Source organism: Halomonas sp. TA22 (genome assembly GCF_013009075.1).
In the GTDB taxonomy this organism is placed as follows: domain Bacteria; phylum Pseudomonadota; class Gammaproteobacteria; order Pseudomonadales; family Halomonadaceae; genus TA22.
On record NZ_CP053108.1, the window covers coordinates 1,134,943 to 2,052,850 of the forward strand.

The 917,908-nt window shown below is 60.9% G+C and carries 842 protein-coding genes, 6 tRNA genes, 13 pseudogenes and 1 riboswitch (2 of these 862 running past the window's edge); of the genes and pseudogenes, 440 read left to right on the forward strand and 421 right to left on the reverse strand.

Annotation, left to right across the window (positions count from 1 at the left end; genetic code table 11):
- Together HJD22_RS05295 and HJD22_RS05300 are read left to right on the forward strand one after the other, a co-directional pair.
- On the forward strand, positions 1-588 hold the 3' portion of the coding sequence (locus HJD22_RS05295) for a TetR/AcrR family transcriptional regulator (RefSeq protein WP_208653719.1). 87 nt of this gene lie to the left of the window's left edge; 588 of the gene's 675 nt are visible here — the last part of the coding sequence; the start codon falls outside the window, past its left edge; the stop codon is at positions 586-588.
- A 56-nt stretch (positions 589-644) separates the two neighbouring features.
- Entirely contained in the window at positions 645-1,121 is a 477-nt protein-coding gene (locus tag HJD22_RS05300) for a YbhB/YbcL family Raf kinase inhibitor-like protein (protein WP_208653720.1), read from the forward strand.
- Positions 1,122-1,136: 15 nt separating this feature from the next.
- On the opposite strand, the gene HJD22_RS05305 is transcribed toward HJD22_RS05300, so the two are convergent.
- From HJD22_RS05305 to leuS, 7 genes are all read right to left on the reverse strand, one after another.
- Entirely contained in the window at positions 1,137-2,075 is a 939-nt protein-coding gene (locus HJD22_RS05305; RefSeq protein ID WP_208653721.1) for a 2-dehydropantoate 2-reductase, read from the reverse strand.
- Positions 2,076-2,124: 49 nt separating this feature from the next.
- A complete protein-coding gene (locus HJD22_RS05310) occupies positions 2,125-3,081 on the reverse strand; it encodes a PA2778 family cysteine peptidase (protein ID WP_208653722.1) in 957 nt (318 codons plus the stop codon).
- A 10-nt stretch (positions 3,082-3,091) separates the two neighbouring features.
- Positions 3,092-3,490: a PA2779 family protein gene (locus HJD22_RS05315; RefSeq protein ID WP_208653723.1), complete on the reverse strand. Its 399-nt coding sequence runs from the start codon at positions 3,488-3,490 to the stop codon at positions 3,092-3,094.
- Positions 3,491-3,697: 207 nt separating this feature from the next.
- Positions 3,698-6,460 (reverse strand): cation-transporting P-type ATPase, encoded by a 2,763-nt coding sequence (locus HJD22_RS05320; RefSeq protein ID WP_208653724.1) that lies wholly within the window; start codon positions 6,458-6,460, stop codon positions 3,698-3,700.
- Positions 6,461-6,580: 120 nt separating this feature from the next.
- Positions 6,581-7,639, reverse strand: a complete 1,059-nt coding sequence (gene holA, locus HJD22_RS05325; protein ID WP_208653725.1) for a DNA polymerase III subunit delta — start codon at positions 7,637-7,639, stop codon at positions 6,581-6,583.
- A 3-nt stretch (positions 7,640-7,642) separates the two neighbouring features.
- Positions 7,643-8,146: an LPS assembly lipoprotein LptE gene (gene lptE, locus HJD22_RS05330; RefSeq protein WP_208653726.1), complete on the reverse strand. Its 504-nt coding sequence runs from the start codon at positions 8,144-8,146 to the stop codon at positions 7,643-7,645.
- A gap of 12 nt (positions 8,147-8,158) precedes the next feature.
- Positions 8,159-10,741 (reverse strand): leucine--tRNA ligase, encoded by a 2,583-nt coding sequence (gene leuS / locus HJD22_RS05335; protein WP_208653727.1) that lies wholly within the window; start codon positions 10,739-10,741, stop codon positions 8,159-8,161.
- A gap of 346 nt (positions 10,742-11,087) precedes the next feature.
- Between leuS and HJD22_RS05340 the strand changes: the two genes are divergently transcribed.
- The 23 genes from HJD22_RS05340 to HJD22_RS05455 all read left to right on the forward strand — a co-directional run bounded on the left by HJD22_RS05340 (position 11,088) and on the right by HJD22_RS05455 (position 40,558).
- Positions 11,088-13,145: a nucleoside-diphosphate sugar epimerase/dehydratase gene (locus HJD22_RS05340; protein ID WP_208653728.1), complete on the forward strand. Its 2,058-nt coding sequence runs from the start codon at positions 11,088-11,090 to the stop codon at positions 13,143-13,145.
- A 323-nt stretch (positions 13,146-13,468) separates the two neighbouring features.
- A complete protein-coding gene (locus HJD22_RS05345) occupies positions 13,469-14,572 on the forward strand; it encodes a polysaccharide export protein (protein WP_208653729.1) in 1,104 nt (367 codons plus the stop codon).
- 2 nt (positions 14,573-14,574) lie between these two features.
- Positions 14,575-15,021, forward strand: a complete 447-nt coding sequence (locus HJD22_RS05350) for a low molecular weight protein-tyrosine-phosphatase (protein WP_208653730.1) — start codon at positions 14,575-14,577, stop codon at positions 15,019-15,021.
- A 76-nt stretch (positions 15,022-15,097) separates the two neighbouring features.
- Positions 15,098-17,296, forward strand: a complete 2,199-nt coding sequence (locus HJD22_RS05355; RefSeq protein ID WP_208653731.1) for a polysaccharide biosynthesis tyrosine autokinase — start codon at positions 15,098-15,100, stop codon at positions 17,294-17,296.
- 34 nt (positions 17,297-17,330) lie between these two features.
- Positions 17,331-18,353 (forward strand): NAD-dependent epimerase, encoded by a 1,023-nt coding sequence (locus HJD22_RS05360; RefSeq protein WP_208653732.1) that lies wholly within the window; start codon positions 17,331-17,333, stop codon positions 18,351-18,353.
- Positions 18,354-18,400: 47 nt separating this feature from the next.
- Positions 18,401-19,723 (forward strand): UDP-glucose/GDP-mannose dehydrogenase family protein, encoded by a 1,323-nt coding sequence (locus tag HJD22_RS05365; protein ID WP_208653733.1) that lies wholly within the window; start codon positions 18,401-18,403, stop codon positions 19,721-19,723.
- Positions 19,724-19,802: 79 nt separating this feature from the next.
- Entirely contained in the window at positions 19,803-21,617 is a 1,815-nt protein-coding gene (locus HJD22_RS05370; protein ID WP_208653734.1) for an ABC transporter ATP-binding protein, read from the forward strand.
- Between the two features lie 1,082 nt (positions 21,618-22,699).
- Positions 22,700-24,679 (forward strand): glycosyltransferase family 2 protein, encoded by a 1,980-nt coding sequence (locus HJD22_RS05380; protein WP_208653735.1) that lies wholly within the window; start codon positions 22,700-22,702, stop codon positions 24,677-24,679.
- A gap of 254 nt (positions 24,680-24,933) precedes the next feature.
- On the forward strand, positions 24,934-25,911 hold the full coding sequence (locus tag HJD22_RS05385; protein WP_208653736.1) for a capsular polysaccharide synthesis protein: 978 nt from the start codon (positions 24,934-24,936) through the stop codon (positions 25,909-25,911).
- Positions 25,912-26,192: 281 nt separating this feature from the next.
- Positions 26,193-27,377, forward strand: coding sequence for a glycosyltransferase (locus HJD22_RS05390; protein WP_208653737.1), 1,185 nt, complete (start codon positions 26,193-26,195; stop codon positions 27,375-27,377).
- 47 nt (positions 27,378-27,424) lie between these two features.
- On the forward strand, positions 27,425-28,273 hold the full coding sequence (locus HJD22_RS05395) for a glycosyltransferase (protein WP_208653738.1): 849 nt from the start codon (positions 27,425-27,427) through the stop codon (positions 28,271-28,273).
- Positions 28,274-28,296: 23 nt separating this feature from the next.
- A complete protein-coding gene (locus tag HJD22_RS05400; protein WP_208653739.1) occupies positions 28,297-29,397 on the forward strand; it encodes a glycosyltransferase family 4 protein in 1,101 nt (366 codons plus the stop codon).
- Between the two features lie 12 nt (positions 29,398-29,409).
- Positions 29,410-30,483, forward strand: coding sequence for a glycosyltransferase family 4 protein (locus HJD22_RS05405; RefSeq protein WP_208653740.1), 1,074 nt, complete (start codon positions 29,410-29,412; stop codon positions 30,481-30,483).
- Positions 30,473-31,111 (forward strand): hypothetical protein, encoded by a 639-nt coding sequence (locus HJD22_RS05410; RefSeq protein ID WP_208653741.1) that lies wholly within the window; start codon positions 30,473-30,475, stop codon positions 31,109-31,111. The genes HJD22_RS05405 and HJD22_RS05410 overlap by 11 nt, the downstream gene beginning before the upstream one ends.
- 27 nt (positions 31,112-31,138) lie before the next feature.
- Positions 31,139-32,374, forward strand: a complete 1,236-nt coding sequence (locus HJD22_RS05415; protein WP_208653742.1) for a glycosyltransferase family 39 protein — start codon at positions 31,139-31,141, stop codon at positions 32,372-32,374.
- On the forward strand, positions 32,375-33,490 hold the full coding sequence (locus HJD22_RS05420; RefSeq protein WP_217267816.1) for a glycosyltransferase family 4 protein: 1,116 nt from the start codon (positions 32,375-32,377) through the stop codon (positions 33,488-33,490).
- The gene (locus tag HJD22_RS05425) at positions 33,487-34,155 is read left to right on the forward strand and encodes a sugar transferase (protein WP_208653743.1); all 669 of its coding nucleotides are present in this window, start codon (positions 33,487-33,489) and stop codon (positions 34,153-34,155) included. The genes HJD22_RS05420 and HJD22_RS05425 overlap by 4 nt, the downstream gene beginning before the upstream one ends.
- Positions 34,152-34,985: an aldolase/citrate lyase family protein gene (locus HJD22_RS05430; protein WP_217267817.1), complete on the forward strand. Its 834-nt coding sequence runs from the start codon at positions 34,152-34,154 to the stop codon at positions 34,983-34,985. The genes HJD22_RS05425 and HJD22_RS05430 overlap by 4 nt, the downstream gene beginning before the upstream one ends.
- Positions 34,982-35,959, forward strand: coding sequence for a D-2-hydroxyacid dehydrogenase (locus tag HJD22_RS05435; protein WP_208653744.1), 978 nt, complete (start codon positions 34,982-34,984; stop codon positions 35,957-35,959). Before HJD22_RS05430 ends, HJD22_RS05435 begins: the two co-directional genes overlap by 4 nt.
- Before the next feature lies 1 nt (position 35,960).
- Positions 35,961-37,040, forward strand: a complete 1,080-nt coding sequence (gene galE, locus HJD22_RS05440; RefSeq protein ID WP_208653745.1) for a UDP-glucose 4-epimerase GalE — start codon at positions 35,961-35,963, stop codon at positions 37,038-37,040.
- Between the two features lie 146 nt (positions 37,041-37,186).
- A complete protein-coding gene (locus tag HJD22_RS05445) occupies positions 37,187-38,209 on the forward strand; it encodes a hypothetical protein (protein WP_208653746.1) in 1,023 nt (340 codons plus the stop codon).
- A complete protein-coding gene (locus tag HJD22_RS05450) occupies positions 38,202-38,492 on the forward strand; it encodes a PqqD family protein (RefSeq protein ID WP_208653747.1) in 291 nt (96 codons plus the stop codon). The genes HJD22_RS05445 and HJD22_RS05450 overlap by 8 nt, the downstream gene beginning before the upstream one ends.
- On the forward strand, positions 38,489-40,558 hold the full coding sequence (locus HJD22_RS05455; RefSeq protein ID WP_208653748.1) for an asparagine synthase-related protein: 2,070 nt from the start codon (positions 38,489-38,491) through the stop codon (positions 40,556-40,558). Before HJD22_RS05450 ends, HJD22_RS05455 begins: the two co-directional genes overlap by 4 nt.
- Positions 40,559-40,576: 18 nt before the next feature.
- On the opposite strand, the pseudogene HJD22_RS05460 reads toward HJD22_RS05455, so the two are convergent.
- From HJD22_RS05460 to HJD22_RS05480, 5 genes and pseudogenes are all read right to left on the reverse strand, one after another.
- A pseudogene (locus HJD22_RS05460) lies at positions 40,577-41,587 on the reverse strand (IS630 family transposase).
- A gap of 195 nt (positions 41,588-41,782) precedes the next feature.
- On the reverse strand, positions 41,783-41,935 hold the full coding sequence (locus tag HJD22_RS05465; protein ID WP_208653749.1) for a hypothetical protein: 153 nt from the start codon (positions 41,933-41,935) through the stop codon (positions 41,783-41,785).
- A 268-nt stretch (positions 41,936-42,203) separates the two neighbouring features.
- On the reverse strand, positions 42,204-42,368 hold the full coding sequence (locus HJD22_RS05470; protein WP_208653750.1) for a hypothetical protein: 165 nt from the start codon (positions 42,366-42,368) through the stop codon (positions 42,204-42,206).
- A gap of 187 nt (positions 42,369-42,555) precedes the next feature.
- The gene (locus HJD22_RS05475; protein ID WP_208653751.1) at positions 42,556-42,858 is read right to left on the reverse strand and encodes a PqqD family peptide modification chaperone; all 303 of its coding nucleotides are present in this window, start codon (positions 42,856-42,858) and stop codon (positions 42,556-42,558) included.
- A gap of 73 nt (positions 42,859-42,931) precedes the next feature.
- On the reverse strand, positions 42,932-43,402 hold the full coding sequence (locus HJD22_RS05480; RefSeq protein WP_208653752.1) for a lasso peptide biosynthesis B2 protein: 471 nt from the start codon (positions 43,400-43,402) through the stop codon (positions 42,932-42,934).
- Positions 43,403-43,628: 226 nt separating this feature from the next.
- Here HJD22_RS05480 and HJD22_RS05485 point away from each other — a divergent pair, with 226 nt between their 5' ends.
- On the forward strand, positions 43,629-44,858 hold the full coding sequence (locus HJD22_RS05485; RefSeq protein ID WP_208653753.1) for a nucleotidyltransferase family protein: 1,230 nt from the start codon (positions 43,629-43,631) through the stop codon (positions 44,856-44,858).
- Positions 44,859-44,873: 15 nt separating this feature from the next.
- Positions 44,874-46,700 (forward strand): ABC transporter ATP-binding protein, encoded by a 1,827-nt coding sequence (locus tag HJD22_RS05490; protein ID WP_208653754.1) that lies wholly within the window; start codon positions 44,874-44,876, stop codon positions 46,698-46,700.
- A gap of 73 nt (positions 46,701-46,773) precedes the next feature.
- Here the strand turns inward: HJD22_RS05490 and HJD22_RS05495 are convergent, their stop codons facing one another.
- On the reverse strand, positions 46,774-46,947 hold the full coding sequence (locus tag HJD22_RS05495) for a hypothetical protein (RefSeq protein ID WP_208653755.1): 174 nt from the start codon (positions 46,945-46,947) through the stop codon (positions 46,774-46,776).
- A 457-nt stretch (positions 46,948-47,404) separates the two neighbouring features.
- Here HJD22_RS05495 and HJD22_RS05500 point away from each other — a divergent pair, with 457 nt between their 5' ends.
- Together HJD22_RS05500 and HJD22_RS05505 are read left to right on the forward strand one after the other, a co-directional pair.
- Positions 47,405-48,391 (forward strand): O-antigen ligase, encoded by a 987-nt coding sequence (locus HJD22_RS05500; protein WP_248730113.1) that lies wholly within the window; start codon positions 47,405-47,407, stop codon positions 48,389-48,391.
- Positions 48,392-48,485: 94 nt separating this feature from the next.
- A complete protein-coding gene (locus tag HJD22_RS05505; protein WP_208653757.1) occupies positions 48,486-49,004 on the forward strand; it encodes a zinc ribbon-containing protein in 519 nt (172 codons plus the stop codon).
- A gap of 47 nt (positions 49,005-49,051) precedes the next feature.
- Here the strand turns inward: HJD22_RS05505 and HJD22_RS05510 are convergent, their stop codons facing one another.
- Both HJD22_RS05510 and HJD22_RS05515 read right to left on the reverse strand, forming a co-directional pair.
- Positions 49,052-50,419, reverse strand: a complete 1,368-nt coding sequence (locus HJD22_RS05510) for a hypothetical protein (RefSeq protein ID WP_248730114.1) — start codon at positions 50,417-50,419, stop codon at positions 49,052-49,054.
- Positions 50,420-50,491: 72 nt separating this feature from the next.
- Positions 50,492-51,379, reverse strand: coding sequence for a LysR family transcriptional regulator (locus HJD22_RS05515; protein ID WP_208653758.1), 888 nt, complete (start codon positions 51,377-51,379; stop codon positions 50,492-50,494).
- Between the two features lie 155 nt (positions 51,380-51,534).
- On the opposite strand from HJD22_RS05515, the gene leuC reads away from it, so the two are divergent.
- The 17 genes from leuC (at position 51,535) to HJD22_RS05600 (ending at position 69,753) form a co-directional block, all read left to right on the forward strand.
- On the forward strand, positions 51,535-52,983 hold the full coding sequence (gene leuC, locus HJD22_RS05520; protein ID WP_208653759.1) for a 3-isopropylmalate dehydratase large subunit: 1,449 nt from the start codon (positions 51,535-51,537) through the stop codon (positions 52,981-52,983).
- A 1-nt stretch (position 52,984) separates the two neighbouring features.
- Positions 52,985-53,653 carry a 3-isopropylmalate dehydratase small subunit gene (gene leuD / locus HJD22_RS05525; RefSeq protein WP_208653760.1) on the forward strand — a complete coding sequence of 223 codons (669 nt, stop codon included), beginning with the start codon at positions 52,985-52,987 and terminating at the stop codon, positions 53,651-53,653.
- Positions 53,650-54,732, forward strand: coding sequence for a 3-isopropylmalate dehydrogenase (gene leuB / locus HJD22_RS05530; RefSeq protein ID WP_208653761.1), 1,083 nt, complete (start codon positions 53,650-53,652; stop codon positions 54,730-54,732). Before leuD ends, leuB begins: the two co-directional genes overlap by 4 nt.
- A 111-nt stretch (positions 54,733-54,843) precedes the next feature.
- A complete protein-coding gene (asd, locus tag HJD22_RS05535) occupies positions 54,844-55,956 on the forward strand; it encodes an aspartate-semialdehyde dehydrogenase (protein WP_208653762.1) in 1,113 nt (370 codons plus the stop codon).
- A 168-nt stretch (positions 55,957-56,124) separates the two neighbouring features.
- The gene (locus tag HJD22_RS05540; RefSeq protein ID WP_208653763.1) at positions 56,125-58,143 is read left to right on the forward strand and encodes a FimV family protein; all 2,019 of its coding nucleotides are present in this window, start codon (positions 56,125-56,127) and stop codon (positions 58,141-58,143) included.
- Positions 58,144-58,237: 94 nt separating this feature from the next.
- The gene (gene truA, locus HJD22_RS05545; protein WP_208653764.1) at positions 58,238-59,212 is read left to right on the forward strand and encodes a tRNA pseudouridine(38-40) synthase TruA; all 975 of its coding nucleotides are present in this window, start codon (positions 58,238-58,240) and stop codon (positions 59,210-59,212) included.
- A 4-nt stretch (positions 59,213-59,216) separates the two neighbouring features.
- The gene (locus HJD22_RS05550; protein ID WP_208653765.1) at positions 59,217-59,843 is read left to right on the forward strand and encodes a phosphoribosylanthranilate isomerase; all 627 of its coding nucleotides are present in this window, start codon (positions 59,217-59,219) and stop codon (positions 59,841-59,843) included.
- Positions 59,844-59,897: 54 nt separating this feature from the next.
- On the forward strand, positions 59,898-61,112 hold the full coding sequence (gene trpB, locus HJD22_RS05555; protein ID WP_208653766.1) for a tryptophan synthase subunit beta: 1,215 nt from the start codon (positions 59,898-59,900) through the stop codon (positions 61,110-61,112).
- An 8-nt stretch (positions 61,113-61,120) separates the two neighbouring features.
- The gene (gene trpA, locus HJD22_RS05560; RefSeq protein WP_208653767.1) at positions 61,121-61,924 is read left to right on the forward strand and encodes a tryptophan synthase subunit alpha; all 804 of its coding nucleotides are present in this window, start codon (positions 61,121-61,123) and stop codon (positions 61,922-61,924) included.
- Positions 61,925-62,023: 99 nt separating this feature from the next.
- Complete coding sequence (gene accD / locus HJD22_RS05565) at positions 62,024-62,983, forward strand: acetyl-CoA carboxylase, carboxyltransferase subunit beta (protein ID WP_208653768.1); 960 nt, start codon at positions 62,024-62,026, stop codon at positions 62,981-62,983.
- Between the two features lie 79 nt (positions 62,984-63,062).
- Complete coding sequence (folC, locus tag HJD22_RS05570) at positions 63,063-64,415, forward strand: bifunctional tetrahydrofolate synthase/dihydrofolate synthase (protein WP_248730129.1); 1,353 nt, start codon at positions 63,063-63,065, stop codon at positions 64,413-64,415.
- Positions 64,412-65,098 carry an SPOR domain-containing protein gene (locus HJD22_RS05575; RefSeq protein WP_208653770.1) on the forward strand — a complete coding sequence of 229 codons (687 nt, stop codon included), beginning with the start codon at positions 64,412-64,414 and terminating at the stop codon, positions 65,096-65,098. The genes folC and HJD22_RS05575 overlap by 4 nt, the downstream gene beginning before the upstream one ends.
- Positions 65,095-65,664: a CvpA family protein gene (locus HJD22_RS05580; protein WP_208653771.1), complete on the forward strand. Its 570-nt coding sequence runs from the start codon at positions 65,095-65,097 to the stop codon at positions 65,662-65,664. Before HJD22_RS05575 ends, HJD22_RS05580 begins: the two co-directional genes overlap by 4 nt.
- Positions 65,665-65,724: 60 nt before the next feature.
- Positions 65,725-67,242, forward strand: a complete 1,518-nt coding sequence (purF, locus tag HJD22_RS05585) for an amidophosphoribosyltransferase (RefSeq protein ID WP_208653772.1) — start codon at positions 65,725-65,727, stop codon at positions 67,240-67,242.
- A gap of 11 nt (positions 67,243-67,253) precedes the next feature.
- On the forward strand, positions 67,254-68,456 hold the full coding sequence (locus HJD22_RS05590) for an O-succinylhomoserine sulfhydrylase (protein WP_208653773.1): 1,203 nt from the start codon (positions 67,254-67,256) through the stop codon (positions 68,454-68,456).
- A 123-nt stretch (positions 68,457-68,579) separates the two neighbouring features.
- Positions 68,580-69,131, forward strand: coding sequence for a cytochrome b (locus HJD22_RS05595; protein WP_208653774.1), 552 nt, complete (start codon positions 68,580-68,582; stop codon positions 69,129-69,131).
- A 37-nt stretch (positions 69,132-69,168) separates the two neighbouring features.
- Positions 69,169-69,753, forward strand: a complete 585-nt coding sequence (locus tag HJD22_RS05600; RefSeq protein WP_208653775.1) for a YceI family protein — start codon at positions 69,169-69,171, stop codon at positions 69,751-69,753.
- 103 nt (positions 69,754-69,856) lie between these two features.
- Here the strand turns inward: HJD22_RS05600 and HJD22_RS05605 are convergent, their stop codons facing one another.
- Positions 69,857-70,648: a 2OG-Fe dioxygenase family protein gene (locus HJD22_RS05605; protein WP_208653776.1), complete on the reverse strand. Its 792-nt coding sequence runs from the start codon at positions 70,646-70,648 to the stop codon at positions 69,857-69,859.
- Positions 70,649-70,973: 325 nt separating this feature from the next.
- Here HJD22_RS05605 and HJD22_RS05610 point away from each other — a divergent pair, with 325 nt between their 5' ends.
- The 3 genes and pseudogenes from HJD22_RS05610 to HJD22_RS05620 form a co-directional block, all read left to right on the forward strand.
- Entirely contained in the window at positions 70,974-72,884 is a 1,911-nt protein-coding gene (locus tag HJD22_RS05610) for an EAL domain-containing protein (protein ID WP_340163036.1), read from the forward strand.
- A 111-nt stretch (positions 72,885-72,995) separates the two neighbouring features.
- The gene (locus HJD22_RS05615; protein WP_248730130.1) at positions 72,996-74,282 is read left to right on the forward strand and encodes an MATE family efflux transporter; all 1,287 of its coding nucleotides are present in this window, start codon (positions 72,996-72,998) and stop codon (positions 74,280-74,282) included.
- Between the two features lie 165 nt (positions 74,283-74,447).
- Positions 74,448-74,654, forward strand: a pseudogene (locus tag HJD22_RS05620) (FAD-dependent oxidoreductase); the annotation flags it as partial.
- 65 nt (positions 74,655-74,719) lie between these two features.
- Here the strand turns inward: HJD22_RS05620 and HJD22_RS05625 are convergent.
- The 4 genes from HJD22_RS05625 to HJD22_RS05640 all read right to left on the reverse strand — a co-directional run bounded on the left by HJD22_RS05625 (position 74,720) and on the right by HJD22_RS05640 (position 80,034).
- Positions 74,720-76,216, reverse strand: coding sequence for an NCS2 family permease (locus HJD22_RS05625; protein WP_208653778.1), 1,497 nt, complete (start codon positions 76,214-76,216; stop codon positions 74,720-74,722).
- A 235-nt stretch (positions 76,217-76,451) separates the two neighbouring features.
- Positions 76,452-77,639: an amino acid aminotransferase gene (locus HJD22_RS05630; RefSeq protein ID WP_208653779.1), complete on the reverse strand. Its 1,188-nt coding sequence runs from the start codon at positions 77,637-77,639 to the stop codon at positions 76,452-76,454.
- Positions 77,640-77,978, reverse strand: a complete 339-nt coding sequence (locus HJD22_RS05635; protein ID WP_208653780.1) for a 4a-hydroxytetrahydrobiopterin dehydratase — start codon at positions 77,976-77,978, stop codon at positions 77,640-77,642.
- Positions 77,979-78,024: 46 nt separating this feature from the next.
- Positions 78,025-80,034: an ATP-dependent DNA helicase RecQ gene (locus HJD22_RS05640; protein WP_208653781.1), complete on the reverse strand. Its 2,010-nt coding sequence runs from the start codon at positions 80,032-80,034 to the stop codon at positions 78,025-78,027.
- A gap of 138 nt (positions 80,035-80,172) precedes the next feature.
- Here HJD22_RS05640 and HJD22_RS05645 point away from each other — a divergent pair, with 138 nt between their 5' ends.
- The 25 genes from HJD22_RS05645 (at position 80,173) to ureG (ending at position 108,689) form a co-directional block, all read left to right on the forward strand.
- Positions 80,173-81,585: a hypothetical protein gene (locus HJD22_RS05645; protein WP_248730115.1), complete on the forward strand. Its 1,413-nt coding sequence runs from the start codon at positions 80,173-80,175 to the stop codon at positions 81,583-81,585.
- Entirely contained in the window at positions 81,582-82,487 is a 906-nt protein-coding gene (locus HJD22_RS05650) for a hypothetical protein (RefSeq protein WP_248730116.1), read from the forward strand. The genes HJD22_RS05645 and HJD22_RS05650 overlap by 4 nt, the downstream gene beginning before the upstream one ends.
- A complete protein-coding gene (locus tag HJD22_RS05655) occupies positions 82,484-87,385 on the forward strand; it encodes a hypothetical protein (protein WP_208653782.1) in 4,902 nt (1,633 codons plus the stop codon). The genes HJD22_RS05650 and HJD22_RS05655 overlap by 4 nt, the downstream gene beginning before the upstream one ends.
- A complete protein-coding gene (locus HJD22_RS05660; RefSeq protein WP_208653783.1) occupies positions 87,382-87,783 on the forward strand; it encodes a group II truncated hemoglobin in 402 nt (133 codons plus the stop codon). Before HJD22_RS05655 ends, HJD22_RS05660 begins: the two co-directional genes overlap by 4 nt.
- Positions 87,784-87,881: 98 nt before the next feature.
- Positions 87,882-88,193: an MTH1187 family thiamine-binding protein gene (locus HJD22_RS05665; protein ID WP_208653784.1), complete on the forward strand. Its 312-nt coding sequence runs from the start codon at positions 87,882-87,884 to the stop codon at positions 88,191-88,193.
- An 88-nt stretch (positions 88,194-88,281) separates the two neighbouring features.
- Positions 88,282-89,112: a uroporphyrinogen-III C-methyltransferase gene (gene cobA / locus HJD22_RS05670; protein WP_248730117.1), complete on the forward strand. Its 831-nt coding sequence runs from the start codon at positions 88,282-88,284 to the stop codon at positions 89,110-89,112.
- A 12-nt stretch (positions 89,113-89,124) separates the two neighbouring features.
- A complete protein-coding gene (locus HJD22_RS05675) occupies positions 89,125-89,556 on the forward strand; it encodes a septal ring lytic transglycosylase RlpA family protein (RefSeq protein ID WP_340163037.1) in 432 nt (143 codons plus the stop codon).
- Between the two features lie 11 nt (positions 89,557-89,567).
- On the forward strand, positions 89,568-91,319 hold the full coding sequence (locus HJD22_RS05680) for a sensor histidine kinase (RefSeq protein ID WP_208653786.1): 1,752 nt from the start codon (positions 89,568-89,570) through the stop codon (positions 91,317-91,319).
- Positions 91,316-92,053: a response regulator gene (locus HJD22_RS05685; RefSeq protein ID WP_208653787.1), complete on the forward strand. Its 738-nt coding sequence runs from the start codon at positions 91,316-91,318 to the stop codon at positions 92,051-92,053. Before HJD22_RS05680 ends, HJD22_RS05685 begins: the two co-directional genes overlap by 4 nt.
- A gap of 258 nt (positions 92,054-92,311) precedes the next feature.
- Positions 92,312-93,319 (forward strand): tripartite tricarboxylate transporter substrate binding protein, encoded by a 1,008-nt coding sequence (locus HJD22_RS05690; RefSeq protein ID WP_208653788.1) that lies wholly within the window; start codon positions 92,312-92,314, stop codon positions 93,317-93,319.
- A 125-nt stretch (positions 93,320-93,444) separates the two neighbouring features.
- Positions 93,445-93,927, forward strand: a complete 483-nt coding sequence (locus tag HJD22_RS05695) for a tripartite tricarboxylate transporter TctB family protein (protein ID WP_208653789.1) — start codon at positions 93,445-93,447, stop codon at positions 93,925-93,927.
- 53 nt (positions 93,928-93,980) lie between these two features.
- On the forward strand, positions 93,981-95,471 hold the full coding sequence (locus tag HJD22_RS05700; protein WP_208653790.1) for a tripartite tricarboxylate transporter permease: 1,491 nt from the start codon (positions 93,981-93,983) through the stop codon (positions 95,469-95,471).
- Positions 95,472-95,657: 186 nt separating this feature from the next.
- Positions 95,658-97,463: an acyl-CoA dehydrogenase C-terminal domain-containing protein gene (locus tag HJD22_RS05705; protein WP_208653791.1), complete on the forward strand. Its 1,806-nt coding sequence runs from the start codon at positions 95,658-95,660 to the stop codon at positions 97,461-97,463.
- Positions 97,464-97,844: 381 nt separating this feature from the next.
- Positions 97,845-99,137, forward strand: a complete 1,293-nt coding sequence (gene urtA / locus HJD22_RS05710; RefSeq protein WP_248730131.1) for an urea ABC transporter substrate-binding protein — start codon at positions 97,845-97,847, stop codon at positions 99,135-99,137.
- 179 nt (positions 99,138-99,316) lie between these two features.
- A complete protein-coding gene (urtB, locus tag HJD22_RS05715; protein WP_248730132.1) occupies positions 99,317-100,861 on the forward strand; it encodes an urea ABC transporter permease subunit UrtB in 1,545 nt (514 codons plus the stop codon).
- A gap of 5 nt (positions 100,862-100,866) precedes the next feature.
- On the forward strand, positions 100,867-101,994 hold the full coding sequence (gene urtC, locus HJD22_RS05720; protein WP_208653792.1) for an urea ABC transporter permease subunit UrtC: 1,128 nt from the start codon (positions 100,867-100,869) through the stop codon (positions 101,992-101,994).
- A complete protein-coding gene (urtD, locus tag HJD22_RS05725; RefSeq protein WP_208653793.1) occupies positions 101,991-102,824 on the forward strand; it encodes an urea ABC transporter ATP-binding protein UrtD in 834 nt (277 codons plus the stop codon). Before urtC ends, urtD begins: the two co-directional genes overlap by 4 nt.
- Positions 102,824-103,522, forward strand: a complete 699-nt coding sequence (urtE, locus tag HJD22_RS05730) for an urea ABC transporter ATP-binding subunit UrtE (protein ID WP_208653794.1) — start codon at positions 102,824-102,826, stop codon at positions 103,520-103,522. The genes urtD and urtE overlap by 1 nt, the downstream gene beginning before the upstream one ends.
- Complete coding sequence (locus HJD22_RS05735) at positions 103,519-104,442, forward strand: urease accessory protein UreD (protein ID WP_208653795.1); 924 nt, start codon at positions 103,519-103,521, stop codon at positions 104,440-104,442. The genes urtE and HJD22_RS05735 overlap by 4 nt, the downstream gene beginning before the upstream one ends.
- Before the next feature lie 36 nt (positions 104,443-104,478).
- Complete coding sequence (locus HJD22_RS05740; RefSeq protein ID WP_208653796.1) at positions 104,479-104,781, forward strand: urease subunit gamma; 303 nt, start codon at positions 104,479-104,481, stop codon at positions 104,779-104,781.
- 25 nt (positions 104,782-104,806) lie between these two features.
- On the forward strand, positions 104,807-105,127 hold the full coding sequence (locus HJD22_RS05745) for an urease subunit beta (RefSeq protein WP_208656703.1): 321 nt from the start codon (positions 104,807-104,809) through the stop codon (positions 105,125-105,127).
- Entirely contained in the window at positions 105,124-106,827 is a 1,704-nt protein-coding gene (gene ureC / locus HJD22_RS05750; RefSeq protein ID WP_208653797.1) for an urease subunit alpha, read from the forward strand. The genes HJD22_RS05745 and ureC overlap by 4 nt, the downstream gene beginning before the upstream one ends.
- 7 nt (positions 106,828-106,834) lie before the next feature.
- On the forward strand, positions 106,835-107,338 hold the full coding sequence (ureE, locus tag HJD22_RS05755) for an urease accessory protein UreE (RefSeq protein ID WP_208653798.1): 504 nt from the start codon (positions 106,835-106,837) through the stop codon (positions 107,336-107,338).
- A complete protein-coding gene (locus HJD22_RS05760; RefSeq protein WP_217267840.1) occupies positions 107,328-108,041 on the forward strand; it encodes an urease accessory protein UreF in 714 nt (237 codons plus the stop codon). Before ureE ends, HJD22_RS05760 begins: the two co-directional genes overlap by 11 nt.
- A gap of 9 nt (positions 108,042-108,050) precedes the next feature.
- Entirely contained in the window at positions 108,051-108,689 is a 639-nt protein-coding gene (ureG, locus tag HJD22_RS05765) for an urease accessory protein UreG (protein WP_208653800.1), read from the forward strand.
- 331 nt (positions 108,690-109,020) lie between these two features.
- Here ureG and HJD22_RS05770 read toward each other — a convergent pair whose 3' ends face one another.
- Positions 109,021-110,748, reverse strand: coding sequence for a diguanylate cyclase (locus HJD22_RS05770; protein ID WP_208653801.1), 1,728 nt, complete (start codon positions 110,746-110,748; stop codon positions 109,021-109,023).
- 200 nt (positions 110,749-110,948) lie between these two features.
- Positions 110,949-111,176 (reverse strand): DUF2835 domain-containing protein, encoded by a 228-nt coding sequence (locus HJD22_RS05775; protein ID WP_208653802.1) that lies wholly within the window; start codon positions 111,174-111,176, stop codon positions 110,949-110,951.
- Positions 111,177-111,323: 147 nt separating this feature from the next.
- Here HJD22_RS05775 and HJD22_RS05780 point away from each other — a divergent pair, with 147 nt between their 5' ends.
- Positions 111,324-112,076, forward strand: a complete 753-nt coding sequence (locus tag HJD22_RS05780) for a putative metalloprotease CJM1_0395 family protein (RefSeq protein ID WP_248730118.1) — start codon at positions 111,324-111,326, stop codon at positions 112,074-112,076.
- 276 nt (positions 112,077-112,352) lie between these two features.
- Here HJD22_RS05780 and HJD22_RS05785 read toward each other — a convergent pair whose 3' ends face one another.
- Both HJD22_RS05785 and HJD22_RS05790 read right to left on the reverse strand, forming a co-directional pair.
- Positions 112,353-112,625: a type II toxin-antitoxin system PemK/MazF family toxin gene (locus HJD22_RS05785; RefSeq protein ID WP_217267818.1), complete on the reverse strand. Its 273-nt coding sequence runs from the start codon at positions 112,623-112,625 to the stop codon at positions 112,353-112,355.
- On the reverse strand, positions 112,622-112,834 hold the full coding sequence (locus tag HJD22_RS05790; protein ID WP_208653803.1) for an antitoxin MazE family protein: 213 nt from the start codon (positions 112,832-112,834) through the stop codon (positions 112,622-112,624). The genes HJD22_RS05785 and HJD22_RS05790 overlap by 4 nt, the downstream gene beginning before the upstream one ends.
- 321 nt (positions 112,835-113,155) lie before the next feature.
- Between HJD22_RS05790 and HJD22_RS05795 the strand changes: the two genes are divergently transcribed.
- From HJD22_RS05795 to HJD22_RS05815, 5 genes are all read left to right on the forward strand, one after another.
- Complete coding sequence (locus HJD22_RS05795; RefSeq protein ID WP_208653804.1) at positions 113,156-114,280, forward strand: FliC/FljB family flagellin; 1,125 nt, start codon at positions 113,156-113,158, stop codon at positions 114,278-114,280.
- 181 nt (positions 114,281-114,461) lie between these two features.
- Positions 114,462-116,717: a flagellin gene (locus HJD22_RS05800; protein ID WP_208653805.1), complete on the forward strand. Its 2,256-nt coding sequence runs from the start codon at positions 114,462-114,464 to the stop codon at positions 116,715-116,717.
- Between the two features lie 61 nt (positions 116,718-116,778).
- Complete coding sequence (locus HJD22_RS05805; protein WP_208653806.1) at positions 116,779-117,021, forward strand: hypothetical protein; 243 nt, start codon at positions 116,779-116,781, stop codon at positions 117,019-117,021.
- Positions 117,022-117,109: 88 nt separating this feature from the next.
- A complete protein-coding gene (locus HJD22_RS05810; RefSeq protein WP_248730120.1) occupies positions 117,110-117,784 on the forward strand; it encodes a hypothetical protein in 675 nt (224 codons plus the stop codon).
- Positions 117,785-117,993: 209 nt separating this feature from the next.
- Entirely contained in the window at positions 117,994-118,575 is a 582-nt protein-coding gene (locus HJD22_RS05815) for a hypothetical protein (protein WP_208653807.1), read from the forward strand.
- 18 nt (positions 118,576-118,593) lie between these two features.
- On the opposite strand, the gene HJD22_RS05820 is transcribed toward HJD22_RS05815, so the two are convergent.
- Together HJD22_RS05820 and HJD22_RS05825 are read right to left on the reverse strand one after the other, a co-directional pair.
- A complete protein-coding gene (locus HJD22_RS05820) occupies positions 118,594-118,965 on the reverse strand; it encodes an EAL domain-containing protein (protein ID WP_248730121.1) in 372 nt (123 codons plus the stop codon).
- A gap of 403 nt (positions 118,966-119,368) precedes the next feature.
- A tRNA-Leu gene (locus tag HJD22_RS05825) sits at positions 119,369-119,453 on the reverse strand.
- A gap of 65 nt (positions 119,454-119,518) precedes the next feature.
- On the opposite strand from HJD22_RS05825, the gene HJD22_RS05830 reads away from it, so the two are divergent.
- On the forward strand, positions 119,519-120,244 hold the full coding sequence (locus HJD22_RS05830) for a ComF family protein (RefSeq protein WP_248730122.1): 726 nt from the start codon (positions 119,519-119,521) through the stop codon (positions 120,242-120,244).
- Positions 120,245-120,298: 54 nt separating this feature from the next.
- Complete coding sequence (locus HJD22_RS05835; protein ID WP_208653808.1) at positions 120,299-121,297, forward strand: serine/threonine protein kinase; 999 nt, start codon at positions 120,299-120,301, stop codon at positions 121,295-121,297.
- Between the two features lie 43 nt (positions 121,298-121,340).
- On the opposite strand, the gene HJD22_RS05840 is transcribed toward HJD22_RS05835, so the two are convergent.
- Entirely contained in the window at positions 121,341-121,913 is a 573-nt protein-coding gene (locus tag HJD22_RS05840) for a hypothetical protein (protein ID WP_254280830.1), read from the reverse strand.
- A gap of 294 nt (positions 121,914-122,207) precedes the next feature.
- Here HJD22_RS05840 and folE point away from each other — a divergent pair, with 294 nt between their 5' ends.
- The 4 genes from folE to HJD22_RS05860 all read left to right on the forward strand — a co-directional run bounded on the left by folE (position 122,208) and on the right by HJD22_RS05860 (position 125,081).
- A complete protein-coding gene (folE, locus tag HJD22_RS05845) occupies positions 122,208-122,765 on the forward strand; it encodes a GTP cyclohydrolase I FolE (protein WP_208653809.1) in 558 nt (185 codons plus the stop codon).
- Positions 122,766-122,788: 23 nt separating this feature from the next.
- Positions 122,789-123,202, forward strand: a complete 414-nt coding sequence (gene folX / locus HJD22_RS05850; RefSeq protein WP_208653810.1) for a dihydroneopterin triphosphate 2'-epimerase — start codon at positions 122,789-122,791, stop codon at positions 123,200-123,202.
- A 73-nt stretch (positions 123,203-123,275) separates the two neighbouring features.
- A complete protein-coding gene (locus HJD22_RS05855) occupies positions 123,276-123,548 on the forward strand; it encodes a hypothetical protein (protein WP_208653811.1) in 273 nt (90 codons plus the stop codon).
- A gap of 75 nt (positions 123,549-123,623) precedes the next feature.
- Positions 123,624-125,081, forward strand: a complete 1,458-nt coding sequence (locus HJD22_RS05860) for an NAD-dependent succinate-semialdehyde dehydrogenase (protein ID WP_208653812.1) — start codon at positions 123,624-123,626, stop codon at positions 125,079-125,081.
- A 21-nt stretch (positions 125,082-125,102) separates the two neighbouring features.
- Here the strand turns inward: HJD22_RS05860 and purH are convergent, their stop codons facing one another.
- The 7 genes from purH to dsbD form a co-directional block, all read right to left on the reverse strand.
- Positions 125,103-126,698: a bifunctional phosphoribosylaminoimidazolecarboxamide formyltransferase/IMP cyclohydrolase gene (gene purH / locus HJD22_RS05865; RefSeq protein ID WP_208653813.1), complete on the reverse strand. Its 1,596-nt coding sequence runs from the start codon at positions 126,696-126,698 to the stop codon at positions 125,103-125,105.
- Between the two features lie 82 nt (positions 126,699-126,780).
- Positions 126,781-127,125, reverse strand: a complete 345-nt coding sequence (gene fis, locus HJD22_RS05870; protein WP_208653814.1) for a DNA-binding transcriptional regulator Fis — start codon at positions 127,123-127,125, stop codon at positions 126,781-126,783.
- Positions 127,122-128,168, reverse strand: a complete 1,047-nt coding sequence (gene dusB / locus HJD22_RS05875) for a tRNA dihydrouridine synthase DusB (RefSeq protein WP_208653815.1) — start codon at positions 128,166-128,168, stop codon at positions 127,122-127,124. The genes fis and dusB overlap by 4 nt, the downstream gene beginning before the upstream one ends.
- Positions 128,169-128,264: 96 nt before the next feature.
- Complete coding sequence (gene prmA / locus HJD22_RS05880) at positions 128,265-129,191, reverse strand: 50S ribosomal protein L11 methyltransferase (protein WP_208653816.1); 927 nt, start codon at positions 129,189-129,191, stop codon at positions 128,265-128,267.
- Positions 129,192-129,283: 92 nt separating this feature from the next.
- Entirely contained in the window at positions 129,284-130,624 is a 1,341-nt protein-coding gene (accC, locus tag HJD22_RS05885) for an acetyl-CoA carboxylase biotin carboxylase subunit (protein WP_208656708.1), read from the reverse strand.
- Between the two features lie 40 nt (positions 130,625-130,664).
- Positions 130,665-131,156 carry an acetyl-CoA carboxylase biotin carboxyl carrier protein gene (accB, locus tag HJD22_RS05890; protein ID WP_208653817.1) on the reverse strand — a complete coding sequence of 164 codons (492 nt, stop codon included), beginning with the start codon at positions 131,154-131,156 and terminating at the stop codon, positions 130,665-130,667.
- A gap of 218 nt (positions 131,157-131,374) precedes the next feature.
- On the reverse strand, positions 131,375-133,240 hold the full coding sequence (gene dsbD / locus HJD22_RS05895) for a protein-disulfide reductase DsbD (RefSeq protein ID WP_248730123.1): 1,866 nt from the start codon (positions 133,238-133,240) through the stop codon (positions 131,375-131,377).
- A gap of 238 nt (positions 133,241-133,478) precedes the next feature.
- On the opposite strand from dsbD, the gene HJD22_RS05900 reads away from it, so the two are divergent.
- Entirely contained in the window at positions 133,479-134,648 is a 1,170-nt protein-coding gene (locus tag HJD22_RS05900) for a DUF2333 family protein (protein WP_208653818.1), read from the forward strand.
- A 72-nt stretch (positions 134,649-134,720) separates the two neighbouring features.
- On the opposite strand, the gene ppa is transcribed toward HJD22_RS05900, so the two are convergent.
- Complete coding sequence (gene ppa, locus HJD22_RS05905; protein ID WP_208653819.1) at positions 134,721-135,251, reverse strand: inorganic diphosphatase; 531 nt, start codon at positions 135,249-135,251, stop codon at positions 134,721-134,723.
- Between the two features lie 310 nt (positions 135,252-135,561).
- Between ppa and HJD22_RS05910 the strand changes: the two genes are divergently transcribed.
- Positions 135,562-137,205 (forward strand): bifunctional protein-serine/threonine kinase/phosphatase, encoded by a 1,644-nt coding sequence (locus HJD22_RS05910; RefSeq protein ID WP_208653820.1) that lies wholly within the window; start codon positions 135,562-135,564, stop codon positions 137,203-137,205.
- A gap of 80 nt (positions 137,206-137,285) precedes the next feature.
- Here the strand turns inward: HJD22_RS05910 and HJD22_RS05915 are convergent, their stop codons facing one another.
- Positions 137,286-138,545 carry a 6-phosphofructokinase gene (locus HJD22_RS05915; protein WP_208653821.1) on the reverse strand — a complete coding sequence of 420 codons (1,260 nt, stop codon included), beginning with the start codon at positions 138,543-138,545 and terminating at the stop codon, positions 137,286-137,288.
- A 181-nt stretch (positions 138,546-138,726) separates the two neighbouring features.
- Here HJD22_RS05915 and mpl point away from each other — a divergent pair, with 181 nt between their 5' ends.
- Genes mpl through HJD22_RS05930 form a run of 3 tightly spaced genes read left to right on the forward strand, consistent with a single transcriptional unit; the run spans position 138,727 to position 141,354 of the window.
- On the forward strand, positions 138,727-140,106 hold the full coding sequence (gene mpl / locus HJD22_RS05920; protein WP_208653822.1) for a UDP-N-acetylmuramate:L-alanyl-gamma-D-glutamyl-meso-diaminopimelate ligase: 1,380 nt from the start codon (positions 138,727-138,729) through the stop codon (positions 140,104-140,106).
- Positions 140,099-140,734, forward strand: a complete 636-nt coding sequence (locus HJD22_RS05925; RefSeq protein ID WP_208653823.1) for a flavin prenyltransferase UbiX — start codon at positions 140,099-140,101, stop codon at positions 140,732-140,734. Before mpl ends, HJD22_RS05925 begins: the two co-directional genes overlap by 8 nt.
- A complete protein-coding gene (locus HJD22_RS05930) occupies positions 140,731-141,354 on the forward strand; it encodes a LysE family translocator (RefSeq protein ID WP_208653824.1) in 624 nt (207 codons plus the stop codon). The genes HJD22_RS05925 and HJD22_RS05930 overlap by 4 nt, the downstream gene beginning before the upstream one ends.
- A 5-nt stretch (positions 141,355-141,359) precedes the next feature.
- On the opposite strand, the gene HJD22_RS05935 is transcribed toward HJD22_RS05930, so the two are convergent.
- Genes HJD22_RS05935 through HJD22_RS05945 form a run of 3 tightly spaced genes read right to left on the reverse strand, consistent with a single transcriptional unit; the run spans position 141,360 to position 144,563 of the window.
- Positions 141,360-142,766 carry a bifunctional DedA family/phosphatase PAP2 family protein gene (locus HJD22_RS05935; RefSeq protein ID WP_208653825.1) on the reverse strand — a complete coding sequence of 469 codons (1,407 nt, stop codon included), beginning with the start codon at positions 142,764-142,766 and terminating at the stop codon, positions 141,360-141,362.
- Positions 142,763-143,707, reverse strand: a complete 945-nt coding sequence (locus tag HJD22_RS05940) for a diguanylate cyclase (protein WP_208653826.1) — start codon at positions 143,705-143,707, stop codon at positions 142,763-142,765. Before HJD22_RS05940 ends, HJD22_RS05935 begins: the two co-directional genes overlap by 4 nt.
- Entirely contained in the window at positions 143,700-144,563 is an 864-nt protein-coding gene (locus tag HJD22_RS05945; RefSeq protein WP_208653827.1) for a hypothetical protein, read from the reverse strand. The genes HJD22_RS05940 and HJD22_RS05945 overlap by 8 nt, the downstream gene beginning before the upstream one ends.
- Before the next feature lie 88 nt (positions 144,564-144,651).
- Here HJD22_RS05945 and HJD22_RS05950 point away from each other — a divergent pair, with 88 nt between their 5' ends.
- From HJD22_RS05950 to lipB, 11 genes are all read left to right on the forward strand, one after another.
- Positions 144,652-145,935: a glutamate-5-semialdehyde dehydrogenase gene (locus HJD22_RS05950; protein WP_208653828.1), complete on the forward strand. Its 1,284-nt coding sequence runs from the start codon at positions 144,652-144,654 to the stop codon at positions 145,933-145,935.
- A 37-nt stretch (positions 145,936-145,972) separates the two neighbouring features.
- A complete protein-coding gene (gene nadD / locus HJD22_RS05955; RefSeq protein ID WP_208656710.1) occupies positions 145,973-146,599 on the forward strand; it encodes a nicotinate-nucleotide adenylyltransferase in 627 nt (208 codons plus the stop codon).
- A 96-nt stretch (positions 146,600-146,695) separates the two neighbouring features.
- Complete coding sequence (gene rsfS, locus HJD22_RS05960) at positions 146,696-147,058, forward strand: ribosome silencing factor (RefSeq protein ID WP_208653829.1); 363 nt, start codon at positions 146,696-146,698, stop codon at positions 147,056-147,058.
- On the forward strand, positions 147,055-147,522 hold the full coding sequence (rlmH, locus tag HJD22_RS05965; protein ID WP_208653830.1) for a 23S rRNA (pseudouridine(1915)-N(3))-methyltransferase RlmH: 468 nt from the start codon (positions 147,055-147,057) through the stop codon (positions 147,520-147,522). Before rsfS ends, rlmH begins: the two co-directional genes overlap by 4 nt.
- A gap of 107 nt (positions 147,523-147,629) precedes the next feature.
- Positions 147,630-149,537, forward strand: a complete 1,908-nt coding sequence (gene mrdA / locus HJD22_RS05970; protein ID WP_208653831.1) for a penicillin-binding protein 2 — start codon at positions 147,630-147,632, stop codon at positions 149,535-149,537.
- Positions 149,538-149,540: 3 nt separating this feature from the next.
- Complete coding sequence (rodA, locus tag HJD22_RS05975; protein WP_208653832.1) at positions 149,541-150,701, forward strand: rod shape-determining protein RodA; 1,161 nt, start codon at positions 149,541-149,543, stop codon at positions 150,699-150,701.
- A 122-nt stretch (positions 150,702-150,823) separates the two neighbouring features.
- Entirely contained in the window at positions 150,824-151,855 is a 1,032-nt protein-coding gene (gene mltB / locus HJD22_RS05980) for a lytic murein transglycosylase B (RefSeq protein ID WP_208656711.1), read from the forward strand.
- The gene (locus HJD22_RS05985) at positions 151,852-152,820 is read left to right on the forward strand and encodes a septal ring lytic transglycosylase RlpA family protein (protein WP_208653833.1); all 969 of its coding nucleotides are present in this window, start codon (positions 151,852-151,854) and stop codon (positions 152,818-152,820) included. The genes mltB and HJD22_RS05985 overlap by 4 nt, the downstream gene beginning before the upstream one ends.
- Before the next feature lie 80 nt (positions 152,821-152,900).
- Positions 152,901-154,109, forward strand: coding sequence for a D-alanyl-D-alanine carboxypeptidase family protein (locus HJD22_RS05990; RefSeq protein WP_208653834.1), 1,209 nt, complete (start codon positions 152,901-152,903; stop codon positions 154,107-154,109).
- A 102-nt stretch (positions 154,110-154,211) separates the two neighbouring features.
- Entirely contained in the window at positions 154,212-154,523 is a 312-nt protein-coding gene (locus tag HJD22_RS05995) for a YbeD family protein (protein ID WP_208653835.1), read from the forward strand.
- Positions 154,524-154,583: 60 nt separating this feature from the next.
- Positions 154,584-155,279 (forward strand): lipoyl(octanoyl) transferase LipB, encoded by a 696-nt coding sequence (lipB, locus tag HJD22_RS06000; protein WP_208653836.1) that lies wholly within the window; start codon positions 154,584-154,586, stop codon positions 155,277-155,279.
- Here the strand turns inward: lipB and lipA are convergent.
- Positions 155,266-156,318 (reverse strand): lipoyl synthase, encoded by a 1,053-nt coding sequence (lipA, locus tag HJD22_RS06005; RefSeq protein ID WP_208653837.1) that lies wholly within the window; start codon positions 156,316-156,318, stop codon positions 155,266-155,268. The genes lipB and lipA overlap by 14 nt on opposite strands.
- Positions 156,319-156,405: 87 nt before the next feature.
- Positions 156,406-157,401: a LysR family transcriptional regulator gene (locus HJD22_RS06010; RefSeq protein ID WP_208653838.1), complete on the reverse strand. Its 996-nt coding sequence runs from the start codon at positions 157,399-157,401 to the stop codon at positions 156,406-156,408.
- 75 nt (positions 157,402-157,476) lie between these two features.
- Here HJD22_RS06010 and HJD22_RS06015 point away from each other — a divergent pair, with 75 nt between their 5' ends.
- The 3 genes from HJD22_RS06015 to HJD22_RS06025 all read left to right on the forward strand — a co-directional run bounded on the left by HJD22_RS06015 (position 157,477) and on the right by HJD22_RS06025 (position 163,234).
- Positions 157,477-158,886, forward strand: coding sequence for a biotin carboxylase N-terminal domain-containing protein (locus HJD22_RS06015; protein WP_208653839.1), 1,410 nt, complete (start codon positions 157,477-157,479; stop codon positions 158,884-158,886).
- 12 nt (positions 158,887-158,898) lie between these two features.
- Complete coding sequence (gene oadA / locus HJD22_RS06020; protein WP_208653840.1) at positions 158,899-160,716, forward strand: sodium-extruding oxaloacetate decarboxylase subunit alpha; 1,818 nt, start codon at positions 158,899-158,901, stop codon at positions 160,714-160,716.
- A gap of 115 nt (positions 160,717-160,831) precedes the next feature.
- Complete coding sequence (locus tag HJD22_RS06025; protein WP_208653841.1) at positions 160,832-163,234, forward strand: DUF3141 domain-containing protein; 2,403 nt, start codon at positions 160,832-160,834, stop codon at positions 163,232-163,234.
- Between the two features lie 68 nt (positions 163,235-163,302).
- Here the strand turns inward: HJD22_RS06025 and pyk are convergent, their stop codons facing one another.
- Entirely contained in the window at positions 163,303-164,760 is a 1,458-nt protein-coding gene (gene pyk, locus HJD22_RS06030) for a pyruvate kinase (protein ID WP_208653842.1), read from the reverse strand.
- 373 nt (positions 164,761-165,133) lie between these two features.
- Between pyk and topA the strand changes: the two genes are divergently transcribed.
- The 9 genes from topA to HJD22_RS06075 all read left to right on the forward strand — a co-directional run bounded on the left by topA (position 165,134) and on the right by HJD22_RS06075 (position 173,605).
- Positions 165,134-167,785: a type I DNA topoisomerase gene (gene topA / locus HJD22_RS06035; protein WP_208653843.1), complete on the forward strand. Its 2,652-nt coding sequence runs from the start codon at positions 165,134-165,136 to the stop codon at positions 167,783-167,785.
- Positions 167,782-168,249 carry a DUF6586 family protein gene (locus HJD22_RS06040; protein WP_208653844.1) on the forward strand — a complete coding sequence of 156 codons (468 nt, stop codon included), beginning with the start codon at positions 167,782-167,784 and terminating at the stop codon, positions 168,247-168,249. The genes topA and HJD22_RS06040 overlap by 4 nt, the downstream gene beginning before the upstream one ends.
- Positions 168,250-168,358: 109 nt before the next feature.
- Positions 168,359-168,595 (forward strand): hypothetical protein, encoded by a 237-nt coding sequence (locus HJD22_RS06045; RefSeq protein ID WP_208653845.1) that lies wholly within the window; start codon positions 168,359-168,361, stop codon positions 168,593-168,595.
- On the forward strand, positions 168,595-169,077 hold the full coding sequence (locus tag HJD22_RS06050; protein ID WP_208653846.1) for an NYN domain-containing protein: 483 nt from the start codon (positions 168,595-168,597) through the stop codon (positions 169,075-169,077). The genes HJD22_RS06045 and HJD22_RS06050 overlap by 1 nt, the downstream gene beginning before the upstream one ends.
- 44 nt (positions 169,078-169,121) lie before the next feature.
- Positions 169,122-170,054, forward strand: coding sequence for a cation diffusion facilitator family transporter (locus tag HJD22_RS06055; RefSeq protein ID WP_208653847.1), 933 nt, complete (start codon positions 169,122-169,124; stop codon positions 170,052-170,054).
- A 125-nt stretch (positions 170,055-170,179) separates the two neighbouring features.
- Entirely contained in the window at positions 170,180-171,769 is a 1,590-nt protein-coding gene (locus HJD22_RS06060; protein WP_208653848.1) for an ABC-F family ATPase, read from the forward strand.
- Between the two features lie 73 nt (positions 171,770-171,842).
- Positions 171,843-172,439: a DUF4202 domain-containing protein gene (locus tag HJD22_RS06065; RefSeq protein ID WP_208653849.1), complete on the forward strand. Its 597-nt coding sequence runs from the start codon at positions 171,843-171,845 to the stop codon at positions 172,437-172,439.
- A 115-nt stretch (positions 172,440-172,554) separates the two neighbouring features.
- The gene (locus tag HJD22_RS06070) at positions 172,555-173,166 is read left to right on the forward strand and encodes a murein L,D-transpeptidase family protein (protein WP_208653850.1); all 612 of its coding nucleotides are present in this window, start codon (positions 172,555-172,557) and stop codon (positions 173,164-173,166) included.
- A gap of 178 nt (positions 173,167-173,344) precedes the next feature.
- Positions 173,345-173,605 (forward strand): Lpp/OprI family alanine-zipper lipoprotein, encoded by a 261-nt coding sequence (locus HJD22_RS06075; protein ID WP_208653851.1) that lies wholly within the window; start codon positions 173,345-173,347, stop codon positions 173,603-173,605.
- A gap of 390 nt (positions 173,606-173,995) precedes the next feature.
- Here HJD22_RS06075 and HJD22_RS06080 read toward each other — a convergent pair whose 3' ends face one another.
- Together HJD22_RS06080 and mfd are read right to left on the reverse strand one after the other, a co-directional pair.
- A complete protein-coding gene (locus tag HJD22_RS06080; RefSeq protein WP_248730125.1) occupies positions 173,996-175,072 on the reverse strand; it encodes a L,D-transpeptidase family protein in 1,077 nt (358 codons plus the stop codon).
- A gap of 67 nt (positions 175,073-175,139) precedes the next feature.
- On the reverse strand, positions 175,140-178,625 hold the full coding sequence (gene mfd / locus HJD22_RS06085; protein WP_208653852.1) for a transcription-repair coupling factor: 3,486 nt from the start codon (positions 178,623-178,625) through the stop codon (positions 175,140-175,142).
- Between the two features lie 214 nt (positions 178,626-178,839).
- Between mfd and HJD22_RS06090 the strand changes: the two genes are divergently transcribed.
- The 10 genes from HJD22_RS06090 (at position 178,840) to sthA (ending at position 189,281) form a co-directional block, all read left to right on the forward strand.
- The gene (locus tag HJD22_RS06090) at positions 178,840-180,303 is read left to right on the forward strand and encodes a glyceraldehyde-3-phosphate dehydrogenase (RefSeq protein ID WP_208653853.1); all 1,464 of its coding nucleotides are present in this window, start codon (positions 178,840-178,842) and stop codon (positions 180,301-180,303) included.
- Positions 180,304-180,650: 347 nt separating this feature from the next.
- Positions 180,651-182,003: a Na(+)-translocating NADH-quinone reductase subunit A gene (locus HJD22_RS06095; protein ID WP_208653854.1), complete on the forward strand. Its 1,353-nt coding sequence runs from the start codon at positions 180,651-180,653 to the stop codon at positions 182,001-182,003.
- Positions 182,003-183,232 (forward strand): NADH:ubiquinone reductase (Na(+)-transporting) subunit B, encoded by a 1,230-nt coding sequence (locus HJD22_RS06100; RefSeq protein WP_208653855.1) that lies wholly within the window; start codon positions 182,003-182,005, stop codon positions 183,230-183,232. The genes HJD22_RS06095 and HJD22_RS06100 overlap by 1 nt, the downstream gene beginning before the upstream one ends.
- Positions 183,232-184,050, forward strand: coding sequence for a Na(+)-translocating NADH-quinone reductase subunit C (locus tag HJD22_RS06105; protein WP_208653856.1), 819 nt, complete (start codon positions 183,232-183,234; stop codon positions 184,048-184,050). The genes HJD22_RS06100 and HJD22_RS06105 overlap by 1 nt, the downstream gene beginning before the upstream one ends.
- A gap of 2 nt (positions 184,051-184,052) precedes the next feature.
- The gene (locus HJD22_RS06110) at positions 184,053-184,721 is read left to right on the forward strand and encodes an NADH:ubiquinone reductase (Na(+)-transporting) subunit D (RefSeq protein ID WP_208653857.1); all 669 of its coding nucleotides are present in this window, start codon (positions 184,053-184,055) and stop codon (positions 184,719-184,721) included.
- Between the two features lies 1 nt (position 184,722).
- A complete protein-coding gene (nqrE, locus tag HJD22_RS06115) occupies positions 184,723-185,340 on the forward strand; it encodes an NADH:ubiquinone reductase (Na(+)-transporting) subunit E (protein WP_208653858.1) in 618 nt (205 codons plus the stop codon).
- A gap of 69 nt (positions 185,341-185,409) precedes the next feature.
- A complete protein-coding gene (gene nqrF, locus HJD22_RS06120) occupies positions 185,410-186,642 on the forward strand; it encodes an NADH:ubiquinone reductase (Na(+)-transporting) subunit F (protein ID WP_208653859.1) in 1,233 nt (410 codons plus the stop codon).
- Positions 186,639-187,460, forward strand: a complete 822-nt coding sequence (locus HJD22_RS06125) for an FAD:protein FMN transferase (RefSeq protein ID WP_208653860.1) — start codon at positions 186,639-186,641, stop codon at positions 187,458-187,460. The genes nqrF and HJD22_RS06125 overlap by 4 nt, the downstream gene beginning before the upstream one ends.
- A 69-nt stretch (positions 187,461-187,529) precedes the next feature.
- Positions 187,530-187,793: a (Na+)-NQR maturation NqrM gene (gene nqrM, locus HJD22_RS06130; protein ID WP_208653861.1), complete on the forward strand. Its 264-nt coding sequence runs from the start codon at positions 187,530-187,532 to the stop codon at positions 187,791-187,793.
- Positions 187,794-187,889: 96 nt separating this feature from the next.
- Positions 187,890-189,281 (forward strand): Si-specific NAD(P)(+) transhydrogenase, encoded by a 1,392-nt coding sequence (sthA, locus tag HJD22_RS06135; RefSeq protein ID WP_208653862.1) that lies wholly within the window; start codon positions 187,890-187,892, stop codon positions 189,279-189,281.
- Between the two features lie 59 nt (positions 189,282-189,340).
- On the opposite strand, the gene HJD22_RS06140 is transcribed toward sthA, so the two are convergent.
- The 6 genes from HJD22_RS06140 to pilB form a co-directional block, all read right to left on the reverse strand.
- Positions 189,341-190,237, reverse strand: coding sequence for a DNA replication terminus site-binding protein (locus HJD22_RS06140; RefSeq protein ID WP_208653863.1), 897 nt, complete (start codon positions 190,235-190,237; stop codon positions 189,341-189,343).
- Positions 190,238-190,243: 6 nt separating this feature from the next.
- Positions 190,244-190,471 carry a DNA gyrase inhibitor YacG gene (yacG, locus tag HJD22_RS06145; protein ID WP_208653864.1) on the reverse strand — a complete coding sequence of 76 codons (228 nt, stop codon included), beginning with the start codon at positions 190,469-190,471 and terminating at the stop codon, positions 190,244-190,246.
- A gap of 77 nt (positions 190,472-190,548) precedes the next feature.
- Positions 190,549-191,172: a dephospho-CoA kinase gene (gene coaE, locus HJD22_RS06150; RefSeq protein WP_208653865.1), complete on the reverse strand. Its 624-nt coding sequence runs from the start codon at positions 191,170-191,172 to the stop codon at positions 190,549-190,551.
- Positions 191,173-191,182: 10 nt separating this feature from the next.
- The gene (locus tag HJD22_RS06155; RefSeq protein ID WP_208656713.1) at positions 191,183-192,007 is read right to left on the reverse strand and encodes an A24 family peptidase; all 825 of its coding nucleotides are present in this window, start codon (positions 192,005-192,007) and stop codon (positions 191,183-191,185) included.
- A gap of 125 nt (positions 192,008-192,132) precedes the next feature.
- The gene (locus HJD22_RS06160) at positions 192,133-193,365 is read right to left on the reverse strand and encodes a type II secretion system F family protein (RefSeq protein ID WP_208653866.1); all 1,233 of its coding nucleotides are present in this window, start codon (positions 193,363-193,365) and stop codon (positions 192,133-192,135) included.
- A gap of 55 nt (positions 193,366-193,420) precedes the next feature.
- Positions 193,421-195,163, reverse strand: a complete 1,743-nt coding sequence (gene pilB / locus HJD22_RS06165) for a type IV-A pilus assembly ATPase PilB (RefSeq protein WP_208653867.1) — start codon at positions 195,161-195,163, stop codon at positions 193,421-193,423.
- 432 nt (positions 195,164-195,595) lie between these two features.
- Between pilB and HJD22_RS06170 the strand changes: the two genes are divergently transcribed.
- Complete coding sequence (locus tag HJD22_RS06170) at positions 195,596-196,051, forward strand: pilin (RefSeq protein ID WP_208656714.1); 456 nt, start codon at positions 195,596-195,598, stop codon at positions 196,049-196,051.
- A 60-nt stretch (positions 196,052-196,111) separates the two neighbouring features.
- Here HJD22_RS06170 and HJD22_RS06175 read toward each other — a convergent pair whose 3' ends face one another.
- Together HJD22_RS06175 and HJD22_RS06180 are read right to left on the reverse strand one after the other, a co-directional pair.
- A complete protein-coding gene (locus HJD22_RS06175) occupies positions 196,112-196,390 on the reverse strand; it encodes a hypothetical protein (RefSeq protein WP_208653868.1) in 279 nt (92 codons plus the stop codon).
- 244 nt (positions 196,391-196,634) lie between these two features.
- Positions 196,635-196,961: a four-helix bundle copper-binding protein gene (locus tag HJD22_RS06180; protein WP_208653869.1), complete on the reverse strand. Its 327-nt coding sequence runs from the start codon at positions 196,959-196,961 to the stop codon at positions 196,635-196,637.
- A gap of 275 nt (positions 196,962-197,236) precedes the next feature.
- Here HJD22_RS06180 and HJD22_RS06185 point away from each other — a divergent pair, with 275 nt between their 5' ends.
- The 6 genes from HJD22_RS06185 (at position 197,237) to HJD22_RS06210 (ending at position 204,938) form a co-directional block, all read left to right on the forward strand.
- Positions 197,237-197,554, forward strand: a complete 318-nt coding sequence (locus tag HJD22_RS06185; RefSeq protein ID WP_208653870.1) for a tryptophan synthase subunit beta like protein — start codon at positions 197,237-197,239, stop codon at positions 197,552-197,554.
- Positions 197,555-197,924: 370 nt separating this feature from the next.
- Positions 197,925-199,844 (forward strand): TolC family outer membrane protein, encoded by a 1,920-nt coding sequence (locus HJD22_RS06190; RefSeq protein WP_248730126.1) that lies wholly within the window; start codon positions 197,925-197,927, stop codon positions 199,842-199,844.
- Between the two features lie 141 nt (positions 199,845-199,985).
- On the forward strand, positions 199,986-202,094 hold the full coding sequence (locus HJD22_RS06195; RefSeq protein ID WP_283101583.1) for a type I secretion system permease/ATPase: 2,109 nt from the start codon (positions 199,986-199,988) through the stop codon (positions 202,092-202,094).
- Complete coding sequence (locus tag HJD22_RS06200) at positions 202,094-203,527, forward strand: HlyD family type I secretion periplasmic adaptor subunit (protein ID WP_208653872.1); 1,434 nt, start codon at positions 202,094-202,096, stop codon at positions 203,525-203,527. Before HJD22_RS06195 ends, HJD22_RS06200 begins: the two co-directional genes overlap by 1 nt.
- Positions 203,528-203,533: 6 nt before the next feature.
- Entirely contained in the window at positions 203,534-204,160 is a 627-nt protein-coding gene (locus HJD22_RS06205) for a response regulator transcription factor (RefSeq protein WP_208653873.1), read from the forward strand.
- A gap of 124 nt (positions 204,161-204,284) precedes the next feature.
- On the forward strand, positions 204,285-204,938 hold the full coding sequence (locus tag HJD22_RS06210) for a retention module-containing protein (RefSeq protein ID WP_208657040.1): 654 nt from the start codon (positions 204,285-204,287) through the stop codon (positions 204,936-204,938).
- Positions 204,939-204,954: 16 nt separating this feature from the next.
- Here the strand turns inward: HJD22_RS06210 and HJD22_RS06215 are convergent, their stop codons facing one another.
- From HJD22_RS06215 to HJD22_RS06240, 6 genes are all read right to left on the reverse strand, one after another.
- The gene (locus HJD22_RS06215) at positions 204,955-206,076 is read right to left on the reverse strand and encodes an acyl-CoA dehydrogenase family protein (protein ID WP_208655995.1); all 1,122 of its coding nucleotides are present in this window, start codon (positions 206,074-206,076) and stop codon (positions 204,955-204,957) included.
- A 9-nt stretch (positions 206,077-206,085) separates the two neighbouring features.
- Positions 206,086-207,282: an acyl-CoA dehydrogenase family protein gene (locus tag HJD22_RS06220; protein WP_208655994.1), complete on the reverse strand. Its 1,197-nt coding sequence runs from the start codon at positions 207,280-207,282 to the stop codon at positions 206,086-206,088.
- On the reverse strand, positions 207,279-208,727 hold the full coding sequence (locus tag HJD22_RS06225; protein WP_208655992.1) for an enoyl-CoA hydratase/isomerase family protein: 1,449 nt from the start codon (positions 208,725-208,727) through the stop codon (positions 207,279-207,281). The genes HJD22_RS06220 and HJD22_RS06225 overlap by 4 nt, the downstream gene beginning before the upstream one ends.
- Before the next feature lie 66 nt (positions 208,728-208,793).
- Positions 208,794-210,815 (reverse strand): TRAP transporter fused permease subunit, encoded by a 2,022-nt coding sequence (locus HJD22_RS06230; protein ID WP_208655990.1) that lies wholly within the window; start codon positions 210,813-210,815, stop codon positions 208,794-208,796.
- A gap of 50 nt (positions 210,816-210,865) precedes the next feature.
- On the reverse strand, positions 210,866-212,026 hold the full coding sequence (locus HJD22_RS06235; protein ID WP_208655989.1) for a TAXI family TRAP transporter solute-binding subunit: 1,161 nt from the start codon (positions 212,024-212,026) through the stop codon (positions 210,866-210,868).
- A 264-nt stretch (positions 212,027-212,290) separates the two neighbouring features.
- Positions 212,291-214,003 (reverse strand): SulP family inorganic anion transporter, encoded by a 1,713-nt coding sequence (locus tag HJD22_RS06240; RefSeq protein ID WP_208655988.1) that lies wholly within the window; start codon positions 214,001-214,003, stop codon positions 212,291-212,293.
- Between the two features lie 213 nt (positions 214,004-214,216).
- On the opposite strand from HJD22_RS06240, the gene HJD22_RS06245 reads away from it, so the two are divergent.
- The 3 genes from HJD22_RS06245 to HJD22_RS06255 all read left to right on the forward strand — a co-directional run bounded on the left by HJD22_RS06245 (position 214,217) and on the right by HJD22_RS06255 (position 218,296).
- Positions 214,217-215,581 carry an aspartate aminotransferase family protein gene (locus tag HJD22_RS06245; protein ID WP_208655986.1) on the forward strand — a complete coding sequence of 455 codons (1,365 nt, stop codon included), beginning with the start codon at positions 214,217-214,219 and terminating at the stop codon, positions 215,579-215,581.
- Between the two features lie 15 nt (positions 215,582-215,596).
- Positions 215,597-217,090: a CoA-acylating methylmalonate-semialdehyde dehydrogenase gene (locus HJD22_RS06250; protein WP_208655985.1), complete on the forward strand. Its 1,494-nt coding sequence runs from the start codon at positions 215,597-215,599 to the stop codon at positions 217,088-217,090.
- A gap of 180 nt (positions 217,091-217,270) precedes the next feature.
- On the forward strand, positions 217,271-218,296 hold the full coding sequence (locus HJD22_RS06255; RefSeq protein ID WP_208655983.1) for a hypothetical protein: 1,026 nt from the start codon (positions 217,271-217,273) through the stop codon (positions 218,294-218,296).
- Here the strand turns inward: HJD22_RS06255 and rarD are convergent.
- Positions 218,293-219,219, reverse strand: coding sequence for an EamA family transporter RarD (rarD, locus tag HJD22_RS06260; protein ID WP_208655981.1), 927 nt, complete (start codon positions 219,217-219,219; stop codon positions 218,293-218,295). The two genes, HJD22_RS06255 and rarD, sit on opposite strands and share 4 nt — an antisense overlap.
- 154 nt (positions 219,220-219,373) lie before the next feature.
- On the opposite strand from rarD, the gene HJD22_RS06265 reads away from it, so the two are divergent.
- Both HJD22_RS06265 and HJD22_RS06270 read left to right on the forward strand, forming a co-directional pair.
- A complete protein-coding gene (locus tag HJD22_RS06265) occupies positions 219,374-220,186 on the forward strand; it encodes an amidohydrolase (protein WP_208655980.1) in 813 nt (270 codons plus the stop codon).
- Entirely contained in the window at positions 220,186-220,887 is a 702-nt protein-coding gene (locus tag HJD22_RS06270) for a pseudouridine synthase (protein ID WP_208655979.1), read from the forward strand. The genes HJD22_RS06265 and HJD22_RS06270 overlap by 1 nt, the downstream gene beginning before the upstream one ends.
- A gap of 87 nt (positions 220,888-220,974) precedes the next feature.
- Here HJD22_RS06270 and HJD22_RS06275 read toward each other — a convergent pair.
- The 6 genes and pseudogenes from HJD22_RS06275 to gloB all read right to left on the reverse strand — a co-directional run bounded on the left by HJD22_RS06275 (position 220,975) and on the right by gloB (position 228,769).
- Positions 220,975-222,594, reverse strand: a pseudogene (locus HJD22_RS06275) (ABC transporter ATP-binding protein).
- Positions 222,584-223,696, reverse strand: a complete 1,113-nt coding sequence (locus HJD22_RS06280; RefSeq protein ID WP_248730135.1) for an ABC transporter permease — start codon at positions 223,694-223,696, stop codon at positions 222,584-222,586. Before HJD22_RS06280 ends, HJD22_RS06275 begins: the two are co-directional and overlap by 11 nt.
- Positions 223,697-223,700: 4 nt before the next feature.
- Positions 223,701-224,774: a microcin C ABC transporter permease YejB gene (locus HJD22_RS06285; RefSeq protein WP_208655976.1), complete on the reverse strand. Its 1,074-nt coding sequence runs from the start codon at positions 224,772-224,774 to the stop codon at positions 223,701-223,703.
- A 24-nt stretch (positions 224,775-224,798) separates the two neighbouring features.
- On the reverse strand, positions 224,799-226,583 hold the full coding sequence (locus HJD22_RS06290; protein ID WP_248730137.1) for an extracellular solute-binding protein: 1,785 nt from the start codon (positions 226,581-226,583) through the stop codon (positions 224,799-224,801).
- 211 nt (positions 226,584-226,794) lie between these two features.
- A complete protein-coding gene (locus HJD22_RS06295; RefSeq protein WP_208655973.1) occupies positions 226,795-227,961 on the reverse strand; it encodes a transglycosylase SLT domain-containing protein in 1,167 nt (388 codons plus the stop codon).
- Between the two features lie 40 nt (positions 227,962-228,001).
- Complete coding sequence (gloB, locus tag HJD22_RS06300; protein WP_208655972.1) at positions 228,002-228,769, reverse strand: hydroxyacylglutathione hydrolase; 768 nt, start codon at positions 228,767-228,769, stop codon at positions 228,002-228,004.
- 170 nt (positions 228,770-228,939) lie between these two features.
- On the opposite strand from gloB, the gene HJD22_RS06305 reads away from it, so the two are divergent.
- From HJD22_RS06305 to nudC, 4 genes are read left to right on the forward strand one after another with little or no spacing between them, the layout of a single operon-like run.
- Complete coding sequence (locus HJD22_RS06305) at positions 228,940-229,704, forward strand: methyltransferase domain-containing protein (RefSeq protein WP_208655971.1); 765 nt, start codon at positions 228,940-228,942, stop codon at positions 229,702-229,704.
- Positions 229,697-230,155, forward strand: coding sequence for a ribonuclease HI (gene rnhA, locus HJD22_RS06310; RefSeq protein WP_208655970.1), 459 nt, complete (start codon positions 229,697-229,699; stop codon positions 230,153-230,155). Before HJD22_RS06305 ends, rnhA begins: the two co-directional genes overlap by 8 nt.
- Before the next feature lie 37 nt (positions 230,156-230,192).
- On the forward strand, positions 230,193-230,948 hold the full coding sequence (gene dnaQ, locus HJD22_RS06315) for a DNA polymerase III subunit epsilon (protein WP_208655969.1): 756 nt from the start codon (positions 230,193-230,195) through the stop codon (positions 230,946-230,948).
- Positions 230,948-231,727, forward strand: coding sequence for an NAD(+) diphosphatase (gene nudC / locus HJD22_RS06320; protein ID WP_208655968.1), 780 nt, complete (start codon positions 230,948-230,950; stop codon positions 231,725-231,727). The genes dnaQ and nudC overlap by 1 nt, the downstream gene beginning before the upstream one ends.
- A 61-nt stretch (positions 231,728-231,788) precedes the next feature.
- On the opposite strand, the gene HJD22_RS06325 is transcribed toward nudC, so the two are convergent.
- Entirely contained in the window at positions 231,789-232,100 is a 312-nt protein-coding gene (locus HJD22_RS06325) for an SCP2 sterol-binding domain-containing protein (RefSeq protein WP_208655967.1), read from the reverse strand.
- A 138-nt stretch (positions 232,101-232,238) separates the two neighbouring features.
- On the opposite strand from HJD22_RS06325, the gene sohB reads away from it, so the two are divergent.
- Positions 232,239-233,285, forward strand: a complete 1,047-nt coding sequence (gene sohB, locus HJD22_RS06330; RefSeq protein ID WP_208655965.1) for a protease SohB — start codon at positions 232,239-232,241, stop codon at positions 233,283-233,285.
- A 34-nt stretch (positions 233,286-233,319) separates the two neighbouring features.
- Here the strand turns inward: sohB and HJD22_RS06335 are convergent, their stop codons facing one another.
- A complete protein-coding gene (locus HJD22_RS06335) occupies positions 233,320-233,634 on the reverse strand; it encodes a metalloregulator ArsR/SmtB family transcription factor (protein ID WP_208655964.1) in 315 nt (104 codons plus the stop codon).
- 350 nt (positions 233,635-233,984) lie between these two features.
- Here HJD22_RS06335 and HJD22_RS06340 point away from each other — a divergent pair, with 350 nt between their 5' ends.
- The 3 genes from HJD22_RS06340 to HJD22_RS06350 all read left to right on the forward strand — a co-directional run bounded on the left by HJD22_RS06340 (position 233,985) and on the right by HJD22_RS06350 (position 237,513).
- On the forward strand, positions 233,985-235,895 hold the full coding sequence (locus HJD22_RS06340; RefSeq protein WP_208655963.1) for a propionyl-CoA synthetase: 1,911 nt from the start codon (positions 233,985-233,987) through the stop codon (positions 235,893-235,895).
- 116 nt (positions 235,896-236,011) lie between these two features.
- Positions 236,012-236,698, forward strand: coding sequence for a 7-cyano-7-deazaguanine/7-aminomethyl-7-deazaguanine transporter (locus HJD22_RS06345; RefSeq protein ID WP_208655961.1), 687 nt, complete (start codon positions 236,012-236,014; stop codon positions 236,696-236,698).
- Positions 236,699-236,721: 23 nt separating this feature from the next.
- Positions 236,722-237,513, forward strand: a complete 792-nt coding sequence (locus tag HJD22_RS06350; RefSeq protein WP_208655960.1) for an alpha/beta fold hydrolase — start codon at positions 236,722-236,724, stop codon at positions 237,511-237,513.
- 25 nt (positions 237,514-237,538) lie between these two features.
- On the opposite strand, the gene HJD22_RS06355 is transcribed toward HJD22_RS06350, so the two are convergent.
- Positions 237,539-238,720, reverse strand: a complete 1,182-nt coding sequence (locus HJD22_RS06355; RefSeq protein WP_208655959.1) for an ABC transporter substrate-binding protein — start codon at positions 238,718-238,720, stop codon at positions 237,539-237,541.
- Between the two features lie 197 nt (positions 238,721-238,917).
- Between HJD22_RS06355 and HJD22_RS06360 the strand changes: the two genes are divergently transcribed.
- A complete protein-coding gene (locus HJD22_RS06360) occupies positions 238,918-240,627 on the forward strand; it encodes a potassium/proton antiporter (RefSeq protein ID WP_208655957.1) in 1,710 nt (569 codons plus the stop codon).
- A 97-nt stretch (positions 240,628-240,724) separates the two neighbouring features.
- Positions 240,725-240,814 (forward strand) — tRNA-Ser (locus tag HJD22_RS06365).
- A 26-nt stretch (positions 240,815-240,840) separates the two neighbouring features.
- Here the strand turns inward: HJD22_RS06365 and HJD22_RS06370 are convergent.
- The 12 genes from HJD22_RS06370 to trpC all read right to left on the reverse strand — a co-directional run bounded on the left by HJD22_RS06370 (position 240,841) and on the right by trpC (position 250,533).
- On the reverse strand, positions 240,841-241,329 hold the full coding sequence (locus HJD22_RS06370) for a GNAT family N-acetyltransferase (RefSeq protein WP_248730138.1): 489 nt from the start codon (positions 241,327-241,329) through the stop codon (positions 240,841-240,843).
- A 103-nt stretch (positions 241,330-241,432) separates the two neighbouring features.
- Positions 241,433-242,074, reverse strand: a complete 642-nt coding sequence (locus HJD22_RS06375) for a hypothetical protein (protein WP_208655109.1) — start codon at positions 242,072-242,074, stop codon at positions 241,433-241,435.
- Positions 242,075-242,151: 77 nt separating this feature from the next.
- Positions 242,152-243,288: a hypothetical protein gene (locus HJD22_RS06380; protein ID WP_208655108.1), complete on the reverse strand. Its 1,137-nt coding sequence runs from the start codon at positions 243,286-243,288 to the stop codon at positions 242,152-242,154.
- Positions 243,285-243,794 (reverse strand): DUF4365 domain-containing protein, encoded by a 510-nt coding sequence (locus HJD22_RS06385; protein WP_208655107.1) that lies wholly within the window; start codon positions 243,792-243,794, stop codon positions 243,285-243,287. Before HJD22_RS06385 ends, HJD22_RS06380 begins: the two co-directional genes overlap by 4 nt.
- A 91-nt stretch (positions 243,795-243,885) precedes the next feature.
- Positions 243,886-244,446, reverse strand: a complete 561-nt coding sequence (locus HJD22_RS06390; protein WP_208655106.1) for a dihydrofolate reductase family protein — start codon at positions 244,444-244,446, stop codon at positions 243,886-243,888.
- Positions 244,447-244,516: 70 nt separating this feature from the next.
- Positions 244,517-245,065: a hypothetical protein gene (locus HJD22_RS06395; protein ID WP_208655105.1), complete on the reverse strand. Its 549-nt coding sequence runs from the start codon at positions 245,063-245,065 to the stop codon at positions 244,517-244,519.
- A gap of 66 nt (positions 245,066-245,131) precedes the next feature.
- On the reverse strand, positions 245,132-245,770 hold the full coding sequence (locus HJD22_RS06400) for a super-infection exclusion protein B (RefSeq protein WP_208655104.1): 639 nt from the start codon (positions 245,768-245,770) through the stop codon (positions 245,132-245,134).
- Between the two features lie 98 nt (positions 245,771-245,868).
- Positions 245,869-246,633: a DUF4145 domain-containing protein gene (locus HJD22_RS06405; RefSeq protein ID WP_208655103.1), complete on the reverse strand. Its 765-nt coding sequence runs from the start codon at positions 246,631-246,633 to the stop codon at positions 245,869-245,871.
- Between the two features lie 121 nt (positions 246,634-246,754).
- Entirely contained in the window at positions 246,755-248,050 is a 1,296-nt protein-coding gene (locus HJD22_RS06410; protein WP_208655102.1) for a DUF4365 domain-containing protein, read from the reverse strand.
- Positions 248,051-248,161: 111 nt separating this feature from the next.
- Entirely contained in the window at positions 248,162-248,794 is a 633-nt protein-coding gene (locus HJD22_RS06415; RefSeq protein ID WP_208655101.1) for a hypothetical protein, read from the reverse strand.
- Between the two features lie 194 nt (positions 248,795-248,988).
- The gene (locus HJD22_RS06420; RefSeq protein ID WP_208655100.1) at positions 248,989-249,417 is read right to left on the reverse strand and encodes a fosfomycin resistance glutathione transferase; all 429 of its coding nucleotides are present in this window, start codon (positions 249,415-249,417) and stop codon (positions 248,989-248,991) included.
- A gap of 306 nt (positions 249,418-249,723) precedes the next feature.
- Positions 249,724-250,533: an indole-3-glycerol phosphate synthase TrpC gene (gene trpC / locus HJD22_RS06425; protein WP_208655099.1), complete on the reverse strand. Its 810-nt coding sequence runs from the start codon at positions 250,531-250,533 to the stop codon at positions 249,724-249,726.
- A gap of 183 nt (positions 250,534-250,716) precedes the next feature.
- Between trpC and HJD22_RS06430 the strand changes: the two genes are divergently transcribed.
- Positions 250,717-251,463, forward strand: coding sequence for a 4'-phosphopantetheinyl transferase (locus HJD22_RS06430; protein WP_208655098.1), 747 nt, complete (start codon positions 250,717-250,719; stop codon positions 251,461-251,463).
- Between the two features lie 284 nt (positions 251,464-251,747).
- Here the strand turns inward: HJD22_RS06430 and trpD are convergent, their stop codons facing one another.
- From trpD to HJD22_RS06450, 4 genes are all read right to left on the reverse strand, one after another.
- Positions 251,748-252,767: an anthranilate phosphoribosyltransferase gene (gene trpD / locus HJD22_RS06435; RefSeq protein WP_208655097.1), complete on the reverse strand. Its 1,020-nt coding sequence runs from the start codon at positions 252,765-252,767 to the stop codon at positions 251,748-251,750.
- Between the two features lie 12 nt (positions 252,768-252,779).
- Positions 252,780-253,367, reverse strand: coding sequence for an aminodeoxychorismate/anthranilate synthase component II (locus tag HJD22_RS06440; RefSeq protein ID WP_208655096.1), 588 nt, complete (start codon positions 253,365-253,367; stop codon positions 252,780-252,782).
- A gap of 79 nt (positions 253,368-253,446) precedes the next feature.
- Positions 253,447-254,943, reverse strand: a complete 1,497-nt coding sequence (gene trpE / locus HJD22_RS06445) for an anthranilate synthase component I (RefSeq protein WP_208656831.1) — start codon at positions 254,941-254,943, stop codon at positions 253,447-253,449.
- 267 nt (positions 254,944-255,210) lie between these two features.
- Complete coding sequence (locus tag HJD22_RS06450; protein WP_208655095.1) at positions 255,211-255,903, reverse strand: phosphoglycolate phosphatase; 693 nt, start codon at positions 255,901-255,903, stop codon at positions 255,211-255,213.
- Positions 255,904-256,139: 236 nt separating this feature from the next.
- Here HJD22_RS06450 and HJD22_RS06455 point away from each other — a divergent pair, with 236 nt between their 5' ends.
- Positions 256,140-257,438, forward strand: a complete 1,299-nt coding sequence (locus tag HJD22_RS06455) for an NAD(P)/FAD-dependent oxidoreductase (protein WP_208655094.1) — start codon at positions 256,140-256,142, stop codon at positions 257,436-257,438.
- Here HJD22_RS06455 and HJD22_RS06460 read toward each other — a convergent pair whose 3' ends face one another.
- Both HJD22_RS06460 and rpe read right to left on the reverse strand, forming a co-directional pair.
- Entirely contained in the window at positions 257,439-257,738 is a 300-nt protein-coding gene (locus tag HJD22_RS06460) for a GIY-YIG nuclease family protein (RefSeq protein ID WP_248730139.1), read from the reverse strand. It abuts the gene before it with no gap.
- The gene (rpe, locus tag HJD22_RS06465; protein WP_208655093.1) at positions 257,731-258,438 is read right to left on the reverse strand and encodes a ribulose-phosphate 3-epimerase; all 708 of its coding nucleotides are present in this window, start codon (positions 258,436-258,438) and stop codon (positions 257,731-257,733) included. The genes HJD22_RS06460 and rpe overlap by 8 nt, the downstream gene beginning before the upstream one ends.
- 88 nt (positions 258,439-258,526) lie before the next feature.
- On the opposite strand from rpe, the gene HJD22_RS06470 reads away from it, so the two are divergent.
- From HJD22_RS06470 to HJD22_RS06495, 6 genes are all read left to right on the forward strand, one after another.
- The gene (locus HJD22_RS06470; RefSeq protein ID WP_208655092.1) at positions 258,527-259,714 is read left to right on the forward strand and encodes a nitrate/nitrite transporter; all 1,188 of its coding nucleotides are present in this window, start codon (positions 258,527-258,529) and stop codon (positions 259,712-259,714) included.
- A gap of 131 nt (positions 259,715-259,845) precedes the next feature.
- Positions 259,846-260,868: a thiosulfate ABC transporter substrate-binding protein CysP gene (gene cysP / locus HJD22_RS06475; protein ID WP_208655091.1), complete on the forward strand. Its 1,023-nt coding sequence runs from the start codon at positions 259,846-259,848 to the stop codon at positions 260,866-260,868.
- A complete protein-coding gene (cysT, locus tag HJD22_RS06480; RefSeq protein ID WP_208655090.1) occupies positions 260,865-261,722 on the forward strand; it encodes a sulfate ABC transporter permease subunit CysT in 858 nt (285 codons plus the stop codon). Before cysP ends, cysT begins: the two co-directional genes overlap by 4 nt.
- Positions 261,722-262,543 carry a sulfate ABC transporter permease subunit CysW gene (cysW, locus tag HJD22_RS06485; RefSeq protein ID WP_208655089.1) on the forward strand — a complete coding sequence of 274 codons (822 nt, stop codon included), beginning with the start codon at positions 261,722-261,724 and terminating at the stop codon, positions 262,541-262,543. The genes cysT and cysW overlap by 1 nt, the downstream gene beginning before the upstream one ends.
- Positions 262,544-262,545: 2 nt before the next feature.
- Complete coding sequence (locus HJD22_RS06490; RefSeq protein ID WP_208655088.1) at positions 262,546-263,643, forward strand: sulfate/molybdate ABC transporter ATP-binding protein; 1,098 nt, start codon at positions 262,546-262,548, stop codon at positions 263,641-263,643.
- A gap of 104 nt (positions 263,644-263,747) precedes the next feature.
- Positions 263,748-264,335 carry a YajG family lipoprotein gene (locus HJD22_RS06495; protein WP_208655087.1) on the forward strand — a complete coding sequence of 196 codons (588 nt, stop codon included), beginning with the start codon at positions 263,748-263,750 and terminating at the stop codon, positions 264,333-264,335.
- 83 nt (positions 264,336-264,418) lie between these two features.
- On the opposite strand, the gene tmpT is transcribed toward HJD22_RS06495, so the two are convergent.
- From tmpT to HJD22_RS06510, 3 genes are all read right to left on the reverse strand, one after another.
- A complete protein-coding gene (tmpT, locus tag HJD22_RS06500) occupies positions 264,419-265,054 on the reverse strand; it encodes a thiopurine S-methyltransferase (RefSeq protein WP_208656829.1) in 636 nt (211 codons plus the stop codon).
- Between the two features lie 23 nt (positions 265,055-265,077).
- Entirely contained in the window at positions 265,078-265,704 is a 627-nt protein-coding gene (locus HJD22_RS06505; RefSeq protein ID WP_208655086.1) for a TIGR04211 family SH3 domain-containing protein, read from the reverse strand.
- 229 nt (positions 265,705-265,933) lie between these two features.
- Positions 265,934-266,263 (reverse strand): DUF1820 family protein, encoded by a 330-nt coding sequence (locus HJD22_RS06510; protein WP_208655085.1) that lies wholly within the window; start codon positions 266,261-266,263, stop codon positions 265,934-265,936.
- Positions 266,264-266,492: 229 nt separating this feature from the next.
- Here HJD22_RS06510 and miaB point away from each other — a divergent pair, with 229 nt between their 5' ends.
- From miaB to lnt, 5 genes are all read left to right on the forward strand, one after another.
- Entirely contained in the window at positions 266,493-267,836 is a 1,344-nt protein-coding gene (miaB, locus tag HJD22_RS06515) for a tRNA (N6-isopentenyl adenosine(37)-C2)-methylthiotransferase MiaB (RefSeq protein WP_208655084.1), read from the forward strand.
- 85 nt (positions 267,837-267,921) lie between these two features.
- Complete coding sequence (locus HJD22_RS06520; RefSeq protein ID WP_208655083.1) at positions 267,922-269,019, forward strand: PhoH family protein; 1,098 nt, start codon at positions 267,922-267,924, stop codon at positions 269,017-269,019.
- Between the two features lie 5 nt (positions 269,020-269,024).
- Entirely contained in the window at positions 269,025-269,555 is a 531-nt protein-coding gene (gene ybeY / locus HJD22_RS06525) for an rRNA maturation RNase YbeY (protein ID WP_248730152.1), read from the forward strand.
- The gene (locus HJD22_RS06530) at positions 269,552-270,436 is read left to right on the forward strand and encodes an HlyC/CorC family transporter (RefSeq protein ID WP_208655081.1); all 885 of its coding nucleotides are present in this window, start codon (positions 269,552-269,554) and stop codon (positions 270,434-270,436) included. The genes ybeY and HJD22_RS06530 overlap by 4 nt, the downstream gene beginning before the upstream one ends.
- Before the next feature lie 34 nt (positions 270,437-270,470).
- Positions 270,471-271,946, forward strand: a complete 1,476-nt coding sequence (lnt, locus tag HJD22_RS06535) for an apolipoprotein N-acyltransferase (RefSeq protein WP_248730140.1) — start codon at positions 270,471-270,473, stop codon at positions 271,944-271,946.
- Between the two features lie 27 nt (positions 271,947-271,973).
- Here lnt and phaC read toward each other — a convergent pair whose 3' ends face one another.
- From phaC to prmB, 5 genes are all read right to left on the reverse strand, one after another.
- Positions 271,974-273,824 (reverse strand): class I poly(R)-hydroxyalkanoic acid synthase, encoded by a 1,851-nt coding sequence (phaC, locus tag HJD22_RS06540; protein WP_208655080.1) that lies wholly within the window; start codon positions 273,822-273,824, stop codon positions 271,974-271,976.
- Positions 273,825-273,937: 113 nt separating this feature from the next.
- Positions 273,938-274,381 carry a phasin family protein gene (locus tag HJD22_RS06545; protein WP_208655079.1) on the reverse strand — a complete coding sequence of 148 codons (444 nt, stop codon included), beginning with the start codon at positions 274,379-274,381 and terminating at the stop codon, positions 273,938-273,940.
- 241 nt (positions 274,382-274,622) lie between these two features.
- A complete protein-coding gene (locus tag HJD22_RS06550; RefSeq protein WP_208655078.1) occupies positions 274,623-275,054 on the reverse strand; it encodes a hypothetical protein in 432 nt (143 codons plus the stop codon).
- Between the two features lie 102 nt (positions 275,055-275,156).
- The gene (gene aroC / locus HJD22_RS06555; RefSeq protein WP_208655077.1) at positions 275,157-276,242 is read right to left on the reverse strand and encodes a chorismate synthase; all 1,086 of its coding nucleotides are present in this window, start codon (positions 276,240-276,242) and stop codon (positions 275,157-275,159) included.
- Between the two features lie 73 nt (positions 276,243-276,315).
- Entirely contained in the window at positions 276,316-277,293 is a 978-nt protein-coding gene (gene prmB / locus HJD22_RS06560; RefSeq protein WP_248730141.1) for a 50S ribosomal protein L3 N(5)-glutamine methyltransferase, read from the reverse strand.
- Between the two features lie 140 nt (positions 277,294-277,433).
- Between prmB and HJD22_RS06565 the strand changes: the two genes are divergently transcribed.
- A complete protein-coding gene (locus HJD22_RS06565) occupies positions 277,434-278,027 on the forward strand; it encodes a Smr/MutS family protein (RefSeq protein ID WP_208655076.1) in 594 nt (197 codons plus the stop codon).
- Between the two features lie 24 nt (positions 278,028-278,051).
- Here the strand turns inward: HJD22_RS06565 and HJD22_RS06570 are convergent, their stop codons facing one another.
- Both HJD22_RS06570 and HJD22_RS06575 read right to left on the reverse strand, forming a co-directional pair.
- Positions 278,052-278,924: an alpha/beta fold hydrolase gene (locus HJD22_RS06570; RefSeq protein ID WP_208655075.1), complete on the reverse strand. Its 873-nt coding sequence runs from the start codon at positions 278,922-278,924 to the stop codon at positions 278,052-278,054.
- Positions 278,921-279,730 (reverse strand): alpha/beta fold hydrolase, encoded by an 810-nt coding sequence (locus tag HJD22_RS06575; protein WP_208655074.1) that lies wholly within the window; start codon positions 279,728-279,730, stop codon positions 278,921-278,923. The genes HJD22_RS06570 and HJD22_RS06575 overlap by 4 nt, the downstream gene beginning before the upstream one ends.
- 253 nt (positions 279,731-279,983) lie before the next feature.
- Between HJD22_RS06575 and HJD22_RS06580 the strand changes: the two genes are divergently transcribed.
- On the forward strand, positions 279,984-280,931 hold the full coding sequence (locus HJD22_RS06580; RefSeq protein ID WP_208655073.1) for an AEC family transporter: 948 nt from the start codon (positions 279,984-279,986) through the stop codon (positions 280,929-280,931).
- A 65-nt stretch (positions 280,932-280,996) separates the two neighbouring features.
- Here the strand turns inward: HJD22_RS06580 and HJD22_RS06585 are convergent, their stop codons facing one another.
- From HJD22_RS06585 to kdgD, 9 genes are all read right to left on the reverse strand, one after another.
- Entirely contained in the window at positions 280,997-282,574 is a 1,578-nt protein-coding gene (locus HJD22_RS06585) for an aldehyde dehydrogenase (NADP(+)) (protein WP_208655072.1), read from the reverse strand.
- Positions 282,575-282,646: 72 nt separating this feature from the next.
- Positions 282,647-283,390 (reverse strand): FadR/GntR family transcriptional regulator, encoded by a 744-nt coding sequence (locus HJD22_RS06590; protein WP_248730142.1) that lies wholly within the window; start codon positions 283,388-283,390, stop codon positions 282,647-282,649.
- A gap of 72 nt (positions 283,391-283,462) precedes the next feature.
- On the reverse strand, positions 283,463-284,788 hold the full coding sequence (locus tag HJD22_RS06595) for an enolase C-terminal domain-like protein (protein ID WP_208655070.1): 1,326 nt from the start codon (positions 284,786-284,788) through the stop codon (positions 283,463-283,465).
- A gap of 54 nt (positions 284,789-284,842) precedes the next feature.
- A complete protein-coding gene (gene garD, locus HJD22_RS06600; RefSeq protein WP_208655069.1) occupies positions 284,843-286,405 on the reverse strand; it encodes a galactarate dehydratase in 1,563 nt (520 codons plus the stop codon).
- A gap of 237 nt (positions 286,406-286,642) precedes the next feature.
- Positions 286,643-287,581 carry a 2-hydroxyacid dehydrogenase gene (locus HJD22_RS06605; protein ID WP_208655068.1) on the reverse strand — a complete coding sequence of 313 codons (939 nt, stop codon included), beginning with the start codon at positions 287,579-287,581 and terminating at the stop codon, positions 286,643-286,645.
- Positions 287,582-287,633: 52 nt separating this feature from the next.
- Entirely contained in the window at positions 287,634-289,127 is a 1,494-nt protein-coding gene (locus HJD22_RS06610; RefSeq protein ID WP_208655067.1) for a tripartite tricarboxylate transporter permease, read from the reverse strand.
- A 10-nt stretch (positions 289,128-289,137) separates the two neighbouring features.
- Positions 289,138-289,644 (reverse strand): tripartite tricarboxylate transporter TctB family protein, encoded by a 507-nt coding sequence (locus tag HJD22_RS06615; protein WP_208655066.1) that lies wholly within the window; start codon positions 289,642-289,644, stop codon positions 289,138-289,140.
- Positions 289,645-289,708: 64 nt separating this feature from the next.
- Positions 289,709-290,668 carry a tripartite tricarboxylate transporter substrate binding protein gene (locus HJD22_RS06620; RefSeq protein WP_208655065.1) on the reverse strand — a complete coding sequence of 320 codons (960 nt, stop codon included), beginning with the start codon at positions 290,666-290,668 and terminating at the stop codon, positions 289,709-289,711.
- A gap of 34 nt (positions 290,669-290,702) precedes the next feature.
- On the reverse strand, positions 290,703-291,614 hold the full coding sequence (gene kdgD, locus HJD22_RS06625) for a 5-dehydro-4-deoxyglucarate dehydratase (RefSeq protein ID WP_208655064.1): 912 nt from the start codon (positions 291,612-291,614) through the stop codon (positions 290,703-290,705).
- Positions 291,615-291,844: 230 nt separating this feature from the next.
- On the opposite strand from kdgD, the gene HJD22_RS06630 reads away from it, so the two are divergent.
- Positions 291,845-292,792: an AEC family transporter gene (locus HJD22_RS06630; RefSeq protein ID WP_208655063.1), complete on the forward strand. Its 948-nt coding sequence runs from the start codon at positions 291,845-291,847 to the stop codon at positions 292,790-292,792.
- A 54-nt stretch (positions 292,793-292,846) separates the two neighbouring features.
- Here the strand turns inward: HJD22_RS06630 and sixA are convergent, their stop codons facing one another.
- From sixA to HJD22_RS06670, 8 genes are all read right to left on the reverse strand, one after another.
- Positions 292,847-293,326: a phosphohistidine phosphatase SixA gene (gene sixA / locus HJD22_RS06635; protein ID WP_208655062.1), complete on the reverse strand. Its 480-nt coding sequence runs from the start codon at positions 293,324-293,326 to the stop codon at positions 292,847-292,849.
- Complete coding sequence (locus tag HJD22_RS06640) at positions 293,319-294,386, reverse strand: NAD(P)H-dependent glycerol-3-phosphate dehydrogenase (RefSeq protein ID WP_208655061.1); 1,068 nt, start codon at positions 294,384-294,386, stop codon at positions 293,319-293,321. The genes sixA and HJD22_RS06640 overlap by 8 nt, the downstream gene beginning before the upstream one ends.
- A 96-nt stretch (positions 294,387-294,482) precedes the next feature.
- Positions 294,483-295,868, reverse strand: a complete 1,386-nt coding sequence (locus tag HJD22_RS06645) for an NAD(P)(+) transhydrogenase (Re/Si-specific) subunit beta (protein WP_208655060.1) — start codon at positions 295,866-295,868, stop codon at positions 294,483-294,485.
- Positions 295,865-296,206 carry an NAD(P) transhydrogenase subunit alpha gene (locus HJD22_RS06650; RefSeq protein WP_208655059.1) on the reverse strand — a complete coding sequence of 114 codons (342 nt, stop codon included), beginning with the start codon at positions 296,204-296,206 and terminating at the stop codon, positions 295,865-295,867. Before HJD22_RS06650 ends, HJD22_RS06645 begins: the two co-directional genes overlap by 4 nt.
- A complete protein-coding gene (locus tag HJD22_RS06655) occupies positions 296,203-297,330 on the reverse strand; it encodes an NAD(P) transhydrogenase subunit alpha (RefSeq protein WP_208655058.1) in 1,128 nt (375 codons plus the stop codon). The genes HJD22_RS06650 and HJD22_RS06655 overlap by 4 nt, the downstream gene beginning before the upstream one ends.
- Before the next feature lie 195 nt (positions 297,331-297,525).
- Positions 297,526-298,311 (reverse strand): glucosaminidase domain-containing protein, encoded by a 786-nt coding sequence (locus tag HJD22_RS06660; RefSeq protein ID WP_248730143.1) that lies wholly within the window; start codon positions 298,309-298,311, stop codon positions 297,526-297,528.
- Positions 298,312-298,494: 183 nt separating this feature from the next.
- The gene (gene htpG, locus HJD22_RS06665) at positions 298,495-300,399 is read right to left on the reverse strand and encodes a molecular chaperone HtpG (RefSeq protein WP_208655056.1); all 1,905 of its coding nucleotides are present in this window, start codon (positions 300,397-300,399) and stop codon (positions 298,495-298,497) included.
- 126 nt (positions 300,400-300,525) lie between these two features.
- Positions 300,526-300,867, reverse strand: coding sequence for a YkvA family protein (locus tag HJD22_RS06670; RefSeq protein ID WP_208655055.1), 342 nt, complete (start codon positions 300,865-300,867; stop codon positions 300,526-300,528).
- 258 nt (positions 300,868-301,125) lie between these two features.
- Here HJD22_RS06670 and HJD22_RS06675 point away from each other — a divergent pair, with 258 nt between their 5' ends.
- Positions 301,126-302,979: a transglycosylase SLT domain-containing protein gene (locus HJD22_RS06675; protein ID WP_248730153.1), complete on the forward strand. Its 1,854-nt coding sequence runs from the start codon at positions 301,126-301,128 to the stop codon at positions 302,977-302,979.
- Between the two features lie 67 nt (positions 302,980-303,046).
- Here the strand turns inward: HJD22_RS06675 and HJD22_RS06680 are convergent, their stop codons facing one another.
- Positions 303,047-303,694: a LysE family translocator gene (locus HJD22_RS06680; RefSeq protein ID WP_208655053.1), complete on the reverse strand. Its 648-nt coding sequence runs from the start codon at positions 303,692-303,694 to the stop codon at positions 303,047-303,049.
- A 321-nt stretch (positions 303,695-304,015) separates the two neighbouring features.
- Between HJD22_RS06680 and HJD22_RS06685 the strand changes: the two genes are divergently transcribed.
- On the forward strand, positions 304,016-304,222 hold the full coding sequence (locus HJD22_RS06685) for a cold-shock protein (RefSeq protein WP_208655052.1): 207 nt from the start codon (positions 304,016-304,018) through the stop codon (positions 304,220-304,222).
- 137 nt (positions 304,223-304,359) lie between these two features.
- Here HJD22_RS06685 and HJD22_RS06690 read toward each other — a convergent pair whose 3' ends face one another.
- From HJD22_RS06690 to HJD22_RS06710, 5 genes are all read right to left on the reverse strand, one after another.
- Positions 304,360-304,902 carry a hypothetical protein gene (locus HJD22_RS06690; RefSeq protein ID WP_208655051.1) on the reverse strand — a complete coding sequence of 181 codons (543 nt, stop codon included), beginning with the start codon at positions 304,900-304,902 and terminating at the stop codon, positions 304,360-304,362.
- Positions 304,903-304,970: 68 nt separating this feature from the next.
- Positions 304,971-305,408 carry a nucleoside deaminase gene (locus HJD22_RS06695; protein WP_208655050.1) on the reverse strand — a complete coding sequence of 146 codons (438 nt, stop codon included), beginning with the start codon at positions 305,406-305,408 and terminating at the stop codon, positions 304,971-304,973.
- An 84-nt stretch (positions 305,409-305,492) separates the two neighbouring features.
- Positions 305,493-307,463: a M48 family metallopeptidase gene (locus HJD22_RS06700; protein ID WP_208655049.1), complete on the reverse strand. Its 1,971-nt coding sequence runs from the start codon at positions 307,461-307,463 to the stop codon at positions 305,493-305,495.
- Positions 307,464-308,060, reverse strand: a complete 597-nt coding sequence (locus HJD22_RS06705) for a LemA family protein (protein ID WP_208655048.1) — start codon at positions 308,058-308,060, stop codon at positions 307,464-307,466. It lies immediately after the preceding gene.
- A 106-nt stretch (positions 308,061-308,166) separates the two neighbouring features.
- The gene (locus HJD22_RS06710) at positions 308,167-308,859 is read right to left on the reverse strand and encodes an MgtC/SapB family protein (protein WP_208655047.1); all 693 of its coding nucleotides are present in this window, start codon (positions 308,857-308,859) and stop codon (positions 308,167-308,169) included.
- Positions 308,860-308,973: 114 nt separating this feature from the next.
- Between HJD22_RS06710 and HJD22_RS06715 the strand changes: the two genes are divergently transcribed.
- Entirely contained in the window at positions 308,974-309,261 is a 288-nt protein-coding gene (locus HJD22_RS06715) for a hypothetical protein (RefSeq protein WP_208655046.1), read from the forward strand.
- Between the two features lie 85 nt (positions 309,262-309,346).
- Here the strand turns inward: HJD22_RS06715 and pepN are convergent, their stop codons facing one another.
- Together pepN and HJD22_RS06725 are read right to left on the reverse strand one after the other, a co-directional pair.
- Positions 309,347-311,989: an aminopeptidase N gene (gene pepN, locus HJD22_RS06720; RefSeq protein WP_208655045.1), complete on the reverse strand. Its 2,643-nt coding sequence runs from the start codon at positions 311,987-311,989 to the stop codon at positions 309,347-309,349.
- 87 nt (positions 311,990-312,076) lie between these two features.
- On the reverse strand, positions 312,077-312,568 hold the full coding sequence (locus HJD22_RS06725; RefSeq protein WP_248730144.1) for a YbaN family protein: 492 nt from the start codon (positions 312,566-312,568) through the stop codon (positions 312,077-312,079).
- 281 nt (positions 312,569-312,849) lie between these two features.
- On the opposite strand from HJD22_RS06725, the gene HJD22_RS06730 reads away from it, so the two are divergent.
- From HJD22_RS06730 to HJD22_RS06745, 4 genes are read left to right on the forward strand one after another with little or no spacing between them, the layout of a single operon-like run.
- Positions 312,850-313,851 carry a metal ABC transporter solute-binding protein, Zn/Mn family gene (locus tag HJD22_RS06730; protein ID WP_208655044.1) on the forward strand — a complete coding sequence of 334 codons (1,002 nt, stop codon included), beginning with the start codon at positions 312,850-312,852 and terminating at the stop codon, positions 313,849-313,851.
- Positions 313,848-314,651, forward strand: a complete 804-nt coding sequence (locus HJD22_RS06735; RefSeq protein ID WP_208655043.1) for a metal ABC transporter ATP-binding protein — start codon at positions 313,848-313,850, stop codon at positions 314,649-314,651. The genes HJD22_RS06730 and HJD22_RS06735 overlap by 4 nt, the downstream gene beginning before the upstream one ends.
- A gap of 3 nt (positions 314,652-314,654) precedes the next feature.
- Positions 314,655-315,866: a metal ABC transporter permease gene (locus tag HJD22_RS06740; RefSeq protein WP_217267821.1), complete on the forward strand. Its 1,212-nt coding sequence runs from the start codon at positions 314,655-314,657 to the stop codon at positions 315,864-315,866.
- Positions 315,863-316,810, forward strand: coding sequence for a metal ABC transporter permease (locus HJD22_RS06745; RefSeq protein ID WP_208655042.1), 948 nt, complete (start codon positions 315,863-315,865; stop codon positions 316,808-316,810). The genes HJD22_RS06740 and HJD22_RS06745 overlap by 4 nt, the downstream gene beginning before the upstream one ends.
- 48 nt (positions 316,811-316,858) lie before the next feature.
- Here the strand turns inward: HJD22_RS06745 and HJD22_RS06750 are convergent, their stop codons facing one another.
- The gene (locus HJD22_RS06750) at positions 316,859-317,344 is read right to left on the reverse strand and encodes a YajQ family cyclic di-GMP-binding protein (protein WP_208655041.1); all 486 of its coding nucleotides are present in this window, start codon (positions 317,342-317,344) and stop codon (positions 316,859-316,861) included.
- A gap of 74 nt (positions 317,345-317,418) precedes the next feature.
- Entirely contained in the window at positions 317,419-317,916 is a 498-nt protein-coding gene (locus HJD22_RS06755; protein WP_208655040.1) for a GNAT family N-acetyltransferase, read from the reverse strand.
- A 168-nt stretch (positions 317,917-318,084) separates the two neighbouring features.
- Here HJD22_RS06755 and HJD22_RS06760 point away from each other — a divergent pair, with 168 nt between their 5' ends.
- Positions 318,085-319,620 (forward strand): RimK family protein, encoded by a 1,536-nt coding sequence (locus tag HJD22_RS06760; protein ID WP_208655039.1) that lies wholly within the window; start codon positions 318,085-318,087, stop codon positions 319,618-319,620.
- Here the strand turns inward: HJD22_RS06760 and HJD22_RS06765 are convergent.
- From HJD22_RS06765 to HJD22_RS06790, 6 genes are all read right to left on the reverse strand, one after another.
- Positions 319,592-320,386: a DUF2797 domain-containing protein gene (locus HJD22_RS06765; protein WP_208656824.1), complete on the reverse strand. Its 795-nt coding sequence runs from the start codon at positions 320,384-320,386 to the stop codon at positions 319,592-319,594. The two genes, HJD22_RS06760 and HJD22_RS06765, sit on opposite strands and share 29 nt — an antisense overlap.
- Positions 320,387-320,424: 38 nt before the next feature.
- Positions 320,425-320,676, reverse strand: coding sequence for a YeaC family protein (locus HJD22_RS06770; protein WP_208655038.1), 252 nt, complete (start codon positions 320,674-320,676; stop codon positions 320,425-320,427).
- A 4-nt stretch (positions 320,677-320,680) separates the two neighbouring features.
- Positions 320,681-321,547: a rhomboid family intramembrane serine protease gene (locus tag HJD22_RS06775; protein WP_208655037.1), complete on the reverse strand. Its 867-nt coding sequence runs from the start codon at positions 321,545-321,547 to the stop codon at positions 320,681-320,683.
- Between the two features lie 216 nt (positions 321,548-321,763).
- Positions 321,764-322,747: a metallophosphoesterase gene (locus HJD22_RS06780; protein ID WP_208656823.1), complete on the reverse strand. Its 984-nt coding sequence runs from the start codon at positions 322,745-322,747 to the stop codon at positions 321,764-321,766.
- A 19-nt stretch (positions 322,748-322,766) separates the two neighbouring features.
- Positions 322,767-323,645 (reverse strand): NAD(+) kinase, encoded by an 879-nt coding sequence (locus HJD22_RS06785; RefSeq protein ID WP_208655036.1) that lies wholly within the window; start codon positions 323,643-323,645, stop codon positions 322,767-322,769.
- Between the two features lie 58 nt (positions 323,646-323,703).
- Positions 323,704-324,591: a carboxylate/amino acid/amine transporter gene (locus HJD22_RS06790; protein WP_208655035.1), complete on the reverse strand. Its 888-nt coding sequence runs from the start codon at positions 324,589-324,591 to the stop codon at positions 323,704-323,706.
- A gap of 24 nt (positions 324,592-324,615) precedes the next feature.
- Here HJD22_RS06790 and HJD22_RS06795 point away from each other — a divergent pair, with 24 nt between their 5' ends.
- On the forward strand, positions 324,616-325,074 hold the full coding sequence (locus HJD22_RS06795; RefSeq protein ID WP_208657041.1) for a DUF6314 family protein: 459 nt from the start codon (positions 324,616-324,618) through the stop codon (positions 325,072-325,074).
- Positions 325,075-325,091: 17 nt separating this feature from the next.
- On the opposite strand, the gene HJD22_RS06800 is transcribed toward HJD22_RS06795, so the two are convergent.
- The gene (locus HJD22_RS06800; protein WP_340163038.1) at positions 325,092-325,385 is read right to left on the reverse strand and encodes a hypothetical protein; all 294 of its coding nucleotides are present in this window, start codon (positions 325,383-325,385) and stop codon (positions 325,092-325,094) included.
- A gap of 191 nt (positions 325,386-325,576) precedes the next feature.
- Here HJD22_RS06800 and HJD22_RS06805 point away from each other — a divergent pair, with 191 nt between their 5' ends.
- Both HJD22_RS06805 and HJD22_RS06810 read left to right on the forward strand, forming a co-directional pair.
- A complete protein-coding gene (locus HJD22_RS06805; RefSeq protein WP_208655033.1) occupies positions 325,577-325,987 on the forward strand; it encodes a CBS domain-containing protein in 411 nt (136 codons plus the stop codon).
- Between the two features lie 317 nt (positions 325,988-326,304).
- Complete coding sequence (locus HJD22_RS06810) at positions 326,305-326,508, forward strand: hypothetical protein (RefSeq protein WP_208655032.1); 204 nt, start codon at positions 326,305-326,307, stop codon at positions 326,506-326,508.
- Between the two features lie 86 nt (positions 326,509-326,594).
- Here the strand turns inward: HJD22_RS06810 and HJD22_RS06815 are convergent, their stop codons facing one another.
- Positions 326,595-326,834: a hypothetical protein gene (locus HJD22_RS06815; RefSeq protein WP_208655031.1), complete on the reverse strand. Its 240-nt coding sequence runs from the start codon at positions 326,832-326,834 to the stop codon at positions 326,595-326,597.
- Positions 326,835-326,985: 151 nt separating this feature from the next.
- On the opposite strand from HJD22_RS06815, the gene HJD22_RS06820 reads away from it, so the two are divergent.
- The 11 genes from HJD22_RS06820 (at position 326,986) to putP (ending at position 338,117) form a co-directional block, all read left to right on the forward strand.
- Positions 326,986-327,213: a hypothetical protein gene (locus tag HJD22_RS06820; protein ID WP_208655030.1), complete on the forward strand. Its 228-nt coding sequence runs from the start codon at positions 326,986-326,988 to the stop codon at positions 327,211-327,213.
- Positions 327,214-327,275: 62 nt separating this feature from the next.
- Entirely contained in the window at positions 327,276-327,500 is a 225-nt protein-coding gene (locus HJD22_RS06825) for a hypothetical protein (RefSeq protein ID WP_208655029.1), read from the forward strand.
- Positions 327,501-327,608: 108 nt separating this feature from the next.
- A tRNA-Gly gene (locus HJD22_RS06830) sits at positions 327,609-327,682 on the forward strand.
- A gap of 157 nt (positions 327,683-327,839) precedes the next feature.
- Positions 327,840-328,214, forward strand: coding sequence for a hypothetical protein (locus tag HJD22_RS06835; RefSeq protein ID WP_208655028.1), 375 nt, complete (start codon positions 327,840-327,842; stop codon positions 328,212-328,214).
- 90 nt (positions 328,215-328,304) lie between these two features.
- Complete coding sequence (locus tag HJD22_RS06840; RefSeq protein WP_208655027.1) at positions 328,305-329,165, forward strand: AraC family transcriptional regulator; 861 nt, start codon at positions 328,305-328,307, stop codon at positions 329,163-329,165.
- 153 nt (positions 329,166-329,318) lie between these two features.
- Positions 329,319-332,510: a bifunctional proline dehydrogenase/L-glutamate gamma-semialdehyde dehydrogenase PutA gene (putA, locus tag HJD22_RS06845; RefSeq protein ID WP_208655026.1), complete on the forward strand. Its 3,192-nt coding sequence runs from the start codon at positions 329,319-329,321 to the stop codon at positions 332,508-332,510.
- Between the two features lie 199 nt (positions 332,511-332,709).
- Positions 332,710-333,768, forward strand: coding sequence for a C4-dicarboxylate ABC transporter substrate-binding protein (locus tag HJD22_RS06850; RefSeq protein ID WP_208655025.1), 1,059 nt, complete (start codon positions 332,710-332,712; stop codon positions 333,766-333,768).
- An 88-nt stretch (positions 333,769-333,856) separates the two neighbouring features.
- Positions 333,857-334,378: a TRAP transporter small permease subunit gene (locus HJD22_RS06855; RefSeq protein ID WP_208655024.1), complete on the forward strand. Its 522-nt coding sequence runs from the start codon at positions 333,857-333,859 to the stop codon at positions 334,376-334,378.
- A complete protein-coding gene (locus tag HJD22_RS06860; RefSeq protein ID WP_208655023.1) occupies positions 334,375-335,700 on the forward strand; it encodes a TRAP transporter large permease subunit in 1,326 nt (441 codons plus the stop codon). Before HJD22_RS06855 ends, HJD22_RS06860 begins: the two co-directional genes overlap by 4 nt.
- Before the next feature lie 54 nt (positions 335,701-335,754).
- Complete coding sequence (proC, locus tag HJD22_RS06865; protein WP_208655022.1) at positions 335,755-336,579, forward strand: pyrroline-5-carboxylate reductase; 825 nt, start codon at positions 335,755-335,757, stop codon at positions 336,577-336,579.
- A gap of 59 nt (positions 336,580-336,638) precedes the next feature.
- On the forward strand, positions 336,639-338,117 hold the full coding sequence (gene putP / locus HJD22_RS06870) for a sodium/proline symporter PutP (RefSeq protein WP_208655021.1): 1,479 nt from the start codon (positions 336,639-336,641) through the stop codon (positions 338,115-338,117).
- Between the two features lie 46 nt (positions 338,118-338,163).
- On the opposite strand, the gene HJD22_RS06875 is transcribed toward putP, so the two are convergent.
- Positions 338,164-338,466: a hypothetical protein gene (locus tag HJD22_RS06875; protein WP_208655020.1), complete on the reverse strand. Its 303-nt coding sequence runs from the start codon at positions 338,464-338,466 to the stop codon at positions 338,164-338,166.
- A gap of 242 nt (positions 338,467-338,708) precedes the next feature.
- Here HJD22_RS06875 and HJD22_RS06880 point away from each other — a divergent pair, with 242 nt between their 5' ends.
- Positions 338,709-339,314, forward strand: a complete 606-nt coding sequence (locus HJD22_RS06880) for an OmpW family protein (protein ID WP_208655019.1) — start codon at positions 338,709-338,711, stop codon at positions 339,312-339,314.
- Positions 339,315-339,462: 148 nt separating this feature from the next.
- The gene (locus tag HJD22_RS06885) at positions 339,463-340,122 is read left to right on the forward strand and encodes an OmpW family protein (protein WP_208655018.1); all 660 of its coding nucleotides are present in this window, start codon (positions 339,463-339,465) and stop codon (positions 340,120-340,122) included.
- Between the two features lie 72 nt (positions 340,123-340,194).
- On the opposite strand, the gene HJD22_RS06890 is transcribed toward HJD22_RS06885, so the two are convergent.
- Entirely contained in the window at positions 340,195-340,527 is a 333-nt protein-coding gene (locus tag HJD22_RS06890) for a YqcC family protein (RefSeq protein WP_208655017.1), read from the reverse strand.
- 292 nt (positions 340,528-340,819) lie between these two features.
- Between HJD22_RS06890 and HJD22_RS06895 the strand changes: the two genes are divergently transcribed.
- The 4 genes from HJD22_RS06895 (at position 340,820) to HJD22_RS06910 (ending at position 343,815) form a co-directional block, all read left to right on the forward strand.
- Positions 340,820-341,848, forward strand: a complete 1,029-nt coding sequence (locus tag HJD22_RS06895) for a DUF3549 family protein (RefSeq protein ID WP_208655016.1) — start codon at positions 340,820-340,822, stop codon at positions 341,846-341,848.
- A gap of 18 nt (positions 341,849-341,866) precedes the next feature.
- Positions 341,867-342,304 carry a RimK/LysX family protein gene (locus tag HJD22_RS06900; RefSeq protein ID WP_208655015.1) on the forward strand — a complete coding sequence of 146 codons (438 nt, stop codon included), beginning with the start codon at positions 341,867-341,869 and terminating at the stop codon, positions 342,302-342,304.
- 52 nt (positions 342,305-342,356) lie between these two features.
- A complete protein-coding gene (gene rimK / locus HJD22_RS06905; RefSeq protein ID WP_208655014.1) occupies positions 342,357-343,265 on the forward strand; it encodes a 30S ribosomal protein S6--L-glutamate ligase in 909 nt (302 codons plus the stop codon).
- Between the two features lie 109 nt (positions 343,266-343,374).
- The gene (locus tag HJD22_RS06910; protein WP_208655013.1) at positions 343,375-343,815 is read left to right on the forward strand and encodes a hypothetical protein; all 441 of its coding nucleotides are present in this window, start codon (positions 343,375-343,377) and stop codon (positions 343,813-343,815) included.
- Positions 343,816-343,840: 25 nt separating this feature from the next.
- Here HJD22_RS06910 and HJD22_RS06915 read toward each other — a convergent pair whose 3' ends face one another.
- From HJD22_RS06915 to HJD22_RS06945, 7 genes are all read right to left on the reverse strand, one after another.
- Positions 343,841-344,515, reverse strand: coding sequence for a vancomycin high temperature exclusion protein (locus tag HJD22_RS06915; protein WP_208655012.1), 675 nt, complete (start codon positions 344,513-344,515; stop codon positions 343,841-343,843).
- A gap of 55 nt (positions 344,516-344,570) precedes the next feature.
- Positions 344,571-345,143 carry a putative Fe-S cluster assembly protein SufT gene (sufT, locus tag HJD22_RS06920; protein ID WP_208655011.1) on the reverse strand — a complete coding sequence of 191 codons (573 nt, stop codon included), beginning with the start codon at positions 345,141-345,143 and terminating at the stop codon, positions 344,571-344,573.
- Positions 345,144-345,191: 48 nt separating this feature from the next.
- Positions 345,192-346,433: an aminotransferase class V-fold PLP-dependent enzyme gene (locus HJD22_RS06925; protein ID WP_208655010.1), complete on the reverse strand. Its 1,242-nt coding sequence runs from the start codon at positions 346,431-346,433 to the stop codon at positions 345,192-345,194.
- Between the two features lie 3 nt (positions 346,434-346,436).
- Entirely contained in the window at positions 346,437-347,795 is a 1,359-nt protein-coding gene (gene sufD / locus HJD22_RS06930; RefSeq protein WP_208655009.1) for a Fe-S cluster assembly protein SufD, read from the reverse strand.
- Positions 347,792-348,544 (reverse strand): Fe-S cluster assembly ATPase SufC, encoded by a 753-nt coding sequence (gene sufC / locus HJD22_RS06935; RefSeq protein ID WP_208655008.1) that lies wholly within the window; start codon positions 348,542-348,544, stop codon positions 347,792-347,794. Before sufC ends, sufD begins: the two co-directional genes overlap by 4 nt.
- Positions 348,545-348,629: 85 nt before the next feature.
- The gene (gene sufB, locus HJD22_RS06940; RefSeq protein ID WP_208655007.1) at positions 348,630-350,072 is read right to left on the reverse strand and encodes a Fe-S cluster assembly protein SufB; all 1,443 of its coding nucleotides are present in this window, start codon (positions 350,070-350,072) and stop codon (positions 348,630-348,632) included.
- Between the two features lie 54 nt (positions 350,073-350,126).
- Complete coding sequence (locus HJD22_RS06945; RefSeq protein ID WP_208655006.1) at positions 350,127-350,594, reverse strand: SUF system Fe-S cluster assembly regulator; 468 nt, start codon at positions 350,592-350,594, stop codon at positions 350,127-350,129.
- A gap of 571 nt (positions 350,595-351,165) precedes the next feature.
- Between HJD22_RS06945 and HJD22_RS06950 the strand changes: the two genes are divergently transcribed.
- The 6 genes from HJD22_RS06950 to HJD22_RS06975 all read left to right on the forward strand — a co-directional run bounded on the left by HJD22_RS06950 (position 351,166) and on the right by HJD22_RS06975 (position 360,836).
- Positions 351,166-352,530 carry a UDP-glucose/GDP-mannose dehydrogenase family protein gene (locus tag HJD22_RS06950; RefSeq protein ID WP_208655005.1) on the forward strand — a complete coding sequence of 455 codons (1,365 nt, stop codon included), beginning with the start codon at positions 351,166-351,168 and terminating at the stop codon, positions 352,528-352,530.
- Positions 352,531-352,676: 146 nt separating this feature from the next.
- Positions 352,677-354,251 carry a glycosyltransferase gene (locus HJD22_RS06955; protein WP_208655004.1) on the forward strand — a complete coding sequence of 525 codons (1,575 nt, stop codon included), beginning with the start codon at positions 352,677-352,679 and terminating at the stop codon, positions 354,249-354,251.
- A 55-nt stretch (positions 354,252-354,306) separates the two neighbouring features.
- Positions 354,307-355,869 (forward strand): PilZ domain-containing protein, encoded by a 1,563-nt coding sequence (locus HJD22_RS06960; protein ID WP_208655003.1) that lies wholly within the window; start codon positions 354,307-354,309, stop codon positions 355,867-355,869.
- Positions 355,870-355,926: 57 nt separating this feature from the next.
- The gene (locus tag HJD22_RS06965) at positions 355,927-356,826 is read left to right on the forward strand and encodes a polysaccharide lyase (protein WP_208655002.1); all 900 of its coding nucleotides are present in this window, start codon (positions 355,927-355,929) and stop codon (positions 356,824-356,826) included.
- A gap of 34 nt (positions 356,827-356,860) precedes the next feature.
- Positions 356,861-358,111: an alginate lyase family protein gene (locus HJD22_RS06970; RefSeq protein ID WP_248730145.1), complete on the forward strand. Its 1,251-nt coding sequence runs from the start codon at positions 356,861-356,863 to the stop codon at positions 358,109-358,111.
- A gap of 34 nt (positions 358,112-358,145) precedes the next feature.
- Entirely contained in the window at positions 358,146-360,836 is a 2,691-nt protein-coding gene (locus HJD22_RS06975) for a tetratricopeptide repeat protein (RefSeq protein ID WP_208655001.1), read from the forward strand.
- Positions 360,837-360,916: 80 nt separating this feature from the next.
- Here the strand turns inward: HJD22_RS06975 and HJD22_RS06980 are convergent, their stop codons facing one another.
- The 11 genes from HJD22_RS06980 to HJD22_RS07030 all read right to left on the reverse strand — a co-directional run bounded on the left by HJD22_RS06980 (position 360,917) and on the right by HJD22_RS07030 (position 374,104).
- Positions 360,917-362,215, reverse strand: coding sequence for an adenylosuccinate synthase (locus HJD22_RS06980; RefSeq protein WP_208655000.1), 1,299 nt, complete (start codon positions 362,213-362,215; stop codon positions 360,917-360,919).
- Between the two features lie 106 nt (positions 362,216-362,321).
- Positions 362,322-363,503 (reverse strand): ATP phosphoribosyltransferase regulatory subunit, encoded by a 1,182-nt coding sequence (locus HJD22_RS06985; RefSeq protein WP_208654999.1) that lies wholly within the window; start codon positions 363,501-363,503, stop codon positions 362,322-362,324.
- A gap of 163 nt (positions 363,504-363,666) precedes the next feature.
- Entirely contained in the window at positions 363,667-364,593 is a 927-nt protein-coding gene (hflC, locus tag HJD22_RS06990; RefSeq protein WP_208654998.1) for a protease modulator HflC, read from the reverse strand.
- Entirely contained in the window at positions 364,590-365,819 is a 1,230-nt protein-coding gene (gene hflK, locus HJD22_RS06995; RefSeq protein WP_208654997.1) for an FtsH protease activity modulator HflK, read from the reverse strand. The genes hflC and hflK overlap by 4 nt, the downstream gene beginning before the upstream one ends.
- A 151-nt stretch (positions 365,820-365,970) precedes the next feature.
- Complete coding sequence (gene hflX, locus HJD22_RS07000; protein ID WP_208654996.1) at positions 365,971-367,287, reverse strand: ribosome rescue GTPase HflX; 1,317 nt, start codon at positions 367,285-367,287, stop codon at positions 365,971-365,973.
- Between the two features lie 8 nt (positions 367,288-367,295).
- Positions 367,296-367,547, reverse strand: coding sequence for an RNA chaperone Hfq (gene hfq, locus HJD22_RS07005; RefSeq protein ID WP_208654995.1), 252 nt, complete (start codon positions 367,545-367,547; stop codon positions 367,296-367,298).
- Positions 367,548-367,667: 120 nt separating this feature from the next.
- On the reverse strand, positions 367,668-368,621 hold the full coding sequence (gene miaA / locus HJD22_RS07010) for a tRNA (adenosine(37)-N6)-dimethylallyltransferase MiaA (protein WP_208654994.1): 954 nt from the start codon (positions 368,619-368,621) through the stop codon (positions 367,668-367,670).
- 7 nt (positions 368,622-368,628) lie between these two features.
- Positions 368,629-370,545: a DNA mismatch repair endonuclease MutL gene (gene mutL / locus HJD22_RS07015; protein WP_208654993.1), complete on the reverse strand. Its 1,917-nt coding sequence runs from the start codon at positions 370,543-370,545 to the stop codon at positions 368,629-368,631.
- A 21-nt stretch (positions 370,546-370,566) separates the two neighbouring features.
- Complete coding sequence (locus HJD22_RS07020; RefSeq protein ID WP_208656821.1) at positions 370,567-371,955, reverse strand: N-acetylmuramoyl-L-alanine amidase; 1,389 nt, start codon at positions 371,953-371,955, stop codon at positions 370,567-370,569.
- A gap of 183 nt (positions 371,956-372,138) precedes the next feature.
- On the reverse strand, positions 372,139-372,612 hold the full coding sequence (gene tsaE, locus HJD22_RS07025; protein WP_208654992.1) for a tRNA (adenosine(37)-N6)-threonylcarbamoyltransferase complex ATPase subunit type 1 TsaE: 474 nt from the start codon (positions 372,610-372,612) through the stop codon (positions 372,139-372,141).
- Positions 372,593-374,104: an NAD(P)H-hydrate dehydratase gene (locus HJD22_RS07030; protein WP_248730146.1), complete on the reverse strand. Its 1,512-nt coding sequence runs from the start codon at positions 374,102-374,104 to the stop codon at positions 372,593-372,595. The genes tsaE and HJD22_RS07030 overlap by 20 nt, the downstream gene beginning before the upstream one ends.
- 96 nt (positions 374,105-374,200) lie before the next feature.
- On the opposite strand from HJD22_RS07030, the gene queG reads away from it, so the two are divergent.
- Positions 374,201-375,295: a tRNA epoxyqueuosine(34) reductase QueG gene (gene queG, locus HJD22_RS07035; protein WP_208654990.1), complete on the forward strand. Its 1,095-nt coding sequence runs from the start codon at positions 374,201-374,203 to the stop codon at positions 375,293-375,295.
- A 22-nt stretch (positions 375,296-375,317) separates the two neighbouring features.
- On the opposite strand, the gene orn is transcribed toward queG, so the two are convergent.
- Positions 375,318-375,905, reverse strand: a complete 588-nt coding sequence (gene orn / locus HJD22_RS07040; protein ID WP_208654989.1) for an oligoribonuclease — start codon at positions 375,903-375,905, stop codon at positions 375,318-375,320.
- A gap of 463 nt (positions 375,906-376,368) precedes the next feature.
- Between orn and HJD22_RS07045 the strand changes: the two genes are divergently transcribed.
- The 4 genes from HJD22_RS07045 (at position 376,369) to asd (HJD22_RS07060) (ending at position 380,402) form a co-directional block, all read left to right on the forward strand.
- The gene (locus HJD22_RS07045; RefSeq protein WP_283101586.1) at positions 376,369-377,457 is read left to right on the forward strand and encodes a glycosyltransferase; all 1,089 of its coding nucleotides are present in this window, start codon (positions 376,369-376,371) and stop codon (positions 377,455-377,457) included.
- A 129-nt stretch (positions 377,458-377,586) separates the two neighbouring features.
- Entirely contained in the window at positions 377,587-378,606 is a 1,020-nt protein-coding gene (rsgA, locus tag HJD22_RS07050) for a small ribosomal subunit biogenesis GTPase RsgA (RefSeq protein ID WP_208654987.1), read from the forward strand.
- A gap of 71 nt (positions 378,607-378,677) precedes the next feature.
- Positions 378,678-379,520 carry a sulfurtransferase gene (locus HJD22_RS07055; protein ID WP_208654986.1) on the forward strand — a complete coding sequence of 281 codons (843 nt, stop codon included), beginning with the start codon at positions 378,678-378,680 and terminating at the stop codon, positions 379,518-379,520.
- Positions 379,521-379,550: 30 nt separating this feature from the next.
- Complete coding sequence (gene asd, locus HJD22_RS07060; protein WP_208654985.1) at positions 379,551-380,402, forward strand: archaetidylserine decarboxylase; 852 nt, start codon at positions 379,551-379,553, stop codon at positions 380,400-380,402.
- Here the strand turns inward: asd (HJD22_RS07060) and HJD22_RS07065 are convergent, their stop codons facing one another.
- The 3 genes from HJD22_RS07065 to efp form a co-directional block, all read right to left on the reverse strand.
- On the reverse strand, positions 380,403-381,704 hold the full coding sequence (locus HJD22_RS07065) for a cytochrome c (protein ID WP_217267822.1): 1,302 nt from the start codon (positions 381,702-381,704) through the stop codon (positions 380,403-380,405).
- 32 nt (positions 381,705-381,736) lie between these two features.
- Positions 381,737-382,705, reverse strand: a complete 969-nt coding sequence (gene epmA, locus HJD22_RS07070) for an EF-P lysine aminoacylase EpmA (protein ID WP_208654984.1) — start codon at positions 382,703-382,705, stop codon at positions 381,737-381,739.
- Between the two features lie 63 nt (positions 382,706-382,768).
- Entirely contained in the window at positions 382,769-383,335 is a 567-nt protein-coding gene (efp, locus tag HJD22_RS07075; RefSeq protein WP_208654983.1) for an elongation factor P, read from the reverse strand.
- Positions 383,336-383,431: 96 nt separating this feature from the next.
- On the opposite strand from efp, the gene epmB reads away from it, so the two are divergent.
- Positions 383,432-384,475, forward strand: a complete 1,044-nt coding sequence (epmB, locus tag HJD22_RS07080) for an EF-P beta-lysylation protein EpmB (RefSeq protein WP_208654982.1) — start codon at positions 383,432-383,434, stop codon at positions 384,473-384,475.
- A gap of 12 nt (positions 384,476-384,487) precedes the next feature.
- On the opposite strand, the gene leuA is transcribed toward epmB, so the two are convergent.
- The 4 genes from leuA to HJD22_RS07100 form a co-directional block, all read right to left on the reverse strand.
- Positions 384,488-386,203, reverse strand: a complete 1,716-nt coding sequence (leuA, locus tag HJD22_RS07085) for a 2-isopropylmalate synthase (RefSeq protein ID WP_208654981.1) — start codon at positions 386,201-386,203, stop codon at positions 384,488-384,490.
- A gap of 340 nt (positions 386,204-386,543) precedes the next feature.
- The gene (locus HJD22_RS07090; protein WP_208654980.1) at positions 386,544-386,930 is read right to left on the reverse strand and encodes a protealysin inhibitor emfourin; all 387 of its coding nucleotides are present in this window, start codon (positions 386,928-386,930) and stop codon (positions 386,544-386,546) included.
- Positions 386,927-387,964 carry a M4 family metallopeptidase gene (locus tag HJD22_RS07095; RefSeq protein WP_248730147.1) on the reverse strand — a complete coding sequence of 346 codons (1,038 nt, stop codon included), beginning with the start codon at positions 387,962-387,964 and terminating at the stop codon, positions 386,927-386,929. Before HJD22_RS07095 ends, HJD22_RS07090 begins: the two co-directional genes overlap by 4 nt.
- A 66-nt stretch (positions 387,965-388,030) precedes the next feature.
- Positions 388,031-388,861, reverse strand: a complete 831-nt coding sequence (locus tag HJD22_RS07100) for an ion transporter (RefSeq protein WP_208654979.1) — start codon at positions 388,859-388,861, stop codon at positions 388,031-388,033.
- A 198-nt stretch (positions 388,862-389,059) separates the two neighbouring features.
- Here HJD22_RS07100 and HJD22_RS07105 point away from each other — a divergent pair, with 198 nt between their 5' ends.
- Positions 389,060-389,575: a hypothetical protein gene (locus tag HJD22_RS07105; protein ID WP_208654978.1), complete on the forward strand. Its 516-nt coding sequence runs from the start codon at positions 389,060-389,062 to the stop codon at positions 389,573-389,575.
- 128 nt (positions 389,576-389,703) lie between these two features.
- A complete protein-coding gene (locus HJD22_RS07110) occupies positions 389,704-392,205 on the forward strand; it encodes an EAL domain-containing protein (RefSeq protein ID WP_208654977.1) in 2,502 nt (833 codons plus the stop codon).
- 24 nt (positions 392,206-392,229) lie between these two features.
- Here the strand turns inward: HJD22_RS07110 and HJD22_RS07115 are convergent, their stop codons facing one another.
- From HJD22_RS07115 to pgi, 6 genes are all read right to left on the reverse strand, one after another.
- Positions 392,230-393,960 carry an HD domain-containing phosphohydrolase gene (locus HJD22_RS07115; protein WP_208654976.1) on the reverse strand — a complete coding sequence of 577 codons (1,731 nt, stop codon included), beginning with the start codon at positions 393,958-393,960 and terminating at the stop codon, positions 392,230-392,232.
- A gap of 130 nt (positions 393,961-394,090) precedes the next feature.
- A complete protein-coding gene (gene serB, locus HJD22_RS07120; protein ID WP_208654975.1) occupies positions 394,091-395,308 on the reverse strand; it encodes a phosphoserine phosphatase SerB in 1,218 nt (405 codons plus the stop codon).
- 24 nt (positions 395,309-395,332) lie between these two features.
- Positions 395,333-397,585 (reverse strand): DNA topoisomerase IV subunit A, encoded by a 2,253-nt coding sequence (gene parC, locus HJD22_RS07125; RefSeq protein WP_208654974.1) that lies wholly within the window; start codon positions 397,583-397,585, stop codon positions 395,333-395,335.
- A 6-nt stretch (positions 397,586-397,591) separates the two neighbouring features.
- Positions 397,592-399,472, reverse strand: coding sequence for a DNA topoisomerase IV subunit B (gene parE / locus HJD22_RS07130; RefSeq protein WP_208654973.1), 1,881 nt, complete (start codon positions 399,470-399,472; stop codon positions 397,592-397,594).
- Positions 399,473-399,534: 62 nt separating this feature from the next.
- Positions 399,535-400,170 carry a YqiA/YcfP family alpha/beta fold hydrolase gene (locus HJD22_RS07135; RefSeq protein ID WP_208654972.1) on the reverse strand — a complete coding sequence of 212 codons (636 nt, stop codon included), beginning with the start codon at positions 400,168-400,170 and terminating at the stop codon, positions 399,535-399,537.
- A 28-nt stretch (positions 400,171-400,198) separates the two neighbouring features.
- Entirely contained in the window at positions 400,199-401,929 is a 1,731-nt protein-coding gene (gene pgi / locus HJD22_RS07140) for a glucose-6-phosphate isomerase (protein WP_208654971.1), read from the reverse strand.
- A gap of 105 nt (positions 401,930-402,034) precedes the next feature.
- Here pgi and cmoA point away from each other — a divergent pair, with 105 nt between their 5' ends.
- From cmoA to cmoB, 3 genes are read left to right on the forward strand one after another with little or no spacing between them, the layout of a single operon-like run.
- Positions 402,035-402,775: a carboxy-S-adenosyl-L-methionine synthase CmoA gene (cmoA, locus tag HJD22_RS07145; protein WP_208654970.1), complete on the forward strand. Its 741-nt coding sequence runs from the start codon at positions 402,035-402,037 to the stop codon at positions 402,773-402,775.
- A gap of 14 nt (positions 402,776-402,789) precedes the next feature.
- Positions 402,790-404,232 carry a phospholipase D-like domain-containing protein gene (locus HJD22_RS07150; RefSeq protein WP_208654969.1) on the forward strand — a complete coding sequence of 481 codons (1,443 nt, stop codon included), beginning with the start codon at positions 402,790-402,792 and terminating at the stop codon, positions 404,230-404,232.
- A gap of 15 nt (positions 404,233-404,247) precedes the next feature.
- Entirely contained in the window at positions 404,248-405,234 is a 987-nt protein-coding gene (gene cmoB / locus HJD22_RS07155) for a tRNA 5-methoxyuridine(34)/uridine 5-oxyacetic acid(34) synthase CmoB (protein ID WP_208654968.1), read from the forward strand.
- Here the strand turns inward: cmoB and HJD22_RS07160 are convergent.
- The 4 genes from HJD22_RS07160 to HJD22_RS07175 form a co-directional block, all read right to left on the reverse strand.
- Positions 405,231-407,669 (reverse strand): glycoside hydrolase family 65 protein, encoded by a 2,439-nt coding sequence (locus HJD22_RS07160; RefSeq protein ID WP_208654967.1) that lies wholly within the window; start codon positions 407,667-407,669, stop codon positions 405,231-405,233. The genes cmoB and HJD22_RS07160 overlap by 4 nt on opposite strands.
- On the reverse strand, positions 407,666-409,228 hold the full coding sequence (gene otsB, locus HJD22_RS07165) for a trehalose-phosphatase (RefSeq protein WP_208654966.1): 1,563 nt from the start codon (positions 409,226-409,228) through the stop codon (positions 407,666-407,668). Before otsB (HJD22_RS07165) ends, HJD22_RS07160 begins: the two co-directional genes overlap by 4 nt.
- A 115-nt stretch (positions 409,229-409,343) precedes the next feature.
- Positions 409,344-410,018 carry a zinc metallopeptidase gene (locus tag HJD22_RS07170; RefSeq protein ID WP_208654965.1) on the reverse strand — a complete coding sequence of 225 codons (675 nt, stop codon included), beginning with the start codon at positions 410,016-410,018 and terminating at the stop codon, positions 409,344-409,346.
- Positions 410,019-410,156: 138 nt separating this feature from the next.
- Positions 410,157-410,645: a 20S proteasome subunit A/B gene (locus HJD22_RS07175; protein WP_248730148.1), complete on the reverse strand. Its 489-nt coding sequence runs from the start codon at positions 410,643-410,645 to the stop codon at positions 410,157-410,159.
- 287 nt (positions 410,646-410,932) lie between these two features.
- Here HJD22_RS07175 and hemP point away from each other — a divergent pair, with 287 nt between their 5' ends.
- From hemP to HJD22_RS07205, 6 genes are all read left to right on the forward strand, one after another.
- Positions 410,933-411,112 carry a hemin uptake protein HemP gene (gene hemP / locus HJD22_RS07180; protein ID WP_208654964.1) on the forward strand — a complete coding sequence of 60 codons (180 nt, stop codon included), beginning with the start codon at positions 410,933-410,935 and terminating at the stop codon, positions 411,110-411,112.
- Between the two features lie 107 nt (positions 411,113-411,219).
- A complete protein-coding gene (locus tag HJD22_RS07185; RefSeq protein ID WP_208654963.1) occupies positions 411,220-413,205 on the forward strand; it encodes a TonB-dependent hemoglobin/transferrin/lactoferrin family receptor in 1,986 nt (661 codons plus the stop codon).
- Between the two features lie 24 nt (positions 413,206-413,229).
- On the forward strand, positions 413,230-414,288 hold the full coding sequence (locus tag HJD22_RS07190; RefSeq protein ID WP_208654962.1) for a ChuX/HutX family heme-like substrate-binding protein: 1,059 nt from the start codon (positions 413,230-413,232) through the stop codon (positions 414,286-414,288).
- Positions 414,285-415,211 carry a hemin ABC transporter substrate-binding protein gene (locus HJD22_RS07195; RefSeq protein ID WP_208654961.1) on the forward strand — a complete coding sequence of 309 codons (927 nt, stop codon included), beginning with the start codon at positions 414,285-414,287 and terminating at the stop codon, positions 415,209-415,211. Before HJD22_RS07190 ends, HJD22_RS07195 begins: the two co-directional genes overlap by 4 nt.
- Positions 415,208-416,257 carry an iron ABC transporter permease gene (locus HJD22_RS07200; RefSeq protein WP_208654960.1) on the forward strand — a complete coding sequence of 350 codons (1,050 nt, stop codon included), beginning with the start codon at positions 415,208-415,210 and terminating at the stop codon, positions 416,255-416,257. Before HJD22_RS07195 ends, HJD22_RS07200 begins: the two co-directional genes overlap by 4 nt.
- Complete coding sequence (locus HJD22_RS07205) at positions 416,251-417,006, forward strand: ATP-binding cassette domain-containing protein (RefSeq protein WP_208654959.1); 756 nt, start codon at positions 416,251-416,253, stop codon at positions 417,004-417,006. The genes HJD22_RS07200 and HJD22_RS07205 overlap by 7 nt, the downstream gene beginning before the upstream one ends.
- Positions 417,007-417,020: 14 nt before the next feature.
- Here HJD22_RS07205 and HJD22_RS07210 read toward each other — a convergent pair whose 3' ends face one another.
- From HJD22_RS07210 to HJD22_RS07240, 7 genes are all read right to left on the reverse strand, one after another.
- Positions 417,021-418,142: an App1 family protein gene (locus tag HJD22_RS07210; RefSeq protein ID WP_248730149.1), complete on the reverse strand. Its 1,122-nt coding sequence runs from the start codon at positions 418,140-418,142 to the stop codon at positions 417,021-417,023.
- Between the two features lie 229 nt (positions 418,143-418,371).
- Positions 418,372-419,814, reverse strand: coding sequence for a sulfate adenylyltransferase subunit CysN (gene cysN / locus HJD22_RS07215; RefSeq protein ID WP_208654958.1), 1,443 nt, complete (start codon positions 419,812-419,814; stop codon positions 418,372-418,374).
- Positions 419,814-420,725 (reverse strand): sulfate adenylyltransferase subunit CysD, encoded by a 912-nt coding sequence (gene cysD, locus HJD22_RS07220; RefSeq protein WP_208654957.1) that lies wholly within the window; start codon positions 420,723-420,725, stop codon positions 419,814-419,816. The genes cysN and cysD overlap by 1 nt, the downstream gene beginning before the upstream one ends.
- A 161-nt stretch (positions 420,726-420,886) precedes the next feature.
- Positions 420,887-421,657, reverse strand: a complete 771-nt coding sequence (locus tag HJD22_RS07225; RefSeq protein WP_208654956.1) for a phosphodiesterase — start codon at positions 421,655-421,657, stop codon at positions 420,887-420,889.
- A gap of 8 nt (positions 421,658-421,665) precedes the next feature.
- Positions 421,666-422,112, reverse strand: a complete 447-nt coding sequence (locus HJD22_RS07230; RefSeq protein ID WP_208654955.1) for a DUF1249 domain-containing protein — start codon at positions 422,110-422,112, stop codon at positions 421,666-421,668.
- 4 nt (positions 422,113-422,116) lie between these two features.
- On the reverse strand, positions 422,117-422,755 hold the full coding sequence (locus HJD22_RS07235) for an NUDIX domain-containing protein (protein WP_208654954.1): 639 nt from the start codon (positions 422,753-422,755) through the stop codon (positions 422,117-422,119).
- A 73-nt stretch (positions 422,756-422,828) separates the two neighbouring features.
- Positions 422,829-423,470 (reverse strand): hypothetical protein, encoded by a 642-nt coding sequence (locus HJD22_RS07240; protein ID WP_208654953.1) that lies wholly within the window; start codon positions 423,468-423,470, stop codon positions 422,829-422,831.
- Positions 423,471-423,594: 124 nt separating this feature from the next.
- Here HJD22_RS07240 and greB point away from each other — a divergent pair, with 124 nt between their 5' ends.
- Complete coding sequence (gene greB / locus HJD22_RS07245) at positions 423,595-424,134, forward strand: transcription elongation factor GreB (protein WP_208654952.1); 540 nt, start codon at positions 423,595-423,597, stop codon at positions 424,132-424,134.
- On the opposite strand, the gene HJD22_RS07250 is transcribed toward greB, so the two are convergent.
- Complete coding sequence (locus HJD22_RS07250) at positions 424,109-425,116, reverse strand: methyltransferase (RefSeq protein ID WP_208654951.1); 1,008 nt, start codon at positions 425,114-425,116, stop codon at positions 424,109-424,111. The two genes, greB and HJD22_RS07250, sit on opposite strands and share 26 nt — an antisense overlap.
- A complete protein-coding gene (locus HJD22_RS07255; protein WP_208654950.1) occupies positions 425,113-425,931 on the reverse strand; it encodes a methyltransferase in 819 nt (272 codons plus the stop codon). Before HJD22_RS07255 ends, HJD22_RS07250 begins: the two co-directional genes overlap by 4 nt.
- A 245-nt stretch (positions 425,932-426,176) precedes the next feature.
- Between HJD22_RS07255 and HJD22_RS07260 the strand changes: the two genes are divergently transcribed.
- The 4 genes and pseudogenes from HJD22_RS07260 to HJD22_RS18070 all read left to right on the forward strand — a co-directional run.
- Entirely contained in the window at positions 426,177-426,509 is a 333-nt protein-coding gene (locus tag HJD22_RS07260; protein WP_208654949.1) for an FAD-dependent oxidoreductase, read from the forward strand.
- Between the two features lie 15 nt (positions 426,510-426,524).
- Positions 426,525-427,931: a hypothetical protein gene (locus tag HJD22_RS07265; RefSeq protein ID WP_208654948.1), complete on the forward strand. Its 1,407-nt coding sequence runs from the start codon at positions 426,525-426,527 to the stop codon at positions 427,929-427,931.
- Positions 427,932-427,944: 13 nt separating this feature from the next.
- Positions 427,945-428,148, forward strand: coding sequence for a hypothetical protein (locus HJD22_RS07270; protein WP_208654947.1), 204 nt, complete (start codon positions 427,945-427,947; stop codon positions 428,146-428,148).
- Positions 428,149-428,399: 251 nt separating this feature from the next.
- A pseudogene (locus HJD22_RS18070) lies at positions 428,400-428,612 on the forward strand (cytochrome P450); the annotation flags it as partial.
- 94 nt (positions 428,613-428,706) lie between these two features.
- On the opposite strand, the gene HJD22_RS07275 reads toward HJD22_RS18070, so the two are convergent.
- The gene (locus HJD22_RS07275) at positions 428,707-430,200 is read right to left on the reverse strand and encodes an amidase (protein WP_208654946.1); all 1,494 of its coding nucleotides are present in this window, start codon (positions 430,198-430,200) and stop codon (positions 428,707-428,709) included.
- Positions 430,201-430,320: 120 nt separating this feature from the next.
- Here HJD22_RS07275 and HJD22_RS07280 point away from each other — a divergent pair.
- The 9 genes and pseudogenes from HJD22_RS07280 (at position 430,321) to HJD22_RS07320 (ending at position 437,618) form a co-directional block, all read left to right on the forward strand.
- Positions 430,321-430,397, forward strand: a tRNA-Arg gene (locus tag HJD22_RS07280).
- Between the two features lie 692 nt (positions 430,398-431,089).
- Positions 431,090-431,218 (forward strand): hypothetical protein, encoded by a 129-nt coding sequence (locus HJD22_RS17960; protein WP_283101587.1) that lies wholly within the window; start codon positions 431,090-431,092, stop codon positions 431,216-431,218.
- Positions 431,219-431,229: 11 nt separating this feature from the next.
- Positions 431,230-431,728 (forward strand): annotated as a pseudogene (radC, locus tag HJD22_RS07290) (DNA repair protein RadC).
- Positions 431,729-432,344: 616 nt separating this feature from the next.
- Complete coding sequence (locus HJD22_RS07295; protein WP_208654945.1) at positions 432,345-433,424, forward strand: ABC transporter ATP-binding protein; 1,080 nt, start codon at positions 432,345-432,347, stop codon at positions 433,422-433,424.
- 25 nt (positions 433,425-433,449) lie between these two features.
- Positions 433,450-434,484, forward strand: a complete 1,035-nt coding sequence (locus tag HJD22_RS07300; RefSeq protein ID WP_208654944.1) for an extracellular solute-binding protein — start codon at positions 433,450-433,452, stop codon at positions 434,482-434,484.
- Positions 434,484-435,329 carry an ABC transporter permease gene (locus HJD22_RS07305; protein WP_208654943.1) on the forward strand — a complete coding sequence of 282 codons (846 nt, stop codon included), beginning with the start codon at positions 434,484-434,486 and terminating at the stop codon, positions 435,327-435,329. The genes HJD22_RS07300 and HJD22_RS07305 overlap by 1 nt, the downstream gene beginning before the upstream one ends.
- The gene (locus HJD22_RS07310; RefSeq protein WP_208654942.1) at positions 435,322-436,167 is read left to right on the forward strand and encodes an ABC transporter permease; all 846 of its coding nucleotides are present in this window, start codon (positions 435,322-435,324) and stop codon (positions 436,165-436,167) included. Before HJD22_RS07305 ends, HJD22_RS07310 begins: the two co-directional genes overlap by 8 nt.
- A 33-nt stretch (positions 436,168-436,200) precedes the next feature.
- Positions 436,201-436,677: an ureidoglycolate lyase gene (locus tag HJD22_RS07315; protein WP_208654941.1), complete on the forward strand. Its 477-nt coding sequence runs from the start codon at positions 436,201-436,203 to the stop codon at positions 436,675-436,677.
- 29 nt (positions 436,678-436,706) lie between these two features.
- Entirely contained in the window at positions 436,707-437,618 is a 912-nt protein-coding gene (locus HJD22_RS07320) for an allantoinase PuuE (RefSeq protein WP_208654940.1), read from the forward strand.
- A 660-nt stretch (positions 437,619-438,278) separates the two neighbouring features.
- On the opposite strand, the gene HJD22_RS07325 is transcribed toward HJD22_RS07320, so the two are convergent.
- The 10 genes from HJD22_RS07325 to HJD22_RS07370 form a co-directional block, all read right to left on the reverse strand.
- A complete protein-coding gene (locus HJD22_RS07325) occupies positions 438,279-439,268 on the reverse strand; it encodes an IS481 family transposase (protein WP_208654939.1) in 990 nt (329 codons plus the stop codon).
- Between the two features lie 92 nt (positions 439,269-439,360).
- Positions 439,361-439,726, reverse strand: a complete 366-nt coding sequence (locus HJD22_RS07330; protein ID WP_208654938.1) for a hypothetical protein — start codon at positions 439,724-439,726, stop codon at positions 439,361-439,363.
- On the reverse strand, positions 439,720-441,162 hold the full coding sequence (gene hydA / locus HJD22_RS07335; RefSeq protein ID WP_208654937.1) for a dihydropyrimidinase: 1,443 nt from the start codon (positions 441,160-441,162) through the stop codon (positions 439,720-439,722). Before hydA ends, HJD22_RS07330 begins: the two co-directional genes overlap by 7 nt.
- Positions 441,155-441,895, reverse strand: coding sequence for an aspartate/glutamate racemase family protein (locus tag HJD22_RS07340; protein WP_248730150.1), 741 nt, complete (start codon positions 441,893-441,895; stop codon positions 441,155-441,157). Before HJD22_RS07340 ends, hydA begins: the two co-directional genes overlap by 8 nt.
- Positions 441,892-442,350, reverse strand: a complete 459-nt coding sequence (locus HJD22_RS07345) for a DUF3830 family protein (RefSeq protein ID WP_248730151.1) — start codon at positions 442,348-442,350, stop codon at positions 441,892-441,894. The genes HJD22_RS07340 and HJD22_RS07345 overlap by 4 nt, the downstream gene beginning before the upstream one ends.
- Positions 442,347-443,099, reverse strand: coding sequence for an aspartate/glutamate racemase family protein (locus HJD22_RS07350; protein WP_208654935.1), 753 nt, complete (start codon positions 443,097-443,099; stop codon positions 442,347-442,349). The genes HJD22_RS07345 and HJD22_RS07350 overlap by 4 nt, the downstream gene beginning before the upstream one ends.
- Before the next feature lie 25 nt (positions 443,100-443,124).
- The gene (locus HJD22_RS07355) at positions 443,125-444,498 is read right to left on the reverse strand and encodes an amidohydrolase family protein (RefSeq protein ID WP_208654934.1); all 1,374 of its coding nucleotides are present in this window, start codon (positions 444,496-444,498) and stop codon (positions 443,125-443,127) included.
- Positions 444,499-444,516: 18 nt separating this feature from the next.
- A complete protein-coding gene (locus HJD22_RS07360) occupies positions 444,517-445,797 on the reverse strand; it encodes a TRAP transporter large permease (RefSeq protein WP_208654933.1) in 1,281 nt (426 codons plus the stop codon).
- A complete protein-coding gene (locus HJD22_RS07365; protein ID WP_208654932.1) occupies positions 445,794-446,351 on the reverse strand; it encodes a TRAP transporter small permease in 558 nt (185 codons plus the stop codon). The genes HJD22_RS07360 and HJD22_RS07365 overlap by 4 nt, the downstream gene beginning before the upstream one ends.
- Positions 446,352-446,359: 8 nt before the next feature.
- Positions 446,360-447,358, reverse strand: a complete 999-nt coding sequence (locus HJD22_RS07370; protein ID WP_208654931.1) for a TRAP transporter substrate-binding protein — start codon at positions 447,356-447,358, stop codon at positions 446,360-446,362.
- A gap of 366 nt (positions 447,359-447,724) precedes the next feature.
- Here HJD22_RS07370 and HJD22_RS07375 point away from each other — a divergent pair, with 366 nt between their 5' ends.
- The gene (locus HJD22_RS07375; protein WP_208654930.1) at positions 447,725-448,405 is read left to right on the forward strand and encodes a GntR family transcriptional regulator; all 681 of its coding nucleotides are present in this window, start codon (positions 447,725-447,727) and stop codon (positions 448,403-448,405) included.
- A gap of 48 nt (positions 448,406-448,453) precedes the next feature.
- Here the strand turns inward: HJD22_RS07375 and HJD22_RS07380 are convergent.
- The 7 genes and pseudogenes from HJD22_RS07380 to HJD22_RS07410 all read right to left on the reverse strand — a co-directional run bounded on the left by HJD22_RS07380 (position 448,454) and on the right by HJD22_RS07410 (position 455,519).
- Positions 448,454-449,121 (reverse strand): annotated as a pseudogene (locus HJD22_RS07380) (IS30 family transposase).
- A 369-nt stretch (positions 449,122-449,490) separates the two neighbouring features.
- The gene (gene puuE / locus HJD22_RS07385; RefSeq protein ID WP_208654929.1) at positions 449,491-450,417 is read right to left on the reverse strand and encodes an allantoinase PuuE; all 927 of its coding nucleotides are present in this window, start codon (positions 450,415-450,417) and stop codon (positions 449,491-449,493) included.
- Complete coding sequence (locus HJD22_RS07390; protein WP_208654928.1) at positions 450,417-451,832, reverse strand: amidase; 1,416 nt, start codon at positions 451,830-451,832, stop codon at positions 450,417-450,419. Before HJD22_RS07390 ends, puuE begins: the two co-directional genes overlap by 1 nt.
- Entirely contained in the window at positions 451,832-453,133 is a 1,302-nt protein-coding gene (locus tag HJD22_RS07395; protein WP_208654927.1) for a TRAP transporter large permease, read from the reverse strand. The genes HJD22_RS07390 and HJD22_RS07395 overlap by 1 nt, the downstream gene beginning before the upstream one ends.
- Positions 453,130-453,738: a TRAP transporter small permease subunit gene (locus HJD22_RS07400; RefSeq protein WP_208654926.1), complete on the reverse strand. Its 609-nt coding sequence runs from the start codon at positions 453,736-453,738 to the stop codon at positions 453,130-453,132. Before HJD22_RS07400 ends, HJD22_RS07395 begins: the two co-directional genes overlap by 4 nt.
- 4 nt (positions 453,739-453,742) lie before the next feature.
- Positions 453,743-454,792, reverse strand: coding sequence for a TRAP transporter substrate-binding protein (locus tag HJD22_RS07405; protein ID WP_208654925.1), 1,050 nt, complete (start codon positions 454,790-454,792; stop codon positions 453,743-453,745).
- 31 nt (positions 454,793-454,823) lie between these two features.
- Positions 454,824-455,519, reverse strand: coding sequence for a cyclase family protein (locus tag HJD22_RS07410; protein WP_208654924.1), 696 nt, complete (start codon positions 455,517-455,519; stop codon positions 454,824-454,826).
- Positions 455,520-456,106: 587 nt separating this feature from the next.
- Between HJD22_RS07410 and HJD22_RS07420 the strand changes: the two are divergent.
- From HJD22_RS07420 to HJD22_RS07435, 5 genes and pseudogenes are all read left to right on the forward strand, one after another.
- Positions 456,107-456,724 (forward strand): annotated as a pseudogene (locus HJD22_RS07420) (IS3 family transposase); the annotation flags it as partial.
- Positions 456,725-456,771: 47 nt separating this feature from the next.
- A complete protein-coding gene (locus HJD22_RS18075) occupies positions 456,772-457,035 on the forward strand; it encodes a hypothetical protein (protein ID WP_367947665.1) in 264 nt (87 codons plus the stop codon).
- A gap of 486 nt (positions 457,036-457,521) precedes the next feature.
- Positions 457,522-457,679 (forward strand): annotated as a pseudogene (locus tag HJD22_RS17785) (transposase); the annotation flags it as partial.
- Positions 457,680-458,387: 708 nt separating this feature from the next.
- Positions 458,388-459,560 carry a M20 aminoacylase family protein gene (locus HJD22_RS07430; RefSeq protein ID WP_208656001.1) on the forward strand — a complete coding sequence of 391 codons (1,173 nt, stop codon included), beginning with the start codon at positions 458,388-458,390 and terminating at the stop codon, positions 459,558-459,560.
- Positions 459,561-459,631: 71 nt separating this feature from the next.
- Positions 459,632-459,718: transfer RNA gene (locus HJD22_RS07435), tRNA-Leu, on the forward strand.
- A gap of 62 nt (positions 459,719-459,780) precedes the next feature.
- Here HJD22_RS07435 and HJD22_RS07440 read toward each other — a convergent pair.
- From HJD22_RS07440 to HJD22_RS07495, 12 genes are all read right to left on the reverse strand, one after another.
- A complete protein-coding gene (locus HJD22_RS07440; RefSeq protein ID WP_208656002.1) occupies positions 459,781-460,785 on the reverse strand; it encodes a tyrosine-type recombinase/integrase in 1,005 nt (334 codons plus the stop codon).
- Positions 460,785-462,080 (reverse strand): hypothetical protein, encoded by a 1,296-nt coding sequence (locus HJD22_RS07445; RefSeq protein ID WP_208656003.1) that lies wholly within the window; start codon positions 462,078-462,080, stop codon positions 460,785-460,787. The genes HJD22_RS07440 and HJD22_RS07445 overlap by 1 nt, the downstream gene beginning before the upstream one ends.
- Positions 462,081-462,251: 171 nt before the next feature.
- Entirely contained in the window at positions 462,252-463,097 is an 846-nt protein-coding gene (locus tag HJD22_RS07450; protein ID WP_208656004.1) for a zonular occludens toxin domain-containing protein, read from the reverse strand.
- Between the two features lie 2 nt (positions 463,098-463,099).
- Positions 463,100-463,390 carry a hypothetical protein gene (locus HJD22_RS07455; RefSeq protein ID WP_208656005.1) on the reverse strand — a complete coding sequence of 97 codons (291 nt, stop codon included), beginning with the start codon at positions 463,388-463,390 and terminating at the stop codon, positions 463,100-463,102.
- 10 nt (positions 463,391-463,400) lie between these two features.
- Positions 463,401-464,705, reverse strand: coding sequence for a virulence factor TspB C-terminal domain-related protein (locus HJD22_RS07460; protein WP_208656006.1), 1,305 nt, complete (start codon positions 464,703-464,705; stop codon positions 463,401-463,403).
- Positions 464,706-464,781: 76 nt separating this feature from the next.
- Positions 464,782-464,994, reverse strand: a complete 213-nt coding sequence (locus tag HJD22_RS07465; RefSeq protein ID WP_208656007.1) for a major capsid protein — start codon at positions 464,992-464,994, stop codon at positions 464,782-464,784.
- A gap of 5 nt (positions 464,995-464,999) precedes the next feature.
- Positions 465,000-465,215: a hypothetical protein gene (locus tag HJD22_RS07470; RefSeq protein WP_208656008.1), complete on the reverse strand. Its 216-nt coding sequence runs from the start codon at positions 465,213-465,215 to the stop codon at positions 465,000-465,002.
- Positions 465,215-465,559 (reverse strand): hypothetical protein, encoded by a 345-nt coding sequence (locus tag HJD22_RS07475; RefSeq protein ID WP_208656009.1) that lies wholly within the window; start codon positions 465,557-465,559, stop codon positions 465,215-465,217. Before HJD22_RS07475 ends, HJD22_RS07470 begins: the two co-directional genes overlap by 1 nt.
- Positions 465,556-465,942, reverse strand: a complete 387-nt coding sequence (locus HJD22_RS07480) for a hypothetical protein (RefSeq protein ID WP_208656010.1) — start codon at positions 465,940-465,942, stop codon at positions 465,556-465,558. The genes HJD22_RS07475 and HJD22_RS07480 overlap by 4 nt, the downstream gene beginning before the upstream one ends.
- Before the next feature lie 2 nt (positions 465,943-465,944).
- A complete protein-coding gene (locus HJD22_RS07485; protein WP_208656011.1) occupies positions 465,945-466,151 on the reverse strand; it encodes a hypothetical protein in 207 nt (68 codons plus the stop codon).
- Positions 466,152-466,297: 146 nt separating this feature from the next.
- Positions 466,298-466,567 (reverse strand): hypothetical protein, encoded by a 270-nt coding sequence (locus HJD22_RS07490; RefSeq protein WP_208656012.1) that lies wholly within the window; start codon positions 466,565-466,567, stop codon positions 466,298-466,300.
- The gene (locus tag HJD22_RS07495; RefSeq protein ID WP_208656013.1) at positions 466,564-466,770 is read right to left on the reverse strand and encodes a DNA-binding protein; all 207 of its coding nucleotides are present in this window, start codon (positions 466,768-466,770) and stop codon (positions 466,564-466,566) included. The genes HJD22_RS07490 and HJD22_RS07495 overlap by 4 nt, the downstream gene beginning before the upstream one ends.
- Before the next feature lie 118 nt (positions 466,771-466,888).
- Between HJD22_RS07495 and HJD22_RS07500 the strand changes: the two genes are divergently transcribed.
- The 7 genes and pseudogenes from HJD22_RS07500 to HJD22_RS17965 all read left to right on the forward strand — a co-directional run bounded on the left by HJD22_RS07500 (position 466,889) and on the right by HJD22_RS17965 (position 472,437).
- The gene (locus tag HJD22_RS07500; RefSeq protein WP_208656014.1) at positions 466,889-467,173 is read left to right on the forward strand and encodes a transcriptional regulator; all 285 of its coding nucleotides are present in this window, start codon (positions 466,889-466,891) and stop codon (positions 467,171-467,173) included.
- Positions 467,174-467,290: 117 nt separating this feature from the next.
- Positions 467,291-467,635 (forward strand): hypothetical protein, encoded by a 345-nt coding sequence (locus HJD22_RS07505; RefSeq protein WP_208656015.1) that lies wholly within the window; start codon positions 467,291-467,293, stop codon positions 467,633-467,635.
- 111 nt (positions 467,636-467,746) lie between these two features.
- Positions 467,747-468,346, forward strand: a complete 600-nt coding sequence (locus HJD22_RS07510; protein ID WP_208656016.1) for a hypothetical protein — start codon at positions 467,747-467,749, stop codon at positions 468,344-468,346.
- Positions 468,336-469,262 carry a Kiwa anti-phage protein KwaB-like domain-containing protein gene (locus HJD22_RS07515; protein WP_208656017.1) on the forward strand — a complete coding sequence of 309 codons (927 nt, stop codon included), beginning with the start codon at positions 468,336-468,338 and terminating at the stop codon, positions 469,260-469,262. The genes HJD22_RS07510 and HJD22_RS07515 overlap by 11 nt, the downstream gene beginning before the upstream one ends.
- A gap of 37 nt (positions 469,263-469,299) precedes the next feature.
- Positions 469,300-470,847, forward strand: a complete 1,548-nt coding sequence (locus HJD22_RS07520; protein ID WP_208656018.1) for a hypothetical protein — start codon at positions 469,300-469,302, stop codon at positions 470,845-470,847.
- Positions 470,848-472,207: 1,360 nt separating this feature from the next.
- A pseudogene (locus HJD22_RS18080) lies at positions 472,208-472,288 on the forward strand (diguanylate cyclase); the annotation flags it as partial.
- 23 nt (positions 472,289-472,311) lie between these two features.
- Positions 472,312-472,437 carry a hypothetical protein gene (locus HJD22_RS17965; protein ID WP_283101601.1) on the forward strand — a complete coding sequence of 42 codons (126 nt, stop codon included), beginning with the start codon at positions 472,312-472,314 and terminating at the stop codon, positions 472,435-472,437.
- A 60-nt stretch (positions 472,438-472,497) separates the two neighbouring features.
- Here HJD22_RS17965 and HJD22_RS07530 read toward each other — a convergent pair whose 3' ends face one another.
- Complete coding sequence (locus HJD22_RS07530; protein ID WP_208656020.1) at positions 472,498-472,674, reverse strand: hypothetical protein; 177 nt, start codon at positions 472,672-472,674, stop codon at positions 472,498-472,500.
- A 198-nt stretch (positions 472,675-472,872) separates the two neighbouring features.
- On the opposite strand from HJD22_RS07530, the gene HJD22_RS07535 reads away from it, so the two are divergent.
- From HJD22_RS07535 to HJD22_RS07545, 3 genes are all read left to right on the forward strand, one after another.
- Positions 472,873-473,409 (forward strand): cytochrome b, encoded by a 537-nt coding sequence (locus HJD22_RS07535; protein ID WP_208656021.1) that lies wholly within the window; start codon positions 472,873-472,875, stop codon positions 473,407-473,409.
- Between the two features lie 122 nt (positions 473,410-473,531).
- Complete coding sequence (gene rnk, locus HJD22_RS07540) at positions 473,532-473,942, forward strand: nucleoside diphosphate kinase regulator (protein ID WP_208656022.1); 411 nt, start codon at positions 473,532-473,534, stop codon at positions 473,940-473,942.
- Positions 473,943-473,980: 38 nt separating this feature from the next.
- The gene (locus tag HJD22_RS07545) at positions 473,981-474,598 is read left to right on the forward strand and encodes a LysE family translocator (protein WP_208656023.1); all 618 of its coding nucleotides are present in this window, start codon (positions 473,981-473,983) and stop codon (positions 474,596-474,598) included.
- A 32-nt stretch (positions 474,599-474,630) separates the two neighbouring features.
- On the opposite strand, the gene HJD22_RS07550 is transcribed toward HJD22_RS07545, so the two are convergent.
- On the reverse strand, positions 474,631-475,128 hold the full coding sequence (locus tag HJD22_RS07550; protein WP_208656024.1) for a copper chaperone PCu(A)C: 498 nt from the start codon (positions 475,126-475,128) through the stop codon (positions 474,631-474,633).
- A 189-nt stretch (positions 475,129-475,317) separates the two neighbouring features.
- Between HJD22_RS07550 and HJD22_RS07555 the strand changes: the two genes are divergently transcribed.
- Entirely contained in the window at positions 475,318-475,824 is a 507-nt protein-coding gene (locus HJD22_RS07555; RefSeq protein ID WP_208656916.1) for a glutathione peroxidase, read from the forward strand.
- A 7-nt stretch (positions 475,825-475,831) separates the two neighbouring features.
- On the opposite strand, the gene HJD22_RS07560 is transcribed toward HJD22_RS07555, so the two are convergent.
- Positions 475,832-476,215, reverse strand: coding sequence for a hypothetical protein (locus HJD22_RS07560; RefSeq protein WP_208656025.1), 384 nt, complete (start codon positions 476,213-476,215; stop codon positions 475,832-475,834).
- A 194-nt stretch (positions 476,216-476,409) separates the two neighbouring features.
- On the opposite strand from HJD22_RS07560, the gene fabV reads away from it, so the two are divergent.
- The 3 genes from fabV to HJD22_RS07575 all read left to right on the forward strand — a co-directional run bounded on the left by fabV (position 476,410) and on the right by HJD22_RS07575 (position 478,976).
- Positions 476,410-477,609, forward strand: coding sequence for an enoyl-ACP reductase FabV (gene fabV / locus HJD22_RS07565; RefSeq protein ID WP_208656026.1), 1,200 nt, complete (start codon positions 476,410-476,412; stop codon positions 477,607-477,609).
- 57 nt (positions 477,610-477,666) lie between these two features.
- Entirely contained in the window at positions 477,667-477,870 is a 204-nt protein-coding gene (locus HJD22_RS07570; RefSeq protein WP_208656027.1) for a hypothetical protein, read from the forward strand.
- 128 nt (positions 477,871-477,998) lie between these two features.
- On the forward strand, positions 477,999-478,976 hold the full coding sequence (locus HJD22_RS07575; RefSeq protein WP_248730155.1) for a GlxA family transcriptional regulator: 978 nt from the start codon (positions 477,999-478,001) through the stop codon (positions 478,974-478,976).
- Between the two features lie 21 nt (positions 478,977-478,997).
- On the opposite strand, the gene HJD22_RS07580 is transcribed toward HJD22_RS07575, so the two are convergent.
- On the reverse strand, positions 478,998-479,615 hold the full coding sequence (locus HJD22_RS07580) for a class I SAM-dependent methyltransferase (RefSeq protein ID WP_208656028.1): 618 nt from the start codon (positions 479,613-479,615) through the stop codon (positions 478,998-479,000).
- 134 nt (positions 479,616-479,749) lie between these two features.
- Here HJD22_RS07580 and HJD22_RS07585 point away from each other — a divergent pair, with 134 nt between their 5' ends.
- The 10 genes from HJD22_RS07585 to HJD22_RS07630 all read left to right on the forward strand — a co-directional run bounded on the left by HJD22_RS07585 (position 479,750) and on the right by HJD22_RS07630 (position 491,410).
- Positions 479,750-480,964, forward strand: a complete 1,215-nt coding sequence (locus tag HJD22_RS07585) for an aspartate aminotransferase family protein (protein WP_208656029.1) — start codon at positions 479,750-479,752, stop codon at positions 480,962-480,964.
- Positions 480,965-481,017: 53 nt separating this feature from the next.
- On the forward strand, positions 481,018-482,094 hold the full coding sequence (locus HJD22_RS07590; protein ID WP_208656030.1) for an arginine N-succinyltransferase: 1,077 nt from the start codon (positions 481,018-481,020) through the stop codon (positions 482,092-482,094).
- Complete coding sequence (astA, locus tag HJD22_RS07595; RefSeq protein WP_208656031.1) at positions 482,094-483,119, forward strand: arginine N-succinyltransferase; 1,026 nt, start codon at positions 482,094-482,096, stop codon at positions 483,117-483,119. Before HJD22_RS07590 ends, astA begins: the two co-directional genes overlap by 1 nt.
- 13 nt (positions 483,120-483,132) lie before the next feature.
- Positions 483,133-484,602 carry a succinylglutamate-semialdehyde dehydrogenase gene (gene astD / locus HJD22_RS07600; RefSeq protein ID WP_208656032.1) on the forward strand — a complete coding sequence of 490 codons (1,470 nt, stop codon included), beginning with the start codon at positions 483,133-483,135 and terminating at the stop codon, positions 484,600-484,602.
- Positions 484,599-485,942, forward strand: coding sequence for an N-succinylarginine dihydrolase (gene astB, locus HJD22_RS07605; RefSeq protein ID WP_217267823.1), 1,344 nt, complete (start codon positions 484,599-484,601; stop codon positions 485,940-485,942). The genes astD and astB overlap by 4 nt, the downstream gene beginning before the upstream one ends.
- Before the next feature lie 88 nt (positions 485,943-486,030).
- A complete protein-coding gene (gene zapE / locus HJD22_RS07610) occupies positions 486,031-487,170 on the forward strand; it encodes a cell division protein ZapE (protein WP_208656033.1) in 1,140 nt (379 codons plus the stop codon).
- Between the two features lie 29 nt (positions 487,171-487,199).
- Positions 487,200-488,105 carry a LysR family transcriptional regulator gene (locus HJD22_RS07615; RefSeq protein WP_208656034.1) on the forward strand — a complete coding sequence of 302 codons (906 nt, stop codon included), beginning with the start codon at positions 487,200-487,202 and terminating at the stop codon, positions 488,103-488,105.
- Between the two features lie 109 nt (positions 488,106-488,214).
- Positions 488,215-489,609 (forward strand): amidase, encoded by a 1,395-nt coding sequence (locus HJD22_RS07620; RefSeq protein WP_208656035.1) that lies wholly within the window; start codon positions 488,215-488,217, stop codon positions 489,607-489,609.
- Between the two features lie 51 nt (positions 489,610-489,660).
- Positions 489,661-489,894, forward strand: a complete 234-nt coding sequence (locus tag HJD22_RS07625) for a hypothetical protein (RefSeq protein ID WP_208656036.1) — start codon at positions 489,661-489,663, stop codon at positions 489,892-489,894.
- A complete protein-coding gene (locus HJD22_RS07630) occupies positions 489,887-491,410 on the forward strand; it encodes a sodium:solute symporter (protein ID WP_208656037.1) in 1,524 nt (507 codons plus the stop codon). Before HJD22_RS07625 ends, HJD22_RS07630 begins: the two co-directional genes overlap by 8 nt.
- 15 nt (positions 491,411-491,425) lie before the next feature.
- On the opposite strand, the gene HJD22_RS07635 is transcribed toward HJD22_RS07630, so the two are convergent.
- The 4 genes from HJD22_RS07635 to HJD22_RS07650 all read right to left on the reverse strand — a co-directional run bounded on the left by HJD22_RS07635 (position 491,426) and on the right by HJD22_RS07650 (position 494,323).
- The gene (locus HJD22_RS07635; protein ID WP_208656038.1) at positions 491,426-492,463 is read right to left on the reverse strand and encodes an SDR family oxidoreductase; all 1,038 of its coding nucleotides are present in this window, start codon (positions 492,461-492,463) and stop codon (positions 491,426-491,428) included.
- Positions 492,464-492,567: 104 nt separating this feature from the next.
- Positions 492,568-493,629, reverse strand: coding sequence for an SPFH domain-containing protein (locus tag HJD22_RS07640; protein WP_208656039.1), 1,062 nt, complete (start codon positions 493,627-493,629; stop codon positions 492,568-492,570).
- Positions 493,630-493,631: 2 nt separating this feature from the next.
- Entirely contained in the window at positions 493,632-494,090 is a 459-nt protein-coding gene (locus tag HJD22_RS07645; protein WP_208656040.1) for an NfeD family protein, read from the reverse strand.
- A 17-nt stretch (positions 494,091-494,107) separates the two neighbouring features.
- A complete protein-coding gene (locus HJD22_RS07650; protein WP_208656041.1) occupies positions 494,108-494,323 on the reverse strand; it encodes a hypothetical protein in 216 nt (71 codons plus the stop codon).
- Positions 494,324-494,571: 248 nt separating this feature from the next.
- Between HJD22_RS07650 and HJD22_RS07655 the strand changes: the two genes are divergently transcribed.
- The gene (locus HJD22_RS07655) at positions 494,572-495,075 is read left to right on the forward strand and encodes a DUF305 domain-containing protein (protein WP_254280831.1); all 504 of its coding nucleotides are present in this window, start codon (positions 494,572-494,574) and stop codon (positions 495,073-495,075) included.
- On the opposite strand, the gene HJD22_RS07660 is transcribed toward HJD22_RS07655, so the two are convergent.
- The 5 genes from HJD22_RS07660 to HJD22_RS07680 form a co-directional block, all read right to left on the reverse strand.
- On the reverse strand, positions 495,072-495,296 hold the full coding sequence (locus HJD22_RS07660) for a hypothetical protein (RefSeq protein WP_208656042.1): 225 nt from the start codon (positions 495,294-495,296) through the stop codon (positions 495,072-495,074). The two genes, HJD22_RS07655 and HJD22_RS07660, sit on opposite strands and share 4 nt — an antisense overlap.
- Positions 495,297-495,385: 89 nt before the next feature.
- Complete coding sequence (locus HJD22_RS07665) at positions 495,386-498,226, reverse strand: EAL domain-containing protein (protein WP_208656043.1); 2,841 nt, start codon at positions 498,224-498,226, stop codon at positions 495,386-495,388.
- A gap of 48 nt (positions 498,227-498,274) precedes the next feature.
- On the reverse strand, positions 498,275-498,793 hold the full coding sequence (locus HJD22_RS07670; RefSeq protein ID WP_208656044.1) for a hypothetical protein: 519 nt from the start codon (positions 498,791-498,793) through the stop codon (positions 498,275-498,277).
- Between the two features lie 4 nt (positions 498,794-498,797).
- A complete protein-coding gene (locus HJD22_RS07675) occupies positions 498,798-499,205 on the reverse strand; it encodes a hypothetical protein (protein WP_254280832.1) in 408 nt (135 codons plus the stop codon).
- Between the two features lie 209 nt (positions 499,206-499,414).
- A complete protein-coding gene (locus HJD22_RS07680) occupies positions 499,415-502,855 on the reverse strand; it encodes a hypothetical protein (protein WP_208656046.1) in 3,441 nt (1,146 codons plus the stop codon).
- A gap of 190 nt (positions 502,856-503,045) precedes the next feature.
- On the opposite strand from HJD22_RS07680, the gene HJD22_RS07685 reads away from it, so the two are divergent.
- Complete coding sequence (locus HJD22_RS07685) at positions 503,046-503,762, forward strand: DUF3581 family protein (RefSeq protein ID WP_208656047.1); 717 nt, start codon at positions 503,046-503,048, stop codon at positions 503,760-503,762.
- Between the two features lie 30 nt (positions 503,763-503,792).
- On the opposite strand, the gene HJD22_RS07690 is transcribed toward HJD22_RS07685, so the two are convergent.
- Positions 503,793-504,806, reverse strand: coding sequence for an acyltransferase (locus HJD22_RS07690; protein ID WP_208656048.1), 1,014 nt, complete (start codon positions 504,804-504,806; stop codon positions 503,793-503,795).
- Positions 504,807-504,989: 183 nt separating this feature from the next.
- Between HJD22_RS07690 and HJD22_RS07695 the strand changes: the two genes are divergently transcribed.
- The 3 genes from HJD22_RS07695 (at position 504,990) to HJD22_RS07705 (ending at position 509,960) form a co-directional block, all read left to right on the forward strand.
- Positions 504,990-505,889 carry an esterase family protein gene (locus HJD22_RS07695; protein ID WP_208656049.1) on the forward strand — a complete coding sequence of 300 codons (900 nt, stop codon included), beginning with the start codon at positions 504,990-504,992 and terminating at the stop codon, positions 505,887-505,889.
- Positions 505,890-506,157: 268 nt separating this feature from the next.
- Entirely contained in the window at positions 506,158-507,675 is a 1,518-nt protein-coding gene (locus HJD22_RS07700) for a GGDEF domain-containing protein (RefSeq protein ID WP_208656050.1), read from the forward strand.
- A 161-nt stretch (positions 507,676-507,836) separates the two neighbouring features.
- Positions 507,837-509,960, forward strand: a complete 2,124-nt coding sequence (locus HJD22_RS07705) for a methyl-accepting chemotaxis protein (protein WP_208656051.1) — start codon at positions 507,837-507,839, stop codon at positions 509,958-509,960.
- Between the two features lie 159 nt (positions 509,961-510,119).
- On the opposite strand, the gene HJD22_RS07710 is transcribed toward HJD22_RS07705, so the two are convergent.
- Positions 510,120-513,806 (reverse strand): S41 family peptidase, encoded by a 3,687-nt coding sequence (locus tag HJD22_RS07710; RefSeq protein ID WP_248730157.1) that lies wholly within the window; start codon positions 513,804-513,806, stop codon positions 510,120-510,122.
- A 159-nt stretch (positions 513,807-513,965) separates the two neighbouring features.
- Between HJD22_RS07710 and HJD22_RS07715 the strand changes: the two genes are divergently transcribed.
- The 5 genes from HJD22_RS07715 to HJD22_RS07735 all read left to right on the forward strand — a co-directional run bounded on the left by HJD22_RS07715 (position 513,966) and on the right by HJD22_RS07735 (position 518,766).
- Positions 513,966-514,286 carry a thioredoxin family protein gene (locus HJD22_RS07715; protein WP_208656052.1) on the forward strand — a complete coding sequence of 107 codons (321 nt, stop codon included), beginning with the start codon at positions 513,966-513,968 and terminating at the stop codon, positions 514,284-514,286.
- 70 nt (positions 514,287-514,356) lie between these two features.
- Positions 514,357-515,013, forward strand: a complete 657-nt coding sequence (locus HJD22_RS07720; RefSeq protein WP_208656053.1) for a TrkA family potassium uptake protein — start codon at positions 514,357-514,359, stop codon at positions 515,011-515,013.
- A 27-nt stretch (positions 515,014-515,040) separates the two neighbouring features.
- Positions 515,041-516,405: a TrkH family potassium uptake protein gene (locus tag HJD22_RS07725; RefSeq protein WP_208656054.1), complete on the forward strand. Its 1,365-nt coding sequence runs from the start codon at positions 515,041-515,043 to the stop codon at positions 516,403-516,405.
- 123 nt (positions 516,406-516,528) lie between these two features.
- Positions 516,529-517,296, forward strand: coding sequence for a trehalose-phosphatase (gene otsB / locus HJD22_RS07730; RefSeq protein WP_208657042.1), 768 nt, complete (start codon positions 516,529-516,531; stop codon positions 517,294-517,296).
- 72 nt (positions 517,297-517,368) lie between these two features.
- A complete protein-coding gene (locus tag HJD22_RS07735) occupies positions 517,369-518,766 on the forward strand; it encodes a trehalose-6-phosphate synthase (RefSeq protein WP_208656056.1) in 1,398 nt (465 codons plus the stop codon).
- A 78-nt stretch (positions 518,767-518,844) separates the two neighbouring features.
- Here the strand turns inward: HJD22_RS07735 and HJD22_RS07740 are convergent, their stop codons facing one another.
- Positions 518,845-521,280, reverse strand: a complete 2,436-nt coding sequence (locus HJD22_RS07740) for a membrane-bound PQQ-dependent dehydrogenase, glucose/quinate/shikimate family (protein ID WP_208656057.1) — start codon at positions 521,278-521,280, stop codon at positions 518,845-518,847.
- A 231-nt stretch (positions 521,281-521,511) separates the two neighbouring features.
- On the opposite strand from HJD22_RS07740, the gene HJD22_RS07745 reads away from it, so the two are divergent.
- On the forward strand, positions 521,512-523,089 hold the full coding sequence (locus HJD22_RS07745; RefSeq protein WP_208656058.1) for a BCCT family transporter: 1,578 nt from the start codon (positions 521,512-521,514) through the stop codon (positions 523,087-523,089).
- A gap of 80 nt (positions 523,090-523,169) precedes the next feature.
- Here HJD22_RS07745 and HJD22_RS07750 read toward each other — a convergent pair whose 3' ends face one another.
- Both HJD22_RS07750 and HJD22_RS07755 read right to left on the reverse strand, forming a co-directional pair.
- The gene (locus HJD22_RS07750; protein ID WP_208656059.1) at positions 523,170-524,675 is read right to left on the reverse strand and encodes an AbgT family transporter; all 1,506 of its coding nucleotides are present in this window, start codon (positions 524,673-524,675) and stop codon (positions 523,170-523,172) included.
- Positions 524,676-524,727: 52 nt separating this feature from the next.
- Positions 524,728-526,047 (reverse strand): amidohydrolase, encoded by a 1,320-nt coding sequence (locus HJD22_RS07755; protein ID WP_208656060.1) that lies wholly within the window; start codon positions 526,045-526,047, stop codon positions 524,728-524,730.
- 219 nt (positions 526,048-526,266) lie between these two features.
- Here HJD22_RS07755 and HJD22_RS07760 point away from each other — a divergent pair, with 219 nt between their 5' ends.
- Together HJD22_RS07760 and HJD22_RS07765 are read left to right on the forward strand one after the other, a co-directional pair.
- A complete protein-coding gene (locus HJD22_RS07760) occupies positions 526,267-526,584 on the forward strand; it encodes a DUF3618 domain-containing protein (RefSeq protein WP_208656061.1) in 318 nt (105 codons plus the stop codon).
- 8 nt (positions 526,585-526,592) lie between these two features.
- Positions 526,593-526,946 carry a putative quinol monooxygenase gene (locus HJD22_RS07765; RefSeq protein ID WP_208656062.1) on the forward strand — a complete coding sequence of 118 codons (354 nt, stop codon included), beginning with the start codon at positions 526,593-526,595 and terminating at the stop codon, positions 526,944-526,946.
- Between the two features lie 78 nt (positions 526,947-527,024).
- Here HJD22_RS07765 and HJD22_RS07770 read toward each other — a convergent pair whose 3' ends face one another.
- Positions 527,025-527,330, reverse strand: a complete 306-nt coding sequence (locus HJD22_RS07770) for a hypothetical protein (RefSeq protein WP_208656063.1) — start codon at positions 527,328-527,330, stop codon at positions 527,025-527,027.
- A gap of 285 nt (positions 527,331-527,615) precedes the next feature.
- Here HJD22_RS07770 and HJD22_RS07775 point away from each other — a divergent pair, with 285 nt between their 5' ends.
- Positions 527,616-528,092 (forward strand): DUF3618 domain-containing protein, encoded by a 477-nt coding sequence (locus HJD22_RS07775; protein WP_208656064.1) that lies wholly within the window; start codon positions 527,616-527,618, stop codon positions 528,090-528,092.
- Between the two features lie 220 nt (positions 528,093-528,312).
- A complete protein-coding gene (locus HJD22_RS07780) occupies positions 528,313-531,147 on the forward strand; it encodes an EAL domain-containing protein (RefSeq protein ID WP_208656065.1) in 2,835 nt (944 codons plus the stop codon).
- Positions 531,148-531,249: 102 nt separating this feature from the next.
- Here HJD22_RS07780 and HJD22_RS07785 read toward each other — a convergent pair whose 3' ends face one another.
- Positions 531,250-531,813, reverse strand: a complete 564-nt coding sequence (locus tag HJD22_RS07785) for an alanine racemase (RefSeq protein WP_248730158.1) — start codon at positions 531,811-531,813, stop codon at positions 531,250-531,252.
- On the opposite strand from HJD22_RS07785, the gene HJD22_RS17790 reads away from it, so the two are divergent.
- Together HJD22_RS17790 and HJD22_RS18085 are read left to right on the forward strand one after the other, a co-directional pair.
- Entirely contained in the window at positions 531,806-531,982 is a 177-nt protein-coding gene (locus HJD22_RS17790) for a hypothetical protein (protein WP_248730159.1), read from the forward strand. The genes HJD22_RS07785 and HJD22_RS17790 overlap by 8 nt on opposite strands.
- Positions 531,983-532,111: 129 nt before the next feature.
- Positions 532,112-532,162, forward strand: a pseudogene (locus HJD22_RS18085) (hypothetical protein); the annotation flags it as partial.
- 28 nt (positions 532,163-532,190) lie between these two features.
- Here HJD22_RS18085 and HJD22_RS07795 read toward each other — a convergent pair.
- The gene (locus tag HJD22_RS07795; protein WP_208656066.1) at positions 532,191-532,658 is read right to left on the reverse strand and encodes a MarR family winged helix-turn-helix transcriptional regulator; all 468 of its coding nucleotides are present in this window, start codon (positions 532,656-532,658) and stop codon (positions 532,191-532,193) included.
- Between the two features lie 92 nt (positions 532,659-532,750).
- Between HJD22_RS07795 and HJD22_RS07800 the strand changes: the two genes are divergently transcribed.
- The 4 genes from HJD22_RS07800 (at position 532,751) to HJD22_RS17795 (ending at position 534,760) form a co-directional block, all read left to right on the forward strand.
- The gene (locus HJD22_RS07800; protein ID WP_208656067.1) at positions 532,751-533,116 is read left to right on the forward strand and encodes a DUF1428 domain-containing protein; all 366 of its coding nucleotides are present in this window, start codon (positions 532,751-532,753) and stop codon (positions 533,114-533,116) included.
- 34 nt (positions 533,117-533,150) lie between these two features.
- A complete protein-coding gene (locus HJD22_RS17685; protein ID WP_217267824.1) occupies positions 533,151-533,480 on the forward strand; it encodes a hypothetical protein in 330 nt (109 codons plus the stop codon).
- An 81-nt stretch (positions 533,481-533,561) separates the two neighbouring features.
- Positions 533,562-534,476, forward strand: a complete 915-nt coding sequence (locus HJD22_RS07810) for a VOC family protein (protein ID WP_208656068.1) — start codon at positions 533,562-533,564, stop codon at positions 534,474-534,476.
- A complete protein-coding gene (locus HJD22_RS17795; protein WP_367947604.1) occupies positions 534,473-534,760 on the forward strand; it encodes a phospholipase D-like domain-containing protein in 288 nt (95 codons plus the stop codon). The genes HJD22_RS07810 and HJD22_RS17795 overlap by 4 nt, the downstream gene beginning before the upstream one ends.
- Positions 534,761-534,927: 167 nt before the next feature.
- On the opposite strand, the gene HJD22_RS07820 is transcribed toward HJD22_RS17795, so the two are convergent.
- Positions 534,928-535,845 (reverse strand): LysR substrate-binding domain-containing protein, encoded by a 918-nt coding sequence (locus tag HJD22_RS07820; RefSeq protein ID WP_208656069.1) that lies wholly within the window; start codon positions 535,843-535,845, stop codon positions 534,928-534,930.
- Positions 535,846-535,939: 94 nt separating this feature from the next.
- Between HJD22_RS07820 and HJD22_RS07825 the strand changes: the two genes are divergently transcribed.
- Positions 535,940-536,989, forward strand: coding sequence for a DMT family transporter (locus HJD22_RS07825; RefSeq protein WP_208656070.1), 1,050 nt, complete (start codon positions 535,940-535,942; stop codon positions 536,987-536,989).
- A gap of 17 nt (positions 536,990-537,006) precedes the next feature.
- Here the strand turns inward: HJD22_RS07825 and HJD22_RS07830 are convergent, their stop codons facing one another.
- Complete coding sequence (locus tag HJD22_RS07830; RefSeq protein ID WP_208656071.1) at positions 537,007-537,228, reverse strand: hypothetical protein; 222 nt, start codon at positions 537,226-537,228, stop codon at positions 537,007-537,009.
- A gap of 458 nt (positions 537,229-537,686) precedes the next feature.
- Here HJD22_RS07830 and HJD22_RS07835 point away from each other — a divergent pair, with 458 nt between their 5' ends.
- The gene (locus HJD22_RS07835; protein WP_208656072.1) at positions 537,687-538,856 is read left to right on the forward strand and encodes a DUF1835 domain-containing protein; all 1,170 of its coding nucleotides are present in this window, start codon (positions 537,687-537,689) and stop codon (positions 538,854-538,856) included.
- A gap of 172 nt (positions 538,857-539,028) precedes the next feature.
- Here HJD22_RS07835 and HJD22_RS07840 read toward each other — a convergent pair whose 3' ends face one another.
- Positions 539,029-539,361 (reverse strand): antibiotic biosynthesis monooxygenase, encoded by a 333-nt coding sequence (locus tag HJD22_RS07840; RefSeq protein ID WP_208656073.1) that lies wholly within the window; start codon positions 539,359-539,361, stop codon positions 539,029-539,031.
- 80 nt (positions 539,362-539,441) lie between these two features.
- Here HJD22_RS07840 and HJD22_RS07845 point away from each other — a divergent pair, with 80 nt between their 5' ends.
- From HJD22_RS07845 to nfsA, 3 genes are all read left to right on the forward strand, one after another.
- Complete coding sequence (locus tag HJD22_RS07845; protein WP_340163039.1) at positions 539,442-539,702, forward strand: hypothetical protein; 261 nt, start codon at positions 539,442-539,444, stop codon at positions 539,700-539,702.
- Positions 539,703-539,858: 156 nt separating this feature from the next.
- The gene (locus HJD22_RS07850) at positions 539,859-540,620 is read left to right on the forward strand and encodes a metallophosphoesterase (protein ID WP_208656074.1); all 762 of its coding nucleotides are present in this window, start codon (positions 539,859-539,861) and stop codon (positions 540,618-540,620) included.
- A gap of 109 nt (positions 540,621-540,729) precedes the next feature.
- Positions 540,730-541,461 carry an oxygen-insensitive NADPH nitroreductase gene (gene nfsA / locus HJD22_RS07855; RefSeq protein ID WP_208656075.1) on the forward strand — a complete coding sequence of 244 codons (732 nt, stop codon included), beginning with the start codon at positions 540,730-540,732 and terminating at the stop codon, positions 541,459-541,461.
- 22 nt (positions 541,462-541,483) lie between these two features.
- Here nfsA and HJD22_RS07860 read toward each other — a convergent pair whose 3' ends face one another.
- Positions 541,484-541,972, reverse strand: coding sequence for a pyridoxamine 5'-phosphate oxidase family protein (locus HJD22_RS07860; RefSeq protein WP_208656076.1), 489 nt, complete (start codon positions 541,970-541,972; stop codon positions 541,484-541,486).
- 206 nt (positions 541,973-542,178) lie between these two features.
- On the opposite strand from HJD22_RS07860, the gene HJD22_RS07865 reads away from it, so the two are divergent.
- From HJD22_RS07865 to HJD22_RS07880, 4 genes are all read left to right on the forward strand, one after another.
- Positions 542,179-542,577, forward strand: coding sequence for a GFA family protein (locus HJD22_RS07865; RefSeq protein WP_208656077.1), 399 nt, complete (start codon positions 542,179-542,181; stop codon positions 542,575-542,577).
- 932 nt (positions 542,578-543,509) lie between these two features.
- Positions 543,510-543,950 (forward strand): DUF262 domain-containing protein, encoded by a 441-nt coding sequence (locus tag HJD22_RS07870; RefSeq protein ID WP_208656078.1) that lies wholly within the window; start codon positions 543,510-543,512, stop codon positions 543,948-543,950.
- Between the two features lie 120 nt (positions 543,951-544,070).
- Positions 544,071-544,784: a hypothetical protein gene (locus HJD22_RS07875; protein WP_208656079.1), complete on the forward strand. Its 714-nt coding sequence runs from the start codon at positions 544,071-544,073 to the stop codon at positions 544,782-544,784.
- Positions 544,785-544,920: 136 nt separating this feature from the next.
- Entirely contained in the window at positions 544,921-545,523 is a 603-nt protein-coding gene (locus tag HJD22_RS07880; RefSeq protein WP_208656080.1) for an HNH endonuclease family protein, read from the forward strand.
- A gap of 26 nt (positions 545,524-545,549) precedes the next feature.
- Here the strand turns inward: HJD22_RS07880 and recD are convergent, their stop codons facing one another.
- From recD to HJD22_RS07900, 4 genes are all read right to left on the reverse strand, one after another.
- Positions 545,550-547,997 carry an exodeoxyribonuclease V subunit alpha gene (gene recD, locus HJD22_RS07885; RefSeq protein ID WP_208656081.1) on the reverse strand — a complete coding sequence of 816 codons (2,448 nt, stop codon included), beginning with the start codon at positions 547,995-547,997 and terminating at the stop codon, positions 545,550-545,552.
- Positions 547,994-551,905 carry an exodeoxyribonuclease V subunit beta gene (gene recB, locus HJD22_RS07890; protein ID WP_208656082.1) on the reverse strand — a complete coding sequence of 1,304 codons (3,912 nt, stop codon included), beginning with the start codon at positions 551,903-551,905 and terminating at the stop codon, positions 547,994-547,996. The genes recD and recB overlap by 4 nt, the downstream gene beginning before the upstream one ends.
- A gap of 143 nt (positions 551,906-552,048) precedes the next feature.
- Complete coding sequence (locus HJD22_RS07895; RefSeq protein WP_208656083.1) at positions 552,049-553,374, reverse strand: short-chain fatty acid transporter; 1,326 nt, start codon at positions 553,372-553,374, stop codon at positions 552,049-552,051.
- A gap of 84 nt (positions 553,375-553,458) precedes the next feature.
- Positions 553,459-556,860, reverse strand: a complete 3,402-nt coding sequence (locus HJD22_RS07900) for a molybdopterin-dependent oxidoreductase (RefSeq protein WP_208656084.1) — start codon at positions 556,858-556,860, stop codon at positions 553,459-553,461.
- Between the two features lie 96 nt (positions 556,861-556,956).
- Between HJD22_RS07900 and HJD22_RS07905 the strand changes: the two genes are divergently transcribed.
- Positions 556,957-557,865 carry a LysR family transcriptional regulator gene (locus HJD22_RS07905; protein WP_208656085.1) on the forward strand — a complete coding sequence of 303 codons (909 nt, stop codon included), beginning with the start codon at positions 556,957-556,959 and terminating at the stop codon, positions 557,863-557,865.
- Between the two features lie 83 nt (positions 557,866-557,948).
- On the opposite strand, the gene recC is transcribed toward HJD22_RS07905, so the two are convergent.
- Positions 557,949-561,542, reverse strand: coding sequence for an exodeoxyribonuclease V subunit gamma (recC, locus tag HJD22_RS07910; RefSeq protein WP_208656086.1), 3,594 nt, complete (start codon positions 561,540-561,542; stop codon positions 557,949-557,951).
- A gap of 131 nt (positions 561,543-561,673) precedes the next feature.
- On the reverse strand, positions 561,674-562,393 hold the full coding sequence (locus HJD22_RS07915; RefSeq protein ID WP_208656087.1) for an SDR family oxidoreductase: 720 nt from the start codon (positions 562,391-562,393) through the stop codon (positions 561,674-561,676).
- A gap of 236 nt (positions 562,394-562,629) precedes the next feature.
- Here HJD22_RS07915 and HJD22_RS07920 point away from each other — a divergent pair, with 236 nt between their 5' ends.
- Positions 562,630-563,577 (forward strand): AraC family transcriptional regulator, encoded by a 948-nt coding sequence (locus HJD22_RS07920; RefSeq protein ID WP_248730161.1) that lies wholly within the window; start codon positions 562,630-562,632, stop codon positions 563,575-563,577.
- Between the two features lie 55 nt (positions 563,578-563,632).
- On the forward strand, positions 563,633-564,004 hold the full coding sequence (locus HJD22_RS07925; protein ID WP_248730162.1) for a hypothetical protein: 372 nt from the start codon (positions 563,633-563,635) through the stop codon (positions 564,002-564,004).
- Here HJD22_RS07925 and HJD22_RS07930 read toward each other — a convergent pair.
- From HJD22_RS07930 to fni, 3 genes are read right to left on the reverse strand one after another with little or no spacing between them, the layout of a single operon-like run.
- Entirely contained in the window at positions 563,943-564,473 is a 531-nt protein-coding gene (locus HJD22_RS07930) for a squalene/phytoene synthase family protein (protein ID WP_208656088.1), read from the reverse strand. The two genes, HJD22_RS07925 and HJD22_RS07930, sit on opposite strands and share 62 nt — an antisense overlap.
- Positions 564,470-564,673 (reverse strand): hypothetical protein, encoded by a 204-nt coding sequence (locus tag HJD22_RS07935; protein WP_208656089.1) that lies wholly within the window; start codon positions 564,671-564,673, stop codon positions 564,470-564,472. The genes HJD22_RS07930 and HJD22_RS07935 overlap by 4 nt, the downstream gene beginning before the upstream one ends.
- A 1-nt stretch (position 564,674) precedes the next feature.
- Positions 564,675-565,727, reverse strand: coding sequence for a type 2 isopentenyl-diphosphate Delta-isomerase (gene fni, locus HJD22_RS07940; RefSeq protein ID WP_208656090.1), 1,053 nt, complete (start codon positions 565,725-565,727; stop codon positions 564,675-564,677).
- Positions 565,728-565,899: 172 nt separating this feature from the next.
- Here fni and HJD22_RS07945 point away from each other — a divergent pair, with 172 nt between their 5' ends.
- Together HJD22_RS07945 and HJD22_RS07950 are read left to right on the forward strand one after the other, a co-directional pair.
- Positions 565,900-566,679 (forward strand): polyprenyl synthetase family protein, encoded by a 780-nt coding sequence (locus tag HJD22_RS07945; RefSeq protein ID WP_208656091.1) that lies wholly within the window; start codon positions 565,900-565,902, stop codon positions 566,677-566,679.
- A gap of 8 nt (positions 566,680-566,687) precedes the next feature.
- Positions 566,688-567,173, forward strand: coding sequence for a metallophosphoesterase (locus tag HJD22_RS07950; protein ID WP_208656092.1), 486 nt, complete (start codon positions 566,688-566,690; stop codon positions 567,171-567,173).
- On the opposite strand, the gene HJD22_RS07955 is transcribed toward HJD22_RS07950, so the two are convergent.
- The 3 genes from HJD22_RS07955 to HJD22_RS07965 all read right to left on the reverse strand — a co-directional run bounded on the left by HJD22_RS07955 (position 567,154) and on the right by HJD22_RS07965 (position 570,099).
- Positions 567,154-567,684 carry a methylated-DNA--[protein]-cysteine S-methyltransferase gene (locus HJD22_RS07955; protein ID WP_208656093.1) on the reverse strand — a complete coding sequence of 177 codons (531 nt, stop codon included), beginning with the start codon at positions 567,682-567,684 and terminating at the stop codon, positions 567,154-567,156. The genes HJD22_RS07950 and HJD22_RS07955 overlap by 20 nt on opposite strands.
- Before the next feature lie 45 nt (positions 567,685-567,729).
- Positions 567,730-569,109: an AlkA N-terminal domain-containing protein gene (locus tag HJD22_RS07960; protein ID WP_208656094.1), complete on the reverse strand. Its 1,380-nt coding sequence runs from the start codon at positions 569,107-569,109 to the stop codon at positions 567,730-567,732.
- 87 nt (positions 569,110-569,196) lie between these two features.
- Positions 569,197-570,099 carry a LysR family transcriptional regulator gene (locus HJD22_RS07965; protein ID WP_208656095.1) on the reverse strand — a complete coding sequence of 301 codons (903 nt, stop codon included), beginning with the start codon at positions 570,097-570,099 and terminating at the stop codon, positions 569,197-569,199.
- A gap of 200 nt (positions 570,100-570,299) precedes the next feature.
- Here HJD22_RS07965 and HJD22_RS07970 point away from each other — a divergent pair, with 200 nt between their 5' ends.
- Positions 570,300-570,956: an ABC transporter substrate-binding protein gene (locus HJD22_RS07970; protein ID WP_217267825.1), complete on the forward strand. Its 657-nt coding sequence runs from the start codon at positions 570,300-570,302 to the stop codon at positions 570,954-570,956.
- Between the two features lie 76 nt (positions 570,957-571,032).
- Here the strand turns inward: HJD22_RS07970 and HJD22_RS07975 are convergent.
- Positions 571,033-571,108 (reverse strand) — tRNA-Val (locus HJD22_RS07975).
- A gap of 131 nt (positions 571,109-571,239) precedes the next feature.
- The gene (locus HJD22_RS07980) at positions 571,240-571,962 is read right to left on the reverse strand and encodes an alpha/beta family hydrolase (protein WP_248730164.1); all 723 of its coding nucleotides are present in this window, start codon (positions 571,960-571,962) and stop codon (positions 571,240-571,242) included.
- 174 nt (positions 571,963-572,136) lie between these two features.
- Here HJD22_RS07980 and ccoN point away from each other — a divergent pair, with 174 nt between their 5' ends.
- From ccoN to fnr, 10 genes are all read left to right on the forward strand, one after another.
- Entirely contained in the window at positions 572,137-573,561 is a 1,425-nt protein-coding gene (ccoN, locus tag HJD22_RS07985; protein WP_208656547.1) for a cytochrome-c oxidase, cbb3-type subunit I, read from the forward strand.
- A 22-nt stretch (positions 573,562-573,583) separates the two neighbouring features.
- Positions 573,584-574,192 (forward strand): cytochrome-c oxidase, cbb3-type subunit II, encoded by a 609-nt coding sequence (gene ccoO / locus HJD22_RS07990; RefSeq protein ID WP_208656546.1) that lies wholly within the window; start codon positions 573,584-573,586, stop codon positions 574,190-574,192.
- Positions 574,193-574,194: 2 nt separating this feature from the next.
- A complete protein-coding gene (locus HJD22_RS07995; RefSeq protein ID WP_208656545.1) occupies positions 574,195-574,425 on the forward strand; it encodes a cbb3-type cytochrome c oxidase subunit 3 in 231 nt (76 codons plus the stop codon).
- The gene (gene ccoP, locus HJD22_RS08000) at positions 574,422-575,351 is read left to right on the forward strand and encodes a cytochrome-c oxidase, cbb3-type subunit III (protein ID WP_208656544.1); all 930 of its coding nucleotides are present in this window, start codon (positions 574,422-574,424) and stop codon (positions 575,349-575,351) included. The genes HJD22_RS07995 and ccoP overlap by 4 nt, the downstream gene beginning before the upstream one ends.
- 119 nt (positions 575,352-575,470) lie before the next feature.
- Entirely contained in the window at positions 575,471-576,910 is a 1,440-nt protein-coding gene (gene ccoG / locus HJD22_RS08005) for a cytochrome c oxidase accessory protein CcoG (protein WP_248730165.1), read from the forward strand.
- A gap of 2 nt (positions 576,911-576,912) precedes the next feature.
- Positions 576,913-577,422: a FixH family protein gene (locus tag HJD22_RS08010; protein ID WP_248730166.1), complete on the forward strand. Its 510-nt coding sequence runs from the start codon at positions 576,913-576,915 to the stop codon at positions 577,420-577,422.
- 8 nt (positions 577,423-577,430) lie between these two features.
- The gene (locus HJD22_RS08015; protein WP_208656543.1) at positions 577,431-579,911 is read left to right on the forward strand and encodes a heavy metal translocating P-type ATPase; all 2,481 of its coding nucleotides are present in this window, start codon (positions 577,431-577,433) and stop codon (positions 579,909-579,911) included.
- The gene (gene ccoS, locus HJD22_RS08020; protein WP_208656542.1) at positions 579,908-580,132 is read left to right on the forward strand and encodes a cbb3-type cytochrome oxidase assembly protein CcoS; all 225 of its coding nucleotides are present in this window, start codon (positions 579,908-579,910) and stop codon (positions 580,130-580,132) included. Before HJD22_RS08015 ends, ccoS begins: the two co-directional genes overlap by 4 nt.
- Positions 580,132-580,842: a sulfite exporter TauE/SafE family protein gene (locus tag HJD22_RS08025; RefSeq protein WP_208656541.1), complete on the forward strand. Its 711-nt coding sequence runs from the start codon at positions 580,132-580,134 to the stop codon at positions 580,840-580,842. Before ccoS ends, HJD22_RS08025 begins: the two co-directional genes overlap by 1 nt.
- 108 nt (positions 580,843-580,950) lie before the next feature.
- Positions 580,951-581,694, forward strand: coding sequence for a fumarate/nitrate reduction transcriptional regulator Fnr (gene fnr, locus HJD22_RS08030; RefSeq protein ID WP_208656540.1), 744 nt, complete (start codon positions 580,951-580,953; stop codon positions 581,692-581,694).
- 71 nt (positions 581,695-581,765) lie between these two features.
- Here the strand turns inward: fnr and ttcA are convergent, their stop codons facing one another.
- The 3 genes from ttcA to HJD22_RS08045 form a co-directional block, all read right to left on the reverse strand.
- The gene (gene ttcA, locus HJD22_RS08035; RefSeq protein WP_248730167.1) at positions 581,766-582,656 is read right to left on the reverse strand and encodes a tRNA 2-thiocytidine(32) synthetase TtcA; all 891 of its coding nucleotides are present in this window, start codon (positions 582,654-582,656) and stop codon (positions 581,766-581,768) included.
- Between the two features lie 101 nt (positions 582,657-582,757).
- On the reverse strand, positions 582,758-583,366 hold the full coding sequence (locus tag HJD22_RS08040) for a 3'-5' exonuclease (RefSeq protein WP_208656539.1): 609 nt from the start codon (positions 583,364-583,366) through the stop codon (positions 582,758-582,760).
- Positions 583,367-583,437: 71 nt separating this feature from the next.
- Complete coding sequence (locus tag HJD22_RS08045; RefSeq protein WP_208656538.1) at positions 583,438-585,255, reverse strand: putative nucleotidyltransferase substrate binding domain-containing protein; 1,818 nt, start codon at positions 585,253-585,255, stop codon at positions 583,438-583,440.
- Between the two features lie 708 nt (positions 585,256-585,963).
- Between HJD22_RS08045 and HJD22_RS08050 the strand changes: the two genes are divergently transcribed.
- From HJD22_RS08050 to HJD22_RS08065, 4 genes are all read left to right on the forward strand, one after another.
- The gene (locus HJD22_RS08050) at positions 585,964-586,224 is read left to right on the forward strand and encodes a DUF4212 domain-containing protein (protein WP_208656537.1); all 261 of its coding nucleotides are present in this window, start codon (positions 585,964-585,966) and stop codon (positions 586,222-586,224) included.
- A gap of 6 nt (positions 586,225-586,230) precedes the next feature.
- Entirely contained in the window at positions 586,231-588,027 is a 1,797-nt protein-coding gene (locus HJD22_RS08055) for a sodium:solute symporter family protein (protein ID WP_208656536.1), read from the forward strand.
- 93 nt (positions 588,028-588,120) lie between these two features.
- A complete protein-coding gene (locus HJD22_RS08060) occupies positions 588,121-588,636 on the forward strand; it encodes a hypothetical protein (protein ID WP_208656535.1) in 516 nt (171 codons plus the stop codon).
- Positions 588,637-588,711: 75 nt separating this feature from the next.
- The gene (locus tag HJD22_RS08065) at positions 588,712-592,659 is read left to right on the forward strand and encodes a NahK/ErcS family hybrid sensor histidine kinase/response regulator (RefSeq protein ID WP_208656534.1); all 3,948 of its coding nucleotides are present in this window, start codon (positions 588,712-588,714) and stop codon (positions 592,657-592,659) included.
- 98 nt (positions 592,660-592,757) lie between these two features.
- On the opposite strand, the gene HJD22_RS08070 is transcribed toward HJD22_RS08065, so the two are convergent.
- The 3 genes from HJD22_RS08070 to HJD22_RS08080 all read right to left on the reverse strand — a co-directional run bounded on the left by HJD22_RS08070 (position 592,758) and on the right by HJD22_RS08080 (position 596,360).
- Positions 592,758-593,426: a response regulator transcription factor gene (locus HJD22_RS08070; protein ID WP_208656533.1), complete on the reverse strand. Its 669-nt coding sequence runs from the start codon at positions 593,424-593,426 to the stop codon at positions 592,758-592,760.
- A 277-nt stretch (positions 593,427-593,703) separates the two neighbouring features.
- Positions 593,704-595,653, reverse strand: coding sequence for an acetate--CoA ligase (gene acs / locus HJD22_RS08075; protein ID WP_208656532.1), 1,950 nt, complete (start codon positions 595,651-595,653; stop codon positions 593,704-593,706).
- 158 nt (positions 595,654-595,811) lie between these two features.
- On the reverse strand, positions 595,812-596,360 hold the full coding sequence (locus HJD22_RS08080) for a SprT-like domain-containing protein (RefSeq protein ID WP_208656531.1): 549 nt from the start codon (positions 596,358-596,360) through the stop codon (positions 595,812-595,814).
- Between the two features lie 97 nt (positions 596,361-596,457).
- On the opposite strand from HJD22_RS08080, the gene HJD22_RS08085 reads away from it, so the two are divergent.
- On the forward strand, positions 596,458-597,102 hold the full coding sequence (locus tag HJD22_RS08085; RefSeq protein ID WP_208656530.1) for a YecA family protein: 645 nt from the start codon (positions 596,458-596,460) through the stop codon (positions 597,100-597,102).
- 33 nt (positions 597,103-597,135) lie between these two features.
- On the opposite strand, the gene HJD22_RS08090 is transcribed toward HJD22_RS08085, so the two are convergent.
- A complete protein-coding gene (locus HJD22_RS08090) occupies positions 597,136-598,257 on the reverse strand; it encodes a phosphatidylserine/phosphatidylglycerophosphate/cardiolipin synthase family protein (protein WP_208656529.1) in 1,122 nt (373 codons plus the stop codon).
- 138 nt (positions 598,258-598,395) lie between these two features.
- Between HJD22_RS08090 and plsB the strand changes: the two genes are divergently transcribed.
- The gene (plsB, locus tag HJD22_RS08095; RefSeq protein WP_208656528.1) at positions 598,396-600,828 is read left to right on the forward strand and encodes a glycerol-3-phosphate 1-O-acyltransferase PlsB; all 2,433 of its coding nucleotides are present in this window, start codon (positions 598,396-598,398) and stop codon (positions 600,826-600,828) included.
- Positions 600,829-600,834: 6 nt separating this feature from the next.
- Here the strand turns inward: plsB and HJD22_RS08100 are convergent, their stop codons facing one another.
- The 6 genes from HJD22_RS08100 to ampD all read right to left on the reverse strand — a co-directional run bounded on the left by HJD22_RS08100 (position 600,835) and on the right by ampD (position 609,057).
- The gene (locus HJD22_RS08100) at positions 600,835-601,536 is read right to left on the reverse strand and encodes a class I SAM-dependent methyltransferase (RefSeq protein ID WP_248730171.1); all 702 of its coding nucleotides are present in this window, start codon (positions 601,534-601,536) and stop codon (positions 600,835-600,837) included.
- Between the two features lie 74 nt (positions 601,537-601,610).
- Positions 601,611-602,315 (reverse strand): tRNA (adenosine(37)-N6)-threonylcarbamoyltransferase complex dimerization subunit type 1 TsaB, encoded by a 705-nt coding sequence (tsaB, locus tag HJD22_RS08105; protein ID WP_208656526.1) that lies wholly within the window; start codon positions 602,313-602,315, stop codon positions 601,611-601,613.
- 90 nt (positions 602,316-602,405) lie between these two features.
- Positions 602,406-603,062, reverse strand: a complete 657-nt coding sequence (gene adk, locus HJD22_RS08110) for an adenylate kinase (protein ID WP_208656525.1) — start codon at positions 603,060-603,062, stop codon at positions 602,406-602,408.
- Positions 603,063-603,311: 249 nt separating this feature from the next.
- A complete protein-coding gene (gene aceF, locus HJD22_RS08115) occupies positions 603,312-605,354 on the reverse strand; it encodes a pyruvate dehydrogenase complex dihydrolipoyllysine-residue acetyltransferase (protein WP_208656524.1) in 2,043 nt (680 codons plus the stop codon).
- A 79-nt stretch (positions 605,355-605,433) separates the two neighbouring features.
- Positions 605,434-608,112 (reverse strand): pyruvate dehydrogenase (acetyl-transferring), homodimeric type, encoded by a 2,679-nt coding sequence (gene aceE / locus HJD22_RS08120; RefSeq protein WP_208656523.1) that lies wholly within the window; start codon positions 608,110-608,112, stop codon positions 605,434-605,436.
- A gap of 318 nt (positions 608,113-608,430) precedes the next feature.
- Positions 608,431-609,057: a 1,6-anhydro-N-acetylmuramyl-L-alanine amidase AmpD gene (gene ampD / locus HJD22_RS08125; RefSeq protein ID WP_208656522.1), complete on the reverse strand. Its 627-nt coding sequence runs from the start codon at positions 609,055-609,057 to the stop codon at positions 608,431-608,433.
- A gap of 38 nt (positions 609,058-609,095) precedes the next feature.
- On the opposite strand from ampD, the gene nadC reads away from it, so the two are divergent.
- Positions 609,096-609,950, forward strand: a complete 855-nt coding sequence (gene nadC / locus HJD22_RS08130; protein ID WP_208656521.1) for a carboxylating nicotinate-nucleotide diphosphorylase — start codon at positions 609,096-609,098, stop codon at positions 609,948-609,950.
- A gap of 265 nt (positions 609,951-610,215) precedes the next feature.
- On the forward strand, positions 610,216-610,980 hold the full coding sequence (tsaA, locus tag HJD22_RS08135) for a tRNA (N6-threonylcarbamoyladenosine(37)-N6)-methyltransferase TrmO (protein ID WP_208656520.1): 765 nt from the start codon (positions 610,216-610,218) through the stop codon (positions 610,978-610,980).
- Between the two features lie 26 nt (positions 610,981-611,006).
- Here the strand turns inward: tsaA and purC are convergent, their stop codons facing one another.
- From purC to dapA, 4 genes are read right to left on the reverse strand one after another with little or no spacing between them, the layout of a single operon-like run.
- Complete coding sequence (gene purC / locus HJD22_RS08140; RefSeq protein ID WP_208656519.1) at positions 611,007-611,720, reverse strand: phosphoribosylaminoimidazolesuccinocarboxamide synthase; 714 nt, start codon at positions 611,718-611,720, stop codon at positions 611,007-611,009.
- Between the two features lie 21 nt (positions 611,721-611,741).
- Positions 611,742-612,539 (reverse strand): MBL fold metallo-hydrolase, encoded by a 798-nt coding sequence (locus HJD22_RS08145; protein ID WP_208656518.1) that lies wholly within the window; start codon positions 612,537-612,539, stop codon positions 611,742-611,744.
- Between the two features lie 9 nt (positions 612,540-612,548).
- Positions 612,549-613,520, reverse strand: coding sequence for a lipoprotein, NlpB (locus tag HJD22_RS08150; protein ID WP_248730168.1), 972 nt, complete (start codon positions 613,518-613,520; stop codon positions 612,549-612,551).
- 48 nt (positions 613,521-613,568) lie between these two features.
- A complete protein-coding gene (gene dapA / locus HJD22_RS08155; protein WP_208656517.1) occupies positions 613,569-614,453 on the reverse strand; it encodes a 4-hydroxy-tetrahydrodipicolinate synthase in 885 nt (294 codons plus the stop codon).
- A gap of 225 nt (positions 614,454-614,678) precedes the next feature.
- Between dapA and HJD22_RS08160 the strand changes: the two genes are divergently transcribed.
- Positions 614,679-615,152, forward strand: a complete 474-nt coding sequence (locus HJD22_RS08160; RefSeq protein ID WP_208656516.1) for a peroxiredoxin — start codon at positions 614,679-614,681, stop codon at positions 615,150-615,152.
- A gap of 42 nt (positions 615,153-615,194) precedes the next feature.
- On the opposite strand, the gene HJD22_RS08165 is transcribed toward HJD22_RS08160, so the two are convergent.
- Positions 615,195-616,292, reverse strand: a complete 1,098-nt coding sequence (locus HJD22_RS08165; RefSeq protein ID WP_208656515.1) for an AI-2E family transporter — start codon at positions 616,290-616,292, stop codon at positions 615,195-615,197.
- Positions 616,289-616,540 (reverse strand): sulfurtransferase TusA family protein, encoded by a 252-nt coding sequence (locus HJD22_RS08170; RefSeq protein WP_208656514.1) that lies wholly within the window; start codon positions 616,538-616,540, stop codon positions 616,289-616,291. Before HJD22_RS08170 ends, HJD22_RS08165 begins: the two co-directional genes overlap by 4 nt.
- Positions 616,541-616,715: 175 nt before the next feature.
- Here HJD22_RS08170 and HJD22_RS08175 point away from each other — a divergent pair, with 175 nt between their 5' ends.
- A complete protein-coding gene (locus tag HJD22_RS08175; protein WP_248730169.1) occupies positions 616,716-618,167 on the forward strand; it encodes a M48 family metalloprotease in 1,452 nt (483 codons plus the stop codon).
- Between the two features lie 9 nt (positions 618,168-618,176).
- On the opposite strand, the gene nadA is transcribed toward HJD22_RS08175, so the two are convergent.
- Positions 618,177-619,208, reverse strand: coding sequence for a quinolinate synthase NadA (gene nadA, locus HJD22_RS08180; RefSeq protein ID WP_248730170.1), 1,032 nt, complete (start codon positions 619,206-619,208; stop codon positions 618,177-618,179).
- 329 nt (positions 619,209-619,537) lie between these two features.
- On the opposite strand from nadA, the gene HJD22_RS17970 reads away from it, so the two are divergent.
- On the forward strand, positions 619,538-619,666 hold the full coding sequence (locus HJD22_RS17970) for a hypothetical protein (protein ID WP_302051014.1): 129 nt from the start codon (positions 619,538-619,540) through the stop codon (positions 619,664-619,666).
- 110 nt (positions 619,667-619,776) lie between these two features.
- Here HJD22_RS17970 and HJD22_RS08185 read toward each other — a convergent pair whose 3' ends face one another.
- The 10 genes from HJD22_RS08185 to HJD22_RS08230 form a co-directional block, all read right to left on the reverse strand.
- Positions 619,777-620,448, reverse strand: coding sequence for an HAD family phosphatase (locus tag HJD22_RS08185; protein ID WP_208656588.1), 672 nt, complete (start codon positions 620,446-620,448; stop codon positions 619,777-619,779).
- A gap of 71 nt (positions 620,449-620,519) precedes the next feature.
- Positions 620,520-621,509, reverse strand: a complete 990-nt coding sequence (locus HJD22_RS08190; RefSeq protein WP_208656587.1) for a D-glycerate dehydrogenase — start codon at positions 621,507-621,509, stop codon at positions 620,520-620,522.
- 10 nt (positions 621,510-621,519) lie between these two features.
- Positions 621,520-622,503, reverse strand: a complete 984-nt coding sequence (locus HJD22_RS08195) for a sugar kinase (protein WP_208656586.1) — start codon at positions 622,501-622,503, stop codon at positions 621,520-621,522.
- A 51-nt stretch (positions 622,504-622,554) separates the two neighbouring features.
- Positions 622,555-622,761, reverse strand: coding sequence for a hypothetical protein (locus tag HJD22_RS08200; RefSeq protein WP_208656585.1), 207 nt, complete (start codon positions 622,759-622,761; stop codon positions 622,555-622,557).
- Positions 622,762-622,973: 212 nt separating this feature from the next.
- Positions 622,974-623,327, reverse strand: coding sequence for a hypothetical protein (locus HJD22_RS08205; protein ID WP_208656584.1), 354 nt, complete (start codon positions 623,325-623,327; stop codon positions 622,974-622,976).
- Between the two features lie 223 nt (positions 623,328-623,550).
- Positions 623,551-624,615: a class II fructose-bisphosphate aldolase gene (fba, locus tag HJD22_RS08210; RefSeq protein WP_208656583.1), complete on the reverse strand. Its 1,065-nt coding sequence runs from the start codon at positions 624,613-624,615 to the stop codon at positions 623,551-623,553.
- Between the two features lie 123 nt (positions 624,616-624,738).
- Positions 624,739-625,911: a phosphoglycerate kinase gene (locus HJD22_RS08215; protein ID WP_208656582.1), complete on the reverse strand. Its 1,173-nt coding sequence runs from the start codon at positions 625,909-625,911 to the stop codon at positions 624,739-624,741.
- Positions 625,912-625,945: 34 nt separating this feature from the next.
- The gene (locus HJD22_RS08220; RefSeq protein ID WP_208656581.1) at positions 625,946-626,992 is read right to left on the reverse strand and encodes a type I glyceraldehyde-3-phosphate dehydrogenase; all 1,047 of its coding nucleotides are present in this window, start codon (positions 626,990-626,992) and stop codon (positions 625,946-625,948) included.
- A gap of 98 nt (positions 626,993-627,090) precedes the next feature.
- Positions 627,091-627,813: an LrgB family protein gene (locus tag HJD22_RS08225; protein ID WP_248730172.1), complete on the reverse strand. Its 723-nt coding sequence runs from the start codon at positions 627,811-627,813 to the stop codon at positions 627,091-627,093.
- Positions 627,806-628,180, reverse strand: a complete 375-nt coding sequence (locus tag HJD22_RS08230) for a CidA/LrgA family protein (RefSeq protein WP_208656579.1) — start codon at positions 628,178-628,180, stop codon at positions 627,806-627,808. Before HJD22_RS08230 ends, HJD22_RS08225 begins: the two co-directional genes overlap by 8 nt.
- A 201-nt stretch (positions 628,181-628,381) precedes the next feature.
- On the opposite strand from HJD22_RS08230, the gene HJD22_RS08235 reads away from it, so the two are divergent.
- Both HJD22_RS08235 and HJD22_RS08240 read left to right on the forward strand, forming a co-directional pair.
- Positions 628,382-628,585: a hypothetical protein gene (locus tag HJD22_RS08235; RefSeq protein ID WP_208656578.1), complete on the forward strand. Its 204-nt coding sequence runs from the start codon at positions 628,382-628,384 to the stop codon at positions 628,583-628,585.
- A gap of 191 nt (positions 628,586-628,776) precedes the next feature.
- Complete coding sequence (locus HJD22_RS08240; RefSeq protein ID WP_208656577.1) at positions 628,777-629,829, forward strand: class I fructose-bisphosphate aldolase; 1,053 nt, start codon at positions 628,777-628,779, stop codon at positions 629,827-629,829.
- Between the two features lie 76 nt (positions 629,830-629,905).
- Here HJD22_RS08240 and tkt read toward each other — a convergent pair whose 3' ends face one another.
- A complete protein-coding gene (gene tkt, locus HJD22_RS08245; RefSeq protein ID WP_208656576.1) occupies positions 629,906-631,903 on the reverse strand; it encodes a transketolase in 1,998 nt (665 codons plus the stop codon).
- Between the two features lie 365 nt (positions 631,904-632,268).
- On the opposite strand from tkt, the gene metK reads away from it, so the two are divergent.
- Together metK and HJD22_RS08255 are read left to right on the forward strand one after the other, a co-directional pair.
- On the forward strand, positions 632,269-633,489 hold the full coding sequence (metK, locus tag HJD22_RS08250; RefSeq protein ID WP_208656575.1) for a methionine adenosyltransferase: 1,221 nt from the start codon (positions 632,269-632,271) through the stop codon (positions 633,487-633,489).
- 272 nt (positions 633,490-633,761) lie between these two features.
- Positions 633,762-634,691 (forward strand): LysR family transcriptional regulator, encoded by a 930-nt coding sequence (locus HJD22_RS08255; protein WP_208656574.1) that lies wholly within the window; start codon positions 633,762-633,764, stop codon positions 634,689-634,691.
- Positions 634,692-634,700: 9 nt separating this feature from the next.
- Here HJD22_RS08255 and HJD22_RS08260 read toward each other — a convergent pair whose 3' ends face one another.
- From HJD22_RS08260 to HJD22_RS08300, 9 genes are all read right to left on the reverse strand, one after another.
- Positions 634,701-636,101: an MmgE/PrpD family protein gene (locus HJD22_RS08260; protein WP_208656573.1), complete on the reverse strand. Its 1,401-nt coding sequence runs from the start codon at positions 636,099-636,101 to the stop codon at positions 634,701-634,703.
- Positions 636,102-636,103: 2 nt separating this feature from the next.
- On the reverse strand, positions 636,104-637,132 hold the full coding sequence (locus HJD22_RS08265; RefSeq protein ID WP_208656572.1) for a serine hydrolase: 1,029 nt from the start codon (positions 637,130-637,132) through the stop codon (positions 636,104-636,106).
- Between the two features lie 13 nt (positions 637,133-637,145).
- Positions 637,146-637,952 carry an ABC transporter ATP-binding protein gene (locus tag HJD22_RS08270; RefSeq protein WP_248730173.1) on the reverse strand — a complete coding sequence of 269 codons (807 nt, stop codon included), beginning with the start codon at positions 637,950-637,952 and terminating at the stop codon, positions 637,146-637,148.
- Complete coding sequence (locus tag HJD22_RS08275; RefSeq protein WP_208656571.1) at positions 637,949-638,815, reverse strand: ABC transporter ATP-binding protein; 867 nt, start codon at positions 638,813-638,815, stop codon at positions 637,949-637,951. The genes HJD22_RS08270 and HJD22_RS08275 overlap by 4 nt, the downstream gene beginning before the upstream one ends.
- Positions 638,808-639,728, reverse strand: coding sequence for a nickel transporter permease (gene nikC, locus HJD22_RS08280; protein WP_208656570.1), 921 nt, complete (start codon positions 639,726-639,728; stop codon positions 638,808-638,810). Before nikC ends, HJD22_RS08275 begins: the two co-directional genes overlap by 8 nt.
- Positions 639,729-639,735: 7 nt before the next feature.
- Positions 639,736-640,806 (reverse strand): ABC transporter permease, encoded by a 1,071-nt coding sequence (locus HJD22_RS08285; protein WP_208656569.1) that lies wholly within the window; start codon positions 640,804-640,806, stop codon positions 639,736-639,738.
- Between the two features lie 8 nt (positions 640,807-640,814).
- Positions 640,815-642,443, reverse strand: coding sequence for an ABC transporter substrate-binding protein (locus HJD22_RS08290; RefSeq protein ID WP_208656568.1), 1,629 nt, complete (start codon positions 642,441-642,443; stop codon positions 640,815-640,817).
- Between the two features lie 70 nt (positions 642,444-642,513).
- The gene (locus HJD22_RS08295; protein WP_208656567.1) at positions 642,514-643,944 is read right to left on the reverse strand and encodes a M20 family metallopeptidase; all 1,431 of its coding nucleotides are present in this window, start codon (positions 643,942-643,944) and stop codon (positions 642,514-642,516) included.
- Between the two features lie 26 nt (positions 643,945-643,970).
- Positions 643,971-645,773 (reverse strand): S9 family peptidase, encoded by a 1,803-nt coding sequence (locus HJD22_RS08300; protein ID WP_208656566.1) that lies wholly within the window; start codon positions 645,771-645,773, stop codon positions 643,971-643,973.
- Between the two features lie 491 nt (positions 645,774-646,264).
- Here HJD22_RS08300 and HJD22_RS08305 point away from each other — a divergent pair, with 491 nt between their 5' ends.
- Positions 646,265-647,794, forward strand: a complete 1,530-nt coding sequence (locus HJD22_RS08305) for a phospholipase D family protein (RefSeq protein WP_208656565.1) — start codon at positions 646,265-646,267, stop codon at positions 647,792-647,794.
- A gap of 6 nt (positions 647,795-647,800) precedes the next feature.
- On the opposite strand, the gene HJD22_RS08310 is transcribed toward HJD22_RS08305, so the two are convergent.
- Positions 647,801-648,739, reverse strand: coding sequence for an AEC family transporter (locus HJD22_RS08310; protein WP_208656564.1), 939 nt, complete (start codon positions 648,737-648,739; stop codon positions 647,801-647,803).
- A gap of 210 nt (positions 648,740-648,949) precedes the next feature.
- On the opposite strand from HJD22_RS08310, the gene metF reads away from it, so the two are divergent.
- Positions 648,950-649,789 carry a methylenetetrahydrofolate reductase [NAD(P)H] gene (gene metF / locus HJD22_RS08315; protein ID WP_208656563.1) on the forward strand — a complete coding sequence of 280 codons (840 nt, stop codon included), beginning with the start codon at positions 648,950-648,952 and terminating at the stop codon, positions 649,787-649,789.
- 70 nt (positions 649,790-649,859) lie between these two features.
- Positions 649,860-650,444 carry a superoxide dismutase family protein gene (locus HJD22_RS08320; protein ID WP_208656562.1) on the forward strand — a complete coding sequence of 195 codons (585 nt, stop codon included), beginning with the start codon at positions 649,860-649,862 and terminating at the stop codon, positions 650,442-650,444.
- 70 nt (positions 650,445-650,514) lie between these two features.
- On the opposite strand, the gene HJD22_RS08325 is transcribed toward HJD22_RS08320, so the two are convergent.
- The 4 genes from HJD22_RS08325 to prlC all read right to left on the reverse strand — a co-directional run bounded on the left by HJD22_RS08325 (position 650,515) and on the right by prlC (position 656,608).
- Positions 650,515-652,722 (reverse strand): TRAP transporter permease, encoded by a 2,208-nt coding sequence (locus HJD22_RS08325; protein ID WP_208656561.1) that lies wholly within the window; start codon positions 652,720-652,722, stop codon positions 650,515-650,517.
- Between the two features lie 134 nt (positions 652,723-652,856).
- A complete protein-coding gene (locus HJD22_RS08330; protein ID WP_208656560.1) occupies positions 652,857-653,879 on the reverse strand; it encodes a TAXI family TRAP transporter solute-binding subunit in 1,023 nt (340 codons plus the stop codon).
- Positions 653,880-654,237: 358 nt separating this feature from the next.
- On the reverse strand, positions 654,238-654,483 hold the full coding sequence (locus HJD22_RS08335) for a YheV family putative zinc ribbon protein (protein WP_208656559.1): 246 nt from the start codon (positions 654,481-654,483) through the stop codon (positions 654,238-654,240).
- Positions 654,484-654,556: 73 nt separating this feature from the next.
- Positions 654,557-656,608, reverse strand: a complete 2,052-nt coding sequence (gene prlC / locus HJD22_RS08340; RefSeq protein WP_208656558.1) for an oligopeptidase A — start codon at positions 656,606-656,608, stop codon at positions 654,557-654,559.
- Positions 656,609-656,749: 141 nt separating this feature from the next.
- On the opposite strand from prlC, the gene HJD22_RS08345 reads away from it, so the two are divergent.
- The 3 genes from HJD22_RS08345 (at position 656,750) to HJD22_RS08355 (ending at position 659,478) form a co-directional block, all read left to right on the forward strand.
- Positions 656,750-658,090, forward strand: a complete 1,341-nt coding sequence (locus tag HJD22_RS08345; protein ID WP_208656557.1) for a sodium-dependent transporter — start codon at positions 656,750-656,752, stop codon at positions 658,088-658,090.
- A 45-nt stretch (positions 658,091-658,135) separates the two neighbouring features.
- The gene (locus tag HJD22_RS08350; RefSeq protein WP_208656556.1) at positions 658,136-658,678 is read left to right on the forward strand and encodes a gamma carbonic anhydrase family protein; all 543 of its coding nucleotides are present in this window, start codon (positions 658,136-658,138) and stop codon (positions 658,676-658,678) included.
- Positions 658,679-658,752: 74 nt separating this feature from the next.
- On the forward strand, positions 658,753-659,478 hold the full coding sequence (locus tag HJD22_RS08355) for a metal-dependent hydrolase (protein WP_208656555.1): 726 nt from the start codon (positions 658,753-658,755) through the stop codon (positions 659,476-659,478).
- On the opposite strand, the gene HJD22_RS08360 is transcribed toward HJD22_RS08355, so the two are convergent.
- From HJD22_RS08360 to HJD22_RS08370, 3 genes are read right to left on the reverse strand one after another with little or no spacing between them, the layout of a single operon-like run.
- A complete protein-coding gene (locus tag HJD22_RS08360) occupies positions 659,457-660,836 on the reverse strand; it encodes a sigma-54 dependent transcriptional regulator (protein ID WP_208656554.1) in 1,380 nt (459 codons plus the stop codon). The two genes, HJD22_RS08355 and HJD22_RS08360, sit on opposite strands and share 22 nt — an antisense overlap.
- Positions 660,829-662,715 (reverse strand): sensor histidine kinase, encoded by a 1,887-nt coding sequence (locus tag HJD22_RS08365; protein WP_248730175.1) that lies wholly within the window; start codon positions 662,713-662,715, stop codon positions 660,829-660,831. Before HJD22_RS08365 ends, HJD22_RS08360 begins: the two co-directional genes overlap by 8 nt.
- A 28-nt stretch (positions 662,716-662,743) precedes the next feature.
- The gene (locus tag HJD22_RS08370) at positions 662,744-663,505 is read right to left on the reverse strand and encodes a GntR family transcriptional regulator (RefSeq protein ID WP_208656552.1); all 762 of its coding nucleotides are present in this window, start codon (positions 663,503-663,505) and stop codon (positions 662,744-662,746) included.
- A gap of 344 nt (positions 663,506-663,849) precedes the next feature.
- Between HJD22_RS08370 and HJD22_RS08375 the strand changes: the two genes are divergently transcribed.
- From HJD22_RS08375 to HJD22_RS08400, 6 genes are all read left to right on the forward strand, one after another.
- A complete protein-coding gene (locus HJD22_RS08375; RefSeq protein WP_208656551.1) occupies positions 663,850-664,620 on the forward strand; it encodes a (Fe-S)-binding protein in 771 nt (256 codons plus the stop codon).
- Positions 664,617-666,101: a LutB/LldF family L-lactate oxidation iron-sulfur protein gene (locus HJD22_RS08380; RefSeq protein ID WP_208656550.1), complete on the forward strand. Its 1,485-nt coding sequence runs from the start codon at positions 664,617-664,619 to the stop codon at positions 666,099-666,101. The genes HJD22_RS08375 and HJD22_RS08380 overlap by 4 nt, the downstream gene beginning before the upstream one ends.
- Complete coding sequence (locus tag HJD22_RS08385; protein ID WP_208656549.1) at positions 666,098-666,769, forward strand: lactate utilization protein; 672 nt, start codon at positions 666,098-666,100, stop codon at positions 666,767-666,769. The genes HJD22_RS08380 and HJD22_RS08385 overlap by 4 nt, the downstream gene beginning before the upstream one ends.
- Entirely contained in the window at positions 666,766-669,660 is a 2,895-nt protein-coding gene (locus HJD22_RS08390; RefSeq protein WP_208656548.1) for an FAD-binding and (Fe-S)-binding domain-containing protein, read from the forward strand. Before HJD22_RS08385 ends, HJD22_RS08390 begins: the two co-directional genes overlap by 4 nt.
- Positions 669,661-669,772: 112 nt before the next feature.
- Positions 669,773-671,455 (forward strand): M14 family zinc carboxypeptidase, encoded by a 1,683-nt coding sequence (locus tag HJD22_RS08395; RefSeq protein ID WP_254280833.1) that lies wholly within the window; start codon positions 669,773-669,775, stop codon positions 671,453-671,455.
- 144 nt (positions 671,456-671,599) lie between these two features.
- On the forward strand, positions 671,600-672,859 hold the full coding sequence (locus HJD22_RS08400; protein WP_208655747.1) for an O-antigen ligase: 1,260 nt from the start codon (positions 671,600-671,602) through the stop codon (positions 672,857-672,859).
- Here HJD22_RS08400 and rfbD read toward each other — a convergent pair.
- From rfbD to HJD22_RS08425, 5 genes are all read right to left on the reverse strand, one after another.
- The gene (gene rfbD / locus HJD22_RS08405) at positions 672,828-673,733 is read right to left on the reverse strand and encodes a dTDP-4-dehydrorhamnose reductase (RefSeq protein ID WP_208655748.1); all 906 of its coding nucleotides are present in this window, start codon (positions 673,731-673,733) and stop codon (positions 672,828-672,830) included. The two genes, HJD22_RS08400 and rfbD, sit on opposite strands and share 32 nt — an antisense overlap.
- On the reverse strand, positions 673,730-674,278 hold the full coding sequence (gene rfbC / locus HJD22_RS08410; protein WP_208655749.1) for a dTDP-4-dehydrorhamnose 3,5-epimerase: 549 nt from the start codon (positions 674,276-674,278) through the stop codon (positions 673,730-673,732). Before rfbC ends, rfbD begins: the two co-directional genes overlap by 4 nt.
- Entirely contained in the window at positions 674,278-675,162 is an 885-nt protein-coding gene (gene rfbA, locus HJD22_RS08415) for a glucose-1-phosphate thymidylyltransferase RfbA (protein WP_208655750.1), read from the reverse strand. Before rfbA ends, rfbC begins: the two co-directional genes overlap by 1 nt.
- A gap of 2 nt (positions 675,163-675,164) precedes the next feature.
- Entirely contained in the window at positions 675,165-676,244 is a 1,080-nt protein-coding gene (gene rfbB / locus HJD22_RS08420; protein ID WP_208655751.1) for a dTDP-glucose 4,6-dehydratase, read from the reverse strand.
- 219 nt (positions 676,245-676,463) lie between these two features.
- A complete protein-coding gene (locus HJD22_RS08425) occupies positions 676,464-678,497 on the reverse strand; it encodes a hypothetical protein (protein WP_208655752.1) in 2,034 nt (677 codons plus the stop codon).
- A gap of 529 nt (positions 678,498-679,026) precedes the next feature.
- Between HJD22_RS08425 and HJD22_RS08430 the strand changes: the two genes are divergently transcribed.
- Positions 679,027-679,422 carry a hypothetical protein gene (locus tag HJD22_RS08430; RefSeq protein WP_208655753.1) on the forward strand — a complete coding sequence of 132 codons (396 nt, stop codon included), beginning with the start codon at positions 679,027-679,029 and terminating at the stop codon, positions 679,420-679,422.
- A 19-nt stretch (positions 679,423-679,441) separates the two neighbouring features.
- Here HJD22_RS08430 and HJD22_RS08435 read toward each other — a convergent pair whose 3' ends face one another.
- From HJD22_RS08435 to HJD22_RS08470, 8 genes are all read right to left on the reverse strand, one after another.
- On the reverse strand, positions 679,442-679,954 hold the full coding sequence (locus HJD22_RS08435; RefSeq protein WP_208655754.1) for an opioid growth factor receptor-related protein: 513 nt from the start codon (positions 679,952-679,954) through the stop codon (positions 679,442-679,444).
- 243 nt (positions 679,955-680,197) lie between these two features.
- Entirely contained in the window at positions 680,198-680,476 is a 279-nt protein-coding gene (locus HJD22_RS08440) for a hypothetical protein (protein ID WP_208655755.1), read from the reverse strand.
- Positions 680,473-680,841, reverse strand: coding sequence for a helix-turn-helix transcriptional regulator (locus HJD22_RS08445; RefSeq protein ID WP_208655756.1), 369 nt, complete (start codon positions 680,839-680,841; stop codon positions 680,473-680,475). The genes HJD22_RS08440 and HJD22_RS08445 overlap by 4 nt, the downstream gene beginning before the upstream one ends.
- Entirely contained in the window at positions 680,841-681,191 is a 351-nt protein-coding gene (locus tag HJD22_RS08450) for a hypothetical protein (protein ID WP_208655757.1), read from the reverse strand. Before HJD22_RS08450 ends, HJD22_RS08445 begins: the two co-directional genes overlap by 1 nt.
- Before the next feature lie 277 nt (positions 681,192-681,468).
- Positions 681,469-681,609 carry a hypothetical protein gene (locus HJD22_RS17800; protein WP_248730177.1) on the reverse strand — a complete coding sequence of 47 codons (141 nt, stop codon included), beginning with the start codon at positions 681,607-681,609 and terminating at the stop codon, positions 681,469-681,471.
- A gap of 78 nt (positions 681,610-681,687) precedes the next feature.
- Positions 681,688-682,230: a SapC family protein gene (locus tag HJD22_RS08460; RefSeq protein ID WP_208655759.1), complete on the reverse strand. Its 543-nt coding sequence runs from the start codon at positions 682,228-682,230 to the stop codon at positions 681,688-681,690.
- Positions 682,231-682,542: 312 nt separating this feature from the next.
- Positions 682,543-684,372, reverse strand: coding sequence for a hypothetical protein (locus HJD22_RS08465; protein WP_208655760.1), 1,830 nt, complete (start codon positions 684,370-684,372; stop codon positions 682,543-682,545).
- Positions 684,369-684,554 (reverse strand): hypothetical protein, encoded by a 186-nt coding sequence (locus HJD22_RS08470; protein ID WP_208655761.1) that lies wholly within the window; start codon positions 684,552-684,554, stop codon positions 684,369-684,371. Before HJD22_RS08470 ends, HJD22_RS08465 begins: the two co-directional genes overlap by 4 nt.
- A gap of 15 nt (positions 684,555-684,569) precedes the next feature.
- On the opposite strand from HJD22_RS08470, the gene HJD22_RS08475 reads away from it, so the two are divergent.
- A complete protein-coding gene (locus HJD22_RS08475) occupies positions 684,570-684,827 on the forward strand; it encodes a hypothetical protein (protein ID WP_208655762.1) in 258 nt (85 codons plus the stop codon).
- A gap of 614 nt (positions 684,828-685,441) precedes the next feature.
- Here the strand turns inward: HJD22_RS08475 and HJD22_RS08480 are convergent.
- The 8 genes from HJD22_RS08480 to HJD22_RS08515 form a co-directional block, all read right to left on the reverse strand.
- Positions 685,442-686,578, reverse strand: coding sequence for an acyltransferase (locus HJD22_RS08480; RefSeq protein ID WP_208655763.1), 1,137 nt, complete (start codon positions 686,576-686,578; stop codon positions 685,442-685,444).
- Between the two features lie 37 nt (positions 686,579-686,615).
- The gene (locus tag HJD22_RS08485) at positions 686,616-687,548 is read right to left on the reverse strand and encodes a glycosyltransferase family 2 protein (RefSeq protein ID WP_208655764.1); all 933 of its coding nucleotides are present in this window, start codon (positions 687,546-687,548) and stop codon (positions 686,616-686,618) included.
- Positions 687,541-690,462, reverse strand: a complete 2,922-nt coding sequence (locus HJD22_RS08490) for a glycosyltransferase (RefSeq protein WP_208655765.1) — start codon at positions 690,460-690,462, stop codon at positions 687,541-687,543. The genes HJD22_RS08485 and HJD22_RS08490 overlap by 8 nt, the downstream gene beginning before the upstream one ends.
- Positions 690,463-690,659: 197 nt before the next feature.
- Positions 690,660-691,052: a GtrA family protein gene (locus tag HJD22_RS08495; protein WP_217267826.1), complete on the reverse strand. Its 393-nt coding sequence runs from the start codon at positions 691,050-691,052 to the stop codon at positions 690,660-690,662.
- A gap of 72 nt (positions 691,053-691,124) precedes the next feature.
- The gene (locus tag HJD22_RS08500; protein ID WP_208655766.1) at positions 691,125-692,621 is read right to left on the reverse strand and encodes a glucosyltransferase domain-containing protein; all 1,497 of its coding nucleotides are present in this window, start codon (positions 692,619-692,621) and stop codon (positions 691,125-691,127) included.
- Between the two features lie 15 nt (positions 692,622-692,636).
- Positions 692,637-693,587, reverse strand: coding sequence for a glycosyltransferase (locus HJD22_RS08505; RefSeq protein ID WP_208655767.1), 951 nt, complete (start codon positions 693,585-693,587; stop codon positions 692,637-692,639).
- Between the two features lie 133 nt (positions 693,588-693,720).
- Positions 693,721-695,109 (reverse strand): ABC transporter ATP-binding protein, encoded by a 1,389-nt coding sequence (locus HJD22_RS08510; RefSeq protein WP_208655768.1) that lies wholly within the window; start codon positions 695,107-695,109, stop codon positions 693,721-693,723.
- Complete coding sequence (locus tag HJD22_RS08515; RefSeq protein ID WP_208655769.1) at positions 695,099-695,929, reverse strand: ABC transporter permease; 831 nt, start codon at positions 695,927-695,929, stop codon at positions 695,099-695,101. The genes HJD22_RS08510 and HJD22_RS08515 overlap by 11 nt, the downstream gene beginning before the upstream one ends.
- Before the next feature lie 415 nt (positions 695,930-696,344).
- Here HJD22_RS08515 and HJD22_RS08520 point away from each other — a divergent pair, with 415 nt between their 5' ends.
- Positions 696,345-697,253, forward strand: a complete 909-nt coding sequence (locus HJD22_RS08520) for a glycosyltransferase family 2 protein (protein WP_208655770.1) — start codon at positions 696,345-696,347, stop codon at positions 697,251-697,253.
- A 19-nt stretch (positions 697,254-697,272) separates the two neighbouring features.
- Here HJD22_RS08520 and HJD22_RS08525 read toward each other — a convergent pair whose 3' ends face one another.
- The 9 genes from HJD22_RS08525 to HJD22_RS08565 form a co-directional block, all read right to left on the reverse strand.
- On the reverse strand, positions 697,273-698,607 hold the full coding sequence (locus HJD22_RS08525) for an undecaprenyl-phosphate glucose phosphotransferase (RefSeq protein ID WP_208655771.1): 1,335 nt from the start codon (positions 698,605-698,607) through the stop codon (positions 697,273-697,275).
- A 43-nt stretch (positions 698,608-698,650) separates the two neighbouring features.
- Positions 698,651-700,135: a TolC family outer membrane protein gene (locus tag HJD22_RS08530; protein ID WP_208655772.1), complete on the reverse strand. Its 1,485-nt coding sequence runs from the start codon at positions 700,133-700,135 to the stop codon at positions 698,651-698,653.
- Positions 700,135-701,535 (reverse strand): HlyD family type I secretion periplasmic adaptor subunit, encoded by a 1,401-nt coding sequence (locus tag HJD22_RS08535; protein ID WP_217267827.1) that lies wholly within the window; start codon positions 701,533-701,535, stop codon positions 700,135-700,137. Before HJD22_RS08535 ends, HJD22_RS08530 begins: the two co-directional genes overlap by 1 nt.
- Positions 701,535-703,325, reverse strand: a complete 1,791-nt coding sequence (locus tag HJD22_RS08540; RefSeq protein ID WP_208655773.1) for a type I secretion system permease/ATPase — start codon at positions 703,323-703,325, stop codon at positions 701,535-701,537. The genes HJD22_RS08535 and HJD22_RS08540 overlap by 1 nt, the downstream gene beginning before the upstream one ends.
- Positions 703,326-703,458: 133 nt before the next feature.
- Complete coding sequence (gene glyA, locus HJD22_RS08545; RefSeq protein WP_208655774.1) at positions 703,459-704,721, reverse strand: serine hydroxymethyltransferase; 1,263 nt, start codon at positions 704,719-704,721, stop codon at positions 703,459-703,461.
- 144 nt (positions 704,722-704,865) lie between these two features.
- A complete protein-coding gene (locus tag HJD22_RS18090) occupies positions 704,866-705,228 on the reverse strand; it encodes a type II toxin-antitoxin system PemK/MazF family toxin (protein WP_367947598.1) in 363 nt (120 codons plus the stop codon).
- On the reverse strand, positions 705,176-705,379 hold the full coding sequence (locus HJD22_RS08555) for a DUF2281 domain-containing protein (RefSeq protein ID WP_208655775.1): 204 nt from the start codon (positions 705,377-705,379) through the stop codon (positions 705,176-705,178). Before HJD22_RS08555 ends, HJD22_RS18090 begins: the two co-directional genes overlap by 53 nt.
- A 96-nt stretch (positions 705,380-705,475) precedes the next feature.
- On the reverse strand, positions 705,476-708,013 hold the full coding sequence (locus tag HJD22_RS08560) for an ABC transporter permease (protein ID WP_208656900.1): 2,538 nt from the start codon (positions 708,011-708,013) through the stop codon (positions 705,476-705,478).
- A 50-nt stretch (positions 708,014-708,063) separates the two neighbouring features.
- Positions 708,064-708,780: an ABC transporter ATP-binding protein gene (locus HJD22_RS08565; RefSeq protein WP_208655776.1), complete on the reverse strand. Its 717-nt coding sequence runs from the start codon at positions 708,778-708,780 to the stop codon at positions 708,064-708,066.
- Positions 708,781-708,892: 112 nt separating this feature from the next.
- Between HJD22_RS08565 and HJD22_RS08570 the strand changes: the two genes are divergently transcribed.
- Complete coding sequence (locus tag HJD22_RS08570; protein ID WP_248730190.1) at positions 708,893-709,477, forward strand: arylesterase; 585 nt, start codon at positions 708,893-708,895, stop codon at positions 709,475-709,477.
- Positions 709,478-709,503: 26 nt separating this feature from the next.
- Here the strand turns inward: HJD22_RS08570 and HJD22_RS08575 are convergent, their stop codons facing one another.
- Both HJD22_RS08575 and HJD22_RS08580 read right to left on the reverse strand, forming a co-directional pair.
- Positions 709,504-710,403 (reverse strand): DMT family transporter, encoded by a 900-nt coding sequence (locus HJD22_RS08575; RefSeq protein ID WP_208655777.1) that lies wholly within the window; start codon positions 710,401-710,403, stop codon positions 709,504-709,506.
- Positions 710,400-710,669: a SelT/SelW/SelH family protein gene (locus tag HJD22_RS08580; RefSeq protein WP_208655778.1), complete on the reverse strand. Its 270-nt coding sequence runs from the start codon at positions 710,667-710,669 to the stop codon at positions 710,400-710,402. Before HJD22_RS08580 ends, HJD22_RS08575 begins: the two co-directional genes overlap by 4 nt.
- A gap of 95 nt (positions 710,670-710,764) precedes the next feature.
- On the opposite strand from HJD22_RS08580, the gene HJD22_RS08585 reads away from it, so the two are divergent.
- The 3 genes from HJD22_RS08585 (at position 710,765) to ettA (ending at position 714,327) form a co-directional block, all read left to right on the forward strand.
- Positions 710,765-712,081, forward strand: coding sequence for an MFS transporter (locus tag HJD22_RS08585; RefSeq protein WP_208655779.1), 1,317 nt, complete (start codon positions 710,765-710,767; stop codon positions 712,079-712,081).
- A 273-nt stretch (positions 712,082-712,354) separates the two neighbouring features.
- Complete coding sequence (locus HJD22_RS08590; protein WP_208655780.1) at positions 712,355-712,558, forward strand: PA3496 family putative envelope integrity protein; 204 nt, start codon at positions 712,355-712,357, stop codon at positions 712,556-712,558.
- Positions 712,559-712,665: 107 nt separating this feature from the next.
- On the forward strand, positions 712,666-714,327 hold the full coding sequence (gene ettA / locus HJD22_RS08595; protein ID WP_208655781.1) for an energy-dependent translational throttle protein EttA: 1,662 nt from the start codon (positions 712,666-712,668) through the stop codon (positions 714,325-714,327).
- A 190-nt stretch (positions 714,328-714,517) separates the two neighbouring features.
- Here ettA and HJD22_RS08600 read toward each other — a convergent pair whose 3' ends face one another.
- Complete coding sequence (locus tag HJD22_RS08600) at positions 714,518-715,453, reverse strand: LysR substrate-binding domain-containing protein (RefSeq protein WP_208655782.1); 936 nt, start codon at positions 715,451-715,453, stop codon at positions 714,518-714,520.
- Positions 715,454-715,619: 166 nt separating this feature from the next.
- On the opposite strand from HJD22_RS08600, the gene HJD22_RS08605 reads away from it, so the two are divergent.
- The 8 genes and pseudogenes from HJD22_RS08605 to HJD22_RS08640 form a co-directional block, all read left to right on the forward strand.
- On the forward strand, positions 715,620-716,657 hold the full coding sequence (locus HJD22_RS08605; protein ID WP_208655783.1) for an isopenicillin N synthase family oxygenase: 1,038 nt from the start codon (positions 715,620-715,622) through the stop codon (positions 716,655-716,657).
- Positions 716,658-716,660: 3 nt separating this feature from the next.
- Positions 716,661-717,473 (forward strand): hypothetical protein, encoded by an 813-nt coding sequence (locus HJD22_RS08610; RefSeq protein ID WP_208655784.1) that lies wholly within the window; start codon positions 716,661-716,663, stop codon positions 717,471-717,473.
- Positions 717,466-718,605 (forward strand): ABC transporter ATP-binding protein, encoded by a 1,140-nt coding sequence (locus HJD22_RS08615; protein WP_208655785.1) that lies wholly within the window; start codon positions 717,466-717,468, stop codon positions 718,603-718,605. Before HJD22_RS08610 ends, HJD22_RS08615 begins: the two co-directional genes overlap by 8 nt.
- 78 nt (positions 718,606-718,683) lie before the next feature.
- Positions 718,684-719,793 (forward strand): ABC transporter substrate-binding protein, encoded by a 1,110-nt coding sequence (locus HJD22_RS08620; RefSeq protein WP_208655786.1) that lies wholly within the window; start codon positions 718,684-718,686, stop codon positions 719,791-719,793.
- A 25-nt stretch (positions 719,794-719,818) separates the two neighbouring features.
- The gene (locus HJD22_RS08625; protein WP_208655787.1) at positions 719,819-720,652 is read left to right on the forward strand and encodes an ABC transporter permease; all 834 of its coding nucleotides are present in this window, start codon (positions 719,819-719,821) and stop codon (positions 720,650-720,652) included.
- Positions 720,653-720,662: 10 nt separating this feature from the next.
- Entirely contained in the window at positions 720,663-721,472 is an 810-nt protein-coding gene (locus tag HJD22_RS08630; RefSeq protein ID WP_208655788.1) for an ABC transporter permease, read from the forward strand.
- 24 nt (positions 721,473-721,496) lie between these two features.
- Positions 721,497-722,270, forward strand: a complete 774-nt coding sequence (locus HJD22_RS08635) for a class II aldolase/adducin family protein (RefSeq protein WP_217267829.1) — start codon at positions 721,497-721,499, stop codon at positions 722,268-722,270.
- A gap of 60 nt (positions 722,271-722,330) precedes the next feature.
- Positions 722,331-722,534, forward strand: a pseudogene (locus tag HJD22_RS08640) (IS3 family transposase); the annotation flags it as partial.
- Between the two features lie 80 nt (positions 722,535-722,614).
- Here HJD22_RS08640 and HJD22_RS08645 read toward each other — a convergent pair.
- The 15 genes from HJD22_RS08645 to gap form a co-directional block, all read right to left on the reverse strand.
- Positions 722,615-722,770: a DUF1328 domain-containing protein gene (locus tag HJD22_RS08645; protein ID WP_208655790.1), complete on the reverse strand. Its 156-nt coding sequence runs from the start codon at positions 722,768-722,770 to the stop codon at positions 722,615-722,617.
- 181 nt (positions 722,771-722,951) lie between these two features.
- Entirely contained in the window at positions 722,952-723,899 is a 948-nt protein-coding gene (gene lpxL / locus HJD22_RS08650; protein ID WP_208655791.1) for an LpxL/LpxP family Kdo(2)-lipid IV(A) lauroyl/palmitoleoyl acyltransferase, read from the reverse strand.
- A gap of 20 nt (positions 723,900-723,919) precedes the next feature.
- The gene (gene alr, locus HJD22_RS08655; protein WP_208655792.1) at positions 723,920-725,020 is read right to left on the reverse strand and encodes an alanine racemase; all 1,101 of its coding nucleotides are present in this window, start codon (positions 725,018-725,020) and stop codon (positions 723,920-723,922) included.
- A gap of 36 nt (positions 725,021-725,056) precedes the next feature.
- A complete protein-coding gene (locus tag HJD22_RS08660; RefSeq protein ID WP_248730178.1) occupies positions 725,057-726,541 on the reverse strand; it encodes a TolC family outer membrane protein in 1,485 nt (494 codons plus the stop codon).
- Positions 726,542-726,707: 166 nt separating this feature from the next.
- Entirely contained in the window at positions 726,708-727,676 is a 969-nt protein-coding gene (rpoS, locus tag HJD22_RS08665) for an RNA polymerase sigma factor RpoS (RefSeq protein WP_208655793.1), read from the reverse strand.
- Positions 727,677-727,821: 145 nt separating this feature from the next.
- Entirely contained in the window at positions 727,822-729,003 is a 1,182-nt protein-coding gene (locus HJD22_RS08670) for a peptidoglycan DD-metalloendopeptidase family protein (RefSeq protein WP_208655794.1), read from the reverse strand.
- Complete coding sequence (locus HJD22_RS08675) at positions 728,996-729,913, reverse strand: DUF368 domain-containing protein (RefSeq protein ID WP_208656904.1); 918 nt, start codon at positions 729,911-729,913, stop codon at positions 728,996-728,998. Before HJD22_RS08675 ends, HJD22_RS08670 begins: the two co-directional genes overlap by 8 nt.
- Positions 729,914-729,948: 35 nt before the next feature.
- Entirely contained in the window at positions 729,949-730,629 is a 681-nt protein-coding gene (locus HJD22_RS08680; RefSeq protein ID WP_208655795.1) for a protein-L-isoaspartate(D-aspartate) O-methyltransferase, read from the reverse strand.
- Complete coding sequence (gene surE, locus HJD22_RS08685; protein WP_208655796.1) at positions 730,616-731,362, reverse strand: 5'/3'-nucleotidase SurE; 747 nt, start codon at positions 731,360-731,362, stop codon at positions 730,616-730,618. The genes HJD22_RS08680 and surE overlap by 14 nt, the downstream gene beginning before the upstream one ends.
- Before the next feature lie 18 nt (positions 731,363-731,380).
- Complete coding sequence (truD, locus tag HJD22_RS08690; protein ID WP_208655797.1) at positions 731,381-732,445, reverse strand: tRNA pseudouridine(13) synthase TruD; 1,065 nt, start codon at positions 732,443-732,445, stop codon at positions 731,381-731,383.
- Positions 732,442-732,933: a 2-C-methyl-D-erythritol 2,4-cyclodiphosphate synthase gene (gene ispF, locus HJD22_RS08695; RefSeq protein WP_283101615.1), complete on the reverse strand. Its 492-nt coding sequence runs from the start codon at positions 732,931-732,933 to the stop codon at positions 732,442-732,444. Before ispF ends, truD begins: the two co-directional genes overlap by 4 nt.
- An 18-nt stretch (positions 732,934-732,951) precedes the next feature.
- On the reverse strand, positions 732,952-733,686 hold the full coding sequence (ispD, locus tag HJD22_RS08700) for a 2-C-methyl-D-erythritol 4-phosphate cytidylyltransferase (protein ID WP_208655799.1): 735 nt from the start codon (positions 733,684-733,686) through the stop codon (positions 732,952-732,954).
- The gene (locus HJD22_RS08705; protein WP_208655800.1) at positions 733,683-734,024 is read right to left on the reverse strand and encodes a septum formation initiator family protein; all 342 of its coding nucleotides are present in this window, start codon (positions 734,022-734,024) and stop codon (positions 733,683-733,685) included. The genes ispD and HJD22_RS08705 overlap by 4 nt, the downstream gene beginning before the upstream one ends.
- A gap of 64 nt (positions 734,025-734,088) precedes the next feature.
- Positions 734,089-735,234, reverse strand: coding sequence for a GNAT family N-acetyltransferase (locus HJD22_RS08710; protein ID WP_208655801.1), 1,146 nt, complete (start codon positions 735,232-735,234; stop codon positions 734,089-734,091).
- 72 nt (positions 735,235-735,306) lie between these two features.
- On the reverse strand, positions 735,307-736,308 hold the full coding sequence (gene gap, locus HJD22_RS08715) for a type I glyceraldehyde-3-phosphate dehydrogenase (RefSeq protein ID WP_208655802.1): 1,002 nt from the start codon (positions 736,306-736,308) through the stop codon (positions 735,307-735,309).
- Between the two features lie 186 nt (positions 736,309-736,494).
- On the opposite strand from gap, the gene edd reads away from it, so the two are divergent.
- The 4 genes from edd to HJD22_RS08735 are packed head-to-tail and all read left to right on the forward strand — an operon-like array spanning position 736,495 to position 741,165.
- Positions 736,495-738,384, forward strand: a complete 1,890-nt coding sequence (edd, locus tag HJD22_RS08720) for a phosphogluconate dehydratase (RefSeq protein WP_208655803.1) — start codon at positions 736,495-736,497, stop codon at positions 738,382-738,384.
- Entirely contained in the window at positions 738,381-739,346 is a 966-nt protein-coding gene (gene glk, locus HJD22_RS08725; RefSeq protein WP_208655804.1) for a glucokinase, read from the forward strand. Before edd ends, glk begins: the two co-directional genes overlap by 4 nt.
- Complete coding sequence (locus HJD22_RS08730; RefSeq protein ID WP_208655805.1) at positions 739,343-740,293, forward strand: D-hexose-6-phosphate mutarotase; 951 nt, start codon at positions 739,343-739,345, stop codon at positions 740,291-740,293. The genes glk and HJD22_RS08730 overlap by 4 nt, the downstream gene beginning before the upstream one ends.
- Entirely contained in the window at positions 740,290-741,165 is an 876-nt protein-coding gene (locus HJD22_RS08735; RefSeq protein ID WP_208655806.1) for an aldo/keto reductase family oxidoreductase, read from the forward strand. The genes HJD22_RS08730 and HJD22_RS08735 overlap by 4 nt, the downstream gene beginning before the upstream one ends.
- Positions 741,166-741,201: 36 nt before the next feature.
- On the opposite strand, the gene HJD22_RS08740 is transcribed toward HJD22_RS08735, so the two are convergent.
- Positions 741,202-741,843 carry a hypothetical protein gene (locus tag HJD22_RS08740; protein WP_208655807.1) on the reverse strand — a complete coding sequence of 214 codons (642 nt, stop codon included), beginning with the start codon at positions 741,841-741,843 and terminating at the stop codon, positions 741,202-741,204.
- A gap of 243 nt (positions 741,844-742,086) precedes the next feature.
- On the opposite strand from HJD22_RS08740, the gene HJD22_RS08745 reads away from it, so the two are divergent.
- The 3 genes from HJD22_RS08745 (at position 742,087) to HJD22_RS08750 (ending at position 743,666) form a co-directional block, all read left to right on the forward strand.
- Complete coding sequence (locus HJD22_RS08745) at positions 742,087-742,578, forward strand: ferritin-like domain-containing protein (protein WP_208655808.1); 492 nt, start codon at positions 742,087-742,089, stop codon at positions 742,576-742,578.
- Positions 742,579-742,747: 169 nt separating this feature from the next.
- Positions 742,748-742,879 (forward strand): hypothetical protein, encoded by a 132-nt coding sequence (locus HJD22_RS17975; protein WP_283101611.1) that lies wholly within the window; start codon positions 742,748-742,750, stop codon positions 742,877-742,879.
- Between the two features lie 457 nt (positions 742,880-743,336).
- A complete protein-coding gene (locus HJD22_RS08750) occupies positions 743,337-743,666 on the forward strand; it encodes a phage virion morphogenesis protein (protein ID WP_248730179.1) in 330 nt (109 codons plus the stop codon).
- A 77-nt stretch (positions 743,667-743,743) separates the two neighbouring features.
- On the opposite strand, the gene HJD22_RS08755 is transcribed toward HJD22_RS08750, so the two are convergent.
- Both HJD22_RS08755 and HJD22_RS08760 read right to left on the reverse strand, forming a co-directional pair.
- Entirely contained in the window at positions 743,744-744,115 is a 372-nt protein-coding gene (locus tag HJD22_RS08755; protein ID WP_208655809.1) for a helix-turn-helix domain-containing protein, read from the reverse strand.
- A gap of 21 nt (positions 744,116-744,136) precedes the next feature.
- Positions 744,137-744,388 (reverse strand): type II toxin-antitoxin system RelE/ParE family toxin, encoded by a 252-nt coding sequence (locus HJD22_RS08760; protein ID WP_208655810.1) that lies wholly within the window; start codon positions 744,386-744,388, stop codon positions 744,137-744,139.
- A 435-nt stretch (positions 744,389-744,823) separates the two neighbouring features.
- On the opposite strand from HJD22_RS08760, the gene HJD22_RS08765 reads away from it, so the two are divergent.
- Both HJD22_RS08765 and dusA read left to right on the forward strand, forming a co-directional pair.
- Positions 744,824-745,552: a hypothetical protein gene (locus HJD22_RS08765; protein ID WP_340163040.1), complete on the forward strand. Its 729-nt coding sequence runs from the start codon at positions 744,824-744,826 to the stop codon at positions 745,550-745,552.
- A gap of 174 nt (positions 745,553-745,726) precedes the next feature.
- A complete protein-coding gene (gene dusA / locus HJD22_RS08770) occupies positions 745,727-746,755 on the forward strand; it encodes a tRNA dihydrouridine(20/20a) synthase DusA (protein ID WP_248730192.1) in 1,029 nt (342 codons plus the stop codon).
- A 9-nt stretch (positions 746,756-746,764) separates the two neighbouring features.
- Here dusA and HJD22_RS08775 read toward each other — a convergent pair whose 3' ends face one another.
- A complete protein-coding gene (locus HJD22_RS08775; protein WP_208655812.1) occupies positions 746,765-747,796 on the reverse strand; it encodes a succinylglutamate desuccinylase/aspartoacylase family protein in 1,032 nt (343 codons plus the stop codon).
- A 162-nt stretch (positions 747,797-747,958) separates the two neighbouring features.
- Here HJD22_RS08775 and HJD22_RS08780 point away from each other — a divergent pair, with 162 nt between their 5' ends.
- Complete coding sequence (locus HJD22_RS08780; protein WP_208655813.1) at positions 747,959-748,585, forward strand: TetR family transcriptional regulator; 627 nt, start codon at positions 747,959-747,961, stop codon at positions 748,583-748,585.
- A gap of 57 nt (positions 748,586-748,642) precedes the next feature.
- The gene (locus HJD22_RS08785) at positions 748,643-749,620 is read left to right on the forward strand and encodes an alpha/beta fold hydrolase (protein WP_208655814.1); all 978 of its coding nucleotides are present in this window, start codon (positions 748,643-748,645) and stop codon (positions 749,618-749,620) included.
- Between the two features lie 222 nt (positions 749,621-749,842).
- Here the strand turns inward: HJD22_RS08785 and HJD22_RS08790 are convergent, their stop codons facing one another.
- The gene (locus HJD22_RS08790; protein WP_248730181.1) at positions 749,843-751,366 is read right to left on the reverse strand and encodes an efflux transporter outer membrane subunit; all 1,524 of its coding nucleotides are present in this window, start codon (positions 751,364-751,366) and stop codon (positions 749,843-749,845) included.
- A 34-nt stretch (positions 751,367-751,400) separates the two neighbouring features.
- The gene (locus HJD22_RS08795) at positions 751,401-752,447 is read right to left on the reverse strand and encodes an AraC family transcriptional regulator (protein WP_208655815.1); all 1,047 of its coding nucleotides are present in this window, start codon (positions 752,445-752,447) and stop codon (positions 751,401-751,403) included.
- A gap of 289 nt (positions 752,448-752,736) precedes the next feature.
- Here HJD22_RS08795 and HJD22_RS08800 point away from each other — a divergent pair, with 289 nt between their 5' ends.
- The gene (locus tag HJD22_RS08800) at positions 752,737-753,789 is read left to right on the forward strand and encodes an efflux RND transporter periplasmic adaptor subunit (protein WP_208655816.1); all 1,053 of its coding nucleotides are present in this window, start codon (positions 752,737-752,739) and stop codon (positions 753,787-753,789) included.
- 12 nt (positions 753,790-753,801) lie between these two features.
- Positions 753,802-756,870 (forward strand): efflux RND transporter permease subunit, encoded by a 3,069-nt coding sequence (locus tag HJD22_RS08805; RefSeq protein WP_208655817.1) that lies wholly within the window; start codon positions 753,802-753,804, stop codon positions 756,868-756,870.
- A gap of 79 nt (positions 756,871-756,949) precedes the next feature.
- On the opposite strand, the gene HJD22_RS08810 is transcribed toward HJD22_RS08805, so the two are convergent.
- From HJD22_RS08810 to HJD22_RS08825, 4 genes are all read right to left on the reverse strand, one after another.
- Positions 756,950-757,621 carry a hypothetical protein gene (locus HJD22_RS08810; protein ID WP_208655818.1) on the reverse strand — a complete coding sequence of 224 codons (672 nt, stop codon included), beginning with the start codon at positions 757,619-757,621 and terminating at the stop codon, positions 756,950-756,952.
- A 205-nt stretch (positions 757,622-757,826) separates the two neighbouring features.
- A complete protein-coding gene (locus HJD22_RS08815; protein ID WP_208655819.1) occupies positions 757,827-761,006 on the reverse strand; it encodes an efflux RND transporter permease subunit in 3,180 nt (1,059 codons plus the stop codon).
- Positions 761,003-762,283: an efflux RND transporter periplasmic adaptor subunit gene (locus HJD22_RS08820; protein WP_208655820.1), complete on the reverse strand. Its 1,281-nt coding sequence runs from the start codon at positions 762,281-762,283 to the stop codon at positions 761,003-761,005. Before HJD22_RS08820 ends, HJD22_RS08815 begins: the two co-directional genes overlap by 4 nt.
- Positions 762,284-762,368: 85 nt before the next feature.
- A complete protein-coding gene (locus HJD22_RS08825; protein ID WP_208655821.1) occupies positions 762,369-763,790 on the reverse strand; it encodes a TolC family outer membrane protein in 1,422 nt (473 codons plus the stop codon).
- Positions 763,791-764,134: 344 nt separating this feature from the next.
- Here HJD22_RS08825 and HJD22_RS08830 point away from each other — a divergent pair, with 344 nt between their 5' ends.
- Positions 764,135-764,899, forward strand: coding sequence for a MipA/OmpV family protein (locus HJD22_RS08830; protein WP_208655822.1), 765 nt, complete (start codon positions 764,135-764,137; stop codon positions 764,897-764,899).
- 57 nt (positions 764,900-764,956) lie between these two features.
- Here HJD22_RS08830 and HJD22_RS08835 read toward each other — a convergent pair whose 3' ends face one another.
- The gene (locus HJD22_RS08835; RefSeq protein ID WP_208655823.1) at positions 764,957-766,870 is read right to left on the reverse strand and encodes a sigma 54-interacting transcriptional regulator; all 1,914 of its coding nucleotides are present in this window, start codon (positions 766,868-766,870) and stop codon (positions 764,957-764,959) included.
- A gap of 287 nt (positions 766,871-767,157) precedes the next feature.
- Here HJD22_RS08835 and HJD22_RS08840 point away from each other — a divergent pair, with 287 nt between their 5' ends.
- Genes HJD22_RS08840 through cynS form a run of 4 tightly spaced genes read left to right on the forward strand, consistent with a single transcriptional unit; the run spans position 767,158 to position 770,813 of the window.
- Positions 767,158-768,573 carry a CmpA/NrtA family ABC transporter substrate-binding protein gene (locus tag HJD22_RS08840; protein ID WP_208655824.1) on the forward strand — a complete coding sequence of 472 codons (1,416 nt, stop codon included), beginning with the start codon at positions 767,158-767,160 and terminating at the stop codon, positions 768,571-768,573.
- Between the two features lies 1 nt (position 768,574).
- Complete coding sequence (ntrB, locus tag HJD22_RS08845; RefSeq protein WP_208655825.1) at positions 768,575-769,435, forward strand: nitrate ABC transporter permease; 861 nt, start codon at positions 768,575-768,577, stop codon at positions 769,433-769,435.
- Positions 769,436-769,438: 3 nt separating this feature from the next.
- Entirely contained in the window at positions 769,439-770,380 is a 942-nt protein-coding gene (locus HJD22_RS08850; RefSeq protein ID WP_208655826.1) for an ABC transporter ATP-binding protein, read from the forward strand.
- On the forward strand, positions 770,373-770,813 hold the full coding sequence (gene cynS / locus HJD22_RS08855) for a cyanase (protein WP_208655827.1): 441 nt from the start codon (positions 770,373-770,375) through the stop codon (positions 770,811-770,813). Before HJD22_RS08850 ends, cynS begins: the two co-directional genes overlap by 8 nt.
- Before the next feature lie 82 nt (positions 770,814-770,895).
- Here cynS and HJD22_RS08860 read toward each other — a convergent pair whose 3' ends face one another.
- A complete protein-coding gene (locus tag HJD22_RS08860) occupies positions 770,896-771,885 on the reverse strand; it encodes a lipid A deacylase LpxR family protein (protein ID WP_208655828.1) in 990 nt (329 codons plus the stop codon).
- A 203-nt stretch (positions 771,886-772,088) separates the two neighbouring features.
- Here HJD22_RS08860 and HJD22_RS08865 point away from each other — a divergent pair, with 203 nt between their 5' ends.
- Positions 772,089-772,400, forward strand: a complete 312-nt coding sequence (locus HJD22_RS08865; protein ID WP_208655829.1) for a YqfO family protein — start codon at positions 772,089-772,091, stop codon at positions 772,398-772,400.
- A gap of 19 nt (positions 772,401-772,419) precedes the next feature.
- Here HJD22_RS08865 and HJD22_RS08870 read toward each other — a convergent pair whose 3' ends face one another.
- A complete protein-coding gene (locus HJD22_RS08870; RefSeq protein WP_248730183.1) occupies positions 772,420-773,475 on the reverse strand; it encodes a sugar ABC transporter substrate-binding protein in 1,056 nt (351 codons plus the stop codon).
- Positions 773,476-773,647: 172 nt separating this feature from the next.
- The gene (locus tag HJD22_RS08875) at positions 773,648-774,598 is read right to left on the reverse strand and encodes a sugar-binding transcriptional regulator (protein ID WP_208655830.1); all 951 of its coding nucleotides are present in this window, start codon (positions 774,596-774,598) and stop codon (positions 773,648-773,650) included.
- Positions 774,599-774,718: 120 nt separating this feature from the next.
- On the opposite strand from HJD22_RS08875, the gene HJD22_RS08880 reads away from it, so the two are divergent.
- Positions 774,719-775,474: an SDR family NAD(P)-dependent oxidoreductase gene (locus HJD22_RS08880; protein ID WP_208655831.1), complete on the forward strand. Its 756-nt coding sequence runs from the start codon at positions 774,719-774,721 to the stop codon at positions 775,472-775,474.
- Here HJD22_RS08880 and HJD22_RS08885 read toward each other — a convergent pair whose 3' ends face one another.
- Complete coding sequence (locus tag HJD22_RS08885) at positions 775,475-776,422, reverse strand: LysR family transcriptional regulator (protein WP_208655832.1); 948 nt, start codon at positions 776,420-776,422, stop codon at positions 775,475-775,477.
- 148 nt (positions 776,423-776,570) lie between these two features.
- Here HJD22_RS08885 and HJD22_RS08890 point away from each other — a divergent pair, with 148 nt between their 5' ends.
- From HJD22_RS08890 to speB, 8 genes are all read left to right on the forward strand, one after another.
- Positions 776,571-777,401: a transporter substrate-binding domain-containing protein gene (locus HJD22_RS08890; protein WP_208655833.1), complete on the forward strand. Its 831-nt coding sequence runs from the start codon at positions 776,571-776,573 to the stop codon at positions 777,399-777,401.
- 64 nt (positions 777,402-777,465) lie between these two features.
- Positions 777,466-778,122 carry an amino acid ABC transporter permease gene (locus HJD22_RS08895; RefSeq protein ID WP_208655834.1) on the forward strand — a complete coding sequence of 219 codons (657 nt, stop codon included), beginning with the start codon at positions 777,466-777,468 and terminating at the stop codon, positions 778,120-778,122.
- Between the two features lie 9 nt (positions 778,123-778,131).
- On the forward strand, positions 778,132-778,833 hold the full coding sequence (locus HJD22_RS08900) for an amino acid ABC transporter permease (protein ID WP_217267743.1): 702 nt from the start codon (positions 778,132-778,134) through the stop codon (positions 778,831-778,833).
- Positions 778,820-779,629: an amino acid ABC transporter ATP-binding protein gene (locus HJD22_RS08905; RefSeq protein WP_283101612.1), complete on the forward strand. Its 810-nt coding sequence runs from the start codon at positions 778,820-778,822 to the stop codon at positions 779,627-779,629. Before HJD22_RS08900 ends, HJD22_RS08905 begins: the two co-directional genes overlap by 14 nt.
- Before the next feature lie 23 nt (positions 779,630-779,652).
- Positions 779,653-780,372: a DUF1989 domain-containing protein gene (locus tag HJD22_RS08910; protein WP_208655835.1), complete on the forward strand. Its 720-nt coding sequence runs from the start codon at positions 779,653-779,655 to the stop codon at positions 780,370-780,372.
- Complete coding sequence (locus HJD22_RS08915; protein WP_217267744.1) at positions 780,372-781,376, forward strand: hydantoinase/carbamoylase family amidase; 1,005 nt, start codon at positions 780,372-780,374, stop codon at positions 781,374-781,376. Before HJD22_RS08910 ends, HJD22_RS08915 begins: the two co-directional genes overlap by 1 nt.
- A gap of 4 nt (positions 781,377-781,380) precedes the next feature.
- Positions 781,381-781,530: a hypothetical protein gene (locus tag HJD22_RS17690; protein ID WP_248730193.1), complete on the forward strand. Its 150-nt coding sequence runs from the start codon at positions 781,381-781,383 to the stop codon at positions 781,528-781,530.
- A 15-nt stretch (positions 781,531-781,545) separates the two neighbouring features.
- A complete protein-coding gene (speB, locus tag HJD22_RS08920) occupies positions 781,546-782,529 on the forward strand; it encodes an agmatinase (protein WP_208655836.1) in 984 nt (327 codons plus the stop codon).
- A 20-nt stretch (positions 782,530-782,549) separates the two neighbouring features.
- Here the strand turns inward: speB and HJD22_RS08925 are convergent, their stop codons facing one another.
- Positions 782,550-783,107 (reverse strand): NUDIX hydrolase, encoded by a 558-nt coding sequence (locus tag HJD22_RS08925; RefSeq protein ID WP_208655837.1) that lies wholly within the window; start codon positions 783,105-783,107, stop codon positions 782,550-782,552.
- Positions 783,108-783,205: 98 nt separating this feature from the next.
- Here HJD22_RS08925 and HJD22_RS08930 point away from each other — a divergent pair, with 98 nt between their 5' ends.
- The 5 genes from HJD22_RS08930 to HJD22_RS08950 all read left to right on the forward strand — a co-directional run bounded on the left by HJD22_RS08930 (position 783,206) and on the right by HJD22_RS08950 (position 785,738).
- The gene (locus tag HJD22_RS08930; protein ID WP_208655838.1) at positions 783,206-783,865 is read left to right on the forward strand and encodes a CoA pyrophosphatase; all 660 of its coding nucleotides are present in this window, start codon (positions 783,206-783,208) and stop codon (positions 783,863-783,865) included.
- 58 nt (positions 783,866-783,923) lie between these two features.
- Entirely contained in the window at positions 783,924-784,559 is a 636-nt protein-coding gene (locus HJD22_RS08935; RefSeq protein ID WP_248730184.1) for a 2OG-Fe(II) oxygenase, read from the forward strand.
- A gap of 136 nt (positions 784,560-784,695) precedes the next feature.
- Complete coding sequence (locus HJD22_RS08940; RefSeq protein ID WP_208655839.1) at positions 784,696-784,914, forward strand: hypothetical protein; 219 nt, start codon at positions 784,696-784,698, stop codon at positions 784,912-784,914.
- A gap of 165 nt (positions 784,915-785,079) precedes the next feature.
- Entirely contained in the window at positions 785,080-785,244 is a 165-nt protein-coding gene (locus HJD22_RS08945) for a hypothetical protein (protein WP_208655840.1), read from the forward strand.
- Between the two features lie 17 nt (positions 785,245-785,261).
- Positions 785,262-785,738 carry a YncE family protein gene (locus tag HJD22_RS08950; RefSeq protein ID WP_208655841.1) on the forward strand — a complete coding sequence of 159 codons (477 nt, stop codon included), beginning with the start codon at positions 785,262-785,264 and terminating at the stop codon, positions 785,736-785,738.
- A 261-nt stretch (positions 785,739-785,999) separates the two neighbouring features.
- Here the strand turns inward: HJD22_RS08950 and HJD22_RS08955 are convergent, their stop codons facing one another.
- From HJD22_RS08955 to HJD22_RS08965, 3 genes are read right to left on the reverse strand one after another with little or no spacing between them, the layout of a single operon-like run.
- Positions 786,000-787,031 (reverse strand): ABC transporter ATP-binding protein, encoded by a 1,032-nt coding sequence (locus tag HJD22_RS08955; protein WP_208655842.1) that lies wholly within the window; start codon positions 787,029-787,031, stop codon positions 786,000-786,002.
- Positions 787,019-788,719 carry an iron ABC transporter permease gene (locus tag HJD22_RS08960; protein WP_248730185.1) on the reverse strand — a complete coding sequence of 567 codons (1,701 nt, stop codon included), beginning with the start codon at positions 788,717-788,719 and terminating at the stop codon, positions 787,019-787,021. The genes HJD22_RS08955 and HJD22_RS08960 overlap by 13 nt, the downstream gene beginning before the upstream one ends.
- 7 nt (positions 788,720-788,726) lie before the next feature.
- Positions 788,727-789,704: an ABC transporter substrate-binding protein gene (locus tag HJD22_RS08965; protein WP_208655844.1), complete on the reverse strand. Its 978-nt coding sequence runs from the start codon at positions 789,702-789,704 to the stop codon at positions 788,727-788,729.
- A 182-nt stretch (positions 789,705-789,886) separates the two neighbouring features.
- Between HJD22_RS08965 and HJD22_RS08970 the strand changes: the two genes are divergently transcribed.
- The 15 genes from HJD22_RS08970 to HJD22_RS09040 all read left to right on the forward strand — a co-directional run bounded on the left by HJD22_RS08970 (position 789,887) and on the right by HJD22_RS09040 (position 804,505).
- On the forward strand, positions 789,887-790,741 hold the full coding sequence (locus HJD22_RS08970) for a phosphate/phosphite/phosphonate ABC transporter substrate-binding protein (RefSeq protein WP_208655845.1): 855 nt from the start codon (positions 789,887-789,889) through the stop codon (positions 790,739-790,741).
- A 31-nt stretch (positions 790,742-790,772) separates the two neighbouring features.
- Positions 790,773-791,576 (forward strand): phosphonate ABC transporter ATP-binding protein, encoded by an 804-nt coding sequence (gene phnC, locus HJD22_RS08975; protein ID WP_208655846.1) that lies wholly within the window; start codon positions 790,773-790,775, stop codon positions 791,574-791,576.
- Complete coding sequence (gene phnE, locus HJD22_RS08980; protein WP_208655847.1) at positions 791,533-792,333, forward strand: phosphonate ABC transporter, permease protein PhnE; 801 nt, start codon at positions 791,533-791,535, stop codon at positions 792,331-792,333. Before phnC ends, phnE begins: the two co-directional genes overlap by 44 nt.
- Positions 792,334-792,348: 15 nt before the next feature.
- On the forward strand, positions 792,349-793,449 hold the full coding sequence (locus HJD22_RS08985) for an ABC transporter ATP-binding protein (RefSeq protein WP_208655848.1): 1,101 nt from the start codon (positions 792,349-792,351) through the stop codon (positions 793,447-793,449).
- Between the two features lie 38 nt (positions 793,450-793,487).
- Positions 793,488-794,453, forward strand: a complete 966-nt coding sequence (locus HJD22_RS08990; RefSeq protein WP_208655849.1) for an ABC transporter substrate-binding protein — start codon at positions 793,488-793,490, stop codon at positions 794,451-794,453.
- On the forward strand, positions 794,453-796,150 hold the full coding sequence (locus HJD22_RS08995; protein ID WP_208655850.1) for an iron ABC transporter permease: 1,698 nt from the start codon (positions 794,453-794,455) through the stop codon (positions 796,148-796,150). Before HJD22_RS08990 ends, HJD22_RS08995 begins: the two co-directional genes overlap by 1 nt.
- Positions 796,151-796,265: 115 nt before the next feature.
- A complete protein-coding gene (locus HJD22_RS09000; protein ID WP_208655851.1) occupies positions 796,266-797,090 on the forward strand; it encodes an inositol monophosphatase family protein in 825 nt (274 codons plus the stop codon).
- Between the two features lie 148 nt (positions 797,091-797,238).
- Positions 797,239-798,294: a LacI family DNA-binding transcriptional regulator gene (locus tag HJD22_RS09005; RefSeq protein ID WP_208655852.1), complete on the forward strand. Its 1,056-nt coding sequence runs from the start codon at positions 797,239-797,241 to the stop codon at positions 798,292-798,294.
- Positions 798,291-799,307: an ABC transporter substrate-binding protein gene (locus HJD22_RS09010; RefSeq protein WP_208655853.1), complete on the forward strand. Its 1,017-nt coding sequence runs from the start codon at positions 798,291-798,293 to the stop codon at positions 799,305-799,307. The genes HJD22_RS09005 and HJD22_RS09010 overlap by 4 nt, the downstream gene beginning before the upstream one ends.
- On the forward strand, positions 799,307-800,218 hold the full coding sequence (locus HJD22_RS09015) for an iron ABC transporter permease (protein WP_248730186.1): 912 nt from the start codon (positions 799,307-799,309) through the stop codon (positions 800,216-800,218). Before HJD22_RS09010 ends, HJD22_RS09015 begins: the two co-directional genes overlap by 1 nt.
- Before the next feature lie 8 nt (positions 800,219-800,226).
- Positions 800,227-801,003 carry an ABC transporter permease gene (locus HJD22_RS09020; RefSeq protein WP_248730187.1) on the forward strand — a complete coding sequence of 259 codons (777 nt, stop codon included), beginning with the start codon at positions 800,227-800,229 and terminating at the stop codon, positions 801,001-801,003.
- A gap of 33 nt (positions 801,004-801,036) precedes the next feature.
- Positions 801,037-802,122, forward strand: a complete 1,086-nt coding sequence (locus HJD22_RS09025) for an ABC transporter ATP-binding protein (RefSeq protein ID WP_208655855.1) — start codon at positions 801,037-801,039, stop codon at positions 802,120-802,122.
- Positions 802,115-802,945, forward strand: coding sequence for a phosphodiesterase (locus tag HJD22_RS09030; RefSeq protein ID WP_208655856.1), 831 nt, complete (start codon positions 802,115-802,117; stop codon positions 802,943-802,945). Before HJD22_RS09025 ends, HJD22_RS09030 begins: the two co-directional genes overlap by 8 nt.
- Positions 802,946-803,069: 124 nt before the next feature.
- Positions 803,070-803,549 carry a methylglyoxal synthase gene (locus HJD22_RS09035; protein ID WP_208655857.1) on the forward strand — a complete coding sequence of 160 codons (480 nt, stop codon included), beginning with the start codon at positions 803,070-803,072 and terminating at the stop codon, positions 803,547-803,549.
- Between the two features lie 101 nt (positions 803,550-803,650).
- Positions 803,651-804,505 carry a dienelactone hydrolase family protein gene (locus HJD22_RS09040; RefSeq protein ID WP_208655858.1) on the forward strand — a complete coding sequence of 285 codons (855 nt, stop codon included), beginning with the start codon at positions 803,651-803,653 and terminating at the stop codon, positions 804,503-804,505.
- A gap of 130 nt (positions 804,506-804,635) precedes the next feature.
- Here the strand turns inward: HJD22_RS09040 and HJD22_RS09045 are convergent, their stop codons facing one another.
- Entirely contained in the window at positions 804,636-805,358 is a 723-nt protein-coding gene (locus HJD22_RS09045) for a Crp/Fnr family transcriptional regulator (RefSeq protein ID WP_248730188.1), read from the reverse strand.
- A 196-nt stretch (positions 805,359-805,554) separates the two neighbouring features.
- Between HJD22_RS09045 and HJD22_RS09050 the strand changes: the two genes are divergently transcribed.
- Positions 805,555-806,448, forward strand: coding sequence for a DMT family transporter (locus HJD22_RS09050; RefSeq protein ID WP_208655860.1), 894 nt, complete (start codon positions 805,555-805,557; stop codon positions 806,446-806,448).
- A 45-nt stretch (positions 806,449-806,493) separates the two neighbouring features.
- On the opposite strand, the gene HJD22_RS09055 is transcribed toward HJD22_RS09050, so the two are convergent.
- From HJD22_RS09055 to HJD22_RS09065, 3 genes are all read right to left on the reverse strand, one after another.
- Positions 806,494-807,267: an enoyl-CoA hydratase/isomerase family protein gene (locus HJD22_RS09055; RefSeq protein WP_208655861.1), complete on the reverse strand. Its 774-nt coding sequence runs from the start codon at positions 807,265-807,267 to the stop codon at positions 806,494-806,496.
- 69 nt (positions 807,268-807,336) lie between these two features.
- Positions 807,337-808,722 (reverse strand): MFS transporter, encoded by a 1,386-nt coding sequence (locus HJD22_RS09060; RefSeq protein ID WP_208655862.1) that lies wholly within the window; start codon positions 808,720-808,722, stop codon positions 807,337-807,339.
- A gap of 176 nt (positions 808,723-808,898) precedes the next feature.
- Positions 808,899-809,543: a class I SAM-dependent methyltransferase gene (locus tag HJD22_RS09065; RefSeq protein ID WP_208655863.1), complete on the reverse strand. Its 645-nt coding sequence runs from the start codon at positions 809,541-809,543 to the stop codon at positions 808,899-808,901.
- Positions 809,544-809,581: 38 nt separating this feature from the next.
- Between HJD22_RS09065 and HJD22_RS09070 the strand changes: the two genes are divergently transcribed.
- From HJD22_RS09070 to thiC, 4 genes are all read left to right on the forward strand, one after another.
- The gene (locus tag HJD22_RS09070) at positions 809,582-809,962 is read left to right on the forward strand and encodes a VOC family protein (RefSeq protein WP_208655864.1); all 381 of its coding nucleotides are present in this window, start codon (positions 809,582-809,584) and stop codon (positions 809,960-809,962) included.
- Positions 809,963-810,031: 69 nt separating this feature from the next.
- On the forward strand, positions 810,032-810,409 hold the full coding sequence (locus HJD22_RS09075; protein WP_208655865.1) for a DUF4870 domain-containing protein: 378 nt from the start codon (positions 810,032-810,034) through the stop codon (positions 810,407-810,409).
- Between the two features lie 6 nt (positions 810,410-810,415).
- Positions 810,416-811,345 (forward strand): lysophospholipid acyltransferase family protein, encoded by a 930-nt coding sequence (locus HJD22_RS09080; protein WP_208655866.1) that lies wholly within the window; start codon positions 810,416-810,418, stop codon positions 811,343-811,345.
- Positions 811,346-811,606: 261 nt separating this feature from the next.
- Positions 811,607-811,731: riboswitch (TPP riboswitch) on the forward strand.
- A gap of 71 nt (positions 811,732-811,802) precedes the next feature.
- A complete protein-coding gene (gene thiC / locus HJD22_RS09085; RefSeq protein ID WP_208655867.1) occupies positions 811,803-813,692 on the forward strand; it encodes a phosphomethylpyrimidine synthase ThiC in 1,890 nt (629 codons plus the stop codon).
- 70 nt (positions 813,693-813,762) lie between these two features.
- Here the strand turns inward: thiC and HJD22_RS09090 are convergent, their stop codons facing one another.
- A complete protein-coding gene (locus HJD22_RS09090; RefSeq protein ID WP_208655868.1) occupies positions 813,763-814,272 on the reverse strand; it encodes a porin family protein in 510 nt (169 codons plus the stop codon).
- Positions 814,273-814,387: 115 nt separating this feature from the next.
- Positions 814,388-815,320, reverse strand: a complete 933-nt coding sequence (locus tag HJD22_RS09095) for a DMT family transporter (RefSeq protein ID WP_208655869.1) — start codon at positions 815,318-815,320, stop codon at positions 814,388-814,390.
- 214 nt (positions 815,321-815,534) lie between these two features.
- On the opposite strand from HJD22_RS09095, the gene HJD22_RS09100 reads away from it, so the two are divergent.
- Complete coding sequence (locus tag HJD22_RS09100; RefSeq protein WP_208655870.1) at positions 815,535-817,532, forward strand: methyl-accepting chemotaxis protein; 1,998 nt, start codon at positions 815,535-815,537, stop codon at positions 817,530-817,532.
- 100 nt (positions 817,533-817,632) lie between these two features.
- On the opposite strand, the gene HJD22_RS09105 is transcribed toward HJD22_RS09100, so the two are convergent.
- Positions 817,633-817,818 carry a CsbD family protein gene (locus HJD22_RS09105; RefSeq protein WP_208655871.1) on the reverse strand — a complete coding sequence of 62 codons (186 nt, stop codon included), beginning with the start codon at positions 817,816-817,818 and terminating at the stop codon, positions 817,633-817,635.
- Between the two features lie 236 nt (positions 817,819-818,054).
- On the opposite strand from HJD22_RS09105, the gene HJD22_RS09110 reads away from it, so the two are divergent.
- The 4 genes from HJD22_RS09110 to HJD22_RS09125 all read left to right on the forward strand — a co-directional run bounded on the left by HJD22_RS09110 (position 818,055) and on the right by HJD22_RS09125 (position 823,307).
- A complete protein-coding gene (locus HJD22_RS09110; protein WP_208655872.1) occupies positions 818,055-819,263 on the forward strand; it encodes an acetate/propionate family kinase in 1,209 nt (402 codons plus the stop codon).
- Positions 819,264-819,284: 21 nt separating this feature from the next.
- Complete coding sequence (gene pta, locus HJD22_RS09115; RefSeq protein WP_208655873.1) at positions 819,285-821,438, forward strand: phosphate acetyltransferase; 2,154 nt, start codon at positions 819,285-819,287, stop codon at positions 821,436-821,438.
- Between the two features lie 68 nt (positions 821,439-821,506).
- Positions 821,507-822,628, forward strand: a complete 1,122-nt coding sequence (locus HJD22_RS09120; protein WP_208655874.1) for an aminotransferase class V-fold PLP-dependent enzyme — start codon at positions 821,507-821,509, stop codon at positions 822,626-822,628.
- A 76-nt stretch (positions 822,629-822,704) separates the two neighbouring features.
- Positions 822,705-823,307 (forward strand): class I SAM-dependent methyltransferase, encoded by a 603-nt coding sequence (locus HJD22_RS09125; RefSeq protein WP_208655875.1) that lies wholly within the window; start codon positions 822,705-822,707, stop codon positions 823,305-823,307.
- A gap of 27 nt (positions 823,308-823,334) precedes the next feature.
- Here HJD22_RS09125 and HJD22_RS09130 read toward each other — a convergent pair whose 3' ends face one another.
- Complete coding sequence (locus HJD22_RS09130; protein WP_208655876.1) at positions 823,335-824,096, reverse strand: DeoR/GlpR family DNA-binding transcription regulator; 762 nt, start codon at positions 824,094-824,096, stop codon at positions 823,335-823,337.
- Positions 824,097-824,328: 232 nt separating this feature from the next.
- Between HJD22_RS09130 and HJD22_RS09135 the strand changes: the two genes are divergently transcribed.
- The 7 genes from HJD22_RS09135 to cdd all read left to right on the forward strand — a co-directional run bounded on the left by HJD22_RS09135 (position 824,329) and on the right by cdd (position 831,111).
- Positions 824,329-825,144, forward strand: a complete 816-nt coding sequence (locus tag HJD22_RS09135) for an outer membrane protein OmpK (protein ID WP_208655877.1) — start codon at positions 824,329-824,331, stop codon at positions 825,142-825,144.
- 55 nt (positions 825,145-825,199) lie between these two features.
- Entirely contained in the window at positions 825,200-826,471 is a 1,272-nt protein-coding gene (locus HJD22_RS09140) for a NupC/NupG family nucleoside CNT transporter (protein WP_208655878.1), read from the forward strand.
- Between the two features lie 92 nt (positions 826,472-826,563).
- Positions 826,564-827,340 (forward strand): deoxyribose-phosphate aldolase, encoded by a 777-nt coding sequence (gene deoC / locus HJD22_RS09145; protein WP_208655879.1) that lies wholly within the window; start codon positions 826,564-826,566, stop codon positions 827,338-827,340.
- A complete protein-coding gene (gene deoA, locus HJD22_RS09150) occupies positions 827,340-828,686 on the forward strand; it encodes a thymidine phosphorylase (protein WP_208655880.1) in 1,347 nt (448 codons plus the stop codon). The genes deoC and deoA overlap by 1 nt, the downstream gene beginning before the upstream one ends.
- Entirely contained in the window at positions 828,683-829,930 is a 1,248-nt protein-coding gene (locus HJD22_RS09155) for a phosphopentomutase (protein WP_208655881.1), read from the forward strand. The genes deoA and HJD22_RS09155 overlap by 4 nt, the downstream gene beginning before the upstream one ends.
- Positions 829,931-829,945: 15 nt before the next feature.
- The gene (gene deoD / locus HJD22_RS09160) at positions 829,946-830,680 is read left to right on the forward strand and encodes a purine-nucleoside phosphorylase (protein ID WP_208655882.1); all 735 of its coding nucleotides are present in this window, start codon (positions 829,946-829,948) and stop codon (positions 830,678-830,680) included.
- Positions 830,681-830,682: 2 nt separating this feature from the next.
- On the forward strand, positions 830,683-831,111 hold the full coding sequence (gene cdd, locus HJD22_RS09165; protein ID WP_208655883.1) for a cytidine deaminase: 429 nt from the start codon (positions 830,683-830,685) through the stop codon (positions 831,109-831,111).
- A 103-nt stretch (positions 831,112-831,214) separates the two neighbouring features.
- On the opposite strand, the gene HJD22_RS09170 is transcribed toward cdd, so the two are convergent.
- From HJD22_RS09170 to HJD22_RS09255, 18 genes are all read right to left on the reverse strand, one after another.
- Entirely contained in the window at positions 831,215-831,670 is a 456-nt protein-coding gene (locus HJD22_RS09170; RefSeq protein WP_208655884.1) for a hypothetical protein, read from the reverse strand.
- Between the two features lie 206 nt (positions 831,671-831,876).
- A complete protein-coding gene (locus HJD22_RS09175; protein ID WP_208657044.1) occupies positions 831,877-832,173 on the reverse strand; it encodes a hypothetical protein in 297 nt (98 codons plus the stop codon).
- 277 nt (positions 832,174-832,450) lie between these two features.
- Positions 832,451-832,669: a hypothetical protein gene (locus tag HJD22_RS09180; protein ID WP_208655886.1), complete on the reverse strand. Its 219-nt coding sequence runs from the start codon at positions 832,667-832,669 to the stop codon at positions 832,451-832,453.
- Between the two features lie 96 nt (positions 832,670-832,765).
- A complete protein-coding gene (locus HJD22_RS09185; protein WP_208655887.1) occupies positions 832,766-833,065 on the reverse strand; it encodes a hypothetical protein in 300 nt (99 codons plus the stop codon).
- Between the two features lie 5 nt (positions 833,066-833,070).
- Positions 833,071-834,585 carry a DUF637 domain-containing protein gene (locus HJD22_RS09190; RefSeq protein WP_208657045.1) on the reverse strand — a complete coding sequence of 505 codons (1,515 nt, stop codon included), beginning with the start codon at positions 834,583-834,585 and terminating at the stop codon, positions 833,071-833,073.
- Between the two features lie 46 nt (positions 834,586-834,631).
- Positions 834,632-835,804, reverse strand: coding sequence for a mannonate dehydratase (gene uxuA / locus HJD22_RS09195; protein WP_208655745.1), 1,173 nt, complete (start codon positions 835,802-835,804; stop codon positions 834,632-834,634).
- Between the two features lie 18 nt (positions 835,805-835,822).
- Entirely contained in the window at positions 835,823-837,313 is a 1,491-nt protein-coding gene (locus tag HJD22_RS09200) for a mannitol dehydrogenase family protein (RefSeq protein WP_208655744.1), read from the reverse strand.
- Positions 837,306-838,406, reverse strand: coding sequence for an Ldh family oxidoreductase (locus HJD22_RS09205; protein ID WP_208655743.1), 1,101 nt, complete (start codon positions 838,404-838,406; stop codon positions 837,306-837,308). The genes HJD22_RS09200 and HJD22_RS09205 overlap by 8 nt, the downstream gene beginning before the upstream one ends.
- A gap of 4 nt (positions 838,407-838,410) precedes the next feature.
- Positions 838,411-839,691 (reverse strand): TRAP transporter large permease, encoded by a 1,281-nt coding sequence (locus HJD22_RS09210; RefSeq protein ID WP_208655742.1) that lies wholly within the window; start codon positions 839,689-839,691, stop codon positions 838,411-838,413.
- On the reverse strand, positions 839,682-840,281 hold the full coding sequence (locus HJD22_RS09215; RefSeq protein ID WP_208655741.1) for a TRAP transporter small permease: 600 nt from the start codon (positions 840,279-840,281) through the stop codon (positions 839,682-839,684). The genes HJD22_RS09210 and HJD22_RS09215 overlap by 10 nt, the downstream gene beginning before the upstream one ends.
- 74 nt (positions 840,282-840,355) lie before the next feature.
- Positions 840,356-841,321, reverse strand: coding sequence for a TRAP transporter substrate-binding protein (locus tag HJD22_RS09220; protein WP_208655740.1), 966 nt, complete (start codon positions 841,319-841,321; stop codon positions 840,356-840,358).
- Between the two features lie 55 nt (positions 841,322-841,376).
- Entirely contained in the window at positions 841,377-842,399 is a 1,023-nt protein-coding gene (locus HJD22_RS09225) for a Zn-dependent oxidoreductase (protein WP_208655739.1), read from the reverse strand.
- Positions 842,400-842,411: 12 nt separating this feature from the next.
- Entirely contained in the window at positions 842,412-843,623 is a 1,212-nt protein-coding gene (gene manD / locus HJD22_RS09230; protein WP_208655738.1) for a D-mannonate dehydratase ManD, read from the reverse strand.
- Between the two features lie 39 nt (positions 843,624-843,662).
- The gene (gene uxaC / locus HJD22_RS09235; RefSeq protein WP_208655737.1) at positions 843,663-845,084 is read right to left on the reverse strand and encodes a glucuronate isomerase; all 1,422 of its coding nucleotides are present in this window, start codon (positions 845,082-845,084) and stop codon (positions 843,663-843,665) included.
- A 39-nt stretch (positions 845,085-845,123) separates the two neighbouring features.
- Positions 845,124-846,413: a TRAP transporter large permease gene (locus HJD22_RS09240; protein ID WP_208655736.1), complete on the reverse strand. Its 1,290-nt coding sequence runs from the start codon at positions 846,411-846,413 to the stop codon at positions 845,124-845,126.
- Positions 846,410-846,901, reverse strand: a complete 492-nt coding sequence (locus HJD22_RS09245; protein WP_208655735.1) for a TRAP transporter small permease — start codon at positions 846,899-846,901, stop codon at positions 846,410-846,412. Before HJD22_RS09245 ends, HJD22_RS09240 begins: the two co-directional genes overlap by 4 nt.
- A gap of 92 nt (positions 846,902-846,993) precedes the next feature.
- Positions 846,994-847,956 carry a C4-dicarboxylate TRAP transporter substrate-binding protein gene (locus tag HJD22_RS09250; protein WP_208655734.1) on the reverse strand — a complete coding sequence of 321 codons (963 nt, stop codon included), beginning with the start codon at positions 847,954-847,956 and terminating at the stop codon, positions 846,994-846,996.
- A 57-nt stretch (positions 847,957-848,013) separates the two neighbouring features.
- Positions 848,014-848,754: a GntR family transcriptional regulator gene (locus HJD22_RS09255; RefSeq protein WP_208655733.1), complete on the reverse strand. Its 741-nt coding sequence runs from the start codon at positions 848,752-848,754 to the stop codon at positions 848,014-848,016.
- 251 nt (positions 848,755-849,005) lie between these two features.
- Between HJD22_RS09255 and HJD22_RS09260 the strand changes: the two genes are divergently transcribed.
- From HJD22_RS09260 to HJD22_RS09270, 3 genes are all read left to right on the forward strand, one after another.
- Positions 849,006-849,683, forward strand: a complete 678-nt coding sequence (locus HJD22_RS09260) for an HAD family phosphatase (RefSeq protein WP_208655732.1) — start codon at positions 849,006-849,008, stop codon at positions 849,681-849,683.
- 80 nt (positions 849,684-849,763) lie between these two features.
- The gene (locus HJD22_RS09265) at positions 849,764-850,138 is read left to right on the forward strand and encodes a translation initiation factor Sui1 (protein ID WP_208655731.1); all 375 of its coding nucleotides are present in this window, start codon (positions 849,764-849,766) and stop codon (positions 850,136-850,138) included.
- Between the two features lie 12 nt (positions 850,139-850,150).
- Complete coding sequence (locus tag HJD22_RS09270) at positions 850,151-850,567, forward strand: YbaY family lipoprotein (RefSeq protein WP_208655730.1); 417 nt, start codon at positions 850,151-850,153, stop codon at positions 850,565-850,567.
- Here the strand turns inward: HJD22_RS09270 and HJD22_RS09275 are convergent.
- The gene (locus HJD22_RS09275; protein WP_208655729.1) at positions 850,564-851,424 is read right to left on the reverse strand and encodes an NAD-dependent protein deacetylase; all 861 of its coding nucleotides are present in this window, start codon (positions 851,422-851,424) and stop codon (positions 850,564-850,566) included. The two genes, HJD22_RS09270 and HJD22_RS09275, sit on opposite strands and share 4 nt — an antisense overlap.
- A gap of 106 nt (positions 851,425-851,530) precedes the next feature.
- On the opposite strand from HJD22_RS09275, the gene HJD22_RS09280 reads away from it, so the two are divergent.
- On the forward strand, positions 851,531-852,409 hold the full coding sequence (locus tag HJD22_RS09280; RefSeq protein ID WP_208655728.1) for a nuclease-related domain-containing protein: 879 nt from the start codon (positions 851,531-851,533) through the stop codon (positions 852,407-852,409).
- 30 nt (positions 852,410-852,439) lie between these two features.
- Here HJD22_RS09280 and HJD22_RS09285 read toward each other — a convergent pair whose 3' ends face one another.
- Positions 852,440-853,237, reverse strand: coding sequence for a ribonuclease I (locus tag HJD22_RS09285; protein WP_208655727.1), 798 nt, complete (start codon positions 853,235-853,237; stop codon positions 852,440-852,442).
- Between the two features lie 155 nt (positions 853,238-853,392).
- The gene (locus HJD22_RS09290; protein WP_208655726.1) at positions 853,393-854,730 is read right to left on the reverse strand and encodes a deoxyguanosinetriphosphate triphosphohydrolase; all 1,338 of its coding nucleotides are present in this window, start codon (positions 854,728-854,730) and stop codon (positions 853,393-853,395) included.
- A 216-nt stretch (positions 854,731-854,946) separates the two neighbouring features.
- On the opposite strand from HJD22_RS09290, the gene rapA reads away from it, so the two are divergent.
- A complete protein-coding gene (rapA, locus tag HJD22_RS09295) occupies positions 854,947-857,892 on the forward strand; it encodes an RNA polymerase-associated protein RapA (RefSeq protein ID WP_208655725.1) in 2,946 nt (981 codons plus the stop codon).
- Between the two features lie 5 nt (positions 857,893-857,897).
- Here rapA and HJD22_RS09300 read toward each other — a convergent pair whose 3' ends face one another.
- Entirely contained in the window at positions 857,898-858,800 is a 903-nt protein-coding gene (locus HJD22_RS09300; protein ID WP_208655724.1) for a TIGR01777 family oxidoreductase, read from the reverse strand.
- 276 nt (positions 858,801-859,076) lie between these two features.
- On the opposite strand from HJD22_RS09300, the gene HJD22_RS09305 reads away from it, so the two are divergent.
- Positions 859,077-859,988 (forward strand): MerR family transcriptional regulator, encoded by a 912-nt coding sequence (locus tag HJD22_RS09305; RefSeq protein ID WP_208655723.1) that lies wholly within the window; start codon positions 859,077-859,079, stop codon positions 859,986-859,988.
- A gap of 43 nt (positions 859,989-860,031) precedes the next feature.
- Positions 860,032-860,088, forward strand: a pseudogene (locus HJD22_RS17805) (hypothetical protein); the annotation flags it as partial.
- Positions 860,089-860,119: 31 nt separating this feature from the next.
- On the opposite strand, the gene HJD22_RS09315 reads toward HJD22_RS17805, so the two are convergent.
- The gene (locus HJD22_RS09315; protein WP_208655722.1) at positions 860,120-861,949 is read right to left on the reverse strand and encodes a bifunctional diguanylate cyclase/phosphodiesterase; all 1,830 of its coding nucleotides are present in this window, start codon (positions 861,947-861,949) and stop codon (positions 860,120-860,122) included.
- A 219-nt stretch (positions 861,950-862,168) separates the two neighbouring features.
- Here HJD22_RS09315 and fabA point away from each other — a divergent pair, with 219 nt between their 5' ends.
- Together fabA and fabB are read left to right on the forward strand one after the other, a co-directional pair.
- A complete protein-coding gene (gene fabA, locus HJD22_RS09320) occupies positions 862,169-862,684 on the forward strand; it encodes a 3-hydroxyacyl-[acyl-carrier-protein] dehydratase FabA (RefSeq protein WP_208655721.1) in 516 nt (171 codons plus the stop codon).
- A 12-nt stretch (positions 862,685-862,696) separates the two neighbouring features.
- Entirely contained in the window at positions 862,697-863,914 is a 1,218-nt protein-coding gene (fabB, locus tag HJD22_RS09325; protein WP_208655720.1) for a beta-ketoacyl-ACP synthase I, read from the forward strand.
- Positions 863,915-864,171: 257 nt separating this feature from the next.
- On the opposite strand, the gene yegQ is transcribed toward fabB, so the two are convergent.
- Entirely contained in the window at positions 864,172-865,482 is a 1,311-nt protein-coding gene (gene yegQ / locus HJD22_RS09330; protein WP_208656896.1) for a tRNA 5-hydroxyuridine modification protein YegQ, read from the reverse strand.
- Positions 865,483-865,646: 164 nt separating this feature from the next.
- Here yegQ and HJD22_RS09335 point away from each other — a divergent pair, with 164 nt between their 5' ends.
- A complete protein-coding gene (locus HJD22_RS09335; protein WP_208655719.1) occupies positions 865,647-866,156 on the forward strand; it encodes a hypothetical protein in 510 nt (169 codons plus the stop codon).
- A gap of 70 nt (positions 866,157-866,226) precedes the next feature.
- On the opposite strand, the gene pobA is transcribed toward HJD22_RS09335, so the two are convergent.
- Entirely contained in the window at positions 866,227-867,411 is a 1,185-nt protein-coding gene (gene pobA / locus HJD22_RS09340; RefSeq protein WP_208655718.1) for a 4-hydroxybenzoate 3-monooxygenase, read from the reverse strand.
- Positions 867,412-867,549: 138 nt separating this feature from the next.
- On the opposite strand from pobA, the gene HJD22_RS09345 reads away from it, so the two are divergent.
- A complete protein-coding gene (locus tag HJD22_RS09345; RefSeq protein WP_208655717.1) occupies positions 867,550-868,461 on the forward strand; it encodes a helix-turn-helix domain-containing protein in 912 nt (303 codons plus the stop codon).
- Between the two features lie 86 nt (positions 868,462-868,547).
- Here the strand turns inward: HJD22_RS09345 and HJD22_RS09350 are convergent, their stop codons facing one another.
- The 10 genes from HJD22_RS09350 to tyrS form a co-directional block, all read right to left on the reverse strand.
- A complete protein-coding gene (locus HJD22_RS09350) occupies positions 868,548-869,834 on the reverse strand; it encodes a TRAP transporter large permease (RefSeq protein WP_208655716.1) in 1,287 nt (428 codons plus the stop codon).
- Complete coding sequence (locus tag HJD22_RS09355; protein ID WP_208655715.1) at positions 869,824-870,348, reverse strand: TRAP transporter small permease; 525 nt, start codon at positions 870,346-870,348, stop codon at positions 869,824-869,826. Before HJD22_RS09355 ends, HJD22_RS09350 begins: the two co-directional genes overlap by 11 nt.
- A gap of 20 nt (positions 870,349-870,368) precedes the next feature.
- The gene (locus HJD22_RS09360; protein ID WP_208655714.1) at positions 870,369-871,391 is read right to left on the reverse strand and encodes a TRAP transporter substrate-binding protein; all 1,023 of its coding nucleotides are present in this window, start codon (positions 871,389-871,391) and stop codon (positions 870,369-870,371) included.
- A 307-nt stretch (positions 871,392-871,698) separates the two neighbouring features.
- Entirely contained in the window at positions 871,699-872,913 is a 1,215-nt protein-coding gene (locus HJD22_RS09365; RefSeq protein ID WP_208655713.1) for a benzoate/H(+) symporter BenE family transporter, read from the reverse strand.
- A gap of 126 nt (positions 872,914-873,039) precedes the next feature.
- A complete protein-coding gene (locus HJD22_RS09370) occupies positions 873,040-874,275 on the reverse strand; it encodes a benzoate/H(+) symporter BenE family transporter (protein ID WP_208655712.1) in 1,236 nt (411 codons plus the stop codon).
- 88 nt (positions 874,276-874,363) lie between these two features.
- Positions 874,364-875,155, reverse strand: a complete 792-nt coding sequence (benD, locus tag HJD22_RS09375; RefSeq protein WP_208655711.1) for a benzoate diol dehydrogenase BenD — start codon at positions 875,153-875,155, stop codon at positions 874,364-874,366.
- Positions 875,152-876,186, reverse strand: coding sequence for a benzoate 1,2-dioxygenase electron transfer component BenC (gene benC / locus HJD22_RS09380; RefSeq protein ID WP_208655710.1), 1,035 nt, complete (start codon positions 876,184-876,186; stop codon positions 875,152-875,154). Before benC ends, benD begins: the two co-directional genes overlap by 4 nt.
- A gap of 31 nt (positions 876,187-876,217) precedes the next feature.
- Positions 876,218-876,709: a benzoate 1,2-dioxygenase small subunit gene (benB, locus tag HJD22_RS09385; RefSeq protein ID WP_208655709.1), complete on the reverse strand. Its 492-nt coding sequence runs from the start codon at positions 876,707-876,709 to the stop codon at positions 876,218-876,220.
- Positions 876,710-876,722: 13 nt separating this feature from the next.
- On the reverse strand, positions 876,723-878,093 hold the full coding sequence (locus tag HJD22_RS09390; RefSeq protein WP_208655708.1) for a Rieske 2Fe-2S domain-containing protein: 1,371 nt from the start codon (positions 878,091-878,093) through the stop codon (positions 876,723-876,725).
- A gap of 360 nt (positions 878,094-878,453) precedes the next feature.
- Positions 878,454-879,653: a tyrosine--tRNA ligase gene (gene tyrS, locus HJD22_RS09395; RefSeq protein ID WP_208656233.1), complete on the reverse strand. Its 1,200-nt coding sequence runs from the start codon at positions 879,651-879,653 to the stop codon at positions 878,454-878,456.
- A 125-nt stretch (positions 879,654-879,778) separates the two neighbouring features.
- Between tyrS and HJD22_RS09400 the strand changes: the two genes are divergently transcribed.
- A complete protein-coding gene (locus HJD22_RS09400) occupies positions 879,779-880,927 on the forward strand; it encodes an anhydro-N-acetylmuramic acid kinase (RefSeq protein WP_208656234.1) in 1,149 nt (382 codons plus the stop codon).
- A 5-nt stretch (positions 880,928-880,932) separates the two neighbouring features.
- On the opposite strand, the gene HJD22_RS09405 is transcribed toward HJD22_RS09400, so the two are convergent.
- The gene (locus tag HJD22_RS09405; protein WP_208656235.1) at positions 880,933-882,072 is read right to left on the reverse strand and encodes a PilT/PilU family type 4a pilus ATPase; all 1,140 of its coding nucleotides are present in this window, start codon (positions 882,070-882,072) and stop codon (positions 880,933-880,935) included.
- 37 nt (positions 882,073-882,109) lie between these two features.
- A complete protein-coding gene (locus HJD22_RS09410; RefSeq protein WP_208656236.1) occupies positions 882,110-883,144 on the reverse strand; it encodes a type IV pilus twitching motility protein PilT in 1,035 nt (344 codons plus the stop codon).
- A gap of 35 nt (positions 883,145-883,179) precedes the next feature.
- On the opposite strand from HJD22_RS09410, the gene HJD22_RS09415 reads away from it, so the two are divergent.
- The 5 genes from HJD22_RS09415 (at position 883,180) to HJD22_RS09435 (ending at position 886,828) form a co-directional block, all read left to right on the forward strand.
- Positions 883,180-883,881, forward strand: a complete 702-nt coding sequence (locus tag HJD22_RS09415; protein WP_208656237.1) for a YggS family pyridoxal phosphate-dependent enzyme — start codon at positions 883,180-883,182, stop codon at positions 883,879-883,881.
- 36 nt (positions 883,882-883,917) lie between these two features.
- Positions 883,918-884,496, forward strand: coding sequence for a YggT family protein (locus HJD22_RS09420; RefSeq protein WP_208656238.1), 579 nt, complete (start codon positions 883,918-883,920; stop codon positions 884,494-884,496).
- Positions 884,497-884,557: 61 nt separating this feature from the next.
- Positions 884,558-885,739, forward strand: coding sequence for a homoserine O-acetyltransferase (locus HJD22_RS09425; RefSeq protein WP_208656239.1), 1,182 nt, complete (start codon positions 884,558-884,560; stop codon positions 885,737-885,739).
- Positions 885,739-886,362 carry a methionine biosynthesis protein MetW gene (metW, locus tag HJD22_RS09430; RefSeq protein ID WP_248730194.1) on the forward strand — a complete coding sequence of 208 codons (624 nt, stop codon included), beginning with the start codon at positions 885,739-885,741 and terminating at the stop codon, positions 886,360-886,362. The genes HJD22_RS09425 and metW overlap by 1 nt, the downstream gene beginning before the upstream one ends.
- Positions 886,363-886,378: 16 nt before the next feature.
- Positions 886,379-886,828 carry a DUF4426 domain-containing protein gene (locus HJD22_RS09435; RefSeq protein ID WP_208656241.1) on the forward strand — a complete coding sequence of 150 codons (450 nt, stop codon included), beginning with the start codon at positions 886,379-886,381 and terminating at the stop codon, positions 886,826-886,828.
- On the opposite strand, the gene sfsA is transcribed toward HJD22_RS09435, so the two are convergent.
- Together sfsA and HJD22_RS09445 are read right to left on the reverse strand one after the other, a co-directional pair.
- Complete coding sequence (gene sfsA / locus HJD22_RS09440) at positions 886,800-887,573, reverse strand: DNA/RNA nuclease SfsA (RefSeq protein WP_208656242.1); 774 nt, start codon at positions 887,571-887,573, stop codon at positions 886,800-886,802. The two genes, HJD22_RS09435 and sfsA, sit on opposite strands and share 29 nt — an antisense overlap.
- A gap of 10 nt (positions 887,574-887,583) precedes the next feature.
- Complete coding sequence (locus HJD22_RS09445; protein ID WP_208656243.1) at positions 887,584-888,744, reverse strand: pyridoxal phosphate-dependent aminotransferase; 1,161 nt, start codon at positions 888,742-888,744, stop codon at positions 887,584-887,586.
- A 202-nt stretch (positions 888,745-888,946) separates the two neighbouring features.
- Here HJD22_RS09445 and dksA point away from each other — a divergent pair, with 202 nt between their 5' ends.
- From dksA to HJD22_RS09495, 10 genes are all read left to right on the forward strand, one after another.
- The gene (dksA, locus tag HJD22_RS09450; protein ID WP_208656244.1) at positions 888,947-889,384 is read left to right on the forward strand and encodes an RNA polymerase-binding protein DksA; all 438 of its coding nucleotides are present in this window, start codon (positions 888,947-888,949) and stop codon (positions 889,382-889,384) included.
- 85 nt (positions 889,385-889,469) lie between these two features.
- Entirely contained in the window at positions 889,470-890,360 is an 891-nt protein-coding gene (gene gluQRS / locus HJD22_RS09455) for a tRNA glutamyl-Q(34) synthetase GluQRS (RefSeq protein WP_208656245.1), read from the forward strand.
- 34 nt (positions 890,361-890,394) lie between these two features.
- The gene (locus HJD22_RS09460; RefSeq protein ID WP_208656246.1) at positions 890,395-890,571 is read left to right on the forward strand and encodes a hypothetical protein; all 177 of its coding nucleotides are present in this window, start codon (positions 890,395-890,397) and stop codon (positions 890,569-890,571) included.
- On the forward strand, positions 890,561-893,527 hold the full coding sequence (locus HJD22_RS09465; protein ID WP_208656247.1) for an ATP-binding protein: 2,967 nt from the start codon (positions 890,561-890,563) through the stop codon (positions 893,525-893,527). Before HJD22_RS09460 ends, HJD22_RS09465 begins: the two co-directional genes overlap by 11 nt.
- Positions 893,505-894,902 carry a sigma-54 dependent transcriptional regulator gene (locus HJD22_RS09470; protein WP_208656248.1) on the forward strand — a complete coding sequence of 466 codons (1,398 nt, stop codon included), beginning with the start codon at positions 893,505-893,507 and terminating at the stop codon, positions 894,900-894,902. Before HJD22_RS09465 ends, HJD22_RS09470 begins: the two co-directional genes overlap by 23 nt.
- Positions 894,903-895,764: 862 nt before the next feature.
- On the forward strand, positions 895,765-897,168 hold the full coding sequence (gene pcnB / locus HJD22_RS09475; protein WP_208656249.1) for a polynucleotide adenylyltransferase PcnB: 1,404 nt from the start codon (positions 895,765-895,767) through the stop codon (positions 897,166-897,168).
- Positions 897,161-897,664 (forward strand): 2-amino-4-hydroxy-6-hydroxymethyldihydropteridine diphosphokinase, encoded by a 504-nt coding sequence (folK, locus tag HJD22_RS09480; RefSeq protein WP_208656250.1) that lies wholly within the window; start codon positions 897,161-897,163, stop codon positions 897,662-897,664. Before pcnB ends, folK begins: the two co-directional genes overlap by 8 nt.
- 118 nt (positions 897,665-897,782) lie before the next feature.
- Positions 897,783-898,574: a 3-methyl-2-oxobutanoate hydroxymethyltransferase gene (gene panB, locus HJD22_RS09485; RefSeq protein ID WP_208656251.1), complete on the forward strand. Its 792-nt coding sequence runs from the start codon at positions 897,783-897,785 to the stop codon at positions 898,572-898,574.
- Entirely contained in the window at positions 898,574-899,419 is an 846-nt protein-coding gene (gene panC / locus HJD22_RS09490) for a pantoate--beta-alanine ligase (protein ID WP_208656252.1), read from the forward strand. The genes panB and panC overlap by 1 nt, the downstream gene beginning before the upstream one ends.
- 170 nt (positions 899,420-899,589) lie before the next feature.
- Positions 899,590-900,768, forward strand: a complete 1,179-nt coding sequence (locus tag HJD22_RS09495; protein ID WP_208656253.1) for an acetyl-CoA C-acetyltransferase — start codon at positions 899,590-899,592, stop codon at positions 900,766-900,768.
- An 89-nt stretch (positions 900,769-900,857) separates the two neighbouring features.
- Here HJD22_RS09495 and pnp read toward each other — a convergent pair whose 3' ends face one another.
- From pnp to HJD22_RS09555, 12 genes and pseudogenes are all read right to left on the reverse strand, one after another.
- Complete coding sequence (gene pnp, locus HJD22_RS09500) at positions 900,858-902,987, reverse strand: polyribonucleotide nucleotidyltransferase (protein ID WP_208656254.1); 2,130 nt, start codon at positions 902,985-902,987, stop codon at positions 900,858-900,860.
- A 166-nt stretch (positions 902,988-903,153) separates the two neighbouring features.
- A complete protein-coding gene (gene rpsO, locus HJD22_RS09505; protein ID WP_043512930.1) occupies positions 903,154-903,423 on the reverse strand; it encodes a 30S ribosomal protein S15 in 270 nt (89 codons plus the stop codon).
- A 109-nt stretch (positions 903,424-903,532) separates the two neighbouring features.
- Complete coding sequence (gene truB, locus HJD22_RS09510; protein ID WP_208656255.1) at positions 903,533-904,465, reverse strand: tRNA pseudouridine(55) synthase TruB; 933 nt, start codon at positions 904,463-904,465, stop codon at positions 903,533-903,535.
- Positions 904,465-904,872: a 30S ribosome-binding factor RbfA gene (gene rbfA, locus HJD22_RS09515; protein ID WP_208656256.1), complete on the reverse strand. Its 408-nt coding sequence runs from the start codon at positions 904,870-904,872 to the stop codon at positions 904,465-904,467. Before rbfA ends, truB begins: the two co-directional genes overlap by 1 nt.
- A 21-nt stretch (positions 904,873-904,893) precedes the next feature.
- Complete coding sequence (gene infB / locus HJD22_RS09520) at positions 904,894-907,422, reverse strand: translation initiation factor IF-2 (protein ID WP_208656257.1); 2,529 nt, start codon at positions 907,420-907,422, stop codon at positions 904,894-904,896.
- 27 nt (positions 907,423-907,449) lie between these two features.
- Positions 907,450-908,943: a transcription termination factor NusA gene (nusA, locus tag HJD22_RS09525; RefSeq protein ID WP_208656258.1), complete on the reverse strand. Its 1,494-nt coding sequence runs from the start codon at positions 908,941-908,943 to the stop codon at positions 907,450-907,452.
- A 58-nt stretch (positions 908,944-909,001) separates the two neighbouring features.
- Positions 909,002-909,463: a ribosome maturation factor RimP gene (gene rimP, locus HJD22_RS09530; protein ID WP_208656259.1), complete on the reverse strand. Its 462-nt coding sequence runs from the start codon at positions 909,461-909,463 to the stop codon at positions 909,002-909,004.
- A 256-nt stretch (positions 909,464-909,719) separates the two neighbouring features.
- Positions 909,720-909,794, reverse strand: a pseudogene (locus tag HJD22_RS09535) (electron transfer flavoprotein subunit beta/FixA family protein); the annotation flags it as partial.
- 132 nt (positions 909,795-909,926) lie between these two features.
- A complete protein-coding gene (locus HJD22_RS09540; protein WP_248730195.1) occupies positions 909,927-911,306 on the reverse strand; it encodes a hypothetical protein in 1,380 nt (459 codons plus the stop codon).
- A 2-nt stretch (positions 911,307-911,308) separates the two neighbouring features.
- On the reverse strand, positions 911,309-911,734 hold the full coding sequence (locus HJD22_RS09545; RefSeq protein WP_208654113.1) for a PaaI family thioesterase: 426 nt from the start codon (positions 911,732-911,734) through the stop codon (positions 911,309-911,311).
- Positions 911,731-913,332: a class I adenylate-forming enzyme family protein gene (locus HJD22_RS09550; protein WP_208654112.1), complete on the reverse strand. Its 1,602-nt coding sequence runs from the start codon at positions 913,330-913,332 to the stop codon at positions 911,731-911,733. Before HJD22_RS09550 ends, HJD22_RS09545 begins: the two co-directional genes overlap by 4 nt.
- Positions 913,332-914,483, reverse strand: a complete 1,152-nt coding sequence (locus HJD22_RS09555; protein WP_208654111.1) for an acyl-CoA dehydrogenase family protein — start codon at positions 914,481-914,483, stop codon at positions 913,332-913,334. Before HJD22_RS09555 ends, HJD22_RS09550 begins: the two co-directional genes overlap by 1 nt.
- Before the next feature lie 207 nt (positions 914,484-914,690).
- Here HJD22_RS09555 and HJD22_RS09560 point away from each other — a divergent pair, with 207 nt between their 5' ends.
- From HJD22_RS09560 to HJD22_RS09570, 3 genes are all read left to right on the forward strand, one after another.
- The gene (locus HJD22_RS09560) at positions 914,691-916,229 is read left to right on the forward strand and encodes a 3-hydroxyacyl-CoA dehydrogenase (protein WP_208654110.1); all 1,539 of its coding nucleotides are present in this window, start codon (positions 914,691-914,693) and stop codon (positions 916,227-916,229) included.
- A gap of 14 nt (positions 916,230-916,243) precedes the next feature.
- Positions 916,244-917,449: a 3-oxoadipyl-CoA thiolase gene (locus HJD22_RS09565; protein WP_208654109.1), complete on the forward strand. Its 1,206-nt coding sequence runs from the start codon at positions 916,244-916,246 to the stop codon at positions 917,447-917,449.
- A gap of 96 nt (positions 917,450-917,545) precedes the next feature.
- Positions 917,546-917,908, forward strand: partial view of an IclR family transcriptional regulator gene (locus HJD22_RS09570; RefSeq protein WP_208654108.1) — the 5' portion only. Its footprint extends 453 nt past the window's final position; the window shows 363 of its 816 coding nt (coding positions 1-363); its start codon is at positions 917,546-917,548; the stop codon falls past the right edge of the window.

The following is a 917,908-nucleotide window of genomic DNA, read 5'->3' on the forward strand; positions in this document are numbered from 1 at the left end:
AGCGAACTTGCCGAGCGCATTGTTCAGACGGCAGTAGAGATGGCCGAGGCGTGTGGCTGGGAGGCGGTCGAGTTGACCGAAGTGGCCAGAAGGCTCGACATGCCCGTGGCTCAAGTGCTCGATAACTTCCACGATCTGGATGCCGTGGCGAATGCCTGGTTTCTACGTGGCTGGCAACACATGCTGGATGATAAGCCCGAGGGATTTGCCCTCTGGTCAGCTCGAGAGCGCATCGAGCATTGTCTGATGGCGTGGTTCGATGCCTTTGCCGATCATCGTCGGGTGACTGTCCAGATGATCAAGGCCAAGTCGCATCCTCCCCATATGCATACCTGGGTGCCAATGGTCTTCGATCTATCGCGTACCATCCAATGGCTGCGCGAAGCTGCCAGACTCGAGGCGCCTTACGGAACCCGTCGCGCGCAGCTGGAGGAGATAGGACTTACAGCGCTTTTCCTTGCCACTCTCAAGCAGTGGGCCGACGATGTCTCCCCCGAGCAGCAGGATACCCGCCGCTTTCTTAGACGCTACCTAAAACGTAGCGAGCGCATGATGGACTGGTTGTGGCATGGGCACCAGGCACGCTAGGCTCAGGCAGTGATAGATACGTTTCATGGAGCAGCAGTAGAAAGGAGGATGATGCAATGGCTTTCGCACTCTCGACCATGCAGTTGACGAGCGATAATTTCGAAGCGCACGGCAAGATCCCTACTCGGCATAGCGGAGAGGGTGAGAACCTATCTCCCGCCTTGGCTTGGTCCGATCCACCCGAGGGAACCAAGAGCTACGCGATACTCTGCCATGATCCCGATGCCCCGCTGGTGCAGAATGGCATCTACGGTTTCGTGCACTGGGTACTCTACAATTTGCCGGCCTCGACGGCACGGCTTGAAGAGGGAAGCGGTGGAGGTACCTCGGGAATGAACGATCATGGCGGGACCGGGTATACCGGCCCCATGCCGCCGGAAGGTCATGGCCAGCATCACTACTATTTCCTTGTGCTGGCGCTGGATAGTGAACTCGATCTGCTGGCAGGTCTGACGATCGGGGAGTTTCTCGAGAAGGCGGAGCCGCATCTGATTGGCGTGAACCGCCTGGTGGGAACCTATCGGCGCGGCTGATGAGAACCTGCTTAGCTAGCTCTCATCCAGCCCCCGGGCCTTGCGCTCCTGGGGGAGTAGTGCGGCGTGGATCATGGCGTTGACGGGTGTCGCCACGCCGTACTCCTTGCCCAGCCTGACCACGGCCCCATTCTGCGCCTCAAGCTCCGAGGGCAGACCGGCGATGATATCGCGCTGCATCGAGGCGGTACTCTTGTCTGGCAGCGCATCGATAAACCCCAGCGCCTTTTCCACTGCGTTTTCGGGTAAGGCGACTCCCTTTGCGAGCCCCACTCGGTAGATCTCGACAAGCATCTGCTCGATCAATTGACGAGTTTCGGGCAGGGTGCGGCTCACCCCGATAGGGGCGCGAGTGAGAGAGCCGATGCCGCTCAAAGCGCAGATGAACAGGAACTTGCTCCAGATCGCGACCTGGATATCCTCCGCGATTTCTACTTGAGCGCCTGTGGCCTTGTCGAAAACCGCCTTCATGCGCTGAATGCGCTCGCTCGGCCGATTGTCGAGTTCACCGACACGAATGAAGGGGTCGATACCCGCGTGGCGTATCGTGCCTGGTGCTTCTCGCCAGGCCAGAATGCCGCACAGCCCACCCACCACATGGGCCTTGCCCAACACAGCGGCGACCTGCTCGGCTGCGTCCACGCCATTTTCCAGGGGGACGACGAAGCTTTCGGGTCCCATTAGCGGTCGTATCGCCTCTGCGGCTTCGGGTACCTGCCACGCCTTGACGGCGAGGATCACGCACTCGACTTCGCCAATCGAGAAGGGGTCGTCGGTGGCTTTGGTCGGGGCGATCCGAAAGTCGCCGGCAATACTGCGGACCTTGAGGCCCTCCCGTTGAATGGCGGCCAGGTGCTCGCCGCGTGCGATGAAGGTGACATCCTCTCCTGCCTCGGCGAGACGCCCACCGAAATACCCGCCTACGCCTCCGGTACCGTAAATCGCGATGCGCATTAGCTTTCCTTATTGATGCTGTGCCGTTGATCAAGCGCGTGTTCTGTCGTCACTCGCTCAGCCGTGCCATGGCCTGTTCCGCTTCCCCCTGCCACTGACTGGGGAGAGTGGCGGCTTGGCGTAGCGCCTGGCGCGCTTCGGTGTGTTCACCGCTCTCCTCCAGCAGGAGTCCCAGATTCAGCCAAGCGACCGCCAGTGTGGGGTCTTGCTCAATCGCCTGGCGGAAAGCATTCGCCGCTCCCTCGCCATTGTCTGAAGCATATTCGGCATTGCCAAGGGCGAACCAGCCCAGGGCGAACGCAGGCCAACGTTTCACCATGGCGTGCCAGGCGGGCAGGGCATCGCTCGCGCCGCTGGCCTGTTCGAAGGCGGCCGTGGCCTCCATCGCACGGTGTGGACGTACCGTGGCCGGTAGCTCGCCCGGTGGCAGTACGACCATCGCCCAACGGTCGCTGCGCGCCCAGGTGGCGTCGAAGCGGCGGAATGATTCACGCCGGTCTGCCTCTTCTCCGCTGTGCAGGGTCAGTAGCTTCTCGTCCAGGTCATAGCCTATGGCCACCGCGTAATGCCACATGGGCCAGGCGGGCAGCGACAGATTCTGCATCACGATGACCGGGTGACCTGCATCGAGCTCACCAAGCAGTGACTGGAAATTGCCATCGAGTAGAAAGCCGATACGATCGTAACGGCGCACGGTGGCCTGCATCTCCGGCTGTACGCTGCCCTCGCGTCCCGGCAGGAACACCTGGGGAATCAGCGTGTCGACACTGACGTCGATGCCACTGGCGTTGAGTGCCATGGCCAGTGATGCGGGTCCGCACTGATACTCGCGCTGGGCGTGGAAGGGGACACCCGGCAGGTAGGTTCGCTCGGCAATGCCCATGTCGGCAGGGCTCGACAGGCGAGGGCCCGTCGCACAGCCCGTCAGTAGCAGAAACGTGATTGCCAACAGCACAACGCCCGCGAAGCGGGCGTTGGATGTCTTGATCGTGATGCGTCGAGACATGGGACTCGGCTCAGCGAGTGAAGGGAAAGACATTGGTGAGGCCAAGAATGTCGGTGATCAGCAGCAGCACGAAGATGAACACGACTGCACCTACGACACTGGCACCGGCCGGAAGTTGGTCGAGATGATCAGCCATCTGGCGCACTTCCTCATCGGAGAGGGCGGCTACACGCGCTTCGATATCGGCGGGATCCACCCCTTGCGCGAGAAGTTGCTCCTGCACTTCCTGGCGAGCCAGCACTTCGCTGATGCGCTCGCGATCAGCGCTGACCTGGTTGGCTTGCAGAGCGTCCTGGGTGGAAACCAGAGCCGTCGTGGGAGCAGGCTGCGGTGCGGCGACGGCCTGCAGGCTGCCGAGCACCAGAAAAGCGATCAGCAGTGGGCTGAGGATTTTAGAGAGCGATTTCATCGTGTTAGGTTCCTTTTCTTTTCTATGATTGGCTTCCGGGCTCTTGATGATCCTGGCTTTTTGTCTTGCATCTTTCTGGTGCCATTCCAGTATAGAGCTAGACCGTTATGATTTTCATGCCTTTTTCACGTCACGTCCAGTCGTGCCAGGGCATCAGCTGCAATGAGATTGCCAGCCCGCCGTAACGGGCGGGCTGACTTGCCAGAGTCATTGGGTCGTCACGCCACGCTGGGTGTGATGAATCGTCTTGCCCTTGCGCCGCAAGATGGCCTTTTCCAATTCGACGATCAGATAGATCGCCAGGCTGCCGATGAGGATTGCCAGCCAGTGCATGGCGCTTAGCGCATCGCTCTCGAAGATCGCTTGCATGAAAGGTAGATACGTCCAGGCAAGTTGCAGCAGTATGACGATACCAATGGCGAGCCACACCGGCCGGCTGCCGAAGAATCCCTCCTTGGAAAGCGTGCTGTTGATCAGGAAGCGACTATTGATGAGATAGGCCGCACTGCCCATCACCAGCATGTTGACGGCACCGCTGCGTGCCAGTGCTTCACTGCCACCCTGTCCATAGAGTATCCAGCCGAACATGCCGAAAACGCCTATCAGCAGTAGTACCGAGACGAAGACTACCCGCCACAATAAAAACAGGTCGAGCAGCGGGGCAGCGGGGTCGCGAGGGGAGCGCTGCATGATGTCCGTCTCGGCATTCTCGAACGCCAGGGCTAGGCCCAAGGATACCGCGACCACCATGTTGACCCAGAGTGCCTGCAGTGGCGTGACCGGCAGCAGCATGCCTGCCAGCACCGCCAGCATGATCGCCAGCCCCTGGCCACCATTGGTGGGCAGGATGAAGGTGATGGTCTTGCGAATGTTATCGTAGACCTTGCGCCCCTCTTTGATGGCGCTGACGATCGTTGCGAAATTGTCGTCGGCTAGCACCATTTCGGCCGCCTCCTTGGCCGCCTCGGTGCCTTGGATGCCCATGGCGACACCTACATCGGCACGCTTGAGCGCCGGTCCGTCGTTGACGCCGTCGCCGGTCATCGCACATACGCCGCCCTTGGCCTGCATTGCCTTGACCAGGCGTAGCTTGTGCTCCGGCGCGGCGCGGGCAAAGACGTCCACCTCCTCGATGATCCTTTCCAGCTCTTCATCCGACATGGCCTCGACTTCCTTGCCGGTCATGGCACGCTCGGTATGGGCAAACCCGAGCTGCCTGGCAATGGCGAGTGCCGTGACGGCATGATCACCGGTGATCATGACCGGGCGAATGCCCGCAGTTAGGCAATCCTTGACTGCCTCGATCACCTCCGAGCGGGGTGGATCCAGCAGGCCTACCAGGCCAAGCAGAACCAAGCCCTGATCGGCGTCCTTATCGTCGAGCTCCTGAATGTCGCTGGCATCCTTCTCGGCGAGCGCCAGTACACGAAGTCCCTGGGCGGAAAGCTCATGGATGCGCTCCTCCCAATGCTGCGCATCGAGATCGGTGTCGCCTTCAGCGGTACGTACCCGGTCACACATCTCCAACAAGCGGTCCGGCGCGCCCTTGACGAGCAGCCGCTGCTTGCCGTCGATCTCGTTCAGGGTGGCCATGTACTTGCGCTCGGATTCAAAGGGGATGGAATCCAGGCGCGGATGATCGTCACGCAGCTCGCTTACCGACAGCTCAGCCTTGGCGGCGGCGACCACTAGAGAGCCTTCGGTGGGGTCGCCATGTATGCGCCAGCGCTCCTCCTCCTGGGCCAGTTCGGCGTCATTGCACAGGGCACCAACGATGAGAAAATGCTCGAGGTTGGCATGTTCTCGAATGGCGATCGCTTCGCTCGTCTCGTCACTCGAGCCGCTCTCGTCAGCTACCCGAAATTCACCTTCTGGAGCGAAACCGACCCCCTCGATGTGTACCTGGCCTTCGGCAAGATAGATTGCCTGTGCCGTCATCTCATTGCGCGTCAAGGTGCCGGTCTTGTCGGAAAAGATGGTCGAGATCGAGCCCAATGTCTCCACGGCAGGCAGGCGTCGTATGATGGCGTTGCGTTTCGCCATGGTCTGCACACCCAATGCCAGACTGATGGTGACGATGGCGGGTAACCCTTCGGGAATCGCTGCTACGGCCAGACCTACCGCTGCCATGAACATTTCAACCAGTGGCTGGTCGTGAACAAGGATGCCGAACAAGCCAGTCAGCAGCGCTGCGCCGAGAATGAAGAAGGCCAGCATATGCCCCGCGCGATCGATCTGGCGCAGCAGAGGTGTCTTGAGCTGCTCCACCTTACGCAGCATCTCGGAGATCCGCCCAATCTCGGTATTGGTCGCGGTTTCCACGACCAGCCCCTGGGCGCTGCCTTGGACTACGATGGTACTGGCATAGGCCATGCTGGTCCGATCGCCCAGGTCAGCGCCTTCCTCCACCGGTTCGATACTCTTGTCCACCGGCGTCGATTCGCCCGTCAGCGCAGCCTCCTCGGTACGAAAACGACGCGCTTCGATCAGGCGCAGGTCGGCGGGTACCCGGTCGCCGCTCTCCAGCATCACGATGTCGCCGGGTACCAGTTCCTTGGCATCGACCTCGCGGCGCTTTCCCTCACGAATCACCTGGGCATGCGGTGAGAGCATGCCGCGTATACTCTCCAGGGCCTGCTCCGCCTTGCCCTCCTGAATGAAGCCGATCATCGCCACGATGACCACCACACCGACGATCGCTGCCGCATCGAGAATGTGGCCGAGCCCAAGGCTTGCTAGAGCGGCCACCAGCAGGATGTACATGAGAATGTTGTTGAATTGCTCGAGAAGCCGCTTCCACCAAGGGCGTCCCTGCTCCTGCTGCAGCTCGTTGGGGCCATGCTTGTCGAGGCGCTGCTCGGCTTCGCTATCGGTCAGTCCCTTGTCCGAGCTACCCAGCCGCTCCAAGCCCTCTTCAAGTGCAAGCGCGTGCCAGCCAGTACGCGAATCGTCGGGTTTCCGTTCCGCCATCCTTCACCTCCGCATTGGATTCGATCATGCCTAGCTGTATCACAAAGCCAGGCTTCTCGCAGTGATGAGGGGCAAGTTTAGCGCTGTAGTGCAGTGATGAGGTGGCAAGAGGAGAGACTGCTACCCCACCTTGTAGGAGTGCGGTGTTTCGGCAAGCAGGCCACGCCCACCCGCGAGTGTTAGAGCGAGGTCATGGAGCCCCTCCCAGAGAGGCAGGGGATTGGCCCCTTTGATGGCAAGGTCGAGACGTTGAGCAAACAGCAGCAACTTGTGCAAACGCTTGATTGGGAGGCGGTTGAGCGCCTGCTGATAGGTAGGGCGACGCTTGTCGAAGATCATCGGCTTTTGCGATTTACAGGCGTGCTCGAAGCTCTGCCCCTGGTCCATGTGCTGATAGAGAGAGAGTAGGGTGCGAAGCTCACGGGTCAGTGCCCAGAGGATGAGCGTCGCCTCGGCCCCTTCGCCTTTCAGGCCCTGCATGATACGTGATGCGCGCTCGCGTTCACCTCGCAAGCAGGCATCCGTTAACGTAAAGACATCATAACGAGCGCTATCCTGGACACCTCCGGCAATGGTCGCGCTATCGACCCGAGCGCCGGGAGGCAGCAGCAGTGCTAGTTTTTGCAGTTCCTGGTCGGCCGCCAGAAGATTGCCTTCGGTACGCTCGCCAAGCAGGCGTGCAGCCTCCATGTCCATGCTGAGACCATGCCGGCCCGCGCGGTCTCGCATCCAGAAGCCCAGACGCTGGTGATCCACAGGCCATACCGGTGCGAAAAGCCCGATCTTGTCGAGTGCCTTGAACCAGCGGCTCTGTTGCTGTTTGCGATCGAGCTTGCTCGCCGAGATCAAGAGCATGTTGTCGCTGCCCTTGGCTTGCTCAGCATAGGCTTCCAGCGCCTTGCCACCCTCTTGCCCCGGAGACTGGTTGCCCAGTCTCAGCTCGATCAGCTTGGACTGGGCGAACAGCGATAGACTCGCGGCGGATTCGGTAAGGCGCCCCCACTGGAAGTTGGCCTCGACATGCAGGACATCGCGCTCCTCGATGCCATGCTCGCGCGCCGCACTACGTACGGCATCACAGGCCTCCATGTGAATCAATGGCTCGTCGCCGGCGACTATCACCACCGATGGCAAGCGCTTGGCCAACTCCTCGGGGAGTTTGTCGGGAAATACCTTCATGCACTACCTTCCGCTAAGCGTGCGCAGGCGATCGAGAAGCTGGCTGGCGGCGGCTTGGCGCAGGCGCTCATGGGCTTCGCCACGCAGCTCTTCCTGGGCGAGAAGGTTAGCGTCGTTTACGATGATACGGGTCTCGACATTGAGTTGTTGCTGATCGAGCAGATAGGCGCCATCTGCCCGCCGCTGCACCGAAAAAGGGGCAATGAGGCGGACCTCTATCTCCTGGCTGCCGGCATCACCGAAGGTCCGCGGAATCTCCTGGAACGTCTCCTGCCCCAGATTGAGCACCAGGTCGGCTTGACTGGTGATGCGGGTGCCGGCGTTTTCCAGCATGGCGCGAACTACAGGGAGCAGATCGCTATCGGCGCCGGCAAGGAACAGCGATTCCACTCCCAGCAGCGGGGTGTCGTAGCCTCTCAGGCGAAAACCGCAGCCCGACAGCAGCAGCATCGTCGAGCCTGCCATGAGCAGGTTTGAGGTTCTTGTCAGGAAGGTGCGGCGCTTCATGGTGCTCATCCTCTAGCCAACCACGATATTGACCAGCTTGCCGGGCACCACGATCGTCTTGCGGATCGTCTTGCCTTCGATATGTCGCTGTACGTTCTCAGCGGCGAGCGCCTGGGCCTCGATGCTGGCCTTGTCGGCACCCGCGGCTACCTCGAGACGCGCCCGCAGCTTGCCGTTGACCTGTACCACGAGCTCGATGCTGTCACGTGCCAGTGCCGACTCATCGACGCTGGGCCAGGCGGCATCGATGACCGCGTCCCCATGGCCAAAAGCTTGCCACAGCGCATGGCAGGCATGGGGTGTGATCGGCGCGAGCAGCAGCACGCTCGCCTCTGCGGCCTCGCGGGCCACGGCCAGTCCCAGGGGGCTCGTGTCATCGAAACGGCCCAGCGCGTTGGTCAGTTCCATCACCGCGGCGATAGCGGTATTGAAGGTGGTTCTGCGGCCGATATCGTCGCTCGCCTTGCGGATGGTTTCATGGGTCTTGCGACGCAGGTCGCGCTGGGCGTCGTTCAAGGCTGTGACATCCAGCTTGCCGGGTTCGCCGACAGCGAGATGTTCGTTGACCAGACGCCATAGACGCTTCATGAAGCGGTTGGCACCTTCGACTCCTGAGTCCGACCACTCGAGCGACTGCTCCGGCGGGGCGGCGAACATCATGAACAGGCGTACCGTGTCAGCGCCGAAGCGGTCGATCATCGATTGTGGATCGACCCCATTGTTCTTCGACTTGGACATCTTTTCGATGCCCCCCATCTCGACTGGAGCGCCGTCACTGATCAGTATCGCACTGAGCGGGCGACCCTTGTCGTCGCGCTTGACCTCGACATCAGCGGGATTGAACCAGCACTTGCCGCCGTTCTCCTCGGTGCGATAGAAGGTTTCGGCGATCACCATGCCTTGGGTCAGCAACTGCTGGAAGGGTTCATCCGACTCTACCAGGCCGAAGTCACGCATCAACTTATGGAAGAAGCGCGCATAGAGCAGGTGAAGGATGGCATGCTCGATGCCTCCTATATAAAGGTCGACCGGCAACCAGTAGTTGGCGCGTTCATCGAGCATCGCTTCGCGGTTATCAGCGCAGCAGAAGCGCGCATAGTACCAGGAGGACTCCATGAAGGTGTCGAAGGTGTCGGTTTCACGCAGCCAGCCATCGCCGAGTTCGGAGAACGCCGGCATTTTTTTCAGCGGTGAACCCGAGGCATCGACGGTCACTTCCAAGGGCAGGGCGACGGGCAGCTCATCGTCGGTCAAGGCAACGGTCTGACCTTCGGGACCGTACTTTACCGGGATCGGTGCGCCCCAGTAGCGCTGACGCGCCACGCCCCAGTCGCGCAGGCGAAAATTGGTCTTGACCTCGCCTCGTCCGAGAGCAACGAGCTTGGCGGCGATAGCGTCGAAGGCCGCCTGAAAGGTCAGTCCGTCGTACTCTCCCGAGTTGATCAGGGTGCCGTATTCTGTGAAGGCGGCCTGGCTGAGATCCGGCTCGCGGCCGTGCTCGTCGGCAATCACCGCTTCGATGGGCAGACCATACTTGGTGGCGAATTCCCAGTCGCGCTGGTCGTGGCCAGGAACCGCCATCACCGCGCCGGTTCCATACTCCATGAGTACGAAATTGGCGACATAGACCGGCACTGCGCGGCCGGTCAACGGATGCAAGGCAACATGCCCGGTAGGCATGCCTTTCTTTTCCATGGTGGCGAGTGCTGCTTCCGAGGTGCCGCCCTGGGCACACTCTTCAAGGAAAGCCGCGAGCTGGACATTCTCCTGGGCTGCGTCTTTGGCCAAGGGATGCCCGGCGGCCACTGCCACATAGGTCACGCCCATCAGCGTGTCGGGGCGGGTGGTATAGACGCTGAGCGGGTCGGTATCGTTTCCGGCGTCACTCCTCACTTCGAAGGTAAGCTCGACTCCCTTGGATTTACCGATCCAGTTACGCTGCATGGTCTTGACCTGCTCAGGCCATTCCACCTTGTCGAGATCGGCCAGAAGCTCGTCGGCATAGTCAGTGATCTTGAGAAACCACAGCGGGATTTCCTTGCGCTCGACCGGAGCACCGGAGCGCCAGCCGCAGCCGTCAATCACCTGCTCATTGGCGAGTACCGTCTGGTCGACTGGATCCCAGTTGACGGTGGACATCTTCTTGTAGACGAGCCCTTTCTCGAGCAGCTTGGTGAAAAACCACTGCTCCCAGCGGTAGTAGTCGCTATCGCAAGTGGCGAATTCGCGGCTCCAGTCGTAGGCGAAGCCCAGCGCCTTCAATTGCTGGCGCATGTAGTCGATGTTCTCGTAGGTCCACTTGGCCGGTGGTACCTGATTCTTGATCGCCGCGTTCTCTGCTGGCATGCCAAAGGCGTCCCAACCCATGGGCTGCATGACGTTCTTGCCCTGCATGCGGTGAAAACGAGAGATCACATCGCCGATGGTGTAGTTACGCACATGCCCCATATGTAGCTTGCCGCTGGGATAGGGAAACATCGAGAGACAGTAGAACTTCTCGCGGCTGGCATCTTCCACTGCCTTGAAGCATTCATTTTTTTCCCAGAACTGCTGGGCGTCTCGTTCGGTCTCGTGGGGCTTGTACAGTGCGTCCATCGGTCTTAATAGGTACCTTGCGTTGACTGTGGCGTAGCGAGGAGAGGAGGCTAACAGCACTCTCAATCAGGTTGGTAACGTAAGATTACTCCAATATGCCCAGCATACCCCAGCAAGGTGCGCCCGGCCATGCTCGGCGAGCCTTCTTCTGGGTGATGAAAAATCTCGTCTATTCAGCATTAGAAAATATTAATTCTTTTGGTTACAAAGTATGAATTTAGTACACCTAACTTAATAATGTTATTGTCTGTAACAATGATTTGGCTAGACTGGCTGAAAGCCCCAGTACGACTATGGAACTATGGCGACATGGATGCCGTGAGCGCCATGGGATAAAGGACAAGGAATGAAGTCATTGCTAAAAACACTGTTCAGCCTGCCTCGTCAACGCAAGCAGATCATTCAGTTGCTGGCTGACTCCCTGCTCATCGTCCTAAGCTTGTTCATGGCGATGCTGTTGCGCTTGGATAGCGTCTCCTTCCTGTCAGATCCCGGTGTGTGGACGGTATTGCCGGTAATGGTTCCCGTCAGTCTGTACATCTTCATTCGCCTGGGTTTTTACCGTGCCATCATCCGCTACATGGGACTCAAGGCCGTCCAGGCGGTACTGGGAGGAGTTCTTGGGTCGGCACTGACGCTCGCGCTGATCAGTTTTCTGTTCGATCTGCCGATTCCCCGCTCAGTGCCCTTCATCTATGCCATGCTGGCGCTCATTACCATTGGCGGCGCGCGCCTTGCCCTGCGCTTGCTCTATCAGCATGGGCAGCAGCGCCTCAAGACCCGCGTACTGATTTACGGTGCCGGAGCGGCTGGACGTCAACTGGTGATGTCGGTACGCCATGGACGAGACTACGAGCCGATCGCCTTCGTCGACTTTGCCCCCAAATTACAGGGCACGGTCGTTCAGGGGCTCAAGGTCTACTCTCCGGACGATACCGAGCGGCTGATCGAGAGTTATGGGGTCGAAAAACTGCTTCTGGCTATCCCCGATGCCACACGCGCCCGTCGAATGGAAATTCTCGAAGCGATCGAGCCGTTAACGATTCCGGTGCAGACCATTCCGGACATGGCAGATGTTATTTCCGGCAAAGCGCGTGTCAACGAATTGCGTGACGTCGCCGTTGAGGATCTTCTCGGGCGCGACCCCATTCCTCCCAATCCTGAGCTGATGGGTGCCAACATCAGCGGCAAGATCGTGATGGTGACGGGGGCGGGGGGATCGATCGGCAGTGAGCTGTGCCGTCAGATCCTGCGGCAACATCCTCGCCAATTGCTGCTGCTCGATATCTCCGAATTCGGACTCTATCGAATCGAGCAGGACCTTCAGCGTATTGCCAAAGCGGAGTCCCTTGGGGTGCCGGTCAAGCCCATTCTGTGTTCAGTGCAAAACCGAGACAGAATGAGAATCATCTTGAGCACTTTCAAGGTGCAGACGCTTTTCCACGCTGCCGCTTATAAGCATGTGCCTATGGTCGAACTCAACATGGCAGAGGGCCTGCGCAACAATATCTTCGGCACTCAGGCTGTCGCCGAAGCGGCCATTGCCTGTCAGGTAAGTGACTTCGTGCTGGTATCGACCGATAAGGCGGTGCGCCCGACCAATATCATGGGGGCAAGCAAGCGTATGGCAGAGCTGGTCTGTCAAGCCAAGGCGAGCCAGCAGAGTACGACACGTTTTTCCATGGTGCGCTTTGGCAATGTGCTCGGCTCGTCAGGCTCAGTTGTGCCTCTCTTTAGGCGTCAGATCGAGATGGGGGGACCGTTGACGGTGACGCATCCCGAGATTACGCGCTATTTCATGACCATTCCCGAGGCTGCGCAGCTCGTCATCCAGGCTGGTGCCATGGCTCGTGGTGGCGATGTCTTTGTGCTCGATATGGGTAAGCCGGTCAAGATCGCCGAACTGGCAGCCAGAATGATCCGGCTGACGGGGCTTGAGCCGAGCTTTCCAGGCTCGGTACGTCAAGAGGCCAAAGCTGTTAAGACCAAGCCAGCCAGCGACGATGAGTCGTGGGAGCCTCCGTCACGCAAGGGGGATATCGAAATCGTCTTTACTGGCCTGAGGCCAGGCGAAAAACTTTACGAAGAGCTATTGATCGGTCAGGACGTGGGGGAAACCCGGCATCCGCGTATCATGACTGCCAGTGAGGAGGCGCTCTCCTGGGATGAGCTAAAGCCTATCCTGGATGCCTTGGATCGGGCATGTGAAGAGCGCAACTATCCGGAAGTCCGCGAGATATTCCTGAAAGCGGCGATCGGCTATCGTCCCGAAAGCGATATAGTCGATCATCAATGGATGGTCATGGAGCATCAAGCCAAGGCTGTCAGCAATGCAGAAGATGAAAAAGTGGTTGAACAGCAGCCAGCCGCTCTGTCCGTGGCATTTACTCCTTCGCGAATGTGACTCCCTGCAAAGCACCTATACGGATGGGTTTTGTTCGGTTCGAAAATGATCGATCGAATCTTCCACCTTTCGTTGGCAAATTTTGTTAAGCAATGATACGGTTTGTAACTAGGCGCTCGATAGGTTTAGGTAAGGCCAGGCGACTCGCCTAGGGCGTGATTCAAGCAATATGCAATGAAATTGAATTGTTGATTTTATAACAGGCTTCAGGGATGCGCCGTATACCCTGGGGCGGTAGCGTGTCTTGAGCCAAGCGGCAGCGGAAGCCGACACAATCAAATCAATGCTGAGATCAATAACTCGATTGTTCAAGGGGAAATGCCATGCGAACCACCGTTGCACTACGCTACATTGCAGTCAGCTTAATCACTGTAATGCTTGCCGGTTGTGCCATCGCTCCGGGTGCGCACATGGACTATAGCGGAGATGGTCCGGATCTGAGCCATCTGGTGGATATTGAACCGATCACGCCAGCCCTCTTGGCAGCACAACGACAAACGATGTCAAGAACCGCAGCGATTCCTCCAGCGCTTCGTCAGGCGATAGAGGAGTATGAGTATCGTGTCGGCCCTGGTGATGTGCTCAGCATAATAGTTTATGACCATCCCGAGCTGACGATTCCTGCTGGGGCGGAGCGAAGCGCAGCCGAAGCCGGTAACCGCGTAAACAATGATGGCTTCATTTTCTACCCTTACATCGGTCGTCAACATGTGGCTGGCAAGACCACCAATGAGATTAGAGCCCAACTGACGCGCGGTCTCTCCGATTATCTTACTGATCCGCAGATAGATGTACTGATTGCCTCCTTCAATTCACAGAAAGTATTTTTCAGTGGTGCGATCAGCTCTCCTGGCGTTCTGCCAATCACGACGACCCCCCTTACCATTGCCGACGCTGTCAGCCAGCTGGGGGGGCCGACAGGCAACGCTTTTCAGCATGAGCTCATCTTGACGCGCGATGGGCAACAGGAGCGTCTCTCTCTTTATGCACTACTAAGCGAGGGGGACCAGACCCAGAATCGTTTGCTGCAGGATGGCGATGCGCTGCACCTTTCCTCCTCCGAGAATACGGCGCTAGCAGTAATGGGCCAGGTGCGTTCACCAGGTACCATGGCGATGGGTGGGGACCGCCTCTCCCTCACCGATGCGCTGGCTAGAGCGGGAGGTATCAATGAAACCACGGCTGATCCGTCTGGCATATTCGTCATGCGCCAGTTGCCTGAAGGTAGTGAAAAGATCGCGACCGTATATCAACTCGATGTCAGTGACGCGACTGCCTTCATGCTGGCAAGCCAGTTTCGACTCGAACCCAGCGACGTTATTTATGTGACCACGGCACCGCTGGCCCGCTGGAATCGTGTAATCAGCTTACTGCTGCCGTCCATCGGATTGCCGCGTAACATTACCTCTGCTACCTCCGATCTCTAAGTATGTTTCATCAAGTCTTGGTGGTATGCACGGGTAATATCTGCCGCAGTCCGGTGGCTGCGGCCATGCTCCAGCAAAGATTCTCACACCTCTCTGCCCCCCGGTTCAGCTCTGCTGGGCTAGGAGCGCTGACAGGGCGAGGAGTCGACCCCAACGCACGCAAGCTCGCAGAAGCCGCAGGGCTGGATGTGAGCCAGCATGAGGCTCGCCAGTTGGATGAGACCCTTCTTGTGGAGGCGGATCTGGTCCTGGTCATGAGTGCCGGTCAGCGCAGCGAAATTGGCAAGCGCTGGCCTTCGGCCTTGGGCAAGACCATGCTCCTTGGTCATTGGCTTGAAGGAGAGAGGGGACGTGACATTCCCGACCCCTACCGCAAAAGTCCCGAAGTCTTCGAACATGTGCACCGCCTTCTGTTGAGGGCTACCGAAGCGTGGGCGGCGCGGCTTTGAGTCATCTTCAATCTCCATCATTTGCCCTTGACAGTGCACATGCCCGTTTCTTTCACCTTAGCCTGACGTAGAGCCCATGTCTGATAAAACCACGACTCAAGCCCCTGCCGAGGAGGTGATCAACCTCGGCCGTCTATTTGGCGTATTGTTCGATCACAAATGGTTGATCGCCATCGTGACCGCTCTCTTCGCTATGCTGGGCATCGCCTATGGCATGCTGGCCACGCCCATCTATCAAGCTGATGCTCTGGTGCAGGTAGAGCGGCGCTCCAATGTAAGCCCACTAGGTGATGTTGGTAACATCATCGGTCTCGAGCAACTCAATACGCCTGCAGAAATACAGATTCTTCAGTCTCGGCTAGTGCTCGGTCAGGTGGTGGACCGTTTGGGGCGCGACATCATCATTCGGCCCGTCACGCTGCCGGTGGTCGGTGACTTCGTGATTCGTCGCAATATTCCTCGCCCCGGCTTCATGGAGGGATATCCCCATGTATGGGGAGATGAGCAGATCGAGGTGACCCGATTCGAACTGGCCGACTCACGCCGTGGCCAGCAGATATTGGTAGAGCGCGATATCAATAATCGCTATCGAGTGTTGATAAATGGCGAGTCCATTGGTGTGGGCGAGCTTGGTGCCAACGAGACATTTTTGGATGGCGACCTTCAGCTACTCATTGACACGTTCGATGCAGGGGTTGGTGCTCGTTACCAGCTGATGAAGCAAGCCCGTACGTCAGCTATCGGTTCGATTGGCGGCCGTCTGCAAATCAGTGAAGCCGCTGGGCGTGGCACGTCGACGGGCATGCTGCGTCTGTCAATGGTGGGGCCCGATACCCAAGAGATCGTGCGCACCCTGGATGCGGTAGCCGATACCTTTCTGACACAGAATGTCGAGCGGCAAGCGGCTCAGGCCGAACAGAGCCTGACGTTTCTCGAAGAACAGGCTCCCGAACTACGCGATCAGCTTGTCCATGCGGAGCAGAGCCTGAATGAGTACCGCGCCGGGCTTGATAGTGTCGATCTTTCCAGCGAAGCACAGGCTGCCATTCAGCGTTATATTGAACTCGAAAGCAGCCTAAATGAACTGGAGTTTCAGGAGGCTGAGTTGGCACGTCGCTATACCTCCAGCCATCCCACCTATCAGGCGTTACTGCGTCAGAAGCGGCAGATTGAGCAGGATCGTCAGGAGCTGAATGCTAGAGTCAATGAACTGCCCGCAGCACAGCAGGAAGTGGTACGTCGTACGCGTGATGTGGAAGTGACCCAGGCAATCTACGTCAACGTACTAAACAAGATACAAGAGCTGCAGGTAGCCCGTGCCGGTACCATAGGTAATGTACGTATCATAGACCGTGCTGCTGTTGGCGGACTGGTGGCACCAAACCGGGCTAGGATCGCCATTTTGGCAACGCTTTTGGGTGCCATACTGGCTGTCGGGGGAGTATTGTTGCGTGAGCTACTGCGCCGCGGGGTTGATTCGCCTGAACAGATCGAAGCGGCAGGGCTGCCCGTCTACGCGACCATTCCCCTTTCACCTGCGCAAAACAAGCTGGCACGCCGGATCAAGAAGAAGCGAAGGCAGGCTAGGGAGGATATCGTCGTCGGGGTGCTGGCTGATCGAGAGCCTGCTGATCTTGCGCTCGAGGCGCTCCGAGGACTGCGTACTAGTCTCCATTTCACGATGATGGAAGGACGCAACAATCGGCTGATGATTACCGGCCCCAGTCCTGGCGTCGGCAAGAGTTTCATCAGTATCAATTTGGGAGCGGTTTCCGCTCAGGCCGGCAAACGGGTTCTCTTGATTGATGCCGATCTGCGCAAGGGCCATATTCATCATGCATTCGGCAAACAGAGCAAGAACGGTTTGGCCGATTACCTGGCTGGTCAGATCCCGCTGGACGATATCATCCAGCCGACGGGCATCGATAACTATTGGTTGGTTACCCGGGGAACCGCGCCGCCAAATCCCTCTGAGCTATTGATGCAACCACGTTTTGCCGAAGCCATGGAACTTCTTAGTCAGCGGTTTGACATGGTCATTGTCGATACGCCACCTGTCTTGGCGGTAACGGATGCGAGCGTAGTCGGCAAGCAATGCGACACGACTCTGCTGGTCACTCGCTTCGAAACCAACCCTATCCGCGAAATAATGGCAGCCAAGCGTCGCCTGGAAGGTAATGGCCTGCAAGTTCAGGGAGCCATTCTCAATGCCATGGAAAGAAAAGCCTCTACTGCCAGCGGGCATTATGGCTATTATTTCTACAGCTATCGCTAAGCCTATCTCTAGTTTTTGTTAATAAGTGGTTAATATGAAGATACTAGTGACAGGTAATGCGGGCTTTATTGGCTTTCATACCGCTAAATATTTACTCGAACGAGGCGATAGCGTAGTCGGATTCGATAATGTCAATGACTACTACGATCCTCGGCTCAAGGAGTCTCGCCTCGCGATGCTCGACCAAATCGCGGAGAGAACCGGCAGCACATATCTATTCATTCGGGAAAATCTGGCTGATCAACAAGCCGTGAAAGCATGCTTCTCACAGCATAGCTTTGATCGAGTCATACATCTGGCAGCTCAGGCAGGAGTGCGCTATTCGCTAGAAAATCCCCATAGCTACGTCGAAAGCAATCTTGTTGCGTTCACCAATCTGCTCGAGGCGTGTCGCTACGCAGCAACGCCTCATTTCACCTATGCCAGTACCAGTAGTGTCTATGGTGCCAACAGCAAAATGCCTTTTTCAGAGCATGAAGGGGCGAATCACCCGCTGCAGTTTTACGCAGCAACCAAGAGAGCCAATGAGCTGATGGCGCACAGCTATAGTCATCTCTTTGCTCTGCCTACGACGGGATTGCGATTCTTTACTGTATACGGTCCTTGGGGCCGACCAGATATGGCGTTGTTCAAGTTTACCGGCAATATCCTTAAGGGTCTTCCGATTCCAGTATTCAACCATGGACAGCATAGCCGGGATTTTACCTATATCGACGATATCGTAGAGGGCGTGGTCAGAGCCAGCGATCAGATTGCCGCTCCAAACCAGTATTGGGATGGTAACGAACCGGACCCAGCCTCCAGCTATGCTCCCTATAGGATGTTTAATATCGGCAATAATGATCCTGTCCAGCTCATTGATTATATCGAAGCCATTGAAGATGCACTTGATATGCGGGCGATCAAGGAGTTCCTGCCCTTGCAGCCAGGCGATGTACCCGATACCTATGCGGATAGCAGCGCACTCGAAAAGGCAGTGGGATACAGACCAACCACTCCCGTTAAGCAAGGGGTGGCAAGTTTCGTGGCCTGGTATCGCGAATTCTATCGTATATAACTCGAGCTATTATTTGCAAAGCTAACATTGGAAGTTGGAGGCATAAAATGAAAGTGACAGTTTTTGGAACGGGATATGTAGGTCTAGTACAAGGCGCTATTTTGGCAGATGTCGGCCATCATGTCGTATGTGTAGATGTGGACGCCGATAAGGTTGATCGTCTTAAGCAGGGCATTATTCCCATCTATGAGCCCGGTCTCGAGCCTCTGGTCAAAGAGAATTATGATGCCGGGCGACTCGAGTTCACTACCGATGCCGCGGTTGGTGTCAAGCATGGACAAGTCCAGTTCATCGCGGTGGGAACCCCGCCGGATGAAGATGGTAGTGCTGACCTTAAATATGTTCTCTCCGTTGCTGCGACGATTGCCGAGCACATGGAACATGAACAGATCATCATCGACAAGTCGACCGTTCCGGTGGGAACTGCAGACAAGGTGCGAGCCAGGGTCATCGAAGTGCTGGAAAGTCGTGGGCGTACTGATATCGGCTTTGATGTCGTCTCCAACCCTGAATTTCTCAAGGAGGGCAGCGCTGTTGCGGATTGTCAAAAGCCGGATCGTATCATTATTGGCACGGATAACGTCGAGACAGTCGATACCATGCGTGAACTATACGCCCCGTTCAATCGTAACCATGACAAGATCATCGTCATGGATGTGAGAAGTGCTGAGCTGACAAAGTATGCTGCTAATTGCATGCTGGCCACTAAAATTAGCTTCATGAACGAAATCGCTAACTTGGCGGAACGCTTGGGAGCAAATATAGAAGCCGTACGGCAAGGAATTGGCTCCGACCCAAGAATAGGATACCAATTCATTTATCCCGGGGTGGGTTATGGCGGTTCCTGTTTTCCTAAAGATGTTCAAGCATTGATAAGGGCATCAGATGCCATTGACTTCGATGCCAAGGTGCTAAAAGCTGTTGAAGCACGCAATATGGAGCAAAAGACCACACTATTTAAGAAAATTGAGCATCACTTCAAAGGCGACCTTCAAGGTAAAGTTTTCGCCGTTTGGGGGCTTGCGTTCAAGCCTAATACCGATGACATGCGCGAAGCACCTAGCCGAGTGCTCATGGAAGCTCTCTGGCAAGCTGGTGCCAAAGTGCAAGCCTATGATCCAGAAGCAATGGAAGAAGCACAGCGCATCTACAACAATCGAGAAGAGCTTTCACTATGTGGGACCAAGGAAGCTGCCTTGAAAAGCGCTGATGCTCTCGTCATCGTAACGGAATGGCAAAACTTTCGTGCGCCAGATTTCGAACTAATCAAAAGCTGTCTTGCCGAGCCTACTATCTTTGATGGTCGCAATTTGTATGATCCACAGCGAATGGAGAAAAAAGGGTTCGTATATTACTCGGTAGGACGTTGAAAATAAGTAGCCCAACCTTTTAAAGAACGGAAGTTCTTGGTTATTAAGCCGCGAAATCTACTCACAGATGACTCCCTCTATGCTTCATAATATCAAAGAGCTCTATCAGCTACTGACAAGAGAGCAGCGACGTAAGCTGCTTCATTTGCAGATGTTTACTGTGCTGATGGCCTTTGCCGAAATCATCGGTGTGCTATCGATTGGCCCTTTTATGGCCATTGTCGGTAATATGCAGCAACTCGAAGGTGATGGTCGGCTAGCCCAGCTATACCAGATGAGTGGCATAGGAAGCCATGAACAGTTTCTTTTCTGGATGGGGATAGGTGTCTTGGTAGTGCTGTTAACATCAACCCTGATTTCCATGTATACTGTTTGGCGACTATCAATGTACGGTGCTTTCGTTGGGGCAGAGCTTAGCTGTCGTCTATACAAGCATTACATGCATCAGCCTTGGCTTTTTCATGCAAGCGGTAGTAGTAGTCAATTGACTAAACAGATCAATGGGGAGTGCTCACGAGTAACGAATAATATAATAAAGCCACTAATGCAAATGAATGCCAAGTTAGTATTGGCAACGCTCATGGCGTTAGCGATATTCATTTATAATCCTGTGGTCGCATTGGCAGGTATCGTGATTTTCGTTGCTTCTTATTTTGTGCTCTATCGTACGGTGCGGCATAGACTGATTGCTAATGGAAAGACAGTGTCAATCATGCAGCGAGAGCGGTTCCAATTGTTGTCTGAGGGATTTGGTGGGATCAAGGATGCTTTGTTGCTTGGGCGACAAAAGAATTTCATCGATCGCTTTCATATTGCAAGCCATAAGTCAGCTAAAGCACAAGGTACAACCCAGGCGATGAGTCAAGTTCCGCGCTACGCGATGGAGCTGGTTGCCTTCGGCGCGGTCATCTTCCTAGTGCTCTATCTACTGTCAACGCATCAAGGGGACTTGGGCGCGATTCTGCCGATACTCTCCGTGTATGCCTTGGCAGGTTTCAAACTACTACCCGCATTTCAGCAGGTATATACCAGTATTTCGACAATACGTGGCAACCTTGCAGCGTTCGAGTCTCTCCGCGATGATCTCTATGCAAGCCATGAGACTAAAACAATGGATTCAGGACATGATAAACCTATTTCAGAGCTAAATACGTCACTCACTCCACAATACTCGATTCAAATGGTTGACGTGGAGTTTACTTATCCTGGTAAGGAAGAGCCTGCGCTGAAAGGATTGAATATCAATATTCCTAGGAATCGTGTCATCGGCCTAGTGGGAGCCTCAGGTTCGGGGAAATCGACAGCTATCGATTTACTATTGGGATTGATAGATCCACAACGTGGTGAGCTTCGAATTGATGGAAGTCTTCTGACGGATGAGAATCGCCGAGCCTGGCAAAATAGCCTCGGCTTCGTGCCGCAGGCCATTTTCTTGGCTGATAGCTCAATACGCGAAAATATCGCTTTTGGCCTACCAGACTCAGAAATTGATATCAAGAAAGTGAAGCGAGCGGCAAGTTTGGCGCATCTTGATGAGCTGTTAGCAGAACTACCGAATGGCTTGGAGACTAAAGTTGGCGAACGTGGTGTCCAGCTTTCAGGCGGACAACGTCAGCGCATCGGTATTGCACGCGCTCTTTATCATGATGCCGACGTTTTGGTCTTAGATGAAGCAACTAGTGCATTAGATGGCATTACTGAAAAGCTAATAATGGATGCTATCCATGATTTCTCGGGAAAGAAAACGATAATTATGATTGCCCACCGTCTCGCAACAGTTAAACAGTGCGATTGTATTTATTTAATGGCAGCTGGCCGTGTGGTGGATCAAGGCACTTATACTGAATTAGCTGAACGGAATTCCATCTTCAAAAAAATGGCAGAACATGCATGATGAATATATTTTTATCACTAGTGCAATATAGATAAATAACTCATGGGCATCATGAGGAATTAATTCTACAACCGCTTTTGTTAACAGGTTATAGCTAAAGGAACCGCTATGATAAACACACCAATAGGGCTGGGAAAATCGAGACATCAAGGATGTTCTGGATCTATTAGGTAACATCGCAGAGGTTGGCGTCGAAAAAACTACTTCCCTGCTTGATTTGTCTATCGCCGTATCAAAAGTGAAACACTTCAAAAATATTTTTTAGTCGTTAACCAAACGGATGGTTATTATCCCGCTACAATCAATGCTGAGCGTCGGGCGTTGACAATGAGGGAGATACGTTCCGATATTGCATGCAGAAACGCTTCGTAATTCTCCAAAGCCGCTGGTATGGGATAGTGCAACCGGGATAGCCGAATGTGTTTACCATAATCATTCTCACTGATTGACGGCCCACCATACCTAAGCCCGTGATAAAGGCCTACTTGGGCAGGTGCTGCTTCCTCCGAAGGGACCCCAGCAAAGAGATGGATACGCTGCGTATATGATGCAATCAGAGCAATTCTTAACCTTTGATACTGAGCACCCCTTTTGCCAAACCTTACCATCTCGAGTATGGATCGGTTCAGGCCATAGCTTTTAAGATTAATGCCAAAGCATACGGGATTAATAATAGTAAGGTATCAAGAAAAAAGCCTTCATAAGCCTCACAAAGGCATCAAGAAGAAGATTGATCAATAAACAGTTATGGAGCGTTTTGGAACCGTATGATTTCCAGCGCGCTGTCATGGAAAAGCTGAGTTTCGAAGAGCAAGTTTAACTAATGAAATAAACTGCTGTGTTAATAGCGCCATATGGTGCAAGCTTGACAAGCATGATGCTTGTCAACCAGGAACACATATTGCAGAAATAGCTGATCTCAATTTTCCTAACCGAATTCCTATGTTATTGCTACAGCGCTTAGACATAAGTATTGGATTGTTTCAGCTGACTGTTGGCGAATCACATCCGTTAGAAAAAGATATGAATAGTGACACTGAAATACTAAAGATATTTGCCTAGGCTAATGGCAGGTTTTTCAAATGGATGATAAGGATAGCATGGCAAGCGCAGAGATGAAGATAGCTGTTGTCATACCTTGCTACAATTCAGAGCGATACTTAGCTCAAACAGTGGGTTCACTACTGGAGCAGACAAAAAAACCTGATGAAATCATCATCGTGGATGACGGCTCCACTGACAATAGTCTTGCAATTGCACGCAGCTTTGAAGCGTTAAGTAACGGATTAGTGCGTGTTTATATGGAGCGCTCTGCGAATGCGCCAAAGACACGAAATATTGGAGCATCTCTATCGAATTCGGATGCTCTGATGTTCCTTGATGCGGATGATGTACTAGCGCCTGAGACGCTTGACGGCTTGTCGCACGCATTGTCACAAAGAGGCGATGCGGTCGCGGTATGTCCTTGGAGACGGCTTATACTTGACAATGAGCGCTGGTTGAGTCAACCGGCATCGTGTGCGCATCGTAAGCCGGGTCAGGATGCGCTCAGTGCCTGGCTCAATGGCTGGTATTACCCACCGTGTGCAGTGCTATGGCCAACGCAAGTCTTTGCCACATTGGGTGGTTGGGATGAAGAGGCGACACTCAACCAAGATGGTGACTTAATGATGCGTGCATTAGCTCATGGGATACCATTGATTGAGGCTAGCAAAGGAACAGCATACTATCGTAAAAGCCCTGCCGGAGAAACATCATTAAGTGGTAAAAAATTTACGTATGAGGGTCTGAATGGCAGGTTTTCAGTTATAGAAAAAATAACAAGAATATTAGAAGAGCAGAAGAAGATTGCGTTATATCGCGAACCGTTGAGTAGAGGATATGCTGCGATTGCAAACGATGCAGAAGGTCGGTTTGCCGGAATTAATTTGATAGCTCGGGCTGCAAAGCGAAAGTATGAATTGCCACTTGTGCATCGCATCATATCGCTAGGTAAGCGGCGTATAGTACGATTGACTGGAAAACGCTCGGGATCAATACCATCAGATGATTTGCCTAAACCTAATGGTGAAGAGGTCCTTTACGGAACTGACTGGTTGAAAAAAAACCACTCACGCTTGCCGTCCGTTCAGACTATTGAGAATGCGACATTAAGACGTCCTTCAGTAAGTGTCATTATAACTGTTTACAATAGAGCTAAGCTTCTCTCTAGAGCAATCGATAGTGTATTAAATCAAACTTTTGAAGATTATGAGGTGCTTATTGTAGATGATTGCTCACAAGATGACCCACGATCTATAATATCGAGCTATAATGAATCACGTCTTCGATATTTACGACAAGAGATAAACCAAGGTGTTGCTGCGGCGCGTAATCGAGGCTTACGGGAGGCTAAAGCACCGTTGGTCGCTTTCCTCGATGATGATGATGAATGGTTCCCCGAGAAATTGTCGCGTCAAGTCGATTTATTCAATCGGTCGTCTCCTGAAGTTGGGTTAATCTATACGGGAGTAGAAACCGTTACGGGAATAGATGAGCCAGTATTAGAATTACCTTCAGCGCGAGGTAATCTATATAGAGAGCTCTTGGTGAAAAACTTGTTACACGGTGGATCTAGTGCAATGATACGCCGCAACGTAATTACGAGGATTGGTTTCTTCGATGAAACACTTCCGGCAATAGAAGATTATGATTATTGGTTACGTATAGGTCGTTATTACAATATAGAAAGCATAAGAGATCCACTGGTGCGTTACCATGATCTTCGTGATTTACCTGAGGGTGATTCAGCTAGACGCTCCTTGAATATTAAGGCTAACTTGGAAGCGAGAAAACAGTTCTATCGAAAACATGGTAAACAAATGCGCGAAGAAGGGGTCGCTCACCTGTTTCTGGCACAAAGTGCTCGGCGTCATTTGTCATCGTCTTGGCACGATGTGCGAGAGGCACGAAAATTAGCGGCACAGGCATTCATGATTTCGCCAACTTCTCCTACAGTACTGACCGTTCTTGCCAAGTCTCTTATTTCTAAAAATTGGTGGAACAGGTTGAAACGAGCATAGCGAGAAAGCAAGGTCTGTCTTTTATTATAAGAAAAGCTATTTTTTAGATTTGATGTCGAAAGCATATAACAAGTATTTAACGTATGTTTAAAGCAAAGAAGTGATCCTATCCAGAAACGCACAAAATATAACCTTCGTCGCCTCACGGCCGGATGAGCGCTGGCAACTGACCTGACAGAGATTTTCGGCAAGAACCCCCGGGCCAGCCTGGCGGTGATCACAATATTGGATATTACTATTTAGAGGTGTTTTTAATGCTTTCTAAAGCAAAAATGATCATGGAAGCTATAAGGCAACTCCCTCGTTATACAGTTAATTACTCATTGAGGTTTGTTTTTTATACTTCCCTCTGTAAGTTATTTAACTATGAGCGCAGTAAAAGCGATTTTTCATATTATGTAATGTCCAAAAGGCGCGATGAAGTAAAAAAATATCTTTTTGATAAATATCAAAATATTATTATGAAATACAATAATATTGACGATAAGGGTAGCGAATCTAATGTAAATGGAAACATATGGATATTTTGGTGGCAAGGAAAGGAGAGTGCTCCGCCGATAGTTAATAGATGTGTTCTAAGCATAAAAAGGAATAGTGGAAATAGAGAAGTAATAATGTTGGATAGGTATAATTTCAAGGATTATGTAAAAGTTCCATGCTTTATATTAGATAAGGTTAACTCAGGCATAATAACAAAAAACCAATTTGCCAATATTCTCCGAGTCATGCTCCTTGCGGAGCATGGGGGAGTATGGCTCGATGCAACTATATTTGTATCAAGAAAGATAGATGATGAAGTGTTCAATCATAATTTCTATTCAAAAAAAAGGTATTTAGGGGATAAAGGAAAGTTTGATTATGCAAAATGGAGCACTTATTTCCTTGCTGGAGCAAAAGGAAATATTTTATTTTCTTTTTTAAGAGATTGCTATTTTTTGCATTGGGAAAAAGAAAATAGACAGATAGATTATTTTTTGTTTGATTACACTATTTTGATTGCATATGAAAGCATTCCCAGAATACGCGAAATGATAGATAACGTGCCTTATAACAATCCTGAATCACTTACCTTGCAGAAGATGCTAGATCAAAAGTATGACGAAAATTTGTTTACTGAAATTCAGCAGGAGACATATTTGCATAAATTAAGTTGGAAAAAAGAACATTCGTGTTTTTTAAATAATAACGAAAGAGAAATGACATTTTATGGTTATGTAATGAAAAATAGCTGAAGATATACTTAATGAAGCGCAGTTGTTTAAATTTGTGTAATATTTCTCAACATGCGTTATATTTGCTCATAGAACATGAGGAAATAATGAAAGAGGTAGTTTTACCATAAAATACACAGTTCAAATGGATTCGGACGGTGTAAGTGTAAAAAATAGCCATTAGTTATTTTAATGAAATTACTGGTATGTCTATTTAATTATTATTTGTATAAACAAAGTGAGTATATATGCGTGTATGCGTAATGCCTAGTACATTTCCGTCTCGCTCAGAAACGTTTGTAATGCGACATGTAACAGGTCTGTTAGATAGGAATGTAGACGTACATGTGCTAGCGAATAGAGAAGAAGAGGCTGCGTGGGAAAGCCTGGGTAATTACGAGCAAAAGCTTCACTCACGAATATTTCATTACCAATTACCTGTTTCTAAAAAAGCACGGTTACAGGGTGCTCTGCGGCTTACATTAAAAAATATGGCTAATGGAAGGTATAGCCATCTCAAAAGCTGGAATCTATTTAGATTTAACGAAAAATCACATAGTCTTGTTTTCCCTTATCTTTATAATACAGCACTCGACATCGGTCCTGTTGATATACTACATTGCCATTTTGGACGTAATGGTACCTTTGGTTCTTACTTAAAAAAACTAGGACTTGTAAAAAAGCTGGTGGTGACTTTTCACGGCTATGATGTCTCTTCTGTATTAAAGACAAGCGGCTCGAAACATCCCTATCAGTCTTTATTCGAGGAGGCAGACCTGTTACTACCCGTCAGCGAGCGATGGAAGCAAAAACTCCTTGAGTTAGGAGCTCCTGAAGATCGCATACAAGTCCATAGAGTCGGCATAGATGTCGATCATTTTAATTTTTGCGAGCGATATGGAAAAACAAAGCCATTAAAAATAGCGACGACTGCTCGTTTTACTGAAAAAAAAGGAATAAAATACGCCGTTGAAGCAATCGCACTGGTAAGGGAAAATAATCCGGCATTAAAAATTCATTATGATTTAATTGGTAATGGCCCGCTGTGGAAGGAAATAAAATCTCTTGTTACTAGCTTGGGCCTTTTGGATTGCATCAAACTTCATGGAGCGTTGCCTCATCAAAAGGTACAAGCATTACTGGGTCAGGCAGACATTTTCATGTTGCCGAGTGTGACTGCCGAAAATGGTGATCAAGAAGGTATACCTGTATCTCTTATGGAGGCCATGGCTTCAGGCATGCCGGTACTATCAACCATACATAGTGGTATTCCAGAATTGATTGAAGAAGGGGTGTCTGGCTATCTTGTTCCTGAGCGGAACTCGGAAGCACTAGCGGAAAGGATTATCTATCTTAGCAGGAATTCCCACGACTGGAAAAGAATGGGTAAAGCAGGAAGAACTAAAATAGATAAAGATTACAATATAAATATGCAAAATGCTAAGCTTCTTGATTTGTATAAAGAGCTCTTGGTCGATAGGAAATGACTGACTAAGGTTGTTTATATTTCCCGTGAACCAAGTGGTGCGTGATCATGAGAGAAGAACCCCTCGTTACAGTATACATACCTACGTATAACCGAAGGGCTCTTTTAGAAAGGGCAGTTGCTAGCGTACTAGAACAAGATTATCGTAATATTGAATTGATAGTAGTGGATGATGGATCCTCGGATGGCACCCGTGATTTTTTGGAACAGATAAAATCCAAAGATAGTAGACTTAAATATTTAAACAAGAAAGGACAGAGAGGAGCCCCTGCGAGTAGAAATCAGGCTATATTAAATTCAAATGGCTATTTTATTACAGGCCTGGATGATGATGATTTTTTTAAAAAAGACAGAGTCTCATCTTTTGTTGCAGCTTGGAAAAATGATGATATTGCCCTTTTTACAGACACGATCTCAATAAGCCGAAAGGGAGAAAGGTATAAGCAGCGAAAAGACTTTGTCGCTTTTAAGGATTTACTTCAATACAACCATATTGGTAATCAGGTTTTTACTACTAAAGAGCGATTCATACAGTCTTTATTCGACGAAAGGCTATCCATGTGGCAAGATTTAGATTGTTGGCTAAACATGCTCAAATCAGGTGGCCATATTCGATGCCTTCATAAGGCTAACTATTGTTTTGATACTAGCCATGATCATGAGAGAATTAGTCAAAAGAATTTTTTCCAAGCAAAGCGGGCATGGAGCTATGTAAGCGAAAAATATTCACTTAACAAGGAAGAAAAGATCATCTTAAAAAACCACTGTTATCATTATAAGCCTGATAGACTGGAGCTTGGTTATTTTGTTGATTCAACCTTGTCCAATACCCCGTTTAGTTTTAAAAAGATACTCCCACGTCTTATGCTGTCTCATTTAAAAAGTAGATATCGTTAATTATTTATGGACGAAGATGCTTAATGAAAGTTATTCAGATATTATATTCAGGGCTTGGTGGGCATGGAAGCGTTGCTTTATCTTTACTTGAAGCAGATAAAGAAAATAAGTGGCAACATGTTTTGGGTTTTTTGGGTGTCGAACCAGTTGTCGATTACTATAAAAATTTTTGCAATAAAAACTTGATTCAATACAAGCACATCCGATCTATACCAAAAAAACCTCATAAAAGCTGGTTCGATCTGTACAAGTGGCTGAAGAGTGAAAAACCAGACGCTATTATTGCTCATAGTAGCCGGGCCGCTCTTCCCTGTATCTTATATTGTTTTTTAAATAAATGTACGTTAATTAGTGTAGAGCATCAGCCTAATCTTCTTAAAAGCCGTGCTGAGTGGGTTTATACAATAGCAAAACTTATTTTTTCTAAAAAAGTAGTACTATTGACTAAAAAGTACAAAGAAGAACTTGAAGATAAATTTTCTTGGCTTGTCAAAGACAGAAAAATATCTGTAATAAGTAATGGTATTGATATTGATATATATGCACCTAGGAATAGTGACAATAGAAGCTTTAGAAAAGACAACGTCCTAGTCATAGGAATGGCTGCACGGTTTACTAAACTTAAGCGACAGGATATTCTTGTTCTAGCATTGGAATATTTGAACAAAAATTATTCGACCATACATTGGAAGATTTCGCTCGCAGGAGCTGGAGCAGAGCTTGAAAATATTAAGAAAATAGCTACTAATAGCCCGTATAAGAATGATATTAAGTTTGAAGGTTATCTTGAAGAGAGCCAGTTAATTGATTGGTTACATCAGCTAGATTTATATGCGCACGCGTCAGAGGGGGAAACGTTAAGCACTTCTATGCTACAAGCCATGTCGTGCGGTTTACCGTTGGTAGCTAGCAATGTAGATGGAGTTAGTAATCTTCTTGCTTATTATCATGAGCCTTCACTGTTAAGTATAAACGATCCTGTTGAGTTTGCTAAAACAATTGCTGATCTAGTTAATGATAGGGATAAATTTTATCTAGTGGCTAAGATGTCGCGCTCTATCGTGATTGATAGATTTAGCAAAGAAGAAATGTTTAATAAATATCACCAGCTAGTGATAAGTTAAGGATCAAGGGTAATGACAGTCATACATTTGATACCTGTAGATAGTCTTGGAGGAGTTGAGCAAGCTGCTCGATCACTTGATCCTGCTATGCATAAAGAATTAAAAGTGTGCTTTATGAGCGGGGAATCGTTTTCTAGTAAAAAATATGTTCGCTGTCTTTCTCCGAAAAAAACAGTTAATTCATTCTCGATATATTTTAAGGCACTTGCTTTTCTGATGAAAAGCAAACCAAAAGTATTAATATGTTCTTTATGGAGATCATCTCTAGTTGGGTTGATTTTTAAATTTTTATTTCGAAAAAAAACCAATTTCGTTGTATTTGTTCATAATACTTCATATAAGCACTTTGTCGACAAGTTAATTACTCGCATAGCTTTTTGTTTTGCCGATTATATATGGTGTGATTCAAGGGCTTCATATGATTTTGTCGCTGATAAAAACAATCAGTGTAAGGTTAGTGTTATATCTTTTTTTATAAAGAATAGTGAGGGCAGTTCTAATGAGAGGTGGAATTGCAAAAGAACAAGCAATGATTTCATATACTGGGGGCGTTTGGCACCTCAGAAAAATATTGAGGCTTCAATTGATATTTTCCTAAAGTACAAATCGCGTCATCCTGACGCTAAATTTCATATTTATGGTATCGACAGTGGTGCATTAGATGCAATTAAAAGAAAAATTAAAGCATGCAATGCAGAAGAATCTATTCTGCTAATGGGGCCAAAAAAGCCTGAATCGATTCCTCGGGAAGCGGCCACATCGACTTTTTTTATAAATTCTTCTCATCATGAAGGAATGGCTATTTCGGTTATTGAAGCAATGCAAGCCGGGTTGATACCAGTCGTTAGTCCTGTAGGTGAGATTCCCAGTTATTGCATCGATGGGGGAAATTCAATTTATATTGATCCAGCCGACACTTCTTCCTCTGTCGATAAGATCTTGTATCTTGTAGAGTCAGAAATGCTTTTAAATGAAATCAGGCATCGAGCTAAAATAACATGGGAAGATGCTTGTGATTATAATTCATCTCTGTACGATGCTTATTCAAAAATTATTACTGAAGTGAAATTTGCAAATGTTAATTGAATTTGTAGGGCTTTCTGGATCGGGTAAGTCCACCGTTACTGAAAGTTTTATGAAAATGCATAATAATTTTTATCCTGGGCGGCCAAGTATGGGGGCTGGTATGTCCATATGGATTTATAGGGCTCGATATGCTTATTGCTTCCCGCGTTTCTTGATTACCACGATGCAGTTAGAAAAAAATATGCGAACTGTAGATCATGATTTTAACTTTAAAGTCTATATTAGAATTGCAGTATGGGCTTTTTTTTCTTACTGCTTTAAAAAAGATAAACGTAGAAATATTGTTGACCAAGGTTTTTTACAGTATTGTTGTTTTCTTGCTGTTTCGCTTGAGGGGAAGGCCCGCAAGCATTTTTTAAATTTGGTAATCAAAGGCTATGGAAAATTTTCTATACCTGATGTTGTTTGTTTTTTAGATGTTGCCCCTGAGCTTTCTGCCGCAAGAACCAAAATGAATGGTTCTAATTTTAAGGAAGCTGAAAGGTTGGAGCGTTTCAGGGGAGGAATCAGCGACATGTTAAATATCGTTTCTAAAAATTCTCATGTCATATCAATACCCGTAATGCATTCAGATAGTCCAAAATCTGTGGTAAAGAAATTTTCTGATCATGTAGAAGGGTCTCTGTAATGAACAAAAACGTAGCGAGTACATGAGATGGGCGTATCGATTTTTTTATTAATTCTTTTTTCTATTACTGCAGTAATTTGCTTGTCTTTTTCTATTAAACATCGCTGGTTGTTATGGCCGCTTGTGTTGGCTTATGTTTTTCGAACTTTTCTTTTTTTTCTAGATACTTTCCGTATATTTCGCCCACCAGGTGCGGATACTGATGCAGTACGTTTTACTGTTACGGCCCATCATTGGTCTCAATGGAGTTGGCAAGAGCTATTTGAGGGTTTGAATCTTTTTGAATCGCTTTTTTACTCTTGGTTGGGAGCTGTTGTACAGAAGCTTGTAGGTCAATCCGTACATATCTTGCCTGCATTCAGTTTCGTGTTTGGGCATGTGGTTGTAGCTATGACGGGCCTCATTGCTTATCAATTGTGGGGAAAGCGGGCGGGAATTTTTGCTGCTTTTATTATGGCCCTTTATCCATTTGCTGCTTTTAACTCTATTCTTGCGATGCGCGAAGAAGTCGCTATTATGTTCTTCGTCTTGGGCCTTTATTACTTTCTTCGTTGGGTCGGCGGTAAGTCCTTGCTTGGCTTGCTATGGGCTTGCACATTCTTCGGTATCGCTGTCATGTTTCATCCTGGTTGGATTGGGGCTTTTATTGGAATGGCTGCCTATCTGATTGCTTTCCTGTTTCGAACAGTAATAAAGTCCGATACTACAACTGCTAGTCGCCATGATGCTTTCAAAGTCGTGTTGGCTTCCGCCATGCTATTATTATCGATAGGCATGGTGGCTTCCGGTGGTAATGTTTATCTAGGTAAAGGTATTGAAATTGGTGGAGAAGGAGAAAGTGGCGTGGGGGATGCTATTGAGTCTCGCTTCATGAGAGAGGCAACTGGCGGATCGGCTTACCCAAGCTTTATAGCTACAGGTAATCCCTATACCCAGCCTTGGCTCATCCCAGGAAGAATAGTCTACTTCCTGTTTTCACCCTTCCCTTGGGACATTCGCAGCGCTCGTCAATTGCTAGGCGTCATTTCCTCTCTGCTTTATATGTTTTTAGCATGGCGTGTTTATAAAGGCTGGGATACACTAAAGCATCGTGAAGAATGTATCGCCATGCTATTCATGTTTGGCGCTTTGACATTCATATTTGCCATTGGTGTAACCAACATTGGTACTGCTATTCGCCACAAGACGAAACTTCTGGCTCTTTTTGTGATACTTGCAGCTTCTACTTTTCGTACCATCTCGATAAAGCTAAGGAGAGCCTAGTTGCTGGACCTACTGATTATAGCGGGAAATTCACGCTCATTGATCGCCAACAGGGGAGACCTTATCCGAGATATTAAAGCTCGAGGGTTGTCTGTGGCAGCCGCCGTTCCGTCTGCAGATTATCTGCCTGATGTGGCGCAATTAAATATCCCAGTTTATCGCTTCGATATGGGGCGTACCGGTATGAATCCTATACATGACTTGAGCACGCTCTTGTCGCTCCGCAAGCTGATTAAGCAGCACAGACCTAAGGCTGTATTTAGTTATAATATCAAGCCAGTAATCTATGGAAGCCTTGCGGCTAGAGCTACGGGTGTGTCGCGCATCTACTCGATGATTACAGGTCTTGGGCATGCTTTCACCGAACAGAAACGCAAAAGTCATGTGCGTCGTATAGCTTCGTTACTATACCGTATCGCTCTTTCTTGCAATCGAAAAGTTTTTTTTCAAAATCCAGACGATATGCAAGAGTTTCTAAAATGGGGCATTCTGCGTGACTCTTCCAAGGCAGTGCGAGTCTATGGATCTGGTGTCAACATCAAGCAGTTCTCACCTGCACGATTGCCTTCTGAGCATGTCACGTTCATGTATATCGGGCGCCTGTTGATGGAAAAGGGGATCGTGGAGTTTTGCGAAGCTGCGGCACGGGTTAAAGCGCAATACCCACAGGCACGTTTCATGGCTGTCGGTCCTCATGACCCGAACCTGCCGCATGCTTGTAGCAATAGGGATCTGGAAAGATGGAAAGCTGAAGATGCGGTGGAGTTCGTGGGCGGAGTCCCAGACGTTCGACCTTGGTTAAAGCAGTGTACGGTCTTCGTCTTTCCCTCCTATTATCGCGAGGGGACCCCCCGTTGTGTGCTAGAAGCGATGAGCATGGGGCGTCCTATCATCACCACCGATTCTCCAGGGTGCCGTGAAACGATTATTAGAGGCGAGAATGGCATTCTAGTGCCGCCTCGCGATAGCCGGGCGGTGGCAGAGGCCATGCAACGCTTCTTGGATCAGCCGGATTTGGCCTCACAGATGGGAGATGCCAGCGTGCAACTGGTTGAAGAGTTTTATGATGTTCGCAAGGTCAACCGTATGATCATGGAAGCCATGGAGTTGACATGAGTCGTTTTAGCAAGCGTCTGTTCGATATTTGTTCTAGCTTCGTTGCGTTACTCCTTATCTCACCGCTGATGATTTTAATTGCGCTTTGGGTCAAGTTGGACAGCAAGGGGCCTGTGCTCTTTTTGCAGCAGCGTGCGGGGCTTGATGGTAGGCCATTTCGTATATATAAGTTTCGTACTATGGTTGAACGCTCTTCTGAGGCTATCGATCAGCATAAGGAACAGGTGGTTAGCGATGAAATGGATCCGCGCATTACACGTGCAGGACGGTTTATTCGCTCTACCAGTCTCGATGAGTTGCCTCAGTTATTTAATATACTCAGAGGTGACATGAGTGTGGTTGGTCCGCGCCCAGTCCTGATGGAGCAAAAGGAAGTTATTCCTCCGGGCTACCAAGTACGTTTCTCAGTCCGCCCTGGACTCACGGGGCTCGCCCAGGTTCGTGGTAGGCGTAGCCTCGGCTGGCTCCAGCAGCTTGCCTTCGATGCAGAGTATGTGAAGCGATGCGGTTTTTTTTATGACATAGGCATCATCCTGCTGACGGTCAAAGTTGTGATGACAGGCAGTGGTGTTTACGGAGGCGAAGGCCTGAATTGGCGCGCCTATCGGGATAGCTTAAAAGGAAGGCCGGCCAAAGATCGCGATGTTGAGGAGGCCGTCAAGTGACAATCCAGCGCATGATGATCACCAGCAGTCCAGACGTGGCATGCTATATCGAACAGCATGGTATCGCGCGTATCTTTATGGATCAGGAAGTGATGGGTAAGGCCGAGCGACAGGGACATCTCGATACCCATAAGGCTCAGCACACCTTAGAAGAGATAGCAGCAGTTGCACGGGTGCTCAAGCAAGCGGAATTGATGGTCAGGGTTAATCCCTTACATGAAGAGAGTGCTCAGGAAATCGAGGCGGCGCTGGACCATGGTGCCCAGCGTCTAATGTTACCGATGTTCACCTCGCGAGAAGAAGTCGACTGTTTTTTGGATCATGTTCAGCAACGCGTGCCGGTTACGTTTCTTGCTGAAACGCCGCAAGCCCTGGTGCGCCTTTCTGACTGGTTGCCCTTGCTGAATGCAAAGCAGGATGAAGTTCACTTCGGCTTGAACGATATGGCGCTTGGGATGGGGCTCGACTTTTTGTTCGAGGCAATGGCGGGGCGGCTCTTCGATATTGGGGCGCTTTTGTTGAACGAGATGGGCATTAGATGGGGGGTTGGCGGAGTGGCTCGCATTGGTCAAGGCGAGCTTCCCGCAGAGATCGTGCTGGGTGAGCATGTTCGCCTGGGCTCGCAATGGGTGATCTTGTCTCGCGCTTTTCACCAAGGCGCGATAACCACAGAAGCGCTTTTGGAAAATTTGGATTTTCCCAATGAAATTGCTGCGCTTCAGACGTCAGAAGCTGAGTGGCGCACGCGTAGTGATGAAGCCCTCTTGCAAAACCAGAAGCGTCTTGCTGCGTCTGCTTTCCGCTTGGGGCGGACAAGGAGAGTTGAGTGAATCTAACGTCACTAGATCGTATCCTTGTATTACAGAAGAGCCAAGTCCTCGAGGAGCAACGTGGCACTATCGCAGCGCAGTTGAAAGCTGTCTGGAAAGAGGTCGATATCCACTTTGCCGGCTCGCCGGAAGAAGTGCCGGAAGGGCAACGTTTCGATGCAGTGATAACGCCAACGTTGCCCTGGCTACCGCAGGCCCTTGCCAAGCTGAGCGAGTATCACTGGATCCATTTCCTTTCGGCTGGTGTAGAAAAGATCTGGGACATGAATTTCAATAAGAGCCGTACACTATTGACCAAAAGCAGTGGCGTACATGGTGCGCCCATGAGTGAATTCGCAATAGGCGCAATGCTTTATTTTACTAAGCAATTCGCACGTTTTCACGATCAATCGATACGTGGAGAGTGGAAACGAACTTGGTTGAATGAGCTCACCGGACGGCAATTGACTATCGTCGGGCTAGGCCATATTGGCCAGACCTTGGCCCGAAGAGCAAAGGCATTTGATATGCATGTTTCCGGCACACTCAAGCGGATCAGGCCGGTCACAGGAGTGGACAAGGTGGTACCGCTTAGCGGAATTTATAGTGAACTTGCCACGACGGATTTTTTGGTTATCTGCTTGCCGCTAACAGACGAAACACGAGGAATCGTTGATGACGCCTTCTTTTCCCGGCTAAAGCCGGGAGCCGTACTGGTGGACATCTCGCGTGGCGGTGTAGTGAAGGGAGAGGCCGTTATCAATGCATTGGACACTGGCATCTTGAAGGGGGCGGCGTTGGATGTGTTTGAGCATCAACCGCTACCGCTTGATTCTCCTCTGTGGAAGCGATCTGATGTTCTAATAACACCGCATGTGTCTGGCACCACGCCATTTTATTTGCAAAGAGCCTTAGGGGTCTTTATCGATAATGCAGAAGCGCTTCTTATAGGTAAAAAACCGCTTACACCTGTCCATATGGAGATTGGGTACTGACATGCAGGGATGTACAACTTCCGAGATCATTCTTGTTACCGGTGGCGCGGGATATATCGGCTCTCATACGACCCTGTTACTGCTCGAAGCAGGCTATACGGTAGTCGTATTGGATAACCTATCCAATGCTTGCCGGGAGTCGCTTTATCGTGTCGAGTCACTGACCGGAAAAAGCGTCAACTTTATTCATGGCGATGTGCTTGATGACGAATGTCTGAAAATTGTATTCGATACTTACAATATCTCGGCTGTGATTCATTTTGCAGGCCTTAAAGCCGTTGGGGAGAGTGTACGAGAACCTCTGGCATACTACCGTAATAATGTACTGGGTACATTGGCGCTTTGTGAAGCAATGCAGACGGCCGGTGTCAAGCGTTTGATATTCAGCTCTTCCGCTACGGTTTATGGAATGGATGCACCTGTACCGTATAAGGAGACTCTACCAAGAGGCGCGATCGCCAACCCTTATGGTCGATCGAAAGGGATGGTAGAGCAGGTGCTCGAAGATCTTTGTGTGGCGGACAGTAGCTGGTCGGTTGTATTACTGCGCTATTTCAATCCGATTGGCGCCCATCCCTCTGGTCTAATGGGTGAAGACCCCCAAGGCATACCAAATAACCTGTTGCCTTTCATCGCGCAAGTCGCTATTGGACGGAGAAGTGAGCTTGCCGTATATGGCGATGACTACGCGACTCCAGACGGCACCTGCATCCGTGACTATTTACATGTCATGGACCTTTCGGAGGGGCACGTGATGGCATTAGGTAGGTTGTCGCATGTAGGTATACATAAATACAACTTAGGCGCTGGACATGGTTACAGTGTTTTGCAGGTGATAGAGGCATTCCAGCGGGTGACTGGGAAGAAGATACCCTATTATTTTGCTCCGAGACGGGAGGGTGATATCGCCGCATTCTGGGCAGATGCTTCCAAGGCTGAAAAAGAGTTGAGCTGGCAGGCGCGCCGTGAATTGGATGCGATGGTCGCCGATACATGGCGTTGGCAGAGCCAAAATCCTCAAGGCTATCAGCCCAAAAGTGAAAATGACCGGGAGATTAGCCCAACAGTAAGTGCTGGTTGACTTAGCATTTGCGATTTCATCAAAGCTACCTGTTATCTCACTTACACGCGTAACTCCAATTCACTCATACTAAAAATATTTATCTAGCGTTTCGTGCCAGTCCTTCGATTGGTTAAAATGCTAGTACCAAGCTGAGGGTGTATATCTTGAGCGACGTTCAGGGAAACGAGATGCAAGAAAATGGGGCTGACTTAACTGAAGACGATCGACGTAATATCAATCCGCCCGTTGATAAACGATTTTATTATAATACTTACGGTTTAACAGTTTCTTCTCAAATTGAACTGCCCGAGCTTCCCGCTATCGAGCAATGTACTGATCCTGAAATCGAGATACTGACTCAAAAGGTCGATGAAGAACTAGAGGGCGCGACGTTCAGCGGTTCTTGGTTACAGATCAGTGATGAAAGCTGCCAACTGAAATTGGAAGGTATTTCCCGTTACCGTATTGAGAAAGGCCAACGAATACTGCTGGATCGGCGCATCCCGCGAGATCCTGAAAAGGAAGTAGTTCCCGGTGACATTCGACTCTATCTTCTTGGTAGCGCTCTGGGAATTTTGCTCCATCAGCGCAACTGGCTACCATTACATGTAAGTGCCTTGAGTACTCCTGACGGGGTGTGGGCTTTTACAGGGCATTCCGGGGCAGGTAAATCCACTCTAGGAGCTTGGTTGCATTACAGCCAGGAGTGGCCTCTTGTCACGGATGACGTCGCCGTTATCAAACCTCATGAAGAGCTCCCCTATCTTTATCCTGGTCCTCCGCGAGTTAAGTTATGGAAAGATGCCTTGGCTGCGTTAGGCATAGACAAACAGGGGCTAACCCGAGATTTGACGCGTACAGATAAATACCATTTAACGCTCAGTAAAGGTTTTCAACGTCAACCTCAGCCGCTGAAAGCACTTGTCATGCTGGAAAGAGGAGAAGATGGTGAGGAAGCCACACTGACAAAGATGAAGGGTATTGAAGCATTTAAAATTGTGATGGCCACTTTGTATCGACCTGAAGTAGGACGTGAATTCAATAGCTCTGAATCGCTATTGCAAAATATTAGTCGGCTCGCTGGTCAAATCGAGGTCTACCGATTTCGCCGCCCATGGTCCTTGAAGGACATGAATCAAAGCATTAGGCCGCTGTTACAACGTATCAATGGAGAAGAACATGAATAAGGATATCTCAATGGGCGATATCATAGTAAAGATAGAGTCACAAATTTCTGCGTCTGTTGATGAAGAGGAAGCTGTGCTTCATACAAAGGCGGGCGTCTATTATTCCCTTAACTCTGTCGGGCGCTATATTTGGCACTACATTGAGACTCCGAAAAGTGTAGGAGAAATCGTAGATCATGTGATTTCTGCTTATGATGTTGATATGGAAACTTGTATTGCTTCGGTGAAGGGGTTGTTGGTCTCTTTGAGTGAGTACGACCTGATAACCATACGGAAGGCATGATGACAATTTTTTCTGGTTGGATAGGCGAGGCACCTAAAAGTCAGCATGAGGAGATAGAGACTAGACTTAAAAGCGCTTTTGCTTCTTTCCCCAAGAAAGAGCTGCTGTCATGGTCCTCAAGTAACGTCATCATGACTCAGTCACAGGATGTAACCGCTCCACCCGTACTTAATGGTGAGGGTGTCTCCATTAGGAATAATGGGGTGATACTGCTATCCAGTGCCCGCCTAGATAATGTCAATGAATTGAAAAGCGGCCTGATCCTTGCCAATCATGATAAGAGCACTACTGATCACGCTCGGCTGATTGGAAGTGCCTATGGTAAATGGCAGAAGAAGTGCATAGAAAATATTACTGGTGATTTTTCTTTTGCTTTGTGGGACGAGAGTAAAAGGGAGCTTTTTTGTGCTCGAGACCGCTTAGGCGTTCGACCGTTTTATTACCACAAGAATAAATATGGGCTATGGTTTTCAAATAATCTGAGAGTGTTGATATCTTCCATTGGTTTTTTGCCAGAAGTAAACAAGAAAAGAGCTATTCTATGGTTGCAGGGGATTGAGAGAGAAACATCTCTGACCTTCTTCGAGGGTATATTTCGACTCCAAGCAGGGCATACATTAGTCGCTACTCCTGACAAAGGTCCTTGCATCGAAGAATACTGGCATTTGAACAATGATATGCCAGAAATTGAAGGGACATTAGAACAAAATTCGCTTCGCTTTCGCGAACTTTTCATGGACAGTATTCGAACGAGAATGGATTGTCCTGGCAATGTTGGCATCGAGCTAAGTGGCGGGCACGATTCGTCCGCTATCTGCTCCTCTGCTGCCCTATTGGACAGAGGGCGGCTCAGATCTTATTCAGCACTCTTTCCTAGCAACCCTGAGTGTGATGAATCTTTTTATATTAACAAGGTCAATGAAGAGTCAGGAATATTAAATCAGTCAATAAATGCTGAAGCGCTGAGCGTTGTTGATTATTATGATAAGAGTATTCTTGCGCATGGAGATTGTCATCATGCTGCAAATATTAGGATTGTCATGCGGATTCAAGAGCTCGCCAAGCATGACGGGTGCAATGTAATATTAAATGGAGTCGATGGTGATAATGTTGCATCTCATGGCTTGTATAGATTGACTGAGCTTGCTGTAGCTGGAAAGTGGAATTCGTTTATAGATCAGGCGAAAAGTATTTCTGATATCTATGGGGCTTTTTATAAAAATCCTGATGAAGGCATATTTACTACTTTTGGAAAAGCCATCCTGCAAGAAAAGTCAAATAAAAAAGTTTCGATAGAAGTCATATGCGCAGTATTTCTACTTGCGTATCGAATGCGGATCAATGCACGCCACTTAGTTAAACAGAACATGGTGAAACCATGGATGAGAAAGCTGGGTGTAAATAAGGGCGCTAAGCCTGGTAATGTCATAGTCAAAGACAGATTGGGACGATATTCAGCAGATCAGCTGGATGAAAGTTTCATCAACGAAACCGGATATAAAGAGTATCTTCAGGATTATCTATCCTCTAGACAACGCTATATATCAGAAAATCAGGCGCAACACTCTTTTCTTACCAGTGGTGTTAATGAGCAATATTTCGAATACACTCATTCGATTTCGGAGCTGAACAATATTGAGACACGCTTTCCGTTCATGGACCAGCGCTTGATCGAATTTTGCCTGGCGCTACCGGCCGACAACAAGTTGGATAACGGATGGACCAGGTTAATACTTCGTGCTGCAATGAAGGATATTTATCCTGCGAGCATCGGTAAGAGACGTGAAAAATCTAACCTTGCACCCAGTGTTGAAGGCATTATCGTTGGGCAATGCTTTGCTGATCTCAAGGAAGCGGTTCAGCGGCCTGATGAAGAAATTTGGCAATTCTTTTCTGCCAAAGGGGTGGATAGTATGATAAAAAATTATAATCCTCATGACGATAATATATATGCTTCACAGGCAGATCTCTGGTCTATCTGGTGCTTGAGACGCTGGTTGAGTCTTAGAGAAACATTCAATAGCTCTGTCGGGAGTTCAACAAACAGAACGCTATTAATAGGGTAGATTGCTATCGTTAAGTACCTATACAAAATTGATCCGGTATTCGTTGCCATAGCCTGACAGCACCTTGTGCACATGGTCTTTCAAGGACGAGAAGCTTTCGTAAGCCGTCAACGGCAGCCACTCATACTTGACTTTGCGCCAGAGAATCTCGATCAGGTTCAATTCTGGCGAATACGTCGAGAGATAGACGACATGAACCCGCTGGTTCAGCCAGTCCAGTCGCTTGCGCTGGAAGCGAGCCGAGCGATGAACACTGGCATTGTCCAGCACCACGATGGCAAAGGCGTCCGGCGACTTCTGGGCAACCAGGCGGTCGAAGGCCTCGATGACCACGGTCGTGATTGTCGCCATCGTCGAGTAGTAGATCAGTTTGCCCTGACGACTCAAGAAGCCCAGCACGTTCAGGCGCTGACTGTGCGAGTAGGCGGGTATTTCCCGGGGGTGGCCGACAGGACTCCAGGCGTAAGGCAAGGCGGAGGACTGAGCAAAGCCTGACTCGTCGAAGTAATACAGTTCCGTCTCGCCCCGATCCTCCCAACGCTGAAGCTCAGCCAGCAGGCCTTGTGTATGACGGAAGTCCGTCTCGTCACGCCGGCCTTTCAGGGATCGCCGGGTGCGCTTGAAGCTATACCCCAGATTTTTTTAATGCTCGCTTGAGCGTCATGGTGCAGGAGCGTTTCCCGGTTTCCTGCTGGAGTCGTGCCTGGACGGCCTTCAACTGATGAGGTTGCTCCTGGGCGAGTTCAAGTAACCGTTCCCGCTCCGAACCACTGTAGATGGCAGGGCGACCCGTGCGCGGTTTGTCCCGAAGCCCTTCGAGACCCTGTGCCTCCCAGGCGTCGAACCAGAGCGAGACCGTCTCGCGGGTGACGGAGAGAATCTGACAGATCTGGTTGATGGTATGGCCCTGGTGGCTCAGCACGATGGCATGAGCCCGCCGACGCATGGCCGGTTTCTTTCCATAGGTGTAGGTTTCATCAATGCCTGACGGTCAACGTCGGATAGGGGCGGCACAAAGCGGAATTTCATGCTCATCGTCCTGGTTCAACGGGGCAGAGCTATAAGCATAGCGGAAAATTTGTGTTTAGGTACTTATATGGGAAACAATAAGCAATAAAATAACGAATCGATGGCTCTTGAAGAAAGCGCTGAGAAGCGGCCTCATCCAGATTGCTATCTGGGGATGTCGCTGCCCAGCGCTTGTGTTCTTACGCTAGCAACAAATCAAGAATCATATGCCGAGGTTCCTACTGGAGAGCCGATCGGCACGTCAGTGATTTGCATAGCACTGTTTTGCAGAGTCATTTCCCCTACGGTACCCACCCGCTCAATTGTCGGCAATTCGAAAGCTTGTTTAATGGCTTGTTGCTTGTCCATGATATGCGTTCCCATGTTGATAGGTAGATAATACGGCGTTGCTCTATTAGCATAGCAGGTTGGGAGCTGTGGACAAGAAGAAATGGAACATGTTCAATGAATTTAACACTACAATGGCGTGGTAGCTAAGCTTTTGGCATTTCCAATGCATAAAAGCTGTGCTGATGAGTTTATAGTCTCTTCAGCACAGCAAAATATTGATTCTAAATGGTACTGAAAACGCCATGAACAATAACTTTAGAGTTAATGCCTAGGCGTGTTTGGCTTATTAAGAGCCCAATACGTTATCGAGGTTACCATCGACGGGCGTACCTTGAGGAACGTCAGTCACTTGAATAGCCCCGCCTTGCAGAGTGATTTCCCCAACAGTACCGACACGCTCGATACGCGGTTGCTCAAAAGCCATCTTGCTGTGTGATCTCTTGATATCCATATTCTCACCTTAGCGGTTGCGATGAAATGAGTGTTACCTTTTGTTACCATCTTAGCATAGCATTTTGAGAGTTGACTCCAATACGCTTTTTGTCATTTGCGGTGATGGTTTTTATAATGCCGGGAGCCTTGGGTTTTTGTGATTTATGTAGGGCAATCCTCATTAAGAAAGCCGTTCTCTCAGCGTGTTATCCGTGATCGCTAATACAACTCGAGCTTGTCTCAATACGAATTAACCTCTCCGTCTCAAGCTGCAGGAGGAAATTGAGCACCTCCTTCTGGCAGGTCTCCTTACTGACTTCATACTCCACTTCGATCTGGCGGCAGATATCTTCAACGTAAGTGTTTTCCTCGATCAAGGACCAGATCCTTTGTCCCACCGCTTGGGTACCGTAGTACATGCCATTGTTAGGGCTAAAGATGACTAGATCGTCGTCAACCGGGGAGCTCAATTGCCCATCATTTTTTGATACCCTATCTTGAATCTTCATGACACCCCCTCATTATATTAATTACATGAAACTTTTATGTCGATCAGACATTATTTTTGATGGCTATTTATAACTATTCTTCTTGGTAATTTCTTAGGTAGCTTGTAATTGGTGTATATCGGCCATTATGGTGTCCGAGCACGGTTTGAGCGTTTACGCGCAACCAGGCGTGAGCCTTCATTACTAAGCGGTCGTCATCACTGCGCTCGGTCAGGGTGCCCAATACCAGACTGCTGGAAATCTTGCGCCGATTCAGCATCCACTGTGCTGCCATGGCCAACATGAGGCATGTGAAGCGGCCAAAGGCAAGGCGGTTGATGATCTGGACCGATCGACTGATTTCACTTGCACTTGCACTTGCACCGACCGAGGCATGCTGTCTAGGGTCGGATTCCCCCGGCGTGCTTGAACCAAGGCGATGGGACCACCAGCGGAAGGGCAAGGCTCGCACCATGAACCAGGCGACAGGTAACAGGGCAGCTGCTTCCAATAGCATCAGCTTGCGGTTGGCAGAGAGTTGACGAAAGCGGCGAAATTTACTCATGGCGATATCCTTGGCCATCGATAATAAGAATGCAGCTATCCATGTGGTGCCTTCCATTCAGAGCAGTGTTGCCTCTCTGGCTGATAGTGGCTTGTTATCCGTTTGAGGCGTCAGCATGCAGATACTGGAGTGCACCTTTTCGTGCCTGGCGAGAACACAAACCTTATGGTAACATAATGTTTCTATAACGTAAGCCTGTGTCATGACCTATGAGGCATCATGGGCCATGATTCAAGACCATGTCAGGGATGATTTCATGACTGTGCCATCGACTCTTTCCCCGCCGGACACTGCGCTAAGGCTGCTGCTGCTGCTGGCACGATTGGAACTGTCTGAAGCGCAGAAAGAAAGCGTATTGCAGCTGTGCCAGCAGGTAGACGATTGGGGTGAGGTCATACGCCGTGCTCAAGCATGCTTCTTGTTGCCTCTCGTCTATCGCCATTTGCGCCGTCTGTCACCTGACAGTATGCCTCCCGAGCAGCTGAATGCCATGAAGTTGAAATGCATGTTTGTGGTGCAGCATGGGCTTCGTGTCGCAGCGGCCCAGCAGTCCCTGGTGCGAGATCTGCTCGAGCCGTTGAAGATACCGCATCTCTTTTTCAAGGGGCCTACGCTGGCAGCGCGCTACTATGATGATCCTGCCATGCGGTTTTGCCGAGATATCGATGTATTGATCGCTCGTGAGCGCATGGCCGAGCTTATCGATCATGCGTTGGCACAGGGTTATATAGCCCACGACCCCAGTGATTTGAAGCGTGACCGCACGAGTCTGGAGTTCGTGTCAAAGGTGCGCAAGGTCATTAGCCTTGTCTCTCCCCATGGTGTGTTGATCGAGCTTCATCAGAAGATCGACAATACGGGCTCGATCTATGACTCCAGCAAGCTGATCGCGAATGGAGAGCATTATCGGTTCAATGATACCGCCATCCAAGTCATGCCGACCTCCGAGCTGTTTGTCTATATCTGTTTGCACCATACCAAGCACTATTGGTCACACTTGCACTGGTTGGCAGATATGGATGCCATTCAGCGTCATGCCGATTTTGACCTTGATGAGGTCTATCGTCATGCAGAGAGGCTTGATCTCGTCACTACGGTAAATGCATCACTTGAGCTGTATCGCGCGATGGCCACACCAATGCCTTGGGATGAGAAGATGCTCTCAGAGCATGGCAAGGAGATGGTCGGCGCATGCCTTGTCGCCCTTCAAGGGGGGTATGAAGCGGAGCTTGAGCTGCGCAAGACCAAAGTGATGCCGGACTACTCCTTTACCTGGCAGGCCAATATGGCCTACCGCCTGCGCTGGCAATACCTGGGGTGGACGCGCTTTTTCTGGGTCAGCTATGACGACTATCTTGCCTGGCCGCTGGCACCTAGGTGGCAATGGATCTATCGGGGTACGGGACCATTCCGAAAGGCCTATAAACACTTGGTTGTCGAAAAAGCCTCCACTTAATCAGGGTCTTATCGCATGATAAAAACCGAAAAAGTCATGGCGCCGCTGCTCTCTCTGCGACGTATCTTGCCTATGCTCTGGCAGAGCAGTCCCAAGTGGACACTACTCAGCACAATGATGATGGCGCTGGAGGTCACCTTCGGCTTGGCCACGCTCTATTTGCTCAAGCAGTTGGTGGATGTAGTCACTCACATGCTGGGCGGAGACGGTGGTGGGAGTGGCGTCGGGTTGGAGCAGGTGCTGTGGTATGTGGCCTTGACGGGGGGCGCGACGCTAGCCTTTATTGCCAGTCGGGGCGTCTCCAGTCTTGCGCGTGAAGCGCAGGGGATGATCGTTGCCGATTATGTCGACCACGAAATGCATACCCGTGCCGTGAATGCCGATCTTGCCTTCTACGAAAGTCCGCTCTACCACGATACGCTGGAAAGAGCACGCCAATCGGGCAATCAGCGGCCAGCGCAGGTCGTCAGCAACTTGATGATGCTGTGCAAGAACTCCCTCATGTTGGCCGCCGTCGTCGTTCTCATCGTCACCATCAATTGGCTACTCCTTCCCGTACTGCTGATCGCGATTCTGCCCGCCTTGCTGGTACGTATCTACTTCACCCGCTATCTCTACGAATGGCAGCGACGTCGCACACAGCTCGAGCGACGGGCAGGTTATCTTGACTGGTTGATGACCTCGGATGTCAATGCCAAGGAGCTGCGGCTCAACCAGTTGGGCGACTATCTGAAACGTCAGTATGCCGAGTTGCGCGGCGTGATCAGAAGCGAGCGCATGCGCATTACCCAGCGGCGGACCAAGGTTGAGCTTGCCGTTGCGAGCATTGCCTCTATGGCTTTTTTCGGTTCGTTGGCGTATCTCGCCTGGCAAACGGCGGAAGGACGCAACACGGTAGGCGACCTGGTGTTGTTCTTGCTGATTTTCCAACGTGCTCAAACGATGGGGCAGGAGCTGGTTCAGCAGCTTTCGAAACTCTACGAGGACCACCTCTATATGGGATTGCTATTCGAGTTTCTCGATATCAAGCCCGTCATTGCCGAACCGGAAGCGCCTCGCACGATCCCCGATACGCTGAAGGAGGGGGTTCGTTTCGAGAACGTAGCGTTCAGCTATCCCGGGACCAACAATCAAGTCCTAAAGGGGATCGACCTCTCGATTCGCCCTGGTCAGATCGTCGCCTTGGTCGGGGCCAATGGCTCGGGAAAGACCTCGCTTATCAAGTTGCTTTGTCGTCTTTATGAACCGACGAGTGGCCGCATTACCCTAGATGGAATCGATGTCAAAGAGTATGGCCTTGAGGATTATCGTCGGATCTTCAGCGTGATATTCCAGGATTACTCCCACTACGCCACGACGGTACGAGACAATATCCGCTTCGGTGATATCAGACAGCCTGCCGACACGCCGGCCGTCAGGGAGGCTGCCTTGAAGGCGGGGGCGGATCCATTCATACAGAATCTCAAGAAGCAGTACGATACGCCATTGACACGCATGTTCGACGATGGGCAGGAGCTGAGCATCGGGCAGTGGCAGAAGGTCGCGCTGGCACGGGCCTTTATGCATCGTTCACATGTCATCATTCTCGATGAGCCGACCAGTGCCCTGGATCCTGGGGCCGAGTTCGAGCTCTTCGAAAATTTTCGAGAGCGTATCGATCATCGAGGGGCGTTGGTCATCAGTCACCGACTCTCCACGGTAAGGATGGCGGATTATATCTATGTGATGGATAACGGTGTCATTCGCGAAGCGGGAACCCATGATGATCTGATCCGCGAACAGGGGATGTACAGTGAGCTATTCAGCCAGCAGGCGCATTATTATCGGGAAGTCGATGCCTGATATGGCTAGCTTCATCATGTGAGGTAGTGGTTAATCTTAGGTTCCCGGGGCGCAAGGCCCCGGGAGATGAATGTCACGACTGACCAATGATATCTTTTTCTTTGTCGTGTCCGCTCCACCACTTCTTTTTCCAATGCCAGTAATAGTGCCACTTCTGCCCATATAGCGTCTCTTCAACGCTCATGTTGGTCAACTCCGGTGTGACCCACGCACTCTTGCCTTGTTGTGTTGCACGCTCGAGACTCATTGAGAAACTCTCCGTTGTATCCTTTATGAGGCCGCTCGACGGCGGCATTTTCTAGGATTGCTCAATTGTGTATAAATGTCAATTAAGGTTAATTTTAGTTACATTGCTGATAATAAAGTGCGTCATTAATAAGTTGGTAAGCTATCGACAGGAATGGATTCCCGAATGACGATGGAGTAGTAAACGTATGAGGCATCATCTTTGGCGAAGCATTAACGGCATACTTCTATTCGCGTTTCTTGCACTGTTGATCGTCTTTCAATGGGCTTATGCCTGGATTCCTCTCATCGCTCTGGGAGTGATGGCGGCGGGAGTGGCGTGGCGACGAACGTCATGCGGAATGCTCGATCGGGATGATGCTTGGCTGGTCATGAGCTTTCTTGTCTTTGGCTTGGTTTGGCTAATGGATGTCTGGCGGAGCGGGCAGTGGCCCATGGGGGCGAGGGGGGAGGGGGTGTTGCTTGCTTTGTGGCCATGGTGGGCAGCACTGCTGCTGCTGTGGCTGCGTAGTTTTGCGCCAAGTGTACGGCTGTTGTGGTGGGGGGTATGCTGCGGAGCCCTTGGAGCCGGTGGCATTGCCATCTTCGAGCGAATGGTATTGGGCCAATCACGGGCCAGCAATGGAATGAATGCCATTCCTTTTGGCAACCTGGCGCTGTTATTGGGCACGCTGTCGTTGCTGGCCACGCTCTGGTGCTTGCGCCGTGGTCGACCCCAGCGTTGGTGGCTGGTCGCCGCGGCGTCGTTGGCTGCGCTTTTGGGCCTGAGTGGCTCCCTGCTCTCCGGTACGCGGGGGGGATGGATTGCGCTGCCTCTTCTGCTCCTGCTCGTCTATCGAGCAGCCCTTGGCATCATGCCTGCTCGGCGACTCAATCTATTGTCGTGTGGAGTGATGTTCACAGTGTTGCTCTTCTCACTGCTTCCGCAAAGCGGCGTGGTTGAGCGGGTGACGCTGGTAGCAAGTGAAGCACAGCGCTACTGGCAGCAGGATCGCCCCGGTAACTCCCTGGGAATACGTGTGGAGCTTTGGCGCGCAGGCGGCCTGTTGCTGATCGAGCGGCCGCTACTAGGGTGGGGAGAGGGTGGGGTCGAGGCGCAGCGTGACGTGCTTATCGCACAGGGCAGGATCTATGACCGGGTGGTCATACATGACCAGTTGCATAACGACATTATCGATACCGCCGCGCGGCGGGGATTAATCGGACTCGCGACACTGCTTGTCTTATATGGTGTCCCGCTTTGGCTCTTCTGGTCACGGCTACGGCGGACCGAGGCATGTGCGGGGTTTCAGCTGCTCGCCGTGGCCGGCATGATGGTTCCCATTGCCTTCTTTGCATTCGGCATGACGCAATCGATGCTCCGGGATGCGCGTGGGCTGAGCGGGTATCTCGGACTTTGCATTGCCTGCTGGGTGGCATTGCGAGCCTATGAAAAGCCGCGCTGATCGATTCAGGCGGTGGCAGTGCCAAAGCATGGTCTGGGGATCGCGGAATATGTAAAGATGAGGTCTTTCTCGACAGTAGAGCTAGGAGCCCGTTATGAACGAACGCAACGAAAATAGGCAGGAGCACCGTTTGCGTGAGGGTTACGAGCGTATGCTCGCGCGTATGCAGGAGGGGGCCGAGGAACTCTCATGGGAAAATCTGCAAAGGGATCTCGACGAGGCGGTGGAGTTCGAGTCCGAACTCGAGGAGTTCACCAAGGACGAACTGGCACTGCTGCGGGCCTGGGTCGAGCGCGATCTCAAGGATTTGCGTCGCTATCTCTCGGCGGGTGGCAATAGCGTGGCGAGCTGGCTGGGCATCGATCTATCGGTACTGTCGCGCCGGGTCAGCGAGGCACTGCTGTCGATTGCCGACCGTAGCCAGATCGAGCGCGAGCGACTGGACGAGGATCTGGAAGCGGCTCAGGCCGACTACTGCGAGGGGGAGATTGCCGCACCGGGGCGTATGGAGTGCGTGCATTGCGGCGCCCAGGCGACACTTGACGGGGTGCAATTGATCGAACCTTGTCATCAGTGCGGCCACCGCTACTTTGCCCGTGCCTCGACGGCTTGATCTCCCGTCATGGTTGCTACAACTGACAGTTGTGTCCTGATCGAATCTCACAACAGCTGATCGAGCAGGGCGATCGCGGCGACTACCGCCAGTGACATGACGAGGGCATAAGGGGCGTTGAGGCGCATGGTGCGATAGCCACTGATGCCATAGCGCCCCTGCAGCGAGAGATTGATGCCCGATAACGGTCCCACCGAGGTGCCTACCGCCCAGGAGGCCAGGGACACGAAGGCCAGAAGCGTATAACGGCTGCCCTCCAGGTCGAGCATCGAGGCCAGTATCGAGACGCCGATGATAGGATGTAATCCTGCAAGCGCGCTAAGCACGATCGCCACATAGCTAAGCGTCGCCTCGGTCGCCCCGAAATGGGCAAATAACACCCATTCACCACCGGTGGCGGAATCGATCAGCCCCGAAAGCCCCAGCGTGAACAGACCAGCGGCCAGGAACAGCGTGAGTTCGCCGCGCATGCCGGGTAGCCGTTGGCGGGTATGGTTGAGCAGTCTGCGCCGTGTCCAGGCCACGCCGCGAGGCAGGTTGGTGATCAGTGCCGCGGCAGGTAGCAGGAAGGTGATGATGCTGACAATGGTCAGCTCCGGCGTCAGACCATAGTGAAACAGCATCACCAGCGCGGCCATGACTATCGGCATCAGCAGGTTGCCTGGCGACATGGCGAAGCCCGGTGTCATGCTCAGGTCGAAGCGCCGCCCCAGCTCGAAGCTGGTCAACACTCCCGACAGGGCGCCAAGCGGCAGACCGAATGCCAGGATCCAGGCAAAGTCCATCTGTGGTGCCAGGCTCATGACCACGCCCATCGAAGCGAAGAACGGCGACCAGAACGCGGCACTCGAGAGGCCTCGGTTGAGCGCGAGCAATTGCGGTTCACTCAGCGATGGTTGGGCCTGGTCACGTTGGCCGGCCTGACTCAGCGCCTTGAGGCGGTCACCGACCATGAATACCGTGGAGAGGTTGAGGATCGCACCGAGTAGATGCACGCTCAGCCAGGTGCTGGCGGTGCCGCGCCGGCCATTGATAGTGCGCCGTTGTGGCCGAGCAGGTCCGATCAGGCTAATGAAACTCACCCCGACCAGCATGGCCACCACATAAGTATTGCCATGCAGCATACGAGGCCACGCAATCTCGGCGTGATAGTACAGGCTCGCCACCAGCAGCATGCCCAGTCCTAGTCCTGCCAGGATACCCGCCTGGCGACGTGTACGGGTGGGGATGTCGCGCCACAGCAGGAGGACCGCCAGCCATAGCGCATAGCCGACCGGCAGCGGGCTGAGTGGCGCGCCGGTAAAGAGCAGAATCTGCCACAACAATCCCCCCAAGATGATGAAGCCCGCGCAGGCCTGGCGAGAGCTGGACGCTTCGATGGGGCCCTGGGTCGGTAGCGCGTCCTGGCGGGGCATTCAGGTCTCCTTGGCAGAGAGTAAGTAAGTTAGCATCCTATGGATTCTGGCCCACGGCAAGCGACGTCGCTGTCAGCCCTTCGCTTCGTCGCTGCGAGCGCACTCCAGCATCTCCAGCATCGAGCGCGCGGCATTCGATAGCGTGCGGCTCTTGTGAACCAAGTAGCCCAGCGGCCGCTCGATAGGACGGTGGGCAATGGGCAGGACATGCACCTCATCATCGATCAGCGTCTCGGGCAGCACACTCCAGCCAAGCCCGATCGCGACCATCATTTTCAAAGTTTCCAGGTAGTTGGTGGAGAGCGCGACATTCACCTTGAGACCGTCCCGTGCGAACGTGTCGACGACGATCCCACGGGTGAAGGTCAAGTGGCCCGGCAGTACGGCGTCGTAAGCCGAAAGCGCCGAGAGTTCGAGCTGCTCGCGTCCTGCCAGGGGGTGCTCCCGGCCGCACACGAAACGTAGCCGGTCGATCCATACCGGAACCACGGTGAGTTGCGGATCGGGGGCCGGGGCTAGCGTGACCACTGCGATCTCCAGCTCACCATCGAGGACATCCTGATACGCCTGCTCGGAGTCGAGAAAGCGCATGTCCATGCGTACCTCGGGGTGCGCTTGGGTATAGGCCTTGAGAATCGGCGGCAGGCGATGCAAACCGACATGATGGCTTGTGGCCATGGTCAGACTGCCGCCCACGTCGCCGGCCAGGTTGGAGAGCGCCCGCCGGCTATCATTGACCATTAGCAGAATCTCGCGGGCGCGAGGCAGCAGCAGGCGCCCGGCTTCGGTCAGGGTGACGCGTCGTCCGATGCGGTCGAAAAGGCGACGGCCGAGTTGATCCTCAAGATTCGCGATGCGCTTGCTTACCGCCGGTTGCGTCAGGTGCAACTGCTCGCCGGCCAGAGAAAAGGAGCCACGATCGGCCACGGCGAGAAAGGCCTCTAGACTTTGAGTATCCATTAGTCACTCACTGCAGTTCCTGAATTCCATTTGGGAATTAATTGAATAAATAACATGAATTGATTTTATGAGTTGTGCGCCGTAACCTCAAGTCACGATAAACAGAGCGGCCTCGACGACGGCAGAGCGTCGGGCAATACCGTGGGAGACGAGAGATGGCAGGCCAGACGCTTTATGACAAGTTGTGGTCGCAGCACCTGGTAAAGGAGCGCGATGACGGCACTGCGCTGATCTATATCGACAGACAATTGCTGCATGAGGTCACCTCGCCGCAGGCCTTCGAAGGGCTGCGCCTGGCCTCGCGCAAGCCGTGGCGTCTGGATGCCAACCTGGCGACCCCCGACCATAACGTGCCGACTACGATTCTCGAGCGTGCCGAGGGCAATGCCGGAATCAAGGATCCCGTATCGCTGATCCAGGTCCAGACGCTCGACGACAACTGCGAGGCCTTCGGGATCGAAGAGTTTCGCATCAATGACGCTCGCCAGGGTATCGTGCACGTGGTCGGGCCGGAGCAGGGCGCCACATTGCCGGGGATGACCGTGGTCTGCGGCGACTCGCACACTGCCACTCACGGTGCCTTTGGGGCGCTTGCCCACGGTATCGGCACCTCTGAGGTCGAGCACGTCCTGGCGACCCAGTGCCTGCTGGCACAGAAGATGAAGAACATGCAGGTACGCGTCGAGGGCAAGCTCGGTGCCGGTGTCACCGCCAAGGACATCGTGCTGGCGATCATCGGCAGGATCGGCACCGCTGGCGGTACCGGCTACGCCATCGAATTTGCCGGCAGCGCGATTCGTGATCTCTCCATGGAAGGGCGTATGACGGTGTGCAACATGGCGATCGAGGCCGGTGCCCGTGTCGGCTTGATTGCCGTCGATGACATCACCATCGACTACCTCCGCGATCGCCCCTATGCGCCCACCGCCGAGCATTGGGACGCTGCCGTGGCCGAGTGGCGCCAGCTGGTCTCCGATGAGGAGGCCGTCTTCGACAAGGTGGTGGAGCTCGACGCCGCCGCAATCGAGCCCCAGGTGAGCTGGGGAACCAGCCCCGAGATGGTCACCGGCATCTCCGGTGAGGTGCCAGACCCCACCGAGGCACCGGATGAAACGGTGCAGCGGGGCTACACCCGAGCACTTGAATACATGGGACTTGCTCCACGACAGAAGATCACCGATATCCGTCTCGACAAGGTGTTCATCGGCTCCTGCACCAACTCGCGCATCGAGGACCTGCGCGAGGCGGCCAAGGTCGCACGCGGCAAGCGGGTGGCCAATAGCATCAAGCTTGCCATGGTGGTGCCTGGCTCCGGCCTGGTGAAACGCCAGGCCGAGGCGGAGGGGCTCGACAAGGTATTCATCGAGGCGGGTTTCGAGTGGCGCGAGCCGGGCTGCTCCATGTGTCTGGCAATGAACGCCGACAAGCTCGGCGCCGGCGAGCACTGCGCCTCGACCTCGAATCGTAACTTCGAAGGCCGCCAAGGCTACGGCGGGCGTACCCACCTGGTCAGCCCGGCAATGGCTGCCGCTGCCGCCATTGCCGGCCACTTCGTCGACGTTCGCCTGTTCTCTGGCGACACCCAAGCCGTTCAGGAGGCCTGAGATGGAAAAATTCGTACGCCAGCAGGGACTCGTCGCGCCTCTCGACCGGGCCAACGTCGATACCGACCTGATCATCCCCAAGCAGTTCCTGAAGTCGATCAAGCGCACCGGCTTCGGCGTCAACCTGTTCGACGAACTGCGCTACTTGGATGAAGGGCAGCCAGGGCAGGACTGTTCGACTCGTCCGCTCAACCCCGATTTCGTACTCAATCAGCCGCGCTATCAAGGGGCCAGCGTGCTCCTGACACGGCGTAACTTCGGTTGTGGCAGTTCCCGCGAGCACGCCCCCTGGGCTCTCGAGGATTTCGGCTTCCGGGTGGTGATCGCACCGAGCTTCGCCGACATCTTCTACAACAACGCCTTCAAGAACGGCATCCTGCTGATCACCCTGTCCGAAGAGGTGGTCGATCGGCTTTTCCAGCAGGTGGCGGCAAGCGAAGACTACCGCCTCGATGTCGATCTCGACAGTCAGCAGGTGATCACGCCCGAGGGTGAGACGTTCACCTTCGAAGTCGATGGTTTTCGCAAGCACTGCTTGCTCAATGGGCTCGACGATATCGGCATCACCCTGCAGGACGAAGACGCCATCCGTGACTTTGAGCAGCGCCACCGACAGGCACGCCCATGGCTGTTCCGCGACGCTGCCCGAGCACAGGGAGGTGTGTCATGAGCCGCCGCGTTCTGGTACTGCCGGGAGATGGCATCGGCCCCGAAATCACCCAAGAGGCGCTCAAGATATTGAAGGAGTGCCAACGCCAGGGGCTCGACGTGCATATCGACGAAGCGCTGGTGGGTGGCGCCGGTTACGATGCCACTGGCGAGCCGCTGCCCGCCGCCACGCTTGAGAAGGCCAAGAGCGCCGATGCCATCCTGCTCGGTGCCGTGGGCGGGCCCAAGTGGGACAAGCTCGAGGATCTGGCCAAGCGCCCCGAGAAGGGGCTGCTGGGGCTGCGCAAGAATCTCGGGCTGTTCGGTAACCTGCGCCCGGCGATTCTCTATCCACAGCTCGCCGAGGCCTCGAGCCTCAAGCCCGAAGCGGTCTCCGGGCTCGACATCATGATCGTGCGCGAGCTGACCGGCGGTATCTATTTCGGCCAGCCCAGGGGTATCGAGGAGCGCGACGGCGAGCGGGTCGGCTTCAATACCTATATATACTCCGAGAGCGAGATCGAGCGCATCGGTCGTGTCGCGTTCGAGATGGCGCAGAAGCGTGGCAAGAAGCTTTGCAGCGTCGACAAGGCCAACGTGCTCGAGGTCACCATCCTGTGGCGCGAGGTCATGGAGCGCCTGGCACCGGAGTATCCCGACGTCGAGCTTTCGCACATGTATGTCGATAATGCCGCCATGCAGCTGGTGCGAGCACCCAAGCAGTTCGACGTTATCGTCACCGGCAACATGTTCGGCGATATACTCTCCGATGCCGCGGCGATGCTCACCGGTTCCATCGGCATGTTGCCTTCGGCATCGCTCAACGAGAGTGGACAGGGCATGTACGAGCCCTGTCATGGCAGTGCACCGGATATCGCCGGCCAGGGTGTTGCCAATCCGCTGGCGACGATCCTGTCGGTAGCGATGATGCTACGCTACTCCCTCGATGAGCCGGCGCTCGCCCTGCGCATCGAGGAGGCGGTGGGGCAGGTGCTAGACGATGGCCTGCGTACCGCAGATATCGCTTATCCGGGGACGCGCCAGGTCAGCACCGCCGAGATGGGCGACGCCGTACTGGCGGCTCTGCAGGGTCGCGGCTGACGCAACGGCGTAAGCGCGTCCCGCTCGGTTTCATGGCGTTCGTGGCACCCGCGAATGCATGCGCTCGCAGAAGAGGCGGGCGCACCAATAGAATTTAGGAGGAGAGTGCACATGTTGAAAGTCGGTTTTGTCGGTTGGCGCGGCATGGTGGGTTCGGTGCTCATGCAGCGCATGAGTGAAGACAATGAATTCACCGGTATCGAGCCGGTATTCTTCACCACCTCCCAGGTTGGTCAGCCTGGTCCCGACGTCGGCGTGGACGTGCCCCCGCTCAAGGACGCCTTCGACATCGATGCCCTCAAGGCGCTGGATGTCATCATTACCTGCCAGGGTGGCGACTATACCGGCGAGGTCTACCAGAAGTTGCGCCAGAGTGGCTGGAAGGGCTACTGGATCGATGCCGCCAGCACGCTGCGCATGACCGATGACGCCACCATCATCCTCGACCCGGTCAACCGCCATGTCATCGATGCTCAGCTGGCCAGGGGCGCCAAGACCTTCGTCGGCGGTAACTGTACCGTCAGCCTGATGCTGATGGGACTCGGCGGGCTGTTCGAAGCCGATCTGATCGAGTGGATGACCTCCATGACCTATCAGGCCGCCTCCGGCTCAGGCGCCAAGCACATGCGCGAACTGCTCAACCAGATGGGAGCGCTGCGCGACAGCGTGAACAGCGAGCTGAGCGACCCGGTCAGCGCCATCCTCGATATCGACCGGCGGGTTGCCGCCTCCATGCGCGGCGGTGACTTCCCCATCGACAACTTTGGTGCGCCACTGGCCGGGGGGCTGCTGCCGTGGATCGACAAGCCGATGGAGAATGGCCAGACCCGTGAAGAGTGGAAGGGCAGCGTCGAGACCAACAAGATACTCGGCCTTGGCGATAACCCGATTCCCATCGATGGGCTCTGCGTGCGCATCGGTGCCATGCGCTCACATAGTCAGGCATTCACTATCAAGCTCAAGCGCGATGTGCCGATAGACGAGATAGAGGAGCGTATCGCCACGCACAATGACTGGGTGAAGGTCATCCCAAACGAGAAGGAGGCGACCCTTGCCGGCCTGACGCCAGCCGCCGTTACCGGCACGCTGCGCATCCCGGTCGGGCGTCTGCGCAAGATGGCCATGGGGGGCGAATATCTCACCGCCTTCTCGGTGGGAGATCAGTTGTTGTGGGGTGCGGCAGAGCCACTCAAGCGCATGTTGAAGATCCTGCGCGAACAGTAGCCTCACGCCACAGCGACGCCTGAACGCCTCCCTCACGGGAGGCGTTCTGTTTTGTGGCGATAGACGTGCGCTCACACCGAACTGGCCGCCCTTTACATGACCAGACCGAGACGACCGGGCGTGTTTCATCGCCCCAGGTCGCGAGCGACCGAGACGCAGGAAACCGCTATGAAACGCAAGCTGACGCTGGCCATCATGATGGCGCTATGGACTCCCGCAACGACCATGGCACTAGGCATTGGCGAGGCGGTGGTCGCCTCCACTCTCAACGCGCCGCTGCGAGCAGTGCTGCCGTTGAGCGACACGCAGGGAGTCGACCCTCGCGAAGTGCACGTATCGCTTGCCGAAACGCGCGCCTACGAGCAGGCCGGCATGATCCGCAGCCTGATCGCTAGCGGCATCACCTTCAGCGTCGAAGCCCAGCACGGCGGGCTCGCCGTTGTGATGCGCTCGGAGAGGCCAATCCGCGAGCCCTATCTCGATCTGCTGCTGGATATCGATTGGCAGACGGGTCGCCAGCTACGCCAGGTGACACTATTGTTCGATCCGCCCGGTTATGAGCAGCGCCCCGTGCTGGTCGCCGCCGGGTCGCCGCGTACCTCCCAGGCCATGGTGGTAGATCCCGTGGCGACAGCCCCCTCGGCGGCTCCCAGGTCACCGCTGACGTATCGAGAACCGCCTAATCGGGTTGAGGTGCGCAGCGGCGATACCCTCGGTGAGCTCGCCAGCCGCCTGCGTCCGGATACGTCTATCAGCATCAATCAGATGATGCTGGCGCTGGTCGAGGCCAATCCCGAGGTGTTTCCCACCGGCAATGTCAACGAGATGCGAGCCGGCGTCACGCTGAACGTACCGCCACGCGAGAGAATCGAACGCAGAAGCGGGGCCGAGGCGACAATCCCGCCTGGCGGCAATGGTGTCGAGGCGCAGCGCTCCCGGCTAACGCTGCTCAGTGATGCGGAGTTGGGCACGCTGTCGGACCCAGGGGGGCTGCAAGCCGCCAATGGCTCTCGGCAGACGACGCTGTCAGACGAAGAGAGTCGAGTCGAGCAGAGTCGAGCGGACGCGCTAGCTGATGAGGCGCTACTGGCCGGCTCGCTCCTGGCGAACGCTAATGCGCAGGAGACGCGACTGTTGAGGCTCGAGAACGAACTGCTGGCAAGCCAGCAGCAGGTGCAACGAGTGGGCGAGGAGCGCGAAGCGCTACAGCAGCGGGTTGAGTCCCTCAATGAGGAGCTGGCGACGTTGCGTGACCAGCTCACGTTATTGATCGCCCGCAGCGACGCCGCCCAGGCGGAAAGTGACGCCAACGCCGCTCGCCAGCTCGCAAATACGCCCTGGTGGGAGACGCTGGTTCGGAAGGTCAGTGAACGCGCCATGCTTCTTGGGGGTGGAGTTCTGGTCATCCTGCTGGCGCTCTGGGCAGTGGTGCGTCGTCGTCAGTCACGCGAGAGCGCGCCACATCATGTGAGTGATTCGCCCCGGATCGTCTCGAGGCCCAGGGTGGAGAGGCGACAGGTATCGCGCGAGCAGGCCGATGACAAGACGGCTGAAAGGCAGCTGACGCCGCTGCACGATGTGGCGCCGCAGGCGGAAGTCATCAGTGAGGTAGACATCTTCATCGCCTATGGCCGTTTCGATCAGGCAAGGGAACTGCTCGAGACCACTCTGGCGGTCGATCCCCAACGGCATGACCTGCGCATGAAGCTGCTCACGGTGCTGGTCGAGCAGGGCGATGCACGCGCGGCCCGGGCCGAGGCTGAGCGGTTGAGGCATTCCAGCGACCCGCAGTTGAGTGCCGAAGCCGAACGACTGCTGGCTTCTCTGCAAGATGAACCAGAGCCAGGCGCGCCAGAAGCAGAGCAAACGCCGCTTGACGAGCGTGAGCCGTCATTGCCAGAGCAGGGCGACGAAGCGCCTGAACCCGGGCCTGGGTCTCTCGCACTGGCGGCGTATCGCCAAGATCCGATAGCCAAGATCATCGATTATCGCCCACCGACACTGGTGCCGGAGCGAGACGGAGTGGCAGCGTCGGGGGAGACCCCCATGCAACCCACTGTCGAGTTCGATGTCCTGCCCCGGGACACGGCCGAGCAGTGGGAAATCGAGGAGGTAGCCTTCGAGCCCTCGCATCTGGATAATAAGCCCCCTGCCGCCGCTTCCCCGGAGGTAGCCTTCAAGCGTTAGGCGTGTCAGCCAGTCGGCGGGCAGCCAGGTCGAAACGGGGAGTCGGTGCGGTATCGAGCGCACGCGCCCCTTTCGTACAACCTCTGAAGAGCCCATGCCCCTGTTCGAACGACTCGACGACAATCAGCGGCTGACCGGCCGTCTAGCGGCCGCCATCGAGTATGATGGTAGCGCCTACTGTGGCTGGCAGCGTCTCAAGCACGCCCCTTCGGTGCAGGGCGAGCTGGAGAGGGCGCTGGCACGAGTTGCCGGTCTCCCCGTCACGGTGCACTGTAGCGGTCGCACCGACAGCGGTGTGCATGCCACTCGCCAAATCGTGCACTTCGATGCCCCCGTGCCACGCTCTCAGAAGGCCTGGGTGTTCGGGGCCAACGCCAACCTGCCGCGTGATATCGCCATCCGGTGGCTGGTCCCGGTGGCGGATGAGTTCCATGCGCGCTTCCTGGCGTTGGCGCGCCGTTACCGCTATGTGATTCTCAACCAACCGAGCCGCCCGGTACTCGAGCGTGCCAATGCCACCTGGTGTCGCGATCCGCTGGATGCCGATGTCATGCATCGTGCCGCCCAGGCGCTGGTGGGCGAGCACGACTTCTCGAGCTTCCGTGCCGCAGGCTGTCAGTCGAAATCGGCCTGGCGCAACCTGCACTTCATCGAGGTACATCGGCATGGCCCGCTGGTCGTCATCGATGTTCAGGCCAACGCCTTCCTGCACCACATGATTCGCAACATTGCCGGTGCGCTGGTCGCTGTTGGGCGTGGTGAGAAGGGTGAGGCCTATATCGCCGAGCTTCTGGCGCTCAAGGATCGTACCCAGGCCAGCGTCACGGCCCCGGGATGCGGGTTGCACTTCGTCGACTCGATCTACGACTCGCGTTTCGTGCTTCCCCGCGAGCCGCTGGGCCCCAACCTGCTTGCCTTCCTCGGTGAGTGGACCGGCGAGCGCGAGCTACCCGATTCGCCGTTGGTGCGCTTCCGACGTGGCCGGCCCATCGCTGCCGATGAAGGCCACGCCTCGTTGCCCGCCGGCGCGGTAGCGGCGGCCCTGGCCGCCTCCAGCCCCAAGGAGTGAGAGCATGACTCAGCCATTACGACGCACCCGCGTCAAGATCTGCGGCCTGACCCGTGAGCAGGATGTCGCCGCCGCCGTGACGGCGGGAGCCGATGCCCTTGGTTTCGTGTTGTGGTCCGGCAGCAAGCGCGCCATGGAGCCGGCCCGTCTGGCCGAGCTGCTCACGCAGGTACCGGCCTTCGTCACCCGGGTGGGACTGTTCGTCGATCAGCCGGCCGAGTTCGTCTCCCGCTGTGCCGGACAGCTCGACCTGTTGCAGTTTCATGGCGATGAGTCGCCCGAGTACTGCGCCTCCTTCGGTCGCCCCTGGATCAAGGCGCTGCGCATGCGCGAGGGGATCGATCTCGAGGCGGCGGCCAGGGACTATCGCCATGCCAGCGGACTGCTGCTCGATGCCTACAAGCCTGGCGTGCCGGGAGGCACCGGCGAAACCTTCGACTGGTCGCGAATCCCCGCAACACTGGGAAAACCTGTTATTCTCGCGGGAGGCCTGAGCGCGGCCAATGTCGCCTCGGCAATCCACGCCGTGCGGCCCTTCGCGGTGGATGTTTCCGGTGGCGTCGAGCGTTCGCCCGGTATCAAGGATCCCGCGCAGATAGACGACTTTCTGGCTCAGGTTCTCAACACCTGATCCTTACTTCAAGCGACCCTGCGAGGTATCTTTCGTGACTGCGAGGTGTTTCTCATGACTAGGTTCAGCGACCTGACCCGAATGCCAGACGCCCGAGGCCACTTCGGTCCCTACGGCGGCCGGTTCGTCTCGGAGACGTTGAGCTTCGCCCTGGAGGAACTCGAGAAGATCTATTATGGCCTTCGCGACGATCCTGAATTCCAGGCCGAATTCGACCGTGACCTGGCGCACTACGTCGGGCGGCCCTCACCGCTCTATCACGCCGAGCGTTGGTCGGCCAAGCTTGGCGGTGCGCAGATATGGCTCAAGCGCGAAGACCTCAATCACACTGGCGCTCACAAGGTCAACAACACCATCGGTCAGGCGCTGCTGGCCAAGAAGAGCGGTAAGCCCCGCGTCATCGCCGAGACCGGCGCCGGCCAGCACGGGGTGGCCACTGCCACCGTCGCCGCGCGCCTGGGCCTCAAGTGCGACATCTACATGGGTGCCGAGGATGTCGAGCGTCAGAAGCTCAACGTCTATCGCATGCATCTGCTTGGAGCCAATGTGATCCCGGTGCAGTCCGGTTCGCGCACGCTCAAGGATGCGATGAACGAAGCGCTGCGCGACTGGGTGACCAATGTCGATGACACCTTCTACATTATCGGCACGGTGGCCGGCCCTCACCCCTATCCGCTACTGGTGCGCGATTTCAACGCGGTGGTGGGGCGCGAGGCGCGCGAGCAGTCGCTCAAGCAGATCGGGCGCCTGCCGGATGCGCTGGTCGCCTGCGTCGGCGGTGGGTCCAACGCGCTGGGGCTGTTCTACCCCTTCGTCGAGGATGACGAGGTCGAGATGTATGGCGTCGAGGCGGGCGGCGACGGTATCGAGACCGGGCGTCACGCGGCACCGCTCAGTGCCAACGCCCCGATGGGCGTACTGCATGGCAATCGCACCTACCTGATGTCCGACGAAGGTGGCCAGGTGCTCGATACGCACTCGATCTCGGCTGGGCTCGACTACCCCGGCGTGGGCCCCGAGCACGCGCTATGGAAGGATGTCGGACGGGTGAAGTATGTCGCCGCCAATGATCGCGAAGTGCTCGAGGCGTTTCGTGAGCTGACCCATGTCGAGGGCATCATGCCGGCATTGGAATCTTCCCATGCACTGGCCCATGCCAAGCTGCTGGCGCCGACCATGCGCAGCGACCAGCACATCATCGTCAACCTCTCCGGGCGTGGCGACAAGGACATTCTGACCGTCGCCAAGATCGACGGCATCGAATTTTAAGGGCTGCCATGAACCGTATCGACCAACGCTTCGCCATCCTCAAGGAGCAGGGCCGCAAGGCACTGATCCCCTTCATCACCGCTGGCGATCCAGCGCCTGGCTATACCGTGGGCTTCATGCACGCCTTGGTCGAGGCCGGTGCCGACATCATCGAGCTGGGCGTGCCATTCTCCGATCCCATGGCCGACGGCCCGGTGATCCAGAAAGCCTGCGAACGGGCGCTTAAGCACGGGACGCGGCTGACGCATCTGTTCGAGATGGTGCGCGAGTTCCGCGAGAGTGATCGCGACACCCCGGTGGTACTGATGGGCTACCTCAACCCCATCGAGCGTCTGGGCTACGAGCGTTTTGCCGCTCAGGCCGCCGAGGTCGGCATCGATGGCGTACTCACTGTGGACATGCCGCCGGAGGAGACCGATGAGTTCGGCCCCGTGCTCAAGGCGAAGGGGATCGCCTCGATCTTCCTGGTCGCGCCCACTACCTCCGAGCAGCGCGCCGCGACAATATGTGAACATGGCGAAGGCTATCTGTACTATGTCTCCCTCAAGGGCGTGACCGGTGCGGCAACGCTTGACGTCGATGCGGTCGATCGCCAGCTTGCCCCCTTGCGCCGCATGACCGATCTGCCGCTGTGCGTCGGCTTCGGAATCCGCGATGGGGCCTCGGCGGCGGCAGTGGCCAAGGTCGCCGATGGGGTGATCGTCGGCAGTGCCCTGGTCAGCCGCATCGCTGAGGGAGCCGAGGATCCCGATGCCATTACCTCCCAGCTGAAGGATGTGCTGGGCGAGATGCGCCAAGCAATGGATGCCTGAGCGTCCGACGATGCTTGGCCAACGATTTCGATGACTCTTTCAATGACTCCAGTGCCTGGGCTTACCCGGGCCAGAACAGCATAACGGAACTCTTCTGACATGAGCTGGCTAGACAAGATCGTGCCCTCCATGGGCCGTATCCAGCGCAAGGATCGTCGCTCCAGTGTACCCGACGGCCTATGGCGCAAGTGCCCGAAGTGCGAGGCGGTGCTCTATCTTCCCGAACTCGACAAGCACCACAACGTTTGTCCCAAGTGCGACCACCACCTGCGCTTGACGGCGCGCAAGCGGCTCGACTGGTTCCTCGATGCCGATGGCCGGGAGGAGATCGCCGCCGATCTGGAGCCGACGGATCGCCTCAAGTTCCGTGACTCCAAGAAGTACAAGGATCGCCTCTCCGCGGCCCAGAAGAGCACCGAGGAGAAGGATGCCCTGATCGCCATGCGCGGCACCTTGGAAGGCATGCCGGTGATGGCAGTGGCCTTCGAGTTCAATTTCATGGGCGGTTCGATGGGAGCCGTGGTCGGCGAGAAATTCGTGCGCGCCGCCTCGCTTGCAAGGGAAGAGGGCATACCGCTGGTGTGCTTCTCGGCTTCCGGAGGGGCGCGCATGCAGGAGGCGCTCTTCTCACTGATGCAGATGGCCAAGACCTCCGCGGCCCTCGAGCGTCTCAAGCAGGCCGGTATTCCCTATATCTCGGTGCTTACCGATCCCGTCTATGGCGGCGTTTCCGCTTCGCTTGCCATGCTGGGTGACCTCAATGTGGCCGAGCCCAATGCTCTGATCGGCTTTGCCGGCCCGCGGGTCATCGAGCAGACCGTGCGAGAAAAGCTCCCCGAGGGCTTCCAGCGCAGTGAGTTCCTGCTCGAGCATGGCGCGGTCGACATGATCGTTCATCGCAGCGAGATGCGCGAACGTCTCGGTAGCGTACTGCGCAAGCTGACTCACCTGCCGACAAGTGGCATGCCCGACGTGGCCGAGCCTGACCTGATCGACGAGATCGAGCAGGATCAAGTCATCGAGGAAGATCTCACACTGGATTCGTCAGAAGAGCGTTGATTCCCAATTGAGCACCCCTCACTCCTCCTCGCATGATTCGAGCGCCCCGCAGGGGGCGCCTAACTCGAGCCCCGAGAGTCTGACCGACTGGCTCTCCCTGATAGAGCGTCAGCATCCAGTCAGCATCGACCTGGGGCTCGAGCGCGTGGCCGAAGTGGCCAAGCGGTTAGGGCTACTGACGGGGCGTGGCCTGGCGCGTCGTGTGATTACCGTGGCCGGCACCAATGGCAAGGGCTCGACCGTTGCCCTGCTCGAGGCGCTGGCATTGGCCCATGGGCGTTCCACGGCCGGCTACACGTCACCGCATCTACTGCGCTATAACGAACGTCTACGCTTCGATGGCGTCGAAGCCAGTGACGAGGCATTGATCGCCGGTTTCGAGCGGGTGGAAGCGGTTCGCCTGCAGGGTGCACCGGTCAGCTTGACCTATTTCGAGGTCGGTACGCTGGCAGCGTTCTGGAGCATGGCCGAGCGCTACCCGGACGTAGCGATTCTGGAGGTGGGGTTGGGCGGACGGCTCGATGCAGTCAATGTCATCGATAGCGACGTGGCAGTGGTGACCACCGTGGCGCAGGACCATGCCGCCTTTCTCGGCACCGATCTGAATGGCATCGGTCTGGAAAAGGCCGGTATCATGCGCGCGGGTCGTCCCGCCGTGCTGGGCAGCCAGGCGTTGCCGCCCAGCGTGGCAGCGTTCGCAACGTCACTGGGGGCCAGGACGCACCGGCTCGGCGAGCACTTCGCGCGCTCGGGTAATGCGGCTGAGTGGAGCTGGCAGGGGCTGGACGATACAGGTCGGCCATTGCAGCTGGAGGCATTCGGCGATCCTGGCTTGCCCCTCGACAATGCCGCCACGGCGCTGCAGGCGTTGGCACTTGTCGGTGTCAAGCTGGAGCGCGCGCGTTGTCGGCAGGCGTTTGACCGCGTCAGCCTGCCGGGGCGCATGCAGTGGCTAGGGCGCTGGTGTCTGGATGTGGCGCACAATCCGCATGCCGCAGCGTATCTTGCTCAGCGGCTGGCAGAGCGGCCGCGTCCGACGCGGCGCATCGCGCTGCTGGGAATGCTTGGCGACAAGGATGCCGAAGGGGTGATCGATGCGTTAGCACCGGTGGTCGATGCCTGGCTGCCGGTGAGCCTGACGGGGGAAAGAGCGCGTGCCGCGACCGAGCTCGTGCCCCTGTTGAAGGTGCGCAATCAAACGGTCCTGCCCCAGGCGGCTTCCCCTCGGGAAGGTGCGGCCTGGCTCGCGGATCAGCTTGGTGAGGATGATGAGGTGCTGGTGTGTGGATCCTTTTTCACCGTAGCCGAGGTGCTGACCTGGTGTCAGACCAAGATGGATAAGCCGCCAGCGGCAGTGCCTGCCCAAAGACGCGGGGAGGGAGAGGCCAGTGGACAGGAGCAAGGCCTTCAGGGAGAGGGGAGATCAACATGAAATACGGAATGCGTGAACGAATCAGTGGTGCGGTGATCATCGTTGCGCTGGGGGTAATCTTCGTACCGATGCTGTTCGATGAGCCGACGCCGCGCGAGGAGCGCCCGCAGCCGGTACTGACCATTGACCAGCCCATCCAGGTCAACCGTACCCCAGTCGCGGAGCCTCAGCCTCCGGCGAGCCTCTCGACGCCGGCCGGCCCGAGCATGGATCCGCCACCCGAGGTGGATCCACGCCAGGTGGTGGCGGAGACCCAGCCCCTGCGCGAGCCGCTGGCGGAGGTGAGCGAGCCCGACACCCGCGATGCCGCCGAGCAGTCGAGCCAGGGCCAGGATCCGATTGCCGAGCTTGCCCAGTCGGCACAGCCAGTACCTGCCCAGACCGGCTCGGCGGCTCAGCCCGAGCCGGCGCCTGCCCAGGGGGCCGGCCCGACCGCGGCGACCCCAGGCGGGGGGTGGGAAGTTCAGGTCGGCAGCTTCGGTGAGCCCGCCAACGCCGAGCGTCTCGAGTCGCAGCTTACCGAGCAGGGATTTCGTGCCTATAAAAGAGCCCGCGACAATAACCTGACCACGGTCTATGTCGGGCCCTACGACAGCTCCGAGGCGGGGGAGCAGGCCAGGACGGAGCTCAAGGCGCGGGCCAATATTCAAGGGCTGCTGGTGCGTACAAGGGAGGGAGGATGAGTCTTACCTGGCTCGACTGGATATTCCTGGCGGTACTCTCCATGTCGATGCTGGCCGGTTTCACGCGCGGGCTGGTGCGTGAAGGCCTAGGCCTGGCGGCGTGGATCATCGCGCTGTTCGCGGCGCGAATCTTTGCCGAGCCGATTGCAGACATGCTGAGCGGACTCATCGATAATGCCGATGGCCGATTGGTACTGGCGTTCGTCCTGGTCATCTTCGTGGTGATCATGCTGTGCGGCATCGTCATTCGCATGGTCCATGCCGCTGTCGAGTGGGTCGGGATGGGGCTGTTCAATCGCATGGCGGGTGCGCTGTTCGGCGCCCTGCGCGGCGCGGCGATCCTGGTGCTGGCCACGGTGCTTATCTCGTTGACGCCGCTCTCCCAACTGGAGGCCTGGCGCAATGCCGAACTGCGTCCGGCTTTCGAGGAGCTGCGTGGCTGGGTGGTTAGCCAGGTCGAGGCCTGGGAACGGCGCGATCCACAGCGCGCCGGCCAGTGGCGCACTATTTCATTGCCCGGCCTCGACCGAGACGAGCCGGCATCCGCTCCGCCTTTGGAGCCCTGACGGCTATACCGGTATCGGCTAGTTCGGTAACAGAATTCACTGCAAGCGAGGTAAGGCGCAATGTGCGGTATCGTGGGCCTCATGGCCAATCAGGCGGTCAACCAGGCGTTGTACGACGCCATGACAGTCCTCCAGCACCGCGGACAGGACGCCGCCGGTATGATGACCTGGCATGAGGGACGTTTTCTACTGCGCAAGAGCAATGGTTTGGTGCGCGACGTCTTTCATACTCGCCACATGGCACGCCTCAAGGGCAACATGGGCATCGGTCACGTGCGTTATCCAACGGCGGGCTCCTCCAGCGAGGCGGAGTCGCAGCCGTTCTACGTCAACTCTCCCTATGGGATTGCGCTTGCGCACAACGGCAATCTGACCAACTCCGACCAGTTGAAGCAGGAGCTGTTCTCCACTGATCTTCGCCACATCAATACCAGTTCCGACTCCGAAGTGCTGCTCAACGTCTTCGCCCACGAACTCGGCAAGCAGGGCCATAATCTCACGCCGGAGGACATCTTCGATGCGGTTCGTCGCGTGCATCGTCGCTGCCGCGGGGGGTACGTGGCGATCGCCATCATCAACGGCTTCGGCATGGTGGCGTTCCGCGACCCCAATGGCATCCGTCCGGTGGTCTTCGGCACTCGACAGGATGGCGATCAGCAGGACGTGATGATCGCCTCGGAATCTGTGGCACTCGATGTGGGCGGCTTTGAGCTACATCGTGACCTGGGGCCGGGCGAGGCGATATTCGTCGATCTTAAGGGCAACATCACTACCCAGCAGTGTGCCGACAAGCCGTTGCTGTCGCCCTGTATCTTCGAGCACGTCTATCTGGCGCGTCCCGACTCGATCCTCGATGGCGCCTATGTCTACGGCACGCGCATGCAGATGGGTCGCAAGCTCGGCGATCGGATTCTCTCCGAATGGCCGGACCACGATATCGATGTGGTGATTCCGATTCCCGACACCTCGCGGACCTCGGCGCTGGAGTTGGCGCAGCATCTAGGCGTCAAGTTCCGTGAAGGCTTCATGAAGAACCGCTATATCGGCCGTACCTTCATCATGCCTGGCCAGACTCAGCGCAAGAAGTCGGTGCGCCAGAAGCTCAATGCCATCGACATTGAGTTTGCGGGCAAGAATGTGCTACTGGTCGACGACTCCATCGTGCGAGGGACCACCTGCAAGCAGATCATCCAGATGGCCCGCGAAGCGGGGGCGCGCAAGGTCTACTTCGCCTCGGCGGCGCCACCGGTGCGTTATCCCAACGTCTATGGCATCGACATGCCGGCCGCCGTTGAGCTGATCGCCCATGGTCGCAGCGAGGCCGAAGTGGGTGAGCTGATTGGCGCCGATCGGATATTCTACCAGGATCTCGAGGATCTCAAGGCCGCCTGTCGCGAGGTCAATCCGGCAATGGAGCAGTTCGACTGTTCCGTGTTCGACGGCTTCTACATTACCGGCGATATCGATGAGGCCTACCTCTCCGACCTGGAGGCGTCGCGCAACGATGCAGCCAAGCTGCGTGAAGCCGGCGACCCGGCACTGGTAGGCATGCATAATCAGGACGATGATCTGGATTGAGCGGGGCGACAATGAGCGACGACACACACGATAGCGACATTCATGATTGGGCCCTGGCGACCCAGTCCATTCGCGCCGGCCATGTGCGTACCCACGAGCAGGAGCATGGCGAACCGATCTTTCCCACCTCGAGCTTCGTCTACGGCAGCGCGGCGGAAGCCGCGCGCAAGTTCGGCGGCGAGGAGCCGGGCAATATCTACTCTCGCTTCACCAATCCCACGGTGCGCAACTTCGAGCAACGCCTGGCGGTGATGGAGGGGGGGGAGCGCTGTGTGGCGACCAGCTCCGGCATGGCGGCGATTCTCTCCACTGCGCTTGCGCTGCTGGAAGCGGGCGACGAGATCGTCGCGTCGCGCTCGCTGTTCGGTTCCACCGTTAGCCTGTTCGACAAGTACCTTGGCAAGTTCGGCATCGTCACGCGATATGTGGAACTCTCCAATCTCGAGGCTTGGGAGGCGGCGATGACGCCGCGTACCCGGCTGTTGTTCGCCGAGACCCCCTCCAATCCGCTCTCCGAAGTGGTCGATATCGCTGCCCTTGCCGAGATCGCCCATCGTCACGACGCGTTGCTGGCCATCGATAACTGCTTCCTGACCCCGGCGCTGCAGCGGCCGATCGAGCTTGGCGCCGATCTGATCATCCACTCGGCGACCAAGTACCTGGATGGCCAGGGCAGGGCGATCGGTGGCGCGGTGGTGGGCCGCGACAAGGAGCTCGAAGCGCTGTTCGGCGTGGTACGCACCTGTGGCCCCTGCATGAGCCCCTTCAATGCCTGGATATTCCTCAAGGGGCTCGAGACGCTCAACCTGCGCATGAAGGCACACTGCGAGAATGCCCAGGCAATGGCCGAGTGGCTTGACGCCCATCCCGGTGTGGCCCGCGTTCATTACAGCGGACTTGCCAACCATTCACAGCATGCTCTTGCCAGTCGCCAGCAGAAGGGCTTTGGCGCGGTGCTCGGTTTCGAGGTCGATGGCGGTCGCGATGCGGCGTGGTCAGTGATCGACGCGACCCGTATCGTGTCGATCACCGGCAATCTGGGCGATGTGAAAACCACTATTACGCATCCTGGTACAACCACCCATGGACGTCTCAGCGAGGAGCAGAAGTACGCCGCCGGAATCAGCGATGGCTTGATCCGTCTGGCGGTGGGGCTTGAAGATCTGGATGATCTCAAGGGTGATCTTGCCCGTGGGCTCGATAAGCTGAGGTGACATGAAGCACTATTGTTTCTTGTGAGTGAATGAAGCATTCACTTGAGAGCGGGTGCTGCATTCGTCGGGAAACATTATGCTGGCGCTAAAGCGGCGATACCGCAGAGAAGCAGGGACAAGACGATGCTGCGCAATACACGCCAAGGCTGGGGCCTGATCACCATCCTGATTCACTGGGTCAGCGCGCTGCTGATCGTCGGCCTCTTTGTCCTGGGGTGGTGGATGACCGGGCTTGGCTATTTCGATAGCTGGTATAACCTGGGCCCTTGGTGGCACCGTTCGTTGGGTGTGCTGCTTCTCATCGCCACGCTGTTTCGTCTGTTCTGGCGAGTCATTCAGCCAACGCCGCGCGCCCACGGTGGCAAGATCGAGCGAGTGGCAGCCCATGCCGGGCATGTTGCCCTATACGTGTCACTGCTGGTGGTGCTGTTCAGCGGCTACCTGATCTCCACCGCCAGTGGTCGAGGCATCAGTGTCTTTGGCTGGTTCGAGGCGCCCGCTCTGATCCACGGCCTGCGCAATCAGGCAAGCGTGGCTGGCACGGTACACTGGTATGCAGCACTGACATTGATGATACTCGCCGCAGGCCATGTCCTGGCTGCCCTCAAGCACCACTTCATCGACCGGCACGATACGCTGATCAGAATGATTTCACCGCGACACAGTCGCCGCTGACTGTACCAATCTCAAGCAAGAATCAAAGGAGATGATCATGTTGAAAAAGACCGCACTAGCCGCCGCCCTAGGCGCTGCCGTCCTGGTACCGCTGAGCCAGGCCCAGGCCGACGACTATGTCATCGATACCGAAGGTCAGCACGCCTTCATCCAGTTCAAGATCAACCATCTTGGTTTCTCCTATATCATCGGCAACTTCCGCGAATTCAGCGGAGAGTTCAGCTACGACCCGGAAGATCTCGAAGCATCGAGCGTCAATATCGAAGTCGACGTGACCAGCCTCGACAGCAACCATGCCGAGCGCGATCGACACTTCCTGAGCGATGACTTCCTGAGTGCCGATCAGTATCCCACTGCCACGTTTACTTCGACCGGGTTCGAACCTGAGGGCGACGACGAGGGTATACTGACCGGCGAGCTCACCCTGCATGGCGAGACGCGTGAAATCGAGATGCCGGTGAAGCTGATGGGCGAAGGGGAGGATCCGTGGGGTAACTACCGCGCTGGCTTCGAAGGCAGCACCACGCTGGTACTGGAAGATTACGGTATCGACATGAGCAACTTCCCGGAGGTGATGCATGAGCTCGAGCTGTATGTCACCTTCGAAGGAATTCGTCAGTAATCCAGTAGGGTCTGGATTGCCTCGTCACTGCTGATAAGTAAGCCGGACGCATGGCGTCCGGCTTTTTTATGCCTGTAAGACAGGCGTGGCTTGCATGCCAGGATCAGTCGACGCCGTTCAGTACGGCATGCGGGAAGTGACGCCGCAACATCCTGTTCTGGAAGCCATCGACGAAGCTGCTATTGATGATGACGATGAAGCGCTCATAGGGCACGTCCGCCTTCTCGCGTGAAATGCCGGTAACGCTGTGGAACAGTTTATCGTCATGAAGATGCAATACCTCGCCAGGTGTCAGCACTTGCTCGGTCAATAGCCGGGTGCCTGCCTTGTCGGCATAGAGCTGACTATTGGCACCCACCAGATTCTCACGCTTGAGCACGAGAATGCTCAGGTGCTTGCAGCCATCGGCATGTATGCCTTGACCCTGAAGAGGGTCGGTATCCTGCTTGCCACGCACACCGGTGATCTGCATCAATATCGGTTCACGTGCTCCGATACCCCATAGCTTTGCCCAACTTTTGACGAAATTCCTGACATCGGCTCGCTCGAGAAAGGAGGTCTCGAGCGCCGGATAGTAGCGCAGCTTGTCAGCCATGCTTTCGGCATCATTGAACATTCCGCCCTGGGCCATGGGACACTCACCCATCACTTCGATCTCTTCGTCGTCGTTGAGCATCAGCCATGACATGCGCTTCCAGCGTCGGCTGACATAGGGATCGCGGGGCAGATCATCGAGATAGCGCTGCCAGGCGGGAAGATCGATTCGCCCATCGACTCTGGTGACGCTCCAGTGCTGCTGAGCCAGATCCTGCGCTACCTGCGGATGCCAGTATCGTGTTTCGGAGCGGTTCGAGGATGAGACGTCGTAACCGTGTTTAAGGCTTTCCTCTTTCATATCTGTTCTCCATCAGTTGATTGTGCTCAGGTGAGCCATGAGCACTGTAGGAAACAGATTGAAATCAAGTGATATTTATTGTCAGCAAAATAATGTTTTTTGTATCAATTTGAGTAATTATAGTTGCTTTAAATGCGTCTAATTAATGACTTGTGGCGCTAGAAGTTGCACGTTAGTGTATGTAACTGCTAAGCAGTTAATGACTTTGAATTGTAAGCGGCCCATCGCAAGACAGGTATACGGAAGAAGGGGGTGTGGTTGCTTCGGCGAACCAGTGCCGATGCCGCAGTAAAGGATCGACGAAAGCGATAGCGGAGTGAGGGAATTGTTTAAGCGTCAACGGACAGGCGAGAAGGGGCTGCTCAACGCCCTGTCGCTTCTTACGGTATGCCTGGCACTGGCGCTGCTGATGCCCGTTCCTGTCTGGCTCAGCACGTTGTTGTCTCTTTCCGGCCTGGGCGGGGTGCTCATGGCCGCAGCATGGTCTTTCAGAGAGCGCACTGATGAGTGCCTTGAGGAGCCCGGCGATCTGGCGCTCGTTCAGCAACGTCATGCAGAGAGTGAGTCGCGCTTTCGCACTCTGCTTGAGAGCCTGCCCAAGGTTGCCGTGCAAGGCTATGATCGCGACCGGCGAGTCATATACTGGAACGCGGCAAGCACGCAGCTGTATGGCTATCACCCCAAGGAGGTACAGGGCCGATTGCTCGAGGAGTTGATCATTCCCGAGTCGATGCGGGCAGAAGTGATCAGTGCCCATCACTCCTGGATCGAGAAAGGCATCGAGATTCCATCATCCGAGCTTGAGCTGCAAGGCAAGTCGGGGGCGCCGGTCGCGGTTTATTCTCACCACGTGATGTTGGGCGAACATACCGCCAACCCCGTGATGTTCTGTGTCGATGTGGATCTTTCCCAGCAGAACCAGGCGCGACGGGAGCTCGAGTTTGCGACTCGCTACGATGCCCTGACACAATTGCCCAATCGTCAGACGTTCGAGCGTGAGCTTGAGGGTCGGCTCGACGAGGCGAGGCGGCGTAACGATTGTCTGGTGGTGATCTATATCGACCTCGACCGTTTCGCCGAAATCAATGATGCCAGGGGGTACGAGGCGAGTGATGTACTGCTGGCCTTGGTGGCGAAGCGGCTTCGCGGCTGCCTTCAGTGTGCCGACCTTTTATCGCGTTTCGGTAGCGACGAATTCGTCCTTGCTCTGCCGCATGTGAAGGACAACGACGGTGTGATGCAACGGGTCGAGGAGGTGCTTGACCATTTCAACCAGCCTTTCATGCTTGAAGACGAGGAGCTGCACGTCACGGCAAGCCTTGGCGTAGCATTATTTCCCGATAACGGCAGTACCGCACGGGAGCTGATCCACAATGCCGATGCCGCGAAGAATCGCGCCAAGCAGTCCATGCCCAAGCGCTGCTGGTTCTTCGACCAGCAGATACATGATGAATTACTTTATCAGCATCGCCTGGCGGAACAGTTACGCAGCGCCATCGGCAATGGCGAACTCGCTCTCTACTATCAACCCCAGGTGGCGGTGGCTAGTGGCCGCATCGAGAATATGGAAGCGTTGCTGCGCTGGTTTCCCCGCGAAGGAAAGACCATCACTGCCAGTGAGTTCATTCCATTGGCGGAGCGCTCCGAGCTGATTCATCAGCTGGGGGACTGGGCGATCCGGGAGGCGTGTCGACAGAAGGCCGAATGGCGTGAGAAGGGTCTGGGCGATCAACGTATCGATATCAACCTCTCCGGCAAGCAGCTCTCCGTGCCGGAAACCTTCGATCGCCTGGAGACGTGCATGCGCGAGCATGGTCTCGGCCCGCGCGACATCGGTATCGAGCTGACCGAGAACGTGCTGATAGAGTCCGATGAGCGGATACTCGAGCTGTTGCGGCAGCTTTATCATCGCGGCATGAAGATCGCGATCGACGATTTCGGTACGGGTTACTCCTCACTGAGTTATCTCAAGCGCTTTCCCGTCACGTCGCTCAAGATCGATCGTACCTTCGTGATGGATGCACCTACCGATCCAGGCGATCGAGCGATCATGGCTGCAACGGTCTTCATTGGCCACAGCCTTGGCCTTGAGGTGGTCGCCGAAGGCGTGGAAAACGAAGAGCAGCTTGAAGTGCTGCGCGAGATCGGCTGCGATCTGGTGCAGGGCTACCACTTCTTCAGACCCATGAGTGCCGATGACATGACGAGAATTCTGGCCGCTTTGGAGGGCCAATGAGTGTACCGATGACGTAGAATGAGCCCCCCGCGATCAGCAGGAGTCCTCGTGTCGTCATCGCCTTCCCCATCTTCCTCTCTTGCGGTGCAGCTTTGGCGCCAGACCTGGCCCATGGCCATCGGTGTGCTGGCTCTGCTGGGCTTCCAACTGGTCGATAGTGCCTTTGTCGCCCGTCTTGGCACCACCCCCTTGGCCGCGCAGACCTTCACCTTTCCGCTCTCATTTCTGATCATCGGCATTCAGGTCGGCATGGGGATCGCCATCGCCGCACTGATCTCGCGTGCCTTGGGTGCCGACGAGCAGGCGCGTGCGCGACGCCTGGGCACGCTGGTGCTGGTCGCGGGTGGGGTGATCATTGCATTGCTGGCGCTGCTGCTGTGGGCCTTTCAAACGCCGATCTTCACCCTACTTGGAGCCGATGCCGATAGTTTGCCGCTAATCCGCCGCTACTGGGCCCCGCAGCTGCTTTCGGCATGGCTGGGAGCGTTGCTCTATTTTGGCTACAGCCTGTTTCGCGCCCATGGCGATACGCGTCTGCCCGGTAAGCTCATGGTCTACACCAGCCTGATCAACCTGGCGCTCGATCCGCTGCTGATCTTCGGGGTTGGGCCCTGGGCAGGGTTGGGGCTGCCAGGGGCCGCCTGGGCGACAGCGGTGGCGTTTGCGCTGGGCCTGTTACTGCTGGGTGGCAGGTTGCGCCACGCCAACTGGTTAGCGGTAGCGGGGCTTGCCGGCGAGGCGCGCCGCTCGCTTAGACCCTTTGCCAGCATTGCCGGGCCGGCGATGGTCAGTCAGCTGATGCCACCGTTGGCATCCATGCTAGCCATCGCCGTGGTAGCGTCCCTTGGCGAAACCAGCGTGGCCGCATGGGGCTTGGCCAGTCGCCTGGAAACGCTGTCGCTGATGATGGTGCTGGCATTGACCATGTCACTCCCCCCCTGGCTTGGACGCTGCTATGGTGCCGGAGATTGGCAGCAGATCGAGCGGCTGATGTGCCTAGCCGCCAAGGCCGTGGTGATCTGGCAACTCTCGCTGGGGGCTTTCATGGCGTTGGCATCTCCATGGGTTGCCCAGGCGCTGTCGGGCAATCCGGAGATACGTGGTGATCTGGCAACACTGATCCGCTATCTGCTGCCAAGCTATGCGCTGCTTGGGTTATGCATGTTGGTGGTCTCCGCTGGAAATGCCCTTGGTTGGCCACTGCGTGCCATGCTGATGTCGGCGGCACGACTGTTCGTCTGCTATCTCCCTTGCTTGGGGCTCGGCATGACGCTTGCGGGACTGCCAGGGCTGGCAGCAGGCGCCGCGTTGGGCAATGTCCTGGCGGGGCTGCTCGCCTGGCGGCTATATCGCTACATGTCGGAAAGGCAAACAAGGAGAGCGGATTTAACCAAATAGCTCAACTTTTTTGTGGCTAAACTATGAGTTTTGGCTATAAATAAAAATCTAATCAGCACAGGGAGGAAAAACAAAGCATAATTTCCTACCCGCGACGCCCTATGCTATGTCAATGCGCTCGACAACCGGACAGCGCTCGACAACAATTTCTGGCGCGCCAGGTAGTTCTGGACTGGCCTGCGCCCGATGACGCCGGACTCCACGCCGATCATCGGCGCCACCAAGTACGACAATCTCTGGCTCAATACCGGCCACGGTACCCTGGGCTGGACGATGAGCTGCGGCAGCGGTCATCTGCTGGCCGACCTGATGGGCGGACACCGCCCCGAAATCGATCCTCGCGGTTTGGATGTCTCCCGCTACGCGGCTTGAGCCGCTGGTTCACGACGTTTGCCATGCCATGGCCCTCCCGCGTAAGAAGGGCCGATCAATTTCGCTCACCGCTCAGTGAGTGGCTTACTGTCGATGTCCTTGATGGCGAACCAGCCAAAGAACAGCCCCATCACCAGGTAACCGAACATGAAATCCGGCGCGGCATTGAGGGCAAGCCTGGGGGCATGCATCAAGCCGACGAAGGAGAAGGCTGCCGCCACCAGGGCGAAGATGGCAGCCTTGCGGAATTGGTGGTCAATGACCGACACTGTCATCGCTCCCAGCAGAATGGCGGTGAACATGGCGCCCTGGCCAAGCGCGACGATTGCCGTCGAGATATCGTTGACCACCTCCTGCGCGCCACGATTGAAACGCGTCATCACATAGTTGGCGAAGTAGGGCAGCATGGCCAGGGCCACGGCGGGGTAGTAGCGCGTTTCGTTGCTCTGGAAGGCGGTGGCGATCATCGACATGCCGACGAACACCAGGATCGGTGCGACCACCGAGACCGGAATGATCGCCGCCAGCGCCGCGATCAGGCCGAACATGGTGGCGATGGCATAGACCGCCCCATTGAGGATGCTGTAGCCGCGTCCCGCTCCCATCCACTTGGCGCCGACCGTGGCGATATAGACGGTGGTGGGAAACACGCCGCCAAACAGTGCGCCGATCATGGTGCCCGCACCGTCCACCGCCTGGCACTCACGCACATCGTATCGATCACCCGCCGCCTCCATCGCCTCGACGTTGTTCATGGTCTCGATGGCGTTGTAGAGCGTGATCGGCAGGACCACGGTGAGTACCGCCAGCATGCTGGTGATCAGCAGTCCCAGCCCCTCGAACCAGGCCAGGTTCGGCAGCAGCGGATAGAAGCCAAGGTGGGTGAAGGCATCGCTGAATTGCCCCTCCTCGGTGGCGCCGATCAGGTAGGCCAGAGTCGTACCGATGATGATGGCGAACAGCGACGTGGGAATCCTGAAGGGCATCGCCACGCGGCCCACCAGGCCGACGATGATGATGGCCATCACCAGCAGGCCGATAGCGGGAATCTCCAGCGTCTTGAACAGCATCTCCCCGGCGATGAAGGTTAGGGCTACACCCGCCACGGCGCCGAGCATGGCGGCGCGCGGCAAATGGTACTGCACCCAACGGCCCACCAGGCTGATGGCGGCTTCGATGGCGCCACTGATGAAGCAGGCGGCCACGGCCACCTTCCAGGCGAGTTCGGCATCGCCAGTGAGCTGCTTGGCGGGCAGCAGAACGCCGAACAGGAAGACGAACATGACCGGGGTACTGATGCCGTAGGAGAGCGCGGTGACATCGGCGCGATTCTCCTTGCGCGCCAGCCGCGCGGCACTCCAGGCGTAGTAGAAGTTGCCGACCATGACCGCCACGGCGGCACCGGGAAGTACCTGGCCAAAAACGATCTCCGGCGGAAATCCCAGACCCAGCATGGTAATCGCGATGATGACGAAGTTGGCGATATTGTTCTGGAACAGCGCGAAGAAGGCATCGGTATCCTCCTTCTTGTACCACGGATAGTGCACAGCGGGTGCCGACATGGGGAGCCTCTTCATGTTGTGGGCTTTGTATACAAGGCGCCAGTAGTCTCGCTGCAATTTGACTAAATGGTCAAGTAGTGGGAGGAGCATGGCGCAAGCGGCGCATCATACAGGCAAGCCGCTGCCCCAAGAAGTGGCCGCTTCGCGTTGATGGAGGCAAGGCGCAAATCACATGCTAGAACGCAAGACGCCCAGTCCATGGCCTGGGCGTCTTGTGCTAGTAGGAGAGCGGCAATCAATTGACTGCGGCAATCGCCTTGGCCAGGTAGGCCAGGTTGTCCTTGGAGAACCCCGCCACGTTGGCGCGACCCGAGCGGACCATATAGATGCCGAACTCATCGCGCAGGCGATCGACCTGCTTGCCGGTCAGGCCGGTATAGGAGAACATGCCGCGCTGCTCGGCCACGCAGGCGAACTTGTCGCCCAGCCCATAAGGCGTGAGCGCCTCGACGAAATCGCGACGCAAACCATTGATACGATCGCGCATCTCGGTCAACTCCTCGCGCCAGATTGCGGCGAGCTCGGCGGATTCGAAAATCTCGGCAACGATCGCGCTGCCATGCGAGGGCGGGTTGGAGTAGTTTTCGCGGGCAACGATCGCCATCTGCGAACGGACGTTTTCCATCTGCTCGTGGGTCTTGGCGATGGCAATCAGGGCGCCGGTACGCTCGCGATAGAGCCCGAAGTTCTTCGAGCAGGAGCTGGTAATCAGCATCTCGTCGAGGTTGTCCGCGAGCAGGCGCGCGCCAAAGGCATCCTCGTCGAGCCCTTCACCGAACCCCTGATAGGCGAAGTCGACCAGCGGCAACAGTTCGCGCTCCTGGATGACGCTGAGCACCTCGCGCCATTGATCGCTTGAGAGATCGAAACCAGAAGGATTGTGGCAGCAAGCGTGCAGCAGAACCACGTCTCCCTGCGGGATCTGCTTGATGGCCGCCAGCATGCCGGGGAAATCGAGACGGTTGTCGGCATCGACATAGGGGTATTTACCGAGCTTGAGGCCCGCTGCCTCGAAGATGCCGAGGTGATTCGGCCAGGTCGGATCGCTTACCCAGATACCCTTGCCGGGTAGCTGGGTACTGATGAAGTCCGCCGCCAGGCGCAGTGCGCCGGTACCGCCGGGGGATTGGGTCAGGCTGGCACGACCTTCGGCGAGCGTTGCCGAGTTGGCACCCAGTACCAAGGAGAGTACCGCCTTGCCGTAGCGCGGATCACCATGTGAGCCGATATAGCTCTTGGTGGTCTCGTTCTTCAGCAGCAGTGCCTCGGCTTCCTTGACCGCTCGCATCACCGGTGTGATGCCGTGTTCGTCACGGTAGACGCCGACACCGAGATCGACCTTCTGCGGATTGGTGTCCTTGTTGAAGGCCTCGATCAGCCCGAGGATGGCATCCCCGGGCACCCGCTGAATATGCTCGAACATTTATGCTGCTACCTCGTCGGTTCTGGCTGCCAGAATGAAGTCGTTCTTGTGCAAGCCCTCGAGGGCATGGCTCCACCAGGTGACGGTGACCTTGCCCCATTCGGTGAGCAGTGCCGGATGGTGGCCAGCCTGCTCGGCAATGTCCCCCACCCGGTTGGTGAATGCCAGGGCCTGCCTGAAGTTGCGGAACGAAAACTCACGCTCCAGCCTCATGATGCCATCGTGCTCAACGATCCGCCACTCGGGAATCTGTGCCCCGAGCCGCTTGATTTCGGCATCGGTAGCCCGCGGGGCATCACGGCTGCAGGCCTCGCATGGCTGTCGGGAAAGCTCGCTCATCGGTCGCTCCGGCTGCTGGTCGATCAGGGCCAATTACAAGGGTTGTTCAGCCCGGCTTATCCTTCAAAGGCAGTGCTGAAGACGGCTTGATCGCCCTGCACACTTCTGCCCGTACCTGAGCATAAGGATAGGCCTCCAGGGCGGCGAAGCCAGGCAGCTGCCGCGCCTTGAGGCGAGTAAAGAGCGGGGTTGCGATACCGCATAGAAAGCGCGTCAGCAGATCGGCACTCGCCAAGGCGCGGGCATGCTGCTCGCCAAGGCGGTGCAGCAGTTCACTACACAGCGTGTCGACGGGTTGCTCGGCAAGCGGCGCAAGCGGGGCGGGAGCGGGCAGGCTGGCTACATGACCGGCGCATACCGAGCAATGCCCGCAACGTTGTGGCGCCTTGTCGTCCCCGAAATAGCTCGCCAAGCGCTGACTCAGGCAGGTGTCGCTTTCAAAAAGCTCGAGCATGGCGTGGATGCGGGCAATCTCGCTGGCCTCCTTCTTCTGGAAGTGCACATGCAGCTCGTCGGCCAGTTGTCCTGGATCGAGGTCGCGTCTCAACACGGCATAGACCTCGGTCATCTGTTTGCTCTCGAGCTGGATCAATCCTTTGTCGTGGACGTATTCAAGCGCTGTGATCACACGGGCGCGCTCGGTATTCAGACCGCGCTCCTGGCCGAGCCGCTGGAGCGCTTCCATGTCCAGCGTGCACCAGCTTCTGGCGCGCGGGGCGCTATCGACGATCGCCTGGACGAAATCGCGGCGTTCGCCCGCAAAACGCGCTACCAGCGTGTCAGGCTCCTCCAGGTACTTGAAGCGATACTCGGCGAAATAGGCGTAACGCGATGCGATGAGGCCCCGCAACTCCAGTTGGACGAGTAGCGTCTTGAGTGGCAGGGGGCGAATGTTGGCGTGCAGGGAGAGGGTATTGAGCATCAACTCCCACTGACCACCCTCGGCGTCGCGCAGCTCCTCGATGACCTGCGCGATGCCGGTTCGCTCCGGGGTGTCGCCATAGACGAAGTTCTCCAGCACCGTGAGATTGTCGCGCCCAGCCAGCATCAGGCAGTCGGCGGCAGCACCATCGCGGCCGGCGCGACCGATCTCCTGGCTGTAGTTCTCGATCGACTTGGGCAGGTCGAGATGCACCACGTTGCGTATGTCGGCCTTGTCGATGCCCATGCCGAAGGCGATGGTGGCGACGATGCAGGGTATACGGCCCGTCATGAAGTCGCGCTGGATGCGCTCGCGCGTCTCGGCATCGAGCCCGGCATGGTAAGCCGTCGCCGCAAGGCCGGCCTGGGAGAGATAGGCCGCGGTGCGCTCGGCACTCTGTTGAAGGGTGACGTAGACGATGCTTGCCTGGGGCGGGCGTTGCGTCGACGCCGGCAACAGCCGTGGCTTCAACCACTCGACCAGCGCGCGCAGCTTGTGCCCGGCCGCTACCGGCCGTACCAGCAGATTGAGGTTGGGGCGATAGAAGCCGGTTGAGGAGACATCGCCCGGCGCGATGGCGAAGCGCTTGGCCATATCGTCGATCACCCGTGGCGTGGCCGTGGCGGTCAGCAGCAGCGCTTGGGGAATGGCGAACTCGCGCTGGTAGTCGGGCAGTTTCAGGTAGTCGGGGCGAAAGTTGTGGCCCCACTCCGAGATGCAGTGGGCTTCGTCGATCACCAGCAACGAGATCGGAATCTGCCTGATGAAGGCGCGAAAGCGTTCGTTCTTCAATCGCTCCACGGAGATCATCAGGATACGCAGCTCGCCGCGTCGAGCGGCCTCCATGACCTGGCTTGCCTCGTCTCGGCTCTGGCTGGAGTCGATGCTCGCCGCGGCGATGCCATGTCGCTCGAGAAACGCCAGCTGGTCCTGCATCAGTGCCAGCAGCGGGGAGACCACCAGTGTCAGGTGGGGCAGCAGCAATGCCGGCAATTGATAGCATAACGACTTGCCTGAACCGGTGGGAAAGATGGCCGCGGCGCTGCGCCCGGTGACCACCGCCTCGACCACCGCCCGCTGGCCCGGGCGAAAGTCGTCGAAGCCGAAGACTTGTTGTAGGGTTTGCTGGATCATTCGGCGCTACCTGGCAGGACGTGAGGCAACCAGCATATCGCCTCGAATCGTGCCTGTCCGTCACGCTCGCTGCAATCGCTCATGACCCTCGGCGTAAGCCTTGGCATAATGGCGCCCTTTTCCCACCGGGGATCTCCGATGACCGCCTGGAGCAAGCTACTCGTCGCCACCACGCGGCTGATCGATCTACATGACAGCGCCCATGAGCCGGGCTCGCCGTTCGTGCAGGTCAGCCAGGAGCAGCGCCGTGGCCTGCGTGACGGCTACTGGCTGGACCTTGGCTGCCTGTTGCTCGACTACCTGCTGGAGGTGGATTTCGCCACCAACAGCGCCTTCGTCTCGCAGTCGCGCTGCCTGGCCCACCTGCGCGAGAGCTATCCGGCGCTGCCGGCCGACGACCTGAGCTTTGTCGTCAACCTGCTCGCCACCCCCAGCGAAATCCACTATCGCGAGACTGGCGACGATGAGCGGGGCCGTCTGAGCACCAAGCGTACCGCGCTGATCGAGAAGCAGGGCCAGACCGGTCAGGTGCGTCTCACACCGAGTGGACGTCAGGCGGTGACTCTGGCAAGCCAGGTCGAGGACCTGCTCTACTCCGAATATGATGCGGCAAAGGTGCTTGCCGCATTGGCACGAGGTGACTTCGCCCGCATCCCCGACATCACCAACCAGATTCTCATGGCGATTCGTGCCTTGACCCAGGAGCTGCGTCGCATCCGCGAGAACCCCACCCGCGAGGGCAAGCTCAGCGCCTTTCTCGACAACGAGCGCCACTATCACAACGCGCTATCGACGATCCAGAGCACACTGCTCAGCGCACGCTCGCAACTGGCCACGCCGGATCTCATGCAGCGCTTCACCGAGTGGAGCGAGCAACAGCAGGAGGAGTGGGATCTGCGCATGCTCTCGGGAGCCATCGGCCGGGTGCTCAATGCCATCGAGAATCTCTCGCGGCGCCTCTCCGAGCTGCTCTCCGATATTGCCGAGGGGCGCATCCAGTCGATGGGGGTGATCGATTTTGCCGACCTCGCACGTCGCCTGCTCGGTACGCCTCTTAAGGCGGCGCTGCGCGATGCACTGGTGAGCCGCATGATGCCCTTCGCCCTGGCTACCGCCATGCCGCGGGTCGAGCAGTTGATTCCGTTCATCGAGACGCGCCGTGCCGAGCGAAGCGCCACGGCGCTGGTCTTCGACGAGCAGTTGGACGCCAGGCCGCAGGATCCGCTGCTGGCACGGTTTCTCGAGGCGCGCGGCCCGGCGCTGCGCAAACGTCTCGAGGCTGCGCCGCTATCGCTGCCCGAAGCGCTGGCCGAAGGCTGGCATCGTTTCGAGGAGGGCGATTGCCTGGCGCAGCTGCTCAATACCTTCGTCGATACCCAGCTGCTCGATACGGGCCTGTCGGTGGGTATCGAGGCCGAACCCTTTGTGATCACCCTAGATGACGGCCGCCGTATCGAAGGTGCCACGACCCCCATGCTGGGCTTTTTCTCTCATCCCGTTCCCCCTTCAGCCGTGACCGAACCCATGGTCACGCAGGACAGTGACTCATGAACATGACCGAGATGGGCGAGGTGGTCGCCTACCTGCTGCGCTACCGCACCGCCGAACGCCAGCCCAGTGGTGGTCGCAAGCGTCGCGCGGCCCGCGAGGGCCAGCTCTCCGAGCGCGACGTGTGCGCGCTGATCGACGATGCGCTGGATACCGAGCGCGAGGCGCTGCGTGATTTCCTCGGTGGGCAGGGCCTGCGCCTGCGCGTCTTCGAGCCTGGCGACTATCCGGGCATCGCGCCCGGTTCACGTCTCTACGCCTTGGTGCCCGACCCCGAGCTGGAGCAGCCGCCGCTCTACACCCGCGATCCGGTGTTCGACGCGCTGCGGCTGCGACAGGAGAGCCGTGCCGAGCTGGCGCAGTGGTACCTGCAACTCTGGCTACTGCTGCACACCCTGCTCTACACGCGTCTCAACCGGGCGCTGTCGGACGTCAGCCGCTACCAGGAGGCGACCTTCGCCACCAGCGAGCTCAGCGACCTGCTGCGCGAGCAGCTCGAGAGCCTGCGTGCGCTGGGCGACGCCGCCCCGGAGATCAGCCGCGTGCTGCTTGACGAGCGTGGCGAGGATGTCAGCCGCCGGGTCAAGGCGTTCATCGACCTGCAAGTGCGTGCCGGTCAGCTCGAGCCGGTGCGCGAGATCAGCGACGAGGTCGGCGACGTGTGGCAACAGACGCTGCTCGGCGCACTTGAGGCCGAGCAGGTCGGCGTGCATCACCTATCGTATCTGGTCGAGTTGATGGCGAATGGCGAGGCGGAGTCGCGGGAGCGCGATTCGCAGGCAATGCCTGACGTGGACGCTGCCCCGCGCTTCGGTGAGGAATACGTGGCTGAATCAGAGGCGCTTGCCGAGGCCGATCTGTTCGGCGCCGAGGCGCAGGAAGACCCGACTGGAGAGCGCCCATGAGCGTCATCAACCGCATCGAAGTGGCCAACCTGCTCAACAAGCATGGCGATATCGCCTCGCCCTGGGACGCCAAGATGCGTCACCTGCTGCTCGATCTGCGCGGCCAGTCCAGTGCCATCAGCATGGAGAACGGCTTTGGCAAGACCACCCTGGCCGAGGCGCTGATCGGACTGCTGTCGCGGGACCGTTCGCTGCTGTCGCGTACCCGTCGCAAGTGCTCGCCCTCGACTGTTGCGGGTCAGGGGCGCAGCTGGTCGCATCTGCGAGTGGAGTTTCGCAGCGGTGGTGAGAGCTGTCAGTCGGACATGCTGGCCGCAGCGGGTGAGGAGGTCGCCGGCGAAACCTTCGTCTTCGGCATGTACGGCTACAGCGACGGCAGCGCCCTTGCGTTCTATCACTACGCCGGGCGCCTCGAGAGCGTACCGGTGCATCACGTCACCCTCGACGGCAAGCTCGCCCTCTACGCCAACGCCGAGGTGCAGTCGGCGCTGCGGGCACATGGGGCGACCCGCAGCGCCAATCGCGAGGAGTGGCTCGATGCGGTGGGGGTGCATATCTCACGCCGTGAACTGGCCCAGTTGGCGGCGTTTCAGAAAGAGGGCGGGGCCGACAAGAGCCAGATTTTCAACGCCATCAAGCCGCGCGCCGGCGAGAAGGCCGACCAGGCGTTCTTCTTCGAGGTGCTGGCCCCGCAGATCCTCTCCGGCGCGACGCGCGGCGAGACCGACGAGGGCGAGGAGCTGATCGAGGAGGTGATCCTCAACTCTGGCACCAAGGTCACCGAATTGCGTCACCGCCTGCACGAGGCGGAAACCGACCAGCAGCGTGCCCAACGCAAGGTCGAGTTGCTCGATGAACTCAACCGCCAGGGTGAAGGGCTGCTCGAGGCACGCCTTAAGCTCGGCAAACTCGATGCCGGGCTCACCGCCAGCGAACGCTTGCTTGGCGGCCAGGCGATCAGTGGCCTGCCGGGATTGCCCAGGCCGCCGGCGACCCTGGGCGAGGCCAGCGAGGAGGAGCACATCGCCGGCTTCGCCTGGGGCGTGGGAGATACCGCCCGTCCCCGGGTCTCGACCTGGCTGCTGGCCAAGTTGTCTGGCCAGAGCGAACGTAGCGTGCGCCAGGCGCTCTCCGGGCGCGGGGCGCGTGTCGATGCTCATCGTCGGCTCATCCATCTGGCCGAGGCGCGCTGGCCAATGGCCAAGGAGGTCGGCCATGTCAGTTTCAGCGCCGCGCGCGAATGGCTGGCGGATAGTCACGCCTTCAATGACGATTCGGCGCGTTACCGGGCGCTTTCGCGACTGGACGAGGCAGCGGATGACTTCGAAGCACTCGATGGTAATCGGTTCCGCGAGGAGGTGATCGCCGACCGCGAGTTCCACAAGGAACTCAAGAGCGACATCCAGCGACTCGATGGCGCTTGGGAGCAGCTTGACCATCAGCGCGAACAACTCGAATCGCGCCAGCGCGAGTTCGTCGACAACCAGAGTTTCTATACCCAGGCGCTGGCCGAGGGGCTGTTCAGCGAGGCCGAGCTCGAAACGCCTGACACCACTGCCGATGCCACCCGGGACGCCGCCGAACGCGCCCGGGCCGAACTGGCCGAGCATATCGGGCGTGTCGGCGAGCTCAAGCAGGTAGCGCGTTGGCACAACGAATTCACTCGCGCGCATCCCGACAGCTCGCCTGAGAATGTGCTGGCGATGAAGCTCGAGCAGCACGAGATGTTCAACCTAGAGCGCGAGACGATAGCAACCCAGCACGACGAGGCCCTGACCCAGCGAGAGAGCGCCCGGGATGCCCGTGAGAGACTACGTGGTGAGCGGCAGCGCCTCGAGGGAGAGCAGGGACCGCTCAAGCAGGGACAAGAAGCATGGCACGCCTTCGTGGCGGCCTGGCCTGACGAAGCCATCCACGGACTGTGGTCTTGCAAGCAGGCCGAACTCGCATCGCTCAGGCAACAGGTGCAGCGTGAGCGACAACGTCATGACGAGGCCGTCACTCTACGCACTCGCCTGTCGCCACTGGCCGAGGCAGCACGTGACTTTTTTCGATTGCATGGCAATGACGATCCGGTGCACCTTCGTGACCGGCTGCATACCCAGAAGCGTGAACTCGATGATGAGGAGCATCGGCTGGTGCAGGAGGAGCGTCGCCTGCGCGAGCTGCATCGGGCGCTCCTCAACTTTCAGGACATCACGGAGCAGGCGCCTGATAGCTGGCTCAAGGATGCCAAGGGGCGTTACCCGCGGCTTCTGAGAGAAGCGGAAGGCCTGGACGAGCACATCGATGCCCGGAAACGTTACCTGGAAAGTCTCGCCGGCGATCCGCTGGCGCGTCAGGTTGCCGAAGCCGAGGCACACGCCGTGCTCGAGGCCGTTGCCATCGAGTTTGTGCCCCTGCATGTCGCGCTGAGTGGTGCCGACGGTGCCGAGGAGAAGCGTCGTGAATGGTTGTCCCAAGCGGCCGGTCAGCTGTTTGCACCGGTCGTCGAGGGGCAAGCCAATGCCCGAGACGCCGCCGAACGGCTGATCGAACGTGGGTTGGGCGTACCGGTCATCGAAGCGGGAAGACTGGCGCAGAGCCTGGCGGATGGGCACTCGCCTCTGGGGGCGGTGCTGGGCGTCGAGACCCTGGCAGTGAAGGCGGCGCTCGATCCGCAGTTTCTGCACGCGCTGCGCGAAGAGACCCAGAATCGCCTGGCGATCGACCGCACGCGTCGTGGGGCATTGAATGAAGAGCTCACTCGACTCGATCCGCACGGCGAGCGTTTTGGCCTGGCGCGGCGCGCCCAGGAGGCCGTCGAAGAGAAGGTTGACGCCAAGCTTGAAGCGATCACTCTCAAGCTTGGCGACCTGGCGGAGCGCCGCGATCTTTTGACCCCCCGAATGACCGAGGCCGCATTGGCTTGTATCGACGATTTCCAGCGCTATCTGCTGGAGGGCGGGGATCGTGCCCTGGAGGAGGCTGCCGAGGCACTGGACGACGCCGAACGGCAACTCGCCGGGCTGACCCCGCAGGTTGCTCGCGTGGAGCGTGATCTGGAGGAGCACGGCGCGACCTGGCTGGCCGCAGAGAAGTTCGCCGAGGCGGGTGGGGTCGAGCGGTTGGCAATGCTGGAATCGCGTCTGGAGGAATTGCACGAGCAAGAGGCGCTCGTCGAGGCGCGTCTCGAGCAGGCCGGTGAGCGTGCCGAGACACTCAAGCATCAGCGTGACACCCTTGATGGACAGCTCAAGACGCTTTTTGCCGATGGCGAACGCGATCGCTTAAAGACACTGTCCACCTTCGAGGCCGAGGGCGGCATCGCGTTCATGGCCAACGCTGAGGCGACAAAAAGTGAACTCGAACGTGGCGTGATCAATACCGCACGGCGAGCCGATTTCGACTACGGTCGTATCCGTGCCTATCTCGACGTGCGTGACGAGAGCGGAGGCAGCCAAAAACTCGAACGCGAGCTTGCCAAGCTCAAGCGAGAGTTGGTCGAAACACGCGAGATGACCAAGGCCAAGAGCCGGGAGCTCGAAGCGGTCGATGCCCGGCTCGAAACGAACCAGCAGGCCATGCAATGGGTCGATCAACTGGGCATCGAATGGCTGGAGGTGCTGCGCGAACTTTCCGGCGGCTGGCGCGAGCGGCTCGGTCATGTCGATGAGCTGGTCTCGGCCAGCCGCTGGCCCGCCGAAACGTTCGACGGCGATCGAGCCCGAGCAGCGACGCTGGATGAGGCATTGCTGACCTGGCGACGAGTGGCAGGTGAAGCCCACGATGAGTTGGAGCTCACTTCGCTCGAGGTCTGCCAGCAGATACTGCTCGAAGGGCTGGGACGGCTTAACCTGGGAGAGCGCTCGCGTAACCGGGAACGCCAGGCTCGCGATGTCGAAACGCGCGAGCAGCAGCTGGCCAACGCACTGCTGGAAGCCGGCGATAGCCTCCTGTTCAACGCCACCGAGCGGGCGCGGCTATCGGGGCTCGATGGCTTGAGCCCCGCGGCACTCGCCGATCTGCGTGCCCTGCATGCCCAGCTCGGCGGTCAGCTCGACGATCATCGCGAGCGGGTAACCAAGCTTCACTCATCGCGTGAGCATATCGAGGGCACCCTGGTCGAACGCCTGGGCTCGATTATCACCGATGCCGCCGGCAACCTGGATATCCTCAAGCGAGTCGCTCGCCGCAGTGGCGAAGGCGGTGCCTTCTTCGAGGTCAAGGCCTCGTTGATCAGCGATAGCGACGTGCGCGATCTGATCCAGCTTCTGCTTGCCGATATCGACGAGCATATGGTCGCCCAGCGGCGGCGCCAGCAGCAGGAGGGGGGCAACGCCAGCACTGACGCACGGCGCCGCGATGACGATCTTCTCCGTCAGATACGCCGACGCATCTACCGGGGGCTGTTTCGCGACGTTGCCATCCGCCTCAGGCACGATGCGATTCGCCCGCACGGCCGGCTCTTCTCGCTCAACGAGGACATGTCGGAAGGGCAGCGTGAGGCGGTATCGCTGATGTGGCTGGTCAAACTCTCGGAATTCGCTATCGAGCGCGAGTTGCGCGAACTACCGGGCAGCCACCGCCGGCGGGCTCGCACCTCGCGCGAAAGCGTGATCCTGCTCGACGGGCTCTTCTCGAAGCTTTCCCATCGCCGTCTGATCCAAGACTCGCTAGAATCGCTGCGCAATACTCGCGGGCGCTTCCAAATGATCGGGCTGATTCACAATCCCAACTACGAGAATGACACCTCGATCTTCCCCACCTACCTGGTGGGTAGCGTGATCGGAGGCGCCCAGGGGCAGGGCGGCCATGTGGTGGTACGCGATGGTCGAGCAATCGAACCGGAAACCATCGGGCGTGGCCAGGGCGAGGCCAGTCTGTTCGGAATTCATGTCACCGAGCCGGCGCTATGAGCCAGGCCGGCATTTACGGCATTGGCGACAGCACGCTGCAGGCCTTGGGCGGCGAAGGGGCGGTGCGCGAGCTGGTGGCACGCTTTTATGGCGCGATGGAGCGCTTGCCCCAGGCGCAGGGCATTCGTGCCCTGCACTCTGAGGATATGTGTGCGTCGCGAGACAAGCTGGCCACCTTTCTCGTTGGCTGGATGGGCGGGCCGAGCCGCTACCGCGAACGCTTCGGGCCGATCGCCATCCCCAGCGCCCACCGCCATCTGCCGATTGGCCCCGAGGAGCGCGATGCCTGGCTGCTGTGCATGGCAACCGCACTCGATGAGATGCAGGTCGATGTCGCCCTGAAGGGCTATCTTCTCGCTCAATTGCGTCATCCCGCCGAGATGTGCCGGACACGCTGAGACGGCAAGGCGGTGCTCGACTACGCTTCGAGCAGGGCGCCTGGGATAGGCAAAAACGTGAGTCCAGCGCAAGACACGTACGTAACGAGGAGAGCGCCATGCATGTAATCATCAATCTGTGTGTCATTCCTATCGGGGTGGAAACCTCGCTGTCGCGCTATGTGGCAGCCTGCCAGCGGGTGATCCAGGCCTCGGGGCTCGAATACCAGATGCACGCCAACGGCACCAATATCGAGGGACCCTGGGACGCGGTGATGACCGTGGTCAAACACTGCCATGAGGAGGTACACCGCATGGGAGCGCCGCGCATTTCCACCACCATGACGCTGGGAACGCGCACCGACAGTGAGCAGCGCATGCAGGACAAGGTCGCCAGCGTCGATGCGCTGCTGGGTCAACGAAATGGGTAGTGATGGTTATTTCTTTAGCGCATAAAGGATTTTTTTTAAATATTCTTTTGTTATAAAGTGTCCGCCTTTCATGATCGGGAGAGAGAGCGTGACCATAGCGATATCGGCCACTGGGCCAGGTACTGCGGGAATCGTCAGCCTGGTTGGTGCTGGCCCCGGCGATCCTGAACTGCTGACGCTCAAGGCGCTGAAGCGCTTGCAGGCCGCCGAGGTGGTTCTCCATGATCGCCTGGTCAGTAACGAGATTCTGGCAATGGTCAATCCTGCAGCAAGCCGCTTCTATGTCGGCAAGGCACGCTCCCACCACAGTGTGCCCCAGGAGGGGATCAACCAGGCCCTGGTCGACTGGGCGCGGCAGGGCAAGCGGGTGGTACGCCTCAAGGGCGGTGACCCGTTCATTTTCGGGCGTGGCGGTGAAGAGCTCGAGACCCTGGCCGAGGCGGGCATCGCCTTCGAGGTGATACCCGGCGTGACGGCGGCCTCCGGGTGCGCGGCATACAGCGGTATTCCTCTCACCCATCGTGACCATGCGCAATCGGTACGCTTCATCACCGGTCATTTAAAGAGCGGTAGCTGCGACCTGGATTGGCCCACCCTGTCGCGTCCGGGCCAGACGCTGGTCTTCTACATGGGGCTTGGAAGTGTGGCGCTGATCAGCGAGCATCTGCGTGCGCATGGCCTGGCTGGCGACACCCCGCTGGCGCTGGTGGAGCAGGCCACGACGGCACGCCAGCGTGTGCATGTCGGCACGCTTGCGCAACTGCCCAAGAGCCTGACGAGCGGCGAGATCAAACCACCGACGCTGATCATCGTCGGGCAGGTGGTATCGCTGCAGCGCAAGCTCGCCTGGTTCGACAGCGAGCGTGCTGGCGCCTTGGGGTGGGAGGAGGGTAAGCACTCTTCGCCGCTGGAGAAGTAGAGGAGACTCCCATTGTATAAAGCGGTTGACGTGTTCAGAAGCGATATGAGTGTCGTGCGCCTGCTGGCGATGTGCCTGCTGGCGCTGGCATTGTCCGGGTGCGCCGGGCGCGATGGTGGCCAGCGCGCTGTCACGCAGGGCGGCGGATACGCTGCCAGCGAAGAGGGTCTGGCCTCGTTCTATGCCGACCGCTATCAGGGGCGGCGGACCGCCAGTGGCGAGCGCTTCGATCAGCACTCGCTGACGGCTGCGCATCGCAGCTTGCCCTTCGGCACGCAGGTGCGGGTGACACGGCTTGATAACGGTCGTGAAACCCTGGTGCGTATCAACGACCGTGGCCCCTTCGTCAGAGGACGCGTGATCGACCTGTCGCGCCGCGCCGCGCAGGAGCTGGACATGATCGGCAGTGGTACGGCACCGGTGCGTATCGCTCCCCAACCCTGACGAGAGCTGGCATGGCCTTGCGTCGCACTGACACCATCGCCGAAGTGGCACGCTGGCGCCGCCGCGGCAAGACTCGGCGCGGGCTTCGCCTGCGCAGCTTTCGCCTGCAGGTCATGCTGCTGGTGGGCGCCCTCTTGGCTGGAATGCTGCTTGCTCAGGGGGCCTACCTCAACCATCGCAAGGCCGAACTCATCGCCGATCAGATCGGGCTGCGTGCCCTGGCCGTAGCGCAGAGCGTGGCAAGTATCCCTGAGCTGATCGCGGCCTTCGACAACGACGAACCCGCCGCCGCCATCCAGCCGATTGCCGAGCGCATTCGCCGCGAGACCGGGGCGCGCTACATCGTGGTCGGCAATGACGAGGGCATTCGCTACTCTCATCCGCTGGCCGAGCGGCTGGGGCTGCCCATGGTGGGGGGCGACAATGACCGGGCGCTGCTGGGCGGTGAATCCTACGTATCGGAAGCGACCGGCTCGCTGGGCGAAGCGATTCGCGGCAAGACGCCGGTGTTCGACGCCGACGGCAATATCATCGGAATCGTCTCGGTGGGCTTCATGCTCGACCACGTCGAGCTGGATGTCGCCCAGTACACCAGCCTGAGCTGGATGCTGGTGGCGTTGATGATCGTGCTGGGGTTTGCCGGGGCCTATGGCCTGTCGCGCCACCTCAAGCGTGTGATTCTGGGGCTCGAACCCCATGAGATCGCCCGCCTGGCGATGGAGAAGGAGGCGATCCTGCAGTCGATCCATGAAGGTATCCTGGCGGTCAACCATGAGGGGCGCATCACCTTGGTCAACCAGCAGGGGCGACGCTTTCTCGACCTGCCCGCCGAGCGCGAGGTGCTGGGCGAGCCGGTGCAGGAGGTGGTACCCAATTCGCGCCTGCTCGAAGTGCTCGCAAGCGGCGAGCGCCAGTTCGACCAGCAGATGTGGCTGGGCGATCATCCAGTGGTGGTCAACCGTGTGCCCGTCATGCATGGCAACGAGATCGAGGGGGCGGTGGCGACATTCAGAAGTCGCCGCGAGATCGTCGAACTCTCCAACGCGCTGAGCGAGATCACCCGCGATGTGGACATGCTGCGCGCCCAGGCGCACGAGTTCTCCAACAAGCTCTATACCATTTCCGGGCTGCTACAGCTCAATCGCATACGCGAGGCGCTGGCGCTGATTCATCAGGAGAGCGCCCATCAGCAGGCCCAGATGGCGTTCCTGATGAGCCATGTCGCCGACCCGGTATTGAGCGGCACGCTGCTTGGCAAGCTCACGCGGGCCCGCGAGCTCGGAGTCGAGATGGAGATAGACGAGCAGAGTTCGCTCGATCACCAGCTCACGCCTCACGGGCAGGAGGTGATGATGACGGTCATCGGTAACCTGCTCGACAATGCCTGTTATGCGGCGGTGCAGGGCGCCCTTGGCGAGCAAGGTCATGCGCCGGATCTTTCCGAGCGTAAGCCGCAGGTGCGTCTATTCTTTACCGACCTAGGCGAGCAGTTGCTGATAGAGGTGCAGGACAATGGGCCGGGTGTGCCTGCCCATCAGGTCGAGGCTATCTTTCACGAAGGCTTTTCAACCAAACCGGGCAAGCATCGCGGTATTGGCCTGGCGCTGGTCAGCCGCTTGTGCAGGGAGAATGGGGGCGAGATCACCCTTGAAGAGAGCGAGCTGGGCGGAGCCGGTTTTATCGTGGTGCTCGACAAGACTCTGTGCGAGAGTGAAGTGGGAATAACCGATAACAATACGCCAGTCAGTGAGGGAAGCAGATGAGCGCACCCCTTTATGGAATCCTGATTGTCGAGGACGATTTTCGTATCGCCGACATCAACCGCGCCTTTATCGAGCAGAGCGAGGGTTTTGAAGTGGTCGGCATGGCCAAGACCGGTGCCGAGGCGCTGGCGATTCTCGAACGCGAGGCGCCGCGTATTCAGCTGGTCCTGCTCGATGCCTATATCCCCGATGTCGAGGGGCTCGAACTGCTGTGGGAGATCCGCCGCCGCCATGCCAATCTCGATATCGTCATGATCACCGCAGCCAAGGAGGTCGAGACGATCTCCGAAGCGCTGCGCGGCGGGGTGTTCGATTACCTGATCAAGCCCACCGAGAGCGGGCGCATGGCGCAGATGCTCACCCGCTTTCGGCGCGAGCGGGCGGTACTCGATATCAAGGCCGAGATGAGCCAGGAGGAACTCGACCGCACCCTGGCCCGGCTACGTCCGATCGACGAGCCGGCTACGGCTCAGCGCGGCTCGCTGCCCAAGGGAATCGATCGCCTGACGCTTGAGACGGTGGTCGCGGCACTGGAGCGCGCCGGCCTACCCTCCACGGCGATGCAAGTGTCATGCAGCATCGGGGCCAGCCGCTCCACGGCACGCCGCTATCTCGAGTTTCTGGTGTCGGCAGACGTCGCCCAGGCGGAGCTGGGGTATGGCGACGTGGGTAGGCCGGAGCGGCGCTACCGCCTCAAGCAGCATGCCTCGGCCTGGTTGAAGGAGCCGTCATGATCAGGCTAGGGCGTGAGCACAATGCACAAAATGCCCAAAACACACTTTTTATCGTTTATCGCCATAACATTGTCGGTCAATGTTCGTTCTACTACCGTTCAGCGGCTAGCTCACGCATCAATGATAAATAGAAGCGGCGAATAAGCCGGTGTTCACTGGGTACCTAAGCCAATTGATCCGCTACGAACGCCGTATGCTGCACATAAGGTTCGGCCTTGCGCCTTGCCGATAACAACCATCACCATTTGGGAGAATGCCATGTCCGCTACGTTAACGCGTCCCTTCAAACGCCTATCTTTCCTGGTTCTGCCGCTGGCAGCCGCCGTCGCTTTCGGCAGCACGGCCCAGGCTCAGGAGTGGACACCGACTCGCAATGTCGAGTTCGTCGCACCGGCCAACCCCGGCGGCGGCTGGGACACCCTGGTTCGCACCACATCGCGTGTCATCCAGCAGGAGGGGCTCGCCGAGCGTAGTTTTGCGGCGATCAACGTTCCTGGCGGTGGCGGCGCTGTCGCCTGGGCCCAGATCGCGCGTGACAGTGGCAACCCGCACAAGCTGTTCGCGACCAGTCCGCCGATCATCTTGGTGCCGCTGGCCGGTACGTCGCGTCACGACCATACCGACTTCACCCCAATCGCTCGTCTGATCACCGACTACTCGATCATTCTGGTCCCGGCCGACTCCCCCTATGAGTCGCTCAACGACCTGATCGACGCCATGCGCGAAAATCCCGGCCTGAGCGTCGGTGGTGGCAGCGCTCCGGGATCCATGGATCACATCTCCTTGGCGGGTCTGGCGTCCACTGCCGGCCTGAATGCCGCCGACGTCAACTACATCCCGTTCTCGGGCGGTGGCGAGGCGATGACCAGCCTGATGGGCGGGCATGTCGAAGCGGTGATTACCGGTGCCGGCGAAGCGGCAGGCCAGCTGGGTCAGAACAGCGATATCCGTGCCATTGGTCTTTCCGCGCCGGAACGCCTGGAAGGTCCGCTTGCCGACGTGCCGACCTATGTCGAGCAGGATATCGATTACACCTTCGACATCTGGCGTGGTGTGATGGGTACGCCCGACATGCCGGCTGAGGCGGTGGCCTACTACGAAGACCTCTTCGCCCAGATGCTGGAAACCGAAGGCTGGCAGAGCGCCCGCGATCAGCTTGGCTGGATCGATGCCTATCAGGACAGTGAAACCTTCGGTAACTTCCTGGACGAGCAGAAAGAGCAGTTCAGCGAAGTGCTGAGCGGGCTGGGCCTGCTGGGCGAGTAAGCCAGCGCTTCAGGCACATGAATCAGTAGGTACGACAAGCATGGGCTCCGCTAGCGGGGCCCATGTTCCCCTCGAATGCGACACTGAGCTCTGGATCGTCGATCCACGGCTTGGGGCAGATTCTCATGATACGATTCAACACCAACCAGATCCTTGGGCTGATCATCGCCCTGTTCGCGGCGGCCTATCTGGCGATGGCTTACCAGATTCCCAACTTTCCGTTGCCGCGTCCCGTGGATTCCGACCTGTTCCCTAAAGTGCTGGGCGCTATCCTGCTGGGCCTGGCTTTGCTGCTGTTTCTGGAAAAACCCAAGGCCAAAGACGTTCCCGAGCAGCTCGATCCGGATGAGCAGGCGTTGCCGCTCCTGCTGCGTCCCTGGTCGCGTGTGATCATCACCTCGATTGCGATAGCCTCCTATGCCGTACTGCTTGCGCCGATCGGTTTCGTGGTGGCCTCCACGCTGCTCTGCTTCGGACTGGCGTGGTACTACGGCTATCGACGTCATGGCGTCAACCTGGCGACTTCGCTGGGCGTGGTGCTTGCTCTATACCTCACCATGACCCGGGTCATGGACGTCTATCTACCCTCAGGCATTCTGCCGATCTGATTCGGTAATCGCCCAGGGCACGTCCACCTTCGTACGCCAGCGAGAGATATCCCATGGATGCGTTCAATAACCTGATGTACGGCTTCGGCATCGCGCTGGAGCCAATGAATATCGCCTACGTCTTCTTTGGCGTGTTTGCCGGGACGATCATCGGTATGCTGCCTGGCCTGGGGCCGATCAGCGCCCTGGCGCTGATGATTCCCATCACCTTCGCTATGGAGCCCTCGTCGGGGCTGATCCTGATGGCGGGGGTCTACTACGGTGCCATCTTCGGTGGTTCCACCTCGTCGATCCTGCTCAACGCACCGGGCGTGGCCGGTACCGTGGCCACCTCCTTCGATGGCTACCCCATGGCCAAGCAGGGCCTGGCCGGAAAGGCGCTGGCAATTGCCGCCTATGCCTCTTTCATCGGTGGTACCATCTCGATCGTATTCTTGATGCTGGTAGCCCCGCTGCTCTCCAAGGTCGCGGTGAGCTTCGGTCCTGCGGAGTACTTCGCACTGATGGTGCTGGGGCTGACCGCGGTGGTGAGTCTTTCCGACAAATCGCTGGTCAAGGGGCTTATTGCCGCAGTGGTCGGGGTGATGATCTCGATCATCGGCATCGATCTACAGACCGGCACCGAGCGATTCACCTTCGGCACGGCGCATCTGCTCGATGGCGTCGACTTCCTGGTCGTGGCGCTGGGTATCTTCGCGCTGGCCGAGGTGTTCTACATGCTGCTACGCGGCGGCGGCGGCAAGGAGCCGACGCGCAATGCCATCGGTTCGCTGAAGCTCTCCGGCAGTGAGGTGAGACAGATCGCCGGGCCGATCAGCCGCAGTTCGGTCCTGGGTTTCTTCACCGGCGTGCTGCCTGGTGCAGGCGCGACCATCGGCTCGTTTCTCGGCTATAGCATGGAGAAGCGCATCGCCAAGGATGGGGATACCTTCGGCAAGGGCAACATCAAGGGCGTTGCCGCACCCGAGGCTGCCAACAATGCTGCCTGTACCGGCTCCTTCGTGCCGCTTCTGACGCTGGGCGTGCCGGGTTCCGGGACCACGGCGGTACTGCTGGGCGCGCTACTGGTCATGGGTGTCTCGCCTGGGCCAATGATGCTCGAGCAGCGCCCGGACGTGTTCTGGGGGGTGATTGCCAGTATGTATATCGGCAATATCTTCCTGCTGGTGCTCAACCTGCCGCTGATTCCGTTGATTGCCAAGATCCTCGATATGCCGCGTCCGCTGCTGCTGTCGCTGATCCTGATCTTCTGCATGATCGGTGTCTATGGCATGAGCTTCAGCGTCTTCGACCTGCTGCTGCTGCTCGGCTTCGGCCTGCTCGGCCTGGGCATGCGCCTGTTCGGCTTCCCGACGGCTCCGCTGATCCTGGCGCTAATCCTTGGCGACATCATGGAGGAGTCGATGCGTCGCGCCCTGCAGATTTCCAGAGGCGACTGGATGATCTTCCTCGACAAGCCGATCTCCATGTGGCTGCTGATCATCGCCGCGCTATCGTTGCTTCTGCCGCTGGTCAAGGCGGGTATCCAGAAGGCGCGTCGCTGAGCCTGACTGAGTGGCATTGCCCAAGAAGGCGCCGACACCTGTCGGCGCCTTTTTCATTGCTTAAGCCACTGCCTGAGCGCTGCGGGCGTAGGCGTTAGGCCAAGGTCGGTGTGACATCGCCGGTGGGCTGGTCTAGTATTCAATCGACCGTTTGAATTTGCCGCTGCATGAGCTGGAGAGACACCGATGGCCTACTACCAAGCGCCGCTTCGCGACATGCGCTTTGTCTTGAATGATGTATTCCAGGCGCCACGGCGCTGGGCCGAGATGCCCGAGACCCAGGAGGTAAGCCTGGACATTCTCGATGCGATCCTGGAAGAGGGGGCCAAGGTCACCCAGGCTGAGTTGTTTGTACTCAATGCCAGTGGCGACGCCGAAGGGTGCCGGTTCGACGCAGGTACGGTGACCACGCCCAAGGGCTTCAAGAAGGCGTTTGCCACCCTGGCCGAGGGCGGCTGGCTAGGGCTTGCGGGTAACCCGGAGTATGCAGGCCAGGGCCTGCCGAAGATGCTCACGGTGGCCTTCGAGGAGATGCTCTACGCCACCAACACCAGCTTCGCGCTCTATCCGGCGCTCAACAGCGGCGCGGCACTGCTGCTCGATCACCATGCAAGCGACGCCATCAAGGCATGCTACCTGCCCAGAATGTATACCGGGCAGTGGCTTGGCACCATGTGTCTGACCGAGCCGCACTGCGGCACCGATCTCGGATTGATCAAGACCCGCGCCGAGCCCATGGGCGAGGGCACCTATACCATCACCGGCAACAAGGTATGGATCACCGGTGGTGAGCATGACATGGTCGAGAACATCGTCCATCTGGTGCTCGCCAAGCTGCCCGACGCGCCGGAAGGCTCGCGAGGTATCTCGCTGTTTCTGGTGCCCAAGATCAAGGTCAACGCCGATGGCAGCCTGGGCGAGCGCAATGCGCTCGGCTGCGGTGGTCTCGAGCACAAGATGGGCATCAAGGGTAGCGCTACTTGCGTCATGAATTTCGACGGCGCCGAGGGCGTGCTGATCGGCAAGCCCCACCAGGGCCTTGCCACCATGTTCACGATGATGAATTACGAGCGGCTGTCGATCGGCATCCAGGGGCTCGGGCTCGGCGAGGTGGCCTACCAGAGTGCCATGGACTTTGCTCGCGAGCGGCTGCAGAGCCGGGCACCAAGCGGTGCGGCTGCCCCCGACAAGCCCGCCGATCCCATTTTGGTGCATCCCGATGTGCGGCGCATGGCGCTCAATGTGCGCGCCTGGAACGAGGGCGGGCGTGCCTTCGCCGCGTTCGTCGCCGGTCAGCTCGATATCGCCAAGTATCATCCCGATACCGAGGCGCGTCGCGCCGCCGACGATATGGTGGCGCTGCTGACCCCGGTCGCCAAGTCCTTCCTCACCGATCGTGGCTTCGAAGCCACGGTCGAGGCCCAGCAGATCTATGGTGGTAGCGGCTACTGCGTGGAGTGGGGGGCCGAGCAGTTCGTGCGTGATGCCCGTATCGCGATGATCTATGAAGGCACCAATGGCATCCAGGCGATGGATCTGGTGGGACGCAAGCTGTTTCGCAATGGCGGTGCCTATGTCGAATGCTTCTCCGAGTTGATGCGCGAGGACCTCGAGGGCGAGGTGCCGGCCATCCTGACCGCGTTTCACCAGGCATGTCAGCGGGAGCTGGCGCGGCTCGAGGATGTGACCGCCTGGCTGCTCGATCAAGCCAAGGGGCGCCCGGAGGAGCTCGGTGCGGCAGCAGCGGATTATCTCGATCTAGTGGGTCTTGTCGCCTACGCCTGGATGTGGTGGAAGATGTCGCGCGCCGCCTATCAGGGGCTTGAGGATCGAGGCGAGGCGGGTGAGGCGTTCTATCGTGCCAAGCTGGCGATGGGTCATCACTTCTTGGCGCGTCAGCTGCCACGCAATGAGGCACTGGAGCGCCAGATCATGGCGGGAGCAGAATCGATGATGACACTCGACGAGGAGGCCTTTTATCCAGTTGGCTGATGAATGAGCCTCATGGCAGAACATCGCTCTTGAAAACCGTCCTGAATTGGGCGGTTTTTTTGTATGCACCGATAAAGTGCGTAGACGGACATGGGTGGTGCGTAACGCCATGCGCTTGATTTTTTATGCACCGGAAATGTGCACATGTTAGTGGAAAATTTCCTCTTGGTTGCAAGCAACTATTTGTAATTAAAGTAATTTTAGTGCTGGTGCAAGTCCCTGGCACACGCCTTGCGATAGTGTGGCGACGTGACGAAACGCCAAGTCGACCAAAGCGTCGCCGGAAACCCCGGCAAGCAACGCATAACAAGCATACGCAAGGAGTTACCTGTGATTGCACGCAATTCCAAAAAGCCCCAGGCTCGCCATCTGCTCACCGCACTGCTGTGTGCCGCGGCGTTTGGCACAGGCGCCAACGCCCTGGCTCAGGAAGGCCCCATCAAGGTCGGGGTGCTTCACTCGCTCTCAGGCACCATGGCCATCAGCGAGACGGCGCTCAAGGACACCGTCGAGATGCTGATCCAGCAGCAGAACGAGGCCGGTGGCCTGTTGGGTCGCCAGCTCGAGGCGGTAGTGGTCGACCCGGCATCGAACTGGCCGCTATTTGCCGAGCGCGCCCGCGAGTTGCTCGCCCAGCATGAGGTCGACGTGGTCTTCGGCAACTGGACCTCGGTCTCGCGCAAGGCCGTGCTGCCGGTATTCGAGGAGCTCAATGGCCTGCTCTTTTACCCGGTGCAGTATGAGGGGGAGGAGTCTTCCGAGAACGTCTTCTATACCGGTGCGGCGCCCAACCAGCAAGCGATCCCCGCAGTCGAGTATCTGCTCAACGAAGTTGGTGTGGAGCGCTGGGTGCTAGCCGGCACCGATTACGTCTATCCGCGCACCACCAACCGTATCCTCGAAGCCTTCCTCAAGGAGGAGCATGGCGTTGCCGACGAGGACATCATGATCAACTACACGCCGTTCGGGCACTCCGACTGGCAGAATATCGTCTCCGACATTCGCCGCTTCGGCAGCGAAGGCAAGAAGACCGCAGTGGTCTCGACCATCAATGGCGATGCCAACGTGCCGTTCTATCGCGAGCTTGGCAACCAGGGCGTCGACGCCGCCGATATTCCGGTCATCGCCTTCTCGGTGGGCGAGCAGGAGCTTTCCGGTATCGATACTGGCCCGCTGGTCGGCCACCTGGCGGCCTGGAACTACTTCATGAGCGTCGATACCGACGTCAACTACGACTTCATCGACGCCTGGATCGACTATACCGGCGACGAGGAGGCGGTCACCAATGACCCGATGGAGGCGCACTACATCGGCTTCAACATGTGGGCGGAAGCCGTACGCAAGGCCGGCACCACTGACGTCGACGCGGTCAAGGATGCAATCATCGGTGTCACCGTGCCGAACCTGACCGGTGGCTATGCGGCGATGATGCCCAACCACCACATCACCAAGCCGGTACTGATCGGTGAAGTGCAGGACAACGGCCAGTTCGACATCGTCTGGCAGACGCCCTCCACCGTGGCCGGCGATGCCTGGTCCGACTACCTGCCCGGCTCGCGCGACCTAATGGCCGACTGGCAGGCACCGATGCGCTGCGGCAACTTCAATGTCGCGACCGGCTCTTGCGGTGGCAGCACCGCCGCCGAAGAGGCGGAAGCGGCCCTGGCGGAGTAACCGCACCGCTATACCTCCCCATCACGCAATGAAAATGAGAAATGCGGTAACTGGGCTCGCCGCAGGGCGAGCCCGAGCCCAGCCTTCACGCCACTCGATAGGACATTTCCATGAAGATCCCGATGCCGTGCGTCAAACGCATCGTCACATCATGGCTACTGCTTTGCCTGCTGGCGCTGATGCCAAGCCTGGCGACAGCCCAGCAGGAGGAGCGCGCCCAGGCGCTGCTCGAGGCGCTGGATGTGAGCTCCTTTCCCGCCAAGGGCGAGGCCATCGCCACCATTGCCGCAAGCGAGGACGAACGTGCCCGTGACTGGCTGCAGGCGCTGCTCGACGGACGTCTGCAGCGCGCCGACGATGGGCGTTTCGTCATCGTGCTCGACAACAGCGGTCGCGACTGGCCGGTCGCCGATGCGCTGACCGGCGAGGCGCTTGGCGAGATGTCGCGCCGCGATCTCGAGCGTATCGGCATCAACAATGCGCTGCGCAATCAATTGCGTAGCGTGATTGCCGTGGTCGATCTCTACGCCTCCAACGTCACCCTGCGCCGCGCCTCCGCCGAGCGCTTGCTGGGCGAGATGGATGCCGATCTGGCTGAGCCGGTGGCGGAGTTGATCGAGCAGGAGGAGGATGCCCGCGTCAGGCAGCGCCTGACCCAGGCACTGGCCATGCACCGTCTCGAGCAGGGCGATGTGCTGGCCATCGAGCACCTCGACGGCAGTCTGCACCCCCGCGTGCGGGTAGCGCTCAACCGCGCCACCAACAGCGACGATGCCGAGATTGCCGAGGCGGCACGCTCGGCGCTCAACAACATCGAGCAGAACCTGCGCCTCAACCGCGCCGCCGAGACGCTCTATTTCGGGCTTTCGATGGGCTCGGTCCTGGTGCTGGCGGCGATCGGCCTGGCGATCACCTTCGGTGTGATGGGGGTGATCAACATGGCGCATGGCGAGCTGATCATGCTCGGTGCCTACACCACCTGGGCGATGCAGCAGCTGCTGCCCGGCCAGCCCGGGCTGGCCCTGATCCTGTCGATTCCCGCCGGCTTCCTGGTCGCCGCCCTCGCCGGGGTCGCCATCGAGCGCAGTGTCATTCAGTTTCTCAAGGGGCGGCCGCTGGAGACCCTGCTGGCCACCTTCGGCATCAGCCTGATCCTGCAGCAGCTGGTGCGTACCGGCATCTCACCGCTCAATCGTACGGTGATCACGCCGGAGTGGATGAGCGGCTCGCTGGTGATCAACGATGCGCTGTCGCTGACGCTCAATCGCATGTATGTGCTGGGCTTCGCTCTGGTGGTGTTCGCCGGCCTGCTGCTGATCATGCGCCGTACCCGGCTGGGCCTTGAGGTGCGCGCCGTGACCCAGAACCGCGCCATGGCGCGCTCCATGGGCATTCGTGCCACCCGGGTCGACATCATGACCTTCGCGCTGGGCTCCGGTGTCGCCGGGCTTGCTGGCGTGGCGCTCAGCCAGCTCACCAACGTCGGCCCCAACCTCGGCCAGAACTACATCATCGATTCGTTCATGGTGGTAGTGTTCGGCGGGGTCGGCAACCTATGGGGCACCCTGGTGGCGGGGCTGTCGCTGGGCATCATCAATCAGATCATCGAGCCCTGGGTCGGCGCCGTGCTGGCCAAGATCATGGTGCTCGTGTTCATCATCCTGTTCATTCAGAAGCGCCCCCGCGGACTCTTCCCGCAGAAGGGCCGGGCGGCGGAGGGCTAACCGACATGTGGCTGACACGACCATTCACCGAGCGTTCGACGCTGATCTTCCTGGGCGTGCTGATCGCCGCCCTGGCGCTGATCACCGTGCTGCACGTGGCGGTGCCCCGCGGCCATCCGCTGCATGTGACGGCGTATACCGTCAACCTGTTCGGCAAGTACCTGAGCTATGCACTGCTCGCCGTGGCGGTGGACCTGGTGTGGGGCTATCTGGGAATCCTGAGCCTTGGCCATGGCGCCTTCTTCGCGCTTGGCGGTTACGCCATGGGCATGTACCTGATGCGTCAGATCGGCGACCGTGGCGTCTATGGTCATCCAGAGCTGCCGGACTTCATGGTGTTCCTCAACTGGGACAGCCTGCCCTGGTACTGGCAGGGCTTCGATATGGCCTGGTTCGCCTTTTTGATGGTGCTGCTGGCGCCGGGACTTCTGGCGCTGGTGTTCGGCTTCCTGGCGTTTCGCTCGCGTGTCACCGGTGTCTATCTATCGATCATCACCCAGGCGTTGACCTTCGCGCTGATGCTGGCGTTCTTCCGCAACGAGATGGGGTTTGGCGGCAACAACGGGTTGACCGATTTCCGCGAGATCCTTGGCTTCAGCCTGAGAAGCAGCGAGACCCGGCTGGGGCTGTTCCTGGCCACAGGGGTGGCGCTGGCGCTGGGTTACGTGCTGTGCCGGGCGATCGTGCTGAGCAAGCTTGGGCGGGTCTGCGTGGCCTCGCGGGACGCCGAGTCGCGCACGCGCTTTCTCGGCTATCGCGTCGAGCGGGTCCAGTTGTTCGTGTTCGTGGTCTCGGCGATGCTAGCCGGCGTGGCCGGCGCCCTCTACGTGCCCCAGGTGGGTATCATCAACCCCAGCGAATTCTCGCCGATCTTCTCCATCGAGATCGTGCTGTGGGTGGCGCTGGGCGGGCGTGCCACGCTGTATGGTGCGGTGATCGGCGCGATCCTGGTCAACTACGCCAAGACGGTCTTCACCGGGGTGATGCCGGATGCCTGGCTGTTCGCGCTGGGGGCGATGTTCGTGCTGGTGACGGTATTCTTGCCCAAGGGCGTGGCTGGCCTGCTGAACTACCGTATCGGTTCGTCGCGCAAGCGCAGTGGCGAGCCCGTCAGCCGGGAGGTGAACGCATGAGCCTGATGAAATCGCTTGGCAAACGCGATCGCGTCTTCGACTTCCTGGTGCCATCGGTATCGCCGGTGGATGTGCGCCACGGGCCGATCCTCTACATGGAGGATGTCACCGTGAGCTTCGATGGCTTCAAGGCGATCAACAATCTCAACCTGACCATCGACGATGGCGAGTTGCGCTGCATCATCGGCCCCAATGGGGCCGGCAAGACCACCATGATGGACATCATCACAGGCAAGACCCGCCCCGACGAGGGCAAGGTGTGGTTCGGCAGCCGCCACAACCTGCTGACCATGAGCGAGCCGCAGATCGCCACGCTCGGTATCGGGCGCAAATTCCAGAAGCCCACGGTGTTCGAGGCGCTCAGTGTATTCGAGAACCTCGAGCTCGCCATGACCGCCGACAAGCGTGTTCTCCCCACCCTCACCGCGCGCATGAGCGGTGCGGTGCGCGAGCGCATCGACGAGGTGCTCGAACTCACCGGGCTTATCGAGCTGCGCCACCGTCCGGCGGGCATTCTCTCCCACGGCCAGAAGCAGTGGCTGGAGATCGGCATGCTGCTCATGCAGCGTCCACGCCTGTTGCTGGTCGACGAGCCGGTGGCCGGCATGACCGAGCAGGAGATGGAGCGCACCGCCGAGCTACTCGTCGGCCTTGCCGGCAAGCAGTCGGTGGTGGTGGTCGAACACGACATGGGCTTCGTGCGCTCGATCGCCCGCAAGGTCACGGTGCTGCACCAGGGCAGCGTGCTTGCCGAAGGCAGCATGGATCAGGTGCAAAGCGACCCCAGGGTGATCGAGGTCTACCTTGGTGAAAGCGAGGAGGCTGCTTGATGCTCAAGGTCGAAAAACTCAACCAGTTCTATGGCGAGAGCCACACCTTGTGGGATCTCGACCTCGACGTGCCCGCCGGGCAATGCACCTGCGTGATGGGGCGCAACGGCGTGGGCAAGACCACCTTGCTCAAGTGCGTGATGGGCGAGGTCGCGACTCACGATGGCAGCCTGCGCTATGCCGACGATGTCGAGCTCACCCGCAAGCGCATCGAGGAGCGCTCGCGGCTGGGTATCGGCTACGTGCCTCAGGGCCGCCAGATCTTTCCGCTGCTCACGGTGGAGGAGAACCTGCGTACCGGGCTCGCCGCACGCAGCGACGGCAGGCGTAGCATCCCCGAGCGTATCTACGAGCTGTTCCCGGTACTCAAGGAGATGCGCCACCGGCGCGGCGGCGATCTCTCTGGCGGCCAGCAGCAGCAGCTCGCCATCGGCCGGGCGCTGGTGATCGAGCCGCGGCTGCTGATCCTCGACGAGCCGGGCGAGGGCATCCAGCCCAATATCGTCACTTTGATCGGCGAGGTGATCCGCAAGCTGATCGACGAGGATGGCCTGACCGTGCTGCTGGTCGAGCAGAAACTGCCTTTCGCTCGCAAGTATGCCGACCGCTTCGTTATCATGGATCGCGGCCGACAGGTCGCCAAGGGACCCATCGCCGAACTCTCCGACGCGCTGATCAAACAGCACCTGACGGTATGACGATTATTGAAAAGCTGACGCCAGCCCCGTGTGATCCATGTGAGCCGCAGCCCAACCTCTCCGGCCATCGCTTCGATGATCAGAGACGCTGGGCCGCCTCTCTCGAGCTGGGCTTCGAGGCGCGCCCTGAGCATGCCGGCACGCTGACGCGCATGGTGCGCGCGCGTCATCAGGGGCCGCTGCGCGTGCAGCGGCCCTTCTATCCGGAAGGTCGCGGCGAGGCCTGTCATGTCTATCTGCTGCACCCCCCCGGCGGCCTGGTCAGCGGCGATGCCCTGTCGATCACCGCCCGAGTGGAGCAAGGCGCCCATGTGTTGCTCACCACGCCGGCGGCTGCCAAGCTCTACAAGGCCGATAGCCATGGCGTGGCCTGGTCGCAATACACTCAGCTCACGGTGGCGCCGGGCGGCATACTCGAATGGCTGCCCCAGGAGACGCTCTGCTTCGACGGCTCCCAGGGTGAACAGCGCACAAGCATCGAGCTGGCTGGCGATGCCCGCTGCCTGGGCTGGGAGATCATGGCGCTTGGTCGCCCGGCCAGCGATCTGCCGTTCGCCTCGGGGCGTATCGAGCAGCGCTTCCGCCTGACTCGGGATGGCCGCCCGCTGTGGCTCGAGCGGCAAGTGCTCGAGCCCACTCATCCGCGCTTTCAGGGGCGTTGGGGGCAGGGCGGGGCCAGCGTGCAGGCAACGCTCTGGGCGGTGGGGCTGGATGACCAGCAGGCCGCCGTGGAGGCACTGCGCGAGGCGCTGCCCGCCACGCCCGACTGGGCGGTAACGCAGCGCCACGGGGTGCTGCTGCTGCGCTATCTTGGCGATTCGCGCAACCAGGCCTGGGACCTTTGCCAGAGTGCCTGGGAAATACTCAGGCCGCGCTTGATCGGTCGCGCCGCGCATGTGCCGCGTATCTGGTTGACCTAACCCTATTATGACACCTTCGCAGATGGAGACGCCGCGATGGAACTGACCCCTCGAGACAAGGACAAGCTGCTGCTGTTCACGGCGGCACTGCTGGCCGAGCGCCGCCGTGAGCGTGGGCTCAAGCTCAACTACCCCGAGGCCGTGGCGCTGATCAGCGCCGAGATCATGGAGGGGGCTCGCGACGGCAGGAGCGTGGCCGAGCTGATGAGTGCCGGGCGCGAGATACTGACCCGCGACGATGTGATGGAGGGGGTGGCCGAGATGGTCGATGAGGTGCAGGTCGAAGCCACCTTCCCCGACGGGACCAAGCTGGTCACCGTTCATTCACCCATCGTATGAGGAGCCCGCGATGATTTCCGGCCCAATGGTTCCAGGAGAGTATCAGTTGAAGGACGGCGAGATCGAGCTCTGCACGGGGCGCGAGAGAATCAGCGTCGAGGTTGCCAATACCGGCGACCGTCCCATCCAGATCGGCTCGCACTATCACTTTGCCGAGGCCAATCCGGCACTGCGCTTCGACCGCGACAAGAGCCGCGGTTACCGCCTCGACGTTGCCGCCGGCACGGCAATTCGCTTCGAGCCTGGCCAGAGCCGCGAGGTGACCTTGATCCCCTTCGCCGGCACACGCCATATCTACGGTTTTCGCGGTGACGTCATGGGACCGCTGGACGGAGGCAAATCATGAAGATCAGCCGTCAGGCTTATGCCGACATGTACGGCCCCACGGTGGGCGATCGTGTGCGTCTGGGTGACACCGAGCTGTGGATCGAGGTCGAGCGCGATGCCACCCACTACGGCGACGAGGTGAAGTTCGGCGGGGGCAAGGTGATCCGCGACGGAATGGGCCAGAGCCAGCGCAATGACGACACGGTGATGGACACCGTGATCACCAATGCGCTGATCCTCGACTGGTGGGGTATCGTCAAGGCAGACGTGGGCCTGAAGGAGGGCCGCATTGCCGCCATCGGCAAGGCGGGCAATCCCGATACCCAGCCCGACGTCGAAATCGTCATTGGCCCTGGCACCGAAGTGATCGCCGGCGAGGGCAAGATCCTCACCGCCGGCGGCATCGACGCCCACATTCACTTCATCTGCCCCCAGCAGGTGGAAGAAGCGCTGATGAGTGGCGTCACTACCATGCTCGGCGGCGGCACGGGACCGGCCACCGGCACCAATGCCACCACCTGTACGCCTGGTGCCTGGCACATCGGCAAGATGCTGCAGGCGGTGGATGAGCTGCCGATGAACATCGGCCTGCTCGGCAAGGGCAATGCAAGCCTGCCCGAGGCGCTGGAGGCGCAGCTAGAGGCGGGCGCCATGGGGCTCAAGCTGCACGAGGATTGGGGCACCACGCCAGCCTCCATCGACAACTGCCTGAGCGTGGCCGAGCGCTACGACGTGCAGATCGCGATACACACCGACACGCTCAATGAGTCGGGCTTCGTCGAGGACACGCTCGCCGCCTTCAAGGAGCGCGGTATCCACACCTACCACACCGAAGGGGCGGGGGGCGGTCACGCGCCGGACATCATCACCGCCTGCTCCAAGGAGTACGTGCTGCCCTCGTCGACCAACCCGACCCGGCCCTATACGGTCAACACCATCGACGAGCACCTCGACATGCTGATGGTGTGCCACCACCTCGATCCCAACATTCCCGAGGATGTCGCCTTCGCCGACTCGCGCATCCGCCGCGAGACCATCGCCGCCGAGGACATTCTCCACGACATGGGGGTGATCTCGATGATCGCCTCCGACTCCCAGGCCATGGGTCGGGTCGGAGAAGTGGTGTGCCGAACCTGGCAGACCGCCCACAAGATGAAGGTGCAGCGCGGGCTGCTGCCTGAAGACGAAGCACTGGGTGCCGACAATTTTCGCGCCAAGCGCTATATCGCCAAGTACACCATCAACCCGGCAATCACCCATGGCATTGCCCACGAGGTGGGTTCGGTGGAGATCGGCAAGCTCGCCGATCTGGTGCTGTGGAATCCTGCTTTCTTCGGCGTCAAGCCGGCGCTGATGCTCAAGGCCGGCATGATCGCGGCCGCTCCCATGGGCGACCCCAACGCCTCGATTCCCACGCCGCAGCCGGTGCACTACCGCTTCATGTTCGGTGCCTTCGGCAAGGCGGCAAGCCAGACGCGCATCAGCTTCGTCAGCCAGGCGGCCATTGATGCCGGCATCAAGGAGCGGCTTGGCCTGGAAAGCACCTTGGTGGCATGCAAGAACGTTCGCGGGGTGCGCAAGGGCGACATGAAGCTCAACGATGCCTGCCCTGAACTCAGCGTCGACCCGCAGACCTACGAGGTGCGCTGCGACGGCGAACTGCTGACCTGCGAGCCGGCCACCGAGCTGCCATTGGCCCAACGCTACCACCTGTTTTGAGGCGACCATGCTGAAACTGATTGAACGCCTGGGGCCCATCGAGGCGAGCCAGGCCAGTGACACCCTGACACTGCCTTTTGAGCTGCGCATTCGCGGCCGTCTCAAGGCGAAAAGCGATGCCGGCCGCGAGCTTGGCCTGTTTCTCGACCGTGGCCCGGTGTTGCGCGAGGGCGAAGGGCTACGTGCCGAGAGCGGCGAAATCGTGCAGGTGAAGGCCGCCATCGAGCCGGTGGTCACCGCGCGCATTGCCACAGGCCTGCCGCTGGCGCGGCTCGCCTATCATCTCGGCAATCGCCATGTACAGCTGGCGCTGGATGAGGATGCGCGAGGCGGATTCGTGCGCTTCCCGCCGGATCATGTGCTCGAGGAGCTGGCGGTGCTGCTGGGGGCCACCCTTGAGCACCACGAGGCGCCTTTCGACCCTGAGCCGGGCGCCTACAACCAGTTGGGGCACGCTCACTCCCATGAGCATCAGCATGAGCATTCCCACGGGCATGACCATGCCCATTGAGTCAGCCAGCGGTACCGGGCTGGGCGACGACCTGGCGCTGCTGGGGCTGCTGCAACTGGTCAGTCCGGCGCTGCCGATCGGTGCCTTTGCCTTCTCCCAAGGGCTCGAGAGCGCCTTCGAGCTGGGCTGGGTAGACAATGAGGAGAGCCTTGGCGAGTGGCTGGAAGGGGTGCTCGACGATGGCCTGGCTCGCTGCGAGCTCCCGGCGCTGATGCGCCTGCAGCAAGCCTGGGCGCAGCGCGATGACGAGGCGGTGAGCGAGTGGAACGACTGGCTTGCCGCCAATCGCGAAACGGCAGAACTTGCCGCCGAAGATAGCCGCCTGGGCGCTGCGCTGGCACGCCTGCTGAAAAGCCTGGCGCTATTGCCCAATCGTCCTTCGAGCGAGACGCCGCTGCCAGCGGGTGCCGGCTACGTCACACTATTTGCCTGGACCGCCCATGCGCGAGGCGTGCCAGTGCGCCAGACACTGCTCGGCTTTGCCTGGGCGTGGCTCGAAAACCAGCTGGCGGTGGCCTGCAAGGCACTGCCGCTTGGGCATACCGCTGCCCAGCGCTTGATCGAGCGGCTGCGCCCGGCACTCGTCGGCGCGGTGGACAAGGCCCTGGTACTGGATGACCAAGAACTCGGCCCGCTGCTGCCGGGGCTGGCCCTGGCCAGCGCCCAGCATGAGACCCAATATTCACGACTGTTTCGAAGTTAGGAGAGATTCATGAACCATTGCCTACGCGTAGGCGTCGGCGGCCCGGTGGGCTCCGGCAAGACCGCGCTGCTCAAGCAGCTCTGCCTGGCACTGCGCGATCACTATGATATCGCGGTGGTCACCAACGATATCTATACCCGCGAGGATGCTGACTTCCTGCTCAAGCACGAAGCCCTGGCGGCGGATCGTATCCTTGGCGTGGAGACCGGCGGCTGTCCGCACACCGCCATCCGCGAGGATGCCTCGATGAACCTCGCCGCCATCGATGATCTTCAAGCGCGTCACCCCGGCCTCGAGCTGGTGCTGGTGGAGTCCGGCGGCGACAATCTCTCGGCCACCTTCAGCCCGGAACTTTCCGACTTGACGCTTTATGTCATCGACGTTTCCGCAGGCGACAAGATCCCCCGCAAGGGCGGGCCTGGTATCACCAAGTCCGACCTGCTGATCATCAACAAGATCGATATCGCCGAGCAGGTGCACGCTTCGCTAGAGGTGATGGAGCGCGACTCGAAGAAGATGCGGGGCGAGCGGCCATTCGTCTTCACCAACCTCTACGATGGGGTGGGGCTCGAGGAGATCATCCGCTTCATTCTCGATCGCGGCATGCTGCCGGATCGCCGCCCACGCCAGCAGGCCAATGCCGGTTGAGCGTGCTGAATCCAGGCCTTATTGAGACAAAAAAGCGCCCAGGCCATGGCCTGGGCGCTTTTTTATGAATCCATTTGTCGAGCAGTTTCTCACGGGAATGCGAAGAATGAGACGCCGAGGTGCATTGTGTTTCACGCCAATAATGGCTTCCAGCGGCATGTGAGCGGCATCCCGCCGCTACGAATCATCCTTGATTCCACCGAAACAGCATGCCGCTTCAAGGGCAGGTTATAATTAACCCATGTTAATTTACTGACGTAAATGAGAAAAAAATCTTAGCAGGCTAGAGAACGATTCTTATTTGACCACCACAATATTGCTTATCAATCGCTTATTCCGCTTTACAGCAGCGATCCCGGCCCGACTCCTTGGCCCGATAGAGCTGGGTATCGGCGCGTTGGAGCAGGTCATGACCATGTTTGTCGCTGAGTGAAATGGTCGCCACACCAAGGCTAAGCGTGTAGCCGACCACCAGCGAGTCGGTGACCACGCGATGCTCTCGATTGGCCTGCCAGATGCGATTGGCGATCATGCCAGCTTCGGCAAGGTCGGTATCGGGAAGCACGACCACGAACTCCTCGCCGCCATAACGGGCGAAATGGTCGCAACTACGCAGCACCGCCTGGGTGACGGTGGCGATCTGGATCAAAACCTGGTCGCCCAGCAGATGGCCGTGGCTGTCATTGAAGCGTTTGAAATGGTCCACATCGAACAGAATGATGCTCAGCGCGCGCCCGTGCCGCCTGGCGCGATCGAACTCCTGCTGCAAGCGCACTTCGAACAAGCGGCGATTGTCTATCCCCGTCAATCCATCTTTTTCTGCCTGGTGGCGCAGGGCATCTTCCGCGCTCTTGCGGCGCTGCATTTCCCGGCGCAGTTCGCGGTTCATCATATGCAGATAGAAGGCGAGGGCGACGGCCACGGTCAGGATCGACAGGGCGAGCATCGCCCAGCGCCAGACGTTCGGAAACCCGTCATTGGCCAGCGGCACCCGTTCAGGAGAGTAGAGAAAGGACTCCAGATCGTACTCATCGATGATGTCCAGCGACTGGTAGGTGTGGGCAATCGCCTCCCAGCGTGTCGGGTTGATGTGGCCAATCTCGATCAATTCGGGTTGCATCAGCGCAATGAGCTGTTGCGCCTCCTCACGCAGGAGCTCGATATCATAACCGGCATGTTGCGTCTCGTAGCGCTGATCGATCAGTTCCGCCACCTCATCGATATGGGTCAGCGCATATCGCCAGCCGTGCAGGGAGGCCTCACGGAACGCTTTCACCAACGCCGGGCGTTGCTCGATCAGCTGCTGATGGGTAAAAAGCAGGTCGCCGTAGAAGTCGATGCCATACTCGCTTGGATGGATCTCGACCGGCTCCTCGCCATACTGCCTGATGAAATAGGGCAGGGTGGTGGAGAAGATGGGAAGCAGTTGGGTCGTGCCATCGATCAGGCCCTCGACTTGCCAATTGGGCGACGCGTTGTTGAGTTGCTCCGGATCGACTCCGGCGGCATACAGGGTAGCGAGAATCTCCCAGTCGAGATGCTCCTCGCCATTCTCCATTAGCGGCAGACTGACGGGGCGGTCGCCGATCTCCTCCAGACGGTCGAAACCGTAGCGCTCCAAGGTCAGAAACGTCAGGGCGGAGCGCTGCATGATATTCGCCAGCACCGCCACGGGGAGTCCCTCGCTGTGGTGAACCAGCAGGTCGGAGCGCGAGACACCGAACTCGGCGCGATTGAAGATGACCTCCTCGACGGGGTTGGCAATAGTGCCACTCCCGGTGTGACGAACCTCTACGTCAAGTCCAGCATCGCGATAGTAGCCCCGCTCGAGCGCGGCGTAGTACCCGGCGAATTGAAACTGTGGATACCAGGGAAGCTGCAGCGTTACCCGCTCCCTTCCACTCTCGTCTACTTGCGGCCGGCTTCGGTCTGAGTCGGTGAGGCTGTCGTCGGCTGAGACGAGGGCTTCATTGATTGGAGGCCCGAGCGTCTCGCCAGGGGCTGTGCTTGCCCAGGCGATATTGAAATGCCAAATGAGAAACGCTGTGAGTCCTGTCATGATTCGACGGGCCAACATGCAGCGAGACGTATCTTCCATGAATACGTGACTCTTGGTGGTTGAAGCTCACATGCAAGGAAATCCTAACGTATGCCCGCCCCGCCCGCTTCCTGATCTCGGACAGCAAAAAGTAGGGGAAATGGCGGTAAGCTAGAGAGACTATATGTTACTTTTTGTTAAGATTCTAGCGCCGGGTGTCGCTACTTTCGCGGTAAAGGGGCGAGGGATTCGAACTTGCCCTGCTCGTTGAAGCTCAGCCGAAATACCCCATGGACTCCATCATGCGAAACGATATGGCGCAGCGCCGTGGCCGGAAAGACCAACCGGCGCCCATCGACACTGAGCGCGTGCACCTGCTGGGCTCGGCCCTGGTAATGGGCCAGGCACTCGTCGGAGGTGAGGTGAAGCACGACATCGATACTGGGCAAGGGACTCTCTTTCAGCAGTGGGTGTGCGATGCGTTGCAATTGTAACGAAGAGGCCGCGAATGCGACCGCTTTCAACGATTCGCAGGCTTGCTCAGCGGGTAACCTCGTATAATACTGCTGTCATGACGCCACACGGAAGGTAGGCCCATGCAAATTGCTCCCACCCTGTTTCATCAGCCGTTCAACGCGCGCGCCTCGCTCCAGGTGGCGCCCATTGCGCCCATGACACCCACGGCAAAGGCGGCAAGCGAGAACGAAGAGCGCCAGGCGCGAGGCCAGGTGCAGGAGAAGCATGTCGAAAGCGCCACGGTGGGCGGTGCAACGCGGGGTGCTGCGCCAAGTGCCGCCAATGGCGAGCCACTCACGCCCGAGGAGCTCGACTACCTCGAACGGCTCAAGGTGACGGATCGCGCGGTGCGCCAGCACGAGATGGCGCATCAGATCGCTGGCGGCCACTATAGTGGTGGCGCAAGTTATGAGTACGAGATCGGCCCGGACGGCAAGCGCTACGCCGTGGCCGGTGAAGTCTCCATCGACTACGGCCCGGTGAGTGGCGACCCCCAGGCCACCATCGACAAGATGCAGACGGTGATCGCCGCTGCCCTGGCGCCAGCCGACCCCTCCACGCAGGATCGCAAGGTGGCCGCCCAGGCCCGCCAGGTGATGATCAGCGCCCGCCTCGAGCTCGAGCAGCAACGCAGCGAGATGAATGCCGCGCGACACAGCGCCAGCGAAGGGGGCGACGACGTTGCAGCGGCCAGCGCCGGCAGGGGAGCGGATCGTCATGCCCAAGGTCATGCCCAAGAGAGTATCGAGCGTCAGCTCGAGGAGTACGAAGTCGTCTCGCGCTCAATCATGGCCGGGCAATCCTACCGCGATTCGCTGCGCGCGGTCGCTTGATCACGCCAGAATTCCTCTGACGACATGATACGGTCGCGGCCTTGGCGCAACTGCTCTATCGCATGCTCGGCCAAGTAGGCATCTTCCAGCTCTTCCAGAGGATCTTCGATGAGCTTGCGCAGGTAGAACGTCTTGGTGCGGCCCGTTGCCTGGGCACATCGCCCGGCTACGACCGGGCGATGTGCCCAGGCAACGGTGATTGTTGGATAGCTATCCTACTCTCAAGCAACCCCCAGCCAGACCATCAAAGCACGAGTGACGCGCAGCATATCGCTGTCATCCAGCCGCCCGATGGGGGGTCGAGAGTTTCGCCCTAGGCACGCTGACCAGCTTGTCGATCATCACTTGGCCGGGACGTTGTAGCCCATTGAATTCTGAAGGTGCAAGATCGAGCCGGAAAAGGGGCAATTCGGCGCGAATCCCACTGGTGATAGGCGCCAGCGTGGCCGAAGGGTGCTCATGAAAAAGGTCCGACTGAACGATAAGCGCGGGGCGCGGCTTCTCGTAATCGCCTCGTGTGGAGACGATCACGATCTCGCCTCGTCTCATTGCCATCCCTCGTGATCCGCCACCTCCTCGATCCACTCGAGTGTGTCATTCTCGAGAGAATCGTCATGGACGGCCCGGGATTGCTCCCTGCATTGCCTGGCAAAGTCGGGTGAACGCGTATCGGGCACCCAGACCTGCAAGGGGCGCAGCCCTTGGGCGCGCAATGCATCGCGGCGCTGCTTGACTCGTTCATTGACGGCGCGGGCCATTACTCTCCCTGCATGTTCATGTCTTTGAGTATGTTACATGTAACGATGGCCGGCGCTCGAGAAATACACAAGCGCCATGCAGGCCCCTACGGCGGCGATGGAGCGGCAGCATGGGACTGTTTAAACAGAGGGGAGTGCATCTCTCGGTGCGCCTCCCACAGCCCCCTCAAAAAATTCGCAAATCGCGCTAAAGCTTTCCCAACGCCTTCCGATAAACAGGGTAACGGCCAACGGCGCCGTTACGGCAGGCCCCGATCAGCACCAACAACCTGAATCGCGACCGGCCAATGGAGCCCCTAACTAATTGGAAGGAAATACACCATGTCAGTGATCAACACCAACATCACCTCCATGATTGGTCAGTCAAACCTGAGCAAGTCGCAGAACGCTCTGCAGACTTCCATGGAGCGTCTCTCTTCCGGCCTGCGCATCAACAGCGCCAAGGACGACGCCGCCGGTCAGGCCATCGCCAACCGCATGACTGCCCAGATCACCGGTCTGAACCAGGCGCAGCGTAACGCCAACGACGGTATCTCCCTGGCCCAGACCGCCGAAGGTTCACTGAACCAGGTCAACGACAACCTGCAGCGCATTCGTGAGTTGACCGTCCAGGCCCAGAACGGCACCAACTCTTCTGATGATTTGAAGTCCATCCAGGACGAAATCGATCAGCGTCTGGCTGAAATCGACCGTATCTCTGCCGAGACCAATTTCAACGGCGTCAACGTATTGGCCAGCGAGCAAGGCCTGCAGATCCAGGTCGGTGCCAACGATGGTGAAACCATCACTGTCCAACTGAAGCAAATCGATGTCAGCACGCTGTTTGCGGATGGCTTCAGCGTTGCCGGCGCTCCCGCCGCCACTGCCACCGACGTGCTTGATCTTGCCGATGCAGACGCTACGGTCACGCTGGGTGAAGATGACGTTGAATATACCAAGCTCGCAGATGGTACTTGGGAGTATGACACCGGTGAGGTAGACGGAGACGATGAGGCTATCATGGCCACCGTCACCTCTTCTGAACTGGCAAGCTTGATCGCTGAGGAAGAGGACGATGTAACGGTTGGCGACTACACCATCGCTGCCAATGGCACCGTGACCGACACCGATAGTGGCGATGCTGTCTATGTGGAAAACGACGCTCTGACCACCGATCCGGATGCCGCCGCCACCGAGAATCCGCTGGCCGCCTTGGATGCCGCTCTGAATCAGGTTGACAGCCTGCGCTCCGAGCTGGGTGCCGTGCAGAACCGCTTCGAAGACGCCATCACCAACCTGAACACCAACTCCACTAACCTGTCTGCCGCCCGTTCGCGCATCGAAGATGCCGACTACGCGGTGGAAGTGGCCAACATGACCCGCGCGCAGATCCTGCAGCAGGCCGGCACTTCCGTACTGGCCCAGGCCAACCAGATTCCGCAGAACGTGCTGTCTCTGCTGGGTTAATCCGGCCCTTGATCGGGTGGGGCAGGCTTTGCCCCCCCTTCAAGACCCTACAGGCGCCCACGTGGCGCCTGTTTTATTGTGCAAGTAGTAAATCAAACCTTGGTTCAATACGAATTGACTCAAGCTTTCCATACGTTAGCCGATAACTAAAAATATTGGACTTGGCGCACGGAAACGCACGATGACAGCGATCAACACCAATCTTCTTTCCTTGAGTGGCCAGGCCAATCTCAAGCGTTCCCAATCGGCGCTTACTACCGCCATGGAGCGGCTCTCCTCGGGAATGCGCATCAACGGCGCAAAAGACGATGCCGCAGGGCAAGCCATTGGTAATCGCATGACCAGCCAGATCAATGGTCGTTCGATGGCCATGCGCAACGCCAACGATGGGGTGTCGCTGTCGCAGACGGCGCATGGTGCACTGGATCAGATCAATGACAAGCTGCAGCGTATTCGCGAACTGACGGTTCAGGGGCTCAATGGCACCTTGAGCTGGAGCGACAGCGATGCCATCCAGGCCGAAATCAACATGAATCTCTGGGAAATCGATCGGCTGGCCCAGTCGGTCGATTACAACGGTATCCCCCTGCTCGATGGCAGTGCTGGGCTGGTCAACCTGCAGGTAGGCGCCAACGATAACGAGACCTTGAAGATTGATCTTCTGCCGCCAGGGTTTAGCGTGGCGGCACTGGGTCTTGAGGACTTTACCGTCGCGGGGCTTGATGGTGAAGTAACGCCTCGCAACACCCTTCAGGGCTATGCCCGCGATATTGAGCTTTACCCTCAAGCGACGGCTGAAACGACTGTCAGCTATACAGGGGTAACGGGTAGCGAGCCGACCTTGCGCCTTCAAAGTCCGGCAGAGGGTAGCTTCGGTTATTACATCAGCACCCTGGATGGCGACGGCAAACCGCTGTTCTTCAATACGGGTACGCCGCAGGCTCACCATAATACTGCCAGTGATAGCAGTACCGTAACCATTGCCGCGACTGGCCAGCTCTATACCGATACCGCTCCCATGCAGGCAAGAGACATTTCGAGCATTGCCTTCAGCGACAGTAATGGTATGGCCCTGGGCGGAACGCAACGCCTGCTTCAAGACAGCGGAAGCTATGTCATAGAGCAGACCGCCGCCAACGGTAGTGTGAGTTACCATGAGGCTGAGCTGAGTTTTGCGGCGGGCTCCGGGGCTGTGCAAGCAAGGATGGTCAATGACGCGCCCTCTACCAATCAGGTCTATAGTGCCGTCTCGGCGCATGTGATTGATGGTCAGGGTTATACGCTTAGCGAAGCCGACCACCTTGTTTTTCTCGATAGCAGCGGTATGCCCCTGGCAAGTGACGAACTGTTTGAAAATGGTGGTAATTACTACATCCGTAGCGAGCTAGGCGGCGAACCAGCCTACTATCGTCTTGGCAGTGCCAGCGTCTCAACGCAGCTTGTAGATGATGACGAGGAGCTCACGCTGACTTTCCGCGCATCTGATCCTCGCGCTTTTCTCGGCGATGACCTTTCAAGTGCCAATAGCGTAGACACCTTGCCTAGTCTCGACTTCACTACAACGGATATCGACTTCGCCGACGTGAATGATGCCGCGTTCGGTGGCAATGCGCGGCTCATGCAACGTGTGTCCAATAACCAATATATGATTGAAGTCGATAGTGGCGATGGTATCTATCGTTATTATCAAGCAGAGGTTTCCCTGACGATAGGACCGCAAGGAGAGGAGCAGGTACTGGCCAAGGCGCTGGGGGAGGCAGCGGCCACGTTCAATCTCAATGAGCGGGTTGAGACGGTAAGCGGCACCTCGACCGTGACGCTGGACCCGCGCAATGTCACCGTTAACTATACGGATGCCAATGGCGACTCCTTCAGTGATGTGCTGCGCCAGCGCGACGATGGTAACTACTATTTCGATCTTCCTAATAGTCTTTCAAACTATGGAAGCTTCAAGGTGGCAAGCCTGGTCGACACGGAAGGTAACGATATTCTGATCAAAACGGTGAATGGTACTGGGGAGGTGATCATCTATTACCCCTTGGACTCCCTGGCACCGCTTTCTATTAATGTCAGTACCGATGCCAATGGCGCCAACGACGACGGTATTCCTCATACTATCGTCAATCTTGCCGAGGTAGATCAGCAGATTCGTTTGCGCACACCCGCTAATCCACTTGCGGCATTGGATCGTGCCATTGCAATAGTGGATAGCAAGCGAAGCTACTTAGGGGCTATCGAAAATCGGCTGGGCTCGGTCGTGGAAAATCATATTAGCAGCAATCTCAGTCTCTCCGCTGCGCGCTCGCGCATTATGGATGCCAACTATGCGGTAGAGGTGTCCAATTTGACACGTACCCAGATCCTGGAGCAGGCCGGCACCTCCGTACTCGCCCAGGCCAACCAGATCCCGCAGAACGTGCTGTCTCTGCTGGGTTGACCGCCTGATTGCACTACCGACAGGGGCCGGTCTTGCCGGCCCTTTTTATTTGAGAAATGTCATGGATCAACCGACAGGAATCATGAGCTCGGCAGATTGCCAGCGCATGATCGACGAGCTCGATCGGGTATTGAAGGAAACCCGTGAGTTGATGACGCGCTTCGAGGAAACCGGCATGAACGAAAGAATGGAGCGCGATTACGACAAGCTCCACGACATTTATTCACGCACCGTCAAGGATCAGTGGCACTACACCCAGGCGCTGCTGGCGCTAGGTGCTCTCAATCAAGACGCGCTCAATTAAAGCATATAACGCGCTTGCCGATAGAGTGGTATAGCGCTGCATCACACTCTGCGCCAAAACACACCGATGAATCGCAAGGGAAGCGGTAATGAAAAAAACGATGGCCATGGCGCTGGGTACCGCCCTGCTGGGAATGAGCATGAACAGCGCCACCGCGTTTGAGCGTAGCGTGACGGTAGGGGTGTTTGCCGGTACCACTGGTGTGGGGGCAGACGTCTCCTGGCGCTTTCACGAGCGCCTGGGCATCAGTGCCCAGTATGCCGGCGGCATCAGCTGGAGCGGCGATTACGATACCGACGATGTCGATTACGACGCCGATCTGGATCTCTCCGCCGGCGCGTTGACGCTCGATTACTACCCCTTCGCCGGGCGCTTCTACCTGACGGCCGGCGCGATGCTGCCCGACATGAAAGCCGATGTGGTCGGGCGCGCCAAGCATAACGACACCTTCGAGTTCAACGGCCAGCTGTACAACGCCGCAGACCTGGGGACCGTGCATGGCAGCCTGACCATCGCCGATGGCGTGCAGCCCTATGTGGGGTTCGGCTGGCGCTCGTCACACCGTAGCGGCTTCGGGGCGTTCTCGGAGCTCGGCATCATGGCCACCAATATCGATGTCTCGTTGAGTACATCGCAGAACTTCGAGGGTCGCAATGAGCAGCTTCGGCGCGATCTGCGCGAAGAGGAGCGCCAGTTGAAGGAGGAAGCCGACAAGCTGCCGTTCTATCCGGTGGCCCTGGTCGGGATCAGCTACACCTTCTGATATAGGCTGGGTAACCTTCGTGCCTGGCCAACGCCAGGCACAGAGTAATGCCTCGGCAGGCCTGGAGTGCTTGAACAGCCGTGAGTCAATTAATAGCCATTATCACTAATGTCTTGCTTTGAGATGGCTTACAAAGGGGTTACACTATCGGAAGTATTTGTGACGAAAATAATAATGAGGTAGTAGTGGCCTCATAAGGAAGAGTCGACATGCGCAAGCAACGTACTGTCCTCGCGGGCATGCTGTGGTCCATGGCGGCGCTTTCCGCACCCTATGCGACCTACTGTCTTGTCACGTATGGGCCAATGGCCATCCTCTGGCCGATTTTCTTCGGTCTGCTGCTGTTCTCAAGCGCCATGCTCTGTACCCATATCAACGAACGCTTGAACGAGCGGCAGGACAATCCCCCCCTGCGTGCAGCAACGCTTGAAGAGACCAAGGGCGAAGATGCGCCCTCGCAAAGGGGGCGCCATATCGGGCTTTGCGTGCTGCGCATCGGTAAGGGCAGCCCGCTGCGAGGCAAGATCAACGAGAAGGCGATCCTGCTCACCATCAATGGCCAGCACCCCACCACGGCGGAGCAGGCCAATCACGCCCTGGTGGTGGGAGAGAACCGGATAGAGTGGATGGGGCGTAATGGCAAGGTGATCACCTCCCGCTTCACGGCAGAGGGGGAAGACCTGCTGGTGCAGTTCGAGCAGGTGACGCTCTCAAGCAAGATACTCGCCTCGTTACCGTCAGGGCGCGAGCGCACTTCAGCCCACACCGCTCCGCCACCAACGGTGATGTGAAACAGGCCTAGCGCCGCGTCAGCCACTCATGCAACGGGGCGTTGTGTGCAGTGTCGCCCACTGTCTCTGCTTGGGCCAGTGGTGCAGCCAACCGGGCAGTTGCTCGGGAGCCATGGGTGGGGCGATGCCGTTGCCCTGGGCCAGCGCGCAACCCAGCGAGATCAGCGCCCTGGCCTGGGCAAGGGTCTCCACCCCTTCGGCGAGCATGGGCCGCCCGAAGCGGTTGGCCATGTAGATCACGCTCTCCATGATCGCCATGTCGTTGGCATTGCTGAGCATGTCGCGCACGAAGCTCTGGTCGATCTTGATCAGATCCACCGGCAATTGGCGCAGGTGGGTGAGCGAGGAGTAGCCAGTGCCGAAGTCGTCAATGGCAAAGTCGATGCCCATCTCCCCAACGTGAGTGCGCCGCCGCGGTGGATCGCTTGCTGTCGGGCGTGTTCGATCATCCTGGAAAGGCGTTGATAGGGCAGTGCTAGCGGTCCATGCGCCACGCCACTCGATACGATGCGGGTGGTAGAGGTCATCATCGTTTGCGAATGCCTTGTTTTGGGCGCTAGCGCGTAAGGTAGGTAATGATGGATCAGGCTGAGCGCTTATGTGTAGTGGGGTAATTTCTGACGCAAATGTAGGATAAGGCTTACACAGCAAAGAGACAAAGCCAACGATTTGACTATTGATATACGTCAAGAAGAAGGAGGAAGCCAAAAATGGACATTGAAAATGGGGCAGAAAAGGCAGAAGAGAGTAGTAGAAGAAAGCAGTAGAAGGTAGAAGAAGGGGGTAAAACAGGTGGTGCGGATGAGAGGACTTGAACCTCCACGCCTTACGGCACCAGAACCTAAATCTGGCGTGTCTACCAATTCCACCACATCCGCAATGCGCCGATATTCTACGCAAGTGCCTCCATAAGTCAACGAATTGATGTGCTTCAAGGCTAAAGATGATGAACGCTGCGTTTCCTCTGCACCGGCTCTTTCGAGGGTTCGACCAGGCGTTGCGCCGGGCGCTGCCTGGCCACTGTGCGTTCTGCCTGTCGCCGGTGGATGGCACCACGCCGTGGTGTGATCCCTGCCTATTGCGTCTGCCATGGATCGTGTATGCCTGTCCGGTCTGCGCGGAGCCCCTGCCGACAAGTGCTGCAGGCAGGCACTGCGGTGCCTGCCTGAAGTGGCCACCCACGTTTCGGCATGCCCGAGTGGCGCTGCGCTACGAAGGGGAGATTGCGGCGTTGATGCAGCGCTTCAAGTACTCCGGCTCGCCGCGTGCCGGGGCGATTCTGCTGGCGCTGCTGCTGCGTCAGCAGGCGACTCTCGAGCGCATGCCGGAGGCGATTGTTGGCGTGCCGCTGCATCCCCGCCGCGCTCGAACGCGCGGCTTCGATCAGGTGGCCTGGCTTGCCCGGCGTGTCTCGCGTGAATTGGGCGTGCCCCTGCGCCGGGCGCGCCGAGGGCGCATGACCGACACTCAGGTAGGGCTGGGCCGGCGCGAGCGCCAGGCCAACGTGAAAGGCGCCTTCGCCATCGAGGGCACGCTTCCCGCGCGTGTGCTGCTGCTCGACGACATCATGACCACCGGGGCGACCCTCGAGGCCCTTGCCCAGGCATGCCGCAACGCCGGTGCCAGGGAGATCGACGTGTGGGCGGTGGCGCGCACGCCCGCCTCGTAAGGCTGCGCGAGAGCCTGATAAGATAGGCATTCTTCTGCCACCCCAGGAATGCGCATGACTGTCACTTCCCCCTCGTCCGAGCATCCCTTCGAACGGCTGGCGCCTGCGCGCATCGTGGCCGCGGTGGAGTCGCTGGGGTTCTGGCTGCCGGGTGAGCCCTTCGCGCTCAACAGCTACGAAAACCGGGTCTTCCTGCTCAGCGATGACGAACGGCGACGCTGGGTGGTGAAGTTCTATCGCCCAGGGCGCTGGAGCGATGCCCAAATTCAGGAGGAGCATGACTTCCTGGCCGAGCTTGAGGCCGATGAGGTGCCGGTGGCAGCACCCTGGCGCAATGCCGAGGGGCATAGCCTGCACCTGTGGGAGGGCTATCGCTTCGCGCTGTTTCCCCAGGTGGTGGGGCAGGCGCCGGAGCTCGAGAACCCGGGGCACCTGTTCGCGCTGGGTGAGCTGATCGGGCGCGTGCATGCGGTAGGTGCGCGGCGGGCCTTCGTGCAGCGCCGCCGTATGGACTTCGATGGCATGGTACGCGAGAGCCGTGAGCAGGTATTGGCCGGCAGCTGGCTCAACCGGCGTCAGCGCCAGGCCTATGAGCGCATCAGTGGTGAACTCTGCCGGACATTGCAGGGATTGGCATGGCCGGCGTCCAGCGCCATCCGTGTACATGGCGACTGCCACATCGGCAATATCCTCGGTCGTGACGAGGCCTTCAGCCTGGTGGATTTCGACGATGCGCTGATGGCGCCACGCATCCAGGATCTATGGATGCTGCTCACCGCGCAGACCCCGGAAGAGGAGCAGGGGCAGCTCTCGGAGATCATCGAGGGCTACGAGCAGTTCACCGAGTTCAATCGCCGCGAACTGGCCCTGATCGAGCCGCTACGCACCTGGCGCTTGATGCGCCATAGCGCCTGGTTGACGGCGCGCTGGTCCGACCCCGCCTTCCCGCGCGCATTCCCCTGGGCCGCCGATGAGGGCTACTGGGATCAGCATATCCGCACTCTGGAGCAGCAGCGCCAAGCCCTGGAGAAGGCACCACGTTGGCTGGCCTGAGATCCTTGACGCAAACGCCCCGCATCCGCGGGGCGTCGTGGGATCAGTTGCTATCCGGGTCGGGGCGTTCGGCCGGAATCGGATTGGCGGTACCCGTGCCATTGGCGTTGCGCCGCCTTTCGTTGATCTCGGCAGAGGGGTTCTCCTGCGGGTCGAGGGACAACCTGCTTGCAAGCTCGAGCTGGAAGACATGATTCGGGGTCAGCTCGGCGCGCTCGCAGACACCGTTGTTGCAGGCCACCACTCCTACGCTGCCGTCGGACTCCTGGGCGGTTGCCGAAATCTCGCCGGAGTAGATTTCGCTGTGATCCCCCTGTGCTTCGATACAGGTGAGATGGTGCGTGGAGATGCGCAGACGATCCCCGGAGAGCCGCGCATCGGCGGTAATCAGGCAGTGGTCGGGGAGGGCGTAATCGGCATTCCCGCTCATGGCCGGCTTGAGTAGCAGATCCTCCTGGGTGGGCGACGCGCTATCGAGGGTAACGGCGTCGATGACTTGGACATCGATGCGGGCACCGGAGGGCAGCTCCAGCGTATCGCCATGGGCCAGTGCCGACAGGCTCAATACCAGGGGCAACATGAGAAGGTGCTTCTTCAAAAGGTACTTCTTGATCATTTGGCGGCTAGCTCGTGTCAGATCCAGTGAGAGGCGTCCTGACGGGCGCTCGATGACGATAGTTTATCATAGCTGCTATTGGCCACGTGCGGTGGCGGCCAAGGCTCATGTGGCAGGTTGTCGCGGTGCAATGCTTGCCTGGAGGAGTCCTGGCCATGGCAGTGCTCGACGAGGTTTTGTGCAGGCCTTAGAATTACCGCCTCGTGATGCAAGCGCATTCGATCTAACTCCATTATAGTTTGCACTTTTTCAGCGCCCCGTCGCGTCGGGGTGGCTCAGCTAATAGGCCCGATCATGACCGAAGAGCTCGCCAATCACTATCGCCAGATCATCACTGGATTGGGCGAAGATCCGGACCGTGAAGGCTTGAAGGACACCCCCATGCGGGCGGCCAAGGCGATGCAGTTCTTGACCAGGGGGTACCAGCAGACGTTGGAGGCGCTGATCAACGGCGCGGTGTTCGAGTCGGAAACCGACGAGATGGTGTTGATCAAGGATATCGAACTCTATTCGATGTGCGAGCACCATCTGCTGCCCTTCATCGGCAAGTGTCATATCGCCTACCTGCCGAATGGCAAGGTGCTGGGGCTATCCAAGTTCGCCCGCATCGTCGACATGTATGCCCGGCGCATGCAGATCCAGGAAAACCTGACCCGCCAGATCGCCGACGCCGTGCTGCAGGTGACCGATGCGCGTGGCGTGGCGGTGGTGATCGAGGCCAAGCACATGTGCATGATGATGCGTGGTGTGGAGAAACAGAACTCCAGCATGACCAGTTCGGTGATGCTGGGCGCCTTCCGCGAGAACCAGCCGACGCGTCAGGAGTTTCTGATGCTGGTCAACGGACGCTGAACGGCCCATCAGGAGAGTTTGCCATGTCGCTTCACGCCCTCGACGAGCAGCATCTCGATCACGACCTGGCGACCATCCGCATCAAGAATCTGCGCCTGCGTACCTATATCGGCATCAAGGACGACGAGATCAAAAACCGCCAGGATGTGGTGATCAACGCCACCATTCGCTATCGCGCCGAGCGCGCCGTGACATTCAATCATATCGACCAGGCGCTCAACTATCGCACCATCTCCAAGCATGTGATCGCCCATGTGGAGGAGAACCGCTTCCAGCTGCTCGAACGCATGACACGTGAGGTGCTGGATATCATCATGTCCTACGAGCAGGTGCTCACCGCCCAGGTCGAGATCGACAAGCCGCATGCCCTGCGCTTTGCCGATTCGGTGTCGATCACGCTATCCGAGACACGCATGAAGCACTCTTCGCGTCGCTAGGGAGCGATTCGAGTTGGTGTCCGCTGCGTTGTCGGCTTAGCATGGAGCTTGAGCCGAGCGACGGAGTATCGAATTGTCAGACCCGCAACCATCCTCGCCTCGCCGGCGCTACGCCGGCATGGCCATCATCGCCATCGTCACCGCACTCATCTCGCTGTTCTTCGAGGGCCGAGTCGCGCCGTTGAACATTGCCGCGGCGCTATTTGCGCTGCTTGGGCTGCGTCAGATCCGGCGCGACCCGCTACGCTATCAGGGACGAGTCTTCTGCTGGGCGGCGATCGCCCTGGCGATGGTTCTGGCAACCCTGGCGGCGCTGGTCGAGCCCTCTATCGCAACAGCCCCATAGCATAGCCACGCCGTGCACGAGGCGACGGCGTAATCTCAGGCGGCAAGAGGCCGCCAAGAGGAGAAGGAGAGCAACATGGAATCCCTGCAAGAAAGTCCACTGTTCCGTCCCTTTGCCTATATCGATGGCAGCTGGGTCGCCGCCGACAGTGGCGAGCAGATCGATGTCGTCAATCCAGCCAATGGGGAGCTGATTGGCCGCGTGCCGCGTCTTGGCCGGGCCGAAACGGAGCGCGCGATTGCCGCCGCCGAGGCGGCCTTCCCGGCCTGGCGTGCGCTGACCGCCATGGAGCGCGCCGATATCCTGATGAAGTGGCATGACTTGATGCATGAGCATCAGCAGGAGCTGGCCGCCATCATGACCCTGGAGCAGGGTAAGCCGCTCAAGGAGGCCGCGGGGGAGATCGCCTATGCGGCGAGCTTCCTGCGCTGGTTCGCCGAGGAGGCGAGGCGCATCTACGGCGAGACGATTCCGCCGGCCAATGCCAACCAGCGTATCGTGGTCACCAAGCAGCCGGTCGGCGTGGTCGGGGCGATCACGCCCTGGAACTTCCCTGCCGCGATGATGACCCGCAAGGCGGGGGCGGCATTGGCGGCAGGCTGTCCGATCGTCGTCAAGCCGGCAAGCCAGACACCGTTCTCGGCTACGGCACTGGCGCTGCTGGCAGAGCGCGCCGGCGTGCCACGTGGCGTATTCAACGTGGTACCGGGGCGGGCCAGCGAAATCGCCGATGCGATGACCGAATCGCCCATCGTGCGCAAGATCACCTTCACCGGCTCCACCGAGGTGGGGCGCAGCCTGATGGCCAAGGCGTCGCAGCATATCCAGAAGATATCGCTGGAGCTTGGCGGCAATGCTCCCTTCATCGTCTTCGCGGATGCCGATCTCGATGCTGCCGTCGAGGGGGCCATGGCCGCCAAGTTCCGCAACGCTGGCCAGACCTGCGTCTGCACCAACCGCTTCTTGGTCGAGTCGAGTGTGATCAATGCCTTCTGCGAGAAGCTTGCGGTGGCAATGAATCGCGAGCTGAACGTGGGCGACGGAACCCAGGAGGGGGTCAATATCGGCCCGCTGATCGACCATGACGGCGTCGAGAAGGTCAGCAGTCACGTACGCGATGCGGTCGATCATGGCGCCGAATTGCTGCTGGGGGGGCATCCGCATCCGCTGGGCGGCAACTTCTTCACCCCGACGCTGATCAGCGGGGCGACAGCGCAGATGAAGGTCGCCCATGAAGAGACCTTCGGCCCCCTGGCGGCAGTATTCCCCTTCGAGGATGAAGAGGATGCCGTCGCCATGGCCAACGATACCGAGTTCGGCCTGGCCGCCTACTTCTACTCTCGCGATCTGTCGCGGGTTTGGCGTGTCGCGGAAGCGCTGGAATATGGCATGGTAGGGATCAATACCGGCCTGATCTCCAACGCCAGCGCGCCCTTCGGGGGCGTCAAGGCCTCGGGACTGGGCCGCGAGGGGGGGCATCAGGGATTGGAGGAATTTCTCGAGACCAAGTATCTGTGTATCGACCTGGGCTAGCCCAGGTCGCGTTGGAATGGCTCAGTGCCGGAAGTGGCGCATGCCAGTAAACAGCATGGCGATGCCCGCCTCGTTGGCAGCATCGATCACCTCCTGGTCGCGCATGGAGCCGCCGGGCTGGATCACTGCGGTGATGCCGGCCGCGGCGGCGGCGTCGATGCCGTCGCGGAACGGAAAGAAGGCGTCCGAGGCCATCACTGAACCTGGTACCGCCAGGCCCTCGTCGGCGGCCTTGATGCCGGCGATCTTCGCCGAGTAGACGCGGCTCATCTGACCCGCGCCCACGCCGACGGTCTGGCCATGCTTGGCATAGACGATGGCGTTGGACTTGACGTACTTGGCGACCTTCCAGGCGAATGCCAGGTCGCGCATCTCCTGCTCGGTGGGCACGCGCTCGCTGATCACGGTGAGCTCGTCGCGCCCGACCATGCCCAGATCGCGCTCCTGCACCAGTAACCCGCCGGTGACACGCTTGAAGTCGTGGGCGTGCTCGCGCTTGCCCGGCCAGTGGCCGCCGACATCGAGCAGTCGCACGTTCTGCTTTTCGGCGACGATTGCCCGTGCATCGCTGCTGACGCCCGGGGCGATGATCACTTCGACGAACTGCCGATCGACGATGGCGCGGGCGGTCTCGGCATCGAGCGGTGCGTTGAAGGCGATGATGCCTCCGAAGGCGCTGGTGGGGTCGGTGGCAAAGGCCTTGTCGTAGGCCGCAAGCGGGGTGTCGCCCACCGCCACGCCGCAGGGGTTGGCGTGCTTGACGATCACGCAGGCGGTATCGCTGAAGCTCTTGACGCACTCGAAGGCGGCGTCGGTATCGGCCACGTTGTTGAACGACAATGGCTTGCCCTGCACCTGCACGGCGGTGGCCACGCTCGGCTCCTGGGTATCGGCCTCGACATAGAAGGCCGCGCTCTGGTGCGGATTCTCGCCGTAGCGCATTGCCTGCTTCTTGTGCAGCTGCAGGTTGTAGGTACGCGGAAAGCCATCCTCGCCCCCTTCCACGCGGCTTCCCAGATAGTCGGCAATGGCGCTGTCATAGCCCGCGGTGTGCTCGAAGGCCTTCACCGCCAGGTCGAAGCGGGTGGCATGGCTGACGGCACCGCCCTGGGTAGTCATCTCCTCCAGCACCCGGGCGTAATCGTCGTCATCGACGACGATGGTAGTGTGCGCATGATTCTTGGCGCAGGCGCGCACCATGGTCGGGCCGCCGATATCGATGTTCTCGATGGCATCCTCAAGGGTGCAACCGGGCTTGGTGATGGTTTCGGCGAAGGGGTAGAGGTTGACCACCACCATGTCGATTGGCGCGATGTCATGCTCCGCCATTACCGCGTCGTCCTGCCCGCGGCGCCCGAGAATGCCGCCATGGATCTTGGGGTGCAGGGTCTTGACTCGGCCATCCATGATCTCGGGAAAGCCGGTGTGCTCGGAGACTTCGGTGACGGCGATGCCGCTCTCTTGAAGCAGGCGGAAGGTACCGCCGGTGGAGAGCAGCTCGACGCCATGCTCGCTGAGTCCGCGGGCGAAGTCGACGATGCCGCGCTTGTTGGAGGCGCTGATCAGGGCGCGACGAACCGCACGTTCGGTGGCGGGGGAGGAGGTTGTATGGGCCATGGAATGGACTCTCGATAGATGACGGAAGCGATGTTCAGGTGAAACGCCGAGGGAGCCGCAAGCGGCTCCCTCGTTCAATGCATCACAGCAGATCGTACTGCTTGAGCTTCTTGCGTAGCGTGCCGCGATTGAGGCCGAGCATGTCGGCGGCCCGCGTCTGGTTGCCGGCCACGTGCTGCATGACGCTTGCCAGCAGCGGCGCCTCGACCTCGGCCATGACCATGGCATGGAGATCGCTGACCGATTCGCCATCGAGGTGCGAGAAGTAGCGGCGCATGGCGACCTCGACCGCCTCTCTGAGCGGGCGCTCCTGATAGTCGACGCTCGATGGCGCGCCCGTCGTCAAGGGGGGCGACGTGTCGAGGTTGAGGGGTTCCTGGCCGTTGGCTGGAAGATGTCCTGGGGGTGTGGCTTGCCTGCTGGTCATGCTGCACTGATTCCATCGGTCATCGTCGCCCCGGCCTGCTGCCGGTCATGACGAAACAGTTCATCCACGAAAAGGCGTTGTGCCTGGGGAGTCTCCAGGCCATTGAAACGGGCGCGCAGTGCCTTGGCTGTAACGGCGCAGGGCTCCTGACCGTCGAGATACCAGCCGAGGTGCTTGCGAGCGATTCTCACGCCCATCGGGTCGCCGTAGAATTCATGCAGATTGTGAAGGTGCCTCTGCATGACATGGTGCCGCTCGCTGGCCGTTGGCGCGGGCCGGCGTCGTCCATGACGCAAGTAGTGGTCGATCTCGCGAAAGATCCAAGGGTTACCCTGGGCGCCTCGGCCGACCATCACCGCATCCGCACCAGTATAGTCGAGGACTGCGGCGGCTTTCTCGGGAGATTCGATATCACCGTTGGCGAACACCGGAATCGACACGGCGCTCTTGATCGCTGCGATGGTGTCATACTCGGCTTGTCCAGTGTAGCGCTGTTCACGCGTTCTGCCATGCACCGCCAGCGCCTGGATGCCAAACGACTCGGCGAGCCGCGCCACGCGCACGCCATTATTGCTGTCGGCGCACCAGCCAGTGCGAATCTTCAGGGTGACGGGGATCTCGACTGCGCCTACCACCGCTTCTAGAATCTCGGCGATCAGCCCCTCGTCGCGCAACAGCGCGGAGCCGGCCGCCTTGTTGCACACCTTCTTGGCCGGGCAGCCCATGTTGATGTCGATGATCTCGGCGCCATGGGCGGCATTGAGCCGTGCCGCCTCGGCCAGCATCGCGGCATCGCCCCCGGCGATCTGCACGCTGCGCGGGCCAGGCTCGCCGCGGTGATCCATGCGCAAGCGAGATTTCCTGGTGTGCCACAGGCTGGGGTCGGAGGTGACCATCTCGCCCACCACCAGGCCGGCGCCCAGCTCACGACAGAGCTGGCGGAACGGCCGATCGGTGACGCCGGCCATCGGTGCCAGAATCACCCGATTGGGAAGGCGGTGATGACCGATCATGGGGAGCGGCCGTGGGTCTTGGTTGGACATCGTCGCGAGTGCGCTGCCTGGTTGCTGGAGATCAGGGGGGCATATGATACTCATCGCGCTCCCCGGCGTGAAGCGGTTGGGGGCGCTTGGCTCGACTTAGTGACGCCGCGTGCCCGCCAGGCGCACCCAGCCGTCGCGCTCCTCGGGCTCCTCCATGATCAGCCCCTGGTCGCGGTAGGCGTCGATCACCTCGTTGGCCTGGTGGGCGAGTATGCCCGACAGTGCCAGGCGGCCACCGGCAGCGACGTGGCCTGCGATGGTCGGCGCCAGCTCGACCAGGGGGCCGGCCAGGATATTTGCGATTACCACCGGGAAGCGGCCAGCGCCTTGTGGCGTGGCCTCGAGCTGTTCGGGGTAACAAAGCGTCAGGCGCGCGTGTTCGATGCCATTGCGCTCGGCATTGTCACGGCTCGCCTGCAGCGCCTGGGGATCGATGTCGGTGCCGGTCGCCTCGCCAGCGCCCAGCTTCAGGGCAGCGATGGCGAGAATGCCCGAGCCGCAACCCACATCGAGGACGCGCCGCTTCTCGAGCTCGCCGGCCACCGCCAGTGAGTCGAGCCACTCCAGGCACAGCGCCGTGGTGGGGTGGGTGCCGGTGCCGAAAGCAAGGCCCGGATCGAGCAGCAGATTGACGGCATCGGGGTCCGGGGCGTCGAACCAGCTGGGCACGATCCACAGGCGCTGGCCCATGCGTAGCGGTTCGAAGCCATCCATCCACTCGCGCTCCCAGTCGCGGTCGGCGAGCAGTTCGAATTCGATGCTCGGGCAGGGCTCGTCGGGAAGCTGCACGGCCCAGCCCTGGCGCACCCGCTCTAGCATGGCATCGATGCCCTCCAGGTCGTCATAGAGCCCGGTCAGTACGGTTTCGTTCCAGAGCGGGGTGGTGCCGCGATCGGGTTCGAATACCGGGTTGTCGTGGGCATCCTGCAGGGTGATGGCGCTGGCGCCCTCTTCGAGCAGTAGCTCCTCGAGCAGTTCGGCGCGGTCCGGCGAGGTGTGGGCCTTGAGTTGCAGCCAGGGCATGTGAGGACTCCGAATCGGGATGGAGAAGGGTAACGAAGCGGGGCGGCCGCTTGCGGCCGCCCCGATAGGCTCAATATAGTGTCACGGCACCGCTACAGCCCGAGCGTCTTTTCCAGATAGTGGATGTTCACGCCACCCTGCTGGAAGTTCACGTCGCGCACCAGATCCTTCTGCAGGTCGATGTTGCTCTTGATGCCCTCCACCAGCAGCTCGTCCAAGGCGATGCGCATGCGCGTCAGCGCGATTTCGCGATCGGCGCCCCAAGTGATCAGCTTGCCGATCAGCGAGTCGTAGTGGGGCGGCACGGTGTAGCCGGTATACATGTGGGAATCCATGCGTACCCCCAGCCCGCCCGGGGCGTGAAAGAGCGTCACCTTGCCCGGCGAGGGCATGAAGGTGCGAGCATCCTCGGCATTGATGCGGCACTCGAAGGCGTGGCCAAGCAGCTTCACGTCCTCCTGGCGGATCGACAGCGGTTGACCCGAGGCGATGAGCAGTTGCTCCTTGACGATGTCCACGCCGGTGACCATCTCGGTGACCGGATGCTCGACCTGGACGCGGGTGTTCATCTCGATGAAGAAGAACTCGCCGTTCTCATAGAGGAACTCGAAGGTGCCGGCGCCGCGATAGTTGATCGCCAGGCATGCATCGGTGCACGCCTTGAGCACCCGGGCGCGGGCCTCGGGGTCGATGTGCGGTGCCGGTGCCTCTTCGAGCACCTTCTGATGACGACGCTGCAGCGAGCAGTCGCGGTCATAGAGGTGGATGGCGTTGCCCTGGCCGTCGGCAAGCACCTGAATCTCCACGTGGCGAGGCTGCTCCAGGAACTTCTCCATGTAGAGCGTGCCGTCGCCGAAGGCGGCGCTCGCTTCGTTGCGGGTCAGGCTGACCGAGGAGAGCAGCTGCGCTTCATTGTGCACCACCCGCATGCCACGCCCGCCACCGCCGGCAGCCGCCTTGATGATCACCGGATAACCGATGCGCCGCGCTATGGCGAGCACCGTCTGGTCATCGTCGGGAAGCGGGCCATCCGAGCCGGGGACGGTCGGCACGCCGGCCTTCTTCATGGCGCTGATCGCGCTGACCTTGTCACCCATCAGGCGGATGGTCTCGGCGCGCGGACCGATGAAGACGAAGCCGGAGCGCTCGACCTGCTCGGCAAAGTTGGCGTTCTCGGAGAGGAAGCCGTAGCCGGGGTGGATGGCGCTGGCATCGGTCACTTCGGCGGCGCTGATCAGCGCCGGTATGTTCAGGTAGGACTGAGCCGAGGGGGCAGGCCCGATACATACGGCTTCGTCGGCAAGACGCACGTGCATCAATTCACGGTCGGCCTTGGAGTGCACCGCCACGGTCCTGATGCCAAGCTCCTTGCAGGCACGCAGGATACGCAGGGCGATCTCGCCGCGGTTGGCGATGAGTACCTTGTCCAACATCATTGTTCCGCCCATCTGGAAGAGAGAAAAAGAGCCGGTACTAGCTGATGATGATCATCGGCTGGTCGAATTCGACGGGTTCGCCGTCCTCGACCAGAATGGCTTCCACGATGCCATCCTTGTCGGCCTCGATCTGGTTCATCATCTTCATCGCCTCGACGATGCACACCGGGTCGCCCTTCTTGATGGCGTGGCCAACTTCGACGAATGCCTTGGCGCCCGGCGCCGGTGCGCGATAGAAAGTGCCGACCATTGGCGACGAGATGGCATGACCCAGTGGCTGTGCGGGTGCGCTGTCATCGAGCATCGAGTCCTGGCTAATGCCCGAATGAGGTGCATAGCCCTGACCCTGGGGAGCGTTATAGCCCTGGGGCATGGCAAAACCATAGCCCTGTTGCGGGGCGCTGTAGAAGGCCGTGCCGTTGGGATGACGGCTGATGCGTACCGACTCTTCGCCCTCCTGGATTTCGATTTCGCTGATATTGGATTCTTCGAGGAGCTCGATCAGCTTCTTGACCTTGCGGATATCCATGAGTCTGTCTCGATCGGATGTGATAACGATGGCGTCTGGTCATGCCAGGCCGACAGCGCTGGCGCTGTCAACCTGAACGAATTTTGTCTAGATCGCGGCATGATCCCGTACTTTGCCGCTAATAGCGCTCTTTAGATGCGCTAATGGCGGAGTGTGACGAAAAAAGGCGGTGTTGTCCAGTTGCGCCCAGGGATGGAAGCAAGGCGATGCAGGGGAAGTCAGGAGGCCACGGGCACGGGAGAACGGCTGCCGATCCAGTCGAGTAATTGCTCGAGATGGTGAGCGAAGGCTTGGCGGCCGACCTCGCCCTGGATGCGTGCCTCGCGGATCTCTTCGCCATCAACGAAGAAGAGCAGGCTTGGTGGGCCGAACAGACCATAGCGATCGAGCAGGGCTCGGCTCGCCTCGCTGCTGTCGGTCACGTCGACCTGAATGCGCCGAAAGGTGGAGAGCGGGCCCGCCACGTCGGGTGCGGGAAACACGTTGCGCTCCATCTGCTTGCAGGAGATGCACCAGTCGGCGGTGAAGTCGACGAATGCCGGCTGTCCCCGTTCGGCGGCGAGCTCGAGCTCGGCATCGAGCTCCTCGAGCCGCGTGACGATAGTGGCAGGACGGATATCGATACCCTGCGCGACATCCGCCGTTGACAGCGTTGCTGCCAGTGGTCTCAGAGGATCGTGGGCGCCACGTGCCGCGCCGATTACCAGCGCAATGCCCCATACCAGCAGCAGAATGCCGGCACTCTGGCGCAGCTGCGGCCAGCCGGCCGGGGTATTGAACTGCACGGCACCCAGGGTAATGGCCGTGCCGATGGCAAGCGCCGCCCACAGCAGCAGGGCCAGGGGGGCGGGGAGCAGTCGCTCGATCAACCATATGGCGACACCCAGCAGCAGCACGCCAAAGGCGATCTTCACACCATTCATCCAGGCACCGGTGCGTGGCAACAGGGTGGTGCCGAAGGTACCGACCAGCAGCAGCGGTATGCCCATGCCGAGGGCCAGTGCCAGCAGGGCCATGCCGCCCATCAGCGCGTCGCCGCTGGTGGAGATGAAGACCAGGGCGCCGGCAAGGGGCGCCGAGACACAGGGCGATACCACCAGAACCGAGAGCGCCCCGGCAAGTGCCAGCCCGCCAGGTCCGCTGCGCTGGGCGCGGGCCTGCCAGGCATCGATGCGCGTGGCCAGCCCTGGGGAGAGCCGCAGGTTGAAAGCGCCGAGCATGGCGAGCGCGAAGAGCACGAACAGCACGCTGAACGCGATAAGCACCGGCGGCGATTGCAGGCGCGCCTGCAGGTTCAGGCCCGCGCCGAACAGTCCCATCAGCACACCGACGGCGGCATAGGTCAGGGCCATGCCGCCCACGTAGCTTGCGGAAAGTCCGAAGGCGCGGGCGCGGCTCGGGTTCTGACCGACGATGATCGATGAGAGAATCGGTACCATCGGCAGCACGCAGGGGGTAAAGGTGAGCCCGAGGCCGGCGAGAAAGAACAGGCCCAGTATCAGCAGCGGACTCGCCTCGCCGAGGGCGGCACTGAAGCGGCCGTCGGCGCTCAATAAAGAGGGAGCTGCCAGCTCGTTGGGGCCAGGATTGGCCGCGATTGCCACTCCCGTTCCCTCTACAAAAGGGCCTGGCGGTGAACCCGGCATCGAGGTCAGCTCGAGGCGTTCGGGGGGGTAGCAGAGGCCAGCATCGGCACAGCCCTGGAACGTCAGGGCGAAGGTGACTTCCTCGGGAGCGTCGTTCGCCTCGATCGGTACCTCGAACACGACCCGGTCATAGAAGACCGATACCTCGCCGAAGAACTCATCCGTATGTGGCTGGCCGGGGGGGAGCAAGGGGTCGCCTAGCATGATTGTTTCATCGAGGCTCTCCACGGCGAAGCGGTGTCGATAGAGGTAGTACCCCTCGGCATTCTCGAAACCGACATAGAGGGTATCGTCGTCATGCCAGGTGCTGGCCTGGAAGGCTTCGTGGACGCGAAGGAAGTCGCTGCCGTTGGACTGGCCCGAATTGAACCACTGCGCCTGAAGCGCAGTCGGGGCGAGCAGTAGGCTGAAAGCGAGCAGGACAAGCCGGAAAATCAACGCATCTATCCTTATCAGAACGTATCGGAGGCTCAGAATTTGTCGATGGCCCAGAACGTAGCGGAAGCGGCCCGACGGCCGGGAAGGCCACTAGTGCGACCGGAGGCCGGTGCGCGAGTTCCCGGTCTCGCTCGCTTCCCTGGGTTGCATGCTAGGATAACTCATGCGCCGTTGCCGATTCATCGCCCTGCGGCCATTTGTCTTCACCCACTCTTCACTTCTGGCAAGGAATCTCGACATGTCAGTGTTTGGCAAGCGCAAGGATCGTCGTCTCGATACCCGCAAGGAAGAGCTTGAGCGCCCCTATTACGGATGGATATGGAAGCCGCTGCTGGTATTGCTGGTCCTCTATCTACTGGCCACGCTTGCCTTGGGATTATGGTGGAGCAGACCGCCGGCGCCTTTCGACGTCGAGCAGGTCGCTGCAGAACGACGTGAGCAGATTGCAGAACAGGCCCAGCAGGTTGCGCTTACCGAACAGACCAGAGGGGAGGTGACCATTTCGACGATGATGGAGCTGGTGGCCACTCTGCTCGACAAGCCGGGCGGTTATCTGCGCAATGACGTCTTTCCGCCCGGGTTATGGCTCGACAACATGCCCAACTGGGAGCTTGGCGTGCTGCAGCAGGTGCGCGACATGACCCAGGAGCTACCCCTTTTCGATGCGTCGCGCCCAGGTGTGCTCAACGAAGCCAATGAGCGCTTGCGTGTCGATAGTCGCGACTGGCTTTTCCCCTCCGCCGAGCATCGCTTCGGACAGGCGATCGATGCACTGGGTTGGTATCTTCAGGACCTGGTACGGGAAGATGAGGTGGCCTTCGTTGCCGAGGGCGAGCCGCTGGTGCAGTGGCTCGAGCAGGTCGAGATGCGGCTGGATCGGCTCAGTCAACGCCTGTCGGCCAGTGTCGGCGAACGTGAGGCGCTGCGTGACCTGCAAGTGGACACCGACAACCTCCCGGCGCGTACCCCATGGTACAAGATCGATGACATCTTCTTCGAGGCCCGCGGCACGGGCTGGGCGCTGCTGCATCTGTTGCAAGCCGTGGAGCACGATTATGTCGATCTCATCGAGGCCGGTGAAGCTGGCGGCATGGTGCGTCAGATGATTCATGAACTCGAGATGACTCAGCGGCGAATCATGAGTCCGGTGATTCTCAATGGCTCGGGTTTCGGCCTGTTTGCCAACCATTCGCTGGTGATGGCCAACTACACGGTACGAGCGCGTGACCTGGCCCGTGAACTGGGCCAGCGCCTCGAGGGGGTGAGTGTGTCTGAACCAGCCGAGGCCGAGGAGGCAGTGACGCCGCCAGCGACTGATGTCGATGAGAGAGAAGAGCAAGAAGAACAGGCGCCTATTGCCGCCGACGCTCAGGATGCGGCCACTGACGTGGCGGAAGACGAGCAGTGAGCGTACTCTTCACAACAATACGCAACGGGCCGCCCTATGGGGCGGCCCGTTCGTATTTCACTGCCTAGGCATTTATGCCTTGGTGTAGGCCGCAGCGGCTTTCTCGATCGCCTTGCGGGCGGCCTCCACACCTTCCCACGACTCCACCTTCACCCACTTGCCTTTTTCGAGATCCTTGTAGTTCTCGAAGAAGTGAGCGATCTGCTGACGCAGCAGTTCAGGCAGGTCGGTCACCTCCTGCACGTCATCATAGAGAGCGCTGAGTTTCTGATGCGGGACGCAGACCAGCTTGGCATCTTCGCCGGCTTCGTCGGTCATGTTGAGGATGCCGACCGGGCGTGCACGAATCACGCTGCCGGGCTGTACCGGATAGGGAGTGACCACCAGGGCATCCAGCGGGTCGCCGTCATCTGCCAGGGTGTTGGGAATAAAGCCATAGTTGGCGGGGTAGAACATTGGGGTGGCCATGAAACGGTCGACCACGAGGGCATCCATGTCCTTGTCGATCTCGTACTTGATCGGCGCATGGTTGGCAGGGATCTCGATGGCGACATACACGTCGTTGGGGAGGTCCTTACCGGCGGGGATCTTGTCGAAACTCATTATGCATTCCTTGAATGGCGGAGGTAAGCCGTGTTTCGGTCGAATTATACGAACAGCCCGTCGCGATTACCAATGCGACGAAAGGGTCGCGAATTGCTTTTGAAGGACAACTCCTTGTCATTCAAGCGGTGTATCATGGTCGGAAATCGAGCGGCCTGGCAAGAACGTGGCCGCGACGGTCGGGCCAGGCTCGGCATACGGATCGAAGGGATCGAAGCGGATCGAGGAGAATAATACGTTGGGTTCCGAGCTATCGCTGAGTGTCGGTCAGGCCTTTGTCGCGCCTGATCGAAGACGACATCGTAGTTCCATGTCGGTACGCATTCCCGAAACATCGCTGCGAAGCATCAAGGGTGTGAGCGCGCTGATCAGTGATTCCACCTCGCGCAATGCCATCGCCAAGCAGGCCGGCGATATCAGTGTGCGGGGGTTTCTGACCGACTACTACTCCACACCCGATCACTGGGACATCAAGAGCTCAGCGACGCGTGTACTGCGCGCGTTGAACGGCTGGTGCTACAGCCAGAGTGGCCATGTGCGGGATGGCAGCTATATCTCGTCACTGTCGATCATGGTCTTCCATGGGCGCATGGCGCACCTCTTCCATATGGGCGATACCCTGGTGTTTCGCCTGCGTGGTGCCGAATTCGAACAGCTCACCCGCGATCACGTCACCGAGCTTGGCGGTTATCGCTACCCCTCTCGTGCGCTTGGTATGGATGACAGCATCGACATCGATTATGTCACCGAGCCGCTCAAGCAGGGCGATCTGTTCCTCTTCACCACTCGGGCGGTACGCGGCACCTTGATGCCCTCGGATTACGTTCAGCTCATCCGTGCCGATGCAAGCGACCTCAACGCCGCCTGCGAGCGACTGGCCGCCGCGGCCCAGAGCCGGGCCCAGGAGCGCGGCTACGGCGGCGAGCAGTTCTGCTTCCAGCTGGTGCGTATCGATCACCTGCCCGAGGCGGAGCAGGAGGCGTTGCCCGGGGAGCTCTATGGCGCTCTGCCGGTGCCGCCGGAACTCTCGCCGGGGGACCGGCTGGACGGGTTGGAGGTGCTCAGGGTGCTGTCACGCACGGCCCAGTCGCGGGTCTACTGCGTTCGCGACACTGTCACCCAGCGTGAGATGGTATTGAAGGCGCCGAGTCCGGAGCTCTCGAGCCGCAATGCCTATCTCGAGCATTTCATGCTACAGCAGTGGATCGTCGAACGGGTCAATTCGCTGTTCGTGGCCAAGGTGATGGAGTCGTCGCGGCCGCGGCGCTACCTCTACTATCTGATGGCCTATGTCGAGGGCGAGCGGCTCAGCGAGTGGATCGCGCGCCACCCCCAGGCGAGTCTTTCCCAGCGACTGGATATCGCCCGGCAACTGAGCAAGGCGGTACAGGCACTGCACCGTCGCGACCTGCTCCATCAGCAGATTCATCCCGACAATATTCTGATCGATGCCCATGGCCAGGTGGTACTGACCGACTTCAGCGGCTGCTGCCTGCGTGAAGGGGACGGACACCGACGCCCCCGGGAACTGGCGCGCCAGCTGGGGTTGACCGAGCACAGTGCGCCGGAATATGCGCTGGACGACGACGTGGGCCGGCGCAGCGATCAATATGCGCTGGCCTCGACCGTCTATTGGCTACTTACCGGACAGCTGCCTTACGCCATGCCGCCCAATGAACTGCGCAGCCACACCGGGCTCGAGCGAATGGTCTACCGTAGCGCACGCTCGTTCAATCCGCAGGTGAGCGTGACGCTGGACGATGCGCTGCGCCGAGCGCTCGACCCGCAACGGGCATTGCGCTTCCGGCGCCTCTCCGAATTCGTCTATGCCCTGCGCGAGCCCCGCCCAGGGGAGCGCGGGCGACCCCGTTTGCTGGGCGAATCCGGTCGCTTCTGGCAGGTGGTAGCGGGAGTGTTGCTGGTGCTGCTGCTGCTCTCCTGGCTGCTACGCTAACCAGATAGGCGAGCAGGCGAGCCTTCAACGCCAGCGGCCCCGGCAGTAGTGCCGGGGCCGCTGACAAAGGCCGCTAGTGCCTAGAGCTTGAATTCAGGCAGCTTGCGCTCCGCCTTGGCAAGCTTGAGCTTGGCCACCTTGGGCAGGCCGTTCTCGAACGGTGGGAAATCCTCGCCCTGGATCAGCGGCGAAAGGTAGCGGCGGCAGGCGTCGGTGATGCCAAAGCCATCTTCGCGAATGAAGTCTCGCGGCATGAATTTCTCGCGGTTGGCCACCTCGGCAAGCGGTGCGGCTTCGATGCGCCACTCGTAGGGAGAGTCGCTGACGCGCTTGATTGCCGGCATCATGGCGTTCTTGCCATCCAGCGCCAGCTCCACCGCCTTCTTGCCCACCGCGTAAGCCTGCTCGACATCGGTCTTCGATGCCAGGTGGCGCGCAGCGCGCTGCAGGTAGTCAGCGACCGCCCAGTGGTACTTGTAACCGAGGTCCTGCTTGATCATGCCGGCCAGGGTCGGTGCCACGCCGCCGAGCTGACGGTGGCCGAAGGCATCGGTATTGCCGGCATCGGCCAGGAAGGTGCCATCTTCGTAGCGGGCGCCTTCTGAAACCACGATGACGCAGTAGCCATACTTCTTCACTGCCTCCTCGACCCGCACCATGGCAGCAGCGCGATTGAAGGGGATCTCCGGGAAGATCACCAGGTGGGGCGGCTCGCCTTCGCCATTGCCGGCAAGCGCTCCCGAGGCCGCGATCCAGCCAGCATGACGACCCATGACCTCCAGCACGAACACCTTGGTGGAGGTGGCGCACATCGAGGCAATATCCAGCGAGGCCTCGAAGGTGGAGGTGGCGATGTACTTGGCCACGCTGCCGAAGCCCGGCGAGTTGTCGGTGATCGGCAGGTCGTTGTCGACGGTCTTGGGTACATGGATGGCGATCAGCGGGTAGCCCATCTTCTCGGAGAGCTGCGATACCTTGAGGCAGGTGTCGGCGCTGTCGCCACCGCCGTTGTAGAAGAAGTAGCGGATGTCATGGGCCTTGAACACCTCGATCAGGCGCTCGTACTGGGTGCGATGGCTCTCGATATCCTTGAGCTTGTAACGGCAGGAGCCGAAGGCACCACCCGGTGTGTGACGCAGGGCGGCGATGGACTCGTCCGTCTCCTGGGAGACATCGATCAGATCCTCGGTCAGGGCGCCGATGATGCCATTGTTGCCGGCATATACCTTGCCGATACGGTCGGATTCCCGCCGACAGGTCTCGATGACACCGCAGGCGCTGGCATTGATGACGGCGGTCACGCCACCGGACTGGGCGTAGAAGGCATTGTATTTGGCCATGAGGGCAGCTTCGCTCCATCGAAACGGTAAAGTAATGTATCGCCATCTTAGCCGAAAGTGGTGCCCGCTGCATCTGCCACCTGCGCCTCGCCGCCAGTAAGCAGCACAGAGAACGGTGGCGAGAATGGTGGGAATAGGGGCACCATGCTAGTCTCCCTGCGACTGTGGCAGGAGACTCTCGATGCACCTTCATATTCTCGGAATCTGTGGCACCTTCATGGGCAGCCTGGCGCTGCTTGCCCGCGAACTGGGCCATCGCGTCAGTGGCTCGGATGCCAATGTCTATCCGCCCATGAGCACCCAGCTGCGCGATGCGGGAATCTCCCTGCTCGACGGATACCGTGCCGATAATCTCGAGCCGCGTCCCGACCTGGTGGTGGTCGGCAATGCGCTATCGCGAGGCAATCCCGAGGTCGAGGCGTTGCTGGACGCCGATCTGCCGTATGTGTCTGGCCCCCAGTGGCTGGCCGAGCATGTCCTTCCCGGGCGCAGGGTGATCGCCGTGGCAGGTACTCATGGCAAGACCACGACGGCAAGCCTGCTGGCCTGGCTACTCGAGTCTGCGGGACAGTCCCCCGGCTTCCTGATCGGCGGCGTGCCGCGCAACTTCGGCGTCTCGGCGCGGCTGGGCGGAGAGGGCGCCCCCTTCGTGGTCGAGGCCGATGAGTATGACACTGCCTTCTTCGACAAGCGCTCCAAGTTCGTCCACTACCGGCCGCGTATCGCCGTGCTCAACAACCTCGAGTTCGATCATGCCGATATCTTCCCGGATCTGGCCGCGATAGAGCGGCAGTTCCACCATCTCGTGCGCACCGTGCCCTCGACTGGCCAACTGCTGGTGGCCGATGGCGAGCCGGCGCTGGCACGGGTGATCGAACAGGGGGCCTGGACGCCGGTGGAGCGTTACGGCTCAGCGCCCGATAGCGCCTGGCGGCTGGTGCTCGAGCGGGAAGACGCCAGCCGGTTTGCCGTGATCCATGAGACGGGCGAGATCAGCGAGGATGGCGTGGTCGACTGGCCGCTGACCGGCGAATACAACGCACGCAACGCGTTGGCAGCCCTGGCGGCGGCTTCGCACTGCGGTGTCGACCTGGCGCGCGGTTGCGCGGCGCTGGCGCGTTTCGAGAGTCCGCGACGACGCCAGGAGGTGCGTGGCGAGGTCGTGGGCATCCAGGTGATCGACGATTTCGCCCATCACCCCACGGCGATCGCCGCGACGCTCAAGGGGCTGCGCGCCGCCACGCCGCGCGGACGGCTGCTGGCGGTGATCGAGCCGCGCTCCAATACCATGCGCCTGGGCACGCTGCGCGAACGCCTGACGCAGAGCGTCGCTCAGGCCGACCGGGTGTGGTGGTACCAGCCGCCGGAACTGGGCTGGTCACTGGATGAGCTGCTGCGCGACAGCGCGATTCCGGCCAGCCTTGAAGAGGACATCGAGGCGCTGGTGACAGCATTGGTCGACGAGGCGCGGCCGGCCGACCGCATCGTGATCATGTCCAATGGTGGCTTCGGCGGCATCCATGACAAGTTGCTGGCCGCTCTGGAGGTCGCGCATGGTTGAGCTAACGATAGCGCAGCCGTATGCACCACCGGTGACGGTGGCGCTGACCGGTGCCTCCGGCGTGCAGTACGGCCTGCGTCTGATCGAGGTGCTGGTGGCCGCCAACCGCCAGGTGTGGGTGATGATCTCCAAGGCTGCCCATCTGGTGATCGCCACCGAAACCGATGCCGAGCTGCCGGTGCGTCCCGAGCGTCTCGCCGAGGCGCTTGCCCTGCGCAGCGGTGCCGGCGAGGGGCAAATACGCTGTTTCGCCCGGGAGGATTGGATGGCGCCGGTCGCGTCGGGCTCCGGCGCACCGTCGGCGATGGTGATCTGTCCCTGCTCCACGGGCACGCTGTCGGCGGTGGCGTGCGGGGCGAGCAACAACCTGATCGAGCGTGCCGCCGACGTGGCGCTCAAGGAGCGTCGCACCCTGATTCTAGTGCCCAGGGAGTCCCCCTTCTCGGCGATCCATCTCGAGCATATGCTGGCGCTGACGCGGATGGGCGCGGTGATCTTACCCGCCGCGCCAGGGTTCTATCACCGCCCCGAGCGCATCGAGGAGCTGATCGATTTCATCGTCGCCAGAATCCTCAACCAGTTGGGGATCGACCATCAACTCATGCCCCGCTGGGGTGAGGCGCCATGATCAAGCTATCGCTCCTGTCGGTCTTCATACCGACCTTCTTCGCGGTTTCGCTGACACCGGGTATGTGCATGACCCTGGCGATGATACTGGGCATGACCCAGGGGGTGAAGCGTACGTTATGGATGATGGTCGGCGAGCTGGCCGGTGTCGCCCTGGTGGCGATTGCCGCTGGGGCAGGGGTGGCGGCGTTGATGCTGCGCCAACCCGAGCTCTTCGCCATCTTCAAGTGGGTGGGAGGGCTCTACCTGGGCTACCTGGGAATCATGATGTGGCGCTCGAGGGGGCGTATGGCAATCCCGCTTGAGAGCCATGACGTGCCCCAGGCGACCCGCAGTCAGCTGGCCATGCAGGGCTTCATGACTGCCGTGGCCAACCCCAAGGGGTGGGCCTTCTTCGTCGCGCTGCTCCCCCCCTTTCTCGACTCCTCGCTGCCGCTGGCGGCCCAGTTGGTGGTACTGATCGGCGTGATTCTGATCATCGAATTCATCTGTCTTCTGATCTACGCCAGTGGCGGCCGTACCGCTCGGCGTATGCTCGGCAAGAGCGGCAACGTGCAACTGCTCAACCGCATTGCCGGCTCGTTGATGGTGGGCGTGGGTGTCTGGCTGGCACTGGGCTGACCAGATCAGATCGGCGGCAGCCAGAGCATGCGCGCCGCGACCAGCACGAGCGAAGCGCTGATAAGCCATGGCCATGGGGTCGGCAACAGCGCCCGATGAGCAAAGCGATGGTAACTGACGCGTACCAGGGCGCAGGCCACCAGGCCCAGTAGCGCGCCGCCGATCAGATCGCTGGCCCAGTGAACGCCGAGCGTCAGGCGCGAGAGTGCCATGGGCACGGCGAACAGGATGGCAAGCCAGTAGATCCAGAAGCGCCAGCGCGGCGGCAGCTCCTGTGCGATGAAGGCGGCCGCCAGGCCGTAGAGCACCACTGCCGTGGAGGTGTGAGCGCTGGGGTAGGCCATGGAGCCCATCAAGTAGTCGGGGGTGCCGGGGCGCTCACGCCCGGCCAAGTGCTTGAACAGCGTATTGGCCACGGCAATGCCGCCTAGACCGGCAGCCAGGTGGATGAACGCTGCGAGATGGCGGGCCCATAGCAGCCATAACCCCCAGGGCAGGACAAGGGCGAGCGCGCCGTAGGTATCACCGAGTCTGGCCATGAATTCGCTGGCCCCACTCAGCCACGGCCGCTCGATGGCATCGACCAGCGCCTGGATCTGCAGATCCATGGGCAGCGGCCCCTGATGCTCGAGTACCAGCAGTGTCCATAGGCATAGCGCGATCAGCGAGACGAACAGCAGCAGTAGCGAGGCCAGCGGGAATTCGCCTCGCGGCCGTCGGCTGCGCAGGCGCATCCACAGCCGGCGCCGCCAGGGCTTGCCGCGCGCCAGCCTCGCCATGAAGGCATACACGCGTCCCCCACGCGCCAGCTGTTGGCGCAGCCAGGAGAAAGTTAGCGCGAGTAGGGCGATGGTGCCGCCGAGAGCGATCAGCCACTGCTGGGTGCCGGGCGGAATGTTCAACAATTGCTGCCAGGTGCGGCCCAGCAGATAGCCGGGCAGCACGTAGGCGGGTGCCCAGAGCAGGGCGGAGAGCAGCGAGGCCCAGAAAAACGCCAAGGGTGACATGTGCAGCATGCCGGCGATCAGCGGCATGATCGGGCGCACCGGCCCGACGAAGCGGGCAAATATCACCGACAGGGTGCCGTAGCGCTGGAAGAAGCGTGCCCCGCGGGCAAGCCATTCGGGATGACGGTAGAAGGGCCAGAGCCTTGGAATTCGCTCGCGCTGGGTATGGCCCAGGGCGAAGCTCAATCCGTCGCCGGCGAGGGCGCCGAAGAAAGCGGCGGCAATGACCCAGGCTGCGCTCAGCTCCTGATGTCCGGCCAACGAGGCTGCCGCCGTCATCAGCACCACGCCCGGAAGTATCAAGCCGACCACGGCTAGACACTCGAGCAGCGCGATCAGGGCCACGATCAGCAGCAGCAGCGAGGGTGAGGGGGTCAGCTGATAGAGCCAGTCGGCAATATTCAAGCTGGGGTCTCCATCAGTGCCAGGCCCTTGACATGGAGGCGCTGCTCGAAGGTATGCCATTTCTCACCAGCGTGGGTAGAGCACACCCCGATACGCGCGGTCAGCGGGCCGGTTTCGGCCAGCACGGTGGCCTCGAGCGCCGTAAGAAGGCGATTGCGGACCATCAACGCTCCATTCTCGCCGGTATCGGGGAGCACAAGCCAGAACAGCGTCGGGCCGGCACGGCCGAGACTGTCGTGTGCCCGACATGTCTGCAGCGCCACTACACAGAAACGTTGCAGCAGTGCCAACCGTAGCCGGGAGCCGAACTGCTCGCGAGCCATCTCCAGCTGCGGTAGGTGGATCAGCAATATGCTCAAACGCTGCTTGAGCAGCTCTGCACGGGCTACCTCGCTGTCGATTCGCTCGGTGATGGCTTCGCTGTTCAAGGCGCTGCACTCGGGATCATCCGGGGCGGTGGCCCGGAACAGTACGCGCTGGCGCAACTGCTCCCAGGGGGCGAGGGCACCGAGAATCACGATGGCCAGGTAGGCCACGCCCAGAGCGGGACGCAGCTGACCGTCATCGAGCAGCAGCAACCAGACCGGCGCGAGCAGAAGGTTGAGCAGCATCGCCGGAGCAAGAGGCAGCATCAGCAATGCCAGCGCCGGGGGAAGCCCCAGCCACAAGGTGTTGCCGCCTACGCTGTCGGACAGCTCGACGGCGATCATCAGGTAACAGCAGACCAGTACCAGATAAGCCGACAGGCGGTGGCTTTGTTGATTGAGGTATTGCAGCAGAGCGGAGGTCAGCAGGAGAAGTGCCAGCAGTACCGGCAGCAGTATCAGCGAGTAGGCGCCCATCAGGTAGTGCCAGGCGGCATAACCTGCCATCATCAGGCTTCCGCTCAGGTAGACGAGTGCGAACAGACGCGATGGCCAGAGGGTGTTGTCGTCATGCATGAGGCGCGGTTTCCTTGATCACGACCAGGGGCTCGCGCTGATGATCGAGGGCCCGGCACTGCGCGGCGAGGGAGAAGGATTGGGCGAGCGAAACGGCACGCGCCTTGAGCGGACCCTGGAGCGCACCGAGTATGGCGCTTCTTCGCTCGGCGGCATGACGGGGATCGGGGCTCAGCAGCAGCACCGCCAGAGTGCTGCGATCGAGCCGGTAGCAGGACTCGTATCGTTCGGTGGTGTTGCCCAATTGCCGGGCCATGGCCCAGCAGCGCTGGCGGCTGGTGCGCAGTAGCAACAGCTCGGAGTGGGCCTCTTCTCGATCGCTACGGCCGCTTTCGCGACTCAGGTCGAGATTGAGCTGGCGTGCCGACCACAGGCGCATGCCGGGAATCAGCCGCAAACGCCGCCCCATGTCCTGCCAAAGCGGGCGTAGCAGCATGGCCCGGGCAAGCCCCAGCACCATCAGGGCGGTAAGAATCAGCCCGGCCAGTGCGGCCTGTTCCAGCTCGAGCGACCCCTGTATCTGCCACCAGCCAAAGCCTCCCAGGATGACGTTGAGCAGGATCATCCAGCCGGGTTGTGGCAGCATCATCAATAGCGGAAAGGCCCACAGCCAGATGCTGAACCCTTGAGGGTCGGCCCATAGCAGGCCCGCCAGCAGCAGGCTTGGAACCATTTGCCAGGGCGTGCGAGCGGGCCAGCGATAGCTCATGTGAAACAGAGCGGCGGTGATGACCAGCCACAGCACGGCAACCATCAGCAGCGGCCGCGTCACCTCGGAGGCGACGTACAGCATCATGATGGCGAGCAGCGCGGCGCCTATCAGTAAGGCGAGACGAAAGCTTCCGACTTTGTACATGCTCTCCCTGGTGGCTTACCATTGGCCCTTGAATGCTGCGGCTCATTATAACGATCAGCCGGTCGACTACGAGGAGACAGTCTAGGGCATGTCACGACATTTCACTTCTCACATTAGCGATGTCGAGACGTACATGATACAGCTGGGCCAGGCTGCTCGGTCTGCCAGTGCTGTCATGCGTCGTCAAGAGACCGCGGTAAAGAATGCTGCCTTGCTGGCCACGGCGCGGCAACTCGAAGCCTTGCGGCAGGCGCTGCTCGAGGCCAACGCCCGCGATCTGGCACGTGGGCGCGACGCCGGCCTGGACGCGGCACTGCTCGACCGGCTCGCCCTCGATGACAAGCGTATCGATGCGATGATCGAGGGGCTCGAACAGGTCGCTGCCCTGCCTGATCCGGTGGGGGAGATCGATGGCATGCGCTCGCGCCCCAGCGGCATTCAGGTCGGCCAGATGCGCGTGCCGCTCGGCGTCATCGGTATCATCTACGAATCGCGCCCCAATGTGACCGTGGAAGCCGCCAGCCTATGCCTCAAGTCGGGGAATGCCTGCATCCTGCGTGGGGGGTCCGAGGCGCGCGAGAGCAATGCTGCCATCGCTGCGTGCCTGGCGGCAGGGCTTGCCGAGGCGGGGCTTCCGGAGGGGGCGGTGCAGGTCGTCGCCACCACCGATCGCGCCGCGGTGGGGCGGCTGATCGCGATGCCGGAATATGTCGATGTGATCATTCCGCGAGGCGGAAAATCGCTGATCGAGCGAATCTCCCGCGAGGCGAAGGTGCCGGTGATCAAGCATCTCGATGGCATCTGTCATGTCTATATCGACGCCACGGCGGACCTCGACAAGGCGCTCGCCATCGCGGTGAATGCCAAGACACACCGGTATGGCACCTGCAACACCATGGAGACGCTGCTGCTCGATGCCGCCATCGCATCCGAACTGTTACCAAGACTGGCTGGCGCCTACGCCGAGCATGAAGTCGAGTTGCGCGGCTGCGCTCGCACCCGCGAGATTCTACCAAGCGTCATGCCGGCAAGCGTCGAGGATTGGCAGACCGAGTACCTGGCGCCGATCCTGGCGATTCGCGTAGTCGATGGCCTCGATGAGGCAATGACGCATATCGAGCGCTACGGCTCGCATCATACCGACGCCATCGTCACCGAGAGCTATACGCTGGCGCGGCGCTTCATGGCGGAGGTCGACTCTAGCTCGGTGATCGTCAATGCCTCGACGCGTTTCGCCGACGGCTTCGAGTATGGGTTGGGGGCGGAGATCGGCATCTCCACCGACAAGCTGCATGCGCGTGGTCCGGTTGGCCTTGAGGGCCTGACCACCCGCAAGTACGTGGTTCTGGGAGACGGTCACGTTCGTGGCTGATCGCGATGGTGCTGCCGATCGCCCCGTTCGCGTGGCGATGTTTGGCGGCACCTTCGATCCGGTGCATCTGGGCCATCTGCGCAGTGCACTGGAGTTGCGCGAGGCACTGGCGCTGGATCGCGTGCATATGATTCCTTCGCACCTGCCTCCTCATCGGGCGGCGCCCGGTGTGTCGAGCGATGAACGGCTGGCGTTGCTGCGTGCCGGTATCGGCGATACGCCGGGGCTGGTCGCCGACGATCGTGAACTCCTCCGCCCCGGCCCATCCTATTCGGTGGATACCCTGGCAAGCCTGCGCCACGAGCTGGGGCCGGAGGCGCGACTGGTCATGACGCTGGGCTACGACGCCTTCCTCAAGCTCATCTCCTGGCGCGATCCTCAGGGGCTCTTCGCCCGGGCTCATCTGGTGGTCATCGAGAGGCCCGGCCATGACGAACCTCTCGGGGCCGAATTGATCGAACTGCTGGCCGACCGGGAGGTCAAGACAATCGAGGCGCTGTTCGCTTCTCCAGCGGGTCGTCTGTTGCGGCTGGCCCTGCCTACCCGTATGGCGATCTCCGCCACCGCGATCCGTCAACGGCTTGCCAGTGACGACAGTGTTCGCTACCTGCTGCCTGAGGCGGTGCTTGCGCGTATCATGTCTCGCCGTCTCTACCGACGCTAGCTACCTGCAGGGTGCGAACTTGTTGCTCTGTACGCTGCTTTGGAACTTCCAAGCAGGTAGAATGTCGAGGAACGGATCGATTACCCAAGAGGAGTTATGCATATCGACGCACTCAAGAACCTGGTGGTGGAAGCGCTGGAAGATCTCAAGGCGCAGGACATCACCATCCTGGACGTTTCCAAGCTGACCAGCGTGACCGATCTCATGCTGGTGGCCAGTGGAACCTCCAGTCGTCATGTGGCGGCCATGGCCAACAATGTGGTGGAGAAAGCCAAGGCCCAGGGCATTCAGCCGTTGGGGGTAGAGGGGCAGCCGGGGGCCGAGTGGGTGCTGGTCGATCTTGGCGATCTGGTGGTGCACGTGATGCAGGTCGAAACTCGCCGCCTCTACGATCTCGAGCGGCTATGGGCCGACCTGCCCAGCGACATCGATGTCGAGGTGCGCGGGGAGCGGGCGTGAAGCTAAGGCTCATGGCGGTGGGCACCAAGATGCCGGAGTGGGTCGAGCGGGGAGTGGAGGAGTACCGCAAGCGCCTGCCGCGTGACTTCGCCCTCGAGATCGTCGAGATCGCCCCGGGCGCGAGGGGCAAGAACGCCGATGTGGCACGCGCCATCGCCCAGGAGGGCGAGCGAATTCGCGAACGGCTCAAGGGCACCGAGTGGCTGGTGGCCCTTGAAGTGGGTGGCCATCCCTGGAGTACCGAGCAGCTGACGACCCAGGCTGAGTCCTGGCGCCTCGAGGGCCGCGACGTCGCGCTGCTGGTAGGCGGTCCGGACGGCCTGGAGCCCTCGCTCTCGGCCAGTGCCGACCAGCGCTGGTCGCTGTCACCGCTGACGCTGCCTCACCCGCTTGTGCGGATCGTGCTCGCCGAGCAGCTCTATCGGGCCTGGACGCTGCTGGTGGGACATCCTTACCACCGCTGAGCACTCTTCCCAGGGCTGCGAGCGCAGTGACGCGTCATCGAGTATTGCCGTGGGCCTTGGCTGCGGTGCACCGTAGAGAATGTCAATGAATGTCTTGAGCCAGCGCCATGCGTGATCGCCGCCAGGTATTGAAGAACACCCGCCAGGAAGTGCGCATCTTTCGTGTGCGCTCGCTGCTTGCCATCCTGATAGTCGTCTCATTGACTGCGATGATGATGGGGCGCCTGGCCTACCTGCAGGTCACCCAGCACGAGGTTTACATTACTCGCTCTGAGAAGAATCGGGTACGGGTCGAGCCGCTGCCGCCTAACCGTGGCCTGATCTACGACCGTAATGGTGAGCTGCTGGCCGAGAATCGGCCCACCTATAACCTGATGATGGTGCGCGAGCGTGTCGAGGACCTCGATGCCACGCTGACGCTTCTCGTCGAGCTGCTTGATCTACCGGAAGAGGGTGTCGAGGCCTTTCGCGAGCGCTCTCGACAGCGCCAACGGCCATTCCAGCCGGCACTGCTGATCAGCGACCTCAATGAGGATCAGATTGCGCAACTGGCGATCAATCGTCACCTCCTGCCTGGCGTGGAAGTCGAGGCGCAACTGCTGCGCTACTATCCCGATGCCGAGGTGATGGCCCATGCACTTGGGTATGTCGGACGCATCAATGCCGAAGAGCTGCAGACGCTGGATACCGGCAACTATGCCGGCACTCACTTCATCGGCAAGACCGGTGTCGAGCGCTTCTACGAGAATGAGCTGCATGGCCAGGCGGGGTTGCGCAAGGTCGAGACCAATGCACGGGGCAGGGTATTGCGTGAGCTGGGACGCACTGACCCGGTGCCGGGGCAGAATCTCACCCTGACCATCGACGCGGGCCTGCAGCGTCTGGCCTATGAGTTGCTCGATGGGCGTCGCGGCTCGATCGTGGCCATCGAGCCCGCCACTGGCGAGATCCTGGCCATGGTGTCGGCACCCGGTTTCGACAGCAACCGCTTCGTGACCGGCATCGACGTGGCTTCCTACCGGGCGCTTCAGGAGGATATCGATCTGCCGCTGTTCAATCGCGCGATTCGCGGCCAGTATCCTCCCGGCTCCACCATCAAGCCGTTCCTGGCGATCGCAGGCCTCTCGGAGGGGATGATCACTCCTGAACGGACGATCCACGACCCCGGTTTCTTCCAGCTTCCCAACGACACGCGACGCTACCGCAACTGGCTGCGCTGGGGGCATGGCCGGGTGGACATGGAACGCTCGATCGCGGTATCCAACAATACCTACTACTACACGCTGGCTCACGAAATGGGTATCGACAGGCTGCACAATCAGATGAGCCAGTTCGGTTTCGGACAGCGAGTCGGCTACGATGTGTTCGGCGAGAGCGGGGCCCTGATGCCCTCGCGGGATTGGAAGCGAGCGCGTTTCAATCAGCCCTGGTATCCGGGCGAGACGATTTCGGTGGGCATCGGCCAGGGGTACTGGCAGATCACGCCGCTGCAGCTTGCCACGGCCACGGCCGTGTTGGCCAATCGTGGTCAGTGGGCCAAGCCGCGCTTGGCAAAGAGCGTGGGGGACCGGTCGTTGCCCACAGAGCTTCCCGATACGCCGCAGAATATCGAACTGACCAATGAGCAGTGGTGGGACCGGGTCTTCTCGGGGGCCGAGAAGGTGCTGACCGGCCATGAGGGGACGGCGCGGCGTACCGGTGTCGGCTTGCAGTATCGCATGGGAGGCAAGTCGGGCACCGCCCAGGTCTTCTCGCTTGGCCAGGATCAGAAATACAACGCCGAGGAGCTCGCGGAGCGACTTCGCGACCATGCCCTGTTCATGGCCTTTGCACCACTCGAGAATCCGCAGATCGCCGTCTCCGTGATCGTCGAGAACGCGGGGGGCGGCAGTACCCATGCGGCCCATCTGGCGCGGGCCATGACCGATGCCTGGTTGCTTGGCGACGAGGAGTTGGACGTCGATGAGCTGCGTGAGGCGATGGAAGAGGATAACGGTAGCGTGGCGGGGAATTGACCTATGGCCTTGATTGATCTCGCCCGCCCACTGCGCGCCCGTCCGGTGCGCCCGCCAGAGAGCGGCATGGCGCGCAGGCGCAGCCTGTGGATGCGCCTGCGTATCGATCCCTGGCTGATGGCCATGCTGTTGGTGCTCATGCTGGCCGGGCTTGCGGTGCTCTACAGCGCCAGTGGGCAGCGCCTGGAGATGGTCATCGCCCAGGTCACCCGCTTCGGTATCGCGCTGGTCACCATGGTGCTGCTGGCACAGCTCTCGCTCACCACGCTGCTGCGCTGGACGCCGTTGCTGTACGGTGCCGCTCTGGCGATGCTGGTGGCGGTGGAGGTGATTGGTGACATGGGGATGGGGGCCCAGCGCTGGCTGGTAATACCCGGCGTGATACGCTTCCAGCCTTCCGAGCTGATGAAGCTGACCATGCCGATGATGGTAGCAGCCTACCTCAGTCGTCGCGAGTTGCCTCCCAAGTGGACCGATCTGCTGGTCTGTGCACTGATCATGGCGCTGCCGGTCATGCTGATCGCCCGCCAGCCCGATCTCGGCACCTCCCTGCTGGTGACATGCGCGGCTATTTTCGTGGTGCTGCTGGCCGGCTTGTCGTGGCGCTTCATCCTGTTTTTGGGAGCGACCGCCGGCGCGGCGTTGCCGCTGTTGTGGTTGAACATGCACAACTATCAGCGACAGCGGGTCCTGACTTTTCTCAACCCCGAGAGCGACCCGCTGGGGGCTGGCTGGAACATCATCCAGTCGACCACCGCCATTGGCAGTGGCGGCCTGCTGGGGAAGGGCTGGCTGCAGGGGACACAGTCGCAGCTGGAGTTTCTGCCCGAGCGCCATACCGACTTCATCGTCGCGGTGCTTGGCGAGGAGTTCGGGCTGATCGGCATGATCGTCGTGCTGACACTCTACCTGATGATCGTCAGCCGCGGGTTGTGGCTGGCCAATGCCGCTCAGGACTCCTTCGGCCGCCTGCTGGCGGGCAGCATCATTCTGACCTTCTTCATCTATGTCTTCGTCAACGTCGGCATGGTCAGCGGGATATTGCCGGTGGTCGGTGTGCCGCTGCCGCTGGTCAGTTATGGGGGCACCTCCAGCGTGACCTTGCTTGCCGGTTTCGGTATTCTCATGTCCATTCACGCCCACCGGCGTCTGCTGCCGCGATAGCAGCGGTGGTTTCGACAGTTGCAGGCCTGGTTGCCCTTCATAAGGTGCCAGGAGCGCATGACCAAGGAGAGCTACAACCGATGACGCTGCCCGGAAATTCAGGGAAGAGAGCACTGGCCTTGATGACTGGCCTGAGTTTGTCACTGTTTGCGCTTACCGGTGGCGCCGAGCCACGATTCGATCCAGACGATCAGGAGAGTGTCGCGGTGCTGATCGATGAGCTTGTCGACCGGGGTATCGAGCGCGAATGGCTGGAACAGGCCATGCGTGGGGCGAATTTCGAGCAGGGCGTGCTGGATGCCATGGAGGGTGCGGCCGAACGGCGCCTGCGCTGGGACGAGTATCGTGAGATATTCCTGCAGCCCGAGCGCATCGAGCGGGGAGCTGCATTCATCGTGGCCCATCGCGATGCCTTCGAGCGTGCCGAGGCGCAGTATGGCGTACCTGCCGAGATCATTGCCGCGATCATCGGTGTCGAGACCAGTTACGGTCGCTTCACCGGGCGCCATCGGGTGATCGATTCGCTCTCGACCCTGGCGTTTCACCATCCCAGCCGCGGTACGTTCTTCCGTGGCGAACTTGCGGCCTTTCTTGAGATCGCCCGCGAGCAGGAGGTCGACCCCGGCACGCTCAATGGCTCCTATGCCGGTGCGATGGGTTATCCCCAGTTCATCCCTACCAGTTACCGTGCCTATGCGGTCGATTTCGATGGCGATGGCCATCGCGATCTCTGGACCAATCCGGTCGATGCGATCGGCAGTGTCGGCAACTACTTCGCCGAGCACGGCTGGCAGCCGGGTGAGCCTATCGTCGACGACGCCAGTGGCCCGGATGCATTGCCGGACTCGATCGAGTTCAATGCTACCCGCGCCCCCTATGTCGAGCTTGGCGAGCTGATCGCTCAGGGTATCGAGCCGGCCGTCGAGATGACGGACGAGATCCAGGTCATGCCGCTGGCCTTCGACTACCGGCTCGATAGCGATGTCGGCAATGGTGAGGGTGAGCTGCGCTACCACTACCGTCTTGGTCATCGCAACTTCTATGTGATCACTCGCTACAACCATAGCCATCTCTATGCCATGGCCGTCACCGAGCTTGCCGAGGCGATACGCGCTCACTACGAGGATACGCAATGGCCGGGCGAAGCGACATGATACGTACCTGGGTCTCGTTGGGTACGCTGCTGTTGCTTGTGGGGTGTGCTGGCGGTGGCGGTTCCTATGAGCGTTCGTCGGCCGGCGTTGCCACGCCGGCGACAAGCACGGCGAGCGGGCGCTATTCGATGGATCGCGATGCCTACCCCGACCTGCCGCCGGATGTCTCCAACGTGCCTGATGCCGTTCCGCGGGTCGAGCCGCTATCGCGTGGCGGCAATCGGCCCACCTACGAGGTGTGGGGCAAGACCTATCATGTGCTTCCCGATGCGGCCGGCTACCAGAACCAGGGGATCGCCTCCTGGTATGGGGAGAAGTTTCACGGTTACAGTACCGCCAATGGCGAAATCTACGACATGTACAAGATGACGGCCGCGCATCGTTCACTGCCGTTGCCTAGCTTCGCGCGCGTCACCAGTGTTGATACCGGTCGCTCGGTGATCGTGCGCGTCAATGACCGCGGGCCTTTTCATGAGGATCGAGAGATCGATCTCTCCTATGCGGCAGCGTCACGTCTGGACATTCTTGGCAACGGCACCGGCAGGGTGCGTGTCGAAGCCATCGACCCCGTCGCCTGGCAGAATGGCCAGCAGGGCGCGAGCACAACGCAACTGGCCTCGAACGCGGCCTCGGGAGACCAAGGCGGTCGCCGGGAGGGGGGGCATTCGACAAACGGTCAGGTAGCCGTCAGCGCTCCGTCGGCTTCGTCCGGCGCGTCGGCAAGCAACGGTGCTGCCGGGCATGTCTATCTGCAAGTGGCGGCGCTGGGCTCGTCTTCCAACGCCGAGGCACTGAAGGCGCAATTGCAGTCGGAGTTGAGCCAGCCGGTACGCGTGACCAGCGATGCCGCCATTCATCGCGTGCAAGTGGGCCCCGTGCGCGATGCAAGCCACCTCGAGCCGCTACGCGATGAACTTAGGCGCGCCGGTTTTACTCAGACCGTGGTCGTCAACGACAATCCCTGATCCCGGCTCACTGTCGTCTCCAGGCAGTGGGCTGAGAGCGTTTTCCATTCCCAGCTATTCATCTGCGAGAAAATGGTGTCATGAAAGTTTCTTTTGCTTCACGTTGTCTTCGCCGCCTGCTGGTGCCAGCGTCGCTGGTCTGTCTGGCTCTCGTCAGCGCCCCGGCGGTGACGCAGCCCGCGCCTACACCGGTGCCAAGCCCCCAGACCATGATTCCGGCCCCGCCGCAGCTGGCTGCTTCTTCCTGGATACTCATGGATGCCGACAGCGGTGAGATACTGCTCGAACATAATGCCGATGAGCGCCTGCCTCCTGCCAGCTTGACCAAATTGATGACCGCCTATCTCGTCGAGCATGAACTTGGGCGTGGCAATATCTCGATGGAGGATCGCGTCAATGTCAGCGTGAACGCCTGGCGTACCGGTGGTTCGCGGATGTTCATCCAAGAAGGCACCACGGTGTCGATTCAGGACCTGCTCTACGGCATCATCATCTCCTCCGGAAATGACGCAAGTGTGGCGGTGGCCGAGCACCTGGCGGGTGGCGAAGCCCCCTTTTCCGACCTGATGAATCAGCACGCTATGCGGCTGGGCCTGCACAATACCCATTTCGTCAATGCCACGGGACTGCCGGACCCCGAACACTACTCCTCGGCGCGTGATATGGCGATTCTCTCCCAGTACATCATCAACGATTACCCGGAGCACTACGCCATCTATGCGCAGAAGGAGTTCACCTATAACGACATTCGCCAGCCCAACCGCAACCGCCTGCTGTGGCGTGACGCGACCGTCGACGGTCTGAAGACCGGCCACACCAATGAGGCGGGATACTGCCTTGTCGCCTCGGCCAAGCGCGACGGCATGCGCCTGATTTCCGTGGTGATGGGCACGGCTTCCGAGGAGGCTCGCGCTCAGGAGACGCAGAAGCTGTTCAGCTATGGTTTCCGCTATTTCGAGACGCTGCCGCTCTACGAGCAGGGCGCTGTGCTCAATACGCCACGTATCTGGGGCGGAGAGAGCAACGAACTGCGTGTCGGCGTCGACCATGACGTGCGCATGACGGTACCGCGCGGTCGCAGCGACGAGCTGACCGCGCGCCTCAACCTGCAGGAGTCGATCATCGCGCCGATCCAGGCGGGAGAGCGTGTCGGTACGCTGGAGATCCGCATGGGCGATGAGGTGCTCGGCGAGCGTCCGCTGATCGCGCTGGAGAGCGTCGAGCAGGGCGGCATATTCAAGCGTCTGATCGATATGGTACGTCAGTTCATCAGTGGCTTGTTCGGCTGATTGTTCTATCGGGGAGGGGCTCGCTGCGGATGAGCCCCATGCCCTTGGTAAGAGGCCATTGGTTGAGTAAAATAGTAGGAAATATGCTGCTGAGTATTCCCCATGAGTGACAAATCCTTGCGCGACCTGCGCCTCGAGACGCCTCAGGCCGTGACGAAAGGGGCCAAGCTCGAGTTTCCTTGCGATTACCCCCTCAAGATCGTCGGCGATGCCGCCGACGATTTTCATCTCGTCGTCGCCGACGTAGTGGAGAGCCACGCGCCGGGGTTCGACCGCACCACCCTGAGCGTGGTCGATAGCCGTAACGGCAAGTTTCAGTCAGTGCGCGTGACCATCGTCGCCACGGGCCAGCCTCAGCTGGAAGCGCTATTCGCCGAGCTCAAGTCGACTGGCCGCGTGCACATGGTGCTTTAACGGACCTGTGTGTCTTGAACTCTTCGATCAGAGTGATCTTGTAAAGAGCGATCATGTGACATGAGCGAAATCCTATCGCGACCCGTCAAGGTGTTCCTGCTTGGTCGCCAGCCCTACTTGCCGGTGTGGCAGGCCATGCGTGGGCTCACCGACAGTCGCGATGGTGACACGCAGGACCAGATCTGGGTCGTGGAGCATGATCCGGTATTCACCCAGGGGCAGGCTGGCAAGCCCGAGCACCTATTGCTGCCTGGTGACATCCCGGTGGTGCAGACCGATCGTGGCGGGCAGATCACCTATCACGGTCCCGGACAGCTGGTGCTCTACCCCTTGATCGATGTGCGGCGGGCAAGACTCGGTGTGCGCGATCTGGTCAGTGCGCTGGAGCAGACGGTGATCGATGTACTGGCCGAGCAGGGGATCGAAGCACATGCGCGGCCGGATGCCCCGGGAGTGTATGTCGGTGAGGCCAAGATCGCCTCGCTGGGGCTGCGCATTCGCCGCGGTTGTAGCTTTCATGGCGTGGCGCTCAATCTGGACATGGAGTTGTCGCCGTTTACGCGTATCAATCCGTGCGGCTATGCGGGACTGCAGATGACTCAGCTGGCCGATCTGACGGCGATACCGCCCTCTCTGGAGGAGGTAGCATCAAGCGCTGTTGCCCATCTAGCCAGCATTCTCGAGCGTAGCGTCGAGGCGGCAGCCCCCGGCGAATTGCCGGAGCACTGCCTGGCACAGGGCATCAGCCCACGTTGACGATGGGGATGAGCCCCTCATCCATTGGCTGACCGGGTACCTCGGCGGGTGCCGCTAGGCCCAGGTTGTTCTTCTCGAATACCCGATCGGCGCGATAGCTCGAGCGTACCAGGGGGCCTGACGCAACCTCCATGAAGCCCTTGGTGAGTCCCAGCTGGCGGTAGCGTTCGAACTCCGCCGGAGTGACCCAGCGCTCCACTTGCAGATGATTCTTGGTGGGGCGCAGATACTGGCCAAGGGTAAGGATATCGACGCCGATCTCACGCAGATCGTCCATGGTGGCGAGTATCTCCTCATCCGTTTCGCCAAGACCCAGCATCAGGCTGGTCTTGGTCAGGATGTTAGGGCGATGGCGCTTGGCGTGGGCCAGCACATCGAGCGTCTTGCGGTAACCGGCACGCGGGTCACGTACCCGTGCGGTCAGCCGCTCGACGGTTTCGACGTTCTGGGCAAAGACCTCCAGGCCGGAATCGACCACGCTCTCCACGGCCTCGAGCCTGCCATCGAAATCCGGCGTCAATGCTTCCACCACGACCTCGGGCGTGCGGGTCTTGATGGCGCGAATGCAGGCCGCGTAATGACCGGCGCCACCATCCTCGAGGTCGTCGCGGTCCACCGAGGTCAGCACGATGTAGCGCAGCGCCATCAACTCGACAGACTTGGCGGTGTTTTCCGGTTCTTCCAGGTCGAGCCAGCCCTTGGGATTGCCGGTATCCACGGCACAGAAGCGACAGGCGCGAGTGCATACCGAACCCATCAGCATGATGGTGGCGGTGCCGTTGCTCCAGCATTCACCCATGTTGGGGCAATGGGATTCGGCGCAGACGGTGCTCAAGCGATGCGTATTGACGTTGCGCCGTACCGCTTCGAAGCGCTCGCCCCCGGCGATCTGTACGCGCAGCCAGGGTGGCTTGCGGCCGTTGGAGGCACTCTCCTCGGCCTGCTTGCGCTGCTTCATGCCATCCTTGATCACGGTCATGCCGTGCTCATTGCGGTATTTTTCACCGCTGGATACGGACTGCGAAGGCTTGTCACTCATATCGGTTCGAGGCTCTCTACTCGGCGGCTGGGGCTGCCTACTCGGCGCGTCTTTGCCGCTCGATTTTAGCATAACGCCACTGCCACATCAGCTGCCGTGGCCATTTGCCATGGGTAGGCAGACCACGTTGTGACCCGGGCGTGGTTCCAGCGGCGCACTGAAGTGCGCATTGAGCTGTGGCAGCAGCTCGCGGACGAAGCGTAAGAAGAGTTCGGTGATCGGTGATGGCTGGCGCTCCTGTGGATAGACGGTGCACCAGGAGCGCCGCAGCGGGAAGCCCGGCAGCCGGGGCGAGGCCAGCAGGCCAGCGTCGAGCTCGAGCTGCACCGACAGGCGCGGCAGGATCGCCACGCCAAGGTGGGCCATCACCCCCTGCTTGATGGCCTCGTTGGTCCCAAGCTCAATGGTGTGGGGCAGCGATACCCGCTCGCGGGAGGCGAACTCCTCGAAGGCGGTTCGTGTGCCCGATCCTGGCTCACGCACCAGCACGTAGTGGTGCGCGAAATCCTCCAGGGTCGGAGCGGCGACCCCAAGCAGGGGATGGCCTGGCCAGACCACTGGAATCAACTCATTATCGAGGATCGGCATGAAGGCGAGGCTGGCATCGTCTGGCACCATGCCCATGATCACCAGGTCGTCGCGACGCTCCGCCAGTCGCTCCAGCGCCTGGCTGCGATTGCACACCCTCAGGCGTATGGCCACCTCGGGATAACGGGCGCGAAACCTCGCCAGGATATAGGGCACCACGTACTGCGCCGTGGAGACGGCAGCCAGGTTGAGCTCGCCGCGAATGGAGCCGGCGATTTCCGACAGCTCCATCTGAAGACTCGAGACTTGGCCGAAGATAGACTGTACCGAAGCGGCCAACGCGTCCGCCGCCGGCAGCACATGAAGCGTCTTGCCGGCATACTTGAATAGTGGCTGCTCCAGTGCCTGCTCGAGCTGCCGAATCTGCGCACTCACGGCGGGCTGTGTCAAGCCGAGTTGCTCCGCCGCTCGAGAGTAGGATTGTTGACGATGAACGGCCTGGAAGACCTGCAACTGACGAAAGGTCAGGCGATTGAGCAGACTGGTTCGCGTCATTGAAGGGGCCCGCCGGTGTAAGTCGTGCCTGTTAGAATGACGGAATACTATCAATTATCCATGGTTGGGTCGCCCGTGTTTCAGAAACTGCTGATCGCTAACCGCGGTGAGATCGCCGTCCGTATTGAACGGGCCTGTGCCGAAATGGGCATACGTTCAGTCGCAATCTATACCGAGGCGGACCGCTTTGCGCTGCACGTCAAGCGAGCCGACGAAGCCTATTTCGTTGGCGACGATCCTCTTGCGGGTTATCTCGATGCCCAGCGTCTGGTGGATCTGGCGCGGGAGACGGGCTGCGATGCGATTCATCCGGGCTATGGTTTTTTGGCCGAGAGCGCTGATCTTTCGCGTCTATGCTCCCAAGCGGGGATCGCCTTCATCGGTCCGGGCCCGGATGTCATTGCCGCCATGAGTGACAGGAGCGTGGCGCGAGACTACATGCGTCGGGCCGGCATTCCGGTGATCGCGGGATCTCAGCACTCGCATGACCAGCTGGAGCAGGCTCAGGCAACTGCCGCTTCGATCGGCTACCCGGTGATGTTGAAGTCTTCCGGCAGCGCGGGGAAACACATACGCCGCTGCGATGGGCCCGCATCGCTGGCCCGAGCCTGGCAGCGTGCTAATGGGGATGATGCAGACCTGACCAGTGCCGATCTTCATGTGGAGAAGTGCGTGGAGGCATCGCTGCATATCGAAGTGCAGGTACTTGCCGACCGCCATGGAGGCGTGATCCATCTCTTCGAGCGCGACTGCTCGATCCAGCGTCACAATCGCAAGCTGATCGATATCGCTCCGAGCCCTCATCTGACGCCGGAGCAGCGCAGCTATGTCGGTAGATTGGCGATACGTGCAGCGCAAGCGGTCTCGCTCGAGAATGCCGGCACCATCGAGTTTCTGGTTAAGGGTAATGAGATCTACTTCTTGGCGGTGAGCACGCGGATCGAGGTGGAGCATACCGTTACCGAGGCCACCACCGGGGTCGATATCGTCCGCGAACAGATCCGCATCAGTCATGGCCACAAGCTCTCGTTTCGCCAGGAGGACATTCATCCGCATGGCTATGCCATGCAGTTTCGTATCAATGCCGAGGACCCGCGCAACGATTTCCTGCCCTCGTTCGGTCGCGTCACCCGTTACTACTCACCGGGAGGCCCAGGGGTGCGCACCGACACGGCGATCTACACCGGCTACCTGTTGCCGCCCCATTTCGGTCCGCTGTGCCTGAAGCTGATCGTCTGGGGGATGACATGGGAGGAGGTGCTCAATCGCGGCGTGCGAACACTCAATGACATGCGCCTGCAGGGGATCAAGACCTCCGCTCCCTATTACGAAGCGATCCTGCTTCACCCTGACTTTCGCGAGAAGAGATTCGATACCGACTTCGTGGCCCGTCACCCCGAGCTGCTCGACTACTCGGTGAAACGCAATCCCGATGAGGTGGCGCTGGTGATCGCCGCTGCCATTGCCGCGCACGCCGGCCTGTAACTGGAGAGAGCCATGAATGTTCTGAGCCATGCTGAACGATCGCGTGTGAAGGTCAGCGAGATGGTGCTGCGAGATGGTCATCAGTCGCTGATCGCCACCCGCTTGCGAACGGATGACATGCTGCCGGTCTGCGAGGCGCTCGATGCCATCGGCTTTCACAGCCTGGAGGTGTGGGGCGGGGCGACCTTCGATGCCTGCCTGCGCTTTCTCAAGGAGGATCCCTGGGAGCGCTTGAGGCGGCTTCGAGAGGCGTTGCCCAATACGCCCTTGATGGCGCTGCTACGTGGGCAGAACCTGCTGGGGTATCGGCATTATGCCGATGACGTGGTGAAGCGCTTCGTGACCCGAACCGCCGAAAGCGGCGTGGATATATTCCGGGTCTTCGATTCGCTCAACGACATGCGCAATCTTGAAACCTCCATGGCGGCCATCAAGTCGGTCGGCAGACACGCCCAGGGCGCATTGTGCTATACGGTCAGCCCGGTCCATGATCTCGAGACCTATGTAGCGGATGCCCGCCGGCTGGTCGACATGGGGGCCGATTCGATCGCCATCAAGGACATGGCAGGTCTGCTTACTCCCTATGCCACCCATGAGTTGGTCGCCGCCCTGGTGGAGGCCGTTGAAGTGCCCATTCACCTGCATGCTCACGCCACTTCCGGCCTCGCCTCTCAGTGTCACCTCAAGGCAGTCGAAGCGGGGTGTCGACACATCGATACCTGCAGCTCGGCCTTTGCCGGCGGCACCAGCCATCCCGCCACCGAGGCGATGGTGGCGGCCTTCGCGGGTACCGGCTTCGACACCGGCCTCGATCTGGAGGCGATCAAGGCGATCGGCGATAGGCTGCGCGAGGTGCGCCGCAAGTATGCCGCCTTCGAGAGCGAATACACTCGCGAGAACGTCTCGGTGCAGATCAGCCAGGTACCGGGCGGCATGATGTCCAACCTGGCCAATCAGCTGAAGGAGCAGAATGCGCTGTCGCGCATTCATGAAGTGTTCGACGAGATTCCCCGGGTGCGTGCCGATCTCGGCTATCCACCACTGGTCACGCCGGCCTCCCAGATCGTCGGCTCCCAGGCAGTGCTCAATGTGCTCACTGGTGAGCGTTACAAGGTGATCACCAATGAGGTGAAGCGCTACCTGATGGGAGGTTATGGGCATCCCCCCGCGCCGACCGACAAGGGCTTGCGCCAGCGTGCCATAGGCCGGCAGCCGGTCGAGGAGGGACGGCCGGCCGATCGTCTCGAATCCGAGATGGCGAGGCTGACCGAGGCAATCGGTGGGCTGGCGGGCAGTGAGGAGGATATCCTCACCTTCGCCATGTTTCCCGATATCGGCCGCGACTTCCTGCTTGGCCGGCGTGACGGTACGCTGCAGCCCGAGCCGTTACCCTCGATGGATGAGGCGAACCGACCTAGTCGCGAGGGCACTCCCACCGAATTCATCATCGACGTGCATGGTGAGTCCTACGAGGTGCAGATTACGGGGGTAGGGCAGGATACCGGTGGGCGACGCCAGGTCTACATGACCCTGGACGGCATGCCGGAGGCGGTCGTGCTCGAGACCCGCAACCGCCATCCGGTGACGCCACAGAGTCGTCGCGCTCGCGCCTCGCTGGCCGGCCATGTAACCACTGCCATGCCGGGCAACATCGTCGAGGTGCTGGTCGAGGAGGGCGAACTCGTGGATGAAGGGCAGCCGGTGCTGGTGACTGAGGCGATGAAGATGGAGACCGAGCTCCACGCGAGGCAGAGCGGCCGAGTAATGGCGATCCATGTGTCGCGAGGCGATCGCGTCATGCCTGGAGAAGTGCTGGTTGAGATCGCCTGAGTCGCGAGTATGAGATGACAGTGTGGGCGCTATGGGCTACGCTGTATTGCAGTGCAGCATACTGCTTGTCTCATGACGGCAGGCCGCCACACCATTGCCGACTGGGAGTGACTCCATGCTACCGGCTACGACCTCTATGATGAATACCGCCCTGTCGCTATTCGATCCGCTCGGGATTGGCCGCGTCTCGCTCGACTACTGGCGAGACGGGGTCGAGCGCAGCGTGCTCTATCTCGATGTGATGCGTCAACGCGGCAACCAGTACCTCGAGCACATGGAGCAGACCAAGCCGAACGTATTGGGTTTCGAGTCCGAAGTGCTGATGGATGGTCGCGACTTGCCGCGGCCCGTCAATTACGAGCTGATGCGCATCATTCCCCCAAAAGGGATTGAAATAGATCCCCTCGAGCGTCCTTTCGTGGTGGTTGACCCGCGTGCCGGCCATGGGCCCGGGATCGGCGGCTTCAAGCCCGATAGCGAAATCGGTGTGGCATTGCGTGCCGGCCATCCCTGCTACTTCATCGGGTTTCTGCCATTCCCCGTCCCGGGGCAGACCGTCGAGGATGTGGCCGAGGCTGAGATCGCCTTTCTCAAAGAGGTGATCGCACGCCATCCCGATGTCTCGGAAAAGCCCATGGTGGTGGGTAATTGCCAGGCTGGCTGGCAGCTGATGATGGCCGCGGCCCTGGAGCCCGACTGCTTTGGACCGATCCTCATCGCGGGCGCGCCGCTCTCCTATTGGGCGGGCGAACGCGGCAAGGCGCCGATGCGTTATAGCGGAGGGATGACCGGTGGGAGCTGGATGACCGCGCTTGCGGGCGATCTCGGCGCTGGGCTCTTCGACGGTGCCTGGCTGGTCCAGAACTTCGAGAAGCTCAATCCGGCCAATACCTTGTGGGGAAAGCAGTATCGCCTCTACGCCAATGTCGATACCGAGGCGCAGCGCTACCTGCAGTTCGAGCGTTGGTGGGGTGGCCATGTGGTACTCGGCGCGGAGGAGATTCAGTACATCGTCGACAATCTCTTCATCGGCAATCGCTTGAGCACCGCTGAATTGTCGACCCACGATGGTCGGCGCATCGATCTGCGCAACATTCGTTCGCCGATCGTGGTGTTCTGCTCCAAGGGCGATGACATAACGCCGCCGCCGCAAGCGCTGGGTTGGGTGAGAGAGCTGTATGGCGATATCGACGATATCATCGCCCACGATCAGACCATTCTTTACTGCGTACACGATACCACTGGTCACCTGGGAATCTTCGTCTCGGGCAGTGTCTCGCGTAAGGAGCACACCGAGTTCACGGCCAATATGGACTATATAGACGTCCTGCCGCCGGGACTTTATGAAACGACCGTGACCGAGCGGGCGGCCAAGGGTGATGACGTCCATATCGATGGTGACTACCTGCTGGAGTTCCAGCCACGCACCCTTGAGGACCTCGATGAAGTCGTCAAGCCCAGCGAGGCAGACGATCGACGCTTCGCGACCGTTCAGCGCGTTTCCCAGATCAATCTAGGCATCTATCAGATGCTGGTTCAGCCCTGGCTACAGGCGACCATTACCCCCTCCGCTGCGCGCTGGATGCGGCGCATGCATCCCATTCGCCTGGCCTACAAGCTTTACTCCGAGCGCAATCCGCTGATGGTGCCGGTACCGGTGCTGGCCGACATGATTCTTGCCGATCGGCATGAAGTCGGCGAGGACAATCCCTGGCGTAGTCTCGAGGGAGTCGCCTCCGATCAGATCATGGCAAGTCTCGACAGCTATCGCGATCTGCGCGATAGCATGACCGAACGGCTCTTCCTTACGTTCTATGGTCAGCCCTGGCTCCAGACCATGGTGGGGCTGGGCGTGGAAGATCAACCGCTGCGGCGCCGTCCTGGCATCGAGCCGGAGCATCGTCGCTACGTGGCCAGTCGCCAGGCTGAGCTGCGGGCCCATATCGACCAGGGCGGTAGCCATGAAGCGGTCATGCGCTCGTTGATCTTCGTGCTCGGTGGCGCTCCTTCCACCGACGAGCGTAATTTCAACCGACTCAAGGCATCGAGAGCCGAGCTGGAGCCGGCCTCCAAACTAGCCGACTTCAAGAAGCTGGTACGTGACCAGTTCTCCATTCTCAAACTGGATCGGGATGCAGCACTGGATGCGCTACCAGGCTTGCTGGCCGGGCTGAGCAACGAAGAGCTCGATAAGCATTTCAGGCATCTCGAGCATGTCGTGCAGGCCAGCGGACCGACAGGGGAGGAGGTGAATCAGCGATTGGCCGTCGTGCGCAAGCAGTTCGACCTCGCTCGCCCTGCGCCTGAGCCTGAACCTGAGCCCAAGGAGGCTGCCAAGCCAAAGGCTGAGGCCAAGCCGGCACCAGCGGTTGCCAAGCCGGCGGCCTCCAAAAAGACAGTGAGCAAGTCGGTAATTAAGGAGTCTGCAAGCCAGAAGCCTGCAAGCAAGAGGGAAGACAAGAAGCCTGCGTCGCAGCGTCGCAACTCCAAGAAGCCACCCTCTTCCAATAATAACTGACCGCCAGACAGCAGCGCCGGCTCTAGGGTCGGCGCTGCTGTCTTGGTGTGCTCCTCGTATGCTGGTGACTAGTTCACTTCGAGGATCTTCATGGTATTGGTGCCCCCATGGGAGTTCATGTGATCTCCGCGCGTGATGATCACATAGTCACCCAGCTTGGCGATGCCACGCTCGGTCAATATCTTCAGCGCCGCCAGGTTGAGTTCGGTGGGGTTCATGTTGTTGGGGTCGAAGGGGATCGAGACCACGCCGCGATACAGCGCCATGCGCCGCTGGGCGATGGCGCTGTGCGCCAGGCCGATGATGGGCAGGCCCGAGCGAATCCGTGAAGCGATCAGCGGCGTGTGCCCCGTCTCGGTCATGCAGACGATGGCAGCCACTCCGGTGAGGTGGTTGGCGGCGTACATGGCGGAGAGCGCGACCGTCTCGTCGATCTTCGAGAATCCCTCGTGCATGCGGTGCCCCGACTCCTGGGTGCTGCGCTCGCGTTCGGCGCCCAGGCAGAGCCGGTTCATCGCCTCGACGGTCTCCACCGGGTAGGCTCCAGCGGCGGTCTCGGCGGAGAGCATCACCGCATCGGTGCCGTCGAGTACCGCATTGGCGACATCGAACACCTCGGCGCGGGTGGGCAGCGGTGCCTGAATCATCGACTCCATCATCTGGGTGGCGGTGATGACCGCCCTGTTCAGCGTACGCGCTCGCTGGATGAGGCGCTTCTGGACGCCGATCAGTTGGGCATCGCCAATCTCCACGCCCAGATCGCCGCGTGCCACCATGACGGCTTCTGAAGCGAGGATGATGCCGTCCAGGGTGGCCTCGTCGACGACCGCCTCGGCCCGCTCGACCTTGGCGACGAGACCTATCTCCTTGCCCGCCTCGCCAAGCAGCTCGCGCGCCTCCTGCATGTCAGCACCCGAACGCGGAAAGGAGACGGCCAGATAGTCGACCCCGATGTCGATTGCGGTCTTGAGGTCCGCCTTGTCCTTGTCGGTCAACGCCGCGGCGGAGAGGCCGCCGCCCTGCTTGTTGATGCCCTTGTTGTTGGAGAGCTTGCCGCCCACCACGACGCGGGTATGTACCTCGGGAGCGTTGACCTTCTCGACCTTCAGTACCAGGCGACCGTCATCGAGCAGCAGGACATCGCCGGCAACGACATCCTCGGCCAGGGTCTTGTAGTCGCTACCGACACGTTCGCCATCGCCGTCGTCGCTCCCCAAGGCGGCATCGAGGGTGAAGGACTGACCCTCCTTGAGGACCACGGAACCCTCACGAAAGCGTGCAATGCGAATCTTGGGACCTTGCAGGTCGCCTAACACCGCCACGCTCTTGCCCAGGCGCTCGGCGATCTCGCGGACCTCGCTCAAGCGGCGACGGTGATCTTGTGCCGAGCCATGAGAGAAGTTCAGGCGGACCACATCGACACCCGCCTTGATCATGGCTTCCAGGACACCTTCGCGGTCGCTGGCCGGACCCAGGGTGGCGACGATCTTGGTGCGGCGAATAGGACCATGCAGGGCGTTCGGCATTAGAGACTCCCGAGTGGTTGTGCCAGCGAGCGATCCGCCGGCATAGGTTCGTCATGTAGTGTTTTTACTACATCGAGCACACCATACTCCCGTTGGATGAAAAATCCCATGTCTCACCCGGCTTAGCAAGTCTCTGCGGATCCCCGGTGCGCTTTGAGCAGAGAACGGCACAAGGTATGAAACGAGTATTAAGTGCTGCCAGGCTTGCCGCAACCGGGAAGATCGGTCTAGTGTCCAAAGGCAGAAGCGTCGGCGGGGCTGGCGCGATATTGGGCGCTGGGGTAGGGTAGGCGCATTTTTCCGTTGACCACGATGGGTGTTCGCACCTCGGGCTGGGCCAATGGGGTCCGAGCGAGAAGGAAATTGAAGCACTATGGGGAAGTCACTGGTCATCGTCGAATCGCCGGCCAAGGCGAAGACGATCAACAAGTATCTCGGCAACGATTTCATCGTGAAGTCGAGCGTGGGTCATATTCGTGACCTGCCGACCAGCGGCTCGGGCAAGTCGGCCTCCGATCCAAAGGAGCGTGCCCGGCAGGCAGCAGCGACGCGCAAGATGTCGCCGGAAGACAAGGAGATCTACAAGAGGCGCAAGGCTTGGGATCAGCTGATCCGACGCATGGGTATCGACCCTGAGCATGGCTGGGAAGCGCACTACGAGATACTCCCCGGCAAGGAGAAAGTGGTCTCGGAGCTTCAGAAGTACGCTGCCAAGGCAGATACCGTCTACCTGGCGACGGATTTGGATCGCGAAGGGGAGGCGATCGCCTGGCACCTTCAGGAGACCATTGGCGGCGACGATGCGCGCTACAAGCGCGTGGTCTTCAACGAGATCACCAAGAATGCCATCCAGGAGGCCTTCAAGGATCCCGGCAGACTCAATATAGAGCGGGTAGAGGCGCAGCAGGCGCGGCGATTCCTCGACCGAGTGGTCGGCTTCATGCTCTCGCCGCTGCTGTGGAGCAAGATTGCCCGTGGCCTCTCCGCTGGCCGCGTGCAGTCGGTGGCGGTACGCCTGATCGTCGAGCGCGAGCGCGAGATCCGCGCCTTCGTGCCCGAGGAGTTCTGGGACGTCCATGCTGACTTGCTGCCGGCGGACGTGACCAACGGGGCGAAAGACACCGATCCGATCCGCTTCGAGCTGGTACGCCAGGAGGGCAAAGCGTTTCGCCCCACCTCCGAGGCTGAGACGCTCGAGCGAATCGCTGCGCTGCGCAAGGCGCCACTCGCGATCACCGCACGCGAGGACAAGCCGACCCGCTCCAAGCCCAATGCCCCCTTTATTACCTCCACGCTGCAGCAGGCGGCCAGTGGCCGGCTGGGGTTCTCGGTCAAAAAGACCATGACCCTCGCCCAGCGCCTCTATGAGGCGGGTTATATTACCTACATGCGTACCGACTCCACCAACCTTTCCAAGGATGCTGTGGAGAGCGTGCGCGATTACATTAGCAGCGAGTATGGCAGTCGCTATCTGCCCGAGGCGCCCAACCGCTACTCCAGCAAGGAGGGAGCCCAGGAGGCCCACGAGGCGATTCGTCCCTCTGACGTGGCCAGGCAGGCCACCGACCTTGCTGGCATGGAGCGCGACACCGAGCGCCTCTACGAGTTGATCTGGCGCCAGTTCGTAGCCTGCCAGATGACGCCGGCCGAGTACCTCTCCTCGACCCTGACGGTCGAGGTGCAGGGCTTCGAGCTCAAGGCCAAGGGGCGTGTGCTCAAGTTCGACGGCTATACTCGCGTCATGAAGCCCGCAGGGAAGAAGGAGGAGGATCAGTCGCTCCCCGATCTCGTCGAGGGCACGCCGATGCGTCTCGAGTCCCTCGAGCCCTTGCAGCATTTCACCAAGCCACCGCCCCGTTTTACCGAGGCGAGCCTGGTCAAGGAGCTTGAAAAGCGGGGGATCGGCAGGCCCTCCACCTATGCGTCGATCATCTCGACGATTCAGGACCGTGGCTACGTCAAGCTCGAGAGTCGGCGCTTCTATGCCGAGAAGCTCGGCGATATCGTCACCGAGCGGCTCAAGGAGTCGTTCGGCGATCTGATGGACTACTCCTTCACCGCGCGGATGGAGGATAGCCTCGATGAAGTGGCCGAGGGGAGCCGTGAGTGGCGAGAGCTGCTCGACAGCTTCTATGCCGAGTTCCGGGCCGCCCTCGAGCTTGCCGAGAGCGAGGAGGGGATGCGTCCCAACCAGCCGGTGCCGACCGACATCGACTGTCCGAGTTGTGGGCGCAAGATGCAGATCCGTACCGCCTCCACCGGCGTCTTCCTGGGGTGCAGCGGTTACAACCTGCCGCCCAAGGAGCGCTGCAAGACCACCATCGATCTGATTCCTGGCGAAGAGGCGGTCGCCGCCGATGCTGGCGAAGAGGCCGAGACCGAGGCGCTGCGTGCCAAGCACCGCTGTCCGAAGTGCAGTACCGCCATGGACAGTTACCTGCTCGATGAGACGCGCAAGCTGCATATCTGCGGCAACAGTCCCGATTGCGCGGGCTACGAGATCGAGACGGGGCGCTTCAAGATCAAGGGCTATGAAGGCCCCACTCTCGAGTGCGACAAGTGTGGCTCGGAAATGCAGCTCAAGACCGGACGCTTCGGCAAGTATTTCGGCTGTACCAACGAGACGTGCAAGAACACCCGCAAGCTGCTCAGAAGCGGCGAGGCGGCACCCCCGAAGATCGATCCGATTCCGATGCCCGAGCTTAAGTGTCAGAAGGTCGACGATTACTACGTGCTGCGTGACGGGGCCAGCGGGCTGTTCCTGGCGGCCAGCCAGTTCCCCAAGAATCGCGAAACGCGCCCGCCGCTGGTGCGCGAGCTCAAGGCGCATGCCGAGGCGCTGCCGGAGAAGTATCACTTCCTGCTCAAAGCGCCGAGCGAGGATCCCGATGGCCGTCCGTCGCAGATTCGCTTCTCGCGCAAGACCAAGAGCCAGTACGTCATGACCGAGGAGGAGGGTAAGGCGAGCGGCTGGCGCGCACTTTTCGAGAATGGCAAGTGGCAGGTGGAGGACAAGCGAAAGTGACCCCGAGAGGCCGAACCAACCAGCTGCTCTATCAGGCGGAACTATTGCTGGATATCGATGGCGGGACGGATGAGCACGCCGACGCCCGTAGAGCGGGGGCCCAGGAGGGGGCGTTGGCGTTGGCAGAGCTTGCGCTCAACGCCGCACTGCGCGAGCTGACCGAGCATGCTCGCCTGCCGCGCCATGAGTGGCGACTGCTGCTCGGAGACGCGGCACCGTCTCTGGCCGAGCTCGAGCGACTGCGTGAAGAGGCTCGAAGTCCGCAGAGCTGGCTTGCGGTACTACTGAACCATGTCGAGGCGCTGCATAGTGTCGAGGGCGCCTCGCGTCGCCGACCGGCTGCGGCGTCCACCAGCCTCATCGCTACCGCCGAGCAGCCCTCGCTTCGCGATGAGCTGCGCTGGTGCCTCGCGCAATTCAAGGCAGAGCTCAATGATCTTCGCGAAACCAGCGTTGAGTGGTGACGGGGTTGCTCCGGCGATGATACGCTTGGCGGAATGATGACTACGGCCATGGAGCACCATGGTCGTTTTTTATTGCTTGCTTATGCCACATACGATTGGGGGTAGCCGCGTGTCAGATACCGCGATTCTGGAAATCGTCGAACTCAGTGATGGTGAAATCGTTCTGCGTGCGGCGGATGGCGATGGCGAGCCGCTGGTGCGCATCCATATTTCCGACGAGGCGGCACAACTGCTGCGCAATAGTCGTTTCGAGGTGGCCCAGGAGATGATCGATCACGCCATGTCCCACAGTGGTCTTTGGCAGGAAACCCAGGAGGAGCGAGAGACGGGATCGACGCTTCATTAATGGCTGCGGAAAGGCTCGCCATCTTCGTTGATGTGCAAAACGTCTACTACACCACCCGACAGGCATTCGGTCGCCACTTCGACTATAACGCCTTCTGGTCGCGCGTGACGCCGGGCCGTGACTTAGTGGTGGCCAACGCCTATGCGGTCGAGCGGGGCGATGCCAGGCAACGGCAGTTTCAGAATATTCTGCGCGGTATCGGCTTCAGCGTTAAATTGAAGCCCTATATCCAGCGCAGCGATGGCTCGGCCAAGGGCGACTGGGATGTGGGGATTACCCTCGATGCGATGGAGACTGCACCTCTTGTCGATCGCGTGGTGCTGCTCTCCGGCGATGGCGATTTCGACCTGCTCGTGGCGCGGATGCGTGAGCGGCATGGTGTGATCGTCGACGTGTTCGGCGTCCGACAGCTCAGTGCCGATTCGCTGATTCGCGCGGCCAGCGAGTTCGTGGCGATCGACGCGCCGCTATTGATGGGTTAGGTCCATCAAGGCGATTTGCCCAAGAGAAATCGATGAGGAGCGCGATGAGAAGCGAGGTGGCAGCGCTGCGGTTGTCCGCATTCATGGCGCTGCTAGTGGGGATAGTTGCCACGGCGGTGGCCCTGCTGGCGAACTCCCAGGCCATCCTGCTGGATGGCATGTTCAATCTCGTCTACTTCGGCATTGCGTTGGTCACGCTTCGTGTCAGCAGGCTGGCGAGCTACCCGGATAGCGACCGCTATCCTTTTGGTTACACCTACTTCGAATCGCTGGTCAATGCAGGCAAGGGGGTGATGATCCTCGGCGTCTCGTTCTATGCGCTGTTCGAGGCGAGCATTGCCCTGATGACCGGCGGGAGCGAGATCGCGGCTGGACTGGCGATCGGTTATGCGCTATTCGCCACTCTCTGCTGTGCCATCACTGCCTGGTCGCTCAGCCGTACCCTGCGCCATGTGGACAGCCCGCTGGTCAGGGCGGACCAGGAGAACTGGGTCGTCAATAGCCTCATTTCGGCAGCGGTGCTGCTGGCATTTTGTCTCATCCCCCTGCTCGAACGCTTTCAGCAGCCGCTGTTGATTCCCTACATTGACTCCCTCCTGGTGATCGTGGTGGTGTTGCTGTGCCTGGGCGTGCCGGTACGCATGGCCTCCCGGGCGATACTCGAGCTGCTCAATCGTGCGCCGCCCGAGTCGCTGGCCACGCCGGTTCGGGCAGCCATCATCGAAGAGCTGAAGGAGTTGCCGACGCGCCAGGTTCGGGTGCGCATGGTGCGCCCGGGACGCATGCTCTATGTCGTCGTGCATGTGGTACTGCCCGAGGAGTTTCCGCTGCACTCACTGCGCGAGCTCGATGCACTGCGTGAGCGCATCGACTCTGCCGTACGCAACATCTACTCGCCGCTGATCGTCGATACTCTGTTCACCGCCGATGCCCACTGGGCCATGCCATCGTCCGGCTTGCTCGTTCGCAGTGAGTGATCGGCATTGGAGGCGAGGTCGTCGCTAGCATGCCGATAGTGATGGACGAGCGAGGCGGCAAGGTATGAGAGTCATGGATAACCCGGTACAATCGCGCACTTTTGCACCAGCCATCGGACCCCTACGTGATCTCCACCGCTAATATCACCATGCAGTTCGGGGCCAAGCCCCTGTTCGAAAACGTCTCCGTCAAGTTCGGTAATGGCCATCGCTACGGTCTCATCGGTGCCAACGGCAGCGGTAAGTCGACGTTCATGAAAATCCTCGGCGGTGACCTTGAGCCCTCCTCCGGCCAGGTGATGGTCGATTCGGGCGCCAGGCTCGGCAAGCTGCGCCAGGACCAGTTCGCCTTCGAAGAGCAGCGGGTCATCGATACGGTGATCATGGGTAATCACGAGCTGTGGCAAGTGGCGGCCGAGCGTGAGCGTATCTACTCATTGCCGGAGATGAGCGAGGCCGACGGCATGACGGTAGCCGAGCTGGAAACGCGCTTCGCCGAGCTTGACGGCTATACCGCCGAATCGCGTGCTGGCGAGCTGCTGCTCGGGCTTGGCATACCGCTCGAGCAGCACTTCGGCCCGATGAGCGAGGTCGCCCCTGGCTGGAAGCTGCGTGTACTGCTGGCCCAGGCCCTGTTCGCCGACCCCGATGTCCTGCTACTCGACGAGCCGACCAACCATCTGGATATCAATACCATCCGCTGGCTTGAGGGGATGCTCACGGCACGCAACAGCACCATGATCATCATCTCCCACGACCGCCACTTTCTGAATAGCGTCTGTACCCACATGGCGGACTTGGACTACGGCGAGATCAAACTGTTTCCCGGTAACTACGATGAGTATATGACGGCCGCGACCGCGGCTCGCGAGCGTCTGCACGCAGACAATGCCAAGAAGAAGGCGCAGATCGCCGAGTTGCAGAGCTTTGTCAGCCGCTTCTCCGCCAACGCTTCCAAGGCCAAGCAGGCTACTTCTCGAGCGCGCCAGATCGACAAGATCAAGCTCGATGAGATCAAGCCCTCAAGCCGGGTCAGCCCATTCATTCGCTTCGACCAGCATCGCAAGATTCATCGCAATGCCGTGAATGTCGAGGCGATCAGCAAGGGTTACGATGAAAAGCCGCTGTTCGAGCGCTTCAGCATGACCGTGGAGGCGGGCGAGCGTATTGCGATCATCGGCCCCAACGGCATCGGCAAGACCACCCTGCTCAAGACCCTGGCAGGAGAGCTCCGTCCCGATGCCGGGCAGGTCAAATGGACCGATAGTGCCGATCTCGGAATCTTCGCCCAGGATCATGCTCATGACTTCGCCAACGATGCCACGCTATTTGAGTGGATGTCGCAGTGGAGTGATGGCGGCGAGCAGGTGATTCGAGGCACGCTTGGGCGCATGCTCTTCTCGAGCGACGATATCGGCAAGTCGGTCAAGGTGATCTCGGGCGGTGAGCAGGGACGCATGCTGTTCGGCAAGCTGTCGTTGACCAAGCCCAACGTGCTGTTGATGGATGAGCCGACCAATCACCTCGATATGGAGTCCATCGAGGCGCTCAACCTGGCGCTTGAGAACTATCCGGGTACGTTGATCTTCGTCAGCCATGACCGTGAGTTCGTCTCCTCGCTTGCGACGCGCATCATCGACATGAGTGGCGACGGCATCATCGACTTCACTGGCGGCTATGATGAGTATCTGCGCAGCCAGGGTGTCTTGGGCTGAGTCTGGACGGCGATCATTGACCAGTCTGTGCCAGCTTGTCGTAAGGTAATGGGAGGCCAATGGAGGGGAAATCGTGACAGATCGACACAATCGGCTATCGCAAGCCATCGAGCGCCTGGACGCACTGCATGCCGAGGATCCGCGGATCGAGCGGGTCGAGGGCAGGGAAGTGCCTTATGAGCTGCTCTATGCTCAACGCATGAGTGCGTGGCTCGAGAAGATCAATCCCGAGCCATCGGAAGCGCTGCGCCTGGCCGTGCGTGCCCAGCACCTGCAGCGCTGGCGCCTGCCACGAGATGATTATCCCCGTGATCGTCCCGGTTATCTGGCCTGGCGGCGCGAGTTGGGGCGTCGTCAGGCCGAGCAGGCGTCTGCCGTACTTAGCGAGGTGGGGTATGAGCCAGAAACTTGCGAGCGCGTCGCCGCGATGATTCGCAAGGAGGAGCTCAAGCACAATGCCGACACCCAGGCACTGGAGGACGCGGCCTGCCTGGTGTTCCTTAACCACTATTTCAACGATTTCATCGAGCAGCATCGGGGCGAGGAGGGCAAGCTCGAACGTATCGTACGCAAGACCTGGCACAAGATGTCGCCTCGCGGCCACGAACTGGCAGCGACGATCCCCCTCTCGGCAGAGGAGCAGGCCGTCGTGCAGCGGGCGCTGCAGTAACCAGTCAAGGTTTTGTCTCGCTGTGCCGTTAAAGGGTCGAGCGTGAGCCAAAGGGTTTGTAACCTGACGCAGAATACAGTAGAAAGCATTGACGATTTATTAGGAAGCAAGATCGATGACGTTAGCGACACGCTTTATCGCCTTGTTGGCGATGGTTTTACTGCCGGCACTTGGTGCCCAGGCCAATCTGCTTGAGCATCTGCAGACGAATTCCTTTCAACCCAATCTTCAACCGTTGACACCCAATGAAGTCTGGGTGCTGGTCGATGATCGCAGCGCGAGCTTGTCCGTTTACCGGGGTGAGCATGTCATCGAGCATTTCTCCCCCGTGTCGCTTGGCCAGCGTGGTGCTGCTCCCATGCGTACGCGTGGCGATCTGCGCACGCCGACCGGCGAGTTCCGTATCGATCGCATCAATCCCGAGAGCCGGTTCCATCTCTTTTTTAGCCTCGATTATCCCACGCCTTGGCATGTGCGTGATGCCTTCAGTGCGGGGGTGATCAGCCAGCAGGATTATGACGATTATTACCGCCATCTACGCCGCTATGGCAGCCCGCCCCAAGATACGATCCTGGGAGGCAATATCGGGATTCATGGTATCGGCAAGGGCGACCCGACCATCCATGAACAGTTTCATTGGACGCAGGGGTGCGTGGCGGTAACCAATGAACAGATCGAGCGTCTAGCGAGACTGATCGGCATTGGCACCCGTGTGGTAATCCGCTAGCCTCAACATGATATCGATAGGATTTTTCATGTAGACAAGCTAACCTTGTCTATAATAAAACAGCGTTTGACATCACGGACATCTGATACCACCGTGAAGAAGAACCTGCCGACAGCAGGACGCCTGGTAAACAGGCACTATCCAAGCTGAACCAAGGAAGACCCTCAAGGAGAACGTTATGACTTTCAAGAACACCCTCAAGATGACCGCTGCTGCTGCTTCTTTGGCCGTTCTGGCCGGTTGTGCCAACCAGGGCATGGACGAGCTGCGTACTACTGGCGAAGCCACTCAGGCGGATGCCGCTCAGGCGCTGAACGTTGCCAACCAGGCGCAGAACACGGCTACCCAGGCGCAGCGCGATGCGCAGGCAGCACTGCAGATGGCTCGTGAGAACCGCGAAGAGATGAACCGCATGTTCCAGCGCTCCATGCAGAAGTAAGGCGCGCTACTTGCGGTGTCGGTGGGCCGCATGACCTTCCGGCGTCGAGCAGTATCAGGGGCTGGGCACCTTCGGGTTGTCCGGCCCTTTTAGCATATGCTCTTGGTCCGAGAGGGTAGTGATGCCAAAATGTGCTCGCTCTTTTCGAGACACTCTTGTGATAAGCGTATCGATTCCCGGGAATGATTAGGATGCGAATAGGCCTTCGTTTTTAACGAATGAAACATCGTAGAGGCTTGTATAGTGGCGGTGGTAGCGAAAGGCTAAGTCAGCCCGAAGTTTCAACTGCGATATTGCCCGGCTCAGCCGGGCTTTTTCGTACCCGGCTGGGCCGGGCTGGTTAATGCAGGTGGGGTTTGTTCGAGGCTGTTTAAGGGCTCGGTTTAGGACTTAGTTCAGGGCGATTTCAAGCTCTTGATAGAGTCCGCTTGCCATCAGGATCTGTTCGTAAAGGCCGGCAGGTTCTTCCGGCTCCTGACGCTCGAGGGGCTCCTCTTCGGCTTCGCGAAGCACGGCGATGGGCTGACCCTTGGGGTGTTCGACCTCCTGCCGAACGCGTCCATAATCCACCGGTGGCTGATCGTCCCCAAACGCCTTGGCCAGCGAATCAAGGGCATTGATCACGGGGACGAACGAACCGTCGCTCTCTTCAAGCAACGGGAAAGACTGTACGTAGAGCGTCTCGCCATCCCAGCCCGCCTTGAAGGGCTCATTGATCAACCTGACGGTAGTGCCGCTGGGAACGCGTTCGTAAAGCGATTCGATGTCCTGGGGCAGCATGCGAATGCAACCGCGGCTGGCGCGCATGCCGACCCCTTCGGGGCGGTTGGTGCCATGGATCAAGTAGCTTGGTATGCCGAGTAGAATGGCATGGCGGCCCAGGGGGTTGTCTGGCCCCGGAGGCACGATGGCGGGGGGCGGCTCGCCCCGTGCAGCGGCTTCCTCTCGCATCGAGCGTGGCGGCGACCAGTGCGGATCCTTGACCTTGACGGTGGTCTTGGTGGTGGCAACCGGTGTGGCGAAGCCATCCCGCCCGACACTGATCGGATAGGTCTCGACGATCGGCGTTTCACCTGAGGTGGCAGGCGGATAGTAGTAGAGTCGCATCTCCGGCAGGTTCACCACGAGCCCTTCGCGCGGCCCCGGTGGCAGGATATGGCGCATGGGCAGCACCACTTCTGCCCCTTCGCCGGGATACCAGAGGCTGAGGTCGGGGTTGGCGCGTTGCATCTCGTCGACACCCAGCCCAAAGCGGTGACCGATATCGATGAGCGTATCCTCATGGGTAGCGACCACGTTTCTGATCTCGCCGATCACATCGCCATCGCTTGGCAGTGGGTAGTGTCCGACCGGCAATCCACTGCCACTCGTCTCCGCCATCAGCGCAGGAGAAGCGATCAGCAGCACCGAGGCCAGCGAGGCCCGGATCATGTGATACCAGCAAGACTTGCCGGCAGATTCTTTCACTAAAGTCTTCATTGCCCGATCTTCTCTCATCAACGGAGTCATGAGGCGGTGCCTTGGGCGGATGCGTTCAGGCGGCCTCGGTCTTTCTGTTCAATCGCTCCAGCAACGTTTCAAGCGCTTGGAAGCGGGTCTCTTCGTCTTGCATGTCAAGCTCGAAGCGCAGCGTATCGGCGCCTTCGAGTCGATAGTGCTGCGGATCTTTCTGTATCAGCGTTACCAGCGTCATCGGGTCAACGGCTGTGCTGCTCGCGAAGATGATGCGGCCACGCTCGGCACCGGCCTCGAGCCGGCTGATTCCCAGACGTTCGGCCCGCTGGCGCAACCGGGTCTGGCGCATCAGTGTCTTCACCGGGGCTGGCAGTAGACCGAAGCGGTCGATCAGCTCGACCTGTAGCTCCTTCAGGGCCGCTTCATCCTCTGCGCTGGCAATGCGTTTATACATGATCAGACGTTGCTGCACATCGTGCATGTAGTCGTCCGGTATCAAGGCCGGCAAATTCAGGCTGACTTCCACCCCCTGGTCGAGCGGCGCATCGATATTGGGGGTCTTGCCGGCCCGGATGGCCTTGACCGCACGATCAAGCATCTGCATGTACAAACTATAGCCGATGGTTTCCATCTGGCCGCTCTGCTCGTCGCCGAGCAGCTCCCCGGCGCCGCGAATTTCCATGTCATGGCTGGCAAGCGTAAAGCCTGCGCCAAGGTCCTCGGCCTGGCTGATCGCCTCCAGTCGCTTGACGGCGTCGCGACTGATCGCCTTGGGTGGAGGCGTGAGCAGGTAGGCGTAAGCCTGATGGTGGCTGCGTCCCACTCGACCCCGCAGCTGGTGCAGCTGGGCCAGTCCGAACTTGTCGGCACGCTCGATGATGATGGTGTTGGCGCTCGGGACGTCGATGCCCGTCTCGATGATGGTCGAACACACCAGCACGTTGAAGCGCTTGTGATAGAAGTCAGACATCACACGCTCGAGCGAGCGCTCCGGCAGTTGCCCATGTGCCACCCCCACCCGCGCTTCGGGCACCAGCTCGCGTACCTGCTGAGCACTGCTCTCGATGGTCTTGACCTCGTTGTGCAGGTAGTATACCTGTCCGCCGCGCAGTACCTCGCGCAGAATCGCCTCCTTGAGTACCGACTCGTTGCGCTGCTGAACGAAGGTCTTGACCGACAGGCGGCGAGCCGGAGGGGTAGCGATGATCGACAGATCGCGAATGCCGCTCATCGCCATGTTCAACGTGCGCGGTATCGGTGTGGCCGTTAGTGTGAGTATGTCGACCTCGGCACGCAGACTCTTTAGTCGCTCCTTCTGTGCCACCCCGAAGCGGTGCTCCTCGTCGATGATCAGTAGCCCCATATTGGGGAAGCTTATGCTCTTGGAGAGCAGCTTGTGGGTGCCGATCACGATGTCGGCACGCCCATCGGCAATACGCTTGAGGCTCTCCGCCTGCCCCTTGCCGGCGGAGAAGCGAGAGACGAGCTCGACCTGTACAGCGGTATCGGCAAAACGGTCGCGGAAGTTGTCGTAATGTTGCTGGGCGAGCAAGGTGGTGGGCACCAGCACCACCACCTGACGGCCCGAGTGCACGGCGAGGAAGGCGGCGCGCATCGCCACCTCGGTCTTGCCAAAACCGACATCGCCACACACCACGCGATCCATCGGGCGCGGTGATGTCATGTCCTGGATCACCGCATGGATGGCGGCGCGCTGATCCGGGGTCTCCTCGAAGGGAAAGCTGCCGGCGAAACGGCCATACTCCTCGGGAGGGAATTCGCAGGCGAACCCCACCCGCGCTTCGCGCCGGGCATAGACATCGAGAAGTTCGGCGGCCGTGTCGCGTATCTTCTCGGCGGCCTTTTTGCGCGCTTTGTCCCACTGATCGGAACCGAGACGATGCAGGGGTGCCAGCTCGTCGCTGGCGCCAGCATAACGAGAGATGAAGTGAAGGCTATCCACGGGCACGTAGAGCTTGGCGTTATCGGCATACTCAAGCGCGAGAAACTCTGCGGCCTGACCGCCTGCCTCGAGTTTTTCCAGTCCCAGGTAACGTCCCACGCCATGGATTTGATGCACCACTGGCGAACCCGGATGGAGCTCGGATAGGTGGCGTACGGCGAGTTCGTTGTCGTCGGTGACCTTTTCACGACGCCGACTTTGTCGTACCACCTCGCCGAACAGTTCGCTCTCGGTGATGACAGCGTAGGTGAGCCGTTCATCGCTGGCCTCGAGATCGCTGGTCTTGAAATCGGTAATGCAGAGGCCATCACCCAGCTCGCCTTCGGTAATGGCCAGGCGCTGATCACCCTTGACGAAACTTGGCCAGTCCGCGACATGGGGAAGTGACAGCCGAAGGGGAGCCAGCACCTCTTCCAGGGCTTCCCTGCGTCCGCGCGACTCGGCAACGAACAGCACGCGTGCCTGGCCATGCTTGCCAAGAAAGCGCTCCAGTGAGGCAGTCGGACGTTGTGCCCGCGCATTGATGGCAACCTTTGCTACCGGACGCGTGGCGGGAACCTTGGCATGCGCATGGTCGCGATCTTCGACCAGTGCTATGCGAGGGTGACGCTTGAGGGCGGCGAACACCTCTGACACCGGTACGAAGGCGCGATGAGGCGGGAGTAGGGGGCGTGTCGGGTCGACGCCGAGATTCTCGTAACGGCTTTGGATGGCCGTCCAGTGATGCTCCGCGGCCTCGTGCACCTGAGGCATCATGGCGACGCGCGTGCCGTCGGCGAGATGCTCGAAGAGGGTGGCGGTCTCTTCGAAGAACAGCGGCAGGTACTGTTCGAGGCCTGGCGAAGGAATGCCCTTCAGCGCATCCACATAGAGCGGCGACTGCCGTGGATCGACGTCGAACAGCGTCTCGAAACCTTCACGGAAGCAGGCGATCGCCGAGCGCGATAGCGAGTACTCATGGGCGGGCAGCAGCTCGATGTGCTCGACTTTGTCGCGGGAGCGCTGGGTGTCGGGGTCGAATTCGCGAAGGGTGTCGATCTCGTCGTCGAACAGGTCGATGCGCAGCGGCGCCTCGCTGCCCATGGGAAACAGATCGATCAGTGCGCCGCGCAGCGCATATTCGCCCGGTTCATAGACGGTCTCCACAGCACGATATCCGGCCCGCGACAGGCTTTCACGGAAACCTTCACGATCCAGCATCATGCCCACTTCCAGTGTCAGGACGCGCCCGGCGATATAGTCGGTGGGGGGTAGGCGTTGCATCAACGTATTGATTGGTACCAGCACGATCCCGTGGGTGGCTTCCCTGAGCTTGCGCAGCGTGCGCAGGCGTGCCGAGACGATGTCCTGATGAGGCGAGAAGCTGTCGTAGGGCAGGATTTCCCAATCGGGGAAGGGCATCACCGGCAGCTCGCTGTAGAAGCGCAGGTCGTTCTCCATGCGCTGGGCCTGCGCGGTATCCGCGGTGATCACCAGCAGCGGAGCATCGAGGGCGAGACGTGATAGCGCTAGGGCGGCAGCGCTGCCCTCGGGGCTTTGCCAATAGAGGGTATCGCGGATACCCGATGGGCGCGGCGGGTCGAGCGGAGAAAAATGCGGCATGGCGTCGTGGTTCGTGACCTTGAAGAGTGAAGTGGGAATGATATCAGCCCTTTATGGCGCTTGTAGTCAACCCCTGTTTTCTGTCATTTCCCTACAACCCTTGCGACCATCCAGCAATTGCGGCAGCGCAGCGCAGCCGGGATAATAACGTCCAATTATGCATACCCTCGATTATGCATCTCCTTGACACCTGTTGACGAAAGAGAGGCCTTACGTGACTCAGCAAACGCTCGATACCGTCTTTGAAGAGTGGCAGGGTAGCGAAGCTATCGCCGAAGAGATGATTCCGTTACTTGGCAAGCTCTATCGCCAATACAATGTAGTTACCACTCTGTTCGGTCGTTCGCTGATCAATCGCTCGGTGATCCGTATCCTCAAGGATCACCGCTTCGTCAAGAAGGTCGAAGGCACCGAGCTCGATGTGCGCGATACCTACCCCCTGGTCAGGGCAATGATCGATCTCAACCTGGGGCCGGCTCACGTCGATATCGGCAAGCTGGCGGTGGCGTTCAAGAATAGCGCAGAAACCGATCCCACGGCTTATCTCAAGCGCGAGCTGACCGAGATCGTCGGTGGGCATGATGCCGACGGTCATGTGGGCGAGCCAAAGGATGTCGTGCTCTACGGTTTCGGGCGCATTGGCCGCATCCTGGCGCGCATCCTGATCGAGAAGGCGGGAGGCGGCAATCTGCTGCGTCTGCGGGCCATCGTGGTACGTGGCCGTGGCGATATCGCCAAGGATCTCGAGAAGCGTGCCAGCCTGTTGCGTCGTGACTCCGTCCATGGCCCCTTCGCCGGGTCGATCAGCATCGATGTCGAGAACAGCGCCCTGATCGCCAACGGCAACTACATCAAGGTGATCTACGCCAACTCGCCTGGCGAAATCGATTACACGGCCTACGGCATCGATAACGCCATCATCGTCGACAACACCGGCATGTGGCGCGACGAGGAGGGCCTGAGCCAGCATCTGGCCTGCAAGGGGGCAGCCAAGGCCCTGCTGACGGCGCCAGGCAAGGGTGACGTCAAGAACGTGGTGTTCGGCATCAATCATGCCGACATCACCAGCGACGATCGCATCGTTTCCGCCGCCTCGTGTACCACCAACGCCATCGTGCCTGTGCTCAAGGCGATCAATGATCGTTACGGCATCGAACATGGTCATGTCGAGACGGTGCACTCCTACACCAACGACCAGAACCTGATCGACAACTACCACAAGGGCGACCGCCGCGGGCGCAGCGCGCCGCTCAACATGGTGTTGACCGAGACCGGAGCAGCCAAGGCGGTCGCCAAGGCGTTGCCGGAGCTCGCCGGCAAGCTGACGGGCAATGCCATCCGCGTGCCGACGCCCAATGTCTCGATGGCGATTCTCAATCTGAACCTGCTGGCCGAATGCGATGCGCAGAGCCTCAACGACTATCTGCGTCGCATGGCGATCCACTCGCCGATGCAGAAGCAGATCGACTACGTCGACTCACCGGAAGTGGTGTCATCGGATTTCGTCGGCAACCGACATGCCGGTATCGTCGATGCCAAGGCCACCATCGCCGATGGCAAGAACGCCGTGCTCTACGTCTGGTACGACAACGAATTCGGTTACAGCTGTCAGGTAGTACGCATCCTGCAGCACATGTCCAACGTCAGATTCCTCGCCTTCCCCATGGATCGCGGCTGACAGGCCTGGCGGGGCTCGTCGACATGACGAGCCCCTTTGAAACATCTCTCGTCACCCTGACATCCACTTCCCCATCTTCTCTCCCTCCGTCATGCCAATCACTTGGCAGGGCAGTTGCGACCTAAGCGCAGGTGGCCTTTCAGTCACCTTCTCTTTATAATGCTTGCGATTTATGGGGATGGCTCGGCATTGCCGAGCTTTACTTACAACCTTCTGAATAAGAAAGAATTCAAACGCCGTGCCGCCTGATTTCTGACGCCACCGTAGTGTGCCCTCTTCGAGTGTGTGGCATTTCGCGCGTTCTTGAGTTTCTTTGCTTACCGTCAGATTCGACAACTGGGCGAGATATGATCGAAGTCAAGAAAGGCCTGGATCTCCCCATCACGGGGTCACCCGAGCAGCGCATCGAAGATGCGCGCCCGGTGCGCCATGTGGCAATTCTGGGTAATGACTATGTCGGCATGAAACCCACCATGGAGGTCCGCGAGGGCGATAGCGTCAAGCGTGGACAGCTGCTTTTTACCGACAAGAAGATCGATGGAGTGCGCTTCACCGCGCCTGCGGGTGGAGAGGTGATCGCGATCAATCGCGGCGAGAAGCGTCGCCTGCTGTCGGTGGTGATCAAGGTCGCCGAGGGTGAAGAGCCGGTCGAGACCTATACCGCGCATGGTGCAGGCAGCTTGGCCAGTCTAGACCGCCGGGTCGTGGTGGAGCAGCTCGTCGAGTCCGGGCTGTGGACGGCGCTGCGTACGCGTCCCTTTTCACGCACGCCGGCACTTGATGCCTTGCCGTCAGCCATCTTCGTTACCGCGATCGATACCCATCCACTCGCTGCCGACCCGGCAGTGGTGATCGATGAACAGCCAGAGGCGTTCGCCAATGGCTTGAAAGTGCTGACTCGCCTGACCGAAGGTCGTGTCTTTCTCTGCAAGGCACCCGATGCCCAGCTGCCCGGTGGCGATATCGAGGGAGTGCAGATCGAAAGCTTCTCCGGTCTACATCCCGCCGGCCTGGTAGGGACGCACATCCATTATCTCGCACCGGTCGCGCTGCATCGTCATGTCTGGCACATTGGCTATCAGGACGTGATCGCTTTCGGCAAGCTGTTTGCCGAGGGTGTTCTGGATGTCAGCCGTGTCGTCGCCCTGACTGGGCCGCGCGCCGAGAAGCCGCGTCTGGTTCGTACCCGGCTGGGCGCGAGCACCGAAGAGCTGTTGGCAGGTGAGGTGATCGAACCCGACGACACACGCGTGATCTCCGGCTCGGTGTTCTCCGGTTTTACGGCCGAAGGCAATCTTCGCTACCTGGGGCGCTTCAACAACCAGATCACACTGCTCGAAGAGGGCAACAAGCGTGCTTTCATGGGGTGGCTTTCACCTGGTACCAACCGACATTCGATCCTGGGGATCTATGTCTCGCGCTTCCTTGGGCTGACCAAGTATGCGCCGTCGACGTCGACCAACGGTTCCGAGCGTGCCATGGTGCCGGTCGGTAGTTATGAGGCGGTAATGCCGCTGGATATCCTGCCCACGCAACTGCTGCGTTCACTGATCGTCGGCGATATCGAAGCGGCGATGGATCTGGGTTGCCTGGAGCTGGACGAAGAGGACCTCGCCCTGTGCACCTACGTGTGCCCTGGCAAGTACGAGTACGGTCCCATCCTGCGTGACAACCTCTCCATGATCGAGAAAGAGGCTTGATGATGAGTATTCGGCAGACACTCGACCGTCTCGAACCGCACTTCCACAAGGGGGGCAAGTACGAGAAGTTCTACCCCCTCTATGAGGCCGTCGACACGATTTTCTATGCGCCTCCCAGCGTGACCAAGACCACCGCCCACGTGCGTGACGGGGTCGATCTCAAACGCATCATGATCACGGTATGGGCTTGTACCTTCCCTGCGATGTTCTTCGGCATGTGGAATGCCGGCTGGCAGGCCAACGTGGCGATATCCGAGGGTTACTCCTCGATGGGCAGCTGGCGCGAAGCGATCATGATGATGCTTGCCGCCGGGCACGAGCCGGGCAGTCTCTGGGCCAATTTCGTGCTGGGGGCGACCTACTTCCTGCCTATCTATCTGGTGACCTTCGTGGTCGGCGGCTTCTGGGAAGTCCTGTTCGCGGTACGCCGCGGTCATGAAGTCAACGAAGGCTTCTTCGTCTCCTCGGTGCTCTATGCCCTCATCCTGCCGGCCACCATTCCGTTGTGGCAGGTCGCGCTGGGCATCACCTTCGGTATCGTGATCGGCAAGGAGATCTTTGGTGGCACCGGCAAGAACTTCCTCAACCCGGCGCTGACCGGTCGTGCCTTTTTGTACTTCGCCTACCCTGCGCAGATCTCTGGCGATGCGGTGTGGGTGGCCGCCGATGGCTTTACCGGCGCCACGCCGCTGTCGCTGGCCTTCCAGGATGGCATGGCGGCAGTGACCGAGCAGTACAGCTGGTGGGACGCCTTCCTCGGCTTCATACCGGGCTCGGTTGGCGAGACCTCGGCACTGGCCATTCTGATCGGGGCTGCAATACTGCTCTGGACGCGCATTGCTTCGTGGCGAATCATGCTAGGCACTTTCCTTGGCATGGTCGCGACCAGTGCGCTGTTCAATCTGATAGGCTCGGATACCAATCCGATGTTCCAGATGGCCTGGTACTGGCACTTCGTACTCGGCGGCTTCGCCTTCGGCATGGTGTTCATGGCCACCGATCCGGTATCCGCCTCCATGACCAATCAGGGGCGGCTGCTGTTCGGTGCCTTGATCGGTATCATGACGGTGCTGATTCGCGTCGCCAACCCGGCCTTCCCGGAAGGGATCATGCTGGCGATCCTGTTCGCCAACCTGTTCGCTCCGCTGATCGACCATTTCTTTGTCCAGGCCAACATCAAGCGTCGCAAGCAGCGTAGCGGCGTACCCATGGCCGAGGAGAGCGCCTGATGGCAGCAAGCAGCAACAACTCCATCAAGAAGATCCTGATCGTAGCCTTCGCCCTGTGCATCGTCTGCTCGGTAGTGGTGTCGACCGCTGCCGTGGCGTTGCGCCCGCAGCAGCAGGCCAATCAGGAAATCGACCGCAAGACCAATATCCTGCGTGTGGCCGGTGTGCTGGATCGCAACGAGGATATCGATACCCAGTTCGCCGCCTTCACACCGCGTGTGGTCGAGCTGGAAACGGGGGAGTACAGCGATCAGTTCGACCCCGAGACTTACGATGGCTTCGCCTATCGTCGCGATCCGGCGGTCTCGCGCACCTTGTCGGGCGAGCGCGATATCGCTGGACTGACGCGTCGAGAGGACTACGCTACCGTCTATCTGCTGGGTGACCCCGATGACCCCGAGCAGATCATCCTGCCGATTCGCGGCCAGGGGTTATGGGGCTTGATGCGTGGTTTCTTGTCCCTTGAAGGGGATGGCAATACCATTGTCGGTATCACTTACTATGAGCATGGCGAAACGCCAGGGCTTGGGGGGGAAGTGGACAATCCGCGCTGGCAGGCCCAGTGGCCTGGCAAGGTGGTGTTCTCCGATGAGGATAGCGTCACGCCCGATATCCGACTGGTGAAAGGAGCGGCGACTGGCGAAAGTGAAGTCGATGCGCTCTCCGGTGCCACCCTGACCAGCAACGGTGTCACCAACATGTTGCAGTTCTGGCTGAGTCCGGAAGGGTTCGGTGAGTATCTGGCCCGTTTCCGCGATCAAGTCGATCCGGAAGATGCCGCTGAAGCTACCCCCGACTTCGACGTAGAAGGAGCCTAAGCATGGCCGCAATCACTCCCAAAGGCGTTCTCGTTACGCCGATCTTCAAGAACAACCCGATCGCCTTGCAGATTCTGGGCATCTGTTCCGCTCTGGCCGTCACGACCACCATGAGCGTGACGCTGGTCATGTGTATCGCGGTAATCGCGGTCACGGCCTTTTCCAACCTGTTCGTATCGTTGATACGCAATCACATCCCATCGTCGATTCGTATCATCGTGCAGATGACCATCATCGCCTCGCTGGTCATCGTGGTCGATCAGGTGCTCAAGGCCTACGCCTACGACATGTCCCGGCAGCTTTCGGTCTTCGTCGGCCTGATCATCACCAACTGTATCGTCATGGGACGCGCCGAAGCCTTCGCCATGCAGAACGGGCCGGGGCTGTCGTTCCTCGACGGCATCGGCAACGGTATCGGCTATGGACTGATCCTGATGGTCGTTGCCTTCTTCCGCGAACTGTTCGGCTCGGGCAGCCTGTTCGGCTTCACCCTGCTGCCTGCGGTACAGGATGGTGGCTGGTACGTGCCCAATGGCTTGATGCTGCTTCCACCCTCGGCGTTCTTCATCATCGGTCTGTTCATCTGGGCCCTGCGCGCGCTCAACCCCGAGCAGATCGAGGCCAACGAGTTCAAGATGAAGCACAACACCGAACCGAAGGAGGCCGTGTAACATGGAACACTATCTGAGCCTATTCATCGCCTCGGTGTTCGTCGAGAACATGGCCCTGGCGTTTTTCCTGGGCATGTGTACCTTCCTTGCCGTCTCCAAGAAGGTCGCCTCGGCGTTTGGCCTGGGTATCGCGGTGGTAGTGGTGCTGACCATCACCGTGCCGGTCAACAACATAATCCTGGGATTTCTGCTCGCCGAAGGCGCGCTGACCTGGACCGGCATTCCAGGAGCCGAGAACATCGACCTGTCATTCTTGGGCCTGCTCTCCTATATCGGCGTCATCGCCGCCCTGGTGCAGATACTGGAGATGTTCCTCGATAAGTTCGTGCCGGCGCTCTACAACGCGCTGGGCGTGTTCCTGCCGCTGATCACGGTGAACTGCGCGATTCTTGGCGGCACCCTATTCATGGTCGAGCGTAACTACAACTTCGCCGAGTCGGTCGTCTATGGCGCCGGTGCCGGGGTTGGCTGGGGGCTTGCGATTACTGCGCTGGCGGGGATTCGCGAACGCCTGAAGTACAGCGATGTGCCGGCTGGCCTGCAGGGGCTGGGTATCACTTTCATTACCGTGGGTCTGATGTCGCTGGGCTTCATGTCCTTCTCCGGCATCCAGATCTGAGCCGCGCCCGGGTGGAGCTAGGCCCGCCCGGGTGCCCGGTCATGACACGAAACAACATAGGAACCCGACATGGTTGATACAAATGTCATCTTGCTCGGCGTGGTGATGTTCACCGTCATCGTTATCGGCCTGGTAATGGTGATCATCGCGGCACGCAGCAAGCTTGTCAGCAGTGGGGAGGTGACCATCGAGGTCAACGGCTCTCCCGAGCACACCCTGACTACTCAGGCCGGCGGCAAATTGTTGAATACTCTGGCAGCCAACGGCATCTTTCTCTCCTCCGCCTGTGGCGGTGGTGGCTCCTGCGCGCAGTGCAAGTGCCGGATCGAAGCGGGCGGCGGTGCCATTCTGCCGACCGAAGAGTCCGCCTTCACCATGCGTGAGAAGAAGGATGGCTGGCGTCTCTCCTGCCAGGTGCCCGTCAAGCAGGACATGAAGATCGAGGTGCCCGAGGAGGTGTTCGGCGTCAAGCAGTGGGAGTGCGAGGTCATCTCCAACCCCAACGTCGCCACCTTCATCAAGGAACTCAACCTCAAGCTTCCCGAGGGCGAGAACGTCGACTTCCGCGCCGGGGGCTATGTGCAGCTGGTGGCGCCGACCTACGATATCAAGTTCTCCGACTTCGATATTGAGGATGAATATCGGGGGGACTGGGACAAGTTCGATCTGTTCAAGATTTCGCACAAGAACACCGAGGAGACCATTCGTGCCTACTCGATGGCGAACTATCCGGAAGAGGTCGGCATCCTCAAGTTCAATATCCGTATCGCCACGCCGCCTCCCGGGACGAGCCATCCGCCGGGGATCATGTCCACTTACGTCTTCAGCCTGAAGCCGGGTGACAAGGTCAAGGTGATGGGGCCCTTTGGTGAGTTCTTCGCCAAGGAGACCGACGCCGAGATGGTGTTCGTAGGTGGCGGTGCCGGTATGGCGCCGATGCGCAGCCACATCTTCGATCAGCTCAAGCGCTTGAAGTCCACGCGCAAGATGAGCTTCTGGTACGGTGCGCGCTCCTGGCGCGAGACGTTCTACAACGAAGAGTACGACCAGCTTGCCGAGGAGTTCGAGAACTTCGAATGGCATCTGGCGCTTTCCGACCCGCTCCCGGAGGATAATTGGGAAGGGCCAACGGGTTTCATTCACAACGTGCTCTATGAGAACTATCTCAAGGATCATCCGGCACCGGAGGACTGCGAATACTACATGTGCGGGCCTCCCATGATGAACGCCTCGGTCATCAAGCTACTCCTCGACATGGGGGTAGAGCCCGAGAACATCATGCTGGACGACTTCGGCGGATGAGCCCGGTCGCCTTACGGCGACTCACGAGGCCGGCCCCTGGCGGGCCGGCCTCGTTCTCGTTATGGCTTGCCGTTGTCAGCGCCGTCATCATGCTGACGGGGTGTGGCGAGCGGGAGCCTGCACGTTATCTGCATGGCACTGCCTTCGATAGCGGATACCATATCACCTTGTATGCCGAGTTGAGTGACGCCGATCTGTCGCGTCTTCAAATCGATATACAAAGTGAAGTGGCACGCTTGGAAAATGACTATCGCCGCATGCGTGAGCGACTGGAAGCTGCCGAGAGAGCCAGCTCGGCTGTGCGCTTGACGACGCTTGGGAGCCCTGCGGTATTGGCCGATATGCTAGATGTCATGGTACATGGCTACGGCGTCGATCGGTTGGCCGGCTGGCTCGAGAGACAGGATATCGAGCGCTATCTGGTCGAGCTGGGGGGCGATATGCGTGCGGGGGCCGAGCCGGGCACTCGCGCCTGGCGCCTGGCGCTTGAGGAGCCTTCCGAGGGGCAGCGTTCGCAGGCTCACATTGTCGAACTGGAACACGCATCGCTGGTTACCGCCGGCGATTTCCGCGACCTTGCCCCACGACCAGTCGATGGCCTCTCGCCTGTCACCGATGATAAGCAGTTGGTTGAAGTCACGGTGCTGCATCCTCAGGCCATGATGGCAAGTGCCTGGGCCAATGCACTGCTGTCGATGTCGCCCGCGCAGGCCGAGAGAGTGGCAGGTCAGCGAAGCATTAGTGCTTATTTTATTGTCACAGGGCCACAAGGGTATGAAACCGCCGTCAGTCCGGCGCTGGCGACGCATTTCGAGTAGCTGCCGCCCTGAGTTTCAGCAATCTTTACATTACGTTAGCGGCTGGTCATTCCAGCGAGGAGAAACAATATGACGATCTGGTTATTGGTGTTAGGGCTCATGGCGCTGGGCATGACGGCAATGGCGATAGGCGTGCTGGTGGGACGCAAACCCATTGCGGGCTCCTGCGGCGGCCTGAATAACTTGGGACTCAAGGATGGCTGCGAAATCTGCGGTGGCAAGGACGAAGTATGTGAGGAGGAGAACCGCAAGCGTGGCGCCAGAGCCAGTGAGCGTCGGCGCAGCGACGAGAGCCGTGGGACCGATCTGGGCTACGATGCGACACGCCGCTAACGCCTCGCCGTCGAGTTCGCCGTGCCGCTGAGCAAGGTGATTCGAGGATCATTACAAGAGTTCACTATTACAGACTCCAAGGAGACGCGAGAGCATATGGCAGTCCATAACTACGACGTGGTGGTGATCGGTACGGGCCCGGCGGGGGAGAGTGCCGCCATCAATGCCGCCAAGCATGGCAAGCGTGTCGCGGTGATCGAGAAGCAGCACGCGGTCGGTGGCAACTGCACTCATTGGGGAACGATCCCCTCCAAGGCGCTGCGCCATCAGGTCAAGCAGATCATGCAGTTCAATACCAACCGCATGTTCCGCGATATTGGCGAGCCGCGCTGGTTCTCGTTCCCCAGGGTACTGGAGCGCTCTCGCGTCACCATCGACCAGCAGGTCGAGATGCGCACCAAGTTCTACTCGCGTAATCGTATCGACCTATTCTTCGGTCTGGCGCGCTTCAAGGATGAGCGCACCGTCGTTGTGCGCGACAACCATGAAGGCGTCGAGGAGCTCTGCGCCCAGAAGATCGTCATTGCCACTGGCTCACGGCCCTACCGTCCTGCCGATATCAATTTCAATCACCCGCGCATCTACTGTTCGGACACCATCCTTGGTCTCAACCATACCCCGCGTACGCTGATCATCTTCGGCGCCGGGGTCATCGGCAGCGAATACGCCTCGATCTTCTCCGGATTGGGCGTGAAGGTCGATCTGATCGACTCTCGTGATCGATTGCTCTCATTCCTGGATAACGAGATCAGTGACGCGCTCTCTTATCATCTGCGCCAGAACGGCGTGCTGGTCCGTCACAACGAGGACTACGAACGCGTCGAAGGTAATGAGTCAGGGGTGGTGGTGCATCTCAAGTCCGGCAAGCGGTTACGGGCCGACGCCTTCCTTTGGGCTAACGGAAGAACCGGCAATACCGACAACCTGGGGCTTGAGAACATCGGCCTGGAAGCCAATGGGCGCGGGCAGTTACCGATCGACAATCACTACCGCACCAGCGTCCCGCATATCTATGCCGTAGGCGATGTGATCGGCTGGCCGAGCCTTGCCAGCGCCGCCTATGATCAGGGGCGCAACGCCAGCGATGATCTTCTCGATACCAATTTCCGCTTCGTCGATGACGTGCCTACCGGGATTTACACCATTCCCGAGATCAGCTCGGTGGGCAAGACCGAACGTGAACTCACCGATGCCAAGGTGCCTTATGAAGTCGCCCAGGCCTTCTTCAAGGATACGGCCCGGGCGCAGATTACCGGTGACACGGTCGGTATGCTGAAGATTCTCTTCCATCGGGAGACGCTCGAGATCCTTGGCATTCATTGTTTCGGCGACCAGGCATCGGAAATCGTACATATCGGCCAGGCGATCATGCAGCAGAAGGGCGAAGCCAATACGCTCGAGTACTTCATCAGTACCACGTTCAACTATCCGACCATGGCGGAAGCCTATCGGGTCGCGGCGCAAAACGGCCTGAATCGCCTCTTCTAGCCTTGATTCGGCTTGGCTGAAAGAGATAACGACTTATACCGTTATCTCTTTTTATTTGGTTAACTGGATGCTTCCCCTCTGTAGCGATATACCCGCAGGCTCGGTAAAAAAACGTGCTCCTCCAGACGTTCGTCACTGCGTTTGGCGCGCGTGCGTTTCTCGTTGGGGAAAGGGGGAGGGGCATTGTGATCGGGCAGGCGCCCGTCATGGCTGGGAATGAACAGTGGCAGCGCGACGTTCATGGCGCGGCGCGTGTGACCATCGGCCAATGGCTCCTCGAAGAAGAGGTTGGCCCGCATCAAGGGGGCCTGTTTCTGTACCTGAGCCAGCGGCTCACGGTCGGGTATTCCGGCCAGCCGTTCGAGTTGGATACGAATATGCGGTGCCTCGGCATCGAGAGCAAGCAGCTTCTGCTCGGCGTCACGTACGCTGAGCCGTTTGATCGAGCGGCCACTGGTGTACCAGGCCATGCGCACCCGGGCCAGGGGCGCATCAGCAACGGGGATGGCTCGCCAGCACTGCTTGAGGTGCAGCCGGGCAAGGCCCTGGCCACGTAGATGTGCATGCAAGGCCGGATGACGAAAGGGCAGTACCGCTTTGAGTTCGGCGATCAAACCACCAGCATCTCGACGGATGCGCGAAAGGATCTCGGCAAACGCTGCCTTGGCAGCGTTGACACGAGCCACCGCCTCCAAGAGCGTTTCATCGGCGGCGACCAGTGCGACATAGCTGCGCGTAGCGCGGCCGTCCTGCCCATCCTGATACCAAAAGTCGAGCAGGCACTGGCGCAGCCACTCGGCATCCGGGGTGGGAGTATGCAGTGCCCAGGCATTGCCGGGAGAGCGACGATAGCGCTCGACCAGCCCTTCGATACGCTCGATCAGGAGATCGAAGGCCGCTTCCAGCTCGGCAAGCAGCTGGTACGCCGGCTTGTTCAGGTGAGAAGAGGGGGGCATTGCCACTCAATCCTGGCCGCGTTCGGCGCGCAGTATCATCTCATCGATCTCGGTCTCGTCCATGGCGGGCTCCCCCGCGATGCGGTGAGACTCGCTCGCCCAGGCCCCCAGGTCGATCAACTTGCAGCGCTCGCAGCAGAAGGGGCGAAAGCGGTTCTCCTCGATCCATAGTACCTTCTTGTGGCACTGAGGGCAGGCAACCTCGAGCGGGCGTGATGGCTGTTCCTGATGCATGGCAATCGGCCCTTGTGATGGGTAAACGTCGTTGGGAGCGATAATACGGGGATAGGCTTTTCTTGCAAGGGGGCGAATCAGGCTGGTGATGACGAATGGCTAGCCTGTTGCCGGTACTGCCTGTCGAGTTCAGCGACCTGCCGCGTGAGACTTTGCGCATCACCGCTGTTATCGAGCACGTCATCGGCGCGGGAGAGACGCTCGGCTCTGGACATCTGGGCGGCAATGATCGCCCGGGCCTGGGCTTCGTCGACCTCATCGCGGCTCGTGGTGCGAACAATCTGAACGCTTTCCGATACGTCGATCACCAGGCAGCGGTCGGCCATGCGGTATTGACCCGATTCGAACAGCAACGGCGAGACCAGCAGGTGATAGGGGGCAGGACCCGCCGCCATCCGCTCCAAGTGGTGAACCAGACGTTGACGAATGCGTGGATGGGTGACCGACTCGAGCCAGCGGCGCTGGGTATTGTCGGCAAACACGATCTCGCGCAGGGCGCGGCGATTCAAGCAACCTTGCATGTCGAGCACTTGGCTGCCGAAACGTGCGGCGATCTCGTCGAGTGCTGGCTCACCGGGCGCTACCACTTCACGTGCCACGTCATCGGCATCCACCCAAGGGATGCCGTGGGCTTCGAAGGCATGAGCCACGCTTGATTTTCCCGAGGCGATACCGCCGGTCACGCCAATGGTCAGGCTCATGGTGGCCTCCTCATGAGAGCAGCGAGAGGTACATTGCCAGCAGCGGGGCACCGCCCAGTATCAAGACCCAGCCCGCCAGGGCAAGGAACGGTCCGAATGGCATGGGCATGCCGCGTAGATCGGGCATGAGACGCTGCAGGACGATGCCGACGACGGCACCGGCTCCTGCCGAAATGATCAGCAGCAGCGGTAGCGCTTCCCAGCCAAGCCAGGCGCCAAGCGCGGCCAGCAGCTTGAAATCGCCGTAGCCCATCCCCTCCTTGCCGGTGATCAGCTTGAAAAGCCAGTAGAAGGACCATAGCACGCCATATCCCAGCATCGCACCGATCACCGCGCTGGGTAGCATCAATGGCTGGAACAGCAGTTGATAGAGCAGTCCCGCCCACAGCAGCGGCAGAGTGATGGTATCCGGCAGCAGCTGAGTACGAAAATCGATGGCGGCTAGGCTCAGTAAGGCCAGACAGGCGCCGATCGAAAACAGGCTGGCGGTGGTAAAGCCATGAATCGCCAGCACGGCAAGGGTCAATGCCATTGCTGCAAGCTCGACGAGTGGATACTGCAAGCTGATTCGGCCAGCGCAGTGCGCGCATCTCCCCCGTCGCTTGAGATAGCCCAGCAGTGGAATGTTGTCATGCCAGGCAATGGGGGCTTCGCAGCGTGGGCACTGTGAGGGGGGCACCAGTAGATTGAAGGAGGGCGCTTGCTCAAGAACAAGCGGCTCATTCACCTCATTCGCCAAGGCTTCGCGGGCCTCCTGGCGCCACCCCACCATCAACATGACCGGCAGTCGAGCGATCACCACATTGAGAAAGCTGCCCAGGCATAGCCCCAGCATGGCGGCCAGTATCCATAACAGGGCGGGTGAAAGGTCAAGCAAGCGACACTCCTGTCATCGTTCAGATAACTGCTACGACTCATGATCCGTATTTTTACGGCTTACGGAATTCGCCACGATCGGGCTCATATCACGGTACCCAGCTCGAAGATCGGCAGATACATGGAGACCACCAGCCCGCCGACCAGCATCCCAAGCACTACGATGATGAAGGGCTCGAGCAGCGAGGTAAGGGCATCCACCTTGTTGTCGACCTCCTCCTCGTAATAATCCGCAACGCGATTGAGCATCGCATCCAGGGAGCCCGCTTCCTCGCCAATCCTTACCATCTGCACCGCCAGTGCCGGGAATCGCTCGCTCAGGCGCATGGCGAAGAACAGCTGCTGGCCTGTCGCGACATCGTCTCGCACCTGGAGCACGGCACGCTCATAGACCTTGTTGCCGCTGGCGCCAGCGGCGGTCTCGAGTGATTCCACCAGCGACACGCCGGCGCCGAACGTCGTGGCAAGTGTTCGTGAATAGCGCGCCACCGATGACTTGTCGAGGATGTTGCCGATCACCGGCAGCTTCAGTGCCAGGGCGTGCATGCGATAGGCAAAGGTCTCGGAGCGCATCATGCCCTGTCGGGTCAGCATCATGCCGGCAATCATTGCCACCAGCGCCATCAGCCAGTACTGCTGCGCAAATGCGGAGAAAGCAATGGTCATGCGTGTCATGGCGGGCAACTCGGCACCGAAGCCGTGGAACAGGCTCTCGAACTGCGGGACTACTTTGACCAGCAGCAGTGCCGTCACCCCGATACCGACGCCGATTACCGCCACTGGATAGTAGAGGGCTTTCTTGACTCGCCCCTTGAGCGTCTCGATCTTCTCTTTATAGGTCGCGACCCGGTCGAGCATGCGCTCGAGCGAACCGGACTGCTCGCCGGCTTCGACCATGTTGACGAACAGCCGATCGAAGTGCTGAGGATAACGGCGCATTGCCTGCGAGAGGCTGGTACCGGAGCTTACATCATCCATCAGCGATTGGACCAGTGTGCGCATCACCGGCTTCCTGAGGCTCTCCGCCACCACCTCGAAGGCTTGCAGCATTGGTACACCTGCGCGAATCATGGTCGCCATCTGTCGAGCGAACAGCATGATGTCGCGGGGCTGGATCTTGCCACCGCCCGCGAACCAGGCACTCTTGCGGCGTATACGCTTGACCAGGATATGCTGCCCGGCAAGCTCGCGTTCCACCTCATGCCTGTAGCTGGCGACGACCTCGCCTTTTACCACTCGTCCATTAGGCCCCTTACCCGACCACTGCCAGCGATGCAGCTTGATCTCGCTCGGTGCCTTTGCCGTTCTGCTAACCATCTGTCTTTCTCCCTGCGTGGGCGATCTATAGCCGTCCATGCTTTTTTATGTGAACCTAATCTTTGATGATGCGATTGACCTCCTCGAGGCTGGTAATCCCCTGCATCACCTTCAGCAGGCCACTGCGCCGCAAGTCCGGATAGCCCTCGCGACGCGCCTGCTCGTCAAGCTCGATGGCGTTACCCTGCCGCATGATCAGCTGACTGATGGCATCGCTGATCGGCACCACTTCATAGATGCCCACGCGTCCCTTGTAGCCCAGCGTACATTGGCGGCAACCCACCGGTTGATAGAGGGTCGCTACACTGATATCGGCCTCGGTGAAGCCCTGCTTTAGCAAGGTTTCTTGCGGTATCTCGGCAGGTTGCCGGCAGTGGGGGCAGAGCTTGCGAGCCAGGCGCTGGGCGATGATCAGCGAAACCGAGCTTGCGATGTTGAAGGGGGCCACGCCCATGTTGGCCAGCCGCGTCAGGGTTTCCGAGGCGGAGTTGGTGTGTACGGTGGAGAGTACCAGATGGCCCGTCTGCGACGCCTTGACGGCGATCTCCGCAGTCTCCAGGTCGCGAATCTCACCGACCATCACCACGTCCGGGTCCTGGCGCAGGAAAGCACGCAGGGCGCTAGCGAAATCCAGACCGATACGGGGCTGCACGTTGACCTGGTTGACCCCCGGCACCTTCAGCTCCACCGGATCCTCGGCAGTCGAGATGTTGCGCTCGATGGTATTGAGGATATTGATACCGGTATAGAGCGTCACCGTCTTGCCGCTGCCGGTCGGGCCGGTGACCAGAATCATCCCCTGTGGCTCGGCCAACGCCTGTTCATAGATGGCGCGCTGTTCGGGCGCGAAGCCCAATGCATCGATCCCGAGCCGTGCCGATGCTGGATCGAGTATCCGCAGTACCAGCTTCTCCCCATAAACAGTAGGCAGCGAGTTGACGCGAAAGTCGATGGAGCGCTGCTTGGAGAGGCGCAGCTTGATCGAGCCATCCTGCGGCAGGCGACGCTCGGAAATGTCGAGCCGTGCCATTACCTTCAATCGTGCCGCGATACGCGTGCGCATGCCAAACGGGGGGCGGGCGGCTTCGAGCAGGATGCCGTCGACTCTCAGGCGAATGCGGTAACTGGTCTCGTAGGGTTCGAAGTGGATGTCCGAAGCACCACGCCTGATGGCATCGAACAAAATCTTGTTGACGAAGCGCACCACCGGTGCGTCGTCGCTCCCCGAGGTAATCTCGGTATCCGCCTCGGGGTCGTATTCATCGTAGGCAAGATCTTCCAGCGCCTCATCGGCGCCCTCGAGATCATTAAGCATGCTGCGCTGGTCGGCATGAGAAAGATAGTTCTCGAGCGCCGGGGCGAGCTGATCCACCGGAGCCAGCACCGCTTCGATGCTCTTGCCGGTGGCGAACTGCAGCTCATCGAGCATCACCAGCTTGGCGGGGTAGGGCACCGCCACTGTAAGGTGGTGCTGCCCCAGGTAGAGCGGCATCACGCCCAGCTTGCGCAGCAGCGCTTCGGGGAGGGCCGTTGCCTGGGGCAGTGAGTCCAGCTTCAAGGCATCCAGGTCGATCAATGGGATGCCATACTCCCAGGAAGCGGCCATCGCCGCCTGGCGCGGTGTGACCAGACCGCTTTCGATCAGGTGCTCCATCAACGAGATGTCTGCCTCGCGAGCTTCCCGCTCGGCACGGGCCACGGCGGCAGGCGAGAGGAGGCCGTCTGCCACCAGGCGGCGTGCCAGTCCGCTAAGCCCGGAAGCGGAGGCATCCTTAGGGGGGGAGGCAGAATCCGGCATGAGTTATCCCTGCTGCGTTTGGCTCAGTCTAGCGCTTTGCAGGGGGTAAATGCACCGACCAAGCCGAGAAAATTGCTCGCCTTTTCGCATGAGAGAGCATGCTCTTGTGCACGATTCTTTCAGCCAGGGCTAAAGTGCCGCCATCGCCCGCCGATAGACGAATCATGAGGATGCCTCTTACGGAGAGGTTAGAGTAGCGATATTTTTCGCTCATGCTATTGCCTCGGAAGAAAGTGAAACTTATTGTTACGCAGTGTAGTTCTATAGTGCCGTTTTGCTCATGCCTGGGGCGACGGTGATAGCGCTCTGCCTCGATGGCAAGCGGTAACGCAGGCAATTAAGGCAAGGCGCGTCAAGCCGCCGGGCCGTAAAACGAAGCGTCGATACGCAAGGGGAAGACGAATGAAGCAACAACGGCAGGCGGGCCTGGGCATGCGCAAGCAGGGCGGCTTTACACTGATCGAGCTGATGATCGTGGTGGCGATCATCGGGATACTGGCGGCAATCGCGATTCCGCAGTATCAGAATTATGTGGCAAGAGCGCAATTTGCAGAGGCACATTCACTACTGAGTGGAGCCCGGTCGTCAGTACAGGAAAGAATAGATCAAGGGATGTCTATGGAAGAAGTTACCCTTGGAGACCTAGGCATAAGTATCCAGGGAAGCTATGGTGCAATAAATAATAAGTCTAATAATTCATTAACTTATCAATTTGGAGTTGGGGCATCAGCAAGCCCTAGTTTGATAACTGCTGGAGAAAATACTGTTACTTATACTTATAGCCAAACAGACGGAACATGGGGCTGGGCATGTACCACTACAGTTCCTCAACAGTTTGCAAGTAATTGTGAGGAGGCCGAGGCAGACACAGCTGGGGGTACTCCTTAAAGTTATGCCTTTATGATGTAGGCCGGCTCTGCCGGCCTTATTATTTAACTCATCACGAATTTAATATAAAGCCTGCTCCTCACTCACCACTTCCTTCAACAACTCCAGAAACAGCCGATCCGCCTCGGAGTGCTCCGCCGGGTCTTCCGGAATATGCACACTGGTGGAGTCGGAAATCTCGTTGGCAATACGGGCCATGCTGGCCTTGTCGCCCTCCTGCAGGTGCTTGCGGGCGATCTCCACTGAACGCTCAAGAATCGCCGGGTCTTGCAACACCTTCTTGATGAAACCGCGTAGCTCGTTGATGACGCGGGTTTTCTGAATCTCGGATGAAGCCATGATCGCGTTCCTGTGCACGTGAGTTACATTGCCTGAACGATAGCACAGCTAGGCGTTGCAAACAGCGCTGCGCTGTATCGGACGGCGCACGATTCACTGGACCAGACATGAGCTTTGCATACGATGAAAGTCGACCTGTGAGCATCATAGATGTGAACTGAAGATAGCCAGCCTGGCCGGCTGGCTATCTTCATTACATTGAAGAGATGAGACATTACTGCTCTTTGCCATTCCACGAATGTCCTCACGCCATGGCATAGCACTCTTCGGCACAACGCTGGCAGGCCTCGGCGCACGCCTGGCAGTGATCGGCGTCGTGCTTGGCGCACTCATCAGCGCACGCCTTGCAGATATTGGCGCAGATGCTGCAGATCTCACGGGCATATTCGCTACCCTGTGCCATGAACGAGGCGGCGAGTCGGCAAATCTGCGCGCACTGTCGATCCAGGCGGATGCACTCTGCCATCATCTGAACGTCATCCTCTCCCAGGCAGGCGGTAGCGCACGACTCGCAGTAAGCGGCGCACACATTGCACGCTTCTATGCAGGATTTGAACTTCTCCAGTTCCATGTCGCTTTCTCCTAGTGCTGTGGCTCATCCATGGGCGCCATCGGCGGCCCACACCGCGATCAAGGTTTACAACTGAAGGGTAGATGCTTATGGCTGATCGACAAGGATCGTCTGGGTAATGGCCATAAATAGGTGTGCCACGGCCATGAACGCTGGTTCAGTAGAAAATGCTTGGATAGCATGTTGCGTATGGTTACAATTTATTTTCTTGACGTTACTGCCTTTTCATCGCCGCTTACAGGGATTGTGCGCGACCCCAGGAGCGATACCAGACCATGTACATCAAACGTAATCATCAAGGTCAGATCGAGATGGCGAGCCGCACCGCCACCTCTGACTGCTGCGAGTTGATCGCGCCAGGCTCCCCTGAACTTGCCGACTTTATCGGGCGTAGCGATGCTGCGAAGTCAGATGAACTCGAAGCCTCCGATCTCGAGTTCGTTCGTGTGCTTGATGACGTGATCGAACTGTTGCTGGCCAAAGGGACCATTGGCTATGCCGAGTTGCCCCACGCGGCACGTAGTAAGCTGACGGCGCGTCAATATCTGCGTAGTCGATCCAAGAGCGTGGCGTTGCTCGAAAATGACCGCTAGATTCCTGCTGTAGCGCTGGTTCCAGCCTCTCAAGCCCTCTGTTTCAGTCTTTCAATCTTCTGCTCCCGTCTCTCAGGCGCTGTGCAAGCGCTGTGACTTCAGGCCCTGATGCCAGGGCCTTCCGGTTTGCCGCCTCTTGCATCTCAAGCCGTGCCTGCTCACCCCGACTCCCGTCAATCAGAAAAAAAGTGCGTTGTACATATAGTAAATTATAGTTACCTTGAATTACATTATGGCAACATAACCTGGCTAAGGCCAGTGCCGCCCCATACCAATGTCGTAAGCGGGGCCGTACTGGTGCAACCGGATGACAACAGCGCGCAGCAGCCGACGAGCTTGGTCGCTTCATTACGCAGGGAGAGCCCCTTTCATGAAACCGTCTCGTGCACTTGCCTTACGTACTTGCACACTTCCCGCCAATTTTGCCTCATTGGCTACCGCTCCACGCATGACCATGACCATGACCGGCCTGGCGCTGCTTGTCGCTGGTTTGGCTAGCATGCCTGCCATGGCGCAGGGGGTGATGGTCTCCAGTGGTAGCAGCGATCTGCGGAGCGTGGTTCAGCGAGCGGTATCGACCAACCCCGAAGTGCAGGCCGCCTACAATGGGTTTCGCGCCTCGATGAACGAGGTCGACATGGCGCGTGGTGCCTATCTGCCGAGCATCGATGTCACGGCGGGGGTCGGGCGCGAGGATCGCCAGGGCGATGGCCGGGGCAGCTTCAATTCCGACTTCGCCGAGCTGTCGCTGAATCAGATGATCTATGACGGCTTCGCCACTCGCAACGATGTCCAGCGTCTGGATCGTGCCAAGCTGGTGCGCTACTACGAGCTGCTCGGCGCCAGTGAGGAGGTCGCCCTCGAATCGGCGCGCGCCTATCAAGATGTTCGTCGCTATCGGGAGCTGGTAGCGCTGGCCAGGGACAACTACGCCGCACACCTTCAGGTATACAACCAGATCGAGGAGCGCGTCGGGTCGGGCGCTGGCCGCCGTGTCGATCTGGAACAGATCAGCGGACGCCTGGCGCTGGCCGAGTCGAACCTGTTGACCGAGGCTGCCAACCTGCATGACGTCAGCTCACGCTTCCAGCGCCTGGTCGGCGAATTGCCCGCCGAGACGCTGGCCGCACCGCCCACCCTCGAGGCGGAGCTGCCGGCATCGGTGAGCGAGGCGGTACGCATGGCCTACGAGGGGAATCCCAACTTCCATGCAGCGATCGAGAATATCGAAGCGGCCCAGGCCGAGCGGCAGGGGACTCGCGCGGGCTTTCATCCGCGCATCGAGTTCCGCGCGCGTACCGGCACCAACAACCAGAGCGATTTCACCGGTCGCCGGGACCAGAGCATCGCCGAGGTGGTCGCCAGCGTGAACCTCTATCGCGGTGGGCGAGACATGGCATCGTTCCGGCGAGCAAGCGATCTGGTGGAGCAGGCGGTCGATCTGCGCGACAAGGAGTGCGTGGATCTGCGACAGACCACCCAGATCGCCTACAACGATACGCAGCGTCTGCGTGAACAGATGCAGTATCTCAATGAGCATCGCCAATCCATCGACCGGGTGCGTGGTGCCTATCAACAGCAGTTCGATATCGGCCAGCGCACACTGCTCGATGTGCTCGACAGCGAGAACGAGTATTTCGATGCGAGTCGCGCCTACATCAATGCCCAGTACGACATGACGGTGGCCGATGCTCGCACGCTGGCGGCCATGGGGCGTTTGATGTCGGCACTTGGGGTGATGAACCAGGATGCGCCGACACTCGCCGAGCTCTCGAACGACGGTGTGACCATCGATCCCGACATCATCTGCCCTGCGCAAGCCCCTACCAGCTTCACGCTGGAGGAGCTGACACGTGGCCTGGGAGTGCCCGGGCAGACGCGTGCCCCTGACATGACGATGAGTGCCGACGCGCTGTTTGCCATCAACAGCGCGGAGCTGAGTACGCCGGCGCGCAGTGAGCTCGATGCCCTGGCCGACAGTATTCAGGCCCGCAATGACCTGCGCCGGGTGTTCATTGCCGGGCATGCCGATACCACCGGCAACGATGCGATCAACGATCCGCTCTCCGAGGCGCGTGCGCGCAGCGTGGCACAGTATCTCGCTTCCCGTGGGGCCCCCGCCGAGCTGTTCGAAATGCGGGGCCATGGATCACGCAACCCGGTGGCGAGCAACGATACGGTGGAAGGGCGGCGTGCCAACCGTCGTGTGGAGGTCACGCTTGAGGTGCATGGCGAGAACCTGGACATGACGGGCACACCGCTGCAGGGACGTCAGTTTAGCGTTCACTAATGGATAGCGACGATTCACGTCAAGGGAATGTTGCCATGCCAGTCGCCGCCAGCAGGTGTTGATGTGACCAGCGATGCCAAGTACGCCAAGGAAGCGCAGTATCAGCCACCGCCGCAGTATCAGCCACCGCCGCAGGATGATCTGCTGGAGTGTCTGAGAGTCGTTGCTCGGGCCCACGATCAGGAGATGTCTCGCGATGCGCTAGTCGCCGGGTTGCCGCTGGAAGAAGGGCGCTTGACCCCTAGCGTCTTCCTGCGCGCGGCGTCGCGAGCCGGGCTAGCGGCGAGACACGCACGTGTACGCCTGGTGCAGCTCAACGCGGCGCTGCTGCCGGTCGTGGTGCTGCTCGAGCCGGGAAGGGCCTGCGTGCTTGCCTCGCTCGACATCAGGAGCCGCACGGCGCAGGTGATCTTTCCCGAGCTCGGCGAGGCGGCCATCGAGATCGGTCTCGATGTACTGCAGGCCCGCTTCAGCGGCCGGGTGATCTACGCACGCCCCAAGTTCCGCTTCGATGCACGGGGCGCAGAAGTTGACAAGCAGACTACTCACCACTGGTTCTGGGGGGTGATTCGCGAGAACCGCAAGCTTTATCGCGACGTGATCGTAGGCTCGGTGATGATCAACCTGTTTGCCATCGCCATGCCGCTGTTCGTGATGAACGTCTACGACCGCGTGGTGCCCAATCAGGCCACCGAGACGCTGTGGGTGCTGGCGGTGGGCATCTTCGTGGTGCTTTGCTTCGACCTGGCGCTGCGCCTGATGCGTAACGCTTTCGTCGACCTGGCCGCTAGTCGCGCCGACGTCAAGCTCTCCTCGTCGATCATGCAGCGAGTGCTGGGCATGCGCCTGGAGGGGCGGCCGGCCTCCACCGGCTCGTTTTCCGCCACGCTGCACTCCTTCGAATCGGTGCGCGCCTTCATCGGCTCGGCAACGGTGGTCGGGCTGGTGGACCTGCCCTTCGTCGTGCTGTTCGTGGCGATCATCGCGATGATCGGCGTGCCGCTGGCGCTGCCCATCGTGGTGGGAATCGTCTTCGTACTGCTCTACGCGCTGGGGGCACAGCGCAAGTTGCATGAGCTCTCCGAGACTACCTGGCGGGTCGGTGCGCAGCGCAACGCCACCCTGGTGGAGTCCCTGGCCAACCTGGAGACGGTCAAGACGCTGCGCGCCGAGAGTCGTCTTCAGTCGGTATGGGAGAAGAGCACGGCGTTTTTGTCACGCACTTCGGCGCAGCTACGCCTGATCAGTTCGTCGGTGTCGAGCGTGGCGCTATGGGCGCAGCATAGCGTGGCGGTGGCGGTGATCATCATCGGTGTCTACCTGATCATCGAGGGCGACTTGAGCCAGGGTGGCCTCATCGCCGCCTATCTGCTCTCCTCGCGCGCCATGGGGCCGGTCAGCCAGGCGGCCGCACTGTTGGCCCAGTACCACCAATCGTCGACGGCGCTCGGCGCGCTCAATGGCGTGATGGAGAGGCCGGTGGAGCGCCCCGAGGGCAAGGCCTTCGTCGGCCGCCCGGTGGTGCGTGGCGAACTCGAGTTCAATCGACTCACCCTGCGCTATCCCGACCAGGAGCGCGATGCCATCCGCGACATCACGCTCAAGATCGAGCCTGGTGAGAAGGTCGCGCTGCTGGGGCGGGTGGGGTCCGGCAAGTCGACACTCAACAAGTTGATGCTGGGGCTCTATCAGCCGACAAGCGGTGCAGTGCTGCTCGATGGCGTGGATATTCGCCAGTTCGATCCCATCGAACTGCGCCGCCATGTCGGCTACGTACCCCAGGATGTCGGCCTGTTCTACGGGTCACTGCGCGAGAACGTCGTCGCCGGCGGCGGCAGCGATGCGATAGAGGATGAGGCGCTGCTCCAGGCGCTGGAGATCAGTGGGCTTGGCGAACTGATCAACACTCACCCCCAAGGCGTCGATCTGGCGGTGGGGGAACGTGGCCAGATGCTGTCGGGTGGCCAGCGCCAGAGCGTGGCGATTGCCCGGGCGCTGGTACACGACCCGCAGATCCTGTTGCTCGACGAGCCCAGCAGCGCCATGGACCATGCCAGCGAGGAGGCGTTCAAGAGGCGTCTGGGCGAATATGCCGAGGCCAAGACAATGGTCATCGTTACCCATCGCACGTCGCTGCTGTCGCTGGTCGATCGCATCGTGGTGATCGATGCCGGCAAGGTGGTCGCCGATGGTCCCAAGGAGAGGGTGGTGGAAGCGCTGCGCAGTGGGCAGATCGGGAGGGCCAGCTGATGGAGCAGTCAAGCCCGAAGAGTGCCGAACAGCAGGGCTTCGAGGCCATCGGCAGGCTCTCGGAAGGGGGCGGCAAGCCCTTTCGTCCCTTGTTCGACCGATTGTTCGCCCGGCGGGTCTCGTCGGCACATCTCAATCGCGACTGGGCAAGCGATGCCGACTGGGCACGCATGCAGCAGGAGCCGATGCGCGCCCGTGGCTTCCTCTATACGGTATTGCTGGCGCTGGTGGCGCTGGTTACCTGGGCCTATTTCGCCAATATCGACGAGGTGACCCGGGGTACGGGACGCATCATCCCCTCCACCCAGTTGCAGAAGGTGCAGTCCTTCGATGGCGGGGTGGTCCAAGAAATCCTGGTACGCGAGGGGCAGATGGTCGAGGCGGGCGAGCTGCTGATGCGCATCGATCCGACCCGCTTCGTATCGAGCTTCCGCGAGAACCGTGCACGCGCGCTATCGCTGCAGGCGCGCATCGCTCGCCTGCAGGCGCTGCTCATGGATTCGCCCTTCGCCCCCTCCGATGAGCTGCTTGCCGAGGCGCCGGAGATCGTCAGCCATGAGCATGACATCTACGACAGCCGTCGCTCGGAGTTACGTGAGGTCGAGAGCATGGCGCGGGACCGGTTGCGTCAGCGCCAGGAGGAGCTGAACGAGGCGCAGTCGCGGCTCAGCACCGCCTCTCGGGAGTTCAGCATGGCGAGCCAGGAGCTCAACCTGACTCGGCCGCTGCTCAGCTCCGGCGCGGTATCGGAAGTGGAGGTACTGAGGCTTGAGCGCGAAGTGTCACGTGCCAGTGGCGATCGCAGCCAGGCCGGCTCCCAGGTGGCACGCCTGCAGGCCGCAGTCGAGGAGGCCGAGGCGCAGTTGCGGGAAGTCACGCTCGAGCGCCGTGGCGAGTGGCGCGACGCGCTGTCCGATGCGCTTGGCGAACTTTCGGCGCTCGATGAATCGAGTACCGGGCTGCAGGATCGTGTACGGCTGGCCGAGGTGAGGGCGCCGGTCGCGGGGGTGGTGCAGCGGCTCTACATCACCACCCTGGGGGGCGTGGCCCAGCCGGGCCAGGATGTGGTCGAGATCGTGCCGAGTGATGACCAGATGCTGGTGGAGGCGCGCATCGCGCCTCAGGACATCGCCTTCCTGCGCCCCGGGCAACCGGCGACCATCAAGCTGACCGCCTACGACTTTGCTATCTATGGCGGCATGCAGGCGGAGCTCGACCATATCAGCGCCGATACCATCACCGACGACAACGACAATACCTTCTATCTGGTGCGGGTGCGTACGCTCGAGGACGGCTTTGCCGAGCAGCAGGAGCTGGCGATCATTCCCGGCATGACCGCACAGGTGGACATCATGACGGGCAAGCGCACGGTGATGGAGTACCTGCTCAAGCCGATACTGCGTGGCACCAGCAATGCACTGACCGAGCGCTGAAACGCCATGAAACGACATATCTTCGTGACACAGAGTGAGCAGCAGAGTCCGCGCTGGAGAGAGGCCTTTCCCCACCTGCGTCAGTGTCGCACACCGCAGGTATGTCGCCTTGTGCAGGCGGGCGATCATGTGTGGCTCATGGAGCAGGTGGAGGAGTGGCCGACACTGGTCCGCAGCCTAGTGAGACAGGGGGCGGTGGTGGTGGTGCTCTCCTATTCGCCGACATCGGGAGTGGCGCTCAAGGCGCTGGAGGCAGGCGCGCGCGGCTATGCCCATGCGCTTTCCCCGGCAGCGCTGCTGCAGCAGATTGCACTGGTCACCGAACACCAGGGTATCTGGGTCGGGCCGGAGCTTCTGGCCCAAGTGGTGGGCACGTCCTTCAGGGCGCTGGGGGGTGTGGCGCAGGTGCGTGACGATGTGCTGAGTGTGCTGACCGAGCGCGAGCGCAGCGTGGCGCTGCATGTGGCTTCGGGCAAGAGCAACAAGGAGGTCGCGCGCACGCTCGAGATCACCGAACGCACCGTCAAGGCGCATCTGGGGTCCATCTTTCGCAAGCTGAACGTGCGCGATCGCATGCAGCTGATTCTAATGATCTCGCGGCGTGCCGAATCGGCTATCGAGATCGATTCATGACACTCCCTACCTGTCCATCGGTACCATATTCTTTCTGCACGTCTCTCCTTAGGCTGTGTTGCATCTACAAGACACGCTCCGCTTGCGCATTCGCGGGCAGGGTTAACGCAGAGGCTCTCCCATCATGGCAATAGCAACCGTTGTTTCGATCACTGGCCAGGCCTGGGCACGCGATGCCGAAGGTATCTTTCGTGAGTTGAGGGTGGGTGACAGCCTGAGAGAGGGAGAGACGCTGGTCACGTCGGATCAGGGAAGCATTCGGCTCGATTTCCATGATGGTCTCGCCCCCATCGCCATCGGCGCTGGCCAGGAAGTCGTCATGACGCCGGAGCTCGATGCCCGCGTGGCGGTGGAGAGCGCCGATGCCAGTGCACTGGATGTCGACCTTGAGGCCCTGCTGGCGGCGATCGACGACGATGATGGCGATCTTCTCGAACTGCTCGACCCGACGGCGGCAGGCGGCGCAGCCGGTGGCGGTGACGAGGGTGGTCACAGCTTCGTGCGTCTGGCCCGCATCAGCGAGGGGGTCGATCCGCTGGCATACGAATTCGGCTCGCCACAGGGGGATGAGCTGATTACTTCTCGAGGTGAGCCTGCGCCAGCAGATGAAGCCGAGGAGGAGGATGGCGAACTTCCGGAAGAACCGGAAGAACCGGAAGAACCGGAAGAACCGGAAGAACCGGAAGAACCGGAAGAAGGGGCCGGCGCCGACGATGACCACATCGAAATCCATGAATTCGCGTTCTACCTGTTCCACTTGTCGTCTCCTTATATTTAAGCGCTACGGACTGGGCTCAGGCAGCGGTGACAAGCCGCTCGCTGACATACTCAAGGTGATAATCGGTATCGCCCAGGTAGTGATCGAACATCACCAGACGCTTGGCATAGTGCGAGACGTAGCACTCCTCGGTCATGCCCATGCCGCCGTGCAGCTGAATGGCTTGCTCGGCAACGAAGCGTGCAGCCTCACCACAGTAGGCCTTGGCTGCGGCAATGCGGTAGTCTCGCTCGGCTGCTGGGCGCTCGAGGCTGGTGGCGGCAAGAATCGCCATGGAACGGGCCTGTTCCAGATGCAGGTGCATCTCCACCATACGATGTTGAAGGCTCTGGAACGTCGAGAGGGGGGCGCCGAACTGCTTGCGTTCCTTGAGATACTCCAACGTTTGGTCGCAGGCGACTTCCATTGCGCCGATGGCTTCGGCACATAGGGCGGCGCGTCCCGTGGCAAGGGTAGCGTCGAGTGCTTCGGCGGCATCCTGGCTCAAGCAGGCATCTGTCTTGAGGATAATGCCGGAGAGATTCAGGTCGCTGGCGGGTTGGTCATCAATGGTGAAATAGTCACGGCGTGTCAGGCCGGGGGTATCGGCGGGCACCATGAATAGACCCAGCGTGTCGTTTTCGAGCTGGGCGGTCACCAGAGTGGCGCTAGCCGCCGATGCGTTGAGCACCAGTTGCTTGCTACCCTCGATGCGCCATCCTGCTTCGTGCCTTGTGGCCTTGCTGGCGATGCCGTGAGCATCGTAACGTGAGCTCGCTTCCTGCCAGGCCAGGGCCAGCTGATGCTCACCTTCAAGTAGCGGCACCAACCACTGAGCTTGCTGCTCAGTATGGCCGAGTCGGGCGAGCAGGTCGCCGGGCAGCACCAGGCCAGCCAGATAGGGCTCTGGAACCAGGCCGCGGCCTAGGGCCTTCATGATGATCATCAGATCAATACCGCTACCACCGAGCCCTCCGACCTCTTCGGCAAAAGGCATGTGCAGTAGGCCAAGTTCGGCGAATGTCTTCCAGAGCAGTGAGGGCCTGTTCGATGGGGCGTCCAGCAGGATGCGGCGCTGACCTGGCGATACCTGTTCGGTGACCAGGCGCTCGAGGGTCTCGGCGAGCATGCGCTGCTCGTCGCTGAAGGAAAAGTCCATGTGAACTCCTTACATGCCGAGAATCGTCTTGGCGACGATGCTCTTTTGAATCTCATTTGAACCGCCATAAATGGACAGCTTGCGACGGTTGAAGTATTGGGGTGCCCCTGCGGCGCTTACGGCAAGTACAGGATCGTCAAGCTCGGTATCACCGTAGAGAAACTCCGGCAAGAAGGGCAGTGCTGCCGGGCCGAGCGCACGGCGTGTCAGTTCACTGAGTTCCTGGCGAAGCTCCGAGCCTCGCACCTTGAGCAGCGAGCTTTCGGCACCAGGCATGCCTCCGTCACGCGCGGCGGCGATGACCCGTAGGTTGGTGACTTCAAGTGCCATGAGTTCTAGCTCGGCACGAATCACGCGTTGACGAAAGCTGGCGAGCTCAAGCAGCGGGCGGCCACGATGCTGCACGCATGACGCCAGTTGCTTGAGATGGCGCAGTGCTTGCTTGGCATGCCCCAAGCCAGCGATGCCGGTACGCTCATGGGTGAGCAGGAATTTGGCGCAGGTCCAGCCCTGGCCCTCGTCGCCGATACGGTTGGCGACAGGTACACGAACCTCGTCGAGAAAGACCTCGTTGACCTCGTGGGCTCCGTCCAGCGTGATGATGGGACGCACGGTAATGCCGGGGCTTGCCATGTCGATCAGCAGGAAGCTGATGCCGGCCTGCTTCTTGGCCTCGGGGTCGGTGCGCACCAGGCAGAACATCATATTGGCGTACTGGCCGAGGGTGGTCCAAGTCTTCTGACCGGTGACGACATAATGATCGCCATCGCGCACCGCTCGGGTTTTGAGGCTGGCGAGGTCGGAGCCGGCACCGGGTTCCGAATAGCCCTGGCACCACCAGTCCTGATTGTTGAGAATGCGCGGCAAGTAATAGTACTGCTGAGCCTCACTGCCGAATTTAATGATCACCGGCGCCACCATGTTGACGCCGAATGGCACAATCGTGGGAGCATGAGCAGCAGCACACTCCTCATCGAAGATATGCCGCTCCACTGGCCCCCAGCCTGGGCCGCCGTGGGTTTCGGGCCAGTTGACGGCGAGCCAGCCCCGCGCGCTGAGAATATTTTGCCAGCGGATATGATCGTCGGCCGTGAGCCGCCGACCGAGCCTGACACGCTCTCGGATCTCGTTGGGAAGAGAGGTGGCAAGAAAATCACGTACCTGCTGACGAAACGCCTGCTCATCGGCGCTAAAGGACAAGTTCATGAAGACGTCTCCGACGGAGAGGAGTCGAGTCTCTCGGCGTGGCGGTAGGGCCCCCCGAGGTGGCGAGGGTAGCCCAGCGCCTCGATGGCCAGCAGATCGATGTCGCTGGTACGGTAGCAATAGCCTTGATCGGCAATCGAACGGCTGGCGATCTGCATGGCCTCAAGCGACCGTTCTTTGGGCGCGTTGTCGGCGGCTTGATGGAGTAACGCCAGAATGCTGGCATCACGGCTGACCACCACAGGCTGACGTAGCGCTTTCAGCACATTGGCAATTGATTGTTGCTGGGTTGGTGATGCGTTGAGCGCCACCAGTTCGATATAGGCACCGTCATCGACGACCAGCGCAAGCTGAGCAGGCGCTTCGTTCAGCGTAAGGTCATCAGTGGCTGAATGCAGGGAGATACTAAGACAATCAAATGGATCGCAGGAATTTGCAACGTTGTCCTGGCCCTGTGCAATCAGGCAGGCCTGAGTGGTCGTGTCGGGGGTAGAGCCAAGCGTGATGCCAGCACGCTCGGCATGGTCTCGTAGGCGTCCGAAAAGGGGGTGGTCGCCTATCAATGCAAGTGTCGTCACGCGTGGCACATCACCGACCTCTGGCACCTTGTGTGGTGCGCGGCCGGCGAAGAATGCGTGAATGAGTCCGGCACGCTGGGGAGAGTCCATGCAGGCCAGAAACAGCTCTCGCTCACGCCGCAAGCCCTCGGTCAGGGAGCTACCGCCACTGGCGGCCACTGCCTCTATGCAGCGAAACGGCGAAAACAGTTCAGGGGCTTCGATCTCGAGCTTGCTGCTATAGCGATCGAGTGCCTCAATATCTTTCATTGGCGGGGGAAGCTTCCCGGTCACTCGGGGGCTGAGCTGACCTTTGATCATTCTGCGGGCTGAACTGAGTCCGGCCTCAAGAGGGGAGCCCTGCTCGGCAATGGCATCGATGATACCCAGTGATACTGCCTCCTCTGTCGCCACGAAGCGTCCGCTGGTGATCATGTCTAAGGCATGCTCCATGCCGACGAGTCGAGGCAGCCGCTGGGTACCCCCAGCACCCGGTAACAAGCCTAGCTTGACTTCCGGTAGACCCACCTTCGTGCCAGGCATGGCCACACGGTAGTGACATCCTAGTGCCACCTCAAATCCTCCCCCCAGCGCAGTGCCATGTAGTGCTGCAATGATGGGTTTGCTGCTGGCCTCCAGTCGGGAGATCACCTCAGGAAGAAACGGCGCCTGGGGGGGCTTGCCGAACTCGCGTATATCAGCGCCGGCAATGAAGGTACGCCCTTCGGCGAGCAGCACCAGCACCGTTACTGTCTTGTCATTCAGACCTTGTTCCAGCGCCTCGAGCAGCCCGCTACGCACGGCCTGGCCAAGCGCATTCACTGGTGGGTTGTCGATGCTGATCACGCCGATATCGGTATGGCGCTGGTAATGTACACATGTCGACATACGACAGGCTCCTGAATTAAGTGAATCGATAATCGCAGGGGAAGCGACATGTCAGCATATGCAGCCTCATGAGTCGCGAGCCGATGGAAGTTGTGCCGAATGCTGAGCCGAGGGGTGACGGCCCAGTCGGGCAATCACGATGGCCGGAAGCAACGCACCGAGTGAGATGCCCAGCAATTCGAGCTGGCTGAGCGGCATCATGCCCCCGCCAGGTAGTGCCAGGGTCAGGCCCGCGAACAGTACCAGCCCGCGTGAAACGATCTCCTGTAGAGTACCGGACCCCAAGCGGCCGACTCCTATCAAATAGCCCTGCATGGCCGAGGCGAATAGCACGATGCCTACCACTGCCTGTAGGAATACCAGAATGATTTGCAAGGGTTCGCCCTGCATGATCAAGGCCGGATTGAGGACGAACAGAAAGGGAATGAAGTAGATCACGCTGCCTAGACGCATGGCCTGCAGGCCGGTGGCCATGGGCCGCGCACCAGCCACCGTGGCGGCGGCGAAAGCACCCAGTGCAACGGGAGGTGTGATGAAACTCAGCATGCCCCAATAAAGGATGAACATGTGTACGGCCATGGGGTCGAGACCGCCGCCCTGGATCAGGGCAGGAGCCAGCGCAACCGCCAGGAAGATATAAGCGGCCGTCACGGTCATGCCTATACCCAGCACGAAACTGGTCAAGGCGCCCATCAGCAGTAGCAAGGGCACACTGCCACCAGCGATATTGATGAAGTCGTTGGCAATGGTTCCGGAAAGCCCTGTCATCGACAGGGCGCCGACCAGCATGCCGACACCAGCAAGAATGGCGATCAATTCAGCGAACAGCTTGGCTGCCGAAGAGAGGGTGTCACCAACGTCTTTCCAGCCCCAACGGTTGTGTTTCGAGAGCTGATTGAGCACCAGTAGCAGGGCAGTGGCATAGAAGGGGGCGACGGCTTCACGCTGCATGACCAGCAACATCCATACTAGAAGCGCGAAGACGAAGATGAAGTACCACCCCTCCTTGAGGGTCGCCCACAGCGAGGGCAGCTCAATGCTGGGCAATCCCTTGATGCCATGACGCGCAGCGTAGGCATCGATCTGGATGAACAAGCCCAGGAAGTAGAGGATCGAGGGGATCACTGCGGCCAGTGCCACTGCCGAGTAGGGCACGTCGAGGAACATCGCCATGACGAAGGCGGTGGCGCCCATTACCGGGGGCATCAATACCCCGCCGGTCGAGGCACACGCCTCTACGCCACCGGCAAAGGAGCGGCCCATGCCGATACGCCGCATGGCGGGGATTGAGAGTACCCCGGTGGTCAGCACATTACTGATCACACTGCCGCTCATCGAGCCCATCAGGCCGCTGGAAAAGATCGATACCTTGGCCGGGCCGCCGCGCACATGACCGAGCAGGGCGAAGGCCAGATTGATGAAGAATTTACCGCCGCCGCTCTTCTGCAGTACGACCCCGAACACCAGAAAACCAATCACCAGACCGGCAAAGGCTTGCAGAGGCACCCCCATGATGCTTTCGGTGCTCATGGTGTGATACATGGCGGTTTCTTCGAGCGAAGAGGGGAATGCCTGAATGGGACCGGGAACGATATCGGCGACCAGTGGATAAAGGGAAAACGTGGCGGCAATCACTGCAATGGGCCATCCCCCTGCACGTCGAGCCGCTTCGATGATAAGCAGCCAGTAGGCGTAGCTGGCCATGATCGCGGTATCGGGCGCGGCGAACGCCCAGCCTCTCTCTAGTATCGAGTCGGCGTTATAGACGAAATAGCCCCCAACGATCAGCGTGGCTGCACTCAATAGATAGTCATACCACGGCACTGGTCGATCTTGGACTGCCGAGCGTATCGGCCAGAGGAGATATACCAGCGGCAGCAATAACGCCACCACTGCATAGTAGAACTGCGTTTCCAGGCCGGTGACGAAGCGCAGCCAGCCGATATTGAAGAGATAGTCCAGCGTCATCAGCATCAGTGCAACAGTCACCGCACCCGGTATCCATTGCAGCGCCTTGGGCAGCGTGCGGACCTGGCTGATCTTTTCCTTGACCTGTTGCGAGCTGACGGAAGGAGTGACAGAAGTCATAAGGGCGTCCGTGATTCAGGGAAGGGCGGTATGCACCGCCCTGTATGGCATCACTCGAATATCGGGTCGAAGCCGGCTTCGGCCAATGCATCGGCACGCGCTTGCATCCAGCTATCGTGGAACGTCTCTTCGTCATCGGGAGCCGTGTCGATGAAGGCGTTCCAGGCATCGAGCAGCACTTGCTGACGTTCGACCAAGTGCTTCTGGTGTGCCTGCATCTCGTCAGTCCAGACGTCAATTTCCTTGTAATACTCCACCACTGCATCATGGAAAGGCACGACCCACTGAAGGTCCTGATACTCCAGCGCATAGCCCACGGCACCGGGAGCATTGTCCTTATAATCTTCGTAATTCTCCTGAAGAGCCCTGATCAATCCGTAGGCGACCTTGTCATCGAGATCCTGGTTGGCGACGACGATGGGATATGGATAACTGGCGCTGGGCACGGGGTTGTCCGCGCTGACGCCTCCTGCACCAGCAGTGACTTCATGTGGACGGAAATAGGGGGCAACGCTCATCATGCGTTCCCAGCCGGCCGAGTCGTCCGGATCGAGCCTCGGCCAGCTAATGCCGCGTGGGCTGCTGGCCAACTGTTGAGCTGGAGGCGTGACGGTGGTGGTGAAGGAGGCATCGACATCGCCGGCGATGATGCCGTCGAATGAGCGAGCGTAACCGGGGTAGTCGACGCGCTCGACACCGTCCCAGGTCAAGCCGCCAAAGGCCAGGTATGCCTCGGTACCCTTGTTGAGTGCATCATCACCGCGGATATAGGCGATGCGCTTACCAGCAAGATCAGCGGGAGTCTCCACATCGAGATCGCCGGCAACCGCCAGCGACAGGCCGAAAGAGGCGGTGGAGGTAGTAATGACCCGCAAGGGCTGGGGACCCCAGTCGCGATCGGCAAACATCATGACACCTTCGGCGCCGTAATAACTCGCGATGCCACAGGCACAAAGATCGACACGCCCCTGCTTGAGTGGCGTCATACGAGACACATCGTTGTCTCCTGGCAAGATACGTACCGATGAGCCGTGCTTGGATTGAAGCATGTTGCCAATCGCCACGGCCTGGGCATAACCACTGGAATTAGTGCCATAAGCGGTCCACGCCATGGTGCGTGGAAGTTCGATCTCATTGGCCTGGCTGGTGGCGCTTGCGAGTAGTCCAAGCGGGAGGGTGACAATGGCGAGTCGACGAGTCATCTGGCGCATACGAATGCTCCTTGAGCGGTAAGCGTAATTATTGATCTTGTTTTGCTATGCGGTATTGTGTTTCGAAAGTACATCGATAGTAAGGAACGCGCTGGATAGGTGTCAATTGAGGATCTGCCAGGCAGGGGGCGAGAGAAGCGTGAGCTGAAACTGTTTAGTTAATTGATATATATGGAGAATTCAGGAAGGTTCTGCGATGAGCGATGACAGATCCTGGCGGGACGAGACGAATGTCTAATAAGAAATAGGAGACGGCCTAGAGATTCACTTACGCCACTGCCGAAGCTCGCTCCATGCGGAATAGGTGCTCAGGAAGACGCGGCCGGAGAGCCCGTCTAGCAGATCGCTGTTGTTGAGCTGATCCATGACTGGCCCTTTGACTTCGCTGAGATGAAGCACGACATTGGAGTCCTTGAGGCGGGAGTTGATGGCGTCCAGGCTCTCGAGCGCCGAGGCATCGACCAGATTTACCGCCGAGCAGATCAGCACTACATGTTCCAGCTCCGGATGTGTGGCGACCAGCTCGTAGACGGTATCTTCAAGATAGCGTGCGTTGGCGAAATAGAGGCTCTCGTCGATACGCAACAGTGCGACATGGCTGATGGTTTCCACATCGTGGCGTTCGACGTTGCGGAAGTGCTCGGTGCCTGGGACGCGTCCCACTAGAGCGCTATGCGGACGGCTGGTGCGATAGAGAAAGAGCCCGATGGAGAGTGCCATACCAGCGATGATGCCGGCTTCGACCCCTTCGGTCAGCGTCAACACGATGGTCACCGCCATGGCGGCAAAATCGCTGCGCGAATAGCCCCATGTTTGACGGATCATGGCGATATCGACCAGCGTCAAACTGGCGACGGTGATGGTCGCTGCCAGCGTGGCGATCGGCAGATGGAATAGTAGCGGTGTCAGCGAGAGCGTGACCAGTGCGATGCCCAGCGCGGCGAAAGCGCCGGCGGCGGGTGTCTGGGCGCCGGCATCGAAGTTGATGACGGTGCGTGACAAGCCACCGGTGACCGGCATGCCGGCGGTCAACCCGGCGGCGAGATTGGCCGTGCCAAGCCCGACCAGCTCCTGGTTGGGGGAGATGCGCTGGCGCCGCTTGGCTGCCAGCATCTGCCCCATCGAAACCGACTCCACGAAGCCCACGATACTAATCAACAGGGCCGGGACCAGCAGCGCATGCCACAGTGACAACTCCGCCATGGGGAAGGTCAAGGGGGGCAGCCCCTGAGGGATGGCGCCGACGACAGCCACTCCCCGTGAGGCCAGGTCGTAGTGCCAGGTGAGCAGCGTGGTGACAATCACGGCAAATACCGGGCTCGACTTGGCGAGCAGATCGGCTATGCCGGGGTTGGCCCCCATGCGTTGCAGGAGGCGCTTGCCGAAACGCCGGCTCAGTATCAAAAACAGCAGGGTGCCGGCGCCGATGAGAAAGGTCAGAAGATGAATCTCTGCCAGGTGTGGGAACATGCTGATCGCCCGCTCGACCAGCGTGAATCCCGTGCCTTCAATTCCTAACAAGCTACCCAATTGACTTGCGGCGATCAGGATGCCCGAGGCAGTCAGAAACCCGGAAATGACCGGGTGACTGAGAAAATTGGCGAAGAATCCCAGCTTCAACAATCCCATCAGCGTGAGCATAAGCCCTGAAATGAGCGACAGCACTAGCGCGGCTTCAAGATAGCCCGGCGTGCCCGGTGTGGCGACACCGCTGAGTGCGGCCCCTGCCATCAAGGCGAGAATTGCGACCGGACCCACTGCCAGGGTACGGCTGGTGCCGAACAGGCAGTAGACCAGTTGCGGCAGGATACTGGCATAGAGCCCTACCACAGCAGGTAGGCCGGCAAGGATCGCATAGGCCAGCGATTGGGGGATGACCATGATGGTGACGATGATGCCGGCAAGTATGTCGGCACCGAATAGTCTGGGGGTGTAATGGGGTAACCAGCTGAGTATGGGCAGGTAACGCTTGAACATTGCGATCCTTCGTCAACAAGCGGGTCAATGCGTGAGCCTACCGGAAACTCGTCGTAAATTTCACTCATGAAGCGGGATTGACGTTGAGGAGAGCTAATAGTGAGCAATTCCATACGTGAATGTTTAAAAAACCTGATTTTTAAACCTATTGCTCAGGTTCATTATCATGTGTTCAGGCGTGCCATTTCGATAACCACAATCGGGATACCCCCTATGCTCAGTGTCAACTCTCCTTCGCCTCAGACCACCACGACGAGTGACCGAGACCAGGCCGCGTCGCTCAGCCAGGCCTACTGGATGCCGTTTACCGCCAACCGAGATTTCCGTGCCACGCCGCGTATGGTGACGGCAGCCGAAGGCCGCTACTTCATCGATGAGCGTGGCAGGAAACTGTTCGACTCGCTGTCGGGCCTATGGACCTGTGGCGCTGGTCACAATCGTGACGAGATCCAGAAGGCGGTGGCCAAGCAGCTGGGTACGCTGGATTTTGCGCCTGGCTTTCAGGTTGGTCACCCGCTGGCGTTCAAGCTCGCCGAAACCATCGCGCGCCTGACTCCCCAAGGGCTCGATCACGTATTCTTCACCAACTCGGGCTCGGAGGCGGCCGACACCTCGGTGAAGATGGCCAAGGCCTACTGGCGGCTCAAGGGCAAGCCCGAGAAGACGCGGCTGATTGGCCGCGCCAAGGGTTACCATGGCGTCAATATTGGCGGTACCAGCCTAGGGGGGATCGGCGGCAACCGTAAGCACTATGGACAATTGTTGGACGTCTCCCACCTTCCGCACACGCTGCAGCCGCACCTTGCCTATACCAAGGGCCAAGCCGAAACGGGTGCCGAGCTTGCCGACGCTCTGCTCGACCAGATCGCGCTCCACGATGCCTCCAATATCGCTGCGGTGATCGTCGAGCCGATGTCCGGCTCCGCCGGGGTGATCGTGCCACCCAAGGGGTATCTCGAGCGGTTGCGTCAGATCTGTGATCAGCACGACATCCTGTTGATCTTCGACGAGGTGATCACCGGCTTCGGACGCTGCGGCGCCAGGACGGGCGCCGAAGCTTTCGGCGTCACGCCGGATATCATGACCGTGGCCAAGCAGGTGACCAACGGCGCCATCCCGATGGGAGCTGTCATCGCTTCCGGCGAGATATTCGATACCTTCATGCATGGCGGTGGGGCGGCCCACGCCATCGAATTTCCCCATGGCTATACCTACAGCGCCCACCCGGTAGCGTGTGCAGCAGGCTTGGCCGCGCTCGAGCTATTCGAGCGAGAAAGGTTTCCGGAACAGGTGGCGGCAATTGCGCCGAGCTTCGAGTGCAAGTTGCATGCACTGAAAGGGCGCCCGCATGTCGTCGATATCCGCAATTATGGTCTGGCCGGTGCCGTGCAGATTGCCCCGCGGGAGGGGGATCCCACCATTCGGCCGCGCGACGCTGCCGTCGCGCTATGGGAAGCGGGCTTCTATGTTCGCTACGGTGGCGACACTCTGCAGTTTGGCCCGCCATTCTCGACAACCGAAGAGGAGCTCGAGAGGCTCTTCGATGCGGTCGCGACCACGCTCGATCACCTCAATTGATATCAGGAGTTCACCATGGAACATGTGCCCCATCTGATCGGTGGCGAGCGAGTGACCGATAGCCAGACACTGGATGTCACCAATCCCTCCACTGGCAGCGTCATACGTCAGGTGAGTGCCGCCACCAGCCCCAGGGTCGAGCAGGCCATTGCGGCCGCCAAGGCGGCTTTCCCTACCTGGCGCGATACGCCACCAGCCAAGCGCGCCCAGGTGATGTTTCGCTTCAAGCAGCTGCTTGAGGAACAAGCCGAGCGCCTGGTGCGACTGGTCAGTGAAGAGCACGGCAAGACGCTTGAAGATGCGATGGGCGAGTTGAAGCGCGGTATCGAGAACGTCGAGTACGCCTGCGGCGTGCCGGAGCTTCTCAAGGGGGAGTATTCCCATAACGCCGGTCCTGGCATCGATGCCTGGTCGAACTTTCAGCCGCTGGGCGTGGTGGCGGGCATCACCCCCTTCAACTTTCCGGCGATGGTACCGTTATGGATGTATCCCATGGCCATCGCCTGTGGGAACACCTTCATCCTCAAGCCCTCCGAAAAGGATCCGACCTCGGCCTTGGCAATTGCCGAACTCCTCGAGGAAGCGGGTGCGCCCAAGGGCGTGATCAATGTCGTGCATGGCGGGCGAGAGGCGGTGGAGGCGCTGCTCAATGCCCCTGACATCAAGGCGCTCTCCTTCGTCGGCTCCACACCGATTGCCGAAACCATTTACAGGCGGGGGGCGGCCAATGGCAAGCGTGTCCAGGCGCTTGGCGGTGCCAAGAACCATGCCGTGCTCCTGCCGGATGCCGATCTCGAGAATGCCGCCAACACGCTGATGGGCGCCGCGTTTGGCAGTTGCGGCGAGCGCTGCATGGCGATCTCGGTGGCGGTATGTGTCGGCGACGATACGGCGGATAGGTTGATCGAAAGCCTGATGCCCAAGATCGCCGCACTCAAGGTCGGGGCCGGCACCGAGCAAGGCCTTGATATGGGGCCGCTGGTGAGTGCCGAGCATCGCGAAAAGGTGCTGGGCTACATCGAGCAGGGTGTTAGCGCCGGTGCGGACTTGGTCGCCGATGGGCGAGGACTCAAGGTGCTGGGACATGAGGATGGCTTCTTCGTCGGCGGTTGCCTGTTCGATCGGGTGACGACTGATATGCGCATCTATCGTGAGGAGATTTTTGGACCGGTGTTGTGCGTTGTGCGAGTCGAGAGCCTGGACGCCGCCATCGAGCTGATCAACGCTCATGAATACGGCAACGGCACTTGCCTGTTCACGCGTGACGGCGAGGCGGCAAGACGCTTCGCCGATAATATCGAGGTCGGCATGGTCGGGATCAATGTGCCACTGCCGGTGCCGGTGGCCTACCACAGCTTCGGTGGCTGGAAACGCTCCCTGTTTGGCGATCTGCATGCCTATGGGCCGGATGCGGTGCGTTTTTATACCCGCCGCAAGGCGGTTTCGCAGCGCTGGCCCGCGCCCTTCGAGACCAGTCATGCGGAATTCAACTTCCCCTCCGGTGGCTGATTCAGCTGTTCAATCACGATGTCGAACGGGGTGCCCACGGGCACCCCGCCGTCATTTTGGCAATATAAAAAACACAGATGATCGCTAAAGATTGGCCAGGAGACGCCGTAAATAGACAGTAATAATATTTTTTACGAAATTCCTGCAGCTGTCGAAGAGTACCCAGACAGTGGAGATGCCATGATCAAGGCAAGCGAGTCCACGACTATCGCCTTACAGGATGACCTGCTGGGCCGGTCTCCCTACAAGGTTTTTTCGAATGATCGACTCAGGGACGATGTCGAAAAAATGTGGCGAGAGTCGAGGGCTTACAGCCCTACGCAACCGGATCATGCCATATTCAAATCACTGTTGGACCAGGCCTTCCATTGGCGCACCCTGGCATGTGGGGACGCCAGCTTGCAAGTATGGTGGCCAGCGGTGAGAAGTGCGAGAGGCGACTTGAGGGCGTTCTTGCTTAGCGTGACGAACTCAAATGGCAGCGAGAGCAAGCGTTGCCGCGAGGCGCAGGCTCGTCTCGCGCATCTGCTGGCGCTGGCAAGGCTACGCTTGAAACTAGAGCCGGGTGGAGAGGTGGCAAGCACCATTGCCGAAGAGTTTGGATTGAAGCTCGATAACCCTGGCTATCTCGACGCTCATGAGATTGCTGCGGCCTGCCAGCTGCGTGTCGCCACGGTGCGCAACGCCGTCTCTCGACGTGAGGTGCATGTCAAGGGCGACAGAGGCGTCGAGATTGGTGAAGCACTCGACTGGATGGTGCAGCGAAGGGGCTTCCTTTACCCCACGATTAACTTGTTAAGTACAGAAAGACGTATCAATGGTCTGCTGGCGAATCGCCAGTTGCATGCCGATGAGCGCGTTGAGGCGCTGCGACAGGTGAGCCGGTTACGATTGTCGCTGTGGAAGGTAAGAGCGAACGGCCGCTGTTTTGGCATCAATGCCGAGGGACTGCATCAATGCCTTCTGACACTTCCAGCCAATGATATCGATACCTTGATGGGGTGCTGTTCGGTGCACTTCGAGGATCGCAGCGAAGATCCCTCGATTCGCCTATATCGACAGAGTTTCCAGTCCGCGCATGATCCGATACTGCAGGCAGTAATCCCCAACATGGCCTCCCTCAATGCCGTGGTGGGATGTCTGGCAGGAGAGGGGATAATTGGCGCGGCTGCAGTAGATGAGGCGTCTGTCCAAATGGGCCGCTAGCCAGCCTTCAGCCGGTCGCTTCTGGGTCGCGACTGCCAGGTCGACCAGGAGTAGAGCGCAAGGCCGATCCAGATCAGCCCAAAGGTAGCCAACTGGAAGGGCGACAACGGCTCCTTGAAGACCAGCAGGGCGATGAAGAACTGTATGCTGGGGTTGAGATACATGAGAAACCCCAGGGTAGAGAGACGCAGCCGCCGGGCGGCGCCAGCGAATGCCATCAGCGGTAAAGCGGTGATGACGCCACTGGCGATCAGCAGTGCCGCTGTGGTTGGCGATTCGCTGAAGTGAGACTGACCGCTGAGGCTCAGCCAGGTGATCGCCAGCAATCCCAGCGGTAGCAGCAGCAGGGTTTCGACGAACAGGCCGGAGAGACCATCAAGCGGGATCTGCTTGCGCAGTAATCCATAGGTACCAAACGAGAGGGCCAGCAGGAGCGTGATCCATGGCACCAGTCCAAGCACGGTCAATTGTATGGCGATGGCGAATGCTGCCAGCCCCACCGCAACGCCCTGTAGCGCGGTCATGCGCTCACGCAAGAAAATCATGCCCAGCGCGACATTGATCAGAGGCGTGAGGAAGTAGCCAAGACTCGCCTGAAAGACCTGGCGCGTCTCCACCGCATAGATATAGATACCCCAATTGAGTCCAATCAGTAGCGCGCAGGCCAGCACTCTACCCAGCTTCCTGGGTTGAGTCAGGGCATTGCGTACGGGTGCCCAGCGACGCAGCAGAGTGATCAATCCGACCAGAAAGAGGCACGACCAGATCACTCGGTGAATGAGGATTTCCCCGGCCGGTACGCCGTCGAAGAGCGCGAAGAAGAGAGGAAAGCAGCCCCAGGCAAAATAGGCGCCTACCCCGAAGGCGACACCTTTGGTGGCTTCCTTGTCTGGCGTCGAGGGGGTGTGAGAAGGCGGCGTCATGTAAGGGCTCATACATAAAAAAGCTAATTTACCACAGACATGCGAAATGCCTCCCGCGATGTTTGCGTCAAACTCAGGCTGTCAGCACCTCGCCGCTCGGTTACGCTATAGCATGCATGGCGTGCGCGCCACCCTCGAACTAGGAGTATAAGAAGTGACGACACTGCGAACGACACTGGTGCAGTGCGATCTGCGCTGGGAGGAACCCGACGCCAATTGTTGGATGCTCGAAGAGATTCTTGGGGAGCTCGGAGCAGAGCAGACCGACCTGATCGTGCTGCCGGAGATGTTTTCGACGGGATTCACTATGAACTCGCGCGAAATGGCAGAGCCCATGGAGACGAGCCGCAGCGTGGCATGGTTGCGCGACCAGGCTCGCCGACGTAACTGTGTCATGACCGGCAGCGTGGCGATCACCGATCGGGACGAATACTACAACCGGCTGATCTGGGCGCGACCGGATGGCACGCTTGAGTACTACGACAAGCAGCACCTATTCCGCATGGCGGGCGAGCATGAGCGATACGGCATGGGAAAGCGGCGCGTGATCGTGGAGCTCAAAGGCTTCCGACTGTTGCTCAGTGTCTGCTATGACCTGCGCTTCCCAGTGTGGCTCCGCCAGCAGCCGGGGAATCGGCCCTTCGAATATGACGCCCTGCTATGCGTAGCCAACTGGCCTGCACCGCGCAGGCACCCTTGGCGAACCCTGCTGCAGGCGCGTGCCATCGAGAACCTGTGCTATGTCATCGGTGTCAATCGGGTCGGCGAGGATGCCAAGGGACTTTCCTATGCCGGTGACTCGATGCTCGTCGACTTCAAGGGCGAGGCGCAGATCGATGAGCCCCGCGATATACCCTTCTTGCTCACGGGAACCCTTGAGCGCGAGGCGCTCGAACACTTTCGTGAGAAGTTCCCCGCCTGGCAAGATGCCGACCGTTTCCATCTATTCAACGAGGCAGGGCACTGATGAGGCTGGATAAATTTCTTGGTGAGACCACCGAACTGACACGCAGCCTGGCCAAGAAGGCGATGCATCGGGAAGAGGTGACGGTCGACGGTGAGGTGGTCAAGGATCCCGGCACTCAGGTCGATCAGGCAAACGACGTGCGCTGGAACGGCGAGCGGCTTTCGCTGGTGGGCTTGCGCTACATCATGCTTCACAAGCCGGCCGGCGTGGAGTGCAGCGCCAGGCGGGGGCTCTACCCGCTGGCGAGCGAGTTGATCGAACTGCCCAAGCGCGAGCGACTTCAGAGTGTGGGACGCCTCGATGTGGGCACCACCGGGCTAATATTGATGACCGACGATGGCCAGTGGTCCCACCGGGTTACTTCGCCCAGGCGTCAATGTGGCAAAGTCTATCGCGTCAGCTTGGCCGACCCCCTGCAGGGAGAGGCGCTGCAAGCCGCCATCGAAGCCTTTCGCGAAGGCGTCATGCTGGATGACGAAGAGAAGCCCACACGGCCCGCAGAGCTCACCATGCTGGCGCCCGACACGGCGCTCCTGACGCTCTACGAAGGCAAGTATCATCAGGTCAAGCGCATGTTCGCGGCGATCGGCAACCGTGTCACGGCATTGCACCGCGAGTCGATCGGCTCGGTCGTGCTCGACCCAGCGCTGGCGCCGGGAGAATGGCGGGAGCTGAGCGAGGAAGAGATCGCCAGTTTTTGATTATACCGTTATCCTGGCTGTTTGCTCACAAGTGGCATGAAGACACGCCAGCAGACCCGCTTTGTCGTTAGGCTGCAGATCGGCCAGTCATCCACTGGCGGCCTTCAGGCCCGCGGCGTTGACCAGCGCTTGGGTATAGGGGGTCTGCGGGGCGGCAAGCACCTGCTCGCAGTCGCCCTGTTCCACCACCAGACCATCCTTCAATACCATGATGCGGTGCGCCATGACGCGCACCACGGCAAGATCGTGACTGATGAACAGGTAGCTCAGGCCACGCTTGCGCTGTAGCTCGCGTAGCAGTTCCACCAGTTGCTTCTGCACGGTGCGGTCGAGCGCTGAGGTCGGTTCGTCGAGTATCAGCAGCTCAGGCTCGAGAATGATGGCCCGGGCCACGGCAATGCGCTGACGCTGGCCGCCCGAAAACTCATGAGGATAGCGCGACGCGCAGTCGGCGGGGAGACCTACCTCCCTGAGGGTTTCCTGTACGCGCCGCATGACCTCATCGTCGCTGAGCGCCGGTTGATGAAAACGCAGCCCTTCGCTGATGATCTCCGAGACCGGCAGCCTTGGCGATAGCGAGCCGTAGGGATCCTGGAATACCACCTAAAAGCGCTTGCGCTGGCGACGCAGCTCATCACCGCTCAAGCGATCGAGGCGCTGGCCATCGAGGTCTATTTCGCCCAGGCTAGCCGTTAGGCGCAGTAGCGCCATGGCGAGCGTGGTCTTGCCGGACCCCGACTCTCCCACGATGCCAAGCGTTTCGCCACGTGAAAGCGTCAGCGACAGAGGATGTACCGCCACGAACGGGGGACGGCGCCGGGAGAAGAGCTGCTTGGGGCGCGAAAACGTAACACTCAACTCGCGCGCCTTGAGCAGCGGTCGATGATCTAGCACCTGGGCAGGGCGCCCTTGGGGTTCGGCTTCGATCAGCGTGCGTGTATAGGCACTGCTCGGTGCGCTGAATACCTGCTCGACGGGGCCGGTCTCCAGCTCGCGGCCGCGGTAGAGCACGCAGACGCGGTCGGCATGACGTCGCACCAGGTTGAGGTCGTGGGTGATGAAAAGCATGCCCATGCCATGACGATCGCGCAGCTCGGCGAGCAGGGCCAGTATCTCCTGCTGCACGGTGACGTCTAGCGCCGTGGTCGGCTCGTCGGCGATCAGCAGCTCTGGCTCGTTGGCGATCGCCATGGCGATCATTACCCGCTGACGTTGGCCGCCCGAGAGCTGGTGCGGCCAGGCATCAAGCAGTTCATCCGGGCGCTGTAGCTTGACGCTTGCGAGCAGCTCTCGCGCACGCTCCCGTGCGGCGCGCCCGGAAAGACCCTTGTGCAACCTCAATGTCTCGCCAATCTGCTTGACGATGGTGTGCAAGGGGTTGAGCGAGGTCATCGGTTCCTGGAACACGAACCCTACCCGGCCACCACGCAGGCCGCGCCAGTCACGCTCCTTGAGCCGGTCGAGGTCGGTATTGCCGAGGAAGCGCCCGCCCTCGATCCTAGCATTGGCCGGCAGCAGATTCATGGCACCAAGGGCGCTGACCGACTTGCCGGAGCCGGACTCGCCGACCAGCGCCAGTGTCTCGCCGCGCTTGATCTCGAGGGTGAGTCCATCGACGACGGTGCTGTTGCCGAAAGCGATGCTCAGGTCATCGAGGCGAAACAGCACATCGCTCGTCCTCTCATGGGAGTACAGATCACGGGGCATGGGTATGTGTCCTCGGTGACGGGCTCTCGGGCGGAGTTGCGACGGCAGGCTCGCTAGGCGCGGTCTGGATATGACGCGGATCGAAGGCGTCGCGCAATCCCTCGCCAATGAAGACCAGCAGCGAGAGCATCAGCGATAGGCTGACGAAGGCAGTGATGCCAAGCCAGGGAGCGTGCAGGTTGTTCTTGCCCTGGGCCACCAGCTCGCCAAGTGACGGTGACCCGGGCGGAAGACCGAAGCCGAGAAAATCGAGCGCGGTAAGCGTGGTGATGGCCCCGGTGAACAGGAACGGAATGAAGGTCAGAGTGGCGACCATGGCATTGGGCAGCACGTGGCGCCACATGATTAGTCTCGAGGGAAGGCCCATCGCCCGGGCTGCACGTACATACTCGAGGTTTCGGGCGCGCAGAAATTCCGCGCGCACTACGTCGACCAGGCCAAGCCACGAGAACAGCAGCATGATGCCGAGCAGCCACCAGAGGTTGGGCTGCACGATGCTAGCCAGGATGATCAGCAGGAATAGCACCGGCAGGCCCGACCAGATCTCACTGAGTCGCTGACCGATCAGGTCGGTCTTGCCGCCGAAGTATCCCTGAATCCCGCCGAACAACACCCCCAGCACCAGCGAGCCTGCGGTCAATGCCAGAGCAAAGAATACCGACAGGCGAAAGCCGTAGATGACGCGAGCCAGTACGTCGCGACCCTGGTCGTCAGTGCCCAGCCAATGGCGGGCGTCCGGCGGGGCAGGAGAAGGGCGCATCATCTGCATGTCCAGGGTCTGATAGGAGAACGGGATGATCGGCCACAGCGCCCAGCCATGCTCGTCGATCTGCTCGCGCACGAAGGGGTCGTGATAATCCGTGCGGGTGGGCAGGAAACCGCCGAACTCGGTTTCCGGGTAGTCCACCAGCAGCGGCACGTACCACTGATCCTGATATTTCATGACGATCGGCTTGTCGTTGGCGATCAATTCGGCGAACAGGCTCAGGATAAAGAGCGCCAGGAAGATCCACAGCGAGACCCTGGCGCGACGGTTGTGTTGAAACACCGACAGTCGGCGACGTGCAATCGGCGAAAGCTTGTGAGCGAAAGAGAAGGGCATCGGCTCAAGACTCCCGGGTTTCGAAATCGATGCGTGGATCCACCCACACATAGGTCAGGTCGGAAACCAGCTTCAGAATCAGGCCGATCAGTGTATACAGGAACAGCGTGCCGAAGATGACCGGGTAGTCGCGCTGCATGACTGCTTCGAAGCCGAGCAAGCCAAGACCCTCGAGGGAGAAGATCACTTCGATCAACAGCGAACCGGTGAAGAAGATGCTCACCAGGGCGCCAGGCATGCCGGCAATGATGATCAGCATGGCATTGCGGAAGACGTGTCCATACAGGACGACACGGTCGCTTGCCCCCTTGGCGCGTGCGGTCAGCACGTACTGCTTGTGTATCTCGTCGAGAAAGCTGTTCTTGGTCAGCATGGTCAGGGTGGCGAAGCTGCCGATGGTCATGGCGACGACCGGCAGGGTGATATGCCAGAAGTAGTCCTTGATCTTGTCCCAGGTCGAGAGTTCCCCAAAATCCGGCGAGGTCAGTCCGCGCAGCGGAAACAGATCCCAGTAGCTACCGCCCGCGAACAGCACGATGAGCATGATGGCGAACAGAAAGCCGGGTATCGCGTAGCCGACGATCACCAGCCCCGAGGTCCAGACATCGAAGCGCGAACCGTGGCGCAGTGCCTTGCGGATGCCCAGCGGAATGGAGATCAGGTAGACCAGCAGCGTGGTCCAGAGCCCTAGCGAGACCGAGACCGGCAATCGCTCGATCATCAGCTCGATCACCGGTCGGTCACGGAAGAAGCTGTTGCCGAAATCGAAGGTGGCATAATCGCGCAGCATGGTCAGGAAACGTACATGCGCCGGCTGATCGAAGCCGAACTGCTCCTCGAGGGCTTCGATGAAACGCGGCTCGACACCCCGCGAGCCGCGTGACTCGTCACGCGTCACCACATCGGCGCCACCCACATCGAGACGTGTGCTGGCCATGGCGTCCATGCCCTCGAAACGTGCGAGCATCTGGTCGATGGGTCCGCCTGGCGCGGCCTGCACGATGATGAAATTGAGCAGCATGATGCCGAGCAGGGTCGGAATCATCAGCAGTAGACGACGCAGAACATAACTGGCCAAGATGAGTTACCTCAGGAATTGGATTCAGCGGCGACGCAGCCGGCGGTTTATCTCGGCTTCATGTTCGGCATCGACCCACCAGGCGTCCAGGTCCAGTCCATAGGCCGGAAACGGCTCGGGATAGCCGAACTTGTCCCAGACCGCGATGCGCGTCTCCCCGGAGTGGTAGTGGGGAATCATGTAGAACCCCCAGCGCAGCACACGGTCCAGTGCCTGGGCGACGGAGTTGAGCTCGTCGCGACTGTCGGCACGGATCAGTCGCTCGACCAGTGCATCCACGGCAGGGGTGCTCAGTCCCATCAGGTTGCGGCTCTGCGGCGTATTGGCGAATTCGCTTGTCCAGAAGCCGCGTTGCTCGTTACCTGGATTGTTGGATTGCGGAAACTGACCGGTGACGATGTCGAAGTCGAAGCTGCGCAGCCGGTTGAGGTACTGGTTGATGTCGACGATACGGATCGAGGACTGAATGCCAAGGCGTGCCATGTTGCGAAGCATGGGCTGCACGACGCGCTCAAGGCCGCTATCGAAGAGCATCACCTCGAAGCTCAGTGGCCGGCCCGTCTCGCCATGGACGAGCATACCGTCGCGCACCTCATAGCCCGCCTCGCGCAGCAGCGTAAGTGCTAGTCGCAGACGTTCACGAAGGTCTTGGGGGTGGTCGATGGGCAGGCCCTGGCTGAAGAGTCGCTCGGGGAGAATGTCGCGAAACGGCTTGAGCAAGGCAAGCTCCTCCTCGCTCGGCAAGCCTTCGGCAGCCATCTCGGAATTCTGGAAGAAGCTTTCCGTACGCGCATAGGTGCCGTAGAACATGTTGGCATTGAGCCAGGGAAAATCGAAGGTGAGTTCCAGCGCCTCGCGTACCCGAGGATCGCTGAATTTCTCACGGCGCAGGTTGAGTACGAAGGCCTGCATGGTGGCTGGCTGGCCGTCGGGGACGGTAATGCGTTTGACCAGGCCGTCACGGTAGGCCGGGAAGTCGTAACCGATGGCCCAGGTGGCGGCACGGGCATCGGTGCGGTAATCCATCACTCCGGCCTTGAAGGCCTCCCAGGCGATGTCGCGGTCTCGATAATAGTCATAGACCAGCCGGTCGATGTTATAGCGACCTTTATTGACGGGCAGGTCGCGACCCCAATACGCCTCATCGCGCGAGTAGGTGATGCTGCGCCCGGGCTGTACATTGGCGATGCGGTAGGGGCCAGAGCCGGGGTGTCTCGCCAGTGTCGGAGCGCTGAAGTCGCGTTCTTGCCAGTAGTGCATGGGCAGGACCGGCAGCTGGCCGACGATCAAGGGCAGTTCCCGCGAGCTGGCATTGCTGAAGGTGAAGCGCACGGTATGTTCATCGAGCGCTTCTACTCCTTCGACATCGGCATAATAGCCACTATAGAAGGGGTTTCCCTCGTCGATCAGCAGGTTGAAGCTGAAGACCACGTCGCGGGCAGTGACGGGCTCGCCATCATGAAAGCGCGCCTCGGGGCGCAGATCGAATTCGATCCAGTAGCGCTCGGGGTCGAGGCGGATGCCCGAGGCAAGCAGGCCGTAAACGCTGAAGGGCTCATCGGGATTGTCGGCGAGCAGGGTGTCGTAGATATGAGAGATGCCGATCGCCGGCGTGCCGCGGATGATGAACGGGTTGATCGAGTCGAAGCTGCTGCCCACCGCCGCACGGGTCATGCTCCCCCCCTTCGGCGCATCGGGGTTGACGTAAGGAAAGTGCGGGAAATCGGCGGGCAGCGCTGGCTCGTCATAAAGCGACAGGCCGTGCACCGTCGGCACCTCTTCGGACTCGGCCGTCTGCCCTGCACCCATGGCGAGGGAGCCGAGCAGAAGGGCAGCGCAGCAAAAGGCCTTGGGAAACCGGTAAAGCGCGATAGACATCGGGGCATCCTTGGTCATGTCAGGCACGTGGGGTGCCGGGGCATGGCGATACGATTCGCTAGTCTATCCATTACGGTGTCAGGAGGGCAGTCGCTTGTAAACCACCAGCGCAGTTGATCTATTCAACACAGCAGTGGCGGCCTCAATTGGCCGCCAGGGTACGCTGCGGCACCTCGAGCACCTGGCCGGTGCGGATGGTGTCGCCCGCCAGGCCATTGTGCTGACGAATGAGGTCGACCGAGGCGCCGAAGCGCGAGGCAATCGAGGAGAGGCTATCGCCCTGGGCGACCACATAGGACTCCCAGCCGGTGGACGATATCATGGGTTCCATGCTGTCGAGTTGCGCCATCAACAACTCCTCGCTATCGGAGGGCACCAGCAGCACCGAGCTGTACTCGGGAGAGATGCTGCCGTTGAGCAGGCCGGGGTTGAGCGCTTCGAGTTCCTCGCGATCGAGGTTGGCCAGCGTTGCCGCCTCGGTCAGATCGATCGGTTGATAGATGTTGATCTTGGCAAAGCCCGGGGCATCCTCAATATCCGGCAAGGCAATGTCATGGGCTTCGGGATCGTCGATGATCGCCGCGATGGCCAGCAGCTTGGGGAGGTAGTTCATGGTTTCCCGCGGTAGCCTCAGGTGCCAGTAATCGTCCGGTTCGCCCTGGCTACTGGCGACTTGCCTGGCCTTGTTGACCGTGCCGGCGCCAGCGTTGTAAGCGGCCAGAGAGAGAAACAGATCCCCCTCATACCACTGCCGGGCCTGCTGCTCGATATAGTCGAGTGCGGCCTGGGTGGAGGCGAGCACATCCATGCGGCCGTCGTAAACCCCGTTACGCGCCAGACCCAGCGCATCGCTGGTGCCTGGCATGAACTGCCACAGTCCAGATGCCCCCCTCGAACTGCGGGCATAGGGATCGAAGGAGCTCTCGACGAAAGGCAGCAGCGCGATTTCTCCAGGAAGACCACGGGCATCGAGCTGTTCCGTGATCCAGTAAAGCCAGGGACGAGCGCGTTCGGTGATGGCAACGATGTTATGCGGGTTGGCGCGGTAACGGTCGATCCACTCCTGCACTCTGCTGTGGTAACGCTTGTCCTGCCACTGGAAGCTCTCGCGAAGCCTTGCCCATGCGTCTGCGGCGCTTCGCGGTTCGAGCAGCACGGCGTGCCAGAAATAGAAGTAGCGCTCCGTGGCGTGGATTGAGCGTTCGTTCTGGACGGGGTGGCCTTGAGCGGTGGCCAGCTGCCCAAAGCTCAGACACAGCAGGGCGCCCGCCAGGAGCGTTACCAGGCGGCGCGAAGCCAGATGAATCATGATGTCGTTTCCTTTGAGATACGCGTACTGATCGAACCCATTAGAATCGATCCTTCCAGGCGCGCAGCGTGGCGAACGTCGCCAGCGGTGAGTCGCTGTCACCATGCTGACTGGCGGAGGCCTGCACGGCGACATGATCGCAGCGGAGGAAGGGGTTGATCTGCCGCTCGCGTGCCAGCTCGGCGGGAAGCGTGGGGCGCCCCTGCTCGAGGTTCTGGTGGCACTGGTCGATATGACGATCCAGCAAACGGTTGTCGGGCTCGACGGCCTTGGCGAAGCGCAGGTTGGCTGCGGTATATTCGTGGGCGGCGAAGACCAGTGTATCGTCAGGCAAGGCGGCGATACGTGAGAGCGAGTCGTACATCTGCTCGGGCGATCCCTCGAACAGCCTGCCGCAACCGCCCGAGAAGAGGGTGTCACCACTAAACAGGAGCGCAGGAATGCCTGTAGTGTAGAAGGCGATATGGTCAAGGGTGTGACCGGGGACCGCCATTACCTCAAAACGTCTCCCCAGTAGCGTGCATTCGTCGCCATCGCCGACTCGTGTATCGATGCCCTTGATGGCGGGGTTTTCCGGTCCGATGACATATGGGGAATAACGGCGTATCAACTCATCCAGACCACCGGTATGATCGTGGTGATGATGCGTGACGAGTATGCTGTCGAGGATGAGGGAGTCCTGCTCGATTTGCTTGATGACGGGGGCGGCATCGCCGGGATCGACGACGGCTACTCGGTTAGAACCATCCTGTCGTAGCAGCCAGATATAATTGTCATTGAAGGCGGCGATCGGTATCACACTCAGCATGGTTACGATCCTTGGTTCAGGTCTAATGCCACTGACTTAACACCATAGGAAGCCCAAGTCGTAGTCGTGTAATGTGTTGATATTCTGGCTATTAAAAGCGCAACTTGGGCATGGATGGTCACGAAGAAAGCGTACTTTGGAGGCTTGGCCACGCTGTGTCAAATTCGGATATGACGATATCACTGGCGAGACTGGTGCAGGAGGGCCGGGAGTATTGGGCTTCGGCCGATGGCCAGGCCCACTGGCAGGCCGAGCGAGCCTGCCTGGGCCCGGTGTGCGAATCGCTTTTCGGCTTGCATAGCCTCGAGCTGGGTTTTGGGCCGAGGCTATGCGACATGTCGCCCATTCGCCATCCGTTGCGTTGGGCGCCCACGCGTGAGCTCGCCGAACATTCCTCCACGCTGATCTGTCGTCCTGATAGCCTGCCTCTGCCGGATGAAACGCTGCAACTGGTGGTCATTCATCACCTGCTCGAGGTGCTGTCCAGGCCACATCAGGTACTCCAGGAAGCTGCCCGGGTGACAGCCGATAGTGGTCGACTGATCATCTTTGGCTGGGAGCCGCTTGGTGTTTCGGGATGGGGAAGGCTATGGCCGAGTCGTCGGCCCCATCTTCCCTGGCGGGGGCACTGGCGAACGCCGGGTAGCCTTAGGGACTGGCTGGCATTTGTCGACTTCGAGATCGAGCGGGTAGACTACTGCGGCTTTCATCTGCCAGGCACGCTGCCACGCAACGCAACGCTCGAGACCTTGGGCAGGCGCTACAACTTGCCATTTGGCGATACTTTCATGATACGTGCCAGGCGGCGTTCCCAGTTGGCCCGAATACAGCGTCCTAAACTTTCGCTTCGTTCTTCAGCGCTGGGTGGCGCTTCGCTGGGTGGGCAGGCAACGAGGCTTGGACGAAAAACCGATAGGGTGACCGAAGGTGACTGACACCGTAATACCATACGTGACCGTGTATACCGATGGTGCCTGCCGCGGTAATCCCGGCCCCGGGGGATGGGGAGCGGTGCTGATCAGTGGTCAGCACGAAAAGGCGCTCAAGGGCCATGAAGTGGTCACGACCAACAATCGCATGGAGCTGATGGCAGCCATCATGGCGCTGCGCGAGCTCAAGCGGGAGTGCCAGGTCGCATTGTGGACCGACTCGCAATATCTGCGCAAAGGCATTACCGAGTGGATTCACAATTGGCAGAAGCGCGGCTGGAAAACCGCGACCAAGCAGCCGGTCAAGAATGCGGAGTTGTGGCGCGAACTGCTGGCCGAGACGCAACGCCACCGGGTCGAGTGGCATTGGGTCAAGGGCCACAGCGGCCACCCGGGCAACGAGCGTGCTGACCAGTTGGCCAACGAAGCGATCGATGAAGCGGCCGCGTTGACCTGAAAGGGCATCGCGCGACGGATAATCAAGCGAGACACTCATGCGACAGATCGTACTCGATACGGAAACCACCGGCATCGATCCCAAGGAAGGCCACCGCCTGATCGAGATAGGGGCAGTGGAGATGGTCAATCGCCGGTTTACCGGCAGGACATACCATCAATACATCAATCCGCAGCGTGAAATCGAGGCGGAGGCGATCGGCGTACATGGCATCACCAATGAGCGTGTCGCCAACGAGCCGCAATTTGATATCATCGCCGACGAATTCTGGACTTTCATCGAAGGAGCAGAGCTGGTAATCCACAATGCGGCCTTCGATGTGGGTTTCATCGATCACGAACTCAGCATGCTCAACAACCGGCGGGGAGAGCCTAGACTGGGGCCGGTGGCGAGCCATTGCCGCGTTCTCGATACCTTGAAGCTGGCACGTGACAAGCACCCGGGGCAGCGCAATAGTCTGGATGCCCTATGCAAGCGCTACGACATCGACAATGGCCACCGTGTACTGCACGGCGCCTTGCTCGATGCCGAGATCCTCGCCGAGGTCTATCTGGCGATGACCGGCGGCCAGACGGCCCTCTCGCTTGACGCTAATGCCGCCACGCAGACGAGCGATGCCGGACGCACGGGCATTCACAGGCTCGACCCGTCACGGCCGCGGTTGGCTGTCATCGTCCCTTCTGCCGACGAACTGGCCGCTCATCAAGTCAAGCTGGCCCAGATTCGCGCTTCCGCCGGCCAGTGCCGGTGGGATGAGCTATCCGCCCTGGAGGGCGGCAGTGAGGTGCACTGATGCTGAGGCGTGATCTCCCCCTCGATACGCGCCATGGCTATCTGATTCGTCTGGCCGATGGCCGCATTGCGCCGTCACCGGAAGGGCTTTTGTGGCATGCCCCGCAAGCGTGGCCGGATGAGGCCTTGCCGCTGGGCTACTGGCATGATGAGCCGATCGCGGTGAGCCTCGAGGCGAGTGAGGAGAGCAAGCACTGGCCTGACGGCCGTGAATGGCTAGCGCGCCTGCCTGAGTCGCACTATCCGCTGCTCTCCACGGTGCTTCAGCTAGGCCATTGGTGGCGCGATCACCGTTTCTGTGGACGCTGTGGTGCGCAGGCGATACGCCTCGATCATGAATTCGCAATGCATTGTGATGCCTGTGGCCATCGAAACTACCCGCGAATCTCACCCTGCATCATCACCTTGGTCACCCATGGCGATGCCATGTTGCTGGCGCGTAGTCCACGCTTTCCGCCAGGCCGCTACTCGACGCTTGCCGGATTCATCGAGCCGGGTGAAGCGGCGGAGGAGGCGGTACGTCGGGAGGTGTTCGAAGAAGTCGGAGTGCAGGTGGGGCGCATCAGTTACTACCGAAGCCAGGCTTGGCCATTTCCCCATTCGCTGATGCTGGGCTTCTTCGCCGAGGCGGCGAGTCGCCGCATTCGTATCGACGAGAAGGAGATCGCCGATGCGGCCTGGTTCTCGCCACGTCAGCTACCGCAACTGCCGCCACCTTACTCGATCTCGCGGGCGCTGATCGAGTCGCACCTCCAGGCCGTGTCGCGAGATGGGCGTTGACAAAGGGTGCTGGGTCTAAGGGGGAAATACCGCTGCCAAGGGGGAGACAGCGGTCAGTGCATCAGCGATTCGGAAACAGGCTGGTCAGCTTGGTAGCCAGCATCACATTGCCGGTCGCTTTCAACTTGCCTGTCATGAAGGCCGTCATCCCGTTGATTTCGCCATTCATTACGCCCTTGAGCGTGTCGGTGGTCATGCTCAGCGTGACGGAAGGATCGTCGTGCTCGCCCTCCTGCACATTCAGAATGCCATCCTTCACCACCAGGTAGTAGTTGTCGGCATCGGTGAAGATGAACTGAAAGACCTCGTCCATGCCCTTGGCGGCGTCGGCGTCGAAACGGTTTTGCAGCTTGTCGATGATGGGATTGGCCATATCGCGATCCTATAGCAGAAGAAGAGAAGGAAAACTTGACCACGAGATGGAGCGTGGCATGAGTGAGGTTATTTCAAACGGACGTTTGAGGCAACCCGGTGAGCCTCGACGATCATCTCAATAAACAAGGAGAGCCTTGTGAGCGAGTGGCTGAGCCATTATGGCATGTTTTTGCTGCAGGTACTGACCCTGGTGGCAGGGGTGGGGCTGGTAGTGGCTCTGGTGAGCCGTCGTCGGAGCGGGGCGGGAGAGCGGACTCAGCTGTTGCTTGAAGATCTCAACGAGCGCTATCGCAAACGTCATCGTCGCGTGCGGCTGGAGGGAATGGCGTCGGCGCACCGCAAGGGGGCGATGAAAGCCTACCGTCGTGAAGACAAGCAGCGGCTCAAGGCGGCCAAGGGCGACGAGCATGAGGCGGTGAGCCAGCCCAATGTCTGGGTACTCGAGTTCCAGGGCGATCTACGCGCCTCGGCCACGACACGGCTCGGTGAGGAGATATCGGCATTACTGGGGGCGGCGGAGCAGGGCGATGAAGTGGTTCTCCAGTTGGAGTCGGCCGGTGGTCTGGTACATGCCTATGGCCTCGCGTCGGCGCAGCTGGATCGGCTGCGCCACGCCGGGCTGACGCTGACCGTGTGCGTGGATAAGGTGGCGGCAAGTGGCGGCTACATGATGGCCTGCTGCGCCAATCGCATCCAGGTGGCTCCCTTCGCCGTGCTGGGGTCGATCGGCGTCGTAGCGCAGTTGCCCAACGTCAACCGGCTGCTCAAGCGGCATGATATCGATGTGGAGATCATGACCGCGGGACGCTACAAGCGAACCTTGACCGTCTTCGGTGAAAATACCGAGGAGGGGCGCGAGAAGTTCAGCGAGAATCTCGAAAATACCCACCATTTGTTCAAGACGTTCGTGGCCGAGCGCCGGCCGGGAGTGGATATCGAGGCAGTCTCGACTGGGGAGATCTGGTACGGCAGCCAGGCCATCGATAACGGCCTGGCGGATCAGATCGGCACCTGCGAGGGGTATCTTCTGGAGCGCATGAAGACGGCCAGGGTAATCAAGGTGAAGCTGGAGTCCCGCAGGTCGTTTGGAGAGCGGCTTGGCGTGGCCGTCTCTCATGGCGTTGAGCGCGCGGTGGAGCGAACCTTGGAGGCACTGGATGCCACGCGCTGGCTGCGGCGTTAAACCTGCATGAGGGTGGCCTAGGGTTGGTGGCATCTCAGGGTGGATAGAGCTTCATCAAGGTGGCGATCAGTTGTCGTGCTTGCTCGCCCTGGAGCGAGTAGTAGATCGTTTGTGATGCGCGTCGGGTGGCGACCATCCCTTCCCGGCGCAGGATTGCCAGGTGCTGAGACAGAGCCGACTGGCTCAGGCTGAGCTTGGTATTGAGTTCAGTGACCGAAAGCTCCGATTCGTCGAGCAGACACAGGATTCGAAGGCGGTTTTCATTGGCCATGGCTTTCAATAACGCCGTGGCCTCCTTTAGCGTACTGTCTCCGGCGTCCAGGAATTGGGCGGCGTGGTGAGTACTCATGGCAAAGCTCCCTAATATCCTTAACGGCAGGGCCTGCAGTTAATAGCGAAATGATAATTAATCGAATTAACGCATGACCTCTTGCGAGTTGTATTCCATTGTAGTCCCTATTCATTTAGTAAAGCTTCAATAAGTTTGCCACCCCTTGTCAGACAGTGATTTAACGATTGGTCAATGGCATGAAGTTTTGACCAGTAATATAAGAGAATAAGTTGAGGAGGAGGTCACCATACGGTCGACTTTAGTCCTGCTCTATCCAATGGTAGGAAGGTAATTTCGCATACTTTCTCTAGAATCGAGTGTTATCCGAGCCAAACGCCTCGACCCTGAGTTCGTCACGAGTAACCGCTATGAGTCGTTATCACGATATCTATCGTCACTCCCAGGAAGCGCCAGCGGCATTCTGGGCGCTGCAGGCTGAGCGTATCCCCTGGTTCACGCCCCCTTCGCAGATATTGGAGCATGACGAACATGGCCATGCCCGCTGGTTCGTGGATGGCGAAATGAATACCTGCCATGCGGCGCTGGATTATCAAATCGATCAGGGAAGAGGCGAGCAGGACGCTGTCATTTGGGACTCCCCCGTGACAGGCGCTAAACGCCGTCTGACCTATCGGCAGATGCGCGATGAGGTGGCCAGGCTGGCGGGAACGCTGATGGACCTGGGCGTAGGCCGGGGCGATCGCATTATCATCTATATGCCCATGGTGCCCGAGGCGCTGATGGCCATGTATGCCTGTGCCCGATTGGGGGCGGTGCATTCGATGGTGTTTGGCGGCTTTGCCCCGCATGAGCTTGCGGTACGCATCGAGGATGCTGAGCCAAAGGTCATCCTGGCCGCCTCTTGTGGCGTCGAGGTCGAGCGTCTCGTGCCATACAAGCCGATACTCGACGAGGCGCTAACGCTCAGCCGTCATCAGCCAAGCGCATGCATGATTCTCCAGCGTGACATGATGCCTGCGACACTGGGTGAATTGGACCATGATTGGCTGTCACTGGTGGCCGGCGCCGTACCGGCCGAGTGCGTGCCGGTCAAGGCCACCGATCCGCTCTACATTCTCTATACCTCAGGCACCACCGGCAAACCCAAGGGAGTGATCCGCGACAACGGCGGACACGCCGTCGCCCTGCATTACTCGATGGAGACCATCTATGGCATGTCGCCAGGTGAGGTATTCTTCTCTGCCTCGGATGTCGGCTGGGTGGTGGGGCACTCCTATATCGTCTATGCCCCCTTGCTGTACGGATGCACTACGGTGGTATACGAAGGCAAGCCGGTCAAGACGCCGGATGCCGGTGCCTTCTGGCGCCTGATCGAGGAGTACCAGGTCAAGGCCTTCTTCACCGCGCCTACGGCGTTTCGCGCTATCAAGAAGGAGGATCCGGACGGCAAATGGCTCGAGAAGTACGATATCTCGTCTCTGCGTGCGCTTTTTTTGGCTGGCGAGCGTCTCGATCCACCCACCTTCCATTGGCTCGAGGGCCTGCTCGACGTACCGGTGGTCGATCACTGGTGGCAAACCGAGACTGGCTGGCCGATCGCTGCCAATCTTCAGGGGCTTGAGCCAGTGCCTGCCAAGGCAGGATCGGCCACCTATCCGGTACCTGGATTCATGGTCGAGGTCCTCAACCGTGACGGCGAGCCGGCCGCTGCCGGTGAGCAGGGGAGCGTAGTGATACGCGAACCCATGCCCCCCGGATGCCTGGCGGGCATCTGGCGTGATGCCAAGCGATTTCACAGCGCCTATATGGCCGCCTTTCCCGGCTACTACCTGACCGGGGATGGAGGTTACTTCGACCGCGAGGGGTATCTTTTCATCATGGGGCGTACCGATGACGTGATCAACGTCGCCGGTCATCGTCTCTCCACCGGCGAGATGGAGGAAGTGGTAGGCGCGCATCCTGCCGTGGCGGAGTGTGCGGTGATCGGCATTCACGATGCACTGAAAGGACAGGTGCCCGTGGGGTTGGTCATCCCCAAGGATGGTTTCGATGGCGATGAGGATGCGCTGGAGAAAGCGCTGATTGCCTTGGTCCGTGAGCAGATTGGAGCGATTGCTTGCTTTCGCGAGGTTCTGGTGGTGCCGCGCTTGCCCAAGACGCGCTCCGGCAAGATTCTGCGCAAGCTGCTGCGTACCATTGCCGATGGCAAAGAGTACGGCATCCCCTCGACCATCGATGACCCCGCCAGTCTCGAGGATGTCCATGAGGCCATGTGCCAGCGCGATCTGGGGCTTGCCGCCCAGGCGCGTCCTCTCTAGCGGCTAGTGCCAGCTGGCGATCAACGCGTTATCATAGCGGGCTGCTGACGCCACGATGCGTGGCGTCTACCGTTGGCAGAGGGTTCCCTCACCCCTCGCATGAAAAAAGGCTCGCTATGTTCGTCCTCACTCCCCGTCAGGCAAGCCGTTGCCTGATGGCACTGGTGGCATTTCACATCGCTGTGATTGCTGCCAGCAACTATCTCGTCCAGCTCCCCTTTACGCTGTTCGGTTTTCATACCACCTGGGGGGCGTTCAGCTTTCCCTTCATCTTTCTGGCAACCGACCTTACCGTCCGGTTGTTCGGCAAGCACACGGCCAGAGCGATCATTGCACGTGTGATGCTGCCCGCATTGGCAATCTCTTACGTGGTGTCGGTGGTGTTTCCCCGTGGAGGGTTCGCTGGGCTTGAAGCGTTAGGGGAGTGGAATCTTTTCGTGGCTCGCATTGCCCTGGCAAGCTTCATGGCTTATGTCTTGGGACAACTGCTCGATATCCACATCTTTGCCCGGCTGCGCAGCATGCGTGCCTGGTGGGTGGCGCCGGCCGTGTCGACGGTCTTTGGCAACCTTGCCGACACTTTTGCGTTCTTCTCGATCGCTTTCTATGCCAGCCCCGACCCGTTCATGGCGGCCAACTGGTTGGAGATCGCTTGGGTCGATTACGTCATCAAGCTGGGAATCAGCCTGCTATTCTTCTTGCCGATGTATGGCTTGCTGCTCGGATGGCTGTCGCGCCGGCTGGTGGGGTGGACGGGACAGCAGGACCTGAAGCCCGGCCTGGCGGTGGGCGGGGATCGCTAACACACACTGATCTGGAGGCGCTCATGGCGCTCGAGCTTCACCACTTGGAGAGCGGAGACGAGGGCGTCCCGCTCGTCGTGATCCACGGCTTGCTGGGCAGTGCCGACAATTGGCGCTCGCATATCAAACAGTGGCAACAGCGGCGGCGGGTCGTGGCCGTCGATCTGCGCAACCATGGCCGCTCGCCGCATGCTGCGGGTATGCGCTATGCCGAGATGGCCGGAGATGTCCTGGCGCTGCTCGATAGACTCGAGATAACGACATGCCATCTGCTCGGCCACTCCATGGGCGGCAAGGTTGCCATGACATTGGCGCGTCAGACGCCTGAACGAGTCGCTTCATTGATCGTTGCCGATATTGCACCGGTTACCTACCGCCATGGCCATGACGAGATATTTGGCGGGCTGCGACATGTGGAGGCCATTGCACCCACCAACCGCCGCGATGCCGATGCCCTGTTGGCCGAGTATGTCGAGGAGAAACCCATTCGACTGTTCCTGGCGACCAATCTGGTAAAACGAGAGGATGGCGTCATGCAATGGCGCGTCGGCCTCGATGAGATCATGGCCGGTTACGAGGAGATACGCGGTCTGCCCGAGGGAGATCGTCCTTATGAGGGGGCCAGCCTGGTTCTGCGCGGCGGACGTTCGAACTATGTACGTGACGATTTCCTGCCCCAGGTGCGTGAGGTCATGCCGGCGGCCAGGATCGTGACGCTGGACGCCGGGCACTGGCTCCACTCGGAACAGCCCGAGGCATTCCAGTCGGCGGTCAATGGCTTTCTCGAGACGCTTGAAGCCGAGGTGTCGAAGTAGCTGCGCTAGCGCCGATGGCGCCATTTCAGCGTGAGTGCAGATCGACTGCCAGGCGCTCGACGGGGCTGCGCGATGCGATGTGTCCGTGTTCATGAAGATAGGCATCGAGCGTTTCGTAGCGGCGAGCCTCAAGTGCCGAGGGGCGCTGGGCCAAGAGTGACAGCGTCTCTCGCCAAGCGCGACGATTGACCGTGGTATCGAGGCCGGGCTCGGCATCTACCAATCTCCTCCACGCGTCGTCCGGATGGTTGAGCATCCACAGGTTGGCCTCTTCCAGTGCCACGAGCAGCCGCTGTATTTCACTGCGTTTGGTCGCCAGATGGTCACGATTGGCCATCATTATCAGACCGTCGTGTAGAGGATAGCCATGCTCCTCCGCCAAGAAACTGCGCGACACGATGCCCTCTTCTTCCAGTTGCAAGGGGAGGGTGTGGCGCATGGGGGCGATGACCGCATCGACATGCTGTTGCACCAAGGCCTGGCTCAAGGCGAAGTTGAGGTTATGCAGCGTGATATTGCCCAGAGAGAAGTCGAATTGAGACAACATCGCTTCTAGGATGGCATTGGTATCGTCCACGGCATAACCGATGCTCCGTCCCTCGAGCTGTGCCGGCGTCTCGATATCACTGTCCTGACGAACCGTAAGCATCACAAGCGGTCTGCCTATCAGGGTGGCAACGCGTATGAGAGGAAGTCCCTGATCAACCTGCATGTGCAACTGCGGTTGCCGACCCAGTGCGAGGTCGATCCGTGAGGCGGCCAGCAACTTTGTCGGCACGCTGGGGTCTGCTGGTACGGTAATGCGAACGTTCAGCCCCTGCTTTTCGAAGTAGCCGAGCTTGCGAGCGATCAGTAGAGAGGCATGCTGGGGGCTGAGATACCAGTCGAGAACGATATGCAGCTCGCTTAATGGCGGCGGTGCGATCGGCTCCGGCTCGCGTAGGGTCACCGATGGCACGAATGGCGCTTCGCTTAGAGCTCCTGCGTGCTCTTTAGGAGAACGTTTTTGCCAGAAGGGCGCCTCGACTTGGGGAATGGGGTCGCGCTGACTGGCTGGCAACGCAGGCTGGGACTCTAGACTCATCTCGTCAGTGGCCTCCGCGATCGCCTCGCTGGAGATGGGCGCAACCAGCCAGGGGGCTGCCAAACTGAGAATAAGTAACGCCAGCAGGGGGAGCCAGGCGAGGCGAGAACCTATGCACGACATGTCGTATCTCCAGAAGCAAGCGCCGGGCAGTACCGAGCGGGCCCGCGAGCGAAGGGGAGCAATTGTAGCCTTGGCAGAGGGATTCACCTAATCGTGGTATGAGTAATGCGTGGCGCCCAGCGAACCCAGCGAAAGGGTTAATCGCCGTGGTTTGAGCGCTATGACATAATCAATCTTCACATTTTTTACGGGTTGCCATGGATAGCCTCAATACCTTCTTTCTTCTCGGCGGTTTTCTCATCGCTCTGAGCATTCTAGCAAGTCGCCTCTCCACTCTGTTCGGTCTACCTCTGCTCATCATCTTCCTGGGGCTGGGCATGCTTGCCGGCGAGGAAGGCGTGCTGGGTATCCAATTCGACGATTACAGTGCCGCGTTCGTCATCGGTCATTTGGCTCTGGCAATGATCCTGCTTGATGGCGGTTTGAGAACCCGCTTGAAGACTTTCCGCGTTGGCTTCAGGCCGGCGCTCTCCCTTGCCACGCTGGGCGTTTTCATCACCAGTGGTGTGGTCGGGTTATTCGCCATGTGGATTCTCGATTTAAGCCTGTTCCAAGGCCTGCTGGTGGGTGCCATCGTAGGCTCCACCGATGCCGCTGCCGTATTTTCGATGCTGGGTGGACGCGGCATCAATCTCAACGAGCGCGTGGGTGCCACGCTCGAGATCGAGTCAGGCACCAACGACCCCATGGCGATCTTTCTCACCATCATGCTGGTAGAGCTATTGGTGGGAGACATCGGTGGTTTCGTGGAGACGTTTCTCTTTCTGGCCAGCCAGTTCGGCTTGGCCCTGGTGATCGGGGTCGGCGCCGGCTGGTTGAGCGCCAAGCTGCTTCGCATGCTCGACCTGGCCCCTGGCCTCTACTCGCTGCTGGCCCTGGCCTTGGGTTTCTTCGTCTTTGGCTTGACCAGCATGCTGGGGGGTAGCGGCTTCCTGGCGATCTACCTGACCGGACTGATGATTGGCAACCGGCCGGGACGTCACCTCAACTTTATTCTTCCCGTCCACGATGGGTTGGCTTGGCTCAGCCAGATCGGCCTGTTCCTAGTGCTTGGGCTGCTGGTGACGCCAAGTGAGTTGCTGGAATATGCACTGCCTGCACTGCTGGTAGGCCTGGTCTTGATTTTCGTGGCACGTCCGCTTGCCGTGTTCATAGCCATTAAGCCCTTCTTCAAGTTCCGCTGGCGCGAGATCGGGTTCATCTCCTGGGTAGGGCTGCGTGGTGCGGTTCCCATCGTGCTGGCGATTTTTCCCGTCATTGGTGGTGTCGAAAATGCCTCCCTCTACTTCAACATGGCATTCGCGGTAGTGCTGATGTCGCTGCTGCTGCAGGGCGGGACGCTGTCGCTGATGGCACGCCTGATGAAGGTCGAGGTACCGATCGGCGCGACGCCGAACCATCGAGGACTGTTGGGTGTCCTGCCGGAAAACGATTATGAGATGTTCGTCTATCAGGTAGTTAATGAAGAGCTCGACGATGTGCCGATTCGCCTGCTGCGCTTTCCTTCCGGTGCCTTGATCTCGGCACTGTTTCGTCAGCACTCGATGTTGCACCCGAAGGGCAGTACGCGGCTGCGATTGGGCGACGTGCTCTGTGTGATCGGCCGTACCGGTGATCTGCCGGCACTCAACCGGCTCTTCAATGGCGATGCCACGCTCAAGCATGAGCGTGCTTTCTTTGGCACCTTCACGCTTGAGGGCGACGCCTTTATGAGCGATGTGGCTGCCGCCTACGGCTTGACGCTAAGCCCAGGAGAGCAAGGCATGACATTGAGTGAGTTCGTGTCGCTGCGGGTCGGTGGGCACCCGGTGGTAGGAGATGACGTAGGCTGGCACGGTATTCACTGGGTCGTCAGCGAAATGGAGGGTAACCGGGTGACCAAGGTGGGGCTGCGTCTCTATCAATAACCTCCCGGCCGGACCATGAGCGAGATGGATAACGCCTTGATCGCAAACCGGCTCTTGACGAATCCAGCGAAGCTGGTATTATCTCTCGCCGTGAGCCGGAGGGATGGCAGAGCGGTTGAATGCACCGGTCTTGAAAACCGGCAAGGGTGAAAGCCCTTCCAGGGTTCGAATCCCTGTCCCTCCGCCAGGCGAAATACAACCAATTGGAAAACTCTAATCAGCAGTGCAACTAAAAGCGGGAGCTTTACAGTTAGCCAATGCATTCGGGTGGTCCAACGTACAAGTGTGAACCCACACTCTCTGGGTACCGGACCAATCCCATGCAGACTTGATGGCATGGCTCAAAAGCGGTCCACCAAAGCCCTTGCCAATAGCACCGGGGGCCAAGCCAAAGTAAAGAATCTCGGTATTGACTCCACCTGGCCGGTACAGCTCATAATACCCAGCGATACTCCCACGGTAATAGGCCACCCAAGTACGATGACAGTCGCTTTCTACTAGCTCCCGCCATTGATCATCAATCCAGCTATCGCGATCTCCCCATTCCCAATCGGCACCAACAAGCTGGTATAAAAACCTATTCAACTGATACTGTGGCTCCTCGCATTCCACAACAGACAGAATTTCAGGAAGTGGCTTAGAATGGAGCTCATCTGAAGACTTCATCTCTAGGAAGAAGGTTTTTACATTGCTGGCGATCATTCTATAGCCTCGAACGAAAAATTATAACGCTCAGCTCTGCACCGGGGTAAGTCCAGCAGTTATCGATGCGTGTCCACTGGAGTGGGGAAGTCCAACGCGCACATCATTTACTTGTTAGCGTCTTCGCCATACGTTCTAAGTCTGTTGCTACCCCTTCCAATCCAAAAAAGTTAGTAGGATGTTCATAAAGCATATCGTGAGTCATAGGGTCGGGCTGATATTCGGAAAGCCTAGTCCTTAGCTCATCCCTCAACAGGATCGCATCGACCTTATACTCCCTCGAATACTCACCGAGAGCCATGCCCATAATCCGCATCAAAGGATCAGCAGCACCCAGCTGCCGTTGTTCGTCATCGTCGTCATGTCGGTCTTCCTGATCTCTACTGACATTGATAGTAGCCTCCTCATAGGCCGAATGATATTTGTCTTTGATATCTCGAATACCTCGGACCACACCTAGCGCCTTGTCCCGCAGGGCTTCCTCTGTAGTATCCACCACTTCCATATGCTTATCTTCAAGTTGCAGTGCGCGAGAGCGGTACTGGTCTACTTGCTCATCTTTGAGGTGAATTCTCTCTCTTAGAGTCTCATTGGTCGCACGCAGCTGCTCGACAACAGACCCGTATCGCCACCGAGCCAAAGCATAAGCAGCCATCAAAACCAGCACGGAAAAAATCACGAAATCAAGCGGCGCCTGTGAAAGCGCATCCCATTCACTTGATAGGTGGTCGATTAGTTTATCCATTAATTAACTATACCCTTGCTAACGCTTTGGGATAAGCTGCCAATTTGGAGCGGAAGCGGAAAATTGGTCGGCTTCATTCACTTGTTAGATTGTTGGCCTTCTTGGACCGAAGTTATAGCGTCCAAACTCCAGGTGTTGCCTTTCCTTTGTAACTGACCGGACGCTACCAACTCCCTTCCCTCGGAATGTGCTTTTAAAGCCCTCAAATAGGAGTCAGGACCAAGTGCCAAACGAACCTCAATCAGGCCATGATCTGAATGATCGACCTTAATAGCTACTGTCCGTCTCGCACTCCCCTCAGAGGGGTTCGCAACACAATGTAAATTAACTACTCGCCCAGATATTTGCTGCGCTGTTGGCTCGACAATCTTCAATTTTTCGGATGCATAGCTGAGCATGCTAACTTGAGCTTCTCCTACAGTTACGCTGCGGAACGAAACGACATCCTCAGACGGTTCTAATATGGTGGCCCAATCGATGTCTACGCCAAAATTTAGCTCTCCACCAAGACCAATTTGAGCTAATGCATCGCACATACGAGCATTTAGTGCTCTTTCGTAGGAGGAAATCAGGATATCGGGATCATCATTACGAACCGCACTATCGAGAGCCACGAGGCCCCTAGCTATCCTTTCAACAATACGTCTATTTACTGGCAGCTCAAATAGGTCTCGATCCTCTTGTTCATTAATAATTGGACTAGACACTTCAAATCCAAAGCTTCCTCGGAAAGTATGGCAAAATTTAAAGTCGCCAAGATACTCTTGAGCGGCTGGTAAGGGCTGCTCAAAGTGAGGAAAGCTTTTTATTTCAGAGCAGCCAGAATATAAAAAAAGATTTCTAATTGCCTTAATATGCTTAGAAGCGTCATCAATAGGCAACGAGCTGACAGAATCAGGAACTTGAAGTCGCAGCTTCACTGAATCAGCATTTTCAACCATCAATCCTGAAAGTATTTCAGATACTGGCTTATCCTCAATCTGAGAAAGAGCTTCTATCGATTGTTGAATGCGCTCTCTGAAATCGATAAATGATTCGCTGCCCGGCAGGATAAGCTCCAGCGATTGATCCGAATCCACATCGAGCTTGAAGATCTGCCATTTTTTTCCGTTGGTTGCATATTGCTTCCAACCCTTTCTATAAAGGTAGTTTTTTAGATCAAACAACCTGACTCGATCTATATTCTCCAAAATATTATTGCCCGAGCGAATCATGAGACAGCCCCCATGAGTAGCTTTTCTTTAAGGCCCAGCAATGATTCTGGCGTAAGCAAGTGATCTCTAGGTATTCTAATACGCTTCGAGCTTGAGTTGGGAGATTCAGGCCCTTCGACGAAGTAATAGTAACAGCATTTTTTTATGGTCAACTCGTCTTCACACGCGGCCATCCACAAAGATTTATCATCTGGTAGACAGCACAAAACCAAAGCACATGGCAAAGCTGACTGGTCCCGCCTGAAAACAAGTCGGTTGAATGCATCGGCTTCCATATCGTAGACAACATAGTCATCTTCCAGAGACCAATTTACGCTTGCTTTAAGCTGCAGCGAAAGAAATGCGCCCATATCAATACGCTTGTTTCCATAGGAAGTGATATTGCGAACTTCAAGATCAATACCAAAGTCCTTTGAAATCGAATTCGGAACAAAGCCAGACCGAGCGACAATCGCACTGACGTAGGATTCGCTAATTAGCTCTTCAATGGTCTGAACTGGGAGCATGGACACAAACTTCCTTTTTTAAAATATCTAACGCCTTGCTCACCGGAAAATTGCGAGCGCAGCGAGTAATTTTTCCGCGTGCAGCAAATTGTTAGCCGCGCACGCGCCGGTAGTACATGGAGACTGCGCAGTTACTAAGCGGCTTCGCCGAAACCAACTCAAGCTGCCGTGTGTTAGGCAGCCCGCTCTGGTACAGGGTCGGACCGTGGCCAGCTATCCTTGGGTGAATAAGAAACTTGTACTCATCAATCAGGTCCAGCCGATCCAGCTCAGTTGCAAGCTTGCCGCTACCGACGAGCACACCAGCCGGGGTTGCGTCCTTGAGCTTTTGCACGCCCGAACGCAGATCGCCAGCGATGTGGTGGCTGTTGGTCCATCGAAAGTCCGTTCGCGTCCTCGAAGCGACGTACTTCGGCTTGACCTCCAGCTTTACCGCCCACTCGTGCACTGCCGGCGGTGCCTCCACATCCCTGCGGGCAACTGCTGGCCAGTAGCTCTCCATCATCTCATAGGTGACACGGCCCCACAGCATCGCCCCGCACTCGTCCATTAGACCGGTGAAGAAGGCATGCGTCTCGTCGTCGGCAATTCCCTCCTGGTGGTCAACACAACCGTCCAGAGTGATGTTGAGGCTGAAGGTCAAAAGTCCCATGTAAATCTACTCCGGCTTGGGCGACCCTAGATAGTCGCTTGGCTATGAGTCACTCGCAGTGGCTAACGCCTCAAGCAGAGGCGCCCGCTGTCTGCGCGTCCTTCTGACTTGACTTGTTACATTCCGAACTCTCGTCAATAAAGGACTTTTTAAAGCCTTGATACAAGCTCTCCCTATTATTTCGGAGAGGATTACCATCCTCTTGCTTATAATGTTTAAGCAATCTATCGATCCGTTTCTCTATGTTTTTAAGATATACGCCTTGTTGCGCAGTTTGAGCTGAAAGCCTTTCCCATGCTTCTTTCTGATCGAAAAATACCTTGCATTCAACTTCTCTCTCTCCTAAATAGAATCTCTGCTCTTCACCCGAACCATATATCCGAAACGGGGTGATGCCGCCGTGGTCCACCCACGCTCTATCTAGACAATACTGTGACATAATTTCACGGACTTTTTCAGTATACAGAAATCTATAGATGGCCCACCATACAACGGAATCACGAATGACCAGTAAGACAGGGGCAATGACGTAGGTTAAGAACCCCATTGCAAATATCTTGAAAATTGATGACCATGCCAGTTCTATTTCCATACTCTTACCGAATGTAACGCCCGCCATAAACGGCTCGAGGAACGAGCGTCCGGCAACCGTAGGGAGCGAATTTAATGGCTTGGTTAGGCAGTTTCACCAAAACCGCCCCTCCATAACTGCAAGATGGCGTTGCAATTCGTGCATGAAGCTCGGTCTATTATTCAGGACCCACTGCTGTCCTTCTTCACTCAAATACCACTTTCCGTCGTCAGTGTGGAGAACAAACTGATCTATATCCACAAGCTCTGGGTTCAGGTGGGCTTCGGTTTCATCAGACAGCGATACAGAAAAGATAGAGCCAACTGTCGTTCTAGATCCCAGTGTTGAACTCTGCTCAAGAACTCCAGCATTCATAAGTGACGATACAGCTGGTTGCTCAATAGGCAGCTTAATAGTGCGCGCACTAGCGAGAAAGAATTCTCGTAAAACCGCTTTCTCTGATACGTCTAATCCGTTCAGGTGTTCTCGGATATGTTGTTTTAGCCATCGGCCAGCGTAATATGCTCTAACACGACGATGTACCCAGATTCCTAACTCAATTAGCAGTATCGATGAGCTAATTAGGAGACCTAAGCCAAAATACTGCCCGAAGTCTTCTCTAATCTGTAGTAAAGCAACCTTCTCAAGTGCTGGTTCAGGCAGCAACAAGACAATGGCGCAAACCACCGCGACCGATCCGATAAACTTGGTCGGGATTTTTGCCAAATCAACGATTTTTGACAGCCACTCCATAATACAAAAACCTGCCTAACGCCCGCAGCACGTGCGGCTTTGTAATGGAGGCGCAGCCGCAATGAAAAAGCCGTCACTGTGCCTGCGATTGTTATGCATTATTTTCCTGGACCTTTCTTCTTGTTAACCTTTCTCGCTATGGCTTTCAACTTTTTAGCTTTTGGCTCATAGATTTCTTCTAAAATGTGCTGAGTTAACTCGTAAGCATCCATTACATCATCCATAGTAACTTCTGCATTTCCATGACTGCCCGCATTCCCAAGCCACTTGATCGCCAATATCATATCTTTGAATGGTGTGTACTTTGCTGGAAGGAGACCAATTCGTTGGTGCAGGTTTATGAAGCGCCTTTTCCCGTTAGCCGTACTGAATCGTTTTATTTTCAGCTCAGTAAGTAGTTCTTCGATCGCGGCACGGACATTGTTCGCAGCAGAATTTGGGCTAGAGTAGAATAATTTGAAAGATTCGTTCAGCAAACCTGACACCGTCTCTGGGCAGCCTTCAGGGACCTTGAATACACGCAAATGTGGTTCAAAATATTTCGGAATAAAGAAGTCAGAATACACTTGATCCGGCTCTCCATTCACATCCTCAACAATGTCCCAGTCGACAGAACCAGTTCCTGTACTAACGACAACTTCCTTGCACTTTTCGTTGGCACAAACAAGGATGCAAGTATAAACATACTCGATCCACTCAGGCTCCCATGCTTCATGAGAATGCGCTTCTCTAGAACATCTTCGCTCTTCAACATGGAAGGTATTCTCCTTGAGCCTTAAGATACCCTTGTTGCAAGTAGGGCAGCTCCAATCTGGCGTATTATTCCTGCTGAAAGGCAGCTTATATAATTTTCTGTCCAACATTAACTCCAGTGGTGACTAAGTGCATAACGCCGCCAACACGCGCGGCTTTGCAGTGAAGGCGAAGCCGCAACGAAAAAGCCGTCGCCGTGCCTGGCCTGGTTAGCGCAATTCCCGGTTACACCTACCGGTCCAAAAGCAACTTCGTTAATGGGTAGTATGCTCGATAGAATCCCTGAGCCATTTCCAGATTCTGCGAAAGCCATCGCCTTCGTCTCACTTCAGGAACATCATGTTTTCCCTTGAGCCAAGTGAAAACACCAGACAGAACAAAGCTATATTGGTCGATCATTCTGTCTACCATGGTAAGCTGTGGCGATGGTCGGCCAAGCTTTTGAATGGCTTTATCTTCAATATCATAAAGTAGCGCTTCCAGCCGCTTTAGCTTTTTATCAGGCAACCTAAGGTCTTTTGTTAAGGAATTAATCACCTCTAAATAGATTGAATCAAGTTCTACCCATATTTTCTCCGCTTTCGAGATGAACGAGTCATCATCTTCTTCCACAGCAAATGACTCGGGCAACTCTTCGAGTGACGATTTGCCATGAAACTGGAAGCGCATCCAGTGTGCCGCTTTAGGCCAATTTACTTGTTCCTTGAGTGCATCAGTTGCAGCGTGGTTATCTTCAAGCCAAGAAACGTGGGCAATAGCGTTATTGTCTCGATCGTCTTTCAAGCTGCGATACACATGAACTGTTGCCCTTAAAGGGGTGCGACGCCCGCCTTCTTTCTCTTGAAGCTGATCCGCAATATGATTAAGCGTGGCCCAAAAGTGAGCTGGTCGCCAAGGTCCTTTCCACAAAACTCGTATATTCTTTAGCCACACCTTAGCCTGAGGAGGGACACAGGGGGTAGTTGCGGAAATAAGCTCGTAGTGATTTCTGGCAATCACGTTCTCCGAAAGGCCCGCAAGCTGAAACGCATGAAGCGAATAAAATTCAGCTATTTCCGTCTTCAACAGTGAAGGCAAGTCATCTGTTCGAGGAACCGTTATCGTTATCTTCTCCTGCTCAAGCTCTGCAAGTCCAGATGGGGCTACATCCCCTATAAGTTTGTCGACAGCGCGGGCAAAAAATTGTGGGGTATTGCCGACAAGCTCCACAGCCACGATAAAAACGGGGAGTGGAATCGCCGCCCATCTGCGCAAGTGATCAAGGTCAATTCGTCTCTTAACAATGGCGTCATTTGGGGAAGTTTCGACGTCGGTTTCATGCCCCTTAATTTGAAGCAAACCGATTCTCGGGCCACTGCCGATATCATCTTGCCCGATGTAACCCTCAAGCTCGACGAGCAAATCCTCACCTCGATCATGCTCATACTTAGAACAGAAGAGCTCAGCATCAAGCAAGACATCCCGGACTTTTGTTTCTGCTCGCTCCCCAGTGAGTTGCGAGCGATTACCACCTTTCCTATCGCTCAAGGCATCCTCTCAGAATTGAAAATCTATGGCCGCATAAAGCGCTAACGCTTTGCTCACCGGAAAATTAGGAGCGCAGCGAGTAATTTTTCCGCGTGCAGCAACTTGTTAAATTTATCTTCTATTTGCAAGCGCTGAGAAAAATAATAATAGCCAAAGCATTAACGATAGCTTAATTGACCCAAACCATGTAGCCGTAGGATTGAGAATCCAAGAGACGTTACCAGCAACAAAAAACGCCCAAAAAACCATCGCTAGTACTGTGAACGCTAGCAACTTAACATCATTTACGAAGGTAAATCTGACGACAACTGAAGCAATCAAGCTTGCGATGACCTTTGACAGTTTCCAAAATGGAGCAAAAGCGATAACACCAAAAACTGCACAAATCGTTGATAGATTATTCTCATCGATAATAAAATCGATTGCCAATTTAGACTCTGCCAAGTTAATGCTTGGATTTAATAGCCCACCATCAATCGCCAAAGAGATGTAAAAGGCCATGTACATAGCTAAATAAGAAAAGCCATAAAAATATACTTTCCCGACCAGCACTTCTAGCCGCGCACGATTCTGTGCTCTCCATTCTTCCAAATTTTCCGGTTCGGGTTCCGGAGCTGGCTGATCGGAAACATCTGGCACAGTCACTGGTTTGACGCCAAAAAAACGCTGAAAATGTGGTGTTAGAACATTGGCGGTCATGCTTAACACTACTGCAACAACCCCACCCAAAATTGCCTCAAACACTGACAAACTCTCCCTTTCTTAATATGTAAATTTAACAGTGATTGGACGGCACGTCCTAATATTGGATGAACACGCTTGCGCGTTCAATAATCTTATCTAACGCGCCGCCTTTAGCCTAACCTATTGATTTAAAATCCATTAAGAATAGCTCGGCTGCCTATGCAGAATTCGCAAGCGCGCTGCATTTGCCGGTTTCAATCATCCTTTTGCTGTTGAACAAACCACTCCAGCCCCTCGTAGGGACGTTCCCTGAGGGCCGCCAGGCGGCTGTTGAGATCGCCTGAGTGGATCTCCAGCTTGTGCCCATCCGGGTCGAGGAAGTAGAGGGAGTCCCCTTCGCTGCGGTTGTGCTTCCAGATGGTGGCGTTGCTGGCACGGATGGCGTCTGCCACGTCGTTGAAGGCTTGGCTTGGTACTGAAAAGGCGAGATGGGTGTAGTCAGGGTGGGGGCTGTCTCGCGTCTCGGCATCCAGCGAGAGGCAGATCCAGTCGCCGCCGGCTTGCAGGTAGGCGCCTCGCTGCCATTTCGCCAGGGGGATGAGGCCTAGCACCTCGGTGTAGAAGGCGAATGCACGCTCAAGGTCGCTGACGGCCAAGGTGACGTGGTTGATGCCGGTGATCACTCGCTTCTCCCCCCACATACTTAGCGTTTTGCCACGCTACCGCCCCAAGACTACTTTTTGTGTTATGCAAAAGTCCCGTGCGTATAGTGCTGTTCTGGCTAACCGTCTCAGTGAGCATAGGGTTTCATACTAGGGGGATATTTCCTGCCAGCAAAGCGGATTAGGCACCGCTTATCGTCGCAGTTCAGGCTTTTGTGGAGGGTTATGGTGTTAGCGGCTTGCGAGGGGTAAGTGATGGCTTACTGGCAACACAACGGGCAGCCTAGGCTGCCCGTTGTCGGTACTGTTTGGTTGCTGGCTACACGATCAGAAGAACAGTCGCCGTAGCGCTTCACCGGGCTCCTCTTCACGCATGAAGGCTTCGCCGACCAGGAAGCCATAGACATCGTGCTCAAGCATGCGCAGCACGTCGCCACGGGTATTGATCCCCGATTCGGTGACCACTGTCACCCCGGGGGGGATTCGCGGCAAGAGTTCGAATGTCGTCTCTAGGCGCGTCTCGAACGTGTGCAGATCGCGGTTGTTGATGCCCACCAGTGACAGGTCGAGGGCGAGCGCACGCTCGAGCTCGAGGGCGTCATGCACCTCGACCAGCACGTCCATGCCCAGTCCTTCGGCCTGCTGATAGAGATCGCGCATCTTGGCATCGTCCAGCGCAGCGGCGATCAGCAGGATGCAGTCTGCGCCAATGGCACGCGCCTCGCTGACCTGGTAGCCATGGGTGATGAAATCCTTGCGGATCACCGGCAAATCGCAGGCATCGCGGGCCTCGATCAGGAAATCCTCATGTCCCTGAAAAAAATCGGCATCGGTGAGTACCGAAAGACAAGCCGCACCGCCGTCGGCATACTGCCTGGCAATCTCACCGGGCTGGAAATCCTCCCTTATCAAACCTCGTGAGGGAGAGGCCTTCTTGATCTCGGCGATCAATGCCGGATCGCCGACTTCCATCCGCCGGTTAAGTGCGGCGATGAAACCACGCGGTGCGCTCTGGCGTTCAGCCAGTATAAGCAGATCAGCCTCGGGTACGGCAGTTTTCCGCTCGGCGACTTCCTCATCCTTGCGGGCCAGAATGCGAGTCAGGATGGTAGGGGGTGCGTCCTGCGTCGGGCTCATGGTGATATCTCGGTACGGGCGGCACTGGCCGCGAATAAAGCCGGTAAGCGGCCCATCTTACCTATCACCCGCGCGTCATTGAAAGAGAGACTGCTCAAGTTTGCTGCCTATGCCCTCTTCGACGCCCTGGCATCGTCAGAGGCATGCTGGCGGTAACAGGCAGGCACGTGCCAGAATCCGTCGATGGATAACACACCACCATTTCATGAGCCTTTTACCAGCGCCTGGCCATGGGCCACGCCGCTGAGGGGCGCCTGCCTGGTCGCGACGCGCTTCGACCCTAAGCTGGTCGGCGAAATGACAGATGCCGGTGATGTCTCCGGCTCCAGCCATGAAGGCATCGATCTACCTCCCCGCCTGCACGGCGCGATCGCCAAGCGGCGTGCGGAGTTCATTGCGGGACGCCTATGCGCAAGACATGCGTTACGGTTGCTCGACGGCAGGGATGCCACCCCTGACATGAACGACGACCGCTCTCCCCGCTGGCCCAGTGACTGTGTGGGCGCCATCACCCATAAAGATGGCTGGGCCGCTGCGCTGGTCGCCCACCGCGAGGCCTATCAGGGGATTGGGCTCGACGCCGAGCGGCTGCTGGATACCGCGTCAGCCAGGCGACTCGCGACAAGAGTTCTCACCCCCGGGGAAGCCAAGCGATTGGCACGATTACCCGTCTCCGATACGGGTTTGGTGGTCACCTCGACCTTCTCTCTAAAGGAGAGCCTGTTCAAGGCGCTCTACCCACTCGTAGGTCGAATGTTCCACTTCCAGGCTGCCGAGCTGGTGACCTGGCAAGGTATCGGTACGGTTCGCCTGCGCTTGCTCACTGACCTAGGGCGCGGCTGGTCGGCCGGCCGGGAAGTCGCCGGCGAGGTCTGCCTTCATAACGGCCGCATAATTAGCCTGGTCGCGCTACCCCGCTGCGAGCAGTGATATCGATCGAGCGGCATGATCTCTACCAGCGGGTGCTCGAGCGTGAATTCAGCCAATGAGCAGCGGATGCAGCTGAGCTACGAACGCACCGAGGATGAAGCGTATCGCCTGCACCGCCCCCACTGGCACCCCAGGTTCTGACCCGAACATCGCCTGGTTATGAACGATAAGGGGCGCCTGATGGCGCCCCTTATCGTTTTCAGGATGTAGCTGGCACATTCACACCGCAACGCCACATAAGGAAAACGCCGTTCAGGCGCGAGTCCCTCAATGGCAGCTGAACGTTAGGAAATCAGCACGCGGGTGAAGTCCGCCAGCTCCTTCATCTTCTCCAATGGCAGCTTGGAGGCCTGGGCATCCTCGGCCATCAAAACACCCTCCTTCAGCGTGTCGGCGACACCGGCTACGTAGAGGGCAGCACCCGCATTGAGGGAGACGATATCGGCCGCGGCGCCTTTGCCATTGAGGGCCTCGCGCACCAGGCGCAGGCTATCCTCTGCGGTCACCACCTTGAGTGGCGCCAGCGCCTGGCGCTCGATGCCGAAGTCTTCCGGGGAGATGGTGTACTCATGGATCTCGCCCTCCCTGAGTTCGGCTACCTGCGTCGGTGCTGCGAGGGATATTTCGTCGAGGCCGTCCTCGGCGTGGACCACCATCACATGGCGGCTGCCGAGGCGCTTGAGCACCTCGGCCATCAGCCGAACCAGCCCGGCATCGTAGACGCCCAGCACCTGGTTGACGACACCGGCGGGATTGGTCAACGGCCCGAGGATATTGAACAGCGTACGCACGCCCATCTCACGACGCGGCCCGATAGCATGACGCATCGCCTGGTGGTGCATGGGGGCGAACATGAAGCCGACCCCCACCTGATCGATGCAGCGCGCCACCTGCCTGGCGTCGAGATCGATCTTGATCCCCGCCGCCGCGAACAGGTCGGCACTGCCCGAGGAGGAGGAGACGCTGCGATTACCGTGCTTGGCGACATGCGCCCCACCCGCCGCAGCGACGAAGCTCGACGCCGTCGAAACGTTGAAGAGATTGGCGCCATCGCCACCGGTGCCGACGATATCGACGAGATTCTCGCCCTGCACCTTGACCGGCGTCATCAGCTCACGCATCACCTGGGCGGCGGCGCTGATCTCCTCGGCGCTCTCGCCCTTCATGGCAAGACCGATCAGGAAGCCGCCGATCTGCGAGTCGGTGGCCTCGCCAGTCATGATGATGCGCATCACCGCGTGGGTCTGGTCGAACGTCAGGCTCCGGCCGCGCATCACGGCGTCGATGGCCTCTCGCATCTGCATGGGCAGCCTCCGTCAGGCGCGGCGAGTGAGAAAGTTGGCCAGCAGCTCATGCCCCTGGCGCGTCAATATCGATTCAGGGTGGAACTGAACCCCCTCGATATCCAGTGTTTTATGGCGCAGGCCCATGATCAGCCCAGGGGTGACATCGTCGTCATCGACCCAGGCGGTCACTTCCAGGCACTCGGGCAGCGTCTCGGCGGCTACCACCAGCGAGTGATAGCGCGTTACCTCGAGGGGGTCGCCGAGACCGGCAAAGACGCCCTCTCCACGATGGCGCACCCGGGAAGTCTTGCCATGCATCACCTGGGGCGCGCGGACGACCTCGCCACCATAGACCTGGCCGATAGCCTGATGGCCAAGGCAGATACCGAGAATCGGCAGCTTGCCGGCGAAATGGCGAATCACCGGCATCGAGATGCCCGCCTCGTTGGGCGTGCAGGGTCCCGGCGAGATGACGATATGGCTGGGTGCCATGGCCTCGATCTCATCGAGGGTGATGGCATCGTTGCGGTAGGTCCCCACCTTGGCACCCAACTCGGCCAGGTACTGCACCACGTTATAGGTGAAGCTGTCGTAGTTATCGATCATCAGCACGGACATGGATAGGTCTCCGGCTTGCACCCGGACGGGCCAGGCGCAGAAGTAGGTTCAAGCCAACGCCGTCACGCAGGCGATAGCTTCACTCGAGGTTGTCGAGGCCGCGTTCGGCCATGGCCACGGCACGAAACAGCGCCCGTCCCTTGTTGAGTGTCTCCTGCCACTCAAGCTCCGGCACAGAGTCAGCGACGATGCCGGCACCGGCCTGAACATGCAGTTCGCCATTCTTGATCACTGCGGTGCGGATGGCGATGGCGGTATCCATGTTGCCGTGCCAGGAGAGATAGCCCACGGCACCGGAATAGATGCCCCGCTTGACCGGCTCGAGTTCGTCGATGATCTCCATGGCGCGGATCTTAGGGGCGCCAGAGAGCGTACCGGCAGGAAAGGTGGCACGCAGCACGTCCATCGCCTTGAGCCCCGGTTTCAACCGCCCGGTGACGTTGGAGACGATGTGCATGACGTGGGAGTAGCGCTCGACCACCATCTGGTCGGTCACCTTGACCGAGCCGGTCTCGCAGATGCGCCCAACGTCGTTGCGGCCCAGGTCGATCAGCATGAGGTGTTCGGCGACCTCCTTGGGGTCGGCCAGTAGATCGGCTTCCAACGCCCGATCCTCCTCCTCGTTGTGGCCACGCACCCGGGTACCGGCGATCGGACGCACCGTGACCTCGCCCTCCTCGAGCCGCGTGAGGATCTCCGGCGATGAACCGACCACATGATGATCGTCGAGATTGAAGAAGAACATGTAGGGAGAGGGATTGAGGCTGCGCAGCGCACGGTAGAGGTCGAGCGGTGGCGCCTGGTAGGGGATGGACATGCGCTGCGAGGGCACGCACTGCATCACGTCCCCGGAAAGCACGTACTCCTTGATCTTCTCCACCGCCGCCTTGAAGCCCTGCTCGGTGAAACCGGAAGTGAAGTGCCCCTCCTCCACCGCACTACGTCCGGTCCCCGGGCTTACGGTATTGACCGTGGCACTACGCAGCTGCAGCTCGAGCCGCTCTAGGCGCGCTCGCGCGCGCTCGTAAGCCTCCTCTTCATGTGGCTCGGCATGGGTCCACAGCGTCAACCTGCCGGAAAGGTTGTCGAACACCACCAGGTCGTCGCACAGCATCAGCAGGATATCCGGCACATCCAGAGGATCGGGCTTGGCCGCCACATCGGGAGTGCACAGACGCGGCTCGACATAGCGAATGGTGTCGTAACCGAAATAGCCGACCAGGCCACCGTCGAAGCGAGGTTGATCGTCGAGACGCGGCACCTTGAAGCGCTCCTGAAAGCGCTCGATCCAAGTCAGCGGATCCTCGGCCTCGGCGATGCCGATCTGCTCGCCATCGACGATATGGCGAATCTCGAAGCCGCGCACTTCGATGCGCTCGCGGCACGGCAGGCCGATGATCGAGTAGCGGCCCCACTTCTCGCCGCCCTGCACGGACTCGAGCAGAAAGGTCCAAGGCTGGTTGGCCAGCTTGAGATAGGTGGAGAGCGGAGTGTCGAGGTCGGCCAGCACCTCGCGGGTCACGGGTATACGGTTGTAGCCGGCACGCGCCAGCTCCAAGAAGCGCTCGGAAGTCATCATGCCGCGCAGTTCCTCACAGTGGAATCGTCGATCTCTCGCCTCATCACGAGGCAGCTCAAGTCACAGGGGAGATCACCATCGCCAGCGCTTGACGTCGCGCATCAGCGCGACGGCGCTCGATACGGTCACCTGAAAGGGCAAGAGACGACAGAGGGTCAGCGTCATTCCGACAGTCCGTAGCAGAGAGTTCAGGATGCGTTATAACCAACTTTTATAACAAAAGCTTATGCTAAAAACGCCAAGCATAACGCAAGCCTTGTCACCCTAAACGAGTTCGGCAAGCGATTCAACCATGGCATCGGGGCACGCGTCGCTGACCGGCTCGCCGTGATTGTAGCCGTAAGGAACGGCCAGCGTGCGAAACCCGGCACGCTTGCCCGCTGTGATGTCGTGGCGCGAATCACCCACCATCAGGCAGCGCCGGGGAGCCATGCCAAAATGGCTGGCCACATGCAGCAGCGGTGCAGGATCGGGTTTCTTGAACGACAGCGAGTCGCCCCCCAGGCACAGGGTAAAATAATGTGCGATGGCGAAGCTCTCGAGAATCGGGGCGATGAAGGTATGGGGCTTGTTGGTCACAAGCGCCATGGGGAGCCCACGTTTGGCAAGCGCCTCGAGCGCATCGCGCACCCCGGGATAGAGACGCGTTCTAGTGCTGGGGGCCTGCCCATAGTGGAACAGAAACCCTTGATGCGCCTGCTCCAAGACATCCTTGCCCAAGTCACTGGCAACCAGGTCGTCACTATCGGAGCGCCGAAAGGCATCGGACAGCGCACGCTCGATGAGCACCCGCGAGCCGTTGCCGACCCAGTCACGTACCTTGCGCTCGCCGGCGGGGAGCAGCCCCTGCGCCAGCAACACGGCATCCACCGCGGCCGCCAGGTCAGGCACCGAATCGACCAGGGTGCCATCAAGATCGAAGGTCACCAGGTCGATATCGTGCAGCACGCTATGCATCGGGAAAGCTCCTTGTATTGGTTGGCGACGGCCGCGTGAGGCGGTCAACTTATCCGCAATGCGCTAGGCAAGCTGATTTGCCCATAGGCATCAAAGCACAACACGCCTATGCTGGGAGCGCTGTCGCCGTCTACCGGCATGGCCTTCGGCGACTTGGACGCCGGACCGGCCTGCCGTCCCTGGCGATTCATTTTTTCACTAACCATTATCGTTTCTTGCTTTATCAGGAGGCATTAATGAACTTGCCACGCATCGTGGTAGTCGGCGGTGGCGCGGGCGGACTCGAGCTGGTCACTCGGCTCGGTCGCAAACTCGGCAAGCGCAAACGTGCCGAAATCGTGCTCGTCGATCGCAACCCGACCCATATCTGGAAGCCTCTGCTGCATGAAGTCGCCACTGGCGTGCTCGATTCGGGCCTCGACGAGGTCTCCTACCAGGGTCACTCCAAGGTCAACTGCTACCAGTTCCAACGTGGGACCCTGAGCGATATCGATCGCCAGGAGCGACGCCTGACGCTGGCGCCGATCATCGATGACGACGAGAGCGTGATCCTGCCCTCGCGTACCCTCGAGTACGACTACCTGATACTCGCGCTGGGCAGCGTCTCCAATGACTTCGGCACACCGGGTGTGGCCGAGCATTGCCATTTCCTGGACAGCCCCCAGCAGGCCGAGGCGTTTCGCCACGACATGCTCAACACCTTCCTGCGCTACAGCGATCCGGCACGTCGCATCCATCCTAAGCTTGCGGTGGGGATCGTTGGCGCCGGCGCCACCGGAGTGGAGCTGGCCGCCGAACTCTACGACGCCTCTAAGATTCTACACAGCTACGGCTTCACCGCCATGGATAGCGGCCAGCTAGACGTCCACCTGATCGAGGCCGCTCCCAACATTCTGCCCGCCCTGCCCGATCGCATCACCAAGGCGGTACATCGCGAACTGGAGAAGCTCGGCGTACATATTCATGTCGATACTCGCGTCACCCAGGCCGACGAGCAGGGCATTCTCACCGCCGACGGCACCCGTATCGAAACCGACCTCAATGTCTGGGCAGCTGGCATCAAGGCGCCGGAATTTCTTTCCGAACTTGGCCTCTCCACCCAGAAGAATCATCAGATCAAGGTTCACGATACGCTTCAGAGCGTAGACGACGAGCGCATCTTCGCCTTCGGCGACTGTGCCAGCTGCCCGCAAGAGGATGGCAAGGCCGTGCCGCCCCGCGCCCAGGCGGCACACCAGCAGGTCTCGGTGCTCTACCGCAACCTGGTCGCGATGCTCAACGACAGGCCGCTCAAGCCATTCGCATTCCGTGATCGCGGCTCATTGATCTCGCTGGCACACTTCGATGCCGTGGGCAGCTTGATGCGCGGAGCCTCGGCACGCAGCCTGTTTCTCGAAGGGCGCATTGCCAAGATCTTCTACGCCTCCCTCTACCGCATGCATCAGTTCGCCATCCACGGGGCGCTCAAGACCGGCATGACCATCCTGGTGGATGGCATCAATCGCTTTCTGAAGCCGAAGATGAAGTTGCACTGATCAGCTCAGCGCTTCGCGTCTGGCGGCGAGCCAGGCGCGCTTGCGCTCCGCCGTCAGCCGCTTGATCGCGGCTTCCAGGCGCAGCGCCTCCCCCCGAGAGCCAACACTTTCTTCATGCACCAGGCGCAGCGGCCCCTTGCCACGTAGCGCCCGGGCGCCGCGCCGGCCGTGGCAATGCTCCTCGAAGCGCCGCGCCACATCGGTACTGATGCCGGTGTAGAGGGCGCCTGCCGCCGTCTCCACCAGATAGAGATGCCAGGTGGGCAAGCTGCCCCGGTCGCTGGCCGTGCCGTCAGACACGCTCGAGTTTACGCCGCAGCGCCTGGATCACGCTGTCGTAGCCGTGCGGGTCGTCTGCACTGCGGGCCTTGAAGATCGCCGAGCCGGCCACGAAGGTATCGGCGCCGGCCCGAGCGATCTCGGCGATGTTCTCGACCTTGACGCCACCATCGATCTCCAGGCGGATCGGTAACCCGGACGCATCGATGCGCGCCCGCGCCTCGCGCAGCTTGTCCAGCGTGGCCGGGATGAACGACTGACCACCAAACCCGGGATTGACGCTCATCAGCAGGATCATGTCGACCTTGTCCATGACATAGTCGAGGTAGGAGAGCGGCGTGGCCGGGTTGAACACCAGCCCGGCCTTGCAGCCGCCATCGCGGATCAACTGCAGCGAGCGGTCGACATGCTCCGAGGCTTCGGGATGAAAGGTGATGTAGTCGGCCCCCGCCTCAAGGAAATCGCCGATCAGCCGATCGACCGGCTTGACCATCAGGTGCACGTCGATGGGAGCGGTCACGCCATGCTTGCGCAGTGCCTCGCAGATCATCGGACCGATGGTCAGGTTGGGCACGTAGTGATTGTCCATGACATCGAAGTGTACGATATCGGCCCCCGAGGCCAGCACATTGTCGACCTCCTCTCCCAGCCGCGCGAAGTCGGCGGAGAGAATCGAGGGGGCTATCGTGAAATCATGCTTGAAGTCGCCGGGGGTGGCCATGGCGGCACTTTCCTCTAATGGGTACGCGAACGCAACGTTGGGTAGTCTAGGGCAGCTAGTCTAACAAAAACCGCCGGATGGATTCGCCATGCCCGTGCTGATTATTGCCGTTGCCGAGCTGTTCGGCACCGCCCTGTGGTTCACGCCCAACGCCGTCATTGCCGATCTCCAGGCCCTCTGGTCGCTTAGTACCGCCGAGCTGGGGTGGCTGACGGGTGCGGTGCAGGGAGGATTTCTGCTGGGCACCCTGGCGATCGGGCTGAGTGGGCTGGCCGATCGCCTCGATGCCAGCCGGCTGTTTGCCGCCTGCTGTCTGCTGGGCGCCCTGTCGAATGCCCTGCTGCCCTGGGCAGGGGGATTGTGGGGAGCCGTTTCACTGCGTATCGTCACCGGCATCTGTCTAGCCGGCATCTACCCGGTAGGGATGAAGCTGATGGTGGGCTGGACCCCCGGACGCAGCGGGCTTGGCCTGGCCTGGCTGGTCGGCATGCTGGTGCTGGGCACCGCTCTACCCCATGGCCTTCGCGCCCTTGGCGAAGCGGGAGTGGGGCTATCATGGCGAGGCGGCATCTGGGGGACGACGATGCTGGCCATCATCGCAGGGGCGATGGTGTGGCGGCTGGGCGAGGCCGCCGAGGTGCGTCATGCCAAGTCGCGGCTCGAAGCGGGTAGTGCGCTCGCACCGCGCTTGGCCGGCGTGCAAGCCTTTCGCATCGCCGGCTTTCGTCGTGCCGCCAGCGCCTACTTCGGGCACATGTGGGAGCTCTATACGCTCTGGGTGCTACTGCCGCTGATGGTCATGACCGCTCTGCCCGACATGACGCTTGGCCAGCTTGCTCTCATCTCCTTCCTATTGATCGCCATTGGTGGCCCCGCCTGCTGGCTAGGCGGTTTATTGAGCCGCAGCCTCGGCAGTCGCCGCGTCGCCCAGGCAGGCCTGGCGGGGTCGGCCGCCTGCTGTGCACTCTACCCACTGCTGCCTGCCCTGCCCGTCACGGCACTGCTTGCGTTTCTCGCGCTGTGGAGCGCGCTGGCGGTGATCGACTCGCCGCAATTCTCTGCACTTTCCGCGGTGGCCTGTCCGGCGCACAGCGTCGGCAGCGCCCTGACGCTGCAGAATGCCATCGGCTTTGGCGTGTCGATGCTGTCGCTCATCCTCCTTATCCCACTCTGGAATGCGCTTGGCCCCGCACTAGCCTGGCTACTGCTACCCGGCCCACTATTCGGGCTCTACTCCCTGCATGCTCGTTCATCTCAAGTGCGCTCGCCCACATGAAGGCGCTAACCATTGCGATAAGGCATGTCTATCGCTTCATATATTAAAAATGAATAACAACGGGGATTGTCATTCCTTAAACACTGGTTTAGCCTGACGTCATCATGTCTCCCTACGATGGAGTTAACCGAATGCTTCATAATTCCCTGTTTCGTCGCAGCGCACTGGGAGTCTCGCTGGCGGTCGCGCTGAGTGCCGGACTCGCAACTCCGGCGCTCTCCGCCGAGCGCGAGATTCTCAACTCCTCCTACGACATTGCACGCGAGCTGTTCGCCGCCATCAACCCGGAATTCATCGCCTGGTGGCAGCAGGAGCACGGCGAGGAAGTTTCCGTCAGCCAGTCTCACGGTGGCTCATCGGCCCAGGCCCGTGCCATCCTTCAGGGCCTGCGTGCCGATGTGGTGACCTATAATCAGGTTACCGACGTGCAGGCGCTGGCCGATGGGGGGCTGGTTCCCGAGGATTGGCAGCAGCAGTACGACAACAATGCCTCGCCCTACTACTCCACCACCGCCTTCCTGGTGCGCAAGGACAACCCCAAGGGCATCAAGAGCTGGGACGACCTGGCGCGCGAGGATGTGCGCATGGTCTTCCCCAACCCCAAGACTTCCGGCAACGGCCGTTATACCTACCTGGCAGCCTGGGGCTTCGCCGATAATGAGTTCGATGGCGACGAGGAACAGATCCACGACTTCATGCGCACCTTCCTGCGCAACGTGGCGGTGTTCGACACCGGTGGCCGCGGCGCCACCACCAGCTTCATCGAGCGCGGCATTGGCGACGTGCTGATCAGCTTCGAGTCCGAGGTCAACAACATCCGCCAGGAGTATGGCAGCGACGACTACGAGGTCATCGTGCCGCCAGTGAGCATCCTCGCCGAATTCCCGGTGGCGGTGGTCGAGCCCAACGCCGAACGCAACGGCAATCTCGATCTGGCTCAGGCCTACATCGAGTATCTCTACAGCGAGAGCGCCCAGCGCCAGCTCGCCGGGTTCAACTATCGCGTGCACCACGAAGCGGTGGTGGAAGAGTTCGCCGATCAGTTCCCCGAAACCGAGCTGCTGCGCGTCGAGGACGTCTTCGGCAGTTGGGAGAGCGTGATGGACGATCACTTCTCAGGCGGCGGCATTTTGGATCAACTGCAACGTCGATGATCTCGCTCGCCTCCGTGACCGGCAGCACCCCCAAGCGGGTGCTGCCTGGCTTTGGTCTCTCACTCGGCATCAGCCTGACCTTCATCTCGCTGGTGCTGCTGCTGCCGCTCACCGGCCTTTTCGGCCAGCTGGCCGGGCTGAGCCTGGCCGAGTATTGGGCGATCATTACCGATGGCCGAGTGGTCGCCAGCTATATGGTGACCATCGGTGCGGCGGCCGTGGCCGCCATCGTCAATGGCATCTTTGGCCTATTGCTGGCCTGGGTGCTGGTGCGTTACGAGTTCCCAGGCAAGCGCCTGCTCGACGCACTGATGGATCTGCCATTTGCGCTACCCACCGCCGTGGCCGGCATCACCCTGGCCACGCTCTACTCGAGCAACGGCTGGATGGGCCGACTGCTCGACCCGCTGGGCATTCAGGTCGCCTACACCTGGGTGGGCATCGCGCTTGCCATGGCGTTTACCAGCATCCCCTTCGTGGTGCGCACCGTGCAGCCGGTGCTCGAGGATCTCCCCGCGGAAGTCGACGAGGCGGCACTGACGCTCGGTGCCTCCGATGCCACCGCCTTTCGCCGGGTGATCCTGCCGCACCTGTGGCCAGCGCTGGTCACCGGCACGGGGCTTGCCTTCGTGCGCTCGCTAGGAGAGTTCGGTGCGGTAATCTTCATTGCCGGCAACATGCCCTACGAGACCGAGATCACCGCGCTGATGATCTTTGTCAGGCTGCAGGAGTACGACTATGCCGGCGCCTCGGCCATCGCCTCGGTGGTGCTGTTCGTCTCCCTTGCGCTGCTGCTGGCCATCAACCTGTGGCAGGGTCGATTCATCAGGCGCCTGCATGGAGGTAAAGGCTGATGCAACGGATCGGTGACGCACCCGGCGTCCGCCGTGTGCTGGTGATAGCCGCCATGCTGTTGTCGGCGCTGTTTCTGCTGCTGCCGCTGGTGGCGATATTCAGTTACGCCTTCGCCCAGGGGGCGGGGGTATTCTGGGCCAACGTCAGCAATCACTACACCTTGGCAGCGATCGGACTGACCCTGTTCATCGCCGCCCTGACGATCCCGATCAACCTGGTTTTCGGCGTGATGCTGGCGTGGCTGGTGACCCGCTTCAGCTTTCCCGGCAGGCGTCTGCTGCAGACGCTGATCGATATTCCCTTCGCGGTCTCGCCGGTGGTGGCGGGGTTGATCTATCTACTGCTCTACGGGCGCAATGGCTGGATCGGCGGCTGGCTCGATACCCAGGACATCCAGTTGATGTTCGCCTGGCCCGGTATTCTGATGGTGACCATCTTCGTCACCTGCCCGTTCGTGGCGCGCGAGCTGATTCCACTGATGCAAGCTCAAGGCTCCCGCGACGAGGAGGCTGCAGTGACGCTCGGTGCCTCGGGCTGGACCGTGTTTCGTCGTGTGACCCTGCCGAACATTCGCTGGGCCCTGCTCTACGGTGTGATCCTGACCAATGCCCGGGCAGTGGGCGAGTTCGGTGCGGTGTCGGTGGTCTCGGGGGCCATTCGCGGACAGACCAATACGCTGCCGCTGCACCTGGAGCAGCTCTATCAGGACTACAATACCGTAGGCGCTTTTGCCAGTGCCGCCCTGCTGGCGCTGATCGCCCTGCTCACGCTGGCCGCCAAGGCCGGCCTGGAATGGCGCGCCGCGCGCCAGGAGGCTTGAACATGAGCATCCGGTTACACAATATCGCCAAGACGTTCGGCCGCACCCAGGCGCTGGAGCCGCTGGATCTGGACATTCATGACGGCGAGCTGGTGGGGCTGCTGGGCCCCTCCGGCTCCGGCAAGACGACCCTGCTGCGCATCATTGCCGGGCTTGAGACCTCCGACCGTATCCCCTCCCCCGGGAGCATCCACTTCGGCAATCGCGACGTGACCAATGTCCACGTGCGCGACCGCCGTATCGGCTTCGTATTCCAGCACTATGCACTGTTCAGGCACATGAACGTGTTCGACAACGTCGCGTTCGGATTGACGGTCATGCCGCGCAAGCATCGCCCCAGCAGCGGCGAGATCCGCGCGCGGGTCAATCGGCTGCTGGAGATGGTCCAGCTCGAGCAGTTCGCCAAGCGCTATCCGGCGCAGCTCTCCGGAGGGCAGCAGCAGCGGGTATCGCTGGCCAGGGCTCTCGCCCTGCGGCCCGACGTGCTGCTGCTCGACGAGCCCTTCGGCGCGCTGGATGCCAAGGTGCGCCAAGACCTGCGCCGCTGGCTTCGCCATCTGCATGACGAACTCAACTTCACCAGCGTGTTCGTCACCCACGATCAGGAGGAGGCGCTCGAACTCTCCGATCGTGTAGTGGTGATGAGCAATGGCCGCATCGAGCAGATCGATACCCCGGAAAAACTTTACCGCGCGCCAGCCAACCGTTTCGTCTTCCAGTTCCTGGGCGACGTCAATCGCCTCGAAGGCAAGGTCAAGGCGGGGATACTGTCGTGCGGTGACGCCCAGCTCCAAGTAGATCTCGAGGATGGCGCTCAGGAGCTGTTGTTGCGCCCCCACGAGATCAAGCTCGACAACTCCCCAAGCCAACAAGCTCGGCTGCCGGTCACGGTGACCGCCATCTCGCCGGTGGGCGCTGAAGTGCGGGTGGAGGTAGAGGCCGACTGGCTGGCGGAACCCTGGCTCGTCACCGTGCGTCATGCCGATTTCGAGCAACTCGGTATCCACCGTGGCCAGCGCCTGTTCGCCATTCCACGCCACTGGCACCGCTTCGATGCAAATGGCCAGAAGCAGCCCAGCCTTGCCATGGCGATGTCATGACACGGCCATAGGAGGGCGACCATCGCCTGGCCGCGCCAGTCGGCTTATACTCGCGGCAGCGCGACAGGCGCCCTCCTTAACCTACCTGATAAATGGAGAGTCAGATGTTCAAGCGATGGTTTACGGGATTAAGCTTACTGCTGGCCATGCTGGTGCTGGCTGGCTGTACCAGCCCCCACTATCTCCAGGTCGACCCGCGCGTCTCGGTCGACGTCCCCCAAGTCGGCAATGGCCAGCAGGTGACCGTCAATGTCGTCGACGAACGACCCTCCGAAGTGCTTGGCACCCGTAGCGGCGCCGGCATGTCTGCTGCCACCATCACCGTCTATGCCCATGACGTGGTGCCCAAGCTCCAGGCCGAAGCGGAAGAAGCCGTACGTCGCATGGGCTTCACGCCGACCACCGAGAGCGCCGAGGGGCGTCCCAGCCTGACCCTGACCTTGGTACGCCTCGACTATGCCCGCGGCGACGATGTCCCGGTGCTCGGCGAGGCGGTGCTAGAGTCGGTGCTGCGCGCCCAGGCGGCCAATCAGCGCAACACCTATACCGGCACCTATACCGCCCGGCGCACCCAGAGCTATGCGGTTCGCCCCAATCGAGACACCAATACGGAAATGGTCAACGATCTGCTTAGCGCCAGCCTCGACCGCGCCTTCCGCGACCCCGAGCTCGGCCCGCTGCTCGCCCGCTGAGGACAACTGGCGGAGTAGAAAGATACAGAAAGATATAAAGGAAACGGGCGCTTACGGCGCCCGTCTTCTTATGTTAAAAGGAATCACACCGAGGGACCGCGACGCCGCAGCGCCCAGATGCTCTCTCGCCAGCCGTGCTCCTCCTCCTCACCGTCGGCAAGATGGGTCAGCTCGAAATTGGCTTCGAATAGCCATCTCACTTCATCGCCGGTCACGCTATAGGGCGGGCCACGCTCGTCCCCCGGCCTGCGCATGAGACTGATCAGCAGCCCCCGCGCACCGGGAGGCAGCAACTGTGCCAGGTGAAAGGCGTAGCGATGCCGAGTGGCATCGGGCAGCGCAATCAATGCCGCCCGATCATAGAAGGCGTCGATCTCCGCGGCCTGCTGGATGTGGAAATGAAAGAAGTCGCCACACCACAGCTCCACGCTACCCTGCCGGCAGATATCGAAATTCCCCTGATGGTAACGCGATACCTCACCTTGCCCTTCGGCGATAAACTGCTCGACCGCCTCATGTACAAGCTCGAGTCCCAGCACCGGGTGCCCCTGGGAGGCCAGCCAGCGCATGTCGAGGCTCTTGCCACACAGGGGCACGAGCACCTTGGCGTCTTTCGGTACTTCGAGTGTCGGCCAGTAGTGCTCGAGTGCCGGATGGGTCTCATCACGATGAAAACCGATGCGCCCCTCGCGCCAGCGTATAAGCCACTCGTTCTCCATGCAGCTCCCGTCTGTCGAAGTCATCAGAACCAGCGGTCGCTCTTCTTCCGCCGCCGCGGCAGATGCGGAACGATCAGCCCCACCAGCAGGCCGGCACCGGCAACACCACCGCCATACATGAAGTAGCGCAGCAGCAGATCCTCCTCTTGGGTATCCAGCCGCGCCTGCAGGCCACGTACGGACTGCTGAGCTCGCGTGACCTCGCCGTCGAGCTCGTGATTGCGCGCCTCGAGTTCCGTAATGCGCTGCTCGCGCACCTCCAGGGTTTCGGTCATCGCCGAAACACGCCCCTCCCACTCCTCGTTGATACCGGCAAGTTCGGCGCTCAACGCCTCGACTTGCGCTTCAAGCTCAGGGAGGCGCTCACCGGCACCAGGCTGCGTTTGAAGCTCATCGCTGAGTACCCATACCGAGTTGCCTTCCTGATTTTCGACCCGCGTATAGTTGCCGCTGGTCTCGAGGACGGTCACCGGCTCTCCAGCGGAGAGCGTGCCGATGATGCGGTAACCATCGGTGGGGCCGCTTCTCACGAAGGTAGTGAGCTCATCGGAGACCCAACGCTGGTTGTCGTCCGCTTGCTGGGCTTGGACACCGAAGGCCAGAACCCCCAGTGTCACGCCTACGATCAATGTCTTGATAGGTCGTTGCATAGATCTGCCGTCTTCAATGGCTATTGGAGGGCTCGATGAATCTGCTGCACACGTTGCAAAAGTCACGTCGCACGACGTCCTGTCGGCCACGTAGCGATGAGACTGAGACTGGTCCACACTTTCTGTGGATAAGTCTTGGGAAAACCGTCAGGGAGACATCACCGGGCCAGCGAGTCGTCTAACACTACCTTAGATCGGTCACTTTTTGACCACCATGACCTATCGCGATTCAGCCCTCGCCTCTCGGCGGCCAACTCATGGGGCGAGGAAATTCCGCCACCTTGCCCTCGGCCTTCACTGCCTTGGGCGTTCCCTCACGCTCCACCTCATCGATACGCACGATCGCATTCAGGGGAACGTAGCTGCGGCTGACGCCTTCGAAGGTGCGCCGCAGCTTGTCCGTGGAGGGATCCACCACCAGCTTGGAGACGTCATCGAAGACGAACTCCTCGAGTTCGATGAAGCCCCACAGATCGCTCTGGAAGATTTCGCGGGCGTAAAGCTCCCAGATTTCTCCCTGATTATGAAACAACACCCGATAGATGGGCTTGGACGCCATTTGTGACCCTGTACCTGCACGAAAAATTCCGCTGACCGCCAATCAGGCGAGCCAGCAACCCAAGGGCAGAAGAATATCACAGCCGAGCGTATTTCGATTCCCGATACTGGCCCCACCGAAGGGCTATCCGTATAATCATCTGCCAAATCCGACCCGGGCCCTCTGGCCTCGCATTTCATTCCTCTGATTCACGGACATGTCAGGCGCTACGCGCCGCGACCCTATTCTTATGGCGAAGAAACTCTTCATCAAGACTCATGGCTGCCAGATGAACGAGTATGATTCCGCGCGAATGGCGGACCTGCTCGGCGAATCGCACCAGCTGGAACTGACCGACGACGAGCGCGAAGCCGACGTCATCCTGCTCAATACCTGCTCGATTCGCGAGAAGGCGCAGGAGAAGGTCTTTCACCAGCTAGGCCGCTGGAAGAAGCTTAAGCAAGCCAAGCCCGACCTGGTGATCGGGGTCGGTGGCTGCGTGGCTAGCCAGGAGGGCGAGACCCTGCGCAAGCGTGCGCCTCACGTGGACATGGTTTTCGGGCCGCAGACCCTGCACCGGGTGCCGGCGATGCTCGATTCGCGTCGCAACGACCAAATTTCTGTGGTCGACGTGACCTTCCCAGAGATCGAGAAGTTCGATCACCTGCCCAAGCCAAGCTCGGATGGCGCGACGGCGTTCGTCTCGATCATGGAGGGGTGTTCGAAGTACTGCACCTTCTGCGTAGTGCCCTATACCCGTGGCGAGGAGGTCTCACGTCCATTCGAGGCGGTCATGGACGAAGTGATCCACCTTGCCGACCAGGGCGTGCGCGAGATCAATCTACTGGGTCAGAACGTCAACGCCTACCGCGGCGAGAACCAGCTCGGCGACGAGATCGACCTGGCAGAGCTGATCGCCTGCGTGGCCGCCGTCGAGGGAATAGATCGGATTCGCTTCACCACCTCGCATCCAGTGGAGTTCTCCGACAGCCTGATCGAGGCTTACGCCGACATCCCGGAGCTGGTAAGCCACCTGCACCTGCCGGTACAGGCCGGTTCCGACCGGATACTGACCGCCATGAAGCGTGGACACACGGTGGAGGAGTATGTCGAGAAGATGGAGCGCATCCGTGCGCTGCGCCCCAACATCAGCTTCTCCTCGGATTTCATCATCGGTTTTCCCGGCGAGACCGAGGAGGATTTCGAAGCGACCATGAACCTGATCCAGCGCATCGGCTTCGACCACTCGTTCAGCTTCGTCTATTCGGCACGCCCCGGCACGCCGGCTGCCAGCCTTGAGGACGACACCCCCGAGGCGGTCAAGAAGCAGCGCCTGGCGATACTGCAGGAGCGTATCATTCAACAGACGGCGCAGATCAGTCGGCGCATGGTGGGCAACGTCGAGCGCATCCTGGTCACCGGCTTCTCTCCCCGCGACCCGGGCCAGCTCTCCGGACGTACCGAGAACAACCGTGTGGTCAACTTCAGCGCCGCCAACCCGACCAAGCTGATCGGCCATTTCGTCGATGTCGAGATCACCGAAGCGCTACCCAATTCTCTACGCGGCGAGCTCGCCTCACCCGAACTACATTGAAGCATGACAGATACCAGCATTGCTCCCACCTCGGTGGGAGCAGTAAGCTCGTGACACCCACACGCCACAAACGGACCTTTTGCTCTTGAGCCAGAACAGTACGCAGGCCAATCGCATCATCACGCTGTCGCTGGAGCCCAACGATCCCATGCGCCTGGCCAATCTGTGTGGCCAGCGCGATGAGCATCTGAAACTGGTGGAAGAGCGGCTCGGGGTTACCCTGCGCAACCGCGGCAATATCTTCCAGCTGGCCGGTCCCGGTAGCCGCGTCAAGGCGGCGGCAAACGTGATCGAGCATCTCTATCGCGAAGCCGAGGCCAGCGAACTCTCCCCCGATACCGTACATCTGTTCCTGCACGAGTCCGGACTGGAAGCGCTGGAGGAGGAGGAGGGAATCCAGGAGGATGGCGAGGTATTGCTGCGTACCCCGCGCGCGTTGATCAAGCCGCGCGGACAGAACCAGCAGAACTACGTCACCAGCATTCGTCAGCACGACATCAACTTCGGCATCGGACCGGCGGGCACCGGCAAGACCTACCTGGCGGTAGCCGCGGCGGTGGAGGCGCTCAATCAGCAGGAGGTACGACGCATCCTGCTGGTGCGCCCGGCGGTGGAGGCCGGTGAGAAGCTTGGCTTTCTGCCCGGCGATCTGGCGCAGAAGATCGATCCTTATCTGCGCCCGCTGTATGACGCCCTCTACGAGATGATCGGCTTCGAGCAGGTGGGCAAGCTGATCGAGCGGCAGGTCATCGAGATCGCCCCGCTGGCCTATATGCGCGGGCGCACGCTGAACAACTCCTTCATCATTCTCGACGAGAGCCAGAACACCACCCGCGAACAAATGAAGATGTTCCTGACGCGCATCGGCTTCGGCTCGACGGCGGTGATCACCGGCGATGTGACTCAGGTCGATCTGCCACGTGGCGCCAGCTCCGGCCTGATCCAGGTGCTCGACGTGCTCAAGGGCACGCCCGGCATCGGGGTGACACACTTTGCCGCCAAGGACGTGGTCCGCCACCCCTTGGTTCAGCGCATCATCGAAGCCTATGACCTGTTCGAGGCCGAGCAGGAGGCCCAGGAGCGCGAGCGCAAGCAGGCACGCGACCAGGAGCGAGCCGCCTTGCGACGCGAGCAGATGGAGCGGGATTTCGCGCGTCGCGACGATTCGGGGTCCCAGCAGTGAGCCATATCGCCCCGCTGGTCGATCGTCAGGATGCGCTCACCGACCCCGACCATGGCGCTCGGCTGCCCAGCGTGCAGGAACTCGAGCGCTGGATCGGCGAAGTCTTGAGAGCAGAGGGTGAGTACGAGCGCAACGAGCTGACCATCCGCTTCGTCGAGCCTGATGAGAGTCGCTCACTCAATCGCGACTATCGCGGCAAGGATGCACCGACCAACGTGCTCTCTTTCCCCTTCGAAGTGCCGCCAGGAGTGCCGCTGGCTCTGCTCGGCGACCTGGTGATCTGCCATGAGGTCGTCGAGCGCGAGGCGCGCGAGCAGCACAAGCCGCTCGCGTCACACTATGCGCATATGGTGGTGCATGGCGCCTTGCATTTGCTCGGTCATGACCATATTGAGGATGACGAGGCGGAGCGCATGGAGCAGCTCGAGCGCGAGATCCTTGCCGTGTTCGGCATTGCCGACCCCTATGCTCAGGAGGCTGATTCCCACCCCAGCCAGAGCAACTTCCCTATCGAGGATAAGAGACCCGACGCATGAGCGAAGACCGATCGAGCAGCCAGGCCGGCAAATCCTGGCTCGAGAAGTTTTTCAGCGCCTTCTCTTCGGATAGCGATGAACCGAGCTCGCGTGACGAACTGCTGGTTTTCCTGCGTGAAGCCGGCTCCCGCCTGCGGCTCGACCAGGATGCCCTGACCATCATCGAAGGAGCGCTGCAGATCAGCGACCAGCAGGTTCGCGAAGTGCTGATCCCGCGCTCCCAGGTCACCGCCATCGGCATCGAGCAGCCCCCGGAGGAGTACCTGCCGGTGATCCTCGAGACTGGGCACTCCCGCTACCCCGTGATCGGCGAGAACCTCGACGAGGTGCATGGCATCCTGCTGGTCAAGGACCTATTGCCGCAGCTGTGTCAGGGACAGCAGGGCAACTGCCAGGGCTTCGAGTTAAAGGAGGCTCTGAGACCTGCCATGTTCGTGCCGGAATCCAAGCGCCTCAACAGCCTGCTCAAGGAGTTTCGCGATACGCACAACCACATGGCGGTGGTGGTCGATGAGTATGGCGGCACGGCCGGTATCGTCACCATCGAGGATATCCTCGAGCAGATCGTCGGCGATATCGAGGATGAGCACGATACCGATGAGGAGGATGACATTCGCGACCTCGGCGAGGGGCGCTACGCCATTCGTGCCCTGACGCCGATCGAAGACTTCAACGAGCGCTTCGATACGCAGTTCTCGGACGAGGCCTTCGATACGGTTGGCGGGCTGGTCATGCAGCGCTTTGGCCACCTGCCCCGCCGAGGCGAGCATGCCGACCTCGGTGCCTGGCGGTTTACGGTGCTCAATGCCGACAATCGCCGCATCCGCCTGCTCCAGGTTGAACATCGCGAGGACATGACCAGCGGCGATGATGATGAGTGAGCGTTTCGCCATGGCCTCCATGCAAGGAACTCCAATGCACCCCCACTCCATGACACGCGCTCAGCGCATGCTGGGTTATCTCATTGCGCTGCTTGCTGGGGTGATGACGACCCTGACCACCGCCCCCTTCGGCCTTTGGTGGCTCGGGCCAGTGGCCGTGGGCCTCGTCTACCTGGGCATCCATCGGCTCAGGCCGCGCCAGGCGGCGCTCAAGGGGTGGTGGTACGGTATCGGCCTATTCGGCTCGGGCACTTCGTGGGTCTACGTCTCGATCCATGACTACGGCTACACCGGCATGCCTCTGGCAGTCTTTCTGACCGCGCTGTTCGTGGCAGTCATGGCACTGTTCTTCGCCGCGACGCTATGGCTCTACCGTCGCCTCACCGGAGTACGGCTGGCGGCGCTGACTTTCGCCGGTGCCTGGGTGCTGGGTGAGGTGCTGCGCACCTTCGCCTTCACCGGCTTCCCCTGGCTGCTCCTGGGCAATGCCCACGTGGATTCGCCTCTGGCACCGTGGGCGCCGGTGGGCGGCGTCTATGCGCTGTCGCTGATCACTGCCCTCACTGGCACGCTGGGTGTCGAGTTGCTGCGTCGCCACTGGTCGGCGGGGGCGGTCATCGCCGCGCTCTGGCTGACTCCTCTGCTATTGCCCAGCCAATGGACCTCGCCTGTCGGCGAGCCTCGGCGCGTCGCACTCCTGCAGGGCAACCTGCCACAGCTGATCAAGTGGACGCCTGAGGGGCAGCGTATCGCCGCCAATACCTACAGCGACCTGACGCGCGCCCAGGGCGATGAGGTCGATCTGATCGTGTGGCCGGAGGCGGCCCTGCCGATGTTCGAGGATGAAGCGGGTGAGATCCTCTCCCGGGTCCAGGCCAATCTGGCACCAGGCACCGCCCTGCTGACCGGCATTCTCCAGCGCGACGAGAGCAACCGCTTCTATAACAGTGTGGTTGGTGTGGGCAACGTGCAGGGGCAGTACCGAAAGGAGCATCTGGTGCCGTTTGGCGAGTACCTGCCGATGGAGGGTCTTTTGCGGGGCGCCATCGCCTTCTTCGATCTCCCCATGTCCTACATGAGCCGGGGCGAGTCGGGCCAGGCGCCCATTCATGCCGCCGGACTGACCATCGGCAACGCCATCTGCTACGAGATCATCTACGCCGACCTGGTCGCCAAGCGCGCCAGAGAGTCCGATCTGCTGCTCACGGTCTCCAACGACACCTGGTTCGGCGAGTCGATCGGGCCCCTGCAGCATCTGCAGATGGCGCGTCTGCGTGCCTTGGAGAATGGCCGTTATGTGGCGCGGGCGACCAGCAATGGCGTCACCGTGATCATCGACCCCCATGGCAACGTCACCGAGCGCATTCCCCAGTTCGAAACCGCCAGCCTGCAGGGCGAGGTGAGCGCGATGAGCGGTCAGACGCCCTTCACCCGCACCGGCAGCTGGCCCGTATGGCTGCTCTCCGCACTGCTGGTACTTCCGGGGTTCAACCTGCGCCGCCACCGATGATGAAAAGCCCGCCAATGGCGGGCTTTTTCATGATGCGTTGTCGTCAGCGCTGGGCGGTATCTCTCCCAGCACCTCCGGGATGGTCTGGCGCACGTAGCGCCCCGGAGCGGGCTCGATAGGTTTGAGCTCACCCTCGCCAGGCACCCGGGCAGCAACCCTCTTGCCAGGGTCGATCACCCCGATGTCGGTCATCCACGCCTGCCAGTTCGGCCACCACGAACCTTCGTGAAAGCTTGCCCCCTCGAGCCAGGCATCGGGATCGTCCGGCAGTTCGTCATTGGTCCAGTAGCCGTACTTGTTCTTGGCAGGCGGATTGACGATGCCCGCAATGTGCCCCGAGCCGCCCAGCACGAAGGTTACCGGCCCCTTGGGCAGTTGTGTACCGCCATAGGAGCTCTTCCACTTGGCGATATGGTCGTCCCGGGCGGAGACAAAATAGCTCGGCGTGGAGATCTTGCGCAGGTCGATCTTGACGCCATCGAGCTCGATTCCACCAGGCTCGATCAGCCGGTTCTCCAGATACATGTGGCGCAGATACCAGGCATGCGTGCCGGCAGGCAGATTGGTGCCATCGCTGTTCCAGTAGAGCAGATCGAATGCCGCCGGCTGTTCGCCCTTGAGATAATTGCTGATATAGAACGACCAGAACAGGTCGTTCTCGCGCAGCAGATTGAAGGAGTAGGCCATCACCCGGCCATCCATGTAGCCATCGGCCTCGAGCTGACGCTCGATCCCCGATAGCGCCGATTCGCTGAGAAACACGCCGATCTCGCCGGGATCGCGAAAATCCTGCAGCGCCGCCATATAGGAGACCGAACGCACCTTACGGGCGCGCCGCGTGCTGGTGAGATAGGCCACCGTGGACGCAGCCAGGGTACCGCCAATGCAGTAGCTGTGCAGATTGACCGACTTCTCGCCGCACGCCTTCTCGATGGCGTCCATCGCCTCGATAGGGCCCATCTGCATGTAATCCGCCCAGGTCAGGTCGCGCTGCTCGGGCCCCGGATTGCGCCAGGAGATTAGAAACACGGTGTGACCCTGCTCGACCAGCCACTTGACCATCGAGTTGTCTTCACGAAGGTCGAGTATGTAGTACTTGTTGATCCAGGGCGGCACGATCAACAGCGGGGTCTTGTAGACCGTCTCGGTTGTCGGGTAGTACTGGATCAGCTGTATCAGTTCGTTTTCAAAGATTACCTCGCCTGGGGTCACGGCCACGTTCTCGCCGATGCTAAAGGCGCTGCGATCGGTCATGGTGACGTTGATACCCTCGGCGGAGTTGGCGAGATCCTTCTTCAATCGCGCCAGACCATCGATGAGATTCTGACCCTTGCTCTCCATCGTGAGGCGCATCACCTCGGGGTTGGTGGTCACGTAGTTGGAGGGCGACATGGCGCTGATCAACTGGCGCGTATAGAACACCAGATTGCGCTTCTCCTGCTCGGGAAGGCCTTGAATATCGGCAACCTGCTCTTCTACCATGCGCGAAAACAACAAGTACTGTTGCAGCACCGCCTGGTAGAAAGGCTCGTCACGCCAGGCATCGTCCTTGAAGCGCCGATCGTGACGAGGCGGCTCGATCAAGGGGTCGACCGGCTCACCGGAGAAGGCGCGCAGATTGTACTGCCAGAGACGCATCTGATCCTGAGCGAAGCGCCACTGCAGAGCATAGAGCGCCTGGGGGTCCTGGGCCAGCGTCTCGAGAGCGGCGCGAAAGCTTTCACGCATATCGTTCTGGATGGTCTTGCCCGACTCACTGGGCATCATGCGATCCATCATCTCCCGCATGAGCACCTGATACTCCTGGCCGATGAGTTCGAGTTGCTTGCGCCACTCCTCCATGTCGGCCTGCGATAGCTGTTCGAACCCCGACTGCATCGTTCATCCCTCTATGCATTACCCAAGCGTGGACATGGCGAAGCGTTACGTCTCACCACGTTTGCCCACTCAACGAAGCTGGATGGCGGCATGGCCACCCTCCGGGTTCGCTATCAGGTACTCTTCTTGGAAGCTTGGCTAGTCGCCTTGGCCGATTGGCTGGCAGTGTCGGCAGCAGCGCTACCGGCCTGCTCGGCGCTACTGCGCACCTGCTCGGAGACCTTTTCACCCGCTTCGGTGAACAGCTTCTCCATGTCGCTTCTGAACTGCATGCTCAGCTCGGCCATGGCCCGGGCGTCCTCTAGCATCTGCTTGGACATCTCGTTCATGATCTCTGCCTGGCGCGTGCTGAAGTCTCGCATGTCCTCGGCGCTCTTGATCTCGCCGGCATCGCGCAGGCGCTCGGTGCCCAGCTGGCTGTAGCGCTTCATGGATTGAAGCTGATATTCGGTCATCTTCTCCATGTTATCGAGCATCACAGTGTTGAGCTTGCGCATCGGCTCGAAGAAGCCGCGGGTCTGCTCGGTGAAGGTGGTGAACATCTTGTTGTCTTGCATGATAATCCTCCTGGATTCCAACCATCACGACGGTTCTCGTCGATAGCGATAACCGTGCGTACACGAGTTACGCTCATCCCTATACGACTACCGATTCCTTTTTGGGTAACGCATGCCGCCTAGAGAGCCCCATGCTGCACCGCAAAAAGCGTAGCCGGCCTGCTCTTGCCTTGCAACACAATGCCACCTGCAACGCCCATCAACTGACCGAGATCAAGCAATGGCATGCCGCGCAAAACGGTCAGCTTCGCTTGGCACGGGACGAGGCACTGGCACGCGGTCGCGAGGCGGACTTGCCGCTTTCTTGCGAGTCCGCCGGCTCCTCGTTCCGCTTCGCCGAACTCTCATCATTGTCGCGCCCACGGGTGTTGTCTGAGCGCGATGGACTGCCTGCCTGGCGCAGCATGTCCAGCATCATCTGCTGATAGGTGCCGAAGTTGGCAAGCCCCTGCGCCATCCCCTCTTTCATGAAGGGCTGCTGCAGGGTATCCCTGAAGAACGGTTGTTGCAGGAAGGGTTGAAGTAGGCTCATGGGGTCGTAGCCCTCGACTCCCGCCTCCATTTGCTGCTGGATGCGGGACATGAGATCGCGCTGGAAGGCTTCCACGTCGGGCAAGCCCATCGACTGGCGAAATTCCTGCGGGGTGAGATCGAATTCGACGTTGATTTTCATGGCGTGACTCGACGGCTAGTTGTCTTTATGAGTCTAGCAGCGTGGCGGTCTGCCCACAGGACAGCCTCCACTCACTCAACTTACGCCGCCAACACCGCCGTTTCAACGCAATTGTGGCGTCTCGACTCGAACATCGAGATTCTGCGCCCGATGACGCAAGAGGTGATCCATCAAGGTGAGTGCCATCATCGCCTCGGCGATCGGTGTGGCGCGGATGCCGACACAGGGATCATGACGACCCTTGGTGATGACTTCCATGGGATTGCCATGTACATCGATGGAACGCCCCGGCGTGGTGATGCTCGAGGTGGGCTTGAGCGCCAGATGGGCGATCAGCGGCTGACCCGAGGAGATGCCACCCAGCACCCCGCCAGCATGGTTGGAGAGAAAGCCTTGCGGAGTCATCTCGTCACGATGCTCGCTGCCACGCTGCGCTACACAGGCGAAGCCGTCACCGATCTCTACCCCCTTCACGGCATTGATGCTCATCAACCCATGCGCCAGCTCGGCATCGAGACGATCGAAGACAGGCTCGCCCAAGCCCACGGGGACGCCTTCGGCAATGACGGTTATTCTTGCCCCCACCGAGTCCTGATCGCGCCGCAATTGATCCATGTAAGCTTCGAGTTCGGGCACCTTGTCGAGGTCGGGGCAGAAGAAGGCATTCTCCTGCACCGCCGACCAGCTCTTGAACTCGATGGCAATTGGCCCGAGCTGGCTCATGTAGCCACGCACCGTGACCCCCAGGCTCGCCAGGTACTTTTTGGCGATGGCACCCGCCGCCACCCGCATCGCCGTCTCGCGGGCGCTGGAGCGACCACCGCCACGATAGTCGCGCACGCCATACTTGTGGTGGTAGGTATAATCGGCGTGGGCCGGACGAAACTGCTCCTTGATCCTGGAGTAGTCGTTGGAGCGCTGATCGGTGTTCTCGATCAGAAGCCCGATCGAGGTGCCCGTGGTGACGCCTTCGAAGACCCCGGAAAGGATGCGAACCTGGTCCGGTTCACGGCGCTGGGTGGTGTGACGCGAGGTTCCTGGACGACGCCGATCGAGATCCGCCTGCAGGTCGGCCTCGCAGAGCTCGAGTCCCGGCGGACAACCGTCAACGATGGCGCCAAGCGCGGGGCCATGGCTCTCGCCGAAGGTGGTAACGGTGAACAGCTTGCCGAAGGTGTTGCCGGACATGGGGGTTCCTCGGGACTCTTGAAGACTATGAATGGCGCTATATGGCTATTGAATGGCTCGCTCTTGAACGACGCTAGGCGAATGACGGCGCATAGGTGTCGAGTTCATGCGCGGTCAACACGAATACCCCCTGGCCGCCACGCTCGAACTCCAGCCACAGAAAAGGCACTTCGGGGAAGGCCGATTCGAGATGCCGGTCGGAGTTGCCGACCTCGACGATCAGCACGCCCTCGTCAGTCAGGTAGCTACGCGCCTCGCGCAGGATGCGCCGTACGATATCCAGGCCATCCTCTCCCGCACCAAGCGCCAGCGCCGGTTCATGGCAGAATTCCTTGGGCATGGCGGCCAAATCGCGGGCATCGACATAGGGGGGGTTGGAGACGATCAGATCGTAACGCTGACCGGCGACCCCACTGAAGACGTCGGAGTGGACTGCACGCACCCGGGCGCCGACATCATGGCGACTGATGTTGGCCCGCGCCACCTCGAGCGCCTCGATGCTGATATCCGCCAGATCGACCTCGCAGGTGGGCAGATGAAGCGACGTGGCGATGCCGATGCACCCCGAGCCGGTGCACAGGTCCAGCACGCGCGCCGGGGGTTCCTCGGGGAACCAGGCGCCGAAGCCCTGCTCGACCAGCTCGGCGATCGGCGAGCGAGGAATCAGCACTCGCTCGTCGACATCGAAGGCGAAACCGGCAAAGAAGCTCTCGCCAAGCAGGTAAGGCAGTGGCCGGCGCGTCTCGATGCGGGCACGCACCAGTGCCACGATACGCTCACGCTCCTGCGGCAGCAGGCGCGCCTCGATCACCGAGGGGTCGACATCCCAGGGCAGGTGCACCGCCCCAAGCGTCAGCGCCACCGCTTCGTCCCAGGCGGAGTCGGTGCCATGGCTGAAGCTCAGACCGTGAGCGTTGAACTCGGACGTCGCCCAGCGCAGGCAGTCGCGCAGGGTGATGAGACCGGCGCTGATGTCGCGGTCGGAGAGCGTCAGGGTCGAAACGGCATCAAGTCCCGGTGCCGGCACGTTATCAAGTGTGGAAGCGGCCACGAGGCATCCTATTGCAGATGGTGGAGGTATCCAAGGAGAGGGATTGTACCCCCAGCAGGACGCGGTTCACAGTCAACCGCAAGCCGTTATACTGATAGGCTCGCCAAGTGGCGTAAACGACAGGATGGGAGTAGGGCTTCATGCGCCGACGCCGCGGCCAACCGGATGACGAGGAGATTTCCGCCTTTCGCCAGGCGCTGGCCGACGCGGGTGTGCGACCCCTCTCATCCAATCGCGCCGACCCCGGCAAGCCTCGCCAGGCGGGCCGCGACGACACGCTGGCCCGGCGGCGCGCCGCCGCGGTCGCTACCGATACCCAACAGCTCTCGAGCCGGCTCTCGGATGGACGTGTCGAGGCGGTCAACCCCTCCCAGAGCCTCGACTTTGCCGTGGTCGACCTCCCTTATCGCACTCATGCTCAGCTCAAGCGCGGCCAGATCGCCTGGGAGGCGGGACTGGACCTTCACGGTTATAGCATCGACGAGGCGCGCGACGAGCTCGAAGGCTTTCTGTGCGAAGCGATCAAGGAGCGCATGCGTTGCGTGCTGGTGGTGCACGGCAAGGCTCGCTCCAGCGTGCATGGCGGCCTGAGCCAGTACCCGCTGATCAAGAGTCACGTCAATGCCTGGCTGCGCGAGTGGCCAAGCGTGCTGGCGTTCTGCTCGGCCCGCGAACTCGATGGCGGTACCGGCGCGGTCTACGTGCTGCTGCGCCGACGCGGCGAGGCGCTGTAGTCACTCATCGCCCATCACACGCTCCTAGCTCGCCTCTTCCTGCCGCCACGCCACGATGGCATCCGCGACCGTCGCCACCGCGGCGGGCTCCAGATGCAGATGGTGCCCGCCCGGCACTATTCGGCGTTCGAGCCCCCTAAGTGCGCTTCTGGCAAGCTCGGCGTCCTCCCGCTCCCCGAGGATACCCTCTCGGCCCTCGATCAACAGCGTTGGAGTCTCGATCGCCATCAAAATGCCCAGGGCCTGCTGGGGGCAGAAGCGCACCAGCGAGGGACGCAGCAGTCTAGCGTCAGTGCGCAGTCGAACGTGACCATCGGCGAGCGTCTCTACATTGCGCCTGACAATGGGCTCTGCCGTCACCGCATCAAGCGGCGTGACCCCGCCAGCCACGCGTGCGGCCACCGCCATCTCGATATCGGCATAGCGTGGCGATGGCGAGACGCGCCGACGATGCCCAAGCAGACCCTTGCGCAACTGTTCGGCACCCTTCTCGGCCGGTGTCGTCAACATCCCCACGCCATCGATCAGCATCATGCGCTCGACCCGCTCGGGCAGCGCCGCGGCCAGCAGACAAGAGACCGCCGCCCCCATGGAGTGAGCAAGCAGCGGGGCGGACGTCAGCGCAAGCCCGTCAAGCACGTCGAGTACGTCATGGCAGTAATCCCAGAGGGCATAGTCGGTGCCCGGTGGATGCCTGTTCGACTCACCGTGGCCGGCGAAGTCGATCGCCACCAGGCGTATGCCCAGCCGATCGACCAGCAGCGGCGCCAGGCGCGTGAAGCTGGCAGCGTTGTCCAGCCAGCCATGCAGCGCCAGCCACACAGGAGCGCTCTCCTCTCCCCAGGCCAGTCCTGCCAGCCTGCCGCTGCCCAGGCGCAGTTGCTTGGGTTCGTTCATGAGTGCGTTTCCAACAAGGCATCAAGGGTGGTTAGCAGCGTCTGGCGCGCGCTATCGGGATACTCCATGGGGAACATGTGGCCGCCGGGCACGACCTCGACACGCACGCCGTGCCGCTGCAGCCGCTGACGCCTGCGCGCCGTGATTAGATCCGACTCGGCACCCGCCAGCAGCGCCAGCGGTACCTCCAGGCGTGCCGGTAGTCCATGCAGATGATCGGGCAAATGCCTAAATATCTCCACTTCGATCCGAGGGTCGAAGATCAGTTGGACCCGGCCATCCGCCAGGGTTTGCGTACCGCCCTCGACATAGTCCCGCAAGGCCTCGTCGGTAAAGCGTCGGAACAGGCCACGGCGGCGGAGATAGTCACCCATGGCCTCATGGCTCGTCCAGGTCGCGCGCCGCCCACGGGTTCTGCCGGCCGGGGTGACGCGATCGGCGAAGCCGAAGCGCTTGGCAAGCTTCATGGCCCAGGCATCCAACCCCAGCATCAGCGGCGGATCGAGCAGCACCACACAGCGAAAGCGCTGGGGAGCGGCCTGGGCGGCCATCGCCATGAGCACGCCGCCCATCGAATGGCCGACACCAATGACCGGCTTCTCACATGCCTCCAGCTGCTCGAGCAGCTCCTCCTGCAAGTGTTGCCAGTTGTGGCTTACCGGATAGTCGGGATGGTGCCCCAATCGCTCCAGTGGCATGACCTCGAAGCGGCTCTGCAGGGGGGCCAGAAAGCTGCGGTAGCTGGCGCCGGTAAAGCCGTTGGCGTGGGCGAATACCAGCCGATCATGTGTGGGAAGGGTGGGCATGGAGCGTGTTCCTGAGCTGGGTCGTGTCCGTCGATGGTCATAGCAGGCTAACGTGTTTACCATTGTCTACCAACGCTCATTGTATGCGCTCTCTTTTCAAACGCCCGTTCGACTTTAATCGCACACTTAATCGGAGCCTTCGTGACCCAGCCTCGTCCCCCTCGCGACACGCGCCTGCGCAATCGCCTGTTCTTCGCTACCGTCATCGTTGCCGTGCTTGTCGGCTTGTGGCTGGCCCGCTAGAGAGACACCAATGACCGCGTTCGACATCCTCTTCGGCACACTCGAGGTGACACTGCCAGTGTTTGCCATGGTCTTCATTGGCCTTGTGTTGAAGCGCATCGGCTGGATCGATCAAGCCTTCATCTCTACCGCCTCGAGCCTGGTCTTCAAGGCCACCATGCCGACACTGCTGTTTCTCAGCATCATCAACGCCGATCTCGATAATGCCCTGCAGCCTGATCTGATCGGCTACTTTCTGACCTTCTCGATGTTCAGCTTCGCCATCGCCTGGGGGTGGGCCTGCTGGCGTTGTCCGCTCCTCGAGCGCGGCGTCTTCGTTCAGGCCGCGTTTCGCGGCAACTGCGGCGTGGTCGGCCTGGCGCTGGCCGCCAGCATGTACGGTAATTATGGACTTTCGCTGGGCGGCATCATGGCCGGCAGCATCATCGTGCTCTACAACATTCTCTCCTCCATCATCCTCTCACTCTACAGTCCGACGGCGCGCTCGGACATTCCCTCGCTATTGAAGGACATCCTTCGCAATCCATTGATCATCAGCGTGCTGGCCGCGCTTCCCATCGCGGCACTGCAATTCTCGCTGCCCGCCTGGTTGATGACCTCCGGCGAGTACTTCGCCTCGCTCTCCCTGCCGTTGGCCCTCATCTGCATCGGTGGCACGCTCACCATCGCCTCGCTGCGCGATGGGCGCCATCTGGCGGTGGATGCCGGCCTCTGGAAGATCGCCTGGATGCCGGCCCTTGGCACGTTCGGTGCCGCCCTGCTCGGTTTCAGGGGGCCGGAGCTGGGAATCCTGTTTCTGTTCCTGGCAAGCCCCACCGCCGCGGTCGCCTTCGTCATGGCCAAGTCGGCCGGGGCCAATGAACGCCTTACGGCCAGCATCATCGTCCTGACCACCTTCGGCTCCATGCTGACCATCAGCCTGGGCATCTTCTTGCTGCAGTGGCTGGCGTTGACCTAAGCCAACCTGCTCCAAGCAAAGAGGCGGCCAGATGGCCGCCTCTTTTGCTGTAGTGACGCCTCGCGCTACCCTTCGCGCTTGCCATCCACCAGGCGTGACACGCCCCATGGATTGCCGTCCCTGAGCGGCTCGGGCAGCAGCCCTTCCGGCAGCGACTGGTAGCACACCGGACGCAGGAAACGGTGGATCGCCGCGCTGCCCACCGAGGTGGTGCGCGCATCCGAGGTCGCCGGGTAAGGGCCGCCGTGGACCATGGCGTGACATACTTCGACGCCGGTCGGCCAGCCATTGGCGAGAATGCGCCCGGCCTTGCGCTCGAGCGTCGGCATCAGGGCCTTGGCCGCTTCCAGATCGCCATCGTCCATCTGCAGGGTAATGGTGAGCTGACCTTCGAGCTCGGTGGCGACGCGCTTGACCTCGTCCAGGTCGGCACACTCGATCACCAGCGAGCTTGAGCCGAACACCTCCTCCTGCAGTTCGGCCTCAGCGAGAAAGTCGGCCGCGCGGGTTGCAAATAGCCCGGTCTGGCACTGGTTGGGCGTCTCACCGACCTGGCCGCGCGCCACCTCCTTCACCTTGGCGCTGCTCGAGAGACGACCCACGCCCTGCTCGTAGGCGCCATGGATGCCGGGGGTGAGCATGGTCTGGGCAGCACTTTGCTTGACCGCCGCCCCGGAGGCGTTGATGAAGGCGTCGAGCTCGGGCCCCTTCACGGCAATCACCAAGCCTGGGTTGGTACAGAACTGCCCGGCGCCCATGTTGAGCGAGGCGACGAAGCCTTCGACGAGCTGTTCGCCACGTGACTTGAGCGCCTCGGGCATCAAAAACACCGGGTTGATCGAGCTCATCTCGGCATAGACCGGGATCGGCTGGGGGCGGGCCTGGGCGGTCCTCATCAGCGCGGTGCCGCCACTGCGTGAGCCGGTGAAGCCCACCGCCTGGATGCGCGGATCGCTGACCAGCGCCTGGCCGATGTCGTTGCCCGAGCCGAACAGCAGCGAGAATACACCTTCTGGCAACCCGCACTTCTCGACGGCCTTCTGCACCGCACGCCCGACCAGCTCCGAGGTGCCGGGGTGGGCGGAGTGGCCCTTGACGATCACCGGGCAGCCGGCGGCCAGTGCCGAGGCAGTATCGCCGCCCGCCACCGAGAAGGCGAGCGGGAAGTTGCTGGCACCGAACACCGCGACCGGGCCCAGGCCGATGTGGCGCTGGCGCAGGTCGGCGCGGGGCAGCGGCTGACGATCGGGCATCGCCGGATCGATGCGCACGTCGAGCCACTCGCCTGCGCGCACCACCGAGGCGAACAGCCGCAGCTGGCCGCAGGTACGCCCGCGTTCGCCCTCCAGGCGTGCCTGGGGCAGGCCGGATTCGGCCATGGCGCGCTCGATCAGCTCATCGCCGATCGCCTCGATCTCGCTGGCGATGGTTTCGAGAAACGTCGCGCGCGCCTCGAGGGAGGTCTCACGATAGGTGGCAAACGCCGCCTCGGCCAGTTCGCAGGCACGTTCGACCTCGCCCTGGGTGCCGCCCAGGTAGGTGGGTTCAAGCGTTTCGCCGGTGGCCGGATTGATGGCATTGATTGGCTTGGAACTGCCGCTGACGGCCGATTGGCCGATGAGTAGCTTGCCTTCCAGTGTCATGGTGACTCCTGTCGTTCGCGTCGTTGAAGCGCTGGAATGATGAATGCTGCCTGCTGGTCTCGACGAGCGGTGTCAGGCCTCCTGATACTTCGCATACATGTTCCTGGCGCGATTGAGATGCTGAAACATCATCTCGCGTGCCGCCTCGGGATCACGGGCGAGAATCGCCTCGAGAATATAGGTGTGCTCCTCCTCGACCCGGGCGAGATACTTGTCCGTGGCTGCCGTATTGATCTCGATGCTCATCAGCTTGGCACGCGGGATGACGGCCTGGCTCAACTGCTCGTAGAACACCTTGAAGAACGGATTCTTGGTCGCTGCCGCAATAGCATAGTGAAAATCATAGTCTTCGATACGCGCCTGGGATTTCTCGTTGCGCGCCTTGATGAAGGCGGCGTGCTTCGCCTCGAGCAGGCCGCGATCCGCCTCGTCGTGGCGCTGTGCCGCCAGTTCCGCTGCTGCCGGCTCGATGTTCAGGCGCAGCTCGAGCACATGCAGGATATCCTCGACGGTCGTGGGGCTGATGCGTTCGGCCGGCATCGCCTCGATGGAAGCGGAGCGCAGCACCGTGGTACCCACTCCGCGGCGCGTCTCGACCAGGCCGAGCGACTTCAGGTGCGTGATCGCCTCGCGAATCACGGTACGGCTGACACCGAACGAATCGCAGAGACTGTTCTCGGTAGGCAATTTCTGCCCCACCGGCACTTTCCCCTGGGTGATCAGCGACTCGAGTTGATCGGCCACATGCACGGACAGGCTGCCCTGCTGAGCAACCTTGCGCAGATTTAGTCCGGCAATGCCGCTTGCCATAGTCATTCCTCTGTTCATGAATTGGACGCCGCCCACAAAAATATGATGTTATACTACTATAGCAGCAATCACCGGCAACTACCGAACCAGCGCCGGCCGCTTAGGATCGAACATCCAGCCGTCGATCAAATACTGCATGGACATGGCATCGTTGCGCTGGGTCACGTCGAGACTCTTGAAGAGGCGGTGAGCCTCGATCAGCTTGTCTTCGTCCAATTCCACGCCAAGCCCCGGCGCCGACGGCACCTTGAGCTTGCCATCGCGAATCTGGAACGGGTTCTTGGTGATCCGCTGCCCATCCTGCCATATCCAGTGAGTATCGATGGCCGTGATCTCTCCCGGGCATGCCGCAGCGACATGGGTCATCATGGCCAAGGAGATGTCGAAGTGATTGTTGCTATGCGATCCCCAGGTCATGCCCCACTCATGGCACAGCTCGCCTACCATCACCGCCCCCTGCATGGTCCAGAAGTGGCAATCGGCCAGGGGGATGTCGATGGCATTGAGTTGAACGGCATACTGAAGTTGCTTGAAATCGGTGGCTATCATGTTGGTGGCCGTGGGCAGGCCGGTGCGTTTCTTGAACTCTGCCATGGTCTCACGCCCCGAGTAGCTCTCCTCCTGCCCGCAGGGATCCTCGGCGTAGCTGAGCAGGTGCTTGATCGGCTCCAGCACCCGAACTGCCTCGTCGAGCTTCCAGGCACCGTTAGGATCCAGGGTCAGGCGCGCTTCGGGGAAGGCCTCGTGCAGCGCGCGAATACAGTCCGCCTCTTCCTCGCCACGCAACACGCCGCCCTTGAGCTTGAAATCCTTGAAGCCGTAACGCTCGTAAGCCGCCTTGGCCAGGTTGGTCACGGCATCGGGCGTTAGTGCCTCTCGGCAGCGCACCTCATCCCAGGTATCCTGGGGATCGGTGGCACGGGGATAGGGAAGATCCGTCTTGTCGGGATCGCCCAGCAGGAAAAGGTAGCCCAGCGCCTCGACCTCGTCGCGCTGGCGGCCGTACTGACCCAGCAGGTCGGCCACCGGCAGCTGTATCGCCTGGCCATAGAGATCCAGCAGCGCCGACTCAATCCCAGTAATGACATGGACCGCCACGCGAAGGTCGTAGGTCTGGCGTCCGCGCTCTTCATGGCCATTACGGGCCAGCACCTGACGTGAGTTATTGAGGGTTTGCTTGATGTCATTGACCCGGGAGCCTTCCACCAGCGTCCGGCACTGCTCGAGCCCCTTCAAGATACCTTCGCTCGAGGGTATTTCGCCGACGCCTTTGTTACCAGCATCGTCCTCGAAAATCACAACACAGCGAATGAACCAAGGGGCATGACCGCCGCTGAGGTTGAGAAGAAAACTGTCGTAACCAGCAACGGGTACCACACGCATACTTTTGATCTTGGGAAACATATCTCTTCTTCCTGGCCATCTAGTTATTACATAAATTCACAAAGTCAAACAGGCTCAAGTCACCGGAGCCGGATTGAATAGCACCAGATCATTGTGGATACCCAGCCTGTCAGCCGCTGCCTGCTGCCTGCCACTCGCCACCTCGAGTATCAAGTGAAACAGCTCCCACCCCATGTCTTCTATCGAGGCTTGTCCGGAGGCGATACGTCCAGCATCTAGGTCAATCAAGTCGTGCCAACGCCGAGCAAGAGCTGTGTTGGATGCGACTTTGAGCACGGGCACCATCGACAGACCATAGGGAGTCCCCCTGCCAGTAGTGAACACATGAAGGTTCATCCCGGCGGCTAGCTGCAAGGTGCCACAAATGAAATCGCTTGCCGGTGTCGCTACAAAGGTTAATCCTCTGCGGCGTAGCCGCTCGCCGGGGCCAATGACATCGACGATAGGAGATGTGCCGGACTTGATAACCGACCCCAAAGCCTTCTCAAGGACATTACTTAGTCCACCACGCTTATTTCCTGGTGAAGGATTAGCACTGCGGTCCGCTTGCCCCTGAGAAAGATAGTCGTCGTACCACTGCATTTGCTCGATAAGGGCGTTCCCTACCTCTTCGTTTAACGCCCGTGGTGTGAGCAAGTGAATAGCATCGCGAACCTCGGTTACCTCCGAGAACATAACGCTACCACCAGCACGCACGATCAAGTCGGTTGCATACCCAACAGCAGGGTTTGCCGTCACACCTGAGAAAGCATCACTGCCTCCACATTGCATACCCACCACTAACTCTGAAGCAGGGCACGTTTCTCGCTGACGACGGTTCAAGCGCTCCAGATGGCGTTCAGCCATGGCCATGATGCCGCCGACCATATCTCCGAAGCCTTGGAAGGAGTCGTCTTGCAGGCTCAACACGTTGGCATCGGCATCCGCCGCCTGGGTATTCTCATAGATCCTTACTGGCTGATCATCGACCAAAGTCGAAGGTGGTAATTTTTCACAACCAAGACCGATAACCATCAATTCATTTCCGAAATTCGGATTGTGCGTGATGTTCTTCAATGTCCGAATAGGCACGATGGCAGCCGGTGCATTGATGGCTACACCGCAACCATAAGTGTGGTTGAGGCCTATGACATCATCCACATTGGGAAAGCGTGGCAACAACTCACGCCTGATCCGTTCCACCACGTAATTGACGATACCGGCAACACACTGAACACTGGTAGTAATTCCTAGTACATTCCGCGTACCAACGCTGTCATCTGGATTACGAAACCCCTCAAAGGTATAGCCCTTGAGCGTTGCCGGCTCAGGCACAGGACGCGCCGCGAAAGGTAAGCTCTGAAGAGACGGAGCCATCGGCAATCGCACGTTGTGCTCGTTGACATGATCCCCGCGCGAGATCGCGCTCACCGCTGTGCCAATCACCTCTCCGTAGCGAAAAATGTTTTCGCCGGTGGCGATATCGGCAAGAGACACCTTATGACCTTGCGGTATTGTCGTCCTGACAACCAGCCCATCATCCAGTGCAGTGCCTTCTGGCAGCCCCCCCGCCTCCACCACAATAGCGACATTATCATCGGGATGTATTTTAATGATTCTCGATCTCGACTTCATCATCGTTTCACGCCCCATGTATTATAATTAAACTATCAGCAACCCTTGCTTATTGCATCAATTCAATCCCAGCACCGATCAAAATCAATAATAATTTATATATAAAAATTTTCATATTAACACAATGCTAGACACTACTAAGAAACGCTAAGAACCATATATAATTCCCCCTAACACCAAAGAAAGGCACACGGCGATCGAAAAAACACTACAGCACCTAGAAAAGTGATTGCTTCATTGTCATATGGCTGGCGTCTTAACTCTTCCATCTGTAAAGAAACTTTTTAAATTTTGCAAAACAAGACTCTCCATATCCCTCCGAGTCTCGACGGTACCACTAGCCATATGCGGAGACAGAACGACGTTGTCCACATTTATAAGCGCCTCTGGAACATGTGGCTCATCGGTAAATACATCCAACCCAGCCCCACGTATACGGCGATTACGTAGCGACTTGATGAGTGCCTCCTGATCTACAACGAAGCCTCGAGACACATTGATTAGGTAGCCGTCCGGGCCAAGTGCTTCGAGGACGGATCCGGAAATCAGGTTTTTTGTACTGGGATTACCGGCTACGGTCACGACTAGAAAATCACACCAACTGGCCAAGCCCTCTATCCTTGCTTCGAAACGATAAGGACTGCCCTTGATAGGGTTCCGGCTAGAGTAGCCAATCTCCATATCGAATCCTTGAGCTCGCTTTGCGACTAGGGCACCAATTTCACCGAGACCCACGATGCCCAAACGCTTCCCACTTACGCGAGTTGTCAACGGATACCGGTCTTTCAGCCATTTCCCCCCACGGACGTAGCGATCTGCTGCACTCACCTCTCGTGCCACATCGAGGAGAAGAGCAAACGCCATGTCGGCGACACAGTCACTTAGCATGCCAAAACTACCGCTGACTTGAACACCACGTTGTCGCGCGTTTTCAAGATCGATTTTATCCATTCCGACACCTCGACAGGAAATGACCTGAAGGTTAGGTAGAGCGCTCACCAGGTCGTTTGGTACACCAACTGGTGCAGCTGTCGCTATTCCATCTATGGATGCCGCGTGCTCTTTCAAGAACGCCTCAGGGTTTGATTCATCCCACCACTGGTAAATGGTAAAGGATTCAGCCAACTCACTATCCAGCTTGGGAGAAAGCGGGCACAACTGAAGCACCTTATATTTCATGACACGCCCCTTATATTAAAGAATTAATCTTGTATAAAATCAATCATTAAAATTATACCGGCACACTGCCACGCCTTATTTTCTTAAAGTTACGCACAGCCGTGACAACTATCACACCTAGAGCTATTGCCAAGATGACACCGGAAATAGGTTCAGTTATAAAGGGTGTAAAGTCGCCCTGCGTTCTCATTAGTCCTCGCCGCAAATTGACCTCTATAATTGGACCGAGGATGAAACCCAGCAACAAGGGAGTGATAGGCATTGAAGCCTTTTTCATAAGCCATCCCAAAACTCCAAACGCCAGCATGCAGCCCACATCGAACAGACGGTTATTGATCCCATAAGAGCCTATGACACACAGCGTCATTATCACTGGCAGGAGAATATGCTTTGGCACCGACAGGACACGGACAAACCCACGCATGAAGGCGAACATTGCAATCAGCATAACGATATTAGCAATCACGAGTGCCGTAAAAATTCCATATACCAGCATTCCATGTGTCTCAAACAGCATCGGGCCCGGGGTGATGCCATGAATCATGAACCCTGCCAACAAAATTGCAGCTGTGTTATCCCCCGGAATACCGAGCGTCATCAACGGAACCAATGCCCCACCCGTCGATGCATTATTTGATGACTCACTAGCTACTATGCCATCCGTAATACCAGTACCAAACTTATCGGGTTGTTTTGAATATTTTTTTGCCGCGCCGTAGGCCAGAATATTGCAGACTGCTCCGCCCAAACCTGGCAGGATGCCGATGCCTGTGCCGATTAGTGATGATCGCAACCAGTTCACGGAATGCGACATACCGCCGCGTAAGGAAAAGCCCATTTGACGCAAGCTGTAGCTTCTAGCGTGAAATGGCTCATGCCTTTGTCTGGACTCAGCTTCCTCGAGTATTTGTGCTACTGCAAACAACCCAATAAGAGCAGGCAAGAGGGCAATACCGCCATCGAGCTGGGAAAAACCAAAGGTGAGTCGAGGGTAAGCCGTAACTGGGGCCATACCTACAAAGGAAACGACTAGTCCTAGCCCTGCTGATGCCATACCACGTGTCAGAGAATCACCACTAAGGCCTGCCACTAACGTCAAGGAGAACAAGGCAATGGCAAAGTACTCATAAGGCCCGAATCTGAGGGCAACTTCAGCAAGTACTGGCGAGATACTGAAAAGCACAGCGAGACTGAATACTCCGCCAAAGAAGGAACAGAGAATTGAGACCGATAATGCCCTTCCAGCTTCCCCCCGGGCGGCCATGGGGTAACCGTCGAAAGTTGTCGCTATCGCCGCTGGTGACCCCGGAATGTTCAACAGTATTGCCGATATGAATCCACCTGATGTTCCACCAATATAAAGGCCCATAAGTAACGACAGACCATCGATAGGGGTCATCACAAAAGTAACCGGCAGAAATAATGCCACCCCCATAGTGACGGTGAGGCCAGGAATTGAGCCAATGACGATCCCAAGAACTGTGCCACCAACAATGAAAAAAATGGTTTGAAATGTTAAAACAGACAGGATTGCATCAATAATCATCGTGACTCTCCTATCCCAGGATTCCTGTCGGAAGGCTGATATCAAAAAGATGAACGAATAAATAGTAGGATATTAATGCCGCGAGCACCGAAACCAAGACGAACAGAAAGTGCCGCCGCCTCTCTCCCTTGACCAATATCTGTATCTGAACGAATACGTAAACAGCAGAAGCCAGAAGAAAACCTATTTTATCTAGGAACAACAGGTAACCCAACATCAGGACGATGCTCATCATGACGGCCGGAATTCCACCAAATATCACCCTTTCCGCCCCCTCGACTTCTACTGTTAGTCCTATTGAGGGTTCAACCACCTGCTGCCACAATGGTGCACTCACCATTAACAGTCCCACAATCAGGAACAGTAACGCAGTCAACAGGGGCATAAAATCCGCACCAACGCCAATAGAGGCAAAGTCTTTAATATTTTTACTGGCCCAAAACAATGCTCCTGACAATGCCAGTAATAGGCACCCTGTTATCACGTCACGCTGTTGCTGACCTTTTCCGATAAACATGACAAGCACTCCTTAACAAATCCACCACGGCGCCCCTTGCTTTTTTAGAGCGCCGTGATCATGATCAATGATTATTTAAGAAGAACTCTTGATACTGAAGCATTTCTTCGTACTGTTGCTCAGCGTATTGTGTAGCGGCCTCGGGGTCCATATAAGTAGGATAGAGGTAATGGGTTGCTGCCTCTTCTTGATATTCAGGGTTCTCTATTACCTTCTCAACTGCCGAAGAAAACTTCTCTACGACAGATATCGGCGTATCCTTCGGCATGGCGAAATAGAAGAATTTATTGAATTCGAGTGGGTACCCTTGTTCCTCTGCAGTAGGGACATCTTCAAACATCGGATTTCTCTGCGTGGACAGAAGACCAAGATTGATAAAGTCGCCAGACTCAAAATAATCCTTTACCAGGCCATACTGGACGTTGATCAAATCAGTGTGCCCACCCCTTAAGGCGACAATTTTGGCGGCATTACCGCCCACATCAACAAGATTAAGTTCGACATCGAGTTCTTGTTCAAGGGCCACCCCTATAAGATGAGGGTACCCCCCTGTCATCATGCCAAACTCAATGTTACCCGGGTTTTCTTGGGCATATTCGACCAACTCATCCATGGTCGTATATGGTGCGCTTTTGTGGGTAGCTAGCACGGTTGTGTCATCCACAATAGCGGTGGCCACCATCTGAAAAGTCTCGAGACCGAAGTCAACCAGACCAGCCAGCTTGGGCACCATCCCCTCACCATGAAAGAAAAGCACGGTATGGCCGTCAGGCTGTGATTCCATCACGCGGCGCATGCCGACGGTACCGCCACCACCGCCAACATTTACGATTACCATTGAGGTATCAAGTTCTTCTTCTAAGTATTTAGAAAATACTCTTGCATTCAGATCTGTATCACCACCAGGATTCACCGGAACAATCACTTGGATGGGCTTGCCAGGATAATTATCATCAGCAAGTACTGCCTGTAAAAAACCAAAAGTGGCTGAGGCCACAGAGAGTGCGATAATTGTCTTTTTCATATGTCACCTCATGAGCTGGTCGTTTGGATTATAGCTATTTTACTTTCTCAATTAGCGCTTCGAGCATCTGATACTCTTCGCGCTTCGGCATTTCCAGTGGCGCTCTTACGTCGCCCGCCGGCCTGCCGATGATTGCCGCACCGGCCTTGATCAGGCTGACGGCATAGCCCGCCTTGTGGTCTCGCAGGTCCACAAAAGGGATGAAGAAATCATTGGTGATCTGTTTAACTATCGCGCTGTCGCCGTTGCGCAGCGCCTTGTAGAACTTCACTGCCATTTCCGGCACGAAGTTGAATACGGCGGAGGAGTAGGTATTGACGCCTATCGAGAGATAGGCTTCTGCGAATATTTCGGCAGTGGGAACACCGCCTACGTATACCAGCCGATCTCCCACCGTCTTGATGATGGTATTGAGTGCCTGCATGTCACCCTTTCCATCCTTCAAGCCAATCAGGTTGGGGCAGCTGTCGGCCAGCTTCTGGACCGACTCGGCATTCATGATGCCGTTGCCACGGTTGTAATAGATGACGTTGAGTTCGGTTGCCTCGCAGATCTGAGCGGCATACTCGACCAGACCATCCTGCGGACATTCTGTCAGATAGGGCGGCATCAGCAGGATGCCGTCGGCACCAGCTTCCTGAGCCGCCTGCGCGAACGCCTTGCCCGTTTCGACACTAAGGCCGGCACTGGCGATCACCGGCATCCTGCCGTCCACGGCCTGAACCGCCACACTGACAATCTCGCGATACTCATCGAGTGTGAGATTGAAGAACTCCCCCGTACCACCGGCAACGAAGACTGCAGATATCTCGTGGCTGACGAACCACTCGAGACGTCGGCGATAGCTTTCGCTATCGAACTTGCCATCCTGATCGAAGTCGGTGATAGGGAAGGAGAGCAGCCCATCGCCAATCGCCTTTACTACCGCATCTCTTGAAAATTTCACGCTGATTCCTCTTGCCAGTGCCGCCGCCAAACGGCCACCTGCGCCGTCGTAAAATGGGAAGATCGAAGCTCTTGACCTCTATGTAATACATCATACAAATAACAAACTAAGAGGCAGAGAGAATGAGGGCAAGCGCCCTATGGTAAATTTTGACCAAAGTAGAATAATCAAGCGCTAGCGAATCTACTCGCCATCACTCGTTCCGCAGGCCGCCGGGAGCCAGCAAAGCAATGAATCTTATTGAAGTTTTTCTCGGCACTCTGGAAGTGACGCTGCCGGTGTTTGCCATGGTCTTTATTGGTATCGCACTCAAGCGAGCCGGCTGGATCGATCAGGCCTTCATTGCGACCGCCTCGTCACTGGTGTTCAGGGCAACCATGCCGACCTTGATCTTCCTGAGCATCATCAAGGCCGATCTGAGCGTGGCCTTCAACCCGCGTCTGCTGGGTTTCTTTACCTTGGCAACACTGATGACTTTTTTCATGGCTTGGTGCTGGGCGGCCTGGCGGGTGCCCTATGAGGATCGTGGCGTATACGTTCAGGGGTCGTTTCGGGGCAATGGCGGAATTGTCGGCCTGGCATTGGCGGCGAGCATGTATGGAACGGCGGGACTCTCGGCGGCGGGTCTACTGATTGGTGTGGTCATCCTCAGCTACAACGTTCTGTCGGTCATCGTGCTGTCGGCCTATCAACCGGGTCAGCGTACAAACTGGCGCAGCATCATCGCGCATATCGTTCATAATCCCTTGATCCTTTCGGTACTCGTCGCCCTACCCCTGGCACTATTGAGTATCACGCTACCGGGCTGGGTCATGACATCGGGAGAGTACTTTGCCTCGCTCACGCTGCCGCTGGCGCTGATCTGCATAGGCGCAACCCTGTCGATAAGCGCGCTACGCAATGACAATGGTAGCGCCATGAGCGCCAGCCTGATGAAGATGGTATTTCTGCCGCTGGCGGCCACCGCGCTCGCCTGGCTGGTGGGGTTCTCCGGGCCGGAGCTGGGATTGTTGTTCCTGTTCTTCGCAAGCCCTAGTGCGGCGGCCAGCTTCGTCATGGTCAAGGCGATGGGGGGCAACGCCAAGCTTGCGGCCAACATCATCGCCATCAGCACCCTGATGGCCAGCGTGACCGTGACCGCCGGCGTATTCCTGCTTCAGGTACTGTCGCTCATCTAGTTCATTCGCCCTGATGGCCTGAGACGTCACGACACCATTCGCTTGATCGTACCTTCAGCCAAGCGAGCCTGGCGTCTGGAACTCACGCAGCGTGGCGCACCCCGGTGCCCATACTTCCGCCTCGAGCCTGGCAATCGCCGCCGTGGGAAAGCCGATGCCGTGAGCGCGCTCCCCCTCGGTCAGGCGCGACGTCATGACACCGACCCAGGGCATATGGCTGACCAGCAGCATCGGTGTCTGTGTGGCTTGGCCCTGCAACCACTCGATGGCCGTCTCGATGGCATCGTCGGGGGTGATGCAATCGAGCGTCGTGACCGGAGTGCCCAGGCGCCTAGCGATAATGGCCGCGGTCTGTTGCGCCCGGCGATAGGGGCTCGCCACGACCCGGGGAACGTTCAAGTGGTCAAGCTGACAGGCAAGCCACTGCGCCATGCGCGCCACCTCCTGACGGCCTCGCTCGGTCAGCTCCCGTTCATGGTCAGGAAAGCCGGGCGCGGCCTCGCCGTGACGCATGATCCATAATAGATCACTCATCCCTTTTCTCCTCGCGCCGATGCTCGCGTTTGACCTCCTCGCGTGACAGGGTGAACTCGACATCGCTGCTCTGCTCGCCCTGCATCAGCATCCTGGCCATCTCGCGTGCCGGCACGCCATTGAACAGTACTTGGTAGAGACCTTCGGCAAGCGGCATGTAGACGCCGTCGGCGCGTGCCTTGTCACGCACGAGGCGGACGGTATTGACCCCTTCGGCGACCTGGCCAAGCGCGGCGACCGCCTCGTCGAGTGTGCGCCCCTCCCCCAGCGCGAAGCCGACCCGGTAGTTGCGCGACAAGTTCGACGAGCAGGTCACGATCAAGTCGCCTACCCCGGACAAGCCGAGGAAGGTCATGGGATTAGCCCCCTGGGCGACGGCGAAGCGACTCATCTCGGCCAGGGCTCGGGTCATGAGCATGCTGCGGGTGTTCTCCCCCATGCCCAGTGCCGCCGCCATGCCAGCGGCAATCGCATAGATATTCTTCAGCGAGCCACCAAGCTCAACGCCGTAACGGTCATTGCTGGCATAGACGCGAAAGTAGTCGCAGCCGAGTGCCGTCTGGACTCTCGCGCGCGTGATCGGGTCATCACTGGCGATCACGGTGGCTGTCAGTTGCTTCTGGGCAACCTCGGAGGCCAGGTTGGGGCCGGAGAGCACCCCGACATGAGGAAAGCCCGTCTCCTCCTCGAGGATCTCGCTCATCATCTTGAAGCCCTCCTCCTGGATCCCCTTGGTGGTACTGACCAGGATCTGCTCGGGCTTGAGATAGGGGCGCGCCTGTCGCACCACTTCACGAAATGCCTTGGAGGGGATGGCCACCAGGACCAGCTCGGCGCCATCAAGCACGTGTTGCAGCTGCGCTGAGGCCATCACCGCTGGATTGATGGCGTAATCGGGTAGGTAGCGACTGTTGCGATGGTCACGGTTGATTTCGTCGGCCAGCACTTCATCGCGCATCCATTGCCGAACCTCAGCGCCGTTGTCGGCGGCGATGCTGGCAAGGGCGGTGCCGAAACTTCCTCCACCGAGCACTGCGACCCTCGAGCGGTTATCGGTCATGATCAATCCGTTGGCAGAAATGAGAGGGGTATTGTAACGAAAAGAAGGGAGCTCGAAATGCCTCCCTTCGTGTTGCCGCCCTGTCCGGTCTGGGCGTTAAAGCGTCTTGATCGCAGCGACCATCTCCCCGATCACCTTCTGACCATCGCCGTAGACCATGCGTGTGTTATCGAGATAGAACAGATGATTCTCCACCCCGGAGAAGCCAGCCCCCTGCCCACGCTTGACCACCAGTACACTCCTGGCCTCATCGACGTTGAGTACCGGCATGCCGTACAGCGGGCTTTGCGGGTCATGCTTGGCCACCGGATTGACCACATCGTTGGCGCCAATCACCAGCACCACGTCGGTGGTGTCGAAGTCACTGTTGATCTCATCGAGATCCTCGATCAGATCATAGGGAACGCCCGCTTCGGCTAACAGCACGTTCATATGTCCCGGCATGCGCCCGGCCACCGGATGAATGGCGAAGCGCACTTCGACACCGCGCTCCTGAAGCAGCTCGACCATCTCCCAGACCTTATGCTGGGCTTGGGCCACTGCCAGGCCATACCCGGGCACGATGATCACGCGGTCGGCATACGCCAGCTGTATGGCGGCGTCCATCGGACCGACATCCTTGATACTGCCCTCGATTTCGCTTGCCTCACCCTGCACCGTGCCGAACTGCTTGAACAGAATGCTGGCCAGCGAGCGGTTCATGGCCTTAGCCATCAACAGGGTGAGCAGACTTCCGGCAGCGCCCACCACCGTCCCGGCAATGATCATTGCCGCGTTGTGCAGCACGAACCCCTCCATGGCGACGGCCAGGCCGGTCAGGGCATTGAACAGGGAAATGATCACCGGCATGTCGGCGCCACCGATAGGAAGCGCCACCAGCACACCCAGCACCAGTGCCAGAATGAAGAACAACAGCAACACGAAAGCGCCCGGCGTTGCCGAGGCCACCCAGGCGCCGAGCAGTAGTGTGACCAACAGTACCGCCAGGGTAATGCGTTGTTGATTGGCGTAGCGCACGGCCGTGTTGAGTCGGCCGTCGAGCTTGGCCCAGGCAATGACCGACCCGGTGAACGCCACACTACCGATCAACGCACCGGCAACCCCCAGCCATAACGCCAAAGGCCCATGCACCTGAGCGAGTAGCGGGTCGTTGGCCACCCGCATCAACTCCACCGCCGCAATACCACCGGCCGCGCCACCGCCCATGCCGTTGTAGATAGCGATCATCTGCGGCATGTCGGTCATTGCGATACGTTTGGCGCTCCACCATGCCACCCCGCCGCCCAGTAGCAGTGCCAGGAGCATCAGGGCATACTGCCCACGAATATCGGGATGCAGGAAGGTCACCACCGTGGCGAGGATCATGCCGTAGCCGGCCCAGATCACCCCCTCGCGCGCCGTTGTTGGATGCGACATGCGCTTCAATCCCAGGATGAACAGCACTGCCGTGGCGAAATAGCTGGTTTCGATCAGTGCACTCATGGCTTGCCCTCCTCGGCGCTGGCCTTGGGCTTGTCGGCCGCACCACCTCGCTTATCCTTGTCGGAGCCCTTGAACATCTCGAGCATGCGCTCGGTGACGAAATACCCTCCTACGGCATTGCCGGCGCCCAATACCACGGCAATGAAACCAATCAGCTGCTGGCCAGCGGTTTCCGCCTGGCCCAGCGCCACCATGGCACCGACCACCACGATGCCGTGAACGAAGTTGGAGCCCGACATCAGCGGCGTATGCAGAATGACAGGAACTCGGGAGATGACTTCATAACCGACGAAAGCGGCCAGCATGACGATATAGAGTGCAGCGAGTCCTTCGATCATGAGGCGTCCTCCATCCGGGTACGCAATGATTCGTTGACCACCTGACCATCACGTGTCAGACACATAGGCCCGATCACGGCATCGTTGAAATCGAGCTTGAGCTCCCCTTCCGAAATGAAGGGCGAGAGCAGGTTGAATAAATTATGGGCGTACATTTCGCTGGCATGCACGGCCAATCGTGACGCCACATCAAGAGGACCGATAATCCGCACTCCCTGGTGCTCGATTGTCTCGCCGGGCTGCGTCAGCTCACAGTTACCGCCCCCTTCGGCGGCCAGATCGATAATCACCGCGCCGGGCCTCATGCGCTCGACCATCTCCTGAGTAATGATCCTGGGTGAAACGCGACCGGGAATCGCTGCCGTGGAAATCACCGCATGCGCCTGAGCCAGATGTTTGGCCAGGGCTTCAGCCTGAGTGGCCTTCTCCTCCTCGGTTAATTCGCGAGCGTAGCCACCCTCGCCGGAGGCATCGACGCCGGTTTCGATCATTTTGGCGCCCAAGGAGGCTACTTGCTCGCGAGCGGCGGCACGGATGTCATAGGCCTCCACCTGCGCACCCAACCGCCTGGCTGTGGCAATCGCCTGCAACCCGGCAACACCGGCCCCGATCACCACGACCTTGGCGGGACGTACGGTGCCGGCGGCTGTGGTCAGCATGGGAAAGAAGACCGAGGCATTCTCGGCGGCCTGAAGCGCCGCGTGATAGCCGGCCACCGCCGCCTGAGAAGAGAGCGCATCCATGCTTTGTGCCCGCGAGATGCGTGGAACCAGCTCCATGGCCAGCGCCGTGATTCGCTTGCGGCGAAACGCCTCGACCTGGGCGAGGTGGTTGTGGGCTGACAGCAGCCCCACCACAAGACAGCCATCGGGAAGCGCCTCGATCGCCTCCAGTCTCGGGACGCGTACGCTTAGCAGTGCGTCGACCATAGCCCATGCCTGGTCGCGCGAAGTCACCTTCAAGGGATCGGCGTATGCGCTATCGGGAAAGTGGGACCCTTCCCCGGCGCCCTGCGCAATGATGACGTCACAACCGGCCCGGGCAAAACGAACGGCCGTTGCCGGGTCGAGCGCTACGCGGCGCTCTCCGACCTGCTCCTCCTTCGGGACCACGATTCTCAACATGAGCTGCGATTCCTTGTGCTCTACAAGCGCTGCCGAAGCCGACGCACCTGCGTTTTATATTTGTAATTCACGAACAAGCCCGTTCAGTCTTTAACAAACTCAATAAAAAGCAACCTGAAACTCCATCGCCCATGCAAAAGAATGGCGCCACTCGAAAGTGGCGCCAGAAAAGAAAAGCACTGACGGACGTTGAACTCAGGCCGTATCGTCGGAGCGATGCCGTCTGATCAGCTCGCTATTGGTGCGCAATAGTGCCAGCAACACATCCTGATAGTCGGCACGCACGGCATAGTTGTCGAGCGTATCGATCAGCGCTTCGGCACTCACCGCTCCTTGAGATGCCATGTTGGCACGGGCGACGCGCAGCCGTTCATAGGCGCGGTGAGTGTTGAGGTTGTGCATGTAGCTTCTCACTGCCTCCTGAACACTGTCGAAAGCCTGGTAGCGGCGACCGCTACCCTGCTGACCCAGGCCACAGTCATCGCTGAAACAGCGAATACCGAACAGATTGTTGCCCTGACGCGCGAAGCGCGAGGTTCCCCAGCCGGACTCCTCGACAGCCTGGATCACGACGAGTTCCAGGGGCAAGGTATCGACACGTCTCAGTAGACGCTCATCAATGCCCTGGCCACGGCACTCGAGGCGATAGCTTTCGCACAGCTCTGCCAGGCGCTCACGCTCGGCCTCATCGAGAGTAAGATCGCGCTCCTGAGCGGCCATGAGCCAGTCCCGCTTGGCGGCGATTCGCGCGTTTTCGGCTTCGACGAGCGGTACCAGCAGGTTGAGAAATGCCGCCTTGCGTTTGGGACCGGCCGGTACACCGCGCAGGTCGGGAAGTTCGGCAATGGGGTCGAGATCGTTGAAAGCCTCCAGCGCATCGAACGCTGGGGGTATGGCCGCCACGTGGGATTCGAAGGCGTCCGCCAGCAGCGGAGCGGCAATGATGCCAGCCACCATGCCGGCAGCCAGGAAGGTCGTCATACACTGTTTGAAACGGGCCAGCTTGAAATCAAGGCATGATTTGATCGGGCGCATCGTCGTCGATCCGTGAAAAGATGACCAAGACTAGCAGTAATCATGCCAGGGACTAAGCATTTTTTGAACATGAAAAAATAAACCCTGCCGGCATGCGCTGCCTGCAGGGTTAGTGGTGGCTAATCTCGGTCAGGCAGTCAAGAAGGCATTAAGCCGTTTGACATAGGCCGCCGGATCGTCGAGATGACCGCCCTCGGCGATAATCGCCTGGTCGAGAAGGATGCGCGCCAGGTCCGCAAAGCGCTTCTCGCTTACCGACTCGAGGCGTGCCACCAGAGCATGCCCGGGATTGAGCTCGAGAATCGGCTTGACCTCCGGCACCTTCTGTCCCGCCGCTTCCATGATGCGCCGCATCTGGAAACCCATCTCATGCTCGGGCAGCACCACGCAGGCAGGAGAGTCGGTGAGGCGGTGGGTCACCTTGACCTCCTGTACCTCCTCGCCAAGCGCCTCCTTGACGCGCTTGACCAGCTCCTCCTTGGCCTTGGCCGTTTCCTCCTGGGCCTTCTTCTCTTCCTCGCCTTCGATCTCGCCAAGATCCAGCTCGCCCTTGGCGATATCGACAAAGGCCTTGCCGTCGAACTCGGTGAGATGACTCATCAACCACTCATCGATACGCTCGGAGAGCAGCAGCACCTCGATGCCCTTCTTGCGGAAGATCTCTAGATGCGGGCTGTGCTTGGCCGCGTTGAAGCTGTCGGCGACGATATAGTAGATCTTCTGCTGCCCCTCCTTCATGCGCGACACGTAGCCGGCCAGCGATTGGTCCTGCGTCGAGCTATCGGTGTGGGTGGTCGCGAAACGCAGCAGGGCGGCGATCTTGTCACGATTGGCGAAGTCCTCCGCCGGCCCCTCCTTCAACACGCTGCCGAAGGTGTTCCAGAAGGTCTGGTACTGCTCGCCATCCTTGGACAGCTTCTTGAGCATGTCCAGCGCGCGCTTAGTCAGTGCCGCCTTCACCTTGTCGACCTGCGGGTCCTGCTGCAGCAGTTCACGGGAGACGTTGAGCGACAGGTCCCGAGTATCCACTACACCCTTGATGAAACGCAGGTAGAGCGGCAGGAACTGCTCGGCATCGTCCATGATGAAGACACGCTGCACATAGAGCTTGAGACCACGGGCGCCGTCACGCTCATAGAGATCGAAGGGCGCACGCCCCGGCACGTAGAGCAGGCTAGTGTACTCGAGCTTGCCCTCCACCTTGTTGTGACTCCAGGCCAGCGGATCATTGAAATCATGCGCCACATGCTTGTAGAAAGCCTTGTATTCGTCGTCGCTGACCTCGCCCTTGGGACGTACCCAAAGCGCAGTGGCTTCGTTGACGGTCTCCCAGGAGGTCGTCTCGCTGCCCTCGATCTCCTTGCCCTCCTCGTCCCGGGCAGCCTCTACCTTGGGCATGCGAACCGGCACTTCGATATGATCGGAGTACTTGCGTACCAGGCCCTTGAGGCGGAATTCGTCGGCAAACTCCTTGGCATCCTTCTTGAGGTGCAGAACGATCTCGGTGCCACGCTCGGCCTTCTCGATCTCGGCGATGGTGAACTCGCCCTCCCCCTTGGAGCGCCACTCGACCCCTTCGCTAGCAGCAGTGCCGGCACGGCGGGTGCGCACGACCACTTCGTCGGCGACGATGAAACCGGAATAGAAGCCCACCCCGAACTGGCCGATCAGCCGGGCATCCTTCTGCTGTTCGCCTGAGAGCTGCTTGAGGAACTCCGCCGTACCGGAGCGGGCGATGGTGCCCAGATTCTTGATCACCTCGTCACGGTCCATGCCGATGCCGCTGTCGCGCAGCGTGACGGTGCCGGCCTTGGCATCGTGCTCGATCTCGATGCGCAGATCGCTGTCACCTTCATAGAGTGCATCGTTGTCCAGCGCTTGATAGCGCAGCTTGTCGCAGGCATCGGCAGCGTTGGAAATCAGCTCACGCAGGAAGATCTCCCGATTGGAGTAGAGGGAATGGATCATCAGATGCAGTAGCTGTTTGACTTCGGTCTGAAAACCCAGGGTTTCTTCATGGGTGGCGGTTGACATGGAGCAAGCCCTCATCGAATCGCAATCAAAAGTGGTATGCGCACACGGCGCATACCGGAGTAGGTAACGTGATCGAAATATGGGGCTGTCGCGACGCTTTTCAAGCACTCCGCTTGCGTATCGTGGCTAGGAGTTCAGCGAGTCGGGGTCCGGTACAGCCCCCTCCTTCCACGCTCTATACTCGGCGAGACGCCGATCGATACGTGTCAGCAGGAAACCGACGATGACCACGTCGTCCAGAAGGCCGATCAGCAGGATGAAGTCGGGGATGAGATCGAAGGGCATCAGCAGGTAAGCCAGCGCCAGCGCCATCCAGCCAAACGCCGACCAGGGTATCGGCCGGTAGCGGCCCATCACCACATCCCGCGTCATCGGCACGAACAGGCGCAAGGCACGCCCGATCCGACGAAACGCCCAGACCCGCCGTCGCAATCGGCTCCAGATCATCCAGCTAGATCCCTTTGCCATGCAATCGCTCCTCGAATGGTCGATGTCCTTGAGCGTAGCACGCGCCGGAGCGAGAGCATGCCGCTACTGGCGCGTTGGTTGTCGCAACCAAACGACACTACTCAGCGAGCCTGTCATGGGCGAGGATGGGGCCTGTCTTATTCTGCAAGCTAGAGGCGTGTCGCCATGCATCACAAGAGCCTGGTCAGGGGTTTGAGCACCCTGGTTACCACCCTGACATTGAGCGTGTCATTGCCCCTGTTCGCCGACGATCGTGCCATGCGCGAGGCGCTGGAAGCCGCCCGCAGCCAGCAGTGGTCGCGCATCGACCAGAGCGCCGTCGACGGACACATTCTCGCCGGCTACATCGAGTATCATCGGCTGCGCCATCAGCTGCCGCATGTCGAGCCCAATCAGGTACTCGACTTCATGGCGCGTCATGCCGACTCTCCTCTCGCCGAGTGGATGCGCGGTCAAGCGCAGTCGCAGTATGGCCAGGCCGGTCGCTACAGCGATCTACTGGCGGTCAGTGATGGTCCTCCCGCCGGGGGGGAGCGGCAGTGCTACTACTATACGGCCCTGCACGACAGGGACCCTGCCACCGCAGTGCAAGGGGGACGCGATCTATGGCTTGTCGGCCACTCCCAGTCCTCCGCTTGCGACCCGCTGTTTTCGAGGCTGCGCGCCAATGGCGGGATTACCGCCGACGATATCTGGGAGCGCAAGATGCTGGCCTGGCAGAGTGGCGAAAGCGGGCTAATGAGCTTTCTTGGTCGCCAGCTCGGCAGCGACTGGCAAGGCGCGCGAGACGCCGTGGAAGTGCTGAGCAGGGATTACGCCGCCATCACCCGGGTTCCGACCCACATCGGCCCCAATGGCGCCGGAAGCGGACCGCTCTTCGCCGCCGCCATGCATGGCTTCACCCGCGCCGATACCGAAGCGGCGCTGGAGGCGTGGCGCAAGATTGCCGCGCATATTCCGATCGAATCGCACCATCGCCAGGAGATCGAGCATGATCTGGCGTTCTACTCCATGGTCCGTAACGTCACTCACAACCTCGCCTGGGTCGATGACGTCCTGCCGCGGCTGGCATCCGGCAGCCTGCTCGAGCTGCGCGTGCGCAATGCGCTGGCCAGCCGTGACTGGTCCGGAGCCATCGGCTGGATCGAGATGATGCCCGAGGAGACCCGCCTCGATAGCCGTTGGCAATACTGGCTGGCGCGCGCCAAGGAAATCCAGGGCGATAGCATCGCTGCCAATCAGGCCTATGCCCGCGCTGCGCAAGGGCGAAACTTCTTCGGCTTCGCCGCATCAGACCGGCTCGGACAGCCCTATTCGCTGGGCCTGGAGCGTGCCTCCTTCAATGAGGAGTATCGCAGCGAGGTCGCCCAATGGCCGGTGGTACAGCGTACCCATGCGCTGATGCGCATCGGCGAGCAGGGGCTTGCCAATAGCGAATGGTATAGCGCCATCGAGCGAGCCAACGAAGAGCAGGCGCGCGCGCTGGCCGACTACGCCCAGCGTCAGGGCTGGTATGCCAAGCTGGTGCAGACCACGATCACCGGGCGCATGTGGGATGCTCTCGACTGGCGGTTTCCCGAGGCCTACCGTGAGAGCTTCATGCGCTGGGGCGAGTCTACCGGAGTCGATCCCTACCTGCTGATGGGGATCGCCAGGCGCGAGAGTGCCTACAACACCGAAGCCCTCTCGCCAGCAGGCGCGCGTGGCCTGATGCAGCTGATGCCGGGCACGGCCACCCTGCTTGCCCGCCAGCTGGGCATCAGCGATCCCGGCCCCTACGGCGTGCTCGAGCCGGAAATGAACATTCGACTTGGCAGCACCTATATCCGCGACATGATCGATCGCTATCGGGGCAATCGCCTGGCCGCCGCCGCCGCCTACAACGCCGGGCCAGGCCGGGTAGACCGCTGGCTACGCGACGCGCCGGAGGAGTTCGACCTATTCGTCGAAAGCATCCCGTTCCGCGAGACCCGCGACTATGTTCAGGCGGTACTCGCCTATCGCGTGATTTTTGAAAGTCTGGCCAATGGCGGCAACACCGACGGGATCGCCATGCTCAGCGCGCATGAAACCAATGTGCGCTACGACGCCTCGCTACTGGCCCGCAACTGATAACGCCACCGAACCCGCCCCGGCGGGTTCGGCTTTCTCATGAATGGTCCTCAACGCTCTGAGCGCATCAGGCGGGGCGCTGCTCGAGGGCCAGCTTGAGGCCGAAGCCGATCATCATCACCCCGGTCGCGCCGTCCAGGCTGCGCGATACCCAGCGCTTGGCGAGCCATGGCCCAGCACTGCCCACCATAACCGCGATGCCGATCTGCCAGATATTGGCGATGACGAAGTGCATGCCCGCTAGCCACAGTGACTTCAATAGTGCCGGATCCTCTGGCGCGATGAACTGCGGCAGGAAGGCCATGTAGAAGACGACAGTCTTGGGATTGAGGACGTTGGAGAGAAACCCTTCGCGTAGCGGTACATGCATTGCCACCGGCTGTCGCACGCCGCCAGCCCCAGTCACGGGTAACGCCGCGCCGCGCCTCACACTGGCAAGGCTCTGCACGCCAAGCCAGATCAGATAGAGCGCCCCGGCCAGTTTCAGTAGCCCGAAGGCCCACGCCGATTGCAGCAGGATGAGCGAGATTCCCAGCGCCGACACCGCGGCATGCACGAACAGACCACAGCAGATCGCCAGGCTGGTGATTACACCATCACGCAAGCCCCCCCTTGCGGTATTGCGGATTACCAGAAGCGTATCTACCCCCGGGCTCATGGTCAGCAGGGTGATGGCAACTAGAAAGGGCCAGAAGGAGGCATCGAAGAACGTCATAGAGGCCCCTTGAAGATAAAATCGAAGGCTTGAAAAGGGGCAGAAGAAGCGAAATCCCGATTCTGGACGTGCATGATATTTCCATCTAAAGTGATTTGGCGGGCATCAACCAGTAGTCTCGCGGCATTATCTTGAGGCAACGGGGGTAACGATGCACCCACCGCTGCGTCGGTTGGCATGATGAAAGTCGTCAGTTGTTGTTCGATTCCTTCGAGACTCCCAGTGCGGCTTCTTCTTTGCTTAACCACGCACTACGGGCATTGCATCTGGCCAAGCCAATGCGGCCCTGCACCATCATTAAGTTCGTTAAGGAAATCAACAATGGCAACTGGCACTGTCAAGTGGTTCAACGATACCAAGGGCTACGGCTTCATCTCACCGGATGACGGCGGTGATGATCTGTTTGCTCACTTCTCTGAAATCCAGGCCGATGGCTTCAAGACCCTGCAGGATGGCCAGAAGGTGACCTTCGAAGTCACGCAAGGCAAGAAGGGTCTTCAGGCGGCCAATATCAAGATCGCAAACTGAGTGTTGACCGCCTTGGCGTCGCCAGTTGCCCCGCGTAGCCTTACTAACGCTCGGCTCGACTAGTCAGTGCTACAAGCAAGTGGTATGACATAAAGGCAAGACAGGGCCACCCAACGGGTGGCCCTTTTAGCTGGTCCTCAATTAGCCACGCCTGGCTCCTGAGACTCCACTTCTTCGAACTGCTCATCGATCTGGCGCTGGGCTTCTTCGAAGCGGCGCTCCGTCTCCTGCAGGAATTCATCGATATCGCTATCGCTGGTTTCGCCGGGCATCGCGGTCTGGTCATCGATCGTTGCCGGGACATCGTCTTCACGCGTTTGCGGCGTTTCCACGTCGGGATCTGCCGGCACTGCGCGCTCGCCTGGCTCTACCGGTGCATCCGCCGTACCGGCGGGCAAATCGTTGGCCGTGGCGGCCTCGTCGTCAGCACCGATGGGAGTCTGACCCGCTCCGTTCACACCGGAGTCACCCGCGGTGGTGCCGGCAGGCTGCTCTAGGCTGGGGTCTTGCTGAGTGGCCTGCGGATCTGACGCAGGATCCTGCGCCGGAGCCTCTTGTGTTGGTGGCTCCTGTGCAGGTACATCCTGTGTCGCCGGCTCATCGTCACCATTTCCACAGCCGGCCAGACCCAAGCTCAATGCCAGCATCATCGATGCTGCTATCCAGGGCTTGTTGCTCATCAATCGTTCTCCTTAAAAAACCTTCGTCCAGGCGCTTCTCTCATGCCCTAGTCATCACCATCATAACGTCATTCGCCGATGTCTTCGTTCCACACCTCCGGATACTGGGCGATAAAGGTCTGCATCAGGGCGTGACACGTCCCATCGTCGAGCACTTCAAGCTCTACCCCCTGCTCACGCAACAGTGTCTCGCCGCCGAGAAAAGTGCGATTCTCGCCAATCACTACCCGGGGTATCCCATAGAGCAGGATTGCACCGGTACACATCGGGCAAGGCGACAGGGTGGTATAGAGCACCGACTCGCGATACACCTGGGCCGGTTGACGCCCGGCATTCTCCAAGGCATCCATCTCGCCATGCAGGACGACACTGCCTCGCTGCTGACGCTGATTGTGGCCACGTCCGATGATACGCCCTCGATGAACCAGCACCGAGCCGATCGGCACGCCTCCTTCGGCAAGACCGAGACGCGCCTCGTCGATGGCCACCTGCATGAAAGTATCCATAATGCCCCTCCATCCATCGCGACAGGTCGCGAATCGATACATGACAGCAACCAGCTTAACGTGCGTGGTCCCGGGGGTGTAGCCTCAGCTCTCCCGCGGCGGGTGCTCCGCGAGCAATGGCGGCATGGGACATTCGAACATATCCGCCAAGGCCCGGAACAGCTCGGCCTCCGCCACGCTCACCTGCCCGTCATGCTCGATGCACACCGCGAGGCTCTCGAGCAGTCGCGAACGATCTGCCTGGCGGCTCTGCAACAGACGATCCATGGCCCTATCCAGTTCGGCGAAGCTTGCCGGCGTTTCCTGATAGGTCAGGGAGAGTTCGGGCAGTACCGTCTGAGCCGCTTCGCAGGCACGCCTTGCCTCCTCTCCATCGACACCGCCAGCCCTTGCCATGGTCGAGATCACCAGGGCCACCGGCGCCTCGAGATCGGTCAGGCGCGCCTCACGCCGGCGTTGCTGCCCTCCCTCCACGCCCTGGATCAATACGCGGTAGAGTGCCCACTGCATGGCACCGGGGGCACGCTCCGCCTCGACCAACTTGCCAAGGCAGGTCTTGAAGACGGCGTACTGCGACGTTGAGAGCTGCTTGAGCACCGGCATCGCCAGTTCCAGCAATGCCAGGCGGTGGCGAGGATCGAGCGTCTCAAGGGGCTCGGCGAGATCGCCAAGGGCGGCTACCACCGTGGGATCGGCAAACTGCCTAAGCAATGCATACTGCCGCTCACGGCTGCCGGGCTCGAGTCCCATCATGATGCCGTAGGCAAGCGCACGTGCGGAGAAGGGGTCGTGAGCTGCCTCGAGCAACCGGTCATCGAGAGTCGCCAGGGTTTCACGCGCCTGCTCCAGGTGAGGCTGGTCGAGTGTTCCGATGGTGGCCAGGGCCGAGGCGATCAGTGCCCGGGAGTTCGTCGGCAGGGTGGATAGTCCACTGCCCTGGCCGATACCGCTTGAGGTCTCCGGTATCGCCTCCTCACGCCTGGTGCGCCGCGCCTCACGCGATGCGTCGTCAAGCGTGGGCAGCTCACCATTCCAATTCGGCAGCACACGACGTATCCGCGTCTCGAGCGGGGGGTGGGTCGACATCGGCCCACTGGCCGAGACACCCCGGCTGAAATAAAAGTGGCTGTACTCGGAAGCATTGGCAGCCTGAAGTTGCGATCCACGTTGATGGGCGGCGATCTTCATCAGCGCCCCACCGATCCCTTCCGGCTGACGCGTGAACTGTACCGCCGATGCATCGGCCAGGAACTCCCGCTGCCGGCTTACCGCGGCCTTGATCAGGCTGCCGCAGAGCGTGCCGACATAGCCGACCACCATCAGCGCGGCACCCAACGCCAGCATCACAGCGTGAGAATTGTCGCGGCGCGAGCGTGTCGCGCTACTCATGGCGCCCCCGCGCAGCACCATGTGACCAATCAAGCCGATGAGCAGCAAGCCGTGAAGCAGTGCCACCAGGCGCAGATTGAGTCGCATGTCGCCGTTGAGGATATGGCTGAATTCATGTGCCACCACGCCCTGCAGCTCATCGCGATCGAGCAGCTCGATCGCCCCACGGGTCATGCCGATCACCGCATCCTGGGGCGAATGGCCGGCGGCGAAAGCATTGATCGCGTTGTCTTCGATCAGGTAGACCGCCGGGACCGGCGTACCCGAGGCCAGCGCCATCTCCTCGACGATATTGAGGATCTGGCGCTCGTTGGCATCGCGGGTCTGGACGTTGAGCAGCCGCCCGCCCATCGCCTCGGCGACGGCACGGCCACCCGCACGCAGCTGCATGTGCTTGAACAGGCTGCCCAGCACCACCACTGCCAGCACCGCGAGCGCCGTGGTGCCAAGCAAGCGCGGATCGAGGGCAGAGGCGAAGGTCTCGGCATCGATGGCCTGCTGCCCCTGCCCTGTCGTGCCATCGGCCAGCACCAGCACCAGTGACACGGCAAGACTCGCCATGACGATCAGCGAGATCAACGCCAGTGCCATGAGCAGTATCAACCTGCCGGTATAGCGCTTGGCCCGCTCCTGGGCGCCGAAGAAATCGACCGGTCCGCCTGCCATCTAGAACGAGACCTTGGGTGCTTCCTGAAGTGCTGCGCTATCCTCGAACTCCAGCAGTGCGGCATCCTCACGGTGGCCGAAGGTGCTCGCCAGCAGCACCGGCGGAAAGCTCTGGCGATAGGTGTTGTACTGCATCACGGCATCGTTGAAGGCCTGGCGCGCGAAGGCGACACGATTCTCGGTGCTGGTCAGCGTTTCGCTGAGCTGCTGCATATTGGCCGATGCCTTGAGATCGGGGTAGGCCTCCATGACCACGTTGAGACGTCCAAGCGCCGAGCCCAGCGCACCTTCTGCCCCGGCCAGCTGGGCCATCGCCTTAGGATCTCCCGGTTGAGATGCCGCCGTCTGCAAGCCGGCCATGGCACCATTGCGGGCCTGTATCACCGCCTCCAGCGTTTCGCGCTCGTGGGACATGTAAGCCTTGGCGGTCTCCACCAGGTTGGGAATCAGATCGTAGCGGCGCTTGAGCTGCACCTCGATCTGGGCGAAGGCGTTCTGATAGCGGTTACGCAGCGACACCAGAGAGTTGTAGATATTGACGCCGTAGAAGACCAGTGCCGCCACGATCACCAGGAGTACGATCGTTGTGATTTCCATGCATCCCTTCCTGTTCTTGGCGTCAGTCGCCGTGATGAATCAAGCCCCGCCGTGGCAATTGAGGCACACCTGGCCACGACGAGAACCTATTTTAGTGGATAGCTTACTAGGCCAGCGGCGCAAGACGAAACTCCAGGACACCGCCCTCATTGCGCAGGCGCTCGGCAAGGCGTCCGATATTGTCCCGATCGCGTGTCTCAAGCGTCATATGGTATTCATAGACCGTGCCACGCTGCACCAGGCGGTAGGTCAGCGCCTTGACGCGAAAGCCGTGTTGGCCGACCAGCTCGCGCACCTGCGCCTCATCGAGCACGGAATCGTTGGCGAAAGAGAGCATGTGGTCGGCAAAGTGCTGGCTTGGCATGCGCGCCTCCATCCAGCGAAACAGCGATAGCGTGACAAGCGTACAGAGGGTCACCAGAATCGCCGGGAACAGGAAGCCGATGCCGTACAGAATGCCCAGCGCCGCCGTCATCCAGATCGAGGCGGCGGTGGTCAGGCCGCGCACGGTGAGACCCTCCTTGAAGATCACCCCTGCGCCGAGAAAGCCGATGCCGGTCATGATCCCCTGCGCCATGCGGGTGGGGTCGGTCGTGACCGCCGTTGTCGGCATCATCGCGCCAAACCACTGCCCTTGATGCGTGGTGACCATCATCAATAGTGCGGACGCCAGGCACACCAGCGCATGAGTACGAAAGCCCGCCGGCCGGCCATGAAAACTCCGCTCCATACCGATCAGGCTACCGGCCAACCAGGCGGAGCCAAGATAGAACACCATCATCACTTCATCGGACGACATCGAATCCTCCCTTGCGTCGTTATGACGTCAATGCTCATCATAGCGTGCCAGGGTCGAATTCCGACAGAAGTCATTGAACGGCTGGGTCCGTAAACATCGAGAAAAAGGCGACACATGCAAGAGTTCTTCAACTGGATAGGCACCCGTATCGGCGAGGCTATTCACTTTGTCGTCGATCTTCTGGTGATCTTTTTTGCCAATATCGGCGGCGCGATGGCGAGCTTCGTTCAAGGGCTCAGTGCAGCGTTGGGCATCAATCCCACCCTGTTCAGCCTGGTGGTGCTGCTGATCGGCCTGTGGTTGCTTTATCACGGAGTACGTGCCCTGCTTCAGCGACGTATCATCGGCGCTCTGATCCTGGCATTTCTTGGCTTCATGGTACTGAGCTGGCTGATGCGTTGAGTCATTGCATGTAAGAAAAAACACATCGATAAGGCCGCCCAATAGGCAGCCTTATGACGTTAAAGAAGACTAACCAGGCGGCATGCTACGGCGCAAGGGACTTGTGCACGATCTCATAGACATTGGGCGAGAGCTTCTCTGCACTGATGCGCTCAAGCGCTGTCTTCATCAAGTCCTGACGCTTTTCGTCGAAACGCTGCCAATGCGTCAGGGGCGCGACGAGACGCGCCGCGATCTCCGGATTCAAACGGTTGAGCTCGATCACCACATTGGCCAGAAGCGCATAACCCGCCCCATCGATGCGGTGGAAATTGACGCGATTCTGCCCGGCGAAGGTGCCGATCAGCGCGCGCACCTTGTTGGGATTCTTCAACGAAAACGCGGGATGATTCATGAGATATTCGAGCCGCTCGAGCACATCTGGCTGCGGTCGGGTCACCTGAATACTGAACCACTGATCCATGACCAGCGGGTCATGAGCCCACTTCTCGGCAAAGCGTTTGAGTGCCGGCTCGGCAAGCTCGCCACGTGAGCTATGTGTGAGCAGCATCAATGCCATGCGCACATCGGTCATGTTGTGGCCGGCCTCGAACTGCCGCTGAGCCAGGGTCAGCGCCTCCTCGTCCTCGATGCTCATCAGGTAGGTGAGCGCCACATTCTTCAAACGGCGGGCGGCGATCTGCTCAGGCGTCGGGGCATAGGGCTCGTCCGACAGATTGTCATGATAGACCGCCATGAATTCGTCGCGCAGCGCCACGACCAGGGACTGCTCGACGAAGTGACGCGCCGCATGAATGGCATCGACGTCCACCATCGGCTGCTGCTCGGCGATATAGGCCTCCGATGGCAACATCAGCATCTCGGCAAGTACCGCCTTGTCATCGGCAGGTGATGTGAGCAGGCCACGGAAGGCATCGATCACGCGCACATCCATGACTTTCTCGACGCCATTGCGGTGGGCGGCGATCAGATCATCGAGCGCCAGCATCGCCAGGCGCTGACCCGCGTCCCAGCGGTTGAAGCCATCGCTGTCATGCTGCAGTAGAAAGGCAAGATCCTCGCGCCCGTAGGGGAAGCGCAGCTTGACCGGCGCCGAGAAGCCGCGCAGCAGCGAGGGTACCGGCGCCTCGGCGATGTCGGTGAAGACGAAATGCTGCTCCTCTTCGCGCAGGTGGATCACCGCATCCTTGCCGAGGCTTTCTCCCTCGAGCGTCATCGATAGATCCATACCCGACTTGGTGCCGACCAACCCCATACGCACCGGGATATACAGCGGCTTCTTGTGGGGCTGACCGGGCGTGGCTGGGGTACGTTGGCGAAGCGTCAAGTGATATTCACCCTTGGCGTAATCATACTCGCCATTGGCATCGATCTCTGGCGTACCGGCCTGGGAGTACCAGAGCATGAATTGGGAGAGGTCCAGTCCCGACACCTCACCCATGCAGCCGACGAAGTCCTCGATGGTCACGGCCTGGCCATCGAAACGCTCGAAGTAGAGATCGCTGCCACGACGGAAATTTTCCCACCCAAGCAGATTGCAGAGCATGCGCACCACTTCCGAGCCTTTCTCGTAGATGGTAAGGGTGTAGAAGTTGCCGATCTCGATGTAGTGATCAGGCCTGACCGGGTGCGCGGTGGGGCCGGCATCCTCAGCGAACTGCGCGGTGCGGAAGAATGCGACATCCTCGATACGCTTGACCGCGGCCGAATTGACATCGGCGCTGAAGCACTGATCGCGAAAGACCGTGAAGCCCTCCTTCAACGACAGCTGGAACCAGTCGCGGCAGGTCACTCGGTTGCCCGACCAGTTGTGAAAGTATTCGTGGGCGACGATCCCCTCGACACGCTGGAAGGCCTCATCGGTGGCGGTCTGCGGATGGGTAAGCACCGCTGCCGAGTTGAATATGTTGAGGCCCTTGTTCTCCATGGCGCCCATGTTGAAGTCATTGACCGCAACGATCATGAACAGGTCGAGATCGTACTCGCGCCCATAGGTCTGCTCATCCCATGTCATGGCACGTTTAAGCGACGCCATGGCATGCTCGGTCTTGTCGAGATTCTCCGCCTCGACCCATAGCTGCAGCAGCACCTCACGGCCGCTCATGGTGGTGAAACTATCCTCCACCTTCTTGAGATCACCGGCGACCAGCGCGAACAGATAGCTGGGCTTGGGGTGCGGATCCTCCCAGGTCACGAAGTGTTTTCCGTTGGGGAGCTCGCCGCGCTCCACCGGGTTGCCGTTGGAGAGCAGTACCGGCAGGCTCGCCTTGTCGCCGATCACGGTGGTGGAGAAGGTCGACATGACATCCGGCCGATCGGGATAGTAGGTGATGCGCCGAAACCCTTCGGCTTCGCACTGAGTGCAGAACATGCCGTTGGAGAGGTAGAGGCCGGAGAGTGCGGTATTGGCGGCAGGATCAATCTCGACTTGCGTGTCGAGCCGGAAGCGCGATGGCGCACGTTTGATGGTCAGGTGGCGATCGTCGACCTCGTACTCGGTGTCCTCCAGGACCTCGCCGTCGATGGCGATGTGCTTGAGGGCGAGATGTTCGCCATCGAGTATCAGCGGAAGCTCAGCCTCATCGCGACGCTGCGGATGACGCTCGATATGCAGACGGGCACTGACCAGAGTGGTGGAGGACGTCAGGTCGAACTTGAGCTCGGTGTGGGTAACGCGGTAGGCCGGTGGCTGATAATCGTGCAGGTAGGTCGGCTTCGGTGCTGACATCGCGGGAACGCTCCTGTTCGGTGATTACCGATCATTGTAAGGCGCTGCGGGGGGCAGACTCAAAGCCGCAAATTGTCCTCGTGATGATCAGCGAGACTCGACCAAACGCGGCTCTCCCAGTTCCGACTCGCCCGACCGGGAATAGATCGACGCGGACTGGCGTGGCTCCGGACGCGTGGCGATCCACACCCCCAGCAAGCCAAGCCCCACGATCAAGGCAAGCTTGACTGTAAGCGTATTGACCACCAGCGCGATGACCAGCATCGAGAAGGCCAGCATCGCCACCGCGAGGCGTTTGACATGGCGCGGTATGGCACGCTCTTGCTCCCAGGCGAGCACCGGCGGGCCGAAGCGGGGATGGCGACGAATCCATGCCGCAAAGCGCGGTGACCCCCTGGAAGCCGACCACACCGCCAGCAGCATGAAACAAGTAGTGGGCATGAGAGGCACGAAGACCCCGATCACGCCAAGCGCAAAGCACAGCCAGGCGAATAGCAGGTAGGTGATATTTCTCATCGGTTGCCAGATAGACGCCAGCAGCGACGCCGCAGAGCGTTTCTGCTCGTATTGTTCGTTCACTGGCCCTCCTCCTGTCCTGTCGAATCGCATGTGGCGAGTCACGATCGCTGCAGCCACCGCAGCTTGACTCGTAATAACGTCACCCCCTTAGCCTGCATTGCCCTTTTACGTTAAGCGCCTACTTGTTGCTAAGTGAAATGCGCAATGCCTATCGTTAACCTAGCTGGAATCAATGACTACATGCCAGCAAAGTGTGTAAAGTAATTAACCAACTATATTAGCAGCATAGCTTATCCCCCATGTCGTCGACCGATGATAATGCACAAGGATGCAGGCCTCGCATGCAAGCCTCGATACGCATAATCTCCCCTCTCAGTAGGATCGCCCCGCTGGCATGGGTACTGCTGGCAGCGCTTTTGCTGGCTCTCTCCCCCGCTTCGCGAGCCGACGAAAGGCTCAACCTGGTCGCCACCACTGCCATGATCGCCGATACGTTGCGTGAAGTGGGCGGTGAGCATGTCAGCGTTCGCAGCTTGATGGGGCCGGGTGTCGACCCGCACCTCTACCGTCAAACGCGCAATGACATTTCCCTCATGACCCGTGCCGACGCGGTATTCTGGAACGGCCTCTATCTCGAAGCCCAGCTCGAGGGTTTCCTCGAGCGCCTCGGGGCGCGACAGCCCGTCATCACTGTTGGCGAAGCACTTCCCGTGGAGCGTCGCCTGGCCGACGAGGAATATCCTGATCGCCACGATCCCCATATCTGGATGGATCCCACACGCTGGCAATCCGTTGTCGGGGCGATTCGCGACGCCTTGATGGAACTGAGCCCTGAGCATCGCGACACGTTCCAAACCAATGCGCAAGCATTCTCTGCTCGCATCGCATCACTCGACGAATATGCCCGTGACGTGCTGGAAAGCGTACCCGAAGGATCGCGCGTCCTGGTCACTGCCCACGATGCGTTCGGCTATTTCGGCGACGCCTATGATTTCGAGGTACTCGGCATCCAGGGTTTCTCCACCGAGAGCGAAGCGGGCCTGGCACGGATCGAATCGCTGGTGAATCTGCTGGTGAGCCGACGGATCGGCGCCATCTTCGTCGAATCCTCGGTCTCGGCACGCAACATTCGTGCCTTGATCGAGGGTGCCGCCGCGCAAGGCTGGCAGGTGGAGGTGGGAGGAGAACTCTTCTCCGACGCCATGGGCCATCCGGACAGCTACGAAGGAAGCTATATCGGCATGATCGATCATAATGTCACTCTGATCGCCCGTGCGCTTGGCGGCGACGCACCCGCAGGCGGCATGCAGGGCCAGCTGGGCAGCGCCCGGGAGCCTGAGTGAACCCAACCCCACAAGGTGATGCGGCGGTTCAGGAAAGCCCGCTGGCGATTCATGGGCTCACGGTCAGCTACGGCAACAAGCCAGTCGTCTATTCGGTGGACTTCATCACGCCGCCGGGCAGCCTGACGGCGATCGTCGGCCCCAACGGGGCGGGCAAGTCGACGCTGCTCAAGGCAGCACTGGGCATCACCCGTCGGCTATCGGGCGATGTTCGTGTTTATGGCAAGACCTATACGCCTCAGACTCGCCATATCGCCTACGTTCCCCAGCGAAACAGCGTCGACTGGGACTTCCCCGCCACCGTGCTGGATGTGGTGCTGATGGGCCTGTTTCGCGATCTGCACTGGTGGCAGCTGACACGCAAGCGTCACCGCGACCAGGCCATGCAGAGTCTGGTGCGGGTCGGCATGGAGGGGTTCGCCGATCGCCAGATCGGCGAGCTTTCCGGCGGACAGCAGCAGCGCGTCTTCCTTGCCCGAGCCCTGGCTCAATCGGCGGACCTGACGATTCTTGACGAGCCCTTCGCCGGCGTCGATGCCGCCACCGAACGCGCCATCGTCGAGGTGCTGAAATCATTGAAGGAGCAGGGCAAGACGCTGCTCTGCGTGCACCATGACCTCACCACCGTGCGCGACTACTTCGATCACGTGCTGATGCTCAATGTGCGTCGCATCGCCGCAGGCCCGGTGGCCGAGGTGTTCACCGAGGAGGCCTTGCAGGAGACCTATGGCGGCCGTCTCGGCGCGCTGCAGCTCGCGCGCCTGATCGCTTCGCCGGTCAGCCTGTCACAGCGAGCCTGAGCGATGATCGATAGCTGGCTGCGTGCCCTAACGTTCAATGCCGGTTACAACACCAGCCTGGTGACGCTCGGCGCGATGCTCCTTGGTGCCTGTGCCGGGATGATCGGCAGCTTCATTCTGCTGCGCAAGCGCTCGCTGGTCAGCGATGCGATCAGTCATGCCACGCTGCCGGGACTGGCGACGGCCTTTATTGTCATGGCGATCGTCTATGGCGATGGCCGCTGGCTGCCCGGCCTGATGATAGGGGCTGCCGTCAGCGCCGCCATTGGTCTGTGGGCGGTACAGGCCATTAGCGAGCGCACCCGACTTGGCGAGGATGCGGCCATCGGCGCGGTGCTCTCCACTCTGTTCGGTCTGGGCGTGGTGCTCATCACCGCTATCCAGGCGATGCATACCGGCGGACAGGCTGGACTCACCGGCTATCTGATCGGCTCGACCGCTGGCATGCTGGCAGCCGAAGCACAACTGATCGGTGGTTCGGCGCTGCTGCTGTTGCTGGCGATCTTCGTCTGGCGACGAGACTTCCTGATGGTGTGTTTCGATCCTCAGTACGCCTATACCAGCGGCATCAATGCCCGCCGCACCGACCTGTTGATGCTGGTCATGCTGCTGGCGGTGGTGGTGATCGGGCTCAAGGTCACCGGGCTGATCCTGATCGTGGCCTTGACGATCATCCCCCCCGTCACCGGACGCTTCTGGACCGACAGGCCTCTGCACATGGTGGCCATCGCAGCCGGATGCGGCGCATTGGCAGGCTATCTCGGCGTAACGCTGTCCAGCGTACGCAGTGGCCTGCCCACTGGCCCCTTGATCGTGCTCATGGCCTTCGGCCTGTTCGCCCTGTCGCTGTTCTTCTCGCCACGTCGCGGCATGGTCGCCGTGTTTGCCGCCCATCGGCGCTTCAGGCGGCGCGTTCACCTGCGCCAGGGGCTGCTCTCACTGGCCCGGCAGGAAGCGATCTACGACAGCCTCACGCTCGATATCCTGCGCCGCCAGGGCTACATTCGCCGCGACCATGTCCCCACATCGTCGGGACTGGCCGCTGCATGGGATGCCCAGCACGAGGAGCGGCTCTGGGCGCTCTACCGCGCCCGCTACCCGGATGAAGCGGCACAATTTGATCATCAGGGACTGGTGGCGATCAATGATGCCCTGCCCCCGGATACGGTGATGCTGCTCAAGTCGCAGCTCAAGCAGCAGGAGAGTCCGCCATGAGCGATTTCGTCATGCTCAGTCTGGTGCCGATGACCATCGCCATGATCATTGCCATGAGCTGCGCGCTTCTCGGTAACTTTCTGGTACTGCGCCGTCAAAGTCTGATCGGCGATGCCATCAGCCATGTCGCGCTGCCGGGGATCGTTGCCAGCTTCCTGATCACCGGCACGCTGCTCACCTCGGCCATGATGCTCGGGGCAGCGACTGCCGCCCTGATCACCGTGCTGATGATCGAGGCGATCAAGCGTCTTGGTCGCGTCGAGCCCAGTGCCGCCATGGGCGTCGCCTTCACCTCGATCTTCGCCCTCGGCGTGCTGATGCTGGAGTGGCACGGCGCCAGCGGCGTGCATCTGGATGTCGAGCATGCACTGTATGGCAGCCTCGAGAGCCTCATCTGGTTCGAGGGCACCAGCTGGGCATCATTGTTCGACCGCCAGGCGCTTACCGATCTTCCACCCCAGCTGTCCCGCGTCGCCTGGGTCGGGCTGCTTGTGGTGGCCTTCGTGACCGTCAGCTGGCGGGCCCTGGTCATCGGCAGCTTCGATCCGCATTTTGCGGCAAGTATCCGGGCCCGGCCCGTGATCATGGACCTGCTGCTGGTCACCATGGTGGCGATCGCGGCGATTGCCGCTTTCGAAGCGGTGGGCTCGATCATCGTCATCGCCATGTTCATCTGCCCTGCCGCCGCTGCACGTCTGATGACAAACAGCCTGCCGAGGCAAGTGGCATGGAGCCAGGCATTCGCTATCGTCTCATCGCTGTTGGGCTATCTTCTGGCCGGCTACGGGCCCGGCTGGCTGGGTATCGACGCCTCGCTCAGCGCTGCGGGAATGATCGCCTCGGTGGCTGGCCTGCTGCTACTGCTGGCCTGCCTGTTCGGGCCCTGCCGTCAACACGATAGTTCGCGCTCGGAGAGCGCCCAGCGACTCGACACGGAGGTGTAAACGCCAAGACCCGCCGAGGCGGGTCTTGGTAAGGGGCATGAGCGCCGCTCAGTCGCGAAAATTGGTGTACTGCACCGGAAGGTCCGGCCCCTGCTCGCCCTTGAGCAACGCCATGACCTGCTGCAGGTCGTCACGCTTCTTGCCAGTGACTCGCACCTGATCACCCTGGATCTGTGCTTGCACCTTGAGCTTGGAGTCCTTGATCAACTTGACGATCGCCTTGCAGTCCGGCTGCTCCAGGCCCTGCTTGAGCTTGACTTCCTGGCGCGCCTTGACGCCGGACAGTACCGGCTCCTGCTCGTCCATGCAGCGTGCATCAATGCCCCGCGCGATCAGCCGCGCGCGCAGCACGTCGAGCATCTGCTTGAGCTGGAAATCGACATCGGCCTCGAGTGTCACCACTTCACCGTTGAGAGCGAAGCTGGTATCGACGCCCTTGAAGTCGAAGCGAGTCTGCACTTCACGGTTGGCCTGATCCACGGCATTGCTGGCTTCGTGCTTGTCGAATTCGGAAACGATATCGAAGGATGGCATCTGAATAACCCTTGGCAGAATAGGCGCCCAATTCTAAGCCAGCGTCACCCGCTTTGCACTTGCCTGGCGCCTTGTCAGGCAGACTGCACAAGCCTCGGCGCCGGCTGCACCGCGGCCGGCTCAGCGAGGCGCTTCTCCATCTGCCAGGCAGCGCAACCGTCGACATAGTAGTCGTCAAGCCAACGCACCAGGCGAAACCCCATGCGCCGATAAAGCCCCAACGCAACGCGATTGTCGGCCCGCACCTCAAGGGAGAGTCGCGACAGCTCACGCAGCCTCGCCTCCTCCTCGAGGCGCTCGAGCAAGCGGCGACCGAGCCCCTCGCCCCGCGCCTCGGGATGCACGCAGAAGGAGTAGAGACGCGCCACTTGGCTGTTGCGACGCAGCAGCAGCGTGCCGTAACCCCAGGGAGTGTCTACGTCATCCACCGCGACCCATGAGCAGGCGTGAGCGCGGCTCAACAGGTGCGCCAGCTGCCGGCGGCTGAAACGGTCGCCATCGAAGCACGCCATCTCCAAGCGAAGCAGTGCATCGAGGTCGGAGGGGCGCGTCGGGCGCAACGAGAAGGTCATGACAGAATTCCGATGATTTGCGCGGATTGTGAGCGTCGCAACGGCGCTTGTCATCGCCTAAAATGATGAAATTATTTCACCTTCCCTGCGTATTGTGACCTCGGAGCCAGGGAGGCATCCTAGCCGCACCGGCTAGCCTCGATGCCGGCCTATCCCAAGGATCGATACATGTGTCCGCTGCGAATCGTTGTCGACCGCCCCGTCGACTGGCGCCCCTACTACCCCTCGGAAGACTTGATTACCGCCAGTGACTTCCTCGCCGACGAACAACTCGCCGCTGACCATGAGGCGGCCACGCATGTGATCAACCTCTGCGCGGATGTGGACTATCTGGAAACCGGTTACTACGTCTCCCTGCTCGCCCAGGCGCGTGGCCAGCGGGTGTTGCCAAGCGTGGAGACGCTCAATCTGCTGTCACGCAAGGCATTGATAGACCTGCAGCTCGATAGCCTCTCGCCGCTGCTCGAAGAGCTCGCCAAGCGTGGCGAGCTGGCCGGCGACACCGTGACCCTACGGGTGCTGTTCGGCGAATGCCTGCATCCTGCCCTGGCCAAGTTGGCCCGGCGGCTCTTCGAACGCCTGCCCTGCCCGCTACTCGACGCGCGCTTCACCTGCCGTCACGGGCTGTGGCGCCTGTCACGTCTCAAGCCGTTGAAGCTCACGACACTGAGCGCAGAGGAGCAGAATCTCTTCGCCACCGCGCTCAATCGTCATTCGCGCAAAGTGTGGCGCACCCCCAAGGCGCGCAAGCGCTACCGCTTCGACCTGGCGATCCTTGTCGACCCCAAGGAGGAGCTGCCGCCCAGCAATAGGAGTGCGCTCAAGCACTTCATTCGTGCCGGCCGACGCCTGGGAATCGACGTATCGTTGATCACTCGGCGTGACGAGGGGCGCCTGGCCGAGTTCGATGCATTGTTTATTCGTGAAACCACACGCCTCGACCATCACACATACCGCATGGCCAAACGCGCCGAGCATGAGGGGCTGGTCGTCATCGACGATCCACGCTCCATCCTGCGCTGTACCAATAAGGTCTACCTGCATGCACTGCTGCGCGCCAGAGGCGTGCCCAGCCCCGAAGGGCTGCTGCTCAACCGGGGAGATATCAAACGTCTCTCCGAGAAAGCGGTCAGGCTGGCCTTTCCGATGGTGCTCAAGATCCCCGATGGCGCCTTTTCGCGAGGCATCGTCAAGATCGAGTCGACACAGCAGCTGCTGAGCGAAGCCAGCCGGCTGTTCGAATCCTCAGCGCTGCTGCTGCTGCAGGAGTGGCTGCCGACCGAGTTCGACTGGCGCATCGGCGTGCTCGACGGAGAAGTGCTGTTTGCCAGCCGCTACTACATGGCACGTGGCCACTGGCAGATCTACGACCACTCCAAGGGCAAGGTGAAAAGCGGTGGCTTCAGCACCCACGCTCCAAGCGAGGTGCCCAAGGCCGTGGTCAAGGCGGCACTCAAGGCCACGCGCCTGATCGGCGATGGCCTTTACGGGGTGGATCTCAAGCAGATCGGTGAACGCGTGGTAGTCATCGAGATCAATGACAATCCCAATGTGGATGCTGGCGTGGAGGATGTCGTGCTAGGCCGAAAGCTCTACGCCCGCATCATGGAGGTGTTCCTGAAGCGCATGGAAGCCCGCCGACGCCACAAGGTAGGAGCGACCGGCCCCAGCCGATCTAGCTCACCATCACTTCATAGCCGGTGAACTTGCGCAGGTTGATCACCCCGCTGTCGAGCATCAGATACTGACCCTTGAGCCCCATCAGGGTGCCCTCGACCTTGGGGTGTTTGTCGAAGTTGTGCGATACGATCTTGGTCGGGTGCGCCAGCACCGGATAGTCGATATCGATCGGCGCCTGATCGAGAATGCGTAGCGCATCATTGCCGAAACGCTGGCGCAAGTTGCCAAGCCCGCCTTCGAACCGTGCCAGCAAGCGGTTGCGCTCGGCCACCAGGTCCAGCGGAGCGACTTCACCCTTGAGCATGGCTCGCCAGTTGGTACGGTCGGCCACCTCCTCCTTGAACAGCATCTCGACGAATCCCGACTGCTGGCGTGTCTGCACCTCGAGAATTGGCATGGCCTGCACCGCCCCCTGGTCAAGCCAGCGGGTCGGCAGCTGGTCCTTGCGGGTGATCCCCACCTTGAGACCGGACGAGTTTGCCAGGTAGACGACATGCGGCTGGAAACAGAAACGCTGCGCCCACTCCGGCTCGCGACAGGTGCCCTCATGGAAGTGGCAGGTCTCGGGCTTGACGATACAGGTATCGCACTGCGGCAACTTCTTGAAGCAGGGGTAGCAGTACCCTTGGGCAAAGCTCTTGCGCGTGGCACGACCGCAGTGAGCACATGCAATGGCGCTCGTCCAGCCCAGCGTGAGCCAATGGCCCAGACGCTCATTGAGCGCGACGCGATGATCACCTGCGCGAAGCGTATAGCGCGCCGGCGTACCACTGCTCCAATCGATGGACATTTTCTCGAGACAACCGCGCACGGTGGCTTGCGGTGCGATCAGTTCACCCACTTGATGCTGTCCTCGCTATCGCTGCCGCAACTCTTGCGCTCGAGATAGCCGACCCGGCTTTTCGGTGCCACGTTATGCTCCGCCTCGTACTTGATGACGGCCTCCAGGCATAGCTCGACCTGCTCGGGCGTCAACAGCCGCCCGTCCGGCCACTTGCGCAGGGAGACGGCCTGCTTGAGGCTATCGTAGATGGCCGGGGTCATCTGCCGCACCATCTTGTCAAAGGTCATGTCACTCATCATTTTATCCTCTGCTGTCACCGCCCCGCCGGGCGCGGTCACTGTAATACCATCCCATGGCAAGGCCAACGGCCAGCCCGCCCAGGTGCGCCTCGTTGGCGATGTTGCCGAACCCTACCGCGGCGGCAAAATCGGTCATCGTAAACACCATCCAGCCCAGCATGAATACCACCAGCATCTGGGGCACGAAGAAACCGCTTTGCGGGGCACGCCGGGACATCAGCCAGACATAGCCGAGCAGCGCGAAATCGACGCCGGACATGCCCCCGAACAGCACCGTGCCGGTCGCGTACTGGGCAAGGTTGCCGGCGACACCGCTCAGTACGACCAGCAGCAGCATGCGCCAGCTGCCCTGCAGGGCCTCGACCTGGCGGCCAAAATACCAAAGCCACATCATGTTGAAGATCAGGTGCATCCAGCCGAAATGCAGCAGCGCCGGAGAGAAGAGGCGCCACACATGACCGGCCATCAGCGCATCGCTCAGGGAGGCGACCACCAGGCTGCCATTGGCTACGCCCAACGGCACGATGGCGAGCATGGCGATCACCATGTCGCCGAAGATCGCCATCAAGCCAAAGACCGCCAGTGACAGAGCCAGCAGGGTGGCGGTCACCGGCGCCAGCGTGAAGGGTCTGGCGATCGACGCCGTCTTCAAGCTCTGCTGCCGGGCATGGCCTGTCGGCATGATCGACTCGCCCCGCTGCCAGCGCTCGATCAGCGGCATCAGCTGCTCGCGCTGCTCGAGATCCGCTAGCCACAGGGTGTAGCCCTCTTCGTCCTCGGTGAAACGATGACCGATTCGGTGAGCCCATAGCGCCTGACGCAACGGTCGGGTATCGACATCACGTGGCAGCTTGATCACCTTGTACATGCACTCATCCTTCTGTCGGCACCAACCCGGTTCGAACGGTTTGCGTGCGCACATGATACCGGACTCGCTGTCGAAAAAACCGCATAGAAAAAATCCGGCGGAGGGGGCCGCCGGATCAAAAGCAAGGGATCGTTCAAGGGAACACTTACTCAGATGATTCAAGTGAGCGGGAGTTCACGGGGAACTCAAAAAAACATGTAGCTTTTTGTATCTCCCTCAATCGAAGTCGATTTCCCATGGCCGTGGCCTGGCCTGCTCCTCTCGGGGCACCTCCACCCAGACGAAGCGATTGGCATCGAGACGCGCCTCGCCGCTCCAGCGATAGGCCACCAGGCGTCCAAACTTCACTGCGCTGTAGTCGAGACAGGCGATATTGGGGGTTGGCAAGGCAGGAATCCCTTCACACCAATAGTGACCGATGAACAACGGCGGCTGATCCGACCCGTAGTAGCTGAGCTGAGCGTACTCTTCGTCACTGAGCATGCGCTGTTCGAGATTGCCGGGCAGGTTGTCAGGCTGGAAGATCACATCGCCATAGGTTCGCGGCTGGCTTGCCCAGAAGTGGGTGCGAAAGCTCTTGCGTGTGAAGCCATCACCGGAGTGTATCTCCAGATTGCCGGGCAGACGCAAGTGGCTGCCTCGTGTCAGGCGGTCGATCACCCGAAACGCCAGAGTATCGGCATCGACGGATTGCTGAAGAAAGGCACTGTCCATGCAGCCACTGGGATAATGGCGACGGAAGGCATCGATGAGGGGTTGATCCCAGCACGCATGCACGACACGCAGCTCGCCGAGGTCGAGAAACAGGGGGATCTCCATGAACCAGGCAAGCGTATCCTCCCACTCAGCGGGGTGGTCATGGTACTGCTCCAGGGTCTCCATGATGATGCGGTTATGACGCGGCGTATGGGGGCGTAGCCATCCCGCCTCACCATCCTCTGCGCGCCGGCAGTAAGCCAGGGCATTGTACTCATGGTTGCCCATGACGATTTGCGCCTCGCCCGCCTCGACCATGCGTCGGGCGATGGTCACCACCAGCCGGATGCGCGGTCCGCGGTCGATCAGGTCGCCAAGGAAGATGACCTTGCGACTCGGATGCCGGTAAACGCCGCCGCGCTGGTGATAGCCGAGCTTTTCAAGCAGTGCGGCAAGCGTCGCGCCGCAGCCATGCACATCGCCAATCAGGTCGTAGCCTTCGATCTTCTGGGCCTCGTTCACATCACACTCCCAGTCGGCTGCTCCAGCCTAGTTTGCTGCGGCACACCTCGAAATAGTTATGCCCGTACGGATGGACCAGCTTCAACCGCTGGGGCTTGCGCCGGACGTAGAGAATGTCGTCGGGCTTGGAGACGACCCTGGTCTGGCCGTCGCAGCTGACATGAGGATAGGCCTCGTTGGTCTCACCGATATGAATACGAATCTCCGCACCGGCATCGACCACGATCGGCCGGCTGGACAGGGTGTGGGGAAACATCGGCACCAGGGTGATGGCATCGATCTTCGGATGCACGATGGGCCCGCCCCCTGAGAGGGCATAGGCGGTGGAGCCGGTAGGGGTGGCGATGATCAATCCATCGCTGCGCTGGCTGTAGACGAACTGATCATCGATGAAGAGCTCGAATTCGATCATGCGCACCGCCTTGCCAGGATGCATCACCACATCGTTCAGGGCGTCGGCACAGCCTACCAGCTCCTCGCCACGATAGACTTCGGCATCGAGCAGGAAGCGCTCCTCTATCTCGTACTGCCCACCCAATACCTCACCGACCTTCTCTTCGAGTTCATTGGGGGAGATGTCGGTCAGGAATCCCAGGCGGCCGCGATTGACCCCCAGCACCGGCGTGCCGCTACGGCACAGCGCTCGGGCAGCGCCCAGCAGGCTGCCATCACCGCCCACCACGATCACCAGGTCACAGATGTCGCCCAGCATGGTGCGACTGGCCTCCTGGTGGCCGTGGTTGAGCAGAATGGTCGCGGTGCGATCCTCGATGATGATGTGATAGCCATGGGCATCGAGAAAGCGGATCAGCCGTCTCAGCGTATCCACCACCTTGGCGCTGCCCAGCCGCCCGATCAAGCCGATATTCTTGAATGTCATGACGTCGCCTCTGCCATCGAGGCAGTCATTATGCGGCCCGGCATGCCACAGGGTAAACCTAACCGGTACGGCCAGTGAGGATCGCGGCCAGCCGGTTACGTCTGACCCACCACTCATTGATCAGTAGTGATAGCACGATGACGATGCCTCCAAGCGCCAGTCGTCCCAGGTCGGCCTCGCGGTTCCAGATCACCAGGTTGACCAGCAACCCGGCGGGAATCAGCAGATTGTTCATGATAGCCAGCGCTCCGGCATCGACCCGGGTCGCCCCCTTGTTCCAGAGGAAATAACCGATTCCGGAGGCGACTAGGCCTAGCCAGCCCAATACGCTCCAATGCAGGGTGGTGTTCGGCATCATCTCGCGATTGCCGAGTAGCGCGAAAGCGAGGACGGCAAGCCCTAGCGCACCGAGATAGAACCAGCCGAACACGCTGTGCTGAGGCAGTTCGGCAGGGAGCGTAGCTGCCAGATGGCGGTAGGCGACCTGACCGAAGGCGAAGCACAGGTTGGCTCCCTGTACGACTAAAAAGCCCAGCCAAAAGCCGCTGCTCAACCCTTCGTAGCGAATCACCGCCGCGCCGATTACGGCGAGCGCCGCCGTAAGCAGGTAAAATGGCGAGAATCGTGCCGCCATGGCGTCATCGATCAAGGTGACGTAGAGCGGCGTGAAAATGGTGAACAGCAGTACCTCGGGCACCGTGAGCAGCAGGAAGGATTGGTAGAAGAAGATGTACATCAAGCCCAGCTGGATCGCCCCGATCGCCATCAGCGCCAGCTTGGCGCGGTGAGAGAGCAGGTGTGGGCGCAAAAACGGCAGGAACAGCAGCGATGCCAGGCCAATGCGTACCAGTACGGCAAAGTAGCTATCGACCTGCCCGGAGAGATAAACGCCGATCAGCGAAAATGAGAACGCCCAGAGAGCAGTGACACCAACGAGATAACCCACAGTAAACCTCCAAAGGAATAAAAGTTGACTGCGAGTATACACCTTGTGTCGCTGATAACGCGCATAGGTCGAGTGGAATTCACCTCCCACTCGGGACCGGCCTCGCAATGCGCCTGGTCGGGCCAGGGTCGAGGCAGCGTCACAACCGAGCCATTCGCCGATGGCGTCAAGTTCCACGAGCGCGGCCACTTTCGTCCCTCGGGCAGCAAGAGGGAGATCGCCTTTACCAATACCTATCGGTGGGAATTCGTCTCGGGAGGCCTGCGACTCTTTCATGAGCGTCGGGGAGCCGAGCATGCAGTGTGGCTCTTCGACCTTGAGGAGACACCAGGCGGGGACTGGCTTGCCAGGCACGCTCACCAGTGCGGCGAGGATCGCTATACTGCTCGCCTCACCCCATCAGCAACGGGCTTCGAACTGCGCTGGAGAATCGACGGGCCGCGCAAGGATGAGCATCTTCACTATCGTTACGCTCAGCAGTAGCGCACAGCGGCAAGCGTTCACGGTGACTTGTGCGGCCTGAGTAGCGCCGGTGACTTCAGCGTCTCGTCGCCTTCGGGCTTAAATTCGAGACGCGCCTGATGATCGATCTTCTGGATGAGCCGTTCGGAACCAGCGGCCAGCTCCTCGTGATACCGCTCCCAATCTTCCCAATCGTGCGGCGTGCCGCTCTTGGGACGCTTGCTCGACGCTCCCCTGGCTCGCGACCAAGCCAACTCCTCCAACGTATTGGGCCTTTCCTCATCCTTACCGCCATCCAGGCCTTTTCTGGCCATGTACTCTCGAGCATCCATAGCGGGCTCCCCTCGGTGAGCATTGAGTCGGCTCGTCATCGTCTTATCGTCGAATCCATTGGATTTGACCGACATGGTCAGGTTCCCCGTGACGATACCGACTTCGACTATGCTGAATTCATGCAGGATAGTCTCGGCAAGCACTAGCCGCGACAAACACCCGACAACAACAATCGACACAGGAGACGCCCATGCTTAATCAGGCCCCTACGGTCGTGCGCGACATCATGTCTCGTGACTGCTACCGCGTCATTGGCAATACCTCTATCGATGCGCTTATCGCGGGATTGACGTTACATCGCCTGCCCGGCGTTCCGGTAGTCGATCAGCGCGATCGCTTGATAGGTTTCATTTCTGAGCAGGACGTACTGGGCAAGGTACTGGAAAGCGCCTATCTGGATGACGAGCCGCCATTGGTACGTGACTTGATGCGCCAGGAGGTACTCTCCGTGACCCCCAACAAGAGCATATTCGACCTTGCCCAGGAGATGATGGGCACCAAGCCCAAGGTCTTCCCGGTACTCGAGCAGGAGTGTCTGGTGGGTATCGTCACGCGACGCGACGTGCTAAACGCCCTGCTTGGCATGCGACGGCGCAACTGACCGACGTGCGCAAGGATCGATGACAAAAGAAAGCCGCCACGCAAGGGCGTGGCGGCAAAGATCGAAACGACTAGTATAAGCGCCTGAGTCGCGACTGCTATCGCCAGACGAAAGCGCTTATACCTCTATGACCACACACAAGCAAAAATGATTCCCGGTGTTTGAAATTTTTTCTTTCGCTGCAGTTGACAGGTAATTGACAAGAGAATCTTCCGAGCTGCCAGGTAATCAGTGCCCGGGCAGGAACCCCTTGTTCAATCGAGAGTCACTGAAATACACACTATTCATTCATATCCTTTACTAACGACGAGGTCAGCATGCTCAACAACGCTATCGAGATAAGAGAAGTCGAGAAATCGAATGATGCTCAGCCTCGCTACGAGGTTTACGACACCGATACCGGCACCAGCCTGGGATTGTACGACTCCATGGAGAAGGCCGAAGCCGTGCGGGAGAAGATGGTCTCTTCCGACAATGCCACCAAGGAGGGGGGATACGATGCCGACCCAGCGGTGGAGTAAGCATTGCTATCGTTGCTATCACGCATCATGAAAAACAGCCCCGGCGAGCGTACCGGGGCTGGCCCACGCATGGGCGCTGCCGTTGCCTACTTTCTCTCCACTTTATATAGCTTGCTTGAAACGAAGGTCTTTTCCATCATCTTGCCGACCACCTCCTGAACCTCGTTCTGCTCCTCTTCGTTACCTACCGCTCTTCGAATTTCACCCGCCGTGGCTAGCCGGGCGCCACAGTTGTCGCAATGTACCTCCTGAGCATCATCCTCAGGCAAAATGATCTCGTCGTTACCGCAAGCGGTGCAGGTTACTCGTAGTGAATCGCTATCCATGCCATACCTCCTGATTGCTGTATGTCATGAAAAGCCTAGCAGAAACGCACAGCTTGCCAGAATAGCCACGCTAGCGACGCCTAGCTAGCGCCACAACTCTCCACTACGCTCAAGCTTGTAAGGCTCAACCCATTGCTGACGGGAGCTAGAGATGAGTGAGGAATCAAGCGTTTACTTCGACAAGTTCTACCATTATCTGGAGCAAGGCGAGAACAACGAAGAGGCTCGCAACAAACGTCGCCGGGAACTGGCCGTGGGGGCTGCACTCTCATTACTGCATGCTCACGCACATGGTGGATCGAACGAGACTCACCCAAGCCAGTACCGGGAGCAGATAGGACCACTTGCCGATGCGATTCAAGCGGCGCTGAAGCAGTAGCGTAGAAGTGGCGGCGCGCTGAGATAGTGTCCCGCCACTCATGTATATCGACTGGGAAACTTATGGCAACAACCGATGAGATGCTCAAGGCATGCCTGATCATGCAGACGGAAATTCTTGCCCGCCTGGAAGCGTTGGAAAGACCACGCCAGGAGAGCGCCGCCAGCTACGATGACCCCAAGACCGAGGTGATGCGCAGGCTGAGGGAAATGGCAGAGAGTGGCGGCAATGCCAACTTGACGACGGAGCTAGACGAGCTGGTACGTCTGCTCAACCAGCAGCCATGACTTGGGCAAGTACAGAGCAATAACAAACAATGACATACCCATAATGAGCGACTCGCGGGCGAGTCATGCTTGCAAAGCTAAGCCATTGGAATTACTATGGTTATTATCGCGGGTGTAGCTCAATGGTAGAGCAGAAGCTTCCCAAGCTTAAGACGAGGGTTCGATTCCCTTCACCCGCTCCAACCGCTCTCTTATCACTGTCACCCTGCTGCAAACTCTCCCTGTTCGACAGCTAAGTCGTGCGGGCTCATGCTCTGACGTCTCACGCAATGAATCCTCCTCACCTTCCTGCTACGATGATGTGTCGCCCGCCCTTTCGATAGCCACACGGTTCTCACCATGCCTCTATTTTTTCTGGTCTTTGCCGTCTGCATGCTGGTGATCTGCAGCATGGTCGGTATCCTGATGATGTCGCGCACACCACGTTACCGTACCGAGCCCGCCATGCTGCTGGCTCTCTTCGATAAGGCGCTGGCAGGAAATATCAGCGAAAACGAATGGAGCGCGGTCGTCCACTATCCGATCCGGCATGATGACTATCTCGAAGGTGTACGGCGTCGTGCCCTACGCCTGATGGAGGAGCATGGCAGGCCGTGGCAGGCCGCTCAGGGCGGTTCGCTGCTCTCCCAGGAGGGGCGTGCGGAGCTCGCCGAGTTGCGTCAGCACCTGGCCGCCCATACCTCGCTCAGAGAGAAGCAGCACTTCGATGCCTAGCGCAGGGTTTACGCCTCGTTGAGTGAACGCGCCGAGATAAGCGAGTAAAGTGGCAACTCTGTTAAGCCCATGTCTTTATCGGGGTGCCTCATGCCCAGTGCCATTCGTCAGATACCGCTGGATAATGCCATCAAGCACCATGCCCACGACTTTCATCAGATGGTGATCGGTCTATCAGGACATGCCGAGTTCGAAATCGAGGGCATGGGCGGCTCCATCGCCGCCCTCTCGGGCTGCATCGTGCCAGCCAATCACGTTCACTATTACGAGGGCATTGGCGAGAATCGCCAGTTGATCCTTGACCTACCCCTCGACGCCCCCTCGCTGACCGGATCGAACCGGGAGCTAGCACGACTGTTCGATGCCCCGCGCTTCTTCGCCCTTGATGAGCCGCTGCGTCACTACCTCGACTTCGTGACCCAGGAGCTCAACCAGCCCTACCGCTGCCTGCCTGGCGAATCTCGCCCCCACGGAGAACTGCTGGTCACCACCCTTCTCGACTGCCTGCATGCGCGGCTCCATCCTGAATTACCCACGACCAAGGCTAGGCGACGCGAACTTGATCTCACCTCGTTGAACCGCTTCATACAGCATAACCTCGGGCAGCGGCTATCGGTGGCAGACCTGGCCGCCGAGGCCTGCCTTAGCGTCGCTCACTTCAGCGATTGCTTTCGCGCCCAAACAGGCCTTTCCCCCTATCAGTACCTGCTTCGCCAGCGCCTTGATGCGGCACGCCATCTTTTGACATCAAGCCGACTGCCGCTATCGGAGATCGCCGCGCATACCGGCTTTGCCAATCAGAGCGCACTATCCCACGCCTTTCGCCGAGCGTTCGATCAGCCACCCAGCGCCCTGCGCCGCAGCTCGGCAATCAATGAAGCGCCTCATGGCGGGAATAGAGCTCACCTCACGCCTCGAAAAACGATAATCCTTGGAAACAGCAAAACCTGACGAGGAATCGACAAGACGCCATCCCGCCTAACCTCATACATTGAGACAACATGGTTAGTCCTGCCGGAACCCTTAAGCGGTATTGCAGCGCCGCCACTTCTATTTTTTGTTTCCGCCAGCCCATGCCGATAGTCAATCGATAGGGGTAGTGTCATGCTCAATGCCAACAACATGTTCGCTTCCACCACATGGAAGCAGAGTCCCGAGAATCTTCTGGCACGTGTCAGCGAGCACTATATCGTCGATGAAGAGACATTCGTCGCTGAATTGACCAACGTACTGAACGTCAATGAGAGCGATTTCAAGCGCATCGCCGACAAGACCGCCGACCTGGTACGCCAGGTGCGCGACATGGATACCGCCGTCGACTCCATCGACGAGCTGCTCCAGCAGTACAGCCTGGATACCCATGAAGGGCTGATGCTGATGTGCCTTGCCGAGGCGATGCTGCGCATTCCCGACAAGGCCACGGCCGATGCCCTGATCGAAGACAAGCTGGGGCCGGCCGACTGGAAATCCCATCTTGGCCAGAGCGAGTCGTGGTTCGTCAACGCCTCGACCTGGGGACTGCTGATGACCGGCCGCGTCATCAATCTCGACAAGCCCCGCGAAGGCAAGCCCGCCGCCTTCATCAATCGAATGGTCAATCGTCTGGGCGACCCGGTGATTCGCCGTGCCATGGTCGAGGCGATGAAGATCATGGGCAAGCAGTTCGTGCTTGGACGCGACATCGACGAAGCGCTGAAGCGCTCGCGGCCACTGTTCGAGAAGGGCTATACCTACTCCTACGACATGCTGGGCGAGGCGGCGCGCACGCGCGACGATGCCGAGCGCTACTTCAAGGATTATGCCCGCGCCATCGAGCGCGTCGGTAAGACCAGCACGACGCTCGCCGACAAGACGCCCGCCCCGTCGATCTCCATCAAGCTCTCCGCCCTGCATCCTCGCTATGAATTCGGTCGCCGCGAACAGGTGCTCGACGAGCTGGTGGGAACCGTCAAGCGCTTGGCGAAGATGGCCCGCGAGCTCGATGTCGCGCTGACCATCGACGCCGAGGAGGTCGACCGCCTGGAGCTTTCGCTCGAGGTGTTCCGCGCCGTCTTCGAAAGCGATACATGCCAGGGATGGGGGCACTTCGGGCTGGTCGTGCAGGCCTACTCCAAGCGCGCCCTGCCGGTACTGCACTACCTCAACCGCCTGGCCGATCTGCAGGGTGACGAGATCCCCGTGCGCCTGGTCAAGGGCGCCTACTGGGACAGCGAGATCAAGGAGTCGCAGCAGCTCGGTGTAGATGGCTACCCGGTCTATACGCGCAAGGCGGCCACCGACTTGGCTTATCTGGTCTGTGCCAGTTTCCTGCTATCGGAAAACACCCGTGGCCGGATATTCCCCCAGTTCGCCACCCACAATGCCCATACCATCAGCGCCATTCTCGAGCTTGCCAACAGCGCCAAACGCCCCTTGGAATTCCAGCGCCTTCACGGCATGGGCGAAGCGCTCTACGAGGCAGCGCTCACCCGAGCGCCACAGGGCACCTATTGTCGTATCTATGCTCCGGTCGGCGCGCACAAGGATCTGCTCCCCTACTTGGTGCGCCGCCTGCTCGAGAACGGCGCCAACTCCTCCTTCGTGCACCAGCTGGTCGATCCCCGGGTACCTGTCGAGTCGCTTTGCACCCATCCCGTGGAAACGCTCAAGCAGTATTCAAGCATCGCCAACCCACGAATTCCCCTGCCCCGGGATATCTACGGCCCAATTCGCAAGAACTCCAAAGGAGTGAACTTGAACATCCGTAGCCAGTATCAGCCGCTCATGGACCAGATGGCCAACTTCATGGACACGCAGCACCACATCAAGCCGCTGCTGGCTTTCGATGTCGCCGATGACGCCAATGCTCAGCACCCTATACTGTGCCCCTTCGATCGTACCCAGCACGTGGGTAGCGTGCAGTGGACCACCAAGGAGCAGGCGGCGCGTGCCGTGGACTGCGCCTGGGCCGCCTTCCCGCGATGGGAAACCACACCGGTCGCTGAGCGTGCTGCCATCATTCGCCGCCTGGGCGAATTGATGGAGACGCATATGGCGGAGCTGATGACGCTCTGCTCCCGTGAGGGCGGCAAGCTGTTGACCGATGGCGTCGACGAGATCAAGGAAGCAGTGGATTTCTGCCGCTACTACGCCATGCGCGCCGAGGAGCTGTTCGGTGAGCCGCTGCGGCTGCCTGGGCCCACCGGCGAATCCAATGAGATGATCATGCGTGGCCGTGGCGTGTTCGCCGCCATCAGCCCTTGGAACTTTCCGGTGGCGATCTTCTGCGGCCAGATTGTTGCCGCCGCGGTAGCGGGCAATACCGTGCTGGCAAAGCCCGCCGAGCAGACCTCGATCGTCGCCCACCGCGTTATAGAACTGCTCTATGAGGCCGGGATGCCACGGGATGTCGTGCAGCTACTGCCCGGCGATGGCCCAACGGTAGGTAGCGTACTCACCTGCGACCCTCGCATTACCGGCGTGGTGTTTACCGGCGGCACCGATACCGCTCAGGTGATTAACCGCGCCCTCGCCGCTCGTGAAGCGGCCCCCCTGCCAACCTTGATTGCCGAAACCGGCGGCATGAATGCGATGATCGTCGACTCCACCGCGCTACCCGAGCAGGTCGTGGCCGATGTGGTGCAATCCGCTTTCCAGAGTGCCGGCCAGCGCTGCAGCGCGCTCAGGATTCTCTATCTGCAGGAGGATGTCGCGGATCGCGTCATCGAGATCCTGAAGGGAGCCATGAAGGAGCTGCGCGTCGGCGATCCACGCGACCTCGGCACCGATGTGGGCCCGGTCATCGACGAAGAGGCGCGTCGCGGCCTGACCGCCCATATCGACAAGCTCAAGGGCGAGGGGCGACTGATCGCCGAAACGGTGCTCGACCAGACCCAGGTGGCGCAGGGCACCTTCGTCGCTCCTGTGGCCTTCGAGATCGAGGGAATCGGCACGCTCGAGCGCGAGCAGTTCGGGCCGATCCTGCACGTGGTGCGCTACAAGGCCAGTAAACTGGACAAGATGATCGAATCGATCAACGGCCGCGGCTATGGCCTGACCTTCGGCGTACATAGCCGCAATGAATCCTTTGCCAACGCCATCGCGGAAAAGATGCGTGTCGGTAACGTCTACGTCAATCGCAACATCATCGGAGCGGTGGTCGGCGTCCAGCCCTTTGGCGGCCAGGGGCTTTCCGGCACCGGCCCCAAGGCAGGCGGGCCCAATTACCTGCTGCGCTTCGCCACCGAAAAGACGGTGACGATCAATACGGCTGCATTAGGCGGCAATGCATCGTTGCTGGCGCTGGGTGATGATTGAGAATACCCCATCGATGGATACGCATGGTCAGCGTGCTTTCCACGCTGGCCATCTTGCCCAAAGCGGCAAATAAGATGATGATTCGCGTCGTAATTTTATCAAACAGCCCAGAGTCGGAGGCCTATGGGCGTGCAGCATCGATAAAAAAGAGCCTTTAGCGAGTGGTTACAATCATTATAAACACATCAGGTAAACAAGAATGAACTTCAAAAAAGTCAGCAGTACCGTCCTTATTTCCGCAGCCATTCTCTCTGCTGCAGCAAGTGCAAATGCCGATCAAAAAAGCTGGCGAATGGCCACCCCCTGGAGCGGTGGTCCCTGGCTTGAACGCGATGCCAAGCTCTATGCAGAACGTGTCAATCAGTTGACCGGTGGTAATATCGAAATAGAGGTCTATCCCGGTGGGACGCTGGGCAGCGCGCTCAGGGTGACCAATACTGTCAAGTCCGGCGTTGCCCAGATCAGTCACAATTACATTAATTACGATTACGGCACAGACCCAACGACAGCCCTGCTGGCGGGACACTCCAGCGGCCTCACTCCTGAAGAGTTCATGTTGTGGATGTATGAAGGAGGTGGGGTTGAACTCTACGAAGAGTATCGGCTCGACAAGTTTGGTGTAGTGGCTTTCCCCTGTGCCATCCTCGGCACGGAAATCTTCCTGCATTCTAACAAGCGCGTCGAGACGCTCGAGGATTTCCAGGGGCTTCGCCTGCGCACCTCCGGGGCCTGGTCGGAACTGGCGTCGCGGCTAGGCGCCTCCACGGTAGTCATGGCCGGTGGAGATATCTACAGCGCCTTGGAACGCGGCGTGATCGACGCTGCGGAATGGGGCAGCCCTGAGATGAACAAGCCCACCGGTTTTCAAGAAGTAGCGCAATATGTCGTGATTCCCGGCGTTCATCAATCCGGGGGCTTCCTGGAGTGCCAGGTCAATGACCGTGCCTGGGCTAGCCTCACCGAAAATGAGCAGGCACTTTTACGCCTGGCCGGCAAACTGACGGTATACGAAACCTGGCTTGCCAGCTCCTATACCGATCTCGCGGCCTATCAGGAGCTCCTCGATGGCCCCAATGAAATCGTGCATCTGGATCAGAGCTTCATCGATGCCATCTACGAGGAGACCGTGAAGTGGGAGGATGAGTATGCGGCCGATAACGAATGGTTTTCTCGAGTGCTTGAATCACAGCGCACCTTCAAGGACACCATGAAGGTCTGGCCAGAGTATCGCCTGCCGATCGGCGGCATGGGCCGCTAGCTCAGGCTTTCATACTGGAAGGGGGCCTGCGCCCCCTTCTCGATATTATGCCGCTCCTTTCCAATAATTCTTGCTCGCGGATTTCATCATGAAACTCATCTATGCCATTGAGTCCTTGACGCGCTGGTCCGGGGCCATAGGCGCCGTGCTGGTCCTCCCTCTTATCGGAGCGCTGGTAACGGAAGTCTTCAGTCGATATGCACTGGGCAGGCCCACACTTTGGGCCTTCGAAATCAGCTACATGATCATGGGCGCCATCTTCATGCTGGGCATGGCCAACGCACTGCGTGTAGGGCAGCACGTAAGTGTCGATCTCGTCACGCTAAGACTGAGCTCGCGCCTAAATGCAGGGTTGCGCATCATCGGCTATCTGCTCTTCCTGCCAGTGCTCGTCTGGCTGGTCTGGGAACTTGGACACTATGCTCATGGCGCCTTCATGTCGGGTGAGCGCTCTGGTCGCTCCGCCTGGAACCCTGTCGTATGGCCTATTTTCACTATCTGGTTCCTCGGCTTTGCCTTGCTGGTCTTGCAGGTCATCGCGGAGCTCATCAAGCATGGCCTTATGCTTGCTGGGCATGCGCTCAGCGACAGCGAGGATAAGCGCTCATGACTAGTCACCTTGCGTTACTGATGTTCCCAGCCTTGATCGGCTTCATCATTGCCGGCTTTCCCATCGCCTTTTCGATGATCGTGGTAGCAGCGATATTCGGCTTCATGCAATTCGGCGACGTGGCCGCCTATCAGCTTCTGACCAAGATCGAGGATACCGCATCCAACTCGATACTTGCCGCAGTCCCCCTTTTCATCTTCATGGGCGCGATGCTGGAGCGTTCCGGTATCGCCGAGCGCCTCTTTGAAGCCATCCATATGTGGACCCGGCGTCTGCCCGGTGGCCTGGGAGTGGGCGCCATCATCATGGGGACGGTCTTCGCCGCCTCCAGCGGCGTGGTCGGTGCCACCGAAGCCGTGATTGGCATGCTGGCGATACCGGTTATGCTCAAGCACCATTACAGCAAGAGCCTGATGTCCGGCACCATCTGCGCCAGTGGTTCGCTGGGCACTGCCATTCCTCCCTCCATCACCGTGGTCGTGCTTGGCCCAGTAGCAGGCGTTTCGGTGGGTTCACTATTCAGTGGCCTGCTGATTCCAGGTTTCCTGATGGCTCTCATGTTTCTGATCTATATAGTGGGCGTGGCCTACCTTAAACCGGAAATGGCACCCCGCGTGGAGACGGCTGAGCCTGAGATCGACTGGTCGGAAAAGCTCAGAATCACGCTGGTCGCACTGGTCCCCACGGTACTGCTCATTTTTACCGTTCTCGGCACCATTTTGATGGGCCTCGCCACGCCCACCGAGGCTGCAGCATGTGGCGCGCTTGGGTCGATCATCCTGGCCATTGCCTACCGCAACTTTACGCTTGAGGTCTTGAAGCATGCGGCCATCAAGACCACGAACATTTCGGCCATGATATTGCTGATCGTGATGGGGGGCAGCATGTTTGCCGGGGTATTCTTCGCCTCGGGAGGTATGGCGACCGTTCAGGGACTGCTTCTTGATACAGGCCTTAGTCCATGGATGATCCTGGGACTTATCCTGTTTATTGCCTTTATGGCCGGGTTCATGCTCGACCTTATCTCGGTGGTCTTGATCATCATTCCGGTGGCAATGCCCATCGTGAGGATGCTGGGTTTCGATGAGATATGGTTTTGTGTCGCCTTCCTGGTGGTGCTCCAGACCAGCTATCTCACCCCCCCATTGGCACCGGCAATCTTCTATCTGCGCGCAATAACGCCACCCGAGGTGACGCTACGGCATATGTACTGGGGCGTCGTTCCGTTCATCGCAGCGCAGCTGGTCGTCCTGATGCTGGTGTTGGCATTCCCCGTACTGGCGACCTGGCTCCCGCGAGTGATGGGCGGCCCCTCTTGGTAACTCACATGTGAGTTATCCCTTTTACGTTTTCGATCACATTCAGCGAGTATGTATATGGCTTACAACATTACCTTCATCGGCGCAGGCAACATGGCCAGCGCGATCTTCGGCGGCATGATCGACAGCGGTTACCCCGCCGATGCGATTACCGCCACCTCACCAAGCGATGACATGCTGGCACCACTGCGCGAACGCTACGGCATCCTCACCGAAACCGACAATACCCGGGCGGTGGACCGAGCCGATGTCGTCGTGCTGGCCGTCAAACCCCAGATCATGCGTGAGGTCTGCCTCGATCTTCGCGATGCCATTCAGGCCCGCAAGCCCTTGGTCGTATCGGTCGCCGCAGGGCTCGAGGCCGATACTCTCGAGCAGTGGCTGGGTGGCGATCTGGCGGTCATACGTTGCATGCCCAACACGCCCTGTCTGGTGGGCAGCGGGGCGTCCGGGCTCTTCGCCAATGTCCGGGTGAGTGAGGCGCAGCGAGACCTTGCCAATGAGCTGCTGGGTGCCGTGGGGCTCGTCGAGTGGGTGGAGAAGGAGTCGCTGCTCGAGGCGGTCACGGCGGTATCGGGCAGCGGTCCGGCCTACTTCTTCCTGGTCTTCGAAGCGATGGAGGAAGCCGGCGTGGCTATGGGTCTGCCTCGCGAAACCGCACGCAGGCTGGCCCTGCAAACCGGTCTGGGTGCCGCACGCATGGCACAACTCAGCAGTGACGACCCGGCACAACTCAAGCGCAACGTGATATCCCCGCAAGGCTCGACCGAGCGTGCCATCCACCATTTCGAGCAAGCCGGGCTTCCTCACATCTTCCAGCAGGCCATGCAAGCCTGCGCCGATCGCGCACGCGAGATGGCCAAGGATTTTGGTCAGCAATAACAAAGCACTAACGATAGAATCAGCGCTCGTTGCGCAGCTTCTCCCTAGAGGACAACCCTATGGTTCAGAACAACATCACCATCGGCTTGACCTTTGCAGTCTATCTGCTGGTCATGTTCGGCATCGGTATCATTGCTTACAAACGCACCACCAACCTCTCCGATTACATTTTGGGTGGACGCTCGCTCGGCCCCTGGACATCGGCGATCTCGGCCGGCGCCTCGGACATGTCCGGCTGGCTGCTGCTCGGCCTGCCGGGCGCAGCCTATGTCAGTGGCATCTCGGCAAGCTGGATCGCCATCGGCCTGTTGATCGGCACCTGGCTCAACTGGCTGATCGTTGCCAGGCGGCTGCGTATCTACAGCTTCCGCGCCAGCGATTCGCTGACCCTGCCGGATTTCTTCGCCAATCGCTTTCGCGATAGAAGTCAGCTGCTGCGAGTCATCTCGGCCATCTTCATCCTCGCCTTCTTCCTGTTCTATACCAGCTCAGGCCTGGTGGCAGGTGGCCGACTATTCGAGACCGTATTCGGCTTCGACTACGCCATCGCGGTGACGGTCGGCACCCTGGCGATCATCGTCTATACCTTTTTCGGTGGCTTCCTGGCGGTTTCCTGGACCGACTTGATCCAGGGCCTGATGATGGCGGCGGCACTGGCCATCGTGCCGATCATCGCCTTTACCGACTTGGGCGGTGCCAGCGGCGCCGGCGCGGCACTGGCGGCAGAAAGCGACTATATGCTCGCCTGGTTCCGCGATGCCTCCACGGGAGAAGCGCTGAGCGTGATTGGTATCGTCAGCTCGCTGGCCTGGGGCCTTGGCTACTTTGGCCAGCCGCACATCCTGGCCCGCTTCGCGGCCATCCGCAGCGAGAATGACATTCCCGCAGCACGCCGCATTGCCGTCACCTGGTCGGGGCTGTGCCTGGCGTGCGCTATCGCCGTCGGCCTACTCGGGGTGGGTTACATTTCCAGGGATCTCGGTGATGGAGAGACCGTGTTCATGATCATGGTCAACCTGATCTTCCATCCGGTGATAGCAGGCATCCTGCTTGCCGCCATCCTTGCAGCCGTCATGTCGACTGCCGACTCCCAGCTGCTCGTCTCCTCCTCGGCGCTTACCGATGACTTTTACAAGGCCCTGCTGCGCAAGGATGCCTCCCAGACGGAGCTGGTCTGGGTCGGCCGCTTTGCGGTGATCGGCATCGCCATCATCGCATACTTGCTTGCGCTCAACCCGGATGCCACGGTGCTCGACCTGGTCTCTTACGCCTGGGCCGGCTTTGGCGCCGCCTTCGGCCCCGCGCTTATCATGTCGCTATTCTGGCGCCGTATGAATCAGTGGGGCGCCCTGGCCGGCATCGTGGTCGGCGGCGTGACCGTGGTGGTCTGGGCCGAACTCTCCGGAGGAATCTTCGATCTCTACGAGATCGTACCCGGTGTGATTCTTGCCTATCTCGCCATCGTTGCGGCCAGCCTGGCAACGCAAGCGCCGAGCGACGAGATCACCGCCGAGTTCGATGCAATCAACCACCCCTGAGCAGGCTTGCAACGATCAAGGGTCACCCAGTGGGTGGCCCTTGTCGTCAGGACAACCACCATGCCCTGGCCAGCAGCACCAGCGTAAAGAGTGCCAGCACGTACCAGCTGGCAGGTGGGCCTAGCAGGCGTCGCAGCCATCCAGGTCGTGCGGTAAGCCTCATTCCCTGCATGAAGCCCGAACCCAGCGCCCAGACACCCAACGCAATCAGTGGCAGACGCAAGATCATCGGCAAATTGCTGATCAGCTCAGGATGCCAGAGCAGCCATATCGCAAGTAGCGCCGATACTCCCATCGCGAGCAGAGGGGTCCAGGGGCGTAAGCTCATCGAATCGTTCGATGTCGTCATGGCTGGCTCCAGTTGTGGCCTTTATAGAGCATTTAAGAAGATAACGTCGTTTACAGCGAATCCCGGCTCCTGTCCGCGTCTCTTACCTGTCGATACTCTGAAATATATTAACTATCGCATCGATGACAATTCTTAACGAGACTTAGGAAACACTGTTTTCTATAATTCTTTCGTCCACAGTAAAGCGGTGACCGACCGGGTCATCACTGTTAGTAGTGAAGCAACGCTTCAAGGAGAACCCCATGACCAAGACCAAACTGATCACTGCAGCGGTTATCGCCGGTAGCTGTGTGTTGGCCTCTCAGACCGCCATGGCCTACAGTGCGGGAGACTTTTTCGTGCGTGGCGGTATCTCCCAGGCGGATACCCGCTCAGATAATGGCGAGCTCGCTGGGCAGGACGTCAACATCAGTGACAATGAGCGCGGGTTCTATTATGGCCTGGGCTACCTGTTCCACGAGAACATCGGGATCGAGCTTTCCGGTACCGAGAAGACCGAGCACGACGTCGCGGTTGGCGGCCTCGATGGCACCATCGACCGCATGCCGGTCAACCTGATGGTCAACTACTACCCGCTGGGCGGGTTTGACTCCAGGGTTCAACCCTATGTCGGTGCCGGCTTGAACTACACTCGCTTCTCTGGCGAACCGGAAGGCGTCGATGCGCGTCGTAGCTATGGCGCCGTCGGCCAGGTAGGCCTGGATCTGGCCATCACCGAAAACGTGATGCTCAACGGCTTCGCCAACTACGCCGATGTCGAGTCACGCGTCTCCTATGACGGCGACCGCGTAGGGACTGCCAAGCTCGACCCGGTGACGATCGGTGGCGGTGTCACCTTCCGCTTCTGATACGTCGGTAGGCCGAAGAGTACAACGCCGGGCCATGCCCGGCGTTTTTTTTTATGCATGAGAATATCCGCGATAACTCTTGCCTTGGGTCAAGAAGGCTTTGATGGGCTCCCGCTAGACTCTGCTCACCAACCCAAGGAGTCGACTCATGCGCAAGAGTGCCCCGCCTACCCTGCTTGCCGCCGGCCTGGCCGCCGTGACATTCGCCACCAGTTCTCAGGTCTTTGCCTATGGTGCCGGCGATTTCTTCGCCCGTATTGGTGTGGCCAAGGTATCGCCTACGAGTGATAACGGAAATCTCGATGCCAGCGCCCTGGGCCTGGGCACTCTCGCCACCGATGTCGGCGACGATACTCGCTTCGCCTTCACGCTGGGCTATCGCTTCCATGACAAGATCGGCGTCGAGCTGCTTGCCGCCGAACCGTTCGAGCACGACATCACCCTGACCACGGCAGATGGCGCGGCCGTCGGTGGCTCCACCAAGCACCTCCCGCCGACACTGACCGTCCAGTACTATCCGCTGGGTGGCACCGCTTCCCGCGTCCAGCCTTATGTCGGCGCTGGCGTCAACTACACCCGCTTTTCCAGTGAACGCGTGGGGCTCGAGGGGGCAAGCCTCAATCTCGACAGTTCCTGGGGCGCCGCCGGCCAGCTGGGTGTCGATCTACTGATCAATGACAACTGGGCATTCAACGCCGCCGCCTGGTATATCGATATCGATACCGATGCAAGCGTGAATGGCACCGACATCGGTAGCGTCAAGATCGATCCGCTGGTGGTGATGGGTGGCATCAGCTACCGCTTCTGATCCGATTGAGTACGACGACAAGCGCCGGGCCAAGCCCGGCGCTTGCATATCACGCCATGCTTCCGCCTGCCGTTACCCCTCCGTCACCACTCGATCCACCTCCTCGATCGCCTTCACCATCAGCAGTAGATCGCTGGCCCTGATGTCGGTCTGCTTGAGATAGAGCTCAGCGGCGGGTGCGACGCTGCAGCTGGCCGGCAGTGGCGCTTGGGCATCGACCAGCGCATCCAGACGCGCGATGAACACGAAGCGCAGCCACTCCGGCAAACTCATGGTATCGACACAGAATGGCTCGCGGCTTTCGGACGCCTCTGGCGCTGGCCTCGGCATGCGCCAGAGATTCGAGGCTTTCATGGTCGCTTCCAGACGTCTGAGCGCCACGTCGAGTTGCTGATGAACGGTCATGAGAACTCCCAAGGGTTGAAGAGAACATTATCCCGTGACGCCACCCCTCTCGCCACCCTTGCCGCGAAGAGTGAAAAGCCTCATTCACAGAATTCCTGCAAGAGGCTGTGGATAAGCTATGGAAAAGCGACGCAGCCCGAGCGGCCATGGGCTTGCCGCGACATCGATCATTTTATGATCAAAGGCGCCGATTTACCGGATCGTCTAACCTGCCATACTGACAAAGAGATTGGCGACACGGTAAAGTGCGCGCCACCGACCATGACAAGCCACGTCACCACGAGAAGACGCCATGCAGCCGATCGCCACCCTCCATGACTTCTTCACCCGCAGCGGCGCCGAGCTACGCCTCTACCACATGGGCCGGCGAGTCGTGCCTTTCGACATGGCGACACTGTGCCAATTCGAGGCGGGCGAACTTTCCTGGCCTGCTCCCTGGCGCCAGCAGGCACGCATCGCCTGTGTCTTCACGCTGGGGGATAGCGAAGAGCCCATGATCTGGTTTCTGGCGCTGAGTCTCGATGAGCAGGGCATGCTCTGCCCAGCCTCCCGCGATGCCTTCATTCAAAGGCTGCTCGAGACACTGGGGCGCACGATCACCACACTTGGTGAGCGAGGCCCCATGGTCGACAACCTGATGAAGGACAATCCCCTGGCATTCACTCCGTCACTGACCCTGCAGGCGATGCTGCATGCCTATGCCAGCCGTGATCTCGAACGTCCCGCCAGTCAGCATCTCGAGTTGGCCGAAGAGTACCTGACCGGCGAACATACACTTGACTGGCAGGCACTGGGACTGCAGGGGCTTGCCGATTTTGCCGTCAGGCATGACCGGGAACAGGCCGTGCGTCTGGCGAATCAGCTCGACTCGCTACCCAGCGCAGCCCTGCACTCGCTATGCTATTGTCTTGAACATGTGACGATCGACGATGCGCTCGCCGAGGCCCTGCGCCAACGTGGCGAAAACGCCGCAGCTCAGGGCGATGTCGAGAGCCTGTGCGCCTGCGTGCGGGCCATGGGCGGAGCCTGTGAACGGATCGCAGGGCCCTGGTTCACTGAGCTGCTCGAGGATAGTGCCGCCTGCGGCCCTGACCTGCTGGCGGCCATGGCCGCCAGGGGGTGGGAGCATCTTGAAGATGAGCAGCGTCTGCCACGCTTTCTACTGCGTCTTGCCGAGCAGCCCAATGCCGACTTTGCCGCACTGGCACGCGATCTGGCACAGATTCCTCGCCTGCGCCTGCCAGTGCTGATGTATCTGCGAAATGCCGAGGCCGCCTCCCCCATCGGACGGCGCCTGGCCCACCTTGCTTCCTCCGCCTGACAGCTTGAGCGAGTCACCATGAAAGCACTGCCCTACCAGGCCAAGGCGGTGATCGGCCGCCGGGAAATGATCACTCTGCCGGAACTCGGCCTTACCTTGTGTTGCAAGGCCGACACTGGAGCGCGTACCTCCTCGCTGCATGCCGAGGAGATCGATACCTTTGAAGAGAATGGCCATGTCTGGGTGAGTTTCGTCACCCGCGGCGGCGGGCCATCGAGCCCGGCCCACCCTCACCAGCTGCATTTGCACGATCGGCGCCGCGTCACCAGCTCCAATGGCCAGGCGGAATGGCGCTACGTCATCCGCACCCCGATCGTGCTTGGCGAGTTGAATTTCACCATAGAACTGACCCTGACGGATCGTCGCAACATGCGCCATCCAATGCTGTTGGGCCGCCGTGCCATGCGTCGCCTTCTGGTCGCCCCCGGAGCCGCCTTTCTGCATGGCGAGCCCTGAGCTTCGCACTGCCACGATCGCTTGACGCCTCTCCTCGAGGCCGGAGAAAAATATGCATATCGCGCTACTGTCGCGCAATCGCAATCTGTACTCCACGCGCCGCCTGATCGAGGCCGCCGAGGTGCGCGGTCACACGGCACGCGTCGTGGATACCCTGCGCTGCTACATGAATATCGCCTCACACCGCCCGTCGATCCATTACAAGGGCAAGGAGATCGAACCCTTCGACGCGGTGATCCCCCGTATAGGCGCCTCAGTGACGTTCTATGGCTGTGCCGTGCTGCGCCAGTTCGAGATGATGGGCACCTATGTGCTCAATGATTCGGTCTCGATCACCCGTTCGCGCGACAAGCTGCGCTCACTACAGCTGTTATCGCGCAAGGGCCTCGGCTTGCCGATCACCGGCTTCGCTCACTCGCCAGACGATATCCCCGACCTGATCACCATGGTCAAGGGGGCCCCACTGGTGATCAAGCTGCTCGAGGGGACACAGGGTATCGGCGTGGTGCTTGCCGAGACCAACCAGGCGGCCGAATCGGTGATCCAGGCATTCATGGGCATGAAAGCCAATATCATGGTGCAGGAGTACATCAAGGAGGCTGGCGGCGCCGACATCCGCTGTCTGGTCGTCGGTGACAAGGTCGTGGCGACCATGAAGCGCCAGGCCGCCGAGGGCGAGTTTCGCTCAAATCTCCACCGCGGCGGCAGCGCCAGCGTAATCCGCATCACTCCAGAGGAACGCTCCACCGCCATACGGGCGGCCAAGGCCATGGGTCTCGGTGTGGCGGGTGTCGACCTGCTTCGCTCGAATCACGGCCCGGTGATCATGGAGGTCAACTCCTCGCCGGGTTTGCAGGGAATCGAAACCGCCACCGGCAAGGATATTGCCGGGATGATCATCGAACATATCGAGAAGCACGCCTCTCCGAACCAGAAAGCTCCACCTAAACCGAAAGGTTAAGCGACGAATAAGCGTCAAAAACAAGATAATGCGAAATTAATCGGTTCGAGGGGTAGAAAAACACTGTTCGCAGCCGCACAATTTGCGTCACCGGAGGAGGTGACCACCCATGTTTCTCGATAATCGCCAAGTGGCGATGGATAGCGTGCTGGAAGCGCTTGCAGACAGTCTCGACTATTTCCAGGACAATCTTGAGCGCCTGCGTCCTTCGCTGCGCGAAGTGCTGAAACCTCACTATGAGAAACGCGGTGTGGCACTGCATGAACTGCAGGAGCTGGCCAAGAAACATCTACGCCTGCTGCCGCGTGACGCCGATGTCGAACGCGACGATTACCTGTGGCTCTGGAGTCGCCTTAAGAGCTTCGTCGGCAACGACAGTCAGGTGCTGGTCAATGAATTGCTGGAGCAGGAGCGAGTGCTGATGCAGGCGCTGGCTACCCTGTATACGCATCCGCTTCCCGATCCGATCGAACCGGTCATCGAACGTTGCTGGTCAGGCTGCCGTGCTTTGATCCGTGAACTCTATCGGCTGCAGAAGCAGCGTCGCTGACCTCATTTGAGCCGCGTGACTCACATCAGTGGCGTGGCATGATCTCGAGGGGCTCCAGCGGCCCTAGGAAATAGGGACGCCGCTCCCATAAATAGAGATCTCCAAGGGTTGCCGCTCGCGCTACCCATTCCCTCATCCTCAGCCGCCAGACCCCCGCAACGGGCTCTGCCGGTACAGCACACCCGGTCACTTCGAGCCCCAGCGCATCGGCGATGAATATTGCACGCGGCAAGTGCCACGACTGGGTAACCAGTAGAGCGCGCTCGACGCCGAATACGTCGCGCGCACGCGAGAGAGTATCGAAGGTACTGAAGCCAGCGTAGTCGAGGGTCATGTCGATATCACGGACGTTGCGTCCGCGCAGATCACGCCACATGGTGATGGGCTCATTGTAGAAGCGAGTGCGGTTGTCGCCGGAGAGCAGCAGGTGCTGCACGCGACGCAGGCGTATCAGCCGCGAGGCGGCGCTCATGCGCGCTTCGAAATGCGGGTTTCTACGTCCCGTCCGAGTCCAGTGGGAGGTGCCGAACACGATACCCACCGGCTGGGCGGCACACAGCGGCAATTCATGCTCGATGCGGGAATGAGTCTTTCCGACAACCCAGGCATTGGCGGCAGCAAATAGCATCCCGACCAGGAGCACGGCGACTCCCAGCGTCATCAAGATGATCTTCACCCCTTTCAGCAGCAGTTGCCGCATAGCCTTCCCCATCATTCCGGCCCGCGGCAGCCTGGCTAGTCCCTAGGAACAGCGCCTAGAACATCCCCAGTTCCAACTTGGCTTCGTCGCTCATCATCTCACGGCTCCAGGGTGGATCGAAGACGGTTTCGACATGTACCTTGGAAATCTGCGGTGCTCCGAGGATCTTGTTACGGGCATCGGCGGCGATCACGTCTCCCATGCCACATCCAGGAGCGGTGAGCGTCATGCGAATCGTGACGATTCGCTCGCCGGAGAGGAGCCGCTCGATACGGCAGCCATAGACCAAGCCCAGCTCGACGATATCCACCGGAATTTCCGGGTCGAAGCAGGTCCGCAGCTGGTCCCAGACGAATTGCTCTATTTCCTCTTCGCTGGCATCAACGGGCAGGGTCGGCCGTGGCAATGCCTCGAGCCCCAGCGCATCGAGATTGGTCCCTTCGATCAGATAGAGTCGCCCTTCATAAGCGACGCTTACACTGCTTCCCTTGGCCTGCATCACCGTTACCGTACTGTCCTCGGGCAGGGTGATGGTCTTGCCAAAGGGAATGGAGATCACCTCGACATCTCGTTGCAGAGGAAGCTGCTGGCCCTTGTAGAGACTTTCCACCTCAGCGCTTTCCGCCATATGGCTCCCTTAATACGGTAATTGACGCGGCGAATCACCGCCGCGCCCTCAACGCACCATGCCGATCACACGCTTGAGGCTATCGACGAAGAAGTCGATCTCCTCCAGCGTATTGTAGGCGGCAAACGAGGCGCGACAGGTCGCATCGACGCCGAACTGCGCCAGCAGCGGCTGGGCACAGTGGTTACCGGTACGAATCGCCACCCCCAGCTGATCGATCAGCAGACTGATATCCTGCGCATGGGCGCCTTCCACCACGAAGGAGACCACGGCGGCCTTGTGCGGTGCCGTACCCAGGATACGCAGGCCATCGATGGTATTGAGCCTTGCAGTGGCACGCTCGAGCAGTCGCTGTTCCCACGCACCGATCAGGTCGAGGCCAGTGTCGGTCACCCACTCAAGTGCCGTGCCAAAGGCAATGACATCGGCGATAGAGGGGGTGCCGGCCTCGAACTTGTGGGGAATATCGGCATAGGTGGTCGGTGAGTCGAAGGAGACCGTCTTGATCATCTCCCCGCCCCCCTGCCAGGGCGGCATCGCCTCGAGCAATTCAGCCTTGCCATACAATGCCCCAGCCCCTGTCGGGCCGTAGACCTTGTGTCCGGAGAAGGCGTAAAAATCGGCATCGATGGCCTTCACGTCGACCGCCTCATGCGGTGTCGCCTGGGCCCCATCGATCAAGATCAGGGCGCCATGAGCGTGCGCGATACGCGCAAGCTCAGTGACCGGATTGACGGTACCGAATGCATTGGAGACGTGGTTGACCGCCACCAACCGGGTGCGTTCGGTAAACAGGTCGCAATAGGCGGCCATGTCCAGCGCGCCTCGCTCGTCCACCGGGATCACCTTGACCACGATGCCCAACTGAGTGGCGAGCAGTTGCCAGGGTACGATATTGGAGTGGTGTTCCAGGCGTGACACCAGCACCTCGTCGCCCGCCTTCAGGTTGGCCCTGCCCCAGGCATTGGCCACCAGGTTGATGCCCTCGGTGGTCCCCCGGGTGAAGATGATCTCGCGACGTTCGCCGGCGTTGAGAAACGTGCGTACCGTTTCGCGGGTGCGCTCGTAAGCCGCCGTGGCCTCATCGGCCAGAGTGTGCAGGCCACGATGGATATTGGCGTTGTAACGCCGGTAGTACTCCTCCAGCGTGGCAATCACCTGCCTCGGCGTCTGGCTGGTCGCGGCATTGTCCAGATAGACCAGTGGCTTGCCGTGCACTTTCCGTTCGAGGATCGGGAAGTCGGCGCGCACCGCGACCACGTCCAGCGCTCGCTCGTTCATGACTGGCATGACTTAGACGTCTCCGAGAGCGACCGAGGCTTCCACCAGGCCGGCCAGGTTGAAGCGCTCCGGCAGCTTGCCGGCTATCGCCAGTTCGACTCGCTCCGCCACGGCATCCACTTCCACCTGCTCCATTACCTCGCCAGCGAAGGCCAGGGTCAGAAGACCTCGAGCGGTCTGCTCGTCGATACCGCGGGTGCGCAATGCATAGACGGCCTCCTCGTTGAGCTGTCCGGTGGTCGCCCCGTGGGAGCACTTCACATCGTCGGCATAGATCTCGAGTTCAGGCTTGGTGTCGATTTCGGCACGGTCGGAGAGCAGTAGATTGGCGTTGTTCTGGTACGCCTCGATCTTCTGGCTGTCGCGCTTGACGATCACCTTGCCGTTGAACACGCCACGCGCCCGGTCGTCGAGAACGCCTTTGTAATTCTCGTTGGAGTAGGTACGCGGTGAGTTGTGGTTGACCAGCGTATGGTTATCGACATGCTGTCGGCCCTGGCCATAGAAGAGACCGTTGAAGCCGGCTTGCGCCCCTTCGCCATTCAGGTCGGCAACCAGGTCGTTACGCACCAGCGCCCCGCCCAAGTTGAGGTTGAATGAGATGTAATGGCTATCGCGCGCCTGCTCGACATGGATGCTCGCCACATGCAGATCGCCCAGTGGTGCCTCCTGCAACTTGTAGTGGGTCAAGTTGGCACCGCGATCGAGCATGATCTCTTCGACCAGATTGGTGAAGTTGGCCGCCTCGCTCTCGCCGATATGATGTTCGATGACGGTGGCCTGGCTGCGGCTGCCCATTTCGATCAAGATACGCGGATGACTCATCACCGGCTCGGCATTGGCGCGCGACAGGAACTGCAGCACGATCGGCTTCTCCACCACCGTGCCGGGCGCCAGCCGGAGCAGGGCTCCCTCTTCCATGAATGCGGTGTTGAGTGCCGAGAAGGGGGAGAACTCGACCCCGGTCAAGCGACCCAACGGGCCGCCTACGGCTTCATGGTTGGCGTCGATGGCCTGGCTCAACGGCTGCAGTACGACACCTCCTGGTAGGTCGGCGAGGTCGGACAGCGCACTGCTGAACACCCCATCGACGAAGGTCAAGCGGTGCGCCTCGATCGGCAGCACCAGCGTCGCGCTGGTAGCCGGTGAAAATTCGGCATTCTGGGCCAGCGCAAAATTGGCCTTGGCGATCGCGCCTACATCAGTATATTTCCACGCCTCGTCGCGGCGCGTAGGGAAGCCCAGCGCCTCGAAGCGCGCCGCACCGGCCTGGCGCCGCGCCGCGACCCATGACGGTTCGGCACCATGCACCTCGAGTCGCTCACTGATGCGCTCGTTCAGCCGGTTCAGAAAGGTCTGTACGTCGCTCATGCCGCAGACTCCTCCTGTACCCAATCGTAGCCCCGCGCCTCGAGCTCTTTCGCCAGCTCCTTGTCACCGCTCTTGACGATACGGCCATCGACCAGCACATGGACATGATCAGGGGTGATGTAGTCCAGCAGACGCTGGTAATGTGTCACCAACAGGATGCCGCGACTCGCATCGCGCAACGAGTTGACCCCATCGGCGACGACCTTCATCGCGTCGATATCGAGGCCCGAGTCGATTTCGTCGAGCATGGCGAGCTTGGGTTGCAGTACCAACATCTGCAGTATCTCGTTGCGCTTCTTTTCGCCACCAGAGAAGCCTTCGTTGACGGCACGCTGCAGGAAGCTCGCGTCCATCTTCATTTCGGCGATCTTCTCCTTGACCAGCTTCATGAATTCCGGGGCAGGTATCTCACCCTCGCCTCGCGCTTGGCGCTGCGCATTGAGTGCCGCCTTGAGCAGATAGATGTTCTTCACCCCGGGGATCTCCACCGGGTATTGGAAACTCATCAGCAGACCGGCCTGAGCACGCTCCTCCACCTCCATCTCGAGCACGTCCTGGCCTTCGAAGGTGATCGTCCCCTCGGTCACTTCATAGCCATCCTTGCCAGCAATCACCGCCGACAATGTCGACTTGCCGGCCCCATTGGGACCCATGATGGCGTGCACCTCGCCAGCGCGGATCGTCAGATCGAGACCCTTGAGGATTTCCTTGCCTTCCACGGAGACGTGAAGATTCTTGACTTCGAGCATGTCGGTACCCTTGTTCCTGTCAGGCCGTCATTCGGACGACCTGAAATAAAATGTTCAAAACGTTGACGGAGTCGTATCGACGTCCTTAGCCCACGGCACCTTCGAGCGTGACGTTCAGCAGTGCCTCGGCCTCCACGGCGAACTCCATCGGCAACTCCTGGAACACGTCCTTGCAGAAACCGTTGACGATCATGCTCACCGCATCCTCTTCGGAGATACCACGGCTCTGGCAATAGAAGAGCTGGTCCTCACCAATCTTCGAGGTCGTCGCCTCATGCTCGAGAGTCGAGGTGCTGTTGCCGATCTCTTGGTAAGGGAAGGTGTGAGCGCCGCAGCGGTCGCCAATCAGCAGCGAGTCGCACTGGGTAAAATTACGAGCTCCCTTGGCGCGCGGCCCGATCTTGACTAACCCGCGGTACGACTGTTCGCTGTTCCCGGCAGCGATCCCCTTGGCAACGATATAGGAGCGCGAGCCTTCGCCGATATGGATCATCTTGGTCCCGGTATCGGCCTGCTGACGACCGTTGGTCACGGCAACGGAGTAGAACTCACCGATGCTGTCCTTACCACGCAGGATGCAGGAGGGATACTTCCAGGTGATCGCCGAACCGGTCTCGACCTGGGTCCAGCTGATGCGGGCGCGATCGCCACGGCACTCGCCACGCTTGGTGACGAAGTTATAGATGCCGCCCTTGCCCTCTTCGTCACCGGGGTACCAGTTCTGTACCGTGGAGTACTTGATATAGGCATCCTCGAGTGCCACCAGCTCGACAACAGCGGCGTGAAGCTGATTCTCATCGCGCATCGGCGCGGTACAACCCTCCAGGTAGGAGACCTGGGCGCGACTTTCGCAGATGATCAGCGTACGCTCGAATTGGCCGGTATTGGCGGCATTGATCCGGAAATAGGTGGAAAGCTCCATCGGGCAGGTCACGCCTTCAGGGACGAAGACGAAGGAGCCATCAGTGAATACCGCCGAGTTGAGTGCAGCAAAATAGTTGTCTGCCACCGGCACCACCGTGCCCAAGTACTGCTTGATCAGCTCCGGATAATCGCGGATGGCCTCGGAGATCGAACAGAAGATCACACCCGCCTCGCCCAGCTTCTCCTTGAACGTCGTCGTCACCGACACGGAGTCGAAGACCGCATCCACCGCCACGCCAGCAAGTGCGGCTCGCTCATGTAGCGGAATACCCAGCTTTTCATAGGTTTCGAGGAGCTTGGGATCGACCTCATCCAGGCTCTGTGGCCGGTCTTCGTCTTTTTTGGGTGCACTGAAGTAGGAAATCGCCTGATAGTCGATCGGCGGATAGTGCAGGTGCGCCCAAGAGGGCGGCGTCATCTTGAGCCACTGACGATAGGCATCGAGACGCCACTCCAGCATCCACTCGGGTTCCCCCTTCTTCTTGGAGATGAAGGCGATGGTGTCCTCATCGAGGCCGGGCGGTATGGTGTCGCTCTCGATGTCGGTCACGAAACCATGGGTATATTCGCGACGGACAAGCTGTTCCATTTCCTGACTTGCCATTTTCTCTCCCCCTTTCCGAGCGCGGCTTGGCGCTACCCTCGGTCATCACGGTTACTAGCGACTGGCATCAAAGGCCAGGTTCACGGTTTGAATCGGTAGCTGTACAGGCAACTTGATTGGCGCAGCTTGGGACAGATGAGCCAGTGTCACGCTATCGAGCAGCGCGCGTATCGCCAACGACACCCGCTGCCAGTTATCGGCAACACCGCAAGTCGCGGCAAGATCGCAATCGCCGCCTGCCAGGCTGCACTCGGTCATCGCCACCGGCCCCTCGATGGCACTGATGATATCGCTGGCGGTGATCTGCGATGCCGGTCGCGCCAGACGATAACCGCCTTGCGCGCCCCGCTGCGAGACGACCAACCCGGCTTTCGCCAACATCTTCAGCGTCTTGCTAACGGTGGGGTGCGGCAGATTGGCTCGCTCCGCCAGATCGATCGCAGCATGCGACTGATCGGGGTAGCGGGCGATCTGCGCCATCAAGACGGCAGCATAATCGGTCAGCCGAGACAGCTTGAGCATGGTGACGCTCCCTACGTTACGACATGCCAGCACGGCAGGCATCAATTGCGGACCATTTTAGTCCTGTATATGGGTGATGTGAAGGGGAGGAAAACTATCGGGGTGATTGAAAGGAAGCAACAACATGGCTATTTGGCGCCCTAATGTAAGAAAACAAAGTAAATTATCCTCTAATTTGCACATATATGGTGCAATTAAGCACCATCATTGTGCAGAACTAGGCGCCACCTTTTCTTTGTCGCTAATCGGTAACACAATAACCTATTGATTTTTTGTGAATATCTTAGCATTGTGCAGAAAATGTGTATTATATTAGCTACACTTGACATTACCTATGCAAATCGAAAACAGTGGTTTCCATTAATAGAGAAAATGCAAAAAATTGATTCCCTTACAAATATTACATTGAGGCATGTATAATGCTTAGGTCACTAAGACCAAGGAGCCTGTAACTTACCTGACAAAAGCAAGCGGTATAACGACCTGGTAAGGATGCAAGGTAGTTATTTTCCCACATCTTCTGTACTGGTTTAGGCCATGGAAGATCCGAGACGCAAGGAGCATCATTGATATGCGAATATCGATATTTGGATCAGGCTATGTAGGACTCGTGACCGGCGCCTGTCTCGCCGATGTCGGACACGAGGTGATGTGTGTCGATGTCGATGCCGACAAAGTCGCTGCACTCAACAACGGCAAGGTCCCCATCCATGAACCAGGGCTCGAGACCCTGATTCAGCAAAATATCAAGGAAGAGCGCCTTTTCTTCACCACCGATGCCGAAAAGGCCGTCAACTTCGGCGTTCTGCAGTTCATTGCCGTTGGCACCCCGCCTGATGAAGATGGCAGTGCAGATCTCAAGTATGTGCTGGACGTGGCGCGCACGATTGGCACCCACATGCAGGATTATAAGGTCATCATCGACAAGTCCACCGTACCCGTGGGCACCGCTGACAAGGTGGCGGAGATGGTCACCAATACCCTCTCCGAGCGTGGCACAACGCTCGATTTCGATGTCTGCTCCAACCCAGAGTTCCTCAAGGAGGGCGCTGCCATCGAGGACTTCTCACGAGGCTCTCGCATCGTCATCGGCACCGAATCCGAACGCGTCAAGCGGTACATGAAGGAGTGCTACGGTCCCTACAATCGTCAGCAGAACAAGCTACTGTTTATGGACGTGCGCAGTGCCGAACTGACCAAGTACGCCGCCAATGCCATGCTTGCCACCAAGATCAGCTTCATCAATGAGATCGCCAATTTGGCTGAGAAGCTGGGGGCTGACATCGAGCAGGTGCGCCATGGCATAGGTAGCGACCCTCGCATCGGCTATCACTTCATCTATCCCGGCTGCGGCTATGGCGGCTCCTGCTTTCCCAAGGATGTCCAGGCACTGGCGCGTACCGCGCGTAGCATCGATCACGAATCGGTGCTGCTCGAAGCGGTCGAGACGGTCAATAACCGTCAGAAAAGCGTGCTGTTCGACAAGGTTTCCCACTCGCTTGGCCATGATCTCAAGGGCAAGACCATCGCCCTATGGGGGCTTGCGTTCAAGCCCAATACCGACGATATGCGCGAAGCGCCGAGCCGCGCGCTGATGGAATCGCTTTGGAAAGCGGGAGCCAAGGTCCGAGCCTACGATCCCGAAGCCATGGATGAATGTCGTCGCATCTATGGCGAACGCGACGATCTTACATTGACCAAGCGCCGCGACGAAACCCTGAACGATGCCGATGCACTGGTGATCTGCACTGAATGGAAAGCCTTTCGCACCGTCGATTTCGATAAGGTACGTGACAAGCTCTCCACACCGGTGATGATTGACGGACGTAACATCTTCGATCCGGAAATCGTCAAGGCCGCAGGCCTCGCCTACTACGCTATCGGCCGTGGCGATACTCTGCCATCACCATCACCGTCACTCGCTGCGACTGCATGAGCACGGTGTGAGCCGGGCGTCGATGACTCGGCGCCCCACCACGCTCTTTATTGCCATTACGCCAACAGGTGTAAAAGCGATGCTGTCCGCCATGTCGGCCGAGCAGAATCCTTGCCGGCCGCATGCACTATCAGGAGATGACGTCTATGGCGAGTCGACCTCATGTTCCGAGACCTTCTACCGCCAGTTGGGTGACGGAGTTCACCGTGCTGCTGCTGGGCCTTGCCCTGCTGATCGTGTTGATCTCGGAACTCCCTCGGGACATCTTCAATCCCGAGTCCCAAAGCTTCTTCTTTGCCGTGGGTGCCATCGGTATCTGGCGCTATTCGTGGTGGCTGGTACAGGCAGTACGCTCGACCTGGTACAACCGCAAGGTATTTCCAAGGCTCAGGGCTGAAGCCGACGCGGCCAGTGCCAGGATGCGCCCCGATGCGCTCTACGTGCTCTGCACGTCGTATCGCATCGAAACCGAGGTGAGCTTTTCAGTCTATGATGCCCTGATCAAGGAGGCCCGCGATTACGGTGTACCAACGACGATCTTTGCTGCCCTTTCGGACCGTACCGATGTCGATATCATCGACCATGTCCTTGATGAGAATGGCCGGCCGGGGAATATCGAGATCTGCTACATGTTCCAGAAGGGGGATGGCAAGCGCTCGGCCATGGCCGAGGTACTGCGTGCCATCTCACGCCGCATGCCATCGAGAAACTCAGTACTGGTCTCGATGGATGGCGATATCCGGCTGGAGCCCGGCACCTTCGAGCACTCCCTCTCGTTCTTCCTCAGCCGCGACGACCTCGGTGCAATCACCACCAACAATACCGCCAAGGTGACCGGCAACGATGCCACCAAGGAGTGGTATGACCTGCGCTATGCTCAGCGCCATCTGGTGATGAGTTCGCTGTCTCTTTCCGAGCGTTTGCTAGTGCTGACAGGGCGTTACAGTGCCTTTCGCGTCGATCTGGCTACCCATCCGGAGTTCATCTCCCTGGTGGAGAACGATCACGTCTACCATTGGCGCTTCGGCAACTTCAAGTTCCTTTCCGGGGATGACAAGTCGACCTGGTACTGGCTGCTCAAGCATGGCTGGAAGATGCTCTACATTCCCGATGTCTATGTCACCGGTTTTGAGGAGCTGCCCAACCGCAAGCGCTTCTTCGCCTCGACGACCGACCTGATGCGCCGCTGGTATGGCAACATGCTGCGCACCAGCGAGCGAGCCATCAAGCTCGGCCCCAAGCCGATGGGCTGGTTCACCTGGTGGAGCCTGGTCGATCAACGACTGTCGATGTGGACCACCCTGGTGGGCCCCAGCGTGGCCATCCTGGTGTCGCTGTTCATCCGTCCATCGTTCATTTTCGCCTATCTGCTGTGGATTCTGTTCACCCGCAGTATCGCGACCTCGATCCTGGCCTGGCAGCGCGGCCGTTTCAGCCTGCTGTGGATACCGCTGATCTACTACAACCAGGTATTCGGCGCGATCCTCAAGACCTACGTCAGCTTCCGCTTCAATCGGCAAAAGTGGTCACGCCAAGGCATTTCCGCAGGTGAACCCACTGATCCCGTGGCAGCACGTCGACAACGGCACATGGGGCACTTCATGCATGCCGTCTACTTTACCAGCCTGCTCTTCGTGCTGGTTCTCGCCACTGGCGTGCTAGCGCCGCCCGACTACATGTCACTGGCCATTCTTCGGGATTGGGGACTCTGGCCACATTGAGTAGCGATTCAAAAACTGCGCCACGGCGCTCAGAACATTATCAAGGAGAAGACGCATGCCTGACCCAACCAATCGTCATGACAGCGTCGATCGCAAGGAACCGTCATTAGGTCGCCAGGGCAACGCTACTGGCGCACGCGACGAGAGCGCACCTGCATCGGCCCAAGCGCCAGCTGGCAACCTGCGTGATACCAGCCAGATTCAACATGAGCGCCGCGACGAGCGGCAGCATGTGCGGGTACCGGCCCCCTTCCAGGCGAGAACCGAAGATGGACGCATCTTCGACGGTATCGATGTCTCGATGGGGGGATTCGAGCTCAAAGGCGATGCCGCCATTGCCCCCGGCGCCGTGATGCCGATTTCGCTATTGATGTCAGCGGGAACGGCAGAGCTGATCGTGCCGGTCGAGGCACACTGCCTGCGCTGCCATCCCGATGATGAGGGGCAATACCGGGCCGCATTTCGCATCACCCATATCGATCCTGCCCAGCAGGAGGTGCTCAGACGACTGATTCGCGCCTACTTGAGCGGGCGCTATGCCAGTGTCGAGAGTCTGATCGATGACGAGGACCCGCAAACGCCACGCAAGCGTAAGTCAGGTGCGGCGGCCCCCCCCGCCGCCCCACCCCGCCCTTGGGGACGCTATGTCGCGCTCTTTGCGGCGGCAGCTCTGCTCGTGGTCGTTGGGGCCGCCACGGCATACCGCAACTTCATGCTGATCGAGCCGAGCTTTGCCGCGGTGACGGCACCGAGAATCGATATCCGCGCCCCCGGCGCCGGCATCCTCGAGGATCATCCCTGGCAGGCGGGGGATCGAGTCGAGCGCGACCAATACCTGACCGGCGTCAACAACAGCGACCTGGAATCCGACCTGATCCTGGCGCGGGCATCGCAGAGCTACAACGAACGGCTGATCGAAAACCTGCAGGAGAGTCTCGCCTCGGGCAACGGGCAGGTCAGCATGGCCAACTCGGCACAGCCGGGCAGCGGCGACTCCGTCTCCTATGAAACCGCCTCCCCGGAGATCGCCCAGGCACGTGTCGAGCAGTTCGAGACGGTACGCGATTACGAAAGCTCCCGCGTCAGCGCGCTAGAGGCGCGCATGTCGATGAACGAGATCCACAGCCCTTGCGACTGTCTGGTGGCCTGGGCACTGAGTAGTGCCGACGGCACCTATATCAACGAAAGCGAGCGGATCATGACCCTCATTCGTACCGGGGAGGAGGATGTCATGGTCGAAGCCCTCGTGCACATGAGCGACATCGCTCGGATATCGCCCGACCAGACGGCCTTCATCGCACTACCCAACGCTTCGGAGCCGATTCGTGCCCAGGTACGCAGCGTCGCGCTCGACGTAGAACGTCAACCACGCGCCGGCTTCCCCAACTGGGTTCGTCAGCAGCAGAACGTCGCAAGCGTACTGCTGGTGCCCGAAACCTCGCTGCCGGCCGAGGCGGTAGGCCAGCCAGTCGACGTGCGTTTCACCGAAACACCGACTCTTGCCGCAACGGCTGAGTGGATCTATCAAGGCGGTCGCGCCGTGAGCCAGTACGTCACTGGTCTCTATCAATCCGTGACCAATCGTGACGACGAATCTCAGGAATCCGCATCGGGGTGAGCGTCCAAGCCATGCGATCGGTCGTCCGGCCGATCGCACACCGCCAAGGAGACAACGATGAACGGCATCATTCGACATACCGCCCGTGCTCGCACTTTTCTTCTCGCATCGAGCATCTTGGTGCCCGCTCTGGCGCTCGGTGGCCTGGCCACCGAAGCCCAGGCGCAGGACGAAGTGGAGCTCAGCGTGCCCCAACTAACGTCGTGCTCCGAGCGCTATTCACTGATCTCCAGTATGCAACCCGAATTGCGCCAGGATGCGCGCGAGGCGATACGCCGCGGTTTCGACACTCGCCGTGACTGGGGCACGGATGAAAACATCGAAATCATGAGACGCGACACCACCGCCCGGGGCGAACCCGTAGTACGGGTTCACTATCCCGAAGGCACCTCCTCGCCAGGCGATACCGAGCCAGGGGGAGCCGGATTCTATACCGAACACACGGAGCTCGCTGGTGCCGACAGCGCCTGCCTGCGCTACCAGGTCCGCTTCGCCCCGGATTTCGACTTCGTGAGAGGCGGCAAGTTACCCGGCCTGTATGGAGGAGAGGCACCCAGCGGAGGGGATCGCGCCACCGGGGAGAATGGCTTCTCGATGCGCTTCATGTGGCGAGAGGATGGCGATGGCGAACTCTATGAGTATGTCGTCAATCAGGATGAGGAGTATGGCGCCTCCGTTGGCCGCGGCCTGTGGCGCTTCGAGACAGGACGCTGGGTCACCATCGAACAGGAAATCGTGCTCAACGATCCTGACCGCAAGAACGGCGTGGCGCGGGTCTGGATCGATGGCGAGCCGATCCTTGAGCAGCAAGGCATCGTCTATCGCACCACCGATAGCCTGCATATCGATGGCGTGATGTTCTCGACTTTCTTCGGAGGCCATGGCGAAGAGTGGCGCACGCCGTACGATCAGAGCGTCGACTTCGCCGGTTTCCGCCTCTACGCCCCCAGTTCATAACATTATTCGCTTGATTACACGGATGTGATGAATCATGGCCAAACAATTCGCCTTTGTGGTGGCGCCCCGGTCGTTACCGCGCCGCCTGCTTTCAATCGGGGTGGCGATGACCTGGTGCCTGGCAGCGCCAACTCATGCGCTTACGCTGGAGGAGCGCAAGGCCCTCGATCTCTCTCCCTATACCGTCAATGACTCCGACGCGAGCTACTTCGACGTCGAGGCGCGCCAGCAGCTGCTGCAGGAGACCCCCAACGCCATCCTGCGTATCGGCAGTGACACCCTTGCCACTGGCACCAGCTGTCGTCAGCAGCTGGCACAGCCGCCGATCACTACCCGCCTGCGCGTCCCGGGCTATTACCCGAGCCCTGAGGAGTGGGAGGAGGCTTCCGAACCGCTGTTCAAGTTCGAGGACACGGTCTCCCTGTTGGCCGGCTCCTTTGTCGCGACCGATGACATCTACTATGCCGAGTGCCTGGTGAAGTTTCTCGACCACTGGGCAGATAATGATGCATTGATGAACTTCTACTATGCCGGGACCGAGCCCCAGGCTTGGTTCGCCACCGAATCGATGATCTTTGCCGCCGCCATGGCCTACTCCGTGGTCAGGCCGGAGGTCGAGGGTCTCGAGGAGGAGCGGGAGAATGTCGAGAGGTGGCTGACAGACCTATCACAGCGCCATATCGAGATTCCCGGCGAACCTGAAAACAGCTGCTGCAACAACCATTTCTACCGCCGCGCACTCTACGCCACCATGGTGGGGGTGCTGACGGAGAATGACGAGCTCTTCCAGATCGGTGTCAGTGCCATCTACTCGGCACTCCACGACATGACCGAGACAGGTGCTTTACCGCTGGAAATTCAGCGCGGTCGACGCGCCACGCACTATCAGAATTACGCCCTGCTCTACCTGATCACCAATATGGAGATCATCGCCAGGCAGGGATATGACATCTATGCCCTCGAAATCGAGGGCCGCACCATTCATGACGCCGTCGACTTTGCCATGTCGGCCATCGAGGATCCTCACGTGCTCGGTGAATCGGTACCTCGTGAGCAGTATCGTGGCTTCCTTCGCGATCCCCAGTACTTCTCCTGGATGGAGATCTATCAGTCGCGTTTCGACGACCCGCGTATAGACGAGCTCCTGACTCAAGCTCGTCCCATCTACAACCGCAGCGCCGGCGGCTATGCAACGCTCTACTTCATGGATCCTGAAGCACAGCAGCAGATCGTCTTCGACGAGCGCTCAGAAACGGAGTCATTCGATGGCTTGTCCTGGAACTAGCCCCATGAAGGATGACAACTTAGGGAACAATGCCATGCAGCGATTCAAGAAACGTTTCACCTATCAATTTCCCCGCTCCGCCCGTTCTCGTTCGATAGCGAGAACCGCGCCTCTTGTCAGCAGTGCCGCGCTTCTGCTGGTACTGGCAGGTTGTGCCACGACCGAACCGCCCGGCGGTGAACACGCGCCGGCCATTCCCGAGCAGTATCACTCCTGGTTCGACGGCGGTATCGACGCCAACATGACCGGCGAGGATTGGCAGCGCTTGAACTACGCACAGCGGCTGCTCGAAGAGGGAGACTACAACCGAGGCATCGCAGAGCTCGATGCGTTGATCAGGCAGGGAAGTTTCCCACCGGCTTACTATCATCTGGCCCGTCTTTACGAAAATGGCGAAGGAGTCGAGCGGGATACTGCCAAGGCAGCCAGGCTCTATGGCGAGGCACTCGAGCGCCCCTCCCCCATGCTGGGGCACGCATCACTGAACCTCGCCCAGCTCTATCTGGCCGGCGATGGTGTCGAGCGCAACGATGCGCTGGCCTACTACCTGCTTTGGCAAGCGGTGGAAGAGGATATCGACCGCAACGAACGTCTCTTCCTCGCCGAGCTGCTCTCCGAGGGTGGCGAGCAGGTACAGGCCGATCCCGATCTGGCCAGGCAGCTCTATGAAGAGGCTGCCCAAGCGGGTTGGGAAGCAGGCTGGCTGGCTCTTGCCGAAGCCCGGCGGCCAGGCGGATGGCTAGGCCAGGATGACGCGCAGGCAGAGGCGTATGCCCAACGCTATGTAGACACGCTGGAGCAGAAAGCCGCCGCCGGGGATACCCGCGCCATGCTTGGAATGGCCGGCCTCTACTCAACGAACGGCCTGCTGGAGCATGATCCTCAACGCGAGATCGAGTGGCTGGAGCGCGCCGCTCAAGAGGGCGACGTGGATGGCATGGCGCGTCTTGGGGATCGCCTGATTACCAGTAGTGACCAGGCCGGCTCGGCTGAGCTTGGCATGCAGTGGCTGCAGCGCGCAGCGGAGGCGGGGTCCGACGATGCCGCCGTCAGCCTTGGTAGAGCCTATCTCGAGGGAGAGGGCATTGCCGCAGACCCCGAGAGAGGTATTGCCCTGCTCGAACAGGTAGCCGAGCGCAACCATGGGCTTGCCCTGGCCGTGCTGGGCGAGGTCTACCTGAGCGGAGAGATCATCGAATCAAATCCCGAGCGTGCCTTGGAATATCTCGAGCGCGGACATCGTGCCGGTCATCCCTATGCCACGGCACAGCTGGGATCGCTCTACCTGGGGGGCGACATCGTCGAGGCCGACTCGCAACGCGCCGAAGCGTTGTTACAGCAAGCGGCCGAGCGCGGCCAAGGCTCGGCACTAAGAGAACTCGGACAGGCCTACCTGTCGGGCGAAGGGCTCAGTGCCAATCCTGAGCGGGCAGAGAGGCTGCTCCAAGGGGCAGCCGATGCCGGCGATACGACGGCCATGACACAGCTGGGGGAGGCGTACATGTTCGGCGATCTCAGCGAGCCCGCTCCCCAACAAGGTCGTGAATTCGTCGAGCAGGCTGCCGAGCTGGGCGATGCCTACGCCATGGTGGTGATGGGGCGTGCCTATCGTGAAGGACGAGGCGTGCCAAGAAACCTCGGGCAATCCGAGCAGTGGCTCAATCGCGCCCAGGCGGCAGGGCACCCCTCTGCCGCCCACGCCCTGTCGCATACCTATCGTGCCATGGGGGCAGGCGGCGATATCGATGCTCTGACGCAGGCCGCCAACGCAGGCCATGTCGGAGCCATGGCCGACCTGGGCCGCGCCTATGTATACGGTGATGGCGTAGCGCAAAATCTTGAACAAGGGCGCGAGTGGCTGGAGCGTGCCAACCGTGAAGGGCATGCTGGTGCGGCAGCGGAGCTCGGCCGCCTCTATCTAGACGGACGTGGCGTCACCCGCGACACCGCGGCGGGGCGCGAATATCTCGAGCGCGCCATGGCCCAGGGCCATGATGGCGCCCGTGCCGATCTTGGTCGCCTGCTGCTTGAGGAGAGTGACGGTGCCGGTGGTATCGGACTACTGGAACAGGCCGCCGCCAGCGGCCATCCTGGCGCTCGCATGACCCTTGGCGAGGCCTACCTCCAGGGCGGCCATGTGACGCAGGATACTCAGCGGGGGCTCGATTATCTACGAGGTGCCGCCAATGACGGCAATGCCTATGCCGCTCGCCTGATCGGACAGGCCTATCTGGAGGGAAGTGGTGTCGAGGCCGACCCCGAGCAGGCCGAGCGCTGGCTTGGCCAGGCTTCGGATGGCGGCGACCTGGGGGCCACCACGCAACTCGGGGTTGCTTTGCTGCGTGGAGAGGAGGGCCTCGCCCAGGAGGTGGAGCGTGGTCATGACCTGCTGCAAAGAGCTGCAGAGCGCGACAACTCCTATGCCCAGGCCGTACTAGGACGCGAATATCTGCTCGGTGACATTCTCCCCCACTCCCCCGAGGAGGGTGCCGACTATCTTCTTCGGGCTGCCCAGCAGGGCCACTCCAGCGCACGTCTATCATTGGCGCAAGCCTACCTGGCTGCCAATGGCCTGCCCCAGGCCAACAATCAGCAAGCCCTGCTATGGCTTGACGGCATCATCGAGGGCGACAGCCAGATGGCACTTGAGACCTTGCGTCAGCTATTGACCGATGAGGAGGCTCAGGAAGCACTCGGCGAGGCCCCGGTCGCCTCCACCAACTGAACGTGTTCCTCCTACCTCAACGAACAAGCCGGCCCTGGGCCGGCTTGTTCGTTTGCAGCTGAGACACGTGAGCTAGCGCCTCATTCACCGTCGAAGGGGTTGCGCAGCACGATGGTCTCGTTCCGATCCGGCCCGGTAGAGATGATGTCGATCGAGGTGCCCACCTGCTCTTCAAGGAAGCTGATATAGGCACGCGCATTGGCCGGCAGATCCTCGACGCGCTTCACGCCGAGGGTCGAATCGCTCCAGCCAGGCAGATCCGTGTAGAGCGGCTCAATCGCTTCGTAGCCCTCGGAATCCACCGGCGTGTCCAGTACCTCGCCATCCTTGCTGCGATAGCCCACACAAACACGAATGTTCTCCAGACCGTCGAGTACATCGAGCTTGGTCAGACACAGGCCCGACACCGAATTGATCTGGACCGCATGCCGTAGCGCCACGGCATCGAACCAGCCGCAACGACGCGGGCGACCGGTAGTGGCACCAAACTCATGTCCACGCTCGGCCAGGTGCCGCCCGAACTCATCGAACAGTTCGGTCGGGAAAGGACCGGAGCCGACACGCGTGGTGTAGGCCTTGGTGATCCCCAGTACGTAGTCGAGATAGAGCGGCCCCACCCCCGAACCGGTAGCGGTTCCGCCGGCAGTGGTGTTTGAGCTGGTCACGTAGGGATAGGTACCGTGGTCGATGTCGAGCAGCGAGCCCTGAGCCCCCTCGAAGAGGATGTTCTCGCCCGCCTTGCGCATATCGTGCACCAGGCCCACGGTATCGCAGACCATGGGGCGCAGCTCTTTGGCCATGGCCATGGCCTCGTCGAGTATCTGCTGAAAATCGACCGGCGCTTCACCGTGGTACTGAGTCAGAACGAAGTTGTGATAGCGCAGCACCTCGCCGAGCTTGGCCGCAAAGCGCTCAGGGTAGAGCATATCGCCGAGACGCAGGCCGCGACGGGCCACCTTGTCCTCGTAGGCCGGCCCGATACCACGTCCGGTCGTGCCGATCTTGGCCACGCCACGATCCTTTTCGCGCGCCTGGTCGAGGCGCACATGGTAGGAGAGGATCAGCGGACAGGCAGGTGACAGGCGCAAGCGCTCGCGCACCGGCACACCCTTGGCTTCCAGCTCGCGAATCTCCTTGATCAGCGCCTCGGGGGAGAGCACCACCCCATTGCCGATCACACAGATCTTGTCGTCGCGCAGCACACCGGAGGGAATCAGGTGCAGCACGGTCTTCTCACCGTCGATCACCAGGGTATGGCCGGCATTGTGTCCCCCCTGAAAACGCACCACGGCGGCCGCGGACTCAGTCAGCAGATCGACGACCTTGCCCTTGCCTTCATCACCCCATTGGGTGCCCAGTACGACTACATTCTTGCCCATTGCGTTCGTCTCTTTATCGATTCGTTATCGAGTCGTCATCGAATCTTCAGCGAATCTCAGCGAAGGTAATGCGTATCGAAGATTCGCGTATGTCTAACCCTACCACTCAGCTCAGGGGCGTAACCTGCCACTCGCCGCCGAGGCGAGCCAGGTGCCGGCTGCAGCGGTGTACCTCAGGTCCGGTGCGCTGTCCCGGCAGTGCCACCACTACCCGCTCCCCAGCCTGGCGCAGCGATGCCACCATGTCCGCACAGGCCGAGGCGTCCTCTGCCGTGACCCAGATGCCGTCGCAGGATGGCTCCTTGATGGCAAGCGACGCCAGCATCTTGAGATCCATGGAGAAGCCCGTGGCAGGACGCGCACGCCCGAAGGCGCGACCAGTATCATCATAGCGTCCCCCCTTGGCCAGCGCCTGACCATAACCCGGAACATAGGCGGCGAACATCATGCCAGTGTGGTACTGGTAGCCGCGCAGTTCCGCCAGATCGAAGTAGAGCGCCACCTGGGGATACTCGCGGCTCACCCCCTCGCTCAGGGAGATCAACTGATCCAGTGCCGCACCGACCGCGGCGGGTGCCTCGGCGAAGGCCCTGCGTGCCGAGTCGAGCACCTCAACTCCACCATGCAGTGCCGGCAGCGCCAGGAACATCTCGGCCAGCGCCGGGTCCGTGACACTTTCCGACACGCGCCTGGCCAGAGCATCGGGCGACTTCAGTTCGAGCGCATCGAACAGCGCTCGCTCCTGAGGAGGGTCGAGTTCAGCGGCACTCACCAGACTGCGATAGATGCCGATATGTCCCAGCGCCAAGTGAATTTCACTGGCCCCGGCATGTTCCAGGCTCGAGATGGCGAGACGCAGAATTTCCAGATCCGCTTCCTGGCCTGCATGGCCGAAAAGCTCCACCCCCACCTGCACCGGGCTGCGCCCGCCCTGATGCTGGTCAGCCTTGGCGCGTAGCACGTTGGTGCAATAGCACAGCCGCACCGGCCCCTGGCGGCGCAGCGAGTGGGCATCCATTCGCGCTACTTGAGGCGTCACGTCGGCGCTGACCCCCATCATCCGGCCGGTCAATTGATCGGTAAGCTTGAAGGTCTGCAGATCGAGGTCGGTGCCGGTGCCGGTCAACAGCGAGTCGAGAAACTCCACCGGCGGTGGCATGACCTGATCGAAGCCCCAGCGATAGTACAGGTCGAGCAGCCCACGACGCAGCTCTTCCATGCGTGCCGCCTGAGGCGGCAGCACTTCATCCATCCCGTCGGGAAGCAGCCAGCGGTCTGCAATGGTCATCTATCCCACCCTGCCAGATATTGATGGCTGACCAGATCCCAGGCGTTCACCTCGGCGCGCCTGATGATGCTTCACGAGGATTCTGGCCACAAAAAAACCGGGCCACGCCCGGTTGAAGGAGTCTATCACGTTTGGCCCCGGGGTGAACCCCGGGGCCGGGCTGTCACTCGTCTTCGCCGGCTGCTCCGCCATTGCCATTGCCGCCGCCACCGATCTCCTGCACGGCAGGGTCGTTGAGATAGCGGAAGAAGTGGCTGGTCGGCTCCAGTACCAGCATGTTGCCTTCGCCTGCGAAGCTGTCGCGATAGGCATTCAGGCTACGATAGAAGGTGAAGAACTCCTGGTCCTGCTCGTAAGCCGCAGAGAAGATCGACGCCGCTTCGGCATCCCCCTCACCACGCAGTGTCTCGGCACGCTCGGTGGCCTGGGCCAGCAGTACCTGGCGCCGCCGGTCGGCGTTGGCACGAATACGCTCGGCCTCCTCCTGACCCTGGGCACGCCATTCGCGCGCTTCGCGCTCACGCTCGGAACGCATCCGATCGTAGACCGCGGCCGAGACGTCCTGGGGCAGGTCGATACGCTTGACACGAATGTCGAGAATCGAGACCCCGAGCTCCTCGCGCATCAGCGCATCGAGTTCCTGGGTCGGACGAATCATCAAGTCGTCGCGGCGCTCGGCGATGATCTGCTGCAAGTCGAGGCGACCGAACTCGTTACGCAGACTCTCGTCGACACGTGGCTGGATCAGGCGGATCGCCATCATCTCGTCGCCAGCGGTCGCCTCGTAGTAGCGAGTCGGATTGATCACCTGCCACTTGACGAAGGAGTCGACGATCACCGCCTTCTGCTCCAGCGTCAGGTAACGGCTGGTATCGGTATCCAGCGTCAGCACCCGGGTGTCGAAATTGCGGACCGTCTGGGTGATGGGAACCTTGAAGTGAAGTCCCGGCTGAATGTTCTCCTCAATGACCTCACCGAAGCGCAACTTCACGGCGCGCTCGGTCTCATCGACGATATAGAGAGCGTTGCTGGCCAACCACGCAGCGGCCGCCAGTCCGCCCACGATCATCAAGGCACGATTATTGATCATTGACGGCCCTCCCTGCTGATACCGCTGTTGCTGGTGCTGCCTTGTTGCTGCTGCTGAGTCCGCAGGCGCTCGATCACTTGCGGGTCGACACGCTCGCCGCCATCGTTGGCGCCCTGGTTACCTGACTGGTTGCGGTTACCGCCCCGCAGCTGGTCAAGCGGCAGGTACATCAGCGGACTGCTGTCGCTGACATCGATCAGCACCTTGTTGGTCTGACCGAACACTTCGCTAACGGCATCGAGGTAGAGGCGCTCGCGCATGGTATCGGGCGAATTGCGATACTCGCCAAGCAGCGAGACAAAGCGGTTGGCCTGACCCTGGGCCTCGGCGACAACCGATTCACGATACCCCTGGCCCTGCTCGATCAGACGCTGAGCCTGACCTTGCGCTGCCGGAATGATCGCGTTGGCGTAAGCCATACCCTCGTTGATGGTCCGCTGACGATCCTCGCGAGCGCGAATCACGTCATCGAAGGCATCGATCACCGGTGCCGGCGCAGAGGTCGACTCGATGTTGATCGTCTGCAGGCGGATGCCCGTGCCGTAGCTGTCCAGGTAGGACTGCAGGCGACTGGCCACGGAGCTGCCGAGGATTTCACGACCAGAGGTCAGGATCTCGATCATCTCGGTGCCACCAACGACGTGGCGCAGGGCCGAATCCAGGGCATTCTCGATGGAGACTTCCGGGGTACGGACGTTGAGCACGAAGTCGCGCGGATTCGACACCTGATACTGGGCCGAGATTTCCACTTCGACGATGTTCTCGTCGCGGGTCAGCATCGACTGAGTCTGCGTGAGAGAGCGCACGCGCGTCACGTTGACCATGCGTACATCATCGATCAACGGCGGATTCCAGTGCAGGCCCGGCGTGACCACCTCTTGGAACTCGCCAAAGCGCAACACCACCCCACGCTCGGACTGATCCACCAGATAGAAGCCAGAGGCAGCCCAGATAGCCAGTGCCACCACGACCAGCAGACCAGGAAGTGCGAAGGTATTACGCCCGCTGCCCCCACCCCCGGGCTTGTCACCATCGCCGCCCCGCTTGCCGCGGCCACCGCCGCCCAGCATGCCGTTGAGCTTGTTTTGAAATTTCTTCAGCGCTTCGTCCAGGTCGGGCGGACCCTGGTTATTGCCACCGTTACCGCCACCGTTACCGCCACCACGGCGACCACCACCACTCCAAGGGTCGTGCTGGTTGCCACCACCAGGCTCGTTCCAAGCCATACGTTCTCTCCACTATGCGTTAAATCATTCATGCGCGATCGGCGTAAACTTCTCGCCGATCGGCGCAACAGCATCGGTTGCGATAAGACTTGCCGCTACTGCAGTTCTTGTGTCGTTCGGACGGATACGGCCACCCTTCCGCCACCGTCTATCACTCTTCCCATACCGGGCGGCTGCGCTTCTCGGCGGGTAAATAGGCCTCGGCATCCTCGCCTAGATGAGCCATCAGCTGCATGAAGTCACGCCGTGGCAGGCGTACCTCCAGCAGCGTATGGCCCTGCTCATCGAAGGATTCGCTACGTACCGCGTCCCGCTCATGCAGCGCCGCCCGCAGCCGGCCCTGCTCCGGCGTCAATGTCAGCTGCAATGACAGCACGTCGTCCGAGAGGCGTTCGGATAATGCCTGTGCGAGCAGGTCGAGCCCCAATCCCTTCTGCGCGGACAGCCAGACCGTCTCGGGATTGCCCCCACCGTCACGTTCGATGCGAGGAGCGCTATCCAGCAGATCGATCTTGTTCATGACCTGCAGGCTCGGCACCTGGTCGGCACCGATCTCCTTCAGGACCCGCTGCACCTGTTCGACGTTGAGCTCACGATCCGGATCGGCAGCATCGATCACATGCACCAGCAGACTGGCCTCGGCGGCCTCCTGCAGCGTGGCCCGGAACGCCTCCACCAGCTTGTGAGGGAGGTGGCGGATGAAACCGACGGTATCGGCCAACACGACCGGACCGACATCGTTGACCTCCAAACGCCTGAGCGTGGGGTCCAGCGTGGCGAACAACTGATCGGCCGCATAGACCGAGGCGTCAGTTACCGCATTGAACAGTGTCGATTTGCCAGCGTTGGTATAGCCTACCAGCGAGACACTGGGAATCTCGGCTCGCGCCCTGGCGCGGCGATTCTGCTCACGCTGGCTACGCACCTTGTCGAGACGTTTGTGGATCGACTTTATGCGCACCCGCAGCAGGCGACGGTCGGTTTCAAGCTGTGTCTCACCTGGCCCGCGCAGGCCAATACCGCCCTTCTGGCGCTCGAGGTGGGTCCAGCCGCGAACCAGGCGCGTGGACATGTACTCAAGCTGGGCGAGCTCGACCTGCAGCTTGCCTTCATGCGTTCGGGCACGTTGGGCAAAGATATCAAGAATTAGCCCGGTACGGTCAAGCACCCGGCATTTGAGCGCCCGCTCAAGGTTTCGCTCCTGCGAAGGTTTGAGCGAGTGATTGAAAATCACCAGCTCGGCATGATGAATGGATAACAATTCCTTGAGTTCATCGAGCTTACCGGTGCCGATGAAGGTACGGGAATCAGGCCGATGCCGGCTACCCGTCAGCAGGGTAGCCGGTTCAGCGCCGGCGGAGCGAACCAATTCGAGAAACTCCCCCGAATCTTCACGCTCCTGTTCGTCCTGAAAATCGACATGGACGAGAATCGCCGTTTCACCGGCGTCGGGACGTTCAAAAAACAATCATTACCTCACAAATCGCTGTCTTGTGCCGCGGCGGGATCTTGGGCAGGCAAACGCACGTTACGCGACGGTACTACAGTCGAGATGGCGTGTTTGTACACCATTTGGCTAACGGTGTTGCGCAGCAGGATGACAAACTGATCGAATGACTCGATCTGCCCCTGCAGTTTGATGCCGTTAACCAGAAATATGGATACCGGAATGCGCTCCTTGCGCAGAATATTCAGGTACGGGTCTTGAAGTGATTGACCTTTGGACATTTCGTTCTCCCTAAACTGTCTCTTCGATTAACACTTTATTTATTAACACCGGCTAATGACAGCCGGCGCAGGGGTGAATCTACGGCCTGAAACGGGGCCAATCCAGTCAGCCATCTTACGCTAAGCGGTACTTTGGCGCACGATTTTCAGCAGCTTGCCGAGACATTCGTCGTCTTGACTGTCGAGCCAATGCAAGTCGGGCCAACTGCGCAACCAGGTCAATTGACGCTTGGCCAACTGGCGTGTCGCCACGACGCCCTTATCGCGCATCCAGACGCGATCGTGACCCGCCTCCAGTCCTTCCCACACCTGGCGATAGCCGACGCTTTTCATCGCTGGCAGCCCCAGATGCAGGTCGCCACGCAAGCGCAGCCGTTCCACTTCGTCGATGAAGCCCCCCTCGAGCATGCTGTCGAAGCGCCTTGCGATTCGCGCATGCAACCAGCCGCGCTCGACGGGAGCGAGTCCTATCGACAACGTCCGCCATGGGAAGGTTTCACTACGCTGCTCACGCCACAGTTCACTCATCGGCCGACCGCTGATCCGAAACACCTCCAGCGCCCGCATCAAGCGCTGCGGATCGTTTGGGTGAATGCGCTCGGCAGATTCGGGATCGACTTGCCGCAAGTTATGGTGAAGCGCCGCCAGACCCGCCGTTGCGGCGAGTTTCTCGAGCTCGGCGCGCACTTCGGCGTCCGCTTCCGGCAGCGTCGCCACTCCCTCGAGCAGACGCTTGTAGTACATCATGGTACCGCCCACCAGCAGCGGCACCCCCCCAGCTGCGGTGATTTGCCGCATCTCGTGCAGCGCATCCTGGCGAAACTCTGCCGCCGAATAGGGTTCGGCAGGATCGCGGATATCGATCAGCCGATGCGGCGCTCGGGCACGCTCCGCCGCACTGGGCTTGGCGGTGCCGACGTCCATGCCGCGATAGATCATGGCCGAGTCGACGCTGATCAGCTCACAACCCAGCACTTCATGCAGGACGATCGCCAGATCGGTCTTTCCCGCAGCGGTGGGGCCCATCAGCAGAATCGCCAAGGGTCGGTCATCGTTTTGCTGTGCTGCACCCATGACGGACTCACTGTCCACGCAGGAAGAGCTTATCGAGATCGCGCATGGACAACTGCTTCCAGGTCGGTCGGCCATGATTACACTGACCGCTACGCTCGGTGCGCTCCATGTCGCGCAACAGCGCGTTCATCTCGGCGATGGTGAGGCGTCGGTTTGCTCTCACGCTGCCATGACAGGCCATGGTCGAGAGCAGTTCATTGATATGTGCCTCGAGACGATCCGAGCGTCCGTAACGCTCCAGGTCGGCGAGCATGCCACGCACCAGTGGTTCGACATCGGCCTCCACGAGCAGTGTCGGCACCTGGCGCACCAGCAAAGTTTCCGGCCCGGCCACGTCGAGCTCCACACCAAGCCTGGCGAATGCCTCGCGCTCCGCCTCGGCGGTGGCGACCTCGGCGGCACTCACAGAAAGCGATACCGGCACCAGCAGCGGCTGCGCCTCAAGCCGCTCGGCACCATGTACCTGCGCCTTCATCCGCTCGTAGGTGATGCGCTCGTGGGCGGCATGCATGTCGACGATCACCAGCCCGTGTGCGGTCTGCGAGAGGATATAGACCCCATGCAGCTGGGCAATGGCGTAGCCCAGCGGCGGCGCCTGGGTGGTATCCTCATCGGCCAATGCCCACCCCGCCACAGCACGCTCCTCAACCCTACTTGGTAAATACGCGGCACTTGCCTCGGTTGACCGCAACTGAGGCGTCAGCAGTCGCTCTTCATGCTCGGGATGCAGCGCATGGTAGCCGGCCATGAACTGGCGTACACGGTTGATATCAGGTCGGGAATCGCCACTCTCGCGATCCGACCGGAACGCCATGGGCTGCTGTTGCCAGCGAGAGCCTGCTGATGACAGCGCCGGCTCGGCGTCGAGCAGTTCGGATGCCTTTGCCGGCTCTGCAGAATGGTTATTGGGGCGAGCCTCACCGAGGGCGCGGTGCAGGCTTGAGAAGAGGAAGTCATGCACCAGGCGGCCATCGCGAAAACGCACTTCATGCTTGGTCGGATGGACATTGACGTCGACCACGCTGGGGTCGAGCTCCAGGTAGAGTACAAAGACCGGGTGGCGGCCATGAAACACCACATCACGATAGGCCTGGCGGATCGCGTGCGCCACCAGCCGGTCGCGGACCACTCGACCATTGACGAAGAAATACTGCTGGTCTGCCTGGGCGCGCACATGGGTGGGCATGCCCACCCAACCCCATAGGCGCAGGCCGCCGGTTTCGAGGTCGAGATGCAGGGCATTGTCGAGAAACTTGCTCCCCAGCAACGCAGCGATACGCCGCTCCCGCGCTTCGCCGTCCTCGGCGGGGCGCAGTTGGTGCACGGGCTTCTGGTTGTGGCGCAGGGCCAGGCCGATATCGAAGCGTGACAGTGCCAGGCGCCGAAAGGACTCCTCGACATGGCTGAATTCAGTCTTCTCGGTACGCAGGAACTTGCGCCGCGCCGGCGTATTGAAGAACAGGTCGCGCACGCAGACCGTGGTGCCCCGGGGATGGGGTGCCGGACTGACCCGCGGCTCCATCTGCCGCCCCTCGGCCACCACGCGCCAGCCTTGGCGCGGATCCTCCTCGATATTGGAGGTGAGTTCCAGGCGCGACACGGAGCTGATCGAGGCGAGTGCCTCGCCGCGAAAGCCAAGACTCGCCACTCCCTCGAGGTCATCCAGCGAGGCGATCTTGCTGGTGGCATGACGTGACAGTGCCAGGCCGAGATCCTCCTCGGCGATGCCCGAGCCATCGTCACGGACGCGGATCAACCGCGCCCCGCCTGCCTCCAGTTCCAGCTCGATGCGTCGACTGCCGGCATCGATGGCGTTCTCGACCAGCTCCTTGACCACCGAGGCCGGCCGCTCGACCACCTCACCGGCGGCAATCTGGTTGGCCAGTCGCGGATTGAGGATCTGGATACGTCGCGTCTGTGTCATGACATCTCGTCGTTCGGCGGCTCAGGAGCGTGGAATCTGCAGTACCTGCCCGACCCTGATCACATCGCCATTGATTTCGTTGGCCTGCTTGAGACTCGACAGCGGCACCTGATGACGAGCGGCAATTTCCGACAGCGTGTCGCCCGGCTGAATGCGGTATTCGTTGCTGCCACCGCCGCGATTGCTGTCGCGCTGCCAGGCCAGGAGACTGGCCGGGGGAGGATTACGCCTAAAATGATCCTGGAGCCCGCCGAAGATTGCGTCGGCAAGCTTCTGCTGGTGCCCCGGATCGCGCAGGCGTCGCTCCTCGTCGGGATTGGAAATGAAGCCGGTTTCGATCAGCAATGAGGGAATATCCGGCGACTTGAGTACCATGAAGCCGGCCTGTTCGACCCGTGACTTGTGCAAGCGATTGACCCGGCCCAACTGGTCAAGCACCTGGCCTCCGATCGCCAGCGAGTCGTTGAGCGTCGCCGTCATGGTCAGGTCAAGGAGTACGCCACGCAGCACCTCGTCCTTGTCGCGCAGCGATAGGCTGCCATCCACACCACCGATCAGGTCGGCACTGTTCTCGCTCTCGGCCAGCCACTGGGCCGTTTCGGAGGTCGCGCCACGCTGCGACAGTGCATAGACCGAACTGCCGTTGGGCCGGGCACTGTCGAAGGCATCGGCATGAATGGAGACGAAGAAGTCGGCTTTCTGCTCACGAGCGATCTTGGTGCGCTGACGCAGCCCCACGTAGTAGTCGCCATCGCGGATCATCACCGCCTTGAATCCCTCGGCACCATCGACCAGGCGCTGCAGCCGCCGGGAGATGTCCATTACCACATCCTTCTCGCGCGTCCCACTAGGCCCGATGGCACCTGGATCCTCCCCGCCGTGCCCCGGATCGATGGCAATGATGATGTCGCGCCTGGGGTGAGGCTGGGCCTGCTGAAGGGCAGCCGCCGCCTGCTCCTCGACCCGCTGCTGCGGAGAGGCTTCGGCACGTGCGCGCTCTGCCGCCATCTCCTGATCGCGGATCATCGCCTCGATGGGGTCGATTGGGTCCTGCACCGCGCTCTCCCCAGGATACTCAAGATCCACCACCAGTCGGTGGCCGTACTGCTCATTGGGTGCCAGGATGAAATGACGCGGCTCGACCTGGCGCTTCAGGTCGAGCACTACACGCAGGCCAGAGCCATCGCGCACCCCGGTGCGCAGCGCGCTGATGGCGCTTCCCTCGAGATTGATGCCAGCGGGGTCGGCCTGCATGCCCATGTCGTCGAGGTCGATCACCAACCGATCAGGGCTGTCCAGCGTGAAAACGGAAGCGCTCGCGGCCGACGATAGATCGAATACCAGGCGCGAGTGATCCGGCGCGGCCCACAACCGAATATTCTCCACCTGGGCGGCATAGGCGGCGGGCATGAGCGAGAGTAGCGTCAGCAGCGCAACGAAAAGCGGGCGCCGGCCAAGGCGCGTGACCCTGCCATTATCGGCCACCCACCCCGGCAGCCAGCGGCAACACATGCGATACATAAGGGTCATCGTCTATCTACACATCCATTGATATCGTGTTTGACGAGGTAGTTGTTGGAAGCTCGGTACCGATTATCCATCCTTGAGCGACAATAGCGAAGCAAGCACGCTCAACACACGCTCGCCCTCGTCACTCGTCGCCTCAAGCATCGCTTCACGGCCTTGCGCAATCACCTGCAGGCGGACGCGGATATCGGGCGTGGGCAACCACCCTTCGCCCCTGCTGGGCCACTCCACCAGGCATAGGCTGTCGGCATCGAACAGATCCCGCGCACCGATGAACTCGAGCTCTTCGGGATCGCCAAGACGATAGAGATCGAAATGGTTGACCCGCCACTCACCCAGCTCATAAGGTTCGACCAGCGTGTAGGTAGGGCTCTTTACCGCGCCTTGATAGCCATAGGCGCGCAGCACACCTCGCGTGAGCGTCGTCTTGCCGGCGCCCAGCTCGCCCTCCAGGAAGACATGTCCACGCCCCTCAAGGGCACGTCCCAGCGCTTCACCGAATTCGACCTGTCTTGCTTCATCACGCAGTATCGCTTGCATCGTCTGTCCGCGGGTTCGCCAGTCGTCGCGCATAGGATGCCAGATCGCTGGCCAGCAAACCACGCTCCCCCCCCGCTTCGGCGGCAAGATCGGCAGCCCGTGCATGCAGTATCACGCCCGCCCTCGCCGCAGTTTCCAACGCCACGCCCTGAGCCAGTAGGGCAGCGAGCATGCCACTCAGCGCATCGCCCATTCCGCCGCTGGCCATGCCCGGATTGCCATAGGGACAGACACCCACGCCAGTGGGGCCTGCCACCAGCGTTCCCGCCCCCTTGAGCACGATCGCGCCTCCACGCTGCGCCTGCAGGACCTGCACTGCGCCAAGCCGATCGATCTGTATCTCATCAGTGGCCATCGACAACAGCCGCCCCGCTTCTCCAGGATGCGGCGTCAATATCCAATCATCACGTTTGAGTGCCGGCCATCGTGAGGCCAGCAGGTTGAGCCCATCAGCATCGATGACCAGGGGCTTGGCCACGCGCAGTGACTGCTTCAGCATGACATGCCCCCATTCGCCCTGCCCCAGTCCGGGCCCCACGACAATGATATCGGCCGCGTCGAGCAGAGCTTCGATATCCGTATCGGCATCGACCGCATGCACCATGATTTCCGGACAGCGCACCAGGCAGGCCATGACATGCTCGCGCGCCGTGGCCAGACTGACCTTGCCCGCACCCAGCCGCGCGGCGGCTTCGCCAGCCAGCAGAGCCGCTCCTCCGAAGCCCGGCGCGCCGCCAATTACCAGTACATGGCCCTGATCGCCCTTGTGGCTGTCGCGCGGACGCGGTGGCAGGCAGGAGGCGATCAGGCGCTGATCCAGGAGTTCGGCTGCCGGCGCCAGGTCGTCATGTTGTGTGGCCTCGACCCCAAGCGTTGCAAGGCAATGCTCGCCGACATGAGCGGAAGCAGCACCGGTATGCAGTCCCAGCTTGTCGGCGATGAAGGTGATGGTCACCTCAGCACGCACTGCCACGCCAAGCGCGGCACCGCTGTCCGCCGAGAGTCCCGAGGGGATGTCGAGCGCGAACACCGGCAAGCCGCTGGCATTGACCGTCTCGATCGCTTCGCTAAACGGGCTGCGCACTATGCCGGCAAGCCCGGTGCCCAGCAGGGCATCGACGATCAGCCCACCACCGAAGGCCTGTCCGGACCGCCACGTCCGGATCGTCACATCCGCCTGCTTGGCCATGCCGACCGCCAGAGCGGCATCGCCCGTCAACGCATCGGCATCGCGCAGGGCGATCAGCTCGACCTCCAGCCCATCGCAGGCCGCCAGTGCCGCCAGCACATAGCCATCGCCGGCATTGTTACCGGCACCACACAGCACGCTGATACTGCTCGTATCGGGCCAGCGCGAACGCATTGCCTGGTAGGCGGCCATCGCCGCACGCTGCATCAATGCAAAGCCCGAGACGCCAGCGGCAATGGTTCGACGATCAAGCTCGCGAACCTGAGCGGCTAGATAGAGCGATCGTGTCTCCTCCTTCTCCATCGGCATCTCCTGATATGACGTCGCTCCGCTAAACTTGTAGGATAGCCGGCTGAAAGGCGATGCCCCCTCCTCCACTTCCCTACTGTTTCCTTGATCATGCCATCTTCCGCCGTACGGCTAGACCTTGCCAGCCTCGCTGCCGATATCAAGACTTGGGGCCGTGAACTCGGCTTTCAGCAGGTTGGTATCGCCGATTGCGACCTCGAAGTGCATGAGCGCTATCTCGAGCGCTGGCTAGCGGCAGGCCATCATGGCGAAATGACCTTCATGGAGAAGCACGGCACCAAGCGCACACGACCCTCCGAGTTGGTGCCAGGCACCCTGCGCATAATCAGCGCACGCATGGACTACCTACCCCCAGAAGTGGAGACCACCAAGGTACTGGGCCAGCCAGGCAGGGCCTATGTGTCGCGCTATGCGTTGGGTCGCGACTATCACAAGCTGATCCGCAAGCGGCTGGCGCAGCTTGCCAGTCGTATCGAGGCGGCGGTAGGCCCGTTCGGCTACCGCGCCTTCGTCGATTCGGCGCCAGTCATGGAGCGTGCACTGGCACAGAAGGCAGGGCTCGGCTGGTTCGGCAAGAACGCCATGCTGCTCAACCCCAAGGCCGGTTCGCTGTTCTTCCTGGGCGAGCTCTATACCGACTTGCCGCTGCCGATCGACCCCCCCTTCGAAAGCGAGCACTGCGGCAAGTGCTCGGCCTGCCGCACCGCCTGCCCTACCGGAGCGATCGTCGATGACAAGGTGATCGACTCGCGCCGTTGCATCTCCTATCTCACCATCGAGCTACACGGTGCGATTCCCGAGAAATATCGTGAAGCAATGGGTAACCGCGTCTATGGCTGCGATGACTGCCAGTTGGTATGCCCCTTTACCCGCTTTACACGGATCAGCGAAGAGGATGACTTCGCGGCGCGCCATGATCTCGATCGCGTCACGCTGGTCAGCCTGTTCGCCTGGAGCGAACGAGAGTTCCTGGTCAAGACGGAGGGCAGCGCCATTCGCCGGATCGGCTACGAGCGTTGGCTACGCAACCTGGCGGTGGGGTTGGGCAACGCCCCTTGGAGTCAAGCGGTGGAAGGCGCGCTCAAGGCGCGCCTGGCCTACCCCTCGGATCTGGTGCGCGAGCATGTGCGCTGGGCACTGGCTCGCCAGACGGAGAAACGAGAAGGCTTGATCGTCAGCAGTTGAGGGAACGATACCCGTCAAGCATCTACTCGTCGACCGCGTCCGGCGCTAAGCGCAAGAAGGTGTTGCGGTAGTGGGCGAGCTCCGCCAAGGATTCGCGGATATCGTCCAGCGCCTGGTGAGTGTTGCGCTTCTCGAAACCAGTCAGGGCCGCGGGATTCCAGCGCTTGGCCAGCTCCTTTAGCGTCGAGACGTCGAGATTGCGATAGTGGAAGAAATCGAGCAGTTGTGGCATCTCGCGCTCCATGAAGCGTCGGTCCTGGTGCACGCTGTTGCCGCACATGGGCGAGGTACCGGGCATCACGTAGGCCGAGAGGAATTCGAGCGTTTGACGCTGCGCCTCGAACGTATCGATACGGCTATTCTTGACCCGCTCGATCAGCCCCGATTCGCCATGGGTCTTCTGATTCCATGCATCCATTCCTTCGAGCTGACTGGCATTCTGGTGAATCGCCAAGACCGGCCCTTCAGCGATCAGGTTGAGGTCACTGTCGGTGATCAGCGTCGCCACTTCGATGATCTTCTCCCGCTCCGGATCCAGGCCGGTCATCTCCAGATCGATCCAGACCAGCAAGTCATCACGCACCGCCTGGGACTGTGGGATTTGAGTCATTCTATCCTCCTTGGTTAGCGGCATTATTCACGGCACGACGGAATCTGTAAATTGGCAACGGCTGAGACTGCGCTTCTTTGAGCAAGGCTTGGCAAGGAGGCGAGGCCATAATGATCCGACTAGAAAAACAATGATGAATCGACTAAAAAACACAACCACGACACCATAATAAAAGCGAAGCTCGTCATCATAATTTACTAAATTCAAAAAACACCAGCCAAGGAGTGCGTCATATACACATGCCCAGCTTGAACAAGGCGCCCTTACAACTTATAAATTCAGATTGATTCAGCATTAAAACTGCCTCCCCGTTGATAATGGTTCAACTGTCACAATTACCATGGAGCATATCGTCAACATTCACGTTTCTTCTCCGTAGATGAGCTGCAAAAGGCATTGTGCCGAAGCCGTTACGCCTAGAATACGGACCCGCTTTATTTAAAAGCCAATGGAAGAGCTGACAATGCAAGAGAGCCTGGTTGACGCTCCTAGAGTAAGTGTCTTGATGACGGCCTATAATGCCTCACGCTTTATCGCCGAGGCGCTTGACGACCTGCTCGCACAAACGTTCACGGATTTCGAACTGTTGATCGTCGATGATGGGAGCACGGATGACACGCTGTCGATCTTGCATACTTACGCATCACGCGACCCGCGAGTCATCGTTATCGCAAGCGAGAAGAACATAGGGCGCCCCGCCGCCTCCAACCTGGGCCTCGAGCAGTGCCGCGCACCGCTCATTGCACGTGCCGATGCCGATGACCGCTATCCAGCGGATCGACTGGAACGCCAAGTGCGTTTTTTCGACGAGCATCCGGAGATCGGTATTCTCTCGGGAGCTGCCGATCAGATCGACGAGGAGGGAAAGTTCTGGAACCGCCTCCACTTCCCTGGTAAGGATGGCCAGATACGCATGCGCGAACTTTTCATCACCTCCTTCACGCATCCTGGCTCCATGTTTAGAACCGAGCTGATACGCGCCGTCGGTGGCTATGATGTGACCTATTACACCAGTGCGGATGCAGATTTGTGGGCACGCATGAGGCCTCTTACCCGCTCGGCAAATTTGGACGTTCCCCTCGTCTACTATCGCAAGCATAGCGCCGCTTCCATGTTCAAGCGCGATGCCAAGCAACTGGCGCGCTCGCTCGGAATACGCAAGCGGCTGCTGAGCGACTACCTGCAGCGCGAGGTGTCGCTTGAAGAGGCCGGCGCCATGCAGATGACTTTCCGTGAGCGACCAGTACCGCCGGCGACTCAGGAGCAACTCGAGGCGGGCATGCGAGGCCTGCGAGAAGTCCTGCGTCAGGCCGAGACGCGTGAGAGTGCAGACACGGTTCGCTACTTCAAGGATGAGGTGGGTAAGGCCCTGATGCAGCATGCCAGCTTCAACAATGACATCTCTTATTCATTGCGCTGGAAACTGTTGAAAGAGGCGTATCGATGGGCGCCTGCCGTGGCCTCCTCCTGGGTAACCGCCAAGCTCAAGAGAATACCTGCCAAGATAGCGCTTCGTGCAAAACGTGGAAGGAGCCATACCGCAACTCGATGAGCACGGCTGATGCGATAAACGCTGCCGCCACTCAACGTGGGCATGCTCACTGCGCGCAAACCGAACGCTTCGCGACAGCGGCAGCGGCGCTGCGTACAATAGGCGCATCGTACATAGCCTTGGGCACGCATGAGCAAACGTAAGCTATCGCGACAGCAACGCTGGCGCGTCGAAAAGATCCAGGCCGAGCGGACACAACGCGCCGAACGGCGTGACTCGCAGGATAGCGACAAGCTGGAGGCGGGCGAATACGGCCCGGAACAACCAGGCCGGGTGATCGCCCACTTCGGCCGTACACTCGACGTCAGGCCGCCCGGCGCCTCCGCCAGCCATCGCTGCCATCTTCGCGCCAATCTCGAGAGCCTGGTGACCGGGGATCGGGTGATCTGGCGTCAGGCTAACGATGACAGTGGCGTGGTGGTCGCCCGCGTCGAGCGCGACAATGTCCTCGAGCGCCCCGATGCCCGCGGCCTGCTCAAGCCCGTGGCCGCCAACATTGGTCAGATCTTGATCGTCTTTGCCGCCGAGCCCGAACCACACCCCAACCTGATTGACCGCTATCTGGTCGCTGCCGAGGCGACCGGCATTGCTCCTGCACTGATACTCAACAAGATCGACCTACTGCCCGAGCGGGGTGGCGAACTGCGGCAACTGCTCGAGCGCTACGAAGCGCTGGGCTATCCCGTGATCAACGCCTCCACCAAGCGTGACGATGGCCTTGATGCGCTGCACGCTCACTTGACCGGTCGAACCTCGGTCTTCGTCGGGCAGAGCGGCGTGGGCAAGTCGTCGCTGATCGACCGCCTGCTGCCCGACGACACCCTGCGCATCGGGGCACTCTCCGAGGACTCGCGCAAGGGCACCCATACCACCACCACTGCCCGGCTCTATGCCCTGCCCGCAGGGGGCGAGCTGATCGATTCGCCCGGCATTCGCGAATTCGGCCTTATCCACCTCGACGAACAGCAGGTGACCGAGAACTTCATCGAATTTCGCGACCATCTCGGTCGCTGCCGCTTCCGCGACTGCCGTCACCGCCAGGAGCCTGGCTGCGCCCTGCTTGCCGCCGTGAAGCGCGGCGACATCCACCCCGCGCGCTTCGACAGCTATCGGCGCATCGTCGACAGCCTCGAAAGCGACGGGCGCTAGCTCGCAGGCATCGCCAAGGCTGTGTCATCATTGCATGACCTGTACGCCTCGCTGACCGCAAGGAGTCCCCAATGAGTGTCGAAGCCAGTTCCGAAGCCAACCTGTTGCCTCTAATCATCGAGCCCGAGCAACTCCACGCGCACCTCGACGATCCCACGCTGCTGGTGATCGATGTGCCGCTCAAGCCGGAGAGCTACAACGAAGGGCACGTGCCCGGTGCGGTTTTCCTCGATCATCAGCGTTTGATGCGGGGCAGTGGAGACGTGCCCAACGAGGTGCCCGATGTCGACGCGCTCTCCGCACTGTTCTCATCGCTGGGGCTCACTCGCGATCGCCATGTCGTTGCCTATGACGACGAAGGAGGCGGTTGGGCCGGGCGCCTGCTGTGGACACTCGAGCTGATCGGCCATGAGCGCTTCTCCTATCTCAATGGCGGCATCCATGCCTGGCGCGATGCGGGCCTTGAAACCTCCCGAGAGACGCATGAGCCCAAGCCCAGCACCTATCGGGCCGAGATTCTCAAGCCTCAGGTTAGCATCGGGCACGAGGAGATCATGGCACGCCTCGACGAGAGAGGCTTCGCCATCTGGGATGCCCGTTCCCCCGGTGAATACGCCGGCGAAAAGGGGCAGAACAAGCACCTGGGGCATATTCCCAGCGCGGTCAACATGGAGTGGACCGAGGCCATGGACCGCGAGCGCTCACTGCGCATCCGCGATTATGCCGAGCTGATCACCGAGCTCCAGGCGATGGGACTGACACCTGACATGGAAGTCGTCACCCACTGCCAAAGCCATCACCGCAGCGGCTTTACCTGGCTGGTGGCCAAGGCGCTGGGCTTCGAGAAGATTCGCGCCTACCCCGGCTCTTGGAAGGAGTGGGGCAACCGCGACGATACACCGATTGAACGTTAACCTAGAACACATGCCGATGGATCAACCAACGTGACCCGCGACAAGCTCTTCGCCTCGATTCAGTACCCCCTGCCCCACCACCTGATCTCACGCCTGGTGGGCAAGGTGGCCGAGTGCCGTATTCCCTGGGTGAAGAATCTCTTCATCCAGACGTTCATACGCCGTTTCGACGTCGACATGAGCCAGGCCGTGGAGCCCGATCCCACCGCCTATCCTAACTTCAATGCCTTCTTCACCCGGGCACTGGTGGAGGGTGCACGCTCCATCGGCAGTGGCGTGGTCAACTCCACCGATGGCCAGCTTTCGCAGTATGGGCGTATCCATCACGACACCCTGGTACAGGCCAAGGGCCAGCTCTACTCGCTGACCAACCTGCTCGGCGGCGACCCCAAGCGGGCCGATCCCTTCCGCCAGGGCAGTTTCGCCACCGTCTACCTCTCGCCTCGGGATTATCACCGCGTGCACATGCCGCTGACCGGTACGCTGCGGGAGATGGTCTACGTGCCGGGGCGAATCTTCTCGGTCAATCAGGCGACCGCCAAGCATGTGCCGGGCCTGTTCAACCGCAACGAACGCCTGGTATGCATCTTCGATACCGAATTCGGCCCCATGGCAATGGTGCTGGTGGGAGCAATGATCGTCGCCGGCATCGAGACCGTGTGGGGCGGGCAGGTCACGCCGCTATCGCGCAATGTACAGCGCATCCGCTTCGATGCCCCCATCGTCCTCGAGAAGGGCGCCGAAATGGGACTGTTCCGCCTCGGCTCCACGGTGGTCACCTGCTTCAGCCGCGAGGTCGACTTCGACGATCTGCCACTCGACAGCATGGTCTCGATGGGGCGACGCCTCGGTCAGATTTCCCCGATCCAGGTCGAGGCATGACTAGCGCTCCCTGCGCAACCGCCGGATATCCTCAGGCCCGAGCCTCTCGGCCGCAGGATTGCCAAAGCGCTCGACCAGATAATTGGTCAGATCGGCCATCTGCTCGTCATCCAGCTCATCGGCATAGCCCGGCATGGTGACCCGCCCCTGGTTGGTGTGACGCTCGACCCCGTCGAGCAACACCCGCACCAGGTTGGTCAGGTCCGCCGAGCCCACCACGCTGCTATGGAACAGTGAAGGGTCGCCGCGGCGCGACCCTTCGCCGCGGTCACCGTGGCAATGGGCGCAAGTGACCAGATAGCGTCTGGCCGCCTGCCCCTCTGGCGTCTCGACGAACGCGGGATCGTCCATGCGGTCGATGTCATCGGCGGGTTCGCCCTGACCGAAGCGGCTGGGCTCCGGCGCACTCACCGCCGGTACGCTCCTGAGATAGGTGGCCATGGCGTAGAGATCGGCCTCGTCGAGATGGCGCAGGCTGTGGCCAACCACTTCGCCCATCGGGCCGGCAGCGTGGGCCTTGCCGGGCGCCGCGCCATCGCGCAGGTAGGCCACTATCTCGTCGTCGCTCCAGCCGCCGATGCCATGCTCGACATCCGAGGTGATGTTGAAGGCATGCCAGCCACCCACTGTTTCACCGCTCAGGAAGCCGCTCTCACCCGCCTTGTAGCCCTTCTCCTGATAGGCCATGCCACGCGGCGTATGGCAGGCTCCGCAATGGCCCAACCCCTCGACGAGATAGGCGCCACGGTTCCATTCGTCGCTGCGTTCGGGATCGGGCGTGAATCCCGCCTCATCGGGTGCAAAGAGCCAGCTCCAGACCCTCAATGGCCAGCGCATGCTCAACGGCCAGGGAATGTCGGGCGCGCGGTTATGCTGATGGACCGGCTCGACGCCATGCAGGAAATAGACATACAACGCCTGCATGTCCTCGTCGGTGATCCGCGCATAGGCAGGATAGGGCATTGCCGGATACATGGTGTGGCCCTCCGGCGTGACTCCCTCGCGCATCGCCCGGGTGAACTGCGCAAGCGAATAGTCGCCGATGCCGGTCTCGGGATCCGGCGTGATGTTGGTCGAGTAGATCGTGCCGACCGGCGTCTTCATGGCCCGCCCACCGGCGGACATTCTCTCCTCGTCGGCGGTATGGCAGGCCACGCAGTTGCCGGCGCGCGCCAGGTATTCGCCCTTCTCGATCAAGGCGTCTTGACTGAGCTGCTGCGCATGGGTGATCTGGCTGACAAGGGAAAGGCCCAGTGCCATGCCGAGTGGAGCTATCGAAAGGAGGCGTTCATGTATCGCCATCATGGTTCCTGCAGCGGTGATCGATTAGCGTTTCAGCACACCGGGGTCGCAAACGCCATCACCTGCGCCACGCTGTGCTTGCCCAGCGCCAGTTGTATCAAGCGATCAACGCCCAGCGCTATACCGCACCCCTGCGGCATACCCGCGCACAGGGCCGCCACCAGCTGCCTGTCGGCATCGACAAGCGGCTTGCCGGCGCGCTCGCGTTCGGCATTGTCGGCGGCGAAACGCGCGGCCTGTTCGTCGCCATCGGTCAGCTCATCGTAGCCGTTGGCCAGCTCAAGTCCGCTCACGTAGACCTCGAAGCGAGAGGCGACCCACTCGCCATCCTCCGGATCACGATGGCGCCGCGCCAGCGCCGCCTGGCTGGCAGGATAGTCGGTCACCACGTCGATACCCTGCCGGCCGAGGGTCGGCTCGATGGCCAGGCTCATCAGCAGATCGAGGCAGCCGTCACGGTCGCTCTCGCCCATGTTCAAGCCACCCCGCTCGCCAGCCAGCCGGCGCAACTCGTCAAGCGAGGTGGAGAAGGGATCGACGTGCAACTGCTCGCGAAACAGCTCGCGATAGCGGTTCAGCCGACGCGGGCCAGCCTGGGGCAGTAAGAGACGAATCAGCGCCTCGGTCTCGTCAATCAGCTCATCGAGGGTAAAGCCCGGCCGATACCACTCGAGCATGGTGAACTCGATGTTGTGACGGCTTCCCACCTCGCCGTTGCGAAAGCTTCGCGCCAGCTGAAAGATCGGTCCGCTGCCCGCCGCCAGCAACCGCTTCATGTGGAATTCAGGAGAGGTCTGCAGCCAGAGGCGTTCACGCCCCGCCGGCGTGGTCGCGATCGACGACAGCGAATCGAGATGCACGTCGGTGCTGCCGCCACGGCCCAGCACCGGTGTTTCCACTTCGAGCACATCGCGCTCGGTGAAGAAGCCTCGAATCTCGGCCAGCAGGCGGGCACGCGCACGCAGCGTCTCGATGGTAGCGGAGGGGTGCCAGTCGCTCATAGTCACCTCGGCAAACGACAACGCCGAGCACGAGGCTCGGCGTAGAGGGAGATAGTGGTGCGATTATGCGCGGCTGACGTACTCGCCGGAGCGCGTATCGACCTTCAACACTTCGCCCTGGTTGATGAACAGCGGGACACGTACCACCGCACCGGACGAGAGCGTGGCCGGCTTGGAGCCGCCCTGGGCGGTATCGCCCTTGAGGCCCGGGTCGGTCTCGACCACTTCAAGCTCGATGAAGTTGGGCGGCGTCACGCTGATCGCCTTGTCGTTCCACAGTGTCACGGTATAGGGCACCTGCTCCTTGAGCCACTTCTCGGTGTCGCCCAGCGCCTTTCTCTCCACCGCGTACTGCTCGAAGGAGCCATCGGTCTTCATGAAGTGCCACATGTCGCCATCGGTGTAGAGATACTCCATGTCGAGGTCCACCACGTCGGCACCCTCCAGCGACTCGCCGGATTTGAAGGTACGCTCCCAGACCCGGCCGGTGATCAGGTTGCGCAGCCTGACGCGGTTGAAGGCCTGGCCCTTGCCCGGCTTGACGAATTCGTTCTCCACAATCGAGCAGGGGTCGCCGTCGAGCATGACCTTCAGACCGCCCTTGAATTCGTTGGTAGAATAGTTCGCCATGATTCCTCACTGTGGTACTGATGCGGACCGGTCGCCGGATCGCGCAAATGAAAATTCCACGAAGGTCAGCCCTTCGCCTTCCAATGGTATGAGCGCATGATAACCCGAAGCCCCGTCAAAGTGCAGAGAGCAAGCGACACCTTGCCGATCAGGTTGCCGACGGCCGAGAGCGCCTGGCAGCGCCAGCTGGCGGGAGTCGTACGCGACCCTGCCGAACTCTGCCGGCGCCTGGCACTCGATCCGGGCTGGCTGAGCGGGGCCATGCAGGGTCACGCGCTGTTTGAGGTACGCGTTCCCGAGGCGTATCTGTCGCGCATCCGCCCGGGGGATCCTGACGACCCGCTGCTACGTCAGGTACTGCCGCTGGCTTCGGAAAGGCACGCCGCCCCCGGATTTGTCGACGACCCCCTGGCCGAACGCGACCATACCCCCCGGCGCGGCCTGATCCACAAGTATCACGGGCGGGTGCTGCTGATCGCTAGCCCCACCTGCGCAATCAACTGCCGCTACTGCTTCCGGCGTCACTTCCCCTACGCCGATAACGCCCCGTCACGGGCACAGTGGGAGGCGACACTTGACTACCTGCGTGAAGACGCCAGCATCCGGGAAGTCATTCTCTCCGGCGGCGACCCGCTGGCCGCCAGTGATCGCCAGCTCGCCTGGCTGGTGGCGCAGCTCGATGCCATCCCCCATCTCTCGCGGCTGCGCATCCACACGCGCCTGCCGGTGGTGATTCCGGACCGGGTCGACGGTGCTCTGCTCGACTGGCTCAGCGCAACGCGTCTGCAAAAGGTCGTGGTACTGCATATCAACCATGCCAACGAGATCGACGCAGCCGTGATCGAAGCCTGCACGAGACTCAAGGCGGCAGGGGTGGCGCTGCTCAATCAGAGCGTGCTGCTGCGCGGCGTCAACGATACCGTCCCGGCGCTCGAAACGCTCTCCGAGCGCCTCTTCGAGGCGGGCATCCTGCCCTACTACCTGCACGTGCTCGATGCGGTACGCGGCGCCGCCCATTTCGACGTGCCAGACGACGAGGCCCGCGAACTGGTCGCGGGCCTGCGTCGGGTGCTGCCGGGATTTCTGGTGCCGCGCCTGGTACGCGAAATACCCGGCGCGCCCAGCAAGACACCCTTATAGACGCTGCGAGGCCTACTTGGCCTCGGCAAGGCTCTCGGCGGTGACGTTGGGGGCCGGCGCCTGGCTCGAGAGGTACCGGTTGATGGCGCTGATCACCGCCTTCATCGAAGCGCTGGTGATGCTCTCGTCGATACCGACACCGAACACCGCCTTACCGTCAAGGCGCACCTCCACGTAGGCGATCGCCTCGGCATCGGCGCCCTGTCCACGTGAGTGCTCATGGTAGTCGATGATCTCGGCATCCACGCCATGCGCCACCAGCGCCTTGATGAATGCCGCCAGCGGGCCGTTGCCCTCGCCGCCGATGCTCTCGCGGCGACCTGCCTTGTCGATCGCCGCCTCGATGCGCACCCGCGCGCTGTCGGCTTCCGAGGAGAGCCGGTGGTTGATCAGCGCATAGGGGGTGGTGCGCGCCAGGTACTCGTCGGAGAAGGCCTGGAAGATCATCTGCGAAGTGATCTCCTTGCCCGTGCGCTCCGCCACCTCCTGGACCACCTGGCTGAACTCGATTGAGAGCCGGCGCGGCAGCTCGATGCCATGCTCGCTCTCCAGCAGGTAGGAGACGCCACCCTTGCCGGACTGGCTATTGACGCGGATCACCGCCTCGTAGCTGCGCCCCACGTCAAGCGGGTCGATGGGCAGGTAGGGAACCTCCCAGGCCGCATCGGGATTCTGTCGACGTTCGGCCATGCCCTTCTTGATGGCATCCTGGTGCGAGCCGGAGAAGGCAGTGAAGACCAGATCGCCGACATAGGGGTGGCGCGGATGCACCGGCAGCTGATTACAGTGCTCCACCTCGCGCATGATCGGGGTGATGTTGGAGAAATCGAGGGCGGGGTGCACGCCCTGGGTATAGAGGTTCATGGCCAGGGTGACGATATCCACATTGCCGGTGCGCTCGCCGTTGCCGAACAGCGTACCCTCGACGCGGTCGGCGCCCGCCATCACCGAGAGTTCCGCCGCGGCCACGCCGGTGCCGCGATCATTGTGCGGATGTACGCTGACGATCAGGCGGTCGCGATTCTTGACGTGGAGGCAGAACCACTCGATCTGGTCGGCGTAGTTGTTGGGCGTGGCGACTTCCACCGTGGCTGGCAGGTTGACGATCATCGGCTTCTCCGATGTGGGGCCGAAGGTCTCCATCACCGCCTCGACGATCTCCACCGCGAACTCCATCTCGGTAGAGGTGAACAGCTCCGGCGAATACTGGAAGGTCCAGTCGGTGCCGGGATTCTGCTCCATCAACTGCTTGATCTGCACGGTGGCATCGCAGGCGATCTTGATGCACTCGGGCTTGTCGACGTTGAACACCACCCGACGGAACATCGGATCGGTGGCATTATAGACGTGGACGATGGCGCGCTTGACCCCCTTGAGCGCCTCGAAGGTTCGCTCGATCAGGTGCGGTCGTGCCTGGGTCAGCACCTGGATGGTCACGTCGTCGGGAATCAGGTCGTTGTCGATCAGCTCGCGGACATAGTCGAAGTCGATCTGCGACGCCGAGGGGAAGCCCACCTCGATCTCCTTGAAGCCGATCTCGACGAGCATTTCAAAGAAGCGTCGCTTGCGCTCCATGTCCATCGGATCGATCAATGACTGATTGCCGTCGCGCAGATCGACGCTGCACCAGATCGGTGGCGATTCGATGCGTCTCGACGGCCACTGACGATCGGGCAGATCGACGGCGACGAAGGGGCGGTACTTGATGGCGGGATCGGTGAGCATCATGGCGTTATCTCCGGCTGGGCGCTTGGGTCATGCGGATACGAGAACGCCCCGGCTGCACGAGGCAGGCCGGGGCGTCGAAAATTCGTGGGTGACGAGTACGGTTACAGCGCACATCGGTACGGCTTTTACCGACGGCAGTGTCATCAGGGATGGCAATGACATCAGGAGTGACAGCGGGCTTGAACGTAGCGCAACGCGTGGAATATGACATTTCTCGACCTCGGCTTAGCTTGACTCAACAATGCGATGCGCAGTACATCGCCCGGCACGATCAGCGATCGGCTAGTAGTCGTAGGGCTAGGCGTAGGGTGAGAAATGTCGTTTTCATAGCAACAGAAAATCAGTCCGAGAGGGGTTTGTCAAGTCCTGGCGATGCAGAGCACGCTCCGTCGCCCGGCATTTCGCCCCTTCGCCACAGCACCACCAGGCCAGGCGGCGCCGCGGTTTCATTGATCTCGATGCTCCAGCATTCACCCCCGGCTGCCTCTGCCGCGCCGCTCTCATCGACCTGCAGACGAAAGATGCGCTGGTCAGGTGCATTACCGGGGACATGCGATACATCGCGAGCCGCCTCCTCGAGTAGCCGTTGCAGCCAACGCCGCTGTTCTTCGCTGCATTCAGCGCATACGATATGCCGCGCCTTGGCGAGTCCGGGAAAGTGGGCGACCCCGCCTTCGCGACTCAGCGACAGCCTGCTGGCACGGGTCAGTCTCGGGACCTGAGTCATGACAGCACCCCCACCTCACGCCAGCACTGCTCCACCGCCCGTCGCTCGGGGCTCGTCAGGCCGAAGATACGTGCCGCATGATCGACCGTGAGCTGGGCGAAGTTGGCAAAGTCGCTGTCGGCAGCCAGGCGAGGATCGAGCAGTGTCGCGTACCACACCCTGCCCGCCCGCTCCCAGGCGGGACCGCCCAGTGTCACTGCGGCGAGGTGAAAGGCCCGATTGGGAATGCCGGAATTGATGTGCACGCCGCCGTTGTCGGCCTGGGTGACGACGAAGTCGCGCATATGCCCCGGTTGCGGATCGCGACCCAGTATCGGGTCATCATAGGCCCTACCGGGTGCAGCCATCGAGCGCAGCGCCTCGCCCGCGACCTGTTCGGTGAACAGCCCCCGGCCGATCAGCCAGTCGGCCTGGTCGGCGCTCTCGCCTCGCTGATGCTGCTTGACCAGGCTGCCGAACACGTCCGACAGCGACTCGTTGAGCGCTCCCGCCTGCCCAGCATAGACCAGCGCCGCCTCGCGTTCGATCACGCCATGACTCAGCTCGTGGGCAATGATATCCACCGCGATGGTGAAGCGGTTGAACAGCTCCCCGTCGCCGTCGCCGAAGACCATCTGGGTGCCATCCCAGAAGGCGTTCTCGTAATCCTGTCCATAATGGACCGTGGCCAGCAGTGCCATACCCTTGTCATCGATGGAGTGGCGACGATGGACGCGCCAGAAGTAGTCGTAGGTGGCCCCCAGACCCTCGTACGCCTCGTCCACTGCCGGATCGTTGCTGCTGGCCTCGCCCTCGCGCCTGACCAGGCGTCCGGGAAGCTGCTGTCGGTGCTCGGCGGAGTGGACATAGCGCGCAATCTCTCCGCGCTGGGGATTGGCCTCCGGCGCCACCGCACCACCCGCCCGAGCCCGGAACTGGCGGTCGGCCAGCAACGTGTGCCGGGCGCTTTCGCTTAGCCTGGGGCTGCCGTTGGCGGCAAGGTTCTCGAGCAGGTAAGGCGGCAGGAAGCGCCGGATCGAGTGCGTCATGGCCATGTCCCCTCCCGGGATCGCTATGTCATGGCTTGAGTATGGCTCATCCCGGCGCTACGGTCGGCGAGTTCAGCGCTCGCGACGCTCGAGCATCGCCTCCATCCTGCCAAGCTGCTCGCGCAGCGCGCGAACATCGTCGCGCAGGCCGTTCATCTGCGCGGTGTCCCCCTCACCATTCTCCAGATCCATGATCGCGTTCTCCTTCTGCATCACGTCAAGCACGATACCGATCATCATGTTGAGGAAAATGAAGGCGTTGAGAAAGATGAAAGTCAGGAAGTAGATCCAGGCGTAGGGGTAGTGCTCCATGGTCGGATAAAGCACGGCGGTGGCCCAGCTCTCGAAGGTCGCTACCTGAAACAACGTCAGCATCGCCAGCGAGATATTGCCCCACAGCCGCTCGTCGACATCATGAAACAGGAAGCTGCCGATGGCGCCGTAGATGTAGAAGATGATGAACATCAACAGCGCCACGTAGCCCATCCGCGGAATCGACTTGAACAGCGCCGCCACCAGGACGCGCAGCTCGGGAATCATCGACACCAGGCGCAGCACACGGAAGATCCGCAGCAGGCGAGCCAGCAGCACCATCTCCGAGTCGTCCATGGGGATCAGACTGGCGGCGACGATCAGGAAGTCGAAGACGTTCCAGCCCTTCTTGAAGAAGTTGCGAAGCCGCTGTTCGGCGGCCATGCGAATCACGATCTCCACCAGGAAGAATACCGTCACCGCCATGTCGAAGATCCGCAGGACCTGCTCGAAACGCGTCACCTCGTCATAGGTACGCGCCCCGATCAGCAATGCCGATAGCACGATGATGGAGATGACGCAAAATTCGAATATCTTGTTGGCGCGCAGGCGCTCGAAGCGGGCCTGCCAGCTGTTGAAGGGTTCTGCCATGGAGAAGATCCGCAAGTGACGACATGATAAATTGAAACGACCCGACTTCATCTTGCACCGCCCGTCCTACGACGCGGGACCGGCGCAACCGGAAGCGAGGCGATCTTATCATGACCTCAATGCCACCGAGGAGCGCAACGCAGCGACATGCTGAGCCATGCCCCTATTGTCTATCGATGCAACAGTGAAGGAGTCGTCGTGAAGCGGATTATCGTCGCACTGTGCCTGATGGCGCCCACCAGCGTGACCTCCACGCTGCTGATGGCCGACACCTCAACCAGTCCGCAGGCGGAGACGCTCTATGTTGAGTGTCATATGACATCCCAACCTAGCCGACCGCTGGCGAGCTTCTACCGCCAGCCGCCGGGGGCCAACATACGCGAACGCTATCTGAGCGACATCCTGATGGCGGACCTGGCCGGCTGGATCACGCCACCGCCTCGCACCTGGGTCATCTCGCCACGGATGAACACCATCAGCTCGCCGGAGGATATCCATTTCGGCATCGACAACGCCACCATCGCCGAGGCGGGCATTCATGGCTACAGCCGTGAGGGGGCCAGGTTCTTCCTAAACCGCATCACCGGCGAGATGCACTACACGACCTATCTGGACCAGGAGCAGCTCGCCGGCTGGCAAGCGCGACATGGCGCCACCCTGCCCCGCGAGAACGTCTGGACCTATCAGTGCGAGGCCGTGCGGCCGAGAATCTAGCCTCAGATATGAACGAGCGATCTGCGCAAGTCTTGATCTAGCCCAGGCCAACGCCACATGCTCGGGGGTATCCTTGGCACCCTTTCGCCTGTCATTTCCATTGGCTTGATTACGATAACGAGGATGGCATGAGCCAAGATCTTCCCGTGGCGCGCATCATGCAGGCCGGCCTTCTGACCTGCACGCCGGATACTCCGCTATGCGAAGCGGCCAAGCGCATGGCCGAGCGCCGCTGCAGCTCCATCCTGATCTGCGAGGGGCAGTTGCCGGTCGGGCTTTGGACCGAACACGACACGCTGTCGGTGGATTTCGCCTCTCCCGAGGCGGTGCGCATCCCGATTCGCGAGGTGATGAGTTCACCTGTGGCCAGCCTGCCGAGCGACACCCCGGTAGGCGAAGCGTCGATACGCTTTCGTGAGGAGGGGCGGCGCCATTTTCTGATCGTCGATAACGAGGGGCTGCCCCTCGGCATCCTGTCGCAGACCGATGTGGCGTTCAATCAGGGCCTCGAGTCGTACCTGAAGCTGCGTGAAGTGCGCGGGGCGATGCGCGATAGCCCACTCATTATCGAGGGCACCCTGCGCCTCTCGGAAGCCGCTCGCGCCATGCGCCAGGTCAACTGCGATGCCGCCGTGGTGAACTGCGAGATGCGGGGGCTTGGGATCATCACCGAACGCGACCTGGTGCGGTTCGTCGCAAGGCATCCCGGCGACACGCCGATCGGCGATCTGGCCAGCCGGCCGCTGCTCACCGTGAAGCCCGACGACGTACTCATTCACGCCCGCGACCTGCTACTCGACAGACGCATTCGACACCTGGCAGTGGTCGACGACAACCAGCGCGTCATCGGCCTGCTCGGCTTCAAGGACATGCTCGTCGGCAGCGAGCACCTCTATCTCAAGGATCTGCGTGACGCCCTCGAACAGCGCGACCGAGCCCTGGCGCAGTCGCGCCAGAACCTGCAGCTCGCCGAGCGGGTGATCGAATCCTCGCTCGAGGGGATCATCATCACCGATGCCGATAGCCGCATCGAATTCGTCAACCCCGCCTTCACCCACCTGACCGGCTACCGCCTCGACGAGATCATCGGGCGTACCCCCGAGGTGCTCGCCTCGGGTCGTCACGACCGTGCCTTCTATCGTCAGATGTGGGACGTCATCGAGCGCCATGGCTACTGGCGTGGCGAGATCTGGAATCGGCGCAAGAGCGGCGAGCTCTATCTGGAGCTGCTCACCATCACCGCGATCAGTGACGAGCAGGGCAATCCTGCCCACTACGCCGGCCTGTTTCGCGACATCACCCATATCCGTGAGAACGAGGAGCAGATCCGTCAGCTCGCCTACTACGACCCCCTGACCCGGCTGCCCAATCGCCGCCTCCTCGAGGATCGACTGTCGCTGGCGATCCGCCACGCACACCGCAACCAGCTACGCCTGGCGGTGCTGTTCTTCGATCTTGATCACTTCAAGCAGGTCAACGATACGCTCGGCCATGCGGTGGGTGACGAGCTGCTACTGCTGCTCGCCGAACGGCTCCGGCACCTGCTGCGGGAGGACGATACGTTGGCAAGGCTCGGTGGCGATGAGTTCGTGGTGTTGCTGCCGGACATCCATGCGGTCGAGGAGGTCACTCGCGTTGCCCGCCGGCTGATCGAGGCGATCAGCGAGCCCTGCGTGATCGGCCCGCACGAGTTCAGGGTTGGCTGCAGCCTCGGCATCAGCCTCTATCCCGATGACGAGAGCGGCGCCGAAGGCCTGGTGCGCAACGCCGACGCTGCCATGTATCGCGCCAAGCAGGAGGGGCGCAACACCTACCGACTCTACACCGCGGAGATGAACTTCCAGGCAAACAACCAGTTGGCCCTCGAGACCTCACTGCGCAATACCGTGGAGAGTGGCGAAGGGCTCGAAGTGGTCTATCAGCCGCTCTTCGAGCGCGACGGCGGCGCCCTCCACTCAGCAGAAGCGCTACTGCGCTGGCACCACCCCGAACGGGGCGATATCTCGCCTGACGACTTCATCCCACTGGCCGAAAGCTCCGGGCTGATCGTGCCGCTCGGCGAGCGGGTCATCCATATGGTGTGCAGGCAGATCAAGGAGTGGAAAGCGGCGGGGCTCGCCCCGGTGCCGGTGGCCATCAACCTCTCCGCCCGGCAGTTCTGGCAGGCAGGTCTGACTGAGAGTATTCGCGGAATCCTCGCCAAATACGATCTGGAAGCGGGCCTGATCGGTTTCGAGCTGACCGAGAGTACGCTGCTCGACAAACGGCAATGCGCCATCGCCACTCTTCAGTCGCTACGCGAGCTTGGCTGTCCCATCGCCATCGACGACTTCGGCACCGGCTATTCGTCGTTGAGCTATCTGCAGGCGTTGCCGGTCACGTCACTCAAGATCGATCGCGCCTTCATCCAGCGCCTGGAGAGCGCCAAGCGACGCGACGGCGCCATCGTGGCGGCCATTTCGGGGCTTGCCCATGAACTCGATCTGACAGTGATCGCCGAGGGTGTGGAGACCGAAGCCCAGTGGAACGCTCTGGGCCTCTATCCCGTGGATCTGGTGCAGGGCTTTCTCACCGGCCGGCCGGTCAATGCCGCGCAGTTCCAGCGTGACTATCTTCAGCGCACAGGCTGATGCACGCCCATCGCCGGCCAGAAATCAGAAGAGCGGAATCTCCCGCGTCATCTTCGGCACCACCAGCGCCTCCGGAGCGCCGAGCCGATCAAGCTGGCCCTGCGTCAGCACCTCGCCGAGCTCGGCACCCGGCAGCACGGCCCGAGACGTCAGTTGCACCTGCTGAATGCGACCGTCGCGATCGAGGCGCTGTACCCAGCCAAGCTCGCCGGACTTGAAGCGTGCCAGGCTCCCCACCGGCGTCAGCCCGAAGTGGCGCACGTAGGCCTGGACCCAATTGCGGTCGTAACGGTCGCCGAGGGTCAGCAGATGGCGGTAGATCTCGCTGATGCCGTGGGCGCGCCGGTCGGCACGCGGCCGGCTCATGGCATCCACCGCATCGACCACCGCCGCCATACGCGATACCTCGTCCAGACTGTCGGCGGCGAGCGCGCGAGGATAGCCGCTACCGTCCAGGCGCTCGTTGATGTTTCCGATGACCGCCTGGCTGATTGCGGGAGCGAGCCAGCGACACCCCTCCAGGCGCGCCTGGATCAGCGCGACGTGGCTCCATAGCTCATGACGCTGATCGTCGCTCAAGTGGGTGCTCTGACGCAGCGCCTGGCGCAGCGGGGCCGGCAGTAGCGCCTTGCCCAGATCATGCACCAGCGCACTTGCCGCCACGGCCTTGCAGATATCGCGGGGCAGGCCGCGGGACCTGGCCAGATCGGCCAGGCGCACCGCCACGCCGATACCGTGCTGGATCAGCAGTGGTTCGTCGACCAGGCAAGGGACGGCGAACAGTACCGCCTCGCGGTCCTCCTCGAGCAACCCGAGCAACAGATCGGCATGCCGAGACAACTGCGTGGCATCGACCTTGCCTTCCTCCAGCAGCTGCAACAGCTGAGCGTTCAGGAAGGCGGCAACCTTAGCCAAGCGCCGGGCCATCGGCGTGGGATAATCCGCGCCATACGCCCGCAGCGGTGCAGGGGCAGCTGGCGAGCTCCCGGCAAACAGTGGTGAGGGCTTCAGCGTGCTGTCGCCCTGACTCTCCTTGCGGGCACTCTCGCGCTCGATCTCGCGTACATAGAGCCACAGCCGCCGTTCGGTCTCGGCTGGGATCCCGACGAACTCGCAACCCAGGCGTGCCAGTTGATTGCCCGCCTCGCTCTGCATGTGACGTAGCGTGGCCGACATCATGAAGCGTTGCTGATTGGGGAAGATCAGCTCGAGGCTATCGATGCGCTGCCCTTGCGAGAAGTGCATGGCAGGCGTCAGCGGCGCCTCGACGAGACAGCCCCCCAGCGAGAGATTCTTGAGCATGCCGTTGACGACCACCGGCTCGAGCGAGGCATCCTCAGGCGGTGCTGCCCGCAGCGCGACGGCGACACCCATCCCCGCGCCCAGCTCGGCGCGGAAGGCATCGCGACGGTGCATGATCAGCAGGTGATCGGGATATTCGAAACGGCACTGGCGGCGGGATTCACCATCGACCCATTCACGCAGGATCAACGGCGGGGTACTCAGCATTGCATTGCGGGCCTGTCCGACCAGACGCACCGCCTTCTCCTTGCCAATCTCGCCTGACACCTCCCTTACAGCCGAGATGTCGACCAGCAGGCAATCCGCTTCCACGAAATCGCTAAGTACGACGGGAAGTGGCTCACCATGCGCGCCTATGACCAGCGATACGCCACCGGGCTCGCATAGCGCTTCCAGATATTCACGCAGCTCGCCGGGGTGATCGACGCGCACAAGGGTATCATCAGACGACATGCTGGCCTCGTGAGGAGAAGGGAAGCGGCACCGTCGGGCGCGCCCGACGGATTTTCGTTAGCCAAATTATCGGCCAATGTTTGCTCCGCTTGAGAGACATCACAGCAATTTTGACGAGCTTCCCTGGCGATCAGGGCTCCAGATCGCCCTGCCGATAGCCGATCAGATAGAGCACCGCATCGAGCCCAAGCGTGGAGATCGAGTGGCTAGCCTGCTGTCGCACCAGCGGCTTGGCGCGGTAGGCGATGCCAAGCCCTGCCGTGGCCAGCATCTTCAGGTCGTTGGCGCCGTCACCCACGGCAATGGTCTGCTCCAGGGTGAGCCCCTCGCGATGCGCGATGTCACGCAGCAGTTCGGCCTTGCGCTCGGCATCGACGATCGGCTCGAGCACCTCGCCAGTGACCTTGCCATTCTCGATCACCAGCTCGTTGGCGTGGATCTCGTCGAAGCCCAGCTTCTCCTGCAGATGCCGGGCAAAGTAGGTGAAGCCTCCGGAAAGGATTGCGGTGCGGTAGCCCAGCCGCTTCAAATGCCTCATCAGCCGCTCGGCCCCCTCCATCAAGGGTAGGGTGTCGGCGATCTCGGCCAGTACCGACTCATCGAGACCCTCGAGCTTGGCCATGCGCTGCCGGAAGCTCTGCTTGAAATCCAACTCACCACGCATGGCACGCTCGGTGATCTCGGCCACTTCGTCGTAGACGCCGTGGCGCCGCGCCAGCTCGTCTATCACCTCGGCCTTGATCAGCGTCGAGTCCATGTCGAAACACACCAGGCGGCGGTGACGACGCCAGATCGAGTCCTCCTGAATGGCGATGTCCACGCCATGCATGGCCCCCAATGCCAGCGCCTTCTCGCGCAGCGAGGCAAGATCGAATACCTCCCCACGCAGCCAGCACTCGATGCAGGCACCCTGCGCCGGCGACTCGATCGACGCCCCGCCCTCCAGCGGCTCGCGGCCTGAGAGGCGATGGATCAGCTCTACCGTCAGGCCATGCTCGGCGGTCAGGCCACCCACCTCAGCCAGGATACCTGCCGGCAGGTGCGGCGCCAGCAGTGTCAGGATCAGCCGTGGCTCACCCGTCTGGACGCTCCAACGCTGATAATCCTCGTCGCTGACCTGAATCGCCTGGACATCCAGGCCCAGCGCATCGCCCGCTTCGCCAAGCAGCCCCTCGAGGCCCGCCTCGCTGTCGATGGCCACCAACGCCTCAAGCGAGACGATGCCGAAGGTCACGCTCTGGTTGATGTCCAGCAGTCGTGCACCGGCCTTGGCCAACCCGCGCCCCAGCCCGGCAAGCTGGCCCGGGCGAGCGGTGCCGGTCGCCCGGATAAGCACTCGTCTTGTCATCTCGATTTCCTTGTCACCAGCCACTCACTCATCGACCGCGAGCCCATCGACCTTCTGGAAGCCCCGCGGCAGCTTGCTGCCTCGGCGGCCCCGCTCGCCGCGATAGTACTCCAGATCGGCGGGCTTGAGGGTCAGCTTGCGCTTGCCGGCATGGATCACCAGCGATGCGCCCTCGCCCAGCACCACCAGGTCGCGTACGAACTCTTCACGGCGCGCCGCACGCGCCCCGGGAATGTCGATCATCTTGTTGCCCTTGCCCTTGGCCATCTGCGGCAGCGACGCGATATCGAAGACCAGCAGCCGTCCCTCGTTGGAAAGCGCCGCCACGCGCGCCCCCTCATCCGCTGGAATCAGCCGGGGCGGCAGCACGTTGCAGCCCTTGGGCAGCGACAGCACCGCCTTGCCCGACTTGTTCTTGCCAATCAGATCCTCGAGCGAGGCAATGAAGCCATAGCCGCCATCGGAGGCGAGCAAATAGCGAGTGGTGGGCGGCGCCAGCATCAGCCCCACCATACGCGCGCCGGCAACGGTATTGACCCGTCCGGTGATCGGCTCGCCCTGGCTGCGCGCGCTGGGCAGGTTGTGGGCGGCCAGGGTGTAGGCGCGCCCGCCATCGTCGAGCATCACCAGCGGCTGGTTGGTCTTGCCCAGCGCCGCCAGGTGGAAGCTGTCGCCGGACTTGTAGGAGAGCCCCTGAGGATCGATGTCATGCCCCTTGGCGGCACGGATCCAGCCCTTCTCGGAGAGCACCACGGTAATCGGGTCGGCGCCCATCAGCTCGACCTCGGAGAGCGCTTTCGCCTCCTCGCGGGCGACCAGCGGCGAGCGGCGCTCATCGCCATGCTCGCGGCCCGCCTCGCGAATCTCCTCCTCAATCAGGTCGGTGAGCGCGTCATCATTGCCAAGCAGCTCCTTGAGGCGCTTGCGCTCCGTTTCCAGCGCATCCTGCTCGCCACGGATCTTCATCTCCTCGAGCTTGGCCAGATGACGCAGGCGCAACTCGAGGATCGCCTCGGCCTGGCGGTCGCTGAGGCCGAACGCACTCATCAGGGCGGCCTTGGGCTCATCCTCCTCACGGATGATGCGAATCACCTCATCGATGTCGAGATAGGCGATGAGCAGACCAGCCAGGATATGCAAGCGTTCCTCGACCTTGCCCAGACGGTGCTCGAGGCGTCGGCGTACCGTCGCGCGACGAAAGCGCAACCATTCGCCGAGCATCGCGGGAAGCGGCAGTACCCTCGGGCGACCGTCCAGACCGATCACGTTCATGTTGACGCGAATGTTCTTCTCGAGGTCAGTGGTGGCGAACAGGTGCGCCATCAGCGACTCGACATCGACACGATTGGAGCGCGGTTCGATCACCAGACGAGTCGGGTTCTCGTGAGTCGACTCGTCGCGCAGGTCAGCGACCATCGGCAGCTTCTTGGCCTGCATCTGCGCGGCGATCTGCTCGAGCACCTTGGCGCCGCTGACCTGATACGGCACCGCGGTGACCACGATCTGGCCACCCTCCAGGGTGTAGCGGGCGCGCAGCTTCACCGAGCCACGCCCGGTCTCATAGAGCTTCCTGAGATCGTCGCGCGGCGTGATGATCTCCGCGGCGGTGGGAAAATCCGGTGCCGGGATGTACTCGAGCAGATCCGCCACGCTCGCCTCGGGGTGGCGCAGCAGGTGACAGGTCGCTTCGACCACCTCGCTGACATTATGCGGCGGAATATCGGTCGCCATGCCCACCGCGATGCCAGTACCGCCATTGAGCAGCACGTGGGGCAGCCGTGCCGGCAACACCACCGGCTCGTTCATGGTGCCGTCGAAGTTGGGGGTCCACTCAACGGTGCCCTGGCCGAGCTCGGCCAGCAGCACCTCAGAGAATTTCGACAGCCTCGCCTCGGTATAGCGCATCGCCGCGAACGACTTGGGGTCGTCGGGGCTACCCCAGTTACCCTGCCCGTCGACCAGCGGGTAGCGGTAGGAGAACGACTGCGCCATCAGCACCATGGCTTCGTAGCAGGCGCTGTCGCCATGAGGATGGAACTTGCCCAGCACGTCGCCGACGGTACGCGCCGACTTCTTGTACTTGGCGTTGGCAGTCAGCGACAGCTCGCGCATCGCATAGACGATACGCCGCTGCACCGGCTTCATGCCATCGCCGATATGCGGCAAGGCACGGTCGAGAATCACGTACATCGAGTAGTCGAGGTACGCCTTCTCGGTATATTCGCGCAGCGAAAGACGCTCGACGTCGCCCTCCGCCACCGGGATATCCATGGGCATGGGGAATCAGACCTCTATATCGGCAAGATTGCCGTAATCTTCCAGCCAACTCTTGCGGTCGGCGGAGCGCTTCTTGGCCAGCAGCATGTCCATCATCTCCATGGTGCCGTCGCCGACCTCGCGGGTGAGCTGCACCAGGCGCCGGGTGTCCACCGCCATGGTGGTCTCGCGCAGCTGCAGCGGACTCATCTCGCCGAGTCCCTTGAAACGCTGCACGTTCACTGTGCCGCGCTTGCCCTCCAGGCGCTTGAGAGTCGCCGCCTTCTCGCTCTCGTCCAGCGCGTAGTAGACCTCCTTGCCAAGGTCGATGCGATACAGCGGCGGCATGGCGACGAAGACGTGGCCGGCATCGACCAGCGCCGGAAAGTGGCGCACGAACAACGCGCACAGCAGGGTCGCGATGTGCAGGCCGTCGGAATCGGCATCGGCCAGAATGCATATCTTGTGATAGCGCAGCTTCGAGAGGTCCTCGCTCACCGGGTCGATGCCGATCGCCACAGCGATATCGTGCACCTCCTGGGAGCCGTAGATGTCGTGGGACTCGACCTCCCAGGTATTGAGGATCTTGCCGCGCAACGGCAGGATCGCCTGGGTCTCGCGGTTACGCGCCTGCTTGGCGCTGCCGCCGGCGGAGTCGCCCTCGACCAGGAACAGCTCGCTGGCCGCCGGGTCCTGGCCCGAGCAGTCGGCCAGCTTGCCGGGCAGCGCCGGCCCCGAGGTGACCTTCTTGCGCGCCACCTTCTTGGCACTCTTCTGGCGCCGCTGAGCGGCACTGATCACCAGCTCGGCCAGCAACTCGGCCTGCTCGACGTGATCGTTGAGCCACAGAGAGAAGGCATCCTTCACTACCCCGGAGACGAATCCCGCCACGGTGCGCGACGACAGGCGCTCCTTGGTCTGGCCAGCGAACTGCGGATCGAGCATCTTCACCGACAGCACATAGCAGGCGCGCTCCCAGAGATCGTCGGCGCTGAGCTTGACGCCGCGCGGCAGCAGGCTGCGGTATTCGCAGAACTCGCGCAATGCCTCGAGCAGCCCCGAGCGAAAGCCGTTGACGTGCGTCCCGCCAAGCGGCGTGGGGATCAGGTTGACGTAGCTCTCGGTAAGCAGCTCGCCCCCCTCGGGCAGCCACTGGATCGCCCAGTCCACGCCCTGCTCGTCATCGTTGAAGTGACCGACGAACGGCGATGGCGGTAGCACCTCGTAGCCATCGGTGGTCTGGGCCAGGTAGTCGCGAAGGCCATCCTCGTACTGCCAGACGCTCTCGGCGCCGTCGCTCTCGACAAGCGTCACCTTGAGCCCGGGACACAGCACCGCCTTGGCGCGCAGCAGATGGCGAAGCCGAGTCAGCGACAGCCGCGGACTGTCGAAGTAGCTCTCGTCGGGCCAGAAGCGCACCACGGTGCCGGTGGCACGTTTCGGGCAGCTACCGATCAGCTCGAGCTCGGAGACCTTGTCGCCATGCTCGAAGGCCATGGCGTGGCGGCTACCATCGCGACATACCTCGACTTCGAGGCGCTTGGACAGGGCGTTGACCACCGAGACGCCGACCCCATGCAGGCCGCCGGAGAAACGGTAGCTCGAGGAGGAGAACTTGCCGCCGGCGTGCAGCTTGGTCAGGATCAGTTCGATCCCGGTCACGCCGTGCTCGGGATGCAGGTCGATGGGCATGCCACGACCATCGTCGCTCACTTCAATGCCGCCATCGGCCAGCAGATGCACGCTGATCTCCCGGGCGTGCTCGGCAAGCGCCTCATCGACACTGTTGTCGATGACTTCCTGAACCAGGTGGTTGGGGCGGCTGGTGTCGGTGTACATGCCGGGGCGCTTGCGCACCGGCTCGAGCCCGGAGAGGACCTCGATGGAGCTGGCACTATATTGCGTCATGCGTCATCCAAGGTATGGCTGTCAATTAGGAGTCGAAAAAAGCGCTTTCAGCATCCCTGGTGTCATGTGCCATCCAAATTGGCGGGAACCGCTTCAGGCGCCAGGCAGTGGCCCCCATGCGCCAGGATTGCCGGCAAATAATCGCCAAGGGCAGTGAAACCATGATCGCCAGCGGGATGCAGAATCATACGCGCCCCCCGGTAGGCATGGAATGCGTCGCGGCAATCGAGGGTTTCATCGGCCGTGCCCAACAGCAACAGGTAACGGCTGGGATCGAGGCGAGCCGGTGTCAGGTCTTCTAGCTCGTCGCGATGAGCGGCCTCGACACTGAAACGCTCACCGGTATAAGCATTGACAAAGCCCTGCCCCAGCCATGCTTCGACCAGCCTGGCCGGGCGCACCGCGGGATTGATCGCCACCGCCGGCAGGTCATGGCGTTCGGCCAGGCAACTGACGAGGAAACCGCCCATCGAGCTGCCCACCAGCAGTGGACTCGGCCCAAGCCTGGTCAGACACCCCTCGGCCAGCGCATGGGCCTCCCGGGGGCGATGCGGCAACTGCGGTGCCAGGCAAGGCAGCGCCAGACGCCGGCAGGCGAGCTTCATCAGCCGAGCCTTGGGCGAGGCGCTACCACTATTGAAGCCATGCAGATAGAGCACCCCCGTGACGGGAACCGCTTCGCCACGGGAGCCTAGCATAACGCAATACCTGTATAAAACAACAGGGTCAAGACAACTCCTTCTCCAGCCGCTGACTTTCACGCAGGGCGCGATCCTCGGCACTCCATAGCGCTTCGATCAAACCCCGACTGGAGTCGTCCATGTGCTCGAGTCCTTGGCGCGACGTCAGGATCTCCTCGGTTTCGCCGGCAATCTGCTTGCCGAGCTCCACTCCCCACTGATCGAAGGGGTTGATGCCCCAGATCGTCGCCTGAACGAACACCTTGTGCTCGTAGAGCGCGATCAGGGCACCGAGTGTCGAGGGGGTCAAGCGATCCAGCAGCAGCGTGGACGAAGGCTGATTGCCGCGATAGCGCTTGTGGCTGGGACGCGGGCCATCGTCATCGATGGCATCGTCGCCGAGCATCAGCAGCCGCGATTGGGCGAAGCAGTTGGCCAGTGTCAGGCGATGCTGGGTCTTGAGGTGGGCACGGGTCGCCTCGTCCTCGACACGGTCGTAGCGGCGCATGGGAGCGATGAAGTCGCATACCACCGCCTGGGTGCCCTGATGCAGCAGCTGATAGAAGGCGTGCTGGGCATTGGGGCCAAGCTCGCCCCACAGGATCGGACAGGTGGAGTAGTCGGTCAGCTTGCCATCGTTGGTGACCGACTTGCCATTGGACTCCATCTCCAGCTGCTCGAGGTAGCTGGCGAAATATTCGAGACGGCCGTCGTAGGGCAGGATCGAGTGGGCGCGGATATCCAGGAAGTTGACGTTCCAGATGCCGGCCAGAGCCAGCAGCACCGGCAGGTTCTGCTCCAGCGGTGCCTCGCGGAAGTGCCGATCCATGGCGTGGGCGCCGCCCAGGAACTTGCGAAAATGGCGCATGCCGATGACCAGCGCGATGGGCAGGCCGATCGCCCCCCACAGCGAGTAGCGGCCACCGACCCACTCCCAGAACTCCAGCTGGTTGGCCGGCGCGATGCCCCATTCACTCATCTTCTCGGGGCTCGCCGATACGCCGATGAAGTGCTGGCGCATCACCAGGTGGCGGTCGATGTCGATGTTGCTGTCGCCCTCCTCCTTGGTGCACACCAGGCGCGAGTAGAGCCAGTCGCGGGCAGTACGCGCGTTGGATAGGGTATCGATGGTGGTGAATGACTTGGAAGAGAGAATGAACAGCGTGGTTTCGGGATTCAGCCGAGTCAGGTAGTCGGCAAGCTGCGAGCCATCCATGGTCGAGGCGAAGTGCACATGAATCTCGTGGATGCCTTCGGGGCGATAGTCGGCCAGGGCATGGGTCACCATCAACGGGCCGAGGTCCGAGCCGCCCACACCGAGGTTGACGACATCGCTGATCGCCTTGCCGGTCGCGCCCCGCCACTGGCCGGCGTGCATCTGATCGACGATCGCCTCCATCCGCGCCAGGGTCTCGTGCACGGCGGGTACCACATCCTCACCTTCGACGACCAGTTGCGCCTCGGGTGGCAACCGCAGCGCCGTATGCAGCGCAGGACGATCCTCCGAGAGATTGACGCGCTCGCCATCGAGCAAGCGCTGAATGGCACCGGGCACATCGGCTTCACGTGCCAGTTCCAGTAGCCGATCGAAGGTTTCCGGACACCAGCGCTGCTTCGAGAGATCCAGGGTCAGGCCGGCCGCCTGATGACTGAAGCGCGCGAAGCGGTCCGGCTGCTCCTTGAACAGGTCGCGCAGATGGCGCTGGCGTACCTCACGCGCATGCGCCTCGAGGGCCTGCCATGCCGGACGCTGGCTGATAGTCGAACCTTCTTTCATTGTGTCTCACTCCCTGATGACTTATGAATCCTCGTCATGCCTTCGTGCAGCATGGCGGTGCCTTGCGTAAAATACCCTGAACCGATTGCCAGGTCTTCTTACATCATGAGTAACGCATCTTACCGTGACGCCATCTTTTCGACACCTCTGGACCGGGTGGCGCGTTTCTCCTTCGATGAACAGGTGGTGGCCTGCTTTCCGGACATGATTCGCCGCTCGGTACCAGGCTACGGCCAGATCCTGGGCATGCTCGGCGTGATCGCCGCTCGCCACCTGCGCCACGGGGCGCATGTCTATGATCTGGGGTGTTCGCTTGGGGCCGTGGGGCTGGCACTGGCCGGGCGGCTCTCCCCCCAGGCTTTCTCCCTGACCGGCGTCGACCTCTCGCCGGCGATGGTCGAACGTGCTCGCCAGACGCTTTCCAGCGAATACCCCGATCATGCCATGGAAATCGTCGAAGGTGATATCCGCCACCTCGACTACCGGCCTTCCGGCATGATCGTGCTCAACTTCACGCTGCAGTTTCTACCGCCCACGGATCGCGACGACGTCATCGCCAGTCTTTATGCCGCCCTCGAACCCGGTGGCGTGCTGGTGCTCTCCGAGAAGATCGTCGCTCCCGACGAGGAGGAGAATGCCTGGCTCGTCGAGCGCTACCATGACTTCAAGCGTGCCAACGGCTACAGCGACATGGAGATCAGCCAGAAGCGCACGGCACTGGAGAACGTGCTGATGCCCGACACCCTGAAGGCGCACCGGGCGCGGCTCGCCAGGGCCGGCTTCCAGCGCAGCCATGTCTGGTTCCAGTACCTCAATTTTGCCTCGCTGATCGCCTTCAAAACCTGACGTCTGGAATCGCCATGTCCGTGCTGCTCATCCTGGCCCTCGGCCTGGCCCTGCTCCTCTATCTGGGCACAGCCTGGTGGCACTCGCGAAAGCCGCTGCCGTCGGGGCTGCATCTCGACGGGGCGTGGCGGCAGGCCAATAACCTCGCACTGCTGTTCGACGAGAGCTATCTCGACAGCAGCGGCACGCGGTGCTGCCGCCAATCGATATTCGACGAAATATTTCGGTTGATCGCCCAGGCCAGGCGATTGGTGGTAATCGACATCTTTCAGTTCAACGACCCGGCCGATGAGCGTGTCGACTGCCACCGCCAGATCTCCATCGAGCTGCGCGATGCCCTGCTTGCACGCAAGCGTGACTGCCCTGGGATCGAGATCGTAGTGATCACGGATGCCATCAACAGCGTCTATGGCGGACGCCATGCCACTCACCTCGACGATCTGTGCAAGGCCGGTGTCCATGTGGTGGTGAGCGACAGACTTGCCGGGCGCGACGCCAACCCGAGCTGGACGGCATTGTGGCGGCTACTGATCCGCCCCTTCGGCAACTCGCCGCAAGGTGCCTGGCTGGTCAATCCGCTGGGGCCGGGCAAGGTGACGCTGCGAAGCTATCTCGCCGCGCTCAACTTCAGTGCCAATCACCGTAAGACGCTGGTCGTCGACCAAGGCGATGAGTGGACCGCCGTGGTCAGCTCGGCCAATGCCGATGACGGCAGCAGCGCCTATCGCGACGTCGCCCTGCGCTTTTCCGGAGACGCGGTGCTGGAACTGCTCGCCTCGGAGCTCGAGATCGCCGCGCTCTCGGGTCTTGCACGACCTCCTGTCTCCTTTCCAATACCCCCCGCCGGCAATGCGAAGTTCCTCGCCGACGCCCCCCGGCTGCGAGTGATCAGCGAAGGGGCAATAAGCAACGCACTGCTGAGCGCCATCGCCGAGGCGAGGCCAGACGAGCGTATCGACCTCGAAGTGCTCTATCTCTCGCACCGCCGCGTCATCGCCGCCCTGCGCGAGGCGCGAAAGCGCGGCGTGACGATCCGCGTATTACTCGACCCCAATGACAGCGCTTTCGGCCGCGAAAGCGCGGGCATGCCCAACCAGCAGGCTGCAGGAGATCTAGTGCGTGCCGGCATCACGGTGCGCTGGAGCGACACTCACGGCGAGCAAGCGCACAGCAAGCTGCTGCTGCGCAGCGGCGGCTCCCGCCCGGCACTGCTGCTGCTCGGCTCGGCCAACTACACCCGCCGCAGCCTCGACGATCTCAACTTCGAGGTCGATGTCGAGCTCGTCGCCCCTGCCGATCATCCGGTCATCGCCAAGGCCCAGGCCGCTTTCGAACGCCACTGGTACAATCTCGATGGCGAACGCCATAGCGTCGAATATGGCGCTTACGCCGACAGCTCGAGGCTGCGCTACTGGCGCTATCGCGCCATGGAAGCCAGCGGCTGGTCCACCTTCTGATGCAAGGATTTTCAGATGCAGCACCCGCACCGCGACCTCTACCGCGCCTTTATCGACCAGGGCCTGGAACACTGGCTCGCCCGGCTTCCCGAGCAGCTGGCTCGGGGGCTCGACCGCAAGCGACACGGTGACCTGCCCGCCTGGGAGAAGGCCGTGGCCAAGCTGCCCACCCTGCCCGAGCAGCGCCAGGTTAGCTTGGAAGAGGATTGCGTCACGGTAAAGCTCGCCCTGAGCGATGCCCAGCGACGCCAGTGCGACAACCTGCTGCGCAAGCTCGCGCCATGGCGCAAGGGCCCCTATTCGCTGGGCGGTATCCATATCGACACCGAGTGGCGCTCGGACTGGAAATGGCAGCGCGTCGCACCGCACTTCACGCCGCTCGCCGGACGACGCGTGCTCGACGTCGGCGGCGGCAGCGGTTATCACGCCTGGCGCATGACCGGGGCCGGGGCCAGCTTCGTGCTGGTGATCGATCCCTCGCCGCGCTTCTACTATCAGTTTCAGGCGGTGCGCCACTTCATCGGCGATGCCGATGGCGGTCGTACCCACTTCCTGCCGGTGGGCATCGAGGACGTTCCCGAACGACTCGCCTTCTTCGACAGCGTCTTCTCGATGGGCGTGCTCTACCACCGCGCATCGCCGCTTGAGCATCTCGTTCAGCTCAAGGAGGCACTGCGACCTGGCGGCGAGCTGGTGCTCGAGACGCTGGTGGTCGAGGGCAACGAGAGCACGGTCTTCATGCCCGGCGAGCGCTACGCAGCGATGCCCAACGTCTACTTCCTGCCCTCCTCCCGCGCCCTGCGCCACTGGCTCGAACGCTGTGGTTTTCGCGACGTGCGCATCGTCGACGAGGCGCTAACCACGCTCGACGAGCAGCGCTCCACCGAGTGGATGTCCTTTCAGTCGCTGGCCGACTTCCTCGACCCAGCCGATCACAGCAAGACCATCGAAGGCTACCCGGCGCCAAGGCGTGCGGTGCTGATTGCCAGCAAGCCGGACTAAAACGCCTCCCAGCGCGCCTGATCATGATCGAAGCGAAGCCGAAGGCGGTGGCCGGCACCAAAGGTGTGCTGCTGGCCGCGGATCATGATCGGTTCGACGCCACACCAACCTTCCGGGGCGTGCAGGTGCATCTCGTCGCCGTCGATCTCGACCTCCAGCCAGTGGCCGCGGTAGCGCAGACGCAGGCGTAGCTGCTTAAGCGGCTCAGGCAGGCAGGGATTGAGACTGAGCAGGCCATCCCGCACCTCGAGTCCGGCATGGCCGCGCTGGACGAGATCGACGGTGCCGGCCATGGCACCTAGGTGTATCCCCTCGGGCGTCGTGCCGCCCTGGACGTCGGCTATGTCGCTCTCCAGTGCCTCTTCGAGCAGCGCCAAAGAGCGCGCACGATCGGAGCGCGACAGCACCCAGGAGGAGACGATGCCGCTCAACGTCGAGCCGTTCGAGGTGCGATGCTGGTAGTAGTCGATGGTTCTGGGCAGCAGTTCAAGGTCGAAAGCGTAGTCGAGCTGCGTGAAGAGTTCAGCCAGCTCATCGGCGGAGAACAGATAGAAGAGCATCAGCACATCGGCCTGCTTGGAAGCCTTGTAGCGATTGACGCTGTCGCCCTCCGCCTCGAGCAGGCGGTCGAGGCGGTGGATGTCACCATATCTGGTCTTGTATCCCTCCCAGTCGAACTCCTCGAGCCGCTCGTAGCCCTCGAACTGGCTGGGAATGCCGTCAGCATGAAACGGGACATAGAGCTGGCGGCTGATTGCATCCCACTGGCTCAGCTCGGCGTCGTTGAGTGCAAGCGCCTCGCCCAGCTCCTGGCGACACTCGGCGCCGATCAACGCGTGAGCGTCAAGCGCGCGCCGCAACAACCAGGCCACCATCAGGTTGGTGTAGGTGTTGTTGTCGAGTCCCGGCGTGTCGGACCACGGGTAGCGGTCATGGAATTCGTCCGGCCCCATCACGCCGCGAATGTCGTAACGCCCGCGCTCGGCATTCCAGGTCACCGCACTGGCCCAGAAGCGGGCGATCTCGAAGAGCATTTCGGCGCCATAGAAGCCGAGAAAGTCGATATCCTGGGTCACTTCATAGTAGCGCCACACATTGTAGGCAATGGCGGCGTTGACGTGCCGCTGCAGCGAGCTGTTGTCGTCGACCCAGCGTCCGGACTTGGGATTGAGATGCACGAGCTGGCTCTCTTCGCGCCCGCTACTGCCACTCTGCCAAGGGTAGACGGCACCTCGATAACCGGCCTCGCGTGCCAGCCGACGCGCGGCGCCCAGCCGCCGGTAGCGATACTGAAGCAGGGCACGGGTAATCTCGGGAATGCGGAAGTTGAGGAACGGGAAGATGAACAGTTCATCCCAGAAGATATGTCCCCGATAGGCCTCGCCATGCAGCCCCCGCGCCGGCACCCCGACATCGAGATCGATGCTGTGCGGCGAGACGGTCTGCAGCAGATGAAAGATGTGCAGTCGCAGCACCATCTGCGAGCGTTCGCCATTCTTGAGCGTCACGTCGCAACGCTGCCACAGCCGAGACCACGCCTGGACGTGGCGCGAGAGCAGTGCCTCGAAGTCGCCTGCCTCGAGCACCGCCTCCTCGGCGGCGAGTGCCGCTTCCGAAATGGCGCTATCCCGCGAGGTATAGAGGCTGACCACCTTCTCGATCCTCACCCCCTCACCCTGCGCAAGGTCCAGGGTGAGCTCGTGTGCGATATAGCCCTGCTCCTGGAGAGCCCGGCGGCATGCGTCGACCAGGCGCGCTCCCTGGTAAACACGGGTGCGCGCCGCTTCGCTGACCCGCAGCCGCGACTGACAGGTCTCGACATTGAGACGGATCGACTCTTGCCCCACGGGCTCGCTGGAGAGGTGAGAGAGGTGCGTACTGGCCAGTTCGCGGTAGCGGGCCACACCGGCGTTGATGACGCGCCCATCCAGGGCGGAGCGCACCACGATGCTGCCCGACCAGTTCTCCGGACGCAACCGCCACTCGATGGCGGCGAGGTGGGGGTTGTCCATGTGTACCAGGCGCCGGGTGGTGAGCGTCGTCTCGCGCCCGTGGCGATCGCGAAAGCGGATGTCGCGTTCGAGCAGGCCACGCTTCAGGTCGAGCCGCTGGCGGTAGTGCAGCAGCTCCACCGCCAGCGGGTTGAACCACTCGCCCTCCTCCCGAGGGCTGTCCTGCGCGTGACGAAAGGAGAGACAGAGCCAGTTGGGAAAGTTGACCAGGTCCTCGTTCTCGATGATGCGCCCGGCGATCTCGGTCTTGAGACGGTTGAAGCCGCCAGCGAGATAGGTACCGGGGTAATGGATCTCCCCCGCCTCGCTCTCCTCCGCCGCGCCGCGCGTGGCGAAATAGCCATTGCCCAGGGTACACAGCGCCTCGCGCAGCGCCTCCTGACGTGGGTCGAAGTCGTCATATTCAAGCGCCCCGCGACTCATGATTGCGCCTCTTGCGTTATGGCCAGCGCCTGCAGCAACCGGCCGGCTGCCGCGGGGGTCTCGAGACGATAGTGCGCTGCCGTGGGCTGCTCTTCGCGGGTAATCAGAATGCCGATGCCGCCCCGCTCACGCAGCGCCCTGAACGCATCCTCATCGGTCTCGTCGTCACCGAGATAGATCGGCATCACCCCATCGCCCAGCAGCTCCAGCACCTCGAGCAGCCAGCTAACCGCCCGCCCCTTGTCCCATTCGATACGCGGGCGCAGTTCGAAGATCATCTTGCCGCCGGTGCGACGCAGCCCGGGCGAGACCTCGGCAACGGCCTGCAGGGCAGCCTCGACGGCCGGCCGGTCGGCCTCGGCCACCAGGCGATAGTGAACGGCGATGGCGAAGCGCTTGCGCTCGACCAGCGCCCCCTCGACACCATCCAGGCGTGCCTGCAACTGCGCTTCGGCGCTGTCGAGTTCGGCGAGGAATGCCTCGGCACGCTCATGATGCTTGTGCAGGCCATCCGGGCCTGCAATGTCGAAACCATGGCTACCGGCGTAGATGAGTTCGTCGAGGCCGACCAGGCGCTCCACGTCGGCGCGGTCGCGGCCGCTGACGATGGCGACGGTGCAGCGCTCGGCAAGCCGGCGGATGGTGTCGCGCACCGCCTCGTCGAGTACCGCCAGTTCGGGGCGATCGACGATCGGGGTCAGGGTGCCGTCATAGTCGAGGAACACCGCGGGGCGTGCGCTTTCAAGTCGCCTGGCGATCGCAGCAAAGTGCTCGAGAGCATCCGGCAGCGTCGCTTCGTCGTGGCGTTCCAACGGGGCCAGATCCTCCACCACAAGATCGGCACCCTGCTCGAGCAGGGCATCGCGCTGGCCAACGCGGTCGACGCCGATCACCAGCCCGTAGCCGGCGGCATAGGCCGAGGCAACGCCGGAGATCGCATCCTCGACGGCAAAGGCATGCGCCGGCGCCACGCCTAGTTGGCTGGCGGCCTCGAGGAAGATATCAGGGTCGGGCTTGCCCTTGAGGCCGAGCCTGCGCGACTCGATACCATCGACACGCACGTCGAACAGGTGGCTCAAGCCAGCCGCTTCGAGGACCGCGGCGGCGTTCTCGCTCGACGACACCAGCGCCGTCTTCACCCCCGCCTCGCGCAAGCGTTCCAGCAGGGTGACCGTCGAGGCGAATACCTCGACCTTGCCTTGGGCCAGCAGCTTGCCGACCAGCTGGTTCTTGCGGTTGCCGAGTCCGCAGATCGTCTCGCGCTGCGGCGCGTCCTCCGGACTGCCTTGGGGCAGCGAGATGCCTCGCGATTGAAGAAAGCTCGCTACCCCTGCGTAACGCGGCTTGCCATCGACGTAGGTGAGATAGTCCGACGCTTCGTCGAAGGGCTGGAACGTATCGCCTGCGCGCGATGCCCTCTCGCTCAGGTAGTCGTCGAAAAGCTGCTTCCAGGCGGCACTGTGCACGGTTGCCGTCCGTGTCACGACCCCATCGAGATCGAAGACACCGGCCTGGAATGCGGTGATATCGATAGCGTGCTGACTCAACTCTCGGGACATCCGGTTCACCCTCAGCCGTTGCCTAGACGGTTACCACTATACGCACAGTGACAAGCGTAGCGCAGTCAGGACGTCGGAACAGGTCAAGGCAGCTCAGCAAGCGCGACGGCAGCGATCAGCGTCTCAGGATCACCAGCCAGCGGCCGAGGTTGAGAATGCTGGCAAGCGACGCGGCAACGTAGGTGAACGCGCACGCCGTGAGCACATGCCGAGCGGCGGGCATGTCATAGGGGGGAATGTAACCCTTGAGCAGCGGCAGGGCGCGCTGGAAGCTGGCATCGAACTCCACCGGCAGCGTCACCAGATGCACCAGCGCGGCGGTACCGAAGCTGATCACTGCCGCCCCCACCACGATGAACATGCCACCCGGCATGCGTGTCAGGAGAAACAGCAGCGGTGCCGCCATCATCAGTACGGCACCGAGCTTCTCGGCGTGCTGGGCAACGCCTACCAGGCGCGTGCGCGCCAGCAGCGGCTGATAGCCCTGATGATGCTGTATCGCATGGCCCACCTCGTGCGCCGCCACGGTCACGGCGGTAAGCGAACGTCCGGCATAGTGCTCATGGGAGAGCCGGACCCGGCGCGCCTGGGGATCGTAATGATCGCCCCGCTCGGTGGCTTCCACCTCCACCCCCTCGATGCCGAGCCGCGTCAGTAGGTGTCGAGCCAGCTCGCCGCCGGTACCGGGGTAATCGTTGCGCGGCGTGGCGTGGCGCTCAAGCGCCCACTTGGCCCAGACGTTGGGCAGGATGAACAGCAACAGCAGCAGCCCCAGCAGTAGTACGAACATCGATGACTATCCTCCGTGCCGGGTCGGAACCTGATCAGGATAGAATAACGGAAGAGGCCGGCCCGAGCGATTGACACACAGAAACGCGATTGGCCCGCCTGGGGCCAATCGTCATCGTTACGAGGGCATGGGTACACTTCAGGCGGTGGCCGGCTCCGCTGGCAATGCCTCGGCAGGCGCCGTCAGATCGAAAGGACGCTCGAACAGCGGCGCCAAGCACACCGACTGCACCTCACCGCCGGTATCGTGATCGCGGGTCGCGGCATATTCGACGGCCTGCACCGCACTCTTGCCATGATCGATGGCGGCCAGGGCCCACTTCCAGCCGGTGCCGTAGGCCACCGGCCCCTTGACCGGCATTCTGACCAGTCGATCGAACATCTCGAAGACCCCATCCGGGCCTGCAATGATCATCTCGATACGCGATACATGGGGTTTGCTCGCGCGCGGGGCTCCCGCGTTGAGCCACTCCATCACCTCCCACCAGCCCTGCTGTTCGCCGGCGAATGCCACCCACTCGCCATTGTCGAGTTGAAAGAGTTTCTGTGAATGGTTGTAGGTCGAGCCATTAACGCTGATCAGCGAATCCGTCGCCAGTGTCGTTCCGTCCCATACGATTGTGGTCATGCGGCGTACCTCGTGTGGCGGCGAAATGCTCGAAGCCTAGCCCAGAGCAAGGAAGTCATTCTTGCCCTCTCGGCGCGTGCTCCGCCTGAGCACGATAGCGGCAAAATGGGCAAGAATTGTTCATCCATCATGCAAGCTCAGCGCCTCGACAATGGCCTGAGTAGCGCGTCTTCCTTCAGGTTAATCGGACGATTGCGACCTCCACCATGCGTAGTCGCTTGACGTTTGCCCTGCAACAAATGACAATTGTTCTTGTTTGATACAAAAACTCATTCAGGATGACGATCATGAGCTCGCTCCCCCCTCGCATGCCACCCGCACAAGGAGAGAGCCACCAGGATACGGCTGGCAAGCGCATCGACAGCCAGGCCCTGCTCGACTCTCGCGGCGAACTGATCATCGAGCATCGCGGCAAGCGTTACCAGCTGCGCGAGACACGTAACGGCAAGTTGATTCTCACCTCCTGAGAGATAGTTTTTTCATTGGCACTACCAGACCTATAACAGCCAGCCAGGTAGCCATCGCCACCCAGCCAGCCGCCATCTCCTGATCATACTAAGGGAACTTCAGGAACATGAAGCGAGCATTGAGCTGCACCGGCGCCCTCGCGCTGAGCCTTCTCTCCGGTCTGACACTGGGCCAGGAACCACTCCCCAATGACGATCAGCAACTCGCACCGTTGCAGATCACCGGTACCCGGGCACCGACGGATCCATTTCGCGCCCCGCTGATCGTCGATGTCATCGAACGGGACGACGCGACACTCACCACCGCCTCGCGTGTCGAGGATATCCTCGCCGACCAGCCCGGCCTGCACGTCGCAGGCCAGGGGCGCCGCAACGGCCAGACGCTGAGCATGCGCGGCTTCGACAGGAACGGCGTACTGGTACGCCTCGACGGGGTGCGCCAGGATATCGATACCGGTCACATGGGCAATTTCTTCCTCGACCCGGCGCTGCTGCGCGAGGTACAGATCGCTCGTGGCGCGCTCTCGAGCCTATACGGCAGCAATGCCATGGGCGGCGTGGTCAGCTTCGAGACGGTGGATGCCGAAGACCTGCTGCGTCCCGGCGAGACCCGCGGCGCTCGCCTCTCATTGCGCGGCGCCACGGCAAGCGACGAGCTCGGCGGCTCGCTGAGCCTGTTCGGCAAGCGCGATACCACGCGTGGCCGCGTCGATGGTCTGCTGTCCCTGGGGCGCAGCGAATCGGGCGACATTCGCCGCGCCGGTGGCCAGAGTGCCGAGGAGGACGCCACCCTCGACAGCCTGCTGGCCAAGGGGGGTTGGCAGCTCGCTCCCGACCACCGTCTGTTCACCAGCTGGCAGCACTACCGCGAGGATGCCACCCAGCCCGCCAATCCGCAGCAACTGGACGCGGACAGCCTGCGCGATCGCACCACCGCCAGCGACAACCTGCAGCTCGGTCACCGCTGGTCGCCGAACATCGACACCCAGCTCGACAGCCGCATCACCCTGAATCGCCAGGAGATCGAGGAGAGCGCCGCCGAGCGCACTCAGCAGCGCCTTGGCGTACAGAGCGATGGCTATCACCGGCTCGATCATGGCTGGCTCGGCCAGACCCTGGCCTTCGGCGCCGAAGTCAATCACGCCACCCAGCGCCCCGGTCTCGATGCCTCGGGCTTTCCCCGTGCCGATATCGATACCGCCGCGATCTATCTCGACGACACCCTGACGGCTGGCCGCTATCTGGGCCAGGGCGGTCCCGGCGAGTTCGACCTCGGCCTTGGCGCGCGCTACGACCACTACCGCGCCGAGGACAACGAGGGGCGCGCGAGCGACCAAGGAGAATTCTCTCCCCGCCTGCGGCTGGCCTGGCGCCCTAGCGAAGGGCTGATGCTCTACAGCGGCTACGCCGAGGCCTTCCGCGCCCCGACGCTCTCCGAGCTGTATGCCGATGAGCGTCACTTCGCCGGCTTCTGCGTCTCGCCGTTCTTCTGCATGCCCGACAACAACTGGGTGCCCAACCCCGAGCTGAACCCGGAGACCAGCAAGACCTGGGAGAGCGGCCTGGCCTTGAGCATCGGCGACTGGCAGCTGCGCGCCAGCTACTTCGATACCCGCGCCGACGACTTCATCGATACCCAGGTCGACATCATGGCCGGTACCACCCAGGCGGTGAACGTATCCCGCGCGCAGTTGTGGGGGTATGACGCCCGCCTTGGCTGGAGCCCCGCCGCCGTGAGCGGGCTCGACACCTTCATCGGCCTCTCGGAGGTCAGCGGCCGCGACCGCGACACTGGCGAAGCATTGGGCAGCCTGACCCCGCTGGAGGCGCTCGCCGGCGTCGACTACCGCTTCGCCGCGCCGGATCTGACGCTAGGCTGGCGCGGCCGCTTTGCACGCGCCTTCGACAAGCAGGACGACGACGAGCGACTGTCGGGCTATGGCCTGCATGACCTGCAGCTGGCGTGGCGCTTCACCCCCGACCTCACGGCCTCGTTCAAGCTGCGCAACGTCGCCGACAAGGTCTGGTACCGCCCCGACGGCAGCCTCGGCGACGGGCGCAGCCTGCTCGCCAGTATCAGCATGCAATGGTGAAGAGTGTTCACCAAGGAGCCTGAAATGCATTCCCTACCCTGGACCCAGCGAGCCATTCTCGATGCCTTCGACGCGACCCGTGCCAGCACGCCACACCTGCCGGCCATCGAGGTCGCCAAACGGTTGTCGATCAGCGAGGGCGAGCTGCAGGCCGCGCGCCTGGGACGCGACGTGATCACCCTGCCACTCACACCGCACGCCCTGGCCGAGCGTTTCCACCGCCTCGGGCGGGTCAGGGCTCTGACCCGATCCCGCCATGCGGTGCTCGAGCAGGAGGGCAGCTATCCGGTATTGCGCGGCTCGTCGCAGGCTGGCCTGCTGCTCGATCCAGGCGGCCTGGACCTGCGTCTGCACTTCTCTCAGTGGCACTGGAGCTGCCTGATCCGCGACCGCCTTGCCGATGGCGAAGGGGGGCATCAGGAGCGCTTCAGCCTGCAGATCTTCGACCGTTACGGCCGCGCACTGCACAAGCTGTTCTCGCTCGAGCCGTGGCCACTCAAGGAGTGGCAGCAGCTGGAGGCGCTGGGCAGCGAGCGCATGCCCGCTTTCACCCAATTGGCGAAACCGGCATCTCGCCCGCTCCCAAGCGCCCCGGGACTGGCCGCCGACTGGATGGCGATGAGCGACGTGCATCAGTTCTTCGCCCTGCTCAAGCGTCATGGCCTCAGCCGGCGCGAGGCCAATGCGCTGATGGAGGGGCGCTATACCCGCAGCCTGACCACCTCGGCGCTCGAACAGACACTGAGCCAGGCTTGTGAAAACGCCATGCCGCTGATGCTGTTCGTCGCCAGTCCCGGCTGCGTGCAGATCCGCAGCGGCCGGGTGCCGCCCCCGCTGCGCCGGCGCGGCTGGCTCAATCTGTTCGGCGAGGGGTTCACGCTGCACCTCGACGATGCTGGTATCGACGAGGTATGGCAGGTGCACAAGCCCAACCGCGATGGTGGCGTCACCAGTCTCGAGGCGTTCGACGCCGAGGGCGAACTGATCCTGCAACTTTATGCCCAGCGCAGCGAAGGGCAGCCCGAACGCCCCGATTGGCGCGAACTGCTGCGTCGGCTGGGCGAACGTGAGGCGGCGGCATGAGCACGAAGCCTGCCCGGCGTTCGGCCTTGCCATGGCTTATCTGCTGGCTGCTGGCATGTGGCTGGCTGCCACTGCCGGCATTTGCCGATGACGCACTGCGTACGGTAGTGATCGGCGGCGACATCGCCGAGATCATCGCCGCCCTCGATGCCAGCGATACACTGGTCGGGCGCGACGACACCAGCCGCTATCCCGACTCCCTGCTTGCGCTGCCCTCGGTGGGCTATCTGCGCCACCTCTCCGCCGAAGGGGTGCTCTCGTTGCGCCCGCAGCGCCTGCTGGTCGGTGCCCAGGCGGGGCCACGCGAAGTGTTCGCCCAGCTCGAGGCGAGTGGCGTCGAGGTGATCCGTATCGACGCTCCTCCATCCCTCGAGGCGATTCCCGACAAGGTGATTGCGGTGGCCCAGGCGATGGGGCGCGAAACGGCAGGCAATGCACTTGCCGACAGCGTGAGGGCGGAGCTTCAGCACCTCGAAGACCTCCCTCCCCCGAGTGAACGCCAGGCAATGTTCATGCTCAGCCACAGCGGAATGACGCCGATGGTCGCCGGTCGCGATACCGCCGCCGACAATGTGATGCTCACCCTGGGTGTCGCCAACGCCTTTTCCACCATGCAGGGATACAAGGCGGTGGGAGCCGAGGCGCTGATCGCAGCGGCTCCCGAAGTGGTCATCGCCACCCATGGCGGCCTGGCGGCGCTGGGCGGCGAATTCGGACTGTGGCGCCTGCCGGGGCTTGCCATGACGCCGGCCGGCCAGGCCCGGCGCGTATTGGTATGCGACGACCTGGCACTGCTCAACTTCGGCCCGCGTACCCCTGCTGCCCTGCTCGACCTGCATCGGACACTGGCCATGCCGGACGCCTCCACCGTTAACGCCGGGAGCGACGCAGCCACCGCCCTCTGCGGGTGGAGCAAGGCATGAACCTGCCCTCGCTGCTTGCCGAGCGTCGCGTACCTCCCCTCCGAGCGGCTCGCCTCTCGCCTGGCAGGGTGCTGGGGTGCATGACGCTTATGGTCGTCGTGGCACTGCTCGCCGGCGCCATGACCGGTCCCGTCGGGCTGCCGCCACGCGTGCTGCTGGGCGAGCCACCCAGCGATCTCGCCTGGCAGGTGTGGTGGCAACTACGGGTACCGCGGCTGATTCTCGCCGCCCTGGTGGGCGCCATGCTGGCGGGCAGCGGTGCCGCCATGCAGGGACTGTTCCGTAACCCCCTGGCCGATCCGACACTGCTGGGGCTGGCCAGTGGCGCGGGTCTGGCGGTGGCCCTTTGGATCGTGCTGTTCGACGGCAGTGCCGGGCAGTTCGGTCTCTATGGCCAGTTTCTGGCAGGCTTTCTCGGCGCTCTTGGGGTGTGCGTGCTGGTCTTCGCGATGGGCGCTCGGCACCCCGGCGAGAGTGCGCTGTTCACGCTGCTGCTGGCGGGCCTGGCCATTAATACCCTGGCCGGGGCAATGGGCGGCATGCTCGCCTTCATCGCCAGCGACGAGCAGCTCAGGCAGCTCAGCCTGTGGGGCATGGGCAGCCTGTCCCATGCCCTATGGAGCGCCACGCTCGGCGCACTGATCGGCGTTCCCATCGCCCTGGCCGTACTCCTGCGCTGCGCCCGGGGGCTCGACCTGTCGCAGCTCGGCGAACTCACCGCCCACGGCGCCGGGCTCGATGCGCCTCGCCTCAAGCGCCGGGTGGTACTTGCCACCGCGCTGGGCGTGGGCCTGTGCGTGGCGCTGGCCGGCATCATCGGCTTTCTTGGTCTGCTGGTACCGCACTGCCTGCGGCTGTGGCTCGGCCCGGGGCACAGGCTGCTGCTGCCCGCCTCGATGCTCGGCGGGGCACTGCTGCTGATCGTGGCCGATAGCCTGGCGCGCAGCCTGGCAAGCCCCGCCGAGATTCCCGTCGGCCTGCTCACCAGCCTGCTCGGCGGACCCTACTTCCTGTGGCTACTGCTCAAGGGACCGGCCCGATGCTGAGTCTGGAGAATGCCGGCTTCACTACCACCCCCGCCCTGGTCCCCTTCAGCGATCGCCTCGTTCCCGGCGAGCTGCTGGCGATCGTCGGTCCCAACGGCGCTGGGAAGAGCACTCTGATCAGTTTGCTGTCGGGTTATCGTCGCGCGGAAATGGGCAGCGTCAGCCTTGATGGGCAGGCACTGCAGCACTGGCAGCCACAAGCGCTGGCCAGGCGCCGCGCGCTGGTCGCCCAGAAGGTCGCCCTGGGGTTTGATTGGCCGGTGATACAGCTAGTGGCGCTGGGCGGTCAGGCGCTGCCGGAGCGGGTCGCAGCCGCGCTTGCCGCGCTGGACCTGACGCCGCTGGCGCGGCGCGGGGCAATGAGCCTTTCGGGAGGCGAGACACAGCGTGTGATGATCGCCAGGGCGCTGTGCCAGCTCGGACAACCCGGCGAGCGTGACGCCGGCGGCATCCTGCTGCTCGACGAACCGACCAGTGCCTTGGATATCGGCCAGCAGCAGCGCCTGATGAGGCTGCTACGCCGCCTGGCGGAGCAGCACGGCATGGCGATCTGCTGCGTGCTGCACGACCTCAACCTGGCGGCGCGTTACGCCCACCGCATCTGGTTGCTGGAGCGAGGCTCACGGATCGCCAGCGGGGCGCCAGGCGAGGTGCTGACAGCGTCGCGCCTGATCCGGGTATTTGGCGTGGAACTCGAGAGCTGCATCGCTGGCAGCGATGGGGCGCCGGTATTGCGGCTGGCTCCCTGACCCTGCAAGCTCCGCTACTCCCTGGCCTCCGCTCTAAGCTCCTCCCGAGCATCTTCATGTACCTGCTGTAGACCGCTTGCGGAGATATATCCCAGGCGGTGAGCATGTTCGGCCATGGCGCCGCTGTCGGCGGCAAGCAATAGCTCACAGTCGATATGGCGGATCTCGTCACGCAGCTTATCGATCGCCCGTTCGCGGTTGGCACGCTGATCGATGCTGCGGATGTAGATCGCCTTCACGCGCTCGGGATACTCCTTGACGATGCGCGTGTAGACCTCCGGGTCGTGCTGGCCGCTGTCGCCGATCAGCACGCAGGGCATGTCCTCGAAAAGCGCCAGCATGCGCGTGATCAGCTCATACTTATGCTCCTCGGCACGCCGCGGCCAAGGGTGACGCCAGGAGAGTCCCCATTCGCGCAGGAACAGGATCGGACCGACGGGAATGCGGTTGAGCTGGAAGAACGTCTCGAGCACCTCGTAGATGCTCCAAGGACCGCGAGAGACGTAGAGAATCGGCCGGCGCGCCTCACCATCATGACCGACATACAGTGCCTGATAAAAGGCCGCAACGCCGGGAAAGGCGGTGCGGTGATGTGCCTTCTCGACGAACAGGCGATAGAGCATGCGCAGCTTGTCGGCCACCCCGGTGAACATCACCGTATCGTCGATATCGCTGATCACCACCAGGTCGGTATCGGGCGGCGGGATGTAGACCTCGGCGAAGGAACTGACGGACTCATTGAGCGCCTCGACATGCAGCTCGGCCTGGTGCCAGGTCTGCTGCCCAGGCAGGAGATGATCGAGAGGCAGATGAGCATTGAAGTAGCCGTCGCGGTCAGTGGTCACCGTGATCACGTTGTCGCCCAAGGTGACACGCACCGCAACGTCCGCCAGCCCCCGTCGGGCGATACGCCTGATCACATCGGCGGTATCGCGCAAGGCACCGCGCCGAGGGATGACCTGCCCCAGCGACGCCTGGCGAAACACCCGGCCCATCAAGAAGGCCTCCTGCTGCGATCCATAGCCGCGGTACGGATGTATTACCACCCCACCCCGGCCACGGTCGCGCTTCATGGGCTTGGCCGCAATATGCAGTAGACGCTTGAAGAAGCGTTTGAGGCCACCCCGCGCCCCCATCAGGCCCATCCTCCAGGATAGCGTGAAGCACGGGGGCGCTGGCTACCGTCAACGGAAGCTCTATCGGTGGGTAATCGCGTCATCGTGACCTCCATGTCGTGATGTCTGTTTCGTCGCATTGGTCGGACGCCACACGCTTCCAGTGTGCGGCAGTGCCCCGTCAAGTCAAGCCGCTCAAACACGAACGCCCCGCCATAAGGCGAGGCGTTGGTCGAGCCGTTCACCAGGCTCAACGCTTGAATAGCTCGCGCACGTCTCTGGCCTCCCAGTGCGGGAAGCGCTTGCGAACCAGCGCGTTCAATTCGACCTCGAAGGCGTGCCAGTCGACATCGCTCTTCGCACCATCGCCACCCGCAGCCACCCCGCGAATCATTCCCGCGCCCACGGTCACGTTGGAGAGACGGTCGATGACGATGAAACTGCCGGTGCCGGGGCTCCTGCGGTAGTCATCCAGCGGTACCTTGGCGGTCAGTTCCACCTGGCAGCGGGCGATGGCATTGAGCGTGAGCGACTCGGCGGCGTGCTTCTCCAGCGAGTTGACATCGATCTGGTAGTCGATGGCGCTCACCTCGCCGGAGAGATCGCGGGTAGCGAGCTTGAAGTCATACAGCCGACCCGGCGCCAGCGCATCCTCGTGCATCCACACGATGTCCGCTTCGAAGGCATTCGAGAGCGGTACCTCGGCCTCCTCGGCAACGATCCAGTCGCCCCGCGAGATATCGATCTCATCTTCCAGGGTGACGGTGACCGCCTGCCCCGGATACGCGATCTCGAGATCGCCATCGAAGGTGACGATGCGCTCGACCGTGGAGCGCTTGCCCGAGGGCAGCGCCTTGATCTTCTGCCCCGGACGCAGGATCCCGGCGGCAAGGGTGCCGCAGTAGCCGCGGAAATCGAGATTGGGACGATTGACGTACTGCACCGGCAGGCGCAGGTCGGCAAGATTCTGATCGCGGCTGATCTCGACGGTCTCGAGCAGTTCGATGAGCGTTCGGTTCCCATATCCTTCTTGAAAATACCACGGGGTACGTTCGCTGCGGTTGACGACATTGTCGCCCTCCAGCGCCGACATCGGCACGAAGCGAATGTCGCTGGCCTGCAAGTTGGTGGCGAACTGGCGGTAATCGGCGACGATCTCATCGAAGCGCGCCTGGGAGAAGTCGACCAGGTCCATCTTGTTGACCGCGATCACCAGATGCTGGATGCCCAGCAGGTCGGCGATGAAGCTGTGCCGACGGGTCTGGGTCTGTACGCCGTAGCGGGCGTCGATCAGGATGATCGCGAGGCTCGCCGTGGAGGCGCCAGTGGCCATGTTGCGGGTGTACTGCTCGTGTCCCGGGGTGTCGGCGATGATGAACTTGCGCTTGTCGGTGGAGAAGAAGCGGTACGCCACGTCGATGGTGATGCCCTGCTCGCGCTCGGACTGCAGGCCGTCGACGAGCAGCGCGAGATCGACGGCATCACCGGTGGTGCCGCTGGTCTTGGAGGCCTGGGTGATGGCGGCGAGCTGATCTTCGTAGATCATCTTGGAGTCGTGCAAGAGCCGGCCGATCAGGGTCGACTTGCCGTCGTCGACGCTGCCGCAGGTGATGAAGCGCAGCAGGTCCTTGTTCTCGTGCTCGTGCAGGTACTGCTCGATGTTCTCGGCAATCAGGTTGGACTGGTGTGACATTAGAAGTACCCCTCGCGCTTCTTCTTCTCCATCGAGCCGGCCTGGTCGTGGTCGATGGCACGGCCGCTGCGCTCGCTGGTGCGGGTCAGCAGCATTTCCTGGATGATCTCGGGCAGCGTGGCGGCCTGGGACTCCACGGCGCCGGTCAGCGGGTAGCAGCCCAGCGTGCGGAAGCGCACCCACTTGTGCTCGGGCACTTCGCCCTCATCGAGCGGCAGGCGCTCGTCGTCGACCATGATCTGCATGCCGTCGCGCTCGACCACCGGCCGCTTGGCGGCGTAGTAGAGCGGTACGATGGGGATCTCTTCGAGGTAGATGTACTGCCAGATGTCGAGCTCGGTCCAGTTGGAGAGCGGGAAGACGCGGATCGATTCGCCCTTGTTGATCTTGGCGTTGTAGACGTTCCACAGCTCGGGGCGCTGGTTCTTGGGGTCCCAGCGATGGTACTTGTCGCGGAACGAGTAGACGCGCTCCTTGGCCCGCGAGGCCTCCTCGTCGCGACGCGCACCGCCAAAGGCGGCATCGAAGCCGTGCTGGGAGAGCGCCTGCTTGAGGGCCTGGGTCTTCATGATGTCGGTGTACTTGGCGCTGCCGTGCTCGAAGGGGTTGATGTTCGCCGCGCGCCCCTCTTCGTTGGTGTGCACCAGCAGCTCCATGCCCGCTTCCGATGCCATGCGGTTGCGAAACTCGATCATCTCGCGGAACTTCCAGGTGGTGTCGATGTGCATCAGGGGAAACGGCGGCGTGCCCGGGTAGAAGGCCTTGCGCGCCAGATGCAGCATCACCGAGGAGTCCTTGCCGATGGAGTAGAGCATCACCGGATGACGAAACTCGGCCGCCACCTCTCGGATGATATGGATCGACTCCGCTTCGAGCTGCTTCAAGTGGGTCTGGCGTTCGGGGGAAAGCATCGCGACTGGCAACCTCGCTGACCGTAGCGCGCCGCAGCAGGCGGCAGCGCCTATACGCTGAGCTGCCCTTGCTGATCCGACGATCGTAAGGCAAGGGCAGCATGATGGCGCTAGGTTACCGAGAGGAAGATGATAACGTCAAAGAATTAAGAACTATCTTTTTAGCCCATAAGTGCATAAGACGAGATGACTGTGCGTCCAATCGTTACTCGCTCGACCCAGGTGGTCAGCGTATCGCCCTCGAGATCGATCACCCGGTAGCCGGGCCGCGAGGCCTGATCGATGGCGAACTCCCTGGCCCTGCCTAGGAATTGGTCGGCAGTGGCCGGGCTGCCATAAACGGCCACTTCCCCCCCCTTGATCGGCTGTCGACCGACGAAGGCTTGATGAATATGGCCACACACTATCGCCTTGACATGAGCGAAGGGGGCAAGGCTCTGCCAGAACGCCTCGCGATCGGCAAGGCCGATGGCATCCAGCCAGGCGCAACCCACCTTCACCGGAGGGTGATGCATGGCCAGCAGGGTCGGCCGCGTGTCGCCCTCGAGCCGCTCGGCCAGCGCCAAGAGCTGCTCATCGCCCAGCTCTCCGTGGGGTTCGCCGCTGACCTGCGTATCGAGCAGCACCAAGCGCCAGCCGCCGAGATCGACCTCCCGGTGCAGTGGCTGGATATCGGTCATGTGCTGCTGCTGGTCGTGGTTGCCGGGCAGCCAGAACCACGGGCAACCCAAAGTGGCGAAGGCTGCGTAGGCATGCTGATAGGAGGCTGGGGTATCATCCTGGGAAACATCTCCCGTGACCAGCAGCATATCGGGCCGCCATTTGCGGGCATGCGCCACTACCGCGTGCAACTGACGCAGGGGGAACCCCGCCCGGGAGCGCCCCTGTGGGTCGGCATACAGGTGGCAATCGGTGACTTGCAGCAGCCTCATGGGCGTCCTTAGCGCAGAGCAGGAAGATCGAGCGAGTGACCATGCGCCAGGGCATGCTCCAGCCACTCGCCAAGAAAGCGGTTGAGCTGCAGCTTCTCGTCTGGCTGGTGCATGCGCGCGTTAGGATAGCGATAGCGTCCGTCGAAATGGCGCTGACGCTGGAAATCGGTCACTTCGGCCATGCGCACATCATGGTAGAGATGCACCTGCATGCGCGGCGGCTCAATGAAGTCGTCCAGCACGCCGGTCTGGGATACCCGCACGATGGTGGTATAGGGCGCACGCTCCAGCACTTCTAGCCATAGCGAGCCGAAGCGGGCCTCACGCCCCTTGAGCGCCACCTCGCGAACCTCGCTTGCCTCCAGTTCGCCCAACAGGCGGGACAGGCGCAGGTAATTGGCCGTGCACTCTCCTTGCAACGTTTTCAGATCGGTGACATAGGCGGTTCTCGCCACAGGCTTACCTCCTTGCACGCAATGAAGCCCGTTCCCTCGCCAACCAGTAGAGGGCAATCAGGCACATGGCATTGTCGAGTCGTCCGGCGTCGAGGAGTTCCCACGCTTTGATAAACGGTAGCACATGAACCTGTATATCCTCATGTTCATGCTCAAGACCATGCACCCCACCCACCCCCTGACTGTCGACCAGGCCGCAGAACAACGTGACCTGCTCATTGCAGGCACCGGGACTTGGATAGTAGGTATGCAGCTCGATCAGCTCGCCAATCTCGCAGCCCGCCTCCTCGACGGCTTCGCGGCGTGCCACCTCGGCAGGCGACTCGCCCGCCTCGACGAGGCCAGCAACAGGCTCGAGCTTCCAAGGGCTAAGCGGGTCATCCAGGGCGCCGGCACGAATCTGCTCGACCATCACCACGGCGTCGCGCTCGACATCGTAGAGCAGCACGCCGACCGCATCGTGACGAACGTGGACCTCGCGCACCACCTCATTGCTCAAGCCGCCGGAAAAGCGCTGATGACGTAGATGACGTCGCTCAAGGCGGAAGAAACCTTGGTAAAGACATTCGTCGTCGAGACGCTCGATATCCGCCTGGGTGAAGCGTGGCGTCAACGGGAAGGGTGGCGCGGCATGCTCGGTCATGGGCTCTCCGGGACGGGACGATACGCCATTATCGCGACCCGCGCCGAAGAATGCCAATCGCGCCCGTGACGCACTACCTCAGAGTGGCGAGAAAACGCCGCGCCTCTTCACGAAGCGATTCATCCGAGCGTTCGCGCTGCTCGCGCGCCAGCCCCTCCACTGCGCGGCTTGCATGTTTGCGCGCTTCGCCCGTGCGCCCCTCATCCTCCAAAAAGACGGCGTAGTAGTAATTCACATCGATGCCGCCAGGGCGAATCTCCAGCGCCTGGCGAAACATCTGCTCGGCGGTATTGCTGTTGCCAAATCCCAATGGCCGCCCCGGCACTCGGTCGTAGAGGGCGCCGAGGGTGACGTAGGCCGAGCCGTTGTCGCCACGCGGATCGAGCCTGATCGCACGCTCCAGCGCGTCGCGGGCATCCCGGGCCAGCCCCAGCGCGCCCATTCCGCCCCGCTCCTGGGCATGCGACGCCAGCACGATCCCCTTCCATAGCCAGGCGTCGGCCTCGGAGGAGTGAGCGCCAGCCAACGACGAGGCCTCACCGGAGAGCGACTCCAGCGCCGAGCGCCGCTGACTTGAGGGCATCTCGGTGACGATATGCTCCCAGCGCTCCTTGAGCGATGAGAGCGCCTCTTCATGGCTGTCGGCCAGGCCCAGGGGGGATAGCGCCAACCCAGCGGCCAGGCACCCGGCCAACCAGCAGTTGCGTAGTTTCATGGGCGAACTCCTGCGTTGTTATAATCGAGGGACGGCGCCATTGAGCAGCGCTTACCTGCACTGTAACGAACGTTTGAATTAACCACCTTGCGACTTGTGTCGTAGAGCCAACAGGACCCCACCGATGAAAGGCCGCAACATGACGCGCTGGCGCGATCCCGCCAAGGATCCCCGCCAGGAAGCCAAGAGCCATCTGATCACCGCCGAGGGCTTCGCGCGCCTCAAGGGCATTCACGAGCACCTGTCACGGGTCAAGCGTCCGCAGCTGTCGGCCAAGGTCGGCGAGGCGGCGGCACTGGGCGATCGCAGCGAGAATGCCGACTACACCTATAACAAGAAGGAGCTCAACCGCGTCATTGCGCGCATTCGCTATCTTGGCAAGCGACTCGACGAACTGCAGGTGGTCGATCGCCTACCGGCGGATACCGGACGCGTCTATTTCGGCGCCTTCGTGACGCTTGAGGACGAGACGGGGGAGGAACTCGATATCCGCATCGTTGGCCACGACGAGACCGACACCGCCAAGCGCTGGATCAGTATCGATGCCCCGCTGGCCAAGGCGCTACTCGGCAAGGCGCTGGACGACGACGTGACGGTCGCGGCCCCTGGTGGCGAGACGACCTATATCATCACCGAGATCATTTACCGCGCCCCTGATGCCTGACCGCGCGATAGACGCGGAAGCGCCGATCGTCTGCGAGTATTTCAAAGCCGCCAAAGGCCGACTCGAGCAGATCGGGATAGGGCAGAAAGGCATTGGCGACAATGATCAGGCTACCGCCCGGACGCAGATGATCGGGCGCCTCACGTATCAGCCGCCCCGCCGGTCCATAGTCGATCGCGCGTTCCTGGTGAAACGGCGGATTGCTGACGATGGCATCGAAGCGCCGCTCGCCGAGTGCCGAGTAGACATCGCTTGGCAGCGCCTCTCCCACCAGCGCGTTGGCCACCAGTGTGCGACGCGTTGCCTCCACCGCAAAGAGGTTGATGTCGGTGGCGGTCAGCGTCGCGCCCCGTCGTGCCATCCAGGCACTGATGATGCCATCGCCACAACCCAGATCGAGCATCTCCCCGGCGCTGTTCGGCAGTGCCGCGGGGAGCGTTTCCAGCAGCAGCCGGGTGCCATCGTCGAGCTTGCCGTGACCGAATACGCCAGGATGGCTTGCCAGACGCAGCCCCTCGGCCTCGAAGAGGTGCCAGGCGTGTTCCGCTTCGAGTGCCACCCGATCGAGACGTGTGGCGAACAGTGTGCAGCGACGTGCACTGTCGAGCTTGCGACAGCCAAGCCCGAGGGCAGCCAGTGCCTTGAGCGCCCGCTTGATGCCACCGTTGTTCTCGCCGACAACCTGCAGCGCAGTACCCACCGGCAGACGCTGACATAGCGCAAGCAGCCACCATTCACCCAGTGCATGGCTCTTGGGCCAGAACAACACCGCACCGGGCGGCGTGATAGTCTCGCTCGATAAGACATCGAAGGCGGGTCGTCCACGTCCACGCCACGCCTCGATCACGCCATGGTCGCTACTCAGCAGGCTGCCCTGCGTCGTATCCAGCCAGGCATCGCGTGGCGGCGCCACCCACAGCCAGCCGCGATAATCCGTCGCCTGTCGCTCCAGCAGTTGGCAGACCGGCGTTTCGGCACTCATGCCCCCTCCTCGTAAGCCGTTGGGTCGGCGGGTTTGGTCAGGGTATAGAGCAGGTAACGGCCCAGCCGCCAGTAGGGTTCGGCCTGGCAATGGCGCTTCTCGAGGGTAACGATCTTGTCGAACGTCTTGCCCTGGGGATCACGCTCGCGCAAGTAATCGTGGAAAACCCGGATACCCGCTACGCCATCGACACGCAGGCCGCACTCCCGGCTCCAGGCGGCAATCTCGCTGTGTGAGAGCGGCGTGATAGGCGTCAAGCGCTGGCGCTGGCCGGTACCGGCCAGGCGGTCGGCCAACGCCTTGTCGAGGTTGCCTTTGACGATATTGGAAAAACGCAGCGCATCGCGGTTGAACACCATCAGCGACAGTTGCCCACCCGGCGCCAGCAACCGCGCAAGCGTGGCCAGGGCCTGGCGCGGCTCGGCCAGCCACTCCAGCACCGCATGACAGACGATCAGCCGCCAAGGGCCAGGAGCCTGTTCCGGCAAGCGTTGCAACGGCACTTGCAGAAAGGTGGCCTGACCGTCGGGTAGCGCCCCTAATGCCTGACGCGCGGCATCCAGCATATCGGCGGAGGGTTCGGCGAGGGTCACCGCATGGCCCCGCGCGGCGAACCAGCCACTCATCTGGCCGAGCCCTGCCCCCACATCGAGCAGCGGCTGGCCCTTGAGTTCGAGCATTTTCGGCAGCAGGCCGTCGAGCAGCGTCAAGCGTAGCGCACCTCGCGATCCACCGTAGAGGCTGCCCGCAAATTTCTCGGCGAGGCCGTCGAAGTGACGGTCGCCGGCGGGCGAGAAAGGGGCAGAATCGGTCATGGCTTCATTGCACTGGCATGTGTGGCGCGCATTCTACCCGTGCCCGACGCGCTGTGAAACGCCAGAGAGGTGGCCAAGCTCGGCACTAGGCTCTTCCGACACTAGGCTCTGCCTATCGACAACTTCGGTTTCCAAGCGATACCGAAGATTACCTGGGGGAGACTCTCTTTATGACTACCTTGGGATAGATAGCTCATCCTTTTGACAACTAAAGAAAATAGCAGGTTTACAATCAAGGAGTGCATGTGAAAAAGGAAATTTTCTGGCACGACACCGAGCAGCCCAAGGCCATGCCGAAACTGGAAGCGGATACCCAAGCCGATTACGTCATCATCGGTGGCGGCATGGCGGGCTTGTCCGCGGCACAGTGGCTGAGGGAAGAAGCGGATGCCGATGTCATCGTGATCGACAAGGATCACTGCGGCGCAGGCGCGAGCTGCTGGGCGATAGCCACTATTCAGGTCGGGATCGCCTATGACGGCATACTCGGCATGAACAGCTACAAGTACGTGGCACAGGACGTGCCGAGGCTGTTCCGGCATATCGCCAACGCCGATATGACCCATGGAGGGTCGTGAGAAAAGGAGCAAATCATGCGACCGAGCGCCACATCTTCCATTGCCAACTTCGATTCCGCCACTGGCATGTTGCGGGCCACGGCGAACGTACTGCATGGCAAGGATTTCCCCAACTTGGGGCAGCCTCGCCTGGTGGAGCCGCTCACCCGGCTCAGTAACCTGTTCTCGCCGCGCGTGCGCGAAGAGATCTACGCCTTGGGCGGGCTACAGGAAGCGCTCTCCCCTTCCCGGCTGGATAAAGTCGATGCCGAGACGATCGCGTCCTGGGTCACCTCGAGCTACCCCCGGCGGCGCTACCAGGCGGTGATGGTGGGCTCATCCAACGGTGCGCTGGTCAACCTCTGCGCGCTACTGGATATCCCCTGGCTGCCGCAGAGCCACTTCATTCCGGTACGTCATGTCACCGGCGATAACGACGACCCGAAGGGGGCTCTCGCGTTCGGCCAGCGCTTCGGTCCGGACCTGCTGGCAGCCAACCCGGAACTCAAGCTCCATCAGATGCATGACGGCAGCCAGGATCGCCTCATGGCGGATTACATGGACTACTTCCGGGTCAAGCGCCTCACGCTGGGCAAGGCGTACGAGCGCTTTCTGCAAAACCAGCTCGAGCCGGGCGGCACCATTGTCATCGTCGATTGCCAACGCAAGTGGCCGACCACCACGGCCGGCGAGCGGCATGTATTCCAGCATGGCGGCCTGGGCGGTGCCACCGAGGACGAATATCTGCACGGCGGCCCCCGGGTACGTGAGTTTCTCGAACGCTATGACGCCCCGGTACGCGAATGGGATTCACCCGAGCCCGACGGCGAAAGCCCGGAAGCGGAGTGGGGCTACGAGCCGGCGCTCACCGAGGACATCCTGCGTTTCGCCGCCCAGCACGGCTTCAAGGTGAAGCGCCTCGTATTCCAGGAGCCGGAGGATCTCAGCCCTCTCGTGGCCAACTTCTATCGCAGCCACTATCAAGAGCGAGGCATGAAAGCCAACCGCCTTCTCGTCGGCTCCTTTGCCATCAACGAACCCTACTGGGCCCTCAGGACCGGCTCGGTGCCCTTCTGGATGAAGTTCAACATGACCCCCTCGGCCGAGGCGCTGGAGCGCTACCTGGACACCGAACCGGCCTTCGACGAGATCAATCTCATGCTGATCAATCATGGCGTCGAGGGTATCGGGTTGCCAAGCATCGGGCGCTGGAAGGAGATTCTCTCCCGAGCCACCCGCAGCGGGCGCTTCATCGGCGTGCGCGAAGAGCTCTATCCCCGGGACTTCGGCTCCTTCAGCCGCTACCACACCCAGCTGAAGAAGCGCGTCTCGGCGCGCTATCCCCTTCCCGGGCCCCTGCCGCTTGGCCGATTCAGCGATTTTCTGGACCGATCGAACGGGGCCTACGAGGTACGCATCGTCAACGAAACACCTACCCTTTGAGCAGGAGGCTCGCATGGAACAAAGAGCGGAAAGCCGGTCCGGTCACGATTCGCTGCCCATGGCGCTGAATTCTCGACCCCGACCATGTACACCGGCTACTGGAGGAGACGACGGTAGCCCGATTCATTCCATGGCCGAAAAGTTCATGCCGTTGATCGAAGAGGAGGCGGCAGAGCTACTGCATACCGTGCAGCAACGCAACGGCAGCCTGAGCTGATCGTGTCGTTCGGCGGGTGGTACTGGGCGACTCGGCGCGTGACGACCATGACTTCACCGAACTGCTGGCATCACTGCGTGCCAATGCCAACTGGGGCTTTTTGCGGCACAAGGATACGGCCAAGAGAGAGCAATTCCTGGAGCAATTGAGCCGCTACCTGGAGCAGGCGGAAGCGGGCAGCCTGGCGGCCTACATGGCCAATATTCCCAAGAAAAAAGCGACACCTCGCCGGAGAATCAGTACCTCAGTGGCTGTTCGCCTTCGACCCTGCGGCCATGGCCTCCTTCCGTGCCTTGACGCTACTCGCGGCACACCCCGACCAGGCCGCCCGGGTACAAATGGAGATCTTTCACCACAAGAGCGAGACGTGCCCCGAGCTGAACCTGCTGCGCGCCAGCGTACTCGAATCGCTGCGTCTGTGGCCGACCACGCCAATGATCCTGCGCGAGACCACCGACGCAGTGGGAGCGCGGCACGATGCCAGCCGGCACCTCCCTGCTGATCTTCGCCCCCTATTTCCATTGGCCGCCGGCCAATACCGGCGGCTCCGCCGACGATTTAGCGAGGCAGGCGCTGCTCCCAGCGCACCTCGGCCTCGACCTGGGCGGCCAGCTGCAGCAGTGTCCTCTCATCGCCCATTGCCCCGATCACCTGAACGCCCACCGGCAGCCCGTCAGGCGTGACATGCAGCGGCAACGACATGGCTGGCTGGCCGGTAAGATTGGCAAGCTGGGTATAGGGCGTATGACGCAGCGCCTCCCTTGCCAGCGACTTGAGCGCCCCCAACCGCAGCGCCAGCGAAGGCAGCCCGGGAATTGCCAGCAGCGACATCATGCGTTCACGCATCGCGCTGGGATAGAGCTCGCCACGCACTGGAGGCGGGCCCGCAACCACGGGCATCAGCAACAGATCGGAGCACTGGTGGAACGCGGCCATGTCTCGCGCCAGCGCATTCCAGAATTGCCTCGAGTGTATATAGTCACCTGCCTTGAGACTTCGTCCCAGCCGACCGAGGGCACGGGTCGTGGGTTCGATATCAAGCTGCCCCACGGGAACGCCGGTCTGCTCGGCGATCCAGGCAAGCTGCGCCGGCATCTGCCCCAGATAGAGCATTAGATAGCTCTCCGACAGCCGCTCGCCATCCACCGGCGGCTCCTGCCACTGAACATGGTGGCCTAGCCCTTCCAATTGGGCCGCCGCCTTTTCCACGGCCCGGCGGACCTCGGGATGGAGCTTGGTTCCCAGCGCCTTGCCGAACGGATCGCCCAGCGATACCGCCACTCGCAAGCGCCCAGGCGGCTGTCGAGTCGCCTCGAGAAAGCCCTGCTCTCGGGCTAGAGGGAAGGGGGCGCCGCGATCCATGCCGTTGGTCGCGTCGAGTACGGCCGCACTGTCGCGCACGCTGCGGGTCAGCACGTGCTCGACGACCGCGCCCTCCCATACCTCAGCATGCTGAGGGCCGAGGGGCACTCGCCCGCGAGAGGGTTTGAAGCCGAACAGACCGCAATAGCTGGCCGGGATGCGTAGCGAGCCACCACCATCGCCGCCACCGGCCATTGGCACCAGGCCCGCCGCGACGGCCGCCGCCGCGCCGCCGCTGGAGCCGCCTGGCGAGCGCATTGAATCCCAAGGGTTATGCGGATGAGCGAAGGCCTTGGGCTCGGTGATGCCCATCAGCCCCAGTTCCGGTGTCGCGGTCTGGCCCAGTATCGCAAGCCCGGCACGACGGTAGCGCCGCATCAGGGACGAGTCTCTTTCAGCGCGCCAGTGCTGGAGCGCGGCACTGCCGGAGGCGAGCGGCTCGCCGGCAATCGCCGTGAGCAAGTCCTTGGTCAGAAACGGCACCCCGGCGAAGGGAGCCTCCGGGTTGACGTGTCGTAGCTCCTCGCGCGCCCTCTCGTAGCGTGTGCGCACCACGGCCCCGAGCACCGGGTTGTCGCGCTCGATGAGCCGGCACGCCACGTCGAATACCTCGTCGCGGCTGACCTCGCCTTGGCGGATCAGCGCCGCCAGCGATGTTGCATCCTGCGCCTGGTACTCCTGCTCGGTCATCGGCCGCTCCGCCAAGGGTAGGTGAATGTAATGACCATACCCTGGCGCAAGGGCTGCAGCCTACCGGACCCGCCCGGGTTTATCTTGCCGCCTCAAGCGCTTATAATGCTCGCGCGTTTTGCCCCCTTAGCTCAGCTGGATAGAGCGTCCCCCTCCTAAGGGGAAGGTCTCAGGTTCGAATCCTGAAGGGGGCGCCAGTAAAATCAACAAGTTAACCAACCCCTTCGCCTCGAACTCTTTTCACCTTTGATCCCGACCCCAACAGCGACCCCAACAAAGATGTTCGGTAGGTCTTCACTATCAGCCTCAAAGCTGAGCTAGACCCCACAGTAATTTCTCACGCGCTCCAATGGCACCTGTCAAACTCTCCAGCCAGTCATACGATGAGGCCGCCGCCTTCATGACCGAGCTTCATGGCTACACCAGCATTTCCAAAGCACTGCATCTTTTGATCCTGACAGCGACACGCACTTCGGAAGTCCTACGTACAGGGTGGTCAGAGATCGACCTCGACAATGAGACCTGAACAATCTCCGCCGATAAGATGAAGGCACGCCGTGCGCCCTGTGTACCCAAGCAAGCCTTGGTTGTACTTTTGTCAGCACCAAGATCGCTGGTAGTCCCTACATATTTTCTGGGGCACGATATGGGCGCCCGATGTCGAACATGGCCATGCTGCAGCTGATGCGAGGCATGGGCTTCGGCCTTGCCATGGCGACTACGTGCCCCATGGCTTCCGTTCGAGCTTGGACCGGCGAGGCCACCAGCTACCCCCGAGACGTTGCCGAAATAGCACTGGCCCACTCCATCATGAACAAGGTGGAGGCTGCCTATCGGTGTGGTGGCCTGTTCGAGAAGCGGCGGGCGATGAGGCAGGAATGGGCGGATTTTGTCTGCAAGTCATGACCTTGAGGATTGCGCCTACCGGGACGAGGTGCTGATCCGCGCCATCGCCGAGCGGGTCGAGGCGTTCTACGAGGAAATGGAGCGCCGCATGGCACAAGTGATGGCGGCCTGAGAAGAGACATCATGCACCATCGCAAGCTGAGTGCCGGCGAGACCGCCGGTACCTATCGCATCACTGACACGGTGACCGAAGTGGAGCTCCTGAGCATCGCCAAGGCCTTTGCCCGCCGCCGTCTGGCCAGGGGACGCAAGATCACCCAGCCGGCGCTGGCCTTCGAGTACCTGCAGATTCTGTTGCAGGACTACGAGCACGAGGTGTTCAGTGTCATCTTCCTCGAATAGCCAGCATCGGGTGATCAAATTTGAGGAGCTGTTCCGCGGTACCCTCGACGCGGCCAACGTCTACCCGCGAGAAGTGGTCAAGCAGGCCTTGATCAACAATGCCACTGCGGTGGTCCTGGTTCACAATCATCCAAGCGGTGACCCCGAACCTAGCAACGCCGACCGGCGCATCACCCAGCGACTCAAGGAAGCGCTGGGGCTGGTGGAGATCCGGGTTATTGATCACATCGTGGTCGGTAGTGAGGGATGCGAGTCATTTGCGGAGCGGGGGTATCTCTGAACTCAAGAACGCAACGCCGGTGCTTCCCAACAAGGGCGGCGCCGGCTTGCCAGCGGTCACTGTTTTTTGGCAGCTATCGGCCGAAGCGGACTATTCCTTCGACATCACCAATCATATTGGCTGATGCCTCCCTTCGCAGACAAACCTTTATTTTCTTTACATATTAAACCAAGCTGAAGCCCTGAAAAGTTCAGACACAATATTACTACGTCTAGGTAAGGGGTTACATCAGCCCCGCGCCTAGCCATCCCGCTCTACAGCCTCTAAACATCCACTGATTCATTCGTTTCCGAGTGCATGGAGCGCTAACAATGTCATGCACACTACATCAGCGGTCATATTCTGATCATTAGAAAGCTGCATAACCACGTCTTCAACTATCTTGACAGGCACCGCTTGCACCACAATGGGACCTCCGCGTCATTTCTCCTGTCGACTTGAACAATATTAGGTGAATGTCGCTCTTTTCTCATGACGTCCAAAATATTTTCAACACTCACATTAAGTTGAATTAAAAGTCTTTTCCCCCTAATCCCTCCTCCCCCTCTCTAGTTGGCCTGGCGATTGCATTAGATTGAGTGATTTTAGCCTCCCTTGTAAAATATAAGGCAAGCGCATGCCTGGATATACGCTGGACATTGAATCCGTTACGCACCGCTATGGCGAATTTCTAGCAGTTGACGATGTCTCGCTCTCCGTCGAAGCCGGGGAAATAATTGCTCTGCTAGGACCTTCGGGATGTGGCAAGACCACTCTGCTGAGAATCATCGCCGGATTCGTCTCGCAAAGCTTAGGCAGCATCATGGTCGGTGGACATGCTATCGACAACCTGCGCCCCAATCAGAGAAACATCGGCATCGTCTTCCAGAACTATGCACTATTCCCTCATCTGACGGTCGCCCAGAATGTCGCTTACGGCCTCGACGCCAAGGGCGAGTCGCGTGCCAAGGTGAAGGAGCGCGTGCGCGAATGCCTCGATATAGTGCAACTCCCACATATTGCCGACCGCTATCCGAAGCAGCTTTCCGGTGGACAGCAGCAGCGCGTCGCCCTGGCCCGCGCCATCGCCATCGAGCCCCACATTCTGCTGCTTGACGAACCTTTCAGCGCTCTCGACAAGAACTTGAGACTCGATATGCAGATCGAGATCAAGCGCCTTCAGCGTGAGCTTGGCCTTACCGCAATACTGGTCACCCACGACCAAGAGGAGGCCATGAGCGTAGCCGACAGGATCGCGGTGATGAACCAAGGCCGCATCGAGCAGGTGGGCTCTCCCTCCGCGATCTACGACGATCCACAGACCCTCTTCGTCAACAACTTTATCGGCACGACGAACATGATTAAGGGCAAGATCATCGCCGCCTCGCCCGAGCGTCTCGAAATCGAACTGGACGCCGGCGTTCGGCTGGCGCTGCCCGCGACGAACGGCCTCGCGACCGGCCAGCGGGTGACGGTCTCCGTCCGGCCGGAGCAGTTGTCCCTTTCTCCCCAGCCCAGCGACGCCAGCTGGCCGGTGAAACTGGGATTGCACATGCCCATCGGTCCGACGGTGATCCACCAGGCTTGGACCCGGGACGGAGCCGAACTGAAGATCACCGCCTCACGCAGCGAAAACCGGTCGGACATCGATACCGCCATCCCCCATTGGTGCGGTCTGAGGCCGGAAGCAAGCCCCAAGGTATTTCCCATCGATTGAGCCGACAAAAACAAGGAGAAAGAAGATGAACCCGCATATCACTCGCCGCCAACTTCTGGCCGGAGCGGGCGCCATGAGCGCCCTCGCCATGTTCCCCAAACTGGCGTTCGCCCAGCAGGGCAGCGCGACTACGGCCATCTATCCCGGGGCCTGGGAAGAAGCGTATCGCAGCATCGTCGCCGAAGCCCTAAGAGAGGCTCATGGCATCGATCTGCAGATGCAGCCGTTGTTCGCGGTCGACCAGATCGCCCAGGCGCGGGCGGCGCGCGGCAATCCCTCCTTCGATACCTTCGTGCTCGATCCCGGCCCCCGAGTGATGGCCATCGAGAACGGCCTGGTCGATACCTTCGATGCCTCGCGGCTGGAAAGCTCCGCCTACCTCGAGCCCGGCATGGCCGACGAGCATGGCGTGCCGGTCGCTGCCCAGTTCGTGGGTATCGCCTACAACCCCAATCGCTTCGACACGCCGCCGACGGACTGGGCCGACCTGTTCGAGGAGCCCTACGTTTCACGGCTCGGTCTGACCGGCTTTCAAACCACCTTCGGTACCGTCTCGATCATCGAGATGGCCAAAGCATTCGGCGGTTCCGAGGAGAATGTCGAGCCTTTCTTCAAAGAGTTGCAGCGCATACTCCCCCACGTAGCCACTATCGGCACGCCGGCCTCCATGCCCAGCCTGTTCCAGCAGGGCCAGTGCGACATCATGTACACCAACACTCAGACCGTCGGCACCCTGCGCGCTCGAGGCATCGACATCGAATTCGTAAGGCCCGCCAGCGGTGTCATCACCTTTTTCACTACTATGCATATCGCCCGGGGCGCGAGCGAAGTCGTCAACGCCTACAAGTACATCGATACCGTGCTCTCCACTCCGGTCCAGCAGCAACTCATGCAGGCCCCCTACTTCATGGCGCCGGTCAACTCCGAGGTGACCCTGGCCAGCGACCTTCCGCTGAGCGACATGAGCGAAATTGCCGGCATGATTCAGCACGACTGGTCGCTAATTAACCCTCGTCGCGCCGAGTGGATCGAGCGTTTCAACCGCGAAGTGGCTAGCTGATGCGGCTGCCAAAGTCGGCTCAGTGGCAACTGGCGTTGCCGCTAAGCCTGTTCTATATCGCCTTCTTCGCGGCTCCCTTGATGCTGCTCATCGGCGTTAGCTTCTTCAATGACGAAATGCTGACTCAGCCGGGCCTGGGGTCATGGAAACGCTTCGTCGGCGACGCCTTCTACTGGAAGGTTACATTCGACACCATCAAGCTGGGCGCCTATACCGTGTGCGCCACCATCCTGATCGGCTATCCGCTGGCCCTGGTCTATATACAAGCCGGCCCACGGGCGAAAAGAATACTGCTGTTCATCATTCTGATGCCCATGCTGCTCTCAGTGGTGGTGCGCACCTTCGCCTGGATCGTGATCCTCAGCGAACAGGGCGTCATCAACCAGACTATCATGGCGCTGGGGCTGACCTCCACACCGATCCGGCTACTGCAGACGGAGTTGGGCTTGGTCATCTCTCTGACTCAGATCGAAATGCCGCTAATGCTATTGCCGCTGATCAGTGTCATGGCGCGCATCGATCCCAACCTGATCGATGCTTCCACCTCCCTTGGCGCATCGCGCTGGGGCACGCTGTTCAAGGTAATCGTGCCGCTGAGCTTCCCCGGTTTGATAGCTGGCTGCATCCTGGTGTTCGCCAGTTCAACTACGGCGTTCATCTCCCACTCCATCATCGGCGGCAACCGGCTCATCTACCTGCCATTGGTGATCTGGCAGCAAGCTTCGGTGCTCTACAACTGGCCGTTGGCCGCGGTGGGAGCCATCGTCCTCCTGGTGTTCGTTTCCCTGTGCATCGCATTGGTCACACTAGTGGGGAAACGCAGCATGAGGCATCTGTATGTCTAACAGGCTTTCTCTCAAACACCTGCCAAGCTACAAGTCGCTGGCCGATGTGTCTTACTCGGCATGCATCTATACGGTGGCCGGCGTGGCGCTGCTGATCCTCCTCGGGCCGGTGGTGATCATGCTGATCACCTCGCTGACCGACGGCCAGACGCTGCGCTTCCCGCCCACAGGACTCTCCCTGCGCTGGTATCAGGAGCTGTTCAGCGCCCGGTCCGCTCCCATCCATCAGGCGGCCGGTAACAGCCTGCTCGTGGCTCTGATGTCCTCCCTGGCGGCCGCCGTGCTGGGCTGCATGGCTTCGCTCGCCATCGCTCGGTCGCGCCGACGCGGTGCGCGTGTCATGGACTCGCTATTCATGTCTCCACTGATCCTGCCTGGCATCGCCTTCGGCCTGGCGGCACTGGTCTACTTTACCCTGATCGGCTTCCGTCCCTCCCTGGCTCTGATCGCCATCGGGCACATCGTGATGGTCACCCCCTTCGTACTGCGTACGACCGGCGCTAGCCTGGCCCAGCTCGACGGCACCCTACTGGAGTGCTCGGCGAGTCTAGGCGCGACGCGCTGGTACTCGTTCCGGCGCATCACGCTGCCGATCATCTTTCCCGGCCTGGTGGCGGGATGCTTCATGGCGTTCATGGCTTCCATTGACAACGTGCCTGTGTCGCTGTTCCTCTCCAGCCCCCGCAGCGAAATGCTGCCGATACGCCTGTGGGGCATGATGGAATCCACCTTAGACGTGCGCATCGCCGCGGTATCGGGCATCTTCATCGCTTCCGTTCTCGTACTGATGCTTGTCATGGAGCGCCTAGTCGGCCTCTCCAGACGACTGAACGACTGAACGACTGAACGCTGCATTCAAAGGAGATCAAGCGTGACAGCCATTACAGCCCAACCACTAACCCAGGAGAGCTTCGCACAGTTCGGCGAGGTGCTCGACTTGCCACGGTCGCCCGGTCGCCACTTCTACAGCGATACCCTGGGCAACCTGCGGGAAAGTGCCAAGCCCAGCCTCTCCATTAGTCTCATCGAGCCTTCCCCCAAACGGCCGCTGCGGGTGGAGATGCTGGAGCGACACGAGTTCTCCTCGCAATCCTTCGTTCCTATCGACGTGGATAGCTGGATCGTCATCGTCGCGCCCCATGATGCCTCCGGCGCTCCCGATATGGACCAGTTGCAAGTCTTCATGGCACGCGGCGACCAGGGCGTGACCTACCGGCCCAATATCTGGCATCACGGCGTGACCGTATTGGGCGCCTCCGCCACCTTTGCCGTATTCATGTGGCTAACAGGTGACGGCGGAGATGAAGAATTCGTCGACGTGAGCCCCATGACCGTCAACCTTCCCTAAGCTTTTTTCAAGTTACGCAGGAGCCCGCGATGAGCTGGACACCCGAACGCGACTTCATCGGCTACGCCGACCGACCACCCCAGGCGCAGTGGCCCAACGGCGCCCGCCTAGCCCTCAACTTCGTCATGAATTATGAGGAAGGTTCGGAGCCCTCCTTCCAGGACGGCGAAAGCTACACCGAAACCGGCCTCACCGAAGCCCATGGCCTCAACCAGTGCGACTCCGGCCGGGACCTGGCCGCCGAAAGCATGTTCGAATACGGTAGCCGGGTAGGCTTCTGGCGCCTGGTGCGCCTGTTCGAAGAGCGAAATCTGCCCATGACGGTATTCGGATGCGCACTGGCACTGGAGCGCAATCCACAGGCGGCGCAGAAGATCCGCGAAGCCGGCTACGACGTTTGCTGTCATGGCTGGCGATGGATCAAGCATTTCGAATTGAGCGAGGAAGAAGAGCGCGAGCATATCCGCAAGGCGGTCGCCTCACTGGAGAAGAGCGTCGGCTCCCGTCCCCTGGGCTGGTATTGCCGCTACGGGCCCAGCCTCAACACCCGCCGGCTGTTGCACGAGGAGGGCGGCTTCGTCTATGACTCCGACTCCTACGCCGACGAACTCCCCTTCTGGCAGCTAGTCGAGGGCGAGCCGCACCTGGTGGTGCCCTACTCGCTGACCAACAACGACGGCAAGTACGCCGGCTGGATGGGTAACTCCGACCAGTGGTTCGGCTTCCTCAAGGATGCCTTCGACATGCTCTACGCCGAAGGCGCGACCACACCCAAGATGATGTCAGTGGGTCTGCACATGCGCCTGGTTGGGCATCCCGCTAGGGCTGTCGGATTGCAACGCTTCCTAGATTACGTCATGAGTCATGAAGACGTCTGGGTCACACGCCGATGTGATATCGCCAACCATTGGGCCAAGACCCACCCCTTCTCAGGTAGTTGATTAAATATGCAATATCGTGATTGCGTCCTAAAACTTTCTACTAGCAGCCTGCCGCCATCTTGGTTTTCTTACATGCTGCTCTGAGCGTCGGGCCTAAACCAAAGGAAGGAGGGATTATTGGACACACCGGCGGAAGGAAAGAGCCCACGCGATTCTCCCCTGGTGGCAGGAACTCCGCCAAAGGCAAGCAGAGTCTTACAGGGAAGCATCTTGGCATCTTGGCCAGAGGTGCATGGCAATATCTACGCAGAGGCGAGATTGCCAAATATCAGCACTCCACATAATGTCCTGAACACTGCCTCAGAGCCATCCCTTGGGACAGGCCCATTAAGAATAAGAAATACCTGTTTCAAAAAGCAGAAATATTTATGTAATTTCTTTACAGACAACTTCCCCTTAAGAGCATTTTAGAGGGGCGGTCACCACGCGTAAAGAAAACGACTATATAATGCGCATGTCATCTATCGGCCAGAAACGGATTCTCAGGTGACTTTGATATAACACCGCCAGCAAGCGCTGCATTGTAGTAGAGGCGTAAGCCGGAACGAAAGCCTTCGCTTTGACTGGCATTGTTAGATTTCTATCTCGATACATACAGGACATATGTTCCAACCAGCTTCACCAATATACTGGAAGCGCGCCCATGCATTTCTTTAGTTCTTACGTGTCGGGTGCCGCATGACTGATTACCCGTTTGGTAAATAGCTCAGGTCGTTTAGCCTGCCATTCCTTCATCGCTGCAATCGGTGATTGATGGTACAGCGCCTTTTGCGAGATATGGTGATTGTACAGCCAACAATAGCGTTTGAGCGTTTGTTCCAAGTCCTCGCCTGACACATAGCGCCGAGTGGCCAACACGTCGCTGATACGGCCGTTGAAGCGCTCCACCATGCCGTTCGTCTGTGGCCGACCCGGCTTGATCAGGCGATGCTCGATGCCATGGGCCTGGCATTCCTGGTCGAAGAGGTGGCGGCCGCTGGGCTTGCGCTCACCGGCTCGCGTGAAGCGATCCGTGAAGGACTTGCCGTTGTCGGTCAGCACCGTCTGGATCTTGAAGGGAGTCTTCTCTTCCACCCGCTTCATGAACGCTCGCGCTTCCTTCGCGGACTGGCTGCTCCTGATCTCCAGATACACCCAGCGCGTCGCTCGGTCGATGGCCACGTACAGGTAGCGTATTTTCTGCTCACCGGGCATTTGGGGCAGGTGCTTGATGTCGATGTGCACGTATCCCGGCACGTAGTCCTTGAAGGGCTTGTGCTTGGGCGTCTCGTCACCGCCGGCATCTTGCTGGGCCAGCTCGGCAAGCGTTGGCACCTCACGTCGCTTGAGCATGCGGTGCAGGCCGGAGCGTGACAGGCGAGGATTCAGGAACTCGCGCGCCACGACCAGCAGATCATCGAGGCCAAGTCTCAAGAATTCTCGTGCTGCAATCAACACCTCTTCCTGCTCAGACGTGAGGGTGGCAAGCAGGTTATGCCGAGTGTGCGGCCGATCAAGCACGTCATCGCGGTAACGCCAACGGCGGATAGTCGAGTCGGATACGCCATACTGACGGGCCAGCTCACTATCACTGATGCTGGCGGGTGCTGCCTGAATCTCGGCACGGATCTTCGGTGTCGTGGTCGCCTGCTTATGCAGTTTGATGTCCATGAACCTGCTCCCGAATGAAGTGCTGTAGAAGCTCCCTGGCTGCCAGCAGAGGATAACTCCTATAGCTCATTTGATCATCCGGAACCCTACACTTACGAAGTAGCGACATCGTTGCGCCGACACCCTGAGTAGAGCGGGTGCTCAAGACGCACGGCCAGTTCGATCTCGATGCCGAATAGGCTGAAGCAGTCGTTCTGATGCAGCAGTGCCGGCGAGGCCATCAAGCTATGGTCAGGAATCGGTGCCGCCGTTACCGGACCTATGCCAAGCTTCCAAGCACGCGGACGCCCCTCGGTCCACCAGCCCATTGTCGCCCCCAGGGCGGCCTGCACGGCATAGGCATCGGCATCGCTTTGCGGTGCCAGTCGCTGTGCCGTCTCTGGCGTTATCACGGGGCCACCCCGCCACACAGTCGCCAGCGCTTCAGTGAGCTCGGTGGTGTTCGAGCGGCTTACCACGCGCCACCTCCCGATGGCCGTGGTTTAGGCCGTGCGGGTGCGGGTAATGCGCAGGGTAGGAATTCACCGCGCCCGGCGACTCCCAGGTAGTCGCCATCGCGCCACACCACTTCACCACGCGACAGCGTCAGGGCCGGCCAGGCCGACACTGAAATACCCTCGTAGGGGGTGTAGTCAACGCCATGATGCAGGTCGCTATTGCGAATATGTCGGTTCAGGCCGGTCTCCCAGATCACGAGGTCAGCATCTGCACCTACGGCAATTGAGCCCTTGCGCGGATAGAGCCCATACATGCGAGCAACATTGGTGGCTGTCAGCGCCACGAACTGCTGCATGGTCAAGCGGCCAGTCTCCACGCCATGACTGAACAGTAGCGCCAGGCGGGTCTCCAGCCCCGGAATGCCATTGGGGATGCGTTCAAAACTAGCATCACTGCCGGCAGCGAACTTGCCTTGTGGGCCATCGAAGGTAAACGGGGCATGATCCGAAGAAAAAATCTGGAAGGCGCCACTCTCCAGGCCATCCCATACCACTTGTTGATTGGCCTTGTCGCGAGGCGGCGGACTGCAGATGCACTTGGCACCGTGATGATCATCACCGATGCCGAGGTCGTCAGCGGTCAGAAATAGATACTGAGGACATGTCTCGGCATAAACACGCAGGCCGTGACTGTGCGCCCAGCGCAGCTGCTCTATCGCCTCACGCCCCGACACGTGCACGATCAGGATCGGCACATCGACAAGCTCGGCGTATGCAATGGCGCGATGGGTGGCCTCACGCTCTACTAACATCGGCCGCGCCTCGGCATGGTATCGGGGAGCGGTATGGCCATGGGCGAGCAGGCGCTCGGTGAGCCAGGCGATACAGTCAGCATTCTCGGCGTGCACCATGACCATGGCGCCATGCTCGCGAGCCACCGCCAGCACATCGATGATTTCGCGGTCTGAAAGCTTCAGGTCGTCGTAGGTCATGTAGATCTTAAACGAGGTGTAGCCTTCACGGATCAGCGCGGGCAGCTCATTGGCCAGCACGTCGGGGGTCGCGTCGGTAACGATCAGATGGAAGGCGTAGTCGATACACGCTTTGCCTTCGGCACGCCGGTGATAGTCGTCCACTGCGGCACGCAGGCTCTGACCTTTTAGCTGGCATGCGAACGGAAATACTGTCGTGGTGCCGCCACAGGCCGCCGACCGGGTACCGGTGAGAAAGTCGTCGGCCATCTTCGAGCCGTCGGAGGTGGGCTGATCCAGATGGCAATGCCCATCGATGCCTCCCGGCAGTACCCAGCGGCCCGCGGCATCGATCTCCTCGCGACCTTCGGCAAGCCCGCTTCCCAGCGCTGCGATGGTGCCGTTGCGGATGCCGATATCAGCCTCGAACACATCGGCGGCGGTGGCGCATCGCGCCCGCCGAATCACCAGATCGAATTCAGCCATGCGCCATCATTCCTTCCATTAGTTGGCCCCAGCCGGACACGGGCACGTCGCCATGACCGGTCATGCGCAGCATCTTCCACACTACCGTGGCCGTGGTATCCAGCACCGGCACCCCCAGTTCCGCCTCCCACTCGGGTACCAGGCAGGCTGAGCAGAGGTTGGTACAGGCCACCACGATGGCTGGCGCCCCGCCCTGAGCCACACGCCGTACCTGGGCGGTGAGCGTTTCCGGGGTGACTTCGGCATAGGCGAAGTTTTCGCTGATGCCCAAATGATCCTCGGCCACCACGGCAAATCCTTCGCCGCGATAATTGTCAAGAATTCGCTGCTGCACGTCGTCGGTATAAGGGGTCACCAGACCGAACTCGCGCAGCCCGAATTCAGCGAGGATCTCATTCAGCGCCAGCATCGAGGTCGTCGCCCGGATGCCAGTTTCTTCGGTAATGCGCTGGCACAAGGTCACGTCATGGTCGAACCCTAGCCAGCCAGCCGACGTACCGCTCCAGCCGATCACATCGACCCGGGCGTCGGCCAACAGGCGTGCTGCCGCCAGCACATGGCTATCATCGAACTGGCCGAGGGCTCGTGCGCTGAGGGCGATTTCGGTCACGGTGAAGCGCGAGAAGTGCGCGCTGACCCCTGGGACCTTAGCCACCATGGCCGAGGTGAGCGGCTCGAGGGCGGTATTGGAAGAGGGCGTGAGAACGCCAAATCGGCTGCGGGTCAAGGTCACCGGGAGGCTCCTGTGGTCGGGTGGGTAGTAATGAACAACGGCTGGGCGCCCTGCCATAGGCAGCGTCGTCCCAGCTCCGGGAGCTGCTCGAGGCCTTCGCCCAGGCTCATGAAATGATTGCCGGCGATTGGGCCCAGCTTGCTGGCGAAGCTGCACGGGCCGTAGGCCAGCAGTATCTCGGTCTCGCTGTATCCGCCGGGGTAGAACAGCATGTCGCCAGGAGCGGGATAGCGGGTGGGGTTCTCCCAAGGCAGGGCGAAGTCGCTTTCCCCCAGGGGAATCCACACCCCCTCACCGCTCCAGCGCACATGCACCAGCTGTGTCTCCCAGGGCAGCAGCGCCAGGAAGGCCGCCGCGCTGTGCGGCGCATCGGGTCGGGTCTCGGCAACAAATTCGAGATCGTTGGATACCAGGCGCAGGCGTACGCCACGCTCTGCCAACTCAGGTTGACTCACTGCACGTCCTCCCGGCCAATCAGCTGTGCCAGTGCCGGCGACAAGCCCACGGAGCCTTTTACCGGCGGTACAGCGTAGCTGCCCGCCGTCGCCTTGGCGGGGCCGAGACTTGCCAACAATTCCGCCTGTTGCACCGCGCAACTTACGCCATCTACCACCGGTACCGGTATGCGCTGTGCAACGCTGCGCGCCAAACCGGCCAATGGCGCACCCGCGATGATCAGGACATCCGCACCATCATGGCGAATCGCCGCCTCGCAAAGCGCAACCAACTGTTCGCCCTTGTCCTGCTGCACCGTGCCAATATTCGGTAGAGGCTCGTCCAGGCAGCGGATACCGGCCAGACGAGATGTCATGCCATAGCGATCAACGGTCTCGGCATACCAGGCACGGATGCGTCGTGAGATAGCTACGATACCGATCTTCCCACCTAGCATGGCGGCGCTCATCAGCGCACTCTCCGTCAGGCCGACGACTGGTATGGGCAACATCTCGCGGGCTGCCTCCAGACCCGGGTCGCCAAAGGCAGCCACCACGGCGGCATCATGCCCCTGGAAATGCTCGGCAAGCTCGTTGAGCGTCGCGTAAGCGCCGATAGCAGCCTCGGCGCGTGTCTCGATATAGGCCACGCCCAGTGCGGCAGTTCGCATGGTCAACTGGGTGTCTAGACTAGCCGCACGCCGCGCCTCAGCCTCGATCAACTCGGTGACGCTATGGGAAATGTTTGGGTTGACGATTAGCAGCTTCATTGGCGCTCCCCTGAGCCATTCAGGTTCAAATCTGGGCCCGGGCACGGGACCAGAGTGCCTCGGCAGCATGCTGGGCATCGGCCAACAGCGTCGGGGTATCCGCCAGACACAGCTCGCCCCCTTCGACCACCACCTGCCCGTTGCAGACCACCATCTCCACATCTCGCCCTTGGGCAGTATGCACCAGGTTGCCAAGCGCATTGATCAGCGGGACCAGGTGCGGCCGACGGAAATCAAAGATTGCCAGATCGGCGCGCTTGCCGGGGGTCAGCGACCCCAGCTCATGCTCAAGGCCAAGCGCCTTGGCTCCATTCAGAGTGGCCATTTCCAGCACGTGGTGAGGCTGCCAGATGTCATTCACCTCCCCTTCCTGGACACGCCCCATGATCAGCGCCCAGCGCATTACCTCGACCATATCGGCGTGCATGTTGTCGGTGGCCAGGGTCAGATTCGCTCCGGCTTGACGTAGCCGGGTGGTGGGGGCGATTCGCCCGCCGGTGGCGTTGCCGCGCGGAACGTGGGCGATATTGGTTCCCGAGCGACCGATACGAGCAATGTCGCTGTCGCTTACGTACATGCAGTGGGCAGCGGTGAAGCGAGGCCCGAGCAGCCCGACATCCTCGAGCAGCTCGCTCGGGCTCATGCCGTCGCGCTCCTCGACGCGTCGATTTTCCTTGAGGCTCTGGGAGAGGTGACCATTGACCCGGATTCCCAGGGCATCACGGGTCTCGGCAACTTTCGCCAGCAGATCGCGAGAGCAGGTGTCCGGAGCATGGGCAGCCAGCTCGACCCCTAAACGACCATCCATCTTGCCCTGCCAACGTTCATGCAGGGACACCGCTTCACCCAACGTCTTCTCGCCAATCGCGGTTCGATGTTCCCAAAGCCCTTCATGGACACGACTAAAATCGACGTCATGAATGCGACCACAGGTGATCACTCGCATACCCAGCTCGCCCATCGCCGGCAGCGTCAGATCGGCATGCACATAGCTATCATTGATCAGGGTCGAGCCGAACAGCAGCGCCTCGGCGGCGCCCAGTCGAGCCAATGCTACCGATTCTTCTTCGCTGACTTCATGACCATGCGGCACGCCCGGGGTATAGGCCGGGGCGAAGCCCATGTCTTCAGCCACCCCACGCACCATACTCAAGATGGTATGGGTATGAACGTTGACGAAGCCTGGGATGATCACTCGTCCATGCATATCCAGAGTGCGGCGGGCTGGGGGAAACGGCTCAGCGACATCGTGTGGCCCCACCTCAACCAGGCGACCCTCATGAATCACCAAGCGACCGTTGGCGATCTCACCGAGTTCCGGATCCACAGTCAGCAATCGCGCGCCGTATATCACCAGGTCGGCTGGGTGCTCGGCGTCGAACAGAGAGTATGTCGACATGGTCTGCTCCTCAAGGATTCAGTAACCGAGTGCACGAGGCAGCGCGGTGACGATTTGGGGAAAGGCGATGCACAGCCCTAGGATCGCGAACTGGAAGGCGACGAACGGAAAAGACTCTCTGACCAGCGTCATCATTGGCACCTTGGTGATGCCGCTCATGACGAAATACAGCACGCCAACCGGTGGCGTCATCATGCCGACCACCAGGTTGTACATGAACAAAAAGCCGAAATAGAGTGGATCGATGCCGTACAGCACTGCGACGGGCGCGAACAGTGGCACCAGCATTATGTAAGCGGCATTGGATTCGATCAGCATGCCAATCACCACCAGCAGCGCCATAGTCAACAGGATAAAGATCATGGGATCGCTGGTCAGCGACTGGATGAACGATGACAACATCATCGGCACCATCTCGATGGTGAAAATGAAGGTCAGCACCGAGGCAAACGCGATGAGCGCGCCCACCATTGCCGAGGTCACCGCAGCACGGTAGAGACAGCCCGGCAGATCGGCGATACGCAGACGACGGGTGACGGCGAAGCCAATGAAGGCCGAGTAAACCACCGCGATGGCAGCCCCCTCGGTCGCGGTGAAGATGCCACCCACGATGCCGCCCACCACGATGACCGGCATCAGGATGATGACGATGGCGCGCCGCGCCTGCCGTGCCACATTGCAGAGGTTGAAGCGCTCGCCAGTCAGCGGATAGCCACGCTTCCATGAAATCCAGCTGGCAATGACCATGAAGCCCACGGCCAACAAGAGTCCGGGCAGGATTCCCGCTATGAACAAACCGCCCACTGACACCGAGGAACCGGCCATCAGGGCATAGACAATCATTGCGTTGCTGGGAGGAATCACGGGCCCCAGATTGGCTGCGGAGGCGATCACTGCCCCTGAGTAGGCGTCGGGGTAATACTTGCGCAACGATGGAACCAACGTGCTGCCCATCGCGCTGGCACTAGCCACTGCGGCACCGCTCACCGACGCGAAAATAGTCCCGGATGTAATGGTCACGTGGGCCAGGCCGCCGTGCATCCTGCCCACCAGACTGTTGGCAAATGAAATAAGCCGGTCCATGATCCCGGCTCTCACCATCAGCTCGCCGGCGAGCATGAAAAGCGGAATAGCCATCAGCGGGAAACTGTTGACGGCGTGCAACATTCTTTGGGGCATCACTACCAGCTCGAAATCGAGCATCCACAGGCCAGCCAGTGAACCAAACCCTAAGGCGAAGGCTAGCGGCATGCCGAGTACGGCTAGTCCCAGAAATAGCCCTATGGCAATCCAGGTCATGTCAGCTCCTCCCAGGTCCGAGACCCACCCCAAGCCAGCAGGCCTAGATGCAGGAAGGCATGTCCGCCGCAGATGAGCACCGCGATGTAATAAATCGCCGAGGTGACCGGCAGCGTCGGCATCAGTTCAGGCCAGCGATCAAGGGTCGCCACCCAGGCGCCGAGCATTACCATCAGCATCAAGGTCGTCGAGGCACCCGCCATCAGCCGAAACAGCAACTCTCTCAGCCATTCGGGCATCAGCAAGACAAATAGATCGATACCCACATGAACCCCGTGCTTCACGCCATGGGGAATTGCTAGGAAAATCGCCCAAACAAAGAATAGACGCGAGAGCTCATCGGCAGAATCAATCGACGACCCCAGCACGTAGCGCCAAAACACCTGCAGGGAGACGATGATTGCCATCAGCCCCATCACCGCCACGATGCCCCAGTAGGTGGTGGTATCGAGCAGCTCGACGATACGCTTGGCTCGCCTAAAGGCGCTTGAACGTGGCGGGGGCTTAGACCCCCGCACCTGTTCATCTGCGTGTGGTGCAGAAGTGTGTGTCATGCCTGACCTCACTGTGCCGCTTCGGCTTCCTGGATCACCAGCTCGATGAATGCTGGGTCAATCCGGTCCGCGAGGCTCTCCGCGACTTCCATTGTCGCTTCACGCAATTCGGCGCGCAGCTCCGAGGAAATAGGGGTGAACTCCATGCCCGCATCGATCAGTTGCTCGCGCCAGGACTCTTCCTCTTCTGCCGCTGCCTCACGCTGCCACTCCATGGCCGCCACCATCGCCTCATCGACGATGTCACGATGCTCTTCCGAGAGCCGCTCGTAGCTACGCTTATTGGCAACAGCATTGATGAAGTCATAGAAGTGGCCGCTGTCGGATAGGTACTCCTGGACCTCATTGAAGCGACGGCTTGCGATAATGTTGTAAGGGTTTTCCTGACCATCAAGCACTCCCTGCTGGAGGGCCGAGTAAAGCTCAGAAACGTCCATCGACACCGGATTCGCACCCAATGCGCGGAAGGTTTGCAGGTGAACTTCATTAGGTTGCAGGCGGATGCGCATCCCCTCAAAGTCCTCGACAGAGGTAATCGGGCGGAGATTGTTGGTGACATGACGGAAACCCAGTTCGCCATAGCCAAGGTTGACAAATCCCAGCTCAGCCATCTTTTCATCAAGATGCTCGCCAACGGGCCCATCCATTACTGCAAAGGCCTGATCGCGGCTATCGAACAAAAATGGCAGGCTGACCGCCTCATACTCAGGCACCGATCGAGTAAAGTAGGCAATCGAGGTAAATACCGCAAAGATACTGCCCGAACGTACCTGGTCGACATTCTCAGTAGCGCCGCCCAGTTGCATCGCCGGGAACAGCTCGACAGAGATGTCGCCATTGGACTCACTCTCAACCTGCTCCTTGAACACTTCCATGGCCCGCGACACAGAGTGGTCGGTCGGGAAGTTACCGGCGACCCTAAGCCGTTCTGTCGCCAGTACCGAGGATGAAAGCAGCATAACTGCCGCCGCCAGCGCGGCCAGTTTCAGGGTTTTTATCTTGGTCATATGAGCCTCTCTTGGGATTGTCATTAGCAGCAGCCGAAATGCCGGGCCGTCGTTTACCCCAGATGAATCAGCAAGCCTCATGCCATGCCGAATAACTCCTATCTCTACTCTGTAAGTTACGACTCCAAATCACTGTTTTAATGTGAAAAAATTCGTATATAATATTTCACAAGCTAATTGATCACCAAATTGTGTACAATTAGTTCGAATAATAATCACCAAAAAAGTGCACTCATGTGGATGGATGCGCAATTTCAGTGCATTAGGCAAAGAAAGCAACGCTTAACCAGCTAGTTCAGAACAACACTATTGACCCACGTTGGCCTGCGGCATACTGGAGCCAACATTGATAGGACAGGATCAACGATGGATGCTTCGCCCAACAAACCCGCTATCGAGCAGATTGCCGACCGCATCACCGATGCCGTGATGGAGCACCGGCTTCCCCCGGGGATTAAATTGGTTGAGGAGAAGTTGGCCAGCGTCTTTGGGGTTAGTCGAACCAAGATCCGCCAGGCGCTTACACTGCTTGCCCAGGAGGGGCTGGTTACGCTCCACCCCAACCGCGGCGCCTTTGTTACCCGCCCCACTGCCAACGAGGCCCGCGATTTATTCGCCACCCGCCGCTTAGTGGAACCGGAGATTGTCCGTTGCGTGATCGCCCGCGCCAGCGAACTAGACATGGCCCGACTTCGCGAGCATCTTCAACAAGAGGCAGAGGCCCGAGCGGAGGGTGACCGACGGCGCATCATTCGTCTCTCAGGACGCTTTCATATTCTGCTCGCCGAACTGGCCGGCAACAGTTTCATTCATAAGCTGATGACCGAACTATGCCCCCTCACCTGCCTAATCATCGCCCTTTACGACGCGCCGCAGACACCGGCTTGTCCGGAAGACGAGCACAGCCGGATCGTTGATGCCATAGACGCCCAGGATGAGGCTACCGCCATCCATCTGATGCTGCATCACTTGGATCATATCGAACGCGAACTGAAACTTGACGCTACTCCTAGCCGTGATATCCATTGGGAATCGCTGTACGGTTGATGCTCGCGACTCGCCAAGGCTTGGTGGTCTCAAGTTCCAAGCGCAACGCTATTGAAGGGCGCTCGGACCGGCGACAGATTTCTTGAGCACCTCGGCGTAGACTTCTAGCGGCATTCGCCAGTCCAGTGTCTTACGCGGCCGTGTATTCAGTGAGTCGGCGATCTCATCGAGTTCTTCCTGGCTGTAGACCGACAGGTCCCTGATGAGGACTCCTTTCACAGTGACCCGGCATCAGCCGATATTCGATCTCAGGAGGCCGCAGGTGGATGCTGATCAGGTCCGGAATCTGTTGCCGTCGATCCGTGCCACGGCTGCGAGGGTGTCGCTTACCTTTACCCTGTCGCAGACATGCGATCAGCTCCCTCTTGAGCGAGCCGCGAGGCATGACGTAGAGCGCGTTATAGATCGTTTCATGTGAGACCTGGCGGTCAGAATCATCAGGGAACATGCGTTTCATGTGTGCGAGCTATCTGCTGTGGTGACCAGTACTTGCGCAGCAGGTAGACCACCAGTTCGAACAGCTCCCCCTCGGGATGCAGCTTGGGTCGCCGGCGAGGCCGGCAGCGAGTCAGTCCGGCTCGGTATCCGGCGAGACTGGCATCATAGGCCTTGTCAGCCCTGATCATGTGCCGTGCCAATTCCCGTGAGATGGTGCTAGGTGAACGTCGCAGTTGCCGCGCTATGGTCCGGATCGAGTGGTGAGCTCGCATCAGCATAACTCGTTTTTTTCAGCAGTAAGGTGGCGGTAGCAGTGAGTCATGGCAATACCATACCGAATGGGTTAGGTGTTGCACTTGGTCATTGAGACCGCCCTTCTTCAGTAGATAGAGTACTGCTCTGCCAAATAAGTGGATAATGAGTCTTCCGCCAATCACCTTGGCAAGAAAGCGGTGCCTAATTCAGCCGGGCCGGAGCCACTCGTTGTGATTATCTAGGCCACTCAATTTTGAAAAATTATATTAGTTAGGCCGTTCGACACCCTGGCTGGCCGCCCTCAGAACAGGCGATGGAGTTCTACCTCTTCGTTGCAAATAGTCGCTTCACATGTGGATCGGCACTTGGGCTCAATAAGAGTGATCTAAGCCTTACGGCACAGGGTGGCGCTCCCGCCAGTGCCTGGCGATATCCACCCGGCGCGCCACCCATACATCTGGATGCCGTGCTACATGCTCGAGAAAGCGCTCCAGAGCTAGGGCGCGACCGGGCCGCCCAGCGAGTCGGCAATGCAGCCCCACGGACATCATGCGAGGCTGGCGTTCGCCTTCGAGGTAGAGCCAGTCGAAGGTATCGACGAGATAGTCGAGCCACTCCCGGGCGCCGTTGAAACCGGGCGCGGAGGCGAATCGCATGTCGTTGGTGTCGAAGGCATAGGGCAGCACTAGATGATGGCCTTGGGCATGACGTACCCAGTAGGGTAAGTCATCGTTGTAGGCGTCAGAGTCGTAGAGAAAGCCGCCCTCCTCGATCACCAGCTTACGGGTCATCTCGCTGCCGCGCCCGGTGTACCAGCCCAGCGGGCGCTCGCCGGTGAGGCGGGTGATGGTATCGATAGTGCGCGCGATGTGTTCGGCCTCCTCCGCCGGCGGCACGTCGCGGTAGTCGATCCAACGCCAACCGTGGGCGGCGACCTCGTGGCCGTCGCGTTTGAGCTGTACGGCGAGCTCCGGGATGCGCTCCAGCGCCTGGCCCACGGCGAAGGCGGTGATCGGCACACCGCGTCGCCGGAACAGCTCAAGCAACCGCCATGCGCCAACCCGGCTGCCGTACTCGTAGTGCGACTCCAGGTTGAGGTTGCGCCGCCCTGGCCAGGGCGGGCAGACCATGTCAGCGTTGAGGTGCTCGGCGGCCGCGTCGCCATCCATCACATGGCGCTCCGCTCCCTCCTCGACGTTGAGCACCAGCGACAGCGCCAGCCGGGCGTTGCCGGGCCAGGCGGCGTGGGGCGGCGTCTCGCCGTAGCCGCGCAGGTCGTTCAGACGCTCGGACAGGTCGAAGCGAATGGCCGAAGGCATCAGGATTCTCCTTCGTTCGGCGCCGCGAGCGGCGGCCAGTGGTGTCGGAAGCCTTGGCGCTCCAGATGCAGGGCCGCCTGGAGCAGCAGCGCCTCGTTGCCGGGGCGAGCCACGAGCTGGATGCCGAAGCGCTTCTCGCCGGGCTGCCGGGGCGCCGGCAAGGTGATGACCGGAAAACCCACTAGCGAGACGAGGAAGGTGCAGGCCAGGTAGTCGATGATCGACTCGCAGTGCTGGCCGTCGATCTCCCCCACCTCCTCCTGCGTGTTGGGAAAGGCAAGCACGCTGGTGGCGGGCAGCGCCAGCACGTCGAAGCGCGAGAGGAAGGCGAAAAAGCGGCGGTAGATCGCCGTGCGGGTGCACTCCGCCCGAAGGTACTCCTCTGCACCGATGTGGCGGCCCTGCTCGACGTTCCATACGAACGATGGGGTGAGCCGATCGGCGTGGTCGCGCACCAGCGCGCCAAACTTCAGCCACGACTCCGCCGCCCGCAACGTCTTGAAGGCCTCCACTCCGCCGCCGACATCGGGATGCTCAAAGGCCACCGGCCCCAGCGCAGCTTCCAGCCCCGCCACGGCATCTTGGAAGGCTGCCCTCACCTCGGGCTCGACTGGATAGGCATCGCCCAGCGTCAGGGAGGCAACCACCTTCAACGATCGTTCGACACTAGACGGCGCGGTCCAGGGCATACCGCGAGAGGTAGGGTCATCGGGATGCTCACCGGCCATCGCCGCGAGCATCAGGGAAGCATCCTCGATACCGCGAGTCAGCACACCCTGGGTGGCCAGGGTACTCCAGCCTAGCGGACGAGAGGGCTCGGCAATGGTACCCGGCGTCGGACGCAGCCCCACGCAGCCGCAGAAGGCCGCCGGCGTGCGCACCGAGCCGCCGAAGTCGGTGCCCTGGGCCAGCGGCACCATCCCGGTGGCCACCGCCACGGCGGAGCCGCCGCTGGAGCCGCCTGAGGTGAGCCGGGTATCCCAGGGGTTGGCGGTGGGACCGCGCAGGGCATTGGTGCACACCGCGCCGAAGGCGAACTCCGGCGTATTGGTCTTGCCCAGCACGATGGCCCCGGCCCGCTTGAGCCGCGCCACGCTGAGAGCATCCTCGGTGGGCATGTGGGTACTCAGCAACAGCGAACCCTGGGTGGTGCGCAGCCCGGCGGTGGCGGTCACATCTTTGATCGCTACCGGCAAGCCATGTAGAGGCCCCATCGGTTCGCCCCGGCTACGGCGCGCATCGAATTTCTCGGCCTGACGGCGGGCTCCCTCGCCATCTATGCTTATAAAGGCCCGTAATTCATCGTCTAAGAGCTGAATTCGTCCCAGGCATAGCTCCACAAGCTCGAGCGAACTCAGTTCGCCTTCCCGCACCAGCTCGGCCAGCTGGGTGGCGGAATGATTCAACATATCCATTACATCAACCTATAGGGCAGCCAAGTGACCAGCCCCGGGAAAGCGATGATCAGCGCGACGGCCAGCAGCATTACTAATACGAAGGGCACGATGCCGTAAAAGACATCGGTCACCGAGCCTGTCCGGCGCACGCCTTGCACCACGAAAAGGTTCATACCCACCGGTGGGGTAATTAACGCCAATTCCATCATCAACACTAGAAAAATGCCGAACCACACCGGGTCGATGCCCATGAACACCACGATGGGAAAGACGATGGGAATGGTCCCCACCATCATCGAGAGGGTCTCGATGAAGCAGCCGAGGATCAGGTAGAACACCACCAGCGCCAGCAGGAAGCCCAGCACGCTGAGCTCCATGGAGGCGACGAAGCTGGTCAGCGCCTGGGGCACACCGAGCACGCCGACGATGAACTTGAGGAAGAAGGCGGCCACGATGATCAACAGGATCATTGCCGTGGTACGCACCGTGGAGAGGAACGCCTCGTGCAGCATGGCGAAGCTCAGTGCGCGGTTGTAGATCGCCAGTCCCAGCGCCATCAGCACGCCCACAGCGGCAGCCTCGGTGGGGGTGGCCCAGCCTAGGTAGATGCTGCCCATCACCACCGCGAACACCAACAGCGGCGGAACCAAATGCTTGAGGTTGGTGAACTTTACTCCCCAGGAACTTTTCTCCTCCGCCTTGCCTGCCAGGCTGGGAAACAGCGTGCAAAGCAGCGCGATGGCAAGCATGAACAGTGTGATCAGCAAAAGTCCCGGCACCAACCCAGCGGCGAACAGCCTGCCCACAGAGGTACCGGTGAGGGCGCCGTAGATGATCAGGTTGACGCTAGGTGGAATCAGGATGCCCAGGGTCGCCCCGGCGGCAATGGAGCCCAGCACCAGTCGCTCATTATAGTCGCGCCGCTTGAACTCCGGCAGCGCCACAGTGGAGATAGTTGCCGCTGTGGCCACCGAGGAGCCGGAAACCGCCGCGAATAGCCCGCTGGCACCGATATTGGTATGCAGCAAGCCGCCCGGCAGACGGCCCAACCATACCGCTAGGCCCGAGTACATGCGTTGGGTCACGCCGCTACGCAGCAGCAGCTCGCCAAGCAAGATGAACAACGGAATTGCAGTAAGCAAGAAGTCGTTCATCACCGCCCAGAGCTGGATACCAAAGGTACCGAGCATGGCCGGTGACAAATAAACCACCGCACCGAGAATGCTGATCAAGAAAATCGACACGGCTACGTGCACGCCGAGCATCATCATTACCAGCATGACGACAAAGCCGATAGCGGCGCCGGTGATATCGATCATGATGTTTTACCCTTGCTGCCCATCAGTTGGCTCTCCGCCTCAGTCATGCTCTTGTCGATTTCCTCCTGTAGGGAGGGCGGACCATAGAGAGTATTGAGCGTGGCATGCCGCGCCCGTATCAATAGCCACATGCTATGCAGCGCCAGGGCCGCCGCCACCAAGGCGAACAGCGCCATCCCGGCTAGCCAGATCCCCTGGGGAATCCACAGCGGTGTCTGCAGCGGGGTACTTGCGCGGCTACCGTAGCTAATACTCTCCTGCCAGGCATCCCATACCCGGCTCAGCATGAAGATGGCAAACCCTGCCAATAGCACCGCCGCCGTACAATTGAGCCCCCCCTGCAGCGCTGCCGGCAGGCGGTGCAAGCCTAACTCGATGCGGGTGTGCATGCGGTTCAATAGTGCTGCCGAGAACCCGACGGCACCGGTGACAGCCAGCACGTAGCCGCCAATCTCATCGACCCCCTGCACCGAGTGGGAGAGCAGCCGCCGTGCGACGATCTCGTAGCCGATCAGGCAGCAAAGCCCGAGGCAGGCGTAGCCGCAGGCCACCGCCATCCAGTTGGTCAACCGCTCCAGCGGGGCGAATAGTCTGTCGTTACGCATACCGTTACTCGATTCTCAGGCCGCGAGCCTGGCCTACGGTGCTGTTCCATAGGCTGGAACACTCGGCGTAATTTGCATTACAGGTCTCGGCCCAAGTGGGCAGGATCACTTCCGACACCGCCTCGTTGAGCAGCGCGACGTCCTCCTCGCTGGGCTCGACCAAGGTCATGTCGAAACGATTGTAGTGCTCGCAGGCCTCGTCGCCGGTGGAGCAGTTCACCGCATCCTGGGTCAGGGTACGGGCCATATCCCAGTACTGTTCCTCCAGGTCGGTATAAGCGGTGTCTAGCGCTTCCTGGGCCTCCGGCGAGAGCGCGTTCCAGGAGTCTAGGTTCATCATGTGCGCCTGCACCGACCAGCTCACCCCGAGGGTGTAAAGGGAGTCGGTCACCTCCGGCCAGTTGCCGGTATTGCCCGAAGTGGGCGAGGTGACGCCGCACTCCGCCACGCCGCGCTGTAAGGCCGGGTAGACCTCGGCGAACTGCAGCGTGACCGGCGTGGCATCGAGATACTCCAGCAGCGCCGACATGCTGGGGGTGAAGGTGCGCACCCGCTTGCCGGCCAGATCGGCGAGTCCATCCAGTTCGCCGGAGCAGTAGAAGACCTGCGGGCCGAAGGGGAATAGCGTCATCACCCGGGCGTTGAAGCGTTCGGCAGCCCGCTCGGCGAATACCTCGCGGTAGGCGTCTACCACCTCCCCCAGGGTTTCGATATCCGGCGAGACGCCAATCAAGTCCAACCCTTCCAGGAAAGGGTCGTCCCGTGAGGCGGCGCCAATAGTGGTCTCCACCACGTCGAAACTGCCGGTGCGCACCATGCGCAGGGTGTCCTGCATATTCACGCCTACCACGTCCAGCGGGTTGAAGTTGACCGTGACGTCGAGCCCGGTCTGCTCTCCCAGCGTGTCATAGAACTCCCGCTCCAGCGCAGTGTGGTGCTGGTGAGTGGACACGATGCCGATGGCGTTGAGGCGCACTTCCTCCGCGGCCAGCGGAGCCGCTGCCAGCGCCGCCAGAGTGACGCCAGCGACCTTGGTCAGGGTGTGTCGAGTCATGGGAATTCTCCTGTTGTTATCAATGTATGTGTCAGTCGACGAAGGCCAGCGCCCGTACCGGCGAGCCGGTACCGCCCTCGATGCGCAGCGGAATGCCCTGGAAGGTGAACTCGCCCTTGCCGAGCAGCGCCTCCAGGTTCCACAGCCATTCGTAATGCACCATGCCCAAGTCGCGGCACACGCGGTGGTTCTCGAAAAGGTTCTCGTCGACGCGATCCGTGGAGGGGCCCTCCACGCCGTGGACCATGGAGCCGCGCTCATACAGCCAGCGGGTAGCATCCGCCGTCACCTGGGCGTTGTTGACGCAGATGCTGTCATTGGGCCAGTGGCGGGCGTTCAGGCCGGTGCACATCAGCACGATATGACCATCCACTCGCATGCCGGCGGCCTGCTCGGCAGCCTCCAGTTCCTCACGGGTGATATCGCCGCGGTCACCCACGTGGCGCAGGTCCAGGCATACCGCCTTACCCATGAACATCTCGATGGGCATCTCGTCGATGGTGGCGCCCTCCGGATTGTTATGAAAAAGCGCATCCACATGGGTGCCGGTATGGTCGAGCATCCCCATGTAGCAAGTGCTAAAGGTGAGCAGATCGTCCGGGGTGCCTTGCTTGAATTTCTTGGAGGCTTCGTGGGTGGTATGAGGAATGATCACGGGCCGCGCCAGCCGACCCAACGCGGGCAGGCCATCAGACAAAGGCAGAGTGAGGTCGATGATGGTTGGCATGAAGCCTCCCTTAAAAATTCAAATTTCTATACAAAATGCAATAACTGATCCATAAATTAAAAATATCTTTAATTACAATGATTTATTAAATAATTAATTTAAAGTCCAAGATTTTAAAAAAAACCTACAAACGAATTGCATACAATCTGACAGATAGAAATCACCAAAATAAAGCATATAAAGCAGTTAATGCATCTTTATGATGCAGCTCTATGAGCGCTTAACCGGAACAATCAGCGATCTCCGCGTGGCTGATAGTCGATTGAAGACTTGATTAGCAGACAGCGAATGTCAGCGTAGCGAAAGTGACCTCACCCCAGAGACTGGGTCACCGCCAATGTGTGTTACCCACTACTTCCTGAGGGGATCTCGGGATGAAGCGCAACCGATAATTCGATAGCAGACCTTTACCTTCCTGTAGGTCACGGAGCGCGGCGTATCGGTTACCGAACTGGCCCATCAGAATGATTGCTGAACAGGTCCTCTACCGCTGGAAATCCAACTAAAGCGGCGTGGAGGTATTGAAGGTCGAGCAACTTCTCGTGCTCAAGGCAAAAGATACAAGCCTTGGCGACCTGCTATCCCACTACGGCTATTTGCTGCTACACACGCTGTTGCGTCAGGAGGGCCTGGTGATCAATCGCAAGCGTACCTACCGGCTGTACTGTGAAAATAGGCTTCAGGTCAGCACCCGCCGGCGCAAGCGGGATGCCGATATCGCTACCGGAGAGGTCCAACCAGCGCTGATCGATGGATTTCGTTTCGGACCAGCCGGCCTCAGGGCGTCGGTTTCGTGTGCTGAACATCGTGGATGACTTCAGCCGAGAGTGTGTCGGCCAGTGGGTAGACACGTCCATTCCCGGACGTCGCTTGGCCCGGTTCCTGGATGAGATTGCGCAGCAACGTTCCCTGCCGGCTTCGATTGTCTGTGATAACGGGCCGGAGCTGACCAGCAAGGCGATGTTCTTCTGGGTACGTGAGCGGAAGATGGCGCTGGCTTTCATCCAGCCAGGCAAGCCGACGCAGAATGAGTTCATCGAGAGCTTCAACGGCAAGTTCCGGGACAGCTGTCTCAATCAGCACTGGTTTCTGAGCCTTGCCGATGCAGGACATGAAATCGGTCAATGGAAACCCACTACAACCATGTCAGACCGCACAGCTCGCTGGGCTATTTGCCGCCCGTGGCGTATGCCCCCTCGTCGTCGTCACTGGCGACCTGGCCAACGATGGCGACGAGGAGGCTTACCGGCTGCTGCGAGATACACTGGCGCCACTGCCCTGCGAATTGCGCTTGCTTTTGGGCAACCACGATGATCGGACCTGCTTCCACCGCGTGTTCCCGGACGCACCGATCGATTCGCGCGGCTTCGTGCAGTCCTCGCTCACCCCATTGGACGGCAAGCTGCGGTTGCTCTTCTCGACAGCTACGAACCAGCAACCATCGGTGGCAAATATTGCGCAGAGCGCCTCGACTGGCTGGCCACCGAACTGGCCAAGGCGCCGGAAATACCAGTAGTGGTCTTTGTCCACCACCCGCCCTTCAATGCCGGATTCGCCCATTTTCGGCACATCGGCTTCCATAGTCCGGAGCCTCTGCTGGAAGCGCTGCACTCCCATCCCGCCGGAGTGCAACACCTGCTCTTCGGCCATATTCATATTTCGCTATCTGACGTCACCGAGTGTGGCATCTCCTACACTTCGGGCCGTGCCTCGAGCCAACAATTCATCGTCGAACCCGAGGATTTGGGCCTTGGTGGAGCTCCGGCACTGGCCCCAACTACACTGTTATCACTCAGCAAGGCCTCGGGCTATGCGCCATGCATGTGGATACGCTGGATGCCCAGCCGCTGGTCAGAACAAATGATTGCCTGGGCCCCTGATATAATGTCAACTAGCGCTAGGACTATTGACGTTTCGGGGCAGAGATTTTGCAGGAAAAGACAAATCCGCTGAATTAAGGTTCCTATACCGACAACCCTGCGAATCTGCAACGCCCCGATTGATATACAGTGACGAGCTCTGGTCGAAGCTGGAAAATGTTGCTTCAGCAAGCCATTTTCCGCAAGCCCGCTCTGCGAACGACGTTTGAAGACAACCTCTTAAGGATGCGCGTGGGAAGCCCATGGTTGGAACTTCCCCGCGACTTCGGGTGCCGGAACTTAAGTCTATAAGCGCTTCAATGACTGGTCGTCGGCAGGCAAGCAGATCAGTGCATAGGTTAGCGCAGCAGGGCCCACGAGGACGACCTCACTCAGCCTGAAGAGTCGTTTCGTCCCGATACCAGCGATTTATTAAGCTACACGAGAGGTTTAGTAGTTTCGCGACCCAGCTCAAGGTTCGGGCCATTTGGTGAGATGCCCACTTCAGGAGGTCCATCAGGTACAGATTGATCGGCACCCTACCACAAAATTATCATACCAAACCGAATCTATATTGTCATAAGCTAATTTAGCTAATGCATGCAAGAAAACTAGCGGATTATCTTCTCACGCTTGACTGCGCTGGCTACCGTACGTAAAAACCCGACCGCATGGGCCGGGCCTCTCATCGTCGCTTCCCTATCAAACCAACCCTAGTCATCCTGCCCAAGCTTCCTAGTTCTGAGCATTCCCTCGCACGTCTTCCGTGCTGGGCACTCCGTTGCCCGATGGAAGCTATGACGTCACCTACGGCGGGTGTAAAGCTCCCGCTTTTAGTTGCACTGCTGATTAGAGTTTTCCAATTGGTTGTATTTCGCCAGCGGCGACTGATGGAGGCGGCCCCGGGGCGTGGCTGGGATTTCATAGCCGGGGCGCCGGTGGCGTTGCCGATGAGCTGTGTCGAGGCGAACTGACAACGGCGAATCCGTCCTTTCACATGGAGAACACGATGACCACGATTGCCCGCATAGAAGAGTATGGCGATAAGCTGCGCGCCATTCGCCATGACTTGCATGCGCATCCCGAGATCGGGTTCGAGGAGCAGCGCACTGCCTCGATCGTCGCTCGCTTGCTCGAGGAGTATGGCGTCGATGAGGTTCATGCCGGTATCGCCACCACCGGCGTGGTGGGGCTGATTTACGGCCGCCATGGCCAGGGCAAGCGGATCGGGCTGCGTGCCGACATGGACGCCTTGCCCATGGAGGAGGCGAGCGGACTGCCCTACAGCTCGCTGATCGCTGGACGCTTCCACGGCTGTGGTCACGACGGTCATACCACCATGTTGCTTGGCACCGCGCGCTATCTCGCCGAGACCCGTAACTTTGCCGGCAGCGTGATCTTGATCTTCCAGCCGGCGGAGGAGGGGCTTGGCGGTGCCCGACGAATGATTGCCGAAGGTCTCTTCGAGCGCTTTCCCTGCGATGAGATCTATGGGCTGCACAATTCCCCGCAGCATGCTCCTGGGGAGATCGCCTTGTGCCCGGGAAGTGCCATGGCCGGTGCCGACTTCTTCGATATCAGTGTGACCGGACGCGGCAGCCACGGCGCGATGCCGCACTTCTCGCGCGATCCGGTAGTGGTGGCAGGTGCATTGATCCAGGCGCTGCAGAGCATCGTCAGCCGCAACATCAATCCCCACGATCCCGTCGTGTTGTCGATCACCCAGGTGCACTCCGGTTCGGCCTACAACGTCATTCCCCAGGCCGCGACACTTGCCGGAACCGTCAGGGCCTTCTCCGACGAGGCGCGGGAGCTGACGCGCGAGCGCATGCGTGAGATCGTGGCTGGGATCGCTGCAAGCTATGGCGTCGAGATCGAGATCGAGATACGCGATGTTTTCAGCGTACTCGAAAACGCCGCCCTGCAGACGGAGATACTCGCCGATGCGGCCCGTGAGGTGGTCGGTGAAACGAACGTCTCTACGGATAATACGCCGCTGATGGGCAGCGAAGATTTCGCCGACATGCTCAAGGTGGTGCCCGGTGCCTACTGCTGGGTGGGCCACAGCGGTAATGTGCCAGTACACAATCCGGCCTTCGTGCTTGGCGACGACATCCTGCCGATCGGTGCCAGCCTGTTTTCACGACTGATCGAGCGGCGCCTCTCACCCGAGGCGCTCTAAGTCCGGAAAAGGCCTTGCCGCCGCGCGCCGTGATTGACGCAGGCGGCGAGGCCCGTATAATGCGCTGCGTTGCCGGTGTGGCGGAATTGGTAGACGCAGCGGATTCAAAATCCGCCGCTGGAAACAGTGTGTCGGTTCGAGTCCGACCACCGGCACCATTCCAATCAACTAGTTAGCTTCATTCCTCGTTCATCTCCCATCTTCTTTTTTTCTCAAGTGTCTACATCTTGTCTACGCTCGGTATTTTCGGTGCGTATTTGATCGCGTCTGCCAGATGATCGGGCGATAGATGTGCATAGCGCATTGTCATCGTGATGGTTCTATGGCCCAGGATCTTCTGCAGTGTAAGCAGATCACCCCCGTTCATCATGAAGTGGCTGGCAAAGGTGTGTCGCAAAACGTGTGTGCGCTGGCCTTTTGGTAGGGTGATACCGGCTTCTATGATGGCCTCGGAAAATGGGTTGTAGGCGGCGGTACGAAAGACCCTGCCGATCCTGGGGCCGTGAGTAGTCAGGGCTTTGTAGAGTGCCTTATCGAGAGGGATAGTACGGTTTCGGCCGTTCTTGGTGCCGGTATAGGTGACTCTGCCATTGCGTAGCATTTCAGCCCGTAGGGTTTGAGCTTCGCTCCATCTGGCTCCAGTGGCGAGGCATAGACGGGTGATCAATAGCACATCGGGATTACGTGAGCGTTCCAGTACTTTGAACAGGGTGTGTATCTGTTCCTCTGTAAGGTAGGAAAGCTCCTTTTCGTCGAGTCGCAGAGGCTGGATCTTGGCAAATGGGTTCGCACCTTCCCACTCACCTAGCCGTATGAGCTTGTTGAAAACTGCGCGCAGGTGCGCCTGATCATGGTTTGCCGTATTTGGTGTAACGCCTGCCTCAAGTCGAGATTGCCTTAGTTTTGCGGCATCGATCGGTGTGATAGTACGGGCGATGGGATTGCCCATTTTCTCGGCAAGCGTTTTTAACTGAGAGTGGCGACGAACGCCGTCTTTGAGTCCGTTGCCGTGAAATTGATACCACTGCTCGATGAGGTCGGAGAGACGACGAGGGTCACGTTTCTTGGCTTGATAAGGCTCGCCCATCGCGGCTTGTCCGCGCACGTAATCGTGAAAGCGTCTTGCCTCGGCCTGGGTGCGAAAGGTTTTCCGTAGCCGTTTACCTTCTCGACCTTGAGGCCACATATCTACCTGCCAGCCGGTTTTGACCTTCTTGATCGCCATCACGCGGCCTTCCCTATCAGTCGTCGCTCGACGAGTTTTTGTTCGACGAGTTGGCGGAATCCTGCTGAGTCGACACCTCGGCGTCGGTAGTATTCGGCGAGGTCGTCCCACATGCCGGAGCGTTGCAGGTAGCGGATGGCTTCATGGGTGCGAAACCCCTGGCGGGCATAGATCGACACCAGGTTGCCGAAGGCAAGGCAGACGTTTTTTTCGTTTCCTAGGCCAGGGGCCTTGCGGGCGCGCTTGTAGAGGCAGTGCGGTTCATGGGCATAGAAACGGGCGTCATCCTGGAGCAGTTGCCAGGCGGGGTCGATGAGGTTGCGGCAGGTATCCAGACGGTAGGTTTGCAGCGCAGTCCGCCATAGGCCGGTGAGGTGGGGAATGGTGTCGATGAAGCTATGGAAGCCGTGGCTGGTGTCGATGACTTCGCCAGTGTCGACGTTGCAGGGGATGCCCTGGGCGAACTCACGCAGCACGGATTGATGGAAGCGCATTTCGATACGCCACACGTCTTGCTCGGGATCGTAGGCGCTGGTAAAGGGTTCATCGCCGGAGGCTTGTTGCCAGATACCTTGCCAGAAGTGGAGCTTATCGCGGCGGTGAGCTTCGCGGGTCTTATTGTAAATGGCACATTGGAGCGCACCGGCGGTGCCGAACAGGTAGCTTTGGCCATAGCCGTATTGGGCGGCGACTTCGCCGGAGGTGATCTCCAATGAGTCAATGGCGTTCATGCGTACTACGCGCTTGGAGCGGGTAACGAAGCGCTCCATGAAATCGCTGGGCGGTGACCAGCCCTGCACGTCCAGGGCGAGGTGAACGGCACAGCCAGCGGGTTCGATGTTGGCGAGTAGGTGCTTGGCGATGGTGTCGAGGTACTCCTGGCACTGCTTGGGACTGCGCTCCTGGATGAAGTGGGGCGATAGCTCGATCTTGAGGTGCGTGCCCAGGGTGTCGACCTTCTGGTGCCGGGCGTAGAACAGGACGATGACGCCGAGGTCATTGTTCTGCAGGCGATAGCGAAAGCCGGAGCTGGACGAGCCGGGGGCGACGATCCAGGTGGTGTCGAATAGCGCGATGGTCGCGCCCTTGCCTTGGTTATAGGTCTCGATGATCTGGTCAAAGAGTGACATGCACGGCATGCCGATATAGAGCTGGCGTACCGTGTCGACGCCGGCATTGAGCAGGCGGATACCGTGCAGCTCCCGTTGTCCCTTGGCACTGATGAAAATCGGGCCGCGGGCGTCTCGCTCACCGCGTGCCAAGGATTGCATTGAATAGCGTTCCCAACGCTTCATTTTTCTAATACCCCTTATAGGCGTTTACTGACCAGCTACCGCCGGTTTTCTCGTTAGTCTGCGAGACGTGCTACAGGGAGGGTCTCGCCTCGCTCGGCGCGCGCGTCGCGGGGATGCGGGCGCAAGCGTCCTCTCCCGCGACGCGCACTTGAGCGGTGTGATTCCGTGCTGTCATAGGTCGAGCACCTGCACGTCGTAGGGCAGTCCCATATCCAGCGCTTCCCTGCACATGGGCTGCGAGACGAGTAGCGGCCGACCGGACTGATCGTAGAGACGGCAGTTATCCCCGAAGACGGCGCCGCCATAGGCGGTAACCGTGGGCGGGGCGATAGGTTCGGGTGGTGTGGTGGTGCCTTGCTCGACCAGGGGCGCGCTTGTGTCGTCACCCTTGCCGAAATAGCCCGAGACCTGGGCGACAGCAAAGGTGATCGAGGCAATCGCACCGACCAGCACCACCGGGGCGATGACGAGAATACGCGGCAGGCGCTTCTTGCCGGTGTGCATGCTGGCCGAGGTGTATTGCTCAAAGACCCATTTGGGGTAACGCCAGATTGTCGTTTCGCAATCGGCGTCTTTAGCGTGTGACGCGGGGTTGGTGTGGCAGTTGCCTTCCCAGCGCCACACGATGGCCCCGTTGAGCTTGCCCTTGCGCATCAGGTGCTCATGGGTATCGACCAGGGCGCGTACGTCGCTGGTGAGCTGTGAGGGGTTCTGACAGGTCAGGATGAAATCGACACCGCGATGACGGTGGGTTTCAAGCGCGGCGATTTCGGCGGGTGGCTCCCCGGTGTTGCGGTAGCGCCGCCAACGCTGCTGGCATTCGTCGATGAGGATTAGCGAGCCATCCGGGCAGTCCATCCACTGATCGGGGATGGGCGCTTGATTGCGCAGGCCGTTAACGTTGCCGAAAAACGGGCGGTCGGCACCTTCCTCACTGCGTAGCAGGTTGATCATGGTGTAAACGGCGCGCAGGGTCTTACCCGCTCCAGGGACGCCCGAAATGAGATGAATGGCCATGCTCAGCGCCCCCCGGTGATCGCAGCGCCGGGGCTCATGCTCCAGGCGTTCATCGTGGCCCGTAGCAGCAACGCCGAGCCGAGGGAGGAAAGGCCAATATCGAACCCTGCGAGCTGGATGAACCAGAGAGCTTCCCCGACCGAGCCCAGGTAGGTTCTGGCTTGATTGAGGATGCCGGTAATCAGCACCGCGCCAATGGTCGTGAAGACGACCAGGGAGGCAACGCGGGCGATCAGTGAGCCGACCAGGAAGGTCGAGAAGCCAGTCAGAATGGTGACGAGAATTGCAGGCATGGCGATATCCTCATGCAGCCGAGCGATTGCCCAGGACGATGTATAGGGACAGGATCATGGAGAGCGCGATCACGGCACCGCGAATCATCCCGGCGAGATCGCAGAACGGGCGCCATTCAAGGGTGACACTGCCGCTCATGGGAAAGGGGAGGTTGATCACAGTCGGCGCAGGGCAAACACCGGAGCCAAGGCCCATGGAGTAGTCGGGCAGCGACTCGATGGTTTCGACTTGCCATTGGGGTTCGGTATCAGGAAACGGTTGAATAGGGCCAGTCCAGCTATCCAGCATTTCATCCTGGGCTTCTTTAGCATCCGTTTCAGTATCAGGATGCGAGATAGGTCGCCCGGTTAATTGCTGGTAAAGATTTTCGTTTTGCTTCAATACCTCTTTTGCCACTTCTGGCGATACGTTCTTACCAGGAGAGGAACCCGAAGAAGACGACAGCTTATCGGCAAATGGGATAACACTGATTTGTTCGCGCCAGTCGGGAACATCAATGCCCATATCAAATAGCTGCTCTGCTATTTCAGGCGGTAGATGTTCATCTATTTTTTCAAAATCAGATTCGGATGTAACAGGCAAAGTAGGCGCAATACTAGGATCAATAGGAACAAAATCTGGCAAATTACGATAGCACCTGGTCTGATATGATCCAGAAGACGTTTTAACAGCAGCGGGGATTGAATAAACAGGATCATTACATCGCCAAAAAGCATATCCAGTCCACAAATAACCCGACTGTGTATACGTTCGCGTTAAGCTCGCAGTGTGTGCAAAGTTTTGGCAATGCACAGCATTTGATGTTTCTGACCTAGAATAACTGCAATATTCTCCGTAAGGAGGACTAATATAAAGAGACCCCGAACCGCCTTGCCCAACATCATAAACAGGAACATTGGTAATAGCAGTAGGCGCCGTCTCATCAATCTTAACAACCTCGCCCGATTCTGATAACAAATAACCTGCGGCCAAAACAGCAACCTGTAGACCCGGATGCATAACACCACGCCGAAGCGCTGATAATGCAGCATTACGATATGTTGCAGCAGGAACAGCGACCGAACCAGAGGTGTAACGTGTAACCGCGCCCGGTAAATTGGTATGCACCGCACGATAGTTTGTTGTCACCATCGCAGTACCCGACTGCTTTGAAGCATTCATACCGGAAAGGGCGGCAATCGAAGCGCGGCTATTGGCAGAGTAATAGGGCGGGTAATCAGGTGCGCCTTGCGCTAGTGCTTGAACAGGAGCCAGAAGGCAGGCAGCAAGGCCAATAGCACCAACATACCGGGGGAGAGTTCGAGCATTGATCATGGCCTCGTGTCCTGGTGTGAGTGGCTGAACGAAAAACGGCCCCCGAAGGGGCCGGGGTGGTGTCCGATCGTGGCGATCAGCGCATCACGCGACGGATCAGGCTGAACACCATGATGGCGGCCAGCACACCGAGTACGGCGAGACCTACGGCACCGACCGGGCCCATGGCTCCTTCGATGGTGGAGACAAGGCCGGCGGTATCCACTTCCTGGGCCATGACAGCACCGGAGGCGAGGAAGGCAGCGGGAGCGACGACGATGGCTTTCTTGGCTTGCTTGATGAGACGCATGGTTGTTACCTCATGAACGAGTGGAGTTGTTGCGCGACTGCGCGTAGTGCCCAGGCGGTGGCCCAGACGGTACCGATTGCCCCGGCGATCAGGATCGCGCCGGGAACATCTAGCCAAGGCTCAGCGGCAGCATTGGCTAAATCCGTTGCCTCGACCCACTGGAGCGCACCGGCACAGGTGTCCAGGGCGTCATCCCAATCGAGGCAGACTTGAACGTGCATTAGTTGGCCGCTGCCTTGCTGTTGCTGCTGGCATTGCTGGTGGCCGCAGCGGTTGGGGTGGCAATGGCGGAGGGCTTGCGCACGGCGATGGCGTGCATGGTCATCTTGCCGCCCGAGACGCGCATTTCAGCGTCAATCTCGAGGTTGCAGGGCAGGTGCGCGGCGTGGGGGCGCAGCTGGTCGAGAATTTCGTACGGGGCTGACATCGTCATGACGTCATGACCGACCCGGTTGTCGTTGCTGGGGTCGGCTTCGTTCATGAGGGTAATCTTGGCGCCTTTGATGCCGCCGTCCATGGAGTAACGCATGGCACCGATCACGCGGGCTTGAATGGTGTTGATCATGATGTGGTCCTTCCTTCGTTGGCTTGGGTTCTGGCTGCTTGTGCTTCGCAGTGGCGAGCGAGAACAGCGAGCTCAGTGGTAAGGGGTGACAGGCCTTCGGTCACCCGGTGGTGATATTCGGCCAGGGCGTAGAGCAGCGCGGCCTTGCCGTACTCGCGGCCTTGGAGGCAACGGCTTGCCCGCTCCCTCAAGGCTCGGGGCTCCGGGCAGGCGTGTGCCTGCGCCGTACCCTGGCCCATCGGTCGGCTCGCACGGCAGCCGACGCCAGCGCCCCGGTCAAGGGCGCTCGCTGCGCGAGCACCCTCGCCCTTGACCGGGACACTGTCGCCGACTCGGGGAGCCGTGCGACCGATGGGCGACGGGTGACGGGCAGGCATGAACACGTTTAGCGCTCCGAGCCCTGGGAGCGGGCGTCGTTGGTGGCTTCGAGGGCGCTGGTGTCGCCGGCCTCGAGGCGTGCCAGCCCGGCCTGGAGCAGCCGTTCCCCCAGGGCGGAGGGGGTGAGGCCGTGGGTACCTGCCTGGATCAGGTACCGACTGTGCGTGTCCTGTTCCAGGAACACGCGAATGGGCTGTTTCTTGCCTGTGGTCATTGGGTGTTCCTCTCGTTGAGGGGTTGGGGATAAGTAGCGTTGTGGAAAAAAGCGGCCCGTTCGGTCGTTGTGGACAAGAAGGGAAGGGCGACACGAACGGCGTCACGGGCCGAAGGCTTGGGGACGCTACGGGGGTAAACGGCGGTTTAGGCGCTGGTGGCGTGGGCGGTGTAGGCACGCCGGACGAGGGCCAACGCGGCTTCCAGGGAGGCGATACCGGGCACGAAGACGCCGTGACTGCCGGGAACGATGGAGCGCTCCAGGGAGACGCCACGCGGGGCGTCGGCCATGTCGGCGAAGTAGACGGTGTAGGTGCCGTCGATCCGGCTTTGATAGATGTAGCCGGCTTCGCGGCCTTCGACCTGGAAGAAGCGGGCGGTGCCCAGGGAGTCGGTGACGGTGCGGAAGGTGATCATGACCAGTCCTCCGCTTGCAGGCACTGCGCGTTGAGCAGGGCGACGTTGATGAGGCGGTAGCGACCGATCTTGATGGTGGGCAGGTAGCCACGGCGGATATGGCCGTAGATCACGCCTTCATCGAGGCCGGAAAGCTGCGAGAAGCGTTCGATGGTCATGGTGGGCACGGTGGCCGGGACCTGGGGCGCGTTGCTCGTTTCCATTTGTCATTCCCTGCACTGTGTTGGCCTGTGGTAGGCTCCGATTAGTATTATCAAGTTTTTGGTGGGTGTACTCATAACAGAGGCCACCTTTGATCGAAGTGTACTCAGAGTTAAGTGCATGTCAAGCGAGCTAGCGAGAAAAATCCGGGAGATTCGCGAAGCTGAAACCTCAGGTCGTGCTGAGTTTTCTCAAGTGATTGGTATTGCTAAGAAAACACTTGAAGGAATTGAGCAGACAGGGCGAGTACCTAAAGGGGATTTGCTTGAGGCGATTTGCAAGCAGTGGCCTAAATACACACTTTGGCTAATGACCGACCAGGTAAGCGAAGAAGCGGGCCAGGTGAGCCCGGAAATAGAAAAGGCACGGAAAGCGTTTAAGAAAACGGGAACGGCTACCGATTAGCGAAACGGATTGTGGATAATTGGTATCGAGCCGGTGGGGATAACGAGAATAATAAATTGGGTGCGTAGGGAACGCCCCTGACGACTTTCTACTAACCAAGAAGAATTAGGGGGCGTAATGGGGATCCAAGATAGAGATTACTACTGGGAAAATAGAGATCGGCGTGAAGCTAAAAGGAAAACCAGTAGAAAGAATAATCCTAATAGCACGATTGAAGATATGAATGTTCCTACATCTGGGAGGCGGAATATAAAAAAGTGCTTTCGCTTCCCTAGTCGGAATGTTAAAAAATATAATATAGATGGCTGGCCTGGCGATGTGCCAATCAGGCTGATAAGACTCACTCCTGCTGTTTTCTTTTTATTAGGATTTCTTACGGCTCTCATTGGTATGATAATTATTTTTAGTATAAACCATGATTTGGCTTATAATTTTTTGGCTTACTTGATAAGCCTTTCTTGATAAAACCGAGGTTGCCCGGGGGATAAGGGAGGAGTAAGGGAGTGGGTGATATAATAGAAATAGAAATTATCATTCCTGTATGCTTTATGCAGAGATTAGTCTAGGCTGCTTATGCAATTAAAAACAGCCTCTGCATTTTTAATATTCTGCGGATCTTACCTTCCGCTGAGTGTGATTTTGCTTATTAAAGACTTTGATCAAGAGGCGATAAATGATCCTGTTTGTTGGCAGTTTTACAGAAAAGAAGTTAGCTGCTATTTGCCTTTTGATAATCCTATTTCAAGCTTAGGTGTTGTTTGCTTCTGCTTAACATGCTTAGCTTTGTCTTTATTCTTACTAAAATCTATACGGTGTAAGAACGAAGTCAAGGTTTTGGAGGTTAAGCATGTGCCTGTAGATCTTATGAATTACGTGTTGCCTTATATTGTTGCTTTTATAACAATTGATTATTCTAATGGGCAAGATTTGATTGGGTATGGCTTTTTCTTGGTATGGATTTTTTGGATAACCTACAAGTCTGGAAGAGCAATTCTTAATCCTATGATGACGGTTTTTGGATGGAGGTTATATGAGGTTTCTTATACTGTATATGAGGAAGGTGCAGTTAAAACAGGAGTTATGCTTTCTAACTCCGATCTAGCACCTGTGGAATATGTTAGGCACAATAAAATACAAGATGTAATGATCGCGCGGAGGGAACATGGTGGATAATTTTAAACAATTGAAGGAATTCGATTTCGAAGGTTCAGTTGTAAGCTTATGGATATTTAAATCGGGAGCGGATGTTAAGAATAAAAATTTACCGAGATATACCGGAAGATGGGTAGAGACCGGTGAGGAATTAGACGAAAATCTAATTGAAGTTGTGCGCGATGAAATAGACAAGGTCGAAGAAATTAAAGAATTTCAAACCCTGGCTCAAAATCATGAGACTTCTGCTTTGTATATAAGCTACGAAGAAACTCATGTTGGATTAATATTAGATGCATGTCGTGAAAAGCATGATAAAAAAAGGATAATGAAGGTTAAGGACATACAAAACGCAAAATTCTATGTTGTTGTATATGTCAAAAATGGTCAAACGGTTTATGGGCTTAAGCAGACGTCCTCGAGCTGGAAAGGAATTAAAAGAAAAACTTTATTTAATGTTAATTTCAATGGGGAAGAATTAGAGATCGAACAAGACAACTCATTTTACATGAGTAAAAATTTTGATGTTTTAGTGTTCGGAGATAGCATTTTCGCTCTCGATAAAAACAGATGCGAAACCATACTTAATTATAAGAAAGCTCATATAAAAAATTTTGATGCTCTTTGCGCCGACAAAGAGTTTGTATCTCTTTTTGACGATTTGGCGCTAATAGAAGAATATGTAGGAAATAACAAGATTCACCTTAGACGAGCTGCGGTTATACAAGAAAAGGGTTATTATCGTGACCCGTTATTTATTCAAAGCTTAATAGATAATTTAGAACGCTTAAAATTTCAAATAAAAGTAAGCGATGATGGCAAAATTGTTGTTTCTAAAGAAGCCTGCAGAGATATATTTCAAGCCCTTTTGGATCATCGTTTGATATCGCATTACGGCGATAAAGCCTACGATGTACAAGAAACAACAGATGTTTAATATAATTTTATAGTATTTTATAAGTGACGGTCATGCTATGGTTGATTTAGGTGATTTGGGCGAAACTAATTTCAAGTTATTGTCTGAGAAAGCTGGTTTTTTTGTTAATAAAGCTTATAAGGATACGACAGGCTGGGACTATATTTTAGAGCTTCCATTTGAATCAGGCACGACCGCAAGCGAGGTGCATAAGCCAGCGGCTACTTGTAAGGTTCAAGTTAAAGCCACAAAAAAGAAGAAGAAAAGACTTGCTGTTAAATTGTCTAATTTAAGGAGGCTGGCTACTGATACTATGCCTGCATTCTATGTGTTCATAGAATTTGACAATAAAGATGAACCTGAAAATGTATATGTTGTGCATCTCGATAGCACATTGATAACTAAAGTTTTAGAAAGAATATATAAACTTAACAGCGAAGGGTTTGATGCTAATAATCTACACAAAAAAAAGATGGAAATAAGATATGGAGAAGAATCAAGGTTAGCTATTGTTAGTGGCGTTTGTTTAAAAGAATATTTGTTGAAATGTATAGGCAATAATGTTTTGGATTACATTGATAAAAAGAAAAAACACTTGGAATCTACAGGATTCGAAACAGGGCGCAGGAAATTCACATTCAATTTAAAAAAAGGGTCTGATGTTTCTGAATTGATAAATATGACTCTTGGTGTCGAAGGAAGTGTTGAAGTTGAAAATGCAACCTTTTATGAAGAAAGGTTTGGGGTAAAAGATAAAAACTCATTTGTAAAAGGTCCAGGAAAATTATCAATTTTTCCTGTTTCTGCTGACTCAGAAGGTGTGATTTTAATCAGGGGTAACAAGCTTTCACATGGGGCTAGCTTCCCAGTAAAGCTGTTTTCTACAGTTTTTAATGCCTTGGCTAATGAAAGTGATAGATCTGTAAGAATAGCTAATGAGTTTTTCAGCATAAAAATATTTCCTTACTCCAATAAAATGGTTATAAGTTTCAACATCAATTACAACAGGCCTTATTCTTTAGGCCAGTTAAAAGATTTTTTTTATGCATTGGATATTATTCTGTCGCCTGGCCGGGACTTTATATTAGATATTGCTATTGATGGCCGCCCTAAGGTTAGGCAGAATTTAAAAGGTGTCTCTTGCGATTTTGACTATAAGCGCGATATGCTTTTGGTAGAAGCTGCACGTGAACTATGTCAATATTTTGATGTTGTCAATAACATTACCGCTTCAGTATCAGATCTTGACCGATTCGAAAATAATATTCAGGATTTTAATAGGCTGTTAAAGAGCGGAACATATGTTTTTAGAGCTAGTTTTAAATCTTTAGAAATCGGCGTCGATAATGCTGAAATTGCTATTTCTATTTTTTCCATGGGGGCATGGGTGGGCGATCACTATCTTGGGGGGCTGTTTTCGTTAAAGGGGAAGTTAACAAATATTGAAGATAACGAATATAAAATTGAAGGGGGAGAAGTTAAGCTGGAGAGTCCCATAATCCTCGAAAAAACGCATGATGTTACTAAGGAGGATTTACACGAGGAAATGATGAGGGTTGCAGAAAAGTATGAAAAAGATTACATTGTTTTTATATCCGAGTCTTGATTGAAAAGAGAGGGCGGGCTAGGATTTCATAGTTAAAGTTGTCTTCGTGTTATTATAAATTGATTTTGTTAACAGGTTAGTTTCGCCTAGGTCCTGAATATTGTGTGACTCTTCCATCACATATCGTCGCGTTATGAAGACCAGGAGATAAGCGAGGGTTTCGCCAGTAGTAATACTTGCAGGTATCGCGGGTCAATCGGTACTGACGATAGTTATCAGGGTGGCCAAGAATCGTGATGGCATGGCTTTCACTCATGCCGATCTCAAGCAGACCCGCTCCGTGAGCTCTTGCCATCGCGTTTCGTTGGTTGGTGTGGTTCTGATAGGTCGACTGCTGGTTTCGAGACGCTTGTGGCTGCGTTCGGGTTTGAGCCGGCGCGGGGCGAAGCTGACGTTGTTCCTGGGGGAGCCGAATCGTCATCACGCTGTTTGGGTTCACTCGCGTTGAGTTTTCGCCGCAGGGTGTGTCTTGAAAGGTGGCACGGCCACCGATATCGCATCGGTAGACCTGGGCATGCGCCCATAACGGCATAAGCAGCATTGCTGCTACCAGTAAGTGAATCATGTACGTGTTCCCTGCAGTTATGCTTTTTTCAGAGAACATAACATAGATTAAGTAATTGGTGCTGCTCAGTCTTGTGCCGGGGCTGGGGAAACCGGAAAGTCCCGCTCGTGAGAGCGTCAGGGGATAGGGTAGCGGTAGCCTGGCTGGCAGGGGATCGGCTGGTACCAGGTGGCAGTGACTAATGTAAGAGCGAGGGCATACTCTCTACGGTGTCCACGAAAGGTCTACACGCATGTCGGGCAAAGGCGTGATAAGGCGGAGAAGCGGCCTGTAGGGCGCGGTCTAGCGCGGTTTTGGCAGTCAATGAACGGGTTTGCTATCGATTCAAAATCCGCCGCTGGAAACAGTGTGTCGGTTCGAGTCCGACCACCGGCACCACTCAGATCAAGCTTTCAGCATTACCTCGCGATTCTTCCTTCGGTTTAGACATTTCCTATAGAAATCATGTCTATCGCCGCCGGCGATGTGCATGCAATGCTCTTGTGCCGCCTCGGCACACTACCTTTGTCTATCGGTATTCTATTACATAAGTTAACACTTATTTCCTATGTGATTACATTGTAAGCCGTGATATCTTGAAGATGTGACGCAGATATGCGTTCCCTAGAACATGGATTGTTCGCCTCGCGCGTCACACATCGCGTCCCGGCTTCGGCCGGGGCTTTTTTATTTCTCGATACTTCTCGTTGAAACTCACTCTTTAGACCTAGCTGGGGTTTACGAGAGACTAGCGATCTAATCGCAGTAATAACTTTATTTCAACGTCCCTCCTTCAGCGCAAGCTACTCCGACTATTTGAGCAACTTCGTGATAGGGGAGGACATCGTTTGCCGTTATGGTGGAGAGGAGTTCCTGCTGGTATTGCCACGGGCCAAGCTCAAGCAATCCAAGGACGGGCCTTGCCACCCAACAACGCGTCACTGGGTATGGCGGTCTACCCGCCCCACGGCCAGCAGTGGGAGACGGTCCTGCACCTGGCCGATCTGCGCTCTACCATGCCAAGCGGGTGTCGCAATCGTAGATGATATCAATGCGATCACCTGAGCAGAGACCACTCCCGATGTGCGGGAGTGGCGAAAACAGGATCAATCGAACTTGGCATTCAGGTCGTTGCACTCATCCTCGGCCAGGTCGCGCGTTTCATACTCGCCGGGCATAATCTTGTCCGCTTCGGTATCCTTGATGCGAAACGAGGTGTGTTCGCTCGGCTGCGGTCCACCTTCGACATCGGATGCCTGAACTACCTGATAACGTTTACCCATCGGGATATCTCCTTTATCCAACTTATCCATGAACAGTCACAGCGTAGACATCGGATGCGCCCAGTGCCAGGTAGTGTGCACTATTCACTTGATGTGAATAGTGCTTTTCCAGTCATGTCTGCATTCTATTTGCTCATCAAGGTATCATCGTCTCAGTGGTGCCAGTCAGGGCCGCACTATCCGGTAAAGGAACAGAACATGCAGATTTTCGACTCGGGACTGCGCTATGGAGGTGTCAGTCGCTTGTTGCATTGGAGCATGGCGCTATTGTTGATGTGGCAGTTTGCCAGCGCCATTGCACGCGTTCTTGCCAGCGAGACGGCGTTGGACGAATTCTTGTGGTCGACGCACCGTGAACTTGGCGCGCTACTGATGCTGCTGGTCGTGGTGCGCGGGATTTGGGGGGTAATCAATGCCAGCCGCCGCCCACCGGCATTGAGCGTGATGGCCAGACTGGGGCATCTGGCCCTCTATGCACTGATGATTGCAGTGCCTCTCATCGCCTTGATCAGGCAGTACGGCTCCGGGCGAGCCTTCTCGCCATTCGGAGTACCGCTCATGTCGGGCTTCGAGGGCGAGCGGATCGAGTGGATGGTCGCCCTTGGCGGCCAATTCCATGGCCTGCTGGGATGGACGCTGCTGGCATTGGTCGTCGGCCATGTCGGCATGGCGATCCTGCACAAGCGCCTTGGTGGCCAGGATGTCATGACGCGGATGACAAGCCTGCGGAGATAGTGTCGCCACGCTATCCAAGCCCGCTCATAGGGCTTATGATGACAATTCATACAGTCCTTCGCCTCATTGAGGGGGAGGACTGTTTTTATTGGTTCATGTCTCACTGGAGATAAGGAGGTCGCATGTCTCGTCCCACCATCGTCATCAACCGTCTTGACGCCGAACGACTGCAGCGGCTGATCGATGCCGCCACCGACAAGGATCAGGAGGTAGCCGAGGTGCTGGAAAGAGAACTCGAGCGTGGCGAGATCGTCGATCCGGAAGAGATGCCCGCCGATGTGGTGACCATGAATAGCCAGGTGCAGTTCACCGATCTGACGCGTGAAAAGCAGCTGATCCGTACCCTGGTCTATCCGCGCTCGCTTGCCGACACTCCCGACGGCCTGTCGGTCATGGCGCCGATCGGCGCTGCGCTGCTGGGACTTCGCGAGGGAGACGTGATCGACTGGGCCCTGCCCGGTGGCAGCCCGGCGCGGCTGCGTATCGATGCCGTATTGTGGCAACCCGAGCGCGAAAAGCAGTTCCACCGCTGATCCCTTGATGTGTTGCTGATTATCAACGAGAAAATGCCATGCCGCTGTCACTCTGGTTGTCGCTTGCTGCGGTGTGCGCCATGGGTGCCATGTCGCCGGGGCCAAGCCTGGCGCTGGTACTGCGCCATACGCTGGGAGGTGGGCGGCTACCCGGGGTGACGGCGGCCTTGGCTCACATGCTGGGGGTCGGGTTCTATGCGTTGTTGACCGTATGGGGCCTGGGGGCGTTGATCGCGCGTCAGCCACTGCTGTTTCAGTTGATCACCTGGGTTGGGGCTGGCTATCTCGCCTGGCTGGGGATCAAGGCACTACGCGCGGGACGTGCCGGGGCGCTGCAGGCAAGCGGTGTGCGTACTACCCATGCACAGGCCGCTCGTGAGGGGGTGCTGGTGGCCCTGGGCAACCCCAAATTGATCCTGTTCTTCATTGCCCTGCTGAGCCAGTTCGTCACTCCCGAGATGAGTGTAGCGGCCAAGGCGCTCATCGTGATCACGGCGATGGTCATCGATGGCGGCTGGTACGTGCTGGTGGCGATGGTGCTGTCGCATTCGAGCGTGCTGCCCTGGCTGCAGGCCAAGGCGCACTGGATCAACCGTATCACCGGTGCGCTGCTGCTGGCGCTGGCCCTGCGCGTGGTGATCGGCCCGTTGGGGTAGCCGGTCAGACGGGGCAGGCTGGCAGGCGTGATTCAGTGGTGGTGGTGATGGCCATCGGCCGCTTCGCCCCCTTCGTCGGCCTGCTGCACCCAGACCTCGACTTCAATCGCGCCACTCCCCGCGAACTCAAGCGTCAGCGGAAAGTTCTCGCCCTCCCGCAGCGGTGCCTCAAGGCCGATCAACATCAGATGGTAACCGCCGCCGGGACGCATCGTCAGGGTCTCGCCGGGCATCACGCTGAGCTCGTCGAGCTTGCGCATCTGCATGGTACCTTCATCCATGCGCATGTCGTGGATCTCCACGGCACGGCTGGCCGGGCTTGATGCGGCGACCAGCGTTGCCGGGCTCTCACCATGCGCGGTGATATCGAGATAGGCCGCGCCATTCGGCGCTCCCGGCGGGGTGGGGGTGGCGAAGGGGTGGGCGATGCGCACCTCTTCCAACTGATAGTCATGAGCCAGGGCTAGAGATAGAGGTGCCAGGGCGGTGAAGAGCAGGGCGAGGGCGAACGGGGCGCGTCGGGCGAGCATTTAACCTCCTTGATGAGCGCGAAATAACAATGATTTCGCATTAGCTTAAGGGAGTCGTGGCAAAAGCCAAGCACCCATTTGTCGCATGAAAGGTCGTTCGAAGCGTCGCTACGCGATTACGCCTGATGAGGCTGGCGCGCGCTCGGAAGACATGGCATCGTGAACGTACATGCAGCAATGCCAGCGGACATGCCACGAGAACTCTCTCTTTACGATTTCGATTGTCGTACCCATGGCGGCGAGCCGTTCAATCTACGTGCGCTGCGCGGCCAGGTGCTGCTGATCGTCAATGTTGCCAGCCGCTGCGGATACACGCCTCAGCTCAAGGAGCTCGAGCGCCTCTATCGCCGCTACCATAGCCAGGGCTTTACTATCTTGGCGTTCCCTTGCAATCAGTTCGCCCGTCAGTCGCCGGAATCGGCCAAGGCGTTCTGCGAGTTTGGCGAGCGCGAGTATGGCGTGACCTTTCCGATGATGGAGAAGGTGCGAGTCAACGGGGCGCAGGCGCATCCGCTGTTTCGCGCCTTGCGGCACCAGGCGCCCGGCGTGTTGGGCAGTACCTCGATTAAGTGGAATTTCACCAAGTTTCTGATTGCCCGCGATGGTCGCGTGCTCCGGCGTTTCGCGCCGAGCGGCGATGCTCGGCGCATGCGCGTCGAGATCGAGGAGGCGCTCGATATTCCCTATCCTGCCTAGCGGGACCTCACAACATGCCGCGGCGAACCATGACCCGCGACATCAGCTCATTCCAGCGGTGACGTACCATCAATGTCGTAAGCCCCGAAAACAGCAGCCACATCTTGCGCCGCCAGCCTTGCAAGCGCAGGTTATGCCCGACCAGCTGTCGCATCAGCTTTTCATCGTTGAAGGCGCGCCACTCGCCTGCCACCGACAGCTGATGGCGTGACAGCACCGGGGCAAGCTCCAGGCGGAATACCCACTCGAGCTCCTTCATGGTCAGATCGTGGCGTTCGATGGCATCGACCATGCGATTGAAGTCGGCCTCACGAGGCTCGCGCTCGAGCCATAGGGTCGACAGCGCCAGCCATAGTTCTCCACGGTCATCGACCAGCGTTTGCGCGTCCATCGTCTCTCTCCTGCATCGTGACGCCTGCATGGCGTCCGAGCGGGCATCTTGTCCCAGGCGGGCCTTTGGCTCAAGGGTCGGACTCAAGGTCAGGGCTCAATGGCGGACAGAAGACGCATCAGCCGTTAGACTATCGCTAACGTAACCGATGCACCGGCCAAGCCGGGTGCCCTTATGCAATGTCGAGGTCTGTCGTGATCATCAAACCCAAGGTTCGTGGTTTCATCTGCACCACCACTCATCCTGTCGGCTGCGAGAAGAACGTGCTCGAGCAGATCGAGGCGACCCGTGCCCGAGGCCTGGACAGGGCCGCCGGGCCGAAGAAGGTGCTGGTGATCGGTGCCTCGAGTGGCTACGGATTGGCGGCGCGTATCACCGCAGCCTTTGGTTATGGTGCCGACACGCTGGGCATCTTCTTCGAGAAGCCCGGCAGCGAGAAGAAGACCGGGACCGCCGGCTGGTACAACAGCGCTGCCTTCGACAGGTTCGCCAAGGCCGAAGGGCTCTACAGCAAGTCGATCAATGGCGATGCCTTCGCTCACGAGGCCCGTGCCAAGGCCATCGAGCTGATTCAGCAGGAGATGGACCAGGTGGACCTGGTCGTCTACTCGCTGGCCTCTCCGGTGCGCAAGCTGCCCGATAGCGGCGAGGTGAAGCGCTCGGCACTCAAGCCGATCGGCGAGACCTACCGTGCCACCGCCATCGATACCAACAAGGACGTGATCATCGAGGCCGAAGTCGAGCCGGCAACCCAGGAGGAGATCGACGACACCATCGCAGTGATGGGCGGCGAGGACTGGGAACTATGGATGGCGGCGCTGGATGAGGCCGGCGTGCTGGCACCGGGTGCCCGCTCGGTGGCCTTCAGCTATATCGGTACCGAGATCACCTGGCCGATCTACTGGCACGGGGCGCTGGGCAAGGCCAAGGAGGATCTTGACCGCGCCGCGCGCGAGATCGATGCCAAGCTCAAGGCGAGCGGTGGCAGCGCCAACGTGGCGGTGCTCAAGTCGGTGGTCACCCAGGCCAGTGCCGCGATCCCGGTGATGCCGCTGTACATCGCCATGGTCTACCGAATCATGAAGGAGCAGGGGCTGCATGAGGGTACCATCGAGCAGCTCAACCGGTTGTTCGGTGACCAGCTCTATGGCGGCAGGACACCACAGACGGATGAGGCGGGGCGTTTGCGTCTCGACGATTGGGAGCTGCGCGACGATATCCAGCAAGCCTGCCAGGACCTGTGGCCGGAGGTGACCAGCGACAACCTGTTCCAGATCACCGACTATGCTGGATATAAGCATGAGTTCCTCAAGCTGTTCGGCTTCGAGCGCGATGACGTCGATTATGACGCCGACGTGGACCCTGTGGCGGAATTCGATGTCGTAACGTTATAGATATACGAACGCGTAGGCCGATGCGCATCAACACTCACGGGCAAGCAAGGAGGTGTCATGGATACCAAGGAGAGCAAGACCCGAGAAGAAGAGAAAGAGCATGTGATGGGTCAGCGGCTTCCCGAGGACTACGACGAGGCCAAACCGCATCTTCAGCCGGAAGCAAGGAAGAAGCCCGGGGGCATGTCGCGCCTGCTGCTATTGGTCATCGTGCTGCCGCTCATCGCGGGGCTCGCGTTCCATTTCTTCGGGCGCCTATGACGGCATTCAGGTAAACCAGTGTCGGGTGGTATGCCCGGCACGTTTTTGACGGCCCGCCTTGGCGGGCTTTCGTTTGTGGCGTGTTTGGTTAAGATGGAGAGCTTCTCCTCACGCAAGCGATTGGCGACATGCACGACTTCCCCCCAGAGCTTACCGATGGCGTATCGCGCCAGGTGGGGTTCATGCTGCTGCCCGGCTTTTCCCTGCTCGCTCAGGCCTGCGCCATGGAGTCCTTTGCCGTTGCCAACCAACTGGCCGGTCGCTGCCTCTATCGCTGTGCAACTCTGAGTCTCGATGCGGGTGGCGTCAAAAGCGCCGCGACACTGACGCTTGTGCCTGATGGGGCGATAGGCGAGGTGGCGAAGCGCCATTGGGACATGCTGCTGATCTGTGCCCCAAGCCCGCTACCGGCCATCGATCTGTGCGCGCTTGAGCGCTGGCTGCTGCAGCTGGCGGCACGCGGTGTGATGCTGGGCGGTATCGCCGGTGGCACCGAGGTGCTGGCCCGGGTCGGGGTGCTGGATGGCTATCGGGCGACGCTGCCCTGGCAGCGCTTCGATGCCTTCACCCGTGCCTACCCGCGGGTCAATCTCTCCCAGCAGCTGTTCGAGATCGATCGCAATCGGCTCACCTGCGGTGGTGGTACCGCCGCCATGGACATGATGATGACGCTGATCGGCATGCAGCACGGCCAGCGCCTTGCCGAACGCGTCTCGGAGCACTTCGTCTGCGAGCGCATCCGCATGGCCGACGAGCCGCAGCAGGTGCCGCTGCGTTCACGCCTGGGCCATGCCCCGCAGAGCCTGCTCGAGGCGGTGACGCTGATGGAGGCCAATATCGAGGAGCCGTTGACCACCCATGAGCTGGCCGAGCACCTGGGGGTCTCGCGGCGTCAGCTCGAACGGCTATTCAAGAAGTACCTGCAAGCGGTCCCCAGCCGCTACTACCTTGATCTGCGTCTGCAGGAGGCGCGCAAGTGGTTGCGCGAGAGCGACCAGCCGGTGGGCGATATCGCCTTGCGTACCGGGTTCTCCTCGGGAGCGCACTTCTCCACCGCCTACCGCAACCATTTCGGCATGACGCCACGGGAGGAGCGGCTGGGCTAGACGCTAGCATCCTAGCTATCGCTACGCCTTGCGGGCCAGCAGCGCCCGGAACAGGTTGCCCATCATCAACGGCTCGTCGCGTTCGATGAGAAAGCCGGCGTTCTCCAGCAGCGGTCGGGCCTGGCGGGTGATGTCAGTGGCAATCGCGCTGGTCAGCACGTTCAGCGCGCGCCGCCCCCAGTGGGCGGCCTGGGCATCATCCTGGAACTTGTCCATCACGCACAGCTGGCCATTGGCCGCCAGCACGCGATGCGCCTCGGCCAGCCCAAGCTCAGGGCGCGGCATCACTGCCACGATCAAGTGCATCACCACCACATCGAAGTGTTCGTCCGGGTAGCTGAGCGATTCGGCGTCCATGACTCGCTGGGTCACATCGAGATGCAGGGCATCGGCACGGCTTGCGATGTGGCGCACCATGGCCGGTGACAGATCGGTGGCGTGTATCTCGACATCGCGGGGCAGCCAGTGCAGGTCGAGGCCGGTACCGGCCCCCACCAGCAGCACGCGCTGCCCGGCTTGCCACTGCACCTGGGCCAGCGACTTGCGGCGGGCCAGGCGAAAGGCGCGATCGGCCACCAGATCGTAGACCGGGGCGTAGAGGGTGTAGCGCAGGCGATTCCAGATGGTAGTGTTGAACATTGTCTTGACGCCTCGCAGGGAGCGGAGTCCCAGTCTAACCGCTTTTCGTAATTCGCTGTCCCATTGCTGAAAACCCTGCATGACGCCAAACCCTATACTCGAGGGATCGAATGGTCCCCCCGATGGAGAACAGCATGAGCCACACCCCGAGCCGCAGCGATTTCGACCAGTACATGACGCCCAACTACTCGCCACAGGCGGTGATTCCGGTGCGTGGCGAGGGGAGCCGTCTGTGGGATCAGGAAGGGCGCGAGTACATCGACTTCGCCGGCGGGATCGCCGTCAACTCGCTGGGTCACTGTCACTCGGTGCTGGTCAATGCGCTGACGGCGCAAGCCAACAAGCTGTGGCACCTCTCCAATATCTACACCAACGAGCCGGCGCTGAAGCTGGCCAGATGTCTGGTCGAGCGCACCTTTGCCGACAAGGTCTACCTGTGCTCCTCCGGGGGCGAGGCCAACGAGGCGGCACTCAAGCTGGCGCGGCGCTGGGCCCATGACAATCATGGCGAGCGGAAGGACAAGATCATCTCCTTCGACCAGTCCTTCCATGGGCGCACTCTGTTCACCGTGAGCGTGGGCGGTCAGCCCAAGTACTCCCAGGGCTTCGGCCCGGTGCCGGGGGGTATCTTGCATGCCACCTTCAACGACCTGGAGAGCGTGAAGGCACTCGTCGGCGACGACACCTGCGCGATCATGGTCGAACCGATGCAGGGCGAGGGCGGGATCGTGCCGGCCACGCCCGAGTTCCTGCAGGGGCTGCGCGAGCTGTGCGATCAGCACCAGGCGCTGCTGATCTTCGATGAAGTGCAGACCGGCGTCGGCCGCTGCGGCACGCTCTATGCCTACCAGCACTATGGCGTGACGCCGGACATCCTGACCAGTGCCAAGTCGCTGGGCGGCGGCTTCCCGGTGGGGGCGATGCTCACCACCGATCGCATCGCCCCGGCCCTGGCGGTCGGTACCCATGGCTCCACCTACGGCGGCAATGCCCTGGCGTGTGCGGTGGCGCTGGCGGCAGTCGAGCATATCGATACTGCCGAGGTGCTGGGTGGCGTGAGGACGCGCCATGCACTGCTGCGCGAGCACCTCGAGGCGATCAATCGCAAGCATGGGGTATTCAAGGAGATCCGCGGCATGGGGCTGCTGATCGGAGCCGAGATGTCCGAGCGCTACGAGGGGCGTGCCAAGGACATCCTGCCGCTGGCCATCGAGGAGGGGCTGATGGCACTGATCGCCGGGCCCAACGTGCTGCGCATGGCGCCATCGCTGGTGATTCCCGAGCAGGATATCCAGGAGGGCATGGCGCGGCTCGAGCGGGCCATCGCCCGGCTCGTTGCCCAGGCATGAGCGAGGCGATGAGAGCGGCGCCACGCCCAGGCGCACCCCGAGGGGGCGATGCCATGCTGGTCGTGAGGCCCGCGCGGATGGCGGACCTGCCGGCCCTCGAGCGCCTGGCGACGACGGCCACGCCGCGCCTGACCAACCTCCCGGCGCACCGTGACCGGCTGGAGGAGCGCATCAGCCGCTCTCAGCGCGCCTTCGGCGCCGAGATCGACTTTCCCGGCGACGAACACTACACCTTCGTGCTCGAGGATCTCGAGCGCGTCGAGGTGGTGGGTACTGCCACCATTCGTGCCCAGGCTGGGGCGACCGAAGCCTACTACACCTATCGCCAGGAGACGCTGATCCACGCCTCGCAGCAGCTCAACGTGCGCCGCGAGGTGCAGACCCTGGCGCTCTCCCATGAGGTCTCCGAGGCGAGCCTGCTGTGCGCCTTCTCGCTGGACCGCCGTTACAAAGGTACCAGCGGCGAGAGCCTGCTGCGTCGCGCGCGGCTGATGTTCATCGCCCAGTATCCCGAGCGTTTCGCCGAGCTGCTGTCGGTGGCCTTTCCGGGCTATCTCGATGGCGACGGCGAATCGCCATTCTGGAACAGTGTGGGCCGGCACTTCTTCGTGCGTGGCTTCCAGGAGATCAACCATATCGCCGGGGTGCGCTCGAAGAGCTTCATCGCCGAGGTGATGCCACAGTTCCCGCTCTATCTGGCGCTGCTGACGCCCCAGGCCCGCGCCGCCATCGGCCGCGAGCATCCCGATCATGAACTCGCCCTCGAGGAGCTGCTGGCCGAAGGATTCAGCCGCTCGCGTCACGTCGACATCTTCGATGCCGGGCCGGTGCTCAAGGGCGAGCGCGAGCGCCTGGCGAGCGTACGCAGCGCCAACTGGCACCCGGTGCGAGTCCGTCCGGCGCATGCCCTGCCGGATGCCGAGCCGGCGATGATCGCCAACCAGAAGCTTGGCGACTTCCGCTGCGTGGTGGCACGTTACGCGCTCTCGCCCACCGGTCAGCTGATGCTCACGGCCAGGGATGCCGAACTCCTCGGAGTGGAGGAGGGGCGCGCCGTGCTGGCCGCGCCTCTCACGCTGCCGATGGCCATGGATGGCTACGACCCGGGCCATGACGAGGGGGAGCTGTAATGTATATTCGTCCCATCGCGCGTGGCGATATCGATAGTCTGCTGGCGCTGGCGCAGGAGACCGGTGTCGGTTTCACGTCGCTGCCCGACAATCGCGAGTTCTTGATCGGCAAGATCGAATCCGCCGCACGCGCCTTCGAGGGAAGCGGCGAGAATCACGACCGCCTCTACTTCTTCGTGCTCGAGGACGAGACCAATGGCGAGCTGGCAGGCTGTTGTGCCATCGAGGCGCGGGTCGGCCATGAAGTACCGTTCTACCACTACCGGCTCGGGACCCTTGCGCACTCCTCGGTGCAGCTCGACCTGCACCGCACCATCGACACCCTCTTCTTGAGCTCCGACCACACCGGCAACGCCGAGGTGTGCTCGCTCTACCTGCGTCCCGAGTACCGCCGTAACCGCAACGGCGCGCTGCTCTCCAAGGCGCGCTGGCTGTTCATGGCGCAGTTTCGCGAGCATTTTCCCGGCAAGGTGCTGGCGGAGATGCGCGGAGTGATCGATCGTAATGGCATCAGCCCCTTCTGGCAGTGCCTGGGCAGCCACTTCTTTCCCATGGAGTTCAACGAGGCGGATCGCCTGACGGGGCTTGGGCAGAAGAGCTTCATCGGCGAGCTGATGCCCAAGTTCCCGATCTATACGACCTTCCTCAGCGAGGAGGCGCGCGCTTGCATCGGCCAGGTGCATGAGCAGACGCGTCCGGCGCTGGAGATGCTCAAGAAGGAGGGGCTGCGCTGGGAGGGCTATATCGACATCTTCGATGGCGGCCCCACGGTTGAGGCCTATATCGATGATGTGCGCGGTGTGCGCCTCTCCCGGGAGTGTCGGGTCGAGGTCGCCGTCCAGGGCACACACACCACGCCGGACATTTCCCCGCACTGGCTCGCCGCGAGCGTGGGCATGCGCGATTTTCGTGCGGCCTGGATCGGTCGCGGCCCCAACGAGCGAGATACCATCGTAGTGAACGAGGAGGAGGCGCGGCGTCTTGATGTCGTCACCGGCGATACCCTGCGCGTTCTCGAGACATAGGAGCAAGCACGCCATGTACGCCAAGCAGCAACTTCTGATCGGCGGCGCCTGGATCGAGGGTGAGTCGCCGTTCTTTGCCAAGCACGATCCGGTCTCGGGCGAGCGCCTGTGGCAGGGCGCCTCGGCCAGCGCGGCCCAGGTCGAGTCCGCCGTGGCTGCCGCCCGCCAGGCCTTTTTCGGCTGGGCCCGGACTGCCTTTGCCGAACGCCAGGCCCTCGCCGAGCGTTTTTGCGAGGTACTGGAGAGTCGAAGGGACATATTGGCACGCGCCATCGCCCAGGAGACCGGCAAGCCGCTGTGGGAGGCGCTCACCGAGGTCGGGGCGATGATCGGCAAGGTGGCGATCTCGATTCGTGCCTATCAGGAGCGCACCGGCGAGCGCAGTCGCGAAGTGGGCGACGCCCAGGCCGTGCTGCGCCATCGTCCCCATGGCGTAATGGTGGTGTTCGGCCCCTACAACTTTCCCGGGCATCTGCCCAACGGGCACATGGTGCCGGCGCTGCTGGCCGGCAATACGGTGGTCTTCAAGCCCAGCGAGCAGACTCCCCTGACTGCCGACCTGATCCTGCAGTGCTGGCAGGAGGCGGGGCTACCCGCAGGCGTGATCAATCTGGTGCAGGGGGCAGCCCCGGTCGGCCAGGCGCTCTCCAGCTCCCCTGAGATCGATGGCCTGCTGTTCACCGGCAGCGCCAAGGTCGGCGGCCTGCTGCACCGTCAATTTGCCGAGCAGCCGGAAAAGATCATGGCGCTGGAGCTTGGCGGCAACAATCCGCTGGTGGTCAGGAGCGTTTCCGACCAGCAGGCAGCGGTGCTGACCATCCTGCAGTCGGCCTATCTCTCCGGCGGGCAGCGCTGCACCTGCGCGCGGCGCCTGCTGCTGCCCGAGGGCGAGGTGGGCGACCTGCTGATCGACGCCCTGGTGACTGCCATCGACAAGCTGCACGTGGCTGGCCAATTCGACGAGCCGGCCCCTTTTTACGGCGGGCTGGTCAGCCTGGAGGGGGCGGATGGCTTACTGGCAGTCCAGGAAGCGCTCGAGGATCAGGGGGCCGTGGTGCTGTCGCGCATGCGCCGACTCAAGGAGGGCACCAGCCTGGTGAGCCCGGCGCTGATCGACGTCACCGGCCTCACTCTTCCCGACGAGGAGCACTTCGGGCCGCTGCTCAAGGTGCATCGCTACCGTGACTGGGACGAGGCGATAGCGCTTGCCAACGACACTCGCTATGGCCTCGCCGCCGGCCTGATCGGCGGCGAACGAGCCGACTGGAACGATTTCCTGCTGCGCATCCGTGCCGGCATTGTCAACTGGAACCGTCAGACCACCGGTGCCTCCGGCGATGCGCCCTTCGGTGGTATTGGCGCCAGCGGCAACCATCGCCCCAGCGCCTACTACGCGGCGGACTACTGCGCCTATCCGGTGGCCTCGATGGAGGCCGAGAGCCTGACGCTGCCCGACAGCCTGCCGCCGGGGGTGAGCCTGTGAACGACGTGCGCGAAGTCAATTTCGACGGTCTGGTCGGGCCGACCCACAATTATGCCGGCCTGGCGCACGGCAACGTGGCCTCAATGCTGCACGAAGGGGCGATCGCCAATCCCCGCGAAGGGGCCCTGCAGGGCTTGGCCAAGATGAAGGCGCTGCATGATGCCGGCTTTGCCCAGGGCGTGCTGCCTCCTCAGCAGCGGCCTGATCTTGGCGCCCTCAGGGCTTTGGGGTTTTCAGGCAGCAATGCTGAAGTCCTCGAGCGTGCGGCGCGCGAGGCGCCGCAGCTGTTGCGTGCCGTCTGCTCGGCATCCTCGATGTGGACCGCCAACGCCGGCACGGTGACGCCGAGCGTCGATGCGCCGGATGGGCGCATGCACTTCACCCCGGCCAACCTGCAGTCGAGTTTCCATCGCTTTCTGGAGCCGCAGACCACCGCCCGTGTGATGGAGGCGATCTTCCGTGATGAGCGGCACTTCTGCCACCATCCGGCGCTGCCGGCGACACCCGCTTTTTCCGACGAGGGGGCGGCCAACCATACCCGGCTCGCCGGCGAACATGGCGAGCCCGGTGTGCATCTGTTCGTTTACGGCCGCCAGGCGTTTGGCGGCGATGCCAGTCGTGAGCCCAAGCGCTACCCGGCCCGCCAGACACTCGAGGCGAGCCAGGCAATTGCCCGTCAGCACGGCCTAGCCAATCGCCAGGCGGTGTTCTCCCAGCAGCATCCCGAGGCCATCGATGCCGGCGTATTCCACAACGATGTGATCGCCGTGGGCAACGGTCCGCTGCTGCTCTATCACGAGATGGCCTTCCTCGACGAACAGACCACCCTCGACGAGCTGCGCGCCAGGCTGGCCACGCCATTGATTGCGGTACGCGTGCCCAGCGAAGCGGTGAGCCTGGAAGCCGCCGTGGCCACCTATCTGTTCAACTCTCAGCTGCTCTCCAAGCCCGACGGTTCGATGGCCCTGGTGGTTCCCGGGGAGTGCCAGGAGAGCGAAGATGTCTGGCGCACCATTCATGATCTGCTGCTGGCCGGTGCCAATCCGATCAATGAGGTGGTGGTGAAGGACGTCAAGCAGAGCATGCGCAACGGTGGCGGCCCGGCATGCCTGCGCCTGCGCGTCGCGCTCTCGGCGACAGAGCGCCAGGCGCTCTCGGGGCGGGTCCTGCTCGACGAGGCGCTTTATGAAGAGCTCACCTCTTGGGTCGAGCGCCACTACCGGGATCGTCTGGCCATTGCAGATCTGGCCGACCCGCAACTTGCCGAAGAGACGCTGGCCGCCCTCGATGAACTGACCGGCATTCTGCAGATCGGCTCGGTGTATCCGTTCCAGCATTGATAACTGTGAGCATCTACGTGATTGAGCGTATCGAACGTATTCGGCTGAGCGCCGATATGACCTCATGCATCCACCGGGAGAGGAGCGCATGATGGCCTCGTCGCCCCTGGCACTCTACCGACAGGCGGTCGAGCATAATGGCTTTGTGCCGGACGAGGCCCAGCGCAACGCTGCAGGTCGCCTCGACGACTGTTTTCAGGCCCTCCAGCGTGAAGCGGCATCGGGACAGCGCCAGGCGATAGCGGGCGTCTATCTCTGGGGGCCGGTGGGACGCGGCAAGACCTGGCTGATGGACGGCTTCCATCGTCAGCTCCAGGTGCCGTCACGTCGCCTGCACTTTCACCACTTCATACGCTGGGTCCACCAGCGCCAGTTTCAGCTGTCCGGTACCGCCGACCCGCTGGCAAACGTTGCCCGCGAGCTCTGTGCAGAAGTGCGAGTGCTATGCCTCGACGAACTGTTCATCAGCGATATCGCCGATGCCATGCTGATCGGTCGTCTGTTTCGGGCACTTTTCGAGTACGGCATGGTGCTGGTGTGCACCTCGAACCAGGCACCGGGGCAGCTCTATGCCGGCGGTTTCAATCGGGAGCGCTTGCTGCCGGCCATTGCGGCCATCGACCGTCATATGCAGGTCGTCGAGCTGGATGGGGGCCAAGACCACCGACAGCATCCTGGCCAGTCCTGCCAGCGCTACTGGGTGGCCGAGCCTGGTCGGAGCAGTGCACTGAAGGGGGTGTTCGAGCAGCTGAGCCTGGGTGAGCAGGTCAGCGCCGCCCCCATCGAGCTTGGGCACCGTCATATCGCGGTGCAGCGACGCAACCAGCGGGCCGTGTGGTGTCGCTATGCTGACCTCTGCGAGCAGCCCCTGGCCGCGCAGGATTTCATTGCCTTGGTCGAGGGTTTCTCGTCCATCCTGCTCAGCGACGTACCGCGGCTGAGCGATAGAGCGTCCGGCAAGGATATCGCTTGTGGCACCGAGGATGGCGCGGCACGTATCGAGGCCGGCGAACGGCAGTTGCCGCCGCTTTCTCGGCACGACGATGGCGCGCGCCGCTTCATCGCCCTGGTCGATGAGTGCTATGACCGGCGCACGCCTCTCTATGTGGAGGCCGAGGTCCCCATGGATGCACTTTATCCCCATGATGGCTATCTCGCGTTCGCGTTCCAGCGTGCCTTGAGCCGACTAGGCGAAATGCAACTCGCGCGCTTCGGCGCGGGGGGCTAGCCGCGTCATCATCCAACCAAGGAGTGCTCATGCACTGGCGAGCCCTGCGCTACTTCGACACCGTGGCGCGCTGCCGCTCGCTGAGGCAGGCGGCGGCGCAACTGCATATCGCACCGACGGCGATCAGCCGTCAGATCGACCTGTTGGAACATCAGCTTGGTGCGCCGCTGATCGAGCGCGGCCCCCACGGCATCAGCCTGACGGCCGCTGGCGAGCTGCTGGCTGCCCAGGCGCAGCGCACCCTGCGTGACCTCGAACGAGTACAGGAGCATATCGCCGATCTCAAGGGGTTGCGCACCGGGCGTGTCTCCATCCAGGCCTCGGAGGGGGTGGTGACGGGCCTGCTGGCTCCGGCGCTGGCCGCTCTCAGCCGTCAACATCCTCGACTGCGCTTCGATATTCATATCGCCAGCGCCAGCCAGATCGTCGAGGCGTTGCGTCAGGGCGATGCCGACATTGGCCTGGCATTCTTCATTCCCCGCCATGACGATATCATTCAGTTCGCCGGTGGCCGACTCAGCCACCATGCGGTGATGGCGCCGGACCACCCACTGGCCACGCTAGAGAGACTGTCACTCAAGGAGCTTGCCAGCCACCCATTGGCGCTGCCGAATGATTCGTATGGCATGCGCCAGGCACTTGAGCGCTCCGCCAGGCAGGCGGGAGTGGTGCTCGCGCCAAACTTTCATGCCGCTTCGTTGGAGACCCAGAAGGCGCTGGCCGTGAGTGGTGCTGCCATTCTGGTGCTGCCCCCCATGGCCGTTGCCAGAGAGTGTCGTGCGGGTCAGTTGGTAACGGTTCCTCTGGAGAGTACCGAACTGGATGGTACGCGGGTCGATCTATGCCTCTATCGCCACCGCCAGCGCAGTTTTGCCACCCAGGCCTGTCTCGCGCTGCTGGCCGAATCGCTGGATCGGATCGATGCCGGTGAGTGAATAGCTGCACACAGAAAGTGGACGCCATGGCGCAGCAATTGCAATAGCCGCTATCACCGGCAGGCCTCATGCTGAAGGCATCGTTTACGCAATTGCCAGTGAGGAACCCATGCATGACTGCCTGAGCCTGACCGCTACCCAGCTGCTTGCTGCCTACCGCGGCCGCACGCTTTCGCCACTGGAGTACGCCGAGGCGCTGATTGCCCATATCGAATATTGGGAGCCGCGTCTCAATGCCCTCTATGCCTACCGTCCCGAGGCGTTTCTTGCTGCGGCCCGAGAGTCGACCGAACGCTGGACCAGGGGCGAGCCAAAGGGCGGGCTGGATGGTGTACCGGTGACGCTCAAGGAGCTGATCGCCACGCGAGGCTTGCCGGTGCCTGGCGGGGTCGATCTTGGCGACCACACGCCGGCCGAGCGGGATGCCCCTCCCGCGGCACGCCTCGCCGAGGATGGTGCGTTGCTGCTGGGCAAGACCACCTGCCCGGATTTCGGCATGCTCTCCTCGGGACTCTCCTCCTTCCATGGCCTGACCCGCAACCCCTGGAACCTCGACTGCAATACCGGCGGTTCGAGCTCCGGGGCGGGGGCTGCTGCGGCTGCTGGCTACGGGCCGCTGCATGTGGGTACCGATATCGGCGGTTCGGTGCGTCTACCGGCGGCCTGGTGTGGCGTGGTGGGCTTCAAGCCGACGCTTGGGCGGATTCCCATCGACCCCTACTATGTGGGGCGCTGTGCCGGGCCGATGACACGCAGCGTCGACGACGCCGCGCTGATGATGGCATGCCTGTCGCGTAGCGACCGGCGCGATGCCATGCGACTGCCCCCGGAGCGTATCGACTGGCATGATCTCGCCGGCGGCGTCAGCGGTATGCGTATTGGCGTGATGCTCGAGGCGGGTTGCGGCCTGCCACTGGATGATGAGATTCGTGACTGTGTGGAGGCGGCGGCGCGCCACTTCGAGGCTGCCGGAGCGACCTTGGTGCCGCTGGGACCGGTACTCACCCGCGAAATGCTCGATGGCCTGGACCACTTCTGGCGGGCGCGGCAATGGAACGAACTGGAGCGATTGACGCCAGCCCAGCGCGACCGGGTGCTGCCGGCGATTCTCGCCTGGGCCGACGATGGCGCACGCCTGAGCGGAGTGGAGGTGGTACGCGGTTTCCAGCAGACCATGAACATGCGGCGGGCAACCGAGGCGGTGTTCGATGAGGTCGATGCGCTGATCTCGCCGACTACGCCCAATGTCGCCTTTCCCGCCGACTGGGCCTCGCCGACCAACGACCCTCGGCGGCCGTTCGAACACATCGTCTATACCGTGCCATGGAATATGGGCGAACAGCCGGCAATTTCGCTGAATGGGGGGTTCAGTTGCAGTGGCATGCCGATCGGCGTACAGATCGTCGGGCCACGCTTCGCCGACCTGCTGACGCTGAAGCTGGCCAAGGCGTTCGAGACCTGGCGTGGGCCTGAGCAGCGCTGGCCTTCACCGCCTGTGGCGTAACACAGCGTGGCGTGATTCGTGGACAATACCAACAAACCACAAGGAGGAGTTATGCACCGTCTTGTCGTGCTTCCCACTACCCGGGCCGGCTGGGTCCTGCTGGCTGCTTTCGTGCTGCTTGTCGTCGCGGGCATCTGGCCGGTGATTGGCTGGGTCAATCGTGCCACGCTGATCTTCGGTCTACCAATGCTCGCGGTGTGGAGTTACGTGGTGATCTTTGCCTGCTTCGCGGTGATGCTGATCGCCAACCGCGTCGTCGAGCGGGAGGAGACGCGCGATGAATAGCCCCTGGCCGCTGGCCATCACCCTGGTCTACGTGGCGATCGCCATGGTCATCGGCCTGCGCGCCCGGGGTGGGCGACGCATGAATAGCCTGGAGGAGTGGGGCGTGGCAGGGCGCAGCATGGGGCCGGTGACGCTCTATCTGCTGATCGCCGCCGGTAGCGTCAGCGCCTACACCTTCATGGGTGCTCCCGGCTGGGCCTACTCCAAGGGTGTGGCGGTGTTCTACGTGGCGGTCTATCTCGCCTACCTGGCGCTAGTGGCCTGGTATTTCGGCCCCAAGGTTTGGGCCTTCGGCGAGCGCTTTGGCCATGTCACCCAGGCCAGCGCCATTGCCGACCGCTACCAGAGCCCGGCGCTTGGTGCCCTGGCGGCGCTGGTGATGTCGGTGGGCTCGATCGCCTACGCCGTGCTGCAGACGATCGGCTCGGCCTACATCCTGTTCGTGATGAGCGGCGGGCTGATCCCGATCTGGGCCGGAGTGCTGCTGGTGCTGGCGTGTATCGCCGTCTATCTCTATGTCAGCGGACAGCGCGCGATCGGGCGCACCAACGCCTTCCAGGGTGTGCTGATGCTGGTGGTTGCCTGGGCGGTCGGGTTATGGGCAGTACACAGCGCCACCGGTGGAGTGAGCTTCGCTGGCGTTTTCGAGCGCATCCAGGCCGAGCATGGCGAGTTTCTCACGCTGCCGGGCGCGGGCGGTGACATGAGCTTCAGCTTCTGGACTACCTCGATCATCGTCTCGATGTTCTCCTTCATGCCGCCGGTGTGGACTCAGTGGATGAGCGCCGCCTCGGCGCGCACCATCCGCCGCAGCGCCACGTGGCTTCCGACCTACTACGTGGTGATCCTGCCGATGGTGGTGGTGGGTTTCATCGGCATCTTCTCGCTGCCGGACCTGGCGCGCGCCGATACCGTGGCGCTGGAGTATGCCATGCAGCATCTGCCGGTGGTGCTGGTGGGGCTGCTCGGCGCTGGCACCCTAGCCGCCTCGATGTCTTCCAGCGAACCCTTCATCCACTCGGTGTCGCTCTCTTGGAGCAAGGACGTGCTGCAGCCACTGTTCAAGCTCTCCGAGGCACGTACCGGACAGCTTGCACGCCTGCTGATCGTGCCGCTGATGGTACTGGTGATCGCACCGCTGGCGATCGCCGAGCCGGGCAGCCTGGTGATGATCCTGCTGGTGGGGCTGGGTTTCGCCTCCCAGGTGTTGCCGGCGTTCATCGGCATGTTCTTCTGGCCGCGTGCTTCGCGCCTCGGGGTGATGGCAGGGATCGTCGTCGGTTTCGTGGTTACCGTGACGTTCACCACGCTGTGGTCGCATCCGCTGGGCATCCATGCCGGCTTCTGGGGACTGATGCTCAACCTGCCGGTATTCGTGGCGGTGTCGCTGGTTACCTCTCCGACCTCGCAAGAGGTGGTGGAGCGCTTCTTTCGTATCGCGGCACCGAACGGGCTGCGGCGGCTGGGTGGCGACTATGGGGCGAGGCATGTCACGCCCCAGGGCAGCAAGCCCTGAGGCGTGTCGACTTGCCTAGTGATGATGGGAGGCGGGCAGCTTGCGCCCGCGCTCGCTGAGCGCCAAGGCACCCAGCACCGCACCGGCAACCAGCGTCGTGGTCAGCAGGGGATGTAGCGAGGCCTGGGTGTAGAGACTCCTCTTGGCGACGTGATGCGAGTATGTGGCGCGCTCCCTGACGTCGCCGCCTGGGGTGTATAGAGAGACCTCATGGGGCTGCGCTTCACGTCCCGACTTCTGCTGATCGATGATCGAGCGCTCCATCACCAGGTCGGCAAGGCGCGGTGCGTAGCGTCCGAGCATGGCGATCGCCTTGCTGCCGCCACCGACCCGGATATCGCGACGCGGGTGTTCGGCGCAGTGCAGGATGCTCTTGGCGACAATGTCCGGCTCATAAAGTGGCGGCGGCAGGGTCGGCTCCTGCTCCATGTAATTCTGGGCGTGCTTGGCGAAGGGGGTGGCGATGCTGCCGGGCTTGACGAGAGTCACCGACACCGGCGTGCCGAGATCCTCGAGCTCCATGCGCAGGGCGTCGGTAAAGCCCTGTACGGCATGCTTGGAGGCGGAGTACATGCCTTGAATCGGCAGGGCACGGTCCGACACCACCGAACCGAGGTTGATGATCGCACCGCCAGGCCCGAGGGTACGACTGGAAAAGTAGCGTGCCGCCTCCAGCGAGCCATGCACGACACCCCAGAAGTTGGTGTCGAACAGCCGTCGTTGATCCTCCAGCGGAACGTCGAGCAGGTGTCCGAAGATCGATACGCCGGCATTGTTGATCCAGGTATCGAAGCCACCGAAGTGGTTGAAGGCGGTCTGCGCGATGCCATGTACCTGATCGGGGTCGCCGACGTCGGCCACGGCGTGGACGGCCTCGGCCCCCTGCTTGCGAAGCTCGTCGACAAGCTGATTCAGCGCACCTTCGTGACGTGCCGCCAGCACCAGCTTGGCGCCGCGCCGGGCGGCCAGGCGTGCCGTTGCAAGGCCGATGCCCGAAGTCGCCCCGGTGATCACGATGATCTGCTGGTCGAGCTGCTTGAGATGCAGTGCCATGGTTGCGCTCCTTTGCCTCACTCCTGCATTGCAGGAGTGACTCTCCTTGAAGTGTGTCATCCCAGCATAGATGCCCTATGGGGAATGCCAAGGCGTAGCGTGTGTCAGGATGCGCCTCCCGCGCCCCCCAAGATGCCTTCGCGCAGGCTGCTCTGATTGCCCCGTGCGTGGCCGCCGGATCTGAGGTGGGAGGCCACGCTCTCTTCGGGCGATCCCGCAAGCTCGCGGAACATGCCCATCGAGCCGAGCAGGGCGGAGGATTCATAGGGCACGAAGACTCGCTCGCCCTCCTTGGCCATGTTGGGCAGTCCCTTGATGTAGCTCTGGCCGAGCAGGTAGCCGACCACGGTGCGCTTGTCCTCCTCGCTCTCGCCGATCGCGCCGAGCACCAGCTTGATCGACTCCTGCTCGCCCTGGGCGCGCAAGATGGCGGATTCTTTGTCGCCCTGGGCGTTGAGGATTGCCGACTCGCGCTGGCCCTGGGCCTTGGCGATGGCGGCGGACTTCTCGCCCTCGGCTTCAGTGACCGTGGCACGGCGCTTGCGCTCGGCGGCCATCTGCAGACGCATGGCGGTCTCGACCTCCTCGGGCATGGCGATGTCCTGCACCTCGACCCGCGAGATCTTCACCCCCCACTTCGATGCAGGCTCCTCCATGGCGGTCTGGATCTCGTTGTTGACCTCGGCGCGCGACTCGAACAACTTGTCGAGCTCCATCTTGCCGACCACCGAACGCAGCGTGGTCTTGGCCAGCACCTCTACCGCCTGGCTCATGTTCTCGATCTCATAGACGGCGCGGCGCGGATCGATGATCTGATAGTAGAGCGCCCCATTGATACGCACCGTGACGTTATCGGTGGTCACCACTGGCTGGCCGGGGAAGTCCATGACTGTCTCGCGGCGATCGATGCGTGTCTCGTTGCTGGTGATGGGGTGGTACTCCTCGCCCATCTTCTGGTAGCGGATCATGGTGATGGCGCGGGGCTGCTCGACGAAGGGGATGATGATGTTGATGCCGCTCTCCAGCAGGCGATTGAACGAGCCCAGCCGCTCGATCACCATCACCTCGGATTGGCGCACGATCACCAATCCCTTGATGACGATGATGATGCCGATGAGGACTACGATAAGGCCGATGATCAGGCCCGGGTTGATCGCTAAATCCATATTCAATGCTCCTGTGGTGGTGTCAGCGTCACGATGGCGGTGGTGCCGTCGAATGCCTTGAAAGTGACCGAGGTGCCCACCGGAAGCTCGCTGGTGGTCGTTCCCTCGACCTGCAGGCGGTAGAAGTCGCCATTGATCTTGATGCCCGTGGCGTTGTCGTAGTCACGCTTCAGCGTGCGGTAGGTCTGGCCCTTCTCCACCCCGGTGCCGGTGGTGCCGTAAGCGACTCCCCGTGGCGAGAAGTAGGGGCGTATCACCTTGACCGCGAGCGGTATCAGCACGCCGGAAAAGACGCCAAGACCCAGGAGTTGCCAGGCAAACGGCACGCCCAGGAAGGCCAGCATGCCGGTCAGTGCGGTGGCAAACCCCAGTGCCAGCAGTATCATGCCGCCCGAGGTGAGCTCGGCGAGGCTCAACAGTAGGGCAAGGACGAGCCAGCCATAGGCCGGGTTCCAATCCATTCTCGACTCCTGGGTGCTTAGCGTTCGGGGACCTGGGTCTGGCCGCGGGTTTCGCCGGTTTCATCTCGGTAGGTGCCGGGGCGGTGCTGGGCGCGCTCGTCGTTCTCCAGGGGAGCGCCCCATATCGTTTCGCGACTGCCATCGGGGTAGGTGTTGACCGTACAGCCTCCCAGTAGCAGGGTGGCCAAGAGGCTGACAAGAGCGGCTCGCCTTGCGGAAAGAGGGTGACGCATTCGTGCTCTCCAGTGATCGTTATGTCGACAGCATGGGTGGGGCTGGGCTCTCCTTTCAAGCATTTCTTGCAGGTGTGCATGCCAAGCGCCCACTGTTCACGTCCACTGAAGGTGGGGTGGGGCGCTTTCAGAGTTGATCGAGATCAGTCATTCGTCGGCCAAGACCGCGAAGATTGATGTCGACATTGACCCATGTGTTGCCCATGGGTTTTACAGTCAAGCTTCAACCGTTTTGGAGGTACACGCTAATGTCAGTTCGTCTTTCATCTCTTCGTTTACCCCTGCGTCCCCAGCTTGCTGGGTGTCTATTGGCCGCCGCCCTGATGCAGGCGTCCACTGCGTTGGCCGAAACCGAGATGCATCGGCATGGGGATCAGCCCGAGAGCGAAGCAAGCGGGCATATGCATGATGCGAGTCAGCATCACGCCGACATCGACCATGACGATGCGGACCACGGACATGACCATGGCGAGTCGGTCGAGGATGAGCATGCCGACGATCCGGCGGTGCAAGCCTACCTCGAGGCCAACGAGCGAATGCATGCCGGCATGACGCAGGGCTTTACCGGCAATCCCGATGTCGATTTCGCACGCGGCATGATTCCTCATCATCGTGGTGCCATCGACATGGCCGAAGTGCTACTCGAGCATGGCGAGGATGAGGAGCTCAAGGCCTTGGCACGCGAGATCATCGATGCCCAGGAGGAGGAGATCGCCTTTCTGAAGCAGTGGCTTGAACGCCACGGCCACTAGCCGCTGACGTTAGTGCTGCCGGGTCTGGCGTCCATGCCAACTCGGCCGCCGCCTCGAGTTGCGGCGCCAGTTGCTGCTGGACAGAAATGGAACCCCGACTTGCCGAGCAACCTTGGCAGCACGGGTTCCATCATGGTGAAGACATGGCGCCGTTCGGTAAGCCCTACCAGGGCATAGGTGGCGAGAAACAGGCCGATGACGATCAGCGAGAAGTCTGCCACTCTTCGAGGCTGAACGGGATTCCTCGAGGGAGGCGTCGTCCTGCGGCATCTCGCTTCCTTGACATACGGCTGGCATCTTGCCGGCCGGTTTAATGACCTTTCACGGCATCTTCGAAGAAAGCCGTTTCCATCAGCATCGGCCGTCCCAAATGGTAACCCTGACCATATTCGATTCCATAGGATTGCAGCAGGGCCAGTAGCGCTTCCTCCTCGACGAATTCTGCAATCGCCTGCTTGCCGAAATCCTTGGCCATGTCGGCGATGGCTCTGACGATGACTCGGCTCTCAGCGTTGTGGGCCAGGTTGCGGATGAACGAGCCGTCGATCTTGATGTAATCCACGGGCATCTGGCTCAGATAGTGGAAGCTGCTGAAGCCGACGCCGAAGTCATCCAGAGCGGTGCGACATCCCAGATCGCGCATCGCCTGTATCACGCCGCGTGCCGTCGAGAAGTCGGTGACGGCAGCGGTTTCGGTCACTTCGAGTATCAGGTGACGAGGGTCGGCCCCAGTGGCGGCCAGCTCATCGATCAGGAACTGCTTGAGCCCGCTGTCATGCAGAGACTGGCCGGAGAGGTTGACCGCCAGGCTGATGCCCTTGTGCTGTATCGTCTGAAGCGCCTTGAGGCTATGGCGCAGCACCCAGCGATCCAACTGAATGATCTGGCCGCTGCGCTCGGCCACCGGGATGAAGCGGCCAGGGGAAATGAGGCTGCCATCCTCATCGCGCATGCGCAGTAGCACCTCGTAATGGCGGGTATCGAGATCGGAGAGTCTTACGATGGGTTGAACCATCAGGGCGAACTTGTCCTCCTGCAGTGCCGTGCGCAGCCGCTCGACCCAATAGACGCGCTCCTTGAGCTCATCCTTGGTGTGCTCGAGGGTGGCCAGCAGATGCCAGCGTTGTACGCCGCTCTCCTTGGCCTTGTACATGGCCACATCGGCACTGGCCATCAGATCGGTGGGGTTATCGCCATGGGCCGGGTAGCAGGCGATACCGATGCTGGCGTTGGCGCGATGGCATCTGCCATCTAGATGCAGGCTGATGTCATCCATCAACTTGTCGATCTGCTTGGCTGTCTGTACCGCCTGGTCGGCATCGATACCTTCGAAGAGAAACGAGAACTCATCCCCGCCCAGACGGGCGATGACGGCCTGGTGGCCTATCTCCTGGAGTAGGTTATGGGCTACCAGGCGCAGCAACTGATCGCCGGCATGATGGCCGCTCAACTCATTGACGCCGCGAAAATGGTCCAGATCCATGAACATGACCACTCCGTGGCCTCCTCGGATCAGGGCTTGATCCAGCGCCTCCTGAAAGAAGCGGCGGTTATAGAGTTCGGTGAGCGGATCGCGATGGGCAAACCAGGTGAGTCGTGACTCGGCATACTTGCGCTCGGTGATATCCAGCCCCACTGAAATGCGCGCAAGCGAAGGGGAGTGAGTGGCGGCCAATGGCGAGTGGTACCAGACGATGATGCGTTGGCCTTCGAGGGTCTGTAGCGTGCGCTCATCCTGTGGCGGGGACTCCTCCAGTGACGTTGGGAGTAGACGATACTCCGGAGGGAAGACCTCATCGAAATGGCGACCGAGAAGCAGGGTTTCGCTTTGTCCCAGCAGGCCCAGTGCATAGTCATTGACCAGAGTAATCAGACCTTGATCATCTTGAGTCAGGATCAGCGCATGGGCGGTATCCAGGATGCTGCCGACGAAATCGCGCTCCTGGCCCAGCTCTTCCAGGCGCACGGCGAGCTGCTCGCCGCGTAGTTGCACTTCCTGCTGCAGGGTTTCCAACTGATGTGAGAGCTCGAGTGTGGTGTCCTCCAGGACATCGATCTCGTCGCTGAGACGGCGCCTTGGCAAGGGGATGCGATCCCGGGTGCTGGCGAAGCCCCCCTTGGCAAGCTCCGGCAGCACAAGCGCCAGGCGTCTCAGGCGGACCATCGGCTGCCAGAGGATGAACAGCAGCATGAGTTCGGCGGTCATCCATCCCCCAAGACCCGCGATGAGCAGGGTGCGAGTATCCCGGTCGATCGCCGCCAGCGATTCGGTGATGTCGGAGAGCAGCAGGAAATAGCTGCTGCTCTCATTGCCCTCTTCAGCCAGCTGCACCGCAGAGAGTTCGATCTGGCGGTCTTCGTACTCCAGGCGATAGGGGGCCTGAAGCAACGCTTCCAGTGTGATCTGGCGAGATGCCTCCTGCAGCAGGGGAAGGGTCGCTTGTTGATGGGTCAAGGTCGTCAAGTGGCTGCTCCATTCAGGCAGGCGTCGCATCTCGGCGGCAGGCGGAGCCTCGTCCTCCGGTGCGGTGACCAGCAGACCAATATCGCTGCCGGAGACCTGCTGCGCATGACGGGTGACATCGGCAAGCGATCGAGTCACGATCACCATGCCCACACTCTCCCCCTCGACCAGGATCGGCGCTGCAGCGTACTGATAGCAGTCGCTCCAGCAGCGCAGATCCGTCAGAGGCGTTTCGGTAGCGATGACCTGCTGGACCCAGTCGCGAATCGGTGCGTCGCTGGTCTGCTGATGTCCCCCTAGCGTGGCCAGGCTATTGCCGGCCATATCGAAGATCAGGATCTCCTCGATGCCCGCCTCGATCTGGAGGGTGGGCCATTGCGAGGCGAGTGCCGTCTGGATGGCCTGCTCTTGGTCCATTTCCAGCGCCGTCCCCAGGTTTGGAGAGGCTGCAGTCACGCCGGCCAGTTGCTGAAGGCTCTCCTCGGAGCGGCTCAAGGCCAGGGCGATCTCGCGGCGCTGGCGCTCGGTGTGGTCGTCGCGGCTCGCTTGAAACTGGCGTACCAGCGTGTCATGGCCAAGCCAGGTGAAAAGTGTGGCGAGCGCCAACAGCAGCAGGCTGCTGAGAAAAATCACCCGCCAGGTCAGGCTCATGCGGTGGCGCCTGTCGGAGGGTAAGACTGTCGTCATGTCATGCGTCCCTGCGCGATGGTGACGTGAGCGGCATCGGAATGCCATTTAGAAACGCACGGCGAGCTGAAAGAGCAACATGCTCCAGCGGCGCTGTGTTTCGCTCGGATCGGGGTTGTCCTTTAGCGGGAGCCAGCCGGTACCATCCACATGATGATACTCCGCCGTCAAGCTCCACAGCTCCTCGTTCCATTGCAGCGAGAGGATGGCCGGCTGAAAAACGAATTCGCCATCACCAAACGCCGGGTCTTGCGAGTCGAATCTGGCCGTGGCGCTGGCCGCACTCAAGGCGCCCACGAAGCGTCCTCCATCGTGTTCATGGCGAAGCTGGCCGATACCGACCTGGGCGCGCAGGTTGCCGCCTTTCATGCGCTCCTCCAGATAGAGGCTGATGCCATCTCCAGCTACTCCCAGGGAGCGGATGCGGTCGAAGTAGATCGATTGCGGCAGCAGTATGCTGAGGCGGGTGAACTCCACGTCACGGGTCTGGTTGTAGAAGCCCAGCGGGTTCTTGAAACGTCCGACTTGCGCTGCTGACTGGAGACCGGCCAGTGCAAAGCGCGCCATGGACCTACTCCATGGGTATGACTTGGACGCGCTCATCCAGATATTCCTTGTTCAGGTAGCCGAACCCGCCGGAGGTCGTGGCGATTCGCTCCAGCAGCTCGGGTTGGGTATCGGCCCTGTTGGGGGCCTGCCCGATACCCGAGAAGACCATACGGTCCCAGGAGAGTTGAAGCTGACGGGGATAGATCGCCAACCTTTCTTTGGCAAAACGCCGATGGACGGGGTGATCGTTGGGTAGCACGAAGACACGCACCGTCTGGCCATTGGGCCAGGTTCGCTGACGCATGGCAAAGATTGCCCGTACGGTGTCGCGATTGAGGCTCAGGGGAGCGACATCGCGATTGGCAACGAGCAGAATCGACGACTCCTCGGCGACGCTCTCGCGGGTATCAAGCAGGAGAAGCAATACCAAGGCCAGCGGGCCTAGACACGCCACGAGTCGTTACGCCCGGTGGTGGTGTCGGCCATTCGGACGCACTTCGCTGCGGGTAGTGGCTTTGGCAACGTCGAGTGTGGTCTCGAATTCGCTAGAGGTCGATAAGTAAGTAAGTATGTAATAATTGTGCCTCCTTGCGATAATTAGCCGATGCAAGTGTTTATTTTTATCATAGCAGGGTTGTCTTAATCGTTTGGTGCTAGTAATTCCTCTAAATTAGCACTGATTGCGTCGAGCGAATCGATCCACTCACGATTTTCCTGCGAATTTACCGCGCGTTGGCTGCGCTCATACCATTGACGTGGCCGACGCCAATGCCAGTGTCGTCGTCCCGCCTCGAGCTCGACCCCGAGCCTTAGCAGGCCGTAGCGGGCGAACAAGCGACCCTCGAGCTTGCGATCTTGAAGTGCCAGGTCGGCGAGCAGTTCCAGAGGCTCGGCCCGAATTGCCAGGTCGCGCAGGTGGATGGCGCTCTCATCGATAGCGACACTTGCCGCTCCATACACGTCGCTTACGGTAAGTCTTTGACGCAACCACTGCCGCTGCCTGGCGGCATCCACGAAGAGGTCGACCAGCAGGCCGCTATCGCGCAGGGCCAAGTCCAGCTGGGCATCCAGCGCCAGCGGTTGCTGCCAGGTCATCTCGCCTCGCGGAATCCTCAGGTGTGCCCACCAGCCATGTACCCGAGGGCCATCCTCACTCTCGAGGCGGACATTATCGAGACGCAGGCTCGAGCCGGAGAGGTCGAACCTCATGCTCTCCAGATCGCCATTGGTCAGCTGGGTGTCCAGACTCAAGGCCCCGTGCAGCCGTTGCGTCTCGATAGCGAGACTTGCGTCAGGTGAGCGAAGGCTCAGCGAGCCGCTGGCCGACAGGCCCGAGAGGCGCAGCTGCGTGGCAAGCTCCGCCCGACCAGAGAGCAGTTCGATACCGGCATCTTCAGGAAGGTAGGCGTTGAAGAGCGCCAGGTCGGGCGCGACGAGATAGGGCATCTCGATCTGGGTATCGAGCTGCTGCAGCCCCTGTTCGAGATCGAAGCGTCGCGCCTGGCTATGCAGAGTGAACAGGCGTCCTGCAATGAGTTCACCATCGCTATCGCGCCGGCGCAGGCCGAAGCTTGGTAGATCGAGCGTCAAGCTGGCGAAGGGCCGCTGCCCCTTGCCAAGTATCTCGAGCGTCAGTGAGCCGTCACCCAGCGCCTCGTAGTGTAGAAAGCGTGCCCCGAGGCGGCTCGAGAGGATGCGCAGCCGGCTGCCCTCGCCAAGCCTGCCCTCATCGAGCGTCAGCTCGGCGGAGAGTCGCCCGTCACCCGTGATTTTCAAGCCATGCTCGTCGGGAAGAAAGGCATTGATGAAACCGAGATGGGTGAGTGAGCCCTCGAGTTGAAGGATGCCGCTGGGCGCACGGCTTGGTGAATCGGCTGGTCCGGACCAGTCGAAGCCGCCGCTGAATCGAGCACGCGGGGCCAGCAGTAGGGTACGCAGCGGCGCCTCGGTGTCTGTCGACGACGCTTGCACCGAGAGTCGACTTCCGGAAATATCCAGCTGCCGGTTGGCCAGGTCGGCCTCGCGTATCTGCAGCTCGAGTGCCAGTTGCCCGGTGAGCCGCTCCTCCAGCAGCTGAGCGGAGATGGCATCGCCGGACAGCTGGAGCTGACCGCTCAGGGTATGGTCGCGATAGGAGAGCGCGCCCGTGCTGCGCGCGCTGCCGGCGAGCAGGCGCAGTGGCGCCTGCCCGGGGAGATAAGCGTTGAGCACGGCGACATCGGGCAGCTGCGCCTCCTGCCATTCAGCTATCAGGCGCGGTCGGCTTAGTGGCCTGTCCAACTGGGGAGCATCGCCCTGGGCGAAGAGGGCCAGGCTGCGGGCCTGGAAGACGCGACGATCATCCGACAGGCGGTGCAGCGTGGCATCGTCGACATCGAGCGAGAGCAGGGCTTCGGGATGGGCTTCACCCTGTTGGATGTCGATGCGCAGTCGCCCGTCGCCAGTGGCCCGGAAGTCGAGAAAGCGTCCGGCGAGCTGCTCCGAGCGGACCTCGAGCCGACTGCCCGGCAAGAGCAGGTCTCGGTCGAGCCGCAGTGCTGCCTGTAAGCGTCCTCCGCCCTCCAGCGAGAGCCCCTGGCCATCGAACGACTCCGTCAGGAACGGGTCGAGCCAGCCCAAGTTGGCGACTTGCCCGGCGATCTCGACCTCTACCTGCCATGCCGGCGGTGTGTCGTCGAGGTTGGCATCGAGGGTCTCCTCGGCCATGGCGTCTGGCGCATCGAAGCGTGCCACGGGGAGGGTGAGTGAGGTGGCGAGCGGAAGCGGATCGTCGTCGCTCGATGCCGCCTGAAGCTCGAGCCGGGTACCGGAGAGGTCGAGCCGCCGCGCGGCCATGTCGAGCATCGGGATCGCCACGTGCAGCCCTAGCGTTCCGATGATGGGATTATCGCCAAGATTCACCGTGACGTGGCTGCCGGTAATGTCGAATTCGCCGGCGAGCTGGGTATCGACAAGCTCAAGCTCCCCGCGTAGGCGCGCCTCGCCAGTACTGAAGTCGAACGGCAGTGGCTCGGGCAGGTAGCGATTGAGCAGCGAGATATCGGGTACCAGGGCGTCCTGCCACTGCAGCGAGGCGCCATGCAGCTGCAGGGGAGCAGGGGCGAGCGCAACGGCAGAGGTGGTCAGCGCCAAGTGAAACCCATTGCCTTTCAGAAGCGGCCTGTGACGCTCTCCCTGGTGCATCTGCATGTCATCGAGGGTCACCGAGAGGTGGGTTTGCCGCGCTGACTCCCCTTCGTCCCGGGAGGCTCGAGAGGCCATCTGGGCGGCACGGATCGTGCCGGCGCCGCTCAAACGGTACCGCTCGCCGTCACCTGCGAAGTGGGCCTCATCCAGCGTTACCCCCAGGGTAGGGGAGGTCAGGCGCAACTCACTGCCGGGCATGAATTCGCCGCTCACGATGTCGAGATGCCCCTCGAGCTGACCGTGCCCCTCGAGCGTCAGCCAGTCGATGCCAGCCAGGTAGCGGTTGAATACATCGTAGGCATCGCTGCGGCCAGTCAAGGCCATTTCCCCCGTGACGAATTCCATCGCGCTGGCGCCGGGATGTTCGGCAAGCGTAAAGGGAGCAAGCCGAAACCGGGCATCGAGCTGGATATCGTCGGTAAGTGTCAGTTCGTCATGCGCGAGGGTACCGGCGTCTAGCGTCAGCGCAAGCCGCTCGAGTGAGAGGCGACCCTGCTGCCAGCGCAGCTTGGCGAGCCGCAACGCGCCGCTGCCGGTCATTCGGTAGCCATCGAAGCGTGCCTGCTCGACGCCGTGTGCCGTTGCGCGAGTGAGTTGCAAGGTGCGCCTCGCCAATGGCCATAGTGCAATCCTGGTATCGACCTCATCCAGGGCAAGGGCGAGGTGGCGTTGCGCCGTGAGCACTTCGACCCTGAGATCGTGCAAGCGTAAATGGCCTGGATAGGCCGTCCATGCAGAGGTCCATGTCAACGTGAAGCGCGCAGGCGCCTGGTTGATTCGTGCCTGTAGCCGATCGGTATTGAGCAGAGCATTGGCGAGCACCAGGTAGAGCAGCTGCAGCACGACCAACAGCATGAGAATCCTGATCATCCAGCGTATTGGGGTTCGACCCATGGACCTCATGCGTATTGTTCTAGCATCCGATGCATGCTATCTCCTGTGTCTGGCGGTGAGCGCGGTGGACTATGACTTCGGGTATGGTACAACCTGCTGCCTGGACAAGGGGCTCCATCGTCATCATCTGCACTGATGATGCATTGGCACGATAATTAATACGTTTTATTTTTTGCGCGGGCAGGAATGCATGTTTCTCGATGATTTTCACACGGTCAAGGATGGCCGAATCTGTATCTCGGCGGATCAGGCCAGTCATTTCGCCAAGCGCATTGCCGGCGATTACAACCCGATTCACAATCCGGAAGCGCGGCGATTCTGCGTGCCTGGCGATCTGCTCTTCTCGCTGGTGCTGATGCGGTTCGGGCTGTCGCAGCACATGAGCTTCCGCTTCCTGAGCATGGTGGGTGCGAGCGTGCCCTTGAGTCTCCATGAGCATGACGATGGCGAGATGAGCGTCGTCGATGCGAATGGCAAGGTCTATCTCGAAGTCGAGCGCAGCGGTGACATCACCCATGAGGAGGCGGTGGTGGAGGCGTTCGCACGTCGCTATGTGGCGTTTTCCGGCAAGAACTTTCCGCATTATCTCAAGCCGCTCATGGAGCAGCAGGGAGTCATGTTCAACCCGCAGCGCCCCCTGGTGATCTATGACAGCATGGGCTTTTCGCTCGAACGTCTGGATGCCGAGGCGCTCAGTCTGGAGCTTTCCGACTCCTCCTTTGACGTGGCGGGAAAGCGTGGCGATGCCCTGCTGGAGTTCCGCATGACGGCCCAGGGCAAGGAGATCGGCCACGGCTCCAAGAAGCTCGTGGTCAGTGGCTTGCGTGAGTACGACGCCGAGGAGATGGACGCGATCGTCACCGAATTCTATCGGCTCAAGTCCCGCTATGAAGCAGCTGCCGTTTAGCCGCTCATCGCTACATGGCGGCTCTCTTGTCTAGCGGATCGCCAGCTTCTTGCCAAAGAGCATGCCTCCCCAGGGGACGCGATTGACCAGGGCATTGAGCCCGATCGATCCACTGAAGCCCACGACGATCAGTAACAATGCATAGACCGGCAAGGGGAAGGCTGCCCACTGGTCGACGAAGTCCACTACCGCGAAGAAGAGCGGATGCGCCAAGTAGATACCGAAGGAGTACTCATTGATCTTCTTCACCACTGGCGGTGCGCTCCTGTCCTTCAAATAGTGCATCGAGCAGAGCGTGAAGAGGATGAATAGCGGTACGACCCAGGTCTCTTTCGACGAATGCTCGAGCCATCCGAACAGGGTGAGCAGTGCCACCAGAGCGACGAACGCCACCAGCCAGATTGGCCTTGCCAACGTACGCAACCACGGTATCTGGTCCTGGTTCGGATAGTGGCTTACCAACAGCAAGGCAAGGAAGAACAGATAGATCCAGCCAAGCGGGGCAATCCATAGCAAGTAGCCGGGTGGATCGATACCCAGCCAGCGGGTCAATCCCCAATAAAGAATGCTGATGATGCTGCCGATCACGACCCATGGGCCGGGCTTGAGCCACCGCTCGAGGTGGTAGCGGGTATAGCACCAGTAGAAGGCATAGAACTGCATGGCGATGATAAGAAAGTAACCATGCCAGCCTGCATAGACCAGGTACATGGTAAGGTTGTGAAGAAATCCCAGCTCGCCGCCGCCCAGGTTGACGCGGAAATACTCCGCCGTGGAGTAGATCAATCCATAGACCAGGTAGGGGAGCATCACATACTTGACTCGGTTGGCCAGAAATCTCTCGGGAATCGTATTTCCATAGCGCACCGAGAACAGGAAAATCGAAATGAAGATGAACGTGGGGGTGCCCAGCACGGTGGGGATACGAGCCAGATCGACATAGACGTTGTCGATGCGCAGGTTGATTCGATCAAGAAAGTGAAAGAAAAAGACCGCGATACAGCCATGAAAGCGTAGCCAGTAGATCTCCTCGATTCGTTTCATGGGCTCCCCGGATACTGGCTAGGATGGATGGCATATGCGCTAGTATTCAATGAACGTTGAACGAAACATGCTCGACCCGCTGTCATAGCGTAATATACTAAAATAATTGCACACCAATTTTCCCCACTCCAGGCTATGGCATGTCTCGCCTGTCCTGGGTTGGGCGCTTGATCGGAGTGTCCATTGGGTAAGCAGCAGGTAAGCACAATCAGGCGTCTCAGGCTTGCCTTTGGGGCCTTGATCGGACTGCTGTTCGCCGGCCCCACTCTGGCAGGGCAGGTATCCCACCATCACTTCTTTTCTGACGCCTTGGGCCGCCATTATCCCTATAGTGTCTATCTGCCTGATGGCTATGCCGTCACTCAGCAAGCCTATCCGGTACTCTACCTGTTGCACGGCTCCAACCGCCATGGCACCGACTGGATTCATCAAGGCAGGATTCAGGAGACCGTCGAATGGTTGATGAGCCAGGGGCGAATTCCCCCGACGGTGATCATCATGCCCAGCAGTCGCAGCTGGTGGGTGGATGGGCACAATGAACCCGCCCGTACCGCTTTTCTCGATGACCTGCTGCCGCACATCGAAACTCACTGGCACGTCCGTGATGACAGGCAGGGACGGGCCATTGCCGGAATATCGGCGGGGGGATACGGTACCCTCAATTTCATCCTCGAGCGTCCCGAGCTGTTTTCGGCAGCCGCGGTGCTTAGTCCTGCCAGCTATGCCCCCTTGCCCCCGGCCAACTCATCGGCTCGCCGCCACGCCGCCTTCCTTACCCCTGAAGGGGAGTTCGACGCCGCGCTATGGGACCGCCTGAACTATACCAGCCACCTCGACAGTTACATGACGAAACAGCAGCGCGTGCCGCTCTACCTGAGTGCCGGCAATCGTGACCGCTACGATGCCGTGCGCCATGCACAGCAGATCTACGATGCGCTGCAGTGGTATCAGGCGGACGACATGACGTTGGAAATCTTTCGAGGAGGCCATACCTGGCGGGTCTGGAACGCCAGCCTGCCCAGCGCACTCGAGTTCATCTTCCGCCATACCCAGGGCCCCAGCCAATTGACGATCTCCGAGTAGGAGGTGGATGTCGGCATTTGGTGTGGGTGCTATCCCGCAAAAATTGTTAGGTTTTGTTACTTTGCTGCTTGACGTCTCATGCGTAAACGTCAACTATTGTAACCATCCTGAGTAGGGCGCTGAAAAAAGGATTATTGCTCGCCTACCATGTCAGCGCACCATAATTAAAAAACGGCGTTTTCAATTCAAGCTGTTTAAAAAAACGGTACGTAGATAGCCCCGCATCGTCGAGCGGAACGCTTGCGATTTGGGGAAAGGAGAATACATTTTGTTACCGTACGCGCTTCGTCAGTCTCTCGAGAACTGCACGCAACTACCCTCCCTGCCCACGGTAGTGCTGCGCGTTATCGAGCTTGCCCGCGATCCCGACGCCTGCATCAGGGATATCGTCACTACCATCGGCAGCGATCCGGCGCTCGCGGTGCGCCTGCTCTCGCTGGCCAATACCGTCTATTACGCCAATCATACTCCAGTCGAGGATCTGCAGCAGGCGGTCAATCGTATCGGTATCGAACGGACGCTGTCGCTTGCCCTGGGGTGCAGCTTGGTCTCGGCAAGCGATAACGAGTCTGCGCAGGGGCTGAATCTCGAGCACTACTGGCAGCGTTCGCTGCTATGTGCCCTCAATGCCAGGTCACTGGCGGAGTCGCTTGGCCTGGAGGCAGAGAGTGGCGTGCTGTTCACGGCCTCGCTGCTGCAGGATATCGGCATGCTGGCGATACACGCGGTAGATGGCGAACAATACCAGCCTCTGCTCGATCAGGCGGACCACCACCGGGCTCTGGTCGCACTCGAAACGCGAACCTATGAAACCGATCACGCCGAGGTGGGCGGCTGGCTGACGGAGCAGTGGCAGCTGTCGGCGCGAACCTCGCAATGGATTCGCCACAGTCATGGCTCGCTGATCAAGCCCGAGAGCCGCGAGCAGAAGGCACAGAACTGCATCATCGCAGCGGGACTGCTCGCCGATGCCTGGCTGAGCGGTGAAGCCGCGTTGAGTGAGACGATGGCATCGCTCGAGCCCTACTTCGGGCTCGAGTCCGCCGAGATGATCGCCAAGATCATGACGCTCCAGGAGCAGCTTCCGGCGGTGGCGACGCTCTACAACATCAGCTTGCCGGAGCGCCTCGATCCCAACCAGCTGATGTTCGAGGCCAAGCTGTTGCTTGCCGAACGCAATGCGCGCCTGCAGCAGGACGTCATCCGCCAGCAGCAGGAGATCGAGGCGTTGCGCCGCCAACAGGAGCTACTGAGCCGTCAGGTGCATACCGATGCGCTGACCAGGCTGGACAATCGCCTGCATCTGGAGCGGTGTCTTAAGACGTTGTTCGAGCGAGCCGGCAAGACGAGCCGGCCTCTGTCGGTAATCTTCATCGATCTCGACCGCTTCAAGGAGATCAATGACGGTTACGGGCATAATGTGGGTGATGAGGTATTGAAGCGTTTTGCCGACATCCTCCGCGAAAGCGTGAAGGAGCATGATTTTCATGCGGGCCGATATGGAGGCGAAGAGTTCCTCGTCCTGCTGCCCGACCAGCCGGCGGATGAGGCGCAACGCTTCGCCGAGCTCCTGCGTTGCCGGGTGGGGGCCGAACCTCTTGCCCATGTCTTGGGTACGCCGATACTCGTCACCGCCTCATACGGTATCGCCGCGGTCGCATGTGATACCCCGTTTGACCACATGACCGAACTGCTCGAGGCGGCCGACCGGAGCATGTACCAGTCGAAACATGAAGGGGGTGATCGCATCACCGTGTTTCCTTCCCTTGCCGCTTCGCTCAACTGATTTATTTAGTTTTTTTATTGATTTTGCATCAATGTTTCCGCGCTGGTGCCGATATTGCGGTTTAGCCCATTACAGGCTTCATACTGCGATATCGGCCTCGCTTGGCCATCTGGCCTGCTCGGCCAGAGCGATATCGCTCTTGACCCAATCAAAGAGACGATATGAAAAGAACTCTCAGTCTGCGTGCGATGCTGATCGGGCTGTTTCTGGCCGCCGTGATCGGTGCCGTCGTACTGGCCGCCACCGGATGGACGACCAATCAGCGCCTGATCGATTCGCAGCGCTTCATCACCGGCGAGGTATTGCCTCAGCAGGATGCCAGCCGCGGCATGATTCTCTCTTTGGGCGCTTTCGGCCAACGTCATACCGACCTACTTGCTACCGACAGCGAAGCGGCTCTGCAGGGCGTGTTGCCCCGCGCCACGCTGAACGAGCGCTTTGGCGAGGCTCGTGAGCGGTTGAGCGTGGCCAACGATGGATCGCAGAGCGCGCGCTTGGCCCGTCTCGACGAGAATTACCAGGCACTGCTCGATGCCGATGCCGCCCTCGAAGCGGTGCGTCAGGAGGAGCTGGCATTGCAGGCCGATATGGCAACACGTATCGCTGAGATGCAAACCCATATCGCCGAGGTAATGGTTAGTGCGGAAGATATGGCCGGGCGTACGATGATTACCGAGGTACGTCAGCGACGTGCATTGCTCGACCAGATCGATGCCTGGCGGGAAGATGGGATGACGAGCCTGCCGACGTCACTGCTCGATAGTTTGCTTGAGGATCGTGTCGATATCGGCCAGATCAGTGGGGAAGTGCGCACTGGCGTGGCGCTGCTCGCCGACATGGGCTGGCAGCTGATGCAGATCGAAGATGGCGACGCGCTGGCCAATCTGCGCGACAACGAGATTGCCCAGCAGATCGATCTCGCCCGCCAGTCGCTGCGCACCATTATTGCCGCACCGAACGCCAACTCCGAGCAGGTCGCTCTGGCGAATGCCCTTGAGGAGGTCATCGTCGAGCTCGATGGCCTGATGGTAGGCCGCGAGGATGCCGTCTATGCTCTGCGCCAACAGCAGATTGCGCTGCATGCGCGGATGGCGTCGGCCCTGACGGGAGTGGAAGTTTCGATGGCTGGCCTGCGCACGGCTCTGGCCGAGGTCGAGGTGCACGTCATCGAACAGGCCGAGCTAGCCGCCATTCAGGCCGAAGAGCTCGCCAATGCGGGGCGTATCCTGCTGATCGTGGTGACGTTGATCGTGATTGTGCTGCTGGCGGTATTTGGCTGGCGCACGCTGGTACGCGTGCTTGGCCCGCTGACGCAGATGCGTAGCCAGATGGAGAACATCAGCGGTGCGGCGGGGCAGAGCGGCGATCTCTCCAAGCGCATGGCGATCAGCCGTCATGACGAGATCGGGCTAACCGCGCAGGCCTTTAACCAGATGATGGATTCCTTCGAGCGGATCGTGGCACAGATTCGCGATGGCGCCCTCGGCGTCGCCTCCAGCAGTCGCCAGATCGCCTCGGGCAACGAGGATCTTTCGCAACGCACCGAGCAGCAGTCCTCGTCGCTCGCCCAGACCGCCTCGAGCCTCGAGCAGATCACCGCGACGGTCAAGCAGACGGCGGAGTACGCCACCCAGGCACGCGAACTGAGCAGCGGTGTCGATCTGCGTGCGCGTTCGGCCGGTGAGGTCGCCGAGCGCACCAATCTGGCGATGAGCGATATCCGTCACTCCAGCGAGCAGATCACCAGCATCGTCAAGGCGATCGACGACATTGCCTTCCAGACCAACCTGCTGGCGCTCAATGCCTCGGTCGAGGCGGCGCGTGCCGGTGAGCAGGGCCGTGGCTTCGCGGTGGTGGCCGGCGAGGTGCGCAATCTGGCACAGCGCAGTGCCGCCGAAGCGGCGCAGATCCGCAAGTTGGTGCAGAACAGTGTGACCAAGGTGGGCGAGGGGGCCAAGCTGGTGGGCTCGACCAGTGATCACCTCAAGGAGATCGTCGGCAGCCTCGAGCAGGTCAGCCGCTTCGTGGGCGATATCGCCGATGCCACCCAAGAACAGTCGATCGGCATCGAGCAGATCAACCAGGCGATTTCGCAACTCGACCAGGTGACGCATCAGAACGCCCGGTTGGTCGAGGAGGCGGCTACCTCGAGCCGCGTGCTCGACGAACGCGCCGCGGAGATGCACGACCTGGTCGGGCGCTTCAAGGTCAGCGATCACCTGGCTGGCGACAGCTCCTGGCAAGCGGCGCTACCGAGCCCCGGCAGGCCAGCGCTGATGTCGTAGCGTTGGCGATAGGGCCTACTGGGGCAGGCCAGTCAATCGCGAGAGGGAACACGATTCGCACGCTGTGGGTCACCGCCGAAGGAGAAGCGCAGATCGGCGGTGAGGAGTGGATCGCATCGGCGTGGGACTGGTGTGGCTGTTCCGCCGAAAGGGCTGGTTCTAGCCCGCCCTTGCCTGTTCGTCGAGCTGCTCCAGCATGTCCTCCACCGCCCGTTCGAGCTGGCGATCGCGTCCGGCAACCTCGTCCTCGGGGGTCTGCTCCACCACCAGGTCGGGCATTGCGCCGTTATGCTCCATGTCGGTGCCGTCGGGCAGATACCAGCCGCGGAACGGGCGGCGTACCGTGGCGCCATCGATCAGCGTATGGCTGTTGGTGGAGATCACCCCGCCGTAGGTCTGCTGGCCGACCAGGGTGCCACGCTCGAAGGTACTGAAGGCATGAGCGAGGATCTCGGCGTTGGAGAAGCTCTTCTCGTTGGCCAGCATGTTGATCGGCAGGATATAGCGCGGCGCATCGAGCCGGTCCTGGGGATAGTGGCCGGCGGCTGAGGAGTCGGCGCCCGAGGGGATCGTATAGGCGTGCTCGCCGGCCATGATCGAGGTCAGTATCCGGTCGGTGGTATGCCCTCCACCATTGTTGCGCACGTCGATGATCAGGCCCTCCTTGCCCTCGGTGGCGGCGTAGAGATCGCCCTGGAAGCCCTCCAGCGAGGTCTGGTTCATCGCCTGGATGTGCAGGTAGCCGAGCCGGCCATCGGAGAGCTCCTCGACGTGCTGGCGATGGCGCTCGAGAAAGGCGTCGTAGCGTAGTCGGGAGAGCTCGGCGTAATTCACCGGGGTGAGCAGGGTGCGGTATGCCTGGCGTTGACCCGGACGTACTACGCTGACGATTACCTCCTGGTCGACGCGACCCCGCAGCCGGTACATCAGCGTCTCGCGCTCCTCGAAGGGCTGCAGGTCGATCTCGGTGATGACGTCGCCGGGCTCGAGCGGCATTGGCCCGCGTGCGGCAGGACCGTCAGGTATCACCTCGGTGACGCGATAGCCGTGTCGGCCATCGCCCAGCACGACACGCTCGTGCTGAATGCCGAGGCGACCCGCGGGTTCGCGTAGTGCCGATCCCGGCCCGGGGTTGGAGACGCCCATGTGCGAGGCGGCGAGCTCCCCCATCAGGCGGTTGGCGATATCGCTGAACTCACTCGAGGTGCGGGCACGCTGGATCAGCGTCTCGTACTCCTCGACCACCGCAGGCCAGTCCAGGCCCTTCATGTCGGGGCGATAGAAACTCTCGCCGATCATGCGCGCCGCCTCGTGAAACTTCTGCAGCGACTGTTGGTGCAGGTCGACCCTGATACGTCCCGCGATATCGAGCTGGCGCTGGTTGCCATTGGCGAGGTTGATCATGCCGACACGCCCCTCGTTGACATAGACGACATGCTCGCCAGTCGTGCTCAGATGCTGCACATTCGCGCTTGGCCCCAGACGCTGCCGGTCGCTGCCGTCCCAATCCATCACGAACAGCCCCTCGTCACCGGCGTTGAACACGTAGCGATCGCCGCCCGGTGTCATCTCGTTGGCGAACTCATGCGAGGGCGAGGCGGTGACGCGTTCGAGGCGGCGCCAGGCGTTCTCCAGATCGAGCTCCACCTCTGTCTCGGAGCGCGAGCCGACCTCATCCTCGGCATCCACAGGCAAGGGGCGGCGCTCCGATGCGGCCACTCTCGCATCACGATAGTAGGTGCTGATCTCCCGCGGCGTATAGGTGTCGAGCTCGCTGTCCAGATAGACGCGGTAGAGGTCGTAGCTGTCCCCCGAGCGGTTGGAGATGAAGGTCAGCTTGCGGCCGTCGGCCGACCAGCGCGGGTTGATGTCGTTGCGCGGATGCCGGGTGATATTGACGGGGTCGCGTGAGCCGTCGGTCGGCACGATGAAGATATTGGCACTGAAATCCAGGTCGTTCTGGGCATAGGCAATATAGCGGCTATCCGGCGACCAGCGCCAGCGCAGAGTGCTGTCCCACCCCTCGACCAAGGTGCGCGTCTCGCCGGAGCCGAGGTCAAGAATCGCCAGGTCACCGCGCCCGCGCCGGAAGACGAGCGATTCGCCATCGGGGGAGGGGCTGGCATTGCGGTCGTTGTGCTCGCTCTGTACCACGGGTTCGATGGCGAACTGCACCGCCTCGTGCCAGCGGGCCGGATCGCGATCCGCGGGCAGGTCCTGCTCCGGCGGCTCGGGGTCGAGCTGGGCTTCGGGAATGCTCTCCGGCTCGGCGACCGGTTCCTGCATTGGCTCGACAATGACCCCGGGGTCGTCGGGGCCGGGCTGGGCTTGAGGATCGGCGGGCATGCCCGGGTCCACCGGGGCGAAGGGGTCGTCGGGGTCTGCCTGCGGGATACCGAGGTCCGGCTCGTCGAGCGTTTCGGGATCGCTTCCCGGTTCGGGGGCGGTTGCAGGCTCCTGCTGCATGGCTGGGGCCTCGTCGTTTGCCGGTTCAAAAGGCTCGCCCGGTTCGGATCGCCGCTCCTCTCTGGGGCGACGGTCGTGTGTGCGGCGAATGTCGTCGCGGGTAAGCGTCACGCTCGCCGCATAGATCGATTCGCTATTATCCTCGTCGTTAGTGAAGTAGAGATACAGGCCATCCGGCGACCAGGCCAGGTCGCGATGTCGCGCGTGGGTGGTGGGCGTCACCGCCCGAGTGGGACTGTGCTCGTCGGTATGGCGTACGTAGACACGGCCGTAGGCGATGTAGGCCATGGTCTTGCCGTCAGGGCTTAGGGCCGCCTCGCTCACGTCCCTGTCGATCTGACGCAGCTCCATGTCGTCGCGCCCATCGTCTGCGGCCTGCAATGTCAGCGGCTGCGGCTCGGCTGACGGATCGTCGAGATCCAGCGTATAGAGCGTGTCCCAGACATGCAGCACCGCAGTGCTGCCGTCCTGCGATACATCATAATGCTGCAGGTCGCGACGATCGAACGAGGTCAGCCGCGCGAAGGCCGCCTCGTCTGTGTCACGGTCGTCGAGATCGGCACGATAGAGGTTGACGGTGTCGAGCTCCCGGTCGGACATGAACAGCAGGCTATCGTCATCGATCCACTGGGCATCGCCATCGTCCCCATCACGCTCGGTGAGCGCCATGAAGCGCTCCTCGTCACGGTCGTAGAGCCACACGTTCATGGCATCCGGGCCATGGTAGTGACGCCGGTTCCAGCCGTGGTAATAGCCGTCGCGAGTGAAGGCGACATGGCGTCCATCGGGGGAGAGTTGCGGGCTCGAACCAAAGGCGTCGTGCAGTCGAAGGAGCTCGCCCCCCTCCGGCGCGATCCAATAGGGGCGCTCGCTGCGGTAGACATCGGCCTCGAGCTGAGCGGAGAAGGTGATGATCGGCTCGCCATCCTCGTCCGTGGCATAGGCGGGATGGCGCAGGTGCTGGTCGCTATGGGTGAGCTGGGTCAATCGCGAGCCGTCGCGGTGGATTCGCCACAGGTTCATGTACCCGTCGCGCATCGAGGCGAAGGTGATCCACTCACCATCGGGACTCCAGCTGGAATGAAGATCATCCAGGCGATGGCGGGTCAGGCGCGTAGCCTGGCCGCCTTCGCTCGAGGCGCGCCATAGATCGCCACCCCAGGAGAAAACGATCTCGGACCCATCCGGACTGACCGAGGGAAAGCGCGGCAGTCCTACCCGCTCAGGCTCTGCCGCCGCCGTGCCGTGCAAGCTTGCCAGTAGTAGGCCAGCAAGCGACAAAGCTGCGCGGCGTCGCGTGGTGTTCGGCGGTGCTGCACTTAGCGGGGTCATGGCGCGAAGTGAGTTACGCAGCCCCAGCGTGCCGTGTAATACCTTCATCGTCGTGCCTTCCTTAGTCTTTGCACTCCCCCAACGTAGCAGCTAAGACAGACAATGAAAAAGTGGCCGGCTGGCTAGAGGGAAGATGAAAGCAGGGAGAAAAAGTCGCCGTGAGGGGTCGAATCAAGTCCATGACCCATCAGGAGGAGCGCGCGCTCAATGAATACCCATTACGCCTCAGTGGAGCCGGCACGTGAGGAAGTCGATGCCATGCACGGGCCTACCGTCATCGAGTTCGGCACACCTTGGTGCGGCTTCTGCATCGATGCCCAGCCGAAGCTCGACATGGCGCTCTCCGCCTACCCAGACGTACGTCACCTCAAGATCGAGGATGGGCGCGGGCGCCGACTGGGGCGTTCGTTCAGGGTCAAGCTGTGGCCGACGCTGATCTTTATGAGCAATGGTGAGGAGGTAACGCGGGTCGTGCGGCCGGCCAGCGCGGAGGCAGTTCGCCTGGCGCTCGAGAGAATTGCCGATTGATTGACCGTTCACCACATCCCCCCTAGGTTTGAAGGCGTATGCGTGCCATCTGCGGAATCGAGGAGAAAGAATGTCTCGGCAATTCGCCATTCTGGGGTTGGGCTATTTCGGCGTGACCGTTGCCGAGGAGTTGCGTCACCGCCATCACCAGGTGCTGGGGGTCGACCCTGACGAGGCGCGCGTCAATGCCCTGTCCGATCTGCTCAGCCATGCCATGGTCGCCGATATTACCGATGAGCAGGCACTTTCCGAGCTCTCGCTGGATGCCTATGACGCCGTGATCATCGACCCCAACGACAATATCGAAGCGAGCATGACCTGCACTTTGCTGGCCCGGGAGCAGGGGGCGCGTGAGATCTGGGTCAAGGCGCACTCGGATACCCACTATCGTCTGCTCAAGCATCTGGGCGCCGACCATGTCGTCTATCCCGAATTCGACAGTGGCATGCGCGTGGCGGAGAGCCTCCACTATCATGCCATGCTCGATTACATCGATCTGGGCGATCGCCACTTCGTCGTCGACCTGGAGGTGACACAGCGGCTGTGCAGCGAATTCGCGACCGTCGATGACCTCGAGCTGAGCAAGCTCGACCTCTCGCTCATCGCCATCAAGCGCGGCCACGAGCTGCTGAAGTCGCCCGAGGGCAATACGTCTCTGGAAGAGCATGATCACCTGGTGCTGATAGGAAACCTGGACGATCTGCGCACGCTGGGCAGGAAGCGCTAGCGTGCCGATGCGGGAGAGCGGACAACGATGAGCCTGCGCCAGCGGCTCGCCCGGCCGCTTGGGCTCTATCCGCATGGCCGGGTAATCCACCTATCGCCCCCCGAGATACTGCTGCTCGGTCTCGTCCTGCTCAGCATCGTCGGCACGCTGCTGCTGCGCTTGCCGATCGCCGCCACCGAAACCCTGCGCTGGAACGAGGCGCTATTCACCGCCACCTCGGCGATCACCGTCACTGGGCTCAACGTGGTCGAGACGGCGGAGCTGACGCGCTTCGGCCAATGTATAGTGCTCGTCCTTATCCAGGTTGGCGGACTCGGCTTCATGACCTTTGCCGCCTTGACACTACTGCTGCTGGGCATGCGCATGCCGCTCCAGGAGCAGAACCTGATTCGCGAAGCGCTAAACCACACCTCGTTCAAGAACCTGGTGCCGCTGGTGCGCCTGGTCATCCTCTTTGCCCTGATCGCCGAAACGCTGGGCGCACTGCTGCTGGCCATCACCTGGGTGCCGACCTACGGCTGGTCAGAGGGCCTGTGGTTCAGCGTGTTCCATGCCGTCTCGGCGTTCAACAACGCCGGTTTCACCACCTGGCCGGACAGCCTGCGCGAGGAGGTCGCCAACCCGCTGGTGAATGGCGTTGTCAGCCTGCTGTTCATCATCGGCGGGCTGGGGTTTGCGGTCATCGCCGAGCTCACCAAGCATCGGCGAAGCCGCAGGCTCTCGTTGCATGCCCGCGTGGTGCTGTATGCCACCCTGTGGCTGAACTTGATAGCCATGCTGGCGCTGCTGCTGCTTGAGTGGGGCAACCCCGATACTCTGGGTGGGCTCGAGTCGATCGGCGCGCGCTTGCAGGCGGCCTGGTTCCAGGCCGTGACGCCACGCACTGCGGGCTTCAATACCTTGGATACCGCGGCGCTGCGTGACCCCTCGACGCTACTGACCATGCTGCTGATGTTTATCGGTGCAGGCTCCGGTTCGACGGCGAGCGGTATCAAAGTGACCACCTTCGTCATCCTGGTGCTGGTGGCCCGCTCCTTCGTGCGAGGCAACCAGCAGCCGGTCGCCTTTGGGCGCACGATCCCCGAGGAGACGGTACTCAAGGCCGTCTCCGTGGCGCTTGCCGGCATGCTGCTGATATTTGCCTGCCTGTTCGTGCTGACCATTACCGAGCCGGGCAAGGCGTTTCTCGATCTCGCCTTCGAGTCGGTTTCCGCCTTCGGCACCGTGGGGCTGTCGCGCGGCGTCACTGCCGAGCTTTCGCTGCCGGGTCAGCTGATCATCATCCTGACCATGCTGCTCGGCCGCGTCGGGCCGATCTCGCTGGGCTACTTCATCGCCACCCGTCAGCCCCACAGCCTGAAGCATGCCACGGGACAGGTACATATCGGCTAGCAACAACGTCTCGGCAAGCCGATGCACGCTAAGCACTGGCGAAAAACGCTGTTGTTACTTACAGTTGAGTAAGGCTTTGGTCTATCGATAGTGAGATTGTTCAACACGGAGGTTCGCCTTTCCATGTCGAGTTCAGAAGATTGCCCTGCATGCCCTTTGCCCCAGGCAGGCGAGGCATGGGCGCTATTTCTCGACCTGGATGGCACCTTGAGCCCTCTCGTTGCCAAGCCAGAAGATGTCGTTCTCGAAAAGGAACTGCTGGAGCTTCTCAAGGCCTTGCATCAGCGGTTGGATGGGGCCCTGGCGGTGATCAGTGGCCGCTCCATCGATGACCTGTCACGACTGCTTTCGCCTCTTGAACTGCCCCTGGCCGGCCAGCACGGTGCCGAGCGCTGCGATACCGTCAATGGCTATTCGCTGCATGAGCCCGACCATGCGGTACTCGAGCGGGCGAGAGCGGAACTGAACCGCTTTCTCGAAGCGCATCCCGACCTGCTGCTCGAGGACAAGGGGATCAGCCTCGCCTTACACTATCGCAATGCTCCCGCCAAGCGCGAAACAATCGAACGCCAGCTGCAACGGCTACGCGATTCGCTGGGCGAGGCATTGATCATGCACGGGGGCAAGTTCGTCTTCGAGCTGCGCACCTCATCCTGCAACAAGGGCGAGGCAATCGAGCGTTTCATGCAGGAGCCACCCTTCGCATCGCGACTTCCCGCCTTCATCGGTGACGACCTGACCGACGAAGATGGCTTTGCGGCCGTCAATGCCCGCGGTGGGCTTTCGATCAAGGTGGGAGAGGGCGCATCGGCTGCAACCTACCGGATGCGCGATATACAGGCTGTCGAGGCGTGGTTGAAAGCCTGTCTGGAACAACTTTCTAAAGCCTAAAGGGGCGTACATAGGTCATGAAGGAAGGGATGTTCCCATGACCGAAAACATCATTTCTTCAAAGGTGGTCTAATGTCCAAGGAACCGGCTAATACACTGATCGTGGTCTCGAATCGAGTACCATCTCCCAAGAAGTCGGGGGGGAACCAGGGTGGATTGGCAGTCGGCGTGATGAACGCTCTGCAGCGCAACGATGGGCTGTGGGTTGGCTGGAGCGGGGAGATCGACGAGGATCGTGATGCACAGCTCCACCACTACACCTTCGAGGATGTACGCTTCGCGACCTTTCCCCTCACCGAGCAGGATCACCAGACGTTCTATGTCGGCTTCTCCAATGAAGTGCTCTGGCCACTGTTCCATTACCGTACCGACAAGGTGGAGTACGATCGCGACAACCTCGACGGCTACCTGCGGGTCAGCCAGCGATATGCCCGCCATGTCGCCACTCTCGTCGAGCCCGAGTCGCGCATCTGGGTGCATGACTATCAGTTGATTCCGCTCGGTCATTTCCTGCGCCAGGCAGGGATAGAGGCGCCCCTTGGCCACTTTCTGCATACCCCGTTCCCGCCCTGGGACGTGCTGCGCATCCTGCCTGAATATGAAGAGCTGCTGCGCTACTTCAGCGCTTATGACGTGATCGGTTTCCAGACCGAGTGCGACCTGCGCAATTTCCAGGACTGTATACGGCATGGCCTAGATGCGACGTTCCATGAAGACGGCATCATCGAGGCCGAAGGACGGCGCTTCAAGGCACAGGCCTTTCCGATCTCGATCGACGTCGACTCGGCCCAGGAGATGGCCAAGAAGGGCATGGAGAGCAATACCGGCAAGCGCCTGGCGAACTCGCTGCGCGATCGCACCTTGGTGATGGGGGTGGATCGCCTCGACTACAGCAAGGGGGTACAGAAGCGCTTCCAGGCCTTTGAACGGCTGTTGGAGAAGGCCGAGCATCAGCATGGCCATGTGGTGTTCATCCAGATATCACCACCCTCGCGTACCGACGTGCCTGAATATGCAGAGTTGCGCACCACCCTCGAGCGGGTCGCCGGGCACGTCAATGGTCGCTTCTCCGACTACGACTGGACGCCGCTGCGCTATCTCAATCGAGGCTACAACCGCGAGTCGATCCTCGGCTTCCTGCGCATGAGCCGTGTCGGTTTTCTTACCCCGCTGCGCGATGGCATGAACCTGGTGGCCAAGGAGTTCGTGGCGGCCCAGGACCCGGAAGATCCCGGCGTGCTGGTGCTCTCCCACTTGGCGGGGGCATCCTGGGAGCTGCAGGAGGGCGCACTGGTCTGCAACCCCTACGATGTCGAGGGGGTTGCCGACATGCTTGATCGTGCGTTGGTGATGCCCCTCGAGGAGCGCAAGGAGCGCTGGAAGAAGATGATCGACGTGCTGCGTCGCCGTGATGTTCACTACTGGTGTCAGCAGTTCCTCGGCGAGCTTGGCGATATCACAACGCCTTAGGCTGCTGACGGCCAGGTAAAGCGAAAATGGAAAGCGGGGCCTGGTGCCCCGCCTGTGTTAGGCCTGGCGAGCACAGGATCACTCCTCCGGCAAGGCATAGGCGATCACGCTATCGCCGAGGGTGGTATCGGCCTGGTAGGCGCCGCCTGCAGCGATGACCACGTACTGGCGGCCTTCGTGCATGTAGGTCAGCGGGATCGTCTGGCCGCCGGCAGGCAGGCGATCCTCCCACAGCATCTCGCCGGTGGCGCTGTCGAAGCCGCGGATATAGTTGTCCATGGAGGCGCTGATGAAGGTGAGTCCGCCCTGGGTTGCCACGGGGCCACCGCTGGTAGGCGCGCCCACCGTCATCTTGAGGCGTGACGGGATACCCAGCGGCCCTTGGTCAAAGCTGGTGCCTAGCGGCCTGGACCAGATGACTTCACCGCTGCTCAGGTCAGTGGCGCTGATGAAACTCCAGGGCGGCGCAGCGCAGGGCATGTCCAGCGGCGAGAGCCAGGCGCTGCGCATCGCTGCCACGGGGGCGCCGAGCATCGGCTGCGCTTGCTGATCGATATAACTGGCATCCTCCTCGCCAATCGGTGCGATGTTGTCCATCGCCTCGGCCTCTTCGCGCGGGTAGAGCACCACTCGTGACGGCATGCGGTTATTGTTGACGATCATCAGGTTGCGTTCGCCATCGAAGGCGGCGCTGCCCCAGTTGATGCCGCCCAGGATTCCGGGGAACTGGAGCATGCCGCCGGGATGATCCAGCGTTGGCGGCGTGAACATACCCTCGTAGCGCATGCGTTCGAACTGGATGCGGCAGTAGAGGTGATCGATGGGCGTGGTGCCCCAGGTATGCGCACCGCTGAACTCCTCCACCGCCTGCCCGGGAATCGAACCGAAGTCGGGCATTTGCGGCGAGAAGCGCTGAACCTCCGAGGTCCAGTCGCCTTCGATGGTGCCCTGGGGCACCGGTCGCTCCTCCAGGGGCAGCAGGGGCTCGCCGGTAGCGCGGTCGAACACGAATACCTGACCATATTTGGTGGCTTGTACCACGGCCGCACGGGGCCCCTCCGGGGTGGGGAAGTCGACCAGTGCCGGCTGGGCGCCCAGGTCGTAATCCCACAGGTCGTGGATCACCGTAGTGAATTTCCAGGCCACTTCGCCGGTATCGGCCTCGACGGCGACCAGCGTGGCGGTGAACTCATCCTCCTCGGGGCTGCGATCCCCGCCGTATTGATCGTTGGTGGGGTTGCCGGTGGGCAGATAGACCAGCCCCAGCTCATCGTCGGCCGATATGGCGGCCCATACGTTGGGCGTGCCGCGCGGATAGACCTCCCCCTCGGGGGGCTGTTCTCCGGGCGTCGTCCATACCGCGTCCCAGGTCCACTGCCACTCACCGGTGATCGCGTCAAAGGCACGCACGGCACCGGAAGGGGCATCGCGGCGCTGATTGTCGGTGACCTGATGGCCGACTACCACCACGCCATTGACCACCATTGGCCCGGAGGTGTTGGAGAGCAGCCCGGGCGCCTGGGGGTCCATGCGATCGTAGAGATCCACCGTCCCCTCCTCGCCGAAGTCGGTACACAGGCTGCCGTCGCTGGCGTCCAGCGCCATCAGACGCCCATCCAAGGTGCCCAGCAGAATGCGTCGCGGGCACTGTTCCACCGGTTCGGCGGTCTCGAAGTAGGCCACCGAGCGACAGGTGGTCGAGAACACATGCTCCAGGGCATCCTCGTCGACCTGCGGATCGAAGTGCCACTGCTGTTCACCGGTGGTGGGGTCCAGGGCGAAGACTTGATTGCTCTGCGAGCAGACGTAAAGCGAGTCGCCGATCTTCAAGGGAGTGTTCTGAAAGGCATACGGGGCGTCTTCGCTGGGCGGCTCGTCGCCGGTATTGAACTCCCAGGACTTCTCCAGCCGCGAGACGTTGTGCGGGGTGATCTGGTTGGCAATGGAGAAGCGCTGGGCCAGGTTGCTGCCACCGTAGGCGATCCAGTCGGTGGAGTCAGGCGTCTCGGCGTCACCGGCGTCGGCGACCGTCGAATGAGTGCCGCCTACCTCGACATGCGCATCCATCAGCAGCATCGCCATGCCCACGGCGAGCCCGGCCAGCACGATGATGCCCAGATAGCGCGAGACTGCAGGTGGCAAGGCGCCGGCACGCCGATAGAGTGCCGGTAGCAACAACAGCGCCACGATCATCAGGCCCAGCAGCAGGCCTGTCCGTGCCAGCAGGTCCACCTGCCATACCGGCATCCAACCTTTGCCGGCTATCTCCCACAGCGACCAGGCGAAGGTCGCCACCACGGTGGCTACGTAGAGCCAGACCCCCACGGGGGCGGTGCGAAATACCAGTACCGCAGACACCAGGATGGCGATGCCGGCGAGAATGAAATAGGGCGAGCCGCCCAAATAGACGAGATAACCGCCGCCCACAATCATGGGCAGGCTGAGTAGTGCCAGTATGCTAGCGAGGGCAAGGAGCGCCCAGCCAGCGAATCCTCGATGCGGTTGATCACTCATGGCTGTCCCTGTCGTCTGGATCGTTATCTGGATTGTTGTCCGGTGCCGCGGCAGCCTCACTCGAACGCTGGGTATGCCTGATAAAGCTAGGCCACCCATGAGCCCATCACCAGTACTGCATAGACTGGATGTCGAAAGTCACCCTGTCCGGATAAAACTTGCCGCGCCTGGTTGCGTTCCATAGAGTCAAGTGAGGACACCCGCCATTGGCGTAGACTGGAGGCAACGGATATGCCCACACCCTCGGACGAGGACCGCTACGGCAGTTCCAAGACACACAACCTGTTTGGGGTTCCGGTTCAGCGAGCCGTTTTCCTACCCGCAGCCTTCGTGATTCTGTTACTGGTTGCATTTGGTACGCTCTATCCCGACGAGTTGGAGGCAGGCGCAAGCTTCGTGCAGGATGCCATCGCCAACAACCTCGGCTGGTTCTACCTGCTGGCGATGAATGCCTTTCTTGTCCTGGCGCTCTATCTGATCTTCAGTCGCTTCGGCAGTATCCGCCTGGGGGGTGAGGACGAGCGTCCGGAATTCTCCAACTGGGGTTGGTACTCGATGCTCTTCGCGGCAGGCACCGGGGTAGGGCTGCTCTTCTATGGCGTGGCCGAGCCCATCTCGTTCTTCGGCGAGCCGCCCTTTGGCGAGGCCGAAACCGAGCAGGCCGCCCGAGATGCACTGGCGCACAGTTTTTTCCATTGGGGATTGCACGGTTGGTCGATGTACGGGCTGGTGGGCCTTGCCCTGGGCTACTTCTGCTACAACCGTGGGCTGCCGCTGACTGTGCGCTCGGCGTTCGTGCCGCTGCTTGGGGATCGCGTCAAGGGCGTCATCGGCAACGGCATCGACGCGATGGCGGCCATCGGTACCCTGATTGGTGTGGCCGTATCGCTGGGGCTTGGGGTAAGACAGATGAACACCGGCCTCGAGCATGCCTATGGTCTTCCCGATAACATAGGGGTCCAGCTTGGGTTGATCGCCGCGATTACCGGGGTGGCCATGCTCTCGGTCCTCTCGGGCCTGGCCAAGGGGATCCAGCGGCTCTCCAAGCTGGCACTGATCATCGGTGCCTTGCTGCTGCTCTATGTCGCCATCGTCGGGCCAACCCAGTTCCTGTTTCATGCCCTGCTGGAGAGCGCCGGGGTCTATCTTCAACAGATTTTTAGCTTGGGCACCTATACGGAAGCCTTCAAGCCGCCGGAGGAGGAGAACTGGCAAAACGAGTGGACCCTCTTCTACTTCGCCTGGTGGATCTCCTGGTCGCCCTTCGTCGGCATGTTCATCGCGCGTGTCTCCAAGGGGCGCACGCTGCGCGAGTACCTGCTTGGTGTGCTGCTGGTGCCGACCCTCGTCTCCATGCTGTGGCTGACGGTGATGGGCGGCTCGGCGCTGTTCAGCGAACTCTATGAGGGCACCGCCCTGATCGATGCCGTCGATGAGGATCCGGCGCTGGGGTACTTCGTCTTCCTTGAGAACTTCCAGGTGCCGGAGTGGATGGTACTGGCCAGCATGACCTTGATGATTGCCGCCGTGGCGATCTTCTTCGTCACCTCGTCGGACTCCGGCTCGTTGATCATCGACATCATCAGTTCCGGTGGCGATCAGGACCCGCCCAAGATCACGCGCATCTTCTGGGCAACCATGGAGGGGCTGGTGGCCGGCATATTGCTGATGGCGGGGGGACTCGAGGCCCTGCAGTCGGTGGCCACCATCTCCGGGTTGCCCTTCGCCTTCATCCTGCTACTGATGTGCATGGGGCTCTATCTGAGCTTGCGACGTAACGAGCATCCTTCGTCATCGGGAAAGCAATGACATGACCATGTCCCTAGCGATGTCCCGGCATCGCTAGGGGCTCCCTGCGTTGCGAGCTCAGCCTGATGGCCCGCTTTGTCTCATAGATAGATCCCCGCACCTGGTCCGATCGGCAAGCCCAGCACCGCGAACAACACCAGCAGCCCGATCCAGGCGGACAGGAAGATGAGCGTGTAGGGCAGCATCAGCGAGATCAGCGTGCCGATGCCGGCCTCCTTGTTGTACTCGCGCATGAAGGCCAGCACGATCAGGATGTAAGGGTTGAGTGGAGTGATGATGTTGGTCGAGGAGTCTGCGATGCGATACGCCAGCTGGATGAAGGCGGGGTCGTAATCCAGCAGCATGAACATCGGCACGAAGATCGGCGCCATCAATGCCCACTGCGCCGAGCCGCTGAAGATCAGCAGGTTCAGAAGGGCCGCCAACAGCGTAAAACCAATGATGACGGGGAGTCCTGTCATGTTGATATTGATCAGGAACTCGGCGCTGTTGACCGCCACCCAGATGCCCAGGTTGCTCCAGTTGAAGTAATTGATGAACTGCGCAGCCGCGAAGATCAGCACGATATAAGCCGACATGTCCTTCATCGCCAAGCCCATGAATGCCGGTATGTCCTTCGACTTCTCGATGGTGCCGACGGTCTTGCCGTAGGCGACGCCCACGATGATGAAGAACAAAAGAATGACCGGTACGATACCGCTCAGAAACGGCGAGGGGATGATGCCGCCATCCTCGTTTCGGAGCGCCGAGCCCGGCCAGAACAGGATGAGGACGACCAGGCCGCTGAAGACCAGCGCGGCGATGCCTGCATTGCGAAGCCCTCGATTCTCGATTGCCGAGACCGGCTCGAAGCTGTTTTTCAGCTCCCCCTTGTAGCTTCCAAGTTTTGGCTCGATGAGTCGCTCGGTGATCTGAGCGCCTAGGAAGGCCAACACGAAGACAGACAGTGACATGAAATACCAGTTGGCGACTGGGGTGACGACAATGGTGTCGTCGATGGCGCGGGCGGCTTCCGTGGAGATGCCCGACAGGAGCGCATCGGTGCCGGCAATCAGAATATTTGCCGTGAAGCCTGCTCCAGTGCCGGCGAACCCCGCTGCCAACCCCGCCAACGGGTGGCGCCCCACGGTATAGAAGACCATGGCCGCCAGCGGCGGTACCAGAACGAAGGCGGCATCCGAGGCGATATTGCCCATGATGCCGATGAAGATGACCGCATAGGTGATCAATGACCTGGGCGCGTTTAGGATCGACTTCTTGATCACCGCCTCCATCAGTCCCACCTTGTCCGCCAGGCCAATGCCCAGCATCATCGACAGCACCAGGCCAAGGGGGGCAAAGCCGGTAAAATTGCTCAGGGTATTGCCCAGGATGTACTGAATTCCTTCCCCGGAGATCAGGCTCCTGATCGCCAGCTCCTCGCCCGTGCCCGGGTGAACGACGGTCGTGCCTACCAGGCTGATACCCCAGGAGAGCAGCATGACGATCAGGGCGAGATAGACGAAGATGAAGAATGGATCAGGGAGGCGATTGCCCCATTTCTCGATAAACCCTAACCAGCCCGACATTTCTTGTTGTTGTGCCATGCTTACGTTCCTTTTCAGGTAGTTTCAGGTAGTGGCTTGATTTATTTATCCATCACGACCGGCTTTCGTTACCTTCGTTCAAGTAATCGACCGTGCTTATGATCGTTTCGATACCGGCAAGAATCGACGCTTCCGAGATATCGAATTGGGGGTGGTGGTGCCCGGCCGGCAGCGGACTTGCAAAGATCATGAAAGTGGCAACCCCGCCCTGCTCCTGAACGCGCCTCATCATGTAGGTCACATCCTCGGAGGCGCCCAGCGGCAAGTAGGTCCTGACATCCTTGACGCGGCTCGCCCGTGCAGTGGCCGCCTTGACGATGTCATTCCAGATCTCATCGGAGGTCGCCTCGATGGCGCGTCCGACGAACTGGATATCGACCTTCACGTCATGCAGGTCCGCACTGGCCTGAAGCATGCGTTTTGCTTCCTGCTGCATGTAGTCATCGAGCGCCGTGGTCTGCCCACGTGTTTCGATCAGCATCCTGGCATGGTCCGCAATGATGTTGCGGCCGGTACCCGCTTCCAGCTTGCCTACATTGACGCGGGTCGCGCCGCCCTTGTGACGTGCGATGCCATGCAGATGCAGCGTGGCGGAAGCTGCCGCCAGCAAGGCATTCTTCCCTTCGTTGGGCTCAAGGCCCGAGTGGGCCGACTTGCCGTGGTATTCGACATTCAGTTTCGAGCTCGCCAGAAAGCCATGGCTGGTGGCGCCGATGACCCCCTCCTCGGCATCGACAATGCCTAGGTGGCCGCTCATGAAGTAGTCGACCGAATCCAGCCAGCCCTTCTCGACGATCGCCTTGGCGCCTCGCCCCCCCTCTTCGGCAGGTTGAAAGATGATCGTGTAGGTGCCCTTCAAGCGCTCCCGGTGCGCTGCCAGATAGCGAGCCAGGCCGACCCCGATCGTGGCGTGACCATCATGGCCGCAGGAGTGCATGACGCCCTTTCGGGTGGAAGAGAATCCTTCCCGGTAAGGGAGGTGCGACTCCTGTTGGCTTTCGATTATTGGGAGCGCGTCGATATCGAAACGGAAGGCGAAGTGGGGACCCTCCCGGTGGGTATCCAGTTGGGCGATGAGTCCGGTATGGCCGCCCCGCATCGGTGCCAGGAAATCCTCCGGCACCCCCTGCTCGAGTGCGCGTGCTTCATTCTCTTGCAGGAGCTCGTCGGGCGGGACGCCCATGCGTGCGTCACTGATCAGAACCTCTTTGCCGAAGTGAAAATCGAACGGCAGGTGCTTCAACTCCTCGTATATCTGAAAGGTCGTCCAGTACTCGGTAAACCCCTCTTCCGGGTTCCTGTGCAGCCGTCTTCGTAGCGCAATCAGCTTTGCTGCCTCGTCATTCAGAAATTCGCTCGCTAGCTCAGCCATCTGCATCTCCTTCTCGCAATGAGTGCTCCCAAGCATGATAGACGGCTCGCGTCGCGCCACGGTAGGTATTGCCAAGCATCAATGTTTATAGACAAGCAAGCGTCATGCCAGAAAGTGCATCGGCCATGACTGTGCAAATAACTTGACGCCTAATGAGCGTTGGCCAATGTTAGAACTGACAAGGAGTTGTCCGTTAGGCAGCAGGCCAAGGAGAGAGTGATGAGTGATAACAATGGCAGACGCAGTCCCGATGAGATAGAGACCGAGATCCATGAAACGCGTGCCAAGCTCGACAACACCTTGACTGAATTGGAAAACAGGTTATCGCCAGCCAAGATCATGGACTCTGCCTATCATCACTTCCGCAATGGTGGAGCAAATGAGTTCTTTGCCAGCCTCGGCAAGACGATCAAGGAGAACCCCGTACCATTCTTGGTAACGGGCATCGGGCTTGGATGGCTGGCGTTATCGCATTGCCAAAGCGAGGTGAGACAGAACAAGGGTGATGGTATCGTCGGTACTTCAATCACTCGATAGGAAGCGTCATGTCCCGGAAGATCTACTGCACAGCGAGCTTCAAGCCCAAGCCCGGCAGGGAGGAGGCACTGTTCAAGGCACTACAGAGTCTAGAGCCCAATGCCCATCGCGAGGATGGCTGCCTGCTCTACACCGTGACGCGTCATATCGACAATCCGTTAGCCCAAGGCCGCAGTTATCCCATCGTGTTTCACGAAATATGGGCCAATCGCGGCGCCTTCGAAGCACACTGTCAGCGCAGCGAGATTCGTGACTTCTTCGCCTCCCAGCTCGAATCGTCGGACGGAGACATCGAAGATGCCAATGTCTGCGTCTATAGCGATGAGCCGCTCGATTACGACGCCCCGCAGCTCCAGAGTTGATCGAAGAAGGGACAAGACACGACAAAGGCCCGCGGCTGCGGGCCTTTGTCGTGTCAGTCTGGAGTGAATTCCCCTTTGTCATTGGTTATTGGGCTCATCCCCGCTTTGAGTCCCTTCGGCGCCCTCAATACCCGCTGCACCGGCTTCGTCGGTATCGGCCGAGATTTCCTCCTCGCCAGCGCCGGGATAGTCTTCGGCGTCGTCTCCATTTTCAGCAGCTTCAGTATCCAGCTCCATATCGGCATCGTCACTCTCCATCTGACCGGCAGCAGGCTCGTACTCCTCTTCGGTATTCTCCTCCTGCGAAAATGCGAAGGGGCTGACTGCCAGGCCGACCGATATGCCGAGAATCCCGATCCGCTTCAGAAACGCTTGAGACATCATGATCAATCTCCTTATTGTCGTGCTGGGCTGCGACTCCTTTCAGCTGGCTATCCGGTAGCCAGGACGGCCCCGGGTAAGAGCCTTGCCTAAGTGTAGATCATCCTCGCGATGGTGAAGGGCAGCCGAGCCACGACTTGACGCCTGACGAAACGGTAGCCAGCCTAAAGAGGATAGGTAAGCTCCAAAGTCCTAGGTTGGTACGATTGAGTGGGTATGAAATAGACCGAAAAGCAGCAGGAAGGAGTTCATCCAGCAGAGTGCAGATGAGGCCAAGGAGGCAATGACATGAGCCAGAGCAAACGCAGCCCGGAACAGATCGAAGCCGAGATCAAGCAGTCGCGTGCCCACCTGAACGACACCATGCATGCGCTTGAAGACCGGCTCTCGCCGAGGCGGGTCAAGCAAAGGGCCTATCACTATGGCCATCACAATGGTATCAATGAATTCTTCTCCAATCTTGGCCAGGAGATACGCCAGCACCCGCTACCGTTCCTGGTGACTGGAGTCGGGCTTGGGTGGCTGTTCATGTCCCAGCGCAAGGCGAGCCAGCAGGCCCAACGCCACCGTGCCAACTACCGCACGGCAGGCCAAGGCGAGGCGCTGGCAGCGGCAAGGCAGGCAGCGCCGCAACGGATGGTGGCGACTCATCTGGGCACGCAGCAGGGCAGGGCAAATCCGTCCCAACACCGCCCCGATGTGGTGGGGGTGGCAACGCATCTGGGCACCGGCCAAGGCTGGAACGGGTACGTACGATCCGCCTAATATTCAACTCGTCATGTTTCGGTAGTCATCAGGCAAGATGATCGAGCACCCGTGCAGGTCACGGGTGTTTTTGTGCGCCTGACGACAGGACGATCTCCAGGAATTCTGAATTCTCCGTTCCCCAAGTCCTGCCATGCTTAAGTTATCGCCGTCCCGACCAACATGACATAATGGCCGGTCAGTCAATGTGTTCTCAAATGCCTTCGATGGAGCTCACCCCTTGTATCATCCAGCCACGTCTCAAGAGATCTACCGCCACCTGGCTGATAGTCTCTCCGTTGTCATGGATGATGACTTCTACGATCGTCTGGCCGAGTCTCTGGCGACGATTCTTTCGGTCAGGCACGTGATGCTGGCACGTTTCGAACCCGATGGTGCCCATGCCCGTACACTGGCCATGTGGTCAAGGGGTCGGCTGATCGAGAATTTCGTTTACCCGCTTGCGGGGACGCCCGGCGAACAGTTGACCGGCCATGAGCCATACTACTTTTCCGATGTCTGTCAGCAGTTTCCTGACGACACCACGCTTGCCGGGCTAGAGGTCGAGACCTATATCGGCATGCCGATAGCCACGCCCGATGGGAGAGCGCTGGGATGGATCGCGGCGATGGATGAGGGTGCCATCGATACCGTCTCCCATATCGAGGAAATCCTGCGTATCACGGCCGTCCGTATCGGAGCCGAACTGGCACGCCAGGAGGCTGAAGCCCTCAATCGTGAGCAGTTATTCACTATCCGTCGTGCGCTCAAATTGCTGAAAAGTTGCAACGAGGCGCTGATCAGTGCCGACAACGAGCAGCAGTTGCTTGAGGAGGTCTGTCATCTGGCAGTAAAGATTGGCGGCTATCGCATGGCCTGGGTCGGCTATGCTCAGCAGGACGAGTCGCGCAGCATCGTGCCTCAGGCCTGCTCCGGTTTCGAGGAGGGGTTTCTTGCCAGGCTACAGCTGAGCTGGTCGGAGCATCAGGCCAATGGACGCGGGCCGGGAGGCAGGACGGTGCGCAGTGGCAAGCCCACGGTCATCAGCGATCTGACCAGCGATCCCGCCTGTGTCTCGTGGGGCAGTATGACGCTAAGCCAAGGCTATCATGGGATCATCTGCCTGCCGCTCAAGCAGGGAGAGCGCACCTTCGGCATTCTTACGCTGTATCACCACAAGGGCTATCCCGTACGCAGCGACGAGTTGCAACTGCTCATGCATCTCGCCGATGACCTGGCCTTCGGCATCGATATCCTGCGTACCCGTCTCGAGCAGCAACGCATTCAGCGCGCAGTGATGCATATCGCCTCGGGAGTCTCGACGCGCAGTGGCGAAGAGTTCCTCGATCACCTGACCATGAACATGGCCGAGGCACTGAATGCTGACCTCGCGTTCATCGCTCGGCTCGACCCCGACGATCCTCAGCGGGCTCATACGTTGAGTCTCGTCATGGAGGGTCGGCACCAGACCAACTTCAGCTACTACCTGCCCGGTGCGCCCTGCGAAGATGTGATGAAGGAGATCGAGTGCATCGTCCATCAGGATGCCCACCAGCGGCTACCGGTAGAGGGTCGTGACATGCTGCACTGGGTCCAGGGCTATGCCGGGCGGCGCCTGGACAACTCAGCCGGTGAGCCGTTCGGCCTGCTGGGTGTGATGTTTCGCGAGCCACTCCAGGGCGTGGGCATGGTTTCCAATGTGCTCAAGATCTTTGCCGCCGGGGTGGCCGCCGAGCTCGAGCGTCAGCAGGATGAAGCACACATTCGCTACCTGGCCTTCCGTGATCCCAACACCGGGCTGCCCAATCGTGTCAATTTCATGCGACGTCTAGAGAGCGCCCTGGCCGACACCGAGCCGACGCGGCTGGCGTTGCTGTTCGTCGATCTCGATGGCTTCAAGGACATCAACGACACCCAGGGCCACGATGTCGGCGACAAGGTGCTGCACCAGGTGGCCAAGGGCTTCCAGCAATCGCTTGGCGACAATGAGTGCATTGCCCGCCTGGGGGGAGACGAGTTCGTGGTCATGCTCAATCCCGCCGAGGAAGCCACGGCACAAGACGCTGCCGAGCGCTTGCTGGCGACCCTCGATGCACCTCTGCATATCGATCAGCAAGTCTTCGACATCAGTGCCAGCATCGGTATCGCCTTCTTCCCAGACGATGCCGATACAGCGCGCGAGTTGCTCAAGCACACCGATATCGCCATGTATGAGGCCAAGCAGCAGGGCGGTAAGTACTGTTTCTACAAGGCGCAGATGGGACATGCCCTGGCTTCACGGCTATCGATGGCCAAACGCCTGGCCCTGGCGGTCGCCGAGGGCACCCTCAGCCTGAATTTTCAGCCCCAGGTCGAGCTTGCCACGCAGCGGCTGGTAGGAGCCGAGGTACTGTGCCGTTGGCACGACTCGGAGCTGGGCCAGGTCAGCCCGTCGGACTTCATTCCACTGGCCGAGGAGCGCGGTCTGATAAAGCCGTTGGGTAGCTGGGTGATCGATGCCACCTGCCGTCAGCTGGCCGTCTGGCGTGCCGCTGGACTGAGCATACCCGGCAAGCTTGCGATCAACGTTGCCTCGAAGCAGTTCGATGACGACGAACTGTTCAAGACGCTCCTGAATGCGTGCGAACGTCACCGCATTGCCCCCGGCCAGCTAGGGCTCGAGCTCACCGAGAGTGGCTTCATGAGCGATCCGGAGCAGGCCATCGCCATGACGCAATCGCTCAAGGCCATGGGATTTGAGCTCCATATCGACGACTTCGGTACCGGCTTTTCGTCACTTGCCTACTTGAAGCGCTTTGCCGCCGACAAGATCAAGATCGATATCTCGTTCGTCCGCGATATGCTCGAAGACGAAAACGACTACGCCATCGTCTCCACGATTATCGCCATGGCGCGCAGCCTGGGGCTGGCGAGCATTGCCGAGGGAGTCGAGACGCGTGAACAGGCCAACGCGTTGCTGAAGCTTGGCTGTCAGCAGGCGCAGGGTTACTACTACGCCAAGCCGCTGTCTGCCGAAGAGTTCTCACGACAGTGGCTGGTTAGGGCACGCAAGTCCTGTCGCGGTCTCGGCGTGTAGAGCGGCGGTGTGCACAGGGCATCGATATCTACTCTGGCCTTCGGCGCTGTGGATTGAGGCCTTTCGCCGTCGCTGTGCTGCTGATCGCCACGAAGGGAGATGTCATTGCGCGCAGCAGCGCCGAGTAATCGAGCCCGAAGCGTAGTTCGGTGCCGGGTGCCAGGCGGTGCCGGGTTTCCAGCACCAGGTGATCGCTGCCGGCACACCGAATGCGGCCTCGCCGATAGCCCCGTGTGGTGCCGTTGGCTTGGCCAGCGACTCGATGACGGGTACCACCAGGGTGAAGGCGTCGGAGTGCAGGCCGCTCAGCGGTATTCGTGTGAGGGGGTCGCAGCCCAGCAGGATCGACTCGCCGAGCCGCAGATCGTTGATACGGCCAGCGGGTGCTGCAAGAGCCCAGGCGAGGTTGGCCGAATTGCCGCCGGAAACGATCGCCAGATGCAGCCCCAGCTCGCTTTCGAGCAGAGTCACGAGCGCAGAGAGGTCGCCCATGTTGGCGACACTCGGCACGACCCCGGCACGGCATGCCAGGTTGGTACCCAGGCCGGCGAGCATGACATGCGGGGTCCGCGATATGTGCCGGGCGAAGTCGAGCACGTTGGCCGGCAGCACGCCCTCGCGCAGGTCGCCCAGTTCCACCATCAGCACCAGGCCATGAGTGAACACCCGCGAGCATGGCCTTTGCCACCTCTGGCGAGCCCAGGGTCGCCTTGGTGACCCCGGTGACATCGATACCGCGACCGGACAGGCGGGTGACAAGCGTGCGGGCGTTGTGCTCGATCTTGGCCAGATCGATCTCGATGCAGGGACAGGTCGCGCCATGTCCAGTGGCTGACGTGCTCGCAGGCAGCCGTATGTTTTCGTCACTCTGAGGAGGCATGGCGCCTGGCATATAGCCGGATACTCTTCAAAGATTGCACGATCCTATCTGATCGCCTCGGTCGATCTGCCGATCAGTGGCAAAGTGCTCGAGGCCAGTCCCGAGTCGCCCTACCTGGCCTGTGCCTTGCGAATCGATACCACTATCCTGGCCGAGCTACTGCTCACCATGCCGAAACAGCCTCATCGATATGCGCGACCAGCGCCTTCAGGCCGATGCGTAACGCCTCCGCATCGCTGATCAGGGTTTCCAGTTCGGCATGCGCTCGCTGCCAGATGGGATAGGCCTCGTGCAGCAGGGCGTGGCCCGCCGGGGTGAGGCGCAGGCGGCGCTTGCGCCGATCCTTCTCGTCGGGCGTGACGATGACCAGTTCGCGCCGCTCCAGTGGTTTGAGCAGCGCAGTCAGGGTGGTGCGGTCCATGGCGAGAAAACTCGCCGTCTCGCGCACCGTCGGCGGCTCCGGACGATTGAGCGACATCAGCAGGGAGAACTGGCCGTTGGTGAGCTCCAGCGGTCGAAATGCATCGTCGAAGTGCCGCGCCAGCGCCCGCGCGGCCCGCTGGGCATGGAGGCATAGGCAACTGCCGGCGACCTCGAGGGTGTGCTTAGGAGAAAATGTGGTGTCGGTCATCTTGCAAATATGTTGATATCAACCTATAAGGGATTCAGTGCGCAGTTTGCACTTCTCTTTTCGATAATGGAAGCGCTATGGAGGAATGCATCATGACATACGTGGATGGCTTCATTACCCCGGTACCCAACGGCCGGTTGGATGACTACAAGACGCTTGAGAGCAAGGCGGGCGAGATCTGGAAGAAGCATGGCGCGCTGGAGTACGTCTCCTGTGTAGCCGACGACACCCCCTACGGCGAGGTGACCTCCTTTCCGCGCGCTGTCCAGGTGAAGGATGACGAGGTCGTGGTCTTTTCCTGGATCGTCTACGAATCCCGCGAGGCGCGCGACGCCATCAATGCCAAAGTGATGGAGGAGTTCAAGAGCAGCGGCTTGTCCAAAGCGTTCGAGCAGGATCCTCCCTTCGAGGGCAAGCGCATGATCTGGGGCGGATTCAAGCCGTTCCTGGGGCTATAGGATCAAGAACACGCCGCTGGCCAAGGACGGCAGCATGGGATTCGACTTCGCCGGCCTCTATACCCGGATCGTGCCGCATGAACGGATCGAATACGCGTTCGGCGATCGCACGGCCCAGGTCGAGTTCGCCGATGGCCCGCAAGGCGTACAGATCTGGCTGGAAGTCGTGACCGACGATATCGAGCGAGCGTCCGAATGCTTGAAGGAGAAGAGATGCCATCGCCGCGACGAGATCGAGCCCCTGCCGGCAGGGGTCGAGGCGTTCTGGATATCCAGCCCGTCCAACATCATCCATCTGGCATCTGGCATCTGGCATCTGGCATCTGGCATCTGGCATCTGGCATCTGCCGTCAAGCCGGCATGACAAGGCCATCAACGTCACGGTGAATGGCTCATGCCACCATGCGGGTGCCATGGCGGACGACGAACATGAAAAGGTGAGGTCATGCTCAAACCCATTACCCCACATCTGTGGTTCGATACCCAGGCCCGGGAAGCCGCGGCGTTCTACTGCTCGCTGTTTCCCGAGTCGCGCATCGAGCATGTCTCGACGCTACGCGGCACGCCCTCCGGGGAGGTCGATGTCGTCTCCTTCACCCTAGCCGGGCAGCCTTTTCAGGCGATTTCGGCGGGGCCTTTCTTTACCTTCAACCCCAGTCTCTCTTTTATCGTCCACTTCGTCCCTTCCCGTGACGCCGATGCACGCAAGCGGCTGGATGCCACTTGGGCGGCGCTGGCCGATGGCGGGCAGGTATTGATGCCACTGGACGAATATCCCTTCAGTCCGCACTACGGCTGGGTGCAGGACCGCTACGGACTCTCCTGGCAATTGATCCTGATCACGCAGGATTGCCCTTCGGCAATGGAGCCCTACCCGGTACTGGTGCCATCGCTGCTGTTCACGGGAGGCGTCTGCGGCAAGGCCGAGGAAGCCGGCGCCTTCTACCGTTCCGTCTTTCCCGGCTCCCGGGCGGGGGAGGTCGCGCGCTACCCGGCGGGGCAAGCGTCCGATCGGGAAGGCACGCTGATGTTCTCCAACTTTCGCCTTGGCGACACCTGGTTCGCCGCCATGGACAGCGCTTTCGAGCACGGTTTCGGCTTCAACGAGGCGCTCTCCTTCGTCGTGCCCTGCCGCGACCAGGCCGAGATCGATGCCTACTGGCAACGGCTCTCCGCCGTGCCGGAGGCCGAGCAGTGCGGCTGGTGCAAGGACAAGTACGGCGTCTCCTGGCAGATCGTGCCGGCCGAGCTGGAGGAGATGCTGCGCGACGCCAACCCGGCAACGCTGGATCGTCTCACCCAGGCGTTCCTCGGCATGAAGAAATTCGACTTGGCGGCCCTGCGCGCGGCACGCGGTTGAGTCGCCGGCGCGGCTGCCTGCTCAAGGATGGCATTTGCATCCATGAGTACAAGGAGCGGCCGTTGCACGCCAAGATCGCGATAGTCGATCACCAATGGTCGACGGTGGGCTCGAGCAATCTCGACCCGCTCAGCCTCTCCCTGAACCTGGAAGCCAACCTGTTCATCCGCGATGCCGGGCTCAACCGGGAGATCCCCGCCCACCTGACGGAACTCATCGAGAGCAGTTACCAGATGGTCACGCCCAGCACCATGTGGCCTCCAGTGGGATACTCGCCGCCCTGATCGGCTACCGCGCCCTCTATTTCCTGGTTCCCCTGGTGGTGGCGCTGCTGGTCTATCCGCTCCTGGAGCGGCGAGCGGAAAGCGCAAGCTGGCGGACAGACGACAGGAGTCGCCGTCGAGGTGGCGTTGCGGGATTGGAATGCGCCGGGGAGGGAGGCCTTGGCCTCTCACACCGCCGGGTCGTTCTCGAACTCATCGTGCAACCACGCCAGTAGCGCCTGCGTTTCACGGCGCAGAAAGGTGCCCTGGCGGGTATACAGCGAAAGCGCATCGCTGCGCGGCAGGCTTTCGCGGACCGGGCGGATCAGTTCCCCGGCATCGATCAGCCGCTGGGCGGTACGCCGCCAACCAAGCGCGATGCCGTGGCCCTCGAGCGCGGCCTGCAGCATCAGCGGGTAGCTATCGAAGACCATGCCCGTATCGCCGGCAATGTCGACACGGCCCATGGCCTGGAACCAGCCAGGCCAGTCCATCCAGTCAGGCGACTCCGCCTTGTGATGTAACAAGCGGTAGCGGGGCAGGGCGTCGATGCTCAGCGGTCGCTGGCCCTCCGCCAGGTAGCCCGGAGCGCAGATCGGAAAGATTTCGTCGCTGGCCGTGAAGACCAAGGGGTGATTGCCGCTGGGGCGACCGGTGCTCTGCAGTGCCACGTCGAAGTAATCGCCAAAGGTGGTGACGGGATGGTTGGACGTGGCCAACCGGATCGCCAGTTCTGGGTGGCGGCGGCTGAACGATGCCAGCCGGGGCGTCACCCAGTAGAACGCCTCGCACAGTTGGCAGAACAGCACCACCTCGTCCGCTCGGGCATCGCCACGTAGCGTCGAGGCCTGGCTGGCGATCCCCTCCAGCGCACTGCTCACCGTGCGCCCAAACTCACGCCCGGCCGGCGTCAAGAACACTCCGCGGTTGCGACGCTCGAAGAGCGCCACGCCCAGGTCGTGTTCCAGGGCGCGGATCTGGCGGCTGATGGCCGCCTGGGTGATGTGAAGCTCCTGTGCTGCCCGCGAAAAACTCTCCAGCCGGGCCGCGGCCTCGAACGGCAGCAGGGCGGCGAGCGGGGGCATGCGCTTGCTGAGACGATTCATAACCTGAGCTCATGTATGGCGACCGAGAAGTCGTTTGTGGCGAAGTGGCACTCAGCCACATTCTAGCGCGGAATCCTACCTTGAGGAGGCCGCCATGAAAGGCTTTTATGCAGACGAAGATGATTCCCGGATCGGTATCATGCTGATCGTTGGGGCGGTTTTCCTGCTCTCGTTCTCCGATGCATTGATTAAGTATTTGAGTGACGGCGTATCGCTCTGGCAGCTCTATCTGGCACGTTCGTTCATCGCCGTGCCATTGCTGCTGTGGTTGCTGCTGCGCCATGGTGGGGTGAAGCGCTTGCGACCCCGCTCGTTTCGCTGGGTGGCCCTGCGCAGCGCACTATTGATCACGATGTGGCTCTGCTACTACGCGGCGCTACCGCTCATGCCCTTTTCCGTGGCGGCAGTGGTGTTCTACACCTCGCCACTGTTCATGGCGCTGTTCTCGCCGCTGCTGCTGGGCGAAGCCGTTGGCGCCAAGGGCTGGGCGGGTATTCTGATCGGCTTCTGTGGCGTGCTGGTGATGCTGCGCCCCGATGGCGACGCGTTCTCCCCGGCCTTGTTGCTGCCGCTGCTGGCGGCGGTCTGTTACTCCCTGGTGTCGATCGTCACGCGTCGCTATTGTCACCACGAGCGGCCAGTGGTGCTCTCGCTGGGCTTGAACCTGGGGTTTCTGATCGTTGGCGCTGGCGTTTCAACGCTGCTGGCTCTCTGGCCACCTTCGCCAAGCGACGTGGCCAGCCATCCGTTCCTGCTCTCCGGCTGGCAACCGCTGGGCCTGCGCGAATGGGGTCTGCTCATCGTACTGGGGTTATTGATCGTAGTGGTCAGCATCGCCGTGGCCCGGGCGTACCAGGCGGCACCGGCCCCTCTAGTTGGTGCCTTCGATTACGGTTATCTGCCGTTCGCCGGGCTATGGGGCTTGGTACTCTTCGCGGAAGTGCCCGACGCGGCAACGCTCACCGGCATGACGCTGGTCGCCGTGGCGGGCATGCTGGTCTTTCAGCAGTCGAGAATACCGGCTAGGCGGTACGATTGGGTGGCCGATGCCTCACTCCGCACATCCGAGTCGAACCTCGAGGAGTGGCGGGTCATAGCGCCGGTAGTCATGACAAGAAAAACCCCTCCCGCTGGGGAGGGGTAAGCTCAAGCTAGGGAATATCAGTCGTCGTTGACGGCCATGAAGCGAGTCTCGCCGGTACGCACCTCATCCCAAGCCTGGGCGAGGGTGTAGCCCTGGCGGGCATCGATCGTGTCAAGTACCTGGACGGCATACTGCAGGGACTCTCTGCCCTTCAGGGCAACCACCAGCTTGGCAAGATCCAGCTTGCTGAAGGAGTTGGCGATAAGGTCGGCTTGCTGGGTCAGTTGGATGCAGTTCATGGTTCAATCCTCATGCGTATTGGGGCTGCCATCTATGATGGCGTTCTGGTGCCTTAGCTACTCATGCCGGGCCGGGTAAGTGCCCAATGCTGCAACTGCGACAGGGTCACAGGCGTTCCAAGACCTTCGCTTCTGGCGCCTGGATCAAAGACATGCATGGCGCTCAGGTTGTCTGTAGCCGGGGGCAGGCTAGTGAATCGAGATAGCGATACCCTGTCCTGAACCGTGACTTCACTATGATCCAGGTCGAGACATCTCACAAAGCGCCATTAGATGCAGGAGTCGTTGTAGCCTGACTACATGAGGGCCATTGCGTATCAAGGCAGGTAGCGGGGCTACGAAGAAGGCAGGGGCTTCTTGTCCCAGGGGCTGAAATACTCGAGTGCACGGTTACTAGGACTATCATGCCGACGGTGTGACATCTTGTCCGGCGGACGCAGGCATATGGAGGGATTCGTATGACCACGCTTCCCCGGTCGGATGCTCGGTTGCACGGCCGCTACAACTTTGAACAGCAGCGCAAGCGCGCCAAGGAGCTGCTCAAGGCCGCCCGCGCCGACGAGCCGGCCGCTTTAGCACGTGTTCTCCAGCACATCCCGCCGCGTGAGGCGCCGCTGAAGCTCGCCGATGCCCAGTTCATCATTGCCCGCGAGTACGATTTTCCCAGTTGGCCGAAACTCAAGTCACATATCGAATCGCTCGACATTTCTCGGCGCAAGATAACCGAGCGCGGCGACCGCGATATGGCCACGCTGCATGTTCGCTGCGGCTCGGATATCGAGCACACCCTGCGCAGCGCCGGCTTTCAGGGCAACTTCCTGGAGTTCTCCGATCCCTTCTGCATCGGCCCGCTGCAGAATCTTCCGTCCGAGGAGTTGATGCGGCTGCGCGCCCGCTTCCTGTCGGAGCTCTCCGGCATGGCCGAGCGCGACGCCCTGGCCCGGCTACGCAAGGGCTACGCAGCATTGGACGACCTCCAGCGCTATGAGCGCCTCGTGCTGTGGTTCGAACACGACAGCTACGACCAACTGATACTCGCCTACCTGCTGCATCGCCTGCATGCGAACCCGCCCAAGGCCAGAATCGAACTGGTGGCGGTAGAGTCGGTGCCCGGCGTGGAACGCTTCATCGGCCTCGGCCAGCTCGCCCCGGACCTGCTCGCCTGGCTGTGGCACCAGCGCCGCCTTGTAAAGACGCCGCTGCTCGAGCTGGGCACTCAAGCCTGGCAGGCCCTCACGGTGGAGGAACCCGAGCCGCTGCAAGTATTAGTCGACACCGGCACGCCGGCAATGCCGATGATGGGCCGTGCTCTGGCACGCCACCTGCAAGAGCGGCGCGCACCGGACACTGGCCTCGGCCTGACGGAGCGACTCACGCTAGAGATCGTGCGCGACCACGGACCGCTGCCGGTGGGTAAGGCGTTCTCGTTACTGATGCGCGAGTACGAACCGCTGCCTTACCTGGGCGATCTGATGTTCTGGTGGTTACTCCAGCCGCTTGCCACCGCACCGCAAGCGCTGCTCCATATCAGCGACACTCACCAAGAGTGGTCTCACCGACAGCTTACCCTCACGCAGCGGGGGCGGGCCGTGCTGGGGGCAGGCAGTGTCTGTCAGAATCGGGCTTGAGAATGCAGCCGTTTACACTGCATCGCACCTGCCTGGACTGATGGGGCGCATGGAGTTGTGGATTCATGGTCACGTTCATGAAGTAGTGGACCGTGCAGTTGCCGGCACCGCGCTTAGGCGCGCCGCGTGTCTCACCGAACCCAACGTGTAGGGAAGGTGTACATCTCCGCGCTTATGCCTTGTCTGCATCGCTGATCGTCTGGATGACCTCGAAACCTTCGAACTTTGGCGGACCCAGGTAGAGCCCCTCGCGGCGGCTCTGGCCGGCGTTGGCATGCGCGGCGCGGAACGCCTCGGAGTGCGTCCAGGCCTCGAAATCCTGCCGCGACTTCCAGATGGTGTGAGACGCATAGAGAACGTGATCCTTCTCCTCGGGGCCACGCAACATGTGGAACTCGACGAAGCCAGGCAGCCCCTGCAGGTGGGTCTCCCGCTCCAGCCAGATCTGCTCGAACTCTTCGACTCTCTCGGGATTGACGCGAAAACGGTTCATGGCAATGAACATGGTGGGTTCTCCTTGTGGTCTGATTTCAATTGCGTCCGTGACGATGACACCTCCGGCGCGGTGGGGCAAGGCGATACGAGGTGCCGGGTAAAGGCCGCGCCTGGGAGGGCGGCGAGCATCACCTGCGGACATCACCGAACAGGGAAGTCGCCATGCAGGCCATCACCACCGAACGGCCGATCGGTGTCATCAGCGATACCCATGGATTGCTGCGCCCCGAGGCGCTGGACATGCTGGCGGGCTGCGGTGCGTGGCAACATCGACACTGCGCCCTGGGCCGAAACGCTGCCAATGACCCGCGACCTCAACGTCAACGGCTGGCGCGGATCATGACAGGCTGACGGTTCCGGGCTGTGCGGCAGGCGTGTCGAGACGGAGGGCCCGCTACGATAGTGTGGCCTCGATGCGCTGGCGAAGCCTCTTGCCGCTCGCTTATGATGAAGTCGCCCGATCCGGGCGGTGCGCCTGGCAAGGCGCTTCCAAGTAAGGAGGTTGCCATGCGACTCAGGGTGCTGTCGGACCTGCATCTGGAACATTTCGAGGAGGGCCGCGAGCTGCCGGACGCGGAAGCGGATGCGGTGATTCTCGCCGGGGACATCCACCACCATGTACAGGGGCTGAGCTGGGCCGCCGAACGCTTCCAAGGGCTGCCAATCCTCTACGTGCCAGGCAACCACGAGTTCTATGCCGCTTGCATGCCTCAGCTGCGCCAGACGCTGTCAGACGAGGCCGAGCGGCTTGGCATTCATCTGCTCGACAACCGCTCGCTCACCCTCTTAGGCGTGCGCTTTCATGGCACGACGCTATGGACCGACTTTGCCCTCTATCGCGATAAGCCGGACCACGACCCCGCGCTGACCGAAGAGCAGGCCCACCAGCTGATGCCGGACTTCAGCAACATCGAGCAACCGGAGGGGGAGACCTTCACCCCCGCTGGGAGCCAGCGGCTGCATGCCGAGGCTCTCGCCTGGCTTGGCCAGGAGCTGGTCGAACCATTTACTGGACCGCGGGTGGTGATCAGTCACCATGCGCCGCTGGCCGAGTGCATCCCGCCGCGCTACCGAGGCGATGCGCTGTCGCCAGCCTTCGCTTCGCACTTGCCGGCGATGATGGGACGCATGGACGTGTGGATTCATGGCCACGTGCACGAGCCGGTAGATCGCAGGGTCGCCGGCACGCGGGTGCTGGCAAACCCCGGTGGCTACCCGGGAGAGTTCGAGCCGTCCCTGTTCATACCCGACCTGGTCATCGAGGTGTGAGCGTCGCTCGGTGGACCTGAGGAGCCCGCTACCTTGGGTGGCATGCAATACCTCGCCGAATGAAAGATACTAAGCAGGTTAACTATCGACACGCATTGTGCGAGGCGACATGAATCCCACCATCGAACTGCTGAAATCCCACCGCTCGATTCGCAAATTCACCGACCAGAAGATCCCGCACGAGCGGCTGCTGGAATTGATTCGCGCCGGCCAGGCCGCCGCGACGTCGAGCCACGTTCAGGCCTACACCGTCATTCATGTGAAGAACCCCGAGAATCGGCAGAAGATCGCCGAGCTGGCGGGCGGCCAGGCGTACGTCGCGACCGCCTCCGATTTCCTGGTGTTCTGCGCCGACATGAAGCGCCCCACCGAAGCCTCCGAGCGTACCGGCGCCAACGTCGTGCGCGGTATGACCGAGCAGCTGCTGGTGGCCAGCGTGGATGCTGCGCTGATGGCCCAGAACGTGGCCATCGCTGCGGAATCCGAGGGCTTGGGCATTTGCTACATCGGTGGCATCCGCAACAACCCCCAAGAGATCAGTGACCTGCTGCAGCTGCCCGAGCACGTCTACCCGGTGTTCGGCATGTGCCTCGGCTACCCGGCGGTGGATCCGGACGTCAAGCCGCGCCTGCCGATGGAAGCGATTCTCAAAGAGGATGTCTACACCGATGACAGTGAACTAGTAGCCGCCTTCGACGACGCCATGCAGACCTACTACGGCCAGCGCACGGGCGGCAACAAGGACACCAACTGGTCCCGGAACCTGAGCCCGCTGTTCGACAGCAAGCTGCGCGCCCATATGCGCGAGTTTCTGACCAAGCGCGGCTTCGAGATGAAATAGAGGGGGCTGATGCTCTAGGCGGTCAGCCGCCGAACTTCTCGTTCTCACCCACGTTCGGTTTGGCGTCTTTCTTGACGTTGGCCTTGGCGAATTCATAGAGCTGGAACACCTTGCTCTCCTTGGCCTTCCAGTGCTCGCCCATGGTCACCTTGATTTCCAGCAGGGCGAGGTCCGGGTCGTCCTTGCCTTCGGTGAACCAGGCCGCGACGAACGGGTTCCAGTATTTCTCGATCAATTCGTGGTCATCGGTCAGGTTGGCCGTGCCCGAGAGCGACACGTACACACCCTCGTCCTGATCGGAAAAGCTCAGGCAGACGTCGTGATCCCGGTTGGTTTCCGACACCTTCTCGGCGCTGCGCCGGGTAAAGAACCACAGGGTGCCGTCATACTCCTTCTGCACCAGATGCATCGGCCGGGCGCGAGGCATCTCGTCGTCCAGCGTGACCAGCATGCCGACTTGGATCTCCTTGATCATCTTCCATATTTTTTGCTTGTGCTCAGGGCTGGACATGGGGTCAACCTCCTGTTGAATACGCTGCGGCGAATGGGTCATCACGCTGGCAGTGCCGAACATGACGAGAATCAGCCTAGCTACCCAGGGCAACCTCGGCAAATGGACCTTGCTTGACGCCGGGGGCGGGCGCAGCACGCGCTACCGAGTGGCGCTCGATAGCGAAACGGGTATCGTAAGCGAAAGCCACCGGGGAGAAGATGCCGATGCACCAGGGAAGCTGCCTGTGCGGCAAGGTCCGCTACGAAGTCAGCGGCGAGATCGATGAAGTCTCCATGTGCCACTGCACGCAGTGCCAGAAGGCCCAGGGCTCCGCCTTCGCCGCCGTGGCGCACATCCGCTCGGCCGACTTTCGCATCACCCAGGGCGCGCAGTACCTCAAGGAGTACCGCGCCACACCGAACAAGGCGCGGGTGTTCTGTGCCGAGTGCGGCAGCCCGCTTTACAGCGCCCGCGACGACCTGCCTGACACCAAGCGGCTGCGGCTCGGCAGCCTGGATACCCCGGTGTCACCTAGCAAGCGCTACCACGCCTGGGTATCGTCCAAGGCCGAGTGGTTCGGGCTTGCCGACGAGCTGCCCAAGTTTGAGAAGTTTGTGCAGTAAATAGGGCTAAAAATTGCTCTGACGGGGCTAAATAGTCGCTGTCGTTTTATGAAGCGGGCCAACTAAGGCCGTTCAAGCTATCTGGAGGAGTCGATGAAAAAGGGACGTGCAGTACTGATCGGTTTGACACTCGGGGCCTTTTCCCTGACGAGCATGGCCGGAAGCCAACAAGGCATGAGCGTTCTGCGATAGAGATCGCCGTGGCAGAAGATGGCCGCCCGCGCTGGGTGCAATTCCAACGCTCGAGCGACACCAACCCCGAATAGGAATGGCGGCTCCAGCCCTTCGGTGGCCACCTCGACGACATCCAAAGCGTCGAAGGCTACACCCTGCCTACTAAGGTCGAGGCGGGAAACCACTTCGGCACGGAGGCGTATTTTCAGTTCTATCGGGTGAGGGGGAGGTGTGGATTCCAGCCCCGTAGCGCTCCTCCTTTCGTTAGGTTGCGTTGACTCAGGGCATGGGGCGAACCATGCTAGAGTGCTAGTCTGAAACGGAAAAACACATAACGACACAGCATACGCCCAGAACAGCCTGCATGGGAAAGGAATCCACCGAGCCTCGTATTCCCCTTCATTCAGCTGAGCGTTGCATGAATACAATGGGCGGCGACACTGCTTGCCCGATACTACTGTCTCTATCATATTTCGGTATGTGGCTATCTATCACGTCTTTACCACCCTTACGAAGAAGTAAAGATGGACTGGCTGAGGCTTTCCGGGATGATGACCATCTGTCTCGTTAAAATAATAATGTTCGGTTTGCTAATATTAGTGTGGCGTGGCGGGATTTGCTTCCATAAAGTAATAAGGAGAAGATTTTGGATATGCTTTTTATAGAGAATTGGTTCTATTTTACCCTGTTTATAGGGGTGAAGTGAGGCTGTTTTAATTGCTAATTTCTATCATGATGGTTTTTAACTGAGATTTTGTATGCAAACTGATCTTTTTACAGTGTCTAAGCTTTTTACTGAGCAGCTCTTTAGAATACCTGATTACCAAAGAGGCTATGCTTGGTCTGAGAAGCAATTGAAAGACTACTGGGCTGATCTTCAACAGCTTGAAGGTAATAAAAGTCATTATCTCGGGGTTTTGACTCTTGAAGGTGTCCCTGAAGAAAGAGTGGTTGAGTGGGAGGAGGACCGTTGGATAATACGTTCAAAAGGTTATTCTCCCTTTTATGTTGTTGATGGTCAGCAAAGGTTAACTACAACTATTATTCTCATACAGGGGATTACAGAGTGCGTTGATCCTGATGCCAGGATTAATTACACAAGCATAAGCGAAATAAAGAGAAAATTTCTCTGGGATTCGAAAGATGATGGTATATCAAGATCATATATATTTGGTTATGAGAAAGATAATCCGAGTTAAGAATTTCTGAAAACTCATGTGTTTTTAGAGGACTCAAGCTCCAGCTCTACACCTCAATAAACTATTTATACCCATAACTTGGCCAGAGCAGAAAGGTTCTTTAAAGAGCAGCTCTCTCAGTTGACTTTTGAAGAAGTAGAAGTGGTTTACAGGAAGGTCGCTCAACAGTTTTTATTCAATATATATGCAATATCTAAAGAAATAGATGTTTTTGTCGCTTTTGAGACTATGAATAACAGAGGGAAGCCGCTGTCTCATCTTGAGCTGTTGAAAAACAGGCTGATATACCTTTCTACAAAATTTAATGTTGTAGACTATGAGCGTTCTGCTCTTCGTACTGCGATAAATGAGAGTTGGAAATCAGTATATCATTGTCTTGGAAAAAATAAAGACAAGCCCTTAGATGACGACTTTTTCTTAAGAAACCATTTTTTACTTTATTTTGCTAAAGATTTTATAGGAGAGGGGGATGGCCACCTTCGAGGATATCGGATGATGAGAAGGGGGTTCGCCGCCGACTATAAAGAGTTTCTTTTAGAGAAGCACTTTACGACAAAAAGTATTAATAAATCTTCAGGGGCGGATGGCGGGCTTACTGTTCGCGATGTTTATCGGTATTCTCAGAATCTTAAGCAATCAGTAGAGCTGTGGTATCAAATTTTAAATCCGCAGGATAGCAGATTTTCAAATAAAGAAAAGGAGTGGCTTGAAAAGCTGAATAGGCTAGGCATAGACTATGTTGCTCCTCTGTTGATGGCTTTTTTCCAGAAGGAGAAAAAAAAGATTCTCGCGTCGAACTTCTTCAGCTCGTGGAAAGATTTGTTTTTTTCTTAATCACTTGCTTAGATATAGACACTATATGGACTTAGATCCATATACATTCATAGGCATGGCTACTAAGGTCAGTTTGGATCAAGCGCCTCCTGTTAAAGTTCTTAAGAATTTGCGTTCATCCTTGGATTCGGCAAGAATGGAAAAAGATACATGGAAGTATGTAGAGAAAAACTTTCGAGGTGGTGGATTTTATGAGTGGTCTGGAATAAAATATTTTTTATACGAATACGATCTTTCATTAAGAGAGCAGTCAAAAACATATAGAGAAAAGATTAGTTGGGAAGAGTTTTCTGAGGATATGCGTGACCACAATACAGTCGAACATATTTATCCGCAAAAACCCATGAAGCCATGTTGGAAGGATAAATATAACAAGTTTTCTGCAAAAGAACGGAAGGTCTTACGTCATTCTTTAGGAAACTTAGTTCCGCTTTCTAGGCCCAAAAATTCATCTTTCCAAAATAAGTGTTTTGAAGATAAAAAAGGGAATGAGAAAAATAAGGTTGGTTTCCGGTATGGTAGTTACGCTGAAAATGAAATAGCTATGAAGTCACAGTGGACAGCAGTCGAGATTCTTGAGCGTGGTGTGCGTCTATTGGATTTTATGGAAAAACGATGGGGGTTTTCTATAGGAGATTACGATCAGAAGGTACGAATACTGGGGCTTGAGTTCGTGGGTTATGAAAAAAGCGCATCGCCAAAGCGTTCAAGAGGACAGCGTACTGTAAATAAGAACTAATTAAGTATGGGCCAAGCGTGAGTGGATTATGTATTCAACCCACTCACCCTCACCACTTCCCTCGTCACTGCTTCATCCAACATCCCAAGTGCAGTCTCCACAACGGTGAGCCAGTCCCTCGCGCGGGTGATGCCGGTGTAGACCAGCTCCCGGGTGAGGATGGGGTTGGGGGCGTCGGGGAGCAGCAGGGCAGTGTGGGTGAATTCCGAGCCCTGGGATTTGTGTACCGTCATGGCGAACACGGTTTCCACCGCCTGCAGGCGGCTGGGCAGCACCCACTTGATATCGCCGCTGCCGTCGCTAGCGGGGAAGGCAACGCGCAGCAGGGTGCGGCCGGGCGATTCGGTGGCGGTGCGGGCCTCGGGCACAGCGAGGGTGATGCCGATATCGCCGTTCATCAGCCCCAGGCCGTAGTCGTTGCGGGTGACGAGCAGCGGGCGGCCTTCGAACCAGCCCTGTTCCAGTTCCAGGTCGCTGGCCTTGAGCCAGCCGGCGCGGCGCAGGGCCCGGCCGATGCGCGGGTTCAGTCTCTCTATCCCCCAGGGGCCTTTCCTCAATGCGCACAGCAACTGGAAGTGGCCGTGGGCGGCGAGTACCTGGCGGGCCCAGTCGTCATAGGGTTGGCGCGATTTGCCTTCCCCGAAGTAGGGCTGCGCGGGGCGCGCTGCCTTCATCACTTCCAGGTAATGGCGATAGCCGACCGGCGGGGCGATGGTCTCGCCTCGGCGGTCGTGGCGGCCTTCGCCACTGTTGGCGAAGCCGGCTGGATTGCCGTTCACCACCAGGCGATCCAGCGCCGGGTCGTCGGCGTCCGCCAGGGCGAGGCGGGCGATATCGGCGTAACCCTGCTGGAAGATCTCGCGTACGACGCGTTTCTTCTCCTTCTGCGCCTCTTTCTCGTTCTGGGCCTCGTTCTTATCCTGGGCGCCAAGCGGGCGGTTGACCGCTTCGGCGAGTTGGCCGATGCCGCTTTTCGCATCGAAGCGGTGGCTCACCCGCAGCATGGCGATGGCCTGGTCCAGCGGCTGGCCTATCTCGTCCTTGTATTGCTCGGGTATCGACGTGCCGGTTACCCGTTGCAGCCAGTCGCAGGTGGCCGGGGTGTAGTGGCCGCCTTCGGCGCGCTGGCACAGGTCGCCTAGCACGGCGCCGGCCTCTACCGAGGCGAGCTGGTCCTTGTCGCCAAGCAGGATCAGCCGCGCCCTGGGCGGCAGGGCGGTGAGTACGGCGGCCATCATCTCGATATCCACCATCGAGGCTTCGTCGATCACCAGGGAGTCCAGCGCCAACGGGTTGCCGGCATGGTGGCGGAAATGGCGGGTGTCCGGTCGCGAGCCCAGCAGCCGGTGCAGCGTAGTCACTTCAGTGGGAATGCTGTTCTGGAGCAGCGCTACTGCGCTCGACGATACTGCGTTGGGGCCCTTCTCAAACTGCTCATTTACGGCTTGTAAACTCCGCGTTTTCGTCGGGCTCCGCCTTGTCTCGTCTTCGCTCGCTACGCGCTCGGCCTGATCAGTAAAACCTACCGCCTCGACAAGACCACCCAACTTCAGAGCTCTCACCTGCTTGGCGATGGATTCGTTTAGCCGGGCGGCGGCCTTGCCGGTGGGGGCGGCCAGGCGAATGCGCAGCGGGCGCGGGGCGCCGGAGCCGGCCTGGGCGGGTTCGCCCAGGGCCAACGCCTGCAGCAGGGCGAGTAGCTTGACCACGGTGGTGGTCTTACCGGTGCCGGGGCCGCCGGTGATCACCGCGAAGCGCGAGCGGCTGGCGAGGGCACAGGCGGCTTGCTGCCAGTCGAGTTCATGCGGCTCTCCATAATGCAGGGGAAACAGCGCGGCCAGCGCCCGGGCCAGGGTGGCGATGTCGCCGTCGGCCTGGCTCGCGTCTTGGGTGGGGGCAGTGAGTCGAGCGCCGATCAGGCCGCGAATGTCCTGCTCGTACTGCCAGTAGCGGCGCAGGTAGAGCCGCACGTTGCCATCGTGCTCGCTGCGCACCAGCGGGGTGTTGCCGCTGCCGTCCGCCACCAGGGCGGGGTGGTGCAGGGCATCGCGCCAGGTGGCGAGATTCAACCCTGCAAGCAGGTCGCTGGGCAGCGGCGGCGGGTCGCTCAGGTCGTCGCCTTCCGGCGGCAGCGAGAGCGCCAGGTCGGGGGCGGCCAGGGTCTGGGCGAGGTCGAGACAGACGTGGCCGCGGCCGAGCTGATGGCTGGCAAGGGCGGCGGCGAGCAGCAGCAGGGGCGGGGCGTCGCTTACCTCGCGCTGGAAGAAGCTCGCCAGCGCCCGGTCCAGCGCGCGCAGCCAGCCACGCTCCACCCAGCGGTCGAGCAGGGCGAACAGCGCTTGGGTATCGTGGAGCGCGGCCAGGGGCGGTTCGGGCTTGGCTTGTTCGTCGCTAACGCTAGGTTCGCCGTTATCGCTTAGGTCGGCGAACAGGTCCGGGGTGGCGTCGTCGTGGTTCTTGCTGCGCTTGCTCATGCCGGCGCCTCCGTTGCCTGGGTGGCGGCGCTCGCCGCTTGGGTGTCGCCCTGGAACAGCGCGTCCAGCGCTTCGATCAGCTCCCGCGGGGGGCGCTCGGCATGCACGCCGCGGCTCTCCGCATTCGCGCCCCTGAGAAAGACGGTGAGCGAGCCGCCGATGTGGCGGTCGTAGTCGTAGTCCGGCAGGCGTGCCTTGAGCAGCCGATGCAGGGCCAGCAGGTAGAGCGCGTACTGCAGGTCGTAGCGCTTGTCGGCGATGGCCTGCTGCATGGCCTGGGGCGCATAGGCGGCGTCGTCCGGCCCCAGGTGATTGGATTTCCAGTCGGCCACGTAGTAGTGCCCATCAAACTCGAACACCAGATCGATGAAGCCCTTGAGCATGCCGTTGAGGGTATCGGTATCCAGCGCGGGGCGCGGGTGGGTCGCGCCTGAGTTGTCATCTTGGTTGAGCAGTGTGTAAGCACTTACGAGGGCGTCCAGCCGACGGGTGTCGACCTGGCGCGAGGCGAACCAGAACTCCATTTCCACCTGATAGCGCGTCAGCGTTTCGAGCCTGAGGCTGCCCGCGCCATCGGGTAGCGGCAGCGGGGCGGCGAGCAGAGTGTCGAACCAGGCGTGCAGGGTGGAAAGCCACGGCTGCCAGCCGCGCACCTGGCAGCGCCGGGCCAGGGTCTCCTCGCGCAGGGCCGGGTCGCGGGCCACACGGGCGAAGTCGTGTTCCCCCGCCCATTCGAGAATGCCATGCAGGAACGTGCCGGGGCCGGGGCCACGGGGGAACCTGTGCAAGGAGGGCAGTGGTTCGCTCTGGCCGCTGTCGCGTGGCTCCTTCAATACCTCCAGCGCGGTGGCTTCCATGGCGGTGGCCGGCTCGGGCAGGCTGCCGTTTCGCTGCGCTTCGCTGTCATGCGGGATAGTGGGTAAGTCAGCCCTTACTGGGGCGCTAAGCACCACTTCTCCCGAAAGCCGCAGCGCCGAGTAGCTGGCGATCCACCAGTGCTCCCGGGCGGGGCGCGTAGGCGTGCGCGCTTCGCCCAGTATTTCGTCGTGCGCGCTCTGGGTGACGATCTGGGCGTGGGCCGGTGGCGCCGGGGTGATCTCGATGGCCGCGCAGTCGCCCTTGAGCCGCGTGAGTGCGCTGGCTAATCCTGCCGGGCTCAACGGTTCGCCGTTGGCCAGCAGCTGGCCGATGGCACTGCCTTCGCCGCCCTTGAGTGGGGCCATGCCGAGCCAGGTGGCGTGGCGTGCGCGGGTCAGCGCCACGTAGAGCTTGCGCAGCTCTTCGCCCAGGCGCTCGCAATCGACGGTGGCCAGGGTCTCCTCGTCGGCCTCCAGGCTGATGCGCAGGCGGCCCTCGGCGTCGTGCCAGCGCAGCGGCGAGTCCTCCTTCCTGGTCGGGCGGTGGCTGCAGATGAAGGGCAGGAATACCAGCGGGTACTCCAGCCCCTTGGACTTGTGAATAGTGATGACCTGCACCAGGTCGGCGTCGCTCTCCAGGCGCAGCTTGTGGGTGTCACCATGGCCTTCGGGGTTGGCGATGGCCTCGGCGAGAAAGCGGATCAGCGCGTGCTCGCCGTCGAGCTCCTGGCTGGCGTGCTGCAGCAGCTCGCCCAGGTGTAACAAGTCCGTTAGGAGGCGCTCACCCTCGCTGGCGGGTCCGCTAGAAAGCAGCCGCGTGGCCACGTCGAAGTGATGGATGATCTTGCGCACCAGCGGCAGCACGCCCTGGCGCTGCCACAGCCGATGGTAGTCACGGAACTGCAGCACACGGCTTTCCCAGGCCAGCTCATCTTCGTTCAAACGGTCCAGCGTGGCGATATCGAGCCCCAGCACCGGGGTGGCCAGGGCGGTGCGCAGCAGTCGGTCCCCCTGTCCTGAAGAAGAGCCGGGTTCGGCACAGGCGCGCAGCCAGGCGTCGAGCTGGGTGGCGACCGGCGAGGCGAATACCTTGTCCTTGTCGGAGAGGTAGACGCTCTTCACGCCGCGCCGGGCCAGCGCCTGGCGGATAGCCCGCGCCTCGCTCAGGCCGTTGACCAGCACCGCCATGTCGGAGGGCTTGAGTGGCTTGAAATACTCTTCGTCCATAAACCCGGCGCGGCCGCTTTGGCCCTCGTTGAGCAGCTCGACCATGTAGGAGGCGCAGCGCTCGGCCATCACACCGTGGTAGGCGGTCTTGGAGAGCGGCTCGTCGCTCTCCAGCTGCCATAGGGTCATGGCCGGCAGCGGCTGGCCGTGGCGGGTAAGTAAGTCCTTGCGTCCCTTGGCGGCAACGCTGACGAAAGGCACCGGATTTTCGCCTTCAGGCGACTTGAACAGGAAGGCCCCGGGCGGGTGCGCCTCGGCGAATTCGAAGCAGCGGTTCACGGCCGCGACCATCTCGCGGCTGGAGCGGAAGTTGGTACCCAAGGTGACGTGGCGGCCTTCGGTGTCGCGGCGGGCGCGCAGGTAGGTGTAAATATCGGCGCCACGGAAGGCGTAGATCGCCTGCTTGGGGTCGCCGATCAGGAATACACCGCACTCGGGGCGGTTCTCGCGGATGCGATAGACGCAGTCGAAGATGCGGTACTGCACCGGGTCGGTGTCCTGGAATTCGTCGACCAGGGCGACCGGGAACTGGCGGCGAATCTGCGCGCCCAGCGCCTCGCAATTGGGGCCGGCAAGGGCCCGGTCGAGATGGTTGAGCAGCTCGTTGGGGCCCATCTCGGCGCGGCGCTCCTGCTCGCGGTCGAGCCGCGACCGGCACCAGTGCACGGCGTGGGTGAGCAGGTCGGCGTAGGGGGTGGGCAGGGCGTTGAGTTCATCCTGCAAGGCTTCCAGCGCGGCCAGGGCGGGGTGATTCGGCGGCTCGCCCTTGAGCCAGATATCGGCCATGCCCTGGGGCGTGAGGCGCTTCCAGGCGGCATCGGTCAGGCCGGGCCAGGTGGCTTCCCCCTGGCACCAGTCGCGCAGGGTGCCGAGCCAGCTGGCACGGCTCTTGGTGTTGAAGCTCTGGCCCTTGAAGGACTTCTGCTGGGCGGCCTCTTCGAACAGCACCTCGCACTCGTCCACCCATTGGGTCCAAGGTGCCTTGAGCTGGGCCAGGCGCTCGGCGGTCTCGCGCTGGGCGTTGGTCACCGTTTCGGCCGGGGGCGGCGCGCTCTTGTTCAGCGCTGCACATTCGGGCATCAGCCCGCGCACCGCCTGGTGCAGTTGTTCGGGCGTGCTCCAGTGGCGCACCACGCTTGCCAGCTCGTCGGTGTTGAGGGGGTAGTAGAAGCTGCGCCAGTAGTCGCGCACCACCTCGAGCTCCAGCTCGGTCTGGTCAGTTTCCAGATCCAGCGAGAACAGGCTGCCGCTGTCGAAGGCGTGCTCGCGCAGCATGCGGTAGCACCAGCTGTGGATGGTGGAGACGGCGGCCTCATCCATCCATTCGGCGGCGAGCTGCAAGCGGCGCGCGCAGGCGGGCCAGGTGGCGGGGTCGTATTGGTCGCGGAGGGCGATAAGCAGCGGATCGCCTTTGTCCGGTGGTACTTCGGGAGCAGAACTCCGCGGAGGCGCTGTGAACCCGTCCTTGGGCGCTACATTCGACATCTTTGTCGAATGACCTCCGCTCTGTTCTGCTCCCGAAGCTTGGTCTAGAAAAACACCAGCGGCTTCCACCAGCCGCGCGCGAATACGCTCGCGCAGTTCCTGGGTGGCGGCGTTGGTGAAGGTGACGACGAGGATCTCGGGCGGCGTGAGCGGGCGCTCGAAGGCGGCGCCGTCATCGGCCGAGCGGGCGCCGAGCACCAGGCGCACGTAGAGCAGGGCGATGGTGAAGGTCTTGCCGGTGCCCGCACTGGCTTCGATCAAACGGCTCCCGTGCAGGGGAAACTCGAGTGGGTCGAGTTGAGTGATCGTAGGAGGAAGGTAGTCAGCGGCAAGAGACATGGGCGTCCTCAAGAAACTCGAGCAAGCTCATATGGTGCACTAGGCAGCGTCTTTACTCTACTTGGTAGGCATCTACTTGCCCTACTACAGCCCGGCTAAGTGCCAGGCTGTGGCATAGGTCTGTGCTTTTGGAAGGAAAGGTATCAGGCAATCAACAGCACGCTCGCGATCAATATCCCCGATACGAGCAGGATGATTGAGCAGAAACCCATGATATCCCGGGCCTTCAGGCCGGCAATGGCGAGGGCGGGTAAGGCCCAGAAGGGCTGCAGCATGTTGGTCCAGCTGTCGCCCCAGGCGAATGCCATCGCGACCTTGGGCAAATCGGCGCCCAGCGATTGGGCCGCTTCCATCAGGATGGGGCCTTGCACCGCCCATTGACCGCCGCCCGAGGGGATGAAGATATTGATAATGCCCGCCGACAAGAAACTCAGTGCCGGTAATGTCTCGGCCGTAGAGATATCGACAAACATCTGCGCCATGCGCGAGGCGAGGCCCGAGGCACTCATCATGCCCATGATGCCAGCGTAGAAGGGGAATTGGATCAGCACGCCGCTGGTGCCCTTGATGCCGTCGGCGAGGCAATCGAGGAAATTGCGCAGCGTGCCATGCAGCAGAATGCCGACGAACAGCAGCACGAAGATCACTACGTTCAGGTTGAGGCCACCATCACCACCGATGACGTACATGAAGACGGCGGCAAACCCCAGCATGGCAATGAATCGTGCCAGCCAAGGCGAGCGCTCCAGCCGTTCAGCGGGCCGCTCACTCTGGCGATCATGCTCAGCCGGTGCCTCGCTGCCAACATCGGGCTCGTGATCCTGCAGGGTGACCGGGTGATCGATACCACGCATCATCAATCGGTTGGTGACCGGAAGCACCACCAGCAGTGCCGCAACCAGCACCAGGTTGAAGGGGCTCAGCAAGGTTTCGCTGGTGGGGATGAGGCCGATGCTCTCTTCCAGGAAATGGCCAGGGGTGGCCAGGGTCAGTGGAACCGCCCCGGAAAGCCCACCATGCCAGATCAGAAAACCCGAGTAGGCGCTGGCAATCAGCAGACGGTAGTCGACGCCGGCGACCCGTCTGGCCAGTTCACGCGCCAGGATGGCACCGATCACCAGCCCGATGCCCCAGTTTATCCAGGTCATGATCAGCGAGGTGAGGGTGACGAGCACGATGGCACGTCCGGGGGTATGTGCGACATTGGCGATGACCGCGACCAAACGTGTGAACAGCGGGGCTTTGGCGACGATGAACCCGGTTACCAGAATCAATGCCATTTGCATGGCAAAGGTATGCAACGACCAGAATCCGCCCATCCAATGATCCAGCATGGCGACGGGCGTTTGAGCCTCGATGACCATGCCGGTGACGAAGACGAGCAGCGTAATGATGACCACCAGTACCAAGGGGTCGGGCAGGTAGCGGTCGAATAGCCTCACGCAGCCATTGGTAAAGAGTTTTAGCATTGTTGTTCCCTCTGTAGATGGAGTGATGCATACCACCGGGGTGGCATGGGTGGCTGAGGCGGCGTGTCGTAGAGATGTTGTTATTCAGGCGTCAAGCACGATATCGGAAAGCGGAATCGCCTGGCAGGTCAGACATTGGTGCGGGTCCAGGAAGGGGGTTTCGACAAAGGAGTGAACCTGGCCCTCGATGAGCGACAAGGCACAGCTTTCGCACTGGCCGACACGGCATCCACTCGGCAGCTCGATACCATGGGCTGCGGCGCTTTCCAGTAGGGTGCCTTGCGCCGGTTGCCACAGGTATTCACGCTTTGAACGTTGCAAGCGTACCGTGCGAGGGCGGACAGGAGCCTTCATCTCGCGTCTTGGCGTGACGAAGCTCTCATGGAAAATCTCGAAGGGCCGAACGCCGCACTGCTCCAGCCATTGGCGTAGGTCATCCATCATGGCCTGCGGTCCGCATAGGTAGAAGCGCGCACGCTGCGTTAACCATATCGGATCCAGTATGTCCGGACTGATATGCCCGATGTGCTGGCAATCGCCGCTTGCCGCTTCTGCGTCGCTTGCCTCGCTGTAAAGGTTGATGACTTTCAGACGGGGCAGCTTTTTGGCGAGCTGTATCAGGCGTCGCTTGAAGGCGTGTTGCCGGCCGTTGCGGTTGGCATAGACCAAGGTGATCGCTGGCATGTGCTCAGCGTCTGAGTGGGCAAGGCTTTCCAGCAGAGACATGAACGGTGTGATGCCGATGCCGCCGGCGATCAGTACCACAGGACGAGCATGCCGCCGGGGCAAGGTGAAGTGTCCCGCTGGCATTTGCATATCGACGCGGTCGCCGACGTTCAGCTCGCGGTTGACCAAGTGCGAGACGACGCCCGCTGGCTGGTCATCTCGCTCAGCGATGCGTTTAACGGTAATGCGATAGGTAGGCTGTGCTTGGTGGTGTGCTGCGCCCGATAATGAGTAGCTGCGCACGGTTTCCTGCCCGGCGACGTTGAAGCGCAGGGTGACATGCTGCCCAGGCAGGTAGCTCGGCAACAGGCCCCCATCGACCGGCTCCAGCCATAGTGAGGTGGTGTCCTCGGCCTCGCCACGGCGCTCGCTGATGCGCATGCTGCGATACCCGCTCCAGGCGGTGTGCTGGATGGTTTGCCGAACGTCGCAGGGCGCGCTGCGTAGCGCCAGGGAACCGCTCAATGGGTCGCGTCTCGCCGATGAGATCAAGGCATTGATATTGGCCGAGCCATGGCCATGCAGGGTGTAATCAGAGCGGCCCAGGTCATCACAGGCCTGCCACCAGCCGTAATCGGCGATGACCAGGTTGTCGCGCAAGCTGGCATCGATGGCGACACGCAGCGTGACCTCGCCATGTTCACTGACCAGCGTGCCCCAGCCCCCCTCGACGAGTCCTTTGCACTTGGCGGTGGTGGGCGAGAGTGCCATCCCTGGGTCAGGTGTCCGGCGACGCAGAGAAACCAGGTTGCGCTGCTGCGAGTGGCAGTAGAGGCCATTCTTGACGGTCACCAGTGTCATCGGCCATCTGCTGGTACCGGTCGTGCTTGGTGAAAGGTGCCGAGGAACAGCCGGGTAGCCGTGGTCGTGCAAGCGTTGCGAATAGAGCTCGACGCGCCGGGTCGGGGTGTCGAACCCGCGACTGTTCCCTTGCTCGTCGACATGGGTGTGACGCCTAGGAGATTGTGTCAGCGGGAGTGACACGCCGGCAGGGGAGCGGCGCAGGGTCTCGAGGTCGAGTCCCGACGGCTGCAGCATGTGCTGCCACCCTTTCTCGATATCGCCGCCGAAGAAATCGTCAGCCATACCGAGGCGACAGGCCAGGTCGAGGGCAACCTGGTAATCGGCGCGAGATTCGCCGCGCGCACTGATCATGGCGGGCCGAAACTGCATATGGCAGGCCGCAGCGGCGTTGATTTCGAAGCCAGTGCGCAGGGCATCGCGTTCCCATGGGGTATTGATGGGCAGCAAGATGTCGGCGAAGGCGTTGGTCGGCGTGTGAAACAGGTCGCAGTGTACGTGGAAATCGAGCTGTCGCAGGGCTCGCTCACCCTGCTGAGGATTGGGTTGCGAGAGGAGAAAGTTGCCACCAAAGCCGAATAGCGCCTTAACGGGGTAGGGGCGCCGATGCTCTATGGCATCGTAAACGGCTTCTGCCGTCACCCATCCGCTGGCTGCTGGACCGAGTGGACGTTCGTCAAGCCCAAGGGCCTTGGCGCGCTGGGTCTCGTCAAGCAGCGAGTGGTCGTTGATACGGTTGATGGCGGGTGTCGCCCACAAGCGGTTGCCGCCAGGGCGATCGAAGCTGCCGGTCAGCGCGTAGAGGGTGGCGATGGCGCGTTCGGTCTGGGTGGCATTGATGTGCTGGCCGATACCTGTCCAACCGTGGTAAGCGACGTGCTGGCCGGCATTGGCGATTAACGCCGTGGCTTTCAGTATCGAATTCTCACTCAGCCCCGTTTCGCGAGCTGCCCGATCCAACGGCCAGGCTGCACACGCCTGGCGATAGTGGTCCATGGCGGGACGGCAGCGGACCAATGAGCCATCGAAGAGGCGGATGTGGCGGGTGCCTTCAAGAGCCAGGCCTTCGGCTTGCTGCTGCGAGATTGCCTTGCGAGTGTCGATGGCGACCGCCGTTTGTCGCTCGAGGTCCCAGGCGAGGTAGCAGTCGGGTGCCTGTGGATCCATCACCCAGCGGCCAGTGTCATCATCCACGAGAAAGGGCGCATTGCTCCAGCGGCGCACGAAGTCCTCATCGATATGCCCCGATATCAGTAGCTGGTTGGCGATCGCCAGTGCCAAGGCGCCGTCGGTTCCGGGGTGTGGGGCCAGCCATAGATCGGCCTGGCGGGCATGGGCGGTTTCCCGTGGATCGATGACCAGTAGGCGGGTACCGTTCTGCTGGCCTGCCCCCAGCTCCCCTGCCTGGGATAGCCATACGTGGGAGGGATTATGTCCCCATAGGATGGCCAGGCGGGCATTGGCGTAGTCGGCGTTGGGCATGCCGCTGCCGAAGGTGAAGGCGTGTGCCACATCCTTGTGCCAGTTGCATATCTCGGTGCCGTAAATGGTGTTGGGACTGCCGAAGTGGCGAATGAAGCGCTCCACCCACTCGATACTGTCCGACATTGGTGTTCCACTGGGAGTGGTGACGCTGAAAGCGACGCTTTCCGCACCATACCGGTCGCGCAGCTCTCTCAAGCGCGATGCGATCTCGTCCAGGGCTTCGTCCCAGCCAATTCGCACCCAGCCTGGATCGTCACTGCCCTTGGGGCGAGTGCGTTTGAGCGGATAGAGCAGGCGGTCGGGATGGTCGACCAGTTCGGGGGCAGCACGACCCTTGGCACAGGTGCCGCGTCCCGTGGGGTGCCCCTCAAGGGCCTCGACCTTGATCAGCCGGTCGTTGGCAACATGGTTGAGTGTCCCGCAACGTGAGCGGCACAGGGTGCAGTAGCCGGGGATAGATGTTGTTATTGGCATAATCGAGACGTCGTTCAGATTTGCCTCTACCGTAGCGTTACGAGTCTATCTAAAACTAATATGTATTAATGATGCTTATATATAGGCTTGGTCTATATGACATTGCAGCAGTTGCGCCACTTTCTGGCCATCATCGAAACCGGTACGCTCTCCCAGGCCGCACAACGTTGCCATATTTCCCAGCCTTCGATGTCGGCATCCTTGAAAGCCTTGGAGCAGGATCTTGGGTGTAGCCTTTTTACGCGCCATGCCAAGGGGCTGTTGCCGACACAGAGCGGCAGTATGCTGCAGCAACATGCCGAGCGAGTGCTCCGCGAAACGAAAATGGCCCGCGAGAGACTGCAGGCTTCACAAGATGAACAGGAAGGCACTTTGACGTTGGGGGTGACGGAAACCATCTCGGCCTACATGTTGCCACGCCTAGTGCGATGGCGGCTTGATGCGCTTGCCGGTATTCAGTTGCACGTCGTCGAAGACACTATCGGCGGTCTAGAGGAGCGGTTGCTGCGGGGCGAGGTTGACCTGGGGCTGATGGTCATCGATAACATCAGTCCTTCGACGGCCTTGCACTGCGAGCGCTTGTTCGATACGCCGAGAAAACTTTGGGCCCCCGCTGGTCATCCCCTGCTACGTCGTACCCGGGTCACGTTGCAGGATGTCTGCGACTATCCATTCGTGCTGTTGGAGATGGATGAGCATGTTAGAACCTGGGAGCGTTACTGGTCAGGCCAGATCCGGCGTCCTGAGATTGTATTACGCAGCCATTCCATCGAAGCCGTCCGAAGTTTCGTGGCCATGGGGCAAGGTGTCACCATCCTGTCGGATTTGGTCTTTCGCCCCTGGTCGCTGGAAGGCGAACATATCTCTCGTCGCGAGGTACATGAGGAAATTCCCGGGATGGGCATCGGTTTCATGCATCGTAAGGATATCGTGACGCCATTGATGACAAGCTTCATGCATAGGCTGCGAGCCACGGTGCAGGACGGTGGGATGTTCGGCCGTTGAGGCGCTTCTTAGATGAAACCATGAAGCGGTCATAGGTTTTCAGCGACAAAACGGCGCGATTAGCATGGTGTTCACTGGCCGTCTTACTTCTTACCAGCCTCTTTCTTTTCCCCTTTGACGGCGAGATGCACCGGGGCGAGCAGTTGGTCGGTCAGCTCGGCGAAGCCGAGGGCGTCCTGACGGGTCTCATAGAGCGCTGTGAAACTCGCCCAGCAGTGGGCGAGGTAGGCGTTGCGCCCCGCCTCGCCGGCGTTGTAGTCGTCGCCGTTGTATGCGCTGGCGGCGGCGCGCCAAGCGTCGTTGTCGCGTTCGCTCTCCGGCGTTCCCAATTTGCTCAGCCACACGAAGGCGGTGTCGCAGGCCAGAGGCAGCGGCGCCTGCATGCCGGCTTGCCAGGTCTGCACGATCTCGCGCAGGTGGCTACGGGCGAGTTCCGGGTCGAGGGGCGGCAGGGTGACGTGGCCCGCCTTGGAGAGCAGCCGGGTGGTCATGGTTTGGCCTTCCAGATGACCGGCCAGGTGCGCGACCCAGTGGCGCAGAATGTGCGACCAGCGGTACTTCCCTTTCTTTACCAGGCTGCTGCTGGTGAGCACCAGGCGGCAGCGGTTGCCGTCTGCGTCGCGGCGCAGCTCGTCGAGCCAATCCTCGAGGGGCGGGGCGCCGGGCACGCTGAGCTGCACCGGCTCGGGCTCCTCGATGGCGTGGGGCCACGTTTCCAGCGCTTCCTCGTAGGCCTCGAACAGCGCTTCCATCGGTTCGGTGAGCTGTGCGCGCATGCGCTCGCCGAAGGCGCCCATGGCCAGCACGCCTTGGCCTTGCAGGCGGTCGAGGGCGCTGAACAGGGCGGGCATGCGCTCACAGCCTTCGTCCACAGCGCGGCGCTGCTCGCGGATCAGCAGGTCCTGTAGCTGCCAGTTGGCGAGGCCGTCCAGGGCGAAGGGCTCGTGGTCGAGGCTGACGATGTCTTCGCGCTCGAGAAACACCTTGAGACGGGTGGTGAAGAAGGCCTTGGCCGGGTCTCTCAAGAAGCTCCCGAGCTGGATAAGCGTCAGTGGTGTGTCCTGTTTGTACTCCCCGAGATCGAGGGGCGTTTCATCCCTGGCCGCCTCGCCATGCACTTCGTGCCACTCGTGGGCGTAGGTGAACAGTCGCCGGGCCGCCACGTCGCGCTCGGCCTGCTGTGCGGCGGTAGGGAAGTAGGTGCGGCTGAACGGCTGCAGTGGGTGTTCGGTGGTCAGCTGCGCGAGCAAATCACTGCCGTCTGTCGTGTTCCAGCCGGCCTTGAGATGATCGCGCAGCTGACCGACCAGCACCGAGGGCGGTTTTTCGCTGTTGTCGACGATGCTGCTTCCCACCCAGCTCACGTAGAGCTGCTCGCGGGCGGAGAGCAGCGCTTCCAGGAACAGGTAGCGATCGTCCTCTCGGCGCGAGCGGTCGCCGGGGCGGTAGTCGCCGTTCATCAGGTCGAAGTCCATCGGCGGCTGGCTGCGCGGGTAGTCGCCGTCATTCATGCCCAGCAGGCAGACGCGCTTGAAGGGGATGGCGCGCATCGGCATCAGCGTGGCGAAGTTCACCGCGCCGGCCATGAAACGCTGGGAGAGGCTGGCCTCGTCGATCTGGCCAAGCCAGTGCTCGCGCACCACGGAGAGCGGAAGCGTACGGGTCAGCCCGGCCTCCTCGGCGCTCTCCTGCCACGCCTGCAGCGTCTGTTCGAGCTGGGCCAGCATCAGGCTGTCCTCGGGGGCGTCGGCGAGAAAGCTCGCTTCCAGCAGGGCGCGCAGGTGCTGCACCCAGCCGGCCACGTCGGTGGGCTCGCGCAGGGTGCGCCATTGCCGCTCCAGGGTTTCCAGCAGGGCGGCCAGGGGCCCGGCCAGTGCCGCCTCCAGCCCGCCGATGTCGTCGAAGGGTTCGATGCCCTGCCACGGGCCGCTTGAGGCCTCGCCCACGGCGTAGCCCAGCAGCAGCCGGCGCAGGCCGAAGGCCCAGGTGTTCTGCTCCATGCCCTGTGGCAGGTCGAGGCTACCGCGCTGGCTGGCGTCGAGCCCCCAGCGGATGCCGGCGCCCTCGATCCAGCGGCGCAGGGTGGGTACGTCATTCTCGCCGATGCCGAAGCGGCCGCGCAGGGCGGGCACGTCGATCAGGTCGAGCAGGTCGCTCACCGAGAGGCGCAGCTCCGGCAGGCGCAGCAGGGTTTCCAGGGCGATCAGCAGCGGCAGGCGGTGGCGGCTGCCCTGGTCGGAGAGCGTAAAGGGGATGTAGCGCGGGTCGTCGCGGTCGAGTTGCCCCCTTTGATATTGACCAAAGACCGCTTGCACGTGGGGCGCGTAGTGGTCGATGTCCGGCACCATCACGATCACGTCGCGGGGCCTGAGGCTGGGGTCGGCGCTAAAGGCAGCGAGCAGCTGGTCGTGAAGGATCTCCACTTCGCGCTGGGGGCTGTGGGCGGCGTGGAAGACGATGGAGTCGTCATGACTGGGGTTCACTGCCGGCCAGGTGTCGCGGGTCTCGTGCAGCGGGCGCAGCTCGCGGATGTCGTCCTGCAGCTGCTGCAGCAGGTAGCCATCGCCCTCGCGCACGAAGGGTTCGAACAGGTCGATACGTAGCGAGTCGGCCTTGAACAATGCCTCGTACTGCTGGGCGTCGTCGTGTTCGTCGAGTAGTCGCAGGTAGTCGCGGCCCTGCTTGCCCCAGGCGGCGAGCAGCGGCTGGGCGTGCAGGTGCAAGGCGCTCTCGCCGTCGCCGTCGCCATCGCCGAGCACGTCGAGTCGTGCCGGCATGCCTTGCTTGCGCCGTTGGCGGTAGCGCTCGGCCCGCAGCAGGTCCTTGTGCTCGATGATGTCGGCCCAGTAGTGCTGGCAGGGGTTGTGCACGCACAGCACCACCTGGCTGCAGCGGGCCACGGCGGCCAGCGCTTCCAACGCCTGCTGCGGCAGCGACGAGATGCCGAACACCATCACTCGCCGCGGCAGGCCGGGGGGGCGGTTGTCGCAGTCGAGGGAGCGTGTCGCTTCGAGAAAGCGCCGGTGCACCATGGCGCGGCTGGAGGCCACGCCGTCGTCGCCCACGTCATCGATGAGCGCGCGCCAGAGGGCGGGTTGCCAGCGCTGGGCGTCGTCCAGCGGACGGGCCTGGCCGCGGGCGTCGATCAGCATGTTCTCGCCGCGGCCCCAGGCCTCGAGCCAGTCGGCGCGGTAGACCTGATACTGGTCAAACAGGTCGGCCAGGCGTTCGGCGAGCTGGTGGTGCTTGCGCAGGTCGCTGTCGCCTTCGAGGAAGCGGCGCAGCGGGGCGAATTCGGCGCGCGGCATCAGCGCCGGCAGCAGACGCAGCAGCCGCCAAAGCAGGCGTGACTTGTCGAAGGGCGAAGTGGCCGGCACCGCGTTGGGGTCACCTTCCACGTGGTTGAGTACCGCGCGGTAGGCTTGCCACAGGAAGCGCGCCGGCAGGGTGACGTCCAGCGCGGCGGCGATGCCGCTGCCACCGTCGGCCTCGTCGGCGGCCAGCGCCAGTTTCATCCACTGACCGATGCCGTTGCTCTGCACCAGGATCGTCTCGTTCTCCAGCGGCGCCAGCGGATGGCGCTTCATCCACTCCACCGCCACGCCGCGCAGGTCCTCCAGGCGGTTGCCGTGAACGACCATGAAGCCGGGGGTGAGCGGGGAGGAGCTGGCATGCATGGCGAATCCTTGGAGAGGCGAGCGCAGGCTCACATGGTGCCCCAATGAAGCGCTTTACTCTAGCCACGTCGCAGGCGCGAATTGGCACCGAGCGCGATGAGCGCTCGGATCTGCTTGGCCACCGGCTGGGCTCATGCGCTGGCGGTGGGGCGAACCACGATCTCGCTGGTATCCACGTCGTCGGGCTGATTGATGACGTGGGCGATGGCCTCGGCAATGGCCTCGGGCTTGAGCGCGATCTGGCGGTAGCTCGCCATCGCTTCGGCGGCCGTGGCATCGGTAATGGTATCGGCCAGCTCCGACTCCACTACGCCGGGGTAGACGCAGGTGACGCGAAGCGTGTCGTTCTCCTGGCGCAGTCCATCGGAAATGGCGCGCACCGCGTACTTGGTCGCACAGTAGACGGCGCCGCTGGGTACCACATAGAGGCCGCCGATGGAGGAGATGTTGATGATCTGCCCGCTGCCCTGGGCGTGCATGGTGGGCAGCACGGCGGCGATGCCGTGCAGCACGCCGCGGATATTGACGTCAATCATGCGATCCCACTCATCGACCTTCAGCGAGGCCAGGGGGGAGAGCGGCATGACGCCGGCATTGTTGATGATGACGTCGATGCGGCCATGGATCTCCAGCGTCGCATCGGCGAAGGCCTGCACGCTTTCTCGCTGGGTGACGTCCAGCGCGCGGTACTCCACGCTGCCGCCTGCGGCGCGAATGGTCTGCGTCAGGGCTTCCAGCCGGTCGGTGCGGCGAGCGCCGATGACCAGTCGATGGCCGTGACTTGCCAGCAGGCGGGCGGTGGCTTCGCCAATGCCGCTGCTAGCGCCGGTGAGTAGAATGACTTTGCTCATGGTATGGACTCCAATCGGTGATTCATGACGACGTGCTCGTTGTGCTCGGACGGCAGTCCCATACGATGTGGATCGAAAGCGTCGTTGGAACCAGCCTAGAGGCGAGGGAGCAGGGGCAATAGCGCCATTCCTCTTGAAGTCTTGCCTGTTTCTATTGATGGCTTTTATTTAATCGGTTTTGTATCAAATATTGTTGCCTAAACATGAAGCGCACAGACAGTGCGAAGGGGCTCGCCATGACGATACGACCTTTCTCCCCTCCCCATGAGCGAATGGTCGAGCGGCTGTCTCGGCTCGCACCGCACGAAGGCTATACCCAGTCACTGCTGGAAGGGGTGCGCTTCATGCGTTCGAACCGCTCGTTGAGGCATACGCCGGTGCTGTATGAGCCAAGCATCGTGATCGTGTGCCAGGGGCGAAAGCGGGGCTACTTGGGCGATGAGGTGTATCTCTACGATGCCTTGCACTACCTCGTGCTGTCGGTGCCGCTTCCGTTTACCTCGGAAACCGAGGCAAGCCCCGAGGAGCCGATGCTGGCCATTTCGATTCGCCTGGACATGGCCGTGGTGGCGGAACTTGTGTTCATGCTGGATCAGTCGGATGCGCGTTCGACGGCGCCGCCGCGGGGCATACTCTCCACACCGCTTGGTGCGCCCATGGCAGATGCAACGCTGAGACTGCTCGAGACGTTGGCCTCGCCCATGGAGGCGCAGGTGCTGGCGCCGGGGATCGTGCGGGAGATCTGTTACCGCATACTGGTCGGCGAGCAGGGAGGAAGCGTACGCGCCGCTCTGGCTCATCAAGGGCAATTCGGCAGGATCGCCAAGGCGCTACATCGTATCCACGCGGATTATGCCGAATCCCTGGAGGTGGGGCGTCTGGCCAGTGAAGTCGGCATGAGTACCGCGGTCTTTCATGTCCACTTCAAGGCGGTGACGCAGACCTCACCGCTTCAGTACATCAAGTCGACGCGGCTGCATCAGGCCCGGCTGATGATGATCCGGGATAGCCTGCCCGCAGCAGCGGCCGCCGCCAGGGTGGGCTATGAGAGTCCTTCGCAGTTCAGCCGCGAGTTCAAGCGCTTCTTCGGTCGGCCTCCCGGCGAGGAGGTGCGTGAAATGAAAGCCTCGCTCGCGCTGCTGCCCCCGGCGCAGGTGGCGGGCTTGGCACCGCTCGCATCATGAGCCGCACGACTCGCCCGAGCGACGTGGCTGGTTCGAGAAGAACGATATCTACGCGGTGGTGTTCGCCGGTGTGGCCATCGTCCTGATCGCGCTTGGCACTGCGGGATGGTATCCGCTGCAGTGGATCGGTGCCGGCATGACGGCCTACGGCGCGCTTTACTTCATCGCTCACGATGGCCTGGTGCACCAGCGTTGGCCGTTTCGCTACGTGCCACGCAAGGGGTACCTCAAGCGGCTCTATCAGGCCCACTTGATGCACCATGTGGTGCATGGCCGCGAGGGCTGTGTGTCGTTCGGCTTTCTGTTCTCTCCTCCTGTAGCCACCCTCAAGCGACAACTGCGTGAGCAACATGGCGGACCGCTGACTAAAGAGGCCGCTGCCAGAGATAGGCCGGACGCGGATCGGATTTCTCGCCGCGAGAGCTGAGTGCAAGTCGTGTGCCTTGGGCGAGTAGCCGAAGTTTCTCTCCCTTGCTCGTCGATACACGGTGCTCCCAGGCCCTCGCGCCTTGCGCCTTCACCTTCATGCCGATCTCGCGATAGACCCCATGGGCCGTGGCGATCGCCCAGGCCGAGCGCAGCGGCAGGGCTGGCAACCCACCAAGGGCGGAGCGGTAATAGGGCTCGGCGGTCTCGATCAGGCGTGCCGCTACACCGGCCAGCGCTGGCCGGTGGCGCGGGTCGGCCAGCTGCCTGGCCGCACTGTCAGGCGCTTGCTGCGCATGGGCGAACCCCAGCTGCTGGCTATCGATCACGTCGTCGCAGTGGCGGCACCAGGCATAGAGCATTATCGCGCTGCGCCGGGTTCTTGCATCGAACAGGCGCGCGGCGGTGGCGAAGCTTTTCGAGCCGGCCTGTATCGTTGCGGCGGCGTGCTTGACCAGTGGCTCGTTCATGGTGCGCCGTGGCCGCAGATCAGTACGTCGATGTGCAGCGCATCGAGCATGGCGGGCACTTCCCGGCACAGCATGTCGGTGGTGCGACCCATATCGTCGATCACACGACGCAAGCCCAGCGGGCCACCGGGGTTGGTTGCCAGGCGCAGGGTGCGGAAGTGACTGGGATAGAGTGGCGCGATCACCGCGATCCGGCTCATGTCAGCCACTCGGGCTCGCGTTGTCCCGATGGGTCAGCGGCGTTTGACGCAATGCCTGCAGATCGGCGCTACCGGTACAGAAACAGGCAATACGCAGCTGGCGTATCACCACCTCGAAGTGCTCGATCACCGCCTCGCTGGAGAGGGTGGCACTCTTGAGTACCGCCGCCGCCTGCCCGATCAGATTGGCCCCCAGGCGTATCGCCTTGGCGGCTTCCACGCCATCACGAATGCCCCCCGAGGCGATCAACGGGGTGCTGGGCAGGGCATGGCGCACCGCCTGAATGGCGTCGGCGGTGGGGATGCCCCAGCCGGCAAAGGCCATGGCCACCTGCCTGTCGACCGGATGCGTGGCGCGCTCCGCCTCTACCGAGGCCCAGCTGGTACCGCCTGCGCCGGCCACATCGATGACCGATACGCCGGCCTCCACCAGCGTGCGGGCGACCGGGGCCGAGATACCCGCCCCTACCTCCTTGATCACCACCGGCACCTCGAGCGCCGTCACCAGCCTTTCGATCGCTTCGAGTATGCCGCGCCAGTCGCGGTCGCCGCCCACCTGAACGGCCTCCTGAAGCGGATTGAGATGCACGATCAAGGCGTCGGCCTCGATCATCTCGACGGCGCGACGTGCCCAGTCGATCCCTTGTGGCTCGAGCAGCTGCGAGGCGCCGATATTGCCCATCAGCGGCACGCTGGGCGCGAGGCTGCGCAGCTCGCGAGTCAAGCCATGGTCGATGCCGGATTGCAGGGCCACCCGTTGTGAGCCCACAGCGAGGGCGATACCCAAGGCTTCGGCCGCTTCGGCGAGGTGGCGGTTGATGGTGAGTGCCCGCTCGGCACCACCGGTCATGGAGCTGATCAGCAGTGGCGCACGCAGGAAGCGGCCAAAAAGTGAGGTGCCAAGGTCGATATCGTCAAGGTTGAGCTGCGGCAGGGCGCAATGGCTGAACTGGTAGCGCCAGAAGCCGTTGTCCGCCGGTGCCGGGGCGCGTCGCGCATCCAGCACGATATCCAGATGGTCGTTCTTGCGGTCAATCAGCTCACTGTCGTCCATGTGCCTCTCCGGGGCAGGGGGTTTTTTGCGCAAACTGCTATGGTTGCCAGTAAGGCATAAATTTGTGCAACACCTGTACAATAATGTAATTCAATCGCACCAGGCGTCAAGGAATGAGCCACACTGGACGTCACTATGTACAAGCCAGGGTGGAGAAAGGGGAGTTCATCGGATGAGCCTATCGTCGACACACCTACTTGCCGAGGAGCCGAGCCGTGCTGAGTTCGCCGAGATCCGCGACAGGATCGATCGACGACTCTCGCAGCTGCTGCCCGAGGTAGCCAATGGAGAGTCGCTGGCGCAGGCGATGCGTACCAGTGTGCTTTCATCGGGCAAGCGTGTTCGCCCCACTCTACTGATCCTAGCTGGCCAGGGGCTTGGCAGCGAGTCCCCGGCACTGCTTGATCTAGGTTGTGCGGTGGAAATGGTCCACACCGCATCGCTGATTCTCGACGACATGCCATGCATGGACAACGCGAGCCTGCGGCGCGGCCAGCCAACCACGCATCGCCAGTTTGGCGAGGACGTGGCGATGCTCGCCGCCGTGGCGCTTCTGAGTCGGGCGTTTGGGCTGATCGCCACCATCGAGGCGCTGCCGCCCGACCAGCGTACCCAGCTGGTGGTTCGCTTGTCGGAGTGCGTGGGGATGCAAGGCTTGGCCAAGGGGCAGTACCTGGATCTGCATGAGGGGGTCCAGCCGCGCTCGGTCGATGCCGTGATGGCCAGCAACGATCTGAAAACCGGTGTGTTGTTCGAGACGGCCATCGCAATGGCCGCCATCGTCGCTGCGGCGCCCGGGCCGGTCGCCGAGGGGCCGCTCGGGGCGGAGGAGGCCCAGCGGCGCCTGGCCGAGCACCTATGGAAGACCGAACGCTGTCTGACCGAGGTCTATGGCAATGAGCGCCTCATCAATCTCTATGTGCAGAAGCTCTTTGCACGCCTTCGACCATGAGCGGCGCCATGTTCAATGACATCAGGCTCGATACACCTATCGGCGTGATTGCCGACACCCACGGCCTGCTGCGCGACGATGCGCTGGCGCTGTTGGACGGGTGCGGCTTGCTGCTGCATCTGGGCGACGTGGGGAGCCGGGAGGAAGACGATAGGATTCTCGAGCGGCTGGCAGAGCTGGCGCCGCTCTACACCGTGCGCGGCAATATCGACACCCCGGCCTGGGCCGAGCGCATGCCGATGCGTCAGGATCTCGTGGTCAATGGCTGGCGGCTGCACCTAGTGCATATCCTTGCTGATTTCGATCCGGATACGCCTTGCGATGCCGTGCTTCATGGCCACTCCCACAAGCCGCGCAACGAATGGCGAGAGGGCAGGCTGCTGTTCAATCCCGGTGCCGCTGGCAAGCGTCGCTTTAAATTACCGATTACGCTTGGCAAGTTATGGGTCGATGATCGCGGCTTGCGCGGGGCGGTCATGCATCTGCCGCTATAAGCGCGAACTCCCGGTGCGCCTGCTCGTGACGCAACAACCACTCCTTGCGTGGCAGCCCGCCGGCATAGCCGGTCAGCCGGCCGTTGCCGCCGATCACCCGGTGGCAGGGCACCACGATCGCCAGCGGATTGCGCCCATTGGCGGCACCCACGGCGCGCTGCGCCTTGAGCCGGCCGATGCGCGTGGCGATCTCGGTATAGCTGCATGTCGTGCCGTAGGGAATCCGGCTCAGCTGCTCCCAGACGCACCGTTGGAACGGGGTGCCGACGGGCGCCAATGGCAGCGCGAACGACTGGCGCCGCCCCTCGAAGTACTCCGCCAGCTGCTCCATGCCCTGTTGCGTCAGCGCATTGGGATGGGGGATTTCATCCTCGGCATCGCTGTCGAGAAAGGCGATTTCGGTCACTCCCTGCTGGTTGGCCCGAAGGCGAATCAGGCCGATAGGCGATTGGCTGGGAGGCCGGAAGAAATCGAGATAGGGGCCGGTCAGCTGTTGAAAGGTAGTCGTCATGGGAAGTCTCCTCGGTCAGCCCAATGGTCATCGCTCCCATGGTCATCAACCCAGTGGTCGAGACCAGAGCTGCAGGGTGAGATAGCTGCGCCAAGGCGCGGCGGCGGCCGGATCGGCGTCGCCGAGCGAGGCCAGCGCCTTCTTGATGCCGAGATCGCCCCCCAGCCAGATATCGGGATGCCCGCCGCCGCGCATGGCGGCGTAGTTCGCCGTCCACGGCCCGATCCCCTTGAGGGTAGTCCAGGCCTCGGTGTCGTGGGGGTGTTCGGCATTGGCGTACCACTGCGCGAAGCGCTTGAGCGTCTCGCGCCGTGCACCGGGCATGCCGAGGAAGAGCAGGTCGCTTGCCGCGACCTGCTCGGGTGTGGGGAAGTGGCGCCGGCCTTCGGGGGCGGCATCGCCCAGCCGCTCGACCAGGGTGGTGGCCAGCCGGTGGGCGGCGGTGACCGAGACCTGCTGGCCGAGAATGGCACGCACGCCGGCCTCGAACAGGCTCCACACGTTGGGCAGGCGTAGCCCCTCTATCAATGCAAGGCCGGGTATCGCCTGGGCAAGGTGCGCCTCGATGACGGCGGTATCGGCATCGAGGTCGAGCATGCGGCGGATCTGGCGCACCACCGGCGAGAGTGCCCCGATATCGTCGAGCTCGAGTTGCACGGCGAAGCGGTGATGCTCGGGCTCATGGCGCGCGGTGAAGCGGCCATGCACGCCCTGCCAGATGAAGCAGCGGCCATAGTGGTCGTCGCCCACCCACTCCAGTCCCGCCAGATGACGGCGCGCGAAGAAGTCGCGCAGTGTCTCCCAGGCAAAGGGGGAGCGATAGGCCAGGTGCAGCTCGAGCGCCTGGGAGATGGGTCGGGAAGCATGCGTATCGATACGTCTCACCTCGCGCGGGGTCAGTCCGACATGGGTCTTGAAGGCGGCGTTGAAGCGCCTGAGGCTGCCGAAGCCGCTTGCGTAGGCCACCTCGGTGACCGGCAGTGAGCTTTGATGCAGCAGCTGCTTGGCGAACAGGCACTGGCGGTAGAGCGCATAGGTCTTGGGCGATACGCCGAAGCGCTGCTGGAACAGTTTACGCAGATAGCGCTCGCCAATGCCAAGCCGGGTGCAAAGCTGGCTGAGCGAGCCCTTGCGCAAGGCGCCCTCGTCGATCAGCCTGAGCGCACGCTCGAGAGTGATCTGGCTGCCGAGCCAGGCGGGGGAGTCCGGCGCGCTATCCGGCCGACAGCGCAGGCAGGGACGAAAGCCCGCCCGGGCGGCGGCCACGGCACTGGGGAAATAGACGACGTTGCGTTCAAGCGGCGGCGTGGCCGGACAGATCGGCCGGCAGTAGATGCCGGTGCTCTTCACGGCGGTGAAGAAGCGCCCGTCGAAACGGGCATCCCGCGCCAGACGTGCCTGGCGGCATAGCTCGGCGTCCAGCATGGCATCATCCCCAATGAATTTGCATGATGCCAGTCTATCGCGCCATGCCAGAGAAACTCGCCGAAATCGGACCATTAGCTCGGTGGGCTAGGACATCATCTGACAGACATCGCCTAGAAAGGTCGCCACGCTTTTGGGTAAAAGGCGGTCCGCCAATGTCTGGATTTCGATATAGCGGGAGCTGAGCTCCCTGTCCTTGATTGGAATCACCACCAGGTTTTCATGGTCGAGCCGGTGGCGAACGGAGAGTTCGCCGAACAGGGCCACGCCACCATCGTTGAGCGCGAAGTTGACCAGGGCGTTCATGTAATTGCTGAACAGTACCGGCTCCAGTACCAGGCCTTGGCGACTGCAGCTGACGTCAAACAGGGTGCGTATGGATGAGTCGGCATAGGGCAGGGCCAGCGGGTAGGAAGTTAACTGCACAAGCGAGATCTTCTCCTTGGTGGCGAGCGGGTGTCTTGTACTGACGATTGCGTTGATCGGTGCCTTCAAGCGTTTTTCGACCTTGATGTCTCGCTGTGGGGTCATGCTTAGCGTCAGGCCGATATCAGCATTCCCTTCACGTACGCGTTGGGTGACCTCGGCGGCGGGACATACCCATAGGTCGAAATGAATGCCGGCATAGCGTTGCCGAAAGCGACTGATTACATAGGGTAGGAAGTCCGTTGCCAGGCCCTCGACGCTGGCTAGATGCACCGTGCCGCGGTGCACTCCCTCCAGCGCCATGATTTCACCCATGATCTTCGAGGCTTCCAGACGCACGCGCCGGGCATGCGCGGCCAGCAGCTCCCCGGAGGCGGTCAGCTGCATGCCCGAGGCGCGTCGCTCGAATAGTTGAGTCTTCAGCTCCGTTTCGAGTCGCGCAATTTGACGGCTGATGGCCGATGGCGCGACATGCAGCTTCACGGATGCCTTGTTGATGGATCCGCTGCGTACCACCTCAAGGAAGTAGCGCAGGGCTGTATCCTGCAGTAGGCGTTCATTCATCGGGACTCTCTTGTTCTTGGTTCTCTATCTATTGCCGAAAAGGCAATGCCTTGTTCTAAAGATTAATCTAACGACAATGCTTTCTCCGTTACTAAGATGCTTTCCATGGCGCCGTTCCTGGCTGAGGCACCGAACGTTGATTGCCTTCTCCGGGATGTGCCGCACTCCGCTTCCAACAACGACAATCAGGAATCGTGAAGATGCTCATGTCTACCGTATTGCGTAAGGCGCGCGACTTGCCGCGTTCCATCGCCATCCTCGGCCTGGCTGGCAGCCTGGCCCTTGCAACTACCGCCGCCTCCGCGCAGACCACGGTAAATGCCGTGATGCACTCGGCGCTGCGCATTCTCGATCCTGTCGCCAGCAGCGCCACCATCGTGCGTAACCACGGCTACATGGTCTTCGATACCCTGCTCGGCGTGAACGAAGCCCTGGAGCCGCAGCCGCAGATGGCCGATTGGGCAATATCTGACGATGGCCTGACGTATACATTTACCCTGCGCGACGGGCTCACCTGGCACGATGGCGAGTCGGTGACCGCCGCCGATTGTGTCGCCTCGCTGCGGCGCTGGGCACAGTACGATGCAGGTGGCCAGCTGTTGATGGCTCGTATAAACCGTCTCGAGGTCCTCGATGAGGAGAGTTTCGTCCTGGAATTTGCCTCGCCTTTCAATGGCGTCATCGACCTATTGGCCAAGCCCTCTGCGGTGCCCGCCTTCATGATGCCCGAAAGGCTCGCCTCGATCCCCGACGGCGAGATGATTCCCGAGCAGATCGGCTCCGGCCCGTTCCGCTTCGTCGCTGAGGAGTTCCAGCCCGGCAACCGGGTGGTCTCGAACCCGCGACCTCCGGCGTGACAGGCCGGCATTCTAACCAACTGAACTACCGGTCCGCATCATTTCCGTTACGTGAACACTCATCATCGGCACGCGATGGTGGGTGGTACTGGGTTCGAACCAGTGACCCCCAGCTTGTAAGGCTGGTGCTCTCCCAACTGAGCTAACCACCCGTGGTCACGTGGCGCTGCATTCTACAGAGGCGACGGGCAATGTCAACGCTTTTTGTCAGCCTGAAACATGACGGTGCAATTTGCTTTTCCTACAGCCTTTCATTGACTTGCATCTCGACCCATGTTCCATTTTAGCAGGTGGATCGCATGATCTGCGCAATGGCTCCGGCCGCTTCGTCGATCAGCGATGCCTGGGTTCGCCCGGATACCTTGCGTGGCTTCCAGTCATGCTCACCATCGGCCAGAAAGTGAAAGCGAGCATGGGCGGGCATAGGGTAACCCTCCGCCTCCTCACGAGTGCCGAACGGATCGCGGCTTCCCTGAAGCACCAGCATCGGACAGCTCAATAGCGGCCAGTGCGAAAGGCGCGTCTTCTCGGGCTGTCCAGGCGGATGAAACGGATAGCTGCAAAGGATCAGACCCTCGGCGCCATCGCGTGCCGCCAACAAGCTAGCGGCACGCCCACCCATGGACTTGCCGCCAAGCCAAGGGGCCGGCAGTTGCGGGTGTGACACGATGTCACACCAGAGCGCCATTTCATCGACCAGTCGATCAATGCGAGGAGGGGGCCTACGCCGCCCTTCTGCCTGCATTCGACGCATATAGTCGAACTCGAAGGCGAGCACCTGAATGCCCTGCGCGGCGACCTTTTCACGCAGCTGCCGCATGAAGTCGGAATCCTGACCAGCCCCCGCGCCATGCGCCATCAGCACCCGCCCATGATGGGCGTCGCCGCATACCTCGAGCGCCCCCAGGCCGGCGATCGGCAGATGCCCGGAGCGCCCTTCGAGCAGGGCCTCCGCCACCCTTTCGACTGCCATCTCGTCATGCATTTTACCTTGCGACTTCGACACACTTTTCTCCTGCTAATGACCAGGGAACACGTTAGACATATTCAGCTTAGGGTCGGGCTGCGCTAGAATCCCCGCCCGATAACTTGATCTGCATCATCATACGTGCGGTCGCGCCCGGGCAAACTGGCGCCCGGCACTACTCCTCCCCCACCTCGCGTTCGATGGGAACCTGACATGAGCACAGCATTTGAACACCCGACCTACAACTACAAAGTAGTTCGGCAGTTCGCGATCATGACGGTGGTCTGGGGCATCGTGGGCATGACCCTCGGTGTCATTCTGGCTGCCCAGTTGATCTGGCCCGAACTGAATCTTGGATTGCCGTGGACGAGCTTCGGACGCTTGCGCCCGCTGCACACCAATGCGGTGATCTTCGCCTTCGGTGGCTCGGCGCTGTTCGCCACCTCCTACTATGTCGTGCAACGGACCTGTCAGACGCGCCTGATATCGGACAAGCTTGCCGCCTTTACGTTCTGGGGCTGGCAGGCGGTGATCGTCGCCGCGGTCATCTCACTGCCGCTGGGCTATACCACCTCCAAGGAGTACGCCGAGCTTGAGTGGCCGATCAGCATCCTGATCGCCGTGGTGTGGGTGAGTTATGCCGCCGTGTTCCTCGGTACCATCAAGATTCGCAAGACGCCGCACATCTACGTGGCCAACTGGTTCTTCGCGGCGTTCATCCTGACCGTCGCGGTGCTGCACATCGTCAACAACCTGGCGATTCCGGTCACCGCGATGAAGTCCTACTCGATCTATGCCGGCGCCATCGACGCCATGGTGCAGTGGTGGTATGGCCACAATGCGGTAGGTTTCTTCCTGACCGCGGGCTTCCTCGGCATGATGTACTACTTCGTGCCCAAGCAGGCCGAGCGCCCGATCTACTCCTACCGCCTCTCCATTGTGCACTTCTGGGCGCTGATCATCATCTACATGTGGGCCGGCCCGCACCACCTGCACTACACCGCGCTGCCGGACTGGGCGCAGTCGCTGGGCATGGTGATGTCGATCATCCTGCTGGCTCCCTCCTGGGGCGGCATGATCAACGGCATGATGACCCTTTCCGGCGCCTGGCATAAGCTGCGCACCGATCCGACCCTGCGCTTCTTGGTCGTTGCCCTTTCGTTCTATGGCATGTCGACCTTCGAAGGTCCGATGATGGCGATCAAGACGGTCAACGCGCTCTCCCACTATACCGACTGGACCATCGGCCACGTGCATGCCGGCGCCCTGGGCTGGGTCGCGATGATCACCATCGGTTCCATCTACCACCTGATCCCGCGCCTCTATGGTCAGAGCGAGATGTACTCGGTCAAGCTGGTCGCCGTGCACTTCTGGCTCGCCACCATCGGCACCGTACTGTACATCGCCGCGATGTGGGTCAACGGCATCATGCAGGGCCTGATGTGGCGCGCCGTGAATGCCGACGGCACGCTGATGTACACCTTCATCGAGTCTGTCGAGGCCAGCAGCCCCGGTTATGTCGTGCGCTGGATCGGCGGCCTGTTCTGGATCACCGGCATGATGCTGATGGCACTCAATACCTACATGACCATCAAGCGTAGCGCTGCCGCCGAACAGCCGCTGCCGCAGACCGCCTGAGCAACCAGGGAAGCCGTTAGCAATGAAACATGAAATCGTCGAAAAGAACGTAGGCCTTCTCGCAGTGCTGATTCTGGTGGTGATCAGCTTCGGCGGGCTGGCCGAGATCGTGCCGCTGTTCTTCCAGGAGGATACCACGGAGCCGGTGGATGGCCTGCAGCCCTACTCGGCGCTGGAGCTCGAGGGACGCGACATCTACATCCGTGAGGGCTGCGTGGGGTGCCATTCGCAGATGATCCGTCCGTTCCGCGCCGAGACCGAGCGCTATGGTCACTACAGCGTGGCGGGCGAGTTCGTCTATGACCACAACTTCCTGTGGGGCTCCAAGCGTACCGGGCCCGACCTCGCTCGGGTCGGCGGCCGCTACAGTGACGACTGGCACCGTGCACACATGTACAACCCGCGCGATGTGGTACCGGAGTCGATCATGCCGGCCTATCCATGGCTGTTCAGCAACACTCTCGATGGCGAAACCACGCCGCGCAAGATGGAAGCACTACGACGTCTAGGGGTCCCCTACACCGATGAGGACATCACCAATGCCACCAGCCAGGTACGTGGCCAGCAGGAGATCACCGCGCTGATCGCCTATCTGCAGCAGTTGGGCACGGTGTTGGAGGGTACTCGCTGATCATGGATACCGGAACGTTTCGCGGCATCATCGCATTCCTGGTGCTGGTCTCCTTTCTCGGGATCACCTGGTGGGCCTACTCCAGGCGTCGTAAGACGGATTTCGAGGAGGCTGCCAATCTGCCCTTCGCTGAAGATGACGAGCTGCTGCCCCATAACAACCGTGCCCAGAAAGGCGAGCCTGACACTCGCCCGACAGATTCCCGCCAAGACAAGGGAGACAGGAACACATGAACAACCTTTGGGGTGACGCCCTCTCCAGCTTCTGGAGCGCCTGGATCATCGTCATCACGCTGGGCACCATTGCCTTCAGCGCCTGGATCCTGTTCGCCAATCGCCGCACCGATAAGATCCCCGACCCTGATGGCAACGTCGAGACCACCGGCCATGCCGCCGACGGTATCGAGGAGTACGACAACCCGCTGCCACGCTGGTGGTTCATGCTCTTCGTCGGCACCATCTTCTTCGCGTTGGGCTATCTGGCGCTCTATCCGGGGCTTGGCAACTACCGTGGCGTGTTGGGCTGGACCCAGGTCGGCCAATGGGAGGAGGAAGTCGCCCAGGCCGAGCAGCGCTATGCACCGATCTTTGCCAACTATGGTGAAATTCCGATTCCCGAGCTTGCACGCGACGGCGAGGCGATGCGCGTGGCCGAGCGTATCTATCAGAACAACTGCGCAGTCTGCCATGGCTCCAATGCCCAGGGTGGCTACGGCTTTCCCAACCTGACCAATGACGACTGGCTGTATGGCGGGGAGCCGGAACACATCGTCACCACGCTGGTGCGTGGACGTAACGGCTTGATGCCCTCCTGGCAGCAACTGGGCCAGAACAATATCGAGAACGTGACCCAGCATGTCCTGGCGCTCTCCGACCTCGAGCATGACGAGGAGCGGGCAAGCCAGGGGCAGACAATCTTCGCCGCCTCGTGTGCCGCCTGTCATGGTGCGGAAGGGCAAGGCAACCAGGCACTGGGCGCGCCCAACCTGACCAATGACATCTGGCTCTATCAAGCGCCGGGGCAGAGCGTAGCCGACTCGGTTCGCCAGACGCTGCGCAATGGCCGCAACGGTCATATGCCCGCCCAGGCAGCCTATATCGGTGAGGACCGGGTGCACCTGGTCGCCGCCTACGTCTATAGCCTGCGCTTCAACGACTGACGCTTCGGCAGGTGCGGCCTGGGGTCGCACCTGCCCTTTTCCTTCTCTTACATCCTTATAATAATCAGCGTCATCTCCCCCCTTCGCTTCGCCCTCATACCGCCTAACACGGAATCGCCATGTCTGATAGGATTCCCAGCCGTGATATCACCCATCATGACGTTGGCCAACATATCCCCCAGGCCGTGAGCCAGGAGATGTATGCCAAGCGGCAGCATATCTATGTGCGTGAGATAAAAGGCTTTTTTCAGCGCGTCCGCCGCGTCTCCAACTGGGCATTGATGGCACTGTTCTTCGTTACCCCTTGGATCAACTGGGGTAATCGCCCGGCGGTGTGGTTCGACCTGCCCTCGCGGGAGTTCCATATCCTGGGGGGCACCTTCTATCCCCAGGAGTTCATCCTGCTGTCGTGGCTGCTGATCATCTGCGCCTTCGGGCTGTTTCTGATCACCGTCTTCGCCGGCCGGGTATGGTGTGGCTATACCTGCCCGCAGAGCGTCTGGACCTTCCTGTTCCTGTGGGTGGAGCAGCGTCTGGAAGGACCCCGCCACCGCCGCATCAAGCTCGACAGACAGCCGATGACCTTCGACAAGGCGTGGCGCAAGACGGCCAAGCATGCAGTGTGGCTTGCCATCGCCTTCGCCACCGGACTGACCTTCGTCGGCTACTTCACGCCGATTCGCGAGCTGTTGGTCGAGCTGCCCACGCTGAACGCGAATGGCTGGGCCTATTTCTGGGTCGGGTTCTTCCTGGTCTTCACCTACCTCAACGCTGGCTGGCTGCGCGAGCAGGTGTGCATCTACATGTGCCCCTATGCGCGCTTCCAGTCGGTGATGTTCGACCGCGACAGCCTGATCGTCTCCTACGACGAGGCACGTGGCGAACCACGCGGGTCGCGCAAGAAGGGCCTGTCTCATGAAGAGGCGCGCGCCGCCGGCCATGGCGACTGCATCGACTGCGACCTCTGCGTCCAGGTCTGCCCCACCGGCATCGACATCCGTAAGGGACTGCAGTACGAATGCATCAGTTGTGCGGCGTGCATCGATGCCTGCAACAGCGTGATGGATCGCATGAGCTATCCGCGCGGACTGATTCGCTACACCACCGAGCGCGCCCTGACGGGAGGCAAGACGCATATTCTGCGCCCTCGCCTGCTCGGCTATCTGGCCGCGCTGCTGGTGATGATCGGCCTTTTCGTCTGGACCCTTGGCGAGCGGGTGCCGCTGGAGTTCGATCTCGAACGCGACCGCAACCAGCTCTACCAGATGACCCGGGACGGGCGCATCAGCAACGTTTATACACTCAACATTCGCAATCTCGACGATAGCGACCATACCTACCTAATTCGGGCCGAAGGGCTGACCGGACTCACCCTCGAAGGCAATGGCCGAGTCAGCGTGAGTGCCGGCAGCACCCGCATGGCAGTCATCGAACTGACCCTCGCCCCCGATGACATCGATCTGCCCAGCCATCCGATTCAGATAAGCCTCGAATCCCTGGATGACGAGCGGATCACCCAACAACGTGAAACGCGCTTTATCGGACAGATCAGGAGATAGCCTTGAGCACTTCCACTTCGATTCCCCCATGGTACAAACAGTTCTGGCCATGGTTTCTGCTTGGCCTGCTGATGACCTCCATCACCGTAAGCACCACCATGCTGTTCGTGGCGATCCGCACCGCCGACGGTATGGTGCAGGAGGATTACTACGAGCACGGACGTGCCATCAACGTGGTACTGGCCAAGCAGCAGCGTGCCGCAGAGCTTGAACTCGCCGGCGAGCTGATGGTCGATAGCGCCACCGGAGACATCATCCTCGACCTGAGCGGTGATGCGCGCCCCGACCAGCTCCTGCTCAAGCTGATCTTCCCGACCCAGGACGATCGCGATCAGGAGTTCACCCTCGAGCACGTGCGTGATGGCCGCTATGTAGGCCAGACGACGGAGCGCCTCCAGTACCGCTGGTATCTGCAGCTGCAGCCAAGCGGTGAGACGCCCGAGTGGCGTCTTACCGGGGAAGCGCGCTTCCCCAGAGAGACTACCATCGAGCTCACGCCGGGCGGAGCCTGACGCCAGCGATGAATGCCGCCGCTAACCCCACGGCCCTCGACCAGCTTGGCGCCTGCTATCACTGCGGAAGCCAGGTGCCACAGGGCGCACCGTGGAGCATTACGCTCGACGAGCAGGCCTATCCCTTGTGCTGCCCCGGCTGCGAGGCAGTGGCGCACGCCATCGTGGGTGGCGGCCTGGCCAGCTATTACCGCTTCCGCACCGAACTGCCCGAGCGGCCTGACGATCGTCAGAGCAGTCGTGCCGATACCTGGGCGGTGTTCGACGATCCTGGTCTGCAGCGGGAGTTCGTGCACCCCGAAGGCGACGCCGGTCAGGTGGCTGCCACGCTGGCGGTGGATGGCATCACCTGCGCGGCCTGCGCCTGGCTGATCGAGCACCGGCTCAATGCCCTCGACGGTATCACCTCCAGTGCCGTCAACCTCACCCATCACCGGGTGAGGGTGGCCTGGGATCCCGCACGCGTGAAGCTCTCTCAGATCCTTGCCGAGATGGCGGCGATCGGTTATAGCGCCCAGCCCTACGAACCCGATGAGGCACAGAATCGTCTTCAGCACGAAGAGCGCATGAACGTACGGCGACTGATCGTTGCCGCCGTGGGCATGATGCAGGTGATGATGTTCTCGGTGCCGATCTATGTCGCCGGACCTGGGCAGATCAGCGCCGACTTCTACGCCCTGTTCCACTGGCTCTCCTTCGCTCTGGCCACGCCAGTGGTGTTCTTCTCCGCGCTACCCTTCTTTCGCAATGCACTGCGCGATCTGCGTACCGGTGTGCTGGGCATGGACGTGCCGGTGTCGATCGCCATCGGTGGGGCGTATCTCGCCAGTGGCTATGCGGTAATCTTCGATGTCGGCGAGGTCTACTTCGACTCGGTGGCGATGTTCACCTGCTTCCTGCTGTTCGGCCGCTATGTCGAGACCCGCGCCAGGCGGCGCAGCGGCCATAGCGGCAATGCCATGTCCGGTGCCCTGCCGCTGTCGGCGATTCGGCTCACCGATGCGGGCGAGGAGCGTATCCTGCCGGCAAGCCAGCTCACCGCCGGCGATCGGGTACTGGTCAAGCCTGGCCACGGCGTGCCTGCCGACGGGGTGATCGAGGATGGCGAATCGAGCCTCGACGAATCGATGCTCACCGGCGAGTACCTGCCAGTGACGCGGCGCGTCGGTGACAGCGTCACAGGCGGCAGCCAGAACGTCGAGAGCCCGCTGATCGTGCGCGTCACCCGGGCGGGGCGTGAGGCGCGAGTGGCGAGCATCGTCGACCTGACCGATCGCGCCTTCGCCAGCCGACCCAAGATCGCCGAGATGGCCGCGCGCATGTCGCACCTGTTCGTCCTGCGCCTGCTTCTAGTGACCGCCTGCGTATCGATCGCCTGGTGGTTCATCGATCCCTCACGGGTGCTGTGGGTGACGCTCTCGGTCCTGGTGGTGACGTGCCCCTGCGCCTTGGCACTGGCCACGCCTACCGCGCTGACCGCCGGGCACGGACAGCTGCGCCGGCGCGGCGTGCTGATCACCCGGGCACATGCCATCGAGGGACTCTCCCAGGCAACCCGGATCATCTTCGACAAGACCGGCACCCTGACCCGCGGCGAGATGCAGCTGGTGGAGACACGCCCGATCGGCAGCGCAGACGAGGGCGATGCCGAGCGCATGCGCACCCTGGCTGCCGCCCTGGAGGCGCACTCCGAACACCCCATCGCTCGCGCCTTCCGCCCCTACCGGCTGGCCACGGTGCGTGCAAGCGACGTGGTCAGCCGCCCGGGCCTTGGCCTGGAGGGCGATATCGCGGGGCGACGCTATCGCCTGGGCAAGCCTGTTTTCGCTGCCCCCGACAAGGCCTGCGAGGCACCCGGGGAGGGCCAGTGGCTACTGCTCTCAGAGGACGATGAGCCGCTGGCCTGGTTCGCCCTGCACGATCATCTGCGCGAAGATGCCGCGTCCACCGTCTCGGCACTTCAGGCCGCCGGACTCAAGGTCAGCCTGCTCTCGGGCGACAACGCTTCCACCGTCTCGGCACTGTCCCACAAGCTGGGTATCGATGATTGGCACGCTGGCGCCAGCCCCGAAGGCAAGCTTGCCCATATCGAAGCGCTACAGGCCGCCGGCGAAACCGTAGTGATGATCGGCGATGGCATCAACGATGTGCCGGTACTGGCCGGCGCCAATGTCTCGATCGCCATGAATGGCGCCACCGATCTGGCCCGCACCAGCGCCGATGCCGTGTTGCTGAGTCCGCGCCTGGAGCGTATCGTCGAAGCGATCGAGATCACCCGAGCCACACGGCGTATCATTCGCCAGAACCTGATCTGGTCGGTGTGCTATAACTTCTCCGCCCTGCCCTTGGCAGCAATCGGCATCGTGCCCCCCTGGGTGGCGGCGATCGGCATGTCAGCCAGCTCTCTGGTCGTGGTCGGTAACGCCCTGCGACTGGGGCGCATTCGCACCACGCCACGCCCCGTCATCATGCAAACGGAGCCCGCATGACGATTCTCTATCTGCTGATTCCCCTGACCCTGATTCTGCTGGCGCTGGCCATCTGGGCCTTCTTCTGGGCGGTGAGGAACGATCAGTTCGAGGATCTCGAAGGCCCCGCGCATCGCATCTTGTTCGACGAGGATGAAAACGACTTCACCCCCGAAGAGCGCGAGCGCCGGGCCAGGGCTCGCCGCGACAAGACCGGCAATGATGAGTCCCCGAAGGCCTGATGAATCCCACCGGTCTCGATCTGCCGCCCTTCGTGGCGGCCTTCGTCTTCGGCCTGCTTGGCGGCGCCCACTGCATCGGCATGTGCGGCGGCATCATGAGTGCCCTGACGTTTGCCGTCCCCCCCAGCATGCGACATCCGGCTCGGCTCACAGGGTTGCTGCTGGGCTACAACCTGGGACGTATCGGCAGTTACATGCTGGCCGGGGCGCTGGTCGCAGGCCTGGGGACGCTACTGGGCGGCCTTGCCGGCGAGATCCGCCTGGCGTTGCAGGTGCTTGCCGCGGTAATGCTGATCATGATGGCGCTCTATATCGCCAACTGGTGGAAGGGACTGCTGCGCGTCGAGGCGCTCGGACGCCGGCTGTGGCGCCATGTGGAGCCGCTGGGGCGCAAGTTGATGCCGGTAGTGCGGGTGCCCCAGGCAATGGCCCTGGGGGCCGTCTGGGGCTGGCTCCCCTGCGGTTTGGTCTACTCGATGCTGGCCTGGAGTCTGGCAATGGCCGATCCCCTGCGCGGCGCGCTGCTGATGGCCGCTTTCGGGCTAGGAACACTGCCCGCTCTGGTAGCCACCGGGCTCGCCGCACGCACGCTTGGCAACTTGATTCGTCATCCGGCCACGCGTGCTATCGCCGCAACGTTGATCATCGCATTCGCGCTTTGGCAGCTCTGGCACCTGCTGCCGATAGGCAACATGCATCAAAGCCATTGACGCTTCGCATCGCGCCCGTCACTCTTTGGCCTATACCCTGTTGTTAACCCACATTAATAATGTTGCTAGAGGTTACCAACACAATCGAGACAGTATCAGGAGGACGACATGTCTCCCACGGCTCCCGCGCAGCGTTGCGCGCGTCTCAATGAAACCCGTTGCCAGACCTGCAGCCTGAGCTCGCTATGTCTTCCTCTGGCCCTCGAACTCGACGATGTCGATCAGTTCGATGCGATCATTCGCCGCCGCACGCCATTGAAGAAAGGCGAGGCGCTGTTCTATCAGGGCACCTCCTTCAACAGCGTGTTCGCCGTGCGCTCAGGCAGCCTCAAGCAGTTGACCAGCGACGGCAACGGCAATGACCAGTTGACCAATTTTTACCTGCCAAGCGAGCTGGTGGGACTGGATGCCATAGACGAAGAGTTCTATCCTGGCACGGTGACGGCGCTCGAGACGACCACCGTCTGCGAGATCCCCTTCGATCGGCTGGACACGCTCTCCGAGCAGCTGCCCGAGCTGCGTGGCCAGCTCTACCGCAGCATGAGCCGCGAGATGCGCGACGATCGCCGCATGATGCGCCTGCTGTCGAGCAAGACCGCAGACGAGCGTCTGGCGAGCTTCTTCACCAGCCTCTCGACCCGCTTCCGTCGCCGTGGCTACTCGCCTTACAGCTTCCGCCTCTCCATGTCGCGGGCCGATATCGGCAACTACCTGGGGCTGGCGGTGGAGACCGTCAGCCGTATCCTGGGGCGCTTCCAGCAGCAGGGGCTGGTGTCGGTCTCGGGACGCGAGGTCAACATCCTCGACCTGGATGCACTGGCGGCACTGGCCGAGGGGCATAGCGGCTCCTGACGATACCATGTGCTGGCAACGAAAAGGCCAGGCCCCCTGCGGGCCTGGCCTTTTCGCTGTGGCGCCCGGCGCTACGCCTGACGCGCCAGGTCCAACGCCTCGATACGGTTGTCACGCAGGCGCGCCTGCTTGGCTTCGAGCCCCGCGAAATCGAACAGTTCACGGTCGGCGAGCTGGGAGGGGGCGACGTTGGTGACCGCCTTGAACATCGTCTCCAGTCGCCCGGGGTGCTTGACCTCCCACTCGGCGAGCATCTCCTTGACCACCTGTCGCTGCAGATTGGGTTGCGAGCCGCACAGGTTGCAGGGGATGATCGGAAACGCCATCTGCCTGGCGAACTCGGCGATATCCGCCTCCCTGCAGTAGGCCAGCGGACGAATCACGATGTTCTTGCCATCGTCGGAGAGCAGCTTGGGCGGCATTGCCTTGAGCTTGCCGCCGAAGAACATGTTGAGAAACAGCGTCTCGAGGATGTCCTCGCGGTGGTGGCCCAGTGCCACCTTGGTCGCGCCGATCTCTTCGGCGAAGCCATAGAGCGAGCCGCGACGCAGCCGTGAGCAGAGCGCGCAGGTGGTCTTGCCCTCCGGAGTTTTCTCCTTGACCACAGAATAAGTGTCCCGCTCGAGGATGTGGTAGTCGACGCCGATCGAGTCGAGATACTCAGGCAGCACATGCTCGGGGAAACCGGGCTGCTTCTGATCTAGGTTGACCGCCACCAGCGAGAAGTCCACCGGCGCACTGCGCTGAAGATTCATGAGAATCTCCAGCATGGTGTAGGAGTCCTTGCCACCGGAGAGGCATACCATCACCCTGTCGCCCTCCTGGATCATCGCGTAGTCGATGATCGCATTGCCGACCTGGCGACGCAGACGCTTCTGAAGCTTGTTGAACTCACGCTTCTGCCTGGCAGCCAGCGTCTGAGCGTTATCCGCCACGGCGGTATCGGGCAAGCGATGGGACACGGGAGACTCTGTCATGATCACAGCGAAACTGACGGGAATGAAGACCAATTCTACCACTCCCTCAAATAGCTTTCGATCAGGTTGTCTCAACAAAAGGCGTGCTAGCGAATCCCTTTCTGCAAGCGCATATGCATCAACGCGGTGGTCACGGCATCGCCCAGGACCGAGTGGCGCCCCATCACCGGCACTTGCAGCCGGGCAGCCGCCGTATCGAAGCACAGGCAGGCATCGAGTTCCTGATTCCCGCGGCGTTGCTCGCGCCGACAGCTCTGCGACACGTCGATTAGTGCATTGGGCAGGTCGAAACCGTAGCGGGGTCGCAGGTAACGGTTGAGGATGGCAACGTCATGCTCCACGCGCCAGCCCACCAGCGGCCGGTTGCCGATGAAATCGAGCAGCTTGGCCAGCGCATCGCTCACGCTCACCCCCTCATCCAGATCGATGCCCCGCAGGCCATGTAGACATATCGAATCGCCGTTCAGGCTAGCCGGCCGCGTCAGGCGCAGATCCAGCGAGTCACTGGTCAATACCCGCTCGCCGCGTATCCTGACGGCAGCAATCGAGACCAGCTCGGCGGTGCGACTATCCTCGCCAGTGGCCTGGCAAGCGATGGCGACCATCTCCTCACCGGTATAGGGATTGAATAGCCAGCCATAATCGCCATCGGCCTGACGGCGTCTATCGGCAGCACGCCTTAATACTCTCAACATGCGCTTCGCTCCTTGAAGGTCATAGATCGTCTCGCTCCGTACTTGTCGGTACTCTCTGTTTTGTTCAAGCACTAGTACTCAAGATGAAAACGGTGGGAAAGGCTCTGCTTGAAATCCTTCACCATGTGCATGGCCTCCCGCAGCAGATCGCGCTCCAGGGACGAAAGCTGCTGCACCACCACCCGGTTGGCATCATCGCCGCTGCGCTTGCCGTCGAGACGCTCGAGCTGCTGTCTGAGGCGCAGCTCGGTAAAGAGCGCCAGCGCCTCGCCCAGGTCCTCGGCGAAACTCGCCTCCAGACGTCCTTCGGCGGCCAGCGCGTCGAGCCGCTCAAGCGTAGAGGTCGCGCGAATGCCACGCTCAAGCGCCAGGGTGCGCACACCATGGACGATGGGAAAGATGCCTCCCTTCTTGATGTCGATGCCGTGCTGGGGCTTCTTGAGCGAGCCAAACAGCGTCAGCGGCGTGGAGAAGCGCAGCGCCGGGCGGGCGAAGTTATAGAGCAGCAGCTCGTCTCGCGAGGCGCGCTCAAAGATCGGGTCGCGGACCCGTTCGAGCAGCCGAGAATTGCCGGCGACGCCATGGGCATCGAGCATGATCGCCAGATTCATCAGGCTGTCGCCGTCACGCGAGCTGGCCCAGCGCGCCACGCGCTGGCGCCAGCCCCGCTCGCTATCTATCCAGGCAGGGTTGGAAACCATGATATTACCGGGGCACAGAGGGTAGCCGAGACGGATCAGCGTGTCGGTGAAGGCGCTCATCTGCTTGGCGCACTCGGGCCACTCCAGGTCATCGGCGAGAATCAATCCGTTGTCCTGGTCGGTCTTGAGCATCTGCTCGCCGCGCCCCTCACTGCCCATCACCATCAGGCAACTGTGGTCGCGATATCGCTCATCGACAGTGAACTCCCAGGCTTTGGTCATGATTCGCCCATTGAGCGCCGATAACAGGCCCATCGCGAAACGCAGCTTGACCCCCTGAGCCATCAACGCCTTGATCAGTTCCGGCGTGCGCGCACTGGCTCGGGCCAGCTCCTCCAGGCTGTCGGCCTGTTCGACCTGCAGGCTGACCACGTAACTGCGGCTGGAGAAGTAGCTGAGCACATCGGTCAGTTCGACGACACCGACCGGTTTTTCATGCTCGACGACGACCACCCGCGCCACCTTGTACCGAGTCATGCGTACCAGCGCCTCGAACAGGTATTGGCCGGCCCCAGCAGTGACAAGTGTGAAATTGGCGGCCTGGATGGCCAGGCTCTCCTGACCAAGGCCTTCAATCACCAGGGCATTGAGCAGGTCCGTCTTGGTGATCATGCCGACACGCTCACTATCGCCGATCAGTAAGCTGTCGGCGCGGCTGGCATTGAGCGTGCTGACCGCCACGGCAATGGTAGTGTCTACACCCACCATCAGTGGTTCGCGCATGCAATCGCATATACGGGCCAGCATGAAGCCCGCCATGGTCACCCCGCCCTCGGCGCGACGCTCCGTCAATAGACGTGCCTTGTGCGACAGGCTCTGGCGAAAGAACTCGGCGAAGGGAGGATAGTCGCCACAGAGCCGCTCGAAGAGCGCCTTGGGTAGTAGGTAGCAGAGACTCTCCTGCTCGGCCTTGAATCGGTAGCGACTCTTGCCGTTGAGAATGCTGATGGCACCGAACAGATCGCCGGTGGTGTACTGACCGATATGTGCCTGCGCGCTGGGCAGCGTCGGGTCGAGCTCCGCCACCTCGCCTTTATGGATGAAAAAGACGAACTCACCGGATTGGCCGGCGTCGATGATCACTTCTCCATTGTCGAAATAGGCCAGATCGACCCCACCGCGCACGAGCTCCCGGCCAGTGTCATCCAGCAGCGTGAAGGGTGGCTGGGAGAGATCGATATCGACCATGTTGCTTCCCTCTAGTATGTCGGCATCGAATTCGGAAAACGCCGAGCCAACGTTCGATCTCGCCAAATATCCAACGGCAGTACTTAATGCAAAAGTCTAATGCTTATCCATTGATCACAACGATTCATGGCGTCAAGCAATAAATGCCACCACACCACCATTAGACACTAGAAGCAGCACTACATCCCTACATCTTATAATGGCCAACCAAGAGTAGAAATACCATCTTTTCGCAAAAAGCTAGACTATTGTTCTATCTCCCCACAACCTAGACTATTGTTTATAAGGCCAAGCCTAGACCATCGTCCTACGCAGGGACTTATCACGCCACGAACAACTCAATGAATAACAAATAACGCATTGATTTAAATAGATTAAATAAAAACAGTCTCAATCAACTTCTTCTCATAATACCAAAGTATGGGATTTTAATTTTTGCATTTGTTGCCCACTATTAAGTCGAATGCTGAAGGTCGATCTCATGGCGATAATGCACCTGTACATAGGAAAAGAGAGGTGATGGGAGCGGAAATATAACCGAGCAAACCGGGATTAAATCCAACCCTTGCTACTGGTTAACAACCTACTTCCACATTGTTATCGCACGTAGGCTGGCTTAACCCATCGCGAGCGTTCCCTGCGAGTCCCGCCTGGCAAGACAGGCCAATTCCTGGAACGTCCCATCATGAACAAGCGGAGAGCATTACCATGGCAGATGATAAATCCAACGCTGCTGCTTACTGGTCGGCGAACGTTCGTCTGATTACCGGTTGCCTGATTGTCTGGGCACTGGTTTCTTATGGCTTCGCCATCTTGCTGCGCCCATTGCTGTCTGGCATTCCCATCGGCGGTACGGACCTGGGCTTCTGGTTTGCCCAACAGGGTTCAATTCTCACCTTTATCGGCCTGATCTTCTTCTATGCCTGGAGAATGAATCGGCTGGACAAGAAGTTTGGACTCGGGGAGTAAACCAGCATGAGTCAATTTGCCATCAACCTGCTCTTCGTGGGCGCCTCCTTCGCGCTCTATATCGGCATCGCCATCTGGGCCAGGGCCGGCTCGACAAAGGACTTCTATGTCGCCGGGGGAGGCGTTCATCCAATCACCAATGGCATGGCCACCGCCGCTGACTGGATGTCGGCGGCTTCCTTCATTTCAATGGCCGGGTTGCTGTCGTCAGGTGGCTATGCCAACTCCTCCTACCTGATGGGCTGGACAGGCGGCTTCGTCATCCTGGCACTGCTGCTTGCTCCTTACCTGCGCAAGTTCGGCAAGTTCACGGTGCCCGACTTCATCGGTGACCGTTTCTACAGCACGACAGCGCGTACCGTGGCGGTAGTCTGCCTGATCGTCGCCTCGGTGACCTATGTCATCGGCCAGATGACCGGCGCCGGCGTTGCCTTCTCTCGCTTCCTGGAAGTGAGCAATACCTGGGGCATCTGGATCGCTGCCTTCATCGTCTTCCTCTATGCCGTCTTTGGCGGCATGAAGGGCATCACCTATACCCAAGTGGCGCAGTACATCGTGTTGATCGTGGCTTATACCATTCCGGCTGTGTTCATCTCTCTGCAGCTGACCAGCAACCCGATTCCGATGTTCGGCATGTTCAGTACCCACGACGAATCCGGCATCCCGCTGCTCGCCAAGCTGAACGAAGTGCTCAACGAGCTGGGCTTCCGAGACTACACGTCAGATGAGCCCAACAAGCTCAACATGGTGCTGTTCACCCTGTCGCTGATGGTGGGTACCGCGGGGCTGCCCCACGTCATCATTCGCTTCTTCACCGTGCCCAAGGTGGCAGATGCTCGCTGGTCCGCCGGCTGGGCGCTGGTGTTCATCGCGATTCTCTATCTCACCGCCCCGGCCGTCGCTTCCATGGCGCGCCTGAATCTACTGACTACCATCTATCCGGAGGCGATCGGCCAGGTGGATTCTTACGAAGACGCCATGGCGAATCCGCTGGTCTATGAAGAGCGGCCGGACTGGATCAGGACCTGGGAAGAGACGGGGCTGATCACTTTCACTGACCTGAACGAGGATGGGCGCATCCAATCCTACAACGCTGCCAACCCTGCATTCGCAGAGACAGCGGCAGAGCGTGGCTGGGAGGGCGACGAACTCAACGTCAACAACGATATCCTGGTATTGGCCAACCCAGAGATCGCCAACCTGCCCGGCTGGGTGGTCGGCCTGATCGCAGCGGGCGGTATCGCCGCGGCGCTCTCGACAGCGGCGGGTCTGCTGCTGGCGATCTCCTCGGCGATCAGTCATGACTTGATCAAGAAGACCATCAATCCCAACATCACGGAAAAAGGTGAGATGCTCGCGGCACGGCTCTCCATGGCGGGCGCTATCCTGTTGGCAACGTACCTGGCGCTCAACCCACCCGGATTTGCGGCGCAGACGGTCGCCCTGGCCTTCGGCCTCGCCGGCGCCTCGATCTTCCCCGCATTGATGATGGGTATCTTCTCCAAGCGCATGAACAGCACCGGTGCGATCTGCGGCATGCTGGCGGGTCTGGGTGTCACCGTGGTGTACATCTTCACCTACCTGGGCTGGTTCTTCATCCCCGGCACCAACACGCTGCCCAACACACCGGATGGCTGGCTGTTCGGTATCTCGCCGCTCTCCTTCGGTGCAGTGGGTGCATTGATCAACTTCGCGGTCGCCTACGCTGTCTCCAGCGTGACCGCAGCACCCCCACAGGAGATCCAGAACCTGGTGGAGAGCGTTCGCTATCCCAAGGGCGCTGGCGCAGCGATCGATCACTAAGCCATAATAGGCTCCGCTCAGCGAGACCTGTCGCGGAACCAAACCAGATCGGGCTTCCCTTGGGAAGCCCGATTGCTTTCAGGAAGACAGCGCATGATATGGCATTTGATAGCGGCAATCTTTGCAGGCCTTGGTGCAGCGGGTGTGGGGTTACTGTTGCGCGTCGTCAGTGGTAGACGCCTGCCCCGCTGGATCGTGCCGGTATGTGCAGGCCTTGGCATGCTGGCCTACCAGATTCATCACGAATACTCCTGGTTCAACCACAAGCAGCATCAGTTGCCGGCAGCGGCTCAGGTGATCTCCTCCGAGCAGGATTCGGTCTTCTGGCGCCCTTGGACTTACCTCTTCCCGATGACGACCGCCTTCAGCGTCATCGATCAGGGCAACATGATCTCTCGCCAGGTCGATGGTCAGCATCTGGTCGAGTTCATGCTCTACCGCTTCGAACGGCATCACATGGACCTGGTGACCCACCGCCCCTACCTGATGAACTGTGCCACCCACGAATCACTGCCCCTCGAGGGAGAGCAGCGGCAGCCCCGATTCCATGAAATGCGCCGTGTCGATGACAGCGATCCCGTATATCAGGCCGTGTGTGCCGAGACCTGAGCATTTATCCCACCTCGATGAGGGATTAACCACGGCATTGCCCTAGAATGGCCGCAGATCCGAGGGAGAGAGCGCATGTTTTCCGGTTGGCTGCTGATTGCCGTTTCACTCACCTACATTGCCGTGCTGTTCGCCATCGCCTGGCACGGCGATCGCAATGCCCAGCGCTACGGCGCCAGTCGACGACGCCCCATCATCTACAGCCTGGCGCTGGCAATCTACTGCACCTCCTGGACCTTCTATGGGGCGGTCGGTGAAGCCGCCACCTCGGGCTGGTCGTTCGCCAGCATCTTCGTCGGACCGATTCTGACCTTCCTGCTGTTCTGGCCAGTACTGGCCAAGATGATCCGCGTGGCGAAGCACCAGAACGTCACCTCGATTGCCGACTTCATCGCCTCGCGCTACGGCAAGACGCAGTCGCTTGCCGCCTTTGCAAGCCTGGTGGCCCTGATCGGCACGCTGCCCTATATCGCCCTGCAGCTCAAGGCGGTCTCCACCTCGTTCATGGTGCTCACCGACACCTCGGACATGACCCGTGCACCACTGTTCGCCGATACCGGTTTCTACGTCGCCGCCGTGATGGCGATATTTGCGATTCTGTTCGGCACCCGCCACACCGATGCCACCGAACATCACGAGGGGCTGGTGCACGCCATCGCCTTCGAATCGCTGGTCAAGCTGGCGGCGTTCCTGCTGCTTGGGGCCTATGTCACCTGGGGCCTGTTCGATGGCCTTGGCGACCTGCTCGGCCATGCCGAACAGCAGCTGCAGCTGCAGCGCCAGCTGGCCGAGCAGGATTTCGGACGCAGCTTCTGGGCCCAGACACTGCTCGCGATGCTGGCGGTCTTTTGCCTGCCACGCCAGTTCCATGTCGCCGTGGTGGAGAACACCCATCGCGACGATGCCGCCAAGGCGCGCTGGCTGTTTCCTCTCTATCTGCTGATATTCGGCTTCTTCGTGCTGCCCATCGCCGCCGCAGGACTGACGATGTTCCCTAGCGGCGATATCGAGCCCGATACCTTCGTGCTGGCCATCCCCATGGCCGCAGGCAACGACCTGCTGACCCTGCTCACCTTCATCGGCGGCTTCTCGGCGGCCACCGGCATGGTGATCGTGGCCACCGTTGCGGTATCGATCATGATCTCCAACGAGATCGTCATTCCGGCGCTGTTCCGCCTGCGCTGGTTCGATACCAAGCCTCGCGACTTCGGCCGACTGGTACTGCGCGCGCGTCGCGTCACTATCGTGGTGATCCTGGCACTCGCCTATGGTTTCTATCAGCTGATCGCCGAGTACGGCACGCTGGCCTCGACCGGCATGCTGTCATTCGCCGCCGCCGCGCAGTTCGCCCCCGCCTTGATCGGCGGCCTCTACTGGAAGCGCGGCAACCGCCTGGGGGTGGTGGTCGGCATGAACATCGGCTTTGCCATCTGGGCGTATACCCTGATGCTACCGACGCTGATCACCGCCGGCGTATTGCCGAGCGGCTGGCTCAGCGTCGGCCCGCTGGGCATCACCTGGCTTGCCCCCACCCAGCTGTTCGGTCTCAATATCGGCGACAGTTTCACCCATGGGGTAATGCTCTCGCTGGGGCTCAACCTGTTCTTCTACATCTTCGTCTCGCAGATGACGCCCCAGCGGGTGGTCGAGCGCATCCAGGCCTCGCTGTTCGTCGACAGCGTCGAGACCCGCCAGACCTCGGTCAACCGGCCCTGGACCGGCGCCACCACGGTAGGCGACCTCAAGGTACTCTGCGAGCGCTTCCTGGCCGCCAATCAGGTCAATCGCGCCTTCGACGACTACGCTCGCCGCACCGGCAAGCCTCTCGAGGAGTCGGCTCGCGCCTCCATTGACGTCATCCAGTTCACCGAGCGCTTCCTCGCCTCGGTGCTCGGGGCCTCCTCGGCGCGCATCGTGGTCAACTCGGCCCTGCAGGGGCGCGGCATCGGCATTTCGGATGTGATCTCGATCGTCGACGAGGCCTCCCAGGTACTGGAGTTCAACCGCGCCCTGCTGCAGGCAACCATCGAGAACATCAATCAGGGCATTAGCGTGGTCGACCAGAACCTGCGCCTGGTGGTGTGGAACCAGCGCTATCTGGAGCTATTCCGCTTCCCCGATCACCTAATCCGCGTCGGCGCACCGATCGACCAGATCTTCCGCTACAACGCGCATAACGGCGAATACGGTCCCGGCGACCCGGAGGAGCATGTCGACCTGCTGATCGACAACATCCGCCAGGGACAGCCGCATCGCTACGTGCGCTATCGCCTGGACGACAGCGTGCTCGAGGTCCAAGGCAACCCGATGCCAGGAGGCGGCTTCGTCTACACCTACCAGGACATCACCCAGCAGAAGCGCATCGAGGAGGCGCTGATCCGCTCGGAGAACAATATCCGCATCTACACCGACAACGTGCCGGCGCTGATCGCCTATTTCGACAAGGAGTGTCGCTATCTCTTCACCAACCGCGCCTACGAGCAGGCCTTCGGCATCGACCGCAACGTGGTGATCGGCAAGCGTGTGGACGAGGTGCTCAAGCCCACCATCTCCCGCGATCGCGGTCCCTGGATGCAGCGTGCCCTGCAAGGGGATCGGGTCAGCTTCGAGGTGTCGATGGGCGACCAGGAGGGGGGGACGCGCCACATGCTGGTCACCTATACGCCCCACTTCGGCGACAGCGGTTCGATACTGGGCTTCTTCTCGCTCTACCAGGACATCACCGAGCGGCGCCTGGCGGAGATGGCCCTCAAGGAGACCAACGAGCATCTCGAGGAGCGTGTGCGCGAGCGCACTCAGGCGCTCTCGGAAGCCAACGCCGCTCTGCGCCAGGAGAACCGCGTGCGCGCCGAGGCTGAACTGGCACTGCGTCAGGCCAAGCAGATCGCCGAGGATGCCAACACCTCCAAGACGCGCTTCCTGGCCGCCGCCAGCCACGATCTGCTGCAGCCGCTCAATGCCGCACGGCTGTTCACCTCGGCACTATCTCAGGAGGTCGAGGCCGAGGATATGAAGCGCACCATCGGCCATATCGATAACTCGCTGCAAGCCGCCGAGGAGCTGCTCGGCACGCTACTCGACATCTCCAAGCTCGACGCCGGCGCCCTGACGCCCAGGCGCAGCCATTTCGCCCTGGCCGATATCATCCGCCCGCTACGGGCCGAGTTCCAGGTGATGGCCGAGGAGCGCGGTCTCGACATGGAGGTGGTGGCTACGGCCTGTTGGGTCGACAGCGATCCGCAGATGCTCAGGCGCATCGTGCAGAATTTCCTCTCCAACGCCATACGCTATACCCAGCACGGGCGCGTGCTGCTCGGTTGCCGGCGCAAGGGGGGGCGGCTCTCCATCGAGGTATGGGACAGTGGCCCGGGGATACCGGAATCGAAGCAGGCCGAGATCTTCCAGGAGTTTCGCCGTCTCGACCAGGCCTCGCGCCACAAGGAGAGCGAGAAGGGCCTGGGGCTGGGGTTATCGATCGCCGATCGCATGAGTCGTGTGCTCGATCATCCGATCCGCGTGCGCTCGTGGGAGGGCTCGGGGACGGTGTTCTCGGTCAGTGTGCCGATCGCCCCCGCTGGGGCGCCCCGCGTCGTCAACGACGATACCCCGGTACGGCGCGCCGGCAACAAGCTGACCGGCACTCGCATCATCTGCATCGACAACGAGACACTGATCCTTGAGGGCATGAAGGCGATGCTGACCGGCTGGGGCTGCGAAGTGTTCACCGCCACCACCATCGGCGGCGCCAAGTCGATCCTGCGCCATCTCGACGGTGACCCGGATGCGATTCTCGCCGACTATCACCTGGATAACGAAGTGACCGGCCTGATGGCGCTGGACGCCCTGGCCGAACGCTGCCAGGGCGTGGTGCCGGGAATCGTGATCACCGCCGACCGAACCGAAGAGGTCGCCGAGGAGGTCAAGCGTAGCGGCTATCATCTGCTGCTCAAGCCGGTACGCCCCGCCGCCCTGCGCGCCCTGCTGACGCGCACGCTGCAAGCCAGCCGAGCTGGCCGCCAGTAGTCAGTACCCTCTATCGCTAAAGACAACACCCCGTGGCGTTCATCATGCCACGGGGTGTTGTCTTGTCTTCGCACGACTGGCTTGTCGAGGCTAGCGCTTCAGGAGGAGGAGGCCACCTTCGGCGGCTCGACCTCGAGCTTCTGCGCCGCGATCACCGCCTGGGTCCGCGAGTGCACGCCCAGCTTGCGCAGGATGGCCGTGACGTGGGCCTTGATGGTCGCTTCGGAGACGTTAAGCTCATAGGCGATCTGCTTGTTGAGCAGCCCTTCGGTGAGCATGTTGAGGACGCGGAACTGCTGAGGCGTCAGCGAGGCAATGGCCTCGGCAAAGCGAGTCTCTTCCTCGTTGGACTCACCCATCACGTCGGCAAGCTCGGGGGGGAGCCATACTTCGCCCTCGAGAATCTCGCCCACCGCCTCGGCGATCAACGTAAGCGAAGAGGACTTGGGTATGAACCCCGAGGCGCCATAGTCGATGGCACGTCGCACCACGTAGGACTCATCGCTCCCAGAGACCACAGCTACCGGGATATCCGGCATCTGGCCACGCAGCTGTATGAGGCCGGAAAAGCCGTGGGCACCGGGCATATGCAGGTCGAGCAGGATCAGGTCGGCATCGGGATGGCGAGTGACCATATCAGTGGTCGCCTGCATGGTATCGGACTCGATGATTTCGGCCTGAGGTGACAACTGACGCAACGCCTGGGTCAGGGCGGCACGAAACAGCGGATGATCATCGGCAACTATAAACTTCTGGGCAAAGGCCATTGCATCTCCTCCGGTTCCTCTTGCAGCGCACCGGTTGCCGGCTGCCTGGGTGCGAGGCGAGTACGCCGTTGTTTTACGGCATGTTACCCCATGCCGTGAAAGAATCCCAAGCCATTCGGGAAATCATGATGGATGACAACGCGCGGCATGAAAAAAACCGGCCCAAGGGCCGGTACGGAATTCAGGAGACGGGCTGAGCTGGCGTGCTTCCCCCGCTTGGAGAAAAGGCTGGCGTACTCTAACGGGTCCCATCTCCCGATGCTGCTTGCATGCTGCACTAGCGGTTGGCGCGATTCTCGATCAGATCCTCCACTACGCTGGGATCGGCCAGGGTACTGGTATCGCCCAGGCCATCGCACTCGTTGGCGGCGATCTTGCGCAGAATACGGCGCATGATCTTGCCCGAGCGGGTCTTGGGCAGTCCCGGCGCCCACTGAATGATATCCGGCGATGCGATCGGCCCGATATCCTTGCGCACCCACTGCACCAGTTCCTTCTTGAGCTCGTCGCTGGGTTCGATACCGTCGCCCAGGGTCACATAGATATAGATGCCCTGACCCTTGATATCGTGGGGGAAACCCACCACCGCCGCCTCGGCCACCGCCTCGTGGGCGACCAGCGAGGATTCGATCTCGGCGGTGCCCATGCGGTGCCCGGAGACGTTGAGCACGTCATCGACCCGGCCGGTGATCCAGTAGTAGCCATCTTCATCGCGACGGCAACCGTCACCAGTGAAGTACATGCCTTCATAGGTGGAGAAGTAGGTCTGCACGAAGCGCTCATGGTTCTGCCAGATCGAGCGCGCCTGGCCTGGCCAGGCATCGAGGATCACCAGGTTGCCCTCCGTGGCGCCCTCGAGAATCTTGCCCTCGTTGTCGACCAGCGCCGGCTGCACGCCGAAGAACGGGCGGGTGGCGGAGCCCGGCTTGAGGTCGGTGGCGCCGGGCAGCGGCGAAATCATGATGCCGCCGGTTTCGGTCTGCCACCAGGTATCGACGATCGGACACTGGGAGTTGCCGATGACCCGGTGGAACCACTCCCACGCCTCGGGGTTGATCGGCTCGCCCACCGAGCCCAGCAGACGCAGGCTGGTGCGTTTGCTGGAATCCATCACCTTGTCGCCATGGGCCATCAGCGCGCGCACTGCGGTCGGCGCGGTATAGAGGATGCTGACGTTGTGCTTGTCGATGATCTCGCCGAGCCGCCCATGGGTCGGATAGCTGGGCACCCCCTCGAACATCAGGGTGGTGGCGCCATTGGCCAGCGGCCCGTAGATGATGTAGCTGTGGCCGGTGACCCAGCCAACGTCGGCGCTGCACCAGTACACCTCGCCATCCTTGTAATCGAAGATGTACTGGTGCGTCAGCGAGGCGTAAGTAAGATAGCCGCCGGTGGTGTGCTTTAGCCCCTTGGGGGTGCCGGTCGAGCCGGAGGTGTAGAGGATGAACAGCGCATCCTCGGCATTCATCTCCTCCGCCGGGCACTCGCTTGACTGCTGATCGACAAGCTCGTCGAACCACATGTCGCGCCCTTCATGCCAATCGATATCGCCACCGGTGCGCTTGACCACCAGCACCTTCTCGGTGATGTCGGTCCCATCGCGGGTCAGGGCGGCGTCGACATTGTCCTTGAGCGGTACATGCTTGCCGCCGCGCACCGATTCGTCGGCGGTGATCACCACCTTCGACGAAGCATCGACCACACGCTGCGCCAGCGCATCGGGAGAGAAGCCACCGAACACCACTGAATGAACCGCCCCGATCCTTGCGCAAGCCAGCATGGCCATGGCGGCTTCGGGAATCATCGGCATATAGAGCGTGACCACGTCCCCCTTGCCCACCCCAAGCGATTTGAGGGCATTGGCCAGCTGGCTGGTGCGGGCATGCAGCTCGCGATAGGTCAGCGTCTTGGACTCGTTGGGGTCGTCGCCCTCCCAGATGATCGCCGGCTGGTCGCCACGTGTCTGCAGGTGGCGGTCGAGGCAGTTGACGCAGGCATTCAGAGTGCCATCCTCGAACCAGCGGATATCGACATTGTTCGAGGCGTATGAGGTGTTCTTGATTTTGCTCGGCGTCTTGAACCAGTCAAGACGCTTGGCCTGCTCGGCCCAGAAGGTTTCGGGGTCATCCACCGACTGCTGATACATGGCCAGATACTTCTCATTGTCGGCCCAGGCATTGGCGGCGAATTCCTCGCGCACTGGATAGACATGTTGCTGTTCTGTCATGGAGAAACCCCTGTCCCTTAGATGGTCCGCTAGCAAGGCATGATGCCGCCAGCCACTCATGTGGCTTGCGACCCAAAAGCTAGCTCCAGCATATACCGCTGTGACCAGCCCGCCTTTTAGACATTGGTCTTAAGGATTTTTATATTATTTACAATGAGTTATGGGACTTGGGCCGGCATATAGACCAAGGTCTGGGCGCATTCGCGGCAACGATAGCGATTGCCGCGATTGGCCAACCCGTGCCGCCTTGCGCTGAGAAAGTGCTCGCGGCAGGTGCAGCGATAGCGATAGGGGGTGGGGCTTGCACGGGCCACATCGAAGCGGTGCGTGACATGCGGCTCAAGACCAAAGAGCTGGCGCATGACGGTCTGCCATTCGCGTCCATGGGGCCGGGTACGCGGCCCCTCTTCGAGATGGCGCACCAGCCAGTGTGCCATCTCGTGCGGCACCACTTCCGCCAGAAAGGCGTGGCGATTCTCGCGGTAGAGGATCGGGTTGAAGCGCAGACCACCACGACCATAGTGTGCCTGTCCGGCACTCTTGCCACGCAGGTCGAGCCACACCCGGGGACGAGGAAGGCCAGGATGCACCTCCAAGCAGCGTCGCCAGGCGGCCTCGACCTGATCATGCAGGGTAAGGTGCAGGGCCGCCTCGTCGAGCTGGGCGAGCTGATCGTCACAAGGAGTGGGGAGCGCTGGCGGGTTCATGGGGTGCTAGAATGCCCAGCCAGGACGACGACGTCCAGTAGCGTCGTCACGTCATGCTGTCGCTTGCGCCCAACTGTTTCACCGATGCGAGATTTCCATGTCCGAGACACCTCCTCCCCCGCAGCCGCTTCTCGACGACGAGGCGCTCGATCGCCTCGACGACTTCCTCGATTCCGACAAGGTCGACGCCGATGCGCTGGACCTGATCAGCGCCCACGGCTTTCTGGTGGCCCTCGCCGTGGCACCGCGCGATGTCGAGCCCACCCTGTGGATCGGCGAGCTGTTCCATGGCGAGCCCGAGTTCGCCGAAGATGCCGAGCGCCACGAAATCCTCGGCCTGTTGGAGCAGCTCAGACGCAACGCTATCGATGCTCTCGAGCAGGGGCTACTGCCGGAGCTGCCCTTCGAGCTCGAGCTGGGCGGCATCGAGCCTGCGGAAACGCCGATCGGCGACTGGTGCGCGGGCTTCATGGAAGGCGTGTTTCTCGATGAGGCGGCCTGGTTCGAGGATGACGAGGAGGGAGCAGCCGCCCTGCTGCTGCCGTTCATGGCGCTCTCGGGCCTGTTCGACGACGAGCCCGACATGAGCGAGCTGGCCGGTGACGCCACGCAGCTGGAGGGGCTTGTCCGCCAACTCCCCGAGCTTATTCTCGACCTCTATCTCAACTATCGCGTGCCACCGGAGAAACCCAAGCCGACGCCGCGCAGGAAGAGCCCCGCGGGACGCAGCAAGCGCCGCTAGGCGACGCGGCGACGTCCTCCTGATGTCCTGAGACTAGCGCAGCCGGGTCAGCCAGGAATCGAGGGTGCCGAACAACCACTCGCGCAGGCGGTGCAGCCGCGGCCGCCGGGCCCACTCCTTGGGGAGGATTTCACGGGAGGCGGCAAAGTTGCGCTCGAACAGTGCCGCTACCTCCTTGGCAAAGCGGGCATCGTCCACCTCCTGATTGGCCTCGAGGTTCCAGTGCAGGCTCCAGTGGTCGAAATTGCACGAGCCAAGCGTGCACCAGTTGTCGGCCAGCGAGAACTTGGCATGGATGAAACTGGGCTGGAATTCGAAGATGCGCACCCCGGCACGCAGCAGACGACCATAGAAGCGCTGGCCGGCGTAACGCACGCCAGGGTGGTCGTGGGCCTCGCCGGGCAGCAGCAGGCGCACATCGACGCCACGCCGTGCGGCACGTGCCAGGCGCAGGCGCAGGCTGAAGGTCGGCACGAAGTAGGGGGTACAGATCCAGATACGCTCGCGTGACGAGGAGATCTGCTTCTGCAGCGAGTGGCGTATCGCCTGGTAGCGATAGCCCTGCCCCCATACCACTCGCCCACGCATGCCCTGATAGTCGCGTTGCTCATGCGCATCGATGGCAAGGCCGCGCACCAGAGCAGCATCGCCGCTGCCCCGGGTCATGGGCGAATCCCACAGCCGCGAGAAGAGCCGTACCCAGTCGGCCACCACCGGCCCCTCGATGCGCACCGCCACCTCGTACCATGCATCGAGAAACTCATCCACCGCGCCGAAGCCCCCCGTGAAGGCGACACGACCATCCACCACCACCAGCTTGCGATGATCGCGGGTCAGGTTCCTGGCCAGCGAATGAAAGCCCAGAGGATTGAAGAAGCGCAGCGCCACGCCGTCGGCAAGCAATCGCTCGCGATCGGCGTCGGCAAGCCCCCTGGCGCCGTAATCGTCGAGCATCAGCATCACGCTCACGCCGCGTGCACGGGCCCGCCCGAGCGCCTCGATCAGGCGGTCGGCCAGGCGCCCCGACTCCATCAGGTAGAGTTCGATGAGTATCGACTCGCGGGCCTGCTCGATAGCCGCGAGCATCTCGGGAATAAACCGCTTGGCCTCCGGCAACAGCTTGAATCGGTTACCCTCTCGCCACATGCCTCGCATCGGATGCTCCCGGCTGTCCCTTAATGTCCATTGACGCATGTTTATCTGGAGCGGGAAAGTCTCCTGAATCGCCAGGGCTTCGCATCCGTCTCGACGTGACTATACACTGGCGCTCTTTCATTGCTAGAAGGCAGGCACATGGCCTGGTCATCGCGCATCACCCGTTTATTCGCAAGCCCCTGGCGTCGCCTGATCTCAGTCTGGGTAGAGCCACGCCTGATCGAGCCGGAACCTCAGGAGCTGGCACTCTGTCCCACTCTGCCAACGCTCTATGTACTGCCGCATCCCGCCTTCTCCGATGCCGTTTTGCTCGCCGAGCTGTGCGCGCGTCACGGGCTCCCCTCGCCTGACGAACCGCTGGTTCTCGCAGGCACTGCCCAACGGGCGCTGCTGGCGCTGCCCCACGGTGGGCGACGGCTGTGGCCCGGCGCGGCACCTCGCGCGCCGTTCATGCCACTGATCGAATTTCTCTCCGCCCACCCCGAGGCCGACCTGCAGCTGGTCCCGGTCAGCATCTTCTGGGGGCGGGCACCGGGCAAGCGCTTCGGACTATGGAAAATGCTTGCCGCCGATAGCTGGCAGTTCACCGGCCGCCTGCGCCGGGCGCTGTCGGTACTGGTCAACGGCAAGAGCGTCGAGATGCACTTCGGTGCCCCGCTCCGTCTGAAGGAACTGCTCGACGAGCGTCCCCAGGAGCTGACCAATCGCAAGACGGCACGATTGCTACGCATCCATTTTCGTCGCATGCGCACCCGAGTACTGGGCCCAGACCTCTCGCATCGCCGGACCCTGGTGGATGGCGTGGTCGCAAGTCCCGCGGTACGCCAGGTCATCGCCGAGGTGGCAAGCGCCCAGCGCCGAGCGCCGCGACGCGTCGAGAGGCGCGCCCGCCGTTACGGGCTCGAGATCGCCTCCAACATGTCCTACCCGGTGCTGCGCTTCATGGATCAGCTGCTTCGGCGGCTATGGAACAGGCTCTACGATGGCGTTGACGTGCGTGGCCTGGCGCGGGTCAAACCCCTGGCAGGGGACCATACCCTGGTCTACGTGCCCTGCCACCGCAGCCACATCGACTACCTGCTGCTCTCCTATGTGCTCTATCGCGAGGGGTTGATGCCGCCTCACGTCGCCGCCGGACGCAATCTCGACATGCCGGTGATCGGTGGCCTGCTGCGCCGGGGCGGGGCCTTCTTCCTGCGCCGCAGCTTCAAGGACAATCGGCTTTATGGCGCAGTGTTCAACGAGTATCTGCACCGCCTGCTGTCGCGAGGGCATCCGCTTGAGTATTTCATCGAAGGCGGCCGCTCGCGCAGCGGCCGCATGCTCACGCCACGCCCCGGCATGCTGGCGATGACGCTGCGCTCCTATCTGCGCAATCCCGGTCAGAAGATCGCCTTCGTGCCAGTCTATATCGGTTATGAGCGCATTCTGGAGAGCGGTAGCTATCAGAAGGAGATGCATGGGCAGAAAAAGCGCAAGGAGTCGCCGCTGGATCTGCTGCGCATTCGCCACAAGCTGCGCCAGCCCTTCGGCCGCGTCGCCGTCAATATCGGCGAGCCCCTTGCACTGGATGCCTTTCTCGATGCCCAGGTGCCGGAGTGGCGTCATCAGGGCGGACCGCGCCCACGCTGGATGACCCATGCCGTGCCCCGCCTCGGCGATACCCTCGCCCAGCGCATCAATGCCGCCGCCTCGCTGAATGCGGTCAACCTGGTGGGGCTGGTCATGCTGGCCACCCCCTACCATGCCATCGAGTCGGAACTGCTCACCCGCCAGCTCTCTCTGCTCGTCGCCCTGCACGGCAAGTCGCACGCAGGGCGCAAGATCAGTCTTCCTGAGGGCAGCCCGGCCACCTGGATCGATCAGACCGTGGTACTGGGCATGGTCACACGCCGCGACCAGGCACTGGGTGAGCTGGTGGTGGCAAGCCCCGAGCAGGCCGCTTTGTTGAGCTGGTATCGCAACAACGTGCTGCACTTGTTCGCGCTTCCGGCACTGGTGGCGTTCGCGTTTCGCAACAATTCACGCTTCACGCTCACGGCGCTGCTAAAGCGCCTGGCCCCCAGCTGGTCGATCCTGGCCCGGGAGCTCTATATCGCCCCGCCGGACGACCTGGCGAAGGCCATCGCCGACACGCTCGAGCAGCTCAAGGCACAGGGGCTACTGGAGCTGCATGACGACACCTGGCACAAGCCCGCCAACCAGCTGGGCGCGAACGAACAGCTCAGGCTGCTCAGTCAGCTGGTCCAACCCTCGCTCGAACGCGGCTATCTGCTGCTGGCTAGCTTGCTGCGCCAACCCAGCGGCACGCTCGATCGCGCGGCACTGGCCGAGCAGGCCCGACTGCTCGCCGAGCGCCTTTCGCTGCTCTCCGGGCTCGATGCGCCGGAGTATTTCGACGCACGCCTCTTCTCGGGCTTGGTGGAGAGCCTGGAGGCCGAGAGGTGGCTATGGCAGGTGGAAGAGAAGCTCTGCTTCGGCGAGGCACTGCTCGACGCCTCGCAGCAGGCCCAGGGACTCTTCGACCCTGCCCTGCGTCAGCGCCTCTATCGCATCACCACGACACGCTGACAGACGCTAGCTCAACGCCCGATGCACATAAAGATCGTAGCGGCTGGTCTTGCCCTCGATGACGTGGTGAGGGGGCGGGCCTTCGATGGGCGGCGCCTTGCGTGGCCGCTTGACCGCCACACGGTGGGTCGCCACCTCGAGCGCCGCCTGTAACAGGCGCGGTGCGTCATCGTCGCTGCCGGCCAGCTCGCGAAAGATACGCATCTCCTTCTTGACCAACGCCGACTTGTCGCGGTGAGGAAACATCGGATCGAGGTGGATCACCTCGGGAGAGAAGCCGGCCTTGGCCACCAGTGCCTCCAGCTGCTGGCCCGCGTCGCCCAGCGCCAGCTGCATGCGCCCGGCGATCACCGCCGTTTCGACATCCCCGGCCGCGCGAATCAGGCCATCCTCGAGTAGCGCAAATATCGCCGGCACGCGCTCGATCATCAGCACCGCGGCGCCCAGACTTGCCAGCACGAAGGCGTCGCGCCCAAGCCCGGCGGTGGCATCGACGACATGCACCGAGCCGCGCTTGCCCAGGCCACACGCCTTGGCCACCAGCTGGCTGCGCCCGCCACCGAAGCGTCTGCGATGGGACGCCCTGCCCTCGACGAAATCGGCCTTGAGCGGCTTGCCATAGCGCGACTCATCACCGGCAAGCACCAGGCACCCCGCATCGATACGCAGCTTCAGCTCGGCCAGCGAGGCATGTGCGCACCACGGCAGCGACAAGCGCTCGGCCAAGCCCCGCAACGCCTCGCCCTGAACGCAGAGGCGCCGATATTCGTCAGCGACGTGACTCAACGACTCTTCTGCCAGGCAACGGTATCGCGCAGATAGACGGGTTGAACGAGATGCGCCTGCTCGCCGGCCCCCTCGGTGTACTCCCTGGCCGCCAGGCGTACCATCTCCTCCGCCGTGGGGTGCCACTCATCCAGGTGCTGGCTGATGCCGTCACGCACCTCAAGAGGCACCGATTCCCAAAGCGCCCAGCCCGAGCCCACGCCGACCCAGTCGGTCTGCTCATGCCCCGCAGGCAGCGTCAGACGATGAGGGGGCAGTACCGCCTCCTCGCCGATCAGGCTGACCTGACCCGAGTCGCAACGATAGGCGGCGACATAGAGTTCGTTCATGCGCGCATCGAGGGCCGGCATCACATGACGCAGGTGAAGGCGACGATGGGCGGCGAGCGCCAGGGCGGCCAGGGTGGAGACGCCGAGCAGCGGCTTATCAAGACCGAACGCCAGTCCCTGGGCCGTGCCAGCGGCAATGCGCAAGCCGGTGAAGGAGCCTGGACCACGCCCATAGGCCAGGGCGTCCAGCGCATTGAAGGTGAGTCCCGCCTCGGCCAGTACCTCATCGATCATCGGCATCAGGCGCCGGGTATGCTCGCGCGGGGTAATCGCGAAGCGCGACAGCACCTCACCCTCGTCATTACCCTGGCTTCGCCAGAGGGCAACGGAACAGGCGCTCGAAGAGGCATCCAGAGCCAGTAGAATGGACATAGCGGGGAGATCCTGGCGAAAACGTGTGGCGCATTATACGCTAACGGCCCGCACGTTGCGGGCCGCTGTCGTCAATGAGAAGAGTGGCGTTCAGCCTTCCAGGGCATCGATCACCTGGCGCGTGATCTCGTCGACGCTACCGATCCCTTCCACACGATGGTAGGCGGGGGCGGTCTCGGGTTCGTGCTCGCTCCACTGCTGGTAGTAGTCGACCAGCGGCGCGGTCTGCTCATGGTAGACCGTCAGGCGATTGCGTACCGTCGATTCACGATCGTCGTCGCGTTGAATCAGCGCCTCGCCCGTCACATCATCCTTGCCCTCCTCACGGGGCGGGTTGTATTCGAGGTGATAGACGCGCCCCGAACCGGGGTGGACACGACGCCCCGCCAGGCGCTTGACGATCTCCTCGTCGGCCACGGCGATCTCGAGGACATGGTCGAGCTTCACGCCCGCTTCCTTCATTGCATCGGCCTGGCGCAGGGTGCGCGGGAAGCCGTCGAACAGAAAACCCCTGGAACAATCGGGCTGGGCGATACGCTCCTGAACCAGCGCGATGATGATGTCATCCGATACCAGGCCGCCACTGGTCATGATCTCCTTGACCTTGAGGCCCAGGTCACTGCCTTCCTTGACTGCGGCACGCAGCATGTCTCCCGTGGAAATCTGCGGAATACCGAACCGCTCGCAGATAAATTGGGCTTGCGTGCCTTTGCCGGCACCCGGGGGACCCAATAGAATCAAACGCATTGGTGCTGCTCCTTGAACGAGTTGAAACGCTTTTATGATGACAAGAGGGCGACGTTACGAAACGATACCCGGCGCAAGATGCGCAGACAAGCGACCTGGATCATGAGCGCTTCGTTTAGCCTTTACCCCACTTTGACGAGAAGCCGCCAAAGGTAACATTGCACTTTGGTCTGCCGAGGCGAGCTGGCCCCCAGGCGCAACCATACGACAACGGCGCCCGAAGGCGCCGTCGTATCACTGCAATACCGCCTAGAGCAGCATGCGGCGAATATCGGTCAGGGCCTGACCGAGAAACGCCGTGAAGCGCGCCGCATCCGCCCCGTTGACCGCCCGGTGATCGTAGGAGAGGCACAACGGCATCATCAGGCGCGGCTCGAACGCCTTGCCATCCCATACCGGCTTCATCTGTGCCTTGGAGATGCCCAGAATCGCCACTTCCGGCGCATTGACGATCGGCGTGAACGCCGTGCCACCGATCGAGCCGAGGCTCGAGATGGTGAAACAGCCGCCGGTCATCTCCTCGCGCTTGAGCTTCTTGCTCTGCGCCTTGCCGGCCAGCTCCACGCTCTCCTTGGCCAATTCGATCAACGACTTCTGATCGGCGTTGCGAATCACCGGCACCATCAGGCCATCCGGCGTGTCCACCGCAATACCGATGTGGACGTACTTCTTCCACACCAGGGTTTCGCCGTCGGCCTTGAGGCTGACGTTGAACTGCGGGTACTTGCGCAGCGCGAAGGCACACGCCTTGATCAGGAACGGCAGCGGCGTGAGCTTGGCGCCCTGAGCCTCCGCTTCCGCCTTCATCGACTTGCGGAAGGCCTCGAGTTCGGTGATGTCCGCCTCATCGAACTGCGTGACGTGGGGCACGTTGAGCCAGCTGCGATGCAGGTTGGTGGCGCCCATCTTGAGTAGGCGCCCCATCGGCTTCTCTTCGATCTCGCCGAACTGGCTGTAGTCCTGATCTGGCACCGGAGGAATGCCTGCACCACCGCTGGCGGCTGGCGCTGCGGCAGAGGGTGCCTTGACCTGGCCGGACATCACCTGCTTGACGTAGGCTTGGAGATCCTCCTTGAGCACGCGCTCCCTGGGGCCGCTGGGCTTGACCAGCCCCAGATCGACACCGAACTCGCGCGCCATCAAGCGCACCGCCGGGCCGGCATGCACCAACTTGCCATCGCGCGGCTTGTGGGCCGCCATCTGCGCTTCGGGGCTCGGCGTACCGGCCGGCGAGGCACTGGAGTTATCGGCCTTGGGCGCTGCGCTTTCACGCTTCTGCTCAGGCTGTTTCGCGGCAGGTTTGGGCTTGCGACCCACTACCTCGATGTAGCCGATCAGATCGCCCTCGGAGACGGTATCGCCCTCCTTGACGGTGAGCTCGAGCAGCTTGCCCTTGAAGGGACTTGGCACGTCCATGGAGGCCTTGTCCGACTCCAGAGTGATCAGCGAATCCTCCTCGTTGATCTCGTCGCCGGCACTCACCGCAATCTCGATGATCGGCACGTCGCTGGAGCCGGAGAGGTCCGGCACACGGATCTCCTTGCGCTGAGGCTCTCCTTGCGTTTCGGGGCCCTCGTTCTCCTCGACGTCGCCGCCCTGCGGCTCGTCGGGCTCGGCCTCGCGGGTGACATCGGCACGCTCACCGCTCGCGTCGCTGTCGGATGGCGCTTCGTCGTCACCCTCGCCTGCCACCTCCATGGTGCCGATCAGATCGCCCTCGGAGACGCTGTCGCCCTCCTTGATGGCAAGCGATACGACCTTGCCGCTGTGCGGGCTCGGCACATCCATGGAGGCCTTGTCGGACTCCAGGGTGATCAGGGTGTCTTCGGCGTTGATCTCGTCGCCTTCGGAGATCGCCACCTCGATGATCTCGACGTTCTCGCTGCCGCCGATATCGGGCACCTTGATCTCCACGGTGCGCTTGCCGCCACCGGAGGCCTTCTTGGATGGCTTGGCGTCGCCACCCGAGGCGCCTTGTGCGGCTGGCTTGCTCTCGGCCTGCTCTGCGGGCTTTTCGGCCGGGGCGCTCTGCTGCGGTGCCGACTCGTCGCCACCTTCGGCTTCGAGCTCGAGGATATCGTCACCCTCGGAGACGGTATCGCCCTCTTTGACCAGAATCTTGACGACCTTGCCGCCCTTGGGCGCCGGCACGTCCATGCTGGCCTTGTCGGATTCCAGAGTGATCATGGTGTCTTCGGCGCTGATGACATCGCCTACCGACACCGCGATCTCGATGATTTCGACATCGGTACTACCGCCGATGTCGGGGACTTTGATGATTTCGCTACTCAAGGTCGCGCTCCTTCAATCGTGCTCGGCGCATGGCGGCCACCTGGGTATTCGCCATGCGCCTGATCAGCTGGTCAGCGGCTCAAACCGTCAGCGGGTTAGGCTTGCTGGGATCGATGCCATACTTCTTGATCGCTTCGCTCACCACCTTGCGGTCGAGTTCGCCCCGGTCGGCCAGCGCCTTAAGCGCAGCCACGGTGACGAAGTAGCGGTCGACCTCGAAGAAGTGACGCAGCTTTTCACGGGTGTCGGAACGCCCATAACCATCGGTACCCAGTACATGATAGTCGGTCGGCACCCAGGCGCGGACCTGGTCGGCGAACAGCTTCATGTAGTCGGTGGAGGCAATGGCTGGCCCCTGACGACCTTCCAGGCAGGTCGTGACGTGCGGTTTGGCCGGTTCTGACTCGGGATTGAGGAACATCTGGCGATCGTACTCCAGCGCCTCGCGACGCAGCTCGTTGAAGCTGGTCACGCTCCAGATGTCGGCACCGATGTCGTACTCCTCCTTGAGCATCTCGGCGGCTGCCTCGACCTCGCGCAGGATGGTACCGCTACCCAGCAGCTGCACGCGCGCCTTGCCGCCTTCGGTCTCGCGCAGCAGGTACATGCCCTTGATGATGTCTTCGGCGGTGCCGTCCACCATCTCCGGATGCGGATAGTTCTCGTTCATCAGGGTCAGGTAGTAGAAGCAGTTCTCCTTGTCCTGATACATCCGCTTCAGACCATCCTGCACGATCACCGCCACTTCGTGACCGTAGGTCGGGTCGTAGCTGCGGCAGTTGGGGATGGTCGAGGCCAGGATGTGGCTGTGGCCGTCCTGGTGCTGCAGACCCTCGCCATTGAGCGTGGTGCGCCCGGCGGTGCCGCCAAGCAGGAAGCCGCGCGCCTGCATGTCGCCGGCCAGCCACGCCAGGTCGCCGATGCGTTGGAAGCCGAACATCGAGTAATAAATGTAGAACGGCAGCAGCGGCATGTGATGGTTGGCGTAGGAGGTCGCCGCAGCGATCCACGCCGACATGGCGCCCGCCTCGGTGATGCCCTCCTCGAGAATCTGCCCCGCCTTGTCCTCGCGGTAGTACATGATCTGGCCGGAGTCCATCGGCTCGTACTTCTGGCCTTCGGAGGTGTAGATGCCGAGCTGGCGGAACATCCCCTCCATGCCGAAGGTACGCGCCTCGTCGGGCACGATCGGCACCACCTGCTTGCCGAAGGTCTTGTTCTTGACCAGGCCATTCAAGATACGTACGAAGGACATGGTGGTCGAGACTTCGCGATCGCCGCTGCCCTTGGTCTGGCTCGAGAACATCTTGTCGTCGAGACCGGGAATCTCGAGCGCTTCGAAATCGCTCTTGCGCGCTGGCAGGTAGCCGCCGAGACGCTCGCGCATCAGATGCATGTACTTCATTTCCGGGCTGCTGTCGTCCGGCTTGTAGTACGGCATCTCGCCATTCTCGAGCTGGGCGTCGGTCACCGGAATGCCGAAACGGTCGCGGAAGACCTTGATCGCCTCGGGCTCCATCGACTTGATCTGGTGCGCTTCCATGTCGGCTTCGCCGGAACCGCCGCCCATGCCGTAGCCCTTGACGGTGTGCGCCAGCACCACGGTAGGCTTGCCGTTGGAGTTGTTGAACGCCTCATGATAGGCCGCATAGACCTTGTAAGGGTCATGGCCGCCGCGGTTGAGTTTCCAGATGTCCTCGTCGGACATGTCCTTGACCATCTCCGCGGTCTCCGGGTACTTGCCGAAGAAGTGCTCGCGGGTATAGGCGCCGCCGTTGGCCTTGTAGTTCTGGTACTCGCCGTCGACCGCCTCGTCCATGCGCTTCTGCAGGATGCCCTTGTCGTCCTGCTCGAACAGCGGATCCCAGAAGCGCCCCCAGACGACCTTGATGACGTTCCAGCCGGCACCGCGGAACACGCCTTCGAGCTCGTCCATGATGCGGCCGTTGCCGCGCACCGGACCGTCGAGACGCTGCAGGTTGCAGTTGACGACGAAGATCAGGTTGTCGAGTTTCTCGCGGCCGGCCAGGTGCAGCGCACCCAGCGATTCCGGCTCGTCGCACTCGCCATCGCCGAGGAATGCCCAGACCTTGCGGTCGTACATTGGCTGCAGTTCGCGCGAATCGAGATACTTCATCACGTGCGCCTGGTAGATCGCAGTGATCGGCCCAAGCCCCATGGAGACCGTGGGGAACTGCCAGTAGTCCGGCATCAGCCACGGGTGGGGATAGGAGGAGAGACCGTCGCCGTCGACTTCCTGACGGAACTTGTCCATCTGTTCCTCGGTCAGCCGCCCCTCCAGGAACGAGCGTGCGTAGATGCCCGGCGAGACGTGTCCCTGGATGTAGATCAGGTCGCCCTTGAAGTCACCGTTGGCGGCACGGAAGAAGTGGTTGAAGCCGACGTCGTAGAGCGTCGCTGCGGACATGAAGCTCGCCAGGTGTCCGCCGAGGCCCTTGTGTTTCTTGTTGGTACGAATGACCTGGGCGGCCATGTTCCAACGGATCAGTGAACGAATGCGCCGCTCCATGAACAGATCCCCGGGCATGCGCGCTTCGCGATGCACGGGGATGCTGTTGCGATGAGGGGTAGTCACCGAGAAGGGCACCTGCCGACCATCACGGCGCAGGCGGTCCGCCAGGCGCGTCAGCAGGTATTGGGCGCGCTCTTCGCCCTCGCGATCCAGGACCGATTCCAGGGATTCAATCCACTCCGTGGTTTCGATCGGATCGAGATCTTCTCTTGCCTCCAGACTCATAGACGTCTCTCCGAATGAAGATATTGGGTCGGACTGCCCTCACCACCGGGGTGGAGGACATGTGGCGCTCTTCAGTGCGGGCGTGACCTTCTGCGAGTCACGTCTCCGGGAAAACTTTGCGGTAGTATTTTTACTAATCCGTCATGCAGGGCACATGAAAACTGCCCAGAAGATACCGCAAACACTGCTCGCTGCCAATCTGCACGAACATGGAAACTATTTTCAAATAAAAATATTGCGATGCAGCACAATACCTTGCATAGCTCTGATAGGCGCTGCTTTACAGATTAGTCCAATAGTGAGCAGTGTGTAATCGAGTTACGTGCGGTTGTTGTCCGGCCGGCTTCTCGCCAGGCATCGCGCCAGATAGGCCCAGTCGAAGGCGGGCCCTGGATCGGACTTGCGCAGCGGTGCGATATGGCCATGGCCGACCAGCCGCTCCCGGGAGAGCGCCGGGTAGTGATGCAAGAGCGTTTCTAGCACCTCGCCGAGCGCCAGGTACTGGGCGTCCCGATAGGGGCTCGTCTCGTCGCCCTCGAGCTCGATGCCAATGGTGAAGTCGTTGAGTTCGACGCGCTCGCGCTCGCCATCGTGCCAGCGCGAGCGCCCCGCATGCCAGGCCCGCCCGTCGAAGGGAACGAACTGCACCAGCTCGCCATCACGGCGAATCAGCAGATGGGCCGAGACGCGCAACTGCACGATGCCCGCAAAATAGGCATGCGCCGCGGGATCGAGGCGATTGGTGAAGAGCAGCTCGATCTCATCGCCACCGAACACCCCCGGCGGCAGGCTGATCGAGTGCAGTACCACCGCGGATATCTCGCCCTGCGGTCGGCCGTTGCGATTGGGCGAGGGCACCCGTCGGGCAGCATTCAGCCAGCCCTCCTCGATCCTTAACGGCTGCCCCTGACGTCGACCGGCCGGATTACCTATACTGTCACTCATCGCTGATTCTCAACCTCATCTATAGAGCAAGGCCCACCATGCATTATCGACACGCCCTCGCCGAAGAGATTCGTACCAGCGCCGCACGACTGCTGGCAGAAGACGTCGGCCCCGGCGACATCACCGCCCAGCTGATTCCCGAGCGGCAGTGGGCCCGCGCTCAGGTCATCAGCCGTGACGAGGCCGTGCTGTGTGGCGTTGCCTGGGTCGACGAACTCTACCGCCGTCTCGACCCACGCGTGATCACCACCTGGCATGCCGCCGATGGCGATGCGCTTGCCCCAGACGCCCCCTTCCTGGAGCTCGAGGGGCCGGCCCGCGTGCTGTTGACCGGCGAGCGCGCCGCGCTCAATTTGCTGCAGACGCTCTCCGCCACCGCCACTCGTACCCGCGACTTCGTCAAGCAGGTCGAGGATACCGGTGTGCGCCTGCTCGACACCCGCAAGACCCTGCCCAGCCTGCGCCTGGCGCAGAAGTACGCTGTCACCTGCGGCGGTGGGCACAACCATCGCGTTGGCCTCTACGATGCCTTCCTGATCAAGGAGAACCACATTGCCGCCTGTGGCGGCATCACCGCAGCAGTCAAGGAAGCACGGCGCATCGCCCGCGAGCTGACGGTGGAGGTCGAGGTGGAGAGCTTCGCCGAACTCGACGAGGCGCTGGCGGCGGGCGCCGACACCATCATGCTCGACAACTTCACCATCGACGATATGCGAAAGGCGGTCGCGCGCAGTGCCGGTCGCGCCACACTGGAGGCCTCGGGTAACGTCAGCGAGACCACACTGCGCGCCATCGCCGAAACTGGCGTCGACTGCATCTCGATCGGCTCGCTGACCAAGGACGTCAAGGCCATCGACCTGTCGATGCGTATCGTGCACAGCGAAACCCGCTGAAGCGGACTCGCCTCGATGAAAGGCGTGAAGGCCCCCGCTCGAGCAGCCGCCGTTCGGCATGCGTCAGAAGCGTCGCGCCAATTCCGCGTCGCGATAGACGATCCGTGACGTGGCACGTGAGTCGCGCATCTCCTTACCTCCCTGGTCTTGATCAGTGTAGGACCATGCCCACGAGGCAGGTAGGGCAGCCTACACAAGCCACTGCGTCTCGCCAATTCCTAGCACGCCTGTCGCGGCGGCACCTCGGTCGCGGCATAATGCCGGAATGACCGACTCGACGCTCCCCGACACCTCACCCTCCCCTTCGCCCTCTGCCGCCTCCCATGTGCTGGAGGCCATCGGGCATATCGAAAGCGATTACCCCGACAAGTTCGGCATTCCGCGCCAGCCAGGGCTAGCGCCGGCCTCCCGCGCGAGGCTTGTGTTGCACGCCCCCTATGACGATCCGCTTGCCGTGCGGGGGCTCGATGCATTCAGCCATCTCTGGCTAACCTTTCTCTTTCATCGCAGCCCCGAGCGCTGGACTCCACTGGTGCGTCCGCCACGCCTGGGTGGCAACGCCAAGGTAGGCGTCTTCGCCAGCCGCAGTACCCACCGTCCCAATCGTCTGGGGCTGTCGCTGGTCGAGCTGGAAAGGGTCGATTGCCAGAGCGGAGTCTCGCTATGGTTGCGCGGGCATGATCTGCTCGATGGAACGCCAGTGCTCGACATCAAGCCCTACCTGCCTTGGGCGGAGTCGCAACCCAACGCCCGCGCTGGGTTCGCCCCCGAAGCACCACCCCGGCACCCGGTAAGCTTTAGCCAGGCGGCCGAGGCGACTCTCGTCTCGCGTGCGGACAGCGGCTCGCTGCGTGAGCTGATTGAGCAGGTGTTGGCCCAGGATCCCCGTCCCGCCTATCGCCAAGGCGAGGAGTCACGGATCTACGGCGTGCGTCTGCGCGATGTCGACGTGCGCTTTCGTGCCGAGCGAGGGGTGGATGAGCTGCTGCTGAGGGTAGTGGAGATCAATAACGCGAGAGGGAGCCTGTAGGCTCCCTGTCACATGTCGGCACGCGCTCAGTCGAAGGTAACGCCGATGCGCCGACCGACCTCCTCGTAGGCTTCGATGACCCCCCCAAGCCCCTGACGGAAGCGGTCCTTATCCATCTTTTCGCGGGTCGTGACGTCCCACAGGCGGCAACCGTCCGGCGAGAACTCATCGCCAAGCACGATCTCTTCCTTGAACAGCCCGAATTCCAGCTTGTAGTCGACCAGCAGCATGCCGCCATCGAGGAACAGCTGCTTGAGTACCTCGTTGACCTTGAAGGTCAGCGCCTTCATCTCGGCGAGTTGCTCGGCGGTCGCCCAGCCGAAGGTCTCGGCCAGCGACTCGTTGATCATCGGGTCGTGCTGGGCGTCGTTCTTGAGAAACAGCTCGAAGGTCGGCGGGGTGAGTTCGCGCCCCTCCTCGATTCCGAGACGGCGTACCAGGCTGCCGGCGGCGATGTTGCGCACCACGCACTCCACCGGGATCATCTCGAGTTTCTTGACCACACATTCGGTATCGGACACCAGCCCGTCGAAATGGGTGGAAATCCCCGCCGCCTCGAGCTTGCCCATGATGAAGGCATTGAACTTGTTGTTGACCATCCCTTTGCGCGCCAGCGACTCCATCTTCTCGCCATCGAAGGCGCTGGTATCGTCGCGGAAATGCAGGATCAGTCGATCCGGGTCATCGGTGTAATAGACCGACTTGGCCTTGCCGGCATAGAGTTCTTGACGCTTTTGCATCGGGAGGTCTCCGAAATACGGTTAATTGATGGTCTGCCAACCCAGTCCCTTGTCCTGGGCGGACACCCTCAATCGTGATTCATCGCCATCGAGCAGTGGCGCCAGCGCCTCCAGCACCAACTCGGGGCGATTATTGTGTTCCGACAGGTGCGCACAGGCGATGTGCTGCAGCCGGTCGAGTCCCAGCTGAATCAGCAACGCGGCCGCCTGGGTATTGGCCAGATGCCCCCAATGCCCACCCACGCGCTGCTTGAGGCGCGGCGGATAGGGCCCCTCGGCCAGCATGCGCCGATCGTGATTGCACTCGATGATCAACGCATCGCAGCCGCGAAAGCACTCGACCACGTGCGCGGTGGCGTGGCCCAGATCGGTCAGCACGCCCAGGCTGCGCCCCTGCGAGGCGAAGCGAAACTGCACCGGCTCGCGGGCATCGTGAGGCACCGTGATCGGCTCGATCTCGAGACTCTTGATGGCGAAGCGCGACTGCGGGGTGATCCAGTGATGGCGCGGCACCTCGCCCAGGCGCTTCGACAGCCAGCTGCCCGGGGTCAGATAGACCGGCAGGTCATGCCGCCGCGCCAGCGCCCCCACGCCACGGATATGGTCGCCATGCTCATGGGTGAGCAGGATCGCATCGAGCTGGCGAGGATGAACGCCGAGCGCTCCCAGCCGGCGCTCGGCCTCGCGCATGCCGAAGCCGCAATCCACCAGCACCTGGGTCTCGCCATCGCTGATCAGGGTGGCATTGCCCTTGCTACCGCTGCCAAGCGAGGCAAAACGCAGGCCTGCGCTGGGCACCTGGCCGCTATCGTGCACCATGCTCAGGCCTCAGCGCAGCATGGCCGCCAGCGTGTCGAGCAACTCGCGGGAGTCCTCGGCAGAGAGCGGCTTGTTACTCTCGTTGATCACCCGCACCTCGGTCCGCTCGGGCCCGGTCTCCTCCAGCGCGAGACGCAGCCACTGCGCGGTCTGACGCACGTCGGCACTGAACACGATCGAGAAGGCGCCGCGATTGCGCTCGCTGACGGTCATGTATTCGATCAGGAAGTCACGTGTGTCAGCGTTGCTCTCGAGCAGCAGCTGTCGGCTCTCCTCGACGAAGTTGCGCTCGAGTTGGTAACCGAGCTCGCTCCACACGCGCTGGGCGTCGGCATCGACCGTCATATACCACTCATCGCCGCTGCGCTCGAGGCGAACCGACTCCTGGCGTTCGCTGGCGCGCTGCCGCTGGGAGGCGAGTGCCGACGCGCTGGCGGTCTGACTCTCCGCCATCAGATAGCCATCCAGCGCATCCAGACATTGCGGCTGGGTCACACCGCCCTGCTCGCAGCGCACCTCGCTGACACCGGAACGTAGCCCCGACCTCACCCTCAAGGTACCCTGATCGGTCGTCAATACACCTTGAGCAGGGTCGCTGCTGACAATGCCCAGCCCCTGACGACGCGCAAAGTCTTCCAGTTGCGGCCAGACGGATCCGGGCTCGGCATCGATGATCAGCCAGCCTTCCTGGCCGGCATCGCGGCGTTCGACGAACCTATGTTGACTGCCGCTCGCCACCGCATCGGGACGTGGCACTCGGAAGCGCCCCTCCGGTGCGACGAACTCGTTGCGCGCCTCGGGGATGGGCATGGCGTCACGATAACGACTGAGGTCGCGCGTGTCGGGCAACACCAGTGGCCTGCTGGGCTGCGCGGTGGTGTAGTCGATGTTGCGGTCGTGATAGTAGCCATCACGTGAGCAGCCAGCCACGACGAGCATCACCGAGACGGCCAGCGGCATCCATTTCAACGCAGGGTTCATGCATCCACCTTAATTAACGAGCCATGGAGAGCCTAGCTTGGCTCGGGGTCAATCTTCGATAACGCCTGCCAGTTGCAGCGCCTCGCTGACCGTGGAGTGATACTTCTCCGAGAGCCAGGTCATCGGCAGGCGGATGCCCGCTTCGGCATACCCCATGCGGTTGAGTGCCCACTTGACGGGGATCGGATTGGACTCCACCCCGAGCTGGGTATGCAGCGGCATCAAGCGAGTATTGATTGGGTGCGCGGTATCGGCATCGCCGGCGATAGCGGCCTTGCACAGGTCGTGCATGGCGCGCGGCGCCACGTTGGCGGTCACCGAAATGTCGCCATGTCCACCCATCAGCATGAAGTCGCAGGCCGTACCGTCGTCACCGGAGTAGAGCTTGAAGTCGCTGCCTTTGAGACGCTGAATGAGATCCTCGGCACGCTCGAGGTTGCCGGTGGCATCCTTGAGACCGATGATATTGTCCACCTCGGCCAGACGCAGCACAGTCTCGTTGTAGAGATCCGAGCAGGTGCGTCCCGGTACGTTGTAGAGAATCACCGGCAGATTGCCGCCCTCGGCCACCGCTTTGAAGTGCTGGAACAGGCCTTCCTGGGTCGGCTTGTTGTAGTAGGGGCACACCGAGAGGCAGTAGTCGGCGCCCACTTCTTTGGCGTAGCGGGCAAGCTCCACCGCCTCGGATGTGGCGTTGGCACCGGTGCCGGCGATCACCGGAATGCGGCCGGCCACCTCCTCCACCACGGTACGAATCACGTCGAAGTGTTCGGCAAATGACATGGTGGTCGGCTCGCCGGTCGTACCGGCGGCAACGATGCCATCGGTCCCGTTCTCGAGGTGGAAGTTGACCAGGCGGCGCAGTGCCGGCCAATCGATCTCTCCCCCCACCTTCATCGGCGTCACCAGGGCGACGATACTGCCTGTGATCATGCTCTCTTTTCCTCTATGAAACCTTGGCCCGCACTCGACCTTGCCCAGCGTGCGGTGCTTCTTAGGCGTGCACCCAGGGGGTAGATGGTACTCAGGCCGCGAAAGCCTGTACAGAACCCGCCGCGACATCCGGCGGTACTTTACAGATGACGGTCAGTTGCGTGTAATCGCCTGACATTTTCCAGCCACTCCACTTCGCGCCACACCAACTAGCAGGAGCCATTCATGAGCGTCACCCTCGGCCAACCCGTTCCCGACTTCACCGCCAGCGCCACTGGCGATACCAGCGTCACGCTTGCCGAGCTCAAGGGCAGGCAGGTAGTGATCTATTTCTACCCCAAGGCCAGCACGCCGGGCTGCACCACCGAGGGGGGCGACTTCCGCGATCGCAAGGAAGCATTCGAGCAAGCCAATACGGTGATCCTCGGCGTCTCCCGCGATGGCATCCGCGCCCAGGAGAACTTCAAGGCCAAGCAGGGCTTCAACTTCGACCTGATCTCCGACAAGGACGAAGCGGTGTGTCAGCTCTTCGACGTCATCAAGCTCAAGAAGTTGTATGGCAAGGAGCACCTGGGCATCGAGCGCAGCACCTTCCTGATCGATGCCGATGGCAAGCTCGCCCGGGAGTGGCGTGGCGTCAAGGTGGCGAGGCATGTCGAGGAGGTGCTCGCCGCCGCCCAAGCGCTCAACGCCGGCTGAATCTCACGGCCCCGCCAGGCGGGGCCAATGCATGCACCAAGTTCACTCCTCGGCGGTCTCCAGCACCACGCGCTTGCTGCGACTGTCGATGCCCCTTGGCCAGGCCTGCACCAGTGCCTTGAGTAGCGTGGCCAGTGGGATGGCGAAGAATATTCCCCAGAACCCCCAGATGCCACCGAAGAACAGCACCGCCAGGATGATCGATACTGGATGCAGGTTGACCGCTTCGGAGAACAGGATCGGCACCAACACATTGCCATCCAGCGCCTGGATGATGCCATAAGCGATCAGTACATAGACGAACTGGTCGCTCATGCCGAAATGGAAGCCTGCCACCGCCGCCACTGGCAGGGTCGCCACCGCCGCGCCGATATAGGGCACCAGCACCGACAGCCCCACCAACACCGCCAGCAGCGCCGAGTAGGGGAGCCCGAAGAAGGCGAAGGTGAGAAAGGCGACGGTGCCGACGATCATGATCTCGATGAACTTGCCGCGCACGTAGTTGGCGATCTGGTCATCCATCTCGTTCCAGATGCGTGTCATCAGCGTGCGCTTCTGCGGCAACAAGGAGAGCATGAAACCCACCAGCTGCTCGCGATCCTTGAGCATGAAGAAGACCAGGATCGGCACCAGCACCAGGTAGATGATCAATGCCAGCACATTGCCCAGTGACGCCAGCGACAGCGTCAGCGCACGCTGTCCCAGTTGGGTCATTTCGCGCCCGGCCACGCCAATCCAGTTCTGGATCTGATCGGGCGTCACCAGGTTAGGGTAACGCTCCTGCAGATCGTCTAGCAGCAGCTGACCGCTGGCGAACATGCGCGGCGTCTCCTGCACCAAACTCACCAGCTGATTCCAGATCAATGGCATCAGAATCAGGGCCATCGCCAGCAGCAGCCCGATGAAGCCTAGGAAGATCAGGATCACCGCCAGCAGATGCGGCACGCCACGCCGGATCAGGGCGTTGACTGCCCCCTGCAATAGAAACGCCATCACCAGGGCGGTGAAGAACGGTGCCAGCATGCGCCCCAGCCAGATGACTGCCGCAAAGCCCAGCACCAGAACCACCAGCAGGATCACTGCCTCCTCGTCGGAGAAGTAGCGCTCGACCCAGCTCTTGAACAGCTCACGCATGGTCATGCCGAGGCGACTCCCGGTCCCTTGCGGATCCAGAAAAGGTAGACCCCTTTACGCTCCTCGCGGGCAGTCATCTCATGCTCGCTGTGGGCAATGAAAGTTTCGAAATCCCGCCACGAGCCGGCATCGGTGGAGCGCACCTCCAGCAGCTGACCAGGGGCGAGACGCGAAAGCGCCTGTTTGGCCTTGAGCAGCGGCAAGGGACACGGCAGGCCGCATGCATCGAGCAGATCATCGGTTTGCATGACCATGCTATTCTCCCGGAAGTGAGTGACTAGGATTGCAGATAACCATAACGGGCCAGAGTTCCCATACCAAAACTCCCGCCATCTCTTTAGCATAGGGTTTGGAATCTACAGGCACTTAGCCAGCCGAATCAATGTCCGAGTCATGTCGGCCATGTTGCACCACACCGTGAGGATGGAGATGACGCACTTCTGGAAGCCCTGTCTTGTCGCTTGTGGCCTGCTACTGTCCACCTCATCGCCGCTTCAGGCAAGCAGCATGGACGACTATGGCCTGCCCCAGCTCAGCAGCGCCGGGGCCGGCTCGTCAAGCGTCGAGGAGTACCGCCTGGGGCGCGCCTGGCTAAGGCAGTTCCGCGCCCAGGCCTCGATCTGGCAGGACCCGATCACCCAGGATTACGTGGAAGCGCTGGTCGCTCACCTGCTTCCCCATAGCGGGCTTCCCGATACTCGCATCAGCGTCGCCCTGGTCGAAAGCCGGATGCTCAATGCCTTCGCCGTGCCCGGCGGCGTGATCGGCGTCAACTCCGGCATGTTCGCCTTCGCCGAGGGGGAGGCGGCCTTCGCCTCGGTGATCGCCCACGAACTCGGCCACCTCTCCCAGCGTCACTACGCCAGGCGCCAGGCACGTGCCGAACAGACCCAGATACCCACCATGGCAGCGATGCTCGCCGGCATGCTGATTGCGGCCGGTGGTGGCGGCGATGCCGGGATCGGCGTGGTAATGGGCTCCCAGGCGGCCTTCATCCAGGATCAGCTGGCCTACTCGCGGCGCTTCGAGGAGGAGGCCGATCGCATCGGGCTGCAGGCCATGGCGCAGGCCGGCTACGACCCCGAGGCCATGGTGCGCATGTTTCGCGCCATGCAGCGCATGGCCTCGCTGCAGGGCGGTAACCCGCCGGAGTTCCTGCTCACCCACCCGGTGACCGAGACGCGCATCACCGACAGCGAGGCGCGGGCCAGCCAGCTTACGCCCCGCTCCCCCCGCGACAGTGGGCCGCACTATGACCTGATCCGTGCTCGCGCCCTACTCGCGGTACACTCGAGCAACCCAAGCCAGGCCGCAGCGCGCCTGGCGCAGAGCAACCCCAGCGCCCACGTCACCCGCTATCTCGACGCCCTGGTCGACGCCGAGCGCGGCAACATCCAGCGCGCCCTGAGCGAACTGGACTCACTGGCAGGCGAGCTGCCCGACCTGCCGATGATTCCGGTCAGTGCCGCCGAAGTGGCCTTCGATGCCGGCCAGTACGACGAGGCCATCGAGCGGGCACGCCGTGTGCTGAGACTGATGCCGGACTACATGCCGGCCAGCCGCCTGCAGGGCGAAGCGCTGCTACAGCGCGACCCGGAGCAGGCCTATCGCGTGCTGCGCGAACTCAGCGAGCGACGCGCCGAGGATCCTTATGTCTTCGCCCTGCTCGCCGAAGCCGCCGGCCGAAGTGGACGTGACGGCCTGGGGCACCTAGCGCGTGCCGAGCATCTGCAACTCACCGGGCGTATCGACAGCGCCGTGCGTCAGCTCGACGTGGCCAAGCAGGTGGCGCAGCGTAGCGGAGACACCAACCTGGCGAGCCGCATCGAGCAACGCCGCAAGGATTTCCTCGAATATCGCAAGTCCCTGGAGCAGTTCTGACCTTCGCCGCTACTGCTGGAAATCGAGCATCCGTTCCAGCGGCTTGAGCGCCCGGACCCGCAGGGCGTCATCAACGAAGATCTCGCCGCTGCCTTCGCGCAGGGCGCCAGCCAGGTTGTCCAAGCCATTCATTGCCATCCACGGGCAGTGCGCGCAGCTCTTGCAGGTGGCGCCGTTACCCGCGGTGGGTGCCTCGAACAGGGTCTTGGCGGGCACCGCCTGCTGCATCTTGAAGAAGATGCCACGGTCGGTGGCCACCACCAGCTTGTCGTGGGGCAGCGTCTTGGCCGCCTTGATCAGCTGCGAGGTGGAGCCCACCACATCGGCCAGCTCGACCACCGAGCCGGGGGACTCCGGATGCACCAGGATCGCCGCATCGGGATAGAGCGCCTTGAGGTCGAGAAGTCCCCTGGCCTTGAACTCGTCATGAACGATGCAGGCGCCATCCCAGAGCAGCATGTCGGCACCCGTCTTGCGCTGAATATAGCCACCCAGATGCTTGTCCGGCGCCCATAGGATCTTTTCCCCCCGCGCCTGCAGGTGCTCGATCACCTCCACCGCGATCGATGAGGTCACCACCCAATCGGCACGCGCCTTCACCGCCGCCGAAGTATTGGCGTAGACCACCACCGTGCGCTCGGGGTGTTGGTCGCAGAAGGCAGCGAACTCATCGGCCGGGCAGCCCAGGTCGAGCGAACAGGTCGCCTCCAGGGTCGGCATCAGCACGCGCTTCTCGGGCGAGAGGATCTTGGCGGTCTCGCCCATGAAACGCACCCCCGCGACCACCAAAGTGGAGGCGTCGTGGCGAGCGCCGAAGCGCGCCATCTCCAGCGAGTCGGCAACGCAGCCGCCGGTCTCCTCGGCAAGCTGCTGGATCGCATCGTCGGTATAGTAGTGCGCCACCAGCACGGCATTGTGGACCTGCAGCAAGTGCTTGATCTCTGCAATGCGCTGTTCATCCTGAGCGGGAATCCGCGTCGGGCAGTAGGCTCGCGCCAAGAGTTCGCGCACCTCGGCACGCTGGGTAATCATCGTCGTCATCGTGTCTATCACCGTGACTGGCGGGGGCTCCCCCCGCATGTATCAGACATGTCATCGAGGGCCTCTATGGCATCTCGCAACACTCCTGAAGGCGCAACAAGGCGGCTCCCGCCTCGTGGCCCCGCGTTTAATTCTACTCCTAATACGCTGGGTTTTGATCCCTTTTCGGACCGCTGCCGGCGCCACACGAAAGCGCCCCGGCCCTGACTCACCTGCAAGAGAGGCAGGAGAGCCGAGGAACCGGGGCGCAATCGATAATTTGGTGGGTCGTGTAGGATTCGAACCTACGACCAATTGGTTAAAAGCCAACTGCTCTACCAACTACCAACATGGGTAACGAGTTCGGTGATGACGATTTCGATACCGATACTGATACCGAATATGAAAACGAAGAGGAAGAGTTCACCTTCGATGATGAAGGCGACGATACCGCTACTGATCAGGAACAGAGCTGGTAATAGCCTCTTTTAACTAACTGCCCAAGGAAGGGCGGCGGATTCACTTAGAGTCCGAGCGGTAAGGAAGCGTCCAACCGCTTTCGGCAATGCCGGAAGCGGTTTTTCTATGGTTAAGCAGCTACCTCATTGGCAAGCTTGGCAATCACGGCTAGCAATTCGCTGGCATGATGGATGGCGATGGCTCCCTTGGGGGTCGTTTCGCTCTCAGGGAAATGGTTGAGGTGAATCACCTGCATACCTGCCTGAAGCCCGGCCGCCACTCCCACGACGGCGTCGTCGATCACCACGCAGCGCGAGGGGTGGTAGTCCATCGCTTCGGCCGCTTTCAGGTAGAGTGTCGGGTCAGGTTTCCACACCCCCAGTGTGTAGGCACTGAAGAGCCTGTCGTCGAAATGATGGGCAAGTCCCACACTCTCCATCGCACAGCGGATCTTGCGTTCGGGGCCGTTGGAGACCACCGCCAGAGGGTAGTTGCTCAGAGCTTGCAGGGCGTCCGGAATACCGGCGATTGGCTGCAGTGATTCGCGCATGCGCTGCTCCATCAATTCACGCATGGCGCGCTCAAGCTCAAGGCGGCATTCATCCTCGAGTGGTATATGGCGTGATTCCAGCTCAAGAACGATAGTGAGAAAGCGCACACCCCGGAACTCCTCCATGTACTGCCTGGCGGTGAAGGGCAGGCCGAAGCGCGGCAATACCTCGGCCATCACCCCGGCGAGCATGATCTCGCTGTCGACCAGGGTGCCATCGGAATCGAAGAGCAGGCAGAGCGGTGCAGACATGCAAACCTCACGTGATGGTGATTGGGTGGCTCCATCCAGCATAGCAGGCGAGGGCTTGGGCGCTCGCGAACTCAGCGTCGCTGACGATTCTCCCAGACGCTCTCGTTGACCAGGCTAATCGGGCGCTCGCCCCTGAGGGCCAGGCTGATGTTGTCCACCGCACGCTGCGCCATGGCGGTGCGAGTCTCATGGGTGGCCGAGCCAATGTGCGGCAGGGCGACCACATTGCGCATATGCGGTAGTGGCGAATCGCTCCCCAAGGGTTCTTGCTCGAAGACATCAAGACCTGCCGCCTTGATCGCGCCCTCCTTCAATGCGGCGATCAGGGCCGCCTCGTCGACCACCTTGCCGCGGGCGATATTGATGAAGATCGCCGAGGATTTCATCAGCGAGAACTCACGCTCGCCGATCAGCTGCTCGGTGTCGGCGGCCAGCGGTACGGTGACACAGACGAAATCAGCCTGCTGCAAGAGCTCGTCCATCTCGCAGCGTCTGGCGCCGAGCTCGGCTTCCAGCGCCGGTTTGGGTGAAGCGTTGGAGTAGAGAATAGGCATACCGAAACCCAGCGCGCCGCGACGGGCGATAGCAGCTCCGATCCGGCCGAGACCGATCATGCCCAGTATCTTGCCATGCACGTCATTGCCAAACTGCGCCTCGCCGATGTTCTCCTGCCAGTCGCCACGGCGAATGAATTCGGCAAGTTCCACCACTCGCCGCGCCGACGCCATGATCAAGGCAAACCCGGTATCGGCGGTGGTCTCGGTGAGCACGTCAGGGGTATTGCACAGCAGGATACCGCGGTGGGTCATCTCCTCCAGCGGATAATTGTCATAGCCCACCGAAATGGTGGCGACGGCTTCAAGCTTTGGCGCTGCGTCGAGCAGGGCGGCAGGTATTTTCAGGCTCGAACCGATCAGGCCGTGAGCATTGGCGAGGGCGGTGCGGAACGCCGGATCGTCGGCCGAGTCGAGTTCGACGAAATAGTCGACCTCGAAGTCGCGCCGCAGCTGCTCTAGGTGGCTATCCTGCAGGCGCCGAAACGCCACGATACGCTTTCTCATGGGAACTCCTTCAATCCAGGGGAGGCAGGCCAGCTTCCAGTTCGTTCAATCGCGTACGGCTGGGCAGGCCCTCCATGTCACCGATCACTTGTACCGCCTGAGCACCGATCAGGTTGCCACGGCGTACGGCGGCACGTGGCGAGAGGCCGTCGAGCAGTGCACTGACCATGCCAACCGCAAAGCCGTCGCCGGCGCCTACGGTATCCACCACCTCGTCGACTTCGAATCCGGGGACGGTGAAGCTCTCATCATGCTTGGCGAGGTTGCCGCGATAGTAGCTCCCCTCTGGGCCGAGTTTGATGATTACCGCCTTGGCACCCTGGTCGAGATAGAAGCCGGCAATGTCGTGGGGCGTCTCCAGTCCAGTCAGCAGGCATCCTTCGGCGAGGCCCGGCAGTACCCAGTCGGCTCGTGCGGCCATGGCGTTGAGTGTCTCGCGCATCTGCCGCTCGCTCTCCCACAGCATGGGACGCAGGTTGGGGTCGAAGGAGATGGTGGCGCCGCTGTGGCGTGCTTGATCGAGCATGTGCCAGGAGAGCTCCCGGCAACTCATTGATACTGCGGCGGGAATGCCCGTGGCGTGCAGGTGGCGCACGGCGGCGAAATCCACCTGCTGCGCATCATCAGGCGAGAGGTGGCTGGCGGCACTGCCACGACGGAAATACTCGACGCGGGGGTCGGCCCCTCCCTCGGCACGCTCCTTGAACATTAGCCCGGTGGGGTGCTGCGGGTCGGCCAGCAGATGGCGACAGTCCAGCCCCTCGGCCTCAAGCGTGCGGCGGATATAGGTACCGAAGCTGTCATCGCCGACACGGCTCAACCAGCCGACGTGAAAGCCGAGTCTGGCCAGGCCGATGGCGACATTGGTGTCGGCGCCGGCGATGCGCCGCTGAAAATGCTCGACGCCTGGCAGCTCACCCGGCGTGTCGGCGACGAACATCGTCATGGCCTCGCCGAAGGCGAGTATCTCGGGCGAAGCGGTGTGCGTCTGCATGAAGCCTCCTGTCATGGTCATTTCAATCAGCGCCGGTGGAGCCGCGCGGGATCAGCCCGGCATTGAAGGGGATGTATCTTGGCGGTGAGGCCTGAAGAGGGGATGCCAGGCGCCAGGGGTGATACGCGCCTGCATGGCAGCAGAGAGGCGCTCGCGCTCGGCGCCGAAGTAGCGCGGTACGCTGGTCTTGGAGACGCCTGTATCGCTTGCGACCTCGAGCAGCGTGGCGCGACGGTGGCGACTGAGGCTCTCTGGCAAGGGACGTTTGCTCTGAATGGGAACGTTCCCATAGTAGTGGCAGGCACCCAGTCCAGCAACTGGCTGTCACTACACCTTAGTCGAGTTCCCTAATGTCAGAAGCCGCTCAACTCCCTGCCATTAAGGAGATATCTGATGCAGTGAAGGCGAGGATGCCGAGGGGGAGAGCATCGAAGTGGCACCGGAAGCGGCCAGCCCTGAATGAGCGCCTGTCAGCGCTTGGAAAGACGCTTGGAGTTGGCGCTACTGCGGCGATGATAGGGCGTCATCATGAGGCGGCTGGTGACCCACCATGGAGCGTGTTGACCGGAGGCCATGCCGAACATGGCTTTCTGCATCTCAAGGCCCATCTCCATGCTCGCCTCGAGCTTTTCGGTCACCATCTTATGGTTCTCTTTCATCATCTTGGCGCTGGTGGGGGCCTGGGTATACCAAAGGTTGTTGCGCATGGCGATGGTGGAGAGGGAGGTGGACCAAAGCTCGAACGCCATCACCCCGACCTTCCAGACATCGAACATCGCGGCAGGAGTCATGGGGATGGTGGGGATATCAGTAGATTTGCTCATGTGAAATACTCTTGGAAGAAGAAGGGCAAAGAAAAATCGCCAGCTCGATGCACTGACTACAGTGTTAGAGCAGTTTTTGCTGTGTCGCAATAGCCTATGTTGCACCGCATCAAATTGTTACGTTCTTGTCGACCCAGGCTGACGCTGTCTGCATCTCGCCTACCGGCGTTCGAACGAAACAAACGGCCACCAAAGTGGCCGTTTCTCATCGCTTGCAGCGCGATCAATTCACTCGCGGGTCCAGCTCGCCGCGCGCGTAACGCTCGAACATCTGCTCCAGCGTGATCGGCTTGATGCGGCTGGCGTTGCCGGCGGTACCGAACGCCTCGAAGCGCGCCACACAGACGCCATGCATGGCGGTGACGGTCTCCTTGAGGAACTTGCGCGGGTCGAACTCCGCCGGATGCTCGGCCAGAAAGCGGCGCACCGCCCCGGTGGAGGCCAGGCGCAGGTCGGTATCGATATTGACCTTGCGTACGCCATGCTTGATGCCTTCGACGATCTCCTCGACCGGCACGCCGTAAGTTTCGGGGATTTCGCCACCGTAGGCGTTGATCACCTCGAGCCACTCCTGCGGTACCGAGGAGGAGCCGTGCATCACCAGGTGGGTGTTGGGAATGCGCGCGTGGATCTCCTTGATACGCGAGATGGAGAGCGTGTCGCCGGTGGGCGGCTTGGTGAACTTGTAGGCACCGTGGCTGGTGCCGATGGCGATGGCCAAGGCATCCACCTGGGTGGCCTTGACGAAGTCGGCGGCCTCTTCGGGGTCGGTGAGCATCTGCTCATGAGAGAGCTTGCCCTCGGCGCCGATGCCATCCTCCTCGCCGGCCATGCCGGTCTCCAGGCTGCCCAGGCAGCCAAGCTCACCCTCTACCGACACCCCGCAGGCATGCGCCATCTCGACGGTACGGCGGGTGACGTCGACGTTATAGGCGTAGTCGGTCGGGGTCTTGCCATCCTCGCCCAGCGAGCCATCCATCATCACCGAGCTGAAGCCCAGCTGGATGGAGCGCTGGCATACGGCGGGGGAGGTGCCGTGATCCTGGTGCATGACCACCGGGATATGCGGGAACTCCTCGATAGCCGCCAGGATCAGGTGGCGCAGGAAGGGCGCGCCGGCGTACTTGCGCGCACCGGCGGAGGCCTGGACGATGACCGGCGAGTCGGTCGCGTCGGCGGCTAGCATGATGGCGCGCATCTGCTCGAGATTGTTGACGTTGAAGGCCGGCACGCCGTAAGCGTACTCGGCGGCGTGGTCCAACAGTTGGCGCATGCTGATCAGTGCCATTGACTCACCTGTCTCTCTTCGCGGGCTAGCGATAGGCTAGCGGTCCGTCTGGCTAGGTTGCTACGTGATAACGGCGTGGCACGATGGCCACGCCGCATGGTCCGGCATGTGTCGCTGCGAACGTTACTTGGCGGCCTCGAAGGCGGCTTCCAGCGCGGCCACGGCCGGCAGGGTCTTGCCTTCGACATACTCGAGGAAGGCACCACCGCCGGTGGAGATGTACGAGACCTGATCGGCGATGCCGAACTTGTCGATGGCCGCCAGGGTGTCGCCACCTCCGGCAATCGAGAAGGCCGGACTTGCGGCGATCGCCCGGGAGATCACCTCGGTGCCCTTGGCGAACGAGTCGATCTCGAACACACCGACCGGCCCGTTCCAGAGGATCGTACCGGCGCTCTTGAGCATGCCGCCCAGGCGTGCAGCGGTCTCGGGGCCGATATCGAGAATCATCTCGTCATCGCTCACCTGGTCAACCGGCTTGACGGTGGCCTTGGCGGCTTCGGAGAACTCGGTTGCCACGACCACGTCGCTGGGCAGCGGAATCTCGACCTTGGCCATGAACGCCTTGGCTTGATCGACCAGGTCGGCCTCATACAGCGACTTGCCGACATTATACCCCGCCGCGGCGATGAAGGTATTGGCGATGCCGCCGCCGACGATCAGCTGGTCGCACTTCTCGGAGAGCGCGTTGAGTACGTCGAGCTTGGTGGAGACCTTGGAGCCGCCGACGATGGCCAGCATCGGGCGTGCGGGGATGGCCAGCGCCTTCTGCAGCGCATCGAGTTCGCGGGCCAGCAGGGGCCCCGCGCAGGCGGTGGGGGCGAAGCGCGCCACGCCGTGGGTTGACGCCTGGGCACGGTGGGCGGTGCCGAAGGCGTCCATCACATAGATGTCGCACAGTGCGGCGTACTGCTGGGCCAGGGCCTCGGCATCCTTCTTCTCGCCCTTGTTGAAGCGCACGTTCTCGAGCAGCACCACCTCGCCATCGGCCAGATCGAGGGAGACATCGAGATAGTCGGCGATCAGGCTGACGCGGCGCCCAAGCAGCTCGCCGAGGTGCTCTGCGACCGGCGCAAGCGAGAACTCCTCGGCCGGCTCGCCTTCGGCGGGACGTCCCAGGTGACTCATCAGCATTACCTTGGCGCCGGCGTCGCGGGCGGCCTCGATGGTCGGTAGCGCGGCGCGCAGACGCGCATCGCTGGTCACCTTGCCGTTCTTGATCGGCACGTTCAAATCTTCACGGATCAGCACTCGTTTGCCGGCAAGATCGAGATCGGTCATTTTGCGTACGTTCATTGGCGTATCCCTCGCGTTGTTGAATGGAGACGGGTTATGACGGCCGGCCAGGGGTATCGAGCCGCGCCAGCTGCCGTGCGACGTCGAGCATGCGATTGGCGAACCCCCATTCGTTGTCGAACCAGCACAGCATCTTGATCAGGCGACCACCGGCGACACGGGTTTGAGTGGCATCCACGATACCCGAGCGCGGATCGTGGTTGAAGTCGACCGAGGCCACCGGCTCCTCGGTGAAGCCGACCAGTCCTTGAAGGCGTGTGGCGCAGGCCTCGCGCAGCAGGGCGTTGACCTCGCCAGCCGAGGTGTCGGTGCGTACCGATAGCGCCAGGTCCATGGCCGAGACGTTGATGGTCGGCACGCGCACGTGCAGGCACTCGAAACGTCCCGCCAGGTGAGGCATCAGGCGATTGATGCCGCGTGCAAGGCCGGTATCCACCGGCACGATGGAGTGCATCGCCGAGCGCGCCAGTCGCAGGTCGGTCTGGTGGTAGGCGTCGATCACCGGCTGATCGTTCATCGCCGAGTGAATGGTCGTGGTGACCCCATGGTCGATCCCCAGCGCATCGTCGAGCACGGTGAGGATCGGCACCAGGCAGTTGGTGGTGCACGATGCCGCCGACACGATACGGTGATGGGCGGCGAGCTCGGCATCGTTGATGCCGCACACGATGGTGGCATCGACATCGCTCTCGGCGGGCTGCGAGAAGAGTAGACGTCCGGCACCCGCCGCCAGGTGAGTCTGGGCCACGTCGCGGCGGCTGAAGCTGCCCGAGCACTCCAGCACCAGGTCGACCTCGAGTTCGCGCCAAGGCAGCTGGGCGGGGTCTGGCTCGGAGAGCACACGAATCATGTGGCCATTGACCTGCAGGTGACCTTTCTCCTGACTTACCTGACCGGGAAAGCGGCCATGGGTGGTGTCGTAGCGAGTCAGGTAGGCGATGGTATCCAGCCCAGAGAGCTCGTTGATCGCCACTATCTCAAGTTCGTTCTCAGGCTCGGCCCCGTCGTGGCGCTCGAACAGCGCGCGCAGCACGCATTGGCCGATACGACCGTAACCGTTGATGGCGATGCGATAGGCCATGATTCAGGCTCGTGCGGTGGATGAGATGAAACACGGAGGAGCGCGATTCTAACGTAAAACGACGCTCACCGCTGCATCAGGCAGGCGCATGGCATGACTCACAAGCCGAACCAGCGCCAGGCCAGAGGCAGGAGTAGGGCGCTCAAGATGCCGGTCAGGCTCATGCCCAGCGACGCGAAGGCGCCAGCGGCAGGCCCCAGCTCGAAGGCGCGTACCGTACCGATGGCGTGACCGTTGACGCCGAGTGCGAAGCCCAGCACACGCGGATCGTCGATCTTGAATCGCCTGGCCAGCAGATCCACGCAGATCGTCGCCATGACCCCGGTGATCAGCAGCCCTCCCATCATCAGCGGTATGGAGCCGCCGAGCTGCTCGGTGATGCCGATGGCGATCGGCGCAGTCACCGACTTGGGCGCAAGCGAGGCCATCACCTCATGCGACGCGCCCATCGCCCAAGCCAGGGCAACGGCGTACAGCGCCGCGAGCAGCGCCGCCGGCGGCAGGCTGATCAGAATCGGTCGCCACAGTGCACGGATATGCGGCAACTGTTGGTAGAGCGGCACGCCAAGTGCCACCGTGGCCGGGCCCAGCAGCAGCATCAGCCAGCCGGCACCGCGGCGATAGTCGACGTAATCGATCGCCAGCAGCCACAGGGCGGAGGCGGTCAGCAGCGCGCCGATCAAAACCGGTGGGCACCAGCTCGGCCGGCCGAGCCGTTGAAATAGGCGCATGCCGGCAAGATAGGCGGCAAGCGTCAGGGCAATGGCGGGCAGTGGTGTCGCCAGAAGATGCTCACGCAGTTCGATCAGGGCACTAGTCACGAGAGCTCTCCTCATCCGGTGTCTCGGCGCGAGGCATGAAGCGCAGCATCAGCCATAGCGTGGTGGCCACGCTCAGCAGCGTGCCGGCGCCCAGCGCCACGGCAACCGCCAGCCACTGGCCGGCGAACTGTTCGGCGATGAAGAACACCCCCACCACGCCGGGCATGATCAGCATCGCCAGCAGGGCGATCAGGGGTTGGCTGGCGGCGGAGATATCCTCATCGACTCGCCGTCGCAGTATCAGCCAGGTCGTCATCAGCAGCATGCCGGCGACACCGCTGGAGACCGGCAGTTGCAGCAGCGTCACCAGGGCATCGCCGATCAGCAGCAAGATCAATAACCGGAGAAAGCCACGAAGTGCAGGCATGGGAGACCTTGTGTTGTTTGGACTTGAAACTGGCCGAAGCGATCCTATTTTGCAGATTGTGGAGCCGTTGTCAGCTGATATGACGTCCGATGCTCCATGGGGTATGGCTGATGGCTACTGAATAAGGAGGTGTTCGATCATGTTCGGAGATCTCAAGCGTTTCGATAGTGCACTCCAGGGCTGTGACTGGCTACGCCAGGTGTGGGAGAACTCTTCCCGGAGCCCGACGCCACCGACATTCGTACCGGGCCGCGTGGAGGCTTCCCCCAGATCAACATCGGGCGTACCGATGATGCGATCCGCATCTATGTGTTCGCCCCGGGCCTCGACAATGGTGTGCTGACAGTCACGTTACCCAGGAAAGAGGCGCATCGTAGCCGGCGCATCGAGGTGCGGGCGGCCTGAGCCGACCCTGGCACAGCAAGCAATGACATATCCTTGCCCTCGCCTTGGCGGGGCACTTTTTTATTGGCCCGCTGCGGTTCATGATGGCAATGGACAAGCAATCTTCTTCTACTTTTGTTAGAACTGTGTGTTGATTGTTAGTGCAATGTGCTGACTTCCAGGGACCTTCAAGGAAAGAGAGGACGTAACAAATGACGGATATCGCCAAATTGCTCGGGGACGAAGCCGATAGCCTGCTTGGCCATACCTGCAGCGGTTTTCGCAAGGAGGATCTCTACCTGCCGGGCCCGGATTTCGTTGACCGGGTGATGGTGGACAATGATCGCAGCCCGCATGTGCTGCGCAACATGCAGTCGATCTTCAACCACGGGCGGCTCGCCGGCACCGGTTATGTCAGTATCCTGCCGGTGGATCAGGGTATTGAGCACTCGGCCGGCGCCTCATTTGCCCCCAATCCGATCTACTTCGATCCCAAGAACATCGTCGAGCTGGCGATTGAAGGTGGCTGCAACTGCGTGGCCTCGACGCTGGGTGTGCTCTCCTCGGTGGCGCGGCGCTACGCCCACAAGATTCCGTTCATGCTCAAGCTGAACCACAACGAGACGCTGACCTATCCGGCGGTCTACGACCAGACGATGTTCGCCCAGGTGGAGCAGGCCCACGACATGGGCTGCGTGGCGGTCGGTGCGACCATCTACTTCGGCTCTCCGGACTGCCGTCGTCAGATCATGGAGATCAGCGAGGCCTTCGAACGTGCCCACGAACTCGGCATGGTAACCGTGCTGTGGTCCTACCTGCGCAACGCCGACTTCAAGAAGGACGGCACGGACTACCATGTCTCCTCGGACCTGACCGGTCAGGCGATCCACATGGCGGCGACCATCAAGGCCGACATCGTCAAGCAGAAGCTGGCCGAGAACAATGGCGGCTACAGAGCGGTCGGCTTTGGCCACACCCACGACAAGGTCTACGATGAGCTCACCTCCGATCACCCCATCGATCTGGCCCGTTACCAGGTCGCCAACTGCTTCATGGGACGTGCCGGGTTGATCAACTCTGGCGGTGGCTCCAAGGGGCATACCGATCTTGGCGAAGCGGTGCGTACGGCGGTCATCAACAAGCGCGCCGGCGGCATGGGTCTGATCTCCGGGCGCAAGGCGTTCCAGAAGCCGATGAAGGAGGGGGCCGCGCTGCTGAACGCCATTCAGGACGTCTATCTCTCCAAGGATGTCACCATCGCCTGACGTGCCAAAGCAGCGGTGCAAACAAAAGGGCCCGGCGCAAGCCGGGCCCTTTGCGTTTAGCATCACGCGGCAGCGATCATGCTCCAGCCAGCAGCTCCTCGGCCTTGGCGATCACGTTCTCGACGGTGAAGCCGTAGTACTTGAACAGGTCGGCGGCGGGTGCGGATTCGCCGAAGCTGTCCATGCCGATGATGCGCCCATCGAGCCCTACGTACTTGTGCCAATAGGCGAAATGGCTCGCTTCGATGGCAATGCGCGCTCTTACGCTCGTCGGCAGAACCGACTCGCGATACTCCTGGCTCTGGTTGTCGAACACGTCGGTGGAGGGCATCGACACCACGCGAACCGCCTTGCCCTTGGCGGCGAGCGCTTCGGCGGCGTCCATCGCCAGGCCGACTTCGGAACCGGTGGCGATCAGGATCAGTGCCGGCGTGCCATCGCACTCTTTGAGCACATAGCCACCGCGCTCGATGGCGCCCAGCTGCTTCTTGGTACGCGCCTGGTGCGGCAGGTTCTGGCGTGACAGTACCAGTGCGGTGGGCGCGCCGTGACGCTTGATCGCGGCGTCCCAGGCCGCCGCAGTCTCCACCGCATCGGCGGGGCGCCAGGTCGAGAGGTTGGGGGTGGAGCGCAGTGCGCCCATCTGCTCGATCGGCTGGTGGGTTGGGCCATCCTCACCAAGCCCGATGGAGTCATGGGTGAACACATAGATGACCTGACGGTTCATCAATGCCGTCAGACGCACGGCATTGTGCATGTACTCCATGAAGGTCAGGAAGGTGGCGCCATAGGGAATGAAGCCGCCGTGAGCACTGATGCCGTTCATGATCGCGCCCATGGCGAACTCGCGAACCCCATAGTGCAGGTAGTTGCCGCCCGCCTCGGAGGCGCTGATCGCACGGGCGTCCTTCCAGAAGGTCAGGTTGGAGGGGGCCAGATCGGCACTGCCGCCGAGCAGCTCGGGCAGCTGCGGGCCGAGCTCGTTGAGGCAGCCAAGCGACGCCTTGCGAGTGGCGATGGTCTCGCCCTTCTGCTGGGCCTGCTCGATGAGCGCTTCACTCTTCAGGTCGACCGGCAGCTCACCCTTGAGGCGACGCTTGAGTTCGCGAGCGTCGGCCGGGTAGGCCTCGGCGTAGCGGGCCATGCGAGCATTCCAGTCTGCCTCGCGCTTGCTGCCGGCCTGGGTGGCATCCCAGCCCTGGTAGATCTCTTCGGGAATGTGGAAAGGCGCATGTGGCCAGCCAAGCTGCTTGCGCGCGGCAGCCACTTCGGCTTCGCCGAGGGCGGCACCGTGGCTCTCCTCGGTGCCCTGCTTGTTGGGGGCGCCAAAGCCGATGATGGTCTTGCAGATGATCAGGCTGGGGCGGTCGTCATGGCTGCGTGCCAGCTCGATGGCGGCCTTGACCTCCTCCGCGTTGTGTCCGTCGACATTGGGTACCACATGCCATCCGTAGGCCTCGAAACGCTTGGGCGTGTCGTCGGTGAACCAGCCCTGCACCTCGCCGTCGATGGAGATGCCGTTGTCGTCGTAGAAGACCACCAGCTTGCCGAGCTTCTGGGTGCCGGCCAGTGAGCATGCCTCATGGGAGATGCCCTCCATCAGGCAGCCGTCACCGACGAAGCAGTAGGTGTAGTGGTCGATGATCTCGTGGCCGGGGCGGTTGAACTGCGCCGCCAGGGTGCGCTCTGCGATCGCCATGCCCACCGCATTGGCCAGGCCCTGGCCCAGCGGGCCAGTGGTGGTCTCGACGCCTGGGGTATAGCCGAGTTCCGGATGACCGGGGGTCTTGGAATGCAGCTGGCGGAAGTGCTGCAGATCCTCGAGACCCAGCTCGTAGCCGCTCAGGTGCAGCAGCGAGTAGAGCAGCATCGAGCCGTGGCCGTTGGAGAGCACGAAGCGGTCGCGATCGGCCCAGCGCGGATTGGCCGGGTTGTGCGAGAGATAGTCGTTCCACAGCACTTCGGCGATGTCGGCCATGCCCATGGGGGCGCCGGGATGGCCGGAGTTGGCCTTCTGCACGGCATCCATGGATAGGGCGCGAATGGCATTGGCCAGTTCGAAACGGGACGGCATGGGTAGCTCCTCGCCTGGGGCAACTAAGCAGTGACGATTACGGATCGGCCAAAGGCCAAGGCTCCGGAGGCGTCTTGACTGGAGATCGCCGCATAGGAGCGGCGATGAATCAGGGTTCCATATTGTCGCCGAGTTGTGCGCTGGCATCAAATCATCACCGCCCGATGGCTGATATGACCGACGAGCGGCGCTGAGTGGGCACCAGCAATGCCTATGAAGCATTCGGGGGACAGTGTAAAATTTCGCTCCCGAACCCCGTAGGCATCTATCGAGAGCCCCGCAGGGGATTGCCGAGCGTCGCCTTGCCACTCGATTTGGTGTGCGATGCGGTTTGCCCCGAACGTTATCCGAGAGATCGAGGTCGCATGAGCGAATACTCCCTGTTTACTTCCGAGTCCGTGTCCGAAGGACATCCTGACAAGATCGCCGATCAGATTTCCGATGCGGTGCTGGATGCCATCATCGCTCGTGACAAGCAGGCCCGCGTGGCCTGCGAGACGCTGGTCAAGACTGGCGTGGCGATCGTTGCCGGCGAGATCAGCACCTCGGCGTGGGTCGACCTCGAGGAGCTGGTGCGCCAGGTCATCGTGGATATCGGCTACACCTCCTCGGACGTCGGCTTCGATGGCGAAACCTGCGGCGTGCTCAATCTGATCGGCAAGCAGAGCGTCGATATTGCCCAAGGGGTCGATCGCAGCAATCCCGAAGACCAGGGGGCCGGCGACCAGGGGTTGATGTTCGGCTACGCCACCAACGAGACCGATACTTTCATGCCGGCGCCGATCCACTATGCGCACCGTCTGGTCGAACGTCAGGCCGAGCTGCGCAAGAACGGCCTGCTGCCGTGGCTGCGCCCGGATGCCAAGAGCCAGGTGACGTTCCACTACGACGAGAGCGGCAAGCCGTGTGGCGTCGATGCAGTGGTGCTCTCCACCCAGCACGATCCGGAGATCAATCAGGACGACCTGCGCAAGATGGTCAAGCGCGAGATCATCGAACAGGTGATTCCGGCCGAGTGGTTGAACGACAACACCCAGTATCACATCAACCCGACCGGCAAGTTCGTGATCGGCGGTCCGGTGGGAGACTGCGGCTTGACCGGACGCAAGATCATCGTTGATACCTATGGCGGCATGGCGCGCCATGGCGGCGGCGCCTTCTCCGGCAAGGACCCCTCCAAGGTCGACCGCAGCGCCGCCTATGCCGGCCGCTACGTGGCCAAGAACATCGTTGCCGCCGGCCTTGCGGATCGCTGCGAAATCCAGGTCTCCTACGCCATCGGCGTGGCCGAGCCTACGTCGCTGTCGATCAATACCTTCGATACCGGCAAGGTCTCCGACGACAGGATCATCGCGTTGGTGCGCGAGCATTTCGATCTGCGCCCCCATGCGATCACCAAGATGCTCGACCTGCTGCACCCCATGTATCGGCTGACTGCCGCATACGGTCACTTCGGCCGCGAGCCCTTCGAGACCAGCTACACCTGGAAGGACACCAGTGGCGAGGAGCACACCGAGACCTTCACCGCCTTCCCCTGGGAGAAAACCGACAAGGCGAGTACGTTGAAGGCGGCCTCGGGCCTCTAAGTCTCGCCATGCACGAGTGCTGCCGACGCCCCTGCCATGGGGCGTCGGCATTTGTATCCAGCTGATCTAGCCATTGCCAATTGCGGCCTGGCGATCTAGGTTAAGACCTCAGTCCGAAATTGCTGCAGTGCCGAAACCCGGCATCGGCATGTGTCGGTAGCCCTCTCATCGCTCCTGAATATCGCTTCAGGCTTTCCTACTGCAGCCGCTTGGCCGGGCCAGGAGTCGTGTCGTCTGGTCCATGTGTTGAATAACAACAATGGGACATCGAAATGGAAATCAAATGGTTCGAGGACTTCCTCAGTCTTGCTCGCTGCAAGAGCTTTTCAAGGGCAGCGAGTGAGCGTCATGTCACTCAGTCCGCCTTGAGCAGGCGTATTCGCCAACTGGAGGACTGGCTCGGTTTTCCTCTTGTCGATCGCACGACGACGCCGATTCGCCTCTCCCCGCAAGGGAGCGAGTTCTTGCCTTACGCCAAGGAGCTGATCCACTCCCTCGACTGCGCACGTGATGACATCAAGTCACGCTATACCGAAGATGGCGGTGTGTTGACCTTTGCAGCACTCAATACCCTCTCATTGACCTTCTTCCCCAACTGGGTCCGCTCGATGGGCCAGCGCCATGCCGGCGTGCAGATGCGTCTGGTCGAGCCGTGCCCCTCCTTCCTGGGCACCATTTCGCCGTTGATCGAAGGACAGAGCGATTTTCTGCTGACCTATGCGCATGATTCGGTGGCATCGATGAGCGAGCTCGAGCGCTTTGCCTTCGTCGGGCTCGGCAGCGAGCGAGTGCTGCCGGTGAGCCTGGCCGGGCGTGACGGTGCGCCCCTTCATCCGGTGGAGCAGGGCGGCTCACCAATCCGCTACCTGAGTTACGGTGCGGGCACCTTCTTCGGCCAGGCGCTCAAGCGCGTGTTCGAACGCTCCCCCCTGGCACTCTCCAAGGTGTACGAAAACACCATGTCGGCCGGCCTCAAGGCGATGGTGATGGCGGGAAGCGGTGTCGCCTGGTTGCCCCATAGCCTGATACATGAAGAACTGAGCCGAGGCATCCTCGTGGCCGCGACCGATAACGAGGCGTGGCAACTGCAAGTGGAGATTCGCCTCTATCGCGCCCGCCAGGTAAGAAGTCGCTGTGCGGAGCAGTTCTGGCAGGATGTGGTCTATGAGCGCGTCCCGGTATCGCACGCGCTGACGGCATAGGCCCATGGCTCACGCGCCCAGCGTCGCCACTGGCGGCGGCGGGCTGAATGCTGCACGGAGCCATTCGAGGCTGGCCTGCTCATCCAGCTGCGACAGGCCTCGATAGAGTTCATCGCCTCTGGAGGGGGGCAAGGCGAGGCAGCAATCGGCGAATTTTGCCGCTCTATCCTGCTCATCGAAAGGATCACCGAGACTGCCGCGGGCGTGGTGACGCTCGGCCTCCAGCAGACGACCATCGCGCAGATGGATGCCGACCCAGTGAGGCAGGTGCGTTGAGCACTCAGCCTCCTGCTCGACACTGTAGTGGTGCATCGTAACGAGCGGCAGCAGCGCGCGAAGTTCGGGCCGTCGAATCGCTTCTGGCGTGAAGTCGGCCAGGCTCAGTTTCGTTTGGGCGAGCGCCAGCGCGACGCAATATGGCATCGAGAAGCGGGCCTGCATCTCATCATCTGGCTCGGGATAGGCCAGGTTGCGCGCATTGGCGACTCCTACCCTTGTCTCCACGGCCACGACCTCCTGTGCCGTGAAGCCATGTTGCGCCTTCAGCGCCAGTACCGCATCGATGACCTGGTGTGTCGAGCCACAGCAGGGGTGGCGCTTGGGCAGTACGCCTGCGCTTTCGATGCTGTGCGGGGCGTTGGGTCGTCGGTGCCCCTCGCGCAGCGCCCCCCAGCCCGGTGCCCGCGAGCCGCCGAACAGCTCCATGAACCCTTGAGGGCATTCGAGAATATCGAGCCGCCCGCTCATTTCCGTGACCGCCAATTGCGCCGCTTCCACGGCATTGCGCGCCGCGAGCCCGGCATGCAGCGGTTTGGCCAGAGTGCCGAACTGTCCCTTGGGACCGGCTGCCATACTGGTGGCCAGGCTCATGGCGCGGGCGATTCCTCTCTCCTCCAGGCCCATCAGCCAGGCGACGCCGCAGGCGCTTCCAATCACGCCTACCGTCGAGGTTGCATGCCATCCCAAGGTGTAGTGGCTGGGGTTGACGCCTTCCCCCACCAAGGCCTGTGCCTCGAGTCCGATCAAGTACGCATCGACCAGTTGTCGTCCCGAGGCGTTGCGTGCCTGAGCGACGGCCAGCAGTGCCGGCACCAGGACCGCCGAGGGGTGGGTGATGGCGGGGCGGAAGTTGTCGTCGTAGTCGAGGGCATGGGCCGCCGTGGCATTGAGAAGCGCCGCCACGGCGGGCGATGCGCGACCGCCGCCGATGAGGTCGCTTCCGGGCTGGTCGTCAGCCACGATCGAGCCGACGAAGGCCCGACGTACCGCCTGGGTCGCGGTGTCATCGCGTCCGGCGATCATGCAGCCGAGAGTGTCGGTGATGGCGTGATGGGCCAGCTCGCGACAGCGTGCATTGAAGAGGGGGCGTCCCGCTGCCCATTGGGCGATGGTTTCGATGACAGTGGGCATTTTCAGCGCCTTTTTGGACAAGCGGCAAGCAGTAGCCGCAACAAGTGGCCGAACTGGAAGCGATCCACCTGGCGGTTCGGTTGCTCGGTATCCACGCGATGCACGACGATCAGATCGAGTGCCGGCAATACCAGGCAGTAGTGGCCACCGGCGCCTTGAGCGCTGAAGGTGGCCGGCGGCACGCTGGCGCCCGGGAAGGCCACCCCATCGCGCGATAGCCACCACATGTACCCGTAGGCTCCGCGAGTTCCGGCATGGGAGTAAGGCAGCAGGCTGGTGGCAACCCAGTGCGCCGGGAGAAGCTGACGCGCCTGCCAGCGTCCGCCCTGGAGGAACAACAATCCGAAGCGGGCAAGATCTCGCGTCGACAGGCGAAACGGGTAGGCAGGATGCCGAGAGCAGTCGTCGGGCTCGAGGTGTCCGTCTTGACGCGTCTCGTCGAAGCGAAAATCCTCCATGCCCAGCGGGCGCGCCAATAGCGACTCGAAGGCGGCGTGGATGCCAAGGCCACTGAGCTGGGTATAGATGGTGCCGAGGGCGTTGAAATCCCAATTGCTGTAACACCACTTGGTATCCGGTGCCTGGGAGTGGCGTGGCGGCTTGATGGATTGCATCCATGCCGTCTCGTAGCCGGCGGGATGATAGATGCCCGAGCGAGCGGTCAAGAGATCGAACACCGTTGCCTGTTTCTCCACCTCGCTCAGTCCCTGGGTATCATCGATCCCGAGCTCAGCGAGTGTATAGGCGAGAGTGTGCGGTTCACGCTCCACCTCGAAGCCGAATAGCGCACTCAGCAAGCTCTTGCGAATCGAGTGACACATGAATCTCCGTTCAAGGTCGCCATAGGCGGCCACGATCCTGCCGTGTTGGATCACCAGCAACGCATCGGTGGCGATGGTATCGACATAGGCGAGGGCTGCGTCGAGTTCGGGACGCGACCAGCCGGCGGCCTCGCTATCCCGCAGCGTCTCCCAGTGCGGGTGCGGCCAGTCCGTGGTCGGCGATGCCGGAGGCGTTAGGTCAGGTGACATAGGATCCTCTCCATTAACCGATACTCGCGGCCAGAAATTCCCGGGTATAGGGTTGGCTCGCCCTTGACGCCCGGACGTCATCGTCGCTCATCTCCTCGATGATGCGCCCGCCCTGCATCATGCCGATGCGTTCGCACAGGTGAGTCACTACCGCCAGGTCATGGCTGACCATCAGGTAGGTGAGGTGACGCTCTCGGCGCAGGGTCTTGAGCAAGTTGAGAATCTCTGCCTGGACCGAGACGTCGAGCGCCGACGTCGGCTCGTCGAGCAGCAGGATCTCGGGTTCGATCACCAGCGCACGGGCAATGGCGATGCGTTGACGCTGACCGCCGGAGAGCTCGTGGGGGTAGCGATAGCGAAATCCCTGACCGAGGCCGACCTCGTCGAGAACGCGTGCCATGCGGGCTTCAGGGTTGTCGAAACCATGGATCTTCAACGGCTCCATCAGCACCGTCTTGACGATCTTGCGTGGATGGAGCGAGGCGTAGGGATCCTGGAACACCATCTGCACGCGTCGGAAGAACTCCTTGCCGCGTTTGTTCTGAACCTCCTTGTCGCCGATCAGGATGGCCCCTCGGTAGTCGGCATTCAGGCCGGCGATAGCGCGCAGGACCGTCGACTTGCCGCAGCCGGATTCACCGATCAGACCATAGGCGCCGCCGCGCTCGATCATGAAGGAGACCTCCTTGACCACATGGTTGGTGGCCAGGCCCGTGCCGAACGTGATGTCGAGCCCGAGTGTCTCGACATGGCGTTGGCGCGCCGCCTGGGAGCGCTTGGACTGACGCATGCTGCGTACCTCCGAAATGGCTGTCGTCATGTCGTGGCTCCGCGATAGATCGAGGGTTCGTCACGCCAGGCCGGGTTGCGACTTGGTACCTTGAGGAGGTCGACTGGACGGTCGAGTCGAGGCAGGCTCTCGAGTAGCCCGCGGGTATAGGGGTGGCGTGCCTGATGCAGTTCGTGGGCGGGAAGGTCCTCGACGATGCGGCCGGCATACATCACCAGTACACGATCACAGAAGTCGGCAACCAGATTGAGATCGTGACTGATGAACATCAGTGACGTGCCACGCCGACTGACCAAGTCGTCGAGTATTCCCAATACTTGGCGACGCACGGTGACGTCCAGCGCAGAGGTGGGCTCGTCGGCGATGATCAGCTCGGGCTCCGGGATGAGCATCATCGCGATCATGATGCGTTGGCCCATGCCGCCGGACACCTCATGGGGATAGAGGCGGAAGACGCGCTCCGGCTCCCGGATCTGCACCGCCTCGAGCATGGCGAGGGTGCGCTGACGCGCCTCGGCAACCCTGACGCGGTGATGCAGGCGATAGGCCTCCATGATCTGTGCGCCGATGCGCATCAGCGGGTTGAGCGAGAACTTGGGGTCTTGAAGAATCATCGAGATGCGATTGCCGCGAATATGGCGCATCTGACGTTCTGAAGCGGCTTTCAGATCGCAGCCGGAGAACTCGAGCTTGCCGACCTCCATGCGTGCGGACTTGGGGGTCAGCTTGAGAATGGCGCGCCCAGTTTGGGACTTGCCCGAGCCGGATTCCCCGACGATACCGACTTTTTCTTGGCCGATGGTGAAGGGTACGCCGCGCACGGCATGGTTCTCGCCATGTGCGCCCGGAAAGGTGATGTTGAGGTCTTCGACAGTCAGCAAGGGGTTAGCCATGGCGGGGATCCAGAATGTCGCGCAGGCCATCACCGAACAGGTTGAAGGCGAGGCTGGCAAGGAGAATGGCACAGCCGGGAATGGCGGCGATCCACCAGCTGTTGAGCATGAATTGACGGCCGGTGGAGAGCATCGCGCCCCATTCAGGGCTTGGCGGCTGGGCACCCAGACCCAGGAAGCCCAGGCCAGCGGCGGTGAGGATGATCGACGCCATGTTGAGCGTGATGCGCACGACGACAGAGGGAATGCACATCGGCATGATGTGGGAAAAAATGATGCGCCAGCTCGAGGCGCCCTGCAGGTGAATGGCGGCGATGTAGTCCGACTTGCGGATCGACAAGGTCTCGGCGCGGGCCAGTCGTGCAATGGGCGGCCAAGATGCCAGCGAGATGGCGATGATGGCATTCTGGATGCCGGGGCCCAGGGCCGCGACAAAGGCAAGCGCGAGCACCAGGCTTGGGAAGGCGAGAAAGATATCGACGATGCGCATCAACACGGTATCGACCCAGCCGCCCAGATAACCGGCGGAAGCACCGACGAAAAGGCCGACGGGGGCGGCGATCAGGGCAGTGAGTCCGGCGATGTAGAGCGTGATTCGCGAGCCGTAGATCAGCCGGCTGTAGATATCGCGTCCCAGTTCGTCGGTGCCAAGCCAGTGCTCTGACGAGGGGGCCGAGAGTCGATTGGCCAAGCTCTGGGCATAGATGTCATGGGTGGCCAGCAGCGGTGCGAGTACCGCGGCCAGCACCATCAGCAGAATGACGCCGAGGCCGAACAGGGCGGAGGGGTTGCGTCTGAGTCGCCACCACCCGACCCATAGCTGCTGGGCGCGGGCCTGGAAGGTCGAAGAGGGAATGGGCGCCTCCAGCCAGGCCCGGAGTGAGGCGTCTTGGTGCGATTGGGGTAGGGCCATGATCACCTCAGCGGGTTCGTGGATCGACGATTCGGTAGAGCAGATCGCAGAGCAGGTTGAGGATGACGAAGATGATGCCGATCAGCAGCGTGCAGCCGACGACGGCATTCATGTCTCCTGCAAGCAGTGCGTTGGTCAGATAGCGGCCGAAGCCGGGCCAGGCGAACACGGTCTCGGTCAGCACCGCCCCCTCGAGCAGGAACGCATAGGAGAGCACCACCACCGTCAATACCTGCACGGCGATGTTGCGAAACGCATGGATCCACACGGTGCGGGCCCAGGAGAGCCCCTTGACCCGGGCGGTGATGACATACTCCTGGCTGAGCTGCTCGATCATGAAGCTACGCGTCATGCGGCTGATGTAGGCCAGGGCGCCGAGCCCGAGAATCGAGGCGGGCAGGATGATATGGCCAAAGACGTTGCGAAATGCCGCCCATTGACCTGCCAGTGCGGTATCGACCAGGTAGAAACCGGTGACGCGGACCAGCTCGAATTCATGAATCATGTTGATCCGTCCCGGACCGCCGATCCAACCGAGGGTGGCATAGAAGAGCACCAGCCCCATCAGGCCGAGCCAGAAATTGGGCGCGGAATACCCCACCAGTCCTACCACCCTGACGACATGGTCGATCCAGGAGCCTCGGTACATCGCCGACAACACCCCCGCCGGGATGCCGAGTCCGGTACCGATGATGATCGCCACCGTGGCCAGCTCGAGGGTGGCGGGGAATACCCGGGCGATGTCGTCGATGACCGGACGTCCGGTGGTCAGGGCGGTACCGAAATCCAGAACGAGAACGCCGCGAAGGTAGTCCAGGAACTGGATCGGCAAGGGCTGATCGAGACCCAATTGACGATACATGGCGTCGTAGGCCGCCTGACTGATGTTGTCGCCGAGTACCGCAACCACGGGATCCAGTGGTAAGAGCCTGCCGATGAAGAAGGTCAGTGCCACCAGTCCGAACAGCGTGATGGCCGTGGAGAGGATCGACTTGGTACCAGACCAGGCCCAGCCGGGAACCGCCAAGGCGGTTCCCGGATGCGGTCTTGGGGTCGAACTCGCGGAGGAGTCTCTCATTACGCCCCCTATTTCGACGCTAGTGCGTAATAGGTCCGGAATCCGTGCCAAGACCAATCCTGGATTTCATTGCGTACGCCAGCGACGTTGTACATCTGGAACATGATCGCCATCGGCCCCACTTCCATCACGTCGCGCTGCAACTCAGCATAGAGTTGGTCGCGGCGCTCGGCGTCGGCTTCCAGCAGTGCCTCTTCTACCCGTGCGTTGAGCTCCTCGTCATAGAAGGCGGCCCGCCAAGCGGGATACTGGGTCAACTGCGCCTCGGGGCTGTTGTCCGGGTTGTAGACCAGGCGCGAGGCGTTGCCATGCGCATCGGGCACCGTCGTCTGCCAGGCCAGCATGGCGCTCTGGTATTCACGACCGCGGACACGGGCGAAAAGCTGTGCATTGGCCATGCGCTCTAGGTCGAGGCGGATGCCCACTTGCGAGGCGTTCTGCTGCACGCTCTGGGCGATCGGTGCGGAGTGTGGCAGGGTGCCGAAGATCACACTGGCCTGAAACCCCTCCTCGAAACCGGCTTCGGCCAGCAACTCGCGTGCCCGCTCAAGGTCGAGGCTGAAGGGCTGTCCCTCCTCCTCGTCCAGCGCGCCGACGGCCCCCAGTTGCACGAAGCTCGCTCGCGGTACGCCAAGGGAGTTCATCACCGACTCTCCCAACCCCTCGTAATCGATCAGGTAGCGCATCGCCAAGCGGACTTCGGGATGAGCGAAGCGCTCGTCCTCGAGATTGAAGACCCAGAAGAAGAGCTGGGGGCGCAGGGTCTGTTCGATGGTGACGGTGCTGGAGCCCGACAGGTCGGCCAGGTCGTCGGGGCCAAGGTCCCGGGCCACATCCACATCGCCCTGTTCCAGGAGCAGGCGCTGGGTGCCGGGCTCGGAGACATGGCGTACGAATACTCGCGACAGCGGCGGCTGTTCGCCCCAGTACTCCTCGTTGGCTTCCAGGATCAGTGCCTCCCCCGCGTCCCAGCGTGTCAATCGGTAGGGACCGACGCAGGCGGTGCGTGTGGTGAGGTAGCGGTTGCCATAATCGTCGCCCTCCTCGTGGGCCATGATCAACTCGCTGTCGAGCACGGAGGCAGCCTGGTTGGCGGCGATGGCCTGCATAAGCAGGTTGACGGGATAGGGTTTATCGAGGCGCATCACCAAGGTTTCGTCGTCCACCGCCTCGATCATCTCCTCGACGTTGTCGCTGGTGAAGCCATACTCGGTGAGTGTCGCGGCGGCGCCGTAGCCGAGATGCACGACACGCTGCAGTGACCAGGCGGCGTCATGCGCCGTGACCGGATTGCCCGAGGGGAAGGTGGCCCCTGTCCGCAGGCGGAAGGTGATCTCTCGTCCATCCTCGGAGACGCCCCAGTCATGGGCGAAGCCGGGCCGAATCTCACGCTCGTCCTCGGGATCGAAACTGACCAGGGCGTTGCAAGTATTCTGGATCAGCTCGTTGGTGACGACCTCGCCGCTCTGTGCCGGATCGAAGGTGCTGATCGCATCGATGTTCCATGCCATCACCAGGGTGTTGGGTGGTGTCGAGGCACTGGCGGTAGAGGCCGCTGCGCAGAGTGCGACAGCCGCCGCGCCACTACGCAGCGTGCGAGCGGCAAGTCGTGATGTCTTAATTGTCGTTGTTGACATGTTCGTGTCCTATGGAGTCGCTGATGGCGAGAGTGTCCCGCCTGTAAAGGTGGGCGATAGCGTCGGTCTCTTACACCTCTGCTGGCCGCGGCTGGATCGGCGGTTTGACCTCGGGTGGAATCGGGCAGACGTAGGGCTTGCGAGCGAGCCTCGCCTGGTGGTCGCGCTTCGCGTCCGCCATCACGTCGGGATGTTCGAGGACATCAAGCGCCGTGCCGGCCATGATCTTGGCGGCATGCACCAACCCCTTGTGGGCTGCAGGCACCTTGCCCTGGGCGGTGATCTGCCACGAGTGTCCCGCGGTGCCGATGGCATGGGTGGCGACACGGGCCTGTACGGTGGGCACTGCCCAGCTCACGTCGCCCAGGTCGGTGGAGCCCATCATCGGCTCGCCCTTGGCGCCGAACGGCACGATGAAATCGCACAGCGGCAGGTCGTCAACAGGATCGAGGCCGAGGCGCGCATAGTCGTTGACGATATCCTCCTCGCTGAGGGTGGCCTGGATCGCGCGGGCGAAATCCCGATCTTGCTCGTCGAACGGCACCGGGCCCAGCGCCTCCATGACCCGCTGCATGCTGCGCTCCAGGGGAGTATTGCCGAGCAGATTGGAGACCGCGCTCATGATGCTGATCTCGACCTCGGTCTCGGTCATCATCGCCGCGCCGTGGGCCACCTTCTGGACGCGGGCATTGAGGGCCTGCATGCCGGCCAGGTCGCGTGCGCGAATGGCGTAGCGCACGGCGGCATGCCCCTGCACCACGTTGGGTGCGATGCCCCCCGAATCGAGCATGGCGTAATGGATGCGTGCACTCGAGGGCATGTGTTCGCGCATGTAGTTGACGCCCACGCTCATCAGCTCCACTGCATCCAGCGCACTGCGGCCGAGGTGTGGCGCGGCGGCGGCATGGGAGGAGCGGCCGGTGAAGGCAAAGTCCATGCGTGTGTTGGCCAGTGACTGGGCATCGTCGACGCGGGTGAAGGAGGCGGGGTGCCAGCACAGGGCGATGTCGACATCGTCGAAGGCGCCCTCGCGCACCATGAACGCCTTGGCGGCACCGCCCTCCTCGGCAGGGCAGCCGTAATAGCGCACTCGGCAGGGGATGCCGGTCGACTCGAGGTAATCCTTCATCGCGGTAGCAGCGAGCAATGCCGCCGATCCCAGCATGTTGTGTCCGCAGCCATGGCCATAGCCGTTGCCTGGCAACGGACGGGGCTCGGCCACGCCGGCTTCCTGGCTCAGCCCTGGCAGGGCGTCGTACTCGCCGAGAAAGGCGATCACCGGGCCGCCACTGCCGGCCTCGCCCATCACGGCGGTGGGAATGCCGGCAACGCTGTCGCTGATGGTGAAGCCTTGGGACTCCAGCATTTGGCGATGCTCGGCCATCGAGCGATATTCGGTATAGGCGATCTCAGGCATGCCCCAGATCCGGTCGCTTAGCGCTTCGAATAGCCCCCGCTTCTCGTCGACCAGATTCCAGAGCTGCTCTACTGCATCACTCATCGTGATTCTCCTGCGGTAAGTCGGCGTCACAGGTGACGCTCGAGAAAGGAAGCCAGGATGGCGAATACGCGAAGGCGGTCTTTACGGCGTGTGAAGCCATGTCCGGCATGCGCTACACGTAGATACTCGACCGGCCTGCCCAGTCCACGCAGGCAGGCGTACACCATCTCGCTCTCACCTGGCGGCACCCGGGGGTCGTCCATGCCATGGACGATCAGTAACGGCACGTCGATCTGCGCAATGCGATGGATAGGGGAGAAACGCTCCAGGGCGATCTTGTGACGTTGGGGATCCCCATACTCGGCGGCACGCAGCTCGCGCCGCCATGGGCCGGTGGTTTCGAGCAGGGTCAAAAAGTTGGCAATGCCGTAGAACTCGATGCCCAGGGCCCAGCGTCCGGGGTACTCGGTGAGGGCCGCGAGCACCATGAAGCCTCCGTAGGAGCGGCCATAGACGGCCACACGCCGCTGGTCGACATCGCCTTGCTCGGCGATCCAGCCGCGCACGGCCTCGAGGTCGGCGACGCTATCCATGCGCAGCTCATGATCGTCGAGATGCTGGTAGCGACGCCCATAGCCCGTGCTGCCGCGCACATTGGGTGCAATGACCCGGATGCCGCGGGCCAACATGTATTGCAGATCGGCACGGAAGGTCGGCTTCCACTGCGCCTCGGGACCGCCGTGGACCACCACCACCACAGGGTAGCCAGCCTCGGGCACTGGCGTTGCCGGCTCGTAGATAAAGAAGGGCACAGTGAGGCCGTCGAAGCTGACGATGCGCTCGACGCTGGGTTCGATAAGGGCATCAAGGTCGACGCCGGCCCGAGATGAGCGGGTGAGGGGGGCGGCATCGCCACCCTGCGGGTCGACCCGCCAGATCTCGCTGGGACGGCTGGCACTTTCGAAGCAGAGGAGCAATTCATCGCGCAGCAGTGGCCAGCTCAGCGCCGTGATGACACCCCGGGGAAGGCCATCGATGACGCGCTGAGTCCCATCGTCGAACCGGTGGAGCACCAGTACGCTCCAGCCATCCCGATTGACCGCCAGCGCCACTCGATCGCGTTGTGGCGAAAGGGCATAGGCCTCGATATCGGCATCGTCGAAGGTGGCGCACCACTCCAGCGTTTCAGTCGACAACGAATAGCGCACCAGACCCTGAAACTCCTGGCCCTGATCGCTGATCATCAGCAGCGCTTGACCATCGTCGATGAAGCGGGGTGAGCTGTAGCGCGCTCGACCTCCATGAGGCAGTAGCGGGGTATAGCGGCCCGAGACGAGATCGAGACGAAACAGCCGTTGATCGCTGAGCGAGTGTCGAGCGTCGCGGATCAGCAGGGCCTCGCCATCGGGGAAAAAGGCCAGCACTTCGCGAAAACCGCTCTCTTGATGGACACAGCGCGTCTCGCGACTTCCCATCTCCATGACATGGATGTCCATGTGGTGGCGGTCGCGAGCGTTTGCGCAGTAGGCGATGCGTCCCCCATCCGGCGACCAGGCACCCCACAAATGAACCACGCTGGGATCGTGATCGAGGGCCACGGCCGGACCGCTTACCTCGGGCACCAGCCACAGCTGGTGTCGTTCATCGCCACCGCAGTCGCTGGTGAAGATCAGGTCGCGGCTCGTCGGGCTGAAAGCGATGGCTCCCACCGGTTCGTCGCACTCGGTCAGGCGCCAGGGCGCGCCGCCGGCCAGCGGTGCCAACCAGACCTGGTCGAAGCCGCTTTCGTCGCTCAAATAGGCCAGAAGCGTGGCGTCAGGAGAGAGACTGGGAGACCTGGCGCTGCATAGGCTCTGCAGCGCCGCCATCGAGGGGGGCGAGTTCACCATGCTCTCCCCTGCGTTTCCGAGCAGAGCGCCGCCGACATGCCATCGGGATTGCCACGCTCTTCGGAATGAGGCGTATGTCTCGACGAGACACTCAGGCTGCTGGACCGCCCTGGCTCGCTTTCAGGGTAAGGAGCCGTGTCGCTATGCCGTGCATGGAGTGAGGCTTGATACATGGTGTCTTCCGGATATTGCCTTTGAGGCAACCTTTGTTGTTGTGGCATCCGTAACGCTATGGGATCTACTTTGGTCGAGTGTCGCCCCATAGGCCAATCAAGATTTGGAATATCGCATTCCGTTTCTGCAAAGCATCAGCGACCAGCAGAGAGGGTGGGGTCAGCCGACTCGAGCCGGCCGTCGTGGGGCATTCAAACCCGGCGAATGCGGCGACAGAGTGGTATCATCCGTTGCTCAGCGCCGCCAGCAAGGCGGCGTTTTTTTGTCGTAAACCATAGAATTCATTCGCTAGAGAGGTTCTGGCGTAAGGCGGACGGGTGATCAAGGGTAAGCGGATCCTGGCGGCGCTGGCAGTAGCGCTGTTACTGATGGGTTGTGCGCCACATGGCGTGATCGAGGTTCCCAGAACGTACTCGACTGCCCTGGATCAAGAGGCCGCGAGCTCGACCTACCTGGGGAGCTGGGCGCAACAGGCAGTCGCGCAGCATGACGGGCTGAGTGGCCTGCGGCTGGTGATCGATGGACAGGAGGCCTTTGGGCTGCGCGCCTCGATGGCGGCTCAGGCGCAGCGGACCCTGGATGTGAAGACCTATATCCTGGTCGATGACGAGGCGGGGCGTGCGCTGCTCAAGCGTCTGCTGCATGCTGCTCGCAGCGGCGTGCGCGTACGCTTCCTGCTCGACGACATGACCACGCTTGGGCAGCAGCATATGCTCGCCTCCCTCGATAGCCACCCCAATGTCGAGGTGCGCGTCTACAATCCCGTCCCGGCCGGGCGGGGTAGTTGGCTGAGTTACCATCTGGTGCTGGTCAGCGACTTCAATCGGTTGCACCGGCGCATGCACAACAAGCTGTGGGCGGCGGATGGCGTGGTGGGCCTGACCGGGGGGCGCAACCTGAGCAACGAGTACTTCGAGATCTCCGAGGAGGTCAACTTCAGCGACCTCGATGTCATGGCGGTGGGGCCTGTAGTCGACGAATTGTCGGCGAGTTTCGATGCCTACTGGAACCATCCGATGGCGGTGCCGCTGAGCTATTTCGAGCCGGTGCCGGAGACGGCCTGGCAGTCGCTGCTGGCGCGGTTCAGCGTCGAGGGACGTGCGGACAATGCGCTAATGTCGCAATCCCTCGACCGCTACTTCGTCGGCGAGGCAGGTCAGGCACTGCGCGACTCGCTGATCTGGGCACCGGCAATGGCGCTATGGGACCTGCCCGAGAAGCTAGAAGCGCAGGGGTATCCCGATCTGGAGCTGACGCTGCTTGGCCAGCTCGGCGATGCCTTCGCCGAACTCGAGCGGCGCCTGTTGATCATCTCCCCCTATGTCGTGCCCACCCCGGAGGCGATGCGTTATCAACAGGCGCTGGCAGCGCGTGGTGTCGAGCTCACCATCATCACCAACTCGATCGAGGCGACTGACCATACTGCCCTGCATGGCGCCTACGCGCCATGGCGCCCCATCCTGCTGGAGCGCGGCGCGCAACTCTACGAGGTGCGTGCAAGCCCCGCCACGCGGGACGAATACGCGCACCTGCATACCAAGGCCATGGCGTTCGACGACGATCGTATCTTTATCGGTTCGCTGAACGCCGACCCGCGCGCCGTATGGTGGAACAGCGAGATCGGTCTGCTCATTGACAGCCCCATCCTTGGCCGGCAGCTCTGGTCATTGGCCAAGCAGACGATGCATCCCCAGCTCAGCTACCGTGTCGAGATGCAGGAGGGCAGGCTGGTCTGGCACACCGAAGAGGGGGGCGAGCGGGTCACGCTGGAGCAGGAGCCCGGCAGTTTCTGGCAGCACCTCCCCGCCCGCGCCATTCGGTTGCTCAATATCGACCATCTACTGTGATCGCCATCAGCCGGTGGCGGTCAGCTTCAGCAGGAGGGTGAGGTAAAGCGGGATCAAGAGCGGGGCGGCAAGCGTCGTCATCAGTACGGCGATTGCACCCTTCTCGGGGCGGATATTGAGCTCCATGGCAATCACCACCACATTGGCGGCCATCGGTACCACGCCGATCAACAGCAGCGCCAGGGCCAGCTCATCGCTGATGCCGAGGGTGAGCTGGAGCAGTAGTACCGCGACGCCGGCGAGCAGTGGCCACAGGCCATAGCGCAGCGCCACACAGGCGGCGATGAAGCGTCCATCGACCTCGCGAAACGAGACGCGCCCAAGCGTCATGCCGATGATCATCATGCCGAGCAGCGTATAGGTCGCGGGGAAGACGGCCAGACCCTCCATTACCACGGCGGGAATCACCACGCCCAGGCCGCTTGCCAACAGCGCCGCGGCAAAGGCATAGATCAGTGGCAGCCGTACGATCCGGGCCAGGCTCTGGCGTACCGTGAACTGGCCGCGGGCGCTCAGGTAGAAACCCACCGTGAACTCGTAGAGTGTCACCCCCAGTAGGCAGAAGAGGTAGAGCGTCACGCCCTCCGGAGGCAACAGCACCATCGCCACTGGCAGACCGAAGTAGCCGGTATTGCCGGTGCCCGAGGAGAACGCCAGTACGGCGGCCTCCTGGGGCGGGAACAGGCGTTGGGCAAGGTGGTTGACGGCAATCGCGATCAGACTGGCGGTAACGAAGGTGCCCAGTGTCAATAGCAGGTAGCCCAGGGTCGGGCCGCCCAGGGTCAGGCCGCGAAAGAAGGTCAGCGGGGCGATGAGATAGACCAGCAGCGTGGCGATGGGCCGGGCTTCCAGCCGGAGTACACGGGTACTGATCACCCCCAGGCCGATATAGGCCAGCAGCATGCCCAGCGGGGCGAGCAGGGTGGCGCCAAGCGCGTGATCCATGGTCGGGTCTCTATAGGAATAAGTCGGTTGTACAAAAGGCCGTATCATGCCCGCAAGCCCCACCGCTTGGCGAGTGGCCACGGGGTGTATGACTCGATTCGATATTCCGCTGTGGAAACTTTCATTGGCCGGAGTGACGCGCAGTCGGCAAAATGCCTCTCAGCGATAGACAATCAATGCCCGGCCGGGCCGTGACGAGGAAATCAATCGATGAGTGTACAAGAGCATCCGCTGGGCATCAGTTTCGAGTTCTTTCCCCCCAATACCGAGGCGGGGCGGGAGAAGCTGATGGGCGTGCGCGATGCCTTGGCCAAGCGCGGCCCGCGCTTCTTCTCGGTGACCTACGGTGCCGGCGGCTCGACCCAGGCACGCACCACCCAGACGGTGAAAGCAGTACGCGAAAGCGGCATCAACACCGCCCCGCACCTTTCGTGCATCGGCAGCGACAAGGGCGAGCTTCGCGAACTGCTCTCGCACTACCGCGAGGAGGGCATCAACAGTCTGGTGGCGCTGCGCGGCGACTTGCCATCGGGCATGGGCGGCATCGGCGAGCTGCGCTACGCCAACGAGCTGGTCGAATTCATCCGCGAGGAGAGCGGCGATCACTTCGAGATCGCCGTGGCGGCCTATCCGGAGTGCCACCCTCAGGCGCCGAGCTTCGAGCGGGATCTGGAGAATTTCGCGAGCAAGGTGAAGGCGGGGGCCAATATCGCCATCACCCAGTATTTCTTCAACGCCGACGCCTACTTCCATTTCGTCGAGCGGGCCCAGCGCCTGGGTGTCGAGGTGCCGATCATTCCCGGCATCATGCCGATCACCAACTACACCAAGCTGGCGCGCTTCTCCGATGCCTGCGGTGCGGATATCCCGCGCTGGATCCGCAAGCAGCTAGAGGCCTATGGCGACGACAGCGAGAGTATCCAGGCCTTCGGTAAAGAGGTGATCTCGCGACTCTCCCAGCGTCTGCTCGATGGCGGCGCACCGGGCCTGCACTTCTATACGCTCAACCAGGCCGATGCCACTCTGAAGGTGCTCGATAACCTGAGCTGAGCAGTGGCAGTCCGGATGGCGACCGACTAGCCTGATGTTATCGTTCCACGGAATCAGGAAGGAGAGTTGCATGAAGCGTAATGCCATCACCCTCGGGGTTGCTGCCGCCACGACACTGCTGCTGGCCGGTGCCGTACAGGCCGAGCAGGAGGCAAATGACCAGAGCGAGCAGAACGGTCAGCATGAAGAGTATTACCTGGTCGACATTCACTGGATCGAGGAGGAGGGGATCGGTGAGCAGATCGGGACCATGCGCGTCGAGGATAGTGAGCATGGTCTGCTCTTGACCCCCGATCTCAGCGACATGCCTCCTGGGATATATGGTTTCCATGTCCACGAGAACCCCAGCTGTGAAGCGGGGGAGGATGACGACGACGACATGATGGCCGGACAGCAGGCTGGGAGTCACTACGATCCCGAGGATACCGGCAGTCACCAGGGACCCTATGGCGAAGGGCATCTCGGCGATCTGCCGGTACTGGCGGTGAACGAGGAGGGCGAGGCCAATATCCCGGTGCTGGCACCTCGTCTGAGCCTGAGTGATCTCGACGAGCGCAGCCTGATGATCCACGAAGGGGGCGATACCTACGCCGACGAGCCCACCGATGGCGGCGGCGGCGGGCGCATGGCCTGCGGTATCGTCATCTTCCAGTAGTGCTTCACGGGAGTGCTAAAACCGCCGGCGTAAGCGCCGGCGGTTTTCGTTTGCCCTTCAGTAGGTAACGCTACGGCTTGACGGTGGCCTTGTCGTTGTTGCCTGAATTGAGGCTGCGTTGCAGTACGACGATGCCGACGCCGATGGCAAGGCCAGCCAGGTCGGTATAGATGCCACCATAGATCAGGAACAGCGCGCCGATCGTTAGTCCCACCCGGGCGAACAGTTTGACCGGACCGAACATCCATGCCTGCACGGCACCTGCCAGCATGATGATGCCCAGCGATGCGGTGATCGCTACGCGCAGGATCTGCATGCCGGTACCTTCCATCAGCAGGGCCGGACTATAGAAGAACATGAATGGCACGATGAAGGCGGCCAGGCCGATCTTGAACGACGTCACCGAGGTCTGCATGGCATTGGCCCCGGATATCCCCGCCGCGGCATAAGAGGCGAGCGCTACCGGTGGCGTGATCGCCGACATCACCGCGAAGTAGAAGACGAAGAAGTGCGCCACCAGCGGCTGAATACCGATGTTGATCAAGCCAGGCGCGACCACCGAGGCAGCCACCGCATAGGCCGCCGTGGTTGGCATACCCATGCCCAGCATGATGCTGATGCACATGGCGAAGAACAGCGCCAGCAGCTGGCTGACCCCGGCCAGGCCCAGTAGCAGCGACGAGAAGCGCGCGCCGACACCGGTCAGCGAGATCACCCCGACGATCAGGCCTGCGCAGGCACACACGGCAATGATCTGGATGGCCATGCTGCTGGCCAGTTGCAGCGCCCGAAGAATCGCCAGCGGGCCCATCTTGTTGGGCGAAATCCAGCTCACCACCGCTGCCGAGGCCGTTGCCAGGGTGCCTGCACGAATCACCGAATAGCCCATGAACAGCGCACCGATCAGGATCAGGATCGGTGCGAACAGGTAGGCGTGCTTGACCAGGCGCCGGAACTGCGGAATCTCGTCCTTGCGCATGCCGCGCATGCCCTTCTTGGCCGCCTCGAAGTCGACCATGCAGTAGACCGAGAGGAAGTAGAGTGCGGCAGGGATCAGTGCCGCCACGGCGATCTCACGGTAAGGGATACCGGTGATCTCAGCCATGATGAAGGCGCCAGCGCCCATGATCGGCGGCATGATCTGGCCACCTGAGGAGGCGGCGGCTTCGATGGCGCCTGCACTGCGGCCGGTATAGCCGACTTTCTTCATCAACGGGATGGTCAGCGAGCCGGTGGAGACCACGTTGCCTGCCGAGGTGCCGTTGATCATGCCCATCAAGCCCGAAGCGAAGATCGAGACCTTGGCCGGGCCGCCACGCGCTCGGCCGGCGGCGGCGAAGGCGAAGTTGACGAAGTAGTCACCGACCTTCGATGCCTGCAGGAAGGCGGCGAAGATGATGAACAGGATGATGTAGGTCGAGGAGACCGCAGTGGTCTGGCCAAGCACGCCGATGTCGGTATAGACCTGGCTGAAGAAGCGGCCAAGCGAAAGTCCCGGATAGCCGAGGAAGCCCGGCAGGTAAGGCCCGGCGAAGACGTAGGCCAGAAAGATCCCGGTGATGATCACCAGTGCATTGCCAGTGACGCGGCGGGTCAGCTCGAGAATCAGCAGTGATCCTGCGATCGCTGCATAGGAGATGCCCATCGGCGCGAAGGAGGTGCCGGTCGACATGCGCAGCGGGGTGTTGTAGATGATCAGCAGGTAGCCGGCACTGGCGAGTGCGCACACCATCAGCACCAGGTCGGGCAGCGGGAACTTATCGCGCACTTGGCGATAGGTCCACGACAGCACGATGCTCGCGGCGGTGGCGAGCATCAGCGGGTAACCATAGTGCCAGGCCTCGATATGCGGCTCGATGCGCATGGCACCGCCGGCGATGGTGCGCCAGATCAGGAAGGTCTGCAGCAGGGCGTAGCCAGCGATCAATAGTAGCAGCACGCTCAGCACCGTCTGCCACCTGGCGGCAGTGGAGCGACTGTCGGTGGCGAAGCGGGCGCCGGTATACAGGCCGAAGCCAAGGATCAATGCACCTGATACGTGAATGATGCGGTATGACCAGGTCTCCATCGGCAGGACGTTGAGCGTCACCAGATGGAAGAGGGAATAGACGACGGCAAGCGTCGCGAACAGCGCCCACTGCCAGCCGGTGAACAGGCGGCGGTTGGCCTCGATGACCTCGGCGTCGACGCCCTCGGCCAGGATCTGTTCGGCCTCCTTGGCACTGGACGAAGCGGCGGGTACGGCAGCCGGGTGGTGATTGTCGGGGGTGTTGCTCATGGGACGGTCACCCTTGAGTGTTGACATCGACTGACCCAGGCGCTGGGTCAGCATTACTGAAGCAGGTGGTAAGGAGGTAGCAAAGGCCGGCCCTGCGCTGCAGAGGCCGGCCCTGGTCGCATTGCGAGATCGCCTTAGCGGATCATGTCTTCGGAGATTTCATAGCCGTTCTCGTTGAACCAGCGCGCCGCACCCGGGTGGAACGGCATCACGGTGTTATAGGTGACGTTCTCGGGGATGGATGTTTCGGCGCTGCGGTGGATGGAGCGCATGCGATCGTTGTTCTCCATGGTGATGCGGGTCACTTCGTAGATGAAGTCTTCCGGCAGGTCACAACGGGCAAAGGCGAAGTTCCACATGGAGACGGCGCGAGCGTCCTCCTGCAGGGTCTCGTAGGTCGCGGCCGGAATCATGTACTCGGAGACCGGGAAGGCTTCGATGATCTGTGCCTGCTCCTCTTCGGTGAACTCGAGGATGTTGACGTTGGTCTCGACCTCGAGCTGGCTGACCGCCGGGATCGGCACGCCCGCAGCGAAGGCGATGACGTCGAGCAGGCCATCCTGCAGCTGGCCGCCCAGGTCGGACCAGCCACCGTTACGGCGCTGGAAGTTGACGCCGAGCTCTTCAAGGATCGCAGGGAAGTAGACGTCGGAGGTCGAGCCGGCAGGACCGAAGCCGATGCGAGCCCCGTCGGGGATCTCAGAGATCGAGGCAATGCCGGAGTTGGCAAGGGCCGTGACCGAGAAGGGGGTCTCGTACATCGGGAACATGGCGCAGGCGTTGTCCATCACCACGCCCGGGGCCAGCGGGCTTTCACCCTTCATGGCATCGGCGGCGGGACCCATGGTGGTCATGCCGAAGGCCAGATCACCATTGTGGACCAGTGCCAGGTTCTGGGTGGGGCCGCCGGTGACCTCACCGCCACCTGAAATATTGCCCAGCTCATCGGCAATCAGGTTGGCCCAGCCGGAGCCATAGATATAGAAGGTACCGCCCTGGCTTGCGGTGCCGATGGTGAAGTTGGACGGCCAGCCGGAGCGGTCGGACTCGGCGCTGGCGCCGGTCGCGACCAGCAGACCACCCATCATGGCCGTGGAGGCCAGAGCGATGGCGCAGCGGCGAGCGGTAGTTGGCGATGTGTGCTTGTGAGCTGTCATGCGTAACCCTCTAGTTCGTTATCGTTGGGCGAATGAGACGTAGCCAGTCACTACGGGCAATTTACATGCCGTCACATTAAAGCCTTAGGTAAATCAACATACTGTGTATATTAGTTGCAACTAAAGTCGAAGAGGGTGCTGTTATAATTATGCGGATTTCCGCACAGAATGGGGTAAATGGCGTGCGGACGTCCGCACATCGATGGACTGCCGTGATAGGTCACGGCAGTCGCGCGAGGATCTGGCGGTGAGAGGCCAGGCGGGAGATCAGACGGGAGAGACGAGATGGGCAGCGAGGAGAAGAGACAGGGAAGACGATACCCGCGCCTTGCATCGGCGCGGCTGCGGACATGCAGGGTCACTTGCGTTTGGGATCGAGAATCTTCACTGCCTGGATATCGTTGCGCTGCTGAGACTGGCGGATGCGGTTGACCCGTGTTTCCAGCTCCGCCGGTGTCTCCTCTTCGATCGGCAGCTGTTCGAAGAAATCGCAACTGACGCAGTCACGGTAGCGTATGCCGTGCTGCTCCCAGGTGCGGATACGATCCATGCTGGCACAACGTGGGCACACGGCACCGGCGATAAAGCGTTTGGCGACAACCATGGCAACTCCTTGGAAGGCCATTGGATAGATGCCGGCCACGCCATGTGGCGCAGCCGGTCATTAAGGACTCGGGTCAGGCGGCGCGAATGCCGCTATGACGAAGCAGTGCATCGACGCTCGGTTCGCGACCCCGGAAGGCGCGGAACAGTTCGGCGGCATCCCGGGCCCCGCCCTGCTCGAGGATCTCGCGGCGGAAGCGCAGGCCGGTCTCGGCATCGAAGATGCCGGCATCCTCGAAGGCGCTATAGGCATCGGCCGAGAGCACCTCGGCCCACTTGTAGCTGTAGTAGCCTGCTGCATAGCCGCCAGCGAAGATATGGCTGAAGCTGTTCTGGAAACGGCTGAACTCGGCGCGCGGCACCACCGAGAGCCGGTCGCGCACGTCGTCGAGCAGCGCCTGGACGTCGCTCGCGTTGGGCGAGGCCAGCTCATGATGGAGGCGGAAGTCGAACAGCGAGAACTCGATCTGGCGCACCATGCCCATGGCCGACTGGAAGTTCTTGGCCGCCTGCAGGCGCTCGAGCAGTTCATTGGGCAGCTTGGCGCCGGTATTCACATGCCCGGCGATCATGTCGAGCCCTTCGCGCTCCCAGCAGAAGTTCTCCATGAACTGGCTGGGTAGCTCCACCGCATCCCAGGCCACCCCATTGATGCCGGAAACATCGGCGACCTGCTGCTTGGTCAGCATGTGGTGCAGGCCATGGCCGAACTCGTGGAACAGGGTGGTGACCTCGTCATGGGTGAGCAGCGCCGGCTTGCCTCCTACCGGACGGGTGAAGTTGCAGGTCAAGTAGGCGACCGGTAGCTGGATGCGGCCATCCTCATGCCGGCGACGCACCCGGCACTCGTCCATCCAGGCGCCACCGCGCTTGCCTTCTCGCGCGTACAGGTCGAGATAGAATCCGGCAATCGGCTCACCCTGCTCAAGTATCTGGAAGTAGCGCACATCGGGGTGATAGCGCGGGGCGCTCTCGTCCTCCTCGAATTGCACCTGATAGAGCGTTTCCACCACCTTGAATAGCCCGTCGATCACTCGCGGGGCAGGGAAGTAAGGACGTAGTTGCTCCTGGGAGATGGCGTAGCGCGCCTCGCGCAGCTTTTCGCTGGCATAGCCGACATCCCATGGCTCCAGCGTTTCGAGACCCAGCTCGTCGCGGGCATAGGCGGCAAGCTCGTCGAACTCCTGCTTGGCCTGGGGGTGGGCGCGTCCGGCCAGGCCATTGAGGAAGTCGAGCACCTGCTGGGGCGATTCGGCCATCTTGGTGGAGAGTGAGTAGTCGGCATAACTGGCAAAACCGAGCAGCTCGGCAAGCTCACGGCGCAGCGCCAGGAGCTCCTCAATGTTCGAGGCATTGTCGAACTGTCCGGCATTCGGTCCTTGGTCGGAGGCGCGGGTGACGAAGGCGGTATAGACCTCGCGGCGCAGCTCGCGATTGTCGGCGTAACTGACCACCGGGTAGAAGCTCGGGAAGTCGAGGGTGATGCGATACCCCGTCAGCCCCTTGGCCTCGGCATTGGCCCTGAGCGTATCGAGAGCGCTTTGGGGTAGCCCCTTAAGCGTCGCCTCGTCATCGATGTCCTTGTGCCACGCCTGGGTGGCATCCAGCACATGGTTGGAGAAGTCGTTGGCAAGCGCGGAGAGGCGTGCCTGGATCTCGCCGTAACGGCGCTTGTCCTGCTCCGGCAGATCGACGCCGGCCAGGCGAAAGTCGCGCAGGGTGTTGTCCACGCTGCGTCGCTGCGCCACATCAAGGCGAGCATAGGCCGGTGAATCCTTGAGTTTCTGGTAGGCCTGGAACAGCCCCTCGTTCTGGCCAAGCCAGGTGCTGTATTCGGAAAGCTTGGCCAGACAGGCCTGATAGGCTTCGCGCAGCGGCTCGGAATTCATGGTGCTATTGAGATGAGATACCGGCGACCAGGCCTGGGAAAGACGGTCGTTGAGCGCCTCCAGCGGTGCGGCCAGGGTTTCCCAGCTGGGCGAACCTTGGCCGGCACGCTCGGCGAGTCGCTCGATGGCGGTACGGTTCTCGTCCAGCAGCCGCTCGATGGCCGGCACCACATGCTCGGGCTGGATGGCAGAGAAGGGCGGCAGCGTATGGCTTTCGAGCAGGGGATTGCGGGACATGTGAACCTCGATTGACGTGATGGCTATAGGTTAGATGCGGGCGAGGCAATGTGGTTTCAATGCATTGGCCAGCAGCAGCAGTGCTGCTAGGCTTGCGCCTTCGTTGTCGGCCAGATGGCCGCGAGACTATGGGACGAAGCGATGAACGAGACAATGGATCGCTGGAGTTCCCGGCGTGCCTTCATTCTGGCGGTGACGGGTGCCGCAGTGGGTCTGGGCAATATCTGGCGTTTTCCCTATATCACCGGTGAAAATGGCGGCGGCGCTTTTTTGCTGCTGTATGTCGCTTTCGTACTGCTGCTGGGGCTACCGATCATGATGGCCGAAATCATGATCGGTCGCGCTGGGCGCCGCAGTCCGATGGGCTCGCTCGCTCACTTGGCACGCCAGGCGGGGGGCAGCCCGCATTGGCGTTGGCTGGGCCTGTTCGGTGCCGTCACGGTATTCTTCATTCTGTCGTTCTACTCCGTGGTGTCGGGCTGGTCCATTGAGTACTTGATCGAGGCGGTCAACGGCGACTTCATCGGTCGCTCTCCAGCCGAGATCGGTGCCAGCTTCGAGACGTTTCTCGCCGACCCGCTGCGCATGGCCTTCAATCATAGCCTGTTTCTGCTGATGACCATGTCGGTGGTGGCCGCTGGCGTCTCCCAGGGCTTGGAGAAGCTCAACAACCTGATGATGCCGCTGCTCTATCTGCTGCTCATCGTGCTGGCGATCTATGCCGTCACCACCGACGGCTTCGTCCCGGCTCTTGTCTGGCTGTTCAGCCCCGACCTGTCGGCGATCACGACCGGCGTGGTGCTCAATGCCATGGGCCATGCCTTCTTTACCCTGGCGGTGGGCGCCTGTGCCCTGATGGCCTACGGCGCTTATATGCCTGACCACCAGAGCCTGCCGAAGGCGGTGGGGGCGGTGGCGGTGCTCGATGTGCTGGTGGCGCTGCTGGCCGGTATCGCGATCTTCTCGGTGGTCTTCGCCCAGGGGATCGACCCGGGCGAAGGGCCTGGGCTGATGTTCGTCACGCTGCCCATCGCCTTCGCCGAACTGCCATGGGGCTCGCTGTGGCTGGGACTGTTCTTCCTGTTGCTGCTGCTGGCCACTTGGACATCGTCGATCAACCTCGCCGAGCCGATGGTCGCCGGCCTGCAGGGGTGGGGAATGCGGCGCAGCCGAGCCACCGCGCTGGTGGCGCTCGGCGTGTGGTCGGTCGGGCTGCTCTCGGTGCTCTCGTTCTCGACCATGGCCGAGGTGCATTGGCTTGCTGGCATGAACTTCTTCGAGCTCGTCACCACGGTACCAAGCGAAATCTTTCTGCCGATCGGGGGGCTTTCGATCGCGATTTTCGCAGCCTGGGTGATGCCGCGCGAAGCGGCACTGAATGCGCTGGATGCCGGCCCCCGCAGCTTTCGGCTGTGGCGCGGCGTGCTACGCTACGTGTCGATTCCCTTGACGCTCATCGTCCTGGCGAGTGGGCTGATCTGAGCGTCCAGTGCTGTGTGAGCCCATAATTGAGCCAAGGAGAACGACATGACCAGCGAGACAGGGATGAGAAGGCATCAGGGCATCACGCCACGCCTCGGTGAGCGGGTCTATATCGACCCGGCAAGCGTGGTGCTGGGCGACGTGGCGCTGGGGGATGACTGCTCGGTATGGCCGATGGCGGTGGTGCGTGGCGACATGCACCGCATTCGCATCGGCGCGCGCACCAGCGTTCAGGATGGCTGCGTGCTGCACATCACCCACGCCAGCGACTTCAATCCGGGCGGTCATCCTCTGACCATAGGCGAAGACGTGACCATCGGCCACAAGGCGATCCTGCACGGCTGCACCATTGGTGATCGGGTGCTGGTGGGGATGGGGGCGATCGTCATGGATGGCGTGGTGGTCGAGGAGGAGGTGATCATTGCCGCTGGCGCCGTGGTCACGCCGGGCAAGCGGCTGGCGCGTGGCCATGTCTATGCCGGCAACCCGGCCAAGGCGCTGCGCCCGCTCAAGGAGAGCGAGCGCGAGTTCTTCGTCTACACTGCCGGCAATTACGTCAGGCTGAAGGACAAATACTTGAGCGAGTAGCGCCAAGCTACTGTTTTTTATTGCCGGATGAGTGATATTCTGGATATTTATCCAGTTTGAGTTGTCTCTCCGGTATGGCCAATTTCACTACCCACCTCAGCGTGGCCAGCGTCGGCGGCGCCGTGGCGGCCTATAGCGGCTGGCAGGGCGGCCTATGGACGCTGGCCGAAGCCTTGCCGCTGGTGGCGCTGGTCGCCTTCGGTGGCATCCTGCCCGATATCGATGCCGACAACTCGCGTGCCATCCGGCTCATCTTTAATCTGCTGGCCCTGCTGTCGGTCATCGCCGGGGCAGTACTGTTGCAGCCGCATCTCTCGGCTGGGCAGCTGGTGGTCGTCTGTGGGGGGCTCTATCTGGCGATCCGACATCTGGCGGGGGGAATCTTTGCGCGTTTCACCGTGCACCGCGGCAGCTGGCATTCGCTGCTCGCCGCGCTCTCCTGCGCGGTCTTCACCAGTGCCTTGAGCTACCGGATGTTCACTCAGGGCGAGACGCTGGCCTGGGCCCACGGGTTGGCGCTGGGGCTGGGCTATGTCATCCATCTGTCCCTCGACGAAATGTATAGCGTCGATATGCTTGGCGCGCGCATCAAGCGCTCCTTCGGCACGGCACTGAAGCTTTGCGATTTTCGCACGCCAGGGCATTCGGTGCTGATGTTGCTGCTGATGGCAGGCGTTTCGCTGTGGCTGCCGCCGCTATCCTCGTTGCTCGGGCTGCTCTCGCAGGGCATGAGCATCACCCAAGGGCCGACAGGGCTATTCTCGGGGGGCGCGTGGCTTCAGGGCGGCGGGTGGCGGTAATCGTCGGCTTTCAGGGCGTACTTCTTGAGCTTGTCGTAAAGCGTCTTGCGCGGCAGACCGAGGTGTTCGCACACCTCTTGGATGCGTCCGCGGTGACTGGCCAGCGACTGGCTGATCAGACTCTTCTCGAACAGCTCGACCTGCTGGGGTAGCGCCATGTCGCCCGGGCAGGGGTCGATACCCTCGAGCAGTGCGTCGAGACGGTAGTCGCAGGCCGCGCCCAGCAGCACATAGCGCTCGGCGAGGTTGCGCAGTTCTCGTACGTTGCCGGGCCAGTCATGGGCCAGCAGAACCGCGATGCCGGCGGAGTCCACCGGCGGCGCCTCGAGCCCGCTGCGGTTGGCGGCGACCACGGCGAAGTGCTGGAACAGCAGCGGGATATCCTCACGATGCTCGCGCAGTGCCGGGATCGGCAGCGTCACCACATTGAGACGGTAGTAGAGATCCTCGCGAAACCGCCCCGCCTCGGCAGCGGCCTTGAGGTCGACCTTGGTGGCGGCGATCACGCGAATGTCGAGCGGCACCGGCACATTGGCCCCCAACCGTTCGATGGCACGCTCCTGCAATACGCGCAGCAGTTTCACCTGCAGCACCAGCGGCATCGACTCGATCTCGTCGAGAAACACGGTGCCGCCGCTGGCGTGCTCGAACTTGCCGATACGCCGCTCAACCGCACCGGTGAAGGCGCCCTTCTCGTGGCCGAACAGCTCCGACTCGATGATGCTCTCCGGCACCGCGCCGCAGTTGATGGCCACGAAGGGCTGCCCGCTGCGCGCACTGCGTTCATGAATCGAGCGTGCGATCAGATCCTTGCCGGCGCCGGTCTCGCCGAACAGCAGCACATCGGCCTCGACCTGGCTGATACGCTGGACCATCGATGCCAGCCGCTGCATCACCTCGGTACGCCCGACCAGCCGTGGTCCGGGCGCGGACTGCTGCGCCTCCAGCTCGGCCTTCAGTTGGCGATTCTCGAGGCTCAGGCGGCGTTTCTCGACGCCACGGCGCACCATCTCCACCAGCCGCTCGCCGGCGAAGGGCTTCTCGAGAAAATCCCAGGCGCCCTCGCGCATGGCTTCCACGGCAGTGGAGATGTCGCCATGCCCGGTAATCAGGATCACCGGCAGGTCGGGGTCGCGGCGTCGCACCTCGCGAAGCAGTGCCATGCCACCCATGCCGGGCATACGGATGTCGCTGACCACTACCCCGGGGAAATTCGGTGCCAGGTGCTGCAGTGCGGCCTCGGCACTGGGCTGGGCCTGTGGTGCGTAGCCGGCAAGCTCCAGTGTCTGACTTGCGGTAATCCGCAGATGCTGTTCGTCATCGACGATCAGTACCGGCGTTGAGGCCTGGTCATGCATGGTGTGATTCCTGAGCGGCAGAAAGACGCGCGGGCGAAGCGTCGCCCGGCAGGATAATGATGAAGATCGCGCCGCCTTGGGGTCGATTGGCGGCCTCGAGGCGTCCACCAAGGTCGTCGACGATACGTGTCGAGATCGACAGCCCCAGCCCCAGTCCCTTGCCTGGCGACTTGGTGGTGAAGAAGGGGTCGAAGACGCGGTTCAGGTGCTCCTCGGCAATGCCGGGGCCATTGTCGGCGACACCGATGCGCACGTCGCTGCCGTGGCGCTCGACGCTCAAGCTGAGCTTGGGGCTCGGGGTGTCGGCCATGGCCTGAAGTGCATTGCCGATCAGGTTGACCAGTATCTGCTCCAGGCGGATCAAGTCGGCACGCACCCAGAGCGCCCCGTTGGGGCAGTCTCTCTCGATCACTACGTTGGCCTGGTTGAGCCTCGCCTGATAGAGGCGTAGCGCATAATCGAAGCAGGCAATGACCGAGACGGGGGTCAGCGTATCGCCGCTCTTGCGCGAAAACTGTTTGAGCTGGGCACTGATCTCGGCCATGCGTGCGGTGAGTTCGACGATCTGCTCAAGATTGGCGTCGGCGGAGTCGACACGCTGGCGGGCCAGAAAGGTTCTTGCGTTCTCGGCATAGGCACGGATGGCAGCCAGCGGCTGGTTGAGCTCGTGATTGATGCCGGCGGCAAGCTGGCCGAGAACAGCCAGCTTGGCGGCCTGGACCAGCTCGTCGCGGGTCTGACGCAGGTTGGCCTCGGCACGACGGCGCTCCTCGATCTCGGCGGAGAGACGGCGGTTGGAGTCGAGCAGGTCGCGGGTGCGGCGTTCGACGTTACGCTCCAGCTCATCGCGTGAGCGAGCCAGGGTGCGTCGCTCACGCTCGGCGAACTGCTCGCGCTCGCGGCGCAGACGCAGGCGCTGCCAGCCGAAGCCCACGGCGAACAGCGCCACCCCATAGAAACCGCCGGCCAGCAACCCTGCTTGCCACTGGGCTCGATGCACTGGCAATAGCGGCTTGAGAATGTGCATGTTCCAGCCGAACTCAGGCAACTCCCGGGTCAACAGCAGGTACTCCTGGTCGGCCAGTGGGCCATGATTGAAGCTCACCAGCAGGCTGCGAGCTCCGTATGCGCCGAACGCGGCAATGCCGGAGAAGGAGAGGGGCTCGTCGGCATAGCGGCGGGTGGCGAGCAGTGCATCGCGCTCCCGGTCGGAAAGCGGATGAAGCGCCGTCATGCGAAGCTCGGGACGGCTGGCCATGAAGATGATCTCGTCCTGATCGGTGACCAGCAGCTCGGTACTCTGCCCCGCCCAGCTCTGCTCCACTTCATCGAGTAATACCTTGATCACCATGACCCCATCCGGCCGCTCGTCGCCATCGTCGAGTCTCACTGGGGCGGAAAAGTAGTAGCCACGCTCGAGCGACTGTACGCCCAGGCCATGGAAGCGTCCCTGGCCGCCGGCGATGGCGTCTTGGTAATAGCTGCGGAAATGGTAGTTCTGGCCAATGAAAGTGTTGGGCATGTGCCAGTTGCTGGCCACCAGGGTATTGGCGAAGCGGTCGAGCAGGTAGATGTCCGAGACGTCGGCGGTTGCGCGAAAGCGGTCGAGCATCAGGTTGATCGGCATTGGATCGTGGGCCTTCGGTTCGGCAAGGTAGGCCTGGATGCTGTCGCGGGAGGCGAGCAGTTCGGGAAGATAGTCGTGCCGCGAGAGATGCCCTACGAGCCCTGCAGCAGAGAGGCGCAGCTCATTCTTGGCCTCGTCAGTCAGGGTCTGCAGCGCTTGATCGCGGGCCACCAGGGTGGCCTGCCAGATGACCAGGGCGAAGCCCAGCGGCACCAGCAGGATCAGCCAGTGTCGCCAGCGGCGTGGCAGAATGAGAGCGCGCAGTTCCGACGCCGCCACGTCAGGGCATGGCCTGGGCGCGGCGCAAGGCGCGTTGGGCTCGCGTTTCGGCACGCTCCATCTCCAGCAGTCCCTCCTCGACGAAGACCAGATGCTCGTGCGAGCGTGCCTGAGCATCCTCGGCGCGTCCCTCCAGGATCGCTTCGAGCAGAGCGCAATGCTGCTCCATCAGCCGTGGCCGGGACTCTGGATTCTCGAAGAGATGGGTCAGGTTATCGACGATGCTCTTTTCTAGTAGGTTGAAGATGCCGCGTATGGTGTGCAGCAGCATGACGTTGTGTGCCGATTCGGCGATCGCCAGGTGAAAGGCGGCATCGGCCTTGGCCTCGAGCGCGGGGTTGCGACCGGCAAAGCACGCCTCGAGCTCCTCGAAACGCTCCAACAGCAGTGCTTTGTCGGCGGGGGTGGAGCGCAGTGCCGCATAATAGGCGGAGATCCCCTCCATTGCATCACGGAACTCGAGGAGGTCGAGATGGAACTCGCCATGGCGCGCCAGCATCTCAAGTAACGGATCGCCATGGCGGGTGTTGAGTTCGCTGGAGACGTAGGTGCCGCCGCCTTGCCGGCTGGAGACCAGGCCGCGTGCAGCAAGCTTCTGAATCGCCTCGCGCAGCGAGGGGCGCGAAACGCCAAAGCGCTCGGCTAGTTCGCGCTCGGGCGGGAGTCGCTGGCCGGGCTTCAGGCTGCCTTCGAGAATCATCGCTTCGAGTCGCTCGGTGATGACATCGGCAATACGGGGTTGGCGAACGGGTTGATAGGCCATGCATATCTCTTGAAGGCGGGCACTAAGCGAGACTTTGTCAAAAAACGTCGTCGTCGCCTATTGGAAATTGGTATTACCAAAATAGGCCTGCCGTGCGGAATTGGCAATTATTACCTCCGGCGTTTTAAATGAGTTTTCAATTGCTTAAGTGTGCTTATGCAATCTTGATACCAAAGTATAAGGTGTTGTCGCCTGAAAATTGCCGCAGCGTGTTTGACACTTGATGGATGCCCCTCATATGGTGCATTCACAATTAAAGTAAATTGGTTTTACCAATTAACCTGACTGTCGGCCTGGCGAACCTTGCGGCTAGCGAAGCGTCGACTACGCCGTGAGGAGACCGCATGACGTCAGTCAAGCTCTACCCCCCCAAGCCGCAGAAGGTCTACTTCTTCGGTACCTGCCTGATCGATGTCTTCTACCCCCAGGCGGGGCTGGATGGCATTCGCCTGCTCGAGCGCGAAGGCATCGAGGTGATTTTTCCTCAGGAGCAGACCTGCTGTGGCCAGCCGGCCTACACGTCTGGCTACCATGACGAGGCGCGCAAGGTCGCCGAGGCACAGCTCGAGCTGTTCCCCGAGCCCTGGCCAATCATTGTCCCCTCCGGCTCCTGTGGCGGCATGATGCGCACCCACTATGCGCAGCTCTTCGCCGGAACGCCTCGGGAGGCTCAGGCGCTATCGGTGGCGGAGCGAGTCTTCGAGCTCACCGAGTTCCTGATCCATGTGTGCCATGTCGTGCTCACCGACAAGGGCCAGCCCGAGCGTGTCGCGATGCACACCTCATGCAGCGCCCGCCGCGAGATGGGACTGGCCGAGACCGGTCCCAAGCTGCTCGCCCAGCTTGGCCAGGTGGAGTTGGTGGAGCAGGTGCGCGCTGCGGAGTGCTGCGGCTTTGGTGGGACCTTTGCCGTTCGCCACCCCGAAGTGTCCGCGGCGATGGTCGAGGACAAGACCCAGGCCCTCGAGGCGTCTGGCGCCGAGCGCTTCGTGACCTCCGACTGCGGTTGCCTGATGAACATTGCCGGGCGCTTCGAGCATCAGCACCTGGCCGGTGAGCGGGACAGTCTGGCCGGTGAGCATATTGCAAGCTATCTATGGAGGCGCACCTCATGAGCGCTCAGAGCGACTCCCTGCATACTTTCACGCCCCAGGCGTTCCACCGCCAGGCCCACGATGCGCTGGGCAATCCGCAGATTCGCGCCAACTTCCGCCGCGCCATGGATGGTCTCATGGCCAAGCGACGCGATGTCTTCAGCGATTGGGATCTGGAGACGCTGCGTGAACTAGGTGCCAATATTCGCCTGCGCGCACTGGCCAAGCTGCCGACGCTGCTCGAGCAGCTCGAGGCGAACTGCGAGGCGAATGGCATTCGCGTGCACTGGGCGGAGGATGGTGAACAGGCGTGCCGCATCATTCGTGAACTATGCGAAGCGCGTGGCGCCAAGTCGGTGATCAAGGGCAAGTCGATGGTCTCCGAGGAGATGCATCTCAACGCCCACCTGGAGGCGGCGGGAATCACTGCGCTTGAGTCGGACCTGGGCGAATACCTGGTGCAGCTCAACGAGCAGACCCCTTCCCATATCATCATGCCGGCGATCCACCTCAATACCGATGAGATCTCGGCGATCATGCAAGCCAAGACCGGCACCAAGAAGACCCGTGATGTCGACTACATGACGGCGGCGGCCCGGGCCCAGCTACGCGAGCGCTTCATGGCGGCGGATGTCGGTATCTCCGGGGTCAACTTCGCGGTGGCCGAAACCGGTACCCTGTGCCTGGTCGAGAACGAAGGCAATGGGCGCATGACCACGGCGGTGCCGCCGATGCATATCGCCGTGACCGGCATCGAAAAGGTCGTCGAGCGCTTGCGCGACGTGCCGCCGCTCTATGCCCTGTTGACCCGATCGGCCACGGGGCAGCACGTCACCACCTACTTCAACATGATCAGTTCGCCGCGCAAGCCCGGCGAGCGCGATGGGCCGGAAGAGGTGCATCTGGTGCTGGTCGACAACGGTCGCTCCAGCATCTACCAGGATGATGAGCTGCTCGACACCCTGCGCTGCATTCGCTGCGGGGCGTGCATGAACCACTGTCCCGTTTACACCCGGGTTGGCGGCCACACCTACGGCACCACTTATCCCGGCCCGATCGGTAGCATTCTCATGCCGCACATGCTGGGGCTCGAGGCTACCAAGGACCTGCCGTCGGCTTCCAGCCTATGTGGCGCCTGTGGCGAAGTGTGTCCGGTGAAGATTCCGATCCCTGATCTGCTGGTACGCCTGCGCAAGGAGGCGGCGGGCGAAGGGCGTGGCAACGTCAAGGGAGCCGGTGCCAAGCGCAGCCGCAAGGAAGTGGCGGCCTGGAAAAGTTGGCAATGGCTGGCGACGCACCCCTCGGCCTGGCGCGGTAGCACCAAGCTTGCGGGCAAGTTCAGTGTGCTCACACCCTCGAGGCTCGGCCCCTGGACTGATCACCGCACCTCGCCCAAGCCCGCAAAGACCTCGCTGCATGTTCTGGTCCAGCAGCACCAGGCGCAGACTGCGCCCTCTGCAAAGCTCCCAGCGAAGGGTGGTCCCGCTAAGGAGGAGTCATGAGCGCTCGCGACACTATTCTCAAACGTCTCAGGGAACGCATGGACGGCCCCCTGACGGCGCCGGAGAGCAACTTCGCGGTCGTGACCCATCGCGGCTGGAGCGGTGAGGAGCGACTCGCACGCTTCGAGGCCATGATCACCTCGGTACATGGCGAGGTGATTCATGTCACCGACAGCGACTGGACCGCCACCCTTGCCGACGTGTTGAATCGCAAGTCGATTGTACGGTTGGCGCTGGGGCGCGAGCATCCGGTTGCCTGGGCGGCGCGGGAGGCGCTGGCGGGAAGCGGTATCGAACTGATCGATGTCGATCGAGATGTGGAGAGCTGGAAGCGCGAGCAGTTCGAGCGCGTCGATGCCGGACTCACTTCGACCCGCGGCGCCATTGCCGAAACCGGCAGCCTATGGCTGTGGCCTACGCCGGATGAGCCGCGCCTGCTGAGCCTGGTGCCGCCGGTGCATATCGCCGTGCTCGATGCCGATGCCATTGAGGACACTTTCTTCGATGTCATCGAAGCTCACCGCTGGGCCGATGGCATGCCCACCAATGCATTGCTGATATCGGGGCCGAGCAAGACCGCCGATATCGAGCAGACGCTCGCCTATGGCGTGCATGGACCCAAGGAATTAGTGGTGCTGGTGCGTCACACCAGCAGGAAAGGGGCATGAACCGTGAACAGCAAGCATATTACCGCGAGCTGAAGGAAGCGCTGGCCGGAAGCATTCCCGTCGAGCGGCTGATCGACGATCCGCTCAGGACCCTGGCCTATGGTACTGATGCCAGCTTCTATCGACTGATACCGCAGCTGATCGTGCGTGTCGAAAGCGAGGAGGAGTTAATCCGGCTTCTGCGCGAGTGTCAGGTCCGCTCGCTGCCGGTGACGTTCCGTGCGGCCGGTACCTCGCTCTCGGGCCAGGCCGTGACCGATTCGGTGATGGTGTTGCTGGGGCGTGCCTGGCGCGGGCACGAGATTCTCGACAGTGGCAGGGCGATCCGCCTACAGCCGGGGGTGATCGGTGCGCGAGCCAACCAGTTATTGGCCCCCTTCGGGCGCAAGATCGGTCCCGATCCAGCCTCAATCGCGAGCTGCATGATCGGGGGTATCGCCGCCAATAACGCCTCCGGTATGTGCTGCGGCACGGCCCAGAACAGCTACCGTACCGTGCGTGATATCCGCGTGGTTCTTGCCGACGGTAGTGTGCTGGATACCGCCGAGCCTGCCAGCGTGGCGGAATTTCGCCACACTCATGCCGCGCTGCTTGATGGCCTCGAGCGGTTGTCGCGCGAGACGCTGGCCAATCGGCCGCTGGCCGAGCGGATTCGCCACAAGTACCGGCTCAAGAACACCACCGGCTATGCATTGAACAGCCTGGTGGATTTCACCGACGGCATCGAGATTCTCAAGCACTTGATGATCGGTTCGGAAGGTACGCTCGGCTTTATCAGTGCGATCACCTACGACACCGTGATCGACGAGACAGAAAAGGCGGCGGCGCTCGCCTTCTTCGCCGATATGGCCACCACCTGCCGTGCCACCATCGCGCTCAAGCAGACCCAGGTCTCGGCGGTCGAGTTGATGGATCGAGCGGCACTGCGCTCGGTGCAGGACAAGCCGGGCATGCCGGCAATGCTCAAGACACTGCCCGAGGGTGCGGCGGCGCTGTTGATCGATGTGCGCGGCAACGACGGTGAGGAGCTCGAGGCGCGGATGCGCAGCGTCCATGAGACTCTGGAGGGGATCAAGACCCTTGAGCCCCTGGTCTTCACTCGCGAAAGGGCGCTTTACGACCTCTACTGGAAGATTCGCAAGGGGCTGTTCCCCGCCGTGGGCGCCGTGCGTGAGACCGGCACCACCGTCATCATCGAGGATGTCGCCTTCCCCATCGAGCGCCTCGACGAGGGAGTACTGGCGTTGACCTGGGTTTTCCACAGGTATGGCTATCAGGACGCTATCCTCTTCGGCCACGCGTTGGAGGGCAACCTGCACTTCGTCTTCCCGCAGGGCTTCGAGAAGCCAGGCGAGGTCGAGCGCTATCAGGCACTGATGGATGAAGTCGCCCAGTTGGTCGGCGTCGAGTATGGCGGTTCGCTCAAGGCCGAGCACGGTACCGGGCGCAACATGGTGCCTTATGTCGAGCTTGAATGGGGCAGCGATGCCTACGCCCTGATGTGGGAGATCAAGGCGTTGTTCGATTCCAAGAACCTGCTCAATCCCGAGGTGATCCTGAGCCGCAACCCCAACCTGCATCTGGAGAACCTGAAGCCCCTGCCGGCCGCCGATCCGGTGATCGACAAGTGTATCGAGTGCGGTTTCTGCGAGGCGATCTGCCCGTCGAAGGACCTGACGCTGACGCCTCGCCAGCGTATCGTGATCCGGCGCGAGCTGGCCCGGCTCGAAGCCCTGGGTGAGCGAGCCGGTGAAGAAGAGAGGAGGCGTATCGATCAGCTCTGGCAGGAGTATACCTATCAGGGGATCGATACCTGTGCTGCGACCGGGCTGTGCGCCACGCAGTGCCCGGTGGGTATCAATACCGGCGATCTGATACGCGATTTGCGTCATGAGCGCAATCTGGACAAGGCCGGTGTGGCGCGCCTGGTCGGTCGGCACTTCTCCGGCGCCACGCGTTTTGGTAGGGGAGCGCTGAATGTCGCATCCGGAGCGCAGCGGGTTCTCGGCAACCGCACCATGGGTGTCATTACCCACGGTGTGCGTCGCCTCAGTGGCGAGCGTGTGCCGCAATGGATTCCCGGTCTGCCGGCCGCCGCCTCGATCAAGATCCTTGGCCGGGAGAGCAAAAGGAGTGCTGCGCCTCGCGACAAGGTGGTCTACCTCCCTTCCTGTGCGACACGCGTGTTCGGTGCCAGCCGCAATGACGCCCGGGAGTCGCGATCGGTGATGGAGATCACCCTGGCGCTGCTCGACAAGGCAGGATATGAGGTAGTGCTGCCGGCAATGATCGGTCACCTCTGCTGCGGCATGGCATTCCAGTCCAATGGCCAATTCGCCGAGGCGGATCACAAGGCGCGCGAACTCAATCGCGAGCTGCTCGTTGCCAGTCAGAACGGTCGTTATCCGGTGCTCTGCGATACCAGCCCCTGCACGCTGCGCATGCAGGAGACCCTGGATTCGAGACTGACATTGCTAGAGCCGGTGGCCTTCGCTCACGACTATCTGCTGCCGAGACTGGAGATCACGCCTGCACATGAGCGCATTGCCGTGCATGTCACCTGCTCCAGCACTCGCATGGGGCTCAACGACAAGTTCCTGGCACTGGCGCGGGTCTGCGCCGATGAGGTCATCGTGCCGGCCGAGATCCACTGCTGCGGCTTCGCCGGCGACAAGGGCCTCAATACTCCGGAACTCAATGCCTCAGCGTTGCACACGCTGGCCGAGCAGGTGCAGGGTTGCGAGGCTGGCTACTCCAATTCGCGCACCTGCGAGATTGGACTGAGCGAGCACGGAGGCATTCCCTATCGCTCGATTCTCTCCCTCATCGACCGGGTAAGTCGGCCAAAAAACCGTGAAATCATGGCTCCTCCCAGCGAGGCGATTATCTAGTCGGAAGGCCCTGCCATGTGTTCGACACAAAAGTGTCAAAAACCGCTTGCGCGGCCCGGGGTAAATCCGTAAAGTACGCATCCGCTGCTGGCGACGAGCAACGTTGCAGGCGGTGGACGTGCAGCAGCGCTACGACGATGTACGACATGACGTGCAGCAGCGCTACGACGATGTACGAGACGACGTAGCAACTCGCTATGAAGAAGTTCGAGAGAGTCTACAGGCGCGCCATGACCGTATCGTCGAGGAGTTCAACCTTCGCTACGACGCCTTTCGCAGCGACTTGAAGGCACGCCATGAGGATTTCAAGAGCGACGCCGCCGAGCCCTACGGCCTGAATTTCTGGCTCACTCGCCTCGCCGCAGACGAGGTGGAACCCAGAGAGCTGCTCCATATCCTTGCCGCCTTCAAGGAGTACGAGCGCTATCTGGAGCAGCTCGACAGCAACGAGACCATCGAAGATATTCATCTAAGACTGTTTGCTCGCAGTATCGATCCTGAAGATAGGGAGTACTGGGCCGGACGACTCGAAGGCGGGGAGTCCACCTTCCGCATCATTCAAGGCATGCTCAATGCGGCTGATGAGCGCGATACCGAGGCGCATCTGGCACTGCGCGAGATCGCCACCTTCTATTACGAGCAGGTCGGCCTGAAAAATTACGATCCCGAGCAGCTCCTGTTCCAGCAGGGCCTGCGCAGCAATGACGAGCTCTATGTCGAACTCGCCAGGCTGGATGAGGCTTACGACACACTCGATCTTGCCCAGGCCGGCGAATCCCTCGATGGAAACCCGATCTACCGCGCCGTGGTAGGCAATGGGCCACAAACGCTGATGATCGTCACCCAGCAGCATGGCGATGAACCCACCGCCACCGAAGCGGCTCTCTATCTGCTGGAGTTGATAAGCGCCGACACCCCCATGGCTCAGGCACTGCGCGACGAGGTCACACTGGTGGTCATGCCACGTGTTAACCCCGACGGGGTCGATCGCTGGGAGGCTCTTATTGCCGTCGAGGCCGATCCCGACGATACCGTCATTCCGCGTCGCAACTCCGCCGATATCGATCTCAATCGCGCCTACGATCCAGATGCCCCGCTCGACCCCGAGCTCGTGCCCGAGTTCCTGGCCGTTCAGCAGGTGCTAAACACATTCAGGCCCGACCTGTTCCTCGACTATCACAACCAGAACAACTACCTGAATGCCGAAGGCGAACTCGAGACCATCTCGATCATGTGGCCCACTCACCCCGATGTGGACCCCGCAGTCACCGCCGTCGCCCAGCAGGCGGCACTTGCCGTGGCAGCGGCCACCGACAAGTTCGCCTACAGCAACCTGTCGCTCTACCCCGGTGGTGAGACGCCTGCCATTGCCCGCAATGGCCTGGCGTTGCAAGACACGCCGATCCTGCTTGTGGAGCAGCGTGGCCTGGAGGAGATGCAGCTGGCCGCCTTCGAGGGCCTGGATTACGACTACAGTGCCGTCTCCAGTGCATTGATCCTGGAGAGCGTGATCAGCATGCTGGGCGTCATCACGGCCATGGCCGACGGCAGCCTGGCGGCATACGACCCCGAGGATGCCTGGCTGATTGCCGAACGCGGGCAGCGAATCGCCTATGAGGAGATCTATGCCCAGGTCGAGTTCGACCTGAACGAGGCGGAGGAGATGGGCCTGTTCACCGACACGGCGGAACTGGCCTTCAGCGACGCTGCAGTGGCGATGGAGCCCCCTCTCACTGGAGAAGCGGAGCTTGTCGGGCTCGATACCGTGACGACCACGTGGGACGTGGCCGCCTGATACGACAGCGCCCAACCGAGAGAGTTGGGCGCTACTCAGCAATCCATTTCAATCGTTCAGGGTTAGCCAGTAATAGAGCGCACAAAGTACAGAGCTTGCTAGAATAGCGGCCAATTTTTGCCATACCCCGGACGGACCCCTCGGATGCCCACTCTCTTCACGCCCAGCGTAGCTGCCAAGCTCAATGGCTGGGTTCTGTTTGCCACGCTCGTCATACTGATCGCCACGCCCATATCGGCAACGGCCCTGATCGCCCCGTTGATGCTGTATGCCACTGCCTATCTGATCGCCAATCGGGCAACGCTTGCGCCCACACGCCTCGACTGGGCAGTTATCGCGCTGCTGCTTAGCTATCTCATCGGCCGACTGGCTCCCTTCGTCATGGATGACTTCACCAGCCGCTATATCAGCGCCCCGCTGCACATGGCGGCCTCGATTCCGATCTACCTGATGCTTCGACACGCCAGTGCCGCGCTCGACCTGAGCCGTTATCGCTCACAGTTGGAGTGGGGTGCTTCACTCGGAGCCATCGGTGGCGGAGCACTCGCTGCATACCAGGGGCTTGTTCAGGGTATAGAGCGTGCCGAGGGGTTCATGTTCTATCTGAATTTCGCCTATCTGGCCTGCAGCTTGATGCTGATTTGTCTGGCGATGATGCGCGGCTCACCCAGGTCATGGTGGCTTGCCTTGGGGGCTATCGGGGCTTTCATGGCCGTGCTCTTTTCCCAGACCCGAGGCGTACTGCTCGTCATCCCGGTACTTCTTTCGTTGGTTATCATCCTGAATCTGGACAGGATCGGCTGGAAACGTCTGGTGATCGGCAATGCCGCCATCGCGTTGCTTGCCGTGGGGGCCTATGCCACGGTACCCATCGTCGAGGAGCGGGTCGCCTTCACCATCGAGGAGCTGACCCAGATCCAGCAAGGCCAGATCGAGGAGGCCGTCTCAAGCGGCGGGCGCGTACAGCTATGGACGGCGGCAACCGAAGCCTTCAAGGCTCGTCCTTCCGTCGGGCTGACCTATCCGGAGCGCGAGACTCAAATTGAAACGCTCGTTGAAGAGGAGGTACTGACGGAGTGGATGCTCAGCATCAATCGCGGCCATGCCCATAGCCAGTACTTCGAAGTGCTGGCCACGGGCGGCCTGATCGGGATCGTGATGCTGGCAGGCTACTTGCTGTTGCCCGCGGCGGGGTATCTGTGGCTCTACCTGCACAATAGCCACAACCCCTTTGCCCTGGCGGGAGTGCTGTTCACCACCGGCTTCATCGTCTACAGCCTGACCGAGGTCGCACTGCAGAAGGAGATGATCGCCGCCTGGTACGGCTACATGCAGATCAACCTGTTGGCCCTAGCACTCGCCAGCCGGAACGTCAGGCCAGCCGTGAGCGCAAGCAGCAGATGAGCGCCTCGCGCCAGTGCGGCAGTGTCAGTTCAAACGCTGTCTCCAGGTCAGAGACATCCATGCGCGAGTTGGCCGGGCGCGGCGCCTTCTGCGGGTACTCGTGACTGGCGATGGGCTCGACCACTGGGCGCCGTTCGGCACTCAGCTGGCCAAGCGCCACAGCCTCATCGAAGAGCGCCTCGGCCAGGCCATGCCAGCTGGTCTCGCCGCGTGCGCAAAGATGGTAAATCCCTGCGCGCTTGGCATCGAAGCCGCTACTTTGCCAGGCATGCAACACAAGGGCCGTGGTATCGGCAATGGTGGCGGCCCAGGTCGGCGCGCCGACCTGGTCGGCCACTACTGTCAAACGGTCACGCTCGCTTGCCAGGCGTAGCATGGTATTAACGAAGTTATGCCCATGAGAGGCATAAACCCAGCTGGTGCGCAGGATTAGGTAACTTGCCCCCGAGCGGGCAATCGCCTGCTCGCCGGCCAGCTTGGTCTTGCCATAGACCGAGAGAGGTCCCGGCGCATCGCCTGGCCGGAAGGGCTCCACTCCCGCTCCATCGAACACGTAATCGGTGGAGTAGTGTACCAGCACGCTGCCCTGCTCAGCGCAGGCAGCGGCAAGCTCCCCCACCGCCTCGCCATTGAGACGCTCGGCCAGCGCCGGCTCATCCTCGGCCCTGTCCACCGCGGTATAGGCTGCGGCGTTCACCACGATACGTGGCGCACGCTCGGCCACGGCACGCGCCGCCTCGCCTGGCACGCTCATATCGCACTCGGCCCGCGTCAATGCCACGCCATGGCCCAGCGGCTGCAGGGCGCGGCGCAGTTCGCGCCCCACCTGCCCGTTGGCTCCCAGCACCAGCCAGCTCAACTTGTCATCGCTCATGCGAACACCTCAGCCTGCTCGAAGGCGGCTCCCTTCATGTCCTTGTCGGAGAGCGACACACCCCCGTCAAGCGTCGGCCACTCGATGGCAAGCGTTGGATCGTCGTAGCGAATGCAACGCTCCGAGGCGGGGTGATAGTAGTTGGTGGTCTTGTAGAGAAAGTCGGCACTCTCGGAGAGCACCACGAAGCCATGGCCAAAGCCCTCAGGCACCCAAAGCTGACGGTTGTTTTCATCGGAGAGCTCGACCCCTGTCCACTGCCCGAAATGGGGCGAGTTGCGCCGCAGGTCCACCGCCACGTCGAAGACCCGCCCCTGCGTCACTCGCACCAACTTGCCCTGGGGCTGCTCGAGCTGATAGTGCAGGCCGCGCAGTACCCCTTGGCGCGAGCGGGAGTGGTTGTCCTGCACGAAGTTCGCCGCCATCCCGGTCGCCTCCTCGAAGGCGCGCTGGTTGAAGCTCTCCATGAAGAAGCCGCGCGCATCACCAAAGACCTTGGGCTCCAGGATCAGCACCTCGGGAAGCGATGTCTCGATCACGTTCATCAGCGCTTCTCCCCGGTCTCGATCAGGCGCTGCAGATACTGGCCGTAACCGCTCTTGGCCAGCGGGGCCGCCAGCTTCAGTAGCTGTTCACTATCGATCCAGCGCTTGCGCCAGGCAATCTCCTCGGGACAGCACACCTTGAGTCCCTGGCGGTGCTCGATGGTGGAGATGAAATTGGCCGCCTCGCGCAGCGATTCATGGGTGCCGGTATCCAGCCAGGCAAAGCCGCGCCCCATGATCTCTACACTGAGATCGCCCCGCTCCATATAGAGGCGGTTGAGATCGGTGATCTCAAGCTCGCCCCGCGGCGAGGGCTTGAGGTCGCGCGCCATCTCGACCACATCGAGGTCATAGAAGTAGAGGCCCGTCACCGCATAGGGCGACTTCGGCTTGGCGGGCTTCTCCTCGAGCGAGGTGGCACGCCCATCTTCATCGAAATCGACCACCCCATAGCGCTCCGGATCGTGCACATGGTAGGCAAACACGCTGGCCCCCTTGTCGCGTGCCATGGCGTTATTCAGAAGCGGTTGCAGGTCATGCCCGTAATAGATGTTATCGCCCAGGATCAGAGTGCTTGGGGACCCCGCCAGGAACGATTTACCAATGATGAACGCCTGGGCCAGGCCATCGGGAGAGGGTTGCACGGCATATTGCAGGTTGATGCCCCACTGGCTGCCATCGCCCAGCAGCTGCTCGAAGCGCGGCGTATCCTGCGGCGTCGAGATGATCAGGATCTCGTCGATGCCCGCAAGCATCAACGTGGCCAGCGGATAGTAGATCATGGGCTTGTCATGCACCGGCAGCAGCTGCTTGGAGACCGCCAGGGTGACGGGGTGAAGGCGGGTCCCGGAACCGCCTGCCAGAATGATTCCTTTACGCTTCATAATTAACTCTCCTTGGCGGCTTGGCCGTACTGCTGAGCAGTCCATTCGCGATAGGCGCCACTGGTCACTCCGGTGGTCCACTCATCATTGTCCAGATACCACTGCACGGTCTTGCGGAGCCCCGTTTCGAACGTCTCCTGCGGGCGCCAGCCGAGCTCGCGCTCGATCTTCGAGGCATCGATGGCGTAGCGCAGGTCGTGACCGGGGCGATCGGTGACGAAGGTGATCAAGTCACGGAAATGCGCAACGCCGGCGGGCGGCGCGGCAAGTTCCTCGAGCAGCTCGCAGATCGTCTCAACCACCGTGAGGTTGGCGCACTCGTTGTGGCCGCCGATATTGTATGTCTCCCCCACCTGGCCCCGCTCCAGTACCGTGACCAGCGCGCGCGCGTGATCCTCGACGTAGAGCCAGTCACGGATCTGCTGGCCATCGCCATACACCGGCAGCGGCTTGCCTGCCCGCGCGTTGAGGATCATCAGCGGAATCAGCTTCTCGGGAAAGTGATAGGGGCCGTAATTGTTCGAACAGTTGGTGATCAGCACCGGTAGACCGAAGGTGCGGTGCCAGGCGCGCACCAGGTGGTCGGAGCTCGCCTTGCTTGCCGAATAGGGCGAGCTTGGCGCATAGGGGGTCGACTCGGTGAACAGATCGTCTGTCCCCTCCAGGTCGCCATACACCTCATCGGTGGAGATATGATGGAAGCGAAACGCGGCGCGCCGAGCCTCGTCAAGCGTCTCGAGGTAGCCACGCGCTGCCTCCAGCAGAACCGAGGTACCCACCACATTGGTGTGAATGAAGGCGGCAGGGCCATGAATGGAGCGGTCGACGTGCGATTCCGCCGCCAGGTGCATGACCGCATCGGGCCGGTGGTGCGAGAAGATGCGCGCCATCGCCTGCGCATCGCAGATATCGGCATGCTCGAAGGCGTAGCGCGAATCGCGGGCGGCGTCACCCAGTGACGCCAGGTTGCCGGCGTAGGTCAAGGCATCGACATTGACCACGTCATGGGCCGTATCGGCAATCAAATGACGAATCACGGCGGAGCCGATGAAGCCGGCGCCTCCTGTTACCAGTATCTTCATGCGCGCTATCCAGGGTCGAAAATAGCAGCATAGTTTACGAACTTGGCTGGCATGATGAAAGCGCCCCGAACGACGTCATGCAGCGAGCCCAAGGCGAGAGCCCAATGAGGTATTGAATGGCCTGCAGTAAGGCACCAAAAAAACCCGGCGCCAGAAGGCCCCGGGTCAAGATATTGCGAGAGACTATTGACTGTCGCCCACAGCCTTACTTGAATGCCATCAAGCGATGCCGTTCTCTTCAACAGTACCGTTGGTGCCGACGAGCTCGATGGCGAAGTCGCCACCGGACAGCACTCCTCCATCCTCATCCGTATTGGCATACAGATACGTATTGTCTTCGAACACGAAGGAGACGTATTCATTTCCAATGGTTTCATCGGCCGCCGCTGCGAAAGCCGTATCCAGATCGGCATCCTCATCGAACACCAGCTCAAGCTCACGGATATCGATATCATTACCGTTCTGATCGACGATACGGTCATTATCGAAGTCGAAGTTTTCGACTCGGTCCGTGGCCGAAACAGTGGAGGTGGTGCTTACCTCGCCTGAATTATTCTCCCTGAAGACGCTCAGCGTGTCCTCGCCGCCACCCAGAATGATCGTCTCCTGTGCGTAGCTTCCGACAAAGTTCAGCCCACCTTCAAGCTCAGAGGCATCGACAGTGTCGAACGAGCGGCCTGCGAAGGCGAAATCCACCGCACCATTGCCCGAGAGATTGAGGGTGCCCCCGTCCAGGTCCGCTTCATCGCTTAGAACGGTCAGAGCAAGCACCCCATCATCGTCGAAAGCCGTGACGATATTGACTGTCTCATCGGCATCGATCAGGTTCAGCGTCGAGCCACGCGTATCGTCGACATTGGCATCGGTGATGCTAACGACCTGATCCGACGCCAGATTGGCTACCTCGCCGCGCGATTCGAAAATGAAGTCAGTAGCCCCTTCGAAGTCGTTGGCATCGATGCGTGCCCAGTTGTCGATGCGCACTGTCTCGAAGCCGGCAATCGTACCGGTAGAGGCATCATCGCCAACCTCATCGTCACCATTGTCATCAGCGACATTATCGTAAGAGTAACTTGTACCGGTAAACACCAGGGTGTCGTCGCCGTCACCGCCATCAATGTCCAGCGCCAGCGAACCCACCGAGAGCGTATCGTCACCGCTACCCGCCGTGACGCTGGTCGCATTGTCCAAGACCCCCTCATCCACGGTGAGGTTACCGCTCAGATCGGAGGCATCCACCACGACATTGCCTTGCGCCTCTGAACCGATCGTCGAACCCGTTAGATTCAGAGAGCCGGCGCCATTCAGCGTGACATTGTCCAAGCCGCGAGCAGAGGACTCGCCCAGCTCTAGCGCTGAATCACTGTCGACATCGACATTGAGCGAGGTGAGAACAGCTTCGCCATCCTCCTCGGCCCATAGACGGAGATCAGCATCTTCAAGCGTCAGCTCGACCGACGCCATCTCGCTAAGGTTCAGCGAGACGTTGTCGCCCTCGACATAGATACGCTTGTCAGAGATGCCTGTCAGATTGAATGTCCTTTCATCTTCAATACCGGAGAAGCGAATGGCATCGAAATCGGCCAGCGTATCGGCATTGATGTTGGAATCATCACCACTCTGAATATCCAACACGCGCTCTCCCGGTTCTTCAACCGGCGGGTCTTCCGGCTCCTCGACCGGCGGCTGCTCAGTCACTGGCGGTGCGCTCAGCCCTTCCTGTTGACCAAAGGCAACATAGTGCCCCAAGGGTGTCAGGCCTGCATTCTCGAATTCGGCCTTCACCTCCTCTGCAGAGCGGCCTTGCCACTCGGCAGCCGTGTCTTCGTTAGCCTGAAGCTCGGCCAGCTTCTCTTCGTAGTAAGCGTTGGCATCAAAGGCGTTGGAGGGATTCAAACCTTCGGCTGCACCATGCTGCAGGTAGTGTTCGTAAGGGTTGCCCGCCCAAGTATCGTTGAAGGCATTGCGTGCCTCTTCGAGCGTCTCGAATTCGAAGTTGTCATCGGCCAGTAGCGCTTGGCCCTTGGCGTCGATGTACTCTTCTGCATTGAAATACGCATTGGGCGAAACACCTTCCGCGTACCCGAACTGAAGGTAATGCTGCTCTGGCGTTAAGTTGAATTCGTTAAGGAGTGTCGCTTCTAAAGTGGCGGCATCCGTGCCTTCCCACTCATCCCTGGTACTCTCATCTGCCTGCAGTTCGGCAAGCTTGGCATTGAGATAAAATTCTTTATCAAACCCTTGTAGAGCCATTAATTATTTCTCCTTAGCAAGGCCGCAAAAGCAGCACCCTGAGTCAAAACAACAGGCAACCCTCTCATTCATTTTCAGTAGAATGACCCTGTCGAATCGTGAACTTTCCTAGTCCAAGAATTACCCTAGCAGGGGGATTCGCCTGGTTAAGTGTTTGTTTCGTATCAGAATGTAACATTATGTATATAAAAAGCCTTTAACGAGGCCTTGCGTCGCAAGACAACATCTGAACGCGGCAACGCCGGATATGAAAAAACCCTCATCGCCACCGTTATGAAAAGGAAGCTATCTTGTCCTCTCCCTTGTTAAAGTCGTCGCTCAACAACCGGCTTGGCGCTATCGAAGAGGCCCTGTTCGAGGCCCACCAGGATGCCATTACCAACTCATGCTCATCGCTGAATCGAATGCCTGAGTATTTTATGGCAATGCGTGTGGCAGACTTCTTTGCCACGCGCTTTCTCAACTTTGGTTATCGGCTCGAGACACAGGTGAAACGCACCTTTCAGGAGGCGACCTGCGCGATATCGACATGGCCCAGCTGCACCAGGAAACGGATCTACGGCCAGATGGCCGCTTCGACCTGGTACTGTTGAGCGGCAAGCAAGGCAAGCCCGCGCATATTCTGGAATTCAAGCGCGGAGACAAGATGAGCGAGGTATTGGCGGACATTCGTCGCCTCGCCAAGGTCTGCGAGCATGCCGGCAATAGCCGGCTGCAAACGAACTATCTGGTCCTGACGAAAAAGTGCGACACCAGCGGCGGTATCGAGCCTACCCTCGAGCGCCTTGAGCAGGCATTACAGCCCTTCGAGAGCGTCACTCACTTCATCTGGCAAAGCGACCCCCTGGGCGACTTCCTTGACAGGAACCATCAGCCTGTTGACACCTTTCGGGTGGTGATCGTTGAGTTGCGGACTCGGCAATGAACATGCCTGTTGCACAGGCCTAGTCCCGATTCGCCGCCCGCCAATACGCCACCGACTCCTCGGGCACTACCCCCTGCGTGGTGCCGATCTCGATCACCGCCTGCTGAAACGCCGCGGCAAGCGCAGGCTGGTGGCACAGATGCAGGCTACGGATCATGCGCGTAATGCGCAGGTGGTTGTGCCCGCCCCGCTTCAGCCACACATGATCGCGCATATTGAGCTCGGGAAGCGCCTCGATGACCAGTTCCCGGCGCTGCAGCCCGAAAAAGGCCAGCATCACGTCCAATGAGCGCCGTTGATTCGCTCGCAACGACTCGTCATTGGCGAATGCGGCCCGCGCCTCGTCATCCAGCACTGGCGCAAAGCCATTGAAGCGGCTCGCCTCGGGAATCGGGAACAGCCACTGGATGTAGTCGTGGGTGTGCTCCAGCCAGAACGCTGACAGCGCCCAGATCTCCTCGACCTTGCGCCCCTTGTGATCGGCATCCTGCCCGGTATAGAAGCGAATCAGCGGCAGGTGAAGTGTCTCCATCGTGCCAATTCTCCTGATGATGAATTGCTGCCCTCCCAGGGGTTATCAAGCGGTGAGAGAAGTGCGAAGCACTGGGTTATGGCTGCAGCATAGGTTGCCACGGATGATACAGACCCGACGCTGGTGCGCGCGACTCATATGACGTTGTACGAGATAGGGATGAAGGCCAGCGAGACAATGACGAAGCCGCTCGAATAGCGCAAGGCTCAACGACCTGGTTCGGAAGGAAAAGGGCAGCCAGGATTACACGAATAGCTTGATGCCATTCAGTAATTGATTGATGGACAGCGCCATGATGGCAATGATGATCAGGCCGTGATCCATCGGCCGCCAACCCGCCTCCACCTTGAGCCGTTGGCTGAATCTATCGAAAAAATCCCTGGCCGCGGAGGGCGGGGAACTCGCGACCCGGCCTGCCACGCGCTCGGCCCGCCTGTGCAGCAGGCTTGCCCGCAAGGCCAGATAGGCAAAAATTCCCGCAGACAATAGGCCGAACAGCCAAGCGGTGAATTCCAGCATCATATCTGTTCCATACCCTGATCTTGGTTCAGGTCAATACTGATCGCCGTGACCAAGTCTTCCTCCTGTGAAGCGCCCTCTTCTATCGGCACGGCACTGAGTATCATCCGAAATCCACAGCTACGTGCAATGGACTCGAGCAGCTCGTTGCCTGGCACATGGCCTGCGTTACCACTTTCAAGACGTGAAATCGCACTTTGCGTGGAGCCGATCCGTCTCGCCAGCGCGACTTGAGACAATTCGGCCGTGGTTCGCATCCGGTAGACGAGCCGCCCCAAGCGCAGGGAAAGCAATACGCGATCAGCCAGCTCCCGGCCCTCTTCGGTCTGGTGTACTTCTTGCATGAACGCTTTTGCATAGCTGCTCATCACTCTCTCCAATAAGGTCGCAAGTCCCCAGCCAGTTTATCGATACGCTCTCCCGCTTCCATGGCCTGCCCAAAGTAGATGACCTTGAATGCGAGGGGATGTTGGGGACAAGTGAAAATCGCTTCATAGCCCTCTATGGCATAAACACGAAATGCAATCGTGTAAGGATGGCCTAGATGCGAGTGCTTGATCGCTATCGGGTCCAGGGCCGAGGGATTCTTCATGCACTCCGAGGCCACCTCCAGCACCGCAGCCAGGGCGTAAAACTCCTCTCGCGTGCCGCTGGCCTGGATACGCTGTATTTCCGCCACCACCGGCGCTGCCAGGTATTCATCCTCAACATAGCACATTTGATATAACCCGCGGGACTCGTTGTTTTTATCACTATAGTCTAGAGAACAGATTGGGGCTTTCGCTGAAGCGTGCCGAGCCTCTCAACAGGCAGCGATGTCATCGAGTGATGCCGCCCGGCGCCAAGAGGTGGGCCCAGCAACACGCAAGCGCGAGGCGGCTAAATCACCGACTCCTGCGCATCGGCGGCGTCTCGTCACTGCTCCGCTTCATCACCGAGCCTTCAACGGAGGCCACTGCGCATGCCTTCGAGCTCACCGAAGGCGACCGGGATTCCTAGCTATCAAAATCAAAACTCAGCTCGTCATCCCCTTCCCCGAACAGCGCGTCTAGGTTCCCCGGTGCGGCCACGTTGCCGGGATTCAGCCGTGCAAGACGAGCCAGCAGGTGCGCCTGCGGCAGCGACAGGTTGAGCATAGGCAACCGGCAGCGCCTGCGCCTTCCGCAGAGCCAGGAACGCCTCGTCGTCAAGCTGGGCCATGGCCTTCTCGTCGATCATGTGCAAGCCGGGAATGGAGAGGCCGAGCTGTTCCTGCAACGCATGAGGCCAAGGAGCGATGACCTTGCCCGGGCCAGCGCCGCGATCGCCTGGCGGGTGGTCTGCTGCTTGGCGTGGCTGGCCTTGAGCGTGGCCAGTACCGCCTCCAGCGCCGGGGCGGGCTTGTCTTCACTATCGAAGAACGGCTCGCCCTCCTCCGCGCTGAGCAGGCCGGAATCGCGATCGAAAGTCACCAGTGTCTTGTCACCGACCGGCATCACCTCGAACGGCCAGGTCGCAAGCCACTGCGGCTGGTAGTTACCCAGCCATTTACCCTCTCGGACAAACAGATTGTGGCCGGGCTGCAGACCGCATACGCCGACCAGGTGCCATTCGTGCCCCTCCTTGACCAGGGCAATGGGCATGGAGGCCGCGGCCTTGGCCAGTTCGCCCGCATGCAGCGGCAACAGGGCTTTATTGGTGGCAAAGCTGAGATCGACAGGCGGCTGCCAGGTCTTGCCCTGGCACTCCTTGGGGCTCAGTACGAGCGGTGTGGGCATGGGATCTCCTGAAAAGTTAGAAATGACGAATAAACACTGGGGAAATTCCGCACAAGTGAGCACGGTATTTTCCAGCCCTCGAAAGAAGAAAACCCCCAGCCAGGGCCAGGGGTTCGGTCGCTTGAGGAGAGGGCCGTGCGACCCTCTCGATCAGCTAGGTCAGATGACCTTAGGCAGCTTCAACAGCACCGGCAGTGAGAATGCCAGCCGTGAAGTCGATGTCTTCTGCAGTGACGCCTACCAGTTCAATGGTAGTGATAGCAGAAGTACCGAGGTCGCGACCTGCCTCCGCGTCAGCCTCAACATATAGCGTCAGACCGGTCTCGGTCTCGGTCCAGAAGATCTCCAGCGCGTCGGCAGAGCCCACACGGCTGTTGATGGTCTGGTCTTCACCAAGCGCCACCAGCGTGTAGCCTTCACCGAAGAAGATGCGATCTTCGCCTTCCGCACCGAAGTTGGCGATGGTGATCGTAGAACCTTCATCATCGGCAAAGACGTACAGGTCGCTGTCGGTGGTGGCGTCGGTGCAAACTCACCCAACGTCACGCCGAAGCCGCCATCTTCTTCAGAATCCTTCAGCATCGCCAGGGCATCTTCGATATCAGTTTCGAGAGTTTCCAGCTTGTCGACAAGCGCCTGAGTGGCTTCGGCGGTTTCTTCAGCCGCTTCGAGCTGAGCTTCACGAGTCTCGATAGCGTCGATCAGCGCCTGGCGCTCTGCCTGCAGCTCCAGCACGATATTCAGAATTTCGCCAGTAACAGTTGCGTCAAAGGCATCTTCTGCACTGCTGACCGCACTTTCCAGCGTAGTACGCTCTTCAACTTCGCCGAATGCCGCATTAACAGCCTGCTGCTGGGCAGTCAGGTCTGCAGCGTCTTCTTCGACAGGCTCAGCAAATACGTTACCGTACCCGGCGACGAAGTTGATCAGGTTGGCTACCAGCGCTTGATCCACTTCTTCGCCGTCGATGACGTCCACAATCACATCGCGCAGATTGAGAAGCGTGGGGTTTTCAATGCCTTCAGGAGCTTGAGGATCATTCACCTGAAGCTCAACGTTCGCACCGCCAGCACCGATGTGCGCGTTAATCGCATCGCGCACGGCGTCCAGCAGCGCAGCGTAGTCACCCTCGGCATTCACATGAGCGGCAAGCGCGTCTTCGGCATCGACGATGGCCTGCTGAAGCTCAGCGGCGGTGAACAGGTCTACCAAGTCAGCTTCTGTATATGTAACGCCAGGATTCGGCTCGGCAGTCAGGTTACCCTCAACGTCGAGATACCAAGTAGCAGCATCACCGTTCGCGTCTTCCAGGCTGTCGAGGGTAGCGCCAGTACCGTCTTCATCAGTAGAATCAGTGATTACGGCAGTGTAAGTTTCGCCATCAATCTCTGCGGTGTAGGTACCGTTGCCATTAGGACCAGCATCAGTAGAAGTCCAAATGCTGTCGTTAGCAAAGATAGAAGCGATAATAGCTGCATTATCCGCTTCAGTATTATCGGTTTCCAACCCAACATAGGTCCAAGCACTTCCATCCGCCAGGACATCGGCTGCAGTTACCGCTTCGTTATCATTAGCGAATTTTTCTACAGCAATGCCCGCAAATTCGTAATCGTTACCTTCACCATCATCAGTCTCAATGGTCAGGTTGCCATCTGCATCGGTGTATAGAACAACATGGTCCGCAGGCTCAGTAACAGTATCGCCATTGACAATAACGTTGCCTTGGACATCGTACAAACGCTCATCAGCGTCAACCGCTGCCTGAGCTTCTGCACGTGCCGCTTCCAGAGTGGCGTCGCGCAACAGAGTATTGGCAGACAAAGTGGTCAGCGCGTCAATAGCAGCTTGTTCAACGCCTGCTTGTGTCGCTGTGGTAGCACGCGCCACATCAAGTGCATCAATGGCGTCTTGCAGATTATCTTCCGCAGTCTCAACCGCATTTTGGGCGACTGTATTAGCTTGCTCGATGGCCGTGGCCACTTCAGCAGCTGTCGGCTCTTCGCCCAAATCGCCCAGTTCAACCAGCAGTTCGTTATCGGTGTTGTCGTTCAGGAATTCGGTACGAGCAGCAACAGCACCCTGATAGGCAGCCAGCGTTTCAGTGAGCCCTGAAACAGGCTCTTCTGCCGGCTGCGGGCTCACACCTTCGTCGCGCGACCGAACTGGTTGTAGTGCGAAAGCGGCGTGAGGCCGTTTTCGGTGAAGAACGCCAGCAGGTCGGCGGTCGTCCACTCGGCATAGGTGCCGTCAGTATCGTTTTCCTGCAGCTGAGCCAGCTTGTTGTCCAGGTAGGCCTGGGCGTTGAACTCAGCGGAAGGGCTCACGCCTTCGGCAGCGCCATGCTGGTTGTAATGCGAAAGCGGGGTGAAGCCGTTCTCGGTCAGGAAAGCCAGCAGCTCTTCGCGGGTGGTGATGTCCTCGAAACCGCCGACTTCAGCCAGCTGAGCCAGCTTGGAATCCAGATAGACATTGGCGTCGAATTCGGCAGAAGGATTGAGCCCTTCAGCCGCGCCGTACTGGCGGTAGTGCTCTTCGGCAATCAGCCGGAGGCTTCAAACGCTTCGCGAACCTGTTCGATGGAAGTGAACTCTTCGTAGCCTTCCAGGCTTTGCAGCTAGGCCAGCTTTTGTTCGAGATAGAACTCTTCATTGAAGGCGATCGCCATACTTCTTACTCCTAGCATATGCATATGTTGCGACTTGTTTGCCGCTTATTGATCTCAGGAGCCTTTTACCCTGCGCCCCGGCAGTGCGTCGGCATGAACAGCGCTGTTCATTCAGCGTGCTTGGCACCTCTGTGAAGCACTCGGCATCACTAGTTCCCTTTATTAACAAGACTCATCCAAAGGAGAACCACAAACCCCTCCCATCAGAATTACTCGTCTCGCCATCAGCGATGCTAGATCGCTAACCCTTGCTTTGCAAGGACAAGTTAGTGAATGCTTCGCATACACTACTATTGTTAAAGGCTCGCTGTATTATTTGTCTAAAGTATTACCTCCGCCTGCCGATAAGCGCACTTCACCCTACCCAAAGTAAACAATCACTAACCCCGAAATACTTATAGAACAGCGTTTTCTTTGCATTAGATGGCGTTAATGCAGCGCCACGCGGGTCGCGCCGAATGGCAATGAATTACGCATACTCCGTGTATTGTCAAGAGGAGAAACGCGACAGGCATAGCGCGTTTTCGCCCGCAAATTGGCGCTTGTTCAGTGTTTTTGAGGGGAAACGTTTAACAATTTTTCACGCAATGCCGTGGTGGGATATTCGAAATGGCGGTAGATCAGTGTCGCCAGCCACAGCGTGAGCCCCACGTAGAGCAGGTAGACGAGCGGCCAGGGCAGCTGCGGCGAAAGCCACGGACGCTGGAGCAGCGGGATGATCAGCGAGAAGTGCACCAAATAGGCCGAGTAGGAGACCAGGCTGAGATGGGTGACCGCGCGGGTAATACCCGGCCAGCGCCGCGGGCCGGTGTGCCAGTAGCTGAACCCGGGCAGCAGCATGGCCAGGCCGGCGCTGGTGAGGGTGAAGAGCAGCGTGCGGTTGAGGTAGGTTTCAAGGCTTGTGAGAAGGCCGTGGCACAGCAGGTAGACGCTCAGGGCGGTCAGAGCGAGGCCGGCCAGCAGCAGCCAAGCGGCGTGGCACGCCATGAAGGCGCCGTGAAAGCGCAGCAGCCAGGCCATGAGAAACCCCCAGGCAATGGCATCCAGGCGCAGCACCACCACCTGGCGCACGCCTTCGTCCCAGTGCGGCTCGCCAGTCGTGGCGGCCAGCACACGCAGCAGGGTGAACAGCGCGATATAGCCGCACAGTGCCCAGAGCACGGCGTGGTGGCGGTTGGCCACGCAGCGCACCGCGAGCATCAAGGCCAGGGGAATGGTGAGGTAGAACCACTCCTCCACCGCGAGGCTCCACGATTCGGGCATTAGCGTGGAGCCTGGCCAGGCGAGGTTCTGCAGGAACAGGAGGTGGCGAAGATCGCGCTCGCCGGTGCCGAACCACCAGTGGAACAGGGTGAGGTTGAGCAGCAAAAACAGGTAGTAGTTGGGCAGGGTACGACACCAGCGCCGCAGCCAGAAGTCGCCGACCTGGCGCCAGCTGACGGGTGCCGTGCCTTCGGCGAAGAGCGTGATCAGCAGCCCGCCGATCAGAAAGCCGCTGAGCACGAAGAACAGCTCCACTCCGAAGTAGCCGCCAAGGTAGAGCATGAGCGTGCGGCCGGGGTCGGGTATCACGTCGACCAGCAGCATGGTGCCGTGGGAGACGAGCACCAGGGCGATGGCCAGCGCGCGCACCAGGTCGAGGCCGAAGTTGCGCGGCTTGCCAAGGGGGGCGGCCAGGGTCATAGCACTTCTCCGATGTCAGCAGGCCATGCCGGCGCCGTCAGTCGAGGCGGCCGGCGCGCCCCCGCATGCCGTGCAGCACGCCTTGGGTCATTTTCCACCAGTGCTGCCAGCGCGGCTTGGCATAGAGGGTGTAGAAGCCGTACTTGAGCAGCAGCCGCCACGCATCGACGCACTTCCACTGGCGCGGCACCCAGGGGGTGCGGTAGAGCAGCACGGCGTTGCGGAAGTGGTAGTAGTGGCGCAGCGGGCTGTGCAGCGGGATCTTGCGGCCGCGAAACTGAAGCGGTGCCTCGCCCAGGCTGTGCTGCATGTGGGCGGCGCATACGCCGTAGCTCTGGTAGCCGTGATGGGCGGCGCGCAGCCCCCATTCGATATCGACATAGTCGATGAAGAGATCCTCGCGCATGCCGCCGACGTGGTCGAGCACCGCCATGGGGATCAGGCAACCGGAGGCGATGAGGTAGTCGACCGGGAGTATGGCTTCGCCACATTCGCAGCGATGCCGATGAAGGCGCATCTTGCGTATCTGCAGAAACGGCGGCGGGTTCTCCTGACGGGGGTCGCGATAGCGCGGGCCGGCGGCGGCGGGCCTGGCCTGCGAGTCTAGCGCCGCACGTAGCGTTGCCACCATGTCGGGGGCGGGCAGGCTGTCCTGGTCCATGAGCAACACGTACCGGGCGTCCTGCTGCCTAGCCCAGTCGATACCGGCATTCTGCGCAGCGGCAATGCCGCGATTATCGCCCATGGCAAGCACGTGGCTGGCCGCCGGGTGGCGAGCGGCGTTCCAGGCCGGGACGTTTTCCGCCGAGCCGTTGTCGACGATCACCACGGCCTCGACCTGGGGAATCAGGCTATCGAGCAGCGTGGCGAGCACGTCGAGTTCGGGGCGGTAGGTGACGATGACCGCGACGATGCCGGCCCCGGCGGGCGCGGCATCGTCGACCTGCGAGAGTCGTTGTGTTTCAGCCATCCGCGCGGGCGCCTCCGCTTTGTGATACCGCCTCCTCGGGCCTTGCTTCTTGGGGCAGCGAGGCCAGGCGCGGTGGCCAGGCGAGGCTGAAGTCTTCGTGATCCAGCGTCAGGTTGGGGCTGTAGGCGGGGTCTTCGCGCAGCAGGCTGCCCCAGCGCTTGGTCATGTAGGCCCGTTCGCGCTCGAAGCGCGCCTTCTTCTCGGGCGTGTCCTCGAAGCCGCGCGTGGCGGATTCGTGGTGATAGAGCTCGGCGTAGGGGGTGAAGACATTGCGGTACCCCGCTTCGCGCAGGCGCAGGCAGAGATCGACATCGTTGCAGGCCACTTGCAGCTCGGTCTCGTTGAGGCCGCCAACCTCCTCGAACCGGCGCTTCACCACGACCAAGCAGGCAGCGGTCACGGCGGAAAACTCGGAGATGAGCGCCATGCGCCCCACGTAACCGGGGCTGCCCTTGGCAAATCCCTTGTGGGCATGCCCCGCCCAGCCGCCGATGCCGAGAACCACCCCACCGTGCTGAAGCGTGTCGTTGGGGTACCACAGCCTCGCGCCCACCGCGCCGACATCGGGCTGCAGGGCATGGCTGACCATCTCGTCAAGCCAGTCGGGGGAGATGACTTCGAGGTCGTTGTTGAGCAGGCCGATCACGTCGCCACGCGCCTGGGCGACACCGGCATTGTTGAGCGCGGAGTAGTTGAAGGGGCGCTCGTCGCGAATCACGCGGATACGCGCATCGCCCTTGAGGGAGTCGAAGTAGGCCAGCGTCTGCGGATCATCAGAGCCGTTGTCGATGATCAGGATTTCATAGGCGGGATAGGTGGTCTTCTCAACGATGCTTTCGATGCATTGGCGCACCAGGTGAAGCCCGTTGCGCGTGGGAATGATCAGGCTGACCAGCGGCAGTGTGTCGGGCAGCGCATAACGCACGCGATAGCCGAAGTCGAGGTGGATCACTTGCGCCTCGATGCCGCGGCGCTCGAGATGCTGCTGCAGCGCCTTTTCGCCGGCGATCATGGCATAGGGCTTGGCATCCGAGGATTGCGCGGTGCTTTCGGCATGCACGCGCCAGTGGTAGAGCACACGAGGAATATGGTGAATCTGCTGCGACGAGATGTGCTCGATGCAGCGCAGCGCCAGGTCATAGTCCTGGGCGCCCTCCACGCCCTGGCGGAAACCATCAATGGTACGCAAGAGCTCGGCGCGGTAAACGCCCAGGTGCGTGATGAGGTTGTGGGAGTAGAACAGCCCCTGGTTCCAGTCGCATTTGAAGTAGGGGTCGAAGCGCCGTCCGTGCTCGTCGATCTTGTCCTCGTCGGAGTAGATCAGGCTCAGCTGCGGGTCCTGGTTGATCGTCTCCGCTACCCAGAACAGGGCGTGTTCGGAGAGGCAGTCGTCGTGATCGAGCAGTGCGATCCAGTCGCCTGTGGCCAGCGCCAGGGCGCTGTTGGAGGTGGCGGAGATATGCCCGTTGGTCTCGCGGAATACGACCTTGATGCGCTCATCCTCGCGTGCATAGCGCTCGAGGATCGGCCGAATCGCCTTGTCAGTGGAGGCGTCGTCGGCGATGCATAGCTCCCAGTGCGGATAGAGCTGATTGCGCACCGATTCGATGGCCTCGATCAGCCATTCGGGCCGGGGGTTGTAGGTGGGCATGAGCACCGAGATCAGCGGCTGGCTGGAGAGGCGTGCGACATGCGCGCGCATGGCCTCTCGATCGCCCTCGGAGAGCGTATCGTAGCGGCTGATCCAGTCCGTATAGTCATGACGCTGCGGCTCGATCACTTCTCGACGGATGACACGCTGGGCCCGGGTCTTGAACCCTTGCCACCCTTCCGTGCGATAGACCAGCGCCGATTTGCGCAGCATGACGCTTGCTCCGCCGCCCTGCTTGATGCCGCTGCCGATTCGCTGGCTCAACTCACGCCCACGCCCGAGCCGGGATTTCGCTTCGCGGAGCGGGCGGGTCAACCGCCAGCTGAAGGAGTTGAGCAGGTCGCTCAACTGCCGGTCACGTTGGACAATCTGCTGCTCGCGCTCGGCTATCCGTTGGTCACGCTCGGCCAGGCTTTTGTGAAGTGCGGCAAGTTGCGCGTCACGCTCGGCAAGCCTGCCTTCCCGTTCGGCAATATGGTCTTCGCGATCGAGCACGACCTGATGATAGGACTTGAGCTGTTCATTGCGTTCAGCGAGGGACTTGCCAAGCGCGTCGAGCTCGTAGCGTTGCTGGATTCTCTCCCCCAGCCGGGCAAAGAGCGCTCTCACCGCGGGCGCGTCCTGCTGGTAGAGTCGCAGCATCTCCTCCAGTTGCGGCGGAATGTCTTCGCCGACGAACAGCACGCCAAGACCGTGTGAGTGATCGAAACGGAGGTGAGGATAGTGTGGGCTCAGTTCGTCCCATAGCTGCCAGACACCAAAGTCCTTCGCACGTACGTTGGTGTCATGAAACATGACGACGGCCCGTCGGGATAACTTGGAGCGCCAGGTCTCGAAATCGTGCTTCACGGCCTCGTAGGTGTGAAGGCCATCGATATGCAACAGGTCAATCGAAGCGTCGCTGAAATGGGTGACGGCGCGATCGAAGGTCATCCTCAGCAGCTGAGAAAAGGCGCCGTAGCGCTTGTCGTGGTCATTCGAAAGCGCTTCGAAAACGGTATCGCCATAATAGCCGGCGTGCTCGTCGCCCTGCCAGGTATCGACAGCATAACAGCGCGTGGCGAGCTTTCTTTCCTGCACCGTTTGACAGCAAGCCATGTAGGAGTTGCCGGTATGAGTACCCAACTCGACGAAGACGTCCGGCTCGAGCTTGGACAATAGCCAGGCCGCAAAGGGGATATGCCCGACCCAACTCGTCGGGAACACGACCCGATAGGGCTCGATCAGCATGTCTGCATCGATATAAAGCTCTTGCTTGCTCATACTCGGAACGCTCTATCCATTGAAATGATCTCTACTGCTCGCTGAATTGGATATTGCGCATGAATACCCACTGAGCCGGACACAACGAAACGGCCATTCTGGTCCGCCCGTTTTGCGGAAGGCTATGCTACCGTCAACAGAAGGTTTGCACCACCAGGGTTCAGCCCGGACAGCCGATGCCAACGCCTCGGCCGGGTTCAGTGGACGTTGCGAAAAAGCACGTAGCGCGAACTGAGATAGTTGACTGCCATGCCCGCCACGCTTCCCGCAGCGACACCCAATATAGGAAATTGATGAACGGTTTCTACGCTTGCAACCAAGAGGCTGTAGACAACGTAATTGACCACCCCTCCGCCCAGCATTAGCCCTAGGTAATGAAGAAACTCCCGCCAGATTGCGATACCGGAGCGCCTGCGCCCAAACGCCAGGCATCGATTAAGCCACCAAGTTACGAAAACGGCGGCGAAGAACGAAGGCACCCGCGCACCATAGATGCCCAGCGTCCCCTTGAGGAGATAGAGCACGCCTGTGTCGATGAGAAACCCCACGACGCCTGCCATGCCAAAAAGCACCAGTTCTCTGAATATCACCTTGCCGCCTTTTCAATGTCTTCGGCCAATCTGACCTCATCGGGTAACGTGCGCTTCATATGTCTAATGCACCTACTCCACGTCAAAGGGTAGCCATCCAACATCAGCTCCCAACTTCACCACCATGACGTCGTTCACCATCGTAATAGCATCATACTCGGGCCAGGTAGGCATGGAGTTTATTTCATCAAGGACATCAAGTACCTCTTCCTCTTGTGCCAGACGAAAACTTGCAATGCCGTAATAATCGAAAAACGCCATTATCCTAAGATTATTCCCGCCATCCCAGGAAAAAAACGAGCTACCAAAAACATCCGAATCAGGCAGTTTATGTTTACTTACCTTGCTGATACCGCCATGAAAATAGACAGGAGTGTTACTCTCTTCAAAATCAGGGTGCTTCACTGCCATTAGGGTTCTTATTCTGTTGGCCATGAGAACATCAGCTTCGCGCACAATTACATCGGAATAAAAGAGCTTGTTTATCAGCGAAACGTTCACCAGGCATAGCACCGCCACCAACACCACAGAGACAAGAGCAGACTTGAAAAACCTCAGCTCATTTATCACAAGAACAGAAAAAGAAAGGCCTGCCGCAACAAACACGCGAGGAGGCAGCTCATGCGTCGTTGCCATTACGGCAAGATAGGGGAAAACCAGTATGGAAATAACCAGAAACGCCCTGATGAGTGCCGTTTTAAAAGAGCAAAAAAAGCATTTCAACAATGTCACAAGAGTGCATAGAGAGGCGACGGAAAAAGTGATGAACCCAAAATAGCTTGTTCCCATCAAGCCCTGCCACATCTTGAAAAGCGAACCTTGAATATAAGGCCAGATACCGGTCTGGAAGTCGATACCTACCACTATTGAACTCTCTGCCTCTATGCCATGCAGATGCTGAACCCATGAAGACATGGTTATATATATAAAGGCTGAAACGATAGTAAAAGCTGCAAAACGTATTACCTCTGCGCAAGTTTCTCTAAACCCTTTTTCAGTTTCGTAACTATCGACCAGCAGGTACGCAAGCAATATCGTGGGTGGCACGAAAATCAGTGTCTGGTATATGGCGATAGCCATGACGAAACAGGCACACGCCAGAACCAGCCAGGTAAGCCTTGTTAGCAATTCCTGCTGGCGTGCTCGAAAGTAAAACAAGACGCACATGGCAGAAAAAAGGTAACCAAGGGATAACGTATCCGCCTGGTTGATGAACTCGAACTGGTACGCCATCTGCGGAAAGGTTATGAAAAGTGCACAAAAGAGATAGGAAACAATTCCCTTGTGCCTTAAAATATCACTAATAGCCACGGCAGCCGCGCACAACGCAGCGATGCTTATCAAATGTGTAAAATATGGAATAAATGGTTCAGGCAAGAACAGTACGCGCAGAAAAGCATGCCCCCACCTGCCAAGCGATATTGTCTGGTAGTAGTTATCTCTAAACTCCGCATCAATAGTCAAGGTGAAATTAAATATATGAAAACCGTAGGCCAACATTCCTAGCCCAAGAACAATCATATAAAGCATGATCTTATCTTGCGGAATTAACGCTCCCTTCTGCTTCACGGCATGTCTCCTAGGCTAATCGAAATTCTTTTCCGACACGATATATACCGGCCTGTGCTTCGATTCCATATAAAGACGACCGACATATTCTCCCAACACACCTATCGATATCAGTTGCACAGCCCCCAGAAAGAGCACTGCCGACATGATCGAGGCATATCCAGGCCAGCTAATGCCAAACATAATTGTTCTAATAATAATGAAAAACATGTAAAACAGACTCAAAAGAGCAATTGACACTCCCACATATGACCAGACACGCAGCGGCCAGGTGGAAAAGCTGGTTACTCCATCCAAGGCAAAGTTCCACAGTTTCCAATAGTTCCATTTACTTTCGCCAGCATGACGTGAAGGACGGTCATACTCTACCCCAATGGAGCGGTATCCTGGCCAGGCGAACATACCCTTCATGAACCTATTGCGTTCAGGCATTTGCCTGATGGCTTCTACCACTCTGCGATCCATCAATCGGAAATCGCCTGTATTGGGCGGGATAGGTGTATTCGATAGGCGATTGAACAAACGATAGAACATATTAGCGGAAGCACGCTTGCGCTTGGCATCCTCGTTTCGATTTGTGCGAACTCCATATACCGTATCGTATCCTGATTGCCAGAGCTTGAAGAATTTATGGATAAGTTCGGGAGGGTCCTGCAGATCGACATCGATGGGCACTACCGCATCTCCGGTAGCATGCTCCAGGCCCGCTGTCATGGCAGCTTCCTTGCCGAAGTTACGCGATAGCCTCACATAACGGATGAAGAGATTATTATGTGCAGCATTAAGGATTTCCTTGCGGGTCCCATCCGTCGATCCATCGTCAATGAATAGTATCTCTAGCTCCGCGGTTATGCCGGCGAGTTCGGCTTGAATTACTTCAAGAAACGGGGCAATGGATTCATCTTCGTTATAGACTGGAACAATAAGTGACAATCTGTACCGGGATTCTTCGCCATGGATAACCATAAACCCTCCGTGCTTTGTTTCTAAGCAACATTGCTAATTGACAATACTGCTCTATCCCTTTTAAAACCGCCATGCTAATATAACGGTTATTCTGATCTTTTATGACAGCAAGGGGCTTAGATTGCAACCAAGCCTACATTAACTCTAGCTCAATATTACGCATGGGAATACCGACCAGACCCGTCACTACGAAGCTACTATGGGAATTGATGATAAGGCCATCATGCACCCAATGATGCTGAACGTGATCAGCCTGAGTACCTTCAGCCAATGCTGCGCATAGACTGTATTGCCCCGGCGGGAGGGTTGGCATGCGAAATTCGAACTTGGCGTTAAATTTCTCTCCCTTTTCAATATTCAATGCAGAAGTGCCAATGTAGGTATTGTCTCCAAAAAGCGTTTGCCCGAGGCGGTCCTTGAGATAAAACCCAACGATCGGACTGTTTAAGGGTTTATCTGCAAAACACGTTATCGATAGTTTGACGCTTTCACCTCCCACTATCCAGGTGAGGCTTTTTCCTTGCAGATCTTTTAAGCCTATATCAATGATCTTCGCTTGCCCGGTACCGAAGGAAGCAGCATCCGGATTGAAGGAAAACAACTCAATATCATTACGCAACGGCGAGGCATTGATAAAGTCACGCCGCATATCATGATAATCTTCTTTTTCCACCTCAGCTACTGGAGATTTATCAGTGCTGAATTGAGTTCCCACTTTCTTATCTGCTTGTGAAACTGGCTTCTCAGTTTCCTTTTGTATCGCCTCAAATTGAGCTTCCAGATACTGTTCGGCTACTTCTTTAGGAATACCCTGCTGTCTAATTTCACCATGCTGAAGCCATATTGCATGGCTACAGAGATTGGTGATAGCCGAGCTGTCATGGCTGACAAAAAGAACCGTTCCTTTTTCCATGAAGCTGCGAAGAAAACGCATACACTTCTGTACAAAGAAAGCATCCCCAACCGCCAATGCTTCATCTATTATCAAGATATCGGCATCCACATGAGCAATGACAGCAAAAGCAAGACGCACCGACATACCGCTTGAGTACGTTTTTACCGGCTGATCGATAAATTCGCCGATATCAGCAAATTCCACTATCTTATCAAAACGCTCTGCAACTTCCTCTTTGGAAAGCCCTAGAACTGTCGCATTAAGATAAACATTTTCTCGTCCGGTAAACTCTGGATTAAATCCAGAACCCAACTCCAGCAAAGCGGCAATACGGCCTCGTGTCTCGACTTTGCCATGAGTTGGAGTAAGCGTGCCACAAATGATTTGCAGCAGCGTGGACTTTCCTGAGCCGTTACGTCCTATGATACCGACCGTCTCCCCTTTTTTTATTTCAAAGGAAACATTATTCAGTGCTTTAAATTCACGAAAATAATTCTGAGCATTCCTTCCGAGTAAGCGCTTCACCCTTGGAATAATGAATTGCTTGAGTCGATCATTCGGTCGTTCATACACCTGATAATATTTATCGAGCTTTTCAACCTTTATTACAGTCTCATCAGAGGACATCTGCAAACCCCTTTCTCGTCATCTGGAACCAGGCATAACCCAACCAGGCCACAACCGTAGCTACAAACGTATACTTTCCTAGCCCGCTCCAATTCGGAATATTTCCCCAGATAAGCACTTCCCTTGCTTGCTCTATAATAAAGGTCAGAGGATTCATCATGATCAATGGTTGATAGGGCTCGGGAAGCCTTTCCATAGGAAAGAAAATCGGCGAAAGAAATAGCAGTATCGTCGTAATGATTCCTATAAACTGCCCAATATCACGTAAGAACACTCCCAATGCGGCAAGAATCCATGCCAGGCCCAGCGCCAGAATTGCAAGGGGAATAAAAACAAAGGGAGTCAAGACTATGGTCCAAGGAGGAACCCCAGCGAAAATGAGATGGGCAGCCAGCAAGACTAGCAAACTAATTAATGTGTGGAAAATAGCGCTACCCAAAGCAATCGCAGGCAATATCTCCAAAGGAAATATGACTTTTTTAACGTAATTAATATTTCCAAGAATTAATCCCGGAGCCCGATTCAAGACTTCTGCAAAGAGCCCGTGAACAATTAGCCCCGCAAACAGCACCACAGCGAACTGTGTACTTGTCTCATCTTCGCTGACACCCCATCTGGCATTAAAGACAACCGAAAATACGAAAGTATAAACCAGCAGCATCATAACGGGATTGAGAAAGGACCAAAACATGCCCAGCGCAGAGCCTCTATACCTCCCCGTTACTTCACGCTTGGTCATTTGCATGACTAATTGGCGATGCTGCCATAAACTTTTCAATAAAGAGGTTAACGATACCGGTTGAGCGGCATGCGGATTCATGCAATTTCCTCGGCTTCTCTTGGTGAACGTCTCATACATTCCAAGGGATTCATAAAAGCAGCGTTGCCCTCATCAATGGATTCAAGGCATGCAATGAAGATAAATTCATCTTCCTGCTGCTGCGGCTGCTGCGTGAGCCATTCTCATCAAAAGATGAGTATGATACAGCAATCCTAATTTCTTGAGAATTCTCACCAGACAGTAAAATCAGCTTGTCACTGCCGTTATCCTTTCAGAAGCCTGTTCACGCTGATTCTTGTGCATTTTTGATAATCAATGATGTTTTTCATACCGTCAAAGCAACCGAAATTTACCGAAACCCAGGCCTAACTCATTAAATTTGTGGTATTTTAATGGGATTTCTCAGTTCGACGGTTGGGCTCATGCGCCACTGACAAATAAGTGAGGCAATGTAGTGTTCAAGGTAGGTCTCTGTGTCCCGACGCTGAATGCGGGCCCTCAATGGCGTGAATGGCTTTTGCGCACTTTGCCTGCTGCCAGCATGTATCGTGTGTTGATCATCGACTCTACCTCAGAGGATGAGACGGCCGTGCTGGCAGAACAGGCCGGATGTGAGGTCACGACCATCGCTCGGAGTGATTTCGACCACGGCGGCACAAGAGGCTGGGCCATTGGCCAATTAGATGATTGTGAGATTATTGTATTTCTCACACAGGATGCCATAGTCGCTGACAGTGCCACACTGGATAGGCTCGTTGAGGTCTTCGACGATCCCCTGGTAGGTGCTGCCTTTGGCCGACAGCTCCCTCACGACGATGCCACGCCGATTGCAGCACATGCTCGTTTTTTCAACTATCCCAGCGTTTCCTATCAAGTGAGCTTCAGCGATGTGGAGCGCTTGGGTATCAAGGCTGCATTCCTATCGAACTCCTTTGCCGCCTACCGTCGCGAGGCCCTTATTGCGGCCGGTGGTTTCCCGACGGGTACGATTCTCAGCGAGGATATGATTGCCGGCGCACGCTTGCTGAAAGCCGGCTGGAAATTGCACTACTGTGCCGATGCTCAGGTGTACCATTCTCACAATTACAGCGTGATACAGGAGTGTCGACGTTATTTTGATATCGGCGTGCTGCATCGCCGTGAGTCTTGGCTTTTGGATATGCTTGGGCGTGCCGAAGGGGAAGGAAAGCGCTATGTACTGTCAGAGACAAAGTATCTCTTAAAGCGATCACCTATGAGGCTTCCTGAAGCCCTTATTCGTAATTTCGCCAAATATATCGGCTATCGCTTGGGGAAAAAAGAGGCATCCATTCCTCTTTCCATAAAACGGCATCTTTCGATGCACCACCATTTCTGGAAATAGTTGCGTAGAGTACAAACAGCTATGGCTGAACATTATAGAAGCCGCGAATCAGCGTCATGATCAGGATCTTGATATCCAACCCAAGTGACCAGTTATCAATGTAGTAGAGATCATACTCTACTCTTTTCTGCATATCGCTCAAGTTCTCGGTATTACCACGCCAACCATGTACCTGGGCCCACCCTGTCATACCCGGCTTGACGCGGTGACGCTGCATGTAGGTTTCAATCACTTCTTTGTAGTACTCATTGTGATCCATGGCGTGCGGGCGAGGGCCAACCAGCGACATGCGGCCTTGCAATACGTTGTAGAGCTGCGGCAGCTCATCCAGACTGGTGCGGCGCAAGAATGCGCCTAACCGGGTAATTCTTGGATCGCCTGGCTGTGCCTGCTGAGTCCAGTCCTGTGCTGGCTGGTCCTGCATAGTGCGAAACTTGTAAATTCGGAATCGCTTGCCATCGATACCGTGACGATATTGCTTGAAAAGCACCGGCGAGCCCATGGAAATTCGTATGGCTAGTGCGATGATTAGCATGACAGGTAAAAAAAGTAGAAAAAGTATGGTGCCAAGCACTCGATCCTCGACCGACTTGACTAGGCGCCTGGCTCCATTTAGCGGACTGTAATTCAAATCCAATGAATACAACCCGGCGACTTGGGCCATGCGATGATTTAGCAGGCGTACATCGGAAAGGTCGGGGAAATAACGCACATTCGCGGGTACCGCGACCAGTACATTGGCCAAGTGACGGACGGTATCGCCGTCACTTATTGGATAGCTCAACCAGATTTCATCGAAATCGCGCTGAAAGGCGCTTTGCGCCACCAGCTCATTCACTTCTTTGTAGAACAGTTGGCTATTGTTATCGACCATGCGTCTCGAAATGGCATAGCCGACAGAGGGCATGGCATCGAGGCGCTCACAGAGACGCTCGACATTCTCGGAACGCCCAATGGCCAGGACGCGTTTCAAGTTCTTGCCGCTGGCGCGAAGATGTCGCAGATAGAGATAGAGGATGCTTCTGAGCACTAGCCCGATGAACAAGACGCCAAGAGAAGTGAGGCCCATCCACAGCCGTGAGAACACATCGGCACTTTGGGTCAGTACGAGAAACAGGCTGAGCAGAACGATGGCCGTCAACCAACCGAGCGTATAGACACCCAGCATGGTGAACAGGCTTCTGCCCCGCCAGGGCTGGTACAGGCCCAACAGCTCGCCACACGCCGGCAACAGCAGGCTACCGACAAGAATAAGCAGCGTGTATTCGATGCCATCGGTGTTGTCCAGACCCGGCAACCACCACAACAGCAACGCCGATACCGCCAGTGCAGTGGCGGCATCGAAAGTACGCATGGCGCGTCTCAGCCAATCACTGCTGGTGCTGCGCGGAAGCATATCAGCTCTCGCCCTCCACCGAGCCCGGTGTGGTGATTCGGGCCAGCAACGCCATGATATTGTTCAGGTCGGCGGAGTTGAGTTCGCCTACGGCCGACCTCAGGGCCAACCAGTCGATGGCATAAATGCCAATGGTGTCGACGAAGCGTATCCGCTGGTCGAAGAGATTGGCCCGCGCATCCAGTACATCGACGAGATCGCGCAGCCCGAGCTGTTCGCCGCGTTCGGCGGCATCCAGAAACAGTTGACTCGATTCGATCGCCTGGCGCAGCGCTTCGAGCTGGCGCACGCTGCCATTGAGCGAGCGCAGCCGCTGGCGAACCTCTTGGGCGGCAAGGTTGAGTTCGTTGGTGACCGACTCGCGAGCGGCACTGGTGCGCAGCTCGCCCTGTCGCACGCTGGCCGTGGTGTAGCCGCCCCGGTAGAGCGGCACGCTCACCTCGACACTGGCCCGGTAGTCTTCACTTGTCCTTAAATCATCATCGCTGTCGCGATCAGAGTAGCTCAGGTTGAGATTGACCTCGGGGAAGTGGCCGCCACGACGAATACGCGTGTCGAACTCGTTGGTGCGCTGCTCCTCACGGGCCAGCAATACCTGGAGGTTGGCAGGGGTGCGCTCGATCCAGGCGTCCACTGAACCCCAGTCACTCTCGACCTTGGCGGCCTCAAGGCTGCCAAGCTGGAGCCCACTGAAATCGGGGCGCATACCGGTGAGACGCTCCAGCAAGCTGAGAGCATTATCGAACTCATTTTCAGCCTGCACCGTATCGCTGATCGACTGGTCGAGTCGCGATTGTGCCTCGAGCAGGTTGATCCTGTCGCCGACGCCGAGATCAAATGCCCTCTGCGCCTGGCGAGTCTGCAATTCAAGCGATTCGCGCTGGGCTTCCAGCAGGCCCAGGCGGCGCGAGGCAAGATAAGCGTTGATATAGGCTTCGCTCACTTCCAATGCCAGATCGCGCTCGACCAGCGCCAGTTGCAGCTGCGCCACGCTCACCTGTGCCCTGGCGAGATCGAGCCCGCGCCAGCGCTCCAAACTGAACAGCGGCTGCTGGAGCTGGAGCTGCCAGTAGCGCTCATCTATCTCGCCGGGGCGCTGCGCCGGCTGATCCAGACCGAACCCATCGGGATCGGTCTGGATGTTGGTGGAGTCCTGATAGAGATAGGATGCATTGGCGCTTACCTGGGGAAGCAGTTGCGAGCGAGCCAGGGGAATCTCTTCATTGACCGCTTCGAGCTCGTATCGCTGGCGAGCCAGTGCACTGTCGTGCTCGAGTGCACGCTGGAAAAGCCCCGGCAAGGAGGGTAATTCGCGCAGCGTGGGCTGGGCACTATCGAGGGCCGCCAATTCCGCCATGGCACTATCGCCGGCAGGCACGTCGCCCTGCTGGGCTACAGCCGGCATGATCAAAAGCCAGCCGGCAACCAGTATGACACCCGCCGTGACGATACGACTTGGAAAGTGCACCGGAATCAGGGGTGTCATCAATCCTCCCTAATGGCGCGAGCCAGCATGTCGGTGACGGGTTTGGCGATGTAGCTGGCAAAGGTGCGCTCCCCGGTGCGAATCATCACCTCGGCAGGCATGCCGGAGAGCAGCTGCATCTGCTCGGTCATGTCCTCCTGACCCGCGTCGGTGACTCGCACTCGCGCCTTGTAGTAGCGGCTTCCCGTCGCTTCGTCCTCGAAGCTGTCGGCACTGACATAGACCACTTCACCGTCGATGATGTTGGTCAAGCGCTGGTTGAAGGCGGAAAAGCGAATTTCAGCGTGCTGTCCCCGGAAGATATTGTCGATGTCACGGTTGGGGATCCGCGCTTCGACGATGAAACCGTCGCCTGACGGCACGACATCCATGATCGTATCACCGGGCCGCACCACGGCACCGATGGTGTGCACCTGGCGCCCGACCACGGTACCGGAGACCGGTGCCATGATGGTGGTACGGTTGACCTGGTCATCGAGCGAGGTGATGCGCTCCTCGGCTTCGGCGATCTGTGCCTGGGCATCACGCAGTTGCTCACCAACCTCCTTCTGGAACTCCTGCTGGCGGATTTCCTTCTGCATCTGGTTCTCGCTGATCTGCGAGCGCAGACGCGCGACATCGGAGCGGTGCTGGGCATTCTCGCCTTCGTACTGCAGCACCTGCCGCTCGAGCTCCCGCATCCGCTGGTTATCACCAAGCCCTTCACGGAACAGCGAACGGAAATCTTCGGCTTCTCCTCGCAGCGATTCGATACGCCGCGAATTGACCTGCACCCGGGCCTGGAGACCCTCGATCTGTTCGCGCATCTGGTTGCTCTGCTCATCGAGCGACTCGAGTGTGGAGATCAGCGACTGGCGGCGCGCGGTAAACAGGCTCTGCTGGACACCGAGCACCTGCTGCACGCGCGGATTGTCGGCATCGAGCAGTTCATCGGGAACTACCATGGCTTGATCGCCGCGCTGCTCGGCCAACAGGCGGATCTCCATGGCGCGGTTGATCAGGTATTGCGAGCGGGCGATCTCGAGCTGGGAGCGTGCCTGGGTATCGCTCAGCACCAGCAGCGGCTGGCCGGCCTCGACATAGTCACCGTCGTTGACCAGCAATTCGCTGACGATACCCCCTTCGAGGTGCTGAATGGTGCGCTTGAAGGACTCCATCGATACCGAACCGGGCGCGACCACCGCCACGGCAAGAGAAGCGGTGGCGGCCCAAGTGCCGAAGCCACCGAAGGCCAGCAGCAGGATCATCATCCCCAGCCGGCGATATCCCTTGTCGCTGGTCGGCAGCTTTTCGCTGTATTCACCTTCGATGGCACTGGGCTGGGGGGTGACGTCGATCTCCTCGCGTGCCGTCACATCACGGCCCGCCGGGCGATCCAGGGGGTGCTTCTCGTCTGCCACTAGCTTTGCTCCTCAGGGCTATCGGGCCCTGCTTGCCCTGCGTCCGGCCTACCGCCACGGATGGCCGCCAGACGGGTATTCGTCTGTTGTGCCAGTTGCCCACGTGGCGCCGGCTTTTTGGCAAACTGTGCCAGTACCTGATCGCGTGGGCCAAACATGCTGACCTGCCCTTCCTTCATCACCAGCAACTTGTCCATGCTCTTCAGTACGCTGGTGCGGTGGCTGATGATGAACAGCGTCGCCCCCTCCTGCTTGAGCTGGGCAATGGTATTGGCAAGCGCGCGCTCGCCGGCATCGTCCAGGTTGGAGTTGGGCTCGTCCAGCACCACCAGCACGGGATTGCCGTACAGCGCACGGGCCAGGCCGACGCGCTGGCGCTGGCCGCCCGACAGCGCACCGCTGCTGGCGGAGATATAGGTGTCATATCCGTTGGGAAGTTCCAGAATCATTTCGTGCACACCGGCTTTTTGTGCTGCAGCCACGACCTTCTGGGGGTTCACTTCGCCAAAACGGGCAATGTTTTCACTGATGGTGCCATCGAACAGCTCGATATCCTGGGGCAGGTAACCGATATAGGGACCAAGCTCATCGCGATTCCACTGGGTGATATCGGCGCCATCCAGGCGTACCTTGCCGACCTGAGAGGGCCAGATGCCCAGCAGTACCCGGGCAAGGGTCGATTTGCCCGCCGCACTCGGGCCGATGATGCCGATGTGCTCGCCCCTGGGCACAGTGAAATTGATGCCGCGAAGGGTCGCCATGCGCACCCCGGGCGGGGCGGCAGCGACACTCTCGATGTTGATATCACCCTTCGGGGCGGGCAACGACATACGCCGCTGTTCGTCGGGAATCTGGGTCAGAAGATCATTGAGACGCCCATAGGCACTACGGGCACTGACGAAGCCTTTCCAGCTTCCGATCATCTGGTCGATGGGCGCAAGCGCTCGCCCCATGATGATCGAACCGGCGATCATCATGCCGGGTGACATGTCGCCACGCAGTACCAGCAGGGCACCCAGGCCGAGAATCAGCGACTGGAACAGCATGCGCAGGGTCTTGGAGGTGTTGGTCAGCGCCCCGGCCCGATCGCTTGCCTGGGACTGCTTGGCCAGAAATTCATGATGCTTGTTGGCCCAACGCCCCATGATGCCAGGCAGCATGCCCATGGCATGCAGCACTTCGGCGTTGCGCAGATTGGAGTTGGCCAGTTCCTGCGCCTTGATGTTCTCGCTGCTGGCTTCGGCAAGCAGGGTCTTGGTGGCTTTCTCGTTGGCAACGGCAAGGCCCAGCAGAATGAGGCCTGCGACGGTTGCAAAAATCCCCAGCCAGGGATGGAACAGGAACAGCACGCCAAGATAGATCGGCACCCAGGGAGCGTCGAAAAACGCAAACAGGCCATTGCCGGTGAGGAACTGGCGCAGGCTGGTCAAGTCGTTGAGGGGCTGAGCCGTTTGTCGCCCCTGACTGACCACGCTACGGCGAAACATGGCGCTATACAGGCGGGCATTGATGTTGGTATCCAGGCGATTACCCACCCTCACCAGGATACGAGACCTGACCAGCTCCAGGCCGCCCATTATCATGAAAAGGAAGACGACAACAATAGTCAGCATGATGAGCGTGTCGACACTCTGAGTCGACAGTACCCGATCGTAGACCTGCAGCATGTACATCGGCGGAACAAGCATCAGCAAGTTCACGAACATGCTGAAGAAGCCGACTGAAATGAATGAACTCTTGCAGGTCTTGAGCGCGCGCTGAAGATCCGTGGCGTCTTCTTGCTTTGCCATGTGGCGAACACCGTTATTGGAAAGGAGTGGCTGACGCAGAAAAATAATCGCGGCAGCATAGCAGAATCGCCCCTACCACAGGTAGAGGCGATCAAAGAGCTAGGGCTTCTAGCTGACAGGCTTAACGTCGCCCTTAACGATACACCGGCAACCGCGCGCAGACCTCTTCGACCTTGGCCTTGACCGCCGCTTCCGCCGCGCTCGAGTCGCCGTTGGCCATGGCGTCGAGAATGTCGCAGATCCAGCCGGCCAGGTCGCGACACTCGCTCTCGCCAAAGCCTCGCGTGGTGACCGCCGGGGTACCGATGCGCAGGCCGGAGGTGACGAAGGGGCTCTGCGGGTCGCCCGGCACCGCGTTCTTGTTGACGGTGATATGCGCGCGCCCAAGGGCGGCGTCCGCATCCTTGCCGGTCAGCCCCTGCTTGATCAGTGAGAGCAGGAACAGGTGGTCCTCGGTGCCGCCGGAGACCACGTCATAGCCGCGCTCGATGAACACCCCGGCCATCGCCTGGGCATTCTTGATCACCTGCTGCTGATAGGTCTTGAACTCGGGCTCCATGGCCTCCTTGAAGCACACCGCCTTGGCGGCGATGACATGCATCAGCGGGCCACCCTGGCCACCGGGGAATACGGCGGACTGCAGCTTCTTCTCGATCTCGGCGTCGTTCTCGGCGGAGAGGATCAGGCCGCCGCGCGGGCCACGCAGGGTCTTGTGAGTCGTGGTGGTGACCACATGGGCGTGGGGCAGCGGGCTCGGGTAGGCATCGGCGGCGACCAGGCCGGCGATGTGGGCCATATCGACCAGCAAGTAGGCACCCACCTCGTCGGCGATTTCACGGAACCTGGCCCAGTCGATGATCTGGGAGTAGGCCGAGAAGCCGGCGATGATCATCTTCGGCTGGTGTTCGCGGGCAAGCCTGGCCACTTCGTCATAGTCGATCAGGCCACCCTCGCCCAGCCCGTACTGGACGGCCGTGTACTGCTTGCCGGAGAAGTTCGGCTTGGCACCGTGGGTCAGGTGGCCGCCGGCATCGAGGCTCATGCCGAGCACCACGTCACCGGGCTTGACCAGCGCCTGGAATACCGCGCCGTTGGCCTGGGAACCGGAGTGCGGCTGAACGTTGGCGTAGGTGGCGCCGAACAGCTGCTTGGCGTAGTCGATGGCCAGCTGCTCGACGACATCGACGTGCTCGCAACCACCGTAGTAGCGCTTGCCGGGATAGCCTTCCGCGTACTTGTTGGTCAGCTGCGTGCCCTGCGCTTCCATCACCCGTGGGCTCGCGTAGTTCTCGGAGGCGATCAGTTCGATGTGCGCTTCCTGACGGGCGACTTCCTTGTGCATCGCATCGAACAGGGCATCATCGAATCCGGCAATCTGCATGTCACGGCTGAACATCGTCGAGGGTCCTCGGAATGGCGGGAAAGTTGGCGCCATGATACCCCAGCGGCGTCCCCCTTTCATATGAAAGGGGGTCATGGCGAGGCGCATAATTTCTCATCTCGGGTTTAGTGATACTGAATCGAAAAGCCAAGATTCATATCAGCACCCAAAGTGTTTGCAGAATAGTTGAAGCACTTTCTTAAAAGCGGCAGGAGTAAGCGCGCCGAAATGGCCTACTACCAGTGAGTCATTCAAGGTGAAAACCTTCTCATACCGAACCCAACTACGCTTGGGCAAGGTACCTGCAGCAAAACTGGACTCCTCCAGGATAAGTGCATCTGCATGCTGCGGGCTGGAAGTAATCGCGAGACACACCATGTCCCCATAACGATCAGCGGGACGAAGCACTAAAACGGGACGCCTTTTCCTGCTCTGCAGATCCGAAAATGGAAATGGGATGAGAACCACATCACCTGACTGGCACGTCATTCCACACCTCGTCATCATGATTATCCCATTCATGCTGCAGGCTCTTCTCTTGAGCCAGCATCAAGTTACCCAACTCTTCACCTTCAGCCTTGTGCTTTAGAAAATGCGCGAAATCCAGCACTTCGCGTTGAAGAGACTCGGGCAATTGACTGATTTCCATTGCAATTTGCTCAGCGGACAGCATCACTTGATCCTCTCAAACATGACTCTTGGCCCCCTCAGTATAAGCGGCGCTTCATGGTCCGGCTGGAGCCTATCAAGGCTCCATGGCATCACTCTCTCACGCCTCGCCCAACAGCCCCAGGCTCTGCATCGGCGTCTGGCGGCGCACGCTACGCGACAGCACATGACCGATCACGCCGATGGCGAGCGCCCCGCCCAGCGGCAGCGTGAGCCACAAGCCCCAGTGGATGCGCGGCGCAAGGTCGAGCCAGCCGATATAGATGCCCGCGGCGGCAAGCTCGGCCAGCAGCGCGCCCATCAGGCCACTGGTGAAGCCGAGCAGCGCGAATTCCGCCCCCTGCACCCGCGAGATCAACCGGTCGCCGGCGCCGAATACTCGCAGCAGCCCGCTCTCGTGGGCGCGCATCGGCCGGCTGGCGGTGAGTGCGGCATACAGCACGCTCACCCCGGCCAGCAGCACGAAGCCGAGCACGAACTCCACGGCACGGGTCACCTGGGTGAGCAGTTCGCGTACCTGGCCGAGGATCGCCTCGATATTGATCAGCGACACGCCGGGGAACTCCGTGACCAGCTGGCGGGTGACATCACCGCGGTCGCGGTCGAGATGGAAGGCGGTGATGTAGCTGTGGCCAAAATGCTCGAGCACATCGGGCGGAAAGACCACGAAGAAGTTGGGCCGGAAGCTGTCCCAGTCGAGACCGCGCAGGCTGGCAAGCTCACCGACGATCTCCTCGCCTCCGATGGTGAAGGTCATGGTATCGCCAAGCGAGAGCCCCAGCCGTTCGGCCAGGCCATCCTCCACCGAGATCGGCACCCGGCCCTGCTCGAACTCCGGCAGTGCATCGAACCACTCCCCGGCGACCAGCCGGTTGCCTTCGGGCAGCTCGGCCTGCCAGGTCAGGTTGAGCTCGCGGCGCAGCGAACCATCACCACGGGCATCGGCCGGTACCGCCTCGCGGGGCGACTGGTCGTTGATCGCGGTGATCCGGCCACGCACCATCGGGTAGAGGGTGGTGAGCTCGTCGGCGGCGCCATCGAGGGTATCGACAAAGGCGTCGCGCTCCGCGGGCTGGATGTTGATGGCGAAGTAGTTCGGCGTATCCTCGGGCAGCTGCGCCTGCCAGGTGGTCAGCAGATCGCCGCGCACCAGGGCGATCATCGCCATGGCGGCGAAGGTCACCGAGAAGGCCAGTAGCTGGCCGAGGCTGGCACGCCGGCGCCGCGCCAGCTGACGTGCCCCTAGCCGCACGGCCTGGGTCAGTGTCTGCCCCGCCCGCTCCCCTCTTGCCACGGGAATGCGCGAGGCGAGTCGCAGCACCAGCGACAGCAGCAGCCAGCCCAGCCCCCACAGCACCACCAGCATGACCAGCCCGCCGACAAGCAGGCCGAAAGCCAGGCCGGGGTCACCTGAGTAGAGCCACAGCAACCCACCGAAGACCAGGCTTGCCACCCCCACCACCAGCCAGGCGGAGGCCGGCAGCGGATCGAGTTCACGGCGCAGCACCTTGAGCGCGCTGACCCGCTTGAGGCGCAGCAGCGTGGGGCCGGCGAAACCGACCAGCACCGCCAGCGCAGTCAGCACACCCAGCAGCAGCGGCAGCGGCCCGGGAGGCGGCAGCTCCATCGGCAGGAAGGCGGTGAGCAGCCACAACAACCCCGCCTGACCGGCCAGGCCCAGCAGCGCCCCAAGCAGCGATGCCGCCAGCGCCAGCCACAGCAGCTGCAGCGCGAACAGCCGGGTCAGCTGACGCTGGGTCGCGCCGAAACAGCGCAGCAGCGCGGCGGTATCCAGGTGGCGGTCGACATAGCGCCGAGTCGCCATGGCCACCGCCACCCCGGCCAGCAGCACCGCGGCAAGCCCCGCCAGGCTCAGGTACTGCTCGGCACGCGACAGGGCGTTGCCGAGCTGGGGACGGTCGCGGCGCACATCGCGTACCTCGACACCTTCGGCTGCAAGCTGACGAACGCGCGGTAGCGCCGCATCGACGGCCTCGGGCGAGCCCCGCGCCAGCAGCCCGAACTCGATACGCGAGCCGGGCTGCACCAGGCCGGTCGCCTCGACATCGGCCCGGTGCATCATCAGGCGCGGATTGAAGTTGGCGAAACCGCCCTGCTGATCGGGTTCGCGCTCGACCAGTCCGGCGAACTCGAGCGTGCTCTGCCCCACCTGCACCGCCGTGCCCAGCTCGATCTCCAAAAGCTGCGCCAGGCGCGGCGCCAGCCACACCTCGCCGGGGGCCGGGCCATGGTTCACCTGCTCGACGCCCTCGCCGCGCTCGACCAGGACCTGGCCGTAGAGCGGATAGTGTTCGTCGACCACCTTGAGACTCGCCGGCTGGAACGCCTCTTCATGGCTGACCATCGAGACCATGCCGATCTGCTCGCTGATCGTGAGCCCGGCATCGCGCAATGCCTGGTGCAGCGCGGGGTCGAAGGGGCGCGCCTGCTCGAGCGCCAGGTCGCCGCCCAGCAGCTGTCCGGCCTGGCGCTCCAGGCCACGCTCGAGGCGGTCGAGGAAGAAGCCGATCATGGTCGAAGCCGCTACCGCCAGGACCAGTGCCACGAACAGCGCACGCACGTCGGCGGCACGCAGGTCGCGCTTCAAGCCGCGCAGCGACAGGCCAAGCGTTGCCATGCGCGACGTGGAGGGCGTGGCCGCTGCGGGCCGGGCGCTTACCGCCTCGTTCATGCCTCCACCTCATCGGCCGTCATCTCTTCGAGTCGCCCCGCATCCAGCCGCAGACAGCGGTCGCAGCGGCGTGCCAGGACATGGTCATGGGTCACCAGCACCAGGGTGGTGCCGGCCTCGCGGTTGAGCTCGAAGAGCAGCTCGATGATCTTGCCGCCGGTGGCACGGTCGAGGTTGCCGGTAGGCTCGTCGGCGAACACCAGCTCGGGATGGGTGACGAAGGCGCGCGCCAAGGCGACCCGCTGCTGCTCGCCACCCGAGAGCTGCTTGGGCAGGTGATCGAGCCGCTCGCCAAGGCCGACCCGGGCGAGCCAGTCGCGGCCGCGCTTGTCGCTATCCGCCACCGGCGCCAACTCGAGCGGCAACAGCACGTTCTCGAGCGCGGTCAGAGTCGGCAGCAGCTGGAAGTTCTGGAACACGAAGCCCACCCGTCCGGCGCGTAGCTGCGCCCGGCCATCCTCGTCGAGGGCGGAGAGCGATTGGCCGAAAAGCTCGAGCTCGCCATCGCTGGGCTGATCGAGGCCGGCAAGCAGCCCAAGCAGGGTCGACTTGCCCGCACCACTGTGGCCGAGGATCGCCAGCGTCTCGCCGGGGAACACTTTCATCTCCAGATCACTCAGAATGGTCAGCGGCTTCTCACCGCTGGTGACCCGCTTGCCCAAAGCGCGGGCATGTAGAATGAGAGGCGCATCCGTTCGAATGGAGTCTGACATGACAAAAGGTTTCCCTATGTTGCTGCGCGTTGCTGAAAGAAAGTCCGAGCCCCGGATCCGACCCGTCGGAGCGTGGCTGCTGAGTTTGCTCACCCTGCTATGGCTTGGCCTCATGGCCCCGGCCCAGGCCGACGACGAGACGCCGACGCTGATGGTCTTCGGCGACAGCCTGAGCGCCGCCTACGGCATCGAACAGGAGGAGGGCTGGGTCAGCCTGCTCGCCGAACGCCTTGGCGACCGGGCGCGGGTGATCAACGCCAGTATCAGCGGCGAAACCACCGCCGGCGGCGCGGCGCGCCTGCCCGATCTGTTACGACAGCATGATCCGCAGTTGGTGCTACTCGAACTCGGCGGCAACGATGGACTGCGCGGACTGCCCCCGGCACAGATGCGCAACAACCTGACCCGCATGATCGAGGAAAGCCAGCAGGCGGGTGCCGAGGTATTGCTGCTCGGCATCGACATTCCCCCCAACTATGGCCAGGCCTATCGCGACGCCTTCACCGCCGTCTATTACGACCTGGCTGACGAGTATGCGCTGCCGCTGGTACCCTTCCTGCTCGAGAATGTCGCACTGGAAGCTGCCCTGATGCAACGCGACGGCATTCACCCCACCGCCAGCGCCCAGCCGCTAATCCTCGACAACGTCTGGCCGGAACTTGACGCCATGCTCGAAGAGCCTGCTCGTCAGGAGTAGCGAGTGCTGGCCCCGTCGCCAAGGGCTCAGCCGCTGGCGCTTTCCGCCACCGGTACGGGGGTCTTCTGGCACTGCTGCAGCCCGAGCCCGGCGAGGATCAGCATAAGCCCCGCCAGCGTCGAAGTCATGATCGGCTCGCCGACGATCGAATAGAGCAGCAGCAGCGAGACCGGCGGCGACAGGAAGATCAGGTTGGCGACCCGGGCGGTGCGCGAGATGCGCTGCACGGCGAGCTGCCACAGCACGAAGGCGATGCCCATCTCGAACAGCCCGACATAGACGCCGGCGCCGAAGCCTGTCCAGCCAGGCCACTGCCAACCTGGGCCCAATGCCAGCAGCAGTGTGAGCACCGGCAACCCCACGCTGAAGTTCTGCCACTGAGCGATCAACGGCGGGCGTGAATCGCGGGCGTTGAACAGCCAGTAGAGCGCCCAGATCAGCGTCGAGCAGAGCGCCATGCCGACACCCAGCGGGTCGGCGAAGGCGACATCCAGCACCGCGCCACGCGTGGCGATGATCCACACCCCGCCATAGGCGATCAGCCCGGCGGCGATATCGACACGCGTCAGGCGCTGGCCGAGAATCGGCACGGCGAGCAGCGCCATGGCCAGCGCCCAGGTGTAATTGAGCGCCATTGCCTCCTGTCCCGGGAGGCGGTCGTAGGCAGCGAACAGCACCAGATAGTAGGCCACCGGATTCATCAACCCCGCCCAGGCCGCCGTACGCCAGCCATGGCGCAACGCCTGGCGCATCTCCCCCCGGCGCAGCACCAGCACCCCCATCAGACCCCAGGAGACCAGCACCGCCAGCCACATCAGCTCAAGCGGCGACATGTGCGAGAGGGCCACCTTGAACGCCGTGGCCACCGTGGACCACAACGCCACGGCACCAAGGCCGCAGAGCATGGCCTGGCGCTCCTGGCTCATCGATCGATATGACCCAGGTCGCGCTCGGGGTCGAGCTGGTCGCGGACACGCTGCTTCAAGGTCTTGATATCCGGGAAGCCGCCATCGCGCTTGCGCTCCCAGAGCGTCTGGTCATCAATGAGTATTTCGAAGTGGCCGCCATGACTGGGCGCCAGCGCCACCTCTTCGAGCTGTTCGCCGAACGTCGAGAGCAGCTCCTGTGCATACCAGCCGGCGCGCAGAAGCCACTGGCATTGCGTGCAATAATGGATGCGAATTCGCGCCATCTCTGAGCTCCTGAAAGCGGTCCTGCCATGATAGCAGGAGTTGCCACCGTCAAGAGCGCAGTGCCGGCGCTATATAGGCGATCAGGAGCCGCCAGATGCCCGACAGCAACATCAGCCAGACCCGCCTCTATGAGTGGTTGACCGGCGATGACGACAGCCGCATGTGCAGGGATATTCCCGACGAGGCGTGCACGGCTCAGCCGCGCAACTTCTTTCGCCACCTGCTGGCCGCCCTGGGCAACAAGCTCGCCGATGAGCTCTCCAGCGCCCGGCTGGTACTGCCCTGGTTGATGGGCGTCATCGGCGCACCGCTGTGGATGGTCGGGTTGCTGGTGCCGATACGCGAATCCGGTGCCCTGCTGCCTCAACTCTTCGTGGCCGGCTTCATTCGCCTGAAACCCCGGCGCAAGTGGGTCTGGGTCGCTGGCGGCGTACTGCAAGCCATTGCGGCGGCCTGCCTGGCGATGCTTGCCCTGTTCGGCAGCGGCGGCGTGGGCGGCGCGCTGGTACTGCTGGTACTGACGGCTCTCTCACTGGCGCGGGGTCTTTCGTCTATCGCCTCCAAGGATGTGCTGGGCAAGACCATCGCCAAGCAGCGGCGCGGCAACCTGATGGGTTGGAGCGGCAGCATGGCGGGTGCGGTCACGCTGCTGGCCGGTGCCATCATGATGCTGTTCGAGGATCGCCCCGGCGAGCTGGCCCTGGCTATCCTGCTCGCGGTCGCGGCGCTGGGCTGGGCGGTCAATGCGCTGTGTGCGGCACGCATCGAGGAGGCGCCCGGCGCCGTCGAGGGGGGCGAGAACGCCTGGAGCAGTATCAAGCTCGGTCTGCGCCTGATGCGTGACGACCGCGACTTCCTGCACTTCAACCTGTCGCGTGCGCTGCTGCTCTCCAGTGCGCTGGCGCTGCCCTATATCGCTCTGCTTGGACAGCAGGAGAGCGGCACTGAGCTTGGCGGCCTGGGCATCTTGATCGTGGTCTCGGGCCTTGCGGGCCTGGTGGCAAGTCCGGTATGGGGCAAGCGTGCCGACCGCTCTAGCCGTGGCGTGATGCGCGATGCGGGGATCGGCGCCGGCATCTGCTGCGTGCTGGCAGCGAGCTTCGCCTGGCTTCCAGCAGCCTGGAGTCAATCGGTATGGCCCTATGCACTGGTCTATGCGCTGCTGGTCATTGCCCATGCGGGGGTTCGTCTGGGCCGCAAGACCTACCTGGTCGACATGGCCGGTCATGACCGGCGCGCGCTCTATGTCGCCCTCTCCAATACCTTGACCGGTGCGCTCATGCTGTTGATGGGCGGCGTCATCGGTCTGCTTGCGCAGTGGTTTGGCACCACGACACTGCTGCTCGTGCTCGCCGCGGCGGCCTTCTTGGCCGCAACGAGCGCCCAGTGCATGCCGGAAGTGGAGCAGTAGAAAAGCCCCCCATGATCAGCCCAGCCCTGCTGGAACGTATCGTCGATGCCTTCATCACCCCGTTTTACGATGACGCCGACAAACTCACTGCGGACTAGCCTCTAACGCATCGACAATTAATTTCCCCACTCCTCTTGTCATCGTCTGCAACTGACGCTATATAGGCCCACAGGACTCCCTTAGGGGTCCAAGCGCCCCGGTCAGCACACACTTTGTCGATATTCATCAGCGCTGCTGGGTGTTTTTGTCTATCAGGTTTGTGGGAGGCTTCGCATGAGCCGAGATCATCTTGTCAACGACCTCGCCGACGATCAGGACGCCTTTGATGCCGTCAATGACGATGACTATGGGCGCACGCGTCCCAGCAGCCGGGCCGACACCTTGCGCGCACGCCGTCAAGTCGAAAGCCTGCTCGAGGAGCGCCGGCTGAGGCGCGCCATCGAGGACGACTGGTTGCTCGAAGACGAAGAAGAGTGATCGATGGGCGCCTCGGCGCCCATCGTCGTTACGGGCCTTGGCTGGCCTTTCCGGCGATCGGCCACTATCATCGTGGCCACTGAACTCCCCAACCCAAGTGGATTTCCATGGCGCAATACGTCTACACCATGAACCGGGTGGGCAAGGTCGTGCCCCCCAAGCGCGAGATCCTCAAAGATATCTCGCTCTCCTTCTTCCCTGGCGCCAAGATCGGCGTGCTTGGCCTCAACGGCTCGGGCAAGTCGACTCTGCTGCGCATCATGGCCGGCGTCGATACCGACCACAACGGCGAAGCGCGCCCCATGCCTGGGCTCAACATCGGCTACCTTCCCCAGGAGCCGGAGCTCGACGACGAAAAGAGCGTGCGCGAGACCGTCGAGGAGGCGCTGGGCGAGATCAAGGCCGCTCAGGAGAAGCTCGATGCCGTCTATGCCGCCTATGCCGAGCCGGATGCCGATTTCGACGCCCTGGCAAGCGAGCAGGCGCGCCTCGAAAACTTGATCGAAGCCGCCGATGCCCACAACCTCGAGCGTAAACTCGATGTCGCCGCCGAGGCGTTGCGCCTGCCCCCCTGGGAGGCCAAGGTCGGCCATCTCTCCGGGGGCGAACGGCGCCGCGTGGCGCTGTGCCGCCTGCTGCTCTCCAACCCGGACATGCTGCTGCTCGACGAGCCCACCAACCACCTCGACGCCGAGTCGGTGGCCTGGCTGGAGCGCTTCCTGCATGACTACGCCGGTACCGTGGTGGCAATCACCCACGACCGCTACTTCCTCGACAACGTGGCCGGCTGGATTCTCGAGCTCGACCGTGGCCACGGCATCCCCTTCGAAGGCAACTACTCGCAGTGGCTTGAGTCGAAAGAAAAGCGCCTCGAGCAGGAAGCCAAGCAGGAGGCCTCGCGCCAGAAGGCGATCAAGCAGGAGCTCGAGTGGGTACGCAGCAATGCCAAGGGTCGCCAGGCCAAGAGCAAGGCGCGCCTCAATCGCTTCGAGGAGATGCAGTCCGGCGATTTCCAGAAGCGCAACGAGACCAACGAGATCTACATTCCGCCCGGTCCACGCCTGGGCGACAAGGTCATCGAGTTCCACGGCGTGACCAAGCGCTTCGACGACAAGCTGCTCTACGAGGAGCTCTCCTTCACCGTACCGCCGGGCGCCATCGTGGGTATCGTCGGTGGCAACGGGGCGGGCAAGTCGACGCTGTTCAAGCTGATCAAGGGCATCGAGTCGCCCGATGCCGGCGAAGTGGTGCTCGGCGAGACGGTGGATATCGCCTATGTCGAGCAGCTGCGCGACGCCCTTGATGACAAGCAGACGGTGTGGCAGGCGGTCTCCGATGGCCAGGACATCCTCAACATCAATGGCTACGAGGTCTCGTCGCGGGCCTACGTAGGGCGCTTCAACTTCAAGGGCAACGACCAGCAGAAGTTCTTGAAGGACCTCTCCGGGGGCGAGCGCGGCCGCCTGCAACTGGCCCAGACGCTCAAGCAAGGCGCCAACGTGCTGCTGCTCGACGAACCCTCGAACGACTTGGACATCGAGACCCTGCGCGCCCTGGAGGAAGCCCTGTTGGCCTTCCCCGGCTGCGCGATGATCATCTCTCACGACCGCTGGTTCCTCGATCGCGTCGCCACCCATATTCTCGCCTTCGAGGGAGATTCACAGGTGGTCTTCTTCGAGGGCAACTACCAGGAGTATGAAGAGGACCATCGCAAGCGCGTCGGCAACGACACGCCCAAGCGATTGAAGTACAAGCGCATCGACGCCTGACCCATTTCAAGCCGCAGATGAACCGCACCCCGAAAGTTGGACACCCAAGCCAACCCTCGGGGTGTTGTATGAGCGCCACCCGAGCCGGTTCGACACAGTGGAGTGGCCGCGCATAGGCGAAACTAAAAGGCCTGAGCCACCGTGCAGTACGGGATCCAGGCCTTGCGCGCCGTTTGAATGAACCGTCCCATTATTGAAGGTCAGTTCGCCTTACGGGGGCGTTGCCGTTTCTGCCAAGCGTGTGTTCTATTCGCGCCTGAATCCAGTCGCAGAACAGCAGAATGCGTGGCTCGTCGACACGGTGCGGGGCGCACACCAGATAATAGGCCTGGGGTGCTGGAACTTCCGCCTCGAACAGCCTCACCAGATTGCCGCGAGCGAAATCCTGGGCACAGACGATACGGTCGCCAAGGGCCACGCCGAACCCCGCCGCCGCTGACTCCAGCGTGAGATGCGCCCCCAGCAAATGCGTACCGCGCCCCAGGTTGTTGACACTGGCTCCCACTGTGGCCAGCCAGCGTTTCCAGTTTCCGCCTGCATCCTCATGCAGCAGCCAGCCACCTCGCAGCTCGTTCACTTGATGCGGTTGGTCGCTGGCTTCGAAGAAGCGCGGGTGACAGACCGGCGTCATGTCGAAATTCGCCAGGAGTTGCACTTGCCGGCGTTCCCACTCGCCGTTGCCATAGACCACCGCCACGTCATAGTCGCCGGTGGCCACTTCCTCGTCGTCAAGATTGCGTGGCACTACTGTCAGATCGATATCCGGAAAGGCGGCACGGAAGGTGCGTAACTGGTAGGCCAGCCACTTGGTGGCCAGGGTCGGTGGGCAGGAGACATGCAACCGTCCTTCAACCGAGGGCAAGCCTAGCTTGAGGGTGCTTTCGGAAAGCAGGCGTAACGCCTCGCGGACCTGACGCGAATAGACCAGTCCGGTCTGGTTGAGGCGTAGCTGCCGACGGTCGCGATGAAACAGGGAAATACCCAGCGCCGCTTCAAGCGTCTTTATCTGATGACTGACAGCCCCATGCGTGACATGCAGCTCGTCTGCCGCCAGCGTGACGCTGTGCAGCCGCGCCACGGCCTCGAAGGCGCGCAGGGCATTGAGTGGTGGCAAGGGGCGGCGCATCGCAATTTTTCTCACATGCTTGGCTAAAAAATATGAATTTTATTATCAACAGGATTTTGCCAACCTGAAAGCCTAATTCATCGAGACTGGCTTGGCGCCACCAGTCAAGGGCGAAGGCCTGGGTGCTGGCGACCCACTGTCCCGCTACCTTTCCGAGGATTTTGTGATGACCCCTTCCCACCCATCGGCTCTCAGCCGCCCGCGCAATCCCGATCGGTTGGCCCGTGAGAAAGGCCGTGACTTCACCCACGTTCCGGTGATCGATCTGTCCCCCGCGCTCGGCCCCGAAGCCACCCCCGAGTCGCGCCAGTCGGTCGCCGCCGAGATCGGCACGGCATGTGAACAGGCAGGTTTTTTCTATATCGCCAACCATGGCATATCCGGTGAAAGGATCGACGGCGCCTGGGCCGCTGCGCAGCGCTTTTTCGCTCTGCCGCTGACGCAGAAGCAGGAAATTCACATCAGCAAACTGCCCAATCACCGGGGGTATCTGGGCATCGGCGAAGAGACCCTCGACCCTTATGCCGCCGACAGCAAGGAGGTGTTCAAGATCGGCCTCGAGCTGCCCGCGGACGATCCCGACTTCCGGAACGGCATCATCATGTATGGCCCTAATACCTGGCCGCGGGAGCTGCCAGGTTTCCGCGAGACAGTCTATGCCTACTATGAGGAGATGTTCGCCCTTTCGCGGGAACTGTTTCGTCTCTTCGCCCTGGCCATCGGCATCGACGAGGACTTTTTCGATGACAAGACCGATAAACCCATGGCACAGCTCAACCTGATCCGCTACCCGTCCCATGAAGGCGAACCCCACGTCGGCATCGGCGCCCACAGCGATTACGAGTGCCTGACGCTGCTGGCTCAGGACAGTACCGGTGGGCTGGAGGCGCGCAATGCCAAGGGTGAATGGATTGCCGTGCCGCCTATCGAGGGTACCTTCGTGGTCAATATCGGCGACATGATGGCGCGTTGGACCAACGACCGCTTCGCCTCGACGGTGCATCGCGTTTACAACCGCTCCGGACGTGAGCGCTACTCCATGCCTTTTTTCTGCGGCTGCAACTACCACACCGTCGTCAGTTGTCTGCCCAACTGCTCACATGATGGCGAACCGGCCCGCTATCCCGACACGATTGCCGGCGAGCATCTCGTGGGCAGGCTCGATGCCACCAATGCCCACCGCAAGCAGCCGAGCGGGAGCTGATCGATGCAGGCAACCGTACCCAACTGGCTGCGCGGTGTCTGGCAGCGCACGCGTATCGTGCACGCCAACGGTGAACAGGACACCACGTCGCGGGTTTTCTGGCTGCAGGGGATGAGCTGCTATGGTGACCTGCGCATCGCCGCCACACGGCCTGACGTGAGCGCTTTTGGTGCATCTAATGAAGCCAACCACGCCTTGGCGCACCAGCAAGGCGCCACCGGCCGTTGCCATTGCCCCGCCCAACGGTCGACATGGCATCGCGAGTGGGGCTATCAGCCCATCGTCGACTTCCCCGAGCCGGGCGACCTGGAGCCGCGCGGCGACGCGGTGATCGAGCGTGCCCCCTCCGGCGCCTATGAAGAGGAGTGGCATCGCCTGACGCCCCTCAATCCCAGCATACACGTGTGGCGTCGTGACGATGACGCAGCGCGACTGCTGGTGATCGATGCCCACGCCATGTTGATCACACGGCGAACTGACGCGCTGCCACCGCGCCCTCTGTCTGCGCTGCTCGATGCCGAGCCGACTACCGCGAGCCAACTGCTCGATTGCGAGATCTCCTACGCTGTGCGCCAGCAACCAGGCGCGGCATTCGCCATTCAGCTTTCGACTCTGCCCTGGCGAGAAGGGCAACCGCTGACAATGTGTGACTCACATGGCGAGATCATCGAGGCTGGCTGGCATCTGGAAGAGAGTCACCTGGGCAAGCCCGAGAAAATGGCGCCTCACTCGGCCCCGATACAGGTAGACATGGTACGCGCTTTGCAGGATAGAAATGATCGCCCCCCTACGACCGGCAGAAAGAACAATGACTAGCTTTCTCTCGCCGCTTTCCGAGCCCTCCGTTTCGACCGGCCCGGCCACTGGCGACGTGCAATTGAGCGTGCAGGGAATTCAGCAACGCTATGGCAGTTTTCTGGCGCTTGACGATATCTTCATCGATATCCGGCGCGGTGAATTCCTCACGCTGCTCGGTCCCTCGGGGTCTGGCAAGACCACCCTGCTGATGATTCTTGCCGGTTTCGCCACGCCCAGTGCCGGGCGTATCAAGGAATATGGGCAGGACATCACCCTACGTCCGGCCGAAAAACGCAACTACGGGATGGTCTTCCAAGGCTATGCGTTGTTTCCGCATATGAGCGTGGCCGACAACATCGCCTTCCCACTGCGCATTCGCGGGATGAGTCGCGCCACACGCCGCCAACGCGTGGCAAAAATGCTCGACACCGTAGGACTCAGCGAGCACGCCCATAAGAAGCCCAGCGCGCTCTCGGGCGGGCAGCAACAGCGGGTCGCCCTGGCCCGGGCCCTGGTCTTCGAACCAGAGATACTACTGCTCGATGAACCCTTTTCGGCGCTGGACAAGAACCTGCGCGGCCAGTTGCAGGAGGAGCTCAAGCGTATCCATCGCGAGATGGGCACTACCTTCGTATTCGTCACCCATGACCAGAGCGAGGCGCTGGCGCTCTCCTCGCGCATCGCCATTTTCAAGCAGGGGCGACTCTCTCAGATCGATACGCCGGAACGGCTCTATACCCAGCCGCACGACCGCTTCGTGGCCGAGTTTCTTGGACGAATGAATCAACTCCCTCTGGTCAACGTCAACCGCGCTGGAAAGCGGATCACCGGCCATTTCGGCGATACCCGCCTGACCGCCTTCAGCGAACGCCATTTCTCACACGATTCGCTTCTGCTCGGTATCCGTCCCGAGCAGCTATGCGTGATGACCGATGAGACCATCAACTCGCATGAGGGCTATAACGGGCTCCGTGCCACGCTGCAGGAGCGTACCTACCAAGGCCATAGCCTGGACCTGAAGCTCGCCTTATTTGATGGCACCATTTTCACTACCAGCGTGGCCAACACACACCCTGCGGCCGATGTGCCGCCTGGCCGTTCGCTCTGGCTCCAGTGGCGGATCGAGGACGGCATCGTGCTCGAGGCGTAAATCTTGAGAACGACGCAACCACAGTAATAACAACAATTCCGTCAGTGGGTTATCACAACGTAAACAAGGAATATAAAAATGCATCAGACCCATCAGCAGGACTGTGTCGAACTGCTCGTTGACAAGGTGCGTCGCGGGGACGTTGATCGGCGCAGTTTTCTCAAGGCGGCGGGCATGCTGGCGGCCCTGCCCTTGGCGATGCGCAGCGGCATCAGCTGGGCGCAGGATCGACCGATCGTGATCGTCAATTGGGGTGGCGACGCCATCGACGCCTATCGTCAGGCGTGGACCGAGAGCTTCACACGAGAAACCGGCATTCAGGTGCGCATCGACGGCAGCGGCCCGACCGAAGGGGCCATTCGCGCCCAGATCGCCTCGGGCCGGCCGAGCTGGGACGTGGTCGACGCCGAGCCGTTCACCTCACTGACCCTAGGCCGCGAGGGGCTGATGCGGCCGCTCGACTATTCGATCATCGACCGATCCAAGGTCAACGAGGATTTCGCCACCGACTACGGCGTGGCCAGTTACCTCTATAGTTACGTGATTGCCTGGGACAAGGAGCGCTTCGACGAAACGCCGCGCACCTGGGCGGACTTCTGGAATGTCGAGCGTTTCCCCGGCAAACGCACCATGTACAAATGGATGAATGGCGTGCTCGAAGCCGCGCTTCTGGCCGACGGCGTGGCGATGGAAGATCTCTATCCGCTCGACATCGCCCGCGCCATGGACAAGCTCGATGAACTGCGTCCGCATATCCTCGCCTATTGGGGGTCCGGCGCCGAAAGCCAACAGCTGTTCCTAGATGGTGAAGTCAGCATGGGCCATATCTGGAATACTCGGGCCATCGTACTCGATCGTGATACCGAAGGTCGCATCGGCTGGCACTACGACAACGCCTGCGTCACGCCCAGCAGTTGGGCGGTGCTGAACGACAACCCGGCAGGCGTCGAGTCCACCATGCGCTTCATCGAACATGCACTGGAGCCGGAAGGCCAGGTAGAGCTGCTCAGACTGCTCGGTAACGGCCCCTCGAATCCTGCCGCCTCGTCAATGATTCCCGAAGAGCTGGTCAAGCTGAACTGCGGTTCGGAAGAGAACCTGGCCAAACAGTTCAAGCTCGACATCGAGTGGTATGCCGACCACTACGGCAGTGTGCTGGATCAGTTCCTGACCCGTACCGGGGCCTGAGCCCGACCTGGGGAAAAAGAGCGATATGGTGAAAATTTCCGAACGCTGGCAGTACCGGCTGCTGCTCTGGCCGCTGCCGGCCTTGCTGCTGCTGTGCTACGTTCTGCCGTTCGCCGGCATTGCCGCCTGGAGCGTCACCCTACCGGAACCGGGGGTGGCCAATTACGCGCGGTTATTCACCGACAGCGCCATCCACGGCGTGCTGTGGCGCACGCTCTATCTATGCGCCACGGTCGGCATACTCGCCCTGCTGCTCGCCTTCCTGATGGCCTACTGCTGGCTCTACAGCTCCCCCGGCTGGCAACGCTGGGTCGAGCTGTGCGTGTTCCTGCCATTCTGGATCTCGGTGCTGGTACGCACCTTTGGCTGGCTGATCGCACTGCGCAGTAACGGCCTGGTCAATGGCTGGCTGGAAGGACTGGGACTGATCGACTCGCCGCTCACGCTGACACGCAATTCGCTCGGAGTGGTGATTGCCATGGTCCACTTCATGGTGCCCTTCGCCTTCTTCCCGCTGGTGTCGTCAATGCGCCAGATCGACGATCGAGTACTGCTCGCCGCCCGCGGGCTGGGCGCGTCGAGGTTGCGGGTATTCGTCTCGGTATTCCTGCCCCAGACCCTGCCTGGCCTGCTCGGTGCCTTCATTATGGTATTCGTGTTCTGCCTGGGCTTCTTCGTCATTCCCGCCATCCTGGGGGGTGGCCAGACGGTGATGGCGGCCGAATACGTCTTTCTGCAGATGTTCCAGACCTACAATTGGGGCATCGGCGCCGCCCTGTGCATGCTGATGCTGGTTATGGTGTCGGGCCTAGTGTGGCTGTTATTGCGCTTTTCCCGCCTCGAGCGCCTGGTCGGCTGAGGATATTGCCATGAACATTTACCGTGCAGGCTGGCTGGCCAAGCTAATGGCACTCATTACCATGCTTTTCCTGATGCTGCCCCTGGCCGCTGTGGTACCGGTCTCCTTTACCGGTAAGCGCTACCTGTCGATGCCCGAAGGCGACTGGTCGCTACGCCATTACGTGTCACTACTGAACTCATCCGAGTGGCTCGGCAGCATCATGCAGAGCGCGGTAGTGGCGGTTTGCGCCGGGCTGTTGGCTACGCTGTTATCCACCGCCTTCGTTATCGCCATCTGGTATCGCAGCACTGCCTGGACGCGTTGGCTGATCGGACTATGCATGCTACCGCTGATCGTGCCGCCCGTGGTTTCAGCGATGGTTCTCTACTTCATGACCACCAACGTGACCCGTGTCGCTCCTGGGCTCGGTTACGACTCGCTGCCTGGGGTGATTCTGGCGCATACACTGCTGATCGTGCCATTCGGCGTCATTAACATGCTGGTGGCCATCAGCCGTATCGACCGCCGTATCGAACTTGCGGCGCGCAATCTCGGAGCCAGTCTGTGGCAGACCACCTGGCAGGTGATTTTGCCCAATCTGCGCCTGGCGATGCTGACCACGTTTCTACTCTGTTTCGTTCTCTCCTGGGAGGAGATTGCGGTCACGCTGTTCATCACCAGTTGGGAAGTCGTCACTCTGCCGCGTCAGATATGGAGCGGCCTACGCGATAACGTCGATCCGGTGGTGGCCGCCATCTCCACGCTGCTGATTGGGGCTGCTCTACTGCTGTTGCTGGCACGCATGGCGATCCAACATTGGCGCGATTCGCGCCGGTAGCCTTATTGCAAAAAGAGGATCGAAATGACAGCACCGATGAATGTATACGCGCCCCAAGGGTGCAGCACTCAAGAATGGCAGGCGCGCTGCGAACTCGCGGCGCTCTATCGCCTGATCGCCCATTACCGTATGACCGACCTGATCGATACCCACCTGACTCTGCGTGTCCCCGATGCTCCGAATCACTTTCTGATCAACAATTACGGAGTGCCGTTCGAGCGCATGCGCGCCTCGGACCTGGTGCGCATCGACCATCAGGGCCAGGTGGTGGACAGCCTTAACCCCCGGGGGCTCGTGAATGCTGCCGGCTTCGTGATTCATTCGGCGATTCACGAAGCCCGGCCGGAACTCGACTGCGTGATACATACCCACACCGCAGCCGGTATGGCGGTCGCCGCCCAAGAGGAAGGGTTGCTGCCGCTGACACAGCACGCACTGAAGTTCCACGGTAAGCTCGCCTACCATGAGTACGAAGGTGTCGCGCTGGATATTGCCGAACGTGAGCGGCTGGTGGCCGATCTTGGCCCGTACAAGGCGATGATCCTGCGTAACCATGGCCTGCTGACTGCCGGAGAGAGCGTTGCCGAAGCGTTCATGGAGATCTACTTTCTGGAGCGCGCTTGTCAGGCGCAGGTCCAGGCGCTTGCCGGTGGCCGCCCGCTGCACATTCCTAGCGAAGCGGTTCAGCGCCATACCGCAGCACAGTTCGCCGCAGAAGGTGAGCGCGAAATCGTCGAGTTGGCCTGGCAAGCAGCACTGTGTTTGATCAAAGAGCAGCGCAGCGACTATTGTAGCTGACAGCCCCAATGCAAAAAGATGACGAGCGTACCCGCGAAGAGTGACTCAAAGGGCATGCACAAAGGCAACTGCTCGGACAACGCTGCTATGGGGCTTCTTCGGCACACTCAAGCCGAGCATTTTCGCTGGAGCCGGTTCGACACAGTGGAGCAGCTTTAAAAAGCTCGCCCACTATATCCACTACTACAACCATGAGCGCATTAGGTGAAACTAAAAGGCCTGAGACCTGTGCAGTACAGGACCCAGGCCTTGAGCGCCGTTTGAATGAACTGTTCGACAATTGGATCAGTTCACTCCGGTGGGGCTTTTGCTTGCACGCTGAATGCGGGACCGTTCGGCTGACATCATCGCCGTCCGCGGATCAGCGACACCACGAACAAGACAAGAAAGAGCACGAACAGGATCTGTGCAATTGTCGTCGCCGCCCCGGCGATACCGCTAAAGCCAAGCACCGCGGCAATCACGGCGATGATGAGGAACAACATGGCGTTACCAAGCATAAGAACTCCTTTTCTTTTAGTGGTGCCACGCACTTAACATCAAGAGCGCTTGTCGAACCGGCACTGAGCAAGTGCATTGATTTCGAACTTGTGAGTGACGCTTTCCATGACCTCCATTCACAAGATAAGCCTTGTCTGTTTTAGCGGCCAAGTCAAGTTTTCGGCAATGCTAATATAACCATCATCTATCCAGTTGGTAGAGATCCGGCTCGCCTTCCGGACGTGTCTTGAAGCGCCGATGCAGCCATAGATACTGTTCGGGATGCTTGCGGATGGCCGCTTCGATGAAGGCGTTGACCTTGGCCGCATCGGCTTCCTCGTCACCACTGGGGTAGTTCTCGAGTGGGGGCAGGTACTCCAGAGTATAGGTGCGATTGTCGGGGTTGCGGTGGAACATGAAGGGCATGACTGGCGCCCCGGTCATGCGGGCGATCTTGGCGGTCAGCTTGATCGAGGCGGTCTGGATGCCGAAGAAGGGGGCGAAGACGCTGACATCACGTCCGAAATCCTGATCCGGGGAGTACCAGACGTTATGCCCCGCCTTGATGCGTCTCACGACGCCACGCAGATCGCGCCTGTCGATGGCCTGACCGAAGATGCGTCGCCGGGCGCGGGTCATGAAGCGCTCGAACAGGGCGTTGTTGTGAGGACGGTAGACCACGTCGGCGGGGAAAAAGAGCGAGTGCAGCGCGCCGCCCAAGTCCAGAGTGGAGAAGTGCACGCCAATCACCAGCGCCCCCTTCCCTTGCGCCTGCACACGCGCCATGTGCTCCTGCCCCTTGAAGATCACTCGATGACGAAGGTGCTCGGGATCGCGGCACCATGCTGTCGCGGTTTCGAGGATGCCGATGCCATTGGCGATAAAGGTCTTTCGAACCAGCGCCTCGTGCTGCGCCTCGCTCAGCTCGGGGAAGCAGAGCCTGAGATTGGTGGAGGTGATACGACGGCGACGTTTGACGAAGCGCCACACCAGTAGACCGATGCCCTTGCCCGCCGCCAGTTTCATGCGCCATGGCAACCAGGCGCCAATGCGCATCAAGCCAATGGCGAGCCAGGCTATCCAGTAACGGGGGTGTGCGAAGGAGCCGTCGCTCTCTTCTCTACGGGGCGAGCGTTTTGCCTTAGCCATGAGGGCCTCATCGCGTAACATCAGCCGCTATGATAACGCCTTGGCACCCGCGGCAGCACCCCGGTCAGCAGGGTATAGCTGATGGTCGCGCAATGGCGGGCCACCTCATCCACCAAAAGCGTCTCGCCATGGGACGAGGTACCCCACAACACCACCTCGCTGCCGATCGTCGCCTGGGGCAGCTCGGTAATGTCCACCGTCATCATGTCCATCGACACCTTGCCGGCCAGGGGGCAGCGCTGCCCCTCCACCAGCACTGGCGTGCCGTCCACGGCATGACGGTCATAGCCGTCACCATAGCCACAGGCGACCACGCCGATGCGCGAGGGGCGCGGTGTCGTCCAGCGGCCGCCGTAACCGACGGGCTGCCCGGCGGGGAGTTCACGCACGGCGATGATCTCCGAGCGTAGCGTCATCACCGGTTTCAGCGTCCGGCTGGCGTCGTTGCTCGCTTCGAGCGGATCGCTGCCGTAGAGCATCACGCCGGGGCGGTTCCATGCGCCATGGGTCTGCGGCCAGGCCAGGGTGGCCGGCGAGTTGGCAAGACAGGTGGGAGCAGCGAGCCTTGCCGCCAGCGTCTCGAGCAGGGTCACCTGCTGCGAAAAATAGTCTGATGCCAGCGCATCGGCAGTGGCGAAATGGCTCATCAGATGCAGATCGGTGACGCACGCAGGCGCCAGCTTGAGCCGCTCCCAGACCGCCTCGGCCCGCTCGGGCGGAAAGCCCAGGCGGTGCATGCCGGAATCGACCTTGAGCCAAGTCGGAATGGGCTGGGCGGGGTGATAGTCGAGCAGCGCCTCGACCTGCCAATCACTGTGAACGGCACTCCATAGCCTCAACGCCTCGATACGCTCAAGCTCACTTGCGTCGAAAAATCCCTCGAGCAGGAGGATCGGTGCCTGGATGCCTCCGGCACGCAGGGTTTCGGCCTCCTCGATACAGGCGACGGCGAAGGCCGGCGCCAGCGGCTCTAGGGCGCGAGCGCAGGCCAATGCACCGTGCCCATAGGCATCAGCCTTGATTACCGCCACCGAGCGGCTATTGGGGGCTAGCTCGCAAGCCAGGCGGTAGTTGTGACGCAAGGCGTCGAGATCGATCTCGGCGATCAACGGGCGGGCCATGGTGCGCTCCAGAACCGGCGGTCTTCGGTCGTGTTGTCAGGGGGCGAGGCGTGGTCGCTCGCCAATGTTCATGCCCGGGTCGCGTTCGGGCTCATCGGGCAGCTCGAGCGACACCGAACGCTCGTCACTCAGCCACTCGTTGACCCCAAGCACCGCTTCGCCGTCGAGGGTGCCCGACTGCTGGCGCAGGTTGAGCAGGCCAAGCACATAGTCGTAACGCGCCTCGGCATGGTCGGCTATGGCATTGAAGAGGTTCTGTTCGGCATTGAGCACGTCGACGATATTGCGTGTGCCCACTTCATAGCCCGAGCGCGTTGCCTCGAGCGCGCTGCGGTTGGAATCGATGGCCAGGCGGCGCGCCTCGACGTTCTCCACATCGTTGCTGACCTGGGTGAACAGCGACCGTACCTGCTGGGTGGTATCGCGACGCTGGGCCTCGAAATCGTACTGGCTGACTTCGAGCCCGAAGGTGCTCTGACGAATCTGGGCACTGGTGGTGCCGCCGGTGTAGACCGGCAGATTGGCGCGCACTCCGATCTGGCTGTCGGAGTTGTAGCCGCTCACGTTGCTGCGGTCGTTATCCGAAAATTGATAGTTGGCAAACGCTTCCAGCACCGGCCTTACGCCTGCGCGCGAGATATCCACATTGCTTCGCGCCACCAGGATACCGGCTTCGGCCATCCTGACCATGGGGCTATTGTTCATCGCCATCTCGACCCACTCGTCGCGCACGGCAGGCTGGGGAGGCTCGACGGGAAGCGCCTCGGCCAGGCCATCGATAGTGGCGTAGCGGCGGTCGGTGAGTCGCTCCAGCGCTTCGAAACTGACCTGCAGGGCATTGGCTGCAGCGATGCGCTGGGCACGTGCCAGGTCGAAGGTCGCGCGCGCCTCGTAGACATCGGTTATGCCGGTCAAACCGACTTCGAAACGCTCCTCGGCTTGCTCGAGCTGACGGCTGATGGCCGCCTCCTGGGCCTGGCGCGCCTCGAGGATATCGGCGGCACGCAGAATCTCGAAATAGGCCGTGGCGACATCGAACAGCAGCTGCTGCTCCGCGGCGGCCAGCACCAGCGCCTGCTGACTGATCTGGTGCTCGGCACGCTCGATCAACGCCCAGCGACTGGCATCGTAGAGCGCCTGGCTTGCATCGAGGCTCACGCTGGCGGCATTGAAGTTTTCATCCCCGCCAACGCGATCATAGACATCGAGCCCGCCGGTGTCTGAGGAGGAATCGATGATCGTTGTCTGTCCCTGGCTGCTGTAACTGCGGTTGTGGGTCAGGCTCGCTCCCACCCCCACTTGGGGAAGCAACCCGCCGCGTTCGATGTTGCGCCCCTCGCTGACCTGCTGGAACTCGGCGCGGGCCGAGGCCAGGGCGGCATTGTTGGTCAGGGCATCCCGGGTCACGGTCAGCAGATCGACCGCCTGGGCAGGCGTCGCCGCAAGCGCAATCGCCAGGACTGTCGACAGGGAAAGGGTATGGGGAGTGAAGCGGGAAAGTCTGGAAGGGAATGGCATCATCTTGTCTCGAAATGGGTGACGCGTATTTTCCTGCACGACCTAGTCTGCCTGCTCTCCATGCAAGCAACGTGCAAAATGGCAGCGCTTCGCAATAGATCGCGCAGGAGGGATGACCCTCCTGCGCGACGATCCCTATCTTGGCAACGGCACTTCTTGCAACGGCGCTCTACTCGAAGATGGTGTCTAGAGACAGACCCTGCTTCTCCAAGGTACGGCGCAGTTTCTTGAGCGCCTCGACCTGAATCTGGCGAACGCGTTCACGTGTCAGACCGATCTCCTCGCCCACCTCCTCGAGCGTGGCCGCTTCATGGCCACGCAGCCCGAAGCGACGAATCACGACCTCCACCTGCTTCTCGGTGAGTTCGGCCAACCACTCGTCGACATGCTCCTTGACGTCGCCATCGACCAGCGACGATTCAGGCCCCATGTCGTTATCGTCGGCCAATGTCTCGATCAGCGGCTTGTCGCTTTCACCCCCCACCGGGTAGTCCACCGAAGAGACCCGCTCGTTGAGCCCGAGCATCTTCTTGACCGTGGCCACGGGCTTGTCGAGGTGATCGGCGATCTCTTCGGCGGTGGCCTCGTGATCGAGCTTCTGGGTCAGTTCGCGGGAGGCGCGCAGATAGACATTGAGCTCCTTGACCACATGGATCGGCAGTCGAATGGTGCGTGTCTGGTTCATCAGCGCACGCTCGATGGTCTGGCGAATCCACCAGGTGGCATAGGTCGAGAAGCGGAAACCGCGCTCGGGATCGAACTTCTCCACGGCGCGAATCAACCCTAGGTTGCCCTCCTCGATCAGGTCGAGAAGCGAGAGTCCGCGATTGAGATAGCGCCGGGCGATCTTGACCACCAACCTGAGGTTGGATTCGATCATGCGCGCCCGACCGGCCGGATCGCCCTTCTGGGCAAGGCGTCCGAAATGGACCTCCTCCTCTGGCGTCAGCAGCGGCGAGAAGCCGATCTCATTGAGGTATATCTGGGTGGCATCGAGACTGTGGTGGTATGAATTTTCCTCGCGGCTGAGTGCCTTTTCGAACTCCTGCACATCCTTGTTGCTGGTATCGTCGTCCTGCTCTACGTTGTCGACGGTATCGAGATCAACTTCCTGAAGATCCTGTTCGATCATACTCATTTCACTACCCCGTTGTGCACTGCCCGGTCCTACCAGCGAGCCATTGGGCGGTCCATGCGGGCATCGCTGGCCGAATTATTGTTATACCGCGTTTTGCGTTATCGCGTTGCTATCCTTTACGCCAATGCCTGACGCATCACCAATGCTAGCGCGATGGCAGATAGTCCAGAGGGTCCTGGGGCTGACCATCCCGGCGAATCTCAAAGTGCAACTTGACGTTGTCGGCGTCGGTATCGCCCATCGTGGCGATCACTTCACCCGTTTCGACGACATCGTTCTCGGCGACGTTAAGGCTGTCGTTGTGCGCGTAGGCACTCAGATACTGATCGTTGTGCTTGAGCAGAATCAGGTTGCCGTAACCGCGCACGCCACTGCCGGCATAAACGACGATACCTGGCCCCGCCGCTCTCACAGGTTGCCCCTTTTGACCGCCGATATCAATGCCGGCAGTAATGCTTGACCCCTCGCCGAAACGCCCGACCAATTGACCATCCGACGGCCACTGCCAGGGCACCTCGGCAACTGGTGTGTAGCTGCGCTGGGAGCGGTCGCTGGCCGGACGTTCGGCCTGTCCCGCCACGGCAGTACCGGCATCGGGCGACTGAGTCTGAGCGGGCGCCTCACTCGCGCCCGGCTGCGATTCGGCTTGGGTCGGGGCATCGCGACCGTCCTCCTGGCTCGCCGCACCAGCAGCCTGGCTTGACGCCACCGCTTGCTCGGAGAGCTGTGCCTGGCTTGCTGCCTGGCGTTCGCGCGTCTCACGCTCGACCCGGTCACGGTCACTCAGCGAGCCGTCCGCGCCCGGGCTCTCGTAGTTGAAGATCGGGCCCGGGCCCGCTTCGTCCGCGCTCGACCCACCGACCTGCGAAGCAGTCGCCAGTGCCTGCTGGTCGGTGCCGGATGCTTCCAGCCGCTCGGCCGTCAGGCGCCGGTTGCGCTCGATGGCGCTCTGATCGGGCTCCAGCCAATCCAGATTGCCGCTACTCTGATCGACATCGATTGCACCGACCACCTGAGCGCCGCGCGGCTGGCTCGCGGCTGGTGCGGGCTGTGCCGCGCCGCCGGAGGAGAGGCGCAGCTGTTGGCCGGGGCTCAGCCGGTAAGGGGGCCCGATGTTGTTGAGCTGGGCCAGGTCGCGAAAGTCCATGTCGTGGCGCCAGGCAATGCCATAGAGGGTATCGCCGGGCTCGACCGTATAGGCGTTCGCCGCAGCCTGCTCGCGGCTGAATGTCAGGTCGCGCACCTGAACTTGCGAAGGTGACTGGGGTTGAGAGGTACAACCCACCATGACCAGCGCCACGGCGGATGCCAAAAGGGCCTTACGCATCGGAGCCTTCCTTCTTGTCGGAGCGTGTCTTGTCGTGAGTGCCATGCCCCACGGCAAGCACTAATAACAACCCGGCGAGCATCAACGCGATCGCGGGAATCAATTGCGCCGACCCACCGATCAGCAGGGCATAGTCGCCCGGTGTCAGATAACGGTAGGCCAACGGGATCATCTGGTTGTTCGGTCCCAGCTGGTAGGTGACCAGCTCTCGCCAAGGCCACAGTAGTGGCAGCGAGCCGAGAATGAAACCGATCAGTAGCTGCAGGGTGCCGATATGAAAGGCGCGCAGCAGCCACGAGAGCAGGCGCGAGAAGAAGAACAGCCCGATCGCGCAGCCGATGCCGAACTGCACGATCAGCAGCAGATCGAAGCCGCGAATGCCCTGCATGACCGTGCCGTAGAGCCCCATGGTGAGCAGCAGGAAACTACCCGACACGCCGGGTAGCAGCATGGCACTGATGGCAATGGCGCCACCGATCATCAGCATCAGCGATTCGCTGCCTAGCGTACTGATGAGAGGCATCAGCGCCGGCAGCAACTTGGCCAGCAGCAACCCGGCCAGCAGCGGCAGCACATGCCAGATGCGCCAGTGCGTCAGGCTGCGGCTGACCACCATCGCCGAGGCGGCCACCAGGCCGAAGAAGAACGCATCGAGCAGCACCCGCTGTTCCTCCATCAGCCAGGTCACTAGGTGGGCGACACTGATCAGGCTGATCGCGATCCCCGCAAGCAGCGGTATCAGAAACATGAGGTTGAGATGCACGAAGAGCATGCCCAGGCCACCGCGGCGCCAGGCCCCGAAGGCGCTGGGGCCGAACTGCTTGATGGTATGGATCAGCTCTTCATAGATGCCGGTGACGAAGGCAATGGTGCCGCCGGAGACCCCGGGCACCGCGTCGGCGGCCCCCATGCCGGCGCCCTTGAGAAAAAGAGAGTAGTAACGCTTCAACGAATGACTCCTTCAAGCAACGGCACGAAGCGTACTGCCTCGAGGCGCTGGTAATCGTATCTTTGGCCTCGCCGGCGAACCCGGGTCAGCCACTGTTGGCCGTCGGCATCTTCCAGCGGGGCGATGAGCACTCCCCCATCGGTGAGCTGCGCAAGCAGCGCCTCGGGAAGTTCGCTGGCACAGGCGGTGAGCAGGATGACATCGAACGGCGCCGCTTCCGACCACCCATGGCCACCATCGGCCAGGCGCAGGCGCACATTGTCGGCACCGAGCAACCGAAGCCGCTCGTCGGCGCGATGATGCAGGGTGGCGATACGCTCCAGCGACCAGATCGCCGGCATCAGACGCGAGAGGATCAGCGTCTGATAACCGGAGCCGGTGCCAATCTCGAGCACCCGGCGCGGCGATTCGGCGACAACCAGCTCGGTCATGCGCGCCACGATCCACGGCTGCGAGAGGGTCTGCCCAAGACCGATGGGTAGTGCGGTATCCTCGTATGCGCGATGTGCCAGTGCCTCATCGAGAAACAGGTGACGCGGCTCGCGGCCAATCGTCTCGAGCACCTCGGGATTGGCGATACCCGCCTCGATCAGCCTGGCGACTAGCCGATCACGGGTTCGTTGCGATGTCATGCCGACACCGCGTAATCTGTCATCGCTCAAATCAAGTGAGTGCATCCAGCCAGCCCTGAACGTCTTGAAGTGCTGCATGTCGGGTCAAATCGGTCTGCAGCGGCGTGATCGACACATAGCCCGCCTCGATGGCAGCGAAATCGGTATCCGACCCATCATCGGCATTCTCCCCCGCCGCGGCAATCCAGAAGCGCTCGCGTCCACGTGGATCGCTGACCCGCATCGGCGTGGCCGCCGGTCCGCGAAACCCCTGGCGGGTGACACGAAAGCCACGGATCTCCTCCCACGGAAGGTCCGGCACATTGACGTTGAGCAGACTGCGTGGTGGCAGGGAGAGCGTATCGGCGGCCCCGACCAGGCTGGCCGCCACGCGCCCGGCGGTATCGAAGTGGCGCGAGCCCACCAGCGACATGGCGATCGCCGTCATGCCCAGGTTGCGTCCCTCCATGGCCGCCGCCACGGTGCCGGAGTAGAGCACGTCATCGCCCAGGTTGCCACCGTGATTGATGCCGGAAATCACTAGGTCGGGCTTGTCGTCCCAGACGCCGTTCACGCCCAGGTAAACGCAGTCGGCCGGGGTGCCGTCAACACTGTAGAAACCGTTGTCCAGTGCGGTCATTGCCAGTGGCCGCGACAGAGTCAACGAGTTGCTCGCCCCACTCTTGTCGCGATCGGGCGCCACCACGCGCAAGCGGGCATGCGGCGACAGCGCCTCGTAGAGTGCCCTGAGTCCCGGCGCATGAACGCCATCGTCATTGGAGAGTAACAGTTTGCGCATCCACTCCTCCCGGCAAGGTCATAGTGTCGAATGGCTCATCAGTTCACGCAGCACCGCCGTGGCGAAGGCGCCACGCGGAAGCTCGAAGCTCACGTGCACGGCAGCGTCGCGCCTGAGCAGGCTCGGCTCACTCAGGCGTATGCGCAGCGCACGCCGCCCCATGCGCACGCCGGCACGCTCGAGCCCCGCGGCGAGCGACGCCTCCTGCTGCGCCACCACCCGCTCATGCTCCGCCGCAATGCCTCGGCTGGCCAGTTCGCCCACGCCCCAGAGCACGCCGCTGGCATGGACATCCAGAATCGCCGCCCGTTCCCGCAGGGAGTCGTCCAGCGCCTCGACCCGAAACTGGCTGGCGGTACCGTCGAGGATCGCAAGCTCCCCCTCCAGCACGCCACTCCAGCTACCCTCTGCGACCCGCCGGGCCAACAGTTGATTGAACAGGTAGCTGCGCGCACTGGAGAGCAGCATGCCGTCGCGGTCGTCGCGCTTGCGCCAGCCACGCGCCAGTACCGCACGCGCCTTGGCCAGGTTGCGCCCACCGGGGCCGAAGCGCTGCGGGCCGAAATAGTTGGCCACGCCGGCATCCACCAGGCGCTGCCAGCGCGCCTCGAATCGCGCATCGTCAATGGCTTCGCCCGTCAGCCGCAGTTCGAAACGGTTGGCACGATGCACGCCGCGCTTGAGCTTGCGCGGATGACGGCGCTGCTCGATCAGCCGCACCGGGGTCTCGGCCAGGCGTGCCTCGAGGTCGGCCGGCGCCTCGCGCCCCGGCAAGTGCACCGAGAGCCACTGCCGGGCAATCGCATAGCGATCCTTCATGCCGGAGAAGCCGATGTCGCGTGGCGTCACCTCGCAGGCGGTCGCCAGGCGCCGGGCCAGCTCGATGGTGCTCAGGTCACGCTTCTCGACCCATAGCCAGAGGTGCTCCCCCTCGCCTTCCGGCTCAAAGCCCAGGCGCTCCTCGACGATGAAGTCCTCGGGGGTGACACGGTAATCGCCACTGGCCGGCGGCCCGAAATCGGCATCGAGCGCCCTAGGCCAATGGGGAGGCCAGGCAGCAGGCGGCGCCGGGGCATCACTCATAGGTGGCGCTCATCGCTTGCGCGGCTCAGCAGGACGACCGCCTCGGCGGCAATCCCCTCGCCGCGCCCGGTGAAGCCGAGCCGCTCGGTGGTGGTGGCCTTGACGTTGACCGTGCCTTGCGCCACGCCCAGATCGGCAGCGATGCTCTCGACCATGGCCGGTATGTGTGGCGCCATCTTGGGCGCCTGGGCCATCAGCGTGGCATCGAGATTGCCCACTCGGTAACCGGCATTGGCGATAAGCGCCATCACGTGGCGCAGCAGCTCGCGGCTGTCGGCCCCGGCCCAGGCCGCGTCGGTATCGGGGAAGTGGCGACCGATATCGCCAAGCGCGCAGGCACCAAGCAGCGCATCGCAGATCGCATGCAGCAGCACGTCACCGTCGGAGTGGGCGACAAAGCCATGCTCGAAGGGGATCGAGACGCCACCGATCATCAGATGATCACCATCGCCGAAGCGATGCACGTCGAAGCCATGACCGATACGCAGGCCGAGATTCACGGACATTCAGGAAGCCGCCTCTTTGTCGGGTGAGGAGAGTGAAGCACAGGAGTTGCGCTGGGCAGCCAGGATCTGCTCAGCCAGCATCAGATCCTCGGGATGGGTGATCTTGAGGTTGTCGCGCCGGCCAGCGATCAGCCGCGGCGCATGGCCCAGCGCCTCGACGGCCGAGGCCTCGTCGGTGACCGTCACGCCAAGCCGGCGGGCCTCGTCCAGCGCATTGACCAGCAGGCGAAAGCGAAACCCTTGCGGTGTCAGGGCATGCCAGAGGCTCTCGCGCGATTCAGTCACGGCCACTCGCTTGGTCGCATCGGCACGCTTCATGGTGTCGGCCACCGGCGCGGCCAGCAGAGCACCCACCGGGTCGTCGACCAGCGCCTCGAGCAGCCGCGCCAGATCGTTTAGATCGACACAGGGGCGGGCCACGTCATGCACCAGCACCAGGTCATCATCGGCGGCCTGTCCCTCAAGGGAGGCGAGCGCCTGGCGCACCGAGTCGGCGCGCTGCTCGCCGCCGGCAACTCGCTGCCAGTCGGCGAAGGGCACCCAGGTGGGATCGAACCAGTGATCGTCCTCGGCCAGGCACAGCCGCAGCTGGGCCTCGGGAAACGCCTGATGAAGGCGCGTCAGGGTGAGTTCGAGCACGCAGCGCTCGCCCAATGGCAAATACTGCTTGGGGCGCTGCGCCCCCATGCGACTGCCCTTTCCCGCCGCTGGCACGATCAGCCACAGGCGGCTCATGGCGCCAACTCCGCCGGTGCGGGTATCGGCAAGGCGCGCTGTTCGATGATCGCGGCCCCGGCCACCACGCCGGGCACCCAGTAGAACTGCTCGTCGGCACGCACCATGCCGATGTCGCTGCGGCCACGCTCCTCGATGGCGTCAAGCCCCGTCTTGAGGTCGACGACCTCGGCAGCCAGGCGTTCGTTGCGTGCCCGCAGCGGTGAGTTCTGCTCTTCGAGCACGTCGGCACGGGCGCGAATCTGGGCGAGCTCCTCGAGTCCGCCCTCGCCAAACCACAGGCGGTACTGCAGCAGTGCGATCAAGACGGTCAAGACGATGGCCAGCCACTTGAGCATCAAGGGGTCCTGTGGATAAGAAACGATGCGCGCATTATGCCATCTTCATCGTCACCGCGCAGTGCTAGCGACGAAACGGCAGCGCCTGCATGGCCTGAGCACGATAGGCTTCCATATGGTGCTTCTCATCGCGACAGAATCTGGCCACCGCGTCATGCAGTTGCGGGTCGGCAATATGGTGCAGCGAGCGTAGCGCGACCGGGGCGAATCCACGGCTGAGCTTGTGCTCGCCCTGGGTGCCCGGGTCGAACCGCGTCAAGCCCCGCGCCAGGCAGTGTTCGATGCCCTGGTAGTAGCATGCCTCAAAGTGCAGGCAGTCGGCCTGTACCTCGCTGCCCCAGTAGCGGCCGTAGAGCGTGCGGCTGCCCTGCAGGCAGAGGGCGGCAGCAACGGGCCGTCCCTTGAAGCGCGCCTGCACCAGCACCAGCGCGTCCGGCAGGCTATCGCGCAGCCGCTCGAAGAACGCCAGGTTCAGGTACCCCTGCTGCCCCCGCTCGAGGTAGGTGATGCGGTAGCAGTCATAGAAGTGTGCCAGGGCCGCGTCATCGATCTCACTACCGGTCAGGCGAACCAGCTCGAGCCCCTGCTCGGCGACGATGCGGCGCTCCCGGCGAATCTCCTTGCGCCGCTTCGAGGTCATCGCGGCCAGAAAGCCCTCGAAGTCGCCAAAGTTGCGGTCCTGCCACTGGAACTGCACGCCGTGACGCTCGATCAGCCCCGGACGCACCTGTCGCCAGGCATCGACCTCCTGCGCTTCGGCGAACAGCAGGTGCCAGCTGGAACGCGAGCCCGCCTCCCAGGCCTCGGCGAAGCGTGCCATGGCCGCGTGGCGGTCGACTCCCTCGGCCAGTACGATTCGCGGCCCCGGGGCCGGAGTGAACGGGATCGCCGTCAGCCCCTTGGGATAGTAGCGTCCGCCGGCGCGCTCCCAGGCATCGGCCCACCCCCAGTCGAAGACGTACTCGCCGCGGGAATGGTACTTGTCGTAATGCGGCATCGCACCCACCAGGGTCGTGCCCTGCCACAGGCCGAAGTGCCGGGGTACCCAGCCGGTCTCGGGCGAGACCGCACCGCTGCCCTCCAGGGCGGCGAGGAATTCGTGACGCAGGAAGGGGTGGTCGTCGTCCACCAGGGCGTTCCAGCCGGCGCGGGGCAGCGCCTCGATGGAGGATACCTCGCGCAGTGTCAGTGACGTTTCGAGGTTCTGCATGACGAGACTCTCCGCCGTCGGAAAAGGAGCCTCAGGATAGACGGCGGAGTACGCCACTGAAAGCCGTGCGGCCTAGCTTGCGGCCTGCATCACCAATGCGGTGTCCAGCATGCGGTTGGAGAAGCCCCACTCATTGTCGTACCAGGCCATGACCTTGACCATGCGGCCCTTGACGCGGGTATGGTTGGCATCGAACACGCCGGAACGGGCGTCGTGGTTGAAGTCGATCGACACCAGCGGCTGCGCGTTCACCCCCAGCACCTTGGAGCCCTCCGCCGCCTTGGCCACGATCTCGTTGATCTCCTCCTTGGTGGTATCGCGGCCGGCGGTGAAGACCAGGTCAACCAGCGAGACGTTGATCACCGGCACCCGCACCGCCAGGCCATCGAACTTGCCGGTCAGTTCCGGCAACACCAGTCCTACCGCCGCCGCCGCGCCGGTCTTGGTGGGGATCATCGAGTGGGTGGCACTGCGTGCCCGATAGGGGTCGCTGTGGTAGACATCGATCAAGTGCTGGTCGTTGGTGTAGGCGTGCACCGTGGTCATCAGGCCGCTTTCGATGCCGACGCTGTCGTTGAGCGCCTTGGCCAACGGGGCCAGGCAGTTGGTGGTGCAGGAGGCATTGGAGACCACCTTGTGTTCGGCAGTGAGCACCTGCTCGTTGACACCGAACACCACGGTGGCATCGGCATCCGGGCTGGGCGCGGAGATCAGCACGCGCTTGGCGCCAGCCTCGAGGTGCTTGGCGGCGGCTTCACGCTTGGTGAATAGGCCGGTGCACTCCATCACCAGATCCACTTCGAGAGATTGCCACGGCAGGCTGGCCGGATCGCGCTCGGAGAAGGTCCGGATACGCTCGCCATCGATGCTCAGGCTCTCGCCGTCATGGCTGACGGAAAACGGGAAATATCCATGAACCGTGTCATGCTTGAGAAGGTGGGCGTTGATGGAGGGGTTACCCAAGTCATTGATCGCAACGACCTCGACGCTCCCGCGATAGTCGTTTTCGTAAAGTGCGCGAACGATATTACGGCCGATACGACCAAAACCGTTGATAGCGATGCGTAGGGGCATGATGGCCTCCTTTATCCATGAACCTTACTGAGTGGCGGCACTCTCCTATCGTCAGGATAGACAGCGTGTGCCCAGCCCTTGGAAATATTCCTGTGAAGAGAATAAGCCTATCGAAAACATGATGAGGCACCCAAGTTTTTGCTAACGTTACCAAACTGCCACTCACCATAGCTAGCGAGGTCTTCCATGGCTACCGAACATTTTCCTCTCAATGACAGCGTACGCCGGGTAACCGAGCGCATTCGTGAGCGCTCTCACCTGCGCCGCAGCCTGTACGAAGGCCACATGGAGGAGCAGCACCGTCAGGGTGTGCACCGCGGCGAGCTCTCCTGTGGCAATTTGGCGCACGGTTTCGCGGGTTGCGACAACGGCGAAGACAAGGGCCGGCTGAAACTGATGAACAGTGCCAACCTGGGCATAGTTTCGTCATATAACGACATGCTCTCCGCACACCGCCCCTTCGAAGGCTTCCCGGCCATCATCAAGGAAGCGGCGCGTGCAATGGGAAGTACTGCGCAGTTCGCTGGCGGTGTGCCGGCCATGTGCGACGGCGTGACCCAGGGCATGCCGGGCATGGAGCTGTCGCTCTTCTCCCGCGACGTGATCGCCATGGCCACCGCCGTGGCACTGTCGCACAACATGTTCGATGGCGCCCTCTATCTGGGTATCTGCGACAAGATCGTGCCTGGCCTGTTCATCGGGGCGGCGCGCTTCGGCCATCTGCCGGCGGTGTTCATTCCCGGCGGCCCGATGCCCAGCGGCCTGCCCAACAATGAGAAGGCGCGCATTCGCCAGCTCTTTGCCGAAGGCAAGGTCGGGCGCGAGGAGCTGCTCGAAGCCGAGTCGCAGTCCTACCACAGCCCGGGCACCTGTACCTTCTACGGCACCGCCAACTCCAACCAGCTGATGATGGAGATGATGGGGCTACATCTGCCCGGTGCCTCCTTCATCAACCCCGGCACTCCCCTGCGCGACGCACTGACCCGTTACGCCACCGAGCAGGCGATCCGAAACACCGAGCAGGGTGGCGAGTATCGCCCCTTCTACAAGCAGATCGACGAGAGGGCGATCGTCAACGCCATGGTCGGCCTGCTCGCCTCGGGCGGCTCCACCAACCACACCCTGCATCTGGTGGCCATGGCCGCCGCCGCCGGCGTGACCATCAACTGGGACGACTTCACCGAACTCTCGGCGGTGGTGCCAAGCCTGACGCGCATCTACCCCAACGGTAGTGCCGATATCAACCACTTCCAGGCCGCTGGCGGCATGAGCCTGCTGATACGCGAGCTGCTCAAGGCCGGACTGCTGCATGGCGACATTCCCACGGTGTTCGGCACCGATCTGCATGCCTACACCCAGGAGCCCTTCCTCGAGGACGACAAACTGGTGTGGCGTGAAGGGCCCACCGAAAGCCTCGACAGCGAGATCCTGCGCCCGGTCTCCAACCCCTTCGCCGCCACCGGCGGGCTGACCGTATTGCATGGCAATCTCGGCCGCGGCGTGATCAAGATCTCAGCGGTCAAGCAGGCGCACCGCATCGTCGAGGCGCCGGTGCGTATTTTCAATGACCAGAACCAGGTCAAGGCGGCCTTCGAATCGGGCGATCTCAATCGCGACGTGATCGTGGTGGTACGTTTCCAGGGCCCCAAGGCCAATGGCATGCCGGAGCTGCACAAGCTCACCCCCTTCCTTGGCGTGCTGCAGGATCGTGGTCACAAGGTGGCGCTGGTGACCGATGGGCGCATGTCCGGCGCGTCGGGCAAGGTGCCGGCGGCCATCCACCTGACGCCGGAAGCGGTCGATGGCGGGCCGATCGCCAAGCTGGAGGATGGTGACGTGGTGCGTCTCGATGCCGAAACTGGCGAGCTCAACGTGCTGGTCGAGGCCCGTGAGCTGGCGGGGCGCAAGACGGTGGATCCCAACCTGGAGCGTTATCATTACGGCATGGGTCGCGAACTGTTCGGCGGCTTCCGCCAGCTGGCCATGGGTGCCGAGGAGGGAGCCGGAGTCTTCGGCGGCTTCGAGAATGACGACCTGTCGCGTGAGCTCGAGAAGATCGAGCAGGAGGATCAATGAGCGATCCGGCGCTTGTCGGCGACATCGGCGGTACCAATGCGCGTTTCGCGCTGGTGGAGAGAGGCAATCTCGAGCCTCGAGAGATCCTGCGCCTGTCCTGCGCCGACTACCCGACACTGAGTGCAGCGATACGCGACTATCTTGCCCGAGTCGACTTGGGCGAGGAGAGCCTGACCCAGGCCTGCCTGGCCTTTGCCTGCCCCGTGCATGCCGACCTGGTGCGCCTGACCAACAACCACTGGTCCTTCTCCAAGCGTGCCGTAAAGGATGAGCTGGGTCTGACGAGCCTGAAGGTGATCAACGACTTCACCGCCCAGGCGCTAGGGGTACCCCATGTCAGGCCCGAGGAGCTACATGCCATTGGCGGCGGCCAGGCGATCGAGAGTGCCGTCAAACTGGTGATCGGCCCGGGCACGGGACTCGGCGTGGCTGGCGTCTTTCCAGGGCAGCACGGCTGGATCCCGCTACCCACCGAGGGCGGTCATGTCACCTTCGCCCCTACCGACGAGCGCGAGGCAAACCTGCTGCGCTACTTCCGCAATCGCTATGGCCGGGTGTCGGTGGAACGCATCCTGTGCGGCCAGGGTCTGCTCGATCTCTACGGCGCCCACTGCTCGCTCAAGGGGGCCAAGCCACGCTACACCACGCCGGCAGAAGTGACCGACGCGGCGAACGAGGGCGATGACATCGCCGTGGATACCGTGCAACGCTTCCTGAAGATTCTCGGCGACGTGAGTGGCGATGCGGCACTCACCCTGGGCGCGCAGGGCGGTGTCTATCTCTGCGGCGGCATTCTGCCGCGCCTGCTCGAATGGATGCCGCAAAGCCGTTTTCGCGATGCGTTTGCCGACAAGGGACGCATGAGTGATTACACTGCGGACATTCCCACCTGGGTGGTCACCGCGCCGTGGACTGGCCTGCTGGGGGCGGCCGAGGCCCTGCACAATGAGGAGGTAGCGTGATACCGGCATCTTTACGAGCACTACTCGACGAGACCCAGGGCCAGCGCTTTGCGCGTTGGGCCGAACGCGACGTATGGCTGGCCAATGCGCCCTGGGGGGAACTGGCGATATCACTTCAGGGCGCACAGGTACTGCACTTTCTACCTGCGCCCGAGGCCACGCAAGCCGCAGGCGCTCCACCCGCGTCCGAGACCTTCGAATCTACGCAGGACGACAGCCTTGTGGCGGGGGGCTGGCTGTGGGTCACGCCCACACCACAAGCGCCGCCTGGGGCGATTCGCGGCGGCATACCGCTGTGCTGGCCGTGGTTCGCCGACGAGCATACCGCCGATGAGTCGCCGGATCGTTCAGGGCCGATGCATGGCCCGGCGCGCAAGGCCGATTGGCAGCTAGATGCGGTGGATGAGCATGAGGAGGGCATTGAAGTGCACCTCTCCCCCACCGCCCGCTTGCATTCACAACTGATTCCCCGTGCGGTGGTCCAGGCCAATGCCCAGCGGCTGCATGTCGAGCTGATCACCGAACATGTCGGCGAGACGCCGGTCAAGTTCACCGCGGCTTTGCACAGCTACCTGAGCGTGGCCGACGCCCATGCCTGTCGGGTCGAAGGGCTTGCCGGCGCGCGCTATCTCGATAAGCTCAGGGATTTTGCCGACACCCAGCAGCAAGGCGAACTGGGGGTGCGCGGCGCACTGGACCGCATCTATGAATCCAATCGCGCCACCGTGCTCGACGATGGTCAGCGGCGCCTGCGCATCGCCAAGCAGGGCAGCGACTCCACCGTGGTCTGGCATCCCGGGGATGACTTACCGCCCGACACTTCTCGCGAGGCGAGCCGGCATTTTCTGTGCATCGAGGCGGCCTGTACCCGCCTCGACCCGGTCTGGCTGGTCCCCGGCGCCCAGCACCTGCTCGGCACCACCCTGACGAGGGAGCCGATATCATGAGCGAGCCCGCACTGCTGGATGCCCCCTTCATGCTGGGCATGATGCGTCTGCATGAGAGCGACAGCCTGCGCACTCCCGAGCGGCTCGCCGATTGGATAGAGGCACGCCTCGATCAGGGGCTCTGCTGGTTCGATCATGCCGACATCTATGGGGACCGCCTCGGCGAGACACTGTTCGGCGAGGCACTGCGGGTGCGACCGGGACTCGCCAGCCGCGTGCGTATCGTCACCAAGGCCGGCATCGTCACGCCGGCCCGTGATACTTCACGATTCGCCATCAAGCACTACAACAGCTCGGCGGCCTATATCACCCAGGCCATCGACTCCGCACTCGCCCGGCTGGGCGTCGAACGCCTCGATCACTTCCTGCTGCAGCGTCACGATCCGCTCATGGAGGCCGAAGCCACCGCCAGGGCGCTCGACGATGCCATCGACTCGGGCAAGATAGGCGCGGTAGGGGTTGCCAACTTCCTGCCCGAACAGTGGCGGAGATTACAGGCATGCATGCACTACCGCCTCTCCAGCCACCAGCTGCAGCTGTCGCTGGCCCACCCCGAGCCGCTCTTCGATGGGCTCTACGATGCGATGATTCGTGACGGTCTCAAGCCCATGGCCTGGTCGCCGCTGGGTGGAGGAATCGTGTTCGAGGATGTGCTGGGCGAAAGCCTGTCGAACCTGGCACCACAGTTCGGCACCAGTTCGGCTGGCCTGGCCCTGGCCTGGCTGCGCGGGCTACCGGGCAAACCGGTACCGATTGTCAGTACTCTCAAGGAGGAGCGTATCGATGAGCTGCTCGGTGGGGCCGGGCTCGCCCTGGATCGCCCCACTTGGTTTGCTCTGCTGGAAGAGGCACGTAGCGAGCGTGTCGCCTAGGTGTCGGCTCGCCCTTAGCGCTCGTTCAACCGGGTGTCAGCGGACGCGAGGCCTCTCGCCCAGGAAATGCTCGGTACGGTAGGTCACTTCATTGCCCAGCCCATGGCGGGTCTCCCTGACCAGGGGGCCCGAGAGATGCTCGCCGCGCTCGCCAATCACCTCGCGCACGGCCATGGGCTGCACATTGGCCGGCGGCATGTGCACCTCGATCAAGTAGTTGCCATCCGGCAGGCCACTGCCCGGGCCGAATGGTCCCGCTTCAAAAGTGCCGTCGCTTACGTTGACGCGCGATTGCCAGCGCACACGGCTGGTCTCGCGCTCGACCACGACTCGCAGCTGCGTCGCCTCCGGCAGGTTGCTATACCCACGGATCACCATCTGGCGACGGCTATCGAGACCGGCCTCCACTTCGATCTCCACAGGCTCAGCCATCGTCTCCACATGGGAAGCCGGCGCCGCACTCTGCTCTTCAATGGGCTCTTCACTGAGCGCTCTCTGCCCTACCTGCTCGTCCGGTGCTGCTGACTGTTCGGATTGCACGTCCGGCGCGACTTCCGCCGACGGTCGCTCATCGACGGATTCGGCACCGCCGCCATTGCCCTCGTTACCACACCCATGCAGCGCTGTTACTGCCAGCAAGACCAGCACGAGCCTGCGATACCCATTCGCTGCCATCATCTACGACCCCTAGCCTTCAACCAATCGGCAACCACTTCATCTTCTAACCTTCGCTTATAGACACCCAATATCAACCCCTTGCTCACCAATAAGGCAAATTCCCTCTACGCAGCCGCCTCGATCGATTAGCAAGTTTTAACGTGGTCGCAACACACCGCACTTGCGACTGCTCGATTTCCAGCTAGCTTGAAATCGACGCATTACCTTGCGAACGGAATCCCCATCATCTTCATGGAGCAAAACATGATGATCAAAGACGCTACTGAACTCTTCACTCGCCTGCTGTCCGAAGCCAATAGTGCCGAGAAGCAGATGACCCGCGCGCTGCCGAAAATGGCCCGCGCCGCAGGCGACCCTCAACTGGTCGAGGCGATCAAGCACCACCTCGAAGAGACGCGTACTCAGGTCGAACGTCTTGAGCAGGCTGCCGATACCGTGCCAGACATTCGTATCAAGCGCATCAAGAACTACAGCATGGAGAGCCTGATCGAAGAAGCGCAGGAGCTGATCGATGCCTGCGAAAAGGGCCCCCTGCTGGATGCGGCGCTGATCGGCGCAATGCAAAAGGCCGAGCATTATGAAATCGCCGCCTATGGCACCCTATGCGCCATGGCCGACCAGCTGGGCTATACCGAGGCGAAAAATATCCTGGCCGAAACGCTCAAGGAGGAGAAGTCCACCGATGAGAAGCTCACTACGCTGGCCAAGAGCAGCGTGAACAAGAAAGCGGGATGATCGCGGATCACTGACTCGCCCAAGCATCGGCCGGAAAACCCCAACCTCATGACAGGTTGGGGTTTTTCTTGCTTATAGTAAGCGACTATCGGAAAGCTTGAGTAAATTATGCTGCGACGCAGCAAGAATGAGCCTATGGTGAGTGAGTACACCGCCCTGGAGGCTCATCATGCAAAACCTACCGTTGAAGCAACAGCCCTATGATACAGAGGTGCTGGAGTTCTGGGCACGACAGGCACAGCTGCAGCGCGCCGCAATGGATGCCTTCGCTGCCTATCTCTACACCAGCGCCAACCGATAACAAAAAAGCCCGACCTTCACAGGTGGGGCTTTTCCGAGTTCTGCGTCCGTGTCATGCGCTTCACGAGACATCCTGTCCGTGCATCCATGTGCTTTTCGAGCAATCCGTGCCCGACCTTCCTTGAGTAGTGCTCCTTGCTGTGATGTCAGGATGCCAATTCGATCATCGCTTGAAACTAACCCAGGTTAATTTTTAACGTACGTGATAACCGACAATTTCAGTAGGACAAATAATCTCACCTTTCCGTCTGGCTACTGAACCACTTGCCGCGGGCGGCGTCTCTCTTGTTGCGTACAATGGCGCGCCCCGCGCCCTACCGCGGTTCGAAAACGACACCTGCCCGGTGCCACACTGGCAGCTGCTGATCCGCGATACTGAGGTAGATAGCGACTATACCTTGGTGGCCGAATGGGGCGAGGAAGCCAGCAATGGCGGATGACCTGAAGGCCCTGGAAGAGTGGGTGGCCCCGCTACTCGCCAAGCTCGAAGCCAAGGAGCGCCGGGCACTGGCCCGCTCCATTGCGCGGGACTGCGGCGCAGTCAACGCGAGCGCATCCGGGGCCAGACCAACCCCGACGGCACACCCTACGTTCCCCGCAAGCCTCAGCAATGGCGGGCTCGCCAGGGCAGCATTCGCCGCCGCGCCATGTTCGGCAAGCGCGACCGTATCAAGCGAGATGGCCCAACCATTGAATACCCTCAGCGCGAACTGCTCGGCTTCACCGAGCAGGACCGCACGCGCATTCGTGACCTACTGATCGATCACCTGACCCGCCCTGGCCATTGAGCCACCAATGAAAAGCGCCCTACCGCAATCGCGATAGGGCGCTCACACTGTCCCCCCTACATACAGTGCCGGTTCTGTCAGGTCAGATCGTTCAGATCCACGCCCAATACCTCGGCGATCCGCTTCAGCACGCTCAGCGAGCCGGTCTTCTTGCCTGACTCGATCTCCGACAGATAGCCCTGGCTGATGCCCACCTTCTCGGCCAGCTCGCCCGCACGCAGCCCCCGATATTCGCGGAACACCCGCACCGGCGCCACGTCATCGAGCAACGCATCGACGACGCGGGAAGGAAAGGACTCCTCGCCCGCGTCGATGCGCGCCCGGGCCTCATTCGCCGCCTGAATGTCGTGATAGTCTTCCGCCTGCTCGAGCAGCGTGGCGTAGTCCTGCTCGCTCAGCACCACCAGGCGCTCGCCGGCTGGCGTTTGGATGAATTGTGGTGTACCCATGGTCTGCTTCCTCGTGATTCGTCAACGATAGATGTCGCCGCGGGCGCCGATCTTGAGCACCAACAACACCGTGCCCTGATCGTCCATGATCACCCGCCAGTCCCCGACCCGCAGCCGGATATACTCGCTGCCAACCAGCGCCTTGACATTGTTGCGCTGGGCCACCGGATCTTCGGCATAAGCCGTGATCTTACGCCGGATGCGCTGCGCGTCCGGGCGCGGCATGCGCTTCAAGACCTTCAAGGCATCTCTGCTGTACGAGATCGTTTTCATTGCCCCAATTATAGCTTAAAGCTAAAATCGCGCAAATAATTTTAGCTGAAAGCTAACCCATGCCGTCCCTTGACTCCCAACTCACCCTGCGCCGCACACTCGCCCATTTGACTGATACGCTGGAGACACACCTGAGCTCGGTGTAAGTCTCGTCATCCACACTCGCGCCCGCCAAGCGCGTGAGCCGGGCCGGGGCCGGCATCGCTATCGGCGCGGCCACCCTGCCCGCTGCCGCCATGCCGGCTATCGACAAGCCGGCCCGCTTCGGCAAGCAAAAGGCGAACTTCCGCGGCAGCTACAAGGGCATGTGGTGGTGCCCGCCGGCGGTGAAGCTCGCCGCCGCCACGCCGATGAGCTGCAGCCAACTACCCAGAGCAGGCGCTCGAACAGCTGATCGAGGCCTGCAAGCGTGCCGGACCAGCCCGGCCGACACTGGTGTGGGCGCTGGATACCGGCAAGGCCGGCCAGGAGTGGACGCTCAAGCATATCCGCCGGGCGCGTGCCGCCGGATGGGAATGCGAGGCGGCCCAGCCCAGCGAGGGGTGTGACTGGAACGACCTGCATCAGCGCGGCGAGCTGACCGAGAAGCACCTCGAGGAGTACCGTTACAACGGCGCGCTGCTGATCGCGCCTAGCGCAAACGAAAAAGCCCTGCTGATCTACGAGAAGAGCGAGCGCCGCGAGTTTTCCTTCGTGTACCGCAGCCAGACCTTCTGGTTCAAGCTCGACCTGGACAAGTACCAGAAGGTTCACTGGCATCTTCCAGGCGGCGGCTGCTGTTTTGAGGATGATCCCGAGCCAAACGATATCTTGGTTGATAGTAGAAGGCTTGATACCGCTGTTCCTGCGCATCACGGCGTGCTCAATGATTTGCTCGCTGGACAGCTCTGTAATCAGCACGCGCGCGATCGGAAAGCGCTGCAGCTGCAAGATGGTCGCTCGCTTGCTGCGGCCAGCGTCCTGGGCGAACTCGTGCAGGTAGCGCTCGAAGGCATCGCTCATGGTCACGCCGCGCCATTTAGCCGTCAGGATGCCGCCCGGTTGCATCAGCTCGAGCTCACGGCGCTTGGCCCACTCCTCGGCCATGGCCTTCTTGGGGAACGTTCGCGACTCTGTGAAGTCTGGTTGTCCACGGCGAGCGATGCGGATCCTCGCCAGGTATGAGAAACTGCCGCCCTTTCGCGGCCGCTTAACTATCGTCGCCAACGTTCGCTCCCCCAATGTGACAAATTCCAGCGGCGCGGAGTGCCAAAATTATGACAAGGCATCGTGTAAAACCGGCGCCTAATACTGTAAACATGAACAGTTATGAATGATAAGGCAACTACCACAGCCCGCATGAATACTGGCACGGTGCGCCCCGCACTGAATAGAACGTTCTCCGTCGCGCCGATGATGGAGTGGACCACCCGCGACTATCGCGTCTTCGCCCGCACGCTGACGCGCCAGGCACTGCTCTATACTGAAATGGTGACCACCGGCGCGATCCTGCACGGCTCGCCTCGCGAGCGCTTTCTGGGCCATGACGATATCGAGCATCCGTTGGCCCTGCAATTAGGTGGAAGCGACCCTAGCGAGCTGGCCGAATGCGCGGCCATCGCCGAGGCGTGGGGCTATGATGAGGTCAATCTGAACGTCGGCTGCCCAAGCGACAGGGTACAGAACAACCTTATTGGCGCCTGCCTGATGGGCTACCCCGAGAAAGTTGCTGCCGCGGTACGCGTCATGCGCAACGCGGTATCGATCCCGGTGACGGTCAAGTGCCGCATCGGCATCGACGAGCAGGACGAAGACGCCGATCTCGAACGCTTCATTTCCCTGGTCGCCGATGCCGGCTGCGAGACGTTCATCGTGCATGCCCGCAAGGCTTGGCTGCAGGGCCTCTCTCCCAAGGAGAACCGAGATGTGCCGCCGTTAAACTACCCCCGCGTACATCGACTCAAGGCCAGCCGGCCGGAATTACATATCGGCATCAATGGCGGTATCAAGACGCTGGAAGAGTGCCGCGCTCAGCTTGTCCATGTCGATAGCGTGATGGTCGGCCGCGAGGCATATCAGAACCCCTGGCTGCTGGCTCAGGTCGACGAGGCGCTCTACGGCGAGCCGGGGCCGGCCCACAGCCGTCATGCCGCGGCACAGGCATTTCGTCCCCACATCGCCAGACGGCTAGAAGAGGGAGCGAAGCTCAACCACATTACCCGCCACGTACTCGGCTTGTTCCAGGGCTGCCCTGGCGGACGGCGCTTCCGCCGTCATCTCTCGGAGAATGCGCATTGCGACGGCGCGGGGCTTGCCGTGTTCGACGATGCCCTGGGCATGGTACCGGAACGCGCGGCGTCGCCTATGCGTGCGTCTCAGAACAGCTAAACGCGGTCATCATATCAGCGCATCGGGTACCGGAGTGTAATCCGACTGGAACGTCTCCACGGCATTTTCGGCCTCCTCGATGGCGTCAAAGCGGGCAACGTGGAACAGCGCCTCGCCCTCGTTGGCCAGCGGCAGGTTGCTCATGCCGATCACGATGCCATCGGCATTGGCGCGCACCTCCCCCTCCACATTACCGAAGGGGTCAGCGACCAGGCCGAGCACCTGGCCTTTGGTGACACTGGCCCCCAACCTTACCTTGGGCCGAAGAATGCCATCGATGGGGGCACGCGCCCAACTGGAGCCATTGGCCACCTCGGCAGGGCGCGGTGTGCTGCGCCGCCTTTCGCCGGCCAGCATGCCAATGCGCCGCATCACCCGCAGCACGCCACGTACCCCAGGGGCGATCGCCCACTCATCGAAGCGCAGTGCCTCGCCCGCCTCGTAGGTGAGCACCGGCACCCCACGACTCTGAGCATAGTGACGCAGGCTCCCCTCGCGTAGCTCGGCATTGAGGATGACTGGCGCACCAAAGGCATTGGCCATGGCCGCCGTTTCCGCATGACTCTTCAGCTGAGCGCGGATCTGCGGCAGATTGGTGCGATGAATCGCCCCGGTGTGCAGGTCGATGATATGCGTGGCCTGATCGACGATCTGTTCGCGAAACAGCGCCGCCACCCGCGAGCCCAGCGAGCCCTGCTCGCTGCCTGGGAAGCAGCGATTGAGATCGCGGCGATCCGGCAGGTAGCGGCTATGCTGGACGAAGCCGAAGACGTTGACGATGGGTACCGCGATCAGGGTGCCATGCAATCGTGCAATGGCCTTTGAGCGCAACAGGCGGCGTACGATCTCGGGGCCATTGATCTCGTCGCCATGAATCGCGCCACACACCAGCAGCACCGGCCCCGCTTGGCGCCCATGCACGATCTCTACCGGAATATGCAGAGGCGCATGGGTATAGAGCTTGGCCACGGGAACGTCGATCTGCCGTCGGGTGCCTGGTGGTACGCTTATATTGGCGAGTTCAAAGGAAGAGCGGGGCATCGGTAATTACCAGACCATGAAATTGTATTAACGGCCCCCTTATACCGTGCCTGAGTATCCATGGCGAATGCACTGGCATGTCCTCAATCATACAATCATGAATGTAAGTATGGAGATGTTGCGGTATAATGCTATCAGTTTGTGCCGCTACTCGAGACACCCATGGCCAGAAGAACCAAAGCCGAAGCCGAAGCCACCCGCGAATCGTTGCTTGATGCCGCCGAAGAGGTCTTTCACGACAACGGCGTAGCTCGTACCTCCCTTGAGCAGATCGCCCGTCATGCCGGAGTGACTCGCGGCGCCGTTTACTGGCACTTCAAGAACAAGGCCGACCTGTTCATGGCACTTATCGAGCAGGTACGCATGCCCTTCGAGGAGCTGGTGGCGGAGGTGAGTGGCAATGCCGAGGATGTCTCTCCCCTGGAGACCCTCCGGCTCGCTTGCCATCACAGCTTCATCCGCCTGGAGCGTCCCCGCCACCAACGCATCCTTTCGATCCTTGTGCATCGTTGCGAATTCTTCAGCGATATCAATCCTCTGGAGATGCAGGAGCGTCTTGCCAAGGAGTGCCACACCGAGATGTGCCGCCACTTCCAGACGGCGTACGAGTGCGGCTTGCTGAGGGCCGATCTGGACCCCGAGACGGCCGCCAGGCTCCTGCAGGCAACGTTTGGCGGATTGCTGCACGACTGGCTGCGCAATCCCGAGCAGTATTCGCTCCGCCAGAAGGGCGGGGAGCTGATCGATGCCCTATTCAGCCTGATGCGACATTCGCCAGCCCAAGAGTGATGCCGCAGTGCAGCATAAGTGACTACACTTCCTATGAGAGATCACAGGGAGAGCGCTATGGATGCACTGAAGCTGGTGCGTATTCGAGAATTGGAAGTGGCGGTGCGCATCTGGCACCCCGAGGCAACGAAAACCCTGGTCGCCTGGCACGGTCTTGCCCGTCACGGCGGCGACTTCGCCGATCTGGCCCGCGAACTAGGCCCCAATTGGCGCATTCTGGCCCCCGATACGCCGGGGCGTGGGCTATCGAGCTGGTCGATGTTTCCTGCTCATGACTATCTCTACGAACACTACATGCAGATTGCCGTCGGGTTGCTCGATCATTTCGGCCTGCCGCGCGTGATCTGGGTGGGCACCTCGATGGGCGGGTTGCTTGGCATGTTGCTGGCGGCCGATGAAACACATGGCAGTCGAATCGAGCGCCTGGTGCTCAACGATGTGGGACCGGAGTTGAATCCTGACGGACTCAGGGCCTTGGGCAGTCGGTTTGCCTTCCCGCACCGCTTCACCTCGTTCAACGAGTTGATGACTGACCTCAAGCAGCACTATCAGGGTTTCGGCATCGATAGCGAATCCGCCTGGCAACGCCTGGCGTTAGGCAGTACCCGCCGCCTGCCAGACGGCAGTTGGACCTACCACTACGATCCACGTATTACCGAGCAGTTCGTGCATGACACCCCGCGAGACACCTGGGAAGACTGGGCACGCATACGCTGCCCACTCATGGTAATCCGCGGCGAGCACTCTCCCCTTCTCGATGCCGAGACGCTACCGCGGATGCGCGATGTCCAGCCGGAGCTTGAGTGTCTGACGATACCCAACTGTGGCCATGCTCCCATGCTCGACCGACCCAGCCAGGTGACGCCATTGAAAGCGTTCATCGAGCGACCCTCTCGTACCTCGAGCGCTGCAGGCAGCCCCCCGCTGCAGGTGGCCCGGAGCGAGGGCTGGAATATGGGCTGGCGGAAAGGATGGAGAGCGCTGCAGCACTGGTGGAGCCTTTTGTGGCGCCGTTGGCGAGGGCGAAGCCGATGACGTTTTTGTGCTTCAGCTCCCAGTGACCGCCCACCAGAAAATGCTGCAACGACACTTCACGATAGATGGCGACGATCCGCCCTAGGGGAATATCGAGTGCCAGCAATGCCACCAGATCGACATTGTAGACACTGGCACCAGACGCCTGGGGTCCTCATCATCGACACTCTGCAAGATACCTGGGCGGCTTTCCGGTGGCGTCGTTACTGCCCGGAACATTGTCTACTCCGCCTCCCTATAGTGATCTTCATCGCCCAGCTCCTCCTGCGCCTGAATGAGCAGTTCGCGGGGATCTTGCCATCCACCACCGAGCGCCTTGAACAGGGTGGCGGTGGCTGTCAGGCGGTCTCGCATCGCCTCGGCCAGCCCTAGCTGTGCCGAATGCAAGTCGCGCTGAGCATCCAGCACCTCGATGAAGCTCGTCATCCCCTCACGATAGCGTAGCTCGGCCAGCTCATGGGTGCGTTGGATCGCCTCGACCTGCTCGCGTGTCGCCTCGATCCGCTCGCCACTGGTGTCATAGGTCACCAAGGCGTCACGCACTTCGTTGAACGCGGTATTGACCGTGACGCGATACTGGGTATCCGCCTGCTCGGCCTGCACCTCGGCGGTCTCGATACGCGCTCGCGAACGCCCGAAGTCAAAGAGCGGCCCGGCAACGGAGGCGCCAAGCCCCCAAGTTTCCGCCGACGAGGTGAAAAGATCGGTAGTTTCCGCCGCGCTGCTGCCAAGGAAGGCCGAGAGATTGAGTGAGGGCAAGCGGCTCGCTTCGGCTGCACCGATACGTGCATTGGCCGCGATCATGGCGGCCTCTGCCGCGCGAATGTCCGGGCGGCGCTGCAGAAGCGTGGATGGCAGCATGGTCGGCACTCCACTTGGCAGGGCGATCTCCTCGAGCCGTGAATCGCCAAAGTCAACCTCGGCGAACAGCTCTGCCGGCGACATGCCAACCAAGATGGCCAGGGCCCCCTCGAGCCTGCGCACCCGCTGTCTTAGGCCCGGCAACTCGGCACGCGAGGTTTCCAACTCCGATTGCGCCTGACGCAGCGCCAGCTCGTCGGTGGCGCCAAGATCGAAGCGCAACTGCTCGAGACGATAGGTTTCCGCTTGCACGGAAAGGGTATTCTCGGAAATGCGGCGTTGAGCCTCGGCACTTCTCAGATCGAAGTAGGTGGATACGACATCGGTAATGATGCCGATCCGCGCGGCATCGTGGGCGAAGGCGCTCTCCTCGAGCATCGCTTCTGCCGCCTCACGCTCACGCGCAAGCCTTCCCCAGAGATCGACTTCGTACTCCAGGACGCCAGTGACCGAAAACATGTTGTTGGTCGATTCGATCAGCTCGCGGATCTGCTCCATCTCGCCATTGCCGGGCAGGATGGCACCGGGCGTGCGCTCGCGGGAGGCCTCGGCCTGAAGCGCCACGGTGGGAAACTGCTCGGCACGCGACAATCCAAGCTGCGCGCGAGCCTCCTGGATACGCTGAAGCTGAAGTCTGAGTTCAAGGCTTTCGTTGGTAGCCCGCTCGACCAGCGCATCGAGCTGGGGGTCCTCGAACTGGCGCCACCAGTCACTCCAGTCGTGGCGCTGCTCGTCGGTCAGCAGTACATGCTCGGGCAATGCCTCCGGCAGGGCGATGTCGGGTGTCTGATACTCAGGCCCCATGACGCAGCCCGACAACATCGCAGTAATGAGCAGCGGCGTGACCAACCCCTTGCGCATTTCACCATGTTCGTCCTTAAACATTAATAACATTCAACACCCTCGGGCTGCCGGCCATTCATGATTCAAAATTTTGGTGCGTGTTACGGTATTGTCTTGGTGTCATGCCGAACCACTGATGGCATGAGCGGTAAAAGCTGCTGAGTTCCGCAAATCCCAGGCTCCAGGAAATCTCCTTCATGCTCTTGCTGGAGTAGACGAGATATTGCTTGGCTTGCTGTTTACGTACATCGTCAAGAAGCTCCTTGAAGCTGGTGCCTTTTATCTCAAGATCACGCTGCAAAGTCCGCTTACTTACATTCAACATTACAGCCAAGTCTCCAAGACTCGGCGCATGACCGGGAAGCGATTCATCAATTATCTGTCTAATGTAATTGACGCTCTTCGATGAAGTAAACTGAGCGAGCCTGGCTTCGGCTATATCCACATGGACACGATCAAGATTGGGATTGGAAGAGCGAAGTGGTTTGGCAAGCGTCTCGTTATCGAATAGCACTGAAAAACAGGGCATGCCAAAATTTACTTTGGTATCGAGAAAACATTCGCACTCATGATTACCTGGATCATCATGTATCACATTGATCTCATGCGTAACGGGATAGTCACCCAGCAATATCTTGCAGAATCCCATGAATCCCGTCACCCCCGCCGCCATGAAATCATAGGGGGAGCGCTCACTCGACCCGATCCTGGCCGAGACTCGTAGATGCCCCTCTTCCCGCTCGGCCCACACCTCGAGCTCATCGTCGATCAGTACGGCATATCTCGCCATGCGCTCCAGCGCTTGCTCAAAATTGGTGCTGGTCATCATGGTGTAACCGACGATTCCCAGCAAGCCGGCATCGAGCAGTTCGGCACCATGCAGGCCGAAACTGCTCCACTGCGACTCCTCCGAGGCAAGCGAGAAGAGACGAAACAGGATGGTCTTGGAGATACGACCATTCGGGTCATCCAGCTTCGCCATATCAAGCCCCGCCGAATGACACAGACGCTTCTCGTTCATCCCGGCCAAGCGGATCACGTCAACCTGGTATCGTGCCAATGTCGCTGCAATGGTCCCCCCTCCCATTGCTTGCCTGGAGAGGCTCTCTGCGATTTTAGTCATAAGCCTTCTTGTACCGTGTCGCTTGGCGCCAATTACCTGTCGCCTATTGCTACTACTAGAGGTTCGCGTTCAAATACCTCATTATTATTCACCGCCAACCAACATTCAAACCATTTATCGACGCAGCTAAAACAGATAATCAGCTTTCAAAAGACTTTGAATTGTCCAAAAAAACTCTACCATGCTAAAATCCCGAACATGCAAATATTGCAAAATAATTCAGCTGCGCAATCGCCACTATTTTGAAATTCAACTCAATCATTAAATCATGACGCCGCGGAGGGTTTTAATGAGATCGGCAAAAGCATCCATTTTCTTATTTATATTATTATTGACTGGCTGCGGTGGAGAAGATGAGCAGCGCGAATCAGGACCGCGAGTCGTAAAACTCATAGAAACCGGTGAGCAAAGCGATATAACGAGTCGCCGCTTCGTTGGCCGAGTCGATGCATTGAGCACTGTCGATCTCTCCTTTCAAGTGGGTGGACGTCTGGTGGAGTTCCCGGCAACTCAAGGCGGCATTATTCCCGAGGGAGAGTTGATTGCGCGTCTGGAGCAAACCGATTATGCGTTGGCGGTAAGAAGAGCGGAAGCGGAAAGGGAACTCGCCAGAAGCGATATGCAACGCAAGCGCAATCTACTGGAGCACAATGCCGTCTCCCAAGCCGTGTTCGACGAGGCACGAACCAACTATGAACTGGCTGAAGTACAGTTGGAAAGTGCCCGGCAGGATCTCTCATACACCACTATTAGAGCTCCCTTCGATGCGTTAGTGACTCGCCGCCAGGCCGATCTTCACAGTAATGTTCAGCCCAATGCACAAGTCGTCCGAGTTCAGGATGTCACCGAACTCAGAGTCAGGATGAATGCACCTGAGGCATTGATAAGACATGTCGCCGAACCCGACCGTTTCAACATCGAAGCCGAGTTGCTATCGATGCCGGGGCAACGTATCCCTCTCGAGTATCGCGAACATGTCACCGAACCCGATGACGTTGCACAAACCTATGAAGTGGAATTCGCGTTCAGTGATGACGTTCCCTTCGTTGCGCTTCCCGGCATGACCGCAACGGTATTCATCTCCCTGGCGGATGCGGTGATCCCTCCCGCCGTCATGATTCCCGTCAGTGCGGTCGGCAAGGATGAGGCCGGCAATTTCCATGTCTGGCGCTACGACGCCGACAAGCAGACCGTAAGCTCTCAACAGGTCATCGTTGGTGAGATCAGTGGCGATAGCGTTCCTGTCGTTTCGGGGCTTGAACGGGGCGAAACCATCGTTGCCGCTGGTTTGCACCTATTGCGTGACGGCATGCGGGTCCGGCCGCTGGAACAGGCGCTATAAAGGGAGTTTGTCATGGATATCGCAAGGTCATCCATTGAGCGGCCACTCAATACCTGGCTAATCATCGTTATCTGTTTTTTTGGCGGAATATGGGGGTTCTATGCGGTAGGCAAGCTCGAGGATCCTGCCTTCACGATCCCAAACGCCATCATCAATACCGAGTATCCCGGCGCGACCGCCCAGGAAGTGGAAGAGGAGATCACCGAACGACTGGAGAGAGCGATACAGGAGCTACCCCAGGTCGACTTCATCGAGTCCCTTTCCCTGCCGGGAAGGTCGGAAATCGAAGTGGAGATTTCCGACACTTACGGCAGCGACCAGCTTCCTCAGATATGGGATGAGCTGCGAAGAAAGGTCAACGATACTCAGGGGTCTCTTCCTGAAGGCGCCTCCCCTTCTCAGGTCAACGATGACTTCGGTGAGGTCTATGGCCTGTTCTATGCCGTGATCGCCGAGGGTTACTCGGAGGATGAAATCCGTGATATCTCGACCTTCCTGCAACGGGAGGTACTGACCGTGCCCGGCGTTGCACGCGTCACGACCGCTGGCGAGCGAGGAGAGACCATCTATGTGGAGATTCCCAATGAGCGCCTGACCACGCTGGGCATTCCCATCGAGCAGGTGCTCAATACCATCCAGACCGAGAACACCGTCGAGGATGCCGGATCGCTGCGCATCGGCGATAGTCATGTCAGGATCGTGGCGAGAACCCAGGTCGACAGTGTCGATAATATCGAGTCGATCCGTATCGGCCGCTCCGGCACCACCGAGCAGGTGGCGCTGGGCGACATCGCACATGTCTATCGCCAAGCCACGGAAATTCCCAATCACCTCATTCACTACAACCAGCAGGATGCCTTCACGCTTGCCATTGCGGGTGTCGAGACGGAGAACATCATCGAGGTGGGCGAAGCCGTCGAAGCCCATCTGGCATCGCTCGAAGGGCGTATTCCGCTGGGGGTGGAGCTGCATCCCATCTATGAGCAGCACCGAGTCGTGGATGATGCCATCAATGATTTCCTGATCAACCTGGCGATGTCGGTGGCCATCGTCATCGGCGTGCTGTGCCTCTTCATGGGCTGGCGGATCGGTCTGGTCGTCGGTGCCACGCTGCTGCTTACCGTACTTGGCACCCTGCTGTTCATGGCCATTCTCGATATCGAAATGGAGCGCATCTCGCTGGGAGCCTTGATCATTGCCATGGGGATGCTGGTCGACAATGCCATCGTGGTGGCAGAGGGGATGGTCATCAACATAAAGCGGGGCCAGAGCGCCACGGATGCCGCCAGTGCCTCCGCCAAGCGCACCCAGATTCCGTTGCTCGGGGCCACCGTCATCGGCATCATGGCTTTTGCGGGGATCGGCCTCTCCGACGACGTGACCGGTGAGTTCCTGTTCTCGCTGTTCATGGTCATCATGATCTCGTTGATGATGAGTTGGCTGCTTGCCATCACGGTAACGCCGCTGTTTGGTTATTACCTGCTGAAGAGTGCCAAGGGCGACGACGAGGATCCCTACGCTGGCTTTCTCTATCGTGCCTACCAGAAGCTGCTGGGCCTTGCGCTGCGTGCCAGGCTCGTGACCGTTGCCTTGCTGGCGGCCATCACCGCGCTTTGCATCTGGGGTTTCGGGCTGATTCCCCAGGCTTTCTTTCCCAACTCCAATACGCCCATCTTCTACGTCAACTACTTTCTGCCGCATGGCGCGGACATCCGCGCTACCGAACGTGACGCCAAGGAAATAGATCGATACCTGCTGGAGAAAGAGGGCGTCGAGTCAGTCGCGACCTTCATCGGGCGTGGCGCCACGCGCTTCATGCTGACTTACGCTCCCGAGCAGCCCGATCCTGCCTATGTGCAGTTCATTGTGCGAGCCCAGGACCTGGATACCATCGATGCGCTGGACCCGGTAATCTTTCGCGAGCTGAGCGAAGCCTACCCGCATGCCGAAGTGCGTACGGAGCGACTCAAGTTCGGCCCCGGGGGCGGAGCCGATGTCGAGGCACGCTTCAAGGGCAGCGACCCTGCCGTATTGCGCCGGCTAGCCGAGGAGGCGCAGCACCGGATGCTGGTTGATCCCATGCTCATCGATGTGCGCCATGACTGGCGGCAACAGGAGACGGTGGTGGTGCCCATCATCAACGAGGAGCGGGCGAGAATCGCCGGCGTCAATCGTGACGAGATCGCCCAGACGCTGCAGTTTGCCTCCTCGGGCACCCAGGCCGGCACCTACCGCGAAGGGGACAACTTCATACCAGTGGTGGCACGCCCACCGGCGAACGAGCGCGACGATGTCGACCTGCTGTCGGATCGCCTGGTGTGGAGCAATGCCGAGCAGACGTTCATCCCCATCACACAGATAGTCGATGCCTTCGACACCCAGAGCGAGGAGGGGCTGATCACTCGTCGCGATCGCGTCCGCACGCTGACGGTGCAGGCCAATCCCGCCTATGGGTATACCTCCAACGAGGCCTTTCAGTCGATACGAGGCGATATCGAGGCGATAGAGCTGCCGCCAGGCTACACCTTGGAGTGGGGGGGGGAGTACGAGGACTCAGGCGATGCACAGGCGGCGCTGGCCCAGCAACTGCCGATCAGCGTACTGATCATGCTGCTGATCTCGATCCTGCTGTTCGGAAAACTCAAGCAGCCGCTGATCATCTGGCTGGTGGTGCCGATGTCGGTCTGCGGTGTGGTGATAGGCCTTCTGATCACCGGGCTGCCCTTCACGTTCACCGCGCTGCTGGGCATGCTGAGCCTCTCGGGGATGCTGATGAAGAACGCCATCGTGCTGGTCGATGAGATCGATGACCAGATCGACTCCGACAAGGAAGCGATAAAGGCACTTGTCGACGCCAGTGTCAGCCGTCTTCGCCCGGTGCTCCTGGCCGCCGGCACGACGATTCTCGGCATGTTGCCGCTGCTGACGGACGCCTTCTTCAACAGCATGGCCGTCACCATCATGGGCGGGCTAGCCTTCGCCTCGCTCCTGACATTGATCGCCGTACCCGTGCTGTATGCGCTGTTCTTCAAGATTCGCTATGACAAGGAAAAATTAAAGAGCGAGCCTGACAAGGCGTAGCCACGTCGTGGCTTGTTGACGATGCCCGGCGGTGGGCTCCACCGCCGGCTTTTCTGTCGCGTTCAGTGGCTAATGACGTTCATCCATGCCCATGTTGCTGACGGTGGGGCATCGGCAGTCGACTCAGGCGCTCTCGCGCATTCATGAAGGCATCGGCAGCCACGCTGCGGTAGGTCCCTTCACCGGCCAGATACTTCACCAGTATTCTGCGCTCTCCCACCGCCGGACAATCCTGCTGCTTGCAATGCAGGGTTACCACTACCTCCGGGTCCTCCACCAGGCTTGCCTGGCAAAGCCCATCGCTACCGGTACGCTCATGCACCACGACCGCTTCTCCCAGCAGGCAACGGGTGCACACCCTGCGCCACCGATGAAAACTACGTTGCGCCGCATGGCAGAGCGATACGCTCAAGGGAGCGGCAACCGCCAGCGCTGCCCAGAGAACCAGGAAGCCGAGCGGTACGCGAAAGAAACCGAGCGGCAGGAAGCGCAGCACCAGTAGCTCGATGGCAAGGCAGAGCACCGCCCCGAGCGTCAGCAGCACACTCAACGCAAACGAGGCGGGAACCCCACCCAGGCCCAACGAGACCAGGACACTGGTGAGGTGATCGCCACGCAGGCTGTCGTGCTCGAAGAACTCGATCGGCAGCAACCTCAACGCGACCAGCAACCAGTAGAGCAACATCAAGGCAAGCAGGCCGGTGAAGACGATGGTGGGAAAACTCAAGAGGGTCTGGATCAGCAATTCCATGTCGCACCTCCCTACCTTTCAGCTATTGCCGGCGATCAGGGCTTGATCGCTCATGCTCTCAGCTTAGCCATCTCCGCCTGGATATGGACAACGACCATCGTCTAACCCAGCACTTCCTTGCCCTGGATCAAGTCGCCGATACCCGCCACTCTCATCAAGAAAAAGGCCGCCCCTTGGGGCGGCCTGCGTTCATGCGGGATGACGTTTAGCTTTCACGTACGGCCTCTGCATCATCATGCGAGTCTCGGCTGCCCATCTTCCTGCCCAGCCAATCCGAGGCGTGGGCGATCATCGCGTAGAAGGTCGGGATGAAGAAGCTACCCAACACCGCTACCGATGCCATGCCCACCGCCACCGTGGTACCGATGTGGTGGCTGCTGGTGTCACTGGCCCCAGTGGCCAGTGCGAGCGGCAAGGTACCGAAAATGAACGCAAGCGAGGTCATGACGATCGGCCGGAAGCGCAGCTCGGCAGCGCTGATCGCAGCCTCGTGGATCGTCTTGCCAAACTCCTTGCGCTGTAGCTCGGCGAACTCGACGATCAAGATGGCATTCTTGGCGGCAAGCCCCACTACCACCAACATGCCGATCTGCACGTAGACACTGGTGTCGAGCCCGCGCAGGACGATACCGCCAATCCCGCCCAGGAACGCAAAGGGCGTCGCCGTGAGCACCGCCAATGGCAGCGACCAGCTCTCGTACTGAGCGGCCAGAATCAGGAAGACCATGATCAGACCGAAGACGATGGCAAGCGTAGCGGCATTGCCCATCTCCGCCTCCTGGTAGGCAGTGCCCGTCCAGCCCATGCCCCAGTTGCTGCCAAGCTCCTGCTCGACGACCTCATTCATCGCCGCAATGGCCTGGCCGGAACTGTAACCCTCTGCCGGCCCACCCTGGAACTGGGCACCCGCATAGACGCCGAAACGCGTCACGACTGCCGGTGCCGCAGTACGCTCCAGGGTGACGAATTCGGAGAGCGGAATGCGCTGGCCATTACTGGCACGCACGAAGACCCGGCTGATGTCATCCGGCGTCTGCCTGAAGCTGTCCTCGTTCTGCAGATAGACCTGGAAGTTACGGTTCTGATAGCTGAAGTAATTGACGAAACCGGTACCGAAGGTATTCGAGAGCGTCGCGTTGATATCCGTCAACGCCACGCCATAGCTGAGCGCCTTCTGCTGATCGATCTCCGCCTGGTAGGAGGGCACGTTGACGTTGAAGGTGGTGAATACCTGATTGAGCACCGGATGCTGATTGGCAGCCTGCATCACCCGCAGCGACGCCTGGTAGAGCTCCTGGGGAGTCGCCCCCTCGAAGGATTGCAGAAAACCGGTGAAGCCCCCTGTGGTGGAGAGCCCCATGATTGGCGGCGCATTGAACGCCATCGCCGTGCCCCCCTCGATCTGTGCCCCGAGGCGCATGATGTGACCGACCAGTTCGTCGGCGGTCAGGTCACGCTCATCCCAAGGCGCCATATTGACGAAGATGATCCCACGCGCCGTATTGACTGCGCTCGAAAGGATATCGTAACCGGCAATCGCCGAGGAGTAGCGTACCCCCGGGATCTGCTCGATCTCGTGGCTGAGCTTCTCCATGTAACGACTGGTACGGTCCAGCGATGCCGAATCGGGCAGCGAGATGCTGGCCAGCACAATGCCCTGGTCGGTTTCCGGCACCAGCGTCGACGGTGTGCGCTCGTAGAGCCACAGCGATCCCACCCCAGTCAACACGGTCAGCGCTATCGCCACGAACCAGTGCTTGACCAGAACACGCACCACCCACATGTAGACGGTGGTAATCCAGGCGAACATGCGATCGAACAGGCGCAGCGGCGTATTGATCGCGCGCTTGAACTTCGATTCGCCCATCTTGGGCTTGTGCTTGAGGAAGATTGCGCTCAGAGCCGGCGTGAAGGTCAGCGCCATCAGCGCCGAAAAGCCCACCGAAATGGCGACGGTCAACGCGAACTGCTGATAGATCTGCCCAGTGAAACCGCCAAGGAACGCCACCGGCACGAAAACCGCCGCCATGATCAGCGAGGTGGCGATGACTGGCCCGCCCACTTCGGTCATGGCTCGCGCCGTGGCCTTGCGCACCGTGATCGACTCATCCTCGCTCAGTACCCGCTCGACGTTCTCGACGACCAGAATCGCATCGTCGACCACGATGCCGATGGAGAGTACCAGGGCAAAGAGCGTCAGCAGGTTGATCGAGAAGCCGAATAGGTAGAAGCCGGCAAAGGTCGCCAGCACCGAGACCGGTACCACCGACATGGCGATCACCGTGAAGCGCCAGTTCTGCAGGAAGATAAAGAGGATCACACCGACGATCAGGAAGGCTTCGATGAAGGTGTGAAATACCGTCTCCACCGAGGCATTGATGAACAACGTGGTGTCGTAGGGAATCACATACTCGAGACCGGGCGGAAAGCGTCCTGCGACATCGGCCATGACCGCTTTCACCGCATCGGCCGTCTCGAGCGCGTTGGCACCCGGCTGCTGATTGATGATGATCGGCGACATGGTGGCGTTATTGAGGTTCGCCTCGACGCCATAGAACGAGGCCCCCAGCTCGATACGTGCGACATCCTCGAGACGCAGCGTGGAGCCGTCCGGATTGGTGCGCAGCGCGATGTTGCGGAACTGATCGGCATCCGAGAGCCGCCCACCCGCCGTGATCGTATAGGTAAAGGCGCGCGGCTCGCGCTGCGGCGTGGCCGCCAGATTGCCCGCTGGCACCTCTGTGTTCTGGGCGCGGATGGCAGTGGCGACTTCGCTGGGCGTCAGATCGTACTGCGCCAGTTTCTCCGGCTCCATCCAGATGCGCATGGCGAACTCGCCACCACCAAGCACTTCGGCGTTACCCACGCCGGGCACCTGGCGCAACTCGTCGAGCACGTTCAGCGTGGCGTAGTTCTGCATGAAGACGTTGTTGTAGTCGCCCTCCGGTGAGATCAGCGCCACCAGCATCAGGATCGAGTCGGAGCGCAGCTCGACCGTCACCCCCTGTGCCTGCACCTCCTCAGGCAGTTGCGAAAGCGCTCCCTGCACCCGGTTATTGACGTTGATGGTATTGATGTCGCCATCGGTGCCGATGTCGAACGCCACGCTTAGGCTCATGATACCGTTGTCGGCACTCGTCGAGTTCATGTAAAGCATGTTCTCGACGCCGTTGATCGCCTCGGCCAGCGGTGCGGCCACGGTCTGGGCCACGGTTTCCGCATCCGCCCCGGGGAAGCTGGCCTGCACCGAGACCGTCGGCGGCACCACACTTGGGTACTGCTCGATCGGCAGTATGCGCATGCTCATCACCCCGACCAGGGTCAGGATGATCGCCAGTACCGTGGCGAATATCGGGCGAGCGATGAAGAAATTGGAAAAATTCATTCGCCCTCGGCCTCCGCTCCGCCAGCCGGTGCCGCTTCAGCGCCCATCGCTTCCTCGGTCTGCTCCATCGACTCGGTCTCCTGCTGGGCCTGCTGCCTCTCGCGCTCTTCTACATCCTCGACGAGAGCTTCGGCATCGCCATCGAAAGGTCGCGCCTCGATACGGGTACCAGCCTGGATGCCCGCCGGGTCGCTGACCACGACGCGATCGCCATTGTCGAGCCCTTCGAGCACGATCTGCCAGGGACCGGCGAGATCGCCGAGCCGCACGGTACGCGCCCGGGCAACATCGTTTTCATCAAGCACGAAGACCTGCGGGCCCATCAGCCCTTGGGTCACCGCGATCTCGGGCACCGCCATGACATCGAAGCGCTTCATCCCTTCAAGCCGCACACGCACGAACTGGCCTGGCAGAAAGTAACCCTCGCTGTTTTCGAACACGGCGCTTGCCTGCACCGTGCTGGTTTGCTGGCTCACTCGTGAGGCCAGAAAGTCCAGTTCGCCGCGCAGCAGCGCCCCCGCCTCGCCTGGAAAGGCAAGCGACACGCCGATAGAGGAGGCCTCCTCCTCGCGCAGCTGTTGGCGGAGCTCGAATGCATCGCGCTGTGGCAGTTGGAAACGCACCTCCAGCGGATCGAGTGGAGTGATGGTGGCAAGCTCGGTTCCCGAGTTGACCACGTTGCCGACATTCACCTCGCTCAGGCTGATGATGCCCGACACCGGTGCGGTGACATCGGTGTAGCCGAAATCGAGATTGGCGCTGTCCAGCGCGGCGCGAGCCTGGGCCACCGAGGCGGTTGCCACCCGCAGGTCGGCCTGGGCCTGGTCGTGCTGCTGCTGGCTGACCGAATTCTGGCTCAACAGGCGGGCATAGCGCTCCGCATCGCGCCTGGCGCGGCTCTCTTCCGCTTGGGCGCTTTGCAGATCCGCCTCACGCTGGCGCACGGTCGCCTGGTAGAGCGCAGGTTCGATGGTATAGAGACTATCGCCACGCGCCACCTCGTCGCCGGGCTCGAAGTGGCGCGCTTCCAGCGTTCCGCTGACCCTTGCGACCAGCACCACTTCATTGTCACTGCGCAGCAACGCGCCGTAGCTACGGTCGATGTCGACGTCGCGTCGCGCCATCTCCATCACCTCAGCAGGCCGGGCCGGTGCCTCCTGCTGCGGGCCGCCGGCTTGGGCTGGGGAGGCCTCATCGTTGCCGCAACCGGTGAGCAACAGTCCCAGCGTGGCCAGTGCCAGCAGCGGGAAGCGTGCGTTTTTTAACGTGGTTGACATACCAGTTTCACCTGTTCTTCGATCAAAGACATTCACGAAACGAGTGCCCGGCGCATAGCTTGATGCGCTGGTTAGCGTTGTTCGATTACTGACGGGGTTGCGGACGCGCGCCGATATCGAGCGCCGCATCGTAGCGGCTGTCGCTCGATGCCTCGGGCAGCTCGAGCGAGACCGAGGCTTCGTCACTCAGCCACTCGTTGACCGCGGTGATCGCCTCGACATCAAGCGTACCTGCCTGCTGACGCAACCCCAGCAGGTTGAGCACATAATCGTAGCGAGCATTGGCATGCGCGGAGATGGCATCGTAAAGATTCTGCTCGGCATTGAGCACGTCAACGATGTTGCGCGTTCCCACTTCGTAGCCGGAGCGTGCCGCATTCAGGGCACTCTGGTTGGAAACCACCGCCTGACGGCGCGCCTCGACGGTTTCGACATCATTGCTGACACGGGTGAACAGTGAACGAACCTGCTGCACGGTATCGCGCCGCTGCGCCTCGGCATCATACTGGGTCGACTCGAGTACGAAAGTGCTCTGGTTGATCGAGGCGCTGGTGGCCCCTCCCGTGTATAGCGGGAGGGAGGCGCGCATGCCGACCTGACTTGCCGAATCGTGGCCTTCGATCACATCGCTGTCACTGTCGGCATACTGATAGGCGGCAAAGGCCTCGAGAATCGGCATTCGCTGTGCCCGGGCGATGTCGACGTCGCTGCGCGATATCTCCACTCCCGCTTGGGCCAGCAGCAAGAGCGGGCTGTGAATCATCGCCATCTCGACCCATTGATCGCGGTCGGCCGGTTGTGGCGGCTCGATCGGCAGCTCACCTGTCAGGCCGTCGATATTGGGGTAGCGCAGGCCAGTGAGCCTTTCGAGCGCCTCGAAGCTGACCTGCAGATCGCTCTGCGCAGCAATGCGCTCGGCACGCGCCAGGTCGTACACCGCCTCCGCCTCATCGACTTCGGTGATCGCGATCAGCCCCACCTCGAACTGCTGTCGCGATTGGCTCAGCTGACGCTCGATCGCGCGCTCCTGCGCCTGGCGTGCCTCCAGAATGTCACTGGCTCGCAGTATCTCGAAATAGGCGCTGGCGGCATCGAAGAGCAGTTGCTGTTCGGTGGCCTGCAGCGAGAACTCCTGCTGATTGAGTTGACGATCGGCACGCTCGAGTTCGTACCAGCGTGATGCATTGAACAGTGCCTGACTCGCTTCCAGCGTAAGTCCCGCACTATTGTAGTTGTCATCCAACGCCGTGATTCCAGCCGTACCGGTGCCCGCGGAAGCTCCCGCCACACTCTGGCTGCTGTAGGCGCGGTTATGCGCTGCCTCAGCCGCCAGCGAAATCTGCGGCAGTAAGGCGCCGCGCTGAACGCCCCGCCCCGCCTCGACACCACGATAGGTCGCCTGAGCCGAGGCCAGAGTGGCGTCGTTCAACAGCGCATCGCGGGTCACCGTCAGAAGATCCGCTGCCTGAACGGTACCGCTCAGCATCAGCGTGCCGACGGCTGTCATCAAGGCGCGCCTTGCACGCAGGGAAGCCCTGGGGCCGAGGCAATGGAGAATTATATTGGGAGGCAGCATCAGGGTTCCTATGGCAAGGCTCCGAAGCGACGCATTATAGTTACATTCATGTATGTATGCTAGCCTTGCACGTACCTGAATAGTGTGTACAGCGCAATGCTCTGCATTATCTCGACACTCACGACTATAGTCGCATTAGGATGAAACCCGCACGATTGACGGTTTTTTTGCGGTGACGCCTCATGACGCTCCCGCCACCCTCTTATTAGCTTGCTTTGTATTTGCACACTTACATACAATCAAAAACGTTTGCTAATCACAATCAAGGTACCACCATGACCGTTCTTTCTCGCCACTGGTATGCCTCTCTCGCCCTCTCGCTGTTACCGGCCATGAGCATGGCCCAGGAGAGCCCCTGGCAAGGCAGCATTGGGGGCGGCGTGATCGTGGCGCCCGACTACCTGGGCAGCGACGACTACGATGCATCGCCCTTGCCGTTGGTGGAGCTGCGTTATGGCGACGAATTCTACTTCAGCGTTCGCGACGGTCTGGGCTGGAATGCTCTGCAGCGCAATGGCTGGGTGCTTTCCCCCTTCATCGGCTACACCTTCGGGCGTGACAACAAGGGTGACCTTCGCCGCTTCGATGAGGTCGATGGCGGGCTTACGCTAGGCACCCGCCTCTCCTATCGACATGCACAATGGCACTACTCGCTCTCCGCTGAAATGCCGGTAACGGGTGATGTCGATGGCGCACTCTTCGAGGCGCGAGCCAGTTGGGCCCAACCCTTCCAGGAGCGCTGGCTTGCCACCTTGGGGCCGAGCCTGACCTATTCGAGCAAGGATTGGACGCAGTCCATGTTTCGCGTCTCCGCCGCCGATAGCGCCCGCAGTGGCATACGCCGCCATGAGCCCAACGACGGCTACTTCACTCTCGGTCTCGGCGGCACGCTCAGCTACTCACTGACACCCCGCTGGTCGCTCACTGCCGTTGCGGGCCTCGCCTACCTGACCGGTGACGCCGCCGATAGCCCCATCGTCGAGGAGTATGGCGACGAATGGCAGGGTTTTGCCGGCGCGTTTATCGGTTATCGTTTCTGAGCAACTCCGATTTGGGAGTGGAAACGGCTTTAACACGACACGCCGCCTCTTCTATGATCAGCGACGGTAGTCACGCGGCTCGATGTGCCACTTGCGCAAGCGTGAGAAGAGGGTAGTGGATTTCATTCCCAGCAGTTCGGCGGCACCGCCCTGCCCCGACACCTTGCCGCCGGTCCGCTCCAGCGCGGCAATGGCATTGTCGCGCTGGCGCCGATGGAGCTCCCGCTCCGTCAACGGCGCCTGCGGTTCGGAGGGAGAGGCAGGTGCCTGCACATGCAGCGGCCCCTCAATCAAGAGGTCATCGAAGTTTAGGAGTCTATTCTGGGAGACGATGACCTGACGCTCGATGACGTTTTCCAGTTCGCGAATGTTGCCCGGCCAGGCATAGCGCCTGAGGATATCGAGCTGTGCCGGGGGGATGCGCACACCGGGCTTATTGAACTTCTGACAAGCGCGGTGCAGGAAGTGGCGCGCCAATAACGGTACGTCGTCGCTGCGTTGGCGCAGGGGCACGGAGTTGATGGGAAACACGTTGAGCCGGAAATAGAGATCCTCGCGAAAGCGCCCCTCCTCGATCATCTCGTTCAGGTTGCGATTGGTCGCCGCAATCACACGCACATCCACGTCGTGGGTACGGTTGGCCCCGACACGCTCGAACTGCTGATCCTGAAGCACCCGCAGCAGCTTGCTCTGTAGCTCAAGAGGAATCTCGCCAACTTCATCGAGAAACAGGGTACCGCCATCGGCCAGTTCGAAGCGCCCCGGCCGATCATTCACCGCCCCGGTAAAGGCCCCCCTCACATGGCCGAAGAACTCGCTCTCGAACAGATCGCGGGGGATCGCCGCACAGTTGACGCGAATCAACGGTCGGTCGCTACGCGTGCTGCCGGCATGGATGGCGCGTGCGATCAGCTCCTTGCCGGTGCCGGACTCGCCGCTGATCAATACGTTGGCATCGGTGGGAGCGACCAGTGCGATCTGGCGGATCAAATGAGCTACCGCAGGGCTCTCGCCGACGATCTCGCGATGGTTGAGTTCGGCCTTGATCTCCTCCTGTAGGTACTGGTTCTCGAGCTCCAAGCGCTGCTTGAGCGATTCGACCTCCGCCAAGGCATCTCGCAGCTGCTGCTCGGCACGCTTGCGCTGGCGAATATCGCGAAACAGCACCACCGCACCGACGAGCCGCCCCATCTCGAAGATCGGCGTACTGGTGTATTCGACTGGAATCGCCTCGCCATTCTTGTGCCAGAACACCTCGTCATCGACGCGATGCACCTGGCCATCGCTGAACGAAGCATGGATCGGACACTGCTGCACCGGGAAGTGACTGCCATCGGCACGGGTGTGGTGAAACAGCCGGTGGGCGTCATGGCCGACCATATCGTCACTGCTCCAGCCCAGGATGCGCTCGGCGGCCGGATTGACGAAGGTGGTGTTGCCCTCGGCGTCGAGTCCATAAATCCCCTCTCCGGCAGCACCGAGAATCAACTGGTTCTGACGCTCGATGCGCTCAAATACCTGCTCGACACGCTCCCAGCCAACATGCCCATGGCGATGCTGGCGGCGCAGGTCGGCCCGCGCCCGTCGCTGCTCCGCCTTGTCGCGGTCGATCAGCGTCAAAAGCAGCAGGTGCCGATCCTCCAGTCGTTGCGCAATCACCTCGACTCGTCGCGGCTGGCGCTTGATATCCATGATCACCAGATCATCCGACCAAGCCGGCGATTGCGTCAGTGCCTCGTCGGTAAAGCTGATCCACAGCGGGAACGAGACGCCTAGACAGTGGCTGAAGGGCCGCTCGAGATGGTAGTCCCGTTTGGCTCCGAGCATCGCGCAACCAGCGTCGTTGATCGCAACCACGCAATCCGCGAAAGGATCGACGATCAGCATAGCCTGTGGCGCATGATCAAACGCAAGTTCGCTCAGGGACAGCATGTCTGGAAGGGGCTGAGGCAAGGACTGAATATGTGGCATGACAGGCTTCACTCGAGGGTATCGTCTTAACCATACAAGCCCCGCGCCACCGACGATTTTTCGTAAAAAAATCAACCAAATATCGTATTTTACGATTTTTCGTAAAGCGCAGAAGACTTGGACCATTTTTAAGGAAACCACAAGCCTTTGAAATTAATAAACTTTTTTATTCTTCTCAAGAAGTGGCATGCGCTTCGCTATTGAAAGGCAGATATCGTCGTCGAGGTATGACTGCACCTTGCCGGCGCAAACCACTTTGCAACCGCTTCCGTGAGGTGAATAACAAAATGTCGGATCATGATAGCCACAATAGCCTGGGCAACCCTTTCGACCACCATCAGTCGCTGGTCCATGGCAGCCGTTGCGACTGCCACACGTGCCAAGTCGAGCAACCTCAGATTAACCACCAGGCCGTCTCCCGGCGCGCTGGTCTTGTACCGGCCGACAGCGAAGCGATGATGGATCGCATGGTCGAGAGTGCTCTGGTGCGCGGGATGTTCGGTCATAGCGACATGCACCGCCGCCAGTTCATGAAGCTGGTCGGTGGCGGTACCGTGGCGGCCGCTCTGGCGAGCCTCTTCCCAATGGAGGCCATCAAGGCGGCAGTGAAGGAGGATTCCGGCCCGCTGGAGAAGACCCGACTCGATATCGGCTTCATCCCCATTACCTGCGCTACGCCGATCATCATGGCGCACCCTATGGGTTTCTATGAGCGTTATGGACTTGATGTCTCTGTGATCAAGACCGCAGGGTGGGCGCTGATACGCGACAATTCGCTGAATGATCGTTTCGATGCTGCGCACATGCTGACGCCGATGCCTTTGGCAATGACTCTGGGCGCCGGCTCCAGTGCCAGGCCCTTCATCACCCCTGCGGTGGAGAACATCAACGGTCAGGCGATCGTGTTGCACAACGACCATCAGGACAAGCGTGACCCACAGCAGTGGAAGGGATTCACGTTCGGTGTTCCGTTCGAGTATTCGATGCACAATTTCCTGCTGCGCTACTACATTGCGGAGCATGGCCTCGATCCGGACCAGGACATCCAAATCCGGGTGATCCCGCCGCCTGAAATGGTCGCCAACCTGCGTGCCGGCAATATCGATGGCTTCCTATCGCCGGATCCGTTCAACCAGCGTGCCGTTTATGAGCGTATCGGTTTCATTCATCTGCTGACCAAGGATATCTGGAACGGACACCCCTGCTGCGCCTTTGCCACCAGTGCCCGCTTCGCCCGCGAGAACCCCAACACCTATGGCGCCCTGCTACGCGCCATCATCGACGCCACCCAGTACTCGTCGAACCCGGCCAATCGCAGCGAAATTGCCGAGGCCATCGCTCCCACCAACTATCTCAACCAGCCAGTCACGGTGATCGAGCAGGTGCTCACCGGGCGCTATGCCGATGGTCTAGGCGGCGTGCAGAACGTGCCGGACCGTATCGACTTCGACCCCTTCCCTTGGCACTCGATGGCAGTCTGGATTCTCACCCAGATGAAGCGCTGGGGATATATCAATGGTGACATCGACTATCAGCAAGTCGCCCGCGAGGTCTACCTCGCCACCGATGCCCAGCAGGTGATGCGTGAACTCGGCTACGATGCTCCCGAGGAGACATCGCGCCAGTTCGAGATCATGGGCAAGCCCTTCGATTACCGCGAGCCCGACGCTTATGTCGAGAGTTTCGCCATCCGGAGGAACTGACATGAATCGCACCACCACCGAGTGGAAGTTCAGTCTCAACATGCGTGCCACCTTGCTGACGCTGCTGTTGCTTGCCGCCGCATTGGGTCTGTGGGAGGGGTTCAACCGCGCTCCGCTGCTCGGCGGCGGTGGCGCCGAGCTGAGCGAGTATGAAATGCTCATGGGTAGCGCCGAGGAGCAAGCCCGGGTTCCCCCTCCCTCGGCCATCTTGACGCGCGCCTGGGAGGAGCTCTCCAACCCTTTCTACGACGCCGGCCCCAACGACAAGGGAATCGGCATACAGCTCGGCTATTCGCTCTATCGCGTGCTGGCCGGCTATCTGATGGCAGCGGCAATCGCCATTCCGGTCGGCTTTCTAATCGGCATGTCGCCGCTGATGTACAAGGCGCTCAACCCCTTCATCCAGGTGCTGCGGCCGATCTCGCCGCTAGCCTGGATGCCTCTGGCACTGTTCATCATTCGCGATGCCGAGGCCTCGGCGATCTTCGTCATCTTCATCTGCTCGATCTGGCCAATGCTGCTCAATACCGCCTTTGGTGTGGCGGGCGTCAGACAGGATTGGGTCAACGTGGCTAGGACCCATGAGCTTTCACCGCTTGCGACGGCCTTCAAGGTGATTCTTCCCGCCGCGGCGCCGACCATCCTCACTGGCATGCGCATCTCCATCGGCATCGCCTGGCTGGTGATCGTCGCCGCCGAGATGCTCGTCGGCGGTACCGGTATCGGTTACTTCGTGTGGAACGAGTGGAACAACCTGGACCTGACCAGCGTGATCTTCGCGATTCTCATGATCGGCATAGTGGGCATGCTGCTCGACCTAGCCCTGGCGTCGGTTGCCAAACTGGTCACCTATAAGGAGTAAGTTATGGCTCACGCCTTCGTGGAAGTCCAGCAGGCCGCCAAGCGCTTTCCCGGCGCCCGCGGCGATACGAATCTGACGGTGTTCGAGAACGTCAGCTTCCAGCTCGCAAAAGGGGAGTTCGTTTGCATCATCGGCCACTCTGGCTGCGGCAAGTCGACGATCATGAACGCCCTGGCCGGGCTCGACCAGTTCAGCGAAGGCACCATGATCATGGAGGGGCGAGAAATCACGGGTCCCGGACTGGAGCGGGGGGTGGTATTTCAGAACTACAGCCTGCTGCCCTGGCTCTCGGCACTCGAGAACGTGCGCTTCGGTGTGCGCGCCCGCTGGCCGAAGTGGGAGAAGGCCAAGGTCACCGAGCACAGCCTCAGCTATCTGGAGATGGTTGGCCTGAAGGGGGTGGCGGGCCGCAAGCCCGCGCAGCTCTCCGGGGGCATGCGACAGCGCGTCAGCATCGCCCGCGCCTTCGCCACCAAGCCTAAGCTGCTATTGCTCGACGAGCCCTTCGGTGCGCTCGATGCCCTGACCCGGGGCGTGATTCAGGACGAGCTGATCAAGATCTGGAGCCAGGATCAGCAGACCGTCTTCATGATCACCCACGATGTGGACGAGGCGATCCTGCTCGCCGATCGCATCCTATTGATGACCAACGGCCCCGAGGCCCGTATCGCCGAAGCAGTTGAGATCGACCTGCCACGCCCGCGCAGTCGCGCCGAGATCATCAAACATCCGCATTTCTATACACTGCGCAATTACTTGGTCGACTTCCTAGTCAACCGCTCGCATACGCTACGCACTGGTGATATCGACCAGCGCGGCCTGCACTATCCCAAGCGCGTCAATCCGGTCGCCGAGGAGGCGAGCGGTGACGCTCAAGCCAAACCTGACCCCACCCCCAATCCGAATCTGGTCAATTTCACGCCAAAGGAGACTCGCCATGGATAAGCTCGAAATGCGTCATACTCTGCTCGCCGCCAAGGCACGCAAGAAGCTCAGCTGGGAAGAGATCGGCAGTGCCGTAGACATGTCACCTGTGTGGGTGGCTTCGGCCTGCTATGGTATGAACAGTGCAAGTGGTGAGGTAGCCAGCAAGCTATGCGACCTACTGGGCGTCGATGCCGAAGTGGGCGAGGCACTCAAGACCTTCCCTACAAAGACCTGGGACGAAGCGATCCCGCAGGATCCATTGATCTACCGCCTCTACGAGGTGGTGGGAGTCTACGGTGAAACGCTCAAGGATGTGATCCAGGAGAAGTTCGGCGATGGCATCATGAGCGCCATCGACTTCTCCATGGAAGTCGACAAGATCGAGGATCCCAAGGGGGACCGGGTACTGCTGACACTGAATGGTAAGTTCCTGCCCTACAGGGCATGGTAAAGCGCGCTCAATTATCGGTAGCGCATAGCCAACCGCCCCGACCAGTGACCTGGCCGGGGCGGTTCATTGCTGACATGCAGTGTCAGAAGTGACGCGAGACGGTCATCGAGCCGAACGAGTCGGTACCATCCTGTCCGTGGAACTCACGGGTCCGCCACACATGCGTGTAGGAGAGCTGCCAGCGCTGCCAGGTCAGCGCCGCTCCCACTAGCGCGTCGCCTACCTCGTTGCGCTTATCGACCGAGTGACTGCTGGTGAAGGTATTGCCATCAAGCAGCATGTTTTGGGCCATATAACGCCCTTCGAGACTGGCAAAGGCATACCAGCCAAAGCGATCGCCCGTGGTGAAGTACTGGCGCCCTCCCTGGGCCGGCGATACCGCCGGGGTACCGTAGCTACGCTGCAGCCCCTCTCCAAGGCGCATACCGTAGCCGCCACCGGCGTAGGTGTAGAGATTGCCCACGGCTCCCGTCACACTGGGCCCATGTTCCAGCGTCAAGCCCCCCAGGCGATGGCCATACCACCACTGGCGACGATAGGTGGCGTTGATGACCGGCTCGTTGCTGAGCTGGTGCTCCCAGCCCCTGGGGTTGTCGCTGTTGGTGATGCGATGGACCTCGCGCTGAAGCTGTTCCGCCCTGGCCCCCGGCCCGACGACCCCCACATCGAAGTGCAGGTCCGAGGCCTGGCGCCACTGATCGATACGCTTGTCTTCATGCAACGACAGGCCGAGCAGCAGCACTCCCGCGTAGGGGCGATCATCCTCGATCAGCTCGCGGCGGTTGATGTCGTCGGGGGTATAAATCTCGTGAGTGAAGCGATAGGAGACGCCATCCACCTCATCGAGCAGGAAATTTGGCACCCATCGCGCCACCTGCTGCGACCAGTGAGAGGGTTCCGCGGCGAAGGTCCAGCCCAGCTCCACCCCGCTGGTATAATGGCCATCGTCGCTGCTGGCGAAGAGATCGTTCTCCACCTTCAGCGTCAAGACTCCCTCCGCTGAAGCAGTGGCTGAAAGTCCTAACGCCCCTAGCAATGCGAGGACTTTCCAGCCTGATTTATAGCGGCGCATCTTTCTTCCTTGGCGTAAGCGGAACAAGTGGAGACAAACATGCTTGATTGTATGTTGCTCCATTACGCAAACACAAGATAAGCATTTTATTCACCGTAAGGAATCATTCTCCAGGCGCGTCACGAAACGATCCTGATAGAAGTGACATACCACCATGACACAACCACTATGGCAAAACGTCCCAGCTGCAACAGGAGCTAACCATGTACAAACTCGCCTTCTTCGTCCCCGTGGAGGATGCCGATAGCGTCAAGCAGGCGATCTTCGACACCGGCGCCGGACGCATCGGCAACTACGAGGCCTGCTGCTTCCAGACACGCGGCACCGGGCAGTTCAGAGCGCTCGAGGGAGCCGATCCGCATCTAGGCGACGTCGGCACGCTCGAGCGCGTCGAGGAACTCAAGGTGGAGCTGGTGTGCCGGGACTCGCTGATCCACGCCGCCGTGGCGGCACTCAAGCTCGCTCACCCCTATGAGGAGCCGGCCTTTGATGTATGGCGGCTCGAGGAGATATAGGCATCACGCCTCCTGAGCGTCATGAGGCAACGCCATGCTGCTCGGCGAGAGACTGGCGATAGCGCGCATAGACGTGCTGGTAGGCGGCGACTCGCCCAGGGTCGGGCTCGACACATGAGCTTTCGTCGAGCTGCACCAAGCGCGCGCAAAGCGACTCCAGGGTGGTGCCCTGCTCATACTGATGGCACCAGGCTGCTTGTAGGGCAGCCCCCAGGGCGGCAGCATCGGTGATCCTGGGGCAGATCACCTGCGTTGCGGTGATGTCGGCCACTATCTGGCGCCATATCGGGCTTCGCGCGCCCCACATGCCGCAACGCCCGCTGGAGAAGAGCGCTTGATTCTCGTTGAAGCCGTTTGAACTCGCGCCTGGCGGACCGTAATTGCCCATCAGGTCGACATAGAAGCCGATCGCCTCCTGCCACTCGGGAGAGTTGATCTCGGGTTGCCACTCCTCGCCGAACCAGCGCCCTCCGAAGGTATTCACCAGCGTCGACACGAAGGCCATGTTCTCGCCCCAGCCCGGCTTGCCGCGCAGGCAGATGCCGTAGACGCCATTGGCGGGATCGTGGATCTGGCTGGCCCACTCGAGCACCTCTTCCCAACTGGGCTGTTCGGACATCTCGATGCCGTGCTGTTCGAACAGGTCCTGGCGGTAGTAGAGCATCGAGCTCTCGGCATAGAACGGCAGCGCGTGCAGGACGCCGTCATGACTAAGACCATCACGCACCGGGCGCAGCAGGTCATCGACCTCGTACTCCTCCGGTAGCTCGTCAAGGCCGACCAGCCAACCGCGCTCGGCCCAGATCGGTGCCTCGTAGGTGCCAATGGTCATGACATCGAACTGCCCTCCCCCCGTCGCGATATCGGTGGTCAGGCGCTGGCGTAGCACGTTCTCCTCAAGCACCACCCAATTGAGGGTGATGCCGGGATGGGTCTGCTCGAATTCGCTGGTCAGGCCTTGCATGATGACCATGTCGTTATTGTTCACCGTAGCGACAGTGATCTCCTGCGCCTGAGCGGCAGCGGAGACTGCCGCGGCCAGAGTCGCCAGTGGCAAGGCGTGCGTGAGCTTCATGTGGGGCTCCTTGAAGACGCGTGGCGTTGTTGTTGTGTCGTTTAATTATGATGATTTGATCATTGAACGATCAAATGATCGTATGCGGCTTCAAAAAAAGCAAAGCCAAAAGGCTTAGACTTTCCGGTAACTCAACATGTCGCACGCATATTGCAGCGCGCCAAGGATGGCTTCATATGGCCTCGACGATATGCCTCGCCGCCACTTCATCGGTGATCAGGCCCTTCAGCCAACCACCGCTCAACGCCGCCAGGATGGCCGGTGCCTTGTCGCGACCGCCCGCCAGTGCCACCATCGCCTGATTGCCGAACATCTCCAGCGGCAGGCTGGTCACGCGCCGGGTGATCGAGCAGTCGATCACCTCTCCCTGGCGATTCAGCGGCCAGCCGAGCAGTTCGCCGACGGCCTCCAGGCCCAGCAGCTCGTCGAGTTCGCCTTCGCTGATGAAGTGATCCTGAAACAGCGTCGCCTGCCTGTCGATACGACCGACCCCGATGAAGGCCGCCTCGGCCTGGCGCGCCACCTCGGCGATGGCCTGAAACAGACGCTGAGCGAGCATCGCCTCCTTCTCGGCGACCGACTCGGCGACCACCGGCGCCGGGAGCAGGAAACGCTCGCCGCCGGTCTTGTCGGCCAGCACCATGACCGCGTCGTAGCGGTTGGCCGAGCCATCCCGCGCGACGTTGCCGACCAACGAGACGAAGCGGTGCTGGCTGCGCTCGACACGACTCAGCGCCTCCACGGCGGCGCGTACCGAGCGCCCGGTGCCCAGCGACAGCGTCAGCGGCTCGCTGCGCTCCACCAGCCGCGCGATGCGCTCGGCCCCTGCCACCGCGAGATAGGAGGCGGCGCCATCATGAGCCGCGCTATCCGCCGGTACCACATCGCAGTACTCCAGCCCGAAACGGGCGCGAATCGCGTTCGCCATGGTCATGCAGGTGGCGATAGGGTGATCGATATGCACCTTGACCAGCCCCTCCTGACGCGCCAGCGCCAGCAACCGCTGGACGCCTGGCCGCGACACGCCAAGTTGGTTGGCGATCTCGTCCTGGGTCATGCCACCCACGTAGGACATCCATGCCGCCCTTGCCGCCTGATCCAGCTTCACCTCGAACTTGTCCACGGCAACTTCCCTCTAGGCCATTGGCGATTTCCTCGTCATCATACAAAGCTGTTCGGTATCCACAAACGCGCAGATGGTGGCAGAGGCCGCCAGTCGCGCCCATTGCTCAAGGAGTTCAGCATGCCCATCGTCATGATCACCGGCGCCACGTCCGGCTTCGGCCGTGCCGCCGCCTATCGCTTCGCCGAGGCCGGCTGGTCGCTCATCCTGACGGGGCGGCGCAGCGAGCGTCTCGAGGCCATCAAGCGGGAGCTCGACGACAGGGTCGAAGTGTTTACCCTGGCGCTGGACGTTCGCGATGCCAAGGCGGTAAGCGAGGCAGTCGAGGCGCTGCCAGGCGAGTTTCGCCAGATCGCCTGCCTGGTCAACAATGCCGGCCTGGCACTGGCGCTTGAGCCGGCCCAGCAGGTCGATCTGGCGGACTGGCACACCATGATCGATACCAACATCACCGGTCTGGTCAATGTCACTCATGCGGTATTGCCGCTGCTGATCGAGACCGGCAAAGGAGCGAGCATCGTCAATCTCGGCTCGGTGGCGGGCAGCTATCCCTATCCAGGCAGCCACGTCTATGGCGCAACCAAGGCGTTCGTCAAGCAGTTCAGCCTGAATCTGCGCTGCGACCTGAAAGGCACCGGCGTGCGTGTCACCGACGTCGCCCCGGGCATGGCCGAGACCGAGTTCATGCTGGTGCGCTCCAAGGGCAATGAAGAGGCGTCGCAGGCGCTCTACCAGGGGGCCAATGCGCTACAGCCTGAGGATATCGCCGAGCAGATCTTCTATGTCGCCAGCCTGCCGGCGCACATCAACATCAACCGACTGGAGATCATGCCCACCACCCAGAGCTGGTCGCCGTTCACCATCGAGCGGGAGTAATCACTTGGCAGGCGCGGCGCCCGGCGGATCGCCTGCTGCAGCGAGATGCGACTGCTGCCACAGATGAGCGATCAGCTCCTGGATGAAGTTACGCACGATCAGCGACGGCCGCCTCCCCGCACGAGTCACCACGCAGAACGGCGAGGCGATGCTGACCCGATCAGGCAGCAATGCCTTGAGCTCACCCCGCGCCACCCAGTGATCAGCATAGTAGTTGGGCAGGTTGCCGATGAAGTGGCCGCTGAGAATCAGCAGCGCCTGGGCCTCCATGTTGGAGGCATGGGCGCCGACCCTAGCGCCGGGAAAGCTGCCGAGTTCCTGCAGATTGGCATAGGGCCGCACCACAAAAGGGTGCTCGACGATCTCCTCCACCGTCACGCCGTTGCCGTCACGTTCGAACAGCGGGTGCGACGAGGCGCAGTAGATGCCGTGACGCTCGGTATAGATCCTTCGATGCTGCAGCCCCGCCATCTGCGTGGTTTCCGGCAGGATGCCAAGCTGCAACTCGCCGCTGGCGATCTCGCCGATCAGCTGGTCCGGACTGCCCACGGTGATATTGAGACGAGCCTTGGGATTCTTGCGCAGGAACTCGCCGATCACGCTCTGTAGCGCAAGATCGACATCCATGATGGTGTTGTCGACGATACCGAGCCTCAGGGTTCCGTAGACGGTACTCTTGAGTTCGCTCATCTCGCTGTCGAAATCATCTACCGAGGCCAACAGCCGCTTGCCTCGCTCGAAGAGGATAATGCCCCGGTCGGTGAGCTCGAATCCCTGCCGCCCCCGGCGGCAGACGGTGAACCCTACCCGCTCCTCCAGCGCCCGCACATGAAAGCTGACCGCAGACTGGCTCATGTGCAGTGCCGTCTGGGCACCGGCGAAGCCACGGTGTTCGGCAACTGCCAGAAAGACCCCGAGACTCTTCAGATCGGCAGATGCGAGCTTCATCGGCATGCCCCATGTCAGTGCGTAATTGCAACGTTTTTTCGGGAGTGAACAGCAAAATATATCAATTTTATTGCAGCATGCCTCCTGCTTAACTCATGACCATGCGGTTCCCACCTGCTGCATCCCATCACAACAAGAGGGCGTATCCATGAAACGCATGACTTCCATCGCCGCCGGCCTGCTGCTCTGTAGCGGCATCGCAAGCAACGCTCAGGCCGACGACCTGCTCGAGGAGATCAAGAGCGAAGGTACCTTCACCGTGGGGACCGAGGCACGTTTCGCGCCTTTCGAGTACATCGAGGATGGCGAGATCATCGGCTATTCGGCCGACATCATGGAGCACATCATGGCCGAGCTTGAAGACGTCGAGCTGATCCGCATGGACCTGCCATGGCAGGGCATCCTGCCCGGCCTCGAACGCAGCCGCTTCGATTACGTGATCACCTCGGTGACGGCCACGCCCGAACGCATGGAGCGCTATCACTTAAGCGCACCGATTGCCGATGCCACCATGGCGATACTCAAGCGCGCCGGGGAGGAGAGCATCTCCGCGCCCGAGGATATCGCCGGCAAGGTCGCCGCGGCGCAGTCCGGCTCGGCCCAGCTCGCTGCGCTGGAAGCGCTGGCAGCACAGCTCGAGGCGGCAGGCACCCCGGTTGCGAACATTCGCACCTACACCGGCGTGGACGAGGCCTACGCCGAGCTCGGCACCGGGCGCGTCGATGTGGTGATCAACAGCCTGCCCAACCTGCTGGAGGCCGAGCGCACCCGTCCCGATGTCTTCGAAGTGGTGGGCACCTTTGGCGAACCGGTCTACTTCAGCTGGGCGGGGCGTCGAGACGCACAGAGCGCAAGCCTCAATGCCTTCATGGACGAGCAGATTCGGCGCCTGAACGAGGATGGCACCCTGGCCGAGCTTCAGGAGAAGTGGTTCGGTGCGCCCATGGAGCTGCCATTGGAGCTGCCAGACGCGAACTGACCAGGAGGCGCGGGGCGGCCTGCCGCTGGCTGCCCCCGTCATCACTTCTCTCGACAGGTGCCGCATGCTCGAGATTCTGTTCAATCACTATCCTGCCCTGCTCAGGGGGCTGGCCACCACCTTGACGGTATCGCTATCGGCCATCGCGCTGGGGCTGATGCTTGGGGTATTGCTGGCCTTCGGCCTGACCAGCCGCAGCCGCTGGCTGCGCTGGCCCTGCGGACTCTACCGCAGCTTCTGGCGCGGTACGCCGATCCTGCTGCAGCTGCTGCTGGTCTACTATCTGCTGCCGGAAACCGGTATCGAAGTCTCGCCGATGAGCGCGGCGATCCTGACGCTGACCCTGAATACCGCCGCCTTCCAGGCGGAAATCTTCAGAAGCGGCATTGCGCATATTCCCCAGGGGCAGGTCGAGGCCGCGCGCATGGCGGGAATCTCTCGATGGCAGACGCGACGCTGCATCGTCATGCCCCAGGTGTTCCGCTTGACGCTGCCGCCCTTGACCAACGAAGTCATCACCATTCTCAAGAACTCATCGCTGATCTCGGTAATCGCCGTCACCGAGCTGATGCGCGTCAGCGAGCAGATCGCCTCGCGCACGTTTCAGCCGCTGGAGACCTACCTCGCCGCCGCCCTGCTCTATCTGGCGGTCAACCTGGTGCTGGCCCGGCTGAGCGCCTATCTCGAACGCCGCACCGCCGGCGGCCTGGCCACGGAGTGAGAATCGACGATGTTTGATTTCATGCTGATCTACGAGATGCGTGGACTGATTCTGCAAGGGCTTTGGAATACCGTGTGGATCTGTTTCCTTGGGTGCCTGGTGGCACTGTCGCTGGGGTTGGCACTGGCCGCCCTACGCCTCTCCAACCCACGCCTGTTCGCCTGGCCAGTGGCCTGTTATGTGGAGACATGTCGTGGCGTTCCACTGCTGGTACTGCTGTTCCTGCTCTATTATGGCGGCCCCAGCATCGGCCTGCGCCTGGATGCCGAGATCGCCGGCGTCACCGGTATCGGGCTGTATGGCGCCGGTTATTTCGCCGAAATCTACCGCAGCGGCTTCAAGGCTGTTTCTCGCGGCCAGCTCGAGGTGGCTCGCATGCTCGGCATTTCGCGCCTGCAGGCACTGGTCCGCATCCAGATACCCCAGATGCTGCGCCTGATCGTGCCGCCGGGGACCAACCAGCTGATCATCCTGGTCAAGGAGTCGGCGCTGATCTCGATCATCTCAGTGGACGACCTGACCAAGAATGCCACCACCATCGTCAATCAGACGTTCAGCGTGATCGAGCCCTACGTCACCGTGGCGCTGCTCTACTGGCTGATCATCGAGATCATTGCACGCAGCGGCTACCGGCTGGAGAAGCGCCTGGCCAATCGTCGGCCACGCCCTGTCACCCACACTCAAGGAGCCTCCTTCCATGACCATGGCTGACGCCTCACCCTCACCTTCGACTTCACCCATCGTCGAGGCGCGCGGCATCGGCAAGCGGTTTGGCGATCTCCAGGTGCTCAGCGACATCGACTTCGCCCTCGACACCTCAGAGGTGGTCTGCGTGATTGGCCCGTCGGGCTCCGGCAAGTCGACGCTGCTGCGCTGCCTGGCCTTTCTCGAGCCCTATGACGATGGCAGCGTCTATATCGATGGGCAGTTGCTCGGCTATGAGGAGCGTGGCGGCATGCGGGTGCGCGCCCGCGAAAGGCGCATCGACGAAGTGCGCGCACCAGTCGGCATGGTCTTCCAGCACTTTCATCTCTGGCCTCACCGCACGGCAGTGGAGAATGTCAGCGAGGCACTGCGGCTGGTCAACCGGCTGTCGCGCCGTGATGCCGAAGCCGAAGGCCTGGCGATGCTTGAGCGAGTCGGGCTGGCCGAGCGCGCCGGTCATTATCCCGAAAGTCTCTCCGGCGGCCAGAAACAGCGAGTGGCGATCGCCCGGGCGCTGGCGATGAAGCCGCGGGTGATGTTCTTCGACGAGCCCACTTCCGCCCTCGATCCCGAGCTGGTGGGCGAGGTGCTCGATGTGATGAAAAAGCTCGCCGCCGATGGCATGACCATGGTCATCGTCACCCACGAGATGGGCTTCGCCGCCCACGTTGCCGACCGGGTGGTATTCATGGACCAAGGCCGGGTCGTCGAGAGCGGCCCCCCGGCCAACCTCTTTCGCCAACCCCGCAGCGAGCGCCTCAAGCAGTTTCTCAATACCTGGCGGGAACGCCACCTCGACTGATGTCATAACCTCTGGAGCCCCTCATGACCACCGACACCTTGTTCGACCATGCCCGCATCGACCAGCTGCCACGCAGTAACAGCGAGCCCTGTGGCCACAATCGCACCCTCGAGACACCGATATCGGCGGATGGCACGCCGGAACTGGGCAAGCGCTATGAAGTCGCGGCGCGCTGCGGGCGTGCCGTACGCCTCAAGGCCGGCCAGACCCTCCGCATCATCAATACCCAGGGTACCCAGGTCTGCGATACCTGGGCCTTCAGCACCGCCAACCTCAATGAGTTCATGTCCTGGGAGCACGGCCGCGCCTGGCTCAGCGGACTGATTCCTCGGATCGGCGATCCGCTGATGAGCAATCGGCGCCGCCCGATCATGACCCTGGTCGCGGATACCTCGCCGGGCATCCACGACACTCTGATGGCCGCCTGCGACCTGTTCCGCTATATGACGCTGGGTGTCGAGGGCTACCACGACAGCTGCGCCGACAACCTGCGCATGGCACTCAAGGCGATCGGCATCGATGCCCCGGAGGTCCCGCAACCGCTGAACCTGTGGATGAATATTCCAGTCGACGAGCAGATGAAGGTCGACTGGTGCCCGCCGGTTTCCAAGCCGGGAGATTACGTCGACCTGCGTGCCGAGATGGACTGCATCGTCGTCATGTCCTCCTGCCCGCAGGACATCATCCCCATCAATGGCGCGGAGTGTGTGCCGGTCGAGGTGCACTTCGAGGTATTGGCCTGATGGCCGATCTCGCTGCAGCGATCAGCGAGGCACGCCTATGGGCGGACCTGCAGGCTCTCGCCAGGATTGGCGCTCGCGACGATGGTGGCGTGGCACGTCTTGCCCTGGATGAGCATGACATTCGTGCGCGCCTGTGGCTGGTCGAGCAGGCCGCCTCCCTCGGCGCCACCGCCAGTGTCGACGCCGTGGGCAACGTGTTTCTCGACCTGCCCGGCAGCGAGGCTGGGCTTGAACCGGTGGTCACCGGCAGTCATCTCGATAGCCAGCCTGCTGGCGGCAAGTACGACGGCGCACTTGGCGTGCTCGCCGGTCTCGAGGCGCTGCGCGCCTTCAAGGACGCCGGCATTATCCCGCGTCGTCCCCTCTCGCTGGTCAGCTGGACCAATGAGGAGAGAGCTCGCTTCTCCCCGGGCACCTCGGGCTCGGCGGTGTTCTGCGGGGTACGGGGGCTTGCCGAGACCCGCGCCCAGAGCGATGCCGAGGGAGTATGCTTCGGCACCGCCCTGGATGACTGCCCCGCCCTGGATGACTGCCTGGCCGCGATGGAGGCGGCCGGCGTGCCACGCCACCCGCTGACCACACCGATGCACGCCTTCGTCGAGCTGCACATCGAGCAGGGACCGATCCTCGAGCACGCCGGTGCCGCCGTGGGCATTGTCGAGGGTATTCAGGGAGTGAGCTGGTTCGAGGTGACGGTCATTGGCTATGCCAACCATGCCGGCACCACCCCACGCGCCATGCGCCAGGACGCACTGGAGGGGGCCTGTGCCCTGATCGCCTCGCTGAGAGAAGCGGCGCGTGACGCCGAGGACCGGGTACGTTTCACCATCGGCAAGTTCACGGTCAGCCCCGGCTCGGTGAATACCATCCCAGATCGAGTCACCTTCAGCATCGACCTGCGCCACCCCGAAGCGGCGACACTCGACAGCCTGACGACCACCTTCCGGCTGCGCCGAGAGGCTCGAACTCGACGCGCCCAGACTGGTATCGGGCGCCTTCCATGACGCCATCCACCTTGCCCGCCACTGCCCTACCGGGTTGATATTCATTCCCTGCCAGGCCGGCATCAGCCATCATCCGGCGGAGTGCATCCAGCCAGGCGATGCGGCAGCGGGAGCTCGGCTATTGGCAGAGAGCCTGCTGCGACTTGCGCAATGACCCCAGGAGCCGATGATGAACAGTTCAGCAGACAACCATCGCCGCACAACAGTGACCGGCGAAGCATATTCACCTCAGCTCGAGCCGCGCTATACCGGCATTCCGACATTCATGCGCGCACCGCTGGCCGAGCATCTGGAAGCGCTCGATATCGCCCTGGTCGGCATTCCCTTCGACGGGGGCGTCAGCAACCGCCCGGGGGCACGTCATGGTCCACGCGAGATCCGCAACATGTCGAGCATGATGCGCACCATCCACCATGTCAGCCGCGTGAATCCATTCGAGCTGTGCCGGGTGGCGGATGTCGGCGACGTGCGTTTCGCCTCGCCCTACGATCTCGACAAGGTTTCCACCGATATCACAGCCTTCTACCGTCGGCTAGCCGAAGCCGGCGTGGTGCCGCTGAGCGCCGGCGGCGACCATTCGGTGACTTATCCTATCCTCAAGGGGCTGGTGAGCGAGACCCCGATAGGGCTGATCCATATCGATGCCCATACCGACACCTGGGATGAGTTCAAGGGCACCAGGCTTCACCATGGAGGTCCCTTTCGCCTCGCCTGCGAGGAAGGACTTATCGACCCTCGGCGTACCATCCAGATCGGTATTCGCGGTGCCCAGACGACCCCGGAGGGGTGGGACTACTCCATGGAGAAGGGCATGCGCGTGATGTTCATGGAGGAGTTCGATGCGCTGGGCGTGCAGGCAGCGGTAGCGGAAGCGCGCCAGGTGATCGGCGACGCGCCGGTCTATCTATCGTTCGACATCGACAGTCTCGACCCGGCGTTCGCGCCCGGCACAGGCACACCCGAGATCGGCGGGATGACCTCGCTGCAGGCACAGCAACTGCTGCGAGGGTTCAAGGGCCTGAACCTGATCGGTGCCGATGTGGTCGAGGTCTCCCCTCCCTTCGACCCCAGCGGAACGACCGCCCTGGTCGGCGCGACCATGATGTTCGAGTTGCTCTGCCTGCTTGCCGAGGCTCGCATGGCGCGGCGCTGAAGCGCCTGTCATGAAACGCGTCAGGCACTGCCGAAGTAGCGTTCGCGATCTTCTGCGGTGATATCGCTGATACGCAGTGGGAAATCGTTTGTGCGCCGGTCGGCATAGAAATGGCGCAGGGTGCGCTCGATGGTCGGGAAGGCAATCTCCTCCCAGGGGATCTCCGTCTCCTCGAACAGGGCCACCTCGAGGCTCTCCGGCCCGATATCGAAGCCGCCCTTGAGATCGGCAAGAAAGATCATGTAGACCTGATTGATATGCGGCAGGTTGATCATCGTATAGAGGCCATGGATATCGACCTCGGCGCACGCCTCCTCGCGGGTCTCCCGCGCCGCCGCCTCCACGGTGGTCTCGGCGTTCTCCATGAAGCCAGCCGGCAAGGTCCAGTACCCCTTGCGTGGCGAGATGGCGCGTCGGCAGAGCAGCACTCGGCTGCCCTGTACCGGCAGGGTGCCGGCTACGATACGTGGGTTCTGATAGTGGACGGTGCCACACGACAGGCAGTGGAAGCGCGGCCGGTCATCGCCTGCCGGAATGGAGAACTCGACGGTCTTGCCGCAATGGCTGCAGAAATTCATGGCATTCCTTTGATGGAGCTGAGCCATCGCGATGGCTGACGCTGCGTCTTGACGCCCGCCCAGCGACTGGGTACAAGAGATGAAACCCGGTGGACACCATGTTAGAGAAACTACGCGAACGCCTGCAAGCTCATTGCCCCCGTCGATTGATCCTCGATCTGCCCCAAGCCGCGGTACTGATGCCTATCGTCACACGTGCCGAACCGACCCTGCTTTTCACCCGCCGTGCCGATCACCTCAAGCAGCACAGCGGCCAGGTGGCGTTTCCTGGCGGCAAATTCGAGCCAGGCGATGCCGATCTGTGGCAGACCGCACTGAGAGAGTCCCAGGAGGAGATCGCTCTCCCCCCCACCCAGGTGGAACGGCTCAGCCAGCTCAGCGAAGTGGTCTCCCTACATGGACTGAAGGTCACGCCCTATGTCGGGCTGATCCCCCCGGACCTGCCGCTGCATCCCGACCGCAACGAGCTGGATGCCATCTTCGAAGTGCCGCTTGTGCATTTCCTTGAAGACCTGCGTACGCATACCGACGTCATCGAAGTGGATGGCCGCGCGATCTATGTACCGAGCTACCATGTCGCTGGGCATGTGATCTGGGGGCTCTCGGCGATGATGGTGGTGGAGCTGCTGGCCGAAGGCTTCGGCTGCCCGGTGAGCCTCGAACGCGCGCCACCCGGTAGCCGACTGCGCTATCGTCCGGCCCGACGCACGCCAAGCACCCCCATGGGGCTACCCGATGATCGCACCCTTGATGGCTGAGTGACCATCATGGCTGAACAGGAGATGCCCTCTGAATACCTTGATCGATGAAGGCCTGGTGGACCAGAAGCAGCTCGCCCCGCTGGTCGATGCGCTGGTAGAGCATGGCTGGTTCGTGGGCAAGGGGATCATCGACGCCATGCTCTGCCAGGCACTGCATCGCGAGTTGATGGCGCTTGCCGAGCACGATGCGATGGCCAGTGCCGGCATCGGACGCGGCCCCCAGCACAACCTGCGTCCCGACATTCGCGGCGATGCCATCCACTGGCTGGATCGCGCAAGCCTGCCCCAGCGCCAGTATCTGAGCGCAATGCTGTGCCTGCAGCGCGAGCTCAACCAGGCGCTTTATCTCGGCCTGTTCGAATTCGAGGCTCACTTCGCCCACTATCCCCCCGGCACCTTCTACAAGAAGCATGTCGACAGCTTTCAAGGGCAAGCCAACCGCGTGATTTCCACGGTCTTCTACCTCAACCCCGACTGGCCCGAGGATGGCGGCGGCGAGATGGTGCTCTATGCCCCGGGCGCTCCCGAGAGGGAGATCGCCAGGATTCGTCCCGAGGCCGGCACCTTCGCCTGCTTCCTGTCGGAAACCATCCCCCACGAAGTGCTGCCGACCCGCCTGCCGCGTGCCAGCATCGCCGGCTGGTTCCGCCGCAACGCCTCGCTGGGCGGGCGGGTGGACCCGCCCCAGTGATGCAGCGGCAACGGAAATACATGCCCCTCGAAGGCTTGCAAGCGTGCTGTTCCCTCGTGTGCTGCTTCTTGCGCCAGAGCAATGCACCGCCGCGCGCATCACTCTAGGATGATGACAAGCACAGAGAGGCAGTACCATGACTCGACTCGCCACTATCCATCGGCATCTTCGCCAAGCCATGCGCCTGGTGACACTGCTGCTTGTGATGATGGTGGCGGTGAGCAGCCTCACGAGTCACGCCGCCACAGATGCCGGCCCTATCGAATGCACTGCCGTGGCTCAGCTTCAGCACGATGCGGGCGGCGAAGAGCACCACTGCCCCACTGCAGCGCCATGTCGTCATGGCTACAGCTAGCCCTCTCCGGATCAGCCGAGCGGTCGTTCACGCCTGCCGTAGCCTCGGTGACCCACTCTCCCCTTCCTCCACAACGCCCTCCAAGGGCCTGATCAGCGTTAGCGGCCTACGCCGCCCGGCAATCTTCTAACTGAACTTGTCTTAACGTTGATCAGGAGCGAGATCATGCGCTTTTTTCTCAAAGGCGGCTTTGCCTGCCGCCCCGTATCGGATGACATTTCAAGCACCACGAGGGCAAAGCAACCGAAACCCATGTTTGCCTGGCTGCTCGCCGCCAGCCTGACGCTGGTCAGCAGCGTAGGCCTGGCTGACCCGATGCCGCCAACGTAGCAGACGGCAGCGTTTCAGTGATAGATGTCAATGCCCGGGAAGAAGTGGCCCGCATCGCTGTCGGCGAAGCGCCGGTACAGGTGGGCTTTACCGCCGATGGTACCCAGGTTTACGTCAGCCTGCGTGACGAAAATCGTGTTGCCGTGATCGACACCGCCACACGGGAAGTGATGGCCATGGTAGATGTCAATCGCCTGCCGATACAGGTCTATGGCACCCCGGATGGCAAGCTGATGTTAGTGGCCAATGAAGGTACCCGAGGCGAGTCCGACAATCGTGTCTCGGTCATCGACACCGCCAGCCGGAATGTCATCGCCACTTACGAGGTCGGGGCCGGCGCACATGGCGTGAGTGTCGATGACAGCGGTCGCTTCGCTTTTGTCACCGGCCTCCTTGACGATACGTTGTCGGTCATCGACCCGGAAATCGGTGACATCGTCGCCACCCATGCAACCGGCCGGGGGCCCAACGGCGTGACCTGGCTGGCCAACTGACACACCGAGCGCAAGGCTTGTCATGCCCATCGATGCCGCATGACGCTGCAAGACATAGGCGCGGTGTCGGCTCATTGCCGTCAGCGCGCCACTCCTCGGCCCCCGGTGAGCTTGTGGATTTCGGAACCACATCGACCTTGCGAAAATCCAGCGTGACGTCGGCGCCCATCTGCCGTGCCATGGCCAGCCGCTCGTCGACGCCATGCCGAGCAGTCTTGAGCCAGATCAATGACAGGCAATATCAGCGAACGCTGTCAGCCATCATGCTTCCGAGCCAAGACACCACCCCTGGGAGAGCATTACCTTGACCTCGCTGCCCTCGGCGAGGGCATGCGGGGAGTATGCCAACAACGGCGTCCGATCGCGCAGAGACAAGCTCAAGTCGTAGCGCTCGCCACGGAAGATGCTGCGCTCGACCCTGGCGCTCAACCCCTGGGCCCCCAGCTGGACGTGCTCCGGGCGCACCAGCACCCGCTGGCCTCCCGCAACACTGGCCTGGCCGGCGAGCGACATCAGCCGTTCGCCGACGATTGCCTGACCCGGGGTGCCGCCAGGCAGTATCAACACGCTCCCCTGGCCGATGAATCCGGCCAACCATTCGCTGCGCGGCTGGCGGTAGAGCGTCTCGGGCGTGGCCCACTGCACCAGCTCGCCCTGTCGCATCACGGCGATGCGGCCAGCCAACGACATCGCCTCGCCCTGGTCATGGGTGACATAGACCAGGGTGGCCCCGGTACGGCGATGGAAGTCGCGAAAACATTCCTCCATCGAGGCGCGCAAGTGCCGGTCGAGATTGGCCAGCGGCTCGTCGAGCAGCACCACCGAGGGCGAGGTGACCAGGCAGCGGGCCAGGGCCACCCGCTGGCGCTGACCCCCACTGAGTTCCTGAGGGCCGCGCTCGGCATAGGCCTCGAGATCCACCAGTGCCAGCGCGTCGCGCACCTGCCGCCGATAGTCGCCACCCTTGATGCCACGCAGCTTCAGCGGATAACCGACGTTGTCGGCCACGCTCATGTGCGGCCACAGTGCATAGCTCTGAAAGACCATGCCCATGTTGCGCTGCTCCGGTGGTAGATGCCGGGTTGCGTCAGCGAGCAGGCGATCTCCCAACGTGATGCGTCCCGACGACAGCTGCTCGAAGCCGGCCAGCATGCGCAGCATGGTGGTCTTGCCGCAGCCACTGGGACCCAGTAGCGCGACAAACTCGCCAGGCTCGATCTCGAGGGAAAGCGAGCGCACCGCGTGATGATCGCCGAATCGCTTGTCGACACCCTCAAGCATCAGTCTTTCCACGGAATCACCCCCCTGGGGAGCCGCGATGCCAGTAGGTTCAACGCCAGCATCAACCCCGCCACCAGGGCCACCACCAGCACTGCCAGTGCCGAAGCGAGCACGCTCTCGCCGCTTTCGTCGAGATTGAAGATCAGCACGCCCAAGGTCTCGTTGCCTGCGCTCCATAACAGCGCCGAGACGGTAAGTTCGTTGACCGCCAGCAGGAATACCAGCATGGCGCCGGCAAACAGCGCGGGTGCCATCAGCGGCAAGACGATATTGGCCAGACGCCGCCAGGGACCTGCCCCGGCGAGTTGGGCGGCCTCCTCGAGCGAAGGGTCTAGCTGGGCGAGGCTCGCGGCCACCGGCTTGAGGCACACCACCAGAAAGCGCGCCAGGTAGGCAATGAAGATCAGGCCGAGCGTGCCGTAGAGGGTGACATGAACGAGCGGCAACGGGCGCACGAAGAGCAGGATGCAGGCGATCGCCAGTACCACACCGGGCAGGGCGTAGGGCACTTCGATGGTACTCAGCACCATGCCCTGCCAGCGTCGTGGCAGGCGTTGCAGGTGATAGGCCAGCGGCAGGCACAGCGCCATCAGCACCAATGCCGCGCCACCGGCCAGCCACAGGCTGTTGCGCATGGCGCGCCGTGTCACCCCCTGGCGGCCAAGCATCTCGTGGAAGGCGCCGAGCGATGCACTCTCCAGGGTCAATGGCACTCCCATCGCCGGCACCAGCGAACTCACCGCCAGGGCCGCTAGCGGCGCAACCAGAATCACCGCCAGCACGGCCATCAGTAGTGCCTCCACCCCGCCGCGCCAGCGACCCAGGACAAAGCCGTGTGGTCGCCCGCTGTGACCCACCAGGCCGAAGCGACTGCGTCCCAGCAGATGCTGTTGCAGTGCCACGCCGGCCAGGGCCAGCAGACCGATCAGCAGCGACAGTGCTGCCATCTCCGCCAATACGCCGGTACCGAAACTGGCCATGCGCTGGTAGATCAACGTCGGCAGCACGTAATAGCCGGCAGGAATGCCGAGCATCGCCGGTATGCCGAAGTTGCCAAGGCTGGAGATAAAGGCCATGGCGCCACCGGCGATGAGCCCGCTGCGGCAGATCGGCAGGATCATCTGCCACCACACCTGGATCGGGACTGCACCACTGATTCGTGCCGCCTCGACCAGCTCGCGGGGCAGCGACAGCAGACTGGTGCGCAGCGCCAGAAACACCAGCGGCGCGCTCTGGATCCCCAGCAGCACGCCAATGCCCTGCGCCGAGTAGAGCGGCTGGGGACTGCCCAGCGCAGGGGCGATACCCAGACTGTTGAGCAGTGGACTGGCCGGGCCGAACAGCTGCAACCAGCTCAGCGCGGTGATCTGCGGAGGAATCATCATCGGCAGCATGAAGCAGAACACCAGCCACGACTTTCCGCGCACATCGGTAAGCGTGATCACGAAGGCGAACACTCCACCCAGCAGCAGGGCGATCAGCATGCCCAGAGCCGAGGTATAGAGACTATGCCACAGAGCCCGCCAGGTGCTGGCCGAGGTAAGCACGCGCCACACTGGCGAGTCGACGCCCTGATCGACGTCGCGCAATGCCTCCAGCAGCAGCCGCAGGCTGGGCGTCAGGCTGAGCAGTACGACCAAGCCCAGCAGCAACGAGAATAGCCAGCGCTGCTGGCCCACTTCGATGGAGAAAGAACGCAAGCCGACCTCAGCCACCGAACAGCTCACTGAAGCGGCGCTGCTGCGCCTCGGCGTTCTCGAGCGTTCGGGCGACATCCAGCGGCATCAGGGTAATCTCGTCGCGTGCCGGAAAGCCCTCGGGAGGTTCGACGCCTTCCAGCGCCGGCAGGTAGCCCTGTTGGCTGACCAGCTGCTGCCCCTGCCTGGAAAGCAGGAAATCGACGAACTTGCGTGCCGCCTCGGGGTTGTTGGCACCTTCGAGAATCGCCACGGGCTCGGTCACCGCGCTCACTCCCTCCTCGGGGAACACGAAGGTGACCGGCGAGCCCTTGGCGGACTCGCGGATCGGCAGGTAGTCGACCACGATGCCATAAGGCTTGGCGCCGGAGGCGACATCATTGAACACCCCACCGTTGCCGCCCTGCGCCTCGGTGCGGTTAGCGGCCAGCGCCTCGTAGTAGTCCCAGCCCAATTCCGGCACCTCGGTCAGCGCCGCCAGGTGAATCAGTGCCGCACCGGAGTAGAGCGGGCTTGGCATGGTCACCTGCCCGGCATACTCCGGCGAGGCCAGCTCCTGCCAGCTGGTGGGAGCGTGCTCGGCGCGGTTGTGGTGGACGATGCCGGTCGTGATCAGCTTGGTACCGTAATAGTAGCCCTCGGCGTCGTAGAGGTCGGGGGAATAGTGCTCGCGAGCGTCGCTGAGATAGGGCTGCAGCAGCCCCTCCTGCTTGAGCGACTCCATCGTCACGCTGTCGGCGATAAGCAGCAGATCGGGCTTGGCGACACCCGCCTGCAGCTCCGAGAGCAGGCGCGTCATCAGTCTCGGTGTGCCATCGCGTACCCACTCGACCTCGATCTCGGGATGTATGGCCTGGAAGGCATCCACCGTCTGCTGGGCATCGCTATTGGGCTGGCTGGTGTAGAGCACCAGCGTTTCGGCCTGAGCCTGGGTCAAGGCAGAGCCCAGCAGAAGAGACAGAGCGAAAGGCAAAGCGAGGCGTGTCATGGGGGTCTCCTTCGAGTAAGCAGCCCTCCACACTAGCGTCACCGCTTTACAACATTGTGACGCCCGCCTTCCTGTCGATCGATAGCGAAGGTGTAACGGAACCGTCTTGCAAGTGTCATCCCGCTGACTTTTTGCCTTGGCAGAGTAACGCCCACTTTATGCGTATCACTGCTGGGGTTCCCATGCTCAAACCACTGCTTCCCTTATTGGCATCCATTACGCTGTCTGGCGTTGCCCAGGCTCAGGCCGCCGAGTCCTGCCCCTCCACATTGCGCTTTGCTGACACAGGTATCGAGGGCACTGAAGAGCTGCAGCGCGCCTATCAGGAATTTGTCGGTGAAGTCGAGTCGCGTCTCGGCGTGACGGTCGAATTCTTTCCAGCAGGCAATCGCACCACGGCGATCAATGCGCTGCGCTTCGAGCAGGTCGACATCGTTATGGCTGGCCCCTCCGAGTACGTGCTGATGGCCGAGCGTGTCGCGGGTGTACAGCCAATCACCGCCATCGTGCGCCCGGAATACTACTCGGTGTTCATCGCTCCCAACGACAGCGGTATCGATAGCCTCGATGATCTCAAGGGCAAACACGTGGCCATGAAGGACCATGGCTCGACCACCGGCCATATCATGCCTAGTTACATGCTGCACCAGGCCGGCCTGGATATCGACCGCGACCTGCAGATCACGCTGCTCGATGGCGCCCGTATGCAGGCGCTGGCTTCGGGCGAAGTCGACGCGGTGGGCACCGGGGTGCGCGACTTTGCCCCCTTCGTCGCCCAGCACGGCGAGGAGAACTACCGCATCATCGCCCGCGGCCAGGACATGCCTGGCGACCCCTTGGTCGCCGGACCGCACCTCTCTGCCGACTGCGTAGCCGAGATCCAAGACGCCTTCATGGCAGATCCCGAGAGTCTGCTCCAGGCGATCCTGGCCCCCGGTGAACGCGACAAGTATCTCGGCGCCGAGATGGTCCGGGTCAATGACGCCGAGTACGACATAGTGCGCGACTCCTACGCTCTGCTCGGACTGAGTGATTGAACCCAGGACATCCAAGCGCAGGAGTCTTGCCATGCAACTCGACATCGAGGCATTGACCAAGGTCTACCCGGATGGCACCCGGGCCCTCGACGGGCTGTCGTTCGAGGTAGCGCCCGGGGAGGGCGTAGTGATTCTGGGTCACAACGGCTGTGGCAAGTCGACGCTGATGAAGTGCCTCACCGGTCTTGAGCGCCCCACCTCGGGGCGCCTCGTACTCGACAGCGTCGATCTGGCCAGCGCCTCACGCCGCCAACTGAGGCCGCTGCGCCAGCGCATCGGCTGCGTGTTCCAGAAGTTCAACATGGTCGGTAACCTCTCGGTGCTTCAGAACGTGCTGCTGGGCTTGATGGGACGCCACGGTATCCTCGCCAGCCACGCCCTTACCGCCAGTCCTGCGTCTCGCCAGCGCGCCATGAGGGCCCTCGACCGGGTGAGCCTGACGCACCTGGCGTCGCGCCGCACCGATACCCTTTCCGGTGGCCAGCAGCAGCGCGTGGCCATCGCCCGCATGCTGATGCAGGACGCTGAGATCGTGCTTGCCGACGAGCCGGTGGCAAGCCTCGACCCCAAGGCCGGACGCGAGGTAATGGAACTGCTCTGGTCGGTGGTGCGCGAGCGTGGCATGACCGTACTCTGCGTGCTGCATCAGATCGAGCTGGCCCGAGAGTTCGGTGAACGCCTGATCGGCCTTAAGGCTGGTACCCTCGCCTTCGATCGCCCGACCGCCGACGTCAGTGACGCCGACATCACCGCGCTCTATCACTTCGATACGCCAAGGGAGGCCGACACCGATGAGCGAGTCATCACACCGCCACACCGCGCCGCCCAGGCTTGAGCGCCCTTCCCCCATTGCGTTCATTCTGATGCTGGGTCTGGCCGCCTTCTTCATCAGCGGCTTTTCCAGCGCCAACATCCACCCGGATAGACTGCTGCGCGGGGTGATGAACCTGGGCACCTTCTTCGGCGAGGCGATGCCACCCAATTTCGCCCGCTGGGACGTGATCAGCATAGCCATGCTGGAAACCTTCCAGATGGCCATTGTCGGCGTGGTATTCGGAGTGATCCTGAGCCTGCCCATGGCCCTGCTGTGCGCCCGCAATACCAGCCCCCATCCGGTGGTGCGTGTCATCGCCCGCAACGTCGTGGCCACCCTGCGCACCGTGCCTGACCTGGTCTGGGCGCTGATCTTCGTGGTCGCCATCGGGCTTGGGCCACTGGCGGGGATACTGGCGATCATCATGGACACCATCGGCTTCTGTGCTCGCTTCTTTTCCGAGCGCATCGAGGAGGTGGACCCCGGTCCCGGCCAGGCCCTGGCCGCCACCGGCGCCTCGCGCAGTGGCGTGGTGTGCGGTGCTATCATCCCCGAATGTACCCCCTCCTTTGTGGCTACCAGCCTGTTCTCGGTGGAGAAGGCCATACGCAGCGCCGTGGTCCTGGGTCTGGTGGGTGCCGGGGGCATTGGCGTGGAACTCTCCGCAGCCATGAACCTGTTCCGCTACGACCAGGCCCTCACCGTGATTCTCGCCATACTGATGGTGGTGATCGGCGTCGAGCAGGTCAGCGCCTGGATCCGCAAGCGGGTCATATAAGGGAGGCAACGCCCTATGTTCTCGCCTGCGCTGCGTATCGACCGTCTGCATAAGCGCTTCGGTGAAACTGTGGCCCTAGACGGCATCGATCTCGCCCTGCCCCGTGGCCAGGTACTGGCCCTGCTGGGCCCTTCCGGCTGCGGCAAGACCACTCTGCTGCGATGCATTGCTGGTCTCACCGACATCGATCGTGGCGAGGTTCACCTCGAAGGTGAGTGCGTCGCCACTCCAGGCCGTCACCTGAGTCCCAATGGCCGCCGCCTGGGCATGGTCTTCCAGGACTACGCACTCTGGCCACACATGAGCGTTTACCAGAACGTAGCTTTCCCGCTTGAGATGCAGGGAGTGAAAGCCAACGCTCGGCGCTCCCAAGTGGAGTGGGCGCTCTCGCTGGTGGGGCTTGCCGACTACGCCGAGCGCGCTCCCGGCGCACTCTCCGGTGGCCAGCAGCAGCGTGTGGCTCTGGCCCGGGCCATCGTCGCCAAGCCACGGCTACTGCTGATGGACGAGCCCCTCTCCAACCTCGACAAGGGGCTGCGCGAAAGCCTGGCCATGGAAATACGCAGCCTGATCGAGGAACTCAACCTGACTGCGGTGTTCGTCACCCATGACCAGCACGAAGCGTTCGCCCTGGCCGACCGGGTCGCCGTACTGCAGCGAGGCCGCCTGCAGCAGGTCGACTCGCCCGAGGCGCTCTTTCATACCCCGGCCACACCGGCCATCGCAAGTTTCGTGGACGCCGGCACACTGCTCGACGGCCGGCTCGACGCCCGGGGCCTGGCCATCGCCGATACCCAGCTCCCGCTCAGCGCTACCTGCGGTCACCGGGGCGAAGTGCGCCTGCTGCTGCCGCGCCGCGCCCTGCGACTCTGCGCCCCAGAAAATGGAATGCTGCGCGCACGCATTACTGGCCGCTTATTCCAAGGCGAACACCTGTCACTGCAGCTCACCCTCTCCGATGGCAGCACGCTCAAGCTGCACGCTGACCATGCGCCGGAGCGAGGCTGCCAGGTGGGTATCGACATCGATTTCACCGCACTGCGCGCCTGGGATGCCGAGGAGCGCCTGCTCGACCTGATGCCACGCGCTGGCGTAGCCGCCACCGCCAGCGGCTGATTCGCCTCTCCTTTCCACCCGACTACCAGGAGCCTGCAATGCACGCCTTGAAACCCCTTGCCCTGGGCGCCTGCCTGTTCGCCCTGCCTGCCCTGGCCACAGCGAGCGCGCTCACCGTCTATTCCGCCGGCCCCGGGGAGTTGATCGAGAACCTCGCCGCCGACTTCACCGAGGAAACCAGCATCGAAGTCAACATCTTCCAGAGCACCACCGGCCAGGTGATGGCCCGCCTGGAATCCGAGCAGGCCAACCCGCTGGCCGATGTGGTGGTGTCCGCTTCCTGGGACAGTGCCGAGGCGCTTTACCACCAAGGCTTGCTGCACGAGTACCGCTCGCCCAACGCCGAGACGGTGCCCGACGTCCTCAAGACCGACCACTACGTGGCACAGGGAGTTTCAGCCCTCGCCCTGGTGTGGAATCGCAACAGCGACGTGCCGGCTCCCGCCGACTGGAGCGATCTCACCGATGCGATCTACCGCGACCAGGTGACAATGCCCGACCCGGCCCAGTCCGGCGCCGCCTTCGAGCTGATCACCGGCCTGCTCACCGCCCTGGGCGAGGAGGCCACCTGGACGCTGATGAAGGGACTCGCCGACAACGGCATGATCGTGCCCGGCCCCAACGCCCGCGCGCTCAATCCGGTGCTGCAGGGGGCCAAGTCGGTGGTGTTCGGCGCGGTGGACTACATCTCCCTGGGCCAGCAGGCCGAGGGAGAGGCCATCGAGGTGCTCTTCCCGGAGAGCGGCACCGTAATCGCACCGCGCCCGATGATGATCCTGGCCTCCACCGCGATGCCTGACGAGGCCGAGCGGTTCATCGACTTCGTGCTCTCCGAGCAGGGCCAGGCACGCGTCGCCGAGAGCTATCTGATGCCGGCTCGCTCCGATATCGAAGCGCTGCGGCCCAGTCTCGATGAGCTGACCCTGATCGAGGTAGACATCGAGGCCATGAACGCCCAGCGCGACGCCATCCTTGGCCGCTTCCGCGAGGCCATGGGGAACTGATGGCTGCACGCCTCACCCTGCGACTGCCCCGGGTCACCGGAGCGGGCCTTGTCATGCTGCTGACAGCGGCTGCCCTGCTGCTGCTGGTCGGGCTGCCGCTGCTCTACGTGGTGCTGCAGGCCATCTTTCCCGGCTGGTCGCGGGGCGAGCTCTCCGGTGCCTTCGGCCTGTTCGTACCGCTGCTCTCGGACCCGGCGCTGCTCGGGCTGTTGGGCAACACCCTGCGTCTGGGCATCGCCGTTGTGTTGGCTTGCACCCTGGTCGCCATCCCGCTGGGCGCGCTGCGGGCCCTGACCCGGGTACCCGGTGGCGCCGTCTGGGATCTGATCTTCCTGATCCCCTTCATGATTCCACCCTATATTGCCGCGCTGTCGTGGATGTTGACCCTTCAGGCACGAGGCTATTCCGAGCAGCTCACCGGGCTCTCCGCCAGTGATTTCCTGTTCTCGTTCTCGGGCATCGTCTTCGTGATGGTGCTCAACGTCTTCCCGGTGGTCTACTTCGCCGTGTCGCGCACCATGATGAGCGTCGGCGGCCGCTACGCCGCCGCCGCCCGCGTCTGCGGCGCTGGCCCCTGGCGTGCCTTCTGGCGCATCACCCTGCCGCTCTCCACACCCGGCATCGCCGCCAGCCTGTTGCTGGTCTTCGCCCTGACCATCGAGGAGTTCGGCACCCCCGCCACCCTGGGCGCCCAGGCGGGCTTCCCGGTGCTGGTCACCGGCATTCACGAACGCTTCTCCGACTGGCCCATCGACATTCCCGGCGCGGCGGTACTATCGCTGCTGCTGGTGATGCTGGCCATGGCCGCCTTCTATCTTCAGCACTGGCTGGTCACACGCCGTTCCTACGTCAGCCAGACCGGCAAGCCAGCGCTGGTGGAGCGCGCCGAGCTGGGGCCCTGGAAGTGGCCGGTACTGGGGGTTTTCACCCTGGTGGCACTGGCCGCCGTGGCGGTGCCGATGCTCGCCGTGCTGGCCACCGCCTTCACCGCCACGCTCTCTGGCGGCCTGAGCTGGGAGAATCTGTCGCTGCGCCATTTCGAGGCGCTGCTGGCCAACCGTGGCGGCGCCCTGCAGGCGCTCTCCACCAGCCTGGGACTGGCTATCGGTGCGGCGCTGATTACCGGCGTGCTGGGCGCCTTGGTGGGCTACTTGGCAGTACGCGCCCGGCTGCGGGGCAAAGGGCTACTGGACCTGCTCTCGCTGCTGCCCAACACCATGCCTGGCATCGTGGTGGCGGTGGGGCTGATCCTGGCCTGGAACCAGACCTGGTGGCCGATCCAGGTCTACAACACCAGTGCCATGCTGCTGCTTGCCTACGCCTGCCTGCTGCTGCCCTACCCGGTGCGCTACGCCTCGGCGGCGTTTCGCCAGATGGGCGAGAGCCTGGAGGCCGCAGCCCGGGTTTGCGGCGCGGGCTTTTTCACTGCCTTCCAACGCATCCTGCTGCCGGCCCTGGCGCCGAGCCTGCTCGTTTCCATGCTGCTGGTGTTCGCCATCGCTTCCCGGGAGCTGGTGGCCTCGCTGATGGTCGCACCCGCCGGCATGCGCACGGTCTCGACCTTCGTATTCGGCCAGTTCGAGCAGGGATCTCCCGGGGTCGGCATGGCCATGAGCGCCGTGGCGATCTTCACCACCACGGCACTGCTGGTGGCGTTGACCGCATTCAGCCGCAAGCGCCTACCCATTGCCGGGTAGCCTGCTGTCAGCATCAGCGGTTCTAAAAAGCACCAGCCATGCGTTCTACGAGCCTGCACGTTTCAGGGCAGGCCCAGCATGGCTACCTCATCCGCCGAAACCGAACGGGAATTCTATGAAAAGTGCTACTACAGCGATGATCGACACCCTGCAACACGCCGCCCGGGCAGCAGGGGCAATCCTGCTCGAAGGCTACCACGCCGCTAGCGCCATCGATTTCGAGTGCAAGGGCGCCTCCGACTTCGTGACCCACTACGACCGGGCGGCGGAGCGGGCCATCATTGATATCGTACGTCGGGCACACCCCGAGGTGGGGTTCATTGGCGAGGAGAGCGGGGCGACAGCGGCACAATCAAGCGACGTTACGGTCATCATCGACCCGCTCGATGGCACCAACAACTTCATGCATAAAATCCCGCACTTCTCAGTCTCGATCGCAGCGAGGAAGGGCGATGAGCTGATCATCGGCGTGGTCTATCATCCCGTACTCGACGAGATGTTATGGGCTCACAAGGGACGAGGGGCCTTTTTCAATCAAACTCTTTTGCAAACCCCGCCGGCTCGGGAGCTTTGCGCGATGCTGGTGGGAACCTGCTTTCCCTACCACGGCAAGGGCAATTGCGAGGTCTGCCTTCGCCAGCTCACCGCCCTCATGCCTCGTGTCTCCGGTATCAGAAGCCCTGGCTCTGCAGCACTGGAGATCGCCTATGTCGCCCTGGGCCGCTTCGATGCCTTCTGGAACGACGGGGCCCGACTTGAGTTGTGGGATATCGCCGCCGGCATCGTCATTGCTCAGGAGGCAGGCCTCAGGGTGACCGACCTGGCGGGCAACCATGCCCCTAACACGTGGTGCAACCTGGTTGTAGCACACCCGGAACGCCACGAGCAGCTACGACATCTTCTAATTCAGAGTCGGCACGGCGCGATCATCGAAGCTTAACCGTCTCTCATGTGATCGGTGAAACCTCTGCACTTGATGGCAGCGACCTGACCTCATCTCATCACATAACCGCCACAAGACCGACATCTTGGCCATGTACATTGCCTGAAATGAGATCGATATCATCCATCCTCGGGAGCGGTTTGGCATGGCGGACCTACTTAGCGTTGCAGCATTGGCTGGCGTGTCGCGGGCAACGGCGGCCAGGGCTTTTTCCCATCCCGAGAAGCTGCGTCCTGCCACTCGCCAGAAGGTGATGGAAGCGGCAAGCAGGCTCGCCTTTCGCCCCAACCGGGTAGCCCAGCAGTTACGCACCCAGGCCACGAGAATCATTGGCGTCCTGGTACCCAGCCTCGACAACCCGGTATTCGCCGAACAGCTGCAGGCGATGGAGGTAGCCGCGCGTCACGCCGGCTACTCGCTGCTGATCACCACCACCGACTACCAGGCCGACAGGGAAGCCGCGATCATCGAGGAGATGCTTCGTCAACGGGTCGATGGGCTGGTTCTTACCGTTGCCGATACCGACAGCAGCGAGGTGCTTGATACGCTGGGCCTTGAGTCGGTGCCCTACCTGCTGGTCTATAACCAGCCTGATCCGGGGCGGGATAACGTTGCCGCCATCAGCGTCGACAACCGCACGGCAATGGCTGAAGCCACCGAGCATCTGCTGGCCTTGGGACACCGTCATGTGGGCATGGTCGCAGGACCGATCCTGCAATCCGACCGCGCTCGCCTGCGCCATGAGGGCTATCGCCAGGCCATGCTAAACCGGGGATTGACGCCTCGGCCCCTGATCGAGATGCCCCATCACACTCGTATCGACCTGGCGGTACTCGAGCCGTTCTTGAGCACGTCCGAGCGGCTCACCTCCCTGATTTGCACCAACGACATGCTGGCCATCCACCTGATGGGAGTCCTCCAGCGCGCCGGCATCACGATTCCCGGCGATATCTCGGTGGTCGGTTTCGATGGCATCGCCATCGGCGCCTTGATGCATCCCTCGCTGTGCACCGTCGTGCAACCGCGGGCGGCGATCGGCCAGGCAGCGGTAGATACGCTGCTTGGCATGATCTCGGGCAACCGTCCCGCGCTGACCACCCTGCCCCATGCATTGCGTCCCGGTGAAAGCGTGGGATCGCCGCAGAGCCAACCACAGCCACTCGTCTCAATCTCACTGACACAACGAAGGGAATTGACATGACATCGATTCGATTACGTCATCTCGCCGCCACCATGCTGATGGCCGCCGCCGGGGCACTTTCTCCTGCTCAGGCCGATGAGTCCGCGATCTGCTACAACTGCCCGCCAGAGTGGGCCGACTGGGGTGCGCAGCTACGCCTGATCGAGGAGCGCACCGGCATCCAGGTGCCACAGGACAACAAGAACTCGGGCCAATCGCTGGCTCAGTTGATCGCCGAGAAGGGCAGTCCCGTGGCGGACGTGGTCTATTACGGGGTGACATTCGGCATTCAGGCACAGCAGGAGGGTGTCGTCGAAGCCTACCAACCGGAGCATTGGGAGGAGATTCCCGATGAGTTGAAAGAGCCCGACGGCAACTGGTTCACCATCCACTCCGGCACCCTGGGTTTCATGGTCAATGTCGACGCGCTCGAGGGGGCTGAAGTTCCCACTTCATGGGACGACCTGTTGAAACCCGAGTACCGCGGCATGGTGGGCTACCTCGATCCTGCCAGTGCCTTTGTCGGCTATGTGGGCGCAGTCGCGGTGAACCTTGCCAGGGGTGGCGACATGGATGACTTCACGCCTGCCATCGACTACTTCAACGAGCTGTCACGCAACGCTCCGATCGTTCCCAAGCAGACCGCCTATGCCCGTGTGCTGTCGGGCGAAATCCCGATCCTGCTCGATTATGACTTCAATGCCTACCGCGCCAAGCACAAGGATGGCGCCAATATCGAGTTCGTGATCCCTGCAGAGGGCAGCGTGGTGGTGCCCTACGTGATGAGCCTGGTCAAGGATTCGCCGAATCCGGAGAACGCCAGGCGGGTACTGGACTTCGTGCTTTCCGACGAGGGCCAGGCGGTATGGGCGGATGCCTTCCTGAGGCCGGTGCGGGAAAGCGCCATCTCGGATGAAGCGCGTCAGTACTTCCTGCCGGAGAGCGACTACCAGCGTGCCCAGGCCGTCGATTACCAGGCCATGGCCGAGGCGCAGTCCGCCTTCTCGAATCGGTATCTTTCCGAGGTACGCTGATGTCACCGATGACACCGCACGAGGCGCGGCCCCTGCACGGGGCCGCCACTTCGTCCTCCCAAGCACTGGGGGATCGGCTTGGCGCTGCCCTCAAGCCCCGGTGCGCCGCTCTGCTGGCCTTGATCCCGGTATTGACCTTCTTCTGTGCCTTCTGGCTGCTCCCGTTCACGCGGCTGGTGGCGATGGGGCTGGAGCCCGACAAGAACAGCGGCGAGATGGCCTATTGGGCGATCATCGTGCATCCGCAATATCTCTATAGCCTGCTGTCGACGCTTATGGTGTCGATCATCGTCTCGCTGCTGGCCGTGGCCACCGCCGGGCTGGCCGGCTTCTTTCTGGCACGCAATCATTTTTACGGCAAGGGCATGCTGGTCGCCATGCTGACCTTTCCTCTGGCGTTCCCGGGGGTGGTGGTGGGTTTCCTGGTGATCATGCTCGGCGGGCGCCAGGGCGCTCTGGCCCAGGTAAGCATGATGCTGTTTGGCGAGCGCTGGATATTCGCCTACTCATTGGCCGGGCTCTTTGTCGGCTATCTCTATTTTTCCATTCCCCGCGTGATCACCACGGTAATGGCCGCCTGCGAAAAACTCGACGTCAGCCTCGAGGAAGCGGCTCGCTCGCTGGGCGCCAGTCCATGGCGGGTGGTCCGGGACGTGATCGTGCCCGGCCTCGCCCCGGCCCTGATCTCCACCGGCGCGCTCTGTTTTGCCACCAGCATGGGCGCCTTCGGAACCGCCTTCACCCTAGGCACCCGCATGAGCATTCTGCCGCTGAACATCTACGGGGAATTCACCAACTACGCCAACTTCTCCATGGCCGCGGCGCTTTCGGTCATGCTCGGGGTGGTGACCTGGGTCTCGCTCTTCCTGGCGAGGCGGCTGTCAGGCGGCAATCTGGGGGCACCGGTATGAAGCGGGGCATGGGGTTCTACGCACAGCTGGGTTTCACCGTGCTGGTATGTCTGTTCATGATCGTGCCAATCATCATGTCGGCCCTGGCGGGGCTGACCGAGAATTACTTCCTTGGCCTGAGCAGTGGCCTGACCCTGCGCTGGGTCGCGGAAGTATGGCGCCTCTATGCCGACACCATTGTGTTGTCGATACAGCTGGCCCTGGCCTGCCTGGCCTTGACCCTCCTGCTCGGCGTGCCGGCTGCATACGGGTTGATGAAGAGCCGCAAGCGTTGGGCCAACGTCATTGAAGAGTTGCTACTGCTGCCGGTCGCCATCCCGGGCTTGGCCACCGCATTGGCCCTGTTGCTGGCCTATGGCCACTACCGTGACTTGCGCGCAAGCTGGCTGTTCATCCTGATCGGCCATGTGCTGTTCACACTACCGTTCATGATCCGGCCGGTACTGTCGGTACTGCATGCAAGCGACATCCCCCGCCTCGAGGAAGCTGCCGCCAGCCTCGGTGCCGGCGCCTGGCAGCGCTTCATTGGCATCGTGGTGCCCAACTGCATGAGCGGCATTCTGGCCGGCGCGTTGATGGTGGTGACGCTCTCCATCGGCGAGTTCAACATCACCTGGATGCTGCATACCCCGCTCAACAAGACGCTCCCCGTTGGGCTTGCCGACAGCTACGCCTCCATGCGCCTGGAGATCGGTTCCGCCTATACCCTGCTGTTCCTGTTGATGATCATTCCCCTGCTGGTGGCGCTGCAGTGGCTGGGTCATCTCGCCACACGTCGTCATTGACCTGATCACCCCCTGAAGCCTGGAGAATGCGCCATGCCATCTTCCCTCAAGATCACCCTCACGCGATGCGCACGAACCTTCGCCAATGGCCATACTGCACTCGAGCCGATCGACCTGGAGGTCGAAGCCGGCGAGACGCTGGTGCTGCTGGGCCCTTCCGGCTGTGGCAAGACCACCACGCTGCGCATCATCAGCGGCCTTGAGTCACCCAACCGTGGCGGACAGGTGTGGTTTGACGATCACGATGTCACGGCTCTGCCCATCGAGAAGCGTGATGTGGGCATGGTGTTCCAGAACTATGCGCTGTTTCCCAATATGAATGTCCGCGAGAACATTGCCTATGGCCTCAAGATCAAGCGCCTGACAGCCAGCGAAATTCGGCAACGGGTCGCGCAGGTAATGGAAATGGTCGATCTGGGCGACTTTGCCGAGCGCAGCATCGACAAGCTCTCCGGGGGACAGAAGCAACGCGTGGCGCTGGCCCGCGCCATCGCCGTTCGACCCAGAGTACTGCTATTCGACGAGCCGCTCGCGGCCCTCGACGCCAAGTTGCGAGACCGTCTGCGCCTGGAGATCGGCATGCTGCTGCGCAAGCTCGGCACCACTGCCGTCTATGTCACCCACGATCAGGCCGAGGCAATGGCCCTTGGTGACCGGATCGCGGTAATGCAGCAGGGAAAGATCGCTCAGATCGGCACACCCCGCGAGATCTATCACCAGCCGCAAAGTGCCTTCGTTGCCGATTTCATCGGCTCGAGCAACTGTCTGGAGATATTGGGCAGCGCGCCAGGCGCGGTGCTGGTCACCGGCGGCAAGCTCCCCTCTCCTGGCGCAACGCCGGTTCAGCAGCTCTATTGTCGACCGGAAGATCTCCAGATAGCCGAACCCGAGGGTGCCCATATCCGTGGCCATGTCCTGCAGAGCTTCTTCCTGGGACAGAGCCAGCGACTGCTGGTCGACATCGGCAGCGCTACGCCACTGCAGGTAGACGCGCCCTCGCGCCGGCACTGGCATCACGGCGAGCGCATCGGATTGAACATCGCCTCGGATGCGCTGTTTCATCCACAACTCAAGTCCCGCTCCTTCCCCCCTGCCTCACCGGAGAGCGCCCATGGCTGAGCACGTGTACATCGCCCAGATAAGCGATCCGCATATCAAGGCAGGCGGCAAGCTCTCCTACCGCAGGGTGGATACACAAGCTGCCTTGATCGCCGCCATTCATACACTCAACCATCTTGTTCCCAGGCCCCACCTGCTTCTGATCAGTGGTGACCTGGTGGATTTTGGTCGAGCGGAGGAGTACGCAACGCTACGTGAGGTGCTCGATGGCCTGACGATGCCCTTCTACCTCATCCCAGGTAACCATGATGACCGTACTCATCTGCGCAAGTGCTTCCCTGAACACACCTATCTCACGCAGCACGACGAGTTCCTGCAGTGGACGGTCGATGACTACCCGGTGAGATTGATCGGGCTGGACTCCACGGTCCCAGGCCAGGCGCATGGCGAGCTATGTCTTCGGCGTCTCGAGTGGCTGGATGACAGACTCAACGAGCAGCCGAACACGCCGACACTAATCATGCTTCACCATCACCCCTTCCATAGCGGCATCCAGCACATGGACAGGCAGCCATTGCGCAATGCCAAGGCCTTTGAAGCGGTTCTAATGGGCTATCACAATATCGAACGCGTGCTATGCGGCCATCTGCATAGAAGCATGCAGACCCGTTTTGCCAATACCCTCGCCTGCAGCTGTCCCGGGGTATCCCACCAGGTAGCACTGCAACTCGACCACGACACCCCCCCTGCCTTCGTGATGGAGCCCCCTGGCTATCTGTTGCATCGCTGGTCACCTGAGGGCGACGTGATGACTCACATGGGGTTCGTCGACGGCTTTGCAGGCCCCTATCCCTTTTATGATGAAAACGGATTGATCGACTAAGAGTCGCGCGACCGCCTGGCCATCGATGACCAGTTTCCCGGCGACGACTCGTTGCCCACGAAGGCGTAAACGATAGAATGGAGATGCAGTCACCCTGTCTTCATTTGCGATCGAGGTATCTACCATGAGCGATCCACGCCCCCGGCGAACCATCCGCCGTGTCCTACCGGCCCGCAAGCGCATCGCGCTGATCGCCCATGACGGCAAGAAGGCGGAGCTGCTGGAGTGGGCCACGCAGTGGCGCGAGGCCCTGGCCCAGCACACGCTGATCGGCACCGGCACCACGGCGAGGCGCGTCTCGCAAACCCTGGGACTCCCGGTCTCAGGACTGATGAGCGGTCCCTTGGGGGGCGATCAGCAGATCGGCGCGATGATCACCGAGCAGCGACTCGACATGGTGATATTCTTCTGGGATCCCTTCGCTCCCCAACCCCACGATCCCGATGTCAAGGCACTGCTGCGCCTGGCGGCGCTTTGGAACGTGCCGGTGGCGTGCAATGCGGCAAGCGCCGACTTCATGCTCGGATCCCCCTGGCTGAATCAGGATTACGAGATGGCCATCCCCGATGCCGAGGCCTGGGTCAGCGATCGCACTTCGGAGTGAGACGACGCCAGGTACGCTTTGGATCATCAGCGATGGGCTATGGTGTGATAAGGGATCGGGGCCGCTGCGGCCAGATAAATAACAAGCAAGGAGATGGCGGCATGCGTACTCTACTCGCGCTTCTGTGTATGGCATTGGGGATGGTGGCGGGGCCGGCGCTGGCCCAGACGGGAATGATCCAGGCGGAGCCAATCAGCCGGCCGGAGTTCCCGATTGGGTGGGGGCCGCGCGTGGAGGGCGAGATATTCGAGTACACCACCGGCGGCCAGACCTATCAGGGGTACCTGGCCCGCAATGTCAACGACAACACCCCGCGTCCGGCGGTGTTGGTGGTGCACGAATGGTGGGGACTCAATGACTACGCCAGGACACGCGCCGACCAGTTGGCAGCACTCGGCTTCGTGGCCCTGGCCGTGGACATGTATGGCGGCGGTCAGACCGCGACCCATCCCGAGCAGGCGGGCGAGTTCTCTTCACAAGTGATGCAGGATTGGCCGGAAGCACGCAGCAAGCTCGAGGCCGCCATGAGCCAGCTGCGTGATCACCCCGCCGTGGCAGTTTCGGGCATGGCGGCGATCGGCTACTGCTTTGGCGGCAGCGTGGTAATGAACATGGCGCTTTCCGGCATGCCGCTCGACGCCGCGATCAGCTTCCACGGCAGCCCCACGCAGGCAGTGCATACGCCCCAAGCATTCTCGGGCGCCGTGCAGATTCATAACGGCGCGGCGGACCCCATGGTCACCCGAGAGGAGCTGAGCACCATGGCGCGCACCCTCGAGGCCCAAGGTGCCGAGGTCAAAGTGATCAACTATGTCAATGCCACCCACGCCTTCTCCAATCCCGGTGCCGATGCGCTGGGCGAGGAGTTCGGATTGCCGCTGGGTTACGATGCCGCCGCGGACGCCTCCTCCTGGCAGGCAGCACTGCTGTTGCTGGGTCGGGTACTTAATCCTTAGCGTGTCGTTGATTGGCAAAACCAAGCAAACCCCTTATAGGCTAAATCACCCATAATGGATTTAGAAATTGCTTATAAAATGGTTTATAAAAAAGGCATACGCTTAGGCTAAAAGATTCGTGTTAATGCAATTAAAGAGAGGCTTCACTGAGGTGAAGGTAGCTGGGATCGAAATCTCCAAATTCTTTCAGACGCTCCCAGTCGATAATCGTCAATTGCTTATTGGCCAGACTGATCATCTCCTCCTTGCGAAGCTTCTGCAGTACTCGATTGGTATGCACGACGGTGATCCCCGTGGCGTCTGCCAGTTCGCTCTGGGTCAAGGGGAACTCGATGCAGTTGTGCTGATCCGTGAGACCTGCAGCACGATAACGAATCATCATTTCACAAAAGATATGGGCAATCCGCTTATCTGCCGGACGGCATGTCACATTCACGAACCACTCGCGCATCGTCGACTCTTCAAGTAGCGACGACCAGAAGAAGGCACGTGCAAGGGTATTGTTCTTCTCGAAGATATCTTCGATTTTCTGTCGTGAAAGCAGCGCCATCCTCAACGGTGTAATGGTGCTTACCGAATGGTCCATGTGATCGAGCATGGCGATATGCACATCGCAAAGATCGCCGGGAATCAGATAGCTCATGATGGCTCGCTTGCCATCGGGAAGAATCTTGTAGCGACAGGCCCACCCTTCGAGAATCAAATGGACATATTCAGGCCTTTCATTGACTCGAATGATATCCCTTCCCTGCTTCAATTCTTCCACTCCAACAATAGCATCCCGCAACGATTCTTGATCCTCTTCAGTGAGCGTAAGGTAGTTATCAAGTTTACAAACCAGCGCTTCGATCAAGATAGTAAGTACTCCAGAATTGAGGGATGAAAATGCGGAATGGCCAAGGTAAGACGAGTACAGGCAAGTGAGTGATAGATTAACCGTAGCAGCCCTTAACGCCCAGATCATTAACATTCGGCAATACGCGTTCGGCTTCCCTTCATTACATGCCACGTCGTAAGCTGGGCGGCTGAATGATCACAAGGGACCGGGCATGACTCCTGCCGACACGCTGCGCCTGCTGCTGCTCTCATCGCTCTGGGGGATGTCGTTCATCTTCATGCGGGTTGCCGTGCCTGAGTTCGGCACCGTGCCGCTGATTGCTGTGCGCATGGGCGTGGGTGCACTGCTGCTGTTGCCACTTCTGTTAAGCCTTCGCTATCTGCATCTGGTATGGGAAAACAAGCGTGGGCTATTTCTTCTCGGCCTGGTCAACCATGTGCTGCCCTTCTGCCTGCTGGCGCTGGCGACCACCCGGCTCGAAGCGGGCTTCACCTCGTTGATCAATGCCACCACACCGATTTTCACCGCGCTGCTTGGCGCGTTGTTCTTTACCACCCCGGTAAGGCGCCAGCAGTATCTGGGATTGGCGATAGCGTTGACAGGCGTTTACGTCCTGTCCGCCAACCGGCTGGATTTCGCGCTGGGCGGCGACGGCTGGTTCATTCTCGCCGTGCTCGGCGCCACCTTCTGCTATGGCTTTGCCGGCAACTACTCCAAGACCTACCTGTCGCACCTGCCGGTGCGCGTACTGGCGGCGGGCAGCTCCGCCATGTCGGCGCTGATGCTGCTGGTTCCGGCGATGCTGCTGTGGCCAAGCGAATCGGTCAGCGGCCTGGCCTGGGTCAATGCCTTGGCACTGGCGATATTCAGCACTACCGTAGCGTTTTTGCTCTACTTCGGGCTGCTCTCGAGTGCCGGGGCCACGGCAACCTCCACGGTCACCTTCCTGGTCCCGATCAGCGCTCTGCTGTGGGGCTATCTGCTGCTCGGGGAGGTGCTCAGTATGCAGATCATGCTCGGCATGGCGATCACCCTGGTGGGAACGGCGATCGCCACGCAGAGGGTAAGGCTTCGCCGCCGGCCGCCTTCACAACCTCAGCTATGACACGAACGTGACGTGGAGCCTTGAAGATAAAGCGCCGTCCTAGTCCTAGAAGTGGGGCTTGCGCTTCTCGATGAAGGCGCTCATCCCCTCGCGCTGCTCTTCGCCGGCAAAGCCAAGCGCGAACAGACTGGTCTCAAGCGCCAAGGCAGCATCGAGATCTTGATCCATGCCATCGTGCACCGCCTGCTTGGCAGCGCGGACCGCATGGGGACCATTGCCGGCAAGCTGGCCGGCGAGCTCCTCGGCGTATGCATCGAGATGACCCTGAGGTACGACACGGTTGACCAGGCCGATGCGCAGCGCTTCCTGGGCATCGATCTTGCGACCGGTGGTGACCAGATCGAGCGCCATGGCGGGCCCGACTCGACGCGGTAACCGTTGGGTACCCCCGAAGCCTGGGATCACTCCAAGCAGCACCTCGGGTTGGCCGAACAGCGCATTGTCGCTGGCCACGGCCCAGTCGCAGGCCAGCGCCAGCTCGCACCCGCCACCCAGGCAGTAGCCGTTGACCAAGGCCACCACCGGCACCGGCAGGCGTTCGAGCCGCTTGAGCGTCGCCAGTGCCTGGCTGGCAAACTGGCGCGCCTGCTCGGGGCTCTTGTCGCGCATCTCGGCGATATCGGCACCCGCCACGAAGGACTTTTCTCCGCCACCGGTAATCAGCACGCCGCGCAAATCGTCTCGCATCTCAAGTGTCGCCAGGGTGGCGTCCAGCTCGGTAATGACGGCGCTATTCAAGGCATTCAGCGCCTTGGGGCGGTCGATGGTCAGCCGCACCACGCCGGCCTTCTCGGTCACCTGAATCAACGTATCGCTCATGACTTGCTCATCCTTGTCTAGGGTTATCTGGCTCCCGTCAACCCTAGCGAACGCTAGGTTGGGCGACAATCACGCTTTTGTCGTGCCCTCGGCGGCCTCCCCCGCGACATCGTCGTAATAGGCGATACGAGCTTCCTCCTCGCGGGGCGGACCGGCCAAGGGCTCGGCGACCTCGATCTCCGGCACCGCGTCGGAGAGATCCTCGACATGCTCATGCTCGGTTGCGCCCTGGATCAGCTCTTCGGTCACCGCGAGTTCGGCACCCGCCGACGACATGGGCGTAGAGGGCGCGAACGGTGCCACCGGAATCGGCGCCGGACGCACGCTGCGTCGCCAGCCGAAGAAGGCCACCATGCCGATACTCATCGCGCCGAAGGCCCAGAACAGCCCGGCGTCACCCACGGCTTCCATGATCGGTGAAATCAGTGAGGGACTCACGGTGGAGCCGATGGCATTGATCAGCAGCAGGCCTTGGCTCATGCGTACCAGGGCGCCTGCCGGGGCGCGGTCCGCCGCGTGGCTGACCGCCACCGGATAGAGGGCGAACACGCCACCACCGAGCAGGAAAAGCAAGCCCGCCAGCATCCAGGTGTTCAGCGGCAACAGCAGCATGCCGGCCGATATCAAGGCACAGAAGGTGCCGATCAGGATCAGTACCATCTGACGATCGTGGCGATCGGACCAGCGCCCGATGGGGTATTGCAGCAGCATCGCCCCTAGAATCACCACGGCCATCATCTGGCCGATCTGATTTACCGTCAGGCCAACACGCTGAAGATAGAGCGGCAGTAGCGAATAGACGGCAGCCACCGCCAGCCCCGAGCCAAAGCTGCCCATGACACCGGTGGGCGTCAGGGTGATCAGTCGCATCGGCGAGAGCGGTTCGGCGTGTTCGATCAGTGGCGACACCCTGGGGATCATCGCCATGGGCAATACGGAGAGCGACGCCAGCAAGCCGATGACCATGAACGGCACCGTTTCGCCGGCAGCGTCAGTGACGCCCAGCAGCAGCTGACCGATGACCCCCGCCGCGTAGAGCGAGATCATGTAGAGCGCCAACAGGCGACCGCGCACCTTCTGGTCACCGGAGGTGAGCAGCCAACTCTCGATGACCAGATAGACCCCAACGGTGGCCCAGCCACCGATCAGCCGTAGCCCGAACCACCAGAACGCATCGAGCCACAGTCCCTGCAGCAGCACGGTCACCGCCACCAATGAGGCAAAGGTGCCGTAGGCGCGGATATGGCCGATGCGCAGCAGTAGTCGGTCGTTGAACACCGCCCCCAGCGCCAGGCCGATGAAGTAGGCCGACGACACCCAGCCGATCACCACCGCGGACTCCCCCGCCGCATCGAGCCGCAGGGTGATCAGCGTGGCCAGAAAGCCATTGCCGATGCCGAGAATAAAAAGCCCCAGCAGGGGAGCCAGGGCCATGGCCAGCAGATGGCGAGACATGCGCGGTGCCTATATCAAGATGGGTGTTGGAAGCAGGCGACTTCGCCATACAGCGTTGGCGTTCGCAAGGCAAGTGCTGGGAAATCGCGCCGCGAATATACGCCCAGCATAGGCGACAGCCAAGCGTTTTCGCCAGCTTGCCGATGATTTTGCTGATCGAGTGTTGGTCAGGCGCGCTACCCCCCGGTTTTGTGCAGTATCGCCACGTCGGCCGCGGGAAATGTCACACGCATATCGAGATGCTCGGCAAGCCACGCGAAGCTCGCCTCGCTGAAGAAGCTCACATGGGTCGGGTCGAGAATATAGTGCCAGTGGGCGAACGCCTCCGGCGTACCGGCACGCTTGGTCATGATCCCAAGCCAACCGCCGGGACGCAGCAATGCGGCGAGCCGCGCGAACTCGCGGCCGGGCTCGAACATGTGCTCGACCACCTCGGTGGCGGTGACGAAATCGTAGCGCCGCTCGAGCACGCTGCCGTCGGGAGCGAAGAAAGGATCGTAGATCGCCATCGAGTGACCGGCCTCCTCGAACATCACTGACAGCGTCGGGCCGGGGCCGGCACCAAAATCCAATCCCTCGGCACCAGGCGCTAGCCGCTCGAGCAGAGGATCGAACAGCCGTGAGAGAAAGCGCCGGTAACCCGGGTCGTCGGGAGAGTTCTGGTGCTGGTCGTAGACAGCGCGCTCCTGCTCGGGACCAATGCGATACGCCGCTGGCACGAAGACCAGCTCGCAGCGCCCGCAGCGGTGATAATCGCGCCGCGCATCGCGGTGATAAAGCGCCGTCGTGCAAGAGGTGCATAGCGGGCAGCACTGAGTCATCGTATCCTCTGGGCAAGAATTACTTATGGGAGACGTACATGCTGTCAGGTCTGGATCACCTGGTCATTACCGTGACCGATATTCCGCGCGCCGTGGACTTCTATAGCCGCGTGCTCGATCTCGAGGTGCGCTATCGCGACAACGAGCGCGTCGACCTGCTGCTCGGTGACATGGCGCTACGCCTTCACCGGCATGACACCCCGGCCACCCCCAAGGCCGCCACGCCGACTCCCGGCAGCGTGGATCTCTGCTTTCGCAGCCTGCTGCCGCTGGAGGAGGTGAGCCAGCACCTAGATGCCCTTGAGATCGCCATCGAGCTCGGCCCGGTCAGGCGCGAGGGCGCCAGCGGACTCATCGACTCACTCTATCTTCGCGACCCCGACGGCAACCTACTGGAGATCTGTCGCGCCGTGCGGTGATGGCATTGGGCGACCAGCCGGGTATCATTGTGCCAATACGTCTTCGCTGATCATCGAAAAGGACGCGCCATGAACGAACCCTCGACACCCAGCGACGCGGCAGTCGCCACCCAGGCCAAGGGCCCCGATACCACCATGGCGATGGTGGTCTATGGCCTCTACCTGGCGAGCTTCCTGGTCGGCTTCACCTCGCTGATCGGCGTGGTGATCGCCTACCTCTACAGAGGCAAGGGGCCTGAGTGGCTCGATGAACACTACCGTTATCAGATCCGCACGTTCTGGATCGGCCTGCTCTACGGGTTCATTTCGCTCGTCTTGAGTCTGTTCGGCATAGGGCTACTATTGATGGTTGCCCTTGCAGTATGGCTGGTCGTGCGCTGCGTCAAGGGCTTCAAGGGACTCCAGGAGAAGCGAGCGCCCAGCAACGTGGATACTTGGCTGATCTGATCCTCCATGAGCCGACACGATACTGCACTCTCCACTCTCCAGGCGCGCGCCATCGTCGGGCTATGGCGCCGCCTGGCTGGCCGGCGCCTGACGACGCTGTGGCGCCTGGCCCGCTATGGCGGCCCGCTGGTGCACCGCTTCAGCCGTCGCGAGCGCGAGGTGACCGAGATCAACCTCGCCGAGGTGTATCCGAACCAGGAAAAGCAGGCGCGTCAGCGCCTGGCCCGCGATAGCCTGACCCACTCCACCGCCACCATGTTCGAGCTGGGCTTTGCGTGGATGGCCATGCCCGAGCGGGTCGAGGCCGCGATCGTCGAGGTGCACGGTCGGGAATTGCTCGACGAGGCCCGCGCCGAGGAGCGCGGCGTGATCGTGCTGGCCCCCCATTTCGGCAACTGGGAAGTGCTCAACTTCTGGCTGTCGAGCCACTTCCCCTTCACCGCCATGTACGAGCCGCCCAAGATCGCCGAACTCGACCCGGTGATTCGTCACGGTCGCGAGCGCATGGGCGCAAGTCTGGTACCCACCAACCCACGTGGTGTGGCCGCTTTGCTCAAGGCACTAAAGCGCTGCGAGGCGGTGGGCATCCTGCCCGATCAGGAGCCCGACTGGGGCAGTGGTGTCTTCGCCCCCTTCTATGAACGTCAGGCCTATACCGCTACCCTGTTGCCCAAGCTGGTGGCGCGTACCCAGGCGCGGGTCGTTACCGGCGTGGCCAGGCGCCTGCCAGGGCGCGGCTTCGCCATTCACTTCTTGGCAGCCGATGCGCGCGTCTACGAGCAGGACGACATGCTTTCGGCCACCGGTGTGAATGCCTGCGTGGAGAGTGCCATCGCCCTCGACCCGGCCCAGTACCAGTGGGAGTACAAGCGCTACCGCAAGGTGATTCAAGAGCAGGAGGGCCACCCCGACCACGCCTCCTTCCGCCTCTACTGAGCGGTGCCGCCTGCGGCAGAGTATGCGATACCTGGGCGTTCCTGGCCCATGGCGCGGGCGCCACGCCGGGCTCGATCAGCGTGAGTGAGGCAATCTTGCTTCGTGGGTCATCATCGAGTCCACGCGCCCTCCCTGTGTCAAAACCTTAAAAAAGCAAAATCTTATATACCACTGATAATAGACCAATGAACGAGACTTAACACTTCCGTTTCACTCCACCACGCCTTGCGACCCCTCCCCCCTTCCCCTAAGCTTGACGCAATTCGCTTGACGGGGTGCCGGTGGAACCGGCTGAGATCGCCATACGACACAATGCTGTCGTCACGGCGGGGCCCGTTGAACCTGATCTGGCTAGGACCAGCGTAGGGATCAAGCGACAGGCAATCAGGCCATGCGGCCTACCCCTGTCCCCCCAGCTGTCCTCCCTGAAAAACGCATAACCCAAGGGAGAACACCCATGAGTAAGACCGCCCACTTCCTCGCCGAGACCGCACAGGTCGATGAGGCCGCGATCAAACCACTGCCAGGCTCGCGCAAGATCTACATCGAGGGCTCGCGCCCCGACATCCGCGTGCCGTTCCGCGAGATCTCGCTTTCGCCGACGCGCACTTCCGGCGCCGATGAGGAGAACCCGCCGCTACTGGTCTACGACACCTCCGGCCCCTACTCCGACCCGGACACCGCCATCGACCTGCGTCGCGGCCTGCCCGAGCTGCGCCGCACCTGGATCGAGGCGCGCGGCGATATCGAATTCCTTGATGGTCCTACCAGCGAGTACGGCCGACGTCGCGCCAATGATCCCACCCTCGCACAGCTGCGCTTCGACCTGACCCGCACGCCCCGCCGTGCCAAGGAGGGAAAGAACGTCACCCAGTTGCACTACGCCCGCCAGGGAATCATCACCCCGGAGATGGAATTTATCGCCATCCGAGAAAACCAGCGCCGGCAAGCACTGGGCACCGAAGAGGTGGAGCGCATTCTCGGCCACCAGCATCCGGGCCAGGGCTTCGGCGCCCGCCTGCCCGAGGAGATCACACCCGAATTCGTGCGTGCCGAGGTGGCCGCCGGTCGCGCCATCATTCCCTGCAACATCAACCACCCGGAATCGGAGCCGATGATCATCGGTCGCAACTTCCTGGTGAAGATCAACGGCAACCTGGGCAACTCGGCGGTGACCTCGTCCATCGAGGAGGAGGTAGACAAGATGACCTGGGGCATCCGCTGGGGCGCGGACACCATCATGGACCTCTCCACCGGCCAGAACATCCACGAGACTCGCGAGTGGATCATCCGCAACGCCCCGGTACCCATCGGTACGGTGCCGATCTACCAGGCGCTGGAGAAAGTCAATGGCGTGGCCGAGGACCTCACCTGGGAGGTATTTCGCGATACCCTGATCGAGCAGGCCGAACAGGGCGTGGACTACTTCACCATCCACGCCGGGGTGCTGCTGCGCTACGTGCCGCTCACCGCCAAGCGCGTCACCGGCATCGTCTCCCGCGGCGGTTCGATCATGGCCAAGTGGTGTCTCTTCCACCACCAGGAGAGCTTTCTCTATACCCACTTCGAGGAGATCTGCGAGATCTGCAAGCGCTACGATGTCGCCTTCTCGCTGGGTGACGGCCTGCGCCCCGGCTCGGTGGCCGACGCCAACGACGAGGCGCAGATGGCCGAGCTCAAGACCCTGGGGGAGCTGACCCATATCGCCTGGAAGCACGACGTTCAGGTGATGATCGAGGGCCCCGGCCATGTTCCCATGCACCTGGTCAAGGAGAACATGGACAAGCAGCTCGAGTACTGTGACGAGGCGCCCTTCTACACCCTGGGCCCGTTGGTCACCGACATCGCACCGGGCTACGACCACATCACCTCCGGCATTGGTGCGGCCATGATCGGCTGGTACGGCTGTGCCATGCTCTGCTACGTGACGCCCAAGGAGCACCTCGGCCTGCCCAACAAGGACGACGTGAAGACCGGCATCATCACCTACAAGATCGCCGCGCATGCTGCCGACCTGGCCAAGGGGCATCCTGCTGCACAAAGGCGTGACAACGCGCTGTCCAAGGCACGCTTCGAGTTCCGCTGGGAGGATCAGTTCAATCTCGGCCTGGATCCGGACACGGCCCGGGAATACCACGACGAGACGCTGCCCAAGGACTCGGCCAAGGTGGCCCATTTTTGCTCCATGTGCGGACCCAAGTTCTGCTCGATGAAGATCAGCCAGGAAGTACGCGATTACGCTCGGGACAACGGCCTCGATGGCGACCAGGAAGCGGTAATGCGCGGGATGGAGGCGCAGGCGGAGAAGTTCAGGCAGGCGGGAGCGGAACTCTACAAGGAAGTTTAAACCGCGCCCTACGACATCGCCCCCGCCACTGACGTGGCGGGGGCGATGTCATTCAAATACAACGTAACGACTAGAAGCGGTAGCGCAGGCCGACACTGGCCGCATCGAAGGTGTAATCGGACTTGTCGAGATAGCGCATGTAATCGGCACCCAGCGCCAGGTTGGGCGTCAGGTCAAATTCAGCACCCGCCCCATAGGAGAGTCCACTGGTGCGGTCGATGTCGAAATCCACCTCGGTCAGACCGGCAAGGCCGTAAAGGCGAACCTCGTCTGCGATGGGCAGGATGCCCTTGGCATAGGCGCCGACCAGATATTCGAGTTCGGCCGGGCCATCGGAGCCGCCGCCGCCCACATGACCTTCGAGGGCAAAGTAATCGTTGAACTGGGCACCACCGCGCAGGCGCAGGCCGACATCGTCACGGCTCGGGCCGCGGTCGGGATTGAGATCCCAGAACATGGCGTCGCCACCGATATAGCCTTGGGGATAGAACGTCTGCGCCTGCTGGGCGTGAGCACTACCGGCGAAGAGTAGAGCAGAAGCTGCCGCAACAGAAACGGAAGAGATCGCAAGCTTTTTCATGTTCGTCACCCTGGTTTAAAAACGGTGTTTCTTAACCTGGGGGCAGTGTGATTCACTTCTCTTCTAAAGGCAAATGTGGGTGATGCATTTGCACACTCTTTGCTGACCATGTCGCTCAGGCGCGACGTGACAGGCTAAGTAGAATGATGCCACCAAGCACGATTGCCCCACCCATAAGCTGCATCGGCCCGAGCATCTGCCCCAACACGACATAGCCCAGCATCAGCGAGGCGACCGGCTCGATATTCATCACCGGCGCGTTGCGCGCCATGTTGAGCCGCGGCAATGATATGAACAGAACCGAGAAGCCTATCCCGTAGAGCAGTGCCAACGCAACGAGGCCGCTCCAACCACTGGCACTCGACGGCAGCGCAAGGCCCCCGGGCAACATGTCAGTCAACCCCGCAATCACCATGCAGATGAATACCATGCCCATGGTGAGAAAGGTACGCAGTGAATTGCTCACGCCGGTCAAGCGGTGGTCGGTGATCCACAGCGCGCAGGAGAAGACCGTGGCCGCGCCAAGGCCGAAGGCAACACCCGTCAGCCACTGATCTCCCATTGCTTCAGGCGAGTCCAGCCAGGCCGGCACGTCGAGCACCACCACCAGGCCGACCAAGATGATCGCCATGATCAAGGTGGCGCGCAGCGTCGGCCGCGGCCCGCCCAGCGCCCAGATCAACAGCGCTAGCATGATCGGAAAGGTGTTCATCAACAGCAGCGCCACTGCCACCGGTATGCGCGCCACCGCCGAGTAGAGAAATACGCTCTGCAGGGTGATCAGCAGTCCCACGCCGAGCTGCCATGGCCAGCTTCCGGCAGGCAGGCGCAACGGCTGGCGCTGGGCGATGAGCAGTAGTGCCAGCACTCCCATGGCCAGTGCCGAACGCGACATGATCGCCAGCAGCAGACCGGTGCCGTCATCGAAGGCAAGCCGCGCGGCAACGTGGTTGGCGGCAAACATGCAGGCTACTCCCATCAGCAGAGCGATGGCGAGATGACGAGGAAAGGGAGTGGCGCTTACGGCTAGGCCGTGGGGAGTCTTCATAGGTCGCTCTAAATGAGTAGCATGCTAACACAGTGCTGCTATCCAACTATATAAGTTGCCGCGAATCCATCCTTGCTAGGCGAAAGGATAAGACGCAGCTCCTCTGATCCAGGTCATTGAAACGCGCAACGGCTGCATTCGCACCTTTAGCGGCGGGCCCCGTCGCCGATATGTGAAGGAAACACCCCTACGATTCATTTGATTGAGAGCGCTCATGACGCATCTATTTCATCGCATTTCCATCGGTCGCAAATTCATGCTCGCCCTGGCGCTGCCGATGCTGGCCATGCTCTATTTTGCCCTGAATGGCATCCTCGAGCGGCAGCAGGTTGTCAATGAGATGACCCAGCTCCAGACGCTCACTACGCTGGCCCAACAAGCCGGCGCGTTAGTGCATGAAGTGCAGCGCGAACGCGGCATGACCTCAGGATTTCTGGGCAGCGATGGCAGGAACTTTCGCGATGAGCTGAACCAGCAGCGCCCCGCCACCGAACGCCAGATGGCGTCATTTCGCACCCACCTCGAGGGGCTGGAGCTTGCCGAGTTGGATGCCGAACTCGTGACACGCATCGAGACGGCGAATCGCCATCTCGACGAGACCCCATCCATGCGCCGCCAAGTCGATGGCCTGGCGGTGCCCACTGCCCAGGCCATCGCGCACTACACGCGCATCAACAGCGAGCTGATGGATCTGGTGGGGCGGCTTGGGCATACCACCCGCCAGGCCAGCGTCTCGCAGCCACTGGCGGCGTACTATACCCTGCTCGAGGCCAAGGACCTTGCCGGCATCGAACGTGCCTTGCTCTCCAATGTCTTTGGGGCCGACCGTATCGAGCCGGCGATACTGCAGCGGTTGATGGTCATGATCGGCGAAGAGGCGGCGTTTCTGGAGAGCTTCGCCACCCTGACCACCGACACCATGCGCGAGCGTCTGTCTGCCGCCCTGGCAGGCCAAGAAATGAAGCGCCTGGCGGCGTTGCGCGAACTGGTCATACAGCGCGCCGATCAGGGGGACTTCGGCATCGATCCGCAGCAGTGGTTCGATCAGCAGACGGTCAAGATCGGGCGCCTCAAGACGCTCGAGGATGAGGTGACCGCAGAGGTCCTGTCCACGGCCAGCGCGTTACGCCAGAGCGCCCAGCAAGACCTGATGCAGTATCTGGCGATTGCGCTGGTGGCCATGGGATTGGCGTCACTGCTGGCAGCACTCACCGTCCGCAGCATCGTGCTGCCGCTCAAGCGCAGCCTCGAGGAGATCTCCCAGCGTGGCGGCGACCTGACCCAGCGCCTGGCGGTGCCGGGCTCGGATGAGCTGTCGAAGCTCTATCTCGCCTTCAACGGCTCCACCACCGATACCGAGCGCCTGGTCACCAGTATCAAGCAGAGTGCCCTATCGATCGAGGTCGCCAGCGGCGAGATTGCCCTGGGCAATCAGGACCTGGCGCAGCGCACCGAGGAGCAGTCGGCATCGCTGGTCGAGACCGCCTCGAGCATGGAGCAGATCACCGCCACAGTTCGCCAGAACGCCGACAATGCCCGCCAGGCCCACAGTATGTCGGAACAGGTGGTCGGCGAGGCGCGCCAGGCAAGCGAGATCGCCGATCAGGCACGTCAGGCGATGAGCGTGATCCATGAAGCCAATCGACAAGTGAGCGCGATCGTCAGCGCCATCGATGCCATCGCCTTCCAGACCAATCTGCTGGCCCTCAACGCCTCGGTGGAAGCGGCACGGGCTGGCGAGCATGGCCGGGGTTTTGCTGTGGTCGCCTCGGAGGTGCGTGGCCTTGCCAGTCGCAGCGCCAGTGAGGCCGAGCGGATCCGCGAGTTGATCTCCCACAACGTCTCCACCATCGAGGAGGGTGGCAAGCTGGTAGCCACCACCAACGATACCCTGAGCTCGATCACCGAACGCGTCGATGCGATGGCAAGGCTGGTCTCCAATATTTCGGAGGCCACCATCGAGCAGTCAGCGGGCATTGAGCAGATCAATCAGGCCATGGTGCAGCTGGAGGAAGTCACGCAGCAGAATGCCGCGCTGGTCGAGCAGGTCGCCGCTGCCAGCAAATCCCTGGATGAGCAGGCCGTGGAGATGACCGGCATCGTCGGCCAGTTCAAGGTCAGCGAGTTGCAGGAGTTAACGCGGCAAAAAAACTCGGAAACACCGGCCAGGATCGCCTCAATGCCGCAACCACACGCGCTTGGCAGCTGGTAATGTCAGAGAATCGAAACGCCACGGCATGCAAGGGAAGGAATTGAGGGAAAAGCATGTAGGAGACAGGGGTCTGGCGCCCCTGTTCTGCTGGCAGTGGGGCTCACTTCTTCTTGTTCAGGGCTTCCTTGGCGTCGCCCTTGGTCTGCTGAGCTTCGCCCTTGCCCTGCTGGACCTTGCCCTTGGCGCGCGTCTCAGGATCGTCGGTGGCCTTGCCTACCGCGTCCTTGGCCTTGCCCATTGCCTTGTTGCCGGCACCTTTCGCTTTGTCGCTGGCCGAGCTAGTCATAATCGATATCTCCAGTCCGTGAGTTAAGGCCCGAGGAATCTCAGGCAGCACTAAACAATCCATAGTGCCTCTACTAGCATAGTGAATTATCACGTTAATGCCGCATTCATCGATCAATCGATGTCAGCCAGAGCGTTTTCTACTAAAGTCAATCCCTTATGCGATATTGGCCTGCCATGACCACCGCCGGTCTCTGTCAGGCCATCGTCCATCCAGTCATCACAGGTGTTTCGCCCATGAAAGAACCCATACTGGTCATCAACTGCGGTTCCTCCTCGATCAAGTATGCGCTGATATCTCGAGAAGACGGGCAAGGGGACAAGCAAGATGCTGGCGAGGCTCGCCTGGAGGGTATAGCGGAGCAGCTCGGCAGCGAGGAGGCGCAGTTGAAATACACCGACAGTCTGGGTGCGAAGCAACGGCGGTCGCTACCGGAGGCGGACCATACCGCCGCGCTCGAGGCGATCTTCGAGCAGCTTGGCGAACAGCTGCCGGTCGCGGTGGGGCACCGCATCGTGCATGGTGGCGAGCGCTTCACCCAGGCGGCGATCATCGATGAAGGCGTCATCGAGGCGATTCGCGAGACCTCGGCCTTGGCACCACTGCACAACCCGGCCAACCTGGCCGGCATCGAGGCGACCCGGCGGATCTTCCCCGACCTGCCTCAGGTCGCGGTATTCGATACCGCCTTTCACCAGAGCCTGCCACCGCATGCCTATCGCTACGCACTCCCCGAATCGCTCTATCAACAGCATGCCATTCGTCGCTATGGCTTCCACGGCACCAGCCACGCCTATATCAGCCAGACCGCCGATGCCCTGAACCCGGGCCGAGAGAATGGCTGGCTGACCGCTCACCTGGGCAATGGCTGCTCGACCTGTGCGGTGTGGGCCGGCCGCAGCCTGGATACCAGCATGGGGCTCACGCCGCTTGCCGGAGTAGTGATGGGCACTCGCAGCGGCGACGTCGACCCAGGCCTGCACGCCCACCTGGCGCGCCAGCTCGGCTGGTCGCTCGAGGAGATCGATACCATGCTCAACAAGAAGAGCGGGCTGCTCGGGCTTTCGGGGCTCTCCAACGACATGCGCCAGATCGAGAGTGCCGCCGAGCAGGGACATGCCGGGGCGTTGCTGGCCATCGCGGTGTTCTGCTACCAGATCGCCAAGTCGCTGGCAGCGCTCTCCTGTGCCCTGCCGGTACTCAGCGGCCTGCTCTTCACCGGCGGCATCGGCGAGAACTCCCCCCTGGTGCGTCGCAAGGTGATCGCGGCCCTTCCCCACTTCGGCTTGAGCATGGACCCAGCGGCCAACGATGCCACGGTGCGTGGCGCCCAAGGCCGCATCGACCAGGCGCATGCAGGCGCCCCCCAGGTATGGGTGATTCCCACCGACGAGGAGGGGCAGATCGCCTGCGAAACCCGTCAACTCATGCTCGACAGGGCCTGACCCGACCAAGGATGCTAGACCATGCAAACTCTTCTGATGGTACCCACCTCCGTCGGTGCCGGCTTGACCTCGGCCTGCCTGGGGCTGATCCAAGCGCTCGACTACATTGGCCTGAAAGCGGGCTTTCTCAAGCCTTTCATGCAGCGCGAGCTCAACGGGAGCGGCCCTGACCGCTCCAGCGCCCTGGTCGCTCGCACCCTCAACCTGACCCCGCCGGAATCGATTCGCCAGGAGCGCATCGAGCGTCTGCTGCGCGAGGATCGTCTCGACGAACTGCTCGAAGCGGTGATCGAGCTGCACCAGCAGGCCGCTCATGGCCCGGAGAACGACCATGACATCGTGGTGGTCGAAGGCCTGGTGCCCACCGAGCACAGCACCTACGCCGCACAGCTCAACGCGCATCTCGCTCATGCCCTGGACGCCCGAATCATCTTCGTCGGCACCGGCGACATCAATGCCCCGCAGGAACTGGCTGAAGAGCTCGACATGCATGCGCGCAGCTTCGGCGGGGTCAGCTCCGTCCGCACCATGGGCTGCATCCTGATGCGCATGAAGAACCTGCCCAGTGTCAACAGCGAGCTGCCCGTGGTGCCGGGCTCCGCCAGCATCGTGCTTGACGAGAAGCTGATCAGCGACCTGCGCCGCTACTCCCCGGCACTCGCCACCGATCGTTTCCACCTGATCGGCGTGGTGCCCTTCAGCGATACGTTGAGCGTGCCGCGGATTCGCGATGTCGCCGAGGCGCTGGGCGCCCGCTGGCTAAACGAGGGCGATGCCGACAGCCGCCGCGTGCTCTCCACCAGCCTGTGCGGTCGTCGCGCCGCCCACGCCCTGGAGGTTTTCAAGCCCGGCACCCTGATCGTCACCTCCGGCGACCGTGACGATATCCTGCTGGCGGCGGCCCTGGTAACGATGAACGGCACGCCGCTGGCCGGGGTACTACTGACCAACGGCTACATACCCAACGAGTCGATGATCGAGGCCTGCAGCCCAGCGCTCAAGACCGGCCTGCCGGTGCTGAGCGTGGAGACCAACAGTTTCAACACGGTGCAGAACCTGAGTCAGATCAGCAGCGAGATTCCCGCCGACGACCTGGAGCGTGCCGAACAGGTGGCACGCTTCGTGGCCGGGCATATCGACCTCGACTGGCTCAAGGATCACCTGAGCCGCGGTTATGTGCGCAGGCTGTCGCCCTCGGCGTTTCGTCACCAGCTGGTGCAGAAGGCGCAGCAGGCCAAAAAAAGGATCGTACTACCGGAGGGTGACGAGCCGCGCACCATCGAAGCGGCCGCGCTCTGTCAAAGCCGTGGTATCGCCCACTGTATCCTGCTGGCCAAGCGCGAGGAGGTGGAAAACGTCGCCAAGACCCGCGGTATCGAGCTGCCGGAGGATCTCGAGATCATCGATCCCGAGAGCATCTACCACGACTACGTGGATGCCATGGTCGAGCGGCGCCGGGGCAAGCTCAGCGAACCCATGGCCGAGGCCCAGTTGCAGGACAACGTGGTGCTCGGCACCATGATGCTCTACCAGGACGAGGTCGACGGCCTGGTCTCCGGCGCCGTGCATACCACCGCCAACACCGTGCGCCCGGCCTTCCAGCTGATCAAGACAGCCCCGGACTATGGCCTGGTGTCGTCGATCTTCTTCATGCTGCTTCCAGAACAGGTGGTGGTCTATGGCGACTGCGCGGTCAATCCCGACCCCAACGCCGAAGAGCTCGCCGAAATCGCCATCCAGAGCGCGCGCTCGGCGATCGCCTTCGGCATTGAGCCCAAAGTGGCGATGATCAGCTACTCGACTGGCGAATCCGGTAGCGGCTCGGGTGTCGACAAGGTACGCGAGGCCACGCGGATCGCCCGCGAGCGCGCCCCTGAGCTGCTCATCGACGGCCCGCTGCAGTACGACGCCGCGGCCATCGAGAGCGTCGGCAAGCAGAAGGCGCCGGACTCCCCTGTCGCAGGCCAGGCGACGGTCTTCGTGTTTCCCGACCTCAACACCGGTAACACTACCTACAAGGCCGTGCAGCGCAGCGCCAAGGTGGTCAGCGTGGGTCCCATGCTGCAGGGCCTCAACAAGCCGGTGAACGACCTCTCGCGAGGTGCGCTGGTCGACGATATCGTCTATACCATCGCCCTCACCGCCATCCAGGCTGCCCAGAACGGTTCGCGCTGATTCGCATCCGGCCAGGCCGCGCCTGGCCGGAGTGCTATGCTCACTGCATAACGACAGGAGAGAACGCCATGCCAGGCTTGTTGAGCGATGTGGATCCCCAGGGTCTGCTCGAATATTCAGTGGTTTACACCGACCGGTCGGTCAACCACATGTCCCAGAAGTTTCAGGGTGCGATGCGCGACATTTCCGCCACGCTCAAGGAGGTCTACCGCGCCGAGGCCGTGGCCATCGTGCCCGGCAGCGGCACCTTCGGGATGGAGGCCGTGGCGCGCCAGTTCGCCACTGGCAGGAAGACCTTGGTGATTCGCAACGGCTGGTTCAGCTACCGCTGGAGTCAGATCTTCGAGATGGGCAACATCCCCGCCTCGAGCCAGGTGCTCAAGGCGCGGCGCAGCGAGGCGCGCGCCGATGCACCGTTCGCACCGGCTCCCATCGAGGAGGTCGTCGCTGCCATCGAGGCGCAAAAACCGGACCTGGTATTCGCACCCCACGTGGAGACGGCCTCGGGCATGCTGCTGCCCGATGACTACCTCAAGCGTGTGGCGCAAGCCGTGCATGGCGTCGGCGGCATGCTCGTGCTCGACTGCATCGCCTCCGGCACGCTATGGGTGGACATGCAGGCGATCGGGGTGGATGTGCTGATCAGCGCGCCACAGAAAGGCTGGAGCGGCTCACCCTGCTGCGCCATGGTGATGTTCTCGCCCCTCGCGCTGGAGCGGCTCGAGTCCACCACCAGCAGCAGTTTCGCCGCCGACCTGCGCAAGTGGCGCGCGATCATGCAGGCCTACGAGGAGGGCGCCCACGCCTACCACGCCACCATGCCCACCGACAGCCTGATCCAGCTGCGCGACGTCATGCGTGAAGCCGAGCGTCACGGCTTCGCCACGCTGCACGCCCAGCAGCAGAAGCTGGGCGACGAGGTGCGCGCCCTGCTCGCCCGCCATGGCATCAAGAGCGTCGCCGCTGAGGGCTTCCAGGCGCCCGGCGTGGTGGTCAGCTACACCCAGGACGCGGCGATTGCCAGCAAGTTCATGGCCGCCGGGCTGCAGGTAGCCGCCGGAGTACCCTTGATGTGCGACGAGGGAGAGGGGTTCGGCACCTTCCGGATCGGCCTGTTCGGCCTGGACAAGTTGCAGCACATTTCACGCACCGTCGAGGCGCTGGAAACGGCACTGTCTCAGTTCGATTGATAAGCCGATGTTTCCCCTTGGTCCGCGATAGCCTAGAGTTGAGGGATCAATACGCCTGTGACCAAGGGATGGATGAATGAATATCCAGGAAAATACCTCAAGAACCCGCACCGTTTCTCAGCGCCAGCAGCTCTCCCTGTTCGCTCGTAATTTCTTCAAGCACCCCAGAATGCTTGGCTCGATCATTCCCAGCTCGCCGTTCCTGGTCAGGCGGCTGCTGGATCAAGCCGACTGGGAGCGGGCCAGGGTACTGGTGGAGTACGGCCCCGGCGTCGGCACGATCAGTCGCGAGATCCTGAGCCGTATGCATCCCGAGGCGCGCTTGGTGGTAGTGGAAACCAACGAGGACTTCGTCAACTTTCTGCACGAGTCGATTCCCGATCCGCGCCTGCTGGTGGTGCATGGCTCGGCGGAGGATATCAAGGCGATTCTTGCCGAGCACAACCTCGACGGCGCCGATCACGTGATCGCCGGCATCCCCTTCAGCACCATGCCCGATGCGCTGCGCCGGGGCGTGCTCCAGGCGACCCAGGAGGCGCTCAATCCCACCGGGTCGATGCTGATCTATCAGTTCTCGCCCAAGGTGCATTCAGACCTGCAGCAGGTCTTCTCGAATGTCCGCAAAGGCTTCGAGCCGCTCAACATCCCTCCCGCGCAAGTCTATTTCTGTACGCCATAGCGTGTGGCTCGCTGCCTCAGACCACCATCACTCGCGGTGCGTCCGGGCGCCGTCGGGTCGGGCCTGCAGGACCGGCGCCCCCTCGGCGTCGGTGACCACCACGTCGAACGCATCGAGATGAGCGAAATAGGCCGGGCGCACCACCCCAAACTTGCTGGCATCGACCACCAGGATGGTCTGCATGGCGGTATCGATCGCTGCCTGCTTGGGCGCCACTTCATGGAAATGGAAGCAGCTCACCCCCCGCTGCGCATGAACTCCCCCCGCCGAGATGAACGCCTTGTTGATGCCCAGCCGAGCTACCGCAGCATACATCTCGTCACTACCGAAGGATTGCGATGAGCCATGGTAGATGCCGCCGAGCAGAATCAGCCGCACATTGGGCAACCTGCCCACGGCGTTGGCGACATTCAGCGCATAGGTCACCACGGTCAGCTCGCGAAGGCCTGCCAGTGATGAAATGAGCGGGATCAGCGTGGTACCGCAGTCGATGAACAGCGTATCGCCCGGCTCGATGAAGGTAGCGGCGCACTGGCACAGGCGATGCTTGCTCAGGTAATGGCTGCTCTGCTGCTCGTCGAGATCATAGACCGGGGCGAATTGCGGGTTATCGGCCATGACCAGGCGTCCGCCGAGAAAGGTCATGCGCCCTTCGCTTGCCGCCACGTCGCGGCGAATGGTCATCTCCGACACGCCACACAGCCTTGCCGCCTCGCTGAGGTGGATCGTCCCGCCACCACTCAGGGCGTCCTGCAACCTGGCCAGGCGCGTTGCGCTGCGGCCACTCATCGACACCGACTCCACATCCTTCACCGCTCATCTGGTTGGCTGCTCCCTATGCTGAGCCAGCCGCCACGGAAATTCCACTGCAACCGCTGCTTGTGACGCGCCGCACAATTCAATGTGACAAGCGTCGCAATTTTGTTAGAAAAATAACACTCCTTGTTGCAGAATTAACAACTGCTTCGCTTTTTCTACCCGATAACTTCGGAACAACAACGATAACCTCCTCGAGGACATCATGGAAATCGTACGCACCTCTTCTGTCGCCACCCTTGGCGCGGGCCTTCTGCTTGCCTGTTCCACTACTGCCGTCCAGGCGAGCAGTTGGTCACCGGCATGGTCGTTTGCCAACGTCTCGCTCAACTACCTCGACTGGTCCTCCGGCACCGTAGCGCGAACTGCCGGCAATGCTGCCAAGAGCGATTTCTTCTTCCTCGAACTCGAGGGGGGCGTAGGCTTCGAGTGGGGAGAGTTCTACGGCTTCGCGGATCTGGAAAACCCAACCCACGACAGCTTCGACGAGGATAGCGGCGGCAAGGACAACCTTCGCAGTGCAGCCAAGGTCACCTCCCATCTCTACCTGGGAGATACCCCCTTCTCGCTCTACGCCCATGTCTACGACTTCCGCGATTACGGTTACAATTCCCGCGAGCAGGATCAGATCCTTGGTGTCGGCTATCGCCACACCTTCGCCAATGGCCTGTGGTTCAAGCCGTTCCTGGGCGCGGCGCGGGTACAGAGCGATGGCTATACCGGGATGAATGGTTATATGGCAGGCTGGGTGGCCGGTTACGATTTTCAGGCCCTGGGGCAGAACTTCAGCGTCACCAACTGGCATGAGCAGACCTTCGATCGCGACAGCGACTACCTGGAGCAGAACTATGTCGGCGATACCGCCGGGAGTATCGGGACCAACGGCGCGTTCTCGCTGTGGTGGCACCCGAGCCGCCTGATCACCACTGGCATCCAGTATCGCTACTCGGTCAACAAGCTGGGCACTCCGGACGACTACCAGAACGCCATGATCTACACCGTCAAGCTCAACTTCCTGTAGAAGCTCGCCTGAAGCGCTTCTATTACCTACACCCTCTTCGCCCAGAGGAACGCTAATGACCATTCTCATGAGCTTGGTCGGGATGGCGACGCTTGTGCTCATCGCCATCCTGTTCTCCTACAACCGTCGCGCCATTCGGCTGCGCACCGTGGGGGGCGCCTTTGCTCTCCAGGCAGGTATCGGCGCCTTCGTGCTCTACGTGCCGTTCGGTCAGGCCGTGCTGCAGACCATCTCCTCCGGCGTAAGCCAGGTGGTGGTGTATGCCAATGACGGCATCGAGTTCCTGTTCGGTGGCCTTGCCGACTTCGACAACGTCGGCTTCGTGTTCGCCGTGAAGGTGCTGCCGATCATCATCTTCTTCTCGTCGCTGATCGCCGTGCTCTACTACCTGGGCATCATGCAGTGGGTGATCCGCATCCTCGGTGGCGCGCTGCAGAAGCTGCTGGGCACCTCGCGCACCGAGTCGCTGTCGGCGACCGCCAACATCTTCGTCGGGCAGACGGAGGCGCCGCTGGTGGTGCGCCCCTTCATCGCCCGCATGACCCCATCGCAGCTGTTCGCGGTGATGTGCGGCGGGCTCGCCTCGGTGGCCGGCTCGGTGCTGGCCGGCTACGCGGCGCTGGGCATTCCCATGGAGTACCTGGTGGCCGCCTCGTTCATGGCCGCGCCAGGCGGGCTGCTGTTCGCCAAGTTGATCATGCCCGAAACCGAGGAGCCCAAGGATAGCGTGTCGGAGACGATGCAGGAGGTCGAGGCGGACGAGAAACCCGCCAACGTTCTCGATGCCGCCGCCTCTGGCGCCACCTCCGGCCTCAAGCTGGCCGCCAACGTCGGTGCCATGCTGCTTGCCTTCATCGGCCTGATCGCCCTGATCAACGGCATGCTGGGCGGCGTGGGTGGCTGGTTCGGCATGCAGACGCTGAGCCTCGAGCTGCTGCTCGGCTGGCTGTTCGCCCCGCTGGCCTTCCTGCTCGGTATCCCCTGGGAGGAGGCCACGCTGGCCGGCTCGTTCATCGGCCAGAAGCTGGTGGTCAACGAATTCGTCGCCTATATCAATCTCGCGCCCTATATCAGTGGCGATCAGGTGGTGGCGGCAACCGGTCAGATGATGACCCCGCATACCATGGCCGTGCTCTCGTTCGCACTATGCGGTTTCGCCAACCTCTCGTCGGTTGCGATCCTGCTCGGCGGCCTGGGCAGCATCGCCCCCACCCGGCGCCAGGAGATCGCCCGCTTCGGCGTGAAGGCCGTACTGGCCGGCACGCTCTCCAACCTGATGTCGGCCTCCATCGCCGGTTTCTTCATCGCCCTGGCCTCCCTGGGCTGAGGCATCGAGCCATCATGGACACGGGGCAGGCAGCCCACCCAAGAAGGCCGCCGCTCCGATACCGCATGCCACCTCTCAAGCGAGTAATCATCATGACCGAACTACAGCAAGCCGCACGCCACGCCCTGGCATTGATGGACCTGACCAGCCTCAACGATGACGACACCGAGCGCAGCATTGCCGCCCTGTGCCGTCAGGCGAACACGCCGGCAGGCCACCCCGCCGCAATCTGCGTCTATCCCGCCTTCATTGCCACTGGCCGCCACGAGCTGGCCGCGCTGGGCCTTAAGGACAAGGTGCGCATCGCCACCGTGACCAACTTTCCCGCCGGTGGCGACAATATCGAGCGTGCCGCGAGCGAGACCCGTGAGGCCATCGCCCTTGGCGCCGACGAGGTCGACGTGGTATTCCCCTATCGCGCACTGATGGCCGGCAATGCGACCCTGGGCCGCGAGCTGGTCGCAGCCTGCAAGGCCGCCTGTGGCGAGAAGCCACTCAAGGTGATCCTCGAGACCGGCGAGCTCAAGACCCCCGAGCTGATCCGCCAGGCAAGCGAGCTTGCCATCGCGGGGGGCGCCGACTTCCTCAAGACCTCCACCGGCAAGGTGGCCGTCAATGCCACCCTGGAGGCCACCGAGATCATGCTGCGGGCGATCCTCGACAGCGGCCGCGATGTCGGCTTCAAGGCTGCCGGTGGCGTGCGCACCGCCGAGGAGGCGAAGGCCTACCTCGAGCTTGCCGCCGACCTGATGGGCGAAGCGTGGATCACCCCCGACCATTTCCGCTTCGGCGCCTCAAGCCTGCTCGCCAGCCTGCTCGCCACGCTGGGAGTCGAGCAGGGCGAACGCCCGGCCCAAGGAGGCTACTGATGCTGCCCCAGGAGATCATCCGCCACAAGCGCGACGGCAAGGCGCTAACGGCTGCGCAGACCCAGCGCTTCGTCGCCGGCATTGCCGATGAGCGCATCGGCGACGGGCAGATCGGTGCCTTCGCCATGGCGATCTATCTCAACGGCATGAGTGCCGACGAGACGGTGGCGCTGACCTGTGCCATTCGCGACAGCGGCGAGATTCTCGACTGGCGTGGGCTCGATCTGCCCGGGCCGGTTATCGACAAGCACTCCACCGGCGGGGTCGGTGACGTGGTATCGCTGATCCTCGGCCCTTGGGTCGCCGCCTGCGGCGCCCATGTGCCGATGATCTCCGGGCGTGGCCTGGGCCACACCGGCGGCACCCTGGACAAGCTGGAGTCGATTCCCGGCTACCATGTCACGCCGGACAACGCCACCTTTCGCCGCGTGGTACGCGATGCCGGCGTGGCGATCATCGGCCAGACCGACAGCCTGGCCACCGCCGACAAGCGGCTCTATGCAGTGCGCGACGTCACCGCCACGGTGGAGTCGATCCCGCTGATCGTCGCCTCGATCCTCGGCAAGAAGCTCGCCTGCGGCCTCGACGCCCTGGTCATGGACGTCAAGGTCGGCAGTGGCGCCTTCATGCCCACCCCCGAGGCCTCCCGCGAACTAGCCGAGGCGATCGTCAGCGTGGCGGCGGGGGCCGGTACGCCGACCACCGCCCTGCTCAGCGACATGAACCAGGTATTGGCGAGCTGCGCCGGCAATGCCCTGGAGGTTCAGGAGGCAGTGGAGCTGCTCACCGGCAAGCGGCGCGACGGGCGACTGCTCGAGGTGACCCGAGCGCTTGGCGTGGAGATGCTGCTTGCCGGCGGCATTGCCGATTCACGCGATGGGGCCCTGGCGCGCCTGTCTCATGCCCTCGATTCCGGCACCGCCGCCGAGCGCTTTGCATGCATGGTGGCGGGACTTGGCGGGCCCGGCGACCTCCTCGACGCCCCGGCGCGCTGCCTCGCCCAGGCACCGGTGACGCGTGCCGTGCATGCCGCAAGGCCAGGCTACATCCAGGCCATGGATACCCGCGAACTCGGCATGGCGGTGGTCGAGCTGGGTGGCGGGCGATTGCAGGCGGGTGCGGCCATCGATCACAGTGTCGGGCTCGCCCAGGTCGCCGCCCTCGGTGACTGGGTGGATGGTGAACGCCCGCTGGCGGTGATCCATGCACGCAGCGACAGCGATGCCGAGCGCGCCGAGCGCCAGCTGCTCGCGGCATTCACGCTGGGTGAGGCAGCCACGCCGCCCCCGCCGTTGATCCACGACGTGATCCGCCCCGCCTCGTCTACCCTGGGAGAAAGCTCATGAACCGCGCCATCGTGCTGATACTCGACTCCTTCGGTATCGGCGCCGCGCCGGATGCCGAGCAGTTCGGCGATGCCGGCGCCGATACCCTTGGCCATATCGCCGCCGCCTGCGCCCGCGGCGAAGTCGACACGCCGCAACGCACAGGACCGCTCAAGCTGCCCAATCTGGCACGGCTGGGGCTGTTCCACGCCCACCGCGACAGCAGCAGCGGCGTGGCGGCGGGCGTCACCCTGCCCGCGCAGGTCGAGGGCGCCTACGGTCATGCCCGAGAGATCTCGTCGGGCAAGGATACCCCCTCCGGCCACTGGGAGATCGCCGGCGTGCCGGTGCTATTCGACTGGGGCTACTTCGAGAACAAGCGCGAGAGCTTCCCCGCCGAGCTGCTCGAGGCACTGATCCGTGACGCCGAGCTGCCCGGCGTGCTCGGCAATTGCCACGCCTCGGGCACCGAGATCATCCAACGTCTCGGCGAAGAGCACGTTGCCAGCGGCAAGCCGATCGTCTACACCTCGGCGGATTCGGTCCTCCAGATCGCCGCCCATGAAGAGCACTTCGGTCTGGAGCGCCTCTACCGGCTGTGCGAGACCGCCCGCCGCCTGCTCGAGCCATACAATATCGGCCGGGTGATCGCACGACCTTTCACCGGTGAGAGTGCGGCCACCTTCGCGCGCACCGCCAACCGCCGCGACTACTCGGTGGAGTCCCCCTCGCCCACGGTGCTGCAGAAGCTCGTCGACGAGAAGGGTGGCGAGGTAGTGTCGATCGGCAAGATCGCCGACATCTATGCGCACTGCGGCATCACCCACAAGATCAAGGCGAGCGGCCACGACGCGCTGTTCGAGGCGACACTCGAGGCTCTCGAACGGACAGGCGACAACGTGCTGGTGATGACCAACTTCGTCGACTTCGACATGCTCTATGGCCACCGCCGTGACGTCGCCGGCTACGCCGCGGCGCTGGAGGCCTTCGATGCGCGCCTCCCCGAGCTGCTGGCGCGCCTGCGCGCCGACGACCTGCTGGTGATCACCGCCGACCACGGCTGTGACCCCACCTGGCAGGGCACCGAGCATACCCGCGAGCATGTGCCGGTACTGGCCCTGGGGGCAGGACTTGCCGCGGGCCCGCTCGGGGCACGCGACTCGTTTGCCGACATCGGCCAGACGCTTGCCAGCCACTTCGCGCTGAGCCCGATGGCGCATGGCCGCAGCTTTCTTTCATCCACTCGGGCCAGCGCCCGGGTTTGACCAACAGGAGCCCTCATGGCAACTCCGCATATCCAGGCGGCACCGGGCGACTTCGCCGACACCGTGCTGATGCCCGGCGATCCACTGCGCGCGCAGTACATCGCCGAGACCTTCCTCACCGACGTGCGCCAGGTGAACAGCGTGCGCAACATGCTCGGTTTCACCGGCCGCTACAAGGGCCGCGAGATCTCGGTGATGGGCCACGGCATGGGCATCCCCTCGGTGTCGATCTACGCCAAGGAGCTGATCACCGACTACGACGTCAAGACGCTGATCCGCGTCGGTTCGTGCGGTGCGGTGCGCGATGACGTCAAGCTGCGCGACCTGGTGGTGGGGCTTGGCGCCAGTACCGACTCGAAGGTCAATCGCACCCGCTTCATGGATCACGACTTCGCCGCCATCGCCGATTTCGCGCTGGTCGCCCGCACCGTCGAGGCGGCCAGGGCACTGGGCATGCCACTCAGGGTAGGCAACATGTTCTCCGCCGATCTGTTCTATTCGCCGCAGCCCGAGCTGTTCGAGCTGATGAAGCGCTACGGCATCGTGGGGATCGAGATGGAGGCGGCCGGCCTGTATGGCGTGGCGGCGGAATTCGGCGCACGCGCCATGACCATCTGCACGGTGTCGGACCATATCCTGCGCGGCGAGGCACTGAGCGCCGAGGCTCGCCAGAACACCTTCAACGAGATGATGGAAGTAACGCTCGAGGCGGTACTGCGTGACGATATCTCGCAACGCAACGAGGCCTGATCATGACCCATACCGTCCCCGACGAGATCCGCACGCGTCTGCTCGCGGTGCGCGACAATGCCTATGTGCCCTACTCACACCATCCGGTAGGGGCTGCCCTCTCCACGCCGGGCGGCGAGTGGTTCTACGGCTGCAATGTGGAGATCGCCAACTACAAGGGGCTGTGCGCCGAGGCCTCGGCCATCGCCGCCATGGTCGGCAGCGGCCAGCAGGAGATCGACGAGATCTATGTGATCGGCCCCGGCGAGCACCTGTGCACGCCCTGCGGCGACTGCCGCCAGCGGATACGCGAATTCGCCGGCCCCGACACCCGCATCGACGTACTCGACGCCAACGGCCGGCACCTCAAGTCCTACCGCATGGACGAACTGCTGCCCGACTCCTTCGGACCGGAGAATATCGGCAAGCCCTCGCCGATGTCGTCTGGGTGATAGGGGGGGACCATGGGGGATATAAGCTGGAGGTAGCAATCGCTTGCTCCAGCTAGGCTGTCCAAGCCTGCTGACGCGAAAGGGCAGCGGCAGGCTGGCCCCCCTAGCGAATTTCCTCGACTTTGGTAGAGCGCTCACGGATTTTCAAAGCGTGCAGATAAAGCTGATTGATATCACTATAATGCTTTATCCGAGTGACTTGATCTTTATAGTAGACATCAAACCACACAACGTCATGCCCTTTCATTTTCGCTTTTATTTTTTCAATATCCTTGCCTTCGATGCGGGAAAGCCCACCTTTGTAGTGAAATATTAAAGACGAATCTCCTTGTTCAATAGTCCATTGCGCCTCCTCGACCAAGCCACTTGCCCATGTATGCTTACCACGCCCGACACCAAATATAAAAGCACACACAAGTGAGATAGCTAGCGTTTGAGTTGGAACACTGCCATCTTGCCACACACGATAAGCAATGATAGAAGTAAAGATACCAAACCCAACATACAGTGAGCGCCTCCTATTAACGCGACTTATATAATCATCACTTATCGAATGCATAAACGTATACAATCTGCATAGCAGACCTCCACCCAAGATGCTTATTAGAAAGCCAAAAACAATACTTAACTCGAGTCATCACACAAGCCGCTTGCCAACTACTTCATAGACCGCGCTACCAGCCTCTTCAGTAGCAAACTGGCCTGTCACAACGCGCGCCGTGCCGGTAGCGGCAGCATAAGAATCGATTACCGGCGCCCCATGCTCTACTTGCCTTTCTCTTCTGGGTGACGCCTTTTTTCCGGATACTTGATCCAGTACCACACACTTATAAAATCAAAAAATGCTACGAATGCAAACATAACAACAAATCCTACTGCCCAAACACGATGCCAGCGCTGCTGCACAAGCCCATAGCCTCGCAGCTCCCCACCGAACAGGGCATACAGCCACTCCCATATCACCACGCCATTCCAGAAGAATACGAAAGCAAAACTAGCGAACAAAGCGTTAATCGCATTCCGCTTCAAAAGGCCTCTCCATGACATATCCCTAACCGCCATTATTGCCGCTCCTCAGTTTCAACACCTGGTAGCAAGGCAGGTGCATTACCGATCATCGTTTATGCCGCGTAACCAATAATTGTCGAAGGTGATGTTGCCGCCGCGTTGCAGGGCGATATCGCTGTCGGCTGCCAGGCGGGCTGCCTGTATGGGCAGCCAGGACGCAGGCCATATTCCTTGGCGACGGTCGCGGCGTTCTCATCAGCCCAGTCATCTGGCAGCCTGCAAATATCGACAAGGTTTTTGGGAGTAAACTTGGAGCCCTGCTGCCAACTACCTAGCCTGCTTTATCTTTGGAACGTAAGGATTCGGCAATATACTTCCCAACCATTGCTCCAAACATCACCGCCAAACCAGCGAATACAACGCGCATCATATTCAAGCCAGCACCTTCAGGAGAAAATAATAGAGGCGCTACGAACTGGTATATTACAAAAGCAACAAAGCCACCCAGCAACCCTGCCTTACCTAGCCTTGACTCTTTTTTGACACTCATGTCACAACCTCATTCTTCCTTAACTACAAGTCCAGCACACCAACTCATTACGGCCTACCGACAGTTTATATTCCATCGACTCGACACCGAGCACACCTAATCCTCTCCATCAACCGATGAGCCCCCACCATCAGCCGAATGCTTTCTATAATACCACATATTGAATAACCCAATCGTCAGACCGAATAGATACATGGCAACAAAACCTATCACCCAAAACCTCAACCATCGCTGTTGAGATGGACCATACCCCTTTAACTCAGCACCAAAAAACTCATATATCCACTCCATGACCACCATCCCGTGCCACAAAAAAAAGCAAATCATGCCAAGTGGAAAAACGACTTTTGCATTACGAAGAAAAAACGCTGCCCAAGTCCAATGATACTGTTCCATAACCATCACCTCTCATCACTAGCATCAGGAAGCGGAATAAATGCGGGCATATTGCTGATGACAGTCTCTGCAGCATTTCCTAGAGCATCAGCCGTAGGCATAGTAAAGGGAACTGTTGCGGAAGTCTGGAACAAGGGAAGACCTATTTGACTGGGTATATTTCTCATCTCTTGACCAACAAAATTGCCAGCCATCGTACCGCCTGCACTAGCGCCAGCACCAAAAAGTGCACCAGTAAGCACGGATTTACTCTCGTCATGCATCCAATTCGTCGCTGAAGTCTGAGTACCGCCCGCCGCACCGCCTAGGATGGCATTACCGATGATACTGCTGCCTGCCATCGGTCCAAAGAGCAGCGATGTACCTCCTGCCATCATGGTTTGCCCAAAGCGGTAGTCACCTTCTTGGATCCCTTGGCCCGCCATGTCGAAGCTTGCACCCACACCAAAGTATCCTATCGCACTGCGTGCTCCCAGCATGGACGCATAGGCTGTTCCAAAGGGCACCGCAGCCAGACTTGAGGTGCCGCGAACAAATGCCTCCATATCTTGCTGCTGTTGCTCAGGCGTCCGCAAATCGGGGCTGTTGAGATTGTAGGGTAGCCCCGACGCCATGGCGATGCTGCCGGGGAACACCGGCTGCGACTCTCTCGGTACCGGCACCCCACGGTTAGGGGCGGGTGTCCAGTAGGGAGAGTTTCTGCCGCCGGTCTGTTCGACGATAAAAGCATATAGACCGTCGCGTGGCACGTTCGGTATTGCCTGGACCATGCCATGGCTGCCATCAGCGTACTGCACCTGCACCCACTCAGCGCCGAAGTCGTAATAGCCCATTTCCTCCGGGCTGAGCCCCGGCTGTAACGGCACATGGATATTGTCGTAAGGACCTTCGCCCAGTGCATGGTTAGGCAAGCCCCGCAAGGCACTCTCGATCTCCTCCAGCGTGAATTGCCCATCGCTCGACTCGGCGAGGTCGCGAGCCAGCTCCCGTTCCGCTGTATGCAACTGTCGGTTGTAGGACTCCACCTGCCCGGCGATAAAGGCACCGTCGTTCACATCACCACCCGCCAGCTCCGCTGCCACGATACCGACGATCTGGGCGGCGGCATTGCTGAATTCGGCTCGGCTGGCATCACTCATGAGCTCATTAACGAGGGCTTCACTGGCCCCCGCCGCCAGCGCGCCGGTAGCGAAGTCGCCGCCCATGGCTTCGCTGACGCTGCCGCCGATCAGGGCGTGCAGGGCGATCTTCTGCGGGGCGCCTTCTTGCCACAGTTGTTCGTTGGCAAGGTCGCCTACGGCATTGAACAGCACGCCACTGACCACATGTGCCACGGCGTTCTCGAGGCTGTCGCCGAGATGATCGCCGAAGCTACCGCCGGCGATGGCAGTGCGGATGCCGGCATCGATGGCGGCCTGGGTGACGCGTTGCCCGGCGAAGCGGACGATGTCGCTACCGGTACCAATAGCTGTGTCCACCTCGGCAAAAGAGCGGCATTTATCTGTGGCGTTACGACACATGAGTCAGTCTGAGTGGCTCACCTCTACTGTTTTGCTCTATTGCCTCTTACCTACCACTGCGCAACGCCAGTTCCATACCGCGAAGCTCCGCCAACCCCTTCATCCGGCCATAAAGAGGATATCCCGGCCGGGTATCGCGGCGCTGATCATCGAGAATCGTGTGGCCATGGTCGGGCCGCAGCGGCAGTCGCGGGCCACCCTCCCGCTCGCGCCGCCACTCCTCGTCGAGTAGCGCCCGGATCACCTCGACCATGTCGACATCACCGGCCAGATGGTGTGATTCATGGAAGGAGGCACCATCCGCTTCGCGCTGCGTCGCGCGCAGATGAGCGAAATAGATGCGTTCGGCAAAGCGCCGTGCCATGGCCGCCAGATCGATCTTCGGGCTTACGCCATAAGAGCCGGTGCACAGCGTCAACCCGTTGGCAGGACTCGGCGCGGCATCGAGAATCCACTGGGCGTCCTCGGGCGAGGAGACGACCCGGGGCAGGCCCAGTAGCGGCCTTGGCGGATCATCGGGATGAATCGCCAGACGGATGCCGGCCTCTTCGGCCACCGGTACGATGGCGCGCAGAAACTCGCCAAGATGCTGGCGCAGCCGCTCGGCGTCGATCGATGCGTATTCGGCCAACACCTCGCGAAAGCGTTCCAGCGTGTAGTGCTCCTCGGTGCCCGGCAAGCCGGCGATGATAGTGTCGATCAGCTGCGTGCGACCGGTCTCGTCCAGGGTTGCCAGATACGCCTTTGCTGCACGCTGCTGCTCCTCGCCATACTCCGCTTCGGCACCCGGCCGCTCGAGCAGGTAGAGATCGAACGCCGCGAATGCGGTCTGGTCGAAACGCAGCGCCAGTCCGCCATCGGGCAGTGGCCAGGCCAGGTCGGTGCGCGTCCAGTCGAGCACCGGCATGAAGTTGTAGCAGACGATGTCGATTCCACAGCTCGCCAGGTTGCGCAGCGTCTGGCAGTAGTTGTCGATATAGGTGCGATAGGAGCCGACACGTTGCTTGATCGCCTCGTGGACCGGCACGCTCTCGACCACCGACCAGCGCAGCCCTGCGCGCTCGATCATCGCCTTGCGCTCATCTATCGCCTCGACCGGCCACACCTCGCCGTTGGGTGTTTCATGCAGGGCGCTCACGATGCCGGTGGCGCCGGTCTGGCGAATTTCGTCAAGGGTGATGGGATCGCTGGGGCCGAACCAGCGCCAGGTGTGTTCCATGGTGCTTCCTCGTCATGATCAGGAGAGTTCAAGGCTTGCCAGTGTCTCGGCGAGTCCCTCGGCGGTGAGCTGCTGATAGGCCGAGGTGACCCCCGCAACGAAAGCGGGCGAGCCGGCCAGCGCCGGCGGAAAGACATCGCTCAGGCCAAGGGAGGCCTCGACCAGACGTTCGGGGGCGTCGCCGAACTCGGCATGCAGCGCGGCGAAGGTATCGGCCAGCGGATCATCGACCGAGTGGCTACTGCCCTGCAGGTCGTGGCCTGCGGTATAGCGAATCCAGGCGGCGACACCCAGTGAAGTGCACGTTATCGGCGCGCCGCTCTCGAGCCGCATCAACGCGCCAAGCAGCCAACGCTGGGGAATCTTCTGCGAGCCATCCATGGCGATCTGATGCAGACGATGGCGCAGGCTGTCATTGGTGAAGCGCGCCAGCAGCTGCTCGGCATAGGCGTCAAGATCGGTACCTTCGGGCATGGCGAGTGTCGGTGCCGCCTCTTCGAGCATGTAACGCTTGAGCAGGTGGCGGTATTCGTCGCGGCTGACCGCCTCGAATACCGTCTCGATCCCCTGCAATGCACCCAGATAGGCGAGCAGCGAGTGGCTGCCGTTGAGCATGCGCAGCTTCATGGTCTCGAAGGGTGCCACGTCGGCGACCATCTCCACTCCCTCTGCCGCCCAGTCGGGGCGCCCCTGGGGAAAGTCGTCCTCTACCACCCACTGGCTGAAGCTCTCGCTGACCACGGCGTTGGGGTCCTCGATCCCCATCACGGCGAGGCGCTTGAAGTCGGCGTCGGTCATCGCCGGCACGATGCGATCCACCATGCTGCACGGGAAGGAGACGTCGCGCTCGATCCATTCGGCAAGCCCGGCATCGCGGTACGCCGCGAGCTGGGTCACCGCGGCACGGGTCCGCTTGCCGTTGTCGGGCATGTTGTCGCAGCACAGCACGGTAAAGGGGGGATGACCCGCTGCTCGGCGACGCGCCAGCGCTTCGACCAGAATCCCCGGGGCGGTGCGTGGCGCCTCGGGAGCAGCGATATCGGCGGCAATCTGCGGATCGTCACTCAGCAGTCGCCCTTCGGCAGGGCTGAGGAAATAGCCCTTTTCGGTCACGGTGAGCGTCACGATACGCACGCGCGGGTCGCTCATGCGTGCAAGCAGCGCCTCGAGATCGCGGCCCCACCGGCCAGCCTCGTCGTGGCCGCTGAAGAGTGTCTCCTGGATCACGCCGATCTCGCGCAGAGTGACGTTCTCGCTGTCGGCATACTCGGCGACATGATAGCGAAAACCTGCCTCGCGCAGGCCATCGACCAGGACCACACCTGTGCGCAGGTTGGCGCTGCTCAGCCCCCAGGCAGTGTCGCCGCTGCGCTGTCGATAACGCTCCAGATAGACCGTCTGGTGAGCACGATGAAACGCTCCCAGCCCGAGGTGAACGATGCCGATCTCGCCCGTCGGTGCGGCGCGCAGCGTTGTGGTGGCGCCCGTATCGGCGTTTGCGTCAGTCATGGCTCGCTCCCTGGCGATAGTCCGGAAAGGCAATGCCGTAGCGCTTGCCGATCTCGAGTAGTGTCTGCGTCACCCCCGTTTCGATGGCGACCCCCTGTTCGGCGGCCTGCTCCTCGGCCTCGATCTCCTTGAGGCCGGCATAGTAGACCCGCTCCTGATCCCTTGCCGGCGGCGAGGTGCGCAGGTCCTCGAGCAGCTGATCCATGTCGCGACGAAAGTCGGCGGCGGGGCGGAACATGTCGATGCGAAAGGCGGCGAAGAAGTGCCCTACCCGGCCGGAACTGACCGGCGTGTCGTGGATATGCTTGCCAAAGCCATGGCCGGCAAGTGCCCCGCACAGGATATCGACCATCACCGCAAGCCCGTAGCCCTTGTAGCCACCGAACGCCTCACCGGCGCCGCCCAGCGGATGCAGGCCGCCACCGGCATAGCGATTCATGCTCTCGAGCAGGCTCGGCGCATCGGAAGCGTGCTGGCCTTCGGCATCGGCCGCCCACCCTTCGGGCAGGGGCTTGTTGTGGCGCGCATAGACCTCGAGCTTGCCGCGGGTCACCGCGGTGGTCGACATGTCGAGCACGAACGCCTGCTCGCGGTCGGCCGGAGCGGCGAACGCCAGCGGGTTGGTGCCGAACAGGCACTGGCTGCCGTGGGTCGGTACGCCAAGGGCCGCGGTGTTGGTCATGGCGATGCCGATCAGGTCGTGGGGTAGCGCCTGCATGGCGTACCAGGCACCGATGCCGAAGTGGTTGGAGTCGCGCACCGTGGCAAAACCGGCGCCCTGGCTACGCGCCTTGTCGATCACCGCCTGCATGGCGCGCTGCGAGACCGGCGCGCCCATCGCACCCCGCGCATCGAGCGCGATCGACAGCGGCGTCTCGTGCAGCACCTCCGGCTGCGCCCTGGCCTCAATGCTACCGCTCTCGAGACCCTTGACGTAGCGCATCAGGCGCGCCACGCCATGCGAGGGAATGCCGCGGGCATCCGCCGATACCAGCACCTCAGCCGAGACCTGGGCATCCTCGGCCGAGAGCCCAAGCTCGGTGAAGACTCCACGGCAGTAGACGATCAACGCCTGGCGATTCACATGGTTCATGATGTCATTGCCCCATCAGCAGGTTGGGAAGCCACAGCGAGATGGCAGGCACATAGGCCACCAGCATCAGCACCATGAGATTGCAGATCAAAAACGGCACGATCGCACGGGCCACGGTGAGCATCTGCAGGTTGCCGATTCCCGAGACCACGAACAGACAGACCCCCACCGGCGGCGTGGTCAGGCCGATCATCAGGTTGAGTACCGCCATGACCGCAAAGTGGATGGGATCCATGCCGATACCCGTGGCCACGCCCAGCAGGGCGGGAAACAGGATGATCAGCGCGGCGATGGTCTCCATGAAGGCGCCGACGAACAGCAGGATCAGGTTGAGAATCAGGATCACCACGATCGGATTGTCGCTGATCGCCAGGATGCCGGCGGCCAGCATCTGCGGGATCTGCTGGCTGGTCAGGATCCAGCCGAACAGGTTGGCCAGGCCGACCAGCAGCAGTAGCGCCGAGGAGGTCAGCACGGTATCGGTGAGAATCGCCGGCAGCTTGCGCCAGGTCAGGCCCTTGTAGATGTACATGCCGACCACCAGCGCATAGAGGCTGGCGACGATCGAGGCTTCGGTGGGCGTGAAGAAACCGCCGATGATGCCGTAGAGAATGATCGCCGTCATAAGCAGCGCCCAGAAGGCGGTGCGTCCCTCGCGCAGCAGCTCGCGCAGGGTGGAACGACGCTCCTTGGGATAGCCGCGTCGTACCGCCAGGATATAGACGGTGATCATCATCGCCACGCCCAGCAACAGGCCGGGCACCGCACCGGCCAGGAACATACGACCCACCGAGACGCCGGCCAGCGAGCCGACGATGATCATCGGCACGCTGGGGGGAATGATCGGTCCGATGGTCGACGAGGCGGCCGTGACGGCGGCGGCGAAGGGCTTGTCATACCCCGCCTTCGCCATGCCCGGAATCATCACCGAACCGATGCTCGCGGCATCGGCCACCGCCGTGCCCGAAATGCCGCCGAAGATCATCGAACCGCCGACGTTGGCAAGCCCGAGACCGCCGCGGATATGACCGACCAAGGCGTTGCAGAAACGCACGATATGCTCGGTGATGTTGCCGACGTTCATCAGGTTGCCGGCCAGCACGAAGCCGGGAATGCACAGCAGCACGAAGGTATCGATACCCGAATACATTCGCTGCGGCACGATGGTCAGCGAGATGCCTTCCATCAGCAGGTAGCTGAGCGAGGAGATACCCAGCGCAAAGGCGATCGGCATGCCCAGCACCAGCAGCACGAGAAACACGCTGAACAGTACGATCACTTCCATGAGTCGGTCTCCGGCTTGCGCAGCATGGCGATGATTCCCTCGACGAAACCGACCACGCTATAGAACAGCACCAGGGCAAACAGCACCACGGTGGAGAAAAAGATATAGAGCATGGGAACCCGCAAGGTAGGGGAAGTCTGCCAGGCTCCGTTCTGGGCGTACTGCCAGGCATAGGGCAGCACCATGAACGCGAAGCCGCCGATCATCAGGCAGATCAGCGCCTGGTAGCCGGCCCGCGTTCGCAGGCCAAGACGGTGATGGTAGAGCTCGACGTTGACATGACGGTTGCGGCGGATCGCCACCCCCGCCGATAGCGCCACCATGTAGATGAACAGGTAACGCGAGAGCTCCTCGGTCCAGGCCGGCGAAAACGGCAAGAACAGCCGACCCGAGACCTGCAGCAGCACCGTGGCGGCAATCGCCACCAGGGCCAGGTTGGCCAGCAGCACGGACAGCGTGTCGACCCAGCCGATGACGCGGCCGAGCGGCCCCTTGAGAGAAGGCACCGCGGCCAGCGCATCCAGGCTGGCGATCACCTGCTGCCCATCTCGGGCTGGTGGCGAAGTGTGTGGTTGATCGGGGGAATCCATAGACAACCTCGTGGAGAGCGTGGCCTCCCCGGCATGTGGGAGCGGGTGCGGTTGGCCGCACCCGCCGGGAGGGGTTACAGGTCCTGAATGGCGTCGAACAGCGCGCGCTGCTCTTCATTCAATGCCTCGAGCACTGCTGGTCGCGCCTTCTCGGCGAAGGCATCGGTGTCGACCTCGACGAACTCCATGCCGCGCGCCTGAAGTGCCTCCTCCAGCCGCTGCTGATCCTCCTCGAACAGCTCAGCCTGATACTCCTGCATCTCCCGAGCCGCCTCGCGAACGACCTGCTGCAGCTCCTCGGGCATGCTCTCCATCTGGTTGCGGCCGATCACCACATAGATCCAGCTGCGCACATGACCGGTGAGGTTCACGTAGTCCTGTACCTCGTTGAAGCTCGCGCTCTCGATCAGGCTCAGCGGATTCTCCTGGCCCTGGATGGTGTTCTGCTGCAGCGCGGTGAAGACTTCGCTGAAGGCCATCGGCGTGGGCCGGGCGCCCAGCGCTTCCCAGGTGTCGACGAACAGCGGTACGTTTGGCACACGCAGGCGAAGCCCATCGAGATCATCGGGGTGTCGGATCGGCCGGTTGGAGGTCAGCTCGCGCGGGCCGCGCTCGAACCAGGCGATCGGCACCAGGTTGGCACGCTCGGTGATCTGCGCCTCGATCTCCTCGCCGATCTCGCCCTCCACCGCCTGGCGCAGGTGGTCGGAGTCGCGGAAGGCATAGGGCACCGCCATCATTGCTGCCTTGGGTGCCCAGTTCTGCAGGCTCTCGCCGGTGATGGTCATGTCCGCCGTGCCGAGCTGGATGCTGTTGATCACATCCATCTCGTTGCCGAGCTGCTCATTGGGAAAGAGCTGCACTTCGATGCGACCCTCGGAGTTCTCCTCGACCTGCTCCTGGAAGCGTTCGGCGGCCTGGTGCCAAATGTTCTGCTCATTGGCAAGATGGCCAAAGCGCAGCGTGACATCGGCGGCCAGCGCCTGGCCCCCGAGCAGCGTGGCGCCCAGGATGGCACCGGTGACGAATCGTTTGATCATGACGTTATCTCCTGACTTTGCTGTTGTGTGTCGGCGATGCGTGCATCGTGTTGGCTCAGGCGCCGATGTCGATCAGCACCTTGCGAGCCCTTTCGGGATGGTGATCGAGCATGTCGATGGCATCGGGCATCTCGTCGAACGGCAGGCGGTGGCTGACCAGCGCCAGCGGATCGAGACGCCCCGAGGCCATCAGCTCGATCACTTCGGGAAACTTGCGGTTGTTCAGGCGCGACCCCACCAGGGTCAGCTCCTTCTTGATCACCTCCAGCTGAACCAGATCGCTTGGCGTCGGGTTGAAGCCGAGCAGTCCGATGCGCCCGGCCGGCGAGGCGATACGCAGCATCTGCGGCAGCAGCGCCGGCACGCAGGCGGCATCGGCGATCAGCGGGATCCCTTCACCACCGGTCAGCTCGTGCAGGGCCGCCTCGACATCTTCGTCACGTCCGTTCAGGGTGCGGATTGCCCCCAGCTCGCGGGCCGTGGCCAGGCGCTCGTCGATCACGTCGCTGATGATGATCTCCTCTATCCCCTGAGCGCGGGCCATCTGCAGAATGGTCAGGCCGATCACACCGGCACCGAAGATCAGCAGCCGGTCGCTGGCGATCGGCTGCATGCGCTCCAGCACATTGGCGGCGATGCTGTAGGGCTCGACCAGCGCCGCCGCGTCCAGGCCCACATGCTCAGGCAGACGGTGGGCATTGGTGGCAGGCACGTTGACCCGCTCCTCGAAGCCGCCGTTGCGGTGCACACCAATCACCTGAAGCGAGGTGCAGACATTGGGACGGCCGATACGACAGGGGTAGCAGCTACCGCAGCTCACCACCGGATCGATGCAGACCCGGTCGCCGATGGCGAGTCCCTCGACCCCCTCGCCGAGCGCCTCGATCGTGCCGGCAAACTCATGCCCGGTGATGCGGGGAAAGCGCACGAAGGCGTTGTCCCCATGGATGATATGCATGTCCGAGCCGCAGATGCCGGCATAGGCGACTCGCACCAGCACCTCGCCGGGGGCGGCCTGGGGAGCGTCGACATTGGCAATGGTGTAGTCCAGCGGTGCACTTACCTGAAAGGCTTTCATCGGTTCACCTCGTTACCAGTGCCAGAGCGTGCCATCTTCCAGTCGATTGACCGGCAGGCTGGCGCGTTTGTAGGGATACTGCTTGGCCAGGGACTCATCGATATCGACCCCATGCCCCGGCGTCTCGCCGACGATGAAATGCCCTTCCTCGAAATGGTAGTCGTGAGGAAACACCTCGTCGGTGATCGCCTCGTGGGGCATGTGCTCCTGAATGCCGAAGTTGGGTACCCAGCTATCGAAGTGGATCGCTGCCCCCAGGCACACCGGCGACAGGTCGGTGGCACCGTGGAAGCCGGTGCGCACGTGATAGAGCGCCGCCAGGTCGGCAATGCGGCGCAGGTGGGTGATGCCCCCACCGTGGGAGAGCGGCGTGCGAACGTAGTCGATCCACTGGTTCTCGAGCAGCTCGCGATAGTCGTGAATCGAATTGAATACCTCGCCGATGGCCAGCGGCGTGGTGGTGTGCTGCCGGACCAGCTGCAGCCCTTCCTGGTTCTCCGCCGGGACGCAATCCTCCAGCCAGAACAGGCGGTAGGGTTCGACCTCCTTGCCCAGCCGTGCCGCCTCGATGGGCGTCAGGCGATGGTGGACATCGTGCAGCACATGGATATCGTCGCCGAAACGCTCGCGCACCGCGGCGAACAGCTTGGGGGCATGGTTGAGGTATTTGACGCTGTCCCAGACATGTTCGGCGGGCAAGTCGGAGTCCGCCGGCTCGTAGCGCTCGCCCTCACGCTTGGCGACACCATAGGTGGTGGCGATGCCGGGAATGCCGGACTGAACCCGGACCGCGCGATAGCCAAGCTTGAGGTGCTTGTCGACCTCCTCCAGGCAGCCCTCGATATCGCGCCCGGTGCAGTGGGCATAGGTCATCACCCGTTCGCGGCTCTTGCCGCCCAGCAGCTGATAGAGGGGCATGTCCGCCGCCTTGGCCTTGATATCCCACAGCGCCAGGTCGACCGCCGCGATGGCGGTCATGGTCACCGGGCCGCGCCGCCAGTAGGCGCCGCGATACAGATAGTGCCAGATATCCTCGATACGACTGGCGTCGCGCCCGATCAGCGCGGGGATCACATGCTCCTCGAGGTAGGCCACCACCGCCATTTCGCGACCGTTGAGGGTGGCATCGCCGATCCCGTAGGTGCCTGACTCGGTGACGATCTTGAGGGTCACAAAGTTGCGCCCCGGTGAAGTGACGATGAGATAGGCATCACTGATTTTCATGGCTGTTCCGTCGCGGTGAAAAAGAGGTGGAAGCACGGCTTATCGCTCGAAGAGATAGCGCTGCACGTTGTCGTAGCAGACCGCGCGCACCAGGTGGCCGATACGGTCAGGATCGTTCGGCAGCTCACCGCGCTGCATCATCTCGCCGAGCATCTGGCAGAAGATGCGACGGAAGTAGTCATGGCGAGAGAACGACAGCAGGCTGCGCGAATCGGTGAGCATGCCGACGAAGTGACGCAGCAGGCCGAACTGCATCTGGGTGGTGAGTTGGCGCTCCATGCCATCGCGCTGGTCGTTGAACCACCAGGCGGCGCCGAACTGCATCTTGCCGGGGATGCCATCGCCCTGAAACGACCCGACCAGGCTTGCCAGCATCTCGTTGTCGCGGGGATTGAGGTTGTAGACCACGGTACGCGGTAGCGCCCGGTCACGATCAAGGGCATCGAAGATGGCCGCCAGTGGTTCGGCGTAGGTGACATCGCCAATCGCATCGAAGCCGGCGTTGGGGCCGATCTCGGCAAGCCTGCGCTGGCTGAGGCTGCGCAACGCCCCTAGGTGAAGCTGCATGACCCAGCCACGCCTGGCATATTCGCGACCCAGCCAGAGCAGCACGGCCGTGGTGAAACCGGCACTCTCCTCGGCCGTCAGCGCTTTCCCCTGGCGACGGCGGTCGAGAATAAGATCGAGCACGGCCGTTGCAGGTGGCGTCACGAAGACCGGTTTCTCCAGACTATGGTCCGACAGGCAGCAACCGTTCTCGGCGAAAAAGTCGAGGCGTTGATGAAGCGCTGCGAGCAGATCATCGAAACGCCGTATCGATACCCCACTCGCCGCCTCCAGCTCACCGAGATAACCGTCGAAACCGGGCTCTCCGATCTTGAGCACGGCATCGGCACGAAACGCCGGCAGCAGGGTGGGACCGGCACCGCTCTGGGCATGGCGGCGATGCTCGTCGAGAGTGTCGATCGGGTCGTCGGTGGTGCATACCGTGCGCACATTGAAGCGCTCGAGAATACCCTGGGCACGCAGTTGCGGCGTGGCCAGGCGTTCACGGGAAGCCGACCAAATCTCCTCGGCCGTGGCGGGCGAGAGCAGCGTGTTCTCGATACCCAGCGGGTGGCGCAGCTCCATGTGCGTCCAGTGGTAGAGCGGGTTGCCGAGGCAGTCCGGCACCGTCTCGGCCCAGGCCTGGAAGCGTTCGCGATCTCCCACATCACCGGTGATGCGCCGCTCGTCGATACCCGCGCAGCGCATTGCCCGCCACTTGTAATGGTCGCCCTTGAGCCACAGTTCGGTAAGGTTGTCGAACTGCAGGTTGTCGGCGATCTCGGTCGGGCTCAGGTGCGAGTGGTAATCGCAGATCGGCATGTCGGCGGCATGCTCATGGTAGAGCCGACGGGCGGCATCGTTTTCGAGCAGAAAGTCCGGCCCCATGAAATCGATCTTGTCGTTGAAGGTCATGACGCGCTCCGTCGTTGTCGAGACGTGTTGATGCGATGCTCAACCCATCAGCAGATTGGGTAGGAACAGCACGATGTCGGGGAAGAAGATGATGCCGAGCACCACCATGAAGACCGCCAGGGCAAACGGCAGCAACTCCCGGCTGTAGTCGATGAAGGAGCAGCGCAGGATGCCGCACACGGTGTACATCGAGATGCCCACCGGGGGTGTCATGCCCCCAAAGGTCACCAACGTCATCATCAAAAGGCCAAAGTGCACCGGATCGATGCCCGCGGCCTTGATGACGGGTACCAGGATCGGCGTGAGGAGCATCACTACCACGGTCGCCTCCAGCAGCATGCCGAGCAGAACGAGCAGGACGGCAAGTGTCAGCAACAAGGTCGCCTGGCTGGAAAACACGCCAAGGGTGAGTTCGGCGATCGTCTGCGGCACTCGCTCGAAGGAGACCACATACCCGATGATCCCCGAGAACATGATGATCAACATGATCATGCCGATATCGCGCACGCTGGCGTGCATCGCCTCGAGGATCTCCTTCACCCCCATCTCGCGATGGATCAGGCAGCCCACTACCAGTGCATAGGCGACCGCGAAGGCACCAGCTTCCGAGGGCGTGAAAAGGCCATAGCGAATGCCCACCAGCAGCCATACCGGGAACAGCAGTGCCCATACGCTGCTGCGAGCGGCCTTGAGCACCTCGCGCCCAGAAGGAAGCCCCTCCTGCACCGGGGCATAACCACGCCGTCTGGCCACGAAATAGGTGGTGATCATCAAGGCCACCATCAGCAGCACGCCAGGCACCACGCCGGCGATGAAGAGCCGCCCGATGGAGACCTCGCCGAGGTAGCCATAGAGAATCAATCCAATGCTCGGGGGAATGGTGGCGGTGATGAGGCCGCCGATGGAGAGCACGGCACCGGTGAACCCCGGGCTGTAGCCCTGCTTGATCATGCCCTGCCCCAGCACGCGTGACTGCATGGCGGCATCCGCCACCGCCGAGCCGGACACTCCCCCCATCAAGGTGCTCAGTACCAGGCTGGCCTGGGCCAGGCCACCGCTCATCCAGCCGGCCAGCAGTGTAGAAAGGCGCATCAGGCGAGGCGTGATACCACTGGCATTCATCAGGTGGCCAATGAAAATGAATAGCGGCACCGCCAACAGTGGGAACGACTGCGTCGCGGAGACGATGCGCTGCGGGCCGATATTGACAGGCAGGAATGTCTCGGGGAGGAAAAAGTAGGTAAAGCCAGCAATGCCGATCGCAAAGGCGACAGGCATGCCGATGGCCATCAGCAAAAGGCCCAGGCCAAGCAACAGCGCAGCCGTCATAGCGTCTTCTCCACAATCTCGTCATCCGAGACCAGACTGCGGATGATCCCCTTGCTGGCGACACGACGCAGCAGAGAGACGATCATCAACGCCGCGCCCACCGGCAACGCTAGCGTGATATAGCCATAACTCAGCCCGGCCACTCCCATCGGGCGCTGCCAGTTGGAGAGCGCCAACGGCAGGCCGTGCCACACAAGCAGTGACAAGAAAGCCAGCATCATCAATAGACAAAGGCTCGTGACGATGCGCTGAAGCGTCAACGGCACGCGCACGATCAGGGCATCGATACGGACTTGCCCACCGCGGCGTAGCGTGATGTCCGCGCCCAATACTGCCGTCCAGATGAACAGGAACTGGGCCAGTTCAGCACCACCGGCGAAGGGCTGCCCTATTGCACGCATCGTCGAGCTAGTCAGCATGGTGAGTGAGGTGCAACCAAGCAGCAGGATGGCAAGTCCCTCCTCGAATCGATCGTACCAATGCCACATAAGGGGATCCTCGAACCACCGGTTCGTCTGACTGAAGGAAAGCACGCACTATCGAGCAAGCTGCCTACCGCATAACGGCAGGCTGCTTGGTGCTAGTCGTCAGTGGAGAGCAGCTGTTCCCGGTATTCGTCATATCCCAGCGACTCGTAGACGCCGGCAACGCGTTCCCGGAACAGTTCGATATCGACGTCGGTGAAGGTCACGCCCGCCTCCTCCATCCTTTCACGCACTGCATCCTGCGCATCCGCAGTGGCCTGGCTAGCCTCGTCGCCAGCCTTCTGCAGCTCTTCGTCGAGAATGGTGCGCAACTCTTCCGGCAGCGACTGGTACCAGCGATCCGAGGTGGCGATGCCTGTCATCAAGTGGATGTGCCGGGTCAAGGCGATATGGCTGATGACCTCATGCAGGTTCTGTCCTTCGGCCGCCGTCAATTGCGCCTCGGCCCCATCGATCGAGCCCAGCTGCAACGCCGGATAGACTTCCGACCAAGGCAGCGGCGCGGGTGTGGCGCCCATCGCCTCGATGGTCCTGAGCCATACCGGGGAGTTGATGGTGCGCACGCGTATGCCGCGCAGATCCTCGGGCGTTTCGACCGGGCGGTTGGTCAACATCTGCCGCGAGCCCTGGAACCAGTTGTAGTTTAAAAGTCGCAGGCCACTATTGTCGGCCAGGCTATCGACCCACTGGTGGTAGAGGTCGGATGAGGTGATCCGAGCATAGTCGGTATGCTCTTCCACCAGGTAAGGGGCGCTGAGGATCCCTAGCTCCGTCTGGTATTCGGATAACCGGCCAGCATCGATCAGGATCGCAATATTGGCACCACTACGGATCTGCTCTACCACATCCTCATCGGAACCGAGTTGACTGTTGGGAAAGACATTGACCATCAATTCGCCCTCCGAGCGCTCTTCTATCGCTTGGCTGGCTCTCTCCATTGCCTGGACGATGGGGTCCTGCGAGCTAAGCGCCGAGGAGAGATTTAACCGGTAATTGGCGCTGGCAACACTGCTTGCTAGCGCCAAGGCAATGGCCGGTAGGATCAGTCTTGTTTTCATCTCGATATCTCCTGGCGTATCTCTTGTGTTATTGGAAAGGAGCCATGTTTCCTTGCATCAAACGACTTTTTCTATCTTGTGCGCTGCCATGGCAGCGGGGATCTCGAACATCTCCGGAAAGCGGTTCATCAAATTGGGCAGCGATTGCAATATCTCCCGCTGATGAATACGCATGATCTCTTCGGCGGCACCTTCATCGCGTCGCGCCACGCACTCCACGATTTTTTCATGCTGATCGATCAACTTGCCGATCGGCGTACTGTCAGGAATGCTCAGGTAGCGCACTCGATCCAGCTGTGCCTTGACCTCCTCGGTGACCTTCCAGGCAGTCTGCTGCGCTACGCCCAACGACAGCGTTCTATGGAACGTCTCGTCCAGCAGAAAGAAGCGATCATAATCGTGCGGGTCGATGCAGCGGCGCTGACGTTCGACTAGCTCGTAAAGTTCGTTTACCACTTGCGCGGATATCCCCCGCGAGGCAGCTTCTCTTGCCACTGCCACCTCGATCGCCTCGCGCACGAAGCGCGCTTCGAGCACCGCTTGATGGGAGATCTTCACCACATAGGTGCCGCGTTGAGGGCGCACCTCCACCAGCCCCGCTTCGGAAAGACGAATGAACGCCTCACGCACCGGCTGCCGGCTGACCGCGAAGGTATCGGCGACCTCCTTTTCGGAGAGCGCTTGCCCTGGTGCCAGCACCATATGAATGATCGACTGCCGTAGCACTTGATGGAGCCGCTGGCGCACCGACCCTTCGTCAGGTGTCTCCTGCCATAGCGCTTGCAGGGTGGTGTTCATGACGCTCCTCGCTGCGTTATTAAGGCGGCGCGGTCGCGCCGACCTGATATGACTAGTATGGTAGTATGGCGACGTAAGTGACAGCCATTGCATATAAGACCTTGGTCTACAAGAAAAATGTGTTCGAGCGATGTCTGGAAGTTAACGAACAGTGTTCAAAGAATTGGGAAATGGTGTTCAATAATGGGCGAGGCTGGCCGATATCTGTAACACTGAGATCATAAACCCTGACATGAACACGAGGTTTGGCGATGGCCATACCGCGCTGCCTACTCTTCGACTGCGACGGCACCCTGGTCGACAGCGAACCCTTGCTTGCTGCCGAAATGGCGGTGAGCCTGAATGAGGTTGGCCTGCCCTTCTCGCCTAGCGATTACATGGGAGAATTTCGCGGGGCGCGATTCAAGCATATCGTTGCTGAGCTACAACGCCGCCACGGCTCCATCGACGAGGCGCTGCTCAAGGTGCATGAGCAGGAGATGCGCCAGAAGCTGGCCCAACGCTTGGAGAGCGAACTGCAGCCCCTACCCGGCGTGCGAGAAGCGCTCGATGCCTTGGTCCATTATCCTCGTGGCGTCGTCTCCAACGGTCCCGAAAAGAAGATCCGTACCGGCCTGTCCGTCACCGGACTGCTCGACGATTTCGGTGACAACCTGTTCAGCGGCTATACCGCCAACTGCTGGAAGCCCGACCCCCGCCTCTATCTTTATGCCGCCCGTGCGATGGGCTATCACCCCAGTGAGTGCGTGGCCATCGATGACGCCCTGGTCGGTGTCAAGGCGGCCCTCGCGGCGGGCATGACGGTGATCCATCTCAACCGCTTTCCCGATGTCGAGGAGACGCCGGAGGGCGCCATCACCATCAGCAACATGTATCAGCTACCCACCGTTGTCGGCCACATGGTACTGGGCGAAGCGCTGGCCAACTGAGCCGATGGCGAGTGCGATGACGTGCGCCTCACTTACTGGGTATCATGGCGGCGTGATTTACCGGTAATCAGGAGCTCCCCATGGCCTCACTGCACGACCAGCTTCGTGGCCTCGTCTACTCCACCGAACATGGCCAGACCTGTCCCGCGTGCCGCCAACCCATCGATGGCTGCCAATGTGCCGAGCAGGCCGAGCAGCAGCGTTTGGCAGCGCTGGACGGCATCGTACGCATTCGTCGTGAAATCAGCGGCCGCAAGGGCAAGGGAGTGACGACCATCGAGGGGATTGCCCTGCCGAACGCCGAGCTCAAGGCGCTGGCCAAGGAGCTCAAGAAGCGCTGCGGTACCGGAGGCGCCGTCAAGGAGGGGGTGATCGAAATTCAGGGCGACCATCGGGAGACGCTCAAGACGGATCTCGCCAATCGCGGCTACACCGTCAAACTGGCCGGTGGCTGACAGGAGCACACCATGAGACGACTCGATAGACGATTGACCTTCGCCACGCTGGCCGGAGTGTTGTTGCTTGCGCTGAGCGCCTGTGCCGGCCGTCCGGAACTGGAGGAGCTGCATGCGCGAGTGGTGCCCAGCGCTCCTCTGGAGATCGGCAGCGATGCCGAACTCAGGGTGAGCCTCGAAGGCCCGACGAACGGCCAGCGCCAGACCATCGCCGAGAGTCGCTACAGCCGCATCGGCAGCGGACCGATCGAGGTCGTACTGCGCTACGACGTCCGGGCACTGGCGTCATCGAGCGAGTACCTCCTGCGTGCCGAGTTGCGGGATGAAGGACGCATCACCCACGTCAATCGCGAGCCGGTCACGCTGACCGGCGCACAGGCGACCAGCTCGCGTATCTTCGAGATACCGCTCGAGCCCCGCCTTCCCTAGCCGGCACTCAGCCCATCGGCCAGCGCCTCGAGCGTCGGGCCGATGGGGCACTCGACCTTGAGCTGGTAGAGCCCATCGGCGCGGGTGCGCCCCAGGTTGAGGCAAGCGATCGGCTGTCCTCGAGCGGCGGCCTCCCGGGCGAAGCGGTACCCCGAATAGACCATCAGCGACGACCCTACCACCAGCAGCGCATCGGCGCTTGCCAGCGCCTCGCGAGCGGCCATGACCCGCGCCGCTGGCACGCTGTCACCAAAGAACACCACATCCGGTTTCCACACGCCCTGCCTGCAGCGGCGGCAGGGCGGTACGCAAAACGTCGAGAAGTCCGCCTCCAGTTCGGCATCGCCATCGGGTCCGACCGCCGCCGACAGGTCGCGCCATTGCGGATTCTCCGCTTCGAGCTCGAGATGCAGATCGTAGCGCATGCGCCGCGCATCGCAGCTCATGCAGCGAACGATCTCGGCACGCCCATGCAGGTCGATGACCCGCCGGGAGCCCGCCTGCTGATGCAGGCCATCGACATTCTGCGTGATCAGCGTCGTCACGCGCCCCAGCTGCTCGAGGCGCGCCAGGGCACGGTGCGCCGGCCCCGGACGCGCCTCGACGAGCGCCCGAAAGCCGATCAGCGCTCTCGCCCAGTAGCGCTGGCGCGCCGCGGGGCTTGCCATGAAGACACGATGATCCATGGGCGGCGGACGCTTCCACTCGCCGGCGTCATCACGATAGTCGGGGATACCGCTCTCGGTACTGACACCGGCCCCGGTGAGCACCGCCAGGCGTGGGTGGCGTGCGATGAATTGCGACAGTCGTGAGACGTCGTCGGGCGCTGCGTTGGAACGAGAGAGAGCCTGGGTCATGGAAAGCTGCTTATGGATAGGGTCGTAGTGATACACTCATGGCTCGAAGGCGCCAATGTTGGTTAGAATCAACACTTAACACTGCATCAGGCAAGGACACTTCTCGATGGCCTGGCTGGAATACCTTCTGCCACTGATCTTCCTGTTTCCTCTTGGGGCAACGGCAGTCATCGTAGTGGCCCTGCGCAACCTTCACGATGCCCGGGTACGCTCGCCCTTCGACGCCCAGCCACTACGCGAACCCGGCCAGGCCCAACGCGACTCTCTTGACCGCGCCTTTGCCAGTCTGTTCCTCAATGGAGCGCTGGGGCCCATCGTCACGCTCGCCCCGCTCGTCTATGGCATGGGCAGAATGCTCTTCGCCAGCTGGCAGGACTGGATAGAATGGGCGCTCTACGGGCTGCTGAGCACCGCGCTGATGCTGGTATTCTGCTTCCTGCTGATACGCGACTTTCAGCGCATTCGCAGGCTCAAGCTCACCCTTGCCTGCGAACTGGCCATCGGTCAGGAGCTGGAGCGCCTGGTCCGGCCCGAAGCGCACCCCTACTGCATCTTCCATGACATTCCCGCCGATACCTTCACCATCGATCATATCGCCGTTACCCCGCATGGCGTATTCGTGATCGAGATGTGCCCGCGTACCCGCCCCTTCGATGCCAGTGGCCAGGAGCTCAACCAGGTGATGGTGGAGCAGCAGCGCCTGCGTTTCCCGGGCTGGAGCGAGCGTGAGCCGTTGATCAAGACGCTCCAGGCGGCCAGGTGGCTGCGCCACTGGCTGGCACGGGAGTGCGGCAGCGAGGTGCCCGTGCGCGGCGTGCTGGCGCTCCCCGGCTGGGAGGTGGACAATCAGCAGGCGTCAGGGGATCCGCTGGTGGTCAAGGGCGACAAGCTGGCCGCGCAGCTAGCGACCACGCCACTTGGTCATTTCGACGGTGCCCTTCATGACCGCGTGATTCATGCCTTGAACCGGCGTGCTCGCAAATAAGCCGCTCGGCTCCCGCGCCATCCCCTTGCCCTATTTTCCCAGGCGTGTGGCGATACGCACCCGGGAATGGCAGCGTCCGCGGCCCTGCTCGACCAGGCTGTCGGCGGCGGGGAATGCCGAGAGGCGCTGAGCATCGATACCGATACGCACTTCGGTGAGCACTCGATTCCCTCGCCCTCGACACTCTAGACGCAGCGCCCTGCCGGTGCCTTCGCCGAACGCCGCCTCGAAGGCTGCGATCAGCTCGTTACGCGCCACCTCTCCACCCTGATTGAGCGCCACGAAGGTGCCGAAGGCACTCTCGTTGACACGCTCGAGCAGCACGATCGAAGTGGAGAAGTAGTCCGCTTCGGGCAGCGCCAGGCAGGCGGCGTGCTTGGCGTACTGATAACGATCCAGACAGCTAGCCCGCCCCGGCATCGCCTCGTCCAGAGCCTCGCTCAGTTCACCGGGAAAATCGAAGGGGGCGCGCGTACGGCAGAAGCTCCCCTCGACTCTTGGCTGTTCGAGAAAGCACCCCTCCTTCCACCACTGGGGACGGTCGACACCACGCGCAGCGAGATGTTCGGGTAGCGACGGCCATAGCCCATGCAGCACGAACCCTCGGTGCGCGTCGCCAAGCGCTGCGTCGCGACACTCCTGAGGCGGCTGCGAGTGCGTCTCGCAGAAACCGGCATGCCAGGTCAGCGCCAGGGTGTAATGCTCAAAGCCCTTGCCCTGCAGAGCGGAAGCCGCTGGTGCGACAAGGGCCAGCAGCACCATCCACATGGCCGCCAGGCCACGCCGGCGCCAACGTTTCGCTACGCCATGCACTGCACCATCTCGCATGAGAAAATCCTCGCTTGCCATCTTGCCGAAAGCGGGAGTTGGACTGATAATCCGCGCCGCTCGCCCCCCCTCCCGGATCACCGCACCATGAACTTGATCAGTTTCAACACTTTTCGAAGCCTGGGCATCCCGGAGAGTGGGCGGCGCATCGGCCTTCAATCGCCCTTCAGTCGCCCGCCCATCTCCTGGGCCAGGTCGACGGCGAAGTGGTCGGTCATGCCGCCGATGAAGTCGAGCATGCGCCGATAGCTGTCGTAGAGGGGCCATGAAGGGCGAGGCGTATTCTCACCGATCAGCGCCAGCACACGCTGGTGCTTGTAGTTCAATTCGCCACTGTGGTGCAGTTCATGGGCGGCGCCGATGAACGCCTCGAGCAGGATGCCCAGGGTGGTATAGGCGCCGATCTCCAACTTGGCCTTGCGCTCGTTCTGGAAGATGCGCTCCCGCGCCAGCTGCTTGGCCGCCTTGACGCCCCAATCGAGATCCGGGTGACACAGCTCGAGCAGATCGTGTTTCAAGGTACCGTCGAGCAGCGCGCTTTCGTGCTGCACGAAGACCGCGCCGACCTCGCTCACCGCCCGCTCCATCGCCGCGCCACGCAGTGCCGCGATACGCCGCCGCTGGGAGACGCCGTCGCGCTGCATGCCTGCATACTCCGGCGGCATGCCGCCGGCGATCTGGCTCAATATCTCGGCCACCTCGTCGAAACGCAGGATGCCCATCTCGAGCCCATCCTCGAGATCCAGCAGGGCATAGCAGATATCGTCGGCCGCCTCGACCAACCAGGCCATCGGATGACGGCTCCACGCCCCTGGCGCGCGCGGCTTGAGTCCCAAGCGCTCGGCGACCTCGGTGAGCAGATGCTTCTCCGACTGGTAGCTGCCGAACTTGCCGGCGCTACCGCCATGCTCCACCGTCCAGGGGTACTTGAGCATGGTGCCAAGGGTGGCCCCTGTCAGGCGCATGCCACCACGAAACTGGTTGTACTCGATCTGGGTGACGATGCGAAAGCCCTGGGCATTGCCTTCGTAGGTCAGCAGATCGGCGCGCTCGGCGTCGGAGAGACCGTCGAGCAAGCCGCTGCCTTCGCTCTCGGCCCGCTTGAACCAGTCGCGGATCGCGTACTCGCCGGCATGCCCGAAGGGGGGATTGCCGATATCGTGGCCCAGACAGGCCGCCTGCACGATCACGCCAAGATCCGCCGGGGTGATCCACTCCGGCAGACGGTGACGCAACTTTTCACCGACGATCATGCCCAGCGAGCGGCCGACGCACCCTACCTCCAGCGAGTGGGTCAGGCGGGTGTGGATATGATCGTTGTCGGTTAGGGGGTGTACCTGCGTCTTGCGCCCCAGGCGCCGGAACGAGCCGGCGAAGACGATCCGATCATGATCCTTGTGGAAGGGACTGCGACCGATCTCATCGCGGGCGGTGCGGGGCTTGTCGTTGAGCCGCGTCGGGTCGAGCAGTCGCTCCCAGTGCATTTGCGTCATGGCTTATCTCCTTGAGACTCCCATTCTGGCACCGCTCCCGGTATGAATGCCATGCCCGCAGCGGCGGCTCGGAGACGAAGGCAGGAACGCAGACATTTCTGTACTGTCACCTTAAGCAAACCAGGACTTTCCGGTACCATACCGCGCCTTGCCTGAGCCGACCCGATCAGGGGCCGGCCAAGTGCGCCGCATTGTCGTTGAAACCGTCGAGGTAGCATGAGCGAATTTTCCCCTGGACAGCGCTGGATCAGCGATGGCGAAGCCGAACTGGGCCTGGGCACCATCCTGAGCTGCGATGTCCGAAGCGTTACCGTCCTGTTCAGTGCCAGCCAGGAAACCCGAACCTACAGCGTGCGCCAGGCGCCGCTGACCCGTGTCGCCTTCGGTAGCGGCGACCGTGTCCAGTCCGCCGAAGGCTGGCAGATGATCGTCGACGACAGCAAGGAGATCGATGGCCTGATCGTCTATATCGGCGAGGACGAACAGGGACAGTTGCGCGAGTTGCCCGAAGCGGGCCTTGCCGACAGCATGCAGTTCGACCAGGCCCGCGACCGGCTATTGACCGGCCAGGTCGATCGCAACGACTGGTTCGACCTGCGTTTTCGCACCCTCCATCATCACAACCGTATCGAACAGAACCCGGCACTCGGTCTCGCCGGTCCCAAGATCGACCTGATCCCCCATCAGCTCTACATCGCCGACGAGGTGTCGAGCCGCCACGCCCCACGCGTGCTGCTGGCCGACGAGGTGGGACTTGGCAAGACCATCGAGGCGGGCCTGATCCTGCACCGCCTGCTGCTGACCGGGCGCGCCGAGCGCGCGCTGATCCTGGTGCCCGACAGCCTCACACATCAATGGCTGGTGGAACTGCTGCGGCGCTTCGCCCTCGAAGTGCGCTTGCTCGACGAGCACCAGAGCCTTGCGCACCTCGACCGCAACCCCTTCGAGTCCGCTCAGTTGATCCTGGCCAGCCAGCAGTGGCTGTTCGCCAATCCCCACCGTCAGGCCCAGGCCGAGGCGTGCGACTGGGACCTGCTGATCGTCGACGAGGCGCACCATCTCGAGTGGTCGCCCGACGCAAGCAGCCCCGGCTACGCCTGCATCGAGCGCCTGTCGGCCACCACTCCAGGCGTGCTGCTGCTCACCGCGACCCCGGAACAGATGGGGGTCGAGAGCCACTTCTCCCGGTTGCGCCTGCTCGATCCTGACCGTTATCAGGCACTCGAGCAGTTCAAGACCGAGGAGCAGGGCTACGGCCAGGTCGTCGAGGCCATCGATGCCCTGCAGCGGCTCAGCGACGCGGTGCCGGGCACGGCAGCGGATCGCGACCGCATCGGGGCGGTGATCGACGAGCCCGACAGCCAGGCCCTGCTGGCCACGCTCACCAATCCGGAAAGCGACGAGGCGCAGCGCCGGGCAGCCAGCGCCCAGTTGCGCGAGCAGTTGCTCGACCGCCACGGTACCGGCCGGGTGATGTTCCGCAACAGTCGGCGCCATGTGGGTGGCTTCCCCGAGCGTCACCTGCATGTCGAGACCCTGGCTCCCCCCTCGGCTTACCGGCGAGTGCTGAAACGCCTGGAGCGTGATGAGGACTATCTCGATGAGCTGCTGATCGAGACCGGTCTCGACCACCCTGAGGTGGTGCTCTATCTGGATGCCATGTACCGCGCCCTGCCCCACGATCCGCTCAACGCGGAGCCGTGGTGGCAGATCGACCCCCGCGTCACCTGGCTTATGGAGCTGCTGACCGGGGTCGGCCGCGACAAGGTACTGGTGATTGCCCACTCCCGTGATACCGCCGTCGATCTCTCCCGGGCGCTGCAGGTGCTTGGCGGCATCCATGCGCCGGTGTTCCATGAGGGGCTGGCACTGGTCGAGCGCGACCGCGCCGCGGCGGACTTCGCCGACGACGAGGAGGGCAGCCAGGTGCTGATCTGCTCGGAGATCGGCTCGGAGGGTCGCAACTTCCAGTTCTGCCGCCATCTGGTGATGTTCGATCTGCCGCTGCACCCCGACCAGCTCGAGCAGCGTATCGGACGCCTCGACCGTATCGGCCAGCAGCATGCCATCGAGCTCTACGTGCCAGTATTCGAGGCGAGTCCCAGCGAGCGGCTGCTGCGCTGGTACCGCGACGGCATGGACGCCTTCAGCGCACCGCATGGCGTTGGCAGCGATTTGTTCATCGCCTTCGGCGATGCGCTGGCCGATGCACTGCTCGACGAGGAGAGCCTGCAGGAGATCATCGGCGAGACGCGCACCCTGTTCGAGGCACGCCTGGCCGAGCACGATGCCGGCCGCAATCGCCTGCTGGAGTGGGGCGCCTGCCGCCCACAGCGTGCCGCCGCCGTGGCCAAGGCGATCCGTGAGCTAGACGACGATCCGGCACTGCCGCGCTATGTCGACCAGGCGTTCGACATCTTTGGTGTCGATAGCCAGGAGTTGGGAGGCGATATCCTGCATCTGCAGCCCAGCCAGCAGATGCTCGATGGCCTGCCGGGTCTGGTGAAGGGCGAGGATGGCTTCTCCGCCACCTTCTCGCGCTCCCGTGCGCTGGCACGCGACGACGTGCAGCGGCTCTCATGGGAGCACCCGTTACTGCGCGAGATGATGGGGCGCATCCTTGACGGCCAGATGGGCAATACGGCCTTGGCCTTGCTCAGGCATCCGGCAATTCCCGCCGGCCGGCTGATGGCCGAGTTGATCTTCCGTACCCAATGTCCGGCGCCCAAGCGGCTGCACGTCAACCGCTTCCTGCCGGCGACCGCGGTGCGGGTGCTGCTCGACGAGTCGGGTGCCAACCTCACTGCCAAGGTTTCCTTCACCGGGCTTGCCAAGAACCTGCAGAAGGTCAAGAAGGCGGTCGCCCGGGACCTGATCAAGAGCCGTCACGACCAGCTGCGCGAGCTACTGATCAGCGGCGAGGGGGAGGCCGAGCGTGAGCTGTCGAGCATCGTCGAGGCGGCCCAGGCCCGCATGCGCGCCACCCTGGATAGCGAGCTGGTCCGCCTGCAAGCCTTGTCGCGCCACAACCCGGCGGTACGTGAAGAGGAGCTGACCGCCCTGCGAGAGGAGCGAGACGCACTCGACAAGGCGATCGAAGGGGCGCGACTGCGCCTCGATGCGGTACGCGTGATCGTGACGGTGGATAACGACAGCCGCTGACAGGGCTAAGCGAGGATCGCCTCCAGCGCCTCGTCCAAGGTCGGGTAACGGAAGGTGAAGCCCGCCTGCTCGAGGCGCGCGGGGCGCATGTCGGCCCCGCTCAGCAACAGCTGCGACATCTCGCCGAGTGCCGCCTTGAGCAGGGCGGCCGGTACCGGGAAGGGTGTCGGACGATGCAGATGGTGCGCCAGGCAATGAGTGAACTCCGCATTGCGTACCGGGTGGGGGGCCGAGCCATTGAAGGGGCCTGAAAGATCGTCACGCTCGAGCAGGAATTCGATGGCTCGCACCAGATCCTCGCGGTGAATCCACGGCATGAACTGGCGGCCGTCGCCGAAGCGTCCTCCCAATCCCAGCTTGAAAGGCGGCAACATCTTGGCCAGGCTACCACCGCCCTGGTCGAGCACCAGGCCGGTACGCAGCAGCGCCACGCGCACGCCCTGCTCGGACGCCTCCTGTGCCACTGCCTCCCAGCGTGCACAGAGGCGATGGGCGAACTCATCATGGGGGGGTGTCGCTTCGCAGACCTCCCGCTCTCCCTGGTCGCCATAGTAGCCCATGGCGGAGCCGGAGATCAGCACGGCGGGCGCGGCCCCTTGTCCATGAAGACGCTGGCAGAGCCTGACCAGTTCACTGGTAATGCCGAGGCGCGACTCGACCAGGCGCCGCTTCTGCGCCTCGCTCCAGCGCTTGGCGGCAATTGATTCACCGGCCAGGTTGATGATGGCCTGGGGCCAGCTGTCGGCAAAATCCATCACCGCAGTGTGTACCCTTGTGCCTTGGGGCAAGCGAGAACGAGCCTTCTCGGGACGGCGCGATACCACCAACAGCTCATGACCCGCCTGATGGAGACGCTCGCAGAGCCGCTGACCCACGAAGCCGCTTCCTCCGGTCACGAGAATTCGCATCACGCCTCCTTACCTGACCCGCGTAAAATTATACAAGTATTATACGCCACTGTCAGTTTAGCCAATAATGTCCAGTCTGCCATGAATTGAACGATAACCTCTTGGCACTCATTCTTGATGATCGTCCAAGTGGATGATTAACGTCTGAACCATTATTTGTACAACAGGATTGCCCTGTACAATATTTTTCTGCATCCTGAAAGCAAGGCTAATAGGGTAATGTCACCGATCGAGATGACGGCTGCATTACCGCACCCGCAAGAGGTATTCGTTTGCATGAGTGACAAGGCGACCCACCCGGCCGGCGCGCCGCTATATCCGATCCGCGAGGTGTCGCGCCTGACCGGCGTCAACTCGGTGACACTGCGGGCCTGGGAGCGTCGCTATGCACTGATCTGCCCGCAACGTACTCCCAAGGGTCATCGCCTCTACGCCCGCGAGGACATCAAGCGCATCGAGAGCATACTGCAGTGGCTGAGTCGTGGCGTGCCCGTCAGCCAGGTACGCGAACTGCTCGAGCAGCCCGCCACGCTGGAGACATCGTCCCCGGCGGCCGGTGACTGGCAGACTCAGCGTGAGCAACTGGTCAATGCGGTGGAAGCGCTGGACCTAGCGCGACTCGACACCCTCTTCAACCAGGGCATGGCGCTCTACCCCGTTTCCACTTGCCTGACCGAGCTGCTCAAGCCAATGGTCGAAACGCTTGAGGAGCACTGGGACGAACAACTGGGCGCGATGCTGCAGAGGCGTACACTGGAGACCTTCCTGCGCACCCTGATCGGCACCCGGCTCTATCACGCCAACCGCTCGAATCACGGCCCGGCACTGATCATCAGCCGCCTGCCTGAAGACGCAGGCATGCTGTGGGTATTGATGATCGCTCTGGCGGCCAGCCAGAGCGGCTTTCGTATCCATCTCTTTGACGCTCCACTACCGCTCGCTGAGATGCCACTCGCCGTTCAGCGCTTCAAGGCCTCCGCCCTGCTGCTGTGCAGCGGCCAGGCCGAGCGTGCCGATCTCATCCGTCGCCAGCTGCCACGCCTGGCCGAGCAGCTCGAAGTGCCGCTCGGCTTGTGCGGCCCGGTCGCGCGGATTCGTGCAGGCGAGCTTGCCGACAGCCAAGTGGCAGTGCTCGGCGACGATCCGCTCCAGGCAATGTCCCGTCTCTCGCCGCTGGTCACGGGCTGAGGTCTGCCAGCCACGACAGGAAGCACGGATAGGGAGCGAAGCGATGACACCGCGCCTGGTATGGTTTCGCAGTGACCTGCGCATTCACGACAATACCGCACTGAGCGAAGCGGCTACGCGCTGCGGACCACTCATGCCGACTGCACCTCGCCAAGCAGCTGCGCCTCGAGTTCCTGAACCGGGATTGGTCTTGAGAAGAGGAAACCCTGCACGATTGGACAGCCGTTCTCGCTCAGGAAGTTGCACTGCTCCTGGGTCTCGACTCCCTCCGCAATGACCTCGAGTTCCAATCCCCGCGCAATCGCCAGTACCGCGCTGACGATGGCGGCATCGGCGCTATCTCCCGGCAACGATCGTATGAAGGCACGATCCAGCTTCAGCTTGTCGATCGGCAGGCGCTTGAGGTAGCTCAGCGACGAGTAGCCGGTACCGAAGTCATCGATGGCGATCTGATGACCAAGCGCCCGAAGCGCCTCCATCCGGGGATAGATATCGCCGGCACGATCGTCGAGCAGCACCGACTCGGTCAGCTCGAGCCCGAGCAGCGAAGCTGAGACCTGATACTTGCTAAGCGCAGAAGCCAGACGTGCTTCGAGGTCGCCCTGGATCAATTGCATGGCGGAGATATTGACCCACACCGTGACCATCGGCATGCCGATCTGCCGCCAGCTGGCGAGCTGGGCGATGGCCTGTTCGACTACCCAGCCCCCCAGGGAGGTCATCAAGCCATGGCGCTCGGCCAGGGGAATGAAATCGCCCGGCGAGATCATGCCGTACTCGGGGTGACGCCAGCGCAGCAGGGCCTCCATCCCCACCAGAGCGCCATCGACAAGACGATGCTGTGTCTGGTAGTGCAGCTCCAATTGGCTGCCGGTGGCAAGTGCGGCACGCAGGTCATTGACCAGCGCCAGCTGGCGATTGCCGGTGACATCCAGGGAGGGGCGGAAGCGCTGATCGTTGTTACGGCCATGGCGCTTGGCGCTGTAGAGCGCCGACTCCAGGCGCTGGAACAGTACACCCGAGTCGTTGCCATCATCCGGGGCTCGGCAACTGCCGATGGTCAAGCCCAGGCGCAGTGCATGACCATTGAGCTCGAAAGGTTCGCTCAAGTGCTCGCGCAGGCCGGTGACCCACTGCTCATGGTCGTCGAAGGTGGTAGTACGGATCACCATGAACTCGTCGCCGCCTAGACGCCCCACCACGCCGCCCGCCACATGGCCGGCCAGGCGCTGGCCAAAGCGTGCCAATAGCCGGTCGCCAATGTCGACCCCCATGGCATCGTTGACACTCTTGAAGCCATCGATATCGATCAGCGCGATATCCAGCCCCTCGCCGGCGCGCAGCTGGCGCAGCCGCGAGGTCATCAGATCGTGCAGGCGACGACGGTTGGGCAGCCCGGTCAACGGATCCTCGAAACCGATACGCCGCAAATCCTGCTCACGCGCCTTGTGGCGCGAGATATCCGTGAAAAGGCCGACATAGTGGCTGATGCGGCCTTTCAGGTCAGTATAGGCCTGCACGCGCAGCCACTCGGGATACTCATCGCCATGCTTGCGCCGGTTCCAGACCTCCCCCTCCCAGCGGCCCGTGGCATGTAGTGTCTGCCAGTAGCGCTCATAAAAGGCCTTGTCGTGCCGCCCCGAGGAGAGCATGGAGGGGTCCTGACCAAACACTTCATCGCTGGTGTAGCCGGTGATCTGGGTAAAGGCAGGATTGACGGCAACGATACGGCTCTTGGCGTCGCTGATCATGACGCCATCTTCGGTGAGCTTGAGCGCTGCCTCGGCAAGCCGGCAGCGCCGGGTCTCGAGCGAGACCTGACGCCAGCCATCCCAGAGGCCGACGCAGACCATCGTCAAGGCGGCGACGCGCAGCCATAGGTCGGGTAGCCAGAGAAGCGCGGCCAGCGCAGCGAGTCCCATCCATACCAGGGGACGATTGAGGGAAAAAGATGGCCACATGACAGTTGTCGTTATCCTGAGTGAATAGGGCGACTCGATTGGTCGATACAGAGCTCAATACTTCTCTATCGGCATCTTTTCCCGACACTGAAGGGCGAGCCAATGGATCCCCTTCGCCACAAGGATGTCGGCTGGCGTGCAATCGCCGCCTGCTGTCAGTAGAATGCTCACAATCCGCGACGCTCGCGACTGACTCCATTTGCTACTTGGAACGACTCAGTGACCAAGCAACACTCCTTTAGTCATGACGAGCTGCTGGCATGCAGCCGAGGCGAACTCTTCGGCCCCGGCAACGCCCAGCTGCCGGCACCCAACATGCTGATGCTCGATCGCATCACTCATATTCATGAGGCAGGCGGTGTCCACGGCAAGGGCGAGCTGATCGCCGAGCTCGATATCCATCCGGAACTGTGGTTCTTCGATTGCCACTTCCCCGGCGACCCGGTCATGCCCGGCTGCTTGGGGCTCGATGCCATGTGGCAGTTGGTCGGCTTCTATCTGGGCTGGCTTGGCCATCCGGGACGCGGCCGAGCGCTGGGTTGCGGCGACGTCAAGTTCACCGGCCAGATCCTGCCGAGCGCCGGCAAGGTCACCTATCATATCCATGTGAAGCGCATCATCACCCGGCGACTAATTCTAGGTCTCGCTGACGGCACGCTGTCCGTCGACGGACGTGAAATCTATCAGGCCAATGACCTGCGGGTCGGCCTGTTTACTTCCACTGCGAATTTCTGACAGGAGGCTTCCATGCGACGAGTGGTAGTCACCGGACTAGGTATCGTGTCTTGCCTCGGCAATGACCAGCAGCAGGTGCTCGATGCACTCAAGAGCGGGCGCTCCGGCATCCGTTTCAAGGAGGAGTACGCCGAGCTTGGCTTTCGCAGCCATGTCGCCGGTGTGGTCGACATCGACCTCGATGCCTTGATCGACCGCAAGCTGCACCGTTTCATGGGCGATGCGGCGGCCTATGCCTACGTCTCCATGGCTCAGGCCATCGAGGATGCCGGGCTTACCCCCGAGCAGGTCTCCCATGAGCGTACCGGTCTGATCGCCGGCTCGGGGGGCGCCTCCAGCGCCAACCAGGTGGAAGCGGCCGACGTCCTGCGCGAGAAGGGGCTGCGTCGCGTGGGTCCCTATCGAGTGACCCGCACCATGGGCAGCACCGTATCGGCTTGCCTTGCCACACCGTTCAAGATCAAGGGTGTGAACTACTCGATCTCCTCGGCCTGCGCTACCTCCGCCCACTGTATCGGCGCGGCCGTCGAGCAGATCCAGCTCGGCAAGCAGGACGTGGTGTTCGCCGGCGGCGGCGAAGAGGAGCACTGGACCCTCTCCTGCCTGTTCGACGCCATGGGCGCGCTTTCCACCCAGTACAACGAGACGCCCGACAAAGCGTCGCGCCCCTATGACAAGAGTCGCGACGGTTTCGTCATCGCCGGTGGCGGTGGCATGCTGGTGCTCGAGGAGCTCGAGCACGCCAAGGCGCGTGGTGCCAAGATTTACGCCGAGCTGGTCGGTTACGGCGCCACCTCGGATGGTCATGACATGGTCGCTCCCTCAGGCGAGGGTGCTGCGCGCTGCATGCGCCAGGCGATGGCCAATCTCGACGGCAAGATCGACTACATCAACACCCACGGCACCTCGACGCCGGTGGGCGATGTCGCCGAGCTCAAGGCGATTCGCGACGTGTTCGGCGACAACGCGCCACCGATGAGCTCCACCAAGTCGCTGACCGGCCACTCGCTGGGCGCCACCGGTGTGCAGGAGACCATCTATTCGCTGCTGATGCTCAATCACGACTTCATCGCTGCCTCGGCCAATGTCGATGAACTCGACGAGCAGGCCGCCGGATTCGATATCGTCACCACGCGTCGCGATAACGCTGGCCTTACGCGGGTTCTCTCCAACAGCTTCGGCTTTGGCGGCACCAATGCCTGCCTGGTGCTGCAGCAGTACCGTGATTGATCCGCAGCCATAGACCAAAGGATAAAAACGACACGGCGCCGAGGCGCCGTTTGTCGTTATGAGATGTGGCAGTGTCTCGGTGGTAAGGGTGCAGGCAGGTGCTCTACAGTGCCGCCAGCCAGAAGAGCGGATCGTGGCGAATCGCCGCGCCGATGATATAGATGAACACGCCGACCGCCGCGACCGCGGCCAGCCCTCGCGTGAAGGGGGTATGACCACGTCATCAATGAGCCTCGAGTGTCGAAGAAGTGATCGTGTCAATGCGGGCCGGCAAGATCGCGCAGCAACAGCGCGAACTCGATATGTTCGGCGTCGATGGCCTCGCCAGGCACCGGGATACGCACCCGATGTCCCGACCCAGGCGCGACCGCCATCGCCTCGCCACTGCGGCTCTCGATGCGTGCAAGGGTGAAGCGGCGATTGCCACCGGGCAGCATCAGCTCCAGCGTATCACCCGTCTCGAAGCGGTTCTTGACCTCCACCTCCAGCCAGCCTCGGTCGGGATCGTAACCGATCACGTCGCCGACGAACTGCTGGTGGACGCCCACCGAATGGCCCTGTTGATAATTCTGATACTTGTCATGCACATGGCGCCGATAGAAGCCCTCGGTATACCCACGATTGGCGAGATTGTCGAGCTCATCCATCAGCCGCATGTCGAAGGGACGCCCGGCCACGGCATCGTCGATGGCGCGACGATAGACCTGAGCGGTGCGCGCCACGTAGTAGTGCGATTTGGTGCGCCCCTCGATCTTCAGCGACGCCACCCCCATCTCGGCGAGTGCCGCCACGTGCTGCACGGCGCGCAGATCCTTGGAGTTCATCACGTAGGTGCCATGCTCGTCCTCCTCCACCGCCATCCTCTCGCCGGGGCGCGAGAGCTCCTCGAACAGCGCCGTCTTGACCGGGACCGACGTGGCGGGAATCAGGTCACCGCACTCGTCGCTGCGCGCGGGCAGCGTGTCATACTTCCAGCGGCAGGCATTGGTGCAGGTGCCCTGGTTGGGATCGCGACGGTTGAAGTAACCCGACAGCAGGCAGCGCCCCGAGTAGGCGATGCACAGCGCGCCATGCACGAAGGTCTCGATCTCGAGATCCGGGCACTCGGCGCGAATCTCGGCGACCTCGCCAAGCGATAGCTCCCGCGACAGGATGATGCGGCTAATGCCCTGCGCCTGCCAGAACTTCGCCGCCGCCCAGTTGACCACATTGGCCTGTACCGAGAGGTGCAGGGTCTGCTCGGGCCAGCGTTCGCGCACCATCATGATCAGCCCCGGGTCGGACATGATCAGTGCATCGGGGCCGGCCTCGACCACCGGCGCCATGTCGCGCAGATAGGTCTTGAGCTTGCTGTTGTGTGGGGCGATGTTCGAGGCAACGTAGAAACGCTTGCCGCGAGCATGGGCGTAGGCGATGCCCCGATGCAGGGTGACGAGAGTGAAGTCGTTGTTGCGCACGCGCAGCGAGTAGCGCGGCTGGCCGGCATAGACAGCATCGGCACCATAGGCAAAGGCGTAGCGCATGTTGCGGAAGGTGCCGGCGGGCGACAGCAGTTCAGGCATGGAAATATCCGACGACTCGACTGGGAAATGGCCAGTGTGCCGCAGCTGAGGAGAAGACGTCTTGATCGATATCAAAGAGATATCGCGATGGCCGGCACGACAGCTCAATATCAGGCGTCTATGGTTAGCAGCAGGAAACGGCTTAACGAAGCCGATTGTCAGGAGGACACATGAACCGATATCTAGCCGGTGCCATCGGCGGCTTGCTTGCCACCGTGCCCATGACCTTGGGCATGAGCACACTGTTCAAACGCCTTCCACGCGACGAGCAGTATCCCCTGCCACCCCGGGAGATCACCCAGGACATCATGCACAAGCTCGGGGCGGAGCCGACGCTTGATGATCAACAGCTCACCCACCTGAGCCTGCTCTCGCACTTTGCCTATGGCGCTGCGGCCGGGGCCGCCTATCCGCTCATCGGCAAGCGGGTAAGCCACCCTGCGCTATACGGTAGCGCCTATGGCGTGGCGGTCTGGGCGACTAGCTACTTCGGCTGGATTCCCGCGTTCAAGATATTGGCGCCACCCACCCGGCATCCGGCTCAGCGGCGCCGGTTGATGATCGGTGTGCACCTGATCTGGGGCGCCAGTACCGTGTTGATCGGTGAACAGTTGGCTCGCCAGCGCGAGGCAGCGCTCGATTTCGACGAGATCGAGCGGCTCTTCCACGAGCGGCGATGAGTCTCCCGGCAGTTGCAAAAAAGCCCGGGCATAGCCTGGGCCAAGGAGGATGACGCAAGCAGGCGCGCTGTCACTCAAGCGATTCGTAGGGTAGTCCAACATAGTTCTCGGCGATGGTCCTGAGCCCTGCCTCGGAGCTGGTGTAGTAGTCGAGCTCGGCTTGCTGCATGCGCGTGCCGAAGTCTTCCTCCTCGGAGAACTTGTGCAGGATCGAGGTCATCCACCAGGAGAAGCGTTCGGCCTTCCAGACTCGCTTGAGGCAGGTCTCGGAATATCGCGGTATCAGATCGGTACGGCCATTCCGATAGACCTCGATCATCAGCCGGTAGAGCGTATTGACATCACTTGCCGCCAGGTTGAGCCCCTTGGCGCCAGTGGGCGGCACGATATGCGCGGCATCGCCGAGCAGGAACAGGCGGCCATACTGCATCGGCTCGGCAACGAAGCTTCTGAGCGGCGCGATGCTCTTCTCGATCGAGGGGCCGGTAACCAGTGCTTGCGCCACGTCGTCGGGCAGGCGGCGCTTGAGTTCCGCCCAGAAACGCTCGTCGGACCAGTTCTCGACCTGCTCGTCGCTGGGAACCTGAATGTAATAACGGCTCCGGCTCTCGGAGCGCATGCTGCACAGCGAGAATCCGCGTTCATGATTGGCGTAGATCAGTTCGTGGGAGACCGGTGGCGTATCGGAGAGAATCCCCAGCCAGCCAAACGGATAGACACGCTCGAACTCCTTGAGACGGTCCTTGGGAATCGATTGCCGCGAGACGCCATGGAAACCGTCGCAGCCCGCCACGTAGTCGCACTCCAGACGCTGCGTCTCACCGCCATGCTCGAAGGTGAGGTAGGGCGCATCGCTGTCCAGATCATGGGGCTGGACGTTTTCGGCCTCGTAGAGCGTCTTGCCGCCAGCGGCCTTGCGCGCCTGCATCAGATCGCGGGTCACCTCGGTCTGGCCATAGACCATCACCTTGCTGCCGCCGGTCAGCGCGGCGAGGTCGATGCGCACGCGGCGATTGTCGAAGGCTAGCTCGAAGCCATCGTGGGGCAGTCCCTCTTCGTTCATGCGCTCGTCGACCCCCGCCTCGCACAGCAGGTCGACCATGCCCTGTTCCAGCACCCCGGCTCGTATCCGCTCTAGCACGTACTCCCCCGAGCGGCGCTCGAGGATCACGTTGTCGATGCCCTGGCGCAGCAGCAGCTGCCCAAGCAGCAGGCCGGCGGGTCCTGCCCCGATAATGGCGACTTGAGTCTTCATGCACTGCCCCGTGATCATTGAATCGATAGTTGTATTTTTCAGTGATCGAGCATGGCTTATAAGGCAATATCAGCAATACGAATTGGATATTTTGCAGATAATGTAGCAACTTTGGTCGTATCCGCAGCGAGGTGAACCGTGACGACGTCTCAGCAACTGGTGCCTGTCTTCAAGCTCTATGGCGAAACGCACCACTGGCCGACACCGGACCTGCTGCACTGCGAATCGATCGCCGAGCGCAGCCAGTTGCATAACTGGCATATCCGCACCCACCGACATGCCGATCTAGTGCATGTGCTGCACATCGCGTCGGGTGAAGTGGAGCTTGACCTCGAGGGGGTCATCCGGCCACTGCAGGGGCCAGTGCTGATCGTGATCCCGAGCATGAGCATTCACGGCTTTCGCTTCGCCCACGATATCCAGGGCCATATCATCACCCTGGCCAAGCCTCTCGCCGATCAGCTGGCCGAGCGCCTTGGCCCGCGAGGCAGCGTGCTTGCCAGAGCGGCCCACTTCACCTTGCTCGGCAAGGTTGCCACGGATATCGATACGCTGACCACCCAGATCGCCGAGGCGTACCGCAGCCCCGGCCTGGGACGCGACCCACTGCTGCATGCGCTGATTCAGGCGTTGGCGGTACAGCTGATGCGGCGCGCCGAGCACCAGCACTCAGTGCCCCGGGCGCCTCGCGGCAGTAGCGGAAAGCCCGACAAGGGACAGGTGCATCTGCAGAATTTCCAGGCGCTGGTCGAGGCCCGCTATCGCGAGCAACCCACCATAGAGGCGCTGGCCACCTGTCTTGGCGTGACCGGTGCGCACCTCAACACGTTATGCCGGCGCCTAGCTGGACGCAGCGCACTGCAGCTGCTGCACGAGCGCCTGCTGCTGGAAGCCAAGCGCCAGCTCATCTACACCAACATGACCATCAGCCAGATCTCCGACGGCCTGGGCTTTTCCGAACCGGCCTACTTCACTCGCTTCTTCAAGCGCAATACCGGGCTCTCGCCCAAGGGATTCAGACAGCGGCAAGGCGAGCTGGCTACTACTTGAAGCAAGAAAGCAATCGCCCGCACCGGCCAGACCGTGTGCGGACACAATGACGAGCGTAGCACTTATCGCAAGGCAGACCCTGAGGATCAGATCAGCCAAAGCGTCAGTATCGGGAAGGCGAGCAGCAGCAGCAGGCGCAGCAGGTCAGCAACGATGAACGGCGCTACCCCACGGTAGATCTCACCCAGCGTGACATGCGGCGCCATCGCCTTGATCACGAAGACGTTCATTCCCACTGGCGGCGTCACCAAGCCCAGCTCCACGGTCAGTACGGTGAGAATGCCGAACCAGATCGGATCGATGCCCAGCATGGTGATGATCGGGAACACCACCGGCACCGTGATCACCAGCATGGCGATCGAGTCCATGAACATGCCGAGCACGAAGTAGAGCAGCAGGATCAGCAGCAGGATCACCATGGTCGGCACTTCAAGCCCGCCCAGGTAGAGGCTGATGCTGAACGAGATGCGTGATACCGAGATGAAGTAGCCCAATGTCTCGGCCCCCACCAGCATGAAGAATACCACCGCCGAAAGGGCCAGGGTCTCCTGCACGCTGCGCCATAGCCCCGCCAGGCGCATGCCCTTGTAGATCGCGTAGAGCAGTGTGGTGAAGGCACCGACGGCAGCCCCTTCGGTCGGCGTGAAGAACCCCTGGTAGATCCCCAGGATGATGATCACGAATACACCGAAGAACGGTATCAGGCCGGCCAGCGAGCGAAACTTCTCAACGAAGGTGGTCGGCTCGCCGGGTACCGCCAACTCAGGCTTGAGGCGCATCATCACCGAGACAGTCAACGCATAGAACAGTAGGCCCAGCAGGCCGGGAATGATTCCCGCGGCGAACATGTCGCCCACCGACTGCTCGGTGAGCACCGCATAGATCAGCAGCGCGATGCTAGGTGGAATCATGATTCCCAGGGTGCCGCCCGCCGCCAGGGTGCCGGTGGCCAGCGAGCGCTGGTAGCCGTGCTTTTCCATCTCCGGCAGCGCCACTCGCGTCATGGTGCTGGCGGTAGCCAGCGATGAGCCCGAGATCGCCGAGAAGATCCCGCAAGAGCCCACCGTGGCGATGGCCATGCCGCCCTTCCAGCCGCCGCACATGGTACGGGTGGAATTGAACAGCATGCCGGCCATACCGGAGTGGGCCGCCAGTACCCCCATCAGGATGAACATCGGAATCGCGCTGAAGCTGTAGCTCGACAGCACATCCACCGGCACCGACTTGAGCATGGCCATGGCCGCCGACCAGGAAATCACCTGGGAGAAGCCCACCACCCCGGTCAGCAACATGGCAAGTGCAACGGGAACGCGCAGCACCAGCAGTACCAGCAGGCCGATCAGCCCCAGGCCGCCTATCATCTCACTGCTCATTGCCGGCACCTCCCTCTACGGCGAATACTCCGCCGAGTACGGCATGCACCAGGCTACGTGCGGTCAGCAGCGCGCACAGCACGGCGCCGCTCTGATAGATCGGGCCCATGGGCAAGCGCAAATCCTGCGTCACCTCCCCATAGGCACGCGCATCGATACCGGCTTGCCACAGGCCCACGGCGAGTACCCCGCCAAGCCCGACAAAGCCCAGCAGGAAGAAGCCGCCCAGGCGCTGTTTCAGCGCCTCGGGCAGCCGATGGCTGAAGGCTTCGACGACCACCTGACTCTTTTCGATATTGGCCGCCATCGCCGCCAGCAGTGAGAACATCATCAGATAGCTGACGAGTTCCACGCTGCCGATGACGCTCCAGTTCAGCGCTCCACCCGAGAGCCTAAACATCATACGCATCAACACATCGATCACGGTGATCGACATCAGCGCCAGCAGCGCGATTCCCGCCACCAGCTGGCATATCACTGCCAGCAGGTGGCTCAGGCGTAACAGCCCCTGCATGGAAATACTCCTCGATGAGATCAATTGGCAGGACAGCTATCGCGTGCATCCATGGCGGCCTGATAGACCTCGCGAGCGTTATCGAGCCCGCGACCTTCCAACTCATCAAGGTACTTTTCGATACCTGCCATGAGCGGACCGGACCACTCCTCGTTCTCGAGCGGATTATCAATCACCCGGATGGTGTGGCCAGCCTCTTCGGCATCGCGCTTGCCGGCTTCGTCCAGGGCATCGAACACACCGCCGGCCACTTCGCTCCACTGCATGCCCATGTTGTTCTCGATGGCCGCCTGCTGTTCGGGAGAGAGGCGATCGAAGGCGCGCTGGTTCATGGTCGCCACGAATACCAGCGAGTAGAACGGCACCTGGGTGTGGTAGTTGGCCAGCTCGTTGAGGCGGAACACCTTCATGCCCTCCCAGGGGAAGCTCAGGCCATCGATCACGCCGCGCTGCAACGAGGTGTAGATATCCGGCGCCGGCATACCCACCGGCTGCGCACCGAGCTGTTCGAGCATCTCGCCGGCCACTGCGGTAGGACGTCGAATGCGTAGCCCATTGAGGTCGCTCGGCGACTGGACATCGCTGTTCACCGTATGCAGGTAGCCAGGGCCGGTGGTGAACATATAGAGCACCTTGGTGTCCTCGTATTCGCTTGCGATGTGGCCATCGTCATAAAGCGTCTGCAGGATGCAAGCACCCTGGCTTGCCGTATCGGAGACACCGGGCAATTCGACGATCTGCGACAGCGGGAAGCGCCCCGCCGTATAGCCTTGTGCAGTGATGGCAATATCCGAAATGCCGCTGACCGTACCTTGATAGGCGGCATCGGCCCGGCTCAGCGTCTGAGAGGGGTAGTTCTCGATGCGCAGCTCGCCTCCCGACTGCTCCTCGATGGCATTGGCCCACGCCTGGAAGATATCCTGGTTGATCGACGATCCGTCGGGCCAGAAGTGCGACATGCGCAAGGTAGTCGCGGCATTGGCGGTAGCGGAGACGCCGGCGATGGAGAGTGCCAGCAGGCAGTGGGAGAGCGTACGGTTCATGGGAACCTCCAGGGAGAGTTATTATGACAACCAATTGTTCGCATAGTGAACAACAGTTCGAAGCATAATGTGAAAATACTCCACCTGCGCGCCGGGCGATAACCCACTTTGGTCTATGAGGCGCAGCATCATCGATTGCCAATCATGGCCAGTGCAACACCATCTGAAGTCGGCTCATTATAGAAAGAGGCAATCGATAAAATTTCTTGGACTTCTGCAAGATTGAAGAAAGACTTTGGTCCTGCTAGACAGGCGTCGACCGAGCTTCGCAACGAGAGGGCTGGCACGATAGCCATATTTTCAATTCTCAACGAGAGCTGACACGAGCGCCTTTGGGCTTGAGCAAGCCCATGCTCTTGTCGCGCCTGGCATGCAGCACACCATAAGCGGCGCAGCCGATCACTACTCCCCAGAAGGCCGACCCCAGCCCAAACAGGCTCATGCCCGAAGCGGTGGCCAGGAAAGTGATCATCGACGCTTCGAGATGCTGCTTTTCCGCCGCGGCTGCGGTGATATTGGCGGTAATCGCACCAATCAGCGCCAATCCGGCCAGCAGTGCCACGAAGGTGCCGGGCAGTGAGGTAAACAAAAGCACTATACTGCCTGAGAACATGGCGCCGAGCAGATAGAAGACACCGTTGGCTACCCCCGCCACGTAGCGCTTGCCGGGGTCCGGGTGCGCCTCCTTGCCTGTGCATAGCGCCGCAGTAATCGCCGCCACCACAGTGGTAATCCCACCAAACAGCGCCATGGGTATCGATACCAGACTTGCGGCTGTCAGTATCGGCCTAGCCTGTGTGTCATAACCTGCCCCACGCAAAATTGCCATTCCCGGCAGGAACTGTCCGGTAAGGCTGACCAGCGCCAACGGGATGGCCAGGCTGAGCGTGGTACTAAGCGTCCACTCGGGACGAATCAATTGTGGCTGAGCCAACTGCCAGGAGACACCTTGGAGACTGGCGCCTTCAAACAGCACTGCCAAGGCGATACCCGCGATCAGCAAAAGCACCAGGAAGTAGCGCGGCGACAGCCGCTTGAAGACCAAATAGGCGGCCAACATGCCAATCGCCAGCAAAGGTGCGCTCTCCAGTGAAGTGAAGACCCCGATACCGAACTGAAAGAGAATCCCGGCCATCATCGCCGCGGCAATCCCCGGCGGGATCAGCCGGATGATGCGATCGAAGGAGCCGCTGAGACCGATGACCAAGATAATCGCCGCCGCAGTGAGATAGGCCCCCACCGCCTCGTTTAGTGAAAGCCCTGGGAACAGCGTTACCAACAGTGCCGTGCCTGGTGCCGACCAGGCGGTGACTACCGGTACCTTGAGCCACAAGCTGAGGCCTATCCCGGACACGGCCGCGCCGATCGAGATCGCCCATATCCAGGAGCTCATCATGGCAGCGGAGACTTCGGCACTCTGCGCCGCCTGAAAGAAAATCGCCAGCGGGCCGGCATAGGAGATCATCACCGCCACGAAGCCGGCGGTGATGGCGGGAAACGACCAGTCGCTGCGCAAAGACATCTTCAAGCTCCCATGTTGATGAGCCACAGCAGGAAAAAAGCCCGCACTGTCGCAACAGAAACGGGCAAGGAGGATACGTGGGTTAGCCGGGCAGGCTGACTCGAATAAAGAGGCGGAGGCAAGCCATCAGGTCACCGCCTCTCGCTTCACCGTGAATTCGAAGTCCTTGGTCTCGAAGATCATCGAAATCATCACACCCAGCACCAGAGCCCAGAAGGAGGAGCCAATCTCAAGAATCTGAATGCCCGAGGCGGCAATCAGAAAGGCAAATAGCGCTCCCATTTCATGTTTCTTGCCCGAAAAAGCGATTGACAGGGAGGAAGTGATGACCCGAACCAGAGCAAGGCCGGCGATGATAGCGATGAAGTAGCCTGGCGTGGCCTCGAGCAGGCTGACTACATAGCCATAGAAGGGTGCGCAAACCACGAAGATCGCTCCAGCAATGACGGCCGCTACCCAGCGTTTGTTCGGATCGCCCGCCTCCGGCGAGGAGCAGATACCCGTCATCGGCGCGGCAATACAGGTACTGTGTAGGTTGAAGAAGGACGAAATCATGGTACCCAGGCCGCCCACGGCGGTGATGGCATTGGCCGGCACCTCCTTGTAACCCATGCCCTTCACCAACCCCACACCGGCCGGCGTCTCCATTCCCACTAGAATGATCGCCAACGGCAATCCATAGGCGAGAAAGGCCGAAAGAGTGAACTCGGGCACGATGAATTCAGGGAAGCGAACCGTGGCCTGAATACCGGAAAAGTCGACGCCGGTGAACATCAGGTAGGCGATACCGGCGCCCATGGAAACGAGCAATGGCGGTACCTTGCGAAACAGCCTGGCCGAGAGGAAGAAGGAGAGAATCATGATCGCTGCCGGCAACATGGCGTTCTCCAGTGGACGAACCATGTTGAGGCCGAAGTTAAGCAGGATCCCGCCGATCATGCCCATGACGATAGGCATGGGAATTAGCCGCATGACCGCCGACATGACCCCGGTAAGTCCTGCCACCAAGGAGATGGCCCCAGCGATCAGGGTTGCGCCCAAGGCGGCTTCAAGGCCCACCGTAGGGATCACTGCGGCAAACAGTAGCGCGCCGGGGATCGAATTGGCCATCGGCAATGGCAACCGGTAGTAGGCCGGCATGAACAGGCCGAACAGTCCATTGATCATTAGATAGCTGATGACCCAGATCATGATGAACGAGGAGTCGAGGCCGGCGGCGGTACCGGCACTGATGTGGATGACACCGGCACTAAGGCCGAAGATACCGGCGACCAGACCGGCGCTGATGTTGTCGGGAGAGAGGTCTCTGATGAAATCAGAGGGTGCGTGTCGAAGGCTGACGCCTCTTTCGATATGTTTCACGGCATGCTCCAGGGTATATTGTCATTAGTATTATTAGCGTGCTACAAGATTGCAGCGTCAGGGTAGCCTAGGACACCGCAAGGTCTGACTAGCCCAGATCGCCACCAGCGACTGGTACCACCGTGCCGGTGATATAGCTGGCATCGTCGGAAGCCAGAAAGAGAATCGGGCCGGCCTGCTCATCGAGGGTGCCGTAGCGGCCCATGAAGCTAGTGGCCTTGGTCTGGTCGATGAGCTGCTGGTACCAACCTTTCTCCTGCTCGCTCTGCTCGGCGCTGTTGCGTGGAGTGATGCGTGGCGGTGCCTCGGTACCGCCGGGCGCGGTGGCATTCACGCGAATGCCGTGCTCGGCGTACTCGTAGGCCAGCGCCACGGTCATGGCGTTAACGCCCCCCTTGGCTGCGGCATAGGGCACGCGCATCAGGCCGCGCGTGGCCACCGAGGAGACATTGACGATATTACCGCCACTCTCGAGCAGGTGTGGCAGTGCCGCCCGGCAGCACCACAGCGTGGGAAATAGCGAACGGCGTACCTCGGCCTCGATCTGCTCGGGCTGATAGTGCTCATAGGGCTGAGCCCAGATGGTGCCACCAACGTTGTTGATCAGGATGTCGAGACGCCCGAAGTGCGCATGGACCTGCGACATCACGCCTTGGGCGCCCTCCCAGGTCTCCAGATCGGCCTGAATGGCGATGGCATCGGCGCCCTGTTCGCGCAGTTCATTGACGACGTCATTGATATAATCGGCCCGGTCGACCAGTGCCAGGCGCGCGCCCTCCGTGGCGGCGCGCTCGGCAACTCGCCGTCCGATGCCTTGGGCGGCGCCAGTGATCACCATTACCTGGTCCTGGAAACGCAAGCCTTGGAAACGCGCACTCATGCGACTACCTCGCTCGCCGGCGTCATGCTCGGGGCGAACTTCTCGTAGTGGAAGCTGGCCGGAGTGATGCCCTGCTCACGGAAATGCTTGAGCACCGCATCGACCATCGGCGGGGGTCCGCACAGGTAGACGTCCACCTCGCCACCATGCAGAAGCTCGGGGGCCATATGGTGAGTGACGTAGCCCTTACGCGAATGCGTGCTCGCCTCGTCGGCGACCACCGTGGTGTAGCTGAAGCTGGGCAGCTTCTCGACATAGATGTCGAGCTCATCGAGCTTGACCAGGTGGTCGTCGAAGCTGACGCCGTAGACCAGATGGACCGGCTGATCGCAGCCCTTCTCCTCGAGCTGCTTGAGCATGGCCAAAAACGGCGCCAGACCGGTGCCGCCAGCCAGCATCAGCAATGGGCGCTTGACCTCGCGCAGATAGAAGCTGCCAAGCGGTCCGGTCATGGTCAGATGATTGCCGGGCTGGGCACGGCCGGCCAGATAGCCGCTCATCAGCCCTTCCGGCACGTTGCGGATCAGGAAGCTGGCGCGCGGCTCCCCGGGCTTGGAGCTGAACGAGTAGGAGCGCGTCTCATCGCTTCCCGGCACCTGAATGTTGACGTACTGTCCCGGCAGGAAAACGATCCCCTCTTCGAGATCCAGGTCGACGACCAGCTCGAGGCTATCGTCGGAGAGCTGCTCGACCGCCGCCACGTTGCCGCCCAGCTCGCCGACCTGGGTCTTGCACAGCGTGGAGGCCACCGGCACCTGGATCACGCAGTCCGACGAGGGCACCATCTGGCAGGTGAGCACCATGCCTTCGGCCTCCTCCTCCTCGGACAGCGCTTCTTCCAGGTATTCATCGCCCATGTCGAAGGCGCCCTGCTCGCAATGACCCTTGCAGGTACCGCAGACGCCGTCGGAACAGTCCATCGGCAGGTTGACCTTCTGCCGGTAGGCGGCGTCGAGGACCGTCTCGCCCTCCTTGCAGCCGATGAAGCGGGTTACGCCGTCTTCGAAATTGAGGGCTATCGTGTAGTTCATGCTCGTCTCCTCTCCCACCGGTCGCTATCGATCAGATGTGATAGACGTCGATGACCTGGTGGATATAGTCGTTGTTGAGCACCACCTTCTTGTAAGTGATCAGCGGCCTATCGCCGGACACGTCCAAGGTGTAGAAGGAGGTGCCGAAAAAAGCGCTGGACTGTTGATAGCGATGGCTCAGGGTGTGCCAGTTGAAGCGCAGCTCGACCGTATCGCCTTCCTGGCTGAGCACCTCCAGGTTCGAGACCTGGTGCGTGGTACGCGGCTCGGGAATGCTGGTGGCCCCGGAACGCTCGGTCTTGATGCGATAGACGCGATCCTCCAGCCCCTCGCGGCTGGGGTAGTAGATCAGCGATATCTCGCTGTGCGGATCGCGGGTCAACTCATCGTCGTCGTCCCAAGCCGGCATCCAGAACACCACCTTCTTGCTGTAGCAGGTCAGCCACTCGTCCCACTCACGGTCGTCGAGCAGGCGCGCTTCCCGATGGACGAAGGCTTGGATATCGAGATAATTCATGCTCATGGTGTGCCCTTCCTTACGATGCCGACGCGGTGGGAATGAACTGGCTGCGTTCCTTGTCGATGGCGCGCAGCATCTCTTCGACCCAGTGCTTGTGGTGCATCACGTACAGACCTTCGTCCTCTGGCGAGGCACCGCTCAACAGCGGCTTCATGTCGATGGCGCGGGCGTTGTCGTCGGCGCCCTCGATCCACTGCCTGGCCCCGCGGGAGAGGTCGTTCCACTCGGCGTCCAGGCCGGCATAGCCGCTCTGACAAGCGCGAAACTCCTCAAGATCGTCAGGCGTGCCCATGCCGCTGACGTTGAAGAAATCCTCGTACTGGCGGATGCGCAGCGCGCGGTTCTCGGCGGACTCACCCTTGGGCGCGAAGCAGTAGATGGTGACCTCGCTCTTGTCCACGGCGATCGGACGGATGACGCGGATCTGGGTGGAGAACTGATCCATCAAATAGACGTTGGGATAGAGACACAGGTTGCGGGTCTGGTTGACGATCGAGTCGGCCCGCGCCTCGCCCAGCTCCTGCTCGATCCACTCTTTTTGCGAATAGACTGGACGCACCTCGGGATTGAGCAGGCGCGTCCACAGCATCATGTGACCGTTCTCATAGGAGTAGAAGCCGCCCATGCTCTTCGACCAGCCATTGGCATCCACCGCCTTGGTACCACCGGCGTCATAGTTGCGACGCTCCATGGTCGAGGCGTAGTTCCAGTGCACGGTGCTGACGTGGTAGCCGTCGGCACCGTTCTCGGCCCCGAGTTTCCAGTTGCCGCTGAAGGTGTAGGACGAGGTGCCGCGTAGGATTTCCAGACCTTCCGGCGCCTGGTCGACGATGTTGTCGATGATCTTCATCGTCTCGCCCAGGTAGGTCTCAAGAGGCTGGACGTCGGCGCTCAGGCTACCGAACAGAAAACCGCGGTAGTTCTCGAAACGGGCGATACGCTTGAGATCGTGGGAGCCATCCTGCTTGAAACCGTCCGGGTAGGCGCCGCTCTTCTCGTTCTTGGCCTTGAGCAGCTTACCATCGTTCTTGAACGACCAGCCATGGAACGGACAGGTGAAGGTGCCCTTGTTACCGCGCTTCTTGCGGCACAGGGTCGCGCCGCGGTGGGCACAGGCGTTGATCAGCGCATGCAGCTCGCCCTGCTTGTCGCGGGTGATGATCACCGGTTGGCGGCCCATGGTCACGGTCATGTAGTCGCCCGGCTCACTGATCTGGCTCTCGTGGGCCAGGAACAGCCAGTTGCCCTCGAAGATATGCTTCATCTCCAGCTCGAAGAAGGCCGGGTCGGTGAACATGCTGCGATGGCAGCGGAAGATGCCGCTCTCGGGATCGTCGACGACGGCGCCGCGGACACGCTCCTCGAGTTGATCAAGCTTGCTGGTCATGATCTAGATCCTCGGTGTCTTGTCGTACTACCGGGCGGCCCCGAAGGGTCCGCCGGCGTCAAGGGATGGGGTCGATTAGACCCTGGCGGTAGCGGCCAGCTGGCTGGCCTGGTCCTGCTCGTCTTCCTTGGCTCGCGGACGCTGCTCGTCGCCAGCAGCGGATGCGTACTTTACGGATTTACCCCGGGCCACGCAAGCGGTTTTTGACGAAATCGTCCGCCGATCACACCCACTCATCCACAGGCGATTGCGTCGACCGGCTGTGGATAGCTTATTGCCTTGCTGAAGAAGAGCCTTTTGCATGAGAAACGCCCGCACGAGGCGGGCGTTTGGCTCTTGTCCTTGAGCTGAGCGACCGGCTCAGCTCAGCGTGACGCGGGCATAGCGCTTCTTGCCGGCCTGGATGACATAGCTCTTACCGGTATCGAGCATATGATCGCGCTCGATGACCTCACCATCGACCTTGACTCGACCATTGCTCAGCATGTCCTTGGCCTGAGCGCTGTTGCTAGCCAGGCCCGCCCGGTTGAGCACCGCGGCGATTGGCGCTTGGGCGCCACCTCCAAAATCGACGCTGACTTCCGGCATATCCTCGGGCAACTCGCCTTCCGCCAGCTGGTTGCCTGCTGACTTGTGGGCGTTGGCCGCCGCCTCTTCGCCGTGATAGCGGGCGATCAGCTCGCGCGCCAGGATCATCTTGATGTCACGGGGGTTGGTGCCCGCCTCGACATCGCGTTTGAGCTCCTCGATCTGCTCGTTGGACTTCAGCGAGAGCATTTCGAAGTAGCGCCAGATTAGGCTGTCGGGCATCGACACCAGCTTGTTGAACATCGAGCCCGGCGCCTCGTCGACACCCACATAGTTGCCCAGGGACTTGGACATCTTCTGTACGCCATCGAGCCCTTCGAGCAGCGGCATGGTGACAACGACCTGCGGCTCCTGGCCGAAGTGCTTCTGGATCTCGCGCCCCATCAGCAGGTTGAACTTCTGATCCGTGCCCCCCAGCTCGATATCCGCCTCGAGCGCCACCGAGTCGTAGCCCTGCACCAGGGGATAGAGGAACTCATGGAGGGAAATGGGCTGTCCAGACTTGTAGCGCTTGTCGAAGTCATCGCGCTCGAGCATGCGCGCAACGGTGCTTTGGGCAGCGAGTTCGATCATATCGGCCGCGCTGAGCTTGCCGAACCACTCGGCGTTGAAGCGCACCTCGGTCTTGGCGGGATCGAGTACCTTGAAGACCTGCTCCTTGTAGGTTTCGGCGTTGGCCTTGACCTGCTTCTCGGTGAGGGGCTTGCGGGTCACGTTCTTGCCGGTGGGATCGCCGATGCGTCCGGTGAAGTCGCCGATCAGGAAGATAACCTCATGCCCCATGTCCTGAAACTGGCGCATCTTGGTCAACAGCACGCTGTGCCCCAGGTGAAGATCCGGTGCGGTGGGATCGAAGCCCGCTTTGATGCGCAGCTTGCGGCCGGATTCGAGCTTCTTGATCAGCTCCTCTTCCACCAGAATCTCATGGGTGCCACGCTGCAGCAGCGCCAGCGTGCTCGTGACATCGGACATCGTCTCCTACTCCAATCTAAATGGCTGATACCAGTCCAGCTGGCTTATTGAATGGGGCGGAATGGTAGCATGTCTCGTTCATATCGGCTGCAACCTCAGGTGAGCCGCGGCCAGGAGAAAATAACATGCCACTGTTTATCGGATTGATGTCGGGTACCAGCCTGGATGGAATCGATGCCGCCCTGGTATGCATCGAGGCGCCGGACCATACGCCGCATTTATTGCAGACGCAGGCCGTGGCGATGCCCGACGCACTGCACCAGCAGTTCCTGGCACTCTGCCAGGCACAGCGGGTGAGTTTTGCCGAGCTGGCTCATGCCGAAGACGCTTTCTGCCGGCTGCAGGCCCAGGCGGTCGAAAGCCTGCTGATCAAAAGCGGGACATCGCGAGAAGCGATCGCCGCCATCGGTAGCCATGGCCAGACCATCGAACATGCTCCCCATGGACATGCCACTCAAGGCGAGGGGGTGAAAGCGCCTGCCTATACCTGGCAGCTCGACAATCCCAGCCTGCTGGCCGAGTTGACCGGCTGCCCCGTAGTAGCCGATTTTCGTCGCCGCGATCTGGCCGCCGCAGGCCAAGCCGCTCCCCTCGCGCCGGCATTTCACCGGGCCGTGTTCCGCCACGCCAGTGAGTGGCAGCTGGTGCTCAATCTGGGCGGATTCGCCAATCTGACCCTGCTACCCCCGGACGATCAGCATGAAGTGATCGGCTTCGATACCGGTCCGGCCAATGTACTGTTGGATGCTTGGTACGCGCGCCACCTAGGTGGACGCTTCGATGCCGACGGCCAGTGGGCGGCCTCGGGACACGTCGACGAGCGCCTGCTCGAGCGCATGCTGAACGAGCCGTTCTTTCATCACCCGCCACCGCGCAGCACCGGGCGGGAGCTGTTCCATCTGGCCTGGCTGGAGCGGCACTTGAGCGGCAGCGAAGCGCCACAGGATGTCCAGGCGACACTCGCTGAGCTGACCGCGACGAGCATTGCGCTGGGTATCGAGATGGCCAGGGAACAGTTCGACGCCCCTCCCCTCAAGGCACTGATCCCCTGTGGTGGCGGGGCGCACAATGCCGATCTGCTAGCGCGCCTGGCACAGCACCTGCCCGAAACGCCCCTGGTGCCCAGTGATGACTGGGGCTGGCCGGCCGACTGGCTGGAAGCGGGCGCCTTCGCCTGGCTGGCGTGGCGGCGGCTGGAGGGGCTGCCCGGCAACCTGCCTTCGGTCACCGGTGCCAAGGGGCCTCGCGTACTCGGCGGCGTCTACGCTCCTTGAGGCGATCAGAAGTCGTCTTCGTCGCGCAGTGAGAGGCGATTGCCCCCCGCCTGGTCGTTCTCCCTGCGAGGAGCCGTATCGCCGAGCTTGATCATCAAGCGCAGATCGTTGGCCGAATCGGCATGCACCAGCGCCATGTCCTGGCTGATCACCCCCTCCTGATAGAGGGCATAGAGCGCCTGGTCGAAGGTCTGCATCCCCAGCTCGCGGGAGCGCGCCATGACACTCTTGATCTCGCCTGCCTGACCCTTGCGGATCAGGTCACTGATCAGCGGCGAGCGCAGCATGATCTCGATGGCCGCCCGGCGCCCGCCGTCCAGGGTAGGCAATAGCTGCTGTGCGATGATCGCCTGCAGGTTCAGCGACAGCTCGAGCCAGACTTGGTGATGCCGCTCCGCCGGGAAGAAGTTGATGATCCGATCCAGCGCCTGGTTGGCGTTGTTGGCGTGCAGGGTGGCAAGACATAGATGCCCGGTCTCGGCAAATGCCAGGGCGTGCTCCATGGTCTCCTGGGTACGCACCTCGCCGATCAGGATCACGTCCGGCGCCTGACGCAGCGTGTTCTTGAGCGCCACCTCGAAGGATTCGGTATCGATTCCCACCTCGCGCTGATTGATCATCGCCTTCTTGTGCGGGTGGATATACTCGATGGGGTCCTCGATGGTGATGATGTGCCCACCGATGGTCTCGTTGCGATCCTGGATCATCGACGCCAGGGTGGTCGACTTGCCCGTGCCGGTGCCGCCCACCACGAACACCAGGCCACGCTTGATCCTGGCCAGCTCACCCAGCGTGGCGGGCAGCGCCAGCGCCTCCAGCCGCGGAATGTCGAACGTGATGCGCCGCAGCACCATCGCCGGCTGACTACGCTGCTTGAAGGCGCTGACACGAAAGCGCCCTCGCCCGGTCAGGCTCAGGGCGAAATTGGCCTCCTGCTCGGTGGTGAAACGTTCGCGCTGACTCTCCGGCATCGCCGCCTTGACCAGCTCGGCGACCTGGGCCTGGGCCAACGGCTGGTCGCCGAGCGGCGTCAGTGCACCGGATACCTTCAAGGTGGGAGGTGCGCCCACCGAGATCAGCAGATCCGACGCTTGCTGGTCGACCATGATCCCCAACAACTGTTGTAGCCATTCGCTTGCCGTCATGGCGCACCTCGCACACTACGCTTATCGATTCCGCTCTTCACGGTGCCAGCGCTCCCTTGGCCCTGGCCTGCGCCTCTTCACGTGTTACGAAGCCTTCGCTCACCAGGCGCGCCATCGACGCATCGAGGGTCACCATACCCAGATTGCCGCCAGTCTGGATGGCGGAGTAGATCTGCGCCACCTTGTCTTCGCGAATCAAGTTTCGCACCGCCGCCGTCGCCACCAGTATTTCATGAGCGGCCACCCGCCCTCCGCCGGTGCGCTTGAGCAGCACTTGGGCAATCACCGCCTGCAGCGATTCGGAGAGCATCGAGCGCACCATCGACTTCTCGTCCCCGGGGAAGACATCGATGATGCGGTCGATGGTCTTGGCTGCCGAGGTGGTGTGCAGGGTGCCGAATACCAGATGGCCGGTTTCGGCGGCGGTCAGCGCCAGGCGGATGGTCTCCTGGTCGCGCATCTCGCCGACCAGAATGACATCCGGGTCCTCGCGCAGAGCACTGCGCAGCGCCGGCGCGAAGCCGAGCGTGTCGCGATGCACCTCGCGCTGAGTGACCAGGCAGCGCTTGCTGCGATGCACAAACTCGACAGGATCCTCAATGGTCAGGATATGGTCGTAGCGGGTGTCGTTGATATAGTCGATCATGGCGGCAAGGGTGGTACTCTTGCCCGACCCGGTGGGCCCGGTGACCAGCACCAGGCCGCGTGGCAGCTGGGCCAGGCGGCGGAACACGTCACCCAGGTTCAGCTCCTGCATGCTCATCACCTGCGCGGGAATGGTGCGGAACACCGCCCCAGCGCCGCGCCCATGATGGAAGGCGTTGACACGGAAGCGCGCGACATTCGGCACCTCGAAGGAGAAGTCCGTCTCGAAGAACTCTTCATAGTCGCGACGCTGCCGATCGTTCATGATCTCGTAGATCAGCTTGCGTACCTCGCGATCCTCCATGGCCGGGACGTTGAGGCGGCGGATGTCGCCATCGACGCGGATCATGGGTGGCAAACCCGCCGAAAGGTGCAGGTCAGAGGCGTTCTGCTTTGCCGAAAACGCCAGCAATTCGGTAATATCCATGGACTTCCCCGCTCCCAGGTAAGGTCGTTATTCGTATGACAGAGGTCGTAATCGCCAAGACATTCGAGTCGGCGCGCCAGCGTCTGGCCCAGGCACTGGACGCAGCGGGGCGGCCGGCAGACGGGGCCGAGCTGCTGGCCGTGAGCAAGACCAAGCCTGCCGACATGATTCGCCAAGCTTATCATCAAGGCCAGCGCGCTTTCGGCGAGAGTTACCTGCAAGAAGCGCTGGAGAAGCAGCAGGCCCTTGCCGAGCTTGGCAATATCGTCTGGCATTTCATCGGTCCACTGCAATCCAACAAGACCCGCGCGGTCGCCGAGCACTTCACCTGGGTCCACAGCGTCGATCGCGAGAAGATCGCCAAGCGCCTCGCTGAGCAGCGTCCGGCGCACCTGCCGGCACTGAATGTCTGTCTGCAGGTGAACATCAGCAATGAGCCAAGCAAGGCGGGGGTGGCGCTGGAGGCGCTCGATGCGCTGGCCGATAGCGTGATGGCACTGCCGAACCTTACCCTGCGCGGTTTGATGGCCATTCCAGAGCCGCAAAGCGATCCGGTGCGCCAGCGACTCCCCTTCGCGCAACTCCGCCAGGCACTCGCGACGCTCAAGACTCGCCACCCCCAGGCTCCACTCGATACCCTCTCCATGGGCATGAGCGACGACCTGGAGGCCGCCGTGATGGAGGGCGCCACGCTAGTACGCCTGGGTACTGCACTCTTCGGCGCCAGAAACCTCTGACGCTTCGATTATCTTACTGAACGCAAGGAGTCCCAAATGGGCAACGCCGGCCTGCTACTGGTCAATACTCTCGTCAATATCTATCTGTTCCTGCTGATGCTGCGTTTCCTGCTGCAGGCCTCGCGTGCCGACTACTACAATCCGCTCAGCCAGTCGGTAGTCAAGGTCACTCAGCCGGTGGTACGGCCCTTCCAGAGTTTCCTGGGTCCGGTGGGACGCTTCGACCTGGCCACCCTGGCGGCGGGCTTCGTGCTCAAGGCGGTCAGCATCATCGCCATCCTGCAGATCGCCGGCTACGGTATGCCGCCCATCGCTAGTGTCGCCATCGGCTCGGTCGCGGCGCTGGCCAATGCGATCCTCAAGATCTACTTCTTCGCGCTGATCGGCATGATCATCCTCAGCTGGGTGGCGCCCAACGCCAGCCATCCCGGGGCGCTGCTGATCATGCAACTGGTCGAGCCGATCATGGCGCCGGTGCGCAAGGTGATTCCGCCGCTAGGCATGATCGATCTTTCTCCCATCGTGGTATTCATCGCCATCAACCTCATCGATGGTATCGTGGTGGGCGCGCTGACCCGCGCCGCCGGCATCTCCGGTGCCTTGGTCGGGATCTGACGGCGTGCCACAAGAGTCGGCTAGATTGGTGACCACAACACGACGGGACCCCGAAACCGCGATGCTCGAGTTTTCTAGCGATTCGGTCGGCCTGGTAGCGCCGCAAGCGGCCCACTTCGACGACCCCTTGGCCCTGGCCTGCGGCAGGACGCTGCCCAGCTACCAGTTGATCTATGAAACCTACGGCACCCTCAATGCCGAGGGCAGCAATGCAGTGCTGATCTGTCACGCGCTGTCGGGGCATCATCATGCCGCCGGCTACCACAACCAGGAGGAGCGCAAGCCGGGCTGGTGGGATGCCCATATCGGCCCAGGCAAGAGCATCGACACCAACCGCTTCTTCGTGGTCTCACTCAACAACCTGGGCGGCTGCCACGGCACGACAGGCCCCTGCGCCACCAACCCCGAAACCGGCCGAGCCTGGGGGCCGGACTTCCCGGTCATGACCGTCAGCGACTGGGTGCACAGCCAAGCGCGGCTGGCCGACCGGTTGGGCATCGAACGCTTCGCCGCCGTGGTGGGCGGCAGCCTTGGCGGCATGCAGGTGCTACAGTGGACACTCGCCTATCCCGAGCGGGTCGCCAATGCCGTGATCATCGCCGCCACCCCCAAGCTCTCGGCACAGAACATCGCCTTCAACGAGGTCGCCCGCCAGGCGATCCGCTCGGATCCGGATTTTCACGATGGCTGGTACAGTGAGCACGGCACGGTACCTAGGCGCGGGCTCAAGCTGGCGCGCATGGTCGGTCATATCACCTACCTCTCCGAGGATTCGATGGGCAGCAAGTTCGGACGCGACCTGCGCAGCAACGATCTCAACTTCGGCTATGACGTCGAATTCCAGGTCGAGTCCTATCTGCGCCACCAGGGCGACACCTTCTCTACCGCCTTCGATGCCAACTCCTACCTGCTGATGACCAAGGCCTTGGATTACTTCGACCCCGCCGCCGCCCATGGCGGCGAGCTCGCCGCCGCACTGGCGCCAGCCACCTGCCCATTTCTGGTGGTCAGCTTCACCACCGACTGGCGTTTCCCGCCGTCACGCTCGAAAGAGCTGGTCGACGCCCTGATCCGCGCCGACAAATCGGTCAGCTACGCCAACATCGAATCGCCGCATGGCCACGATGCCTTCCTGCTGTCAAACGAGCGCTACAACGCAGTATTCGCCGGTTTCATGAGTCGTGCGGCACGTGCGCTTGGACTAGACAAGCGTGAGCCGAGCGACACCGAGGGAGAGAAATGATGCGCGCCGATCTCAAGCTGATCTACGGTTGGGTCCCGGAAGGGGCGCATATTCTTGATCTGGCGTGTGGCGATGGCACCCTGCTCGACGTGTTGGCCCGTGACAAGAACGTCACCGGCTATGGGCTGGAAATCGACCCTGACGGCATTACCGCCTGCATCGAGAAGGGAGTCAACGTCATCGAGCAGAACCTCGACGAGGGGCTGGCCAACTTCGACGACGATGCCTGCGATCTGGTGATCATGACCCAGGCGCTGCAGGCGCTGCGTCGCCCCGACATCGCCCTTGACGAGATGCTGCGCGTGGCGGCGGAGTGCATCATCACCTTCCCCAACTTCGCCTACTGGCGCCACCGCGGCTATCTCGGCTTCAAGGGCTACATGCCGGTATCGCGCTCGCTGCCGCACGCCTGGTATGACACGCCGAACATTCATCTGTCGACGTTCAATGATTTTGAACGACTCTGCCGTGACAAGGGTCTGACCATCACTGACCGCGCCGTGGGCAATGGCGACCACGAGGGCCACTGGAGCTCACGGCTGTGGCCCAACCTGTTCGGCGAGACGGCGATCTTTCGCGTCAGCCGCCGTCGGCAGGGTACAGCGTCAGAAAGCCAAACGTGATAGAGCAGAGGATGACATGACGAGGAAATTCTTGGCGATCTGCTGCCTGGGATGGGGCCTGCTGATGGCGGGAACCAGCCAGGCACAGCAGTACGATCAGGTCGGTAACTATCAGATCCACTACAATGCGGTGAACACCAGTTTTCTCACCCCCGAGATCGCCGCTGCACACAACATCCAGCGCAGCCAGGTACAGGCGTTGCTCAATGTCAGCGTGCGCGAGGAGCTCGAGGACGGTACCACCCGGGCAGTCAATGCCATGGTCAACGGCAGTGTCGGCAACCTGGCCGGGCAGTCCCAGCCGCTCTCGTTTCGTACCGTCCGCGACGGCGACAGCATCTATCATCTGACCACCTTCCGCATTCAGGAGGACGAGCCGATGCGCTTCGACCTCGACGTCACCTACGACCGCAATCGCGAACCCGCCAGCGTCAATTTCATTCAGCGCTTCTATATCGATCGCTGAGCGGAAGTTCGAACAGGCGGTCGAGGCAGACCGGCAGACGCCGGGAGAGCGAGATCGCCACTGGCGTGCCCTCCCGCACCTCGACATGACAACCATAGGCCAGCAGCTCCACACCGCTGGCCGCCACCTCGCGCAGAGTCCGGGCATAGCGTGCATCGAGATGCGCAGCCGGTACGACATCCTGGATACCAGTGTGCGCCACGCAGAACAGCAGCACCGCCCGATGACCCTGGGCAGCCAGTGCAGCCAGCGCCTCGAGGTGACGACGCCCTCGCTCGCTGACGGCATCGGGGAAGTAGCCGTGGCCATCCAGCTCCTTGAGGGTGACCTGCTTGACCTCGACATAGGCGGTCCCGAGCGCGGTATCCTCCAGGCGGAAATCGAGTCGCGCCCCCTCAACGACCGCCTCGCGCCTGAGCGATGCATAGCCGCGCAACTCCTCTACCACACCGCCGCCCAGCGCCTCCTCGGCGATGCGGTTGGCGCGTCCGGTCTGTACCGAGGCCACGGCGATCCCGCCCTGTGCCTGAGGCAGTTCGATCAGCTCCCAGGTCCAGGCCAGCTTGCGCTTGGGATTGTCGCTCGACGAGAGCCACACCCGGCAGCCGGGTACGTTGACGGCACGCATCGAGCCGGTGTTGGGACAGTGCGCCACCACGACCGAGCCATCCTCGAGCTCGATATCGGCCAGAAAGCGCTTGTAGCGCCTGAGCAGTATGCCCGGCGTCAGGTCAGGGTACTTCATGCACGCACTCCTATTGCCGGGCCAGGAAGCGTGCGAGTCTCGATACCGCCTCTTCCAGACGCGGCACACTGGTGGTAAAGGCGATGCGCACGTGGTGTTCACCCCCACGCAGAGCAAAATCGATGCCGGGCGTGATGGCGACGTCCTCCTCCTCCAGCAGCCGGCGACAGAACGCCTGGCTGTCATGGCTGAAACGCGAAATATCCAGCCACACATAGAAGGCTCCCTGGGGCGGCAGCGAGGGGGCAAGTTCCAGGCGCGCCAGCCCCTTGAGCAGGGCATCGCGGCGGTACTGCAGCTCGCGCCGGCGACGCTCGAGCTCTTCACGACACTCCGGCGTGAAGGCTGCCAGCGCTGCATGCTGGGCGGGGGTGGAGGCTGCCAGGAAGACATTCTGCGCCAGCCGCGTCAGCGGTTCGACGGCTGTCTCCGGCGCCACCAGCCATCCCAGCCGCCAGCCGGTCATGCCGAAATACTTGGAGAAGCTGTTGACCACGAAAGCGTCCGGGGCCACGGCGGCGGCCGATACCGGGGGCGTATCATAGGTCAGCCCCTGGTAGATCTCGTCGACCAGCAGTGCCCCGCGACGCGCCTTGACGACGCTCGACACTTCGGCCAGCTGTGCGGCATCGAGCATGTGGCCGGTGGGATTGGAGGGCGTGGCCAGCATCGCCAGACGCGTCGCATCGCGCCAATGCTCGGCGATCAGGGCGGCATCGAGCTGCCAGCCGCTCTGCGGCCCCACCGCCACCGTATCCAGCTCGGCATCGGCCAGTGCCATGAAGTGACGATTGCAGGGATAGGTGGGATCGGCCATCAGTACCCTGTCGCCACGCTCGACAAGCAACTGGCTTGCCAGCAGCAGGGCACCCGAGGCACCCGGCGTGACGATGATCCGCGAAGGCTCGACTGTCGCGGCGAAGTGACGCGCATAGTGCTCGCTGATCGCCTCGCGCAGCGCCGGCAACCCCGCCGCCGGAGTATAGCGGGTGTGCCCGCCGGCCAAGGCGCGCTGGCCGGCGGCGATGATCGGATCGGGGGTGGCGAAGTCGGGCTCGCCGACCTCCAGGTGGATGACATCGTGCCCCGCCGCTTCACGCGCTTGAGCGACCTCCAGCAGGCTCATCACCCGGAAGGGTTCTATCCTTTCCAGTCGCGCACTCCAGTGCATTTGAAATTCCTCAATTAGCCTTGCCCCAAGGCGCTGGGACAAAAGCACCATTGTAAGCCGACTCGCCTCGACGACGCAGCGAACTGAGTTGCAAGAGATGTTGCAAAGGCCGCGTTTTTTCGCTAAACAAGCAGACCTTTGGTGAGAAGCTCGCCGCACGTCAGCTATCGATCAGCAGTCACTTAAGTAACGAGGCAGCCCCATGCCAGTAGCAGCCAAGAAGACGGAAGCGCCTAAGAAATTCACCCCGTACGAGCCTGCACCGGGTGAAGAGTACATGAACGAGAAGCAGTTGGAGCACTTCCGGCAGATCCTGCTGGGCTGGAAACAGGAGCTGATGGAGGAGGTCGACCGTACCGTTCGTCATCTTCAGGAAGAGGCGAACAATTATGCCGATCCGGCGGATCGCGCCACCCAGGAAGAGGGTTTCAGCCTCGAGCTGCGTACCCGCGACCGCGAGCGCAAGCTGCTCAGGAAGATCAACGAGACGCTTGACATGATCGATGAGGAAGATTATGGCTTCTGTGAAGCGTGTGGCGTCGAGATCGGCATCCGTCGTCTCGAGGCGCGCCCCACCGCCACGCAATGCGTGGACTGCAAAACACTGGCCGAACTCAAGGAGAAGCAGCTCGGCGGCTGATCTGCCGCCCGAGCCCTGTCTTCCATCGTGACGGGCACCTTCGGGTGCCCGTTCGCGTATCGGCAGGTCACGCACGGGAGATCTCATGGGCGACTATCGCGGCCGTTTCGCACCAACCCCCTCCGGGCCGCTGCACTTCGGCTCTCTGGTGGCGGCACTTGGCAGCTACCTCGATGCCCGTCATCAGGGCGGTGCCTGGCTACTGCGCATCGAAGACATCGACCCGCCACGCTGCCGACCCGGCGCAAGCGACGAGATCCTCCGCCAGCTCGAGGCCTTCGGCCTGCAGTGGGACGGCCCGGTGACCTATCAGCACGCTCGCGACGAGGCCTACCAGCAGGCCCTCGATCACTTGCGCGATATCGGCCTTGCCTACCCCTGCGGCTGTTCGCGCAAGCAGTGGCAAGCGCATGCCGTCTACCCCGGCTGGTGTCGTGACGGGGTACGCGCCCCCGAACGATCCGTCGCCTGGCGTTTGAGAAGTGATCTCGGTCTGCGTCCGGTCGAGTGGCAGGACAGGCTGTTCGGCGCCCAGCACTTTGACCCCGCCGCCCTGGGCGATGTGGTGCTCAAGCGCAAGGATGGGCTCTGGGCCTACCAGCTCGCCGTGGTGGTGGACGATGCTTGGCAGGAGATCACCGATGTGGTGCGCGGCTTCGATCTGCTCGACAACACACCCTGGCAGCGTCAGCTGCAGGTCGCGCTTGGTCTCCCCGAGCCGCGCTACCTTCACCTGCCGTTGATTGTCGGGGCCGATGGTCAGAAGCTCTCCAAGCAGAACCTCGCTCCGGCGCTGCCAAGCCACGGTGACGCCGAAATCCGTCAACTGCTTCATCACGCCCTGCTGGCACTAGACCAGGCCCCCGATGATGCCCAGCGTCAGGCACCGGTAGAGGAGCAGCTGGCCGTTGCGATCGAGCGCTGGTCCCCCTCCCAGTTGCGTGCACAGGCCGAACGCCGCGACGCGACCTGTTAGTATCGTCTTATCGAGGCGCGAACAGGCTATCTCCATGTACGTCTATCGCATCATGCTGTTCCTGGTATTTGGCGGCTACCTGCTATCGCCGCTGTTGATGAGCGGCTGGGTGGTACCGGGCAGCGCCTGGTACCGCCCCTTCGTCATCTGGGGGGCGCTGATTGCCCTCTCTGTGTGGCTCGAGCAGAAGAGGCGACTCGATGAACGCTGATGGGAGCCTTGTGGGTATCGTGCTGCTCGGCGGTGGCTATGTCGCCCTGCTGTTCCTGGTTGCCCTGGCCGTGGAGCGCGGCTTAATTTCGCGGCGAGTCGCCCAGCATCCCGCCGCCTACACCTTGGCGCTGGGAGTCTATGCCAGTGCCTGGGCCATCTATGGCAGCGTGGAGATTGCGAGCGTGGCGGGATATGGCTATCTCGCCTACTACCTGGGCGTGGCCGGCGCCTTTCTATTGGCACCGGTGTTGCTGCTGCCGATACAGCGCATGACCCGCACCTATCAGCTGGCGTCGCTTGCCGACCTGTTCGCTTTCCGCTTCCGCTCACGCTGGGTCGGTACGCTGATCGCCCTGGTCAGCCTGGTGGCGGTGCTGCCGCTGCTCGCCTTGCAGGTCAAGAGTCTGGGCGTCACGCTCTACCTGATGAGCGGCAGCGCTTCGCCTGAGCTGCTGGCGCTGGCGTTCTGCGCGGTAATCGCACTGTTTGCGATGCTGTTCGGTGCCCGTCATACCTCGCCGCAGGCGCGTCATGACGTGCTGCTGGTGACGATCGCCTTCTCATCGCTGGTCAAGCTTACGACCATGCTGGCCATCGGTGGTGTGGTACTGTTCGGTATCTTCCATGGCCCCGCCGACCTGCAAGCCTGGCTCGATGGCCCGGGCGCTGCCGAGCAGGCCACCATCGTTCCCTTCGACTCGGGCCAGTGGCGCACCCTGCTGCTGCTGTTCTTCGCCGCCTCGTTTCTGATGCCGCACATGTTTCACATGACCTTTGCCGAGCCGCTCTCGCGCCACTCGCTGCTACAGACCGGCTGGAGCCTGTCGCTCTATCTGCTGCTCATGGCTCTGCCGGTGCCGTTGATTCTGTGGGGAGCTCAATCTGTCGGTGGCGACAGCGCTGCGCTGGGCAGCGCCTATCTAGCGTTCGGGCTCTCCCAGGCCTGGTGGGTCGATGCACTGGCGTTCATTGCCGGCCTGGCGGCAGCCAGCGCCACCATCATCGTCATCTCCCTGGCCCTCTCCGGGATGCTACTCAATCACCTGGTGCTGGTGGCAAGCCCACCGGTGCGCCAACCGGACCTCTACCGTTGGCTGCGCTGGCTACGACGCGGGCTGATCGTCTTGGTGATACTGGGCAGCTGGCTGCTTTATCGCTTCGTCGGCGTCGAGCACAACCTGACCACCCTCGGCATCACCGCCTTCGTGGGCATGGCCCAGTGCCTGCCCGGCATGCTGGCCGTACTCTACTGGCCGGGGGCCAACCGCAAGGGGATGGTCTCGGGGCTCGCCGTGGGGCTTGCCATCTGGCTACTCGGCCTGTGGCTCCCGCTACTCACCGGGCAGCCGGGGCTGGTACTCATCCCCCCCGGTCTGGAGGCACTGAGCGATCAGCCGAGCTGGTACGTGGTGACACTGGTGGCGCTAGCCGCCAACAGCCTCACCTTCATTCTGGTCTCGCTGATCACCCACACTTCGGAGGGGGAACGAGCCGCCGCCGAAGCCTGCTCGCTGGATGCGGTGGTACGCCCCAAGCGGCTGCCGCTGCTGGCCCTCAATGGCGAGGAGTTCAAGCGCCAGCTAGGACAGGCCCTGGGCAACGACGTCGCTGAGCGCGAGGTGGACCGCGCCCTGCAGACACTGGGGATATCACCCCAGGAGAGCCGGCCCTACGCCCTGCGCCGCCTGCGTGACCGCATCCAGGCCAATCTGTCGGGGCTGATGGGGCCGTCGGTGGCCCAGGACATCGTCGATGCCTTCCTGCCCTATCGCCACGATGGGCGTCGGGCTACCGACGATATCCACTTCGTCGAAAGCCGCCTGGAGGCCTACCGCTCGCAACTGACCGGCCTGGCCCGTGAGCTCGACGGTCTGCGCCGCTATCACCGGCGTACCCTAGCCGAACTGCCTATTGGCCTGTGCGCCTTTGGCGACGATGATGAACTGCTGATGTGGAACGACGCCCTGGCGGAGCTGACCGGCATCAGTAGTGCCAGCGTACTCGGAGCGCACCGCGACAGCCTCCCTGCCCCCTGGAGCGAGTTGCTCGGGCGCATCCTGACCCAGCGACAGAGCCACCTCTACAAGCAGCCGGTAGAGCTGAGCACGGGCTTGCACCACCTGAGCCTACACAAGGCGGTGCTGAGTGGCGGCGATGATGAACGTGGTGGCAGTATCATCCTGATCGAGGATCACAGTGAGATGAAGTGGCTTGAAGACGAACTGGTACATGCCGCGCGCCTGGCCTCGATCGGCCAACTCGCTGCCGGCGTGGCCCATGAGATCGGCAACCCCATCACCGGCATTTCATCGCTTGCCCAGAATCTGCGTTATGACACGAGTGACCCCGAGATTCTGGAGACTGCCGACCAGATTCAGCTGCTGACCGATCGTGTCTCACGCATCGTCAGCTCGTTGATCGGCTTCGCCCATGGTGGGCGCCACGTTCAAGGAGCTCTCTTCAGCGAGGTCGCGCCACGCCAGATCGCCGATGAAGCCCTGCATTTGATCCACCTCGCCCGCTCGGGACATGATGTGGTGTATCGTAACCAGTGCCCCGGCGAGCTGCGGATCTGGGGCGATGCCCAGCGCCTGGTCCAAGTGCTGGTCAACCTGCTGAGCAACGCCCGCGACGCCAGCCCCGACGGGGGCGAAATCGTGATAGACGCCGTCGCCGAGGACCATGGCGTCACGCTCACCGTCACCGACGATGGCCAGGGAATCGACAGCCACATGCGCGACCGCCTGTTCGAGCCCTTCACCACGACCAAGCCCCCCGGCGAAGGGACAGGCCTGGGACTGCCGCTGGTCTACAGCATCGTGGCCGAGCATGGCGGACAGATCCATATCGATTCACCGCCCCCGGGGCGCGAACGCGGCACCCGCATCCGTTTGTGGCTGCCCACCACCAGAGAGGATGGCGACAACCAAGATGAGACGGATTCTGATCGTTGAAGACGAAATCATCATCCGCAGCGCCTTGAAACGTCTGCTGGAGCGCCATGACTACCAGGTGAGCGAGGCCGGTTCGGTGGCCGATGCGCTGGCTCTGGAGCCGCAACGCTTCGACCTGGTGATCAGCGATCTTCGCCTGCCCGGCGATGCCGGGACCGAATTGATCAGACTCTCCGCACCGACTCCAGTGTTGATCATGACCAGCTACGCCAGCATGCGCTCGGCGGTGGATGCGCTAAAGCAGGGGGCCGTGGACTATATCGCCAAGCCCTTCGACCATGACGAGCTGATCGCGACGGTGACCCGGACTCTGCGCTACGCCCTCGAGCCGGCAGCGCAAGCCGACCTCCCTAGCCGTGCGGCAGCGCAGACGATGATCGGCGAGTGTCAGGCCATGCAGGATGTCTATATCCGGATCCGCAAGACCGCCCCGGCGGACGTGACAGTGCTTATCCAGGGTGAGTCGGGCACCGGCAAGGAACTCGTCGCCAAGGCGATTCACTACCAGAGTAAACGCGCCGAGGCGCCGCTGATCTGCGTCAATTGCGCGGCTATCCCCGAAACCCTGATCGAGTCGGAACTCTTCGGCCACGAGAAGGGCGCCTTTACCGGAGCGAGCAACGCGCGCACCGGCCTGGTCGAGGCCGCCGATGGCGGCACGCTGTTCCTCGACGAGATCGGCGAATTGCCTCTCGATGCCCAGGCTCGCCTACTTCGCGTACTGCAGGAGGGGGAGATCCGCAAAGTTGGCTCGATCGAGACGCGTCATGTCGATGTGCGACTGATCGCCGCCACCCACCGCGACCTATGCTCCCTTTCCAAGAGCGGTGAGTTTCGCCTCGATCTCTACTACCGCCTCAATGTGATGCAGATCAACCTGCCACCGCTGCGCGACCGCGAAGAGGATATACTCAAGCTCGCCGACGTGCTGCTCGACGCTGCCTGTCGACGACATGGGCGGGAGGGATTGAAACTGTCACGCTCGGCACGCCGCGATCTATACGGCTACCCATGGCCTGGTAATGTTCGCGAACTCGAGAATGCCCTCGAGCGTGGCGTCATTCTCGCCGAAGGACACCTGATTCATCCAGACGATCTCGGCCTACCCGTGTCGCCATCTCGGCGTGCACCACCACCGCATGGCGATGTGAATACGCGCCATCTTTCTCCCCAGCCGGAGTCGAGCGGCGAACTCGATGGGGAGGACCTCTCGCTCGAGGATTATTTTCAGCATTTCGTCCTCGAGCATCAGGACGTCATGAGCGAGACGGAGCTGGCACAGAAGCTCGGTATCAGTCGCAAATGCTTATGGGAGCGACGTCAGCGCCTCGGCATCCCGCGCAAGAGAAGTACCCGCGGCCGCACCACAGGGTGATTCCCGCCACTCCCCCTGTTACAACCCGACCATGGTCTAAGCGCATCGCTCGCCCCATAAGGATACTTTCCTTCCCCATAGCCGGCATGAAATGCACCACTTGTTACCATCCAACACAGGGTTTGCACCACGAGGCTCTCAAAGCGGTAACACAAGCGCCGTATCTTATAGTCCAAGCGGAACAAAAAAACCGTAACCATCTGTGTAAAAAGATTATTTCCCAGAATGGCACAGCGGCTGCACTAACTAAGTCAAGAAAAACAATATCCGGAACTGCCGGTCGCCACGCTTAAGGCCAACAAGAACAATAGGCGCACCGCAGTACAGCTCGACAGCCAACAACAACAATCTGTCGGGAGAAGACACGTGAATCGCGGTTGTGAGTAACAACAACAAATCGCCGCAGTCACGCTTCGACGCCAATAAATCCAATATCGTCGAAGGTCCGGAAGACAAACCAGGACGCGACGCATCGAGAAAGGGTAAAACAAGAACTCTCCCCTTCAGAGATGCACTTTCGGCAATAAGAACAACAAGCCGAAAGAAGGTAGCCCCCTACCGTCGTGGTTGGATTATTGTTTTGAATACGAGGCGGTTGCCACCAGGAAAGTCAATAATAACAAGATTTTGCTTGCCTGCCGACTCCTTGGCGACTGTGGTGCGTATTCAAGGCGATGCGCCATCACGAAGAAAAAACAGCAGCACGGAAGCTGAACACATGCTTGGGGGAGGCCATATGGCCTCCCCTTATATATTGCGCGCAGTGTCGACCCATGCCTGACTTCTCAGATCGAATAGGTTTCCAAGGTGTCGGTGGTCGGCTACACTTGTATTTTCGCCCATAGCGAGTCGATATCGCTGCATGTTCAAAGGATTTACCCGCTTTCTTCAGCGTCCCGGAGCAGGTTTGAGAACCCTTTTCGCAAGCCAGGATGGCATTTCCGAACCGCCACGGCTACGCGTCATTCCGCGTGACGAACATCCTGTTTCACGCAAACAGTTCAGCGACTCTGCGCTCAAGGTTCTCTATCGTCTGCATAACGCAGGATTTGAGGCCTACCTCGTTGGAGGCTGCATCCGCGACTCGCTACTGGGCAAGACGCCCAAGGACTTCGACGTCGCCACCGACGCCACTCCCGAGCAGCTCCGAGATCTGTTTCGTAACTCCAGGATCATTGGCCGACGCTTTCGCATCGTGCATGTGCGTTTCGGCCGCGATGTGATCGAGGTCACCACCTTCCGCGGGCGACCCAACGACGACCACGGTCAGCACCTTTCGCACCAATCTGATGAGGGACTGCTGCTGCGCGACAATGTCTGGGGCAACATCGAAGAGGATGCCCTGCGTCGTGACTTCACCGTCAATGCCCTCTACTACAATATTGCCGACTTCTCGATTCATGACTGGGCCGACGGGATTCGCGATATCGAGAACCGCACCCTGCGCCTGATCGGCGATCCTGCAACGCGCTACCGCGAGGATCCGGTGCGCATGCTGCGGGCCATTCGCTTTGCCGCCAAGCTCGACTTTCAGCTCGATGTGGCTACGGAGGCGCCGATCCGCGAACTCGCACCGCTACTGCTGCAGATCCCCCCGGCTCGACTGTTCGATGAGATCCTCAAACTCCTGCTGGCCGGCCATGCCCTGAACACCTTCCGTCTGCTTCGCCACTATGGCCTGTTTGCCATGCTGTTTCCGGAAGCCGATGAAGCCATGGTCGAACTGCCCTGGGCCGAGGTACTGTTCGAGCGTGCCCTGGCCAATACCGATAACCGTATCCGTGAGGAGCGCCCCGTTACCCCGGCGTTTCTGTTTGGCGCCCTGTTGTGGCCAGGAGTGACGCAGCGGCTGGCTCGCCTCGAGGCAGAGGGCATGCCCTCCGTCCCGGCGCTGCAGGTTGCCTCTCAACAGGCCGTGTCGCGTCAGCTGCAGCACATCTCGATTCCTAAGCGCTTCAGCTTACCCATGCGCGATATCTGGGACCTTCAGCAGCGCCTGCCCAGGCGCCATGGCAAGCGCGCCTTCCAGACCCGCGACCATCCGCGCTTTCGAGCCGCGTATGATTTTCTGCTGCTGCGTGAAGAGGCCGGCGAGATCGCCCCCGGTCTGGGTCACTGGTGGACGGCCTTCCAAGAAGCCGATGAGCATGAGAAGCGTCGCTTGCTGAATAAAGTTGACAGCGATCCCGCCGGTACCAGTGGGCCGCGCAAGCGCCGTCCACGCAAGCGCCGTCGTCCGTCCGCCCCCTCAAGTCAGAATGAGTGAGGCGAGTCAGCAGCGGGCCTATATCGGCCTTGGCAGCAATCTCGAAGACCCTTACCGGCAGATAATGCGAGCGCTCGAGGCGCTTGACCGTCTGCCGGTGAGTCGCCTGGCGGGGCACTCACCGTTATATGCCAGCGCTCCCCATGGTCCCAAGGATCAGCCCGACTTCATCAATGCCGTGGCCGCCCTCGATACCCGTCTCTCGCCGCTGGCGCTGCTCGACCAGCTGCAAGTGCTGGAACAGCGCCAGCGGCGCAAGCGCCTGCGCCACTGGGGCCCGCGTACCCTCGATCTCGATCTACTGCTCTATGGCGATCGCTGCATCGACCACCCACGCCTGCGCCTACCACACCCTCATATGACCAGCCGTGGCTTCGTGCTGACGCCCCTGGCCAAACTGGCCCCTCATCTATGCTTGCCTGACGGACGCGAGATCGGCCCCCTGGCTCTCGCCCAACACAGCGATGATTTGCGGGAACTGTTACCTCAAAGGTAGAGTTGCCCCTCTTTTGTTACCGTTCCACACTTGGCTCCACCACGGTAACATCGCATGTCACGTCAGCACGACGGCCATCACTTGGCACGTCCACTCAATAATGATGAGATCGAAGCCTATGAAATCGGTCACCCTAGGTACGCTGCAGGCCTGCAAGCGCGCCGGTGAAGCATTTAGCTGCCTGACGGCCTATGATGCCTCCTTTGCCCGCGCCGCAAGCGACGCTGGCATCGAGGTCCTGCTGGTCGGCGACTCCCTTGGCATGGTGCTGCAGGGTCATGCCAGCACGCTCCCGGTCACGCTTGACAATATCTGCTATCACACGCGATGCGCCGCTCGTGGCAAGGGGGCTAGCCTGCTGATGGTCGATCTACCCTTCATGAGCAACTCGAGCCTCGAGCGCCTGCTGCAGGATGCCGGCGAGCTGATGCGCGCCGGAGCCGAACTGGTCAAGGTCGAGGGCGAAGCCTGGATGGCGGAGGGCATTCGCGAGCTGACCCGCCGCGGCGTGCCGATCTGCGCCCACCTCGGCCTCACTCCCCAGACGGTTTATCAACTCGGCGGCTACAAGGTGCAGGGGCGTGAAGCGGAGCGCGCCGAGCAGATCGTCAACGATGCCCGCACTTTGGTCGAGGCGGGCGCTTCGGTCATCCTATTGGAGTGCGTGCCGGCAAGCCTCGGCCGCGCAGTGCGCGATGCCGTGGACGTGCCGGTCATCGGTATCGGTGCTGGCCCGGATGTGGATGGTCAGATACTGGTCATGCACGATGTGCTCGGCGTCACACATGGCCGCACGCCGCGCTTCGTGAAGAATTTCATGGCCGATGCCGACGATATCCCGAGCGCCTTTCGCCGCTACCACGAGGAGGTCAAGGCGCGCCGCTTCCCTGCCGAGGAGCACTGCTTCTGATGCATACGCTCTCTTCCCCCATCGAGTTACGTCAAGTCCTAGCAAGCGCCCGCCGCGAGGGTCGGCGCATCGCCCTCGTGCCGACCATGGGCAACCTCCACCAGGGGCACCTGACCCTGATTGCCGAGGCGCGCGCAAGCGCCGACCTGGTGGTGGCCACGATCTTCGTCAACCCACTGCAGTTCGGTGCCGGCGAGGATCTGGATGCCTATCCCCGCACGCTTGCCGACGATCAGGCCGGCCTGGAGGCGTCGGGCTGCGATCTGCTGTTCACGCCCAATACCGCCGCGATCTACCCTCAGGGGCTTGAGCATCACGCACGGGTCCGGGTACCCATCGTCAGCGAAGGATTGTGTGGCGGTTCACGCCCCGGTCACTTCGATGGCGTGGCCACCGTGGTCGCCATGCTATTCAATCTGGTACAACCGAATATCGCCTATTTCGGCGAGAAGGATTACCAGCAGTTGGCCGTGATTCGCCAACTGGTCGCCGATCTGCACTACCCTATCGAGATCATCGGGGTACCCACCGTGCGCGCCGAGGATGGCCTGGCGCTATCGTCACGCAACGGCTATCTCAACGAGGAGGAGCGCCGCCGGGCACCTGGGCTCTACCGCACGCTCTGCGAGTTGCGTGACGAGTTGCTCGAGGGGCGGGCGCTCTCTGCCGCTCTCGATGAGGCCTTGCGGCGTCTGAGCGAGCGCGGGTTCGCACCCGACTATCTCGAAGTCCGCGCAGCCGATCTCGGGCCGGTCCAGGCACAGACCCGCCAGCTGATCATTCTCGCTGCGGCGCGTCTCGGGCCTACGAGGCTGATCGACAATCTTGCCCTGACTCTTCCCTGATATCGCTGATTCTTCGACTGTCAAGAGAATCGCCCGGTTTCCCACTACACTCAGATGACGAGCGCGGCGGAGCGCGCTCTCCTCAGGCCTACCACCTATTGGCCATTGCCGCAGTGCACAACGCTCTCTTATCCTGAAGAGGCAGTTCCTACAAAATCAAGGAGTCTCCCATGCAAGATGTGGTGATCGTCGCGGCACGCCGCACCGCTATTGGCACCTTCGGTGGCTCGCTGGCCGGTATCGCCGCCAGCGACCTCGGAGCTCTGGTCATCAAGGATCTTCTCGCCCAGACCGGCGTCTCCCCCGACCAGGTGGACGAAGTCCTGCTCGGCCAGGTACTCACCGCAGGTGTTGGCCAGAACCCTGCTCGCCAAGCGGCGATCAAGGCCGGCCTGCCCAGCGGCGTGCCGGCCATGACCATCAACAAGGTCTGTGGCTCCGGCCTGAAGGCGCTGCATCTGGCCACCCAGGCGATTCGCTGTGGTGACGCCGAGCTGATCATCGCCGGTGGCCAGGAGAACATGTCGATGTCACCTCACGTGCTGCCCAATTCGCGCAACGGTCAGCGCATGGGTGATTGGAAGGCCATCGATACCATGGTTCACGATGGCCTGTGGGATGCCTTCAATGACTATCACATGGGCATTACCGCCGAGAACCTAGCCGAGAAGTACGGCATTACCCGCGAGGAAATGGATGAGTTCGCTGCCGCCTCGCAGCAGAAGGCCGCCGCCGCCATCGACGCTGGCAAGTTCAAGGGCCAGATCGTGCCGGTGGAGATTCCTCAGCGCAAGGGGGATTCCATCGTCTTCGATACCGACGAGGGGCCACGCGCCGGCATCACTGCCGACAAACTCGCCGGCATGCGGCCTGCCTTCAAGAAGGATGGCACCATCACCGCCGGTAACGCGTCTTCGATCAACGATGGCGCCGCCGCAGTGATGATCTGCTCGGCCGAGAAGGCCAAGGCGCTGGGGCTCACCCCGCTGGCGCGCATCGCCGGATACGCCAATGCCGGAGTCGATCCGGCCATCATGGGCATCGGTCCTGCCCCCGCGACGCGGCGCTGTCTGGAGAAGGCCGGCTGGTCGCTGGATGATCTCGATCTGGTCGAAGCCAACGAAGCCTTCGCCGCCCAGGCACTCTCCGTCAACAAGGAGTTGGGCTGGGACACCTCAAAGGTCAACGTCAACGGCGGCGCCATCGCCCTTGGCCATCCCATCGGCGCCTCTGGCTGCCGCGTGCTGATCACGCTGCTGCACGAGATGATCGCCCGGGATGCCAAGAAGGGGCTCGCCACGCTATGTATCGGTGGTGGCCAGGGCGTGGCACTGGCCATCGAACGGTAGTCTTTCGCTGCAGAGGAACGCTGCCGCCACTCACAAGCAAAAACGCCCGCGACATCGTCGCGGGCGTTTGCGTCACGTCAGGCGTTCGATCACTCGACGGCGATCTCGGCGGCTTCGAAGGCCGCCTTCTCTTCCGGTGTGATCTCCTTCATGGAGAGCTTCACGCGGTTGCGATTGTCGATATCCAGCACCTTGACGATCACCTCGTCGCCCTCGTTCAGGAAATCGCGCACATCGTTGACGCGCTCCTGGACGATCTGCGAGATGTGCACCAGTCCGTCGGTACCCGGCATGATGTTGATGAAGGCACCGAAGTCGGCGATGCGCACCACCTTGCCCTTGTAGAGCTTGCCGATCTCGGCTTCGGCGGTGATCGCCAGCACCGTGTCGATGGCGCGCTTGGCGGCTGCCTTGTCCTCGGCGTAGATGCGCACCGTGCCGTCATCATCCAGATCGATAGAGGCCCCGGTATCCTCGCAGATCTTGCGGATGGTGGCGCCGCCCTTGCCGATCACGTCGCGAATCTTGTCGGGGTCGATCTTGATGGTCGCCATCGATGGCGCATTTTCCGACACTTCGCTGCGGCTCTGGGCGATGACCCGGTTCATCTGCTCGAGAATCGAGAGACGTGCGTCATGCGCCTGCTGCAGCGCCTGCTCCATGATCTCTTCGTTGATGCCTTCGATCTTAATGTCCATCTGCAGGGCGGTCACGCCCTCGGCGGAGCCAGCCACCTTGAAGTCCATGTCGCCAAGGTGGTCCTCGTCACCCAGGATATCGGTCAACACGGCGAACTTGTCGCCATCCTTGACCAGACCCATGGCGATGCCCGCCACCGGCGACTTGAGCGGCACACCGGCATCCATCAACGCCAGCGAGGTGCCACAGACCGAGGCCATAGAGCTCGAGCCGTTGGACTCGGTGATCTCGGAGACCACGCGAATGGTGTAGGGGAAGTCCGCCTCGGAGGGCAGCATCGCCTGCACGCCACGTCGCGCCAGACGGCCGTGACCGATCTCGCGGCGCTTGGGGCCGCCCATGAAGCCGGCTTCGCCCACACAGTAGGGGGGGAAATTGTAATGCAGCAGGAAGCGATCCTTGCGCTCGCCTTCCAGGGATTCGATAAGCTGTGCATCGCGTAGGGTGCCTAGCGTTGCAATTACCATGGCCTGGGTCTCACCGCGGGTGAAGAGCGCCGAACCGTGGGTCTTGGGCAGCACGCCGACCTCGATATCGAGGGGCCTTACGGTCTTGTGATCGCGACCGTCGATACGCGGCTCGCCACTGGTGACCCGAGCGCGCACCACACGCTTCTCGAGGCTGGCAAAGGCACCCGCCACCTCGTCGGTGCTGAACTTGCCCTCGCCTTCACCGGCAAGCTGCTCGATCGCCTCGGCCTTGGCCGCGGACAGCGCGTCCTGACGCGCCATCTTGTTGGTGATGCGATAGGCATCGCCGATCTTGGCTTCAAAGCCACTCTTCACGGCGTCCTTGAGCGGAACGTTCTCGGCGGCGGGCTGCCAATCCCACTTGGGCTTGCCGGTCTGCGCCACCAGCTCGTTGATGGCGCCGATCGCGACCTGCATCTCCTCGTGGGCGAACAGCACTGCGCCCAGCATTTCGTCTTCCAGCAGCTCCTTGGCCTCGGACTCGACCATCAGCACGGCCTTGTCGGTACCGGCCACCACCATGTCCAGCTCGGACGTGACCAGCTCTTCAACGGTCGGGTTGAGGAAGTAGCCCTGGTCTTCGTTGAAGCCAACCCGCGCCGCACCGATCGGGCCATTGAAGGGCAGGCCGGAGATAGCGAGTGCCGCCGAGGTACCCAGCATCGCCGCGATATCCGGGTCGTGGTTACGATCGGTGGAGAGTACGGTACAGATGATCTGTACCTCGTTCATGAACCCCTTGGGAAAGAGCGGGCGAATCGGGCGGTCGATCAGCCGCGAGGTGAGCGTCTCTTTCTCAGTGGGACGCCCTTCGCGCTTGAAGAAGCCACCGGGAATCTTGCCAACGGCATAGGTCTTTTCCTGATAGAACACCGCTAGCGGGAAGAAATCCTGACCTGGCTTGAGCTCTTTTTTGCCGACCACGGTACACAGCACCACGGTGTCGTCCATGGTGACCTGGACGGCGGCGGTCGCCTGGCGAGCGATACGCCCCGTTTCGAGAGTGACGGTGCTGCGACCGTACTGAAAGCTTTTCTTGACCGGATTCACGGTAACGTCCTTCAACTTGTCTGCATCATGTTTGGGTCGATTTTGACTCGGCCATCATTTTAGGGGCTCGCGCCCTCAAGGGCCAACTATTGGCGAGGCAAGGTCCCTTGAACGCAAAATGGGCAGCCCTCTGGGCTGCCCATCCTGTCCATCCGAACGGCGTCGATCAGCGACGCAGACCCAGACGCTGGATCAGTGCCTGATAGCGCTCGAAATCCTTGCGCTTCAAGTAGTCAAGCAGCTTGCGGCGCTGGTTGACCATGCGGATCAGGCCACGACGCGAGTGGTGATCCTGCTTGTTGGTCTTGAAATGGTCCTGCAGACCATCAATGTTGGCGCTCAGCAGAGCCACCTGAACTTCGGGGGAACCGGTGTCGTTGTCGCCACGGCCGAATTCGTTGACGATCTCGGCCTTCTTTTCAGCGGTCAGTGCCATCTGTCTCTCCAGTAAGCAATATGCCTAGATGATAAATGTCGAAGACCACGCATATTTGCAGTCTTCACGCCTGCGTCCTGCCGCCTCTGACGACAGGTCACGGGTTGCTTCACGCTCCAGCGGCAACGCCGGTGGAGGTATCCAGCAGACGCCGGGGTGCGATTTCCCCCGCCGCCTTGATCATGACCAGGCCCAGAAAGGCCTCGTCACGGTAGAGTCTTACCAGGCTCTGAGCTGGTAATTGGCCAGTATCGGCCCTGCCCACCTGGCCCTGCAAAAGCCGTGCGGCCTGCACGTCATCGACATGCAGCGACGGCAAATGCCTCACCAGTATGTCGACCGGCAGTAGCCTCGCTTCGCGTTGATGCTGATCGACAAGTGCTTCGAGCGAGTCGAGGCCATACATGTCGTCCGCCACGAAGGGGCCGGTTTTGAGGCGCCTGAGCGCAGTGATGTGCGCCCCGCAGCCCAGCTCGCGGCCGATATCCTCGGCCAGAGTACGAATGTAGGTGCCCTTGCTGCAGGCCACCTCGAGGTCGAACACCTCGTCGCCCTGCGCAAGAAGGCGCGTATCATAAACCCTCACGCGCCTGACTGCACGTTCGATCGTCTTGCCCTGCCTTGCCAGTTCATAGAGCGGTCGACCCTGATGCTTCAGCGCCGAGTACATCGGCGGCACCTGCTCGATTTCGCCCCGAAAACGGGCCAGCACCCTTTCCAAGTCGCTGCCGGTATAGCACGGCACCGCATGGCGCTCGATCACTTGTCCCTCGGCATCGCCGGTGTCGGTCACTTCACCCAGTTTGACGCGGGTTCGATAGACTTTGTCGGCCTCAAGCAGATGCGCCGAGAACTTCGTCGCCTCGCCGAAGCAGATCGGCAGCAGCCCGGTGGCCATCGGATCCAGCGTCCCGGTGTGGCCGGCCTTCTGCGCCTGGAACAGACGTCGCACGCGTTGCAGCGCATGATTACTCGACATGCCTTGGGGCTTGTCGAACAGCAGTACGCCATTGATCGGCAAACCGCGACGCCGTCGCGCCATCAGCGCGGCTCCTCGCCACCATCCTCAGGGACATCATCGTCCTGACGCGCACGATCACTGGCCACTGCCTGCTCGATCAGCGATGACAGCTGCTGACCCCGCACCACGCTCTCGTCGTAATGAAAGCGCAGCTCCGGCACGTGACGCAGCTTGATGCGCCGGGCAATCTGGGTGCGCAGGAACCCCGCGGCTCGCTTGAGCACCTTGAGATTCTCCTTGATCCGCTCGGCATCGTTCTCGCCAAGCAGCGTCACATGGACATCGGCATAGCCGAGGTCACGGCTGACCGTGACCCCACTGACGGTGACCATGCCCAGGCGCGGATCCTTGACTTCGCGCTGGATGAGCACCGCCAGCTCCTGCTGCAACTGGTCGGCCACTCGATCGGTTCGCTTGAACTCACGCATGCGCGTCTCTCCTGGCTCGGCTTACAGGCTACGCTCGACCTTGATCTGGTCGAAGACCTCGATCTTGTCGCCCGCCTGGACGTCATTGTAGTTCTTGACGCCGATGCCGCACTCCATGCCATTACGCACTTCGTTGACGTCATCCTTGAAGCGACGCAGCGACTCGAGCTCGCCTTCGTAGATCACCACGTTGTCGCGCAGCACGCGGATCTTCTTGCTGCGATAGACGGTGCCCTCGACGACCATACAGCCGGCCACGGCACCGATCTTCGGCGCGCGGAAGACGTCGCGAACCTCGGCCACGCCGATGATTTCTTCCTTCCACTCCGGCGCCAGCATGCCGCTCATCGCCTGCTTGACCTCGTCGATCAGCTGGTAGATGACGCTGTAGTAGCGCAGATCCAACCCTTCACGCTCGATGATCTCGCGGGCCGACGCGTCGGCGCGTACGTTGAAGCCGACCACGATGGCGTCACTGGCCAATGCCAGGTTGGCGTCGGTACCGGTGATACCGCCCACCCCAGAAGAAACCACAGCGACCTGAACCTCGCCGGTGGAGAGCTCCTCGAGCGCCCCTTTGATCGCTTCCAGCGAACCCTGCACGTCGGCCTTGAGGACGACATTGACCTTGGCCACCTCGTCCTGGCCCATCTGGCTGAACATGTTCTCCAGCTTGGCCTTCTGCTGACGCGCCAGGCGCACCTCGCGGTACTTGCCCTGACGGAAGTTGGCGACTTCACGCGCCTTCTTCTCGTCGGCCACAACCATGAAGTCGTCACCGGCGTCCGGCGTACCGTCGAGGCCTTGGATCTCCACCGGCATCGCCGGGCCGACCGTCTCGACCTGCTGGCCGAGCTCGTTGGTCAGCGCACGCACACGACCATAGTGCAGGCCGGCGAGCACGATATCGCCGCGCTTCAGGGTACCGTTCTGGACCAGCACGGTGGCCACCGGGCCGCGACCCCTGTCGAGACGCGACTCGACCACCACGCCCTTGGCGGGCGCTTCCGGGACGGCCTTGAGCTCGAGTACCTCGGAGACCAGCAGGACCGCCTCGAGCAGTGCATCGATGCCTTCTCCGGTCTTCGCCGAGACGTGCACGAACTGGGTGTCGCCCCCCCACTCCTCGGAGATCACGCCGTGCTGGGAGAGCTCGTTGCGGATCCGGTCGAAGTCGGCGCCTTCCTTGTCGATCTTGTTGACCGCGACCACGATCGGCACTTCCGCTGCCTTGGAGTGCTCGATCGCCTCGATGGTCTGAGGCATCACGCCATCATCGGCGGCGACCACCAGGATCACCACGTCGGTGGCCTTGGCACCGCGAGCACGCATGGCGGTAAACGCCGCGTGGCCCGGGGTATCTAGGAAGGTCACGCCACCATGCTGATCTTCCACATGGTAGGCACCGATATGCTGGGTGATGCCACCGGCTTCGCCGGTGGCGACCTTGGCCTTGCGGATGTAGTCGAGCAGCGAGGTCTTGCCGTGGTCGACGTGACCCATGACCGTGACCACCGGCGCGCGGGTGATCTCCTCGCCCTCGTAGGAGATGCCTTCGAGCATTTCGGTCTCGAGGGCATCGTCCTTGATCAGCTTGGGCGTGTGGCCCATCTCCTCGACGACGATTGCCGCGGTATCCTGATCGATGGTCTGGTTGATGGTCACCGCGGCACCCATGGTGAACATCGCCTTGATCACCTCGTTGGCCTTGATCGACATCTTGTCGGCAAGCTCGGCCACGCTGATCGATTCAGGAATCGTCACTTCGCGCACGATAGGCTGGGTCGGCTTCTGGAAGCCGTGCTTGCCACCGCTGCTGCTGCTATCGCGTCCGCCACGGCGAGTCCCGCGACGCTCGGCGCGCTTGACCTTCTTGCCGCCACCCCCACGGCGACGCTCGTCGCGCTCGCTGCGATCGTCATCGTCCTGACGGCCCTTCTTGGCAGCCGTCTTCTTGGGTGGTGCCGTACGGCGGTCGCTACGACCCTCCTTGGGCGGCGCCGGCGGCTGATCGGCATCGCTGGGCTGGTCATCGAGAACCGGCACCGATACCTCAGGTGCCCTCGCCTCGGGTACCGGCTCAGGCTCGGCAGCCTTGGCCGACTCCACGCGCGCCGCTTCCTCGGCGGCCTTGGCCTGGGCAGCGCTCTCCGCGGCTGCCTCGGCCTCGACCCTGGCCTGCTGCTGCGAGTTGGCCATGTCGCCGACCAACTGGCGCGGCCCGCTCTCCTGCACCGGCTCCGGCGCGGGCTCTTCCTCGGCGCGCTTGACGTAGGTGCGCTTCTTGCGCACCTGAACCTCGATGGTCTTGCCGCGCTCGCCGGTCTTGATCCGACTCTTGGTCTGGCGCGTCAAGGTGATGCGATTCTTGACGCCGCGACCACCCCCGTGGCTTGTGGTCAGGTGGTCGAGCAGGCGTTGCTTGTCCTCTTCGGACACCGCGTCGCCCTCGGACTTGTGTGGCAGTCCGGCCTCTTTCATCTGTTCCAGCAGGCGGGGGACTTCGCGTCCCACCTTCGCTGCAAAATCCTTAACGGTCATTTCTGACATTACGACCCTCCTGAGCCCGTGACCTGATTACTGTTCGCTCTCGAACCAAGGCGCACGGGCAGTCATGATCAATGCCGCGGCGCGCTCCTCGTCCACGCCTTCGATATCCTTGATATCGTCAACGGACTGCTCGGCAAGATCCTCCATCGTGACCACACCCCGGCTAGCCAGGATGAAGGCCAGATGACGCTCCATACCCTCCATCTCGAGCAGATCGTCGGCGGGCTGTGCGCCGTCGAGCTGCTCTTCGGAGGCGATTGCCAGGTTCAACAGCTCGTCTTTCGCGCGTGCACGCAGCTCTTCGACGAGATCCTCGTCGAATTCATCGATCTCAAGCATCTCTTCAAGCGGCACGTAGGCGATCTCTTCAAGAGAGGTGAACCCCTCCTCGACCAGCACCCGTGCCAATTCATCGTCGATTTCCAAGTGGTTGATGAAGTGCTCCACCAGGCTATCGATTTCCTGCTCGCGCTTGCCCTCGGCCTCCTCTTCCGTCATTACATTGAGCCGCCAGCCCGTCAGTTCGGATGCCAAGCGCACGTTCTGTCCACTACGGCCGATGGCCTGGGCAAGATTGTCCTCGGCGACGGCGACATCCATCGAGTGGCTGTCTTCGTCGACGAGAATGGAGCCGACATCCGCCGGCGCCATGGCATTGATCACCAGCTGGGCGGGGTTGTCATCCCAAAGGATAATATCCACTCGCTCATTCTGCAGCTCGGTAGAGACCGCCTGCACACGCGAACCGCGCATGCCGACACAGGCCCCGACCGGATCGATACGGCGATCGTTGGTCTTGACCGCGATCTTGGCTCGGGAGCCAGGGTCGCGGGCAGCACCCTTGATTTCGATGAGCTGCTCGGCAATCTCCGGCACCTCGATCTTGAACAGCTCGATGATCAGCTCGGGGCAGGTGCGTGACAGGATCAGCTGCGAGCCACGCGCGTCTGCGTCAACCTTGACCAGCAGGGCACGCACACGCTCGTTCATGCGGTAGCGCTCGCCGGGGATCATCTCGCTACGCGGCAGAAAGGCTTCGGCATTCTCGCCAAGATCGAGGATCAACCCCTCGCGGGTGGTCTTCTTGACGATACCGGCCACCAGCTCGCCTTCACGCTCGGCGTATTGGCGCACCACCTCGGCACGCTCGGCCTCGCGCACCTTCTGCACGATGACCTGCTTGGCGGTCTGCGCGGCAATGCGACCGAAGGCGGCGTTCTCGATGCGCTCCTCGACCACATCGCCAAGGGCCAGAGGGGGATCGCGGCGCTCGGCGTAGCTGAGCTTGATCTGGGCATCGGGGCCGTCGAAATCATCGTCCTCGACCACTTCCCAGCGCCGGAATGTCTCGTAATCGCCAGTGGTGCGATTGATCTTGACCCGGACGCTGACTTCCTGATCCTCGAAGCGCTTGCGGGATGCGCTCGCCAAGGCGGCTTCCACTGCCTCGAAAATCACATCCCGGGGCACGCCCTTCTCGTTCGAGATCACATCAACGACCGCCAGAATCTCTTTGCTCATGCCTTTGCCTCGCCAGAAAACCAGTCCTTATGCATCTGCATCGATCTACTCCTCGCTCTCAGTCGTCGAACTGGGGCACAACGCGTGCCTGATCGATACCTTCGATGGGAAAGCAGTACTCCTCGCCATCGACATGCACGAGTATCTCGTCGCCCTCGATGCCAGCCAGGAGACCCTGATACTTGCGCCGTCCGTCAAACGACGAGCGTAGCTTGAGCGCCACGACATGGCCCTTGAAGCGCTCGAAATGATCGAGCGTGTAGAGCGGCCGGTCCAGGCCCGGCGACGACACCTCAAGGCGATATTCGCCGGCGACCGGTTCCTCGACGTCGAACACCGCACTCACCTGACGGCTGATATCCGCGCAGTTCTCCACCGACACCCCGTCCGGACCATCGATATAGATCACCAGCCGAGAGTGCTTACCCTGGGCAAGATAGTCGATTCCCCATAGCTCGAAGCCCATGGAAGCGACTACCGGTTCAACAAGCGCGTAGAGCGCGGCGTCCTTGATTGACACGACGAAAACTCCTACAGCCGTTGCGTCAGGCACCTGGCCGGGAGATGAAGGGGAGCTAGGTGACTGCTTGGCGTGTGATCCACACCGGCTGTTAACGATTGAACGGCTAACAGTTGAGCTGCTAACAAAAAGCCCCTTCACTGGAAGGGGCCTTTTACAAGAAACCTTTATCACCACTGGCCGTTTGGCCAAATGGTAGCGGGGACCGGATTTGAACCGATGACCTTCGGGTTATGAGCCCGACGAGCTACCAGACGTCGGTGTGATCCGCCTTGACGCGAATCTTGACGTTGTAGTCGATGACGCGTTTGACCGCGACGAGGATCTTCATAGGCAATTCTCCCGATTCGTTTCAGCAGCCTGAGTTAAGTCGCTAATTAATTCTGCATTGCAAAACTAAATTTCATTTTATAAAGACGATAAAAAACTGCAGCACTGCGGTCAAGCCTCGCCACGACGATCACTAGGGAGCGAACAGGAACCAGACGGCCAGCAGGGGAATACAGGCCAGCAGGAATCGCGCATTCCAGCGATAGCCGATGCGCGTCGATGCGACACCGGTGAAGCGCGACAGGATCAACATCGAGGCAGTCATCGGCGAAGACATCATCGACAGCGCCCAGCCCGCCATCAGCGAAGCACCGATCAGCGCAGGCGACAGCGCTTCAATGGGTAACACCGGCAACAGGCCGACGGTCAGCGTCACGGTAACGATGGGATTGACGCCGACCTGGGCCAACACCACCACCATTAGCATCGCCAACACGGCATTGGCTGCTCCCAGCGGCTCGAGCACCGCTACCAGCGGCCCCAGGCTTGCCAACGGGACCAGCGCCACGCACAAGTGACCGAGATAGCCCGCCGCCCCCAGCACTACCACCTCGTTGCCAATGGGTGCCAGCAGCCACGGCAATTGTCGATGCAGGCTGGCCAGCGCCGCCGGCATACCGAACATGCCGAGCCGACGTCGCTGCCAGGCAAGCCAGGCGAACGCACCGAGCGGGGCCCCCATCAAGGCGGCGATGGGCAGCCGAACCTCCAGCATCCAGGCCAGCAGAAACACCAGTGACACGATCCCCAGCAGCAGCAGGCAGAACCACCCCAAAGGCGCTAGCGAAGGAACCCTCTGTGATGCATGTCGCGCGGCGGGGTGCGGACCGGTGAGATGATCGATTCCCCAACCCACCAGGAAGATGACCAGCGCCGCTCCGATCACGTAGGGTGCCAGATCGAGCCAGAGTAGCTCGGGCAGGCTGGAGAGCACGACCGCCACCCCGATGCCCATGGGCGAGATCAGCGGCGCCAGCGAGAAACCGCGCAACAAGGCTAGCATCATCCGACGTTGGCGCGCCTGCTGTACCCAGGCGCGCCCTTGGGCTGCCGCCAGGGTGTTGCTCTTCTCGATCATGCCGGCAAACAGGTTGAGCACGCCAATGTTGAGGATGATGCCGAACAGCGCCGAGCCGGCGGAGAGGATAGGGTATCGCCGCCCCGGGGGTTGCAGCAGCATGGCTTCGCCGCAGCGACGTACCAGCCGTGAGCGGTAGGCCGGCAGGCGCAACAGGCTGAGTGCCACCACGAAGGTGGCGAAGAAGGCGAAGCGGCCGGCCGCCTCGAACAGCAGCCGGCCAGGGGTATCGCTACGCCATAGCACGACCAGGCTCAGTGTCGCAGCGGCCACGAGCAGGCAACGAGCCATGAACGAGAGTTGCCCCACCAGAGTGACCAGGTAGGCGGTCAGCGCCATTACCGCAAGGCCCTGCATCCACGTGCTGGTAAATACCAAGTGGCCCAGGGTCGCCAGGGTAACCAGCGCCAGCAGGCCGGCGCGTTGCCGCGCCACTGTCACTCGGCCATGCCTTCCGGCGATTCGCTTCCGCTGCGCCGTCGGAACGAACCTTCGGCGATGGCCAGCAGTTCATCCTGTGCAGCAGTGACCTCGCCGCTCGCCATGTAGACCTTGCGCCCGCCACCGCGCACCCGGCCGGTGGCCCGCAGTACGCCGAGCCCAGCGGGACCCACGAATGTCGTCGTCAGCGACAGGGTCATGCCACGGCGAACCCGGCCAGGAACATCGCAATAGAGCCCGGCCAGGCTCAGGGCGCTATCGAGCATGGAGGTGAGCACACCGCCGTGAACGATACCGCTGCGGTTGAGGTGGCGCTCGTTGGCCACCAGCTCGACCACGGCGATCCCCGCCGACCACTCCACCACACGCATGCCGAGCAGCTCGTGGTAGCCCATCAGCGCCGACGGAACACCTTCGCTCATTCGGCTCCCTCCCGGCCGGCCAAGTCGCGCAGGCGTCCCTTGAGGATCTTGCCGCTGGCAGTGGCCGGCAGCACGTCCATCAACACCAGTTGCGTAGGTCGCTTGTACGGGGCCAGGCGCTCGGCGATGAAAGCCTTGAGCTCATCCTCTCGGAGCGTGGCGCCGGGCTCGCACTGGACGAAGGCGACCACTTCCTCGTTGCCGGCCACCTGGCGTCCCACCACCGCCGACAGGGTGATATCCGGATGTTCGTTGATCACTGCCTCGACGTCGGGAGGATAGATGTTGAAGCCGGAGCGAATGATCAGCTCCTTGCTGCGGCCGACGATATAGAGCTGATCACCCTCATCGAAGCGGGCGATATCGCCGGTGTTGAGCCAGCCCTCTTCAGTGAGGCAGGCGCGGGTAGCGGCCGACTGGCGAAAGTAGCCTTTCATCACGTTGGGACCACGCACCCAGAGTTCGCCGACGCCTTCATGGGTAGGCTCACCCTCGCCGGCCTCACCCAGCGCCTCGAGCCGATACTCCAGAAGCGGCAATATGCGGCCCACGGTATTGCTGTCGAAGCGGTCGTCGATGCGCGTCTGGCTGATGGTCGGGCTCGCCTCGGTGAGGCCATAGCCGTTGTGCAGCGTCAGTCCGAACAGCGCCTGGACCCGCCCCTTGAGGTCGCTGTCGAGCGGCGAGCCGCCGGCCGAGATATAGCGCAGTTCGGGAGCGGCGAGAGGACGCCCCTCGCGGCGCAGAAACTCAAGCGTGCGCGCGAACATCGCCGGCACCCCCTGCAGCACGGTGATACGCTCATGCTCCAACGCCTCGAGCATGACGGCAGCGTCGAAGCGCGGCACGGTATAGAGACAGGCACCGTTGTAGAGCGAGCCCATGCACACCGACGACAGGCCGAATATGTGAGACATCGGCAGCACACCATAGACGCGCTGGCCCTGACACAGGTGGCGCATGCCCCCCGAGAGCGTGGCGATGAACAGGATACCGCGATGGGTCAGCATCACGCCCTTGGGCGTGCCGGTGGTCCCGGAAGTGTAGATCATCGCCGCGACCTGGTCGGCGCCACTAGCCGCGACCGGCTCCGGCGTCACCTCGGCCAGCGGCGAAAGCCGCAGCCGGCCCAACGAGGGATGCTCATATGTCTCGGCGCCATTGCGCTCGCCGAGGGTCTCGGCATCCGGCGACGCTTCGCTGGTGTAGAACACCCGGCGCGGTTGGCAGTTGTCGCGGATGGCATCGATCTCCTGGGCCGAGAGCCGCGAATTGACGATGGCCACCCAGACGTCGCGTTCGCTCGCCGCCAGAAGCAGCACGACCAGTGCGCGGCAGTTCTCGCTCACGGTCATGATGCGATCGCCCGGACGAATCCCCAGCGTATCGAACCACTCGGCGGCGGCGCGAATCTCGCGCCCCAGCTCGGCGTAGCTCCAGCGGACCTCGCCATCGACCAGCGCCGGCTGATCGGCCAGGCGCTCGGCATTATCCAGTACGCGGCTACTGAGGCGCTCGGGCAGTTCGGCTACCAACTCGCTGGCCCAACGGCCGAAGATAATCTCATCGGGCGCCCGGCGTGTCACCGAAAGTGCCATCAGCTCGCCTCCCGCACCATGTTGCGTGCGATCACCACTTGCTGGATCTGGGTGGTACCTTCATAGATGCGGAACAGGCGCACGTCGCGATAGAAGCGCTCCACCGCGTACTCGGCCATGTAGCCGGCACCGCCGTGAATCTGTACCGCACGATCGGCCACCCGCCCCACCATCTCAGCGCAGAACAGCTTGCAGCACGAGGCGAGTGTGGACACATTCTCGCCAGCATCCTTGCGCCTGGCGGCGTCGAGCACCATGGTACGCCCGGCATAGGTCTCGGTCTTGCTATCGGCAAGCATGGCTTGGATGAGCTGATGATCTGATAGCGCCGAGCCGAATTGCTGTCGTTCCATGGCATAGCGCAAGGACTCCTCGACCAGCCGCTCAGCCACGCCAACGCAGACAGCGGAAATATGCAGCCGCCCACGGTCGAGCACCTTCATGGCAGTCTTGAAGCCCTGCCCCTCCTTGCCCCCGATGATGTTTTCCGCAGGGACACGGCAATTATCGAAGATGATATCGCAGGTGTGCGCCCCTTTCTGGCCCATCTTCTTGTCAGCTGGGCCACGCTTCAGCCCCGGCGTATCGCCTTCGACAATAAAGGCCGAGATGCCTCCTGCACCCTTGTTGTTCGGATCGGTGCGTGCCATCACGGTAAACAGATCGGCCTCGGGACCATTGGTGATATAGCGCTTGGTGCCGTTGAGCACGAAGTGGTCGCCGTCATGTACCGCGGTCGTGCGCAGGCTGGCGGCGTCGGAGCCGGAATCCGGCTCGGTCAGGCAGAAGGAGCTGAGAATCTCGCCCGTGGCCAAGCGTGGCACATACTTGGCCTTCTGTTCCGGCGTGCCGTCGATGAGGATCCCCTGGGCGCCGATGCCGTTGTTGGTACCAAAGACCGAGCGGAAGGCCGGCGAGGTCCTGCCTATCTCCATCGCCACCAGCGACTCCTCCTCCATGGTCAGGCCCAGGCCGCCATACTCCTCCGGTATCGACAGGCCAAAGAGGCCCATCTCCTTCATCTCCTCGAGAAGTTCAACGGGAACGGCATCATCTTCCGCCAGTCGTGACTCATTAGGTATCAAGCGCTCGCGCACGAAGCGAGAAATGGTATCGACGAGCTGATTGAGAAGTTCCGGATCGCGGATCATGGCGTGTCCTCGCGGAGTTGGGATGAACTGAGTCGCGGAATAAGTCTTATTGGGTTGTTCCGCATGGCAAAATTTACGCCCACATTGCTTGTCAGGCACTTTTGCATAGCCTAGGATGGCCGTCAATAAACGAAATGTCATTTTGCTTTGCGGAACACAAACCCCTCAGGCTTCCCTATCACTCCTAACCGTGAGGAAACCGTTGTCATGTCGAATGAGTCTTCCCCAACTTCCAGCGCCCCACCCCCTTTCAAGACATTAGGCATCGTCGGCACTGGTGCCATGGGCCGGGGTATCGCCCAATTGGCGGCCCAGGCGGGTCTTACCGTCTATCTTCATGACACTCGGGAAGTCGCCGTACAGGAAGCGAAGGAGTTCATTGTCAGTCTATGGGCGCGAGGTGTTGAAAAGCAGCGGCTGAGCGAATCCGACGCTGCGCGTTATAGCGCCAGTCTCAAGGAAGCCAATACCCTCGCCGAGATGGCCGATTGCGACATCGTTGTCGAAGCCATCGTCGAGAAGCTCGAGGCGAAGCAGACCCTGTTCCAGCAGCTCGAGGAGATTCTCGACGACCAGGCAGTGCTCGCCACCAACACCTCGTCGCTCTCAGTGACCGCCATTGCCTCGGCCTGCCGCCATCCACAGCGCGTGATCGGCTTTCACTTCTTCAATCCCGTGCCATTGATGAAGATCGTCGAGGTGATCCCGGGGCTGCGCACCGCAAGCGATGTGGCCGACAAGGTCGAAGCTCTGGGCCAGGCCATGGGGCACTTCACGGCCCGTACCACCGATACGCCCGGATTTCTGGTCAATCACGCCGGTCGCGCCTTCGGCACCGAAGCGCTGCGCATCCTGGGCGAAAGCGTAACGGACCACACGACGATCGACCGCATACTAGTCGATCAGGGCGGGTTTCGGATGGGCCCCTTCACGCTGCTAGATCTCACCGGGCTCGACGTATCCCATGCAGTAATGGAGTCCATCTACCACCAGTATTATGAAGAGGCGCGCTTTCGCCCTTCACCGTTGACGCGCCAACGGCTAAGTGCTGGCCTGCTCGGTCGCAAAAGTGGCGAAGGTTTCTATCGTTATGTCGATGGCAAGCCCCAGGTCGCTGACGAACCACCGGCACCTCGGACTGCCTCTCGCTCTGTCTGGATCAGTCCTGAGGACATAGCTGCCCATCGTGCCCTAGCCAATGTGGTGTCAGCGGCCGGATGGCCGTTGGAAGAGGCTTCGAGACCCAGCAGCGAGGCATTATGCCTGCTGACACCACTGGGTGAGGACGCGACTCGGTGCGCGCTTCGTCAAGACCTGGATGCCGGCCGCTGTGTGGCCGTCGACATGCTTGGCAGCCTCGGCACGCGACGCACCCTGATGACCACCCCCGCTACCCGAGACGAGATTCTCGACGCGGCCCTGACGTTACTCGGCCATGACGGCACGCCAGTCAGCACTCTCAACGACAGCAACGGCTTCGTGCTGCAGCGGGTGGTGGCGTGCATTGTCAACGTCGGCTGCGAGATTGCCCAGCAGGGCGTGGCCGAGCCACAGACCATCGATCGTGCCGTGGAGCTGGGCCTGGGTTATCCCCACGGCCCGTTGGCCATGGGTGATCACTACGGTAGCCAGCGCATCCTGACCATCCTCGACAATATGCTGGATGCCAGCGGTGATCCACGTTATCGGGCCAGCCCATGGCTGAGGCGCCGCGCGACGCTTGGCCTGCCACTAACCACTCCCTGATCTGGAGACTCTTCATGCAAGATGCCTATATCTTCGATGGCCTGCGCACGGCCTTTGGTCGTCACGGTGGTAGCCTGGCCAGCATTCGCCCCGACGAACTGCTGGGCCACACCTTGAAAGCGCTGGTCGAGCGTAACGACTTTGCCCCCGAAGACTATGAAGAAGTCCTGGCTGGCTGCACCAACCAGGCCGGTGAAGACTCGCGTAACGTGGCTCGCCATGCAGGCTTGCTGGCAGGGCTGCCAATAGAAGTGGCCGGGCAAACCGTTAATCGCCTGTGCGGCAGCGGCCTGGCCGCGATGATCGATGCAGCCCGGGCCACGCGGCTAGGGGAAGGCGAGCTATTTCTTGCAGGTGGAGTCGAATCGATGTCTCGGGCCCCGTATGTCCTAGGCAAGGCAGACTCCCCTTTTGCGCGTAACCAGCCGCTATACGATACCGTCATCGGTTCGCGCTTCCCCAATTCCTGGCTCGCCAAGAAGTATGGTAGCCATAGCATGCCCGAAACTGCCGACAACGTTGCTCACGACCTCGGACTGGGACGTGAGGAAAGTGATGAATTCGCGGCCCGTTCTCAAGCACGCTATGCCGAAGCACTCGCCAGGGGCTTCTACGATGATGAGATATTTGGTATCGAGGTCCCCCAAGGGCGGAAACTGCCAGCGCAACTGGTCGACAAGGATGAGCATCCACGCCCGGGCAGCGATGCCGCCAAGCTTGCCAAGCTCGGCACGCTGTTCGAGGGAGGCGTAGTAACGGCTGGTAATGCCTCGGGGCTCAACGATGGTGCCGCAGCGCTCATCGTCGGTAGCCGTGCCGCTGGCGAGCGTGCGGGGGTCATGCCTCGAGCACGCATCGTTGCAAACGCTGTCGCGGGGGTTGCACCTCGGGTCATGGGCCTGGGGCCGGTACCGGCATCGCAAAAAGTCTTGACCCGCGCCGGCATGCGTCTCGGCCAAATGGATGTCATCGAAATAAATGAAGCCTTCGCGGTACAAGTGCTGGGCTGCGTCAAGCAGCTTGGACTGGATGCCGATGATAGCCGTCTCAACGCCAACGGCGGCGCTATTGCCATTGGCCATCCCTTGGGAGCCTCGGGGGCTAGGCTGGCCCTGACCGCGCTGCGTCACTTGGAAGCCAGCGGCGGCCGCTTTGCCTTAGTCACCATGTGCATTGGAGTCGGACAAGGCATCGCCTGTATTCTCGAGCGCCTCGACTGATGGGATCGGCGAGGCCCGCCAACTGGGCTTCGTCGCCTTCGATAAAGGTTATATGCGATACTTCGCCCTATTAAAAATTCGGCACAGGGAATGCGAATGAACAACCCCGCCCCTCTCGATGACGACCAGTCGCTGCCGACCAAGGACCGTAATTTCGTCACTGCCTTGGCACGCGGTCTCGAGCTACTGCGCGCCTTTGGCGCAGGCGAGGAGTATCTGGGCAATGCCGAACTATCGAGTCGTACCGGGATCCCCCGCCCGACCGTTTCGCGGCTGACTTATACACTGACTCAGCTGGGCTATCTCAAGCACAACACCCGACTGGAAAAATATCGACTCGGCCCAGGCATTCTGGCACTGGGTTACCGCTTTCTCGCCAATCATGGCATCCGTGAAATCGCCCGCCCGTTCATGCAGCAGATGGCCAATGCCACTGATTGCAACGTCAGCCTGGGCGCT

What these genes read in the sequence shown, in the direction of transcription:
- HJD22_RS05940 (WP_208653826.1), bottom strand. Translation starts at nt 143,707, where the DNA reads ATGCATGACGACAACACCCTCTGGCCATCGCGTCTGTTCGCACTCGTC.
- HJD22_RS07240 (WP_208654953.1), bottom strand. Translation starts at nt 423,470, where the DNA reads ATGAAACTACGCAACTGCTGGTTGGCCGGGTGCCTGGCCGCTGGGTTG.
- HJD22_RS05785 (WP_217267818.1), bottom strand. Translation starts at nt 112,625, where the DNA reads ATGAGACGAGGCGAGATCGTGATCGTCTCCACACGAGGCGATTACGAG.
- ppa (WP_208653819.1), bottom strand. Translation starts at nt 135,251, where the DNA reads ATGAGTTTCGACAAGATCCCCGCCGGTAAGGACCTCCCCAACGACGTG.
- HJD22_RS05510 (WP_248730114.1), bottom strand. Translation starts at nt 50,419, where the DNA reads ATGCCCCGCCAGGACGCGCTACCGACCCAGGGCCCCATCGAAGCGTCC.
- HJD22_RS05665 (WP_208653784.1), top strand. Translation starts at nt 87,882, where the DNA reads ATGCATGTAATCATCAATCTGTGTGTCATTCCTATCGGGGTGGAAACC.
- HJD22_RS09260 (WP_208655732.1), top strand. Translation starts at nt 849,006, where the DNA reads ATGGCCATACCGCGCTGCCTACTCTTCGACTGCGACGGCACCCTGGTC.
- HJD22_RS06405 (WP_208655103.1), bottom strand. Translation starts at nt 246,633, where the DNA reads ATGTTGGACAGAAAATTATATAAGCTGCCTTTCAGCAGGAATAATACG.
- HJD22_RS06820 (WP_208655030.1), top strand. Translation starts at nt 326,986, where the DNA reads ATGAGTGAGGAATCAAGCGTTTACTTCGACAAGTTCTACCATTATCTG.
- zapE (WP_208656033.1), top strand. Translation starts at nt 486,031, where the DNA reads ATGATGGCCTCGTCGCCCCTGGCACTCTACCGACAGGCGGTCGAGCAT.
- HJD22_RS06280 (WP_248730135.1), bottom strand. Translation starts at nt 223,696, where the DNA reads ATGCCCTTCTCTTTCGCTCACAAGCTTTCGCCGATTGCACGTCGCCGA.
- HJD22_RS07930 (WP_208656088.1), bottom strand. Translation starts at nt 564,473, where the DNA reads ATGAACGAGCCACTGGTCAAGCACGCCGCCGCAACGATACAGGCCGGC.
- HJD22_RS08830 (WP_208655822.1), top strand. Translation starts at nt 764,135, where the DNA reads ATGACCGTTCTTTCTCGCCACTGGTATGCCTCTCTCGCCCTCTCGCTG.
- HJD22_RS07960 (WP_208656094.1), bottom strand. Translation starts at nt 569,109, where the DNA reads ATGCTGGACGCCGAGCTATGCCGCCAGGCACGTCTGGCGCGGGATGCC.
- HJD22_RS09265 (WP_208655731.1), top strand. Translation starts at nt 849,764, where the DNA reads ATGGCCTCACTGCACGACCAGCTTCGTGGCCTCGTCTACTCCACCGAA.
- HJD22_RS06840 (WP_208655027.1), top strand. Translation starts at nt 328,305, where the DNA reads ATGCCCAGTGCCATTCGTCAGATACCGCTGGATAATGCCATCAAGCAC.
- ispD (WP_208655799.1), bottom strand. Translation starts at nt 733,686, where the DNA reads ATGAGCCGCCTGTGGCTGATCGTGCCAGCGGCGGGAAAGGGCAGTCGC.
- HJD22_RS06610 (WP_208655067.1), bottom strand. Translation starts at nt 289,127, where the DNA reads ATGATTATTGATGCAATCCTGTCTGTTTTAACATTTCAAACCATTTTT.
- HJD22_RS06105 (WP_208653856.1), top strand. Translation starts at nt 183,232, where the DNA reads ATGGCAGCAAGCAGCAACAACTCCATCAAGAAGATCCTGATCGTAGCC.
- HJD22_RS05990 (WP_208653834.1), top strand. Translation starts at nt 152,901, where the DNA reads ATGAAAGTTTCTTTTGCTTCACGTTGTCTTCGCCGCCTGCTGGTGCCA.
- rfbA (WP_208655750.1), bottom strand. Translation starts at nt 675,162, where the DNA reads ATGAAGCGTAAAGGAATCATTCTGGCAGGCGGTTCCGGGACCCGCCTT.
- HJD22_RS06640 (WP_208655061.1), bottom strand. Translation starts at nt 294,386, where the DNA reads ATGACCGATAACCGCTCGAGGGTCGCAGTGCTCGGTGGAGGAAGTTTC.
- HJD22_RS06575 (WP_208655074.1), bottom strand. Translation starts at nt 279,730, where the DNA reads ATGCCCACCCTTCCCACACATGATCGGCTGGTATTCGCCCACGCCAAC.
- HJD22_RS05450 (WP_208653747.1), top strand. Translation starts at nt 38,202, where the DNA reads ATGAATAAGGATATCTCAATGGGCGATATCATAGTAAAGATAGAGTCA.
- otsB (WP_208654966.1), bottom strand. Translation starts at nt 409,228, where the DNA reads ATGTCCCGAGAGTTGAGTCAGCACGCTATCGATATCACCGCATTCCAG.
- HJD22_RS05340 (WP_208653728.1), top strand. Translation starts at nt 11,088, where the DNA reads ATGAAGTCATTGCTAAAAACACTGTTCAGCCTGCCTCGTCAACGCAAG.
- HJD22_RS08745 (WP_208655808.1), top strand. Translation starts at nt 742,087, where the DNA reads ATGATGATCAAAGACGCTACTGAACTCTTCACTCGCCTGCTGTCCGAA.
- HJD22_RS07020 (WP_208656821.1), bottom strand. Translation starts at nt 371,955, where the DNA reads ATGCCCGCCGCCTATGCCGCCCAGGTGGAGAATATTCGGTTGTGGGCC.
- mrdA (WP_208653831.1), top strand. Translation starts at nt 147,630, where the DNA reads ATGCGTGATCGCCGCCAGGTATTGAAGAACACCCGCCAGGAAGTGCGC.
- HJD22_RS05810 (WP_248730120.1), top strand. Translation starts at nt 117,110, where the DNA reads ATGAAAAAAACGATGGCCATGGCGCTGGGTACCGCCCTGCTGGGAATG.
- HJD22_RS08385 (WP_208656549.1), top strand. Translation starts at nt 666,098, where the DNA reads ATGAGCGCTCGCGACACTATTCTCAAACGTCTCAGGGAACGCATGGAC.
- nusA (WP_208656258.1), bottom strand. Translation starts at nt 908,943, where the DNA reads ATGAGCAAAGAGATTCTGGCGGTCGTTGATGTGATCTCGAACGAGAAG.
- HJD22_RS08805 (WP_208655817.1), top strand. Translation starts at nt 753,802, where the DNA reads ATGGATATCGCAAGGTCATCCATTGAGCGGCCACTCAATACCTGGCTA.
- HJD22_RS06350 (WP_208655960.1), top strand. Translation starts at nt 236,722, where the DNA reads ATGGCGCTCGAGCTTCACCACTTGGAGAGCGGAGACGAGGGCGTCCCG.
- HJD22_RS08515 (WP_208655769.1), bottom strand. Translation starts at nt 695,929, where the DNA reads ATGAATCCGCATGCCGCTCAACCGGTATCGTTAACCTCTTTATTGAAA.
- HJD22_RS08800 (WP_208655816.1), top strand. Translation starts at nt 752,737, where the DNA reads ATGAGATCGGCAAAAGCATCCATTTTCTTATTTATATTATTATTGACT.
- HJD22_RS07705 (WP_208656051.1), top strand. Translation starts at nt 507,837, where the DNA reads ATGAAAAGAACTCTCAGTCTGCGTGCGATGCTGATCGGGCTGTTTCTG.
- HJD22_RS09425 (WP_208656239.1), top strand. Translation starts at nt 884,558, where the DNA reads ATGCTCGAGTTTTCTAGCGATTCGGTCGGCCTGGTAGCGCCGCAAGCG.
- HJD22_RS09335 (WP_208655719.1), top strand. Translation starts at nt 865,647, where the DNA reads ATGAACCGATATCTAGCCGGTGCCATCGGCGGCTTGCTTGCCACCGTG.
- HJD22_RS05930 (WP_208653824.1), top strand. Translation starts at nt 140,731, where the DNA reads ATGATCAAGCTATCGCTCCTGTCGGTCTTCATACCGACCTTCTTCGCG.
- HJD22_RS09205 (WP_208655743.1), bottom strand. Translation starts at nt 838,406, where the DNA reads ATGAACCATGTGAATCGCCAGGCGTTGATCGTCTACTGCCGTGGAGTC.
- pobA (WP_208655718.1), bottom strand. Translation starts at nt 867,411, where the DNA reads ATGAAGACTCAAGTCGCCATTATCGGGGCAGGACCCGCCGGCCTGCTG.
- HJD22_RS17970 (WP_302051014.1), top strand. Translation starts at nt 619,538, where the DNA reads ATGGGTAACGAGTTCGGTGATGACGATTTCGATACCGATACTGATACC.
- mfd (WP_208653852.1), bottom strand. Translation starts at nt 178,625, where the DNA reads ATGCCGCATTTTTCTCCGCTCGACCCGCCGCGCCCATCGGGTATCCGC.
- HJD22_RS05350 (WP_208653730.1), top strand. Translation starts at nt 14,575, where the DNA reads ATGTTTCATCAAGTCTTGGTGGTATGCACGGGTAATATCTGCCGCAGT.
- HJD22_RS06650 (WP_208655059.1), bottom strand. Translation starts at nt 296,206, where the DNA reads ATGATCGAAGGACTCGCTGCACTCTATATCGTCATGCTGGCCGCTTTC.
- HJD22_RS09240 (WP_208655736.1), bottom strand. Translation starts at nt 846,413, where the DNA reads ATGACGGCTGCGCTGTTGCTTGGCCTGGGCCTTTTGCTGATGGCCATC.
- HJD22_RS08810 (WP_208655818.1), bottom strand. Translation starts at nt 757,621, where the DNA reads ATGGAATTGCTGATCCAGACCCTCTTGAGTTTTCCCACCATCGTCTTC.
- HJD22_RS08660 (WP_248730178.1), bottom strand. Translation starts at nt 726,541, where the DNA reads ATGATGCCATTCCCTTCCAGACTTTCCCGCTTCACTCCCCATACCCTT.
- sufC (WP_208655008.1), bottom strand. Translation starts at nt 348,544, where the DNA reads ATGCTCGAAGTCAAGAATCTTCACGTCTCCGTGGAAGGCAAGGAAATC.
- HJD22_RS06770 (WP_208655038.1), bottom strand. Translation starts at nt 320,676, where the DNA reads ATGAGTGACATGACCTTTGACAAGATGGTGCGGCAGATGACCCCGGCC.
- HJD22_RS05590 (WP_208653773.1), top strand. Translation starts at nt 67,254, where the DNA reads ATGAGCGACGACACACACGATAGCGACATTCATGATTGGGCCCTGGCG.
- HJD22_RS08045 (WP_208656538.1), bottom strand. Translation starts at nt 585,255, where the DNA reads ATGGTCGATATCGATCTCTCCCAGCCACCCTTCACGCTGCTGGATGAC.
- HJD22_RS07725 (WP_208656054.1), top strand. Translation starts at nt 515,041, where the DNA reads ATGAGCCTGCGCCAGCGGCTCGCCCGGCCGCTTGGGCTCTATCCGCAT.
- glk (WP_208655804.1), top strand. Translation starts at nt 738,381, where the DNA reads ATGAGCGATCCGGCGCTTGTCGGCGACATCGGCGGTACCAATGCGCGT.
- HJD22_RS06835 (WP_208655028.1), top strand. Translation starts at nt 327,840, where the DNA reads ATGCCTCTATTTTTTCTGGTCTTTGCCGTCTGCATGCTGGTGATCTGC.
- ccoG (WP_248730165.1), top strand. Translation starts at nt 575,471, where the DNA reads ATGTCTGATAGGATTCCCAGCCGTGATATCACCCATCATGACGTTGGC.
- pilB (WP_208653867.1), bottom strand. Translation starts at nt 195,163, where the DNA reads ATGCCGGATTCTGCCTCCCCCCCTAAGGATGCCTCCGCTTCCGGGCTT.
- HJD22_RS07270 (WP_208654947.1), top strand. Translation starts at nt 427,945, where the DNA reads ATGGAACAAAGAGCGGAAAGCCGGTCCGGTCACGATTCGCTGCCCATG.
- ureG (WP_208653800.1), top strand. Translation starts at nt 108,051, where the DNA reads ATGAACCATTGCCTACGCGTAGGCGTCGGCGGCCCGGTGGGCTCCGGC.
- cysD (WP_208654957.1), bottom strand. Translation starts at nt 420,725, where the DNA reads ATGCTTTCCCCCGAACGCCAGACCCACTTGAAGCAGCTCGAAGCGGAG.
- rsgA (WP_208654987.1), top strand. Translation starts at nt 377,587, where the DNA reads ATGAGCAAACGTAAGCTATCGCGACAGCAACGCTGGCGCGTCGAAAAG.
- HJD22_RS08170 (WP_208656514.1), bottom strand. Translation starts at nt 616,540, where the DNA reads ATGGTCATGCAAACCGATGATCTGCTCGATGCATGCGGCCTGCCGTGT.
- HJD22_RS08565 (WP_208655776.1), bottom strand. Translation starts at nt 708,780, where the DNA reads ATGTCAGACTCCATTCGAACGGATGCGCCTCTCATTCTACATGCCCGC.
- HJD22_RS09120 (WP_208655874.1), top strand. Translation starts at nt 821,507, where the DNA reads ATGCCAGGCTTGTTGAGCGATGTGGATCCCCAGGGTCTGCTCGAATAT.
- HJD22_RS05660 (WP_208653783.1), top strand. Translation starts at nt 87,382, where the DNA reads ATGAGCCAGGCCGGCATTTACGGCATTGGCGACAGCACGCTGCAGGCC.
- HJD22_RS08460 (WP_208655759.1), bottom strand. Translation starts at nt 682,230, where the DNA reads ATGCCCACACCGCTCGTACTGAGCCCCAAGGAGTGCCAGGGCAAGACC.
- HJD22_RS07820 (WP_208656069.1), bottom strand. Translation starts at nt 535,845, where the DNA reads ATGAATCGTCTCAGCAAGCGCATGCCCCCGCTCGCCGCCCTGCTGCCG.
- HJD22_RS08230 (WP_208656579.1), bottom strand. Translation starts at nt 628,180, where the DNA reads ATGCCTGCACTTCGTGGCTTTCTCCGGTTATTGATCTTGCTGCTGATC.
- HJD22_RS08370 (WP_208656552.1), bottom strand. Translation starts at nt 663,505, where the DNA reads ATGGCCTATCAACCCGTTCGCCAACCCCGTATTGCCGATGTCATCACC.
- pta (WP_208655873.1), top strand. Translation starts at nt 819,285, where the DNA reads ATGCAAACTCTTCTGATGGTACCCACCTCCGTCGGTGCCGGCTTGACC.
- HJD22_RS09365 (WP_208655713.1), bottom strand. Translation starts at nt 872,913, where the DNA reads ATGTCTTTGCGCAGCGACTGGTCGTTTCCCGCCATCACCGCCGGCTTC.
- HJD22_RS09155 (WP_208655881.1), top strand. Translation starts at nt 828,683, where the DNA reads ATGAACCGCGCCATCGTGCTGATACTCGACTCCTTCGGTATCGGCGCC.
- HJD22_RS07735 (WP_208656056.1), top strand. Translation starts at nt 517,369, where the DNA reads ATGTCCAAGGAACCGGCTAATACACTGATCGTGGTCTCGAATCGAGTA.
- HJD22_RS07810 (WP_208656068.1), top strand. Translation starts at nt 533,562, where the DNA reads ATGCTCAAACCCATTACCCCACATCTGTGGTTCGATACCCAGGCCCGG.
- HJD22_RS08885 (WP_208655832.1), bottom strand. Translation starts at nt 776,422, where the DNA reads ATGAAGCTCGCATCTGCCGATCTGAAGAGTCTCGGGGTCTTTCTGGCA.
- HJD22_RS05455 (WP_208653748.1), top strand. Translation starts at nt 38,489, where the DNA reads ATGATGACAATTTTTTCTGGTTGGATAGGCGAGGCACCTAAAAGTCAG.
- HJD22_RS06395 (WP_208655105.1), bottom strand. Translation starts at nt 245,065, where the DNA reads ATGGCGGGCGTTACATTCGGTAAGAGTATGGAAATAGAACTGGCATGG.
- gluQRS (WP_208656245.1), top strand. Translation starts at nt 889,470, where the DNA reads ATGGGCGACTATCGCGGCCGTTTCGCACCAACCCCCTCCGGGCCGCTG.
- HJD22_RS08060 (WP_208656535.1), top strand. Translation starts at nt 588,121, where the DNA reads ATGATATGGCATTTGATAGCGGCAATCTTTGCAGGCCTTGGTGCAGCG.
- HJD22_RS07740 (WP_208656057.1), bottom strand. Translation starts at nt 521,280, where the DNA reads ATGAGTGATCAACCGCATCGAGGATTCGCTGGCTGGGCGCTCCTTGCC.
- HJD22_RS07665 (WP_208656043.1), bottom strand. Translation starts at nt 498,226, where the DNA reads ATGACGACAGTCTTACCCTCCGACAGGCGCCACCGCATGAGCCTGACC.
- lipB (WP_208653836.1), top strand. Translation starts at nt 154,584, where the DNA reads ATGAGCGAAATCCTATCGCGACCCGTCAAGGTGTTCCTGCTTGGTCGC.
- HJD22_RS05485 (WP_208653753.1), top strand. Translation starts at nt 43,629, where the DNA reads ATGATTCAAGACCATGTCAGGGATGATTTCATGACTGTGCCATCGACT.
- HJD22_RS06220 (WP_208655994.1), bottom strand. Translation starts at nt 207,282, where the DNA reads ATGAACTTGTCCTTTAGCGCCGATGAGCAGGCGTTTCGTCAGCAGGTA.
- HJD22_RS07055 (WP_208654986.1), top strand. Translation starts at nt 378,678, where the DNA reads ATGAGTGTCGAAGCCAGTTCCGAAGCCAACCTGTTGCCTCTAATCATC.
- HJD22_RS06860 (WP_208655023.1), top strand. Translation starts at nt 334,375, where the DNA reads ATGACTAGTCACCTTGCGTTACTGATGTTCCCAGCCTTGATCGGCTTC.
- HJD22_RS06605 (WP_208655068.1), bottom strand. Translation starts at nt 287,581, where the DNA reads ATGAAATATAAGGTGCTTCAGTTGTGCCCGCTTTCTCCCAAGCTGGAT.
- HJD22_RS09015 (WP_248730186.1), top strand. Translation starts at nt 799,307, where the DNA reads ATGTCACCGATGACACCGCACGAGGCGCGGCCCCTGCACGGGGCCGCC.
- HJD22_RS07750 (WP_208656059.1), bottom strand. Translation starts at nt 524,675, where the DNA reads ATGGCACAACAACAAGAAATGTCGGGCTGGTTAGGGTTTATCGAGAAA.
- astD (WP_208656032.1), top strand. Translation starts at nt 483,133, where the DNA reads ATGTACGCCAAGCAGCAACTTCTGATCGGCGGCGCCTGGATCGAGGGT.
- HJD22_RS06140 (WP_208653863.1), bottom strand. Translation starts at nt 190,237, where the DNA reads ATGCCCCCCTCTTCTCACCTGAACAAGCCGGCGTACCAGCTGCTTGCC.
- HJD22_RS06215 (WP_208655995.1), bottom strand. Translation starts at nt 206,076, where the DNA reads ATGGACTTTTCCTTCAGCGACGAGCAGCGCATGCTCGCCGAGACCCTC.
- phaC (WP_208655080.1), bottom strand. Translation starts at nt 273,824, where the DNA reads ATGCAGTCGGGGTTCGAACAGCTATCGCAGGCCGACATGGAGGAGTGG.
- rpsO (WP_043512930.1), bottom strand. Translation starts at nt 903,423, where the DNA reads ATGGCACTGACCGCTGAAAAGAAGGCCGAGATCGTCAACGAATTCGGC.
- HJD22_RS07110 (WP_208654977.1), top strand. Translation starts at nt 389,704, where the DNA reads ATGAGCCAAGATCTTCCCGTGGCGCGCATCATGCAGGCCGGCCTTCTG.
- uxuA (WP_208655745.1), bottom strand. Translation starts at nt 835,804, where the DNA reads ATGGAACACACCTGGCGCTGGTTCGGCCCCAGCGATCCCATCACCCTT.
- tsaA (WP_208656520.1), top strand. Translation starts at nt 610,216, where the DNA reads ATGACCGACTCGACGCTCCCCGACACCTCACCCTCCCCTTCGCCCTCT.
- HJD22_RS07250 (WP_208654951.1), bottom strand. Translation starts at nt 425,116, where the DNA reads ATGAGTGCCGAAACGCCGGTCTGCCAACTGCTGGAGCGACAGGCGACG.
- hemP (WP_208654964.1), top strand. Translation starts at nt 410,933, where the DNA reads ATGAGCTCGCTCCCCCCTCGCATGCCACCCGCACAAGGAGAGAGCCAC.
- HJD22_RS06225 (WP_208655992.1), bottom strand. Translation starts at nt 208,727, where the DNA reads ATGTCGACATGTGTACATTACCAGCGCCATACCGATATCGGCGTGATC.
- HJD22_RS08270 (WP_248730173.1), bottom strand. Translation starts at nt 637,952, where the DNA reads ATGACGACAGCCATTTCGGAGGTACGCAGCATGCGTCAGTCCAAGCGC.
- purH (WP_208653813.1), bottom strand. Translation starts at nt 126,698, where the DNA reads ATGGCCCATACAACCTCCTCCCCCGCCACCGAACGTGCGGTTCGTCGC.
- HJD22_RS08965 (WP_208655844.1), bottom strand. Translation starts at nt 789,704, where the DNA reads ATGACACGCCTCGCTTTGCCTTTCGCTCTGTCTCTTCTGCTGGGCTCT.
- HJD22_RS08635 (WP_217267829.1), top strand. Translation starts at nt 721,497, where the DNA reads ATGACAGCACCGATGAATGTATACGCGCCCCAAGGGTGCAGCACTCAA.
- HJD22_RS09075 (WP_208655865.1), top strand. Translation starts at nt 810,032, where the DNA reads ATGAACGAACCCTCGACACCCAGCGACGCGGCAGTCGCCACCCAGGCC.
- yacG (WP_208653864.1), bottom strand. Translation starts at nt 190,471, where the DNA reads ATGCATCAGGAACAGCCATCACGCCCGCTCGAGGTTGCCTGCCCTCAG.
- HJD22_RS08895 (WP_208655834.1), top strand. Translation starts at nt 777,466, where the DNA reads ATGCTCGAGATTCTGTTCAATCACTATCCTGCCCTGCTCAGGGGGCTG.
- HJD22_RS06360 (WP_208655957.1), top strand. Translation starts at nt 238,918, where the DNA reads ATGGATAGCCTCAATACCTTCTTTCTTCTCGGCGGTTTTCTCATCGCT.
- HJD22_RS05475 (WP_208653751.1), bottom strand. Translation starts at nt 42,858, where the DNA reads ATGAAGATTCAAGATAGGGTATCAAAAAATGATGGGCAATTGAGCTCC.
- purC (WP_208656519.1), bottom strand. Translation starts at nt 611,720, where the DNA reads ATGCAAAAGCGTCAAGAACTCTATGCCGGCAAGGCCAAGTCGGTCTAT.
- HJD22_RS08275 (WP_208656571.1), bottom strand. Translation starts at nt 638,815, where the DNA reads ATGGCTAACCCCTTGCTGACTGTCGAAGACCTCAACATCACCTTTCCG.
- HJD22_RS07965 (WP_208656095.1), bottom strand. Translation starts at nt 570,099, where the DNA reads ATGAATGAACGCCTACTGCAGGATACAGCCCTGCGCTACTTCCTTGAG.
- HJD22_RS09010 (WP_208655853.1), top strand. Translation starts at nt 798,291, where the DNA reads ATGACATCGATTCGATTACGTCATCTCGCCGCCACCATGCTGATGGCC.
- sufD (WP_208655009.1), bottom strand. Translation starts at nt 347,795, where the DNA reads ATGAGCGACGTACAGACCTTTCTGAACCGGCTGAACGAGCGCATCAGT.
- HJD22_RS08735 (WP_208655806.1), top strand. Translation starts at nt 740,290, where the DNA reads ATGAGCGAGCCCGCACTGCTGGATGCCCCCTTCATGCTGGGCATGATG.
- HJD22_RS05630 (WP_208653779.1), bottom strand. Translation starts at nt 77,639, where the DNA reads ATGTTCGAGCATATTCAGCGGGTGCCCGGGGATGCCATCCTCGGGCTG.
- HJD22_RS06450 (WP_208655095.1), bottom strand. Translation starts at nt 255,903, where the DNA reads ATGCATAGCGTGCTGCACGATATCGACCTGGTGACCTTCGATCTTGAT.
- HJD22_RS07390 (WP_208654928.1), bottom strand. Translation starts at nt 451,832, where the DNA reads ATGGATATGTTGAATCATTCCGCCACCCAGCTGGCCGAGCTGGTGCGG.
- HJD22_RS09435 (WP_208656241.1), top strand. Translation starts at nt 886,379, where the DNA reads ATGACGAGGAAATTCTTGGCGATCTGCTGCCTGGGATGGGGCCTGCTG.
- HJD22_RS06470 (WP_208655092.1), top strand. Translation starts at nt 258,527, where the DNA reads ATGCCCGTGCTGATTATTGCCGTTGCCGAGCTGTTCGGCACCGCCCTG.
- HJD22_RS07400 (WP_208654926.1), bottom strand. Translation starts at nt 453,738, where the DNA reads ATGCGTAACGACAGACTATTCGCCCCGCTGGAGCGGTTGACCAACTGG.
- HJD22_RS08240 (WP_208656577.1), top strand. Translation starts at nt 628,777, where the DNA reads ATGACGGATATCGCCAAATTGCTCGGGGACGAAGCCGATAGCCTGCTT.
- lptE (WP_208653726.1), bottom strand. Translation starts at nt 8,146, where the DNA reads ATGAAGCGCCGCACCTTCCTGACAAGAACCTCAAACCTGCTCATGGCA.
- HJD22_RS05820 (WP_248730121.1), bottom strand. Translation starts at nt 118,965, where the DNA reads ATGGGCATCGACTTTGCCATTGACGACTTCGGCACTGGCTACTCCTCG.
- HJD22_RS08815 (WP_208655819.1), bottom strand. Translation starts at nt 761,006, where the DNA reads ATGAATTTTTCCAATTTCTTCATCGCTCGCCCGATATTCGCCACGGTA.
- fba (WP_208656583.1), bottom strand. Translation starts at nt 624,615, where the DNA reads ATGGCACTGATCAGCATGCGCCAACTGTTGGACCACGCCGCCGAGTAC.
- HJD22_RS09090 (WP_208655868.1), bottom strand. Translation starts at nt 814,272, where the DNA reads ATGAAAAAGCTTGCGATCTCTTCCGTTTCTGTTGCGGCAGCTTCTGCT.
- HJD22_RS08360 (WP_208656554.1), bottom strand. Translation starts at nt 660,836, where the DNA reads ATGCATGACCAGGCCTCAACGCCGGTACTGATCGTCGATGACGAACAG.
- epmB (WP_208654982.1), top strand. Translation starts at nt 383,432, where the DNA reads ATGATAACCCGAAGCCCCGTCAAAGTGCAGAGAGCAAGCGACACCTTG.
- topA (WP_208653843.1), top strand. Translation starts at nt 165,134, where the DNA reads ATGGGGAAGTCACTGGTCATCGTCGAATCGCCGGCCAAGGCGAAGACG.
- HJD22_RS07455 (WP_208656005.1), bottom strand. Translation starts at nt 463,390, where the DNA reads ATGCCTGCAATTCTCGTCACCATTCTGACTGGCTTCTCGACCTTCCTG.
- HJD22_RS07955 (WP_208656093.1), bottom strand. Translation starts at nt 567,684, where the DNA reads ATGACGACTACCTTTCAACAGCTGACCGGCCCCTATCTCGATTTCTTC.
- HJD22_RS08050 (WP_208656537.1), top strand. Translation starts at nt 585,964, where the DNA reads ATGGCAGATGATAAATCCAACGCTGCTGCTTACTGGTCGGCGAACGTT.
- HJD22_RS07095 (WP_248730147.1), bottom strand. Translation starts at nt 387,964, where the DNA reads ATGGCCATGACGCACTCGATCCGGCGCTTCCTGCCGCCTTACCTGCTC.
- HJD22_RS06345 (WP_208655961.1), top strand. Translation starts at nt 236,012, where the DNA reads ATGTTCGTCCTCACTCCCCGTCAGGCAAGCCGTTGCCTGATGGCACTG.
- accC (WP_208656708.1), bottom strand. Translation starts at nt 130,624, where the DNA reads ATGTTGGACAAGGTACTCATCGCCAACCGCGGCGAGATCGCCCTGCGT.
- acs (WP_208656532.1), bottom strand. Translation starts at nt 595,653, where the DNA reads ATGACAGAACAGCAACATGTCTATCCAGTGCGCGAGGAATTCGCCGCC.
- HJD22_RS09180 (WP_208655886.1), bottom strand. Translation starts at nt 832,669, where the DNA reads ATGAGTGTCAAAAAAGAGTCAAGGCTAGGTAAGGCAGGGTTGCTGGGT.
- HJD22_RS07535 (WP_208656021.1), top strand. Translation starts at nt 472,873, where the DNA reads ATGCAGATTTTCGACTCGGGACTGCGCTATGGAGGTGTCAGTCGCTTG.
- HJD22_RS07310 (WP_208654942.1), top strand. Translation starts at nt 435,322, where the DNA reads ATGTCTAACAGGCTTTCTCTCAAACACCTGCCAAGCTACAAGTCGCTG.
- HJD22_RS06740 (WP_217267821.1), top strand. Translation starts at nt 314,655, where the DNA reads ATGATCGATAGCTGGCTGCGTGCCCTAACGTTCAATGCCGGTTACAAC.
- HJD22_RS05690 (WP_208653788.1), top strand. Translation starts at nt 92,312, where the DNA reads ATGTCCGCTACGTTAACGCGTCCCTTCAAACGCCTATCTTTCCTGGTT.
- HJD22_RS05910 (WP_208653820.1), top strand. Translation starts at nt 135,562, where the DNA reads ATGTCGGTACGCATTCCCGAAACATCGCTGCGAAGCATCAAGGGTGTG.
- HJD22_RS09360 (WP_208655714.1), bottom strand. Translation starts at nt 871,391, where the DNA reads ATGAACCGTACGCTCTCCCACTGCCTGCTGGCACTCTCCATCGCCGGC.
- HJD22_RS08325 (WP_208656561.1), bottom strand. Translation starts at nt 652,722, where the DNA reads ATGAGCAACACCCCCGACAATCACCACCCGGCTGCCGTACCCGCCGCT.
- HJD22_RS07405 (WP_208654925.1), bottom strand. Translation starts at nt 454,792, where the DNA reads ATGACTCGACACACCCTGACCAAGGTCGCTGGCGTCACTCTGGCGGCG.
- HJD22_RS08175 (WP_248730169.1), top strand. Translation starts at nt 616,716, where the DNA reads ATGACGCACTTCTGGAAGCCCTGTCTTGTCGCTTGTGGCCTGCTACTG.
- deoC (WP_208655879.1), top strand. Translation starts at nt 826,564, where the DNA reads ATGACCGAACTACAGCAAGCCGCACGCCACGCCCTGGCATTGATGGAC.
- HJD22_RS09105 (WP_208655871.1), bottom strand. Translation starts at nt 817,818, where the DNA reads ATGACTAGCTCGGCCAGCGACAAAGCGAAAGGTGCCGGCAACAAGGCA.
- HJD22_RS07795 (WP_208656066.1), bottom strand. Translation starts at nt 532,658, where the DNA reads ATGACCGACACCACATTTTCTCCTAAGCACACCCTCGAGGTCGCCGGC.
- HJD22_RS08190 (WP_208656587.1), bottom strand. Translation starts at nt 621,509, where the DNA reads ATGAGAAAGCGTATCGTGGCGTTTCGGCGCCTGCAGGATAGCCACCTA.
- HJD22_RS06160 (WP_208653866.1), bottom strand. Translation starts at nt 193,365, where the DNA reads ATGGTTAGCAGAACGGCAAAGGCACCGAGCGAGATCAAGCTGCATCGC.
- HJD22_RS07995 (WP_208656545.1), top strand. Translation starts at nt 574,195, where the DNA reads ATGGATACCGGAACGTTTCGCGGCATCATCGCATTCCTGGTGCTGGTC.
- miaB (WP_208655084.1), top strand. Translation starts at nt 266,493, where the DNA reads ATGGCGAAGAAACTCTTCATCAAGACTCATGGCTGCCAGATGAACGAG.
- HJD22_RS07065 (WP_217267822.1), bottom strand. Translation starts at nt 381,704, where the DNA reads ATGGCGATACATGAACGCCTCCTTTCGATAGCTCCACTCGGCATGGCA.
- HJD22_RS09290 (WP_208655726.1), bottom strand. Translation starts at nt 854,730, where the DNA reads ATGACGCAAATGCACTGGGAGCGACTGCTCGACCCGACGCGGCTCAAC.
- HJD22_RS05465 (WP_208653749.1), bottom strand. Translation starts at nt 41,935, where the DNA reads ATGGACAAGCAACAAGCCATTAAACAAGCTTTCGAATTGCCGACAATT.
- HJD22_RS07680 (WP_208656046.1), bottom strand. Translation starts at nt 502,855, where the DNA reads ATGGGTCGAACCCCAATACGCTGGATGATCAGGATTCTCATGCTGTTG.
- HJD22_RS08195 (WP_208656586.1), bottom strand. Translation starts at nt 622,503, where the DNA reads ATGCAGACGCACACCGCTTCGCCCGAGATACTCGCCTTCGGCGAGGCC.
- HJD22_RS08610 (WP_208655784.1), top strand. Translation starts at nt 716,661, where the DNA reads ATGCAGGCAACCGTACCCAACTGGCTGCGCGGTGTCTGGCAGCGCACG.
- metK (WP_208656575.1), top strand. Translation starts at nt 632,269, where the DNA reads ATGAGCGAATACTCCCTGTTTACTTCCGAGTCCGTGTCCGAAGGACAT.
- ntrB (WP_208655825.1), top strand. Translation starts at nt 768,575, where the DNA reads ATGAATCGCACCACCACCGAGTGGAAGTTCAGTCTCAACATGCGTGCC.
- purF (WP_208653772.1), top strand. Translation starts at nt 65,725, where the DNA reads ATGTGCGGTATCGTGGGCCTCATGGCCAATCAGGCGGTCAACCAGGCG.
- HJD22_RS09270 (WP_208655730.1), top strand. Translation starts at nt 850,151, where the DNA reads ATGAGACGACTCGATAGACGATTGACCTTCGCCACGCTGGCCGGAGTG.
- HJD22_RS07325 (WP_208654939.1), bottom strand. Translation starts at nt 439,268, where the DNA reads ATGGACATCAAACTGCATAAGCAGGCGACCACGACACCGAAGATCCGT.
- HJD22_RS08255 (WP_208656574.1), top strand. Translation starts at nt 633,762, where the DNA reads ATGGAAATCAAATGGTTCGAGGACTTCCTCAGTCTTGCTCGCTGCAAG.
- rfbD (WP_208655748.1), bottom strand. Translation starts at nt 673,733, where the DNA reads ATGAGCGATGACAAGTTGAGCTGGCTGGTGCTGGGAGCCAACGGGCAG.
- HJD22_RS06205 (WP_208653873.1), top strand. Translation starts at nt 203,534, where the DNA reads ATGAAACGACATATCTTCGTGACACAGAGTGAGCAGCAGAGTCCGCGC.
- HJD22_RS08525 (WP_208655771.1), bottom strand. Translation starts at nt 698,607, where the DNA reads ATGCGTACTTTCGATGCCGCCACTGCACTGGCGGTATCGGCGTTGCTG.
- HJD22_RS06685 (WP_208655052.1), top strand. Translation starts at nt 304,016, where the DNA reads ATGGCAACTGGCACTGTCAAGTGGTTCAACGATACCAAGGGCTACGGC.
- HJD22_RS05705 (WP_208653791.1), top strand. Translation starts at nt 95,658, where the DNA reads ATGGCCTACTACCAAGCGCCGCTTCGCGACATGCGCTTTGTCTTGAAT.
- HJD22_RS07470 (WP_208656008.1), bottom strand. Translation starts at nt 465,215, where the DNA reads ATGCACGTTCAAGTCTGCCTCGATTGGGATGACGCCCTGGACACCTGT.
- HJD22_RS05745 (WP_208656703.1), top strand. Translation starts at nt 104,807, where the DNA reads ATGGTTCCAGGAGAGTATCAGTTGAAGGACGGCGAGATCGAGCTCTGC.
- deoD (WP_208655882.1), top strand. Translation starts at nt 829,946, where the DNA reads ATGGCAACTCCGCATATCCAGGCGGCACCGGGCGACTTCGCCGACACC.
- HJD22_RS06530 (WP_208655081.1), top strand. Translation starts at nt 269,552, where the DNA reads ATGAGCGAAGACCGATCGAGCAGCCAGGCCGGCAAATCCTGGCTCGAG.
- HJD22_RS09190 (WP_208657045.1), bottom strand. Translation starts at nt 834,585, where the DNA reads ATGTGTCGTAACGCCACAGATAAATGCCGCTCTTTTGCCGAGGTGGAC.
- HJD22_RS08070 (WP_208656533.1), bottom strand. Translation starts at nt 593,426, where the DNA reads ATGGCCTTTGCCCAGAAGTTTATAGTTGCCGATGATCATCCGCTGTTT.
- HJD22_RS08480 (WP_208655763.1), bottom strand. Translation starts at nt 686,578, where the DNA reads ATGACCCTGGCCGCCCCCCTTGGCAAGCCGCGCAACTTCGGCCTCGAC.
- HJD22_RS06580 (WP_208655073.1), top strand. Translation starts at nt 279,984, where the DNA reads ATGACCGCGTTCGACATCCTCTTCGGCACACTCGAGGTGACACTGCCA.
- rfbC (WP_208655749.1), bottom strand. Translation starts at nt 674,278, where the DNA reads ATGAACGTGATCGAGACATCGCTTCCCGAGGTGCTGATCCTGGAGCCC.
- HJD22_RS08865 (WP_208655829.1), top strand. Translation starts at nt 772,089, where the DNA reads ATGTACAAACTCGCCTTCTTCGTCCCCGTGGAGGATGCCGATAGCGTC.
- HJD22_RS08440 (WP_208655755.1), bottom strand. Translation starts at nt 680,476, where the DNA reads ATGATGCTGGAATTCACCGCTTGGCTGTTCGGCCTATTGTCTGCGGGA.
- HJD22_RS07575 (WP_248730155.1), top strand. Translation starts at nt 477,999, where the DNA reads ATGCACGACTTCCCCCCAGAGCTTACCGATGGCGTATCGCGCCAGGTG.
- HJD22_RS05625 (WP_208653778.1), bottom strand. Translation starts at nt 76,216, where the DNA reads ATGTCGGCACCCGCTGTGCACTATCCGTGGTACAAGAAGGAGGATACC.
- HJD22_RS07465 (WP_208656007.1), bottom strand. Translation starts at nt 464,994, where the DNA reads ATGCGTCTCATCAAGCAAGCCAAGAAAGCCATCGTCGTCGCTCCCGCT.
- miaA (WP_208654994.1), bottom strand. Translation starts at nt 368,621, where the DNA reads ATGGGTGCAGCACAGCAAAACGATGACCGACCCTTGGCGATTCTGCTG.
- HJD22_RS08585 (WP_208655779.1), top strand. Translation starts at nt 710,765, where the DNA reads ATGCCCGACAGCAACATCAGCCAGACCCGCCTCTATGAGTGGTTGACC.
- HJD22_RS07685 (WP_208656047.1), top strand. Translation starts at nt 503,046, where the DNA reads ATGTTTCTCGATGATTTTCACACGGTCAAGGATGGCCGAATCTGTATC.
- trpC (WP_208655099.1), bottom strand. Translation starts at nt 250,533, where the DNA reads ATGAGCCCGACGCAGGACGCACCCCCTACCATCCTGACTCGCATTCTG.
- HJD22_RS05600 (WP_208653775.1), top strand. Translation starts at nt 69,169, where the DNA reads ATGTTGAAAAAGACCGCACTAGCCGCCGCCCTAGGCGCTGCCGTCCTG.
- HJD22_RS07160 (WP_208654967.1), bottom strand. Translation starts at nt 407,669, where the DNA reads ATGAGTCGCGGGGCGCTTGAATATGACGACTTCGACCCACGTCAGGAG.
- sufT (WP_208655011.1), bottom strand. Translation starts at nt 345,143, where the DNA reads ATGGCGGAAAGCGCTGAGGTGGAAAGTCTCTACAAGGGCCAGCAGCTT.
- HJD22_RS05515 (WP_208653758.1), bottom strand. Translation starts at nt 51,379, where the DNA reads ATGGATACTCAAAGTCTAGAGGCCTTTCTCGCCGTGGCCGATCGTGGC.
- HJD22_RS05950 (WP_208653828.1), top strand. Translation starts at nt 144,652, where the DNA reads ATGTCACGACATTTCACTTCTCACATTAGCGATGTCGAGACGTACATG.
- HJD22_RS09130 (WP_208655876.1), bottom strand. Translation starts at nt 824,096, where the DNA reads ATGAGTGGCCGCAGCGCAACGCGCCTGGCCAGGTTGCAGGACGCCCTG.
- HJD22_RS08995 (WP_208655850.1), top strand. Translation starts at nt 794,453, where the DNA reads ATGGCTGCACGCCTCACCCTGCGACTGCCCCGGGTCACCGGAGCGGGC.
- HJD22_RS07490 (WP_208656012.1), bottom strand. Translation starts at nt 466,567, where the DNA reads ATGATCACCTTCCGCACCGTCACCGACTCCCTGGGCACCGCCCGCTTC.
- HJD22_RS06655 (WP_208655058.1), bottom strand. Translation starts at nt 297,330, where the DNA reads ATGTTGAGAATCGTGGTCCCGAAGGAGGAGCAGGTCGGAGAGCGCCGC.
- HJD22_RS06755 (WP_208655040.1), bottom strand. Translation starts at nt 317,916, where the DNA reads ATGACCTTCTCGTTGCGCCCGACGCGCCCCTCCGACCTCGATGCACTG.
- ccoS (WP_208656542.1), top strand. Translation starts at nt 579,908, where the DNA reads ATGACGATTCTCTATCTGCTGATTCCCCTGACCCTGATTCTGCTGGCG.
- HJD22_RS05835 (WP_208653808.1), top strand. Translation starts at nt 120,299, where the DNA reads ATGACTGTCACTTCCCCCTCGTCCGAGCATCCCTTCGAACGGCTGGCG.
- HJD22_RS08880 (WP_208655831.1), top strand. Translation starts at nt 774,719, where the DNA reads ATGCCCATCGTCATGATCACCGGCGCCACGTCCGGCTTCGGCCGTGCC.
- lnt (WP_248730140.1), top strand. Translation starts at nt 270,471, where the DNA reads ATGCACCCCCACTCCATGACACGCGCTCAGCGCATGCTGGGTTATCTC.
- HJD22_RS07370 (WP_208654931.1), bottom strand. Translation starts at nt 447,358, where the DNA reads ATGACCAAGATAAAAACCCTGAAACTGGCCGCGCTGGCGGCGGCAGTT.
- HJD22_RS07715 (WP_208656052.1), top strand. Translation starts at nt 513,966, where the DNA reads ATGAATACCCATTACGCCTCAGTGGAGCCGGCACGTGAGGAAGTCGAT.
- rsfS (WP_208653829.1), top strand. Translation starts at nt 146,696, where the DNA reads ATGCATATCGACGCACTCAAGAACCTGGTGGTGGAAGCGCTGGAAGAT.
- HJD22_RS08930 (WP_208655838.1), top strand. Translation starts at nt 783,206, where the DNA reads ATGTTAGAGAAACTACGCGAACGCCTGCAAGCTCATTGCCCCCGTCGA.
- HJD22_RS08375 (WP_208656551.1), top strand. Translation starts at nt 663,850, where the DNA reads ATGACGTCAGTCAAGCTCTACCCCCCCAAGCCGCAGAAGGTCTACTTC.
- panB (WP_208656251.1), top strand. Translation starts at nt 897,783, where the DNA reads ATGAAATCGGTCACCCTAGGTACGCTGCAGGCCTGCAAGCGCGCCGGT.
- HJD22_RS17685 (WP_217267824.1), top strand. Translation starts at nt 533,151, where the DNA reads ATGGGATTCGACTTCGCCGGCCTCTATACCCGGATCGTGCCGCATGAA.
- HJD22_RS05385 (WP_208653736.1), top strand. Translation starts at nt 24,934, where the DNA reads ATGCTTTCTAAAGCAAAAATGATCATGGAAGCTATAAGGCAACTCCCT.
- HJD22_RS09210 (WP_208655742.1), bottom strand. Translation starts at nt 839,691, where the DNA reads ATGGAAGTGATCGTACTGTTCAGCGTGTTTCTCGTGCTGCTGGTGCTG.
- benD (WP_208655711.1), bottom strand. Translation starts at nt 875,155, where the DNA reads ATGAGTGCGCGTTTCCAAGGCTTGCGTTTCCAGGACCAGGTAATGGTG.
- HJD22_RS07300 (WP_208654944.1), top strand. Translation starts at nt 433,450, where the DNA reads ATGAACCCGCATATCACTCGCCGCCAACTTCTGGCCGGAGCGGGCGCC.
- HJD22_RS05740 (WP_208653796.1), top strand. Translation starts at nt 104,479, where the DNA reads ATGGAACTGACCCCTCGAGACAAGGACAAGCTGCTGCTGTTCACGGCG.
- HJD22_RS06010 (WP_208653838.1), bottom strand. Translation starts at nt 157,401, where the DNA reads ATGACGCGAACCAGTCTGCTCAATCGCCTGACCTTTCGTCAGTTGCAG.
- HJD22_RS08790 (WP_248730181.1), bottom strand. Translation starts at nt 751,366, where the DNA reads ATGTTTAAGGACGAACATGGTGAAATGCGCAAGGGGTTGGTCACGCCG.
- HJD22_RS08860 (WP_208655828.1), bottom strand. Translation starts at nt 771,885, where the DNA reads ATGCGCCGCTATAAATCAGGCTGGAAAGTCCTCGCATTGCTAGGGGCG.
- HJD22_RS05770 (WP_208653801.1), bottom strand. Translation starts at nt 110,748, where the DNA reads ATGACAGGACTCACAGCGTTTCTCATTTGGCATTTCAATATCGCCTGG.
- HJD22_RS08605 (WP_208655783.1), top strand. Translation starts at nt 715,620, where the DNA reads ATGACCCCTTCCCACCCATCGGCTCTCAGCCGCCCGCGCAATCCCGAT.
- nqrM (WP_208653861.1), top strand. Translation starts at nt 187,530, where the DNA reads ATGACGATCTGGTTATTGGTGTTAGGGCTCATGGCGCTGGGCATGACG.
- HJD22_RS08850 (WP_208655826.1), top strand. Translation starts at nt 769,439, where the DNA reads ATGGCTCACGCCTTCGTGGAAGTCCAGCAGGCCGCCAAGCGCTTTCCC.
- tkt (WP_208656576.1), bottom strand. Translation starts at nt 631,903, where the DNA reads ATGCCGTCCCGTTTCGAACTGGCCAATGCCATTCGCGCCCTATCCATG.
- nadA (WP_248730170.1), bottom strand. Translation starts at nt 619,208, where the DNA reads ATGACGACGATGATTACCCAGCGTGCCGAGGTGCGCGAACTCTTGGCG.
- metW (WP_248730194.1), top strand. Translation starts at nt 885,739, where the DNA reads ATGCGCGCCGATCTCAAGCTGATCTACGGTTGGGTCCCGGAAGGGGCG.
- HJD22_RS09110 (WP_208655872.1), top strand. Translation starts at nt 818,055, where the DNA reads ATGAAAGAACCCATACTGGTCATCAACTGCGGTTCCTCCTCGATCAAG.
- HJD22_RS08450 (WP_208655757.1), bottom strand. Translation starts at nt 681,191, where the DNA reads ATGTGCTATGTTGAGGATGAATACCTGGCAGCGCCGGTGGTGGCGGAA.
- ccoP (WP_208656544.1), top strand. Translation starts at nt 574,422, where the DNA reads ATGAACAACCTTTGGGGTGACGCCCTCTCCAGCTTCTGGAGCGCCTGG.
- HJD22_RS07560 (WP_208656025.1), bottom strand. Translation starts at nt 476,215, where the DNA reads ATGGACGCGCAAACGCTGGTCGATGACCGTGGAGAACTATGGCTGGCG.
- HJD22_RS09390 (WP_208655708.1), bottom strand. Translation starts at nt 878,093, where the DNA reads ATGACCAGCAAGCTTGATCAACTCGAGGAGCGTGTCCGCGGCGCCGTC.
- HJD22_RS05580 (WP_208653771.1), top strand. Translation starts at nt 65,095, where the DNA reads ATGAGTCTTACCTGGCTCGACTGGATATTCCTGGCGGTACTCTCCATG.
- HJD22_RS06050 (WP_208653846.1), top strand. Translation starts at nt 168,595, where the DNA reads ATGGCTGCGGAAAGGCTCGCCATCTTCGTTGATGTGCAAAACGTCTAC.
- HJD22_RS07225 (WP_208654956.1), bottom strand. Translation starts at nt 421,657, where the DNA reads ATGAGGCTGCTGCAAGTCACCGATTGCCACCTGTATGCCGACCCACAG.
- HJD22_RS05830 (WP_248730122.1), top strand. Translation starts at nt 119,519, where the DNA reads ATGATGAACGCTGCGTTTCCTCTGCACCGGCTCTTTCGAGGGTTCGAC.
- ampD (WP_208656522.1), bottom strand. Translation starts at nt 609,057, where the DNA reads ATGAGTGACAGTATAGGTAATCCGGCCGGTCGACGTCAGGGGCAGCCG.
- urtE (WP_208653794.1), top strand. Translation starts at nt 102,824, where the DNA reads ATGCTCAAGGTCGAAAAACTCAACCAGTTCTATGGCGAGAGCCACACC.
- HJD22_RS07900 (WP_208656084.1), bottom strand. Translation starts at nt 556,860, where the DNA reads ATGCCAATAACAACATCTATCCCCGGCTACTGCACCCTGTGCCGCTCA.
- HJD22_RS08055 (WP_208656536.1), top strand. Translation starts at nt 586,231, where the DNA reads ATGAGTCAATTTGCCATCAACCTGCTCTTCGTGGGCGCCTCCTTCGCG.
- HJD22_RS05615 (WP_248730130.1), top strand. Translation starts at nt 72,996, where the DNA reads ATGGCCATCGGTGTGCTGGCTCTGCTGGGCTTCCAACTGGTCGATAGT.
- HJD22_RS06975 (WP_208655001.1), top strand. Translation starts at nt 358,146, where the DNA reads ATGCAGCGATTCAAGAAACGTTTCACCTATCAATTTCCCCGCTCCGCC.
- nqrE (WP_208653858.1), top strand. Translation starts at nt 184,723, where the DNA reads ATGGAACACTATCTGAGCCTATTCATCGCCTCGGTGTTCGTCGAGAAC.
- HJD22_RS06885 (WP_208655018.1), top strand. Translation starts at nt 339,463, where the DNA reads ATGCGCAAGAGTGCCCCGCCTACCCTGCTTGCCGCCGGCCTGGCCGCC.
- HJD22_RS06945 (WP_208655006.1), bottom strand. Translation starts at nt 350,594, where the DNA reads ATGCTCAAGCTGTCTCGGCTGACCGATTATGCTGCCGTCTTGATGGCG.
- surE (WP_208655796.1), bottom strand. Translation starts at nt 731,362, where the DNA reads ATGCGCAAACTGTTACTCTCCAATGACGATGGCGTTCATGCGCCGGGA.
- HJD22_RS05635 (WP_208653780.1), bottom strand. Translation starts at nt 77,978, where the DNA reads ATGAGCGAGCTTTCCCGACAGCCATGCGAGGCCTGCAGCCGTGATGCC.
- HJD22_RS05365 (WP_208653733.1), top strand. Translation starts at nt 18,401, where the DNA reads ATGAAAGTGACAGTTTTTGGAACGGGATATGTAGGTCTAGTACAAGGC.
- HJD22_RS07865 (WP_208656077.1), top strand. Translation starts at nt 542,179, where the DNA reads ATGCACCAGGGAAGCTGCCTGTGCGGCAAGGTCCGCTACGAAGTCAGC.
- HJD22_RS07190 (WP_208654962.1), top strand. Translation starts at nt 413,230, where the DNA reads ATGCATTCCCTACCCTGGACCCAGCGAGCCATTCTCGATGCCTTCGAC.
- HJD22_RS09005 (WP_208655852.1), top strand. Translation starts at nt 797,239, where the DNA reads ATGGCGGACCTACTTAGCGTTGCAGCATTGGCTGGCGTGTCGCGGGCA.
- HJD22_RS05695 (WP_208653789.1), top strand. Translation starts at nt 93,445, where the DNA reads ATGATACGATTCAACACCAACCAGATCCTTGGGCTGATCATCGCCCTG.
- HJD22_RS06185 (WP_208653870.1), top strand. Translation starts at nt 197,237, where the DNA reads ATGTACATCAAACGTAATCATCAAGGTCAGATCGAGATGGCGAGCCGC.
- HJD22_RS06585 (WP_208655072.1), bottom strand. Translation starts at nt 282,574, where the DNA reads ATGACACTGGAAGGCAAGCTACTCATCGGCCAATCGGCCGTCAGCGGC.
- fni (WP_208656090.1), bottom strand. Translation starts at nt 565,727, where the DNA reads ATGGACGACAGTGAGCTGATTGACCGCAAGAACGACCATCTGGATATC.
- HJD22_RS08435 (WP_208655754.1), bottom strand. Translation starts at nt 679,954, where the DNA reads ATGGAGACACTTCACCTGCCGCTGATTCGCTTCTATACCGGGCAGGAT.
- HJD22_RS06700 (WP_208655049.1), bottom strand. Translation starts at nt 307,463, where the DNA reads ATGGCAGGCGGACCGGTCGATTTCTTCGGCGCCCAGGAGCGGGCCAAG.
- HJD22_RS07615 (WP_208656034.1), top strand. Translation starts at nt 487,200, where the DNA reads ATGCACTGGCGAGCCCTGCGCTACTTCGACACCGTGGCGCGCTGCCGC.
- HJD22_RS05735 (WP_208653795.1), top strand. Translation starts at nt 103,519, where the DNA reads ATGACGATTATTGAAAAGCTGACGCCAGCCCCGTGTGATCCATGTGAG.
- HJD22_RS06180 (WP_208653869.1), bottom strand. Translation starts at nt 196,961, where the DNA reads ATGGAACTGGAGAAGTTCAAATCCTGCATAGAAGCGTGCAATGTGTGC.
- HJD22_RS09050 (WP_208655860.1), top strand. Translation starts at nt 805,555, where the DNA reads ATGACTCCTGCCGACACGCTGCGCCTGCTGCTGCTCTCATCGCTCTGG.
- HJD22_RS05400 (WP_208653739.1), top strand. Translation starts at nt 28,297, where the DNA reads ATGAAAGTTATTCAGATATTATATTCAGGGCTTGGTGGGCATGGAAGC.
- HJD22_RS07630 (WP_208656037.1), top strand. Translation starts at nt 489,887, where the DNA reads ATGAATAGCCCCTGGCCGCTGGCCATCACCCTGGTCTACGTGGCGATC.
- HJD22_RS07430 (WP_208656001.1), top strand. Translation starts at nt 458,388, where the DNA reads ATGACCACGATTGCCCGCATAGAAGAGTATGGCGATAAGCTGCGCGCC.
- HJD22_RS09255 (WP_208655733.1), bottom strand. Translation starts at nt 848,754, where the DNA reads ATGAACACCACCCTGCAAGCGCTATGGCAGGAGACACCTGACGAAGGG.
- HJD22_RS09215 (WP_208655741.1), bottom strand. Translation starts at nt 840,281, where the DNA reads ATGGATTCCCCCGATCAACCACACACTTCGCCACCAGCCCGAGATGGG.
- HJD22_RS07580 (WP_208656028.1), bottom strand. Translation starts at nt 479,615, where the DNA reads ATGTTCAACACTACCATCTGGAATCGCCTGCGCTACACCCTCTACGCC.
- HJD22_RS06800 (WP_340163038.1), bottom strand. Translation starts at nt 325,385, where the DNA reads ATGGATGCTCGAGAGTACATGGCCAGAAAAGGCCTGGATGGCGGTAAG.
- HJD22_RS07450 (WP_208656004.1), bottom strand. Translation starts at nt 463,097, where the DNA reads ATGGCCATTCATCTCATTTCGGGCGTCCCTGGAGCGGGTAAGACCCTG.
- HJD22_RS09285 (WP_208655727.1), bottom strand. Translation starts at nt 853,237, where the DNA reads ATGCGAGATGGTGCAGTGCATGGCGTAGCGAAACGTTGGCGCCGGCGT.
- HJD22_RS07320 (WP_208654940.1), top strand. Translation starts at nt 436,707, where the DNA reads ATGAGCTGGACACCCGAACGCGACTTCATCGGCTACGCCGACCGACCA.
- HJD22_RS06490 (WP_208655088.1), top strand. Translation starts at nt 262,546, where the DNA reads ATGAGCATCCGGTTACACAATATCGCCAAGACGTTCGGCCGCACCCAG.
- HJD22_RS07950 (WP_208656092.1), top strand. Translation starts at nt 566,688, where the DNA reads ATGTTCAATGACATCAGGCTCGATACACCTATCGGCGTGATTGCCGAC.
- HJD22_RS06355 (WP_208655959.1), bottom strand. Translation starts at nt 238,720, where the DNA reads ATGTCGTGCATAGGTTCTCGCCTCGCCTGGCTCCCCCTGCTGGCGTTA.
- HJD22_RS07760 (WP_208656061.1), top strand. Translation starts at nt 526,267, where the DNA reads ATGAGTGATAACAATGGCAGACGCAGTCCCGATGAGATAGAGACCGAG.
- HJD22_RS06570 (WP_208655075.1), bottom strand. Translation starts at nt 278,924, where the DNA reads ATGAACGAACCCAAGCAACTGCGCCTGGGCAGCGGCAGGCTGGCAGGA.
- cysW (WP_208655089.1), top strand. Translation starts at nt 261,722, where the DNA reads ATGCAACGGATCGGTGACGCACCCGGCGTCCGCCGTGTGCTGGTGATA.
- HJD22_RS08025 (WP_208656541.1), top strand. Translation starts at nt 580,132, where the DNA reads ATGAATCCCACCGGTCTCGATCTGCCGCCCTTCGTGGCGGCCTTCGTC.
- nadC (WP_208656521.1), top strand. Translation starts at nt 609,096, where the DNA reads ATGCATTATCGACACGCCCTCGCCGAAGAGATTCGTACCAGCGCCGCA.
- hflC (WP_208654998.1), bottom strand. Translation starts at nt 364,593, where the DNA reads ATGATCAATAATCGTGCCTTGATGATCGTGGGCGGACTGGCGGCCGCT.
- HJD22_RS06890 (WP_208655017.1), bottom strand. Translation starts at nt 340,527, where the DNA reads ATGACCGTTCATCAGCAACTCGACGTGGCGCTCAGACGTCTGGAAGCG.
- HJD22_RS07835 (WP_208656072.1), top strand. Translation starts at nt 537,687, where the DNA reads ATGACCACGCTTCCCCGGTCGGATGCTCGGTTGCACGGCCGCTACAAC.
- HJD22_RS06070 (WP_208653850.1), top strand. Translation starts at nt 172,555, where the DNA reads ATGACGTTAGCGACACGCTTTATCGCCTTGTTGGCGATGGTTTTACTG.
- HJD22_RS06250 (WP_208655985.1), top strand. Translation starts at nt 215,597, where the DNA reads ATGGAACATGTGCCCCATCTGATCGGTGGCGAGCGAGTGACCGATAGC.
- HJD22_RS07460 (WP_208656006.1), bottom strand. Translation starts at nt 464,705, where the DNA reads ATGATCAATGCTCGAACTCTCCCCCGGTATGTTGGTGCTATTGGCCTT.
- greB (WP_208654952.1), top strand. Translation starts at nt 423,595, where the DNA reads ATGAAAGGCCGCAACATGACGCGCTGGCGCGATCCCGCCAAGGATCCC.
- HJD22_RS06910 (WP_208655013.1), top strand. Translation starts at nt 343,375, where the DNA reads ATGTTTCTCGATAATCGCCAAGTGGCGATGGATAGCGTGCTGGAAGCG.
- HJD22_RS08085 (WP_208656530.1), top strand. Translation starts at nt 596,458, where the DNA reads ATGTCCGAGACACCTCCTCCCCCGCAGCCGCTTCTCGACGACGAGGCG.
- HJD22_RS08260 (WP_208656573.1), bottom strand. Translation starts at nt 636,101, where the DNA reads ATGCCCACTGTCATCGAAACCATCGCCCAATGGGCAGCGGGACGCCCC.
- HJD22_RS07625 (WP_208656036.1), top strand. Translation starts at nt 489,661, where the DNA reads ATGCACCGTCTTGTCGTGCTTCCCACTACCCGGGCCGGCTGGGTCCTG.
- HJD22_RS09030 (WP_208655856.1), top strand. Translation starts at nt 802,115, where the DNA reads ATGGCTGAGCACGTGTACATCGCCCAGATAAGCGATCCGCATATCAAG.
- HJD22_RS09250 (WP_208655734.1), bottom strand. Translation starts at nt 847,956, where the DNA reads ATGAAAACAAGACTGATCCTACCGGCCATTGCCTTGGCGCTAGCAAGC.
- HJD22_RS05700 (WP_208653790.1), top strand. Translation starts at nt 93,981, where the DNA reads ATGGATGCGTTCAATAACCTGATGTACGGCTTCGGCATCGCGCTGGAG.
- HJD22_RS05355 (WP_208653731.1), top strand. Translation starts at nt 15,098, where the DNA reads ATGTCTGATAAAACCACGACTCAAGCCCCTGCCGAGGAGGTGATCAAC.
- garD (WP_208655069.1), bottom strand. Translation starts at nt 286,405, where the DNA reads ATGATGAAGTCGAGATCGAGAATCATTAAAATACATCCCGATGATAAT.
- HJD22_RS07265 (WP_208654948.1), top strand. Translation starts at nt 426,525, where the DNA reads ATGCGACCGAGCGCCACATCTTCCATTGCCAACTTCGATTCCGCCACT.
- HJD22_RS06670 (WP_208655055.1), bottom strand. Translation starts at nt 300,867, where the DNA reads ATGGCAAAGGGATCTAGCTGGATGATCTGGAGCCGATTGCGACGGCGG.
- cdd (WP_208655883.1), top strand. Translation starts at nt 830,683, where the DNA reads ATGACCCATACCGTCCCCGACGAGATCCGCACGCGTCTGCTCGCGGTG.
- HJD22_RS05860 (WP_208653812.1), top strand. Translation starts at nt 123,624, where the DNA reads ATGGAATCCCTGCAAGAAAGTCCACTGTTCCGTCCCTTTGCCTATATC.
- ccoN (WP_208656547.1), top strand. Translation starts at nt 572,137, where the DNA reads ATGAGCACAGCATTTGAACACCCGACCTACAACTACAAAGTAGTTCGG.
- HJD22_RS09055 (WP_208655861.1), bottom strand. Translation starts at nt 807,267, where the DNA reads ATGAGCGATACGTTGATTCAGGTGACCGAGAAGGCCGGCGTGGTGCGG.
- HJD22_RS08475 (WP_208655762.1), top strand. Translation starts at nt 684,570, where the DNA reads ATGCTGGTTGTAATGCGAAAGCGGGGTGAAGCCGTTCTCGGTCAGGAA.
- HJD22_RS08705 (WP_208655800.1), bottom strand. Translation starts at nt 734,024, where the DNA reads ATGCTCAAGTGGCTGGCCATCGTCTTGACCGTCTTGATCGCACTGCTG.
- HJD22_RS07670 (WP_208656044.1), bottom strand. Translation starts at nt 498,793, where the DNA reads ATGGCGCGCTTTGCACTGGCCGGTCTCCAGTCAGCAGCGCAAGTCGGA.
- HJD22_RS07765 (WP_208656062.1), top strand. Translation starts at nt 526,593, where the DNA reads ATGTCCCGGAAGATCTACTGCACAGCGAGCTTCAAGCCCAAGCCCGGC.
- HJD22_RS06745 (WP_208655042.1), top strand. Translation starts at nt 315,863, where the DNA reads ATGAGCGATTTCGTCATGCTCAGTCTGGTGCCGATGACCATCGCCATG.
- HJD22_RS08065 (WP_208656534.1), top strand. Translation starts at nt 588,712, where the DNA reads ATGTTTTCCGGTTGGCTGCTGATTGCCGTTTCACTCACCTACATTGCC.
- HJD22_RS09420 (WP_208656238.1), top strand. Translation starts at nt 883,918, where the DNA reads ATGGGCAACGCCGGCCTGCTACTGGTCAATACTCTCGTCAATATCTAT.
- HJD22_RS09445 (WP_208656243.1), bottom strand. Translation starts at nt 888,744, where the DNA reads ATGCACTGGAGTGCGCGACTGGAAAGGATAGAACCCTTCCGGGTGATG.
- urtC (WP_208653792.1), top strand. Translation starts at nt 100,867, where the DNA reads ATGTGGCTGACACGACCATTCACCGAGCGTTCGACGCTGATCTTCCTG.
- HJD22_RS05505 (WP_208653757.1), top strand. Translation starts at nt 48,486, where the DNA reads ATGAACGAACGCAACGAAAATAGGCAGGAGCACCGTTTGCGTGAGGGT.
- nfsA (WP_208656075.1), top strand. Translation starts at nt 540,730, where the DNA reads ATGAATCCCACCATCGAACTGCTGAAATCCCACCGCTCGATTCGCAAA.
- HJD22_RS09460 (WP_208656246.1), top strand. Translation starts at nt 890,395, where the DNA reads ATGTACGTCTATCGCATCATGCTGTTCCTGGTATTTGGCGGCTACCTG.
- leuB (WP_208653761.1), top strand. Translation starts at nt 53,650, where the DNA reads ATGAGCCGCCGCGTTCTGGTACTGCCGGGAGATGGCATCGGCCCCGAA.
- HJD22_RS08675 (WP_208656904.1), bottom strand. Translation starts at nt 729,913, where the DNA reads ATGGGGGCCGCCGACGCGGTGCCCGGGGTCTCCGGCGGCACCATTGCC.
- HJD22_RS08355 (WP_208656555.1), top strand. Translation starts at nt 658,753, where the DNA reads ATGGCCAATTTCACTACCCACCTCAGCGTGGCCAGCGTCGGCGGCGCC.
- HJD22_RS06190 (WP_248730126.1), top strand. Translation starts at nt 197,925, where the DNA reads ATGAAACCGTCTCGTGCACTTGCCTTACGTACTTGCACACTTCCCGCC.
- HJD22_RS07210 (WP_248730149.1), bottom strand. Translation starts at nt 418,142, where the DNA reads ATGGGGGCGCGGGGTGGCCTCAAACGCTTCTTCAAGCGTCTACTGCAT.
- truA (WP_208653764.1), top strand. Translation starts at nt 58,238, where the DNA reads ATGCCCCTGTTCGAACGACTCGACGACAATCAGCGGCTGACCGGCCGT.
- HJD22_RS09415 (WP_208656237.1), top strand. Translation starts at nt 883,180, where the DNA reads ATGACAGAGGTCGTAATCGCCAAGACATTCGAGTCGGCGCGCCAGCGT.
- pcnB (WP_208656249.1), top strand. Translation starts at nt 895,765, where the DNA reads ATGTTCAAAGGATTTACCCGCTTTCTTCAGCGTCCCGGAGCAGGTTTG.
- HJD22_RS07030 (WP_248730146.1), bottom strand. Translation starts at nt 374,104, where the DNA reads ATGGAGAAGGAGGAGACACGATCGCTCTATCTAGCCGCTCAGGTTCGC.
- ccoO (WP_208656546.1), top strand. Translation starts at nt 573,584, where the DNA reads ATGAAACATGAAATCGTCGAAAAGAACGTAGGCCTTCTCGCAGTGCTG.
- ureC (WP_208653797.1), top strand. Translation starts at nt 105,124, where the DNA reads ATGAAGATCAGCCGTCAGGCTTATGCCGACATGTACGGCCCCACGGTG.
- HJD22_RS09565 (WP_208654109.1), top strand. Translation starts at nt 916,244, where the DNA reads ATGCAAGATGCCTATATCTTCGATGGCCTGCGCACGGCCTTTGGTCGT.
- fnr (WP_208656540.1), top strand. Translation starts at nt 580,951, where the DNA reads ATGTCTCCCACGGCTCCCGCGCAGCGTTGCGCGCGTCTCAATGAAACC.
- HJD22_RS17975 (WP_283101611.1), top strand. Translation starts at nt 742,748, where the DNA reads ATGCAAAACCTACCGTTGAAGCAACAGCCCTATGATACAGAGGTGCTG.
- HJD22_RS05415 (WP_208653742.1), top strand. Translation starts at nt 31,139, where the DNA reads ATGGGCGTATCGATTTTTTTATTAATTCTTTTTTCTATTACTGCAGTA.
- rarD (WP_208655981.1), bottom strand. Translation starts at nt 219,219, where the DNA reads ATGACGCCGCCTTCTCACACCCCCTCGACGCCAGACAAGGAAGCCACC.
- HJD22_RS06510 (WP_208655085.1), bottom strand. Translation starts at nt 266,263, where the DNA reads ATGGCGTCCAAGCCCATCTATCGGGTGTTGTTTCATAATCAGGGAGAA.
- HJD22_RS09550 (WP_208654112.1), bottom strand. Translation starts at nt 913,332, where the DNA reads ATGGCACTTTCGGTGACACGCCGGGCGCCCGATGAGATTATCTTCGGC.
- hydA (WP_208654937.1), bottom strand. Translation starts at nt 441,162, where the DNA reads ATGGCTGAATTCGATCTGGTGATTCGGCGGGCGCGATGCGCCACCGCC.
- HJD22_RS07645 (WP_208656040.1), bottom strand. Translation starts at nt 494,090, where the DNA reads ATGGATTGGAACCCGGCCTATGGCTGGCTCGTCCTTGCCCTACTGTTG.
- HJD22_RS05380 (WP_208653735.1), top strand. Translation starts at nt 22,700, where the DNA reads ATGGATGATAAGGATAGCATGGCAAGCGCAGAGATGAAGATAGCTGTT.
- HJD22_RS07825 (WP_208656070.1), top strand. Translation starts at nt 535,940, where the DNA reads ATGAAAGGCTTTTATGCAGACGAAGATGATTCCCGGATCGGTATCATG.
- HJD22_RS08835 (WP_208655823.1), bottom strand. Translation starts at nt 766,870, where the DNA reads ATGCCACATATTCAGTCCTTGCCTCAGCCCCTTCCAGACATGCTGTCC.
- HJD22_RS08430 (WP_208655753.1), top strand. Translation starts at nt 679,027, where the DNA reads ATGGCCCAGCTGCACCAGGAAACGGATCTACGGCCAGATGGCCGCTTC.
- HJD22_RS06390 (WP_208655106.1), bottom strand. Translation starts at nt 244,446, where the DNA reads ATGGGACTTTTGACCTTCAGCCTCAACATCACTCTGGACGGTTGTGTT.
- HJD22_RS05425 (WP_208653743.1), top strand. Translation starts at nt 33,487, where the DNA reads ATGAGTCGTTTTAGCAAGCGTCTGTTCGATATTTGTTCTAGCTTCGTT.
- HJD22_RS06615 (WP_208655066.1), bottom strand. Translation starts at nt 289,644, where the DNA reads ATGTTTATCGGAAAAGGTCAGCAACAGCGTGACGTGATAACAGGGTGC.
- HJD22_RS08600 (WP_208655782.1), bottom strand. Translation starts at nt 715,453, where the DNA reads ATGCGCCGCCCCTTGCCACCACTCAATGCCCTGCGCGCCTTCGAGGCC.
- HJD22_RS07935 (WP_208656089.1), bottom strand. Translation starts at nt 564,673, where the DNA reads ATGAGCCGGATCGCGGTGATCGCGCCACTCTATCCCAGTCACTTCCGC.
- HJD22_RS06680 (WP_208655053.1), bottom strand. Translation starts at nt 303,694, where the DNA reads ATGACGTTCTTCGATGCCTCCTTCTGGCCCTTTCTAGTTGCCATCACC.
- HJD22_RS06295 (WP_208655973.1), bottom strand. Translation starts at nt 227,961, where the DNA reads ATGATTCATCTGGCTTCGCGCCGCCTGGTAACGCTCCTGGCGGGCGCC.
- HJD22_RS06235 (WP_208655989.1), bottom strand. Translation starts at nt 212,026, where the DNA reads ATGCGCCAGATGACTCGTCGACTCGCCATTGTCACCCTCCCGCTTGGA.
- HJD22_RS05550 (WP_208653765.1), top strand. Translation starts at nt 59,217, where the DNA reads ATGACTCAGCCATTACGACGCACCCGCGTCAAGATCTGCGGCCTGACC.
- HJD22_RS08295 (WP_208656567.1), bottom strand. Translation starts at nt 643,944, where the DNA reads ATGAGTGATGCAGTAGAGCAGCTCTGGAATCTGGTCGACGAGAAGCGG.
- HJD22_RS06230 (WP_208655990.1), bottom strand. Translation starts at nt 210,815, where the DNA reads ATGACTTCTGTCACTCCTTCCGTCAGCTCGCAACAGGTCAAGGAAAAG.
- urtD (WP_208653793.1), top strand. Translation starts at nt 101,991, where the DNA reads ATGAGCCTGATGAAATCGCTTGGCAAACGCGATCGCGTCTTCGACTTC.
- HJD22_RS05815 (WP_208653807.1), top strand. Translation starts at nt 117,994, where the DNA reads ATGCGCAAGCAACGTACTGTCCTCGCGGGCATGCTGTGGTCCATGGCG.
- HJD22_RS08710 (WP_208655801.1), bottom strand. Translation starts at nt 735,234, where the DNA reads ATGCAGAACCTCGAAACGTCACTGACACTGCGCGAGGTATCCTCCATC.
- HJD22_RS06505 (WP_208655086.1), bottom strand. Translation starts at nt 265,704, where the DNA reads ATGCAACGACCTATCAAGACATTGATCGTAGGCGTGACACTGGGGGTT.
- HJD22_RS08160 (WP_208656516.1), top strand. Translation starts at nt 614,679, where the DNA reads ATGAGCGTCACCCTCGGCCAACCCGTTCCCGACTTCACCGCCAGCGCC.
- HJD22_RS08150 (WP_248730168.1), bottom strand. Translation starts at nt 613,520, where the DNA reads ATGAACCCTGCGTTGAAATGGATGCCGCTGGCCGTCTCGGTGATGCTC.
- HJD22_RS07710 (WP_248730157.1), bottom strand. Translation starts at nt 513,806, where the DNA reads ATGAAGGTATTACACGGCACGCTGGGGCTGCGTAACTCACTTCGCGCC.
- HJD22_RS07255 (WP_208654950.1), bottom strand. Translation starts at nt 425,931, where the DNA reads ATGACCGATTCTGCCCCTTTCTCGCCCGCCGGCGACCGTCACTTCGAC.
- rbfA (WP_208656256.1), bottom strand. Translation starts at nt 904,872, where the DNA reads ATGCGTGAGTTCAAGCGAACCGATCGAGTGGCCGACCAGTTGCAGCAG.
- dusA (WP_248730192.1), top strand. Translation starts at nt 745,727, where the DNA reads ATGAATACTGGCACGGTGCGCCCCGCACTGAATAGAACGTTCTCCGTC.
- HJD22_RS07185 (WP_208654963.1), top strand. Translation starts at nt 411,220, where the DNA reads ATGAAGCGAGCATTGAGCTGCACCGGCGCCCTCGCGCTGAGCCTTCTC.
- HJD22_RS07195 (WP_208654961.1), top strand. Translation starts at nt 414,285, where the DNA reads ATGAGCACGAAGCCTGCCCGGCGTTCGGCCTTGCCATGGCTTATCTGC.
- fabB (WP_208655720.1), top strand. Translation starts at nt 862,697, where the DNA reads ATGCGACGAGTGGTAGTCACCGGACTAGGTATCGTGTCTTGCCTCGGC.
- HJD22_RS05805 (WP_208653806.1), top strand. Translation starts at nt 116,779, where the DNA reads ATGGATCAACCGACAGGAATCATGAGCTCGGCAGATTGCCAGCGCATG.
- HJD22_RS07570 (WP_208656027.1), top strand. Translation starts at nt 477,667, where the DNA reads ATGGATACCAAGGAGAGCAAGACCCGAGAAGAAGAGAAAGAGCATGTG.
- tyrS (WP_208656233.1), bottom strand. Translation starts at nt 879,653, where the DNA reads ATGTCCGATGTCACGAGCACGCTGGCGCTGCTGCAGCGTGGCACCCAT.
- HJD22_RS06690 (WP_208655051.1), bottom strand. Translation starts at nt 304,902, where the DNA reads ATGAGCAACAAGCCCTGGATAGCAGCATCGATGATGCTGGCATTGAGC.
- uxaC (WP_208655737.1), bottom strand. Translation starts at nt 845,084, where the DNA reads ATGACCTTCAACGACAAGATCGATTTCATGGGGCCGGACTTTCTGCTC.
- HJD22_RS06965 (WP_208655002.1), top strand. Translation starts at nt 355,927, where the DNA reads ATGAACGGCATCATTCGACATACCGCCCGTGCTCGCACTTTTCTTCTC.
- HJD22_RS08380 (WP_208656550.1), top strand. Translation starts at nt 664,617, where the DNA reads ATGAGCGCTCAGAGCGACTCCCTGCATACTTTCACGCCCCAGGCGTTC.
- coaE (WP_208653865.1), bottom strand. Translation starts at nt 191,172, where the DNA reads ATGAGCCTGACCATTGGCGTGACCGGCGGTATCGCCTCGGGAAAATCA.
- HJD22_RS08785 (WP_208655814.1), top strand. Translation starts at nt 748,643, where the DNA reads ATGGATGCACTGAAGCTGGTGCGTATTCGAGAATTGGAAGTGGCGGTG.
- HJD22_RS08485 (WP_208655764.1), bottom strand. Translation starts at nt 687,548, where the DNA reads ATGGCTGAAACACAACGACTCTCGCAGGTCGACGATGCCGCGCCCGCC.
- HJD22_RS07640 (WP_208656039.1), bottom strand. Translation starts at nt 493,629, where the DNA reads ATGGATTTAGCGATCAACCCGGGCCTGATCATCGGCCTTATCGTAGTC.
- HJD22_RS09185 (WP_208655887.1), bottom strand. Translation starts at nt 833,065, where the DNA reads ATGGAACAGTATCATTGGACTTGGGCAGCGTTTTTTCTTCGTAATGCA.
- ureE (WP_208653798.1), top strand. Translation starts at nt 106,835, where the DNA reads ATGCTGAAACTGATTGAACGCCTGGGGCCCATCGAGGCGAGCCAGGCC.
- HJD22_RS06815 (WP_208655031.1), bottom strand. Translation starts at nt 326,834, where the DNA reads ATGGATAGCGATTCACTACGAGTAACCTGCACCGCTTGCGGTAACGAC.
- HJD22_RS06175 (WP_208653868.1), bottom strand. Translation starts at nt 196,390, where the DNA reads ATGGCTTCATCCGAGATTCAGAAAACCCGCGTCATCAACGAGCTACGC.
- HJD22_RS07045 (WP_283101586.1), top strand. Translation starts at nt 376,369, where the DNA reads ATGCAAGAGAGCCTGGTTGACGCTCCTAGAGTAAGTGTCTTGATGACG.
- pepN (WP_208655045.1), bottom strand. Translation starts at nt 311,989, where the DNA reads ATGTCAGCACCGAAGCCGACCTACCTGCACGATTATCAGCCACCGGCC.
- puuE (WP_208654929.1), bottom strand. Translation starts at nt 450,417, where the DNA reads ATGCCTTCGGCCATTCGCTTCGACCTGTCCGAGCGTCTGAACGACCTG.
- HJD22_RS08590 (WP_208655780.1), top strand. Translation starts at nt 712,355, where the DNA reads ATGAGCCGAGATCATCTTGTCAACGACCTCGCCGACGATCAGGACGCC.
- HJD22_RS09560 (WP_208654110.1), top strand. Translation starts at nt 914,691, where the DNA reads ATGTCGAATGAGTCTTCCCCAACTTCCAGCGCCCCACCCCCTTTCAAG.
- HJD22_RS07775 (WP_208656064.1), top strand. Translation starts at nt 527,616, where the DNA reads ATGAGCCAGAGCAAACGCAGCCCGGAACAGATCGAAGCCGAGATCAAG.
- HJD22_RS09225 (WP_208655739.1), bottom strand. Translation starts at nt 842,399, where the DNA reads ATGAAAGCCTTTCAGGTAAGTGCACCGCTGGACTACACCATTGCCAAT.
- HJD22_RS08740 (WP_208655807.1), bottom strand. Translation starts at nt 741,843, where the DNA reads ATGATGGCAGCGAATGGGTATCGCAGGCTCGTGCTGGTCTTGCTGGCA.
- HJD22_RS08320 (WP_208656562.1), top strand. Translation starts at nt 649,860, where the DNA reads ATGAAGCGTAATGCCATCACCCTCGGGGTTGCTGCCGCCACGACACTG.
- HJD22_RS07650 (WP_208656041.1), bottom strand. Translation starts at nt 494,323, where the DNA reads ATGCGTCACCCTCTTTCCGCAAGGCGAGCCGCTCTTGTCAGCCTCTTG.
- HJD22_RS08290 (WP_208656568.1), bottom strand. Translation starts at nt 642,443, where the DNA reads ATGTCAACAACGACAATTAAGACATCACGACTTGCCGCTCGCACGCTG.
- HJD22_RS05410 (WP_208653741.1), top strand. Translation starts at nt 30,473, where the DNA reads ATGTTAATTGAATTTGTAGGGCTTTCTGGATCGGGTAAGTCCACCGTT.
- HJD22_RS08915 (WP_217267744.1), top strand. Translation starts at nt 780,372, where the DNA reads ATGGCCGATCTCGCTGCAGCGATCAGCGAGGCACGCCTATGGGCGGAC.
- HJD22_RS06400 (WP_208655104.1), bottom strand. Translation starts at nt 245,770, where the DNA reads ATGGAGTGGCTGTCAAAAATCGTTGATTTGGCAAAAATCCCGACCAAG.
- rodA (WP_208653832.1), top strand. Translation starts at nt 149,541, where the DNA reads ATGGCCTTGATTGATCTCGCCCGCCCACTGCGCGCCCGTCCGGTGCGC.
- HJD22_RS09025 (WP_208655855.1), top strand. Translation starts at nt 801,037, where the DNA reads ATGCCATCTTCCCTCAAGATCACCCTCACGCGATGCGCACGAACCTTC.
- HJD22_RS05945 (WP_208653827.1), bottom strand. Translation starts at nt 144,563, where the DNA reads ATGTACAAAGTCGGAAGCTTTCGTCTCGCCTTACTGATAGGCGCCGCG.
- HJD22_RS08985 (WP_208655848.1), top strand. Translation starts at nt 792,349, where the DNA reads ATGTTCTCGCCTGCGCTGCGTATCGACCGTCTGCATAAGCGCTTCGGT.
- HJD22_RS08970 (WP_208655845.1), top strand. Translation starts at nt 789,887, where the DNA reads ATGCTCAAACCACTGCTTCCCTTATTGGCATCCATTACGCTGTCTGGC.
- prlC (WP_208656558.1), bottom strand. Translation starts at nt 656,608, where the DNA reads ATGTCCCGCAATCCCCTGCTCGAAAGCCATACGCTGCCGCCCTTCTCT.
- aceE (WP_208656523.1), bottom strand. Translation starts at nt 608,112, where the DNA reads ATGAGTCTGGAGGCAAGAGAAGATCTCGATCCGATCGAAACCACGGAG.
- manD (WP_208655738.1), bottom strand. Translation starts at nt 843,623, where the DNA reads ATGAAAATCAGTGATGCCTATCTCATCGTCACTTCACCGGGGCGCAAC.
- HJD22_RS09555 (WP_208654111.1), bottom strand. Translation starts at nt 914,483, where the DNA reads ATGATCCGCGATCCGGAACTTCTCAATCAGCTCGTCGATACCATTTCT.
- cmoB (WP_208654968.1), top strand. Translation starts at nt 404,248, where the DNA reads ATGCAGCACCCGCACCGCGACCTCTACCGCGCCTTTATCGACCAGGGC.
- astA (WP_208656031.1), top strand. Translation starts at nt 482,094, where the DNA reads ATGTATATTCGTCCCATCGCGCGTGGCGATATCGATAGTCTGCTGGCG.
- HJD22_RS08145 (WP_208656518.1), bottom strand. Translation starts at nt 612,539, where the DNA reads ATGGTGCACGATAGCGGCCAGGTGCCCAGCGCAGGCCTGCGTTTTGCC.
- rimK (WP_208655014.1), top strand. Translation starts at nt 342,357, where the DNA reads ATGCATATCGCGCTACTGTCGCGCAATCGCAATCTGTACTCCACGCGC.
- HJD22_RS09065 (WP_208655863.1), bottom strand. Translation starts at nt 809,543, where the DNA reads ATGACTCAGTGCTGCCCGCTATGCACCTCTTGCACGACGGCGCTTTAT.
- HJD22_RS06985 (WP_208654999.1), bottom strand. Translation starts at nt 363,503, where the DNA reads ATGACCATTGCAGACCGCTGGCTGCTTCCCGACGGGATGGATGAAGTG.
- HJD22_RS07545 (WP_208656023.1), top strand. Translation starts at nt 473,981, where the DNA reads ATGCCGCTGTCACTCTGGTTGTCGCTTGCTGCGGTGTGCGCCATGGGT.
- HJD22_RS06880 (WP_208655019.1), top strand. Translation starts at nt 338,709, where the DNA reads ATGACCAAGACCAAACTGATCACTGCAGCGGTTATCGCCGGTAGCTGT.
- dusB (WP_208653815.1), bottom strand. Translation starts at nt 128,168, where the DNA reads ATGTCCAACCAAGACCCACGGCCGCTCCCCATGATCGGTCATCACCGC.
- HJD22_RS09355 (WP_208655715.1), bottom strand. Translation starts at nt 870,348, where the DNA reads ATGCAGGGGCTGTTACGCCTGAGCCACCTGCTGGCAGTGATATGCCAG.
- HJD22_RS07720 (WP_208656053.1), top strand. Translation starts at nt 514,357, where the DNA reads ATGTCTCGGCAATTCGCCATTCTGGGGTTGGGCTATTTCGGCGTGACC.
- hflK (WP_208654997.1), bottom strand. Translation starts at nt 365,819, where the DNA reads ATGGCTTGGAACGAGCCTGGTGGTGGCAACCAGCACGACCCTTGGAGT.
- HJD22_RS07870 (WP_208656078.1), top strand. Translation starts at nt 543,510, where the DNA reads ATGCAAACTGATCTTTTTACAGTGTCTAAGCTTTTTACTGAGCAGCTC.
- phnC (WP_208655846.1), top strand. Translation starts at nt 790,773, where the DNA reads ATGCAACTCGACATCGAGGCATTGACCAAGGTCTACCCGGATGGCACC.
- HJD22_RS06810 (WP_208655032.1), top strand. Translation starts at nt 326,305, where the DNA reads ATGCTCAACAACGCTATCGAGATAAGAGAAGTCGAGAAATCGAATGAT.
- HJD22_RS07755 (WP_208656060.1), bottom strand. Translation starts at nt 526,047, where the DNA reads ATGGCTGAGCTAGCGAGCGAATTTCTGAATGACGAGGCAGCAAAGCTG.
- HJD22_RS05300 (WP_208653720.1), top strand. Translation starts at nt 645, where the DNA reads ATGGCTTTCGCACTCTCGACCATGCAGTTGACGAGCGATAATTTCGAA.
- HJD22_RS07830 (WP_208656071.1), bottom strand. Translation starts at nt 537,228, where the DNA reads ATGAACTGCATCCAACTGACCCAGCAAGCCGACCTTATCGCCAACTCC.
- HJD22_RS08630 (WP_208655788.1), top strand. Translation starts at nt 720,663, where the DNA reads ATGAACATTTACCGTGCAGGCTGGCTGGCCAAGCTAATGGCACTCATT.
- speB (WP_208655836.1), top strand. Translation starts at nt 781,546, where the DNA reads ATGAACAGTTCAGCAGACAACCATCGCCGCACAACAGTGACCGGCGAA.
- nikC (WP_208656570.1), bottom strand. Translation starts at nt 639,728, where the DNA reads ATGGCCCTACCCCAATCGCACCAAGACGCCTCACTCCGGGCCTGGCTG.
- HJD22_RS07895 (WP_208656083.1), bottom strand. Translation starts at nt 553,374, where the DNA reads ATGCTAAAACTCTTTACCAATGGCTGCGTGAGGCTATTCGACCGCTAC.
- HJD22_RS08300 (WP_208656566.1), bottom strand. Translation starts at nt 645,773, where the DNA reads ATGGTGAACTCGCCCCCCTCGATGGCGGCGCTGCAGAGCCTATGCAGC.
- HJD22_RS08760 (WP_208655810.1), bottom strand. Translation starts at nt 744,388, where the DNA reads ATGAAAACGATCTCGTACAGCAGAGATGCCTTGAAGGTCTTGAAGCGC.
- mutL (WP_208654993.1), bottom strand. Translation starts at nt 370,545, where the DNA reads ATGACACAGACGCGACGTATCCAGATCCTCAATCCGCGACTGGCCAAC.
- HJD22_RS06900 (WP_208655015.1), top strand. Translation starts at nt 341,867, where the DNA reads ATGAAAGCACTGCCCTACCAGGCCAAGGCGGTGATCGGCCGCCGGGAA.
- HJD22_RS05655 (WP_208653782.1), top strand. Translation starts at nt 82,484, where the DNA reads ATGAGCGTCATCAACCGCATCGAAGTGGCCAACCTGCTCAACAAGCAT.
- HJD22_RS06750 (WP_208655041.1), bottom strand. Translation starts at nt 317,344, where the DNA reads ATGCCATCCTTCGATATCGTTTCCGAATTCGACAAGCACGAAGCCAGC.
- HJD22_RS09405 (WP_208656235.1), bottom strand. Translation starts at nt 882,072, where the DNA reads ATGACGGCAAGCGAATGGCTACAACAGTTGTTGGGGATCATGGTCGAC.
- HJD22_RS08780 (WP_208655813.1), top strand. Translation starts at nt 747,959, where the DNA reads ATGGCCAGAAGAACCAAAGCCGAAGCCGAAGCCACCCGCGAATCGTTG.
- HJD22_RS07555 (WP_208656916.1), top strand. Translation starts at nt 475,318, where the DNA reads ATGCCACGAGAACTCTCTCTTTACGATTTCGATTGTCGTACCCATGGC.
- HJD22_RS05900 (WP_208653818.1), top strand. Translation starts at nt 133,479, where the DNA reads ATGTCAGTGTTTGGCAAGCGCAAGGATCGTCGTCTCGATACCCGCAAG.
- HJD22_RS08425 (WP_208655752.1), bottom strand. Translation starts at nt 678,497, where the DNA reads ATGGCTCTACAAGGGTTTGATAAAGAATTTTATCTCAATGCCAAGCTT.
- HJD22_RS08205 (WP_208656584.1), bottom strand. Translation starts at nt 623,327, where the DNA reads ATGAGCAAATCTACTGATATCCCCACCATCCCCATGACTCCTGCCGCG.
- folE (WP_208653809.1), top strand. Translation starts at nt 122,208, where the DNA reads ATGACCGAAGAGCTCGCCAATCACTATCGCCAGATCATCACTGGATTG.
- HJD22_RS06075 (WP_208653851.1), top strand. Translation starts at nt 173,345, where the DNA reads ATGACTTTCAAGAACACCCTCAAGATGACCGCTGCTGCTGCTTCTTTG.
- edd (WP_208655803.1), top strand. Translation starts at nt 736,495, where the DNA reads ATGGCTACCGAACATTTTCCTCTCAATGACAGCGTACGCCGGGTAACC.
- HJD22_RS08540 (WP_208655773.1), bottom strand. Translation starts at nt 703,325, where the DNA reads ATGGCAAAGCAAGAAGACGCCACGGATCTTCAGCGCGCGCTCAAGACC.
- efp (WP_208654983.1), bottom strand. Translation starts at nt 383,335, where the DNA reads ATGGCGAACTATTCTACCAACGAATTCAAGGGCGGTCTGAAGGTCATG.
- cysT (WP_208655090.1), top strand. Translation starts at nt 260,865, where the DNA reads ATGATCTCGCTCGCCTCCGTGACCGGCAGCACCCCCAAGCGGGTGCTG.
- HJD22_RS09170 (WP_208655884.1), bottom strand. Translation starts at nt 831,670, where the DNA reads ATGCATTCGATAAGTGATGATTATATAAGTCGCGTTAATAGGAGGCGC.
- sthA (WP_208653862.1), top strand. Translation starts at nt 187,890, where the DNA reads ATGGCAGTCCATAACTACGACGTGGTGGTGATCGGTACGGGCCCGGCG.
- aroC (WP_208655077.1), bottom strand. Translation starts at nt 276,242, where the DNA reads ATGTCCGGCAACACCTTCGGCAAGCTGTTCACCGTTACCACCTTCGGC.
- pgi (WP_208654971.1), bottom strand. Translation starts at nt 401,929, where the DNA reads ATGAAAGAAGGTTCGACTATCAGCCAGCGTCCGGCATGGCAGGCCCTC.
- HJD22_RS17800 (WP_248730177.1), bottom strand. Translation starts at nt 681,609, where the DNA reads ATGCTCAACCTGTCGCTGCCGCAGGCGCACCTGCTGGCTCGTCTTGCA.
- HJD22_RS08575 (WP_208655777.1), bottom strand. Translation starts at nt 710,403, where the DNA reads ATGAGCCAGGAGCGCCAGGCCATGCTCTGCGGCCTTGGTGCCGTGGCG.
- HJD22_RS06325 (WP_208655967.1), bottom strand. Translation starts at nt 232,100, where the DNA reads ATGGCCAATCCCATCATCGACAAGCTGCAAAACCGTTTCGACGCCGAC.
- HJD22_RS08890 (WP_208655833.1), top strand. Translation starts at nt 776,571, where the DNA reads ATGAAACGCATGACTTCCATCGCCGCCGGCCTGCTGCTCTGTAGCGGC.
- HJD22_RS09470 (WP_208656248.1), top strand. Translation starts at nt 893,505, where the DNA reads ATGAGACGGATTCTGATCGTTGAAGACGAAATCATCATCCGCAGCGCC.
- HJD22_RS07510 (WP_208656016.1), top strand. Translation starts at nt 467,747, where the DNA reads ATGCAATTAAAAACAGCCTCTGCATTTTTAATATTCTGCGGATCTTAC.
- HJD22_RS05925 (WP_208653823.1), top strand. Translation starts at nt 140,099, where the DNA reads ATGGTTGAGCTAACGATAGCGCAGCCGTATGCACCACCGGTGACGGTG.
- prmA (WP_208653816.1), bottom strand. Translation starts at nt 129,191, where the DNA reads ATGCCCTGGCTGCAACTCAAGGCCCACACCTCGCCGGACCGCGCCGAA.
- HJD22_RS08040 (WP_208656539.1), bottom strand. Translation starts at nt 583,366, where the DNA reads ATGTTGAGAGTATTAAGGCGTGCTGCCGATAGACGCCGTCAGGCCGAT.
- HJD22_RS09220 (WP_208655740.1), bottom strand. Translation starts at nt 841,321, where the DNA reads ATGATCAAACGATTCGTCACCGGTGCCATCCTGGGCGCCACGCTGCTC.
- HJD22_RS05780 (WP_248730118.1), top strand. Translation starts at nt 111,324, where the DNA reads ATGCAAATTGCTCCCACCCTGTTTCATCAGCCGTTCAACGCGCGCGCC.
- HJD22_RS05370 (WP_208653734.1), top strand. Translation starts at nt 19,803, where the DNA reads ATGCTTCATAATATCAAAGAGCTCTATCAGCTACTGACAAGAGAGCAG.
- HJD22_RS06430 (WP_208655098.1), top strand. Translation starts at nt 250,717, where the DNA reads ATGGATAACACACCACCATTTCATGAGCCTTTTACCAGCGCCTGGCCA.
- putP (WP_208655021.1), top strand. Translation starts at nt 336,639, where the DNA reads ATGGTTCAGAACAACATCACCATCGGCTTGACCTTTGCAGTCTATCTG.
- HJD22_RS08310 (WP_208656564.1), bottom strand. Translation starts at nt 648,739, where the DNA reads ATGGATCACGCGCTTGGCGCCACCCTGCTCGCCCCGCTGGGCATGCTG.
- HJD22_RS09060 (WP_208655862.1), bottom strand. Translation starts at nt 808,722, where the DNA reads ATGTCTCGCCATCTGCTGGCCATGGCCCTGGCTCCCCTGCTGGGGCTT.
- panC (WP_208656252.1), top strand. Translation starts at nt 898,574, where the DNA reads ATGCATACGCTCTCTTCCCCCATCGAGTTACGTCAAGTCCTAGCAAGC.
- HJD22_RS08185 (WP_208656588.1), bottom strand. Translation starts at nt 620,448, where the DNA reads ATGTCTGCACCGCTCTGCCTGCTCTTCGATTCCGATGGCACCCTGGTC.
- HJD22_RS07200 (WP_208654960.1), top strand. Translation starts at nt 415,208, where the DNA reads ATGAACCTGCCCTCGCTGCTTGCCGAGCGTCGCGTACCTCCCCTCCGA.
- HJD22_RS07440 (WP_208656002.1), bottom strand. Translation starts at nt 460,785, where the DNA reads ATGGCGATCAAGAAGGTCAAAACCGGCTGGCAGGTAGATATGTGGCCT.
- HJD22_RS06695 (WP_208655050.1), bottom strand. Translation starts at nt 305,408, where the DNA reads ATGGATACTTTCATGCAGGTGGCCATCGACGAGGCGCGTCTCGGTCTT.
- HJD22_RS05540 (WP_208653763.1), top strand. Translation starts at nt 56,125, where the DNA reads ATGAAACGCAAGCTGACGCTGGCCATCATGATGGCGCTATGGACTCCC.
- HJD22_RS07840 (WP_208656073.1), bottom strand. Translation starts at nt 539,361, where the DNA reads ATGTTCATTGCCATGAACCGTTTTCGCGTCAATCCCGAGAGAGTCGAA.
- tsaE (WP_208654992.1), bottom strand. Translation starts at nt 372,612, where the DNA reads ATGCAAGCGATACTGCGTGATGAAGCAAGACAGGTCGAATTCGGTGAA.
- HJD22_RS07365 (WP_208654932.1), bottom strand. Translation starts at nt 446,351, where the DNA reads ATGACACACACTTCTGCACCACACGCAGATGAACAGGTGCGGGGGTCT.
- HJD22_RS06055 (WP_208653847.1), top strand. Translation starts at nt 169,122, where the DNA reads ATGAGAAGCGAGGTGGCAGCGCTGCGGTTGTCCGCATTCATGGCGCTG.
- HJD22_RS08580 (WP_208655778.1), bottom strand. Translation starts at nt 710,669, where the DNA reads ATGGCGCGAATTCGCATCCATTATTGCACGCAATGCCAGTGGCTTCTG.
- HJD22_RS08840 (WP_208655824.1), top strand. Translation starts at nt 767,158, where the DNA reads ATGTCGGATCATGATAGCCACAATAGCCTGGGCAACCCTTTCGACCAC.
- cysP (WP_208655091.1), top strand. Translation starts at nt 259,846, where the DNA reads ATGCTTCATAATTCCCTGTTTCGTCGCAGCGCACTGGGAGTCTCGCTG.
- HJD22_RS09140 (WP_208655878.1), top strand. Translation starts at nt 825,200, where the DNA reads ATGACCATTCTCATGAGCTTGGTCGGGATGGCGACGCTTGTGCTCATC.
- sixA (WP_208655062.1), bottom strand. Translation starts at nt 293,326, where the DNA reads ATGAGTGATCTATTATGGATCATGCGTCACGGCGAGGCCGCGCCCGGC.
- metF (WP_208656563.1), top strand. Translation starts at nt 648,950, where the DNA reads ATGAGTGTACAAGAGCATCCGCTGGGCATCAGTTTCGAGTTCTTTCCC.
- dapA (WP_208656517.1), bottom strand. Translation starts at nt 614,453, where the DNA reads ATGATCACAGGCAGTATCGTCGCCCTGGTGACGCCGATGAAGGTGGGG.
- cmoA (WP_208654970.1), top strand. Translation starts at nt 402,035, where the DNA reads ATGAGTAACGCATCTTACCGTGACGCCATCTTTTCGACACCTCTGGAC.
- glyA (WP_208655774.1), bottom strand. Translation starts at nt 704,721, where the DNA reads ATGTTCAGCCGTGACATGCAGATTGCCGGATTCGATGATGCCCTGTTC.
- HJD22_RS05405 (WP_208653740.1), top strand. Translation starts at nt 29,410, where the DNA reads ATGACAGTCATACATTTGATACCTGTAGATAGTCTTGGAGGAGTTGAG.
- HJD22_RS08400 (WP_208655747.1), top strand. Translation starts at nt 671,600, where the DNA reads ATGCCCACTCTCTTCACGCCCAGCGTAGCTGCCAAGCTCAATGGCTGG.
- HJD22_RS06565 (WP_208655076.1), top strand. Translation starts at nt 277,434, where the DNA reads ATGCGCCGACGCCGCGGCCAACCGGATGACGAGGAGATTTCCGCCTTT.
- accD (WP_208653768.1), top strand. Translation starts at nt 62,024, where the DNA reads ATGAGCTGGCTAGACAAGATCGTGCCCTCCATGGGCCGTATCCAGCGC.
- HJD22_RS07530 (WP_208656020.1), bottom strand. Translation starts at nt 472,674, where the DNA reads ATGGGTAAACGTTATCAGGTAGTTCAGGCATCCGATGTCGAAGGTGGA.
- HJD22_RS09400 (WP_208656234.1), top strand. Translation starts at nt 879,779, where the DNA reads ATGCCACTGTTTATCGGATTGATGTCGGGTACCAGCCTGGATGGAATC.
- HJD22_RS08570 (WP_248730190.1), top strand. Translation starts at nt 708,893, where the DNA reads ATGGCCCCGGCCCAGGCCGACGACGAGACGCCGACGCTGATGGTCTTC.
- HJD22_RS07360 (WP_208654933.1), bottom strand. Translation starts at nt 445,797, where the DNA reads ATGACCTGGATTGCCATAGGGCTATTTCTGGGACTAGCCGTACTCGGC.
- HJD22_RS09125 (WP_208655875.1), top strand. Translation starts at nt 822,705, where the DNA reads ATGAATATCCAGGAAAATACCTCAAGAACCCGCACCGTTTCTCAGCGC.
- HJD22_RS06850 (WP_208655025.1), top strand. Translation starts at nt 332,710, where the DNA reads ATGAACTTCAAAAAAGTCAGCAGTACCGTCCTTATTTCCGCAGCCATT.
- HJD22_RS07100 (WP_208654979.1), bottom strand. Translation starts at nt 388,861, where the DNA reads ATGGCAGAACCCTTCAACAGCTGGCAGGCCCGCTTCGAGCGCCTGCGC.
- HJD22_RS09280 (WP_208655728.1), top strand. Translation starts at nt 851,531, where the DNA reads ATGGCCTGGCTGGAATACCTTCTGCCACTGATCTTCCTGTTTCCTCTT.
- HJD22_RS07305 (WP_208654943.1), top strand. Translation starts at nt 434,484, where the DNA reads ATGCGGCTGCCAAAGTCGGCTCAGTGGCAACTGGCGTTGCCGCTAAGC.
- hfq (WP_208654995.1), bottom strand. Translation starts at nt 367,547, where the DNA reads ATGTCCAAAGGTCAATCACTTCAAGACCCGTACCTGAATATTCTGCGC.
- lipA (WP_208653837.1), bottom strand. Translation starts at nt 156,318, where the DNA reads ATGAGTGACAAGCCTTCGCAGTCCGTATCCAGCGGTGAAAAATACCGC.
- HJD22_RS09135 (WP_208655877.1), top strand. Translation starts at nt 824,329, where the DNA reads ATGGAAATCGTACGCACCTCTTCTGTCGCCACCCTTGGCGCGGGCCTT.
- HJD22_RS08645 (WP_208655790.1), bottom strand. Translation starts at nt 722,770, where the DNA reads ATGCTTGGTAACGCCATGTTGTTCCTCATCATCGCCGTGATTGCCGCG.
- HJD22_RS08490 (WP_208655765.1), bottom strand. Translation starts at nt 690,462, where the DNA reads ATGAGCAAGCAAGAGCTTTATATCGATGCAGACATGCTGATCGAGCCC.
- HJD22_RS09350 (WP_208655716.1), bottom strand. Translation starts at nt 869,834, where the DNA reads ATGAGCAGTGAGATGATAGGCGGCCTGGGGCTGATCGGCCTGCTGGTA.
- HJD22_RS06955 (WP_208655004.1), top strand. Translation starts at nt 352,677, where the DNA reads ATGGCGAGTCGACCTCATGTTCCGAGACCTTCTACCGCCAGTTGGGTG.
- HJD22_RS07375 (WP_208654930.1), top strand. Translation starts at nt 447,725, where the DNA reads ATGGATGCTTCGCCCAACAAACCCGCTATCGAGCAGATTGCCGACCGC.
- HJD22_RS09275 (WP_208655729.1), bottom strand. Translation starts at nt 851,424, where the DNA reads ATGACCCAGGCTCTCTCTCGTTCCAACGCAGCGCCCGACGACGTCTCA.
- rfbB (WP_208655751.1), bottom strand. Translation starts at nt 676,244, where the DNA reads ATGAAGATACTGGTAACAGGAGGCGCCGGCTTCATCGGCTCCGCCGTG.
- leuA (WP_208654981.1), bottom strand. Translation starts at nt 386,203, where the DNA reads ATGATGCTCACCGATCCCGCCATCAAGTACCGCCCCTTCGTCGCCGTC.
- HJD22_RS08775 (WP_208655812.1), bottom strand. Translation starts at nt 747,796, where the DNA reads ATGCCCCGCTCTTCCTTTGAACTCGCCAATATAAGCGTACCACCAGGC.
- HJD22_RS09495 (WP_208656253.1), top strand. Translation starts at nt 899,590, where the DNA reads ATGCAAGATGTGGTGATCGTCGCGGCACGCCGCACCGCTATTGGCACC.
- HJD22_RS09465 (WP_208656247.1), top strand. Translation starts at nt 890,561, where the DNA reads ATGAACGCTGATGGGAGCCTTGTGGGTATCGTGCTGCTCGGCGGTGGC.
- HJD22_RS08510 (WP_208655768.1), bottom strand. Translation starts at nt 695,109, where the DNA reads ATGTCCTCTGATGAGACTGTAATAAAGGTTGAAAAGCTCGATAAATAT.
- HJD22_RS05310 (WP_208653722.1), bottom strand. Translation starts at nt 3,081, where the DNA reads ATGTCTCGACGCATCACGATCAAGACATCCAACGCCCGCTTCGCGGGC.
- HJD22_RS06270 (WP_208655979.1), top strand. Translation starts at nt 220,186, where the DNA reads ATGAGGCTGGATAAATTTCTTGGTGAGACCACCGAACTGACACGCAGC.
- HJD22_RS05605 (WP_208653776.1), bottom strand. Translation starts at nt 70,648, where the DNA reads ATGAAAGAGGAAAGCCTTAAACACGGTTACGACGTCTCATCCTCGAAC.
- HJD22_RS08820 (WP_208655820.1), bottom strand. Translation starts at nt 762,283, where the DNA reads ATGTCAACCACGTTAAAAAACGCACGCTTCCCGCTGCTGGCACTGGCC.
- HJD22_RS07175 (WP_248730148.1), bottom strand. Translation starts at nt 410,645, where the DNA reads ATGACCACAATCGTATGGGACGGAACGACACTGGCGACGGATTCGCTG.
- HJD22_RS05985 (WP_208653833.1), top strand. Translation starts at nt 151,852, where the DNA reads ATGATACGTACCTGGGTCTCGTTGGGTACGCTGCTGTTGCTTGTGGGG.
- HJD22_RS09315 (WP_208655722.1), bottom strand. Translation starts at nt 861,949, where the DNA reads ATGTGGCCATCTTTTTCCCTCAATCGTCCCCTGGTATGGATGGGACTC.
- HJD22_RS07350 (WP_208654935.1), bottom strand. Translation starts at nt 443,099, where the DNA reads ATGAAGCTGCTAATCGTCAACCCAAACATTTCCCATAGCGTCACCGAG.
- parE (WP_208654973.1), bottom strand. Translation starts at nt 399,472, where the DNA reads ATGACGCAATATAGTGCCAGCTCCATCGAGGTCCTCTCCGGGCTCGAG.
- HJD22_RS06155 (WP_208656713.1), bottom strand. Translation starts at nt 192,007, where the DNA reads ATGCTGGGGCTATGCCTGGGCAGCTTTCTCAATGTGGTGATCGCTCGA.
- HJD22_RS05790 (WP_208653803.1), bottom strand. Translation starts at nt 112,834, where the DNA reads ATGGCCCGCGCCGTCAATGAACGAGTCAAGCAGCGCCGCGATGCATTG.
- HJD22_RS08825 (WP_208655821.1), bottom strand. Translation starts at nt 763,790, where the DNA reads ATGACAGCCGTCGGCACGCTGATGCTGAGCGGTACCGTTCAGGCAGCG.
- urtB (WP_248730132.1), top strand. Translation starts at nt 99,317, where the DNA reads ATGCCAAGCCTGGCGACAGCCCAGCAGGAGGAGCGCGCCCAGGCGCTG.
- HJD22_RS07170 (WP_208654965.1), bottom strand. Translation starts at nt 410,018, where the DNA reads ATGTTCGTACTACTGCTGGGGCTGCTGCTGTTGCTGTTCATCCTGCCC.
- HJD22_RS06025 (WP_208653841.1), top strand. Translation starts at nt 160,832, where the DNA reads ATGCTACCGGCTACGACCTCTATGATGAATACCGCCCTGTCGCTATTC.
- gap (WP_208655802.1), bottom strand. Translation starts at nt 736,308, where the DNA reads ATGCCCCTACGCATCGCTATCAACGGTTTTGGTCGTATCGGCCGTAAT.
- HJD22_RS07860 (WP_208656076.1), bottom strand. Translation starts at nt 541,972, where the DNA reads ATGTCCAGCCCTGAGCACAAGCAAAAAATATGGAAGATGATCAAGGAG.
- oadA (WP_208653840.1), top strand. Translation starts at nt 158,899, where the DNA reads ATGAATGTTCTGAGCCATGCTGAACGATCGCGTGTGAAGGTCAGCGAG.
- HJD22_RS05395 (WP_208653738.1), top strand. Translation starts at nt 27,425, where the DNA reads ATGAGAGAAGAACCCCTCGTTACAGTATACATACCTACGTATAACCGA.
- HJD22_RS08330 (WP_208656560.1), bottom strand. Translation starts at nt 653,879, where the DNA reads ATGACAGCTCACAAGCACACATCGCCAACTACCGCTCGCCGCTGCGCC.
- HJD22_RS07970 (WP_217267825.1), top strand. Translation starts at nt 570,300, where the DNA reads ATGCTCATGTCTACCGTATTGCGTAAGGCGCGCGACTTGCCGCGTTCC.
- HJD22_RS05595 (WP_208653774.1), top strand. Translation starts at nt 68,580, where the DNA reads ATGCTGCGCAATACACGCCAAGGCTGGGGCCTGATCACCATCCTGATT.
- HJD22_RS08345 (WP_208656557.1), top strand. Translation starts at nt 656,750, where the DNA reads ATGAACGAGACAATGGATCGCTGGAGTTCCCGGCGTGCCTTCATTCTG.
- rnk (WP_208656022.1), top strand. Translation starts at nt 473,532, where the DNA reads ATGTCTCGTCCCACCATCGTCATCAACCGTCTTGACGCCGAACGACTG.
- sfsA (WP_208656242.1), bottom strand. Translation starts at nt 887,573, where the DNA reads ATGAAGTACCCTGACCTGACGCCGGGCATACTGCTCAGGCGCTACAAG.
- HJD22_RS06240 (WP_208655988.1), bottom strand. Translation starts at nt 214,003, where the DNA reads ATGTTCAAGCGTTACCTGCCCATACTCAGCTGGTTACCCCATTACACC.
- HJD22_RS08220 (WP_208656581.1), bottom strand. Translation starts at nt 626,992, where the DNA reads ATGGCCTATCGCATCGCCATCAACGGTTACGGTCGTATCGGCCAATGC.
- infB (WP_208656257.1), bottom strand. Translation starts at nt 907,422, where the DNA reads ATGTCAGAAATGACCGTTAAGGATTTTGCAGCGAAGGTGGGACGCGAA.
- trpA (WP_208653767.1), top strand. Translation starts at nt 61,121, where the DNA reads ATGAACCGTATCGACCAACGCTTCGCCATCCTCAAGGAGCAGGGCCGC.
- HJD22_RS05390 (WP_208653737.1), top strand. Translation starts at nt 26,193, where the DNA reads ATGCGACATGTAACAGGTCTGTTAGATAGGAATGTAGACGTACATGTG.
- HJD22_RS09040 (WP_208655858.1), top strand. Translation starts at nt 803,651, where the DNA reads ATGCGTACTCTACTCGCGCTTCTGTGTATGGCATTGGGGATGGTGGCG.
- HJD22_RS08350 (WP_208656556.1), top strand. Translation starts at nt 658,136, where the DNA reads ATGACCAGCGAGACAGGGATGAGAAGGCATCAGGGCATCACGCCACGC.
- thiC (WP_208655867.1), top strand. Translation starts at nt 811,803, where the DNA reads ATGAGTAAGACCGCCCACTTCCTCGCCGAGACCGCACAGGTCGATGAG.
- HJD22_RS06335 (WP_208655964.1), bottom strand. Translation starts at nt 233,634, where the DNA reads ATGAGTACTCACCACGCCGCCCAATTCCTGGACGCCGGAGACAGTACG.
- HJD22_RS06950 (WP_208655005.1), top strand. Translation starts at nt 351,166, where the DNA reads ATGCGAATATCGATATTTGGATCAGGCTATGTAGGACTCGTGACCGGC.
- HJD22_RS08625 (WP_208655787.1), top strand. Translation starts at nt 719,819, where the DNA reads ATGGTGAAAATTTCCGAACGCTGGCAGTACCGGCTGCTGCTCTGGCCG.
- HJD22_RS06370 (WP_248730138.1), bottom strand. Translation starts at nt 241,329, where the DNA reads ATGATCGCCAGCAATGTAAAAACCTTCTTCCTAGAGATGAAGTCTTCA.
- queG (WP_208654990.1), top strand. Translation starts at nt 374,201, where the DNA reads ATGCCATCTTCCGCCGTACGGCTAGACCTTGCCAGCCTCGCTGCCGAT.
- leuS (WP_208653727.1), bottom strand. Translation starts at nt 10,741, where the DNA reads ATGGACGCACTGTACAAGCCCCACGAGACCGAACGAGACGCCCAGCAG.
- HJD22_RS09100 (WP_208655870.1), top strand. Translation starts at nt 815,535, where the DNA reads ATGACGCATCTATTTCATCGCATTTCCATCGGTCGCAAATTCATGCTC.
- HJD22_RS08940 (WP_208655839.1), top strand. Translation starts at nt 784,696, where the DNA reads ATGACTCGACTCGCCACTATCCATCGGCATCTTCGCCAAGCCATGCGC.
- HJD22_RS07395 (WP_208654927.1), bottom strand. Translation starts at nt 453,133, where the DNA reads ATGATCGATATCACCGGCGCCGCTATCGGCTTTGTCGTCATGCTGGTA.
- HJD22_RS07945 (WP_208656091.1), top strand. Translation starts at nt 565,900, where the DNA reads ATGAGCCTATCGTCGACACACCTACTTGCCGAGGAGCCGAGCCGTGCT.
- holA (WP_208653725.1), bottom strand. Translation starts at nt 7,639, where the DNA reads ATGAAGGTATTTCCCGACAAACTCCCCGAGGAGTTGGCCAAGCGCTTG.
- HJD22_RS08945 (WP_208655840.1), top strand. Translation starts at nt 785,080, where the DNA reads ATGCGCTTTTTTCTCAAAGGCGGCTTTGCCTGCCGCCCCGTATCGGAT.
- HJD22_RS05575 (WP_208653770.1), top strand. Translation starts at nt 64,412, where the DNA reads ATGAAATACGGAATGCGTGAACGAATCAGTGGTGCGGTGATCATCGTT.
- HJD22_RS05315 (WP_208653723.1), bottom strand. Translation starts at nt 3,490, where the DNA reads ATGAAATCGCTCTCTAAAATCCTCAGCCCACTGCTGATCGCTTTTCTG.
- leuD (WP_208653760.1), top strand. Translation starts at nt 52,985, where the DNA reads ATGGAAAAATTCGTACGCCAGCAGGGACTCGTCGCGCCTCTCGACCGG.
- tmpT (WP_208656829.1), bottom strand. Translation starts at nt 265,054, where the DNA reads ATGGAGAACGAGTGGCTTATACGCTGGCGCGAGGGGCGCATCGGTTTT.
- HJD22_RS06915 (WP_208655012.1), bottom strand. Translation starts at nt 344,515, where the DNA reads ATGCGGCAACTGCTGCTGAAAGGGGTGAAGATCATCTTGATGACGCTG.
- HJD22_RS09095 (WP_208655869.1), bottom strand. Translation starts at nt 815,320, where the DNA reads ATGAAGACTCCCCACGGCCTAGCCGTAAGCGCCACTCCCTTTCCTCGT.
- nadD (WP_208656710.1), top strand. Translation starts at nt 145,973, where the DNA reads ATGTTTGGCGGCACCTTCGATCCGGTGCATCTGGGCCATCTGCGCAGT.
- HJD22_RS05470 (WP_208653750.1), bottom strand. Translation starts at nt 42,368, where the DNA reads ATGGATATCAAGAGATCACACAGCAAGATGGCTTTTGAGCAACCGCGT.
- HJD22_RS05480 (WP_208653752.1), bottom strand. Translation starts at nt 43,402, where the DNA reads ATGAGTAAATTTCGCCGCTTTCGTCAACTCTCTGCCAACCGCAAGCTG.
- HJD22_RS07620 (WP_208656035.1), top strand. Translation starts at nt 488,215, where the DNA reads ATGCATGACTGCCTGAGCCTGACCGCTACCCAGCTGCTTGCTGCCTAC.
- HJD22_RS06630 (WP_208655063.1), top strand. Translation starts at nt 291,845, where the DNA reads ATGAATCTTATTGAAGTTTTTCTCGGCACTCTGGAAGTGACGCTGCCG.
- nudC (WP_208655968.1), top strand. Translation starts at nt 230,948, where the DNA reads ATGCTGAGGCGTGATCTCCCCCTCGATACGCGCCATGGCTATCTGATT.
- HJD22_RS08165 (WP_208656515.1), bottom strand. Translation starts at nt 616,292, where the DNA reads ATGACCATGCGTGAGCTGTTCAAGAGCTGGGTCGAGCGCTACTTCTCC.
- HJD22_RS06245 (WP_208655986.1), top strand. Translation starts at nt 214,217, where the DNA reads ATGCTCAGTGTCAACTCTCCTTCGCCTCAGACCACCACGACGAGTGAC.
- cynS (WP_208655827.1), top strand. Translation starts at nt 770,373, where the DNA reads ATGGATAAGCTCGAAATGCGTCATACTCTGCTCGCCGCCAAGGCACGC.
- HJD22_RS06455 (WP_208655094.1), top strand. Translation starts at nt 256,140, where the DNA reads ATGAACTTGCCACGCATCGTGGTAGTCGGCGGTGGCGCGGGCGGACTC.
- HJD22_RS07115 (WP_208654976.1), bottom strand. Translation starts at nt 393,960, where the DNA reads ATGTCGTCTGATGATACCCTTGTGCGCGTCGATCACCCCGGCGAGCTG.
- HJD22_RS09200 (WP_208655744.1), bottom strand. Translation starts at nt 837,313, where the DNA reads ATGACTGACGCAAACGCCGATACGGGCGCCACCACAACGCTGCGCGCC.
- HJD22_RS09545 (WP_208654113.1), bottom strand. Translation starts at nt 911,734, where the DNA reads ATGAGCGAAGGTGTTCCGTCGGCGCTGATGGGCTACCACGAGCTGCTC.
- HJD22_RS06705 (WP_208655048.1), bottom strand. Translation starts at nt 308,060, where the DNA reads ATGGAAATCACAACGATCGTACTCCTGGTGATCGTGGCGGCACTGGTC.
- HJD22_RS06255 (WP_208655983.1), top strand. Translation starts at nt 217,271, where the DNA reads ATGATCAAGGCAAGCGAGTCCACGACTATCGCCTTACAGGATGACCTG.
- HJD22_RS06545 (WP_208655079.1), bottom strand. Translation starts at nt 274,381, where the DNA reads ATGCAAGACAACAAGATGTTCACCACCTTCACCGAGCAGACCCGCGGC.
- sufB (WP_208655007.1), bottom strand. Translation starts at nt 350,072, where the DNA reads ATGGCAAGTCAGGAAATGGAACAGCTTGTCCGTCGCGAATATACCCAT.
- phnE (WP_208655847.1), top strand. Translation starts at nt 791,533, where the DNA reads ATGAGCGAGTCATCACACCGCCACACCGCGCCGCCCAGGCTTGAGCGC.
- HJD22_RS06290 (WP_248730137.1), bottom strand. Translation starts at nt 226,583, where the DNA reads ATGGGTGCAGGGCAGACGGCCGAGTCCGAAGAGGTGCCGACGGTGCAC.
- HJD22_RS06595 (WP_208655070.1), bottom strand. Translation starts at nt 284,788, where the DNA reads ATGTTTCCCAAGATCAAAAGTATGCGTGTGGTACCCGTTGCTGGTTAC.
- trpE (WP_208656831.1), bottom strand. Translation starts at nt 254,943, where the DNA reads ATGACTTCCGAGCGCTTCTTGGAGCTGGCGCGTGCCGGCTACAACCGT.
- HJD22_RS05840 (WP_254280830.1), bottom strand. Translation starts at nt 121,913, where the DNA reads ATGATCAAGAAGTACCTTTTGAAGAAGCACCTTCTCATGTTGCCCCTG.
- HJD22_RS06710 (WP_208655047.1), bottom strand. Translation starts at nt 308,859, where the DNA reads ATGTCGTCCGATGAAGTGATGATGGTGTTCTATCTTGGCTCCGCCTGG.
- HJD22_RS07515 (WP_208656017.1), top strand. Translation starts at nt 468,336, where the DNA reads ATGGTGGATAATTTTAAACAATTGAAGGAATTCGATTTCGAAGGTTCA.
- lpxL (WP_208655791.1), bottom strand. Translation starts at nt 723,899, where the DNA reads ATGGCTAAGGCAAAACGCTCGCCCCGTAGAGAAGAGAGCGACGGCTCC.
- HJD22_RS06785 (WP_208655036.1), bottom strand. Translation starts at nt 323,645, where the DNA reads ATGACATTCAAGAATATCGGCTTGATCGGGCGGCTGGGCAGCGCCAAG.
- HJD22_RS07880 (WP_208656080.1), top strand. Translation starts at nt 544,921, where the DNA reads ATGGAAAAAGATACATGGAAGTATGTAGAGAAAAACTTTCGAGGTGGT.
- serB (WP_208654975.1), bottom strand. Translation starts at nt 395,308, where the DNA reads ATGACAAGACGAGTGCTTATCCGGGCGACCGGCACCGCTCGCCCGGGC.
- HJD22_RS06980 (WP_208655000.1), bottom strand. Translation starts at nt 362,215, where the DNA reads ATGGGCAAGAATGTAGTCGTACTGGGCACCCAATGGGGTGATGAAGGC.
- HJD22_RS06550 (WP_208655078.1), bottom strand. Translation starts at nt 275,054, where the DNA reads ATGAAAATCAACGTCGAATTCGATCTCACCCCGCAGGAATTTCGCCAG.
- HJD22_RS09410 (WP_208656236.1), bottom strand. Translation starts at nt 883,144, where the DNA reads ATGGATATTACCGAATTGCTGGCGTTTTCGGCAAAGCAGAACGCCTCT.
- mpl (WP_208653822.1), top strand. Translation starts at nt 138,727, where the DNA reads ATGCACCTTCATATTCTCGGAATCTGTGGCACCTTCATGGGCAGCCTG.
- HJD22_RS06675 (WP_248730153.1), top strand. Translation starts at nt 301,126, where the DNA reads ATGCGCGAGGCGCTGGAAGCCGCCCGCAGCCAGCAGTGGTCGCGCATC.
- HJD22_RS07205 (WP_208654959.1), top strand. Translation starts at nt 416,251, where the DNA reads ATGCTGAGTCTGGAGAATGCCGGCTTCACTACCACCCCCGCCCTGGTC.
- HJD22_RS06200 (WP_208653872.1), top strand. Translation starts at nt 202,094, where the DNA reads ATGGAGCAGTCAAGCCCGAAGAGTGCCGAACAGCAGGGCTTCGAGGCC.
- HJD22_RS08335 (WP_208656559.1), bottom strand. Translation starts at nt 654,483, where the DNA reads ATGGTTGTCGCCAAACGCTTTATCGCCGGTGCCGTGTGCCCACGTTGT.
- recB (WP_208656082.1), bottom strand. Translation starts at nt 551,905, where the DNA reads ATGTCTCTTGCCGCTGACTACCTTCCTCCTACGATCACTCAACTCGAC.
- HJD22_RS07520 (WP_208656018.1), top strand. Translation starts at nt 469,300, where the DNA reads ATGGTTGATTTAGGTGATTTGGGCGAAACTAATTTCAAGTTATTGTCT.
- fis (WP_208653814.1), bottom strand. Translation starts at nt 127,125, where the DNA reads ATGACCAGCAGGCAAGCCACACCCCCAGGACATCTTCCAGCCAACGGC.
- HJD22_RS07355 (WP_208654934.1), bottom strand. Translation starts at nt 444,498, where the DNA reads ATGTCGACATACTCTCTGTTCGACGCCGAGCACCCAGCCGACCTGGTG.
- HJD22_RS08090 (WP_208656529.1), bottom strand. Translation starts at nt 598,257, where the DNA reads ATGCGAGGCATGTGGCGAGAGGGTAACCGATTCAAGCTGTTGCCGGAG.
- asd (WP_208653762.1), top strand. Translation starts at nt 54,844, where the DNA reads ATGTTGAAAGTCGGTTTTGTCGGTTGGCGCGGCATGGTGGGTTCGGTG.
- HJD22_RS07745 (WP_208656058.1), top strand. Translation starts at nt 521,512, where the DNA reads ATGCCCACACCCTCGGACGAGGACCGCTACGGCAGTTCCAAGACACAC.
- adk (WP_208656525.1), bottom strand. Translation starts at nt 603,062, where the DNA reads ATGCGTTTGATTCTATTGGGTCCCCCGGGTGCCGGCAAAGGCACGCAA.
- HJD22_RS06590 (WP_248730142.1), bottom strand. Translation starts at nt 283,390, where the DNA reads ATGACTATGGCAAGCGGCATTGCCGGACTAAATCTGCGCAAGGTTGCT.
- HJD22_RS09305 (WP_208655723.1), top strand. Translation starts at nt 859,077, where the DNA reads ATGAGTGACAAGGCGACCCACCCGGCCGGCGCGCCGCTATATCCGATC.
- HJD22_RS08505 (WP_208655767.1), bottom strand. Translation starts at nt 693,587, where the DNA reads ATGGTTATCCATGGCGAAGAATCCCGGTACAGATTGTCACTTATTGTT.
- HJD22_RS06875 (WP_208655020.1), bottom strand. Translation starts at nt 338,466, where the DNA reads ATGACGACATCGAACGATTCGATGAGCTTACGCCCCTGGACCCCTCTG.
- HJD22_RS07500 (WP_208656014.1), top strand. Translation starts at nt 466,889, where the DNA reads ATGTCAAGCGAGCTAGCGAGAAAAATCCGGGAGATTCGCGAAGCTGAA.
- HJD22_RS07495 (WP_208656013.1), bottom strand. Translation starts at nt 466,770, where the DNA reads ATGGAAACGAGCAACGCGCCCCAGGTCCCGGCCACCGTGCCCACCATG.
- HJD22_RS06970 (WP_248730145.1), top strand. Translation starts at nt 356,861, where the DNA reads ATGGCCAAACAATTCGCCTTTGTGGTGGCGCCCCGGTCGTTACCGCGC.
- HJD22_RS07770 (WP_208656063.1), bottom strand. Translation starts at nt 527,330, where the DNA reads ATGATGTCTCAAGCGTTTCTGAAGCGGATCGGGATTCTCGGCATATCG.
- leuC (WP_208653759.1), top strand. Translation starts at nt 51,535, where the DNA reads ATGGCAGGCCAGACGCTTTATGACAAGTTGTGGTCGCAGCACCTGGTA.
- HJD22_RS06210 (WP_208657040.1), top strand. Translation starts at nt 204,285, where the DNA reads ATGGCAATAGCAACCGTTGTTTCGATCACTGGCCAGGCCTGGGCACGC.
- HJD22_RS05320 (WP_208653724.1), bottom strand. Translation starts at nt 6,460, where the DNA reads ATGGCGGAACGGAAACCCGACGATTCGCGTACTGGCTGGCACGCGCTT.
- HJD22_RS09020 (WP_248730187.1), top strand. Translation starts at nt 800,227, where the DNA reads ATGGGGTTCTACGCACAGCTGGGTTTCACCGTGCTGGTATGTCTGTTC.
- HJD22_RS07135 (WP_208654972.1), bottom strand. Translation starts at nt 400,170, where the DNA reads ATGCTAGGCTCCCGTGGCGAAGCGGTTCCCGTCACGGGGGTGCTCTAT.
- HJD22_RS06100 (WP_208653855.1), top strand. Translation starts at nt 182,003, where the DNA reads ATGATGAGTATTCGGCAGACACTCGACCGTCTCGAACCGCACTTCCAC.
- folX (WP_208653810.1), top strand. Translation starts at nt 122,789, where the DNA reads ATGTCGCTTCACGCCCTCGACGAGCAGCATCTCGATCACGACCTGGCG.
- HJD22_RS07585 (WP_208656029.1), top strand. Translation starts at nt 479,750, where the DNA reads ATGAGCCACACCCCGAGCCGCAGCGATTTCGACCAGTACATGACGCCC.
- HJD22_RS06660 (WP_248730143.1), bottom strand. Translation starts at nt 298,311, where the DNA reads ATGACGACCTTCCTGGCTGCCGGCATGGTGGCTGGCATCATTGCCGCT.
- HJD22_RS07915 (WP_208656087.1), bottom strand. Translation starts at nt 562,393, where the DNA reads ATGAGCAAAGTCATTCTACTCACCGGCGCTAGCAGCGGCATTGGCGAA.
- HJD22_RS06375 (WP_208655109.1), bottom strand. Translation starts at nt 242,074, where the DNA reads ATGGATAAACTAATCGACCACCTATCAAGTGAATGGGATGCGCTTTCA.
- htpG (WP_208655056.1), bottom strand. Translation starts at nt 300,399, where the DNA reads ATGTCAACCGCCACCCATGAAGAAACCCTGGGTTTTCAGACCGAAGTC.
- HJD22_RS06960 (WP_208655003.1), top strand. Translation starts at nt 354,307, where the DNA reads ATGCCTGACCCAACCAATCGTCATGACAGCGTCGATCGCAAGGAACCG.
- HJD22_RS07235 (WP_208654954.1), bottom strand. Translation starts at nt 422,755, where the DNA reads ATGACCGAGCATGCCGCGCCACCCTTCCCGTTGACGCCACGCTTCACC.
- HJD22_RS08080 (WP_208656531.1), bottom strand. Translation starts at nt 596,360, where the DNA reads ATGAACCCGCCAGCGCTCCCCACTCCTTGTGACGATCAGCTCGCCCAG.
- HJD22_RS07800 (WP_208656067.1), top strand. Translation starts at nt 532,751, where the DNA reads ATGACATACGTGGATGGCTTCATTACCCCGGTACCCAACGGCCGGTTG.
- HJD22_RS08555 (WP_208655775.1), bottom strand. Translation starts at nt 705,379, where the DNA reads ATGCTGTCCGCTGAGCAAATTGCAATGGAAATCAGTCAATTGCCCGAG.
- HJD22_RS07295 (WP_208654945.1), top strand. Translation starts at nt 432,345, where the DNA reads ATGCCTGGATATACGCTGGACATTGAATCCGTTACGCACCGCTATGGC.
- proC (WP_208655022.1), top strand. Translation starts at nt 335,755, where the DNA reads ATGGCTTACAACATTACCTTCATCGGCGCAGGCAACATGGCCAGCGCG.
- HJD22_RS06730 (WP_208655044.1), top strand. Translation starts at nt 312,850, where the DNA reads ATGCAAGCCTCGATACGCATAATCTCCCCTCTCAGTAGGATCGCCCCG.
- HJD22_RS05360 (WP_208653732.1), top strand. Translation starts at nt 17,331, where the DNA reads ATGAAGATACTAGTGACAGGTAATGCGGGCTTTATTGGCTTTCATACC.
- HJD22_RS08560 (WP_208656900.1), bottom strand. Translation starts at nt 708,013, where the DNA reads ATGGCAACGCTTGGCCTGTCGCTGCGCGGCTTGAAGCGCGACCTGCGT.
- HJD22_RS05795 (WP_208653804.1), top strand. Translation starts at nt 113,156, where the DNA reads ATGTCAGTGATCAACACCAACATCACCTCCATGATTGGTCAGTCAAAC.
- HJD22_RS07635 (WP_208656038.1), bottom strand. Translation starts at nt 492,463, where the DNA reads ATGGCACTGCATCTCAAGCAGCTCGACCAGCAGATCATCGTGATCACC.
- HJD22_RS05760 (WP_217267840.1), top strand. Translation starts at nt 107,328, where the DNA reads ATGCCCATTGAGTCAGCCAGCGGTACCGGGCTGGGCGACGACCTGGCG.
- HJD22_RS06440 (WP_208655096.1), bottom strand. Translation starts at nt 253,367, where the DNA reads ATGTCCGTGCTGATGATCGATAACTACGACAGCTTCACCTATAACGTG.
- HJD22_RS07550 (WP_208656024.1), bottom strand. Translation starts at nt 475,128, where the DNA reads ATGCTCGCCCGACGCGCCCCGTTCGCCCTCGCCCTGCTCTTCACCGCC.
- parC (WP_208654974.1), bottom strand. Translation starts at nt 397,585, where the DNA reads ATGCCCATGGATATCCCGGTGGCGGAGGGCGACGTCGAGCGTCTTTCG.
- HJD22_RS08870 (WP_248730183.1), bottom strand. Translation starts at nt 773,475, where the DNA reads ATGAAGCTCACGCACGCCTTGCCACTGGCGACTCTGGCCGCGGCAGTC.
- rpe (WP_208655093.1), bottom strand. Translation starts at nt 258,438, where the DNA reads ATGGCCACCCCCGGCGACTTCAAGCATGATTTCACGATAGCCCCCTCG.
- HJD22_RS08670 (WP_208655794.1), bottom strand. Translation starts at nt 729,003, where the DNA reads ATGCGTAAGGCCCTTTTGGCATCCGCCGTGGCGCTGGTCATGGTGGGT.
- HJD22_RS05345 (WP_208653729.1), top strand. Translation starts at nt 13,469, where the DNA reads ATGCGAACCACCGTTGCACTACGCTACATTGCAGTCAGCTTAATCACT.
- HJD22_RS08215 (WP_208656582.1), bottom strand. Translation starts at nt 625,911, where the DNA reads ATGAACGTACGCAAAATGACCGATCTCGATCTTGCCGGCAAACGAGTG.
- HJD22_RS07655 (WP_254280831.1), top strand. Translation starts at nt 494,572, where the DNA reads ATGTCAGTTCGTCTTTCATCTCTTCGTTTACCCCTGCGTCCCCAGCTT.
- HJD22_RS08795 (WP_208655815.1), bottom strand. Translation starts at nt 752,447, where the DNA reads ATGACTAAAATCGCAGAGAGCCTCTCCAGGCAAGCAATGGGAGGGGGG.
- HJD22_RS07590 (WP_208656030.1), top strand. Translation starts at nt 481,018, where the DNA reads ATGCTGGTCGTGAGGCCCGCGCGGATGGCGGACCTGCCGGCCCTCGAG.
- dksA (WP_208656244.1), top strand. Translation starts at nt 888,947, where the DNA reads ATGCCAGTAGCAGCCAAGAAGACGGAAGCGCCTAAGAAATTCACCCCG.
- recC (WP_208656086.1), bottom strand. Translation starts at nt 561,542, where the DNA reads ATGCATGCCAGCTCCTCCCCGCTCACCCCCGGCTTCATGGTCGTTCAC.
- HJD22_RS18090 (WP_367947598.1), bottom strand. Translation starts at nt 705,228, where the DNA reads ATGAATGGGATAATCATGATGACGAGGTGTGGAATGACGTGCCAGTCA.
- HJD22_RS06305 (WP_208655971.1), top strand. Translation starts at nt 228,940, where the DNA reads ATGACGATATCACTGGCGAGACTGGTGCAGGAGGGCCGGGAGTATTGG.
- tsaB (WP_208656526.1), bottom strand. Translation starts at nt 602,315, where the DNA reads ATGTCCATTCTACTGGCTCTGGATGCCTCTTCGAGCGCCTGTTCCGTT.
- HJD22_RS08680 (WP_208655795.1), bottom strand. Translation starts at nt 730,629, where the DNA reads ATGCACTCACTTGATTTGAGCGATGACAGATTACGCGGTGTCGGCATG.
- accB (WP_208653817.1), bottom strand. Translation starts at nt 131,156, where the DNA reads ATGGATATCCGCAAGGTCAAGAAGCTGATCGAGCTCCTCGAAGAATCC.
- gloB (WP_208655972.1), bottom strand. Translation starts at nt 228,769, where the DNA reads ATGCTGAGTGTGATACCGATCGCCGCCTTCAATGACAATTATATCTGG.
- HJD22_RS06855 (WP_208655024.1), top strand. Translation starts at nt 333,857, where the DNA reads ATGAAACTCATCTATGCCATTGAGTCCTTGACGCGCTGGTCCGGGGCC.
- HJD22_RS08390 (WP_208656548.1), top strand. Translation starts at nt 666,766, where the DNA reads ATGAACCGTGAACAGCAAGCATATTACCGCGAGCTGAAGGAAGCGCTG.
- HJD22_RS08905 (WP_283101612.1), top strand. Translation starts at nt 778,820, where the DNA reads ATGACCATGGCTGACGCCTCACCCTCACCTTCGACTTCACCCATCGTC.
- alr (WP_208655792.1), bottom strand. Translation starts at nt 725,020, where the DNA reads ATGGCCCGCCCGTTGATCGCCGAGATCGATCTCGACGCCTTGCGTCAC.
- HJD22_RS05680 (WP_208653786.1), top strand. Translation starts at nt 89,568, where the DNA reads ATGGCCTTGCGTCGCACTGACACCATCGCCGAAGTGGCACGCTGGCGC.
- cysN (WP_208654958.1), bottom strand. Translation starts at nt 419,814, where the DNA reads ATGTCACACCAGTCCAACCTGATTGCCGAGAACATCGAGCAGTACCTG.
- folK (WP_208656250.1), top strand. Translation starts at nt 897,161, where the DNA reads ATGAGTGAGGCGAGTCAGCAGCGGGCCTATATCGGCCTTGGCAGCAAT.
- recD (WP_208656081.1), bottom strand. Translation starts at nt 547,997, where the DNA reads ATGAGCAAGCGCAGCAAGAACCACGACGACGCCACCCCGGACCTGTTC.
- HJD22_RS09080 (WP_208655866.1), top strand. Translation starts at nt 810,416, where the DNA reads ATGAGCCGACACGATACTGCACTCTCCACTCTCCAGGCGCGCGCCATC.
- truB (WP_208656255.1), bottom strand. Translation starts at nt 904,465, where the DNA reads ATGGCGCGACGGCGTCGCGGTTTGCCGATCAATGGCGTACTGCTGTTC.
- orn (WP_208654989.1), bottom strand. Translation starts at nt 375,905, where the DNA reads ATGACTCAAATCCCACAGTCCCAGGCGGTGCGTGATGACTTGCTGGTC.
- HJD22_RS05995 (WP_208653835.1), top strand. Translation starts at nt 154,212, where the DNA reads ATGAGTGACAAATCCTTGCGCGACCTGCGCCTCGAGACGCCTCAGGCC.
- HJD22_RS06125 (WP_208653860.1), top strand. Translation starts at nt 186,639, where the DNA reads ATGAGCCCGGTCGCCTTACGGCGACTCACGAGGCCGGCCCCTGGCGGG.
- truD (WP_208655797.1), bottom strand. Translation starts at nt 732,445, where the DNA reads ATGAGTGATGCCCCGGCGCCGCCTGCTGCCTGGCCTCCCCATTGGCCT.
- HJD22_RS09245 (WP_208655735.1), bottom strand. Translation starts at nt 846,901, where the DNA reads ATGTGGCATTGGTACGATCGATTCGAGGAGGGACTTGCCATCCTGCTG.
- putA (WP_208655026.1), top strand. Translation starts at nt 329,319, where the DNA reads ATGCTCAATGCCAACAACATGTTCGCTTCCACCACATGGAAGCAGAGT.
- rpoS (WP_208655793.1), bottom strand. Translation starts at nt 727,676, where the DNA reads ATGAGTATGATCGAACAGGATCTTCAGGAAGTTGATCTCGATACCGTC.
- HJD22_RS06340 (WP_208655963.1), top strand. Translation starts at nt 233,985, where the DNA reads ATGAGTCGTTATCACGATATCTATCGTCACTCCCAGGAAGCGCCAGCG.
- HJD22_RS06825 (WP_208655029.1), top strand. Translation starts at nt 327,276, where the DNA reads ATGGCAACAACCGATGAGATGCTCAAGGCATGCCTGATCATGCAGACG.
- galE (WP_208653745.1), top strand. Translation starts at nt 35,961, where the DNA reads ATGCAGGGATGTACAACTTCCGAGATCATTCTTGTTACCGGTGGCGCG.
- HJD22_RS07850 (WP_208656074.1), top strand. Translation starts at nt 539,859, where the DNA reads ATGCGACTCAGGGTGCTGTCGGACCTGCATCTGGAACATTTCGAGGAG.
- HJD22_RS06805 (WP_208655033.1), top strand. Translation starts at nt 325,577, where the DNA reads ATGCTTAATCAGGCCCCTACGGTCGTGCGCGACATCATGTCTCGTGAC.
- HJD22_RS06645 (WP_208655060.1), bottom strand. Translation starts at nt 295,868, where the DNA reads ATGAGTGCACTGATCGAAACCAGCTATTTCGCCACGGCAGTGCTGTTC.
- benC (WP_208655710.1), bottom strand. Translation starts at nt 876,186, where the DNA reads ATGAACTACACGATAGCCCTCAATTTCGAAGACGGCGTAACCCGCTTC.
- HJD22_RS08755 (WP_208655809.1), bottom strand. Translation starts at nt 744,115, where the DNA reads ATGGGTACACCACAATTCATCCAAACGCCAGCCGGCGAGCGCCTGGTG.
- HJD22_RS05305 (WP_208653721.1), bottom strand. Translation starts at nt 2,075, where the DNA reads ATGCGCATCGCGATTTACGGTACCGGAGGCGTAGGCGGGTATTTCGGT.
- HJD22_RS07505 (WP_208656015.1), top strand. Translation starts at nt 467,291, where the DNA reads ATGGGGATCCAAGATAGAGATTACTACTGGGAAAATAGAGATCGGCGT.
- HJD22_RS05495 (WP_208653755.1), bottom strand. Translation starts at nt 46,947, where the DNA reads ATGAGTCTCGAGCGTGCAACACAACAAGGCAAGAGTGCGTGGGTCACA.
- HJD22_RS06760 (WP_208655039.1), top strand. Translation starts at nt 318,085, where the DNA reads ATGTGTCCGCTGCGAATCGTTGTCGACCGCCCCGTCGACTGGCGCCCC.
- trpD (WP_208655097.1), bottom strand. Translation starts at nt 252,767, where the DNA reads ATGCAGATGCGAGAGGCCATCGACGCCGTGATGCGCGGCCGGAGCCTG.
- HJD22_RS05650 (WP_248730116.1), top strand. Translation starts at nt 81,582, where the DNA reads ATGAACATGACCGAGATGGGCGAGGTGGTCGCCTACCTGCTGCGCTAC.
- HJD22_RS06775 (WP_208655037.1), bottom strand. Translation starts at nt 321,547, where the DNA reads ATGTACAAGGTGATCAAGCTGCCACGTGATGTCGATACCCGACCGTTG.
- HJD22_RS08285 (WP_208656569.1), bottom strand. Translation starts at nt 640,806, where the DNA reads ATGAGAGACTCCTCCGCGAGTTCGACCCCAAGACCGCATCCGGGAACC.
- deoA (WP_208655880.1), top strand. Translation starts at nt 827,340, where the DNA reads ATGCTGCCCCAGGAGATCATCCGCCACAAGCGCGACGGCAAGGCGCTA.
- nqrF (WP_208653859.1), top strand. Translation starts at nt 185,410, where the DNA reads ATGGTTGATACAAATGTCATCTTGCTCGGCGTGGTGATGTTCACCGTC.
- HJD22_RS08910 (WP_208655835.1), top strand. Translation starts at nt 779,653, where the DNA reads ATGACCACCGACACCTTGTTCGACCATGCCCGCATCGACCAGCTGCCA.
- otsB (WP_208657042.1), top strand. Translation starts at nt 516,529, where the DNA reads ATGTCGAGTTCAGAAGATTGCCCTGCATGCCCTTTGCCCCAGGCAGGC.
- HJD22_RS06495 (WP_208655087.1), top strand. Translation starts at nt 263,748, where the DNA reads ATGTTCAAGCGATGGTTTACGGGATTAAGCTTACTGCTGGCCATGCTG.
- HJD22_RS05800 (WP_208653805.1), top strand. Translation starts at nt 114,462, where the DNA reads ATGACAGCGATCAACACCAATCTTCTTTCCTTGAGTGGCCAGGCCAAT.
- HJD22_RS07150 (WP_208654969.1), top strand. Translation starts at nt 402,790, where the DNA reads ATGTCCGTGCTGCTCATCCTGGCCCTCGGCCTGGCCCTGCTCCTCTAT.
- HJD22_RS06765 (WP_208656824.1), bottom strand. Translation starts at nt 320,386, where the DNA reads ATGTCCATCGATTGGAGCAGTGGTACGCCGGCGCGCTATACGCTTCGC.
- HJD22_RS07090 (WP_208654980.1), bottom strand. Translation starts at nt 386,930, where the DNA reads ATGACTCAGGTCCCGAGACTGACCCGTGCCAGCAGGCTGTCGCTGAGT.
- HJD22_RS08530 (WP_208655772.1), bottom strand. Translation starts at nt 700,135, where the DNA reads ATGACACCCCTGATTCCGGTGCACTTTCCAAGTCGTATCGTCACGGCG.
- HJD22_RS08925 (WP_208655837.1), bottom strand. Translation starts at nt 783,107, where the DNA reads ATGAATTTCTGCAGCCATTGCGGCAAGACCGTCGAGTTCTCCATTCCG.
- benB (WP_208655709.1), bottom strand. Translation starts at nt 876,709, where the DNA reads ATGAGCATGAATTATCTCGATATCCAAGCCTTCGTCCATCGGGAAGCG.
- HJD22_RS06620 (WP_208655065.1), bottom strand. Translation starts at nt 290,668, where the DNA reads ATGAAAAAGACAATTATCGCACTCTCTGTGGCCTCAGCCACTTTTGGT.
- plsB (WP_208656528.1), top strand. Translation starts at nt 598,396, where the DNA reads ATGGCCTGGTCATCGCGCATCACCCGTTTATTCGCAAGCCCCTGGCGT.
- HJD22_RS07485 (WP_208656011.1), bottom strand. Translation starts at nt 466,151, where the DNA reads ATGACCACAGGCAAGAAACAGCCCATTCGCGTGTTCCTGGAACAGGAC.
- rapA (WP_208655725.1), top strand. Translation starts at nt 854,947, where the DNA reads ATGAGCGAATTTTCCCCTGGACAGCGCTGGATCAGCGATGGCGAAGCC.
- HJD22_RS06110 (WP_208653857.1), top strand. Translation starts at nt 184,053, where the DNA reads ATGGCCGCAATCACTCCCAAAGGCGTTCTCGTTACGCCGATCTTCAAG.
- HJD22_RS05645 (WP_248730115.1), top strand. Translation starts at nt 80,173, where the DNA reads ATGACCGCCTGGAGCAAGCTACTCGTCGCCACCACGCGGCTGATCGAT.
- HJD22_RS08015 (WP_208656543.1), top strand. Translation starts at nt 577,431, where the DNA reads ATGAATGCCGCCGCTAACCCCACGGCCCTCGACCAGCTTGGCGCCTGC.
- HJD22_RS09000 (WP_208655851.1), top strand. Translation starts at nt 796,266, where the DNA reads ATGAAAAGTGCTACTACAGCGATGATCGACACCCTGCAACACGCCGCC.
- HJD22_RS08990 (WP_208655849.1), top strand. Translation starts at nt 793,488, where the DNA reads ATGCACGCCTTGAAACCCCTTGCCCTGGGCGCCTGCCTGTTCGCCCTG.
- HJD22_RS07275 (WP_208654946.1), bottom strand. Translation starts at nt 430,200, where the DNA reads ATGACCGAGCAGGAGTACCAGGCGCAGGATGCAACATCGCTGGCGGCG.
- HJD22_RS08615 (WP_208655785.1), top strand. Translation starts at nt 717,466, where the DNA reads ATGACTAGCTTTCTCTCGCCGCTTTCCGAGCCCTCCGTTTCGACCGGC.
- HJD22_RS08445 (WP_208655756.1), bottom strand. Translation starts at nt 680,841, where the DNA reads ATGAGCAGCTATGCAAAAGCGTTCATGCAAGAAGTACACCAGACCGAA.
- HJD22_RS07445 (WP_208656003.1), bottom strand. Translation starts at nt 462,080, where the DNA reads ATGAAGCGTTGGGAACGCTATTCAATGCAATCCTTGGCACGCGGTGAG.
- HJD22_RS06170 (WP_208656714.1), top strand. Translation starts at nt 195,596, where the DNA reads ATGCGCAAGCAGGGCGGCTTTACACTGATCGAGCTGATGATCGTGGTG.
- HJD22_RS05640 (WP_208653781.1), bottom strand. Translation starts at nt 80,034, where the DNA reads ATGATCCAGCAAACCCTACAACAAGTCTTCGGCTTCGACGACTTTCGC.
- HJD22_RS09175 (WP_208657044.1), bottom strand. Translation starts at nt 832,173, where the DNA reads ATGGCGGTTAGGGATATGTCATGGAGAGGCCTTTTGAAGCGGAATGCG.
- pyk (WP_208653842.1), bottom strand. Translation starts at nt 164,760, where the DNA reads ATGCCGAACGCCCTGCATGGTCCTATTCGCCGCACCAAGATCGTCGCC.
- HJD22_RS06385 (WP_208655107.1), bottom strand. Translation starts at nt 243,794, where the DNA reads ATGCTCCCAGTTCAGACCATTGAAGAGCTAATTAGCGAATCCTACGTC.
- HJD22_RS08265 (WP_208656572.1), bottom strand. Translation starts at nt 637,132, where the DNA reads ATGTCACCTGACCTAACGCCTCCGGCATCGCCGACCACGGACTGGCCG.
- ettA (WP_208655781.1), top strand. Translation starts at nt 712,666, where the DNA reads ATGGCGCAATACGTCTACACCATGAACCGGGTGGGCAAGGTCGTGCCC.
- HJD22_RS08620 (WP_208655786.1), top strand. Translation starts at nt 718,684, where the DNA reads ATGCATCAGACCCATCAGCAGGACTGTGTCGAACTGCTCGTTGACAAG.
- dnaQ (WP_208655969.1), top strand. Translation starts at nt 230,193, where the DNA reads ATGCGACAGATCGTACTCGATACGGAAACCACCGGCATCGATCCCAAG.
- HJD22_RS06380 (WP_208655108.1), bottom strand. Translation starts at nt 243,288, where the DNA reads ATGATTCGCTCGGGCAATAATATTTTGGAGAATATAGATCGAGTCAGG.
- HJD22_RS06715 (WP_208655046.1), top strand. Translation starts at nt 308,974, where the DNA reads ATGCAAGAGTTCTTCAACTGGATAGGCACCCGTATCGGCGAGGCTATT.
- HJD22_RS06925 (WP_208655010.1), bottom strand. Translation starts at nt 346,433, where the DNA reads ATGCCAGTCATGAACGAGCGAGCGCTGGACGTGGTCGCGGTGCGCGCC.
- epmA (WP_208654984.1), bottom strand. Translation starts at nt 382,705, where the DNA reads ATGAGCGACTGGCACCCCTCCGCTACCATCGAGACGCTGCGTGCGCGT.
- HJD22_RS07690 (WP_208656048.1), bottom strand. Translation starts at nt 504,806, where the DNA reads ATGAAACGAATCGAGGAGATCTACTGGCTACGCTTTCATGGCTGTATC.
- HJD22_RS07905 (WP_208656085.1), top strand. Translation starts at nt 556,957, where the DNA reads ATGACATTGCAGCAGTTGCGCCACTTTCTGGCCATCATCGAAACCGGT.
- HJD22_RS08900 (WP_217267743.1), top strand. Translation starts at nt 778,132, where the DNA reads ATGTTTGATTTCATGCTGATCTACGAGATGCGTGGACTGATTCTGCAA.
- trpB (WP_208653766.1), top strand. Translation starts at nt 59,898, where the DNA reads ATGACTAGGTTCAGCGACCTGACCCGAATGCCAGACGCCCGAGGCCAC.
- HJD22_RS06895 (WP_208655016.1), top strand. Translation starts at nt 340,820, where the DNA reads ATGCAGCCGATCGCCACCCTCCATGACTTCTTCACCCGCAGCGGCGCC.
- HJD22_RS09070 (WP_208655864.1), top strand. Translation starts at nt 809,582, where the DNA reads ATGCTGTCAGGTCTGGATCACCTGGTCATTACCGTGACCGATATTCCG.
- HJD22_RS06095 (WP_208653854.1), top strand. Translation starts at nt 180,651, where the DNA reads ATGATCGAAGTCAAGAAAGGCCTGGATCTCCCCATCACGGGGTCACCC.
- HJD22_RS07920 (WP_248730161.1), top strand. Translation starts at nt 562,630, where the DNA reads ATGACGATACGACCTTTCTCCCCTCCCCATGAGCGAATGGTCGAGCGG.
- HJD22_RS05685 (WP_208653787.1), top strand. Translation starts at nt 91,316, where the DNA reads ATGAGCGCACCCCTTTATGGAATCCTGATTGTCGAGGACGATTTTCGT.
- HJD22_RS09035 (WP_208655857.1), top strand. Translation starts at nt 803,070, where the DNA reads ATGAGCGATCCACGCCCCCGGCGAACCATCCGCCGTGTCCTACCGGCC.
- HJD22_RS09300 (WP_208655724.1), bottom strand. Translation starts at nt 858,800, where the DNA reads ATGCGAATTCTCGTGACCGGAGGAAGCGGCTTCGTGGGTCAGCGGCTC.
- HJD22_RS07475 (WP_208656009.1), bottom strand. Translation starts at nt 465,559, where the DNA reads ATGATCAACACCATTCAAGCCCGCGTGATCGGTGCCATGCGTTACTCC.
- HJD22_RS05915 (WP_208653821.1), bottom strand. Translation starts at nt 138,545, where the DNA reads ATGGCCAAATACAATGCCTTCTACGCCCAGTCCGGTGGCGTGACCGCC.
- HJD22_RS07410 (WP_208654924.1), bottom strand. Translation starts at nt 455,519, where the DNA reads ATGCCAACCATCATCGACCTCACTCTGCCTTTGTCTGATGGCCTGCCC.
- mltB (WP_208656711.1), top strand. Translation starts at nt 150,824, where the DNA reads ATGACTGGCCTGAGTTTGTCACTGTTTGCGCTTACCGGTGGCGCCGAG.
- HJD22_RS05490 (WP_208653754.1), top strand. Translation starts at nt 44,874, where the DNA reads ATGATAAAAACCGAAAAAGTCATGGCGCCGCTGCTCTCTCTGCGACGT.